Source organism: Streptomyces sp. 2131.1, assembly GCF_900105515.1.
GTDB lineage: Bacteria > Actinomycetota > Actinomycetes > Streptomycetales > Streptomycetaceae > Streptomyces > Streptomyces drozdowiczii.
Map to the genome: position 1 here is coordinate 903977 of NZ_FNSY01000001.1, position 922746 is coordinate 1826722.

Annotated in this window: 740 protein-coding genes, 2 tRNA genes, 3 rRNA genes, 7 pseudogenes and 3 riboswitches (2 of these 755 only partly in view); of the genes and pseudogenes, 307 read left to right on the plus strand and 445 right to left on the minus strand. The window is 71.8% G+C overall.

The features are described from left to right. Positions 1 to 758, plus strand: the 3' portion of a protein-coding gene (locus tag BLW14_RS04220; RefSeq protein ID WP_093704444.1) for a methyltransferase domain-containing protein. Its footprint begins 52 nt before the window's first position; the window shows 758 of its 810 coding nt (coding positions 53-810); its start codon lies beyond the left edge, outside the window; the stop codon is at positions 756 to 758. Positions 759 to 884: 126 nt separating this feature from the next. Then, complete coding sequence (locus BLW14_RS04225; RefSeq protein WP_093704446.1) at positions 885 to 1238, plus strand: VOC family protein; 354 nt, start codon at positions 885 to 887, stop codon at positions 1236 to 1238. A 72-nt stretch (positions 1239 to 1310) separates the two neighbouring features. On the opposite strand, the gene BLW14_RS04230 is transcribed toward BLW14_RS04225, so the two are convergent. Beyond that, positions 1311 to 3278: a DUF5107 domain-containing protein gene (locus BLW14_RS04230; protein ID WP_093704448.1), complete on the minus strand. Its 1968-nt coding sequence runs from the start codon at positions 3276 to 3278 to the stop codon at positions 1311 to 1313. A gap of 206 nt (positions 3279 to 3484) precedes the next feature. On the opposite strand from BLW14_RS04230, the gene BLW14_RS04235 reads away from it, so the two are divergent. Next, positions 3485 to 3820: a DUF6204 family protein gene (locus BLW14_RS04235; protein ID WP_093704450.1), complete on the plus strand. Its 336-nt coding sequence runs from the start codon at positions 3485 to 3487 to the stop codon at positions 3818 to 3820. Positions 3821 to 3863: 43 nt separating this feature from the next. Here BLW14_RS04235 and BLW14_RS04240 read toward each other — a convergent pair whose 3' ends face one another. Together BLW14_RS04240 and BLW14_RS04245 are read right to left on the minus strand one after the other, a co-directional pair. After that, positions 3864 to 4889 carry a LacI family DNA-binding transcriptional regulator gene (locus BLW14_RS04240; protein ID WP_093704452.1) on the minus strand — a complete coding sequence of 342 codons (1026 nt, stop codon included), beginning with the start codon at positions 4887 to 4889 and terminating at the stop codon, positions 3864 to 3866. Further along, the gene (locus BLW14_RS04245) at positions 4886 to 7294 is read right to left on the minus strand and encodes a glycoside hydrolase family 2 protein (protein WP_093704454.1); all 2409 of its coding nucleotides are present in this window, start codon (positions 7292 to 7294) and stop codon (positions 4886 to 4888) included. The genes BLW14_RS04240 and BLW14_RS04245 overlap by 4 nt, the downstream gene beginning before the upstream one ends. A gap of 268 nt (positions 7295 to 7562) precedes the next feature. On the opposite strand from BLW14_RS04245, the gene BLW14_RS04250 reads away from it, so the two are divergent. From BLW14_RS04250 to BLW14_RS04260, 3 genes are all read left to right on the plus strand, one after another. Next, entirely contained in the window at positions 7563 to 8882 is a 1320-nt protein-coding gene (locus tag BLW14_RS04250; RefSeq protein WP_093704456.1) for an ABC transporter substrate-binding protein, read from the plus strand. 91 nt (positions 8883 to 8973) lie between these two features. Beyond that, entirely contained in the window at positions 8974 to 9945 is a 972-nt protein-coding gene (locus BLW14_RS04255; protein ID WP_093704458.1) for a carbohydrate ABC transporter permease, read from the plus strand. Further along, complete coding sequence (locus BLW14_RS04260) at positions 9942 to 10844, plus strand: carbohydrate ABC transporter permease (protein ID WP_256332674.1); 903 nt, start codon at positions 9942 to 9944, stop codon at positions 10842 to 10844. The genes BLW14_RS04255 and BLW14_RS04260 overlap by 4 nt, the downstream gene beginning before the upstream one ends. Positions 10845 to 11058: 214 nt before the next feature. On the opposite strand, the gene BLW14_RS04265 is transcribed toward BLW14_RS04260, so the two are convergent. Then, positions 11059 to 12027 (minus strand): ROK family protein, encoded by a 969-nt coding sequence (locus tag BLW14_RS04265; RefSeq protein ID WP_093704460.1) that lies wholly within the window; start codon positions 12025 to 12027, stop codon positions 11059 to 11061. 448 nt (positions 12028 to 12475) lie between these two features. On the opposite strand from BLW14_RS04265, the gene BLW14_RS04270 reads away from it, so the two are divergent. Further along, a complete protein-coding gene (locus tag BLW14_RS04270; protein ID WP_093704462.1) occupies positions 12476 to 13768 on the plus strand; it encodes a cellulase family glycosylhydrolase in 1293 nt (430 codons plus the stop codon). A gap of 216 nt (positions 13769 to 13984) precedes the next feature. Then, positions 13985 to 15874 (plus strand): transketolase, encoded by a 1890-nt coding sequence (locus BLW14_RS04275; protein ID WP_093704464.1) that lies wholly within the window; start codon positions 13985 to 13987, stop codon positions 15872 to 15874. Here BLW14_RS04275 and BLW14_RS04280 read toward each other — a convergent pair. From BLW14_RS04280 to BLW14_RS04310, 7 genes are all read right to left on the minus strand, one after another. Further along, positions 15846 to 16409 carry a GNAT family N-acetyltransferase gene (locus BLW14_RS04280; RefSeq protein WP_093704466.1) on the minus strand — a complete coding sequence of 188 codons (564 nt, stop codon included), beginning with the start codon at positions 16407 to 16409 and terminating at the stop codon, positions 15846 to 15848. The genes BLW14_RS04275 and BLW14_RS04280 overlap by 29 nt on opposite strands. A gap of 70 nt (positions 16410 to 16479) precedes the next feature. Next, positions 16480 to 16719: a LapA family protein gene (locus BLW14_RS04285; RefSeq protein WP_093704468.1), complete on the minus strand. Its 240-nt coding sequence runs from the start codon at positions 16717 to 16719 to the stop codon at positions 16480 to 16482. Between the two features lie 121 nt (positions 16720 to 16840). Beyond that, positions 16841 to 17785 carry a S66 peptidase family protein gene (locus BLW14_RS04290; RefSeq protein WP_093704470.1) on the minus strand — a complete coding sequence of 315 codons (945 nt, stop codon included), beginning with the start codon at positions 17783 to 17785 and terminating at the stop codon, positions 16841 to 16843. After that, a complete protein-coding gene (locus BLW14_RS04295; protein WP_093704472.1) occupies positions 17782 to 19770 on the minus strand; it encodes an LpqB family beta-propeller domain-containing protein in 1989 nt (662 codons plus the stop codon). The genes BLW14_RS04290 and BLW14_RS04295 overlap by 4 nt, the downstream gene beginning before the upstream one ends. A gap of 24 nt (positions 19771 to 19794) precedes the next feature. After that, a complete protein-coding gene (locus BLW14_RS04300) occupies positions 19795 to 21138 on the minus strand; it encodes a M20/M25/M40 family metallo-hydrolase (protein ID WP_093704474.1) in 1344 nt (447 codons plus the stop codon). Further along, a complete protein-coding gene (locus BLW14_RS04305; protein WP_093704476.1) occupies positions 21131 to 21964 on the minus strand; it encodes a M55 family metallopeptidase in 834 nt (277 codons plus the stop codon). Before BLW14_RS04305 ends, BLW14_RS04300 begins: the two co-directional genes overlap by 8 nt. Before the next feature lie 114 nt (positions 21965 to 22078). Beyond that, a complete protein-coding gene (locus BLW14_RS04310; protein WP_093704478.1) occupies positions 22079 to 23080 on the minus strand; it encodes an aldo/keto reductase in 1002 nt (333 codons plus the stop codon). A 121-nt stretch (positions 23081 to 23201) separates the two neighbouring features. Here BLW14_RS04310 and BLW14_RS04315 point away from each other — a divergent pair, with 121 nt between their 5' ends. After that, a complete protein-coding gene (locus BLW14_RS04315; RefSeq protein ID WP_093704480.1) occupies positions 23202 to 24092 on the plus strand; it encodes a LysR family transcriptional regulator in 891 nt (296 codons plus the stop codon). A 103-nt stretch (positions 24093 to 24195) separates the two neighbouring features. Here BLW14_RS04315 and BLW14_RS04320 read toward each other — a convergent pair whose 3' ends face one another. The 4 genes from BLW14_RS04320 to BLW14_RS04335 all read right to left on the minus strand — a co-directional run bounded on the left by BLW14_RS04320 (position 24196) and on the right by BLW14_RS04335 (position 30698). Further along, positions 24196 to 24915, minus strand: coding sequence for a class I SAM-dependent methyltransferase (locus tag BLW14_RS04320; protein ID WP_093704482.1), 720 nt, complete (start codon positions 24913 to 24915; stop codon positions 24196 to 24198). Between the two features lie 94 nt (positions 24916 to 25009). Then, the gene (locus BLW14_RS04325) at positions 25010 to 27451 is read right to left on the minus strand and encodes an ATP-binding SpoIIE family protein phosphatase (protein WP_093704484.1); all 2442 of its coding nucleotides are present in this window, start codon (positions 27449 to 27451) and stop codon (positions 25010 to 25012) included. A gap of 155 nt (positions 27452 to 27606) precedes the next feature. Further along, entirely contained in the window at positions 27607 to 30069 is a 2463-nt protein-coding gene (locus tag BLW14_RS04330; protein ID WP_093704486.1) for an MFS transporter, read from the minus strand. 185 nt (positions 30070 to 30254) lie between these two features. Further along, complete coding sequence (locus BLW14_RS04335; RefSeq protein ID WP_018519848.1) at positions 30255 to 30698, minus strand: SRPBCC family protein; 444 nt, start codon at positions 30696 to 30698, stop codon at positions 30255 to 30257. 148 nt (positions 30699 to 30846) lie between these two features. On the opposite strand from BLW14_RS04335, the gene BLW14_RS04340 reads away from it, so the two are divergent. The 4 genes from BLW14_RS04340 (at position 30847) to BLW14_RS04355 (ending at position 35954) form a co-directional block, all read left to right on the plus strand. Beyond that, positions 30847 to 31893: an Rv2578c family radical SAM protein gene (locus BLW14_RS04340; RefSeq protein WP_093704488.1), complete on the plus strand. Its 1047-nt coding sequence runs from the start codon at positions 30847 to 30849 to the stop codon at positions 31891 to 31893. 129 nt (positions 31894 to 32022) lie between these two features. Then, positions 32023 to 33606, plus strand: coding sequence for an alpha/beta hydrolase (locus BLW14_RS04345; RefSeq protein WP_093704489.1), 1584 nt, complete (start codon positions 32023 to 32025; stop codon positions 33604 to 33606). Positions 33607 to 33700: 94 nt separating this feature from the next. After that, entirely contained in the window at positions 33701 to 34210 is a 510-nt protein-coding gene (locus BLW14_RS04350) for a GNAT family N-acetyltransferase (protein WP_093704491.1), read from the plus strand. A 70-nt stretch (positions 34211 to 34280) separates the two neighbouring features. After that, positions 34281 to 35954 (plus strand): N-6 DNA methylase, encoded by a 1674-nt coding sequence (locus tag BLW14_RS04355; RefSeq protein ID WP_093704493.1) that lies wholly within the window; start codon positions 34281 to 34283, stop codon positions 35952 to 35954. A gap of 1 nt (position 35955) precedes the next feature. On the opposite strand, the gene BLW14_RS04360 is transcribed toward BLW14_RS04355, so the two are convergent. Continuing rightward, positions 35956 to 38097, minus strand: coding sequence for a UvrD-helicase domain-containing protein (locus tag BLW14_RS04360; protein WP_093704495.1), 2142 nt, complete (start codon positions 38095 to 38097; stop codon positions 35956 to 35958). 86 nt (positions 38098 to 38183) lie between these two features. After that, a complete protein-coding gene (locus BLW14_RS04365; protein WP_093704497.1) occupies positions 38184 to 39824 on the minus strand; it encodes a hypothetical protein in 1641 nt (546 codons plus the stop codon). A 685-nt stretch (positions 39825 to 40509) separates the two neighbouring features. Between BLW14_RS04365 and BLW14_RS04370 the strand changes: the two genes are divergently transcribed. Next, positions 40510 to 43818, plus strand: coding sequence for a type ISP restriction/modification enzyme (locus BLW14_RS04370; RefSeq protein ID WP_093704499.1), 3309 nt, complete (start codon positions 40510 to 40512; stop codon positions 43816 to 43818). A 12-nt stretch (positions 43819 to 43830) separates the two neighbouring features. Here the strand turns inward: BLW14_RS04370 and BLW14_RS04375 are convergent, their stop codons facing one another. The 3 genes from BLW14_RS04375 to BLW14_RS04385 are packed head-to-tail and all read right to left on the minus strand — an operon-like array spanning position 43831 to position 46565. Next, entirely contained in the window at positions 43831 to 44217 is a 387-nt protein-coding gene (locus BLW14_RS04375; RefSeq protein WP_093704501.1) for a hypothetical protein, read from the minus strand. Positions 44218 to 44268: 51 nt separating this feature from the next. Beyond that, a complete protein-coding gene (locus BLW14_RS04380; protein ID WP_093704503.1) occupies positions 44269 to 45318 on the minus strand; it encodes a ParA family protein in 1050 nt (349 codons plus the stop codon). Further along, the gene (locus BLW14_RS04385; protein WP_256332675.1) at positions 45315 to 46565 is read right to left on the minus strand and encodes an ATP-binding protein; all 1251 of its coding nucleotides are present in this window, start codon (positions 46563 to 46565) and stop codon (positions 45315 to 45317) included. Before BLW14_RS04385 ends, BLW14_RS04380 begins: the two co-directional genes overlap by 4 nt. A 346-nt stretch (positions 46566 to 46911) precedes the next feature. Between BLW14_RS04385 and BLW14_RS04390 the strand changes: the two genes are divergently transcribed. Then, the gene (locus BLW14_RS04390) at positions 46912 to 47319 is read left to right on the plus strand and encodes a hypothetical protein (RefSeq protein ID WP_093704507.1); all 408 of its coding nucleotides are present in this window, start codon (positions 46912 to 46914) and stop codon (positions 47317 to 47319) included. Positions 47320 to 47329: 10 nt separating this feature from the next. Here the strand turns inward: BLW14_RS04390 and BLW14_RS04395 are convergent, their stop codons facing one another. Continuing rightward, on the minus strand, positions 47330 to 47809 hold the full coding sequence (locus BLW14_RS04395) for an ATP-binding protein (protein WP_371128113.1): 480 nt from the start codon (positions 47807 to 47809) through the stop codon (positions 47330 to 47332). A 145-nt stretch (positions 47810 to 47954) separates the two neighbouring features. Here BLW14_RS04395 and BLW14_RS04400 point away from each other — a divergent pair, with 145 nt between their 5' ends. Both BLW14_RS04400 and BLW14_RS04405 read left to right on the plus strand, forming a co-directional pair. Next, entirely contained in the window at positions 47955 to 48845 is an 891-nt protein-coding gene (locus BLW14_RS04400; protein WP_093704511.1) for a helix-turn-helix domain-containing protein, read from the plus strand. Continuing rightward, positions 48835 to 49041: a DUF397 domain-containing protein gene (locus BLW14_RS04405; protein WP_093704513.1), complete on the plus strand. Its 207-nt coding sequence runs from the start codon at positions 48835 to 48837 to the stop codon at positions 49039 to 49041. Before BLW14_RS04400 ends, BLW14_RS04405 begins: the two co-directional genes overlap by 11 nt. A 19-nt stretch (positions 49042 to 49060) precedes the next feature. On the opposite strand, the gene BLW14_RS04410 is transcribed toward BLW14_RS04405, so the two are convergent. The 5 genes from BLW14_RS04410 to BLW14_RS04430 form a co-directional block, all read right to left on the minus strand. Continuing rightward, positions 49061 to 50074, minus strand: a complete 1014-nt coding sequence (locus tag BLW14_RS04410; protein WP_093704515.1) for an EcsC family protein — start codon at positions 50072 to 50074, stop codon at positions 49061 to 49063. 106 nt (positions 50075 to 50180) lie between these two features. Next, complete coding sequence (locus BLW14_RS04415) at positions 50181 to 50750, minus strand: flagellar basal body-associated FliL family protein (RefSeq protein WP_093704517.1); 570 nt, start codon at positions 50748 to 50750, stop codon at positions 50181 to 50183. 72 nt (positions 50751 to 50822) lie between these two features. Further along, positions 50823 to 54944: an Eco57I restriction-modification methylase domain-containing protein gene (locus BLW14_RS04420; RefSeq protein WP_093704519.1), complete on the minus strand. Its 4122-nt coding sequence runs from the start codon at positions 54942 to 54944 to the stop codon at positions 50823 to 50825. After that, positions 54944 to 57904 carry a helicase-related protein gene (locus BLW14_RS04425; protein ID WP_093704521.1) on the minus strand — a complete coding sequence of 987 codons (2961 nt, stop codon included), beginning with the start codon at positions 57902 to 57904 and terminating at the stop codon, positions 54944 to 54946. The genes BLW14_RS04420 and BLW14_RS04425 overlap by 1 nt, the downstream gene beginning before the upstream one ends. A gap of 29 nt (positions 57905 to 57933) precedes the next feature. Then, positions 57934 to 64191 carry a protein kinase domain-containing protein gene (locus BLW14_RS04430; protein WP_371128114.1) on the minus strand — a complete coding sequence of 2086 codons (6258 nt, stop codon included), beginning with the start codon at positions 64189 to 64191 and terminating at the stop codon, positions 57934 to 57936. Between the two features lie 313 nt (positions 64192 to 64504). Here BLW14_RS04430 and BLW14_RS04435 point away from each other — a divergent pair, with 313 nt between their 5' ends. The 6 genes from BLW14_RS04435 (at position 64505) to BLW14_RS04460 (ending at position 77019) form a co-directional block, all read left to right on the plus strand. Next, a complete protein-coding gene (locus BLW14_RS04435) occupies positions 64505 to 67738 on the plus strand; it encodes a sigma-70 family RNA polymerase sigma factor (protein WP_143051991.1) in 3234 nt (1077 codons plus the stop codon). 40 nt (positions 67739 to 67778) lie between these two features. After that, positions 67779 to 70901: a helicase-related protein gene (locus BLW14_RS04440; protein WP_093704527.1), complete on the plus strand. Its 3123-nt coding sequence runs from the start codon at positions 67779 to 67781 to the stop codon at positions 70899 to 70901. Further along, a complete protein-coding gene (drmB, locus tag BLW14_RS04445) occupies positions 70898 to 72748 on the plus strand; it encodes a DUF1998 domain-containing protein (RefSeq protein ID WP_093704529.1) in 1851 nt (616 codons plus the stop codon). The genes BLW14_RS04440 and drmB overlap by 4 nt, the downstream gene beginning before the upstream one ends. 8 nt (positions 72749 to 72756) lie before the next feature. After that, the gene (locus tag BLW14_RS04450) at positions 72757 to 73857 is read left to right on the plus strand and encodes a DEAD/DEAH box helicase (RefSeq protein ID WP_093704531.1); all 1101 of its coding nucleotides are present in this window, start codon (positions 72757 to 72759) and stop codon (positions 73855 to 73857) included. A gap of 64 nt (positions 73858 to 73921) precedes the next feature. After that, positions 73922 to 75757 carry a DUF4357 domain-containing protein gene (locus BLW14_RS04455; RefSeq protein WP_093704533.1) on the plus strand — a complete coding sequence of 612 codons (1836 nt, stop codon included), beginning with the start codon at positions 73922 to 73924 and terminating at the stop codon, positions 75755 to 75757. Next, complete coding sequence (locus BLW14_RS04460) at positions 75754 to 77019, plus strand: McrC family protein (RefSeq protein WP_371128046.1); 1266 nt, start codon at positions 75754 to 75756, stop codon at positions 77017 to 77019. Before BLW14_RS04455 ends, BLW14_RS04460 begins: the two co-directional genes overlap by 4 nt. Here BLW14_RS04460 and BLW14_RS04465 read toward each other — a convergent pair. Beyond that, a complete protein-coding gene (locus BLW14_RS04465) occupies positions 76997 to 77572 on the minus strand; it encodes a HEAT repeat domain-containing protein (protein ID WP_371128047.1) in 576 nt (191 codons plus the stop codon). The genes BLW14_RS04460 and BLW14_RS04465 overlap by 23 nt on opposite strands. 343 nt (positions 77573 to 77915) lie before the next feature. Here BLW14_RS04465 and BLW14_RS04470 point away from each other — a divergent pair, with 343 nt between their 5' ends. The 10 genes from BLW14_RS04470 (at position 77916) to pssA (ending at position 89565) form a co-directional block, all read left to right on the plus strand. Then, the gene (locus tag BLW14_RS04470) at positions 77916 to 79697 is read left to right on the plus strand and encodes a 3-hydroxyacyl-CoA dehydrogenase family protein (protein WP_093704537.1); all 1782 of its coding nucleotides are present in this window, start codon (positions 77916 to 77918) and stop codon (positions 79695 to 79697) included. A gap of 91 nt (positions 79698 to 79788) precedes the next feature. Continuing rightward, complete coding sequence (locus BLW14_RS04475; RefSeq protein ID WP_026243049.1) at positions 79789 to 80604, plus strand: TetR family transcriptional regulator; 816 nt, start codon at positions 79789 to 79791, stop codon at positions 80602 to 80604. A 54-nt stretch (positions 80605 to 80658) separates the two neighbouring features. Next, positions 80659 to 81471 (plus strand): GNAT family N-acetyltransferase, encoded by an 813-nt coding sequence (locus BLW14_RS04480; RefSeq protein WP_371128048.1) that lies wholly within the window; start codon positions 80659 to 80661, stop codon positions 81469 to 81471. A gap of 348 nt (positions 81472 to 81819) precedes the next feature. Next, entirely contained in the window at positions 81820 to 83181 is a 1362-nt protein-coding gene (ccrA, locus tag BLW14_RS04485) for a crotonyl-CoA carboxylase/reductase (RefSeq protein ID WP_371128049.1), read from the plus strand. 1 nt (position 83182) lies between these two features. Then, entirely contained in the window at positions 83183 to 85195 is a 2013-nt protein-coding gene (locus tag BLW14_RS04490) for a protein meaA (protein WP_093704541.1), read from the plus strand. Then, positions 85192 to 86157: an HpcH/HpaI aldolase/citrate lyase family protein gene (locus BLW14_RS04495; RefSeq protein ID WP_093704543.1), complete on the plus strand. Its 966-nt coding sequence runs from the start codon at positions 85192 to 85194 to the stop codon at positions 86155 to 86157. The genes BLW14_RS04490 and BLW14_RS04495 overlap by 4 nt, the downstream gene beginning before the upstream one ends. 1 nt (position 86158) lies before the next feature. Further along, the gene (locus BLW14_RS04500; protein ID WP_018519858.1) at positions 86159 to 86686 is read left to right on the plus strand and encodes a MaoC family dehydratase; all 528 of its coding nucleotides are present in this window, start codon (positions 86159 to 86161) and stop codon (positions 86684 to 86686) included. A 2-nt stretch (positions 86687 to 86688) separates the two neighbouring features. Continuing rightward, positions 86689 to 87894: an acyl-CoA dehydrogenase family protein gene (locus BLW14_RS04505; RefSeq protein ID WP_093704545.1), complete on the plus strand. Its 1206-nt coding sequence runs from the start codon at positions 86689 to 86691 to the stop codon at positions 87892 to 87894. A 182-nt stretch (positions 87895 to 88076) separates the two neighbouring features. Next, positions 88077 to 88724, plus strand: a complete 648-nt coding sequence (locus tag BLW14_RS04510; RefSeq protein WP_018519860.1) for a phosphatidylserine decarboxylase — start codon at positions 88077 to 88079, stop codon at positions 88722 to 88724. Then, on the plus strand, positions 88711 to 89565 hold the full coding sequence (gene pssA, locus BLW14_RS04515) for a CDP-diacylglycerol--serine O-phosphatidyltransferase (protein ID WP_018100354.1): 855 nt from the start codon (positions 88711 to 88713) through the stop codon (positions 89563 to 89565). The genes BLW14_RS04510 and pssA overlap by 14 nt, the downstream gene beginning before the upstream one ends. Positions 89566 to 89630: 65 nt before the next feature. On the opposite strand, the gene BLW14_RS34990 is transcribed toward pssA, so the two are convergent. Then, complete coding sequence (locus BLW14_RS34990) at positions 89631 to 89912, minus strand: substrate-binding domain-containing protein (RefSeq protein ID WP_256332676.1); 282 nt, start codon at positions 89910 to 89912, stop codon at positions 89631 to 89633. 434 nt (positions 89913 to 90346) lie between these two features. Here BLW14_RS34990 and BLW14_RS04525 point away from each other — a divergent pair, with 434 nt between their 5' ends. Further along, positions 90347 to 92704, plus strand: coding sequence for a discoidin domain-containing protein (locus BLW14_RS04525; RefSeq protein ID WP_093704547.1), 2358 nt, complete (start codon positions 90347 to 90349; stop codon positions 92702 to 92704). A 73-nt stretch (positions 92705 to 92777) separates the two neighbouring features. Here BLW14_RS04525 and BLW14_RS04530 read toward each other — a convergent pair whose 3' ends face one another. The 6 genes from BLW14_RS04530 to BLW14_RS04555 all read right to left on the minus strand — a co-directional run bounded on the left by BLW14_RS04530 (position 92778) and on the right by BLW14_RS04555 (position 98992). Continuing rightward, complete coding sequence (locus BLW14_RS04530; RefSeq protein ID WP_093704549.1) at positions 92778 to 94028, minus strand: ABC transporter substrate-binding protein; 1251 nt, start codon at positions 94026 to 94028, stop codon at positions 92778 to 92780. After that, positions 94025 to 95116 carry a branched-chain amino acid ABC transporter permease gene (locus tag BLW14_RS04535; protein WP_093704551.1) on the minus strand — a complete coding sequence of 364 codons (1092 nt, stop codon included), beginning with the start codon at positions 95114 to 95116 and terminating at the stop codon, positions 94025 to 94027. The genes BLW14_RS04530 and BLW14_RS04535 overlap by 4 nt, the downstream gene beginning before the upstream one ends. Further along, positions 95109 to 95999: a branched-chain amino acid ABC transporter permease gene (locus tag BLW14_RS04540; RefSeq protein ID WP_093704553.1), complete on the minus strand. Its 891-nt coding sequence runs from the start codon at positions 95997 to 95999 to the stop codon at positions 95109 to 95111. Before BLW14_RS04540 ends, BLW14_RS04535 begins: the two co-directional genes overlap by 8 nt. Further along, positions 95996 to 96778: an ABC transporter ATP-binding protein gene (locus tag BLW14_RS04545; protein ID WP_093704555.1), complete on the minus strand. Its 783-nt coding sequence runs from the start codon at positions 96776 to 96778 to the stop codon at positions 95996 to 95998. The genes BLW14_RS04540 and BLW14_RS04545 overlap by 4 nt, the downstream gene beginning before the upstream one ends. Then, positions 96766 to 97566 (minus strand): ABC transporter ATP-binding protein, encoded by an 801-nt coding sequence (locus BLW14_RS04550; RefSeq protein ID WP_093704557.1) that lies wholly within the window; start codon positions 97564 to 97566, stop codon positions 96766 to 96768. Before BLW14_RS04550 ends, BLW14_RS04545 begins: the two co-directional genes overlap by 13 nt. A 310-nt stretch (positions 97567 to 97876) precedes the next feature. Next, positions 97877 to 98992 carry a glycerate kinase gene (locus BLW14_RS04555; RefSeq protein WP_093704559.1) on the minus strand — a complete coding sequence of 372 codons (1116 nt, stop codon included), beginning with the start codon at positions 98990 to 98992 and terminating at the stop codon, positions 97877 to 97879. 126 nt (positions 98993 to 99118) lie between these two features. On the opposite strand from BLW14_RS04555, the gene BLW14_RS04560 reads away from it, so the two are divergent. Then, on the plus strand, positions 99119 to 99610 hold the full coding sequence (locus BLW14_RS04560) for an NUDIX domain-containing protein (RefSeq protein WP_093704561.1): 492 nt from the start codon (positions 99119 to 99121) through the stop codon (positions 99608 to 99610). A 19-nt stretch (positions 99611 to 99629) separates the two neighbouring features. Here the strand turns inward: BLW14_RS04560 and BLW14_RS04565 are convergent, their stop codons facing one another. Further along, positions 99630 to 99830 carry a DUF2191 domain-containing protein gene (locus BLW14_RS04565; protein WP_093704563.1) on the minus strand — a complete coding sequence of 67 codons (201 nt, stop codon included), beginning with the start codon at positions 99828 to 99830 and terminating at the stop codon, positions 99630 to 99632. Positions 99831 to 100154: 324 nt separating this feature from the next. Between BLW14_RS04565 and BLW14_RS04570 the strand changes: the two genes are divergently transcribed. Beyond that, positions 100155 to 100739, plus strand: a complete 585-nt coding sequence (locus BLW14_RS04570; RefSeq protein WP_093704565.1) for a TMEM165/GDT1 family protein — start codon at positions 100155 to 100157, stop codon at positions 100737 to 100739. 73 nt (positions 100740 to 100812) lie between these two features. Here BLW14_RS04570 and BLW14_RS04575 read toward each other — a convergent pair whose 3' ends face one another. The 7 genes from BLW14_RS04575 to BLW14_RS04605 all read right to left on the minus strand — a co-directional run bounded on the left by BLW14_RS04575 (position 100813) and on the right by BLW14_RS04605 (position 109257). Continuing rightward, positions 100813 to 101313, minus strand: coding sequence for a methylated-DNA--[protein]-cysteine S-methyltransferase (locus tag BLW14_RS04575; protein ID WP_093704567.1), 501 nt, complete (start codon positions 101311 to 101313; stop codon positions 100813 to 100815). Then, positions 101310 to 102800 carry an AlkA N-terminal domain-containing protein gene (locus BLW14_RS04580; RefSeq protein ID WP_093704569.1) on the minus strand — a complete coding sequence of 497 codons (1491 nt, stop codon included), beginning with the start codon at positions 102798 to 102800 and terminating at the stop codon, positions 101310 to 101312. Before BLW14_RS04580 ends, BLW14_RS04575 begins: the two co-directional genes overlap by 4 nt. Positions 102801 to 102892: 92 nt before the next feature. Further along, a complete protein-coding gene (locus BLW14_RS04585; protein WP_093704571.1) occupies positions 102893 to 104605 on the minus strand; it encodes an aldehyde dehydrogenase family protein in 1713 nt (570 codons plus the stop codon). A 32-nt stretch (positions 104606 to 104637) separates the two neighbouring features. After that, positions 104638 to 105939 (minus strand): MFS transporter, encoded by a 1302-nt coding sequence (locus tag BLW14_RS04590; RefSeq protein WP_093704573.1) that lies wholly within the window; start codon positions 105937 to 105939, stop codon positions 104638 to 104640. Positions 105940 to 105970: 31 nt separating this feature from the next. Then, the gene (locus tag BLW14_RS04595; protein ID WP_093704575.1) at positions 105971 to 106894 is read right to left on the minus strand and encodes a TauD/TfdA dioxygenase family protein; all 924 of its coding nucleotides are present in this window, start codon (positions 106892 to 106894) and stop codon (positions 105971 to 105973) included. Between the two features lie 182 nt (positions 106895 to 107076). Then, positions 107077 to 107679 (minus strand): TetR/AcrR family transcriptional regulator, encoded by a 603-nt coding sequence (locus BLW14_RS04600; protein ID WP_093704577.1) that lies wholly within the window; start codon positions 107677 to 107679, stop codon positions 107077 to 107079. Positions 107680 to 107736: 57 nt separating this feature from the next. Beyond that, the gene (locus BLW14_RS04605) at positions 107737 to 109257 is read right to left on the minus strand and encodes a class I adenylate-forming enzyme family protein (protein ID WP_093704579.1); all 1521 of its coding nucleotides are present in this window, start codon (positions 109255 to 109257) and stop codon (positions 107737 to 107739) included. Between the two features lie 73 nt (positions 109258 to 109330). On the opposite strand from BLW14_RS04605, the gene BLW14_RS04610 reads away from it, so the two are divergent. Both BLW14_RS04610 and BLW14_RS04615 read left to right on the plus strand, forming a co-directional pair. Beyond that, on the plus strand, positions 109331 to 109939 hold the full coding sequence (locus BLW14_RS04610; RefSeq protein WP_093704581.1) for a TetR/AcrR family transcriptional regulator: 609 nt from the start codon (positions 109331 to 109333) through the stop codon (positions 109937 to 109939). A gap of 32 nt (positions 109940 to 109971) precedes the next feature. Then, positions 109972 to 111630 carry an acyl-CoA dehydrogenase family protein gene (locus BLW14_RS04615; RefSeq protein ID WP_093704583.1) on the plus strand — a complete coding sequence of 553 codons (1659 nt, stop codon included), beginning with the start codon at positions 109972 to 109974 and terminating at the stop codon, positions 111628 to 111630. A gap of 28 nt (positions 111631 to 111658) precedes the next feature. Here the strand turns inward: BLW14_RS04615 and BLW14_RS04620 are convergent, their stop codons facing one another. Then, entirely contained in the window at positions 111659 to 112669 is a 1011-nt protein-coding gene (locus tag BLW14_RS04620; protein ID WP_256332677.1) for an ATP-binding protein, read from the minus strand. Positions 112670 to 112752: 83 nt separating this feature from the next. Next, positions 112753 to 114189 carry a phytoene desaturase family protein gene (locus BLW14_RS04625; RefSeq protein ID WP_093704585.1) on the minus strand — a complete coding sequence of 479 codons (1437 nt, stop codon included), beginning with the start codon at positions 114187 to 114189 and terminating at the stop codon, positions 112753 to 112755. 87 nt (positions 114190 to 114276) lie between these two features. Here BLW14_RS04625 and BLW14_RS04630 point away from each other — a divergent pair, with 87 nt between their 5' ends. Beyond that, the gene (locus BLW14_RS04630; RefSeq protein WP_093704587.1) at positions 114277 to 115119 is read left to right on the plus strand and encodes a nucleotidyltransferase domain-containing protein; all 843 of its coding nucleotides are present in this window, start codon (positions 114277 to 114279) and stop codon (positions 115117 to 115119) included. Between the two features lie 30 nt (positions 115120 to 115149). Here the strand turns inward: BLW14_RS04630 and BLW14_RS04635 are convergent, their stop codons facing one another. Next, positions 115150 to 115581: a MarR family winged helix-turn-helix transcriptional regulator gene (locus BLW14_RS04635; RefSeq protein WP_256332678.1), complete on the minus strand. Its 432-nt coding sequence runs from the start codon at positions 115579 to 115581 to the stop codon at positions 115150 to 115152. Positions 115582 to 115670: 89 nt separating this feature from the next. Between BLW14_RS04635 and BLW14_RS04640 the strand changes: the two genes are divergently transcribed. Continuing rightward, a complete protein-coding gene (locus tag BLW14_RS04640) occupies positions 115671 to 116516 on the plus strand; it encodes an SDR family NAD(P)-dependent oxidoreductase (protein ID WP_093704591.1) in 846 nt (281 codons plus the stop codon). An 18-nt stretch (positions 116517 to 116534) separates the two neighbouring features. Here BLW14_RS04640 and BLW14_RS04645 read toward each other — a convergent pair whose 3' ends face one another. Together BLW14_RS04645 and BLW14_RS04650 are read right to left on the minus strand one after the other, a co-directional pair. Beyond that, a complete protein-coding gene (locus BLW14_RS04645) occupies positions 116535 to 117362 on the minus strand; it encodes an inositol monophosphatase family protein (RefSeq protein ID WP_093704592.1) in 828 nt (275 codons plus the stop codon). Between the two features lie 85 nt (positions 117363 to 117447). Then, a complete protein-coding gene (locus BLW14_RS04650; protein WP_093704593.1) occupies positions 117448 to 118728 on the minus strand; it encodes a glycoside hydrolase family 16 protein in 1281 nt (426 codons plus the stop codon). A 583-nt stretch (positions 118729 to 119311) separates the two neighbouring features. Here BLW14_RS04650 and BLW14_RS04655 point away from each other — a divergent pair. Continuing rightward, on the plus strand, positions 119312 to 120376 hold the full coding sequence (locus tag BLW14_RS04655) for a lipoate-protein ligase LplAB (RefSeq protein WP_093704595.1): 1065 nt from the start codon (positions 119312 to 119314) through the stop codon (positions 120374 to 120376). Here BLW14_RS04655 and BLW14_RS04660 read toward each other — a convergent pair. Both BLW14_RS04660 and BLW14_RS04665 read right to left on the minus strand, forming a co-directional pair. Next, positions 120373 to 121860: an amidase gene (locus tag BLW14_RS04660; RefSeq protein ID WP_093704597.1), complete on the minus strand. Its 1488-nt coding sequence runs from the start codon at positions 121858 to 121860 to the stop codon at positions 120373 to 120375. The two genes, BLW14_RS04655 and BLW14_RS04660, sit on opposite strands and share 4 nt — an antisense overlap. A 113-nt stretch (positions 121861 to 121973) precedes the next feature. Beyond that, on the minus strand, positions 121974 to 122327 hold the full coding sequence (locus BLW14_RS04665; RefSeq protein ID WP_093704599.1) for a hypothetical protein: 354 nt from the start codon (positions 122325 to 122327) through the stop codon (positions 121974 to 121976). A gap of 261 nt (positions 122328 to 122588) precedes the next feature. On the opposite strand from BLW14_RS04665, the gene BLW14_RS04670 reads away from it, so the two are divergent. Continuing rightward, entirely contained in the window at positions 122589 to 123362 is a 774-nt protein-coding gene (locus tag BLW14_RS04670) for a hypothetical protein (protein ID WP_093704601.1), read from the plus strand. Here BLW14_RS04670 and BLW14_RS04675 read toward each other — a convergent pair. The 8 genes from BLW14_RS04675 to BLW14_RS04710 form a co-directional block, all read right to left on the minus strand. Next, a complete protein-coding gene (locus BLW14_RS04675; protein ID WP_093704603.1) occupies positions 123325 to 124875 on the minus strand; it encodes an NCS1 family nucleobase:cation symporter-1 in 1551 nt (516 codons plus the stop codon). The two genes, BLW14_RS04670 and BLW14_RS04675, sit on opposite strands and share 38 nt — an antisense overlap. Before the next feature lie 110 nt (positions 124876 to 124985). Then, the gene (locus BLW14_RS04680) at positions 124986 to 126002 is read right to left on the minus strand and encodes a TIGR03842 family LLM class F420-dependent oxidoreductase (RefSeq protein WP_093704605.1); all 1017 of its coding nucleotides are present in this window, start codon (positions 126000 to 126002) and stop codon (positions 124986 to 124988) included. An 11-nt stretch (positions 126003 to 126013) separates the two neighbouring features. Further along, positions 126014 to 127414 carry a dihydropyrimidinase gene (gene hydA / locus BLW14_RS04685; protein WP_093704607.1) on the minus strand — a complete coding sequence of 467 codons (1401 nt, stop codon included), beginning with the start codon at positions 127412 to 127414 and terminating at the stop codon, positions 126014 to 126016. 80 nt (positions 127415 to 127494) lie between these two features. Next, on the minus strand, positions 127495 to 128778 hold the full coding sequence (locus tag BLW14_RS04690) for an aspartate aminotransferase family protein (RefSeq protein ID WP_093704609.1): 1284 nt from the start codon (positions 128776 to 128778) through the stop codon (positions 127495 to 127497). Beyond that, positions 128775 to 129617: a nitrilase-related carbon-nitrogen hydrolase gene (locus BLW14_RS04695; RefSeq protein WP_093704611.1), complete on the minus strand. Its 843-nt coding sequence runs from the start codon at positions 129615 to 129617 to the stop codon at positions 128775 to 128777. Before BLW14_RS04695 ends, BLW14_RS04690 begins: the two co-directional genes overlap by 4 nt. A 172-nt stretch (positions 129618 to 129789) precedes the next feature. Further along, the gene (locus tag BLW14_RS04700; RefSeq protein WP_177153895.1) at positions 129790 to 131175 is read right to left on the minus strand and encodes a hypothetical protein; all 1386 of its coding nucleotides are present in this window, start codon (positions 131173 to 131175) and stop codon (positions 129790 to 129792) included. A 120-nt stretch (positions 131176 to 131295) separates the two neighbouring features. Then, positions 131296 to 131676 carry a PPOX class F420-dependent oxidoreductase gene (locus BLW14_RS04705; protein ID WP_093704615.1) on the minus strand — a complete coding sequence of 127 codons (381 nt, stop codon included), beginning with the start codon at positions 131674 to 131676 and terminating at the stop codon, positions 131296 to 131298. Between the two features lie 26 nt (positions 131677 to 131702). Continuing rightward, positions 131703 to 131972: a helix-turn-helix domain-containing protein gene (locus BLW14_RS04710; RefSeq protein ID WP_093704618.1), complete on the minus strand. Its 270-nt coding sequence runs from the start codon at positions 131970 to 131972 to the stop codon at positions 131703 to 131705. Between the two features lie 55 nt (positions 131973 to 132027). On the opposite strand from BLW14_RS04710, the gene map reads away from it, so the two are divergent. Further along, complete coding sequence (map, locus tag BLW14_RS04715; protein WP_018519908.1) at positions 132028 to 132795, plus strand: type I methionyl aminopeptidase; 768 nt, start codon at positions 132028 to 132030, stop codon at positions 132793 to 132795. Here map and BLW14_RS04720 read toward each other — a convergent pair. After that, positions 132792 to 133601 (minus strand): glycoside hydrolase family 75 protein, encoded by an 810-nt coding sequence (locus BLW14_RS04720; protein ID WP_093704620.1) that lies wholly within the window; start codon positions 133599 to 133601, stop codon positions 132792 to 132794. The two genes, map and BLW14_RS04720, sit on opposite strands and share 4 nt — an antisense overlap. A 71-nt stretch (positions 133602 to 133672) precedes the next feature. Continuing rightward, positions 133673 to 135490: a gamma-glutamyltransferase gene (gene ggt, locus BLW14_RS04725; RefSeq protein WP_093704622.1), complete on the minus strand. Its 1818-nt coding sequence runs from the start codon at positions 135488 to 135490 to the stop codon at positions 133673 to 133675. A gap of 105 nt (positions 135491 to 135595) precedes the next feature. Here ggt and BLW14_RS04730 point away from each other — a divergent pair, with 105 nt between their 5' ends. Next, positions 135596 to 136339, plus strand: coding sequence for a hypothetical protein (locus BLW14_RS04730; RefSeq protein ID WP_093704624.1), 744 nt, complete (start codon positions 135596 to 135598; stop codon positions 136337 to 136339). Between the two features lie 15 nt (positions 136340 to 136354). Here BLW14_RS04730 and BLW14_RS04735 read toward each other — a convergent pair whose 3' ends face one another. From BLW14_RS04735 to BLW14_RS04760, 6 genes are all read right to left on the minus strand, one after another. Then, on the minus strand, positions 136355 to 137020 hold the full coding sequence (locus tag BLW14_RS04735; protein WP_143051992.1) for a hypothetical protein: 666 nt from the start codon (positions 137018 to 137020) through the stop codon (positions 136355 to 136357). 74 nt (positions 137021 to 137094) lie between these two features. Further along, positions 137095 to 137616 (minus strand): hypothetical protein, encoded by a 522-nt coding sequence (locus BLW14_RS04740; RefSeq protein ID WP_093704628.1) that lies wholly within the window; start codon positions 137614 to 137616, stop codon positions 137095 to 137097. Next, positions 137613 to 139034: a sensor histidine kinase gene (locus BLW14_RS04745; protein WP_093704630.1), complete on the minus strand. Its 1422-nt coding sequence runs from the start codon at positions 139032 to 139034 to the stop codon at positions 137613 to 137615. The genes BLW14_RS04740 and BLW14_RS04745 overlap by 4 nt, the downstream gene beginning before the upstream one ends. Continuing rightward, positions 139031 to 139726 carry a response regulator transcription factor gene (locus BLW14_RS04750; protein WP_093704632.1) on the minus strand — a complete coding sequence of 232 codons (696 nt, stop codon included), beginning with the start codon at positions 139724 to 139726 and terminating at the stop codon, positions 139031 to 139033. Before BLW14_RS04750 ends, BLW14_RS04745 begins: the two co-directional genes overlap by 4 nt. Positions 139727 to 139786: 60 nt before the next feature. Then, the gene (gene murJ, locus BLW14_RS04755) at positions 139787 to 141478 is read right to left on the minus strand and encodes a murein biosynthesis integral membrane protein MurJ (RefSeq protein WP_093704634.1); all 1692 of its coding nucleotides are present in this window, start codon (positions 141476 to 141478) and stop codon (positions 139787 to 139789) included. After that, positions 141475 to 142638 carry a lipid II:glycine glycyltransferase FemX gene (locus tag BLW14_RS04760; RefSeq protein WP_093704636.1) on the minus strand — a complete coding sequence of 388 codons (1164 nt, stop codon included), beginning with the start codon at positions 142636 to 142638 and terminating at the stop codon, positions 141475 to 141477. The genes murJ and BLW14_RS04760 overlap by 4 nt, the downstream gene beginning before the upstream one ends. Before the next feature lie 224 nt (positions 142639 to 142862). On the opposite strand from BLW14_RS04760, the gene BLW14_RS04765 reads away from it, so the two are divergent. Further along, positions 142863 to 144080: a L,D-transpeptidase gene (locus BLW14_RS04765; RefSeq protein ID WP_093704638.1), complete on the plus strand. Its 1218-nt coding sequence runs from the start codon at positions 142863 to 142865 to the stop codon at positions 144078 to 144080. Positions 144081 to 144168: 88 nt separating this feature from the next. On the opposite strand, the gene BLW14_RS04770 is transcribed toward BLW14_RS04765, so the two are convergent. From BLW14_RS04770 to BLW14_RS04805, 8 genes are all read right to left on the minus strand, one after another. Beyond that, a complete protein-coding gene (locus BLW14_RS04770; protein ID WP_093704640.1) occupies positions 144169 to 145041 on the minus strand; it encodes an amino acid ABC transporter permease in 873 nt (290 codons plus the stop codon). Beyond that, positions 145038 to 145682: an amino acid ABC transporter permease gene (locus tag BLW14_RS04775; protein WP_018519930.1), complete on the minus strand. Its 645-nt coding sequence runs from the start codon at positions 145680 to 145682 to the stop codon at positions 145038 to 145040. Before BLW14_RS04775 ends, BLW14_RS04770 begins: the two co-directional genes overlap by 4 nt. A gap of 17 nt (positions 145683 to 145699) precedes the next feature. Next, complete coding sequence (locus tag BLW14_RS04780; RefSeq protein ID WP_093704642.1) at positions 145700 to 146611, minus strand: glutamate ABC transporter substrate-binding protein; 912 nt, start codon at positions 146609 to 146611, stop codon at positions 145700 to 145702. 14 nt (positions 146612 to 146625) lie between these two features. Next, complete coding sequence (locus BLW14_RS04785) at positions 146626 to 147369, minus strand: amino acid ABC transporter ATP-binding protein (RefSeq protein ID WP_093704644.1); 744 nt, start codon at positions 147367 to 147369, stop codon at positions 146626 to 146628. 133 nt (positions 147370 to 147502) lie between these two features. Further along, positions 147503 to 147943 (minus strand): DUF6278 family protein, encoded by a 441-nt coding sequence (locus BLW14_RS04790; protein ID WP_093704646.1) that lies wholly within the window; start codon positions 147941 to 147943, stop codon positions 147503 to 147505. A 127-nt stretch (positions 147944 to 148070) separates the two neighbouring features. Beyond that, positions 148071 to 148850 (minus strand): exodeoxyribonuclease III, encoded by a 780-nt coding sequence (locus tag BLW14_RS04795; protein ID WP_093704647.1) that lies wholly within the window; start codon positions 148848 to 148850, stop codon positions 148071 to 148073. A 48-nt stretch (positions 148851 to 148898) separates the two neighbouring features. Then, positions 148899 to 149558: an MBL fold metallo-hydrolase gene (locus tag BLW14_RS04800; protein ID WP_093704649.1), complete on the minus strand. Its 660-nt coding sequence runs from the start codon at positions 149556 to 149558 to the stop codon at positions 148899 to 148901. Between the two features lie 12 nt (positions 149559 to 149570). Continuing rightward, complete coding sequence (locus BLW14_RS04805; RefSeq protein WP_093704651.1) at positions 149571 to 150848, minus strand: bifunctional 3-oxoadipate enol-lactonase/4-carboxymuconolactone decarboxylase PcaDC; 1278 nt, start codon at positions 150846 to 150848, stop codon at positions 149571 to 149573. Between the two features lie 87 nt (positions 150849 to 150935). Here BLW14_RS04805 and BLW14_RS04810 point away from each other — a divergent pair, with 87 nt between their 5' ends. Continuing rightward, complete coding sequence (locus BLW14_RS04810) at positions 150936 to 152165, plus strand: metallophosphoesterase (protein WP_093704653.1); 1230 nt, start codon at positions 150936 to 150938, stop codon at positions 152163 to 152165. Between the two features lie 10 nt (positions 152166 to 152175). Here the strand turns inward: BLW14_RS04810 and BLW14_RS04815 are convergent, their stop codons facing one another. After that, positions 152176 to 152574 carry a nuclear transport factor 2 family protein gene (locus BLW14_RS04815; protein ID WP_093704655.1) on the minus strand — a complete coding sequence of 133 codons (399 nt, stop codon included), beginning with the start codon at positions 152572 to 152574 and terminating at the stop codon, positions 152176 to 152178. 242 nt (positions 152575 to 152816) lie between these two features. Here BLW14_RS04815 and BLW14_RS04820 point away from each other — a divergent pair, with 242 nt between their 5' ends. Beyond that, positions 152817 to 155870 carry an AfsR/SARP family transcriptional regulator gene (locus BLW14_RS04820; RefSeq protein WP_093704657.1) on the plus strand — a complete coding sequence of 1018 codons (3054 nt, stop codon included), beginning with the start codon at positions 152817 to 152819 and terminating at the stop codon, positions 155868 to 155870. A 45-nt stretch (positions 155871 to 155915) separates the two neighbouring features. Here the strand turns inward: BLW14_RS04820 and BLW14_RS04825 are convergent, their stop codons facing one another. Continuing rightward, the gene (locus BLW14_RS04825; RefSeq protein ID WP_093704659.1) at positions 155916 to 156110 is read right to left on the minus strand and encodes a hypothetical protein; all 195 of its coding nucleotides are present in this window, start codon (positions 156108 to 156110) and stop codon (positions 155916 to 155918) included. A gap of 371 nt (positions 156111 to 156481) precedes the next feature. Between BLW14_RS04825 and BLW14_RS04830 the strand changes: the two genes are divergently transcribed. The 14 genes from BLW14_RS04830 to BLW14_RS04895 all read left to right on the plus strand — a co-directional run bounded on the left by BLW14_RS04830 (position 156482) and on the right by BLW14_RS04895 (position 192664). Then, on the plus strand, positions 156482 to 157831 hold the full coding sequence (locus BLW14_RS04830) for a helix-turn-helix domain-containing protein (RefSeq protein ID WP_093704661.1): 1350 nt from the start codon (positions 156482 to 156484) through the stop codon (positions 157829 to 157831). 278 nt (positions 157832 to 158109) lie between these two features. Then, entirely contained in the window at positions 158110 to 170751 is a 12642-nt protein-coding gene (locus BLW14_RS04835) for a non-ribosomal peptide synthetase (protein WP_093704663.1), read from the plus strand. Then, positions 170748 to 171530, plus strand: coding sequence for a thioesterase II family protein (locus BLW14_RS04840; protein ID WP_093704665.1), 783 nt, complete (start codon positions 170748 to 170750; stop codon positions 171528 to 171530). The genes BLW14_RS04835 and BLW14_RS04840 overlap by 4 nt, the downstream gene beginning before the upstream one ends. Before the next feature lie 46 nt (positions 171531 to 171576). Next, the gene (locus BLW14_RS04845; protein ID WP_093704667.1) at positions 171577 to 172611 is read left to right on the plus strand and encodes a TauD/TfdA family dioxygenase; all 1035 of its coding nucleotides are present in this window, start codon (positions 171577 to 171579) and stop codon (positions 172609 to 172611) included. Between the two features lie 8 nt (positions 172612 to 172619). Then, positions 172620 to 174455, plus strand: coding sequence for a non-ribosomal peptide synthetase (locus BLW14_RS04850; RefSeq protein WP_093704669.1), 1836 nt, complete (start codon positions 172620 to 172622; stop codon positions 174453 to 174455). A 59-nt stretch (positions 174456 to 174514) separates the two neighbouring features. Next, entirely contained in the window at positions 174515 to 178318 is a 3804-nt protein-coding gene (locus tag BLW14_RS04855; RefSeq protein ID WP_093704671.1) for a condensation domain-containing protein, read from the plus strand. Between the two features lie 173 nt (positions 178319 to 178491). Further along, positions 178492 to 185625, plus strand: coding sequence for a non-ribosomal peptide synthetase (locus BLW14_RS04860; RefSeq protein ID WP_093704673.1), 7134 nt, complete (start codon positions 178492 to 178494; stop codon positions 185623 to 185625). Continuing rightward, positions 185622 to 185837 (plus strand): MbtH family protein, encoded by a 216-nt coding sequence (locus BLW14_RS04865; protein WP_093704675.1) that lies wholly within the window; start codon positions 185622 to 185624, stop codon positions 185835 to 185837. Before BLW14_RS04860 ends, BLW14_RS04865 begins: the two co-directional genes overlap by 4 nt. A 176-nt stretch (positions 185838 to 186013) precedes the next feature. After that, positions 186014 to 186427 carry a cobalamin B12-binding domain-containing protein gene (locus tag BLW14_RS04870; protein WP_093704677.1) on the plus strand — a complete coding sequence of 138 codons (414 nt, stop codon included), beginning with the start codon at positions 186014 to 186016 and terminating at the stop codon, positions 186425 to 186427. After that, a complete protein-coding gene (locus tag BLW14_RS04875; protein ID WP_093704679.1) occupies positions 186424 to 188775 on the plus strand; it encodes an amino acid--tRNA ligase-related protein in 2352 nt (783 codons plus the stop codon). The genes BLW14_RS04870 and BLW14_RS04875 overlap by 4 nt, the downstream gene beginning before the upstream one ends. Continuing rightward, positions 188772 to 190067: a glutamate synthase-related protein gene (locus BLW14_RS04880; protein WP_093704681.1), complete on the plus strand. Its 1296-nt coding sequence runs from the start codon at positions 188772 to 188774 to the stop codon at positions 190065 to 190067. Before BLW14_RS04875 ends, BLW14_RS04880 begins: the two co-directional genes overlap by 4 nt. Next, entirely contained in the window at positions 190064 to 190468 is a 405-nt protein-coding gene (locus tag BLW14_RS04885) for a hypothetical protein (protein WP_093704683.1), read from the plus strand. Before BLW14_RS04880 ends, BLW14_RS04885 begins: the two co-directional genes overlap by 4 nt. Before the next feature lie 134 nt (positions 190469 to 190602). Continuing rightward, positions 190603 to 191892, plus strand: coding sequence for an MFS transporter (locus tag BLW14_RS04890; protein WP_093704685.1), 1290 nt, complete (start codon positions 190603 to 190605; stop codon positions 191890 to 191892). Between the two features lie 7 nt (positions 191893 to 191899). Next, the gene (locus BLW14_RS04895) at positions 191900 to 192664 is read left to right on the plus strand and encodes a 4'-phosphopantetheinyl transferase family protein (RefSeq protein WP_093704687.1); all 765 of its coding nucleotides are present in this window, start codon (positions 191900 to 191902) and stop codon (positions 192662 to 192664) included. A gap of 79 nt (positions 192665 to 192743) precedes the next feature. Here the strand turns inward: BLW14_RS04895 and BLW14_RS04900 are convergent, their stop codons facing one another. The 6 genes from BLW14_RS04900 to BLW14_RS04925 all read right to left on the minus strand — a co-directional run bounded on the left by BLW14_RS04900 (position 192744) and on the right by BLW14_RS04925 (position 199370). Continuing rightward, a complete protein-coding gene (locus BLW14_RS04900; RefSeq protein WP_093704689.1) occupies positions 192744 to 193349 on the minus strand; it encodes a class F sortase in 606 nt (201 codons plus the stop codon). Between the two features lie 49 nt (positions 193350 to 193398). After that, positions 193399 to 194055, minus strand: a complete 657-nt coding sequence (locus BLW14_RS04905; RefSeq protein ID WP_093704691.1) for a hypothetical protein — start codon at positions 194053 to 194055, stop codon at positions 193399 to 193401. A 215-nt stretch (positions 194056 to 194270) separates the two neighbouring features. After that, positions 194271 to 195134 (minus strand): ABC transporter ATP-binding protein, encoded by an 864-nt coding sequence (locus tag BLW14_RS04910; protein WP_093704693.1) that lies wholly within the window; start codon positions 195132 to 195134, stop codon positions 194271 to 194273. Continuing rightward, positions 195131 to 196867 (minus strand): dipeptide/oligopeptide/nickel ABC transporter permease/ATP-binding protein, encoded by a 1737-nt coding sequence (locus BLW14_RS04915; protein WP_093704695.1) that lies wholly within the window; start codon positions 196865 to 196867, stop codon positions 195131 to 195133. Before BLW14_RS04915 ends, BLW14_RS04910 begins: the two co-directional genes overlap by 4 nt. After that, the gene (locus BLW14_RS04920; protein ID WP_093704697.1) at positions 196864 to 197805 is read right to left on the minus strand and encodes an ABC transporter permease; all 942 of its coding nucleotides are present in this window, start codon (positions 197803 to 197805) and stop codon (positions 196864 to 196866) included. Before BLW14_RS04920 ends, BLW14_RS04915 begins: the two co-directional genes overlap by 4 nt. 29 nt (positions 197806 to 197834) lie before the next feature. Then, positions 197835 to 199370 (minus strand): ABC transporter substrate-binding protein, encoded by a 1536-nt coding sequence (locus BLW14_RS04925; RefSeq protein ID WP_093704699.1) that lies wholly within the window; start codon positions 199368 to 199370, stop codon positions 197835 to 197837. A 158-nt stretch (positions 199371 to 199528) separates the two neighbouring features. Between BLW14_RS04925 and BLW14_RS04930 the strand changes: the two genes are divergently transcribed. Further along, positions 199529 to 200158, plus strand: a complete 630-nt coding sequence (locus BLW14_RS04930; protein ID WP_093704701.1) for a TetR/AcrR family transcriptional regulator — start codon at positions 199529 to 199531, stop codon at positions 200156 to 200158. 1 nt (position 200159) lies between these two features. Here the strand turns inward: BLW14_RS04930 and BLW14_RS04935 are convergent, their stop codons facing one another. Then, on the minus strand, positions 200160 to 201071 hold the full coding sequence (locus tag BLW14_RS04935; RefSeq protein WP_093704703.1) for an SGNH/GDSL hydrolase family protein: 912 nt from the start codon (positions 201069 to 201071) through the stop codon (positions 200160 to 200162). Between the two features lie 305 nt (positions 201072 to 201376). Here BLW14_RS04935 and BLW14_RS04940 point away from each other — a divergent pair, with 305 nt between their 5' ends. Beyond that, the gene (locus BLW14_RS04940; RefSeq protein ID WP_093704705.1) at positions 201377 to 203680 is read left to right on the plus strand and encodes a glycoside hydrolase family 3 C-terminal domain-containing protein; all 2304 of its coding nucleotides are present in this window, start codon (positions 201377 to 201379) and stop codon (positions 203678 to 203680) included. A 1-nt stretch (position 203681) separates the two neighbouring features. Then, positions 203682 to 204857 carry a serine hydrolase domain-containing protein gene (locus BLW14_RS04945; RefSeq protein ID WP_093704707.1) on the plus strand — a complete coding sequence of 392 codons (1176 nt, stop codon included), beginning with the start codon at positions 203682 to 203684 and terminating at the stop codon, positions 204855 to 204857. A gap of 59 nt (positions 204858 to 204916) precedes the next feature. On the opposite strand, the gene BLW14_RS04950 is transcribed toward BLW14_RS04945, so the two are convergent. Next, positions 204917 to 205504 (minus strand): TetR/AcrR family transcriptional regulator, encoded by a 588-nt coding sequence (locus BLW14_RS04950; protein ID WP_093710645.1) that lies wholly within the window; start codon positions 205502 to 205504, stop codon positions 204917 to 204919. 10 nt (positions 205505 to 205514) lie between these two features. Then, positions 205515 to 206810, minus strand: coding sequence for a glycoside hydrolase family 1 protein (locus BLW14_RS04955; protein ID WP_093704709.1), 1296 nt, complete (start codon positions 206808 to 206810; stop codon positions 205515 to 205517). A gap of 220 nt (positions 206811 to 207030) precedes the next feature. On the opposite strand from BLW14_RS04955, the gene BLW14_RS04960 reads away from it, so the two are divergent. Then, complete coding sequence (locus BLW14_RS04960; protein ID WP_093704711.1) at positions 207031 to 208602, plus strand: family 20 glycosylhydrolase; 1572 nt, start codon at positions 207031 to 207033, stop codon at positions 208600 to 208602. Between the two features lie 7 nt (positions 208603 to 208609). Here the strand turns inward: BLW14_RS04960 and BLW14_RS04965 are convergent, their stop codons facing one another. Next, the gene (locus tag BLW14_RS04965) at positions 208610 to 209284 is read right to left on the minus strand and encodes a winged helix-turn-helix domain-containing protein (RefSeq protein WP_093704713.1); all 675 of its coding nucleotides are present in this window, start codon (positions 209282 to 209284) and stop codon (positions 208610 to 208612) included. A 65-nt stretch (positions 209285 to 209349) separates the two neighbouring features. On the opposite strand from BLW14_RS04965, the gene BLW14_RS04970 reads away from it, so the two are divergent. Further along, entirely contained in the window at positions 209350 to 210927 is a 1578-nt protein-coding gene (locus BLW14_RS04970) for an isocitrate lyase/PEP mutase family protein (RefSeq protein WP_093704715.1), read from the plus strand. On the opposite strand, the gene BLW14_RS04975 is transcribed toward BLW14_RS04970, so the two are convergent. The 8 genes from BLW14_RS04975 to BLW14_RS05010 form a co-directional block, all read right to left on the minus strand. Then, positions 210889 to 211485, minus strand: coding sequence for a hypothetical protein (locus BLW14_RS04975; RefSeq protein ID WP_093704717.1), 597 nt, complete (start codon positions 211483 to 211485; stop codon positions 210889 to 210891). The genes BLW14_RS04970 and BLW14_RS04975 overlap by 39 nt on opposite strands. 14 nt (positions 211486 to 211499) lie before the next feature. Then, complete coding sequence (locus BLW14_RS04980; RefSeq protein WP_093704719.1) at positions 211500 to 212663, minus strand: ROK family glucokinase; 1164 nt, start codon at positions 212661 to 212663, stop codon at positions 211500 to 211502. A gap of 109 nt (positions 212664 to 212772) precedes the next feature. Further along, a complete protein-coding gene (locus BLW14_RS04985; protein ID WP_093704721.1) occupies positions 212773 to 213615 on the minus strand; it encodes an ATP-binding cassette domain-containing protein in 843 nt (280 codons plus the stop codon). Further along, a complete protein-coding gene (locus tag BLW14_RS04990) occupies positions 213612 to 214658 on the minus strand; it encodes an ABC transporter permease (RefSeq protein ID WP_093704723.1) in 1047 nt (348 codons plus the stop codon). Before BLW14_RS04990 ends, BLW14_RS04985 begins: the two co-directional genes overlap by 4 nt. Further along, entirely contained in the window at positions 214655 to 215638 is a 984-nt protein-coding gene (locus BLW14_RS04995) for a sugar ABC transporter substrate-binding protein (protein WP_093704725.1), read from the minus strand. Before BLW14_RS04995 ends, BLW14_RS04990 begins: the two co-directional genes overlap by 4 nt. A 166-nt stretch (positions 215639 to 215804) precedes the next feature. Then, on the minus strand, positions 215805 to 216980 hold the full coding sequence (locus BLW14_RS05000) for a cytochrome P450 family protein (RefSeq protein WP_093704727.1): 1176 nt from the start codon (positions 216978 to 216980) through the stop codon (positions 215805 to 215807). An 85-nt stretch (positions 216981 to 217065) separates the two neighbouring features. Next, positions 217066 to 217776, minus strand: coding sequence for a response regulator (locus BLW14_RS05005; RefSeq protein WP_177153896.1), 711 nt, complete (start codon positions 217774 to 217776; stop codon positions 217066 to 217068). Then, positions 217773 to 218993: a sensor histidine kinase gene (locus tag BLW14_RS05010; RefSeq protein ID WP_093704731.1), complete on the minus strand. Its 1221-nt coding sequence runs from the start codon at positions 218991 to 218993 to the stop codon at positions 217773 to 217775. The genes BLW14_RS05005 and BLW14_RS05010 overlap by 4 nt, the downstream gene beginning before the upstream one ends. Before the next feature lie 146 nt (positions 218994 to 219139). On the opposite strand from BLW14_RS05010, the gene BLW14_RS05015 reads away from it, so the two are divergent. Beyond that, positions 219140 to 219343, plus strand: a complete 204-nt coding sequence (locus tag BLW14_RS05015; RefSeq protein WP_093704733.1) for a hypothetical protein — start codon at positions 219140 to 219142, stop codon at positions 219341 to 219343. A gap of 12 nt (positions 219344 to 219355) precedes the next feature. On the opposite strand, the gene BLW14_RS05020 is transcribed toward BLW14_RS05015, so the two are convergent. Next, a complete protein-coding gene (locus tag BLW14_RS05020) occupies positions 219356 to 220279 on the minus strand; it encodes a DMT family transporter (RefSeq protein ID WP_093704735.1) in 924 nt (307 codons plus the stop codon). Between the two features lie 153 nt (positions 220280 to 220432). Between BLW14_RS05020 and BLW14_RS05025 the strand changes: the two genes are divergently transcribed. From BLW14_RS05025 to BLW14_RS05045, 5 genes are all read left to right on the plus strand, one after another. Continuing rightward, positions 220433 to 221077 (plus strand): TetR/AcrR family transcriptional regulator, encoded by a 645-nt coding sequence (locus BLW14_RS05025; protein WP_093704737.1) that lies wholly within the window; start codon positions 220433 to 220435, stop codon positions 221075 to 221077. A 124-nt stretch (positions 221078 to 221201) separates the two neighbouring features. Further along, a complete protein-coding gene (locus BLW14_RS05030) occupies positions 221202 to 221636 on the plus strand; it encodes a hypothetical protein (protein WP_093704739.1) in 435 nt (144 codons plus the stop codon). 57 nt (positions 221637 to 221693) lie between these two features. Then, positions 221694 to 222278, plus strand: a complete 585-nt coding sequence (locus BLW14_RS05035) for a TIGR03086 family metal-binding protein (RefSeq protein ID WP_093704740.1) — start codon at positions 221694 to 221696, stop codon at positions 222276 to 222278. Between the two features lie 97 nt (positions 222279 to 222375). After that, the gene (locus tag BLW14_RS05040; RefSeq protein ID WP_093704742.1) at positions 222376 to 223122 is read left to right on the plus strand and encodes an SDR family NAD(P)-dependent oxidoreductase; all 747 of its coding nucleotides are present in this window, start codon (positions 222376 to 222378) and stop codon (positions 223120 to 223122) included. 98 nt (positions 223123 to 223220) lie between these two features. Next, positions 223221 to 224051: an aldo/keto reductase gene (locus BLW14_RS05045; RefSeq protein WP_093704744.1), complete on the plus strand. Its 831-nt coding sequence runs from the start codon at positions 223221 to 223223 to the stop codon at positions 224049 to 224051. Between the two features lie 22 nt (positions 224052 to 224073). Here the strand turns inward: BLW14_RS05045 and alc are convergent, their stop codons facing one another. After that, on the minus strand, positions 224074 to 225189 hold the full coding sequence (gene alc / locus BLW14_RS05050; protein ID WP_093704746.1) for an allantoicase: 1116 nt from the start codon (positions 225187 to 225189) through the stop codon (positions 224074 to 224076). After that, positions 225186 to 226535, minus strand: a complete 1350-nt coding sequence (allB, locus tag BLW14_RS05055) for an allantoinase AllB (protein ID WP_093704748.1) — start codon at positions 226533 to 226535, stop codon at positions 225186 to 225188. The genes alc and allB overlap by 4 nt, the downstream gene beginning before the upstream one ends. Positions 226536 to 226849: 314 nt before the next feature. On the opposite strand from allB, the gene BLW14_RS05060 reads away from it, so the two are divergent. Next, complete coding sequence (locus tag BLW14_RS05060; RefSeq protein WP_018523837.1) at positions 226850 to 227650, plus strand: IclR family transcriptional regulator; 801 nt, start codon at positions 226850 to 226852, stop codon at positions 227648 to 227650. Positions 227651 to 227728: 78 nt separating this feature from the next. Here BLW14_RS05060 and BLW14_RS05065 read toward each other — a convergent pair whose 3' ends face one another. Together BLW14_RS05065 and BLW14_RS05070 are read right to left on the minus strand one after the other, a co-directional pair. After that, a complete protein-coding gene (locus tag BLW14_RS05065; RefSeq protein WP_093704750.1) occupies positions 227729 to 228409 on the minus strand; it encodes an ABC transporter ATP-binding protein in 681 nt (226 codons plus the stop codon). Beyond that, the gene (locus BLW14_RS05070; RefSeq protein ID WP_093704752.1) at positions 228406 to 229479 is read right to left on the minus strand and encodes an ABC transporter permease; all 1074 of its coding nucleotides are present in this window, start codon (positions 229477 to 229479) and stop codon (positions 228406 to 228408) included. Before BLW14_RS05070 ends, BLW14_RS05065 begins: the two co-directional genes overlap by 4 nt. Before the next feature lie 109 nt (positions 229480 to 229588). Between BLW14_RS05070 and BLW14_RS05075 the strand changes: the two genes are divergently transcribed. Both BLW14_RS05075 and BLW14_RS05080 read left to right on the plus strand, forming a co-directional pair. After that, a complete protein-coding gene (locus tag BLW14_RS05075) occupies positions 229589 to 230791 on the plus strand; it encodes a sensor histidine kinase (RefSeq protein WP_093704754.1) in 1203 nt (400 codons plus the stop codon). After that, positions 230788 to 231420, plus strand: coding sequence for a response regulator (locus tag BLW14_RS05080; protein ID WP_018100493.1), 633 nt, complete (start codon positions 230788 to 230790; stop codon positions 231418 to 231420). The genes BLW14_RS05075 and BLW14_RS05080 overlap by 4 nt, the downstream gene beginning before the upstream one ends. Positions 231421 to 231468: 48 nt before the next feature. Here the strand turns inward: BLW14_RS05080 and BLW14_RS05085 are convergent, their stop codons facing one another. Further along, entirely contained in the window at positions 231469 to 231783 is a 315-nt protein-coding gene (locus BLW14_RS05085; RefSeq protein WP_177153897.1) for a DUF5955 family protein, read from the minus strand. 185 nt (positions 231784 to 231968) lie between these two features. On the opposite strand from BLW14_RS05085, the gene BLW14_RS05090 reads away from it, so the two are divergent. From BLW14_RS05090 to BLW14_RS05100, 3 genes are all read left to right on the plus strand, one after another. Then, positions 231969 to 232562 carry a nucleotidyltransferase family protein gene (locus tag BLW14_RS05090; RefSeq protein ID WP_093704758.1) on the plus strand — a complete coding sequence of 198 codons (594 nt, stop codon included), beginning with the start codon at positions 231969 to 231971 and terminating at the stop codon, positions 232560 to 232562. Between the two features lie 232 nt (positions 232563 to 232794). After that, the gene (aceB, locus tag BLW14_RS05095; protein WP_093704760.1) at positions 232795 to 234414 is read left to right on the plus strand and encodes a malate synthase A; all 1620 of its coding nucleotides are present in this window, start codon (positions 232795 to 232797) and stop codon (positions 234412 to 234414) included. Between the two features lie 284 nt (positions 234415 to 234698). Then, a complete protein-coding gene (locus BLW14_RS05100; protein ID WP_143051993.1) occupies positions 234699 to 236213 on the plus strand; it encodes a hypothetical protein in 1515 nt (504 codons plus the stop codon). Positions 236214 to 236344: 131 nt separating this feature from the next. Here BLW14_RS05100 and BLW14_RS34995 read toward each other — a convergent pair whose 3' ends face one another. Then, the gene (locus BLW14_RS34995; RefSeq protein ID WP_093704764.1) at positions 236345 to 239812 is read right to left on the minus strand and encodes a DEAD/DEAH box helicase; all 3468 of its coding nucleotides are present in this window, start codon (positions 239810 to 239812) and stop codon (positions 236345 to 236347) included. A 330-nt stretch (positions 239813 to 240142) separates the two neighbouring features. On the opposite strand from BLW14_RS34995, the gene BLW14_RS05110 reads away from it, so the two are divergent. After that, positions 240143 to 240892: a hypothetical protein gene (locus BLW14_RS05110; RefSeq protein WP_143051994.1), complete on the plus strand. Its 750-nt coding sequence runs from the start codon at positions 240143 to 240145 to the stop codon at positions 240890 to 240892. 118 nt (positions 240893 to 241010) lie between these two features. Here BLW14_RS05110 and BLW14_RS05115 read toward each other — a convergent pair whose 3' ends face one another. The 4 genes from BLW14_RS05115 to BLW14_RS05130 all read right to left on the minus strand — a co-directional run bounded on the left by BLW14_RS05115 (position 241011) and on the right by BLW14_RS05130 (position 245946). After that, positions 241011 to 241916, minus strand: coding sequence for a sucrase ferredoxin (locus BLW14_RS05115; RefSeq protein WP_093704768.1), 906 nt, complete (start codon positions 241914 to 241916; stop codon positions 241011 to 241013). Further along, entirely contained in the window at positions 241913 to 243124 is a 1212-nt protein-coding gene (locus BLW14_RS05120) for a cupin domain-containing protein (protein ID WP_093704770.1), read from the minus strand. Before BLW14_RS05120 ends, BLW14_RS05115 begins: the two co-directional genes overlap by 4 nt. After that, positions 243121 to 243510, minus strand: a complete 390-nt coding sequence (locus BLW14_RS05125; protein ID WP_093704772.1) for a BatC protein — start codon at positions 243508 to 243510, stop codon at positions 243121 to 243123. Before BLW14_RS05125 ends, BLW14_RS05120 begins: the two co-directional genes overlap by 4 nt. Before the next feature lie 147 nt (positions 243511 to 243657). Further along, the gene (locus tag BLW14_RS05130) at positions 243658 to 245946 is read right to left on the minus strand and encodes a glycosyl hydrolase family 18 protein (RefSeq protein WP_093704774.1); all 2289 of its coding nucleotides are present in this window, start codon (positions 245944 to 245946) and stop codon (positions 243658 to 243660) included. Positions 245947 to 246157: 211 nt separating this feature from the next. Here BLW14_RS05130 and BLW14_RS05135 point away from each other — a divergent pair. The 5 genes from BLW14_RS05135 to BLW14_RS05155 all read left to right on the plus strand — a co-directional run bounded on the left by BLW14_RS05135 (position 246158) and on the right by BLW14_RS05155 (position 251628). Continuing rightward, positions 246158 to 246233 (plus strand) — tRNA-Cys (locus BLW14_RS05135). Between the two features lie 108 nt (positions 246234 to 246341). After that, on the plus strand, positions 246342 to 247475 hold the full coding sequence (locus BLW14_RS05140) for a leucine-rich repeat domain-containing protein (protein ID WP_093704776.1): 1134 nt from the start codon (positions 246342 to 246344) through the stop codon (positions 247473 to 247475). After that, positions 247472 to 249235 (plus strand): ankyrin repeat domain-containing protein, encoded by a 1764-nt coding sequence (locus BLW14_RS05145; protein ID WP_093704778.1) that lies wholly within the window; start codon positions 247472 to 247474, stop codon positions 249233 to 249235. Before BLW14_RS05140 ends, BLW14_RS05145 begins: the two co-directional genes overlap by 4 nt. Positions 249236 to 249240: 5 nt before the next feature. Continuing rightward, positions 249241 to 250443: an AAA family ATPase gene (locus BLW14_RS05150; RefSeq protein ID WP_177154203.1), complete on the plus strand. Its 1203-nt coding sequence runs from the start codon at positions 249241 to 249243 to the stop codon at positions 250441 to 250443. Positions 250444 to 250446: 3 nt separating this feature from the next. After that, positions 250447 to 251628: a vWA domain-containing protein gene (locus BLW14_RS05155; RefSeq protein ID WP_093704782.1), complete on the plus strand. Its 1182-nt coding sequence runs from the start codon at positions 250447 to 250449 to the stop codon at positions 251626 to 251628. A 43-nt stretch (positions 251629 to 251671) separates the two neighbouring features. On the opposite strand, the gene BLW14_RS05160 is transcribed toward BLW14_RS05155, so the two are convergent. Continuing rightward, positions 251672 to 252667 carry a fibronectin type III domain-containing protein gene (locus BLW14_RS05160; RefSeq protein ID WP_093704784.1) on the minus strand — a complete coding sequence of 332 codons (996 nt, stop codon included), beginning with the start codon at positions 252665 to 252667 and terminating at the stop codon, positions 251672 to 251674. Positions 252668 to 252862: 195 nt separating this feature from the next. Further along, on the minus strand, positions 252863 to 254938 hold the full coding sequence (locus BLW14_RS05165) for a LamG domain-containing protein (protein WP_093704786.1): 2076 nt from the start codon (positions 254936 to 254938) through the stop codon (positions 252863 to 252865). 346 nt (positions 254939 to 255284) lie between these two features. Between BLW14_RS05165 and BLW14_RS05170 the strand changes: the two genes are divergently transcribed. Further along, entirely contained in the window at positions 255285 to 255875 is a 591-nt protein-coding gene (locus BLW14_RS05170) for a TIGR03086 family metal-binding protein (RefSeq protein ID WP_093704788.1), read from the plus strand. 31 nt (positions 255876 to 255906) lie between these two features. Here the strand turns inward: BLW14_RS05170 and BLW14_RS05175 are convergent, their stop codons facing one another. Further along, a complete protein-coding gene (locus BLW14_RS05175; protein WP_177153899.1) occupies positions 255907 to 256590 on the minus strand; it encodes an alpha/beta fold hydrolase in 684 nt (227 codons plus the stop codon). 60 nt (positions 256591 to 256650) lie between these two features. Here BLW14_RS05175 and BLW14_RS05180 point away from each other — a divergent pair, with 60 nt between their 5' ends. Both BLW14_RS05180 and BLW14_RS05185 read left to right on the plus strand, forming a co-directional pair. Continuing rightward, the gene (locus BLW14_RS05180) at positions 256651 to 257481 is read left to right on the plus strand and encodes a chitosanase (RefSeq protein ID WP_093704792.1); all 831 of its coding nucleotides are present in this window, start codon (positions 256651 to 256653) and stop codon (positions 257479 to 257481) included. 113 nt (positions 257482 to 257594) lie between these two features. Beyond that, positions 257595 to 258458 (plus strand): chitosanase, encoded by an 864-nt coding sequence (locus BLW14_RS05185; RefSeq protein ID WP_093704794.1) that lies wholly within the window; start codon positions 257595 to 257597, stop codon positions 258456 to 258458. A gap of 56 nt (positions 258459 to 258514) precedes the next feature. On the opposite strand, the gene BLW14_RS05190 is transcribed toward BLW14_RS05185, so the two are convergent. The 10 genes from BLW14_RS05190 to BLW14_RS05235 all read right to left on the minus strand — a co-directional run bounded on the left by BLW14_RS05190 (position 258515) and on the right by BLW14_RS05235 (position 268025). Next, positions 258515 to 259966, minus strand: a complete 1452-nt coding sequence (locus tag BLW14_RS05190; protein ID WP_177153900.1) for a nucleobase:cation symporter-2 family protein — start codon at positions 259964 to 259966, stop codon at positions 258515 to 258517. 279 nt (positions 259967 to 260245) lie between these two features. Then, positions 260246 to 261643: an 8-oxoguanine deaminase gene (locus BLW14_RS05195; protein ID WP_093704798.1), complete on the minus strand. Its 1398-nt coding sequence runs from the start codon at positions 261641 to 261643 to the stop codon at positions 260246 to 260248. Positions 261644 to 261685: 42 nt separating this feature from the next. Beyond that, the gene (locus tag BLW14_RS05200) at positions 261686 to 263083 is read right to left on the minus strand and encodes a nucleobase:cation symporter-2 family protein (protein ID WP_093704800.1); all 1398 of its coding nucleotides are present in this window, start codon (positions 263081 to 263083) and stop codon (positions 261686 to 261688) included. A gap of 63 nt (positions 263084 to 263146) precedes the next feature. Next, positions 263147 to 264070 (minus strand): factor-independent urate hydroxylase, encoded by a 924-nt coding sequence (pucL, locus tag BLW14_RS05205; RefSeq protein WP_018100513.1) that lies wholly within the window; start codon positions 264068 to 264070, stop codon positions 263147 to 263149. Between the two features lie 7 nt (positions 264071 to 264077). Beyond that, positions 264078 to 264470 (minus strand): hydroxyisourate hydrolase, encoded by a 393-nt coding sequence (uraH, locus tag BLW14_RS05210; RefSeq protein ID WP_093704802.1) that lies wholly within the window; start codon positions 264468 to 264470, stop codon positions 264078 to 264080. A 19-nt stretch (positions 264471 to 264489) separates the two neighbouring features. Beyond that, positions 264490 to 264999, minus strand: coding sequence for a 2-oxo-4-hydroxy-4-carboxy-5-ureidoimidazoline decarboxylase (gene uraD / locus BLW14_RS05215; protein ID WP_093704804.1), 510 nt, complete (start codon positions 264997 to 264999; stop codon positions 264490 to 264492). Positions 265000 to 265176: 177 nt separating this feature from the next. Further along, positions 265177 to 265554 carry a helix-turn-helix domain-containing protein gene (locus tag BLW14_RS05220; protein WP_093704806.1) on the minus strand — a complete coding sequence of 126 codons (378 nt, stop codon included), beginning with the start codon at positions 265552 to 265554 and terminating at the stop codon, positions 265177 to 265179. Next, a complete protein-coding gene (locus tag BLW14_RS05225; RefSeq protein WP_093704808.1) occupies positions 265551 to 265802 on the minus strand; it encodes a YkoF family thiamine-binding protein in 252 nt (83 codons plus the stop codon). Before BLW14_RS05225 ends, BLW14_RS05220 begins: the two co-directional genes overlap by 4 nt. A 39-nt stretch (positions 265803 to 265841) precedes the next feature. Continuing rightward, a complete protein-coding gene (locus tag BLW14_RS05230) occupies positions 265842 to 267017 on the minus strand; it encodes a lactonase family protein (protein WP_093704810.1) in 1176 nt (391 codons plus the stop codon). A 168-nt stretch (positions 267018 to 267185) separates the two neighbouring features. Continuing rightward, positions 267186 to 268025, minus strand: coding sequence for a GntR family transcriptional regulator (locus tag BLW14_RS05235; RefSeq protein ID WP_093704812.1), 840 nt, complete (start codon positions 268023 to 268025; stop codon positions 267186 to 267188). A gap of 227 nt (positions 268026 to 268252) precedes the next feature. On the opposite strand from BLW14_RS05235, the gene BLW14_RS05240 reads away from it, so the two are divergent. The 10 genes and pseudogenes from BLW14_RS05240 to BLW14_RS35005 all read left to right on the plus strand — a co-directional run bounded on the left by BLW14_RS05240 (position 268253) and on the right by BLW14_RS35005 (position 279863). After that, positions 268253 to 269521 carry an extracellular solute-binding protein gene (locus BLW14_RS05240; RefSeq protein ID WP_093704814.1) on the plus strand — a complete coding sequence of 423 codons (1269 nt, stop codon included), beginning with the start codon at positions 268253 to 268255 and terminating at the stop codon, positions 269519 to 269521. Positions 269522 to 269557: 36 nt separating this feature from the next. Further along, positions 269558 to 270544, plus strand: a complete 987-nt coding sequence (locus tag BLW14_RS05245) for a carbohydrate ABC transporter permease (protein WP_093704816.1) — start codon at positions 269558 to 269560, stop codon at positions 270542 to 270544. Further along, positions 270541 to 271383, plus strand: coding sequence for a carbohydrate ABC transporter permease (locus BLW14_RS05250; protein ID WP_093704818.1), 843 nt, complete (start codon positions 270541 to 270543; stop codon positions 271381 to 271383). The genes BLW14_RS05245 and BLW14_RS05250 overlap by 4 nt, the downstream gene beginning before the upstream one ends. 196 nt (positions 271384 to 271579) lie before the next feature. Next, positions 271580 to 273172: a beta-N-acetylhexosaminidase gene (locus BLW14_RS05255; protein ID WP_093704820.1), complete on the plus strand. Its 1593-nt coding sequence runs from the start codon at positions 271580 to 271582 to the stop codon at positions 273170 to 273172. A gap of 40 nt (positions 273173 to 273212) precedes the next feature. Beyond that, a complete protein-coding gene (locus BLW14_RS05260) occupies positions 273213 to 274655 on the plus strand; it encodes a cellulose binding domain-containing protein (protein WP_093704822.1) in 1443 nt (480 codons plus the stop codon). 230 nt (positions 274656 to 274885) lie between these two features. Continuing rightward, complete coding sequence (locus BLW14_RS05265) at positions 274886 to 275725, plus strand: TIM barrel protein (protein WP_093704824.1); 840 nt, start codon at positions 274886 to 274888, stop codon at positions 275723 to 275725. Positions 275726 to 275766: 41 nt separating this feature from the next. Then, a complete protein-coding gene (locus tag BLW14_RS05270; protein ID WP_093704826.1) occupies positions 275767 to 276666 on the plus strand; it encodes a 2-hydroxy-3-oxopropionate reductase in 900 nt (299 codons plus the stop codon). Between the two features lie 219 nt (positions 276667 to 276885). Continuing rightward, positions 276886 to 278343, plus strand: coding sequence for a catalase (locus tag BLW14_RS05275; protein ID WP_093704828.1), 1458 nt, complete (start codon positions 276886 to 276888; stop codon positions 278341 to 278343). Between the two features lie 355 nt (positions 278344 to 278698). After that, a pseudogene (locus BLW14_RS35000) lies at positions 278699 to 278869 on the plus strand (helix-turn-helix domain-containing protein); the annotation flags it as partial. Positions 278870 to 279014: 145 nt separating this feature from the next. Next, on the plus strand, positions 279015 to 279863 hold the full coding sequence (locus BLW14_RS35005) for an acyltransferase family protein (RefSeq protein WP_256332682.1): 849 nt from the start codon (positions 279015 to 279017) through the stop codon (positions 279861 to 279863). Positions 279864 to 279980: 117 nt separating this feature from the next. On the opposite strand, the gene BLW14_RS05295 is transcribed toward BLW14_RS35005, so the two are convergent. The 4 genes from BLW14_RS05295 to gcl form a co-directional block, all read right to left on the minus strand. Continuing rightward, positions 279981 to 280400 carry a DUF4260 family protein gene (locus BLW14_RS05295; protein WP_093704834.1) on the minus strand — a complete coding sequence of 140 codons (420 nt, stop codon included), beginning with the start codon at positions 280398 to 280400 and terminating at the stop codon, positions 279981 to 279983. 97 nt (positions 280401 to 280497) lie between these two features. Further along, on the minus strand, positions 280498 to 281421 hold the full coding sequence (lgt, locus tag BLW14_RS05300) for a prolipoprotein diacylglyceryl transferase (protein WP_093704836.1): 924 nt from the start codon (positions 281419 to 281421) through the stop codon (positions 280498 to 280500). A gap of 229 nt (positions 281422 to 281650) precedes the next feature. Beyond that, positions 281651 to 281959, minus strand: a complete 309-nt coding sequence (locus BLW14_RS05305) for a TetR-like C-terminal domain-containing protein (RefSeq protein WP_371128050.1) — start codon at positions 281957 to 281959, stop codon at positions 281651 to 281653. Between the two features lie 619 nt (positions 281960 to 282578). Continuing rightward, positions 282579 to 284354 (minus strand): glyoxylate carboligase, encoded by a 1776-nt coding sequence (gene gcl / locus BLW14_RS05310; protein WP_093704838.1) that lies wholly within the window; start codon positions 284352 to 284354, stop codon positions 282579 to 282581. Positions 284355 to 284603: 249 nt separating this feature from the next. On the opposite strand from gcl, the gene BLW14_RS05315 reads away from it, so the two are divergent. Beyond that, positions 284604 to 285302 carry a hypothetical protein gene (locus BLW14_RS05315; RefSeq protein WP_093704840.1) on the plus strand — a complete coding sequence of 233 codons (699 nt, stop codon included), beginning with the start codon at positions 284604 to 284606 and terminating at the stop codon, positions 285300 to 285302. A 153-nt stretch (positions 285303 to 285455) separates the two neighbouring features. Continuing rightward, positions 285456 to 285680: a hypothetical protein gene (locus BLW14_RS05320; protein ID WP_018523791.1), complete on the plus strand. Its 225-nt coding sequence runs from the start codon at positions 285456 to 285458 to the stop codon at positions 285678 to 285680. Positions 285681 to 285714: 34 nt separating this feature from the next. On the opposite strand, the gene BLW14_RS05325 is transcribed toward BLW14_RS05320, so the two are convergent. After that, a complete protein-coding gene (locus BLW14_RS05325; RefSeq protein ID WP_093704842.1) occupies positions 285715 to 287322 on the minus strand; it encodes an AMP-binding protein in 1608 nt (535 codons plus the stop codon). Beyond that, the gene (locus tag BLW14_RS05330) at positions 287319 to 288995 is read right to left on the minus strand and encodes an AMP-binding protein (RefSeq protein ID WP_093704844.1); all 1677 of its coding nucleotides are present in this window, start codon (positions 288993 to 288995) and stop codon (positions 287319 to 287321) included. Before BLW14_RS05330 ends, BLW14_RS05325 begins: the two co-directional genes overlap by 4 nt. A gap of 136 nt (positions 288996 to 289131) precedes the next feature. Here BLW14_RS05330 and BLW14_RS05335 point away from each other — a divergent pair, with 136 nt between their 5' ends. Then, entirely contained in the window at positions 289132 to 289977 is an 846-nt protein-coding gene (locus BLW14_RS05335) for a helix-turn-helix transcriptional regulator (protein ID WP_018523788.1), read from the plus strand. Positions 289978 to 290010: 33 nt separating this feature from the next. Here the strand turns inward: BLW14_RS05335 and BLW14_RS05340 are convergent, their stop codons facing one another. Further along, a complete protein-coding gene (locus BLW14_RS05340) occupies positions 290011 to 291150 on the minus strand; it encodes a winged helix DNA-binding domain-containing protein (protein ID WP_093704846.1) in 1140 nt (379 codons plus the stop codon). A 115-nt stretch (positions 291151 to 291265) separates the two neighbouring features. On the opposite strand from BLW14_RS05340, the gene BLW14_RS05345 reads away from it, so the two are divergent. Then, positions 291266 to 292144 carry a DMT family transporter gene (locus BLW14_RS05345; protein ID WP_093704848.1) on the plus strand — a complete coding sequence of 293 codons (879 nt, stop codon included), beginning with the start codon at positions 291266 to 291268 and terminating at the stop codon, positions 292142 to 292144. 36 nt (positions 292145 to 292180) lie between these two features. Here BLW14_RS05345 and BLW14_RS05350 read toward each other — a convergent pair whose 3' ends face one another. After that, positions 292181 to 292765, minus strand: coding sequence for a TerD family protein (locus BLW14_RS05350; protein ID WP_093704850.1), 585 nt, complete (start codon positions 292763 to 292765; stop codon positions 292181 to 292183). Positions 292766 to 293000: 235 nt separating this feature from the next. Further along, on the minus strand, positions 293001 to 293231 hold the full coding sequence (locus BLW14_RS05355; protein ID WP_018523784.1) for a DUF6296 family protein: 231 nt from the start codon (positions 293229 to 293231) through the stop codon (positions 293001 to 293003). A gap of 171 nt (positions 293232 to 293402) precedes the next feature. Here BLW14_RS05355 and BLW14_RS05360 point away from each other — a divergent pair, with 171 nt between their 5' ends. Together BLW14_RS05360 and BLW14_RS05365 are read left to right on the plus strand one after the other, a co-directional pair. Next, a complete protein-coding gene (locus BLW14_RS05360; RefSeq protein ID WP_093704852.1) occupies positions 293403 to 293855 on the plus strand; it encodes a DUF5709 domain-containing protein in 453 nt (150 codons plus the stop codon). Positions 293856 to 293977: 122 nt separating this feature from the next. After that, positions 293978 to 294340: a nuclear transport factor 2 family protein gene (locus BLW14_RS05365; protein WP_093704854.1), complete on the plus strand. Its 363-nt coding sequence runs from the start codon at positions 293978 to 293980 to the stop codon at positions 294338 to 294340. Here the strand turns inward: BLW14_RS05365 and BLW14_RS05370 are convergent, their stop codons facing one another. The 8 genes from BLW14_RS05370 to BLW14_RS05405 all read right to left on the minus strand — a co-directional run bounded on the left by BLW14_RS05370 (position 294341) and on the right by BLW14_RS05405 (position 305448). Next, positions 294341 to 295384 (minus strand): aldo/keto reductase, encoded by a 1044-nt coding sequence (locus BLW14_RS05370; protein ID WP_093704856.1) that lies wholly within the window; start codon positions 295382 to 295384, stop codon positions 294341 to 294343. Further along, entirely contained in the window at positions 295381 to 299205 is a 3825-nt protein-coding gene (locus BLW14_RS05375) for an ABC transporter ATP-binding protein (RefSeq protein WP_093704858.1), read from the minus strand. The genes BLW14_RS05370 and BLW14_RS05375 overlap by 4 nt, the downstream gene beginning before the upstream one ends. Then, positions 299202 to 300587: an LLM class flavin-dependent oxidoreductase gene (locus BLW14_RS05380; protein ID WP_093704860.1), complete on the minus strand. Its 1386-nt coding sequence runs from the start codon at positions 300585 to 300587 to the stop codon at positions 299202 to 299204. Before BLW14_RS05380 ends, BLW14_RS05375 begins: the two co-directional genes overlap by 4 nt. After that, on the minus strand, positions 300584 to 301384 hold the full coding sequence (locus BLW14_RS05385; RefSeq protein ID WP_093704862.1) for an ABC transporter ATP-binding protein: 801 nt from the start codon (positions 301382 to 301384) through the stop codon (positions 300584 to 300586). Before BLW14_RS05385 ends, BLW14_RS05380 begins: the two co-directional genes overlap by 4 nt. Then, on the minus strand, positions 301360 to 302229 hold the full coding sequence (locus BLW14_RS05390; RefSeq protein WP_093704864.1) for an ABC transporter permease: 870 nt from the start codon (positions 302227 to 302229) through the stop codon (positions 301360 to 301362). The genes BLW14_RS05385 and BLW14_RS05390 overlap by 25 nt, the downstream gene beginning before the upstream one ends. Continuing rightward, positions 302226 to 303293 (minus strand): ABC transporter substrate-binding protein, encoded by a 1068-nt coding sequence (locus tag BLW14_RS05395; RefSeq protein ID WP_093704866.1) that lies wholly within the window; start codon positions 303291 to 303293, stop codon positions 302226 to 302228. The genes BLW14_RS05390 and BLW14_RS05395 overlap by 4 nt, the downstream gene beginning before the upstream one ends. A 20-nt stretch (positions 303294 to 303313) precedes the next feature. Next, positions 303314 to 303838, minus strand: a complete 525-nt coding sequence (locus tag BLW14_RS05400; protein ID WP_093704868.1) for a flavin reductase family protein — start codon at positions 303836 to 303838, stop codon at positions 303314 to 303316. A 341-nt stretch (positions 303839 to 304179) separates the two neighbouring features. Next, complete coding sequence (locus BLW14_RS05405) at positions 304180 to 305448, minus strand: ROK family transcriptional regulator (RefSeq protein ID WP_093704870.1); 1269 nt, start codon at positions 305446 to 305448, stop codon at positions 304180 to 304182. A gap of 518 nt (positions 305449 to 305966) precedes the next feature. On the opposite strand from BLW14_RS05405, the gene BLW14_RS05410 reads away from it, so the two are divergent. Then, the gene (locus BLW14_RS05410) at positions 305967 to 308396 is read left to right on the plus strand and encodes an endonuclease/exonuclease/phosphatase family protein (protein WP_093704872.1); all 2430 of its coding nucleotides are present in this window, start codon (positions 305967 to 305969) and stop codon (positions 308394 to 308396) included. A gap of 21 nt (positions 308397 to 308417) precedes the next feature. Here BLW14_RS05410 and BLW14_RS05415 read toward each other — a convergent pair whose 3' ends face one another. The 3 genes from BLW14_RS05415 to BLW14_RS05425 are packed head-to-tail and all read right to left on the minus strand — an operon-like array spanning position 308418 to position 310835. Further along, entirely contained in the window at positions 308418 to 309338 is a 921-nt protein-coding gene (locus BLW14_RS05415; protein WP_093704874.1) for an alpha/beta fold hydrolase, read from the minus strand. Between the two features lie 22 nt (positions 309339 to 309360). After that, positions 309361 to 310605: a beta-ketoacyl-[acyl-carrier-protein] synthase family protein gene (locus BLW14_RS05420; RefSeq protein WP_093704876.1), complete on the minus strand. Its 1245-nt coding sequence runs from the start codon at positions 310603 to 310605 to the stop codon at positions 309361 to 309363. Next, positions 310602 to 310835: a phosphopantetheine-binding protein gene (locus tag BLW14_RS05425; RefSeq protein ID WP_026243104.1), complete on the minus strand. Its 234-nt coding sequence runs from the start codon at positions 310833 to 310835 to the stop codon at positions 310602 to 310604. The genes BLW14_RS05420 and BLW14_RS05425 overlap by 4 nt, the downstream gene beginning before the upstream one ends. A gap of 330 nt (positions 310836 to 311165) precedes the next feature. On the opposite strand from BLW14_RS05425, the gene BLW14_RS05430 reads away from it, so the two are divergent. Beyond that, positions 311166 to 312695 (plus strand): peptidoglycan recognition protein family protein, encoded by a 1530-nt coding sequence (locus BLW14_RS05430; protein WP_093704878.1) that lies wholly within the window; start codon positions 311166 to 311168, stop codon positions 312693 to 312695. A gap of 34 nt (positions 312696 to 312729) precedes the next feature. On the opposite strand, the gene BLW14_RS05435 is transcribed toward BLW14_RS05430, so the two are convergent. After that, a complete protein-coding gene (locus tag BLW14_RS05435; protein WP_093704879.1) occupies positions 312730 to 313296 on the minus strand; it encodes a dihydrofolate reductase family protein in 567 nt (188 codons plus the stop codon). A 102-nt stretch (positions 313297 to 313398) separates the two neighbouring features. On the opposite strand from BLW14_RS05435, the gene BLW14_RS05440 reads away from it, so the two are divergent. Together BLW14_RS05440 and BLW14_RS05445 are read left to right on the plus strand one after the other, a co-directional pair. After that, positions 313399 to 314439, plus strand: coding sequence for a hypothetical protein (locus tag BLW14_RS05440; protein ID WP_093704881.1), 1041 nt, complete (start codon positions 313399 to 313401; stop codon positions 314437 to 314439). A 148-nt stretch (positions 314440 to 314587) separates the two neighbouring features. Further along, positions 314588 to 315817 carry an MFS transporter gene (locus tag BLW14_RS05445; protein WP_093704883.1) on the plus strand — a complete coding sequence of 410 codons (1230 nt, stop codon included), beginning with the start codon at positions 314588 to 314590 and terminating at the stop codon, positions 315815 to 315817. A 52-nt stretch (positions 315818 to 315869) separates the two neighbouring features. Here the strand turns inward: BLW14_RS05445 and BLW14_RS05450 are convergent, their stop codons facing one another. From BLW14_RS05450 to BLW14_RS05475, 6 genes are all read right to left on the minus strand, one after another. Further along, complete coding sequence (locus BLW14_RS05450; protein WP_256332683.1) at positions 315870 to 319628, minus strand: S8 family peptidase; 3759 nt, start codon at positions 319626 to 319628, stop codon at positions 315870 to 315872. 117 nt (positions 319629 to 319745) lie between these two features. Then, entirely contained in the window at positions 319746 to 320897 is a 1152-nt protein-coding gene (locus BLW14_RS05455; protein ID WP_093704887.1) for an XdhC family protein, read from the minus strand. Positions 320898 to 320930: 33 nt separating this feature from the next. Continuing rightward, on the minus strand, positions 320931 to 322388 hold the full coding sequence (locus BLW14_RS05460; RefSeq protein ID WP_093704889.1) for an NCS2 family permease: 1458 nt from the start codon (positions 322386 to 322388) through the stop codon (positions 320931 to 320933). Between the two features lie 273 nt (positions 322389 to 322661). After that, positions 322662 to 325046, minus strand: a complete 2385-nt coding sequence (locus tag BLW14_RS05465; protein ID WP_093704891.1) for a xanthine dehydrogenase family protein molybdopterin-binding subunit — start codon at positions 325044 to 325046, stop codon at positions 322662 to 322664. Positions 325047 to 325049: 3 nt separating this feature from the next. After that, the gene (locus tag BLW14_RS05470; RefSeq protein WP_093704893.1) at positions 325050 to 325646 is read right to left on the minus strand and encodes a (2Fe-2S)-binding protein; all 597 of its coding nucleotides are present in this window, start codon (positions 325644 to 325646) and stop codon (positions 325050 to 325052) included. A 2-nt stretch (positions 325647 to 325648) separates the two neighbouring features. After that, the gene (locus tag BLW14_RS05475) at positions 325649 to 326539 is read right to left on the minus strand and encodes an FAD binding domain-containing protein (protein ID WP_093704895.1); all 891 of its coding nucleotides are present in this window, start codon (positions 326537 to 326539) and stop codon (positions 325649 to 325651) included. Between the two features lie 257 nt (positions 326540 to 326796). Here BLW14_RS05475 and BLW14_RS05480 point away from each other — a divergent pair, with 257 nt between their 5' ends. Continuing rightward, on the plus strand, positions 326797 to 328512 hold the full coding sequence (locus tag BLW14_RS05480; protein ID WP_093704897.1) for a PucR family transcriptional regulator ligand-binding domain-containing protein: 1716 nt from the start codon (positions 326797 to 326799) through the stop codon (positions 328510 to 328512). A gap of 172 nt (positions 328513 to 328684) precedes the next feature. Further along, entirely contained in the window at positions 328685 to 329470 is a 786-nt protein-coding gene (locus tag BLW14_RS05485) for a hypothetical protein (RefSeq protein WP_018523764.1), read from the plus strand. Between the two features lie 31 nt (positions 329471 to 329501). Here BLW14_RS05485 and BLW14_RS05490 read toward each other — a convergent pair whose 3' ends face one another. Further along, entirely contained in the window at positions 329502 to 330266 is a 765-nt protein-coding gene (locus BLW14_RS05490) for a GntR family transcriptional regulator (protein ID WP_093704899.1), read from the minus strand. Positions 330267 to 330412: 146 nt separating this feature from the next. Between BLW14_RS05490 and BLW14_RS05495 the strand changes: the two genes are divergently transcribed. Together BLW14_RS05495 and BLW14_RS05500 are read left to right on the plus strand one after the other, a co-directional pair. After that, positions 330413 to 331261, plus strand: a complete 849-nt coding sequence (locus tag BLW14_RS05495; RefSeq protein WP_093704901.1) for a (2Fe-2S)-binding protein — start codon at positions 330413 to 330415, stop codon at positions 331259 to 331261. A 205-nt stretch (positions 331262 to 331466) separates the two neighbouring features. Continuing rightward, positions 331467 to 332546 (plus strand): DUF2637 domain-containing protein, encoded by a 1080-nt coding sequence (locus BLW14_RS05500; protein ID WP_093704903.1) that lies wholly within the window; start codon positions 331467 to 331469, stop codon positions 332544 to 332546. A 52-nt stretch (positions 332547 to 332598) separates the two neighbouring features. Here BLW14_RS05500 and BLW14_RS05505 read toward each other — a convergent pair whose 3' ends face one another. Both BLW14_RS05505 and BLW14_RS05510 read right to left on the minus strand, forming a co-directional pair. Further along, a complete protein-coding gene (locus BLW14_RS05505; RefSeq protein ID WP_093704906.1) occupies positions 332599 to 332964 on the minus strand; it encodes an ATP-binding protein in 366 nt (121 codons plus the stop codon). Positions 332965 to 333120: 156 nt separating this feature from the next. Then, positions 333121 to 335019, minus strand: a complete 1899-nt coding sequence (locus BLW14_RS05510; protein WP_093704908.1) for a serine/threonine-protein kinase — start codon at positions 335017 to 335019, stop codon at positions 333121 to 333123. A 219-nt stretch (positions 335020 to 335238) separates the two neighbouring features. Here BLW14_RS05510 and BLW14_RS05515 point away from each other — a divergent pair, with 219 nt between their 5' ends. From BLW14_RS05515 to BLW14_RS05525, 3 genes are all read left to right on the plus strand, one after another. Next, positions 335239 to 335829: a TetR/AcrR family transcriptional regulator gene (locus BLW14_RS05515; protein ID WP_093704910.1), complete on the plus strand. Its 591-nt coding sequence runs from the start codon at positions 335239 to 335241 to the stop codon at positions 335827 to 335829. A gap of 149 nt (positions 335830 to 335978) precedes the next feature. Further along, on the plus strand, positions 335979 to 336371 hold the full coding sequence (locus BLW14_RS05520) for a guanyl-specific ribonuclease (RefSeq protein ID WP_093704912.1): 393 nt from the start codon (positions 335979 to 335981) through the stop codon (positions 336369 to 336371). 71 nt (positions 336372 to 336442) lie between these two features. Continuing rightward, entirely contained in the window at positions 336443 to 336832 is a 390-nt protein-coding gene (locus BLW14_RS05525) for a barstar family protein (protein ID WP_093704914.1), read from the plus strand. A gap of 10 nt (positions 336833 to 336842) precedes the next feature. On the opposite strand, the gene BLW14_RS05530 is transcribed toward BLW14_RS05525, so the two are convergent. The 9 genes from BLW14_RS05530 to BLW14_RS05570 all read right to left on the minus strand — a co-directional run bounded on the left by BLW14_RS05530 (position 336843) and on the right by BLW14_RS05570 (position 348818). Beyond that, positions 336843 to 339191, minus strand: a complete 2349-nt coding sequence (locus BLW14_RS05530; RefSeq protein WP_093704916.1) for a M9 family metallopeptidase — start codon at positions 339189 to 339191, stop codon at positions 336843 to 336845. A 236-nt stretch (positions 339192 to 339427) separates the two neighbouring features. After that, positions 339428 to 340129: a GntR family transcriptional regulator gene (locus BLW14_RS05535; RefSeq protein ID WP_093704918.1), complete on the minus strand. Its 702-nt coding sequence runs from the start codon at positions 340127 to 340129 to the stop codon at positions 339428 to 339430. A gap of 69 nt (positions 340130 to 340198) precedes the next feature. Next, positions 340199 to 341200, minus strand: a complete 1002-nt coding sequence (locus BLW14_RS05540) for a proline racemase family protein (RefSeq protein ID WP_093704920.1) — start codon at positions 341198 to 341200, stop codon at positions 340199 to 340201. A 13-nt stretch (positions 341201 to 341213) separates the two neighbouring features. Beyond that, positions 341214 to 342116 carry a dihydrodipicolinate synthase family protein gene (locus tag BLW14_RS05545; RefSeq protein ID WP_093704922.1) on the minus strand — a complete coding sequence of 301 codons (903 nt, stop codon included), beginning with the start codon at positions 342114 to 342116 and terminating at the stop codon, positions 341214 to 341216. A gap of 75 nt (positions 342117 to 342191) precedes the next feature. Further along, positions 342192 to 343610 (minus strand): FAD/NAD(P)-dependent oxidoreductase, encoded by a 1419-nt coding sequence (locus BLW14_RS05550; RefSeq protein ID WP_093704924.1) that lies wholly within the window; start codon positions 343608 to 343610, stop codon positions 342192 to 342194. Continuing rightward, on the minus strand, positions 343600 to 343929 hold the full coding sequence (locus BLW14_RS05555) for a (2Fe-2S)-binding protein (RefSeq protein ID WP_093704926.1): 330 nt from the start codon (positions 343927 to 343929) through the stop codon (positions 343600 to 343602). Before BLW14_RS05555 ends, BLW14_RS05550 begins: the two co-directional genes overlap by 11 nt. Beyond that, positions 343926 to 345134 carry an NAD(P)/FAD-dependent oxidoreductase gene (locus tag BLW14_RS05560; RefSeq protein WP_093704928.1) on the minus strand — a complete coding sequence of 403 codons (1209 nt, stop codon included), beginning with the start codon at positions 345132 to 345134 and terminating at the stop codon, positions 343926 to 343928. Before BLW14_RS05560 ends, BLW14_RS05555 begins: the two co-directional genes overlap by 4 nt. 84 nt (positions 345135 to 345218) lie before the next feature. Then, the gene (locus BLW14_RS05565) at positions 345219 to 346961 is read right to left on the minus strand and encodes a pyruvate dehydrogenase (RefSeq protein ID WP_093704930.1); all 1743 of its coding nucleotides are present in this window, start codon (positions 346959 to 346961) and stop codon (positions 345219 to 345221) included. Positions 346962 to 347075: 114 nt separating this feature from the next. Beyond that, positions 347076 to 348818, minus strand: a complete 1743-nt coding sequence (locus BLW14_RS05570) for a protein phosphatase 2C domain-containing protein (RefSeq protein ID WP_093704932.1) — start codon at positions 348816 to 348818, stop codon at positions 347076 to 347078. 267 nt (positions 348819 to 349085) lie between these two features. Between BLW14_RS05570 and BLW14_RS05575 the strand changes: the two genes are divergently transcribed. Both BLW14_RS05575 and BLW14_RS05580 read left to right on the plus strand, forming a co-directional pair. After that, positions 349086 to 350087 (plus strand): helix-turn-helix transcriptional regulator, encoded by a 1002-nt coding sequence (locus tag BLW14_RS05575; RefSeq protein ID WP_093704934.1) that lies wholly within the window; start codon positions 349086 to 349088, stop codon positions 350085 to 350087. Between the two features lie 80 nt (positions 350088 to 350167). Continuing rightward, on the plus strand, positions 350168 to 350650 hold the full coding sequence (locus BLW14_RS05580; protein ID WP_177153901.1) for a DUF456 domain-containing protein: 483 nt from the start codon (positions 350168 to 350170) through the stop codon (positions 350648 to 350650). Here the strand turns inward: BLW14_RS05580 and BLW14_RS05585 are convergent. Both BLW14_RS05585 and rsgA read right to left on the minus strand, forming a co-directional pair. After that, positions 350575 to 351996, minus strand: coding sequence for a DNA-3-methyladenine glycosylase 2 family protein (locus tag BLW14_RS05585; RefSeq protein WP_093704938.1), 1422 nt, complete (start codon positions 351994 to 351996; stop codon positions 350575 to 350577). The two genes, BLW14_RS05580 and BLW14_RS05585, sit on opposite strands and share 76 nt — an antisense overlap. A 72-nt stretch (positions 351997 to 352068) precedes the next feature. Then, positions 352069 to 353226 carry a ribosome small subunit-dependent GTPase A gene (gene rsgA / locus BLW14_RS05590; RefSeq protein WP_093704940.1) on the minus strand — a complete coding sequence of 386 codons (1158 nt, stop codon included), beginning with the start codon at positions 353224 to 353226 and terminating at the stop codon, positions 352069 to 352071. A 326-nt stretch (positions 353227 to 353552) separates the two neighbouring features. Here rsgA and BLW14_RS05595 point away from each other — a divergent pair, with 326 nt between their 5' ends. Then, positions 353553 to 354053, plus strand: a complete 501-nt coding sequence (locus BLW14_RS05595; protein WP_093704942.1) for a DUF5949 family protein — start codon at positions 353553 to 353555, stop codon at positions 354051 to 354053. A gap of 137 nt (positions 354054 to 354190) precedes the next feature. On the opposite strand, the gene BLW14_RS05600 is transcribed toward BLW14_RS05595, so the two are convergent. The 6 genes from BLW14_RS05600 to BLW14_RS05620 form a co-directional block, all read right to left on the minus strand. Then, positions 354191 to 354601 (minus strand): rodlin, encoded by a 411-nt coding sequence (locus BLW14_RS05600; protein ID WP_093704944.1) that lies wholly within the window; start codon positions 354599 to 354601, stop codon positions 354191 to 354193. Between the two features lie 122 nt (positions 354602 to 354723). Continuing rightward, a complete protein-coding gene (locus BLW14_RS34415) occupies positions 354724 to 354888 on the minus strand; it encodes a hypothetical protein (protein WP_177153902.1) in 165 nt (54 codons plus the stop codon). 222 nt (positions 354889 to 355110) lie between these two features. Continuing rightward, a complete protein-coding gene (locus BLW14_RS05605) occupies positions 355111 to 355521 on the minus strand; it encodes a rodlin (protein ID WP_093704946.1) in 411 nt (136 codons plus the stop codon). 160 nt (positions 355522 to 355681) lie between these two features. Then, positions 355682 to 355972, minus strand: coding sequence for a hypothetical protein (locus BLW14_RS05610; RefSeq protein WP_018523738.1), 291 nt, complete (start codon positions 355970 to 355972; stop codon positions 355682 to 355684). Between the two features lie 257 nt (positions 355973 to 356229). Then, positions 356230 to 356463, minus strand: coding sequence for a chaplin (locus tag BLW14_RS05615; protein WP_018523737.1), 234 nt, complete (start codon positions 356461 to 356463; stop codon positions 356230 to 356232). Between the two features lie 291 nt (positions 356464 to 356754). Continuing rightward, positions 356755 to 357156: a rodlin gene (locus BLW14_RS05620; protein WP_018523736.1), complete on the minus strand. Its 402-nt coding sequence runs from the start codon at positions 357154 to 357156 to the stop codon at positions 356755 to 356757. A 383-nt stretch (positions 357157 to 357539) separates the two neighbouring features. On the opposite strand from BLW14_RS05620, the gene BLW14_RS35605 reads away from it, so the two are divergent. Beyond that, entirely contained in the window at positions 357540 to 358460 is a 921-nt protein-coding gene (locus tag BLW14_RS35605; RefSeq protein WP_093704948.1) for a chaplin, read from the plus strand. Positions 358461 to 358554: 94 nt separating this feature from the next. Here the strand turns inward: BLW14_RS35605 and BLW14_RS05630 are convergent, their stop codons facing one another. The 5 genes from BLW14_RS05630 to BLW14_RS05650 form a co-directional block, all read right to left on the minus strand. Continuing rightward, positions 358555 to 359490: a dihydrodipicolinate synthase family protein gene (locus BLW14_RS05630; RefSeq protein WP_093704950.1), complete on the minus strand. Its 936-nt coding sequence runs from the start codon at positions 359488 to 359490 to the stop codon at positions 358555 to 358557. Beyond that, positions 359487 to 360476 (minus strand): ABC transporter ATP-binding protein, encoded by a 990-nt coding sequence (locus tag BLW14_RS05635; RefSeq protein WP_093704952.1) that lies wholly within the window; start codon positions 360474 to 360476, stop codon positions 359487 to 359489. Before BLW14_RS05635 ends, BLW14_RS05630 begins: the two co-directional genes overlap by 4 nt. Then, positions 360473 to 362440: a dipeptide/oligopeptide/nickel ABC transporter permease/ATP-binding protein gene (locus BLW14_RS05640; protein ID WP_093704954.1), complete on the minus strand. Its 1968-nt coding sequence runs from the start codon at positions 362438 to 362440 to the stop codon at positions 360473 to 360475. The genes BLW14_RS05635 and BLW14_RS05640 overlap by 4 nt, the downstream gene beginning before the upstream one ends. A 1-nt stretch (position 362441) precedes the next feature. Beyond that, a complete protein-coding gene (locus BLW14_RS05645) occupies positions 362442 to 363392 on the minus strand; it encodes an ABC transporter permease (protein ID WP_093704956.1) in 951 nt (316 codons plus the stop codon). 95 nt (positions 363393 to 363487) lie between these two features. Continuing rightward, positions 363488 to 365083: an ABC transporter substrate-binding protein gene (locus tag BLW14_RS05650; protein ID WP_093704958.1), complete on the minus strand. Its 1596-nt coding sequence runs from the start codon at positions 365081 to 365083 to the stop codon at positions 363488 to 363490. A gap of 167 nt (positions 365084 to 365250) precedes the next feature. Between BLW14_RS05650 and BLW14_RS05655 the strand changes: the two genes are divergently transcribed. The 4 genes from BLW14_RS05655 to BLW14_RS05670 all read left to right on the plus strand — a co-directional run bounded on the left by BLW14_RS05655 (position 365251) and on the right by BLW14_RS05670 (position 370002). Beyond that, positions 365251 to 365970: a FadR/GntR family transcriptional regulator gene (locus tag BLW14_RS05655; RefSeq protein WP_093704960.1), complete on the plus strand. Its 720-nt coding sequence runs from the start codon at positions 365251 to 365253 to the stop codon at positions 365968 to 365970. A 208-nt stretch (positions 365971 to 366178) separates the two neighbouring features. Continuing rightward, positions 366179 to 367159: an acetylxylan esterase gene (locus BLW14_RS05660; protein ID WP_093710647.1), complete on the plus strand. Its 981-nt coding sequence runs from the start codon at positions 366179 to 366181 to the stop codon at positions 367157 to 367159. Between the two features lie 36 nt (positions 367160 to 367195). After that, positions 367196 to 368494: a GDSL-type esterase/lipase family protein gene (locus BLW14_RS05665; protein WP_256332686.1), complete on the plus strand. Its 1299-nt coding sequence runs from the start codon at positions 367196 to 367198 to the stop codon at positions 368492 to 368494. A gap of 71 nt (positions 368495 to 368565) precedes the next feature. Continuing rightward, positions 368566 to 370002, plus strand: a complete 1437-nt coding sequence (locus tag BLW14_RS05670; RefSeq protein ID WP_093704964.1) for an exo-alpha-sialidase — start codon at positions 368566 to 368568, stop codon at positions 370000 to 370002. A gap of 54 nt (positions 370003 to 370056) precedes the next feature. Here the strand turns inward: BLW14_RS05670 and BLW14_RS05675 are convergent, their stop codons facing one another. Further along, positions 370057 to 370746 (minus strand): FadR/GntR family transcriptional regulator, encoded by a 690-nt coding sequence (locus tag BLW14_RS05675; RefSeq protein WP_093704965.1) that lies wholly within the window; start codon positions 370744 to 370746, stop codon positions 370057 to 370059. A gap of 150 nt (positions 370747 to 370896) precedes the next feature. On the opposite strand from BLW14_RS05675, the gene BLW14_RS05680 reads away from it, so the two are divergent. From BLW14_RS05680 to BLW14_RS05700, 5 genes are all read left to right on the plus strand, one after another. Then, complete coding sequence (locus BLW14_RS05680) at positions 370897 to 371856, plus strand: dihydrodipicolinate synthase family protein (protein WP_093704967.1); 960 nt, start codon at positions 370897 to 370899, stop codon at positions 371854 to 371856. Positions 371857 to 371864: 8 nt separating this feature from the next. Beyond that, on the plus strand, positions 371865 to 372812 hold the full coding sequence (locus BLW14_RS05685) for an ROK family protein (protein WP_093704969.1): 948 nt from the start codon (positions 371865 to 371867) through the stop codon (positions 372810 to 372812). After that, positions 372809 to 373489: an N-acetylmannosamine-6-phosphate 2-epimerase gene (locus tag BLW14_RS05690; RefSeq protein WP_093704971.1), complete on the plus strand. Its 681-nt coding sequence runs from the start codon at positions 372809 to 372811 to the stop codon at positions 373487 to 373489. Before BLW14_RS05685 ends, BLW14_RS05690 begins: the two co-directional genes overlap by 4 nt. 63 nt (positions 373490 to 373552) lie before the next feature. Beyond that, positions 373553 to 375028: a sialate:H+ symport family MFS transporter gene (locus BLW14_RS05695; protein WP_093704973.1), complete on the plus strand. Its 1476-nt coding sequence runs from the start codon at positions 373553 to 373555 to the stop codon at positions 375026 to 375028. A gap of 41 nt (positions 375029 to 375069) precedes the next feature. After that, positions 375070 to 375816: an SAM-dependent methyltransferase gene (locus tag BLW14_RS05700; RefSeq protein ID WP_093704975.1), complete on the plus strand. Its 747-nt coding sequence runs from the start codon at positions 375070 to 375072 to the stop codon at positions 375814 to 375816. A gap of 12 nt (positions 375817 to 375828) precedes the next feature. Here the strand turns inward: BLW14_RS05700 and BLW14_RS05705 are convergent, their stop codons facing one another. The 6 genes from BLW14_RS05705 to BLW14_RS05730 all read right to left on the minus strand — a co-directional run bounded on the left by BLW14_RS05705 (position 375829) and on the right by BLW14_RS05730 (position 383043). Next, positions 375829 to 377055 carry an acetyl-CoA C-acetyltransferase gene (locus BLW14_RS05705; RefSeq protein ID WP_093704977.1) on the minus strand — a complete coding sequence of 409 codons (1227 nt, stop codon included), beginning with the start codon at positions 377053 to 377055 and terminating at the stop codon, positions 375829 to 375831. A 140-nt stretch (positions 377056 to 377195) separates the two neighbouring features. Continuing rightward, positions 377196 to 379397, minus strand: coding sequence for a B12-binding domain-containing radical SAM protein (locus tag BLW14_RS05710; protein WP_093704979.1), 2202 nt, complete (start codon positions 379395 to 379397; stop codon positions 377196 to 377198). Then, positions 379394 to 380764, minus strand: a complete 1371-nt coding sequence (locus tag BLW14_RS05715) for an MFS transporter (RefSeq protein ID WP_256332687.1) — start codon at positions 380762 to 380764, stop codon at positions 379394 to 379396. Before BLW14_RS05715 ends, BLW14_RS05710 begins: the two co-directional genes overlap by 4 nt. Positions 380765 to 380791: 27 nt before the next feature. After that, positions 380792 to 381385, minus strand: a complete 594-nt coding sequence (locus BLW14_RS05720) for a flavoprotein (protein ID WP_093704983.1) — start codon at positions 381383 to 381385, stop codon at positions 380792 to 380794. After that, positions 381385 to 382752 carry a radical SAM/SPASM domain-containing protein gene (locus BLW14_RS05725; RefSeq protein WP_256332688.1) on the minus strand — a complete coding sequence of 456 codons (1368 nt, stop codon included), beginning with the start codon at positions 382750 to 382752 and terminating at the stop codon, positions 381385 to 381387. The genes BLW14_RS05720 and BLW14_RS05725 overlap by 1 nt, the downstream gene beginning before the upstream one ends. A gap of 93 nt (positions 382753 to 382845) precedes the next feature. Beyond that, positions 382846 to 383043, minus strand: coding sequence for an aroma-sacti cluster domain-containing protein (locus BLW14_RS05730; RefSeq protein ID WP_018100617.1), 198 nt, complete (start codon positions 383041 to 383043; stop codon positions 382846 to 382848). A gap of 206 nt (positions 383044 to 383249) precedes the next feature. Here BLW14_RS05730 and BLW14_RS35690 point away from each other — a divergent pair. The 6 genes and pseudogenes from BLW14_RS35690 to BLW14_RS05755 form a co-directional block, all read left to right on the plus strand. Then, positions 383250 to 383408 (plus strand): annotated as a pseudogene (locus BLW14_RS35690) (helix-turn-helix transcriptional regulator); the annotation flags it as partial. A gap of 6 nt (positions 383409 to 383414) precedes the next feature. Further along, on the plus strand, positions 383415 to 383798 hold the full coding sequence (locus BLW14_RS05735) for an aroma-sacti cluster domain-containing protein (RefSeq protein ID WP_256332689.1): 384 nt from the start codon (positions 383415 to 383417) through the stop codon (positions 383796 to 383798). Positions 383799 to 383833: 35 nt separating this feature from the next. Then, a complete protein-coding gene (locus BLW14_RS05740; protein WP_256332690.1) occupies positions 383834 to 386971 on the plus strand; it encodes an adenylate/guanylate cyclase domain-containing protein in 3138 nt (1045 codons plus the stop codon). Next, entirely contained in the window at positions 386968 to 387843 is an 876-nt protein-coding gene (locus tag BLW14_RS05745) for a S8 family serine peptidase (protein ID WP_093704989.1), read from the plus strand. Before BLW14_RS05740 ends, BLW14_RS05745 begins: the two co-directional genes overlap by 4 nt. A 13-nt stretch (positions 387844 to 387856) precedes the next feature. Further along, positions 387857 to 388381: a GAF domain-containing protein gene (locus BLW14_RS05750; RefSeq protein ID WP_093704991.1), complete on the plus strand. Its 525-nt coding sequence runs from the start codon at positions 387857 to 387859 to the stop codon at positions 388379 to 388381. Further along, on the plus strand, positions 388374 to 389363 hold the full coding sequence (locus BLW14_RS05755) for an ATP-grasp domain-containing protein (protein WP_093704993.1): 990 nt from the start codon (positions 388374 to 388376) through the stop codon (positions 389361 to 389363). The genes BLW14_RS05750 and BLW14_RS05755 overlap by 8 nt, the downstream gene beginning before the upstream one ends. On the opposite strand, the gene BLW14_RS05760 is transcribed toward BLW14_RS05755, so the two are convergent. Further along, a complete protein-coding gene (locus BLW14_RS05760) occupies positions 389323 to 390261 on the minus strand; it encodes a LysR family transcriptional regulator (protein WP_093704995.1) in 939 nt (312 codons plus the stop codon). The genes BLW14_RS05755 and BLW14_RS05760 overlap by 41 nt on opposite strands. A gap of 151 nt (positions 390262 to 390412) precedes the next feature. Between BLW14_RS05760 and BLW14_RS05765 the strand changes: the two genes are divergently transcribed. Next, positions 390413 to 391966 (plus strand): 3-hydroxyacyl-CoA dehydrogenase, encoded by a 1554-nt coding sequence (locus BLW14_RS05765; protein WP_093704997.1) that lies wholly within the window; start codon positions 390413 to 390415, stop codon positions 391964 to 391966. A gap of 47 nt (positions 391967 to 392013) precedes the next feature. Then, entirely contained in the window at positions 392014 to 392409 is a 396-nt protein-coding gene (locus BLW14_RS05770) for a VOC family protein (protein ID WP_256332691.1), read from the plus strand. Here the strand turns inward: BLW14_RS05770 and BLW14_RS05775 are convergent. Then, positions 392406 to 393101, minus strand: coding sequence for a helix-turn-helix domain-containing protein (locus BLW14_RS05775; protein WP_093705001.1), 696 nt, complete (start codon positions 393099 to 393101; stop codon positions 392406 to 392408). The genes BLW14_RS05770 and BLW14_RS05775 overlap by 4 nt on opposite strands. Positions 393102 to 393157: 56 nt before the next feature. On the opposite strand from BLW14_RS05775, the gene BLW14_RS05780 reads away from it, so the two are divergent. Beyond that, positions 393158 to 393502 (plus strand): CU044_2847 family protein, encoded by a 345-nt coding sequence (locus BLW14_RS05780; protein ID WP_093705003.1) that lies wholly within the window; start codon positions 393158 to 393160, stop codon positions 393500 to 393502. Positions 393503 to 393506: 4 nt separating this feature from the next. Here the strand turns inward: BLW14_RS05780 and BLW14_RS05785 are convergent, their stop codons facing one another. Further along, the gene (locus BLW14_RS05785; protein ID WP_093705005.1) at positions 393507 to 394634 is read right to left on the minus strand and encodes a YihY/virulence factor BrkB family protein; all 1128 of its coding nucleotides are present in this window, start codon (positions 394632 to 394634) and stop codon (positions 393507 to 393509) included. A 74-nt stretch (positions 394635 to 394708) separates the two neighbouring features. On the opposite strand from BLW14_RS05785, the gene BLW14_RS05790 reads away from it, so the two are divergent. From BLW14_RS05790 to BLW14_RS05850, 14 genes are all read left to right on the plus strand, one after another. Next, a complete protein-coding gene (locus BLW14_RS05790) occupies positions 394709 to 396346 on the plus strand; it encodes an acyl-CoA dehydrogenase family protein (protein WP_093705007.1) in 1638 nt (545 codons plus the stop codon). Positions 396347 to 396615: 269 nt separating this feature from the next. After that, a complete protein-coding gene (locus BLW14_RS05795; RefSeq protein ID WP_093710648.1) occupies positions 396616 to 397872 on the plus strand; it encodes a helix-turn-helix domain-containing protein in 1257 nt (418 codons plus the stop codon). 88 nt (positions 397873 to 397960) lie between these two features. Continuing rightward, entirely contained in the window at positions 397961 to 398569 is a 609-nt protein-coding gene (locus tag BLW14_RS05800; RefSeq protein WP_093705009.1) for a GNAT family N-acetyltransferase, read from the plus strand. A gap of 149 nt (positions 398570 to 398718) precedes the next feature. Continuing rightward, positions 398719 to 398802 (plus strand): putative leader peptide, encoded by an 84-nt coding sequence (locus tag BLW14_RS35695; protein WP_309500612.1) that lies wholly within the window; start codon positions 398719 to 398721, stop codon positions 398800 to 398802. Between the two features lie 117 nt (positions 398803 to 398919). Next, the gene (locus BLW14_RS05805; protein WP_093705011.1) at positions 398920 to 400617 is read left to right on the plus strand and encodes a nitrite/sulfite reductase; all 1698 of its coding nucleotides are present in this window, start codon (positions 398920 to 398922) and stop codon (positions 400615 to 400617) included. Next, positions 400614 to 400793, plus strand: coding sequence for a hypothetical protein (locus tag BLW14_RS05810; RefSeq protein WP_093705013.1), 180 nt, complete (start codon positions 400614 to 400616; stop codon positions 400791 to 400793). Before BLW14_RS05805 ends, BLW14_RS05810 begins: the two co-directional genes overlap by 4 nt. Continuing rightward, positions 400790 to 401506 carry a phosphoadenylyl-sulfate reductase gene (locus BLW14_RS05815; protein ID WP_093705015.1) on the plus strand — a complete coding sequence of 239 codons (717 nt, stop codon included), beginning with the start codon at positions 400790 to 400792 and terminating at the stop codon, positions 401504 to 401506. Before BLW14_RS05810 ends, BLW14_RS05815 begins: the two co-directional genes overlap by 4 nt. 23 nt (positions 401507 to 401529) lie before the next feature. Further along, entirely contained in the window at positions 401530 to 402075 is a 546-nt protein-coding gene (gene cysC / locus BLW14_RS05820; RefSeq protein ID WP_018523698.1) for an adenylyl-sulfate kinase, read from the plus strand. Beyond that, entirely contained in the window at positions 402072 to 403007 is a 936-nt protein-coding gene (gene cysD / locus BLW14_RS05825; RefSeq protein WP_093705019.1) for a sulfate adenylyltransferase subunit CysD, read from the plus strand. The genes cysC and cysD overlap by 4 nt, the downstream gene beginning before the upstream one ends. Then, the gene (locus BLW14_RS05830; RefSeq protein ID WP_093705021.1) at positions 403008 to 404339 is read left to right on the plus strand and encodes a sulfate adenylyltransferase subunit 1; all 1332 of its coding nucleotides are present in this window, start codon (positions 403008 to 403010) and stop codon (positions 404337 to 404339) included. A gap of 242 nt (positions 404340 to 404581) precedes the next feature. Next, positions 404582 to 405697, plus strand: a complete 1116-nt coding sequence (locus tag BLW14_RS05835; protein ID WP_093705023.1) for an aliphatic sulfonate ABC transporter substrate-binding protein — start codon at positions 404582 to 404584, stop codon at positions 405695 to 405697. Between the two features lie 35 nt (positions 405698 to 405732). Then, positions 405733 to 406524, plus strand: coding sequence for an ABC transporter ATP-binding protein (locus tag BLW14_RS05840; protein WP_093705024.1), 792 nt, complete (start codon positions 405733 to 405735; stop codon positions 406522 to 406524). Then, the gene (locus BLW14_RS05845) at positions 406511 to 407428 is read left to right on the plus strand and encodes an ABC transporter permease (RefSeq protein WP_093705026.1); all 918 of its coding nucleotides are present in this window, start codon (positions 406511 to 406513) and stop codon (positions 407426 to 407428) included. Before BLW14_RS05840 ends, BLW14_RS05845 begins: the two co-directional genes overlap by 14 nt. A 6-nt stretch (positions 407429 to 407434) precedes the next feature. Then, a complete protein-coding gene (locus tag BLW14_RS05850; RefSeq protein ID WP_093705028.1) occupies positions 407435 to 408193 on the plus strand; it encodes a sirohydrochlorin chelatase in 759 nt (252 codons plus the stop codon). Between the two features lie 36 nt (positions 408194 to 408229). Here BLW14_RS05850 and BLW14_RS05855 read toward each other — a convergent pair whose 3' ends face one another. Both BLW14_RS05855 and BLW14_RS05860 read right to left on the minus strand, forming a co-directional pair. After that, positions 408230 to 408862, minus strand: a complete 633-nt coding sequence (locus tag BLW14_RS05855) for a DsbA family protein (protein ID WP_093705030.1) — start codon at positions 408860 to 408862, stop codon at positions 408230 to 408232. A gap of 68 nt (positions 408863 to 408930) precedes the next feature. Next, a complete protein-coding gene (locus BLW14_RS05860; protein WP_093705032.1) occupies positions 408931 to 409512 on the minus strand; it encodes a TIGR03086 family metal-binding protein in 582 nt (193 codons plus the stop codon). A 138-nt stretch (positions 409513 to 409650) separates the two neighbouring features. On the opposite strand from BLW14_RS05860, the gene BLW14_RS05865 reads away from it, so the two are divergent. Beyond that, complete coding sequence (locus BLW14_RS05865; protein ID WP_093705034.1) at positions 409651 to 410487, plus strand: ABC transporter ATP-binding protein; 837 nt, start codon at positions 409651 to 409653, stop codon at positions 410485 to 410487. Positions 410488 to 410556: 69 nt separating this feature from the next. Here the strand turns inward: BLW14_RS05865 and BLW14_RS05875 are convergent, their stop codons facing one another. Together BLW14_RS05875 and BLW14_RS05880 are read right to left on the minus strand one after the other, a co-directional pair. Further along, a complete protein-coding gene (locus tag BLW14_RS05875) occupies positions 410557 to 410934 on the minus strand; it encodes a nuclear transport factor 2 family protein (protein WP_093705036.1) in 378 nt (125 codons plus the stop codon). Between the two features lie 115 nt (positions 410935 to 411049). After that, complete coding sequence (locus BLW14_RS05880; RefSeq protein ID WP_093705038.1) at positions 411050 to 412252, minus strand: S8 family peptidase; 1203 nt, start codon at positions 412250 to 412252, stop codon at positions 411050 to 411052. A gap of 359 nt (positions 412253 to 412611) precedes the next feature. Here BLW14_RS05880 and BLW14_RS05885 point away from each other — a divergent pair, with 359 nt between their 5' ends. Continuing rightward, positions 412612 to 414903, plus strand: coding sequence for an MMPL family transporter (locus tag BLW14_RS05885; RefSeq protein WP_093705040.1), 2292 nt, complete (start codon positions 412612 to 412614; stop codon positions 414901 to 414903). A 54-nt stretch (positions 414904 to 414957) separates the two neighbouring features. Here the strand turns inward: BLW14_RS05885 and BLW14_RS05890 are convergent, their stop codons facing one another. Genes BLW14_RS05890 through BLW14_RS05900 form a run of 3 tightly spaced genes read right to left on the minus strand, consistent with a single transcriptional unit; the run spans position 414958 to position 418027 of the window. Further along, entirely contained in the window at positions 414958 to 416250 is a 1293-nt protein-coding gene (locus BLW14_RS05890) for an ABC transporter substrate-binding protein (protein ID WP_093705041.1), read from the minus strand. Beyond that, a complete protein-coding gene (locus BLW14_RS05895; RefSeq protein ID WP_093705043.1) occupies positions 416250 to 417089 on the minus strand; it encodes a carbohydrate ABC transporter permease in 840 nt (279 codons plus the stop codon). The genes BLW14_RS05890 and BLW14_RS05895 overlap by 1 nt, the downstream gene beginning before the upstream one ends. Further along, positions 417086 to 418027 carry a carbohydrate ABC transporter permease gene (locus BLW14_RS05900; RefSeq protein ID WP_177153904.1) on the minus strand — a complete coding sequence of 314 codons (942 nt, stop codon included), beginning with the start codon at positions 418025 to 418027 and terminating at the stop codon, positions 417086 to 417088. The genes BLW14_RS05895 and BLW14_RS05900 overlap by 4 nt, the downstream gene beginning before the upstream one ends. Before the next feature lie 125 nt (positions 418028 to 418152). Between BLW14_RS05900 and BLW14_RS05905 the strand changes: the two genes are divergently transcribed. Continuing rightward, on the plus strand, positions 418153 to 419019 hold the full coding sequence (locus BLW14_RS05905; protein ID WP_093705047.1) for a phosphotransferase enzyme family protein: 867 nt from the start codon (positions 418153 to 418155) through the stop codon (positions 419017 to 419019). A gap of 224 nt (positions 419020 to 419243) precedes the next feature. Here BLW14_RS05905 and BLW14_RS05910 read toward each other — a convergent pair whose 3' ends face one another. Next, complete coding sequence (locus BLW14_RS05910) at positions 419244 to 419972, minus strand: 3'-5' exonuclease (RefSeq protein ID WP_093705049.1); 729 nt, start codon at positions 419970 to 419972, stop codon at positions 419244 to 419246. A 66-nt stretch (positions 419973 to 420038) separates the two neighbouring features. After that, positions 420039 to 421271: an SAV2148 family HEPN domain-containing protein gene (locus tag BLW14_RS05915; protein ID WP_093705051.1), complete on the minus strand. Its 1233-nt coding sequence runs from the start codon at positions 421269 to 421271 to the stop codon at positions 420039 to 420041. A gap of 367 nt (positions 421272 to 421638) precedes the next feature. Between BLW14_RS05915 and glgX the strand changes: the two genes are divergently transcribed. Further along, complete coding sequence (gene glgX / locus BLW14_RS05920) at positions 421639 to 423813, plus strand: glycogen debranching protein GlgX (RefSeq protein ID WP_093705053.1); 2175 nt, start codon at positions 421639 to 421641, stop codon at positions 423811 to 423813. Positions 423814 to 423903: 90 nt separating this feature from the next. Then, on the plus strand, positions 423904 to 426270 hold the full coding sequence (gene treY / locus BLW14_RS05925) for a malto-oligosyltrehalose synthase (RefSeq protein ID WP_093705055.1): 2367 nt from the start codon (positions 423904 to 423906) through the stop codon (positions 426268 to 426270). Positions 426271 to 426273: 3 nt separating this feature from the next. Here the strand turns inward: treY and BLW14_RS05930 are convergent, their stop codons facing one another. Together BLW14_RS05930 and BLW14_RS05935 are read right to left on the minus strand one after the other, a co-directional pair. After that, on the minus strand, positions 426274 to 427293 hold the full coding sequence (locus BLW14_RS05930) for a cytochrome P450 (protein ID WP_093705057.1): 1020 nt from the start codon (positions 427291 to 427293) through the stop codon (positions 426274 to 426276). A gap of 49 nt (positions 427294 to 427342) precedes the next feature. After that, positions 427343 to 428293: a LysR family transcriptional regulator gene (locus BLW14_RS05935; protein ID WP_093705059.1), complete on the minus strand. Its 951-nt coding sequence runs from the start codon at positions 428291 to 428293 to the stop codon at positions 427343 to 427345. Between the two features lie 88 nt (positions 428294 to 428381). Between BLW14_RS05935 and lpdA the strand changes: the two genes are divergently transcribed. Beyond that, the gene (gene lpdA, locus BLW14_RS05940; RefSeq protein WP_093705061.1) at positions 428382 to 429803 is read left to right on the plus strand and encodes a dihydrolipoyl dehydrogenase; all 1422 of its coding nucleotides are present in this window, start codon (positions 428382 to 428384) and stop codon (positions 429801 to 429803) included. A gap of 9 nt (positions 429804 to 429812) precedes the next feature. Here the strand turns inward: lpdA and BLW14_RS05945 are convergent, their stop codons facing one another. Further along, a complete protein-coding gene (locus BLW14_RS05945; protein WP_093705063.1) occupies positions 429813 to 430379 on the minus strand; it encodes a DUF1707 and FHA domain-containing protein in 567 nt (188 codons plus the stop codon). Between the two features lie 197 nt (positions 430380 to 430576). Here BLW14_RS05945 and BLW14_RS05950 point away from each other — a divergent pair, with 197 nt between their 5' ends. After that, the gene (locus BLW14_RS05950; RefSeq protein ID WP_093705065.1) at positions 430577 to 431533 is read left to right on the plus strand and encodes a GNAT family N-acetyltransferase; all 957 of its coding nucleotides are present in this window, start codon (positions 430577 to 430579) and stop codon (positions 431531 to 431533) included. 7 nt (positions 431534 to 431540) lie between these two features. Here BLW14_RS05950 and BLW14_RS05955 read toward each other — a convergent pair whose 3' ends face one another. Continuing rightward, positions 431541 to 432896, minus strand: a complete 1356-nt coding sequence (locus BLW14_RS05955) for a GH1 family beta-glucosidase (protein WP_093705067.1) — start codon at positions 432894 to 432896, stop codon at positions 431541 to 431543. Positions 432897 to 433071: 175 nt separating this feature from the next. On the opposite strand from BLW14_RS05955, the gene treZ reads away from it, so the two are divergent. Further along, complete coding sequence (gene treZ / locus BLW14_RS05960; RefSeq protein ID WP_093705069.1) at positions 433072 to 434832, plus strand: malto-oligosyltrehalose trehalohydrolase; 1761 nt, start codon at positions 433072 to 433074, stop codon at positions 434830 to 434832. A 14-nt stretch (positions 434833 to 434846) separates the two neighbouring features. On the opposite strand, the gene BLW14_RS05965 is transcribed toward treZ, so the two are convergent. Both BLW14_RS05965 and BLW14_RS05970 read right to left on the minus strand, forming a co-directional pair. Then, the gene (locus tag BLW14_RS05965; RefSeq protein ID WP_093705071.1) at positions 434847 to 435977 is read right to left on the minus strand and encodes an aminopeptidase P family protein; all 1131 of its coding nucleotides are present in this window, start codon (positions 435975 to 435977) and stop codon (positions 434847 to 434849) included. 68 nt (positions 435978 to 436045) lie between these two features. Continuing rightward, the gene (locus tag BLW14_RS05970) at positions 436046 to 436672 is read right to left on the minus strand and encodes a nucleoside/nucleotide kinase family protein (RefSeq protein ID WP_093705073.1); all 627 of its coding nucleotides are present in this window, start codon (positions 436670 to 436672) and stop codon (positions 436046 to 436048) included. Positions 436673 to 436735: 63 nt separating this feature from the next. On the opposite strand from BLW14_RS05970, the gene BLW14_RS05975 reads away from it, so the two are divergent. Further along, a complete protein-coding gene (locus BLW14_RS05975) occupies positions 436736 to 437122 on the plus strand; it encodes a VOC family protein (protein WP_093705074.1) in 387 nt (128 codons plus the stop codon). Here the strand turns inward: BLW14_RS05975 and BLW14_RS05980 are convergent. From BLW14_RS05980 to tdh, 6 genes are all read right to left on the minus strand, one after another. After that, positions 437056 to 437475 (minus strand): FliH/SctL family protein, encoded by a 420-nt coding sequence (locus BLW14_RS05980; protein ID WP_256332692.1) that lies wholly within the window; start codon positions 437473 to 437475, stop codon positions 437056 to 437058. The two genes, BLW14_RS05975 and BLW14_RS05980, sit on opposite strands and share 67 nt — an antisense overlap. A 106-nt stretch (positions 437476 to 437581) precedes the next feature. After that, complete coding sequence (locus BLW14_RS05985; protein WP_093705076.1) at positions 437582 to 438040, minus strand: hypothetical protein; 459 nt, start codon at positions 438038 to 438040, stop codon at positions 437582 to 437584. Positions 438041 to 438356: 316 nt separating this feature from the next. After that, complete coding sequence (locus BLW14_RS35700) at positions 438357 to 438581, minus strand: hypothetical protein (protein WP_371128051.1); 225 nt, start codon at positions 438579 to 438581, stop codon at positions 438357 to 438359. Between the two features lie 31 nt (positions 438582 to 438612). Further along, positions 438613 to 439512: a LysR family transcriptional regulator gene (locus tag BLW14_RS05995; RefSeq protein ID WP_093705078.1), complete on the minus strand. Its 900-nt coding sequence runs from the start codon at positions 439510 to 439512 to the stop codon at positions 438613 to 438615. 65 nt (positions 439513 to 439577) lie between these two features. Then, the gene (locus tag BLW14_RS06000; protein ID WP_093705080.1) at positions 439578 to 440771 is read right to left on the minus strand and encodes a glycine C-acetyltransferase; all 1194 of its coding nucleotides are present in this window, start codon (positions 440769 to 440771) and stop codon (positions 439578 to 439580) included. 27 nt (positions 440772 to 440798) lie between these two features. Beyond that, entirely contained in the window at positions 440799 to 441827 is a 1029-nt protein-coding gene (tdh, locus tag BLW14_RS06005; protein ID WP_093705082.1) for an L-threonine 3-dehydrogenase, read from the minus strand. A 339-nt stretch (positions 441828 to 442166) separates the two neighbouring features. Here tdh and BLW14_RS06010 point away from each other — a divergent pair, with 339 nt between their 5' ends. After that, complete coding sequence (locus BLW14_RS06010; protein ID WP_093705084.1) at positions 442167 to 444155, plus strand: RICIN domain-containing protein; 1989 nt, start codon at positions 442167 to 442169, stop codon at positions 444153 to 444155. Positions 444156 to 444176: 21 nt separating this feature from the next. Here the strand turns inward: BLW14_RS06010 and BLW14_RS06015 are convergent, their stop codons facing one another. After that, complete coding sequence (locus tag BLW14_RS06015) at positions 444177 to 444623, minus strand: MarR family winged helix-turn-helix transcriptional regulator (RefSeq protein WP_093705086.1); 447 nt, start codon at positions 444621 to 444623, stop codon at positions 444177 to 444179. 270 nt (positions 444624 to 444893) lie between these two features. Here BLW14_RS06015 and BLW14_RS06020 point away from each other — a divergent pair, with 270 nt between their 5' ends. The 3 genes from BLW14_RS06020 (at position 444894) to BLW14_RS06030 (ending at position 448803) form a co-directional block, all read left to right on the plus strand. Continuing rightward, on the plus strand, positions 444894 to 445514 hold the full coding sequence (locus tag BLW14_RS06020) for an L-threonylcarbamoyladenylate synthase (RefSeq protein ID WP_093705088.1): 621 nt from the start codon (positions 444894 to 444896) through the stop codon (positions 445512 to 445514). A gap of 238 nt (positions 445515 to 445752) precedes the next feature. Continuing rightward, a complete protein-coding gene (locus tag BLW14_RS06025; protein WP_093705090.1) occupies positions 445753 to 448203 on the plus strand; it encodes a GTPase-associated protein 1-related protein in 2451 nt (816 codons plus the stop codon). Positions 448204 to 448341: 138 nt separating this feature from the next. Continuing rightward, positions 448342 to 448803, plus strand: coding sequence for a hypothetical protein (locus BLW14_RS06030; RefSeq protein ID WP_093705092.1), 462 nt, complete (start codon positions 448342 to 448344; stop codon positions 448801 to 448803). 37 nt (positions 448804 to 448840) lie between these two features. Here BLW14_RS06030 and msrB read toward each other — a convergent pair whose 3' ends face one another. The 4 genes from msrB to BLW14_RS06050 form a co-directional block, all read right to left on the minus strand. Continuing rightward, entirely contained in the window at positions 448841 to 449245 is a 405-nt protein-coding gene (gene msrB / locus BLW14_RS06035; protein ID WP_093705094.1) for a peptide-methionine (R)-S-oxide reductase MsrB, read from the minus strand. A 10-nt stretch (positions 449246 to 449255) separates the two neighbouring features. Further along, positions 449256 to 450653: a UDP-N-acetylmuramate--L-alanine ligase gene (murC, locus tag BLW14_RS06040; RefSeq protein WP_093705096.1), complete on the minus strand. Its 1398-nt coding sequence runs from the start codon at positions 450651 to 450653 to the stop codon at positions 449256 to 449258. Positions 450654 to 450695: 42 nt separating this feature from the next. Further along, positions 450696 to 451148 (minus strand): indole-3-glycerol phosphate synthase, encoded by a 453-nt coding sequence (locus BLW14_RS06045; protein ID WP_093705098.1) that lies wholly within the window; start codon positions 451146 to 451148, stop codon positions 450696 to 450698. A 192-nt stretch (positions 451149 to 451340) separates the two neighbouring features. After that, complete coding sequence (locus BLW14_RS06050) at positions 451341 to 452105, minus strand: pyrimidine reductase family protein (protein WP_218137681.1); 765 nt, start codon at positions 452103 to 452105, stop codon at positions 451341 to 451343. 37 nt (positions 452106 to 452142) lie between these two features. Here BLW14_RS06050 and zapE point away from each other — a divergent pair, with 37 nt between their 5' ends. The 6 genes and pseudogenes from zapE (at position 452143) to BLW14_RS06080 (ending at position 457121) form a co-directional block, all read left to right on the plus strand. After that, positions 452143 to 453282, plus strand: a complete 1140-nt coding sequence (gene zapE / locus BLW14_RS06055) for a cell division protein ZapE (protein WP_093705100.1) — start codon at positions 452143 to 452145, stop codon at positions 453280 to 453282. Positions 453283 to 453370: 88 nt separating this feature from the next. Continuing rightward, positions 453371 to 453796, plus strand: a complete 426-nt coding sequence (locus tag BLW14_RS06060; protein WP_093705101.1) for an OsmC family protein — start codon at positions 453371 to 453373, stop codon at positions 453794 to 453796. Positions 453797 to 453871: 75 nt separating this feature from the next. Then, positions 453872 to 454414: pseudogene (locus BLW14_RS35020) on the plus strand (spore coat protein CotH); the annotation flags it as partial. Between the two features lies 1 nt (position 454415). Further along, positions 454416 to 454730, plus strand: a pseudogene (locus BLW14_RS06070) (sensor histidine kinase); the annotation flags it as partial. Positions 454731 to 454811: 81 nt separating this feature from the next. Further along, the gene (locus BLW14_RS06075; protein ID WP_093705103.1) at positions 454812 to 456188 is read left to right on the plus strand and encodes an alkaline phosphatase PhoX; all 1377 of its coding nucleotides are present in this window, start codon (positions 454812 to 454814) and stop codon (positions 456186 to 456188) included. Between the two features lie 93 nt (positions 456189 to 456281). Continuing rightward, entirely contained in the window at positions 456282 to 457121 is an 840-nt protein-coding gene (locus BLW14_RS06080; RefSeq protein WP_256332693.1) for a polysaccharide deacetylase family protein, read from the plus strand. Positions 457122 to 457127: 6 nt separating this feature from the next. On the opposite strand, the gene BLW14_RS06085 is transcribed toward BLW14_RS06080, so the two are convergent. From BLW14_RS06085 to BLW14_RS06100, 4 genes are all read right to left on the minus strand, one after another. Further along, on the minus strand, positions 457128 to 457340 hold the full coding sequence (locus BLW14_RS06085) for a hypothetical protein (protein WP_256332694.1): 213 nt from the start codon (positions 457338 to 457340) through the stop codon (positions 457128 to 457130). Positions 457341 to 457354: 14 nt separating this feature from the next. Next, positions 457355 to 458026, minus strand: a complete 672-nt coding sequence (locus BLW14_RS06090; RefSeq protein ID WP_093705107.1) for an ABC transporter — start codon at positions 458024 to 458026, stop codon at positions 457355 to 457357. Continuing rightward, entirely contained in the window at positions 458023 to 458847 is an 825-nt protein-coding gene (locus tag BLW14_RS06095; protein WP_256332695.1) for an ATP-binding cassette domain-containing protein, read from the minus strand. Before BLW14_RS06095 ends, BLW14_RS06090 begins: the two co-directional genes overlap by 4 nt. Before the next feature lie 65 nt (positions 458848 to 458912). Further along, on the minus strand, positions 458913 to 459590 hold the full coding sequence (locus BLW14_RS06100; protein WP_093705109.1) for an AIM24 family protein: 678 nt from the start codon (positions 459588 to 459590) through the stop codon (positions 458913 to 458915). 71 nt (positions 459591 to 459661) lie between these two features. Between BLW14_RS06100 and BLW14_RS06105 the strand changes: the two genes are divergently transcribed. The 4 genes from BLW14_RS06105 to BLW14_RS06120 all read left to right on the plus strand — a co-directional run bounded on the left by BLW14_RS06105 (position 459662) and on the right by BLW14_RS06120 (position 463688). After that, the gene (locus BLW14_RS06105) at positions 459662 to 460417 is read left to right on the plus strand and encodes a peptidyl-tRNA hydrolase (RefSeq protein ID WP_093705111.1); all 756 of its coding nucleotides are present in this window, start codon (positions 459662 to 459664) and stop codon (positions 460415 to 460417) included. A gap of 134 nt (positions 460418 to 460551) precedes the next feature. Next, on the plus strand, positions 460552 to 461838 hold the full coding sequence (locus BLW14_RS06110; RefSeq protein WP_093710652.1) for an MbnB/TglH/ChrH family RiPP precursor modification enzyme: 1287 nt from the start codon (positions 460552 to 460554) through the stop codon (positions 461836 to 461838). Next, on the plus strand, positions 461754 to 462860 hold the full coding sequence (locus tag BLW14_RS06115) for a TIGR04222 domain-containing membrane protein (protein WP_093705113.1): 1107 nt from the start codon (positions 461754 to 461756) through the stop codon (positions 462858 to 462860). The genes BLW14_RS06110 and BLW14_RS06115 overlap by 85 nt, the downstream gene beginning before the upstream one ends. A 63-nt stretch (positions 462861 to 462923) precedes the next feature. Continuing rightward, positions 462924 to 463688 carry a TIGR04222 domain-containing membrane protein gene (locus BLW14_RS06120; protein WP_093705115.1) on the plus strand — a complete coding sequence of 255 codons (765 nt, stop codon included), beginning with the start codon at positions 462924 to 462926 and terminating at the stop codon, positions 463686 to 463688. 132 nt (positions 463689 to 463820) lie between these two features. Here BLW14_RS06120 and hemQ read toward each other — a convergent pair whose 3' ends face one another. Then, entirely contained in the window at positions 463821 to 464555 is a 735-nt protein-coding gene (hemQ, locus tag BLW14_RS06125; RefSeq protein ID WP_093705117.1) for a hydrogen peroxide-dependent heme synthase, read from the minus strand. 4 nt (positions 464556 to 464559) lie between these two features. After that, complete coding sequence (gene hemG, locus BLW14_RS06130; RefSeq protein WP_093705119.1) at positions 464560 to 466032, minus strand: protoporphyrinogen oxidase; 1473 nt, start codon at positions 466030 to 466032, stop codon at positions 464560 to 464562. A gap of 175 nt (positions 466033 to 466207) precedes the next feature. On the opposite strand from hemG, the gene BLW14_RS06135 reads away from it, so the two are divergent. Next, positions 466208 to 467098: a DUF4349 domain-containing protein gene (locus BLW14_RS06135; RefSeq protein WP_093710653.1), complete on the plus strand. Its 891-nt coding sequence runs from the start codon at positions 466208 to 466210 to the stop codon at positions 467096 to 467098. A 64-nt stretch (positions 467099 to 467162) separates the two neighbouring features. Then, positions 467163 to 468545 (plus strand): FAD-dependent oxidoreductase, encoded by a 1383-nt coding sequence (locus BLW14_RS06140; protein ID WP_093705121.1) that lies wholly within the window; start codon positions 467163 to 467165, stop codon positions 468543 to 468545. A gap of 22 nt (positions 468546 to 468567) precedes the next feature. On the opposite strand, the gene hemE is transcribed toward BLW14_RS06140, so the two are convergent. Then, positions 468568 to 469641, minus strand: a complete 1074-nt coding sequence (hemE, locus tag BLW14_RS06145; RefSeq protein WP_093705123.1) for a uroporphyrinogen decarboxylase — start codon at positions 469639 to 469641, stop codon at positions 468568 to 468570. Between the two features lie 92 nt (positions 469642 to 469733). On the opposite strand from hemE, the gene BLW14_RS06150 reads away from it, so the two are divergent. The 5 genes from BLW14_RS06150 to BLW14_RS06170 all read left to right on the plus strand — a co-directional run bounded on the left by BLW14_RS06150 (position 469734) and on the right by BLW14_RS06170 (position 476355). Continuing rightward, positions 469734 to 470396, plus strand: coding sequence for a DUF3000 domain-containing protein (locus BLW14_RS06150; RefSeq protein ID WP_093705125.1), 663 nt, complete (start codon positions 469734 to 469736; stop codon positions 470394 to 470396). A gap of 265 nt (positions 470397 to 470661) precedes the next feature. Further along, positions 470662 to 471324 carry a helix-turn-helix transcriptional regulator gene (locus tag BLW14_RS06155; protein ID WP_018100712.1) on the plus strand — a complete coding sequence of 221 codons (663 nt, stop codon included), beginning with the start codon at positions 470662 to 470664 and terminating at the stop codon, positions 471322 to 471324. 116 nt (positions 471325 to 471440) lie between these two features. After that, positions 471441 to 472715 carry a ribonuclease D gene (locus BLW14_RS06160; protein ID WP_093705127.1) on the plus strand — a complete coding sequence of 425 codons (1275 nt, stop codon included), beginning with the start codon at positions 471441 to 471443 and terminating at the stop codon, positions 472713 to 472715. 287 nt (positions 472716 to 473002) lie between these two features. Further along, positions 473003 to 474229, plus strand: a complete 1227-nt coding sequence (locus BLW14_RS06165) for a thiolase family protein (RefSeq protein WP_093705129.1) — start codon at positions 473003 to 473005, stop codon at positions 474227 to 474229. Beyond that, positions 474226 to 476355, plus strand: coding sequence for a 3-hydroxyacyl-CoA dehydrogenase NAD-binding domain-containing protein (locus BLW14_RS06170; RefSeq protein ID WP_093705131.1), 2130 nt, complete (start codon positions 474226 to 474228; stop codon positions 476353 to 476355). The genes BLW14_RS06165 and BLW14_RS06170 overlap by 4 nt, the downstream gene beginning before the upstream one ends. A gap of 61 nt (positions 476356 to 476416) precedes the next feature. On the opposite strand, the gene BLW14_RS06175 is transcribed toward BLW14_RS06170, so the two are convergent. From BLW14_RS06175 to BLW14_RS06200, 6 genes are all read right to left on the minus strand, one after another. Next, positions 476417 to 477805, minus strand: a complete 1389-nt coding sequence (locus BLW14_RS06175) for an SGNH/GDSL hydrolase family protein (RefSeq protein WP_093705133.1) — start codon at positions 477803 to 477805, stop codon at positions 476417 to 476419. A gap of 42 nt (positions 477806 to 477847) precedes the next feature. Further along, a complete protein-coding gene (locus BLW14_RS06180) occupies positions 477848 to 479851 on the minus strand; it encodes a PIG-L family deacetylase (RefSeq protein WP_093705135.1) in 2004 nt (667 codons plus the stop codon). Positions 479852 to 479909: 58 nt separating this feature from the next. Beyond that, positions 479910 to 482783 (minus strand): stealth conserved region 3 domain-containing protein, encoded by a 2874-nt coding sequence (locus tag BLW14_RS06185; protein WP_093705137.1) that lies wholly within the window; start codon positions 482781 to 482783, stop codon positions 479910 to 479912. 9 nt (positions 482784 to 482792) lie between these two features. Beyond that, complete coding sequence (locus tag BLW14_RS06190) at positions 482793 to 483722, minus strand: hypothetical protein (protein ID WP_093705139.1); 930 nt, start codon at positions 483720 to 483722, stop codon at positions 482793 to 482795. Beyond that, positions 483719 to 485524, minus strand: a complete 1806-nt coding sequence (locus BLW14_RS06195) for a stealth family protein (protein ID WP_093705141.1) — start codon at positions 485522 to 485524, stop codon at positions 483719 to 483721. The genes BLW14_RS06190 and BLW14_RS06195 overlap by 4 nt, the downstream gene beginning before the upstream one ends. Positions 485525 to 485912: 388 nt before the next feature. Beyond that, positions 485913 to 487019, minus strand: coding sequence for a DUF8189 domain-containing protein (locus BLW14_RS06200; RefSeq protein ID WP_256332696.1), 1107 nt, complete (start codon positions 487017 to 487019; stop codon positions 485913 to 485915). Positions 487020 to 487273: 254 nt separating this feature from the next. Here BLW14_RS06200 and BLW14_RS06205 point away from each other — a divergent pair, with 254 nt between their 5' ends. Continuing rightward, a complete protein-coding gene (locus BLW14_RS06205) occupies positions 487274 to 488377 on the plus strand; it encodes an LCP family protein (RefSeq protein WP_093705143.1) in 1104 nt (367 codons plus the stop codon). Between the two features lie 45 nt (positions 488378 to 488422). Here the strand turns inward: BLW14_RS06205 and BLW14_RS06210 are convergent, their stop codons facing one another. Continuing rightward, positions 488423 to 489559, minus strand: a complete 1137-nt coding sequence (locus BLW14_RS06210) for a PLL family lectin (RefSeq protein ID WP_093705145.1) — start codon at positions 489557 to 489559, stop codon at positions 488423 to 488425. Between the two features lie 184 nt (positions 489560 to 489743). On the opposite strand from BLW14_RS06210, the gene BLW14_RS06215 reads away from it, so the two are divergent. After that, entirely contained in the window at positions 489744 to 490127 is a 384-nt protein-coding gene (locus BLW14_RS06215; RefSeq protein WP_093710655.1) for a PIN domain-containing protein, read from the plus strand. A gap of 20 nt (positions 490128 to 490147) precedes the next feature. Here BLW14_RS06215 and BLW14_RS06220 read toward each other — a convergent pair whose 3' ends face one another. The 9 genes from BLW14_RS06220 to ngcE form a co-directional block, all read right to left on the minus strand. Further along, entirely contained in the window at positions 490148 to 491683 is a 1536-nt protein-coding gene (locus BLW14_RS06220; RefSeq protein WP_093705147.1) for an amino acid permease, read from the minus strand. Positions 491684 to 491844: 161 nt separating this feature from the next. Continuing rightward, positions 491845 to 493773, minus strand: a complete 1929-nt coding sequence (gene dxs, locus BLW14_RS06225) for a 1-deoxy-D-xylulose-5-phosphate synthase (protein ID WP_093705149.1) — start codon at positions 493771 to 493773, stop codon at positions 491845 to 491847. 192 nt (positions 493774 to 493965) lie between these two features. After that, entirely contained in the window at positions 493966 to 495264 is a 1299-nt protein-coding gene (locus BLW14_RS06230) for a sugar ABC transporter permease (RefSeq protein ID WP_093705151.1), read from the minus strand. Then, a complete protein-coding gene (locus BLW14_RS06235; protein WP_093705153.1) occupies positions 495261 to 496049 on the minus strand; it encodes an ATP-binding cassette domain-containing protein in 789 nt (262 codons plus the stop codon). The genes BLW14_RS06230 and BLW14_RS06235 overlap by 4 nt, the downstream gene beginning before the upstream one ends. A gap of 233 nt (positions 496050 to 496282) precedes the next feature. Further along, on the minus strand, positions 496283 to 497350 hold the full coding sequence (locus BLW14_RS06240) for a sugar ABC transporter substrate-binding protein (protein WP_093705155.1): 1068 nt from the start codon (positions 497348 to 497350) through the stop codon (positions 496283 to 496285). A gap of 123 nt (positions 497351 to 497473) precedes the next feature. Beyond that, positions 497474 to 498673, minus strand: a complete 1200-nt coding sequence (locus BLW14_RS06245) for an ROK family transcriptional regulator (protein ID WP_093705157.1) — start codon at positions 498671 to 498673, stop codon at positions 497474 to 497476. 221 nt (positions 498674 to 498894) lie between these two features. Continuing rightward, positions 498895 to 499818, minus strand: coding sequence for a carbohydrate ABC transporter permease (locus BLW14_RS06250; RefSeq protein ID WP_093705159.1), 924 nt, complete (start codon positions 499816 to 499818; stop codon positions 498895 to 498897). Positions 499819 to 499912: 94 nt separating this feature from the next. Continuing rightward, complete coding sequence (locus tag BLW14_RS06255; RefSeq protein ID WP_018523611.1) at positions 499913 to 500836, minus strand: carbohydrate ABC transporter permease; 924 nt, start codon at positions 500834 to 500836, stop codon at positions 499913 to 499915. A 50-nt stretch (positions 500837 to 500886) separates the two neighbouring features. Further along, entirely contained in the window at positions 500887 to 502332 is a 1446-nt protein-coding gene (gene ngcE / locus BLW14_RS06260) for an N-acetylglucosamine/diacetylchitobiose ABC transporter substrate-binding protein (RefSeq protein WP_093705161.1), read from the minus strand. Between the two features lie 778 nt (positions 502333 to 503110). On the opposite strand from ngcE, the gene BLW14_RS06265 reads away from it, so the two are divergent. Then, a complete protein-coding gene (locus BLW14_RS06265; protein ID WP_093705163.1) occupies positions 503111 to 506677 on the plus strand; it encodes a GH92 family glycosyl hydrolase in 3567 nt (1188 codons plus the stop codon). Positions 506678 to 506740: 63 nt separating this feature from the next. On the opposite strand, the gene BLW14_RS06270 is transcribed toward BLW14_RS06265, so the two are convergent. From BLW14_RS06270 to BLW14_RS06300, 6 genes are all read right to left on the minus strand, one after another. After that, positions 506741 to 507385: a histidine phosphatase family protein gene (locus tag BLW14_RS06270; RefSeq protein ID WP_093705165.1), complete on the minus strand. Its 645-nt coding sequence runs from the start codon at positions 507383 to 507385 to the stop codon at positions 506741 to 506743. A 219-nt stretch (positions 507386 to 507604) separates the two neighbouring features. Then, on the minus strand, positions 507605 to 508180 hold the full coding sequence (locus BLW14_RS06275) for a GNAT family N-acetyltransferase (RefSeq protein ID WP_093705167.1): 576 nt from the start codon (positions 508178 to 508180) through the stop codon (positions 507605 to 507607). A gap of 3 nt (positions 508181 to 508183) precedes the next feature. Continuing rightward, positions 508184 to 509965 (minus strand): ABC transporter ATP-binding protein, encoded by a 1782-nt coding sequence (locus BLW14_RS06280; protein WP_093705169.1) that lies wholly within the window; start codon positions 509963 to 509965, stop codon positions 508184 to 508186. 22 nt (positions 509966 to 509987) lie between these two features. Next, positions 509988 to 510959, minus strand: a complete 972-nt coding sequence (locus BLW14_RS06285; RefSeq protein ID WP_093705171.1) for a thiopeptide-type bacteriocin biosynthesis protein — start codon at positions 510957 to 510959, stop codon at positions 509988 to 509990. Positions 510960 to 510974: 15 nt separating this feature from the next. Continuing rightward, entirely contained in the window at positions 510975 to 512306 is a 1332-nt protein-coding gene (locus BLW14_RS06290) for a lanthionine synthetase C family protein (RefSeq protein WP_093705173.1), read from the minus strand. Continuing rightward, positions 512303 to 515380 (minus strand): lantibiotic dehydratase, encoded by a 3078-nt coding sequence (locus BLW14_RS06300; RefSeq protein WP_143051996.1) that lies wholly within the window; start codon positions 515378 to 515380, stop codon positions 512303 to 512305. Before BLW14_RS06300 ends, BLW14_RS06290 begins: the two co-directional genes overlap by 4 nt. A gap of 943 nt (positions 515381 to 516323) precedes the next feature. On the opposite strand from BLW14_RS06300, the pseudogene BLW14_RS06310 reads away from it, so the two are divergent. Continuing rightward, positions 516324 to 516792: pseudogene (locus BLW14_RS06310) on the plus strand (transposase family protein). Positions 516793 to 516978: 186 nt separating this feature from the next. Further along, positions 516979 to 517620 carry an alpha/beta hydrolase gene (locus BLW14_RS06315; RefSeq protein ID WP_256332697.1) on the plus strand — a complete coding sequence of 214 codons (642 nt, stop codon included), beginning with the start codon at positions 516979 to 516981 and terminating at the stop codon, positions 517618 to 517620. Here BLW14_RS06315 and yicI read toward each other — a convergent pair. Continuing rightward, a complete protein-coding gene (yicI, locus tag BLW14_RS06320) occupies positions 517589 to 519841 on the minus strand; it encodes an alpha-xylosidase (RefSeq protein WP_093705177.1) in 2253 nt (750 codons plus the stop codon). The genes BLW14_RS06315 and yicI overlap by 32 nt on opposite strands. 270 nt (positions 519842 to 520111) lie before the next feature. Between yicI and BLW14_RS06325 the strand changes: the two genes are divergently transcribed. From BLW14_RS06325 to BLW14_RS06340, 4 genes are read left to right on the plus strand one after another with little or no spacing between them, the layout of a single operon-like run. Beyond that, entirely contained in the window at positions 520112 to 521341 is a 1230-nt protein-coding gene (locus BLW14_RS06325) for an ABC transporter substrate-binding protein (RefSeq protein ID WP_093705179.1), read from the plus strand. Positions 521342 to 521352: 11 nt separating this feature from the next. Beyond that, positions 521353 to 522300, plus strand: coding sequence for a carbohydrate ABC transporter permease (locus BLW14_RS06330; RefSeq protein ID WP_093705181.1), 948 nt, complete (start codon positions 521353 to 521355; stop codon positions 522298 to 522300). A gap of 5 nt (positions 522301 to 522305) precedes the next feature. After that, positions 522306 to 523160 (plus strand): carbohydrate ABC transporter permease, encoded by an 855-nt coding sequence (locus BLW14_RS06335; RefSeq protein ID WP_093710657.1) that lies wholly within the window; start codon positions 522306 to 522308, stop codon positions 523158 to 523160. An 8-nt stretch (positions 523161 to 523168) separates the two neighbouring features. Continuing rightward, entirely contained in the window at positions 523169 to 524548 is a 1380-nt protein-coding gene (locus BLW14_RS06340) for a GH1 family beta-glucosidase (protein WP_093705183.1), read from the plus strand. A gap of 77 nt (positions 524549 to 524625) precedes the next feature. Here the strand turns inward: BLW14_RS06340 and BLW14_RS06345 are convergent, their stop codons facing one another. The 3 genes from BLW14_RS06345 to BLW14_RS06355 form a co-directional block, all read right to left on the minus strand. Then, positions 524626 to 524886, minus strand: coding sequence for a GlsB/YeaQ/YmgE family stress response membrane protein (locus BLW14_RS06345; protein WP_073966161.1), 261 nt, complete (start codon positions 524884 to 524886; stop codon positions 524626 to 524628). A gap of 168 nt (positions 524887 to 525054) precedes the next feature. After that, a complete protein-coding gene (gene acnA / locus BLW14_RS06350; protein WP_093705185.1) occupies positions 525055 to 527769 on the minus strand; it encodes an aconitate hydratase AcnA in 2715 nt (904 codons plus the stop codon). A gap of 196 nt (positions 527770 to 527965) precedes the next feature. Then, the gene (locus BLW14_RS06355; protein ID WP_093705187.1) at positions 527966 to 528658 is read right to left on the minus strand and encodes an MOSC domain-containing protein; all 693 of its coding nucleotides are present in this window, start codon (positions 528656 to 528658) and stop codon (positions 527966 to 527968) included. A 147-nt stretch (positions 528659 to 528805) separates the two neighbouring features. On the opposite strand from BLW14_RS06355, the gene BLW14_RS06360 reads away from it, so the two are divergent. From BLW14_RS06360 to BLW14_RS06375, 4 genes are all read left to right on the plus strand, one after another. Further along, entirely contained in the window at positions 528806 to 530335 is a 1530-nt protein-coding gene (locus tag BLW14_RS06360) for a helix-turn-helix domain-containing protein (RefSeq protein WP_018523598.1), read from the plus strand. 148 nt (positions 530336 to 530483) lie between these two features. After that, positions 530484 to 530858 carry a hypothetical protein gene (locus BLW14_RS06365; RefSeq protein ID WP_093705189.1) on the plus strand — a complete coding sequence of 125 codons (375 nt, stop codon included), beginning with the start codon at positions 530484 to 530486 and terminating at the stop codon, positions 530856 to 530858. A gap of 28 nt (positions 530859 to 530886) precedes the next feature. Further along, a complete protein-coding gene (locus BLW14_RS06370; RefSeq protein WP_093705191.1) occupies positions 530887 to 531450 on the plus strand; it encodes a hypothetical protein in 564 nt (187 codons plus the stop codon). Between the two features lie 180 nt (positions 531451 to 531630). Then, positions 531631 to 532011, plus strand: coding sequence for a DUF962 domain-containing protein (locus BLW14_RS06375; RefSeq protein ID WP_093705193.1), 381 nt, complete (start codon positions 531631 to 531633; stop codon positions 532009 to 532011). 7 nt (positions 532012 to 532018) lie between these two features. On the opposite strand, the gene BLW14_RS06380 is transcribed toward BLW14_RS06375, so the two are convergent. Together BLW14_RS06380 and BLW14_RS06385 are read right to left on the minus strand one after the other, a co-directional pair. Next, positions 532019 to 532357 (minus strand): hypothetical protein, encoded by a 339-nt coding sequence (locus tag BLW14_RS06380; RefSeq protein WP_093705195.1) that lies wholly within the window; start codon positions 532355 to 532357, stop codon positions 532019 to 532021. 193 nt (positions 532358 to 532550) lie between these two features. Continuing rightward, entirely contained in the window at positions 532551 to 534695 is a 2145-nt protein-coding gene (locus BLW14_RS06385; RefSeq protein ID WP_093705197.1) for a glycoside hydrolase family 3 N-terminal domain-containing protein, read from the minus strand. Between the two features lie 119 nt (positions 534696 to 534814). Between BLW14_RS06385 and BLW14_RS06390 the strand changes: the two genes are divergently transcribed. Next, a complete protein-coding gene (locus tag BLW14_RS06390) occupies positions 534815 to 535660 on the plus strand; it encodes an endonuclease/exonuclease/phosphatase family protein (RefSeq protein ID WP_256332699.1) in 846 nt (281 codons plus the stop codon). 55 nt (positions 535661 to 535715) lie between these two features. Next, complete coding sequence (locus tag BLW14_RS06395; protein WP_093705201.1) at positions 535716 to 537308, plus strand: alpha-amylase family glycosyl hydrolase; 1593 nt, start codon at positions 535716 to 535718, stop codon at positions 537306 to 537308. Between the two features lie 53 nt (positions 537309 to 537361). On the opposite strand, the gene BLW14_RS06400 is transcribed toward BLW14_RS06395, so the two are convergent. From BLW14_RS06400 to BLW14_RS06425, 6 genes are all read right to left on the minus strand, one after another. Beyond that, positions 537362 to 538780, minus strand: a complete 1419-nt coding sequence (locus BLW14_RS06400) for a sulfatase family protein (RefSeq protein WP_093705203.1) — start codon at positions 538778 to 538780, stop codon at positions 537362 to 537364. Continuing rightward, a complete protein-coding gene (locus BLW14_RS06405; RefSeq protein WP_256332700.1) occupies positions 538777 to 539460 on the minus strand; it encodes a hypothetical protein in 684 nt (227 codons plus the stop codon). Before BLW14_RS06405 ends, BLW14_RS06400 begins: the two co-directional genes overlap by 4 nt. Before the next feature lie 53 nt (positions 539461 to 539513). Continuing rightward, positions 539514 to 540398 (minus strand): carbohydrate ABC transporter permease, encoded by an 885-nt coding sequence (locus BLW14_RS06410; RefSeq protein ID WP_093705207.1) that lies wholly within the window; start codon positions 540396 to 540398, stop codon positions 539514 to 539516. Further along, positions 540395 to 541384, minus strand: coding sequence for a carbohydrate ABC transporter permease (locus tag BLW14_RS06415; RefSeq protein ID WP_093705209.1), 990 nt, complete (start codon positions 541382 to 541384; stop codon positions 540395 to 540397). Before BLW14_RS06415 ends, BLW14_RS06410 begins: the two co-directional genes overlap by 4 nt. Then, positions 541381 to 542637 (minus strand): sugar ABC transporter substrate-binding protein, encoded by a 1257-nt coding sequence (locus BLW14_RS06420; RefSeq protein ID WP_093705211.1) that lies wholly within the window; start codon positions 542635 to 542637, stop codon positions 541381 to 541383. Before BLW14_RS06420 ends, BLW14_RS06415 begins: the two co-directional genes overlap by 4 nt. Positions 542638 to 542978: 341 nt before the next feature. Then, on the minus strand, positions 542979 to 544040 hold the full coding sequence (locus tag BLW14_RS06425) for a LacI family DNA-binding transcriptional regulator (protein WP_256332701.1): 1062 nt from the start codon (positions 544038 to 544040) through the stop codon (positions 542979 to 542981). 204 nt (positions 544041 to 544244) lie between these two features. On the opposite strand from BLW14_RS06425, the gene BLW14_RS06430 reads away from it, so the two are divergent. Beyond that, positions 544245 to 545666: a lamin tail domain-containing protein gene (locus tag BLW14_RS06430; RefSeq protein ID WP_093705215.1), complete on the plus strand. Its 1422-nt coding sequence runs from the start codon at positions 544245 to 544247 to the stop codon at positions 545664 to 545666. 19 nt (positions 545667 to 545685) lie between these two features. Here BLW14_RS06430 and BLW14_RS06435 read toward each other — a convergent pair whose 3' ends face one another. Both BLW14_RS06435 and BLW14_RS06440 read right to left on the minus strand, forming a co-directional pair. Beyond that, positions 545686 to 545988 (minus strand): Lsr2 family DNA-binding protein, encoded by a 303-nt coding sequence (locus tag BLW14_RS06435; RefSeq protein WP_093705217.1) that lies wholly within the window; start codon positions 545986 to 545988, stop codon positions 545686 to 545688. Between the two features lie 27 nt (positions 545989 to 546015). Then, positions 546016 to 546774 (minus strand): MerR family transcriptional regulator, encoded by a 759-nt coding sequence (locus tag BLW14_RS06440; protein WP_093710658.1) that lies wholly within the window; start codon positions 546772 to 546774, stop codon positions 546016 to 546018. Between the two features lie 153 nt (positions 546775 to 546927). Between BLW14_RS06440 and BLW14_RS06445 the strand changes: the two genes are divergently transcribed. Next, entirely contained in the window at positions 546928 to 547701 is a 774-nt protein-coding gene (locus tag BLW14_RS06445; protein WP_093705219.1) for a class I SAM-dependent methyltransferase, read from the plus strand. Between the two features lie 273 nt (positions 547702 to 547974). On the opposite strand, the gene BLW14_RS06450 is transcribed toward BLW14_RS06445, so the two are convergent. Beyond that, positions 547975 to 548472, minus strand: a complete 498-nt coding sequence (locus BLW14_RS06450; RefSeq protein ID WP_177153907.1) for an ATP-binding protein — start codon at positions 548470 to 548472, stop codon at positions 547975 to 547977. A 123-nt stretch (positions 548473 to 548595) separates the two neighbouring features. Here BLW14_RS06450 and BLW14_RS06455 point away from each other — a divergent pair, with 123 nt between their 5' ends. From BLW14_RS06455 to BLW14_RS06465, 3 genes are all read left to right on the plus strand, one after another. Then, positions 548596 to 549450, plus strand: a complete 855-nt coding sequence (locus BLW14_RS06455) for a helix-turn-helix domain-containing protein (protein ID WP_093705223.1) — start codon at positions 548596 to 548598, stop codon at positions 549448 to 549450. Further along, a complete protein-coding gene (locus BLW14_RS06460) occupies positions 549447 to 549635 on the plus strand; it encodes a DUF397 domain-containing protein (protein ID WP_093705225.1) in 189 nt (62 codons plus the stop codon). Before BLW14_RS06455 ends, BLW14_RS06460 begins: the two co-directional genes overlap by 4 nt. 227 nt (positions 549636 to 549862) lie before the next feature. Beyond that, positions 549863 to 550858 carry a phosphotransferase family protein gene (locus BLW14_RS06465; RefSeq protein WP_093705227.1) on the plus strand — a complete coding sequence of 332 codons (996 nt, stop codon included), beginning with the start codon at positions 549863 to 549865 and terminating at the stop codon, positions 550856 to 550858. Between the two features lie 53 nt (positions 550859 to 550911). On the opposite strand, the gene BLW14_RS06470 is transcribed toward BLW14_RS06465, so the two are convergent. Together BLW14_RS06470 and BLW14_RS06475 are read right to left on the minus strand one after the other, a co-directional pair. Further along, positions 550912 to 552300 (minus strand): chitinase, encoded by a 1389-nt coding sequence (locus BLW14_RS06470; protein ID WP_093705229.1) that lies wholly within the window; start codon positions 552298 to 552300, stop codon positions 550912 to 550914. A 16-nt stretch (positions 552301 to 552316) separates the two neighbouring features. Then, complete coding sequence (locus tag BLW14_RS06475; protein WP_093705231.1) at positions 552317 to 554455, minus strand: ricin-type beta-trefoil lectin domain protein; 2139 nt, start codon at positions 554453 to 554455, stop codon at positions 552317 to 552319. Between the two features lie 397 nt (positions 554456 to 554852). On the opposite strand from BLW14_RS06475, the gene BLW14_RS06480 reads away from it, so the two are divergent. The 3 genes from BLW14_RS06480 (at position 554853) to BLW14_RS06490 (ending at position 559506) form a co-directional block, all read left to right on the plus strand. Next, a complete protein-coding gene (locus tag BLW14_RS06480) occupies positions 554853 to 556088 on the plus strand; it encodes a ThuA domain-containing protein (RefSeq protein ID WP_093705233.1) in 1236 nt (411 codons plus the stop codon). A 127-nt stretch (positions 556089 to 556215) separates the two neighbouring features. Beyond that, a complete protein-coding gene (locus BLW14_RS06485) occupies positions 556216 to 558711 on the plus strand; it encodes a SpaA isopeptide-forming pilin-related protein (protein WP_093705235.1) in 2496 nt (831 codons plus the stop codon). Between the two features lie 99 nt (positions 558712 to 558810). Next, positions 558811 to 559506 carry a L,D-transpeptidase gene (locus tag BLW14_RS06490; protein ID WP_093705237.1) on the plus strand — a complete coding sequence of 232 codons (696 nt, stop codon included), beginning with the start codon at positions 558811 to 558813 and terminating at the stop codon, positions 559504 to 559506. Positions 559507 to 559516: 10 nt separating this feature from the next. On the opposite strand, the gene cobN is transcribed toward BLW14_RS06490, so the two are convergent. Next, on the minus strand, positions 559517 to 563188 hold the full coding sequence (cobN, locus tag BLW14_RS06495; protein WP_093705239.1) for a cobaltochelatase subunit CobN: 3672 nt from the start codon (positions 563186 to 563188) through the stop codon (positions 559517 to 559519). A gap of 66 nt (positions 563189 to 563254) precedes the next feature. Next, a riboswitch (cobalamin riboswitch) is annotated at positions 563255 to 563409 on the minus strand. A gap of 38 nt (positions 563410 to 563447) precedes the next feature. On the opposite strand from cobN, the gene cobG reads away from it, so the two are divergent. The 3 genes from cobG to BLW14_RS06510 are packed head-to-tail and all read left to right on the plus strand — an operon-like array spanning position 563448 to position 567011. Next, a complete protein-coding gene (cobG, locus tag BLW14_RS06500; RefSeq protein WP_093705241.1) occupies positions 563448 to 564821 on the plus strand; it encodes a precorrin-3B synthase in 1374 nt (457 codons plus the stop codon). A gap of 58 nt (positions 564822 to 564879) precedes the next feature. Next, positions 564880 to 565506 carry a precorrin-8X methylmutase gene (locus tag BLW14_RS06505; RefSeq protein WP_093705243.1) on the plus strand — a complete coding sequence of 209 codons (627 nt, stop codon included), beginning with the start codon at positions 564880 to 564882 and terminating at the stop codon, positions 565504 to 565506. Continuing rightward, positions 565503 to 567011, plus strand: a complete 1509-nt coding sequence (locus BLW14_RS06510; protein WP_093705245.1) for a precorrin-2 C(20)-methyltransferase — start codon at positions 565503 to 565505, stop codon at positions 567009 to 567011. The genes BLW14_RS06505 and BLW14_RS06510 overlap by 4 nt, the downstream gene beginning before the upstream one ends. Here the strand turns inward: BLW14_RS06510 and BLW14_RS06515 are convergent. Next, positions 566996 to 567745, minus strand: coding sequence for a cobalt-precorrin-6A reductase (locus tag BLW14_RS06515; protein WP_093705247.1), 750 nt, complete (start codon positions 567743 to 567745; stop codon positions 566996 to 566998). The two genes, BLW14_RS06510 and BLW14_RS06515, sit on opposite strands and share 16 nt — an antisense overlap. 11 nt (positions 567746 to 567756) lie before the next feature. Here BLW14_RS06515 and BLW14_RS06520 point away from each other — a divergent pair, with 11 nt between their 5' ends. Continuing rightward, positions 567757 to 568872, plus strand: a complete 1116-nt coding sequence (locus BLW14_RS06520; protein ID WP_093705249.1) for a cobalt-precorrin-5B (C(1))-methyltransferase — start codon at positions 567757 to 567759, stop codon at positions 568870 to 568872. A gap of 17 nt (positions 568873 to 568889) precedes the next feature. Here the strand turns inward: BLW14_RS06520 and cobM are convergent, their stop codons facing one another. Beyond that, positions 568890 to 569639: a precorrin-4 C(11)-methyltransferase gene (gene cobM, locus BLW14_RS06525; protein WP_093705251.1), complete on the minus strand. Its 750-nt coding sequence runs from the start codon at positions 569637 to 569639 to the stop codon at positions 568890 to 568892. After that, positions 569636 to 570910 (minus strand): precorrin-6y C5,15-methyltransferase (decarboxylating) subunit CbiE, encoded by a 1275-nt coding sequence (cbiE, locus tag BLW14_RS06530; protein WP_093705253.1) that lies wholly within the window; start codon positions 570908 to 570910, stop codon positions 569636 to 569638. Before cbiE ends, cobM begins: the two co-directional genes overlap by 4 nt. A gap of 277 nt (positions 570911 to 571187) precedes the next feature. On the opposite strand from cbiE, the gene modA reads away from it, so the two are divergent. Continuing rightward, positions 571188 to 572000: a molybdate ABC transporter substrate-binding protein gene (gene modA, locus BLW14_RS06535; RefSeq protein WP_093705255.1), complete on the plus strand. Its 813-nt coding sequence runs from the start codon at positions 571188 to 571190 to the stop codon at positions 571998 to 572000. Between the two features lie 52 nt (positions 572001 to 572052). Next, complete coding sequence (locus tag BLW14_RS06540; protein ID WP_093705257.1) at positions 572053 to 573963, plus strand: ABC transporter permease; 1911 nt, start codon at positions 572053 to 572055, stop codon at positions 573961 to 573963. 8 nt (positions 573964 to 573971) lie between these two features. On the opposite strand, the gene BLW14_RS06545 is transcribed toward BLW14_RS06540, so the two are convergent. From BLW14_RS06545 to BLW14_RS06575, 7 genes are all read right to left on the minus strand, one after another. After that, positions 573972 to 578060, minus strand: a complete 4089-nt coding sequence (locus BLW14_RS06545) for a bifunctional nitrate reductase/sulfite reductase flavoprotein subunit alpha (protein ID WP_093705259.1) — start codon at positions 578058 to 578060, stop codon at positions 573972 to 573974. Positions 578061 to 578195: 135 nt separating this feature from the next. Then, positions 578196 to 578549: a monovalent cation/H(+) antiporter subunit G gene (gene mnhG, locus BLW14_RS06550; RefSeq protein ID WP_093705261.1), complete on the minus strand. Its 354-nt coding sequence runs from the start codon at positions 578547 to 578549 to the stop codon at positions 578196 to 578198. Beyond that, positions 578546 to 578866, minus strand: coding sequence for an MrpF/PhaF family protein (locus BLW14_RS06555; protein WP_093705263.1), 321 nt, complete (start codon positions 578864 to 578866; stop codon positions 578546 to 578548). The genes mnhG and BLW14_RS06555 overlap by 4 nt, the downstream gene beginning before the upstream one ends. Then, on the minus strand, positions 578863 to 579507 hold the full coding sequence (locus tag BLW14_RS06560; RefSeq protein WP_093705265.1) for a Na+/H+ antiporter subunit E: 645 nt from the start codon (positions 579505 to 579507) through the stop codon (positions 578863 to 578865). The genes BLW14_RS06555 and BLW14_RS06560 overlap by 4 nt, the downstream gene beginning before the upstream one ends. After that, entirely contained in the window at positions 579504 to 581159 is a 1656-nt protein-coding gene (locus BLW14_RS06565; protein WP_093705267.1) for a Na+/H+ antiporter subunit D, read from the minus strand. The genes BLW14_RS06560 and BLW14_RS06565 overlap by 4 nt, the downstream gene beginning before the upstream one ends. Further along, positions 581156 to 581782 carry a Na(+)/H(+) antiporter subunit C gene (locus BLW14_RS06570; RefSeq protein WP_093705269.1) on the minus strand — a complete coding sequence of 209 codons (627 nt, stop codon included), beginning with the start codon at positions 581780 to 581782 and terminating at the stop codon, positions 581156 to 581158. Before BLW14_RS06570 ends, BLW14_RS06565 begins: the two co-directional genes overlap by 4 nt. After that, entirely contained in the window at positions 581779 to 584688 is a 2910-nt protein-coding gene (locus tag BLW14_RS06575) for a Na+/H+ antiporter subunit A (protein WP_093705271.1), read from the minus strand. The genes BLW14_RS06570 and BLW14_RS06575 overlap by 4 nt, the downstream gene beginning before the upstream one ends. A gap of 318 nt (positions 584689 to 585006) precedes the next feature. On the opposite strand from BLW14_RS06575, the gene BLW14_RS06580 reads away from it, so the two are divergent. From BLW14_RS06580 to BLW14_RS06600, 5 genes are read left to right on the plus strand one after another with little or no spacing between them, the layout of a single operon-like run. Continuing rightward, on the plus strand, positions 585007 to 587913 hold the full coding sequence (locus tag BLW14_RS06580) for a sensor histidine kinase (protein ID WP_093705273.1): 2907 nt from the start codon (positions 585007 to 585009) through the stop codon (positions 587911 to 587913). Beyond that, positions 587910 to 588341 (plus strand): roadblock/LC7 domain-containing protein, encoded by a 432-nt coding sequence (locus BLW14_RS06585; protein WP_018523554.1) that lies wholly within the window; start codon positions 587910 to 587912, stop codon positions 588339 to 588341. Before BLW14_RS06580 ends, BLW14_RS06585 begins: the two co-directional genes overlap by 4 nt. Next, positions 588338 to 588757 carry a DUF742 domain-containing protein gene (locus BLW14_RS06590; RefSeq protein ID WP_018523553.1) on the plus strand — a complete coding sequence of 140 codons (420 nt, stop codon included), beginning with the start codon at positions 588338 to 588340 and terminating at the stop codon, positions 588755 to 588757. The genes BLW14_RS06585 and BLW14_RS06590 overlap by 4 nt, the downstream gene beginning before the upstream one ends. 6 nt (positions 588758 to 588763) lie before the next feature. After that, a complete protein-coding gene (locus BLW14_RS06595; RefSeq protein WP_093705275.1) occupies positions 588764 to 589333 on the plus strand; it encodes a GTP-binding protein in 570 nt (189 codons plus the stop codon). Positions 589334 to 589389: 56 nt separating this feature from the next. Next, positions 589390 to 590523 (plus strand): FAD-dependent monooxygenase, encoded by a 1134-nt coding sequence (locus tag BLW14_RS06600; protein WP_093705277.1) that lies wholly within the window; start codon positions 589390 to 589392, stop codon positions 590521 to 590523. Positions 590524 to 590590: 67 nt separating this feature from the next. On the opposite strand, the gene BLW14_RS06605 is transcribed toward BLW14_RS06600, so the two are convergent. Together BLW14_RS06605 and BLW14_RS06610 are read right to left on the minus strand one after the other, a co-directional pair. Further along, on the minus strand, positions 590591 to 590992 hold the full coding sequence (locus tag BLW14_RS06605) for a RidA family protein (RefSeq protein ID WP_093705279.1): 402 nt from the start codon (positions 590990 to 590992) through the stop codon (positions 590591 to 590593). After that, positions 590989 to 592116: an acyl-CoA dehydrogenase family protein gene (locus BLW14_RS06610; RefSeq protein ID WP_093705281.1), complete on the minus strand. Its 1128-nt coding sequence runs from the start codon at positions 592114 to 592116 to the stop codon at positions 590989 to 590991. The genes BLW14_RS06605 and BLW14_RS06610 overlap by 4 nt, the downstream gene beginning before the upstream one ends. 120 nt (positions 592117 to 592236) lie before the next feature. Here BLW14_RS06610 and BLW14_RS06615 point away from each other — a divergent pair, with 120 nt between their 5' ends. Both BLW14_RS06615 and BLW14_RS06620 read left to right on the plus strand, forming a co-directional pair. Continuing rightward, positions 592237 to 593874: an AMP-binding protein gene (locus tag BLW14_RS06615; RefSeq protein WP_093705283.1), complete on the plus strand. Its 1638-nt coding sequence runs from the start codon at positions 592237 to 592239 to the stop codon at positions 593872 to 593874. A gap of 4 nt (positions 593875 to 593878) precedes the next feature. Next, a complete protein-coding gene (locus BLW14_RS06620) occupies positions 593879 to 594694 on the plus strand; it encodes a PaaX family transcriptional regulator (protein ID WP_093710659.1) in 816 nt (271 codons plus the stop codon). Between the two features lie 17 nt (positions 594695 to 594711). Here the strand turns inward: BLW14_RS06620 and BLW14_RS06625 are convergent, their stop codons facing one another. Beyond that, positions 594712 to 597057, minus strand: coding sequence for a bifunctional salicylyl-CoA 5-hydroxylase/oxidoreductase (locus tag BLW14_RS06625; RefSeq protein WP_093705284.1), 2346 nt, complete (start codon positions 597055 to 597057; stop codon positions 594712 to 594714). Continuing rightward, complete coding sequence (locus BLW14_RS06630) at positions 597054 to 597881, minus strand: enoyl-CoA hydratase family protein (RefSeq protein ID WP_093705286.1); 828 nt, start codon at positions 597879 to 597881, stop codon at positions 597054 to 597056. The genes BLW14_RS06625 and BLW14_RS06630 overlap by 4 nt, the downstream gene beginning before the upstream one ends. Positions 597882 to 598123: 242 nt before the next feature. Between BLW14_RS06630 and BLW14_RS06635 the strand changes: the two genes are divergently transcribed. Beyond that, a complete protein-coding gene (locus tag BLW14_RS06635) occupies positions 598124 to 598543 on the plus strand; it encodes an ATP-binding protein (RefSeq protein WP_093705288.1) in 420 nt (139 codons plus the stop codon). 3 nt (positions 598544 to 598546) lie between these two features. Here BLW14_RS06635 and BLW14_RS06640 read toward each other — a convergent pair whose 3' ends face one another. From BLW14_RS06640 to BLW14_RS06745, 22 genes are all read right to left on the minus strand, one after another. Further along, entirely contained in the window at positions 598547 to 599965 is a 1419-nt protein-coding gene (locus BLW14_RS06640; RefSeq protein WP_093705290.1) for an amino acid permease, read from the minus strand. 187 nt (positions 599966 to 600152) lie between these two features. After that, positions 600153 to 601157, minus strand: coding sequence for an ornithine carbamoyltransferase (gene argF, locus BLW14_RS06645; protein ID WP_093705292.1), 1005 nt, complete (start codon positions 601155 to 601157; stop codon positions 600153 to 600155). A gap of 106 nt (positions 601158 to 601263) precedes the next feature. After that, a complete protein-coding gene (locus tag BLW14_RS06650; RefSeq protein WP_093705294.1) occupies positions 601264 to 602499 on the minus strand; it encodes an arginine deiminase in 1236 nt (411 codons plus the stop codon). Positions 602500 to 602565: 66 nt separating this feature from the next. Next, entirely contained in the window at positions 602566 to 605142 is a 2577-nt protein-coding gene (locus BLW14_RS06655) for a polynucleotide kinase-phosphatase (protein ID WP_093705296.1), read from the minus strand. Next, positions 605139 to 606620: a 3' terminal RNA ribose 2'-O-methyltransferase Hen1 gene (locus BLW14_RS06660; RefSeq protein WP_093705298.1), complete on the minus strand. Its 1482-nt coding sequence runs from the start codon at positions 606618 to 606620 to the stop codon at positions 605139 to 605141. The genes BLW14_RS06655 and BLW14_RS06660 overlap by 4 nt, the downstream gene beginning before the upstream one ends. Before the next feature lie 25 nt (positions 606621 to 606645). Further along, positions 606646 to 607596: a homocysteine S-methyltransferase gene (mmuM, locus tag BLW14_RS06665; protein WP_093705300.1), complete on the minus strand. Its 951-nt coding sequence runs from the start codon at positions 607594 to 607596 to the stop codon at positions 606646 to 606648. 13 nt (positions 607597 to 607609) lie between these two features. After that, positions 607610 to 608533, minus strand: coding sequence for an LLM class F420-dependent oxidoreductase (locus BLW14_RS06670; protein ID WP_093705302.1), 924 nt, complete (start codon positions 608531 to 608533; stop codon positions 607610 to 607612). Between the two features lie 77 nt (positions 608534 to 608610). Beyond that, the gene (locus BLW14_RS06675; protein WP_093705304.1) at positions 608611 to 609147 is read right to left on the minus strand and encodes a DUF6099 family protein; all 537 of its coding nucleotides are present in this window, start codon (positions 609145 to 609147) and stop codon (positions 608611 to 608613) included. A 126-nt stretch (positions 609148 to 609273) separates the two neighbouring features. After that, positions 609274 to 609669 carry a nucleotide pyrophosphohydrolase gene (locus BLW14_RS06680; protein ID WP_093705306.1) on the minus strand — a complete coding sequence of 132 codons (396 nt, stop codon included), beginning with the start codon at positions 609667 to 609669 and terminating at the stop codon, positions 609274 to 609276. Between the two features lie 7 nt (positions 609670 to 609676). Then, a complete protein-coding gene (locus BLW14_RS06685) occupies positions 609677 to 610075 on the minus strand; it encodes a cell division protein SepF (RefSeq protein ID WP_018523534.1) in 399 nt (132 codons plus the stop codon). A 104-nt stretch (positions 610076 to 610179) separates the two neighbouring features. Next, a complete protein-coding gene (locus tag BLW14_RS06690) occupies positions 610180 to 611454 on the minus strand; it encodes a cytochrome P450 family protein (protein ID WP_093705308.1) in 1275 nt (424 codons plus the stop codon). Next, entirely contained in the window at positions 611451 to 612065 is a 615-nt protein-coding gene (locus tag BLW14_RS06695) for a GTP-binding protein (RefSeq protein ID WP_093705310.1), read from the minus strand. Before BLW14_RS06695 ends, BLW14_RS06690 begins: the two co-directional genes overlap by 4 nt. Beyond that, positions 612043 to 612396 (minus strand): DUF742 domain-containing protein, encoded by a 354-nt coding sequence (locus tag BLW14_RS06700; protein WP_093705312.1) that lies wholly within the window; start codon positions 612394 to 612396, stop codon positions 612043 to 612045. The genes BLW14_RS06695 and BLW14_RS06700 overlap by 23 nt, the downstream gene beginning before the upstream one ends. Further along, positions 612393 to 612818: a roadblock/LC7 domain-containing protein gene (locus BLW14_RS06705; RefSeq protein WP_093705314.1), complete on the minus strand. Its 426-nt coding sequence runs from the start codon at positions 612816 to 612818 to the stop codon at positions 612393 to 612395. Before BLW14_RS06705 ends, BLW14_RS06700 begins: the two co-directional genes overlap by 4 nt. After that, complete coding sequence (locus BLW14_RS06710; protein WP_256332703.1) at positions 612815 to 614161, minus strand: ATP-binding protein; 1347 nt, start codon at positions 614159 to 614161, stop codon at positions 612815 to 612817. The genes BLW14_RS06705 and BLW14_RS06710 overlap by 4 nt, the downstream gene beginning before the upstream one ends. 59 nt (positions 614162 to 614220) lie before the next feature. Next, positions 614221 to 615219: an MBL fold metallo-hydrolase gene (locus tag BLW14_RS06715; RefSeq protein WP_093705316.1), complete on the minus strand. Its 999-nt coding sequence runs from the start codon at positions 615217 to 615219 to the stop codon at positions 614221 to 614223. A gap of 321 nt (positions 615220 to 615540) precedes the next feature. Beyond that, positions 615541 to 616716 (minus strand): RICIN domain-containing protein, encoded by a 1176-nt coding sequence (locus tag BLW14_RS06720; RefSeq protein WP_256332704.1) that lies wholly within the window; start codon positions 616714 to 616716, stop codon positions 615541 to 615543. An 85-nt stretch (positions 616717 to 616801) separates the two neighbouring features. Continuing rightward, positions 616802 to 617977 carry a Gfo/Idh/MocA family protein gene (locus tag BLW14_RS06725; RefSeq protein WP_093705320.1) on the minus strand — a complete coding sequence of 392 codons (1176 nt, stop codon included), beginning with the start codon at positions 617975 to 617977 and terminating at the stop codon, positions 616802 to 616804. A gap of 39 nt (positions 617978 to 618016) precedes the next feature. Beyond that, positions 618017 to 619657, minus strand: coding sequence for a type 2 periplasmic-binding domain-containing protein (locus tag BLW14_RS06730; RefSeq protein WP_093705322.1), 1641 nt, complete (start codon positions 619655 to 619657; stop codon positions 618017 to 618019). Positions 619658 to 619709: 52 nt separating this feature from the next. Further along, the gene (locus BLW14_RS06735; RefSeq protein WP_093705324.1) at positions 619710 to 620654 is read right to left on the minus strand and encodes a carbohydrate ABC transporter permease; all 945 of its coding nucleotides are present in this window, start codon (positions 620652 to 620654) and stop codon (positions 619710 to 619712) included. Further along, the gene (locus BLW14_RS06740) at positions 620651 to 621661 is read right to left on the minus strand and encodes an ABC transporter permease (RefSeq protein ID WP_371128053.1); all 1011 of its coding nucleotides are present in this window, start codon (positions 621659 to 621661) and stop codon (positions 620651 to 620653) included. Before BLW14_RS06740 ends, BLW14_RS06735 begins: the two co-directional genes overlap by 4 nt. A 433-nt stretch (positions 621662 to 622094) precedes the next feature. After that, a complete protein-coding gene (locus BLW14_RS06745; RefSeq protein WP_093705326.1) occupies positions 622095 to 622895 on the minus strand; it encodes a DeoR/GlpR family DNA-binding transcription regulator in 801 nt (266 codons plus the stop codon). A 186-nt stretch (positions 622896 to 623081) separates the two neighbouring features. Here BLW14_RS06745 and BLW14_RS06750 point away from each other — a divergent pair, with 186 nt between their 5' ends. Then, entirely contained in the window at positions 623082 to 623966 is an 885-nt protein-coding gene (locus tag BLW14_RS06750; RefSeq protein ID WP_093705328.1) for an SIS domain-containing protein, read from the plus strand. Between the two features lie 78 nt (positions 623967 to 624044). On the opposite strand, the gene BLW14_RS06755 is transcribed toward BLW14_RS06750, so the two are convergent. The 4 genes from BLW14_RS06755 to BLW14_RS06770 form a co-directional block, all read right to left on the minus strand. Further along, a complete protein-coding gene (locus BLW14_RS06755; RefSeq protein ID WP_093705330.1) occupies positions 624045 to 624572 on the minus strand; it encodes a hypothetical protein in 528 nt (175 codons plus the stop codon). 106 nt (positions 624573 to 624678) lie between these two features. Then, a complete protein-coding gene (locus tag BLW14_RS06760) occupies positions 624679 to 627399 on the minus strand; it encodes a cellulose binding domain-containing protein (protein ID WP_371128054.1) in 2721 nt (906 codons plus the stop codon). Positions 627400 to 627591: 192 nt separating this feature from the next. After that, positions 627592 to 627993, minus strand: coding sequence for a PhlB family protein (locus BLW14_RS06765; RefSeq protein ID WP_093705334.1), 402 nt, complete (start codon positions 627991 to 627993; stop codon positions 627592 to 627594). 117 nt (positions 627994 to 628110) lie between these two features. Beyond that, a complete protein-coding gene (locus BLW14_RS06770) occupies positions 628111 to 628851 on the minus strand; it encodes a TetR family transcriptional regulator (RefSeq protein ID WP_093705336.1) in 741 nt (246 codons plus the stop codon). 109 nt (positions 628852 to 628960) lie between these two features. On the opposite strand from BLW14_RS06770, the gene BLW14_RS06775 reads away from it, so the two are divergent. Continuing rightward, entirely contained in the window at positions 628961 to 629746 is a 786-nt protein-coding gene (locus tag BLW14_RS06775) for an electron transfer flavoprotein subunit beta/FixA family protein (RefSeq protein WP_093705338.1), read from the plus strand. Positions 629747 to 629803: 57 nt separating this feature from the next. After that, positions 629804 to 630766, plus strand: a complete 963-nt coding sequence (locus BLW14_RS06780) for an electron transfer flavoprotein subunit alpha/FixB family protein (RefSeq protein ID WP_093705340.1) — start codon at positions 629804 to 629806, stop codon at positions 630764 to 630766. Between the two features lie 82 nt (positions 630767 to 630848). Here the strand turns inward: BLW14_RS06780 and BLW14_RS06785 are convergent, their stop codons facing one another. Beyond that, a complete protein-coding gene (locus tag BLW14_RS06785; RefSeq protein ID WP_371128055.1) occupies positions 630849 to 632033 on the minus strand; it encodes a macrolide family glycosyltransferase in 1185 nt (394 codons plus the stop codon). Between the two features lie 238 nt (positions 632034 to 632271). Further along, on the minus strand, positions 632272 to 633660 hold the full coding sequence (locus BLW14_RS06790) for a lipase family protein (protein ID WP_093705344.1): 1389 nt from the start codon (positions 633658 to 633660) through the stop codon (positions 632272 to 632274). A gap of 190 nt (positions 633661 to 633850) precedes the next feature. On the opposite strand from BLW14_RS06790, the gene BLW14_RS06795 reads away from it, so the two are divergent. From BLW14_RS06795 to BLW14_RS06840, 10 genes are all read left to right on the plus strand, one after another. Then, positions 633851 to 634666, plus strand: coding sequence for an SAM-dependent methyltransferase (locus BLW14_RS06795; protein ID WP_093705346.1), 816 nt, complete (start codon positions 633851 to 633853; stop codon positions 634664 to 634666). Positions 634667 to 634799: 133 nt separating this feature from the next. Continuing rightward, the gene (locus BLW14_RS06800; protein ID WP_093710661.1) at positions 634800 to 635849 is read left to right on the plus strand and encodes a hypothetical protein; all 1050 of its coding nucleotides are present in this window, start codon (positions 634800 to 634802) and stop codon (positions 635847 to 635849) included. A 60-nt stretch (positions 635850 to 635909) separates the two neighbouring features. After that, on the plus strand, positions 635910 to 636359 hold the full coding sequence (locus tag BLW14_RS06805; protein ID WP_093705348.1) for a helix-turn-helix transcriptional regulator: 450 nt from the start codon (positions 635910 to 635912) through the stop codon (positions 636357 to 636359). 87 nt (positions 636360 to 636446) lie between these two features. Then, entirely contained in the window at positions 636447 to 638822 is a 2376-nt protein-coding gene (locus BLW14_RS06810) for an ATP-binding cassette domain-containing protein (protein ID WP_093705350.1), read from the plus strand. Between the two features lie 633 nt (positions 638823 to 639455). Beyond that, on the plus strand, positions 639456 to 641816 hold the full coding sequence (locus tag BLW14_RS06815; RefSeq protein WP_093705351.1) for a sensor histidine kinase: 2361 nt from the start codon (positions 639456 to 639458) through the stop codon (positions 641814 to 641816). Continuing rightward, complete coding sequence (locus tag BLW14_RS06820) at positions 641813 to 642217, plus strand: roadblock/LC7 domain-containing protein (protein ID WP_093705353.1); 405 nt, start codon at positions 641813 to 641815, stop codon at positions 642215 to 642217. The genes BLW14_RS06815 and BLW14_RS06820 overlap by 4 nt, the downstream gene beginning before the upstream one ends. 95 nt (positions 642218 to 642312) lie before the next feature. Then, the gene (locus BLW14_RS06825) at positions 642313 to 643509 is read left to right on the plus strand and encodes an ABC transporter substrate-binding protein (protein ID WP_093705355.1); all 1197 of its coding nucleotides are present in this window, start codon (positions 642313 to 642315) and stop codon (positions 643507 to 643509) included. A 1-nt stretch (position 643510) separates the two neighbouring features. Beyond that, positions 643511 to 645478, plus strand: coding sequence for an ABC transporter permease (locus tag BLW14_RS06830; protein WP_093705357.1), 1968 nt, complete (start codon positions 643511 to 643513; stop codon positions 645476 to 645478). Continuing rightward, positions 645475 to 646281 (plus strand): ABC transporter ATP-binding protein, encoded by an 807-nt coding sequence (locus BLW14_RS06835; RefSeq protein ID WP_093705359.1) that lies wholly within the window; start codon positions 645475 to 645477, stop codon positions 646279 to 646281. Before BLW14_RS06830 ends, BLW14_RS06835 begins: the two co-directional genes overlap by 4 nt. Before the next feature lie 10 nt (positions 646282 to 646291). Continuing rightward, entirely contained in the window at positions 646292 to 647020 is a 729-nt protein-coding gene (locus tag BLW14_RS06840) for an ABC transporter ATP-binding protein (RefSeq protein WP_093705361.1), read from the plus strand. Positions 647021 to 647060: 40 nt separating this feature from the next. Here the strand turns inward: BLW14_RS06840 and BLW14_RS06845 are convergent, their stop codons facing one another. Then, on the minus strand, positions 647061 to 648278 hold the full coding sequence (locus BLW14_RS06845) for an FAD-dependent monooxygenase (RefSeq protein WP_093705363.1): 1218 nt from the start codon (positions 648276 to 648278) through the stop codon (positions 647061 to 647063). A gap of 484 nt (positions 648279 to 648762) precedes the next feature. Between BLW14_RS06845 and BLW14_RS06850 the strand changes: the two genes are divergently transcribed. Genes BLW14_RS06850 through BLW14_RS06875 form a run of 6 tightly spaced genes read left to right on the plus strand, consistent with a single transcriptional unit; the run spans position 648763 to position 654081 of the window. Then, a complete protein-coding gene (locus BLW14_RS06850) occupies positions 648763 to 650247 on the plus strand; it encodes an ATP-binding protein (protein WP_093705365.1) in 1485 nt (494 codons plus the stop codon). A 2-nt stretch (positions 650248 to 650249) separates the two neighbouring features. Continuing rightward, the gene (locus BLW14_RS06855) at positions 650250 to 650678 is read left to right on the plus strand and encodes a roadblock/LC7 domain-containing protein (protein ID WP_093705367.1); all 429 of its coding nucleotides are present in this window, start codon (positions 650250 to 650252) and stop codon (positions 650676 to 650678) included. Between the two features lie 23 nt (positions 650679 to 650701). Continuing rightward, complete coding sequence (locus BLW14_RS06860; protein WP_165946258.1) at positions 650702 to 651028, plus strand: DUF742 domain-containing protein; 327 nt, start codon at positions 650702 to 650704, stop codon at positions 651026 to 651028. Continuing rightward, positions 651006 to 651632 carry a GTP-binding protein gene (locus BLW14_RS06865; protein WP_177153908.1) on the plus strand — a complete coding sequence of 209 codons (627 nt, stop codon included), beginning with the start codon at positions 651006 to 651008 and terminating at the stop codon, positions 651630 to 651632. The genes BLW14_RS06860 and BLW14_RS06865 overlap by 23 nt, the downstream gene beginning before the upstream one ends. Then, positions 651629 to 652840, plus strand: coding sequence for a cytochrome P450 (locus BLW14_RS06870; protein WP_093705371.1), 1212 nt, complete (start codon positions 651629 to 651631; stop codon positions 652838 to 652840). The genes BLW14_RS06865 and BLW14_RS06870 overlap by 4 nt, the downstream gene beginning before the upstream one ends. Positions 652841 to 652851: 11 nt before the next feature. Further along, positions 652852 to 654081 carry a cytochrome P450 family protein gene (locus BLW14_RS06875; RefSeq protein ID WP_093705373.1) on the plus strand — a complete coding sequence of 410 codons (1230 nt, stop codon included), beginning with the start codon at positions 652852 to 652854 and terminating at the stop codon, positions 654079 to 654081. 55 nt (positions 654082 to 654136) lie between these two features. Here BLW14_RS06875 and BLW14_RS06880 read toward each other — a convergent pair whose 3' ends face one another. Together BLW14_RS06880 and BLW14_RS06885 are read right to left on the minus strand one after the other, a co-directional pair. Next, entirely contained in the window at positions 654137 to 654358 is a 222-nt protein-coding gene (locus tag BLW14_RS06880; protein WP_093705375.1) for a CDGSH iron-sulfur domain-containing protein, read from the minus strand. Beyond that, positions 654342 to 655028 (minus strand): HemK2/MTQ2 family protein methyltransferase, encoded by a 687-nt coding sequence (locus tag BLW14_RS06885; protein ID WP_093705377.1) that lies wholly within the window; start codon positions 655026 to 655028, stop codon positions 654342 to 654344. Before BLW14_RS06885 ends, BLW14_RS06880 begins: the two co-directional genes overlap by 17 nt. Positions 655029 to 655322: 294 nt before the next feature. Between BLW14_RS06885 and BLW14_RS06890 the strand changes: the two genes are divergently transcribed. Beyond that, positions 655323 to 656192 (plus strand): SDR family oxidoreductase, encoded by an 870-nt coding sequence (locus tag BLW14_RS06890; protein WP_093705379.1) that lies wholly within the window; start codon positions 655323 to 655325, stop codon positions 656190 to 656192. A gap of 8 nt (positions 656193 to 656200) precedes the next feature. Here BLW14_RS06890 and BLW14_RS06895 read toward each other — a convergent pair whose 3' ends face one another. Genes BLW14_RS06895 through BLW14_RS06905 form a run of 3 tightly spaced genes read right to left on the minus strand, consistent with a single transcriptional unit; the run spans position 656201 to position 660186 of the window. Then, positions 656201 to 657763: a phytoene desaturase family protein gene (locus BLW14_RS06895; protein ID WP_093705381.1), complete on the minus strand. Its 1563-nt coding sequence runs from the start codon at positions 657761 to 657763 to the stop codon at positions 656201 to 656203. A 39-nt stretch (positions 657764 to 657802) separates the two neighbouring features. Continuing rightward, positions 657803 to 658258: an SRPBCC family protein gene (locus tag BLW14_RS06900; RefSeq protein WP_093705383.1), complete on the minus strand. Its 456-nt coding sequence runs from the start codon at positions 658256 to 658258 to the stop codon at positions 657803 to 657805. A gap of 32 nt (positions 658259 to 658290) precedes the next feature. Further along, complete coding sequence (locus tag BLW14_RS06905) at positions 658291 to 660186, minus strand: alkyl/aryl-sulfatase (protein WP_093705385.1); 1896 nt, start codon at positions 660184 to 660186, stop codon at positions 658291 to 658293. A gap of 171 nt (positions 660187 to 660357) precedes the next feature. On the opposite strand from BLW14_RS06905, the gene BLW14_RS06910 reads away from it, so the two are divergent. Continuing rightward, positions 660358 to 660636, plus strand: coding sequence for a metal-sensitive transcriptional regulator (locus BLW14_RS06910; RefSeq protein WP_093705387.1), 279 nt, complete (start codon positions 660358 to 660360; stop codon positions 660634 to 660636). A 15-nt stretch (positions 660637 to 660651) separates the two neighbouring features. On the opposite strand, the gene BLW14_RS06915 is transcribed toward BLW14_RS06910, so the two are convergent. The 4 genes from BLW14_RS06915 to BLW14_RS06930 form a co-directional block, all read right to left on the minus strand. After that, positions 660652 to 661395 (minus strand): sulfite exporter TauE/SafE family protein, encoded by a 744-nt coding sequence (locus BLW14_RS06915; RefSeq protein WP_093705389.1) that lies wholly within the window; start codon positions 661393 to 661395, stop codon positions 660652 to 660654. Beyond that, on the minus strand, positions 661392 to 662783 hold the full coding sequence (locus BLW14_RS06920; RefSeq protein WP_093705391.1) for an MBL fold metallo-hydrolase: 1392 nt from the start codon (positions 662781 to 662783) through the stop codon (positions 661392 to 661394). The genes BLW14_RS06915 and BLW14_RS06920 overlap by 4 nt, the downstream gene beginning before the upstream one ends. Before the next feature lie 126 nt (positions 662784 to 662909). Beyond that, positions 662910 to 663551 carry a class I SAM-dependent DNA methyltransferase gene (locus BLW14_RS06925; RefSeq protein WP_093705393.1) on the minus strand — a complete coding sequence of 214 codons (642 nt, stop codon included), beginning with the start codon at positions 663549 to 663551 and terminating at the stop codon, positions 662910 to 662912. 32 nt (positions 663552 to 663583) lie between these two features. Continuing rightward, positions 663584 to 664120 carry a GNAT family N-acetyltransferase gene (locus tag BLW14_RS06930; RefSeq protein ID WP_093705395.1) on the minus strand — a complete coding sequence of 179 codons (537 nt, stop codon included), beginning with the start codon at positions 664118 to 664120 and terminating at the stop codon, positions 663584 to 663586. 412 nt (positions 664121 to 664532) lie between these two features. On the opposite strand from BLW14_RS06930, the gene BLW14_RS06935 reads away from it, so the two are divergent. Beyond that, positions 664533 to 665000: a RidA family protein gene (locus BLW14_RS06935; RefSeq protein ID WP_093705397.1), complete on the plus strand. Its 468-nt coding sequence runs from the start codon at positions 664533 to 664535 to the stop codon at positions 664998 to 665000. A gap of 27 nt (positions 665001 to 665027) precedes the next feature. Here the strand turns inward: BLW14_RS06935 and BLW14_RS06940 are convergent, their stop codons facing one another. From BLW14_RS06940 to BLW14_RS06955, 4 genes are all read right to left on the minus strand, one after another. Then, positions 665028 to 665867: a PhzF family phenazine biosynthesis protein gene (locus BLW14_RS06940; RefSeq protein ID WP_093705399.1), complete on the minus strand. Its 840-nt coding sequence runs from the start codon at positions 665865 to 665867 to the stop codon at positions 665028 to 665030. A gap of 99 nt (positions 665868 to 665966) precedes the next feature. Further along, positions 665967 to 666797 (minus strand): 2OG-Fe(II)-dependent halogenase WelO5 family protein, encoded by an 831-nt coding sequence (locus BLW14_RS06945; RefSeq protein WP_093705401.1) that lies wholly within the window; start codon positions 666795 to 666797, stop codon positions 665967 to 665969. 45 nt (positions 666798 to 666842) lie between these two features. Further along, on the minus strand, positions 666843 to 667034 hold the full coding sequence (locus tag BLW14_RS06950; RefSeq protein ID WP_018520548.1) for a hypothetical protein: 192 nt from the start codon (positions 667032 to 667034) through the stop codon (positions 666843 to 666845). Between the two features lie 119 nt (positions 667035 to 667153). Beyond that, positions 667154 to 670189, minus strand: a complete 3036-nt coding sequence (locus BLW14_RS06955) for an alpha/beta hydrolase (protein WP_093705402.1) — start codon at positions 670187 to 670189, stop codon at positions 667154 to 667156. A gap of 265 nt (positions 670190 to 670454) precedes the next feature. On the opposite strand from BLW14_RS06955, the gene BLW14_RS06960 reads away from it, so the two are divergent. After that, a complete protein-coding gene (locus BLW14_RS06960) occupies positions 670455 to 671702 on the plus strand; it encodes a cytochrome P450 family protein (protein ID WP_093705404.1) in 1248 nt (415 codons plus the stop codon). Positions 671703 to 671748: 46 nt separating this feature from the next. Here BLW14_RS06960 and BLW14_RS06965 read toward each other — a convergent pair whose 3' ends face one another. Beyond that, a complete protein-coding gene (locus BLW14_RS06965) occupies positions 671749 to 673050 on the minus strand; it encodes an MFS transporter (protein WP_093710663.1) in 1302 nt (433 codons plus the stop codon). Between the two features lie 352 nt (positions 673051 to 673402). Between BLW14_RS06965 and BLW14_RS06970 the strand changes: the two genes are divergently transcribed. The 3 genes from BLW14_RS06970 (at position 673403) to BLW14_RS06980 (ending at position 678187) form a co-directional block, all read left to right on the plus strand. After that, positions 673403 to 676285, plus strand: a complete 2883-nt coding sequence (locus BLW14_RS06970) for an AfsR/SARP family transcriptional regulator (RefSeq protein ID WP_177153843.1) — start codon at positions 673403 to 673405, stop codon at positions 676283 to 676285. Positions 676286 to 676502: 217 nt separating this feature from the next. Then, positions 676503 to 677258 (plus strand): SDR family NAD(P)-dependent oxidoreductase, encoded by a 756-nt coding sequence (locus BLW14_RS06975; RefSeq protein WP_093705406.1) that lies wholly within the window; start codon positions 676503 to 676505, stop codon positions 677256 to 677258. 83 nt (positions 677259 to 677341) lie between these two features. After that, a complete protein-coding gene (locus BLW14_RS06980; protein WP_093705408.1) occupies positions 677342 to 678187 on the plus strand; it encodes a helix-turn-helix transcriptional regulator in 846 nt (281 codons plus the stop codon). A gap of 45 nt (positions 678188 to 678232) precedes the next feature. Here BLW14_RS06980 and BLW14_RS35705 read toward each other — a convergent pair. The 4 genes and pseudogenes from BLW14_RS35705 to BLW14_RS06995 form a co-directional block, all read right to left on the minus strand. Then, positions 678233 to 679189: pseudogene (locus BLW14_RS35705) on the minus strand (chitinase); the annotation flags it as partial. Positions 679190 to 679357: 168 nt separating this feature from the next. After that, a pseudogene (locus BLW14_RS35710) lies at positions 679358 to 680284 on the minus strand (carbohydrate binding domain-containing protein); the annotation flags it as partial. Beyond that, positions 680247 to 681593, minus strand: coding sequence for a class I SAM-dependent RNA methyltransferase (locus BLW14_RS06990; RefSeq protein ID WP_093705412.1), 1347 nt, complete (start codon positions 681591 to 681593; stop codon positions 680247 to 680249). The pseudogene BLW14_RS35710 and the gene BLW14_RS06990, both read right to left, overlap by 38 nt. 109 nt (positions 681594 to 681702) lie before the next feature. Continuing rightward, the gene (locus BLW14_RS06995) at positions 681703 to 683751 is read right to left on the minus strand and encodes an APC family permease (RefSeq protein WP_093705414.1); all 2049 of its coding nucleotides are present in this window, start codon (positions 683749 to 683751) and stop codon (positions 681703 to 681705) included. A 344-nt stretch (positions 683752 to 684095) separates the two neighbouring features. Here BLW14_RS06995 and BLW14_RS07000 point away from each other — a divergent pair, with 344 nt between their 5' ends. Both BLW14_RS07000 and BLW14_RS07005 read left to right on the plus strand, forming a co-directional pair. Next, the gene (locus BLW14_RS07000) at positions 684096 to 684764 is read left to right on the plus strand and encodes a potassium channel family protein (RefSeq protein ID WP_026242838.1); all 669 of its coding nucleotides are present in this window, start codon (positions 684096 to 684098) and stop codon (positions 684762 to 684764) included. Next, entirely contained in the window at positions 684764 to 685441 is a 678-nt protein-coding gene (locus BLW14_RS07005; RefSeq protein WP_093705416.1) for a potassium channel family protein, read from the plus strand. Before BLW14_RS07000 ends, BLW14_RS07005 begins: the two co-directional genes overlap by 1 nt. A gap of 53 nt (positions 685442 to 685494) precedes the next feature. Here the strand turns inward: BLW14_RS07005 and BLW14_RS07010 are convergent, their stop codons facing one another. From BLW14_RS07010 to BLW14_RS07060, 11 genes are all read right to left on the minus strand, one after another. Beyond that, on the minus strand, positions 685495 to 686250 hold the full coding sequence (locus BLW14_RS07010) for a DUF3159 domain-containing protein (RefSeq protein WP_093705418.1): 756 nt from the start codon (positions 686248 to 686250) through the stop codon (positions 685495 to 685497). 3 nt (positions 686251 to 686253) lie between these two features. Next, positions 686254 to 686670, minus strand: a complete 417-nt coding sequence (locus BLW14_RS07015; protein ID WP_093705420.1) for an OB-fold nucleic acid binding domain-containing protein — start codon at positions 686668 to 686670, stop codon at positions 686254 to 686256. Positions 686671 to 686758: 88 nt separating this feature from the next. Then, the gene (locus BLW14_RS07020) at positions 686759 to 687451 is read right to left on the minus strand and encodes a response regulator (protein WP_093705422.1); all 693 of its coding nucleotides are present in this window, start codon (positions 687449 to 687451) and stop codon (positions 686759 to 686761) included. 53 nt (positions 687452 to 687504) lie between these two features. Further along, a complete protein-coding gene (locus BLW14_RS07025) occupies positions 687505 to 690048 on the minus strand; it encodes a sensor histidine kinase (protein ID WP_093705424.1) in 2544 nt (847 codons plus the stop codon). 185 nt (positions 690049 to 690233) lie between these two features. Further along, entirely contained in the window at positions 690234 to 690887 is a 654-nt protein-coding gene (kdpC, locus tag BLW14_RS07030) for a potassium-transporting ATPase subunit KdpC (RefSeq protein WP_093705426.1), read from the minus strand. Between the two features lie 6 nt (positions 690888 to 690893). After that, the gene (gene kdpB, locus BLW14_RS07035; RefSeq protein ID WP_093705428.1) at positions 690894 to 692948 is read right to left on the minus strand and encodes a potassium-transporting ATPase subunit KdpB; all 2055 of its coding nucleotides are present in this window, start codon (positions 692946 to 692948) and stop codon (positions 690894 to 690896) included. A 26-nt stretch (positions 692949 to 692974) separates the two neighbouring features. After that, a complete protein-coding gene (gene kdpA, locus BLW14_RS07040; RefSeq protein WP_093705430.1) occupies positions 692975 to 694639 on the minus strand; it encodes a potassium-transporting ATPase subunit KdpA in 1665 nt (554 codons plus the stop codon). Positions 694640 to 694646: 7 nt separating this feature from the next. Then, positions 694647 to 694736 (minus strand): K(+)-transporting ATPase subunit F, encoded by a 90-nt coding sequence (gene kdpF / locus BLW14_RS07045; protein ID WP_093705432.1) that lies wholly within the window; start codon positions 694734 to 694736, stop codon positions 694647 to 694649. Between the two features lie 305 nt (positions 694737 to 695041). Beyond that, positions 695042 to 695800 (minus strand): DUF3710 domain-containing protein, encoded by a 759-nt coding sequence (locus BLW14_RS07050; RefSeq protein WP_018520582.1) that lies wholly within the window; start codon positions 695798 to 695800, stop codon positions 695042 to 695044. Position 695801: 1 nt separating this feature from the next. Further along, the gene (gene dut, locus BLW14_RS07055) at positions 695802 to 696335 is read right to left on the minus strand and encodes a dUTP diphosphatase (protein WP_093705434.1); all 534 of its coding nucleotides are present in this window, start codon (positions 696333 to 696335) and stop codon (positions 695802 to 695804) included. Further along, complete coding sequence (locus BLW14_RS07060; RefSeq protein WP_026242840.1) at positions 696335 to 696919, minus strand: PaaI family thioesterase; 585 nt, start codon at positions 696917 to 696919, stop codon at positions 696335 to 696337. The genes dut and BLW14_RS07060 overlap by 1 nt, the downstream gene beginning before the upstream one ends. Positions 696920 to 696977: 58 nt before the next feature. Here BLW14_RS07060 and BLW14_RS07065 point away from each other — a divergent pair, with 58 nt between their 5' ends. Beyond that, positions 696978 to 697442, plus strand: a complete 465-nt coding sequence (locus BLW14_RS07065; protein WP_093705436.1) for a DUF3093 domain-containing protein — start codon at positions 696978 to 696980, stop codon at positions 697440 to 697442. A gap of 16 nt (positions 697443 to 697458) precedes the next feature. On the opposite strand, the gene BLW14_RS07070 is transcribed toward BLW14_RS07065, so the two are convergent. The 4 genes from BLW14_RS07070 to BLW14_RS07085 form a co-directional block, all read right to left on the minus strand. Further along, the gene (locus BLW14_RS07070; protein WP_177153909.1) at positions 697459 to 698427 is read right to left on the minus strand and encodes a hypothetical protein; all 969 of its coding nucleotides are present in this window, start codon (positions 698425 to 698427) and stop codon (positions 697459 to 697461) included. Between the two features lie 13 nt (positions 698428 to 698440). Continuing rightward, positions 698441 to 698737 (minus strand): DUF4193 domain-containing protein, encoded by a 297-nt coding sequence (locus BLW14_RS07075; RefSeq protein WP_003965732.1) that lies wholly within the window; start codon positions 698735 to 698737, stop codon positions 698441 to 698443. A 405-nt stretch (positions 698738 to 699142) separates the two neighbouring features. Then, entirely contained in the window at positions 699143 to 700378 is a 1236-nt protein-coding gene (locus BLW14_RS07080; protein WP_093705439.1) for a sensor histidine kinase, read from the minus strand. Then, complete coding sequence (locus BLW14_RS07085) at positions 700378 to 701031, minus strand: response regulator transcription factor (RefSeq protein WP_018520588.1); 654 nt, start codon at positions 701029 to 701031, stop codon at positions 700378 to 700380. The genes BLW14_RS07080 and BLW14_RS07085 overlap by 1 nt, the downstream gene beginning before the upstream one ends. A gap of 389 nt (positions 701032 to 701420) precedes the next feature. On the opposite strand from BLW14_RS07085, the gene BLW14_RS34425 reads away from it, so the two are divergent. Further along, on the plus strand, positions 701421 to 701597 hold the full coding sequence (locus tag BLW14_RS34425; protein WP_177153910.1) for a hypothetical protein: 177 nt from the start codon (positions 701421 to 701423) through the stop codon (positions 701595 to 701597). Between the two features lie 90 nt (positions 701598 to 701687). Here BLW14_RS34425 and BLW14_RS07090 read toward each other — a convergent pair whose 3' ends face one another. Further along, a complete protein-coding gene (locus tag BLW14_RS07090; protein ID WP_256332985.1) occupies positions 701688 to 702473 on the minus strand; it encodes an inositol monophosphatase family protein in 786 nt (261 codons plus the stop codon). Positions 702474 to 702567: 94 nt separating this feature from the next. Beyond that, on the minus strand, positions 702568 to 703695 hold the full coding sequence (locus BLW14_RS07095; protein ID WP_093705443.1) for a ferrochelatase: 1128 nt from the start codon (positions 703693 to 703695) through the stop codon (positions 702568 to 702570). 210 nt (positions 703696 to 703905) lie between these two features. Here BLW14_RS07095 and BLW14_RS07100 point away from each other — a divergent pair, with 210 nt between their 5' ends. Beyond that, positions 703906 to 705228 carry a D-arabinono-1,4-lactone oxidase gene (locus BLW14_RS07100; protein ID WP_093705445.1) on the plus strand — a complete coding sequence of 441 codons (1323 nt, stop codon included), beginning with the start codon at positions 703906 to 703908 and terminating at the stop codon, positions 705226 to 705228. A 16-nt stretch (positions 705229 to 705244) separates the two neighbouring features. Here the strand turns inward: BLW14_RS07100 and BLW14_RS07105 are convergent, their stop codons facing one another. After that, positions 705245 to 706288, minus strand: a complete 1044-nt coding sequence (locus tag BLW14_RS07105) for a hypothetical protein (RefSeq protein WP_093705447.1) — start codon at positions 706286 to 706288, stop codon at positions 705245 to 705247. A 495-nt stretch (positions 706289 to 706783) separates the two neighbouring features. On the opposite strand from BLW14_RS07105, the gene sepH reads away from it, so the two are divergent. Next, entirely contained in the window at positions 706784 to 707842 is a 1059-nt protein-coding gene (gene sepH / locus BLW14_RS07110) for a septation protein SepH (protein ID WP_019521018.1), read from the plus strand. A gap of 75 nt (positions 707843 to 707917) precedes the next feature. Here the strand turns inward: sepH and BLW14_RS07115 are convergent, their stop codons facing one another. Further along, the gene (locus BLW14_RS07115) at positions 707918 to 708748 is read right to left on the minus strand and encodes a sulfurtransferase (RefSeq protein WP_093705449.1); all 831 of its coding nucleotides are present in this window, start codon (positions 708746 to 708748) and stop codon (positions 707918 to 707920) included. A gap of 231 nt (positions 708749 to 708979) precedes the next feature. Here BLW14_RS07115 and BLW14_RS07120 point away from each other — a divergent pair, with 231 nt between their 5' ends. After that, positions 708980 to 709756, plus strand: coding sequence for a VOC family protein (locus BLW14_RS07120; RefSeq protein ID WP_177153911.1), 777 nt, complete (start codon positions 708980 to 708982; stop codon positions 709754 to 709756). On the opposite strand, the gene BLW14_RS07125 is transcribed toward BLW14_RS07120, so the two are convergent. Then, positions 709728 to 710174, minus strand: a complete 447-nt coding sequence (locus tag BLW14_RS07125) for a hypothetical protein (protein ID WP_093705453.1) — start codon at positions 710172 to 710174, stop codon at positions 709728 to 709730. The two genes, BLW14_RS07120 and BLW14_RS07125, sit on opposite strands and share 29 nt — an antisense overlap. Positions 710175 to 710271: 97 nt before the next feature. Between BLW14_RS07125 and BLW14_RS07130 the strand changes: the two genes are divergently transcribed. Then, positions 710272 to 710625 carry a MerR family transcriptional regulator gene (locus BLW14_RS07130; protein ID WP_093705456.1) on the plus strand — a complete coding sequence of 118 codons (354 nt, stop codon included), beginning with the start codon at positions 710272 to 710274 and terminating at the stop codon, positions 710623 to 710625. A gap of 2 nt (positions 710626 to 710627) precedes the next feature. Here BLW14_RS07130 and BLW14_RS07135 read toward each other — a convergent pair whose 3' ends face one another. The 4 genes from BLW14_RS07135 to BLW14_RS07150 form a co-directional block, all read right to left on the minus strand. Beyond that, positions 710628 to 711278, minus strand: a complete 651-nt coding sequence (locus tag BLW14_RS07135) for a thymidine kinase (protein ID WP_093705458.1) — start codon at positions 711276 to 711278, stop codon at positions 710628 to 710630. A 58-nt stretch (positions 711279 to 711336) separates the two neighbouring features. Beyond that, positions 711337 to 712527 carry an alkaline phosphatase family protein gene (locus tag BLW14_RS07140; protein WP_093705460.1) on the minus strand — a complete coding sequence of 397 codons (1191 nt, stop codon included), beginning with the start codon at positions 712525 to 712527 and terminating at the stop codon, positions 711337 to 711339. After that, positions 712527 to 713123 carry a DUF5998 family protein gene (locus tag BLW14_RS07145; protein ID WP_018520601.1) on the minus strand — a complete coding sequence of 199 codons (597 nt, stop codon included), beginning with the start codon at positions 713121 to 713123 and terminating at the stop codon, positions 712527 to 712529. The genes BLW14_RS07140 and BLW14_RS07145 overlap by 1 nt, the downstream gene beginning before the upstream one ends. A 91-nt stretch (positions 713124 to 713214) precedes the next feature. Next, positions 713215 to 716322 (minus strand): bifunctional acetate--CoA ligase family protein/GNAT family N-acetyltransferase, encoded by a 3108-nt coding sequence (locus tag BLW14_RS07150; protein WP_093705462.1) that lies wholly within the window; start codon positions 716320 to 716322, stop codon positions 713215 to 713217. A 172-nt stretch (positions 716323 to 716494) separates the two neighbouring features. On the opposite strand from BLW14_RS07150, the gene BLW14_RS07155 reads away from it, so the two are divergent. Beyond that, the gene (locus BLW14_RS07155; RefSeq protein WP_018520603.1) at positions 716495 to 716776 is read left to right on the plus strand and encodes an HPr family phosphocarrier protein; all 282 of its coding nucleotides are present in this window, start codon (positions 716495 to 716497) and stop codon (positions 716774 to 716776) included. Positions 716777 to 716941: 165 nt separating this feature from the next. On the opposite strand, the gene BLW14_RS07160 is transcribed toward BLW14_RS07155, so the two are convergent. The 4 genes from BLW14_RS07160 to BLW14_RS07175 all read right to left on the minus strand — a co-directional run bounded on the left by BLW14_RS07160 (position 716942) and on the right by BLW14_RS07175 (position 721868). Next, entirely contained in the window at positions 716942 to 717652 is a 711-nt protein-coding gene (locus tag BLW14_RS07160; RefSeq protein WP_093705463.1) for a GntR family transcriptional regulator, read from the minus strand. A gap of 202 nt (positions 717653 to 717854) precedes the next feature. Continuing rightward, positions 717855 to 718688, minus strand: a complete 834-nt coding sequence (locus BLW14_RS07165; protein WP_093705465.1) for a M23 family metallopeptidase — start codon at positions 718686 to 718688, stop codon at positions 717855 to 717857. 13 nt (positions 718689 to 718701) lie between these two features. Next, a riboswitch (cyclic di-AMP (ydaO/yuaA leader) is annotated at positions 718702 to 718870 on the minus strand. A 233-nt stretch (positions 718871 to 719103) separates the two neighbouring features. Continuing rightward, positions 719104 to 720486, minus strand: coding sequence for a M16 family metallopeptidase (locus tag BLW14_RS07170; RefSeq protein WP_093705467.1), 1383 nt, complete (start codon positions 720484 to 720486; stop codon positions 719104 to 719106). Between the two features lie 26 nt (positions 720487 to 720512). Further along, a complete protein-coding gene (locus tag BLW14_RS07175) occupies positions 720513 to 721868 on the minus strand; it encodes a M16 family metallopeptidase (RefSeq protein WP_177153912.1) in 1356 nt (451 codons plus the stop codon). 310 nt (positions 721869 to 722178) lie between these two features. Between BLW14_RS07175 and BLW14_RS07180 the strand changes: the two genes are divergently transcribed. Further along, positions 722179 to 724629: a DNA gyrase/topoisomerase IV subunit A gene (locus BLW14_RS07180; protein WP_093705469.1), complete on the plus strand. Its 2451-nt coding sequence runs from the start codon at positions 722179 to 722181 to the stop codon at positions 724627 to 724629. 26 nt (positions 724630 to 724655) lie between these two features. On the opposite strand, the gene BLW14_RS07185 is transcribed toward BLW14_RS07180, so the two are convergent. After that, positions 724656 to 725756, minus strand: coding sequence for a CobW family GTP-binding protein (locus tag BLW14_RS07185; RefSeq protein WP_093705471.1), 1101 nt, complete (start codon positions 725754 to 725756; stop codon positions 724656 to 724658). Between the two features lie 19 nt (positions 725757 to 725775). Next, on the minus strand, positions 725776 to 726936 hold the full coding sequence (locus BLW14_RS07190; protein WP_093705473.1) for a citrate synthase/methylcitrate synthase: 1161 nt from the start codon (positions 726934 to 726936) through the stop codon (positions 725776 to 725778). Between the two features lie 136 nt (positions 726937 to 727072). On the opposite strand from BLW14_RS07190, the gene BLW14_RS07195 reads away from it, so the two are divergent. Further along, the gene (locus tag BLW14_RS07195) at positions 727073 to 728347 is read left to right on the plus strand and encodes a citrate synthase (protein WP_093705475.1); all 1275 of its coding nucleotides are present in this window, start codon (positions 727073 to 727075) and stop codon (positions 728345 to 728347) included. Between the two features lie 40 nt (positions 728348 to 728387). On the opposite strand, the gene BLW14_RS07200 is transcribed toward BLW14_RS07195, so the two are convergent. Beyond that, positions 728388 to 729410 carry a LacI family DNA-binding transcriptional regulator gene (locus BLW14_RS07200; RefSeq protein WP_093705477.1) on the minus strand — a complete coding sequence of 341 codons (1023 nt, stop codon included), beginning with the start codon at positions 729408 to 729410 and terminating at the stop codon, positions 728388 to 728390. Positions 729411 to 729613: 203 nt separating this feature from the next. On the opposite strand from BLW14_RS07200, the gene BLW14_RS07205 reads away from it, so the two are divergent. Next, on the plus strand, positions 729614 to 730108 hold the full coding sequence (locus tag BLW14_RS07205; protein WP_093705479.1) for a hypothetical protein: 495 nt from the start codon (positions 729614 to 729616) through the stop codon (positions 730106 to 730108). 16 nt (positions 730109 to 730124) lie between these two features. Here BLW14_RS07205 and BLW14_RS07210 read toward each other — a convergent pair whose 3' ends face one another. The 6 genes from BLW14_RS07210 to BLW14_RS07235 all read right to left on the minus strand — a co-directional run bounded on the left by BLW14_RS07210 (position 730125) and on the right by BLW14_RS07235 (position 736902). Further along, the gene (locus BLW14_RS07210; protein ID WP_093705481.1) at positions 730125 to 731717 is read right to left on the minus strand and encodes a solute symporter family protein; all 1593 of its coding nucleotides are present in this window, start codon (positions 731715 to 731717) and stop codon (positions 730125 to 730127) included. Continuing rightward, on the minus strand, positions 731714 to 732157 hold the full coding sequence (locus BLW14_RS07215) for a DUF485 domain-containing protein (protein WP_093705483.1): 444 nt from the start codon (positions 732155 to 732157) through the stop codon (positions 731714 to 731716). Before BLW14_RS07215 ends, BLW14_RS07210 begins: the two co-directional genes overlap by 4 nt. Positions 732158 to 732288: 131 nt before the next feature. Beyond that, on the minus strand, positions 732289 to 732969 hold the full coding sequence (locus BLW14_RS07220) for a response regulator (protein ID WP_093705485.1): 681 nt from the start codon (positions 732967 to 732969) through the stop codon (positions 732289 to 732291). Next, positions 732966 to 734129 carry a sensor histidine kinase gene (locus BLW14_RS07225; protein ID WP_093705487.1) on the minus strand — a complete coding sequence of 388 codons (1164 nt, stop codon included), beginning with the start codon at positions 734127 to 734129 and terminating at the stop codon, positions 732966 to 732968. The genes BLW14_RS07220 and BLW14_RS07225 overlap by 4 nt, the downstream gene beginning before the upstream one ends. Then, positions 734126 to 734644, minus strand: coding sequence for a CcdC protein domain-containing protein (locus BLW14_RS07230; protein WP_093705488.1), 519 nt, complete (start codon positions 734642 to 734644; stop codon positions 734126 to 734128). Before BLW14_RS07230 ends, BLW14_RS07225 begins: the two co-directional genes overlap by 4 nt. 137 nt (positions 734645 to 734781) lie before the next feature. Beyond that, complete coding sequence (locus BLW14_RS07235) at positions 734782 to 736902, minus strand: DNA gyrase/topoisomerase IV subunit B (protein WP_093705490.1); 2121 nt, start codon at positions 736900 to 736902, stop codon at positions 734782 to 734784. A gap of 433 nt (positions 736903 to 737335) precedes the next feature. Here BLW14_RS07235 and BLW14_RS07240 point away from each other — a divergent pair, with 433 nt between their 5' ends. Further along, positions 737336 to 737566 carry a DUF7455 domain-containing protein gene (locus BLW14_RS07240; protein WP_018105354.1) on the plus strand — a complete coding sequence of 77 codons (231 nt, stop codon included), beginning with the start codon at positions 737336 to 737338 and terminating at the stop codon, positions 737564 to 737566. A gap of 106 nt (positions 737567 to 737672) precedes the next feature. Here BLW14_RS07240 and BLW14_RS07245 read toward each other — a convergent pair whose 3' ends face one another. The 6 genes from BLW14_RS07245 to BLW14_RS07270 form a co-directional block, all read right to left on the minus strand. Next, entirely contained in the window at positions 737673 to 738503 is an 831-nt protein-coding gene (locus tag BLW14_RS07245) for a S1 family peptidase (RefSeq protein WP_093705492.1), read from the minus strand. Between the two features lie 171 nt (positions 738504 to 738674). After that, complete coding sequence (locus BLW14_RS07250) at positions 738675 to 740225, minus strand: RNA polymerase sigma factor (RefSeq protein WP_093710666.1); 1551 nt, start codon at positions 740223 to 740225, stop codon at positions 738675 to 738677. A 322-nt stretch (positions 740226 to 740547) separates the two neighbouring features. Continuing rightward, entirely contained in the window at positions 740548 to 741414 is an 867-nt protein-coding gene (locus tag BLW14_RS07255; RefSeq protein WP_305614388.1) for a FadR/GntR family transcriptional regulator, read from the minus strand. Positions 741415 to 741593: 179 nt separating this feature from the next. Further along, entirely contained in the window at positions 741594 to 743462 is a 1869-nt protein-coding gene (locus BLW14_RS07260; RefSeq protein ID WP_093705496.1) for an ATP-binding cassette domain-containing protein, read from the minus strand. 203 nt (positions 743463 to 743665) lie between these two features. Continuing rightward, positions 743666 to 744430 (minus strand): NUDIX hydrolase, encoded by a 765-nt coding sequence (locus tag BLW14_RS07265; RefSeq protein WP_093705498.1) that lies wholly within the window; start codon positions 744428 to 744430, stop codon positions 743666 to 743668. 144 nt (positions 744431 to 744574) lie between these two features. Further along, on the minus strand, positions 744575 to 745939 hold the full coding sequence (locus BLW14_RS07270; RefSeq protein ID WP_093705500.1) for a DUF4192 domain-containing protein: 1365 nt from the start codon (positions 745937 to 745939) through the stop codon (positions 744575 to 744577). A gap of 110 nt (positions 745940 to 746049) precedes the next feature. Here BLW14_RS07270 and BLW14_RS07275 point away from each other — a divergent pair, with 110 nt between their 5' ends. After that, entirely contained in the window at positions 746050 to 748221 is a 2172-nt protein-coding gene (locus BLW14_RS07275; protein WP_093705502.1) for a RecQ family ATP-dependent DNA helicase, read from the plus strand. A 217-nt stretch (positions 748222 to 748438) separates the two neighbouring features. Beyond that, positions 748439 to 749062, plus strand: a complete 624-nt coding sequence (locus BLW14_RS07280; RefSeq protein ID WP_093705504.1) for a hypothetical protein — start codon at positions 748439 to 748441, stop codon at positions 749060 to 749062. 104 nt (positions 749063 to 749166) lie between these two features. On the opposite strand, the gene BLW14_RS07285 is transcribed toward BLW14_RS07280, so the two are convergent. From BLW14_RS07285 to BLW14_RS07295, 3 genes are all read right to left on the minus strand, one after another. Beyond that, positions 749167 to 749784, minus strand: coding sequence for a hypothetical protein (locus BLW14_RS07285; protein ID WP_093705505.1), 618 nt, complete (start codon positions 749782 to 749784; stop codon positions 749167 to 749169). Positions 749785 to 749844: 60 nt separating this feature from the next. Then, positions 749845 to 750555, minus strand: coding sequence for a ribonuclease HII (locus BLW14_RS07290; protein WP_093705507.1), 711 nt, complete (start codon positions 750553 to 750555; stop codon positions 749845 to 749847). Between the two features lie 129 nt (positions 750556 to 750684). Further along, a complete protein-coding gene (locus tag BLW14_RS07295) occupies positions 750685 to 751311 on the minus strand; it encodes a TetR/AcrR family transcriptional regulator (protein ID WP_093705509.1) in 627 nt (208 codons plus the stop codon). A 241-nt stretch (positions 751312 to 751552) separates the two neighbouring features. Here BLW14_RS07295 and BLW14_RS07300 point away from each other — a divergent pair, with 241 nt between their 5' ends. Beyond that, positions 751553 to 753106 (plus strand): MFS transporter, encoded by a 1554-nt coding sequence (locus BLW14_RS07300; RefSeq protein WP_093705511.1) that lies wholly within the window; start codon positions 751553 to 751555, stop codon positions 753104 to 753106. Positions 753107 to 753238: 132 nt separating this feature from the next. Here the strand turns inward: BLW14_RS07300 and BLW14_RS07305 are convergent, their stop codons facing one another. The 4 genes from BLW14_RS07305 to BLW14_RS07320 form a co-directional block, all read right to left on the minus strand. Then, complete coding sequence (locus BLW14_RS07305; protein ID WP_093710667.1) at positions 753239 to 754738, minus strand: DUF4153 domain-containing protein; 1500 nt, start codon at positions 754736 to 754738, stop codon at positions 753239 to 753241. An 868-nt stretch (positions 754739 to 755606) separates the two neighbouring features. Then, complete coding sequence (locus tag BLW14_RS07310) at positions 755607 to 756533, minus strand: ADP-ribosylglycohydrolase family protein (RefSeq protein WP_093710668.1); 927 nt, start codon at positions 756531 to 756533, stop codon at positions 755607 to 755609. Between the two features lie 10 nt (positions 756534 to 756543). Further along, positions 756544 to 757203, minus strand: coding sequence for a histidine phosphatase family protein (locus BLW14_RS07315; protein WP_093705513.1), 660 nt, complete (start codon positions 757201 to 757203; stop codon positions 756544 to 756546). 88 nt (positions 757204 to 757291) lie between these two features. Beyond that, positions 757292 to 757897 (minus strand): YdbC family protein, encoded by a 606-nt coding sequence (locus tag BLW14_RS07320; protein ID WP_093705514.1) that lies wholly within the window; start codon positions 757895 to 757897, stop codon positions 757292 to 757294. Between the two features lie 191 nt (positions 757898 to 758088). On the opposite strand from BLW14_RS07320, the gene BLW14_RS07325 reads away from it, so the two are divergent. Next, complete coding sequence (locus BLW14_RS07325; protein WP_093705516.1) at positions 758089 to 758625, plus strand: TerD family protein; 537 nt, start codon at positions 758089 to 758091, stop codon at positions 758623 to 758625. A 66-nt stretch (positions 758626 to 758691) separates the two neighbouring features. On the opposite strand, the gene BLW14_RS07330 is transcribed toward BLW14_RS07325, so the two are convergent. Beyond that, positions 758692 to 761595: a vitamin B12-dependent ribonucleotide reductase gene (locus BLW14_RS07330; protein ID WP_093710669.1), complete on the minus strand. Its 2904-nt coding sequence runs from the start codon at positions 761593 to 761595 to the stop codon at positions 758692 to 758694. A gap of 164 nt (positions 761596 to 761759) precedes the next feature. Beyond that, on the minus strand, positions 761760 to 762272 hold the full coding sequence (gene nrdR / locus BLW14_RS07335; RefSeq protein ID WP_093705518.1) for a transcriptional regulator NrdR: 513 nt from the start codon (positions 762270 to 762272) through the stop codon (positions 761760 to 761762). A gap of 507 nt (positions 762273 to 762779) precedes the next feature. Here nrdR and lexA point away from each other — a divergent pair. Then, entirely contained in the window at positions 762780 to 763574 is a 795-nt protein-coding gene (gene lexA, locus BLW14_RS07340; RefSeq protein ID WP_026171816.1) for a transcriptional repressor LexA, read from the plus strand. A gap of 105 nt (positions 763575 to 763679) precedes the next feature. Here lexA and BLW14_RS07345 read toward each other — a convergent pair whose 3' ends face one another. Genes BLW14_RS07345 through BLW14_RS07365 form a run of 5 tightly spaced genes read right to left on the minus strand, consistent with a single transcriptional unit; the run spans position 763680 to position 771580 of the window. Beyond that, positions 763680 to 765650 carry an ATP-dependent DNA helicase gene (locus BLW14_RS07345; RefSeq protein WP_093705520.1) on the minus strand — a complete coding sequence of 657 codons (1971 nt, stop codon included), beginning with the start codon at positions 765648 to 765650 and terminating at the stop codon, positions 763680 to 763682. 50 nt (positions 765651 to 765700) lie between these two features. Further along, positions 765701 to 767557, minus strand: coding sequence for an IucA/IucC family protein (locus BLW14_RS07350; RefSeq protein WP_093705522.1), 1857 nt, complete (start codon positions 767555 to 767557; stop codon positions 765701 to 765703). A 60-nt stretch (positions 767558 to 767617) separates the two neighbouring features. Continuing rightward, positions 767618 to 768262, minus strand: coding sequence for a GNAT family N-acetyltransferase (locus BLW14_RS07355; protein WP_371128116.1), 645 nt, complete (start codon positions 768260 to 768262; stop codon positions 767618 to 767620). Then, complete coding sequence (locus tag BLW14_RS07360; protein ID WP_093705526.1) at positions 768259 to 770172, minus strand: IucA/IucC family protein; 1914 nt, start codon at positions 770170 to 770172, stop codon at positions 768259 to 768261. The genes BLW14_RS07355 and BLW14_RS07360 overlap by 4 nt, the downstream gene beginning before the upstream one ends. 28 nt (positions 770173 to 770200) lie before the next feature. Next, positions 770201 to 771580: a diaminobutyrate--2-oxoglutarate transaminase family protein gene (locus BLW14_RS07365; protein ID WP_093705528.1), complete on the minus strand. Its 1380-nt coding sequence runs from the start codon at positions 771578 to 771580 to the stop codon at positions 770201 to 770203. A 327-nt stretch (positions 771581 to 771907) separates the two neighbouring features. Between BLW14_RS07365 and BLW14_RS07370 the strand changes: the two genes are divergently transcribed. Further along, positions 771908 to 773140, plus strand: coding sequence for a trypsin-like serine peptidase (locus BLW14_RS07370; protein WP_256332707.1), 1233 nt, complete (start codon positions 771908 to 771910; stop codon positions 773138 to 773140). A 125-nt stretch (positions 773141 to 773265) separates the two neighbouring features. Then, on the plus strand, positions 773266 to 774441 hold the full coding sequence (locus BLW14_RS07375; RefSeq protein WP_093705532.1) for a trypsin-like serine peptidase: 1176 nt from the start codon (positions 773266 to 773268) through the stop codon (positions 774439 to 774441). Positions 774442 to 774519: 78 nt separating this feature from the next. Here BLW14_RS07375 and hflX read toward each other — a convergent pair whose 3' ends face one another. The 6 genes from hflX to miaA all read right to left on the minus strand — a co-directional run bounded on the left by hflX (position 774520) and on the right by miaA (position 782439). Then, complete coding sequence (gene hflX, locus BLW14_RS07380; protein WP_093705534.1) at positions 774520 to 776040, minus strand: GTPase HflX; 1521 nt, start codon at positions 776038 to 776040, stop codon at positions 774520 to 774522. 140 nt (positions 776041 to 776180) lie between these two features. Beyond that, positions 776181 to 777632 carry a M1 family metallopeptidase gene (locus BLW14_RS07385; RefSeq protein WP_093705536.1) on the minus strand — a complete coding sequence of 484 codons (1452 nt, stop codon included), beginning with the start codon at positions 777630 to 777632 and terminating at the stop codon, positions 776181 to 776183. 87 nt (positions 777633 to 777719) lie between these two features. Next, on the minus strand, positions 777720 to 779834 hold the full coding sequence (locus BLW14_RS07390) for a RelA/SpoT family protein (protein WP_093705538.1): 2115 nt from the start codon (positions 779832 to 779834) through the stop codon (positions 777720 to 777722). 140 nt (positions 779835 to 779974) lie between these two features. Continuing rightward, positions 779975 to 780847: a diaminopimelate epimerase gene (gene dapF, locus BLW14_RS07395; RefSeq protein ID WP_093705540.1), complete on the minus strand. Its 873-nt coding sequence runs from the start codon at positions 780845 to 780847 to the stop codon at positions 779975 to 779977. A gap of 96 nt (positions 780848 to 780943) precedes the next feature. Next, the gene (locus tag BLW14_RS07400) at positions 780944 to 781396 is read right to left on the minus strand and encodes a hypothetical protein (RefSeq protein WP_093705542.1); all 453 of its coding nucleotides are present in this window, start codon (positions 781394 to 781396) and stop codon (positions 780944 to 780946) included. Positions 781397 to 781500: 104 nt separating this feature from the next. Continuing rightward, entirely contained in the window at positions 781501 to 782439 is a 939-nt protein-coding gene (gene miaA / locus BLW14_RS07405; RefSeq protein ID WP_093705545.1) for a tRNA (adenosine(37)-N6)-dimethylallyltransferase MiaA, read from the minus strand. Between the two features lie 145 nt (positions 782440 to 782584). On the opposite strand from miaA, the gene BLW14_RS07410 reads away from it, so the two are divergent. Further along, positions 782585 to 782848, plus strand: coding sequence for an antitoxin (locus tag BLW14_RS07410; protein ID WP_093705547.1), 264 nt, complete (start codon positions 782585 to 782587; stop codon positions 782846 to 782848). A gap of 62 nt (positions 782849 to 782910) precedes the next feature. Here the strand turns inward: BLW14_RS07410 and BLW14_RS07415 are convergent, their stop codons facing one another. Together BLW14_RS07415 and miaB are read right to left on the minus strand one after the other, a co-directional pair. Beyond that, positions 782911 to 783624 carry a class III extradiol dioxygenase subunit B-like domain-containing protein gene (locus tag BLW14_RS07415; protein WP_093705549.1) on the minus strand — a complete coding sequence of 238 codons (714 nt, stop codon included), beginning with the start codon at positions 783622 to 783624 and terminating at the stop codon, positions 782911 to 782913. Between the two features lie 65 nt (positions 783625 to 783689). Next, positions 783690 to 785210 carry a tRNA (N6-isopentenyl adenosine(37)-C2)-methylthiotransferase MiaB gene (gene miaB, locus BLW14_RS07420; RefSeq protein WP_177153914.1) on the minus strand — a complete coding sequence of 507 codons (1521 nt, stop codon included), beginning with the start codon at positions 785208 to 785210 and terminating at the stop codon, positions 783690 to 783692. Positions 785211 to 785333: 123 nt separating this feature from the next. Between miaB and BLW14_RS07425 the strand changes: the two genes are divergently transcribed. Further along, positions 785334 to 786332, plus strand: a complete 999-nt coding sequence (locus BLW14_RS07425) for a TAXI family TRAP transporter solute-binding subunit (RefSeq protein ID WP_093705553.1) — start codon at positions 785334 to 785336, stop codon at positions 786330 to 786332. Positions 786333 to 786380: 48 nt separating this feature from the next. Here the strand turns inward: BLW14_RS07425 and BLW14_RS07430 are convergent, their stop codons facing one another. Both BLW14_RS07430 and BLW14_RS07435 read right to left on the minus strand, forming a co-directional pair. Then, a complete protein-coding gene (locus BLW14_RS07430; RefSeq protein WP_093705555.1) occupies positions 786381 to 787775 on the minus strand; it encodes a sensor histidine kinase in 1395 nt (464 codons plus the stop codon). Positions 787776 to 787790: 15 nt separating this feature from the next. After that, on the minus strand, positions 787791 to 788483 hold the full coding sequence (locus BLW14_RS07435) for a response regulator transcription factor (protein ID WP_093705557.1): 693 nt from the start codon (positions 788481 to 788483) through the stop codon (positions 787791 to 787793). Between the two features lie 327 nt (positions 788484 to 788810). Here BLW14_RS07435 and BLW14_RS07440 point away from each other — a divergent pair, with 327 nt between their 5' ends. From BLW14_RS07440 to BLW14_RS07470, 8 genes are all read left to right on the plus strand, one after another. After that, positions 788811 to 789599 carry an amino acid ABC transporter ATP-binding protein gene (locus tag BLW14_RS07440; RefSeq protein ID WP_026242867.1) on the plus strand — a complete coding sequence of 263 codons (789 nt, stop codon included), beginning with the start codon at positions 788811 to 788813 and terminating at the stop codon, positions 789597 to 789599. Positions 789600 to 789668: 69 nt separating this feature from the next. Next, positions 789669 to 790508, plus strand: coding sequence for a glutamate ABC transporter substrate-binding protein (locus tag BLW14_RS07445; protein WP_093705559.1), 840 nt, complete (start codon positions 789669 to 789671; stop codon positions 790506 to 790508). Positions 790509 to 790583: 75 nt separating this feature from the next. Then, entirely contained in the window at positions 790584 to 791249 is a 666-nt protein-coding gene (locus BLW14_RS07450; protein WP_093705561.1) for an amino acid ABC transporter permease, read from the plus strand. Continuing rightward, a complete protein-coding gene (locus BLW14_RS07455; RefSeq protein ID WP_093705563.1) occupies positions 791246 to 792157 on the plus strand; it encodes an amino acid ABC transporter permease in 912 nt (303 codons plus the stop codon). Before BLW14_RS07450 ends, BLW14_RS07455 begins: the two co-directional genes overlap by 4 nt. A gap of 203 nt (positions 792158 to 792360) precedes the next feature. Further along, a complete protein-coding gene (locus BLW14_RS07460; protein WP_093705565.1) occupies positions 792361 to 793977 on the plus strand; it encodes an FAD-dependent monooxygenase in 1617 nt (538 codons plus the stop codon). A 32-nt stretch (positions 793978 to 794009) separates the two neighbouring features. Beyond that, positions 794010 to 794096 (plus strand): putative leader peptide, encoded by an 87-nt coding sequence (locus BLW14_RS35715; RefSeq protein ID WP_311307652.1) that lies wholly within the window; start codon positions 794010 to 794012, stop codon positions 794094 to 794096. Positions 794097 to 794207: 111 nt separating this feature from the next. After that, a complete protein-coding gene (locus BLW14_RS07465; RefSeq protein ID WP_093705567.1) occupies positions 794208 to 794717 on the plus strand; it encodes a cupin domain-containing protein in 510 nt (169 codons plus the stop codon). Beyond that, a complete protein-coding gene (locus BLW14_RS07470; RefSeq protein WP_093705569.1) occupies positions 794714 to 795124 on the plus strand; it encodes a rhodanese-like domain-containing protein in 411 nt (136 codons plus the stop codon). The genes BLW14_RS07465 and BLW14_RS07470 overlap by 4 nt, the downstream gene beginning before the upstream one ends. 56 nt (positions 795125 to 795180) lie before the next feature. On the opposite strand, the gene BLW14_RS07475 is transcribed toward BLW14_RS07470, so the two are convergent. Beyond that, complete coding sequence (locus tag BLW14_RS07475) at positions 795181 to 797727, minus strand: FtsX-like permease family protein (RefSeq protein ID WP_093705571.1); 2547 nt, start codon at positions 797725 to 797727, stop codon at positions 795181 to 795183. 357 nt (positions 797728 to 798084) lie between these two features. Here BLW14_RS07475 and BLW14_RS07480 point away from each other — a divergent pair, with 357 nt between their 5' ends. Beyond that, positions 798085 to 798723, plus strand: a complete 639-nt coding sequence (locus BLW14_RS07480; protein WP_093705573.1) for a DUF6197 family protein — start codon at positions 798085 to 798087, stop codon at positions 798721 to 798723. Positions 798724 to 798771: 48 nt separating this feature from the next. Here BLW14_RS07480 and recX read toward each other — a convergent pair whose 3' ends face one another. The 4 genes from recX to BLW14_RS07500 form a co-directional block, all read right to left on the minus strand. Then, a complete protein-coding gene (gene recX / locus BLW14_RS07485) occupies positions 798772 to 799413 on the minus strand; it encodes a recombination regulator RecX (protein WP_093705575.1) in 642 nt (213 codons plus the stop codon). Between the two features lie 3 nt (positions 799414 to 799416). Further along, entirely contained in the window at positions 799417 to 800544 is a 1128-nt protein-coding gene (gene recA / locus BLW14_RS07490; protein WP_093705577.1) for a recombinase RecA, read from the minus strand. Positions 800545 to 800782: 238 nt separating this feature from the next. Beyond that, positions 800783 to 801988: an AI-2E family transporter gene (locus BLW14_RS07495; RefSeq protein ID WP_093710670.1), complete on the minus strand. Its 1206-nt coding sequence runs from the start codon at positions 801986 to 801988 to the stop codon at positions 800783 to 800785. 194 nt (positions 801989 to 802182) lie between these two features. Beyond that, the gene (locus BLW14_RS07500) at positions 802183 to 802377 is read right to left on the minus strand and encodes a DUF3046 domain-containing protein (RefSeq protein ID WP_093705578.1); all 195 of its coding nucleotides are present in this window, start codon (positions 802375 to 802377) and stop codon (positions 802183 to 802185) included. 80 nt (positions 802378 to 802457) lie between these two features. On the opposite strand from BLW14_RS07500, the gene BLW14_RS07505 reads away from it, so the two are divergent. Then, positions 802458 to 803387: a hypothetical protein gene (locus tag BLW14_RS07505; protein WP_093705580.1), complete on the plus strand. Its 930-nt coding sequence runs from the start codon at positions 802458 to 802460 to the stop codon at positions 803385 to 803387. 46 nt (positions 803388 to 803433) lie between these two features. Here the strand turns inward: BLW14_RS07505 and BLW14_RS07510 are convergent, their stop codons facing one another. Genes BLW14_RS07510 through BLW14_RS07520 form a run of 3 tightly spaced genes read right to left on the minus strand, consistent with a single transcriptional unit; the run spans position 803434 to position 805400 of the window. Beyond that, the gene (locus BLW14_RS07510; RefSeq protein ID WP_093705582.1) at positions 803434 to 803739 is read right to left on the minus strand and encodes an AzlD domain-containing protein; all 306 of its coding nucleotides are present in this window, start codon (positions 803737 to 803739) and stop codon (positions 803434 to 803436) included. Continuing rightward, entirely contained in the window at positions 803736 to 804527 is a 792-nt protein-coding gene (locus tag BLW14_RS07515) for an AzlC family ABC transporter permease (RefSeq protein WP_093705584.1), read from the minus strand. Before BLW14_RS07515 ends, BLW14_RS07510 begins: the two co-directional genes overlap by 4 nt. A 9-nt stretch (positions 804528 to 804536) precedes the next feature. Further along, positions 804537 to 805400, minus strand: coding sequence for an AraC family transcriptional regulator (locus BLW14_RS07520; protein WP_093705586.1), 864 nt, complete (start codon positions 805398 to 805400; stop codon positions 804537 to 804539). A gap of 101 nt (positions 805401 to 805501) precedes the next feature. Between BLW14_RS07520 and BLW14_RS07525 the strand changes: the two genes are divergently transcribed. Both BLW14_RS07525 and BLW14_RS07530 read left to right on the plus strand, forming a co-directional pair. Beyond that, complete coding sequence (locus BLW14_RS07525) at positions 805502 to 810163, plus strand: Lhr family helicase (RefSeq protein WP_093705588.1); 4662 nt, start codon at positions 805502 to 805504, stop codon at positions 810161 to 810163. Between the two features lie 142 nt (positions 810164 to 810305). After that, on the plus strand, positions 810306 to 811136 hold the full coding sequence (locus BLW14_RS07530; protein ID WP_093705590.1) for a DNA-formamidopyrimidine glycosylase family protein: 831 nt from the start codon (positions 810306 to 810308) through the stop codon (positions 811134 to 811136). Between the two features lie 39 nt (positions 811137 to 811175). On the opposite strand, the gene BLW14_RS07535 is transcribed toward BLW14_RS07530, so the two are convergent. The 11 genes from BLW14_RS07535 to BLW14_RS07585 all read right to left on the minus strand — a co-directional run bounded on the left by BLW14_RS07535 (position 811176) and on the right by BLW14_RS07585 (position 826188). Further along, complete coding sequence (locus BLW14_RS07535) at positions 811176 to 811439, minus strand: hypothetical protein (RefSeq protein ID WP_093705592.1); 264 nt, start codon at positions 811437 to 811439, stop codon at positions 811176 to 811178. 168 nt (positions 811440 to 811607) lie between these two features. Beyond that, the gene (locus BLW14_RS07540) at positions 811608 to 811805 is read right to left on the minus strand and encodes a CsbD family protein (protein WP_093705594.1); all 198 of its coding nucleotides are present in this window, start codon (positions 811803 to 811805) and stop codon (positions 811608 to 811610) included. A gap of 40 nt (positions 811806 to 811845) precedes the next feature. Next, the gene (locus BLW14_RS07545; protein WP_093705596.1) at positions 811846 to 812316 is read right to left on the minus strand and encodes a Dps family protein; all 471 of its coding nucleotides are present in this window, start codon (positions 812314 to 812316) and stop codon (positions 811846 to 811848) included. 254 nt (positions 812317 to 812570) lie between these two features. Then, positions 812571 to 812954: a helix-turn-helix domain-containing protein gene (locus BLW14_RS07550; RefSeq protein ID WP_018105285.1), complete on the minus strand. Its 384-nt coding sequence runs from the start codon at positions 812952 to 812954 to the stop codon at positions 812571 to 812573. Positions 812955 to 813063: 109 nt separating this feature from the next. Next, a complete protein-coding gene (locus BLW14_RS07555) occupies positions 813064 to 813573 on the minus strand; it encodes a CinA family protein (protein ID WP_093705598.1) in 510 nt (169 codons plus the stop codon). Continuing rightward, positions 813570 to 814286 carry a CDP-diacylglycerol--glycerol-3-phosphate 3-phosphatidyltransferase gene (gene pgsA / locus BLW14_RS07560; RefSeq protein ID WP_093705600.1) on the minus strand — a complete coding sequence of 239 codons (717 nt, stop codon included), beginning with the start codon at positions 814284 to 814286 and terminating at the stop codon, positions 813570 to 813572. The genes BLW14_RS07555 and pgsA overlap by 4 nt, the downstream gene beginning before the upstream one ends. Then, positions 814283 to 815761: a 30S ribosomal protein S12 methylthiotransferase RimO gene (gene rimO / locus BLW14_RS07565; protein ID WP_093705602.1), complete on the minus strand. Its 1479-nt coding sequence runs from the start codon at positions 815759 to 815761 to the stop codon at positions 814283 to 814285. The genes pgsA and rimO overlap by 4 nt, the downstream gene beginning before the upstream one ends. 132 nt (positions 815762 to 815893) lie before the next feature. After that, positions 815894 to 816694, minus strand: coding sequence for a helix-turn-helix domain-containing protein (locus BLW14_RS07570; protein WP_093705604.1), 801 nt, complete (start codon positions 816692 to 816694; stop codon positions 815894 to 815896). A gap of 201 nt (positions 816695 to 816895) precedes the next feature. Further along, entirely contained in the window at positions 816896 to 819655 is a 2760-nt protein-coding gene (locus BLW14_RS07575) for a DNA translocase FtsK (RefSeq protein ID WP_093710671.1), read from the minus strand. A gap of 186 nt (positions 819656 to 819841) precedes the next feature. Then, a complete protein-coding gene (locus BLW14_RS07580; RefSeq protein ID WP_093705606.1) occupies positions 819842 to 820516 on the minus strand; it encodes a response regulator in 675 nt (224 codons plus the stop codon). A 245-nt stretch (positions 820517 to 820761) separates the two neighbouring features. Continuing rightward, a complete protein-coding gene (locus BLW14_RS07585) occupies positions 820762 to 826188 on the minus strand; it encodes a HAMP domain-containing protein (RefSeq protein ID WP_093705608.1) in 5427 nt (1808 codons plus the stop codon). A 400-nt stretch (positions 826189 to 826588) separates the two neighbouring features. Here BLW14_RS07585 and BLW14_RS07590 point away from each other — a divergent pair, with 400 nt between their 5' ends. Beyond that, on the plus strand, positions 826589 to 829216 hold the full coding sequence (locus tag BLW14_RS07590; RefSeq protein WP_371128056.1) for a SpoIIE family protein phosphatase: 2628 nt from the start codon (positions 826589 to 826591) through the stop codon (positions 829214 to 829216). A gap of 414 nt (positions 829217 to 829630) precedes the next feature. On the opposite strand, the gene BLW14_RS07600 is transcribed toward BLW14_RS07590, so the two are convergent. From BLW14_RS07600 to thyX, 7 genes are all read right to left on the minus strand, one after another. Then, positions 829631 to 829703, minus strand: a tRNA-Thr gene (locus tag BLW14_RS07600). A gap of 183 nt (positions 829704 to 829886) precedes the next feature. Then, positions 829887 to 830003, minus strand: a 5S ribosomal RNA gene (rrf, locus tag BLW14_RS07605). Between the two features lie 77 nt (positions 830004 to 830080). Next, a 23S ribosomal RNA gene (locus tag BLW14_RS07610) occupies positions 830081 to 833206 on the minus strand. A 302-nt stretch (positions 833207 to 833508) separates the two neighbouring features. Further along, a 16S ribosomal RNA gene (locus BLW14_RS07615) occupies positions 833509 to 835034 on the minus strand. Together the 16S, 23S and 5S rRNA genes with 1 tRNA gene alongside form the textbook arrangement of a ribosomal RNA operon. A 543-nt stretch (positions 835035 to 835577) precedes the next feature. Then, positions 835578 to 837263: a ribonuclease J gene (locus tag BLW14_RS07625; RefSeq protein ID WP_093705612.1), complete on the minus strand. Its 1686-nt coding sequence runs from the start codon at positions 837261 to 837263 to the stop codon at positions 835578 to 835580. 123 nt (positions 837264 to 837386) lie between these two features. Beyond that, positions 837387 to 838286, minus strand: a complete 900-nt coding sequence (dapA, locus tag BLW14_RS07630; protein ID WP_018521480.1) for a 4-hydroxy-tetrahydrodipicolinate synthase — start codon at positions 838284 to 838286, stop codon at positions 837387 to 837389. A 153-nt stretch (positions 838287 to 838439) separates the two neighbouring features. Continuing rightward, the gene (gene thyX / locus BLW14_RS07635) at positions 838440 to 839177 is read right to left on the minus strand and encodes an FAD-dependent thymidylate synthase (RefSeq protein WP_093705614.1); all 738 of its coding nucleotides are present in this window, start codon (positions 839175 to 839177) and stop codon (positions 838440 to 838442) included. Positions 839178 to 839371: 194 nt separating this feature from the next. Between thyX and BLW14_RS07640 the strand changes: the two genes are divergently transcribed. Both BLW14_RS07640 and BLW14_RS07645 read left to right on the plus strand, forming a co-directional pair. Then, complete coding sequence (locus tag BLW14_RS07640) at positions 839372 to 839611, plus strand: hypothetical protein (protein ID WP_093705616.1); 240 nt, start codon at positions 839372 to 839374, stop codon at positions 839609 to 839611. Between the two features lie 94 nt (positions 839612 to 839705). Then, on the plus strand, positions 839706 to 840257 hold the full coding sequence (locus BLW14_RS07645; RefSeq protein ID WP_093705618.1) for a hypothetical protein: 552 nt from the start codon (positions 839706 to 839708) through the stop codon (positions 840255 to 840257). A 67-nt stretch (positions 840258 to 840324) separates the two neighbouring features. On the opposite strand, the gene BLW14_RS07650 is transcribed toward BLW14_RS07645, so the two are convergent. The 6 genes from BLW14_RS07650 to eccD form a co-directional block, all read right to left on the minus strand. Next, positions 840325 to 840870: a tetratricopeptide repeat protein gene (locus BLW14_RS07650; RefSeq protein ID WP_093705620.1), complete on the minus strand. Its 546-nt coding sequence runs from the start codon at positions 840868 to 840870 to the stop codon at positions 840325 to 840327. Between the two features lie 11 nt (positions 840871 to 840881). Then, positions 840882 to 841634 carry a 4-hydroxy-tetrahydrodipicolinate reductase gene (dapB, locus tag BLW14_RS07655; RefSeq protein ID WP_093705622.1) on the minus strand — a complete coding sequence of 251 codons (753 nt, stop codon included), beginning with the start codon at positions 841632 to 841634 and terminating at the stop codon, positions 840882 to 840884. A 39-nt stretch (positions 841635 to 841673) separates the two neighbouring features. Continuing rightward, positions 841674 to 843053, minus strand: coding sequence for a M16 family metallopeptidase (locus BLW14_RS07660; RefSeq protein WP_093705624.1), 1380 nt, complete (start codon positions 843051 to 843053; stop codon positions 841674 to 841676). Continuing rightward, on the minus strand, positions 843050 to 845263 hold the full coding sequence (locus tag BLW14_RS07665; RefSeq protein ID WP_018521473.1) for a polyribonucleotide nucleotidyltransferase: 2214 nt from the start codon (positions 845261 to 845263) through the stop codon (positions 843050 to 843052). Before BLW14_RS07665 ends, BLW14_RS07660 begins: the two co-directional genes overlap by 4 nt. A gap of 270 nt (positions 845264 to 845533) precedes the next feature. Further along, positions 845534 to 845824, minus strand: a complete 291-nt coding sequence (rpsO, locus tag BLW14_RS07670) for a 30S ribosomal protein S15 (protein WP_003965855.1) — start codon at positions 845822 to 845824, stop codon at positions 845534 to 845536. Positions 845825 to 845999: 175 nt separating this feature from the next. Next, complete coding sequence (gene eccD, locus BLW14_RS07675) at positions 846000 to 847427, minus strand: type VII secretion integral membrane protein EccD (RefSeq protein ID WP_093705626.1); 1428 nt, start codon at positions 847425 to 847427, stop codon at positions 846000 to 846002. Between the two features lie 218 nt (positions 847428 to 847645). Between eccD and eccCa the strand changes: the two genes are divergently transcribed. Both eccCa and BLW14_RS07685 read left to right on the plus strand, forming a co-directional pair. Next, complete coding sequence (eccCa, locus tag BLW14_RS07680; protein WP_093705628.1) at positions 847646 to 851590, plus strand: type VII secretion protein EccCa; 3945 nt, start codon at positions 847646 to 847648, stop codon at positions 851588 to 851590. Positions 851591 to 851691: 101 nt separating this feature from the next. Then, the gene (locus BLW14_RS07685) at positions 851692 to 851925 is read left to right on the plus strand and encodes a DUF397 domain-containing protein (RefSeq protein ID WP_093705630.1); all 234 of its coding nucleotides are present in this window, start codon (positions 851692 to 851694) and stop codon (positions 851923 to 851925) included. Positions 851926 to 851995: 70 nt separating this feature from the next. Here the strand turns inward: BLW14_RS07685 and BLW14_RS07690 are convergent, their stop codons facing one another. The 4 genes from BLW14_RS07690 to eccB all read right to left on the minus strand — a co-directional run bounded on the left by BLW14_RS07690 (position 851996) and on the right by eccB (position 855581). Beyond that, entirely contained in the window at positions 851996 to 852301 is a 306-nt protein-coding gene (locus BLW14_RS07690; RefSeq protein WP_093705632.1) for a WXG100 family type VII secretion target, read from the minus strand. A 38-nt stretch (positions 852302 to 852339) separates the two neighbouring features. Further along, positions 852340 to 852690 carry a WXG100 family type VII secretion target gene (locus BLW14_RS07695; RefSeq protein WP_093705634.1) on the minus strand — a complete coding sequence of 117 codons (351 nt, stop codon included), beginning with the start codon at positions 852688 to 852690 and terminating at the stop codon, positions 852340 to 852342. A gap of 118 nt (positions 852691 to 852808) precedes the next feature. After that, on the minus strand, positions 852809 to 853996 hold the full coding sequence (gene mycP, locus BLW14_RS07700; protein ID WP_093705636.1) for a type VII secretion-associated serine protease mycosin: 1188 nt from the start codon (positions 853994 to 853996) through the stop codon (positions 852809 to 852811). 22 nt (positions 853997 to 854018) lie between these two features. Further along, positions 854019 to 855581, minus strand: a complete 1563-nt coding sequence (eccB, locus tag BLW14_RS07705; protein WP_093705638.1) for a type VII secretion protein EccB — start codon at positions 855579 to 855581, stop codon at positions 854019 to 854021. A gap of 267 nt (positions 855582 to 855848) precedes the next feature. Between eccB and eccE the strand changes: the two genes are divergently transcribed. From eccE to BLW14_RS07750, 8 genes are all read left to right on the plus strand, one after another. Further along, positions 855849 to 857003 (plus strand): type VII secretion protein EccE, encoded by a 1155-nt coding sequence (gene eccE, locus BLW14_RS07710; RefSeq protein WP_093705640.1) that lies wholly within the window; start codon positions 855849 to 855851, stop codon positions 857001 to 857003. Beyond that, a complete protein-coding gene (locus BLW14_RS34430) occupies positions 857000 to 857719 on the plus strand; it encodes a hypothetical protein (RefSeq protein WP_177153916.1) in 720 nt (239 codons plus the stop codon). The genes eccE and BLW14_RS34430 overlap by 4 nt, the downstream gene beginning before the upstream one ends. Before the next feature lie 337 nt (positions 857720 to 858056). Further along, positions 858057 to 860849: an SCO5717 family growth-regulating ATPase gene (locus BLW14_RS07725; protein ID WP_093705646.1), complete on the plus strand. Its 2793-nt coding sequence runs from the start codon at positions 858057 to 858059 to the stop codon at positions 860847 to 860849. 197 nt (positions 860850 to 861046) lie between these two features. Beyond that, positions 861047 to 862918 carry an ABC transporter substrate-binding protein gene (locus BLW14_RS07730; RefSeq protein ID WP_093705648.1) on the plus strand — a complete coding sequence of 624 codons (1872 nt, stop codon included), beginning with the start codon at positions 861047 to 861049 and terminating at the stop codon, positions 862916 to 862918. 100 nt (positions 862919 to 863018) lie between these two features. Beyond that, positions 863019 to 864098 carry an ABC transporter permease gene (locus BLW14_RS07735; protein WP_093705650.1) on the plus strand — a complete coding sequence of 360 codons (1080 nt, stop codon included), beginning with the start codon at positions 863019 to 863021 and terminating at the stop codon, positions 864096 to 864098. Further along, on the plus strand, positions 864095 to 865045 hold the full coding sequence (locus BLW14_RS07740) for an ABC transporter permease (protein ID WP_093705652.1): 951 nt from the start codon (positions 864095 to 864097) through the stop codon (positions 865043 to 865045). Before BLW14_RS07735 ends, BLW14_RS07740 begins: the two co-directional genes overlap by 4 nt. Further along, a complete protein-coding gene (locus BLW14_RS07745) occupies positions 865042 to 866070 on the plus strand; it encodes an ABC transporter ATP-binding protein (RefSeq protein ID WP_093705654.1) in 1029 nt (342 codons plus the stop codon). The genes BLW14_RS07740 and BLW14_RS07745 overlap by 4 nt, the downstream gene beginning before the upstream one ends. After that, positions 866067 to 867068 carry an oligopeptide/dipeptide ABC transporter ATP-binding protein gene (locus BLW14_RS07750; protein WP_093705656.1) on the plus strand — a complete coding sequence of 334 codons (1002 nt, stop codon included), beginning with the start codon at positions 866067 to 866069 and terminating at the stop codon, positions 867066 to 867068. Before BLW14_RS07745 ends, BLW14_RS07750 begins: the two co-directional genes overlap by 4 nt. 75 nt (positions 867069 to 867143) lie before the next feature. Here BLW14_RS07750 and BLW14_RS07755 read toward each other — a convergent pair whose 3' ends face one another. The 9 genes from BLW14_RS07755 to rimP all read right to left on the minus strand — a co-directional run bounded on the left by BLW14_RS07755 (position 867144) and on the right by rimP (position 878970). Further along, entirely contained in the window at positions 867144 to 868097 is a 954-nt protein-coding gene (locus BLW14_RS07755) for a bifunctional riboflavin kinase/FAD synthetase (protein WP_093705658.1), read from the minus strand. A 108-nt stretch (positions 868098 to 868205) separates the two neighbouring features. After that, complete coding sequence (locus tag BLW14_RS07760) at positions 868206 to 871802, minus strand: S1 family peptidase (RefSeq protein ID WP_093705660.1); 3597 nt, start codon at positions 871800 to 871802, stop codon at positions 868206 to 868208. A gap of 197 nt (positions 871803 to 871999) precedes the next feature. Further along, positions 872000 to 872899, minus strand: coding sequence for a tRNA pseudouridine(55) synthase TruB (gene truB / locus BLW14_RS35610; protein WP_093705662.1), 900 nt, complete (start codon positions 872897 to 872899; stop codon positions 872000 to 872002). Further along, complete coding sequence (gene rbfA, locus BLW14_RS07770) at positions 872896 to 873339, minus strand: 30S ribosome-binding factor RbfA (RefSeq protein WP_093705664.1); 444 nt, start codon at positions 873337 to 873339, stop codon at positions 872896 to 872898. The genes truB and rbfA overlap by 4 nt, the downstream gene beginning before the upstream one ends. A gap of 24 nt (positions 873340 to 873363) precedes the next feature. Further along, a complete protein-coding gene (locus BLW14_RS07775) occupies positions 873364 to 873660 on the minus strand; it encodes a DUF503 domain-containing protein (RefSeq protein WP_018521454.1) in 297 nt (98 codons plus the stop codon). Between the two features lie 137 nt (positions 873661 to 873797). Next, the gene (gene infB, locus BLW14_RS07780) at positions 873798 to 876884 is read right to left on the minus strand and encodes a translation initiation factor IF-2 (protein WP_093705666.1); all 3087 of its coding nucleotides are present in this window, start codon (positions 876882 to 876884) and stop codon (positions 873798 to 873800) included. 147 nt (positions 876885 to 877031) lie between these two features. Then, positions 877032 to 877310 carry a YlxR family protein gene (locus tag BLW14_RS07785; protein ID WP_177153917.1) on the minus strand — a complete coding sequence of 93 codons (279 nt, stop codon included), beginning with the start codon at positions 877308 to 877310 and terminating at the stop codon, positions 877032 to 877034. A gap of 119 nt (positions 877311 to 877429) precedes the next feature. Beyond that, positions 877430 to 878470, minus strand: a complete 1041-nt coding sequence (nusA, locus tag BLW14_RS07790; protein ID WP_093705670.1) for a transcription termination factor NusA — start codon at positions 878468 to 878470, stop codon at positions 877430 to 877432. Between the two features lie 2 nt (positions 878471 to 878472). After that, positions 878473 to 878970 (minus strand): ribosome maturation factor RimP, encoded by a 498-nt coding sequence (gene rimP, locus BLW14_RS07795; RefSeq protein WP_093705671.1) that lies wholly within the window; start codon positions 878968 to 878970, stop codon positions 878473 to 878475. A 175-nt stretch (positions 878971 to 879145) separates the two neighbouring features. On the opposite strand from rimP, the gene BLW14_RS07800 reads away from it, so the two are divergent. Genes BLW14_RS07800 through BLW14_RS07810 form a run of 3 tightly spaced genes read left to right on the plus strand, consistent with a single transcriptional unit; the run spans position 879146 to position 881144 of the window. Next, complete coding sequence (locus BLW14_RS07800; RefSeq protein ID WP_093705673.1) at positions 879146 to 879697, plus strand: hypothetical protein; 552 nt, start codon at positions 879146 to 879148, stop codon at positions 879695 to 879697. Continuing rightward, positions 879694 to 880176 carry a ferritin-like domain-containing protein gene (locus BLW14_RS07805; protein WP_093705675.1) on the plus strand — a complete coding sequence of 161 codons (483 nt, stop codon included), beginning with the start codon at positions 879694 to 879696 and terminating at the stop codon, positions 880174 to 880176. The genes BLW14_RS07800 and BLW14_RS07805 overlap by 4 nt, the downstream gene beginning before the upstream one ends. Positions 880177 to 880220: 44 nt before the next feature. After that, positions 880221 to 881144: an aminoglycoside phosphotransferase family protein gene (locus tag BLW14_RS07810; protein WP_093705677.1), complete on the plus strand. Its 924-nt coding sequence runs from the start codon at positions 880221 to 880223 to the stop codon at positions 881142 to 881144. A gap of 58 nt (positions 881145 to 881202) precedes the next feature. On the opposite strand, the gene BLW14_RS07815 is transcribed toward BLW14_RS07810, so the two are convergent. From BLW14_RS07815 to BLW14_RS07865, 11 genes are all read right to left on the minus strand, one after another. Next, positions 881203 to 882906 carry a proline--tRNA ligase gene (locus BLW14_RS07815; protein ID WP_093705679.1) on the minus strand — a complete coding sequence of 568 codons (1704 nt, stop codon included), beginning with the start codon at positions 882904 to 882906 and terminating at the stop codon, positions 881203 to 881205. 73 nt (positions 882907 to 882979) lie between these two features. Then, positions 882980 to 883546 (minus strand): GNAT family N-acetyltransferase, encoded by a 567-nt coding sequence (locus tag BLW14_RS07820; RefSeq protein WP_093705681.1) that lies wholly within the window; start codon positions 883544 to 883546, stop codon positions 882980 to 882982. Positions 883547 to 883586: 40 nt separating this feature from the next. After that, positions 883587 to 884432, minus strand: a complete 846-nt coding sequence (locus tag BLW14_RS07825; protein ID WP_218137682.1) for a GNAT family N-acetyltransferase — start codon at positions 884430 to 884432, stop codon at positions 883587 to 883589. A 162-nt stretch (positions 884433 to 884594) separates the two neighbouring features. Then, positions 884595 to 885749, minus strand: coding sequence for a flavodoxin-dependent (E)-4-hydroxy-3-methylbut-2-enyl-diphosphate synthase (ispG, locus tag BLW14_RS07830; protein ID WP_093705685.1), 1155 nt, complete (start codon positions 885747 to 885749; stop codon positions 884595 to 884597). A 187-nt stretch (positions 885750 to 885936) separates the two neighbouring features. Continuing rightward, a complete protein-coding gene (locus tag BLW14_RS07835; protein WP_093705687.1) occupies positions 885937 to 887247 on the minus strand; it encodes a M50 family metallopeptidase in 1311 nt (436 codons plus the stop codon). Next, positions 887244 to 888497, minus strand: a complete 1254-nt coding sequence (gene dxr / locus BLW14_RS07840) for a 1-deoxy-D-xylulose-5-phosphate reductoisomerase (protein WP_093710672.1) — start codon at positions 888495 to 888497, stop codon at positions 887244 to 887246. The genes BLW14_RS07835 and dxr overlap by 4 nt, the downstream gene beginning before the upstream one ends. An 86-nt stretch (positions 888498 to 888583) precedes the next feature. Then, a complete protein-coding gene (gene aroA, locus BLW14_RS07845; RefSeq protein ID WP_093705689.1) occupies positions 888584 to 889858 on the minus strand; it encodes a 3-phosphoshikimate 1-carboxyvinyltransferase in 1275 nt (424 codons plus the stop codon). Between the two features lie 92 nt (positions 889859 to 889950). Then, entirely contained in the window at positions 889951 to 891897 is a 1947-nt protein-coding gene (locus tag BLW14_RS07850) for an acyl-CoA dehydrogenase family protein (protein ID WP_093705691.1), read from the minus strand. 203 nt (positions 891898 to 892100) lie between these two features. Further along, on the minus strand, positions 892101 to 893546 hold the full coding sequence (locus BLW14_RS07855) for an aldehyde dehydrogenase family protein (protein ID WP_093705693.1): 1446 nt from the start codon (positions 893544 to 893546) through the stop codon (positions 892101 to 892103). A gap of 107 nt (positions 893547 to 893653) precedes the next feature. Beyond that, complete coding sequence (locus BLW14_RS07860) at positions 893654 to 895243, minus strand: PucR family transcriptional regulator (RefSeq protein ID WP_093705695.1); 1590 nt, start codon at positions 895241 to 895243, stop codon at positions 893654 to 893656. Positions 895244 to 895372: 129 nt separating this feature from the next. Continuing rightward, positions 895373 to 897790 carry an ATP/GTP-binding protein gene (locus tag BLW14_RS07865; protein WP_093705697.1) on the minus strand — a complete coding sequence of 806 codons (2418 nt, stop codon included), beginning with the start codon at positions 897788 to 897790 and terminating at the stop codon, positions 895373 to 895375. A gap of 248 nt (positions 897791 to 898038) precedes the next feature. Between BLW14_RS07865 and gabT the strand changes: the two genes are divergently transcribed. Both gabT and BLW14_RS07875 read left to right on the plus strand, forming a co-directional pair. Then, the gene (gabT, locus tag BLW14_RS07870; RefSeq protein WP_093705699.1) at positions 898039 to 899379 is read left to right on the plus strand and encodes a 4-aminobutyrate--2-oxoglutarate transaminase; all 1341 of its coding nucleotides are present in this window, start codon (positions 898039 to 898041) and stop codon (positions 899377 to 899379) included. A gap of 101 nt (positions 899380 to 899480) precedes the next feature. Next, positions 899481 to 900305, plus strand: a complete 825-nt coding sequence (locus BLW14_RS07875; protein ID WP_256332708.1) for a phosphatase PAP2 family protein — start codon at positions 899481 to 899483, stop codon at positions 900303 to 900305. Here the strand turns inward: BLW14_RS07875 and BLW14_RS07880 are convergent. Continuing rightward, positions 900259 to 902082, minus strand: coding sequence for a chitinase (locus tag BLW14_RS07880; protein ID WP_093705703.1), 1824 nt, complete (start codon positions 902080 to 902082; stop codon positions 900259 to 900261). The genes BLW14_RS07875 and BLW14_RS07880 overlap by 47 nt on opposite strands. A gap of 157 nt (positions 902083 to 902239) precedes the next feature. Continuing rightward, positions 902240 to 902698, minus strand: coding sequence for a bifunctional DNA primase/polymerase (locus tag BLW14_RS07885; protein ID WP_093705705.1), 459 nt, complete (start codon positions 902696 to 902698; stop codon positions 902240 to 902242). A gap of 167 nt (positions 902699 to 902865) precedes the next feature. On the opposite strand from BLW14_RS07885, the gene BLW14_RS07890 reads away from it, so the two are divergent. Then, entirely contained in the window at positions 902866 to 903441 is a 576-nt protein-coding gene (locus tag BLW14_RS07890) for an NADAR family protein (protein ID WP_093705707.1), read from the plus strand. A 62-nt stretch (positions 903442 to 903503) separates the two neighbouring features. On the opposite strand, the gene BLW14_RS35720 is transcribed toward BLW14_RS07890, so the two are convergent. After that, a complete protein-coding gene (locus tag BLW14_RS35720) occupies positions 903504 to 904949 on the minus strand; it encodes a DUF4190 domain-containing protein (RefSeq protein ID WP_093705709.1) in 1446 nt (481 codons plus the stop codon). Between the two features lie 122 nt (positions 904950 to 905071). On the opposite strand from BLW14_RS35720, the gene BLW14_RS07900 reads away from it, so the two are divergent. The 5 genes from BLW14_RS07900 (at position 905072) to BLW14_RS07920 (ending at position 910082) form a co-directional block, all read left to right on the plus strand. Further along, positions 905072 to 906106 (plus strand): adenosine deaminase, encoded by a 1035-nt coding sequence (locus tag BLW14_RS07900; protein ID WP_093705711.1) that lies wholly within the window; start codon positions 905072 to 905074, stop codon positions 906104 to 906106. A 24-nt stretch (positions 906107 to 906130) separates the two neighbouring features. Continuing rightward, complete coding sequence (locus BLW14_RS07905; RefSeq protein ID WP_093705713.1) at positions 906131 to 906841, plus strand: glycerophosphodiester phosphodiesterase; 711 nt, start codon at positions 906131 to 906133, stop codon at positions 906839 to 906841. A 56-nt stretch (positions 906842 to 906897) separates the two neighbouring features. Beyond that, positions 906898 to 908055 carry a sensor histidine kinase gene (locus BLW14_RS07910; protein WP_093710673.1) on the plus strand — a complete coding sequence of 386 codons (1158 nt, stop codon included), beginning with the start codon at positions 906898 to 906900 and terminating at the stop codon, positions 908053 to 908055. Next, positions 908052 to 908753: a response regulator gene (locus BLW14_RS07915; protein ID WP_093705715.1), complete on the plus strand. Its 702-nt coding sequence runs from the start codon at positions 908052 to 908054 to the stop codon at positions 908751 to 908753. The genes BLW14_RS07910 and BLW14_RS07915 overlap by 4 nt, the downstream gene beginning before the upstream one ends. A 126-nt stretch (positions 908754 to 908879) precedes the next feature. Beyond that, on the plus strand, positions 908880 to 910082 hold the full coding sequence (locus BLW14_RS07920; RefSeq protein ID WP_093705717.1) for a serine hydrolase domain-containing protein: 1203 nt from the start codon (positions 908880 to 908882) through the stop codon (positions 910080 to 910082). Between the two features lies 1 nt (position 910083). On the opposite strand, the gene BLW14_RS07925 is transcribed toward BLW14_RS07920, so the two are convergent. Together BLW14_RS07925 and BLW14_RS07930 are read right to left on the minus strand one after the other, a co-directional pair. After that, positions 910084 to 910614: a hypothetical protein gene (locus BLW14_RS07925; protein ID WP_177153918.1), complete on the minus strand. Its 531-nt coding sequence runs from the start codon at positions 910612 to 910614 to the stop codon at positions 910084 to 910086. A gap of 116 nt (positions 910615 to 910730) precedes the next feature. Beyond that, a complete protein-coding gene (locus tag BLW14_RS07930) occupies positions 910731 to 912170 on the minus strand; it encodes a gamma-aminobutyraldehyde dehydrogenase (RefSeq protein WP_093710674.1) in 1440 nt (479 codons plus the stop codon). A gap of 349 nt (positions 912171 to 912519) precedes the next feature. Between BLW14_RS07930 and BLW14_RS07935 the strand changes: the two genes are divergently transcribed. The 6 genes from BLW14_RS07935 to BLW14_RS07960 all read left to right on the plus strand — a co-directional run bounded on the left by BLW14_RS07935 (position 912520) and on the right by BLW14_RS07960 (position 917608). After that, on the plus strand, positions 912520 to 913257 hold the full coding sequence (locus BLW14_RS07935) for an ABC transporter ATP-binding protein (RefSeq protein WP_093705721.1): 738 nt from the start codon (positions 912520 to 912522) through the stop codon (positions 913255 to 913257). Then, positions 913239 to 914423, plus strand: a complete 1185-nt coding sequence (locus BLW14_RS07940; protein WP_177153919.1) for a hypothetical protein — start codon at positions 913239 to 913241, stop codon at positions 914421 to 914423. The genes BLW14_RS07935 and BLW14_RS07940 overlap by 19 nt, the downstream gene beginning before the upstream one ends. 83 nt (positions 914424 to 914506) lie before the next feature. Beyond that, positions 914507 to 915637 (plus strand): LOG family protein, encoded by a 1131-nt coding sequence (locus tag BLW14_RS07945; protein WP_093705723.1) that lies wholly within the window; start codon positions 914507 to 914509, stop codon positions 915635 to 915637. A 134-nt stretch (positions 915638 to 915771) separates the two neighbouring features. Continuing rightward, positions 915772 to 916092 carry a hypothetical protein gene (locus BLW14_RS07950; protein WP_093705725.1) on the plus strand — a complete coding sequence of 107 codons (321 nt, stop codon included), beginning with the start codon at positions 915772 to 915774 and terminating at the stop codon, positions 916090 to 916092. A gap of 71 nt (positions 916093 to 916163) precedes the next feature. Continuing rightward, entirely contained in the window at positions 916164 to 916898 is a 735-nt protein-coding gene (locus BLW14_RS07955) for a MerR family transcriptional regulator (RefSeq protein ID WP_093705727.1), read from the plus strand. Between the two features lie 50 nt (positions 916899 to 916948). Further along, complete coding sequence (locus tag BLW14_RS07960; RefSeq protein WP_093705729.1) at positions 916949 to 917608, plus strand: hypothetical protein; 660 nt, start codon at positions 916949 to 916951, stop codon at positions 917606 to 917608. A gap of 15 nt (positions 917609 to 917623) precedes the next feature. Here BLW14_RS07960 and BLW14_RS07965 read toward each other — a convergent pair whose 3' ends face one another. The 4 genes from BLW14_RS07965 to rlmN all read right to left on the minus strand — a co-directional run. Further along, positions 917624 to 918649: an ABC transporter ATP-binding protein gene (locus tag BLW14_RS07965; protein ID WP_093705731.1), complete on the minus strand. Its 1026-nt coding sequence runs from the start codon at positions 918647 to 918649 to the stop codon at positions 917624 to 917626. 3 nt (positions 918650 to 918652) lie between these two features. Continuing rightward, positions 918653 to 920257: an ABC transporter permease gene (locus tag BLW14_RS07970; protein WP_093710676.1), complete on the minus strand. Its 1605-nt coding sequence runs from the start codon at positions 920255 to 920257 to the stop codon at positions 918653 to 918655. Positions 920258 to 920343: 86 nt separating this feature from the next. Next, entirely contained in the window at positions 920344 to 921447 is a 1104-nt protein-coding gene (locus BLW14_RS07975) for a thiamine ABC transporter substrate-binding protein (RefSeq protein WP_093705733.1), read from the minus strand. Positions 921448 to 921531: 84 nt separating this feature from the next. Then, a riboswitch (TPP riboswitch) is annotated at positions 921532 to 921648 on the minus strand. Positions 921649 to 921718: 70 nt separating this feature from the next. After that, a protein-coding gene (rlmN, locus tag BLW14_RS07980) for a dual-specificity RNA methyltransferase RlmN (RefSeq protein ID WP_093705735.1) crosses the window boundary here: on the minus strand, positions 921719 to 922746 show its 3' portion. It continues 79 nt past the right edge of the window; 1028 of the gene's 1107 nt are visible here — the last part of the coding sequence; its start codon lies beyond the right edge, outside the window; it ends in the stop codon at positions 921719 to 921721.

Genomic DNA, 922746 nt, shown 5'->3' on the forward strand with positions numbered 1-922746 from the left:
GCTCGCACAAGTGGCGCACCGCCGCCAACTCCGCGGCCTACCTTGTCGGCGAACTGCGCCCGGGCCTGGACGTGCTGGACGTCGGCTGCGGCCCCGGCACCATCACCGCCGACCTGGCCGCCCTGGTCGCCCCGGGCCGGGTGACGGGCCTGGACACCACCGAGGGAATCCTGGCCCAGGCGGCCGAGGTGGCCGCCGAACGCGGCCTGGACAACGTGGAGTTCGCCGTCGCGGACGTCCACGCCCTGGACTACCCCGACGACTCGTTCGACGTGGTCCACGCCCATCAGGTCCTCCAGCACGTGGGCGACCCGGTGCAGGCACTGCGCGAGATGCGCCGGGTGTGCCGCCCCGGGGGCGTCGTCGCGGCGCGCGACAGCGACTACGCGGCGATGACCTGGTACCCCGAGTCGCCGGGCATGGACCGCTGGGCGGACCTGTACGGCAGGGTGGCCCGCGCCAACGGCGGCGAGCCGGACGCCGGGCGCCGGCTGCTGTCCTGGGCGCGGCAGGCGGGGTTCACCGACATCACGCCCACGGCGGGCTCCTGGTGTTACGCCACACCGGAGAACCGGGCCTGGTGGAGCAGCCTGTGGGCGGACCGCACCGTCGGCTCGGTGTACGCGAAGCTCGCGGTGGACGGCGGGCACGCCACGGCGGAGGAACTGACGGAGATCGCCGAGGCGTGGCGCGAGTGGGGCGCGCAGGGCGACGGCTGGTTCATGGTCCCGCACGGCGAGCTGCTCTGCCGCGTCTGAGCGCACGGCCGGACACGCTCCGGACACGGCAGAGAACGCTCCGGGCGCACGGCCGGGCACGCTCCCGACGCACGGCAGAAACCGAACGGATCACATGGCGGCGGGCGGCCAACTAACCTGGCCGCCATGGAGATCCTGGGAACCACGCTGCGTATCTGCGTCGACGACCTGGAGGCCGCGGTGGCCTTCTACGAGGAGCTCACGGGCGCGCCCGCCCTCCGCTTCGAGCGCGGCGGGGTGTCCGTCGCGGCGATCAGCTGCTTCCTGCTGATGAGCGGCCCCGAATCGGAGCTGGAGATCCTCCGCAAGGTCACCGCGACCATCGCCGTGAAGAACGTCGACGAGGCCCACGCGAACCTGACCCGGGTCGGCGCCCGCGTCATCGCGGGCCCCGTCCCGACCCCGGCGGGCCGCAACCTGATCGCGCTGCACCCGGACGGCTCGGTCTTCGAGTACGTCGACCGCAACGCACCCGCCTAGGCGAGGTCGGTCGCGGCCGTGCGGCAGCCGCAGTCCGGGGCGCCGCCGTGCCCGTTCGCCACCGTCGCCGCGTCAGACGCCGGGCCGCATCCGGTAGTTGTACCGGTCCGGCAGCGGTTCGTCCGTGAGCCGGTTCCACACCTCCTCCAAGATCTCCGCACCCTCGCGCAGGTCCGCGACCTCGAAGCCCGCGTCGAACACGGCCTTCGCGGCGTCTTTCCGGCCCTCCGCGATCAGCAGTCGGGCCTCCAGCAGCCGGAACCGGCCCCGCGCCCGGACCTCCTGCGGCAGCCCCGCCCACACCGTGCGGGCGGCCCCGGTGCGGGCGGCCGTGAGCAGGGCCTCGATCGCCTCCCTGCCGAGGGCGGCGCCGGCGGCGGTCCACGCACGGTCGCCGTCGGTCCGCTCGGCGCACAGTCCGTCGAACGCCTCCGCGTAGTACTCGGCGGCCAGTTCGCGCTGGCCGCTCGCACGGGCGGCGACAGCCAGACAGCGCAGCAGCGGCCAGCGGGAGGCGGCGGTGGCGAGGCCGCGTTCCCAGCTGCGGACCGCCTGGGCGCGGTCGTCGGCGTGCCACTGCGCGATGCCGAGGTGGTACTCCGTGAGCGGTTCGGCGGGGGCGGTCTCCAGCATGTCGCGCCAGTGCCGGGAGACCAGCGTGGGCCCGGGGACCGTTCCGTCGGGGCCGGGGAACGTGCCCTGGTCCAGCAGCTCCAGCCAGGGCGCCTGCTCCTCGCCCAGCGTGTCGTCGGTGAACGGCGTGCCGGGCAGCTTGTACCGCCCGCGCCGCACTTCGAGGGCGCCCCAGCCGGAGCCGGTGGCGAGCCGTTCGCCCGGTTCGGCGTCGGCGTGGGCGCGCCAGGCGGCGTACGCGGCGTCCACGTCCGCGCGCGGCAGGGCGTCGGCGAGGCGCTGCTCGGTCTCGGCGCGGGCGGCCGCCCAGTCGTCGCCGTGGACGGTGGCGGGGTCGGCCGCGAGCGGCCCGTAGGACTCCAGCCAGCTGAACTCGCCGCCCGGCTCCAGCGGTACGTGCTCCAGCTGGGTGCGGGCCAGGCCCGCCTGGATCTCCGCGTAGCCGCCGGTGCCCGGTTCGGTGAGCCATTCCTGCCAGCGCCGCCCTCCGGACCCGCTGCCCCAGAGGAACAGCTTGCGGCCGCGCAGCAGGTCGGTGGAGGTCTGGACGAGTCCGTGGCCGTGCTCGTCCAGAGAGGCGATCCAGCGTCGGGCGCCGTCGGGCACCTCGTAGAAGTAGTCGGCGGGGTACTCGCTGCGGAGCGGGTAGGTGCGGTCGGTGCCGCCGCTCTCGGGGACGGGCACGCGGGACAGCGTGCGCTCGTACCCGAAGTGCCAGGCCTCGTCGGCGGGCGCGACCACCCGGGTGCGCGCGTCCTCGGGGACGGCGATGTTGGACCACCAGTAGACAGGTGCGGGCTGCTCGTGCGGGTTGCGTATCCGTACGCCGACGTGCAGGAACGCGGAGTCGGCGGGGAGCCACAGGTCGACCTGGAACGGCAGGTCGCGCAGCCGCTCCCACTCCCAGAGCCGGACCATCTCGCCGCCGTCGGGCGCCGGGACGAGGGCCGCGTGCACCGGGGCGCAGGAGAAGGTGGTGTGGCCGGTCGCGCCGATGTTCCACTCGATGCCGCCGGAGAACCAGGCACCGTTGAGCGCGAAGTCGGCGGGCTGGACGACCGGGTTGACGTACACGAGGTCGCGGCCGGCCGGCTTGTGGACGAGGGAGTGGATGCGGCCGCCGAGGCCGGGGAGCACGGTGACGCGCAGGTGGTCGTTCTCTATGACGATCGCGTCGAGGTCCGTGGGGACGCGCTCGCGCCCGTAGCCGTCGAGGAGGCGGACGGGCAGGACGGTCGACAGCGGGGCGTGGCCGAGCTGCCGGGCCATGTCGCGCGGGAGTCCGGACCGGTCCCGGTCGTCGATGACATGCGTCTCGTCCAGCGGCCGCAGCGCGGGCAGCGGGTTCTCCGGCCCCGTCGCCGCGGCGGGCAGGGTCAGTACGGCACGTCGTACGGTGGTGGCCAAGGCAACCTCGCTTCTCGCGCGGGCCGCCACAGGTCCGGGCGCCCCCCCGATGACCATGGAACACGCCGGTCGCCGCCCGGACAAGGGGCGTCTTTCCGGCCGCTGCCGGCGTCACGGGCAACCGGAATTCCGTTTCCGTCCTGCTCGCGGCCCCGTACGCTCCCTTCGGACACGAACGCGGCAGGCGAGAGGAACAGCGGAAACAGATGAGCACGCAGCACACGTACCGGGTGATCGTGCGCGGCACCTTCCAGGAGCTGACGGACGCGGCGCGCGAACGGCTGCTGGCCGAGGTGGAGGAGCACGGGCTCGCCGCGATGCAGTTCACCGAGGAGGGGTCGCTCACCTACGACCGGGTCCTGAAGCACTTCAGCTTCCGCTACGTGGTCGTCTCGGACGCCGGGGACGGCGAGGAGATGGCGTCCGCGATCGCCGAGGACCGCGCGCAGACGACGCTGCGCGAGGCGGGCTACGGGCACGGCGAACTGCGGTCCACGGCTACGGACATGGACACGATGAAGATCAACTACAAGCGCCGCTGAAGCCCGCCGCGCGACCGGGCGCTCCGGTCGCGCGGCCCCGCCTCTACTGGGGCGCCGGTGCCGTGGAGCCCCGCGGGGTGAGCGAGGGGGTCGGCACCTGGAGGGCGCCGGTGTCGGTGCCCTCCATCAGCGAGAACAGGTTGCGGGCCACCTCGGCGCCGAAGTGGTGGACGTCGTGGCTCATCGCGGACAGGGTGGGATGGGTGATCCGGCACAGCTGGGAGTCGTCCCACGCGAGCAGCGAGACGTCGTCCGGGACCACGAAGCCCATCTCGGCGGCGACTCCGGCGCCGGCCACCGCCATGATGTCGTTGTCGTAGACGATCGCGGTCGGCCTGTCCTTCGCCAGGAGCAGCGAGCGCGTCGCGCGCGCGCCTTCCCGTTCGTCGAAGCCGGTCGCGATCTGGACCCCCGGTTCCAGGCCGAGTTCGCGCACGGTGGCCTCGAAGGCCCGGGTCCTGATCGCACTGTGTCCGAAACCGGCCGGTCCGCCGACCCGGGCGAGGCGCCGGTGGCCCAGGGCGGCCAGATAGCGGACGGCCTCCGCCGTCGCCGTGGCGTCGTCGGTCCACACCGCGGGGAAGGAGCCGGTCAGCGACGGATGGCCGACGGCGACCGCGGGCAGCCCGATGGACTCCAGCGCCGGCACCCGCGGGTCGTCCACCCGGAAGTCGACGAGCACGGCGCCCGCGATGGTCTGGCTGCGCCACCACGTCCGGTAGAGCTCGATCTCCTCGTCCACGTCGCGGACCAGCCGCAGCAACAGGGAGCAGGACCGCTCCGCAAGGACGCTCTCGATGCCCGAGATGAAGTCCATGTAGAAGGGTTCGAGACCCAGCAGGCGGGCCGGGCGGCACAGGACGAGACCGACGATGTCGACCCGGCGGCCGGAGAGGCTGCGCGCCGTCTGGTTCGGCGCCCAGCCCAGCTCCCGGGCGGCCTCGAAGATGCGCTCCCGGGTCGCGTCGGAGACACCGGGTTTGCGGTTGAAGGCGAGCGAGACGGCACCCTTGGACACGCCCGCCCGGGCGGCGACGTCCTTGATGGTGACGCGGGCCGGAACGGTCACTTCGTACCCACGCAGAAGAGGGCGGCCCGCACGTCGTCGGCGGTCACGTCGCCGCAGCCGTCGACCCGGACGCGGACCTGTTCGCCGGGCAGCAGGGTGACGAGGCCACGGTCGGCCGTGGCTGCGGGGCCGAGCCGGTCCGCCTGGAGGAGGAGATCCCTGACGAGGGTGTGCGCGTTGACCACCACGTGGACGTTACCACCGCCGTCCGGGGCGGGTTCCACGCCGACGTCGAAGGCCGGCTGCTCGTAGTCGAACTCCTTGTCGGGGACCGGGAACCAGGTGGCCCGCAGGCCGTCCGCGTCGGCGACGAGGAACTCCGTGGTGCTGTGCCCGGCCGGCAGGAGCCCGGCCGCCACGGGGAGGCGTACGACGGAGCGCGGCGCGACCGTCACCTCCTGGGCGCCGTGAGCGGTGACCGATCCGCCGGCTTCGACGCGGCGCAGGGTCACCTCGGTGCGCCAGGGCGCGGCGGACTGGTTGATCACCGCGAGCACGGGCCCCTCGTCGCCCGCGCCCGCGGGTTGCAGGGTCAGCAGCCGGTCCGCGTACACCCGGCGCAGCTCGTGGTGGAGCGGCTTGAGCCGGCCGTCCCCGTCGACCGCGGCCCAGGAGCTGACCGGCCAGCAGTCGTTCAGCTGCCAGACGACGGTGCCCGCGCAGACCGGCCAGTGGGAGCGCCAGTGCTCGATGCCGGCGGCCACGGCGCGGGCCTGGACGACCTGTGTGAGGTAGTGCCAGCGGTCGAAGTCGCCCTCGGGCAGGGCGAAGTGGCGGGCGACACCGCGGTCGAGCTTGCCGTTGCCGTCCTCGGCCTTCTGGTGGTGGAGCATGCCGGGCGAGTCGGGGGCCAGGTCCTCGTCGGGCAGGGCGCGCCGGAGCGTGGCCAGGGCGGGCGGGGCCTGCCAGCCGAACTCGGAGACGAAGCGGGGGACGTTCGCGCGGTACTCCGCGTAGTCCTGGCGGTTCCACACCTCCCAGGAGTGGAAGGTGCCGTGGTCGGGGTCGTTGGGGTGGTGGTCCCACGATCCGGACCAGGGGCTGCCCGCGCTGTAGGCGCGGGTGGGGTCGAGTTCGGCGACGATACGGGGCAGCAGGCCGAGGTAGTAGCCCTCGCCCCAGGAGTCGCCGGACAGGCCGGACTCCCAGTCCCAGTCGCGGAAGCCCCAGAGGTTCTCGTTGTTGCCGTTCCAGAGGACCAGGCTGGCGTGCGGCATGAGCCGGACAACGTTGTCGCGGGCTTCGGCCTCGACCTCGCCGCGCAGCGGCTGCTCCTCGGGGTACGCGGCGCAGGCGAAGAGGAAGTCCTGCCAGACCATGAGGCCCAACTCGTCGCAGGCGTCGTAGAACGCCTCGTCCTCGTAGATGCCGCCGCCCCATATGCGTACCAGGTCGACGTTGGCGTCGGCCGCCTGGCGCAGACGGGTGCGGTAGCGCTCGGGGGTGACGCGCGAGGGGAAGGCGTCGTCGGGGATCCAGTTGACGCCGCGGGCGAAGATCCGCTCACCGTTGACGACGAGGGTGAAGCCCGTGCCGTGCGCGTCGGGGGTGCGGTCGACCTCGACGGTGCGGAAGCCGATGCGCCGGTGCCAGGTGTCGAGCGGGCCGGCGTCACCGAGCAGGGTGACGTCGAGGTCGTACAGGGGCTGGTCCCCGTACCCGCGCGGCCACCACAGCCGCGGGCCTTCCACGGTCAGCCGCAGCACGGCTTCGTCGCCCTCGAAGACGGCCTCTGCCTCCTGGCCGGCCACGGTGGCCCGTGCCCGGAGGGCGGCCGCCGCCCCGGACTGCGTACGCTCCACCCGGAGCCGCACCTCGACGCTGCCGCGGCCCTCGTCGACGGTGACGAGGGGACGGACGGAAGCGAGGCGGGCGGTGGACCAGTGCTCAAGCCGTACGGGCCGCCAGATGCCGGCGGTGACGATCGTCGGCCCCCAGTCCCAGCCGAACCCGCACGCCATCTTGCGGATGTACTGGAACGGCTCGGGATACACGTTGGGCCGGTCACCGGTGACGGCGCGGACCGCCTCGGCCTCCTCGTACGCAGAGGTGAAGCGCACCTCCAGACGGCCGGTCAGCCCGGTGGCGTCGAACCGGTAGGTGCGGTGCATGTTGCGGGTGGTCCCCAGTTCCCGGCCGTCGAACGTGATCCGCGCGGCGGTGTCCAGGCCCTGGAAGACGAGGTCGGTGCGCTCGTGTCCGCTCTCGTGGGACACGTCGGTGAGATACGTCCACGCGCGCCGGCCGACCCAGGAGACCTCGGTCTCGTTGCGGTCGAGGAAGGGGTCCGGGATGACGTCCGCGGCGAGCAGGTCGGTGTGGACACAGCCGGGGACCCGGGCGGGCAGCAGCGCTTGGTCGTAGCGCAGCTTCCAGTCCTCGGTGAGCGGGGTGATGTCCTTCATGGTGCGGCTCCAATCGGCCCAGTGCGCACGCTGAGAGATGTACGACGCGGCACAACTTAGCCCGCGGATCGATCACTGTCCATAAACCGGTCTAGTCACGGGATAGCAACGCATCCGTCTTGCATCAAGCGATCTACCTGCGACAACGCGCACCTAGGTAACGATTGAGCATCACAGGGGAAACCAGAGCTTTACCGGTTCACATCGCTGCTGCCATAGTGCCGACATCCGGCGACGACCCGAGCCGCCATCCGAAGGAGCAGGGCACATGGGGAAGACCAGGACACTCACAGGCGCGTTTCTGGCCATCGCGACACTGACCGCCACGGGATGCAGCGGAGGAGGGACGCCGTCGACCGAGACGGCCTCCGCCCCTGCCGATGCGAGCAGCGCGAGCGGCACCATCACGGTCCTGACCCAGCGGACGGACCTGATCAAGAGCGGGGCCATGAAGGCCTACGCGGCGGAGTTCAACAAGATCTACCCCAAGATCGAGGTGAAGTTCGAGGGCCTCACCGACTACGAGGGTGAAGTCAAGATCCGGATGAACACCGACAAGTACGGGGACGTCCTGATGATCCCCGGCGCGGTCGCCAAGAACGACTACCCGAAGTTCTTCGCGCCGCTCGGCTCGTCGATCGAGATGGCGGACAAGTACCGCTTCAGCGACAAGTCGGAGGTCAACGGCAAGACCTACGGCATCGCCCAGTTCGGCACCGCCAACGGCTTCGTCTACAACAAGGCCCTCTGGAAGAAGGCCGGCGTCACCGCCTGGCCCAGCACGCCGGAGGAGTTCCTCTCCGACCTCAGGGCGGTCAAGTCGAAGACCGGGGCGATTCCGTACTACACCAACTTCAAGGACGGCTGGCCGCTGGTCCAGTGGTCCGCCAACATCGGCTCCGTCACGTGCAGCGAGGAGGCGAACAACAAGCTGGCCGGCCCCGTCTCGCCGTGGAAGTCCGGCAGCGAGCTCGCCGTGATCGACACCCTGCTCTTCGACATCGTCAAGGACGGGCTTTCGGAGAAGGACCCCAGCACCACCAACTGGGAGGCGTCCAAGGGCAAGCTGGCCAAGGGCGAGATCGGCTCCATGATGGTCGGCTCCTGGGCGATCAGCCAGATGCGCGACGCCGCCGAGAAGGCCGGAAAGAACCCGGACGACATCGGCTACATGCCGGTCCCCGTCCAGCGCGAGGAGGGGCAGTGCGCCACGCTCGTCTCGGACTACCAGCAGGCCGTCAACATCCACTCGGAGCACAAGGAAGCGGCCCGGGCCTGGATCGACTGGTTCACCGAGAAGTCCGGCTACTCCGCCAAGGAGGGCGCCGTGCCCACCCTGAAGTCGGCTCCCATGCCGGACACGCTCAAGGAGTTCGTTGACAACGATGTCACGTTTGTCGAGCGCTCGGAGAGCAAGACCGGCACGGTGAACGAGATCGACAACGCGGCCGAGATCGGGCTCAACACACCCGACTACCGCCAGAAGCTGATCGACATCGCCCGGGGTGCCCAGAAGGGCAGCGTCGAGAGCTACTTCGCCGAGCTCGACAAGAAGTGGGACGAGGCCGCGAAGACCGTCGGTTCCTGAACCGGCGAAGGGCCCCGGCCGCACGGCACCGGCCGGGGCCCGGCCCTCCCGCGCACACCGCATGCCCGACGCGGATGACGAAAGGCCCGACATGACCGAGACGACCGAGGCGGTGAGCGTGAAGACGCACCGTGCGACGCCCCAGCGGCGCGGCACCTCCCCCACCGGCGGAAGCCCACGTACGCGCAGGGGCCGGGACCGGGCGCTCCGCCGCGCGACGCCCTGGCTGTTCCTGCTGGCGCCGCTGGCGCTCCTGATCACGTTCACCTACGTGCCCGTGGGCAACATGATCTATTACAGCTTCACGGACTGGGACGGGATCAGCCCCGACCGGAACTTCACCGGCGTGGACAACTACGTCCAGATCTTCACCCGGCCCGAGATATTCCGGGTCTTCTTCGTGAGCTTCTACTACCTCGGGGCCTCCGTGGTCCAGATCGCCGTCGCGCTGTACTTCGCGACGGTGCTCAGCTTCGACCTGCGGTTCCGCAACCTGTTCAAGGGGCTGCTCTTCTTCCCCTACCTCATCAACGGCGTCGCCATCGGATTCGTCTTCCTGTACTTCTTCCAGGACGGCGGCACCCTGGACACCGTGCTGTCCTGGTTCGGCCAGCACCCCGACCACGCGTGGCTCGGCGACCCCACCTCGGCCAACACCTCGCTCGCCGGCGTCTCGGTGTGGCGGTACACGGGCCTCAACTTCGTCCTGTTCCTCGGCGCGATCCAGTCCATCCCGGGTGAGCTGTACGAGGCGGCCCAGCTGGACGGTGCGACCAGGTGGGAGCAGTTCCGGTACATCATCGCTCCGAGCATCAGGCCCGTGCTGAGCCTGAGCGTCATCCTCGCGATCTCCGGCTCGCTCGCGGTGTTCGAGATCCCCTGGATCATGACCGGCGGTGCGACGGGCACCTCGACGTTCGTCATCCAGACCGTGAAACTCGCGTTCCAGTTCAACAAGACCGGGCTGGCGTCGGCGGCCGCCGTGGTGCTGCTGCTGATCATTCTGCTGATCACCTGGATCCAGCGCCGGCTCGTGCCCGACGAAAAGGTGGACCTCGTATGACCACGGCCCCTCAGACCGCGGCCACGAAGACCGCGGGCCGCTCCCGCACCGTGCCGGGCCCGCGCCGGGTCCGGCCGCGCGGCCGGATCGGGCAGACACTCGTCTACGTGTCGCTCGTCGCGGCCTCGCTGGTGGTGCTCCTCCCGCTCGCCGTCGTCTTCCTCACCTCGCTCAAGACCTCGTCGGAAGCGACCGACGGCGGCGCCCTGTCGCTCCCGGGCAACTGGCTGAACTTCGACAACTACGCGACCGCGTTCTCCGACGGCCGGATGCTGACGGCCTTCGGCAACACCTTGTTCATCCTGCTCTTCTCGATCACCGGCACCGTGCTCATCGGCTCGATGACGGCCTACGCCATCGACCGGTTCGACTTCCGGGCCAAGAAGCTCGTGATGGCCCTCTTCCTCGTCGCCACCCTCGTGCCCGGGGTCACCACGCAGGTCGCGACCTTCCAGGTCGTGAACAGCTTCGGCCTGTTCGACACCCGCTGGGCGCCGATCCTGCTGTACATGGGTACGGACATCGTCTCGATCTACATCTTCCTGCAGTTCATCCGGGGCATCCCCGTGTCCCTGGACGAGGCCGCACGGCTGGACGGGGCGAACTCGTTCACGATCTACCGCAAGATCATCTTCCCGCTGCTCAAGCCGGCGATCGCGACCGTGGTCATCATCAAGGGGATCACCGTCTACAACGACTTCTACATCCCCTTCCTCTACATGCCCTCCCAGGAACTCGGCACGGTCTCCACCGCCCTGTTCCGCTTCAAGGGGCCCTTCGGAGCGCACTGGGAGAACATCTCCGCGGGTGCCGTGCTCGTCATCGTCCCCACGCTCGTCGTCTTCCTGTTCCTCCAGCGCTACATCTACAACGGCTTCGCCCAGGGCGCGACGAAGTAGCGGTCCCCCGCGCGCGCTCCGCAGTGCACCGGCCCCTCGCGGGCCGGTGCACTGCTGTCCGGTCACCTGCCGAGCGCCCCGAGAAAAAGGGAAACCGCCTTCTCGCACCACGCCCGGCACCATGACGACGACGGGGAAAAATAGGTGGAAGAAGGCGGCTCGCATCTACAAAACCGGTTCAGTTCCAGCGGCACACCGCACAGGCAGGGCCAGGTCAGAGACGCAGGGCGGCCACGGGGCCCGCGGCCAGTGCGTCGGCGGTCTGCGCTGCCACCGCGGCAGCGCCGACGAGACCGGCGTCCAGCGCCAGAGCGGCCGGCACGACGGGGATGTCCCGGACGAAGTCGAGCACGGCGTAGTCGGCCGTCCGGCGCCGCAACGGGGCGAACAGGACCTCCCCCGCCTGGGCCACCCCGCCCCCGATGACCACACGTTCCAGCTCCACGAGCGCCGCCGTGGCGGCGATGGCGGCGGCCAGGGCCTGCGCGGCGCGCTCGTAGGCCGCGCGCGCCCGCTCGTCGCCGCCCCGGGCCGCTTCGGCGACCGCCGCGGCGTCGGACGCCCCGTCGCGCGGGGCGGTCCACCCCAGGGCGCCGGCGTACGCCGCGATGGCGGTCCCGCTGGCGAAGGTCTCCACGCATCCGGGGGCGCCGCACGGGCAGCGGGGGCCGTTGAGGTCGACCGTGATGTGGCCGATGTGACCGGCGTTGCCGGTGAGGCCCGCATGCACCCGGCCGTCCAGCACCAACCCGCCGCCCACCCCGGTGGAGACCACCATGCACAGGGCGTTGGCGACACCGCGTGCGGCGCCGAGCCAGTGTTCGGCGGCGGTCATGGCCACCGCGTCACCGACGAGCACGGGCCTGATGCCCTCGGGCGTCGCCGGATGCGTACGCACCAGCTCGGCCAGCGGAAATCCGCGCCAGGCCGGAATGTTCACGGGGCTCACCGTGCCTCCGGCCGCGTCGACCGGCCCCGCGCTGGCGATGCCGAGGCAAGTGAGATCCGCCCATGCCGGATGCGCCGCCAGCTCGTCCTGCACTGCCGTGACAGCGGCGGCCAGCTCGCCCGCCGGCCGCCGCGCCGGGGTGGCGCGCCGAGCCCGCGCGATCACGTTCCCGCTCTCGTCGACGAGCGCTCCGGCGATCTTGGTCCCGCCGATGTCAAGTGCTCCGTACACCATCACGTCCCGCCCTTTCGTGAGGGCGCACCTCGCCCCCGCCCGTACTCTGCCGCTGACTGACAACGTTGTCTAGTAGTCCTGGTTTAGTTGAGCAATGGTTTAGCAATACGACCAGGTTGCATCAACCTTCGGGATGTCTCGGAAATGCGTCCCGAGCAGGCCGGAAAGCAGGGTGCATTCGATGCGCGCGCGGGCCTTGCACGAAATGCCGGCGACACATCTATTGACATGACTGGAACATCCGATGCCTCATATGGGGGCGACGGCGGAACGGAATCGCGCAGCGACCCGAGCCCCCACCGCATACGTACGGATCCCGCGCCCCGGCACTCCAGCTTCTCGCTCCGTCACCCGGCCCCGCGCGGGTGACAACGTTGTCCGATGCGAGCGTCCGCCGGTCGGGGCGGCCGTGCGACGCCGTGTACCCACCACCCCCTTGAGGAGAGCCATGAGGAAACCACCCCGACGGTCCCTGCTCGCAACCGTGGCCACACTGGTCACCGGCATGGCGGGCGCCCTGCTGTCCGTCCTCGGCCCCGTCCCCGCCGCCCACGCCGCGGACACCGGTCTCCACGTCAGCAACGGGCGTGTGTACGAGGCCAACGGCAACGAGTTCGTGATGCGCGGCGTCAACCACGCGCACGCCTGGTACCCGGAGCGGACCAGCGCCATCTCCGACATCGCGGCCAAGGGCGCCAACACCGTCCGCGTGGTCCTGGGCAGCGGCGACCGGTGGACGAAGACCGGCGCGTCCGAGGTCTCCTCGATCATCGCCCAGTGCAAGGCCGCCAAGGTCATCTGCGTGCTGGAGGTGCACGACACCACCGGCTACGGCGAGGACTCCGCCGCCACGACGCTGGACAGGGCCGCCGACTACTGGATCGGCGCCAAGAGCGCCCTTCAGGGCCAGGAGGACTACGTCGTCGTCAACATCGGCAACGAACCGTTCGGCAACACCGGCTACGAGGGCTGGACTTCGGCCACGAAGAACGCCATCACCAAGCTCCGCGGCGCCGGGCTGCGGCACGCCCTGATGGTGGACGCCCCGAACTGGGGCCAGGACTGGTCCGGCACGATGCGGGACAACGCCGCTTCGGTGTTCGCCTCCGACCCGGACCGCAACACCGTCTTCTCCATCCACATGTACGGGGTCTACGACACGGCCACCGAGGTCCAGGACTACCTGAACCACTTCGTGAACAACAAACTGCCAGTCGTGGTCGGTGAGTTCGGGAACATGCACAGCGACGGGAACCCCGACGAGGACGCGATCATGGCCACGGCCCAGTCCCTGCGGCTCGGCTACCTCGGCTGGTCCTGGAGCGGCAACGGCAGCGGGGTCGAATACCTCGACCTGGTCAACGGCTTCGACCCGAACTCACTGACCAGCTGGGGCGACCGCCTCTTCAACGGCAGCAACGGCATCGTCGCCACCTCCGTGCGCGCCACGGTCTACGGCGGCGGCTCGACCGGCGGCGGCGACACCGGCACCGCCCCGAACGGCTACCCGTACTGCGCGAGCGCCTCGTCCGACCCCGACGGCGACGGCTGGGGCTGGGAGAACAGCCGCTCCTGCGTCGTCCGGGGCAGCGCGCCGGACACCGGCAGCGGGAACGGCGGCAGCACCGCGCCCAACGGCTACCCGTACTGCGCGAGCAGCTCGTCCGACCCCGACGGCGACGGCTGGGGCTGGGAGAACAGCCGCTCCTGCGTAGTCCGGGGCGGCTCGGCCGACCGCTGATCCCGCGCACACGCCGTTCCGTCCGGCAAGGACAGCGTGCCGGGCGGAACGGCACGGACCCGGCCCGTCACACTCCGTGACGGCCGCAGCGGGAATCGGGCCCGTGCGAACCGCCTCCCCGGGGCAAAGGGGGCAACCTGCGCCCGGAAGGTGATGGACCGGACGGATTCGGGAACCCGTTCCGAGGTCCGACTCCCTACGAAAGGCCCGGCTCCCATGACCACCGAACCGACCACCACGCTCGGCCCCGACAGCGACCTCACCGAGGTCTTCGAGCTCGCCCAGCAGCTGCGGGTGGACTCGGTGCGCGCCAGCACCTCGGCCGGCTCCGGGCACCCCACGTCCAGCCTGTCGGCCGCCGACCTGATGGCCGTCCTCATGACCCGCCATCTGCGCTACGACTGGGACGCCCCCGACGATCCGGCCGGCGACCACCTCGTCTTCTCCAAGGGCCACGCCTCGCCGCTCCTGTACGCCATGTTCAAGGCGGCCGGTGCCATCAGCGATGAGGAGCTGATGACGACGTACCGCCGCTTCGGCCACCGCCTCCAGGGCCACCCCACGCCCGAGCTGCCCTGGGTGGACGTGGCCACCGGCTCACTGGGACAGGGCATCGCCTACGGGGTCGGCATCGCGCTCGCCGGGCGGGACCTGGAGAAGCAGCCGTACCGGGTCTGGGTGCTGTGCGGGGACAGCGAGATGGCCGAGGGGTCCGTGTGGGAGGCCCTGGACAAGGCCGGCCAGCACAAGCTGGGCAACTTCACCGCGATCATCGACGTCAACCGCCTCGGGCAGTCCGGCCCGACCGAGCTCCAGTGGGACACCGACACCTACGCGCGCCGCGTCGAGGCGTTCGGCTGCCGCGCCCTCGTCGTCGACGGCCACGACCTGACCGAGATCGACCGCGCGCTGAAGACCGCGTCGGACGGCAGCGCCCCCACGGTGATCGTCGCGAAGACCGTCAAGGGGCGCGGGGTGAGCGAGGTCGCCGACAAGGAGGGCTGGCACGGCAAGCCGCTGCCGGAGGACCTGGCCGAGCGCGCGATCGAGGAACTGGGCGGTGTACGCGACCTGCGGGTGGAGGGCCCCCGGCCGCCGAAGGCCACGCCCGCCCCCGCGCACACCGGCGGCACCGTGGAGCTGCCGCGCTTCGAGAAGGGTGACGAGGTCGCCACCCGGGTCGCCTTCGGCAAGGCGCTGGTCGCGCTGGGCGTGCGGCCCGACGTCGTCGCCCTGGACGCGGAGGTCGGCAACTCCACGCACTCGGAGGACTTCAAGAAGGCGTACCCGGACCGCTTCTTCCAGACGTACATCGCGGAGCAGCAGATGGTCGCCGAGGCCGTCGGCATGGCCGTGCGCGGCTTCCGTCCGTACGCCACCACCTTCGCGGCGTTCCTCACCCGGGCGCACGACTTCATCCGCATGGCCGCCGTCTCGGACATCACGATGGCGCTGTGCGGCACCCACAGCGGCGTGGAGATCGGCGCGGACGGCCCCTCCCAGATGGGCGTCGAGGACCTGGCGATGATGCGCGCGGTGCGCGGCTCGACCGTCCTGTACCCGAGCGACGCCACGTCGGCGGCCGCCCTGACCGTGGCGATGGCCGACATCGACGGCATCTCGTATCTGCGCACCACGCGCGGCGCCTACCCGGTGCTGTACGGGGGCGATGAGGCGTTCCCCGTCGGCGGGTCCAAGACCCTGCGCCACGGCGACGACGACCAGGTCACCCTGGTCAGCGCCGGTGTCACGCTGCACGAGTGCCTGGCCGCCGCCGACCTGCTGGCCGAGCAGGGCGTACGGGCCCGGGTCGTCGACCTCTACTCGATCAAGCCGCTCGACACCGACACGCTTGCCCTGGCGGCCCGGGAGACCGGCGCCCTGGTCGTCGTGGAGGACCACCACCCCGAGGGCGGCATCGGCGAGGCGGTGCTGTCCTCGCTCGCGGAGTCCGGCGTCCACCCGGCCTTCGCGCACCTGGCCGGGAGCAACCTGCCCGGGTCCGGTACGACGAGCGAGCTCCTCGATGCGGCGGGGATCTCCCGTACGCACATCGCGGACGCGGCGCGGAGCCTGGTCAAGCAGGGCGGCGCATCTCGGCGGTGACCGCCCAGCGTTCGTGGTCCCGCCAGGCGCCGTCGATGTGCAGGAAGTCCGGCGAGAAGCCTTCGAGGCGGAAGCCCGCCCGGCGCACCAGGGCAAGTGAACCCGCGTTGTCCGGCTGGATGTTGGCCTCCAGCCGGTGGAGCCCGAGCGGGCCGAGGGCATGGTCCAGGACGAGGTCCATGCCCTCGCTCATGAGGCCGCGCCCGGCCGCGTGGGCGAAGACTCCGTAGCCGAGCGCACCGCAGCGGAAGGCACCGGCGACGATGTTGTTGATGTTGATGAACCCGGCGATCGCGCCGTCGCCGGGTCCGCCCACCGGGTCACGCTCGCACACGAGGAAGCCCGCCCGCGTGGGATCGTCGATGAGCGCACCCGCGTAGGCGGCGTACGCCTCGGGGGTGGTGGGCGGGAACAGCCAGGGCCGGTGCACGGCGGCGCTCTCCCGGGCCCGTGCGGTGAACTCGTCGGCGTCGCCGAGCGTGAAGGGGCGGATCGCGGTGCGCGGTCCCTCGGACAGGTAGAGGGTGTCGGACATCGTTCCAGCGTAGAACGGCCGTGCGGCCGGGGCTTGTCGGCCCCGGCCGCACGGCCGTCGCGCGGTGCCCCTACTTGGGCCGCCGGCGGAAGACGTACGCGCCGCAGGCCATGCCTGCCACGAACATCACGATCAGCCACACGTAGAGCGGTGCCGTCACCAGCGGGACGATGAGGCGGACCTCGACGTCCTCGGTGTTCTCAGCGATGAAGACGACCGAGAGCACCGCGATGACGAGGACCAGGATGCGGCCCGGGGTGAAGGCCCCGCTGCCGCTCTTCCCGCTGCTCGACACGTGCTTCGGGCTCATGAGCAGCCCCCTTCCCGGCCCTGTACGGCCGTCGCCCCGGGGCTCCAGCATGGCGCCGCCCCCGTCCCCGGCGGCACAGATGTACGGCCATCCGGGTGACGGGGGCAGCGGAAGCGGCAGGTCAGAGCAGTGCGGGCACCTCGACCGTGAGGGTGGCCGGGCCGCCGTCCGCCGGGGCGTCGAGCACCGCCGGCACTCCGAGCGGGACGGTGAGCCCGGTGGGTCCGTGCCCGAAGCCCAGCTCCTCGACGACTGGAACGCCCAGCCCGCCGAGCCGGTCCGCGAGCACCGCCCGCACCTTCTCGTACGGCCCGCAACCCGCCCAGGACCCGCAGGCGACCCCGGCGACGCCGTCGAGCGCGCCGGCCCGCAGCAGCTGGGTGAGGATGCGGTCGAGGCTGTACGGGTCCTCGGTGGTGTCCTCGATGACGAGCAGCCCGCCCCTGGTCGAGGTGCGGCCGTGCGGGGTTCCCAGGTCGGCGGCGAGCAGGCTGACACAGCCGCCGTACGTGATGCCGCGCGCCCGGCCCGGCACCAGCGCCCGCGCCTCCTCCAGGCCCAGGGTCGGCTGCGTCTCCGGCTCGAACAGGGTGGCCCGCAGGGACTCCTGGGTGCGCGGGTCCTTGAGGAAGGTCTCGGTCCCCACCATGGGCCCGTGCAGGGTGGCGAACCCGGCCCGCAGCGCGAACGCCTCGTGGAGCACGGTGATGTCGCTGTAGCCGACGAACACCTTGGGCCCGGCGGCCCGCACCGCCGCCCAGTCCACCAGGTCGACCATGCGGTGTGCCCCGTACCCGCCGCGCGCGCAGATCACCGCGTCCACGGACGGGTCGCACCAGGCGTCCCGGAAGTCCCGGGCGCGCGCCCCGTCCGCACCGGCGAGGTAGTCCAACTCCCGGTGCACATCGCGCACATGGGGCATCGGTACGGGGTCGAGGCCCCAGCCGCGCAGGATGTCGAGGCCCGGTTCGAGCCGGTCGGCGGGGACGGGTCCGCTCGGGGAGACCACGGCGACCCGGGCCCCCGGCCGCAGCCGGGAGGGCCGGGTCAGCGGGGCGAGGGTCACTTCTTCAGCTCCAGGGCCGGGACGTCCGGCCTGTCGAAGCCGAACACCTGGGCGTACAGGGAGAGTTCCGACTCCAGCGCGTCGATCATCGTGTCGGCGCGGCGGAAGCCGTGTCCCTCCCCCGCGTAGGTGCGGTACGCGTGCGGGATGCCGCGCCCCTCGACGGCGGCCAGGAAGCGCTCGCACTGCACGGGCGGGCAGATGGGGTCGTCCTCGCCCTGGAGCAGCAGGAACGGCGTGGTGAGCCGGTCGGTGCGGGTGACCGGGGAGCGTTCGCGGTAGCGCTCGGGGACCTCGGCGAGGGGGCCGACCAGCGATTCCAGGTAGCGGGACTCGAAGTCGTGGGTCTCGTCGGTGCCCCAGCCGGCCAGGTCGAGGATGGGGTAGATGATGGTGCCGCAGGCGTAGACACCGGTGCCGGTCAGGGACGCGGCGCTGGTCCAGCCGCCGGCGCTGCCGCCCCGGACGGCGAGCCGGTCCGGGTCGGCGGTGCCCTCGGCGGCGAGCGCCCCGGCGACGGCCGCGCAGTCCTCCACGTCGACGATGCCCCACTGCTCGCGCAGCCGGTTGCGGTACTCGCGGCCGTAGCCGGCGGAGCCGCCGTAGTTCACCTCGGCGACGCCGATGCCGCGTGAGGTGAAGTACGCGACCTCCAGGTCCAGGACGAGCGCGGCGTGGCCGGTGGGCCCGCCGTGCGCCCACACCACGTAGGGCGGCAGTTCGCCCTCGGGGCCGGTGTGCCCGGGGTTGCGCGGCGGGTAGATCTGGGCGTGGATCTCGCGTCCGCCGGGCCCGGTGAAGGTGCGCAGGACGGGTTGCGGGTAGTACGCGGGGTCGACTGCGTCCTCGTGCGGGGTGCCGATGATCCGGGTGTGCCCGGTGGCGGTGTCCAGCTCCACGATCTCGTAGCCGCTGTGCGGGCTCGCGGCGACGCCGGTGACGCGGCTGCCCCGGACGGTGAGGTTGGGCGCCCACTCGGTCCAGGGGCCCGCGATGTCGACGAGGTCGCAGGTCTCCGGGTCGAGGATGCCGAGGGTGGTGGTGCCGGTGCCGTGGAGGGTGGCGATCAGCCCGTTCTCCAGAGGGCGGAACCAGGCGAGACCGATCTTCCACAGCGGTCCGGCGAACTCCTCGTCGCGCGGGCAGAGATTTTCGGTCTCCCCGGTGTCCGGGTCGAGCCGGCACAGGTTCCACCAGCCGCTGCGGTCGCTCGCCAGGAGGAGCCGCCCGTCGGCGGTCCACTGGATCTGCGGCACGGACTCGTCGGGGCCGCCGGCGACGACGCGCGGGTCGCGGAAGGTGCCGTCGTCCGCGATGCCGGCGACCAGCACCTCGGTGCCGTCCCACGGCATGCGCGGGTGGTCCCAGCCGATCCAGGCGGCGCGGCACCCGTCCGGCGAAACCTCGGGTGCGGTGACGAACCGGTGCCGCTCGCCGGTGAGTTCGCGTACGGCCGAGCGGTCGTCGGCCGCCGATCCGTCCAGCGGTACGGCGGCGAGGACCCGGCGCAGGTCGGAGGGCGCGTCGCCGGTGAACTCCTCCAGCACGCACCAGACCTCGCCCGCCGCGCCCCGGGCGGGGTGCAGGCGCGGGTCGGCCCAGCGCAGTCCGCCGCCGACGGAGGAGACGGGGGTGAGCGGCCAGGGGTCGCGGTCGCCGTCGGGTTCGTACGCGTACAGCCGCTGGTCGTCGAAGTGGACGAAGACGATCAGCGGACCGCCCTGTGCGCGCTCGGTGCCGGCCCAGGGCTGTCCGCCGTACTCGATGACGCGGCTGCGGACGTTCCAGGGGGCGGGCAGCTCGGTGGTGGTGCCGTCGGCGGTGTGGCGGACGAGGGCGCGCCGGCCGGCCTCGGCGGGGCGCGGCGCGGTCCACCACAGCTCGTCGCCGACCGCGCCCGCGTATTCGGGGCGGCCGTCGTGGGAGGCGGCGAGGGCGGCGTCGATCGGCGAGGGCCAGCTGCCGTGGGGCTGTGTGGTGGCCATGGGTGTCGGTCTCCCCCTAGTGGTTCAGGCGGTGCGCAGGTAGTGGTCCAGGACTCGGACGCCGAAGTGCAGCGCGTCGACGGGGACGCGCTCGTCCACGCCGTGGAAGAGGGCCTGGTAGTCGAAGCCGACGGGCAGCTTCAGCGGCGAGAAGCCGTAGCCGGTGATGCCGAGCCGGGAGAACTGCTTGGCGTCGGTACCGCCGGACATGCAGTACGGCACGACGTGCGCGTCCGGGTCGAACCGCTCGATGGCGGCGCGGAGTTTGCCGTACGTGGGTGAGTCGACGGGGGCCTGGAGGGCGACCTCGCGGTGGGCGAACTCCCAGTCGACACAGGGTCCGGTGAGCCGGTCCAGGGTGGCGTGGAACTCCTCGTCGCCGCCGGGCACGGTCCGGCCGTCGATGTGGGCGGTGGCGTGGCCCGGGATGACGTTGACCTTGTAACCGGCGTCCAGCATCGTCGGGTTGGAGCTGTTGCGGACGGTCGGGGCGACGAGTGCGGCGGCCGGCCCCATCTTGCCGAGGAGTTCGTCGACGTCGAAGCCCGGGGCGTCGAGGTCGGGGTGGATGCCGTGCAGCGCGGCGATCTCGGCGAGTGCGGCGCGGACCGTGGGGGTGAGCCGGACGGGCCACTCGTACTCGCCGATGCGGGTGACGGCGGCGGCGAGCGCGGTGACGGCGTTGGCGCGGTTGACCTTGGAGCCGTGGCCTGCCTTGCCGTGGGCGGTCAGCTTCAGCCATCCGGTGCCGCGTTCGCCGGCCCCGATGGGGTACAGCGGCATGTTCGGCCCGGCGTGGAACGTGAAGGCGCCGGACTCGCTGATGCCCTCCGTACACCCCTCGAAGAGAGCGGCGTGCCGATCGGCGAGGAACCCGGCACCGTCGGCGGCGCTGGCCTCCTCGTCGGCGGTGTAGGCGATGACGATGTCGCGGCGTGGGCGGATGCCGGCGCGGGCCCAGAACCGGACGACGGCCAGGACCATCGCGTCCATGTTCTTCATGTCGATGGCGCCGCGTCCCCACACCTCGCCGTCCCGGATCTCGCCGGAGAAGGGGTGCACGGTCCAGTCGGCGGCCTCGGCGGGCACCACGTCCAGATGGCCGTGGACCAGGAGCGCGGGGGCGGACGGGTCGGTGCCGGGGATGCGGGCGACGACGTTGGTGCGGCCGGGGGTGCGTTCCAGGAGCGCGGGTTCGAGGCCGGTGGCGGCGAGGCGCTCGGCGACGTACTCGGCGGCGGGGCGTTCGCGGCAGTCACCGCCACCCCGGTTGGTGGTGTCGATGCGGATCAGTTCGGAGGTGAACGTCACCGATTCGTCGAGCGCGAGGGCGTCGACGGAGTCCTGGGGGGCGGTCGCCTCAGCCATACTGCTCCTCCACGGCGGACGAGACGATCGTCGTCACCGCCTTGAACGTGCGGATACCTTCGTACATCGTCGCGCTGGTGTAGGAGACCCGCCTCTCGCCGCTCGGCGCGACGCCGGGCACGACGGTGGCCGCCGCGGCCAGGTGTTCGGCGTCGAACTCCAGCTCCACGTTGAACGGGCCGCCCTCCACCGGCGTGTACCGGCCGGCCAGGGACACGGCCCCGGCGGCGGCCGCCCGGATGTCGGCGGCGGTCCGGGCGGGGGTGCGGCAGACGGCGGCGTAGCGCGACACGTAGTCCTTGACGGCCACCTTCGCCGCGTCGGGGGCGTATCCCTCGGCGTCCACGCAGGTCAGGTCGTCGCCGGTGACGAGGACGACGGGGACCCCGTACTCGGCGGCGACGTGGGCGTTGAGCAGTCCCTCGCTCGCCCGGACGCCGTCCAGCCAGACGCCGGTGATGGAGTTGGCGAGGTACGTGTGGGCCAGGACGCCCTCCGTGCCGGCGCCGGTGTGGTAGCCGACGAACGCGACCGCGTCGACGTCACCGTGCTGGATGCCCTCGACCATGCTGAGCGACTTGTGCTTGCCGGTGAGCATCTGGACGCGCTCGTCCATGCGCTCGAGCAGCAGGTTGCGCATGGTCCAGTGGGCCTCGTTGATCAGCACCTCGTCCGCTCCCCCGTCGAAGAAGCCGAGGGCTGCGGCGTTGACGTCGGAGGTGAACAGGGAGCGGCACCGCTCCCACTGCGGCGTGCCGGGCAGCACGTCGGCCGGCCAGGTCACGCCGGTGGCGCCTTCCATGTCGGCGCTGACGAGGATCTTCATGCGGCCACACGGTACGCGCCGATGAACGCGCAGGCCAGGGGTGCCGGACACGCCACAGGTCCATTCCAATGGTGTCCCCGGCGGCCGTGCGGGCCGCCGGGGACCACCGGGGCGTCAGCCGTTCTTGGCGCCCTTCAGGAGCTGCTCGATGCGGGCGAGTTCCTCGTCGGTGAAGTCCAGGCTGCGGACCGTCTCGACGTTGTTCTCCAGCTGGGCGACGCTGCTCGCGCCGACCACGGCGGAGGTGACGCGCCCGCCGCGCAGCACCCAGGCCAGGGCCAGCTGGGCGAGCGACTGGCCGCGCGCGGCGGCGAGTTCGTTGAGTTCGCGCAGCCGTGTCACCAGGTCCGGGGTGACCGCCTCGGCCGACAGGAAGGGGCTGTTCCCCGCGGCGCGGGAGCCCTCCGGGATGCCGTCGAGGTAGCGGTCGGAGAGGATGCCCTGCTCCAGCGGGGAGTAGGCGATGGAGCCGACGCCCAGCTCGTCCAGGGCGGTGAGCAGTCCGTCCTCGGGGCGGCGGTCGAGCATCGAGTAGCGCGGCTGGTGGATCAGGAGCGGGGTGCCGAGCTCCTTCAGGATGCGGGCGGCCTCGCGGGTCTGCTCGGGTGAGTAGTTGGAGACGCCGACGTACAGCGCCTTGCCCTGTCGTACGGCCGCGTCGAGGGCGCCCATGGTCTCTTCGAGCGGGGTCTCGGGGTCGGGCCGGTGGGAGTAGAAGATGTCGACGTAGTCCAGGCCGAGCCGGGTCAGGCTCTGGTCCAGCGACGACAGCAGGTTCTTGCGCGAACCCCACTCGCCGTACGGGCCGTCCCACATCAGGTAGCCGGCCTTGGTGGAGACGATGATCTCGTCCCGGTGCGCGGCGAAGTCCGTGGCGAGCGCCCGGCCCATCGCGGTCTCGGCGGAGCCGGGCGGCGGGCCGTAGTTGTTGGCCAGGTCGAAGTGGGTGATGCCGAGGTCGAAGGCGCGGCGCAGGATGTCGCCCTGGGTCTGCGGCGTCCGGTCCCCGCCGAAGTTGTGCCACAGGCCGAGCGACAGGGCGGGCAGCTTCAGGCCGCTGCGCCCGGTGCGCCGGTAGGGCATGTTCTCGTAGCGGTCGGCGGACGGGATGTACATGCGGGGCTCCACGGGAGAGGTGTTCCGGCCATGACCGGCGGGACACCCCCAGGCTCGCGCACTTCGATCCAGCAGTCCAACAGGAGATTCCGCTTGGATTCAGGGCCTAGAGTTCTCAATCATGGAGTTGCGCCAGCTGGAACATTTCGTGGCCGTCGCCGAGGAACGGCATTTCACCCGGGCGGCCGAGCGGGTCGCCGTGTCGCAGTCCGGCCTGTCCGCCTCCGTGCGGGCGCTGGAGCAGGAGCTGCGGACACCGCTGTTCAGCCGGACCACGCGCAGCGTACGGCTGACCGAGGCCGGGCGCGCCCTGCTGGTCGAGGCGGAGCGCACGCTGGCCGGGGTGCGGGCCGCGAAGGAGGCCGTCGACGCGGTACGGGGGCTGCTGCGCGGGACCCTGTCGGTGGGCGTGGAGCAGTGTGTGGCCGGGCTGCGGTTGCCCCGGCTGCTCGCCGCCTTTCACCGCGCCCACCCGCACATGGAGATCCGGCTGCGCCAGGAGGGCACGGCGAAGCTGGTGGACGGTGTGGCGGGCGGCCGGCTGGACATCGCGTTCGCCGCGACGGTGGACCGGGCCGGGTGGCGCGGGGAGCTGGTCCCGCTGGCCCGGGAGCCGATGGTGCTGCTGTGCGCGCCGGGGCACCGGCTGGCGGCGGCGGACCGGGCCGGCTGGGCGGAGCTGGCCGGAGAGCCGTTCATCGACTTCCACCCGGACTTCGGGCCGCGCCGCGCGGCCGACGCGGCGTTCACGGCGGCCGGGGTGCGGCGCACGGTGGCGCTGGAGGTGACCGACGTCCACAGCCTGCTGGAGCTCGTGCACGAGCAGCTGGGCATCGCGCTCGTCCCGCACCACTTCTCCCGCAAGCCCGAGGCGCGGGGACTGACGGCGGTGCGGCCGGCCGGGGCGGAGGAGACGTACTACGAGAGCGCCGTGGTGCTCCCCGAGGCGCGGGCGCTGAGCCCGGGCGCGCGGGCCCTGATGGCGCTGCTGCGCGACGACTCGGGGAGCTGAGGCCGGGGCTCACCGCCCTGGACGAGCTGGGCGTCGGCTCCATCGCCTACTCCTCGCTGGAGCAGGGCACCCTCTCGGCGGGGAGCACCCCCGGCGCCCGGTTTCAGCCCGCCGCCAGCACGAACCACCTCGCCGGGAGGTCGATCCGCGTGCCGTCGGACAGGTTCTCCGTCTGCGGCAGGACCGTGTCGCCGCTGTCCAGGACGGTGAGCCCGGCCGCCGCGAGCAGCCGCGGGACCTCTTCGTCGGTGGCGCTCGCCGGTTTGAGCCCGTGCGCGAAGACCCGGCGCAGCTTCGGCCCCGGCCCGCCCGGGCCCTGCGAGGCCTGTTGCAGCACGTCCTTCGAGGCGGGGGTCAGCTCGGTGACGAAGGCCCGGCCGCGTTCGCCCAGGAGCGTGGCGACGGCCCGGGCGACGGCCGGCCGGGCCTCGGGGTCGCTCTGGTGGATCACCGCGCGCATGTAGACGTTCGTGTCCCCGGTGCGCTCGTGCAGGGCGCGCACGGCGTCGGCGTCGGTGAGGTCGACCCGTTCGAACTCGGCGACCTGTCCGGTGTCCGCCTTCCGGGCGTGCTCGATCGCCGCGTACGAGAGGTCCACCCCGATCGCACGGGGGAAGAGGGTCGCCAGGTGGCGGGTCTGCGTGCCGTTGCCGCAGCCGAGGTCGACGACGGGCAGCGTGGCATCGGCGTGCGGCAGGAGCAGCCGGCTGTGCGGTACGGCGCTCAGCCCCGGCTCCGCGTCCCAGATGGCCTCGCCGGGTTCGTCCGACGTGGCCGCCCAGTACCCTTCCCACGCCTCGCGGTATTGCTGTGACACACCCATGCGTACTCCCAAGTCCCTTGGTCCAGGCTCTTCTTGCTCAGCCAGGGACTACTGCCCAGAGGTGTCCCGGGGCAAGGGTGCGGACACAAACTCCTCAGCGACGAAGGCTGTTGGCCCGGGGACGGGGAACGCGGGAGAGGGCCAGCTCGAACCAGACGGTCTTGCCGCGCGCGGTGCCGCTGGTGCCCCACTCCTTGGCGAGGCTGCTCACCACCATGAGGCCCCGGCCGAACTCGTCGCTCTCGGTGACCCCGAGGAGCGAGGCGGGCGCGGGCTCGTCGTCGGCGACCTCGCACAGCAGCGCGTCCGTACGGACCAGCCGGAGCCCGATGTGGTGGGTCCGGCCGTGCTTGAAGGCGTTGGTCACCAGCTCGCTGACCATCAGCTCGGCGGCCTCCACGGCGTCCGGCAGCTCCCAGTCGAGCAGCTTGCCGCGCACCAGGCGGCGGGCCCGGGCGACCTCGCGGGGGTCGAGGGCGAGCTGCCACTCGGCGACGTCCTCGTCCCCGATCCCGTTCAGCCGGGCCATCAGCAGCGCGACGTCGTCCTTGCGGCCGCCGCCGGTGTTGAGAGCGCGGATGATGGTGTCGCAGGCGTCGTCCATCGACGCGGCGGGGTGCGCGGCGGACGCGCAGAGCGCGGCGAGCCCGGCACCGATGTCCTGGCCGCGCACCTCCACCAGGCCGTCCGTGCACAGGACGAGACGGTCGCCGGGGCGGACCCGCACGGTGGCGGTCTCGAAGGCGACACCGCCGACGCCGATGGGCGCCCCGGTCGGCAGGTCGAGCAGTTCGGCACGGCCGTCCTCGGCGCGGACCAGCACGGGCGGGATGTGGCCGGCGTTGGCGATCTGGAGCTCGCCCGCGATGGGGTCGTACACCGCGTACAGGCAGGTCGCGAGGTACTGCTCCCCGAGCCGCTGCGCCAGGTCGTCGAGGTTGCGCAGGAGCTGGGCCGGCGGCATCTCCACGGTCGCCATCGTCAGTACGGCGGTACGCAACTGGCCCATCATCGCCGCAGAGTTGAGGCCGTGGCCCATGACGTCGCCGACGACCAACGCGGTACGCGAGCCGGGGAGCTTCACCGAGTCGAACCAGTCGCCGCCGATCCGGCCGAGCCGGGTGCCGGGCAGATAGCGGGTGGCGATGTCGCAACCGGCCATGCGGGGCTCGACCTTGGGCAGCATGCTGTCCTGGAGCGTCTCGGCGACGTTCTCCTGGTACGTGTACATGCGGGCGTTGTCCAGGACGAGCCCGGCCCTCGCGGCGAGTTCGGCGCCGGTGGTGCGGTCCATGCCGTCGAACTGCTCGCGGCCGGGGCGGCGCATCAGGACCATGAAGCCGAGGACCACGTCACGGGCCTTGAGCGGCACGATGAGCAGCGAGCGGTCGGTGATCAGGGGTCGCAGGTCGCGCTTCTCGAACTCGCCCGAGATGCGGTTGCTCAGCTCCGGGCTCACATGGGGGACGACGACGGGCTCGCCGGTGACCATGCACTGGAAGAACGGGGTGTGTTCGGGGAAGGCGATGGCCTCGCCGACGGGCACGGTGTCGTCCCAGCGGCCCGGCTCGTCGTTGTGCTCGACCCAGACGCGGTGCCAGATGGTGGTGACGTCGGGCGGCCCGTCGGGGAAGCCCTCACCGGCGAGGACGGCGGCGCGCAGGTGCGTACCGGCGAAGTCGGCGAAGCGGGGCACGGCGGCGCTGGTGACTTCACGGATGGTGCGTTCGAGGTCGAGGGAGGTGCCGATGCGGCCGCTCACCTCGTTGAGGAACTCCAGCCGCTCGCGGACCGCCGCGTATTCCAGGTCCAGTTCCGGGCGGGGTACGACGCGCTGCGGGACCACCGCCTCTTCCGGGCCGTACCGCTCCTCGCGCACCGACGGCCCACCGGCGCGCTTCGGCACACCCCAGTCCGGGGTGACGGGGATGCGGTCGTGGTGGCTGAACTCCAGTACGGGGTAGCCCAGTTCGAGGACCTGGGCGACGATCCTGGTGGCTTCCTGGACGCTCATGTTCGGCAGGATCTCCGGCAGCCGCGCGGACAGCTCCACATGGCCCGGGAAGTCGGTGTGCCGGGCGAAGCCGGGGGCGACCGTACGGGCCGTGCCGTCCTCGCCGTCCGCCGCGTCGCGCAGATGGGTGCGGTCGGCGGCGAGCACCAGCAGCCGCTCCGGTCCGGGGCCGACGAGCGGGTAGGCCCACCACAGCACGTCGACCCGGCCGCGCCCCGGCTCGTCGACCCGGGCCCGGCCCGCCGCCGGGTAGTCGAAGTCCCCGCTGAGCGAGCTGTCCAGCGTGGGGCCCTGCTCGGCGTACGCCCCGCCGTTTCCGGCCAGCACACCGGCAACCGGCAGCAGTTCACCGGCCGGGCAGCCCACCGCCTCCTCGCGTGGGACGCCGAAGAGCCTTCTCGCACCGGACGACCAGTGCGAGACGCGTCCCTCCGTGTCGACGACGGCCACGGCGAGCGGCACACGGCCCGCCGCGGCGTCACGCTGCTGTGGTGTCCTCTGCGGCGGCACACCGAGGTCCATGAGGGGGAGGCTCCTTCCTCACCGCGACATTCCGCGGCACGTGACTCCACGGTACGGGGCCGTGACCGGCGTCCGCGGGTCATCGGCGGAATCGCCCCCGAGGGTGGTGCGCCCCGCGCGTCCGGGGGCGCAACCCCGCTTCACGGCCCGGGTGTTCAGTCCTCGTGCCCGAGCTGGAGGTCCCGTTCGGTGCGTCCGCCGCCCGCGACCTGGAGAACGGTGGCGACGGGCGGGTAGCCGGCCGCGATCACGGTGTACTCGCCGGTGGACAGGTCCACGAAGCGGAAAGCCCCGTCCGGCCCGGTGGTCACGGTGTCGACGACGTTTCCGGCCGCGTCCAGGAGTGTGACCCGGGCGTCCTCGACGGGCCGCCCGGCACTGGCCCTTACGACACCGCGCAGCACGGCGCCGCCGGCCAGCTCGATGTCCTGCCGGGTCTCCCTGGCCGCCTGCACGCTGACCGGCAGCGCGGCGGGCCGGAACGCCGGGGCGGAGGCGGCGAGGGTGTACTCGCCGGCGACCAGTTCCGTGATCACGTAGCCGCCCTCGCGGCCGCTGCGCGTGGAGGCGACGACTTCGCCGCGTACGTCGGTGAGGGTGACTGCCGCGTCCCGTACGGGCGCCCCGTCCGCGGTGACGACGGTGCCGGCGAGCCGGCCGGCGCCGCCGAGCACGACGTCCAGCTCGACGGGGCGTTCGCCGACGGTGACGCTGACGGCCTGCGGCTGGTGGCCCCCGGCGGCGGCGATGAGGACGTACGAACCGGCGCCCGGCACGCTGAGCGCGTACCGCCCCTCCTCGCCGCTGGCGCCCCGGCCGACCTGCCGGCCCTGGACGTCGATGAGGGTGAGGGCGGCGCGCGGCACCTTCGTACCGTCGGGGTGCTGGACGCTGCCGGAGACGGGGACGCCGGAGAGGTAGCCGTCGGAGGGGATGCCCGCGTCGGTGCGGGCGGTCGGGATCGCGGCGGTCTCGGCGGTGGTTCCGGGGCCTGCGGCGGTTTCGGGGCTGTGGGACACCAGCGGTTTCTCCTTGAGGAAGAAGGCGAAGAACAGGCCGAGCACGAGGACCGGCACGAGGTAGAGGAAGATCCGGGGCATCGCGTCGGCGTACGCCTGGATGTACGCGTCCCGCAGCGCGGGCTCCATCGCGTGCACCAGCTGCGGGCTGATCGACTCCGGGTCGGGGAGGTCCGCCCCGGAGGGAAGCCGGACGGCGAGCGCGTCGGCGAGCCGCCCGGCGAAGAGGGTGCCGAAGACGGCGGCGCCTACGCTGCCGCCGATCTGCCGGAAGTAGTTGTTGGCGCTGGTGGCGGTGCCCAGGTCGGCGGGGCGCACGGAGTTCTGCACGGCGAGGACCAGCACCGGCATGATCAGCCCGATCCCGAGGCCGAGGACCGCCTGCGCGATGCTGTACTCGACGCGCGGGGTGTCGGTCCCCAGCCGGGACAGCAGCCACATGCCCACCGCCGAGATCGCGCTGCCCGCGATCGGGTAGACGCGGTAGCGCCCGGTACGGGAGATGAGCTGGCCCGAGACGACGGAGGCGCCGACGATGCCGCCCATCATGGGGAGCATCAGCAGGCCGGACTCGGTGGCAGTGGCGCCGTCGACCATCTGGAGGAAGGTCGGCAGATAGCTGGCCGCGCCGAACAGCGCCACGCCGACGACCGCGCCGACCAGGGCGGTCACGTTGAAGATCGAGTCGCGGAACAGCCGCAGCGGGATGATCGGCTCCGGGGCGCGGCGCTCGACGAGGAGGAAGAGCAGAGTCGTTCCGGCAGCGCCCGCGCCCAGCCCCAGGATGGTGCCCGAGCCCCAGGCGTACTCCGTGCCGCCCCAGCTGGTCAGCAGCACCAGGCAGGTGGAGGCGGCGGCGAGGAGGGCGGCGCCGAGGATGTCGAGCCGGGGGCGGACGGTGGGCCGGGGGAGCTTGAGGACGACGGTGATCACGGCGAGGGTGACCAGGCCGAACGGCACGTTGATGTAGAAGCACCAGCGCCAGGAGGCGTGGTCGGTGAAGAAGCCGCCGAGCAGCGGCCCGGCCACCGAGGCGAGGCCGAAGGCGGCGCCGATGAGCCCCATGAACCGGCCGCGTTCGCGGGGCGGGACCACGTCCGCGATGATCGCCTGCACACCGATCATGAGCCCGCCGCCGCCGGCGCCCTGGATGGCCCGGAAGGCGATCAGCTGGTCCATGGTGCGCGACCAGCCGGCCAGCGCGGAGCCGACGACGAAGACGATGATCGCGAACTGGAAGACGCCCTTGCGCCCGAAGAGGTCGCCGAGCTTCCCGTAGACCGGCAGTCCGATCGTGGAGGCGAGCAGATAGGCGGTGACCGCCCAGGACATCTTCTCCAGGCCGTGCAGCTCACCGACGATCTTCGGGAGCGCGGTGGCCACGATCATCTGGTCGAGCGCCGCGAGCAGGAGCGTGAGCATCAGCCCGACGAAGACCAGCCGGATGCGCCGGGGATCCGTCGCCGTCCCGCCGTCCGGTTCGCCGGCGGCGGTCTCCTTCGCCGCGGGCGGCGGCGGGGGCGGGACGGTCGCGGGCGCCTCCTCGGCGCCCCCCGGGCCGCCCGGCTCGTCCTCCAACAGTGTGATGCCACCCACCACGTGCCGCTCCCCTCGTCGCGCTGCCGCACATTTCTCGCATCGCACGACAAGCGAGGGCAAACGCGACGGGGGGCGCCGACGGCGCACTCAGGGGGCGTATCCCCCGGTGGGAGGCACTACGGCGCACAACCGTCCGGCCGCAAAGACCACCCGAAACGGTGAGGCCGTGCGGCTTTGACGACCGGTCAGTTCTCGACCTCGGAGGCGAGGTTCGCCAGCAGCTCGTCGTAGATGCGGCCGAGACCCTTGGGCGCGAAGGTCCGCTCGAAGAAGCCGCCGATGCCCCCGGCGCCGTCCCAGACGGTCGTGACGACGGCCTTGGACCGGCCCTCGCCGGCGGGGGTGACGGTCCAGGTGGTGACCATCGAGGAGTTGCGGTCCTTCTCCACGAGCTGCCCGTCGGTCGGCTCGGTGACCTCCAGGAGGCAGTCGCGCACCCGCTTGCTGGTGGCCTGGAGCTTCCAGTGGACGAGGGTGCCCTCGCCGTCGCCGCCCTCGCGCACCTCGTACTCGCTGAAGTGGGCGGGCAGCACCTTGCCCCGGACGTCCTTGTAGTCGGCCAGCGCGTCGAACACCGCCTCCGCGTCCGCCGCGATGATCCGCTCCGTCGTGGCTTCGACCTGCGCCATGGCTGTTCCTCCAGCACTCGGTTGTTCGGGGTGTGCTGAGCCAATCACCTCGCGTGTCCCGCTCAAAATCCGGCCCGGGACGAAGGGTAAAAAACGATCAAGGGAACAAGTGTTCTATTCTCGGTCCGGAACTACCGAGGAGGCGTCCATGCGCTGGGACAATCTGGCCGAGAACAACGCCAACACCCCCACAAGCGGTGCGGGTGCGCTCTTCGCCGCCGACGCGGTGACGACCAGGACCTTCGACACCCCCGAATTCCGGGGCATCACCTTCCACGAGGTCCGGGCCCGTTCGATCGTGAACCGGGTGCCCGGGGCGTCCCGGATGCCGTTCGAATGGACGGTGAACCCGTACCGGGGCTGCTCGCACGCCTGCGTCTACTGCTTCGCCCGCAAGACCCACAGCTATCTCGACCTCGACACCGGGCTCGGCTTCGACTCGCAGATCGTCGTCAAGGTCAACGCCCCCGACCTGGTCCGCCGCGAGATCGCCTCGCCGCGCTGGCACGGCGCGCACATCGCGATGGGCACCAACGTCGACTGCTACCAGCGGGCCGAGGGCCGCTACCGGCTGATGCCCGGCATCCTGACCGCCCTGCGCGACCACGCGAACCCCTTCTCGATCCTGACGAAGGGCACGCTGATCCTGCGCGACCTGGAGCTGCTGCGGCAGGCGGCCGAGGTCACCGAGGTCGGCGTCTCGGTCTCGGTGGGCTTCGTCGACGCCGAGCTGTGGCGGACCGTGGAGCCGGGCACGCCCGCGCCGGAGCGCCGGCTCGACGTCGTACGGAGACTGAGCGAGGCCGGCATCGGCTGCGGAGTGCTGATGGCGCCCGTGATCCCGCACCTCGGGGACGGCCCCGAACAGCTGCGGGCCACCGTGCGCGCGATCGCCGCCGCCGGCGCGACCTCGGTGACCCCGCTCGTCCTGCATCTGCGCCCCGGCGCCCGCGAGTGGTTCATGGAGTGGCTGGGCCACCACCACCCGCACCTCGTACGGCGTTACGAGCGGCTGTACGCGGACGGCGCCTACGCACCGACCTGGTACCAGCGGCGCATCACCCGGTACGTGCACGAGCTGGCGGCCGAGTACGGCATCGGGCCCTCGCACCGGGGCACGGCCCGCAAGCTCCCCCGGCGGGAGACGCATCCACCGCTCGACGATTCGGAGCCCACCCAGCTGACCCTGCTCTGAGCGGGGCCCGCACGAGGCACGCAAACGGGTCATCTCTCACCACAACGGGTCCTTCCGGCGCCGATTGCGGGGAACATGCGGCGGGGGCTGCGTCCCGCGCAGCCGTGTTCCCCCATCACGGGAGGCCATATGACGAACCGTTCAGTCATGCTGCTCGCCGCCGGTGCGACGGTCGCCGGTCTGGTGACCGCCGCACCGGCCGCGGCGGACACCGCGGCGCCGCGCGCCACTCCGCTCGCCTGGAAGGACTGCGGGACGAAGTCGTCCCCGACCCTCCAGTGCGCGACGGTGCGCTCCCCGCTCGACCACGACGACCCGGCGGCCCGCGAGGTCGCCCTCGCGCTGACGCGGGTGCCGCACACCTCGAAGACCTTCCAGGGCCCGCTGCTCGTGAACCCGGGCGGCCCCGGCGGCAGCGGTCTGTCGATGGCCCCGTTCGTCGCCGCGTCGCTGCCGAAGGCGGTCGCCTCGCAGTACGACGTGATCGGTTTTGACCCGCGCGGCGTCGGGAAGAGCCGGCCGGCCCTGGACTGCCTGCCGGGGTACTTCGACCCGGTCCGCCCCGACCCGGTGCCGCAGTCCCTAGGGGGCGAGCGGGTCAACCGCAACCGGGCCCGCGACTTCGCGGCCGCCTGCGGCGAGAAGTACCCGGACCTGCTCCCGTACATGGACACGGTTAGCGCGGCCAAGGACCTGGACGTGATCCGGCGCGCGACCGGGGCGCGGCAGCTCAACTACCTCGGCTACTCCTACGGCACCTACCTCGGCGCGGTGTACGCGAAGCTGTTCCCGGACCGCGTCCGGCGCCTGGTGCTCGATTCGAACGTGGACCCCGAGGGCGTCTGGTACGAGGACAACATCACCCAGGACTACGCCTTCGACACCCGGCACAAGGCGTTCGCGGCCTGGGTCGCCAAGTACGACGCCACCTACCACCTGGGCGGTGACCCGGCGAAGGTCGAGGCCGCTTGGTACCGGATGCGGGACGCGGTGAAGAAGCGTCCCGCGGGCAAGAAGGTCGGCGCCGGCGAACTGGACGACACGTTCCTGCCGGGCGGCTACTACAACGGATACTGGCCGGTCCTGGCCGAGGCGTTCGCCGCCTACGTCAACGACAAGGACGAGAAGCCGCTCGTCGCGGCGTTCGAACGGTTCGGCGCGGTGGACGCGGACGGCGACAACGGCTACTCGGTCTACACGGCCGTCCAGTGCCGGGACGCCGACTGGCCGCGCGACTGGAACACCTGGCGCAACGACACCTGGCGGGTGCACACGAAGGCGCCGTTCATGGCCTGGGGCAACACCTGGTACAACGCCCCGTGCGCCGACTGGCCTGTGGAGCCGCTGAACCCGGTCCGGGTTTCGAACCACGCGCTGCCCCCGGCGCTCCTCTTCCAGGCTACGGACGACGCGGCCACCCCGTACGAGGGCGGCGTCACCCTGCACCGCAAGCTGCGCGGCTCCCGCCTGGTCGTCGAGCAGGGCGGCGGCAACCACGGCGTCACCCTGAGCGGCAACGCCTGTCTGGACCGCTACCTGACGGACTACCTCGCCAAGGGCACCGTGCCCCGCGCCGGCCGCGGCGAGGCGGACGCGGTCTGCGCGAAGACCCCCGACCCGAAGCCGGAGACCGCCAAGTCGGCCCGCCCGGCGGCGCGTCCGGACGGCGACCGGGGCAGCGTGCTGCACCGGCTGCTGGGGTTCCGGGGCTGAGAAAAGGCAGTGCCTCTCCCGGGGGCGTGCGCGAGGATGGCCGAGTGATCGATCAACCTGCCCCCGCGCACGCCCCGCTCCGTATGTCCGCGACATGACGCTCGCGGACTGCGAAGCCGTCGCGACGGTCCGGGTACGCGGCTGGCAGAGCGCCTACGCGGGACTCATGCCGCAGGCCCACTTGGACGCGATGGACATCGCCGAGGACGCGGCAGTCCGGCGCCGCCGTCTGACCTCGCGGAACGGCGTCGTCAACGTGGTCGCCGAGCGGCCGGGCGCCGGCGTCGTCGGCTGGGCGGCCCTCGGCCCGTACCGCGAGGAGGGACGCCGCCTCGCACGCGGCGAGCTGTACGCGATCTACGTCCTCCCGGAACAGACCGGAACCGGCGTGGGCCGCGCCCTGATGACCGAGGCCCTCGCACGCGCCACCGCGGCCGGACACCCGGACCTCGCCCTGTGGGTGCTGAAGGAGAACGCCCCGGCCCGCCGCTTCTACGAGCGCGCGGGCTTCCACGCGGACGGGGCCGAGGAGCCCTACGACGTGGACGGCGTCGCGGTACCGGAGGTGCGGTACGTGCGCGCGCTCTGTGCGAGCGACCAGTAACACTGAGTTCGTTTACATCGCCAACGCGGCGCCTGTACCACTCGCATATCTGTCCGTGTACGGTGGCCGTATGAAGGACGACGCCGGGCGCCACCTTTCCGATCCTCTCGTCACCGCGGCCGAGATCGCTCGGCTGGCAGGAGTCACGCGTGCCGCCGTATCCAATTGGCGTCGGCGTTACGACGACTTCCCCGCTCCGGCCACCGACAGCACCAGCAGCCCGCTTTTCGGCCTCTCGGAAGTACGTGCGTGGCTGGCCGCGCAGCGCAAGGGACAGGAGATGTCGGCCGAGGTACGTCTCTGGCAGCAGTTGCGCTCGGCGCACGGCGAGGACATGGTCACCGGACTGACCGCCGTGGCGGATCTGCTTTCGCAGCGGGGAAAGTCCGCGCCGGACAGCGCAGATTCGACGCTTCGCCCTCTCATCGACGAGCTCACAACGGACCAGTCGCCCGCCGATCTGCTCAACGACCTCACGGCACGCTACGTCGAGTCATCGGGCAGAGCAGGGTCTGACGGCATTACCTCACCGCAGCTCATCCGGGCCGTCCAGCACTTCGCCGGGCCGGCTGCGCGGGAACGCACGGTATACGACCCGGCGTGTGGGATCGGGTCCTTGCTGTTCGCCTTCGACGACCACTCGAGTGCCCTCGCGGGTCAGGATCTCGACCCCCTGCACGCACGCTACGCGCAGCTCCGTGCGGAAGTGACTGGTCTCACCGACGTCACCGTCCGCGAAGGGGACTCGCTCCGCTCGGACCAGATGCCGGATCTGAGAGCGGACCTCGTGGTGTGCGAACCCCCGGTGGGCGCTGCTGACTGGGGCAGGGAGGAACTCCTCCTGGACCCACGCTGGGAGTTCGGGGTGCCGTCACGGGCCGAGAGCGAACTGGCCTGGCTGCAGCACTGTTACCGCCACACCGAGCCGGGCGGCCAGGTGATCATCGTCATGCCCGCGTCGGTCGCCTACCGCAAGGCGGGCCGCAGGATCCGCGCCGAGATCGTGCGCCGTGGCCTGCTCAGCCAGGTGGTCGCACTTCCTCCCGGCATGGCCTCGGCCCACGCTCTGTCCGTTCACCTCTGGATCCTCCGGCGGCCGTCCGAGTCGGAAGACACGGTCGAATTCGTACAGATGACGGACCTGACCGACACCGACCCGCAAGGTCCCTTCGAACCGGCGAACAACCAGACGGCACAGGTCGCCCGGATCGATCTGCTCAACGACGCCGTGGACCTGACTCCAACCGCGTACATCTCCGCCCGGCACACGGACTTCACGGCGCGGTACGAGACCACGCGCTCGGAAATCAAGAGGCAACTTGAACGGCTCCTGGATTCTCTGCTACCGCCTCTGCCCGAAGGCACGGCGGGATCTCTCCGGGACAGGGCCATGGTCAGTGTGTCGGAGCTCGCGCGCGCCGGGCTGGTAGAGACGACGGAGAACGCGGCGGTGTCCACCAGCGAGCAACTGGATACCGACTATGTGAACGGCTTCCTGCGCAGCACCCACAACAACCGCCGTGCCACCAGTACCAGTGGCACGTTCCGCCTGGACACGCGCGGGTCCCGGATTCCGCAGATGGCCGTCGAGGAGCAGCGCCGTTACGGTGCGGCGTTCCGCGCCCTCACGGACTTCGAGGCGGGTGTGGGGCAACTGGCGGAGCTGACCAAGCAGGCCGCGTCCCTGGCTCGCGACGGCCTCACCAGCGGGGCCCTTCGCCCGCCGTCCGCCGAGAAGTCCTGACCTACCTTCCGGTAGGCAGGAAGGGGCTGGGTGCGCCGCTCCACGAGACGTGGAGTGCTTCACGGGCACGCGTACACGCCACGAACAGCACGCAGCGCTCGCGAAGGAGGTCCGACTCGTGCTGTAGGCGGTCGACTTCGACAGGCGTGATCTCCCGGGCGAACGGAACCGCTCCGGCGGTGACGCCGGCGACGACCACGCACCGGAACTCAAGGCCCTTCATAGCGTGCATGGTTGCCAGCCGGACGCCTTCCTGACCGGCTGCGGGCCCGTCTTTCACCTTGACCGCGGGAACGCCGCCGGCCACCAGCCGGGCCCCCACTTTGTCCAGCAGGACGTTGAACCGGGTGCACACGGCGATCTCGGAAGGCCGGATGCCCTGGGCGAGCCATCCTTCAACGCGTTCGACCAGCGCGGTGACCTCGGCCTGCTCCGAACCGTGGCCGTCCGCGGTAGGCCTGCGGCCGTGGAGCAGCGAACGGTATCCGGCGAGGGTGTCCCCGCCCTCGCCACCCAGATCCTCCACGGGCACGTCCTCGAGCACGCCGGTGGACCAGGCCAGGATCTCTTCCGTGCTGCGGTAGTTGATGCGCAACCGAGTGGAGCGGCCCGTAACCGTGATGCCGAGTGAGGCGAGGGACACGCGTGCGTCGTAGATCCGCTGGTGGGGATCGCCCGTGATGAACAGATCATCCGGGCCGGTGTCGACGGCCCCCCGTAGTACACGCCACTGTGCGGGGTGCAGGTCCTGCGCCTCGTCCACCACGACGTGGTCATAGCCATACACCGAGCGGTCGGCCTCTCCGAGCAGCCGCGCTGCTTCGTCGCACACCTGGAGGTGAGTGCTGACGCCCTTGGCCACCAGCGCACCGCGGAAGGCTTCCACGGCCCTCCAGAGCTGAGCACGCTTGAGCGGCCCGAGAGCCGTCCCCCTGCCCCGCCGGGTGGCCGCCAGGTAGTCCGCGGCGGACCGGAGGTCCTGTGCGAGGACCACATGCCGGTACTCCTGCGCCAGGAACTGCTCGGTCCACGGCAGCCGCAGCTCCTTCGCCACCTTTTGCCAGACCTTCCGCTCCTCCTGGTCACCAACGGGCGACGGCGTCCGGCCGCTCAGATCACGCACTATCCGGTAGGCATAGGCGTTCACCGTGGTTACGTCCACGCGCGCCAGCTGGGCCTCGTCATCGAGAAGCAGCGCGAGACTTTCCCGCAGGGTCCCGGCGAGCGCGTTGGTGTAGGTGGTGAGCAGCACCCTGGCGTCGGGCGAACGGGACAGCAGGTGTTTGACGCGGTGCAGGGCGACGACCGTCTTGCCGGTGCCCGGCCCGCCGGTGATCTGGGCCGGGCCCTTGTAGGAGACGCGGTAGGCGAGACGTCGCTGCGAAGGGTGGAGGAAGACCCTCCAGGCGGCGAAGGGCTTCTCCAGAATGTCCGCGAGCTCGTCGGGTTCGGTGATCAGAGTGATGCGGCTGCTGGTGTTGGCGATCGCCGTGGCGAGGTCCTCCGTCGGCTCGGGCGTCGCGTGCACGGGCCGGCGCAGGACAACCACGTCACGGTAGACCTCTTCGGGGGTGAACCCTTCGGCCAGGAAGGTGAGTACCTCGAACTGGTCCTCGGGCAGCAGGGTTCCGAAGGCATCCAGTTGTGGCCGGTCGATGACTGTGCGGACCGCCCTGAGCACCTGGTCGTCGATGCCGAGTTCCCGCATGACGGTGTCCGAGTAGTCCGCGAACAACAGCGTGGGAGCGGCGTTCGCCGCCTTCTCCAGGGCGGGGGTGAGCTGCTCGATCGCGACCACGTTACGCACTTCCAGCGCGCGGGTCGCCGTGTTGACGGTGTAGAGACGCTTGGCGGCCCAGGTGTAGGCGTCGTCGTGCGGGACGACGCTCAGGAGCAGGAACGTGTCGCTGCCGTCATCAGGCGCGAGGACCACACCGCGCCAGAAATCGTTGATGCGGATGGTCCGCATCCGCGGATCCCGCGCCTTCTCGACCGACTCCAGGTGGAGCCCTTTGTCCGCGTGGAGTTCGGCGACGGTCAGCGACTGAAACTTGGCCATCGCCTTGCGTACACCCGCTTTCACGGGCTTCTCCAGAGCGTCGAAGCTCTCCCAGAAGGTGTTCGCGAAAGCGAGCTGCGGCACGAGAGACTCCTTGTTCACCAGCGCGGCGGGGCCTCGACGATCATACGAGCGCCGCCCCGGCTCGTGTTCCGGGGCGGCGTCCACGCTCAGGAGGTCAGTGTGTTGTTCAAGTGGGGGCCTATGTACCCGATGAAGATGCCGTGTTCTGCACAGGCGGCGTCGTAGTAGTGCAGGCGCGGCGCGATGGTGTTTCCTCCGCCGATCCTCAGGTGGGCACCCATGAAGGCCTTGCCTGCAGGGTTCACATATGCGGGTACCGGAAAGGTTCGCTGGTTACGCCAGGCTGCCTTGGCCTTCACCGTCTTGGACTCGTCCCGGACGACTTTTCGCGGCGAGAGGGCCGGGGCTCCGGGTGGTGTGTCCGTACACCACTGCTTGAAGTCGCAGTTGGTCCGTCCTCGGACTGCCGCGTCGGCGAACCCCTGCAGGGCCAGCAGAGCTTCCCAGGCCATACGTACCCACGAGGACCCGTATGCCTGATCGTCGAGTTCCAACGTCTCCTTGCGACGGCCGGTGAAGTGCACGTGCGTCATCGCGTCGATCCGGGCGAGGATTTCCTTGAACGAGTCTGGCTCGGTGACGGAGATGTCCACAGGGGCGTAGGCGTCGGCTGCCGCGCCGAGGACCGACAGCCGCTTCTGGAGGGCCAGCACCTGTGCCTTCGCCTGGTGCAGGTCCCGATATTGTTCGTCGTAGTCGACAATGAGTAGCGTCTCGTTGTCTTCCGCCTTCCGCAGTTCGTGCTTGAGGTCGCGGATCTCATCAGCTCGGATGCGCTGTTCCCGGCCTGCTTCCTCGACGATCTCGTACAGGGCGTTGTTCTCGTCGCGGAGCCTTTCGAGTTCGGATGCGCCCACTGCCTCCCTGGCCCGTGTCCGCATCACGGGTACGGAGTCGAGTTCAGCGGGGAGCGGCAGCCGGGTCGCCAGGTTCTGGGGCAGATGAGCGAGTATTCGGCGGGCGTGTTGCGGCTTCTCCGTGATGAGGCGTCGCGACATCACACGGTGCCGCTGCCCGTCGGCCGGCCAGGCTGGGTCGACTCCTGGGAGATAGGTGCGGATTCCACCGCCGTATACCTGGTGATGTACGAGGGTGCGATTGAAGAGCGCGCCGGCCTCGGGCGCAAGCACGTAAAGAATGGCCAGGCCGGCCAATGGCCGGAACAGCGGATCAAGCGTGCGTTCCAGCCATGTGTCGAAATCGACGCCGAAAGGAGTGCTCGCCATGACGATAGGCAGACGCCGGTTCTCGTCGCACAACTCATCAACGACGGATTCGACGTCCTCCGCCTCGATGACCTGAAGTACGGGTGTGACGTCGGCCAGACCGTCACGTGCCTCCAGGACACCGAGAAGGCTACCGGCGAGGCGGGGGGTCTTCGCCGGGACAGGGAACGCGTCCACGTCGTCGGGAAGGTGCTCGACGTCCAACTGCACCCAGGTCGGGCCCTCGCCGATCTGCCGTATCAGTACGGTGGTCTGCCATGTGCCGTCCGGAGCCGTCTCCCGGAGCCTCCACCGCCCGTAGGCGCCGGCGCTCCCGGTACTGGCGTCGTGGTCGAGGGTGACGCCGCGGGCGATCTCGTTTCGCCCTTCGGCGAACGCGTCGACGTCATAGCGCTTCGGTGGCTCCCGCAGCCATGCCCTCAGCCTGTTGTCGACTTCGGCGCCGGTTCTGACGTAGTCCAGTCCACTGGTGACCACCATGCGGTAACGACGGGTATCCATGCGGGGCCTCTTTCGTCAGGTGTGCAGGGTCATCGTCTTGAAGCGGGCAGGACGCTCAGCAGCTCGGTCACGTCCTGGTGCCAGGCTCGGACCTCGGCCGGGGTGGGCGGCAATGCATAGATGTGGTGATGGCAGGCTGCGCTGAGCGCCGACCAGTCGCCTCGTCCAGCGCCAGCCGAAGAAGAGCCGACGCGGCGCGTGCCCGGGTGCCAGGGGCGGTGACGTAGGTGACGCCTCGCGGAGAACTCAGCAATTGCCCGGCCGCAGCGGCAAGCCGATGGGCGGGGATGGTCATCGGGCGAGCACCTTGGCGTGAGCCTTCGCCACCTTGACCGTGTCCGCGAGCTCCTCCAGACCGAGGATCTGAGCGAGTGCGTCATGCAGCACGGCCTGCGATCCGTTGATCATCGAGCCGAGGTCACGTACGTGTCGGTCATGGGTGTGCTCCTTGCCCTGGACACCAACGAATGGCTGAGGCGGCGCAACCCGACGCCCCATTACGCGGATCAGCGTGGACTATCTTGTTAGCGTTGTCAACACACTTTGCTCCCACCCTAATTCGAACCTGTGTGCACGCATGCACACTGCGAGGCCCTCCCGCCTGACGCGCCATTGACAGTTCGTGTCACGCGAATGACCATGCGTAACGGGGATCACCGCGTCTGACTCGACCCATGGGGGGCATATGTCAGAGGGGCTGTACGGCTGGCTTGTTTCGGCCGTGGCGGAATTCGGCCGGGCGTCGAAGGTCAAGCTGTCCGGCGGCGGTGGTCCGGAAGCCTCCGTACGCGGCCCGCTCGAAGCCCTGCTCAAGGTCGTCGGTGAGCGGCATCAGCAGCACGAAGTCAGCTGGCACGACGAGTACTCGATTCCGGACCTGGGCGTCCGGCCCGATTACGCCGTGCGGGCCGCCGGCGAGTTGACGGGCTATATCGAGCTCAAGCGGCACGACCTCCCGGTGGACCCCAGCACGTTCAGCAAGCCCAACAAGGAGCAGTGGGAGAAGCTGCGCAACCTCCCCAACGTTCTCTACACCAACGGAACCGAGTGGCGGCTGTTCCACGACGGACAGCAGGTGGGAGGGACCGTCTGGTTCAGCGGATCCCTGAAGAGCGCGGGCCCGGCGTTGACCCCGGCCGATCCGGCGGCCTTCGACACGCTGCTCAGGATGTTCCTGAACTGGAAACCTCCGAAGATTTCCCACGTCTCCCGGCTGGTCCAGCACATCGCCCCTCTGTGCAGGCTTCTGCGCTCCACCGTGCTGGAGCAGCTGGCCGCTGAACGAAAGTCGTCCGCCGCGGAGGACGACCTGCGGGCCAGGCCGTTCACCGGCCTCAAGAACGAATGGCGCAGACTGCTGTTCCCCACAGCCGACGACGCCACGTTCGCTGACGGTTACGCCCAAGCCGTGACCTTCGCGCTCCTGCTCGCACGCTCCGAGGACATCCTCGCGCCGGACGTCGGCCTCCATGACGTCGGCCGCGGCCTGGATGCCGACCACGCCCTCATGGGCCGGGCGTTACAACTGCTCACGGACAACGTCAACGACCGCTTCCGTGTGACGCTCGAACTCCTGCAGCGCACGATCACGGGCGTGGACTGGGCTGCCATCCGGGCCGGGAACCGGGATGCCTATCTCCACCTGTATGAAAACTTCCTGACCGTGTACGACCCGGCGCTGCGCCAGAAGAGCGGCTCCTATTACACCCCGCACCAGGTCGTGGAGGAGATGGTCCGCCTTACCGAGGAGGTGCTGCGTACCCGGCTCGGACAGCAGGCCGGCTTCGGCGAGGACGACGTACGCATCGTGGATCCGGCGATGGGGACGGGGACCTACCTGCACACGGTCATCGAGCGGGTGGCGGAGCAGGCGGCCGACCGCTACGGTCCTGCGATGGCCCCCGACGCCATCGCTCGGCTCGCCACACGCCTCTACGGCTTCGAGCTGCAGATGGGGCCCTTCGCCGTCGCCGAGCTCCGGACTTCGGACCTGCTGAAGCGCCACCGGGCGCCGGTGCCCGAAGGCGGGCTCAGTCTCTTCGTCACGGACACCCTCGACAATCCCTTCGTCGAGGACGAATACCTGCACTCGTACGACGCGCTGTCCGCCTCCCGCCGGCGGGCCAACCACATCAAGGCGAACACCCCGGTGAACGTCGTGATCGGGAACCCGCCGTACGACGACAAGGCGGAGAACCGAGGCGGCTGGGTCGAGAAGCGGGGCAGCAGCCAGGAGGCTCCGCTCCTCGACGATTTCCGGCTCCCCGGCAACGGCAGGTACGAGCACGTCCTCAAGAACATGTACGTCTACTTCTGGCGCTGGGCCGCCTGGAAGGTGTTCGACGCGCACCAGGACGACCGGCACGGCGTCGTCTGCTTCATCACTCCGTCGGGATGGGCGACGGGTCCCGGCGGGCGGGGCATGCGGCAGTATCTGCGTCAGACGTGCGACGAGGGCTGGGTCATCAATCTGTCCCCCGAGGGCCAGCGAGCCGAAGTCGCCACCCGCCCCTTTCCCGGTGTCGCCCAACCCCTCGCCATCTGCGTCTTCGTTCGCAGAGCAGGAGTGGAACGCCGAGCGGATCACGCGGCCCCCGTGCACTACCGCGCCGTCTCGGGCAGCCGCGGCGACAAGTACCGGCAGCTGCGCGAGGTCCACCTGGACGACGACGGCTGGAAGGCCACCCACCCGGCGGGGCACCGCCCCTTCACACCGGTGACGCAGTCGGGCTGGGAGGAGTTCCCTGCTCTGGACGACCTTTTCCCCTGGGGCAGCCCCGGTGTCAAGGCGAACCGGTCCTGGGTCAGCAGCCCCTCGCAGGAGACCCTGCGCCGCCGGTGGGCGACGCTGATCCGTGAGCCCGACCCAGCGGTGAAGTCCGAGCTGTTCAAAGAGACCCGGGACCGCACGCTCGGCGTCAAGAAGGCGCCACTTCCCGGGCGCCCCGCACGCTCCCGGGCGCTCGGCGAGGAGACGGACGACCGCCCGGAGACGGTGAGGATCGCGCTGCGCAGCTTCGACAGGCAGTGGCTGATCGCGGACAACCGCGTCCTCGACTATCCTCGCCCGGACCTGTGGGCTGCGGTCCAGCACGGCCAGCTCTTCCTGAACCAGCAGTCGTCACACCAGATCAATTCGGGCCCGGCCGTCGTGGCAACGCACCTCATACCTGACACGGACCACTTCAACGGCCGCGGTGGTCGCGTGATGCCGATCCTGCATCCCGACGGGTCGCCCAATACCGCGGCGGGTCTTCTACCTCACCTCACACGTACCCTCCGCGGCGAGCCAGTGACCGTAGCGGACCTTGCCGCCTACACCGCCGCTGTCACCGGGCACAGCGCCTTCACCGAACGCTTCGCGGAAGACCTGCTCACTCCCGGCGTACGTTTACCGCTGACCCGTGACGCGAAACTCTGGAACAGGGCCACGGCTCTGGGCCGCGACATCCTCTGGGCGTCGACGTACGGCGAGCGCTTCGCCGATCCCCCGGCCGGCCGCCCCGCCGCTGACGTCGGGTTTCCGTCCGGAGACGAGCGGCAGGTCCGCTACCTGACCCATATCGGCGGCACCGTTCCGAACACCGTGTCCTACGACCCCGGTACGGAGACTCTGCGTGTGGGCGAGGGCACGTTCGCTCCGGTGCCGGAGGCGGTCTGGGCCTACCACGTGGGCGGCATGCGGGTCGTGAACAAGTGGTTCGGCTACCGCAAGGCCAAGCCGACGAGCAAGAGGACCAGCCCGCTCGACGACATCCACGTCGAGAGCTGGCCACCGGAGTGGACGACGGAACTGATCGAGCTGCTCTGTGTCCTGCGTCGCCTCACGGACCTGGCCCCGGCGCAGACCACCCTGCTCACGGACATCCTCGCGGGCGAGGTGATCACGTCCGCCCAGCTCGTCGCGGAAGGAGTGACACTCCCGCCCGCCTTCGGCCGCAAGCCGCGCCACCGCCCCACGGGCGGGCTGTTCCCGGAGGAGAACGGCACTTGAGGGCCGAGGCACTCAGGCCGGGAGCGACCCGAGTGCCTCGGCGAGCGAGAGGGAGCCTTGGGCCAGACGGCGAACCGTCCGGGCGAAGTGCGGCGCCGCCGCTTCGCCGGCCTCGGCGAAACGGGCCACGTCGCTCAGCCGCAGCTCGCAGGCCTCGGCCACCCGGCGGTAGTGAACGGCTGTTCCGAGGTCCGTGACCACCAGCCAGTCATCCCGTTGCTCCAGCAGCCGCAGCCATGTCAGGACGGGGACATCGACGTACACCTGATCGGGATCGAGACCGCGTGCCGCTATCGCTCGTGCATGCTGCCGGCCGCCACTGCCGGAATCGGGCAGTGCGGCGGCAACCAGCTGGGCGAGAAGTCGCCACTGCGTATCGGTGAGGGCTACGTCTGGCATAGGGCCTGGAGCATGCATGGCGTCATGCCTAGCACACGGAGTACGTGCGACTCAGACCGACGGCTCGTCGGTACGGATATCGATGCGTTTCAGCACGGCCTCGGCAAGGGCGCGGAACTCCTTGTAGCAGGTTTTTACATACTGCTGCGTGCTCCCCAGCGCGCCATCGGCCGGCCTGAGGTCGAACATCGGCTTTCGCGCATCGTGGGCCAGTGGCATCAGACTGCGGTAGTTCCTCAGCGTGGCGATACGGTGCTGGTCGTCGATCGCCGAGGGTGTGGGTTCGTCCAGGACCTTGGAGGTGTAGACCCAGGGGATCCGGTCGAGCCATCGCCCGTACGCCTTGACCGGCCGGTCAAGGCGCATCTCCGGCTGCATGATGACGTAGCCGAGCGGGCGCATGGCCGCCTTCGGTGCCGAGATGCCGGGCGGCACCCTCGGCAGCACCAGGCTCTGCCAGTCCCGGCGCCACTCGCGCAGAGTGGGACCGAGGTTACTGAGGCCCTTGAGTGAGAAGAGATCCGCTGCGAGAGGCATCAGCACGGTGTCCGCGGAGATCAGTGCGGCCCGGTTGATCGCTCCGAGGTTGGGTCCGACATCGATGAGAACCACATCCGCCTCAACAGATCGGGCCGCCTGCTCGATGACGCGGTGGAACGCGGTGGACGTGCGGATGGCCGCGACATCTCCGGCGTAGGCGCGAGACCACTCGTTGGACAGCTTGTCCTCGAACCGACTCAGGTCCAGGCTGCCCGGCAGCAGCCACAGGCCCTGCTGCAACTGGGCCGGCGCGATCTCCGCGATATCTCCGGTGCCCTCGAGGATGGGCCGCACCGCGTCGGCGATCGTCTGCCCGCTGCGAACCCGGCCGGTCCCCGGCAGTCCCTGGGCCGCGGCGCCCTGGTCGATGAGCTCGGAAGGGTTCTCCCACAGCTCCTCGATCTCCGTCTCCTCCAAGCACATCGAGGTGAGGTTGGCCTGCGGATCGAGGTCCACGGCCAGCACACTCAGACCGAGCCGCCTGATCATGTGGGCCAGGTGGTAGGCGAGGGTGGTCTTTCCCACGCCGCCCTTGTTGTTGAACAGGGCGATGGACGTCATGCGGCGGCCCTCCGGATGATGACGACCCAGGACGCGTCGTCGATCTGGAATTCGGCAGGTGGGTTCCCGTTGGTCTCCAGGGACCTGACTACACGGCCGATCCCCCGGCCGAAACGGTTCACGTATCCGAGCCCCTTCAGGGCAGCGGCCAGGGAAGGGTTGCGGTAGTCGGTCACCCGGTCGAAATTGTCGTCCCGGACCTGTCCGAAGGGACCGCCCGGGTTGGTGACCTCGATACGGTCGTCGAACCACACGATGCGCGTGGGCGCGTAGGACGTCTCGTAGTTACGATGCATCAGCGCGTTCATGCAGATCTCGCGCAGAGCCTCCAGCGGATAGTCAGGCTGCCGGGACTCCCGGAATCCGTCTTCCACCAGCCTCGTCCGCAGGTTGCTGCGCAGCAGTGGCTCCAGCCGTTCGGAGACATCGACGAGGTTCTGCCGGAGCTCCTGGTCATCCGCGATCGGCGCGTCGAGGTCCACGCCCTGGTACCGGACGAACTGCAGGTACGCGCCGGGGACCCGAGTAGAGGGATCCAGACCCACGGCAAGCATGCCGAGGACGGTGGGCGATCCGTCGGGCGTGAGCAGATGGAGCGAGGACAGCTGCTGTTCGACCGGTCTGCCGTTCTCCTCGATGACCTCGGGAGCAACCAGTGACGGCAGGTAGGACCGCCGGAACAACTCCAGATCCAGATCCTCGATGTGGGCCATCGGCAGGGCTCGCGTGTCGAAGGGGCCATCCTTGGCGCGTCGGCGTTCGGACAGGACTCGTTCGTCCTCACGGTTCGCCTTGCGCGTGGTGGGCCCCGGCCGCACCCAGATCACGCCCTCGAACCGCACGGGCGTGGTGTCGGACGCGTTGACGTGAATGCGAATGACCGGTTTGCCCTGGTAGACGGCCGGCTGCACGACGAAGGAGGGGCGGTCGAGGATGCGCCCGTCGTCTCGGAGATCGGTGAGCGCCAGCAGCGCGGTGTCACTGACGTCTACGCCCTCCAGCGGTCTGCCCTCGTCGTCCACTCCGACCAGGATGTCCCCACCACCTGCACCGCAGAGGTCGTTGGCCATCGCGCAGACGGCGTTGCCGATGGCATCCCCGCGCTTCCCCTGCCGCTTGGCAGTGCTCTTGAACTCCAGGGCAGGCGTCTCCCGAGTGCCGAGGACTTCGGCCAGATCCACGTCTTTTGCGTTCACGACGGCCATTCTGCCGCTTTGACCCCGCAGCACCGCGACGTCATGAGTCACGGGGCCGCGTCCCCCGGTCCAGGGCCCCGTGATCGGGCCGTCGGCGCCAGGGCCGCGAAACGGGGACGGGCCGCTGCGGGACGTCATACCCGACACGGCGTTCAGAACGGGACAGGTGGCCCGTTCCCGCCGTGGTGCAGGACCTGGCCAAGGGTGGCGAACTATGGCGAACGCGTGAGCGAAAGAGTGACCCCCGTCACTCGCTCCGGGATCACGGCTGGTCGTCACACGCGCGCCAATCGGATGCAGACAGACTGGAACGGGATGATATTGGGGGCGCGCCGACAGCAGAGCCGGGCAGCGCGGCGCGAAGTCCAAGTCCGACTTCTCCCGCCACGTCAGGCTCGTGATCCACGGCGACCTCAGCACCAAGACCGTGTCCGACACCCGACGAAACTACAGCGACACCCACTTGGGCGCCGAACACGAGCGCGAGCGACACCTGGCCCAGCGCGATATCACGGTCCACACCTTCGCGAGAAACAGCCCGCAGTTCGACGCGGGCTGGGTCATCGAAGACGAGATCTTCATAGCCGAGGTCAAGAGTCTGACCGGGACCAGCCAGGATCAGCAGATCCGGCTGGGCATCGGGCAGGTGCTCGACTACGTCCACCAACTCCAGCGCCCCGGTTCCGGTCACTCGATACGGCCGGTCCTGGTCCTGGAGAAGAGGCCCATGGACGGCAGGTGGGCCTCACTCGCGCAGGCAGTCGGCATCCGGCTGGCCTGGGGGCCGAGGTTCGAAGGGATCTGATCAGCCCGCATTACGCGTCCGGGCAGGGGATGCCCGCCCAGACCGTCTTGGTGCAGATGTCCCGGCTTTCGCAGCCCCAGGCTTCGGCGTAGACGGCGACGAGGAACAGGCCTCTGCCGGAGTCCGCCTCGATCGAGGGCTCCGGCGGCAGCGGCCTCGGGGGGCCGAATTCGGGGCGGGTGTCGGTGACCTCGACGCGGATATGGTGCCGGTGCCGTCGCAAGGAGAGGCGGAAGTCCCGGCCCGGCACCCGGCCGTGCGTGATGGCGTTGGCCGCCAGCTCGGCCGTGACGACTGCCACCGCCCACGAGGCCTCGCTGTCGTACGGAATGCCCCAGGCGGCGAGCTCCTGCACGGCGAGGCGGCGGGCGAGGCGGGCTCCGCGCCGGGTGCTGCTGAGACGGACATCGAACTGGTGGGCCGGAGCGACTGATTCGGTAGTTGCGTGTGATGACTGCACCTCGTCACCGTCTCGCCGCGAGTACGGCACCGCCCAGGTCATTCGGGGGTACCCGGCCGCCGGTACGGCAGTTGTACGGGTCTGTACGGCAGTTGTACGGGTCCCACCCGCGACCCCCACCCCGCACGGCTCGTTGGCAGGTGCAGGGTAATCACTGCTGCGGGCAGGAGACGTGATGGGCAGAGCGAACGAATACCAGTGTGTGCCGCCCGGCCGGCGTGAGCGCGCCGTCGGCAACGGTAGCGACGGCAAGGAGCGCCCTGCCGCGTGGATCGCCTACGGCAAGCTTGTCCGCCTCTTCCGGGAACGGGCGGCACTCACCCAGCAGGGTCTCGCCGACGCGATCGGCTACTCCGTGGAACAGGTCGCCTCCGTCGAACAGGGCCGCCGACCGGCCAAGGCCGCGTTCACCGAGGCCGCGGAACGGGTGCTGGAAGCGGGCGGGGCGCTGCGGGTGCTGCAGGAGGATGTGGACCGGGCGAAGTTGCCGGAGTTCTTCCAGGACTTCGCCTCCATCGAGGTTGAGGCGATCAGCCGCTTCTCCTACGATCCCCTCCTGATCCCAGGATTGCTGCAGACGGAGGCCTACGCACGTGCTCTGTTCACCGCGCACTGCCCAGCACTCGAGAACGAGGTGATCGACCTCCACACAGAGGCTCGCCTCAGCCGCCAACAGCTGCTGACGCGTTCCCCCCTTGTGGAGTTGTCTTTCGTGATCGGAGAAGCAGCGCTCACGAACCCAGTCGGAGGACCCGAGGTGATGCGAGAGCAGCTTCTGCATCTGGTGGCACAAGCAACTCTCCGCAACGCGAGCATCCAGATCATGCCCGCCGTATACGGCTTCCATCCAGGCCTCAACGGCGGATTCGTGGTGCTCGAGACTGCGGAACACCGCCGATTCGCGTACGTCGAGTCTCAGGAAGTGGGGTCCGTGGTGAGCGACCCTGCCCGAGTCAGCGCCTTCGACCTGCGGTATGGCAAGCTGCGTTCGCAGGCACTGAACCCGGCGGACTCTTCACATCTGCTCGGGAGACTGGCAGGAGAGAAGTCGCAGCATGAACGCTGATCGGAACGCGGGGCACAACGGGAAACTGGACTGGCGCAAGAGCAGCTACAGCGGCTCAGGAGGCGGAGACTGCGTCGAGATCGCTGTCTCCCTTACCGCTGTGTACGTACGAGACTCCAAGGACGCCGCACGGGCGCCCTTCACAGTGGAGGTCGGTAGCTGGTCCCGCTTCGTGGGGTTCGTGGCCCAGGGGTGATCCCCACTCGGCCCATCGCTTACACGGCATCGGCCTCAGGGACGTCACTCGGCCCGGTCGCCAGTGCGACCGGCAGCGGCAGCCCGTACTTGTCGCACAGGAACCGGGTCTGGCAGTACCGCTGGGCGTCGGCGGCCACCCTGCCGAGGACCGCGGAGTTCATCCCTGCGCCGATGAGGACACCCACGAACGGCACGACCTTGGCCACGTTCTTGACCGGCACACGCGCACCGGCCGGACCCATCTGCTGCATCAACTTCTCCAGCGCGGCCACGAGTCGGTGGTCCTGGCGGAGCTTGGCCGACCAGTTGACGCGCCCCTTGAGCGCCTCCGCCGCCCGCGCGGTGTCACGCAGCGGCCCTGCCTTGGCCGCCTGGGCCATGAAGGACCGCTGTACCAGGCGCTGAATGAAGTCCTGCTCATCGGGGTCCTTGGCGTCGTAGCCGTAGGAGTACGCGATGCGTGCTGCGATCGACGTACTCATGACCTGGAGGACGAGTATGTCCGCTGTCATCGCGACGGGAATGCCGGCGACGGGGACCATGGCGAGCGCGCCCATGGCGCCGCCCTCTATCGCGCCGGTGGCACGCCACTTGAGCGTGTTGCGGGTCAGCAGCCGATCGCAGAACTTCAGGTCCTGCTGCCGCAGTTCGGTGAAGCTGTCGAGCTCAAGGCCTCGCTTGCGGGCGATCTTCTCGACGTTCTTGGGGTCGTTGAGCTCCAGAGCCGATTCGTTGACCAACTCGACCAGCGCCGCCGCGCCTGCGAGCGCCGGCCCCAGGGCCTTGTCGGCGACCGCGCCACCTGCACGCCGAACCGGCTCGGCGACCGCCTCCGGCACAGCGTCCTTGACCCGTCTTACCGCGTTTCCCGTGGCCTCACCCGTACGACCGATCGCGGTACTTGCCCAGTTCGGCAGGCCCCGGCGGTTGTTGCGGTTCTGCCAGTGCTCGTTGAGCGTGGCCCATACCTGCTCCTCGTACGCGCTCATGACGGTTGTGACGTCGGCGATCGGGTCGGTGTCCGTGCTCATTGCGGTTCTCCGTTTCCATGACGATCACTGGGTTCGCGATGCCCTCAACTCCACCGCGTCCGCCTCTGCGGTCGGCAGCGTCAGCTCAGTTCCGGTGCGGACCGGATCAGTTGGCGAGGGCGACGCGCTCGACGTGGGCGACCTTGACCGAGGCGATGTCGGTCACCTCGTCGTCCTCGGGAAATTCGCTGTACTTGTTGAACTCACCGGTGTCCGCCTTGCTCTTGCCAGGGAGCAGGTGTGTTGCACTGAAGTACGTCTGCCCGATGAAGTCACCGTCTTCGTCGAAGGCGTTGAGGATCACCGCGTAGTTGGCAGGCTCGTCACCTTCGTTGGTGACCTTGTAGATGTATTCGTAGGCCGAATCGGCATCACAGTCGTTGTACGAGAGATCGTCCGTGTCGTCGCACTCTTCGTCGTCATCCAGCAGGCTGTTCTCGGAATCGATGACCTTGCCGCCGGAGATCTCGACGTGGCTCATGGCGTCACCGGCCCCGTCGTCGGCGAGCGCCCACCAGGTGGCACCGCCACCGATGAGCAGGGCCGCGACGACGGCGGCGATTATAAGCGTGCGCCTTCCGGAGTTGCGGCGTGGACCGACCGCAACGGCCAGAGGCGGGGCTTCGGGAACGGGCGGAACGGCCAGGGTCGGTCTCTGAGGTTCGTCGTCGGTCATGAAGGTTTCGTCCTGTCCGAGTAGGGGGCGCCCGTCAGGGTGGACGGGCGCCGGGCTCTGCTATGTGCTGCGTCAGGCGGGGTGGCGGGGGCCATGGCCGGGGGGCGGCGTGAGGGTGGAGGTGTAGTTCTCGCCGTCGACGAGGGGGTTCTCCAGGGTGAGGCAGGCGGCGGCCATACGGTCGTACTCGGCGAGGACCAAGCGCTTGGTGCGGTACTCGCCGTACTTGTCGATCTCGTTGTGCTTGAGGCCGCCGCTCGGTTCCGTCTGGAACGTCTCCAGGATGTAGTCGGTGTCTTCGCGGGAGATGCCGTAGAGGTGGAAAAAGTAGGCGTCCAGCTCGGCTCGAAGCTGAGCACGGCGTTCCTCGCTCCACTGGAAGGGACCGCCCTTGTCGTTGAGGCCTAGGGCCAGGCCTGCCATGTCGTAGGCCGTATAGACGAGTTCGAGCACCCGAGGCATGACGAAGAATGTGTGCGGTTCCATGATTTGGGGAGTCGGGACAGGCAACTGCTTCCAGATGAAGAGCTTCATGTGTGCATCACTGATCTTCTGGCGGCTGACGAAGTCGAAGACCAGTGATGACTGGGCGGCCACCATCGCGGCAACGAGATGCGGAGCAACGCCCGGTAGCATCAGCGGATAGGTGTGTCCGACCGCCGCACGCGGCAAGAATGCAGGGATCGCGGTACGCTCGTCAGTTGTACGGCACACGTCCCGCCAGCCGACCAGCCAATCATGGCCCCACCCGGCCTCTTCCAAACGCCTGGAAACGCCGGGAATCTCCACCTTCTTGTTTTTTCGAACTGTTGGAACGTCGCCCTCATCAGCAACCCAGTAGCGCGGATCGGCGAGTGCTGCGGGGTCCTGCTTCTCTGCTCGCTCCAGACGGCGGCGCTCCTCGTTGCCAGTACCGTAGTAGGCGTTCCACCGGTGGTCGAAGTGGTGAGCCATCTTCCCCTCGTACAGTGGCAGCATCCGCTTGCCCTCTTGCACGAACACATTGCCCTGCAACTCCCACCCGTCCCCGATCAACGCTTCACGTGTGCGGAAAAGGTCGGAGTCATCGGTCATGTTGAACAGATTCTTGAAGCTGATCCCCCATGGATTCACACCCTTCTGCCTCTCGTTCCACAACACGGGAATGCGCTCGTAGATCCCGACCACCAGGTCCGCGTCACGCCGGGAGCGGAAGATTGGCAGCGTGCCAGTGTTGGGGTTGATCAGCGCGATCTCCTGGGGACTGAGCACAAATGCTCGCTCTGCGTCATCCAGTTCCGATGGGTCGCGCAGGAAGAACGCCATTCTCGCGGCTGGCTCCTTTAGCGCATGCCCGCTAAGCGAGAGCAAGCAAAACTTGTAGCGGGAGTCCACGCCCTCGAACAGCGGCTTCTTGTTCTCGAAGTCGTACAGAGCAACAACCGAACCCCTCCGCGTGAAATCAGCGAACAGGTGCTGGGCTCCCGCTCCGGTGGCAATCGCTGTGGGAATGATCGCTCCGAACCGGCTCCGTGCCCCCGCGATCGAGGCGAACCGTTCCACGAAGAGCTGGTCGGTCTGCAGTGAGTTGACACCCTTGACCGTCAGCCCCTTCTCGCACAGCGGGAACGCCCCCGATCCTCCCGCGAACAGGAACGTCGACTTCACCATCCGCCGCGCCAAGCGGTACCGCTCCCCTGCCTCCGGGTTCTCCGCCTCCCACTCGACGATGCGGTTCCGGCGGGCTGTGCCGGCGATCTCGGCGATCGACGGCTCGACCACGCTGAAGTACTTCTTGTCCTCGAAGTCAACCTTGTCCCACGGCGGGTTGCCCACCACGCACGAGAACCCACCGCCCCACCCCGTTGCCGGGTCCGCGTCCTCCGCCGAGTCGTCGCCGTCCGGGACCACGAAGACCTCGGGGAACTCCAGGTGCCAGTGGAAGAACCGGAACAGCTCGGCCTGCCGCGCGATCTCCTTGTGGACCGCAGGGGAAGCCGCCTTCGCCGACGGGTCCTTCAGGTGCTCGAACACCTCGAAGGTGATGGCCGGCGGCTCGTCCGCTGCCTTGCGCCAGGTGAACGCGGCGCACCAGGCGTCGGCGATGTGCAGGGCGCGGCGGTAGTCCGCCGAGGTCGCCCAAGCCTTGTACGCGGCTTCCTGCTGGCGTACATCCGCAAGCGAGTCAGCGCGGGCCGTGGTGATGGTGCGGAGGCCTTCCGCGAAGACGGTGTTGGCCACGCGGGTCTCGGTCTCCACGTCGAAGAGGCCGATGTTGCCCGCGCGTTCCAGCGCGTTGCGCTTGGCGAGTGACTTCGCCCAGTCCGTATCGTCACCCTCGACGGCCTTGAACGCCTTGTCGGGGATGCCGTCGCGGAGCAGCTTGGGCGTGGCGCCGATCAGGCCGTTGCCGAGCTTGATGTGGGCGTCGAGGAAGCCGAGCGGGCGTCCCGGTTCCAGCGCCTCCAGCCACAGGGAGACCTTGGCCAGGTCGACGGCCATCGGGTTGAGGTCGACGCCGTACACGCACCGTGCCACCACCTCGTGCATGGCGTGGCGTACCGCGTCGGTCGTCGGCTCCGGGTTCTGTTCCCGTACGGCGGCGACCCGTTTGGCGATGCGGCGGGCTGCCGCGACCAGGAAGTGGCCGGATCCGCACGCGGGGTCGCAGACGGTCAGGGAGAGCAGCTCCGTCACTATGGCGTCGGTGGGGTCGGGCTGTCCGGCGGCGGTGGCCTTCTGCTCGCCGGTCTTCTGGGCCTCGTCGATGACGGGGTCGAGCGTGGAGTCGAGGAGCCTGTCGATGAGCGAGCTGGGTGTGTAGTAACTTCCGGTCTTCTTGCGGTCGTTGCCCAAGCGGTTGACCAGCCGGAACGTGCGCTCGACCGCGCTGTACTGCGGCACGAGTTCCAGGAGCGATTCGTACACCGAGCCGAGTTCCTCGGAGCCCATGTTTCGGTAGTCGACCGGCCGCCAGCGCGAGGAGCCCGCGTCGCGCATGCGGGACAGGTGGCGGACGGCTTCCAGGATCGCGTCGTTGGAGAGGGCGAGGTCGCGGATCGGGGCGTCCGCGTCGGTGTCGTTGAAGATGCCTCCGAGTCCGGGCAGGCCCAGCTCGGGGCGGCCGTCCTCGTGGCCGAGCGCGTCCAGGACGATGCGCAAGGAGCGGTAGACGTCGCTGTGGGCGGTGCCGCGGCGGCGGGCGGCGTGGCGGCGCAGACGGGCGGAGGAGAAGTAGGAGGCGTACCGGTCCCGTGCCTGCTGGTCGGCTCCCGGTGTGTGCAGCGCGTCTCGGTCCTCGGCCACGAAGAGGAAGATCATGCGGTAGGCGAGGCGAAGCAGCGCGAGGTGGAAGGCAGGTACGTCCACCTTCTCGCGCAGAGCCGCGTTGTCCGGGTGGCGCAGGAAGCCCGTACCGAGCGCGGTGATCGCGGCCTGCACACCGTCGCGGTAGTGGTCCAGCGCCCGCGTCCCGGTCGCGATCGCCTCCGTGCGCCATTTCTCCAGCCAGCAGCCCGACGCCGGCGCGTCCTCCTCCACCGTGAACCGGGACACGTGCAGCAGCCGGTACAGCAGCACGAACTCGCTGAAGAGTTCGCCGTCGAAGACCGACTCCAGGTCGAACTCCACGTACGACGCCGTCGCCAGCGCGCTCGAGTCGCGCAGCAGCCGCACCTGGCGGCCGTTCGTCAGCACACCCCACAGGTGGGCGTCCGTGCGGTTCAGGCACTCCTGGAGCATCGACTGCGGCGGGACCGTGCCGGCGCCGCCCGGTCGCTTGTCCAGGTCGGCGTTCCACGCCGTCTGGTGGATCAGTGCGTGGCGCCAGCGGTGGGAGACCCGGAACTTCTTCTCGCTGTCGGAGTCGGCGGTGATGCCGTCCGGGCCGACCGGTGTCAGCGGGCCGAAGCCCAGTTCGCGCCAGAGCGGGGCCAGCCAGTCGCTGGTCGCGAGGCCGGTCGGGTCGGTGGCGGGAGCGCCGGTCTCCGGGTTCTCCGGAAAGCGCTTGCGCAGTTCGCGCCAGAGGGGCTTGAGGTACTCCCAGCTGCGTTCGGCCTCGTCACGGACGGATCGTGAAGAGGGCAGACCGTAGTCGGCCGGCTTGGAGCCCGGGGTGTCCTTGCCCTCGCTGATGCGGACCAGCATGTCCGCCGGGAGGAGCGCGCCCACCGTCTGGACGGCGGAGAAGACCTGGTTGCGGGTGGTGGCGGACATCAGGCGGACTCTCCAGCGACGGAAACGGCGGCGGAAGCAGAGGCGTCGGGCAGGTATACGTACGCGCCGAGGATGTCGGCGGGTTTCTGGGCCGTGACCGAGAGGCCTCGGACGATCTCGCCGGACGCGGTGCGCACCCGGCGGTGGGAGGCGTCGAGGGCGGCGGCGAGCTCGTCGCCGTACGACTCCAGGTGGGCCGTCGTCCCGGGGAGCTGCCCCAGGATGCGGGTCATGGTGCGCTCACCGAAGTGCGGGTCGGTGTTCTCCGTGGCTGTGGCGTCCAGCAGGGCCACCGCCTCCTCCTGGGGCAGCCACTCCGCGTTCTTCGGGGAGCCGCGGAAGGCCAGGAGCCGGGCGTCCTCCGCGACCAGTTGCTTCTCGCCGCTGCGGGAGGGCAGCGTGAGGTGGAAGCGGTAGCGGACCAGGAGCAGGGTCGTCCGGGTGGTGACGGCGTCCGTGGTGACCACGCCGCAGCGGCGGGCGGGCCGTTCGCCCTCGGCCTGGGTGTCCAGGGCGGCGTTGAGGACGTGGGCGGCCAGGGCGCCGACGACAGGGTCGGTACGGACGAGGGCGGCCTCGCCGCGCGCGACCGCGGGGTCGTCGCGGAAGGGGATCGGGCGGTCGTGCTCGATGGCCTCCGCACCGACGACCGGGGCGAGGGCGTCCCGCAGGCCGGCCGGGGCGCCGCCCACCTGGGCGGTGAAGCCGTCACCCGCAGCGCGCAGAACGCCGCCCAGGGCGCCCAGGGACTCGCGTACGAAGGTGCGGATCTCGCCCGCGCTGCCCAGGGACTCGCGGAGCGCGCCGACCTCGCGGGCGACCTCCTCGGGGTGGATGGAGCGCTGGGCGAACCGGGAGCGGGACGCCTTCTCCCGGTCGGCGGCCGAATTCCAGTCCTTCTCCAGCTGGGCGGCCTTGGTGTCCATGACCTCGTCCGCGGCGAACAAGCCTTCCTGCTCGCCCCGGTGGCCGCGCATGAGCAGCCATTCGACGATGGCGTCGGTGACACCGGCCGAGGTCTCGTCGGGCACGGAGACCGAGATGCCGAGGTCCTTCTTGATCTGCCGGTGCTTCTTGATGAGGACTTCGAGGACCTTGCCGTCGATGCCGTTGTCGTCGCCGTACAGGGTGATGACGCGGACCTGGTCCCGGCGCTGGCCGTAGCGGTCGACGCGGCCCTCGCGCTGGTCGTGCCGGGTCGGGTTCCATGCCAGGTCGTAGTGGACGACGGCGTCGAAGTGGTGCTGGAGGTTGACGCCCTCGGAGAGGCAGTCGGTGGCGACGAGGACGCGGCGGGCGGCCGCGTCGTCGCCCGCCTCCGCTGCCAGCTCCTCGATGCGCTCCAGGCGCTGCTGCGGGGAGAGGGTGCCGGTGACGGCCTTGACGACGGTCTTCGTGCCCAGCGGGCCGCGCTTCTTCTTGCCGTCGGTCTCCTTGTCGCTCAGCTCGGCGGCTACGTACTCGGCGGTGGGGATGTAGCGGCAGAACACGATCGGGTTGTAGCCGTCGGCGAGCAGCGCCTTGATGTGCTTGATGAGCGCCTTGAGCTTGAGGTCGCCCTCCACCCCCTCCAGCTTCTCGGCCCGCGCCGCCAGGTCCTTGAGGCGTGCGCCCGCGTTATCGGTGGTCTCTGCGCCAGGGGCGACGTCCTGGCCCTCCATGGCGTCGCTGTCCGCCGCGTCCGAGTTGAGGGGGGCGCCGAGCTTGTCGGCTTCCTCGGCGGAGGCGGCGATTGCGGCGGCCGACCGGGTGGTGAGGGTCTGGGAGGCGGCGCGCGGGGAGGAGACGAGGGAACGCAGCAGGGCGATCGCGGACCACCAGGCGATGCGCGCCTCGCGCTTGCCCTGCGAACCGGCCTCCTGCACGCGCTCGCTCGCGTAGGCGATGGCGTCGTCGAGGAGGGCGCGGTAGGCCGGGGACAGCTTGTACGTCTCGTCCTTGAAGAAGCGGTCCGAGGGGAACGCCGTCTTCTCGGCCAGGGTGTCGTCCGCCAGGCCGTCGTCGGTCGTGAGGTACTGGCGTACGTCGGCCCGCTTGCGCGCCACGAAGTGCTGAGCGAGGAGCTTTCGGCCGGGCTCCGAGTCCAGGCTCACCGTGGCGAGTTCGGGCTTGACCAGGCCGAGCAGGTTACGGAACGCGGACTCCTTGCCGCTGTGCGGGGTGGCAGTGACCAGCAGCAGGTGGCGGGTCGTGTCCTCGGAGACGCGGCGCAGCAGCTCGTAGCGGAGCTGGTTCTGCGCGGAGGCCGAGGTGTCGTCCGCGGCGACGCAGGTGTGAGCCTCGTCGACGATGACCAGGTCGGGGCAGTGCTTCACGAAGTCGTCGCGGTGGCGGGTGGACTTGATGAAGTCCGTGGAGACGATGACGTGCGGGTACTTGTCGAAGAGGGACTGGCCCAGGTCCAGGCCGCGCTCCAGGCGGGAGACGGTGGAGGAGAGGATCAACTCGGCGTCGATGCCGAACTTGCTGCGCAGCTCTCCCTGCCACTGCTCCGCCAGGGCGGGCGAGCAGAGGACGGCGAGGCCGGTCGCCTCGCCCTGGGCGAGGAGCTCGCTCGCGATGAGGCCCGCTTCGACGGTCTTTCCGATGCCGACGTCGTCGGAGATCAGCATGCGTACGGTCTGCTGCCGCAGCGCCATGAGCAGCGGGACCAGCTGGTAGGCGCGGGGCTCGACCGCGATGCCCGCGAGGGAGCGGAAGGGACCGGCTCCGGAGCGGAAGCCGATGCGCAGGGCGGTACGCAGGAGGCCGGCCGCGCGCTGGTCGCCGAGGTCGGAAGGCTCGGGGGCGGCGAATTCGGCGCCCTTGACGTCCTCGAACGCGGGGAAGACGGCGGCGATGTCGTCGTCCGAGCCGCCGAGGGGGCGCAGCACGAGCATGTCGGTGGCGCTTTCGGGGAGCACCACCCATTCGCGGCCACGGGCCGTCACCAGGGAACCGGCGGAGTATGTGAGTGCCATGTGGGTGTTCGAGTCCTCGTGGTGAGCGGTTAGTTGGCTGCGGTTCCGAAGTAACTGGCGTGCTCTGCGGCGATCTTGTCCCAGTCGGCGTCGTGCGGGAAGCGGAGGACGTCCCAGCGTGCGTCGAGCAGTCGCTCCTCCGCGTCCTCGTCGCGCAGGGCCGTCGGTTCCGTGCCGGGCAGGTCGACGAACACGGCGAGGCTGACGTTGGGCAGCCGGTAGACGTAGTCCGCCTGGGCGTTCGCCTCGGTGATCAGTGTCTCGCCGTCATCGGGAAGGCGCAGGCCCTTTGCCTTGAGCCAGGCGAGGAGGTCGTCCTGCGTGACCGCGGCGGCCTCCACGACCGCTGCCTCCACAGCCGTCTCCGTGCTGGTCCGGTCGTTGGGAGCCTGGGCCAGCAGTCGCTTGAACTGTTCCGTCCGCGACTCGCCGCGGCCGTCGCGCCTCGCGGTCGCCGAGGCGAGACGCAGCAGCAGGCCGCGTGCCGAGTGGCGGTCGATGTCTGTGTGGTTGAGCTGGTTCCCGTAGGTCAGCAGGCACTCGTAGCAGCCGCGGGCGCACTTGCGGCTCTCGTGCGGACCGCCGAGGTCGTTGCCGTCCTCGTCGAAGTGGCAGATCTCCAGGGCTCTGCGCGCGGCCTTCGCCAGCGCGTCGGGTTCCGCCTGCAGACGGCGCAGGACGCCCGCGCCGCCCTCCGCGGCCTCGGTGAACAGAATGCGGTTGCGGGGGCCGTCGTCGGGCGGGAGGAGTTCGCTGCTGAGCTCGGAGTCCTCCAGCTCGAACGCCGCCTCGATGCCGCGTTCCATGGCGTACATGACGGACAGGGCGACCGGCTCGGGCAGCGGTTCGTCAAGGGTGACGACGACGATGTTGCGGCGGTCCTCGACGTACGGGATGACGCGCTTCTTGCGGCGCTTCTCGTTGCCGTCGGCGTCGATGACCGGCATCTCCGTCGAGTCGCCGGAGGCGTCGGCGGCGTCGCGGTCGTTCATCCAGCGGCCGTCCGCGAGGTCCAGCCAGTAGCCGTCAGGGTCGTCCTTCTTGGCGCGCACCCGCCCGGTGTTGGTGATGCGGACGGTCGCCGAGTCGCCGTAGGCCACCGTGGCGATCTTCTCTCCGCCGGCGTCGGACACCGTCGCGTCGAGGCGGCCCTTGCGGGTGCCGTGGTCCTGGAAGCGGAAGGACGTCTCCAGTCTGAATCCGGCCCGGCGGCGCTCCTCCTCGTCGGAGGAGATCCGCTCGCGGCGGGTGGTGTACACGGTGTGCAGGTGGAGCAAACCGTACGTGGCCGCGCCCAGGGGCTCGTTGCACATCTCGCAGCGGTCGGCGCGCAACTTCGGGTCGTGGTGGTAGCCGCAGCCGGCGCAGCGGCGGGCTTCCGTGGTGGCGAGATCGCCGGAGGCGTCCGGCGGGATCTGGATGCGGGTGACCTGGTAGCGGGCGCCCTCGTGGTAGATCAGCGCGCCGGGGCCGAACTCGCGGATGGCGAGGAAGCGGGGCCTCTGGAGGTAGTCGCCGTCGCGACGGCCGCCGGCCTTGGGAATGTAGGCGGCCAGCGGGAGGCGCGGAAAGGAGTAACCGGGCAGGAAGCCCTCGGAGGCGAGGTAGCGGTAGGGGTTGAAGTCGGAGAGGACGGACTTGCTGTCCGCGCTCTCGTTCATCAGCAGGTTGAGCTGGGTCTCGGCCTCGCGGCGGCGGCCGTTGGCACGGATGCGGTCGCCCTCGGTGAGGCTGTAGTCGAGCCGGCGCTTGTTCTGGATGTACTGGTCGTCGAGCGCTGCCTTGAACAGCTGGCGCCAGCGGTCGAAGGCACGATTGAAGCGCTCGGGCACGGTGCGGACCCGGTCCTGGATCCAGTCGTCGTGCCACCATGTGGTCTCCACGAACTGCGGGAGCAGCGGCGCCAGGACTCGCAGGGAGGCATCGATCGTGCGGCGCTGCGCGTCGGCGTCGAGCGAGGCGGCCAGGATCTCCGGCTGAAGCTCCAGGGCGGGGGCGGGGCGGTCACCGGTCTCCGCGTACGAGACGTCGAGGACTTCCGGGATGGCGCGACCCAGCTTCAGTCCGGCTTCGGCGATCCAGATGCCCTGGAGGTGGGAGAGGACCAGATCCTCGTTGGCGAGGTCGAGGCGGGGCGGCGCGACGGCTCCGGCGACCATGCGCTCGGAGCGGCGGAAGTAGTACTGGTCGTGGCTGTTGCCCGTGGCGCAGTACGTGGTGACGAGGGCGGGCTGGCCGCTTCGGCCCGCGCGGCCGGAGCGCTGCGCGTAGTTCGCCGGGGTGGGCGGGACGTTCCGCATCATCACGGCGTTGAGCGAGGAAATGTCCACGCCGAGCTCCATCGTCGGCGAGCAGTACAGCAGCTTCAGCTCGGCCTTACGGAATGCCTCTTCGCGCTTTTCCCGGTCCTCCGGGGACACCTGAGCCGTGTGCTCACGGGCGAACAGGCCGGCCAGCTCGCCTGCCGCGTTCCGGTAGAGGTCGCGGAAGAACGTGTTCACGCGGGGCCCGTCACCGCTCTGGTAGGTGCGCGTCAGCGGGTCGTGCGCGCCCCTCTCCCCTGTGCCCGCACGCCAGATGAGGGACTGGGCCGCCACTCGGTAGCCGGTCACGACCGGGCCGGATGGCCTGCGGAAACGGCCGCCGCGCTGGGGGGTCTCGGTGACCTCCTTCACCAGGCCGGCCTTGGCGAGGACCTTCAGGAGTTCCTCGATGACCGTCTGCAGGTCGTCCTTGGGAAGATGGAATGCCTTGTCGGTGCGCTTGAGGTACTTGCCGAACTTGCCGCCCGCCGAGAGGAACAGCGCGGTGCGGTCCAGGCCGGGCCGGGACGGGGTGGGATAGGCGGTGCCGACCTTCGCCTTGTCCGCTGTGGAGAGCACCCATGGGTCGGTCAGGCGCTCTTCGCTCGCCCGCTGGAGCGCGTCGAAGTCGTCGCGGAAGTAGGAGACGTCGATGGCGAGGGCGCGGCGCATCTCGTTGAGCAGTGCCTTCATGACCTCGGCACGCAAGGCGGAGTCCGCGTCGCGCAGGGCGGCGTGGGTGTCCGCCCAGCGGTCCTGCTTACCGGCGAGCCAGGCCAGGTCCTCGTAGTCGATCTCCAGGAGCCCGGTCTGTTCCAGGTTGGGCATGGTGATGCGCCAGCCGCGTTCCAGGTCGAGGTAGAGCCGGAAGGCGATCACATCGCGAAGGGTCCTCGCCGCGCTGCGGGCGAGTCCCGGCGGCAGCTCGGTCTCGCCGGTGTAGTCGACCGGATCGAGGGCGATCGCGTTGGCCACGCCGGAGGCCAGTTCCTCGTGACGTACGCCGTCCTCGCCGGCGTCCAGTGTGGCCCGGTGAAGGGCACCGCGCAGCTGGGTGATCTGGACGAAGTCGTTGAAGTGGCCGGCCTGGAGGGAGGCGTCCTGGCGGTTGTCGACGAACGTGAGCAGCTTGCGCGCCTCCTTGTCGAGCGCCTTCTCGGGCACCGATTTCAGAGAGCGGACCACGGAGGCGGAGATCAGCGAGGTCGCGGACGAACGGCCCTCCTGGTCGAGGGTGGCGAGTTTGGCGAAGTCCTTGCCTCGCGTCTGCTCGTACGCCACTCCGCAGTGCAGACAGAAGAGGAACGGGGACGGGATGAACGCCGCGTCCAGTTCGCCTCGGCCCTCGAAGCCGTGGGCGTCGACCTTGACCGCGCGCGGCACCCGGTCGCGGTAGGTCTTCTTGATGACCTCCTGGCCCTTGTCGTCGAGCTCGAGCCAGGACTCGGGCAGCCTGCGGTCGTCGACGGCGTACTGCGGGTTGGCCGGCCACGGGCGGTCGTGGTCGATGTACAAGTAGCCGTCGCCCTGGCGGCCACCGGTGGCGGAGGTGTCGCGCCGCGCTTCGTACCGCACGTCGCCGTTCTTCTCGTCGCGCCAGACCGTCACGTACTCCTGCCCGCATTCGCGGCAGAAGGCCAGCGGCATGAGCAGCTTGCCCCCGCTGCCGGGCTGCTCGACCTGGTAGGAGCGGGAGAGGTGGCGGGTGGCCTTGTCCTCCAGGGTGACGTAGACGGTGTCGCCCTTGGAGAGGAACTGGTGCAGCCGGAACGCGAACAGCGGGCGCTCGGTGACCGGGTGGAGAGCCTGGGAGCCGGTCTCCAGGGTGGCGCGGATCGCATCGGCGCACACGCTCTCGTCGACGCCTGACTGTGCGGCGAGCCCCTTCGCCGCGTCCTCGATCTTCGCGGGCCGCTGTCGGACGAGGCGGCCGGTCTCCTCGTCGGTGGCGAGTCCGAAGCGGGTCTCGATCCAGCGGGCGAGCGGGTCGTGGACGAGCTCGGCGTAGGCGCGCGGAGCGGCAGAGACGCTGAGGCGTTCGGCGGGGACGGTGCCGGGCGCCGGGTCGGTGGCGCGCACCAGCGTCTCGCCGATGACGTGCTGAGGGCGTACCTTCGTGCCGAAAAGGGTGGAGGCGACGTCCGCGACGACCTTCTTCTGGTCCTCCAGGGTGCCTTCGGTCGACATGGTCGCCGACGTGCCGATGCACTGGAGTTCGGCGGCCTGGCAGGCTTCGCGCACCCGGCGGATGAGCAGGGCGACGTCGGCGCCCTGGCGTCCGCGGTAGGTGTGGAGCTCGTCGAAGACGAGGAACTCGAGGTTGCGGGCCATCTTGATGAGGCTGGCCCGGTCCGCGGGCCGTGTCAGCATCAGCTCGAGCATCACGTAGTTGGTGAGCAGGATGTCCGGCGGGTTGTCGCGGATCTCCTTGCGGCGGGCGTCATCCTCCTGCCCGGTGTAGCGGGCGAAGGTGACGGGCTCTCGGCCGTCGCCGTAGCCGTCGCGCAGGTATTTCTCCAGCTCCTTGAGCTGGCTGTTGGCGAGGGCGTTCATCGGGTAGACGATGATCGCCCGCACTCGCTTCTCGGCTTTGGGACCGGCGGCCTCTCGCTCCCGCAGGACCTTGTCGACGATGGGGACGATGTAGGCGAGCGACTTACCGGAGCCGGTACCGGTGGTCAGCACGTACGAGGCCCCGGAGCGGGCGGCGTCGACGGCCTCGCGCTGGTGCTGGTGAAGAGTGAGCGGGCGGCCGTCGCAGACCGTTCCGCCCTCCGTCTTCTTGGCCTGGAAGATCTTCGCGCACTCGTCGTGGAGCACTCCCTGCCCGGCCAGTTCGAGGACCGTACCGCCGCCGGCGAAGAACGGGTTGAGGGAGAGCCAGGGGTCGGGCCACTGCGACTTGGCCTCCAGGTCACTCTCCACGTAGGCGTTGATACGGCCGTCGCGGATGACGGTGCCGCCCTTGGTGAAGGAGTGATAGTCCTTGATCAGTGTGCGGTGCACACCGAAGACGTCCATGCCCGGGGCGGGGGCCGCACGGTGGGAGCCGTCGGTGGACGCCTGAGGCGGAACGACAGCCATGGGCCGTGCCGGCTGCTCAGCCCGGAGCGATCGGAGGCCCCGAACCGGATCGAGCGCCGCCCAGGACAACAGCTCTGCCGCGTCGTCATCAGTGTCGGCCAGCGGCAGGAGGGCGTCACGGACGGCGGCGGCATCGGCCGGACGGTCGGCCGGGTTCTTCGCCAGCAGGCGGCCGACGAGACGGGCGAGCTCCTTCGGTACCTCCTGGCGGATCAGGCGGACCGGGGTCGGCGCTGCGTTTACGTGCTTCTCCATCAGTTCGTACGCGCTCTCACCGACGAACGGGGGAACGCCCGTAAGCATCTCGTACAGCACGCAGCCCAGGGCGTACAGGTCGGCGGCCGCCGTGACGAGGCCGACCTTGAACTGTTCGGGCGCCATGTAGCGCGCCGTGCCCACCGCCGTGCCCGAACTCGTCAGCCGCGCCTCGTCGGGATCGTCGGTGATCCGCCCCATGCCGAAGTCGAGGACCTTGACCACGCCCCCGCGGGTCAGCATGACGTTGCGCGGCTTGAGGTCGCGGTGGATGACCTCAGCACCGTGCGCTGCGGAAAGGCCATTCGCGATCTGAGCGCCGATGGCCGCGGCCCAGGAGAGGGGGAGCTGACTCTCCTCGTCGATGAGGTCGCCAAGCGTGTCTCCGTCGAGGAGTTCCATCGCCAGGTACGGTCGGCCGCCCTGTGCCTCGTCCACGCCACCGTCGATGATCCGGGTGAGGTTCGCGTCCTGGAGCCGGCGCATGATGCGCACCTCGCGGGCGAACCGGGCCACGGCCTTCGCGTCGGCCCTCGTGTCCACGAGGGTGCCGGAGCGGTGTCGCAGGATGAGCTTGACGGCGACCAGGCGGTCCGCCGCCCCTTGGGGGACCTGGTGGTCCTCGGCCCGGTGCACCTCGCCCATGTTGCCGGAGTCGATCGCCCCTACGAGCCGGAACCGTCCCGCGACCGTCTCCAGATCCACTGGTACTCCTCCTGCGCACTCCCGCGCGGCCCCGGTCAGGACTCACGCCTCCCCATGGTGGCCGCCGCGCTGCTCCGAGATGCAACGGGGTCGGCGACTCGGGGAAGCGTACACGAAAAACAGAGAACCCATCACAGTTTCACTTCGTTTACATCGTCAACGCGTTGCTAGTATGGTGACTCCGTAGAGACGGTCCAGGGCGTCGCGCACTGCGCCCCCGCAGTCGGATCGCGCCGCGTGAAAGTTGGGGGCAGTGGAACTCAGGACCTCGGTCGCATCGCTGTACCGAAACCTCCAACGCGTCGCGGAGCGCGGGGTCGTGCCGATCTCCGCATTCGAGGCGGAAACCGTCACGCTGGCGCTGGACGAAGCCGCCCGCGCGCGGCTGATCACAGCCCTTGCCGAGCTGGGACTCCGCCTTGAGGCCACTCCCACTTCTGCCACATCTACGAGTGACCCGGGAGTGGTGAAGAAGGTTGTACGGGCACACACGAAAACTCCACAACCGGAAGCATCCACGCAGCCGCGGGTGCAAACGACGCTGGAATTGCTCGACCGCTTCGTTGTCCGGGGGACTGTGACCGAGCGGGCCCTGGCGGGGGTCTCACGCCTGGCAGGTCTGAGTACACGGGAAACGGCAGATCTGCGCGCCTTCGCGGCAGCACGCTGCGAGCTGGTGGCCGCCTCCTCACCGACCAAGGCCCCTCCTCCCGCCGCCGGGACGGCGAATGACCATGAGGCGTCGTCTCCCTCAGTACCCGATGCCGGTTCGGAGCAATCGACCGGAAGCCTCGTCGCGGCCGTCGCCGCCGCCCAGGCGGTCATCGACGACGACCGTCATACGCGACGGCCGGAGAAGCGCATCCTCACAGCGTTGGAGGAGGTGGGGCTCTGCGTCATGCTGCGCGGGGGCCCCGAGCGGGTGGCCATCGAGCCGACCGATGAAGAGCTCGCGGATCTGCCGGCCGGAGACGTCCGTCGCCTCGCCCGGGACTGTCTTGTCCTCCACAACCAGGGCCTCGCCTGGTCCCAGGTCAGAGCGCACACCGGTCAGGGACTGGAGGAGGCCGATCTCTTCCAGCACGGGATGCTCGGCATCATGCGTGCGGTCCGGAAGTTCGACGCGCGTCAGGGCAACAAGTTCTCCACCTATGCGACGTGGTGGGTACGGCAGGCCATGACTCGGGCGCTGGCCGACGAAGGCAGCGCCATCCGCATCCCGGTCCACATGCACGAGCTCGTGCGCAAGGTGGGCCGTGCGGAGCGTGACCTGCTGGTGGCGGGTAAGTCACGCAGCGCGGCCGCTGTCGCTGTGGCCTGCGATCTCTCCGTCGCAAAGGTGGAGGAGATCCGCCGGATCAGCAGGGTGACGGACTCCACCGACCGGATCATCGGGGACGGTACCCATCTGGGAGAACTCCTCGAGGTTCGTACCTCTCTGCCGTCCGTCGAGGCATCGGTCATGACCTCGCTGGCCGGTGAGGACGCACATGCCCTCGTGGCTCTGCTGCCGGAGCGCTTCGCGCGCGTCGTGACCCTTCGCGTCGGCCTCGACGGTGAGGATCCCGCGACTCTCGATGCGATCGGCGCCGAGTTGGGAGTCACTCGCGAACGGGTCCGGCAGTTGGAATCACAGGTTTTCGCCGTGCTGCGGGTGGCCTTTCGGGATCCGGCGGGCAATCCTCATGCCGCGCTGGCGAGCATGCTCGCCGATGCGGGAGTCGAGGGCGGCGCGGGGAACCCCGTAGGTGTGATCAGCCGGGAGCTCGGCAAACCACACTGGCGTGCCGGGATCGCGGCACTCACCGCGTTCCGGGAGCGGGTGGGGCACGCCCTCCCCGAGCCGGACCACGTCGAGGGCGGCTTCCAGCTGGGGGCATGGGTGACCGAGCAGCGTACCGAGGGCCGGGTCAGGGGTCACCGGCTCCCGTCCCACCGGCGCATCCAGTTGGACGCGCTCGGCATGGTGTGGGCCGCACCGAAGCCGGAGGAGACGTGGCGGCGCACCGAGCGTGCCCGTAGGCGCGCGCGCCACGCGGCGGGCAGCCGCCGGCCAGCAAGGCGTCGGGCCCTTCCCTCGGTCCCTGCGGAGGCCGACGTGGTGGCGTCGGCCGGGATGGCCGAGTCGTCTCCTGCGTCGCGCGAACAGGCCCACGGGCCTGCGCCCTCATCAGATGGTGCATACGTCATCGAGGAGATCACCGAACTCGGTTCCCCCACCCCGCCAGGCCCGGATACGCACGCTCCGGACCACACCTGCGCCGGGGAAGCCCAGGCGCAAGACGTGGAAGAGCTCCCGGCCGTCGCTCCATCCCCGGAGCGATACCCGACTCAATGGGACGAGGCCATCGCCCTGCCCCGCACGCTCGACCGCAACGTCCAGTGGATGGCCACATACGTGCACCTCGCCCTCGGCCACGTCCTTCTGAATGAGATTCTGGGCCTCTACCCCACGCTCGCCATGGCCGCGGTGGCCGACGGCAACAGGCTCCCCGACCGCCCGGTCGCGCAGGCTCTTGACGTTCTTGTACGTGTGGTGGACGGCCTCAGGGAGAGAGGGGCCCGCCCGGAGGACTTCTTCGAGCATTCGTCCCCTGCCCTGCTCGGCCGGTCGCCGCGTGCGTACCTGGCCGACTCGCCCCTCACCAAGCCGGAAGCCCGGCTGGCGCTCGCGGACGCTCTCAAGGAATTCCGCCACTACAGCGGGGCCGCTGAGCCCGAGGCAGTCCCCTCGTCCTCCTCTCCCCACGTCAGCGCGGATCCCGAATCCGCCGAGGACACCATCAGCGCCCTGCGCGAAGCGCAATCCGCTGCCGACGAGGCGCACCGTCGGCTCCGGCAGATGGAAGCCGACGTAGCCGACAGGATCGCCCGTGCACGGGCGGCCGAACGCAACAGAGCCCAGGCGGACGCCGACGAGGCGGCGCGTCGCCTCCAGGAGCTCGAAGCGAGCGTGGCCGAACGGATCGCGAACGCCAGAGCGGAGGAACGGACCAGGGCGTGGGACGCGGCGCAAGCCGATCTGATGCAGCAGATCGCCCAGGCCCGCCGTGAAGCAGCACGACTCGTTCGCGAGGCCGAGGCCGCTGCCGAGGCCCACGTCCTGCAGGCGAAGTCCTCCCTCGCCGATGCTGCCGCCGAACGTGAGGAACGGTTGGTGCGTCGGATGGAAGAGGATCTGGTCCGCCGGACGCAGGGCATCGAAGAGGCGGCCCGCCAGAAGATACAGGTGCTCGAGGACCGGCTACGGCAGGCCGAGGCGGCCTTCGTCGAACGGGCCCGGACCGCCCAGGCGGTGGAGTACGAGGCATCCGAACGCGTCCGGGCCGTCGAGCGATGGGCTGAGCTGCGCGTCACTGAGGTGCAGCAGGCCGCACACTCCCGCATCGCCGAACTCGAGGCACGGCTTGCGTCGACGCAGGAGCCGGCTTGCTCGCAGTCGGCGCCCCAGCAGCCTGATCCGCGCCGCTGGTGGCGGCGTCCATGAGCGCCCCAGCCGCACGACAACCATGTGGAGGAAGCAAGCAGTGAGCCCCAGAGACGAACTCGTCGACTACCTGCGCCGCCAACTGGTCGGCCCTGCGCAGGGCGTGGACGAGGTGCTCGACGCACCGCCCGACCGGCAGTATCTGATGGGTACCCTGTACGCCCAGGAGGCCGACCTGCAGCGTCGCTTGACGGAGACGGCGGAAGAGCTCGACGGCCCCGGTACGGAGAGCGACGCGGAGGACACGAACCCGGCGGCGGACCCGATTCCCGAGTCGAACTCCTGGCTTCCGTCGTCCCTCGGCTTCAGCTTCTACACCGACGCCACGGCAGTGGAGATCACGTGTGGCGCGGCTCGCTACGAGACCGAGCAGGGGGAGCGCGGGCGCCGCTGGCGGCGCATCGCCCTTCCCGAGGAGACCCTGGCACTCGGCCCGGAAGCCGAGCGGATGGACGTCCTCGACGGCCGGGCCGAGATCAGGCTGCGGCGGCGCCCCTTCGGATCCGGGCATCTGATCACCGTGGCACTGGTGAACAAGGCCCGCGCCGGCAGCGCACCACCCGCGGGTCATGCGCGACCCAACCAGTGGGACCGGATGCTCTTCCAGGTCCGGCTCGCGGCCCGCCCGGTGGGGGGCGACGTGCTTCAGTACCCGAGTGTGCGTCTGGCCAGCAGGGATCCGGAAGAACAGGAGCTGCGACTCCAGTATCGCCATGTCCGTACGCACGCGGTCGGCCACGGCTGTTCGGTCGATGAAATCCACGAGGAGGGCCGGATCGCTGCGCTGGAAGCGTCGGTGATGCCGGAGGCCGAGGTGCCCGCCACCATGGCCGCCGGCCCGGTCGGTCTGCCCGTCCTGCGTGTACTCCACCTCGCGGATCCACGCCTGCCGGCCGACGAACTGCGCGGGGAACTCCTGGCCTTCGCAGCCGGATACCGTGCATGGTACGAGGCCCAGCGGGACACCCCCGTGCCCAGCTGGGGCCGGGACGCCGCCCACCGCATTCTCGACCGCATCGAGAGCGTGGTCCGCCGCATCGAGGCCGGGGTACGCACACTGTGCGCTCCCGAACGTCCAGACTTGCTTGCCGCGTTCCGTACGGCCAATCGCGCCATGGCCCTGCAGATGCGGCACACGGCGCCCGACCAGGCCGGTGAGCGACGGGCGCGCCGTGATCATGCCGCGTCAGACCCCGAGCCGGCGGCCGAGACGGCATGGCGCCCCTTCCAGCTGGCCTTCTTCCTGCTTTCGCTGGAGGGCATCGCTGACCCGGAGCATCCGGACAGGGACGTGGCCGACCTGATCTGGTTTCCGACCGGTGGCGGCAAGACGGAGGCGTATCTCCTGCTGGCCGCATTCGTCCTGGTGCTGCGGCGGCGTGACCCTCTTGGCGGCGGAACCGCCGTGCTCAGCCGCTACACCCTCAGCCTGCTCACCACCCAGCAGTTCCAGCGTGCCGCGACCACGGTGTGCGCCCTGGAAAAGCTCCGTCGCGAGGACCCCTCCACGCTGGGCGCCGAGCCGTTCTCCATCGGCCTGTGGGTGGGGATGTCCACCTCCCCGAACACGTACGAGGCGGCGGTTACCGCATTCGCCGAACAGCGGGAGGCCTCCCGGCCGGACGACGTCTTCATCCTCGACCGGTGCCCCTGGTGCGGCACCCGCATTCTGCCTAACAGCAAGTCTCCTGACATCGGGGACTACGGAGTGCGGGCGACCGCCGACTCGTTCGCCTTTTACTGCCCCCGCGACACCTGCGCGTTCCACGACGAGCTGCCCGTGGCCGTCGTCGACGAGCACCTGTACGACCGGCCGCCGTCCTTCGTACTCGGTACCGTTGACAAATTCGCCCGCCTTGCCTGGGAACCGCGTTCCGGGCGTCTGTTCGGGGCCGGGTCCGGGCACAAGCCGCCCTCGTTGATCATCCAGGACGAGCTACACCTGTTGACCGGCCCCCTGGGCACGACGGTCGGCTTGTACGAGTCGGCAGTACTGGGCCTGTGCACCCGGAACGGCGTCGGGCCGAAAGTGGTCGCCTCCACCGCGACGATCCGCCGTTCCGGCGAACAGGTGCGCGGCCTGTACGGGCGCGATGTTCAACTGTTCCCTCCCGCGGGACTCGATGCCCGCCACTCGTACTTCGCCGAACCGGACGCCTCGCGGCCGGGCCGCCGCTACGTCGGTGTGATGGCTCAGGGCCACACGGCGGGCCGTGCCTCGGTGGCCACGGCCGCCGCCCTGCTCCAGGGCGCATGGGAGCTGCCCGAGGAAAGCCGGGACGCCTACTGGACCTTGGTCGCCTATCACCACAGTCTCCGCGAGCTGGGCCGCACCGTCACCGCCGCGGCCGACGACATTCCGGCGCAGCTCGCGGGGCTCGACAGCAGTCACGGCACACGGGAACTGACGGACCGCCAGGTGCAGGAGCTGACTGGCAACCTGGCTCGCGCTGAGCAGCCGCTGCTGCTCGACCGGCTCGAGAAGCCGTACTCCGCACCCGACTCCGTGTCCTTCCTCCCCTGCACCAACATGCTGTCGGTCGGTGTGGATGTGAAGAGGCTCGCTCTGATGCTGATGCAGGGCCAGCCGAAGACGACCGCCGAGTACATCCAGGCGACCAGCCGCGTCGGGCGGCACACGGTTCCGGGCCTTGTCGTGACCTTCTTCAACGCCACCCGTCCCCGGGACCGCTCGCATTACGAGACGTTCGACGTCTACCACCGGGCTCTGTACCGACACGTCGAGCCGACCAGTGTTACGCCCTGGTCCGAACCGTCACGGCGCCGCGCACTGCACGCCGCGCTCGTGATCCTCGTACGCCACGGTCTCGGTCTCTCGGCGGAGAACCAGGCGGGTGAGGTCCTCGACAGGATGCCGGCCGTCGCAGCTCTGGCCGAGGAACTGGCGCTGCGGGCCGCCGCCGGTGATCCGAGGGCTGCTGCCGGCGTGCACCAGGAACTGGACGAGTTGCTGTCCGCGTGGCAGCAGCACGCACTGGATGCCCGCAAGGAGGGCAAAGAGCTGTACTACCGCAGCCAGGGCAAGGGACAGATGAATCTCTTGAAGAACTTCGAGCAGCACGGGGGCCTCTGGGAGACCCCGCACTCGATGAGGGCCGTCGACAGGGAATGCCAGGTCACGGTGAAGGGAGCTGACCTGTGAGCAGGCGTTTGCGGGTGCGGCAGGCCCAGACGGTACTGCCGTTCGGGGTCGGGGCCGTCTTCGACATCCAAGGCGAGTCGTTCGTGGCGACGGGGATCGGTGACTGGCCGAGGCAACGGCAGACGATCGAGTCGCCGCGGCTGGCCTCCCAGCTGGGAGTGAGCGCGTTCTACGCAGCACCGCCCGCGGCCGACGACCGGTTCGACCGTCCGGACGCGGCGGGCGCCCCGTACATCCGGTTTCCGTCGTGGCTCTTCTGTGGTGCGTGCCGCCGCATGGTCCGCTGGCGTATCGCCGATGAGAAGGCCGGCACGCCGCCGCGCTGCCCTGCCTGCTCACCGGTACGGCAACTTGCCCCGATGCGGTTCGTGCAGATCTGCGCGGGCGGTCACCTTGGCGACGTCGACTGGTGGTTCTGGGCACACTCCCACCTGGATCCGGCTTCCAGGCAGGCCTGCACCACGCGTGACCGGCTTCGCTTCAACGTGTCCGACCGGGCCACGGGTCTGGAAGCGCTGTCCGTGCTCTGCACAGCCAAGGACTGCGGGGCCTCCCGTGACCTGCTCGATGTGCTCGGCACCCATGGCATGCGGTGTTCCGGCCGCAATCCCTGGCAGCGGCGCAACGAGGCCGCCGACTGCCTCAAGCCGGTACAGGTGGTGCAGCGCACGGCGGGCAACCTGTACTACCCGGTGGTCAGCTCCGCGCTCGACATCCCCGAGAGCGGAGCGCCGGCCGTCGGCTCGGACGAGGCGCTCGCCGAGCGGGTCCGTGCCTCCGACATGTGGATCCCTCTGTGCCGAGCACACGGCGGACCTGCCGCAGACGTCATCCGCGGGCTGATCAGGGACGAGACGGGAGCGGACGACACGCTGCTGGACTCGCTCCTCGCAGAGGAGACCGGCAGCAATCCTCCACCGGCCGCCCATGCTCCAGCCACCTGGGACGAGCCCGCTGTTCCGGACCTGAGCCGGGAGGAGTGGGCGGCGTTCACGGCGCCTACCCCTCCTGCCACACGGGACTTCGCCATCCGCGAGACGGGCCTCGGGCTCGGTCACGAGCGCTCCGAGACGTGGGCATCGCTGGGGCGCCGCATAGACCGCGTCATCCTCGCCGACCGATTGCGCGAGGTCCGGGCGCTCCAGGGATTCCGTCGGGTCTCGCCCAGCTCGGCCTTCGTACCCGCGGACACTTCCCGGCGTCTGCGCTGGTTGCCTGCCGTCGAGGTGTTCGGCGAGGGGCTCTTCCTCACCCTGGGCAGGGACGAGCTCACCGAGTGGGAGCGCGACACGAGGGTACGTAACCGGGTGGCCGGTATGCGAGCCGATCTGGAACGCTCGTTCCAACGGGACCGGCTGGGTACCGTGACAGGCGTCGAGCTCTCGCCCCGATTCGTGCTTCTCCACACCCTGGCCCATCTCCTCATCCGCCAGCTTTCCTTCGAGTCGGGCTATTCGACGGCCAGCCTGCGGGAACGGGTGTACGCACGTCCGGAGAACGACCAGCACGGCATCCTGGTGTATACAGCCGCAGGCGACGCCGACGGCACCCTCGGCGGTCTGGTCCAGCAGGGCGAACGGCCCAGGCTCTCCGAGACGCTTCTCCGCATGACGGAGGCCGCGGCCTGGTGCTCGGCCGACCCCCTGTGCGGTGAACACACCGGTCAGGGCTTCGACAACCTCAACCGGGGGGCCTGCCACGCCTGCGCGCTGCTGCCGGAGACGAGCTGCGAAACCGGCAACACTCTGCTGGACCGCGCCCTCGTCGTGGGCGGCGAGCAGGTGCCCGGATACTTCGAGTCCGTCGTCGCGCAGGCCCGTGCGGCTGCTGCGGCCTCAATGGAGTGACGAACGGGATGACGCTCACCTACCTGCATCTCACCCACGATCAGCAGACTTCGTTGGACGCTCTGCCGTTCGACGGCAACCACGTGGTCAGCGGGCCGCCCGGCAGTGGCAAAAGCGTCCTTGCCGCGCAGCGATCGGTGATGCTCGCCCTGACCGGCGGACCGACGATCCTCCTGACCCGTTCGAATCTGCTGCGCCAATCCATCACCCCTCTGGTGGCTGCTCTCGGTCCGCGGCAGGACGCGGTAGTGGTCGCGACCGCACATTCCTGGCTGTCTCAGTGGTACCGCGAGCAAACGGGCATCGCTCCGACCCGGACGGATGCGGGCTGGTTCGAGTGGACTGAATTCTTCCAACAAGCCGCCGTGCACGAGACTGCGCCGGGTTTCTCCCTCGTCATCGACGAGGGGCAGGACCTCCCACCGGACTTCTACCGCTTCTGCCGCGTGCTGAGGGGCCGGACGACTGTCTATGCCGATGAGTGCCAGCGTCTCACCCGTACGCAATCGACCCTGGGTGAAATCTCGGCATCGCTCGGCGCGGGCCCGTCGCACGAGATCGCCGGCAACCATCGCAACACGCGCCAGGTCGCTGAACTGGCAGCCCACTTCCACACCGGGACTGTTGCACCGCCGCTGCCGTCACGCGAAGGACCTCTGCCCCAGGTCCATGCCCTGTCGAATCCGGGGGCGCGGACAGACCTGTTGCTCGGACTGGCGGAACGGCACCCCCGGCGTAGCATCGGCGTCGTCATGGCCTCGACGCGTGACCAGTTCGATCTGCTCACCCGGCTGGAACGGCGGGCGCCTCGTCTCAAGCCGCAGATGTACACCTCGGAGGCCGCCTCGGGCCGGTACCGGAGCCTGGATCTGGGCCGTCCCGGCATCATCATCGTCAACCGGGCGAGCGCGAAGGGCCTCAGTTTCGACACCGTCTTCGTCCCGGACACCCACGCGGATTCAGGCACGGACCCGACGTCGGCTTCCTTGCGCATGGCGTACTACGTGCTGGCCACCCGGGCCCGTGACGAGCTGCACTTCGCATACGAAGGTTCGGAGGAACCGCCGTTGATCGCCCGGGTGTCCCGGAAGGTCCTCGTCCGGGGGTAGTCTGCGCGGCCGCTACGGTGCAGAAATCGTTGCCACACGACACCTGGTAAGGAAGCGAGCAGTTATGTCCGAGCAGTACCCGGAGTTTCGGCTTCGGCTGCCGAACGGCGGACCGCAGGCAGTAGGACGGCTGACGCGAACGAAGGGCACCAACGGGAGTCAGAGGTTTGTCGTTTCGGCAGGGTCGCCGGCAAGGGCCGAGGCGGTTCCGTCGTTCGCCGGGCGCATGCCTTCCTCGCACCGACTGCGGGAACAGCTCCTGGCTGAGAAGGCCATCCGGCCGTCGGAACGATGGCCCGGATGGCTGGAAACCACGCGGGACATCGAGTGCAACTCTCCCTCGGCCGCAGCCGAGATCCTGGTCGGGCGCAGTGCGAACGGCTGGCAGGAGTGGAAAACGGCCCATGGGCATCCGCTGGTCGACTTCATCGAGCATGCCTTCTGGGGCCCCAGCCGCTCCTGGCTGGTCCGTGGTTCCAACGTGTCGGGCCTCGACCTCGTCCAGCACCTGTGGCTGCCGGAGGGCCTCATCAGCCTTCCGGCTCGGCAGCTGCGTCAGGGGGTTGAACAGGGAGTGGCCAAAGACGCACTCCGGTCGATGATTGAGGAGGACTACGACTCGACCGCCACATACCACCAGAGGCTGGCTCTCGTCGAAGAACTGCACGCGTTCCTTTCCCGGATGAGGCCGGGCGACACGGTCTGCACCATCTCCGGAGGGCGCCTGTACATCGGCGAGGTCACCGGATCCTTCGAGCAGATCACCTCGGAAAGCGGTCGCTCGAATCTGCGGCGCCCGGTGGAATGGCGGGACGGCGGCCATGCATACGGCACCCTTCCCGAAGAGCTTCAGCAGAAACTGTCCGCACAGCACGACGTCGTCGATCTCACGCCGGTGAAGGACTTGCTCGCCGGGCTGGGCATCAGCGACGAGGAGCTTGTCGAGGAAGCCGAAGCCGCGGACCGGGATCCCAGTGTGGAGAAGATCCCGGCGATCACCGCTCGGCGGGAGCTGGAACTTCCCGTACCCTCCACGGACCTCGCGCGCCGCCTACTCGTCCACGACGTGTCGTGGCTGGAGGAGATCCGGGGCCTTCTGTGGGACGAGCGACAGCTCGTGTTGTACGGACCACCCGGTACCGGCAAGACCTACCTCGCACTGCAACTGGCGGAATTCCTGGGCGGTGGACCCGAACAGGTCAAACTCGTCCAGTTTCATCCGTCCTATTCCTACGAGGACTTCTTCGAGGGCTTCCGGCCCCAGGAAGACCCTGAGAGCCGCGAGGTCGCCTTCCGGCTGACTGCCGGGCCGCTTCGTGAGCTGGCCGACCTGGCAGCCCGCGAAGGCAACCGGCACATCCCTCACTTTCTGATCATCGACGAGATCAACCGGGCCAACCTCGCCAAGGTATTCGGCGAGCTCTACTTCCTCCTGGAATACCGCAACAAATCCGTTCGGCTCACCTACTCGGGCGACGACTTCGCCCTGCCGCCGAATGTCTTTGTGATCGGCACCATGAACACCGCCGACCGGTCGATCGCACTTGTGGACGCGGCCATGCGGCGTCGGTTCGCATTCGTCGAGCTTTCACCCCGCGCGGAGCCGACACGTGGGCTGCTGCGGAGGTGGCTTGCGGCCGAGGGACGGGACGACGAGCCCGCGCAGCTTCTGGACGCTCTCAACTCCCGTATCGACGAAGCCGACTTCCTTATCGGCCCGTCCTACTTGATGAAGCCGGGTGTCTACCGGGAGGGCGGGCTGGAACGCACCTGGCGGACCAAGATTCTTCCCTTGTTGGAAGAGCATCACTACGGCGAGGGCGTGGATATGGACAAGCGCTACGGACTCGTCGCTCTGCGAGGAGCGCTGCATGCCGTGAATGACGAGCCCGGCACGTGAGTGAAGTCGTCATCACCCTCTTCGAACACGCGGGGCCGGTCAGCCGGAGGCTTCCTGACGAGGTCGGCCGCGCCCTCGCCGCCTCAGGGATCGTCGAAGCGGCGCCCGATGTCTGCCTTCCGGGGCACTGGGTCCTCCGGGCAGGGAGCAGAGTGGGAGCCGTAGCCGTGACGGTCCCGGGCCGGGAGCCCGTCACGCTCCGTATCACGCCCAAGGTGCCGATCGACCGGCTGTTCTTCCTTCTCGGCTACAGTCTCGACCCCCGTGGGTGGCGGGACGGCGAGGTCGAGGTGGCCGAACACCGCGGGCTCCTCTCCGCCCTTGCGCATGCCTTCGAAAGGCAGGTGGAACGGGCCTTGGGCAGAGGGCTGCTCCAGGGGTACCGCAGCACGGACGAAACCACCCTTGTGATGCGTGGCAGGCTCAGGGGTTCGGACCAGATAAAGCACCGTTTCGGCGCCGCTCTGCCCGTCGAAATCACGTACGACGACTTCACGACGGACATCCCCGAGAACCAACTGCTGCGTTCCGCGGTGGACCGGGTCCTGCGGCTGCCGGGTGTACCCCGCACCATCCGTACCCGGCTGACGCGCCAACGCGCCCGACTGGCCGATGTCACACCCCTGCCCCGGGGGCATACCTTGCCGGACTGGCGGCCGACCCGCCTCAACAGCCGCTATCACCATGCCCTCCACCTGGCCCGGGCCATTCTGACCGGTTCCTCTACCGAGCACGGTCCGGGAAGCCTGCACATCGACGGATTTCTCTTCGACATGAACAAGGTCTTCGAGGACTTCGTGTGCGTCGCCCTGCGCGAGGCGCTTATCCCGTACGGCGGACGTGGCTCGCTCCAAGCGGGAGGCGTCTACCTGGACGAGGCCGCCGCGGTCCGGATGCGCCCGGACTTCGTCTGGTACAGCGACCGGGGCGCACCGCTCGCGGTCGCGGATGCCAAATACAAGGCGGAGAAGCCGAAGGGGTACCCGGAGGCCGACCTCTATCAGATGCTCGCGTACTGCACGGCACTCGGGCTTCCCGAGGGCCATCTCCTGTACGCCAAGGGCAGCGTCCCGCACGCCGAACACCGCGTACGCCGTGGCGCAGTCACCCTGCATCAGCACGCACTGGATCTCGCCCAGCCGCCCGCCTCACTGCTTGCGGCAACACGCGCCCTCGCCCACCGGCTGGCTTACAGCGCGGGCGGGGCCGGCTTCGAACGTGGGCAGCCGGACCGCCCCCTCACCCCTCCCCCAGCCGGCTGAGCGCCTCCCGCGCCGCGTCCGCCAGCCGGGGCCGGGGCAGCGCGGCCTCCAGGACCGGGCGGGCGGCGGCGTCCCCCAGGGCTCCGAGGCCCTCCACGCACGCCAGGGCGACCCGCCAGTGCGGTTCGTCCGGGCCGAGCAGGCGGGACAGGGTGGTGACCAGTGCGGGGCCGGATTCCGGGGCGCGCAGGGTGGCGAGGAGGCGGACCGGGTGGAGGGCGTAGGCCGTGCGCAGGGGGTTGGTGGCGAGGGTGGCGGCCGCGCGCGGGGTGCGGGGGTCGGCGAGGCGGGTCAGGGCGTGGGCGGCGCTGACGCAGCGTTCCGGGTCGCGGTGGTTGAGGAGGAGCACCAGGGGTTCGAAGGCGCGGCGGTCCCCGGCGGAGCCCAGGCGGAACGCGGCGATCTCGCGGGCCCAGAGCGGGCGTTCGTGCTCGACGAGGACGCGGGCCAGCTCCTCGTCGTCCTCGGTGGCGAGCAGGGCGCGGTAGGCCGCGGACTCCCCCGCTTCTTCGGCCAGGCGGTGCGTCAGCGAGCGCAGCTCCTCGTCATCCATGACTGTCAGCGTACTGGTGGACACGTTGCGTACCGAAAGGGTTCGAAAATGTGGCCCGGGCCACAACTGGGCAGGGCTGGCGCGCTCGTTACCCGCCGGTTAAGCTCAGGTGAGCGGGACATTCTCCCGTCGGCTCCGGTGGCCTGGTGACGCAGCCACCCGGAGTGTTGTCGGTTCGGCAGCTGTACGAGACGTGACTCCGGGACAGAGTCCGTCGCTCCCTTCCCCTCCCGTGCGTGGATCACGCCCGGTGGTCGAGCACCACGACAGGCAACTCCCGCACGCCGTGCGCCTCATGCGCCCCGTGCGTCCCTCAGTCGTCACTCATCCCTGGAGTCCCGTGATGGACACCCCTCTCTCCACCATTGCCGTCGTCGGCCTCGGCACGATGGGCACCGGTATCGCCGAGGTTCTGGCCCGGTCCGGCCGCGAGGTCATCGGCATCGACGTCGACGAAGCCGCCGCCCGCCAGGCCGTCGCCTCCCTGGAGGCGTCCACCGCCCGCGCCGTGGAGCGCGAGCGGATCACCGAGGAGGAGCGGCGCGACGCGCTCGCCCGGTTCCGCACCTTCTCCGACCTCCAGGCGGCCGCCGACGCGGAGCTGGTCATCGAGGTCGTGCCGGAGTCGTACGAGATCAAGCAGCAGGTGTTCCGGGAGCTCGACTCGATCGTCTCCCCCACCACCATCCTCGCGACCGGCACCAACGCCCTGTCGGTGACCCGGCTGGCCGCCGAGTCGCAGCACCCGGAGAGGGTGCTCGGCCTGCACTTCTTCAACCCGGCGCCGGCGATGAAGCTGGTCGAGGTGGTCTCCTCGGTGCTCACGGCCCCGCCGGCCGTCCAGGCGGTCACCGAGCTGGCCCGCCTGCTGGGCAAGGAGCCCGTCTCCATCGGCGACCGGCCCGGCTTCGTCGCCGACGGCCTGCTGTTCGGCTACCTCAACCAGGCTGCCGCGATGTACGAGGCGAACTACGCCACCCGCGAGGACATCGACGCGGCGATGAAGCTGGGCTGCGGGCTCCCGATGGGGCCGCTGGCCCTGCTGGACCTCATCGGCATCGACACGGCCCGTACGGTCCTGGAGGCGATGTACTCCTCCTCGCACGACCGTCTGCACGCCCCCGCTCCCATCCTCGGTCAGCTCGCCGCCGCCGGGCTGACCGGCCGCAAGGCGGGCCGCGGCTTCTACACGTACGCCGGGCCGGGCAGCCAGACCGTGGTGCCGGACGCGCTGACGCCGGCCCCGCGCGGCGCGGAGGCCGCCGGGCGCACCGTGCGTTCGGTCGGCGTCGCGGGCTCCGGGACGATGGCCTCGGGCATCGCGGAGGTCTTCGCCAAGGCGGGTTACGACGTGGTGCTGGCCGCGCGCGGCCAGGAGAAGGCTGACCTGGCCAAGGCCCGGATCGCCAAGTCGCTGGACCGGTCGGTCACCAAGGGGCGGCTGACCGGGCAGGCCCGGGACGAGACGCTGGCCCGGATCACCGCCGCGGCCTCGCTGGACGCGTTCGCCGAGGTGGACCTGGCCGTGGAGGCGGTCGCCGAGGACCTGGCGGTCAAGCAGCAGCTGTTCGCCACGCTCGACAAGGTGTGCCGGCCGGGCGCGGTGCTGGCCACGACGACCTCCTCGCTCCCGGTCGTCGCCATCGCGCGGGCCACCGGGCGGCCCGAGGACGTCATCGGGATGCACTTCTTCAACCCGGCGCCCGCGATGAAGCTCGTCGAGGTCGTCCGTACCGTGCTCACCGCCGACGACGTGCACGCCACGGTCCACGAGGTGTGCCTGAAGGTCCGCAAGCACCCGGTGGACTGCGGGGACCGGGCCGGTTTCATCGTGAACGCGCTGCTGTTCCCGTACCTCAACAACGCGATCAAGATGGTCGAGGAGCACTACGCGTCCCTCGACGACATCGACGCCGCGATGAAGCTGGGCGGCGGCTACCCGATGGGCCCGTTCGAGCTGCTGGACGTGGTCGGCCTGGACGTCTCGCTGGCCATCGAGAAGGTGCTCCACAGCGAGTTCCGCGACCCGGGCCTGGCGCCCGCCCCGCTCCTGGAGCACCTGGTGGCCGCGGGCTGCCTGGGCCGCAAGACGGGGCGCGGCTTCCGCGAATATGCCCGACGCTGACGCGGGGGCCGGCTGGGGCGGGCTGCTCGGACCTCCGGGCGGCCCGCCCCCGCAGGCGCGCGCTCCCGCACCGATGCAGTACGTTCACACCATGTCCCAGCCCGCCAGGTCCTCCCGTGTGTCCGCCGCGCCCGACGTCCCGGAAAGTGCCGCAGGCACCCGAGCCGCGGCCCAGCGGCTCAAAATGCGCCGCGAGCTGGCCGCCGCGGCGATGGAACTCTTCGCGACGAAGGGGTACGAGGCCACCACGGTCGACGAGATCGCCGGTGCCGCGGGCGTGGCCCGGCGGACCTTCTTCCGCCACTTCCGCTCCAAGGAAGAGGCGATCTTCCCGGACCACGACGACACACTCGTGCGCGCCGAGGCGGTGCTCAACGCCGCCCCCGCGCACGAGCACCCGCTCGACACGGTGTGCCGGGGCATCAAGGAAGTCATGCGGATGTACGCGGCCAAGCCCGCGGTCTCCGTGGCCCGTTACAAGCTGACCCGCGAGGTGCCGACCCTGCGGCAGGCGGAGATCGCGTCGGTGGCCCGCTACGAGCGACTGTTCACGCGCTATCTGCTGGGCCACTTCGACGAGCGCGACCACCACCCCGGCAACGACGACCCGCTGCTGGCCGAGGTCGCCGCGTCCGCCGTCGTCACCGCGCACAACCATGTGCTGCGCCGCTGGCTGCGGGCGGACGGGCAGGGGGATGTGGAGGCGCAGCTCGACCAGGCCTTCGCCATCGTGCGGGACACGTTCGGCACCGGGATCGGCGCGGGCCGCACGGCCGGGGCGGAGCCCGCGAAGCCGCCGGCCGCCTCGGTGGAGACCCAGGGCGAGGTGCTGGTCGCGGTGGCGCGCACGGACGCCCCGCTGGACGAAGTGATGCGGACCATCCAGCAGGCCCTCAAGGAGCGCTGAGCCTCCCCGGGAAACCCTGTTGCCGGGGAGGGTGCCCGGTGCTGGGGTGTGCGCATGAACGATCATGTGAGATCCGAGCGCGCACGCCTCCTCGCCGTCTTCGACCGGGTGATGCGCGAACAGGCCCGCCCCGACGGCCCCGGCGGCCGCGTCGAGCGCGTGGGTGACGTCGTACGGCAGGTGGGCGCCGCGCACGACTGGAACGGGGTGGTGTGGTCCGCGCCGGACCTGGACGCCGCCCGGGCCGACGCGGCGGTCGCGGAGCAGGTGGCCCACAGCGAGCGGCTGGGCTGCGACGAGTTCGAGTGGAAGCTGTACGGGCACGACCGGCCCGCCGACCTGGGCGCGCGGCTGCTGGCGGCCGGTTTCGAGGCCGAGGAGCCGGAGACGCTGCTCGTGGCGCGGGTGGCGGAGCTCGCCACGGAGGTGCGGCTGCCGGAGGGCGTCCGGCTGGAGGAGGTCCGGGACGAGGCGGGCGCGGAGCTGATGGCGCGCGCCCACGAGCTGGCGTTCGGCCGGGACGGGTCACGGCTGCGCCGGCAGGTCCTGGCCCGGCTGCGGGAGGACCCGGAGCACTTCATGGCGCTGGTGGCCATGGCGGGCGACGAGCCGGTCAGCTCGGCCCGGATGGAGTTGTACCCGGGCACGGGGTTCGCGGGGCTGTGGGGCGGCGGCACGGACCCCGCGTGGCGCGGGCGGGGCGTCTACCGGGCGCTGGTGGCGTTCCGGGCGCGCGTGGCGGCGGAGCGCGGTTTCTCGTACCTCCAGGTCGACGCCACCGAGGACAGCCGCCCGATCCTGGAGCGCCTCGGCTTCACGGCCCTGACCACCACGACCCCGTACCTCTACCGCCCCGCGTCCTCCTGACCGGACAAGCGCGGGCGATTTCGCCCATACCGCTGCCCGTGTTGCTCATGCGTGGCAGTCGACTGACAATTGAGGGAAATTACTGGCACCGAGTGCCTTGTCAGCTGTCACGCAGTGCCATACGTTGAAGGCATCCGGGCGGCCGGCGTGCTGGGATCTCACGTACGCCGGCTGTCCCCGCAAGCCACGTGCCTGCGCGCCCGGACGCCTGCGTCACCAGGCGACCCTTCTGCTCCACCGAGCAAGCAGCCGAGCAACACCCGCCGAACCGACGGCACACCTCCAGACCCGTCCCCCCTGTCCGCAGGGACCCTCAGCGTTCCCTGAGCAGCACCGCCGGAGGCACCCGTGAAGGAAATCCTGGACGCGATCCAGTCGCAGACCGAGGCGAAGGGCGGCTCCGCCTCGCCCACCGCCGCCGACTTCGCGGCGCTGACGATCCCCGAGTCGTACCGCGCGGTCACCGTCCACAAGGACGAGGCCGAGATGTTCGCCGGCGTCGACAGCCGCGACAAGGACCCGCGCAAGTCCATCCACGTGGAGGACGTGCCGGTTCCGGAGCTCGGTCCGGGCGAGGCCCTGGTCGCCGTCATGGCCAGCTCGGTGAACTACAACTCCGTCTGGACCTCCATCTTCGAGCCGGTCTCCACCTTCGGCTTCCTGGAGCGCTACGGCCGGGTCAGCGAGCTCACCAAGCGGCACGACCTGCCGTACCACGTCATCGGCTCCGACCTGGCGGGCGTCGTCCTGCGCACCGGCCCGGGCGTCAACGCCTGGAAGCCCGGTGACGAGGTCGTCGCGCACTGCCTCTCGGTCGAACTGGAGTCCTCGGACGGCCACAACGACACGATGCTCGACCCGGAGCAGCGCATCTGGGGCTTCGAGACGAACTTCGGCGGTCTCGCCGAGATCGCGCTCGTCAAGTCGAACCAGCTGATGCCGAAGCCCGACCACCTCAGCTGGGAGGAGGCCGCGGCTCCCGGTCTCGTCAACTCCACCGCGTACCGCCAGCTCGTCTCGCGCAACGGCGCCGGCATGAAGCAGGGCGACAACGTCCTGATCTGGGGCGCCAGCGGCGGCCTCGGCTCGTACGCCACGCAGTTCGCGCTGGCCGGCGGCGCCAACCCCATCTGTGTCGTCTCCAGCGACCAGAAGGCGGAGATCTGCCGGAAGATGGGCGCCGAGGCGATCATCGACCGCAACGCCGAGGGCTACAAGTTCTGGAAGGACGAGCAGAACCAGGACCCGCGCGAGTGGAAGCGGTTCGGCAAGCGCATCCGCGAGCTGACCGGCGGCGAGGACGTCGACATCGTCTTCGAGCACCCGGGCCGCGAGACGTTCGGCGCGAGCGTCTACGTGACCCGCAAGGGCGGCACGATCGTCACCTGCGCCTCGACCTCGGGCTACAACCACGAGTACGACAACCGCTACCTGTGGATGTCGCTCAAGCGCATCATCGGCTCCCACTTCGCCAACTACCGCGAGGCGTGGGAGGCCAACCGCCTGATCGCCAAGGGCAAGATCCACCCGACGCTCTCCAAGGTCTACTCGCTGGAGGAGACCGGCCAGGCCGCCCACGACGTGCACCGCAACGCCCACCAGGGCAAGGTCGGCGTCCTGGCGCTGGCCCCGCGCGAGGGCATGGGCGTGCGCGACCACGAGATGCGCGAGAAGCACCTGGACGCCATCAACCGCTTCCGGAACGTGTGACATGAGTGGCCGCCAGAAGGACCGCCCCTGGCTCATGCGGACGTACGCGGGCCACTCCACGGCCGAGGCGTCCAACGAGCTCTACCGGCGCAACCTCGCCAAGGGCCAGACGGGCCTGTCGGTCGCCTTCGACCTGCCGACCCAGACCGGATACGACCCCGACCACGTGCTGGCGCGCGGCGAGGTCGGCCGGGTCGGTGTGCCGGTGTCGCACCTCGGTGACATGCGCCGGCTGTTCCAGGACATCCCCCTGGAGCAGATGAACACCTCGATGACGATCAACGCCACCGCCATGTGGCTGCTGGCGCTCTACCAGGTCGTCGCCGAGGAGCAGGGTGCCGACCCGGGCAAGCTCCAGGGCACCACGCAGAACGACATCGTCAAGGAGTACCTGTCGCGCGGGACGCACGTCTTCCCGCCCGGGCCCTCGCTGCGGCTGACCACCGACATGATCACGTACACGGTCAACCGCATCCCCAAGTGGAATCCGATCAACATCTGCAGCTACCACCTCCAGGAGGCGGGGGCGACCCCGGTCCAGGAGATCGCGTACGCGATGTCGACGGCCATCGCCGTCCTCGACGCGGTGCGCGACTCCGGGCAGGTGCCCGAGGAGAAGTTCGGGGCCGTCGTCGCGCGGATCTCGTTCTTCGTGAACGCGGGCGTCCGCTTCATCGAGGAGATGTGCAAGATGCGGGCGTTCGGCCGCATCTGGGACCGGGTGACCCGCGAGCGCTACGGCATCACCGACGCCAAGCAGCGCCGGTTCCGCTACGGCGTCCAGGTCAACTCGCTCGGCCTGACCGAGGCGCAGCCGGAGAACAACGTCCAGCGCATCGTGCTCGAGATGCTGGCCGTGACCCTGTCCAAGGACGCCCGGGCCCGCGCGGTCCAGCTGCCCGCCTGGAACGAGGCGCTGGGGCTCCCCCGGCCCTGGGACCAGCAGTGGTCGCTGCGCATCCAGCAGGTCCTGGCGCACGAGAGCGACCTGCTGGAGTACGAGGACATCTTCGCCGGTTCGCACGTCATCGAGGCCAAGGTCGACGAGCTGGTCGCCGACTCGCTGGCCGAGATGGACCGGATCGAGCAGATGGGCGGCGCGATGGCGGCCGTCGAGTCGGGCTACCTCAAGTCCGAGCTGGTCTCCTCGCACGCCGAGCGGCGGGCCCGGATCGAGGCCGGCGACGAGAAGATCATCGGCGTCAACGTCTACGAGACGACCGAGCCCAACCCGCTCACCGCCGACCTCGACGGGGCGATCATGACCGTCGACCCGGCGAACGAGGCCCGGGTCGTCGCCGCGCTCCACGAGTGGCGCGACAACCGGGACGAGCCCCGCGCCACGGAGGCGCTGGCCGCGCTGAAGAAGGCCGCGGCGGGCACCGAGAACCTGATGGAGGCGACCGTCGAGTGCGCCCGCGCCGGGGTGACCACCGGTGAGTGGTCCTGGGCGCTGCGGGACGTGTTCGGCGAGTTCCGGGCGCCGACCGGGGTGTCGTCCGCCCCGGTCGCGGTCACCGCGGAGGAGGGCTCGCCGCTCGCCCTCGTACGCGAGAAGACCGCCAGGACCGCCGAGGACCTGGGGGTCGGGCGGCTGCGGCTGCTCGTCGGCAAGCCCGGTCTGGACGGGCACTCCAACGGCGCCGAGCAGATCGCGGTGCGGGCCAGGGACGCCGGCTTCGAGGTCGTCTACCAGGGCATCCGCCTGACGCCCGAGCAGATCGTCTCGGCCGCCGTCGCCGAGGACGTGCACTGCGTCGGCCTGTCCATCCTGTCCGGCTCGCACGCCGAGCTGGTGCCGGACGTGCTGACCCGGCTGCGCCGCACCGGGGCCGGCGACATCCCGGTCATCGCCGGCGGCATCATTCCCCCGGCCGATGCCGAGGCCCTGATCGGGGCGGGTGTCGCCGCCGTGTTCACCCCGAAGGACTTCGGTATCACGGAGATCATCGGCCGTATCGTCGACGAGATCCGGAAAGCGAACAAGCTCGACCCTCTGGAGGTCCCCGCATGACTGCCGCCGTCAACCGCCTGCGCCCGCGCCGCTCGTGTCTGGCCGTGCCCGGCTCGAACCCGCGGTTCCTGGAGAAGGCCCAGGGCCTCCCGGCCGACCAGGTGTTCCTGGACCTGGAGGACGCCTGCGCGCCGCTCGCCAAGGAGGGCGCCCGCCACCACATCGTCGACGCGCTGAACAACGGTGACTGGACGGGCAAGACCCGGGTGGTCCGCGTCAACGACTGGACGACGCACTGGACGTACCGGGACGTCATCACCGTCGTCGAGGGCGCGGGGCCGAACCTCGACTGCATCATGCTGCCGAAGGTGCAGGACGCCCAGCAGGTCGTCGCGCTGGACCTGCTGCTGACCCAGATCGAGAAGACGATGGGCTTCGAGGTCGGGCGGATCGGCATCGAGGCGCAGATCGAGAACGCCAAGGGCCTCGTCAACATCGACGAGATCGGCGCCGCCTCACCCCGCCTGGAGACGCTGATCTTCGGCCCGGCCGACTTCATGGCGTCGATCAACATGAAGACCCTGGTCGTCGGCCAGCAGCCGCCCGGCTACCCGGCGGACGCGTACCACTACATCCTGATGCGCATCCTGATGGCGGCCCGTACGCACGACCTCCAGGCGATCGACGGCCCCTTCCTCCAGATCCGGGACGTGGACGCCTACCGCGAGGTGGCCGGCCGTGCGGCGGCGCTCGGCTTCGACGGCAAGTGGGTGCTGCACCCCGGCCAGGTCGACGCGGCGAACGAGGTGTTCTCGCCCTCGCAGGAGGACTACGACCACGCCGAGCTGATCCTCGACGCCTACGACTGGTGCACCTCCGAGGAGGGCGGCAAGAAGGGCTCGGCGATGCTCGGCGACGAGATGATCGACGAGGCCAGCCGCAAGATGGCGCTGGTCGTCGCGGGCAAGGGCCGGGCGGCCGGCATGCAGCGCACCTCCAAGTTCGAAGCCCCGGAGGCCTGATATGCAGTTCGGACGCACTTACGAGGAATTCGAGGTCGGTGCGGTCTACAAGCACTGGCCCGGAAAGACCGTCACCGAATACGACGACCACCTCTTCTGCCTGCTGACCATGAATCATCACCCGCTGCACATGGACAGCAACTATGCGGAGAGCACGACCGATTTCGGCAAGAACGTCGTCGTGGGCAACTACATCTACTCGTTGCTGCTCGGCATGTCGGTGCCGGACGTCTCCGGAAAGGCCATCGCCAACCTGGAGATCGAGTCGCTGAAGCACGTGGCGCCGACCTTCCACGGCGACACGATCTACGGCGAGACGACGGTGCTGGACAAGACGCCGTCGCGGTCCAAGAGCGACCGCGGAATCGTGTACGTGGAGACCAAGGGCTACAAGCAGGACGGGACGCTGGTCTGCGTGTTCCGCCGCAAGGTCATGGTCCCCACGGAGACGTACATCAAGGAGCGGGGCGGGGAACAGCCCGGCCGCCCGGAGCTCAGCCAGCCCTCGCAGAAGAACGTGGAGAAGTAGCCATGACGCGACTCGCCCAGACGGCCGGGCTCACCGAGGTCCAGCAGGAGATCCTCTCGACGGTCAGGGATTTCGTCGACAAGGAGATCATTCCGGTCGCGACCCGGCTGGAACACCGCGACGAGTACCCCACCGACATCGTCGAGGGGCTGAAGGAACTCGGCGTGTTCGGCCTGATGATCCCCGAGGAGTACGGCGGTCTGGGCGAGTCGCTGCTCACGTACGCGCTGTGCGTGGAGGAGATCGCCCGCGGCTGGATGAGCGTGTCGGGCATCATCAACACGCACTTCATCGTGGCGTACATGCTCAAGCAGCACGGCACCCAGGAGCAGAAGGACACCTTCCTGCCGCGGATGGCGCTGGGCGAGGTGCGCGGCGCGTTCTCGATGTCCGAGCCGGCGCTCGGCTCGGACGTCTCGGCGATCAGCTCCAAGGGCGTCCGGGACGGCGAGGAGTACGTCCTGAACGGCCAGAAGATGTGGCTGACGAACGGTGGTACGTCCTCACTCGTCGCCGTCCTGTGCCGGAGTGACGAAGGACACCCCGAGGGCACCGCCCCGCACAAGTCGATGACGACGTTCCTGGTCGAGAAGGAACCGGGCTTCGGCGAGGTCCGCCCGGGGCTCACGATTCCCGGCAAGATCGACAAGATGGGCTACAAGGGGGTCGATACCACCGAGCTCATCATGGACGGACTGCGAATTCCGGCCAATCGTGTCCTGGGCGGGGTCACCGGCCGAGGGTTTTACCAAATGATGGACGGAGTCGAGGTCGGCCGGGTGAATGTCGCGGCCCGTGGCTGCGGCGTCGCACAGCGTGCCTTCGAACTGGGCGTTTCCTACGCACAGCAGCGCCAGACCTTCGGAAAGCCCATCGCGCAGCACCAGGCGATCCAGTTCAAGCTGGCCGAAATGGCCACCAAGGTCGAGGCCGCTCATGCGATGATGGTAAACGCAGCTCGCAAAAAGGACTCCGGGGAGCGAAACGACCTGGAGGCAGGGATGGCGAAGTACCTCGCCTCCGAGTACTGCAAGGAAGTCGTCGAGGACGCCTTCCGTATCCACGGCGGTTACGGCTTCTCCAAGGAGTACGAGATCGAGCGCCTCTACCGCGAGGCCCCGATGCTGCTGATCGGTGAAGGTACCGCCGAGATCCAGAAAATGATCATCGGGCGCCGACTCCTTGAGGAGTACCGTTTCCAGGGTTGATTGTCCCTTTCGCGGTGATTTAGCCGCGAAGAAGATCACACCCTGTCATCCTCAACCGGTGCCTTCCAGACGTCCGACTCGGCTGCTGGCTTGCCCAGTTGCGGTCAGCAACCGATAACATCGCCGGTAAAAGCCGCCGTCCCCCGTTGCCAGCGCGGCTCAATCCGCTACGAAGGTCATCCATGCCCGACAGCCATACCTCTGCCTCACGCGGCCGGGTCCGCATCGCACGCGGAGCTTCGCCGTGGCTCCTGCCGACCGTCGCCACCGCCGCCCTCAGCCTGACCCGCGCCCGCCGGTCCGGGCGCTGGGCGGCCGTGGCCGTGCCCACCACCGCTCTCGCGGCGGGCATGCTCTGGTTCTTCCGTGACCCGGAGCGCGAGATCACCGGGGGGCGCGTCATCTCACCGGCCGACGGCGTGGTGCAGAGCATCATGCCGTGGAAGGACGGGCGCACCCGCGTCGCGATCTTCATGAGCCCGCTGAACGTGCACGTGAACCGCGCGCCGCTCGCCGGTACGGTGACGTCGGTGGAGCACGTGCCGGGTGGCTTCGTCCCCGCGTTCAACAAGGAGAGCGAGAACAACGAGCGCGTTGTCTGGCACTTCGACACCGAACTGGGCGACATCGAGATGGTGCAGATCGCGGGTGCTGTCGCGCGGCGCATCGTCCCCTACATCCCGCAGGGTACGAAGGTGGAGCAGGGTGAGCGCATCGGGCTGATCCGCTTCGGCTCCCGCGTCGACATCTACCTCCCGGAAGGTGTGGACGTCGCGGTCGAGGTCGGCCAGGCCACTACCGCGGGGGTGACTCGCATTGACCGTGATTGATCCCGACACACAGGCCGGCTGGGTCCCGGAGGCCGAGGCGGAGGACGACGCCGACGACATGCCGCTCTCGCTGCGGCTGTCGATAGCGGACACCCTCACCCTCGGTAACGCCACATGCGGCTTCATGGCGGTGTACTTCACCACCACGGGCATCCTGATCCCGCACCTCACGGGCAGCGACGAGAGCGGCATGGCACGGCACTCCGCCGCCACCGCCGTGATCCTCATGCTCATGGCGGCGATCTTCGACCTGTTCGACGGGCTCGTGGCCCGCAAGCTGCGGTCCTCGCCGATGGGCGCCGAGCTGGACAACCTCTCGGACCTCATCAGCTTCGGGCTCGCCCCGGCGTACTTCGTCCTCGTGTACGGCATGGTCGCGGACGACGCACACCAGCGGGTCTCGGCGCTCGCGGCGATCGTGGTGCTGCTGGCGGTGGTGCTCAGACTCGCGCGGTTCTCCTGCGTGACCTTGAAGGACGGCATGTTCCAGGGCATGCCGAGCCCCTTCGGAGCGCTCACGGTCATCTCGATCGTGCTCCTGGAGCTGCCCTTCGTGCCGACGCTGCTCGCGATCATCGGAGTGGCGTGGCTGATGGTCAGCCGGGTCGAGTACCCGAAGCCGCGGGGCGTCCTCGCAGTGGCGATGCTCGGCTGGATCGTGGCCGCGATGGGGCTGCTGGCGGCTTGGGCGCTGGACGCCCCCGGTGGTCAGCTGCTCCTTCAGACCGGCTGCGCGCTCCAGGTGGTCCTGGGTGCGGTCATCCCGCTCTTCGCGACTGCCCGCCGGGTGAACACCTTCCGTGACAACCGGCGCGAGGCGCGTGCGGCACAGCTGCCGTAACCCGCTGTACGAGACGGAAGAGGGCCCGGACACCGCAAGGTGTCCGGGCCCTCTCGCGTCGCCGCTCAGGCGGTACGGGGGCCGGCGGTGGATCCGCGTACCTCCAGGCGGGTCGGTAGTTCCAGGCGCAGGGTGTCGACCTGCTCGCCGTCGATGATCCGCAGCAGCGTGGTGGCCGCCATGGAGGCCATGTCCAGCAGGGGCTGGCGCACGGTCGTCAGGGCGGGTTGGGTCCAGCGCGCCACGGGCAGGTCGTCGAAGCCGACCACGCTCATGTCGGCCCGAGCGGTCGTTGAATCGCCGTGCGACGCCCCGCCCTGCGGTAAGGGCAGCTCGGCGCGTTCCATGGCGGCCCGGAAGCCGTCGGCACGGGCCCTGCCGCACAGCAGCCGGCAGGGTCCGGCAAGATGCGCGATCCGGGCGTGAACCAATTAGATCAGGCATTCGATAGCGCTGACGGCGTCGGCCCAGTCGGTGGCGCCGACCGTGGGGACCAGGGCGTCGACACTCCACGGCTCAGCGCGATGGGCATCCTCTCCGTGCTGGTCGACCCAGTCGCGGCCGGCCGCACATCCGCCTCGCAAGTGGCTTGCGCGGTGCGGACGTTGAGTGCGCCGATTTCTCCCCAACCGGCGCACTCAACGCATTCCTCTCAGGTTTGAGTCACAATTTTTAGTTCTGGAAGCAGAATCTTGCGCACTGCCGTGGACTTCCTTGCGGCGGTGCTCCTAGCCTGTGGGACGTCCGAAGAGCCCCCACGAGCCGCAAGGACGACTTCGACGTGACTTCCCCGCCCCGACGCCCCCTGCTCAGGCGTTCCCTCTCCGCCTCGCTCTCGCTGGCACTCGCCGCGTTCGGCACCGCCGCCGCCGTGGTCCTGTCCAGCGCGCCGGCCGCCCAGGCCGCCGGCGTACCCGCCCCCTCGCCGCTCGCGGTCCCCGGCCGCGGCGCGACCGTCCCGTTCAAGGAACAGGAGGCCGAGTACGCGGCCACCAACGGCACCCTGATAGGCCCGAACCGCCTCTACGGCACGCTGCCCTCCGAGGCCTCGGGCCGGCAGGCGGTGACCCTGGACGCGGTCGGCGAGTACGTGGAGTTCACGCTCACCGCACCCGCCAACGCGATGTCCTTCCGGTACTCGCTGCCGGACAACGCCGCCGGGACGGGCCGGGACGCCTCGATCGACGTACGCGTGAACGGGGCCTCGCCCAAGGCGGTGCCCGTGACCTCCAAGTACGGCTGGTACTACGGCGGTTACCCGTTCAACAACAACCCGGGCGACACCAACCCGCACCACTTCTACGACGAGGCCCGGACCATGCTCGGGTCGACCCTGCCCGCGGGTACGAAGGTCCGCCTCCAGGTTTCCTCGACCTCGGCCTCACCCTCGTTCACCATCGACCTCGCGGACTTCGAGCAGGTCGGCTCGCCCGTCGCCAAGCCGTCCGGCGCTCTCGACGTGGTCTCCGACTTCGGAGCCGACCCGACCGGGGCCGCCGACTCGACCGCCAAGATCCAGGCGGCCGTGGACGCGGGCAGGACGCAGGGCAAGGAGGTGTACATCCCGCAGGGCACGTTCCAGGTCCGCGACCACATCATCGTGGACAAAGTGACCCTGCGCGGCGCCGGGCCCTGGTACTCCGTGCTGACCGGGCGCGACCCCTCGAACCGGAGCAAGGCCGTCGGCGTCTACGGCAAGTACGCCGGTGACGGCGGCAGCAGCAACGTCACGCTCAAGGACTTCGCCATCATCGGTGACATCCGGGAGCGCGTGGACAACGACCAGGTCAACGCCATCGGCGGGGCGCTGTCCAACTCGACCGTCGACAACGTCTGGATGCAGCACACCAAGTGCGGCGCCTGGATGGACGGCCCGATGGACAACTTCACCATCAAGAACAGCCGCATCCTGGACCAGACCGCCGACGGCGTGAACTTCCACTACGGCGTCACCAACTCGACGGTCACCAACACCTTCGTCCGCAACACCGGTGACGACGGGCTGGCGATGTGGGCGGAGAACGTCCCGAACGTGAAGAACAAATTCACGTTCAACACGGTGATCCTGCCGATCCTCGCCAACAACATCGTCACCTACGGCGGCAAGGACATCACCCTGTCCGACAACGTCATGTCGGACACCATCACCAACGGCGGCGGTCTGCACATCGCCAACCGCTACCCCGGCGTCAACTCCGGCCAGGGAACGGCCGTCTCGGGCACGACCACGGCCGCCCGCAACACCCTGATCCGGACCGGGAACAGCGACTACAACTGGAACTTCGGCGTCGGCGCGATCTGGTTCAGCGGCCTGAACGAACCGATCAACGGCAACATCAACATCACCGACTCGGAAGTCCTGGACAGCTCCTACGCCGCCATCCACCTCATCGAGGGGGCGTCCAACGGGCTGCACTTCAAGAACATCAAGATCGATGGCGCCGGCACCTACGCGCTCCAGATCCAGGCGCCCGGCACGGCCACCTTCGACAACGTCACGGCCACGCACATCGCGCAGTCCAACCCCATCCACAACTGCGTCGGCAGCGGCTTCCAGATCACCCGCGGCTCCGGCAACTCGGGCTGGTACGCCGACCCGCCCGCCTGCACCGGTGTCTGGCCGGACCCGGTGTGGACCAACGGGGGCGTCCCCGGCGGCGGCACCGGCCCGACAGACCCCACGGACCCGCCGACCGACCCGACCGACCCGCCCGAGGAGACGGGCAACCTCGCCCAGGGCCGTCACGTCACCGAGTCCGGTCACGCCGACGTGTACGGCGCGTCCAACGCGGTCGACGGCAACGCCAACACCTACTGGGAGAGCACCAACAACGCCTTCCCGCAGACCATCACCGTGGACCTCGGCGCCGCGAAGTCCGTCAAGCGCCTCGTCCTGAAGCTGCCCCCGTCGTCCGCCTGGGCGACGCGTACCCAGACGCTGAGCGTGTCGGGCAGCACCGACAACAGCACGTACAACTCCCTCAAGAGTTCGGCGGGTTACACCTTCAACCCGTCGAACGGCAACCAGGCGACCGTCACGCTGCCGGGCACATCGGCCCGGTACCTGAAGCTGACGTTCACCGCCAACACCGGCTGGCCGGCCGCCCAGCTCTCGGAGCTGGAGGCCTACACCAGCTGACCCGGCGCCCGCAGCACCGACGGGCGGCGCGCGCGATGCGTGCCGCCCGTCGTCTGTTTTTCCGCGGGGAGGGTTACTTGAGGGTGTAGGACTTCGCGGCGGACGCCACCTCGGCGGGCCGGACCACCTTCAGGCCGCCCGGGACCTTGTCGTCCGGCTTCATGATCACGCTCTGCCGGGTGGAGGGCGCCGCCGGGTCGGAGAAGTCGTGCGACATCCCGAAGTCGCTGCCGAAGTCGGTGATGGTCAGCAGCGCCTTGTCGACGCCCTCACGCGTGAGGTCCTTCGCCGCGCACGCCTTCTTCAGCGCCTCCCCGTAGAGGTCGGCCGCCGTGTACCCGGCGATGACGCCGTTGTCGAGGCCGTCCTCGGGGTAGGCGGCGGCGTACTCCTTCGCGAGCTTCGCCGGGCCCGCGCCCGGGTCGCCGATCGGCAGGGTGGACGCGGCGACGTAGTAGTCCTTCATCAGCGCCGGACCCGCCTGTGTCTTCAACAGCTGCGGCGCGTAGGCGGAGTTGTTGCCGATGACGGGGACCTTGAATCCGGTGGCGGCGGCGACCCCGACGAGCGAGGCGGCCTGGCGGGGGCCGGCGCTGACGACGACGGCCTTCACCCCCGCCTGCTTCAACGCGGCCACCTGCGCCGTCATGTCGTTGTCGGTGGGCTTGATCTTCTGCTCGACGACGGTGAGACCCCCCTGCTGCGCCGCGTACTTCGAGCCGGCGAGCGCGTTCTCGCCGTAGTCGCCCTCGAAGTACACATGGCCGATCCTGTCGCCCTTGGCGATGCGCTTCTCCGCGAGCAGGTAGTCGATCGCGTTGATCGTCTCGACGTCGTACGTGGCGCCGATGACGCGTACGTACGGGCTGCCGAGAAGGTTCGCCGACCATGCCTGCGGGAGGACGAGTCCCTTGTCCTTGCCGTCGATGCGCTGCTCGACCGCCGCGACGAACGGGGAGCCGATGAACTGGACGAAGCCCAGCACCTTCGGCTCCAGCTCGGTGTAGCCGGCGACCGCCTTCTGCGGGTCGTAGCCGTGGTCGCGGACGGTCAGCTCGACCTTGCGGTCGCAGATGCCGCCGGCGGCGTTGGTCTGCTTCACCCAGAGCTGCTGGGCCTGGGTGACGCTCTTGCCGAGTGAGGCGTAGACGCCGGTCATGTCGGTGAGCGCGCCGAGGGTGATCACCGTGTCGGTGACGCCCCGGCCGGTCTTCACACCGCCCTTGCCCTCGTCCCCGGCGTCGGAGGACTTGGCTTTCTCGCTGCATCCCACGAGGGTGAGGGCGAGGGCCGCGCACACGGCCCCGAGCACACGCAGTTTCATTTCTTCTCCCCTGAGTTCTTCGTCGGACGTGTCAGGCCGCCGGGCAGGAACAGGACCGCCGCGACCACCGCGGCGCCGTACAGGTAGCGCGAAGCCTCGCCCGGTGCCAGGCCGCCGGTGCCGGGAGCCGCGACCAGGGGCAGGGAATCGCTGTAGTGGGTGAGGAGTTGGGGCAGCAGCGAGACGAAGGCCGCGCCGACGACCGCCCCCGCCACGGTGCCGAGCCCGCCGATCACGATCATGGCGAGGTATTCGAGGGACAGGACCATGCCGAAGTACTCGGGCACCGTCCGCTGGAAGACCAGGGCCAGGAGCACCCCGGCCAGTCCGGCGTACATCGAGGACAGGACGAAGACGCCCGCCCGGTAGTGCGCCACCGGCACACCCATCACACCGGCCGCGATGCGGTGGTCCCGGATGGCGTTCAGCGCCCGGCCCGGCCGCCCGCGCAGCACCCCACGGGCGAACAGCCCGCTCAGGAGCAGGGCGGCCAGGGCCGCGTACCAGAGCTTCTCGGAGGACTGGAACGGCACCGCGGCGACCATCACCTCGGTGTCGTCGAAGGTGAGGCCGAACAGCGAGAGCGGCGGCACGGAGCGGCCGTTGTAACCGCCGGTGAGCGAGGAGGCGTTGAACAGCACGTGCTGGCCGATGAAGATCAGCGCCAGGGTTGCGATGCCGAGGTACGCGCCCCGCAGGCGGCCCGCGATGGGGCTGAACAACCCTCCCGCGGCCCCGGCGAGCAGCACGGCGAGGACGGCGGCGAGCCCGCTGGGCAGGCCGAGCCCGGACAGGCTGTGCCCGTTCTCCGTACCGCTCTCCCCCGCCAGTACGCAGTAGCCGTACGCGCCCACGGCGAGGAAGAAGGCGTGCCCCATGGAGAGCTGGCCGGTGGCGCCGGTCAGCAGGTTGAGCCCGATGGCACCGATCGCCGCGGCCATCGCGAACAGCCCGGCCTGGAGCCAGAAGCGGTCCAGGTAGAAGGGGAGGGCGAGCAGCAGCACCGCTCCCGCCGCCCAGGTCCAGGTACGGGGATGGCGCAGCCGGGCGGTGAGGGCAGGGGCGAACGCGGTGGTGGTCTCAGACACGGGCGGGCTCCTTCGTGCCGAGGAGTCCGGCGGGGCGGATGAGCAGCACGATCACCATCACCAGGTAGGGGGCCAGGTCGCCGATGCCCCGGCCGAGGAACGACAGGTCGCTCTGGTAGCCCGTGGCGAGCGACTCGGTGACCCCGACGATCAGTCCGCCCGCCAGGGCGCCGGTCGTCGAGTCGAGGCCGCCGAGGATGGCGGCCGGGAACGCCTTGAGCGCGGCGAGCGAGGTGGCCCGTTCCAGGCCCGGGGTGGGAAACACGGTGAGGAACAGCGCCGCGACGGCGGCGAGCGCTCCGGCGATCGCCCAGGCCGCGAGCGAGACCCGGCCGAGCCTGATCCCCATCAGGGCCGCGGTCCGCGGGTTCTCGGCCGCCGCGCGCATCGAGACGCCCCAGGAGGTGAAGCGGAACGCCAGCAGGAACACGGTGATCAGGAGGGCGGCGGCGACGAACGCCGCGACCCGGGTCTGGGCGAGTGTGACACCGCCGACAGTGAGGACCCGGTCGCCCCACGGGTCGCCGAGCGAGAACACCTCCGTGCCCATGCGGCGGGTGAGTTCGGTGGTCAGCAGGATGTCGACGCCGATGGTGACGATGGCCAGGACGCTGTGGTCGCTTCCCCGGTAGCGGCGGATCACCAGGAACTCGACGGCCGACCCGACCGCCGCCGCGCCCGCGATCCCGGCGGCGAGCGCGGGCCAGAAGCCGATGTCGTCATGGAGCACGGCGGTGACGTAACCGCCCGCCAACAGCAGGGAAGCATGTGCGAAGTTGACGACCTCGGTGGCCTTGAAGATGACGACGAACCCGAGTGCGATCAGGGCGTATACCGCTCCGATCGACAGGCCGCCGAGGAGGAGTTCGATGAAGGTGGTCACTGCGGTGCCCCTAGGTATGCCTGGACGACGGCGGGATCGTTCTGGATGTGGGCGGGGGTGCCGTCGGCGATCCTGCGGCCGAAGTCGAGTACGGTCACGGCGTCGGCGAGCCGCATCACCACGCCCATGTCGTGCTCGACGAGCACAATGGAGATCCCGAGGCCGTCGCGGACCCCGGCCACGACGGCCGCCGTGCGCCGCCGTTCGTCGGCGGTCATCCCGGCGACGGGCTCGTCCAGCAGGAGCACCTGCGGCTCCATGCACAGCGCACGTCCCAGCTCGACGAGCTTCTGCTGCCCGTAAGGGAGTGAGCTCGCCGGCCGCCCCAACTCCGCTTCCAGACCGATGAACTCGGCGATCTCGCGCACCCGTTCGCGGTGGACGCGGGCCTCGCGGACGGCGGACGGCAGCCGCAGGCCGCTCGCCAGGAACCCGGCCCGGGTGAGCCGGTGGCGGCCGAGCATGAGGGTGTCGGCGACGGTCGCGTACGGGGGCAGCGCGAGGTTCTGGAAGGTCCGGGCGACCCCGAGCGCGGCGATCTCGTGCGGGGCACGCCCGGTCAGCTCGGCCGCCCCGAGCCGGACGCTGCCGGAGGCGGCCCGGTAGACCCCGGACAGCACATTGAAGGTGGTGGACTTGCCGGCGCCGTTGGGTCCGATGACGGCGTGCACGCTCCCCGGCTCGACGGTGAACGAGACGCCGTCGAGGGCGGTGAGGCCGGCGAAGCGGACGGTGACGTCCTGGACGGTGAGAGCGGCGGGGGCGGTCACGCGGACCACCTGCTCAGGGCGCGTACGGCGGTGCCCGCCGCCCGGTCCGCGTCGGCGGCGGCCGCCTCGTCGACGACGCCCAGGTAGCGGCGCCGCACCTCGTCGGACGCGGCCAGCTCGTCGGCCGGTCCGTGCAGGGTGACCTCGCCGACCTCCAGGACGTACGCCGTGGTCGCGAGCCGCAGGGCTATCGCCGCGTTCTGCTCGACGAGCAGGACGGACGTGCCCGAGGCGTTGATCTCCCGCACCGTGTCGGCGATGCGCTGCGCCATCAGGGGCGCGAGGCCGAGGGAGGGTTCGTCGAGCAGGAGCAGCCGGGGCCGGGCCATCAGGGCGCGCCCCATGGCCAGCATCTGCTGCTCCCCGCCGGACAGCAGCCCGGCGCTCTGGTGTGCGCGGCGGGCCAGGACCGGGAACAGCTCGTGCACGCGGTCCAGCGCCTCGGCCGCCGCCCTTCGGCCTCCGGGGGCGCCGAGGGCTCCCGCCCTCAGGTTGTCCGCCACCGTCATCCGGGCGAACACCTGTCGGCCCTCGGGTACCTGGACGATCCCGGCGGCCACGATCCGGTCGGGCCGCAGCCGCTCCAGTGGGTGCCCGTCGAACCGGACGGTGCCGGTGGCGGTGCCCCCGTGGAAGCGCAGGGTCCGCGACAGCGCGCGCAGCAGCGTGGTCTTGCCGGCCCCGTTGCCGCCGAGTACGGCGGTGATCGCGCCCGGCGGGACGTCGAGGTCGATGTCCCGCAGTGAACGGACCGGGCCGTAGGCGGCGGAGAGTGCGCGGATCTCCAGCGTCGGCATGGGTGTCCTCCTCCTTCCGCGTGTCTGTGTCGCCACAGGTCAGCAGGGGTGGGAGGGGGGCGTCCATGGGGGTGGGGGGAAGCGGTGCGGGTGCCACGGGGGTGGGGGGCGGGGTTGTGCGGGCGCACAGGCCGGCGGCGCCCGCGGCGGGCGTTGTCCCCTACCCGCCCCTTCCCGTAACCGGGGGCTCCGCCCCCGGACCTCCGCTCCTCAATCGCCGGAGGGGCTGAAGAACGAGCCTCGCCGGCGATTGAGCCGCGGGGTCTGGGGCGGAGCCCCAGTTACGGGAAGGGGCGGGCAGGGGAAAGCCTCAGGCCAGAAAGTCGCGCGCGATCGACTCCGCCGCGCGCTCAAGCAACGGCCCCGCCTCCGCCATGCACACCGCAGGATCCGGCTCCAGGTCCAGCAGCGCGTACGCCCGCCGGATCCCCGCCCCCTCCAGCGCCTCCGGCGACAGCGCGAGGCGCCCGCACACCGCGACGACCTCCACGCCCGCGGCCCGCGCCGCCGCCGCGACCCCCGCCGGCGCCTTGCCGTGCAGGGTCTGCGCGTCGAGGGAGCCCTCGCCGGTGATGACGAACGTCGCCCGCTCCAGCGCGGGCGCGAAGCCCAGGACGTCGAGCATGACCTCGATCCCGGGGCGGAAGCGCGCGCCGAGGGCGACGAGTGCGCCGTAGCCGATGCCGCCCGCCGCACCGGCGCCGGGGAGTCCGGCCTGCTCGGGGCCGAGGAGCGAGGCGTAGTGCGCCAGTGCCGCGTCGAGCACCGCGATGTCGGCCTCGGTGGCGCCCTTCTGGCGGCCGTAGACCTCGGGCGCGCCCTTCGGGCCGGTCAGCGGGTTGTCGACATCGCTGGCGAGGACCAGGTCGATGCCCGCGAGTCGGGGGTCGAGGCCGGAGAGGTCCGCCTCGGCGAGGTCCGCGAGGCCGCCGCCGCCGGGGCCGACCGGCTTGCCGTCCGCGTCCAGGAAGCGCGCGCCTAGCGCGGCGAGCATGCCGGCGCCGCCGTCCGTGGTCGCGCTGCCGCCGACGCCGAAGACGATGGTCCGCGCCCCCGCGTCGGCCGCGGCGAGGAGGAGCTCGCCGGAGCCGTACGTGGTGGCGGTGAGCGGCGCGAAGACCCCGTCGGGCAGGTGCTGGAGGCCGGACGCCTCGGCCATCTCGACCACCGCGGTGGTCCCGCGCACCGCGTACGCGGCGGTGACGGGGTCGCCCAGCGGCCCGGTCACCCGCGCCTCGCGGCGCTCGAAGCCGGCGGCCACCGCCGCCGCCACCGTGCCGTCGCCGCCGTCCGCGACCGGCAGGGTCTCCACCCGTACACCGGGGACGACGCGCCGCAGCCCGGCCGTCACCCGCTCCGCGACCTGCACGGCCGTGAGCGAGCCCTTGAACTTGTCCGCCGCGACGAGCACGCGTGCGGTCTCCATCACTGCTCCGTCCGTCACCATGATTCCCTTTGCATTCGAACAGGCAGTCGCGCCGCCCCGACCCTATCCGCCGCACCCCCTCCGTGCCCATGGTCTGATCGATCAAAGTGCGCCTAGGCTGACCGTGTGACCACTACTGACTACGCCACGTACATCGCCGGTCTTCCCAAGGTCCTCGTCGGTGCCGCCTGTGTCTTCCGGGACGCGGGCGGCCGGGTGCTGCTGGTCGAGCCGAACTACCGGGAGGGGTGGACGCTGCCCGGCGGGACGGTCGAGTCGGCGGACGGGGAGAGCCCTCGGCAGGGTGCGCGGCGCGAGTCACTGGAGGAGATCGGGCTCGACATCGAGCCCGGCCGGCTCCTCGTCGTCGACTGGGCGCGCGGCAGCGACCGGCCGCCGATCGTGGCGTACGTGTACGACGGCGGGGTCCTGGACGAGGAGCAGCTGAAGGCGATCCGGCTCCAGGAGTCGGAGCTCCTGTCCTGGAAGCTGGTCGAGCCGGCGGAGATCGACCAGCATCTGAAGGGGTCGCGCGCCTGGCGGATGCACGCGGCGCTGGAGGTGCTGGACTCCGGCACGGGTGCCGTGGAGCTGGAGGACGGGCGGCCCGTCGGCTGAGGCGCGGGCCCCGGCCCGGTCAGCCCTGGGTTTCCGGTGGCCTGGCCGTTTCCCCGCGCACGGTCTCCTCGCGCGCCGCTGTCCGCGCCTCGGTGCGGTGGCCGCGCGCGATGTAGTCGCGCACGACGAGTTCGACCGCGTCCTGCGGGTTACCGGCCCCCGCGAGCACCATCACTTCGACGACGAGTTCCGCGTCGAGGCTGATCGCCACCTTCGCCATGGCGGGACGGTAGCACCGCTCCCCGATCCGAAGGAGCGCACTCCGCAGGCGTTCCTGCTCGCGCGGCGGCGGCCGACCGGGTGAGGTAGCATCGACGGCTGCGAAGGGGAGTAGCCCCGCAAACCGGTCGTCGACACACTGGAGCCCTTGGGTTCCCGGTGGCCGGGCTCGTGGATCATCACGGGTGGGCGAGACCTTCGGTCAGGTATGACACGCCCACGCCCTGTGGGCGGTGCCGTCATGCCGGGCCGAGTGGTCCTCCGAAACGCCCGAGCGGCACTTCGCGGAGATCCGGGGCCCGGCTCGTACAGAAAGCCACCCGGAATGCATCTCGACCCCCTGGCGATCATCACCGCTTTCGGGCTGATCTTCCTCGCCGAACTCCCGGACAAGACGATGTTCGCGTCGCTCGCGATGGGCACGCGCATGCGGCCGCTCTATGTCTGGTTCGGCACCTCCTCCGCGTTCATCGTGCATGTCGCCATCGCGGTGGGGGCGGGCGGGCTGCTCGGTCTGCTGCCCGACTGGATCGTCAAACTCGTCTCGGCCTCCCTCTTCGCGTTCGGCGCCTTCATGCTGCTGCGCGGGGGCGGTGACGACGAGGACGACGAGGCGGGCCCGAAGACGGTGACCGGGTTCTGGCCGGTGTACTCGACGGCCTTCATGGCGGTGTTCATCAGCGAGTGGGGCGACCTCACACAGATCACGACGGCAAACCTGGCGGCGAGCAACGGCGCCTGGTCGACCGCGATCGGTTCCGCCGCCGCCCTGATGTCCGTGTCGGCGCTTGCGCTGCTGGCCGGCCGGTTCATCGCGAAGCGCGTACCGCTGAAGACCGTCCAGCGGATCGGCGGGCTCTGCATGCTGGGTCTGGCGATCTGGACGGTGACCGAGATCTTCACCGGCTGACCGGCGAGGCTTGCCGTACGGCGAAGGGCCCCGCACACACACGCGTGTGTGCGGGGCCCTTCGCCGTACGGCCTCAGAACAGCGCCGGCGCGCTCTCCCCCGTACCGTTCTCGAACGCCAGCAGGCGCTGCTTCCGGTCCAGGCCGCCGCCGTAGCCGGTAAGGCCTCCCGACGCCCCGATCACGCGGTGGCAGGGCACGATGATGCCGACCGGGTTCTTGCCGTTGGCCAGCCCCACCGCCCGGGAGGCGCCGGGCTTGCCGAGGTTCTGGGCGAGTTCGCCGTACGAGCGGGTCTCGCCGTACGGGATGAGCCGCAGCTGTTCCCAGACACTCCGCTGGAACGGCGTGCCGTCCAGGCGCAACGGCAGGTCGAAGTCGCGGAGTTCGCCGGCGAAGTAGGCGTCGAGCTGGCGGACCACCTCGGGGAACGGGCGGGGGTCGGGCTCGCCGAAGGTCCCCTCCGGGGGCCGGTGGCGCTGGCCGGTCATGTAGAGGCCGGCGAGGACGCCGTCGGTGGCAACGAGGGTCAGCGGGCCGTAGGGGCTGTCGACGACGGTGTGCTGCCGGGTCACGGGGCACTTCCTTGGGGTGACGGGAGGTGGTTGATGGGGTGGTCGTCGACCGTCCAGAGGTACTGCACTGCGTACGCGCGCCAGGGGCGCCAGCTCGCCGCGCGGGCCGTGAGCGCGGCCGGGGTGGACGGCAGGCCGAGCTGCTGGGCGGACCTGCGGATGCCGAGGTCGGTCGGGAGGAAGGCGTCCGGATCGCCGAGCGCGCGCATGGCGATGACCTCGACGGTCCAGGGGCCGAACCCCGGCAGCGCGGCCAGTTCGGTGCGGGCCCGCTCCCAGTCGGAGTCGGGGCCGAGGCGCAGCGAGCCGTCCGCGAGGGCCTGGACGAGGGTGGTGAGCGTGCGGCGGCGGCTGCGCGGGAGCGCCAGGTGCTCGGGGTCGAGTCCGGCCAGCGCCTCCGGGTCCGGGAAGAGGTGGGTGAGTCCCCCCTCGGGGTCTTCCACCGGGGTGCCGTGGGCGGTGACCAGGCGGGCGGCGTGGGTGCGGGCGGCGGCGGTGGACACCTGCTGGCCGAGCACGGCGCGGACGGCGAATTCGGCGCCGTCGACGGTCCTCGGCACCCGGCGGCCCGGTGCCGTGTCGACCAGCGGGGCGAGCAGCGGGTCGGTGCGCAGTTGCTCGTCCACGGCGACCGGGTCGGCGTCCAGGTCGAGGAGCCAGCGGCACCGGCTGATGGCGAGGGTCAGGTCGCGCGGGTCGGTGAGGGAAAGCCGGCAGGCGATGTGGTCGGGGCGCGGGGTGAGCGCGACGATGCCGTGGCCGTGCGGCAGGGCGAGGGTGCGGCGGTACGCACCGTCGCGCCACTCCTCGACGCCGGGGACGGCGGTCGCGGCGAGGTGGCCGAAGAGGTTGCTGGGGTTGAGCGGGGCGCGGTACGGGAGGCGCAGCGTGATGACGCCGGGGGTGGCGGGCGCGGGTGCGGTGCGGGCGGACCGGGTGCGCAGTTCGCCGGGGGCGAGGGCGAAAACCTCGCGGACGGTGTCGTTGAAGGTGCGTACGGAGGAGAACCCGGCCGCGAAGGCGACCTCGGCCATGGGCAGGGCGGTGGTCTCGATGAGCACCCGGGCGGTCTGGGCGCGCTGGGCACGGGCGAGGGCGAGCGGTCCGGCGCCCAGCTCGGCGAGCAGCTGGCGTTCGATCTGCCGGGCCGAGTAGCCAAGGCGGGCGGCGAGGCCGGGGACGCCTTCGCGGTCGACGACGCCGTCCCGGATGAGGCGCATCGCACGGGCCACCGAGTCGGCGCGGGCGTTCCACTCGGGCGATCCGGGGCTGGTATCGGGCCGGCACCGCTTGCAGGCCCGGAACCCGGCCTGCTGGCAGGCGGCCGCGCTCGGGTAGAACGTCATGTTCTCGGTCTTGGGCGGCACGACGGGGCAGCTCGGGCGGCAGTAGATCCGGGTGGTCAGGACCGCCGTGAAGAACCAGCCGTCGAAGCGGGCGTCCTTGGAGCGGACCGCCCGGACGCAGCGCTCGGTGTCGGTGTGCATGGTTCAAGGATGGGCCACGGGCGGGGCCGGACGCTGGCGGAAATCCGACATGGGCGTCGGGCTGCCTGGGGCTGCCCGACGCCCGGTACGGCTCAGCCGAGGAGGGCGGAGGCGAAGATCCCCGGCAGCCGGGACGCCCTCGGGTCGGTCGTGTAGGCGGTGAGCCGCTCCATGGTGGTACGGCCGGTGCGGTTCGTGACGTAGTACGGCGGGCGCGGGGACATGGACGGGGAGCCGGTGAGGAGGCCGCGCGGGGCGGGGGCGAAGGGGGCGCGTACGACCGTCTTCTCGACGTGCTCCAGCATGAACGCGTTGTGCACGAAGCCGATGCCGCTGCCGATGTCCTGGCGGCTGTGCCCGGGGAAGGCGCCCCACGGGGTGTAGCCGAGCAGGAAGCCGAAGGCCGACCAGCAGTTGACGCCGAGGGTGCCGTAGCGCAGCCCGGCGACCGCCTCCTCGACCGCGCGGCGGTGGGCGCGTTCGGTGCGGGGGTGGACCAGCAGGGTCGCGCCGAGGGTGCCGGGGAGCCGGTCGTTGGCGAACTCCGTCGCGGCGCGCAGGAATTCCGGGGCGTCGGCGCCGGGCAGGCGTACGACTCCGAGGGCGCTGGCGAACACCTCTGTGTCGAGCATCGGGTCGCCCATGTCCGTGATGTCCGGGACCAGGAGGCGGCAGGCGGCCTCGCCGTGGGTCTCGGCGTCCGGGTGGGCGCGGACGACCGCGTCGAGGCGGTCGGCGGCGCCGGGGTAGTAGTCGGCGCGGGGTGGCAGTTCGCGCAGGACGCGGCGGATCTCGGCGAGCAGCCGTTCGGTGCCGTCCCATTCGCGGGGGACGACGAGGATCTGGCTGGCGACACAGTTGTGGCCGGAGTTGTTCATCTTGCTGGTGACGATGTGCTCGGCCTGGAAGCGGAAGTCGGCCGCGCTCCACGGGCCGGGGGTGACGATGCAGGGGCTGACGCCGCCGAGTTCGCTGGTGAACGGCTTGTCGTTGAGCGGGGTGTCCTCGCTCCTGCGCCGTTCGGCCTCCTCGTCGGTGCCCCAGACGATCGCGTCGTGGGTGCGCTCGCTGCCGGTGACGTGGATGGTGTCGATGCCGTCGTGGGTGGTGAGGTAGGAGCCGGTCTCGGCCCCGCCGTCCGCGAAGCGCACCCAGCCCTTCTCGATGAACTCGGCGAAGACCTGCTCGAAGTGCGGGCGGAGGTAGGCGTTGACGGGGTTCATCTTGGCGAGGACCACCTCGCCCTCCGCGTACAGCTTGTGCAGGATGTCGAGCGGGGTGATCGCGGGGACGTTCCCCGCGCCCAGGACCAGAGCGACGGCCGGGCTGCCGGGCCGGCCCCGGTACTCCCCCGCCGCGTCGGCCAGCACCTGCTCGCGGGTGGTGCCGGGCAGGGCCCAGACCTCGGCGGTGAACCCGTTGAGCAGGAGGCGGTCCGATCCGGTGGCGGGGAAGACATCGACGAGGACGCGTCCGTCCCGGGCGCGGACGGCCCTGGGGTCGACGGGGTCCTGTCCGGCGGCCAGCCTGCGCAGTACGTGCAGGTGGGCGCTCACCGTCTGAGCCAGGGCCCAGGGCGCGGTGACCCAGTCCTCGGCGGCCCAGGCCGAGTCGGCGGCGTACCCCTTGGCGGCGGCCGCGTCGGCGACCATGGCGGGCGCGGTCTCGGCGATGCGCGGGAGCATCCGTTCGAGGAGGCGGACGCGTTCCGCGAGCGGGGCGGCGGTCCAGGCGTCGGCGTGTGCGCGGAGTTCGGAGACGGCGAGGTCGAGCGGGCTGGTGTCGAGTGCGGGGGCGGCGCTCACGGGCGGGCTCCTTGGGGGCGGTGGGGGCGGGGTCAGGGGGTCGGGCGGGTCGCGTCGCGGGCCGGGTCGATGAGCCAGAAGGATGCCGCAGCCCCGAGGACGAGGAGAAGACCCGAGAGCACGACGGCGTCCTGGTAGCCGCTGGTGCCCCGGGCGTCCACAAGGCCGCCCACGACGGCCGGGGCGGCCAGCCCGGCCATGGTGACCAGCGCGTTCATGACGCCCAGCGCACCGCCGCGCCTGGTCGGCGGGGCCAGTTCGCTGACGGTGGTCGCCGCGACGGCCGCGTACGAGCCGCCGAACCCGAAGCCGAGGGCGATCAGTGCCGTCTTGGCGGTGGAACCGTCCGCGAGCGGGACGGCCAGGCAGCACAGGGCGCCGAGCGCGAGCAGCGTGCCGCCGACCCAGCCCCGGGCGCGGCGGCTGCCGACGCCCCGCCGCATGAGCCGTCCGGTGACCCCGGCCTGGGCGAGCAGCACGACGGCGCCGATGGTCCAGGGGGCCACGACGACGGTGCCCGCCTCGTCGGCCGTGTGGCCGAGGGCGTTGCGGAGGTAGGACGGCAGCCAGACCAGCATCAGGGCGACGGTCCAGTAGCTGGTGAAGTAGGCGAAGGTGGCGCCGATCCAGGTGCGGCTGGTGAGGATCGCGCGATACGGGACCGGGGCGGCGGGAGCCTCCTCGCGTACGGGGGTACGGGCGGTCTCCACGCGGTGTCCGCCGTCGGCGCCGAGCACCTTCCAGACTGCGGCCCATACGAGGCCCGCGGCTGCCAGCACCCACAGGGCGGTGCGCCAGCCGTGGTGCTGGATGACCCAGGACAGGCCGGGCGCCGAGGTGATCACGCCGAGCGTGACGCCGAGGGTGATCAGGGCGCCCGGCAGGTTGCGGCGGTCGTTCGGGAACCAGGCGAGGGTGGCCTGCTGGGCCACGGGGAAGGCCGGGCCCTCCGCCGCGCCGAGGAAGACCCGGGAGGCGACGAGGACGGCGAGGCCGCCGCCGATCGCCGCGGGGACCTGGGCCACGGACCACAGCAGCGCCATGAGGAGCAGCAGGATCTTCGGCGAGACCCGGTCGGCGGCGAGGCCGACCAGGACGGCGGCGACGGAGAAGAGCAGGAAGAACGCGCCGTTGACGAGGCCGAACTGCGTGGCACTCAGGTGCAGGTCCGCACGGATCTCGTCGGCGGCGAGGCCGAGTACGGACTTGTCGGCGAAGTTGACCATCATGAAGACCACGAGGAGCACGGTCACCGTCCAGGCCCGGGTGCGGGTGCCGGCGGGTGCCACCGTTTCGGTGGGGTGCTGGGGCCGTTCGATCGGTGCCGCGGTCATGGGATCTCCCGAGAGGATGGGGCCGAAGGGGTCAGGAGAGCGGCACGCCGGCGATGGCGATGCGCTCCATGATCCGGCGCTGCGGGAAGTAGTCGTTGATCGCGTAGTGCTGGGTGGCGATGTTGTCCCAGATGGCGATCGAGTCGGCCTCCCAGTGGAAGCGGACCTGGTACTCGGGGATGCGGGCCTGGAGGACCAGGATGTCGAGCAGTTCGCGGCTCCCGGCGTCGGACAGGCCGTTGATGCGGGTCGTGAAGGGCTCGGTGACGTACAGGGTCTTGCGACCGCTGCGCGGGTGGCGGACGACGACCGGGTGCTCGACCTGCGGCCAGGACTTGCGGAACTCGGCCTTCTGCTCGTCGTTCATGAGGGCGCCCCAGCTGGGTGCCCAGTCGTGCACGGCGGTGAGTTCGGCGATGCGGGCCTTCAGGTCGTCGGGCAGGTTGTCGTAGGCGGCGGCCATGTCCGCCCACATCGTGTCGCCGCCGGCCGCGGGCACCTCCACGGCGCGCAGGACGGAGCCGAGCGCCGGGTTGACCATGAACGAGTGGTCGCTGTGCCAGATGTTCTTGTTGCCGGCTGCCTTGGCGTCCTTGGCGAGGCGCGAGACGCCGGCCGTGCCGGTCTTCGGGAAGAACGGGTTGGGCTCCGGCGGGCCCCAGACGCCGGACAGGGCCAGTTGGTGCTCGGCGGTGAAGCCGGTCTGCTCGCGGAAGAAGATCACCTTCCACTCCAGCAGCGCCTGGCGCAGCTCCTCGGCGAGCTCCTCGGTGATCGGGCGGGTCAGGTCGACTCCGTCGAGCACGGCGCCGAAGTGCGGGGTGAGCGGGCTGATCCCGACCTGCCGGTACGTGTTCGGCTCGGCGCCGGGCGCGAGCCGTTCGAGGGTCCGGCTCCCGTAGTGCATGAGCGGCTTGTCGAGGACCGGCTTCGGGTTCGTGACAGCGGTCTGCATGGGTGTTTCCTCCCGGCGGTGCGCTAATTACGTAACCAGCAGTATCGATATGAGGATGCGGCGGGGCAAGGGGTGTGGCGCATCGATTTCCGGGGGATCTCGCGGACCGTCCGGTGCCCGTTCCGAGCGGTTTCGGGCATGCCGAAGCGCCCGGCGGCGGGCCGGGTCACGGGCGAAGGGCGTTACGCGGGGGCGGCGACCGCCCGGCCGATCAGGTCCACCACGGAGTCCACCAACCGCTGGTCCGGCAGGCGCTGTTCGCCGACCATACGGAAGACCAGCGAGGCGGCGACGAGCGTCGCGGCGGCGGCGATGTCGACGTCGTCCCGGACGTCGCCGCGCGCCACCCCGCGCTCCAGGAGGTGGCGGGTCTCGCTCATCACGCGGGCCGCGTAGTCGCGGTACGCGCCCGGCTCGGCACCCGCCTCCGACGCCGATCCGATCACCCCGGCGAGCAGCCGCGCGACACCCGGCTGCCGGTACGCCTCCATGCGCGCCGTCAGCACGGCGCGCAGCTCGGCCCGGAAGTCACCCATGTCGGGGACGGTGAGCGGCCCGATCCGGGACTCGGCGGCGGCCAGGACCAGGTCCTGCTTGGTGGCCCAACGCCGGTACATGGCCGGTTTGCTGACGCCGGCGCGGGCGGCGACGGCGTCCATCGTCAGGGCACCCATACCGTTCTCCGTGACCAGCTCGACCACGGCCTCCAGGACGGCCCGGGTGACCCGCTCCTCGCGGGGTCTGCCGGGGCCCCGCTTCGCCTTGGTCACCTGTTCGTCGGCCATGTCCCGACCCTACGCGGCCGGGCCCCGCCGCCCGCCGCAGGGGTACGGGGCCCGGGCTCACCGCGTCAGCTCGTCGCGCAGCACGTGCTTGGTGATCTTCCCGGACGGGGTGCGCGGCAGGCCGGGGCGCAGCACGAGCTCGCGGGGCACCTTGTAGCGGGCGATCCGGGTCTCCAGCCATGCGCGGACGCCCTCCAGGTCGAGTGCGGCACCCTCGCGAGGGACGACCACAGCGACCACGGTCTCGCCCCACTGGGGATGGGGCCGGCCGACGACGGCGACGTCCAGGACGTCCGGGTGGCCGCGCAGGGCGCCCTCCACCTCCTGCGAGGCGACGTTCTCGCCGCCCGTGATGATCACGTCCTTCATCCGGTCCACGACCGCGACGAACCCGTCCTCGTCCACCCGGCCCAGGTCGCCGGTGCGGTACCAGTCGCCCGCGAACACCTCGGCGGTGGCCTTCTCGTCGTCCAGGTAGCCCGCCATGCGGGTGTCGGAGCGCAGCCAGATCTCGCCGGTCTCCCCCGCCCCCGCGTCCGTGCCGTCCTGGCGCACGACCCGCAGCTCGACCCCGGGCATGCCGCCCCTGCCGATCGCACCGGCCTTGGCGACCTGCTCGACGGGCGGCAGCGAGGCGCCGACGGGGCCCGTCTCGCTCATCCCGTACACCTGGTGGAAGTCCTCGGAGCCGTACGCCTTCATCAGGCGGCGCACGGTGTCCGCGTCGAGCGGCCCCGCGCCGTAGATCCAGGCCCGCACGGACGAGAGGTCGTACGAGCCGAACTCGGGGACCGCCTGCGTCGGCGCGATGAGCGCGATGGGGGCGCCGAACATCGCGGTGACGCGTTCGCGCTGGATGACCTCCAGCATGCCCCGGGGTTCGTACTCGCGCTGGAGCACCAACGTGCCGCGCGTCAGCAGCGTGCCCATCACCCAGTTGTTGAGCGGGGACGCGTGCCAGACGGGCATGCAGATCAGGAACCGCTCGTCCCGGCGGAGCGGGATGGCGGCGGCGGTGTAGGCCGCGGTCAGGGTGATCGTCCGGTGGGTGTGGACGCAGCCCTTGGGGGTGCCGGAGGTGCCCGAGGTGTACAGGATCTGCGCGACCTCGCCGTCCGTGCCCGGCTCCCCGGCGAACGGCTCGGCGGCTGCGATCCGGGCCTCGAACGCGTCGGCGGGCAGGGCGTCCGGCCCGGTGTCGGGGTGGCTGACCAGCCAGGTCACCCCGGCTTCGGCGGCGGTGGCGCGCTCACCGATCTCCGCGTCGACCAGAGCGATCCTGGCTCCGCAGTGGGTCAGCCGGCGCGCCACCTCGCCCGTCCGGAGCTTGTGGTTGACGGGGACCAGGGTGGCGCCCGCGTACCAGGCGCCGAAGGCGGCGAACAGGAATGCCGGGGTGTTGTACGTCATCACGGCCAGCCGGTCGCCCGGCCGGAGCCCGGCCTCCCGCAGCACGGTCGCGGCGCGGCGGGCCGCGTCGGCGAATTCCCGGTAGGACCACCGCTGCTCACGGTAGACGACCGCTTCGTGGTCGCCGGCCGAGCGGACTGCGCTGTCCAGCAGGGTACTGAGGTGCATCACGTTCTCCTGACGAGCCGGACCGTGCGGACGGACCATGGCGGGAAGCTATGAATGATGGTTCACTTCTTTCATGGCCTACCGCAAGACCCCAGCCGAAATCAGTCGGCTCGAAGCAGCCAGGGAGCACCTGATCGCCGCCGCCACCTCGGTGGTCACGGAGGTCGGCTGGTCCCAGGCGTCGGTGACCGCCGTCGCCGACTCGGCCGGCATCGCGGCCGGCTCCGTCTACCAGCACTTCTCCTCGAAGGCGGCCCTGGCCGTCGAGGTGTTCCGGCGCGCCGCCGGACGCGAGGTGGAGGTACTCGGCGAGGTGCTGCACGAACCGGGTACACCGGTCGAACGGCTCGCCCGAGGTGTCGAGGTCTTCGCCCGCCGGGCGCTGGAGAACCGCGGCCTGGCCTACGCGCTGCTCGCCGCCCCCGCCGATCCGGCGGTCGGCGCCGAGCGGCTGGAGTTCCGCCGCCGCTACCGGGCGCTGTTCGCCGAGGTCGTCCACGAGGGCATCGAGGAGGGCCTGCTGCCCGCGCAGAATGGCGAGATCACCGCCGCCGCACTCACCGGCGCGGTCGGCGAGGTCCTGGTCGACCCGCTCGGCGCCCGGGACGAGGAGACCACCGGGGCGCTGCTGACCGAACTCGTCGCCATGGCCCTGCGCTGTGCGGGCGCCCCGCGCTCTTGACCATTCCGCGTATCACTACCCCTGGAGGCCCCGTGTCCACGACCGTCCCGCCCCGCAGCAACCCCACCGCCGCGACCCACGAAGTGACCAACCAGGCACCGCCGTTGACCGGGCACGACGTGGCCGACGACGCGGTGCTCCTTGAGGGTCTGCGCCGTGAGGGGGCCGAGTGGCACATCGAAGAGCTGCACCGGCTCGGCCGGCTCGCCGGCAGCGCGCAGGCCCAGGGGTGGGCCGAGCAGGCCAACGTCAACGAGCCCGTGCTCCGCACCCACGACCGCTACGGCCACCGCGTGGACGAGGTGGACTTCCACCCCGCCTACCACCGCCTGATGAACGTCTCGGTTGGTGCGGGCCTGGCCGGTGCCGCCTGGGCCGACGAGCGCCCCGGCGCCCATGTCGCGCGCGCGGCCGGCTTCATGGTGATGTCGACGCTGGAGGCGGGCCACCTGTGCCCGGTCTCCATGACGTACGCCGTTGTCCCGGCCCTGCGGCACGCCCCCGACCTGGCCAAGACGTACGAGCCGCTGCTGACCGGCCGGGTGTACGAGGCCGGGCTGCGCACCCCCGCCGAGAAGCCCGGGCTGCTCGCCGGAATGGGCATGACGGAGAAGCAGGGCGGCACCGATGTGCGCGCCAACACCACCGCCGCCACCGAGGCGGGCGACGGCACCTGGCGGCTGCGTGGGCACAAGTGGTTCACCAGCGCCCCGATGAACGACCTGTTCCTGGTGCTCGCCCAGGCACCGGGCGGCCTCTCCTGCTTCCTGGTGCCGCGCGTCCTGCCGGACGGCAGCCGCAACACGTTCCGCATCCAGCGGCTCAAGGACAAGCTCGGCAACCGGTCCAACGCCAGCAGCGAGCCGGAGTTCGACGACACGGTGGCCTGGCTCGTCGGACCGGAGGGCAAGGGCGTGCGCACCATCATCGACATGGTGACGATGACCCGCCTGGACTGCGTCCTCGGCTCGGCCGCCGGCATCCGGGCCGCGCTCGCCCAGGCCGCCCACCATGTGCGCCACCGCGCGGTGTTCGGCGCCAAGCTGATCGACCAGCCGCTGATGCGCAACGTGATCGGGGACCTCGCGGTCGAGTCCGAGGCGGCGACGACGCTCGGGCTGCGGCTCGCCGGGGCCGCCGACCGCGCCCAGCGGGGCGACGCACAGGAGCGGGCGTTCCTGCGGCTGGCCACGGCGGTGTCCAAGTACTGGGTGTGCAAGCGCCAGCCGGTCGCGGTCGCTGAGGCGCTGGAATGCCTCGGCGGCAACGGCTACGTCGAGGACTCGGGCATGCCGCGCATGTACCGGGAGGCGCCGCTCAACGGCATCTGGGAGGGCTCGGGCAATGTGAACGCCCTTGACCTGCTGCGGGCGCTGGCCCGGGAGCCGGAGTCGCTGGATGCCTTCCGGGGCGAGGTGGAGGCCGCCTCGGGGGCGGACCGCCGGCTCGACGCGGCCTGGCAGGAGCTGCGCGGTGAGCTGGTCCTGACCGAGGACGCCCCGCTGCGGGCCCGGCGGCTCATCGAGCGCGCGGCGCTGGTGCTCCAGGGCTCACTGCTGGTGCGGCACGCGCCGACGGCCGTCGCCGACGCGTTCTGCGCCTCCCGGCTGGCCGGGGACCGAGGACTCGCCTTCGGCACGCTGGCGGCGGACACGGACTTCGCGGGGCTGCTGGAGCGGCTGCCCGCGTAAACCCCCGGACGACGGAGCCGGACCGCCCTCACGGGTTGTGCGGCTCCGTTTCCATGAGCCGCCGCACCTCCGCCGCGTGGGCCGTGCCCGCCGGGTACGGCAGGGCGGCGGCCAGGGTCTCGGCCTGGTGCAGGGCCTCGCGCGCAGCGGTGTCGTCGCCCAGCCGGAACAGGGCCAGGGCGAGGACCGTCCGCGCGTCGGCCTCCGCGATCCGCTCGCCCGTCCGGGCCGTGCGGGCGGCCTCGTCGGCGGCCAGCCGGCGCGCGGGTGCTGGGCGCCCGCTCTGCAGCTCTGCCCAGGCCGCGAGCACCGGAACGGCCCGCTCGTGGCCCTCCAGGGCGCGGCGCGCGTGGCCCGGGAGCCCGTCGCGAAGGGCGAGTTCGGCGCGGGCCGCCCGCACCTCGTGGCCCGCCTGCCGGTCCACGAGCCCCGGTGACGACCGCGCCCTGTCGAGCGGGACGGCGGCGGCGCGGGCGTCCCCGGTGCGCATCCGGACCAGGGCGAGGGCCGCCAGGGCGTACGGAAGGCACCAGGCGTCGTCCTGCTCGGCGCCCACCACCGCCGCTTCGGCCAGGGTGCGCGCGGTGGCGAACTCCTGGAGCAGCAGCCACAGTTCGGCGAGGTTCGCACGTTCGAAGGCGGCGCCGGCCTGGTCTCCCGACTGCTCGACGAGGTCGAGGGCCCGCTGCCCGGTGGCCACCGCCTCACGGAGCCGGCCGCCGCGCCGCTCGTTCTCCCGCAGGGTCGAGAGGACCTGGCCGAGCAGGGTCGGGTCCCCGCATGCCTCGGCGGGCGCCGGCGCGAGATCGGCGGCCTCGTGGGCCTCGTCCAGACGCCCGGTCAGCCCGAGGACGCCGGCCCGCAGCGAGTGGACCCGGGCGAGCAGCCCCTCCCCCGGTCTGCCCGGCACCCGCAGCGCGGCGGCCAGGGCCTGCTCGGCGGCCGGCAGGGCGTCCTCGTAACGCCCCTGGATGCGGCACAGCACCGCCTGCGCGTGATGGTGGCCGGCGGCCGCTTCCAGCGGGGTGTCCGCCGTCACGGGGTGCGCGGCAAGCACCTGCCGGCCGGCGTCGGGCAGGCCTGGCGGCGGGACCGCGTGACGCGGCGGCCCGACGCGGTCCCTCAGCGGCGGCGGGCCGGCGCCCCGGCCTCCCGCAGCCGCCGCCAGACCGCCTTCGCCGCGTGGTGTCCGGACATGCCGTGCACACCCGGTCCGGGCGGGGTCGCCGACGAGCAGAGGAAGACCGCCGGGTGCGCGGTGGCGTACGGGACACGGGCGAGCTTGGGGCGGATCACGGTCTGGAGGCCCGCGAAGGCGCCGCAGGCGATGTCGCCGTCCACGTAGTTCGCGTTGCGCTTCGCGATGCCGGGCGGGCCCGCCACCGCGCGGGCGAGCACCAGGTCGCGGAAGCCGGGGGCGAACCGCTCCAGCTGCCGTTCGATGACCTCGGTCGCGTCGCCCTGCCAGCCGGCCGGGACGTGCCCGTACACCCAGAACACGTGCTTGCCCTCGGGCGCCCGGGAGGGGTCGACGAGGCTGGACTGGGCGGTGATGAGGAACGGGACGCTCGGGTCGCGGCCCTCGACCGCCCGGTGCAGCGCGTCGTCGATCTCCCCGGCGGTGGGGCCGATGTGCACGGTGCCGGCCCGGCGGGGTTCCTCGGCGGTCCAGGGCACCGGGCCCGAGAGCGCGTAGTCGATCTTGAAGCAGGAGGCGCCGTAGCGGTACCCCTGGTAGGCGCGGCCGAGGCCGGCGATCCGGGCGAGCGCGGTCGGCGAGGTGTCGAAGACGTAGGCGCGGGCGGGCGGCAGTTCGTCGAGGCGCCTGACCTCCGTACCGGTCGTGATGGTGCCGCCCAGCTCGCGCAGGTACGAGGCGAGCGCGTCGGAGATGGCCTGGGAGCCGCCGCGCGGCACGGGCCAGCCCCGCTCGTGCGCGGCCAGTGCGAAGAGCAGCGCGATGCCGCCGGTCGCGAGGCCGTTCGTGGGCGCGATGGCGTGCGCCGCGAGGCCGGCGATCAGGCCGCGCGCCTTCTCGCCACTGAACCGGCGGGAGAGCAGGGCGGCGGGCTGGATCGCGTCGAGCCCGAAGCGCGCCCAGCGGTACAGGTCGCTGGGAAGCCCGTCCCACGGGGTGCGCAGGAAGTCCCGGGCGAGGCCGTCCCAGTGGCCGAGGTAGGGGGCGAGCAGCCGGCGGTAGGCGCCCGCGTCCCCGGGCCCGAGGCTCATCGCGGTCTCCCCCACCGACGTGGCGAGGACGGCGGCGGTGCCGTCGGGGAAGGGGTGGGCGAGGGCGAGGTCGGGCTGGAGCCACTGGAGGCCGTGCCGGGCGAGCGGCATGTCCTGGAAGGCGGGCGAGCCTATGGCCAGGGGGTGCACCGCGGAGCAGGGGTCGTGCCGGAAGCCGGGGAGCGTCAGCTCCTCCGTGCGCGCGCCGCCGCCGACCGCGGGCCCGGCCTCGAAGACCTGGACGGCGAAGCCCCGGCGGGCCAGTTCGACCGCGGCGGTCAGTCCGTTGGGGCCCGCGCCCACCACGACCGCATCGAGCATGGACGGCACCTTCGGACTCCTTTGTCAGCCGACGGTCGGAGCACCCAGGATATTCGCAGGCACCGACAGCCGGAGGGCGGGTAGTGTCCCCGCCCGATGACTGCACACGACTTCGCCCGGTCCGAGGGCTCCCACCTGTCCGGCCGGATCGCCGAGATGGCCGCACGGCTCACCGAAGTGCCCGGCGTCCGGGCCGTCCTGCTCGGCGGCAGCCGGGCCCGGGGCACCCACCGCCCGGACTCCGACTGGGACCTGGGCGTCTACTACCGGGGCACGCCGGACACCGCCGCCCTGTCCGCGCTGGCCGCCGCTTTCCAGAGCTCGCCTGTCGAGGTGACCGGTCCCGGCGGATGGGGACCGTGGGTCAACGCCGGGGGCTGGCTGCGGGTGGACGGCGTCCAGGTCGACTGGATCCTGCGCGACCTGGACCGGGTCGAGGCCGTCTGGGCCGGCTGCCGGGAGGGCCGCTACGAGGTGGGCGTGCAGCCGGGCCATCCGCTGGGCTTCTGGTCACCGGCGTACCCGGGCGAGGTCGCCCTCGGGCGCGTACTGTCCGACCCGGGCGGCGAGTTGACGGCCCTCCGGAAGGAGACGTCGGTCTACCCCGAGCCGCTGCGCCGGGCGCTCGCCGAGGCGGCCTGGGAGGCGGACTTCTCGGTCGCGGGGGCCCGCAAGTCGGCCCCGGCCGGGGACCGGCTGCACGTCTCCCTCTGCCTCTCCCGCGCCTTCGGCATCCTCGCCCAGTCGCTCCACGCCCACCACCGCACCTGGTGCCTCAACGAGAAGGGTGCGCTCGCGGCGGCCGCCGCCCTGCCCGAGACACCGGCGGACTTCACGGCCCGGGTGGACGCGGCGCTGCGCGGGCTGGACGCGGCGGCGGTGGAGACGGCCGCGGAGCTCGTGCGCGAGGTGCGCGAGGTGCTGGCCACCGCCTCCTGACCGGGTTCAGTCCGCGCGGATGGCCCGGGTTCAGTCCGTGCGGATGGCGGTGACGCAGCGGGCCAGCAGGTCGCGCAGGGTGTCGCGTTCCCCGGGGGTGAGCGCGTCCGCGATCCGGCGTTCGATGCGCACCGCTCGCTCGTCCGCCCGGTGCAGGGTCTCCGTCCCGGCTTCCGTGAGGCGGGTCTCCAGCATCTTCTGGTGGTAGGGGTGCGCGGACCTGGCGATCAGGCCGCGCTCCTCCAGGTGCTTGAGCACCGCCGCCATCGCCTGGGGCGTCACCAGGCACGCCCGGGCCAGCGCGGCCCCCGAGATCCCGGGGCTGTCGGAGAGCGCGAGCAGCGCCGCGTACTGCGCGACCGTCAGGCCGTCGTCCTTCAGCGCGGCGCTCTTCGCCGCCATGAGGGCCTGCTCGGCGCGCTTGATGTCCAGTCCGAGGCGTTCACCGGCGGTCATTCCCATCCTGCGAGCGTACAGCCACGCATATGCGACAGGGTCCGAGCATGCGACAGCCATGGAATTAATATCAAGACCTTGATATAACTCAGGCCATGGATATCTATACGGCACCCGACACCTTCGATCGCACTGTTCTCATCACCGGCGCCACCCAGGGGCTCGGCCTCCACCTGGCCCGCGACCTGGCCGGCCGCGGCGCGACGCTGCTCCTGCACGGCCGCGACCGGGCCCGGCTCGACCGGGCCGCCGCCGAGGCGCGGGAGCTCTCGGCCGGCCGGGCCGAGGTCCGCACCTATCTCGCGGACCTCTCGGACCTCGACCGGGTCCGGGCCATGGCGGCGGACATACGCGCTGCCGAGCCCCGACTCGACGTGCTCGTCAACAACGCGGTGGCCGGCGGCGGCAGCGAGCCGCTGCGCCGCGAGTTCGGCGCCCAGGGCCATGAACTGCGTTTCACCGTCAACCACCTGACGCCATATCTGCTGGTCAAGGAGCTGCTGCCGCTGCTGTCGGCGTCGGCGCCCGCGCGGGTGATCCAGGTGGCCTCGATGGGGCAGCTCCCGGTCGATCTGGACGACGTCATGATGGAGCGCGGCTACGAGGGCCTGGAGGCGTACTGCCGGAGCAAGCTCGCGATGATCATGTCGACGTTCGACCTGGCCGAGGAGGAGACGGCCCGCACCGGCGTCACCGTCAACGCCCTGCATCCGGCGCACCTGATGGACACGGAGGGCGTGCGGGCGTACGGGCTGACGCCGGCCGTCTCCATCGACGAGGGGGTGCGCCCGGCGGTGCGGCTGATCACCGACCCGGCGCTCGCGGAGGTGAGCGGCCGCTACTTCGACCGGTTCATGGACGCGCGGGCGCACGAGCAGGCGTACGACCCCGAGGCCCGCAAGCGCCTGACCGCGCTGACCCGCGAACTGCTGGGCCTCTGACCGGCCGCCCGCCCGCCGTCAGGCGCCCGTGCGCAGCGCCGCCAGTACGCGGTCGGCGGTGGCGCGGTCGCGGGCGGCGGTGAAGGGCAGGGCGTTGCCGCCGGCGATACGGAAGGGCTCGCCGGACAGCGTGGACTGCGTGCCGCCCGCCTCCGTGACGAGGAGGAGCCCCGCCGCGTGGTCCCAGGCGTACTCCCAGTTGAAAGCGACGGCGTCGCTCTCGCCCCGGGCGACCGCGAGGTATTCGAGGCCCGCCGAGCCGCAGGGGCGGGCGGCGAAGCCGTCGGCGCGCAGGCCGAGCAGGGCGCGCTTCTGCTCGTCGGAGGTGTAGTCGGGGTGCGACATCGCGACGCGCAGCACCGCGTCGGGGGCGGGCGAGCCGGCGTGTATCGCGGTGCCGTCGACGTGGGCGCCCCGGCCGCGGACGGCGACGGCCATCTCGTCGAGGGCGGGGGCGTACGTCCAGGAGGCCACCACCTCGCCTCGGTGGGCGAGGGCGACCAGGGTGCAGAAGCCGGTTTCGCCGCGTACGAACTGGCGGGTGCCGTCGACCGGGTCGACGATCCACACGGGGGCGTCGCCGCCCAGGGCCTCGTACACCTTCGGGTCGGCGTGGACGGCCTCCTCGCCGACGACGACGGAGCCGGGCAGGAGGCGGCCGAGCGAGGCGGTGAGGTGCTCCTCGGCGCGCCGGTCGGCGACGGTCACCAGGTCGTGCGGGCCGTTCTTCTCGACGATCTCGTCTTCGGCGAGCTGCCGGTGGCGGGGCATGATCTCGGCGGCGGCCGCCGCGCGGACCGCCGCCTCGATGTCGGTCAGGTCACCGGCGAGGAAGTCATCGATCATGCCCCCAGCCAATCATGTGCGCCGGGGACACCGGAGACCCGGGGCGGCCCCCCGTGGCGCACGCGCTCCGGGGGGGCCGGGAGGGTCAGCCGTTCACCGTCCACTTCTGGTTGGCCGTGCCGGCGCAGGTCCAGATCTGCAGCGGGGTGCCGTTGGCGGAGTTGTTGCCCGTGACGTCCAGGCACTTGTTCGCCTGGGGGTTCACGATGTCGCGGGCCCCGCTGACCGCCCACTTCTGCGCGGCGGAGCCGTTGCAGTCCCAGAGCTGGACCTTGGTGCCGTCCGCCGTGCCGCCGGAGGCCACGTCGAGGCACTTGCCGAGGGCCCGGATCGTGCCGTCGGTGCCCACGGTCCACTTCTGCGCGTTGGTGCCGTTGCAGTCGTAGAGCTGGACCGGGGTGCCGTTGGCGGTGTTGGCGGCGGCGACGTCGACGCACTTGCCGGCGAAGCCGGTGATCCGTCCGCCGGTACCGGGCTGCTGGGTGTCACTGGTGGTGACGCGGACGTGGTCGACGACGAGCTGGTTGGGGAAGGCGGTGCTGCCGTCGGGGTCGCCGGGCCAGTAGCCGCCGACCGCGAGGTTCAGGATGAGGAAGAAGGGCTTGTTGAAGGCCCAGGCGTTGCCGTTGGTGTCGGCGGGGGTGCGGTGCTGGTAGACGTTCCCGTCGACCGACCAGGTGATCGAGTCGGGGGCCCAGTCGACGGCGAAGGTGTGGAAGGCGTCGGCGAAGGCCTGGCCGTTCGGCAGGGTGTAGCCGGCGCCGATGCCTCCGGAGCCGGAGTAGCCGGGCCCGTGCAGGGTGCCGTGCACGGTGGAGGGCTCGAAGCCGACGTTCTCCATGATGTCGATTTCACCGGAGTTGGGCCAGCCGACCTGCCCGATGTCGTTGCCGAGCATCCAGAACGCCGGCCACATGCCCTGGCCGCGCGGGATCTTCATCCGCGCCTCGACGTGCCCGTACGCCTGGGTGAACTTGCCCGAGGTGTTCAGCCGCGCCGAGGTGTACTGGCAGGTGCCGTACCAGCACTGGTAGTTGGAGGGGTTCTCCTTGCGCGCGGTGATGACCAGGTGGCCCTGGCCGTCCAGCGCGGCGTTCTTGTTGCCCGAGGTGTAGTACTGCCGCTCATGGTTGTTGACGTTGTCGCCGGTCTCGATCTGCCACTTGCTGCCGTCGACGGCCGAACCGGCCGCCCCGTCGAACTCGTCGGAGAACGTCGTCGTGGCGGTGGCGGCGGCCTGTGACATCGGTGCGGCGCCCGCCGTGGCGGGGCCGCCGGCGCCGGCCAGCCCTGCGGTGGCCAGGGCGAGGGCGAGGGCCGGGAGTACGGAGCGCAGCAGGCGCCGCGAAAGGCGTGGGGAGTCCATGACTCTCCCTTCCGGTGTGTGTGCGGGGAGGGAAGGGGAACCCCGCCGTGCGCACGCAGGTAGATCATGCGCATGACAGGTAGAGCAGACGCGGTGGAGCGGACGCTGAGCACTTGGTTCGCTACGTGATTTAAGAAGTGAAGGAAGGCGGTGTCAAGACTTTGGTACGGACCACAGGAGTCGAAGCGACAACCGGTCCGCACACGCCAACGGCCCGCGGGCATGGGCGACATTCCTGCGGATCATTGCTTCAGCGCGTCGCGGGAACGGCCGTCGCCTTGCCCAGCGGGTCGTCGCCCAGCAGGGTTTATCCCACTTCGAGCAAACGTTGCACGGACACGCGAGCGTCAGTCTGGTGCGGGCTCCGGCCCCGGCACCAGGTCCGGGCCGGTCCCGCCACGACCTCGCAATACGGCCTTAGCAAACGGCCCGGACAGATCATGATTTGTACGTAGTCGCTCGTTGCCGTGTTAACGGCCCGGCCGGGGGCGCGACCGGCGGACTATTCCGTCCGCCGGTGGCGTTGTGCCTGGTCGGAGCCCGTACGCAGGTGGACGGGCCGGGTGGAAGTGGAGGCAGGGCTGTGCACGGTGAGTACAAGATCCCCGGCGGCAAGCTAGTCGTGGTGGACCTGGAGGTCGAGGGCGGCGCACTGCGTGACGTCCGGGTGGCCGGTGACTTCTTCCTGGAGCCGGACGAGGCGATCCTCGCGATCGACGCGGCGCTGGAGGGCGCCCCGGCGACCACCGACACAGTGGCCCTGGCGGCCCGGATCGACGCGGCGCTCCCGGAGTCGACGGTGATGCTCGGGCTCACGTCGGAGGGCGTCGCCGTCGCCGTACGCCGGGCGCTGGCGCAGGCCACGGAGTGGAGCGACTACGACTGGCAGCTCATCCACGACGCCCCGCAGTCCCCGGCGCTGCACATGGCGCTGGACGAGGTCATCACGGCGGAGGTCGCCGCGGGGAGGCGGCCGCCGACGCTCCGGGTGTGGGAGTGGGACTCGCCCGCGGTGATCATCGGCAGCTTCCAGTCCTTGCGCAACGAGGTCGACGCCGAGGGCGTGGACCGCCACGGCGTCACCGTCGTACGGCGGATCTCCGGCGGCGGCGCGATGTTCGCGGAGCCGAGCAGCACCATCACTTACTCCCTCGCGGTGCCCCAGTCCCTCGTCTCCGGGCTCTCCTTCGCGGACAGTTACGCGTATCTCGACGACTGGGTACTCGAAGCGCTCGGCGACATGGGCATCAAGGCGTGGTATCAGCCGCTCAACGACATCGCCACCGAGGTCGGCAAGATCGCGGGCGCGGCGCAGAAGCGCGTGGTCGGCCCGGACGGCGGCCCCGGCGCGGTGCTGCACCACGTGACCATGTCGTACGACATCGACGCCGACAAGATGCTGGAGGTGCTGCGCATCGGCAAGGAGAAGATGTCCGACAAGGGCACGAAGAGCGCCAAGAAGCGCGTCGACCCTTTGCGCCGGCAGACCGGGCTGCCGCGCCAGGCCGTCATCGAGCGGATGATCGAGTCCTTCCGCAACCGGCACGGGCTGACCCGGGGCGAGGTGACCCCGGAGGAGCTGGCCAGGGCCGAGGAACTGGTCCGTACGAAGTTCGCGAACGAGGAGTGGACGGCCCGGGTGCCCTAGGCTGTCTTGTCCTGGAACCCCGGCGGCAGGCGGTCCTGCCAGCGCAGGTCCGCCTCCAGCTGTGCGGCCAGCGAGACCAGCCGTTCCTCGCTGCGCGACGGGCCGAGGAGCTGCGCGCCCACCGGGAGGCCGTCCCGGGTGAAGCCGGCCGGGACGTTGACGCCCGGCCAGCCGAGCACGTTCCACGGCCAGGCGTACGGGCACGCCTCGGTGATCGCGACATCGGTGCGCCAGGCGCTCAGCCCGTCGAACGTGCCGATACGGGGCGGAGGCAGCGCGGTCGTCGGCGTGAGCAGCACGTCGAACCCGGCCCCGCCCCGCCCCCGGTGGAACAGCGCCCCGATCCGCCGGTGCTGGTGCACCTCGCGCGCCCGGGCCGCCCGCACGACCCGGCCACCGAGCCGGGTGCCGGTGCGCAGGGCGCTGCGGGTGCGCGCGTCCAGGAGCGCGGGTTCGGGGTGCAGGGCCGCGAGTTCGGCGATGCCCGCGGTGGCGCGGGGCACGAAGCCGAGGCCGATGAGCCCGTAGCGCGGCCGGGCCTCCACCACGTCGTGGCCGAGCCGGGCCAGCGCCTCCGCGATCGCGGTGACCGCGCGGCGCACCTCCGGGTGGGGCGCCGCGCCGGTGAGGGTGAGCGGGGGCCGCCACGCGAGGGCGACGCGCAGCCGGCCCGGGTCGCGGCGGGCGGCGGCCGAGGCGTCGACGGGCGGCGGGCGGTGCGGGTCCTCGGGGTGCGGTCCGGCGACGGCGTCGAGCAGGAGGGCGGCGTCCTCGACGGTCCTGGCCAGCGGACCGTTGACGGTGAGGCCCTGGAAGGCGTCGCTGTGCGGGTGCACGGAGATCCGGCCGCGCTGCGGTTTGATGCCGACGAGGTGGGTCCAGGCGGCGGGGATGCGGACGGAGCCGGCGCCGTCCGAGCCGAGGGCGGCCGGCACGAGTCCGGCCGCGACGGCGGCGGCCGAACCACCGGACGAGCCGCCCGGGGTGTGATCGGTGTGCCAGGGGTTGCGGGTCGCGCCGAACGCGGCGCCCTCGGTGAACGGCCACTGGCCGAGTTCGCAGGAGTTGGTCTTGCCGACGAGCACGGCTCCGGCCGCGCGCAGCCTGCGGACTGCCTCGCTGTCGGCGGTGGCCGCGACCCGGTCCCCGGCGCAGCCGAAGTGAGTGGGCATCCCGGCGACGTCGGTGTCGTCCTTGACCGCGACGGGCACGCCGAGCAGCGGCAGCCGCTCCCCCGCGGCGAGCCTGCGGTCGGCCCCGGCCGCCTCGGCGAGGGCGGCCTCGGCGCGCAGGTGGCGGAAGGCGTTGAGGGCGCCCTGGCTCGCCGCGATCCGGGCCAGGGCGGCGGTGACGAGTGCGGTGGAGGTGGTCCGGCCGTCCGCGAGGTCCCGCGCGCTGTCGGCGAGACCTCGCGGTGCGGGGTCCGGGGCGCCCCGGTCCGGTACGGGTTCCTCGGCCGTTCGGGTGGTTGGGGCTGAGGACATGGGCGGCTCGCCTCCTCGTACCGTCAGGTGCGTCCGTGCACCTGTCCGCGCGACCGGACTTACTGGAGGGTAACAAGTGGGCGCGCCGCCCTCAACCGTTCGGGAGGGAGTCCTTACGGTCGGACGCTGATCTCGCCGATGCCCGTGCCGAGGCCGGCGCAGTGCGCGGTGGACTGGCCGGACTGGCCCGGGGCGAGGGTGACGTGCTCGCCGTCCACGTCCGGCGACCAGCCGCAGACCAGGTGCACCCAGAACGTCTGGGTGGTGGAGCCGTTGTTCCGGCACAGCGCGTAACCGGTGTAGTCGTCGACGGCGTGCTTGCCGGTGTCGCAGGACAGGCCGGGCGGTGTGGCGGCGGCCGTGGCCGCGGTGGCCAGTCCGCCCGCCACGGCGAGGGCCGTGGTCAGGCCGGTGACGGCGGCACCGCGCAGCGCGGTACGGGACAGGCTCCCCAGGGTCTTGTTCATGGTGCCCTTTCGGTGGTGACCGTCCGCGGCCGCCGTGGCGGGACGCGGACGGTCGCGTTCGGCTCTGGCGCGGGCGGTGTGCCGGAGCGGGCCGCCCGCGGCCTGCCTAACCCGCCGGCGCCGGAAAACGTCACGCTGCGTAGACGGCACCGGGGCGTTTACGCCGAACGGGCGGCGTTCACTCCCCCGGCGTACGCTCGACTGGACCGGACCGCGGGCACCCGGCGGTCCCCCACGACCCCTTCGCTCAGAGGAGGCGACGTGACCGGTTCACCTCTCGGCACCCGCCCGGCCGCCTGGGCAGCCGCATTCCTGATCGGCGCCGCCGGCACCGGCGTGGTCGGCGGCGTGGCCCATGCGGAGGACATCGACCATCTCACCGCCCAGCAGATCGCCGACCGCTCCCGCGACGCGCTATTGGGCGCGGAGTCGCTGCACGTGTCCACCCGGGGCGATCTCGGCAAGGGCAGCCCGTCCATGGCTCTGGACCTGGCCGTGGACCGGTCCGGCAACTGCAACGGCTCGGTGGACCTGGGCCGGAGCCAGGGCTCGGTGCTGATCGTCAAGCGCGGCGACGACGTGTGGCTGAAGCCGGACGCCGACTTCTGGAAGAACCAGGTGCCCAACGGCGGTTCGGCCTTCGCGGCGATCGTCGGCGACCGCTATCTGAAGGGGCCCGCCGACAGCCCGAGGCTGCGCGGCCTGACGAAGGCGTGCGACCTCAACACCTTCCAGAAGCTCGTCAGCGACAACGCGAACGACGACAGCGGCACCCTCAACAAGGGTCCGAAGACCAACATCGACGGCAACTCGGTCGTGCCGCTGACCCGGATGCGCGGCGACATGACGCTCACCGTGGACGTCGCGGCGACCGGCAAGCCCTATCCGCTGCGGCTCTCGCTGCACGGCGGTGACGGCACGGACGCGGTGGTGGACCTCTCGGACTTCGACCGACCGGTGCCCCGCAACACGCCGTCGCCCGCCGATTCGTACGACGTCAGCGCGCTGCTGAGCCGGACTTCCGCCCCGTCGTGACGCCCGCCATGAGTGCGACGTACACGACGAGCGAGGCCGCGAGGCCCACCGCCCAGCCGTAGTCCGCGAGCGGTTTCAGGAACGGGATGACGCCGTCCGAGGGGAACGGGCCCTCGCCGGGCTTCGAGTGGGAGCCGCCGATGGCCAGCACTCCGCCGACCACGAACGCGGTGACGGCCCGCCAGTTCCAGCCGCCCGTGTACCAGTAGCGCCCGCCGGGCCGGTAGAGGTCGGCGAGGTCCAGCACGGTGCGGCGGACGATCCAGTAGTCGGCGATCAGGATGCCCGCCACCGTACCGAGCAGGCCGCCGACCAGGCCGAGCCAGGTGAAGATGTACAGCTCGGGCGTCTCGGTGAGCTTCCACGGCATGATCACGACGCCGACGACCCCGGTGATCAGCGCCCCGGTGCGGAAGCTGATGAGCTTCGGCGCGAGGTTCGCCAGGTCGTACGCGGGTGAGACCACGTTCGCCGCGATGTTCACGGAGATGGTCGCGACGAGCACGGTCACCAGGGCGTAGAGGAGCCCGAAGACGTTGTCGGTGTGCGCGACCAGCTCGACCGGGTCCCAGACGGCCTTCCCGTAGACGGCCTGGGAGCCGGAGGTTACGAGGACCGAGAGCAGCGCGAACAGGGTCATCGTGGTGGGCAGTCCGAGCGACTGGCCCCGGATCTGGGCCCGTTGGCCCGCTCCGAAGCGGGTGAAGTCCGGGATGTTGAGGGAGAGCGTGGCCCAGAAGGCGATCATGCCCATCAGGGACGGGAAGAAGACGGGCCAGAAGTCCTTGCCCCAGCCCAGCTCGGACGGCTGGTCGAGCAGCGGCCCGAAGCCGCCCGCCTTGACCGCGATCCAGATCAGCAGCACCAGCGCGCCGACGATGACGAACGGCGCGGCCCAGTTCTCGAACCGGCGCAGTGCGTCCATCCCCCGGTAGATGATGGCCAGTTCGAGAACCCAGAACAGCACGAAGCACAGCCAGAGCGTCCACGGCTGGCCGCCGACCTCGGATGCCTCGGCCCAGCCGCCGAACACCTTGCCCAGCAGGGTGAAGATGCCGACGCCGCCGATCCAGGTCTGGATGCCGAACCACGCGCACGCCACCGCCGCCCGGATCAGGGCCGGCAGGTTGGCCCCGCGCAGCCCGAATGACGCCCTCGCCAGCACCGGGAAGGGGATGCCGTACTTGGGTCCGGCGTGGCCGGTGAGCAGCATGGGCCCGAGCACGATCAGGTTGGCGAGCGCGATGGTGAGGACGGCCTGCTTCCAGTCCATGCCGAGCGCGACGAGACCGGACGCGAGCAGCCAGGACGGGATGTTGTGGGCCATGCCGACCCACAGGGCGGTGAAGTTGTACGTGGTCCAGACGCGCCGGGCCAGCGGGACGGGCAGCAGGTCGGCGTTGACGAACCGGTTGTCGTCGGGGACGGCTTCGGGGGCGAGTTCGACGCGGTCGGAGGAGGCCGGTATGGGCTCAGGTGAGGAGGACGGGGACGGAGGTGCGGTGGATGCCATGGCGACTGGACCCTTCGCTCGGGGCGGTGCCGTGCGGGGCGGGGCGCGGGGGGTTCGCGTACGACCGGGGGTTGCGTACGACCGGAGGTTTCGTACGACCGTGGGGGCGGTCAGCCGGTGAGGGCGGGGATGACGGCGGAGCCGTAGGCGTCGATGGTGGCTTCGCGGGCGTCGTGCATGTTGTACACCGCGAACTGGTCGACGCCCAGACCCTTGAGGTGTCTCAGCTTCTCGATGTGGGCGGCGGCCGGTCCGAGGAGGCAGAAGCGGTCCACGATGGCGTCCGGGACGAACGCCGTGTCCGGGTTCCCGGCGCGCCCGTGATGGCTGTAGTCGTAGCCCTGCCGGCCCTTGATGTACGCGGTCAGCTCGTCCGGGACGAGGCCGGAGTGCTCGCCGTACTTGGCGACGAGGTCCGCGACGTGGTTGCCGACCATCCCGCCGAACCAGCGGCACTGGTCGCGGGCGTGGGCCAGGGCCGCTGGCGAGTCGTCGGCGGTGACGTAGGCGGGGGCGGCGACGCAGATGGTGACGGAGTCCGGGTCGCGCCCGGCCCCGGCCGCCGCCTCCCGTACCGCCTTGATCATCCACTCGGTGAGGTAGGGGTCCGCGAGCTGGAGGATGAAGCCGTCGGCCTTCTGCCCGGCGAGCGCGAGGGCCTTGGGACCGTAGGCGGCCATCCAGACGGGGAGCTTGCCGTCCTTGATCCAGGGGATCCGCACCGGCTGCCCGCCGATGTCGGCCTCGCGGCCCTCGGCGAGGTCCCGGATGACGTCGATGGCCTCGCCGAGCCGGGCCAGGGTGTTGGGCGGGCGTCCGGCGACGCGCATCGCGGAGTCGCCCCGGCCGATCCCGCACACGGTCCGGTTGCCGTACATGTCGTTGAGGGTGGCGAAGGTGGAGGCGGTGACCTCCCAGGTGCGGGTGCCGGGGTTGGTGACCATGGGGCCGACCGTGAGGCGGTCGGTGTGTTCGAGGATGCTGCTGTAGATGACGAACGGCTCCTGCCAGAGCACCGCCGAGTCGAAGGTCCAGCCGTAGCGGAACCCGTTGCGTTCGGCGCGGCGCATCAGGCTGATCACGGCCGATGCGGGCGGGTCCGTCTGGAGGACGAGTCCGAAGTCCATGCCCGTTGCTCCTAGTTCAGGTACTGACAGGTGGCGCGTGGGGTGTAGATGCCGTGGCCTGCCCGGCCGGTGTACGTGCGGTGGTCGATGACGACCTCGCCGCGCGAGAGCACCGTCTCGACCCGGCCGGTGAGCCGCTTGCCCTCGTACGCCGAGTAGTCGACGTTCATGTGGTGGGTCTCGGCGGACACGGTCTGCTCGGCCGCCGGGTCGTAGACGACGATGTCCGCGTCCGCGCCGGGCGCGATCGTGCCCTTCTTCGGGTAGAGGCCGAACATCCGGGCCGGTGACGCACAGGCGATCTCGATCCAGCGGCGGCGGGAGATGCGGCCGTCGACGACCGCCTGGTGCAGGAGGTCCATCCGGTTCTCGACGCCCGGCATGCCGTTGGGGATCTTCGAGAAGTCGCCCCGGCCCATCTCCTTCTGCCCGGAGAAGCAGAACGGGCAGTGGTCCGTGGAGACGACCTGGAGTTCGTTGTTGCGCAGCCCGCGCCACAGGACCTCCTGGTGCTCCCGGGGCCGCAGCGGGGTGGAGCAGACGTACTTGGCGCCCTCGAAGTCCGGTTCGGCGAGGTTGTCGGTGGACAGGAAGAGGTACTGCGGGCAGGTCTCGCCGAAGACGGGCAGCCCCTTGTGGCGGGCGGCGGCGATCTCGGCGACGGCCTCGTCGGCGGAGACGTGCACGACGTACAGCGGCGATCCGGCGACGCGTGCGAGCTGGATCGCGCGGTGCGTGGCCTCGGCCTCCAGCGCCACCTTGCGTACGTCGCCGTGGTAGCGGGGGTCGGTGCGGCCGGCGGCGAGGGCCTGTTCGACGAGGACGTCGATGGCGATGCCGTTCTCCGCGTGCATCATGATCAGGCCGCCGTTGGACTCGGCCCGCTGCATGGCGCGCAGGATCTGCCCGTCGTCGCTGTAGAAGACGCCGGGGTAGGCCATGAACAGCTTGAAGGACGTGATGCCCTCCGCCACCAGGAGGTCCATCTCCTTGAGCGAGGACTCGTTCACGTCCGCGAGGATCATGTGGAAGGCGTAGTCGATGGCACAGTTGCCGTCCGCCTTGGCGTACCAGCTGTCCAGGCCCTCGCGCAGGGAGCGCCCGACGGACTGGATGGCGAAGTCGACGATGGTGGTGGTGCCGCCCCAGGCCGCGGCGCGGGTGCCGGTCTCGAAGGTGTCGGCAGCGTATGTGCCGCCGAACGGCATCTCCATGTGGGTGTGCGCGTCGACGCCGCCCGGGATGACGTACTTGCCGGTGGCGTCGACGGTCCGGTCGGCGGTCCAGCCGGCCGCTTCGTCGCTGTCGTGGGCGGCGAGCGCGGCGATCCGGCCGCCGTCGACGAGGACGTCCGCGTGCATCTCGTCCGACGCGGTGACGACCAGGCCGCCGCGGATGACGGTACGGGTCATGGGTACCCCTCCTCGTTGTCCTGCGGGTGGAGCGCGGGTGCGGGGCCCGGCAGGCCCCGCACCGGCGCCGTGGTCAGTGGTCAGCCCACCTCGCGCAGCGCGTCGGCGAGGATCTCCGCGCCCTCCTCCGCCTCCGGGATGGCGAGGGAGAGGGGCGGGGCGATGCGCAGGACGCTGGTGTTGTGGCCGCCGCCCTTGCCGATGAGCAGGCCGCCCTCGCGGGCCGCCTCCAGGACGGCCGCGGCCGCTTCCGGATCGGCCTCGTCGGTGCCGGGCTTCACCAGTTCGACGCCGATCATCAGTCCCCGGCCGCGCACCTCGCGTACCCGCTCCGAGGTGGCGCCGATCGCGCGCAGCCGCTCGATGAGCAGCCCGCCGACGCGGCGGGCGTTGCCCTGGAGGTCGTGTTCGAGGAGGTACGAGAGGTTGGCGAGGCCGGCCGCCATGGTGACCGGTGAACCGCCGAACGTCGAGATGGAGTTGGCGTCCAGGCAGTTCATGACCTCGGCGCGGGCGACGACGCCGCCGATGGACATGCCGTTGCCGATGCCCTTGGCGAAGGTGAGGATGTCCGGCGGCCCGTTCTGCGCGTGGGCCTGCCAGCCCCAGAAGTGTTCGCCGGAGCGCCCCCAGCCCGTCTGCACCTCGTCGGAGATCCACAGCACGCCGTGCCGGTCCAGGACCTCGCGGAAGGCGCCGTAGAGGCCGTCGGGCGGGGAGGTGAAGCCGCCGACGCCCTGGATGGGTTCGGCGATCAGGGCGGCGGGGGCCCTGGTGTGGCCGAGCAGGTCCTCCAGGTCCGCGACGCAGGCGGCGGTGAACTCCTCGTCGCTCAGGTGCGCGTAGGGGCCGCGGGTGCGGACGCCGCCGTGCACGTACAGGGTCTGGAGCGGCGAGAGGCTGGTGGGCGACCAGGCGTTGTTGCCGGTGATGGAGACGGCGGAGAAGGACCGGCCGTGGTAGCTGTTGCGCATCGCGAGGATCTGGTTCGACCTGCGGTACGTGGTGGCCAGGAGCAGGGCCGTGTCGTTGGCCTCGGTGCCGGAGGTGGTGAAGAAGACCCGGGCGTCCGGGATGCCGGAGAGCGAGGCGACGCGCTCGGCCAGCTCGATCATCGGGCGGTTCAGATAGAGCGTGGAGGAGTGGATGATCCGCGCGGCCTGCTCGCTGACGGCCTTGGTGACCTCGGGCAGGGCGTGGGCGGTCATGGTGGTGAGGATTCCGCCGAAGAAGTCCAGGTAACGGTTGCCGTCGGCGTCCCAGACGTGGCGGCCCTCGCCGTGCGTGAGCTCCAGCGGGTGCCGGTAGTAGAGGGCCAGCCACTCGGGGCTGACGGCGAGGTGGCGGTGGTGGAGGCTGCTCACGGCTCGACCAGCCCCTCGTACGCGTCGGGGCGGCGGTCCCGGTAGAAGGCCCACTGCTGCCGGACCTCGTCGATGAGCCCGAAGTCCAGGTCGCGGACGAGGAGTTCCTCCTCCTTGTCGCTCGCGACTTCGCCGACGAACTGTCCGCGCGGGTCGACGAAGTAGCTGGTGCCGTAGAAGTCGTTGTCGCCGTACTCCTCCTGGCCGACGCGGTTGATCGCGGCGATGAAGTACTCGTTGGCGACGGCGGACGCGGGCTGTTCCAGCTGCCAGAGGTAGCCGGAGAGGCCGCGCGAGGTGGCGGACGGGTTGTAGACCAACTGGGCACCGTTGAGCCCGAGTTGTCGCCAGCCCTCGGGGAAGTGCCGGTCGTAGCAGATGTACACGCCCACCTTGCCGACCGCGGTGTCGAAGACGGGCCAGCCGACGTTGCCCGGTTTGAAGTAGTACTTCTCCCAGAAGCCCTTGACCTGCGGGATGTGGTGCTTGCGGTACTTGCCGAGGTAGGAACCGTCGGCGTCGATCACGGCGGCGGTGTTGTAGTAGAAGCCGGACTGCTCCAGCTCGAAGACCGGGACGACGATCACCATTCCGGTCTCGCGGGCCAGGTCCTGCATGCGCCGTACGGTCGGGCCGTCCGGCACCGCCTCGGCCCAGCGGTAGTGCTCCGGCTCCTGCACCTGGCAGAAGTAGGGGGCGTTGAACACCTCCTGGAAGCCGATGATCTTCGCCCCCTGCCGGGCGGCCTCGCGGGCGTGCTCCTCATGCTTGGCGATCATGGATTCGGTGTCGCCGGTCCAGGTCGCCTGGACGAGTGCGGCGCGTACGACGTGGGACATGAGCTGCTCCTTCGACGCGGCGTCAGAGAGCCTCTTCGTGCTTCTTCTACGCCCGTAGACACGTGCGTACGGGAGAACGTAGGCCCCGTCACACCGCGGGGCAAGACCATCGCCGTGAACCGGCTGAGTCGATCATGTTTCACACCCGTGCGGGCCAGTGCGGGCGCGTGCCTCAGCCGAGGCCCGCCACGCGCAGCGCGTGTTCGACGCCCCGCTCCCGCGCCTCGGACACCGTCCGGGCAGCGGCGAGCAGTTGCGGTACGAGCCGGGGCGGGTCGATCGAAGCGACCCCGGCCGCCTCCTGCGGCGACCGGAGGCGAACGAAGGCGCCGAGCAGCGTCTGCGTCAGCGGACTCCGGCCGGCCCGGTCGAGCGCGGCCGCCGCCTCGGCGATCTCGGCGGCCGGACGCGCGACGCCCTGCCGCAGCAGCCGGCCGCAGTCCTCGGCACGCCCGGCGGCCGCGAGCGCGTCCACGGCGGCGGCGAGTCCGTCCGGGGGCAGCGAGGCGACCTCCCACAGCAGGGTCGCCCAGTCCGCGCCGAGCCCTGCCCGGTGCAGCTCGACGGCCAGGAGCGGCAGCCGAAGCGCGGGGAGGGCCGCCGCCTCGCAGAGCACGGCGTGCGCCTCGCCGCTGCGACCCTCGGCCCGCAGCCGGAGCAGCGCGCCGACCGTGGCCTGCGCGGACCGGAGCGCGGCCGGGTCCTGCGACCCCGTGGGCCGCTCCGCGCTCTCCGGGGCGGGGCCGCCGCCGAAGCGGGCGCCGCGCGGGGAGGCGGCCGGGGCGGCGGGCAGGGCGGTCACCGCGTCCACGGCACGAGCGTCCTGAGGCTCAAGACCGGCGAAGCGTGCGCCGGTGAGCTTGCGCCTGCGGGTGGCCGCGGCTTCGTGGGGCTCGGACGCCGGGGCAGCCGGTTTCTTCGAGCGGGCCGGCTCCGGGGCGGCCGGCGTCACATGGGGCGCCGGCTCCGAGGCGGCCGGCCTCACACGGGGCGCCGGCTCCGGGAAGGCCGGGCCCATCGGGGGCGCCGGCTCCTGGGCGTTCACCCCGTCCGGGGCCGCCGTCGCGGCGCCGAACCGGTCCTGCGGCCGGGGCACGGCCGCCACGCGTCGGCGGAGTTCGGCGCAGCGGGCCGCGGCCCGGGCGTGGTCGTCGCGGGCCCAGGCGAGCACGTCCCCGTCTCCGGCCTCCTGAGCCGCCCGCAGCCGCTCGGCGGCGTACGCCTGTTCGCGGAGCATCAGACCGAGCCGCTCCAGCAGCTGTGCGCGCCCGCCCGGGCGGCGGTCGTGGCCGAGGGCGCAGTCGGCGTGGAGCCGGGCGGCGCGCGCCGCCGCCTGCTCCGCGTACGCGGCCCCCCGCACCTGGGCCAGGTCCGCGAAGAGCGACTCCATCACGTCCCAGGGCGGTAGCTCGGCCCCGTTCAGACAGGCGTCCATTCCGGCGGGATCGCGTCGCCGGAAGACGCCGTACCAGCCCCGGCCGGGGTCGAGGAGCGCCACCAGTTCCCGCAGGTGGCGTGCGAAGTCCTGTACCGGTACCGCCTCTTGATGCCTCGTCACTGTCACCGTCGCCTTCGGCCGCCGTCGGCTGGAACCCTCCAGTCCGGGGCATTCGACCGCAGGCGTGTTACGGAACGGCTACGCGCGTTTTGCGGGTCCGAGGCGGCGAGGCCGCGGGGCTCAGAAGGTGATGGCGATGCCGGTGTGGGGGCGCTTGCCGAGGCGGAAGACCATCGCCGGGTAGTCGAGCAGCCAGTACTTCCAGGTGTACTTGCGGCCGATGGCGCGGCGCACGGTGGCCGTGCCCCGTTCGTCGAGCAGCCTGCCGGTGCCCTCGGCGCTCGCCGCGCCCTCCTCGATCCGGCCGCGCACATCGCAGACGGTGACGCGGACCCGACTGTCGTTGCGCAGCCGCTTGACCTTCCAGGAGTCGGTCTTGGTCCAGACGAGCAGTTCGTCGCCGTCGACCGCCGCCCAGACCGGGGTGGCGACGGGCGTGCCGTCCTTGCGGTACGTGGTGAGGCTGACGTACTCGCTGCGCGCGAAGTCCTGGAGGCTCATGGGCCCAGCCTAGGCGGGCCCGAGCGCTATCCGGCCAGCGGTACGGCCGACGGCTCCGGGGAGCAGCGCGGCAGCAGTTCGTCCATGGAGAGGCCGAGCGCCCCGGCCAGGGCGGCGACGGTGAAGAAGGCGGGCGTGGGGGCGCGGCCGGTCTCGATCTTCCGCAGGGTCTCGGCGGAGATCCCGGCGCGGGCGGCGATCTCGGTCATGGAACGGGCGCCGCGCGCCTCGCGCAGCAGCAGGCCGAGCCGTTCGCCGCGCAGGCGCTCTTCTGGGGTCAAGGGGGTACGGACCATGGCGTCATTCTAATACCGGTCGGACCGGTATAGTAATTGCGGTATTGTAATTGGCATGGTGCAACTCAAGACGGACACATCCATCGAAGCCATGCGTGCGGCCGGCCGCGTCGTCGCGCAGATGCTGACGGCCACCCGGGAGGCGGCCGCGGTCGGCGTCTCCCTGCGCGAACTCGACGAGGTGGCGCGCGGGGTGCTGCGCGAGGCGGGTGCCGGCTCGCCGTTCCTGAACTACCGGCCGCACTTCGCCCCGGTCCCCTTCCCGGCGGTCATCTGCGCGTCGGTCAACGACGCGATCGTGCACGGCATCCCGACCGACTACCGGCTGCGCGACGGCGACCTGGTCAGCATCGACGCGGGCGCGAAGCTGGACGGCTGGGCCGGTGACTCGGCGATCAGCTTCACCGTCGGCCGCGCCCGCCCCGCCGACACCCGGCTCGTCGACACCGCGTACAGGGCCCTGGAAGCGGGCATCGCGGCGGCCACCGTCGGCAACCGGATCGGCGACATCGCGCACGCCATCGGCACGGTCTGCCGCACCGCCGGCTACGGAATCCCCGAGGGGTTCGGCGGGCACGGTGTGGGCCGCGAGATGCACGAGGACCCGGGTGTGCCCAACGAGGGGCGGCCGGGTCGCGGGATGCCGCTGCGGCACGGCATGGTGCTGGCCATCGAGCCGATGCTGATCGGCGGCGGGGTGGACACCTACCGGGCGGACCGCGACGGCTGGACCCTGCGTACGACCGACGGCAGCCGCGCCGCGCACGCCGAGCACACGGTGGCGATCACGGACGACGGGCCGAGGATCCTGACCGCCCTCTAGTCGGCCCGCACGAACTCCTCGGCCAGGGCCCGCCCCGTACGCACGGCGGCCTCGTGGTCCTCGATCGGTGAGATCCGGGAGTCCTTGAACAGGATGTACGTGACCCCGGAAGGCGCACCGCCGCTGCTCGGGTCGGGGTCGATGCCGAGCGACTCGGCCGTGGCGTAGGACGCCTCGCCGACGATGTGCTCCGGGCCGACGTCCCCGACGACCGCGTACTCCACCTTCCCGCCGTGCACGACCGCGACGACACCGCCGCCCTCGATGCCGGCCCTGCCGTGGTCCCAGACGCCGCCGGGCGCGGGCACGACCACGTACGGCAGTCTCTCCGCGTCGAGCGGTCGGCCGTCCGATGTGTGGAAGGCGGTGTCGCCGTGGAAGGCGGGGTCGGTGGCCGGGTTGCAGGCGGCGGTGACCCGGCCGTCGCAGTCGATGTCCAGGTCCGCCTTCCAGAACACGGCCCCGTTCGCCGCGCAGACCGGGACGGTTGCCGAAGTCGCCTCGTCCGTCCGGTACTTGCCGTTCGACACCTGCGCGCAGGCCGACGCCTTGGCCAGCAGGTCGGCCGCCCCGACCTCGCCTCCCCGGCCGCGGGCCGGGGAGGACGGGGGTCTGGAGCGGTGCGCCCGGGCGGGCGCCCGGTGGACCTTCGCCACGAGGGCGAGCGGTACGGCCGCCAGGGCGGGCCGGGGCGCCGAAGCGGGGGCCGGGTCGGTGTACGCAGGTACCGCGAGGGTGACGGGGGCCGGAGTGCCCGCGGTGAGCAGTGCGGCACCGGAGGCCGTGACGAGGGCAAGCGTTCGCATGCGCACTGGGGGGCGCCCTTCTGGCGAGGAGATGTCCTTGCGCCCCCCCCTGTCGGTCAGGTCAGCGGCGGTCAGGGCCGCCCGCTGGGCCTCACCACCATCGCCGCGCCGCCGCCGCGCCGCTCCTTCTCGGCCGCGGCGAGCCACCGCCCGTCGGGCAGCCGCTGCACGCCGGTCGCCGCGCCGATCTCCGGGGTGAGCTTGAAGACGTGGCCCAGTGCCTCCAGCTTCGCCCGCAGCGGGCTGTTCCACAGCGCCGGTTCCAGCTCGGTGGCCGGTGCGTTGCGCTGGCTGGCGCGGGGCGCCGCGATGGCGTCGACGAGCGGGAGCCCGCGGTCGACCTTGCCGATCAGCGACTGGAGGACGGTGGTGATGATAGTGGCGCCGCCCGGTGAGCCCAGGGCCAGCACCGGCCGGTCGTGGCGCAGCACGATGGTCGGCGAGATGGACGAGCGCGGGCGCTTGCCGGGGCCGGGCAGGTTCGGGTCGTGGACGGCCGGGTCGGCCGGCGCGAAGGAGAAGTCGGTCAGCTCGTTGTTGAGCAGGAAGCCGCGCCCCGGCACGGTGATCCCGCTGCCGCCGGTCTGCTCGATGGTCAGGGTGTACGCGACGACGTTGCCCCACTTGTCGGCGGTCGTCAGGTGGGTGGTGTTCTCGCCCTCGTACGTGGTGGGCGCGGCCTTGCCCGTGGAGCGGCAGGAGCCGGGGTGGCGCGGGTCGCCGGGTGCGAGCGGGCTGGTGAGCACCGCGTCGTCCTTGATGAGGCAGGCCCGCGAGTCCGCGAACCGCTGACCGAGCAGGCCCTTGGTGGGCACGTCCTCGTACGCCGGGTCGCCGACCCAGCGGCCCCGGTCCGCGAACGCGATGCGGCTGGCCTCGATGAAGCGGTGCAGATACCGCTCCTCGCTCGCCCGCGAAAGGTCCGTGGACTCCAGGATGTTGAGGGCCTCGCCCACCGTCGTACCGCCGGAGGAGGACGGCGCCATGCCGTACACGTCGAGCCCTCGGTAGTTCACCTTGGTGGGCTCCCGCCGCAGCGCGCGGTAGGAGCTCAGGTCCTTCGCGGTGAGGTCGCCGGGCCGGACGTTCCGGTCGGACGCCGGGTCGACGGGCGGCTTGCGCACGGTCCGTACGACGTCGTCGGCGAGATCGCCCCGGTAGATCTCGTCGATCCCCTTGCGGCCGACCTCCTCGTAGGTGCGCGCGAGGTCCGGGTTCCTGAGGACCGAGCCGACCTCCGGAAGCTTCCCGCCGGGCAGGAACAGCTTGCGGGTGGCCGGGAAGTCGCGGAAGCGCGCTTCGTTGCCGGCCGTCTGCGAGCGGAACGTCTCATCGACGACGAAGCCGTCCCGGGCGAGGCGTTCGGCGGGCTTGAGAACCTGGCGCAGCGGGGTGCTTCCCCACGCCTTGAGTGCCGTGTCCCAGGTTGCGGGCGTGCCGGGGGTGCCGACGCCGAGCCCGCTGGTGACGGCGTCCTGGAAGGCGAGGGGCTTGCCGTTCTCCAGGAAGAGGGAGGAGTCGGCGCTGCGCGGGGCCGTCTCGCGGCCGTCGATGGTGCGGACGGTGCGGGTGCGGGCGTCGTAGTAGACGAAGTAGCCACCGCCGCCGAGCCCCGCCGAGTACGGCTCGGTCACGCCGAGCGCGGCGGCCGTGGCCACAGCCGCGTCGACCGCGTTGCCGCCCTTGCGCAGTACCTCGATGCCGGCGGCCGTGGCGTCCGCGTCGACGCTGGAGACGGCTCCCCCGTATCCGACCGCGACGGGCGCCTTGGGCGGTGGCGCCGGGGAATGCGCGGGGTGGGCCGACGAGGCCGGAGCGGCGGCCCCGACCGACACGACGGCGGCGACGACCGCCGCCAACGACACATTTCGCCTGATGGAACGTCGCATGCGCAACCTCCGGAGAAGGACCGTCCGCGCAGGGTAACGCCGCCCCGGCCGCCCCGTCAGGACCGCCTCGAACTCGAGGCCGAATGCCCGCTAACATGCCCGCCCATGACTGACGACGTACGCAACATCGTGCTGGGCGTGATAGCCGCCGGCATCAGCGCCGCCCTCGGCTGGCTCGCGCGCACCCATCTGTGGCGGCGCAAGCTCCGCCGCAAGCAGGCGTTCTTCGGGCTGCCGGGGAACTCGGAGTGCCTGCTCGTCGTCAACCGCGACGCGGGCGGCGACGGCTCGGTCCACCGCCACGACGTCTTCGCGCTGCTGGAGCTGTCCGCGCTGATCAAGGACTGCGAGGCGCACGCCCAGATCCTGTCCCACGACATCGCCCAGCAGGGCATCGGCGAGCGCACGGAGTTCTGCGTGGGCGGCCCGGTGTCGAACCGCCGGATGGCCGCGCACCTGCACTCGTTGCTGCCCGGCGTGCGGATCAACACGGACCCGGAGCCCGGTCCCGACCGGGGCGCCTTTCAGATCGGCCCGGAGCGCTACCGGGCGGAGAAGGGCGTCAGCGAGTACGTCCTGCTGGCCCGGCTGACGACCGGTCAGGAGGCCAGGCCGGTCTTCCTCTTCTGCGGCCAGCAGGCAATCACCAACCAGGCAGCCTCCCGCTACCTGTCCCGCAACTACGAGCGCCTCGCCCGCAAGCACGGCAACAGCACCTTCTGCCTGCTGCTGAAAGTGGTCAACTCCCAGGCGTACGGCCCCGATGTGGTCGAGCTGGTCGCGGACGTCTCCCGCGCGGCCCAGGCCCCGGCCCCCGCGCCGCGCACCTCGCACCGCGCGGGGACCTGAGCCGCGGGCCATCGCTCAGGCGTCGGGGTTCTTCCCCTGGACCACCGCGGTCACGCGAGCCGCCGCAATCGTGGCGAGATTCTGGATGACCTCGAAGTTGGGCATGTCGTACCCGACGAGCAGGACCACGACGCCTTCGATCCGCATCATCACGGTGGCCTCGTAGAACTTCATGTCCTTTCCGGTCGAGTAGTCGTAGTCGGGAGTGAGGCAGTAGGCGTTGACCTCGTCGGCATCCGCGGAGACCTTCAGTGCCTTGAGGGCCTCTGTCTCCTCCTTCCGCTTGCGGCTCACCATCGCCTTCCATGCCACCTGCGCGTTCTCGGCGGTGTCGAAGGAGAAGGCGTGCCAGAAGAGGTCGCCCTCGCCCGGGAAGGTGGAGTAGCCGTCGATTCCCGACGCCACCAGCCCGGAACAGCCGGTGCCCGTCTCACTGCCGCACTTGTCGACAGCCTCCTGGCCCTCGTAGGTGGCCGGGCGGCTGATGCCTCCCACACCCTTGGGCAGTGTCTGGGGCATGGCCTCGCGGATCTGTGCCGCCGAGAGGCTGACGCGTACCTCCTCGTGCCCTCCGCCCGAGTCACCGTTGCGCCGCGACGATTCCGAGTCGCCGCCACCGCAACCCGCCAGCAGCATCGCGCAGACCGTCGCGACGACCGTCGATCCAGCTTTGGAACGCACTCATTACCCCCCGGTTGAGCCTTTGGCCGTGATCACCGTCACCCGATCCTAAGGGCGCACCGGTGGGGGCAGGGTCAGACGGTGCAGTGGTCCGGGCCGATGACGCCGTCGGTGCCGCTGACCGTCACCGTCTCGGTCCGGTCGGCGGTACGGGCGCGGGCGGCGGTGCAGATGAGCTGCTGGCGGGCCGCCCGGGAGAGTCCGGTGACCGGGATGTCCAAGGTGACCTTCACGCCCTGCGGGTTCAGCTCGACACTCGCCTTCGGCCGGCCGCTGGGCAGCTCGGAGCGCAGACCGGCGTCGCGCTCCGACCGGCTGGGGCCCCCGAAGAGCAGGGCGAGCGCAGCGGGCGTGCCCTTGAGCCTTTCGGTCTCCGAGCCCGATCCGACCGCGTACACCTCCGTGTCGGCGGGCCGGATGACGGGCAGCAGCCGGGAGGCCGTGGACGAGGAGACGAAGTACAGCAGGGTGCCGAGCTGTCCGGCCGGTGCCACCTCCACCGTCGCCGGCTCTCCGGCTTCGACGACACCGGTCGGGCGGATGCCGCACCCGGTGGCCAGCAGCAGCACGGACAGCAGCGCGTACCGGCCCCTCATCGCTCCCCCGTCGGCAGTTCCACCGTGAACACCGCGCCGCCCACGGGCCGGTTCGCCGCGCGCACCGTACCACCGTGCAGCCGGACGTTCTCCTGCGCGATGGCGAGGCCCAGGCCGCTGCCCGCCGACCGGGTGCGCGCGGCGTCGGCCTTGTAGAAGCGGTCGAAGATGTGCGGGAGCACCGCGTCGTCGATGCCGGGCCCGCTGTCCTCCACCTCCAGGACGAGCCGGTCGCCTCCCGAGACCCGTACGGTGACGGGCTCGGCGCCGTGCCGCAGGGCGTTGCCGACCAGGTTGGCGACGACCACGTCGAAGCGGCGCGGGTCGAGCACCGCCCGTACACCGTCGGGGAGTTCGGTGGCGACCCGGCCCTCCCAGCGACGGCCCTGGAGGGTCTTGCGCACGGTCTCGGCGACGTCCACCTCGTCCAGATGGAGGTCGGCGGCGCGGGCGTCGAAGCGGGAGATCTCCATCAGGTCCTCGACGAGGGTGGCGAGCTTTCCGGTCTCCGCGCTGATCAGGCGGACGGCGGCGGCGGTGTCGGGGCGCAGTTCACCGGCGTCCTCGTCGAGGACCTCCGTCACGGCGAGCATGCCGGCGAGCGGGGTGCGCAGCTCGTGGGAGACGTCGGAGGCGAAACGTCTGGCCCGCTCCTCGGCGCGTCGCAGCTCCTCGACGGACTCCTGGAGCTTGGTGGACGACTCGTTGAACGTCCAGGCGAGGTCGGCGAGCTCGTCGTTGCCGCGCACGGTGATACGGGTGTGGAGTTCGCCCCGGCCGATACCGGCGGCGGCCCTGCGCAGGTCGCGGACCGGGCGCAGGACGCTGCGGGCGGCGAGCAGCGCGGGCACGAGGGCGGCGAGCAGGGCGGGCAGGGCGCCGTCGCGGGCGGCGGTGACCATGGCGTCGACGTTGGCCTCCTCCGTGGACAGCGGCATCACGGCGTAGAGGACGAGGCCGGTGGGCTGCCTGCCGTCGCCCCGGTCGAAGAGGGCGGGCATGCCGACGGTCAGCCAGGGTCTGCCGTCCTGGACGACGCGCTGGAACGAGCCGTGGGTGTTGTCGCGGGTGGCGGCGCGCAGGCCGGCGGTGATGACCCCGGAGGAGGACCGGTCCGACGAGGAGGCACGCAGCTTCCCGTACTCGGCGAAGACGGTCCAGCCGCGCCCGCCGCCCGCACGGGCCAGCTGCAGGCAGACGCGGCGCAGTTGCTCGCTGTCGATGGGGAGGCTGACGGCCTGGGCGCCGACGCGGTCGCGGAACTGTACGACGGCGGAGTCCTGCGCCTGTTGGAGGATGGCCGACCGGGCCTCGCGGTAGGTGAGGGCGGCGGTGGTGGCGGCGCTGACGGCGGCGACGAAGAGGAACGCCGCGATCAGCCGGGTGCGCAGACCGAGACGGGCGGCGAAGAGTTTCACGTGAAGGCGCCCCCCAGAGGCCCGAAGCGGTAGCCGAAGCCTCGGACCGTCTGTATGTAGCGGGGGGTGCCGGGCACGTCCTCTATCTTCTGGCGCAGTCGGCGCACGCACGCGTCGACCAGCCGGGCGTCGCCGTGGTAGCTGTGCTCCCACACGTACTCCAGGAGCTGCTGGCGGCTGAAGACCTGTTCGGGCGAGGCCGAGAGGTGGAGCAGGAGCTTCAGTTCGGAGGGGGCGAGGAGCAGCCGCTCGCCCGCCTTGGCGACGGTGAGGCCCGTGCGGTCGACGGTCAGCGCGCCGTGCGACTCGGTGCCGCCGCGTCCGGCGGGGACGGCGAGGCGGCGCAGCACGGCCCGGATGCGGGCCTCGATGACCTCGGTACGGGCGGGCTTGACGATGTAGTCGTCGGCGCCGGCCTCCAGGCCCACGACGACGTCGAAGTCGTCGCCGCGCGCGGTCAGCATGATCACGGGCAGCTGGCTGGTCTCCCGGATGAGGCGGCAGACCTGGACGCCGTTCATGCCGGGAAGCATCAGGTCGAGGAGGACCAGATCGGGCCGGAACTCCCCCAGGGCGGCGAGCCCGGCCTCACCCGTGCCGACGCCCCGCAGCTCGTGGCCGCGCCTGCGCAGGCCCAGCTCGACCCCTTCCCGTACGGAGGGGTCGTCTTCGATCAGGAGCACGCGAGGCATGGCGTCAGTATCCCAGCGATCAAGGAATGGATTCGAACGGGTGGGCGGGCGCGGGCCGGTTCAGCCGCGCCGCAGCCGTCCCCTTACGGCGTTCAGCGCGCCGGTGACCTCGGTGAGCCGCAACGGCCGGGCCAGCACCGCCACGACCAGCGCCAGGACGGCCGTCCCGGTGGCCAGCGCGGCGAAGTCGCCGGGGCCGGAGCCCTCCGTGTCGACGGCCCGGGCGGCCCCGTACGCCAGCAGCCCGGCCGGTACGCACGCGACGACCAGCCGCGCATGCGCCCACACCCCGGGCGAGCGGACGAGCGAGGGACGCGCCGTGCCCGCCGGGGAGACCCGGCGGTGCAGCACGTACGCGGTGACGGCGAAGCCGGTGAGCAGGGCCACGGAGTACGCGCCCGCCATGCCGGTGACCGCCCAGCGCGCGGGCAGCGTCAGATAGGCGGCGACGGAGAGACCCGCGTTGAGGGCCGCGATGACCAGGTTCAGCAGGAACGGGGTTCGGGTGTCGCTCATCGCGTAGAAGCCCCGGGAGAGCACGTACTGTCCCGAGAAGGCGATGAGTCCGGGGGCGAAAGCGGCCATCATGCCCGCCATCACCGTGATGTCCGCCGGGCCGGTGCGTCCGTAGCCGAAGACCGAGCCCATCACCCAGGGCGCGAGCGCCAGCAGGAGCGCGGCGGCCGGCACCACCACTGCGGCCGAGGTGCGCAGCGCGTACGAGAGGTCGCGCCGCACCCCGGCGAGGTCGCCGCCGGCCGCCGCCCGGCTCATGCGCGGCATCAGCGCGGTGACGAGGCTGACGGTCACGATGCCCTGCGGGACGACCCAGAGCTGGTAGGCGTAGCTGTACGCGGTGTATCCGGCGCCGCCCGCGAGGTGCTGGTCCACCGCGTGCTGGCCGCTCGCGGTGGAGAGCCGGGTGATCACCCAGTACGCGGCCTGGTTGGTGAGGACCAGCATGACGAGCCAGCCGGCGGCGCGCAGCGGGCGGGTCAGTCCGCTGCCGCGCCAGTCGAACCGGGGCCGCCAGCGGAACTTCGCGGCGCGCAGTGAGGGCACCAGGGCGAGGAACTGCACGGCGATGCCCGCCGTGGTGCCCCAGCCCAGCCACCGCGCCTGCGCGGCGGTGAGGGAGCCGTCGGAGCTCGCCGCCGTCCAGAGGTACAGCCCGAACACCGCGATGATCACGAGGTTGTTGAGTACCGGCGTCCACATCATCGCGCCGAACCGGTCGCGGGCGTTGAGCACTTGCCCGAGGAGTGTGAACAGGCCGTAGAAGAGGATCTGCGGCAGGCAGTAGCGGGCGAGCGCGAGGGTGAGCTCGAGCTGTTCGCCGTCGTAGGTGGGGGCGTACACGTGGATGATCAGCGGTGCGCCGACGACGGCGAGCGCGGTGAGGGCGAGCAGGCCCACGGTGCACAGGGTGAGCAGGCGGTCGGTGTAGGCGGCGCCGCCGTCGGTGTGCTCCTTGGCGGCGCGGACGAGTTCGGGGACGAAGACCGCGTTGAGGGCGCCGCCGATGAGCAGCATGTACAGGATGTTGGGCACGGTGTTGGCGACCGTGTAGCCGTCGGCCCGCAGTCCGGTGCCGAGCGCGGCGACGACGACCGCCGAACGTATGAATCCGGTCGCCCGGGAGACGACGGACCCGGCGGCCATGACCGCGCCGCTGCGCAGCACCGAGCCGGAGCCGCGCGCGCCGGGCTCCTCGGGCGCGACCGCCCCGGGGGCGGTGGAGGCGGACGTCACCGGCGCGCCAGGTATGCCTGGAACGCCCGGTACAGCGCGTTGTTGGCGGCTCCGCCCACCGATGTCTCCCACTCTCCGAGGGTCTCCACGACCTGCCCGCCTGTACCGAGCTTCCAGCGCAGCAGTCCGAAGGCGCGGTCACCGGGATCGAGGGTGGAGGATACCCCGCGCATGTCGTAGACCTCGGCGCCCGCGTCCCGGGCGTCGCACATCATCCGCCACTGAAGGGCGTTGCTGGGGCGGACCTCGCGGCGGTGATCGGCGGACGCCCCCGTCTGGTACCAGACGCGCCGGCCTGTGCTGATCATGGTGTGGGCGGCCAGGATCTCCCCGTCGTGCACGGCGAGGCAGAGTTTCATCCTGCCGGGCGCCTCGGCGTTGAGCGCGGCGTACTGGCGCTGGTAGTAGGCCAGCGAGCGGCCGAGCCGGAAGCCGTCGCGCTCCTCGGTGATCTTCAGCAGCCGGTGGAATTCGGGCAGTTCGGCCGCGCTCCCCGTCACGATCCGCACCCCGGCCTTCCGCGCCCGGCGCACGTTGCGTCGCCATTCCTGGTTGAGCCCGGACCACAGGTCGTCGGTGGTGCGCCCGGCGAGCGGCACCCGGAACACGTACCGGGGCTGCGCGTCGGCGTCGTCGCCGTCCCCGCCGCAGCGCCGCCAGCCACGTGCCCGCAGCCGGTCGGCCACGGCGGCGCCGAGCGGGTCGACCTCGCTCGCCAGGACGTCGCCGACGGTGCGGCCCGGGCCGGTGGCGGCCTTGAGCCGGGCGCCGTCCCAGCGGCGGTAGGCGGGGCTGGGTCCGATGCGTACGGCGAACGCCCCGGCGGCGCGCAGGTGCGCGAGCAGCGGTCTCAGCCAGCGGTCCATGTCCGGGTCGGCCCAGTCCGCGACCGGGCCCTCCGGGAGATAGGCGAAGTATTTCCGGGTTCCCGGGAATTGCCGGTAGAGGACGAGGGCGGTGCCGCTCAATTCACCGCCGTCCTCGCGCCAGCCGAGCCTTTCCGACGACCAGCCCTCCTTCACCGCCGCCCAGGACGGGTACTGGAGGAACCCGGCCTCCGCGCGGGTGGCGAGGTGCGCGCGGTGCTCGTCGGGCGTGAGGCCATGGATCCGTAGATCCCGTTCACGGCTGCGGTCTCCGGTCGCGAGCAGCGCTGACATGTCGGTGGCCCTCCCTCGTGGGCCCCGCGGTCCGCTCTGCGGGGCTGCACAGGATGCTCACAGCGGTCCGTGACGGCCCCGCGCGCCGAATGTGACCGGACGATGACCGTTGCGCTGCGCTTCCCGTCACACAAGGAATTCCCGTATTTCCGCGGATTCCCGGAACTTAGGCTCCGGTGCGTTCCTCTTCTTCGAGGACCGGGCCACACCCTGGAGGTTTTCCGTTGATTCCCGCATTCCTTATTCCGGCGCGCCCGCCACGCCCCGCCCGCCTCGCTCTGATCGCGGGCACCGCCGTCCTCGGCGTGACCCTGACGGCCTGCTCCGGCGGTGCGGCCGCCTCGGACCGGGACGCCGGCAAGAACGGCGACGCCGCTCCCTCGAAGGCGGCGCGGGCGAGCATCTCGGTGAACCCGAGCGGCACCTCGGCGGCCGCGGGCGAGCCGGTGACGGTGACGCTGGCGGCCGGGAAGCTGCGTGAGGTGACCGTGAGGGCCGGGGAGGGCGAGGCGCTCGGCGGCCGGATATCCGCCGACGGGCGGACCTGGACGTCCGACCGGGTGGCGGCGCCCGGTACCGCGTACCGCGTCGAGGCGCGCGACACCTCGGGTGGCAGCGACACGGCCGCGTTCACGACGAGGGCGGCGGCCAAGGTGAACAAGCTGACGCTCGCGCCCGGCAAGAACACCACGGTCGGCATCGCGCAGCCGCTGTCGATCGTGTTCGACAATCCGGTCAAGGACAAGGCGGCCGTCGAGAAGGCGCTCAAGGTGTCCACCTCGAACCACACCGAGGGGTCGTGGGGCTGGCTGCGGGACTACTCGGGCCGGGACCGCGTCGACTGGCGTCCCAAGGAGTACTGGAAGTCCGGGACGCGCATCACGCTCGACGCCGAACTGAACGGCATCGACTCCGGTTCCGGTGGCGGCTTCTTCGTACGGGACTACGCGACGATGTTCACGGTGGGCGCGAGCCAGGTGGTGAAGGTGGACCTGGACCGGCACCGGCTGGCGCTGGAGCGGGACGGGCGCACGGTCATGGACGTGCCGGTGTCGGGCGGCACTCCGGGCGGCGACAAGCGGTCGTGGCGCGGGACGGCCGTGCTGATGGCGAAGGAGGGCACGATCAACATGCGCTCCGAGACGGTGGGGCTGGGCCACACCTACGACAAGATGGTCGACTACTCGATGCGGCTGACCTGGTCGGGCATGTATGCCCACGCCGCTCCGTGGAACGCGGCGTACTTCGGGCGGGCCAACCACAGTTCGGGGTGCGTCGGCATGAGCGACGCGAACGCGGCGGCCCTCTACGGGCAGGCCCGCGTCGGTGACCCGTTCGAGATCACCGGCGCGGAGACCAAGGGCACGGTCGCCGAGGGCAACGGCTACGGGGCGTGGAACGTCTCCTGGGCCGACTGGCGGACCCGGAGCGCGCTTCGCTGACCGGTCCGCCGGCGCGCAGCTGACCTTCTTCCCGCCAGGGCGAGAAGTGATCACCGGCTGCTGCCGGTCGGACCCCGCTCCCGTCTTTCTACCGCCCTCCCCGCATCAGCGTGCCGGGCTGTGCCGGTCCGACGCCCACCGCCTCCGTCTTCGGATTGCGTCGTTGCCGTCTCGCCACCCAGGTGGCGAACCAGGAGAGCAGCATGCACATCCCGATGTAGATCGGTGAGATCACCATCACCACGGGGATGAAAGGCAGATCGTAGTCCAGGTTGGAGGCGATGAGCTTGCCCGCGTGGAGGAATTCCTCGTAGGTGATGAGGTAGCCCAGCGAGGTGTCCTTCAGTGCCACCACCAGCTGGCTGATGATGGTGGGCAGCATCGCGCGGATGGCCTGCGGTGCCAGGACGAAGGTGGTGACCTGCGTCTTGCGCAGGCCCAGCGCGTACGCCGCCTCGTGCTGGCCGCGTTCCACGGAGTTGATGCCGGTGCGGAACACCTCGGCGAGCACCGAGCCGTTGTAGAGGGTGAGTCCGGCGACCAGTGCGGGCAGCGGCTGCACCTTCAGCGCCACGAAGATGAAGAAGATCATCACCAGGACGGGCATGGCGCGGAAGAACTCGACGAGGACCGTCGCCACCCAGCGCACCGGCCGGTGGTCGGAGAGCCGCCCCACCGCGAGGAAGGCGCCCAGGACCAGCGAGAGGACCGCGGCGTACGCGAACGCCTTGAGGGTGTTGCCGAGGCCGCGCAGCAGGAGTTCCTGAATGCCCTTGTACTCGAAGGGCGTCCACTTGGCGGCGGTGAACTGGTCGGTGTCGAACAGGAGATAGACGATCCAGCCGATCAGGGCGAGGATGAGGAAGGTCGCGAGGATCCCGTAGAGGCGGTGCCGTTTACGGGTGTGCGGCCCCGGGATGTCATAGAGGACGGTCGCGGTGGGGGCGGAGTGGGCGGTCATCGGGCGACTCCCCAGCGCTTTTCCATCACGTGGAAGAGCGCGCTGATGGCGAGAGTGATGATCAGGTAGCCCACGGCGATCCAGACGAAGGTCCAGATGATGCTGTAGCCCAGTTCGTTGAGCGTCTTGTAGGTGCCGAGGAGTTCGGTGACGCTGAACGCCCCGGCGATCGCCGAGTTCTTGGCGAGCGCGATGAGCGTCGAGCCGACCGGCGGGATCACCGAACGGAACGCCTGCGGCAGGACGATGGCGCCGAGGCTCTGCCCGAAGGTCATCCCGAGACTGCGGGCCGCCTCGCCCTGCCCGGTGGGCACGGTGTTGATGCCGGAGCGCAGCACCTCGCAGATGAACGCGGAGGTGTAGCAGCCCAGCGCGATGACCGCGAAGACGTTGAACGGCAGCACCAGGCCGAAGCGCGGCAGACCGAGGAGCACGGCGAAGAAGAGCAGGGTCAGCGGGGTGTTGCGCAGCACCGTCACCCATACGGTGCCGAGCACCCGCAGCGAGCCGACCGGTGCCACCCGGAAGGAGGCCATGACGAAGCCGAGGACGAGCGCCAGGATCGAGGCGTAGACGGTGAGTTCGAGGGTGCCGAGGAAGCCTTTGCCGTAGAGCGAGAAGTTGTCGGTGAGTACGTCCATGGGGGTGGGCCGTCCTCTCAGTTCGCCGGGTAGCGGTCGATGGGCGGCGGCTTGGGCGCGGGAGCGCCGGACAGGCCGAGCGTCGCGTCGAACGCCTTCTTCCAGTTGCCGTTCTTCTCGTTGGCCTCCAGCGCGTCGTTCAGTGCGAAGCGCAGCGCGTTGTCGCTGCGCGGTACCCCGATGCCGTACGGCTCCTCGGAGAACGGTTTGCCGACGACCTTCATCTCGTCGGGCGCCTTGGCGGCGAAGCCGAGCAGGATCGCGTCGTCGGTGGTGACGACGTCGACCTGGAACGTCAGCAGGTTGTCGACGCAGATCGAGTACGTGTCGTAGGAGACGAGCTTCGCCTTCGGGTAGTCGGCGGCGATGCGCTGGTACGGGGTCGAGCCCGCGGCGGAGCAGACCGTCTTGCCGGCCAGGTCCTGGGGGCCGTGGATGTCGTCCTCGTCGGTGCGCACCAGGAGCCCCTGGCCGGCCATGTAGTACGGCCCGGCGAAGCCCACGAGCTTCTTGCGCATGTCGTTGATGGTGTAGGTGCCGACGTAGTAGTCGATCTGCCCGTTCTGGAGCGCGGTCTCGCGGTTGGCGGACGCGATCGTCTTGAAGCGGATCGTCTTCGGGTCGAAGCCCAGCGAGGCCGACATCATCCGGGCGATCTCGATGTCGAACCCGGAGTAGACGCCGGTGGCCGGGTCCTTCTCACCGAGGTAGGGCTGGTCCTCCTTGGCGCCGACCCGGAGGTAGCCGCGCTTCTTCGCGTTCCGCCAGGTCCGGGAGTCCGGCAGTTCGAAGCCCTTGTCGACCTGGTAGACGGGCAGTTGGTCGGCCTTGGGTCCTTTGACCGGCGGGCTGCCGTCCTTGCCGCAGGCGGCGGCGAGCACGGCGAGCAGGAGGCCGGCGCAGGCGGTCAGTGCTTTCCTCGTACGCAACTCAGGGCCTCCCGTCAGTGCTTGAGGATCTTGGACAGGAAGTCCTTGGCCCGGTCGCTCTCCGGGGAGGTGAAGAAGTCCTCCGGGGTGCGGTCCTCGACGACGCAGCCGTCGGCCATGAACACCACGCGGTTGGCGGCGGAGCGGGCGAAGCCCATCTCGTGGGTGACGACGACCATCGTCATGCCCTCGCGGGCGAGTTGCCGCATGACCTCCAGGACCTCGTTGATCATCTCCGGGTCGAGCGCCGAGGTCGGCTCGTCGAACAGGAGCGCCTTGGGGTCCATGGCGAGGGCGCGGGCGATGGCCACGCGCTGCTGCTGCCCGCCGGAGAGCTGGGCGGGGAACTTGTCGGCGTGCGCGCCGAGCCCGACCCGGTCGAGGAGTTCGCGGGAACGCTTGTCCGCCTCGTCCTTCTTCCGCTTGCGCACCTTGACCTGGGCCAGGGAGACGTTGGCGAGCACGCTCTTGTGCGCGAAGAGGTTGAACGACTGGAAGACCATGCCGACTTCGGCCCTCAGCTGGGCAAGGCCCCGGCCCTCCTCGGGGAGAGGTCTGCCGTCGATGGTGATGTGGCCCGACTCAATGGTCTCCAGCCGGTTGACCGTCCGGCAGAGCGTCGACTTCCCGGAGCCGGACGGGCCGATGACCACCACCACCTCCCCGCGGCCGACGGTGAGATTGATGTCCTGCAGTACGTGCAACTTCCCGTAGTACTTGTTGACGTCTCGCAGCTCGATCAACGGATCGACGGCCATACGCTGCCCTACCCACTTGTCGCTCGGTCGAGGTCAGCGCAAACTAACCAGCCCGGCAAGGGACTTCCCGACCGACACGCACCAATGGGGCATAAGGCGTTTTATCTCTTCGCGCGTGCACCGCTTGTACGGGTCACCCCTCGGCCGACTCCGCGTACACCTGGGAGAGCTCGGGGCTGCCGGACATCGCCCAGTCGAGCCCGGCTCCGACCACGTCGATCTCGCGGCCCGAGGCGAGCCGGACGACGGGCTGCCCGCTCGGCCAGATGTGCCAGTGCGCCCCGGCGACGTTGCGCACCAGGACCGTGCCAAGGTAGAGCCCCGCGTCGTTGCCCAGCCAGGGCAGCTCCTCCGGGTCGTCGCGCCAGCGCGGCGGGAGCTGGTCGAGGTCCGCCAACGAGGCGGGGCTGTCGTCCAGTTGGATCCCGCGCTCCCCCACTCGGACCCGGAGCAGGTCGCACTCGGCGAGCAGGGCCGCCATACCTTCCGGATCGGCGTCGGCGACGCTCGCGAGGCCCGTCCCCCGCGCCCCGTCGTGACGCTTGCGCCAGTTGTCCAAGAACGGGATTTTCATCCGCTCAGAATCGCATCCCGACGCGCCCGCGCACCACAGGCGCGCGGCCTGTCGTTCGAGTGCTGAACACCACACGGTCACCGCGCGTTCACCCTCGGGCAGGGCCGGGTGGGCCTTTGCGGCCCGCTCAGAGGTCGAGGTCGACGACCACCGGCGCGTGGTCCGAAGCGCCCTTGCCCTTGCGCTCCTCGCGGTCCACGTAGCTGTCCTTCACCTTGGCGGTGAAGGGGGCGTTGCCGTAGACGAGGTCGATCCGCATGCCCTTGTTCTTCGGGAAGCGCAGCTCGCGGTAGTCCCAGAAGGTGTACGGGCGGTCGTACTTCAGGGGGCGGGGCATTACGTCGGACAGGCCCTCCGCGCGCAGGGCGGCCAGTGCCTCGCGCTCGGCGGGCGTGACGTGCGTGGCCCCCTCGAAGAGCGCCGGGTCCCAGACGTCCTCGTCGGTGGGGGCCACGTTGAAGTCGCCGAGCACGGCGAACGGGGCCGCGCCCGCGGCGTCGGCGGCGACCGCCTTGCGCAGCGCCTCCAGCCAGCGCAGCTTGTACGCGTAGTGCTCGTGGGCGACCTCGCGGCCGTTGGGCACGTACACCGACCAGAGCCGCACCGGGCCGCAGGTCGCGCTGATCGCGCGGGGCTCCTGCGCGGTCTCGTAGGCCGGCCCGTCGGGCAGCCCCATCACGATGTCGGACAGGCCGGCGCGGGAGATCAGCGCGACCCCGTTCCACCGGCCGTTGGCGTTGACCGCGGACTCGTAACCGGCCTCGCGGAGCGCGTCGGCGGGGAACTGCTCGGCGGTGCACTTGGTCTCCTGGAGGCACAGCACGTCCGTGCCGCTGCTCTCCAGCCAGGCCAGCAGCCTGGGCAGACGGGCGGTGATCGAGTTGACGTTCCAGGTGGCGATGCGCATGTACGTAAACCTAACGCCTGCCACTGACAGCCGCCGGGGCGGCGGCCGTCACAGGGCCGTCGAGTCGCCCGGCGTCATCCTGCCGTGGTCGGAGCCGCCCAGCTCACCGATCTGCCGGTCGTAGATCGGCCGGGCCAGGTCGGTGAGCAGCGCGTCGTGGATGTCGATCGCCCGGCGCGGCTTCACCTCGCGGACGTAGTCGATGACCTCGGAGATCTTGTTCCACGGCGCCATCACCGGCAGCAGCAGCGTGTCCACGGCCCGGCCGGGCACGGTCAGGGCGTCGCCGGGGTGGAAGACCTGGCCGTCGACGAGGAAGCCGATGTTGGTGACGCGCGGGATGTCCGGGTGGATCACCGCGTGCAGCTCGCCGTGCACCTCGATGTCGAACCCGGCGGCCGAGAACGTGTCGCCGTTCCCCACGGTGTGCACGCGGCCCGGGAACGCCGCCCCGAGCCGCTCCGCGACGCTGCGCAGGGTCCAGATCTCGGCGGCCGGGTCGGCCTCCAGGCCGGCCCGCAGCCGCCCTTCGTCGAAGTGGTCGGGGTGCTCGTGCGTCACGAGGATCGCCTCGGCGCCGATCGCGGCGTCCCGCTCCGAGAACCCTCCGGGGTCGATGACGAGCGTGCGCCCGTCCTTCTCCAGGCGGATGCAGGAGTGCGACTGCTTGGTCAGGGTCGGCGCGCTGTTCTCGGCGTGGCTGTTCATACGCCCATCCTGCTACGCGGGCGGCGTCGTTTCCGCCTGAATCACCGACTGCGCGATCGTGAAGGCGGCGCTCGCGGCCGGAATCCCGCAGTACACGGCCGTCTGCATCAGCACCTCCCTGATCTCTGCCGGGGTGAGGCCGTTGCGCAGGGCCGCCCTGGTGTGCGCGGCCAGGCTCTCCATGTACCCGGAGGCGACCAGCGCGGTGAGCGTGACGGCGGAGCGGGTGCGCCGGTCAAGACCTTCCCGGCCCCACACCTCGCCCCAGGCGTACCGGGTGACCAGCTCCTGGAAGTCCCCGGTGAAGTCGTCGGCGGCGGCCAGCACCCCGTCCACCTGGGCGTCGCCCAGCACCTCGCGCCGCAGCCGCATCCCCGGCCCGTACGGGTCGGCGCGCCCGTCGGCCGCGGCCTCGGGAGGAGTCTCGGCCGCGCCGATCTCCGCGACGGGCTGGACGGGGGAGGTGAGCCGGGGCACGGACTCGGGCATCGGGATGGCCGCCTGGGTGTCCTGCCAGGCGGTGGAGAAGTGGGTGAGCAGGAGATCGGTGACCGCGCCGGGCTGCTCGACGGGCGCCAGGTGCGAGGCGCCGGGCACCAGCGCGAGCCGGGCGTCCGGTATCCCGGCGACCAGGGTGCGCGCGTCACCGGGCCCGGTCACCCGGTCCTCGGCCCCGACCACGACCAGCGTGGGGACCGGGATGCGGCCCAGCTCCGTACGGATGTCGAACGCGGCCAGGGCCTCGCAGGCGGCGATGTAGCACCCCGGATCGGTGGTCCGCACCATCTGGACGGCCCACTCGACGATGGCGGGCTGCGCGGCGGCGAACGCGGGCGTGAACCAGCGCTCGGGCGCGGTGCGCGCCATGGGCTCCAGGCCGTTCGTACGGACGATGACCCCGCGCTGCCGAAACTCGTCCGCGCTGCCGAACCGGGGCGAGGACGCCACCAGGGCGAGCGCGGCGACCCGGTGCGGGTACCGCAGCGCGAGGTCCGTCCCGATCGCGCCGCCGATCGAGCACCCCGCGTACCCGAACCGCTGGACCCCGACCCCGTCGAGCGTCGCCAGCAGCCGGTCCCCCAGCTCCGCCACAGCGGTCGCGGGCCGGGCCGGCGCCCCGCCGTGGCCGGGGAGGTCGTAGCGGAAGACTCTCCAGTGCCGGGTGAGCTCGGGTATCTGGCGGTCCCACATGTGCCATGTGGTGCCGAGGGAGGGCCCGATCACCAGGACCGGCGCGTCCTCGGGGCCGTCGAAGCGGTATTGCAGGGTGTTCGGTGGTGTCTCGCTCACCCGCCTCACGCTCTCATACCGCCGGTACCCCTCCCGAATCGGCCACCGGGTACAGTGCCCGGCGGCATTACGGCCGAGGAGGGAAACGTGACCGACACCAGCGAGGCCCGGTCCGCGGACGATGCGGCGCCGGCGGCGCCGCGGAGCCTGCTGCGCCGGCTCATGCGCTACATCCCCCTGGTCGCCCCGGTCCTGCTGTGGGCCGTGCCGTGCTGGGTGCTGCTGTACACCGGCCAGCACTGGCCGCTGCCCGTGACGGTTGCGGCCACCTGTGTCTTCGTCCTCGGACTCGTCACCATGCCGTTCGCCATGGTGCGCGGGCACGGCAAGCGGCAGCAGGACCGGGCGGCGATCCTCGGGGACACCCTGCTCGGGTCGGTCTGGGTGCTGTTCACCTGGTCCGTCGTGCTCGGCGTCCTGCTGCGGCTCGCCCTGACCGTGGCCGGGACCGGCGACGGCCAGGGCCGGGCCAGGATCGTCACCTGGTCGGTGCTCGCGGTTGCCGCCGTCCTGCTCGCCTGGGGTTGCACGGAGGCGCGCCGGGTGCCGCGGGTGCGCCGGCTCGATGTGGAACTGCCGCGACTGGGAGCCGGGCTGGACGGCACCCGGGTCGCCCTGATCACGGACACCCACTACGGGCCGCTGGACCGGGTCCGCTGGTCGGAGCGGGTCTGCGCGGAGGTCGACGCCCTGGAGGCGGACCTGGTCTGCCACACCGGGGACATCGCGGACGGCACGGCCGACCGCCGCCGGGCCCAGGCCGCGCCGCTCGGCACGGTCCGCGCCACCCATGCCCGCGTCTACGTGACCGGGAACCACGAGTACTACAGCGAGGCCCAGGGCTGGGTCGACCTGATGGACGAGCTCGGCTGGCAGCCGCTGCGCAACCGCCATGTGCTGATCGAACGCGGCGGCGACAGCCTCGTGGTCGCCGGTGTGGACGACGTCACCGCCGAGTCCTCCGGCCTGGCCGGTCACCGCGCGCACCTCGCCGGGGCGCTGGACGGCGCCGACCCCGACCTGCCGGTGCTGCTCCTGGCCCACCAGCCCAAGTTCATCGACCGGGCCGTCGAGGGCGGCGTCGACCTCCAGCTCTCGGGCCACACCCACGGCGGACAGATCTGGCCGTTCCACTACCTGGTCCGCCTCGACCAGCCCGCCGTCGCGGGGCTCAGCCGCCACGGCGAGCGCACACAGCTCTACACCAGCCGGGGCACCGGATTCTGGGGGCCGCCCTTCCGGGTCTTCGCACCCAGCGAGATCACGCTGCTGGTGCTGCGCTCGCCGCAGCGGCCGGAGGCGTCCGCCGCTTTCTGAGGGGCGGACGTCACGGTTCCGCGTGGTAGTAGCGCGTACAGGACTCCACCATGCCGTCGGCGGCGATGCGGAAGAAGTCCACGAAGCGCACACCGGCGGCGTCGTCGCCGGTGCCGATGCGGCGGCCGGCGGCCACCACGGTCCGGGCGTGGGCGACGACGTGGTCGATCTCGTGGCGGGCACGGGACCCCAGGTGGTCGCGGTGGGTGTGCACGAACGCGCTCCGGCCGTGGGCCGTCGGGGCGCCCGGCAGGTCCAGTTCGACGTGGTCGTGCAGCAGCGACGCACACGCGTCGAGGTCTCCGGCGTCGAGGTAGTCGTAGACGAGACGGACGTGGTCGGTGCCCGCCGCGGTGACCAGGTCGCCCACGGTGTACGGGTCTGTGCTCGTCCAGGCGTCGGTGTGCATGGACGCCTCCTTTCTCCTTCACCCGGCACTCTTCCGGGCCGCGCCAACCCCCGCCTATCGCGCCGCTATCCGCTGTCCGGTCACGCTGGGCACGCAGGATGGACAGATGCGTGAGGATTGTGAAAACTTTGGGGACGTTGATCCCGGAGTATCAACGCGCTCACGAGCTGGGGGTCTCGGTGGCCGAGGGTACGACGCACACGGTCCAGGATGCCCCCGGCGCGGCGAGACCTCCCTTCCAATTGCTGGGCCCCCTCCAGGTGCGGGGCAAGGCCGGTCCGCTGCGGGTGCCGCCCGGCCGGCAGGAGGTCATCCTCGCCGCGCTGCTGCTGGAGGCGAACCGGGTCGTCGGCACGAACTACCTGGTGGACCTCATATGGGAGGACAACCCCCCGGAGACCGCCCGCACCCAGGTGCAGATCTGCGTCTCCCGGCTGCGGAAGCTGCTGGCCGGTGCGGACAGCACGGTCTCCATAACGACCCGGCCGCCGGGGTACGTCCTGCACGTCGACACCGGGGACGTCGACTCGCTGCTCTTCACCGGACTGGTCGCGATGGCCAGGCGACAGCGCGACGACGGCGAGCCGGAGAAGGCGGTGGCGCTACTGAAGTCGGCGGTCGCTCTGTGGCAGGGCGACTCCCTGAGCGGGCTGGAGAGCGGTCCGCTCGCCAACAAGGCGCGACAGCTCGACGAGGAACGCCTGAGCGCCGTCGAACTGCGGATGCAGCTGGAGCTCGAACTCGGACGGCACGACCGGCTCGTAGGAGAGCTTCAACTCCTCACCCATGAAAACCCGTTGCGGGAACGTCTGCGCGGTCAGCTGATGTGCGCCCTGTACTGGTCGGGTCGGCAGGCGGAGGCGCTGGAGGCGTTCCGGACCGGGCGCAGGATCCTCGGTCAGGAGCTGGGCCTGGAACCGGGCAGGGAGCTACGACGCCTGGAGCAGGCGATCCTCGCCGGTGAACTGCCCCCGCCGGTACGGGCACAGCAGCCCCGGCCCCGTGACGACAAGCCCGCAGTGAGTGAAGGCGGCGCCCCTGCCCCTCGCCGGCCTGCGGCGGCACTGTCCGAGGCCACCGGGCCGGCCGAGCACCGGACCGGTGGGGAGCCGGACGAGCGGACCGCCGCCGAGGACTCCCCCGTCGGGCGCTCCGAACCGCAGGCCCACGATGCCCGGCCGCAGCAACTCCCCGCCTCCACCTCGGACTTCGTGGCGGATGACGCCCAGCTCGCTGTGTTGGAGAAGGCGCTGACCGGCGGCCGTGAGCGCAAGGCGGTCGGCCTCGCGGTGATCACCGGGAAGCCGGGCACCGGCAAGTCCACGCTCGCCGTGAACCTCGCGCACCGCCTCGCCGAGACGGGCTTCCCCGACGGGCAGCTCTACTGCGACCTGCGCGGCACCGGCACCCCGGCCACGACCCTGGAGGTGCTGGGCCGTTTCCTGCGGGCGCTGGGCATTCCGGGTCAGCTGATCCCGGAATCGCTGGACGAGCGGGCGGAGATGTACCGCACCCGGCTCGCCTCCCGCCGGGTTCTGGTGGTTCTGGACGACGCCGCGTCGGAGAGCCAGGTGCAGCGCCTGCTGCCGGGGAGCCGCGACTGCGCCGTCCTCGTCACCAGCCGGGCGCGGCTGACCGCGCTGCCGGGCGCGCACCGCGTGGAGCTGGACGTGCTCGACGAGGAGAGGGCGCTGAAGCTGCTCTCCCGGATCATCGGGGAGGAGCGGGTCGAGGGGGAGGCCGCGTCGGCGGAGGCGCTGGTGCGTACGGTCGGACGGCTGCCGCTGGCGTTGCGGATCGTGGCCGCCCGGCTGGCCGCCCGTCCGCACTGGACGCTCGCGTCGATGGTGCACCGGCTCGCCAACGAACGGCACCGGCTGGACGAGCTGGCGCACGGCGAGATGACGATGCGGGCCAGCCTCTCGCTCACGTACAACGGTCTGGCGGCGGAGGACCGGGGGCTGCTGCGGCTGCTGAGCATGGCGCGGACGCCGACGCTGCCCGGCTGGCTGGCCGGGGCGCTGCTGGACGACGACCGCCCCGTGCCGTCGGACCTGCTGGAACCGCTCGTCGACATGCAGATGCTGGACGTCGTGGGCGTGGAGCGGACCGGCGGCTACCGGTACCAGTTCCACGAGATCATCCGGGTGTACGCGCGCGAGCAGCTGGCCGCGCAGGACGCACCCGAGCTGCGGCGGGAGGCGCTCGTCCGGATGGCGGGCGGCTGGATGTATCTGGCGCAGGAGGCCCATCGCAAGGTGTACGGCGGTGACTTCACCGTGCTGCACGGCGACGCCCCGCGCTGGGCTCCGCCCCCGTCCTGCACCGAGGAGCTGCTCACCGATCCGCTGGCGTGGTTCGACGCGGAGCAGGGCGCGCTGTGCGGGATGGTGGAGCAGGCCGCCGACGAGGGCCTGCACGACGTCAGCTGGAACCTGGCGACGACACTGGTCACGCTGTTCGAGGTGCGGGGCCACTACGACCTGTGGGAACAGACCCATGTACGGGCGCTGAGCGCCGTCCGCAAGGCCGGGAACCTGCGGGGCACCGCCGCCGTACGGGCCTCGCTCGGCTCGCTGTACATGAGCCGCAACGAGTTCGACATGGCGCGCCAGGCGCTGAGTTCGGCGCTCGACGTCTTCCAGGCGCTCGACGAGCCGCAGGGCGAGGCGCTGTGCCGCCGCGACATGGCGCTGATCGCCCGGACGAACGGCGAGGACGACACGGCGCTGGAGCTGTACGACCGGTCCCTTGCCGACTTCGACCGGGCCGGTGACGTGGTGGGGCGGGCGATCGTGCTGACGCAGAGCGCGCACATCCGGATGCGCCGGGGCGAGACGGACGCGGCGCAGGCGCAGTTGGACGAGGCGCTTGAGATATACGACGGGGTGGGCTATCTGGGCGGCAGGGCGCGGACCCTGCGGCGGGTGGGCCAACTGCTGCTTGAGCGGGGCGAGCTGGATCTCGCGGTGCTGACGTTCACGGAGGTCCTGGAGCTGTGCCGGGATTCCGGTGACGTGATAGGCGAGGGGCATCTGCTGCGGGATCTGGGCCAGGCCTTCGTGCTGATGGGCCGGCCCGACCGGGCCACGTACTTCTTCGACCGGGCCGTCGCGGCCCGGGAGCAGATCATGGACTTCGGCGGTGGCGCTCTGGCCCGCCTGGATCTGGCCCGGCTGCTGGACGACGAGCCGGGGCGTTCCCGGGAACTGCTGACCCCCGCTCTGGAGGTCTTCACGAGCCGGGGCATGAAGCGGGAACTGGCGGAGACCCGGCGGCTGCTCGGCGCGGGTTAGACCGCGCGGACCGGGGGGCGGGGCGCGAAGGGCGCCCGGCGGCGGTCAGTCCCAGGGGTTGTTGTCCGTGGAGCCGGTGCTGCCCGGGGTGGGGGTGCTGCTGGTCGTGGCCGGCTGGGTGCCGGTGCCGGACGCGTCGTCGGCCCAGCCGGCCTGGACGCCGATGCCGGTGACGATCACGACCGCGACGGTGGCGAAAGCGGCGCGGAGGGCGTTGCGGGTGGTGGTGTTCTTCGTCATCGGACTGTCCCTTCGTCGGTGTTCCGTCTGCTTGTGGACACCACGTTAGGAACGGGCGGATTCACCGCACCGGTCCCGGCCCTATCCCCCCGCTATCACGGATCGAGGGCCGTGTGCCGGGGGTCGGGGCCCCGCTTTCACCGGTCGCGCTCCCACGGGTGGCGGGGCTGTGACCTGCCGCTCGTACGCGCTCCGCCGCTATCTCCGCGGGGGCCGGCGGAGCCGTTCCGGCGTTGGCCGCGCGATGCCTCCCGGATAGCCCGCCTGTAGAGGATTCCGGCAGCAGCAAGGCACGACAGCCGTCCCCCAGGCGCCCTGGCCCCAAGCCGCTTTCCCGAGGGCGCCACTCCCCGACGAGCAGGAGTCCTTTCATGACCCTCAGCCACCCCCCGCAGGACACCCCGGCCACCACCGCGCCGCTCGGCTCCCTGATACGCGGCCACCGGCTCCGTATCGGCCTCACCCAGCGGGAGCTGGCGGACCTGTCCACCATCAGCGTGCGGGCCATCCGGGACCTGGAGAAGGGGAAGGCCCAGCGGCCCAGAACGGACACCGTGCGGCTCATCGCCGACGCGCTGAGACTCGGTCCCCGGGCCAGGACCGACCTGGAGGCCGCGGCCCGGCGCGGGCCGCGTGCGGGCGGTGAGGTCCGGCGCCTGTCCATGGAGCGGGCCGCGCCGCCGGTGCCGCTGTACCCGCTGGTCGGGCGGGAGGCGGAGGCCGGCGTCATCGTGGAGGAGCTGGGGTCCGGCACGGAGCGGCTGATCACCGTCGTCGGTCTGAGCGGTGTCGGCAAGACCCGGCTCGTCCTGGAGGCCGCCGCCCGGCTGTACGACGCCGGGCTGCCGGTGCTGTGGCACTACGGCGACGGCGCCACCGCCGACTGCCTCCGAGCCGACGACGACCCGTTGCCCCGGCTCGCTGACGCGTGCGCCCGGTACCTGCGGGGCGGCGGCGAACCCGAGGAACTGCTGCCCGAACTCTCGGAAGCGCTGACCGCGCTCAACAGCGAGGTTACCGAGGGAGGTTGCGCCGTGCTCGTCCTCGACGGGGTCGACACCGCCGCCCTCGACTTCGGCCGCCTGAGCCGGCTGCTGCGTACGTTCCCCGGCCTGCGGTTGCTGATCACCGGGGAGCGGCCGTGGAACGTACCGGGCGAACGCCTCTTCCTGCTCTCCCCGTTGGAGGCGCCCGCGCCGGCCGCCGGGCACACCGGCGCGCCCGCGGTGAGGTTCTTCCTCAGCCAGCTGCGCCGGGTCCGCCCCGATCTCGTGCCCGACGAGCAGGCGCTCGCCGATGTCGCCTGGATCTGCCACCGCCTCGACGGCCACCCGGCGGCGCTCGGTGCCGCGGCCTCCTGGCTCACGGTCTGCGACCTCTCGACGCTGCGGAACATCGTGGACGCGGACCCGGCCCCGCTCCTCGACCACCTGGCCGGCGGCCCGGACGGTTCCCGCCTCCAGGTACGGGTCGGCCGCACCCTCGCCGCGCTGCCCGCCCCGTACCGCACGCTCATCGGCGACCTGTGCCATGTGGGCGACGGGGAGTTCCTCCTCCAGGACGTCGTCCGGCTCACCGGCCGCCCGCTGCCGGAGTGCGGCCGGCTGATCCGGGAGCTGCTGGTCGGCGGGGTGATCCGGACGTGCACGGACGGCGGCCGCTCGGCGTTCCGGGTGCTCTGCGTGGTGCGGGCGGCGGCCGGCGCGGCGGCCGCGGTCTGACCGCGCCCGCGTCCCGGGCACGGTCCGGGCGGCAGCCCGCGCCGACGCTGCCGTCCGACTGCCGAGGCGTCCGCCTGCACGGTGCGGCTGCCTGCCGACTGCCGCAGCGCCGCCGAACTGCTGGCCCTACCGCCGGAACAACTGCCGGTCCGGGTCCGGCCCCGGCGGTTGTATGGCACTGCCCGCCCGGCCCGGAGGCTCCGGCCCGCTGAGCCGGCCGAGCACCACACGCGCCACAGCCTCCCGCTCCTCCCGCCGCGACCCATACAGGAGACCCCATGCCGTCCGACGCGACCGTCGCACCCGCTCCGGCCGCCTTCCGGTTGCCGCTCTCGGAGGCCCAGCGCGACATCTGGACGGCCCACACCCTGGACCCCACCGGCCTGAAGTACAACGTCGCCGAGTGCCGGGACATCCTCGGCCCGGTCGACCCGGCCCTGATGGGCACCGCCTGGCGCCGCCTCGTCGAGGAGGCGGACGTCATGCGCACCCGCCGCTTCGAGGACGACGGCGAGCAGGTGTGGCAGGTCATCGACACCGAGCCGGGCGACCGCACCCTGACGTACACGGATGTGAGCGGCGAGGCCGACCCGGAGAGCGCGGCCTGGGGCGTGGTGGACGCGGCGGTCGGGGCGCCGTTCGACCTGACCGGTGAGTCGCCGGTCCGTTGCGCGCTGATCAAGCTGGCCGAGGACCGGTACTTCTACTTCTACGGCTTCCACCACCTGCTCGTGGACGGCGCGAGTGTGTCGATGCTGCTGCACCGGCTGGTCGAGCTGTACGAGCGGGCGGCCGCCGGTGAGCCGTGGGGCGACTCTCCGTTCGGCCGGCTGGCGGACCTGCACGCCGAGGACGCCGCCTACCGGCTTTCCGAGCAGGCCGCCGCCGAACGGGCCGTGTGGCGCGAGCACTTGAGCGGTGCGCCGGAGGCGGCGTCGAGTCTCGTCCGGGGTGCCGGCCGGGCGACGCCGTCCCGGGGCGCACTGCCCTTCGCACGGCGTACGGTCCTGATTCCGGCGGAGGACGCGGACCGGCTGCGTACGGTCGCGCGGTCCGAGCGGGTCTCGTGGCCGGTGCTGACGGTCGCCCTGTTCACGGTGTACCTGCACCGGGTGACGGCCCAGGACGAGCTGATGGTAGCCCTGCCGGTGGCGGGCCGGACCACGAGGACCGCACGCAGCACGCCCGGCATGGCGTCGAACGTCGTCCCGCTGCGGCTGCGGGTGGGCGCCGACGACACGCTGCGCACCCTGGTGCGTGCGGTGTCCGCCGAGGTGAAGCACGGTCTGCGCCACCAGCTGACCCGCTACGAGGACCTGCGAAGGGACGCCGGCACGCTCACCGGAGGCCGCCGGCTGACGGGGCCCGTGCTCAACATCATGGGCTTCAACGCGGACTTGACCGTCTGCGGCCACCCCACGGTCAACCACAACGTGAGCAACGGCCCGGTGGACGACCTCAGCGTCGCGGTGTACGACCTGGGCGCGGCGGACGGCCTGCGGATCGACTTCGACACACCGGTGGACGGCGTCGACGCCGAGGCGGTCGCCGCACACCAGGACCGCTTCGCCGCGTTCCTCACCACTTCCCTGGATGCGGAGGCGCCGGCTGATCGAAGCGTCGCCGAGCTGGAGGTGCTGTCGCGGGGCGAGCGGGAGTTGCTGCTCGGGTCGTGGGCCGGGGCGGTGGCCGAACGGGACGATGTGTCGCTGGTGGCCCGGTTCGAGGAGCAGGTCGAGCGGTTCCCGGATGCCGTCGCGCTGATAGACGGGGAGCAGACGTTCACGTACGCGGAGCTGAACGCGACCGCCAATCGGTGGGCGCGAGTGCTGCGTTCACGGGGTCTGGGCCGTGGGCGGCTGGCGGGGATTCTGCTGGAGCGCGACGCCACCTTCGCTGCCGCGCTCATCGCCGTACTGAAGACCGGCGCCGGACATGTGCTGCTCGACCCCGACTTCCCGGACGAGCGGCTGCGGTCGGCGGCCGACGAGGCCTCGATCAGCCACCTGGTCACGCGTGTCGGGTCGGCGGACCGCCTCGCGGGTGCCTGGACCACCTGCACCGAAGGTCCGGACGACGTGTCGGGCCAGAGCTCCGGCAACCTCGACGTGCCGATCGGTGGCGACGACCTCGCGTGCGTGATGTTCACCTCGGGATCCACGGGGCGGCCGAAGGGCATCGTCTCCTCGCACCGCAACCTCGTATCGACCCTGGTGGGGCAGACGTATCTGCCGACCGGCCCGGACGAGGTGTTCCTCCAGTCCTCGCCGGTGTCCTGGGACGCCTTCAGCCTGGAGTTCTGGGGCCCGCTGCTGCACGGTGCGCGCGTCGTGCTCCAGCCGGGGCAGAAGCCGGAACCGTCGCTCATCGCGGAGCTGGCGCCCAGGCATCGCGTGACTACCCTTCTGCTCTCGGCCAGCCTCTTCAACTACCTCACCGACGAACACCCCGAGACGTTCGCGTCCGTCACGACCGCGTACACCGTGGGTGAGGCTGCGTCCCCCGTCCACGTACACAAGCTCCAGACCGCACACCCGGGCATCAGGGTGATGAACGGCTACGGCCCGGCGGAGGCGATGATCTACGCCACCACCCACACCATCGAGCCGAGCGACCAGCCGCACACCGTCATTCCCATCGGCACACCGCTGGTCAACAAGCCGCTGTACGTGCTCGACACGGCCCTGCGCCTGTGCCCGCCGGGTGCGACCGGTGAGCTGTACGTGTCCGGTGACGGCCTCGCCCACGGCTACCTCAACCGCGCCGATCTCACCGCCACGCACTTCGTACCCAACCCCTACGGGCCTGCCGGCAGCCGCCTCTACCGCACCGGCGACCTCGCCCACTTCGACCGCCACGGCCACCTCCACTACGAAGGCCGAGCGGACCAGCAGATCAAGATCCGCGGCTTCCGCATCGAACCCGCGGAAGTCGAAACCGTTCTCCTCACCCACCCGCAGGTCACCCAGGCCGTCGTCACCAAACACCACGACCAGCTCTCCGCGTACATCGTCACCACCACCGACATCGCCGGGCTCCGACGCCACCTGGTCGACCGCCTCCCCGAACACCTCGTCCCCGCCTACCTCACCCCGCTCGACCGGTTCCCCCTCACCGCGAACGGGAAGATCGACAAGCGCGCGCTGCCCGAGCCGACAGCGGTCTCGACAGGTGGTCGCGCCCCGCGCACCGTGCTGGAGGAGACCCTGACAGGCCTCTTCACCAGCACGCTCGGTGTGCCCGGCACCCTGACGATCGACGACGACTTCTTTCACCACGGCGGGCACTCGATCCGCGCCGCCCGCCTCACCAACCGGATCGCCCAGGCGCTGGGCGTACGGCTGACGATCCGGGATGTGTTCGAGAACCCGACCGTGGCACGGCTCGCGGAGAAGGTGAGCACGGAGAAGGGCCTGCCCGCGCTGCCTCCGCTGTCCGCAGATGAGAGCTCGGGCGAGGGCTCGGCCCCGATGTCGTTCGCCCAGCGGCGGCTGTGGCTGCTGGCGGATCTGGAGGGCGGCAGCACCGCGTACAACGTGCCGATGGCCGTACGACTGACCGGCCCCCTCGACGCGGATGCCCTGGGGGCCGCGCTCAACGACGTTGTCGAGCGGCACGCTCCCCTGCGGACCCTGTACGAGACGGTCGACGGCGAACCACGGCAGCGTGTCCTTCCGGCCGCCGAAGCGCGGGTGGTCGTGGACCGCCGCGAGGTGAACGCGGAGGAGCTGGACGGCGCACTGGCCGAGGCCGGCCGTCACACCTTCGACCTCCGTAGTGAACTCCCCATCGCCGTGACCCTGTTCCGGCTCGACGAGGCAGTGCACCACCTGGTCATCGTGCTGCACCACATCGCCACGGACGGCCGGTCGAGCGAGGTGTACGTCACGGACCTGGCCCGTGCGTACGAAGCGCGGGTCGCGGGTGCCGAAGGCCCGGTCCTGGAGCAGCTGTCCGTGCAGTACGCGGACTACGCGGTCTGGCAGCAGAGGGCGTTGGGCTCGCCCGACGATGCGGACAGCGTGCTCGCTCGGGAACTCGACTACTGGCGGGGGGCGTTGGCCGGGCTGCCGGAGGAGCACAGTCTGAACCTGGACCGCCCGCGCCCCGCACGGGCCTCGCACCGGGGCGGTCAGGTCGACGTCGAGCTGGGCGACGACCTGTTCGCCCGTATCGGTGAGCTGGCCCGTGCCGAGGGGTGCACGCCGTTCATGGTGGTGCACGCGGCACTCGTCGCAGCGCTGACCCGGCTGGGGGCCGGCACCGATCTGGCCATCGGCACCCCGGTCGCCGGCCGCACCGACGAAGCACTCCGCGACCTCGTCGGATTCTTCGTCAACACCCTCGTCCTGCGCACAAGTGCGGACGGCGACCCCACCTTCCGAGAACTCCTCGGCCGGGTCCGGACCGCCGACCTGGACGCCTTCGCCCACCAGGACGCACCCTTCGACCTCGTCCTGGACGCCCTCAACCCCACCCGCACTCTCTCCCGCCACCCGCTCTTCCAGATCTGCCTCACCCTGGAGACCGGCACGCCCGTGCTCGCGCTGGCCGGGGTGCGCCCGGAAGCCGTGCGGACGTTTGCCAACGGATCGGCCAAGTTCGACCTGGAGTTCCTGCTCCGTTGCGACGACGGCGAGGGGCTGCGAGGTCTGGTCGTCTTCGCGGAGGACGTGTTCGACCACGCCACTGTCCAGCGCATGGTGAACGTGCTGGGCGAGGTACTGCGCCAGGTGCTGGCCGCCCCGGAGACACGCATCGGTGAGGTGGAGGTGCTGTCGGAGGACGAGCGGGGGTTGCTGCTCGGGTCGTGGGCCGGGGCGGTGGCCGAACGGGACGATGTGTCGCTGGTGGCCCGGTTCGAGGAGCAGGTCGGACGGTTCCCGGATGCCGTCGCGCTGATCGATGGCGAGCGCAGCTTCACATACGCGGAGCTGAACGCCACCGCCAACCGCTGGGCCAGGGAGTTGCGTTCGCAGGGTCTCGGCCGTGGTGACCTGGCCGGCATCCTCTTGGAGCGCGACGCCACCTTCGCCGCCGCGCTCATCGCCGTACTGAAGACCGGCGCCGGACATGTGCTGCTCGACCCCGACTTCCCGGACGAGCGGCTGCGGTCGGCGGCCGACGAGGCCTCGATCAGCCACCTGGTCACGCGCGCCGGGCTGGCCGGCCGGCTGCCGGGTGCCTGGACCACCTGCACCGAAGGCCCGGACGAGGTGGCCCGCCACGACACGGGCAACCTCGGTGTGCCGATCCAGGGCGACGACCTCGCGTGCGTGATGTTCACCTCGGGATCCACGGGGCGGCCGAAGGGCATCGTCTCCTCGCACCGCAACCTCGTATCGACCCTGGTGGGCCAGACCTACCTCCCGACCAGTCCGGACGAGGTGTTCCTCCAGTCCTCGCCGGTGTCCTGGGACGCCTTCAGCCTGGAGTTCTGGGGCCCGCTGCTGCACGGTGCGCGCGTCGTACTCCAGCCGGGGCAGAAGCCGGAACCGTCGCTCATCGCGGAGCTGGCGCCCAGGCATCGCGTGACTACCCTTCTGCTCTCGGCCAGCCTCTTCAACTACCTCACCGACGAACACCCCGAGACGTTCGCGTCCGTCACGACCGCGTACACCGTGGGTGAGGCTGCGTCCCCCGTCCACGTACACAAGCTCCAGACCGCACACCCGGGCATCAGGGTGATGAACGGCTACGGCCCGGCGGAGGCGATGATCTACGCCACCACCCACACCATCGAGCCGAGCGACCAGCCGCACACCGTCATTCCCATCGGCACACCGCTGGTCAACAAGCCGCTGTACGTGCTCGACACGGCCCTGCGCCTGTGCCCGCCGGGTGCGACCGGTGAGCTGTACGTGTCCGGTGACGGCCTCGCCCACGGCTACCTCAACCGCGCCGATCTCACCGCCACGCACTTCGTACCCAACCCCTACGGGCCTGCCGGCAGCCGCCTCTACCGCACCGGCGACCTCGCCCACTTCGACCGCCACGGCCACCTCCACTACGAAGGCCGAGCGGACCAGCAGATCAAGATCCGCGGCTTCCGCATCGAACCCGCCGAGGTGGAGACCGCCCTTCTCGCACACACTGGTGTCACGCAGGCCGTCGTGACCAAGCACCACGACCAGCTCTCCGCCTACGTCGTCACCACCGCCGACACGGCCGAGCTCCGACGCCACCTGGTGGACCGCCTCCCCGAACACCTCGTCCCCGCCTACCTCACCCCGCTCGACCGGCTGCCCCTCACCGCGAACGGGAAGATCGACAAGCGCGCGCTGCCCGAGCCGGTCGCGGTGGTGAGCAGCGAGCGTGCGCCGCAGAGCCAGCTCGAAGAGGTCGCGGTTGCGCTTTTCGGCAGGGTTCTGCGCACCCAGGGGCCCGTGGGCGTCGAGGACAGCTTCTTCGCCCACGGCGGGCATTCTCTGCTCGCGGCCCGCCTCACCAATCACGTCGCCGAGGTCCTGGGCGTACGGCTGACGATCCGGGACGTGTTCCAGCACCCGACGCCCGCGCGCCTCGCCCAGCACATCGCCTCGTTGAAGGGGCGGCCCGCGCTGCCGTCCCCGGTCGCCGGTGAGGCAGGCGACGGCTCCGACAGCCCGGTCTCGTTCGCCCAGCGGCGACTGTGGCTGCTGGCCGAACTGGACGGCGGAAGCACCGCGTACAACGTGCCGATGGCCGTGGGACTGGACTGCCCGCTCGACGTCGACGCGCTCGAAGCCGCACTCAACGACGTCGTCGCACGCCACGCTCCCCTGCGGACCGTGTTCGCGAGCGTCGGCGGCGAGCCGAGGCAGCTCGTCCGGCCGGCCGCGCAGGCCCGCGTCACCGTCGAGCGGCGGACGTCCACGCCGGAGTCGCTGGACGGCGACCTGGACGCGGCCACCCGGCACCGTTTCGACCTCAGGACGGAGAACCCGCTCCGGGCCACTCTCTTCGAAGGGGGTGACGGCCACACCGTCCTCTTCCTGCTCTTCCACCACATCGCGACGGACGGCCGCTCCGCCGGCGTGTTCTTCGACGACCTGTCACGGGCGTACGCGGCCCGGAGCGCCGGTGCGGACGCGAGCGTGCTGGAGCCGCTGCCGGTGCGGTACGCGGACTACGCGGTCTGGCAGCAGCGGGTGTTGGGCTCGCCGGACGACGCGGAGAGCGCCCTCGCTCAGGAACTGGACTTCTGGCAGGGCGTCTTGGCGGACCTGCCGGAGGAGCACGGGCTGAGCCTCGACCGCCCCCGGCCGGCGGTCGCCTCGCACCGGGGTGGTCAGGTCGAAGTCGCCCTCGGCGAAGACCTGTTCGAGCGCGTCGGTGAGCTGGCCCGCGCCGTGGGATGCACGCCGTTCATGGTGGTGCACGCGGCACTCGTCGCAGCGCTGACCCGGCTGGGGGCCGGCACCGATCTGGCCATCGGCACCCCGGTCGCCGGCCGCACCGACGAAGCACTCCGCGACCTCGTCGGATTCTTCGTCAACACCCTCGTCCTGCGCACAAGTGCGGACGGCGATCCCACCTTCCGCGAGCTGTTGGAGCGCGTCCGCGCCACCGACCTGGACGCCTTCGCCCACCAGGACGCACCCTTCGACCTCGTCCTGGACGCCCTCAACCCCACCCGCAGCCTTTCCCGCCACCCGCTCTTCCAGATCTGCCTCACCCTGGAGGCAGGGGAGGCTCCGGCGCTGGACCTGGGCGCCGGCGGTACGGCCGAGGTGCGCGGGCTGACCAACGGATCGGCCAAGTTCGACCTGGAGTTCCTGCTCCGCTCCGACGACAGCCGCCGCCTGCACGGTGCGGTGGTCTTCGCGGAGGACCTGTTCGACCACGTCACCGTGGAACGCATGGTGACCGTCCTGGACGAGGTGCTGCGCCAGGCGGTGGCCGACCCGGAGGTACGGCTCGGCGCGCTGGAGGTGGTGTCGGAGGGAGAGCGGGAGTTGCTGCTCGGGCCGTGGGCCGGGACCACGGTCGCCATCGACGACACGTCGCTGGTCGCACGCTTCGAGGACCAGGTCACCCGCGCCCCGGACGCCGTCGCCCTCATCGACGGCGAGCAGCGGATCACGTACGCGGAGCTGAACGCCACCGCCAACCGGTGGGCGCATGAACTGCGTGCGCGCGGCCTGGGCCGGGGCGACCTGGCCGGCGTCCTCCTGGAGCGCAACGCCACCTTCGCGGCCGCCGTGATCGCGGTGGTCAAGGCCGGGGCCGGTTACACCCTGCTCGACCCGGACTTCCCGGACGAGCGCCTGCGGGCCGCCGCGCACGACTCGGGCATCACCCTGCTCCTCACGGACGACGCCCTCGGGCCGCGCGTGGAGGGACCCTGGGCCGTTGTCTCCTGCTCCGGCGGGGCGTCGGCGGACGGGGTGGACGGCAACCCGGGTGTGCCGGTCCTTGGTGACGACGTGGCGTGCGTGATGTTCACCTCCGGGTCCACCGGACGGCCCAAGGGCATCCTGTCCTCGCACCGCAACCTCGTCTCCACCGTCACCGCGCAGACGTACGGCACCTTCGGGCCGGGCGAGGTCTTCCTCCAGTGCTCACCGGTCTCCTGGGACGCCTTCAGCCTCGAATTCTGGGGCGCGCTCCTCCACGGCGGCACCACCGTCCTCCAGCCCGGCCAGAAGCCGGAACCCGCCCTCATCGCGGAACTCTCCCGCCGGCACGGCGTCACCATGCTCCAGCTCTCCGCGAGCCTCTTCAACTACCTCACCGACGAACACCCCGAGGCGTTCGAGACCGTCGCCGTCGCTTACACGGGAGGAGAAGCCGCCTCCCCCACCCACGTACACCGCCTCCAGCAACTCTCACCCCACACCACCGTCGCCAACGGCTACGGCCCCGCCGAATCCATGGGCTTCACCACCACCCACACCATCACGGCGACACCTGAACCCCACCCGACCATCCCCATCGGCACACCTCTCACCAACAAGGGCGCCTACATCCTCGACGCCACCCTCCAGCCCGTGCCCCCCGGCGTGACCGGACACCTCTACCTCACCGGCCACGGCCTCGCCCACGGCTACCTCAACCGACCCGACCTCACCGCCACCACCTTCATCCCCAACCCCTACGGAACACCCGGCACACGCCTCTACCGCACCGGCGACCTCGCCCACTTCGATCGTGACGGGCAACTGCACTACGAGGGCCGAGCGGACCAGCAGATCAAGATCCGGGGCTTCCGGATCGAGCCGGCCGAGATCGAAGCCGCTCTCCTCACCCACCCCCACATCACCCAGGCCACCGTCACCACCCACCACGACCAGCTCTCCGCCTACGTGGTCCTCGACTCCGACACGGTGCCCCTGGAGGACGCGCGCCGTCACCTCGCCGACCGGCTCCCCGAGCACATGGTCCCCGCCCACCTCACCGTCCTCGACCGGCTCCCGCTCACGCCCAACGGGAAGATCGACCGGCGCGCCCTCCCGGAGCCGGCGGCCGTGGTGTCCGAGGGGCGAGCGCCGCAGAGCCAGCTGGAAGAGGTCACGGTCGCTCTGTTCAGCAAGGTTCTCGGCACCCCGGGGCCGGTCGGCGTCGAGGACAGCTTCTTCGCGCACGGCGGGCACTCCCTGCTGGCCGCCCGCCTCACCAACCACCTCGCGGAGATCCTGGGCATCCGGTTGACCATCCGGGACGTGTTCCAGCACCCGACGCCCGCACGCCTCGCCCAGCACATCAGCACCCTCGGCGGACGGCCCGCGCTCCCGCCGCTCACCCCGGGTGCCTGGGCGGGCGAGGGCGACGCGCCGGTGTCCTTCGCCCAGCGCCGCCTGTGGCTGCTGGCCGAACTGGACGGCGGCAGCGCCGCGTACAACGTGCCGATGGCCGTACGACTGACCGGCCCCCTGGACACCGGGCTGCTCGAAGCCGCGCTGCACGACGTGGTCGCACGGCACACCCCGCTGCGGACCGTGTTCACCACGATTGACGGCGAGCCCCGCCAGCGCGTCCTTCCCGTCGCGGAGGCCCATGTGCCGGTCGAGCACCACGAGGTGACCGCCGACGAGCTGGACGGGGCGATGGCCCACGCCGCACGCCACGTCTTCGATCTGCGGAGCGAACTCCCTGTACGCGCCTCGCTGTTCGAGGTCGGTGACGGCTCCTGGGTGTTCTTCCTCCTGGTGCACCACATCGCCACGGACGGCCGGTCCACCGGTGTGTTCTTCGACGACCTGTCACGGGCGTACGCGGCCCGGAGCGCGGGTGCGGACGCGAATGTGCTGGAACCACTGCCGGTGCGGTATGCGGACTACGCGGTGTGGCAGCAGCGCGTGCTGGGCGCCCCCGACGACCCGGACAGCGTGCTCGCGCAAGAGCTGGCCTTCTGGCACAAGACCCTGGAGGGGCTCCCCGAGGAGCACGCCCTGAACCTGGACCGCCCACGCCCCGCACGGGCCTCGCACCGGGGCGGTCAGGTCGAAGTCACCCTTGATGAGGACCTGTTCGACCGCGTCGGTGAGCTGGCCCGCGCCGAGGGATGCACGCCGTTCATGGTCGTCCACGCGGCACTCGCCACCGCCCTCACCCGGCTCGGCGCCGGCACCGATCTGGCCATCGGCACCCCGGTCGCCGGCCGCACCGACGAAGCACTCCGCGACCTCGTCGGCTTCTTCGTCAACACCCTCGTCCTGCGCACCCACACCGACGGCGACCCCACCTTCCGCGAACTCCTCGGCCGCGTCCGGACCGCCGACCTCGATGCCTTCGCCCACCAGGACGCACCCTTCGACCTCGTCCTCGACGCGCTCAACCCCACCCGCACCCTCTCCCGCCACCCCCTCTTCCAGATCTGCCTCACCCTGGAATCCGGAGGCGTACCGGAGCTGCGGCTCGGGGGCACCCGGGCCACCGCGATCCCCGAGGTCACGAGCGGGGCAGCCAAGTTCGACCTGGAGTTCCTGTTCCGGACGGCGGACGGCCAGGGGATGCACGGCACGGTCCTCTTCGCGGAGGACCTGTTCGACCGGCCCACCGTCCAGCGCATGGTCGACGTGCTCGCCACGGTCCTGCGCCAGGCGCTGGCCGATCCCGACCTGCGTCTCGGTGAGCTGGAGGTGTTGTCGGAGGACGAGCGGAAGCTGCTGCTCGGGCCCTGGGCCGGAACGACCGCCCCCATCGACGACACCTCACTGGTCGAACGGTTCGAGGACCAGGTCACCCGCACCCCGGAGGCCGTCGCCCTCATCGACGGCGAGCAGCGCATCACGTACGGCGAACTCAACGCGACCGCCAACCGCTGGGCGCGCCGGCTGCGTGAGCGCGGACTCGGCCGGGGCGACCTCGCCGGCATCCTCCTGGAACGCGACGCCACCTTCGCCGCCGCACTCATCGCCGTACTCAAGACCGGCGCCGGGCATGTCCTGCTCGACCCGGACTTCCCGGACGATCGGCTGCGGTCGGCGGCGGCCGAGGCCGGTATCAGCCACCTGGTCACACGAGCGGAGCTCGCCGACCGCCTCCCCGGGGCCTGGACCACCTGCACCGAAGGCCCCGACGACGTGGCGGACCACGACGCGGGCAACCTCGGCACACCGATCCGCACTCAGGACGTGGCGTGCGTGATGTTCACCTCCGGGTCCACCGGACGGCCCAAGGGCATCCTGTCCTCGCACCGCAACCTCGTCTCCACCGTCACCGCGCAGACGTACGGCACCTTCGGGCCGGGCGAGGTCTTCCTCCAGTGCTCACCGGTCTCCTGGGACGCCTTCAGCCTCGAATTCTGGGGCGCGCTCCTCCACGGCGGCACCACCGTCCTCCAGCCCGGCCAGAAGCCGGAACCCGCCCTCATCGCGGAACTCTCCCGCCGGCACGGCGTCACCATGCTCCAGCTCTCCGCGAGCCTCTTCAACTACCTCACCGACGAACACCCCGAGGCGTTCGAGACCGTCGCCGTCGCTTACACGGGAGGAGAGGCCGCCTCCCCCACCCACATACACCGACTCCAGCAACTCTCACCCCACACCACCGTCGCCAACGGCTACGGCCCCGCCGAATCCATGGGCTTCACCACCACCCACACCATCACGGCGACACCTGAACCCCACCCGACCATCCCCATCGGCACACCTCTCACCAACAAGGGCGCCTACATCCTCGACGCCACCCTCCAGCCCGTGCCCCCCGGCGTGACCGGACACCTCTACCTCACCGGCCACGGCCTCGCCCACGGCTACCTCAACCGACCCGACCTCACCGCCACCACCTTCATCCCCAACCCCTACGGAACACCCGGCACACGCCTCTACCGCACCGGCGACCTCGCCCACTTCGACCAGCAGGGCCACCTGCACTACAACGGCCGCGCCGACAGCCAGGTGAAGATCCGGGGCTTCCGCGTCGAACCCGGCGAGATCGAGGCCGCACTCCTCACCCACCCCGGCGTCACCCAAGCCACCGTCACCACCCATCGCCGCCGGCTCTCCGCGTACGTGGTGACCGGCACGGCGACCGTGACGACGGAGGACATCCGCCGGCACCTCGTCGAACGGCTGCCGGAGCACATGGTGCCGACCCACCTCACCGTCCTCGAACGGCTCCCGCTCACGCCCAACGGGAAGATCGACCGGCGCGCCCTGCCCGAACCGGCCGCCGTCGTGTCCCGGGGCCGCGCGCCGCGCAACCCGCTGGAAGAGACCCTGGTCGGCCTCTTCACGCGGACGCTGGGCGCCGAGAACGCGCTTACCATCGACGACGACTTCTTCCACCACGGCGGCCACTCGCTGCTGGGCGCCCGCCTCACCAACCACATCGCCGTCTCCCTGGACGTCCGGCTCACCGTCCGCGACGTCTTCGAGCACCCGACGCCGGCCCGGCTGGCCGAGCACATCACCGCGCTGAAAACCGCGCCGGCTGCCAAGAAGGCCCGGCCCGCCCTCCGCCGTCGTACCGAGACAGAACGGATCAGCTCATGACCTCCGCCTCCCTCACCCCCGAAGACGTCGTCTGGGACCTTCCCGGTGACGGCCCGCACCGCCTGTCGCTGCTGGTGCTGCCCCACGCCGGGGGCAACGCCCACGCGTACGGCGGCTGGCGCGAGCACCTGCCGGCCGATGTGCGGCTGCTGATCGGCCAGTACCCGGGCCGCGGCGCCCGCTACTGCGAGGAGCTGCCGCTCTCGGTCGACGACCTGGCGCAGCCCGTGGTGGACTCGCTGCCCGCGGACACCGGCGAGCTGGTGGTGCTCGGGCACAGCATGGGGTCGCTGGTGGCCTTCGAGGTGGTACGCGCCCTGCGGGCCGCCGGCCGCACCCCTCGTCTGCTGATCGCCTCCGCGTGCCGGGCGCCGGTGCTGCCGAACCAGTGCCCCGTGCACCCGGAGCTGCTGGACGACGACCAGCTGGTCGCGGCCATCAAGGAGCGCGGCGGCACCGACGACGGCATCCTCGACGACCCGGAGCTGCGCGAGATCGTCCTGCCGTCCATCCGCGCCGACTTCGCGATCGACGACGCCTACCGGTGCACCGCCCCGGACGCCCGGCTGGACTGCCCGGTCGCCGTGTTCGGCGGGGACGCCGACCCGATCGTCCCGGCGGAGATGCTCGCCGGCTGGTCGCTGGTGACCGGGCACGAGGTCGTGCCGCAGGTGCTGCCCGGTGACCACTTCTACTTCCAGCAGGACCTGGCGGGCTTCTTCGCCCGTTTGAACCCGGTCCTCGACGCCCTGCGCGACTCCGCCACCGCGTCCGCGTAGCCACACCCGACTTCGTTCAAGCCAAGCCGAGGAAGAGGAACCCATCGTGACCGCTCTCGCCCAGCCGCCCGCCGCCACCGGTATCGCCCCCGTCCGCGAGCCCGGCAAGCCGGTGATCGTCCACACGCCGGAGTTCGGCTCCATGGCGGAGGCCACCGCGTGGCTGACCGCCCAGCGGCCCGCGATCCAGGCGGAGTTGCACCGATCCGGCGCGGTCATGCTGCGCGGCCTGCCGGTACGGGACGCGGCGACGTTCGCCGAGGCACGTGACGCGCTGATCGCGGAGCGGGCCGGCTACAAGGAGAAGGCCACCCCGCGCACCGACTTCGGGGAGGGCGTGTTCTCCTCCACCGACCTGCCGGCCGTCCAGCCGATCCGGCTGCACAACGAGAACAGCTACACGCTGGACTTCCCCGGTGTGCTGCTCTTCGGGTGCGTCACCGCAGCCGAGACGGGTGGGGCCACCACGGTCGGTGACATGCGTGCCGCGCTGGCCATGCTGCCGCCGGAGCTGGCCGCGCGGTTCGCGAAGGCCGGCTGGCTGCTCGTACGCAACTACTCGGACCTGGCCGGCATGCCGTGGCGCAAGGCGTTCTCCTCGGAGAGCCCGGCCGGCGCCGAGGAGTACTGCGACGCTCACGCCATCGGCTACGAGTGGCTGGACGAGGACACCCTGCGTACGCGGCAGCGGCGATCGGCGATCATCACGCACCCGGTGACCGGCGAAAAGGTCTGGTTCAACCACTTCGCGTTCTGGAACGCCCGCAGCCTCGACGAGGACGTCCGCGACGTGCTGGTGGAGACCTTCGGTGAGGACGGGCTGCCGTTCAACACCTACCTCGGGGACGGCACCGCCCTCACCGACGCGGAGGTGGACGCGATCAACGAGGCGTACCAGGCGGTCACCGTACGGGAGAGCTGGCAGGCGGGCGACGTGATGCTCGTCGACAACATCCTGTGCGCGCACGGCCGCGAGGCGTTCACCGGGGAGCGGAAGATCCTCGTCGCCATGGGCGAGCCCGTGCCGCTGTCCGACTGCTCGCCCGCCTCCGCCCCCTCCACCACCCTGTACGGAAAGTGAGCCCCGCGATGACCGCCGTACTCCCCGAGCGCACGACCGCCGCCGCCCTTGCCCCCTCCCACCCGGCCGGCTGCCCGTGCGAGACGTGCACCACCGCCGGGACCGGCGCGGCCGACCTGATGGCCCGGCTCGCGGCCGTGCCCGGTGACCGCACTGCCGTGGTCGCCGGTGACCGGAAGCTCACCTTCGACCAACTGCGGGAGCGAGCTGCCGCGTTCGCCGCCGGACTCGCCGCGCGAGGCGCCGGTCCGGAGAGCGTCGTGGCGCTATGCCTGCCGCGCGGTGCCGCTCTGGTCACCGCGATCATCGGCACCCTCACGGCGGGCGCCGCCTACCTCCCGGTGGACCCGGCGCTGCCCGAGGAGCGGCGGCGGCTGCTCGTCGAGGACTCCGGGGCCGACCTGGTGGTCACCGACGGCACCGGTCCGGCGCCCGCCGGGCCCCGTGCGGTCACGGCCGACGAGCTGACCGCCTTCCCGGGCGGGGACTTCGCGCCGGTCCGGGTCGGGCCGGGCGCGCTCGCGTACGTCATCTACACCTCCGGCTCCACGGGCCGGCCCAAGGGCGTGGAGATCGCGCGCGGTTCGGCCTCGCTGCTGCTGCGGGAGCTGGAGGACGAGGGTGCGGCGCGCGGCGAGGGCGCGCGCGTCGGGTGGAACGCGTCGCCGTCGTTCGACGCGTCGGTCCAGCAGTGGGTACGGCTGTCGCGCGGCGACACGCTGGTGATGATCGACGAGGAGACGCGCCGCGACCCGGCCCTGCTGGCGGCCTACGTCGACAAGCAGGGGCTCACGGATCTCGACATCACGCCGTCGCACGCCGAACCGCTGCTCGACCTGCTCACCCAGGACGGCGGCCCGCGCCCGCTGACCCTGCTGGTCGGCGGCGAGGCCATCGGCCCGGCGCTCTGGGACCGGCTGGCCGCCGCGCACCGCTCCGGTCTGCTGCGCGCGGTCAACGTGTACGGGCCCACCGAGTGCACGGTCGACGCGACGGCCGGCTGGATCGAGGAGCCGGGCGAGCCGCACATGGGCGCCGTGCTCCCCGGGCTGCGGATGCGGCTGCTGGACGAGCGCCTGGCGCCGGTCGGGCCGGGTGAGGCCGGGGAGCTGTATCTCGCCGGGCCCCGGATCGCCCGTGGCTACCGCCGCAGCCCGCACCTGACCGCCCAGCGTTTCGTTGCCGACCCGTTCGGCGCGCCGGGCAGCCGCATGTACCGCACCGGGGACCGCTGCCGCCTGCTGCCGGACGGGCGGCTGGTGCACCTGGGGCGGCTCGACGGCCAGGTGAAGCTGCGCGGCCACCGCATCGAGGTGCAGGAGATCGAGGCCGCCCTGACCCGGGGGGGCTCCGCCGAGGCGGCCGTGGTCCTGGGCGAGGACGCCGGGGGCAGTCCGTGCCTTATCGCCTACCACCGGGGCGGGGACACCGCCGCGCTGCGTACCGCCGTGGCGGCCGCGCTGCCCTCGTACATGACGCCGTCCGCGTTCGTCGCGGTCGACCGGTTCGCGACGACGCCGAACGGCAAGCTGGACCGCGCCGCGCTGCCGGCCCGGATCGAGGCGGCCTCGCAGGCCGAGGCGCCGGAGCAGGGTGCCGGGCTCGACGGGCGGGCGGAGGAGCTGATCGCCCGGGTGTGGGCGCAGGTCCTGGGCGCGGCCTCGATCGGCCCGGACGACAACTTCTTCAAGCTGGGCGGCCACTCGCTGCTCGCGATCAAGCTGGTCTCGCGCGTACGGGCCGAGCTCGCCGTCGCACTGCCGGTGAAGGCGGTCTACGCCCACCCGAGACTGCGTGATCTGGCCGCCCACATCGAGGAGTTGCTGGCCGCCAAGGATGGCTGACCGCTTCCCGCCCGTCCTCTACTCCCGCCCGCCCCCGCCATCCCCGAGGAGCAGCAACCGTGATCCCCCTCTCGTACGCCCAGCACCGGCTGTGGTTCCTGAACCGTCTCGAAGGCCCGTCGGCCGCGTACAACGCACCCGTCGTGCTGCGCCTGGACGGAGCGCCCGACCGGGAGGCCCTGGAGGCGGCGGTGCGTGACGTGGTGGACCGCCACGAAGTGCTCCGTACGGTCTACCGGGCCGTGGACGGGGAGCCGTACCAGGACGTCGTCGGCGATCCCGACGTGCGCCTGGAGGTACGGGAGTGCGGGCCCGGCGACGACGTGGACGCACTGGTCACCGCCTTCGTGCGCCTGCCGTTCGACGTCACCCGTGATCTGCCCCTACGGGCCCGGCTGTTCACGGTCCACGGCACAAGCGCCGTACTGGTACTGCTCGTTCACCACATCGCGACCGACGGCTGGTCCGTCGGCTGCCTGCTCAACGACCTCGACCGCGCCTACACGGCCCGGTTCGGGGGCCGCGCACCCGGGTGGGAACCCCTGCCCGTGCAGTACGCGGACTACGCGCTGTGGCAGCGGGACATGCTCGGCGACCCCGCCGATCCCGAGAGCCTGGCGTACGAACAACTCGCCCACTGGCGTGAGGCGCTGGACGGCGCACCGGCCGCGACCCGGCTGCCGGCCGACCGTCCCCGCCCCGCCGAACCGAGCCACCGGGGAGCGCTGGTCACCGCCCGCCTCTCCGCCGCCGCCCACAAGGCGCTCGCCCACACCGCCCGCGCCCACCGCGCGACGTTCTTCATGACCGCACGGGCCGCCCTCTGCGCCGCTTTGCAGGCGGCGGGGGCGGGGCCCGACGTGGTGGTGGGGACACCGGTGGCGGGCCGGCCCGAGGAGGATCTGCACGACCTCGTCGGCTTCTTCGTCAACTCGCTCGCCCTGCGCGCCGACCTGTCCGACGACCCGGACCTCGGCACACTGCTCGACCGGGTCCGCGAACGGGACCTGGCCGCCATGGCCCACGAGGACCTGCCGTTCGACCTGCTCGTCGAGGACCTCAACCCCGAACGGTCCCTCGGCCTGCACCCCTTCTTCCAGGTCATGCTGACCACGCAGACCGCGCAGGACACCACCTGCACCCTGGGCGCCGTATCCGGCACCCTCGACGCCGCGGACCTGGCAACCGCCAAGTTCGACCTGAGCTTCAACTGTGCCGAGACCTACGGCCCGGACGGCGATCCCGCCGGGGTACTGCTCGGCCTTCAGTACGCGACCGACCTGTACGACGAGGAGACGGCGCAGCTGCTCCTCACCCTGTTCCACCGCGCGCTGACCGCGTACGCCGAACAGCCGGCCGGCACACCCCTCAGCCGGACCGGTCTGCTCACCGCCTCGGACCGCGAGGCCATCGACCGCCGTCACGAGGCCCTGACCCGGGCCGCGGAGCGGACCGCCGCCACCCAAGGCGAACCGCACGACGGCGGAGGCCGGCGCACCCCCGACGCCGACCCCCGCGAGGAGATCCTTCGCGGCCTGTTCGCGGAGGTGCTGGGCCGGGACGAGGTCGGCCCGGACGACAGCTTCTTCAAACTGGGCGGGCACTCGCTGCTCGCCGGCAAGCTCACCAACCGCGTCCGCAAGGCGCTCGGCGTCCAGGCCGCCATCCGCGACGTGTTCCTGGCGCCCACCCCCGCCCGGCTGCTGCGCCGCCTCACGGAACAGGGCGACGGACCGGTCAGGCCACCGCTGCGCCCAGTGCCCGCCGCCCTGCGACCGGCCCGGCTGCCACTGTCCGCCGCGCAGCAACGCCTCTGGTTCGTCGGCCAGTTGGAGGGGCCGAGCGCCACGTACAACATCCCTGTGGTGACCCGGCTGCGCCGCCCGGTCGAACCGGCCGCGTTCCGCGCCGCGCTCGCCGATGTCGTACGACGGCACGAGGTGCTGCGCACGGTGCACAGGTCGGCGGACGGCGAGCCGTACCAGGAAGTGCTGGCCCACGCCGAACCCGTGCTCGACATGGTGCGGACGGGCGGCGCGGAGGAGCTGCGGGCGGCCGTCGACGCCGCCGCCGGGTATGTCTTCGACCTCGCCGCCGAGATCCCCTTCCGGGCCTGGCTCCTGGAGGAGGGCGGCGGGGGCCAGGTGCTGGTGCTCCTGGTTCACCACATCGCGGGCGACGGCTGGTCCACCGGCTGCCTCCTCGCCGACCTGGACCACGCCTACCGGGCCAGGTCGGAGGGCCGGGCGCCCGGGTGGCGGCCGCTTCCCGTCCAGTACGCGGACTACACGCTGTGGCAGCACGAGTTGCTGGACGGTGAGCACGGGGTGGCCGGCGAGCAGCTCGCGTACTGGCGCACCGCGCTCGACGGGATGCCGCCACTGCTCGCGCTGCCCACGGACCGGCCCCGCGGGCACGAGCCGGACGGTCGGGGTGCCCTCGCCCCGTTCGAGGTGGGCGCCGGGACGCACGGGACGCTGCTGCGTTTCGCCCGGCAGAACGGCGTCACGCTGTTCATGGTGGTGCAGGCCGCGCTCGCCGCCCTGCTCACGCGGCACGGGGCCGGCGAGGACCTGGCGATCGGCACCACCGTCGCCGGCCGGGGCGACGAGGCGCTGCACCCGCTCGTCGGGTTCTTCGTGAACACGCTGGTGCTGCGCACGGACACCTCGGGCGACCCGGCCTTCACCGAGCTGGTGCGCCGGGTCCGCGACACGGGCCTGGGCGCGTACAGCAACCAGGATCTGCCGTTCGACCGGCTGGTCGAGCACCTGAGCCCGCACCGATCGTCCGCGCACGCCCCGCTCGTGCAGGTGATGCTCCAGGTGCACGCGGGGGTGGCCGACGCCTCCGCGGCCCCGTCCGCGCTGGACGGCGAACCGATGGCGTTCCAGGGCACGGGCGCCAAGTCCGATCTGACCTTCGCGCTCACCGAGACCACCGGCCCGGACGGGGCGCCGGCCGGGCTGCGGGGTGTCCTGGAGTACGCGACGGCCCTGTACGACGCGGAGACCGCGCGGCTGCTGACCCGGCGGCTCGCCGAGGTCCTGGACGCGTGCGCCGCCGACCCCGAGGCCCCGCTCTCCACGCTGGGCGGGGCGCGGCCCGCGCCCGGTGGCCCGGACGTGGTGCTCGACGCGCAGGGGCGCCCCGCCCCGGTCCGGGTGCCGGGCGAGGTGCACGAGCCGGCGCCGGGCGGTGGTCTGCGGGCGACCGGGCGGCGCGCGTACCGGGACGCGGACGGGTTGCTGCGGCCCGTGGCCGTCCAGTCCGTGAACGGCTATCCGGTGGAACCCGGACAGGTCGAGGGCGTTCTCACCCGGCACCCGGCGGTGACCGGGGCGCGGGCCCTCGTCCGCGACGGCCGGCTGCTGGTCTTCGTCACCTGCGCCCCGGGCACGCCGCCCGCCGAGAGCACGCTGCGGGCCTGGGCCGCCGAGCGGCTGCCGGAGTACCTGGCGCCGGCCCGGGTGGTGCGGGCGTCCTGGCTGCCCGCTCACGGTGAGGACCCGGCGGTGCTGTCGGAGGAGGACAACGCGAAGCCGGCAGCGACGGCCGGCGGGGGCGCGGACGCGCGGCTGCTGGGGATCTTCCGGGAGGTGCTGGGCGGACGGGACGTCGGGGCGGACGACAACTTCTTCAAGTCCGGCGGGCACTCGCTGCTGGCGGTCCGTCTGCTGAACCGGATCCGGTCCGAGTTCGGCCAGGACCTGACGTTGCGCGACGTGTTCCGCAATCCGACAGCGGCCACGCTCTCCCAGCGGCTCGCCGGTGCCGTGGCGGACGCGATCGAGCCGGAGGACGCCGGTCCGGCCGCGCCGGCACTGCGCCGCCGGACCAGGGCGGGCGCCCGCCGGGGATGAACCGGCCGGGCGGGGTACGGGGCGGCAGCTCCGTACCCCGTTTCTGCCGGTCCGAGCTGCCGGACGGACTGCCGAGGGGGGCAGTCCCGGGCCCCTAGCGTGAAGGCCACGGAGGCGAGAGGAACCGTTCGCCGCCCCGGTCTCTCTCGGCCCTAACCGGAGGAAAACCCAGGATGCCCCCCATCGGAACGGACGACCTGCTCGACGGCGGTCCCTCTCCCGCGCCCGCCCCGCCGGTGCTCGACCTCATCGCCCACCAGGCGCGCACCCGCCCCGACGCCCCTGCCCTGGTCCACGACACCGCCCGCCTGACCTACGCGGAACTCGCCGACGCCGTACGGGAACGGGCCCGCGTCCTCGCCGCCGAGGGCGCCGCCCCCGGCCGCCTCGTCGCCCTCCACCGCCCTCGCGGGATCGACGCCGTCGTCGGCCTCCTCGCCGTCCTGAGCACGGGCGCCGCCTACCTCCCGCTCGACATCCAGGCCCCGGACGCCCGGAACGCGGCCATCCTCAAGGACAGTTGCGGTGACCTGGCGCCCACGCCCGGCGAGGTGGCCGCCGCCGGCGAACTCGTGCTGTCCGGCCCCGGCGTACCGGCCGGTGCCGCGTACGTGATCTACACCTCCGGGTCCACCGGCACCCCCAATGGTGTCGTCGTCGCCCACGACTCGCTCGCGCACTTCATCGCGGGAGCCGTCCCCGCGTACGGCATCGGACCCGCCTCCCGTGTCCTCCAGTTCTCGCCGCTCCACTTCGACGCCAGCGTGCAGGAGCTGTTCGCGACCCTCGGGGCCGGCGGGACGCTGGTGCTGCGTACGGACGACATGCTGGACGTACGCGATCTGCTCGCCGGCTGCGCACGGCACGGGATCACGCTGCTCGACCTGCCGGCCGCGTACTGGCACGAGCTCGTCCACGTCCTGGCCGCCGGTTCGGTGCGACTGCCCGGCTGCCTGGAGACCGTGATCATCTACGGGGAGGCCGCGCTGCCGGAGCGGGTTGCCCAGTGGCGCGAGCTGACCGGGGAGCGGGTGCGGCTGCTCAACGCGTACGGCCCCACGGAGACCACGGTGGTCGCCACGGTCGCCGACCTGACCCGGCACGGGGACGGGCCGGTGCCGATCGGGCGCCCACTGCCCGGGGTCCGGGCCGCCGTCGTCGCCGGTGAACTCTGGTTGCTCGGGCACGGGTTGTCCCGGGGCTATCTCGGCAACCCAGAGCTGAACGCACGCCGTTTCACCGAGCTGGACGGGGAGCGCGCCTACCGCACCGGGGACCTCGTCACGATCGGCGAGGACCGCCAGATCCTGTACCACGGGAGGCTGGACGACGAGGTGAAGATCGGCGGGCAGCGCATCGACCCCGCCGCCGTCGACTCCGTGCTGTCGGCGCACCCGAAGGTGCGGGAGGCCGCCGTCGTCGCCCAGCAGGACGCCGACGGGGTGAAGCGGCTCGTCGCGTTCGTCGTCACCGAGGGCGGTGTCGGGGCCGAGGAGCTGCGCGGGCTGGTGCGCGAGCGCATGCCGGCCGCCGCCGTCCCGGCCTCCGTCGGGATCGTCGCCGCCCTGCCCCGCACCAGCTCGGGGAAGATCAACCGCAAGGTGCTGCGGACCACGGACCCGCGTCTGTCGGTCGTACACGAGGAGCCGCTGCCCGCCGATGACCGGGTGCCGCTCTCGCACGCGCAGCGCCGGCTGTGGCTGCTCGACCAGCTCGACGGCCCGTCCTGCGCGTACAACATGCCGATCGTCCTGGAGCTGGACGGGGTGCCCGACCGGGCGGCGCTGGCCGCCGCGGTCACCGATCTGGTGGAGCGGCACGAGGTGCTGCGCACGGTGTTCCTCGCGCCGGAGGACGAGCCCTACCAGCACGTGCTGGCGGCCTCCACGGTCCGGGCCCGTGTCGTCGAGTGCCCGGCCGGTGAACTCCGGCGGCGGGTGGCGGACTTCGTCTCCGAGACCTTCGACCTGGCGCGCGAACTGCCCTTGCGGGTGGCGCTGTTCGTGCCCGAGGACGCGACCGGTGACGGGCCGGCGGCGGTGCTGGCGGTGCTGCTGCACCATGTGGCGGGCGACGGCTGGTCGCTTGCGCCGCTGATGAACGACCTGGCCACCGCGTACGCGGCCCGCGTCGAGGGCCGTGCGCCGGAGCGGGAGCCGCTTCCCGTCCAGTACGCGGACTACACCCTCTGGCAGCACGACGTCCTCGGTTCGGCCGGCGACCCGGACGCGGCCGTTTCGCACGGGCTCGCGCACTGGCGGGCCGCGCTCGACGGGCTGCCCCCCGTCACCGACCTGCCGCTGGACCGCCCCCGGCCCGCCGTGCCGGACCACCGGGGCGGTGTGGTCACCGCGCGCCTCGAACCGGCCGCGCACCGGCGCCTCGCCGGCCTGGCCGACGCGCACGGCGCCAGCATGCTGATGGTCCTCCAGGCCGCGCTGGCCCTCGCGCTGCGCGCGGCGGGCTGCGGGGAGCGAGTGGCCGTGGGCACGCCGGTCGCGGGCCGCGACGACGAGGCGCTGGCGGCACTCGTCGGCTTCTTCGTCAACACGCTGGTCCTGCCCACCGACACTTCGGGTGACCCGGCCTTCACCGAGCTGCTGGAGCGGGTACGCGACACCGACCTCGCCGCCTACGCCCACCAGGGCCTCCCCTTCGACCTGCTCGTCGAGCATCTGAGCCCGCCGCGCACGCCCGGCGTTCACCCGCTCTTCCAGACGATGCTGACGCTGGTCACCGCCGCCCCGGAGGACGCCCCGTTCGCCTTCGGCGGGCTCACCGGCCGCTTCCGGGCGGACGGCCCCGCGACCACCAAGTTCGACCTGACCGCCGCCTGTGTGGAGCACCGGGACGCCGACGGCGCGCCCGCCGGCCTCGACCTCGGCCTGGAGTACGCCCGCGACGTCCTCGACGAGTCCACCGCCCGTCTCCTCCTGGGCGCCCTGGAACGCGCGCTGCGTACGGCCGCCGCGGAACCGGATGCGCCGGTCGCCGACGCCGCGCTGCTGGGCCACGACGACCGCTGGTCCCTGGACGAGCGCCGTGAGCGCGTGGCGGCCCTCGTCGCCCGGCAGGACGCCGAAGCCGAGGCGGCCACGCTGAGCGGTGCGCCCGATGCGGAGCACGTCGGCACGTTGCGGGCGATGTTCGCGGAGATCCTGGGGCTCGACGAGGTCGGCCCGGACGAGGGCTTCTTCACCATTGGCGGCCACTCCATGAGCGGGGTGCGGCTGGCCAACCGGATCCGGGCCCGCCTGGGCGCCGACGTCCACGTACGGGACCTGCTGCTCGCGCCCACCCCGGCCGCGCTGGCCCGGCGCATCGCGGAGGCACGGTCCGCCGCCGAGGACAAGGGCCCCGCGCTCGTCCGCCGGACCGACCGGCCGGAGCGCCTGCCGCTGTCGCGGGCGCAGCGCCGGCTCTGGTTCATCGACGCGCTGGAGGGTCCCAGCGCCTCGTACAACATCCCGCTGGTGCTGCGTCCGGCCGAGCCGCTGGACGCCGGGGTCCTCGGCCTCGCCCTGGCCGACCTGGTGGAGCGCCACGAGGTGCTGCGGACCCGTTACCGGTCGGTCGACGGGGAGCCGCACCAGGAGATCCTGGACGGTGCACGGCCCGTCCTCGACGTCCGTACGGTGCCGTCCGAGCGGTTCCGGGCGGCCGTCTCCTCGGCCGCCGGGCATGTCTTCGACCTCGCCGGCGAGATCCCGCTGCGGGCCGCACTCCTGACCCCGGACGGTGACGGCGGCAGGCAGGTGCTGGTGCTGCTCGTCCACCACATCGCCGCCGACGGCTGGTCGACCGGTCCGCTGCTCGCCGACCTGGCCACCGCGTACGCAGCCCGTGCCGAGGGCCGCGTACCGGACTGGCGGCCGCTTCCCGTCCAGTACGCCGACTACACGCTCTGGCAGCAGGAGCTTCTGGACGGGCCGGCGGCGCATGACCACCTCACGTTCTGGGAACGCGCCCTCGCCGGGGCACCGCCCGTCCTCGAACTGCCCGCCGCCCGGCCGCGCCCTGCCGAAGCCACGCACCGGGGCGGCCACGCGCCGCTGACGGTGGACGCGGCCACCCACGAGGCGCTGGAGGAGCTGGCCCGGCGCCATGGCGCGACGCTGTTCATGGTGGTGCAGGCGGCCCTCGCCGCCGTCCTCACCCGGCACGGAGCGGGCACCGATCTGCCGCTGGCGACCATGACGGCGGGGCGCGACGACGAGGCGCTGAGCGATCTGGTCGGGTTCTTCGTCAACACGCTGGTCCTGCGCACCGACACGTCGGGGGACCCGGCATTCGCGGAACTCCTGGAGCGGGTACGCGACACGGATCTCGCCGCCTACGCCCACCAGGGCCTCCCCTTCGACCGGATCGTGGAGCACCTCAACCCGGCCCGCTCCACCGCCCACCACCCGCTCGCCCAGTACGTCGTCCAACTCCACCACGACTACGCCTCCGCCCCGGCCGCGGGGCCGCTGCTGCGGCTCGAACCGGCACCGCTGGAGGCGCTGTCCACCAAGTTCGACCTGACCCTCTCGCTGTGGGAGCGGAAGGACGACGAGGGGCGGCCGGCGGGTCTGGCGGGCGGCCTGGAGTACGCCACCGATCTCTTCGACACCGCCACCGCCGCCCTGCTCGCCGCCCACGTCGGACGGCTGCTGCACGCCGTCGCCGCCGACCCGGGGGTGCGGATAGGCGCCGTGGACCTGCTCACCGACGCCGAGCGGTTCCGGCTGGTCGCGGAGTACAACGACACCGCCACCGTGACGCGGGAGCGGGCCGCCGTCCACGAGGTCATCGCCCGCCGGGCCGCGCTCGGCCCCGGACTGCCGGCTCTGATCACGGACGCGGAGACCGTCGGATACGGGGAGCTCGACGCCCGCGCCGACGCGCTGGCCGCCCGGCTGCGGGCGGCGGGGGTGCGGCGGGGCGACACCGTGGGGGTCCTGCTCGACCGGGGCATCCCGCTGGTGGTGACCTCGCTGGCCGTCCTCAAGTGCGGTGCCGCTTACGTGCCGTTGGACCCGACTCTGCCCGGGGCCAGGATCGCGCTGATGACCGAGGACGCTGGTGCCCGCCTCGTCGCGACCGACGCGGGGCGGGCGGGTGCGGTGCCGGAGGAGGTCTCCGTACCGGTCCTCCTGGTCGACGCGCCCCCCGGGAGCGACGCGCCCTCGGACCGCACGCCCGTGGCGGTCGACGGGGACGACCTGATGTACGTGATGTTCACGTCCGGGTCGACCGGCCGGCCCAAGGGCGTCGGCGTCACCCACCGCAACGTCACCGAACTAGCCGCCGACCGGGACACCGCATCGGGCGGCCCCCACCGGATGCTGGTCCACTCCGCGACCGGGTTCGACGCCTCGGTCTTCGAGATGTGGGTGCCGCTCCTCGCCGGCGGCAGCCTGGTCCTCATGAGGGGCGATGGCACCGACCTCGCGGAGACCGCCCGTTCCGTACGCGAACACGGCGTCACCGCGGCCTACTTCACCGTCGGCCTGTTCCATGTGATGGCCGACGAGGCGCTGGACACGCTGCGGCTGCTGCGCGAGGTGTGGACGGGCGGCGACGTCGCCTCACCGGCCGCCGTGCAGCGGGTGCTGACGCACTGCCCGGACACCGTCCTCGTCCACTCCTACGGGCCCACCGAGACGACCTTCGCCTCGCACAACCAGTGGCTCACCGGCGGGCGGGGCCCGCTCGGCGGGTCCGGGCTGCACCTGGGCCGGCCGATGGACAACACCCGCAGCCATGTCCTGGACGGGGCACTGCGGCCCGTGCCGCCGGGTGTGCCCGGGGAGCTGTACATCGCGGGATCGCATGTGGCGCGCGGGTACACGGGCCGGCCGGACCTGACCGCCGAGCGTTTCGTGCCCGACCCGTTCGAGGCCGACGGCAGCCGGATGTACCGCACCGGGGACCGGGTGGTCTGGACGCCCGAGGGTGAACTGCGGTTCCTGGGCAGGGCGGACGGCCAGGTCAAACTGCGCGGGGTACGGATCGAGCCGGGCGAGGTCGAGCACGCGCTCGCCGCCCACCCCGCCGTGGGCCAGGCGCTCGCCGTGGTCCGCGAGGACCGGCCGGGCGAACGGAGCCTCGTCGGCTACGTGGTGCCGCGTGCGGGGTCCGCGGTCACCGGCGCGGAGCTGCTCGCGCTGGCCCGTACCGCGCTGCCCGCCCATCTCGTGCCGTCGGCGGTCGTCGTCCTGGACGCCCTGCCGCTGACCGTCAACGGCAAGCCGGACCGCCGGGCGCTGCCCGCGCCGGACCGTCCCGTGGCCGAGCACCGCGCGCCGCGCAACGCCCGCGAGGAGGTGCTGTGCGGGCTGTTCGCCGAGATCCTGGGGGTCCCGCGCGTCGGTCTCGACGACAACTTCTTCACCCTGGGCGGGCATTCGCTGCTCGGTGTGCGCCTGGTGAGCCGGGTGCGCTCGGTGCTGGGCGTGGACCGGACCGTCCGCGATCTGTTCCGCGCCCCGACCCCGGCCGGGCTGCTCGGCACGCAGGACCCGGACGGCACGGCCGGCGCCATGGGCGTCCTGCTGCCGCTGAGCACCCGGGGCACCCGGCGCCCGCTGTTCTGCGTGCACCCGGGCACCGGAGTCGGCTGGTCCTACGCCGGCCTGGCCCGGCATCTCGGGGACGAGCAGCCGCTGTACGCCCTCCAGGCCCGCGCGCTGAGCGAGCCCGGCCACCGCCCGCGCACCGTGGAGGAGATGGCCGACGACTACCTGGAGCGCATCCGCCAGGTCCAGCCCTGGGGCCCGTACCGGCTGCTGGGCTGGTCCTTCGGCGGGATAGTCGCCCACACCATGGCCGTCAGGCTCCGCGCCGCCGGTCAGCGCGTCGAACTGCTCGCGCTGATGGACGTCCACCAGACCGGGCCGGGCAGCGTTTCCGTGCTGCCGCACCGGGAGCGGGAGGCGGCGCTCGGGGAGGACGAACTGCCGGCGGCGGTGGAGCGGTTGCGGCGCGAGGACCCGGTGCTCGGCGGCTTCAGCACGGAGGAGATACGAGCCGTGCTGCGCGCCTCCGAGACTCACGCGGCACTCATGTCCCGGCATGTGCCCGGGGTCGCCGCGACCGGCGCGGTCTTCTTCACGGCGCGCCGGCCAGGCGAACCGGAGGGCGCGCTGGCCGCCACCTGGAATCCGTTCCTGACGGGAACGGCCGAGAACTACACCGTGGAATCCAGTCATCTCCGGATGACCGAGGAAGAACCTCTCGCACACATCGGGAAAGTCATCGCGGAGAAACTCTCCGCACTGCAGGAGAAGAACCTGCGGGAAAACGAAACGAGGAGTTATTCATGAGCGACATCGTGAACCCTTTCGACGACGCGGAGGGCTCCTTCCACGTCGTGGTGAACGACGAGGGACAGCACGCCCTGTGGCCGGCGTTCGCCGCTGTCCCGGCGGGCTGGGACAGCGTCTGGGGGGCCGGTAGCAGGGCGGACGCCCTGGATTACATCACCGCCCACTGGACCGACATCCGCCCTCGCAGCCTGGTCGCCCAGTACGCCTGACCGGCTGCCCTCACTGAATGCCGCGCCCCGCAGCTCCTGCGGGGCGCGGCATTTCCGTATGCCCGCCGGCCGGAAAGTCAGGGCACCTCGACACGAAATAGGGAAAGGGAAACTGCCGCCCGCTACTGCCGCTCGACTTCCGCCCGGAAGCCCTTTTCGTACATAACCTCGAAGGCATGAAGATACTCCTGAGCGGAACCGCTTCGGACTCCCATACCTGGAACCTCGTGTATCTCGGGCTGTTCCTGGAGGAGCGGGGGCACGACGTCGTCGCGCTGGGCCCCTGTGTGGGTCCCCGTCTGCTCACGGCCGCCTGTCGCCGGCATGCGCCCGACGCGGTCGTGCTCAGCAGCGTCAACGGCCACGGCTACCGGGACGCCCTCGCGGCGGTGCGGGCGCTGCGCGCCGAACCGGAGCTCGCCGCGCTGCCGGTGGCCGCCGGCGGCAAGCTCGGCATCGCCGGCCGCTCCGGGGAGACCGAGGCGGCCCGGCTGCGCGCGGCGGGCTGCGACGCGGTCCTCGGTGACGGGGCCGGTGACCTGGAGGCCCTGGGCGCGTTCCTCGCGGCCCGCGCCCAGGTGGCGGCATGACCGCCGCCGGAGCCCCGCGCCCCTTCGGCGCGTTCGTCGCGGCCTCGGCCGCCGCCGGCCGGCTGGTCGTCCAGCCCCGCATGGGCTTCGGTGACCCCGGCTCCATGCGCACCGGCCTGGAGCGGACGAGGGCCGCCACCGCGACGACCGTGGGCACGCTCACCATCGACAGCTACACCCGCGTCGGAGACCTCGCCGGTGCCCGCGCCGCCCTCGCCGAGGGTGCCGGGCTCAACGGCTACCCGATCGCCACGCACCCCCTGGACGTCACACGCTCCCTGCTCGACGGGCTGCACGACGACCACTTCCCCGTCCAGGTCCGGCACGGTTCCGCCCGTCCGCAGGCCATCGTCCGGGCGCTGCTCGCCGCCGGTCTCGACGCCACGGAGGGCGGGCCCGTCTCGTACTGCCTGCCCTACGGCCGCACCCCGCTGCGGGAGTCCGTCGCGGCCTGGGCCGAGGGGTGCGAACTCCTCGCCGCCGGCGCCCGCCCCGGCTCGGTGCCGCATCTGGAGAGCTTCGGCGGCTGCCTGCTCGGCCAGCTCTGCCCGCCCGGTCTGCTGGTCGCGACGAGCGTGCTGGAGTGCCTGTTCTTCGCCCAGCACGGTCTGCGCAGCGTCTCGCTGAGCTACGCCCAGCAGACCGATCCGGGCCAGGACGAGGAGGCGATACGGGCCCTGCGCCGGCTGGCCGGTGAGTTCCTGCCGGCCGGCGTCGACCACCACGTCGTCCTCTACACCTACATGGGCGTATACCCGCGCACCGAACGAGGCGCGATCCGGCTCCTGGAGGCATCCGCGCGCCTCGCGGTACGGGCCGGGGTGGACCGGCTCCTGGTGAAGACGACCGCCGAGTCCCGCCGTATCCCGACCGTCGGGGAGAACGTCCGCGCCCTGGAGACCGCCGCCGCGGCCGCCGCGCTCGCCGGACCGCCGGTCCCGGCCGCCCCGGACGCCGGGAGTGCGGTCTACGCGGAAGCCCGCGCCCTGATCGAAGCCGTCCTCGGACTCCACCCCGACCTGGCCCGCGCCCTGCCCGCCGCCTTCGAACGCGGGCTGTTGGACGTGCCGTTCTGCCTCCACCCCGACAACGCGGGCCGCTCCCGCAGTGTCATCGGCGCGGACGGGCGGCTGCGCTGGTCGGACACCGGTGCGATGCCGATCCGCCCCGACGCCCCGGCCGACCTGGCGCCGCTCACCGCGAACGGCCTGCTCGCCGCCCTCAACCACATGGCCGACCGCTACGACCGGCCGCCGGCCGACCCCGTATCGGCGTACCGGCGCCCCGCCACCGCACGCGCTCTCCCCCCGACCCCTCACCCCCGCCACGAACAGGAGCCCGCCATGGACCACGCCCCGCAGCCCGCAGGACCCGCCCTGCCGCCCCCGCTCGGTGAGCACCTGCGCTCCCCGCAGCTGCGCGCCGCCATGCTCGTCCAGCAGGAGGCCCTCCAGGCGGCCCGTGACTTCCTGCGGGGGTCGGGCTTCACGGAGCTGCTGCCCCCGCTCGTCGGGCCCGTCACCGACCCGGGCGGCCGGGGCGCCAAGGCGCTGGACGTCGACTACTACGGGCGCCCGTACAAGCTGATGACCAGTGCCATCCTCTACAAGCAGGCGTCGCTGCACGGCTTCCCGAAGCTGTTCTACATCGCTCCCAACGTGCGCGTGGAGCCGGAGGAGACCGCCACCACCGGCCGCCATCTCGTCGAGTTCCACCAGATCGACGTCGAGATCGCCGGCGCGAGCCGTGAGGACGCCCAGGAGGTCGCCGCCGGCCTGCTCACCCATGTCGCCGAGCACGTGTGGACGGCCGTTCCCGACGTCCTCGCAGAACTCGGCAGGCAGGAGTCCGACTTCGCTGACGTCCGCAGCGGCAAGTACGACGTGTGCACCCATCACGAGGCCGTGTCGCGGCTCCTGACGGCCGGTCACCCCCAGAGCCCGGACAGCGAGATCGACTGGACCGGGGAGCGGCTCCTGTCGCTGGAGAGCGACCGGCCGTTCTTCATCAACGACTACCCGAAGGGCTCGCGCGGCTTCTACGACCGCGAGGACCCCGAACGCCCGGGCGTGCTGCGGAACTTCGACCTCATCGCCCCGCACGGCTACGGCGAGCTGGTCTCGGGCAGCGAGCGCGAGTCGGACTACGCGACCATCGTCACGCGGATGCGCGAGAGCGGCGAGAACCCCGCCAAGTACGCCTGGTACCTGAAGGAGGCCCACGAGGGCATCCCGGCCAGCGCCGGCTTCGGGATGGGCCTCCAGCGCCTCGTCCGCTTCCTCACCGGCCTCGACTCCCTGTGGCAGGTCAGCGCCTACCCGAAGCTCCCCGGGGTGATGGCCCCGTGAGCGCCCTCTCCTCCCCCGGCTTCCCCGAGCGCGAGATCCGCGCCCGCGCCCGGCACGGCACCGCCCAGGTGTTCCCCGACCCCGACGCGTACGGCACCGAGCTCCACGGACCCGGAGGTGCGGCCGGGGCCGACGCGCTCGACCGGGCCCGGATCGTCCCGCCCGTCTTCATGCCGGAGCGGCTGGAGAAGCTGATCGAGCTCGCGCGCGAGCCCGAGTTCGGTGACGTCGACCTGGCGGTCCGGACCGGCGGTTTCACCGCCTCGCTGCCGCTCTACCTGTCGGCCTTCGGCTCGACCCGGGCCGGCAGCGGCGACCTCGCCGTCCAGGCGTCCCGGCAGGCCGGCCGCCTCGGCATCCCCATGGTCATCGGCGAGAACATGGTCCCCGTCCACGGCTACCGGCGCGGCGCGGACTCCGCCCGCTCGGCGCTCCTCGCCCGCATCGACGCGTACCTGGAGGCAGCGCCCGAGGGCGTCGGCGGGATCGTCGTCCAGCAGTCGACGGAGGACGCCGACTCGGAGGTCTGGAACCTCCTCTACAGCGACCCCGCCACCCGGCCCCTGCTCGAAACGGGGCGTCTGGCATTCGAGTTGAAGACCGGCCAGGGCGCCAAGCCCGGTCTCGGCGGCATGACCGTCGTCTCCGGTGCCGAGGCCGCCCAGCTGGCCGGCCGGTTCACGGTCACCGAGGTCTTCGGCGAGGACGACGAGCGCCGGCTGCGGTGCGCCACGCCGGGCACCTTCACCGACGAGATCCTGCGCCAGCAGCTGCGCTTCATGCGGAACAACTTCCCGAGGGCCCGTACGTGGGTGAAGTTCCACCCGGGCCGCGACATCGGGCACGCCGCGCGCGCCGCCTGGGCCGCCGGGGCGGACGCCGTCACCGTGGACGGTGCGGAGGGCGGCACCGGCTGGGCCCCGAGGGTCTTCCTCGACCAGGTCGGCCTGCCGCTCGCCGAGTGCCTGCGCCGGATCGGCCGCCCGGACGGCTGCCTGCTCGCCGGCGGCCGGATGTGGGAGGGCGGACGCGCGCTGCGGGCCCTCGCCCTGGGCGCCGGGGCCGTCGGTCTCGGGCGCGCCGCGCTGATCGCGGTCGACGAGGACCCGGACCACGGGCTGGTACGCCTCGCCCAGAGCATCGCGCTCGAACTGCGGCTGCTGATCAGCGCGTTGGGCAAGTACACGGTGGGGGCGCTGGCCCCGGAGGACCTGTGGTGGCCGGACGGCGACCACGTCGGCGCCCGGCCCCCGCTGTCCGCCGACCCGGCGGCCGCCGGAGCGACACCGTGAACGGGCGGGCGAGGTCCGCCTCGCGGAACACCCCCGGGGCCCGGCCCGCCCCGTCGAGGCGGCCCCGCCGCGTCACCGGCCGCCGACGCACCGTCCGGGCCCGGTTCGTGCTGCGGGACACCCCCGGCGTCACCGTCGGGCCCGCCGGCCACGGCGTACGCGACATCGACGGCCCGGACCCCGTGGCCGACGCGGCCCGGCTCGCCGCCCAGCGTGCCCTGGCCGAGGCGGGCCGGGGTTACCTCGGCGGCCGCCTGGAGCTCGGCGCCCCCGGACGCGCCCGTGCCTCGCACGACCGGCGGGCTCTGCGGCGCGCCGCGGGGCGGGCGGCCGCGCTGGCCGTGGCAGCGACGCTGCGCGGCGACGACACCGGTGTCACCGTCCGCCCCACCCTCCGCTGAACTCCCCGCGTCAGCCCGCGCGACGCGCCGTACCCGCACCAGCCCGCGCGACGCGCCGCGCAACGCCACAAGCCGCACCTCCGCGGCCACTCGCGGAACGCGCCGTACCCCATCCCCGCAGAAAGCCGAACCCCATGACAACGAACACCTCCACCCCGTCGCCCGAGGCGGGGCCCGCCCCCGACTGGCGGCGCATCGGCAGCTTCGTCACCGGTCAGGCAGCCGTGCAGTGCGGCAGCTTCGCCCTGATCATCGCCATGAACTGGACGGCCGTGCAGCTGGGCGGGCGGGGCGCGGTCACGCTCGTGATCCTCGCCTCGACGCTGCCGCGCGCCCTGATGCTGCTGTTCGGCGGCGCCCTCGCCGACGCCCTCGGCCCGCGCGCCGTCCTGCTGCGGGCCACCGCGACCCGGTTCGCCGTCCTCGTGATCGGCGCCCTGGTCACGGCGGGCGCCGACAGCATCTGGCCGCTGGTCGCCGTCGCCGTGGTCGAGGGCTCACTGCTCGGCCTGACCGGCCCGGCGTCGGGCGTCCTGCTCACCCGGCTGGCACCGAAGGAGCACCTGGGCCGCGCCAACTCCCTGTTCTCCATGGTGATGCGGCTGGCCCCGATCGCCGGATCACCGCTGGGGGCCTGGCTGGTCGTGGCCGGCAGTCTGTCCGGGGTCATGCTGGTCTCCGCGGCCGGCTGCGCCGTCTGGCTGGTCTGCGCGTTCCATGTGACCCGGGGCATGGCCCGGCCCGAGCGCGGCGCGGGGGCGGGGGGTACGTCACTGTTCCGTCGCTCCGGCGACGGCCTGGCACTGCTGGGCCGTCACCCCCGGCTGCGCTGGATGTTCGTCGCCTGCTTCTGCATGGACTTCGCCTTCCTGTGGCCGGCCGAGGTCGCGCTGCCGCTGCGCGCTTCCGGCGAGGGCTGGGGCATCGGCTCGGTGGCGGCGGCCCTCACCGCGTTCAGCGCGGGCGCCCTGGCGTCGGCGGCAGCCGGTGCCGCACTCGCGCACCGCATCCCCGTCCCGGTCAAGCTGATCGTCACCGGCACCGGGCTCGCCGTGGGCATGGGGTCCATGGCCCTGGTGCCCTCGCCGGCGGTCCTCGCGGTCACGGCGTGCGCGGTCGGCCTCTTCTCCGGGCTGAACGGCCCCGCGCTGGTCACCGCGTACCAACAGGCCGTCCCCGAAGGGAAGCTGGGGGCCGCGATGTCCACGTTCTCGCTGTCCAGCATCGGGGCCGCGCCTCTGTCCCTGGCCGTCTTCAGTTCGCTCTCCGCCCCGCTGGGCGTGACCGGCACCTGGCTGCTGTGCGCGTCCGTCGCGCTCTTCTCGCCGGTCGCCGCGACGCTCGCCCTGCGCGCGCCCCTGACGCGGAACGCCCCCGCCACCAAGGCGTCCGCCGCCCCCGAGCCCACCGCCACAGCCGTGTGAGGCAGACATGTCCCTGCTGGAAACCGCCCCGCCGCCCGTCCCCGATTCCCTGCTCCTCCCCACCGCGCTCCCCCCGTTGCCCGCCGCCCTGCCGCCGCTGACGGACCCCGGTTCCGGCCGTCCGCAGCTCTGGCTGGTCGCCACGGCGGCGCACGAGGAGACCGCGGCCCGTTACGCCCCGCTCGTCCTCGGTCCGTCGGAGCTGGCCAGGGCCGAGGAGTTCCGCCGCCCCACCGACCGCGCCACCTATCTGTGCGCCCACGTCGGTCTGCGCCGGGTCCTCGGCAACCATCTGGGCGTCGCGCCCCGCGCGGTCTCGGTGGCCCGGGCTCCCTGCCCGTGCTGCGGTGAGCCGCACGGCCGGCCCGTACTCCCGGGCGAGCCCCTGCACTTCTCGCTCTCGCACTGCGAGGGCCTGAGCCTGATCGCCGTCGCCGCCGCTCCGGTCGGTGTGGACGTCGAACCCGTACCGAACCCGCAGACGCTCGTCGAGGCCGCCGATGTCGTCCACCCCATGGAAGCGGCGGAACTCGTCTCCCTCACGACCGCGTTGCGCCCGGCCGCCTTCGCCCGGGTGTGGACCAGGAAGGAGGCGTATCTGAAGGGCCTCGGCATCGGTCTGGGCGCGGACCCGTCGACGGAGTACGTCGGTGCCGGTGCGGCGCCGGCCGCCCCGGCCGGCTGGCTCCTGGCCGACATCGCCGTCCCACCCGGCCACCGGGCGGCGGTGGCGGTCCTGCGGGAGGGCGCCGGTGGAGCGGGGCCGGACTGACCTCCGCTGCCCCGCGCCGCCTCCGGTGGCGGCCGTCGCCGGACACGGCGGCGGGCCCGTGCGACCGCGCACGGGCCCGTCAGACCTTCTGCTTCTTCAGTGACGTGAGGTGGGCGAAGACGACGACGTTGGAGGCGTAGCCGTCCTTCTTGTTGAAGCGTCCCCCGCAGGTCATCAGCCTGAGTTCCGGACGGCCGGTGCTGCCGTACACCTTGTCGTCGGGGAACTTGTCCTTCGTGTACGTCTCGACCGCGTCGACCGTGAAGACGGCGGTCTGCCTGTCGGCCCGGGTGACCGTCACCTTGTCGCCCTTGTGCAGGGCGTTGAGGTTGAGGAAGATCGCCGGGCCGGTCTCCGTGTCGCGGTGGCCGACGATCAGGGAGGTCCCCTTCTCGCCGGGCGAGGGCCCGTCGCGGTACCAGCCCACCTCCCTCGGTCTGCTCATGGGCGGGGCCCCGAGGTGCCCCTTCTTGTCGAGCCCGAGGCCGGTGACAGGCGCCTCGATGAAGATGGCGGGCACCGCGACCTTCACCGGACGCGACGGCGACAGGGGTGCGTGGGTGGCCGGCCGGTCGCCGCCGCCCGCGGCGTCATTGCCGTGGGCGGCGGCGACCGGATCGTCGGACGAGTCGGAACTCGCCCAGACGATGCCGGTCACCAGCGAGGAGGTCACGCACAACGTCATCGTGAGACGACACGCCCGGCTCGGGCCCCGTCGGCGTCTTCTGCGCGGGTTATGCCTCGTTGCGGGCACGGCGGCGCGCGGCTCGGCGGACCATGATCAGCCCGGCGGCTCCGGCGGCGCCGGCCGCGATCGCGGCGGTGGTGCCGACGTTCGAGTCGCTCTCGGAGCTGACGCCCTCCATGTCCGGGACGCCGCCGCCACCGGCGGGCACGCCGCCGGAAGGCTGCTCGTAGCCCGACTCGGAGCCCGAGGCGGACGAGCCGCGCTCGCTGTTCTCGGAGGAGCCGTGGTTACCGGACGGCTTGGTGCAGTCGACCTTGAACGCCTTGTTCTTCGGGCCGGACGGAACGATCCACACCAGCTGGTACGTGCCCTCGGGGAGCAGGTACTCCTGGCTGCGCGCCGAGCCGTTCACCAGGGGAAGGGTGCTGGCGAGGGTGTCCCCCGGGGGAACGGTCGGGGGCTGCGCGGTGATGGTCCACGGCACGGCCGGCATGTCGCCGAAGTTGCTGGCCTGGAGGACGAACTTGCAGACCTCGTTGCCGTCGCCGCCGCGCGCCGCCCAGCCGCCGGGGCGGATGTCGATGTCACCGCTGTCGCCGGGGGCGGCGAAGGCGGCGGATGCCCCGCCCAGCGTGGCTGCGGCGACCGCGATCGCGGCGACCGCGCGGGCGCTGCGGGAACGGGCAGAAGCGGACATACGCATGCTGAACTCCTTCGAGCCGGGATGATTGTCGTACTGATCAACCGATCGCCTAAGAGATGCCATGACTCGCGGGATAAATGCCGCGTAACACTCTGAAAAGTGCGACAAGTACCCTGAGTAGCCGATAGCCGTCCGGCCCGGTGCAGCCCGAACACGCGTACGGGGCGCCCATTGGGCGCCCCGTTCCGTACCGCCGTTCTCGCAGGTCAGGCCCTCTATACCCCCGCTCCGGCCGCCGCGCGTCGCCTGCGTTGCCCGGCCACGTCCGCCACCGGCGAGGCGAGCAGCAGTGTGCGCGTGTAGTCGTGTCGCGGCTCCGAGGTGACCGTCGCGGCGTCGCCCGTCTCCACGATCTCACCGCGGTGGATCACCGACACCCGGTGGCTCATGAAGCGGACGACGGCCAGGTCGTGCGAGACGAAGAGGTACGAGACACCCGTCTCCCGCTGGATCTCCAGGAGCAGGTCGAGCACCGTCCGCTGGGTCGTCAGATCCAGCGCGGACACCGGCTCGTCGCAGATGACCAGCCGGGGGCGCAGGGCCAGCGCCCTCGCGATGGCGACCCTCTGGCGCTGACCGCCGGAGAACTCACGGGGCAGCCGGCCCGCCGCGTCGGACGGCAGATGGACGCGCTCCAGCAGCCCGGCGACCCTCCCCCGGGCCTCCCGCGCGCCCGTGCCCTGCCCGATCAGCGGCTCGGCCAGGGTGTCCCCGATGGTGCGGGACGGGTTCAGCGAGGTGTACGGGTCCTGGAAGATGACCTGGAGGTCGCGGCTCAGGGCGCGGCGGCGCCGGGGGTCGGCGTGCTCGATGCGCTCGCCGTGGAAGGTGATCGAGCCGGAGCGGACCGGGACGAGCCCGAGGACCGCGCGGCCGATGGTGGACTTGCCCGAGCCGGACTCGCCGACCAGGCCGAGGGTCTCCCCCGGCCTCACGAACAGGCCGACGCCCTCGAGGACTTCGGTCTCCGGGGCGCGCCACCCCTTGCCGGGGAAGCGGACCCGCAGGTCGCGCACGTCGAGCAGGGCGTCGGGGGCGGTGGCGTCCGAGGGGGCCGCGTCGGCGGGTGTCTTCTTCATGCGGTGACGGTCCTCGCTTCTCGGGGCTGCCAGGGGGCGCGGGCCGGGGCGTCGTCGAGCACGGCGGCCAGCAGGGTGCGGGTGTACGGGTCCCGGGGTGAGCCGAGGATCTGTTCGGTGGTGCCGGTCTCCACGATGCGGCCGGCGTTCATCACGGCCACCCGGTCGCAGACGTCCGCGACTACACCGAGGTTGTGGGTCACCAGGAGGACGCCGAGGCCGCGTTCGTCCCGCAGCCGGCGCAGCAGGTCGAGCACTTCGGCCTGGACGCGTACGTCGAGCGCGGTGGTCGGCTCGTCGGCGATGAGGAGCTCCGGGTCGCAGGACATGGCGCCGGCGATCAGGACGCGCTGGGCCATGCCGCCGGATATCTCGTGCGGGTAGAGGCGCAGCGTGCGGTCGGGGTCTGGGATCTCGACGAGGTGGAGCAACTCCCGTGCCTTGTCGGCGGCTTCCTTGCGCCCGAGGCCGAGGTGGTGGCGTACGGGCTCCATGAGCTGGCTGCCGATGGTGAAGGCGGGGTCCAGGTTGCTCATGGGTTCCTGCGGTACGTACGCGAGGGTGCGGCCGCGCAGCGCGCGGTGGTCGCGTTCCCGCAGTCCCGCCGTCTCGCGGCCGTTGACCGTGATGCTGCCGCGGGTGACTCGCCCGCCCTCGGGCAGCAGGCCGAGCACGGAGAACGCGGTCTGGGTCTTCCCGGACCCCGACTCCCCCACCAGGCCGAGGATTTCGCCCGGGCGCACATCGAGGTCGACGCCGTGCACGACCTCCTTGTCGGTGCCGTCGGGCCGGGCGTAGGCGACGGTGAGGCCTCGCACGGACAGCAGCGCGGCACGCGGCGCGGCGGAATCTGCGGACTCCGCGGGCTCGGGGGCCGGCCGGGCGCGACGGCGGCGGGCGGGGCGGGGTGTCTGGTCCTCCAGGGCGTCGCGTACGGCTCCGGCCAGCAGGACGAGGGCGCAGTTGGTGAGGCCGAGGGCGAGGCCGGGCCAGAGGATGAGCCGGGGCGCGCGCTGGATGTTCTGGAACGCCTCGTTGAGCATGGCGCCCCAGGTCGCCGTCGATCCGCTGCCGACGCCCAGGAATTCGAGGCCGGCCTGGAGGGCGATGGCGATGCCCGCGACCAGGGCGACCTGGATGATGATGGGCCCGCGCACCACGGTCAGGACGTGCCGGGCGATGATCCGCGTGTCCGAGAGTCCGGAGACCTTCGCGGCGTCCACGTACAGTTCGCCCCGGACGTTGGCGACGATGCCGCGCACCAGGCGGAAGAAGCTGGGTGCCACCAGCACGCCGAGGACGATCATCAGGACGTGGACGTCCGGGCCGAGGATGGCGCGGGAGGCGAGCAGCACGACCATGGCGGGCAGGGCCATGACGAGGTTGACGGTCCAGTTGGCGGCGGAGTCGAACCGGCCGCCCCGGTAGCCGGCGACGAGCCCCGTGGGCACGCCGAGCGCCAGGGCGATGGCGAGGGCGAGCAGCGCGCCGCCGAGGGTGGTGCGCCCGCCGTACAGGATCCGGGCGAGGATGTCGCGCCCGGCGGAGTCCATGCCGAGGGGGTGGTCGCCGCTCGGGCCGGCGAACGCCTCGCTCAGCGACGAGGCGCCCGGGTCCTGCGAGGCGATCACGGGTGCGAGGAGCACGGCCGCGACGATGAGCAGGAGCAGTGCGGCGGAGAGTCCGCCCAGGGGGTTGCGCAGGACCCTGCGCAGGGTGCGGCCGGTACTCATGCGACCCTCGCCTTGGGGTTGAGCCAGCCGATCAGGATGTCGACCAGGAGGTTGATCAGGACGACGCCGACCACGGTGAGCATGACGAGCGCCATGATCACGGGGATGTCGCCGCGGGCGGTGTAGGTGACGGTCATGGAGCCGATGCCGGGGAGCCCGAAGATCTGCTCGACGAGGACGGCGCCGCCGAGCAGGCCGACGAACTGCATGCCGAGCACGGACAGGGCCGGCGCCGAGGCGTTGCGCAGGACGTGCTTGAACACGATGCGGGAAGCGGGCAGTCCGCGGGCGCGCAGGGTGCGTACGTAGTCCTGGCGCAGGGCGTCGATGACGGCGCCGCGCACCTGCTGGGAGACGCCCGCGACGGAGGCAACCGACAGCGAGAGCACCGGCAGGGTGATCGTGGACAGCCAGCCGCTGGGCGAGTCGGTGAAGCCGGTGTACCCGATGGCGGGGAACCAGCGGAGCCGTACCGCGAAGACCAGGACCAGGACCAGGGTGAGCAGGAATCCCGGCAGGGCGTACCCCACCACGCCCAGCACCTGCACGAAGCGGTCGGCGGCTCCGCGCCGTACCCCGGCCCACACCCCCAGCAGGAAGGCGAGGACCGTGGTGACGGCGGTGACGCCGAGCATCAGGCTGGCCGTGACCGGGAGGCGGTTGCCGACGGCCTGGCCCACGTCCTCGCTCGTGAACCAGGAGGTGCCGAGGTCGCCCCGGACGGCGTGGGCGAACCAGTTCGCGTACTGCCGGAGCACCGGCTCGTCGAGCCCCAGCGACGCGTTCTTGGCGTCGATGGCGCTCTGGGACGCGCTCTCCCCGAGGAGTTGGCGGCCCACATCGATGTGCGGGACCGACAGCAGCAGGTAGGAGAGGAAGGAGATCACGACCAGGAGCACGGCTCCCGCGGCGATCCTGCGGGCGATGAAGTTCAGCATGACACTCGGTATCCGTCGGCGCGGTTTCGCTACTTGGCGGGCGCGTAGTTGTAGATCGAGGGGACGGCCATGCCGGACTGCGGCGAGATCTTCACGGTCCCGTCCGAGACGTGCAGGTAGCTCATCCGGTAGAAGGGGAGGAACCAGGCGTCCTCGACGAGGTGGTGGTTCAGCTCGCGTGCCGCCGACTTCGCCTCGGCCTCGTTGCCGGCCTTGAGGGCGGGCAGCAGTTTCCGCGTCACCTTGTCCGTGGTGCCGAACATGTTGAACGCCCCCGGGGTGACCAGTTCGTCGGCCGCCGCCCAGTCCGAGGTGGACTGGCCCATGTTCATGACCATGCCGGAGTATTGGCGGTCCTTGAACACCTTCTGGACGGCCGAGGCGCCGTCGAGCGTGTCCCAGACGAGCTTCACACCAATGGCCTTGAAGTCGGACTGGAGTGATGCGGCCAGCGCGTCGTTGACGATCGCCGTGATCCTCGGCAGCTTCAGCGTGAACCCCTTGGCGTAACCGGCCTGCTTCAGCAGGGACTTGGCTTTGGCGGGGTCGTGCGCGTAGTACGTGTCGAGCTTCTTGTCGTACGCCTGGGTCTCGGGGCCGAAGACCTGTGAGGTGGTCCGGCCGCGGTTCTGGCGGATGCGGTCGAGCATGGTGTCGCGGTCGACGGCGTAGTTGAGGGCCTGCCGCACGCGCGGGTCGCGCAGGGCGGGGGTGATCCTGCCGTCGCGGTCGAAGAGCAGCAGACCCTGGAAGTCGAACTCCTGCTTCTCCGTCTTCACCTTCGGGTCGGACTCGACGGCGATCTGCTGGTCGGAGGTCTGCAGGAGCGCCGCGTTGATCTGCCCGGTCTTGAGGCCGTTGGTGATGGCGGTCTCGTTGTCGAAGAAGCTGATGGTGATGTTCTTGTACGGGAGTTCCTTGCCCCAGTAGTCGGGGTTGCGCGCGTAGGACCACTTGGTGCCGACGGTGGTCCGCGTCTTGTCGAGGCGGTACGGGCCGGTGCCGTCCGGGGTGGTCTTGAGGCTGTCGGCCTTCGCGAACCGCTTGGGGTTGGCCATGAGGCCGGGGGCGTCACTGAGGTAGAACTCCATCGCCGGGTTGGGCTGTGCGAGCTCCAGCGTGACGTGGGTGGCGTCGGTGACGTCGACGGCCTTCAGATCGGCGAGCCACTTGGCGGAGGCGCCGCCGCCCTTCTGGAAGCGCTCCATGTTGGCCTTGACCGCCGCGCCGTCGAAGGCGGTGCCGTCGGCGAACTTCACGTCCTTGCGCAGGGTCAGCGCGAGGTGGGTGCGGGTCTTGTCGTACGTCCACTCCGTGGCGAGCATCGGGCTGAAGGTGCCGTCGGGCTCGCGCTTGATGAGGGTGTCGTACACCGCCTGGAAGTACGGCAGGGCACTGCCGGTGGCGACCGCGGGGTCGAGGCTCTGCGGAAGGGTCATCGTCGCGATGTTCAGCGTGGACGATCCGGTACCCGCGGCGCCGCCGCTCTCGCCGGCGCATCCCGCGAGGGCGAGCGAGGCCGCGACGCAGGCGGCCACCGATGCGGTTCGGGCAGTTCTGCTCATGTCTTTCGCTCCGTCTGGAGAGCCGGGGCGCCGCCCCGGCGAAGATTGCGGGTGAGCCTACCCACGGAATTAACCACTTGGTAGGTTTTTGCTCGGCGGGTTCGACCGAGCGGTAAGTTCTGCCGGACGAGGACCGATGGCGTCAGGAGACGACCGAAGTGACCGACCTCGCGCCCGGGGCGCCCCGGCGGCCGTCGAAGGGCGAGCGCACCCGCGCCCGCATCCTCGACTCCGCGACCGAGCTGTTCGCACGCTCCGGCTACCTCGCGGTCTCGCTGCGCGACATCGCCGCGCACGCCGGGCTCACCCATGCCGGGCTGCTGCACCACTTCCCCGGCAAGGAGGCCCTGCTGCTCGACGTGCTGAGCCTGCGCGACGAGCTGGACGGGCGCCGGCTGTTCCCCGGCGTGCTGGCCCCGGGCGACCCGGAACCGGAAGCCGCGGAGCGGCTGCGGCTGCTGCTGGAGGTGGTCACCCGCAACGCCGGGACGCCGGGTCTGGTCGCGCTGTACGCGAAGCTGTCGACGGAGGCGTCCGATCCGGAGCACCCCGCGCACCCGTACTTCGTGCACCGCTACCAGGTCCTGCGCCGCGAGACGACGGGCCTGCTGGCGGAGCTGTTCGCGGCCGCGGGCGCACGGGACGATCCGGCGGCCGCGGCCCAGCAGTTGCTCGCCCTGATGGACGGGCTCCAGACGCAGTGGCTGCTGGAGCCGGAAGCGGTCGACATGGCGGGGCAGGTCCGCGCCTTCCTCCGGCGGTACGGCGTGGGGGCGGGACACGGCTGAATCAGTGACCGACGGCGGCGAGGACGGCATCGGCCATGCTCCTGTGTCCGGACGCGTTCGGGTGGAAGCCCGCGCCCTGGTCCGAGTCGGCCGGTTCGATCCAGCGGACGCCGGCGTCCTGGCACGCGTCGTGCCCGACGGACGGGCCGTAGGTGTCGACGTAACCGGCCCCGTGCGCACCGGCCCGCTGCGCCAGCACGGCGTCCAGCTGCTTCTCCTTGTCCCGCACCCAGCCGAAGTCGCCGTCGGCGAGCGGGATCGTCGCGCGGCAGGAGCTGCCGTCGTCCGGCAGGAGCGAGGGGTAGCCGACGAGCATGACCCGGGCCTGCGGCGAGCGGGCGTGGATCGCGTCGAGCACGGCGTCGATCTTCGGTGCGGTGGCGTTGATCCGGGAGCCGATCTCGTCCGTGCCGAACAGGGTGAAGCTGCTCCTGCAGGGCGAGCCGTGCGGCGCGAGGTAACCGACGAGCACGCAGCGGGTGATGACGCCGGCCAGGTCGAGGTCGTTGCCGCCGACGCCCAGGGTGACCAGGGTCGTGTCGGGGCGCAGCGCGTCGAGCTGGGGCGCCACGCCGTCCTGGGGGCCGGCCATGTGAGTGGTGTCGGCCCCGGCGCACGTGACGTCGGTGAACGAGTCGGCGCCCACCGCCGCCGCCACGAGCGAGGGGTAGTTGCGGTCGGAGCGGCCGCAGACGGTGTCGGTCTGCTGCGGGATGCCGAGCCCGGAGCCGTACGAGTCGCCGAGCGCCACATACCGGACGGGCTCGCCGGGCGCCGGGGCGGCGACACCGGGCGAGGCGGCGCCCGCGAGCAGGGCCGCGGCGGCCGCCGCGGCGAGGGACAGGCGCGGAGCGCGGGCCCGGTGGCCCGCCTCTCGGAGCGCGGGGGTGGTCGACCGACCGGATACCGACATGACCGTTCCTCGATTCATGGGAGAGCGGAGCCGACGGGGCGGGCGGCAGCAGCAGGCTCGATGGAGCGGACCGCCCGAGCACGAAAACCGTACGATGATCGGTTTCTGACCGTCAAGAGCCGCGTCCAAAATGAAATCCGGCCGGCCGAGGGACCCCCGAGCGCCGCGCGCGGAGGCCCTTGACAGCGAAAACCGATCACCATACGTTTTTGGGTCGCATGCCGTCTTGCCCCGATTCGCTCCACCGGAAGCCCCGCGGCCCGCCCGGCCCACCCCTCCCTCACGAAAGCCCGACAGGTACCCGTATGACTCAGCGATCCGCGCCCAGCCCCTCCCCCGCAGCCGCCCTCCCGCTCGCCGGGAAGGCCGCCCTGACCAGCGGTTCCGGGGACTTCGTCAGCCAGGGGTCCGAGGCCGCGGGCATCCCCGCCGTCCGGATGTCCGACGGTCCGCACGGGCTGCGGCTGCCCAGGGAGAGCGGCGACGGCGGCCAGCTCGACCTGCACAGCGCGGGCCCCGCCACCTGCTTCCCGCCCGCCGTCGCCCTGGGCAGCAGCTGGAACCCCGAACTGGCCGAGGAGGTCGCCGGAGCCATCGCCGCCGAGGCCGTGGCGCACGGCGTCCACGTCGTGCTCGGGCCGGGCATCAACATCAAGCGGTCGCCGCTGTGCGGCCGCAACTTCGAGTACTTCTCCGAGGACCCGCTCGTCTCCTCCGAGCTGGGCGGCGCCATGGTGCGCGGGCTCCAGAACGCCGGGGTCGGGGCGTCGCTGAAGCACTACGCGGCCAACAACCAGGAGACCGACCGGATGCGGGTCAGCGCCGACATCGACGAGCGCCCGCTCCGCGAGATCTATCTGCGCGCCTTCGAACGCGTCGTCCGCCGCGACCGCCCCTGGTCCGTCATGGCCTCCTACAACGGCGTCAACGGCGTGCCCGTCGCGCAGAACACCCGCCTGCTCACCGGGATCCTGCGCGAGGAGTGGGAGTTCGACGGGATCGTCGTCTCCGACTGGGGCGCGGTACGCGACCGGGTCGCCTCCCTCCGCGCCGGCCTCGACCTCCAGATGCCGGGCCCCGGCGGGCGCACCGACCGCGAGGTGGCCGCCGCCGTGGAGTCGGGCGCGCTGGACGAGGCCGTCCTCGACCGGACCGTCGACCGCCTCGCCCTCTTCGCCCACCGCGCGACCGGCGGCTCCGGCGCGCCGGGAACGTTCGACGCGGAGGCCTCGCACCGCCTCGCCGGGCGGGCCGCCGACCAGTGCGTGGTGCTCCTGAAGAACGACGACGCGCTGCTGCCGCTGGACCCGGCAGCGGGCAGCGTGGCCGTGATCGGCGAGTTCGCCCGGACGCCCCGCTTCCAGGGCGCGGGCAGCTCGCAGGTCACCCCGACCCGGCTCGACGTCCCGCTGGACAGCCTGTGCGAACTCGCCACCGGCGCGGACGTGCGGTTCGCCGCCGGGTACACGCTGCCCGGCAGCGAGGACGTTCCCTCGGACGCCGAACTGGCGGACGAGGCGGTGCGGCTGGCGGAGACCTCGGACACGGCGGTGCTGTTCCTCGGGCTGCCGCCGCAGGACGAGTCCGAGGGCTTCGACCGCGACCACCTGGACCTGCCGGCCGCCCAGACGGAGCTGCTGCGGCGGGTCCTGGAGGCCAATCCGCGCGTGGTGGTGGTGCTGTCCAACGGCGGTGTCGTCCGCACCTCGCCCTGGCAGGACCGGGTACCGGCGCTCGTCGAGGGCTGGCTGCTCGGCCAGGCGGGCGGCGGCGCCCTCGCCCGCGTCCTGTTCGGCGCGGTCAGCCCGTCCGGGAAGCTGGCGGAGACCGTACCGCTGCGCCTGGAGGACTCCCCCAGCCACCTCACGTTCCCCGGCGAGGAGGGCAGGGCCCGCTACGGCGAGGGCGTCTTCGTCGGGTACCGGGGCTACGACGCACAGCGCCGCGAGGTCGCGTTCCCGTTCGGCCACGGCCTGTCGTACACGACGTTCGACTACGCGGACCTGGCGGTACGGGAGGACGGCGACGGCTTCCACGTCACGCTGACCGTCACCAACACCGGCTCCGTCGCCGGCCGCGAGGTCGTCCAGATCTACGTCGCCGGTCCGGCCGGTTCACGCGTCCTGCGGCCGGTACGCGAACTGCGGGGCTTCGCCTCGGTGTTCCTGGATCCGGGCGCGAGCCGCGAGGTCGAGGTGCGCGTGGCCCGGCACGATCTGGCCTACTTCAGCGAGCGGGAGGGGGGCTGGAAGGTCGAGGGCGGCCGCTACCGCTTCGAGGCCGGCGCCTCCTCGCGCGACATCCGCGCCCGCGTGGAGACCGGGGTGGACGGTGACCCGTCGGACCTGCGGCTGACCGGCCGCAACACCCTCGCGGAGTGGTTCGAGCACCCGGTGGGCGGCCCACTGCTGATGGAGGCGTTCGCCAAGGCCCGTACGGACTCGTCGCAGGAGGGCGCGGGCGCGCTGGCCGATCCCGTGATGCGGCGGTTCCTGGCCGGGGTGCCGCTGGACGTCATCTGCGAGTTCCCGCAGAGCCCGCTGTCGCCCGAGGCCCTGCCCGCCCTGGCCGACGCGGTCGAGGCGCGCGCGGAAGAGCGAGAGCGCTGACGTGGTCACCGGCTGGGTGGCGCCCGGCTGGGAACCGGTCCGCGACGCCCTCGTACGCGGCTGCGCCGATGACCCCGGCGCCGCCCAGCTGGCCGTCCACCACCACGGCCGCCTAGTGGTGGACCTCGCCGCCGGTCCGCCGGGCTTCGGGACGGACTCGGCCGGCGTGCTGATGTCCGTTACGAAGGGCCTCGTCGCGGTCTGCGCGCATCTGCTGAGCGAACGCGGCGCCCTGGACCTCCAGGCGCCCGTCGCCCGGTACTGGCCGGAGTTCGCCGCCGCCGGAAAGGCCGGTACGACGGTCGCCGACCTCCTCACCCACCGGGCCGGACTGCCCGCGTTCTCGCCCGGCCCGGCCGGGTGCGGGCTGCCCGGGCTGTATGACTGGGACGCCCGGGTGGAGGCCCTGGCGGCGATGCGGCCCGTGTGGGAGCCCGGCAGGGCGTCGCTCTACCACGCCCTGACGTACGGGCACCTGGCCGGCGAGGTGGTGCGACGGGTGAGCGGGCGGAGCATCGGGGCGTTCTTCGCGGACGAGGTGGCGGGCCCGCTGGGCCTCGACCTGTGGATCGGCTTGCCGGCGGCGCAGGAGCACCGGTTCGTCCCGCAGTTCTCCGTACGCCCCGACCCCACGCCGGAGCAGGTCGCCGGCTTCCTCGCCGGGCTGGGGCTCGCCCCGGACGCGCCGCTGTCCCTCGCGCTGCGGGCGTCGCAGGCGGAACTGGCGGCGTCGGTGGAGGGGCTGACGACCCGCGAGGGCCGCGCCGCCGAACTCCCCGGCGCCGGCGGGATCGGCAACGCGCGGTCGCTGTCGCGGCTGTACGCGGCGCTCATCGGATCCGTGGACGGGGTGCGGCTGCTGTCCCCAAAGACGCTGGAGCGGGCGGTCGCCCCGCGCGACGACGTGCCGCCCCCGCCGCCGCTCGACGGCGGCGATCCGGCGGGCCGCTCGCGCTTCGGGCTCGGTTTCGAGCTGCCCCGGCGGGGGCTGCCCATGCTGGGCGAGGGCTCGTTCGGGCACGCGGGGGCGGGCGGCCGGCTGGGGATGGCCGACCCGGGCAGCGGTCTCGCCGTCGGGTTCGTGTGCACGGCGATGGCCTGGGAGCCGGCGGCCGGACCGGACCCGCGCTGGGCGGAGTGGACGGAGGCGGTGACCGCGACGGCGGCGGCGCTCTGACCCGTATGCGTATAGGAGGAGGGACGGCACGCGGGTGCCGTCCCTCCTCCTATCGTGGTTCAGGCCCCGTCGGGCGCCGTGCGCGGATCCAGGATCGACAGCAGGTCCTCGATGGGCTGCTCCATGTCCGTGGAGCGGTCGATCAGCCACTGGAGCTGGATGCCGTCGGCCACGGCGATCAGCAGCACCGCCAGCCGCTCCGGCGGCACGGTGGTGCTGATCCGCCCCTCCGCGATCCCGTCCCGGACGAAGTTCGCGACGCGTTCGCGCAGCACCGGGTAGCGCTCGGCGAAGTGGGCGTGGGCGGGGTGGCCCGGGTCGCTGGCGGCGGCGGCCATGGAGACGAACAGCTCGACCAGGCCGGGGGTCTTCGCGCCCTCCCGGATGATCTCGCGGTACGCGTTCGGATCGGCGCGCTCCGCCTGCCGCGCCCGCGCGGTCTCGTCACGCATGCGCAGGACCTGGGTGAGCAGGTCCTCCTTGGAGTCGAAGTAGTGCATCAACCCGGGCAGGCTGAGGCTGCACTTCGCCGCCACCTTCCGCAGGGAGGTACCGCGGTACCCCTCGGCCGCGAAGATCTCCAGTGCCGCGTGCAGGATCTCGCTGCGCTTGGCCTCGCCCTTCTCGTACGGGCCCCGTTTCGCCATGCCGGTCACCCTAACGCGAGGACGCGGCGGTCACCGAGTCGAGCGCCGCCGCCGCGGGCAGCCGGCGGTCGCGGGACAGCCCGCCCAGCCAGCGCGCCGACTCCTTGGGCGTACGGACGAAGGTCTCGCGGTCGACCGCGATGAGCCCGAACGTCGGCCGGTAGCTGCCCCACTCGTAGTTGTCGAGCGCGCTCCAGTGCAGATAGCCGCGTACGTCGATGCCCTCGGCCATCGCCTCGGCGAGGCTCGCCAGGGCGCGGGCGGTGTAGGCGACGCGGCGCTCGTCGTCGTCGGTGGCGATGCCGTTCTCGGTGACCAGGATCGGCACGTGCCGGCCGACCACCTCCGCCGTGTGCCGCACCGCTTCCCCGAGCGCCTCGGGGTAGAACTCCCATCCGGTGAGGGTGACTTCGGCGCCCGGGGGCGGGGGCAGGGTGCCGTCGGACCCGATCCGGTGGCGGGTGTACGCCTGTACGCCGACCCAGTCGTCCTCGCGGGCGGCCTCCAGGAAGACGTCCTCCCGGGGCCGGGCGTAGGCGGTCGCGGCGGCCTCGGCGCCCGGTTCGGGCTGGTAGACCTGGTTGGCGACGGTCCAGCCGACCCGGACGCCGGGCACGGTCTCCCGCAGCACGGCGGTGGCGGCCCGGTGGGCGCGGATCAGGGCCTGGATCACCTCGGGGTCCGGGGCGAAGGCGGCCGGGTCGACGGCGGCGGCACCGGTCTCGCGGGCGGCGTTCGCCCCCTGCGCGACGCTCTCCCAGCCGTGCTCGGCCGCGTACCGCTTGAGGGCGTACATCAGGGCCATGATGTTGGGCTCGTTGATGGTGGCGACGTGGCGGACGCCCTCGCGGAGGATGTCGGCGCAGGTGCGTACGTAGTCGGCGAACAGCTCGTCCGCGCCGGGGGCCGTCCAGCCGCCGAGGTCGCTGAACCACTGGGGCGAGGTGAAGTGGTGGAGGGTCACGACCGGGGTCAGCCCGCGCTCCAGCGCGCCGCGCACCATGGCCCGGTAGTGGGCGACGGCGGCGTGCGAGACCCGGCCGCGGGCCGGCTCGACACGGGCCCACTCGATGCTGAACCGGTAGGCGTCGAAGCCGAGTTCGCGCAGCAGGTCCATGTCCTCGGGCCACCGGTGGAAGCTGTCGGCCGCGTCTCCGCTCGGCTCCTGGACGAAGCTCCCGGGGTGGTTCTCCAGGGTCCACCAGTCGCTGGAGACGTTGTTGCCCTCGACCTGGTGGGCCGAGGTCGACGCTCCCATGAGGAAGCCTTCCGGCAGCGCGAAACCGGGTCCGGCCTCGTTCACCATCGGGTTCTCCTTTCGCCCCGGAGGCGGGCCGTGCCCCCACTCCGCGAAAAACGTTCATTGATCGGTTTTCGTGTTAGCGTACAGGTGGCAGCGGTACGGGAGAAGAGGCGGCCGGTCCGGTCTCGCCCCGCCGCCGAACCCCCGGGGAGCCGGACCCGCCGGAACCTGACGCCGCCCTTCCGGCTCCCCGGCCCACCGCGCACGCATCAGGGAGAAGCCCGTGAAAGCCGTCATTCCGCACGCCGACGCCCGACCGTCCTCCCCCGCCGGCTCACTCCCCGGCGCCGGTCCGTGGCACGTACGGGCGGCCGACCCGGCTCTGGAGGAAGTGGCCGAGACCGTACGGGCACTACTCGCCCCGCACCTGCCGGACGCGGCTGCCGGCGAAGCGCCCCGCGAACTGCTCCTAGGTCTCGACGAGTTGACGTCCGCGCCACCCTTGGGCGTCTCCCCCGACGGGGCCGCGCAGCCGGTGGACGAGGGCTACCGGCTCCGCGTGGACACCGACGGCATCACGTGCCACGGCCGCACCCCGACCGGGGTGTTCCGGGGCGCGACCACGGCCCTCCAGCTCATCGCCACCGCCCGCGTCACCGGTGAACTCCCGTACCAGGAGCTGGCGGACGCCCCGCGCTACGCCTGGCGCGGGCTCATGATCGACCCGGCCCGCAGCTTCCTCACCCCGGACGAGGTGCGCCGGATCATCGACCTCGCCGCGCTCTACAAGCTCAACGTCCTGCACATGCACCTCACCGACAACGAGGGCTGGCGCATCGAACTGCCCGGCACCCCCGCGCTGACGGCACCGGGCGCGGAGTTCTACACGGCGGCCGACTACCGCGCACTCCAGGAGTACGCGGCCCGGCGCTTCGTCACCGTCGTCCCCGAGATCGACCTGCCGGGCCACTGCGCGACGCTCCGGGCGGCCGTGCCCGGACTGCCCCCGGCCCCCGCCCCGGCCGGCCTCGCGGACCGCTTCCCCTTCGTGCCCCCGCTCGACCTGACCGACGAGGCGACCCGTACCGCCGTCACCCGCATCCTCACCGAGATCTGCACGCTGACGACCGGCCCGTTCGTGCACATCGGCGCCGACGAGGCGTTCGGCGCGATCCCGGAGAGCTTCGACGCCTCGGTACGCGAACTGCGCACGCTCGTCCGCGACCTGGGCAAGCGCCCGGTGGCCTGGCAGGAGTCGTCGCGCGCCGGGATCGGGCCCGAGGACATCGCGCAGTACTGGGTGGACGTGGAGATGATGGACCTCCCGGACACGGCGGAGGGTCTGGCCGCCCGCCCCGAACTCGTCGCCGCCGGGCGGACCATGGAGATCATCTCCGCGCTCAAAAAGTTCTTCGCCCCCACCGACGACGACCTCCGCCGCACCGTCGAGGGCGGCGGCCGCGTCCTGCTGTCACCCCAGTCGCACCTGTACCTGGACCGCCCGTACGCACCCGAGTTCGCCCCGCCCGAGCAGGCCGCCGAGGCCGCCCGGCTCGGCTTCGACGGATACCGGCCGCTGGGCGTCCGGCACACGGCGGAGTGGGACCCGGCCGCGTACGCGATCCCGGACGCGAACGTCGCGGGCGTGGAGGCCACGGTCTTCGCCGAACGCTTCAAGGGCTTCGAGGACGTCTCCGTACTCCTGCTGCCCCGGCTGCCGTCGGTCGCGGAGGCCGCATGGTGCGGACGCGCGCCGGAATGGGCGGAGTACCGCGCCCGCCTGGCCCACCACGGAAGGCTGTGGACCGACCGGGACCTGCCCTATTTCGCGTCCACCGAGGTGGACTGGCGCTGAGGGCGGCTCACGCCTCCACCCCGAGCAGTTCCCCGAACGCCGTGCTCCCCGCCGGTGTCACCTTCACCGCGCGGCCCGAGCCGACGCGGCGGACCCAGCCGCGTTCCAGGGACGCCGTGCAGAGCGCCGCACCGAGGGCGCCGGCGAGGTGGGAGCGGCGCTCGGTCCAGTCGAGGCAGGTGCGGACGAGGGGGCGGCGGGCGCCGGTGGGCTGCCGGTAGTCCAGGGCGTCGGCCAGCCAGTCCCGGCCCGCCGGAGTGACGGCGATCCCGGAGGCGGTGTCCACCAGACCGCGCGCGGTCATCGCGTCCGCCAGGTCCACGCCGAGCCGGCCCGCGAGATGGTCGTAGCAGGTGCGCGCCCGGGCCTCGGCGTCCTGCCGTCCCGAGGCGGCCAGGGTGTGCGGGCGGGGCGTGCCGGGGTCGTACGCGGCGAGCGCCTCGGTCAGGGCTGCGGCCTCCGGGCCGGCGAGCCGTACGTAGCGGTGGCGGCCCTGGCGTTCCTCGGCCAGCAGGCCGCCGGCGACGAGGCGGGAGATCTGCTCGCTGGCCGTGGACGCGGTGACCCCCGCGTGCCGGGCCAGCTCGCCGGCCGTCCAGGCCCGCCCGTCGAGCAGCGCCTGGCAGAAGGCGGCCCGGGTGCGGTCGGCGAAGAGGGCGGCGGTGTCGGCGAGTGGGGACATGCCTTCATGGTGCCGCAGGGACGGTTCGGCGGGCGCCGAAGTGTTCCGGACCTAGCGTCGGGGCCATGAGTGACGCGACGACGACACATGTGTTCAGCCGGTACGCGGAGGTCCGGGCGGCGCTGGCCGACCCCGCGCTCGCCCCTCCGGCGCCGGCTCCCGACGCGGGGCCGCCCGGGGCGAGCGTCGCCTGGCTGCGGGCCACGGTGGCGAGGTTCGCCTCCGGTGAGCCGCACCGGCGGCGCCGGGCCCTGGTGGAGGCGGAGCTGGCGCGGCTGGCTCCCGCCGACCTCCATCGGGCGGCGTCGGCGGCCGGCGGGGGCGGCGACCTGCGGACCCGAGTGGTGTGGGCCCTCGCCACCGCCCTGGACATGCCGGAGCCGGAGCGGGTCGCCCGCGAGGTGGCCCGGGTGGCGGACGCGTACTTCGGCGGGGACGGGGGGCCCGACGCCGACAGCGCCGTGGCCCGGCTCGTGGCGGTGCTGGCCTCCAGCCCGGCGGACGAAGCCTGCCTGGAGGCCGTCGCCAACCGCATCGGGCTGCTCGCGCAGGCCTGCGCCGCGACCGCCGCACTGGTGGAGGCGGCCGGGGAGGGCGTGCCCACCGCCCAGGTACTGCGGGACGATCCGCCGGTGCGCGTCATGCGCCGGGTCGCCGCGCGGGCCACCCGCGTCGCCGGGCGGGAGATCGCCGAGGGCGACGAGGTGGTCCTGGACCTGGTGGCCGACCGGCACCGGCACCCCTCGCCGCTCACGTTCGGCGCGCCGCCCCGGGTCTGCCCGGGCAGGGCGCACGCCCTCGCGCTGGCCGACGGGCTGCTCGGACGGCCGATGACCCCGTTCGCCCGGCTCCACCACCGGGGTGAGGCGTTCCTGCTGCCGAACGCCTGGGACTGCGCGTCGGCCGCCGCGCTGGCCGCCGAGGGGTTCGAGGCGGTGGGGACCACGAGTCTCGGCGTCGCGGCGGGGCTCGGTCTGCCGGACGGGGCGGCGGCGACCGAGGAGGCCACCGTGGAGCTCGCGCGGCGGCTCGGGCGCGGGTCGTTCCTGTTCAGCGTCGACGCCGAGGGCGGTTTCAGCGACGACCCCGCCGAGGTCGCGGCGCTGGCCCGGCGGCTGTACGAGGCGGGGGCGGCGGGGATCAACCTGGAGGACGGGCGGGACGACGGCACCCTGACCCCGGTGGAGCTGCACGCCGCGAAGATCGCCGCCGTCAAGGAGGCCGTGCCCGCGCTGTTCGTCAACGCCCGCACGGACACGTACTGGCTCGGGCGCGACCGGGAGCGGACCGCCGGGCGCCTCGCGGTCTACGAGCGGGCCGGCGCGGACGGGGTGTTCGTGCCGGGGCTGACGGACCGGGCGGAGATCGCCGCGCTGACCGCCGCACTCGTCACCCCGCTGAACGTGCTGTACAGCCCGGCCGGGCCCACTGTCGCCGAGCTGAGCGCCCTGGGGGTGCGCCGGGTCAGCCTGGGCTCGCTGCTCTACCGGGAGGCGCTGGGCGGGGCCGCGGCCACCGCCGCCGCGATCCGGGACGGCGGGCCTGTGCGGGGCGGGGCGCTGTCGTACGCCGGTGTGCAGGCGCTGGCGACCGGTGGTGCCGGGTCAGGGGGTCGCGGCGGAGACGACGTACACGACGGGTGACATCGGGTCCGTCATGTCGACGGTGATGTTCTGGTCGGGGCGCGGGTCCTTGTTGGTGTGGGTGGTGCCCGCCCAGGAGACGCCGTCGCCGAAGTACCAGCCTGCGATGTCCGTGTCGCGCTTGCCGATGGTGACCTTGCCAGGTTCCAGGGCGGCGCGGCCGGTGCCGGTGTTGGTCAGGAAGTTGTCCAGGCCGTTGGACGTCGTGCGGAACTGCACGTACATCCGGCTGGCCTTCCAGTTGTTCGTCTCGTAGTACTGGACCTCGGTCGCGTAGCCGGGGATCGGCACCTCGAAGATCCGCCGCTGCATCCGGGACGGCCAGCCGGGGCGCAGTCCCTGCGCGGCGGCCTCGGCGGCCTTGTCCTGGCCGGAGCGGCGGCTCTGGCCCGCCGAGATCAGCAGGTAGCCGGCCGGGACGCCGATGAGCAGCACGATGATCGTCGCGGTGATCAGGCGCCGGCGGAACAGATGGCGGCGGTCCTCGGGGCGCTGCCCGTCCTCCTCGTCCGGCGGCGGGGACTGGCGCGGCACGACGGGGTGCTCGGCTGCGGTCATGGGTGTGGGGGTCCCTACGAAGTGCGGGTGTTGCGGTTGCTGCGGAGGGTGCTCGCGGCCTGGTCGTAGATCTGCGCGTACCGCTCGTACCGCTCGACGCGTCGGCGGTTGGTACGGCGGAAGCGCCGCGCGACCAGCCTGGCGAGGTCCGCCGCGCCGACCATACCGGCCTCCGGACCGAGCTGTGCCTTGGCGATCCGGGCCTCGGGGCGGTAGCCGCGGCCGGTGAGGTGGCGTTTGAAGGCGTCCCGGGCCGGGCCGATGAGCAGGTCGTCGGCGGCGCTGACCCCGCCGCCGATGACGAAGCAGGAGGGGTCGAGGGCGGCGGCCAGATTGGCCAGTCCGACGCCGAGCCACTGGCCGATGTCCTGGAGGAGTTCGACGCACATCGCGTCGCCCTCGCGGGCCAGTTCGGTGATGAGCGGTCCGGTGATGTCGGGGATGTTGCCCTTGACCCGCTCGATGATCTGGTGGGCCACCGGGGAGTCGGCCGCGGCCAGCTCGCGGGCCTCGCGGACCAGCGCGTTGCCGGAGCTGTACTGCTCCCAGCAGCCGCGGTTGCCGCAGGGGCAGCGGTGCCCGCCGGGCACGACCTGCATGTGGCCGAACTCACCGGCGACGCCGTACTTGCCGCGCTTGACCTGGCCGTCCTCCAGGATGGCGCCGCCGATCCCGGTGCCGAGGGTGATCATGACGAGGTGGTCCTCGCCGCGCCCCGCGCCGAAGCGCCACTCGGCCCAGGCGGCGGTGTTGGCGTCGTTGTCCACCATGACGGGGACGACGAGCCGGGAGGCGATGGCGTCGCGCAGGGGCTCGTCGCGCCAGGCGAGGTGCGGGGCGAAGAGCACCTTGGAGCGGTCCGCGTCGACCCAGCCGGCCGCGCCGATGCCGACGGCGTGCACGTCGTGCCGGTCCGAGAGGTCGAGGACCAGCTCGACAATGGTGTCCTCGACGACCTTGGGACTCTTGGACTTGTCCGGGGTCTCCGTGCGCACGGTCTCCAGGATCGTGCCGTCGGCGTCGACGACACCGGCCATGACCTTGGTCCCGCCGATGTCGATGCCGACGGTGGGGACCCGGGGCGCCGTGAGGTGCGAGCGCCTCTCCCGGGTGCCCACGGTCCGCAGGACGGTCGCGCGGGCGGAGCCGCGGTGTGCGAAGTCGCGGTACGTGCTCATCGTCCCTGGGTGGATCGGTGTGACCGGGAGGGGTGGTCCCGGTGGCGGACGGCGCCCGTCCGTCCCGATTCTGCCACCCCCGGGGCCGCGGGGTCGCCGGGCGCCTTCGCTACACCGTGTCGGCGGGGCCCGGTCCGGTGGCGCGCTCCAGCTCGTGGCTCAGCTCCTCCAGCTCGCTGCCGCCCGCCATCTGCCGGGTCAGTTCGTCGAGCGTGATGCTGTCCTTGGTGTGGCTGCCGGCCATGACGCCCCGCTTCAGCAGGACGAACCGGTCGCCGACGAGGTACGCGTGGTGCGGGTTGTGCGTGATGAGGACCACGCCGAGGCCGGCGTCGCGGGCGGCCGCGATGTACTTCAGGACGACCCCGGACTGCTTGACGCCCAGCGCGGCCGTCGGCTCGTCCAGGACGAGCACCTTCGCGCCGAAGTGGACGGCCCGCGCGATGGCGACGCACTGGCGCTCGCCGCCGGACAGGGTGCCGATGGGCTGGTCCACATCGCGCAGGTCGATGCCCATGCGCAGCAGCGCCGAGCGGGTCGTCTCACGCATCAGCCGGACGTCGAGCCGCTTGAAGGGACCGGCGCCGGTCGTCGGCTCGGAGCCCAGGAAGAAGTTGCGCCAGACGGGCATCAGGGGGACGACCGCGAGGTCCTGGTAGACCGTGGCGATGCCCCGTTCCAGGGCGTCGCGCGGGTTGGCGAGGGTGGTTTCCTCGCCGTCGACGAGGAACCGCCCGGCGTCGTGCCGGTGCAGCCCGGCGATGATCTTGATGAGGGTGGACTTGCCGGCGCCGTTGTCGCCGAGCACGCAGGAGATCTCGCCCGCGTGGACCTCCAGCGAGACCCCTTCGAGCGCCTTGATGTTGCCATAGAACTTGGCCACGTCGTCGAGCTCGACGAGGGGCTGCCGGACGGTGTCCTGGGGCCCGCCCTGGGCCTGGGGGGCCGTCATTTCGTCGCCTCCGCGCGCTTGCGTACCCATGCGTTGAGCAGGGTGGCCAGGAGCAGCATCGCTCCCAGGAAGAACTTGAACCAGTCGGGGTTCCACTCCGCGTACACGATGCCCTTGCTGGTCATGCCGAAGATGAAGGCACCGACCGCCGAGCCGATCGCGGAGCCGTAGCCGCCGGTGATCAGGCAGCCGCCGATGACGGCCGCGATGATGTAGATCAGCTCGTTGCCGACGCCCTCGCCGGACTGCACGACGTCGTAGCTGAACAGCAGGTGCTGCCCGGAGACCCAGGCGGCGAAGGCGACACCGAGGTAGAGCCCGATCTTCGTACGGATGACCGGGACGCCGACCGCGCGGGCCGCGTCGGCCCCGCCCCCGACGGCGAAGATCCAGTTGCCGAAGCGGGTGCGGAGCAGGATCCAGGTGGCGACGGCCACCAGGACGGCCCACCACAGGAGCGTCACCTTGAGCTCGACGCCGCCGACGGTCCAGTAGGAGGCGAAGAGCTTGCGGGCGGAGGGGAAGCCCTCCATGTTGCCGATGGTCTTGGTCGAGACGCTCCCGCTGATCAGCTTGGTGAAGCCGAGGTTCATGCCGGTCAGCATCAGGAACGTACCCAGTGTGATGATGAAGCTGGGCAGTTTCGTACGGGTCAGCATGAAGCCGTTGAACGCGCCGAAGGCGAGCGTGACCAGCAACGACACGAAGACGCCGACCCAGACGTTGGCCGTCATCTGGTAGCTGAACATCGAGGAGACCAGCGCGGAGCTGGTGACCATCACACCGGCGGAGAGGTCGAACTCTCCGCCGATCATCAGCAGCGCCACCGGCGCCGCCATGATCCCGATGGTCGAGGCCGCGTACAGCACGGTCCCGAAGCTGGTGGCGCGCAGGAAGCTGTCGGCGACGATCGCGAAGAAGAGGAAGACGGCGAGCGCGCCGACGACGGAGCCCAGCTCCGGGCGTCCGAGCAGCTTGCGCAGCGGTGAGGTGCGCAGCAGCCGCTCGTCGATGACGGCGGACGATCCGGGGCCGGCCGTCATCGGGTGCCCCGGTCGGCGTACTCGGCGAGCTGTGCGGCGTCGTCGGAGGTGATGATCTGCGGGCCGGTCAGGACCGGGCGGCCGCCGCCGAGGACGTTGCGGTTGTAGCGGTAGAGCCAGAGCAGGTCGACGGCCTCGTAGCCCTGGAGGTAGGGCTGCTGGTCGACGGCGAAGCCGAGGGTCTTGGACTGGAGCGAGGCCGCGACCTTGGGGTTCAGGTCGAAGGTGTCGATCTCGGCCTTGCTGCCTGCGGTCTGCTTCGCCTTGACGGCGGCGTCCGCGAAGGGGGCGCCGAGCGTGACGACCGCGTCGATGTCCTTGTCGGCCTGGAGCTTGGCTTCGATGGACGCCTGCACGTCGGGCATGTTGGTGCCCTCCACGTACAGGTTCTGCATCCGGCCGTCGAAGGTCTTCTTCGCGCCGGCACAGCGCTGCTCGTGGCCCACGTTGCCCTGCTCGTGCAGGATGCACAGGGCCTTCTTGCGGCCGCGCTTGTTCAGCTCCTCTCCGACGGCCTCGCCGGCGATGGACTCGTCCTGGCCGATGTGGGTGAGGGCGCCGTACTGCTTGGACTCGGCGGAGCCGGAGTTCACCGTGATGACGGGGATGCCGGCGCGGACGGCCTTGGCGACGACGTCCTTCATGGCGTCGGGCTTGGCGAGCGTGACGATCAGCCCGTCGACCTTCTTGTCGATGGCGGCCTGCACGAGCTGGGCCTGCTGCTGGCCCTCGTCGTTCTTCGAGTACACGAAGTTGATGTTGTCCTTCTTGGCGGCCGTCTCGGCGCCCTTCTGGACGATGTCCCAGAAGGTGTCGCCGTCGCCCGAGTGGGTGACCATGGCGAAGGTCCAGCGGGGCGTGTTCACCGCGGCCCGGCCTTCGGCCGCGGCCTTGGCCGCACGCTCCTCCGCCCGCTTGCCGCCGGTGCTGCTGCATCCCATGAGGGACACCCCCAGCACCGCCGCAAGCACGGCGCCCATCGCACGTACCCCTGTCCGAACCCTTGCCACGACGCCGTGCCCTTCTTGTGCTGCTCGCTGTGCTGCCGGTGGTGCCGGGGCCCTGTGGTCCCGGCCCGGCTGGGCAAGTATCCCCGAGCCCGCGCCGCCGCGACCCGGAGGGGCACGAAGAGCGGCGGCGCGTCGCTCACCAGCGCACCGGCAGGCGGCGCACCCCGCGGATCAGGGTGCCGGGGAGCCAGTCGAACGGGGCGGCGTCCGGGTCGGCCTCCAGGCCGGGGCAGCGCTCCAGGAGCGTACGGACGGCGATGCGGCCCTCCATGCGGGCCAGCGGCGCGCCCATGCAGAAGTGGATGCCGTGCCCGAAGGCGAGGTGGCCGCGGGTGTCGCGCCGGATGTCGAAGCGGTCGGGCTCGGGGAAACGGGCGGGGTCGCGGTCGGAGCCGGCCAGCGAGACCAGCACCGGTTCGCCGGTCCGGACGGTCCGGGAGCCGACCTCGACGCGTTCCCGGGCGAACCGGAGGGTGGCCGTCTCCACCGGCCCGTCGTAGCGCAGCATCTCCTCGACCGCGCCGTCGAGCAGGGAGAGGTCGGCGCGGAGCGCGGCGAGCTGGCCGGGGTGGTCGAGGAGGGCGCGTACGCCGTTGGAGATGAGGTTGACCGTCGTCTCGTGGCCGGCGACGAGCAGCAGGAAGGCCATGCCGACCAGCTCGTCGGGCGACAGCGCGTCGTCGTCCTCGTCGCGGGCGGCGATCAGGGCACTCAGCAGGTCGTCGCCGGGTGAGCGGCGCTTGTCGTCGATCAGTTCGCCGAGGTAGACGCCCATGGCGCGGATCGACTCGCCCTCCTCCAGCGCGTTCGCGGGGGCGACCACCCCGTTGGAGAGCTTGCGGAAGGCGGACCGGTCCAGGTCGGGGACGCCGATCAGCTCGCAGATGACGGTCATCGGCAGCGGGAAGGCGAAAGCGTCGACGAGGTCGGCGCGGCCTTCCGGGACCATCACGTCGAGCAGTCCGTCGGTGATCTCCTGGACCCGGGGGCGCAGCGCCTCGATCCGGCGCGGGGTGAACGCGCGGACGACGAGTTTGCGCAGCCGGGTGTGGTCGGGGGCGTCCATCTCCAGCATGTTGGCGTTGATCGGGTCGCCGCCCATCTCGCCGGGCAGCGCCCGCCAGTCCTTGCCGAAGCGCTGGTCGGCCAGGACGGCCCGGCCCTCGTCGTAGCCGACGACGAGCCAGACCCGGTCGAACTCGTCGGTGCGGATGAGGTGCACGGGTCCGGCCGCGCGCATCCGCTCGTAGTGTGGATAGGGGTTCGCGGTGAAATCGGCCAACCCGCGCAGATCTACGTCGACTTCGGACATGGGCCCGCCCTCCCGGTCGCTTCGTTCCGGCCCTCGGGACCGGCCCGCTCAGCCTAGGCCGGGCGTGCCGCCGGGGGCGGCTGCTTCAGGGCCGGCTCGATCCGGTCTCGTCGTCGAGCAGACCGGCGTCATGGACGAGCAGGGCGATCTGGACGCGGTTGTTGAAGCCGAACTTGGCGAGGATGCGGGAGACCTGGGTCTTCACGGTGGCGACGCTGAGGTAGAGCGCCGCGGCGATCTCCGCGTTGGACCGCCCCTGTCCGACGGCGACGGCCACCTCGCGCTCCCGGTCCGCGAGCAGCGCGACGCGCTCGCGCGCCCGCTGGGCCCGGTCCGCCTTGTCGTCGCGTCCGCCGCCGGCCGCCCTGGCCATGAGCTGCCGGGTGACCGCGGGCGACAGGACCGGGTCGCCGGCCGCGACCCGGCGCACCGATTCGACGATCTGCGCGGGCGGGGTGTCCTTGAGGACGAACCCGGCGGCTCCGGCGCGGATGGCGCGGAGGACCTGTTCGTCGGCGTGGAAGGTGGTGAGGACGATGATCTCGGGCGCTTCCGGGCGGCCGCGCAGGAGTTCGGTGGCGCTCAGCCCGTCCATGACCGGCATCCGGATGTCCATCAGGACCACGTCGGGCCGCAGCCGGTCGACGAGCGCGGCGGCCTCGCTGCCGTCGACGCCCTCGCCCACGATGACGAGGTCCTCGGCGCCGCCCAGCATCAGGGCCAGTCCGGCTCTGACGAGCGGGTCGTCGTCGATGACGAGCAGCCGGACGGGCTCGGCGGGTGCGTCGGTGGTCATGGCGCCCACGGTAGCCAGGCGCGGACGGCGAACCCGCCGTCGGGTTCGGGTCCGTGGTCGAGGCGGCCCCCGGCGAGGGTGGCCCGCTCGGTGAGGCCGATGAGCCCCTGGCCGGATCCCGGCACCCGGGCGAAGGGTTCGGTGGGCGCCGGGTTGCGCACCTCGGCGGTGATGCCGGGGCCCGGTCCGCCGGTGACGGTGACGGTGACCTCGGCGCCGGGTGCGTGCTTGCGGGCGTTGGTCAGCGCCTCCTGGGCGATGCGGTAGACGGTGCGCCCGGAGGCTGCGGGCACGGCGTCGGGGTCGGCGATGCGGTTGTCGAGGGTGACCTTCATGCCGGCCTGCCGGGACTCGGCGACCAGGGCGTCGAGCGTGGCGAGGGTGGGCTGCGGGCGGTTGCCGTCGGTGTCGCCGTCGCGCGGACTGCGCAGGACGCCGATGATCTCGCGGAGGTCCTGGAGCGCCTCGTGCGCGCTGTCCCGGATGACCCCGGCGGCGCGGGCGACCTCGGGCGGGGGTGCGTCGGGCCGGAATTCGAGCGCCCCGGCGTGGACGCTGAGCAGGGTCAGGCGGTGGGCGAGCACGTCGTGCATCTCGCGGGCGATGTCCTCGCGGGCGAGCCGCTGGGCCTGTTCGGCGCGCAGGGCGGCCTCGGCCTCGGCGCGCCGGGCGCGTTCGCGCAGGGAGACGACGAGCTGGCGCCGGGAGCGCACGATCATGCCCCAGCTGAGGACGAGCAGGATCAGCAGGAGCCCGATGATCGTGGACGCGAGGAACGACGTGTTCGGGTCGGGGCGCAGATACGGCTGTACGGGGACCACGGCCAGGGCCAGGGCGCCGACGAGGGCGACCGGGCGGAACGGCCGGTGGACGGCCACGCTGAACAGCGCGACGAGCAGGGCCCCGGCCGCGACCGGCTCCACGGTGGACAGCACGGTCAGGGCGACGGCGAGACCGACCGGCCAGCGCCGCCGGAACCAGAGGGCGCAGCAGGCGGCGGCGCCGACGAGGGAGTCCACCACCACGAAGGTGTCCGATGTGGTGGGGTCGGCCTCGATGGTGGCGAGGGTCGCCAGGCCGATGCCCGCCGCGCAGAGGAACGCCGTGAGGTCGACGGCCCAGTCCCGCACGGTGCGGCGGGACCGGCCCCGGTCGCCCGGCAGCTCGGGGCCGGCCATCGCCGAGGGCAGCAGCCAGGGGTACTCCGTACGCGTCATGTCGACAAAGCTACGCATGCGGGCGGCGGGTTCCGGGGGTTCGCGGCGCGGCAGCGACCAAAGTCGCGGAGCCGGAGACTTTCGGACCCGTCGGGCAGACCGGCGGCCGACGCGGTGGCGGAGCCCCGGCGGCGAGGCTCGGGGCCATGAAGAAACTCTGCGAGACGGTCGGCTTCCTGGTCTTCGTCCAGGGGGTCGCCGGGCTGCTCCATGAATGGTTCGACTGGTTCCGCTTCTTCAACCTGGTGCAGCGGCTGCCGTTCGCCTCCGAGTACCCGTTGTTCGTGTCGATCGTCCTGGTGGCGGCGGGGGCGGCGGTGATGGTCGCGTCGGACGCGATCAAGGAGTGAGGGGCCCGGGGGTCAGGGCGCGGCCGGGTCGGCGCTGCGCCTCCCCCAGGCCGTTCCGGCGAGGACCAGCGCGGCGCCGGCGACCCCGGCGGGCCCCAGCCGCTCGCCGCCGATCGCGATGCCGACGGCAGCCGCCCACAGCGGTTCCGTACCGAGCAGCAGGCTGACCCGGGACGGCGAGGTGCGGCGTACGGACCACATCTGCACGAAGAACGCGAAGAGCGTGCAGAACACCGAGAGGAAGAGCAGCCCGCCCCATTCCCGGACCCCGAACCCGGCGGCGACCGCCCAGGGCGCCTCGCCCGTCCCGGGCACGGCGGCCAGCAGGGCGAAAACGGCGACGGAGCTGCCGAGCTGCACGGTCGTCAGGGAGAGCGAGTCCGCGGACTGCACGGACTTGATGCGGGCCATGAGCAGGACGTGCAGGGTCCGGGCCAGGGCGGCGGCGAGCATGAGCAGGTCACCGGCCGAGGGGCTGGTGAAACCGCCGCCCTGGGTCAGCAGCACCACTCCGGTGACGGAGAGCCCGGCGGCGGCGAGGAAGACCCCGGTCGGCCGGGTCCGGGTCACGGCGGCCTCGGCGAGCGGGGTGAAGATCATGGTGAGGCTGATGATGAGCCCGGCGTTGGTGGCCGAGGTGTGCACGATGCCGTACGTCTCCACCAGGAAGATCCCGCTGAGTACGAGCCCCAGCAGCCCGGCACCCCGCCACTGCGCGGCGCTCAGCGCGCGCAGCCGGCGCCGTCCGGCGACCACCAGGACGGGCAGCACGACGGCGAACCGCAGCACGAGCACGGCGACGACGGTCTGCGGGGTGGTGATGCCCTTGGCGGCGAGGTAGCTGGAGCCCCAGACCACCGCGACCAGCAGGACGGGCAGATCGGTGAGCCAGGCCCGGCGCGGCGGGGCGAGGAGGGGGACGGCGGAGGAGGACACCCGGAATTCCCGCTTTCTCCACAGGGACGACGTGGAGACGGCACCGGCTCGCACAGAGGAACGATCACGCTACCGGGCGCCCTCCTACAATGGCGAGCCCTGGGGACCGGCCCGTCGGCGGCCACCCGCACCCACGGAGCACGGAGTCGCGCGATGGCCGGAACACGCCAGGACGGAAGGGTCGAACGGGGCAACCGCACCCGGCAGCTGGTCCTCGCACGTGCGGCGGAGGTCGCCTCGGTGGAGGGCCTGGAAGGGCTGTCGCTCGGCCGTCTCGCCACGGACCTCCGGCTGAGCAAGAGCGGGGTGTTCGCGCTGTTCGGCTCCAAGGAGGAACTTCAGCTGGCGACCGTCCGGGCGGCGGTCGCGATCCACGACGAGCACGTGGTCGTTCCGACGCGCGCGACCCCCGCCGGCCTGGGCCGGATGCGGCGGATGTGCGAGGCGTGGATCGCCTACTCGCGGGACCGGGTGTTCCCCGGCGGCTGCTTCTTCTATGCCGCGCTCGCCGAGTTCGACGCCCGTGAGGGCGCGGTGCACGACGCGCTCGCGACCGCACAGGCCGGCTGGTTCGCCTTCGTGGAACGGCGCGTCGAGGAGGCACGGGCCCTGGGCGAGATCCGCGACGACTGCGACGCCGCCCAGCTCGCCTTCGAGATCATCGCGTTCCTGGAGCTGGCGAACGGCGACTCGGTGCTGCGGGGCAGCGCGGAGAGCTATACGAGGGCGTGGCGCGCGATCCTGGGGCGGCTCCGGGCGGTGGCGGTGGACCCCGCGTCGCTGCCCGCCGGCGCGTAGGCCCAGGGCCTGTCCGGATACGACGCTCAGCTCGCCGGAGAATTTAATAGCACGATCGTTCGTCTAGTTATAGGCTCGGAGCAGCCGCCACCGGGCGGACCCGCGCGCCAGAAGGAGACCGACCGTGCCGCAGATCCTCTGGAGCACCCGATGGCAGCCTGGCTCCGCCGCCGGGTCCGTGGAGCCCGGCGCGGAGGTGGTCGTCGGAGTCACCGAGTTCGTCACACACCGCCCCTGGAGCACGTTCTCCGTGGGCGCCGAGGGGATGCGGCTGCGCCGTACCTGGCCGGGGACGCCGGGCGCGGTCGGCATGTGGCTCTGGGTGGACCTGGGCCCCCGGACGAACCGTTCCGGTTCGATCACGGTCTGGACCGCGCACGAACACCTGCTGGGCTTCGTCGCCCGCCCCGACCACCGGCGGATCGTCCGCGCCCACCGGGACCGCGGCACCCTGCGCTCGGCGACCTGGACGGCCCCGTTCACCGACAGGTCCGCCGTGTACGACTCCGCGTGGCGACTGGTGTCGGGCACGGAGCCGTGGCCCACGGCCACGCGCTGACCCCGCACGGCCCGCCCGGCTCGCACCACTCACACGCCCGACGAAGGGACACCAGTCATGGACATCATCCGGCTCGACCGGATCGCGGTGCTCGCATCCGTACGCCTCGTCGACCGGGCGGGCCCCGGCGACTGGAGCCGCCCCACTCCCTGTGACCGCTGGACGCTGCGCGCGCTGGTGGAGCACATGGGCGCCCAGCACCTCGGGTTCGCCGCCGCCGCACGGGGCGAGGGAGGCGACGCCGCAGTCTGGGAGCCCCGGCGGGCCGGGGACGAACCGGCCGCCTGGTACCGGGCGACGGCCCGCACGGTGCTCGACGCCTTCGCCCGGCCGGAGGCGTCACAACGGCGGTTCACGCTGCCGGAGATCAGTACGGAGGCGACGTTCCCCGCGGCCACCGCGATGGGGTTCCACTTCCTCGATTACGTCGTGCACTCCTGGGACGCGGCCGCGACGCTCGGGCTGCCCCTCGCGCTGCCGGACGACGTGGTGGAGGCGGCCCTGCCCATCGCCCTGCGGGTCCCGGGCGGGCCGGCGCGCGAAGGGCCGGACGCCGCCTTCCGTTCCGCGCTGCCGGCGGCGGAGGGCGGCCCGCTCCCCCGCGTACTGGCGGCGCTCGGCCGCTCGCCGGACTGGCGCTGACCGCACCGGATTCGGCGTCCAATTCCCGCCGGTGTCCGGGGCGCCGATCGACTTTCCTGGTTCCCGTCAGCACGACCGGCAACGGACAGGAAACACGATGAACAGCACCCTCCCCACCCCCCGCACCGCGCTCGTCACCGGCGGCAGCCGGGGCATCGGCGCCGCGACCGCCCTGCGGCTGGCCCGGGACGGCGCCGATGTGGCGCTGACCTACGTCCGGGACGAGCGGGGTGCCAAGGAGGTCGTGGCCGCGGTCGAGGCGACCGGCCGCCGCGCGGTCGCCCTGCACGCCGACTCGGCCGACCCGGAGGCCGCCGCCTCGGTGGTGCACCGGGCGGTCGAGTCCCTCGGCCGGCTCGACATCCTGGTGAACAACGCGGGGACCGGGGTCCTCGGACCCATCGGCACCCTCACGCCCGCCGATGTCGACCGGGTCCTCGCCGTGAACGTCCGGGCGGTGTTCCTCGCCTGCCGGGCCGCGGCCGAGGTGATGGAGAGCGGGGGGCGCATCATCTCCGTCGGTACGGCCCTGAGCCGGTACGCGGGCGGCCCCGGCTCCACGCTCTACGCGATGAGCAAGTCCGCGCTCTCCGGGCTGACCAAACCGCTGGCCCGGGAGCTGGGCCCGCGCGGCATCACCGTCAACCTGGTCCAGCCCGGGGCCGTGGACACCGACATGAACCCCGCCGACGGCCCGTACGCCGACGGGCAGCGCGCGGCCAACGCGCTGCACCGGTTCGGCACCACGGCGGAGATCGCCGCGTTGATCTCGTACCTCGCGGGCGAGGAGGCCGCCTTCGTGACCGGCGCCGAACTGGTCGTGGACGGCGGCCACGCCGCCTGACCGGGACGGCGGCCGCCGCTCTGCCGCTCGCCACCTCCCCGCCTACGCTGGACGGGGAGGCATGGACCGCGACGGTGAACAGGCGAGAAGGGACGATCATGTCCGGTACCCCGGTGCACACCCTGAACGACGGCCGCACGATCCCGGCGGTCGGGCTCGGCACCTATCCGCTCGACGACGAGGCGGCGGAGAAGGCCGTCGCCGGAGCCCTGGACCTCGGCTACCGGCTCGTTGACACGGCCCTGAACTACGGCAACGAGACCGGTACGGGGCGCGGCGTCGCCCGCAGCGGCGTACCGCGCGAGGAGGTCTTCGTCACGACCAAGGTGCCCGGCCGGCACCACGGTTACGAGAAGACGCTGGCCTCGTTCGAGGAGTCGCGGGCGAACCTCGGCCTGGACTACGTGGACCTGTATCTCATCCACTGGCCGCTGCCGAAGGTGGGTCTTTACGTGGACACCTGGCGGGCGCTGATCAAGCTGCGCGAGGAGGGCCTCGTACGGTCGATCGGGGTCTCGAACTTCACGGCCGAGCACCTGACGCGGCTGGAGGAGGAGACGGGCGTGGTGCCCGCCGTCAACCAGGTCGAGCTGCACCCCCGGCTGCCGCAGGAGGAGCTGCGGGCCGTGCATGCCGCGATGGGCATCGTCACACAGAGCTGGAGCCCGCTGGGGCGCGGCCGGGACCTGCTGGCCGACCCGGAGGTGGTGGCGGTCGCCGAGGCGCACGGCGTGACCCCGGGCCAGGCGGTGCTGCGGTGGCACACCCAGCTCGGTGCCGTACCGATCCCGAAGTCGGCCGATCCGGGGCGGCAGCGGGAGAACCTGGACCTGTTCGGCTTCGAGCTGACGCCCGAGGAGCTGGGCCGGATCTCCGGCGGCCCCCGGGAGCGGTTCGGCGGGGACCCCGAGGAGCACGAGGAGTTCTGAGGCGCCCCGGGGTCCCGTTCCGTCAGCCGCCCAGCTCGGCGTGGCGGGCGGTGAGCCGGGCCGCGCCGCGTTCGGTGAGCGTCCCGAAGAGGCGCAGCCGGGAGATGCCGCCGTCCGGGAAGATGTCGATCCGCACCTGGTCGGCGCGTACGGCCTCCGGCAGCACGAAGCGGTGGTTGGTGTCGGGCTGGAGCCGGGTCCGGGGCAGGAACTCGGCCCACTCACCGGTCTCCGCGTCGCGGGCGGTGAGCCGGGCCCAGCCGGCCGCGTTGCCCTTGAGGTAGGCGGTGTCGATCTCGACGGCGCGGATGTCCGCCTCTTCGACGAGGTGGTAGTGGATCCAGTCGTTGCCCCGGTCGCGCCGGCGGCGGGTCTCCCAGCCGTCGTCCATCTTGTGGGAGCGGCCGGGCTGGATGGTGTTGGTCGCCGGGGAGTAGAAGCGGTCGGAGGCGTCCTCGACGCGGCCGCCGTTCTCCAGGGCGACGACGTCGAACGTGCCGAGCGCGGTCAGCCAGGCGGGGTCGGGGGCGACCTCGCCGTACACCCGCAGGCGGGCGACCCCGCCGTCCGGGTGCTGGTTGAGCCGCAGGTGCGTGAAGCGGCGCTCGCAGTCGACGGTGAAGCCGTTGGCCGCGTGCCCGCCGACGGCGGTACGGGGGACGAGCGTCGTCCACTTCACGTCCGGGGCGAGCAGCTCCTCCGGGGAGGGCGAGCCGGGCAGAGAGACGGCCTCGACGGAGACGGACTGCGGGTAGTTGCCGCGGAAGTGCGCGGTGTCGACGACCAGGCCGCGCACGACGCCGGGCGCGCCGAGCCGGACCAGGGCCCAGTCGTGGTCCTCGTCCACGGGGTGCGGCTGCGAGGCGCTCGCACCGCGCCGGCGGCGGGTTTCCCAGCCGTCCATGATCTTGCCCTTGTGCCCGAAGCACTCCGGGTCGAAGTGGGCGGGCTCCGGCTTGAGCAGGTTCTCGCGCTCGGCGAAGAACTCGTCGTTGGCGGCGATCACACCCGCGCCGAGCCGCCGGTCGGCGAGGTCGACGAGGTGGGTGAAGGGGAGGTCCGCGGTGCGGTAGTCGGCGTACGGGTCGCCGCCGCCGTACGGGTTCGCGTCGCCGGTGAAGTGCGCTGTCGCCGTCATGCTCGGTTGTCCCTTGTCTGGAGGCGGCCGGTGGGTTCGGTGAGGACGCCGTCGGCGGCGATCCGTACGCCGCGCAGCCAGGTGGAGCGCACCACGCCGTGCAGGGTGCGCCCGGCGTACGCGGTGACCTGGTTGCGGTGGAACAGCTCGGCCGGGTCGACGGTGAAGGTGTCCTCGGGGGCCAGGACCGCGAAGTCGGCGTCGCGTCCGGCCTCGATGGCGCCCTTGCGGTGCAGTCCGGCCAGTGCGGCGGGTGCGGCCGACATCCAGCGGGTGACGTCGTCGAGGCTGTGGCCGCGCCGGCGGGCCTCGGTCCAGATGGCGGGCAGGCCGAGCTGGAGGGAGGAGATACCGCCCCAGGCGGAGGCGAAGTCCGGGGTCTTCAGGTCGGTGGTGCACGGCGAGTGGTCGGAGACGATGCAGTCGATGGTGCCGTCGGCGAGCCCCTGCCACAGCGCGTCCTGGTTGGCGGCCTCCCGGATCGGCGGGCAGCACTTGAACTCGGTGGCCCCGTCGGGGACTTCCTCGGCGGTGAGGGTGAGGAAGTGCGGGCAGGTCTCGACGGTGAGCCGGACGCCCTCGCGCCGGGCGGCGGCGATCAGCGGCAGGGCGTCGCTGGAGGACAGATGCAGGACGTGGACGCGGGCGTTCAGCCGCCGGGCGTGGGCGATCAGGCCCTCGATGGCGGTGTTCTCGGCATCGCGCGGCCGGGACGCGAGGAAGTCCGCGTAGGCGGGGCCGCCCTGCTGCGGCGCGGACGCCAGGTGGTGGGGGTCCTCGGCGTGGACGATGAGCAGCCCGCCGAAGCCCGCGATCTCGGCCATGGACCGGGCCAGCTGCTCCTGGTCCAGCTCGGGGAACTCCTCCACGCCGGAGGGCGACAGGAAGCACTTGAAGCCGAAGACCCCGGCCTCGTACAGCGGGCGCAGGTCCTTGACGTTGGTGGGGATCGCGCCGCCCCAGAAGCCGGTGTCGACGTGCGCCTTGGGCCCGGCGACGGCCTGCTTGATCCGAAGGTTCTCCACCGTGGTGGTGGGCGGCAGCGAGTTGAGGGGCATGTCGAGCAGGGTGGTGATGCCGCCGGCCGCGGCGGCGCGGGTGGCGGTCCAGAACCCCTCCCACTCGGTGCGCCCGGGGTCGTTGACGTGGACGTGGGTGTCGACGAGGCCGGGCATGAGGACGTCGTCGCCGAAGTCCTCCACCCGGGCGCCGGCGGGGGCCTCGGTGTCGTACGGCAGGACGGCCTCGATGGTCCCGCCGGTGACGGCGACCGACGCGGGCCGGGTCCCCCCTGGGGTGACGACGCGCGTCGAGCGCAGTAGCAGCTTCACGTCCGAACCGGACACCCGTGCTCCTCACATCGCACTTTCAACGAACTGTTGAAGGAGTCTTCACTCGGGAGCGCGACCCGTCAAGACCCCTTCGCCGCGCCCCGGCCACCCTCCCGCCCCCACTGGATGTTTCCACAAAGTAGAAGCTCTATTTCGGAGTGCGGAACGTAGAATGGGCCAGGAGTGGTGCGCCCGGGCCGCCGCACCACCTGCGGACACCCGGACAAACGGGCGCTGACCGGCCACGACGGCCCCCGTCGGCAGTGGGCCGATCGGAAAGGGCCCGGTAGGCTGCTGACTTGCTCCTCCGCCTCGAAAGGACCGTTGACGTGCCGCCGTCCCACGCCAGCACTTCCGACTCCAAGCCCGCCGGTTCCAGCGGTGGTGTGCAGTCCCTTGAGCGCGCCTTCGACCTGCTGGAGCGGATGGCCGACGCGGGGGGCGAGGTCGGCCTGAGCGAGCTCTCCGCGAGCAGCGGACTGCCCCTGCCGACGATCCACCGCCTGATGCGCACGCTGGTCCTGTGCGGTTACGTGCGCCAGCAGCCCAACCGGCGATACGCGCTCGGCCCCCGCCTGATCCGCCTCGGCGAGTCCGCCGCACGGCTGCTCGGCACCTGGGCGCGCCCGTATCTGGCGCGCCTGGTCGAGGAGACCGGCGAGACGGCCAACATGGCGCTGCTCGACGGCGACGAGATCGTGTACGTGGCCCAGGTGCCGTCCAAGCACTCGATGCGCATGTTCACCGAGGTCGGCCGCCGGGTGCTGCCGCACTCGACCGGCGTCGGCAAGGCACTGCTGGCGCACACCCCGCCGGACGAGGTGCGCGCGCTCCTCGCCCGTACCGGCATGCCCGCCGCCACCGACAAGACGATCACCACGCCCGACGGCTTCCTGGAGGCGCTGGACCAGGTCCGCCGGGTGGGGTACGCGGTCGACGACAACGAGCAGGAGATAGGGGTCCGGTGCCTGGCGGTGTCGGTGCCCAACTCCCCCACGTCCGCCGCGATCTCGATCTCCGGCCCGGCCGGCCGGGTCACCGAGGCCGCCACCGAACGGATCGTACCGATCCTCCAGCAGGCGGCGAAGGAGCTGTCGGACGCGCTGGCGAGCAGCGGCACGGCGGGCTGAGAAACCGTGAGGCGGGCCCGGACCTCCGAGGGGCCCGGGCCCGCCCGCGTTTGGGTCAGCACCGGGCCCACCCGCGTTTCAGGTCAGCACCGGGGCCGTCAGCCGGCCGTCGAGCATCGTGACCGTCCGGTCCACGCGGTCCAGGTGCGCGCGGTCGTGCGTGACCAGGACAGTCGCCGTGGACCGCTGCCGGGTCAGCGAGACCAGCAGGTCCAGGACGGCCGCCCCACGTTCGTGGTCCAGGGCGCTGGTCGGCTCGTCGACGAGCAGCAGGGCCGGGTCGTTCATCAGGGCGCGGGCGATGTTGATCCGCTGGCGCTGGCCGCCGGAGAGCTGGTGGGGCCTGCGGCCGGCCTGCCCGGCGAGGCCGACCGCGTCGAGCAGGTCGAGCGCCCGGGCGCGGGCCACGCCGGCCCGGCCGCCCGAGAGGTGCGTCATGACCTGGAGCTGTTCCACGGCGGTCAGGGAGGGCAGCAGGTTGGGCTGCTGGAAGACGATGCCGATCCGCTCGCGGCGCAGCGCCGCCTTCTCCGCGCGCCCGAGCCCCGTGGTGTCCGTACCGGCGACGACGACCGCCCCCGCGTCCGGGGCGACCAGCGTCGCCGCCACCGCGAGGAGGCTCGACTTGCCGGAGCCGGACGGGCCGACGACGGCGGTCAGGGTGCCGGCGGGTACGTCGAGCGCGACGCGGTCCAGGGCGGTGAGGCGCCCGTCGCCGTCCGGGTAGGTAAGGGTGACACCGGTGAGCGTGAGGGTCATCGGGCACTCCCGAGCGCGGTGAGCGGGTCGACGGCGGTGATCCGCCGGACGGACAGGGCGGCCCCGGCCGCGCCGAGGGCGATCAGCACGGCGGCCGGCACGAGGACCGTCGCCGTGTCCAGGACGAACGGCACGGTGCCGCCGGCGACCAGGGCGCCGATGCCGGACGCGAGGGCGGTGCCAAGACCCGTACCGAGTACGAGCATCACGACGGCCTGTCCTAGCGCGTCCCGGAGCAGGTACGGGGTGGAGGCGCCCAGCGCCTTGAGCACGGCGACGTCGCCGCTGCGCTGGATCGTCCAGACGGTGAAGAACGCGCCGATGACCAGGGCGGAGATGGCGAACAGGAAGCCGCGCATCAGCTGGAGGGAGCCGTTCTCGGCCTGGTAGGAGCCGATCGCGGTCAGGGAGTCGTCCAGCGTGAGCGTGCGGGTGCCCGTCGCCCGGTCGCCGGCGGCCAGATCGGCGGCGCCGGTGGTGGTCAGGGCGACCACGGTGGCGCCGCCGTCCGCGTGCCCGGCCCGCTGCCAGTCGCCGAGGTCGGTCCATACGACCGGGGTGTGGCTGTACGAGGCGTCGCCCGCGACGGCGGCCACGGTGACCTCCCGGCCGCCGAGCCCCAGCCGGTCGCCCTCGCGTACGCCCAGCTCGTCGGCGCCACCGCGCGAGAGCACCACCTCGCCGGGGCCGACCCGGGCGGGCGCCAGACCGCCGTCCGGCTCGACGCCGAACGCAGAGACGGCGGCGGTGCGCTCCCCCGTACCGGCCGTGGCGTTCAGGGTGCGGATACCGAGCGGTTGCGCGGCCTCCACGCCGGGCCGCCCGGCCCAGGCGCGCCAGGCATCCGCGCCGACGGACGAATCGGTGAAGGACACCGACCGGCCGTCCGGTGGGGCGGCGAAGGCCAGGTGGTCGGCGTTCAGCCCGGTGACGGCCGAGGTGTTCTCCCGGGCCAGCCCGGCGGTGAGGCCGGACAGCAGACCCACGAGCAGCGTGATCAGCACGACCACCGTGCCCATGAGCGCGAACCGGCCCTTGGCGAACCGTAGATCTCTCCATGCGACGAACATGGCTCCAGCGTCGTTCTGTCCGGGCCCGGAGACATCGCCCCCGGGCTGGTGACGACATCAACCTTTCGATTGACCGCCCCCGGGCGGCTCGCGCCTACGCTGGAACATCATGGAAACCCGCGTTCACCCCCCGGTCGCCGCCGCGCTGCGGCTGTGTCTGCACGGGCTGATGCTGGGCCTGCTGACGCTCCCCGCCGCCAAGGCGTACGGCGACGGCGGCCCGCACCCCGGCGCGGTGACCGCTCTTGCCTGTGTACTGGCGGCGGTGTACGTGGCCGGCGCGGGGGCCAAGTCCGTGCGGCCGGGGACCCGGGCCGGCGCGGCATGGCTGGCGGTGCTCGGTCTGCTGTGGGCGGCGCTGCTGGTGCTGTCGCCGGACGCCCTGTGGGTGGCCTTCCCGCTCTACTTCCTCCAGCTGCACCTGCTGCCGACGCGCTGGGGCCTGCCCGCCGTGGCGGTGACGGCGATGGCCGCCATCGCGAGCTTTCTGCTCCACGGGCAGACGGTCACGCCCGGCACGTTCATCGGTCCGCTGCTGGGCGCGGCCGTCGCCGTGGCCACGGTCCTGGGGTACGAGGCGCTGTTCCGGGAGAGCGAACGGCGCCGCGAACTCATCGACGAGCTGGTCGCCACCCGTGCGGAGCTGGCCGAGGCGGAGCGCACCGCCGGCACCCTGGCCGAGCGGGAGCGGCTGGCCCGCGAGATCCACGACACCCTGGCCCAGGGCCTCTCCAGCATCCAGCTCCTCCTGCGCGCCGCCGAGCGCACCCTGCCCGAGGACGCCCCGGCCGCCGCCCATGTGCACCGGGCGCGCGAAGCCGCGCAGGACAACCTCGCGGAAGCGCGCCGCTTCGTGCGCGCACTGACTCCGCCGGACCTGGAGAACGGCTCCCTGACCGCCGCACTGGAACGGCTCTCGGCCCGGACGAGCGCCCCCGGGCTCACCGTGCAGTTCGCGGTCAGCGGCACACCGGTCGCACTGCCGACGCCCTACGAGGTGGCGCTGCTGCGGACCGCCCAGTCGGCGCTGGCCAACACCGTGCGGCACGCGGGGGCCGGGCGGGCGGAGATCACGCTGAGCTTCATGGACACCTCGGTGGCGCTGGACGTGGTCGACGACGGATGCGGCTTCGCGCAGGACGCGCCGGAGGCCGGCGCCTCGGCGTCCGGCGGCTTCGGCCTTCCCGCGATGCGCTCCCGGGCCGCCTCGCTCGGCGGCACCCTGAGCGTCGAGTCGGCGCCCGGCCAGGGCACCGCCGTCGCGCTGACGCTGCCGCTGCCCGTGGACCGGACCGGGCGGGACGCGGCATGAGCGGCCCCGTCCGGCTGCTGCTCGCCGACGACCATCCGGTGGTACGGGCGGGGCTGCGGGCCGTCCTGGACACCGAACCGGACTTCCGGGTGGTCGCGGAGGCCGCCACCGCCGAGGAGGCCGTCGCCCGGGCCGCGGCGGGCGGGGTGGACGTCGTCCTGATGGACCTCCAGTTCGGCGCCGGGATGCACGGCTCGCAGGCCACCGCCGCGATCACGGCGGCCCCGGACGCACCCCGGGTGCTGATCCTGACGACGTACGACAGCGACGCGGACATCCTGGCGGCGGTAGAGGCGGGGGCGGCGGGCTATCTGTTGAAGGACGCGCCGCCCGAGGAGCTGGCCGCCGCGGTCCGTACGGCGGCCGCCGGGCGCTCGGCCCTGGCCCCGGCGGTCGCGCACCGGCTGATGGACCGGATGCGCACCCCGGCCCAGGCGCTCACCAAGCGCGAGCTGGAGGTGCTGCAACTGGTCGGCGAGGGCCTGTCGAACGCGGAGATCAGCAAGCGGCTCTTCCTGAGCCAGGCGACCGTGAAGTCCCATCTGGTGCACATCTACGCCAAGCTCGGCGTCGACTCGCGCACGGCGGCCGTGGCGGCGGCGACGGCCCGCAGGCTCATCCGCCGCTGAAGCCGTCGTGCCGCCGAGTCAGCCGCTGAAACCGCTTGCGCCGCCGAGTCAGCGGCGCGGCGGCTCGCCGAACAGGTCGACGGCGATCCGTACGTCCCGCAGCGCCGACGCCAGAGCGCTGACCGAGCCGACCGCCCCCGCGACCAGCAGCAGCGAGCGGCGCAGCCTGGGGATCTCGGGCGCCCCGCTCCGTGCCATCGCGTCCAGCGCCGCGAGCTCGTCCTCGGCGACGGCGCGGTCGGGAAACTGCCCGGGATACCCGGCCAGGGACCGGCGGAGCCGGGAGACCGCCGTGCGCAGCTCCACCACTCTGGGGTCCTCACCGCTGCCGGTCACCCGCTCCTGCCCGACGCTCTTCAACAAAGCTCCCCCTCGCACATCCTTGTGCCGGCATTGTTCCGACCGGTCCCGAACCGTGGTCAGGAGCCCGGGGGTGCGGGCAAGTTAACGCCATAAAAGGTACCGGGCGCCACTCCGCGTACATAACACACGCCGTAGAGGTACGGGCCGATGCGCGTTGACGCCCGCCGTGGGGTATCCAGGGCGGTATGACACATGCACACATCGCCGGACTGCTGCTCGCCGCGGGTGGCGGGCGGCGGCTCGGCGGACGCCCGAAGGCCCTGCTGGAACACCGTGGCCGCCCGCTCGTCGAGCACGCGGTGCGCACGTTGCGCGACGGCGGCTGCGACCCGGTCCACGTGGTCCTCGGCGCGGCGGCCGACGAGGTGCGGGCGCGGGCGGACCTGGCCGGCTGCGCGGTGGGCGTCAACCCGGAGTGGGCCGAGGGCATGGGCTCCTCGCTGCGGGCGGGGCTCGGCGCGCTCGCGGACTCGGGGGCGGACGCCGCGCTCGTGCTGCTGGTCGACCAGCCGGGCATCGACGCGCGGGCGGTGGCCCGGCTGCGCGCGGCGTACCGGGACCCCACGAGTCTCGTGGCGGCCTCGTACGCCGGTGAACGCGGCCATCCGGTGCTGTTCGGGGCGGACCTGTGGGCGGACATCGCGGCGGGTGCGGTGGGCGACCAGGGGGCGCGGGCGTATCTGCGGGAGCACCGCGCGGCGCTGAGGCTCGTGGAGTGCTCCGACGTGGCACAGGCGTACGACATCGACACCCCGGCGGACCTCTCGCACCTGGAGTGAGGACCCTGGCACGCTGCGCCGCCACACCGGCGGTTGTGTCGACCCGAAGAATCTCGACATCAACAAACCATTGAACTTCCACCATGAGGAAACTACTATCCACTGATCAGAAGCCCTCTGCACCTCAGACGGCGGCCACAGCCGTATCCCGGAGCCCTGGCACGCCGTGCCGAATCGGGTGGCCCGGCGGCCGTGACGCCGTCCGCACCGCCCGCTGAAGGAGTGACAGCTCATGTCCGCACCAGCGCCGTCCTCGCTGGCCATCGTCGATGCCGAGCCCCTGCCCCGGCAGGACGAGGTCCTCACCCCCGCGGCCCTCGCGTTCGTGGCCGAGCTGCACCGCCGGTTCACGCCCCGGCGCGACGAGCTGCTCGCCCGCCGCGGTGAGCGCCGTGCCGAGATCGCCCGCACCTCCACGCTGGACTTCCTGCCGGAGACCGCGGCGATCCGCGCGGACGACTCCTGGAAGGTCGCGCCGGCCCCGGCCGCGCTGAACGACCGCCGGGTGGAGATCACCGGTCCGACCGACCGCAAGATGACCATCAACGCCCTGAACTCGGGCGCGAAGGTCTGGCTCGCCGACTTCGAGGACGCCTCCGCCCCCACGTGGGAGAACGTCGTCCTCGGCCAGCTCAACCTGATGGACGCGTACAACCGCTCCATCGACTTCACCGACCCGAAGTCCGGCAAGTCGTACGCGCTGAAGCCGGCCGGCGAGCTGGCGACCGTCGTGACCCGCCCGCGCGGCTGGCACCTGGACGAGCGCCACCTCCAGCTCGACGGCACCCCCGTGCCCGGCGCGCTGGTCGACTTCGGCCTCTACTTCTTCCACAACGCCCAGCGTCTGATCGACCTCGGCAAGGGCCCGTACTTCTACCTGCCAAAGACGGAGTCGCACCTGGAGGCCCGCCTCTGGAACGACATCTTCGTCTTCGCGCAGGACGAGCTGGGCATCCCGCAGGGCATCGTCCGCGCCACGGTCCTGATCGAGACGATCACCGCCGCGTACGAGATGGAGGAGATCCTCTACGAGCTGCGCGACCACGCCTCCGGGCTGAACGCGGGCCGCTGGGACTACCTCTTCTCCATCGTCAAGAACTTCCGCGACGGCGGCGCCAAGTTCGTCCTTCCGGACCGCAACGCGGTGACGATGACCGCCCCGTTCATGCGGGCGTACACCGAACTCCTCGTCCGCACCTGCCACAAGCGCGGCGCCCACGCGATCGGCGGCATGGCGGCCTTCATCCCGTCCCGCCGCGACGCCGAGGTGAACAAGGTCGCGTTCGAGAAGGTCAAGGCCGACAAGGACCGCGAGGCGAACGACGGCTTCGACGGCTCCTGGGTCGCCCACCCCGACCTCGTCCCGATCGCCATGGCCTCCTTCGACGCGGTCCTCGGCGAGAAGCCGAACCAGAAGGAGCGCCTGCGCGAGGACGTCTCGGTGGCGCCCGGCGACCTCATCGCCATCGACACCCTGCACGCCAAGCCCACGTACGAGGGCCTGCGCAACGCCGTCGCCGTCGGCATCCGCTACATCGAGGCCTGGCTGCGCGGCATGGGCGCGGTCGCCATCTTCAACCTGATGGAGGACGCCGCCACCGCCGAGATCTCCCGCTCGCAGATCTGGCAGTGGATCAACGCGGACGTGGTCTTCGAGAACGGCGAGCACGCCACCGCGGACCTGGCCCGCAAGGTCGCCGCCGAGGAACTGGCCGCGATCCGCACCGAGATCGGCGAAGATGCCTTCGCCGCCGGCCAGTGGCAGGAAGCCCACGACCTCCTCCTCCAGGTCTCCCTGGACCAGGACTACGCGGACTTCCTGACGCTGCCGGCGTACGAGCGGCTGCGCTGACGCCGGTTGCGTGCCCCTCCGCTCCCGGTGCCATGCGGCGCCGGGAGCGGAGGGGTGCCCGGTGCGGCACGCGGAGCCGACCCCCGAGAACAGGAATCGGAGCAGGCAGCGTGTTGCGAATCGTGCGCACAGTCACCCGACGATCGGCAGGAAGGACGGTACCGGGTCCGCGAGCTGGGGCCGGGCCCGACGGCTCCGGTGACCAGAACGGTACCGACGAACGTGCGGACTCGGGGCCCGTGCCCGCGGAGCCCTTCAACCGCCGCATCGAGGTTCTGGTCGCCGTGGTCGACAGCCCGGACGAGACGAGCCTCGCGGCACGACTCCTGGAGGGGCATGGGTGGTCGGTGCGTCCGTGGCTTACCCGCGACGACAGCACGGACACCTCGGAGCTCGGCCCCGGCCGTGTGGGGCTGCTGGTCGAAGTCCGGTTGCACGGTGCGCGCTTCGGCGCGGTGCAGGCCGCAGTCTCAGAGATCGAGAACCTGGCTCGCCGACACCAGGCAGGTATGTGGGTGCTGGACGCGGTCCTCATCGAGCACGACCTGGCCCACGACTTCCGTGCCGTGTTCCACGCTCACCGTCGGCTCCCGCAAGCATCCACCCCGTCGCGTTCCCGGAGCCCTCGGGCCTGGATCCCGGCCTTGCGCACTTCGCTGGGCCTGATCTCCACGGTCCGCATTCTCAAGCAGACCCGACGCCCTTCCGTCGAGGCGCTCGAACAGCATCTCGAGGCAGGCGCGCTCACTGGACGCCCGCACGACCCACGAAGCCTCCAACTACGCGTTCCTATGGGCATGCAGGGTCGGGACCCCGATGAACCACCGCCGGTCCCGGTGTCGGTCTGGCGCCTGGCGGGCCCCGTGCTGGCGGGCCTGGTACTGGCGAGCGCCTGCGGAATCGCTGCGGCGGCCTCGGGCGGCCTGTTGATGCTCGTACCGCTTCTCGCGGCATGCGCACTGGTGTGGCCCGTAGGCCATGAGCTCACCAACCGCAGGGAGGAACAGCCCGGCGCCGTCACTTTGGCCTGGGGCACCGCGGCTGTCATGCCGATGACCGTGGCCGGCGTTCTACTGACCCTCACGATGCCCGGCCCCCCTGCGCAAGTGGCGCGCGTGACGGCGTACGCGGCGCTCGGGGTGACTCTCTGTGTCCTGATCCTATACGGACTGGGGTACGCCTTGGTCCACTCCTGGTTCAGCCGCAACGCCAACTGGGCCGTACCTGCTCTCGTCCCCGCCCTCGCCCTGAGCCTGCCCTGGTTCGGGGGTCTGCTGCACACCGTGTATCTCAAGGAGGGATTCGACATCCCCTCCGACACCGTCCAGGTCTCGGTGTACTGGACCTACGCAGCTTCGCTCAAGCCCGTCGGGATCGCGCTCGGACTTTCGGCAGTGGTGCTGGCCATCGCCGGCTGGATGCGCCACTACCACCAGTGGGTCCACGCGCGGGGCATGGTCCGGATCGGCGTTCCCCTCATGACCGTCTTCGTCATCGGGATCTCCCTGACCGCCGGACTCGTCGGCTCGGAAGCGGCCGCGAACCGGGCACGTGCGGCTGCGGCGTCCGGCAAGGTCCCTGCCGCGTACTACGGAGCCCAGGGCCGACTCGTCTGTGTCAGGCCTCTGTCCGAGGAGATCCCTGTGTTCAACGGCCCGCTTGCCACCACGCTCCCCCTACTCACGTTCGGCACATCCGGCGACCGCCTATGGCTGTGGGACTCCCAGCGCGACGAGTCACTGTCCGTCCGGCTTGAGGACGTGGTCGTTACGCAGGCCGGGACGAGCGCCTGCGGCTGAGGCTGTGCCGGACGACGCGTGGAGGGCACGACGTACGCGCCCTCCACGTAAACTCACGAGGCCGGGGAGTCGAGCCGGACGTTCTCGCGGGCGAACATCCCAGGCCCTGGGCGCCGGCACCGTGGATTCGACTATCGGCAGCGGCACCCTTCGGCGAGCGCCGGCGGAGCGAGTTCCCGCATGGCCGCCTGCTCGGACTCCGAGATGCACGGCAACTGACGTGCGAGTACGTCGAAATGCTGGTGGCCGCGCCATGCGTCGTGGTCGCCCACCACGAACAGTCGCCGACGCGCACGGCTCACCGCGACGTTCAGCAGGTTCGGGGCGGAGGCCGCCCAGGCGCGCGGCCCCGCCTTGTCCCCGCCTGCGCCGAGGACCAGCAGCACTACATCGGCTTCCTTCCCCTGGGTCGTGTGCACCGTGCCCACCCTGTCGCGGGGGACGATCCGGCACAGGCTGCGGCGGAGTCCGGCCACGACATCCCGGAACGGGCTGATGACGAAGAGCTCACGCTCCGGGTCGAGACCCCGATCGACCAGCCGGTGCACGATGACGTTCGCGCAATCGCCCTCCTCCGGTGACCACTTGCCGTGCGATGCGCGCCCGCCACTCACCGGCCACCACACGCCTCGCCGGGCCACCGCGTAGTCGTCGTCCCGGTGCACCCCGTGCACCATGAGTCCGTCGTAGGCGATCGCGTTGCTGATCGTGAACATCGGGTCGTCGCAGCGTCGGTGCACGCGCAAAGGCGATCCCACCCACACGCGATCGTCTTCCGAGCCGTCCGGCGCGGGCAGCCAGGTGCCGTAGGTGTTCAACCGGTCCGCGACGCGCTGCGCCGAGGTACGGGACGGCTCCCACTCCTCCGCCACGCCGAAGGTGCGGCGAAGTGCCTGCTGTCCCGTGTGCGGCAGTGTGACCACCGGCTCCAGTTGCAGAGGATCGCCCACGATGACGCCCCTGCGCGCCCGCCACAGAGCACCCACCGGCATCTGGGCAGTTGCCTGGCCGGCCTCGTCGATCAGCATCCAGCCGAGCGACCGGGGCCCCAGGCCCGCGAACATCCGGTCCAGTGAAGCGAACGTGGTGGAGACGACCGGCAGCGCGAGGAAGAGGTTCTGCCAGGCCGCCAGCACCACCTCCGGCTCGAGAGTCTTGGGGGCGTCGCCGCACAGGACGTCCATCGCGGCGTCCAGATTCTTGCGCATCCGGTCGGCCGCGCCCTCGATGAAAGCACGGTGCAGATCCATCGCGGCGAGAAAGAGCCGGGTGCGCGCCTGGGTGAACGCGGGATCGGACCAGGGCGAGGAGAGCTCTCTGGCGTCCTCCTCCGTCCGCTCACCGCGCGCTTCCCGGCCCGGAATGAAGGTGTCCCAGCGATCGAGAGCCGCCTCCGAGGTGGCACGGAGCTGTGCATGGTGCCCTTCCGCCGCTCGGAGACCCCTCCTGGCTTCCTCCAGGACACCTCGGTGGGCGGCTTCGGCCCGGTCGTACGCGGCGGCCGTCCGTGTGTGTTCCTCATACGCCGCCCGGGCTGCCTGCTCCGCTACGGCCAGCAGCTGATCCTCCGCCTGCCAGTCGCGCTGCGCCGAGCCGAGGGTGAAGATGCCCGCGGCCACGCCCGGACGGTGCCGACGGTGCTCCGCCCTCCTGCCCGCAGGGCCGGCGAGGTCCATCTGTGCTCTACCGCGAGCCGCACGGGCCTCCGCAGCCGGCTGCCGGAGTGCGTCGACGTCTCGCTGAGCGCTGAGAACCGCCTCCCGTGCGGTGGTGACGGCCGCCTCCGAACCAGTGAGGTCCAGAAGTGCCTCATACGCTCGCTGACGCTCGTCCCGCAGGTCCTGGACCGTCTGCCGCGCGGCCCGGAACCGGATGACGTACTCCCGCCACCCCATCAGGTCGAAACCGCGCGAAGCGGCCGTCCTCAGCGCGTCGCGCATGCCTTCGCCACGCTCGGCCCGCTCCTCCTTCGGCGGGCCGAACCAGTACTTGTTACGGAAATCCGAACGGTTCCCCTTGTTGCCGAGCTTCGCGGCGAGGGTCCCCCACGACGGTGCGCCGTCGAGGAGGAGGCGACCCTGGTCCGGGAAGAAGGAGGCTGCCTCCCGCCACTCCGCCGCGACGGATTCGAGCGCCGGAATCTCCTTGGAGACGTTTTCGACAGCACCGTTGTTGGCCGACGCGATCACCATCTCGAACCCCGTCAGCTCCGGTCTGAGCGAGGCGACGGACCGCTGATAGGTACCGGTGCTCCAGCGGTGCGGCCGGCCGGTGAACGCGTCTTCGGGCCGCCGGAGTTCGGACAGCTTCTCCGCCCTCATGACAAGCACGGAAGCGATGAGGTCCCGCAACTGTGTCGTCTTGCCGGTGCCGGGCGGGCCGTTCACCGCGTACACCCCTTCGGTGTCGGCGAGTTGCGCGACGATCCGGTTCACTGCGAACTGCTGGCTCAGGACCAGTGGGTGCTCCGTCTTCGCGGGCCAGCGCCCGAGCGGAAAATCGGCAGGCTGCACACCGGCGATCACCGCTTCGGGTTCGTGCTTGAGGTCGACGCGCGTACGGCTGCGCAACGCTGACGAGGCGGTCAGATAGTCCCGCAGCGCAGGCCCCGGATCGTCCTTGCCGAGGCTTCCCGCGACGAGGTCGAGGTCCGCGGCGATGAAACTGTTGAGGAAGTCCGACCCGCCCGACCGGCCGGCCTTCCGCCTGGACACCGACTTGCACTGGACCCGAATCGTCTCCGGCCGCAGGTCGTCGGCGACGCCGAACCGCTCGGCGACCCAGCGGGTGACCGCCGACAGGTCGCGCACGGTCAGCGGCTTCTCGCCGAGCCGGGGCGGGCCTTCGTCGTCATCCTCCGCATCGGCCGCGTCCTCGTCCAGCGGGCTGTCGTCCGACGAACCGTCGTCCTGACTGCCGGTGGAGCCCTGGGCGCCGCGGTCGGCCACGGCATCGACGGCGCCACTGACAGCACCGACCGCCAGGTCGCCGAGCACCGGCCCGAGCGCCGCGTTCAGGGCGCCGCCGACCGCGCCGACCGTGATCTCGCACAGCAACCCTGCGAAGGGCCGCTGCCGCCGCCCCGACGCCGGGTCCGAGATCGTCATTTTGCCGTCCCCGACGCCCAGCACCACGCCTTCGCACGCCTCGGCCTCTGTCTCAAAGCCGTCGAGCCAGCCTCGGGCACCTGGGCCGGGCTTGCGGCTGCGCCCCGTCGCCCAAGCGCACGCGGAGAACGTGATCGAGTCCTGGACGAGCAACCCTTCGTCGGTGACCTCGAAGGCCAGCAGAGCGCTGTCGCCGTCGACCCGGGCGTCGTGGTCCTCCTCGCTGCCGCCGAAAACATCGAGCAGGACATCCCGGACGGACGCGACCGGGTACACCCCGCAGTAGACGGTGTGCTGCCTGACCATGTTCCGGCCAAGGCTCCGCCGCCGTACGGGATGCCCGTCCTCCCACGGCAGCGGGCGCCCGGATTCCACGGGGTACACGCCTTTCGGCGGCGAGGCCTGCTCCACTTTCTGCGGGCTGAACATCTCCACCGCCCGCCAGTAGCGCACGATGTCCGCCCTACGCCGCCGCTCGCTGCTCGCCGCCATGCGGCCCGCCCCCTCTTTCCGGTCCGCCAGGAACGATCACCCTAGTCAGCTTCGTGCGGGGTGCGGAGGGGGCGTTGGCGCATTCGCGACGTCAGGTCGGTGTCCGCTGTGCGTGGGCGGCGACGGGAGGCGGACGCGCGTCGGGAACGGAGCGCGGCCGAGCAGTACTGACGCCACCGCAAAGGGAGGCCGGCCCGCTCGGACGGAGGCCCTTGTTGTGATGCTCTGGCCCCGAATCATGTCCGCCGGATAGTGTGTTCGCCGGGGCCGATTGAGCTAACTCCGGTGAGCTACAGCGGCGTTGAGCACCGACGCCGGGGGGGAGAGCTCATGGCTGGTTGGTGGCGAAAGAAGTCCGCGCCGGAGAGAGGCGTGCCGGTGACGGGCGAGCCGGACTTCTCGGCCGGGTCGGTACGCGGGACGCTGCCTGCACATATCGACGGACCTGCCGGGCGGCGGGCGGTGACGCTCGCCGTGCACGATGACGGCGTGGTGCTGACCGACGGCGATGAGCGCCGCACCTACCAGTGGTCGGAGGTCGCCCATCTGTGGCACGCCAACGACATGGAGGGCGAAGCGGCCGACGGTGTGATGATCACGAAGTGGCTGCATGAACTGCTGCTGGAGTTCACCGACGGCACGGTCGTGGGCTCACTGCTGGCCGACCCGCCCGTCACCACACCGGAGCCCGCCTTCCGCACCGGCCGGTTGTCGTCCTCGCCGCCCTCCGGCATCGCCTCGCTGATGCAGCGCGTCAACACTCCGGTGACCGAACTGCACCTCGCCAGGGCGAAGGCGACACTCGCGGCCGGCGGCCAGGTGGTTTTCGGCCCGCTGACCGCCACGGCGGACGGGCTGCACCATGACGGCACGAAGATCCCCTGGCACACCATCACCTCCTGCCGCTACAGCTTCGTCATCTTCTCCGAGGACGAGGAGGAACTGGGCGCGATGCTCCGCATGGAGTACGAGGTCGAGGGCGGCGCGCACGGATTCCCGTTCGCCTGGCTGCGGATACCAGCGCTCGACGTCCCGGACCTGGATGTCCTGGTACGGCTCGCCGAAGAGAGCCGCACCTGAGCAGCGGTGACCCGGCCACGATCGGCCACACGACTTCGCGGGACACCATCACCGCTCCCCGCTACGACCGGCAGCCTGCTCAGCCGGTGAGTCAAAACCTTCGCATAAGTGCGGCGCTTCAGCCCGCCCGGATAGACGTGACCTCGTGGACCATCGCCGCGCTCGTCGCCAGGCCGTTGCAGGTGAGTTGGCGGGGTGGGGTGCGGTGAGCGGTGACTTCCACGTCGTACGGGGTGGTGCTCGGGGCGGGGCCGGTGAGGCGGATGAGCCAGCGGGGGCCGGCGCGGGTGGTGCCGGCGACCGTGTAGGCGTGGCGGGCGGCCGGGCCGTTGCGGGCGAGTACGGCGGCGACGGCGGCCTGCTGGGCGGGGAAGAGGTCGGTGTAGCCGCGCAGGTGGGCGGCGTGGACGCGGCCGGCGAGGTGCTGTTCGACCACGGCGACGGACGTGGCGGCGTCCAGGCCGCCGTAGTAGACGCCGTCGGGGGCGACGAGGACGTTGGCGGCGAAGCGGTCGCCGCCCACGTGGGTGCACTCCCACACCAGGTCGGGCCACCGCTCGCTCAGCGCGCCGGCCACCGGGCGTCCGCGCACGGCGCAGCACGTGTCGTGGCGGCCGTGGGTGCAGACGAGGACGACGGGCGGGAGGCCCGTCTCCCCAGGTTCCCCGGGCGCTTCGAGTACGTCGGCGACGCGGGCCAGGTCCTCGTCGCGTTCCCAGGTCCCCCACTGCTGGCGGTGGGCGCCCGTGGCGTCGTACCGGAGTACGGCCCAGCGGCGGGGGCCCGGCCTCCGGGCGCGGCGGCCGTGGCGTCGGATCAGGAGGATGCGGGCCCGGACCGACCGGGCCGCCTCGAAGAGGAGGGACTGGGCGACGGGGTCGAGCGGCAGGCCGTCGTAGCCGTTGGCGGGCCAGGGCGCGTGGTGTTCGAGGAGGACCCAGACGAGTCCGTACGGAGCCGTGCCCGGGAGGGCGTCGCCGCGGGCCCGGGCGGCGTCGGCGCAGAAGAAGCGTTCCGCGCTCACTGAGCGGCCGGGACGAGGACGCCGGCGCGCAGCAGCCTCTCCGCGCAGGCGAGGCCGAGGTCGCCGGCGGTGCGCACCCCGCCGGCGAGCAGGCGGTCCAGGGCCGGCAGGTCGGCGTCCGGGAAGTCGAGCCGGCCCACCCGGGTCACCAGGCGCCGGCCTTCGAGGCGGGCCTCCAGCGCGTCCCGCAGCCGGACCGGGGTGCCGGGGCCGAGCCCGTCCACGGCGGCGAGCTGGGCCAGCGGGCCGAGCGGGGCGGGGCGGGCCTGGGCCCGCCGGGTGCGGTGGAAGTGCGGGGCCGGGTCGGCCCCGGCGAGGGCGGCTCGGAGGCGTTCGCGTACCGGGGCGGCCTCGGCGGCCGGGTCCGTCACGGCGAGCGGCAGGGAGCCGCGCATCCACGGGTCATCGCGCAGTTCCGCGAGGGCGGCGCGCATGAGCTGTTCGGCCAGGGCGTACCGGGTCCAGGCGTGTACGCCGAGCGTGAGGTGGACCGAGACCTCGCCCTGTGCCTCGGCCGCGTGCAGCCAGCCGCGCGGCAGGTAGAGGACGTCGCCCGGCTCGAGCACCGTGTCGAGGTACGGCTCGCCCCCGGCGGCCTCGGCGACGGCCCCGCGGTGGTCGGTCCAGGGCTGGTCGCGCAGCGGGTCCCGGTGCACGGGAGGGTGGACGATCCAGCGCTTGGTGCCCTCGATCTGCAGCACGAAGACGTCGTGGACGTCGTAGTGGGCGTCGAACCCGCGGTTCTGCGGCGGGGTGACGTAGGCGTTGGCCTGCACCGGGTGGCCCAGTTCGGCGGCGAGCGCGGCGGTGAAGTCGCCCACGGGGGCCCAGGTGCGGTGGAGGGCTTGCAGGACGAGGGTGGCGCCGTCGGCGAACTCCCGCCACAGCGCGGTGTCGTCGGCCTGGTCGGCGATGGTGGCGCCCACCCCGGCGGGCGAGGTGAACGAGGCGTCGGGGAGCGTGGCGCCGTTCTTGGCGACGCGGAGGAACGGCGTACGCAGTCCGCGCCGCGAGACGAGTTCGTCCACGGCGCCGGCCGAGAAGAGGTCGGAGAAGTCACCGGCCCGGCGGGTGAGCAGGGCCGTACGGGCCCAGATGTCACGGGCGAACGTCTCCCGGCTGGTGCCGGGTGTCAGACGTGATGCCAGGACCCCGGGGGCCGCCTTCGCGGCCCGGGGGTCCTGGATGCCGGCCGGGGACGTACTCAAGAACGGTCCGCGCCGCCGTCGGCCCCGCCGTCGTGCACACCGGGGGTGCCTGCCGCGCCACCGTCCGCCGGACCCTCGGCGCCACCGTCGGCACCGCCGTCGTGGACGCCCGGCGTACCCGCAGCGCCACCGTCCGCCGGACCCTCGGCGCCACCGTCGGCACCGCCGTCGTGGACGCCCGGCGTACCCGCAGCGCCACCGTCCGCCGGACCCTCGGCGCCACCGTCGGCACCGCCGTCGTGGACGCCCGGCGTACCCGCCGCACCTCCGTCCGCAGGGCCTTCCGCCCCACCATCGGCACCGCCGTGGTGGACGCCCGGCGTACCCGCCGCACCTCCGTCCGCAGGGCCTTCCTGCTGGTTCGGGTCCTGGTCGGGACTGGTCATGGTTCCTCCCGCGCATCGAATGGCTGGGGGCCGGACCCCGTACCGGATCCGGTGGTGAGGCACGGCGGTGCCACGAGGGGCACCGCCGCGACCAGCCTACCGCTATGTGCGTTAAGTCTCGATTTGAGGAGAATGACCAGGTGAGGGCTACTTCAGACCGTTGTCCAGGGCGCCCATCAGCGTGCCCTGGGTGGTGTCGCCCGACATCTCCCAGACCATGACGCCGAGCAGCCCCTTGTCCTTCACGTAGTCGGTCTTCTTTCCGATGGACCAGGTGTCATCGAAGGACCACCACTGGCTACCGGTGTAGCCGTACGTGGAGACGGACTGTTCGTCGTGATGGACCGTCATCGTCGGATAGGCGCCGATGAGGTTCGAGTAGCCCCGGGTGCCGGCCTCCTCGGCGAACTGCCCGGGGGCCGCACCGCCGGCCGGCTGCCACTCGCCCGCGACGCCGCCGTCGGTGACGCCCTGCCAGCCCCGCCCGTAGAAGGGGATGCCGAGGGTCAGCTTGCGGGGTTCGACGCCCGCGTCGGTGTACGCCTTGATGGCGCTGTCCGCGCTGAAGTGGAAGTCGTACGGGTCCTGGGTGTCGTTGTGGAGGTTGGCCTGGTGGCCGGTGCGGTTCGGCTCCCAGGAGTTGTCGCTGCCGGAGCCGTGGAAGTCGTAGCCCTGGACGTTGGCGACGTCGAGGGAGTCGAAGACCTTGGCCAGGTCCCAGCCCTCGTCGATCTTCTGCGGGTCGGCGGGGGTGAAGGCGGTGAGGAGGCGGTGGCCGCCGCCCAGCGCGTCGAGCTGCTTGCGGAACTCGGCGAGCAGCAGGGTGAGGTTGTTCTTGTCGTCGGGCGAGTAGTGGTTGCCGGGATGTCCGGTGCCGGTGCCCGGCCACTCCCAGTCGATGTCGAAGCCGTCGAAGATGCCGGCCGCGCTGCCGGGGCCGCCCGCGCCGTTGTACTCGGGCAGGTTGCCCTTGATGTACATGTCGATGCAGGAGGAGACGAACTTCTTGCGGGCTGCGTCGGTGGCGGCGACGTCGGAGAAGTACTTGGAGTACGTCCAGCCGCCGAGCGAGACCACGATCTTCAGGCCGGGGTGGAGCTTCTTCAGCTTCTTGAGCTGGTTGAAGTTGCCGCGCAGCTTGCCCCAGCCGTCGTCGGCGACTCCGTCCACGGACTGGGCGGCGCTGAACGGGCGGGCGTAGTCGGCGTCCGCGTCGCCCGCGCCGGTGCCCTGCTCGGGGTCCTGCGGGTCGGCGGTCGTGCCCTTGGTGACGCCGTTGAGGCAGGTGAGGTTGTTGGGGTCGATGTTGGCGAAGGCGTAGTTGACGATGTCGAGCTTGGCGGCGGCGCCGGAGGTCTCCAGGTTCTTGACGAAGTACTGGCGGCCGTAGATGCCCCACTGGACGAAGTAGCCGACCTTCGCGTAGTTGCCGGCGCCGACGATGTCGTCGGTCTTCACGGTGAGGGCGCTGCTCGCGGGCGAGGCGTTGTCGGCGGGGTCCCGGGCCTTCACGGTGAAGGTGTACGAGGTGGAGGGCGAGAGGCCGCCGACGGTCGCGGTGGTCGTGGTGCCGGAGACCGTGGTGGCGAGGGCGGAGCCGCGGTAGACGTCGTAGGCGGCGACGCGCTGGTTGTCCGTCGACGCGGTCCAGGCGAGCGTCACGGACGAGGAGTCGGTGGCGGTGGAGCGCAGGGCGCCGGGGGCCGTCGGGGCGGAGGTGTCGGTGGCCGGGTCGACGGTGGTCACGGTGAGCGGGGCGCTCTCGGCGGAGACGTTGCCCCGGGTGTCCTTGGCCCGGACGGTGAAGGCGTACGCGGTGGCCGGGGTCAGTCCGGTGACCGTCGCGGAGGTGGCCGCGGTGGCGGAGCCGACGACCTTGCCGCCCGCGAGGATGTCGTACGAGGCCACGGGGAAGTCGCCCGCGGTGGCGGCCGTCCAGGACAGGGACGCGGTACGGGCGGTGACGTCGGTCTGCTTCAGCCCGCCGGGCACACCGGGCGGCGCGTCCGCGGAGCCGTCGCACTTGTCGCCGTTGATCCGGCAGCCGGTCGGCGCCTTGATCGGGCCGGTGGCGACGAACCAGAAGCTGTACGGCTCGGTGGTGCTGTGCGCGGCGACCGTGCCGTTGTAGTGGGCGTTGACCGCGGTGAGGTGGCTGCCCCGGGTGGTGACGGTGCCGTTGTACGAGGAGCTGATGGCGACCCCGGCGGGCAGGTCGAACTCCAGGCTCCAGCCGGTGACGGCGGTGTCCGTGTCGTTGCGCAGGACGTAGGTGCCCTTCCACCAGGGGCCGTTGTCGGCGGAGGTGAAGGTCGCCGTGAGCTTGCCCGCCGCGTGCGCGGGGACGGCCTGGAGCGACAGGAGCGTGAGGAGGAGGCCGAGGACGGCGACCAGCGCGGTCGCCGTTCTCCGTCTGAGTGTCAGGTGCTCGAACATGGTTCTCCCTTACGGCAGGGACCGGTGAGGCGGTCCTCGGGGAGGTGCGGATGTCGTGCCATGGAGCACACGGGAAGGTAATTGGTCTGGACCAAGTCGTCAAGAGGTACAGACCACTTGGGATTCGGGCGCGCGGAACCCCTTCAAGCCCCGGCAACTGATGGCGCAGGTGTGCGAATTGCCCGGCGCCATGGTTAGGATCACCGACGGCAAGGCTGTAGCGCAGAGGTCGTCGCGCCCAAGCAGCAAGCTGGAGGACGTCGGTTCGAATCCGACCTGTCTTGCCACCTTTTCGTAGAGGAGAGTCGACGGAGTCGGTTCGTCCCGAGCGGGCGGAGCGCACGGTCGCCCTCCCCCACCGGGACCCGGCCCGACGGGGGACTGAGGGGTAGGCGATGTCGCAGCCGATGCCGGTGCGCTGTCCGGCCATTGAACATCCGGACCTGCCCCTCGCCGATCCGGAAATGCTCATCCCGCTGCTCGCCCGGCTGGCAGCGGACGAACCCGTCGCGGCCGACGAGGCGTTCCCGCTGGGCGCACTGCGGGCGGACGGCCGGGTCGACCTGTGCAAGCAGGGCCTCGGCGCGGCCGGCGCGGCCCGGGTGATGCCCGCCGTCGCCCGCTCCCCGCACGCCACCCATCTCCTGCTCGGCACCAACTCCCTCGGAGACGCGGGCGCCTCGGCCGTCGCGGCGGCGGTCGGCGGCGAGCACGGGCTGCACACGCTGTACCTCGGCTGCAACCGCATCGGCGCCGACGGGGCCGCCGCGCTCGCCGCAGCCCTGGCCGACGACGCCACCGTCCGGGCCCTCTGGCTCAAGCGCAACCCCCTCGGGGACGCCGGGGTCCGCGCTCTGGTCCCGATGCTGCGCCGCAACACCGCCCTGCGCACCCTCGACCTGGTCAACACCGGAGTCACCGCCGATGGTCTGACGGCGCTGCTCGACGTCCTGACCACCCGTACGCGCCCCGTCGAGCGGCTGTTCCTCGGAGGCAACGGGCTCGGCGCCGACGACGCCCCGCTGCTCGCCCGGCTGATCCTGGACGCGGGAGTGCGCGAGCTCTACCTGCCGTCCAACCACCTCGGCGACGAGGGCGCCGCCGTGCTCGCGGCCGCCGCCGACCCCGCCCGGCCCGTCCGCCTCGGTCTCGGCGGCAACGGCATCGGGCCCGCCGGAGCCCGCGCCCTCGCCGGTGCCCTCGACGGGATCGAGGCGCTGGACCTGGGCCGGCCGCCCTCGGAGCGCAGCCTCGGCGCCCCGCCCAACGCCACCGGCGACCTCGGCGCGGCCGCGCTGGCCGAGGCGCTGACGGGCAGTCCGCTGCGCCGCCTGGAGCTCAGCCACACCGGGCTCACCGGCCGCGGGGCCAAGACCCTGCTGGCCGCGGTCGGGCGCGGCTCCCGGCTGGAGTACGTGGGGCTCGGCCCCGGCCTGCCGCGCCGGGTGAAGCGCTCCTTCGCAACGCTGCTGCGCCCGGACGGCGGCGCCCACGCCGACCTGCGCGCGGTCAGGAGCCTGTACCGATGAGCGCGCGGGACACCGTACGGTTCCTCGGCTCGCAGGACGCGTCGAGCTGGCGCCAGGTCCGCCGCTACGCGGTGCCACGCACCATGATCGAGGCCTCGGCAGCGCGCCGGGCGGCCGGTGACTGGCAGGGGGCCTGCGCGGCGGCCGGCTTCGACGTGCGCGTCGACCTCGAGAAGGTCGCCGCCCGCTACGGCACCCCGGTGGCCGACGCCGTTCTCGACGACCTCCGCGACCTGGTGCCGGACCTGCTGCGCTGGCATCTGCCGCGGATCCTCGCCGGGCGCTCGACGCTGGCCACCGACCGGACCGTGCTCCTCGCCGGCTACGGCTCCGGGGCGGACGGCCCGGACGCCGGCAGCACCGCGTACCTCCAGCTGCGGACCGTACCCATGGTCGACGGCCCCCAGCGGGTCCTGCTCCGGGTCGGACCGCAGCGGCGCCGAGCCGCGTCCGGCGGCACCGACGACTGGCGGAGCCTCGGACACCTGTGGCGCGCGAGCCGGGCCGGCGAGCTGCGCGAACGGGCCGGCGGCGCGCACCGGTTGCCGTTCCTCGACGCCGACGGCTCACCGCTCCCGGCGGACCGGCTGCCGGACCGGAACCCGGGCCCCGGCGACCCGGTGGCCCGCGCCGAGTGGCTGCACCTGGTGTACCGCGAGGGCCGGGTCGCCGACGCGCTGGCGGAAGCGGGGATCGAGTGGGATCCGACGCCTCCGCAGATGCCCTCGTACTACCGGACCGCTCCCGAGACGATCGTGTCGGCCCTGAACCTGGACCTGGCCCGGCTGGAGGCGGAGGTCCGGCGGTTCGCCGCGCTCGGCACGGCGGAACGGTTCCAGATCGGCCAGGACTGGCGGGCGCGCGCCCTGCTCGACTTCACCCGTCCGGGGCTCGGCGGCCGGATGCGGATCAGGATCGTCGACCGCGAGGCCGCCGGGAGCGCGCCCTTCCTGCCCGCTGCGGTCTGGCGCAGGCCACCCGACCTGGAGCTGCTGGCCGACGGCTTCCTGACCCCGTCCGAGTTGCATCCGCTGGTGGGCGAGGCGCTCTTCCCCGGTCACCGGGGGCCGTTCGGGCCGCCTGGGCTCACGCCGCCCGCTCCGGTGCGGGTGCGCTGCCGCGGCGACTGGCATCTCGTGCGGTTCCGGGACGGGGCGCTGGACTCCCCGCACAGCGCGCAGGAGCGGCAGCGCGAGAACGCCCTGCGCGCGTTCGGCGGCGCGGTCACCGGCTGCTTCGCCGTGGAGCACGCCTGCCGCACCGGCACCGGCCGCCTGCCCAAGGCCCTGGCCGCCCAGCGCCGCGACCTCTTCCTGCGCGCCCAGCACGGGGACACGGCCGGGGTCGTCGCGCTCCTGGACGCGGGCGTCGACCCGCACCTCCGGGACGGCGGCCGCCACACGCTGCTCCACGTCCTGCCCCTGATCGACCACACCGTGCTGCTGCCCCGGCTGCTGAAGGCGGGCCTGGACCTTGAGGCCCGGGACCACCGCCATCGCACCCCGCTCAGCGTCGCGGTCTCGGGCCGCGGCTCGGCGGAGCTCGTACGGGCGCTCCTCGACGCGGGCGCGCGCACGGACGTGACCGACCAGACGGAACTCTCCCTCGAACAGATGATCCGCAAGTACCGGCGGACCGATCTGGGGTTCCTCGCGGAACGGGTGCTCGCGGCCCACCCCGACATCGGGGCGGAGTGGTGGGACGAGTGGAACGAGGACGACGAGGACGAGGACGACGACGAGGAAGGTGAGGACGCGTGAGCACCATGGCACCCGGCGTCCCCTCACAGGCGCCGCACCCGCTGGACGCCGCCGACGCGCTCAACCAGCGGCTGCGCGCCACCCGCACGGAGACGGTCGACAGCCCCCAGCTGGCGGCGCTGGCCCTCGCGGTGACCGCGAATCAGCCGGTGCTGCTGTGGGGCGAGCCGGGCATCGGCAAGTCGGCGGGGCTCGAACAGCTCGCGGCGGGCCTCGGCCTGGAGCTGGAGACCGTGATCGCCAGCGTCCACGAGCCGTCCGACTTCGCCGGTCTGCCCGTCGTCGGTGACGACCCGGCCACGACCGGAGTGCCGATGGCGCCGCCGGACTGGGCGGTCCGGCTGGCAGGCCGGGGCCAGGGGCTGCTGTTCTTCGACGAGTTGTCCTCCGCTCCCCCGGCCGTGCAGGCCGCCCTGCTCCGCGTCGTCCTGGAGCGGCGGGTGGGCAGCCTGAAGCTGCCGGACGGCGTACGCGTCGTGGCCGCGGCCAACCCGCCGTCGAGCGCGGCGGACGGCTGGCACCTGAGCCCGCCGCTCGCCAACCGCTTCGTGCACCTGCACTGGACGCACGACCCGCGCACCGTAGCCCGAGGCATGGCCGGCACCTGGCCCGAGGCCGCCGTCCCGGTCGTCGACCCCGCGAGGGCGGCCGGTGCGGTGGCGCGGGCCCGGGGCGCGGTCTCCGGCTTCCTCACCGCGCGGCCGGGCCTCGTCCACCACCTCCCGGAGGACGCGGAGAGCCGGGGCAGGGCCTGGCCGTCGCCCCGGACCTGGGACATGGCGCTGCGGCTGCTCGCCACCGGGTACGCGACCGGCACCGGCCGGGAGGCCGTCGCCGCCGCGCTGACCGGGGCCGTCGGGGACGGGGCGGGCATCGAGCTGCTCTCGTACCTGGAGAACCTGGACCTGCCCGACCCCGACCGGGTGCTGGCCGACCCGGACGCCTTCGCCCTGCCCGACCGGGGCGACCGGCAACTGGCCTTCCTGATCGCGGTGGTGGCCGCCGTCCAGGCCGATCTCACCCGTCCCCGCTGGGAGGCGGGCTGGGCGGTGCTGGCGAAGGCCGTGGCGGCGGGGGTACCGGATGTGGCGGCGCGGGCCGCGGTCGACCTGGCGTCGATGCGGGACACCGACTGGCCGGTGCCGGAGGGCATCGACGCCTTCCTGGAACTGCTCCGGCTCTCCGGCGCGCTGCCGGGGAGCGGCTGAGCCGTGCCCGTACCCGCGCGGCTGGACCACACCAAGCTGCTGGCCGCGCGCTACCGGGCGGCGGGCGAACGGCCCTATCTCGCCACGGCGTTGTACGCGCTGTCGGTGGTGGAGAGCGACCGGGTGCCGACCATGGGCGTGGACCGGCACTGGCGGTGCTATGTGTCGCCCGCCTTCGTCGAGCGCACGCCCGTCGCGGAGCTGGCCGGGGTGTGGGTGCACGAGGTCGCGCACCTGCTCCGCGACCACCACGGCAGGGCCGCCCGGCTCCCGGCGGCCGATCAGCGCGACGCGCACCGGGTCAACGTCGCCCAGGACTGCGAGATCAACGACGACCTGATCAGCGACGGTCTGGCACTGCCCGAGAGGCGGATGGAGCCGGCGCTCTTCGGCCTGCCGAACGGGCAGCTCTTCGAGGCGTATCTCCCCGCGCTGCCGCCGGGCCCGCCGCCGCACAACTGCGGCTCCGGCGCGCACGGCCGCCCCGAGCCGTGGGAGCTGGCCGGGCCGGACGGGCCGTCGCCGGTGAGCGCGACCGAGGCGAAGGCGCTGCGGCGCCGGACGGCGGAGTCGATGCGGGCGCACCGGCGCACCCGGGGCAGCCTGCCGGAGGGCTGGCGGCGCTGGGCCGACGAGGTCCTGGAGCCGACCGTCGACTGGCGGCAGGCGCTGGCCGGTGCGGTACGGGAGGCGGCGGCCTGGGCCTCCGGGGCGGTGGACTACACCTACCGCCGCCCGTCCCGGCGCAGCGCCGCCCTGCGCGGCATCGTCCTGCCGAGCCTGCGGAGGCCGCTGCCCCGGGTGGCCGTCGTCGTCGACACCTCCGGCTCGATGGGCGAAGGGGAGTTGGCGGCCGCGCTGGGCGAGGTCACCGGCGTGCTCCGGGAGGTGGGCGTCCGGGGCAACCGGGTCTCCGTACTGGCCTGCGACGCCGATGTGCACGCCGTCTCGCGGGTGACGGCCACCGAGCAGGTCACGCTCGGCGGGGGCGGCGGCACCGACATGCGGGTGGGGATCGCGCGGGCGCTGGCCACCCCGGAGCGCCCCGGCATAGTGGTCGTCCTCACCGACGGCTGCACCCCCTGGCCGGACGAGTCGCCCTCGTGCCGGCTCATCGCCGCGCTCATCGGGACGGAGGCCCCGCAGCCGCCGTCGTGGATCGAGACGGTCCGGGTCCCCGGCTGACCATCAAGACGGTCCGCGTCCCCGGCCGGCCCCGGCGGGCGCCTCAGTCCCCGAGCACCACCGTGCGTACGGCGGAGAAGTCGCCCCACTTGCCGTCCGGCAGCTTGGCCCGGATCTTCATCGAGTAGCGGGTGCCGCGCGGGTCGGTGACGGTGAGCCGGTAGTGCGCGCGGCCGGCGGGCGGCTCGCCTCCCCAGACGATCGTGGTGGTCAGCCGGCCGTTCATGTAGAGCTGGTACGCGGGGATCTCGCCGCCCGTCTCCGGCTGCTTCCAGTCCAGGTCGACGGCGTACTCCTTGCCCTCCGCCTCACTGGTGATCCGCAGGTCGGTGGGGGCGGTGGGGGCGGGGGCGCCGGGGGCCGAAGCGGTGGTGACGTCGAGGCTGTTGCTGTCGGGCGAGGAGGCGTCGGCGGCGTCCCGGGCGCGGACCGTGAAGGTGTAGACGGTGCCGGGGCGCAGTCCGGTCAGCCGCGCGGTGGTCTGCGTACCGGGGACGCTATGGATGCGCGAGTCCTCCTGGTAGATGTCGTACGCGGTGACGCCGACGTCGTCCGTGGAGCCGCCCCAGGACAGGGTCGCGGCCCGGCTGCCGTCGGCCTTGCCCCGCAGCTTCACCGGCCGTGTCGGGGCCTGGTGGTCGGCGGGGGTCGGGGCGGGCGTGGTCACGGAGGCGGCGGTGCTCGGCGCGGAGAGGTTGCCGGCCGCGTCACGGGCGCGGACGGTGAAGGTGTACGCGGTGGAGGCGGTGAGGCCGTCGACGTCGATCATCACCCGGTTCGCGGGGACGGACTTGACCTTCTTGCCCTGGCGGTAGACGTCGTAGCCGGTCACGGCCGTGTCGTCGGTGGCCGCCTCCCACATGACGTGCGCGGAGGTGGCGCTGCTCGCCTGCGCGGTCACCCCGTGCGGCGCGGTGGGTTTCCCGGTGTCCGCCTCGGCCTCCGAGCCGCAGGCGGTCGTGAGCGCGGCGATGAGCAGGGCGGCGGAACAGGCCAACGCGGCATGCGTGTGGGGGGATCGCACGGTCTTGCCTTCCATCCGGGAGCAATGGTCCAGACCTGTATCGCACGCGGCGGGGGTCGCCGACAAGAGGACGGAGCGGAACCTTCCGCAATGTGCCGGTGTGCCCCGGGCCCTTTGTCCGGTCACCCGGCATGACCTGGACGAGGTGGCTTGCTCCGGTGGGGCCGGCCCCGGGGCCCGCTCGCAGGGGCGCTGCGAGCGGGCGCGGCTCTACAGGTCCGGGTGCTCGCCCGGTTCGGCGAGCCGGCTGATCTCCTTGGGCGACAACAGACCGGCGTAGGTGCGGACTTCGTCCACGTCGCCGTCGAGGTGGTGGAACCCGCCCTGCCCGTTGCCGTCCCGGCCGACCTGGAGCGCCCGGTAGGCGTTCCAGGCGTCGGTCGCGGAGTACGGAGCACTGTCGGCGAGCCTGCCGTCGACGAAGAGGCGGACCTCACCGGCCATGCTGTCGTACTGAACCGCGAGGTGGTGCGTGCCGTCGCCGTAGTAGAAGGCGCTCAGCGTGGTCGTCGCCGCCTCGGCGCTGTCGGCGTGGGCGAAGACGGCTTGCCAGGTGCAGTCGCTCCCCTGGTAGCGAAGGGTGAAGGCATCGGCCTCGTCACCGCCCTGGGCGAAGACCGCCATGTCCTGCTCGGGCAGCCACTCGTGCAGCCGTACCTGGGCCGTGACGGTGTAGCTTCGGTCGGTGTCGACCTGGTGGCCGTCGCTGTCGAGGTAGTCACCGTCGCCGTCGAGCGAGATGCTGCCCGCGCCGGTCAGCGGGTCGGTCGTGTCCAGGTGGGCGTCGCCGGAGAGGATGAGGCTCTGGCTTCCGCCGGCATCCGGCGTGTCGATGTACGAATCGTCGGTGCGCACGGTGTTCATCGCCCAGTACCCGGTGCGCTGCGGTATGCGGTGGCCGATGTCGGCGATCTCGTCGGGCTGCACGATCCGGTCCCAGACGCGGACGTCGGCGATGTCCCCGTGCCAGGCGCCGGTCCAGTGGATGCCGTCGTCCTCCAGTTCGCGCCCGATCTGGAGGTATCCCTGAATGGTGTCGGCCGGGACGGCCGCGTCGCCGGAAGCGGCGAGGACACCGTCGACGTAGAGCTGCGCGGTCCCGGTCTCCGGGTTGTAGACACCGGTGAGGTGGGACCAGTCGCCCGGCGTCGGGGAACCGCCCGTGACGCGGGTCACCCCGTCCGCCCCTGGGAGGGAGAAGGTGAAGGAGGGCTTCCCGTCCTCGCCGAGGACCGTGCCGAGGGTGAAGTCGGAGTGCGCCATGAAGCCGGTCTGGCTGACCGCTGTCATGCCCCGGTCGGCGTCCTCGGGACGGACCCACGCGCCGACGGTGAAGGTCTTGGTGGAATCCGCGGCCGTGGTCTCGGCCACGAGACCGGCGCCGTAGGAGCCGTCGAACGCCGCGGCACCCACGGCGGCCGTGCCGCTCGGCCCCTCGGCCCCGAAGGTGGCGCCCGGCTTCGCCCAGGCCGGCACCCCGCCGGCAGCCGCCTCGGCGGTCATGGAGCCCACGGGGTCGTCCAGCTTCCACCGGGCGACGTCGCCCGCGGGCGATCCGACCCGGATGAAGTACCGGGTGGGCTCGCTGACGTTCCCCGCCCCGTCGACCGCCTGGACCACCAGGGTCTGCACTCCCTTGGAGGGCGGCGTCAGCCGCACGGTCACCGGTCCCCCGGGCTCGTCCGGTCGCGCGGTGGACAGGGCCGACCCCTCGGGGAAGGCGTAGCGATACGCGATGACGTCGGCGGAGGACGAGGCGAAGGTGAAGCTCGCGTAGCGCCCCACGGCGTCCACCCACTCGTCGCTGCCGAGCGGTATGTCCGGCGAGGTGACCTGGGGCGCGGCCGGCACGTGGACGTCCTTGACGAACTGGCACCTGCCCTGGTGCAGCGAGTCGCTCCAGGGGCCGTACCCGTCGGCGTCCTTGGCCCGGACCCGCCAGCCGACCGGTCCCTCCGGGACCGTGTCCGGGACCGTCCAGGAGAACGACGACCCGTTGGCCTTGGCCGTGGTGGCGACCCGCAGAGGACTAGGCGACGTGGAGCCCTCGGTGTTCCAGGTGACCTCGAACTGCGCGCTGACCGGATCGCCGTCGGGGTCGTTCAGTACAGCCCGGAGGGTGGGTGAGGACCGCACCGCGGTCGGCGTGACCGCGTCGCAGGGCTGGTTCCCTGTGGTGAGTTGGTCGAGGGACGGCCGCGCGGGCCGCTGCCCGGACAGCGCGAAGGCGGGCAGCGAGGTGCCCACGGCCATCCCCACGGCGAGTACGACGGTCAGTGCGCGCAACCTGGTTCTTCGCAAGATACGACTCCCGATCGGTCGGAAGGGGACCCGCTTCATGGCATGGCCGAAGTGGGCGGCCCGCCGTCCGGCCCGTCCCCCCTCGCAGGTGAAGCGCCGTCAGCAGCGCTCCATCCGCCCCGTCGTGACCATATCGGCGGGGTGTGACAGCCGCTTCGATTTTCGGGCCGGCAGACGGAGGGCCGCCACACGACGGAGGTCACCCGCATCGCGTACGACACGGACCCGCCGGCCGGTCCGGCGGCGCTTGATCACCCTCGTCGGATCGTTCTGCGGGGACACGTGGTGCGCTGAGCGATGAGTCGCGGGCGGTCCGGCAGTCTCTACGGGTATGGATACGCAACCGCTGGACCTGGAACCCGCCGCCCGCCGGATCACCGCGCAGCTCGACGGCGTCGACGACGCCGCGCTGGGGGCCGCGACCCCGTGCCCCGGGGTGACCGTGGGCGCGCTGCTCGCCCATGTCGAGGGCCTGGCCGTCGCCTTCCGCGACGCCGCCCGCAAGGACCTGGGGGCGACCACCGACAGCGCCCCCTCCGTGGAGTCGGGCGTCCTGGAGCCGGGCTGGCGCACCACGCTGCCCGCCGCGCTCGACGAGATGGTGGCGGCCTGGCGCTCCCCGGACGCCTGGGAGGGCATGACCAGGGCGGGGAGCGTGGACCTGCCGGGGCAGGTGGCGGGGATGGTCGCGCTGAACGAGCTGGTCCTGCACGGCTGGGACCTTGCGAAGGCGACCGGGCAGCCGTTCGACGCCGAGGACGCCCATCTGCGCAACTCGCTCGCGCTCCTGGCCGAGCTGGGCGACAACCCGCCGGCCACCTCGCCGTTCGGCCCGCCGGTCCCGGTGCCGGAGGACGCGCCGCTGCTGGATCGCGCCGTCGCCCGCGGCGGCCGCCGGCCGGACTGGCGGCCGGCGGGCTGAGACCGGCCCCGGCGCCCGCGCGCCCCGCACCTCAGCTGGTGAAGAACTCCGTGATCCGCTGGGCCGTCTGCTCCGGGTCCGCCTCGTGCAGGCGGTGGCCGCCGCCCATCGTGACCAGGTGGCAGTCCGGGATCAGCGACGCCATGTCCTGGAGCCGGCCCTGCGGCATCGTGCTGCCGGGCCCGCCCGCCAGGATCAGCGTGGGCGCGACGATCTCCCCGAGGCCGTCCGCCCACGCGGGGTCGGGGTCCGCGAGCTCCGTGTTGACCGACGCGAGCACGGCCTCGTCGTAGCCGGCCGGCCCGTCCGGCTCGACCGCCGGACCGGCCGCTCCGGGGAACGGCGGCGGGGTCTCCACCAGCACCAGCCGCTCCACCCGGTCCGGGTGCTCCTGCGCGAGGAGGTGGGCGACGACCCCGCCCATGCCGTGGCCGGCCAGGCCCACCCGGTCCAGCTCGCACTCGTCCAGGAACCCGAGCACGTCGTCGCGCATCAGCTCCAGGTCGTACTCGTCGGGCCAGTCGCTCTCGCCGTGGCCGCGCAGGTCGATTCCGTACACCCGCCACTCCTGCCCCAGCAGGCGCCCGGCCGCTTCCCAGCTCGCCGCGCTCGCGCCGAGGTCGTGCAGCAGTACGACGGGCGCCCCGAACGGGTCACCCCAGCTCCGGTACGCCAGCCGCACGTCGCCGACATCCACCACAGACTGATCATCCATGCCCCCGACGCTACCGCCGAATGCGCCGGCATCACGCCTCCGGCCTGGCAGGCTTGGACGGTGAAGCTCTCCGCGCGTTCCCTGGTCACCCCGCTCGCCGCCCTCCTCGTGTCCGCCACCACCCTCACCGGCTGCGCCCAGGCGGGGGGTTGGAACGGCAAGGGGCCGGGGGGCGGGCTCGCCGCCCCGGCGAAGAAGGACATCGCCATGCAGCTGGTCTCCAGCGCGGAGAACTCGACGCTGGACTGGAAGGCCCAGTACAAGTACATCGAGGACATCGGGGACGGGCGCGGCTACACGGCCGGCATCATCGGCTTCTGCTCCGGGACCGGGGACCTGCTCCGGGTCGTCGAGCGGTACGCGAAGTCCCGGCCCGGCAACGCGCTGGAGCGGTTCCTGCCCGCGCTGCGAAAGGTGAGGGGCAGCGACGCGCACACCGGGCTCGGCGGCCCGTTCACCCGCGCCTGGGCCGAGGCGGCGGACGACGCGAGGTTCCGGGAGGCGCAGAACGTCGAGCGGGACGCGTCGTACTTCGATCCGGCGGTGCGCCGGGCGAAGGAGGACGGGCTCGGGACGCTGGGCCAGTTCGCCTACTACGACGCGTACGTAATGCACGGGGAGGCCGACGCCGACGGCACCACCGGATTCCGTACGATCCGGCGCCAGGCGCTCGACCACGCCCGCTCCCCCGCGGACGGCGGTGACGAGACCGCGTATCTCGACGCCTTCCTCGACGCCCGGGTCGCCGCGATCCGCGAGGAGCCCTCGCACAGCGACACCAGCCGGGTGGAGACCGCCCAGCGGGTCTTCCTGGACCGGGGCAACCTGGATCTGGACCCGCCGCTGGCCTGGAAGGTGTACGGCGACAGCTACGAGATCAAGAGCTCCTAGCGCGGGAAGACCGCTCAACTCACCTGTGTCCCAAAGGTGTACGCCCACCGCCCGAACCTGATAGGAAAGCTTCCTAACAGAACACCGGAACGACGAACTCCACTGGAGGACAGGTGTACGCTCCCCACAAGCGCACCGCACGTCGCACCACCCGAACCGTGCGCGTCGCGCTCGTCGCGCTCGGACTGACCCTCACGGCGGTGCCCGCCACCGCCTTCGCCGGCCCCACCACCGCCCCCACGGCGGCTCACCCACAGGAGGCGGCCTCGACCGGTCTCGACGATCCCGCGAAGAAGGACATCGCCATGCAGCTGGTCTCCAGCGCGGAGAACTCCTCGCTGGACTGGAAGGCGCAGTACGGCTACATCGAGGACATCGGCGACGGCCGCGGCTACACCGCGGGCATCATCGGCTTCTGCTCCGGCACCGGCGACATGCTCGACCTGGTGGAGCTGTACACGCAGCGCAAGCCGGACAACGTACTGGCCGCATACCTGCCGGCCCTGCGCGAGGTGGACGGCAGCGACTCGCACGACGGTCTGGACCCGGGCTTCCAGGACGCCTGGGAGACGGCCGCCCAGGACCAGGACTTCCAGCAGGCGCAGAACGACGAGCGCGACCGGGTGTACTTCGACCCGGCCGTCAGCCGGGGCAAGAGCGACGGCCTCGGCACGCTCGGCCAGTTCGCGTACTACGACGCCATCGTGATGCACGGCAACGGCGGCGACAGCACGAGCTTCGGGGCCATCCGGCAGCGGGCTCTGGCGCAGGCGAAGCCGCCGGCCCAGGGCGGCGACGAGGTCGCCTACCTCGACGCCTTCCTGGACGCGCGGGTCTGGGCCATGGAGCAGGAGGAGGCCCACTCGGACACCAGCCGGGTGGACACCGCCCAGCGCGTCTTCCTGCGCAACGGCAACCTGAACCTCGACCCGCCGCTCGACTGGAAGGTGTACGGGGACAGCTTCCACATCGGCTGAACCACGTGTGGCGCGTACGGGCAACCCCGTACGCGCCACCCGGTGCTGATGGCACGTCAGTGAGCGGCGACCTCCATGGCCTTGACCGGGTCGTGGCCGCCGGGCGCCGTGCCCGCCTCCTCCGACTCGGGTTTGCGGCCGAGGTGGTTGAAGGCCAGGTTGAGGACGATCGCCACGACACAGCCGGTGGAGATCCCCGAGTCCAGGACGACCAGGAGGTCCTTGGGGAAGGCGTGGTAGAAGTCCGGCGCGGCGATCGGGATCAGCCCGACACCGACGGCGGCGGCGACGATCAGCGCGTTCTCGCCCTTCTCCAGCGCGGCGCCGGCCAGGGTCTGGATGCCGCTGGCCGCGACCGAGCCGAACAGGACGATGCCCGCACCGCCGAGGACCGGCAGCGGCACCAGGGCGATGACGGAAGCGGCGACCGGGACCAGGCCGAGCAGGATGAGGATGCCGCCGCCGGCCGCGACCACGAAGCGGCTGCGGACCTTGGTCATCGCGACGAGGCCGATGTTCTGGGCGAAGGCGCTGCACATGAAACCGTTGAACAGCGGGCTGATGGCGCTGCCCAGGGTGTCGGCGCGCAGCCCGCCCTCGATGGTCCGTTCGTCGGCGGGGCGGTCGACGATCTTGCCGAGGGCCAGCATGTCCGCCGTCGACTCGGTCATGCAGACCAGCATCACGATGCTCGTCGAGACGATCGCCGCGATCTCGAACTGCGGTGCGCCGAAGTGGAACGGGGTGGGGAAGCCGATCGCGTCGGCGTTCTTGATCGCGCCGAAGTCGGTGATACCGACGGGGATCGCGATCAGGGTGCCGATGATCAGCCCCAGCAGGATCGCGATCTGCTGGAGGAAGCCGCGCAGCAGTTTGCGCAGGGCCAGCACGATGACGAGGGTGACCGCCGCCATCGTGATGTTGGTGGTGGAGCCGTAGTCGTGGGCGGTGGCGTTGCCGCCCTGGGACCAGTTGAAGGCGACCGGCAGCAGGGAGACGCCGATCAGGGTGATGACCGTGCCGGTGACCACGGGCGGGAAGAAGCGGACCAGCTTGCAGAAGTAGGGCGCGAGGACGAAGCCGAGGAGGCTCGCCACGATGATCGCGCCGAAGATGACGGCGATCCCGTCGTGCCCCCGGTCCTTGCCGATCGCCACCATCGGGGTCACCCCGGCGAAGGAGACGCCGTTGACGAACGGCAGCCGGGCGCCTATGCGCCAGAAGCCGAGCGTCTGGAGCAGGGTGGCTATGCCCGCGGTGAACAGGCTCGCCCCCATCAGGAAGGCGGTCTCCTTCGGGGTGAGGCCCACGGCGGGCCCCACGATCATGGGCGGGGCGACCACGCCCGCGTACATCGCGGCCACGTGCTGGAGGCCGCTGGTGAACATCTTCAGCGGGGAAAGTGTCTCGTCGACCGGATGCTTCCGGTCGGACGGGGCCGTCTCCGGCGCTCCGTCGGGGTGGGGGGTCGCACTTGCGTCGTCGCGAAACCTGGGCGTAGCTGCCACGGCGGTTCCTCCGGTCGGTTACACGTCGGCGGTGACGTGGGGTTCAGGGAGGTGGTGCCGGGGCCGGTCCGCCGGACCGGGCCCCGTGTGCTGCGGTGGTGCGGTGAGGCAGGTCGTGCGGCTGGTGCGGTCAGCCGGTGTCGCCGGTACGGGAGGCGCGTACGCGTGTGCGGCGCGCCTCCCGTACCGGTTGCCGCGGGCCCCGCTCGGGTCCGCGGCGGCCGGGCCGAGGGCCGTCCCCCTCGCCCGGCCGGTATCGGGATCGCCGGACCCGGTCCGTCAGGCCCCGGCGGCGATCTGGGCGAGGCGGCGGGCCTCGTCGCGGGTGGCGCGGGCGATGGCCTCCTCGTCCGCGGTGACCAGGCGGCCGGACTCGACGACCGGCTTGCCGTCGACCAGCGACAGGGTGACCGGGGCGGCGGCGCCGAAGACGAGCGCGGTGACCGGGTCGGCGATGGAGGCGTGGGCGAGGGTGTCCAGCTTCCAGAGGACCAGGTCGGCGAGCTTGCCGGGCTCCAGGGAGCCGGTCTGGGCGGCGCGGCCGAGGACCTGGGCGCCGCCGTAGGTGCCCAGGCGCAGGGCCTGACGGGCGTTCAGGGCGCGTTCGCGGTGGGGGCCGAGGCGGTTGATGAGGAGGGCGTTGCGCAGTTCGGTGTGGAGCTCGCCGGACTCGTTGGACGCGGTGCCGTCGACGCCGAGGCCGACCGGGACGCCTGCGGCGAGCATGTCCGGGACGCGGGCGATGCCGGCGGCGAGGCGCGCGTTGGAGGACGGGCAGTGGGCGACGCCGGTGCCGGTGCGGGCGAAGGCGGCGATGTCGGAGTCGTTCATGTGGACGCAGTGCGCCATCCACACGTCCTCGCCGAGCCAGCCGGTGGACTCGAAGTAGTCGGTCGGGCCCATGCCGAACAGCTCGTGGCAGAACTTCTCCTCCTCCACGGTCTCCGAGCCGTGGGTGTGCAGCCGCACGCCCTTGCGCCGGGCCAGTTCGGCGCCCTGGCGCATGAGTTCGGTGGACACGGAGAACGGCGAGCAGGGGGCGACGGATACCTGCGTCATCGCGTCGAAGGAGGCGTCGTGGTGGGCGTCGACGGTGGCCTCGGTGGCGGCGAGCGCGCCCTCCAGGGTCTCCACGGCGAAGTCCGGGGGCAGCCCGCCGTCCTTCTCGCTGCGGTCCATGGAGCCCCGGGCGAGGGTGAAGCGTACGCCCATGTCGCGGGCGGCCCCGATGATGGCGCCGGACAGGTCGCCGGAGCCCTTCGGGAAGACGTAGTGGTGGTCCATCGCGGTGGTGACGCCGCCCAGCGCCATCATGGCGAGCGAGCCCTGCGCGGCGGTGCGGGCCATCTGCTCGTCGATGCGCGCCCACGTCGGGTACAGCGCGACCAGCCAGTTGAAGAGGTTGTGGTCCGTGGCCAGGCCCCGGGTGATCCACTGGTAGAAGTGGTGGTGCGTGTTGATCAGGCCGGGCGTGACGAGGTGCCCGGTGCCGTCGATCCGGCGTACGACGTTCTCCAGGCCCTCGGGTGCCCGGCCGGCGCCGACGGATTCGATGCGGTTGCCGGCGACGACGACGTGGCCCGAGGCGTACTCGGTGTCGGCGGCGTCGACGGTCGCGATCGAACAGTTCTCGATGACGATGCGTTCCACCCGGTCGGGGGCTGCCGGTGCTGCCATGGTGCTTCCTTCTCTCATGCGGGATGTGGGCACGGCAGGACCCTAGGAGGATTTGAGTGCCACGGCGGCGCGGCCGTGGGTGCCGAGATGGTGGAAGAACAGGTTGAGCAGGACCGCGACGAGCGCTCCCGCACTGATGCCGGAGCCCAGGACGGTCTGGGCCCAGGACGGGAAGTCCGCGTAGAAGCCGGGCGCGGCGAGCGGGACGATGCCCGCGCCGAGGGCCACGGCGACCAGGATGATGTTGGAGCTGTCGTCCAGGCCGGCCTCGGAGAGCGTACGGATGCCGCTGACGGCGATCGAGCCGAACAGGACGATGCCGGCGCCGCCGAGCACGGGCATCGGGACGAGCGAGACGACCGCGCCGAGCACCGGGAAGAGGCCGAGCACCAGCAGCGCGGCTCCGGCCGCGGCGACGACGTACCGGCTGCGGACCCTGGTGAGCGAGACGACGCCCACGTTCTGCGCGAAGGCGCTGGTGGGGAAGCCGCCGAAGACGGGGCCGATCAGGGTGGCGAGGCCGTCGGTGCGCAGGCCGCGGGTGAGGGTGCGTCCGTCGGTGCGGCGGTCGCAGATCTCACCGACGGCCAGCATCCCGGCGGAGGACTCGGTCATCAGCACGAGCATCACGATGCACAGGGAGAGGATCGCGGCCGGCTGGAACTCCGGCGCGCCGAAGGCGAACGGGGTGGGCACGGCGGCGAGCGGGGCGTCGCGCAGCGAGGAGAAGTCGGCGAGCCCGAAGGGGACGGCTGCCAGTGTGCCGACCAGCAGTCCCATCAGCAGCGCTACTTGGCGCAGGAAGCCGCGGCCGAAGCGCTGGATGAGCAGGATGACGACGAGGGTGAACGCGGCGAGCCCGAGATACTTCATGTCGCCGAAGTCCGTGGCCGTCTTGTCGCCGCCCTGCGCCCAGGAGACGGGTACGGGCATCAGGGTGACCCCGATGAGGGTGATGACGACCCCGGTGACCAGCGGCGGGAAGAATCGCAGGAGTCTGCCGAAGAACGGCCCGACGGCCAGGCAGAACACCCCGGCGACGAGCACCGCCCCGTAGATCGCCGGGAGTTGGTGTCCGGGTGCGCTGGTCTCGGCGATGGCGAGCATCGGGGCGATACCGGCGGAGGACGCGGCGTTGACGAACGGCAGCCGGTTGCCGGCGAGGCCGCGGATGCCGAGGGTCTGGAGCAGGGTGGCGCAGCCGGCGATGATCAGGCTGGCCGCGATGAGCCGGGTCATGCCCGCCGCGTCGAGGCCGACGGCCTGTCCGATGATCAGCGGAGGGGTGACGACACCCGCGTACATGGCGGCGATGTGCTGGAGCGCGGCCGGCAGGAGCCGCGCGGGGCTGAGTTTCTCGTCCACCGGGTGCACCGCACGCACCGGCGGGGTGGAACAGGGGCCTTCTGCTTCCGCGGGCCCGGATGCTGGCTGTGCCATGAGGGTTCCCTCCGGCCCGGCCGGTGCCCGTCCGCGCGGGACGGGCACCGGCGCGGCGCCGCGTCAGAGGTTGGTCATGTCGACCGGGATCTGCGGCTCGACGCCGTCCCGGAGCACGGTGCCCTCGATGAGCCCGTACGGACGGTCGGCCGCGAAGTACACCTCGTTGTCGTTCTTGAGGCCGAACGGCTCCAAGTCCACAAGGAAGTGGTGGTTGTTCGGCAGCGAGAAGCGGATCTCGTCGATCTCGCTGCGGTTGTTGATGATGCGCGAACCCATCTGGTACAGGGTCTGCTGGAGCGAGAGCGAGTAGGTCTCGGCGAAGGCGTGCAGCATGTGCTTGCGCGCCTGCTCGTAGGACTTCTCCCAGTTCGGCATGCGCTGCTCGTCGCTGGTCCAGTTGTAGCGCCAGCGGGCGGAGACGTCGGTCGCGAGGATGCGGTCGTACGCCTCCTTGAGCGTCGTGTACTTGTCCTTGACGTAGCCCCAGAACTCGGAGTTGGTCGAGTTCATCACGGTCAGGTCCTTGAGCCCGGAGATGACCTGCCACTTCTCACCGTCGAAGGTGATCTGGGCGGTGCGGATCTCCTGGTTCTTGCGGACGAAGGAGTGCTTGACCTCGTCGGACCCGATGAAGCGGGAGTTCGCGTCGGAGGTGGCGATGCGCTCCCACGCGTACTCCTCGATGCGGATGCGCGCCGTTTTGATCGGCTCCTGCGAGGTCACGAAGTGACGGGCGAGGTGGATGCCGAACTGCTCGGCGGACTCGATCCCGTGCTCCTTGGCGAACGCGAACACCGTGTTCTTGGTGGTGTCCGTGGGCAGGACGTGCGCGTTGGAGCCGGAGTAGTGGACGTCGTCCATCTCGCCGGAGAGGGCGACCGAGACGTTCAGGTCCTTGATGTGGTGGGTGTCGCCGTCCCGCGTGATCTTGACGACGCGGTTCTCTGCTTTGCCGTACTGGTTCTGGCCGAGAATCGTGGGCATGTGTCTGCTAGCTCCCTCGGTATACGGAGTAGCCGAACGGGTTGAGCAGCAGCGGTACGTGGTAGTGCTCGCCCGGGGTGACGGCGAAAGTGATCGCCACCTCGGGGAAGAACGCGCCGCTGTCCCTTACGCGGGGGGCGTCCTGCTGCGCCTCGGCTTGCTTCTTGGCGGTGAAGTACGGCTCGGTCTCGAAGTCGAGCCGTACGTGGGTGGTGCCTTCCGGCAGGGCCGGCAGGTCCTTGCAGCGCCCGTCCGCATCGGTCGCGGAGCCGCCGAGCATCACCCAGTCCGCGTCCCCGCCCGAGCGGGCGGCGAGCGAGATGGCGACGTCCGCGGCGGGGCGGCCGATGCTGGTGTCCAGGATGTGGGTGGACACCGATGCGGTGGCGAAGGTGCTCAAGACCTTCCCTCTCCTTCTGTTAGGCGTCTTCCGTGACGAGGCGGGTGAGCCGGATGCGGTTGATCTTGCCCAGTTCGGTGCGCACGATCCCCCGCTCCTGCTCGGGCGAGTTCCCGATCCGGGACTTCACCGCGTCGCGCATCTGCTCACCGGTGGCCCCGGTGGCGCAGATCAGGAAGACATGTCCGAACCGCTCCTGGTAGGCCAGGTTGAGTTCGAGCATCTCGGCCTTGAGCTCCTCGGAGGCCCCGGCCATTCCCCGCTGTTCGCGGGAGGAGGTCGGGTCCCCGGGCTTCGGGCGGCCGATCGGCGGGTGACCGGCCATGGCCTCGGCCAGGTCCTCCGCGTCCAGTGCCGCCGTGGCGGTGTCGCTCGCGGAGAGCAGGGCTTCGGTGGTGGCGTACGGGCGGTGGGAGAGGATCGCTCTTCCCCATGCCGCACTGGCACACACCTCGTGCAGTGCGGCGGCCGCCTCGGCGTCCGCCTGGGTGTTGAACCGGGCGAGGCCCGGCGTGGAGCTCGAAGTCACGGGAGCCTCCGTGGCTGTTCTTCGCTGTGCGTTGGTCGGGCTGCGGATAGCTAACGCCCTCCGCAACACGACGTCAACAGTTTGTTGAAATTCCGTTCATGGAAAAGGCCGCCGCCCGGCGGTCCGGGCGGCGGCCTGATCGATCATGCATCGGCCACGCGTGCGCGCGTTGTCCAACTACCCGCTCTTCGTACCGTTTTCCCTGTTCAGGTAGTTGTACACGGTGAACCGGGAGACTCCCAGGGCCCCCGCCACGGTCTCCACGCCGTGTCGTACGGAGAAGGCACCGCGTGCCTCCAGGAGCCGGACGGCCTCCTGCTTGGCCTTGCGGTCCAGCTCGGCCAGCGGCATGCCGTGCCGGCGCTCCATCGCGGCGAGGATGTGGTCCAGCGACTCCGAGAGCTGGGGCAGCCGGACCGCCACGACGTCCTCGCCCTCCCAGGCCAGCACCACGTCGTCGGGATGCGCGTCCCCCGGTCCGAGGAGCTCGGCGCCCATGGCGTCGGCGAGCGGCTTCACGGCTGTGACGAGGGGGTGGTCCACCGGTCCGGTCACTTCGGGTCCTCTCCGATGACGTTGACCTGGAGCGAGACCCGGGTGGCACCCGATGCCAGCGCCTGCCGCAGCAGGCTGTCCACGGCGGTGAGCACCTGGTCGGCACCGCCCTCCGCCGTGTTGCCGAAGGGGCCGACGTCCACTGCGTCCAGCTCGGCCGACTGGATGACCTCGCGCGCCACGACCGCGTGCGCGGGCGCCTCGTCGAGATCGAATGGCTCGGTGGTGAACTCCACTCTCAAGCGCATGGTGCCTCCCTGATACGGCTCGGGCTCGACCCTAGCGCCCTACACCGGCAGCACGCAGACGGCCGCCGGGGCCGCGTACGGGGTTCCGACCGAGGTGAGGGAGCCGGATTCGGCGTCCACCCGGAAGGTGGTGATAGTGCCGGACTTCTGGTTGGCGGCGAAGAGCAGGGTGCCGTCCGGCGAGAACGCGGTGTGCCGGGGGAAGTCGCCGCCGACCGGCACGGTGTCGATCAGGCTCAGCGCGGCCCCGCCGTCCTCGACGGCGTACCGGGTGATGCTGTTGTGCCCCCGGTTGGCGAGGTAGGCGAACCGGCCGTCCGCCGTGACCAGGAACTGGGCGGGGTAGCTGGTGCCGGAGCCCGTGCCGGTGGACTGGGGGTCGCCCGGGGTGAGGATGCCGGTAGCGGGGTCGTAGCCGCAGACGACGGCCGTGTTGTCGAGCTCGCAGGCCAGGTACGCGTGCCGGCCGTCGGGGTGGAACGTGAGGTGGCGGGGTCCGGCGCCCGGCCGCAGCGCGGCGTACGAGACCTGCTCCAGGGAGCCGTCCGTCTCGTCGAGCCGGTAGGTGTAGACCGTGTCGTTGCCCAGGTCGACGGCCAGGATGTGGTCGCCGTCGGGGGCCGTGATGATCTGGTGCGCGTGCGGGCCGTCCTGCCCCGGTCCGGGGGCGGGTGAGGTGTGGGCGACCAGGTCGGTGCGCTCCCCCAACGATCCGTCCTCGGCCAGCGGGTGCACGGCGACGCTGCCGGAGGTGTAGTTGGCGCTGAACAACCACCGCCCGCCCGGGTGGACCGAGAGGTGACAGGGGCCGGCGCCGCCGGTGGACCGGGCGCCCAGGACCCGGAAGGTGCCGTCGTCGGCGAGGGCGACCGCGGTGACGCCGCCGTTCTGCTGCTCGTCGACCGCGTAGAGCGTGCTGCCCGTGGGGTGGAGGGCGAGGTACGAGGGGTTCTCGACGCCCGTGACGACGGTGCGGTCGGTGATGGCCCCGGCAGCCGGGTCGTACGCGGCGACGCCGATGCCGGTGCCGCCGGGGCTGGTCGAGGTGTAGGTGCCGAGGTAGAGGGTGCGGGTGCTCCGGGTCGCGGGGTGTGCGGGGTGCGGATGGTGGGGCGCGGGGCGGTGCGCGGTGCGCGGGAGGCTGGGGGCGGCGGCGAGGGCGCCGCCCGCGAGGAGGGCTCCGAGCAGGGTGCGGCGGCTGGTGGGGGACGTCATGCGAGGCACCTCGTGGGGTCGGTTGCGTCGGATGTCTGAGCCACAGTGGCCCTCTCCCGGGGGCCACCGCAAGAGTTGCACCGGTCATTGCGCACGGCGCAATGCGCGGACGCGACGGGGCCCGGGCACGCGCGCTGCCCGGGACGCCCCGCCGCCTCGCCCATGCCCTCAGTCCCCCGACTGGATGTCGCCGCGCGTCGAGGACGTGATCGGCTCGCGCTGGGCGAAGTCCCCCGGCGGGATGCCCGGATGGTGGCCGCCCTCGACCGGCTCGACGGCGGCGGCCGGGCCGAGGGCCAGCCGGGACACGATGCGGTAGCGGTCGCCCCGGTAGAGCGAGTGCACGTACTCGACGGGCCGGCCCGTGGTGTCCGAGGTCAGCCGCTCGAAGAGCAGGGCCGGGGAGAGCTCGGGCACGTCCAGGAGGCGGGCCTCGGCGCGGGTCACCACGGTCGGCTCGATGGCCTGGACCGCTTCGTGGACGTGTACGTCGTGGCGCTCGCGCAGGTGCTCGTACAGGTCGCCGTTCTCCAGCTCCTCGGCGGACAGGCCGGGCACCAGCTCGGCCCGGATGTGCAGGTGCTCGATGGCCATGGGCGCGCCGTCGACCAGCCGGAGCCGGGCGACGTACACGATGTCGGCCGCCGGTGACATGCGCAGCTTCCGGCCGACCCGGGCACCGGCCTGGAGCGTGGTGAACTCCAGCAGCCGGCTCGACCAGGCCCCCGCCGCCTGCGGGACCGACAGTGCGAGGTCCGCCGAGATCAGCTCCTGGGTGATCTTCTCGGGCGCGACGAACATGCCCCGGCCGTGCTCCCGCACGAGGAGCCCCGTCGCGACCAGCTCGTCCACCGCGGCGCGCAGAGTGGGCCGGGAGACGCCGAGCGTGGCGCAGAGGGACCGCTCCGAGGGGATCGCGTCGCCGGGGCGCCGGGACTCGATCATTTCCAAGATGGCGTCACGGGCCCGCTCCCGTTTGAGCACCGTCCCCGATGCGTCGGCGTCCATGCGCTGCCCCCTTCTGGCGGGTTGGGTACCTGACCACTGGACCACTGGTCAGGTGGATTGTAGCCGCTTCTGCGGGCCACCCCGGCGAGAGATCGCCAAATTCCGTTGAACACAAGGGGGTTGACGGCTCCATTGGTCCATGCCACCTTCATCCACCAACAAGAGGTGAGCTGTCCAGCGGCCTTCACTGGTCAGGTGGTCAGGTCCTGTTCTCCCAGAGGTGAACCGTGAAGTACCGCTTGCTTGCCGGTGGGTCCGCGCTCGTCCTGGCCGCCGTCCTCAGCGCCTGTGGCTCGTCCGACGACTCGTCCGACTCCTCCGGCGACGGCCGGACCAGCATCGACGTCTGGCTGATGCGCGACAGCGTTTCGGCGCAGTTCCAGAAGGAGTTCGTCCAGGGCTTCGAGAAGGCGCACCCCGGCATCCGGGCCCGGGTCCAGATCCAGGAGTGGGACGGCATCGGGGAGAAGATCACCGCCGCGCTCGCCAGCAACGACGCCCCGGACGTCATCGAGAGCGGCAACACCCAGGTCGCCCAGTTCGCGCAGAGCGGCGGGCTGCTCGACCTCAGCGACAAGGTCGACGAGCTGAACGGCAAGGACTGGCTCAAGGGCCTGGCCGAGCCCGGCGCGTACGAGGGCAAGCAGTACGGCATCCCGTACTACGCGGCCAACCGCGTGGTCATCTACCGCACCGACCTCTTCGAGAAGGCCGGCATCGACGCGAAGACCATCAGGACCCGCGACCAGTGGATCGCCGCGACCGAGAAGCTCAACAAGGGCGGCGACCAGGGCATCTACCTCCCGGGCCAGACGTGGTACGCGCTGGCCGGCTTCGTCTGGGACGAGGGCGGCGACCTCGCCACCGAGTCCGGGGGGAAGTGGAAGGGCGCCCTGGACACCCCCGAGGCGCGGCGCGGCATGGAGTTCTACGAAAAGCTCCAGGCACTCGGCAAGGGGCCCAAGGACGCCGACGAGGCCGACCCGCCGCAGGCCGACGTGATGGCCCAGGGCAAGGTCGCCCAGGTCATCTCCACCCCGGGCGGCGCCAACGTCGTCATCGAGAAGAACCCGGACCTCAAGGGGAAGCTCGGCTTCTTCCCGATCCCCGGCAAGACGGCCGACGCCCCGGGAGCCGTCTTCACCGGCGGCTCCGACCTGGTGATCCCCACCGCGTCGGGCAAGCAGGAGGCGGCGCTCACCTTCATCAAGGAGCTCACCGGTGACGCCTGGCAGAAGAAGCTCGCCGTCGCGATGAGCTACGTGCCGAACCGGACCACCCTCGCATCCGCGGTGGCCGGCGACCCGGGCGCGGCGGCGATGGCGGTCGGCGCCGCGAACGGCCACGCCACGCCCAACACCCCGAGCTGGGCGGCGGTCGAGGCGGAGAACCCGATCAAGGACTACATGACCGCCGTCCTCACCGGCGGCGACCCGGCGAAGGAGGCCGCCAAGGCGTCCGCCGACATCACCCGGGCCATGAACTCCGGTTCCTGATCCCCATCCGCCCAGACCCTCGAGAGGAGGCGTGCCGTGTCGGTCATCCGGGACCGGACCGCACCCCCCAGCCCCAAGCGCCGGGCCGTACCCGGCACGTCCGGACCGCCGCCCCGCCGGCGGCGGTCCGGGGAACCGCGCGGCCTGTGGCCGTACGCCCTGATCGCTCCGGCGGTCGGCGGGATGCTCTACCTGCTGGTCTATCCGCTGCTGCGGGCGGTCCTGATCTCGCTCCAGGACTTCCGGCTGCGGCAGTTGATCACGGGGGACGCGGAGTTCGTCGGGCTGCGCAACTACCGCACCCTGCTGACCGATGAGCGGTTCTGGGAGGTGGTCCGGCGCACCTTCCTGTTCATGGCGGTCAACGTGGTCCTGATCATGGTGATCGCGACGCTGGTCGCCCTGATGACCGAGCGGCTGGGCAAGGTGGCCCGGACGGTGGTGCTCAGTTCGCTGGTGCTGGCGTGGGCCATGCCGGTGATCGCGGCGACCACGGTCTTCCAGTGGCTGTTCCACTCCGAGTTCGGCATCGTCAACCATCTGCTGACCGGTGCGGGCTTCTCCTCGTTCGACCGCTATCCGTGGTTCGCGCACGGCACCGCCGCCTTCGCCATCCTGGTGCTGCTGGTCGTGTGGCAGTCGGTGCCGTTCGCGGCGATCACGATCTACTCCGCGCTGACCACGGTCCCCACCGAGCTGTACGAGTCGGCGCGGCTGGACGGGGCGAGCAGCGCCCGGATCTTCCGCTCGGTCACCCTGCCGGTGCTCCGGCCGATCTTCCTGCTGGTGTTCTCGCTGGAGGTGATCTGGACGTTCAAGGCGTTCGTCCAGATCTGGGTGATGACCCGGGGCGGCCCGGGCGACGCCACCACGATCCTGCCCGTGTACGCGGTGCAGACCGCGCTCGCCGGCCAGCGCTACGACCTGGGCTCGGCCGCCTCGATGGTCACCGTGGTCCTGATGTCCGGGGTGCTCGTCCTCTACTTCCGCCAGATGCTCCGCCAGGAGGACGAGATCCGATGAGCCGTGCCCGTAGCGCCCGACTGCGGCAGCTTCCGCTGAACGCAGCCGCCACGCTGACCGTCCTGGTCTGTCTGTTCCCCGTGTACTGGATGATCTCCACCGCGTTCAAGCCGTCAAAGGACATCCAGTCGACCGACCCGCAGCTCTTCCCGCACACCTGGACCCTGGACCACTTCCGTACCGCCGTGCAGGCCGACGGGTTCGGGATGTTCTGGCGCAACAGCCTCCTGGTGACGGCGAGTTCGATCCTGCTGGCCCTGGTGGTCGCGCTGGCTTCGGCGTACGCGGTGGCCCGGCTGCGCTGGAAGGGGCGGCGGCAGTTCATGCTCATGGTGTTCATCGCGCAGATGGCGCCCTGGGAGTCGCTGATCATCCCGATCTACATCATCTCCCGCGACACGGACATGCTGGACCGGCTGCCGACGCTGACGCTCGTCTACTTCATGGTGACGCTGCCGTTCTCGGTGATCGTGTTGCGGGGCTTCATCGGGACGATCCCGCCGGAGCTGGAGGAGGCCGCGCAGGTCGACGGCTGCACCAGGACCGGCGCCTTCCGGAAGGTGGCCCTGCCGCTGCTCGCGCCGGGTCTGATGGCCACCTCGCTGTTCGGTTTCATCACCGCCTGGAACGAGTTCGCGTACGCCAACTTCCTGATCATCAAACACCAGGACAGCCGCACCCTGCCGGTCTGGCTGTCGTCGTTCCAGAACACCTTCGGCACCGACTGGGGCGCCACGATGGCCGCCTCCACCCTCTTCGCCCTGCCCGCGCTGGTGGTCTTCCTGCTGCTTCAGCGCCATGTCACCTCCGGCTTCGCGGCCGGCGCCGTCAAGGGTTAGGCCGTGTGCGGCGGATCAGGGCCGGCGTCGCGACGCCTGGCACGGTGCCTCGCGGCGTTGCCGAAACGCCTGATCGCTCCGCGATGAGGACGCCCCGGCGTCTTGCGATGCACCGCACCAGACGCCGCGCCCCACCCGACCTGATCCGCCGCACACGGCCTGACCGACGACCCCGCACCCCTCCCGGAGGCCCCGCATGCCCACACCCCGCCCCGAACACTCCCTCGTCCCCCGCCCGCGCAAGGTCGCCTCCCGCCCCGGCCGCTTCACGCTCGCCCCGGACACCGGCATCCGCGCCTACCCGGGCGCGGAGGGCGCCGCCGACCTGCTGCGCACCCTGCTCGCCCCCGGCACCGGACTCCCCCTCGCCCCCTCCGCCACCGGCCGCGTCGTACTCGCCCTGGACCCGCAGCTCAGCGGCCTCGGCGAGGAGGGGTACGGGCTCACCATCGGCCCGGGCACGGTCCTGCTGCGGGCGGCCCGGCCGGCCGGGCTGCTGTGCGGGGTCCAGACGCTGCGCCAGCTCCTGCCCCCCGAGGCGCTCTCGGCGGGTGCCCGGCGCGGGGTTTCCTGGACGCTGCCCTGCGTGGAGATCAGCGACGTCCCGGCGCACCCGTGGCGCGGCACGATGCTCGACGTCGCCCGGCACTTCCAGCCGGTCTCCTACCTGCGGCGTTACGTGGACCTCATGGCCCTGCACAAGCTGAACACGCTGCACCTCCACCTCACCGACGACCAGGGCTGGCGGATGCCCGTCGCGGCGTACCCGAAGCTCACCGGGATCGGCGGCCACCGCAGCCAGTCGATGGCGGGGCCCCCGGACCGGGTCCCCGAGACGTTCGACGGCGTCCCGCACTCGGGGGCGTACACCACGCGGGAGCTGCGGGACCTCGTACGGTACGCGGCGGAGCGCGGGGTGCGGGTGGTGCCGGAGATCGAGATGCCCGGCCATGTGCGGGCGGCCCTCGCCGCCCATCCGGAGCTGGGCAACGACCCGTCCCGACGGCTGGGCGTGTGGACCAAGTGGGGCGTCTGCGACACGGTGTTCGGGGTCCACGAGGAGGTCTTCGACTTCTGCCGGACCGTGCTGGACGAGGTCATGGACGTCTTCCCGTCGCCGTACATCCACGTCGGCGGCGACGAGTGCCCGACCACCGAGTGGGAGAGCAGCCCGGCGGCCCGGGAGCGGGCCGCCGCCGAGGGGCTGCCGGACGCGCGGGCGCTGCACGGCTGGTTCATGGGCCGGATCGGGGCGTACGTCACCGAGCGGGGCCGTATCCCGGTCGGCTGGGCGGAGACCGGCACCGAACTCCCCCTGGAATTCACCGTGATGACCTGGCGCGACCCGGCCCACGCCCGCGCCGCCGCCCGCCGCGGCCACCAGGTGGTCGCGGCGCACCACCTGGCCACCTACCTCGACTACGCGGAGTCCGCCGACCCCGGCGAACCCCTCGCACAGCCGGGCCCGCCGGTGGACCTGCGCGCGGTGCACGGCGACCGCTCGCTGACCGACGACTGGGACACGGCGGACGCCGCCCGACTGCTGGGAACCCAGGCCCAGTTGTGGACGGAGTACGCGCCCACTCAGGACCGGATCGAGTACCGCACGTATCCGAGGCTGTGCGCCCTCGCGGACCGCGCCTGGTCCGGCGGCCGCGACGGCTGGCCCGGCTTCCTCGCCCGTCTGGGCCCCCATACCGCCCGACTGGACGCGCTCGGCGTCCGCTACCGCCCCCTGAACCCCCGGCCGCTCACCGCGGCATCCCCAGGAACAGCGCCAACCTCGTGAATCCCCGGTCCCCCACGACGTTCCCGGAAGGAACAGACGCATGAAGTCACTCGCGAAGAGCCGGCTGCGCGCCGCAGCGGCGGCCGCCGTCACCGCGGCGCTCGGCTGTACGGCCCTGGCCGCCGTCCCCACGACGGCGAGCGCCGCCGGCGGATCGCTCGCCGTGCAGTACCGCACCGGCGCGTCCGGTGCCACGGCCGACCAGAGCGAACCCTGGCTGAAGGTGCGCAACACCGGCAGCGGTTCCGTGCAGCTCAGCGACGTCAAGGTCCGCTACTACTTCAAGGGCGACGCGGTGGGCGAGGCCTACCGCTTCGCCTGCTCCTGGGCGGTGAAGGGCTGCGGCAACATCACCGGCACGTTCGGCACGCTCGCGAAGCCGACCGCCACCGCCGACCGCTATCTGGAGATCGGATTCACCTCGGGCGCGGGCTCGCTGGCACCGGGTGCCGACACCGGCGACATGCAGCTGCGGTTCTACCGGGCGAACTGGCAGACGCTGACCCAGAGCGACGACCACTCCTTCGGTGCCGGCTCGGCCGCGTACGCGGACTGGTCGAAGGTGACCGCGCAGCTCGGCGGCGCGACGGTCTGGGGCGCGGCGCCCGAGGGCAACGACCCCACCGACCCGACCGATCCCACGGACCCGACGGACCCGGGTGACCCGGGCGAGAACGGGCCGGCCCTCTTCGACGACTTCAACTACGGCGGCCACAGCGACCCGCAGATCGCCGCGCACGGCTGGAGCGTCCGCTCCAACGCGGGCGGGCCGGGCGTGCCCGGTGCCACCTGGGCGCCGGACAAGGTCACGTTCGCCACGCAGAGCGGCAACTCCATCATGAACCTGGAGACGTCGACGGCGGGCACCGGCGAGTCGACGAAGCAGACCGAGATCCTGACCCAGTCGATGAAGTTCCGCAACGGCACCTACGCGGCACGGGTCAAGTTCAACGACGCGCCGAAGTCGGGCCCTGACGGCGACCACCTCGTCCAGACGTTCTTCACCATCAACGACCTCAAGGCCCCGATGGCGGACGACTACGCCGAGTACGACTTCGAGTACCTGCCCAACGGCGGCTGGGGCGAGAGCGGCAACATCCTCTACACGACCTCGTGGGAGACCTACCGACCCGACCCGTGGGAGGCCGTCAACCAGCACACCGAGTCCCGGCAGAGCTACGCCGGCTGGCACGACCTGGTCGTGACCATCGACAACAACGCGATCACGTACTACATCGACGGGCAGCTCTTCGGCACGCACGGCGCGGCCTACCTGCCGGAGCGCGGCATGTCCATCAACTTCAACCAGTGGCTGATCGACCTGGCCGGACAGACGAGCACCACGCCTCGCGCGTACGACCAGCAGGTGGACTACGTGCTGCACGTGAAGGACCACGTCCTCACGCCGGCGCAGGTGAACGCGAAGGTGGCCGCGTACCGCGCGGCGGGGACGACGTTCCAGGACACGGTTCCGGCCGGGTGATCCGGTAGCGGGACGTACGGGCGGGGCGGTGGGCCGACGGGCCTCCGCCCCGCCTTTCGCGTGTTCTTGGCGTGTCCGGAGCTTCCGCCCGGACACGCCGCCCCGAGTCGTGGGGACCTCCTGACCGGCCCGAATTCCGGGCACCCCCTTGACAGCCCCACCACCCGCCGGGCAATCTTCCATTAAGCAGAAACAAACTTCCGCAATACGGAAGGAGCGCCGAAACCCTCATGGGCTACCCGGACCAGCGCTTCGATGTGAACCTCTCGATCCTCTTCACGGAACTCCCGCTCCTGGAGCGACCCGCGGCAGCCGCCGCGGCCGGCTTCACGGCGGTCGAGCTGTGGTGGCCCTGGATCGAGACCCCCACCCCCGACCAGGCCGAGCTCGACGCCCTCAAGAAGGCGCTCGACGACGCCGGCACCCAGCTGGTGGGCCTGAACTTCTACGCCGGACAGCTCCCCGGCCCCGACCGCGGCGCGCTCTCCGTGCCCGGCACGGAGTCGGACCGCTTCCGGGCCAACATCGAGGTGGCGGCCGACTTCGCCGCCTCGGTCGGCTGCAAGGCGCTCAACGCGCTCTACGGCAACCGGGTCGACGGCGTCGACCCCGCCGCCCAGGACGAACTCGCCCTGGAGAACCTGGTCCTGGCGGCCCGCGCCGCCGACCGGATCGGCGCGGTGCTGCTGATCGAGACCCTGAACGCGCCGGAGTCCCCGCGCTACCCGCTGGTGAGCGCACCGGCCGGGATCGAGGTCGTCGACCGGGTCAACGCCGCGACCGGCCTCGGCAACGCGAAGTTCCTGCTGGACCTGTACCACCTGTCGATGAACGGCGAGGACCTCAGCCAGGTCATCACCGCGTACGCCGACAGGACGGGTCACGTCCAGATCGCCGACAACCCGGGCCGCGGCGCGCCCGGCACCGGCTCGCTCCCCCTGGAGCAGCTCCTCGACGAGCTGACGAAGGCCGGTTACGAGGGCTGGGTCGGGCTGGAGTACAAGCCCGGCGACCGCCCGAGCGCCGACTCCTTCGACTGGCTCCCGGCCGCCGCGCGGCCCGCCCGCTAGGGCGCCGGAGCCCCCGTACACGCTGATCGGAAGGCACCCTCATGAGCAACAACCTCCCCAAGGTTGCGTGGATCGGTCTCGGCATCATGGGTTCGCCCATGTCGGAGAACCTGATCAAGGCCGGTTACGACGTCACCGGATACACCCTGGAGCAGGACAAGGTCGACCGGCTGGCCGCGGCCGGCGGCACCGGCGCCTCCTCGATCGCCGAGGCGGTCAGGGACGCGGACGTGGTCATCACGATGGTGCCCGCGTCCCCGCAGGTCGAGGCCATCGCGTACGGCCCCGACGGCATCCTCGAGAACGCGAAGCGCGGCGCGCTGCTGATCGATATGTCCTCGATCACCCCGCAGACCTCCGTGGACCTCGCGAAGAACGCCGCCGAGAAGGGCATCCGGGTCCTGGACGCCCCCGTCTCCGGCGGTGAGGCCGGCGCGATCGAGGCCGTCCTCTCCATCATGGTGGGCGGCGAGCAGGCCGACTTCGACGCCGCGAAGCCGCTGCTCGAAGCGCTCGGCAAGACCATCGTGCTCTGCGGCCCGCACGGGTCCGGCCAGACGGTGAAGGCCGCGAACCAGCTGATCGTCGCGGTGAACATCCAGGCGTGCGCCGAGGCCGTGGTCTTCCTGGAGAAGTCCGGCGTGGACCTCGCCGCCGCGCTGGACGTCCTGAACGGTGGCCTGGCCGGTTCGACCGTGCTGACTCGCAAGAAGGACAACTTCCTGAACCGGGACTTCACCCCGGGCTTCCGGATCGACCTGCACCACAAGGACATGGGCATCGTCACGGACGCCGCCCGCAACGTCGGTGCCGCGCTGCCCGTCGGCGGTGTGGTCGCCCAGCTCGTCGCCTCGCTGCGCGCGCAGGGTGACGGCGGCCTGGACCACTCGGCACTGCTCCGCTCGGTCGAGCGTCTGTCGGGTCAGCCCGTCCAGAGCTGACCCCCGGCCGCTCCCCCAGACTTCCGGACGGTGCCGTCGCTGACACCTGTCCTGTCGCGCCCAGGCGCCGGCACCGTCCGGAACACCCTCCCACCACGAATTTCAACAAACTGTTGACGCCGCATCCCGGGCCTCTTTACGCTCCGGACACGCCCCCAGGACTCTGCCCCCTGGCCGTCGCAGTTCAGCAGCTCCCGTACGGAAGGTCGCCCCGACACCATGACGCAGCGTGTGCTTACGACCGAGTCCGGCGCCCCGGTCGCCGACAACCAGAACTCCGCCACCGCGGGTGCCGGAGGCCCGATCCTCCTCCAGGACGGCCACCTCCTGGAGAAGCTCGCCCGCTTCAACCGGGAGCGCATCCCGGAGCGCGTGGTGCACGCCCGGGGCTCCGGCGCGTACGGCTACTTCGAGGTGACCGACGACGTCACCGGCTTCACCCGCGCCGACTTCCTCTCCGAGGTGGGCCGCCGCACCGAGACGTTCCTGCGCTTCTCGACCGTCGCCGACTCGCTGGGCGGCGCGGACGCGGTGCGCGACCCGCGCGGCTTCGCGCTCAAGTTCTACACGAACGAGGGCAATTACGACCTCGTCGGCAACAACACCCCGGTGTTCTTCATCAAGGACCCGATCAAGTTCCCCGACTTCATCCACTCGCAGAAGCGCGACCCGTTCACGGGCCGTCAGGAGCCGGACAACGTCTGGGACTTCTGGGGCAACTCCCCCGAAGCCACGCACCAGATCACCTGGCTGATGGGCGACCGCGGCATCCCCGCCTCGTACCGCCACATGAACGGCTTCGGCTCGCACACCTACCAGTGGACGAACGCCGCCGGTGACGCGTACTTCGTGAAGTACCACTTCAAGACCAACCAGGGCGTGCGGTCCCTCTCCGCCGACCAGGCCGCCGAGCTCGTCGGCAAGGACGGCAACTCGCACCAGACGGACCTGCTCCAGGCCATCGAGCGCGGCATGAACCCGTCCTGGACGCTGTACGTGCAGCTCATGCCGGCCGCCGAGGCCGCGGACTACCGCTTCAACCCGTTCGACGTCACCAAGGTGTGGCCGCACGCGGACTACCCGCTCCAGCGGGTGGGCCGGCTGGTGCTGGACCGCAACCCGGACAACGTCTTCGCCGAGGTCGAGCAGGCCGCGTTCTCGCCGAACAACTTCGTGCCCGGCATCGGTCCGTCCCCGGACAAGATGCTCCAGGGCCGCCTGTTCGCGTACGCCGACGCGCAGCGCTACCGCCTGGGCATCAACCACACCCAGCTCCCGGTGAACGCACCGCGCGCCGCGACCGCGGACAACTACGGCCGCGACGGCCTCCACGCCACGCGGTACGGCTCGCGCCACGACAAGAACTACGAGCCCAACTCGTACGCGGGCCCCGCCCAGACGGACACGGCGCTCTCCGCTCCGCTCCCCGTCCAGGGCTGGACCGGCACCCACGAGGCGCCCGCCCACACCAAGGACGACGACTTCTTCCAGGCCGGCGAGCTGTACCGCCTCATGTCGGCCGACGAGAAGGACCGCCTGATCGCGAACATCGCGGGCGGCCTGTCCCAGGTGTCCCGGGACGACGTCATCGAGAAGAACCTCGCCCACTTCCACGCGGCCGACCCCGAGTACGGCAAGCGCGTGGAGGAGGCGGTCCGCGCCCTCCGCGAGGACTGACCTCACCCCCGAACCCTGCCCGCGCCGACGCGTCCACCCGGATGAGGGGTAATCGCACGGCGCAGGCAGGACGAGGCCGCGGCGGTGGCGTGATGCCAGTGCGGTGGTACGCGGGAGGGCGGCCCGGTCACCAGACCTGAAGGCCCGTGCAGCCCCCCTTCGCGCTACCGCCGCGGCCCCTGTTCCCCCTGAACCAGGGCGCGGAGTACGGATACGGTCCCGTACTCCGCGCCCTTCCGGTGCGTTCGGAAAACGCCGACGGCTCCATGAGGGCCCTTGGCTGCGTCGACCCCTCTGAGATCGGACAGTTGAGCGTCGCCCGCTACCTGGTGGGCTGGTGATTACGCTGCGAGGCATGACGACGGTGGAGAAGCGTGATCTGACGGGTCGAGCGCGGTTGCGGGAAGCGGCGCTGGAGTTGTTCGCCGAGCGAGGGTTCGAGGCAACTTCCACGCGAGCGGTCGCAGCGGCTGCGGGGCTGTCGCCGGCGCTCGTGACGCGGCATTTCGGGTCGAAGGAGGGACTGCGGGCCGCCGTTGATGAGTACGTGCTGGACCGGATCGGCGGGGAGTTGGCGGGAGTGGATCCGGATGCCGGTCTGATGGAGTCGTTGGGCAGGGTGTCGGCCCGGCTGTTCGGGGCGGATCCTGTGCTGCGCGGCTACCTGCGGCATGTCTTGTTGGAGGACAGCGCCGCGAGCGCCGAATTGTTCGAGCTACTTCCTGGATGTCTATCTCGGCCTGGGGGACAAACCCGCGGACTGGACGGGACCGTCCTGGCCGGACCTCCGGTTCGGGCACCTGTGGTTCATCCAGAACCTCCTGGCCTACACCGTGTTGTATGTCGTCTGCAGCCGGGCAGGCCGCCTCTTGCAGCGCCTGCGCCGCGGTGGACGAGTGCACGTTGCGTGCCCGGCGCCCCGGCACCGGGCCCTGCTCGGGCTGACTGCCGTGATCGCGGCCGCCACCTTCCTCGTCAGGCTGCGGTACCCGCTGGACGAGTGGGTCCCGGTGCTGGACTTCCCGCAGGTTGAGCCCGCCCGGGTGCCGCAGTACGCGGCATTCTTCGTCCTCGGCGTGCTGGCGTACCGCTACGACTGGCTGGAGGAATTCGACGCTCGCGTCGGCTGGGTATGGCTGGGCGGCGGCCTGACGGGAGTCACCGTACTGTTCGTCGTCGGAGCGGACGCCAACTGCTTCGGGCCCGGCGGTTTCAACGGGCCGGCACTGGCGTGGGCGGCGTACGACAGCGCTCTGTGTGTGTCGTTGTGCCTCGGACTGCTGACCGTATTCCGGGAGGTGGTCACCCGCAGCAGCCGACTGTCCGCAGAACTGGCAGCCGACTCCTACGGCGTGTACATCCTTCACGTGCCGCTGGTGGTGGCCGTGCAGTATTACCTGACGGGCCGCGGGCTCTCCCCGGCCGGCGCCTGGGTGACGACCGGGGCGTTCGCATCGTCGGCGGCCTTCCTGCTGGCAGCCGGACTGCGCCGGCTTCCTGGCGTCCGTCAGGAGATGTGAAGGCGTCAGCCGGTGAGACGGGGTTGTCATCCGTGGGGCCCGCGCACTCCCGGCGGTACGAGCCGTGGCGTCGGGCACGGTGCGAGGAGCGACCCACACCGAAGCCCGGCCGGAGTATCAGCGCTGCCAACCGTCGGCATTACGCAGTCCGTGGCCGAGCGCCCGATCCGAGGCGATGTGCAGCAGCCAGCCGAGCGCGAAGGTGAACAGCCCGACGTTGGCACCTGGCCCGTCGCCCGGCAGTAAGGGGACGACGATGAGCCCCAGAACTGGGACGATCGGCCGGTGGACGAGGTTGTAGGCGGGCACCTTGCCGCGTGGGAGCTGCCCGGGTTCGCGCGGCCCCGAAGGCCCGACAAACCGCGTCAGGTCGGGAGCGATGACGCCCAATATGCCCAGCGCAATCGTCCCGCCGCCGTGGTTGACCATCTCGAGCACAGTCCAGACCAGCAGAAACACAGAGAGCAGAGCCCAGGCACCGCGGACCACCCCCGAGGCCGAACTCCTCACAGCCCTGCGGCGCGTTGGGGATGTCATGCGTGCACTCCTTGCGAGGCGAAGGGGGCGGGACCCAGCTTGGGGCGGGGGGCGAATGGTTGGGAGTGACTCTCCTGGAGTGAGTCCGTTCGGGCCGTCAGTCGGCCTCTGCCCCGGCCGGGGTGCCGGTGGACGCGTCGATGTTCGGTGTCGGCATGGTGTTACGAGGCTTGTCGCCCTTCTCCGTTCCGCCCTGGCTCCGGGGCCGCGACACGTCCTCGATGCCCGGGAGGCGGCGGGCCGATACGACGAGGTAGGCGGTCGCGCCGAGCAGGACCACGATGGAGGTCCAGCCGTTCAGGCGCAGGCCGAGGAACGCGTGGGCCTCGTCGATGCGCAGGTACTCCGTCCAGAATCGGCCGGCCGTGTAGGCGGCGGCATACAGGGCGAAGGCCCGGCCGTGGCCCAGTGCGAACCGCCGGGCCGCCCAGAGGACCAGTGCGGCGACGCCGATGTCCCAGAGCGACTCGTAGAGGAAGGTGGGGTGATACGTGGTGATGCCGAGCATGTCGGACGGACGGTGTGCGCGGTCGATCTCCAGGCCCCAAGGCAGCGTGGTGGGGCGGCCGTAGAGTTCCTGGTTGAACCAGTTGCCCCAGCGGCCGATCGCCTGGGCTACGGCGATGCCCGGGGCGATGGCGTCCGCGAAGGCGGGAAGGGGGATGCGGCGGCGACGGCAGCCGATCCACGCGCCAAGACCGCCCAGAGCGATGGCGCCCCAGATGCCGAGCCCGCCCTCCCACACGTACAGAGCCCGGATCGGCTCACCATGGATGCCGAAGTACGCGTCGGGGCTGGTGAGCACGTGGTACTGCCGTCCGCCGACGAGGCCGAACGGCACGGCCCAGACGGTGATGTCGGCGATGACGCCCCGGTCCCCGCCCCGTTCGACCCAGCGCCGGTTGCCGAGCCAGACCGCTACGAACACGCCGAGGATGATGCAGAAGGCGTAAGCCCTCAACGGCACCGGGCCCAGGTGCAGTACCCCGGTTGCGGGGCTGGGCAGGTGGGCGAGATCCATGCTCACTCCGTAGCAGGCTTGGTGAGGGATTGGTCATCAGGCGCGCACCGGACGGCTTCCTGCCGGAACTCCTTGTCCAGGAGCCGTGACCGCTGGGCACCCCGGGCGGCAGTTGTCCGCGCGTCGCCCGGTCGAGCGAGCATTCAGGGCCGGCGCCTGAGCGTGGTGCCGAGTGCGGCGGTCCATAGCAGGAGCAGGGGGCCAGGAGCGGAACACTTGGCGATGGCCGTCACGGGGCATCGCCGCCCTGCTTGTTCCGGAGCAGGTCGGTGAACGCCTCGCAGCCGGTGCGCCAGGCGGCGTCCAGGGCTGCGCCGGGCGGGAATCGGCCGTCGAGTTCGAGTGTCACCATGCCGTGGGCGAACGCCCAGAACGACCGCGCGATCTCGATGTCGCCATGCACCGCGCGGGCCAGGGGCATCGCCGCGCGGTCTTCGAGCCCCTCGGGGAGCGCGGGGCGGGCGAGCGGCCGAGTGTGGGTAAGACGGTAGAGATGCGGGCCGGCGAGCGCATGCTGCCGATAGGCGCTCGCGAGCACCAGCAGGGGCGGATCGTCGCCGATCTCGGCCTCAGCAGCCTTCCTTGTACAAGCACTTTCCCGACAAAGCCGCTGTCGAGGCAGGGCTTCAAGCGCAAGGGATGGTTCGCCTGGCGCAGGACATGGAGTACGGCTACCGGCGTTAGCCGTCAAGGGCGGCAGGGATGAACTCGGCCCCGGCCGAAGCGAGTTCCTTCCGAGTCGGCGGCGGTGACCGCGAGTGCGAGCGCATGTCCTCCAGCGTGTTCAGCACCCGGATCGAGGGACTGGTCCGCCGCCCGCCTGCCCGCCCCGGACGACGACGGCTGCCGGGCCGTGGCCGTAGGCGTCTCGGCCCGCGGCGACCTCCCCGGCCGCGAACCCGATCCCTGTCAGAGTGCTGTCGGCCCCAGGCTCCTTGCGGCTGAACCATCAGAGCGCCGTGGGCGATGTAGGCGTTGAGCAGATTCACGAGGATGAGGAGTACGCCCCACGGCCCTCTGAACACACCGGTCACTTCAGAGCGCTCTCAGGTCATGGCCCGAACTCCTGGACGAGATATCCCCCAGGGCAACGCGGAGAGCGCCTACGGGGGTCCGCAGGCGCTCTCCGGGGGCGGGGGTGCAAGGGGCCCTGGGCGTCAGGCCCCCACGTACGGCCTGATCGCCGTGGGCGCGTGGGCCGGGTCCGTCGCGATGTCCTCGAACTCGTTGACCGACGCGATGTCCGAGCCGCTCATCGAGATGTTCGTGACGCGTTCCAGGATCGCTTCGACCACCACCGGGACGCGGTGTTCCGCGGCCAGCTTCTTCGCTTCCTCGAAGGCCGGGAGGAGGGCGTCCGGTTCGGTGACGCGGATGGCCTTGCAGCCGAGGCCCTCGACCACCTTGACGTGGTCGACGCCGTAGACGCCCAGCTCCGGGGAGTTGAGGTTCTCGAACTCCAGGTTGACCTGGAAGTCGATGTCGAAGTTGCGCTGGGCCTGGCGGATCAGGCCGAGGTACGAGTTGTTGACCAGGACGTGCACGTACGGGATGCGGTGCTGGGCGCCGACCGCCAGCTCCTCCAGCATGAACTGGAAGTCGTAGTCACCGGAGAGCGCGACGACCGAGCCCTCGGGGTCCGCCGTGGCGACACCCAGCGCGGCCGGGATCGTCCAGCCCAGCGGGCCCGCCTGGCCGCAGTTGATCCAGTGGCGCGGGCGGTACACGTGGAGCATCTGGGCACCCGCGATCTGGGAGAGGCCGATCGTCGTGACGTACCGGGTCTCCGGGCCGAACGCGCGGTTCATCTCCTCGTACACCCGCTGCGGCTTCAGCGGCACGTTGTCGAAGTGCGTACGGCGTTGCAGGGTCGCGCGGCGCTCCTGGGTGGACGCCGACCACGCCGAGCGGTCCTGCAGACGCCCCGCCGCCTTCAGTTCGCGGGCGACCTCGACGAACAGTTCCAGGGCCGCCTTCGCGTCGGACACGATGCCGAGGTCCGGGGCGAAGATCTTGCCGATCTGGGTGGGCGCGATGTCCACGTGGACGAAGGTGCGGCCCTGCGTGTAGACGTCGAGCTTGCCCGTGTGGCGGTTGGCCCAGCGGTTGCCGATGCCCAGGACGAAGTCGGACTCGAGGAAGTTCGCGTTGCCGTAGCGGTGCGAGGTCTGGAGGCCGACCATGCCGGCGTTCAGCTCGTGGTCGTCGGGGACGATGCCCCAGCCCATGAGGGTCGGGACGACCGGAACGCCGGTCAACTCGGCGAACTCGACGAGGAGTTCCGACGCGTCGGCGTTGATGATTCCGCCGCCCGCGACGAGCAGCGGGCGCTCCGAGGCGTTCAGCATCTCCAGAGCTCGCTCGATCTGCTTCCGGGTCGCGGCGGGCTTGTGCACCGGCAGCGGCTCGTACAGGTCGGGGTCGAACTCGATCTCGGTGAGCTGCACGTCGATCGGCAGGTCGATGAGGACCGGGCCGGGTCGCCCCGTACGCATCAGGTGGAACGCCTGCTGGAAGACGCCCGGGACCTGCGCGGCCTCCAGGACGGTGGTGGCGGCCTTGGTCACCGGGGCGGCGATCGAGGCGATGTCGACGGCCTGGAAGTCCTCCTTGTGGAGGACGGCGGTCGGCGCCTGGCCGGTGATGCACAGGATCGGGATCGAGTCCGCGATCGCGGAGTACAGGCCGGTGATCATGTCGGTGCCGGCCGGTCCCGACGTACCGATGCAGACGCCGATGTTGCCCGGGCGGGCCCGGGTGTAGCCCTCCGCCATGTGGGAGGCGCCCTCGACGTGGCGGGCGAGCGTGTGGTGGACGCCGCCGGCCGCCTTGAGGGCCGCGTAGAAGGGGTTGATCGCGGCGCCGGGCACACCGAACGCGTTGCTGACGCCTTCGCGCTTGAGGATCTCGACTGCCGCGCGGGCAGCGGTCATACGAGGCATTGAGTGCTCCTGCTCGTCCCTGGGTGGAGTCGGGCTCTTCGCGCCACCTGAGAGCACCTATTCCGTAATGCGGAAAGTTTCTTCTGTTATGTGGAAGCAAATCTAAGGCGTGCCCGGACCGTCGTCAAGGGACGGGAGCAGTGCGCGGGGAAGGGCGGCAAGTGGAGCGATTCCCCACCGGGCGGAGGGCTCTTGGTGGAGCATGGGTGGATTACTGCAGCGGTACGGGAGGAGCCCCGGGTGGAGTCAGTGCCGGTACGGTGCCCGGCCTGCCGCCGCGACCACGCGTACGTGACGCCGGTCTACCCCTGCCCGTGCGGGGAGCCGACCGCCCCGCCGCTGCTGCGCGGCGCACCGGTCACCCCGATCACCCACCGCACCTGGAACGACGACTGGGTGACCGTGCGCTGCCGGGGCTGCGGGCGGCACGACCAGTGGCCGCAGCCCGAGCTGTGCTGCCCGTGCGGTGCTGTGCTGCGGGTGCCGGTGCGGCCGGTGGCGTCCGCCGGGGCGGTCCGGCCCGCGCACATACCGCTGCCGCGCACCGCGGCGGCACCGCGGCCGGCATTCCGCCCCCTGACGATCCGGACCGGGCGCGACGCGGTCTCGGCAGCGGCGCACTACCTGACGTGGCTGGGCTTCCGCGAGGTCACGCATCCGGCCAACCGGCCCGCGTCCCGGATCGACCTGCGGGCGGCCGGGCTGATCGCCCAGGTGGACTCCAGCACCCGGCCGACCGCCCTGCGCGACGTCGAGTGCCTGTGGCTCAACGCGCTCAACGGCTCGGTGCGGGGGGTGCTGTTCTCGCTCGCGGGGTACGCGCCGGAGGCCCGGGGGCGCGCGGACGCACTGTTCGTCCCGCTGTTCGTCATGGACCTCACCGGCTCCCCGCAGCCGGTGAACGGCGCGGCGGACGAGCTCTTCAGCACCGGGGCCTGACCGCACGCGTCTCACATTTTCGGACACCGGGGCCGGGCGGCGTGTCGTGCCTCACAGAAACCGCCCGGCCACACTGCGTGTGATCCGTCACGTTCTGGCCAACGGCCCCCGATGTGCGGTTCGTTGTCAGTGGCGGGCCCTACAGTGGAACGCATGGTCTTAACTCCACGGACTTCACCACCCTCGGACACGCCCGCGCACGCCCCCGCGCTTCCCAGGCGCTCCGCCCTGGAGGCCAACGAGGCGATCCGCGCGCTCGTGGACGCCCGCGCGGGCCAGGACTGGTCCCCCGTGGAGTCGGCGGCCTACGAGGTGCTGCTGCTCCAGTGGGCCGCGGCTACGCGGGGCGACGCGGGGGACGTGATCGAGGCGGCCTGAGCCGCCGGACGCCGGTCCGCCCACCCGCGACGCCCTAACCCCCGTAGTTCTCCCGGAGTTCGATCTTGCGGACCTTGCCGCTGACCGTCATCGGGAAGGTCTCCAGGATCTGAAGCAGGCGCGGCACCTTGTAGTGCGCCAGCTGCCCGTCGCAGAAGGCCCGTACGTCCTCCAGGGCCGGCGGGTCGGCCGGGTCCGCGGGGATGACGCAGGCCAGCACCTCCTCGCCGTACCGCTCGTCGGGCACGCCGACCACCTGCACATCGGCGATCTTGGGGTGGCGGTAGAGGAACTCCTCGATCTCGCGCGGGTAGATGTTCTCGCCGCCCCGGATGATCACGTCCTTGATGCGGCCGACGATCTGTACGTAGCCGTCCTCGCGCATCACCGCGAGGTCCCCGGTGTGCATCCAGCGCCCCGCGTCGATCGCCTCGGCGGTCCGCTCGGGCTGATCCCAGTAGCCGAGCATCACGCTGTAGCCCCGGGTGCACAGCTCGCCGGACCGCCCGCGCTCCAGGGTCACCCCGGTCGCCGGGTCGATGACCTTGACCTCGATGTGCGGCATGACGCGGCCGACCGTGCCCGTGCGGCGCTCCAGGTCGTCGTCGCGGCGGGTCTGCGTGGAGACCGGGGAGGTCTCCGTCATGCCGTAGCAGATGGACACCTCGTCCATGTGCATCTCGGCCACCACCCGCTTCATCACCTCGACCGGGCACGGCGACCCGGCCATGATCCCGGTGCGCAGCGAGGAGAGGTCGTACGAGGCGAAGTCCGGCAGGTTCAGCTCGGCGATGAACATCGTGGGCACCCCGTACAGCGAGGTGCAACGTTCCTGCTGCACGGCGCTCAGCACGGCGGCCGGTTCGAATGAGCCCCCGGGGATCACGATGCACGCGCCGTGCGAGGTGATGCCGAGGTTGCCCATCACCATGCCGAAGCAGTGGTAGAAGGGGACCGGGAGGCAGACTCGGTCCTGCTCGGTGTAGGCGACCAACTCCCCTACGAAGTATCCGTTGTTGAGGATGTTGTGGTGGGAGAGCGTCGCACCCTTGGGGAAGCCGGTGGTGCCCGAGGTGTACTGGATGTTGATCGGGTCGTCGCAGGACAGCTCCGCCTCGCGGGCAGCGAGCTGATCAGCCGTCATCCGGTGTGCCGAGGAGAGCAGTTCGCCCCAGGACGCGTCGCCGATGTAGTGCACCGCGCGCAGGTCCGGGCAGTTGGCACGGACCTCCTCGACCAGGGCCCGGTAGTCACTGGTGCGGTGCGTGAGGGAGGCGGCCAGGAGGGAGATCCCGGCCTGCTTCAGCACGTACTCCAGCTCGTGCGCCCGGTAGGCGGGGTTGATGTTGACCATGATCGCGCCGATGCGGGCGGTGGCGTACTGGACGAGCACCCACTCCGGGCAGTTGACCGCCCAGATGCCGACCCGGTCCCCCTTGGCCACGCCCGACGCCATCAGCGCCCGCGCCAGCTCCTCGACGTCCGCGGCGAACTCGGCGTACGTCCAGCGCCGCCCGGACGGTACGTCCACCAGCGCCTCGCGGTCGGGCCAGGCGGCGACGGCCCGGTCGAGGTTGCGTCCGATGGTGTCGCCCAGCAGCGCGGTGGTGCCCGTGCCGTGTGCGTAGGACGGCTCGGTCATGCCAGGTCCCCTTCGGCGTATTCGGTGCCGCCGCCCTGGGCGGTGCGCTCGCGCAGTTCGATCCGGCGGATCTTGCCGGAGACGGTCTTGGGCAGTTCCGCGAACTCCAGCCGGCGCACCCGCTTGTACGGGGCGAGCACGGAGCGGGAGTGGGCGAAGAGCACCTTGGCGGTGTCGGGTCCGGGCTCCCAGCCCTCGGCGAGCACCACGTACGCCTTCGGAACGGAGAGGCGTACCTCGTCGGGCGCCGGGACGACAGCGGCCTCGACGACCGCCTCGTGCTCCAGCAGGGCGCTCTCCAGCTCGAACGGGGAGATCTTGTAGTCGGACGACTTGAAGACGTCGTCGGCACGTCCGACGTACGTGATGTAGCCGTCCTCGTCGCGGGAGCCGATGTCACCGGTGCGGTAGTAGCCGCCGGCCATCGCCTCGGCCGTGCGCTCGGGGTCGCCGTGGTAGCCGGTCATCAGGCCCACCGGGTGCGACGACAGGTCCAGCGAGATCTCGCCCTCGGCCGCTCCGGGCTCACCGCTCACCGGGTCGAGCAGGACCACGTCGAAGCCGGGGCTGGGCCGTCCCATCGAGCCGGGCTTCAGGACCTGGCCGGGGCTGTTGGCGACCTGCACGGCGGTCTCCGTCTGGCCGAAGCCGTCGCGGATGGTGACGCCCCAGGAGCGCCGGACCGCCTCGATGACCTCGGGGTTCAGGGGTTCGCCGGCCGCGACCACCTCGCGCGGCGGGGTCTTCAGCTGGGTCAGGTCCGCCTGGATGAGCATGCGCCAGACGGTGGGCGGGGCGCAGAAGCTGGTGATGCCGGAGCGGTCCATCTCGGCCATGAGCCGGCCCGCGTCGAAGCGGGTGTAATTGAAGATGAAGACGGTCGCCTCGGCGCTCCACGGCGCGAAGAGGTTGGACCAGGCGTGCTTGGCCCAGCCGGGCGAGGAGATGTTGAGGTGGACGTCGCCGGGCTTGAGGCCGATCCAGTACATCGTCGCCAGGTGGCCCACCGGGTACGAGACATGGGTGTGCTCGACGAGCTTGGGGCTGGCGGTCGTGCCGGAGGTGAAGTAGAGCATCAGCGGCTCGTCCGCGTCGGTCTCGCGGTCCGGCGTGAACGGGCGCGGCGCCTCGGCGGCCTCCGCGTAGTCGAGCCAGCCCTCGGCCGGGGCGCCGACGCAGATCCGGGTGTAGCGGCCGGGCACCTCGTCGAACTTGGCGGTGTCGGTGTCCCGGACCAGGACGTGCCTGACCCGGCCGCGTTCGACCCGGTCGCGCAGGTCGGCGGGGCCGAGGAGCGGGGTCGCCGGGATGACGACGGCGCGCAGCTTCATCGCGGCGAGCGCGGTCTCCCACAGCTCGACCTGGTTGCCGAGCATGACGAGGATGCGGTGCCCCTCGCTCACGCCCTGGGCGCGCAGCCAGTTAGCCGCCCGGTCGGAGCGGGCGGACATCTCGGCGAACGACACCTCGGTGCGGGTGCCGTCCTCCTCGACGATGTGCAGGGCGGTGCGGTCGTTGTCGCGGGCGATGACGTCGAACCAGTCGAGCGCCCAGTTGAAGTGGTCGCTGCGGGGCCAGCGGAAGCCCGCGCGGGCGGCGGCGTAGTCCTCGCGGTGCCGCAGCAGGAAGTCCCGGGCCGCCCGGAACGTCTCCGTCGCACTCGTTTCCGGCATGTGCCCTCCTCTTTACCGACCCGGCCGGTCCCCCGGGTCCTCACATGATGTAAACAGTGACCCAGGTCTCACCACCCCCGGACGGGGGTGTCGCGGGGCCGACATTCCATCGGGGGCCGGGCAGGGAGGCGTCAGGGTGCCGGAATCCGCCGACGCGGTCGAGATGCAAGCGGCGCTGCTGCGGCTGCGCCGGACGAGCGGTCTGCCGGTGGCGTTCGGCGGGCTGCTCTCGGACAGCCGCCACGCCAGGATCGCCGAGGTGAACGGGGCGCGTACGGCCGCGTTGCGCGGCCTGGTCATCTCGTCGGGCAGCGGCCTGGGCGGGAAGTCCATGGCCCTGTCGAGACCGTGCGCGGTGACCGACTACCGCTCCTCGCGCCACATCAGCCACGAGTACGACACGGCCGTCGCGGCGGAGGGCCTGCGCTCGGTGGTCGCCGTCCCCGTGGTGGTGCGGCGTGAGGTGCGGGGTGTGCTGTACGGGGCGCTGCGCGAGCCGCTGACGCTCGGGGACCGCACGTTCGACGCGGCGGTGGCCGCCGCCCGGGACGTGGAGCAGGCGCTGGTGGTCCGGGACGAGGTGCGGCAGCTGCTCGCGGTGGGCCACCAGGAGCCGGACACCGCTGCCGGCGCGGCCGCCGGGGCCTGGGAGGACGTCCGGGAAGCGCACCGCGAGCTGCGCGCCCTGATGCCGAAGGTGCTGGACCCGGCGCTGCGCGACGAGCTGCTCGCGGTGTGCGGGCGGCTGGCCTCGGCGACGGGCACCCGGGAGCCCGGGGCGCGCGAGGTCCGGCTCGCGCCGCGCGAGGTCGACGTGCTGGCGTGCGTCGCGGCGGGCGCCACCAACGCGGTGGCGGCGGACCGGCTGGGACTGCGCCCGGAGACGGTGAAGGGGTATCTGCGCTCCGCGATGCGGCGGCTGGGGGCGCACACCCGGCTGGAGGCGGTGGTCGCGGCGCGGCGCGCGGGGCTGCTGCCGTAAGGGCCTGTCGTTCGGGTCGAGCCCCGGGCCCCCTCAGCGGCCGAGGTCCACGAACGAGGCGAACCGGACGTCGTGGCCGACGGCCCGGGTCATCGCCGCGACCAGGTCCGCCGCCTCCCGCGTCAGGGCGTCGCGCTCGGCGGCGGTGAGCGGGCGCAGCTCCTGCACGGTCACCACGGCCGGGGCGTCGCGCGGGGTTTCCAGCCGCCAGACCGCCGCGAAGAACCCGTCCACCAGCACACTGCCGTAGTTCTGGTTGCCCACCCCGTTGAGGCCCTTGAAGTGGGGCGGGATGACCCGGGTGCGGTCGGCGTGGCCGAGCAGGACATTGTCGAACTCGGGCAGGAAGCGGGGCGGTGCGGGGGTGTCCTCGGCGGGGCGCGGGGCGTCGGGCAGGTCGAAGAGTTCGGTGCCGTGCTCGTCGCGGAAGGTGACCAGCCGGGGCCGCAGCCGCTCGAAGACCTCCTTCAGCCGGGTCAGCCCGGCCCAGGCCTGCATGTCCTTGACCGATGCCGGGCCGAACGCGCCTAGGTAGCGGAGCACGGCACCCTCCATGTCCGGCGTCTCCTCCCCCGCGCGGCCGAGCCAGCGTTCGACCGTGGTGAGGGCGACGCCGCCGCTCATGTCCCAGAGGCCGCGCGGAGTGACCTGGACCAGGGGCAGCAGACAGCGGGCGGCGGTGCTCAGGGCCTGCGGATCCGCGTCCGGCCACTCGGTGAGCAGCCGTGTGCGGATCTCCTTCGGGGTGCGGGGCGCCTCCTCGACGTACTCCCTGCTCAGCTCCCGCAGCCGGTCCAGGTCGACGCCCGTGAGCCGCTTGCGGAAGATGCCCAGCTCGCGGTCGCGGGCCGGCTGCACCAGGGGGCGCAGGGTGAGGGCGTCCTCGGCGGTGTGGGTGTGGATCGTGGAGCGCAGGGTGACGATGCGGACGACCTCGCGCGACTCCATCAGCGTGGAGAGGGCGGCGGGCCGGAACCCCTGGAGGCGGGCGAGGAGCTGGTAGTACGGCGGCTTGGTGTTCTGCGCCTGGAGGCCGACGAGGTGGGCGACCGCGTCCCGGGGGCTCATCGCGGCGCGGTTCAGCAGCAGCTGGCGCTCCAGGGTCGCCCGGCCCAGCGCCCTGGTCGTGAGCACGGGGGCGGTACCGGTGGAGGTCTTCTTCTTCGCGGCCATGACGGCACGCTATGGCGGAATGAGGCCGGATTCGGTCCTAATGGCCCAACCGGGGGCGCCACGCCTTCCCCCGGCGAAGCCGGAATCGCGGCGGGGCCGCCCGCATCATGGTCCGGTGATCGCCGTCCTGTTCGCCGTCCTGACCGCCGTCAGCAACGGCTCCGCCTCCGTCCTCCAGCGCCGCGCCGCCCTCGACGTCCCGCAGACCGAGGCCATGCGGGTGTCGCTGATCGGCCATCTGCTGCGCCAGAAGGTGTGGCTCGCGGGGATCGCGCTGGTGATCGTCGCCGCCGTCTGCCAGGCCGTGGCGCTGGCCACCGGCCCGATCTCGGTGGTGCAGCCCATCTTCGTGATCGAGCTTCCGGCGACGCTGCTGCTGGCCGGGTTCATGATGCGGGCGCGGCTGCCCCGGGCCGTCTGGCTGGGGGTGGCGGCCGTGACGGTGGGGCTGGCCCTCGGCATGGCGACGGCCGCGCCGGGCGGCGGCAGCGACATGGTGCACGGGGCGGCGTGGGTGCCGGCGCTGATCCTGACGGGCGTGTCCGAGGCGCTGCTGATCGCGGGGGCGCTGGCCACCCGGGGCAATGTCCGGGCCGCGCTGCTGGCCACGGCCGCCGCCTGCGGTTACGCGCTGACCGCCGCGCTGATGAAGGACGCCATGGCGCGGCTCGACGAGGGCGGGGTCGGCGCGCTGTTCAGCTCCTGGCAGCTGTACGCCACCGCGGCGGCGGGTGTGGGCGCGCTGTTCCTGCTGCAGAACGCCCTTCAGGCGGGCACGCTCGTCGCCGTACAGCCGTGTCTGACGCTGGGCGACGCCCTGGTCAGTGTCCTGTACGGGGTGACGCTGTTCGGCGAGGATCTGCGCACCGGCTGGTGGGTGCTGCCCGAACTGCTGGCGCTGGGGCTGATCGCGGCGGGGTGCGTGGAGCTGGCGCGGTCGCCGCTGGCCACCGGGAATCCGACGGCCCCGGCCCGCGCGCGCCGGGTCGACTGACCGGGCGCGCACGGACCGGGGCAGGTCGTACGCGTACTACTTGCTGATCGCGAAACGCATCAGGGCGTGTTCGTCGCCCTGCTTGATCTTGCCGGTCTCGTTGATCACCTGGAGCTTCCAGCCGGCGCCGACGCGCATGGCCTTGGCCACGGCGCAGCCGTTGTCGTTGGTGAGCAGGCTCGGCCAGATGTCGGCGACCTGCTGGCTGCTGCCGCCCGTCGCGTCGTAGACCTTGATGCTGACGTTGCGCGCGTTCTGGAAGGAGCTGCCCTTCTTGTACGCGGCGGCGACGAAGACGATCGACGTGACGTTCGACGGGACCTTGGCGAAGTCGACGGTCACCGTCTCGTCGTCGCCCTCGCCCTTCCCGGTCTGGTTGTCACCGCTGTGCAGCAGCGAGCCGTTGCCCAGCGGGTCCAGGGAGTCCAGGCCGGCGAGGCGGACCGGGTCCGCGCCCTGCATCGCGATGGCGATGAGGTCGAGGTCGGTGCCCTTCTTCTGCTTCAGCTTCCCCATCAGCCCGCCACTGCTGCCGACGGTGGGGTCCCAGGAGACGCCGATGGAGAGGTGGGTCACCCCGTCCAGGTCCGCCGGGCCGTCTTCCTTCTTCAACGTGATCATGCGTGATCCTCTTCGTGGCGAGTTTCCTACAGGGTGAGTCTGCCTGGTGTCCTTCCACAGCTCCTCACCAGGGGCAAAATTTCGACCAAGTGTTGGACGTGTGCGGCCGGATCGTCCTGCCTCGGCACGATGTACGCATGCGTGTCCACGTGATAGGGGAACGCCCGGTCCGGGGCGCGGCGCTCGGAGGTGAGCGGATCCGCGTCCCGGACCGGACGTCGGTTGCCGGCCGGTCTCAGGCGGCCTGTTCGCGTACCGCGACCGGCGTCCCCAGGCGCTGATGGCCGCCGCTGGCGAGCATCCGCACCTCCTCGTGGTCGCTGATCTCGGCACGCACGATGCCCGTCTCGTCCTCGTAGACGGGGTGTCCGCCCGCGCCGCTCTGTGCGGTCCGGTGGACGGTGACGGTGTCGTCCTCGACGGCCGACGACTGGAACACGAGCTGGTAGCTCTCCGGGTAATCCATGGCGGGCTCTCCAGACGAATCTCCGGGCCGGCCCCTAGGGGCGTGCCCGGCCTGCACTGTCCATGGTTGCGCACACCCGGCCGGGACGCAGATGCGCATGTGTGCGCCCTGCGGGGGCGGGCATGCGCTGCCTATCCTGAGAAAGAGCCCCGCCGCGGAAAGGGAAGCGCCATGGATGATGCCGACCGGGGTGACGACGTCTATCAGCCCCAGGAAGAGTCGCAGGCCTCCGACCCGATCGAGCAGCTCGACACGGAGGACATCCTCGACGACCCGGATGTCGACGACGAGCTGGACCGGGGCTACTCGCCGCCCGAGCGCCCGTACGCCGTGGACGACGTGGGTACCACCGCCGCCGAGCAGCAGCGGGGCGAGACCCTGGAGAGCCGGCTCGCCCGCGAGGTGCCCGAGGACGGCGTCCCGCCCGGGGACGGGGTGGGCGACGTCCTGGACGGGGACGGCGAGCCGTGGGACCGCGAGGTCGGCACCGTACGCGCCGGGCGGCTCACCCGGGACCTGGACATCGACGAACCGGACAGCACGGCGGGCGAGGACGTCGGAATCGACGGCGCCGCCGCCTCGGCCGAGGAGGCCGCGGTGCACGTCATCGCGGACGGGGCGTAGGCAGGCCCGCTCCCCCTTACCCGGGAGGTAATCGACGCCCCGCGCGGCGTCGGACATCGTGTTCCTCACGAGCACAGCGCTCCCGGCCGACCGGCCGGTGAGCCCTACCGGAGGGACCAACGATGACCTCTTACGACGCCGCCGCGCAGCGCTACTTCGCCGCCTGGAACGCCGGGTCCGACGAGCTGGAGAAGGCCGTCGCCGCGGCGTTCACCGAGGACGCGACGTACACCGACCCGCTGGCGGACGTCCGCGGCCACGAGCAGCTGACGGCCGCCATCGCCGGGGCGCGGCAGCAGTTCCCCGGCTTCGTCTTCCGCCCCTTGGGCGCGGTGGACGGGCACCACGCGCTGGTCCGCTTCGGCTGGGAGCTGGTCGCGCCCGACGGCTCGGCGCCCGTCGCCGGTTTCGATGTGGCCTCCCTTGCGGAGGACGGCCGGATCACCTCGGTCAGCGGCTTCCTGGACCGGGTGCCGGCCGTCTGATCACGCGGCGGGGTGCGAACGACGACGCAGGGCCGGGTCGGTGAGGGCCGCCGGGTGGTAACCGGCGTCCCGGGACGAGAGGTTGGTGCCGGGCGGGACGATCTTGTCGATCCGGTCCAGCACGTCCCGGCTCAGCCGCACCCGGTCCGCGCCGAGCTGGCCGGTCAGCTGTTCCAGGGTGCGCGGGCCGATGATCGCCGAGGTGACGGCGGGGTGTTCGAGCACGAAGGCCAGGGCGAGCTGGACGAGGGTGAGCCCGGCCTCGTCGGCCAGCTGGGCGAGGGCCTCGGCGGCGTCGAGCTTGGCGGCGTTCTCCGGGGACGCGATGTCGAAGCGTCCGGCCTGGCGCGCGGCCCGGCTGGAGTCCGGCTGGCCGGCGCCCTTGCGGTAGCGGCCGGAGAGCCAGCCGCCGGCGAGCGGGCTCCAGGACAGCACGGCGAGGCCGTAACGCCGGGCGGTGGGCAGCACCTCGCGCTCGATGCCCCGGGCGAGGATGGAGTACGGGGGCTGCTCGGCGACGACGCGTTCGCGGCCGCGCCGTTCGGCGGTCCACTGGCCCTCCACGATGGCGGACGGCTCGAACGTCGAGGTGCCGATGTAGCGGATCTTGCCCTGGTGGACCAGGTCGGAGAGGGCGCCCAGGGTCTCGTCGAAGTCGGTGCCGGGCGCGGGGCGGTGCACCTGGTAGAGGTCGATCCAGTCGGTGCCCAGCCGGCGCAGGCTGTTCTCCACCTCGCGGATGATCCAACGGCGGGAGTTACCCTGCTCGTTGGGGTCGGTGCCGAGGCTTCCGTGGAACTTGGTGGCGAGCACGACGTTGTCGCGGCGCCCGCCGGCGAGCGCCTTGCCGACGATGGTCTCCGACTCACCGGCCGAGTAGACGTCGGCGGTGTCCACGAAGTTGATGCCGGAGTCCAGGGCGTGGTGGATGATCCGGACGCTGTCGTCGTGGTCGGGGTTGCCGCGGGCGCCGAACATCATGGTGCCCAGGCACAGCGGGCTGACCTTCACGCCCGTGCGGCCGAAATCGCGGTACTGCGTCATCGTGCGTTCTCCTTGACGAGTTCACTGGCATTCAGGTGGTCGACGGCCGCGCCGGGGCCGGTCTCCCGGAAGGCGTCCCACAGCCGCCGGTAGGGGCCGCGGGCGGCGAGCAGTTCGGTGTGGGTGCCGGTCTCGACGACGGTTCCGGCGTCGAGCACCACCACCCTGTCCGCCCGGGCCGCCGTGGTCAGCCGGTGGGCGACGACGACGGTGGTACGGCGACGGGCCAGGACCTCGGTGGCCGCGGCGACCCGGCGCTCGGTGGCCAGGTCCAGCGAGGCGGTCGCCTCGTCGAGCAGCAGCACGTCGGGGTCGACGAGTTCGGCCCGGGCCAGGGCGAGGAGCTGGCGCTGTCCGGCGGAGAGGTTGCGGCCCCGCTCCCCCACCGGGGTCAGGTAGCCGAGCCGGAGCCCGGCGACCATCTCGTGGGCGCCGACCGCCCGGGCCGCCCGCTCCACCTCGGCGTCCGTGGCGTCCGGCCGCCCGTAGGCGACGGCGTCCCGGACGGTGCCGCTGAACAGGTGCGCCTCCTGCGGGACCACGCCGAGCCTGCGCCGGAAGGCGGGCAGGTCCAGGTCGCGCAGGTCGTGCCCGTCGACCCGGACCGCGCCGGCGGAGGGGTCGTAGAACCGGGCGAGGAGCTTGACCACCGTGGACTTGCCCGCGCCCGTGGCGCCGACGAGCGCGACGGTCTCGCCCGGAGCGATGCGCAGGGTCACCCCGTGCAGGACCTGGTGGCCGCCGCCGCCCGCGTACCCGAAGGACACCTCGTCGAACTCGACCTCGCCCCGCAGGGCGGGCACCGGTCGGGGGCTCGCGGCGGGAGGGGTGCCGGCGGGGGTGTTCATCAGGGCGCGGAGGCGGCCGAGGCCCACCACCGCCTGCTGGTAGCCGTCGAAGACCTGCGAGAGCTGCTGGATCGGCGAGAAGAACAGCTCCACGTACAGCAGGAACGCGATGAGGGTGCCGGCGCTCAGCTCGCCCGAGCGGACCTGGGCCGCGCCGACGGTGAGCACGGCCGCCGAGCAGAGCGTGCCGAGGAATTCGACGAACGGGAAGAACGTGCCCATGTACCGCTGGGCGCGCAGCCGGGAGTCCCGGAAGGCCCGGGCCAGTACGGCGAAGTCGGCGGCGTTGCGCTGCTCGCGGCGGAACGCCTGGGTCACGCGGATCGCGGTGACGTTCTCCTGGAGGCACGCGTTGACGGCGCTGATCCGCTCCCGGGCCTCGCGGTAGGCGGGGACCGAGTAGTAGCGGAAGACGGCGGTGGCCGCGATGAGCAGCGGGAGCGCGGCGAGCAGGACGAGGGCGAGTTCCGCGTCGATCACCAGCAGGGCGACCAGCACTCCGGAGACCGTGAGGAGGCTGACCACGGCGGTGATCAGGCCGGTCTGCAGGAAGTTCGACAGAGCGTCGACGTCCGTGGTCATCCGGGTCATGATCCGGCCGCCGAGTTCGCGCTCGTAGTAGTCGAGGCCGAGGCGCTGGAGCTGGGCGAACGTCTTCACGCGCAGGGTGTAGAGGAGGCGTTCGCCGGTGCGGCCGGTGGTCCGCACCTGCGCCACGCCGATCAGCCAGTTCGCGGCCACCACGACGGCGGCGGCAGCGGCCGCGGCGAGCAGGACGTGCCCGGCGTGGTGGGCCACGCCCCGGTCCACGCCGTACCGGACGAGGACCGGCACGGTGATCTGGGCACCGGCGTCGAGGGCGACGAGCAGGAGGCCGAGGAGCAGCGGCAGCCGGAAGGGCCGCAGCAGGGCTCCGAGCCCGAAGCGGGCGTCGGCGGCGACGGCCTGTTCGGTGGGCACATCGGGGTCGGCGGCGGGCAGCGGGAGGCGGGCGAGTCCGGCGAGGAGTTCGGGGCTGGGCGGGGCCGAGCCGAGGACCCCGCCGCCGGGTCCGGCGCGTCCGGGCCCGGAGGTGGCGGCGGCTTCGGCGAGCGCCCTGGCGGCCCGCACGGCGGTGCCCTCCAGCTGTTCGTCCTCGTCCTCCTCGGGGCGCAGCCACAGGTGCGGGGTGGGGCAGCCGGGGTCGGGTGCGACGGTCACGTCGAGGGGGTGGTCCTCGGTGGCCAGGAGAGCGCGGAACAGGGCGGATCGGCCCCGCAGTTCGTCGGGCGTACCGGTGTCCGTGACCCGGCCGCCGTCGAGGATCGCGACGCGGTCCGCGAGTTCCAGCGTGGAGCGGCGGTGGGCGATGATCAGGGTGGTGCGGCGGCGGTCGTCCCCGCGCAGCCGGTGGTGGATCTCGGCCTCCACCCGCGCGTCGATGGCCGAGGTGGCGTCGTCCAGGACGAGCACGGCCGGGTCGCCGATCAGGGCGCGGGCGAGCGCCATGCGCTGGCGCTGGCCGCCGGACAGGGTGAGGCCCTGTTCGCCGACGAGGGTGTCGTAGCCCTGCGGGAGCCGTTCGATGAACTCGTCGGCGCGGGCGATGCGGGCCGCAGCGCGCACCTGCTCGTCGGTGGCGTCCGGCATCCCGTACGCGATGTTGGCGCGCACGGTGTCGGAGAGGAGCAGGCTCTCCTCGAAGACGTAGCCGATCCGGGAGCGCAGCGAGGCGAGGGCGAGGTCGCGGACGTCGGTGCCGCCGACCCGTACCGCGCCGGCGGGCACGTCGTAGAAGCGGGGCAGCAGGGCGGCGGCGGTGGACTTGCCGGAGCCGGCCGGGCCGATCAGGGCCAGGGTCTCGCCGGGGCGGATGTCCAGGGTGAAGCCGTCCAGGAGCGGGGCGCCGTCGCCGTATCCGAAGGTCACGTCGTCCCAGGAGAGGGCCGGGGGTCCGTCGGGCAGTTCGCGGGCGTGCGGCGCGTCGGTGATGACGGGGGCCTCGTCGACGACCTCCAGGACGCGTTCGGCTCCGGCCCGGGCCTGCTGCCAGACCGTGAGCAGGGTGGCGACCTGGCGTACGGGGGTGACGAAGGAGCCCAGGTAGGTGGTGAACGCGAGGAAGGTGCCGAGCGATATCCGACCGTGCAGGGCCATCCAGCCGCCGAGCGCCAGCACCGCGACCTGGCCCAGGGCGGGGACCGCCTGGAGGGCCGGGTTGTAGCGGCTGGTGAAGCGGACGACGCGCAGCCGGGAGGCGAACAGGTGGCGGGCGCGCCGTTCGAGGCCGGTGAGCTCGCGCTGCTCCTGGCCGAAGCCCTTCACCACGCGGACGCCGGTGACGGTCGCTTCGACGGTGGAGGCGACCTCGGCCGCCTCCTGCTGGGCGTGCCAGTTGGCGGGGAACAGGTCGCGGCGGCTGCGCAGCGCGATGAGCCAGAGCAGCGGCCCGACAACGAGCGCCACGACGGTCAGCAGCGGGGACAGGAACGCCATGACGGCCAGCGAGAACAGGAACATCAGGGCGTTGCCCGTGAGGTTGGGCAGGAACTGCAGCAGGGTCTGGATGAGGGTGATGTCGGAGATGGACCGGCTCACCACCTGTCCGGTGCGCAGATCGTCCTGCTGGGCACCGCCGAGCCGGAGCAGCGCGGCGAACGCGTCGTTCCGCAGGTCGTACTGGACCCCCAGGGAGAGCCGCCCCGAGCGGTAGCGGCGGGTGAAGCTCGCGCCGAACCGGAGCGCGCCGAGTGCGGCGAGCAGTCCGGTCCAGGGGACGAGCGAGGCGGTGGTGCCGGCCGCCACCCCGTCCACCACGTGCCGCAGCACGAGGGGCAGGGCGGCGGTGGCGACGGCGGCGGTCACGGCGGCGCCGAAGGCCGTGAAGAGATCGGTGCGGTGGCGCAGGCAGTAGCCCAGCAGCCGCCGCGCCCAGCCGGGCGGCGGCTGCCGGACGGTGCCCATACCGGTCCCCGGATGCGGACAGTCGGTCACCGGGCCTCCGCCAGACCGATGCCGTAGTCGCCGGCGCCGCGCACGATGTCGTCGAAGAGGCGGTTGGCGGGGCGCGGCAGCCCGTAGTGGCCGCGCAGGGTGCTTGCGGTGTACTCGGTGCGGAACAGGCCGCGTTCCTGGAGGATCGGCACCACCCGGTCCACGAAGACCTCCAGGCCGGACGGGAGGACGGCGGGCATGATGTTGAAGCCGTCGGCCGCGCCGCTGTCGTACCAGTGCTCGATGGTGTCCGCGACCTGCTCGGCGGTCCCGGCGAAGGTGCGGTGGCCGCGCCCACCGCCGAGCCGCCCGATGAGCTGACGCACGGTCAGCCTCTCGCGCCTGGCCAGCTCCACGATGAGGGTGTAGCGGCTCTTGGCGCCCTCGATGTCGTCCTCGGTGGGGATGTCCTCAGGGAGTTCCGCGTCGAGGTCGAGGTCGTCGGGGGCGATCTTCAGCCGCTTGGCGAGCTGGATCTTGGCGTACTCGGGGACGATGAGGTTCTCCAGCTCGGCGTCGAGCTCCAGCGCCTCGGCCTCGGTGTCGCCGATGACGGGGACGATGCCGGGCAGGATCTTGATGCCGTCGGGGTTGCGGCCGAGGGCGGTGGCGCGCTCCTTGACGTCCTTGTAGAAGGCGATGCCCTCCTCCAGGGTCTGCTGGGCGGTGAACACCGCCTCCGCGTACCGGGCGGCGAAGTCCTTGCCGTCCTCGCTGGAGCCGGCCTGAACGAGCAACGGGTAGCCCTGCGGGGGCCGTTGTACGTTGAGAGGCCCGTCGACGCGGAAGAACTCGCCCCGGTGCCCGATCTGCCGCACCCGCTCGGCCAGGGCGTGCACCCCGCGCTCCTTGTCGGCGATCACCGCGTCGTCGGCCCAGCTGTCCCAGAGCTTGGTGGACACCTCGACGAACTCGCCGGCGCGCCGGTAGCGGTCGCGGTGCAGCGGGGTGTCGTCGAGGCCGAAGTTGCGGGCCGCGTCGGCCCCCGCGGTGGTGACGATGTTCCAACCGGCCCGGCCGCCCGAGACGTGGTCCAGCGAGGCGAACCTGCGGGCCAGGTTGTACGGCTCGTTGTAGCTGGTGGACGCGGTGGCGATGAGGCCGATGTGGCGGGTCGCCCCGGCGAGGGCGGTGAGCAGGACGGTGGGTTCCAGCTTGGCGGCGGGCCGGCGGCCGGGGTCGCCCATCAGGACGGGGCTGTCGGCGAGGAACAGCGAGTCCAGCCTGCCGCGTTCGGCGATCCGGGCGAGGTTCTTGTAGTGCTCGATGTCGGAGTTGGCCTCGGCCGGGCTCTCGGGCAGCCGCCAGGACGCCTCGTGGTGGCCGGTGGACATGAGGAAGGCGTTGAGGTGGAGCTGCTTGCGCTCGGGTGTGCGGGTCATCGGGAGTCCTTCTTCGCTTCGGTGAGGGGCTGGGGCTGGGGCTGGGGCTGGGCGACCCCGAGGGCGGTGAGCAGGGTGTCGCGGTACTCCTGGAAGCGCGGGTCGCGGCGGGAGCGCGGGGTCGGGAGGTCGACGGTGAGGTCGACGGAGATCCGGCCGTCCTCCAGGACCAGGACCCGGTCGGCCAGTTCGACGGCCTCGTCGACGTCGTGGGTGACCAGGAGCACCGCGGGGCGGTGGCGTTCGTAGAGTTCGCGCAGCAGGTCGTGCATCTTGATCCGGGTCAGCGCGTCCAGGGCGCCGAACGGCTCGTCGGCCAGGAGGAGTTCGGGCTCGCGGACCAGGGCGCGGGCGAGGGCGGCGCGCTGCTGTTCGCCGCCGGACAGCTCGTGCGGCCAGGAGCGGTCGCGGCCCTCCAGGCCGACCTCGGCGAGGGCGGTGAGACCGCGTTCCCGGGCGCCGGGGCCGCGCAGGCCGAGGGTGACGTTGTCGATGAGCCGGAGCCAGGGCAGCAGCCGGGAGTCCTGGAAGGAGAGCGAGACCCGGTCGGGGACGGTGAGTTCGCCGGAGCCCGCCACCATGTGGTCGAGGCGGGCGACAGCTCGCAGCAGGGTCGACTTCCCGGAGCCGCTGCGCCCGAGCAGTGCGGTGAACTCGCCGGGCGCGACGGTGAGATCGAGTTCCTTGAGGATGTCGCGGTCGCCGAAGCGGCGGACCAGTTTCCGGGTGCGGATGGCGGGGCGCGGGGCGAGGGCCGTCGCGCCGGGGGCGGTCAGCCCGCCAGGGTGCGTCGCCATGACAGGACCTTCCTCTCGACGGCGCGTACCGCCGCGTCCGATGCGAAGCCGAAGATCCCGTAGGCCACCAGGCCCACGATGATCACGTCGGACTGGGCGTACTGCTGGGCCTGGAACATCATGTAGCCGATGCCGCTGGTGGCGTTGATCTGCTCGACGACGATCAGCCCGAGCCAGGAGGCGGTGACGCCGAGGCGCAACCCGACGAAGAAACCGGGCAGCGAGCCGGGCACGACGACCTTGCGGATGAACTGCGCCCGGCTCAGATCGAGCCCCTCCGCGAGTTCGACGTAGCGGCTGTCGATGCCGGTGAGCGAGGCGTACGTGTTGATGTACATGTTCACCGCGACGCCGAGCGCGATCACGGTGACCTTCATCTGCTCGCCGATGCCGAGCCACAGGATCAGCAGCGGCAGCATGGCCAGGGACGGAATCGCGCGCTTGATCTGGAGCGGGCCGTCCAGGAGGTACTCGCCGGTGCGGCTCAGCCCGGCGGCGACGGCGAGGAGGACCCCGGCGCCCACCCCGAAGAAGAGGCCGAGTCCGGCGCGCTGGAGCGAGATGAGGACGTTGTCCTGGAGACGGCCGCTGGAGACCAGGTCCGACGCGGTGGAGAGGACCGTGCCGGGGGCGGAGAGTATCCGGGGGTCCAGGTAGCCGGTGGCGGAGGCGGCCCACCACAGGGCGATGACCAGGACCGGGCCGATGAGCCGGCCGAAGGGGACGGCCCGGCCGGGGCCCAGCCGTCTGCGGGTCTTCGGGGCGGAGGCGGGTGCGACGGCGGGCGCGGCGGACTTCACCGGTGGTACGGCGGGCCGGGTGGTGTGCGTCAACAGCTCGGTCATGACTTCTCCCGGTACTCGGCGGGTACGGCCTTCGCCGCCAGCCCCTCGAAGCGGCGGTCGAACAGCTCGGTGGCGTCCTGCTCCGGTACGAATCCGCCGGCGGCGAGCAGGTCGGCGGTCTCCTGCTCCCAGGCGATGGCCTCGTCCCAGGAGGCGGGGAAGAGCGGCTTGTTGAGCGAGGCGACGATGCGCTTGCCGTCCTCCCGGGAGACGCCCTGGTCCTTGACGTAGTACGTGTCGATCCACTCGTCGGTGTTCTCCCACGCCCAGACCTGGCCCCGGGCCCACAGCGGGACGAAGCTGCGGACGGCGGCGGCCTTGGCGGGGTCGTTCAGCACCTCGTTGGGCGCCCAGAGCACCGAGAGCAGGTCCACCACGTCGGTCTTCACGCCGCGCGCCCCGTCCTTGCCGTACTGGCTGAGGTACTTGGTGAGGGTGGGTTCGCCCAGCGGGGCCACGTCGACCTGCTTGGACTGGAGGGCGGTGAGGAACTGGGTGCTGGGGAGGGCCACCAGCTCCACGTCCTTGTCGGCGATCCCCGCCTCCTTCAGCGCCCGCAGGACGACGACGCCCTGGGCCTGTCCCTGGGAGAACCCGATCTTCTTGCCCCGGAAGTCGTCGACGGACCGGATTTCGGAACCGGGTGCGGTGGCGAAGACGTAGGAGGGGTTGTTCCGCACCTGCACGGCGACGATCTTCGCGCCGACGTCGATGGCGTGGGCCTGGATCGGCGGAATTCCGGCGTTGACGGCCAGGTCGATGGAATGGGCCCGGAAGCCCTGGATGATATCGGGGCCCGCGCTCAGGTTGGGCCATTGCGAAACCGTGAAGGGAAGATCCTTCTCCAGTCCTGCGGGGCCGAGTTGGAGTCGCGTGGATCGCACGGCGACGGAGAGTTTCGTACCGGGTGGCGGTGCCCCGGAAGGCAATTTTCCGGCCGGTTCGGCGCTCGCGGCGGATTTCGTCTGCGGGGAGCAGGCGGCGAGCGTGCCGATGAGGGCGGTGCCGGTGAGGGCGAGGAACGACCGGCGGCCGAGAGGCGGTGAGGTGTGCTGGCGTGGCATGGGTGAGGTCCTGATCCGGGTCAGAGGGAGAGGTAGGCGCCGTCGTGGAAGAGCAGGGGGCTGCGGCCCTCGTCGAGCTGGGCGTCCACCACCCGGGCGATGACGATGCGGTGGTCGCCGGCGGGCACGATCTGCTCGGTCTCCACCCGCAGGTGGCCGGCCACGCCGTCGAGCAGCGGTTCGCCGCCGGGCAGGCGCTGCCAGCGGGTCGGGGCGGCGAAGCGGTCGATGCCGCTGGTTGCGAACGTGGCTGCCAGGGGCTGTTGTTCGGCGCCGAGGAAGTGCACGACGGCCGTACGGGCGTGCTCGAAGTGCGGCCACGACGAGGTTGTGGTCCCGATGCCGAACGAGATCAGCGGCGGGGTGAGCGAGAGCGAGGTGAGCGAGGTGGCGGTGAAGCCGACGGGGCCGCGTCCGGAGTCGGTGGTGATGACGACGACCCCGGCGGGGTAGCGGCGGAACGCCTTCCGGAAGCGGTCGGGGGCGACTCCCGCCGGGGCGGGGGCGGCGGCCTGGGCGGCGTACGAGGGCACAGTGACGGTCAACGTGTCTCCCGAAGGTGAGAAGCCCGAAAAGGGCAGCACGAAAGATGCGGCTGGAATCGCGCGAAGGCGTGAATGAGCACGGCGAGGCGCGCGTGGACGCGCGGAACGTTCGCCGGATATCAGCGGGTGTTTACCGGAGGCCCGGACAGCGGCCGCGACACGGGCGCAGCGGGGCGGCCGTGGAAGCGCACGAGCGGAAGGGACGCGTCATCGAGGACGCTTTCCCTGAATTCCGCTGTCGGCTGGTCATGAATCCATCATCCCGTCGGGCTCCGCGGCCGGTCAACAATGCAACTGACTGAATTAAGTCGGATTACGGGAGGGGGCCCGCGGGTCCGGATTCAGGACACCGCGGGCAGCGCCGGCCACGGCCCGAGCGGGTCCGTGTACAGCGAGCCGAGGGCCACCGCGCCGCCCGCCACGGCCAGCACCGAGCCGGTGAAGCTGCTCGGCACCACGGCCCGCTCCGGGTCGTCGCACACCGAGGAGCGCTCGGCCACCTCCGCGCGCAGATCGGCCAGGCACTCCGGCATCCGCCCGGCCCCCGGCTCGACGACGACGAGGACCTCCGGGTCGAACATGTCCAGGAGGAGCGCCGCGGCCCGCCCCACCAGCCGGGCCCGCCGCCGGAACAGGGCCACCGCCCGCGCGTCCCCGGCCAGCGCCCGGTCGAGCAGCTCCGGGAAGGACCCGGTCACCAGCCCCTGGGCGGCGGCGCGCCGCACCATGGCCCGCTCCGAGACCTCCGACTGGAGGCAGCCGGACCGCCCGCAGGAGCACGGCTCCACGCCGCCCGATCCCCCGGCTTCCAGGGGCAGATGGGCGACGCTGCCCGCCCCGGAACGCGGTCCCCGGTGCAGGGCGCCCTCGGTGGCGAAGGCGGCGTCGACGACCGCGCCGACGAAGAGCAGGACTGTGCTGGCCCGGGTCGACTCCTGGCCGAACAGCTGCTCGGCCCGGGCGAGGGCGCGGGAGTGGCTGTCGACATGGACGGGCAGCCCGGTCGAGGCGGCGAGCAGGTCGCGGGCGGGGACGTCCCGCCAGCCGAGCTGGGGGTGCGCGATGATCACCCCGTTCTCGGGGTCGACGCGGTGCCCGGTGGCGAGGCCGAGGGCGAGGACGGTGCGTCCGCCGGCGTGGGCGGCGGCCAACGGGGGTAGCCGGGCCCCGAGTTCGGCGAGGAGGCGGTGGGGTTCTGTGGTGCGGTGGGGCTGCCGGTCCTGGGCGACGATCCGGCCGCGCAGGTCCATCAGCGAGAGGGTGGAGTGGGCGACGGCGACGTGGGCGCCGGCGACGAGATAGCCGCCGGTGTCGATCTCGACGGGTATGTGCGGGCGGCCGAGGCCCTTGGGTCCGGCGGTCTCGGCGCTCTGGCGGACCAGGCCCCGGGCGAGCAGCCGGCCGACGTGCCCGCTGACGGAGGCGGGCGAGAGGCCGGTGAGGCGGGCGACGGTGGACCGGGCGACGGGGCCGTGGTCCAGGATCGCGCCGAAGACGGAGCCGGTGCCGGTCGGGCGGCGGCCGGGGGCCGGGGCCGGTATGTCGGCGCGGCGCAGCGGGGCGGCGGGGGTCTCGTGGGTACGGCGGACGGGGGCGGACAGACTCTTCACAGTCTCTTCCAGGTCCTCGGGGGCGGCGACGGTCGCGGTGTCGGCGTGGCACGGGGCGCGGTCGCGGGGTCCTCGGGGAGCGGGAGGGCGGCGCGGGCGGGGTGCCTCAGGCGCGGTGACACACGGCGGAGCACACCCGCTTGAGGTCGATGTGACCCCGCGTCGTGAGATGTGCGGATCGCTGCATGCCGCGCAAGGTAGCCGGGTGGGCGCAACCCGGTCAAACCATCGCCGCATCCTGGACAGCTCCGCTAGGGCCTGTATCGAGTTGTGGCGCGGGAGAAGGAGCGGCGTTCGGTGCGTGCGATCACGGTGCGGTGGGGATGTCCTCGTAGCGGAGCTACTTGGGCATTTCGGCCGTGCCGTGAGCGTGCGTGCCGGGCGTCGCGACGCCGCGCCACAACTCAATGCGGGCCCTAGCACCGAACGTTTTCCGGAATTCACCCCTGATGCCTTGTCATCGCCTGTTCTACGCGCATAGCTTGTGCTCCCTCACCACACTCTGAGGGGCATTCTCCGTGCGCATATCCACCACCCGTTCCGCCCTGCTGGCCGGCGCGGTAGCCGTGACGCTCTCGGCGACCGCGCTGCCCGCCGCCTTCGCGGCCCCGTCCTCGTCCGCCGTGATCTCCGAGGTGTACGGGGGCGGCGGGAACTCGGGTGCGACGCTGACCCGTGACTTCGTCGAGCTGGCCAACGCCGGCTCCGCCGCGTACGACCTGTCCGGCCTGAGCGTCCAGTACCTGCCCGGCGCCCCGTCGGCGGGTTCGCAGTGGCAGGTCTCGGCGCTGACCGGCTCCGTCGCGCCCGGCGGCCGCTACCTCGTCGCGCAGGCGGCGGGTACCGGCGGCACGGTGGCCCTGCCCACCCCGGACGCCACGGGCACCGTCGCGATGTCCGCCACCGCGGGGACGGTCGCCCTGGTCTCCGGTACCACCCCGCTGACCTGCAAGACGGCCGCCGACTGCGCCGCCGACACCCGGATCGTGGACCTGGTCGGCTATGGCACCGCGGTCGTCCGGGAAGGCAGCGGACCGGCGAAGGGCGCCTCCGCCACCGCCTCCGTGGCGCGGGCGGCCTCGCTCGCGGACACCGACGACAACGCCGCCGACCTCGCCGCGGCGGCCCCGTCCCCGGTCAACGCGGCCGGCGAGACCTCGGGCGGCGGCGAGGACCCGGGCGACCCGGGCAACCCCACCGAGCCCGGCACCGTGCGCGTCCACGACATCCAGGGCACCACCCGGGTCTCCCCGCTGGACGGCAAGGCGGTCACCGGGGTGCCCGGCGTCGTCACGGCGGTGCGCACCTCGGGTTCGCGCGGTTTCTGGATCCAGGACACCGCGCCGGACGCCGACCCGCGCACCGGCGAAGGCGTCTTCGTGTACACCGGCTCCGCCGCCCCGGCCGTGAAGGTGGGTGACTCGGTGCTGGTCAGCGGCACCGTGGACGAGTACTACCCGTCGTCCACCACCCAGTCGGTCACCGAGATCACCGCGCCGAAGGTCACGGTCCTCTCCTCCGGCAACGCGCTGCCCGCCCCGGTGGTGCTGGACGCGAAGGCGGTGCCGTCGAAGTACGTGCCCTCGGCCGGCGGCGGCTCGATCGACGCGCTGCCCCTGGAGCCGTCGACGTACGCCCTGGACCTGTACGAGTCCCTGGAGGGCACCCGGGTGCAGATCGCCGACACCCGCGTGACGGGCGCGACGACCGCGTACCACGAGGTCTGGGTGACGGTCGAGCCGAAGCAGAACCCGACCCGGCGCGGCGGCACCCTCTACGCCTCGTACACCGACCAGAACACCGGCCGGATCAAGGTCATCTCGCTGGACCCGGCCGCGCCGGTGCCCACCGCGAACGTGGGTGACGTGCTCGCCGGCACCACCTCCGGCGTCCTGGACTACGACTCGTACGGCGGCTACAACCTCCAGGCCACCGCGCTCGGCAAGGTCACCGACCACCACCTGCCGCGCGAGGTCACGCGCAAGCAGAAGGGCAAGGAGCTCGCGGTCGCCACGTACAACGTGGAGAACCTCGACGCGCTCGACGACCAGGCCAAGTTCGACACCCTGGCCGAGGGCGTCGCGGTCAACCTGTCCTCCCCCGACATCGTGTCGCTGGAGGAGATCCAGGACGACAACGGCGCGGTCAAGGACGGCACGGTCGGCTCCGAGGCGACGCTGAAGCGGTTCACGGACGCGATCGTCGCGGCGGGCGGCCCCCGCTACTCGTGGCGCTATGTCGCCCCGCAGGACGGGAAGGACGGCGGCGAGCCCGGCGGCAACATCCGCAACGTGTTCCTCTTCAACCCGAAGCGCGTCGGTTTCGTGGACCGTCCGGGCGGCGACGCGACGACGCCCGTCGCGGCCGTGAAGACGAAGAAGGGTGTCACGCTGTCGGTGTCGCCGGGCCGGATCGCCCCGGCCAGTGCGGCCTGGGACGACAGCCGCAAGCCGCTGGTCGGCGAGTTCCGCTTCCACGGGAAGCCGGTCTTCGTCGTCGGCAACCACTTCGCGTCCAAGGGCGGTGACCAGCCCCTGCACGGCCGCTACCAGGAGCCGGTGCGCAGCTCGGAGACCAAGCGCGTGCAGCAGGCGAAGGAGGTCAACATTTTCGTCAAGTCGCTGCTCTCGGCGGACAAGTCGGCGCGGGTCGTGGTCCTCGGTGACCTCAACGACTTCGCCTTCTCGCCCACCGTCGGCGCGCTGACCGACGGCAAGGTGCTCAAGCCGCTGATCACCACGCTGCCGAAGAACGAGCAGTACAGCTATGTGTACGAGGGCAACTCGCAGACGCTCGACCACATCCTGACCAGCCCGGGGGTGCGCCGCTTCGACTACGACGTGGTGCACATCAACGCGGAGTTCGCCGACCAGGCGAGCGACCACGACCCGCAGATCGTGCGGGTCGACGTGAACGCCCCCGAGCACGGGCACGGCGGCCACCACTGACCCGGCACGCGGGCGGGCGGTTCAGCCGCCCGCCCGCGGCAGGGCATGACCGGCCGTCCCCGTGCGCGGCCGCGGCAGCGCGGCGAGCGGCAGCAGCGCGGGGGCGGACTCCAGCGGCCGGTCGGTGACGAAGCGCGCCACCAGGTCCGCCACGTCGTCGGGCCGCTCCAGGACCACCCAGTGGTCCGACTCCCCGATGGTCAGGAAGCGGCTGCCCTCGATCGTCGCCGCGAAGGCGCGCTGCCGCTGCGGCGAGGTCACCGTGTCGTGCTCGCCGGCGAAGACGAGCGCGGGCACCCCTCTCAGTCCGCCGGAGAAGTCCGGGTGGTGGTCGAGCGCCCGGCGCAGCGAGCGCTCCGCGTGCGGCGAGTGCGTGAGGGCGTGCACGAAGGACCGGCGGACATAGCGCAGGGCGAGGTCCCTGCGGTGGACGGGGCGCTCGGGGTCCAGGCACATCAGCGCCTCGGCGGTCAGCGCCGCGAGCCCTTCCGTGTCCCCGGCCTCCAGCCGCCCGACGGCCCGGGCCCACCCGCCGCGCTGGGCCTCGCTGATGTGCGACGGTACGCCGCCGAGGACCAGGCGGGCGATCCGTCCGGGGGCGCGCCGGGCGCAGCCGAAGGCGATCGAGGCGCCGTAGGAGAAGCCGAAGAGGTTGACCCGTTCCGCGCCCAGGTCGTCGATGATGCCGGTGACGGCGGCGTGCAGGAGGTCGTCCCGGGTGCCGGGCGGCAGCGGGTCGGCGCCGCCCATGCCGGGCAGGTCGGCGGTGACCACGTCGGCGTGCGGGCCCAGGTGCTCGTCCATCTGCGGCCAGCCGTACATGCCCTGGAGCGCGCCGCCGAGCACGACGACCGGTTCGGTTCGGGGCGCGGGCTGCGGCAGGACGCGGTAGCGGTAGCTCAGCCCGTCCACGGCGAGGGTCCGGATGATCTCTTCGGTCATGAAATCTGGTCCTTGGCCCCGGTCACCTGGTGAGGACGAGGGCGGCGTTGTGGCCCCCGAAGCCGAGCGAGGTCTTGACGGCGGCGGCGAGCGCGGCGGGCCTGGCCTCCTTGCTCACCACGTCGACCGGGATGTCCGGGTCGGGGGCGTCGAGGTTGGCGGTGGGCGGTACGAGCTGGTGCTGGAGGGCGAGGACGGTGAGCGCGGTCTCGATGCCGCCGGCCGCGCCGAGGGTGTGGCCGGTCATCGCCTTGGTGGAGGTGACGAGGGGGTGCTCGCCGAGGACGCGGCGGAGCATGACCGTCTCGATCAGGTCGTTGGAGACGGTGGAGGTGCCGTGGGCGTTGACGTGGCCGATGTCGGCGGCGGCGATGCCGGCGTCCGCGAGTGCGGTGCGCAGCGCCCGTTCGATGCCGAGCCCGTCGGGGTCGGGGGCGACGGCGGAGTACGCGTCGCTGGAGGAGCCGTATCCGGCGACGTGGGCGCGGACGGCGGCGCCCCGGGCGCGGGCGTGTTCGGGGCGTTCCATGACGAGGAGTCCGGCGCCCTCGCCGATGACGAATCCGTCGCGGTGGGTGTCGAAGGGGCGGCAGGCGGCCCGGGGGTCGTCGATGCGGGTGGAGACGGCCTTGAGCCGGCAGGCGCTGGCGATCAGGAGCCGGGAGCAGACCGATTCGGCGCCGCCCGCGACGACGATGTCGCAGGCGCCGGTGCGCAGCATCTGGTGGGCGGTGCCGATGGCGACGGTGCCGGAGGAGCAGGCGGTGGAGACGGCCTGGCTGGGGCCGCGTGCGCCGAGGTCGGTGGCGACGCTGCTGGCCGCGCCGTTGACGACGGCGAGCGGGGCGAGCTTGGGCGAGACGCGGCGGGCACCGCGCTCGGTGAGGGCGATGTGCTGCTCGTCGTAGAAGGGCAGCCCGCCGTGGGCGGAGCCGATGACGACGGCGACCCGGCCGCTGTCCCAGACGGCGGGGTCCAGGCCCGCGTCCGCGACGGCCTCGCGGGCGGCGATGACCGCGAGGTGCGAGAAGCGGTCCATGAGCCGGTGCGCGGCGACCCCGAGGACGGCCCGGGTGTCCAAGCCGGTGACGCTGTACATGAAGTCGCAGGGCAGTCCCTGGAGTTCGTCGCGGTGGGGTACGCAGGGCGCGGTCGCGGGGTCGTTCAGCGCGCGCCAGGTGGCCTCGGCGCCGACGCCGGCGGAGGTGACGAGGCCGACCCCGGTGACGGCCGCGGCGAACGGCGGCAGGCGGTAGGGGGCCGTCACGCGACGGCCTTGCGCTGTACGGCGTCGACCAGCTGACCGACCGTGTCGCGCGAGGTGAGCTGGACGTCGTCGAGGTCGACGTCGAGCCGGTCCTCGATGAGGAGCCGCAGCTCCTCCAGCGCCAGGGAGTCCAGGCGCAGCTGCCGGAGGGGCACGTCGGGGCGGATCGCCACGGGGTCGGTTCCGAAGTTCGCCGTCAGCAAGGTGCTGATCTCGTCTGCCGTGCTCATGCTCATCGGGCACTTCTCCGCTGTCGTACGCGGTGACGCCTTGCCGCGTGAGATGTGACTGCCATCGGGGACGCCGGCCGGTCCGGAGTTCTCTGTTATACGCCCTGGCGACGAGGTGTCCGGTCCGCGTTCCCCCGTGCGGTGGGCTGCTGTCCAGGTGTACGAATCCGGCGCGGCGCACGCCTGCTCACGGGCCGTCAACTCCTACGGAGTAGCGCGGGTTCGACACGCGCGCGGACTGATTGTCATACCTTCGGTCGCTCTCTATCGTGAGCAGGCTTCGCGGGTGCCCGGCCCCGTGCGCCCTCCCCCCACAGAGCAGGAGCAGGTATGCCCACACGTGCCTCCGTCCTGGCGGCTCTCACCGCCACCGTCCTGGCCGCGACCGGCGCCCCGGCCCTCGCCGCGGCGGACACCGGGCAGCCGATGGACCGGGCGTTCGAACGGGCCGCCGCGGCGTTCGACGTACCGCGTGATCTGCTCGCCGCCGTCGGGTACGGCGAGACCCGGCTCGACGGCCACGCCGGACGCCCCAGCCAGGCGGGCGGCTTCGGTGTGATGCACCTGGTCAGCAACCCGGCGCGGCACACCCTGGAACGGGCCGCCGCCCTCACCGGCGAGCCGGTCGCCACCCTGCGCTCCGACACCGCCGCCAACATCCTGGGCGGCGCGGCGGTGCTGCGCGGTTACGCGGACAAGCTCGGCCTCGACGCCCGGGACCGCGACGACATCGACGCCTGGTACCCGGCCGTCGCCCACTACAGCGGTACGCGGGGGCAGGCCGCCGCGCTCTACGCCGACACGGTCTACACGTTCCTCGCGGACGGCCTCGACGCGCTCACCCCGGGCGGCGAGCGGATCACGGTCACCGGCCGGCCGGTCTCCCCGCGCAAGGACGGGATCGCCGCCGCGGACACCGGCGTCCGCAGCGCCGACTACCCGGCGGCGCTCTGGGTCCCGGCCGACCCGAACAACTACACCACCGGCCGCACCGCGAAGATCGACAAGGTGGTCGTCCACGTCACCCAGGGCTCGTACGCGGGCTCGATCAGCTGGTTCCAGGACCCCGTGTCCGTGGTGAGCGCGCACTACGTGGTGCGCTCGTCGGACGGCCAGATCACCCAGATGGTGCGGGACGCGGACACCGCGTACCACGCGCGCAGCGCCAACGCCTCCTCGCTCGGCATCGAGCACGAGGGCTTCATCGACGACCCGACCTGGTTCACGGACGCGATGTACCGGTCGTCGGCCGCGCTGACCGCCTCCCTGTGCGACAAGTACGGCATCCCGAAGGACCGGGCGCACATCATCGGCCACAGCGAGGCGCCCGGCAACGACCACACGGACCCCGGCCCCTACTGGGACTGGGACCGCTTCATGGAGCTGGTCAACGGCACCGGGACGGGCGGCGAGACCCGGGACGGGCTGAGCTTCGCCACGTACACCACGCAGCGCAGCGGCTCGACGGGCCCTCAGGTCACCGCCCTCCAGCGGCTGCTGAACGACCAGGGCTACGCGGCGGGCGAGGCGGACGGCAGCTTCGGCGCGGCCACGGCGGGCGCGGTGACGTCGTTCCAGGCGGCACACGGCCTCGACGCCGACGGGGTCGTGGGGGCCAGGACGTGGACGGCGCTGCTGTCCGCAGGGACGACGCCGGTGCTCGCCGAGGACGCGACGGGCGAGGACGTGAAGCGGCTCCAGCGGGCGCTGACGGCGGCGCTCGGCTCGACGGTGGAGGCCGACGGCACCTTCGGCCCGGGCACCGCGACGGCGGTGCGCTCCTACCAGACGGGCCGGGGGCTGACGGCCGACGGGATCGTCGGACCGGCCACCTGGACGGCGCTCCAGTCCGGCCGCTGACGGCCCGGTGGCGTCCCGGGCCGGTCCCGGGGCGTCACCGGTCTGCGCGGTCGTAACAGAGCTCCACGACGCCGGTGCCGAAGGTGCGGCTGCCGGTGAGGCGGAGGGGCCGCAGGGTCTCCTCGGCCGGGAACATCGGCTTGCCCCGGCCGATGAGGACCGGGTGGACGTAGACGCGGTACTGGTCGATCAGGTCGTGCGCCGCGAAGGACGCGGCGAGATCGGCGCCGCCGAGGGCGAGGTCGCCGCCGGGCTGCTCCTTGAGGGCCCTGACCTCCTCGGGGATCACCTCGCGGACGATGGTGGTGTTCCAGTCGGCCCGCTCCAGCGTCCGTGAGTAGACGTACTTCGGCATGTTCCGCCAGATGACGGCGAAGTCGGCCATCGGTCCCTCGTTGGCGGGGTCCTGGTCGGCGGTGGGCCAGAAGTCGGCCATCAGCTGGTGGGTGACGCGGCCGTCCAGCATGCCGCCCATACCGGCCAGTTGCTCGTTGAAATAGCTGTGGAGCTCCTCGTCCACCGTATGCCAGTCGATGTTCCGGCCCGGCCCCTCGATGAAGCCGTCGAGTGACATCGACATCCAGTAGACGATCTTGCGCATCGGGTACCTCACCGGGCGTTCGCGGCGGACGGGGCGATGAAACTCCGCCGACGTTACCGTCCGTGCTTGACGCCGGGCAGGAGCGGCGCATAGGAGTCGGGCATGAGAGTCGCAGAAGCGCGCGCCGCCGCCGCGCACTGGGTCGCCGCCCACGCCCGCCCCGCCCCCGGCTACCTCGGGGCGTACTTCAGCGGGTCCACGGTCGAGCGCCCCGGCGAGGCGGAGCTGCCGGTCTCCTCCGACGTGGACGTGGTCGTGGTGACGGAGGGGAACGAGGCACCGGCGAAGCCCGGCAAGCTGCTCCACGAAGGCGCCCTGCTGGAGATCACGTACGAGCCGTGGTCCGTGCTGGCCGACCCGGACGCGGTGCTGGGCGCGTACCACCTGGCGTGCGGCTTCCGCCACGACACGGTCATCGACGACCCCACGGGCCGGCTGCGCGCGCTGCACGCGTACGTCGCGCCGCGGTTCGCCGAGCCGGATCAGGTGCGCCGGAGGTGCCTGGGCGCCCGGCACCGCGTCGAGAGCCGGCTCGCTGCCCTGGACACCGGACAGCCCTTCGCCACCCGAGTGACGGCGTGGCTCTTCCCCACCGGCGTCACCACACACCTCCCGTTGGTGGCCGCACTGCGCAACCCCACCGTCCGGCTGCGCTACCCGGCCGCGCGGGACGTCCTGACGGAGTACGGGCAGGAGGCCCTCTACCCGGACCTCCTGGCGCTCCTGGGCTGCGCAGAGGTCTCCGCGCGGCGGGTGCGGCACCATCTGGCCGAGCTGACGCGGACGTTCGACGCCACGGTCCCCGTCGCCCGCACCCCGTTCTTCTTCAGCAGCGACCTCACCGAGCGGGCGCGTCCCATCGCGGTCGACGGCAGCCGCGAACTGATCGACCGGGGCGACCACCGCGAGGCGGTCTTCTGGCTCCTGGCCACCTTCGCCCGCTGCCACACGGCCCTCGCCGCGGACGCGCCGGACCTGCACACCGCCCGGCTCCCGGCGTTCCGCGAGGCCGTCGCCGACCTCACCGGCCTCACCGACACCGAAACCCTCCTCGCCCGCCGCGACGAGGTGCTGCGCTTCGTGCCCCGGCTGTGGACGGTCACGGAGGAGATCCTGGCGGCCGGCCCGGAGGCCGTCGGGTAGCGGTCCGTCTGTTACGTTGCCCGCGTGTCTCTTCCTCGTGCGTAGGACCCCGCTCCGACCGCGCCCGGCGTAACGGGTGCGGCGCTCCGGTGTCCCCCCATGCCCGCGGCGCGGCCGAGTCCGCGCCGCCCTCCCGAGGAAGACCATCGTGTCCACGCCTTCGTACGCCGCTGTTCTGCGCGTCCCGCACGCCGCGCGCGCCTTCGCCGCCGCGCTCACCGGGCGGCTCTCCTACGGAATCGCTCCGCTCGCCCTGCTGCTCGCCGTCAAGGACGCCACCGGCTCCTACTCCGCCGCCGGCGGGGTGATGGCCCTGTTCGGGGCGGCCAGTGTGCTGCTGACCCCCGCCCGTGCCGGACTGATCGACCGGTACGGACCGCGCCGCGCCCTGCCGCCGATGGCGGGCCTGTACGCGGTGCTGCTCACCGTCCTCGCCCTGGCCACCTGGCGGCCGGGGGCCTCCGCGCTGGTCCTCGGGGCCCTCGCCACGGCGGCGGGGGCCTGCACCCCGCCGCTCGGCCCGGTCATGCGGACGCTGTGGAGCGACCTCGTCCCCGACCGGGAACTGCTGCGCCGCGCGTACAGCCTGGACGGGGTGGCCGAGGAACTGCTTTACGTCACCGGCCCGTTGGTGGTGGGCGTCATGGTGACGGCCACCGGGCCCGCCGCCGCCGTGCTGGCCGGTGCGGTGCTGATCGCGGTGGGGGCGGGGGCGCTGGTGACCTCGCCCGCCGTGCCGCGCGGGAAACCCGTCCACCGCACGGGGGCGGACGGACCGGCCGCCACCGGCCTGCGGCTGAGCGCCGTGCCCGCGCTGCGGCGGGCCGTGCTGGTGACGGCGGCCGTGGGGCTCTGCCTCGGGGCGCTCGACCTGCTGGCGGTGGCCCTCACCGAGGCGATGCACCGGGCGTCGGCGGTGTCCTGGGTGCTGGCGGCCCTGTCGGCGTCGAGCGCCGTCGGGGGTCTGGCCTACGGGGCGCTGCGGTGGCGGGCCCCGCTCGGGGTGCGGCTGCCGGTCATGGCCGCCGGCCTGGGCGGGGCGGTGGCGGCGGCCGGTCTCGCCGGCAACGTGTACGTGCTGATCGCCGTGGTCGGCGTGGCCGGGCTGTTCGTCGCCCCGGCGCTCACGACCGCCTACCTGATCGCGGACGAGTCGGCGGACGCGGCCCGGCGCACCCGGGCGGGCGCCTGGGTCAACACCGCGTTCAACGCGGGCTCGTCGGGCGGCACGGCGGCGGTCGGGCTGCTGGTGGACCGGCTGCCGCTCGCCCTGTGCTGCGCGGTGGCGGCGGCCCCTGCGCTGCTGTGCGCGGCGGCGGTCCTGGGCGGCGGTGTCCGGCGGAGCCGGGCCGGGACGGAAGTGGTGGACGCGGTCTGACGCACGGAGGCGGCCGCCCACCCCGGAGAGGTGAACGGCCGCCTCGCGCACGTTACTTCAGGCCGAACGCCCGGATGATCTCCTGGTCCACCGCGAGGCCGCCGGCGGCCTCGGCGTGAGCCTTGAGGGAGATCGCGGTGGCGCCCTTCTTCGGGGTCTTGAACCGGGCGGTCCAGGAACCCGTACGGTCCTTCTTGAGCGACACCGCGCTCCAGGTCTTCCCGTCGTCGTAACTCACCGACAGGGACGCCTTCGCGGCCTTCACGGCGCCGTCCAGCCACTCCTGCGTGGTGGACGACAGGCCGATCTCCGTCCACTTGCCGGCCCGGACGTCACCGGCGAGGTCCGTGGCGACGTCGTAGTCGAGCTGGAGCATCGGGATGTCGACCTGGTACGGGCCCTCGGGGTCGTTGGCCCCCGAGACGAACGACCACTCCGAGTGGGTGCGTACGGACGTCTTCCAGGTGTCCGCGTCGCGCGAGGCGTCGAGCACCAGGCGGTAGGGCAGCTTCTCGTCGGGCAGGTCGCCGATGTAGCCGGCCCGGCCCGGGGACTCGTCGAGCAGCTTGTCGCCCTGGTAGACCCTGGACGTGGTGGTGTCGTACTCCTTGTCCGGCATGGAGCCCGAGTGCCCGGCCCCGCCGTCCGTCCACGGGGTGATGTTGTACTGGATGTCGCCGTACTGCGAGCGGTTCGGGCCCCAGAAGGCGGTGCCGAGGCGCGGCCGGGCGACGGGCGCGAACCACTGGGCCTTGTTGGTGGAGCCGGCCCGGTAGTCCATCTCGCCGCCGCGCTCCTCCAGCGCGGTGTCGCTGCCCTCCTCGTTGAACTGGGAGTGGTTCTCGTACCAGAAGGAGGCGCCCGGCAGCGGGTTGACCCACTCGGTACGGGTGCCGGGGAACTTTTCGTACTCCTCGAAGCCCAGCCCGGGGCCGTACTCGGGGATGTCGTAGCGGAATCCGCCGCCGACGACGTCGCGGTGGCCGTAGAAGGTGTTCTCGATCTTCGCCAGGTCACGGGTGGCCGGGGCGAAGGCGAGCGAGCGGTTTGGGATGGTGCCGTTGTGGCGGTCGACCAGGTCGTAGACGTAGCTCGCGAACTTGTGCTGCTCGACGGTCAGCCTCTTGCCGCGCCGGGCGGTCTTGATCAGGCTCTCACCGGCGATCCGCTGGACGGTCGCGACCGGGAGGGCGAGCGTGGTGCCGTAGTCGCCGTAGGACTCCATCAGCCGGCCGTCGCCCTGGTTGACGACGAACAGCGCCTTCGCGCCCGCGGCGACGGCGGCGGCGACCCGGTCGGCCGGGGCCACCGTGTCGCTGCCGCGGATCACGACGGCCCTGCCCTCGGCGTCCAGGTGCTTGTAGTCGGCGGCGGAGCCGTCGCCCGCGAAGACGCTGCGCAGCTTGGCGCGGCTGTCCTCGGCGACCGGCGAACCGCTCTGCACGGTCACCGGGACGTCCCGGCCGTCGGCCGTGACGTCGATCAGCTTCTCGCCCTGGCGCCAGCGGGTCAGGAAGGAGAAGTCGCCCTGGGTGACCTTCTTGGTGGGGGCCGCCCACAGCTGGTCGTACGTCAGCGGGATCTGGTACGCGTCGCGCTGGACCGTGCCGTCCGGTGCGGTGCGCGCCATGTCGTAGCGCAGCTGGCGGGTCTCGGTCTCCTTCGGCGTGCGCACGCTGATCTTGCGGGCCTCGGAGGCGTCGAGGGTGGCCGTGACCGGCTTGTTCAGGATGATCTCGGGGGCGGCGAGGAAGGCGATGGCCTTGGAGTCGGCGGTGTCACCCTTGATGTCCGCGGCGGTCCAGGCGGTGTAGTTGCCCGGGGGCAGGCGGAGCGTGGTGTCACCGGAGACGGCGACGGGCGACAGGTTCGGGTCGCCGAGCGCGCCGAGGACGACGGTGCCGTCCATGGGCTTGCCGGAGCGGTCGCGCAGCCGGAGCGTGAGGTCGTAGAGCTCCTGCTCCTTGTTGAGCGCGAAGCCGGTGTGCGCGACGACGGCGCCGGAGGCGTCCTTGGCGACGACCTGCCCGGAGAACGTGGTGCCCGCGTCCACCTTCGACGGGTCGAGCGTGAGGACGGCCTCGGCGGTGGAGCCGGCCGGGACGGTCAGCTTCTTCACGGAGAGGGTGTACGCGTCCGAGTCGCTGTCCGTCGCCAGGTCGAGGGTGACGTCGGCGGCGCCGGTGTTGCGGTAGGTGAGGGTGCGTTCGGTGACCGGGTCGGAGGCGCTGTGCGGCCAGTCGTACGCGGCGACCGCGACGGAGCCCGTGGCCTCGATGGTCGCGTCGACGGCGGCCTTCACGTCGAGCCGGCCGGTGCCCTGCTCGTACGGGGTGTAGTCGGGCAGCACCTTGGACGAGGTCATCAGCGCGTCCTTGATGCGCTGGCCGGTCCAGTCGGGGTGGCGCTGCTTGAGGATGGCGGCGGCGCCCGCGACGTGCGGGGTGGCCATCGACGTGCCGGACATCGACTGGTACATGCCCTCGATGCCGGGGACCGACTGCGAGGCGGCGGCGTTGATGTCGACGCCGGGCGCTGACAGGTCCGGCTTCAGGCCGTAGCTGCGCACCAGCGGGCCCATGGACGAGAAGTCGGCGCGGCCGTCCTGCTTGTCGACGGCGGCGACGGTGAGCGCCTTGTCGGCGGAGCCCGGCGAGCCGATGGTGCCGGCGCCGTACGCGTTGCCCGCGGCGATCACGAAGAGCGGGCCGCCGTCCGCGGAGAGGGTGTTGACGGCCTGGGACATGGGGTCGGTGCCGTCGTCGGCGACCGGTGAGCCGAGGCTCATGGAGACGACGTCGGCGCCCTCCGCCTTGGCCCACTCCATGGCCTCGATGATGCCGGAGTCCGCGCCGGAGCCCTCGTTGCTCAGGACCTTGCCGACGAGCAGGCCGGCCTCGGGGGCGACGCCCTTGTTGACGCCGTCGGACGCGGCGCCCGAGCCGGCGATGGTGGAGGCGACGTGCGTGCCGTGGCCGTTCTTGTCGTCGACCTCCTCGCCCGGGACGAAGCTCTTCGTCTCCAGGATGCGGCCCTTGACGTCCGGGTGGTCCTCGTCGATGCCGGTGTCCAGGACGGCGACCTTGATGCCCTTGCCGTCGTAGCCCTCGGCCCAGGCCTGCGGGGCGTTGATCTGCGGCACGGAGTCCTTGAGCGCGGCCTCGGCGCGGCCGTCGAGCCAGAGCCTGGCGATGCCGTTGTCCAGCGAACGGGCCGTGGCGGTGCGCGCGATGTCGTTCCAGAAGGAGCGCGCGGTGTCCTTGCCGGCCTTCAGCGCGGCGCCGTGGATGGACTCCAGCTGCCGGACCGTCTTGCTGCCCCGGGGGGCGGCGGGCAGCGAACGGGCCTTGGACGCGGGGTAGGTGGCGATCAGCGGAATGCCGCCGGCCGCCTTGTCGTCGTAGCCCATCTTCGCGAGCGCGGAGACGTTGAAGAGGCGGCGGTCGAGCCTGCCGGCCGCGAGCAGGCTCTGCGCCTCGTCGGGCAGGACGTAGATGTCGTCCCCGGCCTGCTGGACGTGGACGCCGCCGGTGGCGCCCTCGGGGCGGTCCACGGTGACGGTGTCCTGGTTGCCCGTGCCGTCCGTGTAGTGGACGACGTCACCGGTGACGAGGGTGATGTCGTAGCGGTGAACGGGCTTGCCGGTGGGGGCGGTTCCCGCAGTGGCGGGAGCGGGGGCGGCTGCCGCGGTGCCGGTGACGGGCAGCAGCGCGCCGCTCACCAGGGCCGCGGCGGTGGCTATGAGGAGGGTGCGTCGCCCGGCGCGAGCGGGTCTCACCCGGCCGGTCGCGGTGGAGGGGGTGAAAGTCATGCTCATGATCTACCGGTAAACGCGCCGCCGTGGGACGGTCCGCGCCTGGCGCGAATGCGCCGTGGCGGCTACCCGCCGGACGCGGACACCGCGTGGCCGGGGCGTGTGGGGGCCACTTCAGGCCACGGAGCCGATGCGCCCCGCCGGGGGCGGCCCTCCGGGGTGGTGGATCGGGGTGTGCGCGCCGGTGAGCGGGGCGCCGCTGCCGCCGCGCCGGACGGCGATGATCTCGGCGGCGATCGACAGGGCCGTCTCCTCGGGCGTACGGGCTCCGAGGTCGAGGCCGATCGGCGAGTGCAGGCGCGCCAGTTCCAGCTCGGTGACCCCGGCCTCGCGGAGCCGGTCGTTGCGCTGGAGGTGGGTGCGGCGGGAGCCCATCGCGCCGACGTACGCCACGGGAAGCCTGAGCGCCGCCTCCAGGAGGGGGACGTCGAACTTGGCGTCGTGCGTGAGGACGCACAGGACCGTGCGGGCGTCCACGGCAGTGCCGTCCAGGTAGCGGTGCGGCCAGTCGACGACCAGGTCGTCGGCGTCCGGGAAGCGGGCCCTCGTCGCGAAGACGGGCCGCGCGTCGCACACCGTGACGTGGTAGCCGAGGAACTTGCCGGCGCGGACCAGGGCCGAGGCGAAGTCGATGGCCCCGAACACGATCATCCGGGGCGGCGGGACGCTGGACTCCACGAGCAGCGTGAGGGGCTGCCCGCAGCGCGAGCCGTCGGCGCCGATGGTGAGGGTGCCGGTGCGTCCCTGGTCGAGCATGGCGCGGGTTTCGGCCACGGCGGTGCGGTCGAGCTCGGGGTGTCCGCCGAGCCGGCCCTCGTACGTGCCGTCGGGCCGTACCAGCAGGGGCCGGCCGAGGAGTTCGGCGGGCCCGTCGGTGATCCGGGCGACCGCCGCCGCCTCCCCCCGTACGGCGGCGGCGAGCGCGGCGGTGAACACCGGGCGGGCGGGGTCGTCCGCCCGGACCGGGGTCACCAGGATGTCGATGACGCCGCCGCAGGTCAGGCCGACCGCGAAGGCGTCCTCGTCGCTGTAGCCGAAGCGTTCGAGGCGGGTCAGGCCGTCGTCGAGCGCCTCCTGGCACAGCTCGTACACCGCGCCCTCCACACACCCGCCGGAGACCGAGCCGATCGCCGTGCCGTCGCGGTCGACGGCCAGCGCGGCCCCCGGCTGACGGGGCGCGCTGCCGCCGACGGCGACGACGGTGGCCACGGCGAAATCGCGTCCCTGCCCGGCCCAGCGGTCGAGCTCTTCGGCGATGTCCAGCATCTCGGTCTCCTTGGCGGGTGTGGGAGCGGCGGGTCAGCTGACCCCGAGCCAGCTCTCGATGGGGTGCAGGGCGAAGTAGACGATGAAGATCACCGTCAGGCCCCACATGAAGGCGCCGACCTCGCGGGCCCGGCCCTGGGCGGCCTTGATGGCGGTGTAGGAGATGACGCCCGCCGCGACACCGGTCGTGATGGTGTACGTGAACGGCATCAGGACCACCGTGAGGAACACGGGGATGGCCACGGAGCGGTCGCTCCAGTCCACGTGCCGGGCGTTCTGCATCATCATGGCGCCGATGACCACGAGGGCGGCGGACGCCACCTCGGCGGGCACGATCGCGGTGAGCGGGGTGAAGAAGAGGCAGGCGGCGAAGAACAGGCCGGTTACGACGGAGGCGAGGCCCGTCCTGGCCCCCTCGCCGACGCCGGTCGCGGACTCCACGAAGACCGTCTGCCCCGAACCGCCGGCCACACCGCCGATCGCACCGCCCGCGCCGTCGATGAACAGCGCCTTGGACAGGCCCGGCATGCGGCCCTTGTCGTCGGCTAGCCCGGCCTCCGTGCCGACGCCGATGATGGTGGCCATCGCGTCGAAGAAGCCGGCGAGCACCAGGGTGAAGACGATGAAGCCGACGGTCATCGCGCCGACGTCGCCCCAGCCGCCGAAGTCGACGTCGCCGAAGAGCGAGAAGTCCGGTGAGGAGACCGCGGAGCCGTTGAGCTCGGGCGGGCCGCTGCTCCAGATCTTCGGGTCGACGTCCGCGACCTTGTTGATCACGACGGCGACCACGGTGCCGACGACGATGCCGATCAGGATCGCGCCGGGGATGTTGCGGGCCTGGAGCATGAAGATGAGCAGCAGGGTGACCGCGAAGACGAGGACGGGCCAGCCGGCGAGTTCACCGGTGGGGCCGAGGGTCACCGGGGTCGCGGTGCCCTTGCCGACGAAGCCGGCCTTGTAGAGCCCGATCAGGGCGATGAACAGGCCGATGCCCATGGTGATGCCGTGCTTCAGCGGGAGCGGGATCGCGTTCATGATCAGCTCACGCAGACCGGTGACCACCAGGAGGCAGATCACCAGGCCGTACATCACACACATGCCCATGGCCTGCGGCCAGGTCATTTCGGGGGCGACCTGCGAGGACAGGACACCGGAGACGCTGAGGCCCGCGGCGAGCGCGAGCGGGACCTTGCCGACGAAGCCCATCAGCAGGGTGGTCGCCGCCGCCGCGAGCGCGGTGGCGGTGATCAGCGCCGGCTGGCTGAGCACGTTCTGGTCGACGTCCTTGCCGCCGAGGATCAGCGGGTTGAGCAGGAGGATGTACGCCATGGCCATGAAGGTCGTGACGCCGCCGCGCACTTCCCGCGCCACGGTCGAGCCGCGGTCGGATATGTGGAAGTACCGGTCGAGCCATGATCTGCCGGCGGGGACGCGCGAGCCGGGGCCCGCGTCCTCCGCACCGGTCTTCGGCTGCACTGACTGCTGGGTCATGATGCCTGACTCCCAAGGTTCACAGGGGCACCCGCGATGAAGAATCGAAATGCGGGATTTGGGATGACTGCGCTGGCGGCACGACCCGGGGGACGGCCCGAGACGAACTGTTCATGCAGGAAGGGCTCGGAACGGCTGCCGCCGTTCCGGGTGCGGGGGGTTCGGGGCCGCGAGCGGCGCGGGACCCTGGGCCTCCGGGCGGTGCGGGCCGGGGAAGTGTGACGTTCGCCGGTGGCGCGCACCGCCCGGAGAGCGGTGGGGGCGGAGCCCCGGTCAGACGCCGGTGAGGTGTTCGGGCCGCACCGGTGTCCGGTCGAGCTCCAGACCCGTCGCGTTCCGGATCGCCGCGAGGACGGCCGGGGTGGACGACAGGGTCGGGGCCTCGCCGATGCCGCGCAGCCCGTACGGGGCGTGGTCGTCGGCGAGTTCGAGCACGTCGACCGGGATGGTCGGAGTGTCGAGGATGGTGGGGAGGAGGTAGTCCGTGAAGGAGGGGTTGCGCACCTTCGCGGTCACCGGGTCGACGATGATCTCCTCCATGACGGCGATGCCCATCCCCTGGATGGTGCCGCCCTGGATCTGGCCGACGACCGACAGCGGGTTGAGCGCCTTGCCGACGTCCTGGGCGCAGGCCAGTTCGATGACCTTGACCAGGCCGAGCTCGGTGTCGACCTCGACGACCGCGCGGTGCGCGGCGAAGGAGTACTGGACGTGGCCGTTGCCCTGTCCGGTGCGCAGGTCGAAGGCCTCGGTGGGCCGGTGGCGCCACTCCAGCTCGATGTCGACCGCCTCGTCCTCCAGGACGTCCGCGATGTCGGCCAGCACCTCGCCGCCGTCGGTGACGACCTTGCCGCCCTCCAGGAGGAGTTCGGCGGTGGCCCAGGCGGGGTGGTGGGTGCCGAGCTTGCGGCGGCCCATCTCCAGGACCTGTTCGCGGACGGCCTCGCAGGAGTTCTTGACCGCGCCGCCGGTGACGTACGTCTGGCGGGAGGCGGAGGTCGATCCGGCGGAGCCCACCTGGGTGTCGGCGGGGTGGATGGTGACCTGGGAGACGCCGAGTTCGGTACGGGCGATCTGGGCGTGCACGGTGACGCCGCCCTGCCCGACCTCGGCCATCGCGGTGTGCACGGTCGCGACGGGTTCGCCGCCGATGACCTCCATGCGGACCCGGGCGGTGGAGTAGTCGTCGAAGCCCTCGGAGAAGCCGACGTTCTTCAGGCCGACCGCGTAGCCGACCCCGCGTACGACGCCCTCGCCATGGGTCGTGTTGGACAGGCCGCCGGGCAGGGCCCGTACGTCGGCGTGCTCGCCGGCGCTCTCCCACTGGCGCTCGGGCGGCATCGGCATGGCCTTGACGCGGCGCAGCAGTTCGGCGACCGGGGCGGGCGAGTCGACCTGCTGTCCGGTGGGCAGCAGGGTGCCCTGCTCCATGGCGTTGAGCTGCCGGAACTCGACCGGGTCCATGTCCAGACGGGCGGCGAGCTTGTCCATCTGCGCCTCGTAGGCGAAGCACGCCTGGACGGCGCCGAAGCCGCGCATCGCGCCGCACGGGGGGTTGTTGGTGTAGAGGGCGATCGCCTCGATGTCGACGTCCTCGATGACGTACGGGCCGACGGCCAGCGAGGAGGCGTTGCCGACGACGGCCGGGGAGGCGGAGGCGTAGGCGCCGCCGTCCAGGACGATGCGGCACTTCATGTGCGTGAGCTTGCCGTCGCGGGTGGCGCCGTGCTCGTAGTGGAGCCGGGCCGGGTGGCGGTGGACGTGCCCGAAGAAGGACTCGAAGCGGTTGTAGACGATCTTCACGGGCTTGCCGGTGCGCAGGGCGAGCAGGCAGGCGTGGATCTGCATCGACAGGTCCTCGCGCCCGCCGAAGGCGCCGCCGACGCCGGAGAGCGTCATGCGGACCTTGTCCTCGGGCAGGCCGAGCACGGGCGCGATCTGGCGCAGGTCGGAGTGGAGCCACTGGGTGGCCACGTACAGGTCGACGCCGCCGTCCTCTGCGGGTACGGCGAGCCCGGACTCGGGGCCCAGGAACGCCTGGTCCTGCATGCCGAAGTAGTAGTCGCCCTTGACGATCACATCGGCCCGGGCCTCGGCCGCCGCCGCGTCGCCCCGGACGATCGGCTGGCGGTGGACGATGTTGGGGTGCGGCACGTGGCCGATGTGGTGGTCGTCGCGGCCCTCGTGGATGAGGGGGGCGCCGGGCGCGGTCGCGGACGCCTCGTCGGTGACGACGGGCAGTTCGCGGTAGTCGATCCGGATCTTCGCGGCGGCGCGGCGGGCCGTCTCCGGGTGGTCGGCCGCGACGAGCGCGACGGGCTCGCCGTGGTGGCGGACCCGGCCGTGGGCGAGGACGGGGGTGTCCTGGATCTCCAGGCCGTAGTTCTTCATCTCGGCCGGCAGGTCGTCGTAGGTGAGGACCGCGTAGACGCCGGAGGTGGCCAGCGCCTCGGAGACGTCGATGGAGACGATCTCCGCGTGGGCGACGGTGGAGCGCAGGGTGTGGCCCCAGAGCATGTCCTCGTGCCACATGTCCGAGGAGTACGCGAACTCGCCGGTGACCTTCAGGATGCCGTCGGGGCGCAGCGTGGACTCGCCGATGCCGCCCTTGGTGCGGGTGCCCTGGTTGATGTTGGTGGGGGAACCGGTAACGCCCATGGCTCAGACCGTCTCTTCCGCGCGGGCGGCCGCGAGGCGGACCGCGTCGAGGATCTTCTCGTAGCCGGTGCAGCGGCAGAGGTTGCCGGAGAGCGCCTCGCGGATGTCCGCGTCGGACGGCTGCGGGGTGCGCTCCAGGAGCTCGTCGGCCGCGACCAGGAGGCCGGGGGTGCAGAAGCCGCACTGGACGGCTCCGGCGTCGATGAAGGCCTGCTGGATCGGGGAGAGCTCGCCGGTGTCGCGGGTCTCGTCGCCCGCGGCGGGCTCGGCCTTCCAGCGCTTGGCCCGGTCCAGCGAGGTGCCGCAGGCGCCGGAGGCGCAGCCGGTGCCGGGGTGGGCCTCGGCGCGGTGGGCGGCGAAGTCGGCCAGACCTTCTACGGTGACGACGTCGCGGCCCTCGACCTGGCCGGCGGCGACCAGGCAGGAGCAGACGGGGACCCCGTCGAGGCGGACCGTGCAGGAGCCGCACTCGCCCTGCTCGCAGGCGTTCTTCGAGCCGGGCAGGCCCATGCGCTCGCGCAGGACATAGAGGAGGGACTCGCCCTCCCAGACGTCGTCGGCCTCGTGGCGGCGGCCGTTGACCGTGAAATTGACGCGCATGATCAGGCGGCTCCTTCGGTGCTGCGGCCGTTGCCGCGGTATGACTCCCAGGCCCAGCCGAGGGTGCGGCGGGCCATGATCCCGACGGCGTGCCGGCGGTAGCTCGCGGTGCCGCGCACGTCGTCGATCGGGTTGCAGGCGCCGGCGGCGAGCGTGGCGAACTGCTGGGCGACGGACGGGGTGATGATCGTCCGGCTGTCCCAGAACCCGCCCTCCTCCAGGGCGGCGTTCAGGAACTCCTCGGCCTCCTTGGCCCGTACGGGTGTCGGTGCGGCCGATCCGATGCCGGTGCGGACCGTGCGGGTCTCGGGGTGCAGGGCCAGGCCGAAGGCGCAGACGGCGATGACCATCGCGTTGCGGGTGCCGACCTTGGAGTACTGCTGCGGCCCGTCGGCCTTCTTGATGTGCACGGCCCGGATCAGCTCGTCCGGTTCGAGTGCGTTGCGCTTGACGCCGGTGTAGAAGGCGTCGATGGGGATCATCCGGGTGCCGCGCACGGACTCGGCCTCCACCTCGGCGCCGGCGGCGAGCAGGGCCGGGTGGGCGTCACCGGCCGGGGACGCGGTGCCCAGGTTGCCGCCGACGCCGCCGCGGTTGCGGATCTGCGGGGATGCGACGGTGTGGGAGGCGAGCGCGAGACCGGGCAGCTCGGCCCGCAGGTGCTCCATGATCTGGCTGTACGGCACCGAGGCGCCGAGCCGTACGTTCTCCTGGCCCACCTCCCACTCGGTGAGCTCACCGATGCGGTTGAGGTCCAGGAGGTATTCGGGGCGCCGGTGGTCGAAGTTGATCTCGACCATCACATCGGTGCCCCCGGCGATGGGCACAGCCGTCGGGTGCTCGGCCTTGGCGGCGAGCGCCTCCTCCCAGCTTGCGGGGCGAAGGAAGTCCATGGTGGCTCTCTTCTTCTCAATCGTGTCTTCACGCTGGGCTGGGTGACGGCCGGCCCTCGAACTTGTTCATGTCTTGTTCACGCGGTGTGTGGCCCAGTACACAAGCCCTGCTCCACCTGGTGCAGTCACCGAACCCATGAAGCGGTTGGCCGGTCTCCGCTCATGTCTTGTAGATTCGAACGAATGGCGGGGCTCAACAGCCTCACCGCAACACCCAGACTTCACCCGTACCAACGAAAGAGATCGGCGGCGACCCGATGCGGCTGCGCGCACTGCTGGAGAACGACGCGCTGGGCCTGCGGCTGCTCGGCGGCGACGAGGAGCTGGACCGCTCGGTGCGCGGGGTGATGACGACCGACCTGCGCGATCCGAGCCGCTACCTCACCGGCGGCGAGCTGGTCCTGACCGGCCTGGCCTGGCGCCGGGACGCCGAGGACTCGGAGCCCTTCGTACGCATCCTGGCGGGCGCCGGGGTGGCCGGGCTCGCGGCCGGCGAGGCGGAGCTGGGCGACATCCCGGACGATCTCGTCGAGGCGTGCCTGCGCCACCGGCTGCCGCTGTTCGCCGTCCACGAGACGGTCGCGTTCGCAACGATCACCGAGTACGTGGTGCGCCAGGTCTCCGGGGAACGGGCCGGCGACCTGGCGGCCGTGGTGGACCGGCACCGCAGGCTCATGACCTCGGGCCCGGCGGGCGGCGGCCCGGAGGTGGTCCTCGATCTCCTCGGCTCCGACCTGGACCTCCATGCCTGGGTGCTCTCCCCCACCGGCCGGCAGATCGCGGGCGCGGGCGCCCCGCTGTCCGCCGCCGCCGGGGCGGAGCTGGCCGGGCTGCATCTCGCCGCCGTCCGCTCCGGCCGCCGCGCCCCGCACCGGGCCGCGCTGGGCGGTACGACGTATTCGCTCTTCCCCATCCGGAACAACGGCCGGGGCGGCGCCGCGCCGGCCGTCCGCGACGTGCGCGAGTCGGTGCTCTCCGACTGGCTGCTGGCCGTGGAGGCCGACGCGAGCGACTGGCCTGCCGCGCGGCTCGACCTCCTCCAGGGCGTCACCCAGCTGATCGCGGTGGAGCGCGACCGGCGCGACGCGGCCCGCACGGTGCGCCGCCGGCTCGCCCAGGAGGTACTGGAGCTGGTCCAGGCGGGCGCCGCGCCCGCCGAGATCGCCGCCCGGCTGCGCGTGGCCACCCCGGTCCTGCTCCCCGGCCTGGGCACCGCGCCGCACTGGCAGGTCGTGGTGGCCCGGGTCGAGTGGGACGAGGAGGGCGCGTCCCGTGTCCAGGGAGGCCCGGTGGCCCAGGCCCTCCTTGAGGAGATCCTCGTCGACCCGGCCGTGACCGGACCCGACTCGGCGGACCGGATCGCCGTCGCCCACACGGGTGACGAGGCGATCGCGCTGGTGCCGCTGCCCGCCGCCCCGGACCGGGCGGAGGGCACGGCGGGCGACGCCGCCGAGGGCGCGGCGGAGGGCGACGGACCGGCCCTGCACGCCGACGCGCTGCTCGCCGCCGTGCGCGCCCCGCTCTCCGCGGGGCTCGCCGACGACGGCCGCCTGACACTGGGTGTCAGCGCCTCGGTGCACTCGGCTGAGGGGCTGCGCGGCGCCCTGGAGGAGGCCCGGCACGCGCGCCGGGTCGCGGCGGCCCGTCCGGGGCGGGTCTGCGCGGCCGGCCACCACGAGCTGGCCTCGCACGTCCTGCTGCTCCCGTTCGTCCCGGACGACGTGCGCCGGGCGTTCACCGCGCGGCTGCTCGACCCGTTGCGCGAGTACGACCGGCGCCACCGCGCGGAGCTGATCCCGACGCTGGAGGCGTTCCTCGACTGCGACGGTTCGTGGACGCGCTGCGCGGCCCGGCTGCACCTCCACGTCAACACGCTGCGCTACCGGGTCGGGCGAATCGAGCAGTTGACGGGGCGTGACCTGGCGCGCCTGGAGGACAAGCTCGATTTCTTCCTGGCCCTGCGCATGAGCTGAATTCCCGGGCCCCGCAAGGGTCTGAGGCGCGCCAGGGACACTCCCGCCGATTGTGAAAACTTTCACCTGACATTGCCTCGCCCTCTTGGCCCGGCGTGCCATTCCATGCTGTGATGCGGCCCATACTCAGCTCGAAGGCGCGCTCGGGGAGGGCAATGTGGCGCATACCGCCATGTCTGGTTCCGGAACGACAGCAGATGACGATCCTCCGCTCCAGACCGCGGTATGGCGGCTGCGCTCGCGCGGCTGCTGGACGGACGCCGCGGCCCTGCTGGAGCACGACGCCGCCACCGACCCGGCCGCGGCCCTCCAGCGGACGGCCCTGCTGACCGAGCGGTGCCTGTACACGGGCCAGGGCTGGACGGACGCCGAGGACGCCCTGCGCACCGCCGAGGCCATGGCGCACGACGACGAGGAGCGCGGCGCGGCCGCCTGCGAACGCGGCTACCTCGCGTACGCCTCGACCCTCCTCGGAGTACGGGACCGCGCCGACGAGGCCCGGGTGGCGCTCGGCCGGGCCGCCGCCCTGCTCTCCCCCGCCGCCCAGGGCAGGCCGCTGCTCGACTTCCGGCGCGGCCTGATCGCGCAGAACATCGCGGACTCCCCGCAGGCCGCCCGGGCCGCCTACCGCAGGGCCCACGCCGGCGCCACCGCGCAGGGCGACGCGCTGCTGCTCTCCTCCACCTGGCGCCACCTCGCGCTGATCGCGCTGCGCGAGGGCGAACTGGCCGAGGCCCGGCACGGTTTCGCGGAGTCCCTGCGGATAAGGGAGGAGCTGGGCTACCTGGTCGGTACGGCTCCGGCGCTGATCGCGATGGCCGACGCCGAGCCGGAGCCCGAGGCCGCGACCCGGCTGCGTGCCGAGGCGGGCCGCCTCTTCCGGCTGCTGGGCGGCGTGCCGACCTGGCTGGGCCCGCACCTGGACCCGCCGCCGCCGGAGACGGTCGAGGCGAACTGAGCCGGGGCCGGGGCGCCGCGCCACGGCGCTCTCAGCCGTCGGCGCCCGCGAAGTGCTCGCGTACCAGGGACTGGACGACCGCCACGTCCTGGGCGATCAGCGCGTCGAGCAGCGCGGTGTGCTCGGAGGCGTCGGCCAGCAGGTCGGCGCGCCGGGTGACCGGGTTGTCCACCAGGGGCCACTGCGAGCGGCGGTGCAGGTCGTCGGCGACGGCCACCAGACTGCTGTTTCCGGCGAGGGCGAGCACCGCGCCGTGGAAGGCCCGGTCCGCCTCCGCGTAGCTCGCCCGGTCGCCGACGGCCGCCGCGGCGACGGTGGCGTCGGCCAGCGGGCGCAGGGCGCACCAGCGGGCGGGCGGGACGGTGCGGGCGAGCCGCAGCATGACGGGGACCTCGATCAGGGCCCGGACCTCGGCCAGCTCCGCCAGCTCGCGCGGTCCGCGCTCGGCGACCCGGAAGCCCCGGTTCGGCACGACCTCCACGGCCCCCTCGGTGGCCAGCTGCTGCATCGCCTCCCGGACCGGGGTGGCCGACACGCCGAAACGGGCGCCGAGCGCGGGCGCGGAGTAGACCTGTCCGGGGACCAGCTCGCCGTCGACGAGGGCGGCGCGCAGGGCCTCAAGGATCTGACCGCGCACCGAGTGCCGGCGGACCTGGACGCGGGGTGCCTCGTGCGGGTGCTCCCCGTGGGTGTGCTCGCCGCGGGCCTGTTCCGGCACCCGGACGGACGAGGCGGGCACGCCGGCGGACGCCCCGTGCCGGGGCCGCACCTCCTCGCGCGCTCCGCCCTGCTCCACGGGCACCTCCTCGGCCGGTCGCGGGCGCGGCTCGCGGGTCGGGCGCCCTCAGTGCACGATAGGCGCAAGGGGCCCCAGTTCAAACATCGATCCGGCAGGGTAAGGTAAGGCTTACCTGCTGACGATCGTGAATCGGTGGTCCCCGCATGACCCTGCCCGCCCTGCTCCCCGCAGTGACGGCCTCCCCCGTGGCCGACGCGTACGCGCGCCTGACCGAGGTCTTCCCCGGGCTGCGCGCCGAGATCCTCGCCGACGGCGAGAGCGCCCCCGGCGGCCCCGGCTGGGTGGGCGCGCACGAGCTGGCCGCGGGTGGCGACGCCTTGGACACCTTCCTCGCCTTCGACGACGAGCAGGTCCGGCGGGACTACGGGCAGGAGGGCCGGCCCGATGTGATCGCCAGCTTCGGACTGCACCGCTACGCCTGGCCGGCCTGCCTGTTGGTGACCGTTCCGTGGTTCCTGCACCGCCGCGTGCCCCGCGTCCCGGTCGAGGACGTCTCGTTCCAGCGGGCGCTGGGCCATCTGACGTTGCGGGTACGGGAGTTCGCCTGCCTGCCCGACGATCCGGCGGCCGCGCTGCCGGGTGCCCGGGTGGTGGCCGACGAGGCCGCGCTGCGGGCCGAGGTGCTGGACGCGGTGGCCGAACACCTGGGCCCGGTGCTCGACGGCTTCCGTCCGCGCATGCGGCGCGGCAAGCGGGCCCTGTGGGGGATGGCGACCGACGAGATCGTCGAGGGCCTCTGGTACGTCGCCCATCTGCTGGGCGAGGAGCAGCGCGCCATGACGGAACTGGAGGCGCTGCTGCCGGGCGCCACGAAGCCGTACGTCGGCACCGCCGGCTTCCGCGAGCTGACCGGCCCGAACGGAGAATCACTGCCCACCCGGGACCGCGCCAGCTGCTGCCTCTTCTACACGCTGCGCCCCGAGGACACCTGCGTCACCTGCCCACGTACGTGTGACGAGGAGCGCGTCCGCAAACTCACGCCCGCCACCTGATCGACTCCGCCGATCCACACCGCCCGGACGAGTGGCGTTGATTCGAACATCATGCGCACACCACTGAGGGGTGTTCGACCAGATCGTCCACATCGACGACGTCGGGCACCCCATTGGCGTTCTCTTGCCCCGAAACCGTCTGGACGTGAGGGAGTTTCCGCCACGATGGCGTCCGAAACCCCCTACGTGACGCAAGGGACCGCGCATGAGACTGACCGACATATCGCTTGACTGGCTGCTTCCGGGCGCCGTGCTGCTCGTGGGGGTCATGGCGGCGGTGGCGGTCGTCGCGCGCGGCAAGCGCGCCTCCGACACATCCGCGGCTGACGACAGCTGGGAACGCAGCGAGGAGCGGCGCAGACGCAAGGAAGCGCTGTACGCCACCGCTTCGTACGTGCTGCTGTTCTGCTGCGCGGCGGTAGCCGCCGCGCTCTCCTTCCACGGGCTCGTCGGCTTCGGCGAACAGAACCTCGGCCTCTCCGACGGCTGGGAGTACCTGGTGCCCTTCGGCCTGGACGGGGCCGCGATGTTCTGCTCGGTCCTCGCCGTGCGGGAGGCCAGCCACGGGGACGCGGCGCTCGGCTCCAGGCTGCTGGTGTGGACCTTCGCCGGTGCGGCCGCCTGGTTCAACTGGGTGCACGCGCCGCGCGGCATCGACCACGCGGGCGCCCCGCACTTCTTCGCGGGGATGTCCCTCTCGGCCGCCGTGCTGTTCGACCGGGCGCTGAAGCAGACCCGCCGGGCCGCCCTGCGCGAGCAGGGCCTCGTGCCCCGGCCGCTGCCGCAGATCCGGATCGTGCGCTGGCTGCGCGCGCCCCGGGAGACCTTCGGCGCCTGGTCGCTGATGCTCCTCGAAGGCGTACGCACGCTGGACGAGGCGGTCGACGAGGTACGCGAGGACCGCAGGGAGAAGGAGCAGAACCGTCTCCGCAGGAAGGACCAGGAGAAGCTGGACCGGGCCCACATCAAGGCCCTGAACCGGCAGAACCGGGCCTGGGGCCGGCTCGGGCGGGGCGGCGCCCCGGTCGAGGTGGCCGCGCTCGCCCCGGCGACGGGCTCCGCGCAGTCCGTCGCGGAGCCCGCCATATCCGAGCCGGGTCAGCTGCCCCTGCGACCCCGGCCATCCCTGCAAGCCGTGAACCACTCGAACTCGGCGAGCGTCCCTGAACTGGGCGCGAGCGAATCGGCCCCGGTCAATCTCACCGCCGAGGACGACACCCAGGCCCTGCCCCGGCTCGATTCGCTGGAGCAGAAACTGAAGGACCTGGAGCAGCAGTTCGGCTGAGAGGCGGGACGGCAGTCGCGTACGAACCGGCCCTGACGGCCCGCGAGGACCGTCAGGGCCGTTCGCCGTCCAGCTCGAACCACACCACCTTGCCCAGCGCGCGGGGGCTCACGCCCCAGGAGTCGGCGAGGCTTTCCACCAGGATCAGCCCCCGGCCGTGCGTACCGTCGTCGGCGGGCGGTACGTGCGACGCGGGCGGCATTCCGGTGATGAAGTCCCGCACCTCCACCCGCAGGCGGCGGGGTGCGACGCTCACGGCGACGACCGCGCCGTCGTCCGTGTGGACCAGGGCGTTGGTCACCAGTTCGCTGAGCAGCAGCTCGGCCACCCGGGCCGGCTCCTCCTTCCACCGGTAGCGCAGTAACTCCCGTACGGCCCCGCGCACTTCTCCCACGGCTGCCAGGTCGGCCCGGTCCACCCTGCGATGCATCCGGGCCTCTTCATGACACTCCATCGTTTCCCCCGCCCACACGGTCATTCGCCCCCTGTCTCGAAGGTGCTCACGCAATGCATGCCCCACCTACGGGCTGTCACGCTTGCGGAGTCCTGCGGACCGGAGTAAATCGTGCGGGGCTCAGGCTCGCTTGTAGTAGTACTTCATCCCGCTGACGTCGTGCTGGATGCCGCTGCCGTTGGTGACGAAGAAGGTCGCGCCCGTCGTGGTGTAGCAGTAACCGGGGTTCGGGCCGACGAGCTTCAGGGTGCCGACATCGAGCCGGCTGCTGGTGCTGGACGTCACCTTTCCCTCGTACGGGCAGTTGTTGTACACGTAGTCGCTGAGGCGCACCACGCCGTCCTTGGAGATGGTGATGGTGCCTGGCCGGCCCGTGTTGTACACCTCCCCGTACTTCCAGGTGCCGACGAATGCCGCGGGCACCGTGCTGCCGCCGCCGCCCGATCCGCCGGTGGAGCCGCCCGACGTACTGGTCGAACCCCCGCCGCCGGACGTGCTCGTGGAGCCGCCGGAGCTGCTGCCGCCCGAGCTGCCGCCGGTCGTGGTGGAGCCGCCGCCCCCGGTGGAGGACGAGCCGCCGCCGGTGCTGCCGCCGCCCGTGGCCGAACCGCCCGAGGACGAGCCGCTTCCGGTGGAGCCCGAGCCGCCGCCCGCGGTCCCCGCGTCCCGGCCGTTCCTGCCCGGCTCCCCGTCCTTGCCGTCCTCCCCGTCCTTGCCGCCGCCCGCCTTCTTCTTGCTCGGGGACGCCTTCGGACTCTTGCTGCCGGTCGGGGACGCGCTGCCGGCCGCCGAGGGCTCCGGCGCGGCGGTCGGGCCCGTCGACGTGGCCGCCGGGGGCGCCGCGTGCGCGTCGGCTCCCCCGTGGCTGAACGGCTGGAGCATGACCAGCGTGCCGCCCCCGCCTCCGAGGACGACCACCAGCGGTACGGCGACCAGCCAGGGGCGGCGGCGCTTCGGCTTCTTCTTCTCCGCCGTCTCCTCGCCGGCCACCAGAGCCGCCACTTCCGGCGCCGCCCGGAGGTCGATCGTCGCGCGGTCGCCCTTCTCCCGCAGCGGCTCCGCCTCCGCGTCGAGCAACTGGGCGGACTGGCGGGCCAGATGGCTCACCACGGCGGCGGGCAGCCACGAGGAGGCGACCGGACCGGACTCCCGCCCCGGCTCGGCCAGCAGTTCGTCCACGGAGGGCCGGTCCTCGACCGGCTTGACCAGCAGCCCGCCGATCAGCGCCTTGAGATCCGCGTCCCGGACCCGATCGAGCTCGGGCTCGGCCTCGGCGATCCGGTACATGATCGCGTGCTGGTTGCTCGCCCCGTGCCCGAAGGGGAGCGTCCCGGTCGCCGCGTACGTCAGCACACAGCCGAGGGTGAAGACGTCGCTCTTCGGTACCGCGCTCTCCCCGTGCACCTGCTCCGGGGCCATGAACCCGGGCGTGCCGATCATCATGTTGGTACTGGTGAGCAGGGACTCGACGGCGGTCCCGATGGCGCGGGCGATCCCGAAGTCGATGACCTTGGGCCCCTCCATCGTGAGCATCACGTTGGACGGCTTCAGGTCGCGGTGGACGATGCCCGCCGCGTGGATGTCCTTCAGCGCGTGCAGCAGCCCCGTGGCGAGGGCCTGCACGGAGGCGGCGGGCAGCGCGCCGTGTCCCCGCACGACCTGTTCCAGCGAGAGCCCGGGCACGTAGCCCGTGGCCACCCAGGGAAATTCGGCGTCCGGTGCCGCGTCCAGGACGGGCGCGGTCCAGCGCTCACCGACGCTCCGTGCCGCCTCGACCTCGCGCCGGAAGCGGCCCCTGAACTGCGGGTCCGCGACGTGCTCCGGGTGCACCACCTTGACCGCGACGGTGCGGCCGCCGTCGGACCGGGCGAGGTAGACCCGCCCCATGCCGCCCGCGCCGAGCCGGCCGAGCAGCAGATACGGCCCGATGCGCGCCGGGTCCGACGGTGTCAGCGGTTTGATGCCTCCGTCGAGGTAGTCCTCGTTGTCCGCGTGGTCGCCATTGTTCACGCCGGTCATGTTCGAGCGCTCCCCGTGTGTCCCGAACAGCGGCCCCCGGGACCGCCTCCGTCACCTGAAATCCCCATGTGCGGCCGCGACTTGGCACGGCAAAGGTTCAGTGTGAAGCAAAGGGGGCACCAATTGGAACAACTTCTGGAAAGATTTCCGGAACTCTCGCCAATGCTGCCCTCCGGGGCATCATGAGGAGCCATTGATTCCGGAAAGGGGGCCGCCTCGGTGAGCCCGAAGCAGCAGCGTGGTGAGGCCACGGCCGCCCAGGTGCTCGACTGCGCGCTGGAGCTGTACGCGGCCCATGGCGAGGACGGCCTGACTCTGGCCGCGATCACCTCGGCCAGCGGGGTGAGCGCGGGCAGCATCTACCACCACTTCGGCAGCCTCCAGGGCGTCACCCTCGCGCTCGCGCAGTCCTGGCTGGGCCGCCTCCTCGGCGAGGTGGTCGAGGCGATGCAACAGGTGACGGACGCGCGCGGCGGGGTGTGCGCGCTGACGGAGACGTACCTCCGCTTCGTCCAGAAGCATCCGGACGCGGCCCGGCTGATGCACTCGGTCACCGCCGACCGAGAGGCCATCACCAACGCCCGGCAACTCCGGGGCGCCCAGGAGGCCCGGATCGCCCCGCTCGCCGCCTGGCTCCACGCCCACCGGGAGTCGGGCGAGCTGGTCGCGCTGCCGCTGCCGGTCCTGGAGTCGCTGATCCTGGGACCGGTGACGAGCATCGCGCGCCGCTGGCTCGCGGTGGGGGACATCGACATCGAGGAGGCCGCCCGCACGGTCCCGTACCACATCTGGCGCTCCGTCAGCCGCTGAGCGGGCACGGACTCGCGTTCGAGCGCCGGACGCCCGTGGCACTCCGGCGGCCGCCGTAGCGGGATGTGTTCCCTCTCCACGGTTAACTCCACAAGAATTCACCCTGGTTGGCGTTGACGCGACGCTGTCTACGCGCGTCATCATGGACCATGCGAATCCCCCCACGGATCACCACGCTCGGCGGCGCGGCCGCCCTTCTGTCCGCTCTCCTCGTCGGCGGCCCCGTCACGGCGGCCGCTTCGGCGACGACCACGTCGGTCGGCAGCATCTGCTACTCGGATCTGCCGTCCCAGGCCCACGACACCCTGGACCTCATCGAGTCCGGCGGCCCGTTCCCGTACGACCAGGACGGCACCGTCTTCCAGAACCGCGAGGGCGTGCTGCCCTCGCAGAGCACCGGCTACTACCACGAGTACACCGTGATCACCCCCGGCTCCTCCACGCGCGGCGCGCGGCGCATCGTCACGGGTGAGGAGAGCCGGGAGGACTACTACACCGCCGACCACTACGAGACGTTCGACCTCGTCGACCACGACTGCTGACCACTCCCCCGGTCCGGTCCGCGCCACAGTCCCCCACCTGCGGCGCGGACCGGCGCGAGTACGCTCGCCCCATGACCGTGACCTATGTGATCGAGGGCTCCCGGATCACCGGCCCGGACAGCTTCTGGACCGTGGTCGGCGAGGCGGTGAACGGGCCCGGCGGCTACTTCGGCCGCAATCTCGACGCCTTCGCGGACTGCCTGGGCGGCGGGATGGGCACGCCGGACGACGGCGACCTCGTCTTCGAGTGGCGCGACCACGCCTTGTCCGCACGGGCGCTGGGGCACGCGGAGACCGCCCGCTACCTGGAACGGATGGCCGCCCGCGCCCATGAGAGCAACCGCGGCCGCCTGCGGGAGGAGTGTGCGCAGGCGGCGGCGGGGCGCGGTCCGACCCTCTTCGACCGGCTGGTGGAGATCATCCGGGAGCGGTCGGGGCCGGACGCGCTCAGGCTGCTCTGAGGCGGCCGGATCAGTAGCGGGTGATGACGCTCACCTGCCCGAAGTCCCGCACGCCGTACAGGCTGATGTAGTGCGCGCCGGCCGCCGGGTGCTCGACCGTGAGGGTGTGGGCGTTGCCGCTGCCAGTGGCCTTGGCCGTGTACGAACCGGTGGTCGCCCAGCCGCCGGCGCTGTAGTAGAGGTCGGCGTCGCCTGTCCCGCCGCTGGTGGTGATGGTCAGCCGGTCGGTGCCGGCGGGTATGTAGAGGTACAGGTGGGCGTAGTTGCCCCGGGTGGCGTGCTGCCCGTCCCGGGCGCAGTCCTGGCCGAGTTCGCGGGCGTCGCTGCCGGTGCACTGGGTGGCGGGCTCGGTCGGCGGGTTGGTCGTGGTGCCGCAACTGCCGGCCGCGCACGCCGTGAGCCAGGTGTTCCAGCCGGCGTCGTAGCGGCTGCCGATGGTGGAGGTGAGCAGGGTGCGGGCGCCGTTCCAGTCGCCGGCGCGGTAGAGGCCCAGCAGCTTGTCCATGTCGGCGCGGTGCGACTGGAGCATGTAACGAACAGCCAGGTAGCCCCAGTTGTAGACGCGGGTCTGGTCGGCGTTCTCGTAGGTGGTGTCGAAGAGGGTGCGCAGGGTGTAGGTGTGCGCGGCGGCCTGGGTGAGGGCGTCGTCGTAGGTGACGTCGCGGTACGAGTAGGAGACGTACTCCGCGAAGCCCTCGATCCACCAGACGGTCGGGGTGGTGACACCGGCGCCGAAGTCGCCCGCCATGTCGAACCGGCCGTCGAGGTAGTGGGTGTACTCGTGGTTGAGGTTCCAGATCTGGAAGTCCGGCCGGACCCACTCGGCCTCGTAGGCGATGAACCGCGGCTGGTTCCCGGCCGCCGACGGGTCGCCCTCCAGGTACATCCCGCCGTTGTCGGTGTCGATGCCGTAGATGGCTCCGGCGTACGTCCGGTAGTCGGTGCTGGAGTCGAAGACGACCACCTCGATGGTGGTGTTGCGGTCCCCGGCGACGGGCCCGTTGTCCCGGGCCACCTGGTGGAAGTAGGCGTCCTGCCCGCGCAGGCTGGTGCACGCCTTCGTGAGGTCGGCGGAGGACATCTGCTGGGCGAGGATGCGGATGCTGTCGCTGCACGTGTACGAGACCGGCAGGACGGCGCTCTTCAGGCGCGCTGCCAGGTCGCAGGTGCCGTACGCGGAGCAGTTCGCGCTGTCGTAGTAGTCGGCCATCTCGGCGAGGCCGACCCACAGCGGCGCGGTGGGCCCGGTGAGGGAGCTGCGGCCGAGGAGGTCGACGACCAGCGGCTTCGCCTTGGGGCGCAGCGTGTCCTCCTGGAGGAAGCGGGCCAGCTCGCGCCCCGCGTTGGAGGCCAGGTACGACTGGTCGGTGCCCAGGAGGTCCAGGTGGTCGCGGGCGAAGGCGGCGAGCGCGTCGAGCAGGCTCGGGTCGGACTCGACGACGCTGACGAACGCGGGCAGCTGGTGGCCCCGGAAGGTCACGGTGTACACGTTGTTGACCGCGTTGAGCATGTACCAGGAGCTGTTGTACGAGGAGTTGTAGCCGGCCAGCAGCCGCTTGACGACGAAGAGGTAGCGGGCGTTCTGCTCGGCGCTGTCGATGAGGGTGACGGCCTCGGCCAGGGTCTCGCCGTTGGCGTCGGTGACGTCGCGGGAGTGCGCGGAGGCGAAGAAGGCGTCCAGGCCGCCCTGGATGGCGGTGCGCAGGGCGGTGCCGTACGAGCCGACGGTGCCGGGGTCGTAGTACTGCACGTAGTACCCGGCCCGGAGGTAGAGCACCAGTTGGGGCATGCCGGTGCTGCTGTCGCCGGGGTAGGCGGCCGATCCGTCGCGCAGGGCGTTCGCGACGGTGACCATCTGCGCCTCGCGGAAGGCGAGGTAGCCGTCGTTGCCCTTGACGGAGAAGAGGGCGTTGACGCAGTCGGCGGTGGACGCCTTGATCTGCTGGACGAGGGCGCTGCCGGTGCGGCCGGTGAAGTCGCTCACCGAGCAAGCCGCGGCCCGGGCGGGGGACTTCGCCCTCATGGAGGGGGCCGGGTGGCTCGGTTCGGCAGCGCGCGGGTCGTCGTAGTCCCGTCGCAGCGCGTCCTCGGAGGCGCTGAGCGGGGCCCGGTCGGCGGGGCTCACGGCCGCGCCGCCGAGGTGGGCGGGGTCCTGCGCGGTTGCGGTGAGGGCCTGTGCGGCGGGGCCGCCGGGCCCGGGCGCCGCCTCGCCGGCCGTCCGGTGCGCGGTGGTGGCCGGGACGGCGGGCCGGAGCGCGTCCGCCCTGGCCGGGGCGGTGAGCATGCCGACGCCCAGACAGGTCGCCAGGGCCGCGGTGGCGATTGCGGTGAATCGCTGTCGGACCGTTCTCTTCTTCACGTGCCGCCTCCCAGCGGTGTGGGGACCGCGCGACGCTGCGCGGCCGTGGGGGTTGGCGCGGGTGAGGCCGGACGGGGATGAGGCCGTCCACCGGGGGTGACGGGAACGGCGCATGACATGGACACGACCTCTGCGTAGCCGTCAGTACAATGGCACATGTCACATGTCTTTAGGAAGCGGCCGTCAGAACATTCGTGCGGACGTCAACAGCCCTTGGGAGCCAGAGGGTTTGGGAACTACGCCCGACCGGCCGGGGCCTTCGCCGCATCGGTCCGGTCGTCACCGGCCCACAGGGAGCGGACGTGCGACATGTGCGCGAGCATGCAGGCCTCGGCGCCCTCCGCGTCCCCCGCGACCACCAGGTCGAGCAGCTGCACGTGCTCCTCCGCCGAAGCGGTCAACTGCCCGGAATCGGCCAGGCGGTTGAGCCCGAAGAGCCGCGAGCGCTTGCGCAGCTCGCCGACCTCCTCGACCAGCCGGCGGTTGCCCGCGAGGGCGAGCAGGGCCAGGTGGAAGCGGCGGTCCGCCTCCAGGTAGCCCAGGATGTCGTGGCGCCGGGCGGCCTCGACGATCTCCTGCGCGACGGGCCGCAGCGCCTCCAGCTCGTCCGTGAGGCCCATCCGCGCGATCCGGCCGACGGTGGGGACCTCGATCATCGCGCGCAGCTCGGTGAAGTCGTCGAGGTCCTGCTCGGTCAGTTCGGTGATGCGGAAGCCCTTGTTGCGGACGGCCTCGACCTGGCCCTCGCGCACCAGGTCGAGCATCGCCTCACGGACGGGGGTGGCGGATACGCCGAACTGGGCGGCGAGCGCGGGCGCCGAGTAGACCGTGCCGGGACTCAGTTCGCCGGAGATGAGCGCCGCCCGCAGCGCGTGCGCCACCTGGTCGCGCAGGTGCTCCTGCGCCGAGATGGCGTTCAGCGACGTGAGGCGGGCCATGTCTGTTCCTCCAGCACCGTACGGGGCCCCAGAATACAATGTGACGTTGTCCCTGAGGCGGGTGCGGGTTCACAGCAGAAACCCCTCCGGGAACGGGTCGTCGGGGTCGAGGAAGTACTGCGCGGTCCCGGTGATCCAGGCCCGTCCCGTGACCGTCGGGACGACCGCCGGCAGCGTGCCCACCGTGGTCTCACCGACCAGCCGGCCGCTGAACCGGGTGCCGATGAAGGACTCGTTGACGAAGTCCCGGTCCAGCGGGAGTTCCCCCCGGGCGTGCAGCTGGGCCATCCGCGCGGACGTGCCGGTGCCGCAGGGCGAGCGGTCGAACCAGCCGGGGTGGATGGCCATCGCGTGCCGCGAGTGCGCCGCGTCGGATCCCGGCGCGATCAACTGGACGTGCTTGAGCCCGTGGATGTCCGGGTCCAGGGGATGGACCGGCCGGTCCGTGGCGTTGACCGCGTCCATCAACGCCAGTCCCGCCGCCAGCAGTTCGTCCTTGCGCGACCGGTCGAACGGCAGGCCCAGGTCCTCCAGCCGCACCATCGCGTAGAAGTTGCCCCCGTAGGCGAGGTCGTACGGCACGTCACCGAAACCGGGGACCTTCGCGGTGAGATCCAGCCCGGCGCTGAAGGCCGGCACATTGGTGAGGGTGACGGAGGCGGCGGCCCCGTCCTCCACGCGGACGTCCACGGTGACAAGCCCGGCGGGGGTGTCCAGCCGTACGGTGGTGACCGGTTCGGTGACCGCGACCATGCCGGTCTCCACCAGTACGGTGGCCACCCCGATGGTGCCGTGCCCGCACATCGGCAGGCAGCCGGAGACCTCCATGAACAGCACCCCGAAGTCCGCGTCGGGCCTGGTCGGCGGCTGGAGGACGGCACCGCTCATCGCCGCGTGGCCGCGCGGCTCGTACATCAGCAGGGTGCGCACCGCGTCCCGGTGCGCGACGAAGTGGGCGCGGCGCTCGGCCATGGTGGCGCCGGGGAGCGTGCCGATCCCGCCGGTGATGACGCGGGTGGGCATGCCCTCGGTGTGCGAGTCGACGGCGTGGAAGACATGGCGGCTGCGCATCGTCTCTCCCCTCTCAGCCCAGGCCCTCGGCGAGCGCCTTCTCGGTGGCGGCGCGTACGGAGGCGAGGGCGTCCGCGCCGAGCGGCAGGCGGGGCGGGCGGGTCGGGCCGCCGTGCCGGCCGACGACGTCCATGGACGCCTTGATGGCCTGGACGAACTCCGGCTTGGAGTCCCAGCGCAGCAGCGGGTGCAGCCGCCGGTAGAGCGGCAGGGCCCGTTCCAGGTCGCCGGCGACGGCCGCCCGGTACAGCTCGACGCAGCCGGCCGGGAGCATGTTGGGGCAGCCGGCGATCCAGCCGACGGCCCCGGCCAGGGCGAGTTCCAGCAGGACGTCGTCGGCGCCCACGAGCAGGTCGAGCCCGGGCGCCTCCTCCGCGATCTCGTACGCCCTGCGGACGTCACCGCTGAACTCCTTGACGGCGACGATCGAACCCTCCGCGTGGAGCTGCCCGAGCAGCCGGGGCGTCAGGTCCACCTTGGTGTCGTACGGGTTGTTGTACGCCACGACGGGCAGGCCGGCCGCCGCCACCTCGGCGTAGTGGGCGCGCACGGCCGCGTCCTCGCAGAGGTAGCCGTTGGGCGGCAGCAGCAGGACGGACCCTGTCCCCGCATCGGCCGCCTCCTCGGCCCGGCGCCGGGACTGGACACTGTCGTACGAGGAGACCCCGGGCATCACCCTGTCCCCGTCCCCGGCCGCCTCGACGGCGACGCGCACGACGTCCTGCCGTTCCCGGTCGGTGAGGGTCTGGTACTCCCCCAGCGAGCCGTTGGGCACCACGCCGTCGCAGCCCGCGGCGATGAGGTCTCGGACGTGGGCTGCGTACGCGTCGAAGTCGATGGACCGGTCCTCGCGCAGGGTGAGCGGGGTGGCGACCATGACGCCCCGCCAGGGGGCGCGGGTGGGCTCGGCTGTCATACGGGCTCCTTCGAAGTAGGTGCGGGTACGGGCGGCCCAGGCGTCCTCGGACCGGACGGCGCCGGGTACGTGGGCTCACGCGTCCTCGGACCGGACGGCCCGGGCGAGCGTGGAGAGCGGGACCGGGCAGGCGAGCGGGCGCCGGTCGGGTGGCGTGTCGGCCGCCGGGCCGGCGAGGGTCCGGACGGCGAAGCCGCAGGTACGTCCCTGGCACCAGCCCATACCGGCCCGGGTGAGGAGCTTGGCCGTACGGCTGTCCCCGGCGCCCAGCTCGTCGACGGCGGTACGGATCGCCCCGGCGGTGACCTCCTCGCACCGGCAGACCTCGGTGTCGGGGGCGAGCCACTCGGGCCACCCCGGTCCGGGCCGGTGCACGGCCCCCATCAGCGCGGCGAACCCACGCATCCGGCGCCGGTGCCGGCGCAGCGCCGCCACGCGGGCCGGGGCCCGTCCGCCGCGTGCGTCGGCGATCACCGACAACGCGGCCGACTCCCCTTCGGCCAGGGCGAGCCGTACCCCGCCGATGCCGCCGGTCTCGCCGGCGGCCCAGACGCCGGGCACGGTGGTGCGCAGGTCCTCGTCGAGCCGCAGCACGGCCGAACCGTCGGCGTCGGTCCGGGTGGCGCAGCCGAGTCCGAGGGCGAGGTCCAGTTGCGGGACGAGGCCGTGGCCGACGGCGAGCGCGTCGCAGTCGATGCGCCGTCCGGTCCCCGGGACGGGCCGCCAGGCGCGGTCGAGCCGGCTGACCGTGACCCCCTCCACGCGCTGGGTGCCGTGGACGGCGGTGACGGCTCGGTGCGTGAGCATCCGCACCCCGAACCGGGCCAGCCCGGCCCGGTGGCGTGCGCCCTCGGCGAGGCGGTCCGGGTTCGCGGCCAGGATCAGGGGTGCGCGGCCGTACGCCCGGTAGCCGGCGGCCTCGACCAGCGCGGGCACCTGCGCCCCGGCGCGGGCCAGGGTGAGGGCGACCGCCTGGAGCAGCGGCCCGCTCCCGGCGACGACGACGCGCCGTCCGGGCAGCACGAGCCCGGACTTGAGCATGGCCTGCGCCCCGGCCGCGCCGACCACGCCGGGCAGCGTCCAGCCGGGGAAGGGCAGTTGGCGCTCGACGGCCCCGGTCGCGAGGACGAGGCGGCGGGCGCGCAGGGTGACGCCTTCGCGGCCGTCGGGTCCGGTGAGCGCGTGCAGGACGCGGTCATCGCCGGTCCGCGTCGCCGCCCAGACCTGGTGGCCGGTGAGGTGGCGCAGGCGCCCGGCGTCGCGGTGCCGGGCGAGGCGGGCGGTGAGCGCGGTGAAGGTGGACCAGCCGTGGTGCAGGGCCTCCGGGCGGATGGCACCGAGGCCGGGGGCGGGCGCGCGGTAGTACTGACCGCCGGGGGCGTCGGCCGCGTCGACGAGCAGCACGTCGAGCCCGGCGTCGGCGGCGGTGACGGCTGCGGCGAGCCCGGCGGGCCCCGCGCCCACCACGGCGACGTCCCCGTGGTCAGACGGCATGTCCGTTCCCCTCCTGGGTCGTGACGGCGTCGCCGGGGCGGGCGGGCAGCAGGCAGGCGCGCAGATTGGGCCGGCCGTTGACCATGGCCAGGCACTCGAAGCAGGAGCCGATCCCGCAGAACGCCCCCCTGGGCCGGCTGCCCACCCGCGTGGTGCGCCAGCTGAGGACGGAGGCGGCCCACAGCGCGGCCGCGATGCTCTGCCCCGGCAGCGCGCGCACCGGGTGCCCGTCGAAGGTGAACTCGAACCCGGGTCCGGGCTCGGCACCGGCCAGGGCGGCCGGCGTACGTGCGGGGTCGCGTCGGCGTACTCGTCTCACCTGGGCTCCTGTCTCGTGGGGCGGGCGGGGTGCTGGCGGGGTTGCTGCCCGGTGCCCGCCCCGAAGCGGTCCGGCCTGAACGGCTCGGCGTCCAGCGGCGGTTGTTCGCCCCGGATCGCCGCCGTGACCAGGGCCGCCGTCGCCGGAGCCAGGCCGATGCCCGCGCCCTCGTGGCCGCAGGCGTGGAAGAGGCCGGAGACCCGGCGGTCCGGGCCGATGGCGGGAAGATGGTCGGGCAGGTACGGGCGGAAGCCGTGGTAGGCGCGCATCACCCGTGCGCTGCCGAGGACCGGGAACAGCGCGGCCGCCGCGTCGGCCAGCCTGCTGATCACCGGCACGGACAGGGTGCGGTCGAAGCCGACGCGTTCGCGGCTGGCGCCGATGAGGACGGGCCCGGCGGGGGTGCCCTCCACGACCGGTGACGTCTGGAGGGCGGCCGACGCGCTGGAGACGTCGGCCACGTACTCGGCGGCGTACACCTTGTGCCGGATCAGCGGCGGCAGCGGTTCGGTGACGAGGACGAACCCGCGCCGGGGCAGGACGGGCAGCTCCACCCCGGCGAGCGCGGCGAACTCCCCGCCGCCTACGCCCGTCGCGTTGACCACGGCCGGGGCGAGCAGGTCGCCCGCCGGGGTGCGGACGCCGCGCACCGCGCCCGTGGGGCCGGTGAGCACGGCGGTGACCGGCTCGCCGAGGTGCGGGCTCGCCCCGGCGTCCCGGGCGGCTCGGATCAAGTGGGCTGCCGCGAGGGCGGGTTGGACCTGCGCGTCCTCGGGGTAGAGGACACCGCCCGTCAGGCCGGGGGCCAGGTGCGGTTCCAGGTCGGGCAGTTCGTCCGGGGCGACGGCGGTGGTGCGTACCCCTGACGCGGACTGACCGGCGGCGGTCGCGGTCAGGGTGGCGAGGGATGCTCCGTCCGCCGCGACGACCAGGCCGCCCTTCTGCTCGTACTCGACCGCCCTGGGCAGGACTTCGGACAGCTCGCGCCAGAGGGAGGCGGAGAGCAGCGCCAGGTCGAGTTCCGGTCCGGGCGGCTTGTCGGAGACCAGGAGGTTCCCCTCCCCCGCCCCCGTGGTGCCGCCGGCGACCGGCCCGCCGTCCACCACCGCGACCGAGAGCCCGGACCGGGTGGCGTAGTACGCGCAGGCGGCGCCGACGACACCGGCTCCGACGACGACAACATCCAGAGGCTGTCTCGTGAACACGCCAGTAATATGTCACATGGCTCTGAGGGTGCCAAGGGGACGCCGAAGGAGCGCTTATGACGTGATGTCAGACGAGCATCCGGCTCAAGGACGCGGCACGTTGCGGAGGTTGGAGCGGGCCATCTGGAGCATCCGGCCCACTCCGCCGTCGAGCACGATCTTGCTGGCGGACAGGGCGAAGCCGGTCACCATGTCCGCGCTGATCTTCGGCGGGATGGAGAGCGCGTTGGGGTCGGTGACCACGTCGACGAGCGCGGGGCCCTTGTGCTTGAACGCGTCCTTGAGGGCGCTCGCCAGCTCCTTGGGCTTCTCGACGCGGACGCCGTACGCCCCCGACGCGCGCGCCACGGCGGCGAAGTCCGGGTTCTTGTAGGTCGTCCCGAACGACGGCAGCCCGCCGACCAGCATCTCCAGTTCGACCATGCCCAGCGAGGAGTTGTTGAACAGGACGACCTTGACCGGCAGGTTGTACTGCACCAGGGTCAGGAAGTCGCCCATCAGCATGGTGAACCCGCCGTCGCCCGACATCGAGACGACCTGCCGGTTGCGGTCGGTGAACTGTGCTCCGATGGCCTGCGGCAGCGCGTTGGCCATCGAGCCGTGGCTGAACGAACCGATCACCCGCCGCTTGCCGTTGGGCGTCAGATAGCGGGCCGCCCAGACGTTGCACATGCCGGTGTCGACGGTGAACACCGCGTCGTCGTCGGCGATCTCGTCCAGCACCGAGGCCACGTACTCGGGGTGGATCGGGACGTGCTTCTCGACCTTGCGGGTGTACGCCTTGACCACACCCTCCAGCGCGTCGGCGTGCTTCTTGAGCATCCGGTCGAGGAACTTGCGGTCGCTCTTCGCCTTCACCCGGGGCGTGAGGCAGCGCAGCGTCTCGCGCACATCGCCCCAGACGGCCAGGTCCAACTTGGTGCGCCGGCCAAGGTGTTCGGGCCGCACGTCGACCTGCACGATCTTCACGTCGTCGGGCAGGAAGGCGTTGTACGGGAAGTCCGTGCCGAGCAGGATCAGCAGATCGCACTCGTGGGTGGCCTCGTAGGCGGCGCCGTAGCCGAGCAGCCCGCTCATGCCGACGTCGAACGGGTTGTCGTACTGGATCCACTCCTTGCCGCGCAGGGCGTGCCCCACCGGGGCCTTCACCCGCTCGGCGAACTCCATCACCTCGGCGTGTGCGCCCGCCGTGCCGCTGCCGCAGAACAGCGTCACCCGTTTGGCCTCGTCGACCATCCGGCAGAGCTTCTCGATCTCGCCGTCGCCCGGCCTCACGGTGGGCCGCGAGGTGACCAGGGCGTGTTCGGCGGACCGCTCGGGCGCGGGCTGCCCGGCGATGTCACCCGGCATGGTGACGACGCTGACGCCGCCCTGGCCGACCGCGTGCTGGATGGCGGTCTGCAGCAGCCTCGGCATCTGCTGCGGGTTGGAGATCATCTCGTTGTAGTGGCTGCACTCCTGGAAGAGCAGCTCCGGGTGGGTTGCCTGGAAGTAGTTGAGGCCGATCTCGCTGGACGGGATGTGCGAGGCCAGCGCGAGCACCGGTGCCATCGAACGGTGGGCGTCGTACAGGCCGTTGATGAGGTGCAGGTTGCCCGGGCCGCACGACCCTGCGCAGGCCGCCAGGTCCCCGGTGATCTGTGCCTCCGCGCCGGCCGCGAACGCCGCCGTCTCCTCGTGCCTGACCTGGATCCACTCCATGTCCGAGCGCCGTCGCACGGCGTCGACGACCGGGTTGAGACTGTCCCCGACGACGCCGTACAGGCGCTTGACGCCCGCCCGGGCGAGGATGTCGACGAACTGCTCCGACACGTTCTGCTTGGCCATGGGTGACGCACTCCCTCTGCCTGGGCTCCGTGCACGTTCGGCTGTCCGGGACGCGGGGCGCCAAACCCCGGCCCGGACGGGTGTCCGGAGTCCATCAACCCACGGCCTGCGCCGTTACGCCTCCCAGACGGCGACCGCCGTCCGGTCGTCGGCGTACCCCTTCACCCGGATCTGGGTGTCCGCGAGGAACGCCCCGAGACCCGGCGCCTCCACCGGCGACCAGCGCGCGGCCAGCTCGGCGGCCAGTTCCGGTTCCCCGCGCAGCGGGTCGGCGAGACCCGCGCCGCACAGCAGCAGGGTGTCCCCCGACCGGGCGACGGAGGCCCGGAAGCGGAACGGTTCCGCAGGGGGCGGGAGCGGGTCCTCGACGAACGGGGCCGGGCCGGTGACGATGTCCAGGTCCATGGTCAGCCGGTCGCCGCCGGGCCCGCTCTCCGGCGTGGAACCGAAGCCGACCACAGGCTCGCCGCTGAGCGCGGCAGGGGGCGGCAGCGCTGGTTCGAGGTCGTGCCAGCTGCCGTCCCGGAGCCGGAAGAGTCCGCCGCCGCCGATGCCGAAGAAGACCCGGGTGCGGCAGTCGGGGTCCGCGGACAGCAGCAGACAGCGCAGGCTCGCGGTGTACGCGTCCGGTTCGACGCCGAGTTCGGCGGCGCGGGCGCGCAGCTTGCCGAAGGCCCGGTCGGTGAGCCGGTGCAGCCCGGACTTGAGGTCGGCGCGGCGGCCCGCCCTTATGTCGTCGGAGAGCCGGGCGTGGCTGCGTCCGACGGCCTCGCCGATCCAGCGGCAGGCGTCCGCCGACGCGCTGTGCGCCCCCTCCGCACCCCGGGACGCGCCCGCGACGGCCACCAGCACCAGAGCGCCGTCGCCGCTGCCGAAACGTGCCGTCAGCAGCGCGTCGTGGCGCGGCTCGCCCCGGAACCGGGCGGAGTCCCCGCGTACCGAAGCGGCGCGCAGGGTGTACGTCCCGTAGGTGGCGCCGTCCAGCACGGTGTCCGGGACGAGGCGGTCGAGCTCGTACGGGTCGGTGGCGGGCAGCGCCGTGGGCTCGGCGTCGTAGGTGGGCGGCCGGGTCCCCACATGGGCGACCGGCGGCCGGGGCGCGGGGGCGGCCATGGGCCGCTCCTCGCCGGGCCCCTGTTCTTCCGCGCCCGGCCGCCCGGTGACGGGCCGCCTGGGCAGCGGGGGCGCGTCCGGAGCCGCGCCGTCGAGACGCGGATCGGCGGGGGCGGGCGGCTCGGGGTCCGGCGGCGGAGGCTCGGGAGCCGGCGGCCCCGGAAACGTACGCGGCTGCACCGGCCCGGTCACCGGCTCCCAGGGCGCGGGGACCGCCGCGCCGGGCGCCCTCCCCCACGGAGCCCCCGACACGGCACCGGCCGACGCCCCCGGCGCGCGAACACCAGCCTCCTCCGAGCCACGCGCACCGCCTGCGGCCGGCTCCCACGCGTCACGCGCACCGGCGCGAGGCGCGGTGTCCGGTGGCTCCGATTCCCACCAGGCGCGCCCAGCGGCGCCGGGCGCGGCGTCCGGCCCGGCATCCGCCTGCGGTTCCCACGGATCGCGGGCCTCGGCCCCCGGCCCGGCGGGGGCGTCGGCCGGCGACGCCTCCGGCTCCGCATCCGCCGTCCGGGTGTCGGCACCTGGTGGCGCCTCCCGCGCCTCCCACGGCTCCCGCGCCTCCGGTACCTGAACCCCGTGCACCCCGTCCGTCTCGGACGCCACCGTTCCGGACGCCGAGTCGAAGCGGTCGTCCAGACTGTCGGCGGCCTGGGTCGCCCCCGTGTCCGGGGCGGGATCGTCGTACAGCCTGCGCCACCAGTCGTCCTCGTGGGCCGCCGGTTTCTCCCCCTGCTGACTCATGTCCTTATTGTCGACCGCCGGGGGCGTACGAAAACGGGCATCCGGAAAATGGGTCCGCCGGGCGACCCCACCCCCCACGGGAAGGACGCCCGGCGGACCGGTCGGTGAGCCCGCGTCGGCGCGGTGGCCGGTGCGGGCTGTGCCGACACATTGGCAGAGTGGCGCACGGTACGGCGATGATGTGCCGTGGCGAGATTACGCCGTGGCGACTTTTCGCCACGGCGGATGCGCCGGCACGCGTACGCACAGCTCGGGGAGGGGTCGGGGATGCTGGGAGCCATAGGTCTCGATGAGAGGCAGGAGTCGGCCTACCGCGCGCTCGTGGCGCTGGGGGCCGCCGAACTGTCCGATCTCTCGCACCGGCTGGCCCTTCCCGAACGGGACACCGAGCGCGCCCTGCGCCGGCTGGAACAGCACGGCCTGGCCGCCCAGTCCTCCGCCCGCACCGGCCGCTGGGTCGCCGCGCCGCCCGGAGTCGCGCTCGGGGCCCTGCTCACCCAGCAGCGCCACCAGCTGGAGCAGGCCGAGCTGGCGGCGGTGCTGCTGGCCGAGGAGTACCGGGCGGACGCCGCCGAACCGGCCGTCCACGACCTGGTCGAGGTCGTCACCGGGGCGAGCGCGGTCGCCCACCGCTTCCACCAGCTCCAGCTGGGGGCGACGAGCGAGGTGTGCGCGCTCGTCACCGGCAAGCCGATCGCGGTCAGCGGCCTGGAGAACGAGTCGGAGGAGGAGGCCGCGACGCGCGGGGTGTCGTTCCGCGTGGTCATCGAGCGCGAGGTGCTGGGCCTGGAGTCCGGGATCATGGAGCTCTCGGCCGCGCTCAGCCGCAACGAGCACTGCCGGGTCGTCGAGCGGGTCCCCACGAAGCTGGTGATCGCCGACAGGGCGCTGGCGATGGTTCCGCTGACCGGCCGGGGCGCCGAGCCCGCCGCTCTGGTCGTGCACGGCTCGGGCCTGCTGGAGTCGCTGACCGGGCTCTTCGAGGCGGTGTGGCGCGAGGCGATGCCGCTGCGGCTCGGGGAGAGCGGCGCGGTTCTGGAGGAGCCGGGCGGCCCGGACCCGACGGACCTGGAGATCCTCTCGCTGCTGCTGGCCGGGCTGACCGACGCGAGCGTCGCCAAGCAGCTGGACGTGGGGCTGCGGACCGTACAGCGCCGGGTCAAGGGCCTGATGGAGCTCACCGGGGTCTCCACCCGGCTCCAGCTCGGCTGGCATGCCTACGAACGGGGCTGGGTGGCCCGCGAACCCCGCCCGCGCCCGCCGGCGTAACCACCTCTGAGCTGCGCCGACGGCCGTCCGGCCCGGAGTGCGAACGGGCGGGGCCCGTCGGATTCCGGCACGCTGGGCAGATGAGTGTGTGGCAGCTCGTCGCCGTCGGCCTGGTCATGCTGCTCGGGCTGATCGGTGTCCTGGTGCCGGGCGTGCCGGGGCAGGCGATCGTCTGGGCCGCCGTCCTGTGGTGGGCGCTCACCGACATGACCCCGGCCGCCTGGGGGGTGCTGATCGGTGCCACGGCGCTGCTCCTGCTGAACCAGGCGCTCAAACCGCTCCTGCCGCCGCGCCGGCCCCGCGAGTCGGGGGCCCCGCGCCGGACACTGCTGCTGGGCGGCCTCGGTGCGATCGCCGGCTTCTTCGTCGTGCCCGTCGTCGGGGCGGTCGCCGGGTACGTCGGGGTGATCTACGGGGCGGAGCGGCTGCGCCTCGGCAGCCGGGGCGCGGGCTGGGCCTCGGTCCGCTCCGTGATGCGGGCGACCGGCTACTCGGTGCTCGGCGAGCTGTTCGCGTGCCTGCTGGTCACGGGCGCGTGGCTGGGTGCGCTGGTCTGGGGCTGAGCCCGTGCCCTGCGCACCCCGTACGAGCGCCACGGGCGCCAGTGGGCGGCGCCCGGCATCCCGTACGGGTCCGTGTCCGGGTCGCCCAGGGCCCGCGTCCGGATCAGGGCGGCGGTGGCGGGGCCGATGCCGGGCAGCCGGCGCAGCGCCTGCTCGGCCTCGTCCCGGTCGGCGCCCGCGTCCAGCCGCACGGTGCCGTCGGCGAGCGCCGTCGCGAGCGCCCGCAGAGCCGGGTCGGCGGCCGCTTCGGCGAGCACGGCCGGCTCGGGGAAGACATGGGTCAGCCCGCCGCACGGCACGTCCAGCACCTTGCCGTACGCCTCGACGAGCTCCCCTGCCGCGGGGTCGCCCACCAGCGCCCGTACGGCGAACTCCTCCGCGTCCGCCGCGCCCGGCGAGCGCACCCCCGGCCGGGCCGCGACGTCCGGGGCGAGCCGCGGATCGGCGGCCAGCAGTTCGTCGACGGCGTACGGGTCGGCGTCCAGGTCGAAGAGGCGGCGCAGCCGCTGCACCGCCGTGGTCAGGTCGCGCAGATCGGTGAGGTGGATGCGGGCCTCCAGCCAGCGCCCGGTGGACCGCTCGTCCACGGCGGCGACGCCGGTGCCGTACGGGAGGCGCAGCGTGCGCCGGTACGTGCGGCGGCCGGGCTCCCCACTGACCTCCTCGACCCGGGCGACCGTACCGGCGGCGAGCAGGTCGAAGACGTCCCGGGCCGCGTACGGTCCCCGGTGGGCGAGCCGGAGCGGGATGCCGGTGGTGCGGGCCTCGCGGACCGCGGCGCCCAGTCCTGTTCCGGCCTCGGCGCGCAGGGCGCTCGGCGTGCGGGCGTAGATCTGCCGGACCGTGTCGTTGAACTGCCGCAGACTGCCGAACCCGGCCGCGAAGGCGATCTCGGTGACGGGCAGGGCGGTGGTCTGGAGGAGGACCCGGGCGGTGTGGGCGCGCTGGGCGCGGGCCAGGGCGACGGGTCCGGCGCCGAGTTCCGCGGTGAGCTGGCGCTGCACCTGGCGGGAGCTGTAGCCGAGCCGGTGGGCGAGCCCGGGGACGCCCTCCCGGTCCACCACGCCGTCGCCGATCATGCGCATGGCTCGCCCGACGACGTCCGCCCGGACGTTCCACTCGGCGGAGCCGGGGACGGCGTCCGGGCGGCAGCGGCGGCAGGCCCGGAAGCCGTTGCCCTGGGCGGCCGCCGCGGTCGGGTAGAAGCGGACGTTCTTCCGCTTCGGGGTGACGGCGGGGCAGCTCGGCCGGCAGTAGATGCCGGTCGTCTCGACGGCGAAGAAGAACTCGCCGTCGAAACGGGCGTCGCGGCTGCTCACCGCCTCGTACCTGGTCTCTTCGTCCATCACACCGTCCAGTGTGCGCCCCGCAGGGGCCCCTCACTCGCGGTTTTCGGACGTCGACCAGGGGCGCGTCGGCTACCGGATCCGGCCGCGCTTGGCCTCCATCGCGGCCCGGCCCTCGGCGCCCTTGCGCTTCCAGTCGCGCCGGATCTCGGCCCGGACCCGGGCGTCGGTCTTGGCGACGATGCGCTGGTTCTCGCGCAGGAGCTTGAGGTAGCTGTCGAAGCGGCGCTCGGGCAGGGTGCCGTCCTCGATCGCGGCCCGCACGGCGCAGCCGGGCTCCGCCTCGTGGGCGCAGTCGTGGAACCGGCACTCCTCTGCCAGTTCCTCGATCTCCGAGAAGACCTGGCCGACCCCGACCCCGGCGTCCCAGAGGCCGACCCCGCGCAGCCCGGGGGTGTCGATGAGGACCCCGCCCGTGGGCAGGACGAGCAGGTTGCGGGTGGTCGTGGTGTGCCGGCCCTTGCCGTCCACGTCGCGGGCCGCCTGCACCTCCATCACGTCCTGGCCGAGCAGCGTGTTGGCGAGGGTGGACTTGCCGGCGCCGGAGACTCCGAGGAGCACGCTCGTACCGCCCGAGACGATCGCGGAGAACACGTCGACGCCCTCGCCGGTGGCGGAGCTGACCGGCAGCACCTGGACGCCGGGCGCGATGCGCTCGATGTCCTCGACGAGGTGGGAGAGGGTGGCCGCGTCCGGGACCAGGTCGGCTTTGGTGAGGACGACGAGGGGTTCGGCCGTCCGCTCCCCCGCCCCGGCGGCGTCGCCGAGCAGCGCGTCGCCGCCGGCGCTGGACATGGCCAGGGCGAGGAAGCGCTCGACCCGGCCGAGGTCAAGTTCCACGGCCAGCGAGACGCAGATGGCGATGTGGTCCACGTTGGTGGCGAGCACCTGGCCCTCGGAGCGCTTGGACGAGGTGGAGCGGACGAAGGCGGTGCGCCGCGGCAGCAGCGTACGGACGAAACGCGGGTCGCCGCCCGGGTCGACGGCGGCCCAGTCGCCCGTGCAGATGATCCGCATCGGGTCGCGCGGCACGACGAAGGCGGTGTCCGCCCAGACGGTGCCCTCGGGCGTGACGATGTCGCAGCGCCCGCGGTCCACGCGCACCACGCGGCCGGGCACCAGTCCCTGCGCGGCGTACGGGGCGAACTCGGCGGCCCAGTCGTCGTCCCAGCCGTAGGCGGCGAGCGGGTGCGAGGAGGAGAGAGAAGAGGGGAAAGACGGGAAAGACAAGGGAAACCCTTCACAGGGTGGCCCCGGCGTCGCGCGCATCGGCGCGGAGGTCTGAAGAGGTCAGCCGGTGGCCACGGAGGTGACACAGAGGAACTTCGACTTGTGGGCAGCGCCCATCGCGACGACCGTCGTCAATGTCCTCACCTCCGCATTCGTCCGGGTCCGGAACCGGCGGCCATCCGCCGTCCGTCTCGCCGCACACGATAGCGCCAGGCACTCGGGAAGCTCAACGGATTAATGCACGCGGGCCGGGTTGTCTCCAGTCGTCCCCCGATCGGGTGATACGCATGGAGTTGGACCGGTCGCGGACGGTTAGGGTGCCGCACATGACCTCCCCCCAGACAGCCAACGGCTCGTTCACCCAGGCCCAGTTGGGCACCCTCATCCTGATCGGCTGGAGCGGTGAGTACCGGCAGAGCGGGCGCGACGCGGCCTTTCTGCTTGCCTATTCGCTGGGCGACGGATCGGACGGACCGGCGGCCGGCGAGCACGCCATGCGTCTGGCGCTCCAGCGCAGCGGCCTCGCCGTCGGCGGTGCCCCGGTGCGTTCCGACGAGACGCCCGGGCTCCCCGTGAAGCTCCTCGTCCAGGCCGGCCAGGCCGTCCTGACCCTGCCTCACTTCACCGCGCAGTACCCGGTGCCGCCCGAGTGGCTGGCGGCGGCGAACGACCTGGGCGAGGTGCACGCGATGTTCGCCACCCGCCCGTGGCCGCAGGGCGCGCCCGGTCTCCCGATCGGTGAGGCGGAGCTGCGCGCGTTCGCCGGTGACCCGGACGTCATCGCGACCTCGGCCCACTGCGTACTGCCGGTGCGCGGTCTCGGCTGACCCGCCCCACGGAAGAGGCCCACCACCCGCGAGGGTGGTGGGCCTCCGTCATGCCGTACACGCACACGTCGCACAGGACGGACGACGCGCGGCGGACCGCCCGGAATCGGGCCGCCCGCCGCGGGCGGGGTACGGAATCAGTTGTTGCCGACGCCGTTTCCGGAGAGGACCGGGATGTCGTCCACCAGGTGCGACAGGGGCTCGTCGCCCTTCGCCTGAGTGGAGTTGTCGGCGCACTGCTGGTTCTGCGGGTTGGACAGGACGTTGATGTCCTGGACCGTGACGGGCACGAGCAGGCCCACCAGCGAACCGACGTTGGCCTTGACCGGGGCGCCCACGCACAGGTCGTTGAGCGAGCCCTGGATGAGCTGGGCCTGCGGGCTGCCGTCGCCCTCGGTCACGGCGTTGCCGTACGAGCTGGCGGCACCGTTCCCGTTGACCGAGGTGGTGCCCCCGTCGTTACCGATCGCCATGGCCGAGGGGGCCGCGGCGGCCGACAGGCCGACCAGGGACACGGCCACTGCCGCGCCGGCCATCATCTTCTTCATCACGCTTCACCTTTCGGAGCGTTCCGTTCTGGAACGTACTGATCAACCCCGGGCGGAGCTTTCGGTTCCGCCGATCCACCCATATGGGTTGCGTCCGGCATGAGTTCGACGGGCGGGCCGCGTCAGCCCCGGCCGGCCGCCTCGTCCGAGGTGCGCGCCGCGGGCACGAGGCCGCCCACGCGGGAGGGCTCCGGGGCGGGGGCGGCGCGTGCGGCCTGCCACTCGGCGAGGAGCCGGTCGTAGATCGGGGTGGTGCTCTGCGGGTGCCGGCTGTGGTGCTGGTCCATGAGGGGGCCCTACCCGTTGCGGCGGGAACCGGCGTCCCCCGCTACGGCAAGCGGCCCAGCGTGCCGCCCGTACGGACGACCGCCGGGCCGCTCGGGTCCGGGTACGCACATGGGGCCGGCGGTCCGGGGCGGCCGGTGTTCGGCTGCCGCGGACGTACCGGCCCCACGGGTGCGTCAGGAAGGACTGGGCGGCCGGCTGGACCGCCCGTGTGTCAGACCCCGTCAGTCGTTGGCGACACCGTTGCCCGAGAGGATCGGGATGTCGTCCAGGATGTGCGACAGGGCCTCGTCGCCCTTGGCCTGGGTGGAGTTCTCGGTGCACTGCTGGTTCTGCGGCGAGGACAGGACGTTGATGTCCTGGACCGAGATCGGCACGACGCCGAGCAGCGAACCGACGTTGGCCTTGGCCGGCAGGGCGATGCAGGGCTTGTTGAGCGAGCCCTGGATGAGCGCGAACTGCGGGCTCCAGTCACCGTGGGTGGCGGAGTTTCCGTACGCCTGCATGGCACCGTTGCCGTTGACGGTGGTGGTGCCCTGGTCGTTGCCGATGGCCATGGCCGACGGGGCGACCGCGGCGGAGACGCCGACGATCGATGCGGCGACGGCTGCCGAGGCCATCATCTTCTTGATCATGAAACTGCCCTTCTGGTATTTCTCTGATTGCCCGCCGGTGCCGAGCGCACTGATCAACTCGGCGTCGCGGGAATGGTTGTGGCACGTCACTCGAAAGGTGCGCGGGCGACCGGAAGTCGGGCGCGGTCGAACGTGCGCGCGCCACGTCGTCGGGGTCCGGTCAGCGGCCGAGCGGCAGGCCGCCGAGGAGGGGGGCCGCGTCCTTCACCGCTCCGGTGGTCTGACCGGCGATCTTGGTGACGGTGCCGTTCTCGTGCAGGTTGTCGGCGGCGCCGCTCACGGTGTCGAGGACCGGGTCGACCGCCTGCGGGGCGGCCGCCGTCACCTGGTTGATGCCTCCGTCGAGGCTGAAGCTGGGGGCCGTGGGGGTGGTGACGGCGAAGGCGGGAGCAGCCGTGCCGAGTGCGACCACGGAACCGGCGACGAGTGCGGCGGACTTCGCGTACTTCACTTTCGGGTTCCCTTCTCCGGCGGCGGTTCACTCGGTCGCGTACCCGCGCCGCACGAGCCTTCTCTGGCCGTGACTTCCGCCGCTTTCCCCTTGCCTAACGACCCGGCCGGGACGGGGCAACTGGGGGAACCGATCCTTTTTCATCGCGGGCGTGACGATTACCGATGGGCTGGGAATTGCGGCCGCGCACGGGAAAGCCCCGGACCGCGTGGAGCGTGGTCCGGGGCTTTCGGCCGAGAGAATTCGGCGCGACCGAATCAGTCGTTGACGCAGGCGTTGCCGAAGGCCGGGTTCAGCAGGCCGATGACGTCGATGGTGTTGCCACAGACGTTGACCGGGATGTGAACCGGAACCTGGATGGTGTTGCCGGAGATGACGCCCGGGGAGGCGACAGCGGCACCCTCGGCGCCCGAGTCGGCGAACGCGGGGGCGGCGGCACCCACGGCCATGAGCGTACCGGCGGCGACGGCGGCGATCTTCGTGTACTTCACTTGAAACCCTTTCTTCGGCGGAGTCCGGAGCGGTCACGGCTTTCGTGCCGCACGAGCGCGGACCTGATCGCTCGTAACTCCGCCGCTTTCATTCGTAACGATTTGAGACGGTATGCGAAACCGCTCAGCGAGCTGATGCGTGGAATACCGCCCGAATGACGCAGTTCGAGTCACCCGGCCGTGTTCCCGCCCGGAACGTGCGAGGTAGGGGCGGGTACACACGGGGAGGGCAGCGCCGGGCCCGGGCCGCACGGAGGAGGAACGCCTGCGACCCGGGCCCGGACGGCCGGATCAGCTGTTGCCGGCGCCGTTGCCCGAGAGGACCGGGATGCCGTCCAGGATGTGCGACAGCGGCTCGTCGCCCTTGGCCTGGGTGGAGTTCTCGGTGCACTGCTGGTTCTGCGGGTTGGACAGGACGTTGACGTCCTGGACCGTAATCGGCACGAGGCCGATGAGCGAACCGACGTTCGCCTTGACCGGCAGGGCGACGCAGGGCTTGTTCAGCGAGCCCTGGACCAGGTCGAACTGGGGGCTGCCGTCGCCCTTGGTCACGGCGTTGCCGAACGACTGCGAGGCACCGTTGCCGTTGACCGAGGTCGTCCCGCCATCGTTGCCGATGGCCATCGCCTGCGCGGCGCCGAGCCCGAGGATGGAGGCGGCAACGGCACCCGTAGCCAGGACCTTCTTGATCACGATGAACCCTTCTCGTACTGGATGCCCCGTAACCGGAGCGCCCTGAACAACTGCCGGGCCGGCGTTTGGTTATCACCATTCACTCGAATGCCGGGAAGACACGGACGTCCGTACGAAAGTGATCGAGTCATACTGTCGGAAATCGAGAGACGAAACGTTCACTCGTAGCCTCGCCGCGCGATCACAGAAAATTCACCGGCTTCACGTTTCTCGCGCACGAGGATGTCGTTATGGGTGTCGTCAAGCCGCTCCGCCCGAAGGGCTGTCCCGCACCCGGGCAGGTCCGACGGCTGCTGCACCGCCTGATGAACGAACTGCGGGCCGCGCGTCCGCAAGAAATGACCCAAGGAAGGGCTCCAATGCGAAAAGCCTTGAGTAAAAGCATGCTCGTCATGGCGGCGGCGTCAGGCATCCTGACCGCCTCCGGCGGCTATGCCTTCGCCGATGCCACGGCCGACGGTGCGGCCGTCGGCTCGCCCGGCGTCGCTTCGGGCAACGTCGTGCAGGTCCCGGTGCACGTGCCCGTCAACGTGTGCGGCAACACGGTCAACGTGGTCGGCGCACTCAACCCCGCATTCGGCAACGAGTGCGAGAACAAGGGCGGCGGCTCGGACAACGGCGGCTCGCAGGGCGCCAGCGCCCAGGGCGTGGCCGCCGGCTCCCCCGGTGTGCTCTCGGGCAACGTGGTCCAGGCGCCGGTCGACATCCCGGTCAACGTCTGCGGCAACAGCATCAACGTGGTCGGCCTGCTGAACCCGGCCGCCGGCAACAAGTGCCAGAACGGTGGCGGTGACGAGGGCAACCCGCCCACCGAGGAGCACCACCACAAGCCCCCGCACCACAAGCCGCCGAAGGGTCACCACGACCACGACTGCAACTGCGGCAACGAGCACAACCCGCCGAAGCCGCACCACCCGAAGCCGCCGAAGCCCCACAAGCCGCCGGTGCACCACCACGACGACGACTGCCCGCCGAGCCACAACCCGCCGAAGCCGCACCACCCGAAGCCGCCGAAGCCCCACAAGCCGCCGGTGCACCACCACAACGACGACTGCCCGCCCAGCCACCACCACAACCCGCCGACGCACACCCCTCCCACGCACAACCCGCCGACCCACAACCCGCCCACGCACAACCCGCCGACCCACACGGGCTGGCACCACACCCCGCCCAAGCACCACAAGCCGCCGCAGATGGCGCACACCGGTGCCAACGAGAACCTGGGCATCGCCGGTGGCGCCAGCGCCGCGATGGTCCTCGGTGGCGGCCTGCTGATGCGCCGCGCCCGCGCCGCGAAGAAGTGATCTGACGCTCCCCCGAGCACGAAAAGGTCCGGCCCGACAGCCCTGAGCTGTCCGGCCGGACCTTTTGTTTCCGGTGTCCGGTGCCGCGTACCCGTCAGACCGTGCCGAGCCCCGCGCGCTCCAGGCAGGCGGCGACCGCCGCCGTCTCCTCCGCGTCGAGCCGGCGCATCGGCGGGCTCATCACGTTGGTGGAGATGACACCGCGCAGCATCAGCGCGGTCTTGAACGCGCCCAGCCCGGCCGCCGTGGCGGACGCCGTGCCGGGCCGGGCCGCCCGGATGATGTCGAAGAGCGCGACCAGCCGGTCCTGTTCGGCCCGGGCGGCGGTCCAGTCGCCGCGCACCGCGGCTTCGTGCAGGCGTACGTATCCGTGCGGGTCGACGTTGCCGAGTCCGGGCACCGAGCCGTCGGCGCCGCCGAGCATCATCGCGTCGACCACCAGTTCGTGGCCGGTGAGCACGGAGAACTCCGGCAGCTCGCGGGCGCCGATGGCCAGCCGGCGGAACGAGCCGTCGTCGCCGCTGGAGTCCTTCACCCCGCCCAGCACCCCGTCGGCGGCGAGCGGCATCAGCAGCTCCGGATCGAGCTTGCTGTGGACGCAGACCGGCACGTCGTACGCCAGCACCGGCAGGTCGAGGGCGGCGGCGACGTCCCGGAAGTGGCGGTCGATCTCCGTGGCGTCGGTGCGCGTGTAGAACGGCGCGGTCACGACGACGGCGTCGGCACCCAGCTCGGCGGCGCGGCGGGCGCGCTCGATCGCCCGGTTGGTGGTGGTCTCGATCGCACCGACGAGGACCGGCACCTGTCCGCCCGCCGCGGCGACGACCGCCTCGATGACCCGGTCCTGCTGCCCCGGGGTGAGGTAGGCGGTCTCGCCGGAGCTGCCGAGGGCGAAGAGACCGGTGACACCGCCGTCGACCAGATGGCCCACGACCCGCTCCAGGGAGGGGAGGTCGAGCTCGCCGTCCGCGGTGAGCGGGGTGACGACGGGCGGGATCACTCCCGTGTAGCGGGGGGTTCGGGCGGTCATGCGGTGCTCCTTGCGGACGGTACGGGGGTCGGGTCGGTCTGGGGGTGGACGCAGTGGAAGCGGTGCCCGTCCGGTCCCTCGGTGCGGACCGGGAAGACGGTGGCGCAGGCGTCGTCCGCCTTCCAGCAGCGGGTACGGAAGGGGCAGCCGGCCGGCGGGTTGGTCGCCGAGGGGACGGGGCCGGTGAGCACGATGCGCTCGGTGTTCTCCAGCAGGCTGGGCGTCGCGGAGAGCAGTGCCTCGGTGTACGGGTGCGAGGGGGCGCCGGCGACGTCGGCGGCGCGGCCCTCCTCGACGATGCGGCCGAGGTAGAGGACGGCGATGCGGTCCGCGAGGTAGCGCACGGTCTGGATGTCGTGCGAGATGAACACCATGCCGAGCCCGAGGCGTTCGCGCAGGTCCACCAGGAGGTTGAGAACCTGGGCGCGGACCGAGACGTCGAGCGCGGAGGTGGGCTCGTCGGCGACGATCAGTTCCGGTTCCAAAGCCAGGGCGCGGGCGATGGCCACGCGCTGGCGCTGGCCGCCGGAGAGCTGTCCGGGCAGCGCGGCCAGGGTGTGGCCGGGCAGACCGACCAGGTCGAGGAGTTCGGCGACGCGGGCGGTGCGTGCCTCACGGGTGCCGCGGCGGTGCACGTCGAGCGGGTCGCGCAGGATCTGCTCGACCGTGAGGCGGGGGTTGAGCGCGGTGGACGGGTCCTGGAAGACGACGCCGACGGCGGAGCCGAAGTCCTGGCGGCGCTGGGCCCCCGTCATCTCCCAGAGGTCGCGGCCGTGGAAGGCGACCGTGCCCTCGGTGGGCTTCTGGAGGCCGGTCAGGACCCGGGCGAGCGTGGATTTGCCGCAGCCGGACTCGCCGACGAGGCCGACGATCTCGCCGCGCTTCACCTCCAGGTTCGCATCGGTGAGGGCGTGGACGGCGTCGCGGCGGAAGACGCCCCCGCTGCGTGCCTTGTGGCGTACGTGGACGCCGTCGAGCCTGATCACAGGGCGCTCCCTTCCAGCTGTGCGGTCTTGGCGGGGTGGTGGCAGGCGAAGCCGTGGTCCTGCGCGGCGGCACGCGCGGTGAGTGCCGGGGTGGTGGTGCGGCACAGTTCGGTGGCGGCGCCGCAGCGCGAGGCGAAGCGGCAGCCGGGACCGAAGCCCTGGGGGGCGGGGACGACGCCGCGGATCTGGTGCAGCCGGTCGGCGCCGGCCTCCAGCGAGACGACCGAGCCGAGCAGGCCGCGGCTGTAGTGGTGGGTGGGGGCGGTGAGAACGGAGCGGGTTCCGCCGATCTCGGCGAGGCGCCCGGCGTACATGACCGCGACGCGGTGCGAGAGGTCGCCGACGAGGGCGAGGTCGTGCGAGACGAGCACCATGGCGAAGCCGAGTTCCTCGCGCAGTCGTACGAGGAGTTCGACGACCTGGGCCTGGACGGTGACGTCGAGGGCGGTGGTCGGCTCGTCCGCGATGAGCAGGCGGGGGCTGCGGGAGAGGGCCATGGCGATCAGGACGCGCTGGCGCTGGCCGCCGGAGAGCTCGTGGGGGTAGCTGCGCAGGGTGCGTTCGGGTGAGAGGCCGACCAGTTCGAGGAGTTCGGCCGGGGTCTTCGTACCGCCGCGCGAGGTGAGCTGCTTCAGCTGGGTGCCGACGAGTACGGAGGGGTTTAGCGAGGAGAGCGCGTCCTGGTAGACCATCGCGATCTCGGGGCCCATCAGGGCGCGGCGCTCCTTGGGCGGGAGCTCCAGGAGGTTGCGGCCGCGGTACAGGATCTCGCCGCTGACCTCGGCGTTGCGGGCGAGGAGGCCCATGACGGCGAGGCTGGTGATGGACTTGCCGCAGCCGGATTCGCCGACGAGGCCCAGGGTCTCGCCCTCGTGGACGGTGAAGGAGAGCGAGTCGACGACCGGCGTGGTGCCGTAGCGGTCGGGGAAGCGGATCGCGAGGTCGCGTACGACGAGGAGTTCGGCGGCGTCCTCGGGGACCGGGGTGATGGCGGGTTCCTGGGCGTTGACGCGCCGGGCGAGCTTGGTGAGGGCGGCGTCGATGTCCACGGTGGAGCGGGCCTCGACGGGGTCGGGGACGGTGGTGGCGTCGGAGGGGACGGCGGCGCGGGCCGCCTTCGGTGCGGCGGAGGCGTCGGTGAGGCCCTCGGAGAGGATGTTGAGGGCGAGCACGGTGACCAGCAGGGCGAGGCCGGGGAAGAAGGTGGCCCACCAGCCGCCGGCGAGCAGGATCTGCCGGCCGTAGGCGAGGACGCTGCCCCAGCTGGGGTCGGGGTCCTGCACTCCGGCGCCGATGAAGGAGAGGCTGGCCTCGAAGATGATCGCCTCGGCGACCATGACGGTGGCGAACACCATGACCGGGGCCATGCAGTTGACGGCGACGTGCCGCAGCACGATGTAACCGCGCCGGGCGCCGATGACCTTCTCGGCGGCGACGTAGTCCTCACCGTACTGGGACAGCACGTTGGCGCGGACGACGCGGGCGAGCGAGGGGGTGTAGACGAAGGCGATGGTGAAGATGATGACGGGGATGCTGGTCCCGAAGACCGCGACGAGAACGGCGGCCAGCGCGATCGGGGGGAACGACATCACCACGTCGAGCGTGCGCATCACGGACTCGTCGCCGAGTTTGCGCGAGGTGGCGGCGAGCGCCCCGAGCAGGGACCCGGCGACCAGGGCGACGGCGGTCGCGCCGAGGCCGATGACCAGCGAGTAGCGGGAGCCGTGGACGACGCGGGCGAAGACGTCGCGGCCGGCCCGGTCGGTGCCGAACCAGTGGTCGGCGTTCGGTGCCTGGACCGGGGTCCCGGTGGTCAGGGGGTTCTGGGTGAGCAGCGGTGCGAGGACCGCGCCCAGGATGACGACGAGCAGCACGCCGAGCGCGATGCGCGAGGTGACCGGGAGCGCGCGGAACGCGATGCCGGAGCGGGAGAGCTTGGTGGTCAGCCGGCTGGTGGCAAACATGTCAGACCGTCCTGATGCGCGGGTTGACCAGCAGGTAGAGCAGGTCGACGATGACGTTGACCACCAGGAACGCGATGGCGATGGTCAGTACGGTGCCCTGGACCAGGGCGACGTCGCCGCCCGTGACACCTTCGAGGATGAGCTTGCCCATGCCGGGCAGGTCGAAGATCGCTTCGATGACGACGGCGCCGCTGAGCAGGTAGCCGACCTTGACGCCGAGCACGGTGAGCGGGGTGACGAGTGCGTTGCGCAGCACCGAGCGGATCACCAGGAGGACGGGCAGGCCGTTGCCGCGGGCGGTGCGGACGTAGTCGCGGTCGAGTTCGGCGACCATCGAGGTCCGTACGAGCCGGGCGAGGGACGCGGCGACGGGGACGGCGAGCGAGAGGGCGGGCAGGGCCATGGAGCGCAGCCAGCCGCCGAAGGAGTCGGCGGGGTTGGTGTAGCCGCCGGTCGGGAAGACCGGGGAGTTCAGCGCGAACTGCTGGATGAGCAGGACGCCGAGCCAGAACGAGGGGATGGCGACGCCGGCCATGGACAGCACCCGGAAGAGCTGGTCGGGCCAGCGGTCGCGGTACATGGCGCCGAGGACGCCGGCGACGACCGCGAGGACGACCGCGACGATCAGGCCGAGGATCGTGAGCTGGAGGGTGAGCGGGAACGCGGCGGTGATGCGGTCCGCGACGGGCTGGCTGGGCGGGACCGTCATGCCGAGGTCCAGGCCGAGGAGCTGCCCCAGGAAGTGGAAGTAGCGGACGGGCAGTGGGTCGTTGAGGCCGTTGGCCTCGGCGAAGGCCGCGCGGGCCTCGGGTGTGGCGCTCTCCCCGAGCGCGTTGAAGGCCGGGTCGACCGGCGAGAACTGCAGCACCACGAAGACGAGCAGCGCGATGCCGAGGATCATCACCGGCATCATCGCGACGCGGCGCAGCGCGAGCCGGAGAAAAGCAACCATCGTCGGGTTCCTTGCGGTTGGGCGGTCCGGTCCGGGACACCGAGCGGGGTGTACGTGTCCCGGACCGGGGCTTTGGGGCGGGGGCCGGCGTGCCCTCAGGCGCGGCTGACGTCCAGGAAGGACAGGCCCGTGGTGGGCAGGGGCTTGAAGCCGGGGAGCGCCTTCTCGTTCCAGGCGGTGGGCAGCTTGCGGTGCAGGACCGGGTAGAGGGCGGCCTCGTCGGCGACGAGGTCGGTGACCTGGCCCCACAGCTCCTTGCGCTTGGCCTCGTCGGAGGTCTGGGCGGCCTTGTCGAGGGTCTGCTTCACCTTCTTGTACGCGGCGGACTTGCCCCAGCCGTAGCGGCTCTCGGGCCAGAAGCCGTAGTAGAACCAGCGCAGCAGCAGGTCGGCGTCGTTGCCGAAGACCGAGGGGTCGCCGGGGGCGACGAGGACCTCGAAGTCGCCCTTGTCGATCTTGGCGTACTGGGCCGGGGACTGGGCGATGTTGAGGGTGACCTCGACTCCTGCGGCCTCCCAGCTCTCCTTGAGGAGGGGTGCGATGTCCTTGACCCAGCCCGTGTCCACGGTCAGGACGGTGAACTTGAGGTTCGCGACCCCCGCTTCGGCGAGCAGCTTCTTCGCCTTGGCCACGTCGTGCGTATAGACGGTGGCGGCCTTCAGGTAGTCGGGGTGCGTCTCGGGGACGTAGCCCGTGGCGGCCGACGCGTTGCCGACCATGGCGGTCTTGATGATCTTCTCGGTGTCCAGCGCGTAGTGCAGGGCCTGGCGGACCCGCTTGTCGGCGAACCGCTTGTCGGCGGTGTTGAACATCAGGAAGAGCAGGCCGAAGGACTGCACGGACTCGGTCTTCGCCGAGCCCGAGAGCCCCTTCACGTCGATGTACGGGACGTCCTCGATGGCCTGGACGCGACCCGACTGCATGGCGCTGACCCGGGCCGACTGGTCCGATATCAGGCGCCAGATCATCTTCTTGGCCTTGGCCGGGTGCGAGCCGTTGTACTTCTCGAACTTCTCGAAGACGATCTTGTCTTCGCGGGTCGCCGAGACGAACTTGTACGGGCCCGAACCGACGGGCTTGGCGTCGAAGCCCTTGACGTCCGCCTCGACGATCTTCTTCGGCACGATCCGGGCGACCGAGACGCGCGAAGGGAAGAGCGCGAAGGGGTACTTCAGCTTGAACTCGACCGTGCCCTTGTCGACGGCCTTGACGGTGTCGATGAAGGGCACGAACTGGGCCATCAGGGAGGCGTTCTTCGGGTCCAGGATGCGTTCGAAGCTGAACACCACGTCGTCGGCGGTGACCGGAGAGCCGTCGTGGAAGGTCGCGCCGGCGCGGAGCGTGGCGCGGTACGTGGTGGCGTTGATCTTCTTCGGCATCTCGGTGGCGAGAGCGGGCCGTGCCACGAGCGTTGCCGGATCGAGATCCACCAGGCCCTCGAAGATGTGCATATTAGCGGCGTACGGGGTCGCGCCCGAGGTGATCATCGGGTCGAAGCCGGTCGACAGCGGGTAGGACAGACCGGCCTCGATGAGGTCGCTGCCGCTGCCCTTGTCCGTCGAGCCGTTGGCGGTCGAGGACGGTCCGCCGCACGCGGACAGGCCGGCCGTGATGGCGGCGGCGGCGCCGACGGCGCTGGTGTAACGCAGGAAGGTGCGGCGCTCGACACCGGCTGCTCTCAGCTCGGGCACGGGTCCTCCAGGGATTTGAGGTGGGGCGTCGTGGACAGGAAGGGGGCTGGCGCAGGTTCACGGGGGGCCGCGATACCTGAAGCATCAGACGTCAGATGTCTGATGCCTTGATAGCGTGGGAACGTAGCTTGACAATCGAGAGGGGTCAAGAGGTGGGGAGTTCACATATGTCCGGAACGAAACCCGGCCGGCAGCTGCTCCGGCAGGAAGTCGTGGACGGCATCAAGCGGTACATCCTCGAAGAACGGCTCCGCCCCGGGGACCCGCTGCCCACCGAGCCCGCCCTGTGCGAGGCGCTCGGCGCCAGCCGCTCCAGCGTCCGCGAGGCCGTCAAGATCCTCGACGCGCTGGACATCGTCGAGGTCCGCCACGGGCACGGGACCTACGTCGGCCGGCTGAGCCTGTCCGCGCTCGTGGAGAGCCTGACCTTCCGCGGACTGCTCTCCCCCGACGACGACTTCCAGGTCATGGCGGACCTGGTCGACGTGCGCGAGCTCTTCGAGCGCGGGATGGCCGACCGCATCGTCTCGCAGCTCAGCACGGAGCAGCTGGACGCACTGGACGCCCTGGTGGCGACCATGCGCGAGACGGGGGCCCGGGAGGGGCACGGTTTCGTCGACGCCGACCGCGCCTTCCACGCCCTCCTCGTGGCCCCGCTGGGCAACGAGCTGATCGGCCAGCTCTCGATGGCCTTCTGGGACGTCTACACGATCGTCGCGCCGCACCTGGACGGGTTCACGCAGGCCGACGAGACGGAGACCATCACCGCCCATCAGAACATCGTGGACGCCGCCCGGGCCGGTGACATCACCGGGTTCATGAAGGCGCTCGGCGAGCACTACGCGCCCGTGCGCCGCCGGATCGCGGAGGCCCGCTCCCGGCGCTGAGGCGCCGCGCCCGGCGGTCCGGCAGCGCTTCGGCGGCCGGCGGGGCCCAGGGGCGGGCGCCCCGGGCGGACTCCCGGAACGACCCTTGACGGCCGCCGGGGGCGGTGCCTAGGGTCCGTGTGCCGACAGGACATCTGACGTCATGCATCTGATGTCGATGACCACGCCCCGGGCACTTCCCCCGCCGCGCCCCCAGGAGGGCACCTCCATGCCGTTGACGGACCTCTCACTCGACGAATGCCGCGCCTATCTGCCGCCGCTGCCCGTCCCCGCGGACTTCGACGCCTTCTGGTCCCGGACCCTGGACGAGGCGCGCTCGGACGCGTCCGGCAAGCCCGTGTTCGCCGAGGTGACCACCGGGCTCGCCCAGGTCCGCACCTACGACGTGACGGTCCCGGGCTTCGCCGGGCAGCCGGTGCGCGGCTGGCTGCGGATGCCGGCCGGGGCGGCCGAACCCCTGGGCTGTGTGGTGGAGTTCCTGGGCTACGGGCGCGGCCGGGGCCTGGCCCACGAGAACCTGCTGTGGGCCTCGGCCGGTCACGCCCACCTGCTGATGGACACCCGGGGGCAGGGCTGGTCGGCCGCCGGCGGCGCCACCGCCGATCCGGACGGCGGGGCGTCGGGCGTGGTGCCCGGCTTCCTGACCCGGGGCATCGAGAGCCCCGAAACGTACTACTACCGGCGGCTGTTCGCCGATGCGGTGCGCTGCGTGGACGCGGTGCGCGAACACCCGGAGATCGACCCGGACCGCGTCGTGGTGACCGGAATCAGTCAGGGCGGCGGCATGTCCCTGGCCGTCGCCGGACTGGTGCCGGGGCTCGCCGGGGTCATGCCGGACGTGCCGTTCCTGTGCAATGTCCGCCGGGGCGCCGAGATCGCGGGGCGTCCGCCGTACACCGAGATCGCCGAGTACCTCAAGCTGTACCGCGACCGCACCGAGTCGGTCTTCGCCACCCTCGCGTACTTCGACGCCGCACTGCTCGCCACCCGGGCGACGGCCCCCGCGCTGTTCTCCATCGCGATGATGGACGACACCTGCCCGCCCTCCACCTGCTTCACCGCGTACAACGGATACGCCGGGCCCAAGGACGTGCGGGTCTACCCGTTCAACGGGCACGAGGGTGGCGCGGAGTACCAGCAGCGGGAGCAACTGGCCTGGGTGGCCTCCCTGTTCGCCGGCCTGTCATAGGGGCAGACCGGTCACTCCTGATCGGAGGCACCTTCCGTGCGCAGACGATCCATGCTTTTCGCCGCGGGCGCGGCAGCGCTGAGCACCCCGCTCGGCGGCCGCGCCTTCGCCGCTGCCCCTGGCAGCGGTCCGGTCCTGGACCACACCACCCCGGTGGACCTGGACGGCAGCGAGTACGTCGACCTGTCGAACCGGGCCGGCGCACTCGCCCCGCTCACCACGGGAACCGTCGTCGTCACCTTCCGCACCACGAGCCACAACCAGGCGATGACCCTGATCAGCGCCTCGGACCCGACCGCCCCCTCGTCCAACATCACGCTCAACCTCAGCGGCGGCGCACTGCAGTTCTCCGTACGGGAGAAGGGCGCCGTCCAGGTGAATGTCATGACCAGGACACGCTACGACGACGGCCGGAGCCACACCGTCGCCGTCACCGTCGACGCCTCGGGCACCCGGCTGCACGCCGGAGGACGGCCTGTGTTCGAAACCGCCCTGCGCCCCTTCTTCGGCAGCGTCTCCCAGCTCACCTCGCTGTCGCTCGGCCGCAACACCGACAGCGACCACCCCGGTGGCGAATGGTTCTTCACCGGCACGATCGAACGGGCCGCGGTCTGGGACCGGGTGCTGAGCGAGAGCGAACTCGTCGCGCAGTGCCCGGCCCCCGACCCGGCCGACCTGGGCCGGATCTCCGTCGTCCTCAACAGCGACACCCCGGCCACCTGGGTCATCACCGGCGACAGCATCACGCACGGTGCGCTCCACACCCATGGCTGGCGCAGTTACCCGGAGCACTGGACCGAGCGGGTCCGCTGGGAGCTGGGCAAGCCCAAGAACCGGGACTTCGTGATCGATTCCGGCGTGAGCGGCGCGACCAGCGCGGAACTGGTCGCGCAGTTCGCCCAGCGGGTCAGCGCCTTCTCGCCCCACGTCGTATCGATCATGATCGGCACCAACGACATCGCGACGGCCGGGCTCGGCCTCGACGCCTACCGGGCCAACCTGGTCTCGCTCACACGGTCCGTGCGCGCTCTGCCCGGCTCCCCCGCTCTCGTCCTGCAAGCGCCCAACCCCGTCGACCCGGCGAAGTGGCCGGGGCGAGTACAGCTCTCGCAGTACGCGCGGGTCATGGGCGAGGTGGCGGCCCAGCAGAACGCGGTCTTCGTCGACCACTACAACGACTGGCTGACCGGCAACGGCGGCCAGGTCCCCCTGTCCCTGCTCAGCGACGGCCTCCACCCGAACGAGCGGGGCCATCACCGCATCGCCCTGAAGATGATCAAAGACCTGCGGATCTTCGAGGCGGACAGCCAGGTCTGCTCCCTGAAGGTGCCGTAGTCCGGGCGGCACGCCCCCCTCCGTCTCCGTCCTCCGAGAAGCACCACCCCTTCCGAGAAGAGAGATCGTCCATGCAGCGAACCGTCCCTGTCGCCCTGCTCGGCGCCGCCCTCCTGGTGGTCGCCACGACCGGCACCGCGCAGGCCGCGTCACCCGCCCCCGGCACGCTCACGTCCCAGGACCTGACCGTCGACGGAGTCGGCTCCCCCCACTACCGCATCCCCGCCCTCACCACCTCGAACAAGGGCACCGTGCTCGCCGCGTACGACGCCCGCCCGACCCTGGGCGACCTGCCGTCCAACATCGGGATCGTGCTGCGGCGCAGCACCGACGGCGGGACGACCTGGCAGGCGCAGCAGGTGGTCCGCAAGGACGCCGCCCCCAAGGGGTACGGGGACCCGAGCCTGCTCGTCGACCGGACGACCGGCCGGATCTTCCTGTTCTACGCGGCCGGCGAGAACCAGGGCTTCTTCGGCTCGGCCACCGGCAACGACGAGAGCGACCCGAACGTCCTCCAGGCGGACTACAGCTACTCCGACGACGACGGGCTCACCTGGACCCACCGCCGGATCACGAAGCAGATCAAGAACCCGGCCTGGGGCGGGATGTTCGCCGCGTCGGGCGAGGGCATCCAGCTGCGCAACGGCGCCCACAAGGGCCGGCTGATCCAGCAGTACGCCATCCGGAACAACGGGGCCAACTACGCGGTCAGCGCGTACAGCGACGACCACGGCGAGACCTGGCACATGGGCTCCCCGGTGGGTCCGGGCGGCGACGAGAACAAGACCGTCGAGCTGAACGACGGCACGGTCATGCTCAACAACCGCTCGGCGCCGTACCGTACGGTCGCGTACTCGACCGACGGCGGGGTCACGTACACGCCGTTCGTCCAGGACACCCAGCTGCCCGACCCGGCGAACAACGGCTCGATCATGCGCTACGCCCCCGACGCGCCGGCCTCGAACCCGCAGTCGTCGTGGCTGCTGTTCAGCAACACCGAGGCCACCTCGCGCAAGAACCTCACGGTCAAGATGTCCTGCGACAACGGGAAGACCTGGCCGATCCGGAAGGTCGTCGACGCGGGCGCCGCCGCCTACTCGACGCTGACCCGGCTGCCGAGCGGCCGGCTGGGCCTGCTGTACGAGCGGGGGAACTACGAGCACATCACGTACTCGTCGTTCGACCTCCAGTGGCTCGGCGGCACCTGTGCGGACATCACGATCACGCCGCCGGCCACGCTGAAGGCGGGGACGACCACGGAGGTCACCGTCCGGGTCGTCAACAGGATGGACGTCAGGCGCGAGGCCGGCACGGTCGATCTCACCGTGCCCGCCGGCTGGACGGCGAAGCAGGTGGCGTTCCCGGCGACGCGTCCCGGGGAGGGCGCCAACGTCAAGGTGCCGGTCACGGTCCCGGCCGGCGCCGCCGGTGACGTGAAGCTGACCGCGACGTACCGGGCGAGCGGGAAGACCGCTTCGGGCAGCAGGACGGTGACGGTCACGCCGTGACGCGTGCGGGCGCGGCCCCCGGCTCCCTCGCGGGTCGGGGGCCGCGCCCGTTCGTCAGCCCGCGTTCAGCCGGTCGCGGATGCCGTCGAAGTGCGTCCGCATGGCCCGTACGGCGCGTTCGCCGTCGGCCGCGGCGACCGCCTCGACGATCTCGCGGTGCTGGGCGCAGGTGACCGAGGGGTCCTGGTGGCCGTCGTCGAAGTCCTCGCGCACCCGGTCCATGGCCGCCCAGAACGCGTCGAGCACCTCGCTGAGCAGGTGGTTGTCGAGCGAGGCGTACAGGGCGAGATGGAAGGCGCGGTCCGTGGCGCGGGCGACCCGGCCGCCGTCCGCCGCCTCGGCCTCCATCTTCGCGACGAGCGCGCGCAGCACATCGATGTCCTCCTCCGGGACGCCCGCCGCGACGGCCCCGACGAGCCCGGCCTCCAGCGCCTCGCGCACCTTCATCAGCTCGGCCAGGCCCGGTTCGCCCTGGCAATGGCGGACGGCGGCGCGGAAGGCCAGGCCCTCGGCGAACGGTGACAGCGAGAGCGAGCCCACGAAGGTCCCGTAGCCCCGGCGGATCTCCACGACGTTGACCGCCTGGAGCGACTTCAGGGCCTCGCGGACGGAGACCCGGCCGGCCTCGAAGAGGTCCATCAGCTCGGTCTCGGTGGGCAGGACGTCGCCGGGCGCGAGGCGGCGCTCCAGGATGAGCTCCTTGATCCTGCGCTCGATGTCCTGAGCCATGGTGGGCCGCGCCACAACGTCCTCCCGAGGTGCTGTTGCCCCTTGACCGGTCGCAGGAGCATCTGATTAAGGTGAAGTAGACATAGGACATCTTACGTCTCACGTCTCGATCCGGGTAGCCGCTCAGGCCCCGGACCGGCATCCCGATCAGCTGGAGCCTCCACCATGTCTCTGACCGCACCGCTGCGCGGCGTCGTCCCGCCGGTCTGCACCCCGCTCGACCCCCACGGGCAGGTCGACACCGCCTCCCTCGCCCGGCTCGTGGAGCACCTCATCGGCGGCGGGGTGCACGGGCTGTTCGCGCTCGGGTCCACCAGCGAGGTCGCCTACCTCACCGACGAGCAGCGCGGCACGGTCCTGGAGACCGTCGTCAACGCCACCGACGGCCGCGTCCCGGTCCTGGCCGGGGTCATCGACACCACCACGGCCCGGGTCGCCGAGCACGCCAGGACCGCCGCCGCCCTCGGCGCCGACGCCCTGGTCGCGACCGCGCCCTTCTACACCCGCACCCACCCCAGGGAGATCGCCGCCCACTTCCGCCGGCTGCGCGCCGAGGTGGACCTGCCGCTGTTCGCGTACGACATCCCGGTCGCCGTGCACAGCAAGCTCTCGGCGGCCCTGGTCCGCGAGCTGGCCGAGGACGGCACGCTGGCCGGACTCAAGGACAGCAGCGGCGACGAGGGCGGGCTGCGCCGGCTCGTCGTCGAACTCGGCGGCCGCGAGGGCCGGGCGCAGGGCCCGGTGCCGGACTTCAGCATCCTCACCGGTTCCGAACTGACCGTGGACGCGGCCCTGCTGGCCGGCGCCGACGGGGTCGTCCCGGGCATCGGCAACGTGGACCCGGCCGGTTACGTACGGCTCTACGAGGCCGCGCGCGCCGGGGACTGGACACTGGCCGCCGAGGAGCAGGAGCGGCTGGTCGAGCTGTTCGCGATGGTCGACGCGGGCCCGGAGGCGGACATGGGCCGCAGCTCGTCGGCGCTGGGCTCGTTCAAGGCGGCGCTGACGCTGCTCGGGATCATCGAGTGCGGCGACACCGTCTTCCCGCAGATCCAGCTGTCCGCGGAGTCCGTCGCGTTCGTCTCCGGACGGCTGCGCGGCGCCGGTCTGCCGCCGGTCCGATGACGGCTCCGATGGCTCCGGTACGGCGGCCGGTCATCGGCCTCGACCTGGGCGGTACGAAGATCGCCGCCGCGCTGTTCGGCGCGGACGGCACGGTGCTGGCCCGGCACTCCCGGCCCACCCCGGCCCGCGACGGCGCTGCGGCGGTGCTCGACGCGCTCGCGGCGGCCGCGGCGGAGGTCGACCCCGGCCGCACCGCCACCGTGCTCGGCATCGCGGCGGCCGGCGTCGTCGATCCCCGTACCGGCATGGTCACCAGCGCCACCGACTCGATCCGTGGCTGGGCCGGGACCCCGCTCGGCACCGGGCTCGCGGACCGCACCGGCTACGCGGTGGCCTGCGACAACGACGTACGCGCCACGGCGGGGCCGGAGCTGGACGCGCTGCGCGCCGAGGAGGGCGACCACGCCTCGCTGCTGTTCGCGGCCATCGGCACCGGCGTCGGCGGCGCGGTCGCGGCCGACGGGCGGATGCTGCACGGCGCGTCCGGTGTCGCCGGGCACCTGGGCCATCTGCCGAGCTTCGAGGCGGCCGGGCTGCCCTGCACCTGCGGGGCCACCGGCCATCTGGAGGTCATCGCCTCCGGCCCCGGCATCGCCGCCCACTACGAGCGGCTGACCGGCGCCCCCGTGGACCGCCTGGAGACCGTCGCCGCGCGCGCGGCGCGGGGCGACGCGGACGCCGTCACCGCGATCACCACGGGCGCGTCCGCCGCCGGCCACGTGCTCGGCGGGCTCGCCAACGCGCTCGGCCCCGACCGGGTCGTCGTCGGCGGCGGCGTCCCGCGCATCGGCCCGCTGTACGAGGACGCGCTGCGGGCCGCGTTCGCCGCCGAGCTGATGGGGCCGCTGCGAGGACTCGTCCCGCGCGCCCCGCTGTTCGGCCACGACGCCGCCGTGCTCGGCGCGGCGGCCCTCACCACCACCCTTCCCCTCCACCACCCGGGAGTCCTCCGATGAGCGCACAGGAACTGGCCGCCACCCTCCGGGGCAGGCTGATCGTGTCCTGCCAGGCACCCCCCGGCGACCCGATGCGGGAGACCGCCACGCTGGTGCGGCTCGCGCGGTCCGCGGTCGCGGGCGGCGGCGCGGCGATCCGGGCCAACGAGCCGGAGGTCGTCGCCGCGATCACGGCCGCCGTGGACCTACCGGTCATCGGGCTCTGGAAGGACGGCGACGTGGGCGTGTACATCACGCCGACCGTCCGGCACGCCCTGGCGGTCGCCGAGGCCGGCGCGGCCGTCGTCGCGGCGGACGCCACCGACCGGCCGCGCCCCGACGGCTCGACGTTCGCCGAGCTGGTCGAGGCGGTCCACGCGTCCGGCGCCCTCGTCATGGCCGACGTCTCCACCCTCGCCGAGGGCGTCACCGCGGCCGCCCTCGGCGCGGACTTCGTCTCCACGACCCTGTCCGGCTACGTGCCGGGACAGCCGCAGCAGGCCGGTCCCGATCTGGACCTGGTCGCACGGCTCGCCGCCGCGATCGACGTACCCGTCGTCGCCGAAGGCCGCATCAACACCCCCGAGGACGCGGCCGAGGCCCTGGCACGCGGAGCGCACAGCGTCGTCGTCGGCACCGCCATCACCGCGCCCACCGCCCTCACCGCCCGCTTCGTCGCGGGCATCGCCCAGCACTGACCTGCCCCCGTTCGCCGGGACGGCTGTTCAAGGGCGAGCACCGTCCCGCATCCTGGAGTCACCGTGCACACCACCACACCCCCCACGCTCCCCTGGTACCGCCAGGTGAGCCGCACCCAGTGGAAGTCGTTCTTCGCCGCCTGGATCGGGTATGTCCTCGACGGCTTCGACTTCGTGCTGATCACCCTCGTCCTGACCGAGATCAGCGACGACTTCGGGCTGAGCACGGTGCAGGCGGCCAGCCTGATCTCCGGCGCCTTCATCACCCGCTGGCTCGGCGGCGCCGTGCTCGGCGCCCTCGGTGACCGCTACGGGCGCAAGCTGTCGATGGTGGCGAGCATCCTGCTGTACTCGCTGGGCACCTTCGCCTGCGGGTTCGCGTGGAACTACACCAGCCTGTTCGCCGCCCGGCTGGCCATCGGCATGGGCATGGCCGGCGAGTACAGCGCCAGCTCCACGTACGTCATGGAGAGCTGGCCGGCCGCGCTGCGCAACCGGGCCAGCGGCTTCCTGATCTCCGGGTTCTCGGTGGGCTCGGTGCTGGCCGCCCAGGTCTACGACTGGGTGGTGCCCGCGCTCGGCTGGCGCTGGATGTTCTACCTCGGCCTGATCCCGATCGCCATCGCGCTGTGGATGCGGCGGGCGCTGCCGGAGGCGGAGGAGTGGACCGAGTCCGTCGCGGACGAGGGCGCGAAGCCCAATCCGTTCCGGCCGCTGTTCCGGACCCCAGGGCGGGCGACCCTCAACACCGTCCTGGTGGCCGTCGCCACGCTCTCGCTGTTCCTCGTCTTCACGCCGGGCGGCGCCGGCATGGTGCCGGTGCTGTCGGTGGTCGCCGGGCTCTCGCTCGCCGCGCTCGCCGTACAGCTGGGCGGGAAGCGCGGCTGGGTGCTGTACCTGTCGATGATCGTGACGCTGTTCTTCGCGTTCCTCTACTCCTGGCCGATCCAGGCACTGCTGCCGACGTACCTGAAGACCGAACTGGGCTACTCGACGAGCCAGGTCACCGACGTCCTCTACTTCGCGGGCTTCGGCACCATGGCGGGCTGCTGGATGGCCGGCTTCCTCGGCGACTGGATCGGTACCAAGAAGGCGTACGCGCTGACGCTGCTGGCCTCGCTCGCCTTCGTCTACCCGGTCTTCGCGGTGGAGGACAACCTGCTGCTCCTCGGCGGCCTGCTCTTCCTGCTCCAGGCGACCAGCTTCGGCATCTCCGGGCTGCTCCCCCGCTACATCGGCGGCCACTTCCCGACCCGCAGCCGGGGCGCGGCGCTCGGCTTCACGTACAACGTCGGCGCGCTCGGCGGGGCGGTCGCCCCGGTGCTCGGCGCCCATCTGGCCTCCGGGATGAGCCTGGGCCGGGCGCTGGCCGTGCTGACCTTCGCGGGCACGGTGATCGTGGTGCTGCTGGTCGGCTTCGACGTGCCGGCCCGGCTGAACCGGCTGACGGACCCGGACGCGGCGGACGACCACCTGGCGGTGGCGCCGGTGGAGGGCGAGCCGGCGGCCGTGGAGCGGCGGGGGCCCGTACGGCGGTAAACCGGTGGACGTCCGCGCCGGGGAGATCTAGCTTCCCCGGCGTGGACCTTCCCCGTACTTTCACCATCCGCGAGAGCGGCCACCGTGTGCACAACCCGTTCACCGAGGAGGATCTGGCCACCCTGGGCCGGGCGCTGCGCCTGGAGCCGGGGACGAGCGTCCTCGATCTGGCCTGCGGCAGCGGCGAACTGCTCTGCACCTGGGCGCGCGATCACGGCGTGACCGGGACCGGCGTCGACATCAGCACCGTCTTCCTGGCCTCCGCCCGGGAGCGGGCGGCGGAGCTCGGCGTCGCGGACCGGGTCGGTTTCGTGCACGGCGACGCGGCCGGCCATGTCGCGCCGGACCCCGTCGACGTCGCCGCGTGTCTCGGCGCGACCTGGATCGGCGGCGGTGTGACCGGCACGGTCGGGCTGTTGAGCCGGTCCCTGCGGCCGGGCGGCATGCTGCTGGTCGGCGAGCCGTACTGGCGCCTGGAACCGCCGGACCAGAAGACCGTCGAGCACTGCCACGCCCGGACCCACGACGACTTCCGCGCCCTGCCCGAGCTGGTCGAGCACTTCGGGGAGCTGGGCTGGGACGTGGTGGAGATGGTCCTCGCCGACCAGAAGGGCTGGGACCGGTACGCCGCCGCGCAGTGGCTCACCACCCGCCGCTGGCTGGACGCCCACCCCGACGACGAGCTGGCCCCGCAGATGCGCGCGGAGCTGGACACGGCGCCGGCGCTGCACGTCCGCTACCAGCGCGAGTACCTGGGCTGGGGCGTGTTCGCCCTGATGCGGCGCTGAGACGGCCCGTGTTCAGGGCGTGACGCGCTCGAAGACCGCCGCGAGCCCCTGGCCGCCGCCGATGCACATGGTCTCCAGGCCGTAGCGGGCCTCGCGGCGGTGCAGCTCCCGGGTGAGGGTCGCGAGGATGCGGGCGCCGGTGGCGCCGACGGGGTGGCCGAGCGAGACACCGGAGCCGTTGACGTTGATCCGCTCCTCGTGGTCCTTCTCGCCGAGGCCCAGTTCGCGGGTGCAGGCCAGGACCTGGGCGGCGAACGCCTCGTTGAGCTCGATCAGGTCGAGGTCGTCGAGGTTGAGCCCGGCGCGGCCGAGCGCGGCGTGGGTCGCGGGGACCGGGCCGAGGCCCATGGTGGCGGCGGGCACCCCGGCCCGGGCGAAGGAGACCAGCCGGACCAGCGGGGTGAGGCCGAGCCGTTCGGCGGTGGCGGCGCTCGTCACCAGGCAGGCGGCCGCCGCGTCGTTCTGGCCGCTGGCGTTGCCGGCGGTGACGGTGGCCTCCGGGTCGGACTTCAGCATCACCGGGCGGAGCGCGGCGAGCTGTTCGGCGGTGGTGTCGGGGCGGGGGTGCTCGTCGGCGGAGACCACCGTCTCGCCCTTCCTGGTCCGTACGGTGACGGGGACCGTCTCCTTCTCGTACCGGCCCTCGGCGGCGGCGAGCCCGGCCCGCCGCTGCGAGCGCAGGGCCAGCGCGTCCTGGTCGGCGCGGCTGATCCCGTACGTGCGGCGCAGGTTCTCGGCGGTCTCGATCATGCCGCCGGGCACCGGGTGGTTGACGCCGCCGGCGGTGACCCGGCCCCGGGCGAGCGCGTCGTGGAGCTGGAGGCCGGGGCCCTTGATGCCCCAGCGCCCGTCGTGCGTGTAGTACGGGGCGCCGCTCATCACGTCGACGCCGCCCGCGATGACGACCTCGCTGAACCCGGCCCTGACCTGCATGGCCGCGTCCAGGACCGCCTGGAGCCCGGAGCCGCAGCGGCGGTCGGTCTGGAGGCCCGTCACCGACTGCGGGAGCCCGGCGTCCAAGGCGGCGACCCGGCCGATCGCGGGGGCATCGGCCGAGGGGTAGGAGTGGCCGAGGATCACCTCGTCGACCCGGTCCGGGTCGACGCCGGTGCGGGCGACGACCTCGGCGATGACGCGGGCGGCGAGGGCGGCCGGCTTCTCCGCGGCGAACACCCCGCCGAAGCGGCCGATGGGGGTGCGCAGGGGTTCGCAGATCACGACATCGAGGGCGTCGGGCACGGCGGGGCCTTTCCGGAGGTCGAGGGACAGGGGTCCGGCACGACCCTCGCACCCGGCGGCCGGACCGGTCCAATACCCAGTTTCCCCGGCATCGAGACGCCCGCCGTCTCAATCGTCCGGCCCGGCCGCCCCGGGACGTCTCAGGCCCGGGCCTGCGTCGCGAGCATCAGGCGCAGGGCGCGGGTGACGGCGTTGTCCGCGCCGAAGTCCACCCCTGCGGGCACCTCGACCAGGTCGCCGTGGGCGAGGACGAGGACCCCGCAGGAACCGGGGCGGGCCGTGCCGGTCCCGTCGAGCCATTCCGCGTAGCCGCCGGACGTGGTGTCCAGGTCCGCCCGGCTGCGGCGGCTGACCTGCGCCATCAGGTCGCTGATCCCGGTCAGCTCCTCGACGGAGGCGAACGGGACGGTCACGACCGGTTCCTCGACCAGGCGGACGCGCGGTTCCTCGTCGCGGGCGGGGCCCTCGGGGTCCTCGGGCAGCAGACCCGGGCCGAAGCGGGCGAAGTACAGGAGGCTGTGCGCGGAGTCGATGCCGCCGACGAAGGGCCGGTCGAAGCTGGTTCTCCGGTTGCCGGCGAAGTACTCGCGCGGGATACGGGGGTCGTCGGCGACGGGCCAGTGCACCTCGCCGGACTCGCGGTCGCGCCAGGGGAGATAGCGCCGGATGTCGTCGGACGCGGAGGTCGGCAGGACGTCGATGCCGAAGCGGTCGGGGTCCTTGGCGACGATGGAGCCGGGTGTCAGCGCGAACACGCCGATGCCGGAGGTCGTCCACAGCTTCTCGTGCCGGTGGAGGAACTCGTACGTCGCCAGCGCCTCCTCGCGGGTCTCGGTGGGGAAGCCGGTGAAGCCCATCATCTGGGCGGCGATGCCGTTGCGCGCCAGCTCCGTGAGGACGTCCGGGACCACGTCGATCCTGACGCCCTTGTCGATCAGGTCGAGGACCCGCTGGGTGCCGGACTCGTAGCCGAAGGAGACCGCCACACAGCCGGAGGCGGCGAGGACCTCACCAGCGGAGCGCTTGGGGAAGGTGCGCTCCAGGCGCAGTTCGGCGGACCAGCGCAGGTCCAGGGAGGATTCCGCGAGGGCGGCGGCGAGGGTGCGCAGGTAGCGGGGCGACATGGCGTCCACCGCGAAGTAGACGGTCCTGCCGTACCGGCTCGCCTCGCGCAGGTCCGTCAGCACGGCTTCGACGGGGCGTTCGCGCGAGGGCGAGGTAGGCCGGTCGGTGTTGAGGCCGTAGTCGCAGAAGGTGCACTTGTTCCAGTAGCACCCCCTGGTCGGGCTGTAGAGGATCACCGGCTCGGGCGCCCAGTACCGGTCCCAGTCCCACACGTCGTACGCCGGCGAGTCGGGCGTCGCCACGCTGCTGTACGCGATGACGGGGTCCGGGCGGCTCCTGGTCATCACGCCGCCGATGCCCTCGAAGGCGTCACCGCCCCGGACCGCACCGTTTCCGACCGCGTCGAGGATGCCGATGAGGGCGTCCTCCCCCTCGCCCGGAACGATCAGGTCGGCGTCCTGGAAGACCCGCCACGAGGCCGCCGGGTCGGTGGCGTACTTGACCACGTCACCGACCTCGGTCCCGCCGAAGACGATCACGGTGTCGGGCAGCACGGTCCGGATCAGGCGGGCCATCCTCAGGGCGACGGGCAGCTGACTGGTGTAGTTGACCGAGAGCCCGACCACCGCCCAGGGGCGTTCACGCAGCTTCGGTACGAACTCGTCGGCGAAGTAGCCCTCGAAGGGGCGCGCCACGGCCGCGGGGACCTCGGGGTCGGACAGGTCCGCCGTGCTGCACAGGTTGACGGCGGACTTCACCCGCATCGAGAAGCCGTCCGCCGCGCCGGGCGGCATCTCCAGGGCGATCAGCTCCCACCACCGGCTCGTCACCGCGACCGCCTGGGCGTAGGTCGGGGGGTGGTAGAAGTGCTCGGGGTCCTGGAACACGCGGATCGCGTCGCGCGCCGAAGTGGCGGTCAGGCCTTCGGCGGCCAGGGCCTGCCGGTAGCGGATCTCGTCGTGGCGGCGGGGGGCGCCGGACCTGGCCTCGATCTCGGCGCGCAGCGCGCGGGCGGCCGTGAGCGTGGCGCCGAAGCGTGCGGGGTCGGCGAGGTAGCCGAAGGCGTCGAGGTTGGCGTCCACGCAGGCGTACTCGGTGTGGCCGGCCGCCCTGGCGGCGCCCACGAGGTACGGGATGGAGTGGTAGGCGGTCGTCGGGTCGGTCACCGGCGGATTGACCAGCAGGTACGCGGTGTTGCCGGTGCCCCGGCCCTGCCGCCGGCCGTGGTCGGGGTCCCCCTCGAACCGCGGCATGCCTAACGGGACGAGCACGCTCATCGCTGTGACTCCTGACTGTTGTCCTGCCCTGCATGCGTGGAGCGGGCGGCCGGCACACCGGGTCCGTGCCCGGCGGCGTCCGGGGCCCCGGCGGGTGCGGGGACCGGCGGGGCGTATTCGATGTCGGCGCGGTGCTCGCGGAACACCCGCTGGGTGAGCGCGCCGAGGACGGTGAGGGCGATGGCCCCGCCCGCCACCGGGAAGAAGGGGGCCGCGCCGAGGTGGCGGACCCCGAAGCCGGCCACCGCGACGGAGACCGGGAAGGTGCCCATGACGGCCAGCATGACCAGGCTCATGACCCGGCCGATGAGCGCGGAGGGGGCCCAGACCTGGAGCATCGTCACCGCGACGATGTTCTGCCAGCCGCTGGCCAGCGCGTAGACGCACACGCACGCCGCGGCGCCGGGCAGGCCGCCGGCGTACGGGACGGCGCCCAGGGCGATGCCCATGACGACCGCGAGGGCGGCGAAGAGATAGGCCGGCGACTCCACCGGCCGGCTGCGGGCGGCGACCAGGGAGCCGGCCAGACCGCCCAGGCTCAGGCAGGTCAGCAGGATTCCGTAGCCGGTGGCGCCCATGCCCTGGTGGGCGAGTTCAGGCAGGGCCACCTCGATGGTGCCGTTGAAGGCCAGGTTGCAGACGAGGGCCACCACGAGGACGACGTGCAGCAGCCTTCCGTGGCGCAGCAGCTCCGGGAAGGACACCTTGTGGACCGGGGTTTCGCCGGCGGCGTCGGGTCCGCCGGTCTCCGGGGCGTCCGCGCCGGAGCGTATGCGGGAGAGGACCAGCGCCGACACGAGGAAGGACGCGGCGTCGACCGTGAGCGCCGGGCCGGCGTCGAAGGCGGCCACCAGGGCGCCGCCCGCGGTGGGTCCGAGGAGTCCGCCGACCTGGTTGACCATGGTCGAGAGTGCGTTGCCCCGGCCCAGGTCCTCCTTGCGCAGCAGGGCGGGCAGGAGGGTGTACGAGGCGGGGATGAACATGCCGGAGCAGGCGCCCAGGACGACGGCGATGGGAGCGAGCTGACCCAGCGTCGGCGTCCCGGCCGAGGCGAGCACCGCGAGGGTGCCGACGGCGGCGGCGCGCACCAGGTCGGTCATGAGCATCACCCGCCGGCCGCCGATCCGGTCGGCCACCACCCCGCCGAGCGGAATGGTGACGACGCGGGGGATGCCGTAGCAGGCCAGGACCGTGCCGAGCAGGACCGGGCCGCCGTCGCCGGAGAGGATCAGCCACGGCAGCGCGACGGCGTAGCAGTAGTCGCCGACCGTGGAGGAGAGTTGCCCGGCGAGCAGCAGCCGGAAGCCGCGCACCGACATGGGTCCGCCCGTCAGCGCCGTACGGAGCCGGTGTCCGGCTGCTGCCACGTCTCCTCCTAGTGCTGGGTGGTGTGTTCAGCCGCCGAGCGGGTCGACCGGCATGTCGAGGAACTCGCCGATCACCGCCGTCACGGTGGCGGGCGGCGGCAGCCCGAGGTTCTTGCGTACGTCGCCCGCGGCGATCTGCCAGCCGGTCGCGGGCACCGGGTCCACGACGGCATGGCCGTCCGCGCGCAGCCGGTCCACGTTGCGGCGGACAGCGGGGCGTTGCCACATTAGGCTGTTCATACTCGGAAAGAACACCACCGGGCGTTCATGGGCGAGCAGCGCGGAGCTGAGGAGTCCCGAGGCGAGTCCGTTGGCGGCCTGGCCGAGCATGTTGGCGGTGGCGGGCAGGACGACGAACCGGTCCGCCCAGACGGCGGGCGCGACATGACCGGTCGTCAGTTCGTCCTCGCCGTCGCAGTACACGTCCCGGCACAGCAGCCGCATGGTCGTGGCCGGGATGAGCGCGGCGGCGGAGCGGGTCATGGCCATGCGGATCTCGACGCCGGGTCCGAGGCCGGTGCGCAGAGCCATGAGGTACTGCGGAACGGCGAGTACGTTGGCCGAGCCGCACACGCCGATGAGCAGCCTGCGCGGGGCGTCCGGGCCGGTTCCGGCCGTCATCACCGGGCCCCGGCGGGCTCACCGGCCACCTCGTGCAGGCCGCACTGGGCGGCGATGAGATCCAGCCGGTCCTGGACGTTGTACTTGTAGCCGGGGCAGGGCGGATGGCCCTCCTGCCACGCCTTGGGGCAGGAGCCGCCGCAGGTGGGCATGAAGACGCAGCTCCTGCACCAGGTGGTGCCCGCGGCGATCTCCTCGTTCCAGCCGTCGAAGGGGCCGAGCGGCCGGACCGGTTCGGTCCCCGCCCGGTCGATGGTCGTCAGCGCGAGGGTGCTCTCGGCCTCGGGGACGAGGGGGTATTCGCTGCACGAGAAGATGTTGCCGGTGCTGCTGATGATCTCGGACGAGCGGGTTGTGGCGGGGCAGAGGACCTTCCGGGCGGTGGTCGGCAGCAGCTGTGTGTGCAGGCCGTGCCGCGTGAGCAGCCTGAGCCACCCCGTCTCGCGTTCGGCGAACTCCTGCTTGGACACCTCGATCGCCGATATGTCGTTTCCCCACGAGTGGACGGGAGCGATCGAGAAGGAGACGCGGGGGTGGCTGAAACCCAGCTCCGCCATCAGTTCGACATAGCGCGGGACGGAGTCCTGGTTGTGCACATCGACATTCGTGCGGAACGAGAAATGGGTGGGGCCCAGGCCGGGTTCGTCGAGCACGGCACGCACCGCGCGCACGATGTTCCAGAAAGATCCGCGTCCGCTTTTCAGCGGCCGGTGTTCATTGTGTATATCCGGCGGCCCGTCGATCGTGATCTCGAAATGGGTGACGCCACAGGAACGGATGAGCGTGTTGATTTTCGTGGGGTTGAGGAGGGAGCCGTTGGTGACGATCACCGAGGAGTAGGCGACCCCGCGCTCGGCGGCGGCGGCGACGAACCGGGGGGCGAGGTCGCGGATGACCGCGTAGCCCATCATCGGTTCGGCCCCGAACCAGTCGATGCGGGCGCTGCGGGTCTCCGGGGCGTTCACGGCGCGCAGCACGCGGTCGCGCACCCGGCTGCGGTGGTCGCGGGAGAGGCCGCCGCGGGTGTGCTCCTGGCCGCAGTAGGCGCAGCCCATGTTGCAGTAGGAGGTCGGCAGCAGGGCGATGTGCACCGCGGAACGGTCCGCGGACGCCTGCCGGTTGCGGTCGAGTACGGCGGACAGCTCGTCCTCGCCGGCCGGCACGAGCAGCCGCGCGGCGCGCAGGGCGCCGGTCCAGGCCGGGGAGACCGCGGCGGCGTCACCGGCCTCCAGTGCCCGCGCGGTGGGGAGGTCCACCGCCACCGTGCTCGCGGTGCGGGTGCCGTAGGCGAGCCGTACCGGGACGCCGGAGGTGTCGGCGTACGCGCGGTCGCTCAGCACCAGGTATCTGCTGACTTGGTCCATCATCACGCTCCCACTGGGTGTCCGGGCACACGGCGGTCCGGTGGTCCTCACGGGCGGGCCCGGCGGCCGTGGCCGCCGGGCCCGCCGTGGCTGGAATCAGCAGAGGACGTTGACCTGGTTGTCGTTCACCTGGCCCTCGACCGCGGCCGACACCGCGTTGAGCCGGGCCTGGATCGAGCCGAGGACCGCGACCTCGTCCGGGCTGAGGCCGTTGAAGATCTCGCGCTCGGAGTCCGACAGCAGGTCGACCGGGGTGCCGGCGCTGCGCAGCGCGTCGAGGGGTGCTTGCGACATGGGTCACTCCTTCGTGGAGACGGTCACTGGCTGGTGCAACGGCAAGGCTGCTCCGGCGCCCCCCGGCTTCATATCCCCCGATCGACTATGAATCCGGTGGGCGTGTGATCCCTCTCAAGGCGTTCTTGTCCGGAACATGACCCGCAGCTACTCTGACCCCCGGGAGTGAGGTATTTCCTCTGCCGGCCCATGCTTCGCTCACCACAATGGGGGTAAGGGATTTGACCAGGCGTGAAATTCTGATCGCTTCGCTCGTGGCCGCCGGCTCCTCGAACCGGGATATCGCGGAAGCTCTCTGCATCAGCCCTCACACGGTGGCCGCTCACTTATGCAACATGCTTCGAAGAACGGGCGCTTCGAATCGTACGGAAATGATTGCGCGACTGTACGCACAGGGTGTTCTGGTCCAGGGGATCTGGCCGCCGCTGCCCGCGGACGAGCGGAAGCGGCAGGAGGCCCCCGAGGCCGTCGGCGCCCTCGCGGCGGCAGCGGTCGCGGAGTGCTCCATCGGACCGGCGGGCGTCACGCTCGACTGGCCGCACTACGGGAACGAGGTACCGGTAGCCATGACCTTCGACGCCCTGCACGCACTACGTGAGGCCGGCCACCCGGTGGACCTGCTGGCGGTGGAGCAGCGCTCGGTCCTCTCGGCGCTCAGCGAACACGAGGTCCGGGTGCTGAACTCCGTCAAGGAACGGCTGGAAGCCGCGTCCGGCGAGGTGGAGGGACAGGGGCAGGACATCAAGCTCCTGTGAACGGCGGTGCGCGGTGCGGCGGTTGCCGTGCCACGGTGCCCGACGGAGCCCGGTTCTGCCCCGAGTGCGGCACTCCGGTGGTCGCGGGGGCGCCGTCGTCGGACAGCCGCAGAATCGTCACGGCGGTCTTCATCGACCTGGTCGGCTCGACCGTGCTGGCCGAGACGTTGGACCCCGAGGCGCTGCGGCGCACGATGGACCGGTACTACCGGGCCTGCACCACGGCGGTCACCGAACACGGGGGCGTGGTCGAGAAGTTCATCGGCGACGCCGTGATGGCCGTCTTCGGTGCGTTCGTCACCCACGAGGACGACGCGCTGCACGCGGTCCGGGCGGCGTGCGCCGTACGCGAATCCGTGGCGGCCATCGCGGCCGGTCCCGGGGTGCGGCTGGACATCCACTGCGGGATCGCCTCGGGAGAGGCCGTGGTGGCGGGGGTGCTCGGCGGCGCGGCCCGGGTGGTCGGGGACGTCGTGCACACCGCCGCCCGCCTCCAGTCGCACGCCGGGCCGCACGAAATCCTGATCGGTGAGGAGACGGCCGGACTGGTGGGCGGCCGGGTCCGCATGGAGGCCGTCGCCCCGCTGCGGGTGAAGGGCAAGCGCGAACCGGTCGCCGCCCGGCGGGTGTTGTCCGTCCTCGACGCGGCGAGCCGTGAGGACCTGGTGCCGCTCGTCGGGCGCGACGGTGAACTGCGCCTCCTGCTGGCCGAGTTCGCGGAGACCCGGGCCGAGCGCCGCAGCCGCCCGGTCACGGTCGCCGGTCCCCCGGGCATCGGCAAGTCGCGCCTGGTGCGGGAGTTCCTGGGCCGCGTCGGGGAGGACGCCGTCGTCCTGCGGGCCGGCTGCCAGGCGTACGGGGCCGGGCTCGCCCACCGCCCGCTGGCCGAGGCTGTCTGGTCACTGCCCGGCGGCTGGGAGCAGGCGCGACGGGCGCTGGAGGCGCTGCGCCCCAGCGCGGACCGCGCCGTCACCGCCCTCGCCGTCGCCCTGGGCATCCGCACCGGGAACGGACTGCCGGTGAGCGTCGACGAGATCGGGTGGGCGTTCCGGCGGCTGCTTGAGGCCCTGGGCCGCGACGCCCCGGTGGTCCTGGTCCTGGAGGACTTCCAGTGGGCGCAGCCGACCCTCTCCGACATGGTCACCGATCTCGCCGAAGGCGCCCGGAACACCCCGCTGCTCGTCGTCCGCGTGGCACGCGCCGAACCTGGTGGCGGAGTCCCGGCCGGTGAACTGGCGCTGCGCCTGGACGCGTTGCCGCCCGCGCAGACCGAACGGCTGGTGGAGCTGCTCGCGGACCGGGCCGAGGTCGCCGCTCAGGAGGCGGTCGCCACGGCGGACGACCTGGCCCGGGTGGTACGGGAGTGCGACGGCAATCCGCTCTTCGCCGAACTGCTCCTGGAGAACCTGGCCGGCCACCGGGCCGTGGACCAGGGCGTTCCCACGTCGATCCGGGTCCTGCTGACGGCCTGGCTGGACCGGCTGCCGGCCACCGACCGGGCCGTGCTGGAGCGCGCGGCGGGGGTGGGCGGGTCGTTCACCGCCGAGGACGTGCACGCACTCGCCGGGGACGCGCCGGCCCTGGCGGGCGGGGTCCTCGACGACGCGCTGGGCCGGCTGCTGCGCTCCCGGGTGATCCATCCCTACGGCCCGCCCGGCACGTACCGGTTCACCCGCGCGCTGGCCCGGGACACCCTGTACGAGATGACCTCCAAGGCCCGGCGCGCCACCTGGCACACCGTGCTCGCGGACCGGCTCGAAGACGGGGCGCCGGACCCGGCGGCGGAGGGGGACCTCGCGCACCACCTGGAGTCCGCGTGCCGGCTGCGGTCCGAGGCCGATCCCGGCGACCCCGGGCTGCCCGCGCTGACCGGGCGCGCCGCCCGGGCACTGGTGGCCACCGGGTACGGGGCGCTGCACCGCCGCGACCTGCCCGCCGCCGTCTCGCTGATGGAACGCGGGCGCGCCCTCACCCCGGACGGCGACCCTCAGCACCGGGTGCTGGCCGCCCGCATCACCGACGCGTACGCGGCGCTGGGCCGTTGGGACAGCGCCCGGCACGCCGTGGCGGAGGCGGAGCGCCGGAACGGGGACGACGCCCCGACCCGGGACACCTGCGCCATCCTGCGGCAGCTGATCGCCCTGCGCTCGGGGGGACCGGAGCCCGCCGGCGCCGCGTACGCGCCCGGTGCCGGGCCCGCCGTGCCCGGTCCGGCGGACGACCTGAGCTGGTGCCGGCTGCACCAGCTGTCCTCGCTGCGGAGCTTCGCCGAGGGCCGGATCGGTGCTGCGGAGGGCTCCATGCGCGACGCGCTCTCCCGGGCGCGCGGGCTCGGCGACACCTACGAGGGCAACCGCATCCTCGCGTCGATCTGCGAGCTGACGCAGTGGTCGCCGACCCCGCTCACCCAGGCCATCGCGCTCTGCGAGGAACTGGTCCGGCGGTTCGACGGCGACCGGAGCCTCCTCGTGCCGGTCCTGCTGACCCGGGCCCGGCATCTGGCACTGTCGGACCGGGTGGACGCGGCCCGCGAGGACATCGCGCTGGTCCGCGTCCACTGCGACGACCTGGCGCTGGCACTCGGCACACTGGCGGCCGGCCAGACGGCGGGGTTCGTCGAGTCCCTGGCCGGGGCCCACCCGGCGGCCGCCGGCCACTACGCGGCGGCCGCGGACGGGCTCGCCGCCCTGGGGCAGACGCGGACGGCGGCGACCTTGCGCCTGTACGCGGCCCGGGAGCGGTTCTGCGCCGGGGAAGGACCCGGTCCGGACGCGGCCGAGCTGGCCGACCCGCCCGGGGAACGGCCGGAGGACACCCGTACCCGGGCCGTCCGGCTGGCGCTGCGGGCGCGGGTACGGGCGCGGGCCGGGGCGTACGGGGACGCGGTCGGGGACGCCGGGCGTGCCGTCGCCGCCCTGGACGGCACCGACGACCCGTGCCTCATCGGTGACGTCTGGTTCGAGGCGGCCCGGGTGCTGGACGCCGCCGGTGAACCGGGGCGCGCCCGGCACGCCGCCGGACGCGCGCTGGAAGCCCTGACGGCGAAGGAGGCGGTGCTGCCCGCCCGGGCGGTGCGGGCCTGGAGAACGGCCGGACCGGAGGAGGGCCAGGCGGTGCTGCCCGCCCGGGCGGTACGGGCCTGGAGAACGGCCGAACGGGAGGAGGACCGATGAGCGATCCGCCCTGGAGACGGCCCGCGCGCCCCTACACGCCGGGCGTGCCGGCCTGGGGCGCGACGAGGGCGCAGGCTCACGAGGCCTTCGCGTCGATCCCCATGGACTCGGTGTCCCCGGAGTGGGCGTGGGGCGGGGCCGACGGTTCCGGGGTCCGGGTCTGCGTGGTGGACAGCGGGGTCGAGGGCGGCCATCCGATGGTCGGCCCGGTCGATCTCGCCGTTACGGCCGTCCCGGACGAGGACGGCGAGGTGGAGATGGTGCCGTGCGAGCCCACCGACCGCGCCGGGCACGGCACCGCCTGCGCCGGGGTGATCCGGTCCGTCGCGCCCGGGGTCTCGGTCTCGTCCGCCCAGGTGCTGACCGACGGCAAGACGGGCAGCGGCCCGGCCCTCATGGCCGGGCTCTCCTGGGCCATCGAGCAGAACTTCGACGTCATCAACCTCAGCCTGGCCACGACCCGCCCCGCCCTGACCGCGCGGCTCCACGAGCTCGTGGACCGGGCCTACTTCCGCCGCTGTGCGCTCGTCGTCTCCGCGCACAACCGGCCGGTGCCCAGCTATCCCTGGTCGTTCTCCTCGGTGATCTCCGTCGCGAGCCACGACGAGGACGACCCGATGACGTACTACTACAACCCCGCGCCGCCGGTGGAGTTCCACGCGCGCGGCGTACGCGTGCCCGTGGCGTGGCCCGGCGGCGGCACCATCCGCTCGACCGGCAACAGCTTCGCCGCGCCGCACATCTCGGGCCTGTGCGCGCTGATCCTCGGCAAGCACCCCTGGCTCACGCCGTTCCAGCTGAAGACGGTGCTGTTCCTCTGCGCCGGGAACACCACCGGTCGACTTGGAGGTGCGCATGACGAAACCTGTTGACGCCGCGACGCCCGTGGAGCGCCGCCTGCTGCAGTCCATCGTGGAAGTCGCGCGCCATGTCTTCGGCGCGGCGGCCTCCTCGATCTTCCTGATCGATCCGGAGACCGGCGACCTGGTCTTCGAGGCCGTGGCCGGTGAGGGCGACGGACAGCTCGTCGGTACGCGGTTCCCGGCGGGGACCGGCATCGCGGGCTGGGTCGCCGCTTCGGGGCAGTCGATGCTCGTCGACGACCTGCGCGAGTCGCGGCACTTCTCGGGCGAGGCCGCCGCCTCCACCGGGTACGTGCCCGACAGCATCATGGCCGCGCCGCTGTTCGGCGACGACGAGTGCGTCGGCGTCCTGGAGGTCCTGGACCGGGGCTCCGACGGTGTGCGGGAGATGGCGGACGTCGAACTCCTCGGGCTGCTCGCCGACCAGGCCGCCATCGGCCTCGAACTCCTCACCCGGCTGCGCGCCGCCGACCCGGACAACCGTTCCGACAAGGCCCTGCGGCTCCTGGAGATGGCGGAGTCGCTGCTGGCCCCGACCCATGGCTGAGCGGTGCGTCCTGCTGCTCACCAGGCGGGGCGACCGGGAGGCGACCGAGGCGGCCGGTCTGCTGCGCCGGATCGGGGTGCCCGTGCACCGGCTCGACGCGGACCGCCTGGCGGAGGTCCGGGCAGTGCACGGGCCGGACGGCGTACTGGCCCTGGACGGGCACCGGTTCGCGCCGACGGTGACCTGGCTGCGGCACTTCTCGCTGCGGGCCGCGCTCCCGCCGGGCCCGGCCGGCGGGCGGATGGTGTACCGGGACGCGTGGACCGCGCTGGCCCGGCAGCTGGCCGCCGCCTCCCCGGCCGCGATCGGCGCCGCCGATCCGGGGCAGCTGGCGCAGCGGGACCTGGCCCGGGCGCTCGGGGTGCGCGTCCCGCGCGGACTGGTCACCACCGACCCGGCGGACGCGGCCCGGCTCCTCCCGGCCGAGCGGTACGTGCTCAAGGTCCTCGACCGGCACTACGTGGAGCCGGAGCCCGGCCGGCTGGACTGGCACCTGCCGCGCGTCGTCGACCGGGTCCGGCTCGCCGGACTGCCCGGACTGCCGCGCGGCACACCGGTGATGCTCCAGGAGTACGTGGAGCACGACACCGAGTACCGGGTCTACCTCGCCGGGGACGAACTGCACGCCTTCGAGGTGGCCAAGGAGCGCCCCGATGACATCTGGACGCGTCCGGACGAGGTGATGGTCCGTCAGGTCAGGGCCCCGGCCGCCGTGGCCTCGGCCGCGCGCGCCGTCGCCCGGGAGACCGGCGCGCTCTACGGGGCGTTCGACTTCCTGCGGGCACGGGACCGGGACGAGCCGGTCTTCCTGGAGATGAACGCCCACGGCGACTGGCACTGGTTCGAGCGCAGGGCCGGCGTCGACGTGGTGACCCGGGCCGTGGTGCGGACCGTGCGGGACCTCCACCGGTCCGCCGCCGGTGACGCGCGCCCGGCGGCGGTCAGCCTGCTCGCGTTCCTCGGCGCGGGCCGGGGCGGGTGACCGGGCCGTCCGGTGTGGGCAGCGCCCGCTCCGCGACGGCGAGCACCGCGTGCAGGGCGGCCGAGGGGTTGTCCGTCCGCCAGGCGAGCGCCGCCTGCCGTCTGATCGGCGGCCCGGCGAGCGGACGGTAGACGAGGCCGCCGAGCTGGATGTGCTGGACGGAGGTGACGGTGAGCGTGACCCCGACGCCCGCCGCGACCAGCGCCAGGATGGTGTACGAGTCGGGCGCCTCCTGCACCACGCGCGGGTTGAACCCGGCTGCCTCGCAGGCCGCGGTCATCGCGTCGCGCACGGTGGAGCCGGTGTTGGCGGGGAAGGCGACGAACGGCTCCCCGGCCAGCGCGTCGAGCGGGATCTCCGGGCGGGCGGCGAGCGGATGGTCGACGGGCAGCGCGCAGACCAGCTCCTCGTCGTCGATGACCCGGCAGCTCACGCCCGGCGCCGTCACCGGCAGCCGGACGAACCCGAGGTCGAGCGAGCCGTCCGCGACCCGGGCGAGCGCCACGTTGGCGTAGGTCTGGCCGGTCATGACCAGCTCGATCCCGGGGTGGGCGGCGCGCACCGCGCGGGTGAGCAGCGGCAGGGTCTCGTGGCTGGAGGCGCCGGCGAAGCCGATCCGGACCCGCCCGTACGCGCCCTGCCCCGCCGCGCGCGCGGCCCGTACCGCCGTGTCCAGGTCGTCCAGCACGGTCCGCACCGGCTGGAGGAAGGACTCCCCCGCGCTGGTCAGCCGCACCGAGCGGGTGTTGCGTTCGAAGAGCTGGACGCCGAGTTCCTTCTCCAGGCGGCGGATCTGCTGGCTCAGCGGCGGCTGCGCCATCTGGAGCCGTTTCGCGGCGCGGCCGAAGTGGAGTTCCTCCGCCACGGCGAGGAACGCGGCGAGATGGCGCAGCTCCATGCCGTCCCCTCCCCCGGGTCCGCCCGCATCATTGATTCGTCCAGCGTCCGGGTCTGAGCCTAATTCGGTATTGGACGGCGATCAAAGGCCGCTGAAAGCGTCGGCGGTGCGGGCACCCGGCCCGCGCCCCATCGAGAGGACCGTGACCCGCATGCGTATCAGGATCGTCGGCGCCGGAGCCATGGGCCGCGGCATCGCCCAGTGGGCGGCCGCGGCCGGACACACCGTCGAGCTGTGCGACGTACGGGCCGAGGCGGTGGCGGACGCGGTCGCTTTTGTACGTTCCATGCTGGAGCGGGCCGTGGCCAAGGGGCGGATGTCCGCGGCGGACGCCGAGGCCGCGGTGGAGCGGCTGGTCGCGCTGGACGACCCGTGGGCGGCGGGCCCGGACGTGGATCTGGTGATCGAGGCGGTGCGCGAGGACCTGGCGACCAAGGCGGAGGTGTTCGGCCGCCTGGAGCAGGTGCTGCCCGCGTCCGCCGTGTTCGCCACCAACACCTCCTCGCTGTCGGTGACCCGGATCGCCGCCGAGCTCAAGGACCCGACGCGCCTGGCGGGGCTGCACTTCTTCAACCCGGTGCCGCTGATGCGGATCGTGGAGGTGGTGCCCGGCGCGGCGACCCGGTCCGGGATCCCGCCGCTGCTGACCTCACTCGTGGAGGGCTGCGGACACCGCGCGGTGACGGTCGCGGACACCCCCGGCTTCCTGGTCAACCACGCCGGGCGCGGCCTGGTGACGGAGGCGCTCGCGCTCCTGGAGGAGGGCGTCGCCGAACCCGCGGACCTCGACAGGATCGCGCGGGACGTGCTGGGGCTGCGGATGGGCCCGTTCGAGCTGATGGACCTCACCGGGCTCGATGTGACCGCCGCCGTCATCGACTCCATCTGGGAGGGCTTCCGCCACGAGGACCGGCTGCGCCCCTCCTTCCTCACCCCGAACCGGGTGGCGGCCGGGCTGCACGGCCGCAAGACCGGGCACGGCTGGTACGCGTACGGCCCCGAGGCCACCGGGCCCGCGCCGGAGCCGGCGGTCGCCGGGAACGCTGACCGCCCGGTGCACGTCTTCGCGCCGGACCCCGCCCGGGAGGCCGCCGCGGCCGCGCTCCGCGAGGCGCTGGCCGCGGCGGGCGCCGCAGTGGAGCACGGGGAGCGGCCGTCGGACGACGCGGTGGTCCTGGTCCCGGTGTGGGGCACGGCCGTCGCCTCGGCGGTCGCCGCGCTCGGGCTGCCCGCCGCGCGCACCTTCGGTGTGGACCCGCTGCCGGCGGCCGGGCGCCGGCGCGTGCTCGCGGTGACCCCGGCGGCGGACGCGGCGGCGGGGCGGGACGCCCGTGCGGTACTGGCGCGCGCGGCGGACGGCGGGGAGCCGTTCGCAGTGTCGGTGGTCCGGGACACGGCGGGCTCGGTCGCTCAGCGGCTGCTCGCCTCCATCGTGTCGGTCGCCGCGTCCATCGCGGAGCGCGCGCTCGCCGCCCCGGCCGACATCGACGTGGCCGTCACGACGGGGCTCGGCTACCCGGTGGGCCCGCTGGCCTGGGGCGACCGGATCGGCGCTGCCCGCATGCTGGAGCTGCACCGGGCGCTGCACGCGACGACCGGCGACCCGCGTCACCGCCCGACGCGCTGGGTCACGGAACGCGCGGAGCTGGGCCTGGCGCTGACGGACCCGGGGACGTCGCCGGCGGATGTGCTCGGGGCGCGGTGACCGATTCCTACAAGACGGCGGGCGTGGGCCCGGCCTACGGTCGGTCCATGACTCCACGACTCGACGCGATCGGCATCGTCACCGCCGACCTGCCCGCCTCCCTCGCCTTCTACCGCCGGCTGGGACTCGCCATCCCGGCCGGCGCGGAATCCGCACCCCATGTGGAGGTGTCCCTGCCTGGCGGCGGGCGCCTGATGTGGGACACCGAGGAGATCGCCCGCTCCCTCGACCCCGGCTTCACCCCGCCGTCCGGCGAGGACCGGCTCGGGCTGGCCTTCCTGTGCGACAGCCCGGCCGAGGTCGACGCGGTGTACGAGGAGCTGACCGGCGCCGGTCACCGGGGCCATCTGAAGCCGTGGGACGCGGACTGGGGCCAGCGGTACGCCGTCGTGCTCGACCCGGACGGCTGCGCGGTCTCGCTGTTCGCGCCCTCCAACGCCTAGGAACGGCCGAAGTACGCGGTCAGGGTGGTGCCGGCCAGGTCGCGCATGTCCCGCGCCAGATGGGCCTGGTCGGCGCAGCCCGCCTCGATTGCCGCGTCGGCGTACGGCAGCCCCGAGCGTACGAGGGCCAGGGCCCGCTGGAGGCGCAGCACCCGGGCAAGGGTCTTGGGCCCGTAGCCGAAGGCGTTCAGGGAGCGGCGGTGCAGCTGGCGGGGGCCGAGCCCGGCGCTCCGGGCCGCCTCCGCGACGCCGGCGCCCGCCTCCAGCCGCGCGGCGACCGCGCGCATCACCGGGTCCGGGGGCTCGGTGCGGGCCGCCCGGTCCAGGGCGATGTCCTCCAGGGCCGCGGCCGGGTCGGCCGCTTCGGCGACGCGTTCGGTGAGGCGGCGGACCCGGGCGCCGGGCCACAGCGCGGCGAGCGGCACCCGGAGATCGCGCAGTTCGTGGGCGGGCACGCCCAGCAGGGCGGGGGCGGCGCCCGGGGCGAAGCGGATTCCGGCCCAGCTGCCGCCGGCGCCGGTGGCGGGCGCGGTGCGGGTGTCCGGCCCGGCGACGAGGAGGCGCTCACCGCTCCAGAGCAGGTCCATGCAGCCGTCGGGCAGCACCGGATGGGCCGTGCCCGGCTCCGAGGTCAGGGTCCACACCCGTGCGCCGTCCAGTGCCGACGCGCGCTCTTCGTAGCTGTCGCCCATGCCACTAGTCTCGTCCACGGACACAGCAGCGAACGTAATCGGCTACGGGGGCGGTCATGGCGTCACTGATGGAGTTCACCACGGACAACGGGGCGACGGTGACGGTGGAGGTCGACCGCCACGCCCCCGGGGCGCAGCTGGTCTCGCGGGACGGGCAGCACGCCCTGGCGCGGGCGGGACGCACCTTCGACAGCGCGCTGGAGGGCATCCGCTCGGCGGCCGAGTCGGCGCTCGCCGTGTTCCGGGACGGGAGGCTGCAGCCGGACGGGGTGGAGCTGGAGTTCGGCGTGAAGATCACCTCGGAGGCGGGGGCGGTGATCGCCAAGAGCGCCCTGGAGGGCCATCTGACGGTGAAGCTCTCCTGGTCGCCGGGGTCGCAGAGCCCGGCGACCGCCGACTGAGGGCTCACTCGTCGTAGGGGTTCGCCCGGTCCGCGTCCTTCTCGCGGCCGGGCTTCTGGAGCCGGGACTTCACGTCGTCCGGCGGCAGGAACCGGGACCAGCGCTCGGGGAACTCGGAGGGCATGTACGGGCTGTCGCCCTCGTCGCCCTCGTCATCGTCGTCGTCCTCGTCGGCCGGCGGGCCGCCGTGCCAGCTCTCCGCCTGGGTGCGGGCCACGAACTCGGCGGCCTGGGCGGCGCGCACCCGGTCGTTGGCGGCGCGGGCGGCGGCCGTGGCGACGGAGGGCCAGACCCGGTCGATGGCCGCGTTGACGGCGGCGCCCACCAGCACGGCGAAGGCGGAGATGCCGATCCACAGCAGCACCGCGATGGGGGCCGCCAGAGATCCGTAGATCGTGGGCCCCTCGACCGTGCTGGTCAGGTAGATCCGGAGCAGGAAGCTGCCCACCACCCACATCGCCAGCGCCACCAGGGCGCCCGGCATGTCCTCTATCCACGGCGAGCGGACGGGCACGGACACGTGGTAGAGGGTGGTCAGGAAGGCGACGGAGAGCACGATCACGAGCGGCCAGTACAGGACGCTTATGACCTCGGTGCCCCACGGTATGAGCTCCACGACCCGGTCGGGCCCGACCACGAGCAGCGGCAGCACCACCGCGCCGAGCAGCAGCGCCACCACGTACAGCAGGAAGGCCAGCATCCGGGTCTTGACTATTCCGCGCTGGCCGTCGAGCCCGTACATGACGGTGATCGTGTCGATGAATACGTTGACCGCGCGGGAGCCCGACCACAGGGCGATGGCGAAGCCGATGGAGATCACGTCGGGCCGGGCGCCGGTCGTGACGTCGGCGAGCAGCGGCTTGGCGAAGTCGTTGACGCCGCGTTCCGAGAGCACGGTGTGGGCCGCGCTCAGGATGTTGCGCTCGATGGAGGCGACCGTGGTGGTGCTCGTCCACTCGTCGACGTAACCGAGCAGGCCGATCAGGCCGAGGAGCAGCGGGGGCAGGGACAGCAGGGTGAAGAACGCCGCCTCGGCGGCGAGTCCCAGGATGCGGTACTCCATGCACGAGTTGACCGTGTCCTTGAGCAACTGCCAGGCGAGCTGCCGCTTGGAGACGTTGCGATAGAGCACTCGGGCCCGGTGGAGCCGGCCCGGTGGCCGCTCGGGTGTTTCGTTTGCTGCCTGCACGTCCTTACCGTATCGGCATGGCAGCCACCACCCACACCGTGTCCAACCAGGCCCCTCCCCTGCTCGGCTATGACGTCTTCGGCGCGGACCGGGTGCTCGGCGAAGCCGTGGAACGTCATCTTCCGGCTGAGGTGCTGGACGAGGCGCGGGACGGGCTCACCGCGCTCGGCAGGTCGGCCGGCTCCGCGCAGGCGGCTTCCTGGGGCACCCTGGCCAACGAGAACCCGCCGAGGCTGCGCACCCACGACCGCTACGGGCACCGCGTCGACGAGGTGGAGTTCCACCCGGCCTGGCACCGGCTGCTCGGCCACGCCGTCGGCGCCGGACTCACCGACGCCTGGGACCGGCCGGGCGGGCACATCCGCCGGGCCGCCGGCTTCCTGGTCTGGACGCAGGCGGAGGCGGGGCACGGCTGCCCGCTCTCGATGACGCACGCCGCGGTGCCGGCCCTGCGCGCCGAGCCCGAGGTGGCCGCCGTGTGGGAGCCGCTGCTGACCTCGCGGGTGTACGAGGAGGGGCTGCGGCCGCCCGGGCGGAAGGCCGGGGTGCTGCTGGGGATGGGCATGACGGAGAAGCAGGGCGGCTCGGACGTGCGGGCGAACACCACGCGCGCCGAGCCGCTGTCCGGCGACGGCGAGTACGCGCTGACCGGGCACAAGTGGTTCTGCTCGGCACCGATGTCCGACGCCTTCCTGGTCCTCGCGCAGGCCCCCGGCGGGCTCACCTGCTTCCTGCTGCCCCGGGTGCTGCCGGACGGCAGCCGCAACCCGTTCGCGATCCAGCGGCTCAAGGACAAGCTGGGCAACCGGTCGAACGCCTCGGCGGAGGTCGAGTTCGACGGGACGTGGGCGCGCCGGATCGGCGAGGAGGGACGCGGTGTCCGCACGATCATGGGCATGGTGGCGGCGACCCGGCTGGACTGCGTGACCGGTTCGGCGGCGCTGATGCGGCAGGCGGTGGCGCAGGCGGTCCACCACACGACGCACCGGTCCGCGTTCGGCGGCCCGCTCGCGGACAAGCCGCTGATGCGCAACGTGCTGGCCGATCTGGCGCTGGAGTCGGAGGCGGCGACCGTGCTGGCGATGAGGCTCGCGGCGGCGTACGACGGCGGGGGCGAGAGCGAGTCGGCGTTCCTGCGGATCGCGGTGCCGGCGGCGAAGTACTGGGTGACCAAGCGGTGCGCGCCGCTGGTGGGCGAGGCGCTGGAGTGCCTGGGCGGCAACGGCTACGTGGAGGAGTCGGGGATGCCCCGGCTGCTGCGGGAGGCGCCGCTCAACTCGATCTGGGAGGGCTCCGGGAACGTGCAGGCGCTGGACGTGCTGCGGGTCCTCCAGCGGGAACCGCTCGCGCTGAACGCGTTCCTCCGGGAGGTCGGCCTGGCCCGGGGCGCCGACCACCGGCTGGACGCGGCGATCAAGGACCTGCTGACGGAGCTGGCCGATCTGGCGGGGATCGAGGCGCGGGCCCGCCGGGTCGTGGAGCGCGTCGCGCTGGTGCTCCAGGGCTCGCTGCTGGTGCGCTGGGCGCCGGCCGGGGTGGCCGACGCCTTCTGCGCTTCGCGCCTGGGCGGGGACGGGGGCGCGGCGTTCGGAACCCTGCCGCACACCCTGGATCTGGCGTCGGTCGTGGCCCGGGCCCGGCCGGTGGATCTCTGACCGGGCAGCGACGGGGGGTGGTGCTGCGCCGACACGGCACCACCCCCCATGCTGTAACCCACCGGACCTGGGGGCCGGAGCCCCGCGGTGCGGTGTACCGCCACTCTTGTACGGGCCCGGGGCCCTCGCCAGAGTTGCAGAGGGTTGCAACCATTGTGTGGAGTTGCGGTTTCGCGGCCCGGGGGGCGGCAGGATGGGGCGCGGCCCGCGGAGCGGGCCGGGCACTGGGGTGAGGGGGAACCGGCGTGGAGACGACTCCGGTGGAGGTGATGCGGCCGGCCGCCCGGGAGACCGCGCAGGCCAGGCGCCTGGTGCACCGGGTGCGGGAGGCGCGGATGGCGGGCGACCGCATGCCCGCCGCGCCCCGGGCGGAGATCGGCGCCTCCTGGGACCGGGTGCTGCGCAGCGGCATCGATCCCGAGCAGACGACGCACAGCGCGCTGCTGGAGACGGACGAGATCGAGCACCGGCGCCGCAGCTCCGCGCTGGGCGAGGTGATGCCGCTGCTGAGCGACGGCCTGACCAACATCGCGGACGCCTCGCAGCAGATCATGGTGGTCACCGACGTCGAGGGCCGGGTCCTGTGGCGCGAGGGCAACACGGGGGTGCTGCGCCGGGCCGACGGCATCTGCCTCGCGGAGGGCGCGGCCTGGTCCGAGGAGATCACCGGCACCAACGCGATCGGTACGGCGCTGGCCTCGCGCGCCCCGGTCCAGGTGCACTCGGCGGAGCACTTCGTGCGCACCCTGCACGGCTGGACGTGTGCGGCGGCGCCGGTCCGCGACCCCCGGGACGGGCGGCTGATGGGGATCGTCGACATCAGCGGTCCCGCGTCCACCTTCCACCCGACGACCCTGGCCCTGGTCCGGTCGGTGGCCCGGCTCGCGGAGAGCGAGATCCGGGTGAGGCACCTGGAGGCGGTGGACCGGCTGCGTGCGGTGGCCGCTCCGGTACTGGCCCGGCTGGGCGGCCGGGCGGTGGCGGTGGACGGCCACGGCTGGACGGCGGCGGTGACGGGGATGCCCCCGGTGGACCGGCTGCCGCTGCCGAAGTCGCTGGGGCCCGGCCGGGTGTGGTTGCCGTCGCTGGGGATGTGCCGGGTGGAGCCGCTGCCGGGCGGCTGGCTGGTGCAGGTGGCGGACGGGACGATGGACAGCCCGCCGCGCCGGGTGGTCCTCGACCTGAGCCGGCCGCGCTCGCTCGCGGTGAACGTGGTGAGCCCCGTGGGCACCTGGACCCAGCGGCTCTCGCCCCGCCACGCCGAGCTGCTGTACGCGCTGGCGGTGCACCGGGAGGGGCGTACGGCCTCCGAGCTGGCGCAGGACCTGTTCGGCGACGCGACCAGGACGGTGACGGTCCGGGCCGAGATATCGCGGCTGCGGCGCCATCTCGCCGAGGTGCTGGCGCACCGCCCGTACCGGTTCGGCGAGGGCGTGGAGGTGGAGGTGCTCCACCCGGAGCACCCGGCCGATCTGCTGCCGCGTTCGAAGGCGCCGGTGGTCGTGGCGGGGCGCGGGGCCGCCTGAGCGACGGGTCTCCGCGCAGGTCCGGGCGGTGAAGGCGGGCGGGGGCCCGGCTCGGGTGCGGGTGGCGGGGCATGGTTTTCTTGCGGCCATGAGCAACCCCGTACGCCCCACCGGTGCCGCCGTCGACGAGGTGACCATCTGGTCCCTGGAGCAGACCTCCCCCGAGGATCTGCGGCCGTCCGCCGTGCCGGACGGGGACGTCCGGATCGTGCGGTCCGAGGTGCCGCTGCCCGAGTTCAGCCGGTTCCTGTACACGGCGGTCGGCGGTGACATCCGGTGGACGGACCGACTGGGGATGACGTACGCGCAGTGGCAGGAGGCCCTGGACCGGCCGGGCGCGGAGACCTGGGTGGCGTACGCGAACGGCACCCCTGCCGGCTACATCGAGCTGGACCCGCAGGACGACGGCGTCGTGGAGATCATGTACTTCGGGCTGATCCCCGCCTTCCGCGGGCGCCGGATCGGCGGGCATCTGCTGTCGTACGGGGCGGCCCGCGCCTGGGACCTGGCCGAGCGGTGGCCGCAGCGGCCGGCGACGAAGCGGGTGTGGCTGCACACCTGCTCCAAGGACGGCCCGCACGCGATGGACAACTACCTGCGGCGCGGCTTCCGGCTGTTCGACACCCGCACGGAACTGGAGGAGCCGGTGGCGGCCCCCGGACCCTGGCCCGGCTCGGACCGACAGCCGCTTCCGTAGCAAATCCCCTCGCTTGTCCGGTTTTACGCTTCACTCCGGCGCCCGTCACCCGCGTGACGGGCGCCACACCGTCTCATGGAACGGGACAGTCTCGTCCACATCATGGATAGTGGTGGACTGCCGCGAGATCCCCATGACACGCTTCCGTCATGTCCGGAACTGGAATTGCCTTGGTGAGTCGACGCCACGTCGACCTCGGCCGCATGTCCAGCGCCATCTGTCCGGCGGGCTGAGAGTCCCAGCACCGCCGCGCCCCCCCCTTTTCTCCGCGACACCCCTGCGCACCGCCGCGCCTCACGCGAGTGTGCAGTTCAGAGCCGCCCTCCCGCAGTCCCGAAGGACGTACTGTCATGGCCGCAACCCCGGAAACGCCTGCGCCTGCCGCGCCCCGCCGCAAGGTGGGCCGCCACCGCGGCGAAGGCCAGTGGGCCCTGGGGCACTACACCCCGCTCAACGGCAATGAGCAGTTCAAGAAGGACGACGACAGTCTCAACGTGCGGACACGCATTGAGACGATCTACTCCAAGCGCGGATTCGACTCGATCGACCCCAACGACCTTCGGGGGCGCATGCGTTGGTGGGGGCTCTACACCCAGCGCAAGGCCGGCATCGACGGCGGCAAGACCGCGGTGCTGGAGCCGGAGGAGCTTGAGGACAAGTACTTCATGATGCGGGTCCGCATCGACGGCGGGAAGCTGACCACGCAGCAGCTGCGCGTCATCGGCGAGATCTCCCAGGAGTACGCGCGGGGCAGCGCGGACATCACCGACCGGCAGAACGTCCAGATGCACTGGATCCGCATCGAGGACGTCCCGGCGATCTGGCAGAAGCTGGAGGCCGTGGGGCTCTCCACGACCGAGGCGTGCGGCGACTGCCCCCGTACGATGATCGGCTCCCCGGTGGCGGGCATCGCCGCGGACGAGATCATCGACGGCACACCGGCGCTGGAGGAGATCCACGCCCGGTACATCGGCAGCCCCGAATTCTCCAACCTGCCCCGCAAGTTCAAGACCGCTATCTCCGGCTCCCCGGTCCAGGACGTCGTCCACGAGATCAACGACATCGCCTTCGTGGGCGTCGAACACCCCGAGCACGGGCCGGGCTTCGACCTCTGGGTCGGCGGCGGACTCTCCACCAACCCCCGGCTGGCCGAGCGCCTCGGCGCCTGGGTGCCGCTGGACGAGGTCGCCGACGTCTGGGCCGGCGTGGTCGGCATCTTCCGCGACTACGGCTACCGGCGGCTGCGCAACCGGGCCCGGCTGAAGTTCCTGGTCGCCGACTGGGGCATCGCCAAGTTCCGCCAGGTGCTGGAGGACGAGTACCTCAAGCGCCCGCTGCTGGACGGCCCCGCCCCGGCGGAGCCCAGCAGCCGGTGGCGCGACCACATCGGGGTGCACCAGCAGCAGGACGGCCGCTTCTACGTCGGCTTCGCCCCCCGCGTCGGCCGGGTCGACGGCTCCACCCTCGCCAAGATCGCCGAACTGGCCGAGGAGCACGGCTCCGGCCGGGTCCGGACCACCGTCGAGCAGAAGATGATCATCCTCGACGTCGAGCAGGACCGGGTCGAGTCGCTGTCCGCGGGCCTGGAGTCGCTCGGCTTCCAGGTGAAGCCGTCCACCTTCCGGCGCGGCACCATGGCGTGCACCGGCATCGAGTACTGCAAGCTGGCGATCGTCGAGACGAAGGCGCGCGGCGCCTCCCTCATCGAGGAACTGGAGCGCAGGCTCCCCGACTTCGACGAGCCCCTCACCATCAACATCAACGGCTGCCCCAACGCCTGCGCCCGCATCCAGACCGCGGACATCGGCCTCAAGGGCCAGTTGATGCTGGACGAGAACGGCGAGCAGGTGGAGGGCTACCAGGTCCACCTGGGCGGCGCCCTCGGCCTCGACGCCGGCTTCGGCCGCAAGGTACGCGGCCTGAAGGTCACCTCGGCCGAGCTGCCCGACTACGTGGAGCGCGTGCTCGGCAGGTTCCAGGAGGAGCGCGAGGCCGACGAGCGCTTCGCGACCTGGGCCGCCCGCGCCAGTGCGGAGTCGCTGTCATGAGCGGGCGCGCCGCACCGTTCCACTGCCCCTACTGCGGCGACGAGGACCTGCGCCCGCACGAGGCCGGGCACGGGGCGTGGGAATGCGCTTCCTGCAATCGGGCGTTCCAGCTGAAGTTCCTGGGCCTGCTGACCCGGGGGCTGACGCCCAACAGCGCGGGAGGGGACGAGATATGACGATCGTTCAGAACATCGACACGCTCACCGACGAGGGCCTGAGGGAGCTCGCCGAGCGGGCCGGGCGCCAGCTGGAGGACGCCTCCGCGCTCGACATCCTGAAGTGGGCGACCGACACCTTCGGTCCCCGGTTCTGCGTCACCTCCTCGATGGAGGACGCGGTCGTCGCGCACCTCGCCTCCCGGGTGATGCCCGGCGTGGACGTGGTGTTCCTCGACACCGGCTACCACTTCGAGGAGACCATCGGGACCCGGGACGCGGTGGACGCCGTGATGGACGTCAAGGTGATCACGCTGACGCCGCGTCGGACCGTCGCGGAGCAGGACGCCGAGTACGGGCCGAGGCTGCACGACCGCGACCCCGACCTCTGCTGCAAGCTGCGCAAGGTCAAGCCCCTGGAAGAGGGCCTGACCGCGTACACCGCCTGGGCGACCGGGCTGCGCCGCGACGAGTCCCCGACCCGGGCGAACACCCCGGTGGTCGGCTGGGACGAGAAGCGCCGGAAGGTGAAGGTCTCGCCGATCGCCCGGTGGACCCAGGACGACGTCGACGCCTACGTCGCCGAGCACGGGGTGCTCACCAACCCGCTGCTGATGGACGGCTACGCCTCCGTGGGCTGCGCGCCCTGCACCCGCCGGGTGCTGGAGGGCGAGGACGCCCGGGCCGGCCGCTGGGCCGGGCGCGGCAAGACCGAGTGCGGGCTGCACGGCTGATGACGACTGATCAGGAGACTTCGATGAGCGTGACGGAGACGGGAGCCACCGTCTGGCTGACCGGTCTGCCGAGCGCCGGCAAGACCACCATCGCCTACGAACTCGCCGGGCGGCTGCGCGGCGAGGGCCACCGGGTGGAGGTGCTCGACGGCGACGAGATCCGCGAGTTCCTCTCGGCGGGCCTCGGTTTCTCGCGCGAGGACCGGCACACCAACGTGCAGCGGATCGGCTTCGTCGCCGAGCTGCTGGCGGCCAACGGCGTCAAGGTGCTGGTCCCGGTCATCGCCCCGTACGCGGACAGCCGGGACGCCGTCCGCAAGCGCCACCAGGCCGAGGGCACCGCGTACCTGGAGGTGCACGTCGCCACTCCGGTCGAGGTGTGCTCGGAGCGCGACGTGAAGGGTCTTTACGCCAAGCAGGCGGCGGGCGAGATCAGCGGGCTCACCGGGGTGGACGACCCCTACGAGGCCCCCGAGTCGCCCGATCTGCGCATCGAGTCGCACCGCCAGACCGTGCAGGAGTCCGCGGCGGAGCTGTACGCGCTGCTGAGCGAGAGGGGTGCGGCGTGACGACCGTCGCGACTGTGCAAGAGGGCACCGACAATCCGTACGCGCTGAGCCACCTGGACTCGCTGGAGTCCGAGGCGGTGCACATCTTCCGCGAGGTCGCGGGCGAGTTCGAGCGGCCGGTGATCCTGTTCTCGGGCGGCAAGGACTCGATCCTGATGCTGCACCTGGCGCTCAAGGCGTTCGCGCCGGCGCCGGTGCCGTTCACCCTGCTGCACGTGGACACCGGGCACAACTTCCCCGAGGTGCTGGCCTACCGCGACCGCGTGGTCGCCGAGCACGGGCTGCGGCTGCACGTCGCCTCCGTGCAGGAGTACATCGACGCCGGCAAGCTCCGCGAGCGCCCGGACGGCACCCGCAACCCGCTCCAGACCGTGCCGCTGACCGAGGCCATCCAGCAGCACCGCTTCGACGCGGTGTTCGGCGGCGGCCGGCGCGACGAGGAGAAGGCGCGCGCCAAGGAGCGGGTCTTCTCGCTGCGCGACGAGTTCTCCCAGTGGGACCCGCGCCGCCAGCGCCCCGAGCTGTGGCAGCTGTACAACGGCCGGCACGCCCCCGGCGAGCACGTCCGGGTCTTCCCGATCTCCAACTGGACCGAGCTGGACGTCTGGCAGTACATCGAGCGCGAGGGCATCGAGCTGCCGGAGATCTACTTCGCCCACGAGCGCGAGGTGTTCAACCGCAACGGCATGTGGCTGACCGCGGGCGACTGGGGCGGGCCCAAGGAGCACGAGGCCACCGAGACCCGCCAGGTGCGCTACCGCACGGTCGGCGACATGTCCTGCACCGGGGCCGTCGACTCCGACGCCACCACGCTGGACGCCGTGATCACCGAGATCGCCGCCTCCCGGCTCACCGAGCGGGGCGCGACCCGCGCCGACGACAAGATGTCCGAGGCCGCGATGGAAGACCGCAAGCGCGAGGGGTACTTCTAAATGACCACCACAGCTGAGCAGTTGAGCGCCACCACCCTGCTGCGCTTCGCCACCGCCGGGTCCGTCGACGACGGCAAGTCCACCCTCGTGGGGCGCCTGCTGCACGACTCCAAGTCGGTCCTCACCGACCAGCTGGAGGCCGTCGAGCACGCCTCGCGCAACCGCGGTCAGGAAGCGCCGGACCTGGCGCTGCTGACCGACGGGCTGCGCGCCGAGCGCGAGCAGGGCATCACCATCGACGTCGCCTACCGCTACTTCGCCACGCCCCGGCGCCGGTTCATCCTCGCCGACACCCCGGGCCACGTGCAGTACACCCGCAACATGGTGACCGGCGCCTCCACCGCCGAGCTGGCCGTGGTCCTGGTCGACGCCCGCAACGGGGTCGTCGAGCAGACCCGCCGGCACGCTGCGGTCGCCGCCCTGCTGCGCGTCCCGCACGTGGTGCTGGCCGTCAACAAGATGGACCTGGTGGACTACGCGGAGCCGGTGTTCGCCGCGATAGCCGAGGAGTTCACCGCGTACGCGGCCTCCCTCGGAGTCCCGGAGATCACCGCGATCCCGATCTCCGCGCTGGCCGGCGACAACGTCGTGGAGCCGTCCGCCCACATGGACTGGTACGGCGGCCCGACGGTCCTGGAGCACCTGGAGACGGTCCCGGTCAGCCACGACCTGACCGCCTGCCACGCCCGCTTCCCCGTCCAGTACGTGATCCGGCCGCAGACCGCGGAGCACCCCGACTACCGGGGCTACGCGGGCCAGATCGCGGCCGGTGTGTTCCGGGTCGGCGAGCCCGTGACCGTGCTGCCCTCGGGCCGTACGTCCACCATCGCGGGCATCGACCTGCTGGGGGACTCCGTGGACATCGCCTGGGCGCCCCAGTCGGTGACGCTGCGGCTCACGGACGACATCGACGTCTCGCGCGGCGACCTCATCGCGCCGGTGGGCGACGCCCCGGCGGTCACCCAGGACGTCGAGGCGACCGTCTGCCACGTGGCGGACGAGCCGCTGACCGTGGGCCGGCGGGTGCTGATCAAGCACACCACCCGCACGGTCAAGGCGATCGTCAAGGACATCCCCTCGCGGCTGACGCTGGACGACCTCTCTCAGCACCCGGCCCCGGGAAAGCTCGTCGCCAACGACATCGGCCGGGTCGTGGTCCGTACCGCCGAGCCGCTCGCGCTCGACGCGTACGCAGACTCGCGCCGCACCGGTTCGTTCCTCCTGATCGACCCCGCGGACGGCACCACGCTGTCGGCCGGCATGGCGGGCGCCTCGTTCGCCGCCGCCGAGGAAGCGCCGGCCGCGGACGACGACGCGGAGTGGGACTTCTGATGAGCACGGACTTCTTCTCGACCTTCGCCAAGGAGGGCGGCCGCGTCGGCAGCGGCGCCCTGGGCAGCGGTCAGGGCGGTGTCGGGCGATGTGCGCGATGACGTACGCGCACTGCCTGCGCGCCCGGAAGCACCAACAGCACCGCACGCACCGCCTGTTCAGACGAAGACCTGCCGACTTCCCGGCCGCTTCCCCGTAGTGACGGGGTCGTGAGCACCGGGCCAACGAGAGGAAAGCCTCCCGTGCCTGCCACCCGTACCACCCTGCGCCGCAGCCTCGCCGCTGCCGCCGCCCTGCCGCTGCTCGCCGTGGCGCTCACCGCCTGCGGCTACGGCTCCGAGAAGAAGGACGACGACGCCAAGACGGCGAACACGTCCTCCGGCGGGAAGAAGCTCTCGGCGGACACCGTGAAGATCGGGTACTTCCCGAACCTCACGCACGCCACCGCTCTGGTCGGCATCCAGGAAGGCATCATCGCCAAGGAGCTCGGGGGCACGACGGTCAAGCCCTCGACCTTCAACGCGGGCCCGTCCGAGATCGAGGCGCTCAACGCGGGCTCCATCGACATCGGCTTCATCGGCCCCTCTCCCTCCATCAACGGCTTCGTCAAGTCCAAGGGGAAGAGCCTGCGCATCATCGGCGGCGCGGCGTCCGGCGGAGTGAAGCTGGTCGTCAACCCGAAGAAGATCAAGACCCTCGACGACCTCAAGGGCAAGAAGATCGCGACCCCGCAGCTCGGCAACACGCAGGACGTGGCGTTCCTCAACTGGGTGTCCGAGAAGGGCTGGAAGGTCGACGCCCAGAGCGGCAAGGGTGACGTCTCCGTCGTCCGCAGCGACAACAAGGTGACGCCGGACGCCTACCGGTCCGGGTCCATCGACGGCGCGTGGGCGCCCGAACCGACCGCGTCCAAGCTGGTCGCGCAGGGGGCCAAGGTCCTCCTCGACGAGCGGAAGCTCTGGCCGGACGACAAGTTCGTGATCACGAACATCATCGTGTCGCAGAAGTTCCTCACCGAGCACCCGGACGTGGTCGAGGCCGTGCTCCGCGGTTCGGTCAACACCAACGCGTGGATCAAGGCCAACCCGGACAAGGCGAAGGCGTCCGCGAACGCGGCGCTCAAGACGCTGTCCGGCAAGGAGCTTCCGGCCGACGTCATCGACCCGGCGTGGGAGTCGATCGAGTTCATCGACGACCCGCTGGCCGCCACGCTCGACACGGAGGCCAAGCACGCCGTGAAGGCGGGCCTGCTGGACGAGACCGACCTGACCGGCATCTACGACCTGAAGCCGCTCAACAAGGTCCTCAAGGCCGCGGGCAAGCCCGCGGTCGACGACGCCGGCCTCGGCGTCAAGTAACCGACCGTTCCAGGATCTCCCAGGAGGTGACGACCATGGCGACGACCACGCTCACCAAGGCCGAGGACCGTACGGCGGTCGGGCACGCGGCCCGGATCGACCACGTCTCGAAGTCCTTCGGCGGGCCGCAGGGGCAGCAGCTCGTCCTCGACGACATCACGCTCGATGTCGCTCCGGGCGAGTTCGTCACCCTCCTGGGAGCTTCCGGGTGCGGTAAATCCACTCTGCTCAACCTGGTGGCGGGGCTCGACCACCCGTCCTCGGGGTCCATCGAGACCCCCGGCGGGCGGCCGGCCCTGATGTTCCAGGAGCACGCCCTCTTCCCGTGGCTGACCGCGGGCAAGAACATCGAACTGGCGCTGCGGCTGCGCGGCGTGCCCCGCGTGGACCGCCGCCCGGAGGCGGAGCGGCTGCTCGAACTCGTCCGCCTGGGCGGGGCGTACGGCAAGCGGGTGCACGAGCTGTCCGGCGGTATGCGCCAGCGCGTGGCGATGGCCCGCGCGCTCGCCCAGGACAGCCGGCTGCTGCTGATGGACGAGCCGTTCGCCGCGCTCGACGCCATCACCCGCGATGTGCTGCACGACGAACTGACCCGGATCTGGCGCGAGACCAACGTCTCCGTCCTCTTCGTCACGCACAACGTCCGCGAGGCCGTGCGCCTCGCGGAGCGCGTGGTGCTGCTCTCGTCCCGGCCCGGCCGGATCGCCCGTGAGTGGACGGTCGACATCGAGCAGCCGCGCCGCATCGAGGACACCGCCGTCGCGGAACTGTCCGTCGAGATCACCGAACAACTGCGTGGGGAGATCCGCCGACATGGCCAGCACTGAGACCACCGCCAAGGACGCCGACGGGTCCCGGACGCCGAAGGACGACGCCCAGGACCTGGCCGGTCTGGAGGCGGGGCTCGACGCGCTCGACGCGGTACGGGTGAGCCGCACGCCGGTCCGCCAGGTGCTGGTGCAGAAGGTGCTCCCCCCGGTCGTGGCGATGGCGCTCGTCCTCGTCGTCTGGCAGATCCTGATCTGGGCGAAGGTCACCGACGACTACAAGCTGCCGTCACCGGCCCTCGTGTGGGACGAGGTGTCGAACGCCTGGGCCCAGGGCACCCTGCTCGGCTACATCTGGACCAGCGTCTCGCGCGGTCTGCTCGGCTTCCTGCTCGCCCTGGTCATCGGCACCCCGCTGGGACTGCTGGTCTCCCGCGTGAAGGTGGTGCGCGCGGCGATCGGTCCGGTGCTCTCCGGTCTCCAGTCGCTGCCCTCGGTGGCGTGGGTGCCGCCGGCGGTCATCTGGCTGGGCCTGGACGACCGGATGATGTACGCGGTGATCCTGCTGGGCGCCGTGCCCTCGATCGCCAACGGTCTCGTCGCCGGCGTCGACCAGATCCCACCGCTGCACCTGCGGGCCGGCAAGACGCTCGGCGCGACGGGGCTGCGCGGCACCTGGCACATCGTGCTGCCCGCCTCGCTGCCGGGCTACCTGGCCGGGCTGAAGCAGGGCTGGGCGTTCTCCTGGCGCTCCCTGATGGCTGCCGAGATCATCGCCTCCTCGCCCGATCTGGGGGTGGGTCTCGGGCAGTTGCTCGAACAGGGCCGGGAGACCAGCAGCATGTCCATGGTCTTCCTCGCCATCTTCCTGATCCTGATCGTCGGTATCGCCATCGACCTGCTGATCTTCAGTCCGCTGGAGCGGTGGGTGCTGCGCAGCCGCGGTCTCCTCGTCAAGAGCTGAGCACCCATGTCCTCTCCGGTCCTCCTCGTCATCGCCCACGGCAGCCGTGACCCGCGGCACGCCGCGACCGTGCACGCGCTGACCGCGCGGGTACGGGCGCAGCGGCCGGGGCTCCACGTGGAGACGGCGTTCCTGGACTTCAACGCGCCCTCCGTGCCCCGCATCCTGGAACGGCTGGCCGCGGACGGCGCGCCCGAGGTGGTGGCGCTGCCGCTGCTGCTCACCCGGGCGTTCCACGCGAAGTCGGACATCCCGGCGGTGCTGCGCGAGGCCCGCGCGGCGCTGCCCCGGCTGCGGGTGCGGCAGGCCAAGGTGCTCGGCCCGTCGCCGCTGCTGAACGCCGCGCTGGAACGGCGGCTGTACGAGGCCGGGGTCCGCCCCGGCGACCGAAGCTCGACCGGGCTCGTCCTGGCCTCGGCGGGCTCATCAGACCCGGAGGCGATCGCAGTGATCGCTGAAATCGCGCGGGAGCTGCGGCACACCGGTTGGTGTTCCGTGCGGCCTGCGTTCGCCTCCGCATCCCTTCCCCGGACCGAGGACGCGGTGCGGGCCCTGCGGGCGGAAGGCGTCCGCCGCGTGGCGGTCGCCCCGTACGTGATCGCGCCCGGCCGTCTCCCGGACCGCATCGCGGCGGGGGCGGCCGAGGCCGGTGCGGAGGTGCTGGCCGGGGTGCTGGGCCCGGCCCCGGAGCTGGCCCGGCTGCTGCTGGACCGGTACGACGAGGCGACCGCGACCGCGTCGCGGCCGGTCGCGGTCGGCGCCTGAGGCGAGCGGCGGGCCGGGCGGGCCGGGCGGGCCGGCTCAGCCGACGTCGATGCCGCCCGTACGGGTGCGCTTGAGCTCGAAGAAGTCGGCGTGGCCGGCGAGCACCCGGAAGCTGTCGAACAGCCGGGCCGCCTCCTCGCCGCGCGGGATCGCCCGCAGCACGGGCCCGAACCACACGGTCCCGTCGACGTGGATCGTGGGCGTGCCGACGTAGCCGCCCGCCTCCGGGTCCTGGCCGGCCTCGTGACTGCGCCGCACGGCCTCGTCGTACGCGTCGTCGTGGGCGGCGTCCGCGAGGTGAGCGGGCAGGTCCAGCTCGGCGAGGGACTGGGCGATCACCTCGTCGAAGTCCTCGTTCTTCTGCTGGTGGATCCGGCTGCCGAGGGCCATGTAGAGGTCGCGCAGGACCTCCTCGCCGCGCTCCTCGGCGGCGGCCGCCGCCACCCGTACGGGGCCGATCGACCGGTCGACGAGGTCCCGGTACCAGTCGGGGAGTTCGTTGCCGATGTTGTGCAGGTAGAGGCTCATGACGTGGAAGCGGAGTTCGATGTCGCGGTGCTGCTCCACCTCCAGCATCCAGCGTGAGGTGATCCAGGCGAACGGGCAGGCCGGGTCGAAGTAGAAGTCGACGACGGGCCTGCCCTGTTCCGGGGCTCGGTGAGTGGTCATGGGGCGAGCCTAGCCAGCCGGTGGCGCACTACTCCGGTCCATTCGGCACCCCTGGGCCTGGGCCATTCTCAGGACGCGGTCCACCGCGGGTCGCGTCCGCTCAGGGCCAGCGCACGGGTGAACCCGGTGGCGCCGGGGGCGGCCACCTCGTCGGTGAACCCCTCGTACTGGCGGTAGAGCGCGGCGGTCTTCTCCACGGTCCCCAGTACGTGAGCGGCGGCCTCGTCGGAGAGCCGGAACTCCTGGCCGGTGGCGCGGGCCACGTCCCAGCCGTGCAGCGCGATCTCCTCGATGAGCATCGCGGCGGTGTCGGCGGCCGGGGACGCGGACTCGCCCTCCCCGATGGTGCCCTCCCAGACGGCCGGGTCGGACCAGGCGGCCACGGCCCGGTCGAGCTGGGTGGCGTAACGCTCGGCCCAGTCGGCGTCCGCGGTGAAGTCGCGGGCGATCAGCTCCTCGGGCAGCTCGGTGCGCAGGGCGCGGTGCTCCATGCCGTGCGAGGTGTAGAGCACCCAGTGGTTGATGAGCGTGCGGACGTCCCAGTCCGCGCAGGGGGTGGCGGTCGCCTCCAGCTGTCGGGCGCTGACGCCCCGGGCCACACGGGCGGCCTCGGCGGCGCATTCGGTCATGTGGGCGTGCTCGGTCTTCATGCACCCCAACCTAGGCACGGGCGTGCGGCCGGTATTGAAGAAAGGCGACAGGTGCCGGACGAGGAGCGTGTACGGGGCACGGATAGGCTTTCCGGTGCGCAGGAAGCCGCTCGCGCCCGTACGAAGGAGCAGCCGCACGTGACCACCACCGCACCCCTGTCCCCCGCCGCCGCCACGGCCCCGGTCCCGGTCGTCCGGGCCGACGAGGTCTCGCTCGTACGCGACGGGAACGTCCTGCTCGACTCGGTCTCGCTCACCGTGCACGGCGGGGAGCACTGGGCGCTGCTCGGGGCCAACGGGGCGGGCAAGAGCACGCTGCTCGGGCTGCTCGGGGCGGTCACGCACCCCACCCGGGGTTCGGTCGAGGTGCTGGGCCGGACGCTGGGGCGGGTGGACCTGCGGGAGCTGCGGACGCTCCTCGGCCATGTCAATCCGCGCCATCCGCTGCGTTCCCCGCTGACGGTGAGCGAGGTGGTGCTGACCGGTCTGACGAACTCCGTCGAGCCGGTGCCGCGCTGGTCGCCGGGCCCGGGGCAGCGGGAGCGCGCGGAGCGGCTGCTGAAGATGCTGGGCATGGGCGGCAAGACGGGCTCGCGCTGGCCGTCGCTGTCGCAGGGCGAGCGCGGCAGGACGCTGATCGCCCGCGCCCTGATGCCGCAGCCCCGGCTGCTGCTGCTCGACGAACCGGCGACCGGCCTCGACCTGGCCGCCCGGGAACAGCTGCTGGACAGTCTGGACGCGTTGCGCGAGGAGCACCCGGAGCTGGCGACCGTGCTGGTGACCCATCATCTGGAGGAGCTGCCCGCCTCGACGACGCACGCGATGCTGCTGCGCGGCGGGCGGTGCCTGGCCTCGGGCGGGGCGGACGAGGTGCTGACCACGGACCGGGTCAGCGAGTGCTTCGGGCACCCGGTGCACATCAGCCGGACGGACGGCCGGTGGGCGGCGCGGGCCCGGCGGGCGCCCCGGGGCTGACGCGGGGGCTCGGCGGCCGGGGCTTCAGCAACCGGGGCTTCAGCAGCCGGGGCTTCAGTAGCCGGGGCTTCAGTAGCCGGGTGCGGCCTCGAAGGGCGTGGCCTGGTGGTAGTAGAGCAGCCAGCCGGCCGCGGTGCGGCGCCAGAGCGAACTGCGGTGAGCGTGCCTGCCCTTGGCCTCGGTGTCGAAGGTGACGTGGACGAGCTCGTCGGCGAGGTGGATACCGCTCATCCGGGACGCGGTGAGCCGCCCCGGTCCCGGGGCGAGGCCCGAGACGAGCAGATCGATGATCGTGGACCTGTCCCAGTGGCGGCCGGTGCTGTCCACCTCGCGGTAGTCGGGGTGCAGCACCTGGTCGAGGAGCTCGGCGGAGGCCCGGACCAGGGGGTCGAGGAGCCGGAGCTCGCCCTCGATGGCCGCGGCCACGCCCGGCGTCGGTCCGGTCATGCCCGCCTCCCGCCCGCAACGGTTGTCATGGGGCAAGCGTAGGACGGTGACGGCGCACCGCGCGGCCGCCGCGCCCCGTGGGGGAGAGCGCGGTGGCCGCCGGTGGATGGCGCTGTTATTCGACGATCTTCAGCAGCTTGTTCGCGGTGCCCGCGGTGGCGTTGCTGATGGCGTCCGGGGTGGCCCCGTCGGTCAGGGCCTGGGAGACCTCGGCCGGGGTGGCGTCCGGGTGCCCGGCCAGATAGACGGCGGCGGCGCCGACGACGTGCGGGGTCGCCATCGACGTACCGGAGATGGTGTTGGAACCGGTGTCGCTGTCGTTCCAGGACGAGGTGATGTCGGAGCCCGGGGCGTAGATGTCCACGACCGAGCCGTAGTTGGAGAACGACGACTGCTCGTCGTCCACGGTGGACGAGGCGACCGTGATGGCCTCGGGGACGCGGGAGGGCGAGCCCTCGCCCGCGTCGCTCGACTCGTTGCCCGCGGCGACCGCGAAGGTGACGCCGGAGGCGATGGCCTTCTGGACGGCCGCGTCGAGCGCCTCGTCGGCGCCGCCGCCGAGGCTCATGTTGGCGACGGACGGGCCCTGGTGGTTCTCGGTGACCCAGTCGATGCCGGCGACGACCTGCTCGGTGGTGCCGGAGCCGGAGTCGTCCAGGACGCGGACGGCGACGATCTTGGCCTTCTTGGCGACGCCGTACGTCGACCCGGCTATGGTGCCGGCGACGTGGGTGCCGTGGCCGTTGCCGTCGTCGGCGCTGTCGTCGTTGTCGACCGCGTCGAAGCCGGAGCTGGCCCGGCCGCCGAACTCCTCGTGGGTGGTGCGGACACCGGTGTCGATGACGTACGCGGTGACGCCCTCGCCCGCGCTGTCCGGATAGGTGTACGCGTTGTCGCCGGCGGTCTCCGCCTGGTCGATGCGGTCCAGGCCCCACGACGGCGGGTTGTCCTGGGTGGCGTCGATGTGGAACTTCTTGTTCTGGACGACCTTGGAGACGGCCGGGTCGGCGGCGAGCCGCTTGGCCTCGGTCTCCGAGAGGCCGCTGGCGGAGAAGCCGTTGATGGCGGAGCTGTAGTTGCGCTTCAGCTTCCCGCCGTATTCCTTGGCGAGCTCCGCCTTGTCCGCCTTCCGGTCCAGCATCACGATGTAGCTGCCCGAGACCGCGGTCGCCGCGTCGGCACCGTAGATCTTGCCCATCGCGGGGGCGGGTGTCGCTCCGGCGAAGGGGCTGCCCATCAGGGTCACGCCGGCGGCAGCCGCCACCGCCGTGATGGAGGCGGTCAGCTTGAACCGGCGTGCGCGCTTGTGAATGGCCATGAAGAGGGGTCTCCTCGTCATTCTTTGTGGGGGGATTGGCCCCCGGCCGGAAGATCTCCGGGGGTTGGCTCGAAACCCTGACCGATTGACGCGCGCAGTTCAAGGCCTTCATACAGCTCTGACGCAGTCGTCAATCTTTCGTCACAAGACGCCCGCACCTGCTCCCCGATGCCCCGACCACCTTTACGTGTAAGGGGCTTCATTCCCCCTTCTGAGGGGCAGGCACCGTCCCCAGGGCGGAGGCCCACCGCTCCCGGCTCGGCAGAGAGCATGACGAGATGGCCTTACGCGGCGCCTACTTTCGAATGCGGGAGGCGGCGGCGGTGGGCCGGTGCCGGGCACAAGGGGGCAGGCCCGTCATGGGGAGTGTGGATTCGGCGCGGACGCGGGAGCCGCGGGTACGGGGCATCGCGGCCCGGGCGGGCGGCTGGAGCGCCCGGCACCGCTGGGCGGCGGTGACGGTCTGGGTGCTGTTCGTCGTGCTGGCGATGGGCCTCGGCTCCGCGGCGGGCCGGGTGGACGTCAAGGAGAGCGACCAGATGTCCGGCGAGGTGGGCCGGGCCGTGCAGATCATCGAGGACGCGGGGCTCAAGGACCCGGCAGGCGAGACCGTCCTCGTCCAGTCGGAGGGCGAGGGCGGGGCCGTGGCCGGTTCCGCGGAGTTCCGCGCGGCGGTGAAGGACGTGATCGAGGCCGTCCAGGCCACCGGTGAGGTCACCGCCGTCACCTCGCCGTACACCACCAAGTCCATCTCGGCCGACGGGCACAGCGCGCTGGTGCAGTTCGAGATGCGGGGCGACCCCGAGACGGCGAGCGAGCGCGTCGGGCCCGTCCTGGACGCCGTCGCGAAGGTGGACGACACCCACAAGGAGCTGCTGATCGAGGAGATCGGCGGCGCCAGCATGGGCAAGACGTTCGACGACGCCTTCGGCAGCGACTTCCAGCGCGCCGAGTTCTCCGCCGTGCCGGTCGCGCTCGGCATCCTGCTCATCGCCTTCGGCGCGCTCGTCGCCGCACTGCTCCCGGTAGCCCTGGCGCTCACCGCGATCATCGCGACCATGGGCCTGATGGGCGTGGTGAGCCACCTCCAGCCGATGAGCGACACCGCCAACTCCGTGATGCTGCTGGTCGGACTGGCCGTCGGCGTCGACTACTGCCTGTTCTACCTGCGCCGCGAGCGCGAGGAGCGGGCCAAGGGGCGGGACCCCCGGACCGCGCTGATGATCGCCGCCGCGACCAGCGGCCGCGCCATCGTGGTCTCCGGTGTGACGGTCTGCGTGGCGATGGCGGGCATGCTGTTCACCGGCATCGCGGAGTTCGAGGCGATGGGCCTGGCCTCGCTGATGGTCGTCGCCGTCGCCATGGTCGGCTCGGTCACCGTGCTCCCGGCCCTCCTCTCGCTGCTCGGTGAGCGGGTCGAGAAGGGCCGGGTGCCGTTCCTGAACCGCTCGAAGCGTTCGGAGCGCGGCGGCGCGGACGGCGAGAGCCGGGTGTGGCGCGCGGTGCTCACCGCGGTGCTGCGCCGCCCGTGGACCGCGCTCGTGGTCGCCGCCGGCGCGCTCGCCGCGATCGCGCTGCCCGCGCTCGGCATGCACACCCAGAACCTCACCCTGGACCAGGAGTTCGGCGACTCGCTGCCGATCGTGCGGACCTACGACCGGCTGAACGAGGCGTTCCCCGGGGGCGCCGACCCGGCGCAGGTCGTGGTGAAGGCCGACGACATCGGCGCCGCCCCGGTGCGCAAGGCACTGGAGGAGTTCCGCCGCCGGGCCGTCGCCTCGGGGGCCTCGAAGGGCCCGGTCGACATCGTCACGCACGACGCGGCGAACGTCGCGGTCATCGACGTACCGCTGGTCGGCGGCTCGGACCAGGAGAAGGCCGAGAAGAGCCTGGACCTGCTGCGCGACACGGTGCGTCCGGCGACGTTCGGCAAGGTGCCGGGGGTCGAGGCGCCGATCACCGGACAGGTCGCCGGTTCGAAGGACTTCAACGACCAGATCGTGGGCTCGGTGGTGCCGGTCTTCGCCTTCGTGGTCGTCTTCGCCTTCCTGCTGATGCTGCTCTGCTTCCGGTCGCTGACGGTCGCGATCACCTCGATCGTCCTCAACCTGCTCTCGGTGGGCGCCGCCTACGGCATCCTGACGGCCGTCTTCCAGCACGGCTGGGGCGCCTCGCTGGTGGGCGCGGAGGGCGTCGGCGCGATCATCTCCTGGCTGCCGCTGTTCCTCTTCGTGATCCTCTTCGGGCTCTCGATGGACTACCACGTGTTCGTGGTCTCCCGTATCCGTGAGGCCCGCCTCCAGGGCCGCAACACCCGGGACGCCATCGCCCACGGCGTGGTCACCACGGCCGGGGTCGTCACCAGCGCGGCCGTGATCATGGTCGCCGTGTTCGCGATCTTCGGCACGCTGTCGATGCAGTCCATGAAGCAGATGGGCGTCGGCCTCGCGGCGGCCGTGCTGATCGACGCGACGATCATCCGCGGGGTGCTGCTCCCGGCCGTCATGGCCCTGCTGGGCGAGCGCAACTGGTACTTCCCGACGTGGCTGCGGTGGCTGCCGGACATGACGCACGACGAGTCGTACGACGACGCGCCGGCGGTGACCGCACCGGCGCGCGGCGGCGAGGAGCCGGAGCGGGTCGGCGTCTGATCCCCTCTTGTACGTGGGCCCTCCTCCCGGACGCCGGGAGGAGGGCCCACGCGTTCAGCGCTGGTAGCGGGCCAGGACCCGGTTGCCGTCGGTCACCAGACGCTTCTTCAGCTCGGCGGCGTCGATCGCGCCGCTGTAGTACTCCTGGAGCGCGGGCGTCGCCACCTTGTCCTTCCACTCGGGGTAGCCGCGCACCGACTGGGCCGGGGCGGAGCGCAGCGACCCGGCGAGCGCGGCGCCCGTCGCCCAGCCCAGGTGCGCGGTGTGCAGCGCGGGGTCGGCCAGCGCCTCGGTGCCGGTGGGCAGCATCCAGTCCCCCTTGGCCAGGCGGACCATGTTGGCGGGCTTGAGCAGGAAGTCGATGAAGCGGACCGCCTCCTTCTTGTGCGGGCTGTCCTCGGCCACGGACAGGGTCTGCGGGCTCACCCCCTGCGCCAGTCCGTCCCGGCCCGCCGGGGCGGGCAGCACCGTCCACTCGAACCCCTCCGGCGCCTGCTCGACGACCTGCTGGCGGTACGAGAACCCGAGCGGCACCATCGCGTACTTGCCGCCGAAGAAGCCCGGCAGGGTGTCGCCGCCGCCCATGCCGAGCGCGGTGCGGGCGGCGCTGTGGTCGGTGTTGACCTGGTCGTGGATGGTGCCGGGCACGACCTGGTCGCCCTCCCCCATCGCGACGGTCACCTTGCCGTCGGCGCCCCGGTGGAAGAGCTGCCCGCCCGCCGCGAGGCCGAGGTTGAGGGTGACGGAGACGGGTTCCTTGAGCGGCCAGGCGACCCCGTACCGGCCCTTGCCCGTCAGCTCCTCGGTCACCTTCCGGAACTCCGCCCAGCTCCACGGCTCCTCGGGGGTGGGGATGCGGACCCCGGACGCCTTGAGGATCTTGGTGTTGGCGATCAGGACCCTCGGCTCCTGGAGGAACGGCACGCCGTAGACCCCGCCGTCGAAGGTGGCCGTCTCCCAGCTGTTGCCGGGGATGGCGTCGGTCAGCCCCTTCGGCAGGAGCGGGCGCAGGTCGGCGAGGTAGCCGCCGTACGCGAAGTCGGCGAGGTCGTCGGAGGCGTCGTGGATGATGTCGGGCGCCTCGCCGCCCTCGAAGGAAGTGAGGAGCTGGTCGTGGACGCTGTCCCAGCTGCCCTGGACGTACTCGACGTGGATGTCCGGGTGGGCCGCGTTCCACTCCTTCACCAGCTGCTTGTTGATGTCGACGGACTCCTTCTGCCAGGCCAGCGACTGGAAGCGGAGCGTGATCCTCCCGTCCGTGTCGCCGTCGCCGCCCCCGCCGCAGCCGGTGAGCAGCAGGGCCAGCGCGGTGGCCGCCGCGGCGGCGTTGCGTACGAGCGCGCGCATCAGCTCTTCACCGCCCCGGCCAGCATGCCGCCGGTGATCCGCCGCTGGATCACGGCGAACAGGACGAGCGACGGGAGGGTGGCGAGGAACGCGGCGGCGGCGAGCGGCCCGAGGTCGCTTGCACCCTCGGCGCCGAGGAAGTGCGTCAGTACGACCGGCAAGGTCTGCTTCTCCGGGGTCTTGAGGAGGACGAGGGCGAAGAAGAACTCGTTCCACGCGGTGATGAACGCGAACAGGGCCGTGGCGACGATCCCGGGCGCCAGCAGCGGGGCGGTGACGGAGACCAGCGTCCGCAGCCGCCCGGCCCCGTCGACCGCCGCCGCCTCCTCCAGCTCGCGCGGCACGGCCCGTACGTAGCCGACGAGCATCCACAGCGCGAAGGGCAGCGCCCACACCACGTAGACCATGATCAGCCCCCAGAGGGTGTTGATCAGGTGCAGGTTCTTCAGCACCAGGAACAGCGGAATGATCAGCAGCACGAACGGGAACGCCTGGCTGATCACCACCCAGCCGGTGGCTGCCGTGGAGAGCCTGGTGCGGTGGCGGGCCATCACATAGGCCATCGGGGTCGCGATCAGGACGGCGATCAGCCCGGCCGAGAGCGCGGCGATCAGCGAGTTGGCGGCGGCCCGCAGCAGCGGCTGCTCGGCGAACGCCTGCCGGAAGTTGTCCAGCGTCGGGTGCTGCGGGATCCAGGTCGGGTGCAGGGAGCCGAGCTCCGGCGCGGGCTTGAAGGCGGTGGAGATCAGCCACAGGAACGGGAACGCCAGGAAGACCAGGTAGCACAGCAGCGCCACGTACTGCCCGGCGCGCACGGACCGTTTGGTACGCATGCTCATCGCTCGTCGCCTCCCCCGAGCCGGCCGGCGAGATACACGGCGAGGATCACGGAGATCACCGCGACCATCACACAGCCCATCGCGGCGGCGTAGCCGAACTGTCCGTAGCGGAAGGCCTCCTCGTACGCGAAGAGCATCGGCAGCCTGGTCCGGCCGCCGGGGCCGCCGTTGGTCAGGACGTAGACCAGGGCGAAGGAGTTGAAGTTCCAGATGAAGTTGAGCGCGGTGATGGAGAGGGCGACCGGTCTGATGGCGGGCCAGGTCACCGTCCTGAACCGGCGCCACGCACCCGCCCCGTCCAGCGCGGCGGCCTCGTGGAGTTCGTGCGGGGTGTTCTGGAGCCCGGCCAGCAGGGCGACCGTGGTCTGCGGCATCCCGGACCAGACGCCGACGAGGATGACCGCGGGCAGCGCGGTGGCGAGCCCGGTCAGCCAGTCCCGGCCGTCCCCGAGCCCCAGGTCGCGGATGGTCTCGTTGAGGATGCCGGCGTCCGGGTTGTAGACGAGGCGCCACATGATGCCGACGACAACCTCGGGCATCGCCCACGGGATGATCGCCAGGGCCCGGGCCAGCCAGCGCATCCGCAGGTTCTCGTTGAGCAGCAGCGCGAGGCCGAGCGCGAGCACGAACTGCGGGACGGTGACGCCGACCGCCCACACCAGGCCGATCCGGAACGACTCCCAGAACAGCCCGTCGTGCAGCAGGTCCTGGAAGTTCAGCGTGCCGGTCCACTGCGTGGAGCGCGTACGGCCGGACTGGGCGTCGGTGAAGGCCAGCGCGATGCCGTAGAGCAGCGGGCCGACGCTCAGGACGAGGATCGGGATGAGGGCCGGCAGCACCAGGAACCAGGTTCCGGCACCCCGGTCGGGCCGTCCGTCGGTGCGGTTGCCGGGAGGTCCGTGGCGCCCGGACCGCACGGTTGCACTCGCCAATGTCATACTTACGCCCCCTTTGCGTCGATCGACCGGCTTCTTGCCGTTCTGGCCGCTCAGGTGGCCTCCGTCATCGTGCTGACGGACCGCCGGTTCGTCAAGGCAACCTGCACGGATGCGAAAATCGGGCCATGAACGAGATGGAAGCGCGCGAGGTGCTGGCCGCCGCCGGGTTCCCCGGTGGGGCGGAGCTGATCGCGCTCGGCGAGAACGCGGTGTTCGCCTCCGGCGACCTCGTCGTCAAGGTCGGCCGGGACGCCGTGCGCCACCCGGAACTGCTGGAGCGGGCCGAGCGCGAGGTGGCCGTCGCACGGTGGCTCGCCGCGTCCGGAGTCCCCGCCGTGCGGGCTGCCGGGGAGACGGCCCGGGCGGTCGACGGCCACCCGGTGACCGTGTGGCACCGGCTGCCACAGGCGGTGCGGCCCGCCGAGCCGCGCGATCTGGCCCCGCTGCTCGGCGCCGTGCACGCGTTGCCCGCCCCGGAGGGCTTCGCGCTGCCGCGCCGGGAGCTGCTGGGCGGCGTCGAGCGGTGGCTGCGGCTGGCGGGCGACGCGATCGACCCGGCCGACGCGGCGTATCTGCGCGAGCGGCGCGACGGCTTCGCGGCGGCGGCCGCGGCGCTGGTCCCGCATCTGCCGCCGGGTCCGATCCACGGCGACGCGCTGGCGCGCAACGTCCATGTCGGGCCGGACGGGCCGGTCCTGGTGGACCTGGAGACCTTCTCCTCGGACCTGCGCGAGCACGATCTGGTGGTCCTCGCCCTGTCCCGCGACCGGTACGGCCTGGCGGCCGACGCCTATGACGCGTTCACCGATGCGTACGGGTGGGACGTGCGCGAGTGGGACGGCTGCGGGGTGCTGCGCGGGGCGCGGGAGACGGCGAGCTGTGCGTGGGTGGCGCAACACGCGCCGTCCAACGCGGCCGCTCTCGCGGAGTTCCGGCGCAGGGTGGCGTCCCTGCGGGACGGGGACCCTTCGGTGCGGTGGTATCCGTTCTGAGTCGGCTGGGTGCCCCCGGCGTGCCGGTCCAGCGTTTGTCCTCAATCGCCGGACGGGCTTGGATTGGCCCTCCTCACGGCGGAGGTGGCCCGGGCGCCCGCCGATCGATTGTCCTCAATCGCCGGACGGGCTTGGATTTCCGGCCGCGGGCAGAAGACGGCAGGCGGCACGATCCAGCCCGTCCGGCGATTGAGGACACCACGCGGACGGGCGTGACGCGCGCTTCAGGCGGTCGTGCGCACCGGCTCCCGCACCGGCCATCGGCCGTCCACCACCGCGTCCGCCGTGCCCTTGCGGCGGAGGAACTGCTGGAAGTCCGCGGCCCACTCCGCGTACCAGGCGATCTGGCGTTCGTGCAGCCGGTCGGCCGGAAGTTCGGCGACGACGCGGTGGCGGGCGGCTATCGCGTACGCCACGCGCACCGCGGCCAGCGCGTCCGCCGTCGCGTCGTGGGCTCCGCCGTGGACCACGCCGTACTCGACGCAGACCGCCTCCAGGTTGCGCTTGCCCTTGCGGTAGCGGTCGACGGCCCGGTCGATGGTGTACGGGTCGATGACGGGGCCGACGGGGGCGCCGTCGAGCCGGTCGGCGAGCGAGGGCAGCCCGTGGCGGTGCAACTCGGCGGTGAGCAGGGTGAGATCGAAGGCCGCGTTGTACGCCACGACGGGCGTGCCCCGGCGCCAGTACCCGGCGAGCGTGTCGGCGATCTCGTCGGCGACCTCACGGGCCGGCCGGCCCTCGGCGGCCGCGCGCTCGTTGCTGATGCCGTGGATCGCGGAGGCCTGGGCGGGGATGCGGATGCCCGGGTCGGCCAGCCAGCTGTGCCGGGCCACCGGCTCACCGTCCCGGCCGTCGACGGCGATCACCGCGGCCGTCACGATCCGGGCCTCCAGCGGGTCCGTCCCCGTCGTCTCCAGATCGAAGCCGACCAGCGCGTGCCGGTGCCAGCTCATCCCGTACCTCCTTCGTGGTGCTCCCCCGGATGTCGACCACCCTCGCACGGGCCACTGACAACGCCGTCAGGAGACCGGCCGGGAGTCCGTCCACACGGACTCGAACTCCTCGCGGTAGGTCTCGAAGAGCCCGTGCTCGTACCCCTGCCCCGCCCGTACCACGGCACGCCCGCCGCCGCGCAGCACCAGCACCGGCGCCTCCATGCCGCGCGCCCGGCGCAGATAGGTCTGCACGACGCCGACCGCGTCGGCCCCGTCGCCGTCGACCAGGTAGGCCGTGAAGCGCGGGGTCTCGTCGAAGACGTGGATCTCGAAGGCGCCCGGGTCGCGGAGCTTGGACCGCACGCGCCGCATGTGCAGGATGTTCATCTCCACGGACCGGCTCAGCTCGCCCTTCTTGAGGCCGAGCTCCCGTTCACGGCGCTTGACCGCGCTGCTGGCCGGGTTGATGAAGAGCAGCCGGATCCGGCAGCCCGACTCGGCGAGCCGGATGAGGCGGCGTCCGGAGAAGTTCTGCACCAGGAGGTTGAGCCCTATCCCGATCGCGTCCAGCCGGCGCGCGTCGCCGAAGAGGTCCTCGGCGGGCAGCTGGCGCTGGAGGCGGACCCGGTCGGAGTGGACGGAGACCACGTCCGCGTACCGGTCGCCCACCAGCTCCTCGACGGCGTCGACCGGGAGCCGGTCGGAGGAGGGCACGGCCGCCCCGCTGCCCAGCATCTCCAGGAGCCGGGACGAGGCCCGCTCCGCCTGGGCGAGGACCGCCTCGTTGAGGGCGCGGTTGCGGGAGACGACGTTGCGTGCGACCTCCAGCTCGTCGAGTGCCAGTTCGACGTCGCGGCGGTCGTCGAAGTACGGCTCGAAGCAGGGCCAGTGCTGGACCATCAGCTCGCGGAGCTGGGGCAGCGTGAGGAAGCTGAGGACGTTGTCGTCGGCCGGGTCGAGCAGATAGCCCTTGCGGCGGGAGACCTCGCGCACGGCGACGGCGCGCTGCACCCACTCCTGGCCGGCGGGCCCGGCCGCGGCCACCACCCAGTCCTCGCCGTGCACGGGTTCGTAGATCGGCCGGAGCACCGCCGCGACCACGGCGCGCAGCCGCTGTTCGACGAGATTCAGCCAGATATAGGCGCGCCCGGCCCGCTGGGCGCGCGTGCGCACCTCGCTCCAGGCGTCGGCGCCCCAGTCCAGTTCCGCGCCGATCTCCAGGGGCTGCGCCAGCGAGACCGCCCCGGGCGGGACCTCGGCCACGTCCCCCTCGTGAGCCGCGTCACCAGGGGGCAGCTCGAACCCTCCCGAGCTCACCCACGCACCGCCTTCCACTCCCCCACCAACGATCAAGGAAGGGTACTCCGGGAGCGGGAGCCGGTGCAGCCGGATGCGCAGGCTCCTCTACCAACTCCCCATGGAATCAGACCTGTTCCGGTCGCCGGGTTCGACTGGAGTGAGCTGATTCATAGTGATTAAACACCCCAGCGAGGACCGTGAACCGGACAGCCGTGGACAGGATGCGATCAGAGGCCGGTTCCGGGCGACACGGAGAGGCACGAGGTTGACCGACCGGCCGACGTCCTAGGTAAGGGGGGCTCTTTCGGGGAAGATCTGGGCCGGGGCCCCCAGGCGGTCCCGTAGTTCCCCAGGCGACCGCGGCAGAACTGGAAGAGTCGAATCCATGCAGGTGTGGCCGGGACAGGCGTACCCGCTCGGTGCCACGTACGACGGCGCCGGGACCAACTTCGCGGTCTTCTCGGAGGCCGCCCACCGAATCGAGTTGTGCCTGCTGCACGACGACGGTTCCGAGACGGCGGTGGAGCTGAGAGAGACCGACGCGTTCGTCCGGCACGCGTATCTGCCCGGAGTGATGCCCGGTCAGCGCTACGGGTTCCGGGTGCACGGCCCGTACGAACCCGAGCGGGGCATCCGGTGCAACTCCGCCAAGCTGCTCCTCGACCCGTACGCGCGCGCGGTGTCCGGGCAGATCAAGTGGGGCGAGGAGGTCTACGGCTACCCCTTCGGGAAGCCGGACGCGCGCAACGACATGGACTCCGCCCCGCACACCATGACCTCGGTCGTGGTGAACCCGTACTTCGACTGGGGCGACGACCGGCGCCCCCGTACGGACTACCACCGCACGGTGATCTACGAGGCCCATGTGAAGGGCCTGACGATGCTCCATCCGGGGCTGCCCAAGGAGCTGCGCGGCACGTACGCCGGGCTGGCGCATCCGGAGATCATCGCCCATCTGACGGAGCTGGGCGTCACGGCGATCGAATTGATGCCGGTGCACCAGTTCGTGCAGGACCACCGGCTGGCGGACGCGGGGCTCGCCAACTACTGGGGCTACAACACGATCGGGTTCTTCGCCCCGCACAATGCCTACGCCTCCTGGGGCGACCGGGGCGAACAGGTCCTGGAGTTCAAGCAGGCCGTGCGCGCCCTGCACCAGGCGGGCATCGAGGTGATCCTCGACGTGGTCTACAACCACACCGCCGAGGGCAACCACCTGGGGCCCACGCTGTCCTTCCGGGGGCTGGACAACGCCTCGTACTACCGGCTGACCGACGACCAGCGCTACTACATGGACACCACGGGCACCGGGAACTCCCTGCTCATGCGGTCGCCGCACGTGCTCCAGATGATCATGGACTCGTTGCGGTACTGGGTGACCGAGATGCATGTGGACGGCTTCCGCTTCGACCTGGCGGCCACACTGGCCCGCCAGTTCCACGAGGTGGACCGGCTGTCGTCGTTCTTCGACCTGGTACAGCAGGACCCCGTGGTGAGCCAGGTGAAGCTGATCGCCGAACCGTGGGACGTGGGCGAGGGCGGCTACCAGGTGGGGAACTTCCCGCCGCTGTGGACCGAGTGGAACGGCAAGTACCGGGACACGGTCCGCGACCTGTGGCGGGGCGAGCCGCGGACCCTCGCGGAGTTCGCCGGACGGCTGACCGGTTCGTCGGACCTGTACCAGGACGACGGGCGGCGCCCGCTGGCGTCGATCAACTTCACCACCTGCCACGACGGCTTCACCCTGCACGACCTGGTCTCGTACAACGACAAGCACAACGACGCCAACGGCGAGGGCAACCGGGACGGCGAGAGCCACAACCGGTCCTGGAACTGCGGCGCCGAGGGCGAGACCGACGCCCCCGAGGTGCTGGAGCTGCGCGAGCGTCAGATGCGCAACTTCATCGCCACGCTGATGCTGTCGCAGGGCGTGCCCATGCTCAGCCACGGCGACGAGTTCGGCCGCACCCAGCAGGGCAACAACAACGCCTACTGCCAGGACAACGAGCTGTCGTGGGTGCACTGGCCCGAACCCGCCGCCGCGCTGGGCGCCGACGGCGAGGACGAGGAGGAGGACGAGGAGCCGGACGACGAGGCGGCGGGCATGAGCCTGCTGGAGTTCACCCGGGCGATGGTGTGGCTGCGCCGCGACCACCCGGTCTTCCGCCGCCGCCGCTTCTTCCACGGCCGCCCGGTGGAGGGCACGCACGACGATCTCTCCGACATCGCCTGGTTCACCCCCGAGGGCCAGGAGATGACCCAGCGGGACTGGCAGGCCGCCCACGCCAAGGCCCTGACGGTGTTCCTGAACGGGCACGCCATCTCGGAGCCGGGCCCGCGCGGGGAGCGGATCTCCGACGACTCGTTCCTGCTGATGTTCAACGCGAGCGCCGACGCGCTGGAGTTCGCGGTGCCCGTCAACCACGGCCGGCAGTGGCACGCCGTGGTGGACACCGCCCGCCCCGCCGGGGTGCTGACAGGCGCCGGACCCAAGGTGGCCGCGGGCGAACGGGTGACGCTCGTGGGGCGCAGCATGGTGGTGCTGCAACGGCCCGCCTGACCGGGATGCGGCGCCGCCCGCGTCACCCCGTCGTGCCCTTGTGCCCGGCGGGGTGACACAGGCGGGCCGGATGTGGGTACGAAGGTCTCCATGACGCCTACCGCCACGTACCGGCTGCAGCTCCAGCCCGAGTTCCCGTTCCGGGCCGCCGAGGACGCCGTTCCGTATCTCGCCTCGCTCGGCGTCTCCCATCTGCATCTGTCACCGGTCCTGGAGGCCGTGCCCGGCTCCCGGCACGGTTACGACGTCACCGACCACGGCCGCGTCCGGGCCGAGCTGGGCGGCGAGGAGGGGCTGCGGCGCCTCGCGCACACGGCGCGCGAGCACGGGCTCGGCCTGGTCCTGGACATCGTGCCCAACCACATGGCGGCCGACCCCCGCCACAACCACGCCCTGCGCGAGGTGCTGCGCGAGGGCCCGGAGTCCCCGTACGCCCGCTGGTTCGACATCGACTGGGCGGCCGGCGACGGCCGGATGCTGCTGCCGGTGCTGGGCGGCCGGATCGGCGACGAGATGGACGGGATGCGGATCGACGGCGAGGTGCTGCGCTACGGCGAGCAGGAGTTCCCGCTCCGGGCCGGCACCGCCCACCTCCCGCTGCCGGAGCTGCTGGACGCCCAGCACTACCGGCTCGGCTGGTGGCGGCTGGCCCGCACCGAGCTGAACTACCGCCGGTTCTTCACCATCTCGGACCTGATCGGGGTACGGGTGGAGGACCCGGAGGTCTTCGCCGCCACCCACGGCAAGATCCTCGAACTGGTCCGGGACGGCGTCGTGGACGGCCTGCGCATCGACCACCCGGACGGGCTCGCCGACCCGGCCGGCTACCTGTCGCGGCTCTCCGAGGAGAGCGGCGGGGTGTGGACGGTGGTGGAGAAGATCCTCACCGGCTCCGAGCAGCTGCCGGCCGGCTGGGCCGTCGCCGGGACCACGGGATACGACGCGCTGTACCGGATCGACGGCCTCTTCACCGACCCCCGGGGCGCCGCCGAGCTGCTGGGCCACTACCGCGAGGCCGCGTCCCCCGCCGGCGACCGGGGCGGCTACTGGACGGCGACCGTGCGCCGGGCCGCGTACCGCGTCGTCACCCATGAACTGGCGGCGGAGACCGAGCTGCTGACCCGCCTCGCGTCCCGGATCTGCGCCGGGGACCCCGCGCTGCGCGACCACGCCCCCTGGGCGCTGCGCACCGCCGTGCGCGAGCTGCTGGTCCGCGTCCCGGTCTACCGCCCGTACGTGACGGCGGGCGGCCCCTGCTCCGAGGCGGCCGGGGCGACGCTCGACGCGACGACGGTGAGCGACGCCAAGGCGGTCTTCGCCGTACGGGAGGAGGCCTCGGCCGTCGACGTGGTGCGGGACCTGGCGCTGGGGCGGCTCGGTGCCGGCGGGGACCGGGCGGCGTTCTGCGCCCGGTTCGCGCAGACGTCGTCCGCGCTGCGGGCGAAGGCGGTCGAGGACACCGCGTACTACCGCTATCTGCCGCTCATCTCGGCCAACGAGGTGGGCGGCGACCCGGGGCACCCGGCCGTCGAGCCGGAGGACTTCCACGCCTTCTGCACCCGGCTCGCCCGCGACTGGCCCGCCACCGGGACGGCCCTGACGACGCATGACACGAAGCGCAGCGCCGACGTGCGGGCGGGCATCGCGGTGCTGTCGCAGTGCCCGGGGCGGTGGGCCGGGCTGGTCGCGGGGCTCGACCGGTCCGCCCAGGTGGCGCCCGATCCGCAGCTGGCCTGGCAGGCGTGGCAGACGGCGGTGGGCTGCGCGGGGATTCCGGCGGACGAGCGGGCGGCGCGGCTCGAGCCGGCGCTGCTGAAGGCGGTGCGCGAGTCGGGCCTGTTCACGAGCTGGACGGAGCCCGACCCGGTGTACGAGCGGATGGCGTCGGACTTCATCGCCGCCGGGCCCGCCGCGGACACCGGGCCGGTGCGGTCCCTCGTGGAGGAGTTCGCCGCCCCGCTCGCCACCCATGTGCGGGCGCAGTCGCTGGGGGCGGCGCTGGTGCACCTGACGATGCCCGGAGTGCCGGACCTCTACCAGGGCACCGAGCGCACGTACCTGGCGCTGGTCGACCCGGACAACCGGCGACCCTTCGAGGAGCCGTCGCCGGACGCGCCCGCCGACGAGAAGGCGGAGCTGACCGCGGCGGCGCTGCGGCTGCGGCGGGAGCGGCCCGCGGTGTTCGGCGAGTCGGGGACGTACGCCCCGCTGCGCGCATCGGGCCCGGCGGCGGCGCACTGTGTGGCGTTCTGCCGGTCCGGGGAGGTCGTCACGGCGGTGACCCGGCTGTCACTGCGGCTCGCGGAGTCCGGCGGCTGGCGCGGGACGCGGCTGGCCCTGCCGGACGACGGGGTGTGGCGTGACCTCCTCGCGCCGGGCCGCGAGTTCACGGGCGGCACGGCCGAGGTGGCGGACCTGTTCGCGGACCGGCCGGTGGCGCTCCTGGTACGGGGGTGAGGCTCAGCCCGGCCGGACGAGGAGGGAGCGCGGTCCCCGGGTCAGCAGGCCCGTGGCGGCCGGGCGGAACCCCTCCTCCCAGCGGATGCGGGGCATCGCGTCGAGCAGGGCGCGCAGCCCCCGTTCGGCCTCCAGCCGGCTGAGCGCCACGGCCGGGCAGCCCTGCGGGCCGGTCAGGGCGCGGTCCTGGTCGGTGCGGAACGGGTCGAACGCGTCCGGGGCGGCGAACCGCTGCGGGTCCCGGGCGGCGGCCCCGACCAGGCACGCGACGTGCGCCCGGGCGGGCAGCGTGCCGCCGCTGAGGGTGACCTCGGCGACCGTGCGGCGCAGGACGACCTGAACCGGCGGGTCGCGGCGCAGCGACTCCGTCCAGGCCCGCCCGGTGAGCGCGGGTTCGACGCGCAGGGCGGCCAGCAGGTCGGGGTCGTCCAGCAGGTTGGCGAGGAGCGAGGCGAGCGCGGTGCGGCGCAGGGCGGTGTCCCGGAGGCAGGGGCCGTCCGCGCCGGCGGGGGCGACCGGTCCGTCCTCGCCGACCGGGTCCGCGCCGGACGCGGCGGGCAGCCAGCGGCAGAACTCCTCGACGAGCTCGGCGCGGGGGCGGGGGGCGATGCGCCGGGCCAGGACGTAGGCGGTTCGTTCCACTCGCTCGGCGAGCCCGGCGGGGACGGTGCCGGTCACCACGGTGTAGCGGTCGGTGGGCAGGCAGCGCGGGCTGCCGTGGCACAGGCCGAGCGGCGCGGGGCCGCCCCTCGGCGCCCCGTCGTGCGGGAAGCCGGTGAACCGGGGGTCGGTGAGGGCGGCGGTGACGTCGTCGTACCGGCTGACCAGCCAGGCGCCGAGGGGCGCGTCGTAGGTGAGCGGGTACTGCTCGCGCAGCATCCGGTAGAACCGGTACGGGTCCCGGGCCGCGCCGCGTGCCAGGAGGCTCGGGCCGGTGCCGGCCCGGCGGGGGCGGGTGGCGAGGGCGCGGGGTTCGGGCGATGTGGTCGGGGCCGGTATGTCGCGGGGCGCGTCGGACTGCATGGCGTTCCCCCGGGTCGCGTCGGTGCGCCGGTGCGCGGCGCGGTCCCCCTCAGGGCATCACCTGAACGGGCCCGTCGCCTTCGGCGCGCGGCCGTCCGGGTGACACCGGGGGCGCCTCGGCGCCGCGCCGGACGTCGGCGAGCAGGTCGGTGAACGCGGCGGCCGCGCCGGTCAGCGCGACGCGGGAGAAGACGGCGAGCTCGCGCCGCCAGGGCGGGTCCACGGTGAGCAGGGCGCAGTCCTCGCCGACCGCTCCCCGTACGACGTGGGCGGGGGCGGTGGCGATGCCGGCCCCGGCCGCCGCCATCCGTACCGCGGTCGAGGTGTGCTCGGTGCGCACCGCCGTACGGGGGCTGAAACCGGCCCGGGCGCAGGCGCGGTCGAGGAACGGGACGCCGTCCACGAGCGGTTCCATGGCGCAGCGAACCCAGAAGCGGTCGGCGAGCTCCTGGAGGCGGACCGAGGCGCGTCCGGCGAGCGGGTCGTCGAAGGGGACGACGATGACGACGTCCTCCGTACCGACGGGCACGACCGGGCCGCTCCAGCCGGTGGGCGGCGGGCCGACGGCGAGGTCGGCGGTGCCGCGTTCGATCCGGTCCTCCAGGGCCTCGGTGGTGGCGTACTCGTGGAGGACGAGACCGACCCCTGGGTGGGCGGCGCGCCAGCGGGCGAAGACGTCGGGGAGGACGCCGACGGCGATGGCGTGGACGGTGGCGATGTGCAGTTCGCCGCCCTGGGCCCCGGCGGCGGCGCGCGCGGCGCGGCGGGCCTGGGCGGCGCTGCGGACGGAGCGTTCGGCGTGGGGCAGGAAGGCGCGGCCCATCGCGGTGAGGCGCACGCCGCGCGGCAGCCGTTCGAGGAGGGGCCCGCCGACGGCCCGTTCCAGGGCCTTGATCTGGTGGGAGAGCGCCGGCTGGGTTACGTGGAGCCGTTCGGCGGCCCGGGTGAAGGAGGACTCCTCGGCCACCGTGACGAAGTACTCCATCTGCCGCAGGCTCATCGTGTCCCCCTGTCATGAGCTACGTGCATGGAAGCCACACAAACATTGCCTTGGACTCATGGCAAGGACCGGGCGGAGGCTGGGAGCCATGACACAGGAGCAGCGGGTGGGGGAAGCGGATGTCGTCGTCATCGGCGGCGGGACCGGGGGTTACTCGACGGCGCTGCGGGCGGCCGGGCTCGGGCTGAGCGTGGTCCTCGCGGAGCGCGACAAGGTGGGCGGGACGTGTCTGCACCGGGGCTGCATCCCCAGCAAGGCGATGCTGCACGCGGCCGAACTCGTCGACGGCATCGCGGAGGCCCGTGAGCGGTGGGGGGCGAAGGCGGTCCTGGAGTCGGTGGACTGGCCGGCCCTGGTGGCCACCCGCGACGACATCGTGTCCCGCAACCATCGAGGGGCGCAGGCGCACTTGGCGCACGCGAGGGTGGAAGTGGTGGCGGGCAGTGCCGAGTTGACCGGGCCGCGCACCGTGCGCGTCGAGGGGTACGGGGAGGTGGCCGCCCGGCGCGGGATCGTGCTGGCGACGGGGTCGCGGCCCCGGATGCTGCCGGGCCTGGCCGCGGACGGGCGGCGGGTGGTGACCAGTGACGACGCGCTGTTCGCACCCGGTCTGCCGGACTCGGTGCTGGTGCTGGGCGGCGGGGCGATCGGGGTGGAGTACGCCTCGCTGCACCGGTCGATGGGGGCGCGGGTGACCCTGGTGGAGGCGGCGGACCGGCTGGTGCCGCTGGAGGACGCGGACGTCTCGCGCCATCTGACCCGGGGGCTGAAGAAGCGCGGCATCGACGTGCGGGCGGGCACCCGGCTGCTGGACGCGGTGGTGCTCGACGACGGGGTCCGGGCGACGCTGCGCACCCCGCGCGGGGAGACCCGGACGGTGGAGGCGCGACGGCTGCTGGTGGCGGTGGGCCGGGTACCGGTGACGGACGGGCTCGGGCTCGCCGCGGCCGGACTGGCCACCGACGAGCGGGGGTTCGTGGCGCCGGCGGACTGGTCGCGGCTGGAGACCCTGGTGCCGGGCGTCCACGTGGTGGGCGATCTGCTGCCGCCGCCGTCCCTCGGGCTGGCGCACGCCTCTTTCGCGGAGGGGCTGTTGGTGGCGGAGACCCTGGCGGGGCGGCGATCCGCGCCGGTGGACTACGACGCGGTGCCCCGGGTCACGTACTCGGCGCCGCAGACGGCCGCGGTGGGGCTCTCCGAGGGCGCCGCGCGCGACGCGGGCCACGACGTGGTGGTCAACACCCTGCCGCTGACCGCCGTCGCGAAGGGCATGGTGCACGGGCAGGGCGGCATGGTGAAGGTGGTCGCCGAGCGGGACGGGCGGGTGCTCGGGGTGCATCTGGTCGGGCCGCACGTCTCGGAGATGATCGCCGAGTCCCAGCTGATCGTCGGCTGGGACGCGGAGCCCTTCGACGTGGCCCAGCACATCCACCCGCACCCGACGCTCTCCGAGGCGGTCGGCGAGGCGTTCCTCACCATGGCGGGCCGGGGGCTCCACCAGCAGGCGTGACCGGACGCGTCAGGCGGGCGGCCGGAGCGCGGGGGCGGACAGCCGGAACATCATGCGGCCGAAGCTCACCTGGTCCCCCTCGCGCACCGGGACAGTGCCGGTGACGCGCTGCCCGTTGACGCAGGTGCCGTTGGTCGAGCCGAGGTCGCGCAGCAGCCAGCTGCCGCCGTGCGCGGTCAGCTCCGCGTGCATCCGGGAGACGGTCTCATGGGTGAGGCGCAGGCCGTTGCCCGGGTCGCGGCCGATGAGCAGGGGCTGCGGGCTCGGGGACGGCAGCAGCAGCTTGGGCAGCCGCTCCGCCCGCCACGCCCGGCGCACCCGCTCGGGGAAGCCGGAGACCCCTCCGACGACGCGCAACAGCCCCCGGGACCAGCGGCCTTCGCGCTCCAGATCCTTGGTGAGGGCTTCCAGCTCGTCGGGGCGGCTGGTCGTCAGTGCCACCTCCATGCGCTGCATGAAGGTGTCCTGGGAGAGCCTGCCCTGCGCCGCGCCCTCCCTGAGCACACCGAGAACACGGTCGCGCTGCGCGTCGGACAGGCGCGCGGTGGGCGTGTGGAACTCGAACGGGGACGTCACGGGCCAATTGTCGGTCCGACCGCCCCGAAGTGTCCAGAACAACCCCGCTTTCCGCCCCTCCTGACCTGCGCGGGACCTGCGCGCGGCCCGCTCCGGACCGCTGCGGATATCCAGGGGCGGCGGTTCCGGAACGTTGCTAGTGTCTGCCGCTGCCGCCCGGCGACCGCCCTGGCGTACCCGTACAACCTGGGAGTTCAGTGCCCGACGCACAGCTCGATCTGTCCATCCGTCCGCTCACCGGTCCCGAGGAGCTGAAGCTCTTCCTCGAACTGCCGTATGTCCTCGACCACGAACTGGCGGACGACCTGGCCGCCGGCCGCCGCCGCCCGGAGTGGATGTGGGTGGCGCTGCGCGGCGAGCGGGTGGTGGCGCGGATCGCGTGGTGGAGCAGGGACGGCGAGGCGCCGCTGCTGCTCGACTTCTTCGACCTCGACGACACCCTGCCCCCCGCCGAGCGCGAGGAGGCCGGGGTGCGGCTCGTCGAGACGGCCACGGCCGCCGTCGTACCGGCCGGATCGCCGCGCCCCGAGTACGGGCGGTTCGTGCCGGCCGACTGGCGAGATGACCCGCCCGTCCGCGAGGCCGTCGAGGCTCGCGTCCGGGTCATGGAGCGGACCGGCGCCCGGATGCTGGTGGAGCGGCTGCGCCTTGAGTGGCGCGCGGGTACGCCGGTGCCCGCCGCCAGCGGCCGGCTGCGGTTCCGGCCGGTCGACGGGCGCGAGGACCTGCTGGCGCTGATGACGCCGGTGATGGAGGGCACCCTCGACGCCCACGGGCAGCAGGACCTGGCGTCCGGCCTTTCGCCGCGCGAGGCCGCCGAGAAGCACTACGACGAGGAGTTCGCCGGGTACGCGACGCCCCGGGAGTGGTGGCGGGTGGCCGAGCTCCCGGACGGTGAGCCCGTCGGCTTCGTGATCCCGGCCCGCAACAGCTACAACCCGATCATCGCGTACATCGGCGTGCTGCCCGCCCACCGCGGCCACGGCTACATCGACGACATCCTCACCGAGGGCACCCGGGTGCTGGCCGGGCAGGAGGACGTGGCGCGCGTCCGGGCCTCGACGGACCTCGGCAACGTACCGATGGCGAAGGCCTTCGCGCGGCTGGGCTACATCAACTTCGAGCGCTCCTTCGACATGGTGTGGGACGGCTGACGCTCCATCAGCCACGGCCTGCGCGCTGCGCCTTGATGAAGTCCCGGTACCAGGCGTAGGAGGCCTTCGGGGTGCGGCGCAGGGTCTCGTAGTCGATGTGGACGAGGCCGAAGCGCTTGCTGGCCCCCTCGGTCCACTCGATGTTGTCGGTGAGCGACCAGGTGAAGTAGCCGCGTACGTCGACACCGGCGTCGACCGCCTCCCGCAGCGCCCTCAGGTGCCCGTCGAGGAAGGCGATCCGCCGGGTGTCATCGGCGGGCTCGTCGACCGCGCAGCCGTTCTCCGTGATGTAGACGGGCGGGAGCCGGTCCCCGTACCGCTCCCGCAGCTGTACGAGGGTCTCGCGCAGGCCGTCCGGGACGACGGGCCAGCCGAAGTCTGTCTTCTCGTAGCCCTCGATCTCCCGGATGCCGAACGGCAGGCCCTCGGGCATGCCGAATCCGGCGAAGCTGTCGAGGGCCTCCGCTGCGGGTGCGCCGACGCGGGTCGGGTTGTAGTAGTTGACGCCGTACCAGTCGAGCGGCGCGGAGATCGTCCGCAGGTCGTCCTCGACGGGGCCCGGCATCAGGGCAGCGAAGTTCTCGTCCGGATAGCGGCCGGTGAGCAGCGGGTCCGCGAAGAGCCGGTTGGTGAGGGTGTCGTACAGCTCGGCGGCGAAGCGGTCGTCGTCGGACTCCCCCGCCGCCCAGACCGGTGAGTGCGACACCGCTATGCCGATGTTGCCGGCGCCCGCCGCGCGCAGCGCGCGTACGGCCAGGCCGTGGGCGAGGAGCTGGTGGTGGGCGGCGGGCAGCGCGTCGAACAGGAGGGTGCGGCCGGGGGCGTGCTCGCCGAGCGCGTAGCCCAGGAGGGTGACTTCGGCGGGCTCATTGACGGTGATCCACATGGGGACGCGGTCGGCGAGGCGTTCGGCGACGATGCCCGCGTACTCGGCGAAGCGGTAGGCGGTGTCCCGGTTGAGCCAGCCGCCTGCCTCGTCCAGCTGGAGCGGGGTGTCCCAGTGGTAAAGGGTGGGCGCGGGCGTGATGCCGTGGGCGCGGAGTTCGTCGACGAGCCGGTCGTAGAAGTCGAGCCCCTGCGGGTTGACCGGTCCGCTGCCGCCGGGGACGACGCGCGGCCAGCTCACCGAGAACCGGAAGGCGTCGGCGCCGAGTCCGGCGAGCAGTGCGACGTCCTCCCGGTAGTGCCGGTGGAAGCCGGTGCCCCTGCTGGTGTCGGTGCCGTCCTTGATGCGTCCGGGCCGCGCGGCGAAGGCGTCCCAGCCGGAGGGGCCCTTGCCGTCCGTGTCGGCGGCGCCCTCGGTCTGGAAGGCGGAGGCGGAGGCTCCCCAGAGGAATCCGGGCGGGAAGAGCGGCACGGTCATCTCGGCCTCCACAGCCGTAAGAGGGAGTGCGTAGGACAGAACCCGACAGGGCAGTGATCAGTTCCAGACCCTAATCGCCGATGTCGGACTCGATCCAGAGTGTCATCGGCCGAAGATCGCATCGTGTGCCGACCATGGGCCGGGGTGAACGGCCCCGGGAGCGAGGGAGCGCCGCATGTTGTTCGAGGTATGGGCACCGGACGCGGGATCGGCCGTGCTGCGGCTGAGGGACGAGTCCCTGCCGATGGACACCGATCCGGACCGGCCCGGCTGGTGGACCGCCGAGGCGGAGGCCGTGGACGGCGACCGGTACGGCTTCGCCCTCGACGGCGGTCCCGTGCGCCCCGACCCCCGCTCGCGGCGCCAGCCGGACGGCCCCGACGGCGAGTCGGCGGTCGTCGACCACGGCGCCTACACCTGGCGCTCGGGATGGGCGGGGCGGGATCTCCCCGGCGCGGTCCTGTACGAGCTGCACGTCGGCACGTTCACCGCCGAGGGCACCTTCGACGCGGCGGCGGCCCGCCTCGGCCACCTGGAGGAGCTGGGCATCACCCACGTCTCGCTGATGCCGGTGTGCCCGTTCCCCGGGGTGCACGGCTGGGGGTACGAGGGGGTGTCGCTGTGGGCCGTCCACGAGCCGTACGGCGGACCCGAGGGACTTAAGCGCTTTGTCGACACAGCGCACGGTCTGGGGCTCGCCGTCGTCCTGGACGTGGTCCACAACCACCTGGGCCCGTCCGGCAACTACCTCCCCGCGTTCGGCCCGTACTTCACGGAGACCCACCACACCCCGTGGGGCGCGGCGGTCAATCTGGACGCGCCGGGCTCCGACGAGGTGCGGGCGTTCCTGCTGGGCAGCGCGCTCGCCTGGCTGCGGGACTACCACCTCGACGGGCTGCGGCTCGACGCGGTGCACGCGCTGGCCGACACCCGGGCGCTGACGTTCCTGGAGGAGCTGTCCGCCGCGGCCGACGCGCTCTCGGCCGAGGTGGGGCGCCCGCTGCCGCTGATCGCCGAGTCCGACCTGTGCGACCCGCGGACGACGGCACCGCGCGCGGAGGGCGGGCTCGGGCTGCACGCCCAGTGGAACGACGACTTCCACCACTGTCTGCACACCGCGCTGACCGGTGAGGACCAGGGCTACTACGCGGACTTCGCGGCCGCCCCGCTGGGCGGCCTCGCCAAGACGATGACGAGCGCCTTCTTCCACAACGGCACGTACTCCAGCTTCCGGGGACGTACGCACGGCCGTCCCGTCGACGTCACCCGCAGCGCCGCCCACCGCTTCGTCGGCTACGCCCAGACCCACGACCAGATCGGCAACCGGGCGCTCGGCGACCGGCTCGCCGCCTCCCTCTCCCCCGGCCTGGTGGCCTGCGCGGCGGCGCTCGTGCTGACCGGCCCCTTCACGCCGATGCTGTTCATGGGCGAGGAGTGGGGTGCCCGTACCCCGTGGCAGTTCTTCACCGACCACACCGACCCGGAGCTGGCGGAGGCCGTACGCACGGGCAGGCGGCGGGAGTTCGGGGCGCACGGCTGGGCCGAGGAGGACATCCCGGACCCGCAGGACCCCGCCACCCGGGCCCGCTCCTGCCTGGACTGGGACGAGCTCCACCGCGAGCCGCACGCCCGGCTGTACGCCTGGTACCGCGAGCTGATCGCCCTGCGCCGCACCCTGCCGGACCTGCGCGACCCGGACCTGGCGAGCGTGCGGGCCGCGTACGACGAAGGGGCGCGCTGGATCGCGGTGCGCCGGGGGGACCTGCGGATCGCGGTCAACCTCGACGAGAAGCCGGCCGCGATCCCGCTGGGCAACGGGCGGCACCGGGGCGGGCCCGGGCGGGTGCTGGCCGCGTGGCTTCCGGTGGACCCGCCGGGCCCGGACGGGACGCTGCACCTGCCGCCGGAGTCCTGCGTGGTGCTGGCCGACGACTGACGGCCCGCGCCCGGCTACTCCACGACGGCGAGTTCGCGGGCGGTGGCGTTGAGCCGGCGCCCGCCGTCCTCGGTGACGGTCACGATGTCCTCGATGCGGACGCCGAAGCGGCCCGGCAGATAGATGCCGGGCTCCACCGAGAAGCACATGCCGGGCACCAGCGGCTGCTCCTCGCCCTCGATCATGTACGGCGGCTCGTGGGTGGTGACGCCGATGCCGTGGCCGGTGCGGTGGATGAAGCGGTCGCCGTAGCCGAACTCGGTGATGACGGCGCGGGCAGCCCGGTCCACCTCCTGGCAGGAGACGCCGGGGCGCACCGCCGCGCACCCCGCCTGCTGCGCCTCGCGCACGATGTCGTGGACCCGCTGCTCCTCGGCGGTGGGCTCGCCGACGTGGACGGTACGGGAGGTGTCGGAGCCGTAGCCGTGCTTGAGGCCGCCGAAGTCGAGGACGACCATGTCGCCGCGCTCGATGGTGCGCTCCCCCGCCTCGTGGTGCGGGTTGGCGCCGTTGGGGCCGGAGCCGACGACGGTGAAGTCCACCTGGGAGTGCCCGTGCTCGGTGAGCAGCCGGGCCAGGTCGGCGGCGACCTCGGTCTCCCTGCGGCCGGAGAAGCGGACCTTGAGGATCTCCTCGTACGTGGCGTCGGCGGCGGCCCCGGCGGCGGCGATCCGCGCCAGCTCATGGGCGTCCTTCACCGCGCGCAGCATCGGCAGCGCGTGGGTGAGCGAGGCGTAGGAGGTGTCGGGCAGCCGCTGCTGCAGGCCGAGCAGATGCATGGCCCAGGCGTTGTCGCTGATCCCGAACCGGCCCCGGGCGTCGAGCAGCGGGGCGGTGACGTCGTACGGGTCCTTGCCGTCCGTCCAGTCCCGCAGGGTCATGGCGGGGGCGCCGACGGCCTTCGCCGCGTCCGGGGCCTCCAGCGTCGGGACGACCAGCACGGGGTCCTGGCCCGCCGCGAGGACGAGGAGCGTGAGGCGTTCGGTGTCGGCGGGCGGCGCGTAGCCCGTCAGGTAGACCATGTCGGGCCCCGGCGCGACCAGCACCCCGGCGAGCCCGGCCGCGGCGGCGGTCTCGGCGGCCCGTGCCATCCGGGCCCGGTAGTCGTCGGCGGTGAACGGCGCGGGCTGGCTGGTGCTGGACATGCGGGTCCTCCTGACGGCGCGGAACGGCCCTCCCATCCTGCCTCTTCCGGCCGTGCGCACGCGAGCGGTCAGCTTCCCCCGTCCGGCCGGACGACGAGGTCGGCGCGGTCCCGGAAGGCGGCGACGAGCCGGGCGTTCGCCTCGTCGGACCGGGCGACCCAGCGCTCGGCGTCGGCCCGCCGCTTCCCGTACCGCACATGCCGCTCGACGAGCCGGGGCACGCGGACCGCGTCGTCCGGCTCCAGGTACCACGCCTCGTCGAGCAGCCCGCGCACCGGCGCCCAGGGCCCTTCCCCGTACAGCAGGTAGTTGCCCTCGGTGACGACGAGCGGGACCTCCGGCGGTACGGGGACGGCTCCGGCGACCGGCTCCTCCAGGGACCTGTCGAAGGCGGGGGCGTAGACGACGGTGCCGGGCTCGGGGGCGCGCAGGCGCCGGAGCAGGGCCACGTACCCGGCGGCGTCGAAGGTGTCGGGCGCGCCCTTGCGGCCGGCCCGGCCGAGCCGTTCGAGTTCGGCCTGCGCGAGGTGGAAGCCGTCCATGGGCACGAGCACGGCGAGCGGACCGAGCGCGTCGGTGATCCTCCCGGCCAGGGTGGACTTCCCGGCGCCGGGCGGCCCGGCGATACCGAGGACGCGGCGTCCGCCGGTCCGGGCGAGGCGGCGCGCGCGGGCGGTGAGGTCGCTGATGTCCATGCCGGATAGTGTCCCGCCCGGGGGCCCGGTCCCCCGCCGCCCTGCCGCACCGCGAGGAGTCCCATGCCCCACATCGCCCTGGTCACCCTGGTCGTCCGCGACTACGACGAGGCCCTCTCCTTCTACACCGGCGCCCTCGGCTTCGAACTGGTCGAGGACACCGACCGGGGCGACGGCTCGCGCTGGGTGGTGGTGCGGCCCCGGGGCACCGAGGGCACGGGGCTGCTGCTGGCCCGCGCCAAGGACGAGGCCCAGGCGGCGAGCGTCGGCGCGCAGACCGGCGGCCGGGTCGGCTTCTTCCTGCACACCGAGGACTTCGAGTCCGACCACGCCCGGATGACGGCGGCCGGGGTGCGCTTCCTGGAGGAGCCGCGCCACGAGGTCTACGGCTCGGTCGCGGTCTTCGAGGACCTGTACGGCAACCGCTGGGACCTGCTCCAGCCGGCGTGACGCGGCGGGGCGGGGCCGGGGCGGGGCCCGGTCGTGCGGCCCGCGCCCCGGGGTCGGCCGCCCGTGCCGGGCAGGCTCGTGAAGCCCACCACCGGGCCGTCGACCGTCTCGGCGGCCCGGACGTCGAAGGCCCGGCCCGGAAAGGCGTCCCCGAGGGACAGGCGCCAGGCGCGGGCGATCTCCCGGGCGAGGTCCAGGGCGTTCGACCGGGACGCGGGATCGTCGTCGAAGTCGACGTACAGCCACAGCCGGAACTGATTGAGGGTCGCCTCGATGGAAGCGGTGTCCCCCTTCAGCTCGTCGTACCAGAGCTGGAGTTCCCGGGCTCGTACGAACGGTCCCAGAGCACGCATCCCCGCACCTCGACGAACCGGGGCAGGAACACGCGCGAGAGGGCGATCCACTCGGCCGGGCCTGCGGACCGGGAGAGGAGGTCCAGATAGTCGGGTTCGCCGCCCCTCACTCCGCACCACCCCACACGGCCTCGAAATCCTGGCAGTGAACGGTGATCGACGCATCCGTCAGGGCGATCTCGTGCAGGCAGCCGCCCTCCCGGGGAAGGATTTCGTCGAGCAGCACGGTATCGGCCTGCATCCAGTCGATCGACTGGCCGTAGTCGATCGAGAAGTGCGATACGCCCGAGTATCGAATGCGAAGACCGGATTTGTGTTTCCACTGGTTGGCGGCGAAATCGATGACGACGATACCGCGCTTGTCCGTCGGCACGGAGATCTCCGCCAGCTCCAGGTCCTTCACGCAACGACTGCTGCGCATACGGTAGTGCTCCGCGTCGGACGCATGGGCCCAGGCGCCAGGAGGCAACGCGTGCCGCATTTTCGGAAGCTCGGCAAGATAGGAGCTCGGGTCCAGATCGAACCCGTGCATCTCGTCGTCCCACTCCGCTTTGACGAACTCCATGAACAGATTTACCTTTCCGGCAGCGGCCCGGGAAATGGAACGGCGAGCCCTATTTCTTCGTCGAGGTAATCCGAGCCAGCGTTTGCCACCTCAGGCCGTGGCCTCGCCACAAGGAACAATCAGCTGGCCTCGTCCTCGATGCTCACTTGTCACCCTGGTCGTGGCCGCCGGCCGGCTTCGCCTTCTTGAACATCCCGGAGATCAGCTCGTCGTTGTCCACGTGCCCGTCCGACATGTCGGCCATCGCCTCGTGGATGCTGACCAGGCCGAGGACGAGGGAGCCCGCCGCCTTCTCGATGAGCGTCTGCTGGGGACTTCAGGCGTCGCCGAACTGCTTGCCCTGCTCGTCGTCGCCCCACGGCTTGCCCAGCCCGTCCAGGGTGGTGAGCGCCTTGCTCAGGTTCTGGCCCTGTGTGTGGAAGACCGGCGCCGTCGCCTTGATGTCCGCCGTCTGTCGAGGACCTTGCCGCTGTCCTTGCCGTCGCCCATGCGCTGGTCTCCCCCGGTCACGCGTAGTGCGCAGCCACCCTACCGAGGACATCGCATACACCTGTTCGGTTCCCGCCACGGCCTCAGCCCGCCGCGCCCGCCAGCGCGTCCAGGACCGGTGCGATCAGCGGGTGGGCCTCGGCGCCCTGGCGTACGGCGGCGAAGACGCGGCGGGTGGGGGCGGTCCCCCGCACCGGGCGGACCACCACGCCGGTCAGGGACATGCCGCGCAGGGCGGTGCGCGGGACCAGGGCGACGCCCGCGTCCGCGCCGGCGAGTGCGACCACCGCGTGGAAGTCGTCCGAGGAGTGTTCGAGGTTCGGGGCGAAACCGGCGTACTCGCAGGCCAGGACCACCACGTCGTGGCAGGGGTTGCCCGGGTACGGCCCGATCCAGGCGTCCTTGGCCAGTTCGCCGACGGCCACCTGCTCCTGGCCGGCCAGCCGGTGGCCCACCGGGAGCACCGCGTCGAACGGTTCCGAGTAGAGGGGGACGCGGGTGAGGCGGCGGTCGTCCTCGCCGGGGGCGCCCCGGTACTCGACGGCGACGGCGACGTCGACCTGGCGGTCCAGGACCATCGGGACGCTGGCGTCGCCCTCGGCGTCCTGGACGCGGACCTTGATGCCGGGGGCGGTCCGGCTCAGCGCGGCGATGGCGGGGGCGACGACGAGCCCGATGCCGGTGGCGAACGCGGCGACCGTGACCGTACCGGCCTCGCCCGAGCCGTACGCGGCCAGCTCGGCCTCCGCCCGCTCCAGCTGGGCCAGGACCGCGTTGGTGTGGGTGAGCAGGATCTCGCCGGCCGGGGTGAGGCGGGCGCCCCGGGAGCCGCGTTCGACGAGGCGGTGGCCGGTCTCCTGCTCCAGGGCCGCGAGCTGCTGGGAGACGGCGGAAGGGGTCAGGTACAGGGCGGCGGCCGCGGCGGTCACCGTGCCGTGGTCCGCCACGGCACGCAGGACGCGCAGCCGCCGTGCATCGATCATGTGACCCATTGTCCCAGGTCGCGGGGGCGCCCTGACCGCCCCCGCGACCGATCCGGGACCGGGGACTAGCCCTCCAGCTCGGCGCGCGCCGCGACGAACGCGTCCACCGCACGGTTCACGTCGTCCGTGGAGTGCGCCGCAGAGAGCTGGACGCGGATGCGGGCCGCGCCCTGGGGGACGACCGGGTACGAGAACCCGATCACGTACACACCGCGCTCCAGGAGCAGCTCCGCCATCCGGCCTGCCTTCGCCGCGTCCCCGATCATGACGGGGGCGATGGCGTGGTCGCCGGGCAGGATGTCGAAGCCCTCCGCGGCCATCCGGGTACGGAAGAGCGCGGTGTTGGCGTTGAGCCGCTCGCGCAGGTCGCCGGCGGACTCCAGGAGATCGATGACCTTGAGGGAGGCGGCGGCGATGACCGGGGCGAGCGAGTTGGAGAAGAGGTACGGGCGCGAGCGCTGGCGCAGCAGGGCGACGATCTCGGCGCGGGCCGCGACGTAGCCGCCGGACGCGCCGCCGAGCGCCTTGCCGAGGGTGCCGGTGATGATATCGACGCGGTCCATGACGCCGTGCAGCTCGGGCGTGCCGCGGCCGCCGGCGCCGACGAAGCCGACGGCGTGCGAGTCGTCGACCATGACCATGGCGTCGTAGCGCTCGGCGAGGTCGCAGATCTCGCGCAGGGGCGCCACGTAGCCGTCCATGGAGAAGACGCCGTCGGTGACGATCAGGCGGCGCCGGGCCCCGGACGCCTCCTTGAGCTGTGTCTCCAGGTCGGCCATGTCGCGGTTGGCGTAGCGGAAGCGCTTGGCCTTGGACAGGCGGATGCCGTCGATGATCGAGGCGTGGTTGAGGGCGTCGGAGATGACCGCGTCCTCGGCGCCGAGGATCGTCTCGAACACGCCGCCGTTGGCGTCGAAGCAGGAGGAGTAGAGGATCGTGTCCTCCTGGCCCAGGAACGAGGAGAGCCGCTGCTCCAGCTCCTTGTGGACCTCCTGGGTGCCGCAGATGAAGCGGACCGAGGCCATGCCGTAGCCCCAGCGGTCCAGCGCCTCGTGCGCGGCGGCGATCACGTCGGGGTGGTCGGCGAGGCCCAGGTAGTTGTTGGCGCAGAAGTTGAGCACCTCGCCGGGGCGGCCCCCGGCGGTGACGGCCACGGTCGCGGACTGCGGGGTGCCGATGACGCGCTCGGGCTTGTGCAGCCCGGCGGCCTCGATCTCTTCGAGGGTGGTGCGCAGGTCGTCGCGTACGGAGTCGAACATGCCGGATTCCTTAAAGAGGTGAGGAGGTCAGACGGTCCAGTCGAGGATGACCTTGCCGCCGCGCCCGCTCGCCGCGTCGTCGAAGGCCGCCTCGAAGTCGCGGTAGCCGTACCGGCCGGTGATGACGGGGGCGAGGTCGAGGCCGCCCTCCAGCAGGACGGACATGGCGTACCAGGTCTCGTACATCTCGCGGCCGTAGATGCCCTTGATCGTGATCATCGAGGTGACGATCCGGGCCCAGTCGACGGCGAACTCCTCGGAGGGCAGTCCGAGCATCGCGATCCGGCCGCCGTGCGTCATGTTCGCGATCATGTCGCGCATCGCCTCGGGGCGGCCGGACATCTCCAGGCCGATGTCGAAGCCCTCGCGCAGGCCCAGCTCCTTCTGGCCGTCGGCGATGGTCTGCTCCCCGACGTCGAGCGCCAGGCTGACGCCGACCTTGCGGGCCAGCTCCAGGCGGGCCTCGCTGACGTCGGTGATGACCACGTTGCGGGCGCCGGCGTGCTTCGCGACGGCGGCGGCCATGATGCCGATCGGGCCGGCGCCGGTGATCAGGACGTCCTCGCCGACCAGCGGGAACGACAGCGCGGTGTGCACGGCGTTGCCGAACGGGTCGAAGATCGCGGCGACGTCGAGGTCGACGGGAACCCGGTGCACCCAGACGTTGGAGGCGGGCAGCGCGACGTACTCGGCGAAGGCCCCGTCGCGGCCGACGCCGAGGCCCAGCGTGGAGCGGCAGAGGTGGCGGCGGCCGGCCAGGCAGTTGCGGCACTTGCCGCACACGAGGTGGCCCTCGCCGCTGACCAGGTCGCCGACGGCGATGTCGACGACGTCGGCCCCGGTCGCGGCGACCTCGCCGACGAACTCGTGGCCGAGGACGAGCGGGGTGCTGATGGCCTGCTGAGCCCAGCCGTCGTAGTTGCGGATGTGCAGGTCGGTCCCGCAGATGCCGGTGCGCAGGACCTTGATCAGTACGTCGCCGGGGCCGGTCTCGGGCTCGGGGACGTCCATCAGCCAGAGTCCGGGCTCGGCCTTCTGCTTCACGAGTGCCTTCACGGCTGCGGCTCCCTGTACCTGGTGCGGAGTTGAGCTCCCCGGGCCGGGGGCACGCCGAAGGAAGCCTGCGGCCCGGGGAAGGATGAGAGGGACGGCATGGCAGCGCGCTCGCACCGGCTGCCGCGCACCATCCTCCGCCGTCACGGAGAAATCTGCCGTACCCCGCGCCCCAGGTCCATCGAGGTTTTCTTAAGCCGGGCCGCAGCTCCGCTTCACGCGGTGGGCCGGGCGCCCGCTTGCCGTCACCCGAGTTGTCATGCGCAGGTCTTGACCGTGATGCCCGGGGCTTCCTAAGGTGCCGTCATCAGACGTCTGTTGTCTATACCACGGAGTCGCTCCATGACCGCAAGACGCGCTCTGCTCCTCTCAGCCCTGGCGCTGCCGCTGGCCGCCCTCCTGACCGCCCAGCCCGGCGCGGCCGCGCCGCAGCCGACGGCCGCCACCTCGTCCTTCTACGTCGACTGCGCGTCCGCCGCCGCGGGGAACGGCAGCGAAAGCGCACCCTGGAACACGCTGGCGCCGGTGAACGGGCACACGTTCCAGCCGGGCGACCACATCCTGCTGAAGCGCGGCTCCACCTGCACCGGCCAGCAACTCGCCCCCAAGGGCTCCGGCGCGGCCGGCTCCCCGATCGTGGTGGACGCCTACGGAACGGGCGCGAAGCCCGCGCTGGCCGGCGCCGGACAGGTCACCGACGTCGTGCGGCTCGCGGACCAGCAGTACTGGGAGATCCGCAACCTGGACATCTCCAACCAGGGCTCCGCCGCGGCCACCCGGCGCGGCGTGCACATCACCCGCACGGACTCGGGAACCGGCACGTACTACCGGATCTCCGGCCTGGACATCCACGACGTGAACGGGAACCAGACCAGGAAGGACGACGACGCGAGCGCCGGGATCTTCTTCGAGGTCCTCGGGAACACGACACCCACGAAGTTCGACGACGTGGCCATCACCGACAACACGGTGCGCACCGTCGACCGCTACGGCATCCACTTCTGGACCCGGTGGATGCGACGCCCTGAGCTGAACAACGCCAACTGCGGTACGACATGCGGGACATGGACCCCGCAGACCCGGGTCGTCATCCGGGGGAACACCGTCTCGGACATCGGCGGCGACGCCATCGTGCCGCACCACACCGAGGGCGCGCTCGTCGAGTACAACACGGTCGACGGCTTCCGCGAACGCGAGCCCGCGCACTGCGCGGCCGGCATCTGGGGCTGGAACACGCAGGACACCGTGTACCAGTACAACGAGGTGAGCGGCGGCAGGAGCGAGTGCGACGGGCAGGGGCTCGACCTCGACGAGGCCAACATCCACACGATCTACCAGTACAACTACAGCCACGACAACGAGGGTGGCTTCATCCTCCTGTGCAACGGCTCCGGTTCGACGACCGACGGCAACATCGTCCGCTACAACATCAGCCAGAACGACGGCGGCCAGCTCTTCGACATGGTCTGCGCGAAGACGACCGGCACGCTGATCCACAACAACACCTTCTACCTGGCCGACCCCGTCCAGATCATCAACAACGCCAACGGTTCGGCGGCGGCGAACGCCACGTTCACCAACAACATCTTCTACGTGGCCACGGCGGAGGCGAGTTACGTGAACGCGGCCGGCCTGGGCTTCGACTCGAACATCTTCCACGGCACGCACCCGGCCGGTGAGCCCGCGGACGCCCACAAGGTGACGGCCGATCCGAAGCTGGTCTCCCCCGGCACGGCGACCTCGCGCACCGACACCGGCGGCTACCGGCTCCAGGCCGGTTCCCCCGCGCTCGCCGACGGGGCGGTCATCGGGAACGCGGGCGGGCGCGACTACTTCGGCAACCCCGTGACCGCGGGCTGTGTGCCCGACCGGGGCGCCCACCAGTCGTCGACCGGGTGCGTCGAACCGGTGGGCCCCCAGGCCGGTGTCAGCCGGATCTCCGCGGGCAGCCAGGCCATCGACGTACCGGCGCACTCCAAGGCAACGGGCACACGGCTGGTCGGCTGGCTCTGGAACGGAGGGGCCAACCAGCAATGGGACGTGACGGCGAACGCCGACGGCACGTACACGTTCGAGAACACGGAGAGCGGCCTGTGCGCCGACGTGGAGGCCAACTCCACGCAGGCGGGCGCCGCGATCGTCCAGTGGACGTGCACGGGCGCGGACAACCAGCGCTGGACGGCGACCCCGGCGACCGGCGGTTACCGGCTGACGAGCAAGCGCAGCGGGCTGCTGCTCACCTCGGCCTCCACGGCCGACGGGGCCCCGCTCACCCAGCAGCCGGCCTCCGCGTCCGCGATACAGACCTGGACGTTCACTCGGACTCAGTGACCTGACACCCGCGCGCCCGGCTCAGTCGCGCGGCCAGGGCCGTCCATCGAGGCGCTCGATGTCCCGGTTGAGCCGGGCCAGGTCGTCGGCGAAGCGGGCGGCCTCCTCCGGGGTCCAGTCGGCCAGGACCCGCCGGAGCCCGTCCCGGTTCTCGGCCCGGTCCTTGTCGAGCCGGCGCTCGCCCTCGGCCGTGATGGCGAACTTGCGGGCGATCCCGCCCTCGGGGTCCGGGATGCGGTCGACGACGCCGGCCCGGAGCATCGCGGCCGTCTGCCTGTTCAGCGTGGAGGTGTCCAGTCCGAAGGCGTCGCGCAGCTGGCCGATGGACATCGGCCCCTGGGCCCGGATACGGCTGAGGAGGATGTACGCGCTCCGGTCGAGCCGCCCGTCGCCCCGCGAGATGAGCAGACTCATGTGCCGGCCGAGCAGCATCGTCTCGAACTCGATCCGGTCCACAGGCATGTCCACGCGCGGCTCCCTACGACGGCTGTGCGCCTGCCCCGCCGGGACGGCGACCTCTCTGTACAGATATACCACGGAATGTGTGCACGGTGCATGCATCATGCATCGTGCACACCCTCTGCGCGGCCCGAGCGGGGACCCCTCCGCGCCCCGCGCCGACCGGCCTAAAGAGGTTTGAACGGCCCCCGCCACTCGAACCGGTTGTCCTGCCTCCCCGCGGGCCGGACAACCCGCCGGCCCGCGTACCGCCCGCCCGCCCGGCCTTAGACTCGCCGGATGGCGAAGTATTTCGACGTACACCCCGAAAATCCCCAGCAGCGCACCATCACCAACGTGGCCGAGAACATCCGCTCCGGGTCGCTCGTCGCGTACCCCACGGACTCCTGCTACGCGCTCGGGTGTCAGCTCGGCAACCGGGACGGTCTGTCCCGCATCCGGGCGATCCGCGACCTCGACGACCGCCACCACTTCACGCTGATGTGCCAGAACTTCGCCCAGCTCGGGCAGTTCGTGCACATCGACAACGACGTGTTCCGTACGGTCAAGGCGTCGACGCCCGGCCAGTACACGTTCATCCTGCCGGCGACGAAGGAGGTGCCGCGCCAGCTGCTGCACCCGAAGAAGAAGACCGTCGGCGTCCGCATCCCGGACCACCCCGTGGTCCAGGCGCTCCTGGGGGAACTGGGCGAACCGCTGCTCTCCAGCACGCTGCTGCTGCCCGACGAGGCCGAGCCCCTGACCCAGGGCTGGGAGATCAAGGAACGCCTCGACCACGAAGTGGACATCGTGCTCGACTCGGGCGACTGCGGCACGGAGCCCACGACGGTCATCGACTTCTCCAACGGAGAGCTGGAGATCGTACGCCGGGGAGCCGGCGACACGTCGCGGTTCGAGTAGGACGGCGCCCGCCCCCCGACGAGGACGGTCGGCGCGCCAACGCCCCCTGCCCCCACGGCCGTCGGACTTCCCGCTTCTCGCCGCGGGGGCACGAGCGCACGCGCCTCCTTGATAGCGTCGCCCCAGCGACTGCGGAGCACTCCCCGCCGGGGTCGCCGCTCTGCCGGACGGCGCTGCCACGGTGCGAGCGGGTTCGGGTGGCAGGGGATCTTCAGGCAGGGACGAAGAGAGCCGACGCATGAGCCTCGCGCAGTTGCACTACACCTCCGCGGCGGACGGGGACGGAACCGGCGAGGACGGGCCGACAACCGCCCGGTTCACGGTGGTTGACGCCTCGATACCCGCGTCCGTGCTGACCGAGGCGGGGCCCCTGCTGGCGTACGAGGCGCCGCGCGGCACCCCGGAACGGCTCACGGACGCCGCCCTTCGCGCCCTGCCCGAGGCGCTCAGCTACAGCCTGCTCTCCGACGGCAGCCGGCTGCTGGCCCGGACCGTCGCGGTGCGCTCCCCCCGCTCGTCCGCCCTGCGCTTCCACGCGCACGCGGTCCATCTCCCCGGCGGCACCCGCCTTCCCGAAGGAACGCTGCCCCTCACCGCCTGCCGCTCCGCCCGCTGGGCCTCCGGCACACCGGACCGGCCGCACCCCGACCCGCTCGCCGCACTGCCGGCCACGACCGGCAACGAGGCCCGCGAACGCGAGGCCCTCAACGACTTCGCCGTCTCGCGCGGTCCCTGGCTCGCCGGAGTGCTGGCCGGTCTGCGCCGCCTGCACGCCCCCGGAGCACCGGAGCGGGTCGTGCTCGTGGAGCGGCAGAGCGCGGACGTCGCCCGGTGGCTCGCGCTGGCCGGGACCGCCCTGCCGGACGGGCTCGCCGAGCGCCTGACCTTCACCACCTACACCCGCCGCCCGCGCGAGGCCGCGCAGCAGGTCGTCGGGGTGCTGCCCGAGGACGCCGAGGATCTCGCGGGCTCCGGGCTGAGCGTGCACGTGTGCAGCGGGCCCCGACCGGAGGGGCCGGTGGGCGACGTCTGGGCCGAGACGGCCGCCCGGGTCTGGCGCAGCCGGGCGCCGGAGCTGTTCCGGGAGGCGGCCGCGCTGCCCGGGGAGCCGTTCGCGGCGGGGCCGCTGGCGGTGACGGCCCTGTGCGCCGGGATACCGCTCGGCACCGACGAGCGCGCGGCGGCGGCCGGCTGGGCCGCCGAGCGGCCGTACGCGCTGGACGGGAAGCGGACCCGGCAGCTGATCGAGGCACTGACCGCGCCGGGGGTCGACGACCGCTCCGGACCCGAGTTCGACGCCGCCGGGCTGCTGTTCGCCGCGCTCGACGGCCGCTCCCCCGTGACGACGACCGCCCCGCTCGCCGCGATGCTGGTGACGGAGGCGGTGCGCGGTGGCAACGGCTCCCTGGAGCTGCCGGGCCGCACCGCCTTCAGCGGCCCCGAGGGCACGGCCGTCGCCGAGGTCCTCGGCCCGGAGATCCTGTCCGAGCTGGGCGGCGCGGGCGTCGGCCTGGACGTGGCCCGTACGGTGCAGTTGCTGCGGGTGGCCCGGCTGCTCGGGGTGGACTGCGCCGAGCTGCTGCCCTCGGTCGTGGACCGGCTGGCCCCCGCGCTGCTGAGCGGCGGCGGAGAGGGCGCCCCGGACTGGGCGCCGGCGCTGCTGGAGCTGATGGACGAGCAGTTCGACGTCCGTACCGCCCTGCTCGGCGCACTGGACCGGATCGCGCCGGAGAGCCCGGCCGGGGTGGAACGGCTGCTGAGCCGGGTTCCGCTGCCCTTCACCGGGACGCAGGCGCTGCCGCACCTGCGGATGTGCGCCGGGGCGCCGGAGGCCAAGGCCGGCTGCGGCGAGGACCGGGTGGCGTCGTTCCAGCGGATTCTGCGCGCAGGCGGGGTGTCCCCGTTCGCGGAACCGCTGGTGCTGCGGACCGCGGCGGGCCTGGTGTGGAGCGAGGAGGCACCGACGCCCGCGGAGGCCCGGCTGCTGCTGGAGGCGGCGACCTCCGACGCGCACCGGGCGGCCGGCACCTGGTCGCTCCTGGTGGCCGCGGCGCTCGGTGCCGGAGCCGGCGACGGGGAGGCGCCGGAGCTGGCCCACGACCTGCTGCGCGGCTTCCCGCAGGAGACCGGGGGCCGGGTGCGCGCGGCGCTCCAGCTGCTGGATTTCGCCCGGGACGTGCGCGCGGGGGCGGCGGAGCCGGAGTGGGCCGAACGGGTGCGGGCGCTGCGCGCGGAGGCGGAGCCGGTGGAGCCGGGCGTGCTCGGGCAGGCGTGCGAAGCGGTGGCCGGGCGGCTGCTGGCGCCGGAGCGGCCCGAGGCCGAGCTGTACGCCGTGGTGCACAGCGGTGACACGGACCTGGTCGCCGCCTACGAGCGGGCGGCGCGCGGCGAAGCCGTCCGGGCACGGCTGGCGGCCGACCCCGGGTACGCGGCGGAATGCTTCACGGTCTGGACGGCCCACCCGCACGCCGGGCCCGTCTGGAGCGCGGCCGCCTCCGGGCTGCTCGAAGAGGTGCTGCGTCCCGTGGTGCGGAAGCTTCCCCCGGACAGGGTCACGGCGGTCGAGGAGGCGGTCGGGAGCTCGGGCAGCAGCGGCCGGGCGGAGGCGTTCCGCGACTGGAACCGCCGCGAGCGCCGCACCCTGGGGCGCCTGGGCCGGCGCATCGCGGGGCGGGTCCGGCGGGGCTGAGCGGGCGGGGTCCCCCGGCCCTGCGGCCCGCCCCGGCGCCCCGTGCGTCGCGGCGCGCCCCCGGCGCCGGGTACCGTTGAGGGCACCGATCTCGTGCGCCCTCCTGGCGGGCTGCGTGGACCCCAGGAGGAGCAGCACATGACGACGAACCGCGGCCGCAAGGACGTCATCCGCGACCGGATGGCGGCGACCGGCGAGTCGTACAACGTGGCGGCCCGCAACCTCAAGGCCATGAAGGACATGGGTGCCACGCGCGAGGCGGTCCTCACCCAGCGCTGGCAGCCGGCCGATTCGCCGGACGTGCCCTGCCCCTGTGGCGGCACCTGCGAGCCGGGTGAGCGGTGCGGGCGCTGCCACGCGCTGCACCGGCACGTGGCGCGCTACCCGGGCAGCACCACGGAGGTCGAGACGTGGGTGGACCGCTACGAGTGCCTGGGCTGCCCGGCCTCGTACACGCTGACCGTGACCCTGCCGGGCCGCCCCTGGGGTGTCGCGGAGACGGTGGTCAGGGGCGGCGCGGCGGAAGAGGTCGTGCGGGCCCGGGTGTTCCCGGGGGTGGCGCACCCGCTGCTGCGCCAGGAGGACCCGGCCGAGGACTGACGCGGGGCGCCGGTCCTCGTACCGGACACCGGAGGGATCAGGCGTCCGGGCTCAGCCGCAGCGAGATCGAGTTGATGCAGTACCGCTGGTCCGTCGGGGTCGGGTAGCCCTCGCCCTCGAAGACGTGGCCCAGATGGGAGCCGCAGCGGGCGCAGCGGACCTCGGTGCGGACCATGCCGTGGCTGCGGTCCTGGATCAGTTCGACCGCGTCGGTGTCCTTCGGGTCGTAGAAGGACGGCCAGCCGCAGTGCGACTCGAACTTGGTGTCGGAGCGGAACAGCTCCGCGTCGCAGGCGCGGCAGGAATAGACGCCCTCGGTCTTGGTGTCCGTGTACTCACCGACGAACGCGGGCTCGGTGCCGGCCTTGCGCAGCACCGCGTACTCGGCGGGGGTGAGCTCCTCCCGCCACTGTTCGTCCGGCTTCTCGACGTCGTACGGCACGGTGGCTCCTTCAGCTCGACAGGTGGTCCAGGATCCGCGGGCCGAGGTCGGTGACGTCGCCCGCTCCCATGGTGAGAACGAGGTCGCCGGGGGTCGCCATTCCCGCGACGACCTCGGGGACCCGCTCCTTGTCGTGGACGGCGGTGACGTCGGCGCCGGCGGCGGTCGCGGCGTCGATGATCAGGGCGCTGGTGACGCCGGGGACCGGGTCCTCGCGGGCCGGGTAGATGTCCAGGACCACGGAGGCGTCGGCGAGCGCGAGGGCCTGGCCCATCTCGGTGCCGAGCTCCTGGGTGCGGGAGAACAGGTGGGGCTGGAAGACGACGAGGAGGCGGGCGTCGGTGGCGGCGCCGCGCATGGCCTCCAGGTCGGCGGTCATCTCGGTGGGGTGGTGCGCATAGCTGTCGATGACCTGGACGCCGGCGGCCTCGCCCTTGAGCTGGAGGCGGCGCTTGACCCCGGTGTACTTGCCGAGGGCCGAGGCGAGGTTGTGGGCGGGGATGCCGAGGGCGATGCCGGCGGCGAGGGCGGCCACCGCGTTGAGCGCGTAGTGGCGGCCGGGGACGGAGACGGTGAAGGTGAGGAACTTCCCGCCGAGGATCACCGTGACCTCGCTGGTCAGGCCGCGCGGGGTGATCTTGTGGACGCGCACGTCGGCGGTACCGGACTCGCCGTAGGTGACGACGGTCAGCGCGGGCAGCGCCTCGCGGACCCGGCGGGCCAGCTCGACGGCACCGGACTGGTCGGCGGAGACGACGAGGGTGCCCTCGGGAACGATCTTCCCGGCGAAGGTCTCGAAGGACTCGTAGATCTCGTCCATCGACGCGTAGTTCGCGTGGTGGTCCAGCTCGACGTTGAGGACGATCGCGACGTCGGGGTCGTACTTCTGGAAGCTGCGGTCGCTCTCGTCGGCCTCGGCGACGAAGATGTCGCCCTCGCCGTGCGTGGCGTTGGTGCCGGGCCCGGCCAGGTCGCCGCCGATGGCGTACGAGGGGTCGAGGTCCAGCTCGCTCAGGGCGACGGCCAGCATCGACGTGGTGGTGGTCTTGCCGTGGGTGCCGGCCACCGCGATGGAGCGGAGGCCGCCCATGAGCGAGGCCAGGGCGTCGGAGCGGTGCACGACGGGGATCGACAGCTCCCCGGCACGCACCAGCTCCGGGTTGTCGGCGCGGATGGCGCTGGAGACGACCACGCTGGTGGCGTCGTCGGCCAGGTGACCGGCGGCGTGCCCGATGTGGACGGTCGCCCCCAGCGCGCGCAGCGCGTCGGCAGTGGGTGACTCCTTGGCGTCGCTGCCCGCGACCTTCGCGCCGCGCTGGGCGAGGATCTTGGCGATGCCCGACATTCCGGCGCCGCCGATGCCGATGAAGTGCGGCCGTTCCATGGCGGCAGGAATACCGGGTGCCATACGTGTCTCTCCCAGGGTGCGTACGGGTAAGGGCCTCCCAGCCTATTCGCTGTGCGCGAAGAGCTTGAGCACCGGGACGCCGACCTTGTGCCGGGCCCGGGAGGCCCAGTCGCGGTGGAAGAACTCCTCGACGTAGTGGGGCGCGGTCAGCACGATGACCTCGTCGGCCCGGGACTCCTCGACGACCGAGGTGAGCTTGTCCAGGGGGTGGCTCTCGATCACCTGTCCGACGGCCTCGGAGCCCGCCTGGCGCAGGGCCTCCAGGGACACCTCGAGGGCGAGTCCGGCCGATTCCCTGGCGCTCCTGCCCTCGGGCTCCTCGCTCTCGCGGGCCGCTTCCTTCAGTTCGCCCATCGCCAGGTCGTCGATGGCCCGCAGCAGTACGTCCGCCTGGTCGCCGCGCGGCTGCATGAGGACGACGAAGGAGGTCCGCTCCTCCCCGTGCAGGGTGGTGACGAACTCGACGTCCTCGGACGTGAGGGCCTTCTCGATCATCAAAACGCTGGTGAACACCACAGAGCCCTTCTCTTCAGCGGCCGTCGCCGGTCGCTGCTGAAACCATCCTTCCCCGCGCTCGCACGGGGTCTGCGAGATCCATTCTGCCCACGGAACGCTAACCGGAACGTGATATTCCGCTGATTGACGCCCAGGGGTGAGGCCCCCGGGGCGTACCGGGACGGCCGGGTGTCAGGAGCGGCGGTACCGCGAGAAGAGGAACCCGTCCTCCTCCAGCAGCGCGTCCAGGGCGAATCGTTTCGGCACCTCCACCGCGGGCCCGCCCGCGATCCGCTGCGCGTCCCCCGCCGTGAGCAGCGGCGCGACGGTCAGGCACAGCTCGTCCAGCACGTCCCGGGCCACGAACTGCCCGAGCAGCCGGGGCCCGCCCTCGGTCAGCAGCCGCCGGTGCCCCCGGTCGGCCAGCTCCGCCACGGCGCGGGCCGGATCGACGCGCGAACCCTCCCCAGCGATCACGACCTCGGCGCCCGCCTTCCGGGCCGTCGCGATCCGGTCCGGGGGCGCGCCCGCCCCGGTCAGCACGAGCGTCGGGACCAGCGGCGAGACGAAGAGCGGGAGCGAGAAGTCCAGGTCCAGGCTGCCGCTGACCACGGCGACGGCGGGCGCGGGCGTCTGGCCGGCCGCCGCCCGCCGCGCCGCGAAGGCGTCCCGGGCCCTGGCCGGCCGGTAGCCCTCCTGACGTACGGTCTCGGCGCCGGCGATCACCACGTCGGCCAGGCCGCGCAGCGTGCCGAAGATCCGCATGTCGCTCTCGCAGGAGATCGGCTGGGAGCGGCCGTCGTGCTGGGCGGCCCCGTCGAGGGTCGAGACCATGTTGGCGCGGAGCCAGGGGCCGTCCGTACGGGGGTAGGCGTAGGCGTCGGCGAGATCGTCCAGGCTCCATTCGCCCGGGGCTTCGGCCGCTGTCAGGTCGGTCACAGGGAACAGGCGTCGCATGTCCGGCAGTCTGGCACGGGTCGTAAGCTTGACCGTTGTGTCGTCCTCCCACGCCGTGCCGGGGTCCAGCCCCATAGCCGAAACGGCCCCGCTGTCCCTGTGCGCCCGCGAGCCGCACGTCCCCGCCGACCGTCTGGTCGCCGAGATGGTGCCGCCGCCGCGCTTCGACTCGGTGCGTTTCGATACGTACGTACCCGACCCGAACCAGCCGAGCCAGACCGAGGCGGTCCGGGTCCTGAGCGACTTCGCCGCCGGCCTCGGCGGGGCGCACGCGATGGGGGCGGGCAAGTCAGGAAGAGCGCGAAGCGCATCCCTTGAGGGGTGGTGGCGGGCGACGGGTGGGCGGTTCGGCCGCAGGACGGTCCAGCCGTCCGGGCCGCGCGGGGTCTACCTCGACGGCGGCTACGGGGTCGGCAAGACCCACCTGCTCGCCTCCCTCTGGCACGCCACGCCGGCCGCGCCCGAGCTGAAGGCGTTCGGCACGTTCGTCGAGCTGACGAACCTGGTGGGCGCCCTCGGCTTCCAGCAGACCGTGCGGACGCTGAGCGGGCACCGGCTGCTGTGCATCGACGAGTTCGAGCTGGACGACCCGGGCGACACCGTGCTGGTGTCCTCGCTGCTGAGCCGGCTGGTCGAGGAGGGCGTCGCACTGGCCGCGACCTCCAACACGCTGCCGGGCAAGCTCGGTGAGGGCCGGTTCGCCGCCGCCGACTTCCTGCGCGAGATCCAGGGGCTCTCCGCGCACTTCCGGCCGCTGCGCATCGACGGCGAGGACTACCGCCACCGCGGGCTGCCCGAGGCCCCGCCGCCGTACTCGGACGAACAGGTCACCAGGGCCGCGTACGCCACGCCGGGCGCCGCCCTGGACGACTTCCCCTCGCTCCTCGACCACCTGGCCCGCGTCCACCCCAGCCGGTACGGGGCGCTGACGGACGGGGTGAAGGCGGTGTGCCTGACCGACGTGCGGCCGGTGCCCGACCAGTCGACCGCGCTGCGGCTCGTGGTGCTGGCGGACCGGCTGTACGACCGGGAGGTGCCGGTCCTCGCGTCCGGGGTGCCCTTCGACGAGCTGTTCAGTGAGGAGATGCTGAACGGCGGGTACCGGAAGAAGTACTTCCGGGCGATCTCCCGTCTCACGGCGCTGGCGCGCGACGCGAAGGGGCTGGTGGCGCAGTAGGTTCGGGGGCGTAAGGACGTACCACCGGCGGGACACGACGACGTGCCCCGCCGTCCCGTACCACCGCGCACCGTTCGAAGGGACCAGCATGGCTACCACGCGTACCGCCCACACGGAGTGGGAAGGCAACCTCCTCGATGGCAAGGGGGTCGTCACCCTCGACTCGTCCGGGATCGGCGAGTACCCGGTCTCCTGGCCGTCCCGTGCGGAGGAGGCGAACGGGAAGACCAGTCCGGAGGAGCTGATCGCCGCGGCCCACTCCAGCTGCTTCTCGATGGCTCTCTCGCACGGCCTCAGCGGCGCCGGCACCCCGCCGGCCCGGCTGGAGACGAAGGCCGATGTCACCTTCCAGCCCGGCACCGGCATCACGGGCATCCACCTCACCGTGGTGGGCACCGTGCCGGGTCTCGACGAGGCCGGCTTCGTCAAGGCGGCCGAGGACGCGAAGGCCAACTGCCCGGTCAGCCAGGCGCTTTCCGGCACCACGATCACGCTGAGCGCGTCGCTCGCCTGATCGCACTCCCACTGTGTCCCCGGGCCGTCGGTCCGGGGACACAGCCGTTTGCGCACCGGCCGTGTTCACCTTCCGGTCACGGAGGACGTGAAGGGCACGGTAGGGCTGTACGACACGTCGGTGAAGCACTCCGTGCAACTGGAGTACAAGCAGACCGACTTCGACAAGATGATGAAGGAGTTCGAGAAGGACGGCACGAAGGACTCCATCCCGGCGGACCTCACGATCGACGGGGTCTTCCTCCAGGACGTCGGCATCCGGCTCAAGGGCAACTCGACGCTGATGTCCCTGCGCGGGAACCGGGGCGGCGGCCGGGGCGGAATGCCGGGCGGCGCGCAGGCGCCGGGCGCTCCGACAGGCGGCGGCGAGGGCGCGCAGGGCGACCGGGCAGACCAGGGCGACCAGGGCAGGCAGGACGGACAGGGCGGGCAGATGCCCGGCGGCGGCCGGGGCGGCGGGAGGACGCAGTACGACCTGTCCGCCGACAAGCCCGAGGAGCTGCCCTGGCTCATCAAGATCGACGAGTACGTGGAGGGCCGCGCGTACCAGGGCGAGCGGGAGATCTCGCTGCGCCCCGGCAGCAACGCCCAGGTGCCCGTCAACGAGGCGCTGGCGCTCTTCCGACCGGCCCGGCCGCAGCAGCGCCACGGCGGCGCTGACCGCGGGGGTGCCGGCGTGCGTGGTGGAGGTGGCGGACGACGGTCCCGGGCTGGCGGCCGACGCGGCGCGGCAGGTGTTCGAGCGGTACTACCGGGGGCCCGCCGCGGCCGGGGAGGGCGTCGAACCGGGGTCGGGGCTCGACCTGTCGATCGCCGCCACGATCGCCGAGGCGCACGGCGGGCGGCTGGAGCCCGACACCCGGCCGGGCTACGGCTGCGTCTTCCGTCTGCTGCTGCCCCGGAGCGTCGGCCCGGGTCCGGACTGCCCGGCGTGACAGCGTTCAGCGATGGCCTCGGATGGGCAGGCCTGCTCTTGACGAAGCCATGCCACCTGTCCCCCAAGCAGGGAGTTGCTCATGTCAGTCGCACCCCGCCCCGCCGCCACCCGGCGAAACGTTTTGGCCGCGAGCGGCGCCGCCGCCGTCTCCATCGCCTTCACGGGGGCGTTCACCGAACTCTTCGCGGGAAGCTCGGCCGCCCGCGGCCACAGCGGTTACGGCCCGCTCGTGCCGGACCCGGACGGTCTGCTCGACCTTCCGCAGGGCTTCCGCTACCGGGTGCTGTCGCGGGAGGGCGACGCGCTCCGCTCGGGCGAGGGCCGGGTCCCCAGCCACTGCGACGGGATGGCCGCGTTCAAGGCCAGGGGCGGGCACGTACGGCTGGTGCGCAACCACGAGAACCGGGTGGACGCCGCGATCCCCGTACCGACGGTCGAGGGGCTCACGTACGACCCGATGGGCAAGGGCGGCTGTACGGCCCTGGAGCTCGACGGCAACAACCGGGTGCTGACCGAACGGGTCGCGATCGCGGGCACGGCGGTGAACTGCGCGGGCGGGCGCACCCCCTGGGGCACCTGGCTGACCTGCGAGGAGACCGAGGACAGGGCCGGCACCAACGGCTACACCAAGGACCACGGCTACGTCTTCGAGGTGGACGGCGCCGATCCGCGCCGCACCGGTGCCGTGCCGCTGACCGCGATGGGCCGCTTCCAGCACGAGGCCGTCGCGATCGACCCGCACAACGGGACCGTGTACGAGACGGAGGACGCGTTCGAGAAGCCGTTCGGCCTCTTCTACCGCTTCCTGCCGAAAAAGCCGCTGGGCGGTACGGGTTCGCTGCGCGCGGGCGGCCGGCTGGAGGCCATGCGGGTGCCGGGGGTGCCCGACCTCTCGGCCGTCCAGGAGACCGGGACGGCGTTCGAGGGCGTCGAGTGGGTCCCCGTACCGGATCCGCAGGCCGCCGAAACGCCCATCAGGTTCCAGGACTTCGGCCCCGGGGGCATCACCCACGGCCAGAAGCTGGAGGGCTGCTACTGGGGCGGCTCGTGCGTCTACTTCGTCTCCAGCTTCGCGCATCGCGACGAGGGTTCGGCGGCGGACCACTACGGCCAGGTCTGGCGCTACGACCCGGCCCGGCGCCGGCTGACCCTGGTCATCGTCTTCGGTCCGGACACCGACCTCCAACTGCCCGGCGAGTCCCCCGACAACATCACCCTGGCCCCCGACGGCGGCCTGATGGTCTGTGAGGACGGCGGCGGCGCCCAGCACGTGTTCGGCCTGACCCGGCGCGGCGAGGTGTACCCGATGGCGCGCGGCCGGCAGAACACCGGGACGCCGGAAGAACCGGAGTGGGGCGAGTTCGCGGGCGTCACGTTCGCACCGGACTACGGGACGATGTACGTGAACGTCTACACGCCGGGCACCACGTTCGCGGTGACGGGGCCGTGGCGCTGACGGGCTGAGACCTCGTACGCCATCTGCGTGGGGCGGAGCCCGGTCGGCGTGCCCGCCCCGCGCGCCTTCTGGTCGATCGTCTAGCTTCCGGAAATGATCAGATTTACCCACAAGATGGCTGTTTCGGGAGTGCTGGGTGCGGTGCTCGTCGGATGCGGACAGGCCGGTCCCCGTACAGCCGTAGAGCGGCCCCCGGCCTCCGCTTCCCCCTCCCCCTCGGCCGCCACCGAGCGGCCCGCCGTCATGGCCCCCGGGCCCGGCGGGCTGACCCCCGTGTTCAAGCGCGGGCCCCAGCACGCGGCCAAGGTCGTCGCCCTGAGCTTCGACGCCGACATGACGGCCGACGAGGGACCGCGCGCGGCGGCCGGTGAGCACTTCGACAACCCGGAGCTGATCGCCCTGCTGCGCCGGCTGAAGGTGCCCGCGACTGTGTTCATGACCGGGCGGTGGGCCGAGGAGTACCCGGACCAGGCCCGCTCCATCGGCACCGATCCCCTCTTCGAGATCGGCAACCACTCCTACAGCCACTACGCCTTCACCACGCCCTGCTACGGGCTGCCCACGGTGGAGGAGGGCGGCGTGCGCGAGGAGGTGCGGCGGGCCTTCGGGGCGATCCGCGAGACCGGCGCCCGCAACGTGGTGCCGTACTTCCGCTTCCCCGGCGGCTGCTACGACGACGACACGCTGCGCGTCCTCGGGCCGGAGAAGGTGACCGCCGTCCAGTGGGACGTCGTCAGCGGCGACGCCTTCGCGACGGACGCCGACGCGGTCGCCGAGCAGGTGCTGGACGGGGTGCGGTCCGGTTCGCTCGTCGTCATGCACTGCACCCGCAGCGCGGCGCCGGTGACCGCCGACGCGGTCGCCCGGGTCGTACCGGAGCTACGGAAGCGCGGCTACCGCTTCGTCAAGGTGTCCGAGTTGATGGCGGGCTGAAGAACCTCAGCCCGAGCACGCCGCGCGCTGGGCCTCCTGCCACTCGCACACCGGGCACAGCGTGATGCCCTTGACCGACTCGGCGTACTCGGTCGGCTTCCGGCACAGCACGCACTCGGCGTATGGCGGCCCCTCGGCCCGTTCCGGGGTGCCGGCCGGGGCCGTCTCGCAGTAGGACCCGGATTCCGCTGCCACCCGCTCGTTCCCGTCCTCACTCATGCGTACGAGCCTACTCACCCGCGCATCGCGGTGAGCCGGCAGGCGAGCGCGACCGCGGCGGCCGCGACGGCGGCCGCCCCGAGCAGCGGGAGCACCGGCACATGGACGGTGCCGGTCAGCGAACCGGAGACCAGGCCCGTCACCGCGGCCTTCGCGGGCGACCCGGCGGTCACCAGCGCCAGCAGCGCCACGAGCACGGTCGCCGCGACGGACCAGCCGCGTCCGTGCAGCAGCGGCCGGCCGCACAGCGCGCCCGTCGCCGCGCCCAGGAGCACGCAGCACGCGGTCGCGAGGAGTCCGGCGGCCCCGGCGGGCGGCAGGGGCACCCGCACCGAGTGGTCCGTACTGGCCGGGTCGCTGATCGCCAGCACCACGGCGGTCGCGGCCGTCCCCAGCAGCCCGGCGCACCCCAGCGCGGCGAGCAGGGCCGCCAGATGGGCCCTCGGCTGCCCGCCGGCCGCGGCCGCGACGACCGCCCGGGCGGCCGGCGGCTCCTGGGTGACGCAGACGCGCACCAGCCACGCGGTGACCGGCAGCATCCCGGCGGCTGTGTAGCCGAGGGAGTCGAGGACGGGCTCTCCGGAGCGGACGCCAACGGCGAGGAAGGCCAGGTACAGCAGTACCGGGGCGAGCCAGCGCTGCGACCGGACGAGCAGGTCGGCCTGGTAGCGGATGAGCGCGGTCATGGTGTGCGGTCCCCGTCCCGGGTGGTCGAGCGGTGCGGCTGGGGGTCCGGCACCGGCGCCACGCCCCCGATGTGCCACGGCGGCCGGGCCGTGAGCAGCGCGCGGAGCAGGGCGTCGGAGTGCGCGGCCGGGACCGAGAGGCTTGCCGTCCCGTCGGCGGCCAGGGTGTACGCGGGAGCACCGGGCAGCCCGGCCGGCAGCGGGGTGCCCGGCGGGGCCGTCGCCTCGACGCGTACGCGGGGATCGAGGGCCGCGAGCGGCGCGGTGGTCAGGCCGAGCCCCTCGAAGCGGTACGCGGTGTCGACCGTGCCCGCCAGCCGTCGCGGGTCGTGGTCGACGAAGACGACCGTCGCCCCGGCGGTCACACGCTCCGCCACGGCCCGGTCCAGCTCGCCGCGCGCCTCGGTGTCGAGGCCGGTCCACGCCTCGTCGAGCACAAGGAGTTCCGGTTCGGCGAGGAGTGACTGGGCGACGGCGACCTTCTGGCTGGTGCCCTTGGAGAGCTCGGCGAGCGGGGTCCGGGCGTACGCGGCGGCGCCGAAGCGGGTGAGCCACTCGTGCGCCCGGTCCGCCGCGTCGGCCGTCCGCAGCCCCTGGACGCGGCCGAGGTGGACGAGATACCCGGCCGCCGTGAAGGGCAGGGCCGCCGGGAACCGCTCGGGGACGTACGCCGTACGCGGCCGGCGGCCCGTGATCCGGCCCTCGGAGGGCGCGTCGATCCCGGCCAGCAGCCGCAAGAGGGTCGACTTGCCGGTGCCGTTGGCGCCCTCGACGCGGACGAGGGAACGCGCGGGCAGGGCGAGGTCGACCCCGCGCAGCACCCAGGGCCCGGTGAGGCCGTACCTGCGGCCGACCCCCCGCAGCCGCAGGTTCTCCGTACCGGTGCTCAGTGGGACGACGCCTTCTCGGGCTTCAGCTCGCTCGGCCGTACGATCACGAACCCCTGCCCGTCCAGGCGCAGTTGAACGGCCTCCCCGGAGCCGCCCCGGATCATCGAGCCCACGCTCTGCGAGCGGTGCAGCGAGGTCTGGAGCTGGGCGCTCCAGCCGACGACGGCGTCCGTGTCGACGAAGACCGGCTGCTGGGGCGAGACGGGGATGACGATCGGGTAGCCGTCGCACATCAGGCCCAGCTTGCCGTGGCCGGTGAAGACGCTGTTGAAGAGGCCGCCGCCGGTCATCCCGGCACCCTTCACGGTCTTGATCTCGTACGAGAGCGTGGGGTCGAAGCACAGGACGTTGCGGCCGTTGATGGTGAGCGCGTCACCCTGCTCCAGCTCCACGATGAAGCAGTTGGCGGCCTCGTGGGCCAACCACACCTCGCCCAGGCCGCGTACGGCCATCAGCGGCAGCCCCTCGCCGGTGACCGCGCGCTTGAGCAGGCCGCCTATGCCCTGGCTCTTGTGCTCGAACTGCAGCTCGCCGCGGAAGGCGACCATGGATCCCTGGCGCGCGTGCATCTCCCCGTTGACCGCGTACTTGATGGATTTGGCGTTCTGCAGCGTCATCCCGGGGGCGGTTGCCTGCTCGACCATGTGCTCACTGGAAAAGAGATCGCTCTTCATACGCGGCATCCTCGCCCGGAGCCATACATTCCGCCAAGAACGGTGTCCGGGGCGGCTGGCAGACTGGTCGGGTGAGCAGCAACGACACCCCCGCGTCCCCGTCCGCCGAGCCGGCCTCCCTGCCCGTGGACAGCCCTTTCCGGTCCGAGCGGACGAACCGGGACGAAGCACCGCAGTACGTACTGCCGTTGGTGGTGCACATCGAGAAGGCCGCACCTCCCGCCCGCACCGACGCCCTGCGCACGGCCGCCCGCGCGGTCCTGGTGATGCTCTCCGACGAGCGGTCGGTGGGCGAGGGCGAGTGGGCGGGGGTGATGCGGGACTGGCAGGACGCCCGCATCCGCAAGGTGGTCCGGCGGGCCCGGGGCGCCGAGTGGCGCAAGGCGTCCGCGCTGCCCGGGATCACGGTGACGGGCGAGGAGGCCGAGGTGCGGGTCTTCCCACCGGTCCCCCTGGACGGCTGGCCGAAGGAGCTGGCCAAGCTCCAGGTCTCGGGGACGGACCTGGACGACCCGGAGCCGCCGGCCGCGCCCGGCCCGGCCCACCCGGTGCTCTGGCTCAACCCGGACCTCGGGATGTCGGCCGGCAAGGAGATGGCGCAGGTCGGGCACGGGGCGCAGCTCGCCTGGTGGGAGCTGTCGGAGACCGAGCGCAAGGCGTGGCGCGAGGCGGGCTTCCCGCTCTCGGTGGCCACGGCGGCGCCCGGCGACTGGCGGGAGCTCACGGAGAGCGGGCTGCCCGTCGTGCGGGACGCGGGCTTCACGGAGATCGCGCCCGGCTCGTGCACGGTGGTCGCCGATCACCCGGCGCTGCGGCGGGGTCGCTGAGGTCGCGGGCGGCTTTTGCGGGCGTTGCGCCGGAACCTCAAATGAAGCTCTGAACGTCACCCCTTCCGGATTCAGGGCCGCGCTCCGGGGCCATCACCCCTGCACGGAACGGGGGAAGCGATATGGGGGACCGCATGAGGCTGGGCATCGGAATCGGCTGGCGGCCGGAGATCGCCGACGAGGTGGAGGCGCTGCCGGGGATCGACTGGGTCGAGGCGGTCGCGGAGAACCTCTGCGCCGACCATCTGCCGGACTCCCTGGTACGCCTGCGGGAGCGCGGGGTCACCGTGGTGCCGCACGGGGTCTCGCTGGGCCTCGGCGGGGCCGACCGCCCGGACCCGGGCAGGCTCGCAGACCTCGCCGCCCGGGCCACGCTGCTGGGCGCGCCGCTGGTGACCGAGCACATCGCGTTCGTACGGGCGGGCGGGGCGCGCACCGGGTCTCCGGTGCTGGAGGCCGGGCATCTGCTGCCCGTGGCGCGGACCCGGGCGGCGCTGGACGTGCTGTGCGAGAACGTGCGCATCGCGCAGGACGCGCTGCCGGTGCCGCTGGCCCTGGAGAACATCGCGGCGCTGATCTCCTGGCCCGGCGAGGAGCTGACCGAGGGGCAGTTCCTCGCGGAGCTGGTCGAGCGGACCGGGGTGCGGCTGCTGATCGACGTGGCCAATCTGCACACCAACCACGTGAACCGGGGTGAGGACCCGGCGACCGCGCTCGACGAGCTGCCGGTGGAGGCCATCGCGTACGTGCATGTGGCGGGCGGGGTCGAGAAGGACGGCGTGTGGCACGACACGCACGCCCACCCGGTGACCGCTCCGGTGCTCGACGTGCTGGCCGAGCTGCGCTCCCGGGTCGACCCGCCGGGGGTGCTGCTGGAGCGCGACGACGCGTTCCCGCCGGCCGGTGAGCTGGCGGGCGAGCTGGATGCGATCCGGGGGACTCTGGCGGAGGGCCGGGGCGCCTCGGCGGCCTGGGCCGCCCAGGAGGTCCCACCCGCCGTGCCCGTCGCGGAGTCCGTACGGGACGGTGTCGCCGTCGCGCAGACCGCCCTGCTGTCCGCCTTGGTCGCCGGGACGCCCGCGCCGAAGGGGTTCGACCGGCAGCGGCTCCGGGTGCAGAGCCGTGCGCTGGCCGCCAAGCGCGCGGACGTCGTGGCGAAGGTGGCGCCCGAACTGCCGGAGATCCTGGGCAGCGGCTACCGGGAGGCGTTCCTCGCGTACGCCGGGGCGCGGCCCATGACCGCGGGGTACCGGCGCGACGCCCTGGACTTCGCGGAGCACCTGCTCGTCGCGGACCGCCCCGAGGACGACGCGGCCCGCCGCCGGCTGACGCACTGGTGGCGGGACCGGGCCGCGCCCCGGCCGCCCGGGCGTACCACCCGGCTGGTGCGGGCCGCCCGCTCCGTGCTGGCGGGGCGGTGACGGGGATGAACGTGCTGCCTGTCCTTCTGATCCTCGCCCTGGCCGTCTCGTCCGTCCTGCTGATCCGCGGTCTCGTCCGTGCCCGCCGGGGCCCGGGCGGGCCGGTGCACGACCTGTCCGAGGCGGCGTTCCTGAACGGCGGGCCCGGCCGGGTCGTCGACACGGCGCTCACCGCGATGCAGGCGGACGGCCGGCTGGACGTCGGCGGTCCGGGCATCGTCGCCGTGCTGCGGCCGGTCGCCCACGACCCGGTGGAGCGCGCGGTGCTCCAGGAGCTGGCCGCCGCGCCGAGCGGCGCGCTGGCCTCGCTGCGGCTGGCGGTGATGCGGCACGCGGCGGTGCAGGAGACCGGTGACGGTCTCGCCGCGCGCGGACTGCTGGCCCCGCCCGACGCGGCCGCGCGGTGGCGGCGGTGGGGAACGGCTCAGGGCGTGCTCTGTCTGCTGGGCCTGCCCGTGGCCTTCTTCATGGTCATCAGCCGGTTCCTGGAGGACGACCACGGCACCGGCACGGACGTGCCGTTGTTCCTCCTCACATTCCCGCCCCTGATCGCCGGGGCGCTGACCGGGCTGATCTGCGCGGCGGTGGCCCGGTCCCGGATCACCAAGGCGGGACGCACGGCGGCGGAGGAGTTCCGGGCCGCGCAGGCGCACCGGACCGATCCGGCGTTCCTGGTGGCGACCGGCGGCCCGCGCACCATCGCGGACCCGGCGCTGCGGACGCACCTGGTGACTGCGGCCCGGATCCGCCCCGCCTCCCCGTCCCACGGCTCGCACGGCTCCACGGACACGGCGCTGCTGCTCGCGACGACGGCCTGGTGCGCCGGGTCGGCCCCGGGCGGCGGCTGCGGGAGCACGTCGGGGAGCAGCTGCGGCGGGAGCTCGGGTTCCGGCTGCGGGGGCGGCTCGTCCTGCGGCGGCGGGTCGAGCTGCGGGGGCGGCGGGTCCAGTTGCGGCGGCTCCAGCTGCGGGGGCGGCGGGTCCAGCTGCGGCGGCGGGTCCAGCTGCAGCAGCAGTTCCTGAGACGGCCGTCCACCTGCTGGACGACCTCTGGCGCCGCGGCCCGCGCTCGCATAGAACACCGGCATGGTCCCGTTTCTGTTGTTGCTGGTCGCATGGGGTGCGGCGGGGGTCTCCTGCGTGCGGCTCTGCCTGGCGGGTGCCCGGCGGCCGGGCCGCGCGCCCCGGGACAGCGGCCGGCAACTCACGCTGTACGAGGCGGCGTTCCTGGCCGGCGGACCGCACCGGGTGGCCGATCTGGCACTCGTCTCCATGCATCTGCGGCGACGACTGCTGCTGGCCCACACCGGCTGGGCGACCGTCGTCGATCCGGAGGGCCGCGACGAGGTGGAGCGCACGGTGATCCGTGCCATCGGGCCGGAGGGCCAGTCGCCGATAGGGCCGGTGCGCGCGTCGGCAGCCGCGGCGGACGCCGTACGCGACGTGGCCGACCGGCTCGTCGACCGCGGTCTCGCGATGCCGCGCGGGGCGGACATGGCCGCGGCGGTGCGGGCGGTACGCGGGGCGGCGCTGCTGGTGGCCGCGCTGGGCGCCGCCGTCCTGGTTCCGGGAGGTCCGGACACCGGGCGCCCGGGTTGGTTCGCGCTGCCGCTCGCGCTGACCCTCGGATGCCTGGTCATAGCCCGGATCGAGGCGCACCCCTACGGTTCCTGGGCCTCCCCGGCCGGGCAGCGGCTGCTGGCGGCGTGCGCGGTGCCGGGGGACGGCGCGACGGGCGACACGCTGGTGACGGTCGCGGTGCGCGGGGTGGACGCGGTGGACGACCCCGCGCTGCGGGCCGCGCTGACCGGCCGCACAGGCGTACGGAAGCTGCTGGGCGCCCGCGAATGACAAACGGTGCGGCGCGCGGGAAGCGCGCCGCACCGCTGAGCCGAACCCGGTGTCGCTGGACCGGCGGACGGCACCAGGTGCCGTGTGCCCGCCGTCTGATCTTCCGGGTTGGGGTGGTCACAAGCCCGTTCGCTAGGCGAGCCCGGCCACCAGGTCCGCGACCGACTTGCGCCGGCCGGTGAAGAAGGGGACCTCCTCGCGGACGTGCATCCGCGCCTCGGAGGCCCTGAGGTGCCGCATCAGGTCGACGATGCGGTACAGCTCGTCCGCCTCGAAGGCCAGCATCCACTCGTAGTCGCCGAGCGAGAACGAGGCGACGGTGTTGGCGCGCACGTCGGGGTAGCCGCGGGCCATCTTGCCGTGGTCCGCGAGCATGCGGCGGCGGTCCTCGTCGGGCAGCAGGTACCAGTCGTAAGAGCGCACGAAGGGGTACACGCTGACGTAGTTGCGCGGCGTCTCGTCGGCGAGGAACGCCGGGATGTGCGACTTGTTGAACTCGGCGGGGCGGTGCAGCGCCATGTTCGACCAGACCGGCTCCAAGTGCCGCCCGAGACCCGTGCGGCGGAAGAGGTTGTACGCCTCCTGGAGCTCGTCCGCGGTCTCCGCGTGCCACCAGATCAGAAGGTCGGCGTCGGCGCGCAGGCCCGAGACGTCGTACGTGCCGCGGATGGTGATGTCCTTGGCCGCGAGCTGGTCGAACAGCTCCTGGACCTCGCCGGCGACGGCCGCGCGGTCCGTGTCGGCGGGCAGGACGTCGCGCAGCTTGAAGACGGACCACAGCGTGTAGCGGATGACCTCGTTGAGGTCCTTGGCCTTCTTGCCGGCGTTCGGAGCCTTGCTTGATGTCTCAGTCTCGGGTGCACTCATACGGCTATTGTCCCGCCTCGCTCCGAGTGCCCTGAACCAGGGTCGGCGTGGCGATGATCTCCCCCGCGAGATCCCCGGCGATCTCGTCCGCGGCCCGGTGGGCGCTCGCCACGCAGGCGGGGATGCCCACCCCGTCGTACACCGCGCCGCACACCCGCAGCGCGGGCAGCTTCGCGACCGCGTCGCGGATGCGGCCGACCCGCGCGAGGTGCCCCACCGGGTACTGCGGCAGCCCGCCGATCCACCGGGTGACCTCGGTCGCCACGGGCCAGGCACCGAGCCCGGTCGCGGCGGCCAGGTCGCGCAGCGACACGCCGACCAGCTCGCCGTCCTCGCGGTGCAGGTGCTCCTCCTCGCCGTACCGGCCCACCGAGGTGCGCAGCACGAACAGGTCGGGCGCCGCGTCGGCGACCCACTGCCACTTGTGGGTGGAGAAGGTGGCGGCCTTGATGGTGTGCCCGTCGACCGGCGGTACGAGGAAGCCGGAGCGCCCGTCGAAGGCGGTGCCGGTCACGTCGGAGCGCCGGAACGCCATGGTGACCAGGGCCATCGACGCGTACTCGACGCCCGCGAGTTCGGCCGAGGCCCCCGGCGACTCGGCGGCGAGCAGCGTGGCCGCGGACCAGGCGGGGACGGCGAGGACGATGCCGTCGGCGTGCACGACGCGGGTGTCGGTGCGTACGTCCCAGCCGTCTGCGGTACGGGCGAGGCCCAGCACGGGCGTCTCGGTGAGGATCGCGCCGCCCCCGGCCCGTACGGCGTCGGCGACGGCCCCCGGCAGGGTGCCGATGCCGCCCTCGATGCCCTGGAAGACGGGCCCGGTCTGCTGCCGGGCCGCCGCCTGCTCCTGGAGGCGAGTGACCCCGTCGAGCAGCGAGCCTCCCTGCCGGGCCGCCTGGAAGAGCTGCGGGACGGCGGCGCGCATCGAGATCCGGTAGGCGTCGCCCGCGTACACCCCGCCGAGCAGCGGCTCCACCAGCCGGTCGACGACCTCGCGGCCCAGCCGGTCCGCGACGTACGTGCCGACGGAGACGTCCTCGCCGACAGCGGTCGGGGGCAGTTCGCGGTCCTCGGCGATGCGGGCAAGTCCCTCGGGCGACAGCACCTCGCCGAGGACGGACGGGTCACCCGGGACGCCCATCACATGGCCCTTGGGCATGGGGCGCAGCGCGTCGCGCGTCCACAGGGCGGCGGTCGCCGTGGCGGGCGGCTGGAGGCGGTCGCCGAGGCCCACGGCGCGGGCCAGGGCGACGGCCTCCGGGCGGCGGGCGAGCATGGACTCGGCGCCGAGGTCGACCCGGGCGCCCGCGACCTCGCCGGTCATGAGCTTGCCGCCGAGGCGGTCGGTCGCCTCCAGGAGGGTGACCCTCAGCCCGGCGCCGACGAGCCGGTGGGCGGCCGCGAGTCCGGCGATGCCGCCGCCGATGACGACGACGTTGCGGGGGGCCCGGTCCGCGCGGTGTGTGGATGGCTGCATGGCTCCACTCTCTCAAACCGGTTCCGAGTCCTGACCGTGACCGCTTCGAAACCGGATTCGCGGGTCCGACCGCGCGCCCCGGTACGTCCCACCGCCGTCATCAATCACCCGTCCTGGGGGGACAGTTATGCAGGGAGCACCCTTCATCCGCACCTTCATCCGTACCGGCAGAGGCATGCGCACCGCGCCGGCCGCCGTGCTGCTGGCCGCCGTGCTGGCGCTGAGCGGCTGCGGCGCGGCGAGCGACGCGTCGGACGGCAAGGCCGTCCGGGGCGGCGTGGCCGAGCCCCAGCAGCAGGCGGACGCGGCGGCCGGCAAGGCCGAGGCACCGGCGGCGGATTCGGCCCGCACGGAGCAGCAGCGCAAGAACCCGAAGCCGGCCGCGACGCATGTCATCCGCACCGCCTCCCTCTCCGTGGAGGTGAGGAACGCGTCGAAGGCGGCCGCGAACGCCCGGGCGGCGGCCCAGGACGCGGGCGGGCTGGTCGAGAAGGAGACCACCGAACGGGTCGACGGCACTCGGGAGTCCTCGAACCTCGTGCTGCGCGTGCCGCAGGAGGCGTACGACGAGGTGCTGCGGGAGCTGTCGGGCGCGGGGAAGCTCGTCTCGCGTACGTCGGCGGCCAAGGACGTCACCGACCAGGTCGTCGACGTCGACAGCCGGATCGCGACCCAGCGGGCGAGCGTGGCGCGGGTCCGCGAGCTGATGGACCGGGCCGGCAAGCTGGCCGACGTGGTCACACTGGAGGGCGAACTGAGCAGCCGTCAGGCCGCGCTGGAGTCGTTGCTCGCCCAGCAGGCGTCCCTCAAGGACCGTACGACGCTGGCGACCATCACTCTCGAACTGGTGGAACCGGAGGTGGCGGCCGAGGCGGCCGACGACGACCCGGGCTTCCCGGACGCCGTCGCCGGGGGCTGGCACGCCTTCGTGACGATGCTGCGCTGGCTGGCGATGGCGGTCGGCGCCGCGGCCCCGTTCCTGGCCGTGGCGGCGGTCCTGGCCGCGCTGTGGCGGCTGTCGCACCGCCGCCGGGGCGCGAAGCGGGGTGCCGTCGAGGGCGAGTGAATGCGCCACCGGTGCGCGCCGCGCCGTAGCGTGGGCCCTTCGGACGGGCTTCGAAGGGACTGGCATGGCGGCGGAACGACTGGTGGTCATCGGCGGGGACGCGGCGGGCATGTCCGCCGCGTCCCAGGCCCGGCGGCTCAAGGGCTCGGACGAGCTGAGCATCACGGCCTTCGAACGGGGCCACTTCACCTCGTACTCCGCGTGCGGCATCCCGTACTGGGTCGGCGGCGACGTGACCGACCGGGACGACCTCATCGCCCGTACGCCCGAGGAGCACCGGGCCCGGGACATCGATCTGCGCACCCGCACCGAGGTGACCGAGATCGACGTGGCGGGGCGGCGGGTGCGCGCCCTGGACCGGGAATCCGGCGAGAGGTACTGGACCGGGTTCGACAAGCTGGTGATCGCCACCGGGGCCCGGCCGGTGCGCCCGCGGCTGCCCGGCATGGACGCGGCCGGGGTGCACGGGGTGCAGACGCTGGACGACGGGCAGGCGCTGCTGGACAGCCTGGACCGTACCGAGGGCAGGCGCGCGGTCGTCGTCGGCGCCGGGTACATCGGCGTCGAGATGGCCGAGGCGATGCTGAAGCGCGGCTTCGAGGTGACCGTCCTCAACCGCGGCGAGCAGCCGATGGCGACGCTCGACCCGGACATGGGACGCATGGTCCACGACGCCATGGACGGACTCGGCATCACCACGGTGAACGGGGCGGCGGTCACCGCCATCCGGACCGGCGATGACGGCCGGGTCACCGAGGTCGTCACGGACGACGCGAGCTACCCGGCGGACATCGTGGTGCTCGGCATCGGCGTCGAGCCGGAGACCGCCCTGGCCCGGGAGGCGGGGCTGCCGCTCGGACCGCACGGCGGGCTGCTGACCGACCTGGCGATGCGGGTCGTCGGCCACGAGAACATCTGGGCCGGCGGCGACTGCGTGGAGGTCCTCGACCTGGTGGCGGGCCACACCCGGCACATCGCGCTCGGCACGCACGCCAACAAGCACGGCCAGGTCATCGGCTCCAACGTCGGCGGCGGCTACGGCACGTTCCCCGGTGTGGTGGGTACGGCGGTGAGCAAGGTGTGCGACCTGGAGATCGCCCGGACCGGGCTGCGCGAGAAGGACGCCCGGGCGGTGGGGTTGCGGTACGTCACGGCGACGATCGAGTCGACGAGCCGGGCGGGCTACTACCCGGACGCGCGGGCCATGACGGTGAAGATGCTCGCGGAGTACCGCACGGGCCGGCTGCTCGGCGTGCAGATCGTGGGCCGCGAGGGCGCGGGCAAGCGGGTCGACGTGGCGGCGGTGGCGCTCACCGCGCGGATGACCGTCGAGCAGATGACCGCGCTGGACCTGGGGTACGCCCCGCCGTTCTCGCCGGTCTGGGACCCGGTCCTGGTAGCGGCCCGCAAAACGGTGTCGGTGCTGCGGAAGGCGGGCACCGACTGAGCGGCGCCCGCCTCCCCGGGGTTCAGCGTGCGGTGCTGGTGTGGACGTACTCGACGAGACGGGAGAGCGCGTCCGGGTCCATGTTCGGCATCACGCCGTGGCCCAGGTTGAAGATGTGGCCCTCCAGGCCCGCGGCCGCGTCCAGCACCTCCCGGGTCTTGGCCTCCACCGCGGAGGTCGGCGCGAACAGCACCGCCGGGTCGAGGTTGCCCTGGAGCGCCTTGCCGGGTCCGACGCGGCGGGCGGCCTCGTCGAGCGGGACGCGCCAGTCGACGCCGACGACGTCCGCACCGGCCTCGCCCATGAGGCCGAGCAGTTCACCGGTGCCGACGCCGAAGTGGATGCGGGGGACGCCGTACGGGGCGACGGTCTCGAAGACCTTCGCGGAGGCGGGGAGCACGGAGCGCCGGTAGTCGGCGGGGGCGAGCGCGCCGACCCAGGAGTCGAAGAGCTGGACGGCCGAGGCGCCGGCGTCGATCTGGACCTTCAGGAAGGCGCCGGTGATCTCGGCGAGGCGGTCGAGCAGGTCGGCCCAGAGCTCCGGGTCGCCGTACATCATGGCCTTGGTGTGCTCGTGGTTGCGGGACGGGCCGCCCTCCACGAGGTAGCTGGCGAGGGTGAACGGCGCACCCGCGAAGCCGATCAGCGGGGTCTCCCCCAGCTCGGCCGTGAGCAGGCCGATGGCCTCGGTGACGTACGGGACGTCCTCGGGCGTGAGGTCGCGCAGCCGGGCGAGGTCCGCGCGGGTGCGGATCGGCTCGGCGATCACCGGGCCGACGCCGGGCTTGATGTCTAGGTCGATGCCGATCGCCTTCAGCGGGACGACGATGTCGCTGTAGTAGACCGCGGCGTCCACCTTGTGGCGGCGAACGGGCTGCATGGTGATCTCGGCGACGAGCTCCGGCATCGCGCAGGACTCGAGCATCGGGATGCCTTCGCGCACCTTCAGGTACTCGGGCAGCGAGCGCCCCGCCTGACGCATGAACCAGACCGGCGTGTGCGGCACCGGCTCGCGCCGGCAGGCCTTCAGGAACGCCGAGTCGTAGGTGGCGGAAGTCTTCGTCTGCTGCCCGGAGGGGCGGTCGTTGGCACTCACGCACAGAATCTTCGCACGCGTGGGGAACGAGCCCGGCCCCGCACGGGTGTCCTTCCGCGCGCGGAGCTCGCATTCCGCCTACTCTTCCCCGCATGGCTGCGGCTCAGGGACACATCTCCGGTCAATCCGATGGCGCTGACGGCACGGACGGTGCGGAGGGTGGTGGTGCCGTCCCGTCCGCGTTCCGTTCGGCGGTGGACGCGCTGCGCGCGGCGCGGCTGCGTCCCGAGCTGGAGGTGGAGCCGACCCGCCCGCCGAAGCGGCTGGCGCCGCACGCGTACGCGCTGGAGGCCGCGGTCGTCGACGGCGACGACGATCTCGCCGACGGCCGGCTCGTCCTGCTCCACGACCCGGCCGGCCACGAGGCATGGCAGGGCAGCTTCCGGCTCGTGACTCTGGTGCGCGCCGAGCTGGAGCCGGAGATGGCCGCCGATCCGCTGCTGCCCGAGGTGTGCTGGTCCTGGCTGACCGGTGCGCTGGAGGCCCGCGGCCTCTTCTACGGGGAGGCCGGCGGCACGGTCACCATGGCGGGCTCGCACTACTTCGGTGCGCTGGAGACGCGGCGTCCCGCGACCCAGATCGAGATCCGGGCGTCCTGGACGCCGCGCGAGGGCCGCGGCGGGGTGCCGGACACGGCGGCGCACCTGGTGGCGTGGGGCGACCTGCTCTGCCAGATCGCGGGCCTGCCGCCCTCGGGCCCTCTCGACGCGGCTGTGGTCACGCTCCCACAGCGACGCGGCCCGCAGGCGCCGTAGCCCCTGACAGGAACGGTACGAGCGGGGCGGCCTCCGGGCCGCCCCTTCTTTCGTGACGCCATGTCATGCGATCACTTTCAGCCAGCCAAAAACGCCCTCTCGAATCAACCGAACACCCGATTTGCCCGAATTGTTACTCAACAAATCGTGATCTTCCCCTAAAGGAGCAGGGGTCTGCTGCCGAAGGAGTCAATGACCCTACAAGCACGGTTCGCCCCGGCTTCATCCCCGAGCCGGCCCGTCCCGCCACTCCCCAGGAGGCCTGGTGTCCGTTCTCCTCGAGCAGCCCGCAAGCCTGGTCGCCTACCGCCCGAACAAGCCGACGGCCATGGTCGTCGTGGCCGACCCGCGCGTCCGTTCCACCGTGACCCGCCATCTGTGGGCCCTCGGAGTTCGTGACGTCATCGAGGCGTCGTCCATCGCGGAGGCCCGTCCCCGCGTCGGCAACCCGCGCGACATCTGCGTAGCCGACGTCCACCTGCCCGACGGTTCCGGGCTGACCCTGCTGTCCGAAACCCGAGCCGCCGGCTGGCCCAACGGTCTCGCCCTGTCCGCCGCCGATGACATCGGTGCCGTGCGCAACGCCCTCGCGGGCGGCGTCAAGGGCTACGTCGTCACCGGCACCCGTACCAACATCGGCCACCCGGCCCGTCCCGGCGTCGCCCCCATCGGCGCCACCGCCGCCCGTATGCACCGCCGGCCCCCCGGCACCCCGAGCCACCCGGGCGGCTACCGCGAACTGTCCGGCCGCGAGGTGGAGGTCCTGCGGCTCGTCGCCGAGGGCCAGTCCAACAAGGCCATCGGCGTTTCCATGGGCCTGTCCGCCCTGACCGTCAAGAGCCACCTCGCCCGTATCGCCCGCAAGCTCGGCACCGGAGACCGCGCCGGAATGGTCGCCGTGGCCCTGCGGACGGGCATCATCCACTGATCCCCGCACCCGGCCGGTGCGCGGAACACGCGGAACCGGCTGGATTACGCGCATCGGCGGCTGCCGACGGAACGTTCCGTCGGCAGCCGCCGCGTACACACAGATACCCTTGACACGTGACCGACGCCCAAGAGACCGCAGCAGACACATCACTGCGAACCACCGGGGGCGCTCCCCCGGACGACGTCGCCCCGGCGCCGATCCCCTTGCTCGAACCGCGCGAGGGCATTCCGCCGGTGGTGGCGTCCGGCGACGCCCTGGCCGGGGTGATCGCCGCATTCGCCGCGGGCTCGGGCCCGGTGGCCGTGGACGCCGAGCGGGCGTCCGGCTACCGCTACGGCCAGCGCGCCTACCTCGTACAGCTGCGGCGCGACGGGGCGGGCAGCGCGCTCGTCGACCCCGTCGGCTGCCCCGACCTGTCCGGGCTCGGCGAGGCGCTGCGCGGAACCGAATGGATCCTGCACGCGGCGACGCAGGACCTGCCCTGTCTGCGCGAGATAGGGATGACACCGACCGGACTCTTCGACACCGAGCTGGCCGGGCGGCTGGCCGGTTTCCCGCGGGTCGGCCTCGGCGCCATGGTGGAGAACGTCCTCGGCTACTCGCTGGAGAAGGGCCACTCCGCCGTCGACTGGTCCACCCGCCCGCTGCCCGAGCCCTGGCTGCGCTACGCCGCGCTCGACGTCGAGCTCCTCATCGACCTGCGCAACGCGCTGGAGGACGAGCTCGACCGGCAGAACAAGCTGGAGTGGGCCCAGGAGGAGTTCGCGGCCATCGCCTCGGCGCCGCCCGCTCCCCCGCGCCAGGACCCGTGGCGCCGCACCTCCGGGATGCACAAGGTCCGCCGCCGCCGGCAGATGGCGGTGGTACGGGAGCTGTGGAACGCCCGCGATCAGATCGCCCGGCGGCGGGACATCTCGCCCGGCAAGGTGCTCGGCGACGGGGCGATCATCGAGGCCGCGCTCGCACTGCCGCCGAACACGCAGGCCCTGACCGCCCTGCCCGGCTTCGGCCCGCGCATGGGGCGGCGCCAGCTGGAGCAGTGGCAGGCCGCCGTCGACCGGGCCAAGGCCCTGCCCGACACGGAGCTGCCACAGCCCGGCCAGGCCGTCGCGGGCCCGCCCCCGCCGCGCGCCTGGGCCGACAAGGACCCGGCCGCCGCCGCCCGGCTCTCGGCCGCCCGCGCAGCAGTCTCCGCACTCGCGGAGCGGCTGCACCTGCCGCAGGAGAACCTGATCACGCCGGACACCGTGCGCCGGGTGTGCTGGGAGCCGCCGAAGAACCCGACGCCGGAGACGGTGGAGTCCGCGCTCGCCGGGTACGGCGCGCGGCACTGGCAGATCGAGCAGGTGGCCCCACTGCTGTACCGCGCGCTGATCCAGCCCTCGTAACGGCCCCGCAGCGACCCTCGTGGCTCCATGGGACAGGGGCGTGATCACGCCAGGTTCCACGCGGCACCGCGCACGTACCGGAATGGCCCGGGCGGACTCGAAAACGAGTCCGCCCGGGCCATTCGCCGTGTACGGGGCACCCTTCCACGGACAATTTCCACGTGTGACCTTCGCCGCTCCCGCCCCAGGGGGTGGGCAGTCTGGTTACCCGCAAGTAGCATGAGCGGAGCGGCGTGCCCCGGCGCGCCCCGCAGCAGTGCCATCCCGCACCCTGGAGGAGAGCCATCGTGCCTCGTACCATCCGGGACGTCGTCTTCGTCGACGGCGTCCGCACCCCGTTCGGCAAGGCGGGCCCGAAGGGCATCTACCACGAGACCCGCGCCGACGATCTCGTCGTGAAGGCCATCCGGGAGCTGCTGCGCCGCAACCCGGACCTGGACCCCAAGAAGATCGACGAGGTCGCCATCGCCGCGACCACGCAGATCGGCGACCAGGGCCTCACGCTCGGCCGCACCGCCGGGATCCTGGCCGGTCTGCCGCAGTCCGTCCCGGGCTACTCCATCGACCGCATGTGCGCGGGCGCCCTGACGGCCGTCACCTCGACGGCCGGCTCCATCGCCTTCGGCGCGTACGACGTCGTCGTCGCCGGTGGCGTCGAGCACATGGGCCGCCACCCGATGGGCGAGGGCGTCGACCCGAACCCGCGCTTCGTATCGGAGAAGCTGGTCGACGAGTCCGCCCTGTTCATGGGCATGACCGCGGAGAACCTGCACGACCGGTACCCCACGATCACCAAGCAGCGCGCCGACGAGTACGCGGTCCGCTCGCAGGAGAAGGCCGCCAAGGCGTACGCCAACGGCAAGATCCAGCAGGACCTGGTGCCGGTCTCGGTGCGCCGCACCAACGCTGAGGCCGGCGAGACGGGCTGGGGCCTGGTCACCGCCGACGAGCCGATGCGCCCGGGCACCACCATGGAGTCCCTGGCAAACCTGAAGACCCCCTTCCGCGCCCACGGCCGCGTGACGGCCGGTAACGCCGCAGGTCTCAACGACGGCGCCACCGCCTCCCTGCTCGCCGCCGAGGACGTCGCGCGCGAGCTGGGCCTCCCGGTCAAGATGCGCCTCGTCTCCTACGCCTTCGCGGGCGTCGAGCCCGAGGTCATGGGCTACGGCCCGATCCCGGCCACGGAGAAGGCACTCGCCCAGGCCGGCCTGTCCATCTCGGACATCGGTCTCTTCGAGATCAACGAGGCTTTCGCCGTACAGGTGCTGGCCTTCCTGGAGCACTACGGCATCGCCGACGACGACGCCCGCGTCAACCAGTACGGCGGCGCGATCGCCTACGGTCACCCGCTGGCCTCCTCCGGCGTCCGCCTGATGACGCAGCTGGCCCGCCAGTTCGAGGAGCAGCCCGAGGTCCGCTACGGCCTCACGACCATGTGCGTCGGCTTCGGCATGGGCGCCACGGTCGTCTGGGAGAACCCGCACTTCGAGAACGCCGGAGGCGACAAGTGAGCACCACCACCGAGCTTCTGAAGGGTGCGGCCGAGCTGTTCCCGGACGAGGTCGTCACCCAGGCGCACGTACGCCACCTGGACCTGCCGGCCGGTGCGGGGCGCTTCGCCCTGATCACGCTGGACAACGGCTTCGACCACACCAAGCCGACCACCTTCGGACCGCAGTCGCTGGCGAACCTGAACGCCGCCATCGACCAGGTCGAGAAGGAGGCCGCCGACGGCGCCATCACCGGCGTCGGCATCACCGGCAAGCCGTTCATCTTCGCGGTCGGCGCCGACCTCAAGGGCGTCGAGCTGCTCAAGGAGCACAAGGACGCGCTGGCGATCGGCAAGGGCGGCCACGACGTCTTCCGCCGCCTCTCCGGTCTCGCGGTCCCGACGTTCGCGTACTACAACGGCGCGGCGATGGGCGGCGGTGTCGAGGTCGGGCTGCACTGCTCGTACCGCACCGTCTCCAAGGCGCTGCCCGCGTTCTCGCTGCCCGAGGTCTTCCTCGGTCTGGTCCCCGGCTGGGGCGGCTGCGCGCTGCTGCCGAACCTGATCGGCGCCGACCGCGCGGTCTCGGTGATCATCGAGAACTCGCTGAACCAGAACCGCCAGCTCAAGGGCAAGCAGGTCTTCGAGCTCGGCATCGCCGACGCGATCTTCGAGGGCGCGGACTTCCTGGAGCGCTCGCTGGTGTGGACCGCCGACGTGCTCAACGGCACGGTCTCGGTGGAGCGCCCCGAGGTCGACCGCGGTGAGGCCTGGGACCAGGCCATCGCCCGCGGCCGTGCCATCGCCGACTCCAAGGTGCACGGCGCGGCCCCGGCCGCGTACCGCGCGCTGGAGATCATCGCCGCGGCCAAGGACGGCGACCTGTCGGCCGGCTTCGACGCCGAGGACCAGGCACTCGCAGACCTGATCATGGGCGGCGAGCTGCGCTCCGGGATCTACTCCTTCAACCTGGTCCAGAAGCGCGCCAAGCGCCCGGCCGGTGCCCCGGACAAGAACCTGGCCCGCCCGGTCACCAAGGTGGGCGTGGTGGGCGCGGGCCTGATGGCCAGCCAGCTCGCCCTGCTCTTCCTGCGCCGCCTGGAGGTGCCGGTCGTACTGACCGACATCGACCAGGAGCGCGTCGACAAGGGTGTGGGCTACGTCCACGCCGAGATCGAGAAGCTGCTCGGCAAGGGCCGCATCAACCAGGACAAGGCCAACCGCCTGAAGGCCCTGGTCACCGGTGTGCTGGACAAGGCGGAGGGCTTCTCCGACGCCGACTTCATCATCGAGGCGGTCTTCGAGGAGATCGGCGTCAAGCAGCAGGTGTTCGCGGAGGTCGAGGCGGTCGCCCCGGCGCACGCGATCCTCGCCACCAACACCTCGTCCCTCTCGGTCACCGAGATGGCGTCGAAGCTGAAGCACCCCGAGCGCGTGGTCGGCTTCCACTTCTTCAACCCGGTCGCGATCCTCCCGCTGCTGGAGATCGTGCGCGGCGAGCAGACGGACGACGCCTCGCTGGCGACGGCCTTCGGTGTGGCCCGCAAGCTGAAGAAGACCGCGGTGCTGGTGAAGGACGCCCCGGCGTTCGTCGTCAACCGCATCCTCACCCGCTTCATGGGCGAGATCCAGAACGTCATCGACGAAGGCACCCCGGTCGAGGTCGCGGAGAAGGCCATCGAGCCGCTCGGCCTGCCGATGTCGCCGCTGGTGCTCCTGGAGCTCGTCGGCCCGGCGATCGGCCTGCACGTCTCCGAGACCCTGAACCGCGCCTTCCCGGAGCGCTTCACCGTCTCCGAGAACCTGGCCGCCGTGGTCAAGGCGGGCAAGCGCGGCTTCTACGTCTACGACTCCGGTAAGCCGGAGCTGGACCCGGAGGTCGCCGCCCTCCTCAAGCAGGGCGACACCGTCCTGACCGAGGAGCAGGTCCGCGACCGCGTCCTGGACGCGGTGGCGCAGGAGATCGGCCTGATGCTGGACGAGGGCGTCGTCGCCGAGGCCCAGGACATCGACCTCTGCCTGATCACCGGCGCGGGCTGGCCCTTCCACCTGGGCGGCATCACGCCGTACCTGGACCGCGAGGGCGTCTCGGAGCGGGTGAACGGGAAGAAGTTCCTGGCGCGGGGTGTGGCCAGCGTTCCGGCGTAACGCACAGCGCTTCGCAAGAAGATAAGGGGGTACCGCCGGCCGGCGGTACCCCCCTCGCGCGTCACCAGGTGGGCAGCGCCGGATAGTGCTCGCAGCCCGGACCGCAGGGCAGACGCGAGGACATCGACGTGTGCAGCCAGCTGTCCTCGGGCACGCCGTGCACCTTCAGCTCCAGGCTCGTCGGGGGCGAGTGGATGGCACTGAACACCGCCACGAACTCGACGGTGTACGTGCCCGGCCGCCAGTCGTGGGCGTGGGCGACCCGCCAGCTGCCGTCCTCCTGCACCGGTGCCTCGGCTATGAGCCGGCCCTGCTCCAGCACCATGACCTTCTCGGCGCCGCGTCCCGCCCTGCCGGAGAACCGGGGGCGCGGGCCGTTCCAGGAGCCCTTGCGCGGTCCGACGACCTCGGGAGCCTCCACCCGGTCGAGGACTTCGAACTCCGTCTCCGCCGACGTGGACACCGCGTCGCCGGCGAGGGCGACCGCGGTCACCTTGTGCCGGCCTCCGGGCCACTGCACGGCGCGCCGCCACTGCCACGTCCCGTCCTCGGCCGTGCGGGTCCCGCCGAGGTAATCGCCCTCCTCGAAGAAGAGCACGTACTCGGCGCCCTTGGGCGCGGTCCCCGTGAGCTTGCGACCGGCACCGACCAGGGCATCGGGGGCCGGGGAGGTGAAGGCCGGCGCGGCGGCGACCTCGGGCTGTGCGGTCAGCGCGAGCTGCGGCTGCTGCACCGTGAATTCGGTCTGTACGGGCGGCAGCTGCCCCGGCGCCAGTCGCTGGGTGTCCACCAGTCCGGGGGGCAGTCCGGGCAGAGCGGCCAGTCCACTCGCCACCAGCCGGGCCGCTTCGCGGGCCCCGGCGTGGTTGAAGTGGGACGCGTCGATGATGCCCTGCGGGTGGTTCGGGTGCTCTGCGGGGTCCAGCCACCGGTAGAGCCCCCTGGCCCGCATGGGGCCCAGCTCGGCGAGGAGCTGGGTGGTGGAGGCCGTCAGGTCGATGACCGGGCAGCCGAGTTCCGCGGCGGCTTCCAGGGTCAGCCGGGGGTAGTCCTCGTGCGTGTTCACCGGGTTGCCGGCCACGTCGAAGGTGCACCGGGGAGCCGGGGTGAGGAGGACGGGCACGGCGCCCTCGCCCCGGATCGCCTCGACGTACAGCCGCAGGTACTCCTTGAACTCCCGCGCGCCGTGGTACCGGTTCATCTGGTTGATCCGCTGCTCGACGTTGCCGAAGGCGATGAGTACCAGGTCGCCGTGGCCGACGAGGGTGAGCAGCGCGGTGAACCGCCCCGTGTAGTAGCCCCGCAGCGTCATGGCGTCGCGCGCGTAGTTGCGTACGTCGCAGTCGGGGCCCAGGAACTCGGTGAGGTACTGGCCCCAGCCCGCGAGCGGTGACTCCTCCTCGGTGCGGGAGGCGGCCACCGAATTGCCGATGACGCAGATCTTTCTCATGTCTTCTTCTCGTCTCCGTTGTCGCCTGCCCCGAGGCGGGGGTCAGCCTGCCTGCCAGGGGCCGAAGCGGACGCCCGGCCGTTGTTCTTCCTGCCGCGCCCAGTGCAGTCGGCCGTCCGCGCCGAGCACCGTCACGACCGCGCGGCCCTGTACGTCGGCGGCGATCGAGGGCGCGCCGGTCATCTGGATCTCGTGGCGTGCCCACTCGGGCCGCTCCGTGATCCGGTCGTCCGCCGGCAGCACGGCCACGGCGGGCCTGCTCCGTTCGTCCCTGCGGGCGAGGACCACGAGATCGTGGTCGGGGCCCAGCAGCCGGGCCGCGGCGACCGCGCCGGTGCCCCCGTCGTCGCTGAGACGGTCCACCCGCTGTTCCCACGTTCCGTTGGGGCGCTGCCGGTGGCGCATCACCGCGCCGGTGTCCTCTTCCCGGTAGAACAACGCCACGCGGCTGCGGCCGACCTGGACGGGGGTCAGCCCGGAGGCGGGGCGCCAGCTCTCGGGCACGCCGGTCACCAGCTGGTCCTCCAGCTTGAACGGCCCGTACACCGCCTCCTGCCGCCACCGGACCCCTCCGGTGCGGTTGGTGGCGTACATGTCGATGCGGCCGGTGGTGCGCGCAACGGTGGTCAGGGAGTCCTGCATCCCGCGCCCGCCGAGCACCTCCCACGCGCCGAGCCCTTCCGCCGTCTCGCGTCGCATGCTGACGCCGACCGAGAAGTTCCGCACGAAGACGTGCAGGTGACCGGCCGGGTCCACCACTGCGGTGGGCACTCCGACCTCGCGGCAGCGCCGCCAGTCGCGGGTGGCCTGGTCGGGGTTGCCCATGGACTCCCAGGGCAGCACGGATCCGGTGCGTCCCTGGCGCCACATGCGCACCACCTCGACGTCGACCCGGCCCTCGGGACCCGGGACGCGTCGCAGGCCGACCAGGTGGACGCCGCCGGTGCGGTCGGGGGCGACCGCCAGGCACGGCACGAGGTCGCCGCCGGGCAGCAGCAGCGGCCCCTCGAAGCGTCCGGCGCCGGGCTCGGTCTCCGTCCACACCGCGGCCTGGTCACCCAGTACCGCGTAGGCGGCGAGCCGGCCGTCCTGCTGCCGGTGCAGCCACTGGGTGCCCTGCGGGTAGCGGCTGCGGGTGCTCCACCCGTACCGGCGGATGTCGGACCCGTCGCCGAGTTGCAGGTCTCCGCAGTAGCGGTGCGCGCAGGCGTGGCCGTCGGCCCCCGCGTACACGTCTACCAGGGACTTCTTCAGCGCGTGCGAGCGCTCGCTGAGATTGCTCGGCCAGTGCTTGTTGCCGTAGCCCGCGAAGTGCTCGATGAGCGGCGGGCGGCCGCCGCCGCGCAGGTGGCGGCGGAGCGCCTCGCGGGCGAACTGGGCGGTGGCGGTGTGGTCCGCGTGGTCGCTGGAGGTGATGCCTCGCGTCTCGTCGTACGCCTCGTGCAGCGGGTCCGGGTCCATGGTCCACAGCAGCGTGGGCTGTGCGTACGACAGCAGTTGCGTAAGGGCGCCGACGACGTCCTCGCGGCCGAAAGCCTGCGCCTGGTGCAGGGCGGACTCGGCGGCGAGGAGGGTGGGCTGCCGGGCGGCCCGTCCGTCCCAGAGGCCGGTCAGCCGGACCGCCGGCCGGTCCGCCGGGAAGCCGTGCGCGGGGTCCGCCATCCGCAGGCCCAGGAAGAAGAGCTGCACGTGCGGCGCGTCCGACAGGAAGAAGCGCTCGGCGGCGACGCCCGGCAGGAGTTCGACCGGCTCCCGGACCCAGGCGGCTTCCCTGTCGCCCAGGACCATCGTGGCGTACGCGGCACGCAGTCCGTTCTGGCGCGCCTCCATGTACCCGGCGTAGTCGGCCGGGGCCTGCTGCCGCAGCGGGTCGCGTGTGTCCACGTTGCGTCCGTCGGCCTCACCGGCCGTGAGGTAGACGCTGGTGACACGGTGACCGGCGGCCAGCAACCGGTACAGGTCGGGGTTGGCGAAGTAGAGATCGTCGTCGGCGTGCGCGAACACCTGGAAGAGCGAGGTGGAGGTCGCCTCTGCTGACTGGGTCATGGTCGGTGGACGCTCCGATCGGGCGCGGCTGAGGAACGGGGACCTGGGCGGGACATGCTCACAGCGGCCACCCCGGCAGGTTCCCGGCGTGGAAGCGCTGGTTGCGCGGGGAGCCCGCCTCGAACTGACTGGCCACCGGGAAGTACGAGGGCAGGAAGGCCGCGAGCACGGCGTCCTGCTCGTCCTCGGTGACGTCGCCGTCGTGGTAGTCGTTCAGGCAGAACACGTCGTGCGGACGGTTGAGCTGGAGTCGGGAGAGCCGCTGCCGGTGCTCGCTCAGACCCACGTTGACGAAGCCGCAGTTGATGCTGCCCGGTGCCGAACGCTGGGTGTGGAAGCCGAAGTAGTGGTGCAGCGAGGAGGCGACAGCGAGATCGGAGTGGCTGCGGAATCGGCTGGCCGCGGTCCGGGTGACGTCGGGCCCGTAGTAGTGCTCGATGTCCGCGAGGACGCTGCGGCGCAGGGGGTGCGGCGCGTGCAGGAACGAGTGGGCGATGACCTGCCCGAACGAGTCGGCTATCAGCCGGCGGTTGTTCTTGGCCGCGCTCACGTTGAACTCGTCGGCGGCCGTCGTCGGCCCCATGGGCACGGTCGTCGGGGACATGAAGTGCTTGGCGACGCCGTTGCTGTGGAAGAACATGCCCGGCTGGAGCACCCGGCCGATGAAGACGTCGTCGTTGAAGTACAGGAAGTGCTCGGACAGCCCGTCGATGCGGTGCAGCTGGCTCTCGATGGCGTGCGAGTTGTACGTCGGCAGCACCGAGGGGTCGGCGAAGACATCCCGGTGGTCGACCACCCGGACCCGCGGGTGGTTCAGGTCGAGCCACTCCGGGACCTGCTGGTCGGTGACCAGGTAGATGGTGCGGATCCACGGGGCGTACATGTCGATGGAGCGGAGCGAGTAGCGCAGTTCATCGCGGTCGCGGAAGCGGGCGGCGCTGCTCGCGGAGTCCTCGGTCTCCATGCCGAGGGCGTGCATCACCGCGTGCTTCCGTTCCAGCCACCCGATGTCGCCGCCGTCGACCCAGGTGTACACCGCGTCGATGGGGAAGTCGACGTCTCCGTGGACGGCACCGGCGTACGGCTCGATGGTGGGGTAGGTGCGTCCGCCCAGGACGGTTCCGGTGACGTTCATGGTCTGGGCGGACACCCTGTCGCCCACCACGGTGCGCACCGGCGAGACCATCGTGCTCGGGTCCTCCGGGTCCTCCTCCCAGAAGTTGACGGTGCAGCCGTAGACCCCGGCAAGGCGGAGCGTGCGGGCGGGCGTGACGGCGTTCTGGTAGACGCGCACGGCGGCGCAGGGGGTCTGTGTGTGCTGCTCGGCGAAGGCGGCGAGGACCGTGGCGGTCGGGCTCTGGCGTTCGTTGAGCAGCGCCACGTACACCGCGCCGTCCCCGTGCGTGGCGGTGAGAGCCTTGAGCACCAGCTCCCGGTTGGAGATGTGGACGGCGACGGCGTGCCTGACGTTGGTGTCCCTGGTCACGAAGTACGGGATGCGCGCGTTCTCCAGCGCGGTGGCCACCAGGGCGAGGTTGTGCTGGACCACGTCCCAGGGCGATTCGCTGCCCATCCGGCGGCACAGCTGTCCGCCGTCGCGCACGAGAGCCCTGTCGGTACGGAGCAGCCGCTCCTCCAGGGCCCGCTGCGCCTTGGTGTCGATGGTGGTCGCGGGGGCCGGCGCGGCCGGGCGGAGGATTCCGTCCTGGCCGCTCATCAGGGCGTGCAGGGCCTGCCGCTCCGCCTTGCGGGACTCGCGTTCCCCGGACGCCCGCGCGGCGTGCAGCTCGGCGAAGATCCTCTCCCACATGGCGGTGACCACGGGCGGCGCAAGCCGGGCGACGGATTCCGCGGCCGCGTGGCCCATGCCGTGGCGCAGGGGCGCGTCCTCGATGAGCCGGATGAGCGCCCGGGCCGCGGCATCCGTGTCCCCGGCCGGCACCAGGATGCCGGTCTGCCCGTCCAGGATTACTTCGCGCGGACCGTTGGGGCAGTCGTAGGAGACCACGGGCACCCCGGCGGCCTGGGCCTCGGTCAGCACCAGCGGGAAGGCCTCGTTGCGGGAGGTCATGAGGGCGATGCTGGCCTTGGCCCACTCCTCGGCGAGGTGGGGCGAGTTGCCGTTGAGCTGGACGCTGTCGTGGAGTCCGAGCATGTCGATCTGCCGTCGCAGGGTGCCGGCGAGCGGGCCGTCGCCGAAGACGCGCAGCCTCCAGGTGGGGTGCGCGCGGGCCACGGTGTCCCAGATGGTGATGGCGTGGTCGATCTGCTTCTCGCCGACGAGGCGGCCCGCGATGACGACGCTCCGGGTCTCCAGGGTCGAGCGCGGCCGGAACCCGCGCGGCAGCGCGTTGGGAACGACGTCGATGCGCGGTGCGCTGTGGCCGAGGGTCTCGGCGAACCAGTCGCGCGTGCGGTTGCTGAGCACGGCGAGCGCATCCAGGCGGGAGGCGTAGCGCAGGAGGGGCTCGGCGCTGGTGCCCCGCAGCTCGGAGACCCGGTGCTCCTGGTGAAGCGTCATCACGTGCGGGGGCGCCAGCTGCACCGCGAGGGCCATGAGGGCCGGCGTGGTGGTGATCAGGAGATCCGTGTCGGTGTGCTGGAGCGCGTACTCCAGTTCCAGGTCGGTCAGCCGGTTGAACGCCGCTTCCCAGGCCGGGTCGACCAGGGCGCTCGGCCGGTCCGCGACCTGTGCCCATGCCTCGGGGGCCAGTCCCGTGGGGCGGACGGGGAGGGGGGCCGGGCCGGTCCGGTCGATCAGGTAGTCGACCCGGATGCGCTCGTCGATCGGGAAGAAGAGCTGCGGCTGGGTCTTGAGGATGCTCATCACGCGGACGTCGTGGTTGCCCACGAGTTCGGCGGCCTGGTTGAACACCGCTCGTTCGGTACCTCCGACGGCGTCCGCGGTGAGCAGGAGAAAGGTGATCTTCATTGGGCGCGGTTACACGGCTTCCGTCATCGGGCTGCACTGGATGCGGAAGTTACCCGCGGGTGTGTAGCGGGGCAGTACGAGCATGGGGTGGCGGCCGACGGGCGTGACCGCGGTCTGGCGGTAGGCGAAGACCCGCCCGGGGTTGCGGACGTCGTGGAGACGCCGGCCGAGGCGCATGGTCCGCAGGTTGTCCGAGCTGAGAACCAGGTCCCACTGCTCGGCGCGGTCACGGAGCGGGGCCATGAGGTGCAGCGGCGCGGACACCTGCCACAGCCCTTCGCCGTGCCGTTCGGCACTCGCCTCCAAGCGGCGTCCCGAGGCTACGAACTCGACCGAGGGGGCCTCCGGCTCTCCGCCCACCACCCGGAAGGTGACGTCGACCTGGCTGTGGGTCACGTAAACCCGCACGACCTCCGCCGACGGCTGGGGCCGGCTGAACGTCACCTGGGCGCTCCCGGTGACGCCGCGGCCCAGCCGGTAGCGGTCGCCGGTCGCGGCGGAAGCCTCCATGGGCCGCGTCGGACCGCCGTACGGGACGGGGAGGTCCACGAGGAGCAGGGGCAGCGCGCGGCGGCGCAGCCCGTGGGACAGTCGCAGCCGGATCTTCCAGCGGCCGGGGGTCAGGGGCAGGCCGCTCACGTCCTGCCCCAGCAGGATCGCGGCGTCCATCGCGACGCCCCCGTCGTGGTCGGTGTACACCTTGGCGCCGGTGGTGTGCCTGCGGCCCCGGCGCCGCAGCTCGATCCGGGCGTTCTCGTCCGGCCGTACCCAGTGCGGCATCCGGGCGTGCAGGTTCACGGTCTGCCCGTCCAGCACGGCGGCATAGCGGAGCACGGCTGCGCGGCCCTGGCGGCGGGGCAGGAAGTAGCGACGCAGCAGGACCGACCGGACCCGGGCGGCTCGGCGACGCAGTGCGCGCAGGGAGCGTCGGCGTTTCATCGGGCAACTCCGTCGGCGAGGCCGTGTTGGGTGGGAACCGCATCGAGCGTCGGGGACGGGGCGCGGCGGTCGGTGAGCCGGGTGGGACCGACGCCGCCGTCGGGCAGCTCGAAGCGGCTGGGGACGGGGAAGTACCTGTCGAGGAAGGACCGGAGCATGCGCTCCTGTGCCTCCGGGTCGGGGTGTTCGACGGTGTCGTTCAGGCAGAACGTGTCGAAGTTCCGGTGGGCGAGGAGGCTGTCCAGACGGCGCTGCGCCTGGTCGGCCGCGAGGTCGATGTACTGGTAGCGCAGATCCGCCGTGGTGGTGCGGCCGGTGTGGAAGCCGTAGTAGTGGTGCAGGGACGAGGCGATCGGGACGTCGTCCGGCGACCGGAAGCGTGAGTGCTGGGTGCGGTGGTGCTCCGCGCTGTAGACCAGCTCGATGTCGGAGAGGATGCTCCGGCGCAGCGGGTGGGGGGTGTGCTTCATCTTCTGCGCGATACGGGTGCCGAAGGACCGCTCGATCAGGGCCCGGCTGTTCTTGCCCGCCGCGTTCACCGGCAGGTCGTCCGGGTCCACGGGGCCGCTCGGTATGAGGGCCTTGGACTGGAAGAACTTGGTCAGGCCGTTGGTGTGGAAGAAGCGGTCGGCGCTGAGCGGACGGCCGAAGAACACGTCGTCGTTGAGGTAGAGGAAGTGCTCGGACAGGCCCTCGATGTGGTGCAGCTGGCTCTCGATGGCGTGCGAGTTGAAGGTGGGCAGGGCGGTGGGATCCGAGAAGATCTCGCGGTGGTCGACGACCTTGATGCCCGGGGCTTCGGTGTCCAGCCAGCCCGGCACCTGTCCGGCCGTGACCAGGTAGACGGTGCGGACCCAGGGCGCGTACTGGTGCAGGGAACGCAGGGAGTAGAGCAGTTCGTCGCGGCTGGTGAAGCGCGCGTCGTTGGCCGCCTGGGCGTGCAGGGCCAGGGGCTCCGGGTCACCCGGCCGCCCCGAACGGAAGGCGTCGCGTTCGGCGCTCCACTGGGGGTCCGAGTCGTCGACCCAGGTGTAGACGACGTCGATGGGGAAGAGGTGGTCCTCGGCCAGGGGCTGGGTGAACTCGGCGACGGTACGCGCACTGCCGGTCGAGTAGGCACCGGGGATCAGGGCGAAGAGGGCCTGCGGGACGGTGTGACGCGGTGCGTCGACCGGCACCTCGGTCACCACCCTGTTGGGGCGGGGTGCCTCCAGCTGCCCGTCCCGTTCCTCCCAGAACTCCAGGTCGCACCCCTGGTCGGCGCCGTAGACGACTTCCTCGGTCGGGTCGGTGACGTACCAGGCGACGCGCAGGGCGTCGTGCCTGCGCAGCTGGCGCCAGGACTTGGCACCGTCGCCGGGCCGCATGCCGGACTCCGACGCGGTGGCCGCCCCGACGTAGCCGGGGGTCTGCTCGAAGGCGATCTGGAGCATTTCCTCCGCCGCCTCGCGCTGTGCCGCGGGCACCGCGACGGTCGGAAGGTCCTTGGTGGCGCCGCGCACGCAGAAGTAGTCGACTCCCCCGGCCTCCAGCGCGGCGACGAGAATGTGCAGATTGCGGGCTCGGGCCGCCCATGCCGTGGCGCCCTCGACGACCAGGGCATGCACGTGCCGGCCCTTGATGCGCACCACGCGGCGGGTGGAGGTCCAGCTGTGGCGGGGTCCGTTGCGACGGCCGCCCATCGCCCACACGACCGTCGCGGACCGGATGGCATCGACGGAGCTGAACGAGGACTTCACCGCCGAGCGCAGCGGGGCCGGCACTCTGCGCACGATGCCCTTCCGCGCACCGGCGGGCACCACGGACCGATATGCCGAAACCAGCGATCCCGCCTCCGGATTGCCGGAACCGACCACGAGGCATCCACCACCCACGCCACTGCGGTCCAGCACCCGCCTCGACCGGATGCCTCATTGCGCCCGGACGAAGAACGGCATGAGACCGAAACCTGTCATCCCCCATGAAAAACCGCCCCGCAGGGCGGTCACACTTGTTCACTCACGAACAAGTCACAGAACCTTCACATAAAGACCCGGTCAACGTCCAGCCAAAAAGGTGGACACATGCCATATGCACCCGTGATGAATCCCACGGGGGGGCTCGTACAACCTTTTACAACTTCACGTGATCATCACGTGAAGGCAGGACGACACCGAGGTGTCGTCGGGCACCCCGGGGAACCGCACCGGGTCACAGCTGCCGCCACTGCGCCGAGAGCTTGAGTCCCTGACCCGGCTCCTGTTGGGTCAGGGACACGGCCCCGTCCCGTCCACGCACCGCCACGACGACTCGGCCGTGCCCGTCGACGGCGAGCGCGGGTTCACCGACGCACTCCTGGCCGGTGTCGGACCACCAGACGCCGTCCTGCTCCCCCTCGGTGCCGCAGACCCCGATCAGCAGCGTGCCGCCCGTCCCGCGCTGCGCGAGGACCGTGCAGTCGTAGCCGTCGAGCGAGGCGCGCAGAGCGACGACGGCTCCCTCTCCCGGGTACCCGCCCAGCAGTACGGGCCAGGCGCCCGCCCGGAAGGAGACCATCCCCATGGTGGCCGCGTCGGTCCAGTAGTACGTAAGCCGCCCCGCCCCCGTCTCCAGTGCCGTCGCGGTCCCCGCCAGGGCGTAGAACTGCAAGGGCGGAGCCATCTGCAGCGGGCCGTCCGGCGCGTCCTGGCGCCACTGCAACACCCCGCGGTCGCCGGTCGCGAAGACCTCCACGAGTCCGCCGGAGGTCACCGAAGCCACGATCTCGGCGGAGATGCCGCCGCCCTTGAGGTCCTGCCAGGCCCCCCACTTGCCGCCCTTGCCCTCGCGGCGCAGCTGCAGACCGCCGCCCGCGTTGCGCGCGAGGACGAACACCGTCCCCTGCGCGTCGACGGCTCCGGCCGGCGCACCCACCTCCAGGCCCTTCTCCCGGTCGCGGTAGAAGTTGCCGAGGGAGCGCCACGCGGTGACGGGGCGGCCGGTCTGGTACTGGACGGCGTGTACGAAGTCCACGGCCGGGCCCTCGGCGCCGCGGCGTTCCCGCCGGCCGAGGAAGTGCACGTAGGCGTCGGCGCCCTGGACGACGGTGAGGTCGGTCAGGCCCGCGACCGGCACGAAGTCGGGTCCGTCCCACGGGTCGCCGCCCGGGCTCCGCTGCGTCCAGCGCAGCAGGCCGCCGTCCGTGCGGGCGTAGACCGTGAGCCTGCCGTCCTTGCCGAGGGTCATCCAGCGGCCGCGCGGCATGCCGCTGACCGCGTGGCCCACGGACGTGCGGGCCGCGGGGAGGGTGTCCGCGGAGCCCGTTCTCGTACTCCGCATGGCCCCGTCACCCTCTCGCCTTCACCGGATCTTCATCGCGCCCACACAGGACCGATAGCATCATATGCGCAGCGACGACCCGTCCGATCCGGGCCGTACGGCCGGTGATCCGGGAACCAAAACACGTATTCGTACGATCCTCTGTTCTATAGTGCACGCTCAGTCATGCACATACGGACCGGCCAAACCCCCCACCCGAGTCCCACGCACTCCACAGCCCGCCCCGGGCCACGAGATTTGAGGACTCGACCACGATGAGCCACGACGCCATATCCGCGAGCACTCAAGAGGACAGCCCGGCGTCCCTCGGCGGCCGGGGCAAGCGCAAGGAGGGCCGCAAGCGTCGTCGCGGCCTCAAGATCACCCTCGTCGTGCTGCTCGTCCTGCTCCTCGCCGCCGGCGGCACCGCCTGGTGGCTGTGGAGCCGGCTCGACGGCAACATCACGGGCGTGGACATCAACAAGGCGCTCGGGGAGGACCGCCCCGAGAAGCTGCCCACCAGCGGGCAGAACCTGCTGGTCCTCGGGTCGGACTCGCGGGCCGGCGCGGAGAACAAGAAGCTGGGCGGCGGCGGCGCGGTCAGCGGGGCGCGGTCCGACACGGCGCTGGTCGTGCACATCCCGGAGGGACGGGAGAAGGCCGTCGCCGTGTCCATCCCGCGCGACACCCTGGTGACCCGGCCCGAGTGCACCGAGGGCGACGGTTCGACCGTACCCACCCAGAACCGCGTGATGTTCAACTCCGTCTACTCGCAGGTCGGTCCGGCCTGCGTGGTCAAGACCGTCGAGAAGATGTCCGGCGTACGCATCGACCACTACCTGGAGATCAACTTCGCCGGGTTCAAGGGCCTCGTCGACGCCATCGGAGGCGTCACCGTCGACGTCCCGGAGGACATCCACGACAACTCCTCCGGACTCGACCTGACCGCAGGACAGCACAGGCTCAACGGCACCGAGTCCCTCTCCTACGTCCGCACCCGGCACGGCATCGGCGACGGCAGCGACCTCGGGCGCATCGGGCTCCAGCAGCAGTTCCTCATGGCCCTGCTCAGCGAGGTGAAGAAGCAGGACCTGCTGGGCAGCCCGACGAGCGCCTACAAGATCGCCACCTCGGCCACCAAGTCCCTCACCACCGACGAGGAACTGGCCTCCCTCACGTCGCTCGCTAAGTTCGCCCGTTCGATGAACGGGGTCGACCCGGAGACGATGGAGACGATCATGCTCCCCGTCGCCTACGACAAGGCCGACCCCAACCGCGTCGTCGCGGCGGAGCCGCAGGCCACGACCCTGTGGAAGGCGATCCGCACGGACAGCGCCATCCCCGCGTCGGCCAAGAAGTCCCCGGCCACGGGCGGCTGACGCTCGACGGGGGCCATGGGGCCGGACGGTCCCACAGCCCCCGCTTCAGACCCGCCGGGCCGGCCCCAACGCCAGCCCCGGTTCGCTGTTCTGCCGGGACACGTACAGCCCGCCGCGCTCACCGATCACCGCGAGGACCACGCGCCCGAGTCCGTCGAGCGCCAACGCCGGGGGCGCGGCGGTGCGTTCGCCCGTCGCAGCCCACCACAGGCCGCCGGCCTCGTTCTCCGTACCGCAGGCCGCGAGCAGCACGCGGCCGTCGCGGGCACGGTGGGCGAGCACGGTGCAGTCGTAGTCGTCGAGTTCGGCGCGCAGCGCCGCGACCGGGCCCTCGGCGGGGGTGTCCCCGATCGTGATGGGCGGGGTGTCCGTGTCCAGGCGGTTGGCGACCAGGGTGCCCGCGGCGGCGTCGGTCCAGTAGTAGGTGGTGCGGTCGGCGGCGGTCTCCAGTACGGTCACCGCGCCGCCGGCGATCCTGACGTTCAGGTTGTCGCCCTTCAGGAGCGGGGCGCCGCGCTCGCTCTGGGCCCACCGCATGGCCTTGTCGGTGCCGGGGACGAGCAGCTCGAACCGCCCGGCCTCCGTGACCACGACGGCCATCGTCTCCTTGCCGAGCGTGCCCTTGAGGTCCTTCCACGCCTCCCACTTGCCGTTCGTGCCCTCGCGGCGCATCATCATGCCGCCGTTGGCGTTGCGGACGAAGACGTGGACCCTGCCGCTGAGGGCCACACCGGCGGCCGGCGGGCCGATGCGGGCGGCCCGCTCGTCGCCGTCCTTGTACGGATTGCCCAGGGTCCGCCACGCGGTGACCGGGCGGCCCGTCTGGTACTGGATGGCGTGCACGAGGTCGACCCGCGGCGTGCCGTCCGCCCCGTCCCGGACCCGGCGCCCGACGAAGTGCACGTAACCGTCCGCGCCCTGGGCGAGGCCGAGGTGGGTCAGGGCGGGTACGGGGAAGAACTCCGGGCCCTCCCAGCCGGGTCCGCCGGGGCGTTCCTCGGTCCAGCGCAGGAGTCCGTCCTCGTTGCGGGCGTACGCGGTGAGCCTGCCGTCCTTGCCACGCACGAGCCAACGTCCGTCGAGCGGGGTCTCGGCCGTCACCCTGGCGCCGTCGAAGTCTCGCGGGGCGTCCTCGCCCTTGCCCGGGGCGCTCCCCCGGTCACGTCTCGACCTGACTCGCATGTCGTGGCGTCTTCCTTCCGTGATGGTCCGCTCCCGATCTGCGGCTTTGTCTCACGACCGGCACCAGGAGGGCGGAAAGCACCATCATAGAATCACCGTTCGAACCCTTGGATCACGGCGTCCGGCCCGCGTGGGCGGCGCCCAGGGGACCGCGTACGCCGCCGGGGCGTGGCACGCTGGCCCCATGCCGAGCCCGCTGCCCCTGGTGATCATCGACGCCGCCAACGTGGTCGGGTCCGTCCCGGACGGCTGGTGGCGGGACCGCCGCGGCGCGGCCGAGCGGCTGCGCGATTCGCTGGTGCCGTACGCCTGTGACGGCCTGCCCGGTCTGCCCGGCCCCGTCGACCTGGTCCTGGTGGTCGAGGGGCGGGCCCGGGACGTCGCCCCGGTGCCCGGGGTGCGGGTGGAGGCGACCGCGGGCAGCGGTGACGACCTGATCGCGGATCTGGCGGCGGGCGCGGCGCCGCGTCCCTGCCTCGTGGTCACCGCCGACCGCGAGCTGCGGCGCCGGGTCGAGGCGCACGGGGCGCGGTGCGCGGGGCCTCGCACGGTGCGGCCGGGGGCGTGAAGGCCGCATGCGCGTGAGGATCACGTACGCGGGCGTGCTCCGCCCCCGGCCTCGACGTTTCTGCGGTGCAGCCGGCTGTGCGAGCGGCCGTACGCGAAGTAGATGATCACGCCGATCACCATCCAGATCGCGAACCGCAGCCAGGTCTCGGCCGGCAGGTTGAGCATCAGCCAGACCGAGGCCGCCACCGACGCGACAGGGACCAGCGGCACCCACGGGGTACGGAAGGCGCGGTGCAGGTCCGGGCGGGTGCGGCGGAGCACGATGACGCCGAGCGCGACGACCACGAAGGCGAAGAGCGTGCCGATGTTCACCAGGGTCGCGAGCTCGTTGATGCTGGTCAGCCCGGCGACGACGGCGATGATCACCCCGAGCAGGATGGTCGGGCGGTACGGGGTGCGGAAGCGCGGGTGGGTCTTGGAGAAGAACCTCGGGAGCAGGCCGTCGCGGCTCATCGCGAAGAACACCCGGGTCTGGCCGAGCAGCAGGATCATGCAGACCGTGGTGAGGCCGACGGCGGCGCCGAAGCTGATGACGCCCGCGTAGAAGGGGTGTCCGACGGCCTTGAAGGCGTCGGCGAGCGGGGCGCTGACGGACAGTTCCGTGTAGTGCTGCATGCCGGTGACGACGATCGACACGGCGACGTACAGCACGGTGCAGATGAAGAGGGAGGCCAGGATGCCGCGCGGCATGTCGCGCTGCGGCAGCTTGGTCTCCTCGGCCGCCGTGGCGACGACGTCGAAGCCGATGAAGGCGAAGAAGACGACGGAGGCGGCGGTGAAGATGCCCATGACGCCGAAGTTCGTCGGCGCGTAGCCGAAGATCAGCTGGACCAGCGGGGCGTCGAGTCCGGATCCGGAGGGCTGGGGTTCGGCCTCGGGGACGAACGGCGAGTAGTTGCCGGTGTCGATGAAGAACAGCCCGGCGATGATGACGATCAGGACGACGGCGATCTTCACGGCGACCACCACCGTGGTGACCCGGGCGGAGAGCTTCATGCCCAGCACCAGGATGACGGTCAGGACCAGCACCAGGGCGAAGGCGAGGATGTCGAAGCCGAAGCCGTCCGCCACGTCCGGCCCGGACAGCACGTCCGGAAGGTGCCAGCCCGCGTTGTCCAGCAGCGAACGGACGTATCCGGACCAGCCGACCGCGACCACCGCGGTGCCCAGCGCGAACTCCAGCACCAGGTCCCAGCCGATGATCCAGGCGACCAGTTCGCCGAGCGAGGCGTACGAGAAGGTGTACGCCGAACCGGCCACCGGCACGGTGGAGGCGAACTCCGCGTAGCACAGGGCGGCCAGCGCGCAGACGACGCCGGCGACCACGAAGGCGAGGGCGGTGGCCGGGCCCGCCGTCTCCTTGGCGACCTTGCCGGTGAGGACGAAGATGCCGGTGCCGATGACGACGCCGACCCCGAACACCGTGAGGTCGAGGGCGGAGAGGGACTTCTTGAGGGCGTGCTCCGGCTCCTCGGTGTCGCGGATGGACTGCTCGACCGTCTTGGTCCTGAACAGCCCGTCTCCGCTGGGGGGCAGGTCCTGCTGCGTGCTCACCGGCGTACCTCCACGCACTCGTCGTGCACGCCATGTTCCGGACCCGGCCGGACCCGTTGACGGCGGCACGCCTGCCGCGCCGGGAATTCACGCGAACGGGCCGGTCGGACCACTCGTTACGGGTGGTCCGACCGGCCCGTTCGGCCGAAGCGGGGCACGCGTCAGTCCCGGACGCGCTCCGCGACGGTGCGGTCCTCCGCGCCCGTCGAGTAGCGCCCGTCGAGCTTGGCGACCAGGCCGGTGACCTGGCGGGCGATGTCCGGGGCGGTCAGCCCGATCTCGGCCATGACCTCCTTGCGGGAGGCGTGGTCGAGGAAGACCGACGGGATGCCGAAGTCGCGCAGCGGGACGTCGACGTCCGCGTCGCGCAGCGCCTGGGAGATCGCGGAGCCGACACCGCCGGCCCTGCTGTTGTCCTCGACGGTGACGACGACGCGGTGCCGCGCGGCGAGCGGGGCCATGGCCTCGTCGACGGGCTTGACCCAGCGGGGGTCGACGACGGTCGTCGAGATGCCCTGGGCGTCGAGCAGGTCGGCGATCTCCAGGCACATCGGGGCGAGCGCGCCGATGGAGACGAGCAGCACGTCGGGCCGGGCGGCGGCGGACGCGCGCAGCACGTCCATGCCGCCCACCGTGCCGACCGCCTTGACCGAGGGGCCGACGGCGCCCTTGGAGAAGCGGACGACCGTGGGGGCGTCGTCGACGTCGACGGCCTCGCGCAGCTGGGCGCGGACCTGGTCGGCGTCGCGCGGGGCGGCGATCCGAAGGCCGGGTACGACCTGGAGGATCGACATGTCCCACATGCCGTTGTGCGAGGCGCCGTCGGTGCCGGTGATCCCGGCCCGGTCCAGGACGAAGGTGACCCCGCACCGGTGCAGGGCGACGTCCATCAGGACCTGGTCGAAGGCGCGGTTCAGGAACGTGGCGTACACCGCGAAGACGGGGTGCAGGCCGCCGGTGGCCAGGCCGGCCGCGGAGACCGCGCCGTGCTGCTCCGCGATGCCGACGTCGTAGATCCGGTCCGGGAACTCCTTCTCGAACCCGGTCAGGCCGACCGGCTGGAGCATGGCCGCGGTGATCGCGACGATGTCCTCGCGCTCGTGGCCGAGCTTGACCATCTCCTCGCCGAACACCGAGGTCCAGTCGAGGCCGGAGGTGGCGACGGGCAGGCCGGTGTCCGGGTGGATCTTGCCGACGGCGTGGAAGCGGTCGGCCTCGTCGAGGAGGGCGGGGGTGTAGCCGCGGCCCTTCTCGGTGAGGCAGTGCACGATCACGGGGCCGCCGAAGCGCTTGGCGCGCTGGAGCGCGGACTCCAGGGCCTCGATGTCGTGGCCGTCGATGGGGCCGACGTACTTCAGGCCGAGGTCCTCGAACATGCCCTGCGGGGCGATGAAGTCCTTCAGCCCCTTCTTGGCGCCGTGCAGCGTCTCGTACAGCGGCTTGCCGACGACGGGGGTGCGCTCCAGGAGGTCCTTGCCGCGGGCCAGGAAACGCTCGTAGCCGTCGGTGGTGCGCAGGGTGGCCAGGTGGTTGGCGAGGCCGCCGATGGTGGGCGCGTAGGAGCGCTCGTTGTCGTTGACGACGATGACGAGGGGGCGGTCCTTGGCGGCGGCGATGTTGTTCAGCGCCTCCCAGGCCATGCCGCCGGTGAGGGCTCCGTCACCGATGACCGCGACGACGTGGTCGTCCTTGCCGCGGACCTCGTTGGCCTTGGCGAGGCCGTCGGCCCAGCCCAGGACGGTGGAGGCGTGCGAGTTCTCGATGACGTCGTGGTCGGACTCGGCGCGCGAGGGGTAGCCGGACAGGCCGCCCTTGCTCTTCAGCCTGCTGAAGTCCTGGCGTCCGGTGAGGAGCTTGTGCACGTAGCTCTGGTGGCCGGTGTCGAAGAGGACCTTGTCCTTCGGCGAGTCGAAGACCCGGTGCAGGGCGATGGTCAGCTCGACGACGCCCAGGTTGGGGCCGAGGTGGCCGCCGGTCTTGGATACGGCGTCGACGAGGAAGGTCCGGATCTCTTCTGCGAGCTGCACCAGCTGCTCGGAAGTGAGCCGGTCAAGGTCACGCGGTCCCTGGATCTGGGTCAGCAACGGCACCCGTGCCTCCTTGCATTTGAGCCGGTCGAACTTCTTGCCGATCCGCAGAGTCTAAATGTTCGGCAACGTCCGCGTACGCCTGGGGCGTGGACGCGAGCCGCCCGCGGTGCCGAAAACACGAGTATGCCCGAGCCCCGGCACGCAGGTGCCCGGCACCCGTGGCGGGTGCCGGGCAATCCTGCGGATCCGCGGTCAGGCGCGGCCCGCTGTCTTCTGCGTCTTGCGGGAGACCGAGTCGATGATCACGGCGATGAGGAGGACCGCACCGGTGATCATGTACTGGATCGCGTTCGACGACAGGTTCATCTGGTTGAGGCCCTGGACGATCGACTGGATGACCAGGATGCCCAGGAGCGCGGACCAGACCTTGCCGCGTCCGCCGAACAGTGACGTACCGCCGATGACGGCCGCGGCGATGCACATCATGAGCTGGTTGCCGCCACCGAGCGAACGGTCGGCGCCGCCGGTCGCGGAGGCCAGGAAGAGACCGCCGACCGCACCGAGCGTGCCGGAGATCATGAACACCGAGATGCGGATCCAGGACACGTTGATACCGGCGCGGCGCGCCGCCTCGACGCCACCGCCGACCGCGAAGACCTGACGGCCGTACGTGGTGCGGCGCAGCACGAAGTCGGTGATGACGAGGATCGCGAGGAAGATCACCAGGGAGAGCGGGAGGCCCTGCTCCTGGTTGAACGCGTACGCGGCGAGCAGCGCCAGGACGGCGAGCAGGGCGGTGCGCAGGATGATCTCGCTCTGCGGGCGGTGCGGCAGCTCCGCGGACTTGCGGCGCTTCGCGTCGCGCAGCTGCGCGAGGTAGAAGGCGACGATCACGAAGACGGCCAGGCCGTAGGCGGCGGCGACGTCCTCGAAGTAGTAGCTGGTCAGGTCGCGGACGAAGCTGCCGAGCGGGGTGGTGATGGTGGACTTCTCGCCCATCACCCAGGTCTGCATGCCGGCCCAGCCCAGGAAGCCCGCCAGGGTCACGACGAACGCCGGCACGCCGATCTTGGCGAAGACGATGCCGTGGAAGGCGCCGATGACCGTGCCGGAGAGGATGCCGAGCAGGATGGCGAGGCCGTCGGGTATGTCCGTGCCGACGACGGCCCACACCGCGCCCGCGAGACCCGCGACGGAGCCGACCGCGAGGTCGATCTCGCCGAGCAGCAGCACGAAGACGATGCCGACGGCCATGATGCCGGGGCCCGCCGCGTACAGCGTGATCTGGTCGAGGTTGTACGAGGTGAGGAAGTTGCCGGTCTCGGCCTGGAAGACGATCCCGATGATGATCAGGCCCACCACGACGGGCAGCGAGCCGATCTCGCCCGAGCGCACCTTGCGCTTGAACTCGGTCCAGTAGCCCTTGAAGCCCTGCTCGCGGACGAGGAGGCGGGGGTCGACGACCCGCACCGCGCCCTCCGCCGCCGCGGGAGCCTCGGTGGTCTCGGCCTGGGCCGGGACCTTGGCCGGGGTCTCGTTGATGTTGCTCACTTGGATGCCTCCGCGCTGCGGGACTTGCGGCGGGTCACGGCGTTGTCCGTGGCGCCCGTGATCGCGGCGATGATTTCTTCGTGGCTGGTCGTCGCCACCGGGAAGACGCCGTTGTTGTGGCCGAGTCGCAGCACGGCGACCTTGTCGGCGACGGCCTTCACATCGGCCATGTTGTGGCTGATGAGGATCACGCCGAGGTTCTGCTCGCGCAGCCGCTCCACGAGGTCGAGGACCTGGGCGGTCTGCTCGACACCGAGGGCCGCGGTGGGCTCGTCGAGGATCACGATCTTCGGGTTGCCGACCAGGGCGCGGGCGATGGCCACGACCTGGCGCTGGCCGCCGGAGAGCGCGGCGACCGGGATGCGGACGCTGGGGATGCGGATGGAGAGCGTGGACAGGAGGTCCTGGGCCCGCTTCTCCATGGCGACCTCGTCGAGGACGCCGCCCTTCTTGATCTCGCGCCCGAGGAAGAGGTTGGCGACGACGTCCAGGTTGTCGCAGAGCGCGAGGTCCTGGTAGACGGTGGCGACGCCGAGGTTCTGGGCGTCGTGCGGACGGCTGATGTCCACCTTCTCGCCCTCCCACTCGATGACGCCCTCATCGATGGGGTGAACGCCGGCGATCGTCTTGACCAGCGTGGACTTTCCTGCACCGTTGTCGCCGACGAGGGCGACCACTTCTCCGGCGTGGACTTCGAGATCGACACCGGAGAGGACCTGGACCGCTCCGAATCGCTTGAAGACCCCACGCAACGCCAACACGGGCGTCTGTGACACGTGAACCATCTCCTTCGCCGCCTGACCGGCGGGGATGTGCCGCCTGACCGGCGGAGACGCCGCGCCACGGGGGGCGGCGTCGACGTACGGGAAGCACTGGGGGGAAGAGTGTCCGGCACCCGCCCGGAAGCGGGGTGTGAGCCGGCCGGGGCCGGACAGTCATGGGGGCGGGCGGACTCCGCCGTGCGGTGCGGATCACGCCCGTTCGCGCCGGGGCCCACCGGCCCCGGCGCGAGGAGGGACTACTTGATGCCCAGTGCGGTGCACTTGGCGGCGATGTCCTTCACGCAGACATCGGCGACCTTGTAGATGCCGTCCTTGATCACGGTGTCCTGGATGTTGTCCTTGTTCACCACGGTCGGCTCGAGCAGCGTGGACGGAACGCCGTCCGTCTCGCCCTGGGCGCCGACGTCCTTGCCCTGGAGCAGGTTGACGGCGAACTGGGCGGCCGCCGGGGCGAGCTGCTTCGGCGACTTGTAGATCGTGAAGGTCTGCGTACCGGCGATGATCCGCTGGATGCCGGGGAGCTCGGCGTCCTGGCCGCCCACCGGGATGTCCTTGATGCCGGCGTTGCTCAGGGACGTGATGATGCCGCCCGCCATGCCGTCGTTGGCGGAGTAGACGGCGTCGATCTTGCCCTTGCCGACCGAGGAGATCGCGGCGGTCATCTTCTCACCGGCGATCTTCGGGTCCCACTCGCCGGACGCCTCGTAGGCGATCTTGACCTTGCCGTCGAGGGACGCGTGGGCGCCCTTCTTGAACAGGCCGGCGTTCGGGTCCTTCTCGTCACCGTTGATCATGACGACGTTGGCGCCGGAGGCCTTGGAGCCGAGGGCGTCGATGACGGCCTGGCCCTGGAGCTTGCCGATCTTCTCGTTGTCGTGGCTGACGTAGGCGTCGGCACCGGCGATGGCGCGGTCGTACGCGACGACCTTGACGCCCTTCTTGTGCGCGGCCTCGACCCAGGCGGCGGACTTCTCGGCGTCGACCGAGGAGATCGCGATGACCTTGATGCCGTCGGCGATCTGCTGCTCGAACTGCTGCTTCTGCTGGCCGACGTCACCGGCCGCGTTGTTGTAGACGACCTCGCAGTCCGCGCAGTCCTTCTTGACCGCTTCGATGAACAGCGGCTTGTCCAGCGTCTCGTAGCGGGCGGTCTTGTTCTCCGGGAGCAGGAGACCGATCTTGGTCTTGCTGCCCGAGTCCGCCGAGTCCTTCTTGTCGTCGCCGGCCTTGCCGCAAGCGGCGAGGGAGAGGGCCATCGAGACAGCGGCCGTGCCTATGACGATGCGTCGCGTCACTGCGTTCATTGGGGGTTTGCCTCCCTGACGAGGCCGCAACGTCGCGGCCGAGGTGGCTGGAAGTCAACTCGGCCGCGAGGGCGACGTCAAGGAGTAAATCCTTAACGAGATGACAACGGTGCCATTCGTTATCTAAGTGAAGGCAGGAGTGGCCGCGGGGAGGGTGCTCTCCAAAAGGGTTGAATCCCCCATCTCGCTCAGCACGAGCGCCAGGGCCCCCAGCACCTCCGCGCGGCCCCCCAGGGCCCCGGGAAGCACCGAGAGCTGCCGGGCGGCGCTGGGGATGGCATAACGCGACACGGAGTCCCGGATGGGCCCGAGGACCAGTTCCCCGGCCTCCGCCAGCGAGCCGCCGAGCACCACGCGGCTCGGGTTCAACAGATTGCAGAGGTTGGCCACCCCGCTGCCGATGTGCCGCCCGACGTCACCGATCACCCGCCGGCACCCCGGATCGCCCTCGCGGGCCAGCTGGACCACCCGCTCCATGGTGAGATCGGGGCCGTGGCTGGGCTGGAGCAGGGGCAGGACGTACCGCGCGGCCGTGAAGGTCTCCAGGCAGCCGCGGTTGCCGCAGCGGCAGACCGGGCCCGATTCGTCGAGGGTGATGTGGCCGATCTCGCCGGCCGTGCCGCCGGGGCCCCGGTAGATGTGGCCGTCGATCACCAGACCGGCGCCGACACCGCTGGCGACCTTGATGTACGCGAGGTCCCTGACTCCCCGGCCGCTCCCCCACACCAGCTCGCCGAGCGCGCCCAGATTGGCGTCGTTGTCGACGTAGACCGGCACGCCGAGGCGGGCGGCGAGCTCCTCGCTGGGGTTGATGCCCGTCCAGCCCGGCAGGATCGACGTCGAGCCCAGCGTGCCGGACTCGACGTCGATCGGGCCGGGTACACCGAGCCCCACCCCGATGACCTTGCCGGGGCTGATCCCGGTCGTGGCGATCAGGCGGTTGACCAGCTGTTCCGCCCGCCCGAAGCCCTCGGCGGACGAGGCGTCGACGTCCAGCGGCTCGGACTCCTCGGCGAGCACCTGGTGGGCCAGGTTGCCGACGGCGACGCGCAGGTGGGTGTGGCCGAAGTCGACGCCGATCACGATGCCCGCGTCCCCGCTGAGCGAGACGCTCCGGGCGCGGCGGCCGCCGGCCGAGGTGGGGGTCACCTCGACGGTGCCGCTGTCCTTCAGTTCGCGAACGATGTTGGAGACAGTGGCCGCGGACAGGCCTGTGCTCCTGGCGATCTCCGCCTGGGTGAGCGAACCAGCCATACGTACGGCGCGCACGACCCGCTCAAGGTTGGCGCGATGCAGAGACGTCTGCGATCCCGGAGTCTCCATCGACTCACTCACTCCTGCCATATTCTCCAACATGTGAACTCTAAGCTGACCGTTTTGGGGTCCTCCCCGTCAAGACCTTGAGCAGTCCGAGCCACCGATGAGCACCGGCCCCACACCTCGGGACCGCGGCGAACTCCCCCGTACACGCACGAACCGCCCGTCGGCGGGGGCCGGCGGGCGGTTCGCTTCGTTCGTAAGGTGCGTTCAGGGGATACGGGGCGTTACTTCACCGCACCCGCGGTGAGCCCGGCGACGACCTGGCGCTGGAAGATGATGTAGGCCGCGAGGACCGGCAGCATCGCCATCACCAGACCGGCGAAGAGCCCGGACCAGTCGCCCTTGTAGCCCTGGCTGTTGGCCAGTTCGACCAGACCCTGCGAGAGCACCCGGTACTTCGGATCGGTGTTCAGCACCGTGGGCAGCATGTACTGGTTCCACTGGCCCAGGAAGTTGAAGATGCCGACGCTGATCAGGCCGGGCTTGGCCATCGGCAGCATGACCTGGAAGAACGTCCGGGTGTGCGAGGCCCCGTCGATCGATGCCGCTTCCGCCACCGACCCCGGCAGCGTCCGGAAGAAGGAGGTGAGGAAGAAGACGGTGAAGGGCAGCGAGTACGCGATGTAGACCAGGATCAGCCCGTGCCGCGTGTTCAGCAGGCCCATGTTGTTCATCACGAAGAACAGCGGGACCAGCGCGAGGATGATCGGGAAGCTCATCCCGCCGATGAACAGGTAGTAGATGAAGCGGTTGCCCGGGAAGTCGAACCGGGCGAGCACGTACGCGGCCATCGAGCCGAGCAGCAGCGTGCCGATGAGCGAACCGCCCACCACGAGGATCGTGTTGAAGAAGTAATCGCTCATGTGCGCCTGGCTCCAGGCGCGCGACCAGTTGTCGAAGTGGAGCTTGTCCGGCAGGGCCCACGGCGTCGACAGGATCGAGTCGTCGTTCTTGAACGAGGACATGATCGCCCAGAGCAGCGGCAGGACCACCAGGATCGCCCAGATGATCAGCACGCCGTGCGAGAAGACGTTGAGGACCTGGCCCTCGCTGCCCTTCTCCTTGCCGCCGGGGGCGGGCGGCTTCGACTTGGACACGGGGGCCGGTTCCGTCGCCGCGACCACGGGAGGCGTTTCAGTGGCCTTCACGTGTACTCACCTCGTACTACTGTCGAGCCGGCCGCCGCGGCCGGGCTGTCTTGCCTGCTGGGAGTCCGGGGAACCCGTCCCGGGAAGCGCGGCATCAGAACTCCAGCCGCTCGCGCCGGCCCAGCCGCATCACGATGGCGGCGAACGCCATGGTGACGATGAGCAGTCCGACACCGATCGTGGTCGCGTATCCGGCCTGACCGTCGCGGAAGGCGGTCTGGTACACGTACAGCGGCAGGATCGAGGTCGAGTAGTCGGGGCCGCCGGGGCCGACCGTCATGACCTGGACGGCCGTGAACGCCTCGACGCCGAGGGCCAGGATGCCCATGTAGACCCAGCCCGACTGGATGGTGTCCCAGAGCAGCGGGACGGTGATCTTGAAGAACGTCGTGACGCGGCTCGCCCCGTCCAGGAGCGCCGCCTCGTAGAAGTCCTTCGGGATGGACGCCATGCCGGCCGAGAAGAGGACGACGAAGAAGCCGACCGTCGACCAGACCAGCACCGCCATGACGCAGATCAGCGCCAGGTTCGGGTCGCCCAGCCAGTCCGGCTGGACGTTGTCCAGTCCGATCCCCTTCAGCGCCGAATTCAGCATGCCGGAACGCGGGTTGAACGCGAACTGGAACAGCAGGGCGACGATGACGATCGAGAGGACCTGCGGGAAGAAATAGGCGATCTTGTAGAAGCCCGAGCCCCGCACGCCGGCGACCGCGGCGTTCTTGCGCCGGCGGCCTCCGACGTTGAGCATGAAGGCGAAGAAGAGCGCGAGGCCCAACGTCACCAGCGGCAGCACGAGCACCAACACCACGCTGTGCTGAAGCGACTTCCAGAAGATGTCGTCCTTCAGCATCCTGGAGTAGTTGCCGAAGCCGACCATCTTGAAGTCCGGGCTCAGACCGGTCCAGTCCGTGAAGGAATAGTAGATGGCCTGGATGAACGGCCAGATGACGAAGACCGCGTACAAGGCCAAGGGGGCTACCAGGAACCCCACAATGAACCGGTACTTGCCGTGCTGCATGGTTTACCGACCCCGATCTTTCCGCGGGTGCCGCCGCTGGTGACGGTTGCTCACTGGTGCTTGTAGTGCTTGATGGACTGGTCCTTGGCCGCCGCGTCCGCGTAGGCCTGGATCTTCTTGATGGCCTCGGCCGGGGTCAGGCGTCCGGCCATCATCTCGCCGATGCCCGCGGTGCCGATCTGCTCCTTCTGGAGCTTCACGTACCAGTCCTGCATGCGCGGGTTCACCACGTTGTCGCCGGCCTTCTTCAGCGCGTCGACACCGGCCTGCATGGCCGTGGAGAGGGTCAGGCCGTCGGTGCCGCCGTTGAACGCGCTGAGGGACTTGACCTGCTTGGTGAAGTTCTTCGAGGACTCCTCGGAGAGCATGATACGCAGCTGCTCCATGCCGCCCTGCGGGTTCTTCGCCTTGGCCGGGACGATGAAGGGCTCGCCGCCGGACGCCCAGATGGTGCCGAAGGGCATCTTGTCGGACGAGTCCAGGCTGGAGGGGGCCGCGACCATCATCTTGAAGTCCTTGGGCGTGGTCGGCGCCGCCTCGTTCTCCACCCACGAGCCGTTCGGGATGAAGAGCGCCTTGCCCTTCGTCCACTCGGTCTGCGACTGGATGTGGGTCAGGCCCGGGGTGCCCTTGAGGATGTACCCCTTCTTGTACAGCTCGTAGTACGCCTCGAACGCCGCCTTGACGGCGGGGTCCTTCCACGCGTTCGGCTCAAGGTTGTCGATCTTGTCGAGGACCTCGCGGCCGCCGATCTTGCCGATGAACGGGTAGAGCGAGAACGGAAGGTAGTACGGGTACTTGCCCGGGTACGTCCAGCCCGCGACGCCCTTCTTCTTCGCCTTCGCGCAGAGGGCGAGCATGGCATCCCAGTCCTCGGGATACTCGGCGTCCAGCTTCTCCAGGTTGGTCTGCGAGTACCAGACGCCGTACACGGTGTACGCGTAGTACATGATCCAGACCGGGTCGCCGTCGAACTGGCCCATCTCCAGAACGCCCGGACGCAGGGTGTCGCGGACCTTCTTGTTCGGGTCGTCGTAGGACGGGGCGTCCATCAGCGGCGTCAGGTCGAGCAGTTGCTTCTTGCCGACGAGGACACCCATGTCCATCTGCTCGGCGCCCGAGTTGTCGATCAGGTCCGGCGGGGTGCCGCCGTTGAAGCGCGGCTGCAGCTGCGACTGGATCTTCTGCGTCGCGGCGTGCTTGACCTTGGCCTTCGGGAAGGCCGTCTGGTACACCTTCTCGGCGTCCTTCGCGTACTGCTCGCCGAAGCCGCCGTTGAAGATGACCACGTCGAGAGCGGCGGTCTCGTTGACGCCCAGCGGGTTCTTCGCGCTGGTCTTGCCCTTCTTGACGGGCTCGTCGCCGCCGCTGTCGCCGCTCGCGCAGGCGGACAGGAAGCTCATGGTCGGGACGGTGATCAGACCGAGTGCGGCAGAACGCTTGATCACATCGCGACGGCCAAGGCCCTCATTCTTGTGGGCGGAGGTGGATCCCATGCTCAAGTCCTCGCCTTCTCCAGGACTCAGGCGGTGTGTACCGGTCGCCCCGTTGAAATTCGCCTCAGCGAAGGGCCCCGCCACCGCGGTCAGTTGCGCTTGGGTGGTACAGATTTCAGGCTAACCATTGCCGTGGGGGGCGCCGGGGAACCGGACAGTCGACGCACCTGCGGCGTCGCGTTGTCCTGCCCCCGTGTCCCCCAGCCGCACAACCGGTGAACCAAGCTGTGCAGACGCCGACAGGTATAGTCCACTTGCCGCCAACTGAGCAAGATCGAAAGCAAGTTTGCACGGCAGTCTTTCCCGAGTTGAGACCTCGCGGATACCTCGACACTCCGCGCCCCCCTGCGGATGTAACGTTTTCCGCATTCCGGTCGATTCACCGGACCGCTCTGATCCAACTCCTTGACACCACCTGCCACTTCACTCCCTACTTGTTCCTGCGCACCTTCTGACAACGTTGTCCAAGCGCACACTTCCCCGGGAGGAATCGCTCGGCATGCACCCCCGACACCGTTCTCGCACGAGAAAAAGCAGCACGGCAGCACTGATCGCGGCCTCACTGGTCCTAGTCGTGACAGCCCCCACGGCGGCCGCCGCTCAATCGGCCGGGTCAGGTGAAAGAGGTCAAGGGCCTTCGGGCGACCGGACATTCAGCACCTCCTTCGAGGAGGACGAAACACAACCGGACTGGCGCAATACCGTAGAAGAGGGCCCTGACGGAAAGAAGCGGTCATCGGGTGTCGATGGCGGATTCTCCTCCGGAATACCGGGCAATGTGACCGACAAGGTGACCGAGGTACGCGCCAGCGACGAGAACACCGGCGGCGGCGAGGTGAAGGAGAACCTCGTCGACGGCGAGTCCCGCACCAAATGGCTGTCGTTCGAGTCCACCGCCTGGCTGGAGTTCGACCTCACCGAACCGGTCAAGGTCGTGACGTACGCGCTCACCTCCGCCGACGACCACGACGAGCGCGACCCGAAGGACTGGACGCTCCAGGGCTCCGAGGACGGCAAGACCTGGACGGACCTGGACACCCGGACCGGCCAGACCTTCGGCGAGCGCTTTCAGACCAAGTCGTACGACTTCGAGACGGACAAGGCGTACCAGCACTTCCGCCTGGACATCACGAAGAACAACGGCGCCACCGACGCCACCCAGCTCGCCGACGTCCAGTTCTCCGACGGCGACACCTCGGCCCCCGCGCCCTCCGACATGCGCACCCAGATCAGCAACGGCCCCTCCGGCTCCCCCACCGCCAAGGCCGGCTCGGGCTTCACCGGCAAGAAGGCGCTGCGGTACGCGGGCACCCACAAGGCCGACGGCCGGGCGTACTCGTACAACAAGATCTTCGACGTCGACACGCGGGTCGGCCGGGACACCGAGCTGTCCTACCTGGTCTACCCGCAGATGGGCGAGACGGACCTGTCCTACCCGGCCACGCACGTCGCGGTGGACCTGGCGTTCACGGACGGTACCTACCTCAGCGACCTGCACGCCACCGACACCAACGGCGGGCTGCTGACCCCGCAGGGCCAGGCCGACGCCAAGCGGCTCTACGTCAACCAGTGGAACAAGGTCGAGGCCGGCATCGGCACCGTCGCCGCGGGCAAGACGATCGACCGCATCCTGGTCGCGTACGACTCCCCCAAGGGCCCGGCGAAGTTCCAGGGCTGGATCGACGACCTCACGATCGCGCCCGCGAAGCCGGAGAAGCGCAAGGCGCACCTCTCGGACTACGCGTCGACCATTCGGGGCACCAACTCCAGCGGCTCCTTCTCGCGCGGCAACAACTTCCCCGCGACGGCCGTCCCCAACGGGTTCAACTTCTGGACGCCGGTCACCAACGCCGGATCGACCAGCTGGTTGTACGACTACGCGCGCGGCAACAACGACGACAACCTGCCCACCCTGCAGGCTTTCGCCGCGAGCCACGAGCCGAGCCCCTGGATGGGCGACCGGCAGACCTTCCAGCTGATGCCCTCGGCGGCCTCCGGCACCCCGGACGCCTCCCGCACCGGCCGCGCGCTGCCCTTCGAGCACGAGAACGAGACCGCGCGGCCCCACTACTACGGGGTGACGTTCGAGAACGGGCTCAAGGCCGAGATGACGCCGACCGACCACGCGGCTCGGATGCGCTTCGCGTATCCCGGCAAGGACGCGAGCATCGTCTTCGACAACGTGTCCAACGACGGCGGGCTCACCCTGGACCCGGCGACCAGCTCGTTCACCGGCTTCTCCGACGTCAAGAGCGGCGGCTCGACCGGGGCGACGCGCCTGTTCGTGTACGGCGTCTTCGACGCGCCCGTCACCGCGAGCGGCAAGCTCTCCGGCGGCGGCGGTGAAGACGTCACCGGCTACCTGCGCTTCGACGCCGGCAAGGACCGCACGGTGAACCTGCGCCTGGCGACCTCGCTGATCAGCATCGACCAGGCGAAGAAGAACCTGGCCGCCGAGATCCCCGCCTCGCTCTCCTTCGCGCGGGTCGAGGACAGGGCGCAGGACGCCTGGGACGACCTGCTCGGCAAGGTCGAGGTCGAGGGCGCCACCGCCGACCAGCTGACCACGCTGTACTCCAGCATGTACCGGCTCTACCTCTACCCCAACTCGGGCTTCGAGAAGGTCGACGGCAAGGACAGGTACGCCTCCCCGTTCTCCCCGCAGGTCGGCTCGGACACCCCGACGCACACCGGCGCGAAGATCGTCGACGGCAAGGTGTACGTCAACAACGGCTTCTGGGACACCTACCGGACGACCTGGCCGGCCTACTCGCTGCTGACGCCGGAGAAGGCAGGTGAGATGGTCGACGGCTTCGTGCAGCAGTACAAGGACGGCGGCTGGATCTCCCGCTGGTCCTCCCCCGGCTACGCGGACCTGATGACCGGCACCTCCTCGGACGTGGCCTTCGCCGACGCGTACGTCAAGGGCGTGAAGTTCGACGCGAAGGCGGCGTACGACGCGGCCGTGAAGAACGCCACGGTCGTCCCGCCGAGCTCCGGTGTCGGCCGCAAGGGTATGGAGACGTCCCCGTTCAAGGGGTACGCCGACACCACGACCCACGAGGGCATGTCCTGGTCGATGGAGGGCTACGTCAACGACTACGGCATCGCGAAGATGGGCGAGGCGCTCTACGAGAAGACGCACGAGCAGCGCTACAAGGACGAGTCCGAGTACTTCATGAACCGGGCCCGCGACTACGTCGAGCTGTTCGACGACAAGGCCGGCTTCTTCCAGGGCAAGGACGCCAAGGGCGACTGGCGGCTGCCGTCGGACCTCTACGACCCGCGCGTCTGGGGTTACGACTACACGGAGACCAACGGCTGGGGCTACGCCTTCACCGCTCCGCAGGACAGCAGGGGCCTGGCCAACCTGTACGGCGGGCGGGACGGCCTGGCGAAGAAGCTGGACACCTACTTCGCCACCCCGGAGACCGGCACCCCGGAGTTCGCGGGCAGCTACGGCGGCGTCATCCACGAGATGACGGAGGCCCGTGACGTACGGATGGGCCAGTACGGGCACAGCAACCAGGTCGCCCACCACGTCACGTACATGTACGACGCGGCCTCGCAGCCGTACCAGACGCAGGAGAAGGTCCGCGAGGTGCTGGGCCGGCTGTACACGGGCAGCGAGATCGGCCAGGGCTACCACGGTGACGAGGACAACGGCGAGCAGTCGGCCTGGTTCCTCTTCTCGTCGCTCGGCTTCTACCCGCTGGTCATGGGCAGCGGCGAGTACGCCATCGGCTCGCCCCTGTTCACCAAGGCCACCGTGCACCTGGAGAACGGCCGCAAGCTGGTCGTGAAGGCGCCGAAGAACAGCGCGAAGAACATCTACGTCCAGGGCCTGAAGGTCAACGGCAAGAAGTGGACCGCCACCTCGCTGCCGCACGACCTGCTGGCCAAGGGCGGGACGCTGGACTTCGACATGGGCTCCAGGCCGTCCGCCTGGGGCACCGGAAAGAACGACGCGCCGGTCTCCATCACCCAGGACGACCAGGTGCCGTCGCCGAGGAAGGACGTGCTGAAGGGCGAGGGCCCGCTGTTCGACGACACCTCGGCCACCACCGGCACCGCCGCCACGGTCGAGCTGCCCGTCCCGTCCGCCACCAAGGGCGTCCAGTACACGCTGACCTCGGCCGCCAAGGCGACGGCGCCCACCGGCTGGGTGCTCCAGGGCTCCTCGGACGGCAAGAGCTGGAAGGACCTCGACAAGCGGTCCGGCCAGACCTTCACCTGGGACAAGCAGACCCGGGCCTTCTCCGTGAAGACCCCCGGCTCCTACGCGCACTACCGGCTGGTGTTCGACGGTGAGGCGTCCCTCGCGGAGGTGGAACTGATCGCCTGACACCGCACCGCGTACGCGGACGGCCGGCAGCTCCCCGAGGGCTGCCGGCCGTCCCCGTTTGTCTCAGGCGTGCTCCGGCTTCCCCGGGACCGCCGCCGGGAACAGGCTCTCCGGCAGGGAGACGTTCCACGCGGTGATGACCGGGTTGCCGTGCTCCCGGCCCAGCCGCGACACCGCGCCCGTGGCCAGCTGGAAGAGGGTCCCCTCGGCCGGGGTCAGGCCGAGGTAGCGGGCGGTCAGGACGCGCAGGAAGTGCGAGTGGGCGACGAGCACGATGTCCTCGTCACCGGCCCGTCCGGCCGCCTCCGCGACCTGGGCCAGCACCCGGTCGGCCCGCTCGCCGACCTCCGCCGGGGTCTCGCCGGGGTGGGCCGCGGGGCCGGCGCCGACGCCGTCCGTCCAGAGGTTCCAGTCGGGGCGGGTGCGGCGGATCTCGTCCGTGGTGATGCCCTCGTAGCCGCCGTAGTCCCACTCGTGCAGCTCCGGGGTGATCCGGGGCGCGGTGAGTCCGGCGAGCTCGGCGGTGCGCCGGGCCCGGACCAGGGGGCTGACCAGGGTGAGCGCGACGGAGCGGTCGGCGAGCAGGGGGGCCAGGGCACGGGCCTGGCGTTCACCGAGGGGGGTCAGAGGCAGGTCGGTGTAGCTCGTGTGCCGCCCGTTGCGGGACCACTCGGTCTCGCCGTGCCGGATCAGGATCAGCTCGCCCATGTGAAGGCCATCCGCTCTCAGTGCTGTTCACGTTCTGTACTGGCGCCAACCCGCCGGTCAACGATCGCATTCCTGCCGGGGCGGTTCCGGCGGGCGCGCCCGTGAAGGAGCGAGAGGGCCTACGGGGTGCCCGCGTCGGTGGGCGCCGTACGCCAACGCGCGGATGAGCGGGGCACTCGGACGGAACCGGAGCGAACGTTGCCGTACGCCTTCTCCTTGTCAACCGTGATAAGGAACCGAAGACGCCTGGCCAAGGTCCCCAGGCAGCAGGGCTGCGATCCAGGCGTCACGCCTCGTCCCGTCCTGGACTGTCCGAGACCGAAGCGTTCCTTCCATCTGGAAACCGGCCTTCAACGCGCATGCAAGCGACGCATCGTTCCCTACCTCCACAATGGCCTCAAGGCGATCGATACGGAGTTCTCGGAAGGCCCATGCAGCGAGTACAGGAAGAGCCTCCGCCATATAGCCGTTGCGGCGCTGCCCTCCCACGGCCCAGCACCCCACCCATGCCAGTTGTTCCGACATACTGACCCAGCTGAGGCCGAATATACCAATCGTACCCACGAACTCGCCGGTATCGATGACCTCTATTCCCAGAATGAAGTTGCGCCCCTCACGCCATTCATTGACGCTAATTCGCACGAAGTCTGCCGCCATGTCGAGCGTTTGCTCCACCGGGACTGCGGTCCAGCGTCGAATATTCGGATCCTGCCATGCGGCCATCACGTGTTCCGCATCCTGCGCACGCAAGGGCCTGATGAGCAGTCTGTCAGATTTGAGAGTTACAGGTTCCATGCTTCACGCCCTCCTGAAGGAAGAATCTCGTTCGACGAAATTTGCATAATATCCGTTGGCCGACACCAGTGAGTCGTGAGTCCCTCTCTCGACGATTCGTCCACGATCGAGTACCACAATCTGATCAGCATCACGCACTGTTGAAAGTCTATGGGCGATCGTGATTCGCGTAGTCCTTCCCGGAAGAATGTCAAGGGCCTTTTGTACCGCAGCCTCCGTGACGACATCCAGCGCACTCGTCGCTTCATCCAAGATCATGATGGCCGGATTCTTGAGGATCGCCCGAGCGATTGCCAAGCGCTGCTTCTCTCCACCCGAAAGTCTGTGTCCTCTCTCTCCGAGAACAGTCCCATACCCTTCCGGGAGCCCAAGGACGAAGTCATGAATATGCGCCACCTTCGCAGATGCCACCATCTCACCGTACGTAGCTTCCGGTCTGGCGAAAAGCAAATTCTCTGCAATTGTGCTATTGAAGAAGAAAGGATCTTGGGAGACTACTCCGATTACATCGGAGAGGGATTGGATGGACGCTTCACGCACATCCACTTGATTGACAGACACCGCCCCTGAATCAACATCGTACAGTCGGGCGATCACATGCCCCAGGGTAGTCTTTCCAGAGCCCGTGACACCAACTACGGCCGTGTGGCTTCCCGACGGAATAGAGAGATTCACATCATTCAGAGCGAGACTTCCACCCTTGCCTGCATAGCTGAAGGAAACATTTTTTAGGACGACCTCGCCATAATTACCCCTAAGAGCCTTTGGCATCACTGGATCCACAATATCTATATCCGCGTCCAGGAACTCAAAAATCCGTTCGAACAAGGCCGTGGACGACTGTACTTGGACGCCCGTTGTCAGTAGCTCCAGGGTGGGCCACATGAGAGCTTGCTGGAGAGTGACGAATGCGACGAGGGTGCCAACCGTGGGTGTACTCCCCCCGAAATCGGCCGTTACGCCGGCCACCCAATAGAGAATGGGAGGGGCGCCGGCCATGACCATTCCGATTCCGGACATTCGCCAGCGCCCGGACATCGAGGATTCAACTTCTATATCAGCCAAATCAGCTGAAATTTTTTCGAACCTCTGACGAATCGGCCCGCTGCGCCCCATTGTCTTTGCCAGAAGTATCCCACCGACCGAGAGAGATTCACCGATGACGCCAGTCATTGATGCAATTTGCTGTTGTCGCTTTCCAATAAGAGTGTGCCGCTCCCGACCCACGCGCCGGCTGACCCAGACGAAAGCCGCCAAAAACGGAAGAACGAACAGGGTGAGCTTCCAGTCGAGGGCAAGCATGGCTATGAGCGTGGCAAAGACAGACGCAAAATTGGATACCAGCGATGTCATAGCAGACGTCATCGTGGTCTCCATACCTCCGATGTCGCTCACCAGTCGGGACTGGACATCACCGGAACGAGCATTCGTAAAATATCGAAGAGACAGCGCCTGCATATGCTTGAACACCGCGACACGCAAATTATGCATGATGCAATGCCCCATCCTGTTTGAGACGAGCGCCTGAAACACCCCGAGTACGTTTGAAACAACGACGGAGGTAAGCATCCCGCAGGCCAGGATACTGAGCAGGCCTATACGTCCGTGCGGAATTGCATTATCCAGGATCTCCCTCAGGAAAAATGGCCACGCAATCGAAGCTGCTGCGTCTCCCAACACCAGAGCTGCGATCAAGAGAACCTTGAAGCGATGCGGACCCAAAAGTCTTACCGCACGCAGACCGACATTCTTATCCTGCGCATCAACTGACTTGAATCTACTCATGGCGTCACCTCCTGCCGGATATCTATTTGGCAAGCGCTTCAGCGATAGCGCACTGCCACACGAAAGGAATCCTCGCCCGATTCCAGTGATAGGCGATATAAAATGCGGCAGCCTCCCGAGGGCCTATTCGCGCGTGGGAAGAGCTGAAGTACTTGTCGATCCATACGGGACACTCCAATTTGAGCATCTTCTGGTAGTCAGCAAGGTAATCTCTGCACGGGCGGTTGATAAGACTTTCAAGCCGCCCGGGGTCGGCCCATACTTGATCAATCTTTACCAACGTCCCCGACCATCCGTCTGGCTTATCCCCGAAAATCTGACGATGCGTTTGCGTGCGGACGCGATCCCATACATCTCGCCCTTCCCATCCCAGAATTCGCATTTCCTCGAAGAAAATTTCAATCATACTCAGAGAAAACGCCCAGGCAGGTGGCCTCGGTTGATTTGAAGACCAATAGTCTGCCCACGCAAGTGAATCTGCCGTGAACAATCTGTGCACGCTGGACATGGAAACGGGACCGCCAAAAAGGTACTGCTCCGGTTCATAGAAAGATTTGCTCCAGCCGTTGATAATGCCTCGGCTTTGCCACTCGACGATACGTGACTCCAAATCGGCTCGCTGTTGACGTTCAATATCGACCTCACAGAACCGGAATCTGATTCTTAGACCTGGCTCCTTGTCCATGAAGAAGAAATCGGAGATCACCTCGCTACGAAGGAGCTCTCGGCAGTATTCAGCCATCGCGCCATGCAGTCCTGCATGAATGGGACCAACGGGTGGCACCAGCTTGTACTCCACCCACTCCGGAAGCACCGCCCCGCCTATGGCGTTCAGGCCATTCTCTAGAAACCTTTCGCTGGCTTCGAGGAAGTCTGATTTCTCGCAGATTTCAGGATGCTCTACGTGATTCACCACTCTCTGCAAAAATTCCAAAACCGAGAAACGGGATTGTCCTACGATCACTTCAGGACCAAAAGAACGCTCGTCCGACATCTCTGGAACTCCTTTTTACGACATGAGAAAGGCGGCGTCCCAGGTGTTCTTCGAGGTAGTGGAACACTCTGCATAAGAATCCAGAGCGAGCGCAATACCGGCTGCACCTTCCAAGAGCCCCGGGTAATCACCCCCGCTCTGGCCGGCGAGCATGCCGACCTGGTATCCGTATCTGGTGTCAGGCGCAAAGGATTCAACAATCATTTCTGCGATCGTGTCCCGTACCTCGTCTACATGATGTCTCGAAGAATCACCGCTTGCGAAATATCCAAGCAATTGCAGTACGCCGGCCCACCCGTGACACAGTCCCATATCGATGACTTGCCATGCCGAGAGCGGTGCCTCCAGCAAGGCGGATATGCCACGCTCCGCCGCACTCAACCAGTCGTCCCGTTCTTCAGCCTGTCCAGCAAGTTGCAGTACTCGGGCCACCCCAGGTGTGCCGTAACACCACCTCGCCATGCTCTTTCCCGGCCGCGGTACTCCACGATCCCATTCGCTTCGAGAGATAAAGGCTGGCCAGTAGAGCCCCCGCGCATCCTCCTGGCACCATTCCATCAAGAGATCCGCAAGAACACTGATCGCGTCCGATTGGCCTTCGCAGGTGTAGCCTTGGAGCTTCGCGAGAGACAGCAGCGCGAGCGGACCTGGTATCCCATGTGCTACGCCGAGGTTCAGATGCCCGTACTGGGCCTCCTCGGACGACTCGTCGTATGTCGCTGAAGGTGCGCCGGACGACCAGAACCCAGGAAGCCGGCGTCCCGATGACAGATTCCGTTGATCTGTAACCTCACTGAGTGCTCTCTGGGTGAGCGTTTCCAACACGAGCTGTATTGCATCCTCGGCTTCTTGGCCTCGCATCAGCAGATATCTGCCAATTCCTGAGAGCCCGCTGATGACGTCGTATTGGTTCAGACTTTCGTATATTTCGAGGTTGGCGAACTCACAAATGGCTCGTGCGGACGCGGTTACGCGCCGGTCCAGTTGGCCGAGAGCCTTCGTGTATCCTCCGGTCACAAGCCTCGCACTCGCCATCGCGAAACCCAGCCCGGTAATATTGTTATGAAGACCCACCAGCCCCGTGTGCGAAGAATCTTCCTGCAATTGGGCGCATCTCTGGAGGTACTGATGCGCGATGCTCGCATCAGAAGTCTTGCCGGCTCCGGCGCGGGTGGTGAAAAGGAGAGAAATTCCCGAGTAACCACGGGCGAGCGTACTGAGCTCTTCTCGAGGAAAGTGGTCGAGATCGGGACCCTTTTGCGCCGCGACCAGTAGGTCTGGATCGGTGAGTCTTGTCGCGATCTCGTCCGCAACTTGTTTGGCCCGATTTCTGATGCCCGTACTCATATGCCGATCCCGTAGTTTCGTTGCCGGTCGGAGTGAGCGCGCGCCACATGCCCGAGTATGGTCAAGGTACGCAACTCACTGGCACGATCTACGCCGATCAGCCGATTATGCTGCATGTGCAGTAGGCTCAGTACTGAATGTCTGCGGCTTTCTTCTTCCTGCAGCATGCCTGAAAATATTTCCTGTGATCCTGCATTTCTCCATGTTGCAGCCAGGCCGGTCATTTTGAGAGTGCTCTCCAAATTTTGTGCCGTGTCCCCTGGGACAACTAGGTTCCCTGCCTGCTCGAGTACACTTCTGGGAACCTCTCCATTAGCACTCTTCGGGTATTTGTGTCCGATCCATGCGGTCCATTCTTTACCGTGCACCGAGTCCAGCAGGGCACCATAGTTAGCCACTGTCATGATCTCTCGACTCACACGCGCCGTGCTGGCCTGTAGCAGCCGAATCTGCGCTGCCACCACCTGACTGTCGAGGTGAAAAATTTTCTCTGCAACGCGCAGTGCCTCAGCCCCTCCATATCTATGGATTTCGGGTTCATAGGCACATAGGCGGAATTCTCGGATCAATCCACGATCACGCAGACTCGCAATGTCTTGCAACAAGTGCGGGGCTGCTCCGGGGTCCGTTGTCTTGGCACGCAGACGGATATGTGGTTCAGGGGAAAAGAATCGAACGAAATGCCAGGTTTCGAGGGAATCGGAAAGGTTTCTGGTGAATGCGTCCAGAGCGCATATGACTTCATCATGCACTTCCGGCACTGCCATGATCTGGGCGTAGAGCCATTCGTCTCCCGGCGCATGGTGGACAAGGGGTGTCAGCTGGTCTGTTCGGCGTATTCCACTCGTAGGCGCAATCTTGAGAGAACCACCCCCTGAACGCCTGACAAGTGGTATCACAATTTCATTCGCCCGCCCCTCACACCATTCGTAGGAACCAAATCCTCGTATACTCTCGGTAATCTTTACCGGACCCTTCAAGATGTCTCGGCGCAGAATTTCTTGGTGGAATGGTTCGCACAGATCAATCTCGTACGAAAGGTCCCCTTGTACTACGCAGACCCTGTCGTCAACTTGCAGGTCGTGACGCCACTGAGCCAGGGCATTTATCCAACCGGCAGATGAAAGGGCTGCCTCGCGCATTTCTATGGTTGTGCGCCACTGCAATGGCGAAAGCACAACGCGACCGAGGCGCACTCTCGGCAACCAAGGCGCTGCCGAGTAGCCGGCCCAGTCCCATACCTGCAACACCTGAGGTTCACCAGAATGCTTGATCTCTCCGAGGAATCGGGCGATATTTGGCGCCTGGGACTCAAGATTGAGCATGTGCGGGACTACAGCATGTACTTCTCGCCCATCAGAATTGTTGATGAGCTTCAATTTTCGACCGTCCGACACCACCAGCAGCTCACGCCAATCCAGGTACCGTGGCGATGACCGATCGGTGAACTTTCCTATGGGAATCGTACGGGGCAAGGTCTTGGGTACTTGATTCAGATTTGCTGCACGCGCACTACGTGGATGAAAGTCTATGTGGGCAGTGAATCCCGCGTCTCGCGCTGTGACATCTACAAGATCAGTCCATGCACTTTCAGCCCCGACTAGTCGCGCGAAGCGGCCCATAGCTGCGCCTGCGTTCGTCGTACCGACCATGGGCGAAGAAACCAGAGTGAATTTTCCACCTTCCAAATCTGATACGTTGTTTGACAACAGCTGAAAGGTGAGCTCCAGTCCGGCCGGCATAGCAGACGGTTGGTTGGAGGTGAGCTTCTCGACATCTTGATCTTCGAGCAGAATCTCCCGGTCTTGACTCAGCATTCCACGCTGTATAAGAAAATTGAGGTGCTCCAGTCGACTGCTGTCCTGAATCTTCGCTATCGCTTGCTCGGTAAACCTCGTGTCGCGACTTCTTTCAGGATTCTTGTACCCTTGCGGAAACCCCAGTCCTGTGTGCGGGTCAATCAGATCGGTGACGCGTACGGCGCCATTTGCCCCATACTTATCGATAAACGCCTCTCGGTAGATTCTCATGTGGTCGTAGACGTTAACCTGAGGAGTCATCTGCCATATGGATTTGACATATGTTTCTACTTCTTCCGTGACGCTTCGTGGTATTTCCGCGACTCCATCAAATTTTAGATCGACTTGAACCGCGGCAGGATCCGTCACACCTGATTCGGCATGGATACCGGCTATCTGCCGCAATATCCCCGCGCCCGTACCGACGCCGGATTGCTGAAAAGCTCTGCAAGCGGCTTGAAGCCGGTGCATCATGTCCAGTTCCTCGGGAACTCCCGAAAGACCACGACAGACTGATTCCAATGAACGCTCGTCCATGGATTCTGCGCCCAGAGAGGTGAGCAGGAAGCCACTTCGAGCGAGTTGCGTCAGTAGCTCATCGAGCTGGGAACGGGATGCGGTGGTGAATACGGCGGCGGCGTCCTCCAGAACATCTCTCCACCGCGCCGGCCGGACAGCTCTTGCGCAAACCCATTGCACAAATGAAGTATTTCGTACAGTGGCTTCCTGTCCTTCGGTATTGGAACCTCCGGATGGCAACACGAGACGCTCTCCCCGAACTGCCAGTAGATCGTTGACGACGATGTCTATTTCATGGCGGATGCGGGGGTCTCCGAGCCAACGCTGGACCTGCTTGTAAAACCAACCGGCGTCAAGCCGTACAGACTTACTGCCTGGGCCTTCCAGAGTGATCCCTGCGCTCCCAGTACCCAGCTTCATCACCCCTGCCATGAGACCGAAGGGGGTGGGACGACCAGTAGCTCGAAACATGTAGCGCGTCAGTGAAATAGCTGCTCCCAAGAGGCGTTTCCGCTTCAACACCGCCCCCTCGGCCACTTTGGACAGGAGATTCGCCAGAGATGGGCTGGAGACCTCTACCGCCTCTCGGAACGCCATGTTCTGGGAAAGGTTCCGAATGTAGAATGCAAGTTGCTCAGTCGTCAGAAGATCGAGCGAGTCACTACTCGGAAATGAATCCGCGAAGACTTCGCGCTTGAAAGCAGAAAGACGCAACAAAAGCGGTTCGGAGGCTTCGAAGGGATTCACAGTGGCCATTGATCGGGGAGTCCGTCCAGTCGAGAGGTAAAGTCATGTCTCGGGCAGGGCTTCTTCGCCTATGTGCTGTCAACAAATTTATGGCGGGTCCGAGCAGCGCCAGGTTCGGTGCACCGTAAGACGTTCCGACAACGCCGCGAGGTGCCGCAACTGTCGTCGCGTGCCCGCCGGAATGCGGCACAGCTCTTAGGTAAGAGTACGGAAAGGAGTTCGGCGCCCAGGATTCGCTTCGCGCAAAAGGAAGAAGTGGAAACTGCAGGAGGAGACGCAGATGGCGCCCCGCAGGGCAGCCGGAGGAAGAGATTGCCTGGGTGTTCGATCAGGAAGCGCACTCTCACGCCGGCTGAGCATGATTCGGAGCAGATGATGTGCCGGGCCGCGTTGGCGGCCCGGCACATCATCTGGTGTCTCAGAGAGATATCATGCGCAACAGGTCGGGCCCATGTCGGGAGTCACGCACCCGAGGATTCCCGTGCTATAGGTCGAAGTCGCGCAGGTGAGCCGCGTGAAGCCGGCAACGGGGGTCAGCGGCGCATCGTCCGCCACTGCGATCTGGAGCTCCAGGTCGAAGTCCGACAGTTCAGCCTCGGACTGGGCGGGAAGGAGTGTACTCGCAGTCATCGATGACTCCTTAAATCCATTCCCACGATTGTGGGAAATCTTGTGGCGAGTCTGCCGAGATACGGTGGAGCCAGCAATGGACTTGAGCAAGATTTGAGGTTCACATAAGGACATGCCATTATTATGCTGCCGCCACATGTCTTCGACCTTTATATCGGAATAAATGGGTCGCAGCTGGTTCGGCGCTGAGTCATTGAGCGTTTTCAGTGTGGCCACTGATTGGGCGACGGGGCGGTGTGTGGGCAGAGTGCGCAACGGACAGGGTTACCGTGCCGTTGAGGGATATGTTCGACGTCTCGACTCAGCAGCAACAGGAGCCCTGTTGGTTACATATCCTGCCGCACTCGACCTGCCCCACGCCCTGGTCAAGTGGGTCACGAGGCTCATCTCCACCCGCGAGGGTGACCGGCGGTGCAAACTTCCGTCGCACCGCCGTGCGCTGGATATCCGTCGGCATCGCCCACGCCTAGGTGGCTGTCGCCGTCACTGCCAGGCAGCACCCATGACCTGACGGCCGCCCGCACCCACAAGATCCTCCGGATCTGCGAACGCCAGGGCATCCCGGTCCTCGCCGACATGGCCTAGCCACCACCGCCGAGCGCCGACCGCCCAAGGGCGAACTCACCCTCACCCAGCGGACCAGGAACCGAGCCCTGTCCGCAGCCAGGGCACCCGTTGAACGCGGCGTGGCACGGCTGAAGACCTGGCAGATCTTCCGCAGATCGCGCATCGGCCCCAACCGCATGAGCGTCATCACCAAAGCCGTCCTCACCGTGGAGAGACAACGCTGAAAACGCTCATTGAGCTCTTTCGATCTGACCACTACCTATCGAGGGCTGGGCTGTGAAGCGCACCGAGCCAGGTTCCCCGGCTGCTGATCGAGATGTATCTCGTCGCAGTCACGCTACTCGGGAGCCTTGCCGGTCATCCGAACTGCCGCACTCGATCTGTCGTACACAGTCGCGGAGTGCGGCTCCATGCTGATCATCACCCGTTACAGCGGCGGCCACAAGAACAGCCAGTCGCTGCCGCTCCTGTACCGGCTGGCGAGCCGGGGCTGGGTGACCATCAGCGCCAACTACCGGCTGAAGCCGCAGGTCCGGCATCCCGAGCACATGATCGACCTGAAGCGGGTGATCGCCTGGGCGAGGGAGCACGCCCACGAGTACGGTGCCGACCCCTCGACCCTGTTCGTGGCGGGCAGTTCGGCGGGCGGCCACATGGGCTCGATCGCCGCACTGACGCCGAACGACCCCGCGTTCCAGCCGGGTTTCGAGGACGCCGACACCTCGGTCACCGGGCTCGTGGTGCTGAACGGCTTCCTCGGCCCGTACTGGCACCAGGGCCCCGAGTCGTCCCCGCTGGGCCGTGCCCGGCCGGACGCGCCGCCCATGCTGATCGTCCATGGCGACTTGGACCCGCTGGTGCCGGCCGCCGGCATCCGCGAGGTGGCCGAGAGGCTGCGCTACGCGTCCGAGAGCCCGGTCGTGTACGCCGAGCTTCGGGGCGGGAACCACGCCTTCGACCTGTACCACTCGCTGCGGTTCGACGCGGTGGTGGACGCGGTCGAGGCGTTCACCGCCTGGGTCAGATCGCGGGAGCGGTCACCCCGGGCGTGACGGTCACCGCCTCGTACGGCCGGTCCGTGTCGGCGGTGACCCGCAGCGTGCCGCCCTCGTGGACCACCTCGTACGTGGCGGCGGGCCCGCCCGTGAGGCCGGGGACGGTCACCGTGCGGTGGAGGTCGCCGGTGCCCTCGGGGGCGTACACGCGCAGCTGGAGGTTGTCCGTCCAGTCGCCGTCGGGCCGGGAGGTGTCCGCGCCCAGCGGGAGGACCGCGCCGGGGCGGACCAGCAGCGGGAGGCTGTCGAAGCCGTAGGTGCCCCGGTGCCAGGCGGGGCCGGTGACCGTCTCGCCGGTGAGCAGATGGGTCCAGGTGCCCTCGGGGACGTAGTACTCGGCCTCGCCGTCCTCGCTGAAGACGGGGGCGACCAGGAGGTCCGGGCCGAGCATGTACTGCCGGTCGGCGGTGCGGGCGGCCGGGTCGTCCGGGAACTCCAGGAGCATCGGGCGCATGACGGGGACGCCGGTGCGGTGGGCCTCGACGGCCGCCCCGTACAGGTAGGGCATCAGGCGGTGCTTGAGCTCCGTGAAGCGCCGGGCGACTTCGACGGCCTCGTCGCCGAACTCCCACGGCACGCGGTACGACGAGGAGCCGTGCAGCCGGCTGTGCGAGGAGAGCAGCCCGAAGGCGAGCCAGCGCTTGAAGACGGCGGGGTCCGGGGTGCCCTCGAAGCCGCCGATGTCGTGGCTCCAGAAGCCGAAGCCGGACAGGCTCAGGGACAGACCGCCGCGCAGGGACTCCGCCATCGCCTCGAAGGAGGACCAGCAGTCGCCGCCCCAGTGGACGGGGAACTGCTGGCCGCCGGCCGTGGCGGACCGGGCGAAGAGGACGGCCTCGCCCTGGCCGCGCTCCTTCTCCAGGAGCTCGAAGACGGCCTTGTTGTACAGGTGCGTGTAGTAGTTGTGCATGCGCTCCGGGTCGGAGCCGTCGTGCCAGACGACGTCGGTGGGGATGCGCTCGCCGAAGTCCGTCTTGAAGCCGTCGACGCCCTGGCCGAGGAGCGTGCCCAGCTTGCCCTGGAACCAGGCGGTGGCTTCGGGGTTGGTGAAGTCCACCAGTGCCATGCCCGCCTGCCACTTGTCCCACTGCCAGACGTCGCCGTCCGGCGTGCGGACGAAGTAGCCCCTGTCCGCGCCCTCCGCGTACAGGGGGCTCTTCTGCGCGATGTACGGGTTGATCCAGACGCAGATCCGCAGGCCCCTGTCCTTGAGCCGGGCGAGCATGCCCTCCGGGTCGGGGAAGACGGCCGGGTCCCACTCGAAGTCGCACCACTGGTACTCGCGCATCCAGAAGCAGTCGAAGTGGAAGACGGAGAGCGGGATGCCGCGCTCGGCCATGCCGTCCACGAACGAGGTGACGGTCGCCTCGTCGTAGGAGGTGGTGAACGAGGTGGTGAGCCAGAGTCCGAAGGACCAGGCCGGGGGGAGGGCCGGGCGGCCCGTGAGCGCGGTGTAGCGGGACAGGACGTCCTTGGGGGTGGGCCCGGCGACGACGAAGTACTCCAGCGTCTGGTCCTCGACGCTGAACTGCACCTGGCCGACCGCCTCGGAGCCGACCTCGAAGGACACCTTGCCGGGGTGGTTGACGAAGACTCCGTACCCGCGCGAGGAGAGGTAGAACGGGACGTTCTTGTACGCCTGCTCGCTGCTGGTGCCGCCGTCCGCCTGCCACATGTCGACGGCCTGGCCGTTCTTGACGTACGGGGTGAACCGCTCGCCGAGTCCGTAGACGTTCTCGCCGACGCCGAGCGCGAGCTGGGCGACCATGTGGTGGGTGCCGTCGCCGGTGGTGGCGAAGGCGGTCCCCTTGCGTCCGGCGGCGGTCAGGAGCCGGCCGTCCGCGTCCCGGAATTCGAGCCCGAAGCCTCCGTCGGCGGGGACGCGGAGGGTGAGCGGTCCGCTCGTCAGCTCGGCGGCGGCGCCGTCCTCGCGGGTGGCGGCGGAGGGATCGCCGGTCGCGCCGGGCAGGGCGAAGTCCGGGCCCGGGTGGCGCTTGCCCGCCAGGTGGGTGACGCGGACCCCGATGACGCCTTCGGCGGGGGCGTACGCCTCCACGGTGATCAGGGGCGCGTTCAGCGTGTCCCCGCGGCGCGTCACGCGCTGGACGGCGGCGTACGCGGTGAGGCCGCCGTCGTCGAGGCGGAGGTCGCGGAGTTCGGTGGCGTACGAGGCGTGGACTCCGTCTCGCATCTGCCAGAAGCCGTCGGTGAACTTCATGGGGGGTCCGTTCCTGTGGGGTCCTGATTTTGATCGTACACAAAACAAACTTTTGTCGAAGCGCTTCGACTGGCCGGCCGGAACCTTTGAATCCGTCGGGAGACCGGCCCGGAGACCCGTTGCGACCGGGGATGTTGCCCCTGTGTGACGTGCACGTCACCAGGACGGTCTAGAAAACGGACGACCGCATGCCGTATTAGTACTGGCAGCAAACAAATCGGTCGGACGGCAGCGCAGCCGCCCGGGCCCTTGCCGACAAGAGGCAGCTGAATGTCGAACCGCTTCACCCCACGGGTCGCCGTCCCGCTCACCGTCGTCTCCGCGCTGATCGGCGGTGCGGTCCTGTCGGGCTGCGGCCAGCAGCGGGACCCTGACGTCTACACCGTGCTCAACTCCTCGACCGACGAGTCCTACCACCGGTGGGACGCCCAGACGCTGGCCCGGTGCGGCAAGCAGCTGGGGGTGACCATCGAGCAGCAGAGCGTCCCGGCCGCGCAGGTGATGACGAAGGCCCTGCGGATGGCGTCGTCGAAGTCCCTGCCGGACGTGCTCCAGCTGGACGCCTCCGAGATGCCGACGTTCGCCGAGGCCGGCGGGCTGATCCCGCTGAAGGACCTCGGGCTGACCACGAAGGACATCCCAGAGGGGATCGTGGACTTCGGCTCGTACGAGGGCACGTACTACGGGGCCGCCCGCACGGTGAACACGCTGGCGCTCTTCTACAACAAGGACACCCTCGACAAGGCCGGCCTGAAGGTCCCCACCACCTGGGCCGAGATGCGCGACACCGCGCAGAAGCTCACGCACGGCAGGCAGTACGGTCTGGCGCTCAGCGCGGGCGGCGCGGAGGACGGCGTCTTCCAGTTCACGCCCTTCATGTGGTCCAACGGCGGCGACGAGAAGAAGCTCGACACCCCCGAGGTGGCCGGGGCGCTGGACTACTGGAAGAGCCTCCTCAAGGACGGCTCGCTGTCCAAGTCGACGGTCAACTGGACCCAGGCCGACGTCAACGACCAGTTCATGGCGGGCAACGCGGCGATGATGATCAACGGCCCCTGGCAGGTGGAGACCCTGAACTCCAAAAAGGGGCTGAACTGGGGCATCGCCGAGATCCCGGTCCCGAAGGCCGGCGACGACTCGGTGGGCCCGCTGGGCGGCGGCGTACTCACCGTGCCCAACACCGGTGACGAGGAGCGGGAGAAGATGTCCGCGAAGATCATCGGCTGCATGTCCGGCGAGCAGGAGCAGATCACCTACGCGCTGAACAGCTGGATGGTCCCGGCCAACGCCAAGGCCGCCGCCGAGTGGCGTACGAAGGTGCCGGAGCTGGACGCCCTGGCCGACCAGGTCGCCACCGCCCGCTCCCGTACCGCCGAGCTCGGTGCCCGGTGGTCGTCCGTGTCCCTCGCGCTCCAGAGCGCGTTCCAGTCCGCCCTGACCGGCGAGTCCAGCGAGGCCGCCCTCGCCCGCGCCCAGAAGCGCGCGACGAGCGGGAACTGAGGTAACGAACCATGTCGACCACCACCGCCGCCGCGGCGCCCCTCACGAAGAAGACCGCGAAGCCGCCGAACCCGGGCCGCGTGCGGCGCCGCAGGCGGCTCGCCCAGTGGGGCTTCATCGCCCCCGCCGTGATCTTCATGGCGCTGTTCTTCGGCTATCCGCTCGTCCGCAACATCGTGATGAGCTTCCAGGACTACTCGCCGTCCACCTTCTTCACGGGCGAGTCCCCGTTCAACGGGACGGACAACTGGAGCAAGGTCTTCAACGACGAGCTCTTCGGCAAGGCCCTGTGGCACACGATCCTGTTCACCATCGGCTCGCTCATCGGCCAGTTCTGCATCGGCCTGGGCCTGGCGGTCTTCTTCACCCGCCGCTTCCCGCTCAACGGCGTGCTGCGGTCGCTGATCCTGCTGCCGTGGCTGGTGCCGATGGTCGTCTCGGGTGTCGTCTGGCGGCGCATCCTCGACCAGGACACCGGCGTCCTCAACTCCTTCCTCGGCACGATCGGCCTCGGCGGCGACACCCCGTGGCTGACCAGCACGAGCATGGCGCTGATCTCGGTGATCCTGGTGAACATCTGGATCGGTATCCCGTTCAACATGGTGATCCTCTACGGCGGCCTCCAGGAGGTCCCGAAGGAGCTGTACGAGGCCGCCTCGCTGGACGGCGCGTCCGCCTGGCGGTCGTTCCGCTCGATCACGCTGCCGATGCTGCGGCCGGTGATCACCGTGGTGCTCGTGCTCGGCTTCATGTCGACGGTCAAGATCCTCGACCTGATCCTGGCCCTCACCGACGGCGGCCCCGCCGACTCCACCCAGACCCTCGGCACCCTCACGTACCAGAACTCCTTCGTCCAGCTGGACTTCGGCGCGGGCGCCGTGGTCGGCAACATCCTGATCCTGATCTCCGCCGTCTTCGCGGTGTTCTACCTGCGGGCCAACCGCAACGAGGGGAAGTGACCGGCATGGCGAGCTCCGTGCGTACCCCCGCCGCCCCCACGCCCACCACCGGCCGGCCGAAGCGGCGCTGGGGCGCCATGCTCTTCGGCATCCTGGTGCTGTGCGTGATGCTGTTCCCGCTGTACTGGATGGTGAACACCGCGCTCCAGCCCGAGTCCGGGCTGCTGGAGGTCGACCCCGTCCCGCACGGCCTGGACCTGTCGGGCTTCCGCTCGGCGCTCACGGACCAGGGCGGCAATCTGCTGACCTCGCTCGCCGTGGCGCTCGGCGCGGTCGCGATCTGCCTGGCGATCTCGGCGCCCGCCGCGTACGGGCTGGCGCAGTTCAAGCTGCGCGGCACCCGGACGATCGTGTTCGGCACGCTGATCACCCAGATGGTGCCGGGCATCGTCATCGCCAACGCCCTGTACAGCGCGTACGTGGACCTCGGCCTGGTCAACTCGTACGCCGGTCTGATGCTGGCCGACGCCTCGCTCGGCATCCCGTTCGCGATCGTCCTGATGCGGTCGTTCATGGTCGCCATCCCGCGCGAGGTCATCGAGGCGGCCGAGGTCGACGGGGCCGGGCGCTTCCGTACGTTCGTGCAGGTCGTGCTGCCGATGAGCCGCAACTCGCTGATCACGGCCGGGCTGTTCTCGTTCCTTTACGCGTGGAGCGACTTCATGTTCGCGCTGACGCTGAACACCACGGACGACGTCAAGCCGATCACGCTGGGCATCTACCAGTACATCGGCGCCCATGTCGGCGACTGGGGTTCGGTGATGGCCGCCTCGGTGCTGTCCGCGGTGCCGGCGGCGGTCCTGCTCGTCCTCTCGCAGAAGTACATCGCCGCCGGGATCACCGGCGGCTCCGTCAAGTAGGGGTATGCATGAGTGAGTTCCCGACGTTCCCGCCCGGCTTCGTCTTCGGCGCGGCCACCGCTTCGTACCAGATCGAGGGCGCCGCGCGGGAGGACGGCCGAGGTCCGTCCATCTGGGACACCTACAGCCACACGCCCGGGAAGACGGACGGCGGCGACACGGGCGACGTGGCCTGCGACCACTACCACCGCTACCGGGAGGACGTGGCGCTGCTGCGGGAGCTGGGCGTCGATTCGTACCGCTTCTCGATCGCCTGGTCGCGCATCCTGCCCGAGGGATCCGGCGCGGTGAACCCGAAGGGCCTGGACTTCTACTCCCGGCTGGTGGACGAGCTTCTGGAGGCGGGCATCGAGCCGGCCGCCACTCTCTACCACTGGGACCTGCCACAGGCCCTGGAGGACCGGGGCGGCTGGCGGGTACGGGAGACGGCCGAGCGGTTCGGCGAGTACACGGCGATCGTGGCCGAGCATTTGGCCGACCGGGTGCCGCGCTGGATCACCCTCAACGAACCGTGGTGCAGCGCCTTCCTCGGCTACTCCGTCGGCCGGCACGCGCCGGGCGCGAAGGAGGGGCGCGGTGCGCTGGCCGCCGCGCACCACCTGCTCGTCGGCCACGGCCTGGCGATGAAGGCCCTGCGCGCGGCGGGGGTCCGGGAGGCGGGCATCACGCTCAACCTGGACCGCAATGTGCCGGCCGCCCCGACGGACGCCGACCGGGCCGCGGTCGTCCGCGCGGACACCCAGCACAACCTGGTGTGGACGGAGCCGATCCTCGCGGGCCGCTACCCGGCCACCGAGGAGGACACCTGGGGCGAGCTGATCACCGGGCAGGACTTCCGGCGCGAGGGCGACCTGGACCTGATCTCCCAGCCCCTGGACTTCCTGGGCATCAACTACTACCGGCCGATCGTGGTGGCCGACGCCCCGCACCGCGAGCCGGACCCCGCGCTGCGGGTCGCCACCGACAACCGGTACGCCGAGACGGAGTACCCGCAGGTGCGGAGGACGGCGATGGGCTGGCCGGTCGTCCCGGAGTCCTTCACCGACCTGCTGACCGCGCTGAAGGAGACCTACGGGGACGCGCTGCCGCCGGTGCACATCACGGAGAACGGCTCGGCGGAGCACGACACCGTGGAGGCGGACGGGGCGGTGCGGGACGCGGACCGGGTGGAGTACCTGCGTACGCATCTCACCGCGCTCCGGGCGGCGATGGACGCCGGTGTCGATGTGCGGGGCTACTACGTGTGGTCGCTGCTGGACAACTTCGAGTGGGCGCTCGGGTACGCGAAGCGGTTCGGCATCGTCCGGGTCGACTACGAAACCCTGGAGCGCACCCCGAAGGACAGCTACCGCTGGTATCGGGCGCTGATCGAGGCGCACCGGGTCTGACCGCACGGCGAACGCCCCGCTCCGCCGCTTCTCGCGGCCGGGCGGGGCGTTCCGTGTGTGCGTGTGTGCGGGGGGGGTCAGGCGCGTCGTCGGGCCCACATGGGGCTGATGAAGGCGATGAGTACGGCGGCGACGCCGATCTGGAAGATGTGCCGGATCCAGTCGATGCCCCCGGTGTCCCGCACCCCGAAGGCGGTGGCGAGGGCGTTGCCGGCGATCGCTCCGACGATACCGAGCAGGACGGTCAGCCACAGGGGGATGGGCTGGCGGCCGGGAACGACCAGCTTGGCCAGCAGGCCGATGATGAGTCCCGCGATGATGGCCCACAGAAATGACACGACAACTCCTCTTCTACCGCTGTCCGACAAGTTCGGGAAGCTGACTTCCACGTGCCCGGCATCCGCCGGTGTACGCATGGCCGCCCGGACCCGTCCGCGTCCGCACACCGCGGAGGGCCGCACCCCCGTCGCCGGGGATGCGGCCCTCTCGCCGTACTGCCGTTGCCTTTACTTGCGGATCAGGCTGCGGAGCACGTACTGCAGGATGCCGCCGTTGCGGTAGTAGTCCGCCTCACCGGGGGTGTCGATGCGGACGACGCCGTCGAACTCCACACCGGTGTCGGTGGTGACCTTGACCGTGCGGGGGGTCGTGCCGTCGTTCAGCTCGGTGACGCCGGTGACGGAGAAGGTCTCCTCGCCGGTGAGGCCGAGGGTCTCGGCGGTCTGGCCCTCCGGGAACTGGAGCGGCAGGACGCCCATGCCGATGAGGTTCGAGCGGTGGATGCGCTCGTAGGACTCGGCGACGACGGCCTTGACGCCGAGGAGCGCGGTGCCCTTGGCCGCCCAGTCGCGGGACGAGCCGGAGCCGTACTCCTTGCCGGCCAGGATGACCAGCGGGGTACCGGCGGCCTGGTAGTTCTGCGAGGCGTCGTAGATGTACGACACCGGACCGCCGTCCTGGGTGAAGTCGCGGGTGAAGCCGCCCTCGGTGCCCGGCGCGATCTGGTTGCGCAGGCGGATGTTGGCGAACGTGCCGCGGATCATGACCTCGTGGTTGCCTCGGCGCGAGCCGTAGGAGTTGAAGTCACGGCGCTCGATGCCGTGCTCCGTGAGGTACTGACCGGCCGGGGTGTCGGCCTTGATCGCACCGGCCGGGGAGATGTGGTCGGTGGTGACCGAGTCGCCCAGCTTGGCGAGGACCCGGGCGCCGGTGATGTCCTCGACCGGCGAGGTCTCCATGGTCATGCCCTCGAAGTACGGGGGCTTGCGGACGTAGGTGGACTCGGAGTCCCACTCGAAGGTGTTGCCGGTCGGGATGGACAGCGCCTGCCACTGGGCGTCGCCCGCGAAGACGTCCTGGTAGGACTTGTTGAACATGTCCTCGCCGATGGCGTTCGCCACGACGTCGTTGACCTCGGCCTCGGAGGGCCAGATGTCGGCCAGGTGGACGGGCTTGCCGTCCTGGTCGACGCCGAGGGCGTCCTTGGTGATGTCCACCTTCATCGAACCGGCGATGGCGTACGCGACGACCAGCGGCGGGGACGCCAGGTAGTTCATCTTGACGTCGGGGTTGATCCGGCCCTCGAAGTTGCGGTTGCCGGAGAGCACCGAGGTGACGGCCAGGTCGTGCTCGTTGACCGCCTTGGAGACCTCTTCCGGCAGCGGGCCGGAGTTGCCGATGCAGGTGGTGCAGCCGTAGCCGACGAGGTTGAAGCCGACCTTGTCGAGGTACGGGGTCAGGCCCGCCTTGTCGAAGTAGTCGGTGACGACCTTCGAGCCCGGGGCGAGGGTGGTCTTGACCCACGGCTTGCGGGTCAGGCCCTTCTCGACCGCCTTCTTCGCCACGAGCGCCGCGGCGACCATGACGTACGGGTTCGAGGTGTTGGTGCACGAGGTGATCGCGGCGACGGTGACGGCGCCGTGGTCCAGCTCGTACGTGGAGCCGTCGGGGGCGGTGACGGTGACCGGGTTCGTCGGGCCGGAGGCGCCGATGGCCGGGGAGTCGGAGGCCGGGAAGGACTCCTTGCCCGCCTCGTCCACGCAGTCCACGTAATTGCGGACGTCCTGGGCGAACTGGGCCTTGGCGTTGGCGAGGACGATGCGGTCCTGCGGGCGCTTCGGGCCGGCGATGGAGGGGACGACCGTGGAGAGGTCGAGCTCCAGCTTCTCGGAGAAGTCCGGCTCGGCGGCCGGGTCGAGCCAGAGGCCCTGCTCCTTGGCGTACGCCTCGACGAGGGCGACCTGCTGGGCGTCACGGCCGGTCAGGCGCAGGTAGTTCAGGGTCTCGTCGTCGATCGGGAAGATCGCGGCGGTGGAGCCGAACTCCGGAGACATGTTGCCGATGGTGGCGCGGTTGGCGAGCGAGGTGGCGGAGACGCCCTCACCGTAGAACTCGACGAACTTGCCGACGACGCCGTGCTTGCGGAGCATCTCCGTGATGGTCAGCACGAGGTCGGTGGCGGTGGTGCCGGCCGGGAGCTCGCCGGTCAGCTTGAAGCCGACGACGCGCGGGATGAGCATGGAGACCGGCTGGCCGAGCATCGCGGCCTCGGCCTCGATGCCGCCGACGCCCCAGCCCAGCACGCCGAGGCCGTTGACCATGGTGGTGTGCGAGTCGGTGCCGACGAGGGTGTCGGGGTACGCCTGGCCGCCCCGGACCATGACCGTACGGGCCAGGTGCTCGATGTTGACCTGGTGGACGATGCCGGTGCCCGGCGGGACGACCTTGAACTCGTCGAACGCGGTCTGGCCCCAGCGCAGGAACTGGTAGCGCTCCTTGTTGCGGCCGTACTCCAGCTCGACGTTCTGACCGAAGGCTTCCTTCGTACCGAACTTGTCGGCGATGACGGAGTGGTCGATGACCAGCTCGGCCGGCGCGAGCGGGTTGATCCGCTCCGGGTCGCCGCCGAGCTCCTTGACGGCCTCACGCATGGTCGCGAGGTCCACGACGCAGGGCACACCGGTGAAGTCCTGCATGATCACGCGGGCCGGGGTGAACTGGATCTCCTGGCTGGGCTGCGCCTGGGAGTCCCAGCCGCCGAGCGCGCGGATGTGGTCGGCGGTGATGTTCGCGCCGTCCTCCGTGCGGAGCAGGTTCTCCAGCAGGACCTTCAGGCTGTAAGGGAGGCGCGCGGAGCCCTCGACCTTGTCCAGCTTGAAGATCTCGTACGACTCGTCGCCCACGCGCAGCGTGCTGCGGGCGTCGAAGCTGTTCGCCGACACGACAGTCTCCTTCATCAATGTGCGCGTAACTCCGCGCCGCCTCACCACGGCGGGCGCCGCGTGGTGCCGCCTCGGACCACCGGATCATCCGCTAAGGCAAGGATTAGTTAGGTAACCCTTACCGCGCAGTGCCCGCTGTGCGCCTTCGGCATATATCTCGATGTCGAGATAACTCTAGTACATGACCGCGGACGGGTCATGTCCGGGCGCCCCGTTCGGGCCGCGTGGCGCCCGTGCGGCGGCGGATCATCTCCTTGGTCTCGTCGGGCAGCGCGTCGGCCTCGGCGAGCAGCGGCAGCAGCTCCGGCTCCAGGGTGGTGGCCCGGAACTGCATCGCGACGGTCACCTCGTGCGCGGGCCGGTGCACGACCTCCAGCGGATCGCCCGAGCGGATCGCGCCGGGCTCGATCACCCGGAGGTACGCGCCGGGCAGGGCGGCCCGGGTGAACCGCTTGATCCAGCCGTCCCGCTCCAGCCAGCCCTGGAAGGTCCCGCACGGGATCCGGGAGCACGAGACCTCCAGGACGACGTCGGGCCCGATCCGCCACCGCTCGCCGATGAGGGCGCCGTTGACGTCCAGCCCCAGGGTGGTCAGGTTCTCGCCGAACACCCCGTTGGCGAGCGGCCCGCCCAGTTCGGCCTCCCAGCCGTCGAGGTCCTCGCGCGCGTAGGCGTACACGGCCTGGTCGGTGCCGCCGTGGTGCTTCACGTCGTAGACGCGGTCACCGGCCAGCCCGACCGCGCCGGTGCCCTTCGGCCCGGGTGCGGACACCGCGACCGGCCCGTCGACCGGGCGCTTGTCGATGCCGGTCGCGCCCAGCCCCTTCCACGGGTTGGGGCGTGGGCGGCCGATGTTGACGGAGAGCACGCTCGTGCCGGAGGAATCCATGAGGCGGGACCCTACGAGCGACGGGACACGGAAGCGAGGGGTTTCGGGGCACCGCCTTCACTCCCCTGCCGCGTCCGGCACACCACTCTCACCCGAACGGCACACCCCCACGCGAGTGCAATCTCATATCTGAGATAGCCTTTCGCCATGTCAGATGACTACCTCGTACGTATCGGCAAGCTCATCCGTGACGCCCGTCAGCACCGGGGCTGGACGCAGAGCCAGCTGGCCGAGGCCCTCGGCACCAGTCAGAGCGCCGTGAACCGCATCGAGCGCGGCAATCAAAACATCAGCCTTGAGATGATCGCCCGTATCGGTGAAGCACTCGACAGCGAAATCGTGTCGCTCGGCTACGCCGGTCCCATGCATCTGCGCGTGGTCGGCGGGCGCCGCCTCTCCGGCGCCATCGACGTCAAGACGAGCAAGAACGCCTGTGTGGCGCTGCTGTGCGCGTCGCTGCTCAACAAGGGGCGTACGGTGCTGCGCCGCGTGGCCCGCATCGAGGAGGTCTACCGGCTCCTCGAAGTGCTCAACTCCATCGGTGTGCGCGCCCGCTGGATCAACGACGGCACCGACCTGGAGATCGTGCCGCCGGCCCGGCTGGACATGGACGCGATCGACGCGGACGCCGCTCGCCGCACCCGCTCCATCATCATGTTCCTCGGCCCGCTGCTGCACCGCATGGACGCCTTCAAGCTGCCGTACGCGGGCGGCTGCGACCTCGGTACGCGGACGATCGAGCCGCACATGATCGCGCTGCGCCGCTTCGGCCTGGACATCGCCGCGACCGAGGGCATCTACCACGCCCGCGTCGACCACTCCGTCACGCCCGGCCGCCCCATCGTGCTGACCGAGCGCGGCGACACCGTGACCGAGAACGCCCTGCTGGCCGCCGCCCGCCACGACGGCACCACGGTCATCCGCAACGCCTCCTCCAACTACATGGTCCAGGACCTCTGCTTCTTCCTGGAGGCGCTGGGCGTACGCGTCGACGGCGTCGGCACGACGACCCTCACGGTGCACGGCATCCCCGACATCGACGTGGACGTGGACTACTCCCCCTCCGAGGACCCGGTCGAGGCGATGAGCCTGCTCGCCGCCGCCGTCGTCACGGAGTCCGAGCTGACGATCCGCCGGGTGCCCATCGAGTTCCTGGAGATCGAACTCGCGGTCCTGGAGGAGATGGGCGTCGACTGCGACCGCACCGCGGAGTACGCGGCGGACAACGGCCGCACCCGCCTGGTCGACCTGACGGTCCGCCCCTCCAAACTGGAGGCGCCGATCGACAAGATCCACCCGATGCCCTTCCCGGGCCTCAACATCGACAACGTCCCCTTCTTCGCGGCCATCGCCGCCTCGGCCCACGGCCAGACCCTGATCCACGACTGGGTCTACGACAACCGCGCCATCTACCTCACCGACCTCAACCGCCTCGGCGGCCGCCTCCAGCTCCTGGACCCCCACCGCGTCCTGGTCGAGGGCCCCACCCGCTGGCGCGCCGCCGAAATGATGTGCCCCCCGGCCCTGCGCCCGGCGGTGGTCGTCCTCCTCGCGATGATGGCGGCGGAGGGCACGTCGGTGCTGCGCAACGTGTACGTGATCAACCGCGGCTACGAGGAGCTCGCGGAGCGGCTGAACTCGGTGGGGGCGCAGATCGAGATCTTCCGGGACATCTAGGCGCGGAGGCGCATCGGCGGGTGCGAGCCCCTCGTTGGCCCGGTGTTGTCGACGCGTTGAAGTGATCACCTAGCTTGATCACGAAACGTCCGGAGACCGGCACGTTCTCCGGATTCACGATGACATCGACCCAACGGGGGGCATTCCCATGTCCAAGAACATCGCCGCACGCGCCGCCATGGCAGCCGGCGGCCTCGCCCTGGCCACCGCCGGACTCTTCGCGGGCGCCGGTACGGCCGCCGCCGGCTCCAGCGGTCAGCAGATCTCGTACACGGACCACGCGACGCCCGGCGTCCGGCACTCGATCGAGCTCTACGGCTACAACCACAACGGCGAGGAGAGCCTCGGCTGCTTCACCATCAACTCGGGCGGCACGACGAACATCGGCGGCTGGTGGTGGCGCGGCGACCTCGTGGTCAAGGCGTTCAACACCTCCAACTGCACGAACGGCTACAGCTGGGGGACCCACGTCGCCGTCCCGTACTCGCAGACCGGCGACTGGACGTACGTCACCGGCTACTAGGCCGGCCGTCACCAGCGGGGGAACGCACATGATCGCAACCCGTCGTGCCGTCGGCGCGGTGGCGCTGCTCGCCGCCCTGAGCGGCATCGCCGCCTGCGGGCCGGACGACTCCGAGGAGCAGGGGGCACCGGCCGGCTCCGGGGCGAGCGCCACGCCGTCCGCCTCCGCTTCCGGAGCCTCCGACTCCGGCGAGGACTGCGGCAAGCCGCCGAAATTGCCCGTCGGGCACACCCGGGTCAAGGTCACGCTGATGCGCGACTCCGGCGGTTTCGAGGCGGCGGTGGCCGAGCCGCACTGCACGCCCAACGACTGGATCTACGGGGCCGACGAGACGGACCCGGTCAAGCACTACGTCCTCCCCGAGGACGTCGAGGCGCAACTGGCCCTGATGGACGGCCCCGGCCAGTGGAAGCGGGTCGGCCACGAGGAGCTGGCTTTGCACATCGACCGCTGCCACGCCCAGGAGATCGGCGCCCCCACCGACGACTACCCCGAGGTGGAGCCGCCGTTCGGCTGCTTCGGCAACGTCTACGAGATCACCGTGGGCGCCGGGGGCGAGGTGAGGACGATCAAGGAGATCTGGAGCGTCTGACGCCTCCGGCATCCAGGAACCGCCGAGACGCCCGCGTCTCGGCGGTTCGGCGTTTCATACCGGGTGCCGCCCCGTGCGGCCTGGTGGTCGACCCGGGTTCCAGGCCCGCCCCAGGGCCCTTCGTTGGAATGGCTCGGCTGGTCGGGGGCGACTTCCTGACCGCGCTGCCGCCGGGCGGGGATGAGGAAGTTCGACCAGCGCTTCGAGGACTACATGCGCGGCCACACCAGCGAGGCGAGCCGCTGGATGCATGTGGCGGGCATGGCCGCGGCGTTGGGCCTCGCGGCCACCGCCGTACGCCGTCGCCGCCCGAGGCTGCTCGCGGCCTCGCCCGGCGCGTTCTTCGCCTTCGCCTGGAGCGGCCACTTCGTCTTCGAGCGGAACCTACCGATCGGCTTCACCGACCCCGGAGCGGCGTTCTCCGGCGACCTGAAGATGATCTACCTGATGGCGACCGGCCGCAACGTCGAGCTGAAGGAGCTGGTGGAACGGCTGCGGCGGGAGGGCGACGCCCCCGCCGCCGAGGAGCCCTCCGCGCAGGTCCTTCAGCGCGTCTCCTGACCTCGGCTCACACCGACGGCGGCGCGGCAGGCGCCGTCGGTGTGGGCTCGGGGCGCCCGGCGCCCGCGGGGACGGCGGCGAAGACCGCGAAGGCCACGCCCACCAGGCCGAAGACGATCGCCAGGTAGCCCTTGACCTGTGTCTTCGACTGGCGGACCGCGATCTCCCGCTCCCAGAGCGCCGCGTTCCTGTCGGTCTCCGCCATGTGCTCGAAGTAGCACTTCTGGAAGCTCTGGTCGGGCGGTGTGCCCTCCTGCTTGGGCGCGCAGTCGGCGTCCTCGAAGGGGCTGAGCGAGCCGCTGGTCCCGACGACCGTCTCGTCGGAGACCCGCGAGGCCGCGTCCATCGCGACCGCGCCGAAGATCCGGCAGTGATCAGGCTGAGCACCGCCAGCACGATGCAGAGCGCGGCTCCGGCGTTGCGTCCTTGAGATGACATGCCCATGGGACTAGTCACCACCGGGGACCGCCGTCGCCCGGCCTCGGATCATCCCCGGAGACCCCCGTCGCCCGCCCTCGGACCGCGCCTGCGCGGCGGCGTCACACCAGCCGCAGGCTCTGCCGCGCGGTCGCCGCCGAGCTGGTGCCCGCGTAGACGTCGATACGGCCGCGCTCCAGGACGTACGTGCCCGACGGGTCGTTGGTCCAGTGGCCGAGGTCCTCCGCGCCCAGCGTGAAGCGGACGCGGCGCTCCTCTCCCGGGGCGAGGGTGACGCGTTCGAAGCCGCGCAGCCTGCGCACCGGCTGGACGATGCCCGCCGCGACGTCGTGGATGTACAGCTGGACGACCTCGTCGCCGGTGCGGTCGCCCGTGTTGCTGACGGACACCGTGACCTCGACGCTCTCGCCGCGCTCCAGGGCGTCCACCGCGATCTCCGTACGGCTCAGCTCGGGCTCACCGGTGGTGAAGGTGGTGTAGCTCAGCCCGTGGCCGAACACGAACTGGGGGCCGTCCGGCAGGTCCAGGTACTTGGAGACGTACTTCTCCGCCTCGTCGTAGGGGCGGCCCGTCGCCTCCCGGTTGTAGTACACCGGGATCTGGCCGACGGTCCGGGGGAAGGACACCGGCAGCTTGCCGCCCGGGTTGACCGCGCCGAAGAGGATGTCCGCGACCGCGTGCCCCGCCTCGCTGCCCGCGTGCCAGGCCTCCAGGACGGCGGGTGCCCTGTCGATCCAGCCGCCGACGGTGAGCGGGCGGCCGTTGACGAGGACGACGACGAAGGGCTTGCCGGTCGCGGCGACGGCCTCGATCAGCTGCTGCTGGCCGGCGGGCAGGTCGATCTCGCTGCGGGACGCGGCCTCGCCGCTGATCGCGGAGTCCTCGCCGACCACGATCACGGTGACGTCGGACGCCCAGGCGGCGGCCGCGGCCATGGCGGGGTCGCCGCCGGAGTGCCGGACGTCGACGCCGGGCGCGGCAGCACGGATCGCGTCGAGCACGCCGACCGTGTCGAACACCAGCCGGCCGGGGCCCGCCCAGGTGCCGTGCTGGTCGGTGGAGTCGGCGTGCGGGCCGACCACCGCGATCGAGCCGCCGGGCTTCAGGGGCAGCACCGCCCCGTCGTTCTTCAGGAGGACCATCGACCGGGCGGCGGCCTCCCGGGCCGCGGCGCGCGCCTCGGCGGTGGGGGCGGCGATCTCGGCGGCCTCGTCGGTGTAGGGGTCGTCGAAGAGGCCGAGGGCGTACTTCAGGCGCAGGATGCGGGTGACGGCGTCGTCGAGCCGGTCCATGGTGATGCGGCCCGCGTCGAGCAGCTCCTGGCCGTGGTCCGCGATGTGGGTGGAGACCATCTCCATGTCGAGGCCGTGCGTGAGGGAGAGTTCGGCCGCGTGGGCGGCGTCCTCGGCGTACCCGTGCGCGACCAGCTCCATGACGCCCGTGTAGTCGCTGACCACGAAGCCGTCGAAGCCCCACTCCCCCTTGAGGATGGTGTTCATGGTGTGGCTGTTGGCGTGCGCGGGGACGCCGCCCACCGTGTTGAACGCGGCCATCACCGTGGCCGCGCCCGCGTCGAGCGCGGCCTTGAACGGCGGCAGGTAGTGGTTGCGCAGCCGCTGTTCGGAGATGTCCACGGTGTTGTAGTCCCGGCCGCCCTCGGCGCCGCCGTAGGCCACGAAGTGCTTGGCGCAGGCCGCGACGCGCTCCTGGGACCGGAGCCCCGAGCCGTCGGCGGGCCCCTGGTAGCCGCGTACCTTCGCCACGGCGAGGACCGCGTTCAGGTACGGGTCCTCACCGCTCGATTCGGCGATGCGGCCCCAGCGCGGTTCGTTGGTCACGTCCATCATCGGGGAGAACGTCCAGCGCACGCCCTGCGAGCGGGTCTCGGCTGCGGACACCCGGGCGTCGGTCTCGGCCACGGACGGGTCGAAGGCGGACGCCTGGGCGAGCGGGATCGGGAAGGTCGTCCAGAAGCCGTGGATGACGTCGAAGCCGAAGAGCAGCGGGATGCCGAGCCGGGACTCCTCGACGGCCAGGCGCTGGAGGTCGTTGGTCCACTGCGCGCCGTGCAGGTTCAGTACCGAACCCAGCCGCCCGGCCCGGGCCAGCGCCTCGATCTCCTTGGTCTGGCCACCGCCGGGCCCCGTGTCCCCGGTCCAGGTCAGCTGCTGGACCTGGCCGAGCTTCTCCTCTGTCGTCATCCGGCCGAGGAGTTCCTTGACCTTGTCGTCGTGCGATCGGAGCATGTCGGGTCCTTCGTGGCGGAAAGCAGGAGGTGAGCGGGGTCCTTGCCGGACGGAACAGCGAGGGCTAACGTCGCTCGCAGCAGAAATGTAAGCGCATTCAGGCGAGGGGGCAAGGAGTCATGGCCCCTCGTGACAGGATCGATGACTCGGCACGGGAGGCATCCATGGCCAACGGCGCGTCGGCCCTGCACGTCATGAGTTTCAACCTCCATGTGGACTGGGAGTGTTCGCCCCGGCCGTGGCGGGCCCGCCGGGAGGCGGTGGCGGCGGTCCTGCGGGCCGAGCGGCCGCATCTGCTCGGCACCCAGGAGGGGCGCCCGCACCAGATCGACGACGTGCTCACCGCGCTCGGGCCGGGCTACGCCAGGACCGGCCGGGGGCGCGACGGGAACAGCGAGGGCGAGCACATGGCCGTCCTCCACGACCGCGAGCGGCTCGAAGCCCTGGAGCACGGGGACTTCTGGCTCTCCGACACGCCTCAGGTGCCCGCGTCCGAGACGTGGGGCGGCGCCTGCCCGCGCATGGCGACCTGGATCCGCTTCCGGGACCTGGTCACCGGAGGGGTCTTCCTCGCCGTGAATACGCACCTCGACCATGTCAGCGCTTACGCCCGCGCCCGCGCGGCGGAGCTGCTCGCGGAGCGGTTCGACGCGCTCGCGCCCGGCCTGCCCGTCGTCCTCACCGGCGACTTCAACACCCCGGCGGACGACCCCGAGGTGCACGGCGTGCTGCTCGCGAAGGGCTCGCTGGCGGACACCTGGGAAAGCGCGGAGGAGCGTGGTCCCGCGTACGGCACCTTCCACGACTACCGCCCGCCGGTCGCGGGCGGACCGCGCATCGACTGGATCCTCGCCTCGCGCGGGACCAGGGTGCGGGAGGCGTCGGCGCTGCTGCCGGGTGCGGTGGCGCCGAGCGATCACCTGCCGGTGCGCGCCGTGGTCGAGCCGCCCCTGACGTCCCGCTGAACCCGTGCCCGCAAAGGAACCCGCCCCACCCCATCCCCGTACCGGAGGAATCCGTATGCCATCCCCCCGTCCGGCGGCCGAATGGCTCGCCGACGCCGTGCTGTACCAGATCTACCCGCAGTCCTTCGCCGATTCCAACGGTGACGGGATCGGCGACTTCGCGGGGATCGAGGCGCGGCTCGACCATCTCCAGTGGCTCGGCGTGAACACCGTGTGGTTCAACCCGTGCTTCGTCTCGCCGTTCGACGACGCCGGGTACGACGTCGCCGACTACCTCAACGTCGCCCCGCGCTACGGCACCAACGAGGACCTGGCCCGGCTCACCGAGGCGGCCGGGCGCCGGGGTATCCGCGTGCTGCTCGACCTGGTGGCGGGGCACACCTCCGACCAGCACCCCTGGTTCCGGGCCTCCGCGAACGACCCCGCCGACCAGCGCTTCATCTGGGCGGACACGGAGCAGGCGCCGCCCGGGTTCGTCGCCTCGCCCGGCAGCCGGTCCGGCTTCTACCAGCCGAACTTCTTCGAGTCGCAGCCCGCGCTCAACTTCGGGCACGCGCGCACGGACCCGGCGGAGCCGTGGCGGCTGCCCGTCGACGCCGAGGGGCCGCGCGCCAACCGGCAGGCGCTGCGCGAGATCATGGACCACTGGCTGGGCGTCGGCCTGTCCGGCTTCCGGGTCGACATGGCCGCCTCGCTGGTCAAGGACGACCCGGGCCACGCGGAGACGGCGAAGCTCTGGACGCAACTGCGCGGCTGGCTCGACCGGACGCACCCGAGCGCGGCGCTGCTCTCCGAGTGGGGCGACCCGCAGGTCTCGGTCCCGGCGGGTTTCCACGCGGACTTCTTCCTGCAGTTCGGCCCGCGCGGCGACGGGCTGCCTCTGCGGTCGCTGTGGAACAACTGGGAGGGCACGGTCAGCGAGCCGTGGGAGCCGCTGGAGCCTTACTTCGGTGCCGGGGGCCAGGGCGGCTTCGCCACCTTCCTCGATGCCTGGCGCGAGGCCACGGAGATCATCGGGGACGCGGGGTTCATCTCGCTGCCCACGTCCAACCACGACTTCTCCCGGCTCGCCACGGGCCCGCGTACCGCCGAACAGCTGCCCGCCGCCTTCGCGTTCCAGCTGACGTGGGCGACGCTGCCGGCGATCTACTACGGGGACGAGATCGGCATGCGGTACGTGCCGGGCACGCCGACCCGCGAGGGCAGCCGGCTGGGTCCGCGCTACGACCGGGCAGGCTCTCGTACGCCCATGCAGTGGGACGACTCGCCGAACGCGGGCTTCTCGACCGCGCCCGCCGACGCCCTCTACCTGCCGGTCGACCCGGACCCGGCCCGTCCGACGGTCGCCGCCCAGCGCGCCGACGAGGGCTCCCTCCTCCACCTGGTCAGGCGCCTGATCGCGCTGCGCAAGGCCACCCCGGAGCTGGGCAGCGGCGGCTCCACGGAGGTGCTGCACGACGGGTATCCACTGGTGTACGTGCGGGGAGGGCGGTACCTGGTCGTGGTCAACCCGCGCTCCGAGGCGGCCGGGACCGCCGCCCCGGTCGGCCGGGTCACCGCCGTGGAGGCGCGCGGGGTGACCGTGGCGGACGGCCGTATCCGCGCCGAGGGCTTCGGCTTCGGCGTCTTCGCGCTCGACGCGGGCTGAGCGGTTCCGCCCCCGCCCCTGCCGCGGTCCGGGGCGGGGGCGGCAGCCGTACTTCAGCCGGGAGTGTCCCCGTACTGCCTTTGCAGCGCGGCCAGTTCGGCGGTCAGTTCACGGACGAGGTCCTGGTACGCGGGGTCGTCGTACCGGTTGCGCAGCTCGTCCGGGTCGGCGGTCAGGTCGAACAGCTCCCACTCGGGTGTCCGGGTCTCGTTCCTGGCGCCCGGCTGGCCGGAGCCGTGGCCCGGGTAGTGGATGAGCTTGTGGGTGCGGGTGCGGACTCCGTAGCTGGCCTGCACGTTGTGGCAGACGTCCAGGTGCTCGAAGTAGCGGTAGTACATCGACTGCCGCCAGTCGTCCGGCCGTTCACCCCTGAGCAGCGGGACGAGGCTGCGGCCCTGCATCCGTGGATGCGCTTCCACCCCGGCGAGGTCGAGGATGGTCTGCGCGTAGTCCACGTTGATCACGAGCTCGTCGCAGCTGCTGCCCGGCGGGGTGACGCCCGGCCAGCGCACCACCAGGGGGATGCGCATCGACGGGTCGTACATGAATCTCTTGTCGAACCAGCCGTGTTCGCCCAGGTAGAAGCCGTGGTCCGAGGTGTACGCCACGGCCGTGTCCCGGTCCAGGCCGGTTGTGTCCAGGTAGTGCAGGACCCGGCCGACGTTCTCGTCGAGCGCCGCGACGACCCGTAGGTACTCCTTGATGTAGCGCTGGTAGCGCCACTCGCGCTCCTCGCGCTCGTCAAGCCCTTCGGGGACGGGTGCCTTGAGGTCGTGCGGTTGCAGGTCGCTCATGCGCATCGCGGCCTCGGCGGCGGCGTTCGCCCGGTCGCTGTAGTCGTCGTGGAGGGTGCGCGGGGCCGGGATGTCCACGTTCTCGTACAGGTGCCGGTGGCGTTCGGCGGGCTCGAAGGCGCGGTGCGGGGCCTTGTGCTGGATGAACAGGGCGAAGGGACGGTCGGGGTCGCGCCGGTCGAGCCAGTTCAGGGCGAGATCGGTGATGAGGTCGGTGACGTAACCGGTGTACTGCCGCTCGCCGTCCCGCGTGACGAACGACGGGTCGTGGTAGACGCCGTGCTCGGGCAGCACCTCCCAGTGGTCGAAGCCGACCGGGTCCGACTTTCCGCCGTGGCCGAGGTGCCATTTACCGACGATCGCCGTCTGGTAGCCGGCGTCCTGGAGCATCTCCGGGAACGAGGGCTGGGTGGCGTCGAACTTCTGGCCCTCCTGTTCCAGGGTCGTCATGCCGTTGACGTGGCTGTAGGTGCCGGTGAGCAGGGAGGCCCGGGCGGGCGAGCAGATCGCGTTGGTGCAGAAGGCGTTGTCGAACCGCATGCCTTCGTCGGCCAGCCTGTCGACGGCCGGGGTCCGGTTGATGACGCTGCCGTAGGCGCCGATGGCCGGTACGGCGTGGTCGTCGGTCATGAAGAAGACGAGGGAGGGGCGCTGCCCCTGAGTGCCGTTGGTGCTCATGGCCCGGATGCCTCCTTGGCGGGTGCGGGGTGGGTCCGGTCGCGGGCGAGCCGCAGGGTACGGCGGCCCGGCAGGGGAAGGACGAGCGTGGCGCGTACGAGCCCGTCGGGGGCCGGGTACGCGGTGGGTTCGCAGCCGGGGCCGTCGGCGCGCAGCCGGTAGGGCGCGCCGGGTTCGAGCCCGGCGATCTCGACGGTGACGCGGCGGCCCAGTACCGGGACCGGCGCGGCGCCGGGCCGGTCGGGGGCGGCGTTGACCAGGCGTACCTCGATCGCGCCGTCGTCCGCGGCGGTCACGGCGGCCGTGGCGGTCACCAGGGCGCGGGCTCCGTCGCCGCTGAGGCGCGCGGGGCGGTGCGGCGTGCCGGCGTCGAACCGCACCCTTACGTGGGCGGGTTCGCTGCCCGGGGCGAGTGCGCAGCCGCGTACCGGGCCCGGCAGGGGCGGCTGCGGGCCTTCGGCGGTCCTCGGTGCGATCCGGTACCAGTAGCCGCGCCCGGCCTCGGCGTGCGTGTCCGCGTACGGCGGCAGGACCGGCCTGGGGTGCAGCGGTGCGTACGGGCCCTCGTAGTGGTCGGCGCGGAGTACGACGTAACCGGCCGTGCCCGGTGCCGGTGCCCAGTCGAGCTGGACGTGACCGATGCCGTCCCGGGACCGCAGCAGTGTGCGGTGCGGGCGCACGACGCGCCTTTCGGGGGTGGGCGGGGCGCCGAGGAGCGGTCCGGGGCGCCCGTTCACTTCAGGCCGGAGGTCGCGATGCCCTGCGTGAAGTGGCGCTGGAGGACGAGGAAGACGGCGACGACCGGGAGCACCACGAGGAAGGCGCCGGCCATCAGTACGCCGTTGGAGCCGGCGGCCTTGGTCGGGTCGGTGGCGAAGGTGGCGAGGGCCACCGGCAGGGTGTACTTGTCGGGGTCGTTCGTCGCGACGAGCGGCCACAGGAAGTTGTTCCAGGAGCCGAGGAAAACGAAGATCGACAGGGTGGCGAGGGCGGGCTTGACCAGGGGCAGCACGATCCGCCAGAAGATGTACCACTCGCCGGCGCCGTCGATGCGGGCCGCTTCGAGGAGTTCGTCGGGGATGGCCATCATGAACTGCCGCATGAGGAAGACGCCGAACGCGCCGGCCGCGAAGGGCAGGATGAGCCCCGCGTAGCTGTCGAGCAGTCCCATCTTGCTCATCATCACGAACTGGGGCAGCAGCATCAGGTTGCCCGGCACCATCAGGGCGCCCAGGACGACGCCGAGCACGGCCTTCTTGCCCGCGAAGTTCAGCTTGGCCAGGGCGTATCCGAGCATCGAGCAGAACACCAGGTTGCAGCCGGTCACGACGACGGCGACGACCGCCGAGTTCATGAAGTTGCGCGCGATGTCCATCAGGTCGAGCAGTTCGCGGAAGTTCGCGAGGGTCCACTCGGTGGGGATCCAGACCGGCGGGCTCGCGCCCAGGTCCTTCGGCGTCTTGAAGGCGGAGACCGCCATCCACAGGAAGGGCGCGGACATCACGACCAGACCCACGGTGAGCAGCGTGTACGTGAGTGCCGTGGTCCCCGGCCTGCGCGAGGTGGCCGTGCGTCCCGGCTTCGGCGGGCGCGTGGTGCGGGGCTCGGTTGCGCTCATCGGGTCTTGTCCTTCAGCAGGCGGAACTGGAGCAGCGTGACGGCCAGGACGATCGTGAACAGGACGTAGGCCATGGCGCTCGCGGAGCCCATGTGGAAGAAGCTGAACCCTTCCTTGTACATGTGCAGCGACACCGTGAGCGTGCTGTCGCCGGGGCCGCCGTCGGTCATCACGAAGGGCTCCTCGAAGACGTTGAGGAAGCCGATGGTGGTCATCACCGCGACGTACAGCATGGTCGGCCGCAGCAGGGGGACCGTGATCCGGCGGAACTCCTGGAAGGCGCCCGCCCCGTCCAGCTTCGCCGCCTCGCGGACCTCGACCGGGATGGCCTGGAGACCGGCGAGGAAGAGGACCATCGCGGTGCCCATGTTGCGCCAGACCGCCATGACGATCAGCGACGGCATCGCGAGCGCCTTGGAGGCGAGGAAGTCCGGCGTGGAGAAGCCGAGCTGGGAACCGAGCCCGGCGATCAGGCCCTCCGACGGGTCGAGCACGAACCGCCAGATGACGGCGACCGCGACGATGGCGGTGACCACGGGCACGTAGAAGCCGACCCGGAAGAAGGTCCGGAAGCGGTCGATGCCGGAGTTGAGGAGCACGGCGGCGACCAGGCCGCTGCCGATGGTCAGCGGGACGCCCAGCACCACGAAGTAACAGGTGTTGAAGAGCGCCTTCATGAACTTCGGGTCGTCGAAGAGCGCGGTGTAGTTGTCCAGGCCGACGAAGTTCGCGTCGAGCGGGTGGGTGACGTTGCGCAGGCCGAAGTCGGTGAAGCTCATGAGGAGCGTCGCGATGATCGGGAACGCCATGAAGGTCAGGAAGAGGGCCAGGAACGGCGTCGAGTACAGCCAGCCGGCGAGGTTCTGCCGGGAGAGCCGGTCGGGGCGGAGCTCCGGGCCCGTCGGGGCCTGCTGTCCGGGAGGGCCGCCGGCCTGGGCCGGGGCGCGGTCCGGGCCTGCCCCGGCCCGGGTGGCGGCGGTCTTCACCGGGAGATCAGCCCCTCGGTGGTCGCCTGGAGCTTCTTGGCCTCGGCGGCGGGGTCACCGCCCTGCGCGATCTTCTCCAGGGTGCCCTCGATGGCCGCGGCGATCTCGTTCCACTTCTCCAGCGCCGGGATCTCCTTGCCGGTGTCCAGGGCGGCGCGGAACACCTTCAGGCTGTCGGCCTCGGCGCTGTCCTTGATCTCCGGCAGGTCGTAGGCGGCCTTGGCGGCGGGGAGGGACTTGGTCGCGCCGTACCAGGCGGCCTGCGTCTCGGGAGTGGTCAGGTACTGGGTGAACTTCTCGGCGGCGGCCTTGTGCTCGCTGTCCCTGAAGGTCACCAGCGAGGAGCCGCCGACCCAGGAGACGGACCCCTTGGGGCCTGCGGGCAGCGGGGCGGTCTTCCACTTGCCCTTGAGCTGCGGCTGCTGCTCGTTGAGGTTCTGGACCATCCAGGGGCCGGACATGAACGTCGGCTCCTCGCCCTTGGCGAAGGTCTTGGCCACGTCCGCGCCGGGCACGAAGTTCTTCTTGGCCAGCCCGTCCTTGAAGTAGCCGCCCCACGTCTCGAACGCCTTCACGGCCTCCGGGGAGTCGAGCGCGGCCTTGCCGTCGGCGTCGGTGAGGCTGCCGCCCTCGGAGTACAGGAACTGGAGCCAGCTCTGCCAGGCGCCGGTGTTGCCGGGCTGGAGGGCGGTGCCCCACTGGGCGCCGTTCTTCCTGTACGCCTCCGCCAGCGCGTGGTGGTCCGCCCAGGTGACCGGGGCCTTGTCGACGCCCGCCTTCTTCGCGAGGTCGGTGCGGTAGTAGAGGCCGCGTACGTCGGCGTACCACGGGACGCCGTAGGCGGTGCCGTCCACCACGTTGCTGTTCCAGGTGGCGGGGAAGAAGTCCGACTTCTTGAAGGTCTTGGTGTTCACCGGCTCCAGCACGTCGAGCGCGATGTACTGCCCCATCATCGTGGAGCCCATCTGCGCCATGTCGGGGAGCTTCCCGGCGGCCGCGGCGGCGGTCATCTTCTGGCCGACGACGTCCCAGCCGATCGGGGTCACCTTGACGGTGACGTTCGGGTTGTCCTTCTCGAAGTCCTTGGCGACCTCGGCCAGCCGCTTGGCCTCCTCGCCCATGCCCCAGACGGTCAGGGTCTGCTTGGCGTCGGCGGACTGCTGCGCGCCGCTGCCGCCACCGCAGGCGGTGAGGGACAGGGCGACGGCCACCGCGACGGAGATGCCTGCGACGGTCTTGGCGGGGCGTGCCATGGAGCTCCTCCTTGAGCTGTGTATGCGCTATCTGAAAGCGCATACAGAACTCTGCGACACGGGTCTGGATCGCTCAAGGGGCGTGGGATAACGCTTGGGTAACGCGAGCGGTGCCGGGGTTGACCCTGGGGTGTACGGGATGGGCGCGGGACGCCCGGGCGGTGGCGGGCAGGCGGCGCTCCGGACCGGGGCGCCCGGGTCCCGGGCCGGGGCGTCCGGGTCCGGGACCGGGCCCTTCGGGCGCGCCCCCGGGGCTCTGCGGCCCTGCGGTCGGGGTGCGCGTGCGACCGGCGCGCCCGCCGTCCGTACGGGCTCTACGCCCCCGTGCCCGCGTACGGGCTCTATGCCCCCGTGCCCGCCGGGCAGCCGCAGCTCTCGCGCAGCACCGCCGCGACGGGCAGGAGTCTCGCCTCGGGCGCTCTGTCGCGCTCGGCGAGCCGCGCCACCAGCAGTTCGACCGCCTCCACGCCGAGCCGCCCCATGGGCTGGAGGACCGTCGTGAGCGTCGGCCGGACCAGGCGGCTGAGCGGGATGCCGTCGAACCCGGTCACGGCGATGTCCCCGGGCACGTCGACGCCGCGCTCCTGGAGGGCGTGCAGCCCGCCCACCGCCATCTGGTCGTTGGCGAACACGAGCCCCTGGGGCCGGGACCCCTTCGCGGACGCCCCGAAAAGGGTCTCCACCGCCTGGCGTCCGGCGGCCTGGGTGAGGTCGCCCCGCAGGTCGGGCTCGGCGGGGAGCGGGAGGCCGGCTTCGAGGTGCGCGGCCTGGTAGCCGAGGAACCGGGCCTCGCCGTCCGGGGAGTCCGCGGGCCCGCCGACGAAGGCGAGCCGGCGCAGCCGGTGGGCACTGAGCAGGTGCCGGGTGATCTGCAGCTGGCCGTCGAAGTTGGCCACCTTCACATGGTCCAGCCCGTCGTACGGCTCCCCCGCGAGCACCACGACGGGCACCCTCCGGGCCACCATCTCCAGGGCCTCGTCCGGCACGGCCTGGGCGAGTACGGCGAGCCCGTCGACCCGCCCCGCGACCTCGGTGAGCCGGACGCCCGCCTCGTCGGCGTGCGAGGAGGCGATGAGCAGGGCGTATCCGTGTCGCCGGGCGGCCCGCTCCATGCCCCGTATGACCTCGTCGGAGTAGAGGGTCACCTCGCCGGGGTCGGACGCGGTCGCGCTGTCGGCCTCCGCGTCGTGGAAGTCCGGGTAGCACAGGCCCAGTACGCCGGTGCTGCGGCTGGCGAGTCCGCGTGCGCTGCCGCTGGGCACGTACCCGAGTTCGCGTGCGCTGGCCAGTACGCGTTCGCGGGTCTCCCCGCGCACCGAATCCGGGTTGCGGTACACCCGCGACACCGTGGCGATGGAGACCCCCGCCCGCTCGGCAACGTCGTACACCGTAGGAGTACTCATCGCGCCGCGTCACCTCTCTTCCCCTGTGGTTCCGGAGATGTTCCCACATGCGGGGCGCCGGTTTGGAAGCGCATTCACGCATGTGGGGGTCGGCGCAGAATTCGCCCGGCGTTCGCGAGCCGTCCTCCCGGGGGTAGGCATCCCGTTCGGGCGGGGCCGAGAGCGTCGGGCCGCCCGCCCCACGACGACCTCAGGATGGATTCCGTGACCGCATCGACCTTCCGCCCACGGCGGCCCCGCGCTCTCGCCCGTTTCCTCGTCGCCGCGCCGCTGCTGGCGGCCGGTGCGCTGACCGGGGTGCCTGCGGCGCAGGCGGCCCCGGTCGACGACGTACGTATCAACGAGGTGGTGACCACCGGCGGCGTCAACGACTCGGTGGAGCTGTACAACAAGGGCGGCTCGTCGGTCGACGTGTCGGGCTGGATCCTGAAGGACGACGACAACGACCACTCGTACAAGATCGCCTCCGGCACGACTCTGGCACCGGGCGGCTTCCGGGCGTTCGACGTGAGCGGGGCGTTCGGGCTCGGCTCGGCGGACGAGGCGCGGCTGTATCTGGCGGACGGCAAGACGCAGGTGGACGGCTTCTCCTGGAGCAAGCACTCCGGTCCGTCCTGGTCGCGCTGCCCCGACGGGACGGGCGCGTTCGAGCAGGCGGCCTCGGCGACACTGGGCGCGGCGAACGCCTGCGGCGGCGGGGGCGGCGGGGACACCACGACGCCCGTGGCATGGCCCGGAGGCAGCGCGGTCGCCACGGCGGACGGCTCCAACGTCTTCGGCGAGGACCTGAGCGGCCTCTACCAGGACGGCAGCGTGCTGTGGGCGGCGCAGAACAGCGGCAAGCTGTGGCGCCTGGTCCGGGACGGCTCCGGCGGCTGGAAGCCGGACACCGCGAACGGCTGGTCCTCCGGCAAGACCCTCCGCTTCCCCGGCGGCTCCGGCAGCCCGGACAGCGAGGGCGTCACGGCGACCGGCGGCGGGATCTTCGTCGCGAGCGAGCGCAACGGGGACGCCTCGGGCACGAGCCGCCTGTCGGTGCTGAAGTACGACGCCAGCGGCTCGGGCTCCTCGCTGACCGCCGCCAGGGAGTGGAACCTCACCTCGGACCTCCCGTCGACGGGCTCCAACCTGGGCCTCGAAGCGATCACCTGGGTCCCGGACGCGTCGCTGACCGGCGCCGGCTTCAGGGACGCGTCGACGGGCGCCGCGTACGACCCGTCCCGCTACGGCGCCCACAGCGGCGGGGTCTTCTTCGTCGGCGTCGAGAGCACCGGCATGGTCTACGGCTACGTCCTGGCCGACTCCGGTTCGTACACCCGGGTCGCCTCCTTCAGCAGCGGCATGTCCGGCGTGATGGAGCTCCAGTGGGAGCCCCAGGCGTCCCGCCTCTGGGCGGTCTGCGACGACACCTGCGACGGCCGGCACCGCACGCTGAAGGTCGACGCGACGGGCACGTTCGCCACAGCCGCCGTGTACAACCGCCCGTCCGGCATGCCGGACTACAACAACGAGGGCTTCGCGCTCGCCGGCGCCGACGAGTGCGTGGCGGGGTCGAAGCCGGTGTACTGGTCGGACGACGCCAATGACGGCGGGCACGCGTTGCGGCGGGGCAGCGTCAGCTGCTGACCGGTCGGGGTGCGCACGCTCACCCCTGTGATGCCTCGTAGGCCGCGCGGATCGCGGCGGGAATGCGCCCACGGTCATTGACGAGATGGCCGTGGGCGCGTGCCCAGAGGCGTATCGGCTCGTCTCCCGGACGGGCAACGGACCTGCCGGGCCGGGAGGACCTGCCGGGGCCGCCCCAGTCACCCGTCGAGACCCCTGCCCGGGGTCGTGCGTCGGCGGGGCGCGCGACCTCGAACACCGGCAGGACGTCCCGCGCGGCCTCGGTGGCGTAACGGGCCACGGTTCTCAGCTCGTCCAGGGACAGTTCGAAGTCGCTCGTCACGCCGGTGATCCTCGCACAGACGTCCGTTCAGCCGAGCCGGTCCGCCGTGTACGCCTCGATGGCATCGCGCTGGAACGCGGCGAGGCCGGGCGCGATGGCCTCGTAGGCAGCCCGCCAGTCGGGGTTGTCCACGACCGAGCGGCCCATGGCCAGGTGCTCCTCGGCGGTGACCGGGCGCAGGGCGGAGAGCAGCCGGTAGTGGGCGTCGATCTCGGCCTTGACCGGCGCGGAGTCGGCGGCGTGGCCGTCGGCCCGGAGTTCGGCGAGGCGGATCATCCTGGCCGTACGGTCGCGCTGGCCGGCCTCGATGTCCTCGGGGCTCCTTCCGTCGACGTGCTCGGCGACCCGCTCGGCGTGGGCGGGGAAGTCGCGCAGGCTCTCCTGGTACTGGTCCGGCTGTACGCCCTCGAAAAGGTTCTCCGGTCGGTTGATGGTCATGGGTGCGTCGTCCTTTCTGGACTGTTCCAGTTCGGCGATCGTGCGCGAGACGGTGGTGGCCAGCGTGTCGAGCCGGTCCCGTTCGGCCAGGAGCCGCCGGTGGTGGCCGCGCAGGGCCTCCTCCGCGTCGACCTGCTCGGCCAGGACGCGGCCGATGTCCCCCAGCCCGAGACCCAGCTCTCGCAGGACCAGGATCTGCTGAAGCACCAGGAGCTGGCGCTCGCCGTAGTACCGCAGCCCGCCCGCCCCCGTCCGGGCGGGTGGCAGCAGACCGATCTCGTCGTAATGCCGCAGCGTCCGGGCGGTCACCCCCGACATCCGCGCCACCTCAGCGGTCGGCCACTCCATCGCCTTCACCCCGCGCTTTCGCCGTACCGAGCCGGCGTTTCCGGCCCTGTCCCACGACCGTAGAAGCTGCCGTTGCGTCAGCCGCAAGGCGCGGCGTCCGTCAGCCGAAAACGGCGGGCGGGCCGTATGACCCCTCTGCCAGGATGGCCGGCCATGACCGCGACGCGAGCCACCATCCTCCTCGACCAACTGGCCTCGGTGTACGACGAGGTGCTGCCGTTCTTCGCCGGGTTCGCCCGACAGCACATGGCGTGGGTCGCTCCCGGGCCCGGGACCCGGGTGCTCGACCTGGGGGCCGGGCGCGGTGCCCTGACCGGTGCCGCGCTTGCCCACGGCTGTCGGGTGACGGCGGTGGACTGCGCTGCCGGGATGGTCGAGCGGCTGGCGGACCGATACCCGCGGGTGCACGAGGCGCGGGTGATGGACGTACACCAACTGGACTTTCCCGACGGCTGCTTCGACCTGGTCTGTGCGGGGTTCGTCGTCCACCTGCTCGATGATCCGGCTGCGGCGGCCCGGGAGGTCCGGCGCGTCCTTGCCCCTGGCGGGGTGTTCTCCTTCTCCGTCCCCGGGGACGTCGAGGACGCGCCGGAGTGGGAGTTCTACGGGGCCCTCTTCCGGGAGTTCCAGCCCCTGATTCCCGAAGGTCAGGGGCGGCTCAGCCGTCCCCTGGACGCGGAGCGGCTGCTTTCGGCCGCGGGATTCACCGGCATCGGCGGGACCGCCATCGAGCAGCGCCTGCCCGTCCCGGATGCCGACACGTTCTGGGACTGGGGGCTCTCGCACGGCTCCCGCGCCTACTTCGACGCCCTCCCGGCCGATGCCCGTACCGAGTTCGAGGCCCGAGTGCGGGCGGAGCTGTCCGCGATGGACCCGATCGTGTTCGCGGCCGGTGCGCGCCTCTGGCGCGGGGCCTCAGCGGCCTGACCTCGGGGGCCGGGCCGCACCCCAACCGCCGGGGGATCGCGGCGCTGAGCGTCAGGTGGTGGTACGTCGCCCGGAAGCCGTACGGAGCGAAGAGGGTGAGGCAGGTCCGCAGCGCGCTGTGCCGGCGGTGGACGGGGAGACCGGCATCGTGCACGCGCGCTCGGTGGGTCACGAAGCTGGTCATCGCGTGGGCGCCCGGTCCAGAGCCCTTACCGGGGCCGCCTCGCCGTTCGCGTACGCCGACTCTGCCGTCCTCGCTCCCATGCCCTCACGCTAGTCCGCGCCGCCGACAGTCATGTCGTATTCCGCCCACACCGTCTTCCCCGGCGCCTGCGTCCTCGGGTACCAGCCCCAGCGGGTGGACAGGCCCTCGACCAGCAGCAGGCCTCGGCCGTCGTCCGCGAGCCCGGCGGCCGGGAGCTTGCCGGGGCGGGGCGGGACGCATTCGCCTCGGGTGTCGGTGACCTCGATCCGTGCGGTCGGACCGGGCCGCTCCACGAGGCGCAGCAGCAGGTGGAAGTCCCGGCCCTGTACGTGGCCGTGGCGCACCGCGTTCGCCGTCAGCTCGGCCGTGATCAGCACGACCGCCTCGTGCGTCTCGGTCCCGTACGGGAAGCCCCAGGCGTCCAGCCGTACGGCGGACAGGCGGCGGGCGAGCCTGGCGCCCCGGGGAGTCGAGGTGAACCGCATGTCGAAACCGGGGGTGCCCAAGTGGGGTGAGTGGTACGTGGGTTGCGTGGTGCGGCGGGGGCTGTCGATGTTGCTCGTCATGACCACGAGGCTCCCTCCGGTGGCGTAGCGTGACCAGCGGTGACACACCGACGCGATCTCCTTGTACGCGCGCTGTCGGCACCGGTACGTGAGGCACGGCGCGATCGAGCGAGGCAGGGTGCGATGACAGCGGAACAGGTGGAGCCCGAGGCGGCCGACGGTGCCCGCGCGGCGGACAAGGCGGGGCAGGACGTGGTCGTCGCCTTCGGGCAGACGCTGAAGACGTTACGCGTACGGGCGGGCTTGCAGCGCGAGGACCTCGGCCGGCGGCTGGGATACTCGGCGTCGACCATCGCCTCCTTCGAGCAAGGCCGCAGGATTCCACCGCCGAGGGCAATCGACCAGGCGGACAAGGAGCTTGGCGCGGACAACCTGCTGGTGGTGTGGAAGGAGCCGATGGAAAAGGCTCAGTACCCGCCGTTCTTCCAAGGCATGGCGCAGTTGGAGAAGCAAGCGATTGAGCTGTTGGTCTACGACACTCATGTGGTCAACGGCTTGCTGCAGACCGAGGAGTACACGCGGGCGCTGCTCGCCATGCGGCGGCCGTCTCTCGACCAGGAGACTGTCGAGCAACGCGTGGCTGCCCGGGTGGCGCGGCAAGACATCTTCGAGCGCCGCCCCACTCCCCTGCTGAGCTTCGTGATGGACGAGGCCGTCCTGCGGCATCGGTACGGCGGGCGAGAAGTGCTAAAGGGGCAGTTGGAGCACCTGCTGCTCCTCGGCGGGCGACGCAACGTCGAGCTCCAGGTGATGCCGACCGATTGCGAGGACAACGCAGGCGTGAACGGCCCGTTCACCGTCATCACGCGCAAGGATGGCAAGAAGTACCTGTATGTCGAGGCGCTGCACACCAGCACCCTGGCAACCGAGCCCGAACAGACGGTTCTCGCCGCCGCCCGCTATGGGATCATCCGGTCACAGGCTCTCAGTCCGCGAGAGTCACTGGCGTTCATCGAGAAGTTGCTGGGAGAACTATGAACAACAACGAACCTCTCGTCTGGTTCAAGAGCAGCTACAGCGGCACTGAGGGCGGCCAGTGCATCGAGGTCGCGGCCGGTACGGGCGCCGTGCACGTCCGTGACTCCAAAGTCGCGGCCGGGCCCGTCCTCCACGTGTCGCGCGACGCCTGGACCGGGCTCGTCGGGCTCGCCACGGCGGAGTAGTACACGCAGCGCTTGTACGCACCAGAGCCCCGTCGGACCGTAACGGACCGGCGGGGCTCTCGCCTGCGCGGATCCGGGGTGGGACAACTTACGTAGAGCTGGAGGCTGTTCGGGGAGCCACCCTGGCTCCATGGCCTCGCCACGGCCGACTAGTACAGCCTCCCCCTGTACGTGCCGGAGCCGGACCCCGCCGCTCCGGCGGATAAGGCGGATAAGGTCGACCGGTCATGGACTACGCACCGATCGACCGGGATCCCGGAGAGTTCCAGCAGCCCCTGAGCGCGGCCGAGATCGAGGCCGTCGTGCGGGCGGCCTTCGGCGAGGGCGCGGTCGTGCTGTCGGCGGCCGAACTCGCGGGTGGGTACTACAACAACACGTACAGGATCGACCTGGCCGGTGATGACCGACCCGTCGTGCTGCGCGTCGCGCCGGAGCCGGGCCGTCAGGCCAGGGCCGACCCGGAGATGATGCGCAACGAGCACGCCGGGGTGCCGTATCTGGCGCCTGTGGCGGGGCTGCTGCCGCACACCCTCGCGACCGACTTCACCCATCAGGTGGTCGGCCGGGACTACATGTTCCAGACGTTCCTGGCCGGTGTGCCCGCCGGGGAGGCGCTCCGTACGTACCCGGAGCCCGCGCGAGGCGCGTACTTCCGGCAACTGGGTGACATCACGTGCACCGTGCACGGCGTGCGCGGACCGGGGTTCGGCCGGGTCGCCGGACCCGTGCACGAGTCCTGGAGCGAGGCGCTGTTCACCTGGTTCGAGTACGCGTGCGCGGACCTCGCCGACGCCGGGCTCGATGCCGGTGACGTCACGAGGCTGGTCCGGCTGGCCGAGCGTGAGCGCGCCGTGCTCGACGAGGTCACCGAGCCGCGGCTGCTGCACGGGGACCTCTGGGTGGGGAACACCATGCTGGCCGAAGGGGCCCCGGAGCCGTTGATCACGGGTGTCTTCGACTGCGACAGGCTCTGGTGGGGCGACCCGGAGGCGGACTGGCCGGTCTATCTGGCGCTGCGCAAGCCGGGAGGCGAGCGCGATGCCTTCTGGGAGACGTACGGGCGGGTGGGCCGGACCGAGGGCGCCCGGTGGCGCGGGCTCGTCTACGAGGCGAGGCACGCCACCGCGTTGCTGCTGGAATTCCATCGGCTCGGCCTGGCCGACAGGGTGGCCGAGACGTACGGCGAGATCCGCGACCTCACCCACCGGCTGGCCATTCACTGACGCGGGCCCGGCTCCCCCCGTACAGGGAGCCGGGCCCGGTCACGCGCCGGCCGCTAGACCAGCGTCCACGACTGGTTCGCCGTGCCGCCGCAGGTCCAGATCTGGAGCTGGTTGCCGTCCGTGGTGCTCCAGTCCGTGACGTCCAGGCACTTGCCCGAACCGGCGTTGACCAGGCTGCCGTTGGCGCCGGTCGTCCAGGACTGGGCGCCGGAGCCGTTGCAGTCGTAGAGCTGGACCTTCGTGCCGTTGGCCGTGCCGGCGGCCGCGACGTCAAGGCACTTGCCCATCGCGCGGAAGGTGTTGCCGGTGCGGGTCCACTGCTGGGCGGATGTGCCGTTGCAGGTGTAGAGGTCGACCTTGGTGCCGTTGGCGCTGCTGGCACCGGCCACGTCGACGCACTTGCCGCCGTAGCCCTTGATGGCGGTCGTGCCGGCCGGTGGGTCGACGGGGCCGCCGCCGCCCGTGATCGCCTTGAACGTGTTGGTGAACTGCCAGGTGCTCTGCGGGGTGCCGCTTTCGCCCTGGTTGTCGCGGCCGAGGGACCAGAAGGTCAGTTCCTGGATGCCGTTGCTCGCGGCGAACGCCTCCAGTTCCTGGGCGTCCTGGGTGGTGAAGACCTCGGCGGCGGTGTCGTTGACGCCGATCATCGGGCAGTTGCCCTCCATCGCCCAGAGCTGGGCGGAGGACTTCTCGGTCCAGATCTGGCCGAGCTGGGTGTGCAGGCCCTTCGCGGCGCTGATCGCGGCCTGGCCCATGTCCATGGCGGGGCCGTAGTCCATGGTCATGATGTTGACCAGGTTGACGTTCAGGTTGTGGCTCTTGGCGTTCTTGAGGAGCGCGATGCCGTTGGACTCCAGGCCGCTGGGGCTGACCGGGAGGGTGAAGTCGACGTCGAGCTTGCGGCCCTGGGCCGCGTAGTCCTTCTGGAGGTTGGCCAGCGCCTGGTTGCGGCGGTCGTTGGCGGCGGTGTTGTCGAGCGTGCTGCCTTCGATGTCCAGGTCGATGCGGGTCAGGTTGAGCTGGTCGATGACCTTCTTGTACTGGGCCTGCATCGCGGACACCGAACCGCAGGAGGCCAGTTCGTTGCCGCTCGCGCCACCGAAGGAGGCGATGACGTCGCCGCCGGCCGCGCGCAGGCTGTTGATGGCGTTGTTCCAGCCGGAGTCGGTGACCGGGGTGTCACCGTTGATCGTGGCGTTGCAGGTGCCCTGGCTGATGATGAACGCCAGTGTGTAGTACTTGTTTCCGGTCGCGTTGTGCGCGTTCATCAGGCTGGACGGGCTGTTCCACATCTCCGCGTACGGGGCCGCGTAGTGGGCGGGGAAGCCGGGGCCGGGGTTGGCGGCTGCGGAGGCCGGGGTGGCCGTGGCGACCAGGCCGGCGGCGGCCAGGGGCAGCACGCCGAGCAGGGCGGTGAGCCATCTGCTGCGGGATCTGGGCATGGGGGGTCCCTCCGGTCTACGGGTAGGTGGTGAGGTACGCGACGTTGCTGCTGGGCGTGACGGCCGCCCCGGTGCCGTTGATGATGTGGCTGATCGTTCCGGCGCCGCCGAGGACGACGGTGACCATGTCGTGGAACTTCACGCCGGAGGTCTGGGGCACCTCGAAGGAGTGGTCCTCGACCACCGAGGGGTTGACGTTGAAGTAGGCGTAGCTGCCCAGACCCCACGCCTCGTGGCTGGTCACGGACGCGCCGACCTTGTACGCGGGGTAGCCGTTGGTGTTCCCGTTCTTCCAGGCGCTCTGGTTGGGCGGGTCGTACGGCAGCTCGTTCTGGAAGAAGTACGTGCGGCCGCCGTTGCCGTTCCAGATGACCTGCGTCTTCTGGTAGTGCTCGACGAACAGCCCGTACGCGGTGACGTTCTGACCGTTGACGACCAGCCCGGTGTCGGCGGTGTTGGTGTTCCAGCCGACCGTGCCGCCGTTGCCGTGGTCGGCGCGCCAGATCCAGGTGTGGTCGATGATCGTGTTGCTGGTGTTGACGACCAGCGACTGGGTCGCCTTGCCGACGGTCGCGCCGCCGATGCGGAAGAACACGTCGTTGAGCGTGACCGGGTTGGCGGCGTGGTTGGCGGAGGAGCCGTCGGGGCCGATCCGCATCAGGGTCTGGGAGTTGGTCGTACCGGCGTCGACCAGGACACCCGCGATCTTGATGCCGTCCACGTCGGCCGTGGTGAGCGCGGTGATGCCGTTGTCCGGGATGAGCGTGGCGAGGCCCATGCCGAGGACGACCGTGTCGGGGCGGGTGACGTTGAGCGTCTGGTTGAGGTGGTAGACGCCCGGGGTGATCAGCAGGTTCTTGCCGGCGGCCAGGGCGGCGTTCATGTCGGCCGCGCTCGCGCCGGGCTTGGCGATGTAGAAGTCGTCCAGCGGCAGCGACGAACCCGCCTGGGTCTTGCCGCTCCAGGTAGTGGCCGAGGCGTTGGTCTGGGCGGCGGGTACGAACACCTTCCAGGCGCCCGCGTCGTCGACGTACAGGAAGGGCTTCTCGCGGTTGACCGGGGCGGAGGCGACGGTGGTGTAGGTCGGGAAGGACTGGGCGGGGGCACCCTGGTCGCCGACGAAGACCATGTTCCAGTTGGAGCCGGACCAGGATCCCATCCGCGTGTTCTTGGTCAGGAACTGCTGCTGGCTGCCCGACTGGATCTGGCCGTCGATCTTCGAGTCGGAGATGAAGCCGCCGCTGGACCAGCCGCCGTCGTCCAGCTTGAGGTTCCCGCGCACGTGCATGCGCCGGTAGGGGGCCGCCTGGGACACGGCCCAGCGGTCGCTGCCGCCGTTCGGCGTGACGGAGAGGTTCTCGGCGTCGCGCCAGAAGTTCTGGGTGGCGTTGCCCTGGAACCAGTCGGCCTCGGCGTGGACCGCGCCGTTGATGTTCACCGCGTCCGGGGACAGGCCGAGGCCGGCGACCTGGGTGTAGAAGCCGACGTTGACGTCCGCGCTGTACGTGCCCGGCTTGAACAGCACCGCGTAGCGCTGGGAGCCGAACTGGTTGGACTGCTGCTGGCTGAAGATGCTGTTCAGCTTCGACTGGATGGACGAGGCGGACATCGACGGGTCGAAGATCACCGTGTTCGGTCCGAGGTCCGGGTTGTCGCCCGTGGGCGGGTCCGTGGGGTCGGTCGGGTCCACGGCGCCGGAGAAGCTCCACTTCTGGTTGCCCGTGCCGGCGCAGTCCCAGATCTGAAGGCGGGCGCCGTCCGCGCTGCTGTTGTCCTTGATGTCCAGGCACTTGTTCGCGGCGGTGTTGACCAGGTCCCCTGCGGAGGTCAGCCGCCACTTCTGGCTGGCGACGCTCCCGTAGCAGGTCCACAGGTGGACGGCGGTCCCGTTGGCCGTGCCGTTCGCGGCCAGGTCCAGGCACTTGCCCTTCGCGGTCAGCGAGCCGTCGCCGTTCAGCGTCCAGCTCTGGTTCTGACTGCCGGGGTAGCACGTCCACATCTGGGCGGGCGTGCCGTCGGCGGTCGAACCGTCGGTGACGTCGAGGCACTTGCCGGTGCCGGTGTTGGTCAGCGCGCCGGGCGTCGCGGCGCCGGCGGTTCCCGAGCCGAGGGCGACCAGGGCACCGGCGGCGGCCAGGGAAGCGGACAGGGCCATGGCCAGGGGGGCGGTCCGCCGTCTGCGGCGATGGGGTGAACGAGGCATGGGGAGCCTTCCCGTGGTGGGGGGTGTGGGGCAGGTGCATGACAGGAACTCGGCCGACGCCTTATTTCAAGCCGTGAAGCTAGAGGCGGCGCCGACCGCCCGTCAACCCCCTGCACGGGCCGGCATTTCACCTTCTGTAGGCACTCGGCCCGCGATCCCGTGAAACCCCAGGACTCTTGTACGCCTTCTGAAATCGCAGGTCACCCGCGCTGACATGCAGCGTTCGAGTTGTGCGCGATTTTCTGCCAGGAAGGTTTCCTGACAGAAACCTTGACGGGCTGTCGTGGACACGCGCAGACTCCGGTTCTGCTCGGCCGCTGCGCTCCTCCGCCCACCACGGGAGTCCCCCATGCGCGTCAGACACGGCACCGCCCTCCTGCTCCGGCTCCTCGCCCTCGCCACGCTCGTCCTCGGCCTGCAGGCGGCCCCGGCGCACGCCGCCCCCGCCGCCGGTACGTTCCGGGTGCTGGCCTTCTACGACGGCACCTACGACGCGGCGCACATCAGCTTCGACCGCGAGGCCAACACCTGGTTCGCCCAGCAGGGCGCCGCCCACGGCTTCACGTACACCGCCACCACCGACTGGAGCCGGCTCAACAGCACCGAACTGGCGGGCTACCAGGTCGTGATGTTCCTCGACGACTACCCGCACACCGCCTCCCAGCGCTCCGCGTTCCAGTCGTACGTGCAGAACGGCGGCGGGTTCGTCGGCTTCCACGTCTCCGCGTTCAACACGGACACCAGCGACTGGCCCTGGTACCACAACACCTTCCTCGGCACCGGTACCTTCCGGTCCAACACGTGGGGCCCCACGCAGGAGACGCTGCGCGTCGACGACCCCGGGCATCCGGCGACGGCGGGGCTCCCCGCCACCATCACCTCGTCGGTCAGCGAGTGGTACAGCTGGCAGAACGACCTGCGGAAGAACCCCGCGATCGACGTCCTCGCCTCGATGGACCCCTCGACGTTCCCCATCGGGACCGACCCCAACCAGACCTGGTACAGCGGGGATTACCCGATCGTGTGGAGCAACCGCGACTACCGGATGGTCTACAACAACTTCGGCCACAACGCGATGGACTACGCGACGAACACCGCCCTGTCCTCCACGTTCGCGAGCGCCCGGCAGAACCAACTCCTGCTCCAGGAGATCGCCTGGGCCGCCGGGCAGGACGGCGGCCCGGTCACCCCGCCCGACGGCGCCACCGGCCGCATCACCGGCTACGGCGGCAAGTGCGTCGACGTGCCGGGCGCGAGCTCCGCCAACGGAGCGGCCGTGCAGCTCTACGACTGCAACGGCACCGAAGCCCAGCGCTGGACGACCGGCTCCGACGGCACCCTGAAGGCGCTCGGCAAGTGCCTGGACATCACCGCCGCGGGGACCGCGAACGGCACCAAGGCGCAGCTCTACGACTGCAACGGCTCCGGGGCGCAGGTCTGGCAGCACCGGAGCAGCGGCGAACTGTTCAACCCCGCGTCCGGCAAGTGCCTCGACGCGACCGGGCCCAGCTCGGCCAACGGCACCCGGCTCCAAATCTGGACCTGCTATGCCAGTGCCAACCAGCAGTGGACGCTGCCCGCCTGACCCGCGGACGGAGGGGCGGGACCCGGCGGGTCCCGCCCCTCCGTCCGGGTGACCCCTTCCCGCTGGACAGCGCAACGTCTCGTGTCGCGCGCGCGGGCGCGGCCGCCGGGCTGCCCACGATGCCGCCATGACACCCACGCCCAAACGTTTCGCCGCGTTGCGCTCACGCGCCCGCACCACCGGCGCCGCGTGCGCCGTCCTGGCGACCGTCGTCCCCGCCTTCACCCTCGGCCTCGGCGCGGCGCCGGCCGCCGCCGCGCCCCTGCCCGGCGGGCTCGGGCCGTGCGTGCCCGGCGACTGCCCCGACCCGTTCCCCGACGCCAACAACGGACCGATCGCCGGCCGGGACGACGGCATCAACATCTTCGTGGGCGACGACTTCCTGGTCCGGGGGCGTGCGGCGGAGGCCGAGGGCCGGGTCGTCGTGCTCGACGACTTCGACCAGAACAAGAACACGGAAGCGGGCGGGCTGTACAACCTCGGGATCGTCGGGGTCGGGTCGCGCGTCGCGCCGCCCGTCGACTCGGACTTCCTGGCCGCCGGCGGCAACGTGACCATCGCGCCCGGCCAGACCCTGGACACGACGGGCGGCCTCGTCGACGAGCTGGGCACCGTGCGGTACGCGGGCACGCAGACCGGGACCGTCACCGGGAGGACGATCCAGGACGACGACGCGACGGCCCCGTACGTGGGCCTGCGCGACGAGCTGACGGCTGCCAGCCAGTGCTACGCGCGGCCGGACGGCACGACCCGGACGCCCACCGGGACCGCGGTCAACGAGGGCTACCGGACGCTGTTCACCGGCGACGGGGCGTCGAGCCTCCAGGTCTTCAATGTCGACTTCGACCTGGTCAACCCGAACTCGCCCAACGGAAGCCAGGACATCCAGTTCACGGGCATCCCCGACGACGCGACGATCCTGGTCAACGTGGTCGGCGAGAACCGGGTCATCAACACCACCAGCGGGAGCGCCACGCTGGGCCAGTACCGCGAGCGGCTGCTGTGGAACCTGCCCGACGCCACCACGGCGTCCTTCATCGGGTCCGGGCAGTTCCAGAGCAGCGTCCTGGTGGGCGAGCAGGCGTCCATGACCACGGTGAGCCTGCCCGGTATGAACGGCAGGTTCTTCACCACCGGCTCGCTCACCCACACCAGCGACAACGCCGGGGTGGAGTTGCACGCGTACCCGTTCGACGGCGACCTGCCGGACTGCAACGGTCCGCAGACGGTGACCGGCGCGGTGAGCGTGCTGAAGACCGATGCGGAGACCGGTGACCCGCTCGCCGGGGCGGACTTCGAGCTATGGCGCGAGACCAACGACACGCCCGGCCTCCAGACCGACGGTGCCGAGCCGGACACCCACGTCTCCGATTGCACGACCCCGGCGAACGGCGTCTGCAGCGACACCACGACCGTGGGCACGTACTACTGGCGCGAGACCGAAGCCCCCGACGGCTACAACCTCCCCGACCCCAACGTTTTCGGCCCGCTGGTCCTGACCGAGGACAACGCGGACCAGGGCGTCCAGGTCGAGGCCGTCAACAGCCAGACACCCGTGCCGCCGGTGACCGGTGAGGTCCGCGTACGCAAGACCGACTCCGACACCGGTGATCCGCTGGCCGGGGCCGACTTCGAGTTGTGGCGCGAGACCAACGGCGTCGACGGCCTCCAGACCGACGGCACCGACCCGGACACCCACGTCTCCGACTGCACGACCCCCGCGAACGGCGTCTGCACCGCGACGACGATCCCCGGCACCTACTACTGGCGCGAGATCGAAGCCCCGGACGGCTACGACCTCCCCGACCCCGACGTCTTCGGGCCGCTGACCCTCACCGAGGACAACGCCGAGGACGGCGTCCAGGCCGAGGCCGTCAACAACCGGACGGCCGTGCCGCCCGTGACCGGTGAGGTCCGCGTCCACAAGACCGACGCCGAGACCGGTGACCCGCTCGCCGGGGCCGACTTCGAACTGTGGCGCGAGACCAACAACACGCCGGGGCTCCAGACGATCGGCATCAACCCCGACACCCACGTCTCGGACTGCACCACCCCGGCGAACGGCATCTGCTCCGACACCACCACCCCGGGTACGTACTACTGGCGCGAGACCGGGGCCCCGGACGGCTACGAGCTGCCCGACCCCAACGTTTTCGGGCCGTTGACGCTCACCGAGGACAACGCCGAGGACGGCGTGCAGATCGAGGCCGTCAACACCAAGGAGCCCGTGCCTCCCGTGACCGGTTCGCTGACCCTGGACAAGACGGACGCGAAGAACGGTCAGCCGCTGCCCGGAGCCGTCTTCGAGCTGTGGCGCGAGAGCAACGACGTGCCGGGGCTCCAGACGACCGGGGGCAACCCGGACACCCTGGCCGACGCGGGCTGCTCGACCGACGAGGACGGGCACTGCACGTTCGACGACCTGCCGCTCGGTGAGTACTACCTCCGCGAGATCGCCGTACCGGAGGGCTACGTCCTGCCGGCGAACCCCGTCTCGGGTCCGTTCGAGGTGACGGAGGAGAACAGCGAGGAGGGCGTCACCGTGGAGCTGGCCAACGACCGCGGTGAGCCGTGCAAGGGCAAGGACTGCAAGGACGACACGCACAAGGCCGCTCGCGGCTGACGCGATCACCCGCCCGGCCGCCCACCCGTGGGCGGCCGGGCTTTTGCGCTGATTGGCTCGGCAGTACACCGTTCCCGTCATCCCGCAGGAGGTCCCGTCGTGCCCCGTCCCCACCGCCTCGTCGGTGCCGCAGTCGCCACGGCGGCCACGGCGCTGCTCTGCACCGCGGCCCCCTCGGCCGCCTCCCCCGGCCGCGACAGCGCGTGCACCGCGCCGGCCGGCCCGTACCAGCGGCAGCTGGAGAAGCACCTCGGGCTGCCCGTCGACGGGCGTCAGTCGGACGCCGACTGCCGGGCCATCCGGTCCTTCCAGACCGAGCGGGGCCGCCCCCACCCCGACGGGTTCGCCGACCTCGGCACGTACCGCGCGATGCTCGTCGTCGAGGCGACGCCGGACCCGAACGCCGCCGGGAACTGCCCCGTCGAGACCGGCCGGGTGACCTGCGTCGACATGGACCGCCAGCTGCTGTGGGTGCAGAAGGGCAAGAAGGTCGCCTTCGGGCCCGTGCCCATCCGTACGGGCCGCGACGCCGAGGAGACGCGGCCCGGGCGGCACACCATCTACTGGCGCGACCGCGACCACGTCTCCGACATCTACGACGACGCCCCGATGCCGTACTCCCAGTTCTTCGACGGCGGTCAGGCGCTGCACGGACACCCGGGCGACCTCTACGACGGCGGCGGCTCGGCGGGCTGCGTCAACCTCACCGTGGACGACGCGGCGAAGCTGTGGGACCTGCTCGCGCTCGACGACGTCGTCTACGTATGGGGTGTGAAGCCCGGCACCGGCGGCTGAGGCCGGTGGCTCAGTCCTCGCCCTCCAGGTTTCCTTCCGTCTCCAGGAAGACCTGGCGCAGTGCTTCGAGGACCGCCGGGTCGGGCTTGGCCCACATGCCGCGCGACTCGGCCTCCAGCAGCCGTTCCGCGATGCCGTGCAGGGCCCACGGGTTGGCCTGTTCGAGGAAGGCGCGGTTGGTGGGGTCCAGCACGTAGGTCTCGGTCAGCTTGTCGTACATCCAGTCCGCGACCACGCCCGTCGTGGCGTCGTACCCGAAGAGGTAGTCGACGGTCGCGGCGAGCTCGAAGGCCCCCTTGTAGCCGTGGCGGCGCATCGCCTCGATCCACTTGGGGTTGACGACGCGGGCGCGGAAGACGCGGGAGGTCTCCTCGGTCAGCGTCCGGGTGCGGACCGTCTCGGGACGGGTCGAGTCCCCGATGTACGCCTCCGGGGCCTTGCCCTTCAACGCGCGGACCGTGGCGACCATGCCGCCGTGGTACTGGAAGTAGTCGTCGGAGTCCGCGATGTCGTGCTCGCGGGTGTCGGTGTTCTTCGCCGCCACCGCGATGCGCTTGTACGCGGTCTCCATCTCCTCCCGGGCCGGGCAGCCGTCCAGGTCGCGGCCGTAGGCGTAGCCGCCCCAGGTCGTGTAGACCTCGGCGAGGTCGGCGTCGGTGCGCCAGTCGCGGGAGTCGATGAGCTGGAGCAGCCCGGCGCCGTACGTGCCGGGGCGGGAGCCGAAGATACGGGTGGTGGCGCGGCGTTCGTCGCCGTGCGCGGCCAGGTCCGCCTGCGCGTGCGCCCGTACGTGGTTGATCTCGGCCGGTTCGTCGAGCGAGGCGGCCAGCCGGACCGCGTCGTCGAGCAGGCCGATGGTGTGCGGGAACGCGTCGCGGAAGAAGCCGCTGATGCGGAGGGTGACGTCGATGCGGGGGCGGCCCAGCTCCTCGGCCGGGATCGCCTCCAGGCCGGTGACGCGGCGCGAGGCGTCGTCCCAGACCGGGCGGATGCCGAGCAGGGCGAAGGCCTCGGCCACGTCGTCGCCGGCGGTGCGCATGGCGCTCGTACCCCAGAGGGAGAGGCCGACGGAGACCGGCCAGTCGCCGTTGTCCTCGCGGTAGCGGTTGAGGAGCGAGTCGGCGAGGGCCTGGCCGGTTTCCCAGGCGAGGCGGGAGGGGACGGCCTTCGGGTCGACGGAGTAGAAGTTGCGGCCGGTCGGGAGGACGTTGACGAGGCCCCGGAGCGGGGAGCCGGAGGGGCCGGCGGGGACGAATCCGCCGTTGAGGGCGTGTACGCAGTGGGTGAGCTCGTCTTCGGTGCGGGCCAGGCGGGGGGCGACCTCGTCGGCCGCGAAATTGAGGATCGCGGCCACGTCCGGGGTCAGGTCGTGGAGGAGCGTGCTGGTCGGCTGCTCGGGGCTCTGCCCCGGACCCCGCTGCTCAATCGCCGCAGGGGCTTGATTTGCCGGTCCGATGGCCGACGGGTCCCAGTTCGCGTCCTCCATCGCCTGGACCAGGGCGCGCGCCCGGTCCTCCACCGTGTCCGCGTCCGTGCGGGTGGCCGCCGACTCGTCCAGGCCCAGGGCCTCGCGAAGGCCGGGGAGGGAGGTCTTGCCGCCCCAGATCTGGCGGGCCCGGAGGATCGCGAGGATCAGGTTGACCCGGGCGGAGCCCGTCGGCGCGGCGCCCAGGACGTGGAGGCCGTCGCGGATCTGGACGTCCTTGATCTCGCAGAGCCAGCCGTCGAGATGCATGATGAAGTCGTCGAAGCCCTCGTCCTCGGGGCGTCCTTCGATGCCCAGGTCGTGGTCGAGCTTCGCGGCCTGGATCAGGGTCCAGATCTGGGCGCGGATCGCCGGCAGCTTGGCCGGGTCCATGGCCGCGATCTGGGCGTGCTCGTCCAGGAGTTGTTCGAGGCGGGCGATGTCACCGTAGCTGTCGGCGCGGGCCATCGGCGGCACCAGGTGGTCGACGAGCGTGGCGTGCACCCGGCGCTTGGCCTGGGTGCCCTCCCCCGGGTCGTTGACGAGGAACGGGTAGACGAGCGGGAGGTCGCCGAGGGCCGCGTCCGGGCCGCACGCGGCGGACAGGCCCGCGTTCTTGCCGGGCAGCCACTCCAGGTTGCCGTGCTTGCCGAGGTGGATCATCGCGTCGGCGCCGAAGCCGTTGTCCTCGGCGCGGGCGGCGATCCAGCGGTAGGCGGCCAGGTAGTGGTGCGAGGGCGGCAGATCGGGATCGTGGTAGATCGCGATCGGGTTCTCGCCGAAGCCGCGCGGCGGCTGGATCAGGATGAGCAGGTTGCCCCGGCGCAGTGCGGCCAGGACGATGTCGCCCTCCGGGTTGCGGGAGCGGTCCACGAACATCTCGCCGGGCGGCGGGCCCCAGTGCTGCTCGACGGCCTCACGGAGTTCGGCGGGGAGCATGGCGTACCAGCGGCGGTAGTCGGCGGCGGGGATGCGGACCGGGTTGCGGGCGAGCTGTTCCTCGGTGAGCCACTCCTGGTCGTGGCCGCCCGCCTCGATGAGGGCGTAGATCAGCTCGTCGCCGTCGCCGGACGCGAGGCCGGGGACCTCCTCCGTACCGAAGTCGTAGCCCTCCTCGCGCAGTCGGCGCAGCAGGGCGACCGCGCTGGCGGGGGTGTCGAGGCCGACGGCGTTGCCGATACGGGAGTGCTTGGTCGGGTACGCGGAGAGGACGAGCGCGAGGCGCTTCTCGGCGTTCGGGATGTGGCGCAGCCGGGCGTGGCGGACGGCGATGCCGGCGACGCGGGCGGCTCGTTCGTCGTCGGCGACGTAGGAGGGCAGCCCGTCCTCGTCGATCTCCTTGAAGGAGAACGGGACGGTGATCAGGCGGCCGTCGAACTCGGGGACGGCGATCTGGCTCGCGGCGTCCAGCGGGGAGACGCCCTCGTCGTTGTCCTGCCAGTCGGTGTGGGAGCTGGTGAGGCAGAGCGCCTGGAGGATCGGGACGTCGAGCGCGGTGAGGGCGCCCGCGTCCCAGGACTCGTCGTCGCCGCCGGCCGACGCCTCGGCGGGCCGGGTGCCGCCCGCCGCGAGGACCGTGGTGACGATCGCGTCGGCGGACCGCAGGGTCTCGATCAGCTCGGGTTCGGGGGTGCGCAGCGAGGCGACGTACAGCGGGAGGGCGCGGGCGCCCTGGGCCTCGACGGCGCGGCACAGCGTCTCGATGAACGCGGTGTTGCCGCTCATGTGGTGGGCGCGGTAGTAGAGCACCGCGACCGTGGGGGCGCCGTCCAGGGTCTCGCGGGGCGTGCGCTCCAGCGGGCCCCAGGAGGGCGCGGCGGCGGGGGGTTCGAAGCCGTGGCCGGTGAGCAGGACGGTGTCGGACAGGAAGCGGGCGAGCTGGTCCAGGTTGGCGGGGCCGCCGTGCGCGAGGTAGGCGTGGGCCTCGGCGGCGATGCCGATCGGGACGGTGGACGCGGCCATCAGCTGGGCGTCGGGGGCCTGTTCGCCGGTGAGGACGACGACGGGGCGGCCGGTGGCCAGGACCTGGTCGAGTCCGTCCTGCCAGGCGCGGACACCGCCGAGGAGGCGAACGACGACGAGGTCGGTGCCTTCCAGCAGGGCGGGCAGGTCCTGGAGCGGGAGCCGGGAGGGGTTCGCGTACCGGTAGCTGACCGGTCCGCCGGAGGCGCGGGCGCTGAGCAGGTCGGTGTCGGACGTCGACAGGAGCAGGATCATGCGGCGTCTGGCCTTCCTCGGGGTGTCCACGCCCCGGGCGGTGTCGAGAGCTCCCCTGCCCGGACCTGCCGAACGTACGGGGAAGGGAGTTCCTGGCTCGCCCGGTCCCGGTGGGACCAAGCTCACAGTGGCGGGACCGCGCCGGATTCACACCGGGCTTCCTCCCCTGTCGCCGTCTGTGGCGACGACGGACCCGGAGGTCCGTCACTGGGCATAGTAAGGGCCCGGGGGCGACGATGGGTCATACGGATCGGATGAGATGGTCGGTATGCTCGCCGCCATGCCTCCCCCAGCCCCCCGTTTCGCGCAGCCCGGTGACGCCCGTTTCCGGGCTCGTGGCGACGCCTGTCCCGGTGCGCTGCGGCTCCACCGGGCGGACGACGGGGCGTTGGCGCGGGTCCGGGTGCCTGGTGGCGTGCTGTCCTGGGAGCAGGCGGACGGGCTGCGGGAGTTGGCCGGCCGACTGGGCGATGGTGAGCTGTATCTCACTTCGCGCGGCAATGTGCAGCTGCGCGGGCTGGGTGCGGAGTGCGGCGGTGAACTGGCCTCCCGGATGAACGAAATGGGGCTTTTGCCCTCCGAACGGCATGAGCGGGTCCGCAATGTGGTGGCCTCCCCGCTGTCCGGGCTCGACGGTCTCGGTGTCCGCGACGTCCGCCCGTGGCTGACCGCGCTGGACGCGCTGGTGTGCGCGAGCGGGGAGGCGATCGGACTTTCGGGCCGGTTCCTGTTCGCGCTCGACGACGGACGCGGCGATGTGGACGCACTGGGCGCGGATGTGACGCTGCGGGCGCGGGGAGGCGGGGACGCGGAGCTGCGGGTCGGGGCGCTGGAGTCGGTGGCGCTGGTTCCGGCGGACGAGGCGCCGGGGGCCGCGCTGCTCGCGGCGCTGGCGTTCCTGGAGGCGGCGGGAGGGACCGGCGGCGCCTCGGGTTCACGTAGTTCTTCCGGTTCCGGTGCGTGGCGGGTGGCGGAGCTGGCGGACGGCGGTGCGTCGTTGTTCGACGCGGTGGTACGGCGGTTGCGTGCCTCCGGGCTGCCCGTCGACCTCGGGACCGTACCGGTGCCGGACGCGGCTCCCCCGGCGCTCGGCGTGGTGACCGGCCCCGGGGACACGGACGCGCTGTCCGTCGGGCTGCCGCTCGGGCGGGCCGACGCGGCGCGGTGGCGGGCGCTGACGGACCTCGCCCGGGACCACGGCGCCGGCGAACTGCGGCTCACCCCGTGGCGCGGAGTCGTCGTACCCGGCGTGCGGCGGGACCGGGCGCCCGGAGCGCTCGACGCGATGGAGGCCGTCGGCCTGGTCACCGGGGACCGCTCGCCGTGGACCGGGGTGGGCGCCTGCGTCGGGCGGCCCGGATGCGCCAAGTCCCTGGCCGATGTGCAAGGTGACGCGGCGGCGGCCCTGCCCGTCGCACCGCGCGCGGACGCGCTGCCGGTCCACTGGTCCGGGTGCGAACGGCGGTGCGGCCACCCCCGTGGCGAGTGGGTCGACGTCGTCGCCGGACCGGACGGCGGCTACCGGGTCTCCGTCGTACGGGACGGCGGGCGGACCGGGGAGCCCCAGCACGTCACCGGCGACCCCGCCGCGCTGGCCACCGCCGTGGCGACGGCCCGCATCACCCGTAACTGACCGCACGACCCCACGACTTCCTGCCCGACCCCCGCCCGATGAAGAGAGCGACACCACTGTGCACGAGTACGAGAAGGACGGACCGGCCATCTATCGCCAGTCCTTCGCCACCATCCGGGCGGAGGCGGACCTCGCCGGCCTGCCCGCGGACGTGAGCCAGGTCGCGGTCCGGATGATCCACGCCTGCGGCATGGTCGACCTCGTACGCGACATCGGCTATTCGCCCGGCGCGGTCGCCCGCGCCCGCGCCGCGCTGCGGGCCGGCGCACCCATCCTGTGCGATGTGGCCATGGTCGCCAGCGGTGTCACCCGCAAGCGGCTGCCCGCGGACAACGAGGTCGTGTGCACCCTGTCCGACCCGGCGGTGCCCGGGCTCGCGGCGGAGCTGGGCACGACCCGCTCGGCGGCGGCCCTGGAGCTGTGGCGGGACCGCCTGGAGGGTGCGGTCGTGGCCGTCGGGAACGCGCCGACCGCCCTGTTCCGGCTGCTCGAAATGATCGAGGAGGGGGCCCCGCGCCCGGCGGCGGTCATCGGAGTGCCGGTCGGCTTCGTCGGCGCCGCCGAGTCCAAGGACGCCCTGGCCGCCCACCCGTCCGGTCTCGACCACCTGATCGTGCGCGGCCGCCGCGGCGGGAGCGCCATCGCCGCCGCCGCGCTCAACGCCATCGCCAGCGAGGAAGAGTGACCGTGAGCGAGCAGAACTCGGGACGGCTGTACGGGGTCGGGCTCGGCCCCGGCGACCCGAACCTGATGACCCTGCGCGCGGTGGAGGTCATCGCCGGGGCGGACGTCGTCGCGTACCACAGCGCCCGGCACGGCCGGTCGATCGCCCGTTCCATCGCGGCGAAGCACCTGCGCGCCGACCACATCGAGGAGGCCCTGGTCTACCCCGTCACGACGGAGACCACGGACCACCCGGGCGGCTACCGGGGCGCGTTGGAGGACTTCTACACCGAGGCGGCTGCCCGGCTCGCCGTGCACCTGGACGCGGGGCGCACGGTCGCCGTGCTCGCCGAGGGCGACCCGATGTTCTACGGCTCGTACATGCACATGCACAAGCGACTGGCCGACCGCTACCCGACCGAGGTGGTCCCCGGGGTCACCTCGGTCAGCGCGGCGGCCGCACGGCTCGGCACCCCGCTCGCGGAGGGCGAGGAGGTCCTGACGATCCTGCCCGGCACCCTGCCGGAGGAGGAGCTGACCGCCAGGCTGGCCGCGACCGACGCGGCCGTGGTGATGAAGCTCGGCCGTACCTTCCCCGCCGTGCGCCGGGCGTTCGAGGCGTCGGGCCGGCTGCCCGAGGCCCGCTACGTCGAGCGCGCCACGATGGCCGGTGAGCGGCTGGGCGAACTCGCGGACACGGAGGCGGACTCGGTGCCGTACTTCGCGGTCGCCGTCCTGCCGAGCCGGATCGACGCCCGCCCCGAACGGGCCCCGGGCGACGGCGAGGTGGCGGTCGTCGGCACGGGTCCGGCGGGCCCGCTGTGGCTGACGCCCGAGACGCGCGGCGCGCTGGCCGCCGCCGACGACCTGGTCGGCTACACCACGTACCTGGACCGGGTGCCGGTCCGGCCGGGGCAGATACGGCACGGCTCGGACAACAAGGTGGAGTCGGAGCGGGCCGAGTTCGCGCTCGACCTGGCGCGGCGCGGGCGGCGGGTGGCCGTCGTGTCCGGCGGCGACCCCGGGGTCTTCGCCATGGCGACGGCGGTCCTCGAAGTGGCGTCGCAGGAGGAGTACGCGGACGTGCCGGTGCGGGTGCTGCCCGGGGTGACGGCGGCCAACGCGGCGGCGGCCCGGGCGGGTGCGCCGCTGGGCCACGACTACGCGACGATCTCGCTCTCGGACCGGCTCAAGCCGTGGGAGGTCATCGCGGAGCGGCTGCGGGCCGCCGCGTCGGCGGACCTGGTGCTCGCGCTGTACAACCCCGGTTCGCGGAGCCGGACCTGGCAGGTCGGCAAGGCCCGCGACCTGCTCCTCGAACACCGCTCGCCGGACACGCCCGTGGTCCTCGGCCGGGACGTCGGCGGACCGGCCGAGAGCGTACGGACCGTGCGCCTGGCGGACCTCGATCCGGCCGACGTGGACATGCGCACGATCCTCGTCGTCGGGTCGTCGCAGACCCGGTGGGAACGGCGGGGCGAGGACCGGCAGATCGTGTGGACGCCCCGCCGCTACCCGGAGAACTGATCCGTCAGCCAGGCCAGCGCCTCCTCCGGTCCGCCGGCCACCGCGCCCCCCTCGGGGACCGGTGGCCGGCGGACCACCACGACCGGGATGCCCGCCTCGCGGGCGGCGGCCAGCTTGGGGGCGGTGGCGGCGCCGCCGCTGTCCTTGGTGACGAGGACGTCGATCCGGTGGCGGCGGATCAGCTCGCGCTCTCCTTCGAGGGTGAAGGGGCCCCGGTCGAGCAGGGTCTCCATGCGCGCCGGGTACGGCGGTTCCGGGGCGTCCACGGACCGCGTCAGGAACCACAGGCCGTCCAGGCCCGCGAAGGCGGCGAGCCCCATCCGCCCGGTGGTGAGGAAGACGCGCCGCCCCAGGGCGGGCAGTGCGTCGGCCGCCTCGGCCAGGGAGCCGACCGGGTGCCAGTCGTCGCCGTCCCCGGGCACCCAGCCGGGCCGGCGCAGCATGAGCAGGGGAACATGGGCGGCGGCAGCGGCGCGGGCCGCGTTGAAGGTGATCGTCCCGGCGAAAGGATGGGTGGCGTCGATGAGCGCGCGCACCCGGTGCGAGCGGAGCCAGTCCGCGAGCCCCTCGGCTCCGCCGAAGCCCCCGACCCGGACTTCCCCCGGCGGGAGCTTCGGCCGGGCCACCCGGCCGGCCAGTGAGCTGGTGACCCTGCTCCCGGCGGGCAGCCGGGCCACCAGCAACTCGGCGAGGCGGCGGGCCTCCGTCGTCCCGCCCAGAATCAGTACGTGCACAGGGACCATCCATGAGTGAGGCGAAAGGCGGGCGCGGCGCCCAACTCAAGCACACCGGTCTGCGGCCCGGGTGGACGACCGGTGCCTGCGCCACCGCCGCCGCGACGGCCGCGTACACGGCGCTGCTGAACGGCGACTTCCCCGACCCGGTCACCATCACGCTGCCCCGGGGACAGACCCCGGCGTTCGCGCTGGCCGTGGAGGAGCTGGCCGACGGGCGGGCGACGGCGGGCGTGGTGAAGGACGCGGGCGACGACCCGGACGTGACGCACGGCGCCCTGGTGCGGGCGAGCGTGCGGGCGCTGCCGGCGGGCTCGGGCGTGGTGTTCCGGGCCGGGCCCGGTGTGGGCACGGTTACGCTGCCGGGGCTGCCGCTGGAGGTCGGCGAGCCGGCCGTCAACCCGGTGCCGCGCCGGATGATCCGGGAGCACATCGCGCGGGTCGCGGCGGCGCACGGCGGGTCCGGGGACGTCGAGGTGACGGTCGGCGTGGACCACGGCGAGGAGATCGCCCGCTCCACCTGGAACCCGCGCCTGGGCATCCTGGGCGGGCTGTCGATCCTTGGCACGACAGGGGTGGTGGTGCCGTACTCCTGCTCGGCGTGGATCGACTCCATCCGCCGGGGTGTGGACGTGGCGCTCGCGGCCGGGCACACCCATGTGGCCGGCTGCACGGGCTCGACCTCGGAGAAGACGGTGGTGGCCGAGTACGGGCTGCCGGAGATCGCGCTGCTCGACATGGGTGACTTCGCGGGCGCGGTGCTCAAGTACGTACGCCGTCACCCGGTGGACCGGCTGACCATCTGCGGCGGGTTCGCCAAGCTGTCGAAGCTCGCCGCCGGCCATCTGGACCTGCACTCGGGGCGCTCCCAGGTCGACAGGGGTTACCTGGCGGAGCTGGCCCGGCGCGGCGGCGCGGACGAAGCGCTGGCCGCCGGGATCGCCGTCGCCAACACTGGCCTCGCCGCACTCCAGTTGTGCCAGGCACACGGGGTGCCGCTGGGCGATCTGGTCGCCGTGGCGGCGCGGGACGAGGCGCTGTCGGTGCTGCGGGGAGCGCCGGTGGCCGTGGACGTGATCTGTATCGACCGGGCGGGCACGGTGGTGGGGCGCAGCTCGGTGCGCTGACCCGCCCGGCCGGGTGGTCAGCAGGTGTGGCGGTCGCGGGCGGGCGAGTAGAGGTGGCTGTCGCGGAACTGCTCGGCGCCCAGGGTGCGGCCGACCATGATGACGGCGGTACGGATGACACCCGCCGCCTTCACCTGTTCGGCGATGTCCTCCAGCGTGCCGCGCAGGACCAGTTCGTCGGGGCGGGAGGCCATGGCGACGACGGCGGCCGGGCAGTCGGCCCCGTAGTGCGGCAGCAGCTCCTCGACGACGCGGTCCACGTAACGGGCGGCCAGGTGCAGGACGATCAGGGCGCCGCTGCGGCCGAGCGTCGCCAGGTCCTCGCCCTCGGGCATGGCGGTGGCCCGCTGGGCGATGCGGGTCAGGATGACGGTCTGGCCGACGGTCGGCACGGTCAGCTCGCGCTTGAGGGCGGCGGCCGCCGCCGCGAACGCGGGGACGCCGGGCACCACTTCGTACGGCACGCCTGCCTCGTCGAGGCGGCGCATCTGCTCGTTGACCGCGCTGAACACGGAGGGGTCGCCGGAGTGCAGCCGCGCCACGTCGTGGCCGGCCCGGTGCGCCTCGACCAGTTCGGCGGTGATCTGCTCGATGTCGAGCTGTGCGGTGTCCACGAGCCGGGCGTCGTCCGGGCACTCGGCCAGGAGTTCGCGGGGCACCAGACTGCCCGCGTACAGGCACACCCCGCAGGCGGCGAGCGTGCGGGCGCCGCGCACCGTGATCAGGTCGGCGGCGCCGGGGCCCGCGCCGATGAAGTACACGGTCATCTGTCGTCTCCTGAGGGTCGAGCGGGGGGCGTTGCGGTGTCCGAGGGCTTGCGTACGGACCACTGGGTGACGGGCATCGCCTGGCGCCAGCCGGTGAAGGTGCCGACCGGCACGGCGTGGGACACGGCGAGACGTACCAACTCACCGCCGTGCTCCTTGTGCTGAGCGGCGAGCAGCGCTTCGGACTCCAGGGTGACCGTGTTGGCGACCAGCCGGCCGCCGGGCGGGAGGGCCGCGAGACAGGTGTCGAGGAGGCCGGGCGCGGTGAGGCCGCCGCCGATGAACACGGCGTCCGGTACCGGGAGTTGGTCGAGGCAGTCGGGCGCGCGTCCGGTGACGACGCGGAGGCCGGGCACGCCGAGGCGGGCGGCGTTCTCCTCGATGCGTGCCGCGCGGACGGGATCGCGTTCCACGGTGACGGCCCGGCAGGAGGGGTGGGTGCGCATCCACTCGATGGCGATCGATCCCGATCCGCCGCCGATGTCCCACAGGAGTTCGCCGGGGGCGGGAGCGAGCACGCCCAGGGTGACGGCCCGGATGTGACGCTTGGTCAGCTGCCCGTCGTGGGCGTACGCCTCGTCGGGCAGGCCCGGTACGGCTCCGAGGCGCAGCGCCCCGGGCGCGGTGCGGCACTCGACGGCGATGACGTTGAGCGGGTCCCCGGCCGGGTGGTCCCAGGTGTCGGCCACGCCCTCGGCGCATGCCTCGCCCTCGCCGCCGAGCTGCTCCAGGACCCGCAGGCGGCTGGGCCCGAAACCGTGGTCGCGCAGCAGTGCGGCGACCGTGGCCGGGGTGGTGGCGTCGGCGCTGAGGACGAGGAGCCGGCGGCCGTCGTGCAGGGCGGCGGCGAGCCGGGCGGCGGGGCGGCCGACGAGGGTGACGACCTCGGTGTCCTCCAGCGGCCAGCCGACGCGGGCGCAGGCGTAGGACACGGACGAGGGGTGCGGCAGGACGCGCAGCCGGTCCGGGCCAAGGACCTCGGTGAGCGCGCGGCCGATGCCGTAGAACATGGGGTCGCCGCTGGCCAGGACGGTGATGCGGCGGTCCGCGTGCGCGGCGAGCAGGCCGGGGACGGCGGGGCGCAGCGGCGAGGGCCAGGGCACGCGGTCGCCGGCGCACTCCGGCGGGAGCAGGCCGAGCTGGCGTCCGGCACCGATGAGGACCTGAGCGTCCCGCAGCGCGTCGCGCGCCGGCCCGGTGAGCCCGGGCCAGCCGTCGGCGCCGATCCCGACCACGGTCACTGCGGGCGGGAGGGGGTGCTCGGGGGTCACGGACGGTACCTCGGGTCTCGGGGGCTGGCGCACCCGCACTCTACTGGCCGGTCACGGGCGCCCCTCGAACAGGCCCCACCTGCGGGATAGCCCGCGCGGACACGCCTCGGACCTTTCTCCAAGAGATGACGCACCTGCCATGTGGTTTCCCATAGAAAGCTGCAAATGCGAAGCGATCACCACTATTCTTTGGCACATGCTGTTCGCTGTCATCGGGTGGTCCGCTCGCCGGCCCGGCGGCATCGGCCCGACGCGTTCCCAAGGAGTCCCGACCCTCATGTCGTTCATCCCCGCCCTCACCCGCCGCCGCGCGGCGGCCGCTCTCGTCGCCGTGGGCCTGCTCGCGCCGCTCACCGCGTGCGGCAGCGACGACGACACGAAGGATCCGGGCACCGGCTCCAGCGCGTCCGCGTCCGGCGTGCCCGCCGCCGACCTCACCGTCCTCGCCGCGTCCTCGCTCACCGATGTGTTCAAGGAGGCGGGCGCGGCGTACGAGAAGGAGCACCCGGGGACGAAGGTGACGTTCTCCTTCGCCGGGTCGCAGGAGCTGGCCGCGCAGGTGAAGCAGGGTGCGCCCGCCGACGCCCTGGTCACCGCCGACACGAAGACGATGGACGGGCTGAAGCCGGACACCGGCACGCCGACGGTCATCGCCGAGAACCGTCTCGTCATCGCCACCGGCAAGGGCAACCCGGAGAAGGTCGAGAACCTCAAGGACCTGGCCGACACCGAGCTGAAGGTGGTACTCGCCGCGCCCGAGGTGCCGGTGGGCCGGTACAGCAAGCAGATCCTGGACGCCCAGAAGATCACCGTGAAGCCGGTCTCCCAGGAGCCCAACGTGCGCGCGGTGCTGAGCAAGGTCCGGCTGGGCGAGGCGGACGCCGGGCTCGTCTACAAGACGGACGTCTCCGCAGCCGCCGGCAAGGTCGACTCGGTCGACATCCCGGACGAGCAGAACGCGGTCGCCTCGTACCCGGCGGCGACGCTCAGGGGCAGCAAGCACAGTGCGGCGGCCGAGGCGTTCGTGAAGTGGCTGTCGAGCCCCGAGGCCCGGAAGTTCCTGGCCGACGCCGGCTTCCAGCAGCCGTAACGTAGACGGGGGCCCGCGCACGGGTCGGGCCCCCAAGTCCCAGGGATTCCCGATGAACCGTCCCCGCCCCCGCGCACCGATCGTGCTGGCGCTCCCCGCGCTGCTGGCCGTGGCGTTCCTGCTGCTGCCGCTGGCCGGCATCCTCGCCCGCACCTCGTGGGGCGAGCTGGGCGGCCACCTCACCGGCGAGGCCACCACCCAGGCGCTGACGCTGTCGCTGATCGTCTCGGGCTGGGCGCTGGTCCTCTCGCTCGCCCTCGGGGTGCCGCTGGCCTGGCTGCTGGCCCGGGTCGACTTCCCCGGCAAGGTCTTCGTCCGCTCGCTGGTGCTGCTGCCGATGGTGCTGCCGCCCACGGTGGGCGGTGTCGCCCTGCTCCTCGGCTTCGGCCGGCGGGGGCTGCTCGGACCGTGGCTGGAGGACTGGTTCGGCGTCACGCTGCCCTTCCACACCTCCGGCGCCGTGCTCGCCGCGACCTTCGTCGCCATGCCGTTCCTGGTCATCAGCCTCGAAGGCGCGCTCGGCGGACTGCGGCCCCGCTACGAGGAGACGGCCGCGTCCCTGGGGGCTTCGCCGGTACGGGTGTTCTTCACGGTCACGCTGCCGATGGTCGCCCCCGGTCTCGCCGCCGGTGCGGCGCTGACCTGGGCGCGGGCGCTCGGCGAGTTCGGCGCGACCATCACGTTCGCGGGCAACCTACCGGGCACCACGCAGACGCTGCCCCTCCAGGTCTACCTGCTCCTCCAGGACAGCCCGGAGGCCGCCACCTCGGTCTCCCTGCTGCTTCTCGTCATCGCGATGGCGGTGCTGCTGGCGCTGCGCGGGCGGTGGACCGGGACGCCGCAGGCACGTACGCGGAGGCGGGAGGTCATCGACGAGGAGCCCGGGGCGGCCGCCGCTACGGGGGACGCTCCCGAGGCCGTACGGGAGGACTGGCCGCTGCACGCCGAGGTCACCGGCTTCAACGAGCTGACGCTCGACGCGGACGCCGGCACCACCATCGCCGTCGTCGGCCCCAACGGCGCGGGCAAGACGACCCTCCTGCGCGCCCTCCTCGGCCTCACCCCGCGCGCCCACGCCCGGCTCCGGCTCGGCGGCACCGACGTCACCGCCCTGCCCGCCCACCGCAGGGGCGTCGCCTGGGTGCCGCAGGACGGCGCACTGTTCCCGCACCTGAGCACCCTCGCCAACACGGCGTACGGGCTGCGCGCCCGGGGCGTGCCGCGCGCCGAGGCCCGCCGAAGCGCCCAGGAGTGGCTGGACCGGCTCGGCGTCGGGCACCTCGCCTCCCGCCGGCCCGCCCAGGTCTCGGGCGGCCAGGCCCAACGCGTCGCGCTGGCCCGTGCGCTGGCCGCCCGCCCCCGCCTCCTGCTCCTGGACGAACCGCTCGCCGCGCTCGACCAGACCACCCGGTCCCAGGTCCGGCACACCCTGCGCCGCCACCTCGAAGGCTTCGGCGGCGTCTGCCTCATCGTCACCCACGACCCGGTCGAGGCCGTCGCGCTGGCCGACCGGGTCCTCGTCCTGGAGGAGGGCCGCACGCTCCAGGACGCCCCGCCCGCCGAAGTGACCCGGCACCCGCGCTCCCCCTGGGTCGCCCGGATGCTCGGCCGCAACGCATGGACGGGGACGGCCACCGCCGACGGGCTCGCACCGGCGGGCGGCGGTCACCTCGTCGTCGCCGACCCGCTGCCCGCCGGGGCGCCCGCGCTCGCGGTCATCGCGCCCGAAGCCGTCTCCGTACACCGGGAGAAGCCCACCGGGAGCCCGCGCAACGTGTGGCCCGGCACGGTGCGGGAGATCGCCTCGGGCGGGAGCCGGCTCCGGGTGCTCGTCGGGTCGGAGCAGGCGCCGGACCTGGTCGCCGAGATCACCCCGCAGTCCGCCGCCGAACTGTCCCTCGCGGACGGGGTGGCGGTGTGGACCAGTGTCAAGGCGACCGAAGTGACGCTCGTGGCGCTCTGAACGGCGGGTCAGTAGACGTCGCGCACATACCGCTTGTCGGCGGCGAGCTGCTTCACGTACAGCGCGGCGGCTTCCGGGTCCAGGCCGCCGTGCGCGACGGCGATGTCCCGCAGTGCCCGGTCGACGTCCTTGGCCATGCGGGCCGCGTCGCCGCACACGTAGAAGTGGGCGCCGTCGCGCAGCCAGGACCACAGTTTGGCGCCGTGCTCGCGCATCCGGTCCTGTACGTACACCTTGGCGCGCTGGTCGCGGGAGAAGGCGGTGTCCAGGCGGGTGAGGGTGCCGTCCGCGAGGAAGGACGTCAGCTCCTCCTCGTAGAAGAAGTCGGTGGCCCGGTGCTGTTCCCCGAAGAACAGCCAGTTGGGGCCGGGGTCGCGGCGGGCGCGGCGCTCCTCCAGGAAGCCGATGAAGGGGGCCACGCCGGTGCCCGGGCCCACCATGACCATGGGCGCGTCGGGGCGGGCCGGCGGCCGGAAGTGCGGGGCGCGGCGCACGAAGACCGGGACGCCGGTGTCGGGGGCCGCGTCCGCGAGGAACGGCGAGCAGACACCGGCGCGCGGGCGGCCGTTGAGGTTCTCGTAGCGGACGACGGAGACCGTCAGGGAGAGGCGGTCGGGTTCGGTGAGCGGGCTGGACGATATCGAGTACAGGCGCGGCTGGAGCGGCTTGAGGATGCCCGCCCACTCCTCGGGGGTGGCCTTGACGGGGTACTCGGCGAGGACGTCGACGGCCTGCCGGCCCCAGGACCAGCGGGCCAGCTCGCCCTTGTTGTCGGGCCGCAGCATCTTCTTCAGGTCCCGGTCGCCGGTGCGTTCGGTGACGAAGCCGAGCAGGGCGGGGGTGAGCCGGGTGATGTCCAGGTGGCTGTGGAGGGCGTCGCCCAGCCGCAGGCCACCGAGGCCGGAGACCTCGATCTCCGCGTCGGCGTCGAGCCCGGTGACGGTGAGCCATTCCGCCACCAGGCCGGGGTGGTTGGCGGCGTGGACGCCGAGCGCGTCCCCGGCCGCGTACTCCAGGGCGGTCCCGGTGCCGCTGGTGTCGAAGGTGAACCGGCGGACCTCCTTCCCGGAGCCGGGCAGGCCGAGCAGCCGGTTCCCGGCCAGCCGGGCGGTGACGGGCGCGGGCTTGGGGGTGCGGGCCGGGGCGGGCGCGGGGGCCGGCTGGGGCGCCGGGGCCGGGTCTCCGGCCGGGGCGGTGAGACCGGCGAGTACCTGGTCGAGCCAGCTCAGCGCGGACGGTTCGTAGTCGGGTTCGCAGTCGGTACGCGGGGCGAGGCGGACGGCCCCCAGCTCGTCCAGGCGGCTGTCGAGCCGGCGCCCGTGCCCGCAGAAGTCGTCGTACGAGGAGTCGCCGAAGGCCAGCACGGCGTACCGCCTGCCGTCCAGCGGCGGGAGGTCCGCCGCCGTCAGGGCCTCCCAGAATCCGGAGCCGTTGTCGGGGGCGTCGCCGTCCCCGAACGTGCTGGTGATCAGGAGGAGGTCGGCGGCGGGCGGCAGGGCGCGCGGGTCGGCCTCGTCCATGCCGAGGAGCCGGGCGCGGTGGCCCGTGGCGGTCAGCCGGTCGGCGGTGGCGACGGCGAACTCCTCCGCGTTGCCCGTCTGGGAGGCCCACAGCACGACCACCTCGCGACCGGGGGCCTCGGCGGCTGCGGGCTCGGGGTCCGGGTCGGGCTGTCCGGTGCGCGAGTACATGCCGGCCAGGACGCCGTTGACCCAGCGGGCGTGCTCGGCGCTGAAGGGCGCGCCGGGCGGGAGGACGGGTACGCCGGGAGCGCCCAGGGGCAGCCCGGCGAGGAAGCCGACCAGGTACTGCCTCTCGTGCTCGGCGAGGACCGGGGGCGGAGTGGTCTCCAGGCCGAAGACGGCGGCGGCCGCCGTAGACGCGTGGGTCGCGGATTCCACCGGTGCCGCTTCCACCGGTACCGCGACGGGAGCGGGCGCCGCCGCGACCTTCGTCAGGGTCACCGCGCACACCTTGAACTCCGGCTGGAAGGAGACCGGGTCCACGGAGTCGCTGGTCACGGCGTTGACGCTGAGGTACTCACCGAAGAGGTCGTTCCAGTGGAAGGGCGCGAAGCAGCAGCCCGAAGCCACCCGGTCGGTGACGACGGCGGGCAGCACGGCCCGCCCGCGCCGGGACTCGACCTCCACCGAGTCGCCCTCCGCGATCCCGAGCCGTTCCGCGTCCTCGGGGTGCACCTCGACGAACGGGCCGGGGTCGAGCCGGTTGAGCTTGGCGACCTTGCCGGTCTTGGTGAGGGTGTGCCACTGGTGCTGGACCCGCCCGGTGTTGAGCAGGAACGGGTAGTCGTCGTCCGGCAGTTCGGCGGCCGGGATGTGGGGGCGGGCGAAGAAGCGGGCGCGTCCGGTGGGGGTCGGGAAGACCGGTCCGGAGCCGTCCGGGGCGAGGTAGCGGATGGGGTTGCGGGCCGGCCCGCCGGCGGTGGGCGCGGGCCACTGGACGGGGGCGGTGCGCAGCCGTTCGTACGTCACGCCCCGCAGGTCGTAGCCGGTGCGGGGGTTCGCGGCACGCTTGATCTCCTCGAAGACCTCCTCGGCGCTGTCGTACGTGAAGGCGTCCTCGTACCCCATGGCGCAGGCGATACGGGCGATGATCCGCCAGTCCGCGAGGGCCTCGCCGGGCGGCTCGACGGCCGGGCGGGCGAGGGTGAGATTGCGTTCGCTGTTGACGAGCACGCCCTCCGCCTCGCTCCACAGGGCGCCGGGCAGGACGACGTCGGCGTAGGCGTTGGTCTCGGTGTCGGCGAACACGTCCTGGGTGATGACGAGTTCGGCCGCCTCCAGGGCCTCGATGACCGTACGGCGGTTGGCGACGGAGGCGACGGGGTTGGTGCAGATGATCCAGCACGCCTTGATGTCGCCGGCCGCCATCCGCTCGAACATCTCGACGGTGCCCCGGCCGCACTCGTCCTTGCGCAGGGTGCCGGGGGCCAGGCCCCACAGCTCCTCCGTGAAGGCCCGGTCCTCGTCGTCCAGGAGTGAGCGCTGCCCGGGGAGGCCCGGCCCCATGTAGCCCATCTCGCGGCCGCCCATGGCGTTGGGCTGGCCGGTGAGTGAGAGGGGCCCGCTGCCGGGGCGGCAGATCGCCCCGGTCGCCAGGTGCAGGTTGATCAGCGCATTGGTGTTCCAGGTGCCGTGCGTGGACTGGTTGAGCCCCATCGTCCAGCAGCTCGTCCACTCCCCCGCCTCGCCGATCCACCGGGCGGCGCGGCGGATGTCCTCCTCCGGGATGCCGGTGATCGCGGCGACGGCCTCGGGCGCGTAGTCCGCGAGGAACTCCGGCATCGCCTCCCAGCCCTCGGTGTGCTCCGCGACGAACGCGGGGTCGGTGTGGCCGTTCGCGTGGAGGAGGTGCAGGAGGCCGTTGAGGAGGGCCAGGTCGGTGCCGGGGTTGATCCGCAGGAAGAGGTCGGCCTTGTCGGCGGTGGCGTTGCGCCGGGGGTCGACGACGATCAGCCTGGCGCCCGCCTTGACCCGGTCGAGGAGGCGCAGGAAGAGGATGGGGTGGCAGTCGGCCATGTTGGCGCCGATGACCAGGAAGACGTCCGCGCGGTCCAGGTCGTCGTAGGAGCCGGGCGGCCCGTCGGCGCCGAGCGACAGCTTGTAGCCGCTGCCCGCGCTCGCCATGCACAGCCGCGAGTTGGACTCCATGCGGCTGGTCCGGACGAACCCCTTGGCCAGCTTGTTCGCCAGGTACTGCGCCTCCATGCTCATCTGCCCGGACACGTACAGTGCGACCGCGTCCGGCCCGTGCTCGTCGATGATCGCCCGCAGCCGCCGCGCGGTCGACGCGACCGCCTCGTCCACGGGCACCGGCACCGGTTCCGCCCCGCGCTCGGGCCGCGTCAGCGCGGTGGTCAGCCGGCCGGGCGCGGCGAGCATGTCGGCGGTCGTCGCACCCTTGGTGCAGAGCCGCCCGGCGTTCGCGGGGTGCGTCTTGTCCCCCGACGCCTTGAGGACCGTACGGCGCCCGTCCGGCCCGGCCGCGATGTCGAGGACCATGCCGCAGCCCACCCCGCAGTACGAGCAGACCGTACGGACCTGAGTGGCGTCGGCCGACGAGCTCTGTGGGGGCACCGGGGAGACCTTCCGTGAATCGGATCGTCCTCCGACGGTAGGAAGCGGCCGTTACGCCGGTGTGGCCCCGGCGGATCATGGGCGGTAACGCTCGCCGCACACCGGACGGGCCGCCGGTGTGAGAAGGCGGCCCGGTCAGGTCTCCTCGGTGAGCTGTTCGTCCAGATCGTCGAAGAGGAGGCTCGCGTGGTCGACCTGCCCGGTCCGGTACGCGGAGCGCGCCACCAGGTGCGCGGCGACCGGGCCGGTCATCAGCTGGAAGAAGCCGATCAGCCCGAGCGTGGCGAGGTCCATGCCGCTGCGCAGCCGCAGCGCCACCCCGGCGAGCACGATCAGCATGCCGAGCGCCTGCGGTTTGGTCGCGGCGTGGCTGCGGGAGAGCACGTCCGGCAGGCGCAGCATGCCGATCACGCCGAGCAGGCAGATCGCGGCGCCGAGCAGCACCAGCGCCGCGCCCGCCGTGTCGAGGATCTGGAGCCACACGGTCATGAGGTCCCGCCCTCGTGGTCGTGCGGACGGCCCGGGGGCCGGTCGCGTACGGCGATGAAGCGGGCGATGCCGACCGAGCCGGTGAAGCCGAGGATGGCGAGGACCAGCATGATCGGGAAGTAGAACGGGTCGCGCGCGAAGGCCGACTTGGCGCCGAGTCCGGCGATGATCAGGGCGGCGCAGACGTCCAGGGCGATGGCCCGGTCCAGCATCGAGGGGCCGCGCCAGATGCGCGCGAGGAGCAGCGCGCCGGCGACGAGGATCAGGACGACGGCTGCCACGAGCAGCGCCCGGTCCACGGTCTGGGGTGTGCTCATGGCCTGTCCTCCTGGTCTCCCGGCCGTTCGCCGGTGCGCGGGGCGTGCGGGGGCGGGGCGGCGACCCGTTCGATCTCGTCGCGGGTGCCGAAGGCGCGTACGGTCAGCTCCTCCAGGCGCCAGACGGAGCGCCGGGCTGCCTCCAGTTCGGCGGGGTCGCCCGCGTCCAGGACGTGCACGAATACGGTGGCGGTGGCGCGGCGGACCTCGACGACCGATCCGTCCGGCACGTTCGACACGGTGACGGCGACCGCGGCGAGCATCAGGTCCGAGCGGCAGCGCAGCGGTACGGCGATGACGGCCGCCCGGCGCGGCTGCCTGCCGTGGATCTGCCGGGTGACCTTCACGCCGGAGGTGTACATGTCGTAGAGCAGATAGCCGGCCAGCCGCAGGATGCCCCAGAGGTGCAGCCGCAGCCCGAGGTCCACCTTGGGCAGCGGGAACGCGAGGCAGACGACCACCGCGACGACGGCCCCGGTCAGCAGATTGGCCCAGTTGAGGCTGGACCAGAGCAGCACCCAGATGACGGTGAGCCAGGCGATCAGCGGCAGGTCGAGCACCCGCCGGTGCCGGGCGCCGAACGCGGCGCTGAAAGGCGGCAGGTCCTTGTTCCGGAAGGAGAAGGTGACGAGGCGCTTCACCGGCCGAGCACCTCCTCGATGTAGGGCCTGCGGGCGAGGAGTTCGGCGGCCGAGCGGTCGGTGTACGAGGTCAGCGGGCCGGCGAACACGGTGAAGGAGAGGCCGAGGGCGACCGCCGCGGCCGTCGCCCAGGTCATCGGGCGGGGCAGCACGCTCGTGGTGGTGACGGCGTGGCCGTGGAGGGTGGCGGCGACGGCGAGCCCGGCGGGCTGGTGGCGGACGCGGACGCCCTCGTCGCCGGTGCCCGCCATCCGGTCGGGGCCCTCGTCGGCGTCGTCGTCGTCGCTGTCGTCGTCCGACTCCAGGACCGTGCCGGCGGCGGCCTGGCCCGGGGGCGCGGCCCGCCAGAAGGCGAGGTTCCAGACCTTGGCCATCACGTACAGCGTGAGCAGGCTCGTCGCGGTCGCCCCGGCAACGAGGATCCACGCCCACACCCCGCCGTCGGCGACACCGGCGCGCATGAGGCCGAGCTTGCCGATGAAGCCGGAGAGCGGCGGGATGCCGGCGAGGTTCATCGCGGGGACGAAGAAGAGGACGGCGAGCGCGGGGGCGGCGCGGGCGAGGCCGCCGATCCGGGTGAGTTCGGTGGTGCCGCTCCGGCGTTCGATGAGCCCGGCGACCAGGAACAGTGTCGTCTGGACGGTGATGTGGTGGACGACGTAGACGATCGCTCCGCCGTATGCGTCCCGGGTGGCGAGGCCGATGCCGAAGACCATGTATCCGATGTGGCTGATGAGGGTGAAGGAGAGCAGCCGCTTGAGGTCGGTCTGCGCGACGGCCCCCAGGATGCCGACGATCATCGAGGCGAGCGCCGCCGCCATCAGCAGGTCCCCGAGCCGGTTGCCGGGGAAGAGCAGGGTCTCGGTGCGCAGCATGCAGTAGACGCCGACCTTGGTCAGCAGCCCGGCGAAGACGGCGGTGACGGGGGCGGGCGCGGTCGGATACGAGTCGGGCAGCCAGGCGGCCAGGGGGAAGACGGCTGCCTTGATCGCGAAGACCGTCAGCAGCATCGCCTGGATGAGGGTCTGGACGCCGAGGGGGAGGGCGCCCAGGCGCTCCGCGAGCTGCGCGAAGTTGGCGGTGCCGGTCGCCGCGTACGTCATGGCGATGGCGGTCAGGAAGAGCATCGAGGAGAACAGCGAGATGATCACGTACGTGGAGCCCGCCCGGATGCGCGGTCCGGTGCCGCCGAGGGTCAGCAGGACGAAACTGGCGACGAGCATGATCTCGAAGCCGACGTAGAGGTTGACGAGGTCACCGGCGAGGAAGGTGCACGAGACGCCCGCGACCAGGATCAGGTAGGCGGGGTGGAAGACCGCGACGGGCGTCTCCTCGTCCCGGTCGGCCATGCCCTGGCCGAGGGAGTAGACGAGCACGCACAGGGTGATGGCCGAGGAGATCGTGAGCATCAGCCCGGAGAGCCGGTCGGCGACCAGGGTGATGCCGAGCGGCGGCGCGAAGTCGCCCAGGTGCACGGAGAGCGGGCCGTTCCGGTCGGCGGCGATCATCAGGGTGATCGAGAGGCCGAGTACGGCGGTGAGTACGGCGACGCTGATGAGGCGCTGGATCTGCTTGAGCCGGGTGCCGAAGGCGAGGCTGAGACCGGTCGCGCAGAGCGGCAGCAGCACCGGCAGCGGGACGAGGGCGTTCATCCGGTGTCTCCTGGGTTCTGGGCGTCGGGGCCGGGGCCGGTGCTCCGCGGGTCCCCGGCGCTCTTCGCGTAGTCCTCCGGGTCCGCGCCCAGGACGTCGTGCCACAGGTCGCCGGTGGCGTCGCGGCCCCTGGCCTGGAGGGCGCGGTCGGCGCGCAGCCGGGCCCTCAGGCGGCGGCGTTCGTCGCGGTAGGCGCGGCGGGCCTCGGCGCTGCGGTCGCCGTCGGCCCGGAACCGCTCGCGCAGTTCGTCGCGTTCGTCCAGCACCTCGGCGCGGAGCACGATGCGCCGGTCCTCCAGGTCGTCGTGGACCTCGTCGGTGCCGGTCAGCTGATGGCCGCGGTAGGCCATGGCGAGCAGGAACGCGGTGGTGGCCAGGGTGATGACGATCGCGGTGAGCGCGATGGCCTGGGGCAGCGGGTCGGTGACCCGGGCGAGGTCGACCCCGTACAGCAGCGGTTCGCGGCCGGCCGTGCCCGTGGCGGACAGGATGAACAGGTTGATTCCGTTGCCGGCGATGACCGCGCCGAGCAGGATGCGGGTGAGGGGCCGGGTCAGCATGAGGATGCCGCCGACCGCGCAGAGGACCGCGGCGGCGGCCAGGAGCGAGGCGCTGACGGTCACGGGGTGGCCTCCCCGGTCTCCGGTCCGGCCCCGCGCGCGGCGGCCTTCTCGGCGGCGGCCCGCTCAATCTGGCGGTCGATCTTGGCGCCGAGGGCGCGCACGATGTCGAGGACGACGCCGAGGACCAGCAGGTAGACCCCGCAGTCGAAGATGACCGGGGTGCCGAACTCGTAGTCGCCGATGAGCGGCAGGTGGCCGTGGTACGTCCAGGCGTGCAGGACCGTTCCGTCGGAGAGGCCGAACAGCGCGACGGCCGTGGAGATGAAGAGCCCCAGCCCGGTGAACAGGCCGGGCTGGAGGGGCGCGGCCTCGGCGAGTTCGAAGCGGCCGCCCGCGAGGTAGCGGGTGATCAGGGCGAGGCCCGCGACGAGGCCGCCGACGAAGCCGCCGCCCGGCATGTTCTCGGCGCAGAACAGCAGGTAGACCGAGACCACCAGGATCGGGTGGAACAGCAGCCGGGTCACCACCTCGAAGACGACCGACCGGTGTTCGGGCGCCAGCGTGGCCCCGGCGGCCAGCCAGCCGCGCTCGGGCGCCCCTTCGTCGCCCTGCGGCACCCCGGTCAGCGGCTCGGTGGTCACGGACCAGGCGGTGCGGCCCCGTACCTCCGAAGGGGCGGCCGTCCCCTCGGCGCGGCGGTGCAGGTAGATGAGGCTGGTCACGCCGATCGCGGCTGCGGCGAGTACGGCGGACTCCCCCATCGTGTCCCAGGCGCGCAGGTCGACCAGGATCGTGGCGACGACGTCCTTGAGGCCGTGGTGTGCGGTCTCCTCGACCATGGCGGCGCCGGCCGGGGGCGCCACGCGCGCGGCGGCGGCGACCCAGACCACCACGCCGAGGGTGGCGGCGGCGGCCAGGGCGACCGGGATGCGCACGGCCCGCCGCCAGGTGCTGACGGACTCCTGGAAGTGCACGGGCATGCGCCGCAGCACCAGCACGAACACGATCATCGACACGGTTTCGACGCAGAACTGGGTGAGCGCCAGGTCCGGGCCGCCCTGGACGACGAACAGCAGCGCGGCCCCGTAGCCGGTCAGTCCGGCCAGCACCACGGCCTTCATGCGCCGTCTGACGGTGAGGCAGAGCAGCGCCGCCGCGCAGGTGAGGGCGGCGACGGCGCCCTGGAGCGGTACGTCCCAGAGCCGGGGGGCGGACGCACCGTGCCAGGGCCGGTCCGCGATGAGCACGGAGAGCTGTCCGGCGAGCATGACGAGCAGGGTGGTGGCGAGGTACACGGAGAGCGAGCCGCGCTGGACGAAGCCGGTGGCCTGGAGGGAGAGGCGTTCCAGGCCCAGGAGCAGCTGGCCGAAGACGCCGTCGGCGGTGGGCCAGGCGATGCGCCGGGACAGCCGGGCGACCCGGTCGCGGGCGGCGAAGAGGACCGCGCCGCCCAGGGTGGCGACGGCGGAGAGGAACAGGGCGGTGCCCCAGCCGTGCCAGAGCGCGAGGTGGTAGGGGTGGGCGGGGGCCGGGAAGGCGTCGGCGTAGGCGCTGAGCAGCCGGTCGGTCCAGCCGACGCCGGGCCCGAGGACCAGCCCGCAGAGGGCGAGGGCGGCGGGCGCGGCGAGGAAGGCCGGGCCGACCCGGTGCACCGGGGTGTCCGCGACCCCCGGTTTCCGCAGGAAGGCGCCCCACACGAACCGGGCGGTGTACGCGACGGTCAGGGCCGAGCCCGCCACGGTGATGCCCAGCGCCCAGCGGTCCGCCGTGTCTCCGTGCAGCAGCGCCTCGAACGCCGCCTCCTTCGCGGCGAAGCCGAGCAGCGGGGGCAAAGCGGCCATGGAGAGGGCGGCGAGCACGGCGACGGCGCACACATGGGGCAGGGCGCGCCCGACACCGGAGAGCTTGCGCAGGTCGCGGGTGCCGGCCGCGTGGTCGACGATGCCGGTGACGAGGAAGAGCGGGGCCTTGAAGAGGGCGTGGCCGAGGATCATGACGGCGGCGGCCAGCGCGGCGTCGCGGTTGCCGACGCCCGCGAGGAGGGTGAGGAAGCCGAGCTGGCTGACGGTTCCGTAGGCGAGGACGATCTTGAGGTCGTGCAGCCTGAGGGCGCGCCAGCCGCCGAGGAGCATCGTCGCGGCGCCGAGGACCATCACCACGGGCCGCCAGCCGGGCACGTCCGAGAAGCCGGGGGCGAGCCGGGCGACCAGGTAGACGCCGGCCTTGACCATCGCGGCGGCGTGCAGATAGGCGCTGACGGGGGTGGGCGCCGCCATGGCGTTGGGGAGCCAGAGGCTGAAGGGCCAGACGGCGGACTTGGACAGGGCCCCGCACAGGATCAGCAGGACGGCGATCTCGACGGCGGTGCCGGCCGGGGGCGGGTCGGCGAGGATCGCGGAGATCCGGTAGGTACCGGCCTCCTGACCGATGATCAGGAAACCGACGAGCATGGCGAGGCCGCCGAGCGTGGTGACGGTCAGCGCCTGGAGCGCGGAGCGTCTGCTGTGCCGGTGCTCACTGTCGTACCCGATGAGCAGGTACGAGAAGACGGTGGTCAGCTCCCAGAAGACGTACAGGGAGATGAGGTCGTCGCTGAGGACGAGGGCGAGCATGGCCCCGGCGAAGGCGAGCAGGTTCCCGGCGAATCCGGCCAGGCGCGGGGTCGTGTCGCTGAAGTAGGAGGCGCAGTAGAGGAGGACGAGCGCGCCGACGCCGGACGCGAGCAGCACCATGACCTCGGCCAGCGCGTCCAGGCGCAGGTCCACGGAGACGCCGTAGTCGGGCATCCAGACCCATGACCAGTCCACCGACGAGCCGGACGCGGCCGTGTCCCACTGGGTGAGGGCCCAGCAGGTGGTGGCGGCGGGCGGCAGCGCGAGGACGAGGAAGGCGCGCGCCCCCAGCGCCCGGACCAGCGGCCGCGCGAAGGCCGCGAGGACGAAGTGGCAGACGATGAGCGCGGTCATACGGCGGGGCGGTGGGGCGCGGTGGCGGGGGGCGGAATGCGCGGGGCTGCGGAACGGACGAGGGGCACTAAATACAGATATATCCCCGGCCGCCCCTCACCCGTACGGCGCGCCGCGTCCGGATCGGATCAACGGGTTCGTGGCGATCGTGTGCGTGACCGGTGTTGCACATGTGAGCCCGGTTCCATTCCGTTTTTGCACTGTGACTAATATCTATCCGTCCGGGTTCTCAATGGATTTGACCGGTCGTGAGACTGGCACCACGTCAAGGAGCATGCCCTGCGCACGCGCGTGTCACGGCGGAGCAGCTCGACCACAATGTCGCTGCGGACGGCCCTGCTCGTACTGGCAGTCGTCCCCGGTGTCGCCCTGGCCGCCCTCTGGGCCGTCACCAGTGGTCAGACTCTGCTCGACTTCCAGAAGCAGGCGGCCCAGGGGCAGTTGGCCCAGAAGGCCGGCCAGCCGTCCAACATCGTGTACTACAACCTCCAGGAGGAACGGCGGCTCAGCGCCGATGCCCTGGCCCGGGGCGGGGGCCCCACCGACGCCCTGCGCAAGCAGCGCAAGCTGACCGACAAGGCGATAGCCGACTTCCAGTCGCTGTCCGACATCGCCACCGACGACGCCCCGGGCGAGGTGCGTGACGCGGTCCGCTCGGCGCGTACGGCGATCACCCAACTCCCGGCGCAGCGCACACTCGTGGACGAGGGCGACAACGACCAGCAGAAGGCCGTCTACGGCTACTACACGGACCTGATCGCCGTGGACATGAAGCTCTTCACCGCACTCAGCCACGTGGACAACGGCCGGATCACCACGATCTCGCAGCCGCTGGTCGAGCTCTTCTGGGCCAAGGAGATGATCTCCCGCTCGGACGCCCTGCTCGCCCGCGGCTGGACCCGGGGCAAGCTCAGCACCGCGGACCTCCAGGAGGTCCGGCAGGCCGTGTCCGCCCAGTCCCTCCAGTACTCGACGCAGATCATCCCCTTCCTCTCCGCGGACGAGAAGGCCAGGTGGCAGGAGCTCTTCGACGGCTCCGCCTGGAAGGCCAAGACGCGGGTGGAGAAGCAGGTGCTGCGGCCGGCCGACGCGGACGGGGCCGGCTACGTCTCCCTGGGCGCGAAGGAGGCGGACTGGCGCGGCGCGATGGACGAGGTGACGCCCCAGCTGGTCAAGCTGATGGAGCAGCGCACCGACCTCGTGGTCGCGGAGGGCAAGGACAGCGTCATCTCGCTGCTGATCAAGGTCGTCGTGACCACGGTCGTCGGCCTCCTCGCCGTCGTCGCGGTCATCTGGTTCACCTGGCGTCTCTCCCGCACCCTGCGCCGCCGGATCAGCCGGCTCCAGGAGCGGGCCGAGGAGCTGGAGCGCGCGCTGCCCGACGTCGTCGAGCGGCTCGGCCGGGGCGAACGCATCGACGTCGAGGCCGAGGCCCGCGCCATCGGCCAGGAGAGCGGGAGCGGTACGTCGGACGAGCTGGCGCAGCTCGGCAACGCGCTCGACCTGGCCCGCACCAGCGCCCTGCGCGCGGCCGTCGAACAGGCCGACCAGCACCGCGGCTTCGAGCGGCTGCTCCAGCGCATCGCGCGACGCACCCAGCAGCTGATCGGCCAGCAGCTGAAGAAGCTGGACGAGCTGGAGCGCAAGCACGAGGACCCCGAGGTGCTGGACGGCCTCTTCGACCTCGACCACCTCACGGCCCGCCTCCGGCGCTACGAGGAGAACCTCGTGATCCTCGCCGGCGGTGCCCCGCACCGGCGGTGGCGCAAGCCCGTACCGCTGCTCGACGTCATGCGGTCCGCCCAGGGCGAGGTGCAGGACTACCGGCGTGTGGTGCTGGACCTGGACGGCTCCCCGTGGCTCGCCGAGCGCGCCGTGGGGCCGGTCTCCCACGTGCTGGCGGAGCTGATCGAGAACGCCCTCACCTTCTCCCGGCCGCCCAGTCCCGTCGAGGTCAGGGCCGCCCACGTGAGCCGGGGCCTGGCCATCGAGGTCGAGGACCGCGGGCTCGGCATGGAGGAGGAGCAGCTGGCCGCGGCCAACGAGCTGATGAGCCGGCCGCCCCGGATGGACGTCCTGGCGCACGCCGACGACATCCGGCTGGGCCTGTACGTGATCGCGCGCCTCGCCGGCCAGTACGGCCTGCGGGTCGAGTTCCGGCAGTCGGCCTTCGGCGGCACCCGGGTCGTCGTCCTCGTCCCCGACGAGCTCACCGTCCCCGGTCCGCACTCCGGTCCGGTCGCCGTCCCGGCCCCCGCGGCCGAGGAGGCCGCCCCGGCGCCCGCCGCCGCCCCGCTCCGCGACACCGACGCCCTGCCCAGCCGGGGCCGCGGCCAGGCGCTCGCCGGGGTCACCGCCCTGCACACGTCCCGGACGCCGTTCGAAGCGCCGGTCCCGCCCCGCCAGGCGGCGCAGGAGCCCTTCCCGGACCACGAGGAGCAGGCACCGCCGGCCCCCGTCGACCATCCGTTCGGCGACCTGGAGCACCCGGACCCGCAGTACGCGGGCGGGTACGGCCACGGCGCGGACGGCCGGGCCCACCCGCACGACGGCGCCCACCAGGAGGGGTACGGCACCGCCTCGTACGGCGCGCCCACCGGCGACGTGTACGCGGACGCCGGGCAGCCGTACATGACGGCCGAGGGGCAGTACCCGGTGGCGCAGCACCAGGCGTACCCGGACCCCGGGACGCCGTACGGCGTGCCGCAGCAGTCCTACCCGGACACGTATCTGCCGGGCGCCCTGGACGCGGACGGCTTCCCGGTGACCCTGCCGCCGCAGCCGGAACCGGCCGCCGTACACCCCGGACAGCCGCCGGCCTCCCCCGGCACGGCCTCCACCGGTGCGAGCCCGCTCGGCTCGGGACCGCACGGTTCGGGCCCGCTCGGCTCGGGCCCGCTCGACGCGGCCTCACCCGGCACGGGCGGCACCGGTCCGGACGCCGGTACGGGCGGCCTCGCGCTGCCCGCCGCGCCCGGCGGGGAGCCCCCGCTGCCGCGCCGGGTGCGCCAGGCCAGCCTCGCGGACGAACTGCGCATCACCCCGGCCGCCGCGGACCAGCCGTCGAGCCGGTCCGACAACCCGCCGCCCCGGACGGCACCGCATCGCGCCGGGGCCGCCATCGGAGCCTTCCAACGCCGGTCCCGCGCCGCCCGCGGGACCGAAGAGCCGCCGAAGCAGCCCGATCCCTCCGCCCCCCTCTTCATGGGAGAAGAACGGACATGACACGCACAACCGCCACTCGCCAGGACCTCGACTGGCTGCTCGACGGCTTGGTGGACTCGGTGGCCGAGACCCGGAACGCCGTGCTGCTCTCCGACGACGGCCTGGTGGTCAGCCACTCGCGCACGGTCGAGCGGGCCGACGCCGAACGGCTGGCCGCGATCTGCACCGGCCAGCAGAGCCTGGCCCGCGGTGTGGGCCAGCTCTTCGGAGGCGGCGGCGTGCACCAGGTGATCGTCGAACTGGCGGACCTGTGGCTCTTCATCATCTCGGCGGGCCAGGGCACGCACCTGGCCGTCGTCGCCTCGCAGGAGGTGGACGCCGAGGTCATGTCGCTCGCCATGCACAACCTCGTCCTCCAGGTCGGCCAGAAGCTCAGCACCCCGGCCCGGAGCGACTTCGACGCCTTCGGCACGGGGCCGCGCGCGTGACCGCGCACTGGCCCTACCACGAGGACGAGTTCGAGGACGGGGAGGACGGTGCGGGCACCATGGTGCGCCCCTACACCATCACCCACGGCCGGACCGCGCCCGAGCGGGACGACCTCACCCTCATCACCGTGCTGACGACCGCGGACGACCCGCGGGACGCACACGGGGCGGCGGTCCGGCCGGGCCGGCTCCAGCCGGAGCACCGGCTGATCCTGGAGCGCTGCCGGCGCCCCGCCGCGGTCGCCGAGGTCTCCGCGGGCCTGGACCTGCCGGTCTCGGTGACCAAGATCCTGCTGGCGGACCTGGTCGCCTCCGGCCTCCTGATCGCCCGGGCGCCGCTGTCGGTGGCCCGGGCGTCCGGCGGGGCCCGCATGAGCGTACTGGCCGCTGTTCGCGACGGACTCCGGAGACTCTGAGCCAAGATGACCACCAGTCAGGCGGCGCCCACCGCCGTAAAGATCCTGATAGCCGGCGGCTTCGGCGTCGGCAAGACCACCCTCGTCGGTGCCGTCAGCGAGGTCGCCCCGCTGCGCACCGAGGAACTGCTCACCCAGGCCAGCGTCGGCGTCGACGACCTGGCCGGTGTCGGGCAGAAGGACACCACCACCGTGGCGCTGGACTTCGGCCGGATCACGGTCAGTCCGGAGCTCGTCGTCTACCTGTTCGGCACCCCGGGCCAGGAACGCTTCTGGTTCATGTGGAACGACCTGGTCAACGGGGCCCTCGGCGGCGTCGTGATCGCCGACACCCGGCGCCTGGAGACCAGCTTCGCCTCGATCGACTTCTACGAGAGCCGGGACATCCCGTTCGTCGTGGCGATCAATTGCTTCCACGGCCACAACACCCGTACCGCGGACGAGATCCGGGCCGCCCTCGACCTCGATCCGCACGTCCCGCTGCTGGTCGGGGACGTACGGCAGCGGCCGTTCGGCCGTGACGTACTGCTGGCCCTCGTGGACCACCTGATGAGCCTGCCCGTGGCAGCGGGCTGAACGCCGCCACCTCGTTCCTTCCTTCCTCCCTTCTTCTCGCTCTGGAGAGATCCGACATGGCAACACCCCTGCGCGTCCTGATCCACGGCGGCGGCATCGGCGGGCTGACGCTCGCCACCGCGCTGGCCCGGCGCGGTCACACCGTCGAGGTGGCCGAACTCCGCGACGAGCTCGACGCCCTCGGCGTGGGCATCATCCAGCCGTCCAACGCCCTGCACGTCATGCGCGAGATCGGGGTGCTCGACGACTGCCTCAAGGCGGGCTTCGAGTGGGAGGTCCTGACCATCGCGGACCCGGCCGGCAACACCGTGGCCGCGATACCGCAGCCCCGCATGGGCGACGTCCCGTCCAACAACGGCATCCCCCGCCCGGCGCTCGCCCAGGTCCTGGGCGCGGCGGCCACCGCGGCCGGTGCGACGATCCTGTTCGGCACGACGATCACCGAACTCACCGACGACGGCGAGGGCGTGGACGTCACCCTGTCCGACGGTACGGCCGGCCGCTGGGACCTCGTCGTCGGCTTCGACGGCATCGGCTCGCCGCTGCGCACCCGGCTGTACGGCGACCGCTACACCCCCGAGTACACCGGCTTCGCCAACTGGCGGGTCACCGTGCCCCGTCAGGAGCAGGTGCGGGGCGTCGTGATGGGCACGGCGGGTCAGGCCGCGAAGGCGCTGCTCACCCCGATCACGGACGAACTGATGTACCTGGGCACGGTGTTCCCCGAGGCCGCGGACTTCCGGCCGGACCCTGCGAGGGCGCACGAGCAGCTCAAGGAGCGGCTGGTGATGTTCTCCGGTCCGGTCGCCGAGGCGCTCGACGCGGTCACCGGGCCGGAGGCCGTCGTGTACTCGCGGATCTCCCAGGTGACCGTCGAGGAGCCGTGGCACGTCGGCCGGGTCGTGCTCGCCGGGGACGCCGCGCACGCCAGCACCCCGCACATCGCGCAGGGTGCGGCGATGGCCGTGGAGGACGCCCTGGTGCTCGCCGAGTCGCTGGACGCCGAGGCGGACGTCGCTGCGGCCCTGGACGCGTGGGAGGCCCGGCGCCGCCCGCGCGCCATGTGGGTGCAGGCGATGTCGCGCGCCGTGCTCAAGCAGGAGACGGGCGGGGAGACGACGCCCGAGGAGGACGAGCTGCTGAAGGTCGGCATCCCGGGCGCGGCCCACGTGCTGGTGCAGCCGTACTGATTCGGCCCCGAACGACGTACGCCCCCGCCGGGCCCGGTTTTCCGGAGCCGGCGGGGGCGTACGTCGTTCAGGGCAGGACCGCCGTGCCGTCCAGCTCGACCAGGGCCTGTTCGTCCCAGAGCCGCGCCGCCCCGATGACGGCCATGGCCGGGTAGTCGCGGCCCGCCAGCCGGCGCCAGATCCGGCCCAGCTCCCGGGCGTTGGCCCGGTAGTCCGCGACGTCGGTGGCGTACACCGTGACCCGGGCCAGGTCCGCCGGGGAGCCGCCGGCCGCGCGCAGGGCGGCGAGGAGGTTGCCCAGCGCGGTCGCGAACTGCTCGGGCAGGGTGTCGCCGACGACCGTGCCGTGCCGGTCGAGGGCGGTCTGCCCGGCCAGGAACACGAGCCGGCTTCCGGTGGCGGTGACCGCGTGCGAGAAGCCGGTGGCGGGCGAGAGTTCGTGCGGGTTGATGCGGTGGATCGGGCTCATGCGGTCGGCTCCCGGTTCGCGTACAGCTCCTTGGCGATGATCGTGCGCTGGACCTCGCTCGCACCCTCGTAGATGCGCGGGGCGCGGACCTCCCGGTAGAGGTGTTCGAGCAGATGGCCGCGGCGCAGGGCGCGGGCGCCGTGCAGCTGGACGGCGGTGTCCACGACGAACTGCGCGGTCTCGGTGGCGTACAGCTTCGCCATGGCGGCCCGGCGCGGCACCCCCGGCTCCCCCGCGTCGTGGGCGGCGGCCGCCGCGTACACCAGCAGCCGGGCGGCCTCGGTCCGGGTGGCCATCTCCGCGACCTGGTGGGACACCGCCTGGAGGCCGGACAGGGGTCCGCCGAAGGCGGTGCGGGTCGCCGTGTGCTCCACGGTGGCGTCGAGGGCCGCCCGCGCCATGCCGAGGGCGAAGGCGCCGACGCTCGGGCGGAACAGGTTCAGGGTGTCCATGGCGACCGCGAAGCCCTTGTCCGGTTCGCCGAGCATGTCGTCGGCGGTGACGCGGACGCCGTCGAGGGCGAGGGTGCCGATGGGGTGCGGAGAGAGCATCTCCAGGGCGGTGCCGGTCAGGCCCGGGCGGTCGGCGGGGACCAGGAACGCGGTGACGCCGCGGGCCCGGGCACCCGGTGTCGTGCGGGCGAAGACCGTGTAGAAGTCGGCCTCCGGCGCGTTGGAGATCCAGCACTTCTCGCCGGTCAGCCGCCAGCCGCCGGAGTCCGGGGACGCGTCCAGCGCGAGGGCCGCCGCGTCGGAGCCCGCGCCCGGCTCGCTGAGCGCGAACGCGGCGACGGCCCGGCCCGCGCGCACCTCGGGCAGCCACCGCTCGCGCTGGGCGAGGGTGCCCGAGCGCAGGACGGGGAAGCCGCCGAGGCCTTGGAGGGCGAGGGCGGTCTCGGCCTCGGTGCACCCCCTGGCGAGCGATTCGCGCAGCAGGCAGAGGTCGAGGGCGCCCGAGCCGAACAGCCGGTCGAGCAGGCCCAGCTCGCCGAGGGCGGCGAGCAGCGGGCGGTTGACGTGCCCCGGTTCACCGCGCGCGGCGAGCGGGGCGAGCCGGTCCAGGGCCAGGGTGCGCAGCTCCTCGCACCAGGCGGTCTGGGCCGGATCGAGCGAGAATGCCGTCATACCGGCGCCTCTCTGGTCGAATCGATTGCTCCTGGGCATCTTTATCGCGGACCGTTGACTACCGTCACCCAAACGATACGCTCCAAGGGCGGCAAGGGGGCTACAAGGGGGCGATCCTTCATGGACCCGAAAACCTCAGCGCACATCGACGGCTTCGCCGGGGAGCACCTGCCCCCCGTGGACCAGTGGCCGGATCTGCTCTTCGACCTGCCCGAGCTCCAGTACCCGGACCGGCTCAACTGCGCCGCCGAGCTGCTGGACCGCACGGCCGACCGCCTCGGCCCCGGCCGCCCCGCCTTCCGCACGCCCGACGGCGGGGTGCTGAGCTACGGGGAGCTGCGGGATCTCGTCGACCGGATCGCCCACGTCCTCACCTCGGACCTGGGGGTCGTGCCCGGCAACCGCGTCCTGCTGCGCGGCCCCACCACGCCCACGCTGGCCGCCTGCTGGCTCGCGGTGCTGAAGGCGGGGGCGGTCGCCGTCACCGTGCTGGCGCAGCAGCGGGCCTCCGAGCTGGCGACGATCTGCTCGATCGCGCGGGTGAGCCACGCCCTGTGCGACGCACGCTCGGTGGACGACCTGGCGGCGGCGCGGGTGCCGGGGCTGGGGATCACGGCATACGGGGGTGAGGCGCCGGACGACCTGCTGCGGCTGGCCGGCTCCCGGCCGGGCCCCTACCGGGCGGTGGACACGGCGTCGGACGACGTGGCGCTGATCGCTTTCACCTCGGGCACCACCGGCCGGCCCAAGGGCTGCATGCACCTGCACCGCGATGTACTGGCCATCGCCGACACCTTCTCGCGGCACGTGCTGCGGCCGGTACCCGACGACGTGTTCGCGGGCAGCCCGCCGCTGGGCTTCACCTTCGGGCTCGGCGGTCTGGTGGTGTTCCCGCTGCGGGTGGGCGCGTCAGCGCTGCTGCTGGAGCAGGCGGGGCCGAAACAGTTGCTGCCCGCCCTGGCGGAGCACCGCGTCTCCGTGCTGTTCACCGCGCCGACCGCGTACCGGGTGATGCTCGACCAGCTCGACGGGCACGACCTGTCGGCGCTGCGGCGCTGTGTCTCGGCGGGCGAGAACCTGCCGGAGGCGACCTGGCACGCCTGGCACGAGCGGACCGGGCTGCGGATCATCAACGGCATCGGCGCCACCGAGCTGCTGCACATCTTCGTCTCGGCCGCCGACGACGCGATCCGCCCCGGCACCACCGGGGTTCCGGTCCCCGGCTGGCAGGCGCGGGTGGTGGACGCCGGCGGTGCGCCGGTGCCGGACGGCGAGCCGGGGCTGCTCGCCGTGCGCGGCCCGGTCGGCTGCCGCTACCTCGCCGACGAGCGGCAGCGGGACTACGTACGGCACGGCTGGAACATCACCGGCGACACCTATGTGCGCGACGCGGACGGCTACTTCCGGTACGTGGCCCGCGCCGACGACATGATCATCTCCTCCGGGTACAACATCGCGGGTCCCGAGGTGGAGGAGGCCCTGCTGCGCCATCCCGACGTGGCGGAGACGGCGGTGGTGGGGCAGACGGACGAGCTGCGCGGCCGGATCGTGGCGGCGTACGTGGTGGTGCGAGAGGGCTCCGCACTGTCGGAGGACGAGCTGCGGACGTTCATGCGGGCGGAGCTGGCCCCCCACAAATGCCCCCGCCGCTTCACGTTCCTGCCCGCGCTCCCCCGGACCGCCACGGGAAAACTGCAACGGTTCCGGCTCCGCGCGGAGGAACCCGGTGCGGCCGGGCCCGCGCCGGGCCGAGAATGATCACATGGTCGAACCGTGCACCCCCCGCTCACTGATCGTCACCCTGTACGGGGCGTACGGCCGCATCCCCGGCGACGGGCCGATGCCGGTGGCCGGTCTGGTCCGGCTGCTCGGCGCCGTCGGCGTGGACGCGCCCGCCGTACGCTCGTCCGTCTCCCGGCTGAAGCGGCGCGGGCTGCTCGTCGCCGCGCGCACGGCGGACGGGGCGGCCGGGTACGCGCTGTCGGCGGACGCCCGCCAGCTCCTGGACGACGGCGACCGCCGCATCTACCGGCACCCGGACCCGGCGGCGGCCGACGGCTGGGTGCTCGCGGTGTTCTCCGTGCCCGAGGCCGAACGCCACAAGCGCCACCTGCTGCGCTCACGCCTGTCCCGGCTGGGGTTCGGCACGGCCGCCCCCGGCGTGTGGATCGCCCCGGCGTGGCTGTACGACGAGACCCGGCACACCCTGGACCGGCTGGAACTCGCCCCGTACGTCGACCTGTTCCGCGGCGACCACCTCGGCTTCGCTCCGACCCGGGAGGCCGTGGCCCGCTGGTGGGACCTGGACGCGGTGGCCCGGCTCCACCACGACTTCCTGGAACGCCACGAACCGGTGCTCAGGACCTGGGAGGCACGCGGCGACGGCCCGGCGGACCCGGAGGCGGCCTACCGGGACTACCTGACGGCCCTGGACTCCTGGCGCCGCGTTCCGTACGCCGACCCGGGGCTGCCCCGGGAACTGCTGCCCGAGGACTGGCCGGGCGCCAGGTCGGCCGAGGTGTTCCGGGCACTGCACGAGCGGTTGCGGGACGCGGGGGCGGAGTTCGTGCGGGCGTGATCACGCGTGCCTGCCGGTCACCCCAGACCGAGGCGCGGTTTGGGCGCGTCCGTGCGGCCCGTCGGCGGGGTGCGGCTGCCGGCGCGGTACGGGAGGGGCCAGGGGGCGCCCGGGCCGGTGTAGCCCTGTTCGGCCGCCGCGTGGAGCGTCCAGTGCGGGTCGTACAGGTGGGGGCGGGCCAGGGCGCAGAGGTCGGCGCGGCCGGCGAGGAGGAGGGAGTTGACGTCGTCCCAGGAGGAGATCGCGCCCACCGCGATCACGGGCACGCACAGGGTGTTGCGTATGCGGTCGGCGTACGGCGTCTGGTAGGAGCGCCCGTACTCGGGCCGCTCGCCGGGGACGACCTGGCCGGTGGAGACGTCGATGGCGTCGGCCCCGTGCGCGACGAACGCGCGGGCGATCTCGACGGCGTCCTCGGCGGTGGTGCCGCCCTCCGCCCAGTCGGTGGCGGAGATCCGGACGGTCATCGGCCGGTCGTCGGGCCACAGCGCGCGGAGCGTGTCGAAGACCTCCAGCGGGAAGCGGAGCCGGTGGGCCAGGGGCCCGCCGTACGCGTCGGTGCGGTGGTTGGTGAGCGGGGAGAGGAAGCCGGAGAGCAGGTAGCCGTGGGCGCAGTGCAGTTCGAGGAGGTCGAAGCCGCAGGTGTCGGCGCGCCGGGCGGCGGCCGCGAACTGCTCGCGGACCTCGTCGAGCCCGGCCCGGTCCAGGGCGTGCGGGACCTGGTTGACGCCGGGGGCGTACGGAAGGGGGGAGGCGGCGGTCACCGGCCAGTTGCCGTCGTCGAGGGGCTGGTCGATGCCCTCCCACATGAGCTTGGTGGAGCCCTTGCGGCCGGAATGGCCGAGCTGGACGCCGATGGCGGTGCCGGGGGACGCGCTGTGCACGAAGTCGGTGACCCGGGTCCAGGCGGCGGCCTGTTCGTCGGTGTAGAGGCCGGTGCAGCCGGGGGTGATGCGGCCCTCGGGGCTGACACAGACCATCTCCGTCATGACGAGCCCCGCCCCGCCGAGCGCCCGTGCGCCGAGGTGGACGAGGTGGAAGTCGCCGGGGACGCCGTCGGCGGCCGAGTACATGTCCATCGGTGAGACGACGACGCGGTTGCGCAGCTCCAGACCGCGCAGCCGCAGCGGAGTGAACATCGGCGGGGTGGCCGGTGGGCAGCCGAACTCCTCCTCCACCCCGGACGTGAACGCCGGGTCGCGCAGCCGGAGGTTGTCGTGGGTGACGCGGCGGCTGCGGGTGAGCAGGTTGAACGCGAACTGCCGTGGCGGCTGGTCCACGTAGGTGGACAGCTCCTCGAACCAGCGCAGGCTGGCCGCCGCCGCGCGCTGCGTCGACTCGACGACGGGCCGGCGCTCGCTCTCGTACGCGGCGAGCGCGGCCGGCAGCGTGGGCTGCTCCTCGATGCAGGCGGCGAGCGCGAGGGCATCCTCGACGGCGAGCTTGGTGCCGGAGCCGATGGAGAAGTGCGCGGTGTGCGCGGCGTCGCCGATGAGGACCGTACCGCCGTGCGACCAGCGCTCGTTGACGACTGTGCGGAAGGTGAGCCAGGCGGAGTTGTTGGAGCGCAGGGGGCGGTGGCCGAGGGCGTTCGCGAAGATCTTGGCGCACTGGCGGACGGATTCCGCCGGGTCGGGTACGTCGAAGCCGGCCGCGCGCCAGACCTCCTCGCGCATCTCCACGATCACGGTGGAGGCGCCGGAATCATGCAGCGGCCCGAAGGGCCCCGTTGTGGGGCGGTGGTCGGGCGACGGGCGGGCGAACGGATAGGCGTGCAGCTGCATCACGCCGTACGCGGTCTCCGCGATCTCGAAGCGGAAGGCGTCCAGGGCGAAGTCGGCGGCGAGCCAGATGTAGCGGCAGCGGTGTCCGGTGACGCGGGGGCGGAAGTGCTCGGCGTGGGCCTCACGGGTAGTGCTGTGCACGCCGTCGGCGGCGATCACCAGGTCGTGCGTGGCGGCGAGTTCGGCGGCGGACGGGGCCCGGGTGCGGAAGCGGAGGTCGACGCCGAGCCCGGCGCAGCGTTCGTGCAGGATCTCCAGGAGCCGGCGGCGGCCGAGGGCGGCGAAGCCGTGGCCGCCCGAGGTCTGGGTGTGGCCCCGGTGCACGATGTCGATGCCGTCCCAGCGGACGAACTCCCGCTGGAGGGCCCTGTGGACGACGGGGTCGGCTTGTTCGATGCCGCCGAGGGTCTCGTCGGAGAGGACGACGCCGAAGCCGAAGGTGTCATCGGGAGCGTTGCGCTCCCAGAGGGTGATCTCGCGGTCCGGGCCGAGGCGCTTGAGCAGAGCCGCCGCGTAGAGCCCGCCGGGGCCGCCGCCGATGACCGCGATCCGGTGCGGGCCGGCGCCCGGGGCGGTCACTTGCCCCGCCAGGCGGGCGGCCGCTTCTCGCTGAACGCGGCGTGGAACTCGGCGTAGTCCTCGCCGTGCATCAGGAGGGCCTGGGTCGCGGCGTCCATCTCGACGGCGGCGGCCAGCGGCATGTCCAGCTCGGCGGTGAGCAGCGCCTTGGTCTGGGCGAGGGCGAGCGCGGGCCCGTCCGCGAGGCGGCGGGCGAGCGCGGCGGCGGCCTTGTCGGCGTCGCCCTCGTCGGTGAGCTCGCTGATCAGGCCGATCCGTTCGGCCTCGGGGGCGCGGACGGGTTCGCCGAGCATCAGGAGCCGGGTGGCGTGGCCGAGGCCGACGACCCGGGGCAGCAGGTAGGCCGCGCCCATGTCCCCGCCGGAGAGCCCGACCCGGGTGAAGAGGAAGGCGAACCGGGCGGTGGGGTCGGCGACGCGGAAGTCGGCGGCGAGCGCGAGGACGGCGCCGGCCCCGGCGGCGACCCCGTGGACGGCGGCGACGACGGGGAACGGGCACTCGCGGACCGCGCGGACGACCTGGCCCGTCATCCGGTTGAAGTCCAGGAGCTGCGCGGTGTCCATCGAAAGGGTGGCGCCGATGATCTCGTCCACGTCGCCGCCGGAGCAGAAGCCGCGCCCCTCGCCGGCCAGCACCAGGGCCCGCACGGCGCGCTCGCGGGCCAGCTCGGCGAGGAGGTCGCGGAGGTCGGCGTAGGCGCCGAAGGTGAGGGCGTTGAGCTTCTCGGGCCGGGCGAGGGTGACGGTGGCGACGCCGTCCTCGACGGTGACCCGCAGGTGGCGCCAGTGCTGCGTACGCGGTACGGAGCCGGTGAACGGGCTCATGGCGGGGTATCCCCTTCAGCCGTCGCTGCTGCCTGCCCTCGAACTTATCACCGTTGCGTGACTGCCGTCACGAGTACGCGATAGAGCGGGGCGGGTGCGGCTTCAGTGACGAAGGTCCCCTTCGTACCGGGCGGCAGACTCTTGTCCGCGTCGCCCGGCTTCGTAAGGTGGGGGGAAGAAGTCTTGAGCGCGGAACCGTCTGAGCCCAGGACCCCCGTGCTCGCCCCCCGAACGGAAACCTTGTGCCCCCCGACGGACCGCCACCCCCTTCCTGGCGCATCACCCTGCCGCACTCCACGGCCGCCGTGCCGATCGCCCGCGCGCTGATCCGCTCGGTGCTGACGGACATCGACGCCCCGGCGGACAGCGACACCGCCGAGCTGCTGACCGCCGAGCTGGTCGCCAACGCCGTGGAGCACACCCCGGGCGACGACCCCATAGAGCTGGTGGTCGAGCTGCTCCCGGCCGGCTGCCAGGTTGAGGTCCACGACGGCGACCCGGCCCCGCCCGGCGACCTGTCCCGCCCGGAGCCGGAGGACGTACCGGACCCGTGGCAGGAGCACGGCCGGGGGCTGCTGCTGATCCGCACCCTGAGTTCGTCCTGCGGCCACCGCCCGACGGAGCGCGGCAAGGCGGTCTGGTTCCGGCTGCCGCCCGTATAGGCCCTACCCCTGGGCCAGCCGGGAGCGGCGGTGACCGTAGACCGCGTACACGAGCGCCCCGACCGCGAGGAACACCGCGAACTGCACCCAGGTCGTCCAGCCGGTGCCGTACATCAGGTAGACGCAGAAGCCGATGCCGACGATCGGGCTGAGCGGGTGGAGGGGCACCCGGAAGGAACCGCGGACCTCGGGGTTGCGGCGGCGCAGCACGAGGACGGCGGCGTTGACGGCGACCATGGTGGCGAGGGTGCCGATGGTGGTCAGGTTCACCACCATGCCGAGCGAGGAGAAGGCCGCCGGGACCGCGAAGACGACGGCGACGATCCAGGTGTTGGCGACCGGGGTCGCGGTGCGCGGCGAGACCCGCTCGAAGACCCGCGGGACGAGGCCGTCGCGGGACATGGACATCAGGATGCGGGTCTGCCCGTACATCACCGCGAGGACGACCGAGGCGATGGCGACGACCGCGCCGAAGGCGATGATCCCGCCGCCCACGGAGGAACCGGTGACCTGGTCGACGATGAGCGAGAGCGCGGCGGGCTTGTCGGAGACGGCGTCCGGGCCGAGCGCGCCGATCGCGGCGAGGGCGACCGCGCAGTAGAGCAGGGTGACCAGGCCGATGCAGATCATGATCGCGAGCGGGATGTCGCGCCGCGGGTTCTTGACCTCCTCCCCGGCGGTGGTGATCGCGTCGAAGCCGATGTACGAGAAGAACGCCAGGGACGCGCCGGCCGTGACGCCGCCCGCGCCGTGGGTGGCGAACGGGGCGAGGTTGCCGCGCTCGAACGCGGTGAACGCGATGACGCAGAACAGGGCGAGGACGACGAGCTTGAGGACGGCCATCGCGGCGGTGGCCGTCGCGCTCTCCCGTACCCCGCGCACGAGCAGTGTCGCGGCCATCATGACCACGATCACGGCCGGCAGGTTGATCACACCGCCGTCGGCGGGTCCGGCGGAGAGCGCGGCGGGCAGCTGGTGCCCGAAGAGGCTGTCGAGGAGTTCGTTGACGTACTGGCTCCAGCCCACCGCGACGGCGGAGACCGAGACGCCGTACTCCAGGAGCAGGCACCAGCCGACGAGGAAGGCGAGGCGTTCGCCGAGCGTGGCGTAGGCGAAGGAGTACGAGCTGCCGGAAACGGGGATGGCGCTGCCCAGTTCGGCGAACGAGAACGCCGTGAAGACGCAGGTGACGGCCGCGAGGACGAAGGAGACCACGACGGCGGGACCGGCCTCGGCCACGCTGTCGGACAGGCCCACGAAGATGCCTGTCCCGACGACGGCGCCGACCCCGAAGCACACCAGCTGGAACAGGCCCATGGAGCGCTTGAGGCCGTGGCCCTCCAGGTCGGCGCCCGACTCGGCGATCAGCCGGTGCGGGTCCTTGACGCGGTGCGGGGGGCCGGGGAGGCGTAGGGGGCTCACGGCGGTGTCTCATCTCTGGCGGTACGCGTGGGGGGCGGTGCGGTTCAGGCCGTGGGGGGGGCCGTCGTACGCACGAAAAGGGGGTTCGAGCGTGCGAGCTCGAACCCCACCAATCGAAACCATCATAGACACCTGTCCGCATATTCACCCAATTGGGTGCATGAACATGCGGGGCCGCTCGCCCGGGCTACTTCTCGGCCATCGTCGCCACGAGGACGGCCTTGATCGTGTGCATCCGGTTCTCCGCCTCGTCGAAGACGACGGAATGCGCGGACTCGAACACCTCGTCGCTGACCTCCAGCTCGCTCAGCCCGTGCCGCTCGTGGATCTCGCGCCCCACGCCGGTGCCGAGGTCGTGGTACGCGGGCAGGCAGTGCATGAACTTCACGCCGGCGTTCCCGGTGGCGCGCAGGACGTCCATCGTCACGGCGTAGGGCGTGAGGGCGGCGATGCGGGTGTCCCAGACCTCCTTGGGCTCGCCCATCGAGACCCACACGTCGGTGGCCACGAAGTCCGCCCCGCGCACGCCCTCGGCCACGTCCTCGGTGAGCGTGACGCGCGCCCCGGACTTCCCGGCGAGCGCGCGGGCCTCGGCGACGACCGTGTCGGCAGGCCAGTACGCCCTGGGCGCGACGATCCGCACGTCCATGCCGAGCAGGGCGCCGGTGACGAGGTAGGAGTTGCCCATGTTGAAGCGGGCGTCGCCGAGGTAGGCGAAGGCGATCTCTTCCAGCGGCTTGTCGCTGTGCTCGGTCATCGTCAGCACGTCGGCGAGCATCTGGGTGGGGTGCCAGTCGTCGGTGAGCCCGTTGAAGACCGGCACCCCGGCGTACGAGGCGAGCTCCTCGACGACCGCCTGGCTGTCGCCCCGGTACTCGATCCCGTCGAACATCCGGCCGAGGACGCGCGCGGTGTCCTTGACCGACTCCTTGTGCCCCATCTGGGAGCCGGAGGGGTCGAGGTACGTGGTCGACGCGCCCTGGTCGGCGGCGGCCACCTCGAACGCGCACCGGGTGCGGGTCGACGTCTTCTCGAAGATCAGCGCGATGTTCCGGCCGGACAGCCGCCGCGTCTCCGCCCCCGCCTTCTTGGCGGCCTTGAGCTCGGCGGCCAGGTCGATCAGGCCGCGGAACTCCGCCGCCGTGAAGTCCAGCTCCTTGAGGAAGTGGCGGCCTGCGAGGTCTATGGCCATGGTGACTGCTCCTGGGTCGGGCGGGGGGACGCATACGGTAACGCTGGAACCCTATACGACGCAATGCATCGCTATACAGAGACCGCGTCGCCCACCCCCCTTCCCGCTACCGGACCGGGTCCCGGACCACCGGGCAGCTCATGCAGCGCGGACCGCCCCGCCCCCGGCCCAGCTCGCTCCCCCGGATCTCGATGACCTCGATGCCCTCCCGGCGCAGATGCGTGTTGGTCGTGGCGTTGCGCTCGTACGCGACGACGACCCCCGGCTCGACGGCCAGCACGTTGCAGCCGTCGTCCCACTGCTCCCGTTCCGCCGCGTGCACGTCCTGGGTCGCGGTGAGCACCCTGATCGAACCGAGGCCCAACGCCTGCGCGATGGCAGTGTGCATCTGCTCCGGCGGATGGTCGGTCACCTTGAGGTCGCGGGGTCCGTCGCCGGGCTCGATGGTGTACGAGCGGAGCATGCCGAGGCCCGCGTACTTGGTGAAGGTGTCCCCGTCGACCATCGTCATCACGGTGTCCAAGTGCATGAACGCCCGGCTCTTCGGCATGTCCAGCGCCACGATGGTCCGGGCCGAGCCCGCGTCGAACAGGCCCCGGGCCAGCATCTCGACCGCCTGCGGTGTGGTGCGCTCGCTCATGCCGATGAGCACGGCGCCGTTGCCGATGACGAGGACGTCGCCGCCCTCGATGGTGGAGGGGTAGTCGTCCTGGCCCTCGGACCAGTGGTGGAAGGCACCCGCCTCGGGGCCGGTGAACAGCGGATGGTGACGGTAGATCGCCTCGAAGTGGACGGTCTCGCGCTGCCGGGCCGGCCAGCGCATGGCGTTGATGGACACCCCGTCGTAGATCCACGCCGAGGTGTCCCGGGTGAAGAGGTGGTTGGGCAGCGGCCCGAGCAGGAAGTCGTCCAGGTCCATGACGTGGAAGCGCACCGACACCGGCTCCTTGTACCGGTCCAGGAACTCCCGCTTGGTCATCCCGCCGACCAGCGCCTCGCACAACTCGGCCGCCGGCAACTCCTCGAAGGCGGCCCGCAGATGCTCGGTGGCGAGCGGGCCGTACTCCTTCTCGGCGAAGACCCGGTCCAGCACGAGCCGCCGGGCGACCGGGATCTCCAGCGCCTCGCGGAGCAGGTCGCCGAAGAGGTGCACCTCGACGCCCCGGTCGCGCAGCACGTCGGCGAAGCCGTCGTGCTCCTGACGGGCCCGGCGCACCCAGAGCACGTCGTCGAAGAGCAGCGCGTCCTTGTTGCTCGGTGTGAGCCGTTTCAGTTCCAGATCGGGGCGGTGCAGGATGACGCGGCGCAGCCGCCCGGCCTCGGAGTCGACATGGAATCCCATGCCCACATCCTCACCGCGCGGCGCGCCGTTCACCCGGCGAATCGCCAGCCTGTTCTGCCGACGTGCTCAGAGCCGGGGGTCGACCGGCTCCGACTCCAGGGCCAGGACGGCGAACACCGCCTCGTGGACCCGCCACAGCGGCTCCCCGTCCGCGAGCCGGTCCAGGGCCTCCAGGCCGAGGGCGTACTCGCGCAGGGCCAGCGAGCGCTTGTGGCCGAGGAAACGGCCGCGCAGCCGGTCCAGGTTGTCCGGGCGGGTGTACTCGGGGCCGTAGATGATCCGCAGGTACTCCCTTCCGCGCACCTTGATGCCGGGCTGCACCAGCCGGCCCTTGCCGTCCCGGACGAGCGCGCCGAGCGGCTTGACGACCATGCCCTCGCCGCCCCGGCCGGTCATCTCCAGCCACCAGTCGACCCCCGCACGGACCGACGCCTCGTCGGCGGTGTCCACCACGAGCCGCCGGGTGACCTGGAGCAGGCCGCTCGGGTCGTGCTCCACCAGCCGGTCCAGCCAGGCCAGCTGCTCGTCGTGCGGTACGGAGGCCAGCGAGCGGCCCCGCACGGCGAGGATCTGGAACGGCGCCAGGCGCACGCCGTCCAGCCCTTCGGTGCTCCAGCAGTAGCGCCGGTACGCCTCCGTGAACGCGGCCGCGTCCTCGGCCCGGTCCCGCTGCCGGTCCACGAGCGCGCCCACGTCGACACCGCGTGCGGCTGCCGCCGCGAGCGCCCCGGTGGCGGCCGGGAACACCGCACCGGACGCGGCCCCCACCGCCGCGTACTGCGAGCGGAGCAGGCCGCCCGCCTTGAGCGACCAGGGCATCAGCTCGGCGTCGAGCAGTACCCAGTCGGTGTCCCACTCCTCCCACAGCCCGGCAGCGGTGACCGCGGCGCGCAGCCTGCCGAGAACGGTCTCGGTGAGCGCGGAGTCGTCCAGGAACGGGCGCCCGGTGCGCGTGTACAGCGCGCCGGTCGGGCCGCTCCCGCCGTCGCCCCCGGTCCCGAAGCGCTCGCGGGCCGCGGCGGCGTCCTTGCAGACCAGGGCCACGGCGCGGGAGCCCATGTGCTTCTCCTCGCACACGACCTTCGCCACGCCGGCCGCCCGGTACTCGCCGAACGCCTCGGCCGGGTGCTCCAGGTAGCCCTCCTCCTGCGAGGTGGCGGTGGGCGCCATGGTCGGCGGCAGGTACGGCAGCAGCCGGGGGTCGACCGCGAAGCGGCTCATGACCTCCAGGGCGGCGGCCGCGTTCTCCTCGCGGACGGCGAGGCGCCCCATGTGCCGGGTCTCCACGATCCGGCGGCCCTGCACGTCGTCGAGGTCCAGCGGCCTGCCCTCCCGGCCCCCGGGCGCCTCGGTCGACAGCGGCTTCACCGGCTCGTACCAGACCTGCTCCGCCGGTACGTCGACGAGCTCGCGCTCCGGCCAGCGCAGCGCGGTCATCCTCCCGCCGAAGACGGCACCGGTGTCCAGGCAGATGGTGTTGTTGATCCACGAGGTGTTGGGCACCGGCGTGTGGCCGTAGACCACGGCGGCGCGGCCCCGGTAGTCCTCCGCCCACGGGTAGCGCACGGGCAGCCCGAACTCGTCGGTCTCGCCGGTGGTCTCCCCGTACAGCGCGTGCGAGCGGACCCGTCCCGAGGTGCGGCCGTGGTACTTCTCGGGCAGCCCGGCGTGGCAGACGACGAGGCGTCCGTCGTCCAGCACGTAGTGGCTGACGAGCCCGTCGATGAACTCCGCGACCCGCTTGCGGAACTCCGGGTCCTTCGCGTCCTCCCGCTCCAGCTGCTCGACGGTCTCGGCGAGGCCGTGGGTGAGCTGGACCTTGCGGCCCTTGAGGTAGCGGCCGAGCTTGTTCTCGTGGTTGCCGGGCACGCACAGCGCGTTCCCGTCCGCCACCATCGACATCACGCGGCGCAGGACGCCCGGGCTGTCGGGGCCGCGGTCGACGAGGTCGCCGACGAAGACCGCGGTGCGGCCCTCGGGGTGGACGCCGTCCACGTACCCGAGCTTGCCGAGCAGGGTGTCCAGCTCGGAGCGGCAGCCGTGGATGTCCCCGATGACGTCGAACGGGCCGGTGAGGTGGCGCAGGTCGTTGTAGCGGCGCTCCAGCACCACTTCGGCCCGGTCGACCTCCTCCTCGGTGCGCAGGATGTGCACCTTGCGGAAGCCCTCGCGCTCCAGGCCGCGCAGGGAGCGGCGCAGCTCGCGGCGGTGGCGCTGGATGACGTGGCGGGGCATGTCGGCGCGGTCCGGGCGGTCCGCGTTGCGGGCGAGGCACACCTCTTCGGGCAGGTCGAGGACGACGGCGATGGGCAGCACGTCGTACTCCCGGGCCACGCGCACGAGCTGGCGCCGGGCCTCCGGCTGCACGTTCGTCGCGTCGACGACGGTCAGCCGGCCGGCGGCCAGGCGTTTGCCCGCGATGTAGTGCAGGACGTCGAAGGCGTCCTTGCTGGCGCTCTGGTCGTTCTCGTCGTCGGCGACGAGGCCGCGGCAGAAGTCCGACGAGATGACCTCGGTCGGCTTGAAGTGCCGCCGCGCGAAAGTGGACTTGCCGGAGCCGCTGGCGCCGATGAGCACGACGAGGGAAAGGTCGGTGACGGGGAGTGTGCGGTGCGGGGCGCGCCCCGTGTCTTCGGTGGTCATGCGGCTTTCGCCTCCTTCTCGGTCTCGTCGGTGGTGGCGGTGCTGAGGGAAAACGTGGCCATCTGCGTGGGCGGACCCACCTCGGGGTCGTCCGGGCCCACGGGCACGTACTCCACGCCGTATCCGTGCCGGGCGGCCACCGCGTCGGCCCAGGCCCGGAACTCGGCCCGGGTCCACTCGAAGCGGTGGTCGCCGTGGCGGGTGTGCCCGGCCGGGAGGGACTCCCAGCGGACGTTGTACTCCACGTTCGGCGTGGTCACGAGCACCGTGCGGGGGCGCGCGGAACCGAACACGGCGAACTCGAGCGCGGGCAGCCGCTCCGGGTCCAGGTGCTCGATGACCTCGCTGAGCACCGCCGCGTCGTACCCCTTGAGCCGCTTGTCCGTGTAGGTGAGCGAGCCCTGCCGCAGCGTCACACGGGCGGCCTGGCGCTCCCCCATCCGGTCCAGCTTCAGCCGGCGCGAGGCGATCGTCAGGGCACGCATCGACACGTCGAGGCCGACGATCTCCGTGAAACGCGGGTCCTTCAGCAGCGCCTGCACCAACTGGCCCTGGCCGCAGCCCAGGTCGAGCACCCGGCCCGCCCCGGCGGCGGTGAGTGCCGCCAGGATCGCGTCCCGGCGCCGCACGGCCAGCGGCACCGGCCGCTCCTCCGTGTCGGAGCCCTCGTCGACGGCGTTGTCGACGCTCTCGACGTCGAGGTCGTCCGCCTCCGCGAGCCGCACCAGTTCCAGCCGCTCCATCGCCTGCCGGGTCAGCCCCCAGCGCCGTGCCAGGTACCGGCTGGTGATGAGTTTGTGCTCGGGGTGCTCGGCCAGCCAGCCCTCACCGGCGCGCAGCAGCTTGTCCACCTCGTCCGGCGCCACCCAGTAGTGCTTGGCGTCGTCGAGCACCGGCAGCAGCACGTACAGCTGGCGCAGTGCGTCGGCGAGCCGCAGCTCACCCTCCAGCACCAGCCGTACGTACCGCGAGTCGCCCCATTCGGGGAACTTCACGTCGAGCGGCACGGCCTCCGCCTCCACCCGCGTCCATCCGAGCGGACCGAAGAGCTTGCGCACCAGCTCGGCACCACCACGGGCCGGCAGGGCGGGCACTTCGATCCGCAGCTCCATGGGGGCCGCCGCCCGCTCGGGCATCGCCTTGCAGGCACCGCTCAGCGCGGACTTGAAGACGGTGCTCATCGCGACGGACAGCAGCGAGGAGGCCGCGTAGGGACGGTCGTTGACGTACTGCGCGAGCGCCGCGTCGGGCGCGCCGCCCCGGCCCTTTCCCTTCCCCTTGCGCACCAGGGCGATGGGATCGACCTCCAGCAGCAGGGCTGCCGTGCACTGCTCCGCGGACGCCTCGGGGTAGAAGACGTGCGCGGTGCCGTGGGAGGTGGAGAACGCCTGCGCCCGCTCGGGATGCTTGTGCAGCAGGAAGCCGAGATCGGTGGCGGGACGTTCCGGAGTGCCGGTTGTACTGATCGTCAGGAACACACGTTTGAGTATGATCCGCCCGCGCCTACCCCACCAGGCAATTTCCCGGTGGGCCTCCCGCCGCCGCCAGACGTGCGATCTCCTTCGGTCCGACCCGGCAGCAGCCGCCGACCAGTCGCGCACCGGCCGCCCGCCAGGCCGCCACCCGCCCGGGGGCGAAAGTGGCGTCCCCGGTCCAGCTGCCGGACGCCGCGTCCCAGTGCTCGCCGCTGTTCGGGTAGGCCACGGCCGGCCTGCCCGTCGCCGCCACCGCCGCCCGCACGGCGGCCTCCGCCTCGGCCGGGTCGCAGCAGTTGACGCCGACCGCGATCACCTCGTCGCGCCCCCGTACCAGGCCGAACGCCTCGTCCAGCGGCTGCCCGGCCCGGGTCCGTCCCCCGGACACGGTGTAGGAGAGCCAGACCGGCAGGCCGTACTCCCCCGCCACCCGCAGCAGCGCCCGTGCCTCGTCCATGTCCGGCACCGTCTCCAGGGCCAGCGCGTCCGGCCCGGCGGCGGCCAGCGCTTCGATCCTGGGGCGGTGGAAGCGTTCCAGCTCACCGGCCGTGAGCCCGTAACGGCCCCGGTACTCCGCGCCGTCCGCCGTCACCGCCCCGTACGGCCCGACCGACGCCGCCACCCAGACGTCCCGGTCCACCGCGCCGGCTGCCCGCCGGGCCAGTTCGACGCTGCGGGCGAACAGCCCGGCCGCCGCCTCCCTTCCGATCCCGCGCCGCGCGAACCCCTCGAAGCTCGCCTGATAGCTGGCCGTGATGAGCACCTGGGCCCCCGCCCGCACGTACGCCGTGTGGGCCGCCTCGATCTGTCCGGGCCCGTCGGCGAGCAGCCGGGCGGACCACAGCCCGTCGGACAGGTCGCAGCCCTGCGCCTCCAACTGGTTGGAGAGCCCGCCGTCGAGGACGACCGTGCCCTCGGCGAGCGCGGCGGCCAGGGAGCGGGACGGTGCGCCGGACGCGGGGCCGGGCCCAGGTGTCATCGCGCCTCCGTTCTCAGCTCAGCTGGGACTGGACCTGGGAGGAGATCAGCTCCAGGTGGTCCAGGTCGTCGAGGTCGAGCACCTGGAGGTAGATCCGTGACGCCCCGATCGCCGCGTAGCGACCGATCTTGTCGACCACCTCGGCGGGCGACCCCGCGAGGCCGTTGGCCTTCAGCTCGGCCACGTCCCGGCCGATGACGGCGGCCCGGCGCGCGACCTCCGTGTCGTCCCGGCCGACGCAGACGACCAGCGCGTTGGAGTACACCAGGTCGTCCGGCTCGCGGCCCGCCGCCTCGGCCGCCTCCCGGACCCGGCCGAACTGCTTCTCGGAGTCCTCAAGCCCGGCGAAGGGGATGTTGAACTCGTCCGCGTACTGAGCGGCGAGGCGCGGCGTGCGCTTCGCGCCGTGTCCGCCGATCAGCACCGGGATCCTGGCCTGCGCCGGCTTGGGCAGCGCGGGCGAGTCCGTCAGCTGGTAGTACGTACCGTCGTAGCTGAACGTCTTGCCGACCTCGGTCGCCCACAGCCCCGTGACGATCGCGAGCTGCTCCTCCAGGCGGCCGAACTTCTCCTTCGGGAAGGGGATGCCGTACGCCTTGTGCTCGTCCTCGAACCAGCCCGCGCCCAGGCCCAGTTCGACCCGGCCGCCGGACATCTGGTCGACCTGCGCCACCTGGATGGCGAGGACTCCGGGGAGCCGGAACGTGCCCGCGGTCATCAGCGTGCCGAGGCGGATGCGCTTCGTCTCGCGGGCCAGCCCGGCCAGCGTGATCCAGGCGTCCGTGGGGCCGGGCAGGCCGTCGCCCTGCCCCATCCGGAGATAGTGGTCGGAGCGGTAGAAGGCGTCGAAGCCGAGGTCCTCGGTGGCCTTGGCGACGGTGAGGAGGGTGTCATAGCTCGCCCCCTGCTGGGGCTCGGTGAAGATGCGAAGATCCATACCTCCATCCTGCACCCGTGCGCGCCGCCCGCCTCCCTCCGGGCCGTTCCGCGTCGCCGCGTCCGCGTTGGGACCGCTCACTGGATGCCGGTCACCGGGCCGACCGGATCGCGCAGCACCCCGTGCGGGCCGTCCCGCTCCCTGGCGCGCTCCCGGTCCGCCTGCTCCTCACGCTCTCGTTCGTCGAGCAGCCGGAGCATGCCGCGCACCCGGTCCGTGGACTCGTCGGCGGCGTCGATCGCCTCCATGCACTGCCAGTACAGGCTCTGCTCATCGGTCTCGCAGGCCACCCCGACCAGGGCCATGCCGACCTCCCCGAGCAGCGCGGCGAGGCCGGTCAGGGCCGCGCGGGGATCGGCCACTTCGGTCAGCCGGGCCGCCCGGGCGACCCCGGCACGGGCGGCCGGGTGGTCGAGGGCGCCGCTGCTCCTGCCGCCGATCTCGCTCAGGGCGCTCGCCTCGCCCCGTAACGCCTTGGGGCCGCTCGCCGCCAGCCGGCTGCCGACCGCCTGGGCCAGGGCCTGTGCCTGCCACGCCTCGGCGATGATGTCCGGTGTGCCCCGGCTCTCCGCCAGCGCCTGCCTGATGACCGTTACCAGCCGCTCCGCTTCCATCGATTGCCCCCGTTCGACCGCGAAAACCCGCTCACCACGTTCATTACCCACAGTGAGGGCGTCCGCACCGAAACGCCAGAGGATTTCGGAAATCTGTGGACACTCGATCGAGTGTGGACAAGTCGATCACTCCGAAGAGTGACGATCTTGGTCGTTCGTTGATCCGTCGGCCGGTCCCGGCACCGGGTCGGAGGCGGATTCCGGGACCGGGAAGCGCGACTCGTTGCGCTCGATCTTGGCCGCGAGCGCCGCGAGGACGTCGATCCCGAGCACGTCGCAGAACTGGAGGAGGTACGCGAGCACGTCCGCGACCTCGTCGGCGACCCTGGGCGCCGTCGCCGGGTCCGCCATGACCCGCGTCGACTGCTCGGGGGTCAGCCACTGGAAGATCTCCAGGAGTTCGGCGGCCTCCACGCTCAGCGCCGAGGCCAGGTTCTTCGGGGTGTGGTACGGCCCCCAGTCGCGGGCGGCCGCGAAGTCGGCCAGCCGCTGCTGGAGGGTCCGTACATCGAGTTCGGTCACCGGCCCCCTACGCTCCCGGGACTCCGGCCGCAGTGACGCCCTCGACCTCCATGCCGACGGGCGACAGCAGGAAGACGTTGCGGTCCACCCGGTGCATGCCGCTGCCGAGGCCGAAGACGACGCCGCTGGTGAAGTCCAGGATGCGCTTGGCCACATCGCCCTCGGCGCTGGTCAGGTCGAGCAGCACCGGCACCTGGGCCACCAGGTATTCCGCGACCTCGCGGGCGTCGGCGAAGACCTGCACCCGCAGTACCACCATGCGCCGCTGCTCTGCGGCCTCCGGCTCGTCCTGGACGGTGCGGTGGTCCACCCTGGAGGGCCACTCGTTGCGGCTGCGCAGCGGTACGACCTGGGCCAGCCCCTCCCACTGCTCGTCCGTGACGTCGTACCTGTCGTACCTGCTCACCGGACCACCCCGTCCGCACGTCGGTCGGCGTTGTGCCGGCTGCGCTCACTGTTCATCGGGCGATTGTCCCCCGGCTCACCCGTTCGGCCTACGAGCGACACGGCTCAGGAACCGATCGCGGCGGCCGGAAGCACGTCTGCGGGGTCCGCGACCGTGACGGGCCGGTTCGGGGCGGTGCCGGTGTCCAGCGGGGTGAAGCGGATCGGGAGGTGTGCCAGCGCGCGGTGGAACGGGCCGGGCCGCCACAGCAGTTCCTCCGCCGGGACGGCCAGCTCCGCGTCGCACAGGAGGCTGGTGAGCTGTTCGATGGCCGTCGTCGCGATGAGCAGGGCCGGCTGCTTGGCGGGGCAGCGGTGCGGCCCCGCCGACCAGGCGAGGTGGGCGCCCGCCCCGGACCGTATGCCGTCGTCGGAGGCGGGCGCGGCGGACTGGGAGTTGGCGGCCGCGTACGAGACGAGCACGAGCTGCCCGGCGCGCAGCCGTACGCCGTGGAACTCGGTGTCGTGGCGCGGGTAGTGGGCGGCCAGGTTGGCGAGCGGCGGGTCGCGCCACAGGACCTCGTTGATCGCCTCGTGGGCGGTCATGGCGCCGCCGTGCAGGGAGCCGGCGTAGCGCTCGTCGGTGAGCATGTGGAGCGTGGCGTTGCCGATGAGGTTGGTCATCGGGTCGTTGCCCGCGCTCATGACGAGGGTGATCTGGCGCACCGTCTCGTCGTTGTCGAGTCCGGCCGGGTGGGCGAGGAAGTACGAGGTGAGGTCGCGTCGGGGTCTGGCGCGGCGGTCGGCGACGAGGCGGGTCACGACATCGACGAGGTCGGCGTACGCGGCGGCGGCGTCCGCGGCGGAGTTCATCATTCCGGCGATGCCGTCGACGATCCGCTCGCCGTCCTCGGGGTCGGCGCCGAACCAGGTGACGAAGATGTGCATCGGGAGCCGGCGGGCGTACTCGGCGATGAGGTCGGCGCTGCCGCTGCCCGCGAACCGGCCGATGAGCTGGCGGGCGACGCGGGCGACCTCGGCGCGCAGGACGTGTGGTTCGATGAGGGCGAGGCTGTCGTTGATGGCCTGGCGGTAGCGGGCGTGCACCGCGCCGTCGCTGAAGAGCGCGGTGGGGCGGTGGCCGAGCACGGGCAGCACGGGCGAGTCGGGCGGAACGGTTGCCTGCCAGGCGCGGGGGTCCTTGCTGAACGTGTGGGTGTCGCGCAGCAGGTCGATGGCGGCCTGGTAGTCCGTGACGAGCATCGCCTCGACGTCGGGGGCGATCCGCACCGGTGCGAGCGGCCCGTGTGCGCGCAGGGCGCGGTAGTGGCCCCGGGGGTCGGCCGCGAAGGCCGGGCCGAACAGCGCGAGGGGTTGCGGCGGCGGTGCGTACGTGGTCATGAAGCGTCCTCGGGCTGCGGCATGCGGGTCAGCGCGTGTTCGGCCAGTGCGATGAGGGCGTCGATGCTGCCGCGGCGTTCACGCGCGTCGCACTGGACCAGCGGGGTGGTGTCGTCGAGGTCGAGGTGCTTGCGCAGGACCTCGTCGCTGTGCGCGGGCGCGTCGGGGAAACGGTTCACCGCGACCGCGTACGGCAGTCCCTGCTCCTCGACCATGTCCATCACGGCGAAGGAATCGGCGAGGCGGCGGGTGTCAACGAGGACGAGGGCGCCGAGCGCGCCGCGGGCGATGTCCTCCCACAGCGGCAGGAACCGTTCCTGGCCGGGCGTGCCGAACATGTAGAGGACCAGGTCGTCGTGGACGGTCAGGCGGCCGAAGTCGATGGCGACCGTGGTGGTGGTCTTCTCGGGGAGTCCGGCGGTGGAGTCGATCCGGGTGCTGGACTGGGTCATCGCCTCCTCGGTGTGGAGGGTGGCGATCTCGGAGAGCGTACGGATCAGGGTCGTCTTGCCCACGCCGAAGGGACCCGTGACGACGAGTTTCATCAGGGTCCGGGCGGCGGACGGCAGGTAGCCGACGCCGGTCCGGTCAGGGGAGGGAGCGGAGTCCAACGAGCAGCCTCTCGACGAGCGACCTGTCGATCTGCCCGGCACTGGGTATCGGCGGTCGGGTGAGCAGTAGTCCGGTGGCCGCGAGGTCCGTGGCCAGGAAGACGGTGGCGCTGACCGGCAGGTCCAGGTGGGCCGCGCACTCGACGACGGTGAGGGCGCCGGGTTCCAGCAGGTCGCAGAGTCGTCGTGCCTGTGTTCCGGCGTCGTCGGGCACGTGCGCGTCGGTGCGTACGAGTACGGCGAGCCGGTCGAGCGCGGGGCCGGCGGGGCGGGACCGGCCGCCGGTGACCAGGTAGGCGGGGATCAGACGGCGTGCTGGGCCGGGGGTCATGGCCGGGCGGCGGTGTCCGGTTGGCGGGCGGGTGCGTGCATCGCCCGGGTGAGCGCGGTGACCTGGACCTGCATCTGGTAGGCGATGTCGCCGAGTTTGGCGCCGGGTTCGGCGAACAGGGCGAGGGTGGTGTTGCGTCCGGCCGGTACGACGATGGCGAAGCCCAGGTCCGATTCGACGACGGTCTGGGCCAGTTGCGGTGCCTCGACGTCGGTGAAGGCGGTGGTGAAGGCGCGGGCGGCGGCGTGCAGGGTGGCCGTCATCGCGGCGACGCGTTCGCCGGAGGCCCGGTCGAGGCCGGGCGAGGCGCCTTCGACGAGGCCGTCGCCGGTGGCGACCACGGCGTGCTGGACTCCGGGCAGTTCAAGCAGCGGGGTCAGCACCCATGCGAGGTCGCCTGAGTTCGGGCTGGGGGCGCTCACTTCTCGTCGTCTCCTTGGTCGTCCTGGTGGTCGCGGGCGCCGGTGTCCGGTACGGGGTGCCGCCCGGTGACGCTCCTGCCGTTGAGGGTGCCCTGCTGGAGGGCCGCCCAGGAAGCCCCTGCCGCTTCCGGTGTACGGGACAGCTGTCCGGCGGCCGGCTCGGCATCCCGGGCGGCGGTCGCCGCGGCGGGGGTGCGGCGCGGTGCGCGGCGGCGCCGGCTGGGCAGTGCGGCGGGCTCGGCGGCGCCCGGGGTGTCCGCCGCGGCCGGGGCGGCGGGCTGTGCCGGGGCGGCGGACACGGGCGCGGGGGCGAGGGCGGAGAGGCCGCGGTCCTCGTCGAGCACGGTGAGGAGGTGGGCGGGGACCCGCAGGATGGCGCGCATGCCGCCGAAGGGGGACGCCTCAATGTGGCATTCGAAGCCGTACTGCACGACGAGCCGGCCGACGACCGCGAAGCCGGTCTGGGGCGGGTCGCCGAGTTCGGTGAGCAGCACCTCGGCGGGTCCGGCGAGGAGGGCGCGGGCGCGTTCGAGCGCGTCCTCGTCCATGCCGATGCCGGCGTCGTCGACGACCAGGAAGGCGCCCCGGCCACCGCTCTGCTGGACGGTGACCTGCACGTCGGTGTCGGGGTGGGAGTACGCGGTCGCGTTGGCGAGGAGTTCGGCCAGGGCGATGGCGAGGGGTTCGGCGGCCCGGGCGGCGAGCGCGAGGCGTTCGTCGCGCAGGTGGTTGGCGACCTTGATCCGTTCGTAGCCGGCGACGCGCGACTGGGCGCCGAGGACGATCTCGACGAGCGGGGAGTTCTGCCGGGCGAGGCCGGGCCAGGCGTCGCAGAGCACGGCGGTGGACTGGGTGCGGCGCAGGGCGAGTTCGTTGCGGAAGTCGAGCTGGAGGATGCGCGGGTCGTCGTACTCGTGCTGGAGCTCGTGCAGCAGCTGCTGGGACTGGTTGAGCAGCGACTGGATCTTGGCGGAGGTGCCGCGCATCGCGGCGCGGGCCGCCGCGTCGACGCGTCCGCGTTCCTCGAGCACGGCGGTGCGGGCGGCCTGGACGGCTTCGGTGAGCAGGAGGGCGGCGCCGCCGTCGACCTCGGCCGCCTCGCGCAGTCCGGGGACGGTGGCGCTGGGGTGGGAGAGGGCGAGGGCGGCGGCGGGTATCCGCCTGCGGGCGAGCTGCCGGATCTCGTCGAGGAGGGCGGCGGTGCGGGCCTCGGCCGCCTTGGCCTGGCGCTCGGCGAGTTCGGCGCGGGTGACGGCCTGCTGCTCGGTGAGGCCGGACCGGTAGGCACGTGCGAACCCCGCGATCGCTGCGGCGACGGCGATCACTGTGACGATCCATGCCATGCCGTTACCGCGTTTCTGTCGTCGGGCCGGTCCGCCGGTGCGCGCGGCGGACCGGGAGGTCAGACGGCGCTGCCCGCCGTCTCACCGGCCTGCTCCACTTCGTGTGCGACCGTGGCCACGTCGGTGATGACCTGGACCACGCTGGGCCGTTCGGACCCGTCGAGCTGCCGGTACTCGCTGCCGATGGTGATGACGAGCCGTTCGGGGAGCCCGAGTGCGGGGTAGCGGCCGTCGGCGATGACCTGCCGGGCGGCGTCGACGGCGGGGACGCCGGCGGCGTGCAGGGCGTGGGAGCGCTCGCGGATGTACTCCAGGTACGCGATGTGCTCGCGGACGCCGTCCCGGTCGATCACGGGTCCGTGGCCAGGGACGATGGTCTCGGCGCCGGTGGCGAGCACCTGTTCGCAGGCCGCGATGACGTTGCTCAGCGGGCCTTCCCAGTGGCACGGGTGGTCGCCGGGCTGTTCCGCGGAGGACGCGAAGATGATGTCGCCGCTGAACACCACGCCCTGGGCGGGCAGATGGACCATCAGGTCACCGGTGGTGTGGGCGGGCGCCAGCGAGGTGATCTGCACCGGGTAGTCGCCGAGGGTGAGTTCGAGCTCGCCCGTGAAGTAGGTGGTCGGCCGGACCGGTTCGGTCTGAGACCAGTCGAACGGGCCGAAGTGCCGGGCGAGGTAGGACCCGAGCGGGGTGGCCGGGTCGCCGCCGTTGACGAGCGCGTGCTGCTGCTGCGGCGTGGGCTCGTAGTGGATGTGCTCCCTGGCCTCACGGGTCACGATGATCTCGGCGTCCGGGAGCACGCCCGCGCCCCAGAAGTGGTCACCGTTGGCGTGCGTGACGATCACCCGGTCGATGGTGACGCCGTCGGGCAGCCGTTTCCCGGACTCGGCGAGGAACTGTCCGGCGAGCACCGGGTCGTACGGGGTGTCGATCCACAGTGCGCCGCGGGGCGAGACGAGCAGGCCGCAGTTGGCCAGCCCCCAGCCACGCTTCGGCGGGAGCCATGCGTACAGGCCCCTGCCAAGGTCAACGACATCCCCACCCGTGATCGACATGGACGCGATTATGCCGACCCAGTTCCGGTCGCGCGTTCGAACCCGGCCATCCCGACCCTCCTTTGGCTTGAAACAGTTCCTGACCTGCCGTGGGGGCGCGCGAGCGGTGACCGTACGAGAGCGGGCGCGCCCGTCACCGTACGGAATCTTCCGGTAGAAGCGGGCAGAACTGCCCGAACCGGCCCGGCACCGTCACCGGTACGGGACACGGCACCGTCAAACCGGAAGGCGTCGATTACCCACCGAGCATGGCTGAAAACAGACGCCACAGGTCCCCGGTGCGACCGCCCGAAGCGGTGCGCCGGGGACCCGGTGGTCCAGCTAGAAGGTGGCGGGCACGTTCCACTGCTGGTTGGCGCCGCCCGCGCAGTCCCACACCACGAGCGCGGTGCCGTCCGTGGTGTCACCGCCCGGGACGTCCAGGCAGCGGCCCGACGCCTTGTTGACGAGGGTGTGCGCGCTCGTGCTGTACGTCCACTGCCGGGCCGCGTCCGTGACGGCGCCGCCCGTCCCCGTACCGGCGCAGTCGCGCACGCGCACCGCCGCGCCGTTCCCCGTGCCGTCGGCGGTCAGGCAGTAGTCGGACGGGAGGCGCAGCGAACCGTCGGCCGCCCGGACCCAGGCCTGGTTCGCGCCGCCCGAGCAGCGGTAGAGATCGGCCACCACACCGTCGGCCACGCCCCCGAGGGCGTCCAGGCACTTGCCGGCCTGTCCGGTCACCGCGCCGCGCACCGAGTTGCCGACCGCCAGGTTCTGAACCGTCGCGTCCGCCGAGACGTCGGTCCGGGTCATCGACGCGCAGGCGTTGCCGCTGTTGGACGTCCCCGAGACCGAGGCGGTGACCGTACCGCCGTTGCCCGTCGGCACCCCGAACCGGGCGTCGCTGAAGGGCTGGTCGTAGCAGGTGGCGCGAGGGTCGTTCCACTCGAAGTACTCGGTCCAGTCGACCATGCCGGAGGGCGAGATGGCGGTGGCCGGGGTCTTGATGGAGCCGAGCTTGTACGAGGCGCCGGTGGCGGTGTCCGCGACGGTGGCGCCGAACCAGCCGTCGCCCTCGGCGGCCACCTCGAACGTGTAGCGGTGGCCGGCGGTCCAGTCGAGGTTCATCCGGCAACTCATGCCCTCGCCCTCGCCGCCGAAGGACTGGCACCAGCTGCCCGTGGAGCCGGCCTTCGCCTCGGAGACGTCCCAGACGGAGAACAGGAGCGTCCGCTTCGAGCCGCCGTTGGACTGCATCCCGAGGTAGGCGCCGTTGCCCTTGTCGAAGCCGAACTGGTGGCTCCAGAAGACGTTTGCGCGGTAGCCGGGGTCGTGCTGGACGGTGGTGGACCAGGTGACGTCGGTCAGGACCGGGGCGCCGGAGAAGGAGTAGTTGGTGTAGGTGCCGGGAGTCGTGCCGATCTCCGCGGCCTGGGTGGGGGGTGCGGTGCCGAGCAGCGCCAGAGCGGCTGCCGCGACGGTGGTGGTGAGGGTGGTGAACAAGTGACGCGATCTCATGCGGTGCACCTGCTTCTGATGGGGGGAAGGGGACCCCGGGCCCGAGGCCGTGCGGCCCCGGGCCCGGTCTTTCCCGGTCAGATCCTCAGGGACGGACCTGGCCGCGCTCGAAGTACGCGATCAGCTCGGGGTCGAGGGGCGGCACCTCGTGGGGTGCACCGCCCTCGCGCAGGGAGCGGGTCGCGAGGACGCCGGCGGCGACGCTCATCCGGGCGGCGACCGGGGAGGTGTCGGTGACTCCCCCGTCGCGCACGAACCGGCAGAACTCGTCCATGATCCGGCCGTCGCCGCCGCCGTGGGAGCCCTTGGCCTCGGGCACCCGGTAGGTGATGTCGGCGTCGGCGCGGTAGCCGCTGGGGCCGGTGTTCCACACCTTGACCTCGTCGCCGGGGCCGTCACCGAAGTTCTCCAGCCGGCCCTCGGTGCCGATGACGGTGTAGTTGCGCCAGTAGTCGGGGGTGAAGTGGCACTGCTGGTAGGCGGCGACGACCCCGTTGTCGAGCTGCATGTTCATCACCGAGACGTCCTCGACGTCCACGATGTGGTGCAGGTCCTTGCGGGCCGTCGGCGGCCAGTCGAACTCGCGCAGCCAGTTCTCGGGGCGCGGGGTGTCGGGTTCGCGGCGGGGCAGGTCACCGTAGACGAGCAGGTCGCCGAGGGCGTTGACGCGGCGGGTGTAGCCGCCGGCCAGCCAGTGCAGCACGTCGATGTCGTGGGCGGCCTTCTGGAGGAGCAGACCGGTGGTGCGGGTGCGGTCCGCGTGCCAGTCCTTGAAGTAGTAGTCGCCGCCGTAGCCCACGAAGTGGCGCACCCAGACGGCCTTGGGCTCGCCGATGTCGCCGCGCGCGATGATGTCGCGCATCAGTCGGACGACGCCCATGTGGCGCATGTTGTGGCCGACGTAGAGCCGGGAGCCGGTCTCGTACGCGGCGCGCAGGATGTTGTCACAGCTCTCGACGGTGATACCGAGGGGCTTCTCGACGAAGACGGCCTTGCCCGCGCGCAGGGCGTCGATGGCGATGACCTCGTGGGTGTCGTCCGGGGTGGCGACGATGATCGCGTCCAGGTCGTCCGGGCCGAGGAGCAGCTTGTAGTCCTCGACGGCGATCCCGGTGCCGAAGCGCTCGGCCTCGCGCCGGCGCACCTCCGGGTCGAGGTCGCAGACGGCGGTGATCGCCGATCCCTTGCCGGGGTGGTGGGCCGACGTCGCGATGGACCGGCGCAGGCCGAGCCCGATGACGCCGAGTCGCAGGTCTGACACGGGGGTCCCTTCGGTTGGTACGGGTGGTGCGGGCGGAGACTACTTACCGGCGAGCGAGGCCTCGAACTCGGCGCGCATCTTGTCGCCGCCGCCGGAGCGCCACTTGCGCAGCTGGTCCTTGAAGGCTGAGATCGGCTTGCGGCCGGCGACGATGTCCAGCTGGATGTCGCTCATGGCGGTGGTGAGCGAGGCGCTCTTGCTGGTGGACGTGTCCGAGAAGTGGCCGCTCGTCGGGTTGGACTGGGCGATCTTGAGGAGGTCCGTCTGCCAGCCGTGGATCTTTCCGGCGAGTTCGCTCTGGCCCGGCAGGTAGACGTACTCGGGTCCGGCGGCGAGGAAGGCCAGCGGCATCGCGGTGGTGACGGCCTCGGAGTTGCCCTTGGCGGTGAGCTCGACGTCGCCCTTGGAAGTGCGGTTCCAGTGCGTGCCCTCGATGCCGTTGTCGAGGAACAGGCGCTCCTCCGTGCCGAAGGGGGCGGCCAGGTAGTCCAGGACGCGCAGCAGCATCTTCACGCGCTTCTCGTCGGCCTTCTTGTTGATCGCCGTGTAGCCGACGGAGCCGTAGCCCATGCTGTAGTGCGGCGTGGCGCCCTCCTTGCCGGCGAACGGCACGATGACGCTGAACGGGAAGTCGTACGTCTTGGCGTCGATCAGGAAGCTGGGGAAGGACTGCACGTAGGCGCCGAGGGAGCCCTGGGCCATCTTCTCCATGGTGGTGCTGAGGTTGGGGTCCGGCCAGAAGAGCTTGGCCTCGGCACACTTGACGGCGAAGGCCAGGGCCTCCTGGTACTCCTCCGTCTCGTACTGGTGGGTGAGCTTGCCGCCTTCGAGGCGCCAGGCGGCGGGGGCGCCGAACCACTGGGCGAACTGGCCGATGTGGTTCACGTACGCCGGCTCCAGGACGTACTTGTTGCGCTTGGCGTCCAGCAGCTCCTTGCCCTTGGCGAGGAAGTCCTCGGCGCTGGTGAAGCGGGCGCCGCCGACCGGCTTCCAGAAGTCCTCGTTGACGACGTAGACCTGGCCCATGGAGCCGTAGGCGACGGTGACGCCGCGGATCTTGCCGTTGACGACGGCCGTCTTCCAGGCGGTGGTCGGCAGGTTGGCCAGGTTCGGGTACGCCTTGACCGCGTCGCCCGAGAGGTAGGGGGTGAGGTCGTGGAACTTGGCGTCGAGGAGCTCGGGGACGCGCTGGATGCCCTGGTTCGGCGGGAACCAGACGAGGTCGGGTATGTCGCCGCCGGCCATCATCGCGTTGAACTTGGTGAGGTACGCGTCGACGCCCTGGTCCACCACGATCGTCATGTCGAACCGGGAGCCGAGGCGCTTGTTCAGCTCCTGCCAGTAGGCGTTCCTGGCCTGCGGCGGGGCGGGGGTGGTGAACGTCTCGGTGAGGGCGGTGATGCGGCTGCCGTCGCCGGGGGTCTTCGCGACGGACTTGGTGAGGGCCTTGGGGTAGCGCAGGTAGGTGGCGTCGAGGCCCGCCGCGTTGCCCGCGAGGTCGGCGGGGGCCGTCCGGGCCGCCACGTACGTCGGGAGCTTCAGCTTGGCCGACGCCTTGGCGCCGCCCTTGCTGACCGTGGCGCCGCTGCCGCAGGCGCTCAGCGTCGACAGACCCGCGACGGTGAGGCCGGCGATTCCCGCGGCGCCCATGAAACCGCGTCGGGAGAGGTGGGTGGACATGGGGCTCCTTGAAGGTGGGGGCGTGCGGGGGCGGTGGTGCGGGGCGGGCGGTTCAGCCCTTGATCGCCCCGGTGAGGACGCCCTTGACGAAGAACTTCTGCAGGAGGGGGTAGACGCAGAAGATGGGCACGATCGCGACGATCAGGACGGCCATCTGCAGCGAGGTCGCCGGCGGTATGGAGTGGACGCCCATCGCGGAGGCGTTGATGCTCTGCCCGTTGAGGACGTAGCTGCGCAGGATCACCTGGATGGGGAACTTGCCGGCGTCGTTGAGGTACAGCACCGCGTTGAAGAAGCTGTTCCAGTAGCCGACGGCGTAGAACAGGCCGACCACCGCGAGGACCGCCTTCGACAGCGGGAGGACGATCCGGAAGAGGACCGTGACCTCGCCGGCGCCGTCGATGCGTGCCGCGTCGTACAGCTCTTCCGGGATGCTCTGGAAGAAGGAGCGGACGACGACGATGTTGAAGGCGTTCAGCAGGACCGGAAGGATCAGTGACGCGTACGTATCCAGCATGTGGAACTGCTGGACCGCCAGGTACGTCGGGATGATGCCGGGCGCGAAGAGGAACGTGCCGAGCACCAGGAGCAGGATCGGCTTGGCGAGGACCGTGCCGGGGCGCGAGGTGCCGTACGCGATCATCACGGTGCAGGCCAGGCTGAGCGCGGTGCCGATCAGCGTGATGAAGATGGAGACCACGGCGGCCCGGGTGACCACCCCCCCGGACAGGATGACCCGGTAGGCCTCCAGCGTCGGGTGGTGCGGGATCAGTACGTAGCCGCCGTTGGCGTTCAGCTCCTCGCGGCCGGCGAGGCTGGTGCCGATGGCGAGGACGAACGGGTAGAGCACGATCACGGTGAGGACGATCAGGGCGAGGCCCTTGGCACCCTGCCCGTACCAGTGCGGACGCTCCATCCACGGCGGCCTGCCGTTGGACTTGCGGGGGCGGGTCCCGGACCGGGCGGCGCGCAGCCTGGTCGCGACGGACTGGCTCATCGGTACACTCCCTGCTCGCCGAAGCGGTGGGCCAGCTTGTTGGCGGCGAGGATCAGGGCGAATCCGATGACGCCCTTCATCAGTCCGGCGGCGGTGCTCATGCCCCAGTCGCCGTCCACGACGCCGTGGAAGTAGACGTAGGTGTCCATGACTTCGGCGGCGTCCGGGCCGACCGCGTCGCGCTGGAGCAGGATCTGCTCGAAGCCGACGGAGAGGATGTCGCCGAGCCGCAGGATCAGCAGCATCAGGATGACCGGCCGGATGCCGGGCAGGGTGATGTGCCAGATCCGGCGGAGCCAGCCGGCGCCGTCCATGGCGGCGGACTCGTACTGGCCCATGTCGATCGAGGCGATGGACGCCAGGAAGATGATCGTGCCCCAGCCGCAGTCCTTCCAGATGGCCTGCGCGGTGATGAGGAACTTGAAGGTTCCGGGGTCCGTCATCACGTTGCCGATGCTGACCCCGTGCTCCATGAGCAGTGTGGTGACCGAGCCGGCGCCGCCGAGTACCTGCTTGAACATCGCGACGACGACGACCCAGGACAGGAAGTGCGGGAGGTAGACGACGGTCTGGATGAACCGCTTGATCTTCTCGCTGATGAGCGAGTTGAGCAGGAGCGCCAGGGCGATCGGTGCCGGGAAGTACAGGAGGAGCTGGATCGCCGTGATCTGGAGGGTGTTGGACACCGCGCTCCAGAATTCGGGCTCGGCCAGCAGTGCGGTGAAGTTCGCCATCCCGACGAACGGGCTCTGCTTGAAACCCAGGAACGGCTGGTAGTCCTGGAAGGCGATGACGTTGCCCGCGAGCGGCAGGTAGAAGAAGAGCGCGAAGTAGAGCACGCCCGGCAGGCAGAAGAGCAGGAGCGCTTTGTCCCGCTTCAGGCGGTGCCGGAGCGGCTGCCGTATTCGGTGCTTCTTGCCCTTCCTGCCTGCGGAGCGGTCCGCGTCTTCCGGATCGCGGGGCTGCGGCACGGGCGGCCGCGCAGCTGTGACCGGCGTGTTTGCCATTGTCACAGGCACCTCCAGGGCTGATGGAGCGAGAGAACGTCCCGCATGCACAGGAGGCGGCACGCACTTCGGGGGAAGTGCGGCCGCTGCTCCTTCGCGGCGACAGGCACATAGTTCACGACCTTGCGCCCGTATGGCAAGAGTTGTTCATTTCGCAGAGGTAACGAACATCTATGGGCAAGCAAAAGTCGCTCCACGCAGCACCACAGGGCGTCATAGACCGGGCAACTGGCGCATATCGGCCTCGCGATACCCGTGACGACGCCCCGGAATGCATCGTTCCTCCGTCAGAACCGGCCATCTCGTGCGCGGTTGTGCTTGGTCTCGCACACTTCGCGCACAGTCGGACACCCCGAACCGGTCCGGGCGCACGCGGAACGGCGGGCCTCCGCGCATCGGGTGCGCGGGGGCCCGCCGTGGGGCGGAGCAGGGGTCAGACGGCGACGACCGTGACGCCGGCCTCCGTGAAGCGGGCGGACGCCTCGGGCGAGATGCCCCGGTCGGTGACCAGGAAGTCGACCAGGGAGAGGTCGCAGACCCGGGCGAAGGCCCGCTTGCCGATCTTCGATGAGTCGGCGGCGACCACCACGCGCTGGGCCTGCTGGGCGAGCAGCCGGTTGATGCTGGCCTCGCCCTCGTGGTGCACGTACGCACCGCGTTCGGTGTCGATGGCGTTGACACCGAGCACGGCCACGTCCAGCGTTATCTCGCCGAGCACCCCGCTGGCCAGCGGGCCGGTCAGCTCGTACGACTGGGGCCTGGCCACACCGCCGGTGACCACCATCTTGATCTGCGGCCGGATCACCAGCTCGTTGGCGATGTTGAGGGCGTTGGTCACCACCGTGAGCGTGGGCTGCCCGGGCGCCCCACCGGCGCCCTCGCCCACCAGGTCCGCGCGGACGGCGAGCGACCGGGCGACCTCGGTGATGGTGGTGCCGCCGGTGAGCCCGACCACCTCGCCGACCGCGACCAGTTCGGCGACGGCGCGGCCGATGGCCTGCTTCTCGGGGGCGTTGCGACCGGTCTTGTACCGGAGGGCCAGCTCGTAGCTGACGCCGTGGGCGATCGCGCCGCCCCTGGTCCGGGTGAGCAGTTGCTGTTCGGCGAGCTGGTCCAGGTCCCGTCGGATGGTCGCGGCGGACACGTCCAGCGTCTTCGCGGCGTCCTCGACGTCCACCCGGCCGTTCTTACCTACGAGTTCCAGCAGTGCGTTCCACCGGGCGTCCCTGGACAAGAGAGTTCTCCTCACACGTCCGGGGCTGTGTGCGCCCATCCCCTTGGGCGCGATCACCGGACAGGCGCAAGGGTCGCACAAGGCTCCGGCGAGTCAAGTCTTCTGCACGCAGAATGCTTGATAATGCTCGGTCCTCGCGGGTAACGTGCGTAAACGAGCATCCCATCACCAGTACGGAGTGCAAAAGTGTCATTTGTCGAGATCGAGATCGCCAGCCAGCCGGATTGCTGGCGCCGCGCAGCGGAGCTGGCCCCGAGTCACGCGGCCGCACTGCCCGCGCCCGGCGAGCGCGTCGCCGTCGTCGGCTGCGGCACCTCGTTCTACATGGCTCAGGCATACGCCTCGCTCCGCGAGGAGTCCGGGCAGGGCGAGACCGACGCCTTCGCCGCGTCCGAGTTCCCCACCCGGCGCCGCTACGACCGGGTCGTCGCGCTCACCCGCTCCGGCACCACCACCGAGGTGCTCGAACTCCTCGGCCGGCTGCGCGGCACCACCCCCACCGTGGCGATCACCGCCGACCCCGACACCCCCGTGATGACGGCCGCGGACGCGGTCGTCGTCCTGGACTTCGCCGACGAACAGTCCGTCGTCCAGACCCGGTTCGCCACCACGCTGCTGACACTGCTGCGCGCCCACCTGGGCCTGCACACCGACGCCGTGGTGCGCGACGCGGAGAAGGCGCTCGCGGAGCCGCTGCCGGAGGGCCTCGTGGACCGCACGCAGTTCACCTTCCTCGGCCGCGGCTGGACGACCGGTCTCGCCAACGAGGCCGCGCTCAAGATGAAGGAGGCGTCGCTCTCCTGGACCGAGTCGTACGCCGCGATGGAGTACCGCCACGGCCCGATCTCCATCGCCACCGACACCACCGCCACCTGGATGTTCGGCACCGCCCCCGAGGGTCTGCGCGAGCAGCTCCTGGAGACGGGTGCCGACTGGGTGGAGAGCGGCCTGGACCCGCTGGCCGACCTGATCCGCGTCCAGCGCCTGGCCGTCGCCCGCGCCACGGCCCGCGGCCTCGACCCGGACGCACCGCGCCACCTCACCCGCTCGGTGGTCCTGGCGGACGCCTGATCCGGGCCCCGCGCGTCACGGGCCGGCCGGGCTGGGGTCCGCCCGGCCGGCCTGTGTGCTCCGGGAGTTGAGCCCCCGTCAGGACTCCTCGAAGTACGTGTCCAGGACCGCGTCGAACCCCTCGGTCCACTCCTTCAGGCTGCTCCGGGACTCCGCTTCCACCTCGCCGTTGAACCAGCGCTTGGACGACAGGTGGACGGTCACGGTGAACCGGCGGCCGAAGCGGGCCGGCTTCAGCTCGACCGCGCCGATCTCGTCCCAGCCGAAGTCGGCCTGCTGGTCGTCCAGCGTGAACCGGACGCCCTCGGGGCCGGCCGCGATCGAACCGCGCCGGTCGCTCACCTCGAACGAGGGCCCGTCGGCGGCCTCTTCGTCGCTCTCGTCGCCCTTGTCGCTCTCCTCCTGCTCGTCCTCCTCGTCCTGCGCCACCGGTACCTCGTCGGCCGGCTCCACGACGGCGTCGGCGACTGCGGGCTCCCCGGTGCTCTCCGGCTCCTTCTCCTCCGCCGCGGCGGAGGGTCGGGGGGCCGTGAGACCGGGGATGTACGCCGGGTCGGTCCCTGCGGCGTACGCGGGCTGGGTCTTCGGGTCTATGCGCTGCTCCACGGCGGGCAGTATGGCCGACGAACCTGTACAGGGCCAGTAAGAGGGGTCGGGGGGACGGACCCGGCCGCCAGGTCCGTCCCCCACTCGCGGGGCCCCGCGCCCCACGTCAGCCGGTGGCGCAGACCTCGTCGCCCAGGGTGAAGGCGTCGGGGGCCGTGTTGCCGCCGGCCAGTGTGCCGGTGAAGCCGAAGCCGGCGGAGGCGCCGGGCGCGACCCTGCCGTTCCACGAGACGTTGGCGGCCGTCACTTTCGCCCCGTCCTGCGTGGGCGTGGCGTTCCACATCTGGCCGACCTTCTGCCCGTCCGGGAAGGCCCAGCCGAGCTTCCAGCCGTTCAGTTCGGTGTCGCCGGTGTTGGTGAGCGTCACATCGGCCTGGAAGCCGCCGGACCACTGGTTGGTGACCTTGTACGTCACCGAACAGGCGGCGTCACCCGGGTCGGTGCCCGGATCGGTTCCGGGGTCGGTGCCCGGGTCCGTACCGGGGTCGGTGCCGCCGTCGCCGTCCGAGGAGTCGCCGTACATGATCCCGCGTCCGTTGGTGGACACGTAGACCCGGCCGAAGACGCGCGGGTCACCGGTGATCGCGGCGCCGGTCCAGCCCCACTGGTGGGCGTCGTCGTTGATACGGGTCCAGGTGGCGCCCGCGTCCGTGGACCGGAAGATGCCGCGCACCCCGCCGATCTTCGCGGAGACGAAGAGCGTCTGGTACGAGGCCCCGGCGGCCGCCTTGCCGAAGCCAACCGCGTCCGCCTGGTCGACACCGCTCAGCTCGGTGAACGTCGCCCCGGAGTCGGTGGAGTGCCACAGGCCGTACGCGCCCGTGGTGGCGCCGCCCGCGAGCCAGATGTCGCCCTCGGTGCCGGGGACCGCCTTGAAGCGGACATTGCCCTCGGTGGGCAGGCCGCTCGACGCCTTGGCGGTGAAGGTGGCGCCGCCGTCCGTCGAGACGTAGAAGGTGCCGGCCTTGTACCCGTAGAACTTCTTCGGGTTCTTGCGGTCCGACTCGACCGTCGCGCCCTGCGGTATCCCGGTGGACGCCGACCACGAACTCCCGTACCCGGTCGTGTGATACACCCCGGTGCCCTCGGGGCTCCAGACGAAGCCGCTCGCGTCGGCCGCCGCCGCGACCGTGCCGCCGCCGGTCACCCCGGACGGCTCGGAGCCCTGGAACCAGTTGGAGCCGTTGTCCGTGGAGAAGCCGATGTGCGGGGCGGCGTCCGCGCTGCCGACCCGGACCACCGTGTTCGGGCTGCTCTCGGCGAAGTCGAGGCTCGTGGTGGAGGTGAGGTTGGGCGAGGTGAACATCATGTCCGGCACGGTGTCGAGGTCGGTGTGCCGGAAGCCTCCGATGTCACCGAGCGCGCTGAGCAGCGGCGCTCCGGACGGCGGGCTGGCCAGGTCGTTGACCGCGGTCTCCTCCAGGCCCTTGACCATCGGGGTGATCCCGAACCGGCTGCCGGAGTCCCAGTTGGTGAGGTTCTCGGTGCCGTAGATCGTCGCGCCGGTGCCGTACATCATCCGGTCCGAGTCGAACGGGTCGATCTCCAGGGCCTCCGTCATCCAGCCCAGCTTGGGCGTGGTCTCCGGCGGCGACGGGTTGGCGCCCCAGGTCAGCCACGGCACCGAGGAGACGTCCTGGGTGAAGCGGTTGGAGCGGTTGGGGTAGCTGGTGTAGTCCCACGCCTGGGTCCAGGTCGCCCCGCTGTCCGTGGAGCGGAAGATCTGGGTGTCCGGCCACCAGGAGCTGTACGCGGTCGCCATGACCGTGCCGGGGTGCTGCCGGTCCACGGTGAGGCCGCTGAAGCCGTAGTAGGTGTCCGCCTCGGCGACCGGGCTGACGTCCTTCCACTCCCCCGTCGCGGTGGCGTACCGCCAGATCCGCCCCTTGCCGCCGTCGTAGGGGCCGCCGGTGTCGCTGAGGGTCAGATAGAGGTAGCCGTTCCCGGAGTCGAGTACGCCCTTGTGCGCCAGGTAGCCGGTCGGCTGTCCGGCGATCCGCGACCAGGTGGTCCCGCCGTCCGTGGAGCGGTAGACGGTGTTCTCCTTGTCGGCGACCCCGACGTAGATGTCCTGGGTCGCGCTCCCCCTGCTGCCGCTGCGCTCGTCGAACGTCACCCAGACGATGCCCTGGTTGTCGTTGCCGTAGCCGCTGGTGTCGGTGGGGTCCTGGGAGTAGTTGCCCGGATTGGGGAAGGCCGTGACCTCGGACCAGGTGGCGCCCGAATCGGTGGACCGCCACAGGCCGTTGCCGCTGGGTGCGCCCAGGTAGAGCACGGAGTTCTTGTTCGGGTCGACGGCGAGGCGTTCGCCCATGCCCCGGCCCGGCATGTTGCCGCCGAGCTTGAACGGCAGCGTGGTCGCCTTCCAGCTGGCGCCCCGGTCCGACGAGCGCAGCACGGCCCCGTTGGTGGGGTCCCAGTCGTTGGTGTACGTGCCCACGGCGGCGTACACGTTGTCCGGGTCGACGGAGTCCGAGGCGAGGCTCACCACCCCGGTCCAGCCCCAGTGGTCCCAGTCGACCCAGTCGAGCAGCGGCGTCCACCGCTTGCCGGACTGGTCCCAGCGGTAGGCGCCGCCGATGTCGGTACGGGCGTAGGCGAGGTTCTTCTCGGTCCGGTTGAAGACGATCCCGGGGACGAATCCGCCGCCGTCGATGCGGACGTTCTTCCAGTCGTACGTGTCCGCCGCGAGGGACACATCGGATGCCTGGGCGGCCTTGGTGGCACCATGGTCTCTCGCCGACGCCGGCGCACCGGCGGCGAAGAGCCCGGCGGTGAGGGTGAGTGCCGCCACCAGGGCAGCAAAGGGTCTTGCGCTTGTGCGCACGGGAACGTCTCCTCCGAACAGGACCGCCGATACCGGCGGTTAAGGGCGTGAACGGATGTGGGAGCGCTCCCATTTCGCGTCCCGATGGTAGCGGCGCCGCCCCTCCGGGAGAAGGGCGGGCGCAAAGTTCATCGGATGACTTCCGGGCGCGACAGGGCGATCGGCGCGGGGCGGCCGCCGGGCCGCGCCGCGTCAGTACCAGCCGGGCGATCCGGGCGGGTCGCAGAGTTCGAGTACGACCTCGCCGGCCACGGAGGTCCGGCCGCCGGCCGGCCGTACCCGGTCGCCGACGTTCACCAGGTGCGGGGCCGCGCCCACGATCCGGCAGCGGTAGACGAAGCCCTCGGGGAAGCGGACCAGGGACTCGTTGCGCATCACGCGCGAGTAGCGGTTCACGACGTTGGAGCGGACGACTACCCCGTAGCCGTCGCTCTGTTCGGACTCCAGGTCGCTCGACGCGCAGACGGGACACAGGAGTTTGCGGAAGGAGGCCGTGTGGCACCAGCGGCAGACCTGGTAGACGAGCCCTTCCTGAGTGTGCGGCTCCACCGCCTCGCGGGCCGGCCGCCCCACGTCGATTCCGGTACTGAACACGTTCCGCCTCCCGCGCTCGACTCGGTACGCCGCACCTTCGGGAACGGCCCACCGGCACCGTATGGCACTTGGTTCCAGGAGTAAAGGCACTGAGTGCCACAAAGTGCGGACCCGGGCTCAGGCACTCCCCAGCGCGGACTCGATGTGCTGCACCACGCGCCACATCGGAGCGCCCTTGCGCGCGACCATAACGATCACCTCGTCGTCGCCCCCGCTCACCGCCTGCACCGCCCCGACCTGCGCGGCAGGGCGTTCGTCCGCCTCGCCCCACACCGCGCGGACCAGTTCGAGCGCCCGGTCCACCTCGGCCCCCGCGTCCCCCTCGCCGCCCGAACGCAGCCAGGACCGCAGCCCGTTGTTGTGCGCGGCGACGACCGAGGCGGCGATCACCTCGGCGCGCAGCGAGGCGTCCGGTCCGGCGGACGGGTCCTCGGCCCACCGCCGCTCCAGATGGCCGGCGAGGGTCCGCTCGTAGCGGCGCACCACGGACAGCTCGTACGTGCGCAGCCCGGGCACCTCGCGGGTGAGCCGGTAGCGCTGCACGGAGAACTCGGGGTTCTCCGCGTACATCCGCAGCACCAGACGGGCCGCGTCGCACACCGTGGCGACCGGGTCGCCGCCCTCGGCGTCGGCCAGGAAGGCGGTCATGTCCGCGAGGCACCGCTCGTGGTCCGGAAAGACCGCGTCCTCCTTGGAGGGGAAGTAGCGGAAGAACGAACGCCGCCCGACCCCGGCCCTGGCGACGATGTCGTCCACCGTGGTCCGCTCGAACCCGCGCTCCAGGAACAGCGCGAAGGCCGCCTCGGCGAGCACGTCACGCATCGGGGGCTTCTTGGCCGGCCGCCGGTCTTCGGTCATGCCGGAAACGTAACACCGAAAGCGGCCGCCCGGCACTGGGTACCTTTACGAAGGGTACTGAGTGCCATAGGATTCCCGCAGGAGACCACCAGGTACAGGGAGAGCCGGCGTGAGCTTGAGGATCGTTGTCACTGTGAAGTACGTGCCCGACGCGACCGGTGACCGGCATTTCGCCGATGACCTGACGTTGGACCGTGAGGATGTCGACGGTCTGCTGTCGGAGCTGGACGAGTATGCGGTCGAGCAGGCGTTGCAGATCGCGGAGGCGGCTGATGATGCGGAGGTCACCGTGTTGACGGTGGGTCCGGAGGATGCCAAGGACGCGTTGCGCAAGGCGTTGTCGATGGGTGCGGACAAGGCGGTTCACGTCGAGGACGACGATCTGCACGGTACGGACGCGCTGGGTACGTCGCTGGTGCTGGCGAAGGCGGTCGAGGAGACCGGGTACGACCTGGTGATCTCGGGTATGGCGTCGACGGACGGGACGATGGGTGTGGTTCCGGCGCTGCTCGCGGAGCGGCTGGGTGTGCCGCAGGTGACGCTGTTGTCGCAGGTGTCCGTCGAGGGCGGTGTGGTGCGTGGCCGTCGTGACGGTGACAGTGCGTCGGAGGAGCTGGAGGCGTCGCTGCCGGCGGTGGTGTCGGTGACGGACCAGTCGGGTGAGGCCCGGTATCCGTCGTTCAAGGGGATCATGGCGGCGAAGAAGAAGCCGGTGAAGTCCCTGGACCTGGATGATCTGGGGATCGACGCGGACGAGGTGGGTCTGGCGGGTGCGTGGACCGCGGTCGACTCCGCGACCGAGCGTCCGGCCCGTACCGCGGGAACGATCGTGAAGGACGAGGGCGAGGGCGGCAAGCAGCTGGCCGAGTTCCTGGCCGGCCAGAAGTTCATCTGAGCCCCGCGCCCCTCTCGTCACCCCGCCTACTTCGCACACGCAGGAGATTGAAGTCCCATGGCTGAAGTTCTCGTCTATGTCGACCACGTGGACGGTGCCGTCCGCAAGCCCACCCTGGAGCTGCTGACGCTGGCCCGCCGCATCGGCGAGCCCGTCGCCGTCGCCCTGGGCAACGGCGCCGCGGACACCGCCGCCGTGCTCGCCGAGCACGGCGCGGTCAAGGTGCTGACCGCGGAGGCTCCCGAGTTCGCCGAGTACCTCGTCGTACCGAAGGTGGACGCCCTCCAGGCGGCGTTCGACGCCGTGTCCCCGGCGGCTGTGCTGCTGTCCTCCTCGGCGGAGGCCAAGGAGATCGCGGCGCGTCTCGCGGTCCGTATCGGGTCGGGCATCATCACCGACGCGGTCGACCTGGAGGCCGGCGACCAGGGTCCGGTCGCCACGCAGTCCGCGTTCGCCGCCTCGTACACGACCAAGTCCCGTGTTTCCAAGGGTGTTCCGGTCATCACGGTCAAGCCGAACTCGGCCCCGGTCGAGCCGGCCGCCGCGGCCGGTGCGGTGGAGGCCCTCGCGGTGTCCTTCTCGGCGCAGGCCACCGGCACGAAGGTCCTCTCGCGCACGCCGCGTGAGTCGACCGGGCGTCCGGAGCTGACGGAGGCCGCGATCGTGGTCTCCGGTGGCCGTGGCGTCAACGGCGCGGAGAACTTCGGGATCATCGAGGCCCTCGCCGACTCGCTGGGCGCCGCGGTGGGCGCCTCGCGTGCCGCGGTGGACGCGGGCTGGTACCCGCACACCAACCAGGTCGGCCAGACCGGCAAGTCCGTCTCCCCGCAGCTCTACATCGCCAACGGGATCTCCGGCGCGATCCAGCACCGGGCCGGGATGCAGACCTCGAAGACCATCGTCGCGGTCAACAAGGACGCCGAGGCCCCGATCTTCGACCTCGTCGACTACGGCGTCGTCGGCGACCTCTTCGACGTCGTCCCCCAGCTCACCGAGGAGATCAACACCCGAAAGGGCTGACACAGGCTGACACACCCTCAGCTGTGCTGCCCGGCCGGGCGGTGAGTGCGGGCGACCCGCTCACCGCCCGGCCGGGCTCGTCTCAGCCGAGCAGTCCCTCCACCAGGTCGGCGGCCCGGCGGGTGCCGCCCTCCGCGCGGGCGTCATCGCGCAGCCGCACCGAACGCCGGGCGACCTCGGGGTCGTTGACCAGCGTGTCGAGGGCTTCCCGCAGCGCCTCGGGGGTGGCGTCGCCGGTGTCGATGCGCCGGGCGACCCCCAGCTCGACGAGCTTGTCCGCGTTCATGAACTGGTCGACGGCCTGCGGTACGGCGATCATCGGGACCCCGCTGTACAGGCCCTCGGAGCTGCCGCCCATCCCGGCGTGCGTGATGAAGGCGTCCGCCTGCCGGAGGATGGCCGGCTGCGGCACCCACCGGTGCACCTCGACGTTGCCGGGTACGGTGCCCAGCTCCGCCAGGTCCGTCTGCCTGCCGATCTGGAGCACGACGTGCCACCCGGGCAGATCCCCGTACGCCGCCAGGCAACTGCGGTAGAACTCCGGCCTGTTGGTGTACGCGGACCCCAGCGAGATCAGCAGCACCTTCTCCGCCCCGGCGGGCCGGTTCCAGGTCTGCTCCTCGTCGCGCCCGGCGAAGCACGGCCCGACGAACGTCACGGTGCCCATGTCGACGTCGTCCGCGTGCGGCTGCATCGCCCGGGGGATCAGGGCGAGGGTGTTGTCGGGGCGGCCGGTGAAGGCGTCCATGTCCCGCGTGGTCGCGCCGTTCCCGCCCAGCCACTCGGTGAACCTCGCCCGGTACGCGTCGGCCCCGGGCAGCGTCCACAGCTGGGCCGCCACGTCCCTCTCGTAGCTCCGCCAGCCGACGAAGGTCGGGTAGAGCTGCATCAGGCGGCGGTTCTGCGACTCGGCCAGCACCCGTGCCGGGTACGCGCCGATGTCGTACAGGTACAGGTCCGCCGGGTCCTCGTCATAGACGGCGCGCAGCTGCGGCAGGGCCTGGACGGCGTCGTCGAGGAAGAGGTCCATGGCGGCGATCGGGTCGTCCGGCCAGTCGTTGTCGCCGACCGGGAGCACGGAGTCGTACGGGACGAAGGCGGCGCCGGTGGCCTCGATGCGCTCGGCCATCACGGGGTCGTTGGCGTAGGTGACGCGGTGGCCGCGCGCCACGAGTTCGCGGATGACCTCGATGCTCGGCAGGACGTGGCTCACGGCGGGGATGCCGACCATGGCGATATGGGCGCGGCGAGGTGTCGGAGATGTCATGGGGGAATCACTCGTTTCAGTTCTGCGGCGGAAGAGGACACGGCAGACCGTCGCGTCGCCACCCCGGCGAGGGCCGGGCGGTGGGCGCGTGGACGCGGTGTGCCGGACGGGTCGGGGGCCTGCCCCGTCCGCGTCAGCCGTAGAGCTGGACGATGTTCATGCGGCGACCCTAACCGGCGGCCGGTCCGCGCGCACGGGGTTATCCGTGCACGCGGACCGGCAGGCGCGGGCGGTGCGGTCAGGGCTGGATCGGCATCGACCAGCAGTTGGAGGTGGCGCGCTCGCCGGCGAGGCGGTCGGTCATCCAGGAGATGGCGTCGCCCTGGTCGGTGATGAGCGGGACCATGTGGTTGGTGAGGATCTTGTTGCCGAGGTTGGGCAGGATGACGGCGTCGTACGTGACGTTGCCGCCCTTGCGGCACCAGTCGACGGCGAGCTGACGCGCCTGGGCGTGCGGCACGATGTCGTCCTGGATGCCGGTCGCCACCCGCACCGGGCCGGTGGGCTTGAGGGTCCCGATGCGCTGCTTGTCGAGCGCGGCCTGCGCCTTGGGCTCCGCGGCGATGATCTCGCCGAGGGACTTGCCGGTGGTGGTCCACTTGGAGCTCTTGGCAAAGCCGTAGCCGAGGATCGCGTCGCCGACGCACATGGCCGAGGCGTCCTTCAGGGCGGCCCTCCCGGCCTCGTTGATGTTGGCCTCCACGACGTCGCGCAGATCGGCGTCGGCCTGGGCGAAGCCGTTGATCGACCAGGCGAGGGCGCCGGCCAGGGCGCTGCCGTCGATGCCCTTCATCGTCGCGGTCAGGTCGGCGGGCGGAGCGCCGGCGTAGGTGCCGGCCAGCTGGATCTCGGGGGCGTACGAGGGCTGGAGCTCGGCGGCCGAGGCGCTGGCCCCGCCGCCCTGGCTGTAGCCGTACAGGCCGGTGCGGGAGTCGGCGGTGAGCGAGGTGGCGGGCAGCTGGTGCGCGGCGCGGACCGCGTCGAGCAGCGCGTGGCCCTCGTCGACCCGGTTGACGTAGGTGTGCAGCCGGTCGGTGGTGCCGAGGCCCACGTAGTCGGTGACGACGACCGCGACTCCGGCCGACAGCAGCCGGTAGACGGAGAGGGTCTCGTAGCCGATCGACACTGACTCGGGGGTGAGGGCCAGCGGGTGCTGGAGGGCCAGCGAGGGGGCGCACTGGTCGCCCTGGCCCATGGTGCCGGAGGCCAGCGCCACCAGCGGGCGGGCCCCGCCGCCCTTCCAGGAGGCCGAGGGCTCGATGTAGGCGCCGGTCACCGCGGCCGGCTGCCCGTTGGAGTCGGTCGTGCGGTACATCAGGCGGGTCGCGGTGCCCGGCATCGGGCGGCCGTCCAGGCCGGGGAGGCTCAGGCCTAGCGGCAGGGGCTCGGTCCGTATCAGCTCCCCGTTGGCGGCCGGCAGTTGGGCGGGCGGGTTGTAGAACGCGGGGATGGTCGTGCCCCGGGAGACGACGGGCTCGGTGCCGTCCGCGTTCGCGGGCGCGGCGTACGCGGCCACGCAGACCGCTGCGGTCACGGCGACGGCGGCGGCGCGGAGGGTCCTGGCGCTCGGGCGGCGGGTGGGGGGTGTGGAGAAGGTGGAACGCGAACGGCTGTCCTTGCGGCTCACAGCTCACTCCTCGCTCTGCTTCGGAAGGCGGGTGAGCGCAAGCTAACAGCGGGGCTTACCGATGGTAACCCGTCAGTAAGTTACGCATTGGTAACTATCATCGGCGACCGAACTCGTGCTCCGCGGCGGCCGAGTTGCCTATTGTTGGCGCGAGCTGATCATCCGCAGCCTCCCGCACCCTGGAGTTGCCATGTCCCGACCGGAGAACGACATCACCGCCCCGCTCATCGACACCAGCAAGCCGCATCCCGCGCGGATGTACGACTGGTTCCTGGGCGGCAAGGACAACTACCCGGTCGACGAGGCCATGGGCCGTCAGATGCTGGCCGTCGAGCCCAACGTGCCGGTGATGGCGAAGATCAACCGCGCCTTCATGCACCGCGCCACCCGCTGGCTGTCCGCCCAGGGCGTCCGCCAGTTCCTCGACATCGGCACCGGGATACCCACCGAGCCCAACCTGCACCAGGTGGCCCAGGAGGCCGAGCCCGCCACCCGGGTCGTCTACTGCGACAACGACCCGATCGTGCTCGCCCACGCCGAAGCGCTGCTCAAGGGCACGCCGGAGGGCGTCATCGACTACGTGCAGGCCGACGCGCGCAACGTCGACACCATCCTCGAAGCCGCGGGCAGGACGCTGGACTTCGACAAGCCGGTGGCCCTCTCGATGATCGCGCTGCTGCACTTCGTGAGCGACGAGGACGGCGCGTACGAGCTGGTCAGCAGGCTCACCGACGTCCTCGCGCCCGGCAGCTACATGGTCATCTCGCAGATCACCGCCGACTTCCACCCGGAGGAGGCACGCCAGGTGGACGAGATGTACAAGGCCAACACCCTGACGCTGGCACCGCGCACCCGCGCCCAGTTCGCCTCGTTCTTCGACGGGCTGGAGATCGTGGAGCCCGGCGTCGTCGCCGCCGAGGACTGGCACGCCGAGCTCGGCGAGCCGGTCCCCGGCACCGGCGAGGTCGTCACCCCCGGGTACGTGGCGGTCGGCCGCAAGCCGTAGCGCGCACGCCCCATCAGCACCCGCCCGGTGGCCACTTGGCGCGCGAACCGTCCGCGTCGGGTGTCACCGGGCTGTGTGATGATGCACGGGAATGCAGACCGGCCGGGGGTGCCGGGAGGGGCGGGGGCACAGCGTGGACAAGGACGGGTCTTCCATACCGGACGAGGAGTGGGAGCGCTTCCTCCGGGAGGCCGAGGCCGGAAGCGCCGGCGCACCCGAGGAGCCGTCCGCCCGGGCCCGGATGGTGACTCAGCGGCTGCGCGACGAGCCCGCACCACCCCGCGGCTGGCGCACACATGAGCCGCCTCGCCGACGGGGCGGCAGGGGCCGGTACGTGGTGGGCCTGCTGATCGTCGTCGCGCTGCTCGTCATAGCGCTGGACCCGGGCCGGGTGACCGGCTGGCTCGGCTTCGACGACGGGGGCGGCTCCGCGGCGGCCGCGACCGGGCAGCCCACCCTGGACGACCCGTTCAAGGGGTCGCCGGCGGAACACTGGGCCGCCGGGACGGCCGGAATCACGATGCCGTCGGCGCGGGCGACCGGGTGGATGAGCGAGAAGCAGGTGTCCGAGGCGCTCGACGGCAGCCTGGCCTTCCTCTCCGACTCCGGTCTGGACCCGGCGGTGCTGCGCGGGGAGCGGCCGGTGAAGGCGATCGCGGCCATCAACCCGAAGCAGGCCGACGTCAAGGAGTACCTGGCGAACGCCTTCGACACCCCGGACCGGGAGAACAACCCGCTGACGCTCTTCAGCCGCTTCGACCCGGCGTACGCGCGCCTGGCAGGTGACGTGATCAAGACCCGGGGCGGGATCACGTACCGGGAGGGCGGCAGCGGAGCGGTCGAGGTGACCGCCGACGTCACCTTCGTCTACCCCGTGGTGCGGGCGGCCGGGGGCAGCGACGAGGTCGCCCGCACGATCGCGCGCCGGGAGATCGTGATGAGCTGGGAGGACCCCGCCGAGGTGCTCATCGAGCCGGGGACCTTCTCGCTGAAGTCGTACCGGGTGGACTCCGCGAACGGCGGCTGCTCCAACACCACCGGCTACTTCCGCCCCGACTTCGCGAAGGGGGCGGGGCCCTCGGACGACGGCACGGAGGTCGACCCGTACGAACGGGGCACGTCCATGGACGAGCGGATGCGTGACCGGGGCACCGCGGAGTGCGGCACGGCCACCCGCACCTGACGAGGATCCGCCCGCGTAATCGCCGGGCGGGCCGCACCCCCGCGTCGTACGCTTCCGGACGTGACCAGCAAACCCGACGCGACGCAGAACCTGCGCGACCTCGCCCGGCTGCGCCGGGTCCGTGACCGGATCGACCGCGAGTACGCCCAGCCGCTGAACGTCGAGGCGCTGGCGCGCGGGGCGCACATGTCGGCGGGCCATCTGAGCCGCGAGTTCAAGCGGGCGTACGGGGAGTCACCGTACGGCTACCTGATGACCCGGCGCATCGAGCGCGCGATGACGCTGCTGCGACGCGGGGACATGAGCGTGACCGAGGTGTGCTTCGCCGTCGGGTGCTCCTCGCTCGGCACGTTCAGTACGCGCTTCGCGGAGCTGGTCGGGATGCCGCCGAGCGTCTACCGGCAGGAGGCGGCGCAGGCGACCGCGGGGATGCCGTCGTGCGTGGCCAAGCAGGTGACGCGGCCGGTCAGGAATCGAGAAGCACCACTGCCGGGGACGCCGCTGAGTTGACGGACGTCCCGGCGCACGGGGAAGGCCACCGGTGAGCCGGTGGCGACGACGGGGCCGCGCGACGGCCCCGCCAATCCAGGGAGACGCATGAGCAGGGCCAGAGACACCGAGCCGCACATCGCCGACAGCCACGATCTGATCCGTGTGCACGGGGCACGCGTGAACAATCTGAAGGACGTCAGCATCGAGATCCCGAAGCGCCGGCTGACGGTGTTCACGGGCGTCTCCGGCTCCGGGAAGAGCTCGCTGGTGTTCAACACGATCGCCGCCGAGTCGCAGCGGCTGATCAACGAGACGTACAGCGCCTTCGTGCAGGGGTTCATGCCCACCCTGGCCCGGCCCGAGGTGGACGTCCTCGAAGGGCTGACCACGGCGATCATCGTCGACCAGCAGCGGATGGGCGGCGACAACCGGTCCACGGTGGGCACCGCAACCGACGCCAACGCCATGCTGCGCATCCTCTTCAGCCGCCTCGGCACCCCGCACATCGGCCCGCCCAGCGCGTACTCCTTCAACACCGCCTCGGTGAAGGCCAGCGGTGCGATCACCGTCGAGCGCGGCAACAAGAAGGCCGTGAAGGCCACCTTCAGCCGCACCGGCGGCATGTGCACCGAGTGCGAGGGCCGGGGCACGGTCTCCGACATCGACCTGACCCAGCTCTACGACGACTCCAAATCCCTCGCCGAGGGCGCGTTCACCATTCCCGGCTGGAAGTCCGACAGCTTCTGGACCGTGCGGGTGTACGCGGAGTCCGGCTTCCTCGACCCGGACAAGCCGATCGCGAAGTTCACCGGGAAGGAGATGCAGGACTTCCTGTACCGGGAGCCCACCAAGGTCAAGGTGGAGGGCGTCAACCTCACGTACGAGGGGCTGATCCCCAAGATCCAGAAGTCCTTCCTGTCCAAGGACAAGGACTCGCTCCAGCCGCACATCCGTGCCTTCGTGGAGCGCGCGGTCACCTTCACCACCTGCCCGGCCTGCGAGGGCACCCGGCTCAGCGAGGGCGCCAGGTCGTCCAAGATCGCGGACATCAGCATCGCGGACGCCTGTGCGATGCAGACCAGCGACCTGGCGGCCTGGATCGCCGGACTGGACGAGCCGTCGGTCGCGCCGCTGCTCACCGCGCTCGGGCAGACCCTCGACTCGTTCGTGGAGATCGGTCTCGGCTACCTCGCGCTCGACCGGCCCGCCGGCACCCTGTCCGGCGGCGAGGCGCAGCGCGTCAAGATGATCCGCCACCTCGGGTCGTCGCTGACCGACACCACGTACGTCTTCGACGAGCCCACCGCCGGGCTGCACCCGCACGACATCCAGCGGATGAACAACCTGCTGCTGCGCCTGCGCGACAAGGGCAACACGGTCCTGGTGGTGGAGCACAAGCCGGAGACGATCGCGGTCGCCGACCATGTCGTGGACCTCGGCCCCGGCGCGGGTACCGGCGGCGGCACCGTCTGCTTCGAGGGCACCGTCGACGGGCTGCGCGCCTCGGACACCGTCACCGGCCGCCACTTCGACGACCGCTCCACGCTCAAGGCGGACACCCGCGAGCCCACCGGCGCACTGGAGGTGCGCGGTGCGACGGCGAACAACCTGCGCGGGGTCGACGTGGACATCCCGCTCGGCGTGCTGACCGTCGTCACAGGCGTCGCGGGGTCCGGCAAGAGCTCGCTGATCCACGGCTCGGTGGCCGGGCGGGACGGCGTGGTGACCGTCGACCAGAGCCCGATCCGTGGTTCGCGGCGGAGCAACCCGGCCACGTACACCGGTCTGCTCGACCCGATCCGCAAGGCGTTCGCCAGGGCCAACGACGTGAAGCCGGCCCTGTTCAGCGCAAACTCCGAGGGCGCATGCCCTACTTGCAACGGTGCGGGCGTCGTCTTCACGGACCTGGCGATGATGGCGGGTGTCGCCACGGTCTGCGAGGAGTGCGAGGGCAAGCGGTTCCAGGCGTCGGTGCTCGAATACCGGCTCGGTGGACGCGACATCAGCGAGGTGCTCGCGATGTCGGTGGCCGGGGCCGAGGAGTTCTTCGGCTCCGGTGACGCGCGTACGCCGGCCGCGCACCGCGTCCTGCAACGACTGGTGGACGTCGGGCTCGGCTACCTCAGCCTCGGCCAGCCGCTCACCACACTCTCCGGCGGCGAGCGGCAGCGGCTGAAGCTCGCCACGCACATGGGCGAGAAGGGCGGGGTGTACGTGCTCGACGAGCCGACCACCGGACTCCACCTCGCGGACGTGGAGCAGCTCCTCGGACTGCTCGACCGGCTGGTGGACTCCGGGAAGTCGGTCATCGTCATCGAGCACCACCAGGCCGTGATGGCGCACGCGGACTGGATCATCGACCTGGGCCCCGGCGCCGGCCACGACGGCGGCACGCTCGTCTTCGAGGGCACGCCCGCCGACCTCGTCGCCGCCCGCTCCACCCTCACGGGGGAGCACCTCGCGCAGTACGTGGGGGCCTGAGCCGCACCGTGCGCCCGCCCCGGCCCGGACGGCCGCGGGCGGGCGCTTTCGTCGGTCCGGCCCGTACGCGCGGGCTCCGCATCGGGTCAAGGCGGCGTGCCGTGGAAGTCATCTCCCTTTGGAGGATGGCCTGTTCGCTCCGGACCTCCCCGTGCCCGCGAGGTGACGAACCGCTACAGATCGCCACCAACCTTTCACAAGGGCCTACTTGAGGATGGCGCGGCCGTCGGGCCGCCCACCTGTGAAGATGCGCCCGCCCCGGCCGCCGAGTCCATCGATGTGGACCATCGCCTTCGCTAATCGGACCGGTACGCCTCCAACTCCGTTCGGCTTCACGGCGCTTGGCAGATCACTGCATACACAGGGGCATCCGGCCGCACCACGGTCACACTTGACCGATTACGATCACATCCGCACGCATAGCTGATCGCAAATTTCCATCGCTGCACGCAATTGGGGTTGTGTACTAGGCATAGGATCAAGCCGCGCAACCTGAGCCCCGCCAGACCCACTTGTCCCGTCCGCAACTGTGCACACGATGTACGAGCGTCCACACCGACACCCCCACAACCCGTTAACAGGTATCTGCGTGTCATCGATACTCAGCACCGGTTCCGGCGACGGAGCCGCGCAGTGAAAATCAATCGTCGCCTGGTTCTCCTGGTCACCGCGCCCCTCACAGTGGCGGTCGCCTTCTCGGCCCTGGCCCTCGCACCCGCGACCAATCAGGCGCTGCAGGCGAACCGGCTGGCCGACATGGTCGACGTCGCCGCCGGCGCCGCCGACTTAGCCCACCAGCTGCAGCACGAGCGGGCCGCGGCCACCGCGCTGGTGTCCCACCAGGGAGACTCCTCCGCCTTCCAGGAGAGCTCCGACGCCACCGACAAGAGCATCGCCGCCTTCAACAGCCGCATCGGCCGGCTCTCCGAGGTCCCCGGAAGCGCCCAGGAGGCGCTGAACCGCATCGACCGCTTCACCGACGAACTCCCGGCCCTGCGCGCCCAGGTGCGTTCCGGCTCCACCACCATCTCGGCGCTCGCCTTCGGCTACCGGATCGTGATCGCGGACCTCAACGGCTACCGCGACGGCATCGCGCAGGCCGACGGTGTCGACGCGGACATCGCCGACCGCATACGTGCGGCCGCCGCACTCTCCGAGGCCGCCGAGCACACCGCCCAGGAGCAGGTCACCGTCATGAGGGCGCAGGCCGCGGGCGGCTTCACCGTCGCCTCCCAGCGCACCTTCGACGCCAGCCGGCTCGGCTACACCGAGTCGACCGGGGTGATGTTCGGCCTCGGCCCGGGCGAGTGGCGGACCTGGCTGGAACGCACCCTCTCCGGCCCGAAGGCCCGGGAGGCGCGGAAGCTGGAGGACCGGATCGGGCGCGCCGACCCCAGCAAGGTGCTCGACGTCACCCCGAAGCAGTGGCTGAAGGCCTCCGAGGACCGCCAGACGCTGCTGCGCCAGGTCGAGGAGCGGATCGACGGGTCCGTCGCCGCGACGGTCGACGCGGAGCGCACCAGGCTGCTGTGGACCGCCGGCGGCGAGGTCGCCCTGGTGCTCCTGACCCTGGTGGGCGTCGTCCTGGTCGCCGTACGCCTCGGCCGGGTCATGATCCGGCGGCTGCGCTACCTGCGCAACGCCGCGCACGAGGTCGCCCACACCGGGCTGCCCGCCGTCATGAGCGAGCTGTCCCAGCCCGGCGCGCTGAGCGGGTCCACACCCGAGCAGGTAGCGCAGCGCACCGGCAACCCGGTCGAGACCACGGGCGGCGACGAGATCGGCGAGGTCGGTGAGGCGTTCAACGCCGTCCACCACGAGGCCGTGCGTCTGGCCGCCGAACAGGCCCGGGTGCACGAGCAGTTCGCCGAAACGCTGGTACGGGTCGCCCGCCGCGGCGCCCAGCTCACCAGCGTCATGGTGTCCGAGCTGGACACCGTGCAGCGCGACGAGGCCGACCCGGAGCGCATGAAGACGCTCTTCGCCCTCGACCACCTCGCCATCCGCATGGAGCGCAACACCAACAACCTGCTGGTGCTGGGCGGTTACGGCAACGCCCGGGTGCGGTCGGCCGACATCGGCTGTTCCACCGTCATCGTGGCGGCGGCCCAGCAGATCGAACGCTTCGACCGGGTCTCCCTCGGTGCCATCGAGGCGGGCATCGGCATCGCCGCCCGCGCCGTGCACGACGTGGCGCACATCCTGGCGGAGCTGCTCGACAACGCCACGCGCTTCTCGCCGCCCGACGTCCAGGTCGGGGTCGCCGTCTGGCGGCTGTGGGACCGGGCGGTCGTCCAGATCGTCGACGAGGGCGTGGGGATCTCCGCGGAACGCCGAGCCGTGCTCAACGCCGCGCTGCGCGAGCCGACGGCGGGCATCGGGGACGTGCGGTCCATGGGTCTGCACGTGGTGGCGCGGCTCGCCGCGCGGCACGGCATCGTTGTCGAGCTCCGCGACTCCTCGGGCCCCGGCACCATCGCCGAGGTCACCCTGCCCAAGGGCGTGCTCGCCGAGGTGTCCGCGGAACCGGACCTGCCGGTCGAGAACGGCTTCGAGTCGCCCCGTACCGTCATCACCCGCCGGAAGCCGAAGGACGTGCGCGGACGGGTCGGCCGGCCGGTCGGCGCGGGCGTCGCGGGCGGCACAGCGGCCCCGGCCCCGCGCGCGGAGCACGGGGACCGGGAACGCACGGACGGCACCGACGCACCCGCCCCGCACCCCGTGCACGACGAGCCGGCCTCGCGCATCGCGGGCGTCAGCGCGTCCGGGCTGCCGGTCCGCAAGCGCAGCGCGCCCCAGCAGTGGCCCGTACGGGAGAAGCGGGGCGGAACCGAGCAGCGGCCCGGCGCAGGTGCGCCGCGACCGACCCCCCGCCGCCGGGACTCCCGGCAGGTCTCCGACGTCCTCGCGGCCTACGCGCAGGGCATCAACCGGAGCACGAACCCCCGCGGGCGTCCCGCCAACAATGACGACACCGAACGGACCAAGAAATGACCTCACCCACCGACCTGAGCTGGATCCTGAGCGACTTCGCCGGACGCGTCCCGGAAGTCACCCAGGCGATAGCCGTGTCCGTGGACGGACTCGCGCTCGCGTTCACCGGCGTGGAGCGCGACGACGCCGACCGGCTGGCCGCCATCGCCTCCGGCGTCGTCAACCTGCTGTCCGCAGCGGCCCAGTTGACCGACACCGACCCGGTGGAGCACAGCCTGACCGCGATGGAGGGCGGCTACATGTTCTCCATGGCCGTCTCCAGCGGTGCCTCGCTCCTGGTCATGACCACCAGGGACGCGGACATCGGCGAGGTCAGCTACATGATGTCCGAGCTGATCAACCAGGTCGGCGACTCGCTGTCCCCCCGGGCCCGTTCCCCGCACACCTCCCCCACGCACTGACCCGGCCGTTCCCCCACGGCCCACCGACCCGTCCGCGGAGCCCCCTCCGCGGCGGGTCACACCGTTGTCCGACCACTCCCCCGATGAGAGCCCTCATGTTCTTCGACATACCCCGCCGCAGATTCGTCCGGCCGGCCGGCGCCGCCGCCCTCGCCCTGGGCCTGGCCGCCGTCACCGGCTGCAGCAGCGACAGCGGGTCCGACGACGCGACCGTCAAGATCGGACTGGTCGCCTCGCTGTCCGGCACCTACAAGCCGGTCGGCACCGACCTGCGGGACGGCTTCGACCTGTACCTGAAGACGCACGACAACAAGCTGGGCGGGCGCAAGGTCGAGCTCGTCGTCGCCGACGAGGGCGACGGCCCGCCGACCGCGGTGCCGGCCGCCACCAAGCTGGTCAAGAAGGACAAGGTCGACGTGCTGACCGGCCTCGTCAGCGGTGGCTCGGTCAACGCGGTGCTGCCGCTGGTCAACCAGGCCAAGATCCCGTTCCTCGGCTCCAACGCGCGGCCCGAGGTCAAGGACGCCACGTATGTCTGGACGACGAGCTTCATGTCCGACGAGCCGGGCAAGGCCATCGCCCCGTACGTCAAGGAGAAGGTGAACGGCCCGGTCTACGCGATCGGTCCGGACTACCAGGGCGGTTACGACGAACTGCGCGGGTTCACCGACGAGTTCAAGCGCGTCGGCGGCAAGCTCGCCAACCCGGACGGCAAGACCAAGTGGACGCCGTTCCCGAAGACGACCAACTTCATGCCGTACTTCGCGGAGATCGCCAAGACCGATGCCAAGGCGGTCTACTGCTTCTACGCCGGCAAGGCCGCGATCGACTTCGCCAAGCAGTACGCGCAGTCCGACGTCGCCGACCTGCCGCTGTACACGGCCTTCGTGACCGAGGGCAGCGTGCTCCAGGCCGAGGGCGACGCCGCCAAGGACATCTACTCCGTCCTGAACTACGCGCCGGACCTCGACAACGCGGCCAACCGCAAGTTCGCCTCCGACTGGACCGCCGAGCACGACACCCAGCCGACCACGTACGCGATGTCGTCCTACGACGCCGCCGGCGTGCTCGACAAGGCGATCGCGGACGCCGCGAAGAAGGGCGACGTGACGTCGGAGACCATCAACAAGGCCATCGCCGGCCTCGGCCAGATCGACAGCCCGCGCGGTGCCTGGGAGTTCAGCGAGAAGGCGCACGCGCCGGTGCAGACGTGGTACCTGCGCCAGGTGCGCCCGGACGGCAAGCAGCTGTCCAACGTCATGGTCCAGGACCTGGCGACGCTCGGCGGCTGACATGGAGCTCCTCGATGCCCACCTCGTGCCGGCGGTGGACGGCGTGGCCTACGGGCTGCTGCTGTTCGTGGTCGCCGCCGGACTGAGTCTCGCGTTCGGCACGGCCGGCGTGCTGAACCTCTCGCACGGCATGCTGTACGCGATCGGCGCCTACACCGGCACCGAGCTGAGCGACGGAACGTGGGGCGGCCTCGCCCTCGGCCTGGCCGCGGGCACCGCGGCCGCGGCCCTGGCCGGGGCGGGCCTGTCGGCCGCCACCGTTCCGCTCGCCCGGCGTGGGCATCTCGCTCAGGCCCTGCTGACGTTCGGGACAGCCCTGGTCGGCGGTGATCTGCTCATCCAGTTCTTCGGGGCGGACGAGCTGCCGGTGCGCGTCCCCGGCGCGCTGGACTCCTCGGTCCACCTGCTGGGCCACCGCTACCCCGCCTACCGGCTCTGCTTCATCGCCATGGCCGTCGCCCTGGCGGCCTTCGGTACGTGGGTGCTGACCCGGACCCGGGTGGGCGCGGCGGTACGCGCGTCGGCGGACGACCCCCAGATGCTCGCCGCCACCGGCCACAACCCCCGGGCCGTGCACACCGGTGTGCTCGCCGCGGCGGGGGCGCTGGCCGGTGCGGCGGGCGTGCTCGGGGCGCCGATCATCGGCCCCGGGCCCGGCACGTCCGAGAACGTGCTGATGCTGTCCCTCGTGGTGGTCGTCCTCGGCGGGCTCCGCTCGCTGTGGGCGACGCTCGCGGCCTCGGTCGCCGTGGGCGAGGTCCAGACCCTGGGCGTCTCGGTGCTGCCGGACCTGGCACCGTACCTGCTGTTCGCGGCGATGGCGGCGGTGCTGGTGTTCCGCTCCCGCTTCACGGAGCCGGAGGCGCACGAGGAGCGGGGCCCGTCCTCCGACCCGGTCTCCCGGCTGCGGCGGCTCCTCGCCGCCCGGTGGGAGAACCGGCCGCGTGCGGCGGCGCCCGCTCCGACGGCTCCCGCTCGGCTCGGTGCCTGGCTGCACTCGGCCGGGTGGCGTCAGGCCGTCCCGCTGCTGGTGCTGCTCGCCGTCCTGTTCGCGCTGCCGGGGGTGCTCGACCCGTACAGCATCTCGCTCGCCGGGTCCGCCCTGGCGCTCGGGCTGCTCGCGGTCAGTGTCACCGTCCTGACCGGGTACGCCGGGCTGCCCACGCTCGGGCAGACCGCCCCGTTCGCCGTCGGCGCGTACGCCACCGCCAACCTGGCCGACGCCGGGTGGACGGCGGGCCCGGTCCAGATCGTCCTGTCGGCGCTCGCCGCCGCGGTGTTCTCGGCGGTGACCGGACCCGCGGTGATCCGGGCCCGGGGCACCACGGTGCTGATGATCACCCTCGCGGTCGGCGAGCTGACGAGCGCGGTGATCAACCAGGTCAAGTCCGTCACCGGCGGCGCGGACGGGCTGGTCGGCTTCCCGGCCACCCGGGCGCTGTGGAGTGGCGAGGGCATGACCGAGGAGCGCGAGCTGTACGTGTACGCGGCCGTCGTCGCCGTCGTGGCGGTCGCCCTCACGCTGCTGGTCCTGCGCTCCCCGGCAGGCAAGCTGCTGACCGGCACCCGGGGCGCCGAGGCGCGGATGCGCGCGTCCGGCCACCCCGTGGGGCGCTATCTGCTCGTGGCCCACATCTGCGCGGGCGCGCTGGCCGGGGTCGGCGGCTCGCTGATGGTCACCGTCCAGCAGTACCTCTCCCCCGCCGACGTGGGCTTCGAGATCGCCGCGTTCGCGCTGCTCGCGGTCGTCATCGGCGGTACGACGTCGGTCATCGGCGCGCTGCTGGGCGCCGGGCTGATCGTCTTCACCCGGGACTGGGTCGCCGGCTCCTGGCCCGGCCACGGGCCCCTGCTCCTCGGCGCGCTGTTCATCGCCGCCGTGTACCTGCTGCCGCGCGGTCTGGCCGGTCTGCGCACCGCCGTCGGCCGCCCCGCGACCGCCGTCTCCACCGGGAAGGCCGCCCCATGACGCCCACACCGAACACCGCGCAGCCGGCCCCCGTGCTCGGCCTCGACCGCGTCACCCGCAGGTACGGCAGCCTCACCGCCGTCGACGAGGTCTCCCTGCGGCTGCCCGCGGGCGCCCGGCACGCCGTGATCGGCCCCAACGGCGCCGGCAAGACGACCCTGCTCAACCTCGTCGCGGGCACCGACCGGCCCGACCACGGCACGATCGCGCTGAACGGGACCGACGTCACCCGCGCGTCCACCGCGAAGCGCAGCCGGCTGGGGATCGCCCGGAGCTTCCAGCAGCCGTCCGTCATCGCCGAACTGACGGTGCTGGACAACATCGTGCTGGCCGGCTGGGTGCACCACCCGAAGCGCAGGGGCGCCTGGCGCAGCCGGTCCCGCTACCGGCTCCACACCGAGTCGGCCCTGCACCACCTGGAGACCGTCGGGCTCGCGGACCTCGCGCACCGGCCGGCCTCCACGCTCTCCCACGGGCAGCGCCGCATGCTCGACCTGGCGGCGGCCCTGGCGGGCGATCCCCGGCTGCTGCTCCTGGACGAGCCGGCGGCCGGGCTGACCGACGGCGACATCGGGCGGCTGCTGGCGATCCTGGGCGCCCTGCCCCCGAGCGTGGCGGTCGTGCTCGTCGAGCACCACGTCGAGGTGGTCGCCCAGGTCGCCACGTCGGTGACGGTGCTGGCGGCCGGCCGGGTGCTCGTGACCGGGCCGACCGGGGAGGCGCTCGCCCACCCGGAGGTCCGCGACGCCTATCGGAACCCGCTGCAGCCCTTGGTCACCGACAGCCCCGACGCGAGAGGATGACCGACCCCCGATGCTCGAACTCACGGGCCTGACCGCGGGCTACCACGGCGGCACGGTCCTCCACGGCCTCGACCTGTCCGTGCCCGCCGGCACGGTGCACGCCGTCGTCGGCCACAACGGCGCGGGCAAGACGACGCTCGTGCACACCGTCGCCGGTCTGATGCGCCCGGACGCGGGCACGGTACGGCTGGACGGCCGGGACGTCACGGGACAGCCGGCGCACCGGATCGCCCGCGCCGGGATCGGTCTCGTGCCGCAGGGCCGCCGGGTCTTCGCCAACCTGAGCGTCGCCGAGCACCTTCGGCTGTCGTACCGACCGCCGCGCGGGGGCGACGCCTCGCGGCCGAGTGTGTGGACGCCGGCGCGGGTGCTGGAGCTGCTCCCCCGGCTGGGCGAGCGACGCGGCAACCGGGGCGCCGACCTGTCCGGCGGGGAGCAGCAGATGCTGGCCCTGGCCCGGGCGCTGCTCGGTTCGCCGAGCGTGCTGCTGCTCGACGAGCCGACGGAGGGCCTGGCGCCGGCCCTGGTCCGTCAGGTGCACGAGCTGGTGACCACACTGGCCGAGGAGGGCATCGCCGTACTCCTGGTGTCGCCGAGTCCGGCGACGGCGGCCCGGTGCGCGGACACCCTGACGGTGCTGACGTCGGGGCGGGTGGGGCTGCGGCTGGACGGGGCCGGGGCCCGCGAGGACCCGACGGCCCTGCACGCGGCGCTCGAACTGGCGCCGACGGGCGCCTGACGTACGCGGGGAGGTAGCGCCCCTCCCCGCGTACGCGGGGTTACCTGACCTTCAGGCTGTGGCCGCCGAAGCCGCTGCTGCGGTCGGAGCCGCTGTTCTGCTCCTGCCACCAGGCGTCGAACTCGGGCTGGCCCATGGCCGACCAGTCGGGAGTGTTCTCGACCTGGGTGCTGCCCATCCGGCGGGCGAGGGCGACCATGGCGGAGCCGACGGGGCCGCGGCCCGCGTCGTACCGCTCCAGCACGTCCTTCCAACTGTCCCCGGCGATCCAGGCGGCCTCCAGCGCGGTGGCGTCCTGGAGCGCCTTCACGCTGCCGGCGCCGACGTGCGGGCGGGAGACGCTGGCGGCGTCGCCGACGAGCGCCATCCGTCCCGAGGTGTAATGCGGGACCGCGAGGTCGTAGATGGGCTGGATGAAGGTGGTCGCGGCGGGCGTGCCGAGCACCTTGTCGGCCCAGAACGGCGGGAAGTGCTCCGCGACGAGGGCGCGCAGCCAGTCGGTCACCTCGGAGTTGAGGCGGCCGGGCGGCAGCGAGGTGGGGGTGCGCAGGTCCGGGTGGAGGCCGTCGGTCTGCGGGGGCGTGGTGTAGAGCACCCAGTTGAGGCGGTGGCCGCCGGTGCCGTCCGGGATGCGGTAGATCATGCAGTGCCCGCCGGGGAAGACGATGTTGTGGGCGTCCAGCCCGTCCGACGGCAGACCGTCGACGTCGTCGGACGCGCCGCGCCAGCCGATGTATCCGGCGTACTCCGGGCTGATCCCGGGGAACATCGCCTCGCGGACCACGGAGCGGTAGCCGTCGGCACCGATGACCAGGTCGAAGCGCTCCTCGTGTCCGTCGGAGAGCCGCAGGGTCACCCCGTCGTCGGCCGGGTCCACGGCGGTGACCACGGCGCCGGAACGGTAGTCGACGCCCTCCGGCACCCGGTGGCGCAACTCGCTCCACAGGGAGCCCCAGTTGTAGGCGCGGAACGGGAACGGCTGCTGCCCGAAGCCCCGGCCGTGCGGCGCGTCGCCGTCCCGTACGCTCCACACCCGCCGGGTCAGCGGCGCCCAGGGCATCTCGGGAGCCACATATCCGGCCTCTCTCAGCTCCTCGTAGCGGTCGCTCTGGAGGGCGATTCCGACGCCCCGGTCCCGGAGTTCGGCGTCGGCGCGCTCGAAGACGGTGACCCGGCCCGCTCCTCCGCGCGACACGGCCAGGGCCGTGGCACACCCCGCTATGCTCCCGCCGACCACGGCGACGCTGCCTCCACGCATGTCTGGCTCTCCACTCACTTGAGGTCCCGGCCGGCCGCCCGGCCGCCCGCACGCCGGGGCGCCGCTGCGGAAGTACGCTTGCATTGGCGCTGGTTGAGCCGCTTCCGTGCGGTCGCGGCCGCTCCGAATCCTAGCGAGGGGCGTTGGGCGCGCGCATTCGGGCAAGTTCCGCTTTTCAGCCACCGATACATCGTCAACAGTCGTCTTGCGCGCGCCTCTTGGGCATTTCTGACTAGTGTTCTGGCATGTTCCCCTCACCGGTCGGGCGTTCCGCTCACCGCCTGGCGGCCGGCTTCGGCACCGGCCGCGACGCGCTTCGAAGACGCCTCACCCGCTCCGTCCGCCACTGAACGAGCGTCCGCACCCCGCGCGTTACCCCATACCCGGAAGCGGGCGCTCCGGCAGCAGCGGTCAGGGCACCCGCATGCCCGCCGGTGCCCGCGCGACCGGCGGAACCGTCCCCATTGATTTCCGCGAGGACCCGATGACCGAACCGATATTGATCCTGCTCGCGCTGGCGGCGGGGACCTTCGCCTCGCTCCTGTTCCTGCGCCGCGCCCGCGCCGAGAAGCGGCGGGCCGACGAGACCGAGCAGCGGCGCGAGCAGTTGGCCCAGCAGATGAGGGCCGCCGAACAGTACGTGGCACACATCGCCCAGAGCGTCGTCCAGGCGGCCGCGTCCGAGGCGCAGACGGGCCGCCCCTACCAACTGGATTCGGCCATCCCGCCGCAGCTGGCCCACACGCAGCTCGCGAACGGGCTGGCCGCCCTGGCGAACCAGGTGCGCTCCGCGATCACGATGACGGGTCGGCTGGCGCAGAACGCCGCCGAGGAACAGCTCGCCCAGGTATGGGCGGAGACGGAGCGTCAGGTCGCGCAGGCCCGACAGGAGTCGGTGGACGTCGCCCGGGCGGCCGTCCGCGCCTTCGCCTCCAGCACCGTGCAGCGCGCGGCGAAGCTGAGCAGCACGATCAGCGCCGGGGTCCGGCGCCACGTCTCGGACGAGGCGTACGCGACTCTGGTCGAGATGGACCACCTGGCCCAGCAGATGCTGCTCACCGCGTCCGGCTACGGCGTCCTGGCCGGTGACAAGCTGTCGCGGCGCTGGCCGGCGACCACGCTGACGGATGTCGTCCGCACCGCGATGGGCCGGGTCGAGGGCTACCAGCGGGTCCAGCACACGGACCTGGAGTCCTTCGCGGTGCAGAGCCGGGCGGTGGAGGCGGTCGTCCACACCCTGTCGGTGCTGCTGGACAACGCCCTGCGCTACTCGCCGCCCAACGCCCGGGTGCACGTCTCCCTGGAGCACGGCGCGAACGCGGCGTTCCTCGTCGTCGACGACGCCGGTCTGCGGATGGAGGACGAGCGGCTGACCTGGGCCCGCGAGGTGATGTCCGGCGAGCAGCGGGACGACATCACCCGGCTGGGCGCCTACCCGCAGACGGGGCTGCGCGTGGCCTCGGTCCTGGCCCACCAGTACGGCTTCCGCGTCGAGTTGACCGCGCCGAACCTGTACGGCGGCACCCGCGCGATCATCGTGCTGCCGCAGGCCCTGCTGACGACGCCGGGGCCGTCCAGGGCGGTGCCCGCGCAGTCGCTTCCCGCGCCCCGTCCCGTCGCCGCCGCTCCGGTGCCGTCCGCCGTTCCGTCGACGGAGACCCCCATGCCCGAGCCCGTGTCCCCGCCGGAGGCGATGCCTGTGGCGGAGCCGGCACCCGCGGCCGCCGCCGCACCTGCTCCCGCTCCCGTGACGCCCGCCGACGCGCAGCCCGCACCCCGGCAGGCCCCGGCCACCACGGCCAGCGGGCTCACCGTCCGCCGGCGCGGCGCACGGCCGGCCGCCGCGGCACGGCCGGGGCCCGAACCCGTGGTCGAACCGGGCAGGCCCTCGGTGGCCGCCGCGTGGATGGCGGGCAGCCGCAGCAGCCGGGACAACCAGAACCCCCCTCGTACGGACGAAGGACGTTGATCATGTCGGACACGCACGCGAACACCCTGGGCTGGCTGCTGGACGAGCAGCTCGGATCGGTGGAGGGCGTCCGCTACGCCGTGCTGATGAGCGGCGACGGACTCCTCAAGGCCCGGACCCGCACCATCAGCCAGGAGGACGGCGAGAAGCTGGCCGCGCTGACCGCCTCGCTGCGCGCGTCGGGCCGCGCCTGGGACGAGTTCACCGGCGGGCAGGGCGTGCGCCAGCAGCTGATCGAGTCCGTGTCGACGATCGGGCTGACGACCGCCGCCGGGCAGCACACCATGCTCTCGGTCGTCACCACGGGCCCGCACGCCGACGTCGGCCTGATCAGCCACCACATGGGCCTGCTGGTGGTCCGCCTGGGCGAGCAGCTGGGCACGAGGGAGCGCACCCCGGCACTTCAGCCGGACGGGGGCCCCGCCGCATGAGCGGACCACGGCGCGACCCGGACATGGTCAGGCCCTACGTCCGCACGGGCGGGCGGGTCCGCCCGCACCGGGACGTACGGCTGGAGAGCGTGGTCGTCGCCGCGTCGGGCGCGGCCGACGAGCTGGGGCCGGACGCGCGGCGGGTGCTGAGCCTGTTCGCGGTGGGCCGGGGCGGTCTGGCCGTCGCCGACATCGCGGCCGCGCTCCAGCTGCCGCCCTCCACCGTGCGGATCATCGTCTCCTCCCTCATGGACAGCGGACATCTGGCCAGCCCGGCCCCCGCCGTCGAGGACCAGCCCCAGAACGACATCCTCCAGAAGGTGCTTGATGGACTCCGAGAACTGGTCTGACTCCCCGAACGGCGTCTCGTACGTACCGGCGACGGTGACCCAGTCCGCCAAGATCGTGATCGCCGGCGGCTTCGGCGTCGGCAAGACCACGTTCATCGGCAGCGTCTCGGAGGTCAGGCCGCTGCGGATGGAGGAGCCGATCACGGAGGACAGCGTCGGGGTCGACGACCTGCGCGGGGTGCCGGACAAGACCACGACGACCGTGGGCATGGACTTCGGCCGCATCCACCTGGCGCGCGGAGCTCTCGCCCTCTACCTGTTCGGGCTGCCCGGCCAGGTCCGCTTCCAGCCCCTGTGGGAGGACCTGGCCCACGGGGCGCTCGGCTGCCTGGTGCTGGCCGACACCCGCGACCTGGACGCGAGCCACGAGGCGCTGGGGCTGCTGGAGGACCAGGGCATCCCGTACGCCGTCGCGATCAACGTATTCCCCGACGCCCCCGAATACGGCCTCGGCGAGATCCGCGAGGCCCTCGCCCTGGACCCGGCGACCCCGCTGACCACCTGCGACGCGCGGGACCGTACCTCCTGCGTCTACGCGCTGATCACGCTCACGGAACACCTCGCCGCCCAACGCACGGCCCTCTCCCTGGAGCCCACGTCATGACGCCCCCCACCACCGCCCTGCCGTCGGCCCCCTCGGGCCGGGTCGCCCTCTACGACCCGGCCTACGCCGCCGACCCGCACGGCGCCTACGAGCGGATGCGGGCGGCGCACGGTCCGCTGGTGCCCGTCGAGCTGTCCCCGGGCATCCCCGCCACCCTGGTGATCGGCTACTTCCAGGCCCGGCGCATCCTCAACGACCCGCTGTACTTCCCGCACGACCCGCGCATCTGGCAGGAGCAGGTGCCGGCCGAGTGCCCGGTGCGGCCGATGATGGAGTGGCGGCCCAACGCCCTGCGCAGCGGCGGCACCGCGCACGCCCGCTACCGGGCCGCCAACACCACCGCCATCGACGCCGTCGACCAGCACGAGCTGCGGGACCGGGTGGAGAAGATCGCCGCGGCCGCCATCGCGGACTTCATCACCGCGGGCAGCGCCGACGTACTCACCCAGTACGCCTGGCCCATCGCCTTCCGCATCCTCAGCTCCCTGCTCGGCTGCCCGGACGAGATCGGGGCGCGCATCGCCGACGGGATGTCCCGGATCTTCGAGGCCAAGGACGCCCAGCGGGGCAACGAGATCCTCGGCCAGGCGGTCGCCGACCTCGTCGCCCTGCGCCGGAGCCACCCCGCCGACGACATCACCTCCCGGCTCATCGCCCACTCGGCGCAGCTGACCGACGAGGAGATGGGCCACCAGCTGGTCACGCTGTACGGGGCCGGCATCGAGCCGCTGACCAACCTCATCGCCAACACCCAGCTGAAGATCCTCACCGACGACGAGTTCTCCGCCGGGCTGCACGCCGGGCACTCCACCGTGCGGGACGCGCTCGACACCGTCCTGTACACGGACCCGCCGATGGCGAACTACTGCATCACCTACCCGCCGTACCCGGCGGACGTCGACGGAGTGCTGCTCCCGGCCCACCAGCCGGTCCTCATCTCGATGGCCGCCTGCAACAACGACCCGGCGATCGCCCGAGCACCGGGCGGCATCGCGGGGAACCGGGCCCATCTGGCGTGGAGCATCGGCCCGCACACCTGCCCGGCACGGTCGCACGCGTACCTGATCGCGGAGACCGCGGTCACCCATCTGCTCGACGCCCTGCCCGAGATGGACCTCGCGGTCCCGGCCGCCGAACTGCGGTGGCGGCCGGGCCCGTTCCACCGCGCGCTGGAATCCCTCCCCATCGTCTTCCACGCCTCCCACTGAAGGAGACCGCCATGTCCGAGCAGCCGATCCTCGTCCTCGATCCGGCCGGCACCGACCGCCACGCGGAGTACCGGGAGCTGCGCGAGCGCGGCCCCGCCACCCGGGTCGACGTCCTCGGGGTGACCGCGTGGTCCGTCAGCGACCCGGCCCTCCTCAAAGAGCTCCTGACCAGCTCCCAGGTCTCCAAGAACGCCCGCGCCCACTGGCCCGCCTTCGCCGAGACCGTGGCCACGTGGCCGCTCGCTCTGTGGGTCGCGGTGAACAACATGTTCACGGCGTACGGCGCCGACCACCGGCGGCTGCGCCGGATGATCGCGCCCGCGTTCAGCGCCCGCCGCATCCAGGACCTGCGCGTCTCCGTCGAGAAGGTCGTCTCCGAACTCCTCGACGGCCTCGCCGAACGCCCCGCCGGCGAACCGGTCGACCTCCGCACGGAACTCGCCTACCCGCTCCCCATCGCGGTGATCGGCCGCCTCATGGGCGTCCCCGACGACCAGCTCGACGGCTTCCGGGCCGTCGTCGACGGCGTCTTCGACACCACCCTCACCGTCGAGCAGGCCACCGCCAACACGGCCTCCCTCTACGGCGCGCTCGACCAGCTCATCGCCTCCAAGCGGGCCCGGCCCGGCGACGACATGACCTCGCTCCTGCTCGCCACCCGCGACGAGGAGGGCGACGGCGGCCGGCTCGACGACGAGGAGCTGCGCGACACGCTGCTCCTGATGATCTCCGCCGGGTACGACACGACCGTCAACGTCATCGACCAGGCCATCACCGCCCTGCTGACCGGCCCGGAGCAGCTCGCCCACCTCCGCGAGGGCCGCGCCGACTGGAACGACGTCGTCGAGGAGACCCTGCGCCACGAGCCCGCGGTCAAGCACATCCCGATGCGCTACGCCCTCTCCGACATCCCGCTGCCGGACGGGCAGAAGATCGCCCGGGGCGAGGCGATCCTCGTCTCCTTCGCCCCCGCCAACCGCCACCCCGACTGGCACGGCGGGAGCGCCGACGAGTTCGACGTCACCCGCCCCACCAAGGAGCACCTGGCCTTCGGCCACGGCGTCCACTTCTGCCTCGGCGCCCCCCTCGCCCGCCTGGAGATCTCCACCGCCCTCCAGCAGCTCTTCACCCGCTTCCCCGAAGCCCGCCTCGCCGTCCCCGCGAAGGACCTCCTCCCCCTGCCGTCCCTCATCAGCAACGGCCACCAGACCCTGCCGGTCGTTCTCCGGCCGGCTCACTGAGCGAAGGGGAACAGCGACGGCGGCCCGCACCCGGAGGTGCGGGCCGCCGCTCGTATCAGTCCTTGCGCCCCTGCCCCGGCGGTCTCGTGCGGCGGCGGTGGCTGGTGTCGCACCAGGGGTACGCGCGGCTGCGGCGGCAGGTGCAGACGGCTACGACGAAACGGTCGGAGGTGGCGACCGTGCCGTCCTCCCGGACGATCTCGACCGGGCCCTCGATCAGGACCGGGCCGCCCGGCTCGATGGTGAGGCGGCGGGGGCGGTCAGGGTCGTTCGGCACGGATGACCACCAGTTCCTCTGTGTCGTCGTGGGGGCCGACGAGGCCCTGCGCGCGCAGCCAGGGCAGCCGCTGGGTCATGACCGGGCCGAAGGGTACGAACGCCCGGCTCGCCACCGTGCAGCGCAGGCCGCTCGCGGTGAGCCGGTCCAGGGTTTGCTCCGTACCGCACAGGGCGGAGTGGACGAGGAGCAGCGCGCCGTTCGGGCGCAGGACGTCGTGGGCGCGGGCGCAGATGCGGTCCAGGGCCCGGCGGCCGCCGAGGCCGGCGTCCCAGGCGAGGTCGGGGCCGTGGCTGCGGGCGGTGCGGGTGTACGGGGCCGGGACGTACGGGGGGTTGCTGACGATCAGGTCGAAGCGGCGGGCGGCGACGGGGCCGGTGAGGTCGCCTCGCAGGACCCGGACGCGGTGGCCGGCGCGGGCGGCGTTCATACGGGCGGTCAGCACGGCCCGCCGTGAGATGTCGATGGCGCAGACCCGGGCTCCGCTGCGGGCGGCGAGCAGGGCGAGCGCGCCGCTGCCGGTGCAGACGTCCAGGACGTCCATGCCGGCGTCGAGGCCCTCGGCCTGGAGGGCTCTCGCCAGCAGATGGGTGTCGGCCTGCGGCGCGTAGACCCCTGGCAGGGTCCACAGTCTGCCCAGATCGACGGGTGGTGCGGCGGCTGTCGTCATCCGGATCCTCCATGAGGGGGAAGGCGGGTCCTCGTCTCTCACCGGCGCGGGATCATCCCGTCCAGAGTGAACGGGCTCGCCGTCCACCGCGACTCGAACGGCGGTCTCCGGCCTCCTGCCCCGCCCCTGCGTCCGCATGCGGCAGGGCCCCGGGCAGTCCGGGTGCCTCCGCCGCCCGCCCGGCAGGGCCCGGGCCCGTCTCCCGCCGCTCCCGCCGCGCACATCCGGCACCCCCGGGTGACCATGGCCGGAACAGGGCCGTCTGGGCCCTCCCCGAGACCGTGAAGGAGTGCCGTGACCGACCGGAAGCACCTGCTGCGCGGCCGTACGGCCGTGGTGACGGGCGGGGCGCGCGGCCTCGGCAAGGCCGTGGCCCGGGAGCTGGCAACCCGGGGCGCCCGGGTGGCCCTGCTGGGCCTGGAGGAGGAGGCGCTCGCCCGGGTGGCGGGAACGCTCCCCGCGCCCTCCGGGCACTGGCACGTGGACGTCACCGACGACGCGGCGATGGCCCGCGTCGCCGACGAGGTGCGCCGCCGTCTGGGCCCCGCCTCGATCGTCGTCGCCAACGCGGGCGTGGCCGAGGGCGGGCCGTTCGCGGACTCCGACCCCGAGAGCTGGCGGCGGGTGATCGAGGTCAACCTCGTCGGCAGCGCGGTCACCGCCCGGGTGTTCCTGCCGCAACTGCTGGACACCCACGGGCACTACCTCCAGATCGCCTCCCTGGCCTCCATCGGGGCCGCGCCGATGATGAGCGCGTACTGCGCCTCCAAGGCGGGCGTGGAGTCCTTGTGCCACTCGCTGCGCGCGGAGATGGCCCCGCGCGGTGTGGGCGTGGGCATCGCGTATCTGAACTGGATCGACACCGACATGATCCGCGACGCCGACCGGTACCCCGTCCTGCGCGAACTGCGCGCCCACATGCCGCCGCCCGCCCGCAGGACCTACCCGGCGCCCCACGTGGCCCGTCGCCTGGTCGCCGCGATCGAGCGCCGGTCGCCGTCCGTGTACGTCCCCGGCTGGCTGCGCGGCGTCCAGGCGGTGCGCGCCGGGCTTCCGGGCGTGGTGGCCCTCGCGACGCGCAAGGAGCTGACCCGGTCGCAGTTCACGGCCACGGGCCTGCTGGGCGCGGGCGGCCGCGCCGCGGGGCCGGAGGACCCGGCCTGACCCGTGCGTCAGCGGCGCAGCCGCCTCCGCATCGCCGCTCGCGCCGCGTTCGCCCCCGGCGCCCCGTGCACCCCGCCTCCCGGGTGCGCCGAGGCGGAGGCGAGGTACAGGCCCCTCACCGGAGTCTCGGGCCGCCCCGTGCCCGGGGTCGGGCGGAACACCAGTTGCTGGTGCGCCGATGCCGTACCGCCGTTGATCGCGCCCCCGGGCAGGTTGGCGTCCATGGATTCGATGGTCGGGGGTGCCAGCAGGCGGCGCGCGGTGATGCGGGAGCGGAAGCCGGGCGCCCACCGCTCCACCTCGTGCTCCATGCGGTCGGCCATGGCCTCCTGCTCGCCCCGGTCCCAGCGCCCGGTCAGGCCGTCGTCCCCCGCGTCGCCCTTGATGCGGTGCGGGACATGGGTGTACGCCCAGGCGGCTTCGGTGCCGGCCGGTGAGCGGGTGGCGTCGGCGGTGCTCATCTGGCCGAAGAGGAGGAACGGCCGGTCCGGCACCTGGCCCATGGCGATCTGCGCCGCGAACCGGGTGAGGCCGTCGACGCCCTCCGCCAGGTGCACGGTGCCCGCCGTGGCGGCCGGGCGGGCGGTCCACGGCACCGGGCCGTTCAGCGCCCAGTCCACCTTGAACGTCGCGAAGTCCCACTGGAAGCGGCGCAGGTCGTCCAGGAGGCGGCCGGGCAGGTGCCGGGCGTCGACCAGCCGGGTGTAGAGCGCCGGGGCGGAGACGTCGGCGAGCACGGCGCGGGACGCGGGCACGGCCTCGCCCCTCGCGGTGCGTACGCCGACGGCTCGTCCGCCGCGTACGACGACCTCGGTGACCTGCTCACCGCAGCGGAGCACGCCGCCGTGCCGTTCGAGGCGCCGGACCAGGGCCCCCGTGAGCGCGCCCGCGCCCCCGACCGGCACCGGGAATCCGTAGGTCTGCCCGAGCATGGACATCAGCCAGCCGAAGCCGCCGCTGCCCGCCGCCTCGGGGCCGAGGTCGGCGTGGAGGGCGCTGCCGGCGAGCAGCAGCCGGGCCGCCTCGCCGCCGAACCGCTCCTCGCCCAGCCGGCGTACGGGCAGCAGCATGGTCCGCGTCAGGCGCAGGCCCTCGGCGGCCCGGAGCCGGGCGGCGAGGCGAAGGCCGGAGCGTACCGGCGGGAAGGGGGTGAACAGCGCGCCCAGCACATCGCGGCGCACCCGGTCCCAGGTGGCGCACAGCTCCAGCCACGCCGCGCCGTCGCCATCGGCGAACGCGTCGAGGCCCGCCGCGGTGTCCCGCGCGTCGCTCTCCAGCACCGCGCACCGGCCGTCGGGCAGCGGGTGTGCCAGGACGCGGGGCGCCCGTGCCCAGCGCAGCCCCTCCGCCCCGAGGTCGAGCCCGCCGAGGACCGGCGAGGCCGCCGCGAGCGGGTAGAACGCGCTGAACAGGTCGGTGACGTAGTCGGGGTGCACGCCGCGGTCGCTGCGGACGGCGCCGCCGGGCTCCGGCTGCGCCTCCAGCACCTCCACGCTCCACCCAGCGGCGGCGAGGAGGTTGGCCGCGACGAGCCCGTTGGGCCCCGCGCCGATGACCACGGCGTCCGGCATCTGTGCCTCCAGGTTCGGGAGCCGAGAAGGTGTGCCCGGTCAGACCGCTTCGCGCGCGCCCTTCGGGGCCGACTCGACGGTCTGGGCCAGGCGGGCGAGCACACTGCGGTGGCGGAGCTGGATCACGGCGTCGACGACCGTGTTGTGGAGCTTCCCGGCCGGTCCGCGCAGGGGATGTTCGTCCAGCGTCACCAGGGCGTTGTCGCCCCACCGCCGGATCTCCAGGGCGATCCGGGCGGTGCCGATCCGGCCGCTGTCGGCCTCCAGTTCCAGCACGTGCGGGGCCTCGCACCGCCGGACGGTGGTCCGCCCCTGCACGGACCACCGGCCGATTCCCAGGGCGTACGTGAGGCTGGAGCCGACCTCCGGCCAGCTTCCGTTCCGCGGGCGGGAGTCGGAGGTGCCGACCACCCAGTCGCTGTAGCGCGAGGGGTCCGCGAGGACCCTCCACACGTCCGCCACCGAGGCTTCGATCATGCGGTGCCGTACCGCCATGGGGTCCTCCAGTGCTCGTGGGTCCGGGCCGTTCAGGGGGTGACGATGGCGAAGTCCGGGTCCGGGTCGTCGAGATAACCCAGGAGTTCGGTCAGCAGGGCGGCCTCCCCGACGAGTTCGACGCCGGGCCGCGCCGCCAGGTCCTCGGGCGGCACCGCGCCCGTCAGGACGTCCCGCAGGTCGGCCTCCGCGAGCGCGACGACGAGGCCGGGATCGCCCGCGGCCGGACCGGGGCCCACGACGTGGATGAGGACTCCGTTGCGCAGCCGCATCGTGAGGGGTTCGCCGCCGTGGATGTCCCAGCGGACGGTGATGTCCGCGTCCCAGGCGCGGGGGCCGTCGATCCGGATGGCGACCGAGTCCACCAGCTGGTCCAGGGTGAGGGCCGCCAGGACGTCGGGCGACGCGGTGGTGGTCGGGGTGCCGAGGCTGCCGTGGCGGAGTTCCCTGGCGCCCATCAGGTAGACGTTGCGCCAGGTCCCGTTCTCGCTGCCGTAGCCGAGCTGTTCCAGCGCGTCGGCCTGGAGGGCGCGCGCCGCCGTGTTCTCCGGGTCCGCGAACACCACGTGGTTGACGACCTCCACCACCCAGCGGTAGTCGCCGTCGTCGAAGGACTGCCCGGCCCTGCGCAGGACTTCGTCGGGTCCGCCCATGAACTCCACGTACCGCCGGGCCGCTTCGGCCGGCGGGTGCTGCCACAGGTGCGCCGGGTTGCCGTCGTACCAGCCGAGGTAACGCTGGTAGACCGCCTTGGCGTTGTGGCTGACGGAGCCGTAGTAGCCGTGCGTGTGCCAGACCCTCTCCAGCGCGGGCGGCATCTCGATCCGTTCGGCGATCTCCGGCGCGGTGAGGCCCTGGTTGAGCATGCGCAGGACCTGGTCGTGGAGATACGCGTACAGGTCGCGCTGCTCCGTGAGGAAGGTGATCACGCGCTCCCGGCCGTGGACGGGCCAGTGGTGGGAGGCGAAGGCGACGTCCGACAGCTCCCCGAAGAGGTTGACCGACTCGGTGAGGTACGTGGACCAGACGTGCGGGTCGCGGACCTCGGCGCCGCGCAGGGTCAGCAGATTGTGCAGGTTGTGCGTGGCGTTCTCCGCCATGCACAGGGCGGAGAAGTCGGGGAAGTGGATGTTCAGCTCGGCCGGTGCCTCGGTGCCGGGGGTGAGCTGGAAGACCATGCGGATGCCGTCGACGGTCTCCGTCTGGCCGGTGCGGGTGATGTCGAGGGTCGGCGGGATCAGTCCGGGCGAGCCCGTCGAGACACCCTGTCCGAGCCCGGCGCCGATCTGCCCCCGCGGCCCCTTCGGAAGAGCGGCGCCGTACATGTAGGCGGCGCGCCTGCTCATCGCCGTACCGGCGTAGACGTTCTCGCTGACGGCGTGGGCCAGGAAGCCGTGCGGGGCGAGCACGGGGACTCCGCCCGCGACGTCCTCGTCGCTCAGCACGCCGCGCACTCCGCCGAAGTGGTCGACGTGGCTGTGGGTGTAGAGCACGCCCGTGACGGGCCGCTCGCCCCGGTGGGAGCGGTACAGGGCGAGACCGGCGGCGGCCGTCGGCGCACACACCAGGGGGTCGATGACGAGGACGCCGCGTTCCCCCTCGACGATCGTCATGTTGGACAGGTCGAAGCCGCGTACCTGGTAGATGCCCTCGGTCACCTCGAACAGGCCGTGCTCGGAGCACAGCCTGCTCTGCCGCCACAGGCTCGGGTTGGCGGTGTCCGGGCATTCCTGGTCGAGGAATCCGTACGCCTCCAGGTCCCACACGGCACTGCCCGTCGCGTCACGTATCAGGGGGTCCTGTGCGGTCCCCATGAACCCGCGCCGGGCGTCCTCCAGGTCCTGGGTGTCGCCGAAGGGGTAGTCGCGCCGGACCGCCTGGTTGGCCCGGGCCACGGCCTGCGCGGCGGGCTTGGCGTCCTGCGGCATGTCGGTCTCCCTCGCGGCGTTCGGACCGGATGTCCCGGGCCCCGGGCACAGCCACCCTCACCCGGCGTACGGGCCCCCACAAGCGGGCGTACGCCGTACGGGGAGGCCGGGGGGGGCGAGGGCGCCGAACGCGCTAGGATATACCCCTAGGGGTATGACGAGGGAGGAACCGTGGAGCTCGACATGGCGGCCGACGAGCTGAAGTCGGTGCTCAACCGGCTCAAGCGGGCCCAGGGCCAGATCGCCGGGATCATCAGGATGATCGAGGAGGGCCGGGACTGCGAGGACGTGATCACGCAGCTGGCCGCGGTCTCCCGGGCCCTGGACAGGGCCGGATTCGCCATCATCGCGACGGGCCTGCAGCAGTGCATGGCCGACGGCGAGCAGCCGGTCGTGGACCGCAACCAGATGCGGGCACGTCTGGAGAAGCTGTTCCTGTCCCTGGCGTGAGGGGCGCCGTCGCCGTCACCTCAGCGCGTCGACGAGCATGAACGCGGCGACCGCGAGCAGCACCCAGGCGAACAGCCGCTGGAGCCCGCTCCCGGACACCCGAGCCGCCAGGCGCTTCCCGTCCCAGGCACCGAGGATCGCGGCGGCGGTGAACGGGGCCGTCGCCGCCCAGTCCATGCCCGCGGCGCCGCCGGATCGGGTGACCAGGGACGTCAGCGAGTTGACGGTGATGACCAGGAGGCTCGTCCCGACGGCGGCCTGCATCTCGAAGGCCAGGACGGTCACCAGCGCGGGGACGGCCAGGAAGCCGCCGCCCACGCCGAGCAGCCCGGTCACCGCGCCGAGGCCCGCCCCCGCTCCCCCGGCCCGCAACGGCCGCACCCCGCCCCGCGCCCGCTCGGGGCCGGGGCGCAGCATGCGGACCGCGGCGAGGGCGGCGATCACGGCGAAGGCCGCGGTGAGGACGGCCTGCGGGAGCCGGGTCGCGGCCAGCCCCGCCGCCGCCGCGGGGACCACGCCCGCCGCGGCGAACGCGGCCCCGGCCCTCCAGCGGACGTGTCCGGCGCGGGCGTGCGCGTACAGGGCGGTCGCGGAGGTGGCGGTGACGATGAACAGGCTCGCGGTGGTCGCCGCGGCCGGGCTCAGGCCGAGCAGGTAGATCAGGGCGGGGATCGCCAGTACGCTGCCGCCCCCGCCGAGCGCCCCGAGCGCGAGGCCGACCACGGCCCCGGCAGCCAGGGCGAGGATCAGCACGCTCACGCCCCGGGACCGCCGGTCCCGCCCGCGTTGCGCGTCACCGTCAGGCCCGCCCTCCGGGCCCCCTCGAAGCCGTCGTCGACGGCGACGACCGCGCGGCCCTCCGCGTCGAGCAGGGAGGCGGCGATCGCCGCGCGCATCCCGCCGGCGCAGTGCACCCACACCTCGCCGTCAGGCACCTCGGCGGAGCGCTCGTGCAGCTCGTGGACGGGTATGTGCACGGAGCCCCGCAGGTATCCCTCGGCCCGCTCCGAGTCGCGGCGCACATCGAGCACCACGACCGGCTCGCCGCGCTCCCGGGCCCGTTTCAGGGCGGCGAAGTCGGTCCGGGGGAAGGAGCGGGGCTCCTCCCCGGCGCGGAGCCAGGTGTCCGGTCCGCCCGTGGCGGCGGCGGCCGGGCGGTCGATGCCGACCCGGACCAGCTCCCGCTGGGCGTCTGCGAGCTGCTCGGCGGTCGCGGCGAGGAGGGTCACCGGCTTGCCCCACGGGATCAGCCAGGCCAGGTACGTGGCGAGCTTGCCCTCGCCCTCGAAGTTGAACGTGCCCGCCACGTGCCCCTCGGCAAACGCGGTACGGCTGCGCAGGTCGACGACCCACTCGCCGGCGGCCAGGCGCTGCGCGATCTCCTCCGCGTCGGCGGTCCCCGGCGGGGTCAGGTCCACGGGGGCCGGGCCGCCGGCATTGAGGGGCGCCATGTGCGCGTAGTACGCGGGGACGTCCTCCAGACCGGCGAGCAGCCCCGCCACGAAGGTGTCGACGTCCTGAGTCAGTGCGTCGTTGCCCGCCCGCTCCGCGCCGATGGTCGTGGTGTCGCCCTCGCTCTGCGCGGAGGAGCAGAAGCTGCCGAAGCCGTGCGTGGGCAGGACCCGGACGTCGTCGGAGAGCTCCCCGGCGAGCCGGTGGGCGGAGGCGTGCTGAGCCCTGGCCAGCCGCTCGGTCAGCCGGGGCTCGACGAGGTCGGGGCGGCCGACCGTGCCGATGAGCAGCGAGCCGCCGGTGAACGCGGCGGTCTCCCGCCCGTCCTCGGCGAGCACGTACGAGGTGTGGTGCGGTGTGTGCCCGGGGGTGGCCAGGGCCCTCAGCTCCAGGCCCGCGTCCACCGCGAACCGGTCGCCGTCCGCGACGGGGACCCGGGCGAAGGCGACCCGGGCCGCGGCGGGCACCAGGTACCGGGCGCCGGTCAGCCGGGCCAGCTCCAGGCCGCCGGTGACGTAGTCGTTGTGTACGTGGGTCTCCACCACGTACCCGATCCGCACGCCCCGTGCGGCCGCCGCCGCGAGGACCCGCTCCACGTCGCGCGGAGGATCGACGACGACGGCCGTCGCCCTCCCACCGGCCAGATAGCTGCGATTGCCCAGGCCCTCGGTCTCCAGGGTGTCCACGAAGAACACGGTCGATCCCCTCCTTCACATGCGGCTCATTACCCCGGGGGGTATCCGGGCTTCCACCGTAACAGAGATACCCCCCAGGGTATTTTTCCGGCCGCAGGTGCCCCCTGGTACGGGCACCGCCCGGCTCTACGCCTTGCGGGCGAGCAGATGCACTTCCTGGAACTGGCGCCGGTCGTCCGGCCGGGGCTCCCGGACCAGGCGGGCCGTCTCGGCCAGGCCCTCGGCCCGCAGCAGTCCGGCGAGGTGGTCGGGCGACCAGCGGTAGGCCGTCGCGACGGCGTGGTCGAAGGACTGCGTGGGGTGCGCGGGGCCGTCGGTCGCGGAGAAGCCGATCAGGAGATGGCCGCCGGGTGCGAGTACGCGGCCGAACTCGGCCAGGATCGGCGGGAGTCCGGCAGGCGGTGTGTGGATGACGGACCACCGCGACAGCACACCGTCCAGCGCGCCGTCGGCGAGGTCGAGTGCGCCCATCTCCCCCACGTCGAACCGCAGTTCCGGGCAGGCCCGGCGGGCGAGCTCGACCATCGCGGCAGAGGCGTCGACGCCGAACGCGTCGAGCCCCAGGCGGGCCAGGTACGCGGTGACATGACCGGGCCCGCACCCGAGGTCCGCCACCCGTCCGCCCTCGCCGACGGACTCCGCGAAGGCGTCGAGCATCGCGCGGTCCAGCGGGCTGTCGCGCAACGAGTCACTGAAGAGCCGCGCGTACAGGTCCGCGGCCTCGTCGTAGGCGGCACGGGTGACGGTGAGGGCATCGTGTTCGACCATGCCGGCGACAGTAGCGCCCGCGCCGGAGACCGTCAGGCGACCGGGTCCGTCGCGAGCCTGGCGTGGGTCTCGACGTCGTGGCGGACGCCGCCGTACGCCAGCTTCGACCGTTGCAGCCCCTCGACCGCGAAGCCGGCAGCGAGCGCCACCCGGCAGGAGGCGGGGTTGTTGGTACGGTGCCCCAACTCCAGCCGGAAGAGGTTAAGTTCGGTGAAGCACCAGTGGGCGAGCGCCCGGCAGCCGAGGGTGGCCACTCCCCTGCCGCGTGCCGCGGAACCGGTCCAGTAGGAGACCCACCCGGTCGCGTGGCGAAGGTCCAGACTGCTCACGGCCACGCCGCCGAGGGCGCCGCCCGCCGCGTCCCCGACGGCGAACGCGAAGGCGGTCCCCCGGCTCCACTGCTGCTGCCGCCTGCCGATCCACAGCCCGGCCTCGGACACAGAGCCGACGGGTGCGTCCGCCTGCCGTTCCATGCCCGGTTCGGCGAACGCCTCCCGTACGGCAGGGGCGTCGGCCGTCTCCCAGGGGCGAAGGACCAGCCCTTCCGGCAACTCCACGCGTTCGTTCACGGCACGGATTATCCCGGTGTCCCTCCGCCGAGCCGGGCGGAGGGGCGGATCGTTCGCTCTCGGGCGCAGTCGGCCGCGTTCGGATCGTCGGGGGCCGACGCGACGCGGGCGGCGGTGACGTCGACCTGGCCGATATCGAGGAGTCCGCCGCCGGCCCCCGAGGCGCCCGGGTCGCCTCCCGCTGCGCCGGAACGGCGGGCACCGTACCCGCCCCGGCAGGGACCCGCATCGCACCCTCCGCCTGCCCCGGCAGCACGCTCTCCGCGGAGGGGAGCCACCCCTCCGCATCCGGGGAGGGGACCTCACACGGCCTAGCAGAAGCACGCCCCCGCCGTTCGCAAATCCGGAGAGGCCGTCCCACGGAGGGCGGTCCGGTGGGACGATCGGACGTCACCACGCCGCAGGAGGGCCCATGGGCAGGAACATCCGCGAGCGGCTCGCCGAGCTCGGCCTGACGCTGCCGGGGGCGAGCGCCCCGAAGGGTGCCTACGTGCCCGCCGTGCGAAGCGGGTCTCTGGTTTTCATCGCGGGCCAGATCCCGCTGACCGGCGGGGAGTTGACGGTGACCGGGCGCGTCGGAGCGGAGGTGTCGCCGGAATCGGCGAAGGCGCTGAGCCGCCAGTGCGCTCTGGCGGCCCTGGCGGCGGCGGACTCGGTGGTTCCCCTGGAGGAGGTGACCGGTGCGGTGAAGGTGGTCGGATACGTGTCCTCGGCTCCCGGTTTCCTGGGGCAGCCGACGGTGGTCGACGGGGCGAGCGAGCTGCTGACCGATGTCTTCGGCGAGGCCGGCCGGCACGCGCGCAGCGTCGTCGGGATGGCCGTGCTGCCGCTGGACGCACCTGTCGAGATCGAGATCGTGCTGGAGACGGCCGCCCCGTGACGTGAGGGGTGGCGCCCTCCTGCTGCGTCAGCCGATGGGGACGGCCGTACCGGTCACCTCGATGCCGCTCGACGCATCGGCCGGGACACCCACGGTGAGCAGGCTCGGGCGGCCCATGTCCACGCCTTGGTGCACCGTCAGGACGGCCGGTGTGTCCACGAGCCCGAGGTCCCGCAGGTACCCCCCGAGCGCGGCGGCGGCGGCACCCGTCGCGGGGTCCTCGACGACCCCGCCGGGCGGGAAGGGGTTGCGGGCGTGGAAGACGGTGTCCGACTCACGGTGGACGAGGGCGATCGTGGCCCAGTCCCGGCGGGCCATCAAGGCACCCAGCGCCTCCATGTCGTAGGCGAGTTCGCCCAGCCGGGCGCGGGTGGCGGCGGCGATCACGGGATGCCGGGCACCGGCGTAGGCGACCCGCGGGGGCAGGGCCGGATCGAGGTCCGCCCCGGACCAGCGCAGGGCCGCGAGGAGCTCGGCCAGGTCCGCGTCGTCGATCATCTCGGTACGCGGTGCGACGCTGACCAGGGTGGCGACGACCGAACCGTCCTCGCGGGCCGACGTGGTCACCGGCACCGGCCCGGCCTGGGTGTACAGGAGCAGCTCGCCGGCTCCGTGCCGGTGCGCGTGCGCGACGGCGGTCGCGATGGTCGCGTGGCCGCAGAACGGGACCTCGGTCCGGGGGCTGAAGTAGCGGATGTCGAGGGCCCCGTCGACGCGCGGGACGGCGAACGCCGTCTCCGAGTACCCGACCTCCGCCGCGGTGGAGGCCATGGTCGCCTCATCGATGCCCGCGGCGTCCAGCACCACACCCGCCGGGTTCCCGCCGAGGGGGTCGGTACTGAAGGCCACGTAACGCAGGATGTCCATCCACCGAACGTATCCGCTTCGTCACGGCAGCGTCAAAGCCCGCACACGGCGCTATATATGACGCTTCATCAGGCATAAACGGCCGGTCGAAGGGGGTGTTCAGGCCCAGGTGAGCAGTTGCCCGGTCACCGCTAGCCCCACCGCGAACCCCAGTGCGATTCTGCGAGCGCCCCGGCTCGGGCGCACCGCGTGGAAGTACCGGGGGTCGATGAGCAGGGCCTCCCCCACCCTCGGAGTGACCTCCAGCGCCTCGGCGTCCCGCACGACCGCCTCGTCGTAGCCGTACGAGGCGGGCAGCCGGTAGGCCTCGTCCTCCGGCTGCCAGCGGTGCCGCCACAGGACCGTCTCGCCACCCGAAGGCGGCACGCTGAGATAGAGGTTGAAGGCGAACTGGCCGATCAGGGGCGTGTCGAGGAGATCGTGCTCGTACTCGCGCAGCGCGTCGTCGAAGTGCACCCGGAAGCCCTGGTTCGGCTCCCTGGCCACCCCGGCCCCGAGCTCGCGGCCACCCCTCCGGCCGACCTCCACACCGCCCGGCCAGTGGGCACCGAGCCTCTCCCGGCAGAACGCGAACGGGTCGAAGGAGAGGCCGAGCCCCTGCCAGGCCTCGTGGTGGCGTTCCAGCGCGGTCCAGTAGCTGTCGGCGACACCGCCGTCCGCCATGTGGTCGCTGATGCCGACGCCGAACCGCATCACCCGCGGCTGGACGCGGGCGTTGCCGTACGAGTCGAAGGCCCGTTCCTCCAGGGACGTGAGCACCTCCGCGCACCGTTCCGCCGACAGGAATCCTGGTACACGTACGGCCGCGTACCGGCCGGCGGCGAGATCAGTGAGCAGTTCGCGGGTGAACGCGGGCGCTCCGGCGACGCGGAAGAACGGATCGTGCAGTGCCGTGGACGGCGGATCCTGCGTGAAGTTCCCTGTGGTCACTGTTCGGCCCCCCGACATCTGGAAAGCAACGGAAAACGACGGCGCCTATCCGGGATGCGCTCCGCTGGTGGCGCGGAACGCGGTCTTCGCGTCGAGCTCGAGTGCCTGACGTCCGGTTTCCAGGGCTTCCTTCGCCACCTGTCTGCCGAACTCGGCCTGCATCTCCTCCAGATCGCTCCCCGGGGCGCCCCACGTCGGGGACTGGTCGTCGTAGGAGTCGGCGGGGTGAGAAGTCATGGGCGGACCTCCGAGCGTTTCGGCAAGGGACGCGTCACACAGCGTGAAGCAACGTCAGGCTACGCGCAAGGCCGCCTGGGCCGACGGGGATTGCCGACATCCACCGGGGCGCCGAGGTCTCAGGTCGGCATCTCCCGCAGCCGGTCGAGCAGCGCCCTGGCCTGCAACGACAGAGGATGGTCCGAGGTGACCGCCCGGTCGAGGTCGTGCACCAGCGCCCGCAGCGTGTTCACCGCTACGGGCGTACGCCCGCGTATGCCCAGGAGCACCAGGACGTACGTGTAGCGCAGCCGCATCACGAGGTTGGAGTCCTGCGCCTGCGACGCGTCGCCCAGGGCGCCGCCGATGACCTCCTCGGCCTCCACGGCGCGGTCCTGCGCGAGCAGCGCGTGCGTCAGGGTCTCGCGGACCCGGAGGGTCTCGGGGGTGGCCGGCGGCCAGTGGTCGCGGCGGCTGATGGCGAGGATCTCCCGGGCCTCCGCCTCGGCCTCGCGGTGGGCGCCGAGGGACAGCATCGTCCGGGCCAGGGTGTGGCGCACCACAAGGGTGTCGTAGTGCTCGGGCCCGCGGACCTGGTTCTCCGCCTCGACTATGGAGCGCAGCAGGACCTCCGCCTCGCCCTCTCGTCCCGCCTGCTCGTTGATGGCACGGGCCAGCTTGTGCCGGCTGGCGAGGGTGTCGGCGTGGTCCTCGCCGAGGATCGCCGTGCGCGCCGCCACGACCAGGGTGAGGACCTCCTCCGCCCGGCCGAGCTGCTCCCGGTCGAGGTGGATGCGGCCCTGTTCATGGCGCAGGCCCAGGATCTCGCGGTCGTCGCGGTCGAAGCCGTACGAGGCGCAGCGCTCGATCAGCGGGACCACCAGGGCGTGCGCGGGGCTGAGCAGCCCGGCGGCGATGAGGTAGCGGGCGGTGAGCCGGGCGAGTTCGAGGGCGTCGGTGCGCACGGTGCGGTCGTTCAGCTTGAGGTCGCCGAGCAGGCAGGTCCGCGCCACCTCCAGGGCGTGCGGGGAGAGGGCGGCCCACAGCGGCCAGTTGGCGGGGTGGTCCGGGTTCCGTGCGTGCGTGGCCGCGAGGACCATGCGCAGGGCCAGGCCGTAGTAGTCGGCGGGCCGCTCCCGGACGTCCTTGTCCTCGCGCAGGACACCGTGCACGACGGGGTGCAGGGTGAGCAGGCCGGCGAGAGCGGGGTCCGGTACGTCCTCGTGTTCGTAGGGGTCCACGAGGCCGAGTTCTTCGAGGCCCTTCAGCGCGGGGCTCAGCGAGCCGGCGGCGCCGGGGAAGAGCGGGGACTCCGCGAGGGCGGGGCCGGAGAGGAGGTGGCGGTACGGGATCGGGGCGGTGCTCAGGCAGGCGAACACCTTGAGCAGCGTCGCGGCCTGCGGGAGGTCGTGCTGGGTGAGCAGGTCCATGCCGATGCCGCAGACCTTCTCCACGATCTCCCGGCCCAGGAGTTCGCCGAGCTGCGGCCCTTCCTGGCCGGAGGCGGCGCAGGCGTCGGGCTCCACGACGCGGCGGAAGGTGTCGAAGTCCCTGATGTCGCTGTCGAGCCGGATCCGGCTTTCGTGGACGGCCTTGATCACATCGGCCGCCTGGCGGAGTGCGAGCGGGAGCCCGCCGAGCTGGCGGGAGAGGCGGCGGGCGTCCTCGTTGGTCCCGCCCAGGCCTCCCGTCCGTTCCAGCAGCATGGAGGCGCCGTCGTCCTCGTCGAGCGGCAGGACCTGGTGGATGCCGGCCGCGGCGCCCCAGGCGTTCCTGCTGCGCACCCGGCTGGTGACGAGCACCGTCCCCCTGGCGCTCTTCGGCGTACGCAACCAGCCGGTGCCCAGTGACACCGGCCCGTCGGGCGGGCCGAGCCGCTCCGGATCGTCGGCGTTGTCGAAGATCAGCAGCCACGGGTCGGGGCAGGCGTCGAGCAGGGTCCAGACGAGGTCCATGGCGGTGCCGACGAGCCAGGCCCGTTCCACGGTGATCGACGGGGCGCCGAGGTCGCGGGCGAGCATCCGCATGCGCTGGTTGAGCTCGGGGGGCGACACCCACCAGACCCGGTACCCGGCCCGCCGGGCCCGGTCCGCGGCTTCCAGCGCGATCCGGCTCTTCCCGGAACCGCCGAGTCCGGCCACCACGTGGACCTGCTGCCGCGCCTCCTCGGACAGCAGGTGCGCGACCAGGGCCAGCCGGTCCCTGCCCTTCAGCTGGCCGTCGGCGAGCTGGCCGAACGGCGGCGGGGGAAAGGCCACGAAGTCCGGGAGCGCCGGTGCCGCGGGAACGGCGGCCCCCGGCCGGGGGCGCGGCACGTCCTGCGGCCCGGATTCCGGGGCCTCCCCGGCGCCCGGGGCCTCCCCGGCGCCCGGGGCAGGCGTGCGGCCGGGTTCGCCGGTGGGCCGGGAGGCGGCCTCGACCCGGCCACGCCCGGCCGCGGCCTGCTCCTCCTGCTCCCGCCGGGCCTCCTCGGCCACCTTGAGCAGGGCGCGCCGGACGGCCTGGTAGGCGGCGGCGTCGCGGTCGGCGGGCTGGACGATGCTGAAGTGGTCGGCGGTGACCACCCCGCCCTTGGGGAAGACCCCACGCGCCACGACCGGCGGCACGACGTCGTCCGCGGTACCCCCGTAGGCCAGGACGGGGATCGGGCACTCCTGGTCCGAGTGCGCGCGGGCGTGCACCACCGAGCTGAGCACGGTCCGCTGCGCCTCGGTCACCGCACGGTCGAAGGGCCGCAGTTGCCGCTCCTGCGGGTTGCGCCACAGCGGCAGGTACTTGCGTACGGTGAGGAAGAACCCGGACCCGGTGTTGGGGCAGGCGAACATGGTGAAGTGCTTGATCCGGCCGAGCTCCCGCCCCTCCCCGTGCCACAGCTTCCGGGCCAGGAACCGCTGGACCACCAACCCGCCCTGGCTGTGCGTGACCAGCACGATCCGTTCGGCGTGGGGAAGCCCGTCGCTCAGGAACGTCCCCAGCTGGTCGGCGATGTCGTCGGTCTCGGCGACCCGGCGGTCGGGCCGGAGCCGGACCAGCGGGGAGTCGTACTGGAAGGTGTGCACGCTCACCCACCCGGCGAGTTCCGGGTCGTCCGCGATGAGCGCCTCGAACGCCTTCCACACCTTGGCGGAGGAGAACAACCCGTGCACCAGGACGAGGTCGACGCGCGTGGACACCATCGCGAACCTCCGCAGTCAGAGAGGATGCTGAAATAGAGTCAGTTCGATCGCAGATGACTTGGTTGTCGCCTCAATGATGCACGAGGGACGCCTGATAGGGCCACAACGAGACAGGGCGGCCGCAGAGCCCGGTGCCCGGCCGGCCGAGGGCCCCATTCCGGGTGCCCCCACCGGAACGCGTCAAGCCGACCGGCCCGGGCCCACCGACCCGCCCGGAGCCCGCTCGAGTCCGCTCATCCCTCCCCTCCGAAGACCTGGAGACCCGATGAACACGCCATCGCCGAACCCCGCGGCCGGTTTTCCGCACCGCCTGGACCCGGCGGGAGGCTGCCCGCACGCGGCCAACGCCCGGCTCCTGGCCCGGGGGGCGGTCACGCCGGTCGTCCTCCCCGGCGAGGTCCGGGGCATGGCCGTGCTGGGTCACGACGCGCTGAAGGAATTCCTCGCGCACCCCGACGTCGCCAAGAACGCCCAGCACTTCACCGCGCTCCGGGACGGGGAGATCCCGGACGGCTGGCCGCTGAAGACGTTCGCCACCGTGCAGGGGATGACGACCGCGGACGGGGCCGACCACCGGCGGCTGCGGTCGCTGATGAGCAAGGCGTTCACGGGCCGCCGGATCGAGGAACTGCGCCCACAGATAACGAACCTGACGTCGCATCTGCTCGACGGCCTGGAGGCGGCGGCCACCGAGGACGGGGTCGTCGATCTGCGTACCCGCTTCGCGCTGCCGCTGCCGCTGGGTGTCATCTGCGAGCTGCTCGGCGTGGACGAGGCCCACCACGACCGGCTGCACACCCTCTCCAACCACATCGTGGCGACCGACATCGGCCCGGCCGAGGCGGTGGCCGCCAACCGGGAGATGGTGGAGATCCTGAGCGCGGTCGCGGCCGCCCGGACGGCCGATCCGGGGGACGACCTCACCAGCGCGATGATCGCGGCCCGCGAGGAGAGCGGCGACCGGTTCACCCCGCAGGAGCTGATCGGCACACTGATGCTCACCATCATCGCGGGGCACGAGACGACGCTGAACCTGATCACCAACGCCGTACGAGCCCTGTGCACCCACCGGGACCAGCTCGACCTGGTCCTGGCCGGCGGGGCGAGCTGGGCGGACGTGGTGGAGGAGACCCTGCGCTGGGACAGCCCTGTCAGCTACTTCCCCTTCCGCTACCCGACCCGCGACCTGACCCTGGACGGCACCGTGATCCCCCGGGGCACCCCGGTCCTCGCGGGCTACTCGGCGGCCGGCCGCGACACGAGGGCCCACGGCCCGGACGCGGCCCGCTTCGATATCACCCGCGCCGACGGACCCCGCCACCTCTCCCTCGGGCACGGCGCCCACTACTGCATGGGCGCACCGCTGGCCCGCCTGGAGAGCGTCACGGCCCTGGAACAGCTCTTCACCCGCTTCCCCGCGCTGGACCTCGCGGTCCCGGAGCCTGACCTCCCCCGCCACGCCTCGTTCGTGGGCAACAGCGTGCGGAGGCTGCCGGTGCGGCTGAGGGGGTGAGGGAGCGCGCCACCCTTTCCCATTCCGCTGCGGGGGCCGGCGGGTGTCACGCGTCCCCCGGTCCCGTGGGCAGGTCGCGTCGTGCGCGCAGCGGGCCGGCCAGGAGCAGCAGCGGGGTGACCGCGAGTCCGGCGGTCAGCAGCCACAGCGTCGGCCGCAGTCCGAGTACCGTGCCGAGCACACCGCCGAGCAGGGAGCCGAACGGGATGGCGCCGAAGCTCGCCACAGAGACGCAGGCCGTGACGCGGCCGAGGAGCTGCGGCGGGCAGTACCGCTGCCGGAAGGCACCCTGGACCACGTTGGCGAGCACCACACCGAGGGCGAGCAGGGCGTTGCCCGCCACGAGCGGGGCGAGCATCCAGCCCTTGCCGCCCAACGGGATCAGCAGGCCGAAGGGGGCCGTGCAGGCGGTGGCGACCAGCAGTCCGCGGGCGGTGCCCCAGCGGGCGGTGACCCGCTTGACACCGAGCGCACCGAGGATGCCGCCGACGCTGCTGGAGGCCATGAGCCAGCCGGTGGCGCCCTCGGGAACGTCGAGCTGCCGGATCAGGAACACCGGCATGATCGCCTGGTACGCCGTCAGCAGCAGGTTGGTCGCGGTGCCGTAGGCGGTCAGCACCCGGAGGTAGGGGTCGCGGACGGTGTAGCGCAGGCCCTCGCCGACGTCCTGGCGCAGCGGGGTGCGCTCGGCCGGGGGCTCGGGCAGCTCCTCCCGGCTGCGGATGCCGAGCAGGCACAGCGCCGAGACGAGGAAGGTGCAGGCGTTGACGAGCAGTCCGGCGACGGCGCCGAAGCCCTGTGCGAGGAGGCCACCGCCGCCGAGGCCGGCGACCTGCGCGACCGACTCGCTGCCCTGGAGCCGGGCGTTGGCCTGCTGGAGCCGGCCGCGGTCCACGACCGACGGCAGGTAGACCTTGTAGGAGATGCCGAAGAAGACCGCGGCCAGGCCGTTGAGGAGGCCGACCACGAGGAGCTGGGCCATGGTGAGCACCCCGAGCCAGGCGGCGACGGGGACGCTGGCGAGCAGCACGACCGAGGAGGCGTTGCAGATCACCATCAGCGGGCGGCGCCGCATCCGGTCCACCCAGGCGCCGGCCGGCAGGCCGATCAGCAGCCAGGGCAGCCAGGGCACGGCGGCCAGCACGCCGACCGCGAGCGTGCCGGCGCCCAACGTGACGACGGCGACCAGCGGCATCGCGACGGTGGTGATGTTGATGCCGACGCGGTTGGTGGTCTCGCCGAACCACAGCAGGCGGAAGTCGCGGTGCCCGGCGAGGGTCGGGGCCGGGGGCTCCGCGCCCTCCTTCCTCGGCAGCACGTCGAGGCCGGGTGCGGAATCGGAATGCATCGGTTTCCCCTTCCTCCTCGGTCCCGCCGAATGCCGTGCGGGCCCGTGGCCGGCGGTCGCGCCGGCCACGGGAAGAGACTGGACGAGGCCGTTCCCGAACCGTTCCCGGCTCGGTACCGCACCCTCGCGCGGAAAGTTAGGATCGCCTCCGCGCGGAACGGACCGATCGGCGGCAGCCCGATGGCAGCGACGCCCAGGGGGGGTGAGGTCGTCGGTGACGGCGGCGCCAGGAGAACGGCTTCGGTTCAATGTCCTCGGCCCCCTTGAGGGATGGTCGAGCGGTGTACGGCTGAGACTCGGCGGTGCCATTCAGGAACGCGTCCTGACCGCTCTGCTGCTCGCCCCCGGAAGGGTGCTTCCGGTCGCTCGGCTGGTCGCGGCGGCCTGGGACGGGGACCCGCCGGCCACGGCGTCCCACCAGGTCCGCAAGGCCGTCGCGGACCTGCGCAAACGCATACCCGGCGGCACGGACGTCCTGCTCACCGACGGGCCCGGCTACCGCCTGGTGCTGGAGGAGGACCAGAGCGACCTGGCCGAATTCGGCATGCTCGTCCGGAAGGCGAAGACCGCCGTGGCCGCACAACGGCTTTCCGAGGCGGCCGTGATCCTGCGCTCCGCGCTGACGCTGTGGCGGGGCCCGGTCCTCTCGGGTGCCGGAGGGCCGGTCATCGAGGCCGCAGCAGCGGCCATCGACGAACGCCGGCTGGGGGTCTGGGAGGAGTACATCGCCCTGCGCCTCTCACTCGGCGAATCCGCCGAACTGATACCTGACCTGCGGACGTTGACGTCGCAGCACCCGTTTCGGGAGACCCTGCGGGGCCAGTTGATGCTGGCGCTGTACCGGTCCGGACGGCAGGCCGAGGCGCTGGAGGAGTACGGCAGGGTACGGGAGCTGCTCGCCGGGGAACTCGGCGTCGACCCGGGACCGCAGCTCGCCAGGCTCTACGAGGGCATCCTGCGCGAGAGCCCGGAACTGGACGGCCCCGGGCCCGCCGCGCCGATGCCGAGCGAAGCCGCCCCGCACCCGGCCGGGCCGCCGTGCACCCTGCCCCACGACCTCGCGGACTTCACCGGCCGCGAGGCGGAGCTGGCCGAACTGCTGCACGGGGCGGCCCGCCGGGGCGGTCAGGGCCCCCGGATCGTGGCGGTCGACGGCATGGGCGGCAGCGGCAAGACCTCGCTGGCGGTGCGGGCCGCCTACCGGCTCGTCGGCGAGTACCCGGACGGCCGGCTCCACGTCGACCTGCGCGGTCACACCCCCGGCGATCGGCCGGTGTCCGCCGGCACCGCGCTGGAAGGCCTGCTGCGGGCACTCGGCGTGCCCGGGGACCGGATCCCCGAGGACACTGCCGGGCGCACCGCGCTGTGGCGGGCCACGCTCACCGGGAAGCGGCTGCTGATCCTGCTCGACAACGCGGCCGACGCCGACGAGGTCCGCCCTCTGCTGCCCACGGACAACGGCTGTCTGGTGCTGCTCACCAGCCGCGGCCGGCTGATCGACCTGGACGGCGTGCACTGGATCTCCCTCGGCGTGATGTCGCCGCGCGAGAGCGCCGCGCTGGTCGCCGAGACCCTGGGCCGCGAGCGGGTTGCCGCGGAGCCGGAGGCCGCCGCCGAGCTGGCCCGCCTCTGCGATCACTTGCCGCTCGCGCTGCGCATCGCGACCGCCCGGCTGCGCAACCGGCCGCGCTGGACGCTGGGCCACCTCGTGGAGCGGCTGCGGGACGAGACGCGCAGGCTGGACGAGTTCAGCGCCGGTACGCGCAGCGTCTCCGCCACCCTGCGCCTGTCGTACGAGGCGCTGGACGGGGAGAGCCGCGTCGCGTTCCGCCTCCTGTCGCTGCACCCGGGCGGCGACATCGACGTGCACGCGGCGGCGGCGCTGCTCGGCTGCGGCGTCCGGGACGCCGAGGGCGTCCTGGAGCGGCTGCTCGACGTACACCTGCTGCGCCAGCCGGACATCGGGCTGTACTCCTTCCATGACCTGGTGCGCACCTTCGCGCGCAGCCAGTTCGACGCCGACGGTCCCCGCGGTGAGGAGGCCTCGGCCGCCGTGGAACGGCTGCTCGGCTACTACCTCACCGCGGCCGAGACGGCCTGCGACGTCCTCTACCCCGGCCGCCGCCACCGCCCCACCGGCGTCGAGAGGTCCGCGGCGGACCTGCCCGATCTCGGCGACGCGGAGCGGGCGCGGACCTGGTTCACGCGGGAGCAGGACGCGCTGCTGGCCGCGGTGACCCTGGCCGAGCGGCGAGGCCTGGACCGGTACGTCGTCTGCCTGAGCCGCAACCTCGCCTTCCAGCTCAACGCCCGCGGGAATCTGGAGGAGTACGGGGCCACCGGACGTGCGTCGGTGGCGGCGGCCAAACGGCTGGGCGATCTGGCGCTGCTGGGCGTGAGCCTGTCCAACCTCGGGGTCGCCTGCTGGCGGCTGGGCCGGTTCGAGGAGGGGCTGGAGGCGGCGCGGGAGGGCCGCGACGTCGCCGCCCGGACCGGCGACCGGCACACCGAGGCGCACAGCGAGGGCACCCTCGGCCAGTTCAACAGCCTGCTCGGCAACTTCCCCGAGGCCCTGACGCACTTGCGGCGGGCCATCGCCTTCGAACGGGAACTGGGCGCCCCGCGCGCCGAGGCGGACAACCTCACGCTGCTCAGCACGCTCTACGAGCAGTGGGGCCGGTACGAGGAGGCCGAGGCGGCGGCGCTGCGCGCCATCGACCTCCAGGCCGGTCTCGGCCGGTTCGAGAACCAGTTCACCGCCTTCACCGACCTCGCCTTCGCGTACGCCGGCCTGGGCCGGTGGGAGGACGCGGCCCTCAGCCTCGACCGGGCCCGCGCCCGCCTCGGCCAGGGCGCCGACCCCGGGAACACGGCGGTGACCCTGGCCCTGTCGGCCGACGTGGACCAGCATCTCGGACGGCCGACACGCGTACCGGACCCGGCGGAGCAGGCGCTGGAGCTGGTGTCGTCGTACTCGTCGCCGTTGCGGCGCGCCAAGGTGGAGAACATCGTGGGGCGGCTGCGAGGACGACAGGGTGAGTACGAGGCGGCCCGGGAACTGCACGCCAGTGCGCTGGAGTCGGCCTCCTCGATGAGGTATCGGATCGAGGAGGCGTACGCACTGAGCGGCCTGGCGGACGTGGCCGACGGGGACACGGACGCCGCCGGCCACCGTGCTGCGGCGGAGAAGCTGTTCGAACGGATGGGTGTCGCGCGGGACCGGCGGCGCCGCTGAGCGGGTCCAGGGACCGCCGCCAGCGGGGGGCAGGCCGTGCCAGGGACCTCGCGGCCCGTGCCGTGGCCAACGCCCCGTCGGATTCCAGGCGGCGCCGAAGCAGGGATCGGCGATCCCTGGATAACCGCGGCCTTCATCCGGCCCCCGGGCTGCGCGACCGTTGAGGGGCAGGCGGCGGACCGGTCGGTCCGCCGCATCCGATCCGAATGGAGCCACCATGGCCCGCATCGCCCTGATCACCGGCGCCAACCGGGGCCTCGGCCGCAGCACCGCCCTGCACCTCGCCGAGGCCGGCACCGACCTGATCCTCACCTACCGCTCGCACGCCGAAGAGGCCGAGGCCGTCGTGGAGGCCGCCGGGAAGCTGGGCCGCACGGCGGTCGCCCTGCGCCTGGACACCGGGGACACCGCCGAGATCCCCGCCTTCATCGCGCAGGTGCGCGAGGCCCTGAGCCGGGAATGGGGCCGCGACGACCTCGACATCCTCGTCAACAACGCCGGGCACGGAGTGCACGCGCCGTTCGAGGAGACCACCGAGGAGCAGTTCGACGGGCTGATGGACGTCCACGTCAAGGGCGTCTTCTTCCTCACCCAGGCCCTGCTGCCCCTGATCAAGGACGGTGGCCGCATCCTCAACGTCTCCACCGGCCTGACCCGCTTCATCGCCGTGCCGACCGCCGCGTACGCCGCGGCCAAGGGCGCCGTGGAGGTGCTCACCCGCTACCTCGCCAAGGAGCTGGGGCCGCGCGGCATCGCGGTCAACGCCCTCGCACCGGGTGCCACCGGCACCGACTTCGGCGGCGGCGGGGTCCGCGACGACGAGGGCATGCGCTCCATGCTGAGCGGTGTCACCGCGATGGGCCGTCCCGGCGAGCCCGACGACATCGGCGCCGCCGCTGCCGCGCTGCTCACCGGGGGCACCTCCTGGATCACGGGGCAGCGCATCGAGGCGTCGGGCGGCATGCTGCTCTGAGGGGCCGGGCCCGGCCGGGCCCGTACACCTGCACGACCGCGCCCCGGATGTCAGGTACCGGGGCCACGAGGGAGACTGGAATCGTGGACCGAGCGCAACTCGCGGACTTCCTGCGCACCCGACGCGAAGCCCTGCAACCGGAGGACGTGGGACTGCCCCGCGGACCGCGCCGCCGCACCCGCGGCCTGCGCCGGGAGGAGGCGGCGGCGCTGAGCGGCATGTCGACCGACTACTACAGCCGCCTGGAGCAGCAGCGCGGGCCGCAGCCCTCGGAGCCGATGCTCGCCGCGATCGCCCGCGGACTGCGCCTCTCCCTCGCCGAGCGTGACCACCTGTTCCGTATCGCCGGGCACAACACCCCCTCGCGCCCCGGCAATCTGCGCTCCGACCACATCTCGCCCGGCCTGATGCGCATCCTCGGGCGGCTGGACGACACCCCGGCGCAGGTGGTCAGCGATGTGGCGGAGACCCTGGCCCAGACACCGGCGGCCACCGCGCTCCTCGGCGACCAGACACAGTTCACCGGACCCGAACGCAGCCTCACGTACCGCTGGTTCACCGATCCCGCCGCCCGGCTCCTCTACCCGGAGGAGTACCACCCGCTGCACAGCCGCTTCTTCACCTCCGGCCTGCGCGCCGCCTACTCACGACAGGGCACGGGCGGCCGCGCCGAGCACCTGCGCGACCTCCTGCTGGAACGCAGCCCGGAGTTCGCCATCCTGTGGAGCGCCCACGAGATCGACGTACCGCGCGTGGACCCCAAGCTGGTCCGCCACCCCGAGCTGGGCGTCCTCACCCTCCAGTGCCAGGTCCTGCTGGACCCGGAACAGAACCAGACACTGCTGGTGTACACCGCCACCCCGGGTTCGCCGGACGACGAGAAGCTGCGTCTGCTGCCGGTACTGGGAGCACGGAAGGCGGACACCTGACGGGGCGACGCGTCCGGCCCCGGCGGACCGGACGCATCGCGTCGCCTAGCGGTTCTGCAGGGACTTGACGTTGTTGCCGAAGGACCAGCCCTTCGAGCCGTCCCAGTTGACGGACCACGTCATGAGGCCCTTGAGCGAGCCGTCGAACGCGTTCCACGCCTGCCCGACCTGGCTGGGCGTCATGTAGCCACCGCCCGCGCCGGGCTGGGCCGGGAGGCCGGGCACCTGCTTGTCGTACGGCACCTTGACCGTGGTTCCCTGGATGGTCAGGCCGTTGTTGAGGCAGGTGGTCTGGGCGACGAATCCCTCCACGGTGCCGGCCTGGTACGAGTCGCCCGAGCAGCCGTACATGCTGCCGTTGTAGTACTGCATGTTGAGCCACCACAGCCGGCCGTTGTCGACGTACTTCTTGATGACCGGCAGGTACGCGCCCCAGATGGACCCGTAGGTGACGCTGCCGCCGGTGACGTACGCGGTCTCCGGCGCCATCGTCAGGCCGAAGCCCGCCGGCATCTTGGCGAGCACGCCGTCGATGATGCGGATCAGGTTGGACTGGGAGGCGGACAGCGTGCTGATGTTCCCGCTGCCTGACAGGCCGGTCTCGATGTCGATGTCGATCCCGTCGAAGTTGTACTTCTTGAGAATCGGGACGACCGTCTCGACGAAGCGGTCGGCGACCTTGCTCGACGACAGGTCGATGCCCGCGGCCGCGCCGCCGATGGACATCAGGAGCGTGGCGCCGTTCGCCTTGGCCTCACACATCTCCGCCGGCGTCGACACCTTCACACCCGCGTCCATGCCGTCCTCCCACAGGACGGTCCCGTCCGAAAGGATCACCGGGAAGGCGGCGTTGATGACGTTGTAGCCGTGCTGGGCGATCCGGCTGTCGGTGATGGGGACCCAGCCCATGCCGGGGTGGACACCGTTCGACGCGCCGTCCCAGTTCTCCCAGTACCCCTGGAGCACCTTGCCGGCAGGCTTGGGCTTCGTGGCACAGGTGGCGTCGCCCGGGGGGTCGGTGGGCGGAGGCGTGGTCGGCGGGTCGGTGGGCGGCGGTGTCGTCGGCGGGTCGGTGGGCGGCGGTGTGGTGGGCGGGGGCGTCGTGCCACCGGGACCGGTGAGCGACACGTCGTCCGCGAAGTACGCGGGCGTCCCGTACCAGCCGTGCAGGTAGACCGTCACCGATGTGGTGTTCGCACCCGTGGTGAAGCCGGTGCTCAGCTCGCTGTACGACGCGGAGTTGGGCGTCCAGGTCTGCGGCTCACTGGTCGCCCCGGTGCCACTGGCGCCGAGGTAGACGTAACTGCCCTGGACGAAGGCGCTCAGCGTGTACTTCGAGTTGGGCTGCACGCTGACCTTCTGGCTGCACTGGGCGTTGCCGAGCCCGGAAGGCGTGGCCTTCAGCGCGGACGAGCCGGAGTGCGCCGGGCTGCTGACGGCCGCACCGGAACCATCGGTGCACGACCAGCCCGAAAGCCCGCTCTCGAACCCGGAGTTGGTCACCAGGTTGGCGGCAGCGGCAGCACCGGCCGATCCGGAACCGGCCAGAGTGACGCAGGCACCGATGACGGTGGCGGCGCTCAGCCCGGCGATCGTACGGGTCATGACGGTCGAGCTGAGCCGGGCCCGGCCGGCGGCCGAACGCCCGTCACCCGCCTCGGGGAGAGTCCGAATCCTCCGACGGAACATGCTGTGCTCCATTCTCGCCCCGTGCAGCGGGCGTGGGCGTGCGTGAGGGGGCGTGGGCGCACGGCCCCGGATGAGCTGGGGAGATGCGGTGCGCCGATCGACGGGAGCGTAGAAGCGGGGACCCGGCCAGTCAATAGGTCTGGACCAAAGCCGAACGGCTGCCGGCGGCCCCACTTGACGGAACTTGACAGATCGGCCCCCGCCCGGCGAATCGCTTGAGCGCGGGGCCCGTCCAGTGCGAGGGTGCGGCCTGTCAGCAGCACCACGCCATGTCCCCGCACACACGGGTGCGCCCCTGCGGCACATGCCGCAGGGGCGCATCACGTACACCGACGAGCGGGCCCAATGGCTCACCCACCCAACCGAAGCACTACTTCGCGGGCTCCAGAATCGCCACGCACTCCACATGATGCGTCATCGGAAACAGGTCGAACGCCCGCAGCGTCCGCACCCGGTACCCGCCCTCCGCGAAGTACGAGATGTCCCGGGCCAGTGCCGCCGGATCGCAGGCCACGTACGCGATGCGGCGGGCGCCCAGCGCCACCAGTTGCTTCACCGTGGACTTGCCGGCGCCCGCGCGGGGCGGGTCCAGGACGATGAGGTCGCACTCGGTGATGCCGGTGCGGGGCAGGACCTGGTCGACCTTGCCGTGTTCGATGCGGACGCGGTCCAGGTCCGCGAGGTTGTGGCGGGCGTCCTCGACCGCGCGCTTGCCGGACTCGATGCCGAGGACAGCGCCCTTCTCGCCGATGCGCTGGCCGATGGCGCCGGCGAAGAGGCCGACGCCGCAGTAGAGGTCTAGGGCGGTGTCGTTCTTACGGGGCAGCAGGCCCTGCATGACCGCGCGGACCAGGGTGTTCGCGGCCTGGGGGTGGACCTGCCAGAAGCCGCCGGAGCCCACGCGGTACGTGCGGTCGTCGGCGCGCTCGCGGACGAAGCCGCGGCCGTGGACGCGGTGGACGCCGCCGTCGCGTTCGTCGACACGCAGGACGGAGACCGGCTTGTCGAGCTCGACGAGGGGGAGGCGGCCGCCCGGGCGGGGGGTGAGGATGACCTGGCGGTCGTGGGAGCCGGTGGCGGCGATGGCCTCCACCGTGGCCATCTGGGGCCAGTCCTGCTGCTCGACGCCCAGCTCGGAGACACCGGGCGCGGCGATCATGCAGTGGTCGATGATCTCGATGTCGTGCGAGCGGTGCTTGCGCAGGCCGACGCGGCCGTCCTCGTCGATCGCGTACTGGACCCGGGTCCGCCAGGCCGGCACCTCGCCCGCGGGGAGCTTGTCGCCCTCGGCCGGCATGACCGTGCCGTCCCAGCCGGCCTCCTCCGGGGTGAGGCCCGCGAGTCGCTGGAGCTGCTCGGCGACGACCTCGCCCTTGAGGCGGCGCTGGGCGCCCGGCTTGGCGTGCTGCCAGTCGCAGCCGCCGCACTTGCCGGGGCCGGCGAACGGGCAGGGCGCCTTGACCCGGTCCTTGGACGCGTCGATGATCTCCACCGCGTCCGCGCGCAGGAAGCGCGAGTCCTCGGCGCCGTCGGTGACGCGGGCGACGACCTTCTCGCCGGGCAGGGTGTGGCGTACGAACAGCACGCGGCCCTCGTCGGTGCGGGCGATGCAGTGGCCGCCGTGCGCGACCGGCCCGACCTCGACCTCGTACTCCCGCCCGATCAGCGACTCCGGCTGCGTCTCCCCGGTCTGCGGCGACGTGGATTCGTTCTGCATGAGGGGGTGGCTCCAGAGGGGGAAGGGGGACGGCCCGCGGCCGGACGACAACAACCTACGAGTCTACGTGGGTGTCGTCCGGCCGCCGACCACACGCGGGGCCCCCGCCTCAGCCCTTCGGCGTCGGCTCCTTGTGCTTGCGTTCCACCGGGCCCCGGCGCACCGAGCCCGGAGCGCTCCAGTCGGCGCGCCTGCGGGCGCGCTTCTTCGCGGCCTCGGAGGACTCCAGCTGGTACGGGACCGAGGTGACCATCACACCGGGGGTGAAGAGCAGCCGGCCCTTGAGCCTGAGGGCGCTCTGGTTGTGCAGCAGGTGCTCGTACCAGTGGCCGACGACGTACTCGGGGATGTAGACGCTCACGACGTCGCGCGGGCTCTCCCGGCGCAGGCTCTTGACGTACTCGATGACCGGGCGGGTCACCTCGCGGTACGGCGAGTCGAGGATCTTCAGCGGTACGTTGATGCCGCGCCGCTCCCAGTCCTCCCTGAGGGCCTTCGTCTCGGCCGGGTCCACGCTGATGGAGAGCGCCTCCAGGTGGTCCGTGCGGATGAGCTTGGCGTAGGCGAGCGCGCGCAGGGTGGGGCGGTGGAGCTTGGAGACCAGGACGATCGAGTGGACCCGGGAGGGGCGGATCGACTCGTCCGGGGCGGTCTCGTCGGCGGCGATCTCCTCGGCGACCCGGTCGTAGTGCTTGCGGATCGCGGTCATCGTGCCGAAGAAGATCACCATGCCGAGCAGCGCGACCCAGGCGCCGTGGGTGAACTTAGTGGCGAGGACGACGACGAGCACCAGGCCGGTGAAGAAGGCGCCGAAGGTGTTGATCGCGCGGGAGCGGATCATGTGGCGGCGCTTGGCCTGGTCCTTCTCGACGGCCAGATGGCGGTTCCAGTGCCGGACCATGCCGGTCTGGCTGAGCGTGAAGGAGACGAACACGCCGACGATGTAGAGCTGGATCAGCCGGGTCGAGTCCGCCCCGTAGATCACGACCAGCAGGATCGCGGCGCCGGCCAGCAGCACGATGCCGTTGGAGAAGGCGAGCCGGTCGCCGCGGGTGTGCAGCTGGCGGGGCAGGTAGCGGTCCTGGGCCAGGATCGAGCCGAGGAGCGGGAAGCCGTTGTACGCGGTGTTCGCTGCCAGGAACAGGACGAGGGCGGTGGCGGCCGCGAGGATCACGAAGAAGAACGTGCCGTCGCCGAAGACCGCGGCCGCGACCTGCGAAATGACCGGGTCCTGGACGAAGCCGGAGCCGACCGGGGAGCCGTCGCGGACCAGGTCCGTCGCCGGGTTCTCCGCCATCTTGACGTCGGTCGCCATGGCCAGCCCGATGATGCCGCAGAACATGGTGACGGCCAGCAGGCCCATCATCGCGAGCGTGGTCGCGGCGTTCTTGCTCTTCGGCTTGCGGAAGGCGGGCACGCCGTTGCTGATCGCCTCGACGCCGGTGAGCGCCGCACAGCCGGAGGAGAACGCGCGCAGCAGCAGGAAGACGAGCGCGAAGCCTGCGAGTCCCTGGTGCTCGGGCTTGATCGTGTACCCGGAGGTCGGGGCGTGCATCGTGTCGCCGAGGACGAGGCCGCGGAAGGCGCCCCAGATGATCATGATGAAGACGCCTGCCACGAAGAGGTACGTGGGGATGGCGAAGAGCTTGCCGGACTCCTTGACCCCGCGCAGGTTCATCAGGGTCAGCAGCACGATGGCGGCGACCGCGCAGGCCGTCTTGTGCTCGACGACGAACGGGATCGCGGAGCCCAGGTTCTCGACGCCGGAGGCGATCGACACGGCGACGGTCAGGACGTAGTCGACCAGCAGGGCGCTGGCGACGGTCAGACCGGCCTTGGGGCCGAGGTTGGTGGTGGCCACCTCGTAGTCCCCGCCACCGCTGGGGTAGGCGTGCACGTTCTGCCGGTAGGAGGCGACGACCGTGAACATCAGGACCACGACCGCGACGGCGATCCAGGGGCTGAAGTGGTAGGCCGACACACCCGCGATGGACAGCACGAGGAGGACTTCTCCGGGTGCGTACGCCACCGAGGACAGCGGGTCGGATGCGAAGACGGGGAGTGCGATGCGCTTGGGGAGGAGCGTCTCCCCCAGCTTGTCGCTGCGCAGGGCCCGTCCGATCAGGATCCGTTTGGGCACGTCGGTCAGTTTGGACACGCTGAGGATCGTAAGGGTTCCGTATGGGGCCCGCCCCCGCTCCACGGGCGTGGCCCGCCAATCTCCTGCACTCGGCCGGAAACGCCACGGAATCCTTAACGCAATCCTTGCGCCGTGTCCCCCGGCCGGGGGCCCCGGAGTGGTGCGGGCCACGTCGCCTTTGCCCCGGCCGCCCTGCGATGCGCACACTCGGATGAGGCAACGCGACCGGCGCCGCATAAGCTCGTATCCGGGCGACGGGACACACCGTTGCCCCGTTGTTTGCCCGGCCAGCCGAGGAAAGAGTGTGAGCAGGGTGTTTTCGCAGGTCAGCCGGACGACCAGGACTGCGAGGTAGGCGCAAGGTGCACATCGTCATCATGGGCTGCGGACGAGTGGGAGCCGCTCTCGCGCAGACCCTGGAGCAGCAGGGGCACACGGTCGCCGTCATCGACCAGGACCCCACCGCGTTCCGGCGTCTCGGCTCCGGGTTCGGCGGTCGCCGCGTGACCGGGGTCGGTTTCGACCAGGACACCCTGCGCGAGGCGGGGATCGAGGAGGCCGGCGCGTTCGCGGCGGTGAGCAGCGGCGACAACTCCAACATCATCGCGGCCCGCGTGGCGCGCGAGATGTTCGGCATCGAGAATGTCGCGGCCCGGATCTACGACCCCCGGCGCGCCGAGGTCTACCAGCGGCTGGGCATTCCGACGGTCGCGACCGTGCGCTGGACCGCGGACCAGATGCTGCGCCGGCTGCTGCCGTCGGGCGCGGAGCCGCTGTGGCGCGACCCGAGCGGCGGGGTGCAGCTGGCGGAGGTGCACACCACCCCGTCCTGGATCGGCCACAAGATCAGCACGCTCCAGGAGGAGACGGGCGTGCGCGTCGCGTTCCTCACCCGGTTGGGCGAAGCGATTCTGCCGTCGTCGCAGACGGTGCTCCAGGAGGGCGACCTCGTCCACGTGATGATGCGTACGGACGAGATCGCGAAGGTCGAGGCGGCCTTCGCCGAGGGCCCCGAGGAGGGCGGTCACTGATGCGTGTCGCGATTGCCGGGGCCGGTGCGGTGGGTCGTTCCATCGCGGGCGAGCTGCTGGAGAACGGGCACGAGGTGCTGCTCGTGGACAAGGCGCCGACCGCCATCTCGGTGGAGCGGGTGCCGATGGCCGAGTGGCTGCTTGCGGATGCCTGCGAGATCACGTCGCTGGACGAGGCGGCGTTGCAGCGGTGCAACGTCGTGATCGCCGCGACCGGTGACGACAAGGTGAACCTGGTCGTCTCGCTGCTGGCGAAGACCGAGTACGGCGTGCCGAGGGTCGTCGCCCGGGTGAACAACCCGAAGAACGAGTGGCTGTTCAACGAATCGTGGGGCGTCGATGTGGCGGTCTCCACGCCGCGTCTGATGTCGGCGCTGGTGGAGGAGGCGGTGAGCGTCGGCGATCTGGTCCGGCTGCTGCGCTTCAGCCACGGCGACGCGAACCTGGTGGAGCTGACGCTCCCGCCGGAGTCGGCGCTCGCGGGTACGCAGGTCGGGGAGGTCGCCTGGCCGGAGGACACCTCGCTGGTGACGATCATCCGGGGCCAGCGCGTGCTGACGCCGAGCCCGGAGGAGAGCCTGGAGGCCGGTGACGAGCTGCTGTTCGTGGCCGCGCAGGCGCGCGAGGAGCAGCTGGAGGACCTGCTGTCGGTGCGCCAGGGCGACCCGGAGGCGTGAAGCATGCGAGAGGGGCCCCGTCACCAGCGGTGACGGGGCCCCTCTCGTACGTCTCAGAACTCCTGGCCCCGGGCCGCTTCGGCGGCGGCCGCCTTGCGGGCCTTCTCGGCCTCCTCCTCGGCCTCCATCTCGGCGAAGACGTCGATGGGCGGCGGCGCCTTGGCGAGGAAGACCCAGGTCAGGTAGACCGCCAGCAGGAAGGGCGGGATCTTCAGGGCGACCAGGACCCAGCCGAACTGGGTGGTGTCCGCCCACCAGTACAGCGGGAAGAGGACCGCGCACTTGGCGAGCAGGATCAGGCCCCAGGCGTAGCTGGCCTTGGCGTACGCCTTCTTGCGGCCGGGGTTACGGGTGCGCCAGGAGAGGTTCTCCTTGAACACCGGGCCCAGGATGAGGCCGATCAGCGGCAGACCGGCGACCGTGCTGATCAGGTAGGCCAGCGCGAGGCCGAGGGTGTAGAGCATGCCCGGGAGGTAGAAGTCCTTGGCGTTGCCCGTCATCTTGGCGAAGACGACGCCGAAGGCCACACCGAAGACGCCGCTGAAGGCGTGCTTGACGGTGTCCTTGCGGATCAGCCGTACGGCCACGAGCGCGAGCGACACCGCGAGGGCCGCGACGGCCGAGTGGGTGAGGTTCTTGTCGATGGTGAAGATCGTGACGAAGAGCAGCCCGGGCAGGACCGTCTCCACCATGCCCCTCACTCCGCCGAAGGCTTCGAAGAGCGCGGCCTCGGTGACCGCCCTGGCGTCGGCCTCCTGCTGGTCGGTGGTGCGGTCCGTGTCGGACGTCGGCTTGTCGAGAGACGTCACCGGCTACTCCTTGCCGAGCGGTCGGAGTTCGTATTTGGGGTTGAACAGCACCCGGCGGCCGTGGCTCATGGCGATCCGGCCGGAGGCGATGAGCTTGCGGCCCGGTTCTATGCCCACGATGGAGCGGCGGCCGAGCCAGACCACGTCGAGCGGCGCGGTGCCGTCGAAGAGCTCCGCCTCCAGGGCGGGCACTCCGGCGCGCGGTCGCAGGGTGACCGTCCGCAAGGTACCAGTGACCTTCACGATCTGACGGTCGGAGCATTCGGAGATCCGGGTGCACCCCGAGGCCTGCGAGTCCTCCTCCAGCTCCTCGCACTCCAGGTCCTCCTGGGAGCTCGAAAGCCGGTCGAGCATCCGCCGGAAGCGCCCGGACGGGCGGTCGCCCTTGTGGGCCTTCTCGAATCGGGGAACAGCACTCATACCCGAAGGGTACCGGTCCTGCGAGGTCATCGCGGGTGGCCGCCGTCTCACCCGGACGGAGGACGCGGACACGCCGGATGCGGCTGTTTCAGGCGCGCTCGAAGCGGTAACCCATGCCGGGTTCGGTGACGAAGTGGCGGGGGTGGGAGGGGTCGGCCTCCAGCTTGCGCCGCAGCTGGGCCATGTAGACGCGCAGGTAGTTGGTCTCGGTGCCGTACGAGGGCCCCCAGACCTCCTGGAGCAGCTGGCGCTGGCTGACGAGCCGGCCGCCGTTGCGGACGAGGACCTCCAGCAGGTGCCACTCGGTGGGCGTGAGCCGTACGTCGCGGCCGTCGCGGTGGACCTTCTTGGCGGCGAGGTCGACGGTGAAGCCCTCGGTCTCCACGACGACGACCTGGTCTCCCCCGTCCTGCCCGACCGGCTCGGCCCTGCGCACCGCCGCCCGCAGCCTGGCCAGCAGCTCGTCCATCCCGAACGGCTTGGTCACGTAGTCGTCGGCCCCCGCGTCCAGCGCCTCGACCTTCTCGTCGGAGGTGTGGCGGGCGGAGAGCACCAGGATCGGCACCCGGGTCCAGCCGCGCAGGCCGCGGATCACGTCGACGCCGTCCATGTCGGGCAGCCCGAGGTCCAGGACGACGACGTCGGGGTGGCGGGCGGCGGCGAGCTGGAGGGCGGTGGCCCCGTCGGGCGCGGCGTCCACCTCGTAGGTGCGCGCCTTGAGGTTGATCACGAGGGCGCGTACGATCTGCGGCTCGTCGTCGACCACAAGCACCCGGGTCATCGCGGTCCTGCCTTTCTGCTGGGCGTACGTCGGTGCGGGAAGGTCCCCGCGGTTCATGAGGTGACCCGCTCGGGCAGGCCGGGGGCGGCCTGGGCGTGGCCCGGTGCCGCCTTGAGGGTGAGGACCATGGTGAGGCCGCCGCCCGGGGTGTCCTCGGCGTCGAGCGTGCCGCCCATGGACTCGGCGAAGCCGCGGGCCACCGCGAGCCCGAGGCCGACGCCGGCACCGCGCGGGGCGTCCCCGTACCGCTGGAACGGCTCGAAGATGCGCTCCTTGCCCTCATCGGGGACGCCCCGGCCGCGGTCGGCGACCCGGAGTTCGACGCGGGCGCCGAGCGCGCTGGCCGCCACGGTGACGCGGTCGCCGTCGGGGCTGTACTTCACGGCGTTCTCCACGATGTTGGCGACGGCCCGCTCCAGGAGTCCGGGGTCGACGGCGACCATGGGCAGCGTCTCGGGGATGTCCAGGTCGACGCTGTCCTCGGGGACGCCGCCCAGGGCCATGGGCACCACCTCGTCCAGGTCGATCTCGCGGATGAGCGGGGTGACGGTGCCGGTCTGGAGGCGGGACATGTCGAGAAGGTTGCCGACGAGGTGGTCGAGGCGGTCGGCGCCGTCCTCGATGGCCGCCAGGAGCTCCGCCTCGTCGTCCTCGGACCAGGCCACATCGTCGGAGCGCAGGGAGGAGACGGCGGCCTTGATCGCGGCGAGCGGGGTGCGCAGATCGTGGCTGACGGCGGCCAGGAGCGCGGTCCTGATGCGGTTGCCCTCGGCGAGTCTGCGGGCCTCCTCGGCCTCGTCGACCAGGCGCTGGCGGTCCAGGACGACGGCGGCCTGGGCGGCGAACGCGCCGAGCACCCGGCGGTCCTCGGCGGGCAGCACCCGGCCGGTCAGGGCCAGGGCCATGTGGTCGCCGACGGGCATGTCCACGTCAGCATCCTCGGGCCGGGCGGCCGGGGCCGGGCCGACGCTCCCGGCGCACGTCCAGGGGTCGACGTCGCTGCTCCGCTCCAGCAGGGCGACGGAGCCCATGCCGAAGGTCTCGCGGACCCGGTCCAGGAGCGCGTCGAGCGTGGTCTCGCCGCGGAGCACGCTGCCGGCCAGGAACGACAGGATCTCGGACTCCGCGCGCAGCCGGGCGGCCTGGTGGGTGCGGCGGGCGGCGAGGTCCACCACCGAGGCCACCGCGACCGCCACCGCGAAGAAGATCACGATGGCGACGAAGTTCTCGGGATCCTGGACTGTGAGGGTGTGGGTGGGCGGGGTGAACCAGTAGTTCAGGAGCAGGGAGCCCGCGGCGGCCGCGGCGAGGGCGGGCAGCAGTCCGCCGATGAGGGCGGCGGCGACGGTCATGAAGAGGAAGAGCAGGACGTCGTTGGCGAGCCCGGGTCCCGACTCCAGCGCCTTGAGGAGCACCGCGAGGAGGACCGGGCCGCCCACGCCGGCCGCCCAGCCCCAGATGATGCGGGCCCGGCCGAGGCGGGCGCCGCGGGCGATGGGCAGGCCCCGGCCCTTGGCGACCTCGTCGTGGGTGACGATGTGGACGTCCAGGTCGGGTCCGGACTCGCGGGCGACGGTGGCGCCGACGCCGGGGCCGTAGATGTACTGCCAGGTCTTGCGGCGGCTGGAGCCGAGGACGATCTGCGTGGCATTGACGCCCCGGGCGAACTCCAGGAGCGCCGAGGGTATGTCGTCGCCGATGACGTGGTGGAAGGTGCCGCCCAGGTCCTCGACGAGGGTGCGCTGGAGGGCCAGCTCCTTGGGCGAGGCCGAGGTCAGTCCGTCGCTGCGGGCGATGTAGACGGCGAGGATCTCGCTGCCGGAGCCCTTGGCCGCCATCCGGGCGGCGCGGCGGATGAGCGTGCGTCCCTCGGGGCCGCCGGTGAGGCCGACGACGATGCGTTCGCGGGCCTGCCAGGTGGTGCGGATGTTGTGCTCGCCCCGGTACTGCTGGAGGTATTCGTCGACCCGGTCGGCGACCCAGAGGAGGGCCAGCTCGCGCAGGGCGGTGAGGTTGCCGGGACGGAAGTAGTTGGAGAGGGACGCGTCGATCCGGTCCGGCTTGTAGATGTTGCCGTGGGCCATGCGGCGGCGCAGGGCCTGGGGCGACATGTCGACCAGTTCGAGCTGGTCGGCCCGGCGGACGACCTCGTCGGGCACGGTCTCGCGCTGTCGTACGCCGGTTATGGACTCGACGACGTCGCCGAGGGACTCCAGGTGCTGGATGTTGACGGTGGAGACGACGTCGATGCCGGCCTGGAGGAGTTCCTCGACGTCCTGCCAGCGCTTGGCGTTGCGGGAGCCGGGGACATTGGTGTGGGCCAGCTCGTCGACCAGGGCGACGGCCGGGGCGCGCTCCAGGACGGCGTCGACGTCCATCTCCGTGAAGACGGCCCCGCGGTGCTCGATCTCGCGGCGCGGGACCGTTTCGAGGCCGTGCAGCATGGTCTCGGTGCGGGGCCGGTCGTGGTGCTCGACGAAGCCGACGACGCAGTCGGTGCCCCGCTCGACGCGCCGGTGCGCCTCGGAGAGCATCGCGTACGTCTTGCCGACGCCCGGTGCCGCACCGAGGTAGATCCGAAGTTTGCCGCGCGCCATGGCCCCATCGTCTTCCGAAACCCGTGGCCACCGCAGTGGCGGCCACGGTTCGAAAGTACCTGGTGAATTTCCGGCATATCGGGTGGGGGGTAGGAAGGGGACGGGAATTGACGCAACCCTGATACGGCTCCCGGGCCGCCGGTCGGTGCTCGATGACGACGCCGTCGCCGGGCTCCGGGGCCCGGTCAGTTCGTCCCGGTCACCAGCTGCCGCAGCGCGATGTTGAGCTCCAGGACGTTGACGCGCGGTTCCCCGATGAAGCCGAGGAGGCGTCCGTCGGTGTGCCGCTCGACCAGCCGGGCGACCCGGCCGGCGTCGAGGTGGTTGCGCGCGGCGACACGGCGGACCTGGAGTTGCGCGTACTCCGGCGAGATGTCCGGGTCCAGGCCCGAGCCGGACGAGGTGACGGCGTCGGCGGGCACCCGGGCCGGGTCGACGGGGTGCCCGGGGACGGAGTTGTCCCGGACCACGGCCGCCTTGGCGGCGGTGACCCGGTGGATCAGCTCCGCGTTGCCGCCGGAGAGGTTGCTCGCGCCGGAGACGAGCAGCGCGTACTGGGTGTTGCGGCTGTTGGTGCCGAGGCCCTCGGAGGGGCGCGGCTGGAACCACTTGAGGTCCGGGGCGCCCCCCGGCAGGTCGTAGCGCTGCCCGATGAGGGACGAGCCGACGGCCCTGCCCTCCGCGGTGACCTCGGACCCGTGGGCGCGGTCCGGCATGAGCGCCTGGGCGGCTCCGGTGACCGCGAGCGGGTAGAGCACGCCGCAGACCAGGGTGAGGACGAGCAGGGCGCGCAGGGCGGCCCACAGGCGGCGGACGGGGTTGCGTACGGGTGTGTTCATGGCGGATCAGCCGATTCCGGGGACGAGGGAGAGGAGCAGGTCGATGAGCTTGATGCCGGCGAAGGGGGCGATCAGTCCGCCGACCCCGTAGACGGCGAGGTTGCGCCGGAGCAGGGACGCGGCGCCGCCGGGGCGGTAGCGGACTCCCCGGAGGGCGAGCGGGACGAGTGCGACGATGATCAGCGCGTTGAAGATCACGGCGGAGAGGATCGCGGTCCGCGGCGACGACAGGTCCATGATGTTGAGCCGGTCCAGGCCCGGGTACACCGCGGCGAACATCGCGGGGATGATCGCGAAGTACTTGGCCACGTCGTTGGCCAGCGAGAACGTGGTCAGCGCCCCGCGTGTGATCAGGAGCTGCTTGCCGATCTCCACGATCTCGATGAGCTTGGTCGGGTCGGAGTCCAGGTCGACCATGTTCCCGGCCTCCTTGGCGGCCGAGGTCCCGGTGTTCATGGCCACGCCGACGTCGGCCTGGGCGAGCGCGGGGGCGTCGTTGGTGCCGTCGCCGGTCATCGCGACGAGCCCGCCGCCGGCCTGCTCCCGCTTGATGAGGGCCATCTTGTCCTCGGGGGTGGCCTCGGCGAGGAAGTCGTCGACACCGGCCTCCTCGGCGATGGACTTCGCGGTCAGCGGGTTGTCCCCGGTGATCATGACCGTGCGGATGCCCATCCGGCGCAGCTCGGCGAACCGTTCCGGCATGCCCTCCTTGACGACGTCCTTGAGGTGGACGACGCCCAGGACGCGCGCCCCGCGCCCGTCCTCCACCGCGACCAGCAGCGGGGTGCCGCCCGCCTTCGCGATGCCGTCGGTCAGCTCCCGCGCCTCGGCTGGGACGGTGCCGCCGCGCTCCCTCACCCAGGCGGTGACCGCGCCGCTGGCGCCCTTGCGGACCTTGCGCCCGTCCACGTCCACGCCCGACATGCGGGTGCGGGCGGTGAAGGCGACCCAGGTGGCGCCGGACAGCTCGCCCGCGTGGCGTTCGCGCAGCCCGTACCGCTCCTTGGCGAGGACGACGACGGACCGGCCCTCGGGCGTCTCGTCGGCCAGCGAGGCGAGCTGGGCGGCGTCCGCCAGCTCCGCGCCGGTGACCCCGGGCAGCGGCAGCAGGTCGGTGGCCCGGCGGTTGCCGAGGGTGATGGTGCCGGTCTTGTCGAGCAGCAGCGTCGAGACGTCACCGGCCGCCTCGACGGCCCGGCCGGACATCGCGAGCACGTTGCGCTGGACGAGCCGGTCCATGCCCGCGATGCCGATCGCGGAGAGCAGCGCGCCGATGGTGGTCGGGATGAGGCAGACCAGCAGCGCGGTGAGCACGATCACGGACTGCTCGTCGCCGGCGAACACGGCGAACGGCTGGAGGGTGACCACGGCGAGCAGGAAGACGATCGTGAGGGACGCCAGCAGTATGTTCAGGGCGATCTCGTTGGGCGTCTTCTGCCGGGCGGCGCCCTCGACCAGGGCGATCATGCGGTCGATGAAGGTCTCCCCGGGCTTGGTGGTGATCCGGATGACGATCCGGTCGGAGAGCACCTTCGTACCGCCGGTGACGCCACTGCGGTCGCCGCCGGACTCGCGGATGACGGGTGCGGACTCCCCGGTCACCGCGGACTCGTCGACGCCGGCCACGCCGTCGACGACGTCCCCGTCGCCCGGGACGATGTCGCCCGCCTCGCAGACCACCAGGTCGCCGACGCGCAGCTCGGTGCCCGGGACGCGTTCCTCGCGGTCCCCGGTGAGCCGGCGGGCGAGGGTGTCCGTCTTCGCCCGGCGCAGGGTGTCGGCCTGGGCCTTGCCGCGGCCCTCGGCGACCGCCTCCGCCAGATTGGCGAAGACCGTCGTCAGCCAGAGCCAGCCGGTGATCGCCCAGCCGAACCAGTCGCCGGGGTCGCGGGCGGCGAGGACGGTGGTGAAGACGGAACCGGCCAGCACCACGAACATGACCGGTGAGGCGGCCATCGCCCGCGGGTGGAGCTTGCGCAGCGCCTCGGGCAGGGCGGCGAGCAGCGTCTTCGGGTCGAACAGCCCGGCGCCGGCGCGCGCCTGCCGCACGGGTGCGGTCATCGGGCCCTCCTGCTTTATACGAGTGGTCATGACGCCAGCCCCTCGGCCAGCGGGCCCAGGGCGAGGGCCGGGAAGTAGGTCAGGCCGGCGACGACCACGACGACCGCGGCCAGCAGTCCGCTGAACAGCGGGGTGTGGGTGGCGAGGGTGCCGGAGGTCGCGGGGACGGGCTTCTGCTCGGCCAGCGAGCCGGCCAGGGCCAGCACGAACACCATCGGCAGGAAGCGCCCGAGCAGCATCGCGAGCCCGATGGTGGTGTTGAACCACTGGGTGTCCGCGTTGAGCCCGGCGAACGCGGAGCCGTTGTTGTTGGCGCCCGAGGTGTACGCGTACAGGATCTCGGAGAAGCCGTGCGCCCCGGTGTTGGCCATGGAGTGGGGCGGGGTGGGCAGCGCGACGGCGACGGCGGTGAGGCCGAGTACCAGGGCGGGGGTGACCAGGAGGTAGCAGGCGGCGAGCCTGGTCTCGCGGGTGCCGATCTTCTTGCCGAGGTATTCGGGCGTGCGGCCGACCATCAACCCGGCGATGAACACCGCGATGAGGGCCATGATCAGCATGCCGTAGAGGCCGGAGCCGACGCCGCCGGGTGCGATCTCGCCCAGTTGCATGCCGAGCAGCGTGATGCCGCCGCCGAGGCCGGTGAACGAGGAGTGGAAGGAGTTCACCGCGCCGGTCGAGGTGAGCGTGGTGGCCACGGCGAACAGCGACGATCCGCCGATCCCGAACCGCGTCTCCTTGCCCTCCGTCGCCCCGCCCGCGATCTCGAACGCGGACCCCTGGTGCGCGGTCTCGGTCCACATCATCAGCGCGGAGAAGCCGAGCCAGAAGACGAGCATGGTGGCGAGGAGCGCGTAACCCTGCCGGACCGAGCCCACCATGCGCCCGAAGGTGCGGGTCAGGGCGAACGGGATGACGAGGATCAGGAAGATCTCGAAGAGGTTGGACAGGCCGGTCGGGTTCTCGAAGGGGTGCGCCGAGTTGGCGTTGAAGTAGCCACCGCCGTTGGTGCCCAGCTCCTTGATGGCCTCCTGGGAGGCCACCGCGCCGCCGTTCCACTGCTGCGTACCGCCCGTGAACTGCCCGACCTGGTGGATGCCGGAGAAGTTCTGTATCGCCCCGCAGGCGACGAGGAAGAGGGCGGCGATCACGGAGAGCGGCAGCAGGATGCGTACGGTGCCGCGCACCAGGTCGCACCAGAAGTTCCCGAGCTCCCCGGTGCGGGAAGCGGCGAAGCCCCGTACGAGGGCGACGGCGACGGCCATGCCGACGGCGGCCGAGAGGAAGTTCTGCACGGCGAGGCCGCCGGTCTGCACGACGTGGCCCATGACCTGCTCGCCGGCGTACGACTGCCAGTTGGTGTTCGCGACGAACGAGGCGGCCGTGTCGAAGGCCTGGTCCGGGCTGATCGAGGAGAAGCCGAGCGAGCCCGGCAGGGCGCCCTGGAGCCGTTGCAGCAGGTACAGGAAGAGGACGCTCACGGCGGAGAAGGCGAGGACGCCGCGCAGGTAGGCGGCCCGGCGCATCTGGGCGCCGGGGTCGGCGCCGATGGCCCGGTAGATCCACTTCTCGGCCCGCAGATGGCGGGGCGAGGTGTAGACGCGGACCATGTGGTCACCGAGCGGTCGGTACGCCAGCCCCAGCGCCACCACGAGCGCGAGGAGCTGGAGCACACCGGAGAGGACGGGGCTCATGTCGGGCTCAGAACCTCTCCGGGAAGAGGAGGGCGAGAAGGAGGTAGCCCAGCAGGGCGGCGGCCACGACGAGGCCGGCCACGTTGTCCGCGGTCACAGCTTCGCCACCCCCTTGGCGACGAGAGCCACCAGCGCGAAGACCGCGATCGTGGTGACGACGAAGGCCAGATCGGCCATCGGATGCTCCTGGATGAGGTGTCGATGAATCGGACCTCATGAGCAAACCGCCCACCGGCACCGCCGTGACCTGCGTTGATGCCTCTCTTACGGGACTGGGGCCGGCCTTGACGGCGCCTGTACGCCCCCGATACGCGCCCTGTACGCGCCGGTGCGCGCAAAAAGCCGGTGGGCCGTACCCCGGGAAAGGGGTACGGCCCACCGGCCGGTGTCAGCGGGTGCGGGTCAGCGCACCTCGGTGATCTCGGGACCGCGCTGGAGACCGGCCATGCCGCCGGAGAACCGCGATCCCTCCTGCTCCTCCTGCTGCACGCCCTCGGGAACCATCTGGGCGTCGTTGGGGAGCTTGAGGACGATCGGGTCGCGCGGGGCCATCGGGCCCTCGCCGCGGACGACCACGGTGTCCCGGAAGACCGTCTCCAGAAGGCCGGCGGCCTCCGGCTGGACGGCGCCCTGGCCGGAGATCACACCGCGCAGGAACCAGCGCGGGCCGTCGACGCCGACGAAGCGCACCAGCTGCACGCCGTTCGTCCCGTCGGGCAGCTGTACGGGGACCTGCGCGCGCAGCTCCCAGCCCAGCGGGCCCTCGACCTCGTCGATGATGCCGCCCTGCTGGGTGATACCGGAGGCGATCTCCTCGCGGACCTCGCCCCAGATGCCCTCCTTCTTGGGGGCGGCGAAGGCCTGGAGCTGGACCGCGCTGTCGCGGAGCACGACGGTGGCCGCGACGATCGCGTCACCGGCGACCTCTACGCGCAGCTCCATGCCCTCGACGCCGGGCACGAAGATGCCGCCCAGGTCGACCCGGCCGTCGCCGGGCTGGGACACCTCGCTGATGTCCCAGGGACCGTCCGGGCGCGGAGCCGGCGGAAGGTTCGTCCGGCGCGGCTCGCTCTCGGTCTGCTCGTCGACGACCTGCTCGGCCTCGCGCGCCTCGTCCGCCGTGTCATCGGCGGAACCACTGTTCTTGCGACGTCCGAACACGTCACTGTCCTTCCCGGTCGGATTCGACCGAAGCGTAGCTGTTCCCGCCCTGGGGAACCCCGCCCCGGACGCCATCAACATCAACGGCGGAATGACCGCCGGTGGACCCGAAGCCCCCCTCGGCCCGCGCCGAGCCGGGAAGCTCCGACACCTCGTGGAAGCGCACCTTCTCGACCTGCTGCACGACCAGTTGGGCAATCCGGTCGAACCGCTCGAACCGCACGGACTCGCGCGGGTCGAGATTGATGACGATCACCTTGATCTCTCCACGGTACCCGGCATCGACCGTCCCCGGGGCATTCACCAGGGCGACTCCGCAGCGGGCGGCGAGACCGGATCGTGGGTGCACGAACGCGGCGTACCCGTCGGGCAGGGCGATCGAAACCCCGGTCGGCAGTACGGCCCGCTCCCCCGGCGCCAGCTCGGCGGCCTCGGTCGTCACGAGGTCGGCGCCGGCGTCACCGGGGTGCCCGCAGGCGGGGATCGGCACGTCCGGGTCGACCCGGCGGATCAGGACGTCGACGGGATGGCGCATCAGGGGTTCACCTCGAAGGCACGGGCGCGCTTGACCTGGTCGGGGTCGGCCATGGCGGCCTGGATCTCGGCCGGCCGGCCGTTCTCGATGAAGTGGTCGACCTTGACCTCGATGAACAGGGCGTCGGCGCGCACCGCCACCGGTCCGTCGGGGCCGCCGATCCGGCCGGTGGCCCGGGAGTAGAGCTTGCGCCCGTGCACGGCGGTGATCTCGGCGTCGAGGTACAGCACGGTGTCCACGGGAACGGGCCGCACGAAGTCGGTCTCCAGCCGTCCGGTCACCGCGATGACCCGCAGCAGCCAGTTCAGCGAGCCGAGCGTCTCGTCCAGCGCGGTGGCCAGTACCCCGCCGTGCGCCAGGCCCGGGGCGCCCTGGTGGGCGGCCTTCACGGTGAACTCGGCGGTGACCCGGACACCCTCCTCGGCGCGGGCCTGGAGGTGCAGCCCGTGGGGCTGTCCGGAGCCGCAGCCGAAGCAGTGTTCGTAGTGCGCGCCGAGGAGTTCGCCGGGGGCCGGGGCGTCGGGGTGCCGTACCGGTTTCACCGCGTCGGCCGGGGGCGTCAGAGCCGCAGATGTTCCACTCACAGGCGCAGACCTTACCCGCGCGGATCCCCGCCGGTCGCTCCGTGCCAAGCTTGGAGCCATGCAGCCTTCCACCCCGCCCTTCGACGAACGCCTCACCGCCCCTCGGTCGTGGTGGCTGATCGCCGTCCTGATCGGCATCGCGTGCGCGCTGATGCTGCTGCCGCTGGGCACCCTGCCGCTGCTCGGCGGCCTCGCCGGCGGCACGGTCCTGTCGGCCGTCGCGGTGAGCTCGTACGGCTCCGCCCGCATCCGGGTGGTGGCGGGGCAGCTGGTCGCCGGGGATGCGAGGATTCCGGTCCCGGCGCTCGGGGAGGCCGAGGTACTGGACGCCGAGGAGGCGCGCGCCTGGCGCACGTACAAGGCGGACACACGGGCCTTCATGCTGCTGCGCAGCTACATCCCGACGGCGGTGCGGGTGGAGGTCACGGACCCCGAGGACCCGACGCCGTACGTCTATCTGTCGACGCGCGACCCGCAGGCGCTGGTGGCCGCCCTGAAGGCGGCGGTCCGGGCCCAGGCCTGATCCGGAGGTAAGGCCCCTAGGCCTTCCGGCCCCGGGGTGCGCGGAGCGGCTCCGGCTGTTCCAGCGGGGGCAGCTCGGGCAGGCGGTCCCAGGGCACCTGCTTCTCGCGCAGGTCCTTCCTGACCCGCTCGGCGAGCTTCCTGGTGTCGCGCCGGTTCATGGAGGCTCCGATGGCGGCGCCGACCATGAACGGGATCAGGTTCGGCAGGTCGCGCACGGTGCGTTTCATGATCTGCCGGCGCAGTTCGCGCTTCATGTGGCCGCTCAGTGCCGCGTCGACCGAGGCGGGGCGGGTGACCTCGATGCCGCGTTCCTCGGTCCAGGCGGTGAGGTAGGCGGTGGAGCGCCGGCCGAGGTTGCCCGGCGGACGGCGTCCGTAGACCTCGTGCAGTTCGGCGACGAGCTTCATCTCGATCGCGGCGACGCCGCTGATCTCGGCGGCCAGCTCGGCGAACATCGCGGGCGGCACGGGCATCATCGCCGCCGCGCCGATTCCGGCGCCGACGGTGGCGGTCGCACGGCTCGCGCCCGCGACGAGCCGGTCGGCGATCTCCTCCGGCCCGAGGCCGGGAAAGTGCTTGCGCAGGGTGTCGAGGTCGCGCACAGGGACGCGGGGAGCGACATAGATGATCAGGTCGGCGATATGACCGATCGCTGCCTTGGCGCTCTCCCCGCCCTTGCGTACGCCCCGTTTCACTGAATCCAGACGGCCTGCCCCGGTCACGAGCTCCGTCCTGCCGACTTCTCCGGCCTCTTTCGCCGTGTCGGCTCCGGCAGCCGCACGGGCTGCCTCCATCGCTGCTTCGGCCGCTTCGAGCGAGGCCTGCAGGCCCCGCTCGTCGTCCTGTCCGTCCGACGGGGGTGGCAGGGCGGACCGCTCGGCAGGCGCCTGAGCGCCTTCTGCCGGGCCTGTACCGCCCTGGTGCTCCCCGGACGACTTCCTGCCCCAGGGGCGCCGCTTGCGGAACGGTGTGTCCCCTGCCACGGCCGACCGGACCTCAGTCGCAGTCGCGGCAGATCGGCTGGCCGTTCTTCTCGCGGGCCAGCTGGCTGCGGTGGTGCACGAGGAAGCAGCTCATGCAGGTGAACTCGTCGGCCTGCTTGGGCAGGACCCGTACGGCCAGCTCCTCGTTGGACAGGTCTGCGCCGGGCAGCTCCAGTCCCTCGGCCGCGTCGAACTCGTCGACGTCGACGGCGGACGCCGTCTTGTCGCTCCGGCGCGCCTTCAGCTCTTCAAGGCTGTCCTGATCGACGTCGTCGTCGGTCTTGCGTGGGGTGTCGTAATCCGTTGCCATGTCGCTCTCCCCCTCTGGGTGTCTGCGGTGTCTCAGCGCTCGTAACGCGTGAGAGGCCGGACTTGTGCCCGACCTGAGGCGGAGATTTTGCCTCACATCAAGGTCTGTTACTCAATCGACACCCAAAAGGACCGCTCGGGAGTGATCGGCTTGGGTGGCGATGGGGACCGTACACGGTCCCGGTGGCACCCTTTACAGGCGCCACCCCGTGTACTTCCCGTGATGTCTACCCCCGAAAACCCGGCGATTCGCCGGGATTCCGGTGAGTTCCCTGGTCACGGAGTGTGGGCAGGGGGTTATTCGCTCCTGTGATCGATCACACACGGCCTCTTCGAGATCAGGTCCCGAAAATTCCGCTAAAAGCGAACAAAAAATAATCAGTGTGCGAACCCTCGGTCTCGCCGGTCAGACGGGCAGTGAGACGCGCATCACAAGACCACCGCCCTCGCGGGGCTCGGCGATGATACGGCCGCCATGGGCGCGCGCGACGGACCGTGCGATCGACAGACCGAGACCGACCCCCTTGTCGCTGCCCGTGCGCTCCGTACGCAGCCGCCTGAACGGCTCGAACAGGTTGTCGATCTCGTACGCGGGCACCACCGGGCCGGTGTTCGAGACGACGAGCACCGCCTGGCCCGGCAGCAGCTCCGTGCTCACCTCCACCCAGCCGTCCTCCGGCACGTTGTACCGGACCGCGTTCTGTACGAGATTGAGCGCGATGCGCTCCAGGAGGACGCCGTTGCCCTGCACGACGGCGGGGGCGAGCGTGGCACGCATCTCGACGCCCCTGGTCTCGGCCTCGCCCCGGGCCTGGTCCAGCGCCCGGGAGGCCACCTCGGCCATGTCGACGGGCTTGCGCTCGACGATCTGGTTGTCGCTGCGGGCGAGCAGCAGCAGGCCCTCCACGAGCTGCTCGCTGCGCTCGTTGGTGGCCAGGAGGGTCTTCCCCAGCTGCTGGAGCTCGGGCGGCGCCTCCGGGTCGGAGAGGTGGACCTCCAGCAGCGTGCGGTTGATCGCCAGGGGCGTACGCAGCTCGTGCGAGGCGTTCCCGACGAACCGCTGCTGCGCGGTGAAGGCCCGCTCCAGCCGGTCCAGCATGTCGTCGAAGGTGTCGGCGAGCTCCTTCAGCTCGTCGTCGGGCCCGTCCAGCTCGATGCGGCGGGCCAGGTCCGTGCCGGCGACGGTGCGGGCGATCCGGGTGATCCGGCCCAGCGGCGAGAGCACCCGCCCCGCCATGGCGTAGCCGAAGGCGAAGGCGATGATGCTCAGGCCCACCAGGGCGAGCAGCGACCGGTTGAGCAGCGTGTCCAGTGCCTGCTGGCGCTGGTGGTTGACGCAGGAGTTCATCGCGGCGTTGACCGCGCTCGGCGAGTTGCCGTGCTCCAGGAGGTTGCAGACCTTGCTGGACATGTAGCCGTCGACGACCTTGAACGGCAGCTCGCTGCCCACGTGCAGGGCCTGCGCCGCCAGCATGTAGATGATCGACAGCAGCAGAATGCCCGCGATCAGGAACATGCCGCCGTACAGCAGCGTGAGCCGTATCCGGATGGTCGGACGCAGCCAGGGGTACGAGGGCTCCTGCTGTTTGGGCTCCCAGGTGGGCTTGGGGGGCGCGGGCGGCGTGGCGGCGGGCACGGGCATCAGATCCGGTAGCCGGAGCCGGGCACCGTGACGATCACCGGGGGCTCGCCGAGTTTGCGGCGCAGGGTCATGACGGTCACCCGGACGACGTTGGTGAACGGGTCGGTGTTCTCGTCCCAGGCCTTCTCCAGCAGCTGCTCGGCCGAGACGACGGCGCCCTCGCTGCGCATCAGGACCTCCAGGACGGCGAACTCCTTGGGCGCGAGCTGCACCTCCTGGTCGCCCCGGAACACCTCACGGCGGTTGGGGTCGAGCTTGATCCCGGCCCGCTCCAGGACGGGCGGCAGGGCGACGGTCGTACGGCGGCCGAGAGCCCGGACGCGGGCGGTGAGCTCGCTGAACGCGAAGGGCTTGGGCAGGTAGTCGTCGGCGCCGAGCTCCAAGCCCTCCACGCGGTCGCTGACGTCACCGGACGCGGTGAGCATGAGGACCCGGGTCGGCATGCCGAGCTCGACGATCCGGCGGCACACGTCGTCGCCGTGGACCAGGGGGAGGTCGCGGTCGAGCACCACGACGTCGTAGTCGTTGACCTCGATGCGCTCCACGGCCGCGGCTCCGTCGTACACCACATCGACGGCCATGGCCTCGCGGCGCAAACCGGTGGCCACCGCATCGGCGAGCAGCTGCTCGTCCTCCACGACGAGTACGCGCACGGCGCTTCCTTCCCTAGAACTTCGCAAGCGATCTTCGCCACGGGGCCCAGGGGCGTCCGGAACGGCCCGGCCGCCCGCGCCGCGGGCATGCCCCGGCACACCACGTGCGGCTCCATCCTGCCCGTAACGCGTATAAACCGGCGGTAAGACGGTGCGGTCCCGACCTGCGGCTTCAGGGAATCGACGGGAAATTCGGGCCAGTTGAGGTTTCCCTGAGGTTCGGCTGGGGGAGGACGCATTCACACCCGCGATCACGTCTTCCCATGTGGCGTTGTCACAGGCCCCTCCGTTTTCCCGGAGAGTGCGTGATCACCCGCCCTACCGCTTCGGCGGAGGGAAACCCGGGCACACCCCCGTGCCACCCACCCACGACGATGAGGGGGCGCTTCATGGACGCTTTCACCGCAGGTCTGCTGCACCGCATCAAGACCACCGAGGACGACCTCACGAAGGCCCGCGAGACGGGCGACGACTTCCTCGCGGACGTCGAGCAGAGCGAGCTCGACGACCTTCATCGCCTCGCCGCCGAGCACGGTGTACCCATCGGCACGACGACGAACGCCTGACCCGTCGCGAAGGGCCCCGCAGCCGCTGCAAGGCGGCTGCGGGGCCCTTCCGCTGCCCGGGGGCGGACTCCGGCGCCCGGGAGCCCGGGATCAGTCGTGCCAGGCTCCCAGCTCCTCCAGGAGGGCCTGGAGCGGTTCGAAGACACCGGGGGACGCGGCGACGGTCAGCTCCCCGTCGGCCGGCCGGCCCGGGCGTCCGCCGGTCAGGGCCCCGGCCTCCCGGGCGATGATGTCGCCCGCGGCCAGATCCCAGGGGTGCAGGCCGCGCTCGTAGTAGCCGTCGAGCCGGCCGGCGGCCACGTCGCAGAGGTCGATCGCGGCGGAGCCTCCCCGCCGGATGTCCCGCACCCGGGGGACCAGCTCGCGCGCCACCTCGGCCTGGTGGGCCCGGACGTCGGCGACGTAGTTGAAGCCCGTGGCCACCAGCGCCTCGGCGAGCGGGGCGGTGGGCCGGCACCGCAGCCGGACCTGTTCGTCGCCGTAGGGTCCGCCGGTGACGAAGGCGCCGTGGCCCCGGCGGGCGTAGTACGTCTCGCCGCGCATCGGAACCTCCACCACACCCGCGACCCGCTCGCCGTACACCTCGACGCCGATGGAGACGGCCCAGGACGGCAGCCCGTAGAGATAGTTCACGGTGCCGTCGAGCGGGTCGATGACCCAGCGCACCCCGCTGCTGCCCTCGGCTGTCGTGCCGCCCTCCTCGCCGAGGTAGCCGTCGAGGGGGCGGCGGTCGACCAGGTACTCGGTGATCAGCTTCTCGGCGGCGATGTCCATCTCGGTGACGACGTCGACCGGGCTGGACTTGGTCGCGGCCACACCCAGTCCCGCCGGACGGCCGTCGCGCAGCAGCCGGCCCGCGAGTTCCGCGGCTTCCATGGCGAGGTCGAGCAGGGTGTCCACTAGGTGTTCGACTTGGGTCACGGCGTTCCTCAGGAGGTTGGGAGAGCGGCGGGCGGGGAAGGGCGAAGGCTTACGCGTAGGGGCTGTCGGCGCCCGCGGCGGCGGGCTTGGGGGCCCTGGCCGGGCAGCAGCCCACCGGGCACAGGTCGTGGCTCGCGCCCAGCGTCCCGAGGGCGCACCGATCGGTCCTGCGGCCCTGCTCGGCGGCGGCCCGCTCCAGGACGAGGTCGCGCACGGCCGCGGCGAAACGGGGATCGTCGCCGACCGTCGCGGAGCGGCGTACCGGCAGGCCCAGCTCGGCGGCCTTGGCGGTGGCCTCGGTGTCGAGGTCGTACAGGACCTCCATGTGGTCCGAGACGAAGCCGATGGGCGCCATCACGACGGCGGGGACACCGTCGCCGTGGAGGGCCTCCAGGTGGTCGCAGATGTCGGGTTCCAGCCACGGGATGTGCGGGGCGCCGCTGCGCGACTGGTAGACGAGCCGCCAGGGGTACGCCGTACCGGTCCGCTCGCGCACCGCGTCCACGATCAGCCGGGCCACGTCGAGGTGCTCCGCGACATAGGCGCCGCCGTCACCGTGGGCCTCCACGGGACCGGAGGTGTCGGCAGCCGAGGTCGGGATGGAGTGCGTGGTGAAGGCCAGGTGGGCGCCCGCGCGCACGTCCTCGGGCAGGTCCGCCAGCGAGGCGAGGACGCCCTCCACCATGGGCTCCACGAACCCGGGGTGGTTGAAGTAGTGCCGGAGTTTGTCCACGCGCGGGACGGGAAGGCCCTCGGCCTCCAGGGCGGCCAGCGACTCCGCGAGGTTCTCGCGGTACTGCCGGCAGCCGGAGTACGAGGCGTAGGCACTGGTTGCCAGGACGGCGATGCGGCGGCGTCCGTCGGCGGCCATCTCGCGGAGCGTGTCGGTGAGGTACGGGGCCCAGTTGCGGTTGCCCCAGTACACCGGCAGATCCAGTCCGTGCTCGGCGAAGTCCTTGCGCAGCGCGTCGAGCAGGGCCCTGTTCTGGGCGTTGATCGGGCTGACGCCCCCGAACAGGAAGTAGTGCTTGCCGACCTCCTTGAGCCGTTCCTCGGGGATGCCGCGGCCGCGGGTCACGTTCGCGAGGAACGGAACCACGTCGTCCGGGCCTTCGGGGCCGCCGAAGGAGAGCAGGAGCAGGGCGTCGTAGGGGGCGGGATCGCGCAGATCGGACATGCCCTCGATCCTGCCACCCCGGCTCCGGCCGGGTCCCACCGACATCCGGGAGCGGGTGCGCGGCCGGTCCCCTCGGGGGCGCCGGGAGGGGTGGATGCATATGCGAGAACCGTGAGTATGATCCCCCTCCAACCGGCCGGTAACCCGTGGTTTCCGTCCGGGGGAAGCGCCGGCTGGGTGGGCCGGTTCCTAGGGAAGGGCGCGGGGAAGATGACCGAGACCTACGCACGGACGGCGACGAGCCCGTGGCGCAACTGGGCGGGGAACGTCACCGCGCGGCCGGCCAGGACCGTGTCCCCCGCATCGGTGGACGAGCTGGCCGAGACCCTGCGTAGGGCGTCCGAGGACGGGCTGCGGGTGAAGCCGGCCGGCACCGGCCACTCCTTCACCGCGACCGCGGCCACCGACGGGGTGCTGATCCGGCCCGATCTGCTGACGGGCATCCGCGAGATCGACCGCAAGGCGATGACGGTGACGGTCGAGGCGGGCACCCCGCTGAAGCGGCTCAACGCCGCGCTGGCCCGCGAGGGCCTCTCGCTCACCAACATGGGCGACATCATGGAGCAGACGGTCGCGGGGGCCACATCCACCGGGACGCACGGCACCGGCCGTGACTCGGCGTCCATATCGGCGCAGATACGCGCCCTGGAGCTGGTCACCGCCGACGGCACGGTCCTGACCTGTTCGGAGACCGAGAACGCCGACGTGTTCGCGGTGGCGCGCATCGGACTCGGCGCCCTGGGCGTGATCACCGCGATCACCTTCGCCGTGGAGCCGGTCTTCCTGCTGACCGCCCGCGAGGAGCCGATGGGCTTCGACCAGGTGACGACCGACTTCGATGAGCTCGTGGCCGAGAACGAGCACTTCGAGTTCTACTGGTTCCCGCACACCGGGAACTGCAACACCAAGCGCAACAACCGCAGCGCCGGTCCCGCCGCCCCGCCCGGCAAGGTCAGCGGCTGGGTCGAGGACGAGCTGCTGTCCAACGGCGTCTTCCAGGTCGCCTGCGCGCTGGGCCGGGCCGTGCCCGCCACGATCCCCTCGATCGCGAGGATCTCCAGCCGGGCCCTGTCGGCACGTACGTACACCGACATCCCGTACAAGGTGTTCACCAGCCCGCGCCGCGTGCGGTTCGTGGAGATGGAGTACGCGCTGCCGCGCGAGGCCGCCGTCGAGGCGCTGCGCGAGGTGCGGGCGATGGTGGACCGCTCGCCGCTGCGGATCAGCTTCCCGGTTGAGGTGCGCACCGCGCCGGCCGACGACATCGCGCTCTCCACGGCGTCGGGCCGGGAAAGCGCGTACATCGCCGTCCACATGTACCGGGGCACGCCGTACCAGGCGTACTTCACGGCCGTGGAGCGGATCATGACCGCGCACGGCGGCCGCCCGCACTGGGGCAAGATCAACACGCGGGACGCCGCGTACCTCTCCGGGGTGTATCCGCGCTTCGGCGAGTTCACGGCCGTGCGGGACCGGCTGGACCCGGACCGCCTGTTCGGCAACGACTACCTGCGCCGGGTGCTGGGGGACTGACCCGGCGCACCCGCGCTCACTCCCCCGTGCCGGTCCCTTCCGGCGCGGGGGCGCTCTCGGTGGCCGTGGGATCGGGCGCAGTGCTCCCGCCGCCGTCCGTGGTGCCGGGGGTGGGTGTGGGCTCGGGCTCGACCGCGCCGCCCGCCGGGTCCGAGGGGGTGGGCGTGGGCGTCGCCCCTTCGGTGGGACCGCCGCTCCGGTCCGGCTGCGGGGCGGTGCCGCTGTCGTCCTGGCCACCGGTGTCCGGGGACGCCGTACCGCTGTCGTCCTGCCCGCCGGGGTTCGTCCCGTTCTCTTCCGGTCCGGTGGTTTCGGCGGGCTCGGGCGTGGAAGGCCCGCTGCCGTGGCCACCGCGTACGACGGAGCCCACGGTCGTACCGTGTCCGCCGCTCAGGTCGCCGCCGGAGATCAGCTCGTACGTGGTGATGCCGGCCATGGAGACCGCGAACACCACGGCCGCCCCGATCGCCGACCGCTTCCAGCCGCGCAGCCGGGTGCCGTGCGTGGTCGCCGCGGAGAACTCCTCGTCCGCCAGGGGGGCCGTGGCGGGGCTCCGCAGCACGGTCGTCACGTCCGGCTCGACGCGGCGCAGGAGCATCGTGGCGTCCGGCTCGACGCGGCGCAGGAGCATCGTCTCGTCCGCCGCCGGCGCGTCCGCCCGGCGCAGCACCGTGGTGGCGGCGGCCACCGCTCCCGCGTCGTCCACCGCTCCGGCGTCGTCCACCGCTCCCAGCAGAACGGTCTCCTGCGCGGAGGGCTCCGGCCGACGCGGGCCGGTCTCGCGGGCGTGGATGGTCACCTCGCGGTCCGGGTGCTTCACCTGGACGGTGACCTCGCGTATCTGCTCACCCGTACGACGGAAGAAGTGCTGGAACACCGAGCCGCCGCAGGTGGCCACGACGCTCATGACGCCGGCCCCGGCGATCGTCCCGTACACGCCGAGCTGGGAAGCCGCCACTGCCGCCGCGACCGCCGCGACCGCGCTGCCCGCGACCTGGGGCAGGCTCAGATCGATCCGCCTCTCCTTGGGTTCTATGTCGCTTTCCGGCTTCTGCACCATTTCCAGCCCTTGATTGACATCTCTCCCACCATGCACCAACTAGGGACACGTGAGCGAAGCCGAAAGTTCCGGTTGCGTGGATTATGTGAAGCACGACACGGATCATGGGCAGGAGGCGTCTGGAGGGGTAGGTCAACTCCCGCACCGCACGAGAACTTCGACGGCGCGGCGGTCCACCCACATGGCCCGAATGGAGTACTGTGGCGAGCCCTGGGGCCGGACACCCGCGCGGGCGTCCGGAACCTTCGGGAGGGGGCCGAAGGAGGCACTCGATCCGGCGGCGCACGGCATCGCACGGCGGCCAGCTACACGGAGTGACCATCGGTCACTTTGCGTTGCGCAAGGGCTACCGTGGCATACCGGCGATCAAGGGCTCACGCCCGACACGCCGGGCAACACGGCAATGTTGTGGCAGGCTGCACCCGGGCAGGCCACACTCGACTAGCGGAAGCAGCGACGCACGTGACGTCGGCAGGCACCACCCGGGAGGTCCCCATGCCCGAACTGCGTGTCGTGGCCGTCTCCAACGACGGCACACGACTGGTGCTCAAGGCTGCGGACAGCACGGAGTACACGCTTCCGATCGACGAGCGGCTGAGAGCCGCCGTGCGCAACGACCGCGCCCGGCTCGGCCAGATCGAGATCGAGGTGGAGAGCCACCTCCGCCCGCGCGACATCCAGGCACGGATACGAGCAGGCGCCTCCGCCGAGGAGGTCGCCCAGTTCGCCGGGATCCCCGTCGACCGTGTCCGCCGCTTCGAGGGCCCCGTGCTCGCGGAGCGCGCCTTCATGGCCGAGCGGGCCCGGAAGACTCCCGTGCGCCGTCCCGGCGAGAACACCGGCCCCCAGCTCGGCGAGGCGGTGCAGGAGCGACTGCTGCTGCGCGGCGCCGACAAGGAAACCGTCCAGTGGGACTCCTGGCGCCGCGACGACGGCACCTGGGAGGTCCTCCTGGTGTACCGGGTCGCCGGTGAGCCGCACTCGGCGAGCTGGACGTACGACCCGCCGCGCCGGCTGGTCCAGGCCGTCGACGACGAGGCCCGTTCGCTGATCGGCGAGACGGACGAGGTCGCGGCGCCCGAGCCCAGCTTCCCGTTCGTCCCCCGGATCGCCCGGCTGCCGCGCGACCGGCCGCTCGACCGCGCGCTGGACCGGCAGATCGAGCGCCCGGCACCGCCGCCGCCCCCGGAGCCGGAGGAGCGGATCGCCGGAGTGACCGCGAGCGAGCGCGATTCGCTCACCAGCCTGCTGGAGGCGGTCCCGAGCTTCCGCGGCGACATGGTCGTACCCGAGCGGCCGGCTCCGCCCGAGCCGCCCGCGATCGAGCCCGCGGAGCGGGAGCCGGAGGCCGAGGAGCCGCCGGCCGCGTCGGCGGGTGCGGGCTCCGCGTACGCGGACGTGCTGATGCCGCGTGCGGTCGCCGGTCACCGCGACCGGCTGACCGGGACGACGGACCGGCAGGCCGAGGCGGACGGGGTCCGGCCCGGGCGCCGGGCGGCGGTGCCCAGCTGGGACGAGATCGTCTTCGGCACACGCCGCAAGAAGCAGGATTAGAGAAGGCCCGCCGGCATGGCAGGGGCCCGTACGCGAGCGCGTACGGGCCCCTGCGCGTCGGGCGACGGCGTTCCGTTAGCTGGGGTCGGGTCCGGTGGCGACCGGGCGCGACTCGTCGGCGGACCAGTGGGACCAGGAGCCCGCGTAGAGGGCGGCCCGGTGCCCGGCGAGCTCCAGCGCCAGCACCTGCTGCGCCCCGGAGACGCCCGAACCGCAGTAGACGCCGACCTCCGCCGTGTCGCCCTCGACGCCGAGACCGGCGAACCGGGCGGCCAGGCGCTCGGCGCTCAGGAAGCGTCCGTCCGTGTCCACGTTCTCGCCGGTCGGGGCGGAGACCGCGCCGGGGATGTGGCCGCCGACCCGGTCGATGGGCTCGACGTCTCCCCGGTAGCGCTCGGCCGCCCGTGCGTCGAGCAGGACACCCGAGCGGGCCAGGGCCGCGGCACCGTCCGCGTCCAGCAGCGGCAGCGCGCCCGGCGCGGGCACGAAGTCGCCCTCCGCGGGGTCCGGGGTCTCCTTCGACAGCTCCCCCGCCCAGGCCGCGAGCCCGCCGTCCAGCACCCGGACGTCACGGTGCCCGGCCCAGCGCAGCAGCCACCAGGCGCGCGCCGCCGCCCAGCCCTGACCGCCGTCGTAGACGACGACCGGGCTGTCCTTCCGTACCCCGGCACGGCGCATGGCCGCTCCGAAGGCAGCCGGGTCGGGCAGGGGGTGGCGGCCGCCGTCGCCCGCCGGGCCGGCGAGTTCCGTGTCGAGGTCGACGAAGACCGCGCCGGGGATGTGCCCCGCCTCGTAGTCGGGCCGGCCGTGCGGGCCGCCGAGCTGCCAACGTACGTCCAGGAGCACCGGCGGACGTGGCCCCGCCAGTTCGCTCGCGCATTCGGATACGGAGATGATGGGCTTCATGCGTGCCATCCTCGCGCAGACACCCGGCTGCCCGTGACAGAGATTGAAGACGCCATACCACGACAAACCGGGCCCCCTGTGGCGAGATCCCGCAATGGACGGCGCGGCCGGAGGGCATCCCGCGCCCGGTGGTGCGAGCATCTGCACGGGGCGTACCCGACTCGCACCGCACCCCGGCGCGGCGGCCCCGATTTCCCGTACGGCCACCACGATGGTCCGAGGAGAGTGACGATGACCGAGGCTGCCGCCCGGCGTACACCCGGAACACCTTGCTGGGTGAGCCTGATCGTGCACGGCCTGCGCACGACCCAGAACTTCTACGCCGAGTTGTTCGGCTGGGAGTTCGGCCCCGGCCCCGAGCAGCTCGGCCCGTACGTACGGGCGCTGATCGACGGACAGGAGGTCGCGGGCATCGGGCAGCTGCCGCCGGACCGCCACCTCCCGATCGCCTGGACGACCTACCTGGCCACCGACGACGCGGACCACACGGCGGAGGCCGTCCGGGCCTGCGGCGGCACCGTCGGCGTCGGGCCGCTGGACGCGGGCGAGGCGGGCCGTCTGGCCATCGCCTCCGACCCGGGCGGGGCCGTCTTCGGCATCTGGCAGGCCGCCGCACACATCGGCACCACGCTGGCGGGGCGGCCCGGCACCCCGGTCTGGAACGAGCTGGTGACCCGGGAGACGTCGACGGTCGCCAAGTTCTACCAGGCGGTCTTCGGCTACGAGACCAAGGCCGTCGTCTCGGCGGACTTCGACTACCAGACCCTGCACCTCCGGGGCCGGCCGGTGGCCTCCCTGCACGGTGTCGGCCACGCCCTGCTGCGCGACCGGGGGCCGCACTGGATGACGTACTTCGAGGTGGCCGACACCGACGAGGCCGCGCGGCGGGTGGCGGAGCTCGGCGGTCACGTCCTGAGCCCGCCGAGAGAGGGCCCGAGCGGCAGAGTCGCGACCGTGGCGGACCCGGAGGGCGCGGTGTTCACGATCCAGCGGTCGGCGAAGGGCTGACGGCCCTCCGCTCCCACCGCCAGGGCAGCAGCTGGACGACACCGAACGCCACTTCGGCCACCAGGAACAGCCAGAGCCAGTACGGGGCGCCGTGGGCCAGCGCGTACGCCTGCCACAGGGCGAACAGCGTGCGCGCGGCGCCGTCGTACAGGCCGCGCGCCGGCAGGGGCCGGAGGATCCGCAGGAGCGCCCAGACGACCACCACCGAACCCATGAGGTTCGCGTAGAGGGTTTCTATCGGGTCGAGGGCGGGCAGGGCGCCCGCCCCGGTCGCCTCCCCCAGCCGGGACAGCACGCTGTGCACCAGCGTGTACGTCCACGGGGTGGCGAAACCCGCGGTGACGACCAGGTCGTACCACGCACTCGCGCGTACGAAACGCGGATACGCGGGGTGTGAGGGGGTCACGGTACGGATCACGGCGGGGCTCCTGCCTGCTTCCTCGACGGACGCCCCGACCGTAAACAGTGGAGTACTGTCCAAGGTCAAGTCCGGGAACCCAGGGGGTGGGAGAGCCGTGCGCATCGGGGAGCTGGCCGCGCGGACGGGGCTGAGCAGGGACGCCATCCGCTTCTACGAGAGGACGGGGCTGGTCACCGGGGAGCGGCTGCCCAACGGCTACCGGGACTTCCCGCCGGAGACGGTGCCGTGGCTCGCGTACGTCCGTACCGCGCAGGCGCTCGGCTTCTCGCTGGCCGAGATCGCGCGGACCGGCGAGGAGCTGCGCGACGCGCCCGACAGTGCCGAGGCGCTGTCCGCGCTGTTCGAGGAGAAGATCGCGGCGATCGACGCGCGCATGGCCCGACTCAGCGCGCTGCGGGCCGATCTCTCCGCACGGGCCGGCTCGGGCTGCCCGCTGCGGGCGGGCTGAACTCAGGTGGAGGACACCGGCAGGACGTCCGGGGAGAGGGCGCCCGCCTGTGCGGAGGCCGCGGTCGCGCGGCGGCGGTGGTGGCGGCGGCAGAGCACCTCGTAACCGACCTCGCCGGCCTGGCGGTTCACATCGCCGACGACGACCTGCGCGCCCTCGACGACCATTTCCCCGTCTATGGTCCGGGCGTTGTGAGTGGCCCGGGAACCGCACCAGCAGAGGGCCTCGACCTGGAGCTGTTCGATCCGGTCGGCCAGCTCCACCAGCCGCTGCGAGCCGGGGAACAGGCGGGTGCGGAAGTCCGTCGTGATGCCGAACGCGAAGACGTCCATCTCCAAGTCGTCGACGACCCGGGCCAATTGGTCGATCTGGTCGGGGGCCAGGAACTGCGCCTCGTCCACGATCACGTAGTCGACCCGGCCGCCCTTGGACAGCTGGGCGACGAGATACGCGTAGAGGTCCATGCCCTCGTCCGCCTCGACCGCCTCCGTGACGAGGCCGAGGCGGGAGGACAGCTTCCCCTCCCCAGCCCGGTCGTCCCGGGTGAAGATCACGCCCTGGAGCCCCCGGGCCGAGCGGTTGTGGCCGATCTGGAGGGCCAGGGTGCTCTTGCCGCAGTCCATCGTCCCGGAGAAGAACACAAGCTCGGGCATGAGGGGTTGAGCACCTTTCGGGACGGGCGGAGAGAGCGGCTGAACGGAGGCGCCGCGGCTAGGAGCGTACTTCGAGGAGCGGGACGAACTGCTCGACGGGGGTCATGGAACCGTGCATGCCGGCCATGGCCGACTCGTGCGGTTCGTTGCGCGAGGCGATGATCACCACGTCGTCGTGGGCGGCCGCGACCACGTCACCGATCCTCCCGTACACCCGCTCGTCGATCGTGGGACCGAACCAGCCCGCGGCGACGGCCTCGTCCCGGCTCGCCACCCAGAACTGCTCGCCCAGCACCTCGCGCCAGACGGCCAGCACGTCGGAGGCGGCACCCGGGACGGCGTACACGTGCCGGGCACGGCCCTCGCCGCCGAGCAGCGCGACGCCGGCGCCCAGCTCCCAGTCCTCGTCGAAGTCGATGCGGGACTGCTCGTCGAACGGGATGTCGATCATGCCGTGGTCGGCGGTGATGTAGAGCGCCGAGCGCGGCGGCAGCTGCTCGGCCAGGCGCCGGGCCAGCCCGTCGACGTGCATCAGCTGTCCGCGCCAGGCGTCGGAGTCGGTGCCGAAGCGGTGCCCCTTGCCGTCGACCTCGCTGTAGTACGTGTAGACGAGCGAGCGGTCACCGGCCGCGAGCCGTTCGGCGGCGGTGTCCATCCGTTCCTCGCCGCTGAGCCGGCCGAGGAAGGAGCCGCCGCTGAGCGCGACCTTGGTGAGCGGGGTCTGCTCGAAGGCCGGGGCGGAGACCTGGGCGGTCCGCACACCGGCCGCGTCGGCGAGCTGGAAGAGGGTGGGGTGCGGCTGCCATGCCTTCGGCGGCGTCCACGGCTTCCAGCGGAGCTGGTTCATCAGCTCGCCGGTCTCGGGGTTGCGGACCGTGTAACCGGGAAGGCCGTGCTCGCCGGGAGGCAGCCCGGTGCCGACGGAAGCGAGCGAGGTCGCCGTGGTCGCGGGGAAGCCCGCTGTGATCGGGCGGCCGGTGCCGCCGCGCGAGGTCGGCAGCAGCGCGTGCAGGAACGGGGCCTCGTCCGGGTGCGCCTTGATCTGCTCCCAGCCGAGGCCGTCGATCAGGAAGACGCAGTTGCGGTCGGCGGGGGTGAGTTCGCCGATGGCCGCGTCGAAGCCCGGCACTTCCTGACCCGCGAGCAGGGTCGGCAGCAGGTCGGCCAGCGAGCCGCTGCCGTACTCCGGGACGGGCGCGGATTCGACGGACAGCGGGACGAAGTCGTCCTGCCAGGCCGGCTGAACCATCAGCGGCCGGCCGCGGGGGTCGCGGCCGTGGCCTCGGAGAGCGCCTGCGCGAAGGCGAGGGTCTGGCGCACGGTGTCCGGGCCGTCGCCGGCCTCGCTGACCCGCAGGCTCAGGTCGTCGGCGGTGGTGCTGCCGGTGTAGCCGTGGTCGGCCTCGCAGTTGGGGTCGCCGCAGGCGGCGGGCTCCAGGTCGATGCGGGAGACCGCGCCCCAGCCGATGGTCAGGACGACCTCGCGCGGCAGCGTGCCCGGGACGTACTTCTCCGGGTTGGCCACGACACGGCTGACCACGACCGAGGAGATCCGGTCGAGCTTGACCGACTCGGTGGAGGTGGTGGCGTACGGCGACGGGGAGCTGGTGTCGGCGTTCTGCTCGTCGGTGTGGCTGACGATGAAGCGGGTGTCCGTGAGCACCAGCACCGTGACGTGCCGGCGCACCTCGTTGGAGTCGAAGGTCGTCTCCTGGTGCACGAGGTACGAAGCGACCGGCTCACCGCCCACGGCGGCCTCCACCGCCTCGGCCACGAGGGCCGGGTAGTAGCCGCTGCGCTCGATCGCCGCGCGCAGCCCCTGGGTGGTCGTACCGGTCTTAGCCATGGGACCCATCCTACGGGGGCCGGACGGCTGCCGGGGACGCCGCTGCGCCCCCGCGCGGGCCGGTACAGGGCGACGCGAGCGGGGGCGCGGGTCAGTAGTTGGACAGGCGGCGGGGGCCGAGGTCGGTCCGGGCCGGAGGCGGTGAGAGGCGGACGCTCGCCCCGAGCACGGAGAGCCCCTGCGGGGCGACCACGACCGGTTCCAGGGCGATGGAGACCACTTCGGGGTGGTCGTCGACCAGCCGGGAGACCCGCAGCAGCAGTTCCTCCAGCGAGGCGGTGTCCACGGGCGCCGCCCCGCGCCAGCCGAACAGGACCGGGGCCGCGCGGATGGACCGGATGAGTTCCGCGGCATCCCGGTCGGTGGCCGGGACCAGGCGATGGGCGGTGTCGCCGAGCAGTTCGGAGGGCGCGCCGGCCAGCCCGAAGGAGAGCACGGCGCCCGCGGCCGGGTCGATGGTGGCCCGTACCACGGTGTCGACGCCGCGCGGCGCCATGGCCTGCACGACGGGCCGCAGCTCAGCGGGCTTGCCGAGCAGTTCGGTCAGATCGCCGTACGCGCGGCGCAGCGCGGCCTCGCTGTCGAGGTCCAGGCGTACGCCGCCGAGGTCGGCCCGGTGGCGCAGGTGGGGGGCGGTCGTCTTCAGGGCGACCGGGTAGCCGAGCCGGGCGGCGGCGGCCACCGCCTCCTCCGGGTCGGGGGCGGCCAGTGTGGGGCGGACGGTGAGGCCGTAGCAGGCGAGCAGTTCGCGGGCCTCGTCGTGGCCGAGCGGCCGGCCGCGCGGGTCGGGGTCGTCACCGAGCAGGGCTTCGATGCGGGCGGCGGCGCCCTGGGGGTCGATGGTGTCGTCGAGGAAGTCGGGCACCTTACCGGGCACGGCTGCCTGGCGCCGCCACTGCGCGTACCGCACGGCCTCGGCCAGCGCCCGGACGGCGCGCTCGGCGGCTGGGTAGGCGGGGATACGCCCGAGGCGGGGGGCGTCCTGGGGGACGCCGGGGGTGTCGGAGATGCCTTCCGCGGCGGCGGGCTGCGCGGCGGCGGACGACGGGGGTGTGGGCGGCGGGGGCGTTCGGGGTGCGCCGTGTGGGGCGGGGGGCGTCGGTGTCGGGGTGGGGGCGTCGTGGGCGGGGGGCGGCGCGGGAGCCCCGGCAGGGGCGTCCATGACGGTCGGTGGCGCGGCGGGAGGCGTCGGGGCGGTGGTGTCCGTGACGCCGGGCGGCGCGGGGGCCCCGGCACGGCCGTCCGTCGTGCTCGGCGGCTCGGCGGGAGCCGTCGACGTGCCCTGGGCCGCGGTGAACGGCTGGGTTGCCGGGCGCTGCTGCGAAACCGTGCTGGTGGCGGCGGACAGCGCCTCCGCCAGGCCGCCGATCTCCACGTGCACCACGGCGACCGGCTTGGCCGGTCCGGCGGCGGCCGCCGTGTGCAGGGCGGTGGCCAGAACCTCTCCGTCGCCCGGTTCCGCCTCGCCGTTCTCGCCCACCCAGGGGATCGCCGTGACGATCACCGCGTCGCATCCCCCGTCGGCCAGCGCGGCCGACAGCGCGTCCCGGAAGTCCTGCGGGGTCGCGGACGTGGTGAGGTCGATGGGCGGGCGCGGCCGCAGCCCCTCGGCCAGGCAGACGTCGTACGTGAGGAGCCCGAGGGACTCGGAGTTGCCGAGGATCGCGACGCGTCCGCCCGCGGGGAGCGGCTGGTCGGCGAGGAGCAGTCCGGCGTCGACCATCTCGGTGACCGTGTCGACGCGGATGACGCCCGCCTGCCGCATCAGCGCGGAGACGGTCGAGTCGGGGATGCGGCTGATGGGGACGGCGTGGCCGGGCGGGGTGGAGCCGCTGTGCCGGGCGCCCTTGACCACGACCACGGGCTTCACGGCGGCGGTGCGGCGGGCGAGCCGGGTGAACTTGCGCGGGTTGCCCAGCGACTCCAGGTAGAGCAGGGCGACGTCGGTCTCCGGGTCGTCGTACCAGTACTGGAGGAAGTCGTTGCCGGAGATGTCGGCGCGGTTGCCGGCGGAGATGAAGGTGGAGAGGCCCGCGCCACGCCGGTAGAGGCCGGAGAGCAGGGCGATGCCGATGGCGCCCGACTGGGTGAACAGACCGATGCGCCCGGAGGCGGGCCGTTCCGGGGCGAGGGAGGCGTTGAGCCGGACCTCCTCCGAGTTGTTGATGATGCCGAAGGCGTTGGGCCCGATGATCCGCATACCGTACGAGCGGGCCTGGCGGACCAGTTCGCGCTGGCGGTCGCGGCCCTCGGCGCCCCACTCGGCGTAACCGGCGGAGAGGACGACCAGCCCCTGGACGCCGTGTTCGCCGCAGTCCGCGACGGCCTCCGGGACCCGGTCGGCGGGCACGGCGACGACGGCGAGGTCGACCGGCTCGCCGATCTCGCCCAGGGAGCGGTGCGCGGGGACACCGTCGATGGTGTCCTGGCCGGCCTCGAGGGCGCTGTTCACCGCGTGGACGCGGCCGGTGAAGCCCGCGCCGAGGAGGTTGCGCAGGACGGTGCGGCCGACGCCGCCGGGGTTGCGGCCCGCGCCGATGACGGCGACGGAGCCGGGGGCGAGCAGCCGCTGCACGGACTTGGCCTCGGCGCGCTGTTCACGGGCGCGCTGGACGGCGAGGGACTCGGCCGTGGGTTCGAGGTCCAGGGTGAGGTGGACGGAGCCGTCCTCGAAGCTGCGCCGCTGGGTGTAGCCCGCGTCCCGGAACACCTTGATCATCTTGGTGTTGGCGGGCAGCACCTCGGCGGCGAAGCGCCGGATGCCGCGCTCGCGGGCGACGGCCGCGATGTGTTCGAGCAGGGTGGAGGCCACGCCCCGGCCCTGGTGGGCGTCCTGCACGAGGAAGGCGACCTCGGCCTCGTCGGCGGGGGCCGAGGCGGGGCGGCCGGTCGCGTCGATCCGGTCGTAGCGGACGGTGGCGATGAACTCGCCGCCCACCGTCACGGCCAGGCCCACCCTGTCGACGTAGTCGTGATGGGTGAAGCGGTGGACGTCCTTGGCGGAGAGCCGGGGGTAGGGCGCGAAGAAGCGGTAGTACTTCGACTCGTCGGAAACCTGCTCGTAGAAGCTGACGAGGCGCTCGGCGTCGTCCGTGGTGATCGGCCTGATCCGCGCGGTGCCGCCGTCGCGGAGCACCACGTCAGCCTCCCAGTGATCGGGGTAGGCGTGATGCGGACTCTGCTCCGGAGAGGGCTGCATGGGCCCAGCCTACGGCCGTCGCACCGGTCGCGGGGGCGCCCGGGCCGGGGCAGTCTGAGGTGTCCGGACGACCGTGGGCACGGGCCCCGGAGGGCCCGCGGGTCGGCCCGGAGCATCGCGCACCACATGAGACACTGGTCTAGACAACCGTTGATTCGTGAAGGGCAGAACCATGGCTGAGCGCCGCGTAAACGTCGGTTGGGCCGAGGGCCTGCACGCCCGCCCCGCTTCCATCTTCGTCCGTGCCGCCACGGCTTCCGGCGTTCCCGTCACCATCGCCAAGGCGGACGGCAACCCGGTGAACGCGGCCTCCATGCTCGCGGTGCTCGGCCTCGGCGCCCAGGGCGGCGAGGAGATCGTGCTCGCCTCCGAGGCGGACAACGCCGAGGCCGCTCTGGACCGGCTGGCCAAGCTGGTCGCCGAGGGCCTGGAAGAGCTTCCGGAGACCGTCTGAGCCCGAACGGTCACGACCGCCGGAATTTTCGCGCGAAAGCCGCAGCCCCCTGCACGGGGAGCCGCGGCTTTTTCGTATGTTCACCGAAGTGGCGGCCGGGCCGAAAACGCCTCGCCGCCATTCACGATTTTACGCATGCCTTCATTTATTTGTACGCGACCTTTGTTAATTCCGGCCGCTCGTGGTGTTTACGGCACGTTGCGAAGTCCTCACGCGGCCGGCCCTGGGCACCATGCCGGATGCGGGGCGGGCGACCCGGCGCAACCGGTGTGCGGCGCCCTGGCGTTCGGCGAGCTGCGCGGCCAGGGCCCTCGCCCGCTCGGCGTCGCCGCGCGCCACGGCGTCCACGAGCGCCCCGTGCTCGGCCCACGCCTCGGCCGGACGGGCGGGCTGGTCGACCGCGTACATCCAGGCGATCTTGTGGCGCAGCTGTGTGAGCAGCGCGATGAGCCCGGGGCTGCCCGAGGCCTGGGCCAGCGTCTCGTGGAACCAGGCGGCGAGGGAGCGCAGGTCCTCGCCCTCGCCCCGGCGGGCCCGCTCCTGGCCGAGCCGGACCAGGCCGCGCAGGACCTTGAGGTGGGCCTCCGTCCGGCGCTGGGCCGCGCGGGCGGCGCTCAGGGGTTCCAGCAGCTTGCGGACCTCCAGGAGGTCGGCGGCCTCCTGCTCCGACGGCTCGGCGACGCAGGCCCCGGCGTGTCTCCGGGTGACCACGAAGCCCTCGGACTCCAGGGTGCGCAGCGCTTCCCGGACCGGGACGCGGGAAACCCCGTAACGCCGTGCGAGCACCTCCTCGGTGAGCCGGCTGCCGCGTTCGAAGACACCGGAAACGATGTCTTCACGGATTGCCGTGCATACCGAATGCGCCGGAACACGCATGTCCGAACCTCCGCCTCAATCCCCGCGAACAGCGGCCGATCGACACCTCTGCCGTGACTCTATTGCAATGCGCTCGCATTTCCGATGCCGGGCGGGAATTCATGAATATCTTTTGGTCACGGCCGGGCGGGGCGGACGGGGCGAAACGGGTACGGCGAAGGCCCCGGCGGGGTGCCGGGGCCTTCGCGGGGAGCCTGTGCGGTCAGACGCTGACGCCGTGGGCGCGCAGGTAGGCGACCGGGTCCATGTCGGAGCCGTAGGAGGGCGTGGTCCGGGCCTCGAAGTGGAGGTGCGGGCCGGTGGAGTTACCGGTGGAGCCGGAGAGTCCGATCTGCCGGCCGGCCGCGACGCTCTGGCCGACGGCGACGCCGATCGACGAGAGGTGGCCGTACTGGGTGTACGTGCCGTCCGTCATCCGCAGCACGATGTTGTTGCCGTACGCCCCGCCCCAGCCCGCCTCGACGACCGTACCGGCGCCGACGGCGACGACGGAGCTGCCGGAGGCGGCGTGGAAGTCGATGCCGGAGTGGCTGCCGGACGACCAGAGCGAGCCGCTGGACTTGTAGCCGGTGGTCACGTACGAGCCGGCGACGGGGAGCCGGTAGGAGGTGCCCAGAGCGGTGCGGGCGGTGGAGCGGCCGGCGCGTGCGGAGGCCTCGCGTGCGGCCTCGGCCTTCGCCTTGGCGGCCGCCTTGACCCTGGCCGCCTTGGCGGCGGCCTGCTTCTTCGCCTCCGCCGCCTTCTTCTTGGCCTTCGCGATGGCAGCCGCCTTCTTCTCGGCGGCGTCCGCCAGGCGCTGCTGGGCGGTGGCCTGGGCCTCGATCCGGTCGGCCAGGGTGCTCTCGATGGTGAGGATCCGGGAGAGCCCGGTCTCGGTGGCGGCGGGGGCCGTCCCGGTGTCGGCGGCGAGGGCCGGGGAGGCCAGCGAGCCGATGACGCCGGTGGTGGCGAGGGTCGCGATGCCGACGGCCTTGGCGCCGGTACGCGTCAGACGGCTCGGGGCACGGTGCTTCCCGGTGGCACGGGTGAACGCCATGGAGTGGCTGGTCCTTTCCTTCCTTCTCGCCTACCGGGTTAGCTGACGGGTTCGGAGCAGGAAGGTCTCCTACGGGCGCCTCGCCCCGGATGGGGGGCGCGGGCGTCCGATTCACCCCAGGGACTGCGTGGGTCCCCGGCTCCCCCGGCTCGCGCCTGACGGGGACTCGGCGATGGCTGCCCGGTACGTCACGGATGCGGCGTACGAGTGGCGGACAGCGGACCCGACGCTAAGCGGCCGGACTTCAAGCCACCAAACGGGCACGGGGTTTTGTAGCGCATCCCACAGGGTGAATCAGGGCATTACTCATAAGTCAGCCACATAACGGGCAAAAGCGTTCGGTCGTGCGGGGAGGCTCCGGCGCAACCACGCACCGGAGCCTCCCCGTTGCCCGTCCTACGGGCGAAGCGGCCGGTCAGCCGGTGACGACGGACACCTCGCCGATACCGAGGGCCCGGACCGGCTCCGCGATGCGGGAGGCGTCGCCGACCAGGACCGTGACCAGCCGGTCCACCGGGAAGGCGTTGACCGCGGCTGCGGTCGCCTCCACCGTGCCGGTCTCGGCGAGGCGGGCGTACAGCGTCGCCTGATAGTCGTCCGGGAGGTGCTGCTCCACCTGGTCGGCGAGGGTGCTCGCCACGGAGGCGGCCGTCTCGAACTTCAGCGGGGCCACCCCCACGAGGTTCTGCACGGCCGTCTCGCGCTCGGAGTCCGTCAGGCCCTCGGCGGCCAGCGTGCGCAGGACCTTCCAGAGGTCGTCCAGGGCCGGGCCGGTGGACTCGGTGTCCACGGAACCGCTGATGGCCAGCATCGCGGCGCCCGTCGCACCAGAGGCGGAGTCAGCGGCACTGGAGCGGAGCACCTGCGCGAAGGCCCGCACGCCGTACGTGTAGCCCTTCTCCTCGCGCAGGACCCGGTCGAGCCGGGAGGTGAGCGTGCCGCCCAGGCAGTAGGTGCCGAGGACCTGGGCAGGCCACACGCTGTCGTGGCGGTCGGCGCCGATGCGGCCGATCAGCAACTGCGTCTGCACCGCACCCGGGCGGTCCACGATGATCACGCGGCCGGTGTCGTCGGCCGTGATCGGCGGAGCCGGGCGGGGCTCGACGGTGTTCCCCGACCAGTCGCCGAGGGTCTCGGCGAGCAGGGCGTCCAGGTCGATGCCGGTGAGGTCGCCGACGACCACGACGGTCGCGGCCGACGGGCGGATGTGCGCGTCGTAGAAGGCGCGCACGGCCGCGGTGTCGATGCGCTCGATGGTCTTCTCGGTGCCCAGGCGCGGGCGCGACATGCGGGCCGTGGCCGGGAACAGCTCCTTGGAGAGCTGCTTGGCCGCACGGCGGGCCGGGTTGGCCTGCTCGTGCGGGATCTCGTCCAGCCGGTTGCGCACCAGCCGCTCGATCTCGCTGTCCGCGAAGGCCGGTGCCCGCAGCGCCTCGGCGACCAGCCCGAGCGCCTTGGCCAGCCGGGAGGCCGGGACCTCCAGGGAGACCCGGACGCCCGGGTGGTCGGCGTGGGCGTCGAGGGTCGCACCGCACCGCTCCAGCTCGGCGGCGAACTCCTCGGCGCTCTGCTTGTCGGTGCCCTCGGACAGGGCGCGGGACATGATCGTGGCCACGCCGTCCAGGCCCTCGGGCTCGGCGTCCAGGGGGGCGTCGATGAAGATCTCGACGGCGACGACCTGCTGGCCGGGGCGGTGGCAGCGCAGCACCGTCAGCCCGTTGGGCAGGGAGCCGCGCTCCGGCGCGGGGAAGGCCCAGGGCCGCGCCGAGCCGGGTGTGGGCCGGGGGTGGTATTGCATCGAAACTTCAGTCGCGGCAGCGTCGGTCACTGGTCCGCCCCTTCATGCGCGTCGGTGTCGGTGTCGGCCTCTTCGGCGGACTCGACCGGTTCGTAGACCAGGACCGCCCGGTTGTCGGGCCGCAGCTGGGCCTGCGCGGCCGCCTTGACCTCCTCGGCGGTGACGTCGAGGACCCGGTTCACAGCGGTCAGCGCGAGCTGCGGGTCGCCGAACAGCACCGCGTACCTGCACAGTTCGTCGGCGCGGCCCGAGACCGTCCCGAGCCGGTCGAGCCACTCGCGCTCCAACTGGGCCTGGGCGCGCTCCATCTCCTCGGGCGTGGGGCCTTCCTCGGCGAACCGGGCCAGCTCCTCGTCGACCGCGGCCTCGATCTCGGCCACCTCGACGCCGCCCGACGTCTTGACGTCCAGCCAGCCCAGGGAGGGCGCGCCGGCGAGCCGGAGCAGTCCGAACCCGGCGGCCACCGCCGTACGGTCGCGGCGGACCAGGCGGTTGTGGAGGCGGGAGGACTCGCCGCCGCCCAGCACGGTCAGGGCGAGGTCCGCGGCGTCGCACTCGCGGGTGCCGTCGTGGGGCAGCCGGTAGGCGGCCATCAGGGCGCGCGCCGGCACCTCCTCGCGGACCTCCTCGCGCAGCTGGCCGCCCATGACCGGGGGCAGCGAGCCGTCACGCGGCGGCTGCTTGCCGTCGTGGGAGGGGATGGAGCCGAAGTACTTCTCGATCCAGGCGAGGGTCTGCTCGGGGTCGATGTCGCCGACGACCGACAGCACGGCGTTGTTCGGCGCGTAGTACGTACGGAAGAAGGTGCGGGCGTCCTCGAGGGTCGCCGCGTCCAGGTCGGCCATGGAGCCGATCGGGGTGTGGTGGTACGGGTGGCCCTCGGGGTAGGCGAGGGCGGTCAGCCGCTCGAACGCGGTGCCGTACGGGACGTTGTCGTAGCGCTGGCGGCGCTCGTTCTTGACGACGTCGCGCTGGTTCTCCATGGACTCCTCGTCGAGCGCGGCGAGCAGCGAGCCCATCCGGTCGGCTTCGAGCCACAGGGCCAGCTCCAGCTGGTGCGTGGGCATCGTCTCGAAGTAGTTGGTCCGCTCGAAACTGGTGGTGCCGTTGAGCGAACCGCCGGCACCCTGCACCAGCTCGAAGTGTCCGTTCCCCTTGACCTGTCCGGAGCCCTGGAACATCAGGTGCTCGAAGAGGTGGGCCAGGCCCGTGCGGCCCTTGACCTCGTGGCGCGAGCCGACGTCGTACCAGAGGCAGACCGCCGCGACCGGGGTCAGATGGTCCTCGGAGAGCACCACGCGCAGGCCATTGGCCAGACGGTGCTCGGTCGCTGTCAGGCCGCCGGAGCCGGCCTGGGCGGTGGCCGTGTGACCCATGGGCATGTACGTCCCTTCGATCGCGCTACTGGATGTCCATATGAAGAAGCCGCTGCGGGAAGCTGCTTCGAAAGGTTGCTTCGAGACACAGCCACTGTATGCAAGCGAACCGGCACCTGCCGAAGTTCCCGCCCGGCGAAGCTTCGCGCGAAATTCCCCGGAAGGGGGTCCTCCGGCGCCTCGGGACGCACGGCGAGGGGGCTTTGGGACGGGTCGAGGTCGGGGTTGTCGGTGCGGCGGTCCACAATGGTGCGCGTCAGAACCTGAGGGAACCTGAGGTTGCCCGATCGAAATCCGTGAAGGAGTCGCAGCAGCGATGGCCCGCCGCAGCACGAAGACCCCGCCGCCGGTCGACTTCGAGGAGAAGATCCTCGACATCGACGTCGTCGACGAAATGCAGGGCTCCTTCCTCGAGTACGCGTACTCGGTGATCTACTCCCGCGCCCTGCCCGACGCCCGGGACGGCATGAAGCCGGTGCACCGCCGCATCGTGTACCAGATGAACGAGATGGGCCTGCGCCCGGACCGCGGCTTCGTGAAGTGCGCCCGGGTCGTCGGCGAGGTCATGGGCAAGCTGCACCCGCACGGCGACGCGTCGATCTACGACGCGCTGGTGCGCATGGCCCAGCCGTTCTCCATGCGTCTGCCACTCGTCGACGGACACGGGAACTTCGGCTCCCTGGGCAACGACGACCCGCCGGCCGCCATGCGGTACACCGAGTGCCGGATGGCCGACGCGACCTCGCTGATGACGGAGTCGATCGACGAGGAGACGGTCGCCTTCCAGTCGAACTACGACGGTCAGGAGCAGGAGCCGGTCGTCCTCCCGGCTGCCTACCCCAACCTCCTGGTCAACGGCACGACCGGGATCGCGGTCGGCATGGCGACCAACATGCCGCCGCACAACCTGGGCGAGGTCATCGCCGCCGCCCGGCATCTGATCAAGCATCCGGGCGCGGACCTGGAGACGCTGATGCGGTTCGTCCCCGGTCCCGACCTGCCGACCGGCGGGCGGATCGTGGGCCTGGGCGGCATCAAGGACGCGTACGCCAAGGGGCGCGGCACCTTCAAGATCCGTGCCACGGCCACCGTCGAGAACGTCACACCGCGCCGCAAGGGCCTCGTCGTCACCGAACTCCCCTTCACCGTCGGGCCCGAGAAGGTCATCTCCAAGATCAAGGACCTGGTCTCGGCGAAGAAGCTCCAGGGCATCGCCGACGTCAAGGACCTCACCGACCGCTCGCACGGCCTGCGTCTGGTCATCGAGATCAAGAACGGCTTCGTGCCGGAGGCGGTACTGGAGCAGCTCTACAAGCTGACGCCGATGGAGGAGTCCTTCGGCATCAACAACGTGGCGCTGGTCGACGGCCAGCCGCTCACTTTGGGCCTCAAGGAGCTGCTCGAGGTCTATCTCGACCACCGCTTCGACGTGGTGCGCCGGCGCAGCGAGTTCCGCCGGACCAAGCGCCGCAACCGGCTGCATCTGGTCGAGGGTCTGCTCGTCGCGCTGGTCGACATCGACGAGGTCATCCGGCTCATCCGCTCCAGCGACAATTCGGCGCAGGCGAAGGAGCGGCTCATGGAGCGCTTCTCGCTGAGCGAGATCCAGACGCAGTACATCCTCGACACGCCGCTGCGCCGGCTGACCCGGTTCGACCGGATCGAGCTGGAGAGCGAGCGGGACCGGCTCGATGCCGAGATCGCCGAGCTGACGACGATCCTGGAATCGGATGCCGAACTGCGCAAGCTGGTCTCCTCGGAACTGGCCGCGGTCGCCAAGAAGTTCGGGACGGCCCGGCGTACGGTGCTGCTGGAGTCGGCCGGTTCGCAGGTCGCGTCGGTGCCGCTGGAGGTGGCGGACGACCCGTGCCGGGTGCTGCTGTCCTCGACGGGCCTGCTGGCGCGTACGGCCAACGACGACCCGATCGTCTTCGCCGAGGGTGCCAAGCGGTCCAAGCACGACGTGATCGTCTCCGCGGTGCCGGGGACGGCCCGGGGTGACATCGGGGTGGTGACGTCGAACGGGCGGCTGCTGCGGCTGCCGGTGATCGACCTCCCCCAGCTGCCGGACACGCATGCGGCGCCCAATCTGTCCGGCGGGGCGATGGTCGGGGAGTTCCTGACGCTGGAGGCGGACGAGGAGGTCGTCTGCCTCACCACGCTCGACGAGTCGTCACCGGGCCTCGCCGTCGGCACGCTCCAGGGCGTCGTCAAGCGCGTGGTGCCGGACTATCCGGCCAACAAGGACGAGCTGGAGGTCATCGCCCTCAAGGACGGTGACCGGATCGTCGGCGCGGTGGAGCTGCGGACGGGCGAGGAGGACCTGGTCTTCATCACCTCGGACGCGCAGTTGCTGCGCTACCCCGCTGCACAGGTGCGCCCGCAGGGACGGGCGGCCGGCGGTATGGCGGGCGTCAAGCTGGCCTCGGGGGCCAGGGTGCTGTCGTTCGCGGCGGTGGACCCGGCGGCGGATGCCGCGGTGTTCACGGTCGCCGGTTCGCACGGCACGCTGGACGACTCGGTCCTGACCTGCAAGCTCACCCCGTTCGACCAGTACCCCCGCAAGGGCCGGGCGACCGGTGGGGTGCGCTGCCAGCGGTTCCTGAAGGGCGAGGACGTGCTGGTGTTCGCCTGGGCGGGGACGACGCCGGCCAGGGCCGCGCAGAAGAACGGCACCCCGGCCACGCTGCCCGAGCCCGACCCGAGGCGCGACGGTTCCGGGACGCCGCTGGCGAACCCGGTCGCGGTGATCGCCGGCCCGGTGTAGGCCGTACGGTCCGGCGGCGGGGCGCGTTACGCGTCGTCGTCGCCGGGCTGTCGCACGTACCGCAGGACGCCCCACATGGCTCGCTCGTGTGCGGCGTCCTGCCGCGTCTCCGCGGCAGGCTCCCCCGTAACGCGGCAGCCTTCCAGCTCCTTGCGCAGCGCGGGTGCGTCGATGCCGGAGCCGATCAGGACGAGCTGGGTCCGCTTCGGCCCGCCGCGTGTCCAGGGCTGGGGCGTGAACCTCAGGAACCGGCCGACCGCGTGCACCCCGTAGGCGTTGCCCGGGTCGCCCGCGCCGAAGTCGACGTACCCCTTGATGCGGTACAGCCCTTCGGGCCGTGAGTCGAGGAACTCCATCAGCCGCCGCGGATCCATCGGCACGTCGGAGTCGAAGTCGACGCTCTCGTACGCGGTGTGCAGATGGCCGTCGTGCCCGTGGCCGTCCTGCGCCGCGCGCTCCTCCAGGTAGAGGTCCTCGAAGGTGAGCTGACGCGCCTTCTCCTCGCTGTCGGGCCGCAGCGCCGGGTCGAAGAGCAGCTCCGGGTCGATGCGCCCGTACGTGGCGGGAACGATCGCCGCCGTGCTGCCGGTCTCCGCGACGGCCTTCCGGATGCGGGCGCACTCCTCGTCCCCGGCCCGGTCCGTCTTGTTGAGCACGACGAGATCGGCCACCGCGAGATGGCGGCCGATCTCCGGATGGCGCTCCCGGGTCGCCTCGAACTCGGCGGCGTCGACCACCTCGACCAGTCCCCCGTACACGATGCGCGGGTTGTCGCTGGCGAGGATCATCCGGACGAGTTCCTGCGGCTCGGCGAGGCCGCTCGCCTCGATGACGATCACGTCGAGCCTCGCGGAGGGCCGGGTCAGCGTTTCCAGATACGTGTCCAGCTCGCTCGCGTCGACCGCGCAGCACAGGCAGCCGCCGCCCAGCGACACGGTGGAGCCGACCTGCCCGGAGACGGACATGGCGTCGATCTCGATGGCCCCGAAGTCGTTGACGATCACGCCGATCCGGTTGCCCGCGCGGTGGAGCAGGAGGTGGTTGAGCAGCGTCGTCTTGCCGGATCCCAGGAATCCCGCGAGGACGACGACCGGGATCTGCGGGCTGCGGGGCGACGACGAGCTCAACGGGGGCCTTCCTGCGGGGTCAGACGGCGGGGACCGGCTGGGGCGGGGGCGGGCCCATGTAGCGGGCCGCCGGGCGGATGATCTTCGAGTCCTCCGCCTGCTCCAGGATATTGGCGCTCCAGCCCACGACCCGCGCCGCGCAGAAGGTCGGCGTGAACATCTCACGCGGCAGCCCGCACAGCTCCATGACCACTCCGGCGTAGAACTCCACGTTGGTGTGCAGTTCGCGCCCCGGCTTCAGCTCGGCGAGGATGGCCTCGACCTGGCGCTCCACCTCGACGGCGAAGTCCACCAGCGGGCCGCCGAAGCCCTGGGCGATGGACCGCAGCATGCGGGAGCGGGGGTCCTCGGTGCGGTAGACGGGGTGGCCGAAGCCCATGATCCGGTCTCCGGCGAGCACACGTTCGCGGATCCAGCCGTCGATGCGGTCGGGGGTGCCGATCGCGTCGAGCGTGTCGAGGGCGCGGCTGGGCGCGCCGCCGTGCAGCGGTCCGGAGAGCGCTCCGACGGCGGCCACCAGGCAGGCGGCTACGTCCGCCCCGGTCGAGGCTACGACGCGCCCGGTGAACGTCGAGGCGTTGAAGCCGTGGTCGATCGTGGAGATCAGGTACTGCTCGACGGCCCTGACCCGGGCATCGTCCGGAACGGATCCGGTGAGCATGTACAGGTAGTTGGCCGCGTGCGGGAGGTCGGAACGCGGCTCGACGGGGTCGAGCCCCTGGCCGAGGCGGTGCAGTGCGGTCAGCACGGTGGGGACGGCGGCGCAGACGGCCAGCGCGTCGGCACGCCGCCGCTCCGTATCGATGTCGTACACCGGCCGGAATCCTGCCGACGCCCCGAGCAGGGAGAGCACCGTACGCAGCCCGGACAGGGGCCCCGACACCGCGCTCGCCCGCGCTATGGCGGGCAGGGCTTCGCGTACCTCGTCCGGCAGTACACGCAGCGCGGCCGTGCGGGCGGCGAAGGCGGCGCGGGCGGCCGGGCCGGGCAGCTCGCCCTCGGTCATGAGGTACCAGACGTCCTCGAAGCTGCGGGACTGGGCCAGCTCCACCGCCGAGTACTGGCGGTAGTGGTAGAAGCCCTCGCGGCCCCGGACGTCGCCCAGGGCCGTATCGGTCACGACGACACCCGCGAGGCCTCGGGGGACGTCGAGCGGTGTTCCGCCGGTCATGGTCGTCATTGCTTCCTCCGTGGACTGGTCCGGGTACTCATTGATATTGATTCGACTGTCCATGCATGACTGGATCTCTGTCAATATTGATTGAATCAATGTGCACTCATGGATGCCCTGGACGGCATATGGATACGGTGGTGGCATGACGGAGCGATCAGAGGCGGACGCGCAGCGACCGGACGCGGGCGGGCAGCGGCTCACGACACGGGAGACCGCCGAGCGGCTGGGGGTGAAGCCCGAGACGGTGTACGCCTACGTCAGCCGGGGCCAGCTGAGCAGCAGCCGCGCGCCGGGCGGACGCGGCAGCACGTTCGACGCTGCGGAGGTCGACGCGCTGGTCCGGCGCAATGGGCGCAGGGAACCGTCCTCGGCCCAGGGCGAGCCGGCCGTCCGAACCGGCATCACCCTCATCGCCGACGACCGCTACTACTTCCGGGGCGTGGACGCGACGGAGCTGGCCGCGCGCTACTCGTACGAGGAGGTCGCAGAGTGGCTGTGGACCGGTGAGCTGCGACCGGGCATCCGCTTCACGGCCCCGGAGCAGGCGGTGGTGGCGGCCCGACGGGCGGTCGGAGCGCTGCCGGTGCACTGCGGCTCCACGGACCGGCTGCGGGTGGCGGTGGTCGCCGCGGCTGCCGCGGATCCGCTGCGCTTCGACCTGTCGCGCGACGCGGTGCTCGGGGGCGCGCGGAGCCTGATCCCCGCGCTGGTCGCGGCGTTGCCGACGGTAAGCGGGGAGGAGGGCCGCCTGTCGGCTTCCGACAGCCTGGCCCGTCAACTGTGGCCGAAACTCGCCGCCCGTCAGCCCGACGACCCCTCACTCTCCGCCCTGAACACGGCACTTGCGCTGCTGATCGACCACGATCTGGCCGCCTCCACACTGGCCGCCAGAGTCGCCGCGTCGGCCCGGGCGCATCCGTACGCGGTGGTGTCGGCGGGGCTCGGCGTCCTGGAGGGCCCCCTGCATGGCGCGGCGAGCGGCCTGGCGCACCGGATGCTGGCGGAGGTCCTGGAACGCGGTGGCGCCGCCCCGGTGGTGGCGGACCATCTGAGGGCCGGCCGTCGGGTGCCGGGGCTCGGGCACCGGCTGTACACCGGCGAGGACCCGCGCGCCCGCACACTGTTCGGCCTGCTCGCGCGCATCCCGCAGGCGGGGCCGGCCCTGGCCGCCGCCCGTGAGGTGGTCGCCACCACGGCGCGCGACACGCCCCTGCACGCGAACGTCGACCTGGCACTGGCCGTGCTCTCGGTCGCCTCGGGCATGCCTGCGGAGGCGGGAGAAACGATATTCGCGATCTCCCGCACGGCGGGCTGGATCGCGCATGCCCTGGAGGAGTACGGGGAACGCCCGCTGCGGATGCGTCCCAGCGGGCACTACACCGGACCCCGGCCGCCGCAGCCGCTCCCATACCCGTAGGCACGCAATTGCGGGCAGCGGCGGCGCAAATTAGCGACGGTCAGCGGGAAGTCGTCGTGCGCGGAGGCTGGGCCGTGGAACCCCGAACGACCAGCTCCGGCTCGAAGAGCAGCTCGTCGGAGGGCACCGCGCGGCCGCCGATCTGCACGGAGAGCAGCTCGACGGCGGCGCGCCCCATGGCCTCGATCGGCTGGCGGACGGTGGTGAGCGGGGGCTCGGTGCAGTTCATGAAGGCAGAGTCGTCGTACCCCACGACGGACACGTCGTCGGGCACCGACAGGCCCCGCCGCCGCGCCGCGCGCACGGCCCCGAGGGCGAGCGGGTCGCTGGCGCAGATGAACCCGGTGACCCCCTCGTCCAGCAGCCGCGTGGCAGCGGCCTGCCCGCCCTCCAGCGAGAACATCGCGCGGGTCACCCACTCGTCCGGGATGCTCGTGCCCGACTCCACGGCGAGTGCCCGCGCGGCGGCCAGCTTGCGCTGCGAGGGCATGTGGTCCGAGGGGCCGAGCACCAGGCCGATGCGCTCGTGCCCCAGCGAGACCAAGTGGCGCCAGGCCTGCTCGACGGCCACCGAGTCGTCGCAGGAGACACAGGGGAAGCCGAGGTGGGCAATGGCCGCGTTGATCAGGACCACCGGGATCTTGCGGTCGGCCAGCACCTTGTAGTGGTCGTGCGGCGCGTCGGCCTGGGCGTAGAGACCGCCGGCGAAGACCACACCCGAGACCTGCTGCTGCAGGAGCAGTTCGACGTAGTCCGCCTCGGAGACACCCCCCTTGGTCTGCGTGCACAGGACCGGGGTGAGGCCCTGCTGGGCGAGGGCACCGCCGACCACCTCGGCGAAGGCGGGGAAGATCGGGTTCTGCAGCTCGGGCAGGACGAGGCCCACCAGCCGCGCCCGTTCACCGCGCAGCTGGGTCGGGCGCTCGTAGCCGAGAACGTCCAGCGCGGACAGGACGGCCTGCCGCGTGGCGTCGGAAACACCCGGCTTGCCGTTGAGCACCCGGCTGACCGTGGCCTCGCTGACTCCAACCTTCTGTGCCACCTGAGCAAGTCGTCGCGTCATACGCGCAAGATTAGCGCAAGAAACGCAAGCAGATTGCGTGGGGTGGGAGTCGAAGACGAATTTCGGCAAATCCCGGTAAGAAGCTTCTTTCCAGCCCGCTGAGCCCTGCGCCGACCGCTCCCCCGTCGGCGCCACCGTACCCGCCGCCACCCCGACCGGGCACCCCTAGGGGCGTGAGCCGAACCGGCCATACCCTCGAAGTCATGAACGAGTTCGAGGGCGGCGACGGCCGGCATCTGTCCATGACCAACGGCGGTACGGCGGTGTTCGTGGATGTGCTGACATTCGCCGTCTCGGAGCTGGCCCGCGAACCATGGGACTTCCGCTTCGCCGCCCTCCTGTCGCTCCAGGACCAGAACATCATGGGGCGTGGCGTGGTCGGCTTCGCTCTGGACGAGCTCGACTGGGGCGACTCGCCGCAGGACGCCGCCGCGGCCAAGGACTTCCTGCTGCGCGTCCTCGACCTGGCCCTGTCCCGCCACCGGTGGGAGGAGTTGACGTACGAACCTCCGCGGGCGGAGGGCTACTTGCGCACCTACCGGTCGATGGTGGAGGACTTCGACCCTACTACCGCGAAGCCCGGCGCGGACGCCCTGCCGGGGCCGCACGAGGCCGCGATGGCCTCATGCGTACGCCACCGAGTCCTGAACGCGCTGCCTTTCTGGGAGGCATGCGTGTTCTGCACAGAGGGGGTCTGACCGTCCGGCGCAGGGCTCAGACCGCACCGGCACCCGTCAATGCACGCACCTCGATCTCCGCGTGCTTGGCCGCGTCCGGCGGTTCATTCGCGGTGACGGTACCGGCCCAGCCGGCCAGGAAGCCGAGCGGGATGGAGACCAGGCCGGGATTCTCCAGCGGGAAGACCTGGAAGTCCACGCCGGGGAAGAGCGAGCTGGGGCTGCCGGAAACGACCGGGGAGAGTACCACGAGCAGCACGGCCGGAATCAGTCCTCCGTAGACCGACCAGACCGCCCCGCGTGTGGTGAAGTTCCGCCAGAACAGCGAGTAGAGCAGGACCGGCAGGTTGGCCGACGCCGCGACGGCGAAGGCGAGGCCCACCAGGAACGCCACGTTGAGATCCTGGGCGAGCAGACCGAGGCCGATGGCGACGACTCCGATGCCTGCCGCCGCCACCCGGGCCACGGTCACCTCGCTGCGTTGCCTGCTGCCGGGCCGCTTGAGCGAGGCGTAGAGATCGTGGGCCACGGACGCGGACGAGGCGAGGGTGATCCCCGCGACGACGGCCAGGATCGTGGCGAAGGCGACGGCGGCGACCACGGCGAACAGGATCGTGCCCCCGGTGGAGCCATCTCCCCCGCCCAGGACCATGGCCAGCAGCGGCACAGCCGTGTTTCCCGCGGGATTCGACTCCCGTACGTCGGCCGAACCCACGAGCGCGGCCGCCCCGAATCCCAGAACGATCGTCATCAGGTAGAAGCTGCCGATGAGCCCGATGGACCAGACGACGGACCGGCGGGCCGCGCGGGCGGTGGGGACGGTGTAGAAGCGGGACAGGATGTGCGGCAGCCCGGCGGTGCCCAGCACCAGGGCGAGGCCGAGGCTGATGAAGTCGATGCGCGCCGTCCAGCCCCCGCCGTACCGGAGACCGGGCGAGAGGAACTCCTTGCCGTGCCCACTGCGGTCGGCGGCGGAGTTGAGCAACTCGTTGACGTTCCCGTGGAAGTGGACCAGGACGAGGACGGTGAGCACCACGGTGCCGGCCATGAGCAGGACGGCCTTGACGATCTGGATCCAGGTGGTGGCCCGCATGCCGCCCAGCGACACGTACACGACCATGAGCGCGCCGACGCCGATGACGGTCCAGGAGCGGGCGGCACCACTCGTCCCGCCCAGGAGCAGGGCCACCAGACTGCCCGCACCGACCATCTGCGCCACCAGATACAGCACGGACACGGTGACCGAGGACGTCCCCGCGGCGATACGGACTGGGCGCTCCGCCATCCGGGCAGCGACCACGTCAGCGAGGGTGAACCGACCGCAGTTGCGCACGAGTTCCGCGACGAGCAGCAGAACGACGAGCCAGGCGACGAGGAAGCCGACGGAGTAGAGCATCCCGTCGTAGCCGAAGAGGGCGATCAGGCCGGAGATGCCCAGGAAAGAAGCGGCGGACATGTAGTCACCCGCGATGGCGAAACCGTTTTCCATGGGGGAGAACAGACGACCGCCGGCGTAGAACTCCTCCGCCGAACCGTGCCTGTTGCGGCTCACCCAGGTGGTGATGCCCAGGGTGACCGCGATGAAGGCGCTGAACAGCAGCAGCGCCAGTGTCTGGTGGTCGCCGCTCAACGTCCGGCCCCCCGTGTCATCTCCTGGGTCTCCCAGCGCAGATCCAGCGCGGCCCGGTCCCGGCGCAGCCGCGCGTGCCGTGCGTACGCCCCGGTGAGCAGAAACGTCGTCAGGAACTGGCCGAGCCCCACGACCATGGCCACATTGACGGCTCCGGCCACCGGCCGCGCCATCAGCCCGGGCGCCGCCACCGCCGTGACGACGTAGGCGAGGTACCAGACGAAGAAGGCGATGGTGGCGGGCACGACGAAGCGCCGGTAGCGGCGGCGCACCTCCTGGAAGGCCTCGCTGCGCTGCACGTCCAGGTAGATGTCCGCCGCGCTGTGGCCACCCCGCGGCGCGGCCCGCCCGGGCACCGGGGCTGGCGTGGAGCCCTCTGCGCCCTCCGGCTCCTCCCACCCGGGGGCCGGCGCGTCGTCCCACGGGTCGTCGAGCCGCACCGCTGCGGACTCGCGCCCTGCTTCCTTCTCCACCGAACAACTCCCCTTGTCCACGGACCACTTCGGCCGCGTATCCAAGAATGGGCAGATCGGGAAGATCCCGGGCACTTCATTCGCCAGACTTCACCTCTTCAGGTGAAGGATCTCCCAGGTGGACGGACCAGACCCCGCATGTAGGCGTAACGCACCGCCTGGGCCCGGTCGCGGAGCCCCGCCTTGGCGAAGAGGTTGTTGATATGGCTCTTCACCGTGGCCTGCGAGATGTGGAGGGAGCGGGCGATGTCCGCGTTGGACATCCCCTCGGCGATCAGGACCAGCACCTCGGCCTCACGAGGGGTCATCCCGTCCGGCAGCTCCGGCTCAGGACCCCCGCCACCGGCCTCGGGCGGCCCCGTGGTCACCCGCTCCAGCAGTCGGCGCTGCACTGTGGGCGAGAGCCCGGCCTCCCCTGAGAGCACGGCCTCGACCGCCCGTACGATCTCGTCGCCCCCGGCGTCCTTGGTCAGGTACCCCCGCGCCCCCGCCCGGAGCGCGGGAAACAGCGAGTCGTCGTCCGCGAACGTCGTGAGCACCACCACCTGCGTACCGGGAAACTCCTCCCTGATACGCCGGGTCGCCTCCACCCCGTCGCAGCGGGGCATCCGCAGATCCATCAGCACGACGTCCGGCGCGTGCTCGGCCACCTGCGCGACCGCTTCCTCCCCGTCCTTGGCCGATCCGACCACCTCGATTCCCGGCAGCAGGCCGAGCAGCATGACGATGCCCTCCCGCACCACCGCCTGGTCGTCGGCCACCACCACCCGCGCCGTCACGCGGGCACCCGCAGACTCACCACGAACCCCTCCTCGCCCGGACCGGCTTCCAGCGTGCCGCCCAGCAGTTCGGCGCGCTCCCGCATCCCGAGCAGACCGTATCCGGATCCGCTGACCGACAGGTCCCCTCCCGGCCCCCGCCCACCCGAGTCCCGCACCTCCAACACGACCCCATCGGGTCGGTACTCCAGCCGTATCAGCACCCTGGCGCCCGGCGCGTGCTTCCGGACGTTGGTCATCGCTTCCTGAGCCACCCGCCGGACCGTCTGCGACGCCTGGGCGGTCAGGGCCCGCTGCTCTCCCTCGACCCGGACCTCGGCCGGCTCGGCCGTCACCAGCTGCCGCAGGAAGTCCTCCACCGGTGACACCTCACCCCTCAGTGCGGAGAGCGCCTGACGCGTCTCCGAGAGGCCCTCCCGGGCCATGGAGCGGGCCGCGACCACCCGCTGCAGAACCTGGTCCCGGAATTCCCCCGCGGGCTCCCTCTCGATCAGCAGGCGCGCGGCCTCCAGGTGCACCAGCTGCGCGGAGAGGCTGTGCGCCAGCACGTCGTGGATCTCCCGGGCGATCCTGGAGCGCTCGTCCAGCGCGGCGGTCTCCGCCTCCGCCACTCTGGCCGCCCTCTCCTGGGCCAGCATCCGCCGCGCGTTGCCGCGGGCCTCGGCATCCAGGCGGAGCACGTACCCGGCGAGGCAGAGCCCTGCCGTGGTCACCGCGGTGGTCATCCAGTCGTCCATGTCGACCACCGCGTAAGCACCGAGGGCCACCGCTGTGGCCGGGACTCCCGCGGAGAGAGGCAGCCGTTCCAGCGAGGTGACCGCGCAGGCGCACCAGAGCACCGTCGCGGGCACGACGGCCGCCGCCTGCCCCGCACCGAACGCGGCCAGCATCAGCAGCCCGAGCAGGCCGAGCGACGGCCACAGACGGTGGGCGAGCGTGGTCCGGAAGAAGGCGACCGCGAGCAGTGCGCAGACGAACACCCCGAGAATCCCGACAACGATCTCCCAGGGCCCGAACGACCCGCTGGTGAAGGTCCCCCACAGCATCAGAGTGAGCAGGGCGGCCCGTACCGACCAGGCGATCCCGGTTCGCGCGCGGCTGCGGGTGTCCCGCTCGAGTGCCTCGCGCGAAGGCCAGCTCGTCCAGGCGGCGCGCGTCACACGAGGTCCTTCCGTTCCTGCCGGACCGGGACGCCGGCAGGAGCCCCACCGTACGGCGCGGGTATCGCCGCGGCCCGCTGCGCCATCAGCCCCTCCCGTACCAGCAGAGTCGCCCCGAGAGCCGCCATCAGGGCCGGGCTGTCCTGACGCACGCCCAGTACGACCGCTATCCCGTACAGAGCCGCCCGCAGGCCCAGTCCACCGGACCAGACCATGGCGGTGGCTTTGGTCCCCTTGCTCCACACAGAGCCGTCCTCGGCACGCCAGACGCGGGAGGTCCAGGCCCATCCGGCGCCCGTCACCACTCCGACCAAGATCTCGGCGCACAGCACGGTGGCCGAAGCTGTCCGATGGTGCTGGTCAATGAGGCCGGGCTCGCGCACGGCCATGACGAGCAGGACGGCGGGCAGGACCCACCGGCGCCCGTCGCCGGAGATCCGCTGTGCCGAGCACTGGCGGACCACGACGAGCGCGATGACCGCGACGATCACCAGGGCATTGACGAGCCCGGGCATGGGCACCTCCGAGATGCGAGAAGTTCTGCACCTCCGAAGCTACGGAAAGGCCCGGCTCAGCAGATCGGCTCCCGGGTGGATCATGGGTGGAGAAGCCGTCTCCACCCACGGGTGGAGACGACGTCCGGGAGCGACGCTCAGACGTCGATGCGTGAGCGGTCCAGCGTGGCCGCCGAACTGGTGATGAACTCCTTGCGCGGCGCCACCTCGTTGCCCATCAGCAGGTCGAAGACCTTCTCGGAGGACTCCAGGTCACCGATGTTGATCCGCCGCAGCGTGCGGTGGCGCGGGTCCATCGTGGTCTCCGCGAGCTGGTCGGCGTCCATCTCGCCCAGGCCCTTGTAGCGCTGGATCGAGTCCTTGTAGCGGATGTTCTTCCGCTGGAGCTCCAGCAGCCTCTGGCGCAACTCGTTGTCCGAGTACGTGTAGATGTACTTGTCCTGGCCCTTCTTCGGCTGGACCAGCTCGATCCGGTGGAGCGGGGGCACCGCGGCGAAGACCCGGCCGGCCTCGACCATCGGCCGCATGTACCGCTGGAAGAGCGTCAGCAGCAGGATGCGGATGTGGGCGCCGTCGACGTCCGCGTCGACCAGCAGCACGATCTTGCCGTACCGGGCGGCGTCGATGTCGAAGGTCCGCCCGGAGCCGGCTCCTATGACCTGGATGATCGCTCCGCACTCGGCGTTCTTCAGCATGTCGGAGACCGACGCCTTCTGAACGTTGAGGATCTTGCCGCGAATCGGCAGGAGTGCCTGGAACTCGCTGTTCCGTGCGAGCTTCGCCGTACCGAGCGCGGAGTCGCCCTCCACGATGAACAGCTCGCTGCGCTCCACGTCGTCGCTGCGGCAGTCGGCGAGCTTCGCCGGGAGCGAGGACGACTCCAGCGCCGTCTTGCGCCGTTGGGCGTCCTTGTGCTGACGGGCCGCGATCCGGGTGCGGGCGGCCGCCACCGCCTTGTCGAGGACGGCCCTGGCCTGCGCCTTCGCGTCCCGCTTGGTGGAGGTCAGGAACGCCTTGAGCTCCTTGGCGACGACGTTGGCGACGATCCGGTTGGCCGCGGATGTGCCCAGCACCTCCTTCGTCTGGCCCTCGAACTGCGGCTCCGCCAGGCGTACGGTCACGACCGCGGTGAGGCCCTCCAGGGCATCGTCCTTGACGATGTCGTCCTCGGCCACCCGCAGCAGCTTCGCGGAGCGCAGCACCTCGTTGACCGTCTTGGTCACGGAACGCTCGAACCCGCTCACGTGGGTGCCGCCCTTGGGGGTGGCGATGATGTTGACGAAGGACTTCAGGTTCGTGTCGTACCCGGTGCCCCAGCGCAGGGCGATGTCGACGCCCAGCTCGCGCGTGACCTCGGTGGCCGTCATGTGCCCACGGTCGTCCAGAACCGGGACGGTCTCCTTGAAGGTGCCCTGCCCCGTCAGTCGCAGAACGTCGCAGACGGCCTTGTCCTGCGCGAGGTACTCGCAGAACTCGCTGATGCCTCCGTCGAAGCGGAAGGTCTCCTCCGTCTTGCCTGCGCCTTCCAGCCCCCGCTCGTCGCGCACGACGATGGTCAGGCCAGGGACGAGGAAGGCCGTCTGGCGGGCCCGCTGGTGGAGCGTCTCCAGGTTGAGCTTGGCGTCCTTCAGGAAGATCTGCCGGTCGGCCCAGTACCGCACTCTCGTGCCGGTGCGGGCCTTCGGGACACGCTTGCCCTTGCGCAGCCCGTTGGCCGGATCGAACGGACTGTCCGGGCCCTGCTCCGTGAAGATCCCCGGGACGCCGCGCCGGAAGCTGATCGAGTGGGTCGCGCTGTTGCGGTCGACCTCGACGTCGAGCCTGGCGGAGAGGGCGTTGACCACGGAGGCGCCCACGCCGTGCAACCCGCCGGAAGCGGCGTACGAGCCGCCTCCGAACTTGCCTCCGGCGTGCAGCTTGGTCATCACGACCTCGACGCCGGACAGGCCGGTCTTGGGCTCGACGTCGACCGGGATGCCCCGGCCGTTGTCCCGGACCTCGACTGAGTTGTCGTCGTGGAGGACGACCTCGATGTGGTCGCAGTACCCGCCGAGAGCCTCGTCGACGGAGTTGTCGATGATCTCCCAGAGGCAGTGCATCAGGCCGCGGCTGTCGGTGGACCCGATGTACATGCCAGGGCGCTTACGAACCGCTTCGAGCCCCTCGAGTACGAGCAGGTGCCGCGCGGTGTAGTTGGAACCGTCTCGGTCTGCTCCGGTCAGCAGCGCAGTGGACGGCACGGACGTATCGGCGGTCACGCGGTTCGCTCCTCGCTGAATTTCATTTGGGGCCCAGTGGGTCACGGGCTCGCTTCGTTTGCCGCTGTGAGGGTACCGATGCCTGGTGGAGCGGGTGAAACGCCACCCTCGAAGAACCCTCACACTAAACCAGATTCGCATGTACGTTCGATCGCTCCTGGGGGTGACGTGCACATCACGTTCCCTTCCAGGCATGAACCATTTAGGCTCCGGGCACGTCCTCATGAACAACCGGCAAGCCAGCCGGCCCGGACTGACCAAGCCAAGCAACGCGAAACCGTAGCGCCACGCAATACGGCACATTCGCCGCGAACCGGCAACAGACAGCCATACCGAGAAGAAGTTTCGAAGAAAAGCCACGAGCGGGAACGTTTTCGGCCTGGTTGGATGTTGACCCTGGTACGACAGCTCGTCGAGCTAGAGAAGAGGCGACGTGACTACTGTTCTGACCCCCGCGAGCCCGCTGACCGCAGCAGACCGCTGTGACCGTTGCGGCGCCCAGGCCTACCTGCGCGTCGTTCTCATCAGCGGCGGTGAACTGCTCTTCTGCGCCCACCACGGTCGCAAGTTCGAGCCGGAACTCAAGAAGATCGCCGCGGAAATACAGGATGAGACGGACCGGCTGACGGCCGTGCAGGCCCAAGCCGCCGAAGAGGAACACTGACACCTCGCATCCACGACGAGCCAGGGGCCGGTCCCGGACCGGCCGACGGGCGGCCTCCCCTGTCGAGGGAAGCCGCCCGTTCTCGTACCTGCGGAGCCTCTGCCGGTCAGTCGGCAGCTGCCATCCAGTCGATGGCAGCGGAGATCCGCGTGTAGACGCCGGGGCTCCCGGCGCGTCCGCAGCCGTTCCCCCACGACACCAGCCCCACGAGCCGCCCCTGGGCCACCAGAGGCCCTCCGCTGTCCCCCTGGCAGGCGTCGTACCCGCCCTCGGGTTCGCCCGCGCAGAGCATCGACGAGGCGTCGTACGTGCCGTTCCTGCCGCCCGGGTAGGCCTGCCGGCACGAGCTGTCGGACAGGATGCTCACCGGGGCGGACCTGAGCGACGACGCGTAGTCGCCGGAGCCCGTGGTGTCACCCCAGCCGTAGACGACCGCCGGGGTGCCCGCCTTGTACGCGGAGTCACCGGCCTTGGCCAGGGGAATGGTGTCCCCTTCCGGCAACGCCTCGGAGAGCGTCAGCACTGCGACGTCCCCACTGTTGGTGGTGGCGTCGAACCCAGGATTGACCCACGTCCCGCCGACCGGGATCTCCTTGCCGCCGGTGCCGTTGAGCTCGTCCCGGCCCGAGATGATCCGCAGGTCACTCACCTGGTCGACATCGGTGCCCAGCGCTTCACGGCTCAGGCAGTGCGCGGCGGTGAGCACCTTCTTGGGCTCCACCACGACACCACCGCAGAACTGGCCGGCCCTGGTACCTCCGAACCGGTCACGGCTGGACAGCGCCACTACCCACGGGCTGTCGGCGACGTGCGCGGGCTGCCCTCCGATGACGATGCTGTCCGCGACCGCCGGGGCGGGGGAGGCGAGCGGTATCACGGCCGTGGCGGCGGCGAGGGCGAGCGCCCCTGTCATGGTGCGGACGACGGTGCGGGACATGCGTACTCCTGACTCTGTGATGGATGCTGCCTACCCAGAGTCATTCTGCCGACGCCGATGCGCACGTCCGCCTCGCACGGAGGGGCCCACGATTTTCAGGATCTGAAACAGGCCGAGGGCCCGGCTCCCTATGAGATCCGGGCCCTCACTGCTTGTGATACCGCTGCCGACCTAGTCGAGGTAGTCGCGCAGAACCTGCGAACGGGACGGGTGGCGAAGCTTCGACATGGTCTTGGACTCGATCTGACGGATGCGCTCGCGTGTCACGCCGTAGACCTTGCCGATCTCGTCCAGCGTCTTCGGCTGCCCGTCAGTCAGGCCGAAGCGCATGGAGACCACACCGGCCTCGCGCTCGGACAGCGTGTCCAGCACCGAGTGCAGCTGCTCCTGGAGCAGCGTGAAGCTCACCGCGTCCGCCGGGACGACAGCCTCGGAGTCCTCGATCAGGTCACCGAACTCGCTGTCCCCGTCCTCACCCAGCGGGGTGTGGAGGGAGATCGGCTCGCGGCCGTACTTCTGGACCTCGATGACCTTCTCGGGGGTCATGTCGAGTTCCTTGGCCAGCTCCTCCGGGGTGGGCTCGCGGCCCAGGTCCTGGAGCATCTGACGCTGGACGCGCGCCAGCTTGTTGATGACCTCGACCATGTGCACCGGGATACGGATGGTGCGGGCCTGGTCGGCCATCGCGCGGGTGATCGCCTGACGGATCCACCAGGTGGCGTACGTGGAGAACTTGTAGCCCTTGGTGTAGTCGAACTTCTCCACCGCGCGGATCAGACCGAGGTTGCCCTCCTGAATCAGGTCCAGGAAGAGCATGCCGCGGCCGGTGTAGCGCTTGGCCAGCGAGACCACGAGGCGGAGGTTGGCCTCCAGCAGGTGGTTCTTGGCCCGGCGGCCGTCCTCGGCGATGATCTCCAGCTCGCGCTTGAGCTTGGGGGCGAGCTTGTCCGAATTCGCCAGCTTGTCCTCGGCGAACAGGCCCGCCTCGATTCGCTTGGCGAGCTCGACCTCCTGCTCGGCGTTGAGGAGCGGGACCTTACCGATCTGCTTCAGGTAGTCCTTGACCGGGTCGGCCGTGGCACCGGCGACGGCGACCTGCTGCGCGGGCGCGTCGTCCTCGTCGTCGTCGGAGAGGACGAAGCCCTTGTTCTCGCCCTCGCCCTCTTCTTCCTCACCCTTGCCGGCCTTGACCTCTTCGACGACGTCGTCGCCGTCGAGGATCTCGTCGTCCTGCTTGCCGGCCTTCTTCGAGGCTGTCTTCTTGGCAGCCGTCTTCTTCGCTGCGGTCTTCTTCGCAGCCGTCTTCTTGACTGCGGTCTTCTTGGCGGGCGCGGCTGCGGGGGCGTCCTCGGCAGCCGGGTCCGCCGGCTCGGCGGCGGTGGGGGCAGCAGGAGCCGCGACAGTCCGCGTCACCGCCGTCTTGGCCGCGACGGTCTTGGTGGCGGTGCGCTTGGCCGGGCTCTTCGCTGCGACGCTCTTGCGGGCGCGCTTCGACGGCTCCGCGGCACTGACCATCAGCGTCACACCCTCTTCCTCGAGGATCTGGTTGAGGCTGCGCAGAACGTTCTTCCACTGGGTTGGCGGAATCTGGTCAGCCTCGAAGGCCCGACGCACGTCGTCGCCGGCGATCTGCCCATCAGCCTTTCCCCGCTCAATGAGCGCCATCACAGATTCGGACTCGGCGATCTCCGGCGGGAGCGTACGGGATGTGCTGGCCGACACGAACAACCTCTCGGAACGATGGAAACGGCTTCCGGCCCGGCCCGGAGAGGGCTGGAACCGACGACCGCCGGGCGGGGAATGCACCGACGGCGCGGGCTAGGCCTCAGAACTGCACAGCGCCCTGAACGACTGCTGTATTCCTTCTGCGACGGTCACCTCTTAAGTCATCGCGCTGTTTCGAGGAGTGTTACGTCCGATCCGCGTGGCCCGAGTCACACCCCATTTCGCGATGAACACGACCAAGGCGACATCTCCCCGCCTGTGTGTCGCCGGACCGCCGGGTCCGACGACACGTGGCGCGTACACCCTGCCCGTGCCGCGCTCAGTGCTCGCGCGGCGCCGGCACCACTCGTTCCGCCTCGTGGTGACCCACCAGCAACTGGCGCATGGCCGCCTCGGCGCTCGCGGAGTCACCGGAGGCCAGGGCGTCGACAATACGCGCGTGGAGAGCGAGCGATGCCTCGCTCGGCCGGTCGCACGCCGTGGCCGGGCCTCCGGAGACCTGCAGCGCGGCGGAGACGATTCCGGAAAGGTGCTCCAGCATGCGGTTGCCCGCGGCCTGGATGAGCAGGGAGTGGAACTCGGAGTCGGCCCGGGCGCACGTGATCATGTCGCCCTGCCCCAGCGCATGCCCCATGATCTCGACCATGTCGGCAAGACGCTGCTGAATGTCCTCACGCCCGTGCCCCGCGGCGAGGCGCGCGGCGAGCGGCTCGATGGTCCACCTGAGATCACCCAGTTCACGGCGCTGGTCATCGCGCTGCGGACCGAAGGCACGCCACTCAATGATGTCTGGGTCGAGCAGATTCCAGTCACTGACCGGCCGGACCCGCGTCCCGACATTGGGACGGGCACTGACCAGCCCCTTCGCCTCCAGTACGCGCAGCGACTCCCGCACGACGGTCCTGGAAACCTCGAAACGCTGGCCGATCTCTTCCGGCACCAGCGGGCGGTCCGCACCGAGGTCACCGGAAACGATCATCTGTCCCAGTTGCTGGACAAGTTGGCCGTGCAGCCCGCGGCCACGGCTAGCCGATCCTCGTCGGCCCACACGGCCGAGCTCGGCATCGGAACCACCCCAGGAACGCGCGGCGGCACGCTCGCCGGCCGGCGCCTCCGCATAGGGGTAGCGGTCGAGTTCGCCCGGGCCGGCGAGGCCGGAATCGGCGGAGCGGGCGGTGGTCATCATGGTGTGCGCAAGGGTACTCACGCATCCTTTGTCGGCGGGTCCCAGCCCCCCCTTGAGGTCTTTGCTGAAAAGCACACGAAAGGGTGATCGGCACCCGCCCCTCAATTGACGCCTTACTGGTATAAACCGGACGATTCACAGAGTCTTCAGGATCTCGGCTCCCCGGCCACCCCTCCCGATCACCAACGGACCCTGCCACGAAGGCCGGTGAACAGGAACGCGCAGATGAGGGCCGCCAACGACAAGGCCAGGCCGGCTCCCACGGGCTGCGCCACGATCCGGACCGCGGCCAGCAGCCACCGGTCCGCCTCCCCCGGCCACTGGAGCCAGGCCAGTTCCCGCAGCCTGTCCGGAAACCCGGCCATCGAACGGGCGGTCGACGCCTTCGGCAGCCGCTCGATGAGCGGCACCATCACTACGGGTACGGCTAGCACGGCGGCGATACCCGCCGCCGCCACTCGGAAGACGCCGGCGGCCAGCAGCCCGGCCCAAGCACACCCGACGGTCAGGCCGGACCAGCTCACGGCCAGGGACACCGCGTTCGACGGGAGGTGCAGCCAGTCCCCGCCGTACACGATGCGCAGGGTCTCAACCGAGGCCGGCACCGCCAGCACCGCCAGCAGGAGCGCGACGCCACCGGACACCACCAGCTTGGCGAGGAGCAAGCCGAGTCTGCGGGGTACGGTCCCCCGGCCCGCGGCGAGTGCCGGATAGCGGAACTCGTCGCCGAAGGAGAGCGCCCCGAGCAGCCCGGCCCCGAGTGCGACGGGCGGGAGCGGAAGCAGCGCGGGCCAGGCGGCGATCACATGCGCCAACGGGGCCCGGCCGCCACGGGCCAGCACCAGGGAAAGGCCCACGGAAGCAAGGAGGACCACGGCCATGATCACCGTCGTGGACCGCACGCCGAACATGCGGCGCAGTTCGTAACGCACCGGCCGCAGGGGGCCTCGCGCCGGACGCCGTCTGATCGAGGGGGGAACCTCACTCCGCGCGGCCGGCCGGCCGGGTCGGGAAACGGGGCCAGGACTGTCAGCCGTGGCTGTACGCGACGAGACGCCGGGTACATCAGTCCCAGCTGTACGCGCCGCTCTCTGAGGCCCGACCGCGAACGCGGAGACTTCCGGGGGGCCGTCCGCGCCGTCGACCGCCGGCGCTCGGGCTGTGCCGCCGGGTCCCATGTCGCCCACCTCGTCGGCGAGCTGGTGGACCGGGAGCCCGTGCCGGAAGGCCGCGTCACCGACTTCGGCGCAAGTGCTGCCGTACACGGAGAGCTGGTTGCCGGCAGCTTCGGCGACGACTTCCACGGACCGCCGTGCAACTCGTGCTTCCCGGCTGACGATCGCGGCCAGGCGAGCTGCATGCGGGGAGCAGACAGCCACGCGGGGGCGCAGACGAGTACGGGAGAAGGCCGCCCCGTCCTGATCGGCGACCAGGCGTCCGCCGTCGATGGTCACCACGTGGCCGGCCGATCGGGCGGCCTCCTTGGGGTCACTGGTGGCGAACAGCACGGTTCCGCCCCGCTCGGCGTGCGACCGCAGCATGCCGTGCAACCAGTCGGCCTCCCTCGGAGACAGGCCCTCCACCGGGTCGTCCAGGAGGAGCGTATGGGGATCGCCAAGCAGCGCGCAGGCGAGCGCCAGCCGACGGTCCATACCGAGGGAGAGCCGACCGATGCGCTGGTCCCCCAGACCGGCGAGGCCGACGGCGGCGAGCAGTTCGTCCGCCCGGGACGCGGGAGCGCCCGCCACGGCGCAGAGCATGCGCAGTTGCCCTCGCACCGTGCGCGCGGGATGCCCGGGCACGTCCCCCAGCACCACGCCCACCTCACCGGCCGGACGCGGCACGCGGTGCAGTGGCCGGCCCCGGAAATAGGTGATGCCCCGGCCCGGCTCCAGTTCCAGCATCAGCCTGAGGGCCGCGGTCTTACCGGAACCCGGCGCCCCCAGCAGCGCCGTGACGCAGCCCGGCTCGGCGTCGAAGGTGAGGTCGTCAACGGCGGGGGTTCGTCCACGGGTGCGGGCGCTGGTGAGTCCGATGGCCTGGAGCATCGCTTCTCTCGCAGGAAATGGGACGGCGCACGCGAGGCCGCCCGGCGGCGAGTGAGTACCGCAGCACGATAACCCGACATATACGACTTTTTGCGCAGGTTGAGACACTCGGCGCTTCGGACGACCGCGCCCTCCAGCCGGCTGCGGCCAACACCGGCCGGTCGGGGCCGCTCCCCCAGCGGCCCCGACCGGCCGGAAAGGCCCTAGACCTCGGGCCGCAGCATCGGCGGGTTGAGCACCGTCGCCGTCCCCGACCGGAACAGCTGAGCGGGTCGCCCCCCTTGGCGGGTGGTCGTCCCGCCGGTGGGCACCAGGAAGCCCGGCGTGCCCGTCACCTTGCGGTGGAAGTTCCTGGGATCGAGCACCACGCCCCACACCGCCTCGTACACCCTGCGCAGTTCGCCGACCGTGAAGGCGGGCGGGCAGAAGGCAGTGGCCAGTGAGGAGTATTCGATCTTGGAGCGGGCTCGCTCAACCCCGTCCGCGAGGATCCTCGCGTGATCGAAGGCCAGCGGCGCCTGTTGCTCACCGTCCGGGGCGAAACCGCCTTCGGGGCCGAATAGGTCCTCGACGGGTGCCCATCGCGCGCTGTTCGCGTCACCGCCCGCCCGGGGAGCAGGCAGATCGGGGGCCAGTGCGAGATGGGCGACGCTCACGACCCTCATCCTCGGATCCCGCGCCGGGTCCCCGTACGTGGCGAGCTGTTCCAGATGAGCGCCGTTGCCGACGGCGGGGGCGGCCGGGTCCTGCGCGCACAGTCCGGTCTCTTCGACCAGCTCCCGCGCCGCCGCGGCCCCGAGATCCTCGTCGGCCTTGACGAAGCCACCCGGCAGCGCCCACCTGCCCTGGAACGGGGTCTCACCCCGGCGCACCACCAGCGCGCACAGGGCATGTCGGCGGACCGTGAGCACGACCAGGTCGACGGTGACGGCGAACGGCGGAAAGCTCGACGGGTCGTAGAGCGGCATGCCGTGATCATAGTCGTCTTCCTGACGATAAACACACCCTTCCCCGCTACTCTTCGCCGGCTTCCGGAACCGGCTCCCTGGCGCTTCGGGACAGCGTCGGGCCCAGCCCGGCGTGCGGCGCCGGAACCCGGCGCCGCACGCCGCTCAACGGCCGGTCCCGATGCCTCGGCGCCCCCGCGTTCCGGGACGGACGGTTCGGCGCCGGCCCGCCGCACCCGGGCCGGGCCGGGTGGAAACGGAACGCGTCCTGGCGCGCCCGGCCGGGCGCACACGCGCGAGGCGGGCCGTTCCGGACGCCCCCGGACCCCGTGGCGAAGAGGCCGGGCGCACGCGCGCGGAACGGGCCCCCGCGACCCGTTCCGCGCTCCTGGTGTGCCGGGCCGTCCGCGTGCCGCGCTCGCCGCGCAGGCAGCGCCGCAGGGTTTCCGGGTCAAGGCCCTGGTTGCACGCCTCGTGCAGCAGCTGGGCGAAGGTGTAGTGCGGATCGGCGCGCAGTGCGAGCCCGAGAGCGACACGCGCGGCCGGTTCGTCGCCGGTCGACCAGGAGACCCAGCCCGCCAGGGTGAGAGGGGCCGCGGCGTGCTCCTCGTACGGACCGACGCAGCGGCGGGCCAGCGCGCGCCAGAGCCTCAACGCCGCATCCGCGTCCGTCCCTTCCATCCACTCGGCCGCCTTGTCGCGCGTTTCCCTGTCCTGGAGGCCGAGAATGACCGAGGCGGCCTCCTCGTCGGTGATCAGCCGGTCGTCGTTGATATCGGCCAGGGAGGGTGTCGCCGGGGGTGCCTGTCCGAGGCGGTCCATGATCCGGCGAGCGAGCTTCAGCGTGGCGGCGCCGATCTCCTTGCGGCGCTCCGGGTCGAACAGCAGGGGCACCATCGCACTGCCCGCCGAGTCGAGGGCCCGCAGCTGGGCGTCGTCCGAGGTGCGGGTGAGCGGTGCGAGCCGCGCCTCCATCTCGCGCAGTGATCCCCGCACCTGGATGCCCGCGTAGGTGGCTGCCGCCGCCATGACCGAAGTGCCGGGCACGGCCAGCGGGTTGCCCTCGGCCGGGCAGCAGCGGGCATCGGGGCAGACGTAGGACCAGAAGCGATTGCCCGAGATGCACAGCGCTTCGAGAACGGGCACGTCGAGGGCTCCGCAGGCGGTACGCAGTCGCTGGGCGAACGGCCGCAGGCGCTCCATGGTCCGGTTGCCCGTCTCGCCGTCCACCGGATCCTGGCAGAGGAAGAGGACGATGGCGTCCGGCCGTTCGCCGCGCCGCTCGCTGCCCTTGATCAGGCACTCGGCGAGCTGCTCGGCGATCGCGGGCCACTCCTGCGCGGACTGCGGGATCCCGAGCCTGAGCCGTCCACCGAACCGGCCCCGACCGCCGTGCAGGGCGACCATGACCACGCTGTCGTTCGGATGGAAGCCCATGAGATACGGAAGAGCGTCGGCCAGCTCGGCCGGACCTCGCAGGGTGATCTGCTGCTCTTCGGAAGGGCCGATGGGTTCGGGGTGCTTGTTCATGGCAGGACCGTCTCGCGGTTCACCGATCTCCGCCACCCCCTGTGGATAACTTATCCACAGAGAGTGATTGACTGTTCGCGGATGTCGGACCCATCGGGTTGCATGGAGGCATGACCAACGCAGACCGCGCAGAGCTCAGGGCTTCGGCCGACTCCGTACTGGCCCGACTTGTGGGTGACGCCACCGGCACCGCCCGGCTGCGTGAGGACCAGTGGCGGGCCATCGAGGCACTCGTCGCGGACAAGCGAAGAGCGCTGGTCGTTCAGCGCACGGGTTGGGGCAAGTCCGCGGTGTATTTCGTCGCGACCTCCCTGCTGCGTGCCCGCGGCTCCGGGCCGACGGTCATCGTCTCGCCGCTACTGGCGCTCATGCGCAACCAGGTTGCGGCGGCGGCCCGGGCCGGCATCAGCGCGCGCACGATCAACTCGTCCAACACGGAGGAGTGGGAGACCGTGCAGGCGGAGGTTGCCGCCGGTGAGGTCGATGTGCTGCTCGTCAGTCCCGAGCGGCTCAACAATCCCGATTTCCGGGACCATGTGCTGCCCCAGCTCTCCGCGGCCACCGGGCTGCTCGTCGTCGACGAGGCGCACTGCATCTCAGACTGGGGCCACGACTTCCGGCCCGACTACCGGCGGCTGCGGACGATGCTCGCCGACCTCCCCGCCGGCGTCCCGGTCCTCGCCACCACGGCCACGGCGAACGCCCGGGTCACCGCCGACGTGGCGGAGCAACTGGGCACCGGCGTCGGCACCGACGCGCTCGTTCTGCGGGGACCGCTGGACCGCGAGAGTCTGAGCCTCGGAGTACTGCGGCTGCCCGGCGCGGCGCACCGGCTGGCGTGGCTCGGCGACCACCTCAAGGAACTCCCGGGCTCCGGGATCATCTACACCCTGACGGTCGCGGCCGCCGAGGAGGTCACCGCCTATCTCCGCCAGTGCGGGCACACCGTCGCCTCCTATACCGGCCGCACGGAAAACGCGGAGCGGCAGCAGGCCGAGGACGATCTGCTGGCCAACCGGGTCAAGGCGCTGGTGGCGACCTCGGCTCTCGGCATGGGCTTCGACAAGCCCGACCTCGGCTTCGTCGTCCACCTCGGATCACCCTCCTCCCCCATCGCCTACTACCAGCAGGTGGGCCGTGCCGGACGCGGTGTCGGGCACGCCGAGGTGCTTCTCCTGCCGGGCAAGGAGGACGAAGCCATATGGAAGTACTTCGCGTCGGTCGCCTTCCCGCCGGAGGAGCAGGTGCGTCGCACCATCGACGCGCTGGCGCAGGCCGGGCGGCCGCTCTCGCTGCCCGCCCTGGAGCCACTGGTCGACCTGCGGCGCACACGGCTGGAGACCATGCTCAAGGTGCTCGATGTCGACGGGGCGGTCCGGCGGGTGAAGGGTGGCTGGACGGCTACGGGCGAGCCCTGGGTCTACGACGCCGAGCGGTACGCCTGGGTGGCCCGGCAGCGGGAAGCCGAGCAGCAGGCCATGCGCGACTACGCCACGACCGACGGCTGCCGGATGGAGTTTCTGCGCCGGCAACTGGACGACGAGGAGGCGACCGCGTGCGGGCGTTGCGACAACTGCGCCGGTGCGCGGTTCGACGAGAAGGTGTCCTCCGCCGCGCTGGACACCGCGAAGGGGGAGCTCGGCCGGCCGGGCGTGGAGGTGGAACCACGGAAGATGTGGCCTACCGGGCTCGCATCGGTCGGTGTCGAACTCAAGGGCCGTATCCCGGCGGGTGAGCTCTCCGGTACGGGTCGGGCTCTGGGCAGGCTCTCCGACATCGGGTGGGGCAATCGGCTGCGCCCGATGCTGGGCGCCCAGGCGCCGGACGGCCCGGTGCCCGACGATGTCGCCGACGCCGTGGTGTCCGTGCTGGCCGACTGGGCCCGGGGCCCCGGCGGCTGGGCATCAGGGGCCGAGGACGCCACGCCCCGCCCGGTCGGTGTCGTCACTGTCGCGTCGATGAGCAGGCCCCAGCTCATCGAATCCCTGGGCAGGCGCATCGCGGATGTGGGCCGCATGCCTCTGCTCGGGCGGGTGGACCTGGCTCCGGGCGCCGACGACGTCCGGACGTCGCAGACCAACAGCGCCCAGCGTGTCCGGGCTCTGCACGAGAAGCTGGTCGTGGGGCCGGAGCTGGCGGAGTCCTTGGCGGCCGCGGGCGGGCCGGTACTGCTCGTGGATGATCTCTCGGACACCGGCTGGACCCTCGCCGTGGCGGCGCGGCTGCTGCGGCGTGCAGGGGCGAAGGCGGTGTTTCCGCTGGTCCTCGCTGTTCAGGCGTGACGGGGGCGTCAGCCGTGGCAGGTCTGGGCAGGGATATCCGTGTCATTCCGGCTGATTACCGTCAGCCGCTTCAATTGCTCGTTGCCGCCTGCCGATACGCCAGGAAGAATTGGACTCGCTCCCCGCACGGTCCTTTCGCGGGCCCGAAAGGGCTGTGCCGCGGCGCGCCCTCACCCGACCCTGCCCGCATCGTGGGCGCGTATGCGAAGGGAGGACCGTGACCTTCGGATTCGCTCCGTCCGCAGCCATGTCGGCAGGCGCCGACTCCGCCAACCGCATTTCCCGAATGCTCGAACCGGCCGAGTGGGCAGCGGCAGGCATACCTCTGCTGCGCAGTCCGCGGGAGGTGGTCAGCGGGCTGCACGCCAGACATCGGCCGACCCCCGCCACCGCCGTGGTCGCCGTCCTGGACCACGAGGAGCGCCTGGCGGCGAGCGCCTCGTTCGCCCGCCGCTCGGTGACGGCGGACGGCTGGGAATTCCGGAACTCGCTGCTGGCGCACCTGCGCCGCGTCATCCCGCACGATCTGCGCCGCCGTACGCCCGTCCGCACCGCGGTGCTGCTCTACTGCCGCGAGGGCGACGAGCGTTGGACGGAGGAGGACGGAGCGTGGATGTGGGGACTGCGGGACGCCTGCACCTTGCACGGGTTGCGGTGCGGCGCGTACATCACACTGACCAGCGGCGGCTGGCAGGTGCTGGGCGAGGGCCGCGGAGGGCGTCGCCCGAGCTCCATCTCGCAGCCTTCCTCGCTCGCCGACACCTCGCTGGACCGGGATCAGGTGCCGTCGCGCAGGGGTGGAGGCGCCGCACAGGCACTGCACCGGTCCGCCGCTCGTTGAGCGCACACCGCCCGGCCGCTCCCACAGGCAGCCGGGTCGGTGAACGCGTACGGGTCACCACGAGCCGGAAGCCGCGGTCGCCGCCCATGCGGCGTCCGCGTGGCTCAGACGCCGGCGCCGAGCGCGGCGTTGATGTGCTGCGGCTCGCCGCAGACGATCAACAGCGTGCGAGCGGACTCCCGGGCGTTGGACAGCGCCCGCGTGGCGGCGTCGTCTGCCGGGCCGTTGACCGCGACGACCACCACGGGCCGGGGCTTGACCTGGTCCGCTGCCGCGGCAGCGGCGAAGAAGACGTCGTCGCCCGCTTCCTGGTGGGCCCAGTAGGCGGCTTCGCCGAAGGACAGCTCGTGGACGGCCCACGGGTGCTGTCCGCCCGTGGTCAGCACCAGGATGTCGCCGGGCGCGCGGCCTGAGTCGAGCAGCAGGTCCACCGCCTCGTCCGCGGCGTCGAGTGCGCCGTCGGCCGATGCGGGGATGATCTGGAGCTGCGGTGCGGAACGATTCTCCGGCCGCGCCGCCTGGGGTCGGCCGGAGGTGGGGTGCTGGCGCTGCGCCGGGGGCGCAGGCCGGGGCGCGGGGCCAGGACGACCGGGGCGCGGCGTGGCCGCTGTACGCGGACCGGGTACGGGACGAGGGGTCGACGCGGCGCGGCCGGTGGCCGGGGTGGCGCGGGGACCCTGGGCGCTCTCGTGAATCTGAGGCTCCTCGGGGATGAGAGGCATGGGTGGTTGTCTATCAAACGCCGACGCCTCGGGCATCAGCGGGTGGGCACATGTGCGCGATCAGAAGTCGAAGCCGAGCTGGCCCCCGCTTTCCAGTGCGGCCGCCTCCGCGGAGAAGCGGACCTTCTTCAGGTGCTGCCACCGGGGCAGCGCGTCGAGGTAGGACCACGAGAGACGGTGGTGGGCGGTGGGCCCACGCTCCTCCAGTGCGGCCCTGTGCACGGGGGACGGGTAGCCGGCGTTGGTGTCGAATGCGAAGTCGGTGTACTCGCCGTTCTCCGCGCCGAGTTCGGCCATCACGGCGTCCCTGCGGACCTTCGCGATCACCGATGCCGCGGCCACCGCGATGCAGGACTGGTCGCCCTTGATGACGGTACGAACCTGCCAGGGGCTGCCGAGGTAGTCGTGCTTGCCGTCGAGGATCACCGCGTCGGGGCGGACGGGCAGCGCCTCCAGGGCGCGCACGGCGGCGAGGCGGAGTGCGGCGGTCATGCCGAGTTCGTCGATCTCCTGGGGTGAAGCGTCGCCGAGGGCGTACGCGGTCACCCAGCTCTCGAGCAACGGGGCGAGTTCGGCCCGGCGCTTCGGGCTGATCAATTTGGAGTCGGTGAGCCCGGCGGGGGGCCTGCGCAGGCCGGTGATCGCCGCGCACACGGTGACGGGGCCCGCCCACGCTCCGCGTCCGACCTCGTCGACACCTGCGACGGTCTTGGCGCCGGTGGTGGCGCGCAGTGAGCGCTCGACGGTATGCGTGGGTGGTTCGTACGGCATGGCGTCTGTCAGCGTACGCCGGTGGGAACGCCAGGAACACCCCGGGGGCGCCCCTCGGACGCCCGCGACGGTGCCCGCGCGCCCGGCGAGTCGTCGCACGACTCGGGACGCGCGGCTTCGGGTCGGGCCTCAGAGCGCGCTGGAACGAAAGAACGGCACGGCGACCTGGTCGATCAGCGCCTCGATCTCCGCGTCGTTCCACTCGCTGCCGCACACCTTGGTGCGGTACATCATCATCGCGGGGATCACGTCGAAGGCCAGCTCGTTCATGGCCCAGGGTCCCACCTCGCCCCGCTCGACCCCCCGGCTCACCACTTCTCTGATGAGCTCGGTCGACGGACGGATCACCCCGTCGAGGATTACGGACTGGAAGCGTTCAGCCGTTCCGGCGTCGCATTCGTGAATGACCGAGCGCAGGGCCGAGCCGGAGGTGGAGAGCATCGCGTCACGCATGCCGCGGCACAGCTGGTAGAGGTCGTCGCGGACGTTGCCCGAGTCCGGGGCCCGGCCAAGTGCCGGCATGGCGCTGCGCAGCGCCTCGGCGACCAGCTCCTCCTTCGAGGACCAGCGTCGGTAGATCGCAGCCTTTCCCGTCTGGGCACCGGCGGCGACGCCTTCCATCGTCAGGCCGTTCCAGCCGACCGTACTCAGCGCTTCCAGCGCCGCCTCAAGGATCGCGCGTTCCAGCACGGATCCCCGGCGGCGCAGGGACACCACCGGCTGCCGAGCGGTGGCGGCCGATCGCGAAGTGACCATGATCTTCTCTCCATCAAACAGGTTCGGTTCGCCTCCGCGAATTCTCCGACCACAGGGAATCGGCGGGTGCGGAGGCAGGGAGGCGGCGCGGGGGTCGAGCAGCCCCCGGCCGGAATCGACGGCTCCGGGCGCATCCGTCAACAAGATCGCAGTGAACGCTTGCGTTCACTGGAGGGGACTCAGTAGCGTCGGCCGAACAGTGAACGGAGCCGTTCACTAATTCTCTTGTGGGGGACCTTCAGTGACAACCTCTCAGTTAGACGCACGGAGCACGCCGGGTGCGGCTCGCCGGCAAGGCCGCCCGGGGGTCGCCCTTGCCGTCATCGCCGCCTGTCAGTTGATGGTTGTGCTCGACTCCACAATCGTCAACATCGCGCTCCCGCACATCCAGGACGCCCTGAGTTTCTCGACCACGGATCTGTCCTGGGTCCTCAGCGCCTACACGCTCACCTTCGGCGGACTGCTGCTGCTCGGCGGCCGGGCCGGTGACATCCTCGGCCGCCGCCGGGTGTTCATGGCCGGCATTCTCATCTTCACCCTCGCCTCGCTGCTGGGCGGATTCGCCCAGGAGCCCTGGCAGCTGCTCACCGCTCGCGCGCTCCAGGGCATCGGCGGCGCCATCGCCTCACCCACCTCTCTCGCACTGATCACCACGACGTTCCCCGAGGGCCCCGAACGCAACCGCGCCTTCGGCGTGTTCGCTGCGGTGTCGGCGGGTGGCGGCGCGATCGGGCTTCTGGCGGGCGGAATGCTCACCGAGTGGCTGGACTGGCGCTGGGTCTTCTTCGTGAACGTGCCGATCGGCGTGCTGATCGCGTTCCTGGCTCCGATGTACATCAACGAGTCCGACCGGCACTCGGGCCGCTTCGACATATCGGGTGCCCTGACCTCGACCCTGGGCATGGCCTCGCTGGTCTACGGGTTCATCCGGGCCTCCGAGGAGGGGTGGCGGGACTCGCTCACGCTGGCTTCGTTCGGCGCCGCGGTGGTTCTGCTCGCCGCGTTCGTTCTCGTGGAGATGAAGGCCAAGGAGCCGATCACCCCCTTGCGGATGTTCGCCGACCGGAATCGTTCGGGTACGTACGTGATCATGCTCAGCTTGGCCGCCGCCATGTTCGGCATGTTCTTCTTCATCGTGCTGTTCGTGCAGAACGTCCTGGCCTACAGCCCCATCGAATCCGGACTGGCCTTCCTGCCCGTGACGGTCTCGATCATCATCGGAGCGGGGCTCTCCCAGCGGTTCCTGCCGGTTCTGGGACCCAAACCGTTCATGATCACTGGTTCGGCACTGGCCGGCGCGGGCCTGTTCTGGCTCACGTTCATCTCTTCGGACAGCTCCTACGTGGCGGGAGTCCTCGGCCCGATGCTCGTGTTCAGCTTCGGCATGGGGCTGAACTTCGTGACGCTGACCCTGACCGCGGTTTCCGGAGTCGCCCAGCACGAAGCCGGTGCGGCGTCCAGCCTGCTCAACGCGAGCCAACAGGTGGGCGGCTCGCTGGGACTGTCCATCCTGGTCACGGTCTTCGGCACGGCCAGTCGCAACGAGGCAGAGAAGCAGGTGCCCTCGTTCCTGGCACAGGCGTCGCCGGAGCAGAAGGCGCAGTTCGCCAAGACCCGGGAGCTGCGGGGGAACTGGGGCCACGCGGTGCTCACCGAGGGCATATCCACCGCGTTCCTGGCGGCGGTTGCCATGGCGACTCTCGCCCTGCTGACCGCATTGCTGGTCATCCGCGTGCGCAAGAGCGACCTGGACGCGCTGAGCGGCAAAGCCGCTGCGGGAGGGCCGGTGGCCTAGCGCGGCGGACGCGACGGCGGTTGCGGGCCGCCTCCCGAGGAGGCGACCCACATGATCGGTGCCGCCGGCGCCGCCGAAACGAGGCGCGCGGGTGCACCGATACCTCCTCTCCGGCGGGGCCGGGATCCGGGATCAGTACGGGTCGTACGGGTCGTAGTCGTCGCCCGTGCCGCCGCCGCGCGTGTCGCCGTTGTCACCGGAGCTCAGGCCCCGGCAGTCGAGCGCACGGTAGCCGGGGTCCCAGTCGCCGAGAATGTCCCGGGCTCGCCTCTCGCCCCAACTCGTCGCGTACCAGGGCTCGTCGGAGTCCAGGAGCGTCCGCTGGATGTCCTGCAGAGCACAGGAACGCAAGGGTTCGGGCAGGGTGTCGAGTGCGGGTACCGCGTCGGCCGACAGGCCCTTGAGGTACTCGATGTCGATCGAATGGTCGTTCCTGTAACGCTGGACGTTCTGCTCGGCGATGAGACCGTCGGGCGAGACGAGGCCGAAGGCCAGCACGCCGACGGCGGCGCTCGCCGCGACCGCGCGCGGCAGCAGCCGGGAGCCGAAGACACCGGCCGCCATGATCAGGACAAGGACCACGCCGAGCCACAGTTCCACGGCGGCCACGGAGATCCTCAGTCTGGTCAGACCGTAGGCGTCGACGTAGAGGTCCATGCGTCGAAGGGCCGAGGCGACCACGACGAGCGTGAGCAGGCACAGGATGCCGAGCACGGCGCGGACGAGGGTGCGGTCCCGGGCGCCGCCGCGCGGTGCCCAGCGAAGCGCCAGCGCGATGACACCGAGCGTGAGCACCGTGGCCCAGAGCAATTGCCAGAAGCCCTGGCGGGCGTACTCGGAGTAGCTGAGGTCCGTCTCGGCCATCACCTTGTCGTAACCGCCGAGGAGCACCGTGAGCTGAATGGCGAGGAAGGCGGCGAAGAGGAGGTTCAGGACAATCAGCGGGATCGCCCATTCCAGCCGCCCGCGCGCCTTGCCCGGCCGTAGGGACACCCCGTCCCAGCGGACCGGGGCGGCGGCGGTGTAGGCAGCGGCGAGCGCGCCTACGAGTCCGAGGAGGCCAAGGAAGATCCGCCACGGGCTGTCACCGACGGATACATCGGGGGTGAGGTTCCCCAGCAGGTCGGCGAAGGCGGCGTCGGCGCTCGCGAAGAGCGCACCGAACACGATGAGCAGGACCACGGCCACGGCCACGGACCGGAACAGGACCCCGAAGTGCCCCCGTGACCCCGACATGCGGTCGCGCACACCCCGGGCGCCCCAGCCCAGCGCCGGGGACAAGGAGGCGAACAGACCGAGGGACGAGCCGAGGAAGACGCCGAGCCAGCTCTTGCTGCCGTGCAGCGCCAGCGAGCCGAGCGCCAGAGCGGACACGATCGCGAGGAACGTGGGCCAGCCGGCGTCCCGAAGTGCCGGGACGCCCAGCAGCACCAGTCCCCCGATCCCCCACACCGCGGTCCATGGGCGCAGCGTGCGGCCGGCCGCACGCGCGGCGATGTACGCCCCGGCCGAAGCGGGCAGCGCCACGAGAAGCAGGTTCAGCCCGATACCGTCCCCCAGCAGCGCCGTGCTGAGCAGTGCCGTCGCGAGAGCGGCCACGAGGGTGCCGGTGTGGACGGGCCCCGGCTTCATGGCCCGGAGCCGCGTGACCAACGAGGGAGGCGGAGCTGCCCAGGGAGTTGCCTGCCTCGGTCCACCCGGTTGCTGCGCCGCGTAGGCGGGGATCCTCGGCGGCTCGGGCGCCGCCGCGGGCACACCCTGCCCCGAGGTCGCGTCGATGGTGGCGCGCGCGGGCTCTGCGTCGGCATCGGGTGCGACGGCCGGCATGGGGATGCGACTGTCCGCCTGCGCGCCGGCGAGCCGGGTGGCCCTCCCGGTCGCCTCGGACTGCGACGGCTGCGACGGCTCCGACGACTGCGAGGTCGCGGTCTCGGATCCCGCGCCCGATGCCGGGCGGTCCGACGTGGACGCTGCGTCGGGAGCCCGCTCCTCCGGAGACTCCGACCCCAAGGCGTCCGACGGCCCTGTGCCCGGCGGACCCGGGGTGCCCGGCGGCCTTGTGCCCGGCGGCCCCGAGGTGTCCGGCCCGGGCCGGGACGAGGCGGATTCCTCCGGCGCGGGCTCGGGATTGGATGAAAATGAACCTGACGGTATTTCGGACATGGGACCCCTCCCCACCGGGGTCCGCCCACGCGTGCCTCTGGACAGCGCGCGGCCCCCGGCGTCTCATTCGGTGCGCACCCGGGGCCATGATCACCGAGGGCGGCGTGGCCGAAAGAGTAACCCCGTGTCACAGCCACCGGCCGTGAGAGGCCGTGCTGTGGCAGGACCGTGACAGTCACGGGCGATGGCCAGGCGACCACACCCCAAGGCCGGGCAGCCGCGCCCGAGCCCTGTGCCGCCCGCCCTGGGCGAAGCCGGCCGTCCCCGGTCGATGCCGCCCGCCCCTGGGCGAAGCCGGCCGCCCCTGGGCGAAGCCGGCCGTCGCGCGCCGGACCGGCTACTGCCTCGTGCCGCCCGGCAGGGCCTCTGCTCCCGCAGACCACTCCGGCAGAGCTTCGGTCTTGGCCGCCCAGCTCGCCGGAGGCGCGCCCGCGGTGGTCGCCGCGACCACTCCGCCGACGATGGCGCAGGTGGTGTCGACGTCGCCGCCGGCCTGGGCGGTCACCCAGAAGGCCCTTTCGAAGTCGCCGAGGCTCCGGGCCGCCGACCACAGGGCGAACGGGACGGTGTCGTGCGCGCTGGTGCGGCGTCCGTTGCCGAGAACCGCCGCGACGGTGCCCGCGTCCTCGTAGTCCAGCATGTCGCGGGCCCGCCGCAGCCCGGCACCGACGGCGCTGCGCGGGACGAGCGCGACGACCCCGTCCAGCAGGTCCTCCGGAGCCGGTGGCCCGGCCGGTGAGGCGACGAGCGCCGCGGCGGCGGCGACGGCCATCGCACCGACGACGGCCTCACGGTGCTGGTGCGTGGTGTACGAGGAGATCTCGGCCTGGTGGGTGGCCTGCTCGGGGTCGTCCGCGTACCAGGCGCCGAGCGGCGCGATGCGCATCGAGGAGCCGTTCCCCCAGCTGCCCTGCCCCTTGAACAGGGAGGAGGCGAGCTCGCGCCAGTCGCCGCCCTCGCGGACCAGGCGGAGCATGCGGTTGACGGCGGGGCCGTAGCCGCGGTCGAAGTCGTGATGGTGCGCGAACGAGTGGGCGAGAGCGTCCTGGTCGATGCGGCCATGCTCCCGGAGTACGGCGACGACGGAACAGGCCATCTCCGTGTCGTCGGTCCACTGCCACGGCCCGGGCGGGAGGGCGCGGTCCTTGAGGAGCGGATAGTTGGCGGGCACGAAGAACTGGGAGCCCAGGGCGTCTCCCACGGACAGGCCGCGCAGGCTGGCAAGGGCCCGCTCGAGGCGCTGGTCGGAAGCGGATTCGGTCATCGCTTCCACTCTATCCGGTGATGCCGTAGGGCTCAGGAGTACGCCAGCGCTCGAAGGGGCGGTCGAGCGTGTAGCGCCCGTCCTTGCCGAGAAGCAGCGTCCGCGATTCCCCGTTCCCGGGGTTGGAAAGCGATTCGAATTCGGCCACGGACCAGTGGAACCAGCGCATGCAGAAAAGCCGCATGGTCAGTCCGTGGGTGACCAGGAGGACGTTCGGCGGGTGGTCGGGCGCCTCGAAGCTGCGGTGGAGGCTCTCCAGGAAGGCGCCGACCCGGTCGTACACGTCCGCCCCGGACTCGCCCTGGGCGAAGCGGTAGAAGAAGTGGCCGTACGCGTCCCGGTAGGCCTTCTGGAGTCTCACGTCGTCGCGGTCCTGCCAGTTCCCCCAGTCCTGTTCGCGCAGCCTGGGCTCCTCGCGTACCCGTACGCGCCCGGCGTCCAGGCCGAGGGACGCGAACGTCTCATGGGTGCGCCGGTAGGGGGAGACGTACACGCTGACCCGCTCCTCGCCGAACAGGTCGCGCAGCAGCACCCCGGTCTCGCGGGCCTGCCGCTGCCCCGTGGGCGTGAGCTTCAAAGCGTGGTCGGGCTCGCGCTCGTACACGGTGTCGTCGGCGTTGCCCTCCGACTCACCGTGCCGGACAAGAACGATGCGTTGCGGTCGTGCCATACAACGACCCTAGATCGAGTCGTCGATGTTCGAGCGCCTGTCCGGAAATCGTCGATGCATGTCGTCGGCGTACCCCGCTCCCGGGCCGTCACACCGTCCAGGACGGTTCGAGCTGCACCACGTCGCCGGCGAGCGCGGCCACGTCTTCTTCGGTCCCCGCTCGCTGCGAGAGCCGGTCGACGCTTCCGGGACGGTACTTTCCGCGTTCCGCGCTGGACTGCCACATCGACAGGACCAGGAACTCGTGCCCCGGAGCCTCGCCGAAGATCCCGCGCAGCATGCCGGGCGACCCCGCCATCGCCGGGTTCCACACCCGCTGCTGCATCAGCGCGAAGTGCTCGACCCGGTCCTCATGGACCCGGCTGTGGGCCACCCTGAGCACGTCGGCGTCCGTGAAGCGGGGTTCGAACCCGGTCTTCACGTCGAAGCGGTACTCGAACAGCTTGACCTGAAGGTCCTTGTACGTACCGGCCTGCGCCGCGGCCAGGGTGTCGTGGCCGCGCGCCATGAACGAGTCGTAGAAGACCCGGTTCTCCCAGAAGGCGAAGACATGCGCCACCTCCGGCCGGCCCCGGCTCCAGCCGCCGCCCTGCCCCCTGAAGCCCGGTTCACCCAGCAGCCCCGCCCACTTCCGCTGCCCCCGTTCGAATCCCCGACGGTCCGACACACTGCAGCGAATCCACTTGACCAGCACGGCGCCATCGTACGGCGGCCGGACGTGGCGTGGGTCACGCTCCCACGGAGTTTACCGGAACCGGCCGTCTCGCGCCCGATCCTGGCCCGTTTCAGCCGCTCGTCCCCAAGCCGGTTGGTTCGGCGGGAAGTTGCCGACATGATCGGGGGAAGGAACAGGAGCGCCGTCCCCGCGCCCAGGAGGGAAGTCCGATGACCACTCCCAACAAGGACCTCGAAAAGGTCGAGGTGCGGATCAAGTGGGATCCCAGCGACCGGGGCGAGACGCCCAACGACCTCGACATCATCGCGGCGACGTACCCGGCGGACGAGCCGTACGGCAGTCCCGCGTACCTCGTGCACTTCGACAGCCGGGCGCCCGACGGCACGATCACGCTCAACCGTGACAGCAGGACGGGACAGGGGCTCGGCTACGACGAGGTGATGACGCTGGAGCTGGACCGGCTGTCGGACGCCTACGCACGGGTCGTCGTCGGCGTCGCCATCCAGCAGCGCGACGGCCGCAAGACGTTCGGGGCCATACAGAACACCGGAGTCCAGATCCGCGAGGGCTACACGACGCTGGCCGAGGACGACTTCTCCGCGGTGGGCGCCGCCACCGCGGCCGTCGTGGCCGAATTCGTACGGGACGACTCCGGCGGCTGGGGCTTCCACGGCACCGTCCGGGGCTTCGACGGCGAGCCCGACGAGTTCGCCGCCGCGATGGGCGGCCGCGCGTTCGGCGCGTAGGCGCCGCGTACGAGCGAGTGCGGGCAGGCCTTCCGGAGAAGGCCTGCCCGCACTCACACGCGTCTATCAGCTGCAGCCGCTGGTGGAGCCGCAGCCCTCGCAGATGTAGCACGAGCCCGCGCGCTGCATCTTCGTACCGCAGGAGAAGCACAGCGGGGCGTCCGCGCTGATGCCGAGCTGCATCTCGACGAGCTCCGCCGAGGTGTGTGCCGTCCGCGGCTCGGCCTTCTCGGTCTCCTGGACCGGGGCGACCGCCTTCAGGGTCTCCGTCCGGACCGGGGCGGTCTGGGCCAGCGTCTCGGCCTCCAGCTGCTCCTCCTCGAACGTCGGCTCGTAGGAGCCGGTGTCGAGGTGGCGCTGACGCTCCTCGGCGGAGTGGATGCCGAGCGCCGAGCGCGTCTCGAAGGGCAGGAAGTCCAGCGCCAGGCGGCGGAAGATGTAGTCGACGATCGACTGCGCCATCCGCACGTCCGGGTCGTCCGTCATGCCGGCCGGCTCGAAGCGCATGTTGGTGAACTTCGAGACGTAGGTCTCCAGCGGGACGCCGTACTGCAGGCCGACCGAGACCGCGATGGAGAAGGCGTCCATCATGCCCGCGAGGGTCGAACCCTGCTTGGACATCTTCAGGAAGACCTCGCCCAGGCCGTCGTCCGGGTAGGAGTTGGCGGTCATGTAGCCCTCGGCGCCGCCGACCGTGAACGAGGTGGTGATGCCGGGCCGGCCCTTGGGCAGACGCTTGCGGACCGGGCGGTACTCGACGACCTTCTCGACCGCGGTACGGATGGTGTCCTCGGCCTTGGCCGTGACGGCCTCCTTCTCCTTCTCCTTGGTCTTGGCGGAGAGGGGCTGGCCGACCTTGCAGTTGTCGCGGTAGATCGCGAGCGCCTTGACGCCCATCTTCCACGCCTCGAAGTAGACCTCCTCGACGTCCTCGACGGTGGCCGTCTCCGGCAGGTTCACCGTCTTGGAGAGCGCGCCGGAGATCCACGGCTGGATGGCCGCCATCATGCGCACGTGACCCATCGCGGAGATGGAGCGCTCGCCCATCGCGCAGTCGAAGACCTCGTAGTGCTCGGTCTTCAGACCGGGGGCGTCGATCACATTGCCGTTCTCGGCGATGTGGGCGACGATCGCCTCGATCTGCTCCTCCTGGTAGCCCAGGCGGCGCAGGGCCTGCGGGACGGTGCCGTTGACGATCTGCATCGAGCCGCCGCCGACCAGCTTCTTGAACTTGACCAGGGCGAGGTCGGGCTCGAGGCCGGTGGTGTCGCAGGACATCGCGAGACCGATGGTGCCGGTGGGCGCGATGACCGAGGCCTGCGCGTTACGGAAACCGTTCTTCGCGCCGAGCCTGAGCACGTCCTGCCAGGCCTCCGTCGCGGCGGCCCAGATCGGGTTGTCCAGGTCGTCGGCGTGGACGGCCACGGCGTTGGCGTCGGCGTGCTGCTTCATGACGCGCTGGTGCGGCTCGGCGTTGCGGGCGTAGCCGTCGTACGGGCCGACGACGGCGGCCAGCTCGGCGGAGCGCTTGTACGAGGTGCCGGTCATCAGCGAGGTGATGGCGCCGGCGAGCGCGCGGCCGCCGTCGCTGTCGTACGCGTGGCCGGTCGCCATCAGCAGGGCGCCGAGGTTGGCGTAGCCGATGCCGAGCTGGCGGAAGGCGCGGGTGTTCTCGCCGATCTTCTCGGTCGGGAAGTCGGCGAAGCAGATGGAGATGTCCATCGCGGTGATGACCAGCTCGACGACCTTGGCGAAGCGCTCGGACTCGAAGGACTGGTTGCCCTTGCCGTCGTCCTTGAGGAACTTCATCAGGTTCAGCGAGGCGAGGTTGCACGAGGTGTTGTCCAGGTGCATGTACTCGCTGCACGGGTTCGAGCCGTTGATCCGGCCGGACTCGGGGCAGGTGTGCCAGTGGTTGATCGTGTCGTCGTACTGGATGCCCGGGTCGGCGCAGGCCCAGGCGGCCTCGGCCATCTTGCGGAAGAGGGACTTGGCCTCGACCTCTTCGATGACGTCCCCGGTCATCCGGGCGCGCAGCCCGAACTTGCCGCCGGACTCCACGGCCTTCATGAACTCGTCGTTCACGCGGACCGAGTTGTTGGCGTTCTGGTACTGGACGGACGTGATGTCGTCCCCGCCCAGGTCCATGTCGAAGCCCGCGTCGCGCAGGGCGCGGATCTTCTCCTCCTCCTTCACCTTGGTCTCGATGAAGTTCTCGATGTCGGGGTGGTCGACGTCGAGGATGACCATCTTGGCCGCACGGCGGGTGGCGCCACCGGACTTGATGGTTCCGGCGGAGGCGTCGGCGCCCCGCATGAAGGAGACGGGACCGGAGGCGTTGCCGCCGGAGGAGAGCAGCTCCTTGGAGGAGCGGATACGGGAGAGGTTCAGGCCGGCGCCGGAGCCGCCCTTGAAGATCATGCCCTCTTCCTTGTACCAGTCGAGGATCGACTCCATGGAGTCGTCGACGGCCAGGATGAAGCAGGCGGAGACCTGCTGCGGCTGGGGCGTGCCGACGTTGAACCACACCGGGGAGTTGAAGCTGAAGATCTGGTGCAGGAGGGCGTACGCCAGCTCGTGCTCGAAGATCTCCGCGTCGGCGGGGGAGGCGAAGTACTGGTAGTCCTCGCCGGCCTTCCGGTACGTCTTGACGATCCGGTCGATCAGCTGCTTGAGACCGGTCTCGCGCTGCGGGGTGCCGACGGCGCCCCGGAAGTACTTGCTGGTGACGATGTTGACCGCGTTCACCGACCAGAAGTCGGGGAACTCGACGCCACGCTGCTCGAAGTTGATCGAGCCGTCGCGCCAGTTGGTCATGACGACGTCACGGCGCTCCCAGGTCACCTCGTCGTACGGATGCACGCCGGGGGTGGTGTGGATGCGCTCGATACGCAGGCCCTGCTTGGACGCAGTCGACTTGGTCCCCTTGCTGCGGGAACCTCGTGCCGGGCCGCTCGCCGTCTCTGTCATGCCGCCTCCCATATGTGGGCAAAAACGCCCTGAAGTGCCGAGAACTTCCCCGGGCACAGTGTGTGTCTGATGCTTCGGCCGCCGCATTCGTCATACGTCGCCCGGAGCAAGGTCCTGGTGCCGGCCCGCCCGATCCCCGGATCGGCGCGGCCGGCGGCTGCCGCTCAGTCGGCGGCGACGGCGGGAACGGGGACCACCAGGGCCTCGCCGCTCCCGCTCTCCTCCACGGAGGGCCGCCGCTCACGGAGTTCCGTGATGGCGGCCTCGAAGTCTTCGAGGCTGTCGAACGCCCGGTACACGGACGCGAACCGCAGGTAGGCGACGAGGTCGAGTTCCTGCAGGGGGCCGAGGATGGCCAGGCCCACGTCGTGCGTGGTCAGCTCCGCGCTGCCGGTCGCGCGCACCGCCTCCTCGACCCGCTGGCCGAGCTTGGCGAGGGCGTCCTCGGTGACGGGCCGCCCCTGGCATGCCTTGCGCACACCGGAGATGACCTTGGTGCGGCTGAAGGGCTCGGTCACGCCGCTGCGCTTGACCACCATGAGCGAACAGGTCTCCACCGTGGTGAAGCGGCGGGAGCAGTCGGGGCACTGGCGGCGCCGGCGGATCGAGGTCCCGTCGTCGGTGGTGCGACTGTCGACGACCCGGCTGTCGGGGTGCCTGCAGAAGGGGCAGTGCATGGCTCCCAACCCTCCTTCACAGCACGACTGAATAGCCTCTTCAGGCCCCGCCAAGGGCCTTCGAAGCGGTCTCAAGCATAGGCGATGACCGCACCCCCGATAGACGGGGGACCACAACCTCTGGGCGGCTGGAACAATCCAACCACTAGATCTTGGGTTCGGCCGCGCATTTGGCCCTAAGCGCGTGTCGCGCCGGAGGGCGGCCGGAAGGCAGCGTACGACCGACCAAGAGGGTACGGGAAGCACCCGGACGACGGACGACCGGGCGGCCACCCCCCGGCGCGCTCCGGACCCCCTCGGGGATACCGTCGGAGACCGCCCGCCACCGCCCGCCCGGAGGGCGGCCGGAGCCCGCCGCGTCGCGCACTGTACGCAGCCTCATACACCTCACGGCGAAGCCCCGACAGCCTTTTATTCGTTTTTCACTCGAACGTGTGTTTGGCGCAACCTTTCGAAAGCTACTACCGTTGTGCCAGCCAGGGAGACCATTCGAGAGGGGCCGCCGACGTGACCACCACCGCAGACAGTGCCATCATCACTGCCCAGGACCGCTCCCAGAGCCGACTCGAGCCGGTGCATGCCATGAATGACTCAGTCACGAACACGGAGGGCCCGGAGCCCGGGCGCCCAGCGCGCTCGCTCCCTGGACGACCTCCCGGAATCCGGGCCGACAGCTCGGGGCTCACGGACCGGCAGCGACGGGTGATCGAGGTCATCCGGGATTCCGTGCAGCGGCGCGGCTACCCGCCGTCGATGCGGGAGATCGGTCAGGCGGTGGGCCTCTCCAGCACCTCCTCGGTCGCCCATCAGCTGATGGCCCTGGAGCGCAAGGGCTTCCTCCGCCGTGACCCGCACCGCCCCCGGGCCTACGAGGTGCGCGGCTCCGACCAGCCGAGCACCCAGCCGACGGACACGACGGGAAAGCCCGCCGCGTCGTACGTGCCGCTGGTCGGCCGGATCGCCGCAGGTGGGCCGATCCTCGCCGAGGAGTCCGTCGAGGACGTCTTCCCGCTCCCCCGCCAGCTGGTCGGCGACGGCGAGCTCTTCGTGCTCAAGGTCGTCGGCGACTCGATGATCGAGGCCGCGATCTGTGACGGCGACTGGGTCACCGTCCGGCGCCAGCCCGTCGCGGAGAACGGGGACATCGTGGCCGCCATGCTGGACGGCGAGGCCACCGTGAAGCGCTTCAAGCGCGAGGACGGTCACGTCTGGCTGCTCCCCCACAACGCCGCGTACCAGCCGATCCCCGGCGACGAGGCGACGATCCTCGGCAAGGTCGTCGCGGTGCTGCGCCGGGTCTGAGCCCCGCACTCTCTGGCAGACCAGGGCCCCGGTCCGGCTCGACGCCGACGCCGGGGCCTTCGTCGTGTACGCACGCCTTTGGCGGTTCGGGTACGGCGCTGAGGGCTACTGTCCCTCGGCCTTGGCAGCAGCGTCGATCGCGGCGAGGGAGCGACGGGCCTGGTTGCGGTCCGTGGTGTACCAGAAGCCGGGCAGCGAGGCCCGCAGATAACTGCCGTACCGGGCGTTGGCCAGGCGCGGGTCGAGGACCGCGACGACGCCCTTGTCCCCGGTGGCCCGTACAAGACGGCCCGCTCCCTGGGCCATCAGAAGAGCGGCATGCGTGGCGGCCACCGCCATGAAGCCGTTGCCCCCGGCCTCCTCGACTGCCTTCTGGCGGGCGCTCATCAGCGGGTCGTCGGGGCGGGGGAACGGGATGCGGTCCATGACCACCAGCTGACAGCTCGGACCCGGCACATCGACCCCCTGCCAGAGCGAGAGCGTGCCGAAGAGGCAGGTCTCCGGGTCTGCCGCGAAGTTCTTGATCAGCTCGCCCAGGGTCTCCTCGCCCTGGAGCAGGATCGGCTTGTCCAGCCGGCCACGTAGCTCCTCCGCCGCCGCCTTGGCCCCCCGCATGGACGAGAAGAGCCCCAGCGTGCGTCCGCCGGCCGCCTCCACCAGCTCGGACAGCTCGTCCAGCATGTCCGTACGGGAGCCTTCGCGGCCGGGGGTCGCCAGATGCTTGGCGACGTACAGAATGCCCTGCTTCGGGTAGTCGAACGGCGAGCCGACGTCCAGCCCCTTCCACTGCGGCACGTCCTCACCGGCGGTGCCCTCCGGGGCGAGCCCCAGGGAAGCGCCGACGCCGTTGAAGTCGCCGCCGAGCTTGAGCGTGGCCGAGGTCAGGACGACGGAGCGCTCGGTGAACAGCTTCTCGCGCAGCAGCCCGGAGACGGAGAGCGGGGCTACGCGGACCGAGGCGCCGAACCGGTCGTGCCGCTCGTACCAGACGACGTCGTACTCGGACCCCTGCGTGATGCGTTCGGCGACGGCGTGGATGGACTCGACCGAGGCCAGCGCCTGCTTGCGGACCGCGTCCTCGTCCTGGACGGACTTGTCCCGCGTGGAGCCGATCGCGGAGATCACCGTGCGCGCGGCGTCCCGCAGGGACATCAGCGCGTACCCCAGGTCCTCGGGCACCTCCTCCAGGCGGCCGGGGAGCGCCAGCTCCATCACCCGCTCGAAGCCCTCCGAGGCGGTCTGGAGCGCGTCTGCCGCCTTCTCGTTGACCAGCTTCGCGGCGCGGCGCACCGCTCGGTTGACCTGGCCCGGAGTCAGCTCACCGGTCGCCACGCCGGTGACCCGGGAGACCAGCTCGTGGGCCTCGTCGACGATCAGCACCTCGTGCTGCGGGAGCACCGGGGCGCCCTCGATGGCGTCGATCGCCAGGAGCGCGTGGTTGGTGACCACCACATCGGCGAGCTTCGCGCGCTCCCGGGCCTGCTCGGCGAAGCACTCCGCCCCGTACGCGCACTTGCCGGCGCCCAGGCACTCCCGCGAGGAGACAGAGATCTGCGCCCAGGCCCGGTCCGAGACACCGGGGGTGAGGTCGTCCCGGTCGCCCGTCTCCGTCTCGTCGGCCCAGTCGCGCATGCGCAGCAGGTCCTGGCCGAGCTTGCTGGACGGCGCCGCCGCCTCGAACTGGTCGAACAGCCCCTCCTCCTCGTCCTGCGGCACGCCCTCGTGGAGGCGGTGCAGGCATAGGTAGTTCGACCGGCCCTTGAGCATCGCGAACTGGGGGCGGCGGCGCAGCAGCGGATGCAGCGCGTCCACCGTGCGCGGCAGGTCCCGCTCCACGAGCTGGCGCTGGAGGGCCAGCGTCGCCGTGGCCACGACGACGCGCTCGCCGTGGGCCAGGGCCGGCACCAGGTAGCCGAGCGACTTGCCCGTCCCCGTGCCGGCCTGGACGAGCAGGTGCGATTGGTCGTCCACGGCCTCGGCGACGGCGGTGGCCATGGCGGCCTGGCCGGGCCTCTCCGTACCGCCGACGGCGGTCACGGCGGCGTGCAGGAGCTCGGGGAGGGATGGCTTCGTCATAGCCCGGCCAGCCTACGGGGCGCCACTGACATCGGCGGCCACTCCCGGCCTCACGCCGGCAGGTGGAGCGGGTTGGCCACGCTGCCGTGGACCGCCGCGTGCGGGCGTACGGGCCGGTCGCGGTAGCCGTCCAGGTGCAGCCGGTTCCGGTTGAGACAGAGGCGGTCGATGCGCGGGGTCAGCATGTCGAACATCTCGAACCGCTCCTTCAGCTCCGGGAACCGCGCGTGGTGGCGCAGGATCTCCGCCCGCACGAGTGACCAGAATTCGCCCTCGGGGACGCTCAGCTGCTCCTCGCAGAGCGGGGAGAGGAAGCGGAAGACGCCGGTGAAGAGGCCGGAGTGGATGAACTGGGTGAGGAAGGCCGGCTCCTCGGTCAGCAGGACGCGGCGCACGTCGTCCGGCATGGTGTCGTGCTCGGGGAGCGGCTGGGCGCTGACGTTGACGTCGTCCACGAAGTCCTTGATCGCGAGGCGCACGGGCACGTCCTGTTCGTCGAAGACCACGATCGCGTTCTCGCCGTGCGGGGAGAAAACGGTGCCGTAGCGGTAGAGGAAGTGCAGGAGCGGCGGCAGCAGGGCGGCGAAGAGCCGGGTCAGCCAGACGGTGGGCGCGAGCCCGGAACGGGCCACCAGTTCGGCCGTGAAAGCGCGTCCCCCGGGGTCGGTGTGGAGCAGGGAGGCGAGGGTACGGGCGCGCTCCCCCGGTGCTAGGCGCGGCGGCAGGGGCTCGCGCCAGATCGTCCCGAGGATCTCCTTGAACTGGTACGGGGCCTCGGGAAGGTGGTCGTACAGCGGGTGCTCGACGGTGACCGAGGCGACCTCGCCGAGCAGGATCACGCCGCAGGTGTCGCGCAGGAACGGGTCGTTGTCGCGCAGTCCCTGCACCCATCCCGTGACGGCGGGCGCGGCGACGGTGCGTTCGGTCGGCAGTCCGCGCCAGACCAGGGTGTTGAGGATGGAGAGCGGGAGCTTGACGGTGTGCCGGTCGGGCCGCGCGATGTTGGCGAACGTACGGATGGACTGCTGCGGAAGCCGTACGTCCGGGTCGGCGGGCAGGGGCACGATGTCACCGGCGGCGATGGCCGGGGCGAACAGCGGCACGATCCACTCGTCCCACTGCCAGGGGTGGACGGGCAGGAAGTGGTAGCCGTCCGGGTCGAGGCCGCCGCGGCGCAGGGTGTCGGCGAAGGAGGCACGGACGGCCGGGTCGAGCTCCTGTGCGTAGAGCCTGTCCGGGGTGGCCAGGGCGGGCACGCCCCGGTACTCGGCGATCCGGTGGGAGACGGCGAGCCAGGGCAGCCGGACCGGTTCGCGGGCCTCGGGGGCGTAGCGGGAGGCGTCGGTGGCGGAGAACCCGAGGCGGCCCTTGTTGGCGACGATCCAGGGGTGGCCGGTCTGGTGGCCCTCCAGCTCCGCGTAGCCGAGGCCGGCCAGCTCCGCCGCGGTGAGCGCGGTGTGATCGAGGCGGGCGTCAGCGGCGAGCGTGTGGGTGAGCTCCCGGACCAGGTGGCCGAGTGTGGCGCCGTCGAGGCCGAGGAGGCGGCGGGCCCGGGTGAGGAACAGCAGCGGATCGCGGAACGGGACGCCGTCCTCGTCGCGGGCGTCGTCGTTCTCCGCGGCCGCGCAGTCCGACTCCCGGATCGATTCGGGGTCCACCCGCCAGCTCCCGTACACACCGCGCCGGGCGGTGAAGGTGAGGCTGCCGCCGTCGTCCAGCGGAAGGGTGTACGTGCTGCCGCCGGCGGTTCGCGGAGCCGGCTCGATGACTTCCTCGTAGGCGAATTCACCGAGCATCTTCGCGAGCATCCGGGAGGCGGCCCGGTCCCAGGCGGTCCGGTTCAGTTCGGGGGTGCTGAGCAGTGCGGGCGGCTCCGTTGCGTCGTGGTGCGCAGGGTATTTCGGCACGGGGACTCCTCGGGAGGGAACCGATGGGGTTCGAGCGGTGCGGACGGATGGGGGAAGCGTTCATGGCCGGGTGCGGTGGGCTCGGTCGCGGATCATCAGCGCGGCCCGCTTCTCGGGGAGTTCGATCTCGGCGGAGAAGCGGAATCCGGCGCTCAGGAACGCGGAGACGGATGGGAGGTTGCGAACGTCGGGCTCGGCCACCACCCGGGTGCAGAGCGGGATGTGGTCGAGCACGAGACCGGCGACGGCGCGCAGCAGCGTCGTGCCGGTGCCGCGGCCCCGGTGGCGTCCGTCCCCGATGAGGAGGTGGACGCCCATGTCGTACGGCCGGGCGGGGTAGTGGCGGGCGAGCCGGTCGAGGTCGGCGCGGTAGAGCTCCCAGTAGCTCATGGGCGTGCCCGACAGCACCCCGAGACACGGGGTGCTGTGGCTGTCGCCGTCGAGTTGGGGCGCGAGGTGCCGGGCGGTGACGCTTTCGTCGCCGGCCAGCTCCCAGAAGGCGGCGACGACAGGGTCGTTCATCCAGCGGCTGATCATCGCGAGATCCCGTTCCGGGTGCACCGGCGCCAGCCGGAACTCCCCCGCCGGTGTGGCGACGGGTGCCCAGTCCGCCGTCAGGACGGGACCGGCGTGCGCGTCGGGCGGGGACACGGGTGGGGCTCCTCTCTCACGTCTCGGCGAGCGGCTCTCGCTCGTCGGCCTCAGCCGTGCAGGGGGTTGGTGATGGTGACGTAGACGGACTGGGTGTCCACGGGGCCGACGAGTTCGTCGAGGCCGTGCAGGCGGGTCAGCATGTTGGCCTTGCAGCGCAGGCGCGGGTTGGTGAGCAGGTGGTCGGGGAAGGGCGAGCCCAGTTCGCTCGCCGACTTGAGGAAGCGGCGGAACGCGTCCAGGAGCATCTGCTCGTCGGCGAGCCGCTGGGCACCGAACGCCCCGATGAGTCCGAACACGTTGTTGATGCCGAGGTAGTAGGCGAAGCGCTCGTCGGTGACGGCGTCGGAGACGAAGGTGTCGCTGACCTTTCCGATGCCGGGGAGCCTGTGGTCGAGCGCGGCACGGTGGGATTCGCGGAAGTAGTAGCCCTGATTGTCACGGTAACGGCCGCCGGCGGGCCAGCCGTCGGCGTCGAGCAGGACCAGGGTGTTCTGCTGGTGGGCTTCGAGCGCGACACCGGCGTGGGCGTCGAGCCAGAGAACCGGGTGCACGACGCGTTCCAGGTAGCGCAGGAACCACTCGGCGGCGACCGCCGTCGTGGTCCGCCCGGTGGCCGCGGCGAGGCGGTGGACGACGTCGGCGAGGCGGGAGTGGAGGCCCGGCCGGCCCGGCCAGGGGCGCGGGGCGGTGAGTCCGGCGATGCAGACGGCGTCGTCGTACGGCTCGAAGGGGTTGTGCCGCAGCATGACGTCCAGGCCGTGCACGGGTTCACCGTCCGGGGTGTCGACGGCGAGCCAGGCGGGGTCGCGGACGATGTCGAAGCCGGGGTACGCGGCGTGCCACTGGCGGGCGAGGCCGGTGCGGAGCAGCCGGTGGACCTCGACGCCGCGATGGAGCTCCTTGCGGAGGTTCTCCCGGCGGGAGTTGGTGATGCGGACGCCGAGGGAGAGCTTCAGCATCAGGTCGGCGCCCGGCCGGTGCACGGTGCGCACCGACGAGGTGGGGTGCCAGGGCGCGCCGTACGGACCGAGGTCGTGGAGGAGGCCGGAGTCGAGCAGGGCGGCGACCTCGGGCCTGCTCCGCAGCTCGCGGGCCTGCCAGGGGTGGAGGGGAATGAGCGCGGTGTGTTCGGGGAAGAGCAGGCCCTGGGCGTGCCGGGCGACGAGGTCGGCGGCGGAGACGGGACGGCCCTGGTCGGTCCACGCGGAGTCGGTCGCCAGTACTGAGCGGTCGGCGGCCATCCAGTGGAGCGGGAAGGAACCGTGCAACTCGGGTGAGTAGAGACGCGTTTCGGCGTCGGTGAGCCCTTCCCTGCTTTTGGGCGAGGGGTGCAGCGGGTGCCCGAGCAGGAGCGACTGTTCGGCGGTGAGGAAGAGGTCCGCCTCGTCGGGGGTGTGGGGCCGGCGGCGCCGTTCGTCGATGAAGGCGGCGGTGCGCCGTACGGAGTCGGCGACCCGGCCGGCCATATCGGCGCCGTCGTGGTGGCCGGCCTCCCGGCCGAGCAGGGCGGCCACGGTGACGGCGTCGGCCGTGGGCGCGGTGGCGGGCGCCTGTTCCAGGGCGGGCGGCCCGAAGCGGTGCCAGCCCGTGGCGGACCAGTGCAGGACCGGGACCAGGAGCGCGGTGCCGCTCGCGGGGAGCGGGATGCGCAGGGTCTCCCCCGCGGGCCGGGGCAGGTCGCTCTCCCGGACCCAGCAGCGCAGCAGGTTCTCGACGCCCGCGGTGTCGGCGGCGCGGAGCGGGTCGGGATGGTCGAGTGGGTCGGCGGAATCGGCCGGGTCGTCCGGGTTCGTGACCCCCGGGGCAGCCGGAGCGGACCGCGACGTCTGCCAGAGCCCGTGCGGTGTCTCCTTCTGGCGCGGCACGGTCGTCGTCTCGACGGCGAGCCGGCCGGGGGTGTCGGCCTCGGGAAGGTGGGTGGGGGGAGGGCCGTCGGCCTCGGGCGCGGGGGTGGGGTTCACGGCGGTCTTCCTGTGCTGGTGTCCGGGGTCAGCGGATCGATCCGGTCGGCAGGCGGCGGTGCGGTGAGCGCTCCGCGGCTGCCAGGGCGTCGGCGAGGCGGTCGACGACCGCCGTCGCCTGTTCGTCGGTGAGCGTGAGGGGCGGGAGCAGGCGTACGACGGTGGAGTGGCGGCCGCCGAGTTCGACGATGAGGCCGCGGCTCAGGCACTCCTGCTGGACGGCGACGGCGAGGACCGGGTCGGGCGGCGGCTCGGTGCCGGTGCCCACCGGGCGGGCCTCGGGGTCGACGATCTCCACGCCGATCATGAGGCCCCTCCCCCGGACGTCACCGATGCACGGGTGGTCGGCGGCGAGCGACCTGAGGCTCGTCAGCATGCGGTCGCCGAGGACCCCGGCCCGCTCGGCGAGGCCGTTCTCCCGGACGTACGCGAGGGTGGCGGTGCCGGCGGCCATGGCCAGCTGGTTGCCGCGGAAGGTGCCCGCGTGGGCGCCGGGCTGCCAGGTGTCGAGCTCGGAGCGGTAGACGATCACGGCGAGCGGGAGGGAGCCGCCGATGGCCTTGGACAGCACCATCACGTCGGGCAGGATCCCGCTGTGCTCGACGGCCCAGAAGGCACCGGTGCGGCCGACGCCGGTCTGCACCTCGTCGGCGATCAGCGGGATGGACCGGGTCTCGGTGATCTCCCGCATCCGGCGCATCCAGCCGTCGGGGGCGGGATTGACCCCGCCCTCGCCCTGGACCGGCTCGAGGATCATTCCGGCGGGTGCGGGCGTCCCGCTCTTGGGATCGTCGAGCAGGCTCTCGGTCCAGCGGGCCGCGGTGCGCGCGCCGGCCTCGCCGCCGATACCGAAGGGGCAGCGGTAGTCCTGCGGGAACGGCAGCCTGGTCACCCGTACGTCCTCGGCGCCGCCGGAAGCGGCGAGGGCGCCGGCCGTCATGCCGTGGTAGGCGCCGGTGAAGGCCAGCAGGCCACTGCGACCGGTGGCGGCGCGGACGAGTTTGAACGCCGCCTCGACCGCGTCCGTACCGGCGGGTCCGCAGAACTGGATGCGGGCGTCGTCCGCGAACTGCGGCGGCAGGGTGGCGAACAGCTCCGTGGTGAAAGCGTCCTTGACCGGGGTCGCGAGGTCCAGCACGTGCAGGGGGGCACCCGAGTCGATGACTTTCTTGATCGCCTCCAGGACGACCGGGTGGTTGTGGCCGAGCGCCAACGTCCCCGCCCCGGACAGGCAGTCGAGATAGCGCCGCCCGTCCGCGCCCTCGATGGTCAGCCCCCGGGCCCGCACCGGCACGATCGGCAGCGACCTGGCGTAGGTGCGAGCGGCCGATTCACGCAGCGACTGGCGGCGCAGGATGCCTTCGTGGGCGGCCAGGGGTGGCGCCGGAGCTGGTTCGGTCACGGCCACGGCTCTTGTTCCTCCCGCTGTAACAGTTGCGTTGCACGTCAGTACGATTCCGCAAGGACGGCCTGCGAGGGTGAACGCTGTCTCCGTGCCCCCGGACGTACCAACGACCGAGGAGGCAAAGGATCACGGGTAAATCCGAAGATCCTTGCGGAGCGCAACCCTGCCGCGCACCGCCGACAGCGGCACCGGCATAGTGGGGGGCCGCGCCGGGCTCGGGCACCTCCCGAAGACCGCCGCGCACCCTGCCCGTTCGGGGCACCGTGAGGTGCGTCGGGCGCAAGTGCAGTACAGAAGCGTTGAGTTACGAAGTCCCAGGGGGATCAGCAGATGCGTCTCGTTCGACCAGGAAACACCGCACGCCGCCGGGGAAGTGCGCGTCGCGCCTCCTCCCCCGTGCTCGCCACCGCCGCGTTCGCCGCCGTGCTCGCGCTCACGGCCACCGCCTGCGGGCCGACCGAGGACGACGCCAACGCCGAGCCGAGCAGCAGCAGCTCGGCGGGTTCGGCCTCGGACGGCAAGATCACCGTTCCGGACGACCTGAAGGACCGGCTCAAGGAACACGGGATCGACGTCGACAAGTGGCGCGACGGCGAGTGGAAGAACTGGGACAAGGACAAGTGGCTGCGTGAGGCCAAGGACTACATCAACCCGATCATCGCGGGCCTCTGGGACCCGGACCGCATGCGGGACGCCGACAAGCCGCCGCAGAAGCCCGTCGACAACGACATCTCGGGCGACAAGGGTGTGACGGACCCGACCCCCGCGCCGGTCCGCGCCGTGGGCGTGAAGACGCCGTACCACGACAACGCCCCCGAGTCGGGCAAGCTGTTCTTCGACGGCCCCGAGGGCTCGATGGTCTGCTCGGCGACCGTGGTGAAGGACCCCGCGCACCCCGGCAAGTCCAACATGGTGTGGACGGCCGGCCACTGCGTGCACGCGGGCAAGAAGGGCGGCTGGTACCGCAACATCGCCTTCGTCCCCTCGTACAACGACAGCGGTCTGTCGACGGCCGAGCTGCGCGACAACCCGCCGAAGGAGAAGGTCGCCCCCTACGGCATCTGGTGGGGCACCTGGGCGCAGACCTCTCAGCAGTGGATCGACCAGGGTGCGTCGGTCGGCGGCCTGGGCGCCCCGTACGACTTTGCCGTGCTGCACGTGACACCCGAGGAGGGCGCCGGCGGCAAGTCTCTGGAGGAGACCGTCGGTTCGGCCCTGCCGGTCGAGTTCAACGCTCCGGCCGTGCCCAAGATCTCCGGCATGACCGCCACCGGCTTCCCGGCGGCGGCCCCGTACGACGGCCAGAAGATGTTCCAGTGCCAGGACAAGCCGGGCCGTCTCTCCCTCGCCCAGGACGACCCGACGATGTACCGCATCGGCTGCTCGATGACCGGCGGTTCGTCCGGCGGCGGCTGGGTCGCCACCGGCCAGGACGGCAAGCCCGCGCTGGTCTCGAACACCTCCATCGGCCCGGTGACGGCGGGCTGGCTGGCCGGACCGCGCTTGGGCAAGGAGGCCAAGGGCATCTACGACTCGGTCAGCAAGAAGTACGCGGACAAGTGACAACGGGTCCGCGCCCCGGGGGCGCGGACAGGCAGAGGTCGGAGGCCCTCGGAGCGGCGCGGTCCGTTTCGGGGGCCTCCGGCGCGCAGACATCGATTGTGCAGATTCCAGGGGGATTTCTTTTCATGCGATCCATACGGCCCTTGCTCGCCGCGGCCGGCCTGGCCGCCGCGCTCGCGCTGACGGCCACGGCCTGCGGCCCGGCCGAGGAGGAGGGCGCCGACAAGCCGGCGGCCACCGCCTCCGCCTCCGGCTCCACGGAGAAGGGCGGCGGCATCCCCGCCGATCTGGCCGACAAGCTCAAGAAGCACGGCGTCGACCCGGACAAGTGGCGCGACGGCGAGTGGAAGAACTGGGACAAGGACAAGTGGCTGCGTGAGGCAAAGGACTTCGTCAACCCGGTCATCGAGGGGCTCTGGAAGCCGGACCGGATGAAGTCCGCGAAGGACCCGGCCAAGACCATGTCGGCCGGCGACGTCTCCGGCGACCAGGGCGTCACGGACCCGGAGCCCAGGCCCGTCGCCGCCGAGCGCGAGAAGACGCCGTACCACGACTACGCGGCCCCGGTCGGGAAGGTCTTCTTCGACTCTCCCAAGGGCCACATGGTCTGCTCGGGCACGGTCGTCAAGGACCCGGAGAACCCGGGGAAGTCCAACCTCGTGTGGACCGCCGGCCACTGCGTCCACGCCGGATCGGCGGGCGGCTGGTACCGCAACATCGTCTTCGTGCCCGCGTACAACGACAAGGGCAAGAGCGCCGCGGCGCTGCGGAACGCCCAGCCGCAGGAGATCGCACCGTACGGCGCGTACTGGGCGGACTGGGCCAGCACCTCCGGCGAGTGGATCAAGGACGGCGGCCCCACCGGCGGCGAGGGCGCCCCGTACGACTACGCGGTGCTCCACGTGAAGCCGGAGCAGGGCACCAAGTCCCTCGAAGAGACCGTGGGCAACGCCCTCGCGGTGAACTTCGACGCCCCCGAGGTCGCGCGGATCAGCGCCATGGGCGCCTGGGGCTACCCGGCGGCCCCGCCGTACGACGGTTTGATCATGCACAAGTGCGTCGACCGGCCCGGCAGGCTCTCGATCAGCCCGGCCACCCCCACGATGTACCGCATCGGCTGCTCGATGACCGGCGGTTCGTCCGGCGGCGGCTGGTTCAGCGAGGGCAGTGACGGGAAGCTCGCGCTGGTCTCCAACACGTCCATCGGCCCGGTCACCTCGGGCTGGCTCGCCGGACCGCACCTCGGTGAGGGCGCCGAGCAGATCTTCACGATGATGAGCGACAGGTACGGCGCCCAGTAGGGACGCTGTCGGCACCACGGCCGGAGGCCCGTTCCCTCGCGGGGGAACGGGCCTCCGGTTGTTCCGGTGCGGTGCGGCTCAGTGCACCGCGGGGACGAACGCGGCCAGCTCGGCGGCCAGCTCCTCGTTGACCCGCGCCTTGATCAGCGTGCCCTCCGAGGTGTGCTCCTCGGAGACCACCTCGCCCTCGGCGTGCACCCTGGAGACGAGTCCGCCCTGGGTGTACGGCACGAGCGCCTCGACCGAGACCGACGGGCGGGGCAGCTCGCTGTCGATCAGGGCGAGCAGCTCGTCGATCCCGGCGCCGGTGCGCGCGGAGACCGCGATGGCGTGCTTCTCGTTGCGCAGGAGGCGCTGGAGGACCAGCGGGTCCGCCGCGTCCGCCTTGTTGATCACGACGATCTCGGGGACGTCCGTCGCCCCGACCTCGCGGATCACCTCGCGCACGGCGGCGAGCTGCTCCTCCGGCACCGGGTGCGCGCCGTCCACCACGTGCAGGATGAGATCGGAGTCGCCGACCTCCTCCATGGTGGAGCGGAACGCCTCGACGAGGTGGTGCGGCAGATGCCGTACGAACCCGACGGTGTCGGCGAGCGTGTAGACCCGGCCGCTCGGCGTCTCGGCCCGGCGCACGGTCGGGTCGAGGGTGGCGAACAGGGCGTTCTCCACGAGCACGCCCGCCCCGGTGAGGCGGTTGAGCAGCGAGGACTTGCCCGCGTTGGTGTACCCGGCGATGGCGACCGAGGGGACCTTGTTGCGCCGGCGTTCCTGGCGCTTGAGGTCACGGCCGGTCTTCATCTCCGCGATCTCCCGGCGCATCTTCGCCATCTTCTCGCGGATGCGGCGCCGGTCGGTCTCGATCTTGGTCTCACCGGGACCGCGGGTCGCCATGCCGCCACCGCCGCTGGTACCGCCACCGCCCATCTGACGGGACAACGACTGGCCCCAGCCGCGGAGCCTGGGCAGCATGTACTGCATCTGCGCCAGGGAGACCTGTGCCTTGCCCTCTCGGGACTTGGCGTGCTGGGCGAAGATGTCGAGGATCAGGGCGGTCCGGTCGACCACCTTGACCTTGACGACGTCTTCGAGGTGGATCAGCTGGCCGGGGCTGAGCTCACCGTCGCAGACGACGGTGTCGGCCCCGGTCTCGACGACCAGGTCGCGCAGTTGGAGTGCTTTGCCAGACCCGATGTACGTGGCCGGGTCGGGCTTGTCACGGCGCTGGAAGACGGCGTCGAGCACCTGGGCTCCCGCCGTCTCGGCGAGCGCCGCCAGCTCGGCGAGCGAATTCTCCGCGTCCTGCACGGTGCCCGAGGTCCAGACACCGACGAGCACCACACGCTCCAGGCGGAGCTGCCGGTACTCGACCTCGGTGACGTCCTCGAGCTCGGTGGAGAGTCCGGCCACGCGGCGCAGCGCGGCGCGCTCCGAGCGGTCCAGCTGCTCGCCGTCCCGCTCTCCGTCGATCTCGAAGCTCCAGGCGACGTCCTCTTCCATCAGGGCGTCGGCCCGCAGGCCCTCGGTGAGGCTCTCGGTCGCGTTCTCCGTGGCACTCCGCGCGTCGTGCGCGTCCTGGGGAAGGGAAGAAGAGGAGGTCATTGGATCCTTACGTCATAGGAGTGCTTGCGTCAGTCACAACGCGTGACCTGTCCGGATGATTCCCGTCCCGGAAATCGTCCGCTCCGGCGCCGCGGCGACCCGTCGATAGTGGCACGGTCCGCGCGGGGCGTCACGCGGGTTTACACGGGCGGCGCGCTGCTGTGCCAGTCGGGGTGCCCCGGCATGGGCGGTGTCTTCGCCCCGTACAGCCAGCCGTCGAAGAACGCGGTCAGGTCGCGTCCCGACACCTGCGAGGCGAGCCGGACGAAGTCGGCCGTGGCGGCGTTGGAGTCGCGGTGCTTGTGCACCCAGCGCCGTTCGAGCCGGTCGAAGGCGTCGTGCCCGATCTCCTGGCGCAGCGCGTACAGGACGAGGGCGCTGCCGTCGTAGACGACCGGGCGGAACAGGCTGATCTTCCGGCCGGGCTTCGGCGCCGCGGGCCGGGCGGGCGGGCCTCCGGCGGCGCGCCAGGCGTCCGACTGGATGTAGGCGTTCCGCATGCGGTCCTCCAGCGGCGCGCCGATGCGGTCCTCGGTGTAACGCGCCTCGTACCAGCTGGCGTGTCCCTCGTTCAGCCAGAGGTCGGACCAGGACTGCGGGGAGACGCTGTCGCCGAACCACTGGTGGGCCAGCTCGTGCACCATGACCGACTCGACGTACCACTCGGGGAAGCGCGTGTCGGTGAACAGGCGCTTCTCGAAGAGGGAGAGCGTCTGGGTCTCCAGCTCGAACCCCGTCCGGGTGTCGGCGACGAGAATTCCGTAGTTCTCGAACGGGTACGGGCCGACCTGCCGCTCCATCCACTCCAGCTGGCCGGGGGTCCTCTTCAGCCAGGGTTCCACGCGGTCCCGGTCGGCCGTCGGCACTACGTCGCGCACCGGCAGTCCGTGCGGCCCGGTGCGGCGCACCACGGTGGAACCGCCGATGCTGACCTGGGCCAGTTCGGTGGCCATGGGGTGCTGGGTGCGGTAGGTCCAAGTGGTGGTGTCGCCGTTGCGGCTGCGGCCGGTGGGCAGTCCGTTGGCCACCACGGTCAGGTCGTTCGGCGCGGTGACGTGGAAGGTGAAGTACGCCTTGTCGGCCGGGTGGTCGTTGCTGGGGAAGACCCGGTGTCCGGCGTCGGCCTGGTTGGCCATGGCGAGTCCGTCGGCGGTGCGCACCCAGCCGCCGCTGTCCTCTTCGCCGCTCGGGTCGCTGGTGTGGCGGACGGTGATGCGGAGCGGGATTCCGGCCGGGATGCGGCCCACCGGGCGGACGACGAGGTCCTCGTCCGCGGTCTCGAAGCCGGCGCGCAGTCCGTTGACGGAGACGGAGCGGACGGTTCCGCGGGTGAAGTCGAGGTTGATCCGGTCCAGCGGCTCGGTCGTCCGCGCGTCGATGGTGGTGACGGCGTCCAGCGGCTCGTCGTTGCGGCCCTTGTAGGTGAGGCCGATGTCGTAGGCGAGTACGTCGTACCCGGGGTTCCCGAGCTGCGGGAAGAGCGGGTCGCCGATGCCTAGGGGCACCGGGTCGGCAGGCAGGGTGGCGGCGACGAGCGCGGCCGACGCGGCGGCCAGCACAGCGGCCCGCGAGCGGCGGGAGAGGAACGGCATGGACTACGGCTATCAGCGCCGGCCGGCCCGGGTGGTGCGGCGCGCGCCGCACCACCCGAATGAGAACGCGGTTTGCCGCCCCGTAACTCAGAGCGCCCCGGCGGGGTGCTGCGCGCGGCTCACGTCGTAGACGCCGGGCACCTCGCGCATGGCGCGCATCAGCGCGGGAAGACCCGCCGCGTCCGGGAGCCGCAGCGTGTAGGTGTGCCGTACGCGCTGTTCGCTCGGGGGCTCCACGGTGGCGGAGATGACCGCCGCGTCCGCCCCCGCGATCGCCTCGGTGAGGTCGGCGAGCAGCCGGGGCCGGCCGAACGATTCAGCGACCAGCGTCACCCGGCACGCCTGCTCGTCGCCCCAGCTCACGGCGACCGGGGCCCGCCCGACGGCCTCCATGCGGGCCACCGCGGGACACTCCAGGCGGTGCACGGTGACGGCGGCGCCGCCGCGCACGGGGAAGCCGGTCACCTCGTCGGGGGGTACGGGCGTACAGCAGCCGGCGAGCCGTACGGCCGCGTCCGGCCGCTCGGCGACGGCGGTCGCGGTACGGGCCCTGGCGGTCTCGGGCACGGCGGGCGGGGACGGCTGGGGGTCGCGGTCCGCCGGTGCGCCGGGCTGGCCGGCGTCCGCCGCCTGGGGGTGGGCGTCGAGCCAGCCGGTGATGGCGATGCGGGCGGCGGGCGTGCGCGCGTGTTCCAGCCAGTCCGGCGAGGGGCCGGACGCGGCGTCCTCGGCCAGCAGCGGCTGCACGGTGTCGCCGTCCTTCAGGACGGTGCTGAGGGTGGCCAGCCGGCCGTTCACCCGGGCCCCGATGCAGGCGTGGGCCGCGTCCCCGTGCTGGGCGTAGGCCGCGTCGACGCAGCTGGCGCCCGCGGGCAGGCCGAGCATGCCGCCGTCCGTGCGGAAGACGGTGATCTCGCGGTCCTGGGCGAGGTCGGCGCGCAGGGTGGTCCAGAAGGTGTCGGGGTCGGGCGCGGACTGCTGCCACTGGAGGAGGCGGGAGAGCCAGCCGGGGCGGGTGGGGTCGGCGCGCTCGCCGTCGGAGGGTTCGGCGGTCTGGGGCGCGCCCTCGGATACGTACGGATTGCCGAGGGCGACGACGCCGGCCTCCGCGACCTTGTGCATCCGGTGCGTGCGGATGAGGATCTCGGCGACCTCGCCGTCCGGGCCGACCACCGCGGTGTGCAGCGACTGGTACAGGTTGAACTTGGGGGCGGCGATGAAGTCCTTGAACTCGGAGATCACCGGGGTGAAACAGGTGTGCAGCTCACCGAGGACGGCGTAACAGTCGGCGTCCTCACCGACGAGCACCAGGACCCGTCCGAAGTCGCTGCCGCGCAGTTCGCCGCGTTTGATCCGGACGCGGTGGACGGAGACGAAGTGGCGGGGCCTGACCATGACCTCCGAGGAGATGCCGGCTTCCCGAAGGACCGAGGCGATGTTCTCCGCCGTGGCGCCCAGGGGGTCGGGCCCGTCAGCCGCCGCGGCGATCAGCGCGTCGGTGCGGGCGTACTCCTCGGGATGGAGGATGGCGAAGACCAGGTCCTCCAGCTCGGTCTTCAGCGCCTGGACGCCGAGCCGTTCGGCGAGGGGGATCAGAACGTCGCGGGTGACCTTGGCGATCCTGGCCTGTTTCTCGGGGCGCATCACGCCGAGGGTGCGCATGTTGTGCAGCCGGTCGGCGAGCTTGATCGACATGACGCGGACGTCGTCCCCGGTGGCGACGAGCATCTTGCGGAAGGTCTCGGGTTCGGCGGCTGCCCCGTAGTCGACTTTTTCGAGTTTGGTGACGCCGTCGACGAGGTAGCAGACCTCTTCGCCGAACTCCTCCCGTACCTGGTCGAGCGTCACCTCGGTGTCCTCGACCGTGTCGTGGAGCAGGGAGGCGGTCAGCGTGGTGGTCTCGGCGCCCAGCTCGGCGAGGATGAGGGTGACGGCGAGCGGATGCGTGATGTAGGGCTCGCCGCTCTTGCGCATCTGCCCTCGGTGCGAGGTCTCGGCGAGCAGGTAGGCGCGCCGCAGCACGGAGAGGTCGGCGTCGGGGTGGTGGGCCCGGTGCGCCTCGACGACGTGCGCGATGGCGTCGGGGAGCCGGTCGCGGGAGACCGGTCCGAAGAGGGCGGCCCTGCCGAGCCTGCGGAGGTCGATCCGGGGACGGCCCCGCCTGCGGATGGGAGCACCTGGGCTGGTGGCCTCTGCACTCATGGGGGCACCTCCGGCGACGTCGACCGGCGGTGGGGAGGTGCGGCGCGCCTCCGGGCCGGTGCTTGATGCTACCGAGCCCACCACGCGGCGGAGTCCCGCTCTCGCCCAGCGTGAAACGGATCACCCATTCGAGCGATGTGTTACCCGTTCAGCGTTTCGAGCCAGGCCGGATCGATCTTGCCCTCGGCCACGATGACGGCCGGCCCGGTCATCTCGATCCCGCCGTCGGGGTGCTCGGTGATGACGAGGCTGCCGCCCGGCAGGTCGACGGTGTACGTGACCGGCTCGCCGGTCAGCGCGGGGTCGGCCTGGTCGCGGCGGGCCGCCGCGACGGCCACCGCGCACGCTCCGGTACCACAGGAGCGGGTCTCGCCGGAGCCGCGCTCGTGGACCCGCATGGCGACGTGGCGGGGGCCGCGGTCCACGACGAACTCGATGTTGACGCCGTCGGGGTAGACGGCGGCCGGGGCGAAGGACGGCTCGGTGAACAGATCACCGGCGTGGGCCAGGTCCTCGACGAACGCGACCGCGTGCGGGTTGCCCATGTTGACGTTGCGGGTCTCCCAGTCGCGGCCGCCGACGGTGACGGTGACGCCGTCGGCGGGGAGCAGGGCGCGCCCCATGGCGACGGTGACGTCGCCGTTCTTGGCGAGGTGGACCTTCTTGACGCCGCCCCGGGTGGCGATCGCGAGGTCGCCCTCCTCGACGAGGCCGGCGCGCTGGAGGTAGCGCGCGAAGACCCGCACGCCGTTGCCGCACATCTCGGCGACGGAGCCGTCGGAGTTGCGGTAGTCCATGAACCACTCGGCGTCCTGCGCCATGGCCTTCGCCTCGGGGTGAGCGCCGGAGCGCACGACGTGCAGCAGGCCGTCGCCGCCGATCCCGGCACGCCTGTCGCAGAGCCGGGCGACGACGGGGGCGGGCAGGTCGAGGGCGTTGTCCGGGTCGGGAACGATCACGAAGTCGTTCTCGGTGCCGTGGCCCTTGAGGAAGGCGATCTGCGAGGTGGTCACGGGACAACTGTACGAGGCGGAGCGGACAGCGCGGAAAACGGCCCGCCGCGCGGACAGGGGCTCGGGCCGCTCTCCGGCCCGGCGACTCCCCGCAGGTCAGCGCAGTCGCGCCACGCGCCAGACGGCGAGCGCGACGAGCACGGCGCAGACACCGGCGTAGAGCGCCACCACACGCCAGTCGGGACGCTGGGACGAACCCCTGGACGGCAGTCCGGGCCAGGTGTGGCCGACGCGGCGGGCGGCCATCATGGACCAGCCGGCGGCGCAGCAGCTGATCAGCAGGCCGAGCATGGCCACGACCGCGCCGCCGTCGCCGAACTCGAAGGCGAGGGGGAAGGCGAACATCAGCGAGCCCACCGCGGCGAGCGTGACGATCGGCGCGAGCTGCCAGATGCGCAGCCGGCGGGCCGGGCGCAGCTCGACCTCGACCTCGGGGGTCACGTCGAGCTCGTCGGGCCCGTCCGGGCTGAGGCTTCCCGCCTCAGGCCCGGTCTCCGGTGCGCCGTGTTCCGGTACGTCTTGTTCCGTGTCGCGAGGGCCGGCCTCCATCGCCACGCGCCCTCCCAACTCGGACTCCAGTCGATCGATGCTCGATGATGGCACGCCCGGGGTCACCGAAATGACGGGCGGAGCGTCCCGATGCCATCACGTGATCAGGCTGTAACCGCCCGTTCGACCAACGCCAGCGCCCGGCCCGGGAGTTCTCCGCGGTGTTCCGCGGCGCCACTCAGCCACTGGACGCGCGGGTCGCGGCGGAACCAGGAGTCCTGACGGCGCGCGAAGCGCTTGGTGGCGCGCACGGTCTCGGCGCGCGCCTGGTCCTCGGTGCACTCGCCGGCCAGCGCGGACAGCACCTGCTGGTAGCCGAGCGCCCGGGAGGCCGTACGGCCCTCGCGCAGCCCGTGTGCCTCCAGGGCGCGCACCTCGTCGACGAGTCCCGCCTCCCACATGCGGTCGACGCGCAGGGCGATGCGCTCGTCGAGTTCCGGGCGGTCCACGTCGACGCCGATCTGCACGGCGTCGTAGACGGCGTCGTCGCCGGGGAGGTTGGCGGTGAAGGGCTTGCCGGTGATCTCAATGACCTCCAGGGCCCGGACGATGCGCCGGCCGTTGCTCGGCAGGATCGCGCGGCCGGCCTCGGGGTCGGCGGCGGCGAGCCGCGCGTGCAGGGCCCCGGAGCCGTTCTCCTCCAGTTCCGCCTCCAGCGCGGCCCGGACGTCGGGGTCCGTGCCGGGGAACTCCAGCGCGTCGATCGCGCCCTTCACGTACAGGCCGGAGCCGCCGACCAGGATCGGGGTGCGGCCCTCGGCGAGCAGCCGGTCGATCTCGGTGCGGGCGAGGCGCTGGTACTCGGCGACGCTGGCGGTCTCGGTGACGTCCCAGACGTCCAGCAGCCGGTGCGGGACCGCCGCGCGCTCGGTGAGCGTCAGCTTCGCGGTGCCGATGTCCATCCCCCGATAGAGCTGCATGGAGTCGGCGTTGATCACCTCGCCGTCGAGCTGCTGGGCGAGGTGCACCCCCAGGTCGGACTTTCCTGCTGCGGTGGGGCCGACGACGGTGATGACCTGAGGTGCGGGAGCTGAGCTTGTCACCGGCCCAGTCTCCCCCAAACCCGCGCCTCGCATCCCGAATGAGGGAAGCTCGGACGGGGAAGGTGACGCGGCGGTGCGGTCTTCCCCGTACAGTGGTTGTACATATGGGTTATTTCTCACAGTTTCCGAGCGGAGAAGGTGCCCAATGGGCTTCATGGACAATGTGAAGGCGAAGCTGGCCCCGGCCAAGGAGAAGGTCAGCGACCTCGCGCAGCAGCACGGGGACAAGATCGACCAGGGGCTCGAGAAGGCCGCCCGGACGGTGGACGAGAAGACCAAGGGCAAGTACAGCGACAAGATCGTGACCGGCCGGCAGAAGGCCAAGGACGCGGTGGACAAGCTGGCGAACAAGGACGGCGGGACGACGCCCCCGTCCGCAGGCGGTACGACGCCGCCGCCCGCCGCCTGACAGCGGGAGAAGAAGGGCCCCGGAGCGCGTCGCTCCGGGGCCCTTCGTACGTTCCGACGCCCTCAGGACCAGGCGGCGACCAGATAGCCGACCCCGTAGGGCGCGTCCTCGTACAGCAGCCGGCCGGCCAGACCGGCTCCCTCGGCCGCCCCCGCCAGCACCTGCCAGGGCGCCCGTCCCGCGGCCTTGAGTTCGTACGCGAGCGGCTCGTCGAGCGCCGTCAGCGCTTCCGGGTCGGCGTCACCCAGGGCGCGTGCGGCAGCGGCGTCGAAGGCGGCGGCGCGCTCGTCCAGGTAGCCCGGGGCCTTCAGGGTGCGGCAGGCGCTGCCGTCGCCCATCACCAGCAGCGCGACCCGGTCCGCCCGGCGGGCCAGTTCGCGCCCGGTCTCCACGCAGCGCGCGGTCTCCAGCGGTTCGCCCACGCCCAGGCCCTCGACGGGGGCGTCCGCCCAGCCCGTACGGGCCAGCAGCCAGGCACCCACCGCGAGCGAGGGCGGGAGCGGACGGCCCTCCCGCGTTCCCCGTTCCTGACCGAGCCGAACCTCCAGGTCGACGCCGAACTCGCGGAAATCGCCGGCGGCCCCCTCCGGGTGGGTACCGCGCCCCGCCGGGTCGGCCGGACCGATCACCACGAGCAGGTCGGGCCGGGAGGCCGCGAGGACGCCCAGGGCGTCGGTGCACGCCGTCCGGGCGTCATTCAGCTCGGGCGCGGCGCCGGCGGCGACGTCGGGTACGAGGAGCGGCGGGCAGGGGCAGACAGCGGCGGCGACAAGCATGGTCGGCAGCGTACTGCGGCCCCTCCCCCGCCCGGACCCGGCCGCCCCGTCTCGGGCGTCGGAGGTCAGTCGCAGCCGCAGCCCGGGGCCGCCGCGGCCGGCAGGGGTGCGGGGGCTCCGATGCCGGGCAGGCCGAGCATGACACCGGCCGGCTTGGCGGCCGCGGCGGCGTTGCGCTTCTCCCAGGCGTCGCCGGAGCGGGTCCGGCGCACCCCGAGCGGAGCGCCCTCGGCGAGCAGGTGGTGCGGGGCGGCGTAGCTGATCTCGACGGTGACCACGTCGCCGGGGCGCACGTCCTGGTCCGGCTTGGTGAAGTGGACCAGGCGGTTGTCGGGGGCGCGGCCGGACAGCCGGTGGGTGGCACCGTCCTTGCGGCCCTCGCCCTCGGCGACCATGACGTCCAGGGTGCGGCCGACCTGCTTCTTGTTCTCCTCCCAGGAGATGTCCTCCTGGAGGGTGGACAGGCGCATGTAGCGCTCCTGCACGACCTCCTTGGGGATCTGCCCCTCCATGTCGGCGGCGGGCGTGCCGGGCCGCTTGGAGTACTGGAAGGTGAAGGCGTTCGCGAAGCGCGCCTCGCGGACCGCGTGCATGGTCTGCTCGAAGTCCTCCTCGGTCTCTCCGGGGAAGCCGACGATGATGTCGGTGGAGATCGCGGCGTCCGGCATCGCGGCGCGCACCTTCTCGATGATGCCGAGGAAGCGTTCCTGCCGGTAGGAGCGGCGCATCGCCTTGAGGACCCGGTCGGAACCGGACTGCATCGGCATGTGCAGCTGCGGCATCACGTTCGGCGTCTCGGCCATGGCGGCGATCACGTCGTCGGTGAAGTCGCGCGGGTGCGGCGAGGTGAAGCGGACACGCTCCAGGCCCTCGATCTTCCCGCAGGCGCGCAGCAGCTTGGAGAAGGCCTCCCGGTCACCGATGTCGGAGCCGTACGCGTTGACGTTCTGGCCGAGCAGGGTGATCTCGGAGACGCCCTCGGCGACCAGGGCCTCGATCTCGGCGAGGATGTCGCCGGTGCGGCGGTCCTTCTCCTTCCCGCGCAGGGCGGGGACGATGCAGAAGGTGCAGGTGTTGTTGCAGCCCACGGAGATGGAGACCCACGCGGCGTACGCGGACTCGCGGCGGGTGGGCAGCGTGGAGGGGAAGGCCTCCAGGGACTCGGCGATCTCGACCTGCGCCTCGTCCTGGATCCGGGCGCGCTCCAGCAGCACCGGCAGCTTGCCGATGTTGTGCGTACCGAAGACGACGTCCACCCAGGGCGCCCGCCGCACGATGGTGTCGCGGTCCTTCTGGGCGAGGCAGCCGCCGACCGCGATCTGCATCCCGGGGCGCTTGGTCTTCATCGGGGCGAGCCGGCCGAGGTTGCCGTAGAGCTTGTTGTCGGCGTTCTCACGGACCGCGCAGGTGTTGAAGACGACGACGTCGGCGTCGCCGTCGGAGCCCTCGGGCGCCCGGACGTATCCGGCGTCCTCCAGGAGCCCCGACAAGCGTTCGGAGTCGTGGACGTTCATCTGGCACCCGTAGGTGCGCACCTCATAGCTTTTTCTGACGTCCACTGCTTCGCTCCGGTTGCCGCTGCTCATGCGACAAGGGTAGGCGCTGCCCGGACCCCGTCCGTCTCGGGCGGTGTGGGGTACCCCGCACCGGGCGGCCGATCCGCCGGCACCCCTGGTCACGGCCGGGAACGACCTGGCAGGATCGCCGCCATGCTCCCGGCCCCGTCCCGAATCGGCCGGCGTCACGCCCTGCGGGCCGGCGCCGCCCTCGCCGTCGTGCTCGGGATGCTGCTCTGGTGGCTGCTCCCGCTCGGCGACCCGGCGCCCAAGGGCAGTCTCTCGTTCAGTACGGGGGTGCGCAGCGGCGTCTACCAGCGCTACGGGGAGCGGCTGAAGGGCGCCCTGGCCACGGATCTGCCCCATGTGTCGATAAAGCTCCAGACGAGCGAGGGCTCGCAGCAGAACCTCGCCAGGGTCGCGGCGGGCGAGGCGGACTTCACCATCGCCACCACCGACGCCGTCGCCACCTATCTGCGTGACCGCAAGCCCGGCTACCGGCGGCTGCGCGGCTGTGTCCGGCTCTACGACGACTACATACAGCTGATCGTGAAGCGGGACTCGGACATCCGCAGCGTGGCGGACCTGCGGGGCAGGCGGGTCGCGGTGGGACAGCCGGGGTCCGGCGTGAAGCTGGTCGCCGACCGGCTGATGACGGCCGCCGGTCTCGACCCGGTCCACGACGTGACGCCCCTGCCGGTGGGCATCGACACCATGCCGCGGCTGCTGGAGGAGGGGAAGCTCGACGCGTTCTTCTGGTCCGGCGGGCTGCCCACGACGGCGGTGGCGGATCTGTCGGAGCGCTTCTCGATCAGGCTGGTCCCGCTGGAGGAGCCCCTGATCAAGCAGCTCCAGTCGGCGGGCGGCTCCACGCGCTACTACCGCTCGGCCGTGATGCCCGCCGACGCCTACCGCAACGCGCAGCAGGGCCAGGCCGTCCCCACGGTGGCCGTCGCCAATGTGCTGGTGACCACGGACCGCACCGACGCGGCGATGACCGAGGCGTTCACCCGTACCGTGATCGACAGCCGCGACCGCATCGGGCGCGAGGTGCACGCGGCGCAGCTGGTGGACCTGCGCACGGCCATCTACACGGACCCGCTCCCGCTGCACGAAGGGGCGAAGCGCTACTACCGGTCGGTCAAGCCGTAGCGCCTTCCACGGCCGCGCGGGACAGCCGCGGAAGTGCGGGCGCGCTGCTCAGCCCTTCGGGTCGTGGCGGGGTACGGAGACCGTCACGCTCAGTCCGCACGGTTCCTTGCGGGCGTACGAGAGCGAGCCGCCGCCCGCCGCCAGGAGTGCCTGGGAGATGGAGAGGCCGAGCCCCGAGCCGTGGATGTTCTGGTGCTGGGGGCTGCGCCAGAAGCGGTCGCCGACCCGTTCGAGCTCCTGCTCGGTGAGGCCGGGGCCGCCGTCCGCGACGACCACCGTCACGTCCTTGCTGCCGGAGGCGACCGTGACGCGGACCTCCTCGTCGGGGGGCGTGAACTTCAGGGCGTTGTCGATGATGGCGTCGAGCGCGCTGGACAGGGCGATGGGGTCCGCCCAGGCGGTGACGGCGGGCGGTCCATCGGCCCGGAGCCGTACGCCCTTCTCCTCGGCCACCGGCCGCCAGGACGCGACCCGTTCGGCGGTGAGCGCGCCGATGTCCGTGAGCTGGAGGTCGCTCTCGGCGTGCTCGGCGAGGGCGAGGTCGAGGAGGTCGTCGAGGACCTGGCCCAGGCGGCGGCCCTCGGTGCGCACGGAAGCGATCTCCTCGTTGCCCTCGGGGAGTTCGAGGGCGAGGAGCTCGATGCGCAGCAGCAGGGCGGCCAGCGGGTTGCGCAACTGGTGGGAGGCGTCGGCGACGAAGGCGCGCTGCTGCTCCAGCACGTCCTCGACGTTGTCGGCCATCTCGTTGAACGAGCGGGCCAGCCGCCTGAGTTCCGGGGGCCCGCCGGACGCGGCGACCCGGGACCGCATCCGGCCGCTGGCGATGTCGTGGGCGGCGGCGTCCAGCGTCTTGACGGGCAGCAGGACCCAGCCGGTGAGGCGGATCGCGGCGCCGACGGCCACCAGCATGGCGACGGCCTCGCCCGCCGCGATCAGCAGCCAGCCCCGCATCGTGTCGCCGCGCATCTGGCCGGTGGGCGAGTCGATGACGACGACGGCGATGACGTCTCCGTCGCGCACGACGGGCGAGGCGACGACGACGCGGCCGTCCTGCCAGGGCCAGACCTGCGGCGGGTCGTGGCTGCGACGGCCGAGCAGCGCTTCGCTGAACGCGGCTCGCCCCTCCCCCTCGACGGGCAGCCGCCAGGCGGCCGGGGCCTTCGCCATGGCGGAGTCGTCGCGGTAGAAGACACCGGCCCGGATGCCGTACACCGAGTCGTACGTTTCCAGCTCGGTCTGGAGGGTACGGCGCCGTTCGTCGTAGCCGCGGGTGCGCTCGGTGATGAACTGGGCGAGCGCCGCGAAGCGTGCCGTGTCGTCGATGCGGTCGATCACGACGCGCTGCTGCTCCGCGGCGGCCACGCTGACGGCCAGCGGGAAGCCGAGGGCGAGCAGGACACTCGCCATCAGGACGATGAGCAGCGGGAGCAGCCTGGTACGCACCGGGGACGTATGCCTTTACGCGGACGGGGAGACGAGGCGGTAGCCGACCCCGCGCACCGTCTCGATCAGTGCGGGCAGCCGCAGCTTGGAGCGCAGTGAGGCGACGTGCACCTCCAGCGTGCGGCCCGTTCCCTCCCAGCTGGTGCGCCACACCTCGCTGATGATCTGTTCGCGGCGGAAGACCACGCCGGGCCGCTGGGCGAGCAGCGCGAGCAGATCGAACTCCTTTCGGGTGAGCTGCACTTCGCTCCCGTCGACGCTGACCCGGCGCGTGGGCAGCTCGATACTGACGTGCCCGAGACGCAGTGCGGCGACGGGCGTGGACACGGTGTCCTCGTTGCCCGCCTTGCGCCGGCTGACCGCGTGGATACGGGCCAGCAGCTCGCCGGTGTCGTACGGCTTGGTCACGTAGTCGTCGGCGCCGAGGTTGAGCCCGTGGATGCGGGAGCGCACGTCGGCCCGGGCGGTCACCATGATCACCGGCACGGAACTGCGCTTGCGGATCTTGCCGCACACCTCGTAGCCGTCCTGGTCGGGCAGCCCGAGGTCGAGGAGCACGACGCCGAAGGGCTCGGTGTCGGCCGGCAGGAGCGCCTGGAGGGCTTCGTCCCCGCTGCGGGCGTGGACCACCTGGAAGCCGTGCCGGGCGAGGATCGCGGACAGGGCGGCGGCCACGTGGTTGTCGTCCTCGACGAGCAGCAGTCTCATGGCCCCCCCTTGGCAGCGGCGTGTGTCGGTGGTCGGTCCGTACGGTCGCGTACGCCCCCGGTCACTTCCCCGTTCCGGGGTGTTTCACGTAGGGGTGTACCAGGGAATCCACGCCGATCAGGGGTGGACAGTCAAGGGCCTGCCCGATGTATCCGGGTTTCCGTTATGCACCCGGTACGCCCGGCGCCACAGCCGCGACGTCCCCTTCACGCGGAGTGTCCGGTTGCCGCCGGATCGTTATGCTCAATTTCCGCTCAGATGTAATGACGCTGGTAGCACTGCGTCACTAGGGTCCTTCCCAACCGAGGAGGACGGAGCAAGAAGCCGATGAGCGGAGTTTCAGTGACCAAGGGCGCCGAGGACGCTGCACCCGCGCCCGGTGGCGATCTGGTGGTGCTGAGCAACGTCAACAAGCACTTCGGCGCGCTGCATGTGCTCCAGGACATCGACCTGACGATCGCCCGCGGCGAGGTCGTGGTCGTCATCGGGCCGTCCGGGTCCGGGAAGTCCACGCTGTGCCGCACGATCAACCGCCTGGAGACGATCGACACGGGTGCGATCACCATCGACGGGAAGCCGCTGCCCGCGGAGGGCAAGGAACTGGCTCGGCTGCGTGCCGACGTCGGCATGGTCTTCCAGTCGTTCAATCTGTTCGCCCACAAGACGGTCCTCGAGAACGTGATGCTCGGGCAGCTGAAGGTCCGCAAGACGGACAAGAAGGCTGCCGAGGACAAGGCGCGTTCGCTGCTCGACCGGGTGGGCGTCGGTACGCAGGCCGACAAGTACCCCTCCCAGCTCTCCGGGGGCCAGCAGCAGCGCGTGGCGATCGCCCGCGCCCTGGCGATGGACCCGAAGGTCATGCTCTTCGACGAGCCGACCTCGGCGCTCGACCCGGAGATGATCAACGAGGTCCTCGAGGTCATGCAGCAGCTCGCCCGCGAGGGCATGACGATGGTCGTCGTCACCCACGAGATGGGCTTCGCGCGCTCCGCGGCGAACCGGGTCGTCTTCATGGCGGACGGAAAGATCGTCGAAGAGGCCACGCCCGACCAGTTCTTCAGCAACCCGCGCAGTGACCGGGCCAAGGACTTCCTGTCGAAGATCCTTCACCACTGACGGAGCCCGCAGTGCCGGCTTCCGCATCTGTTGATCACTCACTTCGCGTCAACTCTAGGGAATTTCACCATGCAGCTTCGTAAGGTCACCGCCGCCTCGGCCGCCGTGCTCGCTCTCGCCCTCGCCGCAACCGCCTGTGGTTCCGACGACAAGGACGACTCGGCTTCGGGCGGCGGCAAGAAGATCACCATCGGCATCAAGATCGACCAGCCGGGTATCGGCCTGAAGACGCCGGACGGCAAGTACACCGGCTTCGACGTCGACGTCGCCACGTACGTCGCCAAGGAGCTCGGCTACGACGCCAAGAACATCGAGTTCAAGGAGACCAAGAGCCAGGACCGCGAGACGGCGATCTCGCGCGGTGACGTCAAGTTCATCGTCGCCTCCTACTCGATCAACGACGAGCGTCTGAAGAAGGTCGACTTCGCCGGTCCGTACCTGCTCGCCCACCAGGACATCCTGGTCCGCGCGGACGACGACTCGATCAAGAAGCCTGAGGACCTCAACAACAAGAAGCTCTGCTCGGTCACCGGTTCGACCTCGGCGCAGAACATCCACGACACGCTGGCCCCGAAGGCGGATCTGCAGGAGTACGGCGGCTACTCGGAGTGCCTGACCGGCCTGGAGAACAAGGCCGTCGACGCGCTGACTACGGACGACAGCATCCTCGCCGGCTACGCCTCGCAGGACGTCAACAAGGGCAAGTTCAAGCTGGCCGGCTTCAAGATGACCAACGAGAACTACGGCATCGGCCTGAAGAAGGGCGACGCCGACCTCAAGAAGAAGATCAACGACGCGCTGACCAAGATGGTCTCGGACGGCTCGTGGCAGAAGGCCGTGGACGCGAACTTCGGTCCGGCCGGCTACAAGAACGAGAAGGCTCCGAAGATCGGCAACGTCGTCAAGTGAAGCAGGGCTGACCGGGCGCGCCGCCGCTGAACGGCGGCGCGCCGCGCCCTCCTACACGCGGAAGCACGGGAGATCGTGTTCGACTTTCTTGATGGTTACGACCTGTTGGGGGCCTTCTGGGTCACGGTGAAGCTCACCGTGTTCTCCGCCCTCGGCTCCCTCATATGGGGAACGCTGCTGGCCGGCATGAGGGTCAGCCCGGTCCCCCTGATGCGCGGTTTCGCGACCGCCTACGTGAACGTGGTCCGGAACATTCCGCTGACCGTCATCATCATGTTCGCCTCGCTGGGTCTGTACTCGACGCTCGGCATCGCCCTCGGTTCCACCGACATCAAGGGCATCAACTTCCGGCTCGCGGTGCTCGCCTTCGTCGTCTACACCGCGTCGTTCGTGTGCGAGGCCATACGTTCGGGCATCAACACGGTGCCGGTCGGCCAGGCCGAGGCGGCCCGGGCACTCGGGCTCAGCTTCACCCAGGTGCTGCGGCTGATCGTGCTCCCGCAGGCGTTCCGGTCGGTGGTCAACCCGCTGTCCAACGTGCTCATCGCGCTGACGAAGAACACCACGGTCGCTTCGGCGATCGGCGTGGCCGAAGCCTCGTACCTCATGAAGGAAATGATCGAGAACGAGGCGCAGCTGCTGCTGATCTCGGGCGTCTTCGCCCTCGGCTTCGTGATCCTGACCCTCCCGACCGGCCTCATCCTCGGATGGGTGGCCAAGAAGGTGGCGGTGAAGCGATGAGTTCCGTCCTCTACGACACGCAGGGGCCCCGCGCCAAGCGGCGCAACATCCTGTACACCGTCCTCTTCGTGCTGGCCGCCGCGGCGGTGGTGTGGTGGGTGTACGACGGCCTCGCCGAGAAGCACCAGCTCGACTGGGTCAAGTGGAAGCCGTTCTTCGCCGGCACCCAGGCGTGGGAGACGTTCATCTGGCCGGGCTTCCAGAACACGATCAAGGCGGCGTTCTTCGCTCTGATCATCGCTCTGCCGCTGGGCGCGCTGTTCGGCATCGGGCGGCTCTCGGACCACCGCTGGGTGCGCGTGCCCGGCGGGGTGGTCGTGGAGTTCTTCCGCGCCATTCCCGTGCTGCTCCTGATGATCATCGCCAACCAGGCGTACTCCGAGTACACCGACCTCGACCCGGACACGCGTCTGCTCTACGCAGTCGTCACGGGCCTGGTGCTCTACAACGCCTCGGTGCTCGCCGAGATCGTGCGCGCCGGCATCCTGACGCTCCCCCGCGGGCAGACGGACGCGGCCAAGGCGATCGGCATGCGCAAGGGCCAGACGATGGTCTTCGTGCTGCTGCCGCAGGCGGTCACCGCGATGCTGCCGGCCATCGTCAGCCAGCTCGTGGTCATCGTGAAGGACACCGCCCTCGGTGGCGCGGTGCTCAGCTTCCCGGAGCTGCTGGCCTCGGTCCGGCCGATGTCCGCGAACTACGGCTCGAACACCATCGCGTGCTTCACGATCGTCGCGCTGGTCTACCTCGCGCTGAACTTCGCCCTGACGTCCTTCGCGAGCTGGCTGGAGCGTCGGCTCCGGCGCGGGAAGAAGAGCACGGGCGCGGTCGTGGGCACCGGCCCGGGGGGCGAACTGGAGACGATCGGTGCGCCGTCGCTCAACATGGACGACGGAACCGCCGCCTGACGGCTCGTCGTACGACGCCCGCGAGGGGCGGTGGCACTCCTGTCACCGCCCCTCGCCGCGTTCCGGCGTCGCTTGACGCAAGCACCGGCAGTAGGTTGCATACGTTCTGTGATCGCGCACCGAGTCCCCGACGCCGCAGCACCCCCTTCGACGCACGCGCACCTTCCCTTCCGTTTCGCCGGCCTCACGACGGGGGACGCGCCGTGGACCCGGTGATCGTCGTCGGTGCCGGGCCGGTCGGCCTGGCGCTGTCGCTCGCCCTCGCCGGGCAGGGCGTGCCGTCCGTGCTGCTCGACGAGGACCCCTCCAAGGACGAGACACGCCCCGCCCGCACGGTCGTACTGCGCGAGGACACCGCGGCCTTTTTGGAGCGTCTGGGCTGCAAGGCACTTCGGGACGACGGGCTGCGCTGGACCGGCTGGCGGTCGGTGCGGCGCAGACAGCTGGTGCGCGAGCTGCCGCTCGGCGAGGAGCCGTCCCCGGGCAGCGGTACGCCGGCCGCCCCCGTGCACGTGCCCCAGCACGCGTTGGTACGGAGTCTGCGCGACGCGGTGTCCGCGCACGAGCTGGTGCAGACGGCCGGGCCCAGCCGGATCGACACCCTGGAGCAGGACCCGGCCGGGGCCACCGTGCACACCAGGGAGCCCGGTTCGACCTGGTGGCGCGGGAGTTACCTGGTCGGCTGCGACGGCGCCCGGTCCACGGTGCGCAAACTCCTCGACATCAGGTTTCCCGGGCGTACGGCGGTGGAACGGCACGCCGTCGCCGCACTGCGCACCGAACTGCCCTGGCCCGGCGAGGCCGTGCTGCACCGGTCGCCCCCGTGGCGCACCGGTGGCGCCGAGGTCACCGCGCGCCCGCTGCCCGACGACGTCTGGCGGCTGGACTGGCTGCTGCCCGCGCGCGCCGAACTGGTCACGCCGGACGCGCTGGTCACGCGGGTCCGGGACACCCTGGCCGGCTGGTGCGGCGAGACACCCCCGTACGAGCTGCTGGACACCGGGGTCTACACGCTGCACCACCGGCTGGCCCGTCGCTGGCGCGTGAAGCGGGCCTTCCTCGCCGGGGACGCGGCCCATCTGCTGGGCGCCCTCGGCACCCAGGGGCTCGACGAGGGGCTGCGGGACGCCGAGAACCTCGCGTGGAAACTGGCCCTCGCCTGGCACCACGGGGCGTCCGACGCGCTCCTCGACAGCTACCAGGCCGAACGCCGGGCCGCCGTCGCCTCACGGCTGCGCGCCGCCGACCAGTCGCTGCCGATACTGCGGGGCGGCGGAGGTCTGCGGACGCTCGTACCGGGGAGCGCACGGGGGCACGACTCGCTGCTCATGGACGGGCATCTGGGCTGCGGCCCCCTCGGTGCGCCCCCGTCCTACGCGCTGTCCCCCCTCGCGCCCCCGCGCGCCGAGGCGCACACCTCGGTGGGTACGCCCCCCGGTGCGCCGGTGGCCGATGTCCGGGTCACGGCGCCCGACGGCACCGCGGTACGGCTGCGCGAGCGGCTGGGTCAGGGGCAGTTGCTGGTGGTGCTCGTCGCGCCGGGAACCGGAGTCTGGGACCGGCGCCACTGGATGCGCGCCGGAGTGATGCCCCGGCTGGCGGAGGCCGTGACGGCAATGCCGGTGAAGGCCGAGCTGCTGGTGGCCGAGAGCTATCCGGGGGCCTCCGCGCACACGGTGCTGCTGGTCAGGCCGGACGGACATCTCGTCGAGGCGTTCGGCGGGGTGCGTCCGGCGGAGCTGCTGGCGGCGGCGGAAGCGGCGCGCGGCGGCACGGCACGGACCTCGGTGCGTGCCGACCGGACCGCAGACGTCAATTGACCCTCGCGGGCGCGCATGGTCTACTCCGGGTCATGACCGACACCGATGTGCGCCTGTGGCGGAGGGTCCATATGGACCTGCTCCGCTATGCGGGCTGCGTGTGTCGTCCGTCCTGCTGAATCGCCTTCTCCTTGCCCTCGCCGTGCGCTGTGCCGTGCGGCGGGGCGTCCGCGCGAACTCTCAGGACGGTCTCCGTGTCTGCCTCTTCGTTCCCCGTTGTTCCCGTGCCCATGCGCACCTCCGCCCCGGCTCCGACCGCCGCGGAACTGCTCGACTTCGTCCGTCGCACCGCCGAGGACACCGAACTCATCGCCTCCCTCCCCCTCGACCCCGAGGGCCGGACCTGGATCCGGCTCGACGGGCCCGGAGGCAGCGAGGCCTGGCTGATCGGCTGGCCGCCGGGCACCGGCACCGGCTGGCACGACCACGCCGACTCGATCGGCGCCTTCCTCACCGCGGCCGGCACGCTCACCGAGCACTCTCTCGCCGCCCGGCTGCCCACCGACGGCTGGAAGACCCTGGAGCTGGCCGAGGACATCGACCGGACCCGGGAACTGACGCCCGGCCGGGGCAGGGCCTTCGGCCGCCACCACGTCCACGAGGTGCTGAACGGGTCCGCCGCGGAGCACGCCGTCTCGGTGCACGCGTACTACCCGCCGCTGCCGCGCATCCGGCGCTACAGCCGCACCGGCGCCGTGCTCCGCCTGGAGCAGACCGAGCGGCCGGAGGACTGGCAGTGAGCCACGGACCGCACGAGGGCGACGGCATCCCACCCGGGATCGACGAACTGCTGGAGCGGGTCAGGGCCGGTTACGTACGGCTCGGCCCGCAGGAGGCGTGGGCGGCGGCGGCCGAGGGGGCCCTGCTCGTGGACATCCGGTACGCGGAACTGCGCGAGCGGGACGGGCTGATCCCCGGGGCGCTGGTCGTCGAGCGCAACGAACTGGAGTGGCGGCTCGACCCGCGGGGAAGCCATCGGGTTCCGGAGGCGGTGGACCACGGCTTGCGGGTGGTGGTGATCTGCAACGAGGGGTACGCGTCGAGCCTGGCCGCCGAGTCCCTGCACCGGCTCGGCCTGTACCGGGCGACGGACCTGGACGGCGGCTTCCAGGCCTGGCGCGCGGCGGGGCTCCCGGTCGAGGCGTGAGGTGAGGGGGCGGCCCCCGCCCCTCACCGCCCCGCGTCCACCGCCGCCCCTTCCCGTCACCGCCCGGCGGCCACCTCGACCGGCCGGGTGCGCAGTGCGAACCGGCCGGGCAGCGCCGTGGCGGTCAGGGCGAGCAGGGCGGCGACGCCCACCACGGCCCCGTACACGAGTGGCAGGACACCGGGCGCGGCGCTGCCCGTCATCCCGATGCTGAACGCGGTCAGCACGGCGAGCGCGATGCCGGTGCCGAGAGCGGTGGCGATGACCAGGACCGACAGGGCCTCGGTCCGGAGCATCCGCAGCACCTGGCGACGGGTGGCACCGGCCAGCCGCAGGAGGGCGAACTCGCGGAACCGCTCGGAGACGGACATGGCCAGCGTGTTGACGACGGCGATGGCGGTGAAGGCGAGGACGAGCCCCATGGCGAGCAGGTTGACCTCGGCGTTCTCCTGCTGCCGGTCGGCCTGGAGCCGGTCGGCGACGGCCGGGGTGACGACGGTGACGCCGGGGAACTTCTCGACCGAGGCGGACAGTTCGCCCTCGGATGCCTTTCCGGCCACCAGGACCGTCGTGGCCAGCGGGTTGTCCATGTGCCGTGCGACCAGGTCGTGCGGCAGGGTCAGGTCACCGAAGCCGAGACCGCGTCGGTAGACGGCGGCGACCGTGAGGGTGGCGGGGGTGCCGTCGCCGAGGTGCAGCTTCAGGGCGCTGCCGGGACGCAGCCCGAGGCGGTCGGCGGCCAGTTCGCTGATCGCGGCGGACCGCTCGTTCGCGGCGAACGCGGCGAGGGAACCGCTCGTCACATCCGGGTCCCAGGTGTGGCCGAGGCCCGTCCCGGTGACGCCCTGCACGGTGTACTTCTCCAGCCCGACCCGCACGGTGGTGCGTACGACCTCCGTGACGGCGGTGACGCCGGGCGTCGCACGGACCGCCTCGGCGGCCGCCGAGGGAACGCCCGGGCCCTGCGCGCCGAGCACCCAGGTGGCGCGGGTGCCCTCCTCGGCCTGGGCTCGCGCGGTGGCGTCGACGGTCGGCTGGAGGAAGAGAACCGTGCAGATCATGCCGATGAGCAGGGTGAGCGGGGTGACGACGGAGGCCATCCGGGTGGAGTTCCCGCTGATGTTCGACCTGGCCAGGGTGCTCATCGGACCCGTCCGCCGGAGCACACCCGACATCAGGAAGGCGGCGGCCCGGACGAGGAAGGGGCCCAGCAGCGAGACCGCCGTGGCCAGCACCACCACCGCCAGGAAGGTGACCGGTGTCGAGGTGGCCTCGGTGTGCAGCACGCTCAGGACGCCGGCCAGCGTGCCACCGCCGGCGAGCAGGAACAGCCCCGCGAGCGTGCGGCCCACGGCAGGACAGCGGCGCTCGGTGGCGGACTCGGCCATCGCCTCCGCCGGGCGCAGACCGGCGATCCGGCGCCCCGAGATCCGGGCGGCGGCCCAGGCGCCGAGCAGGGTCACGGCGACGGCGACACAGGCGGGAAAGACCCCGGCGGTCCGCTCCAGGGTGGGCGGGACCACTCCCAGGTCGATGAACCGGCCGTGCAGCCACGCGGCGAGCGGCAGTCCGGCGACCGCGCCGAGGGTCCCGGCGAAGGCGCCGACGATCAGGGCCTCGCGGCCGAGCAGCCGTCGGATCTGCCGCGAGGTGGCGGCGACGGTGCGCAGCAGGGCGAGCTCACGCCGGCGCTGCTGAATGGAGAGCGCGAACGTCCCGACGACGACGAGCACTGCAACCAGCAGCGAGGTGCCACCCATGGCCCCGCCCATCGAGACGAGCTTGACCCGGGCACCCGCGGCGTCGAGGAACTCGACCGGTCCGCGTCCGTCACCCGTCGCCACCTGGGCGGTGGTTCCGTCGAGCGCGACCTTGACCCGCTGCTTCAACGCGCCGAGATCGGTACCGGGCTCGGGCAGCACGCCGAGCGCGGTGACCTGGCCCGCGCGGTCCGCGAGGCGCTCCGCCTCGGCCTCGGAGAAGAACAGCGCGCTCTGCTGCCGGAGTCCGCCCCGGCCTCGGGGCGCCGCGATGCCGCTGACGCGGTACCCACGAGGGGCGCGGGTCGACTGGACGGTGATCCTGTCACCCGTCGTGAGGCCCGCCCGTGCGGCGAGGGCCCGGTCGATCACCACGTCGCCGGCCGAGGCGGGGGCCCGGCCGCTGGTCAGGGCGAAGGGGGTCAGCGGGGCCGACGACCAGGCGTGTCCGTAGGAGGGAGAGCCGTTGTGGTCCGGGAGGCCGAGCGGCTGGGCGAGGAAGGTCAGTTCCGGTACGACGGTGCGGACGCCGGGCAGGGTGCGCAGTCGGTCGGCGGTGGCTGCGGGCAGCCAGGCCCGCTCGGCGACGGGCTTCGCCCTGTGCTTGGTCTTCGTCTTGCCGTTGCCCTTGTGCTTGACGGTCGTGCGGTGGACGTTCTGGTCGGCGGAGACGATCAGTGGGGTGGCCGCGTACCGCTCGGTGGCGATCCGCCCTCGCAGTCCGGTCTCCAGCAGGGTTCCGCAGGCGGTGACGAGGCCGGCGGCGCACATGAGGGCGAGGAACGCCCCGAGAAACCCTGCCTTGCGGTGCCGGATCGTCCGCAGGGCATAGCGCAGCATCATGAGGCGTCCGTCTCTGGTCGGTCGGTGCGTCGGTGCGTCGGTGCGTCGGTGCGTCGGTGCGGAGGCAACTCCGGATGCGTCACAGACTGCTCCGTGCACCGGTGTCCGCGCACTGGAGCATTCCGGCGTCTGCGTGCGGGGGCTGTCCCCCGCCTCCCTTCGGTGACGGGCGCTCTCTCGACCTGAATGCGCCGCGACACACCCGTATGGCACCGCTCCGGTGGAGCGATCCGGCCACCCGACGGACATTCGCCTCACGGCGAGCGGGGCCGCTCACGGCGAGCCCGGCCCGTCCGCCTGGACGACGAAGCCCTCTCGGGGGCGCCGGACCGCCGCTACGACGGGGAGCACGCACCGATGCCGACGACCGCCCTCACTCCCGACGAACTCGACGCCCAGGCCGCACGCCTCCACGACACGGACGCCTGGCAGCAGATCGTCACCGGCTGGGACCTGACCGCACCGAGCCCGTCACCCGCAGGGTCCCCCATCGCCCCCGCGCAGCCGACGCCGGACGCCGCCGGCGATTGGCGCGCCCTGCTCTCCGTGCCGGTGGACCAGCTGATCGCCGACACGGTCCGCGCGCTGCCCCCCGCCGCACCGCGTGAGCGTCCGCTCCCAGGACGCATCGGTGCGATGCTGCCCGACCGGCTCCACACGTGGCGGCGCATCGGACGGCCCGAGGTGCCGCCGTCCGTCCATCTCGCCCATGCCCGGCAGATCCTGACCGAGTGGGGCTGGCAGAACACTCCGTACCGGCTGCGGAACGTCCGGGGCGCCCGCTGTGTCTGCGGCGCCATGCTCACCGCGCACCGACTGGGCTACGGCTCGGCGGAGACGGTCGACCGGGCCGGCGCCTGGCTGATCGCCGAACTGCGCTCCCAGGGCTGGACCGGGCTGATCGGGCCGTGGAACCGCTACCCGGGACGCACCGCCGCGGACGCCCTCGCCCTGATCGACGCCACCATCGCCCGCGCGGCCCGCGCCGGCCAGTAGCGTCCCGCGCTTCCCCGAAGCACCGGCGGGCGGACCACAGCCGCGTGGTCAGAACGGCTCGTCCAGCCCCTCCGTGTCCTCCCCCTCTTCCTCCAGCGCCCGGCGCACCACGCGCAGGGCCATGCCCTCGCCGTACCCCTTGCGGGCGAGCATGCCCGCAAGACGGCGCAGTCGTTTGTCCCGGTCCAGGCCCCGGGTGGAACGGAGCTTGCGGGCGACGAGCTCCCGGGCGGTCTCCTCCTCCTGCTCGGAGTCGAGCTGCCCGACGGCTTCATCGATCACCGCCGCGTCCACGCCCTTGGTCCGCAGCTCACGGACCAGCGCGCGGCGGGCGAGCCCGCGGCCGTGGTGCCGGGACTCGACCCAGGCGTCGGCGAACGCGGCGTCGTCGATCAGACCGACGTCCTCGAAGCGGGACAGCACCTCCTCGGCCGCCTCGTCCGGGATCTCCCGCTTGCGCAGGGCGTCCGCGAGCTGCTTGCGGGTGCGCGGTGTGCCGGTGAGCAGGCGCAGGCAGATATCGCGTGCCCGCTCGACCGGGTCGCGCGGTTCCCCCTTCTCGGCCCTCGACGAGGAGGGGAAACCGCTGTCACTGGACCGGGAGCGGGAACGGCGTCCCGCTCCCTCACCGGATCCGGAGGCCGCGCCGGGGTCGGCGGCGCTGTCCGGCCACTCCGTACGACGCGTCACGGATCAGCTCTTGGCCGCGGCCGCCTTGGCCGGCTTGGTCTTGCCGGCCGAAGCGGTCGCCGGCTTCGCGACCGTGTCGGCCTGGGCCGCCGTGCCTGCCGCGTCCGCACCGGACTCGGCGGAGGCGTCCTCGGGCTGGGCCCCGACGCCCAGCTTCACCAGGATCTTCTTCTCGATCTCGTTGGCGAGGTCGGGGTTGTCCTTGAGGAAGTTGCGCGCGTTCTCCTTGCCCTGGCCGAGCTGGTCGCCCTCGTACGTGTACCAGGCGCCGGCCTTGCGGACGAAGCCGTGCTCCACGCCCATGTCGATCAGGCCGCCCTCGCGGCTGATGCCCTGGCCGTAGAGGATGTCGAACTCGGCCTGCTTGAAGGGCGGCGCCACCTTGTTCTTGACGACCTTGACGCGGGTGCGGTTGCCGACCGCGTCGGTGCCGTCCTTGAGCGTCTCGATCCGGCGGATGTCGAGGCGCACCGAGGCGTAGAACTTGAGCGCGCGGCCACCGGTGGTGGTCTCCGGCGAGCCGAACATCACACCGATCTTCTCGCGGAGCTGGTTGATGAAGATCGCCGTGGTCTTGGACTGGTTGAGCGCGCTGGTGATCTTCCGGAGCGCCTGGCTCATCAGGCGGGCCTGGAGACCCACGTGCGAGTCGCCCATCTCGCCCTCGATCTCCGCGCGCGGCACCAGGGCCGCGACGGAGTCGATGACGATCAGGTCGAGGGCGCCCGAGCGGACCAGCATGTCGACGATCTCAAGGGCCTGCTCACCGTTGTCCGGCTGGGACAGGATGAGGCTGTCGATGTCGACGCCGAGCTTCTTCGCGTACTCGGGGTCGAGGGCGTGCTCCGCGTCGATGAAGGCCACCGAGCCGCCGAGCTTCTGCGCGTTCGCCACCGCGTGCAGCGTCAGCGTCGTCTTACCGGAGGACTCCGGCCCGTACACCTCCACCACACGGCCGCGCGGCAGGCCGCCGACGCCGAGCGCGACGTCGAGCGCGGTGGACCCGGTGGGAATCACCTCGATGGGCTCGTTCGGCCGCTCGCCGAGGCGCATCACCGCGCCCTTGCCGAATTGCCGTTCAATCTGTGCGAGTGCGGCGTCCAGCGCCTTCTCGCGGTCGGTTCCTGCCATGGGTTCCACCCGATTTGCTTGAGTCGATCGCTTCACGTCAAAGACGCTAACCCCTGCCACTGACAATGGGCCTCGACGTCCTCCCGGCCTGTGGACAACTCCACGGTCGGGCCCGGGAAAACCCGGCCGGAATCCCATGAGAATGGATGTTCGATTTTAGTGTCAAGCGCACCACGCCGCCGCCGGAACGGGCGGCCCGGCGGCCCGACAGGACCGGCCGCCGGCCTCGGGAGCGCCTTCAGGCACCCGGCCCGGCAGGCCCCTCCGGCCGCTGGGGATCCTCCGGCCCGCCGCCGCCCGGCTCCCCGTCCGGCCGCCGGCCGTCCTCGCCCGAGAGGGCGGCTCGCATCCCTCGCAGGCGGGCCCACAGGGGCTCTCCCCGCACGCCCGGGCGGCTGCCGTGGACGCGCGGATCGTCCGTGACGTCGTACCGCTTCACGTACGCGCCGAGGAATGCCTGGAGCGTGGCCACCGCCGGGATGGCGATCAGCGCGCCGACGGCGCCCATCAGTGCCGTACCCGCGATGACCGAGCCGAACGCGACCGCGGGGTGGATGTCCACCGTCCTCGCGGTCAGCTTCGGCTGGAGCATGTAGTTCTCGAACTGCTGGTACACCACGACGAAGCCGAGGACCCACAGCGCGTACCAGGGGTCGACGGTGAATGCGATCAGCATCGGCAGGGCGCCCGCCAGGTAGGTGCCGATCGTGGGGATGAACTGGGAGACGAGCCCGACCCAGACCGCGAGCGCCGGCGCGTACGGCACCCCGAGTGCGGCCAGCAGGATGTAGTGCGCGATGCCGGAGACGAGTGCCATCAGGCCGCGCGAGTAGAGGTAACCGCCGGTCTTGTCGACCGCGATCTCCCAGGCCCGCAGCACCTCGGCCTGGCGGGCGGGCGGCAGCACGGAGCACAGCCCGCGGCGCAGTCTGGGTCCGTCGGCCGCGAAGTAGAAGGAGAACAGGAAGATCGTCAGCAGCCGGAACAGGCCCCCGAGGACCGTCGCCGAGACGTCGAGCACGCCGGTCGCGCTGTTCTGGACGTACTTCTGCAGCCAGTCGGAGTGCAGCAGGCTGTCCTGGACCTCGACGCGGGAGAGTTCGGTGTGGAAGGTCTGGTTGACCCAGTTGATCACCGAGTCGAGGTACTTCGGGAAGTCCTCCACCATGTCGACGATCTGGCCCGCGAGCATCGAGCCGAGCAGGACGACGAAACCGGCCCCGGCGACCAGCACGAGGAGGAAGACCAGGAAGGTGGCGAGGCCGCGGCGCATGCCGCGGGCCGACATCCGGCTCACGGCGGGCTCGATGGCGAGCGCCAGGAAGAAGGCGATCAGCACGTTGATGAGCAGGCCGATGAGCTGGTCGAACGCCCAGCTGCCGAGCCGGAAGCAGGCATAGAGCGCGAGGGCGAGAACCATGGCACGCGGCAGCCAGGCCGGCATGCGGGCGGGCACGGCGCCGGACGGCGGGGCCGGGGGTACGGGCGGCGTGCGGGGCGGCTGGATCTGAGCGGTCTCGTCTGTGGGTGCCACGGAGCAAGTCTCGCCTATCCGGGTGACGATCCGTCGCGCGCCCCGGGAGGTGGAGGGATCGCCTCCGGTCGGGGCGGAAGGGCCTGAGCCGGGACGGCGGGGCCTCAGCGCTTGTCGGCGGGGATGTCCATCGCCCTGCAGACCCCGCGCCAGACGTCCTTGGCCTCCCAGCCTGCCGCGAGCGCCTCGTGGACCGTACGTCCGCCCAGCTCGGCCATCACATGGTCGCGCGCGAAGGAATCCGCGTAGCCCGCGCCGAAGTGGTCCGCCATCCGTTCCCAGAAAATCGTCAACCGCATGCCCTCAGTATCCCGCTCCTGAGAGTGCAGCCGGACGGCTCCGGCCCTGCTCGGGGCACCTGACGCCCTACGGTCGGTCCATGGCTGCAACTGGAACAAGTCCCCTCGACCGTGCCGAGCAGTTCATCTGGCTCACGGCCCGCGTCCTCGAACAGCGGCGGTTCGCCCACCAATTCCTGGCCGCAGGCGCGGACCCGGTGGAGACGGCCCTCGCCGCGTACGCCAACGAGGACGGCGGCTACGGCCACGCGCTCGAACCCGATCTGCGGGGCCCCGTCAGTCAGCCGCTGCACACGGCCCACGCGCTCAGCGTCCTCGACTCCATCGGCCGTTGCGGCGGCCTGCGGGTGGAGCGGATCTGCCGGTACCTGACCGCGGTGTCGACCAGGGAGGGCGCCCTGCCCGCCCTGCTTCCCACACAGCGGGGCTATCCGGCGGCCCCCTTCATCCCGATCGTCGACGACCCGCCGGCCGAGCTGCTGGCCACCGGTCCCGTCGTCGGGCTGCTGCACCGCAACGCGGTGTGGCACGCCTGGCTCTTCCGGGCCACCGACTACTGCTGGTCGGCCGTGGACGCCCTGGACGTGTCGCACCCGTACGAGATCGAGGCGGCCGTCGCCTTCCTGGACGGGGTGCCGGACCGGCCCCGGGCGGAGGCCGCCGCCGAAAGGCTGGGGCGGCTGGTACGCGAACAACGGCTCGCGGTGCTCGATCCGGAGCGGCGCGCGGAGTACCCGGTGGCGGCCGGGTACGCGCCCGGCGAGCAGCACTTCCCGTACGACTACGCCCGCACACCTGAGTCGCTCGCGCGGCGATGGTTCACCGACGCCGAGATGGAGCGCGCGCTCGACCACCTCGCCGCCGCGCAGGAGCAGGACGGCGGCTGGCCGGTGACCTGGCGGCAGTGGGCGCCCGGGACGGCACTGGAGGGGCGCCCTCTGGTGACCCTCAGGGCGCTGGAGGCCCTGAGGGCCCACGGTCGCGCCCTGGGCCGGGGGGATGCCGGGTAAGGGGCAGGGCCCATGGAGCGAGCCCCTTACCGATGAAGGCACCGGCTCACCCCAGTGCGCGCACCCCGGCGGTGACGACCACGGCCGCGCCCACGACCACCAGGAAGGGGGCGCGCAGGACGAGGGCGAGCGCCGCCGCCGCAAGGCCCGCGCCCCTGGCGTCCAGGGCCAGGTGCTGTCCGTCTCCGAAGGTCTGCTGGGCGGTGAGCGCGGCCAGCAGGGCCACCGGCAGCAGCCCGGCGAGGCGCTGCACGAGAGGGCGTTCCAGAGCGCCCGCGGGCACCAGAAGACCGAGGAGTTTGGCGAAGTAGCAACCGGCGAAGGTGAGGGCGATGGCGATCCAGACGTTCATCGGCCGTCCTCCGCCCCGGTCGCGCCGGCGTCCTTCGCCGCGTGCGCGTCGCCGCCCTTGGCCCGCCCCATCAGGAACAGGACGACAGGAGCAGCGAGCGCGGACAGCAGGACGGGCACCCCGGCCGGCAGCACCGGCAGGAAGCCGAGGGCCAGCAGGACGGCGAGCCCTGCGGTGACGCGCTCCGTCGTCGACTTCAGCATCGGGGCGAGCAGGGCGAGGAAGACGGCCGGGCTCGCCGCGTCGAGCCCCCAGGCGTCGGTGTCGCCGAGAGCCCCGGCTCCCAGAGCGCCCACCAGGGTGGTCAGGTTCCACAGTACGTAGAGGGTGGCCCCGGTGACGGTGAACCCGATCCGCGCGGCCCGCCGGGTGGGCTGAGGCAGCGTTACGGCGGTCGTCTCGTCGATGACCCACTGGGCGGCGAGCGGGCGCACGGCGCGCGGCAGGGCGAGGAGCTGTGACAGGCGCAGCCCGTAGAAGGCGTTGCGTACGCCGAGGAAGAAGGCCCCGGCGGCCGCGGTGTACGGGTTGCCGCCGGCGGCGAGCGCGCCGACCAGGGCGAACTGGGAGGCGCCGGTGAAGACGAGCAGGCTGAGCGCGCACGTCTGGAGCAGGCTCAGGCCGGAGCCCGCCGAGGTGACGCCGAAGGCGAAGCCGGAGAGGCCGACGGCTATGCCGACGCCGAGTGCGTCGCGTACGACGGCCGAGTCCGGTTCGGCCCCGGCTGCGAGTGTGCTGCCGCCGGCCGGTTCGGCGGTGGTGCGAAGGGGTGCTGTCTGTTCTGCCACGCCCGCACGCTACCGGGACCGCTCCGGACCGGTCTTGTACGTTCTTGCACGTTCGCGCTGGTAGGCGCCGGGCGGTACGCCCACGATCCGGGTGAAGTGACGGTTGAGATGCGGCTGGTCGGTGAAGCCGACCTCCGCCGCAGCGACCGAAGGGGCCGTGCCCGCGTCGAGCATCCTGCGCGCACGCCGCACCCGGGCGTCGGTGAGCCAGGTGTGCGGAGGCATGCCGTACTGCTTCTTGAACGCGCGCAGCAGGGCGAAGGGGCTCGTGCCCAGCTCACCGGCCAGTGCCTCCAGGGTCGGCGGGTCGGCCATCCGGGACTCCAGCAGGGCGCGGGCGCGCGCCGCGTCACGGCCCCCTGCGGCGCGTGGCACGCGGAGGGGGAAGGCGCCGCCGTGCCGGGCGAGCAGGCGGGTGACGGCGATCCGCAGCACGCTGTCGGCGGCCAGGGCGTTGCCCTCCTCTGCCGCCCGGTGGACCTCGTGTATCAGCCGGGCCGCGTACGGATCGGCCACCCCGGTCTCGGTGAAGCCGACGGTGCCGCGCAGGTCCGTCGTATCGGCGGCGATGTCGTTGATCACCTGTGCGGACGGGTAGAGCGTGTCGTACACCCAGCCTTCGGGGACCCCCGCCCGGGCGCTGTGCGGCACCTCCGGGTTGATCATGACGACGGTGCCGGGGCCCGCGTACAGGGTGCCGCCCGGTGTTCCGATGGCCTCGACGCCCTGGCTGACCGAGGCGAGCACGAAGCCCTCGTGGCTGTGGCGCGGGAAGGTGTGCCGGATGTAACGGGCGCGCAGCAGGTCGAGGTCGGGCAGTTCGGCGTAGCTCCAGTGCCTCGCCCACTCCACCGGTTGCTGTGCTCCTGCCATGGTGGGATTGTCGCAGCTCGCGGGGGCCCGGGCCGTGGGTGCGGGGGCTCGCCCAGCGGTTGCCGGGGCCGTTGTCAGTGGCGGGGTGCACGATGGGGAGCATGACCGGCTCCGCACTCGATTCCTTCTCCCCCGCGACCCGCAGTTGGTTCACGGGGGCCTTCAGCGCGCCGACCGCCGCGCAGGAGGGCGCCTGGCGGGCGATCGGCGAGGGGTCGGACGTGCTGGTCGTCGCGCCGACCGGCTCGGGCAAGACGCTGGCGGCCTTCCTCGCCGCGCTGGACCGGCTGGCGGCCGTCCCGCCTCCGGCCGAGGCGAAGAAGCGCTGCCGTGTGCTGTACGTGTCGCCGCTCAAGGCGCTCGCGGTCGACGTGGAGCGCAATCTGCGCTCACCACTGACCGGCATCCGCCAGGAGTCGGTGCGCCAGGGCCTGCCCGAGCCCGAGGTCCGGGTGGGCATCAGGTCGGGTGACACGCCCGCCGCCGAGCGCCGCTCGATGGCGACCCGCCCGCCGGACATCCTGATCACCACCCCCGAGTCGCTCTTCCTGATGCTGACCTCCTCGGCCAGGGAGGCCCTGGCCGGCATCGAGACGGTGATCCTGGACGAGGTGCACGCGGTGGCGGGCACCAAGCGCGGCGCCCATCTCGCCCTGTCGCTGGAGCGCCTGGACGAACTGCTCCCCCGGCCCGCCCGGCGGATCGGCCTGTCGGCCACCGTCCGGCCGGTCGACGAGGTGGCGCGCTTCCTCTCGCCGCGGCGCAAGGTGGAGATCGTCCAGCCGCCGTCCACCAAGCAGTTCGACCTGTCGGTGGTCGTGCCGGTCGAGGACCTCGGCGAGCTGGGCGGCTCCCCCGCCACGGACGACACCTCCGGGGAGGCCGAGAAGCCGTCGATCTGGCCTCATGTGGAGGAGCGGATCGCCGATCTCGTCCAGGCCCACCGCTCCACCATTGTCTTCGCCAACTCCCGCCGCCTGGCCGAGCGCCTGTGCAACCGGCTCAACGAGATCGCGTACGAGAGGGCCACCGGCGAGACCATGCCGGAGGCCCACTCCCCCGCCGAGATCATGGCGGAGTCCGGGGCGGCCAAGGGCGCCCCCGCCCTGCTCGCCCGCGCGCACCACGGGTCGGTCTCCAAGGAGCAGCGCGCCCAGGTCGAGGAGGACCTCAAGGCGGGCCGGCTGCCCGCGGTCGTCGCCACCTCCAGCCTGGAGCTGGGCATCGACATGGGTGCGGTGGACCTGGTGATCCAGGTCGAGTCGCCGCCGTCGGTCGCCTCCGGACTGCAACGGGTCGGCCGGGCGGGCCACCAGGTGGGCGCGGTCTCCACCGGTGTCGTCTTCCCGAAGTACCGCGGCGACCTGGTGCAGGCGGCCGTGGTCACCGAGCGGATGCGCACGGGCTCCATCGAGGCGCTGCGCGTCCCGTCCAATCCGCTGGACGTACTGGCCCAGCAGCTGGTCGCGATGGTCGCCCTGGACAGCTGGCAGGTGGACGACCTGCTCGCGGTGGTCCGCCGGGCCGCGCCCTTCGCCTCGCTGCCCGAGTCGGCGTTCACGGCGGTCCTCGACATGCTCGCGGGCCGCTATCCGTCGGACGCCTTCGCGGAGCTGCGCCCCCGCGTCGTCTGGGACCGCGTCGCCGGTACGGTCACGGGCCGCCCCGGCGCGCAGCGCCTCGCCGTCACCTCGGGCGGAACGATCCCCGACCGCGGCCTCTTCGGGGTCTTCCTCGCCGGCTCCGACCCCAAGAAGGGCGGCGGCCGCGTCGGTGAGCTGGACGAGGAGATGGTCTACGAGTCCCGGGTCGGCGACGTCTTCACGCTGGGCACGACCTCCTGGCGGATCGAGGACATCACCCGCGACCGGGTCCTCGTCTCCCCCGCCCCCGGCGTCCCCGGGCGGCTGCCGTTCTGGAAGGGCGACCAGCTGGGCCGCCCGCTGGAGCTGGGCCGCGCGCTGGGCGCCTTCCTGCGCGAGCTGGGCGGGCTCTCCCCGGAGGACGCCCGGGACCGCCTGCTCTCCGCCGGCCTGGACACCTGGGCCGTCGACAACGTCCTGGCCTACCTCGACGAGCAGCGCCGGGCCTGCGGTCACGTCCCGGACGACCGGACCATCCTGGTCGAGCGCTTCCGGGACGAGCTGGGCGACTGGCGCGTCGTCGTGCACTCCCCGTTCGGCGCGCAGGTGCACGCCCCGTGGGCCCTGGCACTCAGCTCCCGTCTCGCCGAGCGGTACGGAATGGACGCGCAGGTCATGCATGCCGACGACGGCATCGTGCTGCGGCTGCCCGACGCCGACATGATGGGCCTGGACCTTCTCGACTTCGACCCGGCGCAGGACCCGGCTCAGGACGCCTCCGCACCGCTCGCCCCGGCCAACGCCTCCTTCGACAGCGACCAGCCCCCGGTCGGCGCCTCCGACGTGGCCTTCGACAAGGGCGAGATCGCGCAGATCGTCACCGACCAGGTCGGCGGCTCCGCCCTGTTCGCCTCCCGGTTCCGCGAGTGCGCCGCCAGGGCGCTGCTGCTCCCCCGCCGCAGCCCGGGCAAACGCACCCCGCTCTGGCAGCAGCGCCAGCGCGCCGCGCAGCTTCTCCAGGTCGCCTCCGAGTTCGGCTCCTTCCCCATCGTTCTCGAAGCGGTCCGCGAGTGCCTCCAGGACGTCTTCGACGTCCCGGGGCTCACGGAAGTGATGGGCGATCTGGAGGCCCGCCGCATCCGCCTGGTCGAGGTCACCACCCAGGAGCCCTCCCCCTTCGCCCGTTCGCTCCTGTTCGGGTACGTCGCCCAGTTCCTGTACGAGGGCGACTCGCCGCTCGCCGAACGGCGCGCCGCCGCGCTCTCCCTGGACTCCCGGCTGCTGGCCGAGCTGCTGGGCCGGGCGGAGCTGCGCGAGCTGCTGGACGCCGACGTCCTGACCGAGCTGGAGCGGGAGCTCCAGTGGCTGGCGGACGACCGCCGGGTCAAGGACGTCGAGGGCGTCGCGGACCTCCTGCGGGTGCTCGGCCCGCTCACCCAGCAGGAGCTGGCCGAGCGCGGGGCCGAGCCCGCGTGGGCACCGGAGCTGGAGTCGGCCCGCCGGGCCATCCGGGTCCGGATCGCCGGCGCCGAGCACTGGGCGGCGATCGAGGACGCGGGCCGGCTGCGCGACGCCCTGGGCACGGCGCTCCCGGTGGGTGTCCCCGAGGCGTTCACCGAGCCGGTCAAGGATCCCCTCGGCGATCTCCTCGCCCGGTACGCCCGTACGCACGGCCCGTTCACCTCGACCGCGGCCGCCGCCCGCTTCGGCCTCGGCACCGCGGTCACCGACGGGGCGCTGCAACGGCTCGCGGCGTCGGGCCGGGTCGTCCAGGGCGAGTTCCACCCCGCGGGCATCGGCCAGGAGTGGTGTGACGCGACGGTCCTGCGGCGGCTCCGACGCCGTTCGCTCGCCGCCCTCCGCCACGAGCTGGAGCCGGTCCCGCCCGCCGCCCTCGCCGGGTTCCTGCCGCAGTGGCAGCACCTCGGCGGCAACAGCCTGCGCGGGATAGACGGACTGGCCCGCGCCATCGAGCAGCTCCAGGGCGCCCCCGTCCCCGCCTCCGCACTGGAACGGCTCGTCCTCCCCGGCCGTGTCACCGGCTACACCCCCGCGCTCCTCGACGAGCTGACCACCACCGGGGAGGTCGTGTGGGCGGGTGCCGGCGCGCTGCCCGGCAAGGACGGCTGGCTCTCCCTCTACCTCGCCGACAGCGCGCACCTGCTCCTTCCCCCGCCCCGGCCGCTGGAGCTCAGCGCACTGCACGAATCCGTGCTGACCGCGCTCGGCGGCGGATACGGCCTCTTCTTCCGCCAGATCGCCGACCAGGTGCGGGCCACCACCCACCCCGACTGCACCGATCCGCAGCTGGCGGACGCCCTGTGGGACCTCGCCTGGTCGGGCCGGCTGACCAACGACACGCTGGCGCCGCTGCGCTCCCTCCTGGGCTCGGGCCGCACCGCCGGATCGACCGCGCACCGCGCCCGCCGCAACGTCCCGCGCGGCCGCTACGGCGCCCTCACCGCCGCCGCGCGCCCCGCCTCACGCACCGGGCCGCCCACGGTCTCGGGCCGCTGGTCCCTGCTCCCGGCCATCGAGCCCGAGCCCACGCACCGCGCCCACGCCCTGGCCCGCACCCTGCTGGACCGGCACGGCGTGGTGACCCGGGGCGCCGTCCAGGCGGAGGGCGTCGAGGGCGGGTTCTCGGCGGCGTACCGGGTGCTGTCGGCCTTCGAGGACAACGGACAGGCGCGCCGGGGCTACGTCGTGGAGGGGCTGGGGGCGGCGCAGTTCGCGATGGACGGCGCGGTGGACCGGCTCCGCGCCGTCTCCACCGCCCGGGACCGTACGGAGCCGGGCGCCGATCCCCGCGCCCTCGTCCTCGCGGCGGCCGACCCGGCCAACGCGTACGGGGCCGCGCTGCCGTGGCCGGAGCCGCCGGACGGGGCCGGGCACAAGCCGGGCCGCAAGGCGGGCTCGCTCGTCGTCCTGGTGGACGGCGAGCTGACGCTGTACATGGAGCGCGGCGGCAAGACACTGCTGGCCTGGCCCACCGATCCGGACGACCCCGCGCTCCGGGCTGCGGCCGCGGCGCTGGCCTCGGCGGCCCGCGCAGGAGCCCTCGGCACGGTGACCGTCGAGCGCACCAACGGCGTCTCCGCCCTGACCTCGCCCCTGGGACGCACCCTGGAGGCGGCCGGCTTCCTCGCCACCCCGAGGGGCCTGCGCCTGCGCGCGTGACCCGCACCGGGCCCGCCTCGCCCCGGTACTCCCGCGGAAGAACGCCTCGACGCCCCACCTACGCAGCCCCGCGGAAGGCCCCCGCCTCGCCCACGAAGCCCCCGGAACCCCAGCCCAGCCCGCCCCGCCGCATCATGGAGGCATGCCCGAAGGAGACACCGTCCTGCAGACCGCCGGGCGGCTGCACCACGCGCTGGCCGGTCAGGTCCTCACCACGTCCGACTTCCGCGTCCCCCGGTTCGCCACCGCCGACCTCACCGGCCGGGCGGTCCTGGACGTCATCGCGCGGGGCAAGCATCTGCTGACCCGGATCGAGGGCGGGCTCACCCTGCACAGCCACCTGCGGATGGACGGCGCCTGGCGGATCTACGCCCCGGGCGAGCGCTGGCGCGGCGGCCCCGCCCACCAGATCCGGGCGGTCCTCGGCAACGCGGCGCACACTGCCGTCGGCTACCGCCTGCCCGTACTGGAGCTCCTGCGGACCCGGGACGAGGAACAGGCGGTCGGCCATCTCGGACCCGATCTGCTGGGCCCGGACTGGGACGCCGACACCGCCCTGCGCAATCTCCTGAGCGACCCCGCCCGCCCCCTCGGCGAGGCCCTGCTCGACCAGCGCAACCTGGCCGGCATCGGCAACATCTACAAGGCGGAGCTCTGCTTCCTGGCCCGCGCCACCCCCTGGCTCCCCATCGGCGAGCTGCCCGCCCCGACGGCCGCCCTGCTGGTCAGCACGGCACAACAGCTGCTCGACGCCAACCGGGACCGCCCGAACCGTGTCACGACCGTGGGCGGCCGCTCCCGTACCGTCGCCAACGCGGCAGCCCGCGCGCGGAGACCGAGCGAGACCCTCTGGGTCTACGGCCGGACGGACCGCCCGTGCCTGCGCTGCGGAACCCCGATCCGCGCGGCCGAGCAGGACGGCCGTCCCGCGTACTGGTGCCCCCGCTGCCAGTCGGGCCCGGCCCCTGCGTAAGACAGCGCGCTCAGCACAGCACCGGCATGCGCCCCGCCCCTACCTGACGACCCACTGCCGCCATGACCGCACCGCTCTCCGTATCCAGGCCGTGCCGCGCCGCAGCAGCCCCGTCGCGGCGTCGAAGACGCCTATGGGACGGGCGGTCGCCGCCACGTGCACCGGTAGGAGGCTCAGCCCCCAGCCGCCCGCCGCCATCGCTCCCTCGACCACCCCGGCGCGCGCCGGTTCGAGGACCAGCCGCAGCACGGCCCACCACCACAGCCCGCAGAGAACGAGCGCCGGTACCCATCGCCGTACCATGGCTGCCTCCTCCGGCCGAACCTAGTCGCACCCGCCGTAGTGGGCGAGAGCGCACCGTTGCGCCACCGGCGCGCGCGGGGCGCCCTCACCACCCCGCCGCACCACCGCCCCCGTCTCAGCGATGAGCCCCCACCCGCGGGTGGGGGCTCATCGCGTGAGCGGGGCGGGTCAGCCCTTGTCGTCGGACAGAGAGTCCTTGAGGCCGCCTGCCCGGTCGCGGGCGCCGTCCATGGCGTCCTTGGTCTTGCCCTTGGCCTGGTCCGACTTGCCCTCGGCCTCCTTGCGACGATCGCCGGTCATCTTGCCCATGGCTTCCTTCGCCTTGCCGGTGATCTTGTCCTTCGCGCCTTCGTTCTTCATGCTCATTCCTCCATTGGGGAGAACCGGTGGGTGTCGCGGTATCCGCTTAGGCGCTTTCGGCCTGGAACATCCACGCGTGCTTCTCGAGGTCGGCGGTCAGCGTGATCAGGATGTCCTGGCTGACCGGGTCGGGGCTCTCGGTCACCTCGATGCGCTCACGCATCCGTCCGATCACCACGCCCAGGGCGTCGACCAGGGTCTTCACCGCGTCCACGTCCTTGATCCATCCTTCGGACACGGAGGCGATGGCCGTGCTCTTGGCGATCGTCGCGGCTCGGCCGTCCGGGTTGACGCCGAGCGCGGACGCCCGCTCGGCGACCGTGTCGGAGTGCTGGCGGGCCGTGTCGACGACGTCGTCGAGCTGGAGGTGCACGGACCTGAACCGCGGCCCGACCACGTTCCAGTGGACCTGCTTGGCCACCAGAGAAAGGTCGAGGAGATCCACAAGGGCGCCCTGGAGGGCGTCCCCGACGGTCTTGCGGTCGGTCTCGGACAGTGGGCTCTTCACCACAGGCATGCACGTCTCCGATCTGGAATCCGTTCCGTTCAGCACCATCCACGATGGCACAAACAACGCAAAACGGTCATTCGAGGAATCATCCGTACGGGATCGCCCCGGATTGATCCTCGGTCTCTCGTCCACCCGCCTGCCCCCCATCTGCCCGCTGACACCCCGGTTCCGCGCACGAAATCCCCCAGAGCATGCGAAAGCCCCGGCCCACCCCACGAAGGGGAGGACCGGGGCCTCGGCTTCACACCGAACCGATCGGATCAGGCGGCGACGACGTCCACCGCTTCCGCGGGTGCCTTGATGGTCACCCGCCCCGTCGGCACACCCGCCACCGAGGTAACGGAGACGGAGTTGAGCATGGGGCGCACCGGTACAGGTACCGGATCGCTGGCCGCTGCCGACTCGGCCAGTTCGGCCAGGGACAGCTCATCGCTCACTTCACGCATGAGCTCGGACATCCGTACGTCAAGCGCGTCGCAAATGGCGGAGAGCAGTTCGGAGGATGCCTCCTTCTGCCCCCGCTCCACCTCGGAGAGATAGCCGAGCGAAACTCGGGCGGACGAGGAGACTTCGCGCAGAGTACGGCCTTGGCGCTGGCGCTGCCGACGCAGCACGTCACCCAGCAGGCGACGGAGCAGAATCATCGGTGGCTCCCTCCTCGGACCGCGTAGCCGCATCCTTCACGCCCCACCGTACCGCCTAGCGCTGCGGCCGTGCGGGGAGCGATGTCGTGTTCACTCAGGGCTGCAAACATCAATTCCCCCCGTTCTCTTCCGTATCCTGTGCGCTCGCATTCTTGTCGAGTTCGCCTGAGAGCAGGTCGAGCGCGCTTCGTACGCTCTCCTTACGGATGTCCGCACGGTCGCCGTTCAACCGCAGGGCAGCCACTTTGCCGGTGCCGTGCGGGCCGCTGACCGCGACAAAGACCGTTCCGACGGGCCGCCCGTCCTGTGGTTCGGGGCCGGCGACGCCGGTGGTCGCCACTCCCCAGTCTGCGCCCAGAGCCCGTCGTGCGCCTGTTGCCATCTGGCGCGCGACCTCGGCGTCGACCGCCCCGCGCTCCGCCAGCAGGTCCGCGTCGACCCCCAGGACTTCACTCTTGAGGGGGGTCGCGTAAGCCGTGACCGAGCCGCGGAAGGCCTGTGAGGCGCCGGGTACGGACGTCAGTTCGGCCGCGACCAGGCCGCCGGTCAGCGACTCCGCGACGGCGAGGGTCTCCCCCCGCTCGACGAGCAGCCGCAGCACCCGGCCCGCGGCAGTCACCGCTCGGCCTCCGCCGCGCTCCGGGCCGAGGAGAGCGTCCCGGCCACCTCGGAGGCGTTTTCGGCCGCACGCTGCGCCGCCAGCCCCTGGCGGCGCAGCACGACCGCCTGGCGGACGTAGTCGAGGCCGGTGACGACCGTCAGCACGACGGCCACGCCCATCACCCAGAAGCGGAGGGTGGCCAGCGGGCCGGTCAGCGCCAGGACGTACATCCCGACCGCCGTCCCCTGCGCCAGCGTCTTCATCTTGCCGCCGCGGCTGGCCGGAATGACTCCGTGCCGGATCACCCAGAACCGCATCAGCGTGATGCCCAGCTCGCGGAAGAGGATCACGCCCGTGACCCACCAGGGCAGGTCGCCCAGATACGACAGGCAGACCAGCGCCGCGCCCATGATCGCCTTGTCGGCGATCGGGTCGGCGATCTTCCCGAAGTCGGTGACCAGGTTGTACGTGCGCGCCAGATGCCCGTCGAACAGGTCGGTGATCATGGCGATGGCGAAGGCGGCCCAGGCGAAGGAGCGCCAGGCCGGGTCGTAACCGCCGTTGTGGAGCAGCAGCACCACGAAGCCGGGGACGAGCACCAGCCGGGCCATCGTCAGGAGGTTGGCGATGTTCCACAGACTGGCCTGATTGACCGCCGCGGCGCCCAGCTTTCCGCCGCGGACCGGCGTCGCGCCGGAGCCGCCTGTCGCGGATGCCGGGACTCCGGTCATCTGGTTACCTCCACAAGCTCACTGCACTCGGCGATCAGGTCCACGCCTTCGGTGCCCACGACCTTTGCCTCGACCATACGGCCCGGGACCAGACCCTCGCGTGTGGTGAAGAGCACCTGGCCATCCGTTTCGGGTGCCTGGTGCGCGGCCCGGCCGATGGCGCGCGGCTCCTCCTCGGTGGGTTCGACGGACTCGACCAGCACCTGGAGCGTTTCGCCCATGCGCTCCTCGGCCCGCTGCGAGGTCAGCTCCTCGGCGAGCTGGGAGATGTGGGCGAGGCGCTCCGCGATGACGTCGGCGTCGAGCTTGTTCTCGTAGCCGACCGCTTCGGTGCCCTCCTCGTCGGAGTAGCCGAAGACGCCGATGGCGTCGAGGCGGGCACCCGTGAGGAACCGTTCCAGCTCCGCGAGGTCGTCCTCGGTCTCGCCGGGGAAGCCCACGATGAAGTTGGAGCGGGCGCCGGCCTGCGGTGCCTTGCCCCGGATCGTGTCCAGCAGCTCCAGGAAGCGGTCGGTGTCGCCGAAGCGGCGCATCGCCCGCAGCACGGCGGGCGCGGAGTGCTGGAAGGAGAGGTCGAAGTAGGGCGCGACCTTCGGCGTCGAGGTGAGGACGTCGATGAGACCGGGCCGCATCTCGGCGGGCTGGAGGTAGCTGACGCGGATGCGCTCGATGCCGTCGACGTCCGCGAGCTCCGGCAGCAGGGTCTCCAGGAGACGGATGTCACCGAGGTCCTTGCCGTACGAGGTGTTGTTCTCGGAGACGAGCATGACCTCCTTCACGCCCTGCTCGGCCAGCCAGCGGGTCTCGCCGAGCACGTCGGAGGGGCGCCGGGAGATGAAGGAGCCGCGGAAGGACGGGATGGCGCAGAAGGAACAGCGACGGTCGCAGCCGGAGGCCAGCTTGACCGAGGCGACGGGGCTGGTGCCCAGCCGGCGGCGCAGGGGCGCACGCGGCCCGGAGACCGGGGCGACGCCCTCCGGCAGGTCGGCGGGGGCAGGGGCGACGTCTTGCGCGTGGCCGGGCAGGGACACGGTGGCGTCCTGCCGCTCGGCGGGGCTGATCGGCAGCAGCTTGCGGCGGTCGCGGGGGGTGTGGGAGGCGTGGATGCCGCCGTTGAGGATGGTCTGGAGGCGGTCGGAGATGTCGGCGTAGTCGTCGAAGCCGAGGACGCCGTCCGCTTCCGGCAGGGCCTCGGCGAGGTCCTTGCCGTAGCGCTCGGCCATGCAGCCGACGGCGACGACGGCCTGGGTGCGGCCGTGGTCCTTCAGATCATTGGCTTCGAGGAGGGCATCGACGGAGTCCTTCTTGGCGGCCTCGACGAACCCACAGGTGTTGACGACGGCGACATCGGCATCGGAGGCATCCTCGACGAGCTCCCAGCCGTCCGCTGCCAGGCGGCCTGCGAGCTCCTCCGAGTCCACCTCGTTACGGGCGCAGCCAAGAGTGACAAGGGCGACGGTACGGCGTTCGGGCATGGACTCAAGACTACTTTGTCCCGGCACCTGCCCCGGCGCGGAGGGTTGGGGCGCTACCCGGAGTGACAAAGCGGCGAGCGCCCGGCACGGTGGCCGGGCGCTCGCCGCGCCGCTGTATTCCGGGCCGGACGATCAGCCGACCTCGGGGTCGCCCTTGGTGTACGAGAGCCGCTCGACCTGTCCCGGCTGGAACTGGTCCTCGACCTTCTTGCCGTTGACGAAGAGCTCGACCGACCCGGCGTTGCCGAGAACGAGGTCGACGCGTTCCTTGTCCTGGAAGGTCTTCGACTCGCCCTGCTGGAGCGTGCCGTCGAACAGCGACCTGCCGTTGTGGTCCTTGGCCGAGATCCAGCTCTTGCCGTGGGTGGCGCTGAGCTTGACCGTGACCTTGTCCTGGGGCGCCGCTGCGATGGCGCTCTCGGACGGGGCCGGCTTGGGGTCGGCGGGCTTGCTGGCGGAGGGTTTGGGGGCGATCTTGTCGGACGTCGGGCCCTCGGCGACGCGGCCGGCGGTCGAGGGTTCGTCGCCGCCCTTGAAGAAGGTGAAGCCGACGAAGCCGATCACGGCGACGATCGCCGCGACCATGGCCGCGGTCCAGTTGGGCCGGCGGGGTTCGGAACGGATGCGTTCGGCTTCGAACAGCGGCGCCGCCGGAGTGGGCGCGGGACGGCCGCCGTGCTCGGCGTCGTACTGCGTGACCAGGGGTTCGGGATCGGTGCCGACTGCACGGGCGAATGTACGGATATGGCCGCGGGCGTACACGTCGCCGCCGCAGCGGGAGAAGTCGTCCTGCTCGATCGCGTGCACGATGGGGATGCGCACCCGGGTGGACGTGCTGACCTCTTCGACCGTGAGGCCTGCGGCCAGACGAGCCTGCTGAAGCACTCGGCCGATCGAAGGCCGGTCGTCTTCGGGGGAGTTGCCGATGGACACGGGGGCGCCTTTCGAGCGTGAGCCACCTGCTGGGTGTTCAGTCTAGGGGGGGTACGAAAGGGTGGGGCAACCGGGCGGGTGGACTTTGTACGCCATCAGATTCGAACAGAGCCGGTTTCGCCGGGCCGCCCCGGGGAGGGACGTCCCGTCCCTCCCTTCAACTTGACGTACGGCCCGGCGAAACGGTTGCCCGCAAAACTCTTACGAACCGGTTTCCCCGCGAATCTGCGCCAACACCCCGTCGAGCTCGTCCGGTTTCACCATGACGTCGCGCGCCTTGGACCCCTCGCTCGGTCCGACGATGTTGCGCGACTCCATCAGGTCCATCAGACGTCCGGCCTTGGCGAAGCCGACGCGCAGCTTGCGCTGGAGCATCGAGGTCGATCCGAACTGGGTGGAGACGACCAGTTCGGCGGCCTGGCACAGCAGGTCGAGGTCGTCGCCGATGTCCTCGTCGATCTCCTTCTTCTGCTTCGTCCCGACCACGACGTCGTCGCGGAAGACGGGGGCCATCTGGTCCTTGCAGTGCTGGACGACCGCCGCGACCTCGTCCTCGGTGACGAAGGCGCCCTGCATGCGGACCGGCTTGTTCGCCCCCATCGGGAGAAACAGTCCGTCACCCTTCCCGATGAGCTTCTCGGCTCCGGGCTGGTCCAGGATGACGCGGCTGTCGGCGAGCGACGAGGTGGCGAAGGCGAGCCGGGAGGGCACGTTCGCCTTGATCAGGCCGGTGACGACGTCCACCGAGGGGCGCTGTGTGGCGAGCACCAGGTGGATGCCGGCGGCGCGGGCCAGCTGGGTGATGCGGACGATCGAGTCCTCGACGTCGCGCGGGGCGACCATCATCAGGTCGGCGAGCTCGTCGACGATCACCAGCAGATACGGGTACGGAGCCAGCTCCCGTTCGCTGCCCTCGGGTGTCTTGAGCTTGCCTGTGCGCACCGCGTGGTTGAAGTCGTCGATGTGCCGGTAGCCGAACGCCGCGAGGTCGTCGTAGCGCAGATCCATCTCGCGCACGACCCACTGGAGGGCCTCGGCGGCCTTCTTGGGGTTCGTGATGATCGGCGTGATCAGGTGCGGGATGCCCTCGTACGCGGTCAGCTCGACGCGCTTGGGGTCGACGAGGACCATCCGGACGTCCTCCGGTGTCGCCCGCACCATGATCGAGGTGATCAGGCAGTTGATGCAGGAGGACTTGCCGGAGCCGGTCGCACCGGCCACCAGGACGTGCGGCATCTTCGCCAGGTTGGCCATCTCGTAGCCGCCCTCGACGTTCTTGCCGAGCGCGACGAGCATGGGGTGGTCGTCCTCCGCCGCGTCCGCGAGCCGCAGCACGTCGCCGAGGTTGACCATCTCCCGGTCCGAGTTGGGGATCTCGATGCCGACCGCGGACTTGCCCGGGATCGGCGAGATGATCCGGACGTCGGGGCTGGCGACGGCGTACGCGATGTTCTTGGCGAGCGCCGTGATCCGCTCGACCTTCACGGCCGGGCCGAGCTCCACCTCGTACCGCGTCACCGTCGGCCCCCGCGTGAAGCCGGTGACCGCGGCGTCCACCTTGAACTCGGTGAAGACGTTGGTCAGCGAGGCCACGATCGCGTCGTTGGCGGCGCTGCGGGTCTTGCCGGGCCCGCCGCGCTCCAGCAGGTCGAGCGAGGGCAGCGAGTACGTGATGTCGCCGGAGAGCTGGAGCTGCTCGGCGCGGGCGGGCAGCGGCTGCGACTCGGAGCGCTCGGGGGCCGGCTTGGTCAGATCCGGTACGCCGGCGGCCGGCGTCGGCTCCGCACGCTTCCCGGCGGGCTTCGCGGCCGGCTCGGCCTCCCGGGCCCCCGGCACCGGTGTGCCCGTGCGTTCGCGGTCCACCGAGACGCCCTGCGTCAGGTCGGCGACGACCGGCGAGGGCGGCATGCCGTTGAGCACGGCCCCGTCCAGCGCTGCGGCCGCGGCTGCGGCGACGTCCACCGCGTCCATCGGGCGGTTCATCGCGGGCTGCACGGAGGGCCTGCGCGGCCTGCGGCGCTTGGTCAGCGCCTCGGACTCCGCGACGTCCGGGTCGTACGCGTCGGGCGCCCGGGAGCGCCGCGAGCGGGCCGGCAGAGCGTCGCGCCACTGCTCGTCGTACCGCTCGTCGTCGCCCTCCTGCGCCTCGGGGTCGTACGCCGGTTCGACGATGCCCAGTTTGACACCGAGGAGCCGCAGCCGCTGGGGGATGGCGTTCACCGGGGTCGCGGTGACGACCAGGAGGCCGAAGACGGTGAGGAGCAGCAGCAGCGGAACGGCCAGCACCTCGCCCATAGCGAAGATCAGCGGCTTCGACGCGGCCCAGCCGATCAGGCCGCCCGCGTCCTGCATGGCCTCGGTCCCCTCGTCGCGCCCGGGCGAACCGCACGCGATGTGGACCTGGCCGAGGACACCGATGACCAGGGCGGAGAGGCCGATGACGATGCGGCCGTTGGCCTCGGGCTTCTCCGGGTAGAGGATCAGCCGCACTGCGATGGCGCCCAGCAGTATCGGCACCAGCAGGTCGAGCCGGCCGAACGCGCCGGTGACGAGCATCTCCACGAGGTCGCCCACGGGACCGCGCAGGTTCGACCAGGTGCCCGCGGCGACGATCAGCGCGAGGCCGAGCAGCAGCAGCGCGACACCGTCCTTGCGGTGGGCGGGGTCGAGCCCCTTGGCGCCGCGCCCTATGCCGCGGAACATCGCGCCGACGCCGTGGGCCGCGCCGAGCCAGACGGCCCGCGCCAGCCGGTAAACCCCGCTCGTGGGCGAGGGCGCCGGCCGCGGTGCGGCCTTCTTGGCCGCCATCTTCCTGGCGGGCGCCTTCTTCACGGGCGCGGTCTTCTTCGCTGCGGTCTTCTTGGCGGGCGCGGCTTTCCTCGCCGGACCCGGGCCACCGCCGACGCGCTTCGCGGTGCCCGCAGTGCCCTGGGAACCCTTGCCGGACGTACGTGAGGCCATGGGGCCGAGGTTACCGGTGTATACGCCGGTGAACACGTGCGCGTACCGGTTCACCCGTCCGTGTCGCCCTGCGGGAGCCGGAAACTGACGCGCCCTCACCGGCAGGCGCACGCCGAACGCCCGCGACCGCCGGTCAGTTGCTCCCCGCTCCCCCGAAGGCGCCCCGCCCGCAAGGCGGGTGCGCCGTCACGAGGGGACGGCCGCCGAAGCGCCGCCGGTTCCGGGCTCCAGCGCGTCCAGCGCGCGGCGCAGCCCGGTCAGCTTCCGTTCGAGATGGGCGGCGGTCGCGACCGCGCCCGCGTCCGCCGATTCGTCGTCGAGCTGCTTGGACAGCGCCTCCGCCTGCTCCTCGACCGCGGCGAGCCGCGCGGAGAGTTCGGCCAGCAGACCCGCCGGCTCCTTCTCCTGCTGGGTGGCCTGTCCGCCGCCCTCCAGCTGGAGCCGCAGCAGGGCCGCCTGCTCCCGCAGCTGGCAGTTCTTCATGTACAGCTCGACGAAGACCGAGACCTTGGCGCGCAGCACCCAGGGGTCGAACGGCTTCGAGATGTAGTCCACCGCGCCGGCCGCGTAACCCCGGAAGGTGTGGTGCGGACCGTGGTTGATCGCGGTGAGAAAGATGATCGGGATGTCCCGGGTCCGTTCCCGCCGCTTGATGTGCGCGGCGGTTTCGAAACCGTCCATGCCCGGCATCTGGACGTCCAGCAGAATGACCGCGAAGTCGTCCGTGAGCAGCGCTTTGAGCGCCTCCTCCCCTGACGATGCCCGTACCAGTGTCTGATCGAGCGCAGAGAGGATGGCCTCCAGCGCCAGCAGATTCTCCGGCCGGTCATCGACCAGGAGGATCTTGGCCTTCTGCACCATGGCCCGTCCTCCTCGCCCCGGAATTGCACCGGGCGCCGCCCCGGGGGACGGCTCCCTTACGCCGTCCGTCCTTGTGCCGGTCATGGTAGCCGCACCCTGACGGTCACCACACCCTGTCACCGCGATGTCACCGTGCACATACCGGAAACGCGGCGGGAGACCAGAAGGTTCCCCGCAATCCGCGTTCCCACACCCCTTCGGACATCACCGGTCAACAAACCTACGTGGATTCGCTCACCGAGCGCTCACTCTCCGCTCATCCACTGTTCCATGACCGAAAGAAGATGGTCAGGATCGACCGGCTTGGTGACATAGTCCGACGCACCGGACTCGATCGCCTTCTCCCGGTCGCCCTTCATCGCCTTCGCGGTCAGCGCCACGATCGGCAGACCGGCGAACTGCGGCATCCTGCGGATCGCCGAGGTCGTCGCGTAACCGTCCATCTCCGGCATCATGATGTCCATCAGCACCACCGTCACATCGTCGTGCTGCTCCAGGACTTCGATGCCCTCGCGCCCGTTCTCGGCGTAGAGGACGGTCAGTCCGTGCTGCTCCAGCACGCTGGTGAGCGCGAAGACGTTGCGGATGTCGTCGTCGACGATCAGCACCTTCTCGCCGCTGAACCGGAACGTCCTGCGCACCTCCGGTTCGTCCTGACCGCCCAGGGTCCACGACTCCTGCGGGGCGGCCTGGGCCGGCTGCGGAGCGGGCGCCGGACGGGGCGGCAGCGCAGGCTGCTGACGCCCGCCTCCGAGCGCCTTGCGCCGCTGGCTGAGCCGTCCCGCCGCGCTTCCGGCCTCCTGCACACCTTCAGGGGCACCGGGGACGTACACCTGTCCGCCCTCCCCCGTGCCGGTCTGGCCCTCGGCCTGACCGGGGGCCAGCTGCGGGTAGCCCTGCGGCGGGAGTTCGCTCGGCTGCAGCGGGAGGTACAGCGTGAACGTCGAGCCTCGGCCCGGCTCGCTCGCCGCGTGGATCTCACCGCCCAGCAGCCGTGCGATCTCGCGGCTGATGGAGAGGCCGAGGCCCGTACCGCCGTACTTGCGGCTGGTCGTGCCGTCCGCCTGCTTGAACGCCTCGAAGATGACCCGCATCTTGCTGGCCGCGATCCCGATGCCCGTGTCGGTCACCGAGAAGGCGATCAGGTCGCCGTCCGCGTCCCGCAGCGAACCGGCCTCCAGCAACTGCTCACGGATGGCGTCCGGCACCTCCTGGCCCGCGTGCCTGATCACCAGCTCCACGGCCCCGCTGTCGGTGAACTTCACCGCGTTGGAGAGCAGGTTGCGCAGCACCTGGAGCAGCCGCTGCTCGTCGGTGTGCAGCGTGGCCGGCAGCTCGGGCGAGACCCGTACGGAGAAATCAAGCCCCTTTTCCGCGGTGAGCGGCCGGAAGGTCGCCTCCACGTAGTCCACCAGCTGCACCAGGGCGATCCGGGTCGGGCTGACGTCCATCTTGCCCGCCTCGACCTTCGACAGGTCGAGGATGTCGTTGATCAGCTGGAGCAGGTCGGAACCCGCCCCGTGGATCGTCTCGGCGAATTCCACCTGCTTCGGCGAGAGATTGCCCTCGGCGTTGTCCGCGAGCAACTTGGCCAGGATGAGCAGCGAGTTGAGCGGCGTACGCAGCTCGTGCGACATGTTCGCCAGGAACTCGGACTTGTAGCGCATCGAGACGGCGAGCTGTTCGGCGCGCTCCTCCAGGACCTGCCGCGCCTCCTCGATCTCGGTGTTCTTGACCTCGATGTCGCGGTTCTGGCGGGCCAGCAGCTCGGCCTTCTCCTCCAGTTCGGCGTTGGACGCCTGGAGGGCCTTCTGCCGGTTCTCCAACTCCTGCGAGCGGTCGCGCAATTGCTCGGTGAGCTCCTGCGACTGTTCGAGCAGCTTCTCCGTCGTCGTGTTGACGCTGATGGTGTTGACGCTCGTGGCGATCATTTCCGCGAGCTGGTTGAGGAAGTCCCGCTGGATGTGCGTGAACGGCTGGAACGAGGCCAGTTCGATGACACCGAGAACCTTGCCCTCGAACAGCACCGGCAGCACGATCACATGCGCGGGCGGTGCCTCGCCCAGCCCGGAGGAGATCTTCAGGTAGCCCGGCGGAACGTTGTCCACCTGGATCGTCCGCTTCTCCTCGGCGGCCGTGCCGATGAGCGTCTCGCCCGGCCGGAAGGACGTCGGCATGGAGCCTGCGGAGTAGCCGTAGCTGCCCCGCATGCGCAGCTCGTACGCCCCCTCGGCCTCGGCGCCCAGCGCGTCGGACTCGCCGGTGGGCGTGGCCAGGAAGAACGCGCCGTGCTGCGCGGAGACCACGGGCGTCAGCTCGCTCATGATCAGCGAGGCGACGTCGTCCAGGTCGCGCCTGCCCTGCATCAGACCGGAGATCCGGGCGAGGTTGCCCTTGAGCCAGTCCTGCTCCTTGTTGGTGGCCGTGGTGTCGCGCAGGTTCGCGATCATCGTGTTGATGTTGTCCTGGAGGGCCTGGATCTCGCCCGCCGCGTCCACGTCGATCTTGAGGTTGAGGTCGCCGCGCGTCACCGCCGTCGCCACGGCCGCGATGGCCCGCACCTGACGGGTCAGGTTCCCGGCCATCTCGTTCACCGACTCGGTGAGGTCGCGCCAGGTGCCGTCCACGTCCCGCACCCGCGCCTGACCGCCCAGCTGCCCCTCGGTACCCACCTCGCGGGCGACCCGGGTCACCTGCTCGGCGAACGAGGACAGCTGGTCGACCATCGTGTTGATGGTGTTCTTCAGCTGCTGGATCTCGCCGCGCGCATCGATGTCGATCTTCTTGGTCAGGTCGCCCTTGGCGATGGCCGTGGTGACGGCGGCGATCTGGCGCACCTGGCCCGTCAGGTTCGACGCCATCGAGTTCACGGACTCGGTGAGGTCCTTCCACGTGCCGGAGACGCCCGGGACGCGCGCCTGGCCGCCCAGCTCGCCCTCTGTGCCCACCTCGCGGGCGACACGCGTCACCTCGTCCGCGAACGAGGACAGGGTCGTCACCATCGTGTTGACGGTGTCGGCCAGCTCCGCGACCTCGCCGCGCGCCTCGACCGTGACCTTCTTCGTCAGGTCGCCGTTGGCCACGGCGGACGAGACGCGGGAGATGTTCCGCACCTGACTGGTCAGGTTGTTGGCCATCAGGTTGACGTTGTCGCTGAGGTCCTTCCAGATGCCCGTCGCGCCGCGCACCCGCGCCTGGCCGCCGAGGATGCCCTCGGTGCCCACCTCACGGGCGACCCTCGTCACCTCGTCCGCGAAGTTGAGCAACTGGTCGACCATCGTGTTGACGGTCGTCACCAGTTCGAGGATCTCGCCCTTGGCGTCGACGGTGATCTTCTTGGACAGGTCGCCGTTGGCGACCGCGGTCGTCACCTCGGCGATGTTCCGCACCTGGAGCGTGAGGTTGTTGGCCATGCCGTTGACGGACTGCGTGAGGTCCTTCCACGTACCGGAGACCCCCTGCACCTCGGCCTGACCGCCGAGGATCCCCTCGGTGCCCACCTCGCGCGCCACCCGCGTCACCTGCTCCGCGAAGTTCGAGAGCTGGTCGACCATGGTGTTGAGGGTGTTCTTCAGCTCCAGGATCTCGCCACGCGCGTCCACGTCGATCTTCTGCGACAGGTCACCGCGCGCCACCGCGGTGGCGACCTGCGCGATGTTACGGACCTGAGCGGTGAGGTTCCCGGCCATGCCGTTCACCGAGTCCGTCAGATCACGCCACACACCGGCCACGCCGGGCACCTGCGCCTGACCGCCGAGACGCCCGTCCGTGCCCACCTCGCGGGCGACCCGGGTCACCTGCTCGGCGAAGGCGGAGAGCTGGTCGACCATCGTGTTGATGGTGTTCTTCAGCTCCAGGATCTCGCCGCGCGCGTCCACGTCGATCTTCTGCGACAGGTCGCCCCGCGCCACCGCCGTCGTGACCTGGGCGATCTGGCGCACCTGGGAGGTCAGGTTCCCCGCCATGAAGTTGACGGAGTCGGTGAGCTCCTTCCACGTACCGGAGACGCCGTCCACCCGCGCCTGACCGCCGAGGCGCCCCTCGGTGCCCACGTCCCGCGCCATCCGCGTGACCTGGTCGGCGAAGGAGGACAGCTGCGCCACCATCGTGTTGACGGTGTTCTTCAGCTCCAGCATCTCGCCCGCGACGTCCACGGTGACCTTCTGCGACAGGTCGCCGTTGGCCACCGCCGTCGTCACCTGCGCGATGTCACGCACCTGACCGGTCAGGTTCCGGAACGCCGTGTTCACGGAGTCCGTGAGGTCCTTCCAGGTCCCCGCCGCGCCCGGCACCTCGGCCTGCCCGCCGAGCCGGCCCTCGACGCCGACCTCCCGGGCCACGCGGGTCACTTCCGAACCGAAGGACTGGAGCTGGTCCACCATCGTGTTGACGGTGTTCTTCAGTTCCAGCATCTCGCCGGCCACATTGACGGTGACCTTCTGCGTCATGTCACCGCTGGCGACCGCCGTGGTCACCTGGGCGATGTCCCGCACCTGGATCGTCAGGTTCCGGAAGACCGTGTTCACCGAGTCGGTGAGGTCCTTCCAGGTGCCCGCCGCGCCCGGCACCTGCGCCTGGCCGCCGAGCACACCCTGACCGCCGACCTCGCTCGCGACCCGGGTGACCTCGTCCGCGAAGGTGCGGAGCGTCTCAGTCATCTGGTTGATCGTCTCGGCGAGCTGGGCGACCTCGCCGCGGGCGCTCACCTGCACCTTCTGCGACAGGTCACCGTTGGCGACCGCCGTCGTCACCTCCGCGATGCCGCGCACCTGGGAGGTGAGGTTCCCGGCCATCGTGTTGACGGAGTCCGTGAGGTCCTTCCACACCCCGGCCACGCCCGGCACCACGGCCTGACCGCCCAGCTCGCCCTCCGTGCCCACCTCACGGGCGACGCGGGTCACCTCGGAGGAGAACGAGGACAGCTGGTCGACCATCGTGTTGACGGTGTTCTTCAGCTGGAGCATCTCGCCGGCGACATGGACGGTGACCTTCCGCGACAGGTCGCCCTTGGCCACCGCCGTCGTCACCAGCGCGATGTCGCGCACCTGCGCGGTCAGCCGGTACGCCATGGTGTTGACGGAGTCCGTGAGGTCCTTCCACGAACCGGACATCCCGCGCACCTGCGCCTGGCCGCCGAGCTTGCCCTCGGTGCCCACCTCGACCGCGACCCGCGTCACCTGCTCGGTGAACGCGGACAGCTGGTCGACGAGGTTGTTGACCGTACGGGCGACCTTCAGGAACTCCCCGCGCAGCGGCCGTACCGTCTCGTCCGCCGTGTGGGAGCGCAGCTCCATCCGCTGTTCGAGATCACCGTCGGCCACCGCCGACAGCACCCGCCCGACCTCGGAGACGGGCCGCGCGAGATCGTCGACCAGCTCGTTGGAGGCGTCGATCGCGGCGGCCCAGGAGCCCTCGCAGGCGCCCGTCTCAAGGCGTTCGGTGAGCTTGCCCTCGCGGCCGACCACACGCCGCACCCGCGCCAGCTCGCCGGTGAGGTGCACGTTGCGGTCGGCGACCTCGTTGAAGACCGCGGCGAGCTCCGCCATCACGCCTTCGCCGGAGACCGTGACGCGCCTGCGGAAGTTGCCGTCGCGCATGGCGACCAGACCCGCGAGCAGTCTGTGGAGCGCCGCGGCGTCGACCTCGACGGTTCCATTGCGCTGCTTCTTCACGGGCTGTCCGCCTTTACTGCGCGTGCTTGCCCCCCGCGCCGCCACGTCAGACTCCACCGTGTCCCTCCCGCAGGGGTTGACCATCTAGCTAGGACCTCGTCCGAGAGCTTGCCCAGAACTTCCATGGCTCACCGCCACAGCCCACCGTCGACGGGTGACCATGCGGACGTCAAATCGTTGAAACGTACCAGGCGGGAACCGGTCGGGGTGGAACCTCCCATGGTTGTCCCACATCCCTCCGAGCGGAAGCCCATCCTGGACGGTCACCCGCCCGTTCCCGCCCGGCCCTGTCCGAAGTCGGACCTCCGGTACCCGGCGCACGGGCGGAGCGTCTAGCCTGGCAGGCGAATCGAAGCGGCGAGAAACGGGCACAGGACTCGGGGAAGCGACGAGACACCATATGGGGAGTGCTGTGATCACGGCGCGTGCGGCTGCCACTTTCGACCCGGTGGCACGCTCCGTAGCGACGGCCCGTGCCTTTGTCCGCGACACCCTCCAGGGGTGGGGCTACACCGACGTCGTCGACGATGCCGTGGTCCTGACCAGCGAACTCGTCACCAACGCCGTGGTCCACGCGGGCACGGCAGCGGACGTGCTGTGCCTGCGTACGGAGGACGGCGTCCGGGTCGAGATCGCCGACCACTATCCGGAACGGGAGATCCCGCTCCAGCCGGCCGGGCTGAACTTCGGCAACTCCGAAAGCGAGAACGGCCGCGGTCTGCTGCTGTGCGCGGCTCTCGCTTCCCGGTGGGGCGTCGAGTACTCCCCCACCCGCAAACACGTCTGGTTCCAGCTCGACCTCCCGGACCGCCCGGTGGGCGTCCGCTCGGCCGGCCCGCTCCTCCCCGTCGGGCTCCTCCCGGTCACCGACGAACGCGTGAGGGTCGCCGTCGTCCAGATCGACAGCGAGGGCGCCGTCGCCGCGTGGAACGACGACGCCGCCTACCTGTTCGGCCACACCGCCGACCAGATCATCGGCAAGCAGCTCACCGACTTCACCGCCTGGCCGCAGACGCCCGGTACCAGCACCGGCATCGCCGACGCGCTGCGCCTGTCCCGCTGGGAGGGCAGCTACGGCATCCGCGGCGCCGACGGCCGCACCATCCCGGTCTACGGCTCCCACCTGCGGGTACGCGACACCCAGGGCGAGCCGTCGACGGTCTGCCTCCTGGTGCGCGACTACGAACGCGCGGTCCTCCAGACCCCCGTGCGCGCCCCCGCCTCGGACGCGTCGGAGAGCCGCAAGACGGACCCGTTCGAGGTCTTCATCGGCTCCCCGGCCCCCGACGACCTGGACGGCCTCCTCCAGCGCACCGTCGAACGCGCCCGCGACATGCTCGACGCGGACGCCGCCTTCCTGTTGCTGGCCACGGACGACGAGACCGAGCTGGAGGTCCGGGCCACGACCGGTCTGCCCTCCGCCCGCCAGCGCTTCGCCCGCGTCCCCGTGGAGGCCGGCACGGGACGGTACGGCTCCGCCAGGATGCCCGCCGTCCACGAGGACCTGGACGCCGTACCGGGCGCGGTCCCGCTGCTCGGCAACACCGGCATGCGCTCAGTGGTCACGGTCCCGCTGAAGGTCGAGGGGCGCCTCACGGGCTCCCTGGGCGTCGCGGCCGAGGCCGCGGGCCGCTACTCCAACGAGGAGGCGCTGCGCCTCCAGTTCGCCGCGGACCGGATCGCCCTCGCGGTCGAGTCGGCACGCCTGGGCGAGCTGGAACGGCTGCGCCGCGGCTCGCTGTCCTTCCTCGTGGAGGCGTCGGACCTGCTGGCGGGCACCCTGGACCGGGACCAGACGCTGGCTCTGATGGCCCAGATGACGGTCCCGACGCTGGCCACGTGGTGCGCCGTCTACACGATCGCCGACCAGGCGTCGGACCCCGAGCTCTCCTACGTGCTCCATGAGGACGAGGAGCGCATCGACGGCCTGAAGGCCCTCCTCACGAAGATCTCCCCGCCGGAGCCGGTGCCGACGCCCGGCGCCCGCGTCTGGTCCGCCCCGTCCCAGGCCGCCCACGAGGCGGCGCTGCGCACGTCGATGCGCAGTATCGGCATGGGCGACGCGGGCGGCCTCGGTTCCGGCACGCGTACGACGCTGGCGACCGCGGCGGCGGTGGGCGGGGAGACCGTCGTCCTCCCGCTCGTCGCCCGCAACCGCGTCATCGGCATGCTCACACTCGGCAAGCCGTCCGACGACCACTTCCGCCAGGAGATCCTGGAACTGGCCGAGGACCTGTCCCGCAGGGCCGCCCTGGCCCTGGACAACGCCCGCCTCTACTCGGAGCGCACGGCGATCAGCCAGTCCCTCCAGCGCAGCCTGCTGCCGCCCGGCCTGCCGGCCGTGCCCAACGTCGAGGTGGACGTCATCTACCGCGCCGCCGGCGAGGGCAACGAGGTGGGCGGCGACTTCTACGACGTCTTCCCGATCCGGGACGGCGCCTACGGCTTCGCCATCGGCGACGTCTGCGGTACGGGGCCGGAGGCGGCCGCCGTCACGGGCCTGGCCCGCCACGCGCTGCGCCTGCTGGCCCGGGAGGGCTTCGGCGGCCCCGCGGTCCTGGAGCGGCTCAACGCCGCCATCCTCGACGAGGGGACCCGCAGCCGCTTCCTCACCCTGCTGTACGGCGAGCTGTGGCCGCAGGAGGACGGCAGCGCCCTGCTGAAGGTCGTCTGCGCCGGCCACCCGCTGCCGCTGCGTCTGCGCCAGGACGGATCGGTGGAGCCCGCGGCGGAGCCTCAGCCGCTGCTGGGCGTCATGGAGGACCTGGAACTGTACGAGCAGGAGTTCACGCTTGAGCCCGGCGATGTCCTGTTGTGCGTGACGGACGGTGTCACGGAACGCCGGGAGGGCACACGCATGCTCGGCGACGACGGCCTGGCGGACGTCCTCTCCCACTGCACCGGTCTCACGGCGGGCGCGGTGGCCGCACGCATTCTCCGGGCCGTCGAGCGCTTCGCCGCCGACCCGCCCTCGGACGACATGGCCATCCTCACCATGCGCGTCCCGGAACCGCACCCGGCGCCCTAGAGGTCTGGCCGACCCACCTGCCGGCGATGTGCGCCGAGGGCGGATGCACCGAGCGGCCGGTTCCGGGCTGACGTGGCGCGAACTGATACGGATCGCGGACAGCCCGCTCTCCGCGGCCGACGGCGTCCAGGACACCGCCGACCGCCTCCAGCTGCTGCTCCCCCTCCTCACCGACCCGGACGTACCGGAGTCAGCGTCGGTGCAACGATCACCGCAGCCCTGGCCGCAGTCGGCGGGCCCGAGACACCGCTCCCATCGCCGCGCGGCATCTGCTTGCCCACCTCACCAAGAGGTCCCAACACGATCCCACGTGGGCCTCTCCGCTGAGCGGCAGCTGACGTCGAGGCGGATGGATGGTCCTCGGCCTACACACGAAGAAAGGCCCCGCCGACTGGCGAAGCCTTTCTCTTTCTGAGCCCCAATGCGGAATCGAACCGCAGACCTTCTCCTTACCATGGAGACGCTCTACCGACTGAGCTATTGGGGCCTTGCTGCCCTGCGGCAACGAGCTAAAGCATACCCTGGTCCAGGAGTTATGCAAAACCGCGGTGCACGTCGCCGACACCCCGTCACCGGACGGGCCGGCCGAGGAGTTGGCCGGTCCGGCCGCGCTGACCGGGAACGCGAAAGAGCCCCGTGCCACAAGGGCACGGGGCTCTTCCTAAAAGGAGTTCGGCGGCGTCCTACTCTCCCACAGGGTCCCCCCTGCAGTACCATCGGCGCTGAAAGGCTTAGCTTCCGGGTTCGGAATGTAACCGGGCGTTTCCCTAACGCAATGACCACCGAAACACTATGAAATTTGAACACCGGGCAACAACACGGCTGTTCGTTATTTCAGAACTAACACAGTGGACGCGAGCAACTGAGGACAAGCCCTCGGCCTATTAGTACCAGTCAGCTCCACCCGTTACCGGGCTTCCACATCTGGCCTATCAACCCAGTCGTCTACTGGGAGCCTTAACCCTTCAAGAGGGTGGGAATACTCATCTCGAAGCAGGCTTCCCGCTTAGATGCTTTCAGCGGTTATCCTTTCCGAACGTAGCCAACCAGCCATGCCCTTGGCAGAACAACTGGCACACCAGAGGTTCGTCCGTCCCGGTCCTCTCGTACTAGGGACAGCCCTTCTCAATATTCCTACGCGCACAGCGGATAGGGACCGAACTGTCTCACGACGTTCTAAACCCAGCTCGCGTACCGCTTTAATGGGCGAACAGCCCAACCCTTGGGACCGACTCCAGCCCCAGGATGCGACGAGCCGACATCGAGGTGCCAAACCATCCCGTCGATATGGACTCTTGGGGAAGATCAGCCTGTTATCCCCGGGGTACCTTTTATCCGTTGAGCGACAGCGCTTCCACAAGCCACTGCCGGATCACTAGTCCCGACTTTCGTCCCTGCTCGACCCGTCGGTCTCACAGTCAAGCTCCCTTGTGCACTTACACTCAACACCTGATTGCCAACCAGGCTGAGGGAACCTTTGGGCGCCTCCGTTACTCTTTAGGAGGCAACCGCCCCAGTTAAACTACCCATCAGACACTGTCCCTGATCCGGATCACGGACCCAGGTTAGACATCCAGCACGACCAGAGTGGTATTTCAACGACGACTCCACAACCACTGGCGTGGCCGCTTCAAAGTCTCCCACCTATCCTACACAAGCCGAACCGAACACCAATATCAAACTATAGTAAAGGTCCCGGGGTCTTTCCGTCCTGCTGCGCGAAACGAGCATCTTTACTCGTAGTGCAATTTCACCGGGCCTATGGTTGAGACAGTCGAGAAGTCGTTACGCCATTCGTGCAGGTCGGAACTTACCCGACAAGGAATTTCGCTACCTTAGGATGGTTATAGTTACCACCGCCGTTTACTGGCGCTTAAGTTCTCAGCTTCGCCACCCCGAAGAGCAGCTAACCGGTCCCCTTAACGTTCCAGCACCGGGCAGGCGTCAGTCCGTATACATCGCCTTACGGCTTCGCACGGACCTGTGTTTTTAGTAAACAGTCGCTTCTCGCTGGTCTCTGCGGCCACCCCCAGCTCACCGAGTAAATCGGATCACCAGTGATGGCCCCCCTTCTCCCGAAGTTACGGGGGCATTTTGCCGAGTTCCTTAACCATAGTTCACCCGAACGCCTCGGTATTCTCTACCTGACCACCTGAGTCGGTTTAGGGTACGGGCCGCCATGAAACTCGCTAGAGGCTTTTCTCGACAGCATAGGATCATCCACTTCACCACAATCGGCTCGGCATCAGGTCTCAGACTTATATGCACGACGGATTTGCCTACCGTGCGTCCTACACCCTTACCCCGGGACAACCACCGCCCGGGCTGGACTACCTTCCTGCGTCACCCCATCGCTTACCTACTACAAGTCTGGTTCGTCGGCTCCACCACTACCCTCAACTCCGAAGAGATCGGGCCGGCTTCACGGACTTAGCATCGCCTGATTCAGTATTGGGCGTTTCAAAGCGGGTACCGGAATATCAACCGGTTGTCCATCGACTACGCCTGTCGGCCTCGCCTTAGGTCCCGACTTACCCTGGGCAGATCAGCTTGACCCAGGAACCCTTAGTCAATCGGCGCACACGTTTCTCACGTGTGTATCGCTACTCATGCCTGCATTCTCACTCGTGAACCGTCCACAACTCGCTTCCGCGGCTGCTTCACCCGGCACACGACGCTCCCCTACCCATCCATACAGGCGTTGGCCCTATGCGTATGAATGACACGACTTCGGCGGTACGCTTGAGCCCCGCTACATTGTCGGCGCGGAATCACTTGACCAGTGAGCTATTACGCACTCTTTCAAGGGTGGCTGCTTCTAAGCCAACCTCCTGGTTGTCTCTGCGACTCCACATCCTTTCCCACTTAGCGTACGCTTAGGGGCCTTAGTCGATGCTCTGGGCTGTTTCCCTCTCGACCATGGAGCTTATCCCCCACAGTCTCACTGCCGCGCTCTCACTTACCGGCATTCGGAGTTTGGCTAAGGTCAGTAACCCGGTAGGGCCCATCGCCTATCCAGTGCTCTACCTCCGGCAAGAAACACACGACGCTGCACCTAAATGCATTTCGGGGAGAACCAGCTATCACGGAGTTTGATTGGCCTTTCACCCCTAACCACAGGTCATCCCCCAGGTTTTCAACCCTGGTGGGTTCGGTCCTCCACGAAGTCTTACCTCCGCTTCAACCTGCCCATGGCTAGATCACTCCGCTTCGGGTCTTGAGCGCGCTACTGAATCGCCCTATTCGGACTCGCTTTCGCTACGGCTTCCCCACACGGGTTAACCTCGCAACACACCGCAAACTCGCAGGCTCATTCTTCAAAAGGCACGCAGTCACGACTGCATGTGCAAGCACACACAGCGACGCTCCCACGGCTTGTAGGCACACGGTTTCAGGTACTATTTCACTCCGCTCCCGCGGTACTTTTCACCATTCCCTCACGGTACTATCCGCTATCGGTCACCAGGGAATATTTAGGCTTAACGGGTGGTCCCGCCAGATTCACACGGGATTTCTCGGGCCCCGTGCTACTTGGGTGTCTCTCAAACAAGCCGCTGATGTTTCAGCTACGGGGGTCTTACCCTCTACGCCGGACCTTTCGCATGTCCTTCGCCTACATCAACGGTTTCTGACTCGTCTCACAGCCGGCAGACTGTGAAAGAGAGATCCCACAACCCCGCATGCGCAACCCCTGCCGGGTATCACACGCATACGGTTTGGCCTGATCCAGTTTCGCTCGCCACTACTCCCGGAATCACGGTTGTTTTCTCTTCCTGAGGGTACTGAGATGTTTCACTTCCCCTCGTTCCCTCCACACTGCCTATGTGTTCAGCAGCGGGTGACAGCCCATGACGACTGCCGGGTTTCCCCATTCGGAAACCCCCGGATCAAAGTCTGGTTGACGACTCCCCGGGGACTATCGTGGCCTCCCACGTCCTTCATCGGTTCCTGGTGCCAAGGCATCCACCGTGCGCCCTTAAAAACTTGGCCACAGATGCTCGCGTCCACTGTGCAGTTCTCAAACAACGACCAGCCACCCATCACCCCACCCTTACCAGGTGAGTGCACTGGGGCCGGCAACCGAAGGACAGACTCAAACGAGCCCGTACCTTCAGATACCCAACAGCGTGCCCGACCCAACCCATCAACCCTCACGTTCCACGCCGAAGCAGTACTAGTGAAGACCCATGTGCTGTGCCGAGTAGTCAACGTTCCACCCATGAGCTGACCACCGTCGAACATTTGCCGACGTAGTGGCTCTGGATTCCTTGCGGAATCTAGATGCTCCTTAGAAAGGAGGTGATCCAGCCGCACCTTCCGGTACGGCTACCTTGTTACGACTTCGTCCCAATCGCCAGTCCCACCTTCGACAGCTCCCTCCCACAAGGGGTTGGGCCACCGGCTTCGGGTGTTACCGACTTTCGTGACGTGACGGGCGGTGTGTACAAGGCCCGGGAACGTATTCACCGCAGCAATGCTGATCTGCGATTACTAGCAACTCCGACTTCATGGGGTCGAGTTGCAGACCCCAATCCGAACTGAGACCGGCTTTTTGAGATTCGCTCCGCCTCGCGGCATCGCAGCTCATTGTACCGGCCATTGTAGCACGTGTGCAGCCCAAGACATAAGGGGCATGATGACTTGACGTCGTCCCCACCTTCCTCCGAGTTGACCCCGGCAGTCTCCTGTGAGTCCCCATCACCCCGAAGGGCATGCTGGCAACACAGAACAAGGGTTGCGCTCGTTGCGGGACTTAACCCAACATCTCACGACACGAGCTGACGACAGCCATGCACCACCTGTACACCGACCACAAGGGGGGCACCATCTCTGATGCTTTCCGGTGTATGTCAAGCCTTGGTAAGGTTCTTCGCGTTGCGTCGAATTAAGCCACATGCTCCGCTGCTTGTGCGGGCCCCCGTCAATTCCTTTGAGTTTTAGCCTTGCGGCCGTACTCCCCAGGCGGGGAACTTAATGCGTTAGCTGCGGCACCGACGACGTGGAATGTCGCCAACACCTAGTTCCCAACGTTTACGGCGTGGACTACCAGGGTATCTAATCCTGTTCGCTCCCCACGCTTTCGCTCCTCAGCGTCAGTAATGGCCCAGAGATCCGCCTTCGCCACCGGTGTTCCTCCTGATATCTGCGCATTTCACCGCTACACCAGGAATTCCGATCTCCCCTACCACACTCTAGCCTGCCCGTATCGACTGCAGACCCGGGGTTAAGCCCCGGGCTTTCACAACCGACGTGACAAGCCGCCTACGAGCTCTTTACGCCCAATAATTCCGGACAACGCTTGCGCCCTACGTATTACCGCGGCTGCTGGCACGTAGTTAGCCGGCGCTTCTTCTGCAGGTACCGTCACTTTCGCTTCTTCCCTGCTGAAAGAGGTTTACAACCCGAAGGCCGTCATCCCTCACGCGGCGTCGCTGCATCAGGCTTTCGCCCATTGTGCAATATTCCCCACTGCTGCCTCCCGTAGGAGTCTGGGCCGTGTCTCAGTCCCAGTGTGGCCGGTCGCCCTCTCAGGCCGGCTACCCGTCGTCGCCTTGGTAGGCCATTACCCCACCAACTAGCTGATAGGCCGCGGGCTCATCCTTCACCGCCGGAGCTTTCAACCTTCCTCCAGGAGGAGGAAAGTATTATCCGGTATTAGACCCCGTTTCCAGGGCTTGTCCCAGAGTGAAGGGCAGATTGCCCACGTGTTACTCACCCGTTCGCCACTAATCCACCCCGAAGGGCTTCATCGTTCGACTTGCATGTGTTAAGCACGCCGCCAGCGTTCGTCCTGAGCCAGGATCAAACTCTCCGTGAATGTTTTCCCGTAATCGGGGAACACATCACGAGAGCGGAACAACAAGGTCGGAATAAGACCCGTTGTCCACTGCGTCCTCGCTGTGTTTTTGCCTGCCGAACCCGAAGGTTTCGCAGGACTTTCAAAGGAACCACCAACCTGCCGTAGCAGGCCGGGGTATCAACATATCTGGCGTTGACTTTTGGCACGCTGTTGAGTTCTCAAGGAACGGACGCTTCCTTTGTACTCACCCTCTCGGGCTTTCCTCCGGGCGCTTCCCTTCGGTCTTGCGTTTCCGACTCTATCAGACTCTTTCGTGTCCGATTCCCGGTCGAAGCGGGTCAAGCGATTTTCGCTTTCCAGTTCTGCGCTTTCGCGTTTCCCTTTCCGGCGGCTCCGACTTTATCAGAAGTTCTGAGTCGGAATTTCCACCCCCTCTTCGAGACTTCAGGGCGCACAGGTGCGCTCGCTGCTTCCCGGTGAGGTGGAGACGTAAACGTACTGGAGCGGAGCGCCCCGATGCAAATCGGGGGCCCCGCTCCGGAGTTCGCGCCTGTCGGAGGGTCAGACCTCGACGACGACGGGGAGGATCATCGGGCGCCGGCGGTAGGTGTCGGACACCCACTTGCCCACCGTGCGGCGGATGAGCTGCTGGAGCTGGTGCGGCTCCATCACGCCGTCCTGGGCCGACTTGTTGAGCGCCTCCTCGATCTTCGGCACGACCGCGGAGAACGCCCCGTCGTCGATGCCGGAGCCCCGGGCCTGCATGTGGGGACCACCCACGATCTTGCCCGAGGTGCTGTCGACGACCAGGAACACCGAGATGATGCCCTCGTCGCCGAGGATGCGGCGGTCCTTGAGCGAGGTCTCGGTGACGTCGCCGACCGAGAGGCCGTCGACGTACACGTAACCGGCCTGCACCTTGCCGACGATCTTGGCCTTGCCGTCGATGAGGTCGACCACCACGCCGTCCTCGGCGATGACGATGTGGTCCTTCGGTACACCTGTGAGGGCACCGAGCTCGGCGTTGGCCCGCAGGTGGCGCCACTCGCCGTGGACCGGCATCAGGTTCTTCGGCCGGCAGATGTTGTAGAAGTACAGCAGCTCGCCGGCAGACGCGTGGCCCGAGACGTGGACCTTGGCGTTGCCCTTGTGGACGACGTTGGCGCCCCAGCGGGAGAGGCCGTTGATCACGCGGTAGACCGCGTTCTCGTTCCCCGGGATCAGCGACGAGGCCAGGATGACGGTGTCGCCCTGGACGATGCGGATCTGGTGGTCGCGGTTGGCCATGCGGGACAGAGCCGCCATCGGCTCGCCCTGCGAACCGGTGCAGACGAGCACGACCTCGTCGTCCGGCAGGTCGTCCAGGGTCTTGACGTCGACGACGAGACCGGCGGGGACCTTCAGGTAGCCCAGGTCCCGGGCGATGCCCATGTTGCGGACCATCGAGCGCCCGACGAAGGCGACCCTGCGGCCGTACTCGTGAGCCGTGTCCAGGATCTGCTGGATGCGGTGCACATGGCTGGCGAAGCTCGCCACGATGATGCGCTTCTGCGCGTTGGCGAAGACGTTGCGCAGAACGTTCTGGATGTCCCGCTCGGGCGGTACGAAGCCCGGGACCTCGGCATTCGTCGAGTCGGAGAGCAGAAGGTCGATGCCCTCCTCGCTCAGCCGGGCGAAGGCGTGCAGGTCGGTGAGGCGCCCGTCCAGAGGGAGCTGGTCCATCTTGAAGTCACCGGTGGCGACGGCCATGCCCGCAGGGGTGCGGATGGCGACCGCGAGGGCGTCCGGGATGGAGTGGTTGACGGCGACGAACTCGCAGTCGAAGACCCCGATGCGCTCGCGCTGCCCCTCCGCCACCTCCAGGGTGTACGGACGGATGCGGTGCTCCTGGAGCTTGGCCTCGATCAGGGCGAGGGTCAGCTTGGAGCCGATGAGCGGGATGTCCGGCTTCAGGCGCAGCAGGTACGGGACACCACCGATGTGGTCCTCGTGGCCGTGTGTGAGGACGATGCCCTCGACGTCGTCGAGGCGGTCCCGGATCGTCGTGAAGTCCGGCAGGATCAGGTCGATGCCGGGCTGCTCCTCCTCGGGGAAGAGCACACCGCAGTCGACGATGAGCAGGCGGCCGCCGTACTCGAAGACCGTCATGTTCCGGCCGATCTCACCGAGGCCGCCGAGCGGGGTGACCCGGAGGGCGCCCTTCGCGAGCTTCGGCGGGGTGCCGAGTTCAGGATGCGGATGACTCAAAAGACTCTCCTTACCACGCGCGCCACGTACCGCTCGGGCACGTGGCGCGCATGTCATTCGTGCACTTGCTGTTGTCTTGGGTGGTGCTGGGGTGAAGCACGTATTCAGTTGTGAAGTCTGTTGTCAGAGTTCTACCCCGCCGGCGGCGAGATCGATCTTGAGCTGGGCCGTCTCCTGGGCGGTGAGTTCGACCAGGGGCAGGCGCAGCGGGCCCGCCGGAAGGCCCTGCAGCGTCAGGGCGGCCTTGGTGGTGATTACCCCCTGGGTGCGGAACATGCCGGTGAAGACGGGCAGCAGCTTCTGGTGGATCTCGGTCGCCTTCTGTACGTCCCCGCCGAGGTGGGCCTCGATGAGCGCCCGCAGCTCCGGCGTGACGACGTGGCCGACGACGGAGACGACGCCGACCGCGCCCACCGACAGGAGGGGCAGGTTCAGCATGTCGTCGCCCGAGTACCAGGCGAGGCCGGACCGGGCGATGGCCCAGCTGGCGCGGCCGAGGTCGCCCTTGGCGTCCTTGTTCGCGACGATGCGGGGGTGCTCGGCGAGCCGGACGAGCGTCTCGGTGTCGATCGGCACACCGCTGCGGCCCGGGATGTCGTACAGCATCACCGGCAGGGCGGTCGCGTCGGCGATGGCGGTGAAGTGCCGCAGCAGGCCCTCCTGCGGCGGCTTGTTGTAGTACGGGGTCACGGCGAGGAGGCCGTGGACGCCACTGCGCTCGGCGGTGCGCGCCAGCTCGATGCTGTGACGGGTGTCATTGGTGCCGATGCCGGCGACGATGTGCGCCCGGTCGCCCACCGCTTCGAGAACCGCCCTGACGAGCTGGTCTTTCTCCGCGTCGCTGGTGGTCGGGGACTCGCCGGTGGTGCCGTTGATGATCAGGCCGTCGTTGCCTGCGTCCACCAGGTGGGTGGCGAGCCGCTGCGCGCCCTCGATGTCGAGAGCGCCGTCCGCCGTGAACGGCGTGACCATAGCGGTGAGGACCCGCCCGAAGGGGGTCTGCGGAGTGGAGATCGGAGCCATGGGTAACACGCTACTCGTTGCTCGGCGCACGGTGCCCCCTCGGGGGGACAAGCAAGAGGAGCCCGGCACTGCCTGCTCGGGGGTTCAGGCAGTGCCGGGTCCGTTTGATCAGCCTAGATGAACTTCTCGAAACGCCGCAATACGGACACCGCCCTATGGGGCGACACGTCCATTTTTGTTGAAGGCTGCATGGGTGAGCGGCATGAGACGCGCCCAGTGGGCCTCCATCTGCTCGCCCACCATCTCGATCTCGCGCTGCGGGAACGAGGGCACCTTCGCCAGCTCGTGCTGCGTACGCAGGCCGAGGAAGTGCATCAGCGAGCGCGCGTTGCACGTGGCGTACATGGTCGAGAACAGGCCGACCGGGAGCACCGCGCGGGCCACCTCGCGGGCCACGCCCGCCGCCAGCATCTGCTGGTACGCCTCGTACGCCTGCCGGTACGACTCCTCCATGGCACGGCTGGTGAGCGCGTGCTGCTCAGGGGTGCCCTCGACGAACTCGTACTTGCCCGGACGCCCCTGCTGGATGAGCTTGCGGGAGGTGTCGGGGACGTAGAAGACCGGCTGGAGCTCCCTGTAGCGGCCCGATTCCTCGTTGTACGACCAGCCGACGCGGTGCCGCATGAACTCGCGGAACACGAAGATCGGGGCGCTGATGAAGAAGGTCATCGAGTTGTGCTCGAACGGGCTGCCGTGCCGGTCCCGCATCAGGTAGTTGATGAGCCCCTTGGAGCGCTCGGGGTCCTTGGCGACCTCCTCCAGGGACTGCTCGCCGGCCGTGGAGACACGGGCTGCGAACAGTACGTCGGCGTCGCCCGCGGCGGATTTCACCAGGTCAACGGTGACGTCGCTGCGGAAGTGGGCCTTTGTGGGCTCGGGGGTGTCGGTCACCGAGGGGGTCCTTCCAATGGTGTCGCTCGGGCGGCGACCACTCTACGGGCCGGAATCAGTGCTTCCGATTGCGGTGGTACTTCTATGATTTCTTCGGACGAACCGGGGAATCGGGCACCGAACGGGCCCGTTGCGCGTCTGACTCGGTAGCAGCACCCCGTACCACCCGAAAGAGACTCCAAGGAGAGCCACCCATGTTCCGCCGGCGTGAATCCGTCCCGTTCTCGTTCGTAGCCGAGGCCGACCGATTCCGCAGCAACGTCACTCCGCCGCCCCGCCCCCGCAGTACGGTCTCCGAGCGGGCAGGTCGCGTCCTGGTCGGTCTCGCCGTCGCCGCCGGCCTCGTAGGATCGCTGCTGCTGGGCCTGCCGGCGATGGGGTCCGGGGAATCGCCTTCGCACACGCAGCAGACCGAGGCCGCGCACGGGCGCTGACCCGGACGGACCCCCTGGGGTGGTCCGTCCGGCCATCTCCTCGGTAGCCTCACCGGGCACAGCAATCGAGCGTGCTTGTGAGTGAGGATCAGTCGTGCCCCTGCCCTTCCTGACGGCCGACCGCGCGTTTGACGCGAGCGCCGAGGACGTCGCGCTGCCGTTCGACGACCACGACAGCTGGCGGCGGCCCTACCGTCCCGGCCCGTGGCGGGTCGCAGCCGCGGCCGGTCTGCTGCTTCTCGCCTCGTTCATCCTGTTCGCCGGGATGATCATCGCGTTCGCCGGAGCGCTGCCCGGGGCGGGGGCGTGCGTGGCGCTCGCCCTCGCGATCATCCTGTGCGCCCTGCGGATGCTGCGTATCGGTGCCTGGGTTAGCCGGCACGGTGTGCGCCGCGTCGGCTTCTTCCGGACGACGACCGTGCCGTGGAACCGGGCGACCGCCGTACGGACGGTTCAGCAGCCGGTGAAGTGGCTCGGGCTTCCCCGTACCGTGCAGGGTCAGGCGCTGATCGTCGTCCGCAAGGGCGGGGACGCGGTGCCGCCGCTGCTCACGGATTCCAACGCGGATTTCCTTGCGCGGGGGGAGGCGTTCGATCGGGCCGCCGACACGATTGAGGCGTGGGGGGACGAGTACCGGGTGGGGTAGCGGTACGTCGTGCGTGGCCGTCCGGTGAGGAAGTTGTCCTCAATCGCCGGACGGCTTTTTTTTGTCCTCAAACGCCGGACGGGCTGGATTGGTCGCCCGACGGGGTGGAATGGCCACCCGACGGGGTGGAATGGTCGCCCGACGGACTGGAGTGGTCACCCGACGGGCTGGGGCTCGGGGATCTGTGCAGGGCGATGGCTCGTTGCATGGCCTTGCGGGCTCGGGGGGTGTCGCGGGCGTCCTGGTAGGCGACCGCCAGGCGGAACCAGCAGCGCCAGTCGTCCGGCGTGTCCTCCGTCTCCTCCCGGCGGCGTTCGAACACCGCGTCGGCGGAGGCCCGGTCGATCCGGCCGCTGGGCGTGCGCAGGAGCTCGTCGACCGGCAGGCCGCCCTCCGCGTCCAGTTCGGCGGCCAGGGCGTTGGCCCTGCGGACGAACTGGGTGTTCTTCCACAGGAACCAGATGCCGATCGCCGGCAGGACCAGCACGGCTATCCCGAAGGTCACCGTGATCAGCGTGCCGTGCTTGATGAGGAGGACGCCACGGCTGCCGACCAGGACGAAGTAGAAGACCAGGACGGCAGCGGTGACGACGTAAGTGATCTTTGCGCGCATGGCGGGGCCAGTCAGTTCAGGTCGAGGAAGTGTTCCAGGCCGAACGTGAGGCCGGGAGTGGTCACCACGCGGCGGGCGCCGAGCAGGATGCCCGGCATGAAGCTGCTGTGGTGCAGGGAGTCGTGCCGGATGGTGAGGGTCTCGCCCTCGCCGCCGAGGAGGACCTCCTGATGGGCCAGCAGTCCGCGGAGCCGGACCGAGTGGACCGGGATGCCGTCGACGACGGCCCCTCGCGCCCCGTCCAGCGCCGTGCTGGTGGCGTCCGGCTGGGAGGCGCAGTCCGCCTCGCGGCGGGCCGCTGCGATGAGCTGGGCGGTCCGGGCTGCGGTGCCCGAGGGGGCGTCGGCCTTGTTGGGGTGGTGCAGCTCGATGACCTCGACGGACTCGAAGTAGCGGGCCGCCTGCTGGGCGAACTTCATGGTGAGGACCGCACCGATGGAGAAGTTCGGTGCGATGAGCACACCGGTCTCCGGGGAGGCGGAGAGCCAGGTGTTCAGCTGCGCGAGCCGTTCGTCGGTCCAGCCGGTGGTGCCGACCACCGCGTGGATGCCGTGACCGACGCAGTATTCGAGGTTGTCCATCACCGAGGCGGGTGTGGTCAGCTCGACGGCGACCTGGGCGCCCGTCTCGGCGAGGGTCTCCAGCTTGTCGCCCCGGCCGAGGGCGGCCACCAGCTCCAGGTCTTCGGCGGCCTCGACGGCTCGTACCGCTTCGGCGCCGATACGGCCCCTGGCGCCGAGAACGGCCACGCGCAGCTTGCTCATTGCTCTGCTTCCTTACGGGAGGATCTGGGCACGGAGGTTTTAGGCGACCGCTTCATGGAGACGGGCGGCCTGCTTGTCCTTGAGCGGTCCGATGACCGACAGCGAGGGGCGGTGTCCGAGGATCTCGCCGGCCACCGAGCGGATGTCGTCCGGTGTCACCTCGCCGATACGGGCCAGCATCTCGTCGACCGACATCTGCTCGCCCCAGCACAACTCGCTCTTGCCGATGCGGTTCATCAGCGCGCCGGTGTCCTCCAGGCCGAGGACCGTGGAGCCGGATAGCTGGCCGATGGCGCGGCTGATCTCCTCGTCGCTGAGCCCGTCGGACGCGACCCGGTCGAGCTCGTCGCGGCAGATCTTCAGGACGTCGTGGACCTGGCTCGGGCGGCAGCCCGCGTACACGCCGAACAGGCCGCAGTCCGCGAAGCCCGAGGTGTACGAGTAGACGCTGTAAGCGAGGCCGCGCTTCTCCCGCACCTCCTGGAAGAGGCGGGAGCTCATACCGCCGCCGAGGGCGGTGTTGAGGACGCCGAGGGCCCAGCGGCGCTCGTCGGTACGGGCCAGGCCGGGCATGCCGAGGACCACGTGGGCCTGTTCGGTCCTGCGGCCCAGGACCTCGACCCGGCCGGCGGTGCGCAGGGCGCGGGAACCCTCGCGGGGCGCGGTGGGGACGGCGTCCGTACGGGAGAGCGCGCCGGCCCGTTCGAACGCCTTGCGGACCTGGCGTACGACCGTGGCGTGGTCGATGTTGCCGGCGGCGGCGACGACGAGGCGGGTCGGGTCGTAGTGCTTCTTGTAGAAGCGGGCGATCTGGCCGCGGTTCAGGGCGTTGATCGTGTCGACCGTGCCGAGGACGGGACGGCCGAGCGGGGTGTCGCCGAGCATGGTGTGCGCGAACAGGTCGTGCACGCAGTCGCCCGGGTCGTCCTCCGTCATCGCGATCTCTTCGAGGATCACACCGCGTTCGGCGTCGACGTCCTCGGGGGCGATCAGCGAGCCGGTCAGCATGTCGCAGACGACGTCGATGGCGAGCGGCAGATCGGTGTCGAGGACCCGCGCGTAGTAGCAGGTGTACTCCTTCGCCGTGAAGGCGTTCATCTCGCCGCCGACCGCGTCTATGGCGGAGGAGATGTCGAGGGCGCTGCGCCGGGCGGTGCCCTTGAAGAGGAGGTGTTCGAGGTAGTGCGTCGCGCCGTTCAGGGCGGGCGTCTCGTCGCGTGATCCGACGTTGGCCCAGATACCGAAGGTCGCGGAGCGTACGGAGGGCAGGGTCTCGGTGACGACGCGGAGGCCGCCGGGCAGGACCGTACGGCGGACCGTGCCGATGCCGTTGCTGCCCTTGAGAAGCGTTTGGGTACGGGCGACGGCCCGCCCCTCCGAGGAGGGGCGGGCCGTCGTCGCGGAACTACGGGACGTCACTTGTCGGTGTCGTCCTTCTTCTCGTCCTCTTCACCCTCGATGACGGGGATGAGGGAGAGCTTGCCGCGGGAGTCGATCTCGGCGATCTCGACCTGGACCTTGGCGCCGACGCCGAGCACGTCCTCGACGTTCTCCACGCGCTTGCCACCGGCGAGCTTGCGGATCTGCGAGATGTGCAGCAGGCCGTCCTTGCCCGGCATGAGCGACACGAACGCACCGAAGGTGGTGGTCTTGACGACCGTACCCAGGTAGCGCTCGCCGACCTCCGGCATGGTCGGGTTGGCGATGGCATTGATCGTGGCGCGGGCGGCCTCGGCCTGCGAGCCCTGCTGGGCACCGATGTAGATGGTGCCGTCGTCCTCGATCGTGATGTCGGCGCCGGTGTCCTCCTGGATCTGGTTGATCATCTTGCCCTTGGGGCCGATGACCTCACCGATCTTGTCCACCGGGATCTTGACGGTGATGATCCGCGGGGCGTTCGGGGACATCTCGTCCGGGACGTCGATCGCCTCGTTCATCACGTCGAGGATGTGGAGGCGGGCGTCGCGGGCCTGCTTCAGCGCGGCGGCCAGGACCGAGGCGGGGATGCCGTCGAGCTTGGTGTCGAGCTGGAGCGCGGTGACGAACTGCTTCGTACCGGCGACCTTGAAGTCCATGTCGCCGAACGCGTCCTCGGCACCGAGGATGTCGGTGAGCGCGACGTAGTGGGTCTTGCCGTCGATCTCCTGGGAGATGAGGCCCATGGCGATACCGGCGACGGCGGCCTTGAGGGGCACACCGGCGTTCAGCAGGGACATGGTGGAGGCGCAGACCGAGCCCATGGACGTCGAGCCGTTGGAGCCCAGCGCCTCGGAGACCTGGCGGATCGCGTAGGGGAACTCCTCGCGCGACGGCAGCACCGGCACGATCGCGCGCTCGGCGAGCGCGCCGTGGCCGATCTCGCGGCGCTTGGGCGAGCCCACGCGGCCGGTCTCACCGACGGAGTACGGCGGGAAGTTGTAGTTGTGCATGTAGCGCTTGCGGGTCACCGGGGAGAGGGTGTCCAGCTGCTGCTCCATGCGGAGCATGTTGAGGGTGGTGACGCCCAGGATCTGGGTCTCGCCACGCTCGAACAGGGCGGAGCCGTGCACGCGCGGGATGGCCTCGACCTCGGCGGCGAGCGTACGGATGTCCGTGACGCCGCGGCCGTCGATGCGGACCTTGTCCTTGATGACGCGCTCGCGGACCAGCTTCTTGGTCAGCGCGCGATAGGCGCCGGAGATCTCCTTCTCGCGGCCCTCGAAGGCCGGGAGGAGCTTCTCGCCCGCGATCTCCTTGATGCGGTCGAGCTCCGCCTCGCGCTCCTGCTTGCCGGCGATGGTGAGCGCCTTGGCCAGCTCGGTGCTGACGGCCTTGGTGAGGGCCTCCAGGACGTCGTCCTGGTAGTCGAGGAAGACCGGGAACTCGCCGGTGGGCTTGGCGGCCTTGGCGGCGAGGTCGGACTGGGCCTTGCAGAGCACCTTGATGAAGGGCTTCGCGGCTTCCAGACCGGCGGCGACGACCTCTTCGGTCGGGGCCTCGGCGCCGTCCTTGACGAGCTGGATGGTCTTCTCGGTGGCCTCGGCCTCGACCATCATGATCGCGACGTCGCCGTCCTCCAGGACGCGACCGGCGACGACCATGTCGAAGACGGCGTCCTCGAGCTCGGTGTGCGTCGGGAAGGCGACCCACTGGCCCTTGATCAGGGCGACGCGGGTGGCGCCGATCGGGCCGGAGAAGGGCAGGCCCGCCAGGATCGTGGAGGCGGAGGCGGCGTTGATCGCGACCACGTCGTACAGGTGGTCGGGGTTGAGCGCCATGATCGTCTCGACGATCTGGATCTCGTTGCGCAGGCCCTTCTTGAAGGACGGGCGCAGCGGGCGGTCGATCAGACGGCAGGTGAGGATCGCGTCCTCGGAGGGGCGGCCCTCCCGGCGGAAGAAGGAGCCGGGGATCTTGCCGGCGGCGTACTGCCGCTCCTCGACGTCCACCGTGAGGGGGAAGAAGTCGAGGTTGTCCTTGGGCCGCTTGGAAGCGGTGGTGGCCGACAGCACCATGGTGTCGTCGTCCAGGTACGCGACGGCGGAGCCGGCGGCCTGCTTGGCCAGGCGGCCCGTCTCGAAGCGGATGGTGCGGGTGCCGAAGGTGCCGTTGTCGATGACGGCCTCGGCGTAGTGGGTCTCGTTCTCCACTAGTGAATTCTCCATACTCGTCGTCTTTCGTCCGGGCGCCCGTGTGGCGCCGGACGGAGCGGAGAGGCGTGCCGTGTGTGCGGGGCCGGTCTTCGATCGAAGCTCCCGGGCGTTGTCCCGGGGGCCACTACCGAGGACCGGCGGCGGCCGTGCGGCGCCCCTCCTCGTCTGTTGTTGTACGTCCAGGTTACTGAGGTTGCCCCCGGTACCGCACGTACGGCAAAGGGAGCGGCCCCCTGAGTGAGGGAACCGCTCCCTTGCGCAGCGTCCTTACTTGGCGCCGCCGGCCGCACCGCGGCGGATGCCGAGGCGGTCGACGAGCGCACGGAAGCGCTGGATGTCCTTCTTGGCCAGGTACTGCAGGAGGCGGCGACGCTGGCCGACCAGGATCAGCAGACCACGACGGGAGTGGTGGTCGTGCTTGTGCGTCTTGAGGTGCTCCGTCAGGTCCGAGATGCGGCGCGAGAGCATGGCGACCTGGACCTCGGGGGATCCGGTGTCGCCCTCCTTCTGCGCGAACTCGGACATGATCTGCTTCTTCGTAGCGGCGTCGAGCGGCACGCGTACTCCTCTTGGTCTTCGATGCGCCCACGAGTGCCCCTGGTCTGGTTCTCAGGGGAGCTTGGGTGACTCGGGAGCGAGGGTCCGATGAGCGCAGTTCCCAGAGCGAACCGGGAACGCGTACACAAACGGCCACAGCCAGACTACCAGCCGCCCGGACCCGCCCCGACGGATATCAGCCGGTGAGGGCCCTCGCGCGCGTGTAGAGGTCGAGGACCGCGAGGCAGAGGGGTACGAGGGAGAGCAGGAGCGCGCTCTCCGCGAGGTCGAGGAATCTGCCCCAGAACGGGGAGAGGCCCTTGCGCGGGACGGTGGCTCCGGCGGCGGTGAGGAGTACGGCGCAGGCCACCAGCGCCGCGCAGAGTGCGGTGGTACGGGGGTGCGGCGCCGGGCCGGCGGCGAGGGCGAGGCCGGTGACCAGGGCGGCGAGGCTGCCGATGCCCGCGACCAGCAGGCAGACGACCTGGGCGGTGTAGCGGAAGAGGCGGGCGCGCAGCAGCAGCGCGAGCCCGGCGGCGAGGGCGAGGAGGCGGCCCCAGGTGTCGCCGGACGCGCCGAGCACGGCGGCGGCCGCGGCGGCCAGGCCCGCGCAGCCGCCGGCCAGGCCGAGCAGCAGTTCGTGGCCGCGCCGCGCCCGGTCCGCGACGAAGCGGGTGTCCACGGGCCCCGCGTCCGCCTCGGGGTCCGTGTCCTCGTCGTCGGGGGGACCGGCGGGCCGGGGCCGCGCGTACCCGGTCGGGAGGCGGGCGAAACGGGCGGACAGGCCGGGCAGGAACGCGATGAGGCCGAGGGCGGCGGGCACGCAGACGGCGGCCGTGGCGGTGGCGGACGCCTCGGTGAGGATCGCGGCGAAGGCGGCCAGCCCACCGGCGCCGGACAGGAAGGCGGCTCCGGCGAAGGGGGCGTCCGCGCGCGGGGCGAGCGCGGTCAGGGCGGCGGAGACGACGAGGACGGTGGCGCAGCCGAGCAGGAACTGGAGCCGGCCGGCTCCCCGGTCCGGGTCGGGGGCGATGAGGCCGGAGCCGGCGAGGAGGACGAGGGGCAGGGCTCCGAGGCCGAGCGCGACCGCGGTGACACGGTCGGCGTAGACCCGGGCGCGCACCCCGGCGACGGTGATCAGCAGGAGTCCGGCGATGCCCGCGACCGCTCCGGGCGGGCCGTGCATGTCGTGGCGGAGCGGGTCGGCCCGCCACAGGACGAGTGCGGCCAGGAGCAGCAGCAGGGTGCCGGCCGCAGGAGCGGCGCCGCGCAGGAGGTCGTCGCTCCAGAGGTGGCGGTCGCGGCCCGCGGCGGAGGCGATGGCGTCGGTGACGTCGTCGAAGACGGGTGGGGGCAGGGAGGCGGCGAAGGGCCGCAGGGTGAGGAGTTCGCCGTCGAGGACGCGCTGCGCGGCGAGGGTGCGGGCGCCGTCCAGGACCGTGCCGTCGAGGCGCACGAGGTGGTGGCCCGGGGGTGCGGTGGGGGCGCCGACCGGGCCGGTGAGGCGGAGGATCTCCGGCCAGACGTCGGCGGCGGCGATGTCCTCGGGCAGGGCCACGTCGACCCGGCTGTCGGGGGTGACGACGGTGACCCGGCGGAAGCCGGTCGTTGCGGTCGGACTCACTGTCGGGGGCCCCTGTTCGTCGCTGGTCGGCGGTGTCCGCACGATGGGCCGGTCACCCTATCGGGCGGAACGGGGCGAACGCTGACAGTGCGTAGGATCACGGGCGCTTCGAGCGGGGGGCGGGTGCGGAGGCGGGTGCGGCTCATGTGGGCGTGGCTTCCCCGCTCTTCCCTCTTGCGCCCCGTCCCACCCGACCGCACCCAAGGATCGATGCACCGGTGAGCCAGATCGTCGTGAAGCGTCCGCCCCGTGTCCTGCCGCCGGAAGTTCCCACGAAAGAGGTGTTGTTGGAGCCGCCTCCGGTACTGCCGCGTGAGCAGCGCGAGGGGGTGCTGATGCAGCTTCTTCCCGTGCTGGGCATGGCGTCCTCGGTGGTGTTCTTCTTCTCGCCGCAGGCACCGCGGTTCATGCGGGTGATGGGGGTGCTGATGCTGGTGTCGACGCTGGCCGTGGTGGTGGCCCAGCTCGTCCGCCACCGGCGCGGGACGCAGGGGCGCACGGCGGATGTGCGGCACGACTACCTCGGCCGGCTGGCGCGGGTACGCCGCGCGGTGCGTCGGACGGCGCGGGCGCAGCGCGACGGGCTGCTGTACACGCATCCGGCTCCGGATCAGCTGTGGTCGCTGGTCTCCGAGGGCAGCCGGGTGTGGGAGCGGCGGCCCGGTGACGCGGACTTCGGGCTGGTGCGGATCGGGCTCGGCAGGCAGCCGCTCGCGACTCCGTTATGTGTGCCGGAGGAGGCCGCGGGTGAGCCGGACCCGGTGTGCGGGGAGGCGGTGCGGCGGTTCGTGGCGGTGCACGGCCGGCTGGACGGCCTGCCGGTGTGCGTCGCGCTGCGGGAGGCGTACCGGGTGCGGCTGGGCGGTGGGGCGGAGCCGGTGCGGGCGGCGGCGCGGGCGCTGGTGGCGCAGCTGGTGACGCTGCACTCGCCGCGGGATCTGGTGGTGGCGGTCGTGGCGGCACCGGAGGCGGTGGGGTGCTGGGACTGGGTGAAGTGGCTGCCGCACGTCCAGGTGCCGGGCGAGGCGGACGGGGCCGGGGCGAAGCGGCTGTTCGTACGGGAGCCGGGCGGTCTGGAGCCCCTTCTCGGCGGGCTGTTGGAGGGGCGTGGGCGCTTCGGGCCGGAGGGGGCGGAGCCGCCGGACCGGCCGCATGTGGTGGTGGTCCTGGACGGGTCCGGGGTGGCGCCCGGCTCGGTGCTGGGGGCGGCCGGGGGTGTGCAGGGGGTGACGTTGATCGAGGTGGCTCCGGGTGAGGCGGAGGGGCCGCGCGGTGGTCTGTCCGTGCGGGTGCGTTCCGGTGTGCTGGAAGTGGGGTCCGGTGCGCACCGGGAGGAGGGCGTGCCGGACGGGCTGTCGCTGCCTGCTGCGGAGGCGCTGGCCCGGCGGCTGGCTCCGTTGCGGGCCGGCGGGCGGGACGAGGGCGGGCCGTTGCTGGCCGAGCTGGACTTCACGGATCTGCTGGAGCTGGGCGACGCGGGTGCGGTGGAGGTGGAGCGGACGTGGCGGCCGCGTCCGGTGGCGGAGCGGCTGCGGGTGCCCATCGGGGTGGGTGAGGACGGCCTCCCGGTGGTGCTGGACCTGAAGGAGGCGGCGCTCGACGGGATGGGGCCGCACGGTCTGTGTGTGGGAGCGACCGGTTCGGGGAAGTCCGAACTGCTGCGGACGCTGGTGCTCGGTCTCGCGGTCACCCATCCCTCCGAGACGCTGAATTTCGTGCTCGCGGACTTCAAGGGCGGTGCGACCTTCGCCGGAATGGCGGGGCTGCCGCATGTGGCGGCCGTCATCACCAATCTGTCCGACGATCTGGCGCTGGTCGACCGGATGGGCGATGCGCTGCGCGGGGAGCTCCAGCGCCGTCAGGAGTTGCTGCGGTCGGCGGGCAACTTCGCCGGGATCCACGACTACGAGCGGGCGCGGGCAGCGGGCGCCCCTCTGGAGCCGCTGGCCTCGCTGGTGCTGGTCATCGACGAGTTCTCCGAACTGCTCACCGCGAAACCCGACTTCATCGACGTGTTCATCAGGATCGGCCGGATCGGCCGGTCGCTGGGGGTGCATCTGCTGCTGGCGTCCCAGCGCCTGGAGGAGGGCAGGCTGCGCGGTCTGGAGACCTATCTCTCGTACCGGATCGGGCTGCGGACGTTCTCGGCGGAGGAGTCGCGCGCGGCGCTGGGGGTGCCGGACGCCTACGACCTGCCGTCGGTGCCCGGTTCGGGGTTTCTGAAGGCCGGTACGCGGGAAATGACGCGCTTCAAGGCGGCGTACGTCTCGGGGCCGTACCGCCCGGAGGGCCCTTGCGCGGCGGTGGGACAGGTGCCGGGCGGACAAGCGGCTGCGCTGTTCCGTGCGCTGCCGGTGCCGGTGGCGCAGGGGCCTGTCGCCCCGGCCGCCGCTCCCCCGGTGCGTGAGGAGGACGCCCTCGCGGACACCGTGCTCGATGTGGTGGTGCGGCGCCTCGATGGGCAGGGGGTGCCCGCCCATCAGGTGTGGCTGCCTCCGCTGGACCGGGCCCCCGGTCTCGACGAGTTGCTGCCGGATCTCGCGACGGACCCGGAGCGCGGCTTCACCGTCGCGGGCGACGGCGAACCCGGTGGGCTGACCATTGCGCTGGGGGTCGTCGACAAGCCGTTCGAGCAGCGGCGCGAGGTGCTGTACCGGGACTTCTCGGGGGCGGCGGGTCACATGCTGGTGGTCGGCGGGCCGCAGTCCGGGAAGTCGACGGTGCTGCGCACGCTGGTGATGTCCTTCGCGCTCACCCACACCCCGCGTGAAGTGCAGTTCTACGGACTCGACTTCGGCGGTGGGGCGCTCGGCTCGCTCTCGGGGCTGCCGCACGTGGGTCAGATCGCCTCCCGGCTGGACCCCGAGCGGGTGCGGCGCACGGTCGCCGAGGTGGCGGGGGTGCTGCGGGGGCGCGAGGAGCTGTTCCGCGCGCGGGGCATCGGCTCCATGGCCGCGTACCGGCGGGAACGGGAGCGCGGCGGGCCGGCCGGTGAGGTGTGGGGCGACGTCTTCCTGGTCGTCGACGGCTGGGGTGGCTTCCGTACGGAGTACGAGGAGCTGGAGCCGGTCGTCACCGACATCGCCGCCCGTGGTCTCGGGTACGGCGTGCACGTGGTCCTCACCGCCGCCCGCTATCTGGAGGTGCGGGCCGCGTTGAAGGACCAGCTGACCGGGCGGCTCGAGCTGCGGCTCGGTGACGTGTCGGACTCCGAGCTCGACCGGAGGACGGCCGCCCAGGTGCCCGCCGGTGTGCCGGGCCGCGGCCAGGTGGCGGAGGGGCTGCACTTCATGGCCGCGCTGCCGTGCACCGGGCGGGCCGAGGACGCCGCGTGCCTCGCGGACCGTACGGCGGCGCTGGTCGAGCGGGTGCGGGCGGACTGGGCGGGGCCGCCGGCGCCTCCCGTCCGGCTGCTGCCGGCCGTGCTGCCCGTCGGACAACTGCCCAAGGGGGACGAGTTCCCCGGGCGGGGCGTGGCGATCGGTATCGCCGAGTCCGATCTGGAGCCGGTGTTCGTCGATTTCGACGCCGATCCCTTCCTGCTGGTCTTCGGTGACGGCGAATCGGGGAAGACGGCGTTGCTGCGTCTGCTGGCCCGGCAGATCGCGCATCGCTACTCCCCCGACGAGGCGAAGTTCGTCGTCGGTGACTACCGGCGGGGGCTGCTGGGCGCGCTGCCGGAGAGCCATCTGCTGGAGTACGCGCCGACGCCGGACGCGCTGAGGACGCACATGGAGGCGCTTGCCGGGGTCTTCGCGCGGCGTCGTCCGCCGGCGGACGTCACACCCCGGCAGCTGCGGGAGCGCAGTTGGTGGACGGGGCCGCGGATCTTCGTCGTCGTGGACGACTACGACCTGGTCGCGACGGGTACGGGCAGCCCGCTGGCCCCGCTGGCGGACTGTCTGCCGTTCGCCCGTGACACCGGGGTTCGGTTCGTCGTCGCGCGCACCTGCGCCGGGGCCTCGCGTGCGATGTACGAACCGTTCCTCCAGCGCGTCAAGGAGCTGGGCGCGCAGGGCGTGGTGCTGTCGGGCGACCCGGCGGAGGGCGATCTCGTCGGGTCGGTGCGCGGGCGTCCGATGCCGCCGGGGCGCGCGTGCCTGGCGACCCGGCGCGGCGGCAACCGGCTCGTGCAGACCGGCTGGCTGCCGGAGCGGGGGTGAACGTCACCGGCCCGGGGCGCGGGTTCCGCGGACCGGCTTCCGGGCTGCCGGGTTGCCTGTACGGTGCCGTGCAGAGCCAGGCACGGAAAGGAACCCTCACGATGGGCACGCAGGCGGAGAAGGACGAGCTGTACGCACTCGACATCTCTGGGGTGGAGTGGCTGAGTGCGCCCGGGACCGAGCAGGACGAGGAGCGCGTCGAGATCGCGCACCTTCCCGGCGGCGGGGTGGCCATGCGGTCCTCTCTGGACCCCGGCACCGTGCTCAGGTACACGGAGGCCGAGTGGCACGCCTTCGTCCTGGGCGCCAGGGACGGCGAGTTCGACCTGCCGTAGCCACGGGCCGGCAGGCAAGGGGGCACGTTCGGGTGAACGTGCCCCCTTCGTGCGTCCGGCACCGCCCTGCTCAGAACGCCTCGGTGAACAGGCGTGAGGATCTGAGGTCCGTGGCCCGGTAGTGGTCCTTGCCGGTCTCGATGATCCGCGCGACCTCTTCCAGCCGGCCTCGCATGTGGTCGGCCTTGCCGCGGTACCTGTGCTGGAGCGTCACGTACTCGGCGTGTGCCTGGCCGTCCCAGGTGTCGGTGACGACCTTGAGCGCGGCATCCATCTCCTCCAGGTCCTGGCAGATGTTCCGCGAGACCGCGCGGATGCGGTTGGCGACCTCCTGGACGCTCTCGTACCTGACCTTGGTGTGCGGGTCGTGCCCCATCGGTTTTCCTCCGGTCGTGTCGGGGAACGTCGTCCGGTTCAGACGCCGTTGAGGGCGGACGAGCCGCCCGTGGAGGCCGGTTCGCGTACCGACTTGAACGCCGCGCGGACCTCCTCGTCGTTGGCGTTGGTGAGGTTCCTGGTGCCGTCAACGGCGTGCAGCAGTACGCCGAGGAGGCGGCGGATCTCGTCGTGGTCCTCGTTGATCACGACCTGGGCCGAGGTGAATCCGGAGGCACCGGCGCCGGTCCAGCCGGCTCCGACTGTCGCGAGGACGTCGGCCAGCTCCCGTGCCTGCCGGGACACCGCCTCGGCCGTGCGGACGATCTTGTTCCTGGCCTGGACGACCGGATCGTCGGCAAGCGCGAATCCGCTCGCGGGGCTGGTCATACGAGGTCCTCTCTCTGGGCCTTCGGGGCGGCTCAGGCTAGTCAGTCCACCGCGCTCCCCCGGTCACCTCCGAACCCCCTCGCGGACCTGTGGAGCGGTCGGTCGGAGGCGGTCGGGTTCACCCCGTACGGCGTCGTCGGAGGTCCCGGCCGACGGCCGCCGCGCCCGCCACCGCGGCGGTCAGCAGGACCGCGAGGGCCATGGCCCAGGCGGCGTGGCGCCGGTCGCGCCGCTGCGGGGTGTCCCCCGTCGGGAGGGGCGCCGGGTCGGGTCCCCGGGCCCCGGTGGGCGGCGCGTCGGGGCGCGGGGCGTCCTGCGGGGTGTCGTCGCCGGACAGTGCGCGGACCGGGTCGACTACACCCCATCCGACGAAGTCGTCACGGCCGTTGACGGAGCGTTCTGCGGTCTGTTCGATACGGGCGACGATCTGCGCGGCCGTCCAGTGCGGGTACTTGGCGCGCATCAGTGCGGCGACCGCGCTGACATACGGGGCGGAGAAGCTGGTCCCGCTGTCGGTGCAGTGGCCGGACCCGGGGACGGTGGAGACGATGTCCACGCCCGGCGCGGCGATGTCGACGAAGTCCCCGGGCCGGGAGAAGGGGGCGCGTTCGTTGTCGCGGTCGGAGGCCGCGACGGCGAGGACCCCCGGGAAGGCGGCGGGGTAGGCGGGTGTGCGGGTGCCGTCCATGCCGTTGTTGCCGGCGGAGGCGACGACCACGACGTTCCTGCGGACGGCATCGGCCACCGCCCGGCCCAGGACCGAGTCGGCGGTGCGCGGGAGGGTGGTTTCCTGGGAGATGTTGACGACCTGCGCGCCACGGGCGACGGCGTGGACGATCGCGGCGGCCATCGACGCGTCGGTGCCGCTGTCGCGGGCGTCGTTCTGGCGGATCGGGATGACGGTGGCCCCGGGGGCGAGCCCGACGAAGCCGGTGCCTGCGCGGGGGCGGGCGGCGATGATGCCGGCGACCTCGGTGCCGTGGCCCACCGTGTCGCCGGTGCCGTCGCCGCGTCCCAGCAGGTCGGCGCCGGAAGAGGCGTCGACCGCGCCGGCGAGCTGGGGGTGGGTGTCGTCCACGCCGGTGTCGATGACGGCGACGCGGACGCCCTCGCCGCGGGTGTCGTGCCACAGCTCGTCCAGGAGCACGCGCTGCAACGGCCAAGGGCGGCCCTCGAACCGCCGCTTCGCCGGAATGGTGCACGCCCCGCCGTCCGGGCCGGTGGCCGCTCGTGCGGGCTGGGCCACGGCCAGGGTGGTCAGCGCGGCGACGGCCGCCGCCAGCCGTGTCGTCGTCCGGTATGCCATCGCTCCTCGTTCTCCTCGGCCGTCAGGAACCCTGCGGGCGACGCGCGCTGGTGGTGTCGAGCCGCGGCCCCCTGGGCAGGAACTCCGACCACGCGGCCGGTACGAGGGCGGGCTTCACCGCGCCGTAGCCGAGCCGGATCTGTGCCTCGTTGCCGTGCCCGGGGCCGCCGGTACCGCGGGGCGCGGTGCGTGAGGGCGCGGTGCGTGAGGGCGGCGTGGTGCCGGGCGCGGGGTGCCCGGGGTCGCCGTCGCCGTTCCCCTGAACCGCGTACCTCAATCCGGTGTCCGTCACCAGGAAGAGTGATCCGTAGGGCCTGGTCTGCCGGCCCCGCATCTGGGTGTACAGGAGCCCGCTGCCGGGGGTCACGTACGTGTTCGTGCCGCCCGCGCCGACGGGAGCGGGGTACACGGTGCCCGCCCAGGTGCTCAGGGTGGTGCGGCCCCTGCCGTCCGTCCCGCGCAGTACGGAGCAGACGGTGTTCCGGCGCGCGGTGTCGACCGGGGCGGTCTTGCGGGCGGGCCAGTGCGCGGCCTGGCCCGTGAAGGGCGCGGGGTCGGGCACGAAGTCCTGAAGTCCGACGGGGTAGGCGGCGCCGGACTGGTCGAGGGCGGCGGTCTGCGGTGAGTTGACGAGCAGCCAGGCGGTGAACGCGGAGACCCTCCGGACCTCCCGGTCGAGGACCACGTAGTACGCCGTACCTGTGCCGGTCGTGGTGCGCAGCACCGCGCCGACGCGGTTCTCGCGTGCGGACAGGTGGCCTTCGACGAGGGCGGGGGCGCCGGCCCGGCCGGGGATCACGGGAAAGGCGACCGGGCTGCCGGTGTGCAGGGTGGCCAGCCATTCGTCGGTGACGGGCTGCGGTCGGGCGCCGCCGACGAGCGCGCCGGTGAGGTGTCCGAGGTCGGCGGGCTTCTCGTCGACGAGGTACCGGGTGCCCCGGGCGTCGACGAGGTACCGGGTGCCGTGCGGGTCCCGTACGTAGAGGACCTGGCCACCGGTGAGCCGGTTCGGGCCCTCGGTGAGCCGGTGGTCGCGGGCGGCGAGGACGAAGCCGGCCTTCTGCACACCGGCCCCTTCGGCTCCGGGGCGTACGCAGACGGCCCACCGTTTGGCGGTGCCCGCGTCCGCTCTGTCGGGGAGCCGGTCGGGGGCGTACGGAATGCCGAGGACCGCCCCGCGCGGGGGCTTGCCGTCGTCGAGGACGTCGTCGGCGACCTGGACGACGCCGTAGGTGTCCGGGGCGAGCAGCAGCCGTGCCGACGCGAGGTTCAGGACAGGGTGCAGCCGGGTACGGCGACGGTCGCCCCGGCCGGTGCTGAGGACCACGTAGCGGGTGGTCGACGACTTGCCGACGACGACCTTGGTGCCGGGGCGGTCCCAGTCCCTGGGGGCGACGGGGCGGAACACGCCGTAGCCCCCGAAGCCCGCGAGGACGAGGGCGCCGGTGAGGACGCCCGGCAGGACGGCGCGCAGGGGGCGCGGGGCCTCCTCGTAGGAGCCGGAGGGTGAGGGCCGGACGAAGGCGGACAAGGCCCTTCTCTTCGCAAACGTGTACGCGTTCAGCTCGTCCCGTCGAGTCACCATGGCCCGGCCCGCCTTCCCTGTCCGCCCGTGCCGCACACCGGTGGGCGGCACCACTCGCAGCCCGGCGGCGCTTCCCGCCACCGGCGACCACTATGCCGCCCAGGCCCGCGCGTTGACCGAGGAGCGGTACGCTGTCCGGTCCCGTCGGAGACGCCGACGGGTCAGGCACGGCGCAGGTCCGGCCCGCACGGACGGGGGCATGTCACGATGACGACCAGGGGCGGCGCGCGCTGGAACCGGCGTGCGGGACCGATCGGAACTTTTCGATTGCAACAGCTGGTGCTGTTCGAAATCGCGGCCGCGGTGTTGCTGTGTGCCTGGGTCACCGGGCCCGTACTGCTGGGGCCGGCGGGGATGACGGCCGCGGCACTCGTGGTCCTCGCCGCCGTGCGCAGGCGTCGTCGCTCCCTCCCGGCGTGGCTGGGGACCGTCGTCGCGTTGCGGAGGCGGACCCGCAGAGCCGTCGCCCGGCTGCCGGGGGCGGGCCCCGTCGCCCCGTTGACCGAGTGCGTACCGGGCCTGCACACCTGCTCGTTCACGCACCGGGACAGGCGGCCGGTCGGAATGGTGGGCGACGGTACGCACCTCACGGTGGTTCTCCGGGTCGACGCGGCGGACACGGCGCTCCGGGCGGACCGGGCCGTCCGGCCGCTGTCGCCGGGGCTCGTGCGGGAGGTGATGGACGTCGACGGCATCAGGCTGGAGTCGGCCCGGATCGTGCAGCACACCCGGCCCGCCCCCGCCCCGCACCTCCCCGGCGACGCACTCGCCACGCTCAACTACGCCCCGCTGCAGTCCCGTACGGGGTCACCGGCGGTGCGCCTGACCTGGGTCACGCTGACGCTCGACCCGGAACTCTGCCCCGAGGCCGTACGGGCCCGTGGCGGCGGCCTCGCCGGGGCGCAGCGGTGCCTCCTGCGGGTGGCCGAGCAGTTGTCCGGCCGGCTGACCGGGTCGGGGTTCGGTGCGACGGTGCTGACGGAGCAGGAGCTCGGCCCGGCGCTCGCCACCGCGGCCTGCGCGGACCCCGCGACGACGGCCCGCCCGGACGGTTCCGCACCGCCGGCCCGCCGTACCCGGGAGGGTTCGCGGACCTGGATCTGCGACGGGCGTTGGCACACGGCGTACTGGGTGCGCCGCTGGCCGCGCTCCAGCAGCGCTCCGATGCCCCGGCTCGTCGCGCTGCTCACCTCGGTGCCCGCGTTGGCCACGACGTTCAGTCTCACCCTGGCGCGGGGCGACCGGCAGGAGGTCGCGGCCTCGGGCCACCTCCGGATCAGCGCCCGCAGCGGCGAGGAACTCCGATGCGCGCGAGCCGCGCTGGAGCGCGTCGCGCGCGGGGTCCGGATCTCACTCGTGCGGCTCGACCGCGAGCAGCTGCCCGGGGTTCTCGCCACGCTGCCGCTGGGAAGGGCGCGTTGACGGCGACGAGCGGGCGCGGGCGCGGCAGGCTGGGCTTCGGGCCCGTCGGCCCGCGTCGGCGGCGTTACACCATCGGACCCGATCAACTCGATTCGCTGACCCTGCCGGTGGGCGACGACGGGGTGGTCATCGGTGAGGACGAGCGGGGCTTCCCCGCCGTACTCGGCCTCAACCGGCCGTCCGCGTACGACATCACGCTCGTCGGCGGGCTCTGGACGGCACAGGTGCTCGCCCTGCGGGCGGCGGCGACGGGGGCGCGGATCGTCGTGGAGACGGGGCGGGCCCCTGCCTGGACCGGCCTGACGCGGGCCGTCGGCGACGGATGCGTGGCTCTGCACGAGGTCGGCCGGGCGCCCTTGCCGGGCGCGTCGGCGGCCTCGCCGGTCGTCGTGGTGCGGGACTGCGGCATGCATCCGCCGCCCGGGCGGGCCGTGCCGGGCCCGTGGCGGTCGGTGGTGACGCTGCTGCCGTACCTGGGCCCCACGGCGCCCGTCCTGCTGGAGAAGGCGTCGCTGGCCGGCGTCCAGCGCGTGTCGCCCGAGGAGGCGGAACAGGTCGGACACCTCATGAGGCTGCCGGCCGAGGCGGTCCGCGCACTGCCCGCCCTGGAGGACGGAGCGACCCTCTGGTGCACGCGGCGGGAGAGCCGGCTGGTGACGACCCGGCCGACGGACGCCGAGTCGGGACTGCTGGGCGCCGCACGCCGGCTGGACTGAGGGGCACGGGCCCTGCCGCCCCCGCTGATCGGCGACGGCCCGGTACGAGGTCGAGGCAGCCCGGAAACCCGGCACAGTTGTGCGCATTTGACCGGCTTGAGGTCCATTTCGGCTCGCACTCGGCCCACTTGGGTGCAGTACGTGATGTACGGGACAGCGTTCGCGGTGCCGTACGGCCTGCCGTGGCGGCCCTCATGGCGATTAGGGTGGGTCCGGACGCGGCAGAGAACCTGTGGGCAGGCCATGTGCGTCCCAGGGGGAGAGCCGGGCGGTTCGCGTTGCGGGAACGCCCCCACCCACCACGGCACAAGGGTGCTCGACCACACCAGGAGGCAAAGTGAACGGCGATCGGGACGAGATGCGCGGGGCCTGGGACAGGCCCGTCGACGAGTCGTCCGACGCGGAGCCCGCCGACTCGACGGGTGAGTTCACCATCGACTACACCCCGCCCGCCTGGTACACGCAGAACTCACCGGGCGACTCCTCGGAGGGCGCCGGTGCGCCGCCGGTGTCGCCCCCGCCGCCGAGCGGGGAGCCGTTGCCGGTGCCCCCGCCGGCGGCACACCGCGGCTTCGACCCCGACTGGACCCCGGCCCCGCCGGAGCCCTCCGACAGGGGCGACCTGGAGAGCGGCGCCACGATGCGGTTCTCGGCCGCGGCGCTGAAGCGGGAGATCGAGGAGCGGGAGGCGAAGGCCGACTCCGAGGCGGTAGGCGGCGGTGTGCCGTCCGGTGCCGACGAGGACTCCGCCGCGGCCGGTTCGGAGGACGCGGCGGCGGGTACGCCGGGTGCGGACGCACGGGACGACGCCCCCGGCACGGTCTTCGGCTTCGAGCCCGAGGAGGACGCGGAGACCCCGGCGCCGGCGTCAGTACGCGAGAACGACGAGGACAACGAGGACGACGCCGCGACGGGCTCCGCCGATGCCGAGTCCCCCGATGCCGACTCCGCCGAGGCGGGCTCCTCCACTGCCGACTCCCCCGAGACGGACCGCGACGCGGAGACCGACGAGGCACCGTCGGCCGACACCCCCGCGGACGCCGCACCGTTCGCGACCGCGCCCGACCCGGCCCCCGGCGACGGGCCGGCCACCGGCGCGCCGCAGGACACCACGCCGTCCTGGACCCCGGCCCCGTCGCAGGGCGGCCTCCCGCCGCTGCCGCCCGCCTTCCAGCCGGCCGCCCCGCAGCCTCGGGCCCCGCAGCCCGAAGCCGTACAGCCGCAGGCTCCGCAACCCCCGGCCCCCGAACCGCAGGCCGCTCACCCGGCACCGTTCCCGACGCCGGCCCCTGCCCCGACACCGCCTCCCGCGCCGCAGCCCGCCTACGGCTTCCCGCAGCAGCCGCAGCACCCCCAGCAGCCGGCGCCGCAGCCCCACCCCCAGCAGCCCGCCCCGGCGGCCAACCTTCCGGCGCAGCGCCCTCAGCCGCCCGCGCCCCAGGTTCCGCAGGCCCCCCAGCCGCAGCCCGCCTGGCCCGCCCAGCAGCAGCCCCAGCAGCCCCACCCGCAGACCGGCTACGGCTTCCCCCAGGCCCCGCAGGCACCCCAGGCTCCCCAGCCACCGGCCCAGGGCGCCCCGAACCCGCCGTCGGCCGAGGGCAGCACCCCCAACCTCCCCGCACAGGTCCAGCCCGAGCCTCAGCCCCACCAGCAGCCCCAGCCGTACCCCCAGGGTCAGCCCGTCGACCCGCGGGTGGGCAGCGCGTGGCCGTCGCCGGTCACCCACGATCAGCGTGAGCGTTCCGTGCCGGGCGCCCCGCTGGGCTACACGGCGGCCGTGGAGCTCACGGCCGACCGGCTGATCCGGGGCAAGCAGAAGACGCGGAGCAGCCGCAATCCTTCGAGCTCCTCGCGGTTCAAGCTGGGTGGCAAGAAGGAGGAGCAGGAGAGGCAGCGCAAGCTCGACCTCATCCGCACCCCGGTGCTCTCCTGCTACCGCATCGCGGTGATCAGCCTCAAGGGCGGCGTCGGCAAGACCACGACGACCACCGCGCTCGGCTCGACCCTCGCCAGCGAGCGGCAGGACAAGATCCTCGCCATCGACGCCAACCCGGACGCCGGCACGCTGGGCCGCCGGGTGCGCCGCGAGACCGGGGCGACCATCCGCGACCTGGTGCACGCGATCCCGCACCTCAACTCGTACATGGATATCCGCCGGTTCACCTCGCAGGCACCCTCCGGTCTGGAGATCATCGCCAACGACGTGGACCCGGCGGTCTCGACGACCTTCAACGACGAGGACTACCGGCGCGCGATCGACGTGCTCGGCAAGCAGTACCCGATCATCCTCACGGACTCCGGCACCGGTCTGCTGTACAGCGCCATGCGCGGCGTGCTGGACCTGGCCGATCAGCTGATCATCATCTCGACGCCCTCGGTCGACGGCGCCTCCAGCGCTTCCACGACCCTGGACTGGCTGTCGGCGCACGGGTACGCGGAGCTGGTGCAGCGGTCCCTCACCGTGATCTCCGGGGTCCGCGAGACCGGCAAGATGATCAAGGTCGACGACATCGTGCAGCACTTCCGGACGCGCTGCCGCGGGGTGGTCGTCGTACCGTTCGACGAGCACCTGGCGGCCGGCGCGGAGGTCGATCTCGACATGATGCGGCCGAAGACCCGGGAGGCGTACTTCAACCTCTCGGCCCTCGTCGCCGAGGACTTCGCCCGCGCCCAGCAGCAGCAGGGGCTCTGGACGCCGGACGGCAGCCCGCCGCCGCAGTACGCCCCGCCGCTGCCGGGCCAGCAGGTCCCCGGCCAGCCGATGCCCGGTCAGCAGGCCCCCGGCCAGCAGCCGTACGCACCCCAGCAGCCTCAGCACCCCCAGCAGCCGGGCCACCCCCAGTACCCCGGTCAGCCGTACGCCCCCCAGCAACCCGGTCAGCCGTATCCGCAGCAGCCGTACGGCGGCCAGCAGCAGCCCTACCCCCAGCAGCCGGCCCCCGGCGCCGGGCAGAGCTGGCAGCAGCAGCCCGCCGGCCAGCAGCCGTACCCGCAGCCCCAGCCCCACGGTGACCAGCCCGGTCACCCCGGCCAGCAGGTCCAGCCGGGGCAGCCCGCGCACCCCGAGCTGCAAGGGCCGATACCGCCCACCGGGTGGCAGCAGCAGCCGCCGCCAGCGCCTCAGCAGTAGGGCGTCAGAGGTCTGAACCAATGAGGGTCCGCATCGCCTCCGCGATGCGGACCCTTTTGGCATATCCGCAGACCACACGCCGTTTCGGGGACCGTTGACGTGGCTCGACCACCGCTGATAAACCTTCGCAACACCAGTCGGCGAACCGAAGTTCAACACGCCTTTCCCGTGCGAGTCATGACGCGAGGTCCCAGACCATGGTCGTAAGAGTTCCACCGTCCTCCCCGCCACGCTCACGTCTGCGTGTGCTCCTGGCCTCCGGCGCCGCCGCCCTCGCTCTCGCAGCCGGGTCCGTCGTACCGGGCATGCCCCTCGGGGCCGCGCCCCAGCAGGCGCAGGCCGCCGACAGCGGCAACAAGACGCTTACCGTCGCGGTCGCGCAGAGCGTCGACTCCCTGAGCCCGTTCCTCGCCCAGAAGCTGCTGAGCACCAGCGTCTCGCGGCTCATGTACGACTTCCTGACGAACTACGACGCCAAGGACAACCACGCCGTCCCCGGCCTCGCCACCAAGTGGGAGCCGTCCGCCGACAAGCTGACGTGGACGTACACCGTCCGGGGCGATTCGAAGTGGTCGGACGGGCAGCAGGCGACCGCCGAGGACGCCGCCTGGACGTTCAACAAGATGATGACCGACGACGCCGCGGCCCAGGCCAACGGCAGCTTCGTCACCAACTTCAAGAAGGTGACGGCCCCCAGCCCCACCAAGCTCGTCATCGAGCTCAAGGAGCCGCAGGCCACCATGGCCGCGCTCGACGTGCCGATCGTGCCGAAGCACGTGTGGGAGAAGGTCGGGGACTTCTCGAAGTTCAACAACGACACGAAGTTCCCCGTCGTCGGCAACGGGCCGTTCATCCTGACGGACTACAAGGTCGACCAGTACGTGAAGCTCAAGGCCAACAAGGACTTCTGGCGCGGGGCGCCGAAGTTCGACGAGCTGGTCTTCAAGACGTACAAGGACCAGGACGCGGCCGTCGCCGCCCTGCGCAAGGGCGAGGTGTCCTTCGTCGCCGGTTCGCCCGCGCTGACGCCCGCTCAGGCGGACTCGCTCAAGGGCGACAAGAACATCAAGGTCAACGAGGGCCCCGGCCGCCGCTTCTACGCGCTGGCCACCAACCCCGGCGCGCAGACCAAGGACGGCAAGAAGTTCGGCAACGGCAACAAGGCGCTGCTCGACCAGAAGGTGCGCCAGGCGCTGTTCCTGTCGGTCGACCGCGAGACGATCATCGACAAGGTCTTCCGGGGCCACGCCGTCGAGGGCAAGGGCTACATCCCGCCGCGCTTCTCGGCGTACGCCTGGGAGCCCTCCGGTGACCAGGCACTGAACTACGACCCGGACAAGGCGGCGAAGCTGCTGGACCAGGCGGGCTACAAGCTCAAGGGCGACCAGCGCGTCGGCAAGGACGGCAAGCCGCTCGACCTGCGTCTCCTGTGCCACGCCACCGACCCGAACGACAAGGCGGTCGGCAAGTACCTCAAGGAGTGGTGGGGCAAGCTCGGCATCGGGCTGAAGGTCGACTGCCTCGACGACGTCTCCGTGCCCTGGTACGCCGGTGAGTACGACCTCGCCTTCGACGGCTGGTCGGTCAACCCGGACCCGGACTTCGTCCTCGGCATCCACACCTGCGCGGCCCTGCCGACCAAGGCCAAGGCCAGTGCGACCACGGACAACTTCATCTGCGACAAGAAGTACGACGAGCTGTACAGGAAGCAGCTCGCCGAGTACGACCCCGCCAAGCGCGCGGAGCTCGTCGGGCAGATGCAGTCGTGGCTGTACGACTCCGGGTACATGAACGTGATGGCGTACCCGAACGCGGTCGAGGCGTACCGCACCGACCAGATCAAGTCGATCACCACCATGCCCGAGGCCGCCGGCAACATCTACGGCCAGGACGGCTACTGGAGCTGGTGGTCGGCCGTGCCGGCGAGCGGCAACGGCGGCTCGGAGGGCAGCAGCTCCGGCTCCTCGACCGGTGTGATCATCGGCATCGTGGTCGCGGTCGTGGTCCTCGCAGGTGGCGGGTTCCTGATCTCGCGGCGCCGCCGCACCACCGCGGACGATCGCGAGTAGGTTCTCGAACGGGAGGAGAGGAACCGGCCGGCGCGGGTGCGGTACGAGGCTCGCGCCGGCCGGTTTCTTCCAGGAACGACACGAGTAACGAGAGTTCCCCATGACAGCTGACAGCACTCCGGCGCTCGTGAAACAGGCGGACGCGGCCACGGACGGCCCTCCGGCCGGCCCCTCGGCCGCACGCGGTCCGCGGGCGCGCAACACCAAGGCCTATCTGAAATACGTGGCCGCCAAGATCGCGGGCGCCGTCGTCTCGCTGTTCGCGGTTCTGGTCACCAGCTTCTTCCTCTTCCGGCTCATTCCGAGCGACCCGGTCAAGCAGATGACGGGCGGCCGGCCCGTATCGGCCGAACAGCTGGAATCGCTGCGCCACCAGCTCGGGCTCGACCAGCCGATGTGGCAGCAGTTCACCAGCTACATCGGGGACGCGCTCACCGGCGACTTCGGCGTCTCGTTCGCGTACCACGCGCCGGTCATGGACAAGATCGTCGAGAAGCTGCCGGCGACGCTGCTGCTCACCGGCACCGCCTACGTCCTCTACAGCCTCATCGGCATCTGGCTCGGCACCCGCACCGCCTGGCGCAACGGCTCGGCGGGCGACCGCTTCAACACCGCGCTCGCGCTCACGCTGTACTCGGTGCCGTCGTTCTGGCTCGGGCTGCTCCTGATCATCGTCTTCTCGGTGGGCGTCGGCCCGATCCCGGGCATGTTCCCGACGGGCGGCATGTCCTCGGGCGACACGAGCGGCCTCGGCTACGTGACCGACGTGGCGCACCACATGGTGCTGCCGGTCATCACCCTGGTGGCGGTCGGGTACGCGCAGACGCTGCTGGTGATGCGGTCCTCGCTGCTCGACGAGATGGGCAGCGACTACCTGACGACGGCCCGCGCCAAGGGGCTGCGGGACGACGTCGTACGCCGCAAGCACGCCGTACCCAACGCGATGCTGCCGACCTTCACCCTGATGTTCGTCAACCTGGGGCATGTGGTCGCCGGGCAGATCCTGGTGGAGACCGTGTTCTCCTGGCCGGGGCTCGGTTCCCTCTTCTACCAGGGACTGAGCACCCCCGACCTGCCTCTCGTGCAGGGCCTGTTCTTCGTCTTCGCCACCGCGGTGATCCTGGCGAACACCCTTGCCGATGTGCTGTATCCGCTGCTCGATCCCCGGGTGGGCCGATGACCACGACCGATTCCATGCCCACGCCGACCCCGGCGCAGGCCCCGCCCGGGCCCGTCAGGAGCGCCCGCTCGCTGGCCAGGGCCCGCAAACGCCAGTCCGTGGCCCGATTCTGGCGGGAGTACCGCACGCACAAGGGCGGCATGTGGGGCCTGGCCGGCCTGGTGCTGATCGCGCTGATCGCCCTGGCGGCGCCCCAGCTCGTCGGCGCCGACTCGGAGAGCGTCACCGAGGCACCCGGCGGCCCGCTCGAATCGCCGAGCGGTGAGTTCCCGCTGGGCACCGACCAGTTCGGGCGCAGCGTGCTCGCGCTCCTGGTGTGGGGCGCGCGCGTCTCGCTCACCGTGGGACTGCTCGCGGCGTTCCTGTGCGTCGCCATCGGCACGGTCGTCGGGATCGTCGCGGGCCACTTCCGCGGCTGGTACTCGACGGTGCTGATGCGGGTGACCGACTGGTTCCTGGTGATGCCGACCCTGGTGCTGGCGGTCGCCCTCGCCTCGGTGATGGACCGCTCGCTGTGGACGATCATCATCGCGATCGGCGTCACGACCTGGCCGACGACGGCCCGGCTGGTGCGGGCGCAGACCCTCGCCGTGGAATCCCGCCCCTACATCGAGCGCGCCCGCGCGCTGGGCGGCGGCCACGGCCACATCATGGTGCGGCACGTCCTGCCGAACGTGATGCCGCTGGTGCTCGCCCAGACCACGCTGGCCATCTCGGGCGCGATCCTGAGCGAGGCCACGCTGGCCTTCCTCGGCCTCGGCGACCCGACCATCACCTCCTGGGGCAGCATGCTCCAGGACGCACGCGCCGCGGGGGCGGTGAGCGCCGGCGACTGGTGGTACCTGGCACCGCCCGGCATCGCCATCGCCCTCGTCGCGCTGGCGTTCACGCTGTGCGGCCGCGCCATCGAGTCCGTCCTCAATCCCAAGCTGGGGGTGGCCCGTTGAGCACGACGAACATCCGCAAGACGCCTCTTCTGGAGGTCCGCGACCTGACGGTGACGTACGCCGGCGGGGCGCAGGCCGTCCGCGGCGTGAACCTGGAGGTCGAGGCGGGGCGCAAGCTCGGCATCGCCGGGGAGTCCGGCTGCGGCAAGTCCACGCTGGCGCTGGCCCTGCTGCGGCTGCTGCCGGCGGGTACGAAGGTGACCGGCGAGATCCTGCTGAACGGCGAGGACGTCCTCGCGATGAAGTGGGGCCAGGTCAGGGCCGTGCGCTGGGCGGGCGCGTCGATCGTCTTCCAGGGCGCGATGCACTCGCTGAACGCGGTGCACCGCATCGGGGACCAGATCGCCGAGCCGATCCTGCTGCACAAGAAGGTCACCCAGGCCGCCGCTCGCAAGCGGGCCGGTGAGCTGCTGGAGCAGGTGGGGCTGCCCGCCGCCCGGGTGGACGCGTATCCGCACGAGCTGTCCGGCGGTCAGCGCCAGCGCGTGATGATCGCGATGGCGCTCGCCTGTGACCCCGGTCTGATCATCGCGGACGAGCCGACGACGGCCCTGGACGTGATGATCCAGGCCCAGATCCTTCTCCTGATCGAGGAACTGGTCTCCGAACAGGACCTCGGTCTGATCATGATCAGCCACGACCTCGCGGTGCTCTCCGACACCTGCGACCGGCTCGCCGTGATGTACGCGGGCCGGGTCGTCGAGCAGGGTCCGGCGTCCGAGGTCTACGAGAACGCGCACCACCCGTACAGCAGGGCCCTGTCGGGCGCCTTCCCGCGTATCGGGGACCCCGCGTCCCGGTTCGCGCCGCAGGGCCTGCCCGGCGACCCGCCCGACCCGTCGGCGCTGCCGGCCGGCTGCACCTTCCATCCGCGCTGCGCGGTCGCCCTGGACTCCTGCTCCACGCTGGACCAGGAGCTGCGGGACGCCGGACCGGGGCGGCAGGCCGCCTGCGTGCTGGTGGGCCCGGAGGGGGCCGTGGCGCCGGTCGTACCGGGCGCCGAGGAAGCAAGGAGCACATCATGACGACGACCCCCGTGGACCTGCTCAGCGCGCAGGGGCTCCGGATCACCTTCCCCGGCCGGCACGGGGCCGAGCCGGCCCGCGCGGTGGACGGGGTCGATCTGGACATCCGGCCCGGCGAGATCGTCGCTCTCGTCGGCGAGTCGGGGTGCGGCAAGACGACGCTGGCCCGCTCGCTGCTGGGCCTGGTCCCGCCGACGGCCGGTCAGGTCACGTTCGACGGGAAGCCGCTCGACTACGGGAGCCGGGCGCTCAAGGCGTACCGCAAGCGGGTGCAGCTGGTGCTCCAGGACCCCAGCGGCTCGCTGAACCCGCGCCACACCGTGTACGAGGCGGTGGCCGAGGGGCTGCGCATCCACGGGTACGGGGGCGACGAGCGCCAGGCGGTGCACGACGCGCTGTCGCGGGCCGGACTGCGGCCACCGGAGCGGTTCTTCCTGCGCTACCCGCACGAGCTGTCCGGCGGTCAGCGTCAGCGCGTCGTGATCGCGGGGGCGCTGGTCCTGGAGCCGGAGCTGATCGTGGCGGACGAGCCGGTGGCCTCGCTGGACGCATCGGTGCGCGGCGAGATCCTGGCGCTGCTGCTGCGGCTGCGCGAGGAGCTGGGTCTGTCCGCGCTGGTGGTGACGCATGATCTCGGTCTGGCGTGGAACATCGCGGACCGGGTCGCGGTGATGTACCTGGGCCGGATCGTGGAGACGGGTGACGTCGAGCAGATCCTGACGGCCCCGCGCCATCCGTACACCCAGGCGCTGTTGTCGGTGCTCCCGGAGGCGCCGGGCGATCCGGTGGTGCTGACGGGCGAGCCGCCGGACCCGTCCCGGGTGCCGTCCGGCTGCCGCTTCCACGCCCGCTGCCAGGTGCTGGCCTCGGGCGAGGCGGAGCGGGCGGGCGTCGCGGACGCGTGCCGTACGGAGGACCTGCCGGTGCTGGCGGGCGGCGGGGAGACCCAGGTGGCGTGCCACTGGGCCACCGCGAAGGTGGCCGCGCCCGCGTCCTGACGGGCGTACGGACGTCCCGGCCGGTTGAGGGCCGTACGGGTTTCCCGGCCGCACCGGCCGGGAAACCCCGCGCGGTCAGCCGCGCTCGGCCGCCTCGACCAGCTCACTGCACCGCTTCACGTCGGCGGCCATCGCCACGAGCAGGTCGTCGATCGTGTCGAACTTCAGCATGCCGCGTACGTACGCCAGGAAGTCCACGGCGACGTGCAGGCCGTACAGGTCGAGGCCGACGCGGTCGATCGCGTACGCCTCCACCGTGCGCTCGGTGCCGTCGAACTGGGGGTTGGTGCCGACCGAGATCGCGGCGGGCATCGCCTCACCGTTCGCGTGCAGCCAGCCCGCGTAGACGCCGTCTGCGGGGATCGCGGTGTGCGGGAGGGTTTCGACGTTGGCGGTGGGAAAACCGAGCTCGCGGCCCCGCTGGGCGCCCCGGACGACGACGCCCTCGACCCGGTGCGGGCGGCCCAGGATCTCGGCGGCACCGGCCACGTCCCCCTCGGCGACCAGGCGCCGGGTGAGCGTGGAGGAGAACGGCTCGCCGCCGCCCGCCTCGCCGCTCACCCGGAGGTCGATGACCTCGACGCGGTAGTCGTGGTCGGCGCCCAGCTCGGCCAGCAGCTCGACGTTCCCCGCGGCCTTGTGGCCGAAACGGAAGTTGGGGCCCTCGATGACCAGCTGCGCGTGCAGCTTGTCGACGAGCACCTTCGCGATGAAGTCGGCCGGGGCGAGCCGCGAGAACTCCGTGGTGAACGGCAGGATCAGCATCGCGTCCACGCCCAGCTCCGCCATCAGCTCCGCGCGCCGGTGGTGCGGGGCGAGCAGCGGCGGGTGGCTGCCGGGGCGGACGACCTCGCTAGGGTGCGGGTCGAAGGTCACGACGACCGAGGGCACGCCCAGCTCACGGGCCCGCTCGACGGCCCGGCCGATGATCAGCTGGTGTCCGCGGTGCACCCCGTCGTACGAGCCGATGGTGACGACGCTGCGCCCCCAGTCCTGGGGGATGTCCTCCAAGCCTCGCCAGCGCTGCACTCTGACCGCTCCTCGCCCGAACCTGTGTACGTGGTTATGTCGCTTACGCAGGTCTAAGACTGCCATGCTCACGCCCTGCGGCCCGCATCGGCATGGGCATCGCGGCTCCTAGGCTGTGCCCATGCCGGGTGTCGCGGACCCGGCCAGGATCGGCAGGGCACTCCCCAGGCCCTCCACCGTGCGCCGGGCGCTGGGGCCGACCACGGCCGCCCACTCCTGCGGCGCCTCGGCCAGCCAGCCCGCGACCAGGGCGCCGAACACCGGGACCTCGCGGACGAGCGCGACCAGCCGCCGGTCGAACAGCGCGGCCCCCTCGGGGGTACGCACCAGGAGCATCCCGGTCCGGTGCACCAGCGCCCTCGTGCGCACCGGCGACCGCCCGCCGCACCCGGTCGCGGCGGCCCGCAGCAGCGCCTCCAGCACCACCGGGTCCGGGCCTCCCCCGCCCTGCTCGAAGTCCAGCAGCACCTCCAGCAGCTCGTCCCGGGTGGGCTGGGAGGCGGGGCTGCCCGGCGTGGCGAGCACCGCGGCCAGCGAACCCCGGACCGGCGGGGCCGCGGGCCGGCCCCGGAGCAGCCCGGTGAGCAGCGGCAGCAGCAGGGCGCGTGCGGCGGGCCCGTGCTCCAGCCTGCGGTCGAGGTACGCGGCGGTGTGGGCGGTGTCCTCGGGGTGGCCGTCGGCGTAGGCGCGTACGAGTCCGGCGGCGCGCAGCGCGAGTTCCGGCGCGTCGATCCCGGCCAGGGCCCGCAGCACCTCGCCCGCGCCCTGGTCCGGCCGCGCGAGCCGGTCCCGGTAGGCGGCCACCACGTCCTCCGGGTGCGTGGGCAGGGCGGCGGCGAGCCCGGCGGCGGGTACCCGCACGTCCTGCGGCCCGGCGGCGGTGAACGCGCGGAGGGCCTGCGGCAGGTAGCGGTCCCGGGTGCGGGGGTCGGCGACGAGCAGGGCGAGCACCGGTCCGTGCAGCTCGCTGTCGGCCGGGCGGGCCAGCACCGCGAGGGCGGCCCGGCGCACCCGGTCGCGGTCGTCGTCGAGGGTCAGCCGGGGCGCTACGAGCGTCGCGTACGAGACGGCGGCGACGCGCCGGCCGCGCCGCTCCTCGTCCCCGGCCCACCGCTCGACGGCCCGGCAGAGCGCGGCGGGCTCGTCCTCCGCGAGGGCGGCGAGCAGTTCCTCGGCCCGGGGGTGCCCGGCCGAGACCAGCGCGTCGGCCAGGTCGTCGACGGCGAGGTCCCGGCGGGCGTACAGCAGCACCTGCGCGGCGGCGGCGACGGTCGGCCGCACCGCCGCCTCCGGTCCCGCGGCGAGCGCCCGCTCATCGCTGAACCAGTCGCACAGGAGGGGCATGACGGTACGCGGCCGGGCGGCGAGCCGCCGGTCGACGGCGTCCAGGAACCGCGCCTCGCCGCTCCCGGCCCCGGGCGGCCCGTCGGCGGGCACGAGCCGCCGGAACAGGTCCATCCGGTCCGCCTCGGGCAGCCGTGGCCCCCGCCAGAACCAGGGCCCGAACTCGGCGTACGCCCCGCCCGCACCGCCCTGGTCGCCGGAACTGCGCACGACGCGCCCGGCGAGCAGCCGGAGCACGCCGAGGTACGGCCGCGCGTCGGGAACCCGGAGCAGCGTCTCGCCGAGCAGGCGCGAGGCCCACCAACGGGGGTCGGAGAGGGGACCGGCCTGCCCGGGGGTGCCGTCGTCCGGATCCGCCGTCCCCTCCGGCAACCGGTCCAGCGCGTCGATCAGATCCGCCAGCCGGTGGGCCAGGGCGGCCGTGCCGTGGCGGCGGGCCAGCAGGAGCAGGGCCTGGATCACCGGGCCGATCCGGTGCCGGGGCACGGGGAGGCTGCGCGGGACCGCCGGGGCGGTCCCCGCGTCCGCCTCGCCGCGGCGGGGGCGCGGGACACGGCCGCCGTCCTCCTCCGGCTCCGCGTGCCACCGGTGCACCAGCGCCCGCAGTGCCGCGTCGAGATCGAGGTGCGTGCTCTGGATCCAGTCGCCGACCTCCTCGTGTGCGAAGCGGTAGCCGGCGCCCGCCGGGACGAGCAGGCCCTCGGTGAGGACCGCCTGGGCCCAGCCCGTGCGCCAGGGGAACAGCTCCTCGAAGGCCGCCCGGTCCAGCTCGCCCTGTCCCGGGCCGAGGCAGCGCCGGGCCGCCTCGTGGACCTGACCCGCCACCCTGGCCGCGAGGCGCCGCACCGCCGGGCCGCCGGGCCGGGTACCGGCGGCGATGCGGACGGCGATGCGCAGGCACATCAGGTCGAGGTGGGCGGCGAAGACCTCTTCCGTGCCGGGGCGTCCCTGCGTGTCCGGCGGCAGGGCCTCGCGTAACTCCGCGAGCAGGCGGAGCGTGAGCGGATGGCGGTCGTGGCCCGCGGCGAGGGCGTCGGGCGGCAGGCCGAGGCGTTCGCGGGCGCGTTCGGCCTGGCCCGCGGTGAAGTCGGTGACGAGGAGGGCCGGGGGCAGCCGCCGGGCGGGCCTGGCGGGCCGGTGCAGCGCGCCGGGCGGACAGAGCGCGCCGGCCGTCTCCCAGTGCTCGGGGCGGCAGCCGACGACGAGCCGGGCACCGTTCTCGCGGAGCCAGCCGACCGTGGTGGTGGTCCAGTCGGCCGACCGGTGGGCCAGGACGGGCGGCATCTCCTCCGGGGCGTCCAGCAGGACGAGCAGCGGCACACCGGAGTCGGCGGCCAGCCGGGCGACCCGCTCGGGGGTGGCGCTCGCCATGTCACCGCAGGCCCCGGCGGCGCTGACGATGCGCCCGGCCTGCCGCAGTGTGCGCCCCGCGGCGTCGGCGACGGAGGTGTCGTCGGCGAGGAGGTCGGCGCCGCGCAGCCACAGCGTGGGCGCGGGCACCGGGCCGGTCGCCCGGCGCGCGGCGAGGGCGGCCAACTCGGTCGTGCGGCCGGTGCCCGGCTCACCGACGAGGCCCAGGACGACGGCGGACTCCCCCGGCCCGGCCGTCGCGAACGCCTCGCACTCGGCGCGGATGTCGGGCCGCTCCACCGGGTCGTGCGGGTGGCCGGGGCCGCCCGCCGAGCCCACGGACATGGCGGTGAGCTGGAGGGCGCCGGCGAGGTTGAGATCGGGTCCGTAGCCGGGGACGGTCGCGGCGTTGCGCCGCAGCAGCTCGCCCAGCGGCCCGTCGTCCGACGCACCGGCGAGCGGTGTCGCGCAGCCGGCGGTGGCGTGGGAGGCCCGCAGGGAGAGGCCGAGGACGGCGATGACGGCCCCGCTGTCCGGGTCGAGGACGGGCCCGCCCACCGCCGCGCCGCCCAGGCGGAGCGCGTCGCTGCCGTCCGTGCCGAGGGCGAGTTCCAGGGCGTGGTCGATCCGGTGGGTGCGGCCGCGGCTGGTGTACGTCGCCGGCGTGCGGCCCAGGATGCGCGCCTCGCGCAGACCGTGCGCGACGACCGCCACGTACGTACCGGGGTCGAGGCGTTCCCGCGTGCGGACCGGCAGCGGCCGGACGCCGAGTGCGTCCGGTCCCCCGGTGGGCAGGAGGGCGAGGTCCCGCTCCGGCACGGCGGTGATGTCGGCGGCCTCCACCCGGAGGCTGCGGCCGTCGGTGCCGTACAGCAGGACGTGGGAGAGGCCGTCGATCGCCTCGTGGCTGGTGACGACCGTCCCCCGGTCGTCGGCGACGAAGCCGGTCCCTCGCGGCCGGCCGGCCGGATCGCACAGTCGTACCAGCGTCGCCCGGTCCCCGCATCCCATGATCCGACGGTAGTTCGGCGAAGATCCCCGCGCGGACCACTCCGGGCGAAAGCGCCCCCGTCACCCCCCTGATTCACTCCGAGCGCCTGCCCGTTGGGGTGAATCCTGGGCGATCGGTGGACAGGAACCGGTCGGGGGAACGTGGAGCGGGCACAGGGGCTCTGCCCGCTCCACGGCAAGGGATCCGCAGGGGGTGGTCAGCCGAAGACGGCGAGGCTCTTGGCCTTGCCCTTCTGCTCCTCGACGAGGACCAGGAACCGCCCGTCGGGCCCGAATACCGCGACCGGCCCCGGCGGATGGGCCGGCATGTCCAGCCGTACGCCGTTCAGCAGCAGCCCGGCCCGCTTCTCGTCGACGTCCCAGCGCGGGAACGCCGAGGCGGCGGCCTCGGCCACCGGCATCACGGTCAGCTCCTCCTGGTGCTGGTCGAGCGTGCGCGCGGCGTCCAGCCCGTACGGGCCGACGCGGGTGCGCCGCAGGGCGGTCAGATGGCCGCCCACGCCGAGCCCGGCCCCCAGGTCGCGGGCGATGGCCCGGATGTACGTACCGGAGGAGCAGACCACCGAGACGACCAGGTCGAGGACGGGGGTGCCGTCCTCGGCGACGGCTTCGCGGACGTCGTAGACGTGGAAGGAGGAGACGGTCACCGGCCGGGCCGGGATCTCGAACTCCTCGCCGCCGCGCACTCGCGCGTAGGACCGCTTGCCGTCGATCTTGATGGCGCTGACCTTGGACGGCACCTGCATGATGTCGCCGGTCAGCGCGGCGACCCCGGCGTCGATCGCCTCGCGGGTCACACCGGAGGCGTCGGCGGACGAGGTGATCTCACCCTCCGCGTCGTCCGTGACGGTGTTCTGGCCGAGCCGGATCGTGCCGAGGTACTCCTTCTCGGTCAGCGCGAGGTGACCGAGGAGCTTGGTGGCCCTCTCGACGCCGAGCACCAGCACGCCGGTCGCCATCGGGTCGAGGGTGCCGGCGTGGCCTACGCGGCGGGTGCGGGCGATGCCGCGCATCTTGGCGACGACGTCGTGCGAAGTGAAGCCGGACGGCTTGTCGACGATGACAAGTCCGTCCGGCGTCTTGTTCTGCGTTGTCATTCGGAGGTGGTGTCCTCGTCCTCCGGCTTGCGGTACGGGTCCGCCTCGCCGGCGTACGCGGCGCCCGAGGACGCCTCGCGCACCTTGGCGTCCGAGGCCCGTGCCCGGTCGAGGAGGTCCTCGATGGCCCGGGCGTTCTCCGGGAGCGCGTCCGCCACGAAGGTGAGCGTCGGGGTGAACTTCGTCCCCGCCGCCGAGCCGACGGCGGACCTCAGGATGCCCTTGGCGCTCTGGAGGCCGGCCGCAGCGCTGGCCCGCTCCTCGTCGTCGCCGTAGACCGTGTAGAAGACCGTGGCCTCCCGCAGGTCACCGGTGACCCGGACGTCCGTGATGGTCACGTGCGTCCCCAGCCGCGGGTCCTTGATGCCGCGCTGCAGTTTCCCGGCGACCACCTCCTGGATGAGGTCCGCCAGCTTCTTAGCCCGCGCGTTGTCGGCCACTGGTCCGTCTCCTTCTCGACTTGCTCAATCGTCTTCGTCGCTGTGCAGCCGCCGTCGTACGGACAGCAGCTCCACTTCCGGCCGGGCGGCGACGAGGCGCTCGCACCGGTCGAGTACGTCTGTGAGGTGCCGGGTGTCCCCGGAGACCACGGCGAGGCCGATCTCGGCCCTGCGATGGAGATCCTGCCCGCCCGTCTCCGCCGCGCTCACCGCGTATTTGCGCTGGAGTTCGGCGACGATCGGACGGACCACGGAACGCTTCTCCTTCAGCGACCGTACGTCGCCGAGAAGCAGGTCGAAGGACAGTGTCCCCACATACATGTATGTCCGGATGTCCCGCCGGTTCGGGTTCGTGCCCCGCCGATGATCGGCGGGGACACAAGAACCGTACACGGAACGGCCGGGGCCGATCGACGGAAATAGGTCCCGTCGACCGGCCCCGACTGTTGAGGTACGGGTCAGCCTCGCGGCTTCTCGCGCATCTCGTACGTCGCGATGACGTCGTCGATCTTGATGTCGTTGAAGTTTCCGAGGTTGATACCGCCCTCGAAGCCTTCGCGGATCTCGGTGACGTCGTCCTTGAAGCGGCGCAGACCGGAGATGGTGAGGTTCTCCGCGACGACCTTGCCGTCGCGCAGCAGGCGCGCCTTGGTGTTGCGCTTGACCTCGCCGGACCGGACGAGCACACCGGCGATGTTGCCCAGCTTGGACGAGCGGAAGATCTCGCGGATCTCCGCCGTACCGAGCTCGACCTCTTCGTACTCCGGCTTGAGCATGCCCTTGAGGGCCGCCTCGATCTCCTCGATCGCCTGGTAGATGACCGAGTAGTAGCGGACGTCCACACCCTCGCGGTCGGCCATCTGCTGCGCACGCCCGGCGGCGCGCACGTTGAAGCCGATCACGATGGCGTCGGAGCCGGTCGCCAGGTCGATGTCCGACTCGGTGACCGCACCCACACCGCGGTGCAGGACCCGGATGTCGACCTCTTCACCGACGTCGAGCTGGAGCAGCGAGGACTCGAGAGCCTCCACCGAACCGGACGCGTCGCCCTTGATGATGAGGTTGAGCTCCTGGACCAGACCGGCCTTGAGCGCCTCGTCCAGGTTCTCCAGGGAGAACCGGACACCCTTGCGGGCGAAGTTGGCGTTGCGCTCGCGGGCGGCACGCTTCTCGGCGATCTGACGGGCCGTACGGTCCTCGTCGACCACCAGGAAGTTGTCGCCGGCGCCCGGGACGTTGGTGAGACCCAGCACGAGGACGGGGGTCGAGGGACCCGCTTCCTCGACGTTCTCGCCCTTGTCGTCGAGCATCGCGCGGACACGGCCGTAGGCGTCGCCGACCACCATCGTGTCGCCGACCCGCAGGGTGCCTCGCTGGACCAGGACGGTCGCGACGGCACCGCGGCCGCGGTCGAGGTGGGACTCGATCGCGATGCCCTGCGCGTCCTGGTCGGGGTTGGCCCGCAGGTCGAGCGAGGCGTCGGCGGTGAGGACGACGGCCTCCAGCAGCTGGTCGATGTGCAGACCCTGCTTGGCGGAGATGTCGACGAACATGGTGTCGCCGCCGTACTCCTCGGCCACCAGACCGAACTCGGTGAGCTGGCCGCGCACCTTGGTCGGGTCGGCGCCCTCGACGTCGATCTTGTTGACCGCGACCACGATCGGCACGTCGGCCGCCTTGGCGTGGTTCAGCGCCTCGATCGTCTGGGGCATCACACCGTCGTTCGCCGCCACCACGAGGATCGCGATGTCGGTGGACTTCGCACCACGGGCACGCATGGCGGTGAACGCCTCGTGACCCGGGGTGTCGATGAAGGTGATACGACGGTCCTCGCCGTTGACCTCGGCACCGACCTGGTACGCACCGATGTGCTGCGTGATGCCGCCGGCCTCGCCCGCGATGACGTTCGTCTTGCGGATGGCGTCGAGCAGCCGGGTCTTACCGTGGTCGACGTGACCCATGACGGTCACGACCGGCGGACGGGAGACCAGGGCCTCTTCGCCGCCCTCGTCCTCGCCGAACTCGATGTCGAAGGACTCGAGCAGCTCGCGGTCCTCCTCCTCCGGGCTGACGATCTCCAGGACGAAGTTCATCTCGTCCGCGAGGAGCTTCAGCGTCTCGTCGGAGACGGACTGCGTGGCCGTGACCATCTCGCCGAGGTTCATCATCACGCCGACGAGCGACGCCGGGTTGGCGTTGATCTTCTCGGCGAAGTCGGTGAGCGAGGCACCGCGCGACAGCCGGACGGCCTGTCCGTTGCCGCGAGGCAGCATCACGCCGCCGACCGACGGGGCCTGCATGGCCTCGTACTCCTGGCGCCTCTGCCGCTTCGACTTGCGGCCACGACGCGCGGGACCGCCGGGACGGCCGAAGGCGCCCTGCGTGCCACCGCGGCCACCGGGGCCGCCGGGACGGCCACCGAAGCCGGGACGGCCGCCGAAGCCACCGCCACCACCGGGACGGCCCGCGCCGCCACCGCCGCCGCCACCGGGACGGCCGGCGAAGCCGCCGCCACCGCCGCCGGGACCGGCCGGACGGCCCGCGAAGCCGCCGCCACCGGGACGACCGGCGCCGCCCGGACGACCGCCGCCACCGGGACCGCGGCCACCGCCGGGGCCACCACCGGGACGAGGACCGGCAGCGGGACGCTGCGGCATCATGCCCGGGTTCGGACGGTTACCACCGGGAGCACCGCCCGGACGGGGCGCCTGCGGCCGGGGCATGCCGCCCGGGCTCGGACGGGCGCCGCCCTGGCCCTGGGGGCGCGGGGCGCCACCGGGGCCGCCCTGCGGACGCGGGGCGCCGGGACGCTCCTGGCCGCCACCGGGACGCGGGGCGCCGCCGGGACGGGGTGCCTGCGGACGGGACATGCCCGTCGAGCCACCGGAGGTGAAGGGGTTGTTGCCCGGACGGGGACCGGCCGGACGTGCGCCACCGGGTCGCGGGGCGCCCTGGCCGGCGGGACGCGCGGGGCGCTCGCCGCCGCGCTGGCCACCGTCGCGCTGACCGCCGTCACGCTGGCCGCCGCCCTGCTGACCGGCCGGAGCCGGACGCGCGGGACGGGGGCCGGGGGTCGCGCCGGTGGGGCGCGGCGCCTGCGGCGTGGACGGCTGGGCCGGGGCCGGAGCCGAGAACTCCGCGGCGGGCACCGGGGCGACCGGGGCCTTCGGCGCGGGCTTCGGGCCCGGACGCGGGCCGGGGGCCGGCGCCGACGGGGCGGAGGGGGTGCTGCTCGGGGCCTCGGCGGCGGCCGGCTTGGGTGCCGGGGCGCCGGGCTTCGGGGCAGCGGGACGTGCCGCGGCGGCCGGAGACGGCGCCGCGGGCTTGGCGGGGGCGGCCTTGCGGGGCGCTCCCGGCTTGGCAGCGGGCTTGCCGGCGTTGCCGCCGGGCCCCTGCAGTGCGTCAGTCAACTTGCGCACGACCGGCGCCTCGATCGTCGAGGACGCCGAACGGACGAATTCACCGAGTTCTTGGAGCTTGGCCATGACGACCTTGCTCTCCACACCGAACTCCTTGGCGAGTTCGTATACCCGGACCTTAGCCACTTCGCTCCTTTTAGGTCCGGGTTACCGCCGGACCGTCGCTACTTCATGGGCGTACTCATCGCGTACTCATCGAGTGCTCATCGCAATCTCGACCTACTTCCAACTCGCGAGGTACCTGACCGCACGGGGACCCGTGCCGTTCATTTCTTACGATGTCACCCGCTCGACGAACCGCTGTACCGCGGCGGGGTCGAACGGCCCCTTGGCCTTGAAGGCCCGGGGGAACGCCCGGCGGCGAACCGCCAGGTCCAGACAGCCGGGGACGGGATGCACGTACGCACCCCGGCCGGGCAGCGTACCGCGAGGATCGGGGGCGCAGGCGTCCCCGTCCGCGACGATGCGCAGCAACTCGTACTTGGCCGCCCGCTCCCGGCATCCCACACAGGTTCGCTCAGGGCAAGCGCGGGCGTACGTCCGGCCAGACACGGTTAAGTCTACCTCCCCGCACCGACCTCACCCCTTCGGGGCAAAAATCGAACGGACGTTGTCGTGATCTCAGCGGCCTGTCGACGTGATCTATTCCCCCGGGGCCGCCCGGCGCCTCGTCAGCGCCGCTCGGAACGCTCCCGGGCCCGCTCGGCGCGCTCGCGGTCGGCGACGTCGCGCTCGGCGTCGGTCTCGGTGTCCGGGCGGATGTCGATGCGCCAGCCGGTGAGGCGGGCGGCGAGGCGGGCGTTCTGCCCCTCCTTGCCGATCGCCAGCGAGAGCTGGTAGTCCGGCACGGTCACCCGGGCGGAACGGGCACCGAGGTCCACGACCTCGACCTCGCTCACCCGTGCGGGTGACAACGCGTTGGCGACCATCTCCGCCGGGTCGTCCGACCAGTCGACAATGTCGATCTTCTCACCGTGCAGCTCGGCCATCACGTTGCGCACGCGTCCGCCCATCGGGCCGATGCAGGCGCCCTTGGCGTTGAGCCCGGAACGCGTCGAGCGGACGGCGATCTTGGTGCGGTGGCCGGCCTCGCGGGCGATCGCGCAGATCTCGACGGAACCGTCGGCGATCTCCGGGACCTCCAGCGCGAAGAGCTTCTTCACCAGGTTGGGGTGGGTGCGCGACAGCGTGACGGAGGGGCCGCGCACGCCCTTGGCGACGCGCACGACGTAGGTGCGCAGCCGCAGGCCGTGGGTGTACTGCTCGCCCGGGACCTGCTCCTGCACCGGCAGGATGGCCTCCAGCTTGCCGATGTCGACCAGGACGTTCTTCGGGTCCTTGCCCTGCTGGACGACGCCGGTGACGACATCGCCCTCGTGGCCGGCGTACTCGCCGAACGTGCGGTCGTCCTCGGCGTCGCGCAGACGCTGGAGGATGACCTGCTTGGCGGTGGTGGCGGCGATCCGGCCGAAGCCCGACGGGGTGTCGTCGAACTCCTTGGGCTCCTGCCCCTCCTCCAGGTCGGCCGGGTCCTCCTTGGCCCACACCGTCACATGGCCGCGCTCGTCCAGCTCGACCCGCGCCCGGCGGTGGCTGCCGTCGGTGCGGTGGTACGCGATGAGGAGGGCCGACTCGATCGCCTCGACGAGGACGTCGAACGGGATCCCCTTGTCCTGCGCCAAGCCCTTCAGGAGCTTCACGTCGATGTCCACGGCTACGCCTCCTCTTCCTTCTTGTCCTTGCGGTTGAATTCCAGCTCCACGCGGGCCTTGGCGATCTCGTCGAAGGCGATCCGGCGGGCGGTGGGCTTGCGGCCCTTGACGCCCGGCACCTCCAGGTCGAGACCGTCCTCGTCGACCGCGAGGATGCGAGCCACCAGCTCGCCGCCCTCGCGCAGGGTCAGCCTGGCCAGCCGGCCGGTGTTCCGTACGTAGTGGCGGTGCTCCGTCAACGGGCGGTCGGCCCCGGGGGAACTGACCTCCAGGACGTACTCGTCCTCGCCCATCGCGTCGGTCTCGTCGAGCTTCGCGGAGATCGACCGGCTCAGCTCGGCGCAGGCGTCGAGCTCGACACCCTCGTCGGAGTCCACGACGATCCGCAGCACCCTGCGGCGGCCTGCCCGGGAGACTTCGATCTCTTCCAGCTCCAGCTGCTCGGCGCTGACGAGCGGTTCGACCAGCCCGCGCAGCCTCTCGCTCTGGGTGGTGCTCATCCGGGTGACTCCTCGGCCGCGTGTGCTGTTGTGGGTATCTCGCGTGTCTGGTCAAAGGGTATCCGGTCGCAAGGGGTGTTGCTGTCAGCCGGTCCCCCGGGCACGGGTACGCTCACAGGCGGTGATCACTTCCGGACAGATCCAGTCAAGACAGGTCCAGCCCGAAGGAGAACAAGTGCGGCCTACGGGGACGACGCGCAGGGGCGCGCTCGCGGCGACGGGCGCGCTCGCCGCCGGGGCGGTGCTGGCGGCCTGCGGAAGCGACACCGACGACACGGCCGGCGCCCGCAAGGGCTCCGCGCACGGCAGCGCCCGGACCGCCGCCGACGGCACGTCGTCGGCGCGTACGGAGAAGGCGCTGCGCACCAGCGCCTCGCACACCACGGCCACCCTGCTCGCCCGTTACGAGAGCGTGCTCCGGACCCATCCGTCGACGGCGGCCGGGCTCACACCCCTGCGCGACGCCGTCCGCGCCCACCTGGCGGCCGTCTCCCCCGGCAAGGCTCCCGCGCCCGGCACGGCCCCCTCACCGGCCACCGGAGCGGCAGCCGCACCCGCCGCCGCGGTCAAGGAGCTGTCCGCCGCGGAGCGCACCGCGGCGGACACGTACACCGCGCTGCTCGCGGAGGCCCCCGGTGAGCTGGCCCGGCTGCTGGCCTCGGTCGCCGCCGCCTGCGCCGCGCACGCCTACCTGCTGACCGACCTGGCCAAGGAGACCCCGGCATGAGCGACGGCAAGAGCGACGGCGTCCTGGAGGCGGCCCAGGCGGCGCTGGCCGCCGAGCACGCCGCCGTCTACGGCTACGGGGTCGCCGGCGGCCGGGTCGCCGCGGCCCGCCGGCCCGAGGCGACCGCCGCGCACCACGCCCACCGCGCCCGCCGGGACGCCCTGGTGCGCACGGTCCGGGACCTGGGTGGTGAGCCGGTGGCCTCGGACGCCGCGTACGCTCTGCCGTTCGCGGTGCCGGACTCGGCTGCCGCGGTGCGTCTCGCCGCCGTGCTGGAGGACCGCGTCGCGTACGTCTACTCCGACCTGGTCCGGGCCGCCGACGGCTCGCTTCGGCGCACCGCCGCCGACGCGCTGCGGGAGGCCGCGGTACGCGCGGCGCGCTGGCGGGGCACCGGCGTACCCTTTCCCGGGCTCGCGGAGCGGGCCGGGGCGAGGGCCGGGACGGACACGCGGGCCGGGGCCGCCACCGCGCACTGAAAGAGGGCGCGCACGAGAAGGCTCTGAAAGGGAACACAGCACGTATGGGTTTTGAACCGCCGCAGCGCCTGGTACGAGCGCTCGGTGAGTCGTACGGGGATACGGCCGCCGGGGACTGGCTCGCGGGGCTTCCCGCACGCACCGAACAGGCACTGGCCGCGACCGGGCGGGCCCCGGTCGTGGAGCGGGTCGCCGCCCCCGGCGGGCGCAGCAGTCTGGTCCTGCTGGTCCGGGGGGCCGACGGCACCCCGGCCGCCCTGAAGCTCGCCCCGTCCGGGGCCGCACCGGAGCTGGAGCTGGCGGCGCTGGCGCACTGGAACGGCTGGGGCGCGGTACGGCCGCTCGACCCCGCGGACGGCGGGCGTCCCGTCGAGGGCGCGCTGCTGCTGGAGCGGCTGCACCCGGAGATGTCGCTGCGGTCGCTGCCGGAGGCGAAGGCGCTGCTGGAGGCGGCCGGGACCGTGCGGCGGCTGTGGGTCGACCCGCCGGCCGGGCACGGCTTCGAGACGGTCGCCGAGCGGACCGGGCGACGCGTGGACGCCATGCGCGCCGCCGCCGCGTCCGACCCGGCGCTGGAGCCGATGGTCACGGCGGCGCTGGCGGCGCGCGAGGAACTGGTCGCCGGCTCCTCCGAGACGCTGCTGCTGCACGGCAACTTCCGGCAGAGCAAGGTGCTCGCGGGCGAGCGGGCGCCCTGGCTGACGGTCGGGCCCGAGCCGCTGGTCGGTGAGCGGGCCTACGATCTGGCGCGGCTGGTCCGGGACCGGGTCGAGGACCTGATCGCCTCGCCCGCCGGGGCGGCGACGGCCCGGCGCCGGATCAAGAAGCTCGCGGACTCCCTGGAGGTGGACCAGGAGCGGCTGCACGGCTGGACGCTGTTCCGGGCCGTGGAGTCGGGCACCAGGGCGCTGGCGGCCGGGCGCAGCCAGGAGGGCGAAGTGACGCTGGAGTTCGCGGGCTGGCTGTAGGCGCGTACGTGAAAGGGCCCCGCACGGAGCGTTCCGTGCGGGGCCCTTGCGCGCGGGATCAGTCCTGCTGCTGCGTCAGGCGGGCGATCGCCTCGTCGACGGTCAGCTCCTCGCGCTCGCCGGTGCGGCGGTCCTTCAGCTCCAGGACGCCCTCGGCCGAGCGGCGGCCGGCGACCAGGATCTTCGGGACGCCGATCAGCTCGGAGTCGGTGAACTTGACGCCGGGCGAGACACCGGCGCGGTCGTCGACCAGGACGCGCAGGCCGGCGGCGCCCAGCTTCTCGGAGACGTCGAGGGCCAGTTCGGTCTGGAGGGCCTTGCCTGCGGCGACCACGTGGACGTCGGCCGGGGCGACCTCGCGGGGCCAGCACAGGCCCTTGTCGTCGGCGGTCTGCTCGGCGAGGGCGGCCACCGCGCGGGAGACGCCGATGCCGTACGAGCCCATCGTGACGCGGACGGGCTTGCCCTGCTGGCCGAGCACGTCGAGCGCGAAGATGTCGGCGTACTTGCGGCCGAGCTGGAAGATGTGGCCGATCTCGATGGCGCGGTCGACCTGGAGGCCGGTGCCGCACTTGGGGCAGGGGTCGCCCGCCTCGACGACGACGACGTCCAGGTAGTCGTCCACCTCGAAGTCGCGGCCCGCGACGACGTTCTTCGCGTGCTTGCCGTCCTTGTTGGCGCCGGTGATCCAGGCGGTGCCGGCGGCGACGCGGGGGTCGGCGATGTAGCGGACCTTCTCCAGGCCCTGGGGGCCGACGTAACCGCGTACGAGGTCGGGGCGGCCCACGAAGTCCTCGGCGGTGACCAGCTCGACGACGGCCGGCGCCAGGTGCTCGCCGAGCTTGCCGAGGTCGACCTCGCGGTCACCGGGCACGCCCACGGCGACGATCTCGCCGTCCACCTTGACCAGCAGGTTCTTCAGCGTGGCGGAGGCCGGGACGCCGAGGTGGGCGGCCAGGGTCTCGATGGTCGGGGTGTCGGGGGTGTCCAGCTCCTCGACGGGCCCGATGCCCGAGGCGTCGCCGGCGGTGGCGTTGAACGTCACGGCCTCGGTGTTGGCGGCGTAGTCGCAGTTCGGGCAGTCGACGAAGGTGTCCTCGCCTGCGGGGGCCGGGGCCAGGAACTCCTCGGAGGCGGAGCCGCCCATGGCGCCCGAGACCGCGGAGACGATGCGGTGGTCAAGGCCGAGCCGCTCGAAGATCCGGATGTACGCGGCGCGGTGCAGCTGGTACGCCTCGACCAGGCCCTCGTCGGTGGTGTCGAAGGAGTACGAGTCCTTCATCTGGAACTCGCGGCCGCGCAGCACACCGGCGCGGGGGCGGGCCTCGTCGCGGTACTTCGTCTGGATCTGGTACAGGATGACCGGCAGGTCCTTGTAGGACGAGCACATGTCCTTGACGACCTGGGTGAAGATCTCCTCGTGCGTGGGGCCGAGGAGGTAGTCCGAGCCCTTGCGGTCCTGGAGGCGGAACAGCAGGTCGCCGTACTCGTCGTACCGGCCGCTGGCCTCGTAGGGGTCCTTGGGCAGGAGCGCGGGGAGCAGGACCTCCTGGCCGCCGATCGCGTCCATCTCCTCGCGGACGACGCGGATGACGTTCTCCAGGACCTTCTTGCCGAGCGGCAGCCAGGACCAGATTCCGGCGGCGGTGCGTCGTACGTAGCCGGCTCGGACGAGGAGCTTGTGGTTGAGCGTCTCGGCGTCCGCCGGGTCGTCGCGCAGTGTCTTGATCATCAATCGGGACATGCGCTGGACCTGGGCCATGGTGAACTCCTGCTCGGAAGGGTGATGAGCCCGAGGTTAGCGGGGCGGCCCGTGCGGGCGGAAATCCATTCCCTCACGTACGGAGCAGTGGCAGGGGTGCTCCCATCACCGCGTACGGCTTGGGGGCGCTGGGGAAGACGACCTGGCGGGCCAGGTCCTGGTAGCCGAGCGAGTGGTACAGGCCGCGTGCCGGGCTGTCCGTGTCGATGGCGGAGAGGATCGAGCGGGGCTCCGGGACGGCGTCGGTGAGGGTGGTGATCAGAGCGCGGCCGAGGCCCTGGTTCTGGAAGTCCGGGTGCACGTGGAGTTCGGTGACCACGAAGGAGTCGTCGAGCCAGTGGGCGCCGCCGGTGGCGCGGAGGTAGGGCTCGACAACGGTGGACCACCAGTGGCCGCGCTCGTTGGGCATGCCGTAGACGAAGCCGACGAGCCGGTCCCGGGGGGTCAGGGCGCCGAGCGCGCGGGCGTGCGGGTGGTCGAGGTGCCGGAGCACGATGTGGCGGCGCACCTCGACCTCCTCGGCGCCCAGGCCGAAGGCGACGGCCTGTACGGCGAGCGCCTCGTCGACGCGTGCCGCGAGGTCGATCGGCCCGACCCGGACGCCGGTGGTGCGGGGGCCGCCCCCGGAAACTGCTGCCATGGACCGACCCTACTGTCCGGGCACCCGGGGTGGGGGCCGGTCAGAAGAGCACGCTCATGAAGGCGCCGGTCTCGCGGAAGCCGATGCGGCGGTAGGCCTTGCGTGCGGGGGTGTTGTAGTCGTTGACGTACAGGCTGACGATCGGGGCGACGTCAGTGAGCGCGTACCGCAGCACGGCGGCCATGCCGGTCTCGGAAAGGCCGCGGCCGCGGAATTCGGGGGCGACCCAGACGCCCTGGATCTGGCAGGCCTGCGGGGTGGTGGCGCCGATCTCCGCCTTGAAGACGACCTTGCCGTCGTCGATGCGGGCGAAGGAGCGGCCCGCGCCGATGAGTTCGGCGACCCGGGCCTGGTAGAGGAGTCCGCCGTCGCCGGCCAGCGGGGAGACGCCGACCTCCTCGGTGAACATGTCGACGCAGGCCGGCATCAGGATGTCCATCTCGTCCTTGCGGACGCGGCGGACGAGCGGGTCGGGCTCCACGTCGGCGGACGGGCTCTCGGTGACCATGAGGGGCTGGTTGGCGCGGACCTCGCGGGCGGGGCCCCAGCCGGGTTCGAGGAGCCGCCAGAGTTCGGCGGTGGGCTCGGCGGGCCCGACGATCGAGGAGCAGCGGCGGCCGGCCCGGCGGGCGCGGTCGGCGAAGGCGCGTACGGCTTCGGGGCCGGCGCAGATGGGGACGAGGTTGGCGCCCGAGTAGCACAGGGAGCGGAGCCGGCCGTCCTCGTACCAGCCCCACATCTCTCCGCCGAGGCGCCAGGGGTCGAGTCCGGCGATCTGGACGCGGGACGTCACGAAGGCGTTGACGACGGGCTCGCTCTCCAGGACGGCGAGGGCGGCGCCGAGGTCGCTGGGTTCGAGGACCCGGGTAGTGGTGTGCGTCAACACGAGGGGGCCTCACCATGCGGTCTGCTGATTTCCGCACTGTAACCGAAGAGCCCGGCCGACGCCGCACGTGCCCGGGAACGGCCGGATGCGGACGCCGTGACCCGCTCACGGACCGGCGCCCCGCCGAGGGTTCTCGGGGGGCGCCGGCGGGGTTCACGGGGGTCAGCTGATGGAGACCTCGGGCTCGCCGGAGGCGACGCCGTCCTTCTCCATCTGCTCGGCGATCTTCATGGCCTCTTCGATGAGGGTCTCCACGATCTTCGACTCGGGCACGGTCTTGATGACCTCGCCCTTGACGAAGATCTGGCCCTTGCCGTTGCCGGAGGCGACGCCGAGGTCGGCCTCGCGGGCCTCGCCGGGGCCGTTGACGACGCAGCCCATGACGGCGACGCGCAGCGGCACCTCCATGCCCTCCAGACCGGCGCTGACCTCGTCGGCGAGCTTGTAGACGTCGACCTGGGCGCGGCCGCAGGACGGGCAGGAGACGATCTCCAGGCGGCGCTGCCTGAGGTTCAGCGACTCCAGGATCTGGATGCCGACCTTGACCTCCTCGGCGGGCGGCGCGGAGAGCGAGACGCGGATGGTGTCGCCGATGCCCTCGCTGAGCAGGGCGCCGAAGGCGACGGCCGACTTGATGGTGCCCTGGAAGGCGGGGCCGGCCTCGGTGACGCCGAGGTGCAGCGGGTAGTCGCACTGGGCGGCGAGCTGGCGGTAGGCGTTGACCATCACGACGGGGTCGTTGTGCTTGACCGAGATCTTGATGTCGCGGAAGTCGTGCTCCTCGAAGAGCGACGCCTCCCAGAGGGCCGACTCGACGAGCGCCTCGGGGGTGGCCTTGCCGTACTTCTTGAGCAGCCGGGCGTCCAGCGAACCGGCGTTGACGCCGATCCGGATCGGGGTGCCGGCGTCCTTCGCGGCGCGCGCGATCTCCTTGACCTTGTCGTCGAACTGCTTGATGTTGCCGGGGTTCACGCGGACCGCGGCGCAGCCGGCGTCGATCGCGGCGAAGACGTACTTCGGCTGGAAGTGGATGTCCGCGATCACCGGGATCTGCGACTTCGACGCGATGATCTTCAGGGCGTCCGCGTCGTCCTGCGTCGGGCAGGCCACGCGCACGATCTGGCAGCCTGAGGCCGTGAGTTCGGCGATCTGCTGAAGGGTGGCGCCGATGTCGGACGTACGGGTGGTCGTCATCGACTGGACCGAGACGGGCGCGTCCCCGCCGACCGCGACCGATCCGACCTGGATCTTCCGGCTGACCCGCCGGTCGGCGAGCTTGGTCGGAACGGCGGGCATTCCGAGAGAAATCGCAGTCATGCGCTGAGCATCCCCAAGGTGTGGATCGAGGTCCCGGTATCGGCGGGCTCCGGCCTTCGAGGTTACGTCACCGGGGGCGGCCGGGAGCACACCGCGTCCGGCGCCGCACGGAATGTCGGCCCGGCCGGACGCGCCCCGCACACCGCCCGTCACTGGCGGTGCATCCGGCGCGTCCGGCCGGCGGCCGTCAGGTGAGCTTGACCGGGTTGACCACATCTGCGACGAGGACGAGCAGGGTGAAGCAGATGAAGACCCCGGCGACCACGTAGGCGACGGGCATCAGTTTGGCGACGTCGAACGGGCCCGGGTCGGGGCGCTTGAAGACGCGTGCCGTGTTCCGGCGCAGCGCCTCCCACAGGGCCCCCGCGATGTGGCCGCCGTCGAGCGGGAGCAGCGGCAGCATGTTGAAGAGGAACAGCGAGAGGTTGAAGCCGGCCAGCAGGAACAGCATCATCGCGATCTGGTTCTCCGCCGGGACGTCCAGCGTCATCACCTCGCCGCCGATGCGGGCCGCGCCGACGACGCCGACCGGGGAGTCCGCCGCGCGCTCGCCGTCGCCGAAGGCGGCGTCCCACAGGGCGGGGATCTTGGAGGGCAGGGCGATGATCGAGTCGACGCCGTTCTCCACCATGTCGCCCATGCGGACGACCGAGTCGCCGAAGGAGAGCGGGAGGATCTTCGTCTGGGCGGCGAAGCCGAGGTAGCCGGCCGTGACGAATTGACCGGCGACCGCCTCGCCGTGGGAGTCCTTCTTGGCGACGGCGTTCTTCAGGAGGACCGCGTGCAGGTCCTTCTCCTGACCGTCGCGCTCGACCGTGATGGTGGCGGGGCCGATGGTCTCGCGGATGCGGTCGGAGAGAGTGTCCCAGGAGTCCATCCGCTCGCCGTCGAAGGCGACGATCTTGTCGCCCTTCTTCAGCCCGGCGGCCTGCGCGGGCGAGACGGCGTCGGACTTCTCGCAGGTCTCGCGCTTGGCGCTCTGCGGGATGACGCACTTCTGGACGCCGGCGACCTCGGTGGTGTTGGTCTGGAAGCCGAAGGACATGGCGACGCCGAGGAAGATCACGACGGCCAGGACCAGGTTCATGAAGGGTCCGGCGAACATGACGATCACACGCTTCCACGGCTTGCGCGTGTAGAAGAGGCGCTTCTCGTCGCCCGGTTCCAGCTCCTCGAAGGCGGCGGATCTGGCGTCCTCGATCATGCCGCGCCAGGGCGAGGTGGAGCGCGCCTCCAGCTTGCCGTCGGCGCCGGGCGGGAACATCCCGATCATGCGGATGTAGCCGCCGGCCGGGATGGCCTTGATGCCGTACTCGGTGTCGCCCTTCTTGCGGGACCAGATGGTCGGGCCGAAGCCGACCATGTACTGGGGGACGCGGATGCCGAACAGCTTCGCCGTCGACAGGTGGCCGAGCTCGTGCCAGGCGATGGAGAACAGCAGGCCGAAGGCGAAGATCGCGATGCCGAGAATCGTCAGCAGGATCGTCGTCATGCTCATGCGCGTGCCTCCGCAGTGGCCTTGGCCGAGAGTTCCCGGGCCCGGGTCCGCGCCCAGGTCTCCGCTTCAAGGACGTCCGCCACGGTGAGAGAAGTTCCCGAGGCGGGCGTTCCGTGTTCGCCCACCACCGCGGTGACCGTGTCCATGATGCCGTTGAAGGGCAGCGCGCCGGACAGGAACGCGTCGACGCACTCCTCGTTGGCCGCGTTGAAGACGGCGGGCGCGGTGCCGCCGAGGGCGCCCACGTGCCGGGCGAGGCCGACGGACGGGAAGGCCTCGGTGTCGAGCGGGAAGAACTCCCAGGTCGACGCCTTCGTCCAGTCGAAGACGGGCGCCGCGTCCGGGACGCGCTGCGGCCAGCCGAGACCGATGGCGATCGGTCCGCCCATGTCGGGCGGGGTGCACTGGGCGAGGGTGGAGCCGTCGGTGAACTCGACCATCGAGTGCACGTACGACTGGGGGTGGACGACGACCTCGATACGGTCGAAGGGGATGTCGTAGAGCAGGTGCGCCTCGATGACTTCGAGGCCCTTGTTGACGAGGGTCGCCGAGTTGACGGTGATGACCGGGCCCATCGCCCAGGTGGGGTGCGCGAGGGCCTGCTCGCGGGTGACGTCGGCGAGCTCGCTCCTGGTCCGGCCGCGGAACGGACCGCCGGACGCGGTGACGACGAGCCGGCGCACATCGGCGCGGGTGCCGGACGCGAGGGCCTGGAAGAGCGCCGCGTGCTCCGAGTCGACGGGGATGATCTGCCCCGGGGCGGCCAGCGCCTTGACCAGGGGGCCGCCGACGATCAGGGACTCCTTGTTGGCGAGCGCCAGGGTGCGGCCGGCCTTCAGCGCGGCCAGGGTCGGGGCGAGGCCGATGGAGCCGGTGATGCCGTTCAGCACGGTGTGGCAGTCGCTCGCGGCCAGCTCGGTCGCCGCGTCGGGGCCCGCGAGGATCTCGGGGAGCGGCTCGGCCGTCCCGTACTCGTGCCGCAGCGCCTCGCGCAGGGCGGGCACGGCCTCGGGCGAGGCGACCGCGACCGTACGCACCTTGAGCAGGCGCGCCTGCTCGGCGAGGAGGCCGACCCGGCCGCCGGCCGCGGACAGCGCGGTGACGCGGAAGCGGTCGGGGTTGCGCAGCACCAGGTCGATGGCCTGGGTGCCGATGGACCCGGTGGAGCCGAGGAGGACGAGGTCCCGGCGGCCTTCGACGGCGTCGAAGACGAGGTGCGGGTCTGCGAGAGGGGCGGGGCTGTCGGTCATGGCCCCCATTGTCGCCGCTCGTTCTGTGTGCGGGGACAGGGCGTCCCGGATCGGCGCCGCGCGTGTCCCGTCCCCGCCCCTTCCCGTCAGCCGGTGGCGGTGGCGGTGGTGGCTGTGGCTGTGGCTGTGGCTGTGGCTGTGGCGAACGCCTCGTGGAAGCCGGGGAACGTCTTGCGTACGCAGCCGGGGTCGTCGAACGTGATGCCGGGGGTGCGCAGACCGGCGACGGCGAACGACATCACGATGCGGTGGTCGCCATGGGTCTCGATCTCCACGGGGCGGGGCGCACCGGGCTGGATCTCGATCCAGTCGGGGCCCGTGGCGACCGTGACACCCATGCGCCGCAGGTTGTCCGCGCACGCCTCCAGCCGGTCGCACTCCTTCACGCGGGTGTTGCCGACGTCCTCGATGCGTACGGGGCCCGAGGCGAAGGGGGCGATGGCGGCGAGCGTGGGCATGGTGTCGGAGATGTCGCGCATGTTGACGGTGAGGCCGCTCAGGATGCCGTCGGAGCGGACCGTGGTGGAGCCGGCGGTCATGTGTACGTCGGCGCCCATGCGGCGCAGGACGTCGGTGAAGCGCAGGTCTCCCTGGAGGGCGCCCCCGCCGAGTCCGGGGACGGTGATCTCGCGGCCGGTGAGGGCCGCCGCGGCGAAGAAGTAGCTCGCGGTGGAGGCGTCGGGTTCGACGGCGTAGGTGGTGGCGCGGTAGCCGCCGGGCGGGACGGTGAAGACGGTGTTCCCGGGGCCGCTCCGGGTGACCTCGACGCCGAAGGAGCGCATCATCGCGAGGGTGATCTCTATGTAGGGCGCCGAGACGAGGTCGGTGACGGTGATCCGCAGCCCGGTCTCCGTGAGCGGGCCGAGCATCAGCAGGGCGGTGAGGTACTGGCTGGACTGCCCGGCGTCCAGGGTGAGTTCGCCGCCCTTGATGCCGGCCGCCTCGATGCGCAGCGGGTGGTGGCCATCGGCCTCCTCGTGGCGCAGGTCTACGCCGAGGGTCCGCAGGGCCTCGGTCAGTGGGGCGAGGGGGCGGCGGCGCATCTGCGCGGAGGCGTCGAAGCGGTAGCTGCCGCGGGCGCCGGCCGCCGCGAGGGTCGGCAGGAAGCGGGCGGTGGTGGCGCCGTCCCGGCAGTAGACGTCGGCCTCGGTGGCGGCGGGCCCGGCCGGGCGCCCGGTGATGTGCCAGGCGTCCGCCTCCCGCTCGACCTCGTAGCCGAGTGCGGTCAGCCCGGCGGCGAACCCCTCGGTGTCGTCGGAGGCGAGGGGGCGTACGAGCGTGCTGCGGCCGTTCGCGGCGGCGGCCAGGAACAGGGCGCGCGCGGTGACGGACTTGGAGCCGGGGACATGGATGACGGTCACGGGCGTCCATCCTGCCGTGAACCGGGACGTGCGGCGGGGCGCGTCCAGCGACTGGACGCGCCCCGCGGTGCGCTGTGGTCCGGATCGGCGGCTCAGCGGATGGGCCGGTGCACGTTGTCCTTCGTGGCCGGGCCCGGGGTGGCGTCGGCGATCCAGGGGCCCTCGCCGCTCGGGTCGACGACGCCCTCCTCCAGCCAGCCGTACGTGCCGGACAGGACGCCGTCGACGACGCGCCGGTCCAGGTCGTCGGTGTTGGACCAGAGCCGGGTGAACAGCTCCTCGACGCGGATGCGGGCCTGCCGGCAGAAGGCGTCGGCGAGCTGGTACGCCTCGCGGCCGTGCTCGTCCGTGGCGCGCAGGTGCTCGGCGCGGACGCAGGCGGCGCTCATCGCGAAGAGTTCCGCGCCGATGTCGACGATCCGGCCGAGGAAGCCCTGCTTGGTCTCCATCCGGCCCTGCCAGCGGGACATGGCGTAGAAGGTGGAGCGGGCGAGCTTGCGCGAGGCCCGTTCGACGTACCGCAGATGCGTGGCCAGGTCCGGGTGGCCCGCCGGGTTGAACTCGGCGTAGGTGGTCGGGAGCCGGCCCGGTCCCGCGACGAGCTTCGGCAGCCACTTGGCGTAGAAGCCGGCCGCGTTGGCGCCCGCCCTCGCCTTGGCGGAGAGCGGCTTGTCGGGGTCGATGATGTCCCCGGCGACCTTGAGGTGGGCGTCGACGGCCTCGCGGGCGATCAGCAGGTGCATGATCTCCGTGGAGCCCTCGAAGATCCGGTTGATCCGCATGTCGCGGAGCATCTGCTCGGCGGGCACGGCCCGTTCGCCGCGGGCGGCGAGCGAGGCGGCGGTCTCGAAGCCGCGTCCGCCGCGGATCTGGACCAGTTCGTCAGCAATCAGGCAGCCCATCTCGGAGCCGTACAGCTTGGCGAGCGCCGCTTCGATGCGGATGTCGTTGCGGTTCTCGTCGGCCATCTGCGAGGAGAGGTCGACCACGGCTTCGAGGGCGAAGGTGGTCGCGGCGATGAAGGCGATCTTGGAGCCGACGGCCTCGTGCCGGGCGACCGGCCTGCCCCACTGCTCGCGGACGGCCGACCACTCGCGGGCGATCTTGAGGCACCACTTGCCGGAGCCGACGCACATCGCGGGCAGCGAGAGCCGGCCGGTGTTGAGCGTGGTGAGGGCGATCTTGAGCCCCGCACCCTCGGGTCCGATGCGGTTGGCGGCGGGGACGCGCACCTGGTGGAAGCGCGTGACACCGTTCTCGATGCCGCGCAGGCCCATGAAGGCGTTGCGGTGCTCGACGGTGATGCCCGGCGCGTCCGCCTCGACGACGAACGCGGTGATGCCGCCCTTGCTCTCCGGTGACTTCGGCACGCGTGCCATGACGACCAGCAGGTCCGCGACGACACCGTTGGTGGTCCACAGCTTCACGCCGTCGAGGACGTAGTCGTCCCCGTCCCGGACGGCGGTGGTGGCGAGCCGCGCGGGGTCGGAGCCCACGTCCGGCTCGGTGAGGAGGAACGCCGAGATGTCGGTACGGGCGAGCCGGGGCAGGAAGGCGTCCTTCTGCTCCTGGGTGCCGAAGGTCTTCAGCGGCTGGGGCACGCCGATCGACTGGTGGGCGGAGAGCAACGCGCCGATCGCGGGGCTCGCGGAGCCGGCCAGCGCGAGGGCCCGGTTGTAGTAGACCTGGGTCAGGCCGAGGCCGCCGTACTTGACGTCGATCTTCATGCCGAGCGCGCCGAGTTCCTTGAGGCCGTTCACGACCTCGTCGGGGATCTTCGCCTCGCGTTCGATGAGGGCGCTGTCGACCCGGGTCTCGCAGAACTCGCGTAGCCGGGCGAGGAACTCCTCGCCGCGCCGGACGTCCTCGCCGGCGGGCTGCGGATGTGGGTGGATCAGGTCCAGGCGGAAGCGGCCGAGGAAGAGTTCCTTGGCGAAACTGGGTTTGCGCCAGTCCTGTTCCCGCGCGTCCTCGGCGACCTGGCGCGCTTCGCGTTCGGTCACCTTGGGCGTGGGCTGTTGTGCGGATGGAGCGGACATGAGGGCTCACCTCGCCGCGTCGTCGGGTGGGTGGACCCGGCAGGCGCACGGGCGGCCCGGGGACCGTGAGCCGTGCGTACCTGTCCGGTTCTACTCGTCCGTATGTACCCGATTGCCGGCACCCCGACCAGCCCCGGGGCGCCGATCGGGTCGGCCGCCACTCCAGTGCCCGCCGCCGGATGCGGCATGCGTCCGCGTGAGTGTCAGAGAGCGAGCCCCGTGAGGACGAGGACGCGCTCGTAGGTGTAGTCGTCCATCGCGTACCGGACGCCCTCGCGGCCCACGCCGGACTGCTTGGCGCCGCCGTACGGCATCTGGTCGGCGCGGTACGAGGGGACGTCGCCGATGATCACCCCGCCGACCTCCAGCGCGCGGTGGGCGCGGAAGGCGGCCTGGATGTCATGGGTGAACACCCCTGCCTGGAGCCCGTACTGCGAGGCGTTGACGGCGGCGAACGCCTCGGCCTCGCCGTTCACCTTCTGCACGGACAGGACCGGGCCGAAGACCTCCTCGGTGGCGAGGGTGACGCCCTCGGGCAGCCCGGCGAGGACGGTCGGCGCGTACGTCGACCCGTCGCGCTTGCCGCCGGCGAGCAGCTGGGCTCCCGCGGCGACGGCCTCGTCGACCCAGGACTCGACGCGCCGGGCCGCGGCCTCGTCGACGAGCGGGCCGACGTCCGTGGTGGGGTCGGACGGGTCGCCGGTGACCTGGGCCTCCACGGCGGCGACGATCCTCGGCAGCAGCCTGTCGTACACGGCGGCGTCGGCCATGACGCGCTGCACGGAGATGCAGGACTGGCCGCCCTGGTAGTTGGAGAACGTCGCGATGCGGGTCGCGGCCCAGTCCAGGTCCTCGTCGGAGGCGTAGTCGCCGAGCACGACGGCGGCGCCGTTGCCGCCGAGTTCCAGCGTGCAGTGCTTACGGGGCACCGAGTCCATGATCGCGTAGCCGACGGGGGCGGACCCGGTGAAGGAGATCACCGGCAGCCGCTCGTCCTGGACGAGGGCGGGCATCCGGTCGTTGGGGACCGTGAGGACCGACCAGGAGCCGGACGGGAGATCCGTCTCGGCCAGCAGTTCGCCCAGGACCAGCGAGGAGAGCGGGGTGGCCGGGGCCGGCTTCAGGATGATGGGGACACCCACGGCGATGGCCGGGGCGACCTTGTGGGCGCTGAGGTTCAGCGGGAAGTTGAAGGGCGCGATGCCGAGGACGCTGCCGCGCGGGAAGCGACGGGTCAGGCCGAGCCGGCCGGTGCCGCCGGCGTCGGTGTCCAGGCGCTGGGCTTCGCCGCTGTTGAACCGGCGGGCCTCCTCGGAGGCGAAGCGGAAGACGGACACGGCCCGCCCGACCTCGCCGCGCGCCCACTTGATCGGCTTGCCGTTCTCGGCGGAGATCAGCCGGGCGATCTCCTCGGTGCGCTCGGCCAGCCGGCGGGCCACGTGGTCGAGCGCGGCGGCGCGCACGTGGGCCGGGGTCGCGGCGAACTCCTCGCGCACGGCGTGCGCGGCGGCGACGGCCTCCTCGACCTGGGCCTCGGTCGGGACGGAGACCGTCCCGACGAGGCGCCCGTCCCAGGAGTTGGTGACGTCGAAGCTTTCCTCGCCGGTGGCCTGGCGGCCGGCCAGCCAGAAGGCGTGGGTGGAGGTCATGGAGTTCCGGCCCTTCGATGGCGTGGGGTGTGTCGGCCCCCACGGTAGGGCCGGGAAGGCCGCCTGGCGTTTGTCCGGCGTGGAGCGGAACGCGACCCTGGTGCGCCTTATTGGCCAGGGCCTGCCGGACCGGTCCCAGGCGGTGTGGTGACCTTCAGGGCGAGCCACAGCTCCATGCGGACGTCCGGGTCGTCCAGCGAGCGGCCGAGGATCTCCTCCACCCGCCTCATCCGGTAGCGCAGGGTGTGCCGGTGGACCCCGAGGTCGGCGGCGGCCGCGTCCCACTGCCCGTGGTGCGAGAGCCACGCCCGCACGGAGGCGACCAGGTCACCGCGGCCCTTGGCATCGTGCTCGTACAGGGCGCGCAGCATGCCGTCGGCGAAGGCCCGCACCGCGTCGTCGGCGAGCAGCGGCAGCACGGAGCCGGTGGCCAGCTCCGCGTGCTCGACCAGGGCCCGGCCCCGGCGGCGGGCCACCGAGAGGGCCTGCTCGGCCTGCTTGTACGCGGCGGACACGGCGACCGGGCCGGCGGGCGCGGACATGCCCACGACGACATGGGTGTCCTGGGCGGCGGCCGGTTCGCGCGGGGTCAGTTCGTCCTGCGCCTCGGCGTGCGCCGTGCAGGCGGCCACCGCCGCGCCGCCGTCGGCGGCCAGCACGAGGAGCCGTTCGCCCTCGGGGACCATCAGCAGGGTCTCGCCGGACCGGTAGGCGGCGGTGTCCATGGCGTCGGCCAGCAGCGCGGTCGCCGAGGGGTCCGGGGCCTCGGCGATGAGCAGCCGGAAGGGGGCGTCTAGCAGCCCGCCGTAGAGGTCTCCGGCGACGGCGCGGGCGTGGTCGGGCTGGCCGGCGAGGAGCATGCGCAGCACCGCGGCGCCGAGGCGCTGTTCGGCGCCCTGGAGGGCGCGGGAGCGGGCGGTGGTGAGGGTGAGCAGGGCGACCGCGGAGTGCACCGCGTACCGCTCGGCGGTGCCGAGGGCGGCTCCGGTGCCGACGGCCAGGGCGCCGCGGACCCGGCGGCCGGTGCCCAGGGACTGGAGTTCGACGCGGTCGTCGGTGTCTCCGACGACCATGCTCGCCGGGGCCGGCCGGGCGCGCAGCCGCTCCACTTCCGGGGTGAGCCGGGCGGCGCGGCGGGCCGCCCAGTCGGGGGCGGCGGCCACCACGGCACCGGCGGCGTCGTAGAGGGCGGCCCAGCCGTCGACGTGGGCGGCGAGTCGGGCGAGCAGGGCGTCGGGGCCGTCCCCGGCGAGCGCCGCGCTGGTGAGCTCGCGCTGCGCCTCGAAGCCCGCGGTGACGGCCCGGTACTGGTCGGCCGCGATCTGCGAGGAGACGGCCTTGGTGATGGCGAGGAACGGGGTGCGGCGGGGCACTTCGAGGAGCGGCAGGCCGGCTTCCTCGGCGGCGCCGATCAGCGGCCGGGGCACCTCGTCGTAGTTGACGCCGACGGCGAAGCCGAGCCCGGCGACCCCGGCGTCGGCGAGCCTGCGCACGTACCGCCCCATCGCCTCCGGGTTCTCCGCGTCCAGGTTGGTCGCGGTGACCAGCAGCAGTTCGCCGCCCTCCATGTAGGGGACGGGGTCGGTCAGCTCGCTGGCGTGCGCCCAGCGCACCGGGGTGTCGAGGCGGTCCGCCCCCGCGCGCACCGTGAGTTTGAGCGCCGAGTGCTGGACGAGCGAGGCGAGCGTGGGCGGCATGGAGGTGGGGGCCTTCGGGAGGGAGCGATTTCGCCGTCCCGTATGAACGGCTCACTTCGATTCTGCCAGGGTGGCAGAGTCTCTGTCACCGCCGCCACTCGTCCCGCTCCGGCCCGTTCCGCCCCGCCGTCAGCGGGCCAGCCGCACGAGCAGCGGGGGCATGTGCTCGCCGTCCACGGTGGACAGGGAGAGCACCGCGTGGCCCGGCGGGAGTTCGTAGGCGAGCGCGGAGGCCGACCACCGCTCCCGTTCGACCTGGCGCACGGTGACCGCGTCCGTGGTGACGGCCTTGCCGGTGGCCATCTTGCGCAGCGAGTGCAGGGCGCGGGTGAGCGGCTGGTCGGCGAAGACCCCGTGCTGGGCGACCTCGCGGACCTCCACCCACTCCTTGCCCCAGGCTTCCGCGAAGCGCTTGCCGTCCCAGGTGGTGAGGCCGGGGAAGACCATGGCGCAGCCGAACGCGCCGAGCAGCGCCGCGTGCAGCCCCTCGGGCACGTCGTCCAGGGTGCGCAGGGCGAGGACCGCCCCGGCGTTGACGGACCGCAGCCGGCGGATGCCCCGGACGGTGTCGGCGCTGACCGTGTGGGTGGCGTCGTCGAGGACGAGGCAGACGAACAGCGAGCGGTCGGTGCGGGCGGCGGCGACGGCGTTGAACTGGGCGAGTACCAGCCGGGCGAGAATGCGGGACGCCTCGGCGTGGACGCGTTCCGGCAGGTCGACGCGGACCCGCAGCGGGTGCCGGCCCAGGGCGCGCAGCGAGAACGGGCGGGCGTCCTCACCGGTGGCGAAGAAGCCGGCGAAGGCGGGCCGGTCGAGCGTGGCGACCCGGTCGGCCAGGACGGCGGCCGGGTCGGCGGCGGAGCCCGCCTGGCGGGCCCTGGCCTCCAGTTCACGCAGCATCGCCTGGTGTCCCCCGGCCTTCAGGGCCTCGCGCAGGGCGCCGAGCGCGGCGGCGGAGCCTTCGAGGAGTTCGCGGAGTTCGGGTACGGCGGGGAAGCGGCCGTGGACCGTGCGGAACGGGCCGAGCAGCTGGCCCAGCGCGGTCGCGGCGCGGCGGGTGTCCAGGGTGGGGATGTCCCCGGCCAGCCCCTCGGCGAGGGCCGCCGCGGCCTCGTCGGGGTCGGTGGTGCCGCCGTACAGGTCGAAGTCGTGCAGGGACGCGGGGTCGCCGATGCGAATGACCACGTCGTAGGCGTCGTCCGGGCCGAGCGCGCCGCCCGCGCCGCCGACCGCGAGCACCGCGGCCTGTCCGGTGAGCGCGCGCAGGGCGAGGGCCTCGACGACGGGCCGGACGATCCGTTCGGTCTTGCCGGATCCGGGCGGGCCGACGGCCAGCAGCGATGTGGCGAGCGAGGCGGGTTCCAGGGCCATGCCCGAGCCCCGGCGCGGGTAGGGGTTGCGCGCGTCGTCGGCGCACTCCCCGATCCGGACCTGGCCGGTGAGCGGGTCGTGGGTGGCGGTGCGTCCGGGCACGTCCCGGAAGCCGGAGGGGTGCAGGAAGGCGTCGGCGCCCTTGCGGAGCACGGTCTCGGTGAAGGAGGACAGCCGGTCGGGCCGGCCGCCGGCCGCGGTCCAGGCGTGGCGCACCCGTACGCAGTCCACGTCGTTCATCCGGCCCGCGTACACGGCGGCGGTCAGCGCCTCGGCGGCGTCGGTGGAGCCGGCGGCGCGCAGGTCGGGCCACTGGGCGCGCAGGGGGCCGGCCGTCGGGGCGGCGGAGGTCGCGGTGGGCTCGCGCGGGGCGGGCTCGCGGCGGAGGAAGGGGCCCAGCTCCGTCGACCAGTGGCCGGTGCGGGCGAAGGGCCAGGCGATCGCGGAGCCGATCAGGGCGTAGAGCACGAGCACGACGAGCAGCGCCGCGTACTTGTTGCCGCCGCCCTGCATCCAGCTGGTGGGGACCGCGGGGAGGACGAGGTCGGCGAGGGGGACCTTGCGGGTCCAGACGAGCCACAGGGTGAGCAGCGCGCCGCCCAGGGTGAGGACGAGCCGGGCGCGGGCGAGGTTGGGGCCGGCGAAGTAGCGGAAGACCCCCGCCCAGCCGCCGACCCGGGCGGCCCAGAAGCCGAGGCCGAGGACGAGCACCTGGTAGTAGAGGGTCGTGGAGTTGACGACGAGGGCGGGGGCGTCGTCCCTGAGCCCGCCGAAGGTCCACCACTCGGGGCCGGTGATGATCTCGATCGGCTTGCTGACGTAGGGGACGCTGCGCTCGGTGAGCAGCAGCCAGAGCAGGAGCCACAGGACGAGTGTGGCGGCGGGGCCCACGAGTGAGGGGCGCGCCGGGCGCTCGGCGGGCCGGGGCACGAACCCGTACCGCCAGACGCCGGGGCCGGCCTCGGGGCGGGGCGCGTTCAGCCAGTCGGCGGTGGGCGCGGCGGAGCCATCGGCCGGGGTGGGCGCGGGGGGTGCCGGCACCGCCGGGGGCCGGGAGGGCGGCGGGACCGTGGGCGGGTAGGCGGGCGGGGCGGCGGGTACGGAGCCCGTGGGCCGGCCGTCGGGCGGCTGCGCACCCCGCGCACCCCGCGTGCCGTGCGTACCGTCGTTGTCCATGAACCGTTGCCCCCTTGACCAGCCAGGTCCGTCACTGCACCGGCCAATCTAGTGCGCGCACACGGTGAGTTCAGCAACGCGCCCGGATAGTGACCGCCGGGAAAGCGCCCCGTACCCCCGCGCCGCCTTCTGTCCGCCGCGGACAACGACACGTACACGACCACTACCGATCGGAGCATGCCCCGCCCCGGGTCCCGCGCCTAGCCTGCACAACGAAGAAGCGTCCGAAACACCCCCAGGAGCCCCGCATGACCGAAATCCCGCAGGAGCGCCGACTCGTCACCGCCATTCCCGGTCCGAAGTCGGTGGAGCTGCAAGACCGCCGGCTCGCGGCGGTCGCCGCCGGTGTGGGCTCCACGCTGCCCGTGTTCACCGCGCGGGCGGGCGGCGGGATCATCGAGGACGTGGACGGCAACCGTCTGATCGACTTCGGTTCCGGCATCGCCGTGACGTCGGTCGGCGCCTCCGCCGAGGCCGTCGTGCGCCGGGCCTCCGCGCAGCTCGCGGACTTCACCCACACCTGTTTCATGGTCACGCCGTACGAGGGTTACGTGGAGGTCTGCGAGCGGCTCGCGGAGCTGACGCCGGGTGACCACGCGAAGAAGTCGGCGCTGTTCAACTCGGGCGCCGAGGCCGTCGAGAACGCGGTGAAGATCGCCCGCGCGTACACGAAGCGGACCGCGGTCGTCGTCTTCGACCACGGCTACCACGGCCGGACGAACCTCACGATGGCGCTGACCGCCAAGAACATGCCGTACAAGCACGGCTTCGGCCCGTTCGCCCCCGAGGTGTACCGGGTACCGGTGGCGTACGGCTACCGCTGGCCGACCGGCGCCGAGAACGCGGGCGCCGAGGCGTCCGCCCAGGCCATCGACCAGATCACCAAGCAGATCGGCGCGGAGAACGTCGCCGCGATCATCATCGAGCCGGTGCTGGGCGAGGGCGGCTTCATCGAGCCGGCCAAGGGCTTCCTGCCGGCCATCGAGCGGTTCGCCAAGGACAACGGCATCGTCTTCGTGGCCGACGAGATCCAGTCGGGCTTCTGCCGGACCGGCCAGTGGTTCGCGTGCGAGGACGAGGGCATCGTCCCGGACCTGATCACCACGGCCAAGGGCATCGCGGGCGGCCTGCCGCTGTCCGCCGTGACCGGCCGCGCCGAGATCATGGACGCGGCGCACGCGGGCGGCCTCGGCGGTACGTACGGCGGCAACCCGGTCGCCTGCGCCGGCGCCCTCGGGGCCATCGAGACGATGCGCGAGCTGGACCTGAACAAGAAGGCGAAGCGCATCGAGGAGGTCATGAAGGGCCGCCTCGAAGGGATGCGGGCCGAGCTGCCGAACGGCGGCATCATCGGTGACATCCGGGGCCGCGGCGCGATGATCGCGATCGAGCTGGTGAAGCCGGGCACGAAGGAGCCGCACCCGGAGGCGGCCACGCGGCTCGCGAAGGCCTGCCACGCCGAGGGCGTCCTCGTCCTGACCTGCGGTACGTACGGCAACGTGCTGCGCTTCCTGCCGCCGCTGGTGATCGGCGAGGACCTGCTGAACGAGGGCCTGGACGTCCTGGAGGGCGCCTTCGCCGGGATCTGATCCCGGAATTCGTGCGCGCCTGTGAAGAAAAGGTGGGGGGGCGATGGCGGGATACCGTACCCGCTATCGGTCCCCCTTCGCCTGACGTACGGTTTCCGCAGATGAGAGAAACACCCCGCCCGCAGGGGACTGCGGGCGAATCCGGGTCGGAGCTTCCCCGGCACCGTCCCGGCCGTGCCTTCGCGCACACCACTGGGGCACCACGCTCCGGAACTCCTCACCGATCGGATGGCCGCTCGTCCCACACCCCCCGGGACGCGCGGCAAACCGGTCCACTCGTCCGCTCCGGAACAACCCCCCCAGTTCCGGGGCGGACGGCTTTTTTCTTCTCCCTTGTGTCCGGCCTGTCGGCCCTCTTCGCGCTGACCAGCTGGCAGATCGCCGCCGACGGCCCCCTGCGCGGCCTCGACGAGCGCGCCGGCCGGGCACTCGTCGGTCACGGCCCGCGCCGGCTCACCGAATTCCTCGCCGATCTCGGCAACATGCAGGTCGCCCTCCCGGTGCTGGCCTGCGCGATCGGCTGGTCGCTGCTGCGCGGCCGACGCCGGGCGCCGCTGGGTGCTGCCATCGCCATGGCGGCGGTGCCGCTGCTGGTCGTACCGCTGAAGCACTGGATCGCCCGGCCGGGGCCGCTGACGGAGGCCACCGGCTACTACCCGTCGGGCCATGCCGCGACGGCGGCGGTGGCGTACGGGGCTTCGGCGCTGCTGCTCGCCGGGCGCGGGCGGCGTATGTGGATGATGCCCGTCGCCGCCGTCCTGCTGACAGCGGCGACGGGCATCGGTCTGGTGCTCCGCGGCTATCACTGGCCGCTGGATGTGCTGGGCAGCTGGTTCCTGTGCGGACTGCTGCTCCTGCTGCCCTACGGGTTCGGCCGGATCAGCCGAAGTAGGCGTCGAAGTTCTTCGAGAACTCCCAGTTGTTGAAGCGGTCCCAGTTGATGGACCAGGTCATCAGGCCGCGCAGGCCCGACCATGTGCCGTGGGTGGCGTAGGAGCCGCAGTCGGTCTTCTTGGTGAGGCAGTTCAGCGCCTTGGTGACCTCGGCGGGCGAGGTGTGCCCGTTGCCGGCCTGGGTGGAGGCCGGCAGGCCGATCGCGACCTGGTCGGGGCGCAGCCCGGGGAAGACCTTCGTCTGGTCACCGGCGACGGGGAAACCGGCCAGCAGCATGTCGGTCATGGCGATGTGGAAGTCGGCGCCGCCCATGGAGTGGTACTGGTTGTCGAGGCCCATGATGGAGCCCGAGTTGTAGTCCTGGACGTGCAGCAGGGTGAGGTCGTCGCGCAGCGCGTGGATCACCGGCAGATAGGCCCCGGCGCGCGGGTCCTGGCCGCCCCACGGCCCCGAGCCGTAGTACTGGTAGCCGAGCTGTACGAAGAAGGTCTCGGGCGCCATGGTGAGGACGAACTTGGCGCCGTACTTGGCCTTGAGGGTCTTCACCGCCGAGATCAGGTTGACGACCACCGGTGTGGTGGGGTTCCGGAAGTCGGTGTCCCCGGTGTTCAGCGAGAGCGAGTGGCCCTCGAAGTCGATGTCCAGGCCGTCGAGGCCGTAATCGTCGATGATCTTGCTCACCGAGGAGACGAACATGTCGCGGGCGGCGGTGGTGTTGAGCTGCACCTGGCCGTTCTGACCGCCGATGGAGATCAGCACCTTCTTGCCGGCCGCCTGCTTGGCCTTGATGGCCGCCTTGAACTCGGCCTCCGACTCGACATTGGGGCACTCGGTGACCGGGCAGAGCTTGAAGCGGATGTCGCCCGAGGTGACGGAGGTCGGCTCGCCGAAGGCCAGGTCGATGACGTCCCAGGAGTCGGGCACGTCCGCCATGCGGGTGTAGCCGGAGCCGTTGGCGAAGCTCGAGTGCAGATAGCCGACGAGCGCGTGGGCCGGGAGCTGGGTACCGGTGCCGCCGTCGCTGCCCTTGCCGGTGGTCGCGGAGACCGCTGCCGACTTGGCGGACTCGCCCGCCTCGTTGACGGCGCTGACCTGGAAGCTGTACGCGGTGGAGGCGCTGAGGCCGGTCACGGTCGCCGAGGTCCCGGTGACGCTCTGGACCTTGGTGCCGCCCCGGTAGACGTTGTAGCCGGTGGCCCCGGAGGAGCCCGTCCAGGACAGGGCGACCGAGGACGAGGTGACCGTGCCGGTCTTGAGAGCCGTGGGAGCCGCGGGGAGCACTACCGGGTCGCCGCCGGGGCCGAACAGGCTGACGTCGTCGGCGTAGTAGGCCGGGGTGCCGTACCAGCCGTGCGTGTAGATCTTGACCGAGGTGGTGGAGGCCCCGGTCGTGAACGTGGTCGTGAGCTTCTGCCAGCCGGGCGCGGACTGCGTCCAGGTGGAGACGTCGGTCGTCCCGGTGCCCTCGGCACCCAGGTAGACGTAACTGCCCTGCACCCAGGCGCTCAGCGTGTACGTGGAGCCGGGCTTCACCTTCACGGACTGCGAGCACTTGGCGTTGTCGCTGCCGGCCGGCGTCGCCTTCAGCGCCGATGTCCCGCCGTGTACGGGGGTGCTGACGGCCGCTCCGCTGCCGCCGGAGCAGTTCCAGCCGGTCAGCCCGGCCTCGAAGGTGCCGTTGCTCGCCACCTCGGCGTCGGCCGCGGCGGCGGTGGGCGCGGTGGCGGCGAGGCCGCCGGCGGCGAGCAGGGCTGCCGAGAAGGCGGCGAGAAGTGCGGTCTTGCGGGCAGGGGGTCCCGTGCGTTCCACAACGGCCTCCGTACAGGGGGGAATTGATACGGCGAGGGGAATTGATGCGGCGCGCACAACATGGTCCAGACCAATCAGGTTGTCAAGACCTCTGGCAGCGATGGCTGTCCGGGACGGTCGCCCGGCGGGCGGTGGCCGCTCCGGTACGCGGGCCCGTTCACACCCCCCGTTCCCCGGCCGGGCCCGCCGCCGCCTCGTGCATGGCGAGCTCCAGAAGCGTGGCGTCGGTGAGGGTGCCCGAGCCGTCGGGCGGGACGAGCCAGCGCACCCTTCCGGCCGGGCGGGCCGGGTGCGGCACGACGATCCAGGTGCCGCGCCCGGCGCCCCGGATGCCCGTGCCGACCCACCGGGCGACGGTGCCCGGTGGCACGAAGAAGCCCATCCTGGCCTCGCCGAAGTCCGCGAGGACCGGCCCCGGCCGGTCGATGAGCCGGGTGAGCACGTCGAGCGTCGGATAGCCCAGCTCCCCGGGCAGGATCAGTACGTCCCAGCGCCTGCCGGCGGGCAGGAGCGCGATCCCCCGCGGATCGCGCTCCCAGTCCCGCCGGCAGGCGGCCGGATCGGGCGCCGCCGATGCCAGCCACTCGACCGCTGCCCTGGCCTCCGAGCCGTTCATGGCCCGCCTCCGTCGTCCGTGTCGCGCCGGCCGGGCGGCGGGCGCGTTCAGGAGGGAGAGCGGGTCGGGGCCGGACCATGACGCGGGTTCGGCCACCCATTGGCAGTGATCTGGCTCACGTGGACCCGTTGTCAGTGGCGGGTGGCAGACTCCACCGCATGGAACACATGGGGGACGTCCGTGGTGTCGAAGAGCTCGTCGAGCTGACGGAGCGCGGCGAGAAGGTGAAGTACCTGCACTTCTGGGGGCACCGCCCGCGCCCGGACGGCAGCATCGGTGCGAGCTGTCTGAGCCAGTGGTGGCCCTCGCCGTTCACGGTCGACGGCGTGACGTACGCGTCGGCCGAGCACTGGATGATGGCCGGCAAAGCGCGGCTGTTCGGCGACGAGGCGGCGGCCGGGCAGGCGGTGGCCGCGAAGAGTCCGGCCGAGGCGAAGAAGGTGGGCCGGCTGGTCCGCGGCTTCGATGACGCCGTCTGGAAGCGTGAGCGGTTCGCCCTGGTGGTGGCGGGCAGCGTCCACAAGTTCGGCCAGGACCCGGAGCTGGGCGCCTTCCTGCTCGGCACCGGGAACCGGGTGCTGGTGGAGGCGAGCCCGATGGACCGGGTCTGGGGCATCGGGCTCGCGGCGGACGACCCGCGCGCGCAGGACCCGGCGGCCTGGCGGGGCCTGAATCTGCTGGGGTTCGCGCTGATGGCGGCCCGGGACGAGCTGCGGAACGGGACCGGCGGCGCCGGTATATGAAGCGGCTCGCGGGGGCGGGCGGGGCCGGTGCCCCTCCCGCCCCCGCGAGCCGGTCCGGTGGCTCAGGTCCGCGCGGCGAAGTGGCCGAGGGGCGCATGCTCGCGCGCCTCGACGACCTGGGAGACGGACGTCTGCCCGCTGTCGGACTCGCCGTCGTCCTCGGCGTAGTCGCTGTTGATCGCCCAGATGATGAACCCGAGGAACGCGGCGCCGATGACGATCCCGATCGATCCGAGGATGATGCCGGCCAGCGCCACACCGCCGTTGTCGGCCTCGCCCCGCTGGGCCCGGCCGCGGCCGATGATGCCGAAGACCAGTGCGAGAACGCCGAGGACGACTCCGAGGCCGTACAGGCAGAAGCCGACGGTCGCGATGAGTCCGAGTACCAGCGCGGCGATGCCCATCCCGTTCGCGGGCTGCGGCCCGCCCCAGGGGTTTCCGTAGCCGGGATAGCCCGGGTAGCCGAACTGCGGTGCCTGAGCGGCCGGGTAGCCGTACGAGGCCGCCGGCGGGAACGGGCCGCCGGGATATCCGCCCGGTCCCATCGGCGGGGCCGCCTGCCCCGGGCCGTTCGGCCCGACGGGCGGCGGCGGGACGGTCCCGGGAGCGGACCACCCGGCGCCCGCGGCCTGCGGCGGGGCGTGGCCGGTGGGGCCGCCGGGGCCGTTCTGCGGTGCCGCGAACGGGTTGGCCGGGACGGGGCCCGTGCCGACGCCCGGCATGGAGGTGACCGTCAGCTGATCGTGCACGCCCGGGGCGCCGGAGGGGGTGTGGGGGTCGCCGGGTATGCGGCCGTCGCCGGGTATGCCGTCCGCCGGGCGGTGATCCTCACCGGGCCGGACGGCGTCCTCCGGCGGGTGCGGGGCGCCGGAGGCGGCGCCCTTGTCGAGCGGCACCCGGCCCTGCGGTGTGCCGGCCGGCGCGGAGTCGCCCGACGGGCGGGCGTCATCGGGCGCGGGGTCGTCCCACGCGGAGTCGCCGGACGGGCGGGCGTCACCGGGCGCGGCGCCGTCCGGCGCGGAGTCGCCCGACGGACGGGCGTCACCGGGAGCGGGGTCGTCCCACGCGGAGTCGCCGGACGGACGGGCGTCACCGGGCGCGGCGGCGTCCCGCGGTCCGGGGCCACCGGGGCCCGCGCTCTTGCCGAGCGTCACCGGGCCGTGGCCGGACGGAGCCCCGCCCGGGCCCGCGGCCCCCTGCGGGCGCTGGTCGCCGGGGACGGCACCCTCGTCCGACGGCGCTCCGGCGCCGGGGGGCCGGCCGTCGCCGGACGGGGCGGCGTCCGGGGCGAAGGCTTCCGCCCGGCGGCCCCCGCCGGGCGGGGCGTCGGCCGGCCCCCCGGCGCCGGCGCCCGGTGCCGCCCAGGCGCCCTGCGGCACCGCGTCATCCGGCACCGCGTCACCCGGCGGCGTGCCGCCGCTTCGCGTCCCGTCGTGGCGCCGCTCCGGCGGCGCCCAGGGGTCTATCGGCGCGGCCCTGTCCGCCGGCTTGTCCGTGTTGTCTGGCATGGGCCTCCCCCATCGTGATGCGGTCATGCTACGGGCGGGACCGTCCTACGATGACTCCCGTCCCCCGCCCAGGTCACGCCGGTGCCCCGGGCCCGTACCACTCCCTGCCCACGGAGGCCCCGATGACCGATCTGCACCCCTTCATCGCGGGGCTGCCCAAGGCCGAGCTCCATGTCCACCACGTCGGTTCGGCATCCCCCCGTATCGTCGCCGAGCTGGCCGCGCACCACCCCGACTCCAAGGTCCCCACCGCCCCCGAGGCGCTGGCCGACTACTTCACGTTCACCGACTTCGCCCACTTCATCGACGTCTACCTCTCGGTCGTCGACCTGATCCGCACCCCGGAGGACGTCCGGCTGCTGACGTTCGAGGTCGCCCGGGACATGGCCCGGCAGAACATCCGGTACGCGGAGCTGACGGTCACCCCGTTCTCCTCGACCCGGCGCGGCATTCCCGAGCAGGGCTTCATGGAGGCCATCGAGGACGCCCGCAAGTCCGCGGAGCGGGAGCTCGGCGTCGTATTGCGCTGGTGCTTCGACATCCCGGGCGAGGCCGGTCTGGAGGCCGCCGAGGAGACCACCCGGCTCGCCGTGGACCTGCGGCCCGAGGGACTCGTATCGTTCGGCCTCGGCGGCCCGGAGATCGGCGTGGACCGTCCGCAGTTCAAGCCCTACTTCGACCGGGCGATCGCCGAGGGCCTGCACTCGGTGCCGCACGCCGGTGAGACCACCGGTCCGCAGACCGTCTGGGACGCGCTGACCGCGCTGCGCGCCGAGCGCATCGGCCACGGCACCAGCTCGGTGGCCGACCCGAAGCTGCTGGACCACCTGGCCGAGCAGCGCATCGCCCTGGAGGTCTGCCCCACGTCGAACATCGCGACCCGGGCCGTCAAGGACATCGAGCAGCACCCCGTCCGCGAGATGGTCCAGGCCGGTGTGCTGGTGACGATCAACAGCGACGACCCGCCCATGTTCGGCACCGACCTCAACAACGAGTACGCGGTGGCCGCCCGCATCCTCGGCCTCGACGAGCAGGGCCTGGCCGCCCTCGCGAAGAACGCCGTGGAGGCGTCCTTCCTCGACCCGGCCGGCAAGCGCACGCTGTCCGCCGAGATCGACACGTACACGGCCAACTGGCTGCGGGACGCCAGGCGGTGATCGCGGGGCGGTGACAATGACCCCATGCCCATCGCCACGCCTGTCACCGCCGTCGCCCACCGCGGCGATCCGTACCGCGCCCGCGAGAACACCCTGCCCTCGGTCCGCTCCGCGCTCGAACGGGGCGCGGACGCGGTGGAGATCGACGTCCGGGTCACCCGGGACGGGGTGCCGGTCCTGCTGCACGACGCCACGCTGGACCGGCTGTGGGGCCGTGACCTGCGGCTGGACCGGCTCACCCACCAGGAGCTGACCGAGCTGACGGAGGGCGGCGTGCCGACGCTGCGCGAGGCGCTGCTCGCGGTCGGCGCGCACCGGGTGATGGTCGACCTGCCCGGCTCCACGCCGGAGTCGGTCAAGCGGACGGTGGGCGTGGTGCGGGAGTGCGGGGCCGGTGAGCGCGTCTACTACTGCGCCGGCCCGGAGGCGATGCTCCGGGTGCGCGCGGCCGACCCGTCGGCCGAGATCGCGATGACATGGACGACACTCGCGCCCCCGCGCCCGGAGCTCCTCGACGCGGTCCGGCCGCGCTGGCTGAACTACCGGTTCGGTCTGGTCAGCCGGGAGCTGACGGACCGCAACCACCGCGACGGGCTGCTGGTCTCGGCCTGGACCGCCGACACCGGCCGCACGATGCGCCGGCTGCTCGACCGGGGCGTGGACTCCGTCACCACCAACCGGATCGACGTGCTCCGCAAGCTGATCGACCGGAGCGGGGACGGGCGGAGACCGTGATAGGCCCCCGCACGGTCTGGCGCCGGGTGCGGGAGACCGGCGGCCCGGGATTCCGGGTGACCGACATCGGCGTGGTCCTGGTGGTCCAGGCGGCGGTGTCGGTCCCGTGGGTGCTGCCCCGCGACCCCCGTCTGGAGCCCGCATCGCTGCCTGCGTACCTGCTGACCAGCCTGACCGTGCTCCCGCTGCTGTGGCGGCGCCGGGCGCCGGTCCGGGTGCTGTTTGCGGTGATGGCGGCGCAGAGCCTCTACGGGCTGGCCGTCGACGGCCCGGGGCAGACCCTGCCGTACACCGGTCTGGTCGCCCTCTACAGCGTCGCGGCCCACGCCCCGGCACCGGCCCGCCGGGTCTGCGGGGCGCTGACCCTGGCGATCGTCTTCCCGTCTGTGGCACTCAACACGGGCGAGGCCCGCGAGCTGGTCTTCTCGCTGATGGTGTTCACGGCGGCGTACGGATTCGGCCGGTTCACGGACGTCCGCCAGGCGTACACCAGGGCCGTCGAGGACCGGGCGCGGCAGCTGGAGGTCACCCGCCGGATCGAGGCCGAGCATGCGGCGGCCCGCGAACGGGCCCGGATCGCCCGGGAGATGCACGACATCCTGTCGCACGCGGTGAGCCTGATGATCGTGCAGGCGGAGGCGGGCCCGGTGGCGGTCCGTACGGCTCCGGACCGGGCCGAGGCGGCGTTCGACGCGATCTCGGAGACCGGCAGGGACGCGATGGTCCAGCTGCGCCGGATGCTCGGCGTGCTGCGCGAGTGGGGGCCGGGGGCGCCCCGCTCGCCGCTGCCGTCCCTGGCCGAACTCCCGGCGCTGGTGGAGCGCGTGCGCTCCAGCGGTCTGGCGGTGACCCACACGGTGACCGGCCCGGAGCGCCCGCTGCCCCGGGACACCGACAGCGCCGTGTACCGGATCGTGCAGGAGGCCCTGACCAACACGGTCAAGCACGCCGCCGCCACCGGGGCCGCCGTCCTGCTGGCGTACGGGGAGGACGGCCTGACCGTGTCCGTGACCGACGACGGCCGCGGCACGGGGACGGGCACCGGCACCAGCACCGGCACCGGCACCGGGCACGGTCTGATCGGCATCCGGGAGCGGGCTGCGGCGCACGGCGGCAGCGCCCGTACCGGCCCGGGACCGGACGGCCGGGGATTCCGGGTGGACATCACACTCCCACTCGTGCCGGTAACGTCCTCGTCGGAGGTGGGGAGTTGACGATCCGTGTCGTGGTGGCGGACGACCAGGAGCTGGTCCGCAGCGGCTTCGCGATGATCCTGGACGCCCAGCCGGACATCGAGGTGGTGGCCGAGGCGGGCGACGGAGCTCAGGCGGTGGACGCGGTGCTCCGGCTGGAGCCGGACGTGGCCCTGCTGGACATCCGGATGCCCGTCCTCGACGGCATCGGCGCCTGCCGCGAGATCAGCGCCCGGACCGCCTGCCGGACGGTCATGCTGACGACCTTCGACTCCGACGCGTACGTGTACGAGGCGCTGCACGCGGGGGCGAGCGGCTTTCTGCTCAAGGACGTCCGCCGGGACGACCTCGTGCACGCCGTACGCGTGGTGGCGGCGGGCGATTCGCTGCTGGCGCCCTCGGTGGCGCGGCTGCTGATCGCCGAGTACACCTCGCGCCCGGCGCGGACGGCGGCGGTCACGGACGAGCGGCGGCTCGGCGTTCTGACCGCCCGGGAACGCGAGACACTGCTGCATCTGGCGCGCGGGCTGTCCAACGCGGAGATCGCCGCGGCCATGGTCGTCAGTGACCACACGGTGAAGACCCATGTGGGCAACGTGCTGTCCAAACTGGGCCTCCGCGACCGCATCCAGGCCGTCATCTGCGCCTACGAGACGGGGCTCGTCGCTCCCTCGCCGGAGGGAGAGCCCCCGTCCCGCTCCCCCGCCCGGGGGAGGTGAACATCCCCCACGCAATCCCCCGCTCCGGTGATCCGCCAGGGGCCTCCGGGTCCGCAGGATGGGATCAACGACGGCGCGGTCGCCGGGACTTCGCCGCCACGGATCTGCCTGCCTGGAGGCATCACGATGAACGCCCGCATCCGCCGTACCGTCCTCGCCGCCGCCCTGGTCTCCGCCATCACGGCGGGCACCGCGGGCCCGGCCCTCGCGACCGGCGCCCCGTCCCCCGGCAGGACGCATACCACCGCGCCGACGGTGACCGGCACGGACACCGGGGCGCTGAGCGACCTCATAGCCGGGCTCCCCGACGAGGGGGCGACGGCCGCCCTGATCCGGCTGGGCGGCACCGAGGGCGCGTGGCGGGGTTCCGCCGGGGTCCACGACCTGGTGACGAAGCGGCCGGCCGACCCGGACGCGCGGTTCCGGGCGGGTTCGGTGACCAAGGTGTTCACCGCCGCGGCCGTCCTCCAGCTCGCCGCCGAGCGGAAGCTGAGCCTGGACCGCCCGGTGCGCTCCTACCTGCCGGAGCTGATCCCCGCGGCGTACGGGACGGTCACCGTACGCCAGTTGCTGAACCACACGAGCGGGCTGCCGTCGGCCGACTACCCGGGCGACACAGTGGAGGAGTGGTACGCCAACCGCTTCCACCGCTTCGACGCGCGCGAGATGGTCGCCTCGGCCACGGCCAAGGAACGAGAGTTCCCGGCGGGGACGCGGCAGCACTACCTCAACATCAACTACACGGTGGCCGGGCTGCTGATCGAGAAGGTCACCGGGCACAGCTACGAGGCGGAGGTTTCCCGGCGCGTCCTGGCCCCGCTGGGTCTGCGCGACACGTCGTTCCCCCGCTCCGATCCCCGTATCCACGGCCCGCACAACCACGGGTACCAGCGCTTGAAGCTGGAGGACGGCACCACCGTTCTGCGGGACGTCAGCGTGTGGGGCGCGACCGACGGCTGGGCGGCGGGGGACGTCATCTCCACCACCGCCGATCTGGAGCGCTTCCTGACCGCACTGTTCCGGGGCCGGGTGGTGCGCGGCCGGCTGCTGGAGGAGATGTTCACGCTGCCGGACCCCTCGGTACGCGACTTCGTGAGCGGCAAGGCACCCTCGTACAGCGCCGGTCTCTCCACCTGGAAGCTGGGCGGCCGCCAGGTCTGGGGCAAGACCGGCGGCCGCTGGGGCTACAACTCGGGATTCGGCGCCACGCGCGATCTCTCCCGCACCCTCGTCTACAGCATCAACTCCACGGACGCGAAGGCCGAGGGAAACAACGCCTTGGTCATGGGTGTGGTCGGCACCGTCTTCGGCGCGCCTTCGGCCGACTGAGTCAGGCGGCCACCGGCTCCGCCTCCGGTGCCTGCTCCATCGCCTCAAGGCGCTTGATCTGGCGGTGCACGATCAGCAGCGGGATCACGCCGAAGGCACCGAACGACATGTCGATGATCGACCACCAGAACGGGATGTCGCGGATCGGGCCGCAGATCAGCGCGAGCGGGATGATTCCGGCGCAGGCGATCATGCCGAACTCGATGACCCAGATGTTGCGGACCGGGTCACGGAAGGGGCCGTAGAAGGCGACCGCGATGACCAGGTGGGCGAAGGCCAGCCAGTCGGTGCCGTACAGCACGAAGGGGTACCGGGCGTCGGCCTCGTCGAGGCCGGTGCGGACGCGGGTGATCCACTCCAGCAGACCGGGGAAGTGCTCGGGAACAGGGGAGGCCGAGGACGTCAGGAGATCCTCCGTCCACCGCAGTTCGTGGACGAGCGGGAAGGCGGTCAGCCCACTCAGGACCAGACAGACGATGAACACAACCAACCACACGCGTATACGCCGCCGCAGGGCGTTTCGCTCGCTCATGTCCGCAGCGTACGCCCGCATTTAACTGCTCTTTACGCCACCCCCGGTGAGGCTCCGGAAGACCTGTGGCCCCGTGCGAACCGGTCCGGTTCGCACGGGGCCACAGGGGTGGTCGCTCAGCCCTCGATGGACGTCATGACGTGCTTGATGCGCGTGTAGTCCTCGAAGCCGTAGGCCGAGAGGTCCTTGCCGTAACCCGACTTCTTGAAACCGCCGTGCGGCATCTCGGCGACCAGCGGGATGTGGGTGTTGATCCAGACGCATCCGAAGTCCAGGTTCTTGGACATCCGCATGGCGCGCGCGTGGTCCTTGGTCCACACCGAGGAGGCGAGGGCGTAGTCGACGCCGTTCGCCCACTCCACGGCCTGGGCCTCGTCCCGGAAGGACTGGACGGTGATGACCGGGCCGAAGACCTCGTTCTGGATGATCTCGTCGTCCTGCTTGAGGCCGGAGACCACGGTCGGGGCGTAGAAGTAGCCCTTGTCACCGACCCGGTGGCCGCCCGCCTCGACCCGGGCGTGGGCGGGGAGGCGCTCGATGAAGCCGCTGACCTGGGCCAGCTGGTTGGCGTTGTTGAGCGGGCCGTAGAGCACGTCCTCGTCGTCCGGCTGCCCGGTCTTCGTGTCGGCGGCGGCCTTGGCGAGCGCGGTGACGAACTCGTCGTGGATGGACTCGTGGACCAGGACGCGGGTGGCGGCCGTGCAGTCCTGGCCGGCGTTGAAGTAGCCCGCGACCGAGATGTCCTCGACGGCCTTCGCGAGGTCGGTGTCCTCGAAGACGACGACGGGCGCCTTGCCGCCGAGCTCCAGGTGGACCCGCTTGACGTCCTTGGCCGCCGACTCGGCGACCTGCATGCCGGCGCGCACCGAACCGGTGATGGAGGCCATCGCCGGGGTCCGGTGCTCGACCATCGCGCGGCCGGTGTCGCGGTCGCCGCAGACGACGTTGAAGACGCCCTTGGGCAGGAGCTGCCCGATGATCTCGGCGATCAGCACAGTGGAGGCGGGCGTGGTGTCGGACGGCTTGATGACGACGGTGTTGCCCGCGGCGAGCGCCGGGGCGAACTTCCAGACGGCCATCATCATCGGGTAGTTCCAGGGTGCGACCTGCGCGCATACGCCGACCGGTTCGCGGCGCACGATGGAGGTCAGCCCCTCCATGTACTCGCCGGCCGAGCGCCCCTCCAGGAGCCGCGCGGCGCCCGCGAAGAAGCGGATCTGGTCCACCATCGGCGGGATCTCTTCGGTGCGGGTCAGTCCGATCGGCTTGCCGGTGTTCTCGGACTCGGCGGCGATCAGGTCCTCGGCCCGCTCCTCGAAGGCGTCCGCGATCTTGAGCAGGGCGCGCTGACGCTCGGCCGGTGTGGCGTCGCGCCAGGCGGGGAACGCGGCCGCGGCGGCGGCCATCGCGGCGTCGACGTCGGCGGGGCCGGAGAGCGGCGAGGTCGCGTAGACCTCCTCGGTCACCGGGTTGACCACGTCGATCGTCCGCCCGTCGGCGGCGTCCCGGAACTCCCCGTTGATGTAGTTGCGCAGACGGCGTACCTCGGCGGTCACGGCCACCCCTCCTGATGTGAGTCCAATGGGTGAGACGACCAGCGTAGTCGGACACCCCCGTGCGGCGACGGGCGAGGCCACAAACGAACTGGCGAGCGATCATTCGAGCGGCCGGACGAGCCGAGCCGTCTTGACCTGCCCTTGACCGACCGGTCTCGCTACCCCGGCGGTCATCTCATACGCCCGGCGCAGCCGGAATGCGCCCGATCGAGTGGGAAGAGACGGGCCCGGGCCGCGTGCTGTCCGCTCACCGCGATCCGAATCCTTACGGTGCGGGGTGACCGATCGGCCCCCTCTTCGTTCCCCCGTACGGGGGACGGGATATCTGATCTGAACCGAGGTGTACGCCATGGTGGCCCCGCCGGACAACGATGTGATCTGGGCGCGTTCCCTTCAGCACTCCCACAACGGCTCACCCGCGCTCGGCGGGGTCTCCCTGGGCATCCGCGAGGGCGAGATCCTCTCGGTGACCGGCCCGCGCGGCAGCGGCAAGACGACCCTGCTGCACTGCCTGTCCGGCCAGCTCGTGCCCGAGCAGGGCGAGGTGTGGTTCAACAGCGTCCCCGTGCACACGATGGGGCCGCGCCTGCGCGAGCGGCTGCGCCGCGACAAGTTCGGCTGGATCGCCCCCGAACCGCAGCTCGTCCCGGAGCTGAACACCTGGGAGAACACCGCCCTCCCGCTCCTGCTGCGAGGCGCCTCGCACCGGGAGGCGAAGAAGGCCGCCATGGAGTGGCTGGAGCGCCTCGACATCGGCATGTGCGCCAAGAAGCGCCCGCACACCCTCCAGCAGAGCCAGCGCCAGCGGATCTCGGTGGCGCGCGCCCTGGCCGCCGGCCCCTCGGTGATCTTCGCGGACGAGCCGACCGCGACGCTGCACCGCACCGACCGCACCCACGTCCTGCGGACCCTGACCAGCGCCGCCCGCTCGCACGGGATCACGGTGGTGCTCGCCACGCACGACGCCGAGATCGCCTCGCTCGCGGACCGGGTGGTGCCGCTGCTCGACGGGCGCCGCGTCTCCACGGTCGCCCTGCCCGCCGAAGCCGATCCGGAGGGGCGCGCGGCGTGCTCGCTCTCCGTCTAGCCCGCGGCTCCCATCCACTGGCCCTGATGCGGCGGCTGCTGGTCGCGGCCGCGTCCGCCGGGGTCGGCTTCCTGCTCCTGTGCGCCCTCGGCTACGCCGCGGGGCACCCCGCCCACTCGGCCGGTTCGGTGCTGCGGCTGCTGTGGTGCTTCGTCCCGCTGGCCGCCACCGTGCAGTTCGCCGTCGCGGTGGCCCGTACGGACCCGAGCACCCGGCCGCGCAGCGGACTGTCCGCCGTGGGCCTGGGCCCGGTGCGGCTCAGCGTGCTCGCCGCGGTCTCCACCGCCGTCTCGTGCACCCTCGGCTCGGCGGTGGCGCTGCTGTTCTTCCTCCACCTGCGCGGCGACCTGCCCGGGCTGCCGTTCGACGGTGCCGCCGCCGACCTGCTCGGCGCGGACGCCCCGCTCCCGGCCGCCGCCGTCCTGCTGCTGCTCGCCCTGGTGCCGGTGGCGGCCGCGACGGCCAGTGCGATGGCACTGCGCAGGAGCCCCGTACGGGCGTCGAGCGAGGCGGACGACACCGGCGAGCTGGTGCCCTCGGAGGAGATCCCCGCCCCCGCCGCGCCGCCGTCCGGCCTCCCCTGGGGCGTGGCCCTGACTGCCGCCGGTCTCGCCGTCGAGGCGTACGCGAGCCGGGGCGGCGCGGGCAGCCCCTTCCCGCTCCCCGGCAAGCTGGACTCCACACCGGCCTGGGTGCTCGTCGGCTGGACGCTGACGGCGATCGGCCTGGCGACGGCGGGCCCCGGCCTGACCCACCTGTGCGGCCGGCTTCTCCAGATGGCCCGCCCCGGAGCGGTACGCCTGCTGGCCGGCCGGGTCCTGATGGACGAGGCGCGACGGATCGGGCGCCCGCTCGGCATCGTCTGCGCGGTCCTCTCGGGGGTCGTCGCGGCCTTCGCGCTCTACGGGACCGGGGCGCGGCCGTTCGGCCCGCTCACCGCGCTCGGGGCGGTGCTGGTCATCGGCTGCACCACGGCGACGCTGCTCACCTCGGCCCTGGAGGCCAGGCAGGCGCGCGCCGAGACGGCCCGGGCGCTGCTGCGGCTCGGCGCCCCGGCCTCGGCGCTGCGTGCGGCGACCGCGTTGCGCGCGGCGGCGCTGCTGCTGTTCTTCGCCCCGCTCACCTGGGTGATCGCGGAGCTGGCCGCGCTGCCGCTGACGCCCTGAACACCGCTGGAAGCGGCCCCGGGACCGGCCTGGCATCCTGCCCGGCCGGTCCCGCGCGTTTCCCGCGATGAGCGTTTCGTAGCATGAGCCGCGTGGAAGGCCCGGACGAGCACAAGAGCGCCCACGGCGACGAGATCGAGTCTCTCGCCGAGTTCGACGCGGCCGTGGCCGCCGGTTCGCTGGCCGGACGCCGCCTGCAGTCCGTGGACCTGACGGACCGAAGCGCGGACCTGCTCGCCACCGACACCTCCGGCGCCGTGTTCCTGGGCTGCCCGATGGGGCCGGCCGCCGAGGAGAAGGTCCGGGCCGACGGGGCGTTCGTCTTCCCGCCGGTCCCCGGCCTGCCCTTCGACCCGTACCGGGGCCTGCTCTACTCCCCCGACGCGCTGTACGACGGCCTCGCGCGGAAGGGGTACGAGGGCACTCCGGACGCCCTGGCCCACGACTGGTTCCGGCGGACCCACTCGGACGGGGACGCGTTCGCCTCGATGCTGCGGGCGCTCCACGACGACGCGATCTCCGACGCGCTGGAGGAGGTACTGGCCGGGGCCCGGGTGGTGGGGGTGATGGGCGGTCACGCGACGGCCCGGGGCAGCGCCGGTTACGCGGCGGCGGCCCGCCTCGGCAGGACCCTGGCCCGCGGCGGGTTCACGGTGGCGACCGGGGGCGGCCCGGGTGCGATGGAGGCGGCCAACCTGGGGGCGTACGCGGCGCCGCACCCCGACGCCATGCTGGACGAGGCGTGCGCGATGCTGGGCGAGGTCCCCTCGTTCACCCCGTCGGTCACCGACTGGGCGCGGGCCGCCTTCGCGGTACGGGAGCGCTGGCCGGACGGCGGTCCGTCGGTGGCGATCCCGACCTGGTTCTACGGTCACGAGCCGCCGAACCCGTTCGCCGGTTCCATCGCCAAGTACTTCACCAACGCGCTGCGCGAGGACGGGCTGCTGGCCCGGTCGGACGCGGGCGTGATCTTCCTTCCGGGCGCGGCCGGGACCGTGCAGGAGATATTCGACAGCACCACCCCGAACTACTACGAGTCACGCGGAGAGCCCGTCCCCATGGTGCTCGTCGGCCGCGACCACTGGACGCGCGAGTTTCCCGCCTGGCCGCTCCTGCAAACCCTGGCGGCCGGCCGGAGGATGGAATCCCGCATCGCGCTGGTCGACACGGTCGAGGAAGCACCCGCCGCCCTTGCCGGACTCTCGGGGGCGTAAACGCGATATCCCGTGGGAGCCGGGCGTGGTCCTCTGCCATTCTGCTCGCCATGTCCGCACGCAGTCGAAGGCTGCCCCGGCACCTGGCCTGGCCACTCACCTCCACGGACATCAGTGAGTGTCTCGGTCCCCGCATGGCCCGGGTCAAGGATCTGGCGTTCCTCTCCGGGCACGACAGCGGGACCATCGTCCTGGGAGTGACGTGGCTCGCTCCGAACCCCCAGAACTACGGCCGCGGCGTCCACCCGGACATGGTCGGCCTACACATCGGCGTCCACCCCGTCGACGCCACCGCACGCGCTGCCACCCGCGCCGTTCTCCGGGCGCAGATCCTTCCGCAACTCCGTGAATGGGTCACGCGGGCGATCGCCGCCGATGAGACCTGGCAGCTGACCGACCACGAGTACTACTGGCACATGGCCGACGGCCGGTGCAGCGGAGCACCCGACCGGTAGCGGTGCGGGCGCGCCCGACGGTCCGCCGCGGCGCTTGACCTTGACGCGGCGGCAAGGTTTCTACTGGCGGCATGCGAATCGGAGAGATCGCCGCGCTCGTGGGGCTCACCACCCGGGCGATCCGGCACTACCACCACGTCGGTCTGCTCCCGGAACCGGAGCGGCTCCCCAACGGCTACCGGGCGTACAGCGTCCGCGACGCCGTCCTCCTCGCCCGGGTGCGCCGGCTCACCGAACTCGGCCTCGGTCTCGACGAAGTGCGTGACGTCCTCGCCGATGACGCCGGGCGCGAACTGACCGAGGTGCTGGAGGAACTCGACGCGGACCTGGCCCGCCAGGAGGCGGCCATCCGGGAGCGCCGTCGCCGGCTCGGCGTCCTGCTCGCCGAGCCGCCCGGCGCCACCGGGCCCGTCTCGCCCGCCCTCGCCGCGCTGCTGGCACAGGCCCGCACGACGGATTCGCCGAGCGCGGCCAAGGACCGCGAGTACCTCACGCTGATGGACATCCCCGGTGCCGGCAACCAGGAGATCTTCGCCGTGTTCGAGACGCTGGTCGCCGACCCCGAGGTCATCGGGCTGTACGAGCGCCTGGACGCGCTCGCCGGGGCCCCGGCCGACGATCCGCGGATCGCGCCCCTGGCGGCCGACCTGATGGCAGCCGTCCCCGAGGAACTGTTCGCAGCGATTCCGGAGGACGGGGTGGTCGTGACCGGGCTCAAGGAGGCACTGCTCGCCGAGTACACCCCCGCGCAGGCGGAAGTCGTGAGCAGGCTCATGGACGCGTTCATCGCGAGGGGCCGGCGATGAGCGACCAGCCGAAAGACACGGGGATGAGCGACCGACCGAGAGACACGGGGATGAGCGGCCCGCCGAGGAACGCGGGGATGAGCGACCGGCCGAAGGGCAGACGGGCGGCACTGGCCGCCGTGCCGGTGCCGGTCCGCCGCCTCGTCCGCCACGAGCTGGGCGCCTTCGCCTCCCTGGGGCGGTGGGTCGGGCACCGCACGCACGGTGTGCGCCCCGGGGACCTCGCCGCCGCCTACACGGGGCCGCAGACCGCGATGCTGTACGGGCTGCTCTTCGTGATGGTCGTCGAGACGGTGGGCCTGGCCCTCCTCATCCCGTGGCCGGTGGTGCACCTGGTGTTCTTGGTGCTCGACCTGTACGGCGTCGTCCTCGTGACGGCCCTGCACGCGGCCTGTGTCACCCGGCCGCACGTCGTACGTCCCGACGGCTCGCTGCGGATCCGCTACGGGGCCCTGTTCGACCTCGTCGTACCGCAGGACGCGATCGCCTCGGTCCGGGTCGACCGACGCTATCCCGAGGGCCGCCTGATCACTCTCTCCGACGACGGGGTCCTCGACCTGATCGTGGGCAGCCAGACCTCGGTGACGGTGGAGCTGAACCGGCCGCTCCCCTTCACCCGGCCGCTCGGCGCCTCGGAGACGGCCCGCACCATCCGCTTCCACGCCGACGACCCACGCGCCCTGGCCGGCGCACTCCGGCAGCCCGCCTGAGGGTGCGCGGCCCGGTCAGAACAGGGCCGGAAGCACCACGGTCTCCGAGGCGTCGAAGGTGACCCCGACCCGCTCGCCCTCCTCCGGCGTCCCGCGCAGCGAGCACTCGGCGTCCAGCACCGGGCCCCGCTCGGGGTGCAGGGTCACGGCGACATGGCTGCCCCGGAAGGTGCGCGCCCCCACGACGCAGCGCAGCCCCTTATCCGGCCCGCCGATCCGGACCCCGGCCGGCCGCACCAGCAGATCGCACGCGCCCTGCGGCGACCCGGCCGGCACCGGCACCTCGCCCCAGTCCGTGTCCGCCGCCTCCCCCTCGACGGTCGCCTCGACCACGTTGTCGAAGCCCAGGAACCGGGCCACGAAGGCGGAGGCGGGTCGCTGCCACACCTCCAGCGGGGTGCCCACCTGCGCGACGCGGCCCTCACGCATCACGACGACCCGGTCGGCCAGCGCGAACGCCTCTCCCTGGTCATGGGTGACGGCGAGCACCGTGGTGCCGAGGCGGCCGAAGAGGGCGCGCAGTTCGACGACGAGCCGTTCTCGCAGACTGCGGTCCAGCTGGCCCAGGGGCTCGTCGAGCATCAGGAGCCTGGGGCTGGGGGCGAGGGCCCGGGCGAGGGCGACGCGCTGCTGCTCCCCGCCGGAGAGCGCGGCGACGGCCCGTCGTTCGGCGCCGGGGAGGCCCACGAGGTCGAGGAGTTCGGCGACCCGGCGATCCTGTTCGCCCCGGCCGGCCCCGTGCATCCGCAGGCCGAAGGCGACGTTGGCACCGACGTCCCGGTGCGGGAAGAGCTGGTGGTCCTGGAACATCAGGCCGAGGCCGCGCTGGTGGACGGGGATGCCGTCCTGGTCGGTGCCGTCGAGCAGGACCCGGCCGCCGTCGGCCTCCTGGAGCCCGGCGACCAGACGCAGCAGGGTGGACTTGCCGCTGCCGCTCGGCCCGAGCACGCAGACGATCTCGTGGTCGGCGACCTCCAGGTCCACCCCGTCGAGCGCGGCCCGGTCGCCGAAGCGGACGGTGGCCGATTCGAGCGTCAGCATCTTCTAGAACTCCCCGGATCGGTCGGTGCGGATGCGTTCGAGCAGCAGCAGCGACACCGCGCACACGAGCATCAGGATGGTGCTGAGGGCCATGGCCTGCCCGTAGTTGAGCTCCCCGGACCGGCCGAGGAGCCGTGCCACAGCGACCGGCAGCGTCGGGTTGTCCGGCCGCGCGATGAAGACGGTCGCCCCGAACTCCCCCAGCGACACGGCGAACGCGAACCCGGCGGCGACCAGCAGCGCCCGCCGTACCAGGGGGAAGTCCACCTCGCGCCAGGCCCGCAGCGGCGAGGCCCCGAGCACCGCGGCCGCCTCGCGCAGCCGGGCGTCCACCGCCCGAAGCACCGGCAGCATGGTCCGTACGACGAAGGGCACCCCGACCAGCGCCTGGGCCAGCGGCACCAGGATCCAGGAGGTACGGAGGTCCAGCGGCGGCTTGTCCAGGGTGATCAGGAAGCCGAAGCCGACGGTGACCGCGGAGACCCCGAGCGGCAGCATCAGCAGCGCGTCGAAGCCCCGGACGAGCCGGCCGGCCCGCCGGGTGAGCGCGGCGGCGGCGAGGCCCCCGACGACCAGGGCGATCAGCGTCGCGACGAGGGCGTAACGCAGGGAGTTGCCGATGGCCTCGATCGGCGCGACGAGGAACGTACCGCTGTTGGCGTCCGCCGAGGTGAGCGCGCGGTAGTAGGCGAGGCCGGAGCCGCCGAGCGAGCGTTCCACCAGCACGGCGAGCGGCAGCAGGATCAGCAGCAGCACGCTCACCAGCACCCCGCCGAGCAGCGCCCACTGCCCGGCGCCGCTCGGCCGGCGCGCCGTCTGGGCCGGGTCGACCAGCTTCAGGGCGCGCTCCCTGCGGCGTACGGTCCACGCGTGCACGGTGAGGATCGCGCCGACGGCGGCGAACTGCACGAGCGTCAGCACGGCGGCCGTGGGCAGGGCGAGCAGTTGCGCGGTCTGCCGGTAGATCTCCACCTCCAGCGTGGAGAAGCCGGGACCGCCGAGGATCTGTACGACCCCGAAGGAGGTGAAGGTGAAGAGGAAGACCATCAGCGCGGCGGCGGCCACGGCCGGGGCGAGCGCGGGCAGGGTGACGCGCCGCCAGGCGGTGAACCTGCTCGCGCCCAGCACCCGGGCGGCCTCCTCCTGGCGCGGGTCCAGCTGCGCCCAGAGCCCGCCGACGGTCCGGACGACGACCGCGTAGTTGAAGAAGACGTGCGCCAGCAGGATCGCCCACACGGTCGTGTCGAGCCGTACGCCCCACAGGTCGTCGAGCAGCCCGCCGCGCCCGAGCAGCGCGAGGAAGGCGGTGCCCACGACGACGGTCGGCAGCACGAACGGCACCGTGACGACGGCGCGCAGCACCTGTTTGCCGGGGAAGTCGAACCGGGCGAAGACGTAGGCGCCGGGCAGCGCGATCAGCAGGGTCAGCGCGGTGGAGGCGAGGGCCTGCCAGAGCGTGAACCACAGGACGTCGCGGATCTCCGGCCGGGCCAGCACCTCGCCGAACCGGCCGAACTGCCAGACGCCGTCCGCCTTGAGCCCCCGGCCGACGATCGCGGCGACGGGGTAAGCGAAGAACACGGCGAAGAAGGCGACGGGCACGGCCATCAGGCCGAGCCGCACCGCGCTGCCGCGCCGGGCCCGGGCTCGTGCGGACCTCCCGCGCGCGCCCGGTCCGCGTACGGGGGTCTTCGTTACTTCACTACGAGCGAGGACCACGACTGGACCCACTGCTCACGGTTCTTGGCGATGGCGTCCGGGGCGACGGTCGCCGGCTTGTCCGCGGTGGCACCGAACTTCGTGAAGAGCTCCGGCACCTTGGCGTCCTTGGCGACCGGGCTGACGAACATGGTGAGCGGCATGTCCTCCTGGAACTCCTTCCCGATGAGGAAGTCCAGCAGGGCCTTGCCGCCCGCCTCGTTCTTCGCGCCGTCCAGCAGACCGGCGAACTCGATCTGGCGGAAGCACGTCCCGGTGGCGACCCCGGTGGGCGCGGTCTTGGGCTGCGGGTCGGCGTACAGCACCTCGACGGGCGGGCTGGAGGCGTAGCTGACGACGAGCGGCCGGTCGGCCTTGGCCTTCTTGCCGCCCGCGGAGCCGGAGAACTCCTCGTTGTACGCCTGCTCCCAGCCGTCGACGACCTTGACGCCGTTGTCCTTCAGCTTCTTCCAGTAGTCCTGGTAGCCGTCCTCGCCGAAGGTGGCGACGGTGCCGAGGAGGAAGCCGAGGCCGGGTGAGGAGGTCGCGGCGTTCTCGGTGACGAGCAGGTTCTTGTACGCGGGCTTCGCCAGGTCGGCGAAGGTCTTCGGCGGCGCGAGCTTCCTGTCGGCGAAGTACTTCTTGTCGTAGTTGACGCAGATGTCGCCGGTGTCGACCGGGGTGACCCGGTGCTTGTCCGCGTCCAGCTGGACATCGGCCGGGACCCGGTCGAGTCCCTTGGCCTCGTACGGCGTGAACAGGCCGTTGTCGAGGGCGCGCGAGAGCAGGGTGTTGTCGACGCCGAAGAACACGTCGCCGCGCGGGGAGCCCTTGGTCAGGATCTCCTGGTTCAGGGCGGCGCCCGCGTCCCCGCTCTTGAGGACCTTGACGGTGTAACCGGTCTCCCGGGTGAACTCCTTCAGCACGTCCTTGGAGGCGTTGAAGGAGTCGTGGCTGACCAGCGTGACGGTCTTGGAGCCGGAGCCCTCGGTGGATCCGGAGCCGGACGCCGAGTCGTCGGAACTGCCGCAGCCGGCCAGCGCGGTGAGGCCGAGCGCGGCGGCGACGGCCGCGACCGCGGCCTTCTGGGTGGTGCTCATGTGTGATTCCTCCTGGAGTGACCAGGAAGAGACGCGGCCCCGCCCGCCCACCGGCCGTAGCCGGAAGCGGGCAGGGCGCAACAGCTTGAGTATGGTCCGAACTTCCTACCCGGAATGACCCGGGCGAGGTTCAGAGGGTCTGCGGCCAACCTGTCCTTGGTGCCGCACTCTCAGCGCTGTGGCGCTCCCCTGTCGGAATATGCAGTTGATTTCGGCCCCAGGCTACACGGCCGTTTTCAGCCGGGAGCCGGGTGCCCGGGGCCGCTCGTCCTCAGCGCTCGGAGGCCGCCAGCTGCCCGCAGGCACCGTCGATCTCCTGGCCCCGGGTGTCCCGGACGGTGACCGGCACGCCGTGGGACGCGATGGCCTCCACGAACGCGCGCTCGTCCTCGGGCCGCGACGCGGTCCACTTGGAACCGGGGGTGGGATTGAGCGGGATCAGGTTGACGTGGACGCGCTTGCCCTTGAGGAGCCGGCCGAGCCGGTCCCCGCGCCAGGCCTGGTCGTTGATGTCGCGGATCAGGGCGTACTCGATGGAGATGCGGCGGCCGGACTTCTCCGCGTACTCCCACGCGGCGTCCAGCACCTCGCGCACCTTCCACCGGGTGTTGACCGGCACGAGGGTGTCGCGCAGCTCGTCGTCCGGCGCGTGCAGCGAGACCGCGAGGCGGCACTTGAACCCCTCGTCGGCGAACCGCAGCATCGCGGGCACCAGGCCGACGGTGGAGACGGTGATCCCGCGCTGCGAGAGGCCGAGGCCGTCAGGCTCGGGGTCGGTGAGCCGGCGGATGGCGCCGACGACGCGGTTGTAGTTGGCCAGCGGCTCGCCCATGCCCATGAACACGATGTTGGACAGCCGGGCGGGGCCGCCGGGGACCTCGCCGTCGCGCAGGGCGCGCATGCCGTCCACGATCTGGTGGACGATCTCCGCGGTGGAGAGGTTGCGGTCGAGACCGGCCTGCCCGGTCGCACAGAACGGGCAGTTCATCCCGCAGCCGGCCTGCGAGGAGATGCACATGGTGACCCGCTCCGGGTAGCGCATCAGGACGGACTCGACCAGCGTCCCGTCGTGCAGCTTCCACAGGGTCTTGCGGGTGGTGTCGTCGTCGCAGCTGATGTGCCGGACGACGGACATCAGGTCCGGGAACATCGCCTCGGCGAGCTTGTCCCGCGATCCGGCCGGGATGTTGGTCCACTCGGCCGGGTCGTGCGCGTACCGCGCGAAGTAGTGCTGCGAGAGCTGCTGGGCGCGGAACGGCTTCTCGCCGACCGCGGCGACGGCTTCCCTGCGCTCGGCGG

Coding starts and splice junctions, on each gene's coding strand:
- BLW14_RS04225 (WP_093704446.1), top strand. CDS start 885: ATGGAGATCCTGGGAACCACGCTGCGTATCTGCGTCGACGACCTGGAG.
- BLW14_RS04235 (WP_093704450.1), top strand. CDS start 3,485: ATGAGCACGCAGCACACGTACCGGGTGATCGTGCGCGGCACCTTCCAG.
- BLW14_RS04245 (WP_093704454.1), bottom strand. CDS start 7,294: ATGAAGGACATCACCCCGCTCACCGAGGACTGGAAGCTGCGCTACGAC.
- BLW14_RS04250 (WP_093704456.1), top strand. CDS start 7,563: ATGGGGAAGACCAGGACACTCACAGGCGCGTTTCTGGCCATCGCGACA.
- BLW14_RS04255 (WP_093704458.1), top strand. CDS start 8,974: ATGACCGAGACGACCGAGGCGGTGAGCGTGAAGACGCACCGTGCGACG.
- BLW14_RS04260 (WP_256332674.1), top strand. CDS start 9,942: ATGACCACGGCCCCTCAGACCGCGGCCACGAAGACCGCGGGCCGCTCC.
- BLW14_RS04265 (WP_093704460.1), bottom strand. CDS start 12,027: ATGGTGTACGGAGCACTTGACATCGGCGGGACCAAGATCGCCGGAGCG.
- BLW14_RS04270 (WP_093704462.1), top strand. CDS start 12,476: ATGAGGAAACCACCCCGACGGTCCCTGCTCGCAACCGTGGCCACACTG.
- BLW14_RS04275 (WP_093704464.1), top strand. CDS start 13,985: ATGACCACCGAACCGACCACCACGCTCGGCCCCGACAGCGACCTCACC.
- BLW14_RS04280 (WP_093704466.1), bottom strand. CDS start 16,409: ATGTCCGACACCCTCTACCTGTCCGAGGGACCGCGCACCGCGATCCGC.
- BLW14_RS04285 (WP_093704468.1), bottom strand. CDS start 16,719: ATGAGCCCGAAGCACGTGTCGAGCAGCGGGAAGAGCGGCAGCGGGGCC.
- BLW14_RS04295 (WP_093704472.1), bottom strand. CDS start 19,770: ATGGCCACCACACAGCCCCACGGCAGCTGGCCCTCGCCGATCGACGCC.
- BLW14_RS04300 (WP_093704474.1), bottom strand. CDS start 21,138: ATGGCTGAGGCGACCGCCCCCCAGGACTCCGTCGACGCCCTCGCGCTC.
- BLW14_RS04305 (WP_093704476.1), bottom strand. CDS start 21,964: ATGAAGATCCTCGTCAGCGCCGACATGGAAGGCGCCACCGGCGTGACC.
- BLW14_RS04310 (WP_093704478.1), bottom strand. CDS start 23,080: ATGTACATCCCGTCCGCCGACCGCTACGAGAACATGCCCTACCGGCGC.
- BLW14_RS04315 (WP_093704480.1), top strand. CDS start 23,202: ATGGAGTTGCGCCAGCTGGAACATTTCGTGGCCGTCGCCGAGGAACGG.
- BLW14_RS04320 (WP_093704482.1), bottom strand. CDS start 24,915: ATGGGTGTGTCACAGCAATACCGCGAGGCGTGGGAAGGGTACTGGGCG.
- BLW14_RS04325 (WP_093704484.1), bottom strand. CDS start 27,451: ATGGACCTCGGTGTGCCGCCGCAGAGGACACCACAGCAGCGTGACGCC.
- BLW14_RS04335 (WP_018519848.1), bottom strand. CDS start 30,698: ATGGCGCAGGTCGAAGCCACGACGGAGCGGATCATCGCGGCGGACGCG.
- BLW14_RS04340 (WP_093704488.1), top strand. CDS start 30,847: ATGCGCTGGGACAATCTGGCCGAGAACAACGCCAACACCCCCACAAGC.
- BLW14_RS04345 (WP_093704489.1), top strand. CDS start 32,023: ATGACGAACCGTTCAGTCATGCTGCTCGCCGCCGGTGCGACGGTCGCC.
- BLW14_RS04350 (WP_093704491.1), top strand. CDS start 33,701: ATGACGCTCGCGGACTGCGAAGCCGTCGCGACGGTCCGGGTACGCGGC.
- BLW14_RS04355 (WP_093704493.1), top strand. CDS start 34,281: ATGAAGGACGACGCCGGGCGCCACCTTTCCGATCCTCTCGTCACCGCG.
- BLW14_RS04365 (WP_093704497.1), bottom strand. CDS start 39,824: ATGGATACCCGTCGTTACCGCATGGTGGTCACCAGTGGACTGGACTAC.
- BLW14_RS04370 (WP_093704499.1), top strand. CDS start 40,510: ATGTCAGAGGGGCTGTACGGCTGGCTTGTTTCGGCCGTGGCGGAATTC.
- BLW14_RS04375 (WP_093704501.1), bottom strand. CDS start 44,217: ATGCCAGACGTAGCCCTCACCGATACGCAGTGGCGACTTCTCGCCCAG.
- BLW14_RS04380 (WP_093704503.1), bottom strand. CDS start 45,318: ATGACGTCCATCGCCCTGTTCAACAACAAGGGCGGCGTGGGAAAGACC.
- BLW14_RS04400 (WP_093704511.1), top strand. CDS start 47,955: ATGGGCAGAGCGAACGAATACCAGTGTGTGCCGCCCGGCCGGCGTGAG.
- BLW14_RS04405 (WP_093704513.1), top strand. CDS start 48,835: ATGAACGCTGATCGGAACGCGGGGCACAACGGGAAACTGGACTGGCGC.
- BLW14_RS04410 (WP_093704515.1), bottom strand. CDS start 50,074: ATGAGCACGGACACCGACCCGATCGCCGACGTCACAACCGTCATGAGC.
- BLW14_RS04415 (WP_093704517.1), bottom strand. CDS start 50,750: ATGACCGACGACGAACCTCAGAGACCGACCCTGGCCGTTCCGCCCGTT.
- BLW14_RS04420 (WP_093704519.1), bottom strand. CDS start 54,944: ATGTCCGCCACCACCCGCAACCAGGTCTTCTCCGCCGTCCAGACGGTG.
- BLW14_RS04425 (WP_093704521.1), bottom strand. CDS start 57,904: ATGGCACTCACATACTCCGCCGGTTCCCTGGTGACGGCCCGTGGCCGC.
- BLW14_RS04430 (WP_371128114.1), bottom strand. CDS start 64,191: ATGGGCGAGGTGCACCGGGCCGAGGACCACCAGGTCCCCCAAGGGGCG.
- BLW14_RS04450 (WP_093704531.1), top strand. CDS start 72,757: ATGACGCTCACCTACCTGCATCTCACCCACGATCAGCAGACTTCGTTG.
- BLW14_RS04455 (WP_093704533.1), top strand. CDS start 73,922: ATGTCCGAGCAGTACCCGGAGTTTCGGCTTCGGCTGCCGAACGGCGGA.
- BLW14_RS04465 (WP_371128047.1), bottom strand. CDS start 77,572: ATGGATGACGAGGAGCTGCGCTCGCTGACGCACCGCCTGGCCGAAGAA.
- BLW14_RS04470 (WP_093704537.1), top strand. CDS start 77,916: ATGGACACCCCTCTCTCCACCATTGCCGTCGTCGGCCTCGGCACGATG.
- BLW14_RS04475 (WP_026243049.1), top strand. CDS start 79,789: ATGTCCCAGCCCGCCAGGTCCTCCCGTGTGTCCGCCGCGCCCGACGTC.
- BLW14_RS04480 (WP_371128048.1), top strand. CDS start 80,659: ATGAACGATCATGTGAGATCCGAGCGCGCACGCCTCCTCGCCGTCTTC.
- BLW14_RS04490 (WP_093704541.1), top strand. CDS start 83,183: ATGAGTGGCCGCCAGAAGGACCGCCCCTGGCTCATGCGGACGTACGCG.
- BLW14_RS04495 (WP_093704543.1), top strand. CDS start 85,192: ATGACTGCCGCCGTCAACCGCCTGCGCCCGCGCCGCTCGTGTCTGGCC.
- BLW14_RS04500 (WP_018519858.1), top strand. CDS start 86,159: ATGCAGTTCGGACGCACTTACGAGGAATTCGAGGTCGGTGCGGTCTAC.
- BLW14_RS04505 (WP_093704545.1), top strand. CDS start 86,689: ATGACGCGACTCGCCCAGACGGCCGGGCTCACCGAGGTCCAGCAGGAG.
- BLW14_RS04510 (WP_018519860.1), top strand. CDS start 88,077: ATGCCCGACAGCCATACCTCTGCCTCACGCGGCCGGGTCCGCATCGCA.
- BLW14_RS34990 (WP_256332676.1), bottom strand. CDS start 89,912: ATGGAACGCGCCGAGCTGCCCTTACCGCAGGGCGGGGCGTCGCACGGC.
- BLW14_RS04530 (WP_093704549.1), bottom strand. CDS start 94,028: ATGAAACTGCGTGTGCTCGGGGCCGTGTGCGCGGCCCTCGCCCTCACC.
- BLW14_RS04550 (WP_093704557.1), bottom strand. CDS start 97,566: ATGCCGACGCTGGAGATCCGCGCACTCTCCGCCGCCTACGGCCCGGTC.
- BLW14_RS04555 (WP_093704559.1), bottom strand. CDS start 98,992: ATGGAGACCGCACGCGTGCTCGTCGCGGCGGACAAGTTCAAGGGCTCG.
- BLW14_RS04565 (WP_093704563.1), bottom strand. CDS start 99,830: ATGGCGAAGGTGGCGATCAGCCTCGACGCGGAACTCGTCGTCGAAGTG.
- BLW14_RS04570 (WP_093704565.1), top strand. CDS start 100,155: ATGCATCTCGACCCCCTGGCGATCATCACCGCTTTCGGGCTGATCTTC.
- BLW14_RS04580 (WP_093704569.1), bottom strand. CDS start 102,800: ATGCACACCGACACCGAGCGCTGCGTCCGGGCGGTCCGCTCCAAGGAC.
- BLW14_RS04590 (WP_093704573.1), bottom strand. CDS start 105,939: ATGACCGCGGCACCGATCGAACGGCCCCAGCACCCCACCGAAACGGTG.
- BLW14_RS04595 (WP_093704575.1), bottom strand. CDS start 106,894: ATGCAGACCGCTGTCACGAACCCGAAGCCGGTCCTCGACAAGCCGCTC.
- BLW14_RS04600 (WP_093704577.1), bottom strand. CDS start 107,679: ATGGCCGACGAACAGGTGACCAAGGCGAAGCGGGGCCCCGGCAGACCC.
- BLW14_RS04605 (WP_093704579.1), bottom strand. CDS start 109,257: ATGCACCTCAGTACCCTGCTGGACAGCGCAGTCCGCTCGGCCGGCGAC.
- BLW14_RS04610 (WP_093704581.1), top strand. CDS start 109,331: ATGGCCTACCGCAAGACCCCAGCCGAAATCAGTCGGCTCGAAGCAGCC.
- BLW14_RS04630 (WP_093704587.1), top strand. CDS start 114,277: ATGACTGCACACGACTTCGCCCGGTCCGAGGGCTCCCACCTGTCCGGC.
- BLW14_RS04635 (WP_256332678.1), bottom strand. CDS start 115,581: ATGGGAATGACCGCCGGTGAACGCCTCGGACTGGACATCAAGCGCGCC.
- BLW14_RS04640 (WP_093704591.1), top strand. CDS start 115,671: ATGGATATCTATACGGCACCCGACACCTTCGATCGCACTGTTCTCATC.
- BLW14_RS04645 (WP_093704592.1), bottom strand. CDS start 117,362: ATGATCGATGACTTCCTCGCCGGTGACCTGACCGACATCGAGGCGGCG.
- BLW14_RS04650 (WP_093704593.1), bottom strand. CDS start 118,728: ATGGACTCCCCACGCCTTTCGCGGCGCCTGCTGCGCTCCGTACTCCCG.
- BLW14_RS04660 (WP_093704597.1), bottom strand. CDS start 121,860: ATGTCCTCAGCCCCAACCACCCGAACGGCCGAGGAACCCGTACCGGAC.
- BLW14_RS04665 (WP_093704599.1), bottom strand. CDS start 122,327: ATGAACAAGACCCTGGGGAGCCTGTCCCGTACCGCGCTGCGCGGTGCC.
- BLW14_RS04675 (WP_093704603.1), bottom strand. CDS start 124,875: ATGGCATCCACCGCACCTCCGTCCCCGTCCTCCTCACCTGAGCCCATA.
- BLW14_RS04680 (WP_093704605.1), bottom strand. CDS start 126,002: ATGGACTTCGGACTCGTCCTCCAGACGGACCCGCCCGCATCGGCCGTG.
- hydA (WP_093704607.1), bottom strand. CDS start 127,414: ATGACCCGTACCGTCATCCGCGGCGGCCTGGTCGTCACCGCGTCGGAC.
- BLW14_RS04695 (WP_093704611.1), bottom strand. CDS start 129,617: ATGTCCCACGTCGTACGCGCCGCACTCGTCCAGGCGACCTGGACCGGC.
- BLW14_RS04705 (WP_093704615.1), bottom strand. CDS start 131,676: ATGAGCCTCCAGGACTTCGCGCGCAGCGAGTACGTCAGCCTCACCACG.
- BLW14_RS04710 (WP_093704618.1), bottom strand. CDS start 131,972: ATGGTCCGTACCCCCTTGACCCCAGAAGAGCGCCTGCGCGGCGAACGG.
- map (WP_018519908.1), top strand. CDS start 132,028: ATGGTGCAACTCAAGACGGACACATCCATCGAAGCCATGCGTGCGGCC.
- BLW14_RS04720 (WP_093704620.1), bottom strand. CDS start 133,601: ATGCGAACGCTTGCCCTCGTCACGGCCTCCGGTGCCGCACTGCTCACC.
- ggt (WP_093704622.1), bottom strand. CDS start 135,490: ATGCGACGTTCCATCAGGCGAAATGTGTCGTTGGCGGCGGTCGTCGCC.
- BLW14_RS04730 (WP_093704624.1), top strand. CDS start 135,596: ATGACTGACGACGTACGCAACATCGTGCTGGGCGTGATAGCCGCCGGC.
- BLW14_RS04740 (WP_093704628.1), bottom strand. CDS start 137,616: ATGAGGGGCCGGTACGCGCTGCTGTCCGTGCTGCTGCTGGCCACCGGG.
- BLW14_RS04750 (WP_093704632.1), bottom strand. CDS start 139,726: ATGCCTCGCGTGCTCCTGATCGAAGACGACCCCTCCGTACGGGAAGGG.
- BLW14_RS04760 (WP_093704636.1), bottom strand. CDS start 142,638: ATGTCAGCGCTGCTCGCGACCGGAGACCGCAGCCGTGAACGGGATCTA.
- BLW14_RS04770 (WP_093704640.1), bottom strand. CDS start 145,041: ATGACCGCCCACTCCGCCCCCACCGCGACCGTCCTCTATGACATCCCG.
- BLW14_RS04775 (WP_018519930.1), bottom strand. CDS start 145,682: ATGGACGTACTCACCGACAACTTCTCGCTCTACGGCAAAGGCTTCCTC.
- BLW14_RS04785 (WP_093704644.1), bottom strand. CDS start 147,369: ATGGCCGTCGATCCGTTGATCGAGCTGCGAGACGTCAACAAGTACTAC.
- BLW14_RS04790 (WP_093704646.1), bottom strand. CDS start 147,943: ATGAAAATCCCGTTCTTGGACAACTGGCGCAAGCGTCACGACGGGGCG.
- BLW14_RS04795 (WP_093704647.1), bottom strand. CDS start 148,850: ATGCGCATCGCCACCTGGAACGTCAACTCGATCACCGCCCGTCTGCCC.
- BLW14_RS04800 (WP_093704649.1), bottom strand. CDS start 149,558: ATGAACAGCCACGCCGAGAACAGCGCGCCGACCCTGACCAAGCAGTCG.
- BLW14_RS04815 (WP_093704655.1), bottom strand. CDS start 152,574: ATGCACACCGACGCCTGGACGAGCACAGACCCGTACACCGTGGGCGAC.
- BLW14_RS04825 (WP_093704659.1), bottom strand. CDS start 156,110: ATGACGAAGAACACCACCACCCGCAACGCCCTCCGCGCCGCTTTCGCC.
- BLW14_RS04830 (WP_093704661.1), top strand. CDS start 156,482: ATGACCCTCAGCCACCCCCCGCAGGACACCCCGGCCACCACCGCGCCG.
- BLW14_RS04835 (WP_093704663.1), top strand. CDS start 158,110: ATGCCGTCCGACGCGACCGTCGCACCCGCTCCGGCCGCCTTCCGGTTG.
- BLW14_RS04840 (WP_093704665.1), top strand. CDS start 170,748: ATGACCTCCGCCTCCCTCACCCCCGAAGACGTCGTCTGGGACCTTCCC.
- BLW14_RS04850 (WP_093704669.1), top strand. CDS start 172,620: ATGACCGCCGTACTCCCCGAGCGCACGACCGCCGCCGCCCTTGCCCCC.
- BLW14_RS04860 (WP_093704673.1), top strand. CDS start 178,492: ATGCCCCCCATCGGAACGGACGACCTGCTCGACGGCGGTCCCTCTCCC.
- BLW14_RS04865 (WP_093704675.1), top strand. CDS start 185,622: ATGAGCGACATCGTGAACCCTTTCGACGACGCGGAGGGCTCCTTCCAC.
- BLW14_RS04870 (WP_093704677.1), top strand. CDS start 186,014: ATGAAGATACTCCTGAGCGGAACCGCTTCGGACTCCCATACCTGGAAC.
- BLW14_RS04875 (WP_093704679.1), top strand. CDS start 186,424: ATGACCGCCGCCGGAGCCCCGCGCCCCTTCGGCGCGTTCGTCGCGGCC.
- BLW14_RS04890 (WP_093704685.1), top strand. CDS start 190,603: ATGACAACGAACACCTCCACCCCGTCGCCCGAGGCGGGGCCCGCCCCC.
- BLW14_RS04895 (WP_093704687.1), top strand. CDS start 191,900: ATGTCCCTGCTGGAAACCGCCCCGCCGCCCGTCCCCGATTCCCTGCTC.
- BLW14_RS04900 (WP_093704689.1), bottom strand. CDS start 193,349: ATGACGTTGTGCGTGACCTCCTCGCTGGTGACCGGCATCGTCTGGGCG.
- BLW14_RS04905 (WP_093704691.1), bottom strand. CDS start 194,055: ATGCGTATGTCCGCTTCTGCCCGTTCCCGCAGCGCCCGCGCGGTCGCC.
- BLW14_RS04910 (WP_093704693.1), bottom strand. CDS start 195,134: ATGAAGAAGACACCCGCCGACGCGGCCCCCTCGGACGCCACCGCCCCC.
- BLW14_RS04915 (WP_093704695.1), bottom strand. CDS start 196,867: ATGAGTACCGGCCGCACCCTGCGCAGGGTCCTGCGCAACCCCCTGGGC.
- BLW14_RS04920 (WP_093704697.1), bottom strand. CDS start 197,805: ATGCTGAACTTCATCGCCCGCAGGATCGCCGCGGGAGCCGTGCTCCTG.
- BLW14_RS04925 (WP_093704699.1), bottom strand. CDS start 199,370: ATGAGCAGAACTGCCCGAACCGCATCGGTGGCCGCCTGCGTCGCGGCC.
- BLW14_RS04935 (WP_093704703.1), bottom strand. CDS start 201,071: ATGTCGGTATCCGGTCGGTCGACCACCCCCGCGCTCCGAGAGGCGGGC.
- BLW14_RS04940 (WP_093704705.1), top strand. CDS start 201,377: ATGACTCAGCGATCCGCGCCCAGCCCCTCCCCCGCAGCCGCCCTCCCG.
- BLW14_RS04950 (WP_093710645.1), bottom strand. CDS start 205,504: ATGGCGAAACGGGGCCCGTACGAGAAGGGCGAGGCCAAGCGCAGCGAG.
- BLW14_RS04955 (WP_093704709.1), bottom strand. CDS start 206,810: ATGGTGAACGAGGCCGGACCCGGTTTCGCGCTGCCGGAAGGCTTCCTC.
- BLW14_RS04965 (WP_093704713.1), bottom strand. CDS start 209,284: ATGTCCCCACTCGCCGACACCGCCGCCCTCTTCGCCGACCGCACCCGG.
- BLW14_RS04970 (WP_093704715.1), top strand. CDS start 209,350: ATGAGTGACGCGACGACGACACATGTGTTCAGCCGGTACGCGGAGGTC.
- BLW14_RS04975 (WP_093704717.1), bottom strand. CDS start 211,485: ATGACCGCAGCCGAGCACCCCGTCGTGCCGCGCCAGTCCCCGCCGCCG.
- BLW14_RS04980 (WP_093704719.1), bottom strand. CDS start 212,663: ATGAGCACGTACCGCGACTTCGCACACCGCGGCTCCGCCCGCGCGACC.
- BLW14_RS04985 (WP_093704721.1), bottom strand. CDS start 213,615: ATGACGGCCCCCCAGGCCCAGGGCGGGCCCCAGGACACCGTCCGGCAG.
- BLW14_RS04990 (WP_093704723.1), bottom strand. CDS start 214,658: ATGACGGCCGGCCCCGGATCGTCCGCCGTCATCGACGAGCGGCTGCTG.
- BLW14_RS04995 (WP_093704725.1), bottom strand. CDS start 215,638: ATGGGCGCCGTGCTTGCGGCGGTGCTGGGGGTGTCCCTCATGGGATGC.
- BLW14_RS05000 (WP_093704727.1), bottom strand. CDS start 216,980: ATGTCCGAAGTCGACGTAGATCTGCGCGGGTTGGCCGATTTCACCGCG.
- BLW14_RS05005 (WP_177153896.1), bottom strand. CDS start 217,776: ATGACCACCGACGCACCCGCCGAGCCCGTCCGGCTGCTCGTCATCGAC.
- BLW14_RS05010 (WP_093704731.1), bottom strand. CDS start 218,993: ATGACGCGTACGGAGTACCCCTGGCTGCTGCCCTCGGCGATGGCCGGC.
- BLW14_RS05015 (WP_093704733.1), top strand. CDS start 219,140: ATGAAGAAACTCTGCGAGACGGTCGGCTTCCTGGTCTTCGTCCAGGGG.
- BLW14_RS05025 (WP_093704737.1), top strand. CDS start 220,433: ATGGCCGGAACACGCCAGGACGGAAGGGTCGAACGGGGCAACCGCACC.
- BLW14_RS05035 (WP_093704740.1), top strand. CDS start 221,694: ATGGACATCATCCGGCTCGACCGGATCGCGGTGCTCGCATCCGTACGC.
- BLW14_RS05040 (WP_093704742.1), top strand. CDS start 222,376: ATGAACAGCACCCTCCCCACCCCCCGCACCGCGCTCGTCACCGGCGGC.
- BLW14_RS05045 (WP_093704744.1), top strand. CDS start 223,221: ATGTCCGGTACCCCGGTGCACACCCTGAACGACGGCCGCACGATCCCG.
- alc (WP_093704746.1), bottom strand. CDS start 225,189: ATGACGGCGACAGCGCACTTCACCGGCGACGCGAACCCGTACGGCGGC.
- BLW14_RS05065 (WP_093704750.1), bottom strand. CDS start 228,409: ATGACCCTCACGCTCACCGGTGTCACCCTTACCTACCCGGACGGCGAC.
- BLW14_RS05070 (WP_093704752.1), bottom strand. CDS start 229,479: ATGTTCGTCGCATGGAGAGATCTACGGTTCGCCAAGGGCCGGTTCGCG.
- BLW14_RS05075 (WP_093704754.1), top strand. CDS start 229,589: ATGGAAACCCGCGTTCACCCCCCGGTCGCCGCCGCGCTGCGGCTGTGT.
- BLW14_RS05080 (WP_018100493.1), top strand. CDS start 230,788: ATGAGCGGCCCCGTCCGGCTGCTGCTCGCCGACGACCATCCGGTGGTA.
- BLW14_RS05090 (WP_093704758.1), top strand. CDS start 231,969: ATGACACATGCACACATCGCCGGACTGCTGCTCGCCGCGGGTGGCGGG.
- aceB (WP_093704760.1), top strand. CDS start 232,795: ATGTCCGCACCAGCGCCGTCCTCGCTGGCCATCGTCGATGCCGAGCCC.
- BLW14_RS34995 (WP_093704764.1), bottom strand. CDS start 239,812: ATGGCGGCGAGCAGCGAGCGGCGGCGTAGGGCGGACATCGTGCGCTAC.
- BLW14_RS05110 (WP_143051994.1), top strand. CDS start 240,143: ATGGCTGGTTGGTGGCGAAAGAAGTCCGCGCCGGAGAGAGGCGTGCCG.
- BLW14_RS05125 (WP_093704772.1), bottom strand. CDS start 243,510: ATGACCAGTCCCGACCAGGACCCGAACCAGCAGGAAGGCCCTGCGGAC.
- BLW14_RS05130 (WP_093704774.1), bottom strand. CDS start 245,946: ATGTTCGAGCACCTGACACTCAGACGGAGAACGGCGACCGCGCTGGTC.
- BLW14_RS05140 (WP_093704776.1), top strand. CDS start 246,342: ATGTCGCAGCCGATGCCGGTGCGCTGTCCGGCCATTGAACATCCGGAC.
- BLW14_RS05145 (WP_093704778.1), top strand. CDS start 247,472: ATGAGCGCGCGGGACACCGTACGGTTCCTCGGCTCGCAGGACGCGTCG.
- BLW14_RS05150 (WP_177154203.1), top strand. CDS start 249,241: ATGGCACCCGGCGTCCCCTCACAGGCGCCGCACCCGCTGGACGCCGCC.
- BLW14_RS05160 (WP_093704784.1), bottom strand. CDS start 252,667: ATGGAAGGCAAGACCGTGCGATCCCCCCACACGCATGCCGCGTTGGCC.
- BLW14_RS05170 (WP_093704788.1), top strand. CDS start 255,285: ATGGATACGCAACCGCTGGACCTGGAACCCGCCGCCCGCCGGATCACC.
- BLW14_RS05175 (WP_177153899.1), bottom strand. CDS start 256,590: ATGGATGATCAGTCTGTGGTGGATGTCGGCGACGTGCGGCTGGCGTAC.
- BLW14_RS05195 (WP_093704798.1), bottom strand. CDS start 261,643: ATGGCAGCACCGGCAGCCCCCGACCGGGTGGAACGCATCGTCATCGAG.
- BLW14_RS05200 (WP_093704800.1), bottom strand. CDS start 263,083: ATGGCACAGCCAGCATCCGGGCCCGCGGAAGCAGAAGGCCCCTGTTCC.
- pucL (WP_018100513.1), bottom strand. CDS start 264,070: ATGCCCACGATTCTCGGCCAGAACCAGTACGGCAAAGCAGAGAACCGC.
- BLW14_RS05225 (WP_093704808.1), bottom strand. CDS start 265,802: ATGCGCTTGAGAGTGGAGTTCACCACCGAGCCATTCGATCTCGACGAG.
- BLW14_RS05230 (WP_093704810.1), bottom strand. CDS start 267,017: ATGACGTCCCCCACCAGCCGCCGCACCCTGCTCGGAGCCCTCCTCGCG.
- BLW14_RS05235 (WP_093704812.1), bottom strand. CDS start 268,025: ATGGACGCCGACGCATCGGGGACGGTGCTCAAACGGGAGCGGGCCCGT.
- BLW14_RS05250 (WP_093704818.1), top strand. CDS start 270,541: ATGAGCCGTGCCCGTAGCGCCCGACTGCGGCAGCTTCCGCTGAACGCA.
- BLW14_RS05255 (WP_093704820.1), top strand. CDS start 271,580: ATGCCCACACCCCGCCCCGAACACTCCCTCGTCCCCCGCCCGCGCAAG.
- BLW14_RS05260 (WP_093704822.1), top strand. CDS start 273,213: ATGAAGTCACTCGCGAAGAGCCGGCTGCGCGCCGCAGCGGCGGCCGCC.
- BLW14_RS05265 (WP_093704824.1), top strand. CDS start 274,886: ATGGGCTACCCGGACCAGCGCTTCGATGTGAACCTCTCGATCCTCTTC.
- BLW14_RS05270 (WP_093704826.1), top strand. CDS start 275,767: ATGAGCAACAACCTCCCCAAGGTTGCGTGGATCGGTCTCGGCATCATG.
- BLW14_RS05275 (WP_093704828.1), top strand. CDS start 276,886: ATGACGCAGCGTGTGCTTACGACCGAGTCCGGCGCCCCGGTCGCCGAC.
- BLW14_RS35005 (WP_256332682.1), top strand. CDS start 279,015: ATGTCTTGTTGGAGGACAGCGCCGCGAGCGCCGAATTGTTCGAGCTAC.
- BLW14_RS05295 (WP_093704834.1), bottom strand. CDS start 280,400: ATGACATCCCCAACGCGCCGCAGGGCTGTGAGGAGTTCGGCCTCGGGG.
- lgt (WP_093704836.1), bottom strand. CDS start 281,421: ATGGATCTCGCCCACCTGCCCAGCCCCGCAACCGGGGTACTGCACCTG.
- gcl (WP_093704838.1), bottom strand. CDS start 284,354: ATGACCGCTGCCCGCGCGGCAGTCGAGATCCTCAAGCGCGAAGGCGTC.
- BLW14_RS05320 (WP_018523791.1), top strand. CDS start 285,456: ATGGTCTTAACTCCACGGACTTCACCACCCTCGGACACGCCCGCGCAC.
- BLW14_RS05325 (WP_093704842.1), bottom strand. CDS start 287,322: ATGACCGAGCCGTCCTACGCACACGGCACGGGCACCACCGCGCTGCTG.
- BLW14_RS05330 (WP_093704844.1), bottom strand. CDS start 288,995: ATGCCGGAAACGAGTGCGACGGAGACGTTCCGGGCGGCCCGGGACTTC.
- BLW14_RS05340 (WP_093704846.1), bottom strand. CDS start 291,150: ATGGCCGCGAAGAAGAAGACCTCCACCGGTACCGCCCCCGTGCTCACG.
- BLW14_RS05350 (WP_093704850.1), bottom strand. CDS start 292,765: ATGATCACGTTGAAGAAGGAAGACGGCCCGGCGGACCTGGACGGGGTG.
- BLW14_RS05355 (WP_018523784.1), bottom strand. CDS start 293,231: ATGGATTACCCGGAGAGCTACCAGCTCGTGTTCCAGTCGTCGGCCGTC.
- BLW14_RS05360 (WP_093704852.1), top strand. CDS start 293,403: ATGGATGATGCCGACCGGGGTGACGACGTCTATCAGCCCCAGGAAGAG.
- BLW14_RS05365 (WP_093704854.1), top strand. CDS start 293,978: ATGACCTCTTACGACGCCGCCGCGCAGCGCTACTTCGCCGCCTGGAAC.
- BLW14_RS05370 (WP_093704856.1), bottom strand. CDS start 295,384: ATGACGCAGTACCGCGATTTCGGCCGCACGGGCGTGAAGGTCAGCCCG.
- BLW14_RS05380 (WP_093704860.1), bottom strand. CDS start 300,587: ATGACCCGCACACCCGAGCGCAAGCAGCTCCACCTCAACGCCTTCCTC.
- BLW14_RS05385 (WP_093704862.1), bottom strand. CDS start 301,384: ATGGCGACGCACCCTGGCGGGCTGACCGCCCCCGGCGCGACGGCCCTC.
- BLW14_RS05390 (WP_093704864.1), bottom strand. CDS start 302,229: ATGACCGAGCTGTTGACGCACACCACCCGGCCCGCCGTACCACCGGTG.
- BLW14_RS05395 (WP_093704866.1), bottom strand. CDS start 303,293: ATGCCACGCCAGCACACCTCACCGCCTCTCGGCCGCCGGTCGTTCCTC.
- BLW14_RS05415 (WP_093704874.1), bottom strand. CDS start 309,338: ATGACCGAAGAGATCATCCGGACCCTCGCCGTGGACGGGCTGAGCTAC.
- BLW14_RS05425 (WP_026243104.1), bottom strand. CDS start 310,835: ATGAGCACGGCAGACGAGATCAGCACCTTGCTGACGGCGAACTTCGGA.
- BLW14_RS05430 (WP_093704878.1), top strand. CDS start 311,166: ATGCCCACACGTGCCTCCGTCCTGGCGGCTCTCACCGCCACCGTCCTG.
- BLW14_RS05435 (WP_093704879.1), bottom strand. CDS start 313,296: ATGCGCAAGATCGTCTACTGGATGTCGATGTCACTCGACGGCTTCATC.
- BLW14_RS05440 (WP_093704881.1), top strand. CDS start 313,399: ATGAGAGTCGCAGAAGCGCGCGCCGCCGCCGCGCACTGGGTCGCCGCC.
- BLW14_RS05450 (WP_256332683.1), bottom strand. CDS start 319,628: ATGACTTTCACCCCCTCCACCGCGACCGGCCGGGTGAGACCCGCTCGC.
- BLW14_RS05455 (WP_093704887.1), bottom strand. CDS start 320,897: ATGCTGGACATCGCCGAAGAGCTCGACCGCTGGGCCGGGCAGGGACGC.
- BLW14_RS05460 (WP_093704889.1), bottom strand. CDS start 322,388: ATGACCCAGCAGTCAGTGCAGCCGAAGACCGGTGCGGAGGACGCGGGC.
- BLW14_RS05465 (WP_093704891.1), bottom strand. CDS start 325,046: ATGGGCGTTACCGGTTCCCCCACCAACATCAACCAGGGCACCCGCACC.
- BLW14_RS05470 (WP_093704893.1), bottom strand. CDS start 325,646: ATGCGCGTCAATTTCACGGTCAACGGCCGCCGCCACGAGGCCGACGAC.
- BLW14_RS05475 (WP_093704895.1), bottom strand. CDS start 326,539: ATGGACTTCCTTCGCCCCGCAAGCTGGGAGGAGGCGCTCGCCGCCAAG.
- BLW14_RS05480 (WP_093704897.1), top strand. CDS start 326,797: ATGCGGCTGCGCGCACTGCTGGAGAACGACGCGCTGGGCCTGCGGCTG.
- BLW14_RS05485 (WP_018523764.1), top strand. CDS start 328,685: ATGTCTGGTTCCGGAACGACAGCAGATGACGATCCTCCGCTCCAGACC.
- BLW14_RS05495 (WP_093704901.1), top strand. CDS start 330,413: ATGACCCTGCCCGCCCTGCTCCCCGCAGTGACGGCCTCCCCCGTGGCC.
- BLW14_RS05500 (WP_093704903.1), top strand. CDS start 331,467: ATGAGACTGACCGACATATCGCTTGACTGGCTGCTTCCGGGCGCCGTG.
- BLW14_RS05510 (WP_093704908.1), bottom strand. CDS start 335,019: ATGACCGGCGTGAACAATGGCGACCACGCGGACAACGAGGACTACCTC.
- BLW14_RS05520 (WP_093704912.1), top strand. CDS start 335,979: ATGCGAATCCCCCCACGGATCACCACGCTCGGCGGCGCGGCCGCCCTT.
- BLW14_RS05525 (WP_093704914.1), top strand. CDS start 336,443: ATGACCGTGACCTATGTGATCGAGGGCTCCCGGATCACCGGCCCGGAC.
- BLW14_RS05535 (WP_093704918.1), bottom strand. CDS start 340,129: ATGGCCCGCCTCACGTCGCTGAACGCCATCTCGGCGCAGGAGCACCTG.
- BLW14_RS05540 (WP_093704920.1), bottom strand. CDS start 341,200: ATGCGCAGCCGCCATGTCTTCCACGCCGTCGACTCGCACACCGAGGGC.
- BLW14_RS05545 (WP_093704922.1), bottom strand. CDS start 342,116: ATGACAGCCGAGCCCACCCGCGCCCCCTGGCGGGGCGTCATGGTCGCC.
- BLW14_RS05550 (WP_093704924.1), bottom strand. CDS start 343,610: ATGCCGTCTGACCACGGGGACGTCGCCGTGGTGGGCGCGGGGCCCGCC.
- BLW14_RS05565 (WP_093704930.1), bottom strand. CDS start 346,961: ATGGCCAAGCAGAACGTGTCGGAGCAGTTCGTCGACATCCTCGCCCGG.
- BLW14_RS05570 (WP_093704932.1), bottom strand. CDS start 348,818: ATGAGTCAGCAGGGGGAGAAACCGGCGGCCCACGAGGACGACTGGTGG.
- BLW14_RS05575 (WP_093704934.1), top strand. CDS start 349,086: ATGCTGGGAGCCATAGGTCTCGATGAGAGGCAGGAGTCGGCCTACCGC.
- BLW14_RS05580 (WP_177153901.1), top strand. CDS start 350,168: ATGAGTGTGTGGCAGCTCGTCGCCGTCGGCCTGGTCATGCTGCTCGGG.
- BLW14_RS05585 (WP_093704938.1), bottom strand. CDS start 351,996: ATGGACGAAGAGACCAGGTACGAGGCGGTGAGCAGCCGCGACGCCCGT.
- BLW14_RS05595 (WP_093704942.1), top strand. CDS start 353,553: ATGACCTCCCCCCAGACAGCCAACGGCTCGTTCACCCAGGCCCAGTTG.
- BLW14_RS05600 (WP_093704944.1), bottom strand. CDS start 354,601: ATGAAGAAGATGATGGCCGGCGCGGCAGTGGCCGTGTCCCTGGTCGGC.
- BLW14_RS34415 (WP_177153902.1), bottom strand. CDS start 354,888: ATGGACCAGCACCACAGCCGGCACCCGCAGAGCACCACCCCGATCTAC.
- BLW14_RS05605 (WP_093704946.1), bottom strand. CDS start 355,521: ATGATCAAGAAGATGATGGCCTCGGCAGCCGTCGCCGCATCGATCGTC.
- BLW14_RS35605 (WP_093704948.1), top strand. CDS start 357,540: ATGCTCGTCATGGCGGCGGCGTCAGGCATCCTGACCGCCTCCGGCGGC.
- BLW14_RS05630 (WP_093704950.1), bottom strand. CDS start 359,490: ATGACCGCCCGAACCCCCCGCTACACGGGAGTGATCCCGCCCGTCGTC.
- BLW14_RS05640 (WP_093704954.1), bottom strand. CDS start 362,440: ATGTTTGCCACCAGCCGGCTGACCACCAAGCTCTCCCGCTCCGGCATC.
- BLW14_RS05645 (WP_093704956.1), bottom strand. CDS start 363,392: ATGGTTGCTTTTCTCCGGCTCGCGCTGCGCCGCGTCGCGATGATGCCG.
- BLW14_RS05655 (WP_093704960.1), top strand. CDS start 365,251: ATGTCCGGAACGAAACCCGGCCGGCAGCTGCTCCGGCAGGAAGTCGTG.
- BLW14_RS05660 (WP_093710647.1), top strand. CDS start 366,179: ATGCCGTTGACGGACCTCTCACTCGACGAATGCCGCGCCTATCTGCCG.
- BLW14_RS05670 (WP_093704964.1), top strand. CDS start 368,566: ATGCAGCGAACCGTCCCTGTCGCCCTGCTCGGCGCCGCCCTCCTGGTG.
- BLW14_RS05680 (WP_093704967.1), top strand. CDS start 370,897: ATGTCTCTGACCGCACCGCTGCGCGGCGTCGTCCCGCCGGTCTGCACC.
- BLW14_RS05685 (WP_093704969.1), top strand. CDS start 371,865: ATGGCTCCGGTACGGCGGCCGGTCATCGGCCTCGACCTGGGCGGTACG.
- BLW14_RS05690 (WP_093704971.1), top strand. CDS start 372,809: ATGAGCGCACAGGAACTGGCCGCCACCCTCCGGGGCAGGCTGATCGTG.
- BLW14_RS05710 (WP_093704979.1), bottom strand. CDS start 379,397: ATGAGCGTGCTCGTCCCGTTAGGCATGCCGCGGTTCGAGGGGGACCCC.
- BLW14_RS05720 (WP_093704983.1), bottom strand. CDS start 381,385: ATGACGGCCGGAACCGGCCCGGACGCCCCGCGCAGGCTGCTCATCGGC.
- BLW14_RS05725 (WP_256332688.1), bottom strand. CDS start 382,752: ATGATGGACCAAGTCAGCAGATACCTGGTGCTGAGCGACCGCGCGTAC.
- BLW14_RS05730 (WP_018100617.1), bottom strand. CDS start 383,043: ATGTCGCAAGCACCCCTCGACGCGCTGCGCAGCGCCGGCACCCCGGTC.
- BLW14_RS05735 (WP_256332689.1), top strand. CDS start 383,415: ATGATTGCGCGACTGTACGCACAGGGTGTTCTGGTCCAGGGGATCTGG.
- BLW14_RS05745 (WP_093704989.1), top strand. CDS start 386,968: ATGAGCGATCCGCCCTGGAGACGGCCCGCGCGCCCCTACACGCCGGGC.
- BLW14_RS05755 (WP_093704993.1), top strand. CDS start 388,374: ATGGCTGAGCGGTGCGTCCTGCTGCTCACCAGGCGGGGCGACCGGGAG.
- BLW14_RS05760 (WP_093704995.1), bottom strand. CDS start 390,261: ATGGAGCTGCGCCATCTCGCCGCGTTCCTCGCCGTGGCGGAGGAACTC.
- BLW14_RS05765 (WP_093704997.1), top strand. CDS start 390,413: ATGCGTATCAGGATCGTCGGCGCCGGAGCCATGGGCCGCGGCATCGCC.
- BLW14_RS05770 (WP_256332691.1), top strand. CDS start 392,014: ATGACTCCACGACTCGACGCGATCGGCATCGTCACCGCCGACCTGCCC.
- BLW14_RS05775 (WP_093705001.1), bottom strand. CDS start 393,101: ATGGGCGACAGCTACGAAGAGCGCGCGTCGGCACTGGACGGCGCACGG.
- BLW14_RS05780 (WP_093705003.1), top strand. CDS start 393,158: ATGGCGTCACTGATGGAGTTCACCACGGACAACGGGGCGACGGTGACG.
- BLW14_RS05790 (WP_093705007.1), top strand. CDS start 394,709: ATGGCAGCCACCACCCACACCGTGTCCAACCAGGCCCCTCCCCTGCTC.
- BLW14_RS05795 (WP_093710648.1), top strand. CDS start 396,616: ATGCGGCCGGCCGCCCGGGAGACCGCGCAGGCCAGGCGCCTGGTGCAC.
- BLW14_RS05800 (WP_093705009.1), top strand. CDS start 397,961: ATGAGCAACCCCGTACGCCCCACCGGTGCCGCCGTCGACGAGGTGACC.
- BLW14_RS35695 (WP_309500612.1), top strand. CDS start 398,719: ATGTCCGGAACTGGAATTGCCTTGGTGAGTCGACGCCACGTCGACCTC.
- BLW14_RS05805 (WP_093705011.1), top strand. CDS start 398,920: ATGGCCGCAACCCCGGAAACGCCTGCGCCTGCCGCGCCCCGCCGCAAG.
- BLW14_RS05810 (WP_093705013.1), top strand. CDS start 400,614: ATGAGCGGGCGCGCCGCACCGTTCCACTGCCCCTACTGCGGCGACGAG.
- BLW14_RS05815 (WP_093705015.1), top strand. CDS start 400,790: ATGACGATCGTTCAGAACATCGACACGCTCACCGACGAGGGCCTGAGG.
- cysC (WP_018523698.1), top strand. CDS start 401,530: ATGAGCGTGACGGAGACGGGAGCCACCGTCTGGCTGACCGGTCTGCCG.
- BLW14_RS05830 (WP_093705021.1), top strand. CDS start 403,008: ATGACCACCACAGCTGAGCAGTTGAGCGCCACCACCCTGCTGCGCTTC.
- BLW14_RS05840 (WP_093705024.1), top strand. CDS start 405,733: ATGGCGACGACCACGCTCACCAAGGCCGAGGACCGTACGGCGGTCGGG.
- BLW14_RS05845 (WP_093705026.1), top strand. CDS start 406,511: ATGGCCAGCACTGAGACCACCGCCAAGGACGCCGACGGGTCCCGGACG.
- BLW14_RS05850 (WP_093705028.1), top strand. CDS start 407,435: ATGTCCTCTCCGGTCCTCCTCGTCATCGCCCACGGCAGCCGTGACCCG.
- BLW14_RS05855 (WP_093705030.1), bottom strand. CDS start 408,862: ATGACCACTCACCGAGCCCCGGAACAGGGCAGGCCCGTCGTCGACTTC.
- BLW14_RS05860 (WP_093705032.1), bottom strand. CDS start 409,512: ATGAAGACCGAGCACGCCCACATGACCGAATGCGCCGCCGAGGCCGCC.
- BLW14_RS05875 (WP_093705036.1), bottom strand. CDS start 410,934: ATGACCGGACCGACGCCGGGCGTGGCCGCGGCCATCGAGGGCGAGCTC.
- BLW14_RS05880 (WP_093705038.1), bottom strand. CDS start 412,252: ATGGCCATTCACAAGCGCGCACGCCGGTTCAAGCTGACCGCCTCCATC.
- BLW14_RS05885 (WP_093705040.1), top strand. CDS start 412,612: ATGGGGAGTGTGGATTCGGCGCGGACGCGGGAGCCGCGGGTACGGGGC.
- BLW14_RS05890 (WP_093705041.1), bottom strand. CDS start 416,250: ATGCGCGCGCTCGTACGCAACGCCGCCGCGGCGGCCACCGCGCTGGCC.
- BLW14_RS05895 (WP_093705043.1), bottom strand. CDS start 417,089: ATGAGCATGCGTACCAAACGGTCCGTGCGCGCCGGGCAGTACGTGGCG.
- BLW14_RS05900 (WP_177153904.1), bottom strand. CDS start 418,027: ATGACATTGGCGAGTGCAACCGTGCGGTCCGGGCGCCACGGACCTCCC.
- BLW14_RS05905 (WP_093705047.1), top strand. CDS start 418,153: ATGAACGAGATGGAAGCGCGCGAGGTGCTGGCCGCCGCCGGGTTCCCC.
- BLW14_RS05910 (WP_093705049.1), bottom strand. CDS start 419,972: ATGAGCTGGCACCGGCACGCGCTGGTCGGCTTCGATCTGGAGACGACG.
- glgX (WP_093705053.1), top strand. CDS start 421,639: ATGCAGGTGTGGCCGGGACAGGCGTACCCGCTCGGTGCCACGTACGAC.
- treY (WP_093705055.1), top strand. CDS start 423,904: ATGACGCCTACCGCCACGTACCGGCTGCAGCTCCAGCCCGAGTTCCCG.
- BLW14_RS05930 (WP_093705057.1), bottom strand. CDS start 427,293: ATGCAGTCCGACGCGCCCCGCGACATACCGGCCCCGACCACATCGCCC.
- BLW14_RS05935 (WP_093705059.1), bottom strand. CDS start 428,293: ATGAGCCTGCGGCAGATGGAGTACTTCGTCACGGTGGCCGAGGAGTCC.
- lpdA (WP_093705061.1), top strand. CDS start 428,382: ATGACACAGGAGCAGCGGGTGGGGGAAGCGGATGTCGTCGTCATCGGC.
- BLW14_RS05955 (WP_093705067.1), bottom strand. CDS start 432,896: ATGACCGTGCCGCTCTTCCCGCCCGGATTCCTCTGGGGAGCCTCCGCC.
- treZ (WP_093705069.1), top strand. CDS start 433,072: ATGTTGTTCGAGGTATGGGCACCGGACGCGGGATCGGCCGTGCTGCGG.
- BLW14_RS05965 (WP_093705071.1), bottom strand. CDS start 435,977: ATGTCCAGCACCAGCCAGCCCGCGCCGTTCACCGCCGACGACTACCGG.
- BLW14_RS05970 (WP_093705073.1), bottom strand. CDS start 436,672: ATGGACATCAGCGACCTCACCGCCCGCGCGCGCCGCCTCGCCCGGACC.
- BLW14_RS05975 (WP_093705074.1), top strand. CDS start 436,736: ATGCCCCACATCGCCCTGGTCACCCTGGTCGTCCGCGACTACGACGAG.
- BLW14_RS05980 (WP_256332692.1), bottom strand. CDS start 437,475: ATGCGTGCTCTGGGACCGTTCGTACGAGCCCGGGAACTCCAGCTCTGG.
- BLW14_RS05985 (WP_093705076.1), bottom strand. CDS start 438,040: ATGGAGTTCGTCAAAGCGGAGTGGGACGACGAGATGCACGGGTTCGAT.
- BLW14_RS35700 (WP_371128051.1), bottom strand. CDS start 438,581: ATGTCCTCGGTAGGGTGGCTGCGCACTACGCGTGACCGGGGGAGACCA.
- BLW14_RS05995 (WP_093705078.1), bottom strand. CDS start 439,512: ATGATCGATGCACGGCGGCTGCGCGTCCTGCGTGCCGTGGCGGACCAC.
- BLW14_RS06000 (WP_093705080.1), bottom strand. CDS start 440,771: ATGTTCGACTCCGTACGCGACGACCTGCGCACCACCCTCGAAGAGATC.
- BLW14_RS06010 (WP_093705084.1), top strand. CDS start 442,167: ATGACCGCAAGACGCGCTCTGCTCCTCTCAGCCCTGGCGCTGCCGCTG.
- BLW14_RS06020 (WP_093705088.1), top strand. CDS start 444,894: ATGGCGAAGTATTTCGACGTACACCCCGAAAATCCCCAGCAGCGCACC.
- BLW14_RS06025 (WP_093705090.1), top strand. CDS start 445,753: ATGAGCCTCGCGCAGTTGCACTACACCTCCGCGGCGGACGGGGACGGA.
- BLW14_RS06030 (WP_093705092.1), top strand. CDS start 448,342: ATGACGACGAACCGCGGCCGCAAGGACGTCATCCGCGACCGGATGGCG.
- murC (WP_093705096.1), bottom strand. CDS start 450,653: ATGGCACCCGGTATTCCTGCCGCCATGGAACGGCCGCACTTCATCGGC.
- BLW14_RS06045 (WP_093705098.1), bottom strand. CDS start 451,148: ATGATCGAGAAGGCCCTCACGTCCGAGGACGTCGAGTTCGTCACCACC.
- BLW14_RS06050 (WP_218137681.1), bottom strand. CDS start 452,105: ATGCGACGCCTGTTCCCTGTGACCGACCTGACAGCGGCCGAAGCCCCG.
- BLW14_RS06060 (WP_093705101.1), top strand. CDS start 453,371: ATGGCTACCACGCGTACCGCCCACACGGAGTGGGAAGGCAACCTCCTC.
- BLW14_RS06075 (WP_093705103.1), top strand. CDS start 454,812: ATGTCAGTCGCACCCCGCCCCGCCGCCACCCGGCGAAACGTTTTGGCC.
- BLW14_RS06080 (WP_256332693.1), top strand. CDS start 456,282: ATGATCAGATTTACCCACAAGATGGCTGTTTCGGGAGTGCTGGGTGCG.
- BLW14_RS06085 (WP_256332694.1), bottom strand. CDS start 457,340: ATGAGTGAGGACGGGAACGAGCGGGTGGCAGCGGAATCCGGGTCCTAC.
- BLW14_RS06090 (WP_093705107.1), bottom strand. CDS start 458,026: ATGACCGCGCTCATCCGCTACCAGGCCGACCTGCTCGTCCGGTCGCAG.
- BLW14_RS06100 (WP_093705109.1), bottom strand. CDS start 459,590: ATGAAGAGCGATCTCTTTTCCAGTGAGCACATGGTCGAGCAGGCAACC.
- BLW14_RS06110 (WP_093710652.1), top strand. CDS start 460,552: ATGAGGCTGGGCATCGGAATCGGCTGGCGGCCGGAGATCGCCGACGAG.
- BLW14_RS06120 (WP_093705115.1), top strand. CDS start 462,924: ATGGTCCCGTTTCTGTTGTTGCTGGTCGCATGGGGTGCGGCGGGGGTC.
- hemQ (WP_093705117.1), bottom strand. CDS start 464,555: ATGAGTGCACCCGAGACTGAGACATCAAGCAAGGCTCCGAACGCCGGC.
- hemG (WP_093705119.1), bottom strand. CDS start 466,032: ATGCAGCCATCCACACACCGCGCGGACCGGGCCCCCCGCAACGTCGTC.
- BLW14_RS06135 (WP_093710653.1), top strand. CDS start 466,208: ATGCGCACCGCGCCGGCCGCCGTGCTGCTGGCCGCCGTGCTGGCGCTG.
- BLW14_RS06140 (WP_093705121.1), top strand. CDS start 467,163: ATGGCGGCGGAACGACTGGTGGTCATCGGCGGGGACGCGGCGGGCATG.
- BLW14_RS06150 (WP_093705125.1), top strand. CDS start 469,734: ATGGCTGCGGCTCAGGGACACATCTCCGGTCAATCCGATGGCGCTGAC.
- BLW14_RS06175 (WP_093705133.1), bottom strand. CDS start 477,805: ATGAGAAAGATCTGCGTCATCGGCAATTCGGTGGCCGCCTCCCGCACC.
- BLW14_RS06180 (WP_093705135.1), bottom strand. CDS start 479,851: ATGACCCAGTCAGCAGAGGCGACCTCCACCTCGCTCTTCCAGGTGTTC.
- BLW14_RS06185 (WP_093705137.1), bottom strand. CDS start 482,783: ATGAAGATCACCTTTCTCCTGCTCACCGCGGACGCCGTCGGAGGTACC.
- BLW14_RS06190 (WP_093705139.1), bottom strand. CDS start 483,722: ATGAAACGCCGACGCTCCCTGCGCGCACTGCGTCGCCGAGCCGCCCGG.
- BLW14_RS06200 (WP_256332696.1), bottom strand. CDS start 487,019: ATGCGGAGTACGAGAACGGGCTCCGCGGACACCCTCCCCGCGGCCCGC.
- BLW14_RS06205 (WP_093705143.1), top strand. CDS start 487,274: ATGAGCCACGACGCCATATCCGCGAGCACTCAAGAGGACAGCCCGGCG.
- BLW14_RS06210 (WP_093705145.1), bottom strand. CDS start 489,559: ATGCGAGTCAGGTCGAGACGTGACCGGGGGAGCGCCCCGGGCAAGGGC.
- BLW14_RS06215 (WP_093710655.1), top strand. CDS start 489,744: ATGCCGAGCCCGCTGCCCCTGGTGATCATCGACGCCGCCAACGTGGTC.
- BLW14_RS06235 (WP_093705153.1), bottom strand. CDS start 496,049: ATGGTTCACGTGTCACAGACGCCCGTGTTGGCGTTGCGTGGGGTCTTC.
- BLW14_RS06240 (WP_093705155.1), bottom strand. CDS start 497,350: ATGAACGCAGTGACGCGACGCATCGTCATAGGCACGGCCGCTGTCTCG.
- BLW14_RS06245 (WP_093705157.1), bottom strand. CDS start 498,673: ATGGAGACTCCGGGATCGCAGACGTCTCTGCATCGCGCCAACCTTGAG.
- BLW14_RS06255 (WP_018523611.1), bottom strand. CDS start 500,836: ATGCAGCACGGCAAGTACCGGTTCATTGTGGGGTTCCTGGTAGCCCCC.
- ngcE (WP_093705161.1), bottom strand. CDS start 502,332: ATGGGATCCACCTCCGCCCACAAGAATGAGGGCCTTGGCCGTCGCGAT.
- BLW14_RS06270 (WP_093705165.1), bottom strand. CDS start 507,385: ATGGGCGAGCTGATCCTGATCCGGCACGGCGAGACCGAGTGGTCCCGC.
- BLW14_RS06275 (WP_093705167.1), bottom strand. CDS start 508,180: ATGGAACCTGTAACTCTCAAATCTGACAGACTGCTCATCAGGCCCTTG.
- BLW14_RS06280 (WP_093705169.1), bottom strand. CDS start 509,965: ATGAGTAGATTCAAGTCAGTTGATGCGCAGGATAAGAATGTCGGTCTG.
- BLW14_RS06285 (WP_093705171.1), bottom strand. CDS start 510,959: ATGTCGGACGAGCGTTCTTTTGGTCCTGAAGTGATCGTAGGACAATCC.
- BLW14_RS06290 (WP_093705173.1), bottom strand. CDS start 512,306: ATGAGTACGGGCATCAGAAATCGGGCCAAACAAGTTGCGGACGAGATC.
- BLW14_RS06300 (WP_143051996.1), bottom strand. CDS start 515,380: ATGGCCACTGTGAATCCCTTCGAAGCCTCCGAACCGCTTTTGTTGCGT.
- BLW14_RS06315 (WP_256332697.1), top strand. CDS start 516,979: ATGCTGATCATCACCCGTTACAGCGGCGGCCACAAGAACAGCCAGTCG.
- yicI (WP_093705177.1), bottom strand. CDS start 519,841: ATGAAGTTCACCGACGGCTTCTGGCAGATGCGAGACGGAGTCCACGCC.
- BLW14_RS06325 (WP_093705179.1), top strand. CDS start 520,112: ATGTCGAACCGCTTCACCCCACGGGTCGCCGTCCCGCTCACCGTCGTC.
- BLW14_RS06330 (WP_093705181.1), top strand. CDS start 521,353: ATGTCGACCACCACCGCCGCCGCGGCGCCCCTCACGAAGAAGACCGCG.
- BLW14_RS06335 (WP_093710657.1), top strand. CDS start 522,306: ATGGCGAGCTCCGTGCGTACCCCCGCCGCCCCCACGCCCACCACCGGC.
- BLW14_RS06340 (WP_093705183.1), top strand. CDS start 523,169: ATGAGTGAGTTCCCGACGTTCCCGCCCGGCTTCGTCTTCGGCGCGGCC.
- BLW14_RS06355 (WP_093705187.1), bottom strand. CDS start 528,658: ATGGATTCCTCCGGCACGAGCGTGCTCTCCGTCAACATCGGCCGCCCA.
- BLW14_RS06360 (WP_018523598.1), top strand. CDS start 528,806: ATGTCAGATGACTACCTCGTACGTATCGGCAAGCTCATCCGTGACGCC.
- BLW14_RS06365 (WP_093705189.1), top strand. CDS start 530,484: ATGTCCAAGAACATCGCCGCACGCGCCGCCATGGCAGCCGGCGGCCTC.
- BLW14_RS06370 (WP_093705191.1), top strand. CDS start 530,887: ATGATCGCAACCCGTCGTGCCGTCGGCGCGGTGGCGCTGCTCGCCGCC.
- BLW14_RS06375 (WP_093705193.1), top strand. CDS start 531,631: ATGAGGAAGTTCGACCAGCGCTTCGAGGACTACATGCGCGGCCACACC.
- BLW14_RS06380 (WP_093705195.1), bottom strand. CDS start 532,357: ATGGACGCGGCCTCGCGGGTCTCCGACGAGACGGTCGTCGGGACCAGC.
- BLW14_RS06385 (WP_093705197.1), bottom strand. CDS start 534,695: ATGCTCCGATCGCACGACGACAAGGTCAAGGAACTCCTCGGCCGGATG.
- BLW14_RS06390 (WP_256332699.1), top strand. CDS start 534,815: ATGGCCCCTCGTGACAGGATCGATGACTCGGCACGGGAGGCATCCATG.
- BLW14_RS06395 (WP_093705201.1), top strand. CDS start 535,716: ATGCCATCCCCCCGTCCGGCGGCCGAATGGCTCGCCGACGCCGTGCTG.
- BLW14_RS06400 (WP_093705203.1), bottom strand. CDS start 538,780: ATGAGCACCAACGGCACTCAGGGGCAGCGCCCCTCCCTCGTCTTCTTC.
- BLW14_RS06410 (WP_093705207.1), bottom strand. CDS start 540,398: ATGAGCGCAACCGAGCCCCGCACCACGCGCCCGCCGAAGCCGGGACGC.
- BLW14_RS06420 (WP_093705211.1), bottom strand. CDS start 542,637: ATGGCACGCCCCGCCAAGACCGTCGCAGGCATCTCCGTCGCGGTGGCC.
- BLW14_RS06425 (WP_256332701.1), bottom strand. CDS start 544,040: ATGAGTACTCCTACGGTGTACGACGTTGCCGAGCGGGCGGGGGTCTCC.
- BLW14_RS06440 (WP_093710658.1), bottom strand. CDS start 546,774: ATGGAGTGGCCGACCGCTGAGGTGGCGCGGATGTCGGGGGTGACCGCC.
- BLW14_RS06445 (WP_093705219.1), top strand. CDS start 546,928: ATGACCGCGACGCGAGCCACCATCCTCCTCGACCAACTGGCCTCGGTG.
- BLW14_RS06450 (WP_177153907.1), bottom strand. CDS start 548,472: ATGACGAGCAACATCGACAGCCCCCGCCGCACCACGCAACCCACGTAC.
- BLW14_RS06455 (WP_093705223.1), top strand. CDS start 548,596: ATGACAGCGGAACAGGTGGAGCCCGAGGCGGCCGACGGTGCCCGCGCG.
- BLW14_RS06460 (WP_093705225.1), top strand. CDS start 549,447: ATGAACAACAACGAACCTCTCGTCTGGTTCAAGAGCAGCTACAGCGGC.
- BLW14_RS06465 (WP_093705227.1), top strand. CDS start 549,863: ATGGACTACGCACCGATCGACCGGGATCCCGGAGAGTTCCAGCAGCCC.
- BLW14_RS06470 (WP_093705229.1), bottom strand. CDS start 552,300: ATGCCCAGATCCCGCAGCAGATGGCTCACCGCCCTGCTCGGCGTGCTG.
- BLW14_RS06475 (WP_093705231.1), bottom strand. CDS start 554,455: ATGGCCCTGTCCGCTTCCCTGGCCGCCGCCGGTGCCCTGGTCGCCCTC.
- BLW14_RS06480 (WP_093705233.1), top strand. CDS start 554,853: ATGCGCGTCAGACACGGCACCGCCCTCCTGCTCCGGCTCCTCGCCCTC.
- BLW14_RS06485 (WP_093705235.1), top strand. CDS start 556,216: ATGACACCCACGCCCAAACGTTTCGCCGCGTTGCGCTCACGCGCCCGC.
- cobN (WP_093705239.1), bottom strand. CDS start 563,188: ATGATCCTGCTCCTGTCGACGTCCGACACCGACCTGCTCAGCGCCCGC.
- cobG (WP_093705241.1), top strand. CDS start 563,448: ATGGTCGGTATGCTCGCCGCCATGCCTCCCCCAGCCCCCCGTTTCGCG.
- BLW14_RS06520 (WP_093705249.1), top strand. CDS start 567,757: ATGAGTGAGGCGAAAGGCGGGCGCGGCGCCCAACTCAAGCACACCGGT.
- cobM (WP_093705251.1), bottom strand. CDS start 569,639: ATGACCGTGTACTTCATCGGCGCGGGCCCCGGCGCCGCCGACCTGATC.
- modA (WP_093705255.1), top strand. CDS start 571,188: ATGTCGTTCATCCCCGCCCTCACCCGCCGCCGCGCGGCGGCCGCTCTC.
- BLW14_RS06540 (WP_093705257.1), top strand. CDS start 572,053: ATGAACCGTCCCCGCCCCCGCGCACCGATCGTGCTGGCGCTCCCCGCG.
- mnhG (WP_093705261.1), bottom strand. CDS start 578,549: ATGACCGTGTGGCTCCAGATCCTCGACACGGCGGGCGCGGCGCTGGTG.
- BLW14_RS06555 (WP_093705263.1), bottom strand. CDS start 578,866: ATGAGCACACCCCAGACCGTGGACCGGGCGCTGCTCGTGGCAGCCGTC.
- BLW14_RS06565 (WP_093705267.1), bottom strand. CDS start 581,159: ATGAACGCCCTCGTCCCGCTGCCGGTGCTGCTGCCGCTCTGCGCGACC.
- BLW14_RS06575 (WP_093705271.1), bottom strand. CDS start 584,688: ATGACCGCGCTCATCGTCTGCCACTTCGTCCTCGCGGCCTTCGCGCGG.
- BLW14_RS06580 (WP_093705273.1), top strand. CDS start 585,007: ATGTCGCTGCGGACGGCCCTGCTCGTACTGGCAGTCGTCCCCGGTGTC.
- BLW14_RS06585 (WP_018523554.1), top strand. CDS start 587,910: ATGACACGCACAACCGCCACTCGCCAGGACCTCGACTGGCTGCTCGAC.
- BLW14_RS06595 (WP_093705275.1), top strand. CDS start 588,764: ATGACCACCAGTCAGGCGGCGCCCACCGCCGTAAAGATCCTGATAGCC.
- BLW14_RS06600 (WP_093705277.1), top strand. CDS start 589,390: ATGGCAACACCCCTGCGCGTCCTGATCCACGGCGGCGGCATCGGCGGG.
- BLW14_RS06605 (WP_093705279.1), bottom strand. CDS start 590,992: ATGAGCCCGATCCACCGCATCAACCCGCACGAACTCTCGCCCGCCACC.
- BLW14_RS06610 (WP_093705281.1), bottom strand. CDS start 592,116: ATGACGGCATTCTCGCTCGATCCGGCCCAGACCGCCTGGTGCGAGGAG.
- BLW14_RS06615 (WP_093705283.1), top strand. CDS start 592,237: ATGGACCCGAAAACCTCAGCGCACATCGACGGCTTCGCCGGGGAGCAC.
- BLW14_RS06620 (WP_093710659.1), top strand. CDS start 593,879: ATGGTCGAACCGTGCACCCCCCGCTCACTGATCGTCACCCTGTACGGG.
- BLW14_RS06630 (WP_093705286.1), bottom strand. CDS start 597,881: ATGAGCCCGTTCACCGGCTCCGTACCGCGTACGCAGCACTGGCGCCAC.
- argF (WP_093705292.1), bottom strand. CDS start 601,157: ATGGCCATAGACCTCGCAGGCCGCCACTTCCTCAAGGAGCTGGACTTC.
- BLW14_RS06650 (WP_093705294.1), bottom strand. CDS start 602,499: ATGGGATTCCATGTCGACTCCGAGGCCGGGCGGCTGCGCCGCGTCATC.
- BLW14_RS06655 (WP_093705296.1), bottom strand. CDS start 605,142: ATGACCACCGAAGACACGGGGCGCGCCCCGCACCGCACACTCCCCGTC.
- mmuM (WP_093705300.1), bottom strand. CDS start 607,596: ATGACACCTGGGCCCGGCCCCGCGTCCGGCGCACCGTCCCGCTCCCTG.
- BLW14_RS06670 (WP_093705302.1), bottom strand. CDS start 608,533: ATGGATCTTCGCATCTTCACCGAGCCCCAGCAGGGGGCGAGCTATGAC.
- BLW14_RS06675 (WP_093705304.1), bottom strand. CDS start 609,147: ATGGAAGCGGAGCGGCTGGTAACGGTCATCAGGCAGGCGCTGGCGGAG.
- BLW14_RS06690 (WP_093705308.1), bottom strand. CDS start 611,454: ATGACCACGTACGCACCGCCGCCGCAACCCCTCGCGCTGTTCGGCCCG.
- BLW14_RS06700 (WP_093705312.1), bottom strand. CDS start 612,396: ATGACCCCCGGCCCAGCACGCCGTCTGATCCCCGCCTACCTGGTCACC.
- BLW14_RS06710 (WP_256332703.1), bottom strand. CDS start 614,161: ATGGCATGGATCGTCACAGTGATCGCCGTCGCCGCAGCGATCGCGGGG.
- BLW14_RS06715 (WP_093705316.1), bottom strand. CDS start 615,219: ATGTCGATCACGGGTGGGGATGTCGTTGACCTTGGCAGGGGCCTGTAC.
- BLW14_RS06720 (WP_256332704.1), bottom strand. CDS start 616,716: ATGAGATCGCGTCACTTGTTCACCACCCTCACCACCACCGTCGCGGCA.
- BLW14_RS06730 (WP_093705322.1), bottom strand. CDS start 619,657: ATGTCCACCCACCTCTCCCGACGCGGTTTCATGGGCGCCGCGGGAATC.
- BLW14_RS06735 (WP_093705324.1), bottom strand. CDS start 620,654: ATGAGCCAGTCCGTCGCGACCAGGCTGCGCGCCGCCCGGTCCGGGACC.
- BLW14_RS06740 (WP_371128053.1), bottom strand. CDS start 621,661: ATGGCAAACACGCCGGTCACAGCTGCGCGGCCGCCCGTGCCGCAGCCC.
- BLW14_RS06770 (WP_093705336.1), bottom strand. CDS start 628,851: ATGACCGAAGACCGGCGGCCGGCCAAGAAGCCCCCGATGCGTGACGTG.
- BLW14_RS06780 (WP_093705340.1), top strand. CDS start 629,804: ATGGCTGAAGTTCTCGTCTATGTCGACCACGTGGACGGTGCCGTCCGC.
- BLW14_RS06785 (WP_371128055.1), bottom strand. CDS start 632,033: ATGACATCTCCGACACCTCGCCGCGCCCATATCGCCATGGTCGGCATC.
- BLW14_RS06795 (WP_093705346.1), top strand. CDS start 633,851: ATGTCCCGACCGGAGAACGACATCACCGCCCCGCTCATCGACACCAGC.
- BLW14_RS06810 (WP_093705350.1), top strand. CDS start 636,447: ATGAGCAGGGCCAGAGACACCGAGCCGCACATCGCCGACAGCCACGAT.
- BLW14_RS06820 (WP_093705353.1), top strand. CDS start 641,813: ATGACCTCACCCACCGACCTGAGCTGGATCCTGAGCGACTTCGCCGGA.
- BLW14_RS06825 (WP_093705355.1), top strand. CDS start 642,313: ATGTTCTTCGACATACCCCGCCGCAGATTCGTCCGGCCGGCCGGCGCC.
- BLW14_RS06830 (WP_093705357.1), top strand. CDS start 643,511: ATGGAGCTCCTCGATGCCCACCTCGTGCCGGCGGTGGACGGCGTGGCC.
- BLW14_RS06835 (WP_093705359.1), top strand. CDS start 645,475: ATGACGCCCACACCGAACACCGCGCAGCCGGCCCCCGTGCTCGGCCTC.
- BLW14_RS06840 (WP_093705361.1), top strand. CDS start 646,292: ATGCTCGAACTCACGGGCCTGACCGCGGGCTACCACGGCGGCACGGTC.
- BLW14_RS06845 (WP_093705363.1), bottom strand. CDS start 648,278: ATGCGTGGAGGCAGCGTCGCCGTGGTCGGCGGGAGCATAGCGGGGTGT.
- BLW14_RS06850 (WP_093705365.1), top strand. CDS start 648,763: ATGACCGAACCGATATTGATCCTGCTCGCGCTGGCGGCGGGGACCTTC.
- BLW14_RS06855 (WP_093705367.1), top strand. CDS start 650,250: ATGTCGGACACGCACGCGAACACCCTGGGCTGGCTGCTGGACGAGCAG.
- BLW14_RS06860 (WP_165946258.1), top strand. CDS start 650,702: ATGGTCAGGCCCTACGTCCGCACGGGCGGGCGGGTCCGCCCGCACCGG.
- BLW14_RS06865 (WP_177153908.1), top strand. CDS start 651,006: ATGGACTCCGAGAACTGGTCTGACTCCCCGAACGGCGTCTCGTACGTA.
- BLW14_RS06870 (WP_093705371.1), top strand. CDS start 651,629: ATGACGCCCCCCACCACCGCCCTGCCGTCGGCCCCCTCGGGCCGGGTC.
- BLW14_RS06875 (WP_093705373.1), top strand. CDS start 652,852: ATGTCCGAGCAGCCGATCCTCGTCCTCGATCCGGCCGGCACCGACCGC.
- BLW14_RS06885 (WP_093705377.1), bottom strand. CDS start 655,028: ATGACGACAGCCGCCGCACCACCCGTCGATCTGGGCAGACTGTGGACC.
- BLW14_RS06895 (WP_093705381.1), bottom strand. CDS start 657,763: ATGCCGGACGCCGTGGTCATCGGCGCGGGGCCCAACGGGCTCGTCGCG.
- BLW14_RS06900 (WP_093705383.1), bottom strand. CDS start 658,258: ATGGCGGTACGGCACCGCATGATCGAAGCCTCGGTGGCGGACGTGTGG.
- BLW14_RS06905 (WP_093705385.1), bottom strand. CDS start 660,186: ATGCCGCAGGACGCCAAGCCCGCCGCGCAGGCCGTGGCCCGGGCCAAC.
- BLW14_RS06925 (WP_093705393.1), bottom strand. CDS start 663,551: ATGGTCGAACACGATGCCCTCACCGTCACCCGTGCCGCCTACGACGAG.
- BLW14_RS06935 (WP_093705397.1), top strand. CDS start 664,533: ATGGGCAGGAACATCCGCGAGCGGCTCGCCGAGCTCGGCCTGACGCTG.
- BLW14_RS06940 (WP_093705399.1), bottom strand. CDS start 665,867: ATGGACATCCTGCGTTACGTGGCCTTCAGTACCGACCCCCTCGGCGGG.
- BLW14_RS06950 (WP_018520548.1), bottom strand. CDS start 667,034: ATGACTTCTCACCCCGCCGACTCCTACGACGACCAGTCCCCGACGTGG.
- BLW14_RS06955 (WP_093705402.1), bottom strand. CDS start 670,189: ATGGTGTCCACGCGCGTCGACCTCGTCCTGGTGCACGGGTTGTTCTCC.
- BLW14_RS06960 (WP_093705404.1), top strand. CDS start 670,455: ATGAACACGCCATCGCCGAACCCCGCGGCCGGTTTTCCGCACCGCCTG.
- BLW14_RS06965 (WP_093710663.1), bottom strand. CDS start 673,050: ATGCATTCCGATTCCGCACCCGGCCTCGACGTGCTGCCGAGGAAGGAG.
- BLW14_RS06975 (WP_093705406.1), top strand. CDS start 676,503: ATGGCCCGCATCGCCCTGATCACCGGCGCCAACCGGGGCCTCGGCCGC.
- BLW14_RS06990 (WP_093705412.1), bottom strand. CDS start 681,593: ATGCAGAACGAATCCACGTCGCCGCAGACCGGGGAGACGCAGCCGGAG.
- BLW14_RS07005 (WP_093705416.1), top strand. CDS start 684,764: ATGCGTGTCGCGATTGCCGGGGCCGGTGCGGTGGGTCGTTCCATCGCG.
- BLW14_RS07015 (WP_093705420.1), bottom strand. CDS start 686,670: ATGAGTGCTGTTCCCCGATTCGAGAAGGCCCACAAGGGCGACCGCCCG.
- BLW14_RS07020 (WP_093705422.1), bottom strand. CDS start 687,451: ATGACCCGGGTGCTTGTGGTCGACGACGAGCCGCAGATCGTACGCGCC.
- BLW14_RS07025 (WP_093705424.1), bottom strand. CDS start 690,048: ATGGCGCGCGGCAAACTTCGGATCTACCTCGGTGCGGCACCGGGCGTC.
- kdpC (WP_093705426.1), bottom strand. CDS start 690,887: ATGAACACACCCGTACGCAACCCCGTCCGCCGCCTGTGGGCCGCCCTG.
- kdpB (WP_093705428.1), bottom strand. CDS start 692,948: ATGACCGCACCCGTGCGGCAGGCGCGCGCCGGCGCCGGGCTGTTCGAC.
- kdpA (WP_093705430.1), bottom strand. CDS start 694,639: ATGAGCCCCGTCCTCTCCGGTGTGCTCCAGCTCCTCGCGCTCGTGGTG.
- dut (WP_093705434.1), bottom strand. CDS start 696,335: ATGCGCCATCCCGTCGACGTCCTGATCCGCCGGGTCGACCCGGACGTG.
- BLW14_RS07065 (WP_093705436.1), top strand. CDS start 696,978: ATGCAGCCTTCCACCCCGCCCTTCGACGAACGCCTCACCGCCCCTCGG.
- BLW14_RS07075 (WP_003965732.1), bottom strand. CDS start 698,737: ATGGCAACGGATTACGACACCCCACGCAAGACCGACGACGACGTCGAT.
- BLW14_RS07080 (WP_093705439.1), bottom strand. CDS start 700,378: ATGCCCGTGCCCGCCGCCACGCCGCCCGCGCCCCCCAAGCCCACCTGG.
- BLW14_RS34425 (WP_177153910.1), top strand. CDS start 701,421: ATGGACGCTTTCACCGCAGGTCTGCTGCACCGCATCAAGACCACCGAG.
- BLW14_RS07090 (WP_256332985.1), bottom strand. CDS start 702,473: ATGGAAGCCGCGGAACTCGCGGGCCGGCTGCTGCGCGACGGCCGTCCG.
- BLW14_RS07095 (WP_093705443.1), bottom strand. CDS start 703,695: ATGTCCGATCTGCGCGATCCCGCCCCCTACGACGCCCTGCTCCTGCTC.
- BLW14_RS07100 (WP_093705445.1), top strand. CDS start 703,906: ATGACCGAGACCTACGCACGGACGGCGACGAGCCCGTGGCGCAACTGG.
- BLW14_RS07105 (WP_093705447.1), bottom strand. CDS start 706,288: ATGGTGCAGAAGCCGGAAAGCGACATAGAACCCAAGGAGAGGCGGATC.
- sepH (WP_019521018.1), top strand. CDS start 706,784: ATGCCCGAACTGCGTGTCGTGGCCGTCTCCAACGACGGCACACGACTG.
- BLW14_RS07115 (WP_093705449.1), bottom strand. CDS start 708,748: ATGAAGCCCATCATCTCCGTATCCGAATGCGCGAGCGAACTGGCGGGG.
- BLW14_RS07120 (WP_177153911.1), top strand. CDS start 708,980: ATGACCGAGGCTGCCGCCCGGCGTACACCCGGAACACCTTGCTGGGTG.
- BLW14_RS07135 (WP_093705458.1), bottom strand. CDS start 711,278: ATGCCCGAGCTTGTGTTCTTCTCCGGGACGATGGACTGCGGCAAGAGC.
- BLW14_RS07140 (WP_093705460.1), bottom strand. CDS start 712,527: ATGGTTCAGCCGGCCTGGCAGGACGACTTCGTCCCGCTGTCCGTCGAA.
- BLW14_RS07145 (WP_018520601.1), bottom strand. CDS start 713,123: ATGGCTAAGACCGGTACGACCACCCAGGGGCTGCGCGCGGCGATCGAG.
- BLW14_RS07150 (WP_093705462.1), bottom strand. CDS start 716,322: ATGCAGCCCTCTCCGGAGCAGAGTCCGCATCACGCCTACCCCGATCAC.
- BLW14_RS07155 (WP_018520603.1), top strand. CDS start 716,495: ATGGCTGAGCGCCGCGTAAACGTCGGTTGGGCCGAGGGCCTGCACGCC.
- BLW14_RS07160 (WP_093705463.1), bottom strand. CDS start 717,652: ATGCGTGTTCCGGCGCATTCGGTATGCACGGCAATCCGTGAAGACATC.
- BLW14_RS07165 (WP_093705465.1), bottom strand. CDS start 718,688: ATGGCGTTCACCCGTGCCACCGGGAAGCACCGTGCCCCGAGCCGTCTG.
- BLW14_RS07170 (WP_093705467.1), bottom strand. CDS start 720,486: ATGCAATACCACCCCCGGCCCACACCCGGCTCGGCGCGGCCCTGGGCC.
- BLW14_RS07175 (WP_177153912.1), bottom strand. CDS start 721,868: ATGCCCATGGGTCACACGGCCACCGCCCAGGCCGGCTCCGGCGGCCTG.
- BLW14_RS07180 (WP_093705469.1), top strand. CDS start 722,179: ATGGCCCGCCGCAGCACGAAGACCCCGCCGCCGGTCGACTTCGAGGAG.
- BLW14_RS07190 (WP_093705473.1), bottom strand. CDS start 726,936: ATGACGACCATGACCGGCGGAACACCGCTCGACGTCCCCCGAGGCCTC.
- BLW14_RS07195 (WP_093705475.1), top strand. CDS start 727,073: ATGACGGAGCGATCAGAGGCGGACGCGCAGCGACCGGACGCGGGCGGG.
- BLW14_RS07200 (WP_093705477.1), bottom strand. CDS start 729,410: ATGACGCGACGACTTGCTCAGGTGGCACAGAAGGTTGGAGTCAGCGAG.
- BLW14_RS07205 (WP_093705479.1), top strand. CDS start 729,614: ATGAACGAGTTCGAGGGCGGCGACGGCCGGCATCTGTCCATGACCAAC.
- BLW14_RS07230 (WP_093705488.1), bottom strand. CDS start 734,644: ATGCCCGGGCTCGTCAATGCCCTGGTGATCGTCGCGGTCATCGCGCTC.
- BLW14_RS07245 (WP_093705492.1), bottom strand. CDS start 738,503: ATGTCCCGCACCGTCGTCCGCACCATGACAGGGGCGCTCGCCCTCGCC.
- BLW14_RS07255 (WP_305614388.1), bottom strand. CDS start 741,414: ATGATGACCACCGCCCGCTCCGCCGATTCCGGCCTCGCCGGCCCGGGC.
- BLW14_RS07260 (WP_093705496.1), bottom strand. CDS start 743,462: ATGCTCCAGGCCATCGGACTCACCAGCGCCCGCACCCGTGGACGAACC.
- BLW14_RS07265 (WP_093705498.1), bottom strand. CDS start 744,430: ATGCCGCTCTACGACCCGTCGAGCTTTCCGCCGTTCGCCGTCACCGTC.
- BLW14_RS07270 (WP_093705500.1), bottom strand. CDS start 745,939: ATGAACAAGCACCCCGAACCCATCGGCCCTTCCGAAGAGCAGCAGATC.
- BLW14_RS07275 (WP_093705502.1), top strand. CDS start 746,050: ATGACCAACGCAGACCGCGCAGAGCTCAGGGCTTCGGCCGACTCCGTA.
- BLW14_RS07285 (WP_093705505.1), bottom strand. CDS start 749,784: ATGCCTCTCATCCCCGAGGAGCCTCAGATTCACGAGAGCGCCCAGGGT.
- BLW14_RS07290 (WP_093705507.1), bottom strand. CDS start 750,555: ATGCCGTACGAACCACCCACGCATACCGTCGAGCGCTCACTGCGCGCC.
- BLW14_RS07295 (WP_093705509.1), bottom strand. CDS start 751,311: ATGGTCACTTCGCGATCGGCCGCCACCGCTCGGCAGCCGGTGGTGTCC.
- BLW14_RS07305 (WP_093710667.1), bottom strand. CDS start 754,738: ATGAAGCCGGGGCCCGTCCACACCGGCACCCTCGTGGCCGCTCTCGCG.
- BLW14_RS07310 (WP_093710668.1), bottom strand. CDS start 756,533: ATGACCGAATCCGCTTCCGACCAGCGCCTCGAGCGGGCCCTTGCCAGC.
- BLW14_RS07315 (WP_093705513.1), bottom strand. CDS start 757,203: ATGGCACGACCGCAACGCATCGTTCTTGTCCGGCACGGTGAGTCGGAG.
- BLW14_RS07325 (WP_093705516.1), top strand. CDS start 758,089: ATGACCACTCCCAACAAGGACCTCGAAAAGGTCGAGGTGCGGATCAAG.
- BLW14_RS07330 (WP_093710669.1), bottom strand. CDS start 761,595: ATGACAGAGACGGCGAGCGGCCCGGCACGAGGTTCCCGCAGCAAGGGG.
- nrdR (WP_093705518.1), bottom strand. CDS start 762,272: ATGCACTGCCCCTTCTGCAGGCACCCCGACAGCCGGGTCGTCGACAGT.
- BLW14_RS07345 (WP_093705520.1), bottom strand. CDS start 765,650: ATGACGAAGCCATCCCTCCCCGAGCTCCTGCACGCCGCCGTGACCGCC.
- BLW14_RS07370 (WP_256332707.1), top strand. CDS start 771,908: ATGCGTCTCGTTCGACCAGGAAACACCGCACGCCGCCGGGGAAGTGCG.
- BLW14_RS07375 (WP_093705532.1), top strand. CDS start 773,266: ATGCGATCCATACGGCCCTTGCTCGCCGCGGCCGGCCTGGCCGCCGCG.
- hflX (WP_093705534.1), bottom strand. CDS start 776,040: ATGACCTCCTCTTCTTCCCTTCCCCAGGACGCGCACGACGCGCGGAGT.
- BLW14_RS07385 (WP_093705536.1), bottom strand. CDS start 777,632: ATGCCGTTCCTCTCCCGCCGCTCGCGGGCCGCTGTGCTGGCCGCCGCG.
- BLW14_RS07390 (WP_093705538.1), bottom strand. CDS start 779,834: ATGAGTGCAGAGGCCACCAGCCCAGGTGCTCCCATCCGCAGGCGGGGC.
- BLW14_RS07400 (WP_093705542.1), bottom strand. CDS start 781,396: ATGGAGGCCGGCCCTCGCGACACGGAACAAGACGTACCGGAACACGGC.
- BLW14_RS07410 (WP_093705547.1), top strand. CDS start 782,585: ATGGGCTTCATGGACAATGTGAAGGCGAAGCTGGCCCCGGCCAAGGAG.
- BLW14_RS07415 (WP_093705549.1), bottom strand. CDS start 783,624: ATGCTTGTCGCCGCCGCTGTCTGCCCCTGCCCGCCGCTCCTCGTACCC.
- miaB (WP_177153914.1), bottom strand. CDS start 785,210: ATGAGCAGCGGCAACCGGAGCGAAGCAGTGGACGTCAGAAAAAGCTAT.
- BLW14_RS07425 (WP_093705553.1), top strand. CDS start 785,334: ATGCTCCCGGCCCCGTCCCGAATCGGCCGGCGTCACGCCCTGCGGGCC.
- BLW14_RS07435 (WP_093705557.1), bottom strand. CDS start 788,483: ATGAGACTGCTGCTCGTCGAGGACGACAACCACGTGGCCGCCGCCCTG.
- BLW14_RS07440 (WP_026242867.1), top strand. CDS start 788,811: ATGAGCGGAGTTTCAGTGACCAAGGGCGCCGAGGACGCTGCACCCGCG.
- BLW14_RS07445 (WP_093705559.1), top strand. CDS start 789,669: ATGCAGCTTCGTAAGGTCACCGCCGCCTCGGCCGCCGTGCTCGCTCTC.
- BLW14_RS07455 (WP_093705563.1), top strand. CDS start 791,246: ATGAGTTCCGTCCTCTACGACACGCAGGGGCCCCGCGCCAAGCGGCGC.
- BLW14_RS35715 (WP_311307652.1), top strand. CDS start 794,010: ATGACCGACACCGATGTGCGCCTGTGGCGGAGGGTCCATATGGACCTG.
- BLW14_RS07465 (WP_093705567.1), top strand. CDS start 794,208: ATGCGCACCTCCGCCCCGGCTCCGACCGCCGCGGAACTGCTCGACTTC.
- BLW14_RS07475 (WP_093705571.1), bottom strand. CDS start 797,727: ATGATGCTGCGCTATGCCCTGCGGACGATCCGGCACCGCAAGGCAGGG.
- BLW14_RS07480 (WP_093705573.1), top strand. CDS start 798,085: ATGCCGACGACCGCCCTCACTCCCGACGAACTCGACGCCCAGGCCGCA.
- recA (WP_093705577.1), bottom strand. CDS start 800,544: ATGGCAGGAACCGACCGCGAGAAGGCGCTGGACGCCGCACTCGCACAG.
- BLW14_RS07495 (WP_093710670.1), bottom strand. CDS start 801,988: ATGCCGGCCTGGCTGCCGCGTGCCATGGTTCTCGCCCTCGCGCTCTAT.
- BLW14_RS07500 (WP_093705578.1), bottom strand. CDS start 802,377: ATGCGGTTGACGATTTTCTGGGAACGGATGGCGGACCACTTCGGCGCG.
- BLW14_RS07505 (WP_093705580.1), top strand. CDS start 802,458: ATGGCTGCAACTGGAACAAGTCCCCTCGACCGTGCCGAGCAGTTCATC.
- BLW14_RS07510 (WP_093705582.1), bottom strand. CDS start 803,739: ATGAACGTCTGGATCGCCATCGCCCTCACCTTCGCCGGTTGCTACTTC.
- BLW14_RS07520 (WP_093705586.1), bottom strand. CDS start 805,400: ATGGCAGGAGCACAGCAACCGGTGGAGTGGGCGAGGCACTGGAGCTAC.
- BLW14_RS07525 (WP_093705588.1), top strand. CDS start 805,502: ATGACCGGCTCCGCACTCGATTCCTTCTCCCCCGCGACCCGCAGTTGG.
- BLW14_RS07530 (WP_093705590.1), top strand. CDS start 810,306: ATGCCCGAAGGAGACACCGTCCTGCAGACCGCCGGGCGGCTGCACCAC.
- BLW14_RS07535 (WP_093705592.1), bottom strand. CDS start 811,439: ATGGTACGGCGATGGGTACCGGCGCTCGTTCTCTGCGGGCTGTGGTGG.
- BLW14_RS07540 (WP_093705594.1), bottom strand. CDS start 811,805: ATGAGCATGAAGAACGAAGGCGCGAAGGACAAGATCACCGGCAAGGCG.
- BLW14_RS07545 (WP_093705596.1), bottom strand. CDS start 812,316: ATGCCTGTGGTGAAGAGCCCACTGTCCGAGACCGACCGCAAGACCGTC.
- BLW14_RS07550 (WP_018105285.1), bottom strand. CDS start 812,954: ATGATTCTGCTCCGTCGCCTGCTGGGTGACGTGCTGCGTCGGCAGCGC.
- pgsA (WP_093705600.1), bottom strand. CDS start 814,286: ATGACCGGAGTCCCGGCATCCGCGACAGGCGGCTCCGGCGCGACGCCG.
- rimO (WP_093705602.1), bottom strand. CDS start 815,761: ATGCCCGAACGCCGTACCGTCGCCCTTGTCACTCTTGGCTGCGCCCGT.
- BLW14_RS07575 (WP_093710671.1), bottom strand. CDS start 819,655: ATGGCCTCACGTACGTCCGGCAAGGGTTCCCAGGGCACTGCGGGCACC.
- BLW14_RS07580 (WP_093705606.1), bottom strand. CDS start 820,516: ATGGTGCAGAAGGCCAAGATCCTCCTGGTCGATGACCGGCCGGAGAAT.
- BLW14_RS07590 (WP_371128056.1), top strand. CDS start 826,589: ATGGGGAGTGCTGTGATCACGGCGCGTGCGGCTGCCACTTTCGACCCG.
- dapA (WP_018521480.1), bottom strand. CDS start 838,286: ATGGCTCCGATCTCCACTCCGCAGACCCCCTTCGGGCGGGTCCTCACC.
- BLW14_RS07640 (WP_093705616.1), top strand. CDS start 839,372: ATGTTCCGCCGGCGTGAATCCGTCCCGTTCTCGTTCGTAGCCGAGGCC.
- BLW14_RS07650 (WP_093705620.1), bottom strand. CDS start 840,870: ATGCGCGCAAAGATCACTTACGTCGTCACCGCTGCCGTCCTGGTCTTC.
- dapB (WP_093705622.1), bottom strand. CDS start 841,634: ATGAGCAAGCTGCGCGTGGCCGTTCTCGGCGCCAGGGGCCGTATCGGC.
- BLW14_RS07685 (WP_093705630.1), top strand. CDS start 851,692: ATGGGCACGCAGGCGGAGAAGGACGAGCTGTACGCACTCGACATCTCT.
- BLW14_RS07690 (WP_093705632.1), bottom strand. CDS start 852,301: ATGGGGCACGACCCGCACACCAAGGTCAGGTACGAGAGCGTCCAGGAG.
- BLW14_RS07695 (WP_093705634.1), bottom strand. CDS start 852,690: ATGACCAGCCCCGCGAGCGGATTCGCGCTTGCCGACGATCCGGTCGTC.
- mycP (WP_093705636.1), bottom strand. CDS start 853,996: ATGGCATACCGGACGACGACACGGCTGGCGGCGGCCGTCGCCGCGCTG.
- eccB (WP_093705638.1), bottom strand. CDS start 855,581: ATGGTGACTCGACGGGACGAGCTGAACGCGTACACGTTTGCGAAGAGA.
- BLW14_RS07730 (WP_093705648.1), top strand. CDS start 861,047: ATGGTCGTAAGAGTTCCACCGTCCTCCCCGCCACGCTCACGTCTGCGT.
- BLW14_RS07735 (WP_093705650.1), top strand. CDS start 863,019: ATGACAGCTGACAGCACTCCGGCGCTCGTGAAACAGGCGGACGCGGCC.
- BLW14_RS07740 (WP_093705652.1), top strand. CDS start 864,095: ATGACCACGACCGATTCCATGCCCACGCCGACCCCGGCGCAGGCCCCG.
- BLW14_RS07750 (WP_093705656.1), top strand. CDS start 866,067: ATGACGACGACCCCCGTGGACCTGCTCAGCGCGCAGGGGCTCCGGATC.
- BLW14_RS07760 (WP_093705660.1), bottom strand. CDS start 871,802: ATGGGATGCGGGGACCGGGCGACGCTGGTACGACTGTGCGATCCGGCC.
- truB (WP_093705662.1), bottom strand. CDS start 872,899: ATGACAACGCAGAACAAGACGCCGGACGGACTTGTCATCGTCGACAAG.
- BLW14_RS07775 (WP_018521454.1), bottom strand. CDS start 873,660: ATGTATGTGGGGACACTGTCCTTCGACCTGCTTCTCGGCGACGTACGG.
- rimP (WP_093705671.1), bottom strand. CDS start 878,970: ATGAGCACCACCCAGAGCGAGAGGCTGCGCGGGCTGGTCGAACCGCTC.
- BLW14_RS07805 (WP_093705675.1), top strand. CDS start 879,694: ATGAGCGACGGCAAGAGCGACGGCGTCCTGGAGGCGGCCCAGGCGGCG.
- BLW14_RS07810 (WP_093705677.1), top strand. CDS start 880,221: ATGGGTTTTGAACCGCCGCAGCGCCTGGTACGAGCGCTCGGTGAGTCG.
- BLW14_RS07815 (WP_093705679.1), bottom strand. CDS start 882,906: ATGGCCCAGGTCCAGCGCATGTCCCGATTGATGATCAAGACACTGCGC.
- BLW14_RS07820 (WP_093705681.1), bottom strand. CDS start 883,546: ATGGCAGCAGTTTCCGGGGGCGGCCCCCGCACCACCGGCGTCCGGGTC.
- ispG (WP_093705685.1), bottom strand. CDS start 885,749: ATGACTGCGATTTCTCTCGGAATGCCCGCCGTTCCGACCAAGCTCGCC.
- BLW14_RS07835 (WP_093705687.1), bottom strand. CDS start 887,247: ATGAGCATGACGACGATCCTGCTGACGATTCTCGGCATCGCGATCTTC.
- dxr (WP_093710672.1), bottom strand. CDS start 888,497: ATGACCGACAGCCCCGCCCCTCTCGCAGACCCGCACCTCGTCTTCGAC.
- BLW14_RS07850 (WP_093705691.1), bottom strand. CDS start 891,897: ATGTCCGCTCCATCCGCACAACAGCCCACGCCCAAGGTGACCGAACGC.
- BLW14_RS07855 (WP_093705693.1), bottom strand. CDS start 893,546: ATGACCTCCACCCACGCCTTCTGGCTGGCCGGCCGCCAGGCCACCGGC.
- BLW14_RS07860 (WP_093705695.1), bottom strand. CDS start 895,243: ATGCCGCCCACGCTCGCCTCGCTCGTCCAGCACTCGGCGCTCAAACTC.
- BLW14_RS07865 (WP_093705697.1), bottom strand. CDS start 897,790: ATGGACAACGACGGTACGCACGGCACGCGGGGTGCGCGGGGTGCGCAG.
- gabT (WP_093705699.1), top strand. CDS start 898,039: ATGACCGAAATCCCGCAGGAGCGCCGACTCGTCACCGCCATTCCCGGT.
- BLW14_RS07875 (WP_256332708.1), top strand. CDS start 899,481: ATGAGAGAAACACCCCGCCCGCAGGGGACTGCGGGCGAATCCGGGTCG.
- BLW14_RS07885 (WP_093705705.1), bottom strand. CDS start 902,698: ATGAACGGCTCGGAGGCCAGGGCAGCGGTCGAGTGGCTGGCATCGGCG.
- BLW14_RS07890 (WP_093705707.1), top strand. CDS start 902,866: ATGGGGGACGTCCGTGGTGTCGAAGAGCTCGTCGAGCTGACGGAGCGC.
- BLW14_RS35720 (WP_093705709.1), bottom strand. CDS start 904,949: ATGCCAGACAACACGGACAAGCCGGCGGACAGGGCCGCGCCGATAGAC.
- BLW14_RS07900 (WP_093705711.1), top strand. CDS start 905,072: ATGACCGATCTGCACCCCTTCATCGCGGGGCTGCCCAAGGCCGAGCTC.
- BLW14_RS07905 (WP_093705713.1), top strand. CDS start 906,131: ATGCCCATCGCCACGCCTGTCACCGCCGTCGCCCACCGCGGCGATCCG.
- BLW14_RS07920 (WP_093705717.1), top strand. CDS start 908,880: ATGAACGCCCGCATCCGCCGTACCGTCCTCGCCGCCGCCCTGGTCTCC.
- BLW14_RS07925 (WP_177153918.1), bottom strand. CDS start 910,614: ATGAGCGAGCGAAACGCCCTGCGGCGGCGTATACGCGTGTGGTTGGTT.
- BLW14_RS07935 (WP_093705721.1), top strand. CDS start 912,520: ATGGTGGCCCCGCCGGACAACGATGTGATCTGGGCGCGTTCCCTTCAG.
- BLW14_RS07945 (WP_093705723.1), top strand. CDS start 914,507: ATGAGCCGCGTGGAAGGCCCGGACGAGCACAAGAGCGCCCACGGCGAC.
- BLW14_RS07950 (WP_093705725.1), top strand. CDS start 915,772: ATGGCCCGGGTCAAGGATCTGGCGTTCCTCTCCGGGCACGACAGCGGG.
- BLW14_RS07955 (WP_093705727.1), top strand. CDS start 916,164: ATGCGAATCGGAGAGATCGCCGCGCTCGTGGGGCTCACCACCCGGGCG.
- BLW14_RS07960 (WP_093705729.1), top strand. CDS start 916,949: ATGAGCGGCCCGCCGAGGAACGCGGGGATGAGCGACCGGCCGAAGGGC.
- BLW14_RS07965 (WP_093705731.1), bottom strand. CDS start 918,649: ATGCTGACGCTCGAATCGGCCACCGTCCGCTTCGGCGACCGGGCCGCG.
- BLW14_RS07970 (WP_093710676.1), bottom strand. CDS start 920,257: ATGGCCGTGCCCGTCGCCTTCTTCGCCGTGTTCTTCGCTTACCCCGTC.
- BLW14_RS07975 (WP_093705733.1), bottom strand. CDS start 921,447: ATGAGCACCACCCAGAAGGCCGCGGTCGCGGCCGTCGCCGCCGCGCTC.